The 915,969-nt window shown below is 63.8% G+C and carries 805 protein-coding genes, 6 tRNA genes, 7 pseudogenes and 2 riboswitches (2 of these 820 only partly in view); of the genes and pseudogenes, 432 read left to right on the forward strand and 386 right to left on the reverse strand.

Annotation, left to right across the window (positions count from 1 at the left end; translation table 11 throughout):
• Window positions 1-451: the 3' portion of an LrgB family protein gene (locus tag ACEOAC_RS11075; protein WP_006462990.1), read on the forward strand. It extends 290 nt beyond the left edge of the window; the window shows 451 of its 741 coding nt (coding positions 291-741); its start codon lies off the left edge, out of view; its stop codon occupies window positions 449-451.
• Between the two features lie 51 nt (window positions 452-502).
• Here the strand turns inward: ACEOAC_RS11075 and ACEOAC_RS11080 are convergent, their stop codons facing one another.
• From ACEOAC_RS11080 to ACEOAC_RS11100, 5 genes are all read right to left on the reverse strand, one after another.
• The gene (locus tag ACEOAC_RS11080) at window positions 503-1,420 is read right to left on the reverse strand and encodes a LysR family transcriptional regulator (protein ID WP_077235210.1); all 918 of its coding nucleotides are present in this window, start codon (window positions 1,418-1,420) and stop codon (window positions 503-505) included.
• Window positions 1,421-1,542: 122 nt separating this feature from the next.
• Complete coding sequence (locus ACEOAC_RS11085) at window positions 1,543-2,154, reverse strand: ABC-type transport auxiliary lipoprotein family protein (protein WP_413628841.1); 612 nt, start codon at window positions 2,152-2,154, stop codon at window positions 1,543-1,545.
• On the reverse strand, window positions 2,151-3,068 hold the full coding sequence (locus ACEOAC_RS11090; RefSeq protein ID WP_413445826.1) for an MlaD family protein: 918 nt from the start codon (window positions 3,066-3,068) through the stop codon (window positions 2,151-2,153). Before ACEOAC_RS11090 ends, ACEOAC_RS11085 begins: the two co-directional genes overlap by 4 nt.
• Window positions 3,068-3,904 (reverse strand): ABC transporter ATP-binding protein, encoded by an 837-nt coding sequence (locus ACEOAC_RS11095; RefSeq protein WP_413628842.1) that lies wholly within the window; start codon window positions 3,902-3,904, stop codon window positions 3,068-3,070. The genes ACEOAC_RS11090 and ACEOAC_RS11095 overlap by 1 nt, the downstream gene beginning before the upstream one ends.
• On the reverse strand, window positions 3,898-5,031 hold the full coding sequence (locus tag ACEOAC_RS11100; RefSeq protein ID WP_413628843.1) for an MlaE family ABC transporter permease: 1,134 nt from the start codon (window positions 5,029-5,031) through the stop codon (window positions 3,898-3,900). Before ACEOAC_RS11100 ends, ACEOAC_RS11095 begins: the two co-directional genes overlap by 7 nt.
• A gap of 283 nt (window positions 5,032-5,314) precedes the next feature.
• Here ACEOAC_RS11100 and ACEOAC_RS11105 point away from each other — a divergent pair, with 283 nt between their 5' ends.
• The 5 genes from ACEOAC_RS11105 (at window position 5,315) to ACEOAC_RS11125 (ending at window position 16,173) form a co-directional block, all read left to right on the forward strand.
• Window positions 5,315-6,436: a porin gene (locus tag ACEOAC_RS11105; RefSeq protein WP_413445509.1), complete on the forward strand. Its 1,122-nt coding sequence runs from the start codon at window positions 5,315-5,317 to the stop codon at window positions 6,434-6,436.
• Window positions 6,437-7,158: 722 nt separating this feature from the next.
• On the forward strand, window positions 7,159-10,848 hold the full coding sequence (locus tag ACEOAC_RS11110; RefSeq protein WP_413628844.1) for a calcium-binding protein: 3,690 nt from the start codon (window positions 7,159-7,161) through the stop codon (window positions 10,846-10,848).
• Window positions 10,849-10,998: 150 nt separating this feature from the next.
• Window positions 10,999-13,200, forward strand: coding sequence for a type I secretion system permease/ATPase (locus tag ACEOAC_RS11115; protein WP_006462999.1), 2,202 nt, complete (start codon window positions 10,999-11,001; stop codon window positions 13,198-13,200).
• Entirely contained in the window at window positions 13,197-14,540 is a 1,344-nt protein-coding gene (locus ACEOAC_RS11120; protein WP_413445219.1) for an HlyD family type I secretion periplasmic adaptor subunit, read from the forward strand. The genes ACEOAC_RS11115 and ACEOAC_RS11120 overlap by 4 nt, the downstream gene beginning before the upstream one ends.
• 37 nt (window positions 14,541-14,577) lie before the next feature.
• Entirely contained in the window at window positions 14,578-16,173 is a 1,596-nt protein-coding gene (locus ACEOAC_RS11125) for a TolC family protein (protein ID WP_413628845.1), read from the forward strand.
• A gap of 120 nt (window positions 16,174-16,293) precedes the next feature.
• On the opposite strand, the gene ACEOAC_RS11130 is transcribed toward ACEOAC_RS11125, so the two are convergent.
• The 4 genes from ACEOAC_RS11130 to ACEOAC_RS11145 form a co-directional block, all read right to left on the reverse strand.
• Window positions 16,294-17,070, reverse strand: coding sequence for a molybdopterin-dependent oxidoreductase (locus tag ACEOAC_RS11130; RefSeq protein ID WP_413443891.1), 777 nt, complete (start codon window positions 17,068-17,070; stop codon window positions 16,294-16,296).
• Window positions 17,067-17,681, reverse strand: a complete 615-nt coding sequence (locus tag ACEOAC_RS11135; protein WP_413443892.1) for a cytochrome b/b6 domain-containing protein — start codon at window positions 17,679-17,681, stop codon at window positions 17,067-17,069. The genes ACEOAC_RS11130 and ACEOAC_RS11135 overlap by 4 nt, the downstream gene beginning before the upstream one ends.
• A gap of 10 nt (window positions 17,682-17,691) precedes the next feature.
• Entirely contained in the window at window positions 17,692-18,315 is a 624-nt protein-coding gene (locus tag ACEOAC_RS11140; protein WP_241811754.1) for a DUF5666 domain-containing protein, read from the reverse strand.
• Window positions 18,316-18,560: 245 nt separating this feature from the next.
• Complete coding sequence (locus ACEOAC_RS11145) at window positions 18,561-18,797, reverse strand: hypothetical protein (RefSeq protein WP_413443893.1); 237 nt, start codon at window positions 18,795-18,797, stop codon at window positions 18,561-18,563.
• 107 nt (window positions 18,798-18,904) lie between these two features.
• Between ACEOAC_RS11145 and ACEOAC_RS11150 the strand changes: the two genes are divergently transcribed.
• Entirely contained in the window at window positions 18,905-19,681 is a 777-nt protein-coding gene (locus tag ACEOAC_RS11150) for a diguanylate cyclase (RefSeq protein ID WP_413443894.1), read from the forward strand.
• 272 nt (window positions 19,682-19,953) lie between these two features.
• Here the strand turns inward: ACEOAC_RS11150 and ACEOAC_RS11155 are convergent, their stop codons facing one another.
• The 3 genes from ACEOAC_RS11155 to ACEOAC_RS11165 form a co-directional block, all read right to left on the reverse strand.
• Window positions 19,954-20,259 carry a DUF6966 domain-containing protein gene (locus tag ACEOAC_RS11155; RefSeq protein ID WP_413443895.1) on the reverse strand — a complete coding sequence of 102 codons (306 nt, stop codon included), beginning with the start codon at window positions 20,257-20,259 and terminating at the stop codon, window positions 19,954-19,956.
• A 163-nt stretch (window positions 20,260-20,422) separates the two neighbouring features.
• The gene (locus tag ACEOAC_RS11160) at window positions 20,423-20,818 is read right to left on the reverse strand and encodes a hypothetical protein (protein ID WP_413443896.1); all 396 of its coding nucleotides are present in this window, start codon (window positions 20,816-20,818) and stop codon (window positions 20,423-20,425) included.
• Between the two features lie 42 nt (window positions 20,819-20,860).
• Window positions 20,861-21,859, reverse strand: a complete 999-nt coding sequence (locus ACEOAC_RS11165; RefSeq protein WP_241811749.1) for a quinone oxidoreductase family protein — start codon at window positions 21,857-21,859, stop codon at window positions 20,861-20,863.
• A gap of 100 nt (window positions 21,860-21,959) precedes the next feature.
• Here ACEOAC_RS11165 and ACEOAC_RS11170 point away from each other — a divergent pair, with 100 nt between their 5' ends.
• Window positions 21,960-22,829: a LysR family transcriptional regulator gene (locus tag ACEOAC_RS11170; protein WP_413443897.1), complete on the forward strand. Its 870-nt coding sequence runs from the start codon at window positions 21,960-21,962 to the stop codon at window positions 22,827-22,829.
• 450 nt (window positions 22,830-23,279) lie between these two features.
• Here the strand turns inward: ACEOAC_RS11170 and ACEOAC_RS11175 are convergent, their stop codons facing one another.
• Window positions 23,280-24,110 carry a helix-turn-helix domain-containing protein gene (locus ACEOAC_RS11175; RefSeq protein ID WP_413443898.1) on the reverse strand — a complete coding sequence of 277 codons (831 nt, stop codon included), beginning with the start codon at window positions 24,108-24,110 and terminating at the stop codon, window positions 23,280-23,282.
• Between the two features lie 42 nt (window positions 24,111-24,152).
• Between ACEOAC_RS11175 and nfsB the strand changes: the two genes are divergently transcribed.
• Window positions 24,153-24,806, forward strand: coding sequence for an oxygen-insensitive NAD(P)H nitroreductase (nfsB, locus tag ACEOAC_RS11180; protein WP_241811746.1), 654 nt, complete (start codon window positions 24,153-24,155; stop codon window positions 24,804-24,806).
• A 320-nt stretch (window positions 24,807-25,126) separates the two neighbouring features.
• On the opposite strand, the gene ACEOAC_RS11185 is transcribed toward nfsB, so the two are convergent.
• Complete coding sequence (locus tag ACEOAC_RS11185) at window positions 25,127-25,921, reverse strand: alpha/beta fold hydrolase (protein WP_241811745.1); 795 nt, start codon at window positions 25,919-25,921, stop codon at window positions 25,127-25,129.
• Between the two features lie 112 nt (window positions 25,922-26,033).
• On the opposite strand from ACEOAC_RS11185, the gene ACEOAC_RS11190 reads away from it, so the two are divergent.
• Complete coding sequence (locus ACEOAC_RS11190; RefSeq protein WP_077235225.1) at window positions 26,034-26,978, forward strand: LysR family transcriptional regulator; 945 nt, start codon at window positions 26,034-26,036, stop codon at window positions 26,976-26,978.
• A 62-nt stretch (window positions 26,979-27,040) separates the two neighbouring features.
• Here the strand turns inward: ACEOAC_RS11190 and ACEOAC_RS11195 are convergent, their stop codons facing one another.
• Window positions 27,041-27,418 carry a glyoxalase superfamily protein gene (locus ACEOAC_RS11195; RefSeq protein WP_413443899.1) on the reverse strand — a complete coding sequence of 126 codons (378 nt, stop codon included), beginning with the start codon at window positions 27,416-27,418 and terminating at the stop codon, window positions 27,041-27,043.
• Window positions 27,419-27,703: 285 nt separating this feature from the next.
• Window positions 27,704-28,174 (reverse strand): Lrp/AsnC family transcriptional regulator, encoded by a 471-nt coding sequence (locus ACEOAC_RS11200; RefSeq protein WP_413443900.1) that lies wholly within the window; start codon window positions 28,172-28,174, stop codon window positions 27,704-27,706.
• A gap of 93 nt (window positions 28,175-28,267) precedes the next feature.
• Between ACEOAC_RS11200 and ACEOAC_RS11205 the strand changes: the two genes are divergently transcribed.
• Entirely contained in the window at window positions 28,268-28,843 is a 576-nt protein-coding gene (locus ACEOAC_RS11205) for an RBBP9/YdeN family alpha/beta hydrolase (RefSeq protein WP_413443901.1), read from the forward strand.
• A gap of 51 nt (window positions 28,844-28,894) precedes the next feature.
• Here the strand turns inward: ACEOAC_RS11205 and ACEOAC_RS11210 are convergent, their stop codons facing one another.
• Together ACEOAC_RS11210 and ACEOAC_RS11215 are read right to left on the reverse strand one after the other, a co-directional pair.
• Entirely contained in the window at window positions 28,895-29,395 is a 501-nt protein-coding gene (locus tag ACEOAC_RS11210; protein WP_413443902.1) for a cupin domain-containing protein, read from the reverse strand.
• Between the two features lie 96 nt (window positions 29,396-29,491).
• Window positions 29,492-30,232: an SDR family NAD(P)-dependent oxidoreductase gene (locus tag ACEOAC_RS11215; protein ID WP_413443903.1), complete on the reverse strand. Its 741-nt coding sequence runs from the start codon at window positions 30,230-30,232 to the stop codon at window positions 29,492-29,494.
• 339 nt (window positions 30,233-30,571) lie between these two features.
• Between ACEOAC_RS11215 and ACEOAC_RS11220 the strand changes: the two genes are divergently transcribed.
• Window positions 30,572-33,334 carry an AAA domain-containing protein gene (locus ACEOAC_RS11220; protein WP_413443904.1) on the forward strand — a complete coding sequence of 921 codons (2,763 nt, stop codon included), beginning with the start codon at window positions 30,572-30,574 and terminating at the stop codon, window positions 33,332-33,334.
• Here the strand turns inward: ACEOAC_RS11220 and ACEOAC_RS11225 are convergent.
• A complete protein-coding gene (locus ACEOAC_RS11225) occupies window positions 33,297-34,691 on the reverse strand; it encodes a PLP-dependent aminotransferase family protein (RefSeq protein ID WP_180669746.1) in 1,395 nt (464 codons plus the stop codon). The two genes, ACEOAC_RS11220 and ACEOAC_RS11225, sit on opposite strands and share 38 nt — an antisense overlap.
• A 478-nt stretch (window positions 34,692-35,169) precedes the next feature.
• Here ACEOAC_RS11225 and ACEOAC_RS11230 point away from each other — a divergent pair, with 478 nt between their 5' ends.
• The 10 genes from ACEOAC_RS11230 (at window position 35,170) to ACEOAC_RS11275 (ending at window position 45,269) form a co-directional block, all read left to right on the forward strand.
• Window positions 35,170-35,652: an MSMEG_0572/Sll0783 family nitrogen starvation response protein gene (locus ACEOAC_RS11230; RefSeq protein WP_006463016.1), complete on the forward strand. Its 483-nt coding sequence runs from the start codon at window positions 35,170-35,172 to the stop codon at window positions 35,650-35,652.
• A gap of 15 nt (window positions 35,653-35,667) precedes the next feature.
• Window positions 35,668-36,750 carry a Nit6803 family nitrilase gene (locus ACEOAC_RS11235; protein WP_241811737.1) on the forward strand — a complete coding sequence of 361 codons (1,083 nt, stop codon included), beginning with the start codon at window positions 35,668-35,670 and terminating at the stop codon, window positions 36,748-36,750.
• Window positions 36,707-37,789 (forward strand): MSMEG_0568 family radical SAM protein, encoded by a 1,083-nt coding sequence (locus ACEOAC_RS11240; RefSeq protein ID WP_241811848.1) that lies wholly within the window; start codon window positions 36,707-36,709, stop codon window positions 37,787-37,789. Before ACEOAC_RS11235 ends, ACEOAC_RS11240 begins: the two co-directional genes overlap by 44 nt.
• Before the next feature lie 2 nt (window positions 37,790-37,791).
• A complete protein-coding gene (locus ACEOAC_RS11245) occupies window positions 37,792-38,364 on the forward strand; it encodes an MSMEG_0567/Sll0786 family nitrogen starvation N-acetyltransferase (RefSeq protein WP_413628846.1) in 573 nt (190 codons plus the stop codon).
• Complete coding sequence (locus ACEOAC_RS11250; RefSeq protein ID WP_413445327.1) at window positions 38,361-39,374, forward strand: sll0787 family AIR synthase-like protein; 1,014 nt, start codon at window positions 38,361-38,363, stop codon at window positions 39,372-39,374. Before ACEOAC_RS11245 ends, ACEOAC_RS11250 begins: the two co-directional genes overlap by 4 nt.
• A 44-nt stretch (window positions 39,375-39,418) precedes the next feature.
• Window positions 39,419-40,594 carry an MSMEG_0565 family glycosyltransferase gene (locus tag ACEOAC_RS11255; RefSeq protein WP_241811735.1) on the forward strand — a complete coding sequence of 392 codons (1,176 nt, stop codon included), beginning with the start codon at window positions 39,419-39,421 and terminating at the stop codon, window positions 40,592-40,594.
• Window positions 40,587-40,874, forward strand: a complete 288-nt coding sequence (locus tag ACEOAC_RS11260) for an MSMEG_0570 family nitrogen starvation response protein (protein WP_006463022.1) — start codon at window positions 40,587-40,589, stop codon at window positions 40,872-40,874. Before ACEOAC_RS11255 ends, ACEOAC_RS11260 begins: the two co-directional genes overlap by 8 nt.
• Window positions 40,875-40,913: 39 nt before the next feature.
• Window positions 40,914-42,215, forward strand: a complete 1,302-nt coding sequence (locus tag ACEOAC_RS11265) for an MSMEG_0569 family flavin-dependent oxidoreductase (RefSeq protein ID WP_241811734.1) — start codon at window positions 40,914-40,916, stop codon at window positions 42,213-42,215.
• 17 nt (window positions 42,216-42,232) lie between these two features.
• Window positions 42,233-44,257 (forward strand): AMP-binding protein, encoded by a 2,025-nt coding sequence (locus ACEOAC_RS11270; RefSeq protein ID WP_413628847.1) that lies wholly within the window; start codon window positions 42,233-42,235, stop codon window positions 44,255-44,257.
• 70 nt (window positions 44,258-44,327) lie between these two features.
• The gene (locus ACEOAC_RS11275; RefSeq protein WP_241811732.1) at window positions 44,328-45,269 is read left to right on the forward strand and encodes a GlxA family transcriptional regulator; all 942 of its coding nucleotides are present in this window, start codon (window positions 44,328-44,330) and stop codon (window positions 45,267-45,269) included.
• A gap of 48 nt (window positions 45,270-45,317) precedes the next feature.
• Here the strand turns inward: ACEOAC_RS11275 and ACEOAC_RS11280 are convergent, their stop codons facing one another.
• Window positions 45,318-46,262: a GlxA family transcriptional regulator gene (locus tag ACEOAC_RS11280; RefSeq protein ID WP_241811731.1), complete on the reverse strand. Its 945-nt coding sequence runs from the start codon at window positions 46,260-46,262 to the stop codon at window positions 45,318-45,320.
• A 561-nt stretch (window positions 46,263-46,823) separates the two neighbouring features.
• On the opposite strand from ACEOAC_RS11280, the gene ACEOAC_RS11285 reads away from it, so the two are divergent.
• From ACEOAC_RS11285 to ACEOAC_RS11310, 6 genes are all read left to right on the forward strand, one after another.
• Window positions 46,824-48,977 (forward strand): molybdopterin cofactor-binding domain-containing protein, encoded by a 2,154-nt coding sequence (locus ACEOAC_RS11285; protein WP_413628848.1) that lies wholly within the window; start codon window positions 46,824-46,826, stop codon window positions 48,975-48,977.
• A gap of 11 nt (window positions 48,978-48,988) precedes the next feature.
• On the forward strand, window positions 48,989-49,444 hold the full coding sequence (locus ACEOAC_RS11290) for a (2Fe-2S)-binding protein (RefSeq protein WP_006463028.1): 456 nt from the start codon (window positions 48,989-48,991) through the stop codon (window positions 49,442-49,444).
• A complete protein-coding gene (locus tag ACEOAC_RS11295) occupies window positions 49,441-49,995 on the forward strand; it encodes a hypothetical protein (RefSeq protein WP_077235239.1) in 555 nt (184 codons plus the stop codon). Before ACEOAC_RS11290 ends, ACEOAC_RS11295 begins: the two co-directional genes overlap by 4 nt.
• Window positions 49,996-50,006: 11 nt before the next feature.
• Window positions 50,007-50,972: an XdhC family protein gene (locus ACEOAC_RS11300; RefSeq protein ID WP_039875143.1), complete on the forward strand. Its 966-nt coding sequence runs from the start codon at window positions 50,007-50,009 to the stop codon at window positions 50,970-50,972.
• 104 nt (window positions 50,973-51,076) lie between these two features.
• Window positions 51,077-52,264 (forward strand): FAD binding domain-containing protein, encoded by a 1,188-nt coding sequence (locus ACEOAC_RS11305; RefSeq protein WP_241811729.1) that lies wholly within the window; start codon window positions 51,077-51,079, stop codon window positions 52,262-52,264.
• Between the two features lie 219 nt (window positions 52,265-52,483).
• Window positions 52,484-53,452 carry a LysR family transcriptional regulator gene (locus ACEOAC_RS11310; RefSeq protein ID WP_241811728.1) on the forward strand — a complete coding sequence of 323 codons (969 nt, stop codon included), beginning with the start codon at window positions 52,484-52,486 and terminating at the stop codon, window positions 53,450-53,452.
• Between the two features lie 3 nt (window positions 53,453-53,455).
• Here ACEOAC_RS11310 and ACEOAC_RS11315 read toward each other — a convergent pair whose 3' ends face one another.
• The 3 genes from ACEOAC_RS11315 to ACEOAC_RS11325 all read right to left on the reverse strand — a co-directional run bounded on the left by ACEOAC_RS11315 (window position 53,456) and on the right by ACEOAC_RS11325 (window position 58,997).
• Window positions 53,456-55,120, reverse strand: a complete 1,665-nt coding sequence (locus tag ACEOAC_RS11315; RefSeq protein ID WP_241811727.1) for a methyl-accepting chemotaxis protein — start codon at window positions 55,118-55,120, stop codon at window positions 53,456-53,458.
• Between the two features lie 108 nt (window positions 55,121-55,228).
• Entirely contained in the window at window positions 55,229-57,793 is a 2,565-nt protein-coding gene (locus ACEOAC_RS11320) for a putative bifunctional diguanylate cyclase/phosphodiesterase (protein WP_241811726.1), read from the reverse strand.
• 85 nt (window positions 57,794-57,878) lie between these two features.
• Window positions 57,879-58,997, reverse strand: a complete 1,119-nt coding sequence (locus ACEOAC_RS11325) for an alkene reductase (protein WP_413444600.1) — start codon at window positions 58,995-58,997, stop codon at window positions 57,879-57,881.
• Between the two features lie 112 nt (window positions 58,998-59,109).
• Between ACEOAC_RS11325 and ACEOAC_RS11330 the strand changes: the two genes are divergently transcribed.
• Window positions 59,110-60,042, forward strand: a complete 933-nt coding sequence (locus ACEOAC_RS11330; protein ID WP_324876968.1) for a LysR family transcriptional regulator — start codon at window positions 59,110-59,112, stop codon at window positions 60,040-60,042.
• Between the two features lie 3 nt (window positions 60,043-60,045).
• Here the strand turns inward: ACEOAC_RS11330 and ACEOAC_RS11335 are convergent, their stop codons facing one another.
• Window positions 60,046-60,450, reverse strand: coding sequence for a response regulator (locus tag ACEOAC_RS11335; RefSeq protein WP_006463037.1), 405 nt, complete (start codon window positions 60,448-60,450; stop codon window positions 60,046-60,048).
• Between the two features lie 547 nt (window positions 60,451-60,997).
• Here ACEOAC_RS11335 and ACEOAC_RS11340 point away from each other — a divergent pair.
• Window positions 60,998-61,516: a hypothetical protein gene (locus tag ACEOAC_RS11340; RefSeq protein WP_006463038.1), complete on the forward strand. Its 519-nt coding sequence runs from the start codon at window positions 60,998-61,000 to the stop codon at window positions 61,514-61,516.
• A 111-nt stretch (window positions 61,517-61,627) separates the two neighbouring features.
• Here the strand turns inward: ACEOAC_RS11340 and ACEOAC_RS11345 are convergent, their stop codons facing one another.
• The 7 genes from ACEOAC_RS11345 to ACEOAC_RS11375 all read right to left on the reverse strand — a co-directional run bounded on the left by ACEOAC_RS11345 (window position 61,628) and on the right by ACEOAC_RS11375 (window position 69,922).
• Window positions 61,628-62,566, reverse strand: coding sequence for a LysR family transcriptional regulator (locus ACEOAC_RS11345; protein ID WP_413444601.1), 939 nt, complete (start codon window positions 62,564-62,566; stop codon window positions 61,628-61,630).
• Between the two features lie 225 nt (window positions 62,567-62,791).
• Entirely contained in the window at window positions 62,792-64,096 is a 1,305-nt protein-coding gene (locus ACEOAC_RS11350; RefSeq protein ID WP_413628849.1) for a c-type cytochrome, read from the reverse strand.
• Window positions 64,093-66,357, reverse strand: coding sequence for a molybdopterin cofactor-binding domain-containing protein (locus tag ACEOAC_RS11355; protein WP_413628850.1), 2,265 nt, complete (start codon window positions 66,355-66,357; stop codon window positions 64,093-64,095). Before ACEOAC_RS11355 ends, ACEOAC_RS11350 begins: the two co-directional genes overlap by 4 nt.
• A complete protein-coding gene (locus tag ACEOAC_RS11360; RefSeq protein ID WP_006463042.1) occupies window positions 66,354-66,860 on the reverse strand; it encodes a (2Fe-2S)-binding protein in 507 nt (168 codons plus the stop codon). The genes ACEOAC_RS11355 and ACEOAC_RS11360 overlap by 4 nt, the downstream gene beginning before the upstream one ends.
• A 167-nt stretch (window positions 66,861-67,027) precedes the next feature.
• Window positions 67,028-68,008, reverse strand: coding sequence for an NAD(P)H-quinone oxidoreductase (locus tag ACEOAC_RS11365; RefSeq protein WP_241811720.1), 981 nt, complete (start codon window positions 68,006-68,008; stop codon window positions 67,028-67,030).
• Window positions 68,009-68,085: 77 nt separating this feature from the next.
• Entirely contained in the window at window positions 68,086-68,424 is a 339-nt protein-coding gene (locus ACEOAC_RS11370) for a carboxymuconolactone decarboxylase family protein (RefSeq protein WP_234293819.1), read from the reverse strand.
• Between the two features lie 58 nt (window positions 68,425-68,482).
• A complete protein-coding gene (locus tag ACEOAC_RS11375) occupies window positions 68,483-69,922 on the reverse strand; it encodes an NAD-dependent succinate-semialdehyde dehydrogenase (RefSeq protein ID WP_413628851.1) in 1,440 nt (479 codons plus the stop codon).
• A 120-nt stretch (window positions 69,923-70,042) separates the two neighbouring features.
• On the opposite strand from ACEOAC_RS11375, the gene ACEOAC_RS11380 reads away from it, so the two are divergent.
• Complete coding sequence (locus ACEOAC_RS11380; RefSeq protein ID WP_413444723.1) at window positions 70,043-70,975, forward strand: LysR substrate-binding domain-containing protein; 933 nt, start codon at window positions 70,043-70,045, stop codon at window positions 70,973-70,975.
• Between the two features lie 76 nt (window positions 70,976-71,051).
• On the opposite strand, the gene ACEOAC_RS11385 is transcribed toward ACEOAC_RS11380, so the two are convergent.
• From ACEOAC_RS11385 to ACEOAC_RS11395, 3 genes are all read right to left on the reverse strand, one after another.
• The gene (locus tag ACEOAC_RS11385) at window positions 71,052-71,828 is read right to left on the reverse strand and encodes a response regulator transcription factor (protein ID WP_413444722.1); all 777 of its coding nucleotides are present in this window, start codon (window positions 71,826-71,828) and stop codon (window positions 71,052-71,054) included.
• A 409-nt stretch (window positions 71,829-72,237) separates the two neighbouring features.
• Entirely contained in the window at window positions 72,238-72,870 is a 633-nt protein-coding gene (locus ACEOAC_RS11390; RefSeq protein ID WP_006463062.1) for a helix-turn-helix domain-containing protein, read from the reverse strand.
• Window positions 72,863-73,534, reverse strand: a complete 672-nt coding sequence (locus ACEOAC_RS11395; RefSeq protein ID WP_413444721.1) for a DJ-1/PfpI family protein — start codon at window positions 73,532-73,534, stop codon at window positions 72,863-72,865. The genes ACEOAC_RS11390 and ACEOAC_RS11395 overlap by 8 nt, the downstream gene beginning before the upstream one ends.
• 222 nt (window positions 73,535-73,756) lie before the next feature.
• Here ACEOAC_RS11395 and ACEOAC_RS11400 point away from each other — a divergent pair, with 222 nt between their 5' ends.
• Genes ACEOAC_RS11400 through ACEOAC_RS11415 form a run of 4 tightly spaced genes read left to right on the forward strand, consistent with a single transcriptional unit; the run spans window position 73,757 to window position 76,895 of the window.
• On the forward strand, window positions 73,757-75,073 hold the full coding sequence (locus ACEOAC_RS11400; protein ID WP_241811714.1) for an MFS transporter: 1,317 nt from the start codon (window positions 73,757-73,759) through the stop codon (window positions 75,071-75,073).
• Window positions 75,074-75,086: 13 nt separating this feature from the next.
• Window positions 75,087-75,548, forward strand: coding sequence for a RidA family protein (locus tag ACEOAC_RS11405; protein WP_241811713.1), 462 nt, complete (start codon window positions 75,087-75,089; stop codon window positions 75,546-75,548).
• Window positions 75,549-75,564: 16 nt separating this feature from the next.
• Complete coding sequence (locus tag ACEOAC_RS11410) at window positions 75,565-76,413, forward strand: MBL fold metallo-hydrolase (protein ID WP_006463066.1); 849 nt, start codon at window positions 75,565-75,567, stop codon at window positions 76,411-76,413.
• Window positions 76,414-76,436: 23 nt separating this feature from the next.
• A complete protein-coding gene (locus tag ACEOAC_RS11415) occupies window positions 76,437-76,895 on the forward strand; it encodes a cupin domain-containing protein (protein WP_139347033.1) in 459 nt (152 codons plus the stop codon).
• 53 nt (window positions 76,896-76,948) lie between these two features.
• Here ACEOAC_RS11415 and ACEOAC_RS11420 read toward each other — a convergent pair whose 3' ends face one another.
• Window positions 76,949-77,662, reverse strand: coding sequence for a FadR/GntR family transcriptional regulator (locus tag ACEOAC_RS11420; RefSeq protein WP_241811712.1), 714 nt, complete (start codon window positions 77,660-77,662; stop codon window positions 76,949-76,951).
• Window positions 77,663-77,680: 18 nt separating this feature from the next.
• Entirely contained in the window at window positions 77,681-78,424 is a 744-nt protein-coding gene (locus tag ACEOAC_RS11425; RefSeq protein ID WP_413444720.1) for an SDR family NAD(P)-dependent oxidoreductase, read from the reverse strand.
• Between the two features lie 272 nt (window positions 78,425-78,696).
• On the opposite strand from ACEOAC_RS11425, the gene ACEOAC_RS11430 reads away from it, so the two are divergent.
• From ACEOAC_RS11430 to ACEOAC_RS11490, 13 genes are all read left to right on the forward strand, one after another.
• Window positions 78,697-79,572: a shikimate dehydrogenase family protein gene (locus ACEOAC_RS11430; RefSeq protein WP_413444719.1), complete on the forward strand. Its 876-nt coding sequence runs from the start codon at window positions 78,697-78,699 to the stop codon at window positions 79,570-79,572.
• 110 nt (window positions 79,573-79,682) lie between these two features.
• Window positions 79,683-80,963, forward strand: a complete 1,281-nt coding sequence (locus ACEOAC_RS11435) for a branched-chain amino acid ABC transporter substrate-binding protein (protein WP_006463052.1) — start codon at window positions 79,683-79,685, stop codon at window positions 80,961-80,963.
• A 106-nt stretch (window positions 80,964-81,069) separates the two neighbouring features.
• A complete protein-coding gene (locus ACEOAC_RS11440) occupies window positions 81,070-82,011 on the forward strand; it encodes a branched-chain amino acid ABC transporter permease (protein WP_039875110.1) in 942 nt (313 codons plus the stop codon).
• 155 nt (window positions 82,012-82,166) lie between these two features.
• On the forward strand, window positions 82,167-83,372 hold the full coding sequence (locus ACEOAC_RS11445; RefSeq protein ID WP_077235253.1) for a branched-chain amino acid ABC transporter permease: 1,206 nt from the start codon (window positions 82,167-82,169) through the stop codon (window positions 83,370-83,372).
• Window positions 83,369-84,157: an ABC transporter ATP-binding protein gene (locus ACEOAC_RS11450; protein ID WP_234294910.1), complete on the forward strand. Its 789-nt coding sequence runs from the start codon at window positions 83,369-83,371 to the stop codon at window positions 84,155-84,157. The genes ACEOAC_RS11445 and ACEOAC_RS11450 overlap by 4 nt, the downstream gene beginning before the upstream one ends.
• Window positions 84,154-84,888, forward strand: a complete 735-nt coding sequence (locus tag ACEOAC_RS11455; RefSeq protein ID WP_413445028.1) for an ABC transporter ATP-binding protein — start codon at window positions 84,154-84,156, stop codon at window positions 84,886-84,888. The genes ACEOAC_RS11450 and ACEOAC_RS11455 overlap by 4 nt, the downstream gene beginning before the upstream one ends.
• 31 nt (window positions 84,889-84,919) lie before the next feature.
• Window positions 84,920-85,747: an SDR family NAD(P)-dependent oxidoreductase gene (locus ACEOAC_RS11460; protein ID WP_413445027.1), complete on the forward strand. Its 828-nt coding sequence runs from the start codon at window positions 84,920-84,922 to the stop codon at window positions 85,745-85,747.
• Between the two features lie 70 nt (window positions 85,748-85,817).
• Window positions 85,818-88,016 carry a thiamine pyrophosphate-dependent enzyme gene (locus ACEOAC_RS11465; protein ID WP_413445026.1) on the forward strand — a complete coding sequence of 733 codons (2,199 nt, stop codon included), beginning with the start codon at window positions 85,818-85,820 and terminating at the stop codon, window positions 88,014-88,016.
• A 29-nt stretch (window positions 88,017-88,045) separates the two neighbouring features.
• Window positions 88,046-88,531 (forward strand): VOC family protein, encoded by a 486-nt coding sequence (locus ACEOAC_RS11470; protein ID WP_241811707.1) that lies wholly within the window; start codon window positions 88,046-88,048, stop codon window positions 88,529-88,531.
• 1 nt (window position 88,532) lies between these two features.
• On the forward strand, window positions 88,533-89,834 hold the full coding sequence (locus tag ACEOAC_RS11475; RefSeq protein WP_413628852.1) for a pyruvate dehydrogenase complex dihydrolipoamide acetyltransferase: 1,302 nt from the start codon (window positions 88,533-88,535) through the stop codon (window positions 89,832-89,834).
• A gap of 11 nt (window positions 89,835-89,845) precedes the next feature.
• Window positions 89,846-91,282: a dihydrolipoyl dehydrogenase gene (gene lpdA, locus ACEOAC_RS11480; protein ID WP_413444684.1), complete on the forward strand. Its 1,437-nt coding sequence runs from the start codon at window positions 89,846-89,848 to the stop codon at window positions 91,280-91,282.
• A gap of 585 nt (window positions 91,283-91,867) precedes the next feature.
• Complete coding sequence (locus ACEOAC_RS11485; RefSeq protein WP_413444685.1) at window positions 91,868-92,350, forward strand: hypothetical protein; 483 nt, start codon at window positions 91,868-91,870, stop codon at window positions 92,348-92,350.
• Complete coding sequence (locus ACEOAC_RS11490; RefSeq protein WP_413444686.1) at window positions 92,286-93,866, forward strand: tannase/feruloyl esterase family alpha/beta hydrolase; 1,581 nt, start codon at window positions 92,286-92,288, stop codon at window positions 93,864-93,866. Before ACEOAC_RS11485 ends, ACEOAC_RS11490 begins: the two co-directional genes overlap by 65 nt.
• 27 nt (window positions 93,867-93,893) lie before the next feature.
• Here ACEOAC_RS11490 and ACEOAC_RS11495 read toward each other — a convergent pair whose 3' ends face one another.
• Window positions 93,894-96,050, reverse strand: a complete 2,157-nt coding sequence (locus tag ACEOAC_RS11495) for a TonB-dependent siderophore receptor (RefSeq protein ID WP_241811702.1) — start codon at window positions 96,048-96,050, stop codon at window positions 93,894-93,896.
• 235 nt (window positions 96,051-96,285) lie between these two features.
• Window positions 96,286-97,044 carry a MotA/TolQ/ExbB proton channel family protein gene (locus tag ACEOAC_RS11500; protein ID WP_241811701.1) on the reverse strand — a complete coding sequence of 253 codons (759 nt, stop codon included), beginning with the start codon at window positions 97,042-97,044 and terminating at the stop codon, window positions 96,286-96,288.
• Between the two features lie 246 nt (window positions 97,045-97,290).
• On the opposite strand from ACEOAC_RS11500, the gene ACEOAC_RS11505 reads away from it, so the two are divergent.
• Window positions 97,291-99,375: a TonB-dependent receptor gene (locus ACEOAC_RS11505; protein WP_413444687.1), complete on the forward strand. Its 2,085-nt coding sequence runs from the start codon at window positions 97,291-97,293 to the stop codon at window positions 99,373-99,375.
• Between the two features lie 231 nt (window positions 99,376-99,606).
• On the opposite strand, the pseudogene ACEOAC_RS11510 reads toward ACEOAC_RS11505, so the two are convergent.
• The 3 genes and pseudogenes from ACEOAC_RS11510 to ACEOAC_RS11520 all read right to left on the reverse strand — a co-directional run.
• Window positions 99,607-99,781 (reverse strand): annotated as a pseudogene (locus tag ACEOAC_RS11510) (hypothetical protein); the annotation flags it as partial.
• A gap of 57 nt (window positions 99,782-99,838) precedes the next feature.
• Window positions 99,839-99,928 (reverse strand) — tRNA-Ser (locus ACEOAC_RS11515).
• 149 nt (window positions 99,929-100,077) lie between these two features.
• Window positions 100,078-100,866 (reverse strand): SDR family oxidoreductase, encoded by a 789-nt coding sequence (locus tag ACEOAC_RS11520; RefSeq protein WP_006464048.1) that lies wholly within the window; start codon window positions 100,864-100,866, stop codon window positions 100,078-100,080.
• A 265-nt stretch (window positions 100,867-101,131) separates the two neighbouring features.
• On the opposite strand from ACEOAC_RS11520, the gene ACEOAC_RS11525 reads away from it, so the two are divergent.
• Window positions 101,132-101,896 (forward strand): sulfite exporter TauE/SafE family protein, encoded by a 765-nt coding sequence (locus ACEOAC_RS11525; RefSeq protein WP_413628853.1) that lies wholly within the window; start codon window positions 101,132-101,134, stop codon window positions 101,894-101,896.
• 5 nt (window positions 101,897-101,901) lie between these two features.
• On the opposite strand, the gene ACEOAC_RS11530 is transcribed toward ACEOAC_RS11525, so the two are convergent.
• On the reverse strand, window positions 101,902-102,894 hold the full coding sequence (locus tag ACEOAC_RS11530) for a LysR family transcriptional regulator (protein ID WP_241811699.1): 993 nt from the start codon (window positions 102,892-102,894) through the stop codon (window positions 101,902-101,904).
• Window positions 102,895-103,164: 270 nt separating this feature from the next.
• On the opposite strand from ACEOAC_RS11530, the gene ACEOAC_RS11535 reads away from it, so the two are divergent.
• From ACEOAC_RS11535 to ACEOAC_RS11560, 6 genes are read left to right on the forward strand one after another with little or no spacing between them, the layout of a single operon-like run.
• Complete coding sequence (locus tag ACEOAC_RS11535; RefSeq protein WP_241811698.1) at window positions 103,165-104,025, forward strand: MaoC family dehydratase N-terminal domain-containing protein; 861 nt, start codon at window positions 103,165-103,167, stop codon at window positions 104,023-104,025.
• A 29-nt stretch (window positions 104,026-104,054) separates the two neighbouring features.
• A complete protein-coding gene (locus ACEOAC_RS11540; protein ID WP_241811697.1) occupies window positions 104,055-105,221 on the forward strand; it encodes an acyl-CoA dehydrogenase family protein in 1,167 nt (388 codons plus the stop codon).
• Window positions 105,222-105,261: 40 nt separating this feature from the next.
• Window positions 105,262-106,452 (forward strand): CaiB/BaiF CoA transferase family protein, encoded by a 1,191-nt coding sequence (locus ACEOAC_RS11545; protein ID WP_413445228.1) that lies wholly within the window; start codon window positions 105,262-105,264, stop codon window positions 106,450-106,452.
• The gene (locus ACEOAC_RS11550) at window positions 106,452-107,291 is read left to right on the forward strand and encodes an HpcH/HpaI aldolase/citrate lyase family protein (protein WP_413445227.1); all 840 of its coding nucleotides are present in this window, start codon (window positions 106,452-106,454) and stop codon (window positions 107,289-107,291) included. Before ACEOAC_RS11545 ends, ACEOAC_RS11550 begins: the two co-directional genes overlap by 1 nt.
• A gap of 53 nt (window positions 107,292-107,344) precedes the next feature.
• Complete coding sequence (locus ACEOAC_RS11555; RefSeq protein ID WP_413628854.1) at window positions 107,345-108,469, forward strand: zinc-dependent alcohol dehydrogenase family protein; 1,125 nt, start codon at window positions 107,345-107,347, stop codon at window positions 108,467-108,469.
• A 50-nt stretch (window positions 108,470-108,519) separates the two neighbouring features.
• Window positions 108,520-109,545 (forward strand): TRAP transporter substrate-binding protein, encoded by a 1,026-nt coding sequence (locus tag ACEOAC_RS11560; RefSeq protein WP_006464036.1) that lies wholly within the window; start codon window positions 108,520-108,522, stop codon window positions 109,543-109,545.
• Between the two features lie 95 nt (window positions 109,546-109,640).
• On the opposite strand, the gene ACEOAC_RS11565 is transcribed toward ACEOAC_RS11560, so the two are convergent.
• Together ACEOAC_RS11565 and argC are read right to left on the reverse strand one after the other, a co-directional pair.
• Window positions 109,641-109,868: a hypothetical protein gene (locus ACEOAC_RS11565; protein ID WP_006464035.1), complete on the reverse strand. Its 228-nt coding sequence runs from the start codon at window positions 109,866-109,868 to the stop codon at window positions 109,641-109,643.
• 228 nt (window positions 109,869-110,096) lie between these two features.
• Window positions 110,097-111,029 carry an N-acetyl-gamma-glutamyl-phosphate reductase gene (argC, locus tag ACEOAC_RS11570; RefSeq protein WP_413445583.1) on the reverse strand — a complete coding sequence of 311 codons (933 nt, stop codon included), beginning with the start codon at window positions 111,027-111,029 and terminating at the stop codon, window positions 110,097-110,099.
• Window positions 111,030-111,257: 228 nt separating this feature from the next.
• On the opposite strand from argC, the gene ACEOAC_RS11575 reads away from it, so the two are divergent.
• Window positions 111,258-112,166 carry a LysR family transcriptional regulator gene (locus ACEOAC_RS11575; RefSeq protein ID WP_006464033.1) on the forward strand — a complete coding sequence of 303 codons (909 nt, stop codon included), beginning with the start codon at window positions 111,258-111,260 and terminating at the stop codon, window positions 112,164-112,166.
• Between the two features lie 9 nt (window positions 112,167-112,175).
• On the opposite strand, the gene ACEOAC_RS11580 is transcribed toward ACEOAC_RS11575, so the two are convergent.
• Window positions 112,176-112,934, reverse strand: a complete 759-nt coding sequence (locus ACEOAC_RS11580; protein ID WP_413445898.1) for a GNAT family N-acetyltransferase — start codon at window positions 112,932-112,934, stop codon at window positions 112,176-112,178.
• 104 nt (window positions 112,935-113,038) lie between these two features.
• On the opposite strand from ACEOAC_RS11580, the gene ACEOAC_RS11585 reads away from it, so the two are divergent.
• Window positions 113,039-114,514, forward strand: coding sequence for a PLP-dependent aminotransferase family protein (locus ACEOAC_RS11585; RefSeq protein WP_413628855.1), 1,476 nt, complete (start codon window positions 113,039-113,041; stop codon window positions 114,512-114,514).
• Window positions 114,515-114,518: 4 nt separating this feature from the next.
• On the opposite strand, the gene ACEOAC_RS11590 is transcribed toward ACEOAC_RS11585, so the two are convergent.
• From ACEOAC_RS11590 to prfB, 6 genes are all read right to left on the reverse strand, one after another.
• Window positions 114,519-114,953: a histidine kinase gene (locus tag ACEOAC_RS11590; RefSeq protein WP_413445611.1), complete on the reverse strand. Its 435-nt coding sequence runs from the start codon at window positions 114,951-114,953 to the stop codon at window positions 114,519-114,521.
• A gap of 179 nt (window positions 114,954-115,132) precedes the next feature.
• Window positions 115,133-115,615, reverse strand: coding sequence for a DUF4118 domain-containing protein (locus tag ACEOAC_RS11595; protein ID WP_241811690.1), 483 nt, complete (start codon window positions 115,613-115,615; stop codon window positions 115,133-115,135).
• Between the two features lie 152 nt (window positions 115,616-115,767).
• Window positions 115,768-116,679, reverse strand: coding sequence for an alpha/beta hydrolase (locus tag ACEOAC_RS11600; RefSeq protein WP_006464028.1), 912 nt, complete (start codon window positions 116,677-116,679; stop codon window positions 115,768-115,770).
• 440 nt (window positions 116,680-117,119) lie between these two features.
• Complete coding sequence (locus tag ACEOAC_RS11605; protein WP_006464027.1) at window positions 117,120-117,791, reverse strand: glycine zipper 2TM domain-containing protein; 672 nt, start codon at window positions 117,789-117,791, stop codon at window positions 117,120-117,122.
• A 341-nt stretch (window positions 117,792-118,132) separates the two neighbouring features.
• Window positions 118,133-119,674, reverse strand: a complete 1,542-nt coding sequence (gene lysS / locus ACEOAC_RS11610) for a lysine--tRNA ligase (protein WP_006464026.1) — start codon at window positions 119,672-119,674, stop codon at window positions 118,133-118,135.
• Window positions 119,675-119,748: 74 nt separating this feature from the next.
• A protein-coding gene (gene prfB, locus ACEOAC_RS11615; RefSeq protein ID WP_102662115.1) for a peptide chain release factor 2 occupies window positions 119,749-120,853 on the reverse strand; the annotation gives its coding sequence in 2 pieces (ribosomal slippage) (window positions 119,749-120,771 and window positions 120,773-120,853; 1,104 coding nt in all).
• 177 nt (window positions 120,854-121,030) lie between these two features.
• On the opposite strand from prfB, the gene ACEOAC_RS11620 reads away from it, so the two are divergent.
• The gene (locus tag ACEOAC_RS11620) at window positions 121,031-122,986 is read left to right on the forward strand and encodes a PhoX family protein (protein WP_413628856.1); all 1,956 of its coding nucleotides are present in this window, start codon (window positions 121,031-121,033) and stop codon (window positions 122,984-122,986) included.
• Between the two features lie 84 nt (window positions 122,987-123,070).
• Complete coding sequence (locus tag ACEOAC_RS11625; protein WP_413445203.1) at window positions 123,071-123,796, forward strand: hypothetical protein; 726 nt, start codon at window positions 123,071-123,073, stop codon at window positions 123,794-123,796.
• Here ACEOAC_RS11625 and ACEOAC_RS11630 read toward each other — a convergent pair.
• The 4 genes from ACEOAC_RS11630 to ACEOAC_RS11645 form a co-directional block, all read right to left on the reverse strand.
• A complete protein-coding gene (locus ACEOAC_RS11630; RefSeq protein WP_413445202.1) occupies window positions 123,738-125,423 on the reverse strand; it encodes a diguanylate cyclase domain-containing protein in 1,686 nt (561 codons plus the stop codon). The two genes, ACEOAC_RS11625 and ACEOAC_RS11630, sit on opposite strands and share 59 nt — an antisense overlap.
• Window positions 125,424-125,622: 199 nt before the next feature.
• Window positions 125,623-127,317, reverse strand: a complete 1,695-nt coding sequence (gene recJ / locus ACEOAC_RS11635) for a single-stranded-DNA-specific exonuclease RecJ (RefSeq protein WP_413445201.1) — start codon at window positions 127,315-127,317, stop codon at window positions 125,623-125,625.
• Window positions 127,314-128,393 (reverse strand): hypothetical protein, encoded by a 1,080-nt coding sequence (locus ACEOAC_RS11640; protein WP_413628857.1) that lies wholly within the window; start codon window positions 128,391-128,393, stop codon window positions 127,314-127,316. The genes recJ and ACEOAC_RS11640 overlap by 4 nt, the downstream gene beginning before the upstream one ends.
• 92 nt (window positions 128,394-128,485) lie before the next feature.
• Window positions 128,486-130,654, reverse strand: a complete 2,169-nt coding sequence (locus ACEOAC_RS11645) for an ATP-dependent helicase (protein WP_413628858.1) — start codon at window positions 130,652-130,654, stop codon at window positions 128,486-128,488.
• 333 nt (window positions 130,655-130,987) lie between these two features.
• Here ACEOAC_RS11645 and ACEOAC_RS11650 point away from each other — a divergent pair, with 333 nt between their 5' ends.
• The 10 genes from ACEOAC_RS11650 to pnuC all read left to right on the forward strand — a co-directional run bounded on the left by ACEOAC_RS11650 (window position 130,988) and on the right by pnuC (window position 143,122).
• Complete coding sequence (locus ACEOAC_RS11650) at window positions 130,988-132,253, forward strand: lipoprotein-releasing ABC transporter permease subunit (RefSeq protein WP_006464017.1); 1,266 nt, start codon at window positions 130,988-130,990, stop codon at window positions 132,251-132,253.
• Window positions 132,246-132,956, forward strand: coding sequence for a lipoprotein-releasing ABC transporter ATP-binding protein LolD (gene lolD / locus ACEOAC_RS11655; protein ID WP_006464016.1), 711 nt, complete (start codon window positions 132,246-132,248; stop codon window positions 132,954-132,956). Before ACEOAC_RS11650 ends, lolD begins: the two co-directional genes overlap by 8 nt.
• A 91-nt stretch (window positions 132,957-133,047) precedes the next feature.
• The gene (gene argE / locus ACEOAC_RS11660) at window positions 133,048-134,220 is read left to right on the forward strand and encodes an acetylornithine deacetylase (RefSeq protein WP_077236873.1); all 1,173 of its coding nucleotides are present in this window, start codon (window positions 133,048-133,050) and stop codon (window positions 134,218-134,220) included.
• A 347-nt stretch (window positions 134,221-134,567) separates the two neighbouring features.
• Window positions 134,568-135,374 (forward strand): TatD family hydrolase, encoded by an 807-nt coding sequence (locus tag ACEOAC_RS11665; RefSeq protein ID WP_102662074.1) that lies wholly within the window; start codon window positions 134,568-134,570, stop codon window positions 135,372-135,374.
• Window positions 135,374-137,863, forward strand: coding sequence for a DNA internalization-related competence protein ComEC/Rec2 (locus ACEOAC_RS11670; protein WP_413628859.1), 2,490 nt, complete (start codon window positions 135,374-135,376; stop codon window positions 137,861-137,863). The genes ACEOAC_RS11665 and ACEOAC_RS11670 overlap by 1 nt, the downstream gene beginning before the upstream one ends.
• Window positions 137,864-137,961: 98 nt before the next feature.
• Window positions 137,962-138,771 (forward strand): alpha/beta fold hydrolase, encoded by an 810-nt coding sequence (locus ACEOAC_RS11675; protein WP_241811681.1) that lies wholly within the window; start codon window positions 137,962-137,964, stop codon window positions 138,769-138,771.
• A 200-nt stretch (window positions 138,772-138,971) separates the two neighbouring features.
• A complete protein-coding gene (locus tag ACEOAC_RS11680; RefSeq protein WP_006464011.1) occupies window positions 138,972-140,624 on the forward strand; it encodes a CTP synthase in 1,653 nt (550 codons plus the stop codon).
• Window positions 140,625-140,737: 113 nt separating this feature from the next.
• Window positions 140,738-142,021 carry a phosphopyruvate hydratase gene (gene eno / locus ACEOAC_RS11685; protein WP_006464010.1) on the forward strand — a complete coding sequence of 428 codons (1,284 nt, stop codon included), beginning with the start codon at window positions 140,738-140,740 and terminating at the stop codon, window positions 142,019-142,021.
• A gap of 53 nt (window positions 142,022-142,074) precedes the next feature.
• Window positions 142,075-142,467: a cell division protein FtsB gene (gene ftsB / locus ACEOAC_RS11690; RefSeq protein ID WP_413444018.1), complete on the forward strand. Its 393-nt coding sequence runs from the start codon at window positions 142,075-142,077 to the stop codon at window positions 142,465-142,467.
• A gap of 49 nt (window positions 142,468-142,516) precedes the next feature.
• Window positions 142,517-143,122: a nicotinamide riboside transporter PnuC gene (gene pnuC / locus ACEOAC_RS11695; protein WP_413444017.1), complete on the forward strand. Its 606-nt coding sequence runs from the start codon at window positions 142,517-142,519 to the stop codon at window positions 143,120-143,122.
• A gap of 33 nt (window positions 143,123-143,155) precedes the next feature.
• Here pnuC and ACEOAC_RS11700 read toward each other — a convergent pair whose 3' ends face one another.
• The 3 genes from ACEOAC_RS11700 to ACEOAC_RS11710 all read right to left on the reverse strand — a co-directional run bounded on the left by ACEOAC_RS11700 (window position 143,156) and on the right by ACEOAC_RS11710 (window position 146,486).
• Window positions 143,156-144,769: a GGDEF domain-containing protein gene (locus ACEOAC_RS11700; protein WP_413444016.1), complete on the reverse strand. Its 1,614-nt coding sequence runs from the start codon at window positions 144,767-144,769 to the stop codon at window positions 143,156-143,158.
• A 281-nt stretch (window positions 144,770-145,050) separates the two neighbouring features.
• Window positions 145,051-145,704, reverse strand: coding sequence for a response regulator transcription factor (locus tag ACEOAC_RS11705; protein WP_241811679.1), 654 nt, complete (start codon window positions 145,702-145,704; stop codon window positions 145,051-145,053).
• An 83-nt stretch (window positions 145,705-145,787) separates the two neighbouring features.
• Window positions 145,788-146,486, reverse strand: a complete 699-nt coding sequence (locus ACEOAC_RS11710) for a sensor histidine kinase (RefSeq protein ID WP_244436295.1) — start codon at window positions 146,484-146,486, stop codon at window positions 145,788-145,790.
• Between the two features lie 172 nt (window positions 146,487-146,658).
• Here ACEOAC_RS11710 and ACEOAC_RS11715 point away from each other — a divergent pair.
• Window positions 146,659-146,735: transfer RNA gene (locus tag ACEOAC_RS11715), tRNA-Arg, on the forward strand.
• 99 nt (window positions 146,736-146,834) lie between these two features.
• On the opposite strand, the gene ACEOAC_RS11720 is transcribed toward ACEOAC_RS11715, so the two are convergent.
• Entirely contained in the window at window positions 146,835-147,266 is a 432-nt protein-coding gene (locus tag ACEOAC_RS11720) for a response regulator (RefSeq protein WP_413628860.1), read from the reverse strand.
• A gap of 454 nt (window positions 147,267-147,720) precedes the next feature.
• On the opposite strand from ACEOAC_RS11720, the gene ACEOAC_RS11725 reads away from it, so the two are divergent.
• From ACEOAC_RS11725 to ACEOAC_RS11760, 8 genes are all read left to right on the forward strand, one after another.
• Window positions 147,721-148,836 (forward strand): patatin-like phospholipase family protein, encoded by a 1,116-nt coding sequence (locus tag ACEOAC_RS11725; RefSeq protein WP_039875735.1) that lies wholly within the window; start codon window positions 147,721-147,723, stop codon window positions 148,834-148,836.
• Between the two features lie 99 nt (window positions 148,837-148,935).
• On the forward strand, window positions 148,936-150,612 hold the full coding sequence (locus ACEOAC_RS11730) for a methyl-accepting chemotaxis protein (RefSeq protein ID WP_413444014.1): 1,677 nt from the start codon (window positions 148,936-148,938) through the stop codon (window positions 150,610-150,612).
• Between the two features lie 210 nt (window positions 150,613-150,822).
• A complete protein-coding gene (locus ACEOAC_RS11735; protein WP_006464001.1) occupies window positions 150,823-151,368 on the forward strand; it encodes an iron transporter in 546 nt (181 codons plus the stop codon).
• 105 nt (window positions 151,369-151,473) lie between these two features.
• On the forward strand, window positions 151,474-151,815 hold the full coding sequence (locus ACEOAC_RS11740; protein ID WP_006464000.1) for a cupredoxin domain-containing protein: 342 nt from the start codon (window positions 151,474-151,476) through the stop codon (window positions 151,813-151,815).
• A 45-nt stretch (window positions 151,816-151,860) separates the two neighbouring features.
• The gene (locus tag ACEOAC_RS11745; RefSeq protein ID WP_241811676.1) at window positions 151,861-152,739 is read left to right on the forward strand and encodes an FTR1 family iron permease; all 879 of its coding nucleotides are present in this window, start codon (window positions 151,861-151,863) and stop codon (window positions 152,737-152,739) included.
• 57 nt (window positions 152,740-152,796) lie between these two features.
• Complete coding sequence (locus ACEOAC_RS11750; RefSeq protein ID WP_413444013.1) at window positions 152,797-154,134, forward strand: 4Fe-4S binding protein; 1,338 nt, start codon at window positions 152,797-152,799, stop codon at window positions 154,132-154,134.
• A gap of 163 nt (window positions 154,135-154,297) precedes the next feature.
• Entirely contained in the window at window positions 154,298-154,636 is a 339-nt protein-coding gene (locus tag ACEOAC_RS11755; RefSeq protein ID WP_006463997.1) for a zinc ribbon domain-containing protein YjdM, read from the forward strand.
• Between the two features lie 108 nt (window positions 154,637-154,744).
• Entirely contained in the window at window positions 154,745-155,752 is a 1,008-nt protein-coding gene (locus ACEOAC_RS11760) for a bile acid:sodium symporter family protein (RefSeq protein ID WP_006463996.1), read from the forward strand.
• Window positions 155,753-155,835: 83 nt separating this feature from the next.
• On the opposite strand, the gene ACEOAC_RS11765 is transcribed toward ACEOAC_RS11760, so the two are convergent.
• The gene (locus ACEOAC_RS11765; protein ID WP_077236775.1) at window positions 155,836-156,885 is read right to left on the reverse strand and encodes an NADP(H)-dependent aldo-keto reductase; all 1,050 of its coding nucleotides are present in this window, start codon (window positions 156,883-156,885) and stop codon (window positions 155,836-155,838) included.
• A 221-nt stretch (window positions 156,886-157,106) separates the two neighbouring features.
• Between ACEOAC_RS11765 and ACEOAC_RS11770 the strand changes: the two genes are divergently transcribed.
• Window positions 157,107-158,390 (forward strand): MFS transporter, encoded by a 1,284-nt coding sequence (locus ACEOAC_RS11770; RefSeq protein ID WP_006463994.1) that lies wholly within the window; start codon window positions 157,107-157,109, stop codon window positions 158,388-158,390.
• A 39-nt stretch (window positions 158,391-158,429) separates the two neighbouring features.
• Here ACEOAC_RS11770 and ACEOAC_RS11775 read toward each other — a convergent pair whose 3' ends face one another.
• On the reverse strand, window positions 158,430-161,633 hold the full coding sequence (locus ACEOAC_RS11775) for an EAL domain-containing protein (RefSeq protein WP_413444677.1): 3,204 nt from the start codon (window positions 161,631-161,633) through the stop codon (window positions 158,430-158,432).
• Window positions 161,634-162,417: 784 nt separating this feature from the next.
• On the opposite strand from ACEOAC_RS11775, the gene ACEOAC_RS11780 reads away from it, so the two are divergent.
• Window positions 162,418-163,524: an S-(hydroxymethyl)glutathione dehydrogenase/class III alcohol dehydrogenase gene (locus ACEOAC_RS11780; protein ID WP_006463992.1), complete on the forward strand. Its 1,107-nt coding sequence runs from the start codon at window positions 162,418-162,420 to the stop codon at window positions 163,522-163,524.
• A 10-nt stretch (window positions 163,525-163,534) separates the two neighbouring features.
• Window positions 163,535-164,383: an S-formylglutathione hydrolase gene (gene fghA, locus ACEOAC_RS11785; RefSeq protein ID WP_413444678.1), complete on the forward strand. Its 849-nt coding sequence runs from the start codon at window positions 163,535-163,537 to the stop codon at window positions 164,381-164,383.
• Between the two features lie 58 nt (window positions 164,384-164,441).
• Here the strand turns inward: fghA and ACEOAC_RS11790 are convergent, their stop codons facing one another.
• Together ACEOAC_RS11790 and ACEOAC_RS11795 are read right to left on the reverse strand one after the other, a co-directional pair.
• On the reverse strand, window positions 164,442-165,365 hold the full coding sequence (locus ACEOAC_RS11790; protein WP_413444679.1) for a Gfo/Idh/MocA family protein: 924 nt from the start codon (window positions 165,363-165,365) through the stop codon (window positions 164,442-164,444).
• Window positions 165,366-165,409: 44 nt separating this feature from the next.
• Window positions 165,410-166,396 carry an aldo/keto reductase gene (locus ACEOAC_RS11795; protein ID WP_413444680.1) on the reverse strand — a complete coding sequence of 329 codons (987 nt, stop codon included), beginning with the start codon at window positions 166,394-166,396 and terminating at the stop codon, window positions 165,410-165,412.
• A gap of 150 nt (window positions 166,397-166,546) precedes the next feature.
• On the opposite strand from ACEOAC_RS11795, the gene ACEOAC_RS11800 reads away from it, so the two are divergent.
• Window positions 166,547-167,464: a LysR family transcriptional regulator gene (locus tag ACEOAC_RS11800; protein ID WP_102662094.1), complete on the forward strand. Its 918-nt coding sequence runs from the start codon at window positions 166,547-166,549 to the stop codon at window positions 167,462-167,464.
• A gap of 28 nt (window positions 167,465-167,492) precedes the next feature.
• Here ACEOAC_RS11800 and ACEOAC_RS11805 read toward each other — a convergent pair whose 3' ends face one another.
• The 3 genes from ACEOAC_RS11805 to ACEOAC_RS11815 form a co-directional block, all read right to left on the reverse strand.
• The gene (locus tag ACEOAC_RS11805) at window positions 167,493-169,067 is read right to left on the reverse strand and encodes a DHA2 family efflux MFS transporter permease subunit (protein WP_006463987.1); all 1,575 of its coding nucleotides are present in this window, start codon (window positions 169,065-169,067) and stop codon (window positions 167,493-167,495) included.
• 39 nt (window positions 169,068-169,106) lie between these two features.
• A complete protein-coding gene (locus ACEOAC_RS11810; RefSeq protein ID WP_413628861.1) occupies window positions 169,107-170,339 on the reverse strand; it encodes an HlyD family efflux transporter periplasmic adaptor subunit in 1,233 nt (410 codons plus the stop codon).
• 149 nt (window positions 170,340-170,488) lie between these two features.
• Window positions 170,489-172,006, reverse strand: a complete 1,518-nt coding sequence (locus ACEOAC_RS11815) for an efflux transporter outer membrane subunit (RefSeq protein ID WP_413628862.1) — start codon at window positions 172,004-172,006, stop codon at window positions 170,489-170,491.
• A 263-nt stretch (window positions 172,007-172,269) separates the two neighbouring features.
• Here ACEOAC_RS11815 and ACEOAC_RS11820 point away from each other — a divergent pair, with 263 nt between their 5' ends.
• From ACEOAC_RS11820 to ACEOAC_RS11885, 14 genes are all read left to right on the forward strand, one after another.
• Window positions 172,270-172,896, forward strand: a complete 627-nt coding sequence (locus tag ACEOAC_RS11820; RefSeq protein WP_039875728.1) for a TetR/AcrR family transcriptional regulator — start codon at window positions 172,270-172,272, stop codon at window positions 172,894-172,896.
• A 268-nt stretch (window positions 172,897-173,164) separates the two neighbouring features.
• Window positions 173,165-173,755, forward strand: a complete 591-nt coding sequence (locus tag ACEOAC_RS11825) for a methylamine utilization protein (protein WP_413628863.1) — start codon at window positions 173,165-173,167, stop codon at window positions 173,753-173,755.
• Window positions 173,756-173,768: 13 nt separating this feature from the next.
• The gene (locus ACEOAC_RS11830; RefSeq protein WP_413445449.1) at window positions 173,769-176,186 is read left to right on the forward strand and encodes a putative bifunctional diguanylate cyclase/phosphodiesterase; all 2,418 of its coding nucleotides are present in this window, start codon (window positions 173,769-173,771) and stop codon (window positions 176,184-176,186) included.
• A gap of 61 nt (window positions 176,187-176,247) precedes the next feature.
• On the forward strand, window positions 176,248-177,282 hold the full coding sequence (locus ACEOAC_RS11835) for a DUF3034 family protein (RefSeq protein WP_413628864.1): 1,035 nt from the start codon (window positions 176,248-176,250) through the stop codon (window positions 177,280-177,282).
• Window positions 177,283-177,300: 18 nt separating this feature from the next.
• Entirely contained in the window at window positions 177,301-177,738 is a 438-nt protein-coding gene (locus ACEOAC_RS11840) for a group I truncated hemoglobin (RefSeq protein WP_413445718.1), read from the forward strand.
• 140 nt (window positions 177,739-177,878) lie between these two features.
• On the forward strand, window positions 177,879-178,250 hold the full coding sequence (locus ACEOAC_RS11845; protein WP_413445715.1) for a hypothetical protein: 372 nt from the start codon (window positions 177,879-177,881) through the stop codon (window positions 178,248-178,250).
• 29 nt (window positions 178,251-178,279) lie between these two features.
• Entirely contained in the window at window positions 178,280-178,843 is a 564-nt protein-coding gene (locus ACEOAC_RS11850; protein ID WP_413445716.1) for an RNA polymerase sigma factor, read from the forward strand.
• Window positions 178,840-179,721 carry an anti-sigma factor family protein gene (locus tag ACEOAC_RS11855; RefSeq protein WP_413628865.1) on the forward strand — a complete coding sequence of 294 codons (882 nt, stop codon included), beginning with the start codon at window positions 178,840-178,842 and terminating at the stop codon, window positions 179,719-179,721. Before ACEOAC_RS11850 ends, ACEOAC_RS11855 begins: the two co-directional genes overlap by 4 nt.
• 194 nt (window positions 179,722-179,915) lie before the next feature.
• A complete protein-coding gene (locus ACEOAC_RS11860) occupies window positions 179,916-180,104 on the forward strand; it encodes a hypothetical protein (protein WP_006463975.1) in 189 nt (62 codons plus the stop codon).
• Between the two features lie 223 nt (window positions 180,105-180,327).
• A complete protein-coding gene (locus tag ACEOAC_RS11865; RefSeq protein ID WP_006463972.1) occupies window positions 180,328-180,516 on the forward strand; it encodes a YjfB family protein in 189 nt (62 codons plus the stop codon).
• 268 nt (window positions 180,517-180,784) lie between these two features.
• A complete protein-coding gene (locus ACEOAC_RS11870; RefSeq protein ID WP_077236793.1) occupies window positions 180,785-181,087 on the forward strand; it encodes a helix-turn-helix domain-containing protein in 303 nt (100 codons plus the stop codon).
• A complete protein-coding gene (locus tag ACEOAC_RS11875; RefSeq protein WP_413628866.1) occupies window positions 181,084-182,424 on the forward strand; it encodes a type II toxin-antitoxin system HipA family toxin in 1,341 nt (446 codons plus the stop codon). Before ACEOAC_RS11870 ends, ACEOAC_RS11875 begins: the two co-directional genes overlap by 4 nt.
• Window positions 182,421-183,320 carry a pseudouridine synthase gene (locus ACEOAC_RS11880; RefSeq protein ID WP_413445269.1) on the forward strand — a complete coding sequence of 300 codons (900 nt, stop codon included), beginning with the start codon at window positions 182,421-182,423 and terminating at the stop codon, window positions 183,318-183,320. The genes ACEOAC_RS11875 and ACEOAC_RS11880 overlap by 4 nt, the downstream gene beginning before the upstream one ends.
• 124 nt (window positions 183,321-183,444) lie before the next feature.
• The gene (locus tag ACEOAC_RS11885; protein ID WP_413445270.1) at window positions 183,445-184,722 is read left to right on the forward strand and encodes a M20/M25/M40 family metallo-hydrolase; all 1,278 of its coding nucleotides are present in this window, start codon (window positions 183,445-183,447) and stop codon (window positions 184,720-184,722) included.
• An 88-nt stretch (window positions 184,723-184,810) separates the two neighbouring features.
• Here ACEOAC_RS11885 and ACEOAC_RS11890 read toward each other — a convergent pair whose 3' ends face one another.
• Window positions 184,811-185,479, reverse strand: coding sequence for a GntR family transcriptional regulator (locus tag ACEOAC_RS11890; protein WP_077236797.1), 669 nt, complete (start codon window positions 185,477-185,479; stop codon window positions 184,811-184,813).
• A gap of 148 nt (window positions 185,480-185,627) precedes the next feature.
• Between ACEOAC_RS11890 and dctP the strand changes: the two genes are divergently transcribed.
• From dctP to ACEOAC_RS11960, 14 genes are all read left to right on the forward strand, one after another.
• A complete protein-coding gene (gene dctP / locus ACEOAC_RS11895) occupies window positions 185,628-186,650 on the forward strand; it encodes a TRAP transporter substrate-binding protein DctP (RefSeq protein ID WP_413445860.1) in 1,023 nt (340 codons plus the stop codon).
• Window positions 186,647-187,225: a TRAP transporter small permease gene (locus ACEOAC_RS11900; protein ID WP_413628867.1), complete on the forward strand. Its 579-nt coding sequence runs from the start codon at window positions 186,647-186,649 to the stop codon at window positions 187,223-187,225. The genes dctP and ACEOAC_RS11900 overlap by 4 nt, the downstream gene beginning before the upstream one ends.
• The gene (locus ACEOAC_RS11905; protein ID WP_234293762.1) at window positions 187,222-188,571 is read left to right on the forward strand and encodes a TRAP transporter large permease; all 1,350 of its coding nucleotides are present in this window, start codon (window positions 187,222-187,224) and stop codon (window positions 188,569-188,571) included. The genes ACEOAC_RS11900 and ACEOAC_RS11905 overlap by 4 nt, the downstream gene beginning before the upstream one ends.
• The gene (gene mdcA / locus ACEOAC_RS11910; RefSeq protein ID WP_006463963.1) at window positions 188,572-190,239 is read left to right on the forward strand and encodes a malonate decarboxylase subunit alpha; all 1,668 of its coding nucleotides are present in this window, start codon (window positions 188,572-188,574) and stop codon (window positions 190,237-190,239) included.
• A gap of 38 nt (window positions 190,240-190,277) precedes the next feature.
• Window positions 190,278-190,592: a malonate decarboxylase acyl carrier protein gene (gene mdcC, locus ACEOAC_RS11915; protein ID WP_006463962.1), complete on the forward strand. Its 315-nt coding sequence runs from the start codon at window positions 190,278-190,280 to the stop codon at window positions 190,590-190,592.
• Window positions 190,589-191,494 carry a biotin-independent malonate decarboxylase subunit beta gene (locus ACEOAC_RS11920; RefSeq protein WP_413445344.1) on the forward strand — a complete coding sequence of 302 codons (906 nt, stop codon included), beginning with the start codon at window positions 190,589-190,591 and terminating at the stop codon, window positions 191,492-191,494. Before mdcC ends, ACEOAC_RS11920 begins: the two co-directional genes overlap by 4 nt.
• 9 nt (window positions 191,495-191,503) lie before the next feature.
• Window positions 191,504-192,244, forward strand: coding sequence for a biotin-independent malonate decarboxylase subunit gamma (gene mdcE, locus ACEOAC_RS11925; RefSeq protein WP_413628868.1), 741 nt, complete (start codon window positions 191,504-191,506; stop codon window positions 192,242-192,244).
• On the forward strand, window positions 192,241-192,960 hold the full coding sequence (gene mdcG / locus ACEOAC_RS11930; RefSeq protein WP_413628869.1) for a malonate decarboxylase holo-[acyl-carrier-protein] synthase: 720 nt from the start codon (window positions 192,241-192,243) through the stop codon (window positions 192,958-192,960). The genes mdcE and mdcG overlap by 4 nt, the downstream gene beginning before the upstream one ends.
• Window positions 192,948-193,886, forward strand: a complete 939-nt coding sequence (gene mdcB / locus ACEOAC_RS11935; RefSeq protein WP_413628870.1) for a triphosphoribosyl-dephospho-CoA synthase MdcB — start codon at window positions 192,948-192,950, stop codon at window positions 193,884-193,886. The genes mdcG and mdcB overlap by 13 nt, the downstream gene beginning before the upstream one ends.
• The gene (locus ACEOAC_RS11940) at window positions 193,883-194,827 is read left to right on the forward strand and encodes an ACP S-malonyltransferase (protein WP_413628871.1); all 945 of its coding nucleotides are present in this window, start codon (window positions 193,883-193,885) and stop codon (window positions 194,825-194,827) included. Before mdcB ends, ACEOAC_RS11940 begins: the two co-directional genes overlap by 4 nt.
• Before the next feature lie 243 nt (window positions 194,828-195,070).
• On the forward strand, window positions 195,071-195,319 hold the full coding sequence (locus ACEOAC_RS11945) for a DUF6139 family protein (protein ID WP_006463956.1): 249 nt from the start codon (window positions 195,071-195,073) through the stop codon (window positions 195,317-195,319).
• Window positions 195,320-195,383: 64 nt separating this feature from the next.
• Entirely contained in the window at window positions 195,384-195,626 is a 243-nt protein-coding gene (locus ACEOAC_RS11950; RefSeq protein WP_006463955.1) for a hypothetical protein, read from the forward strand.
• A 205-nt stretch (window positions 195,627-195,831) separates the two neighbouring features.
• On the forward strand, window positions 195,832-196,764 hold the full coding sequence (locus ACEOAC_RS11955) for a 2-hydroxyacid dehydrogenase (protein ID WP_413628872.1): 933 nt from the start codon (window positions 195,832-195,834) through the stop codon (window positions 196,762-196,764).
• A 199-nt stretch (window positions 196,765-196,963) separates the two neighbouring features.
• A complete protein-coding gene (locus ACEOAC_RS11960) occupies window positions 196,964-197,458 on the forward strand; it encodes an acyl-CoA thioesterase (RefSeq protein ID WP_006463953.1) in 495 nt (164 codons plus the stop codon).
• Between the two features lie 94 nt (window positions 197,459-197,552).
• On the opposite strand, the gene ACEOAC_RS11965 is transcribed toward ACEOAC_RS11960, so the two are convergent.
• Together ACEOAC_RS11965 and ACEOAC_RS11970 are read right to left on the reverse strand one after the other, a co-directional pair.
• The gene (locus ACEOAC_RS11965; protein ID WP_413628873.1) at window positions 197,553-198,344 is read right to left on the reverse strand and encodes a 2-keto-4-pentenoate hydratase; all 792 of its coding nucleotides are present in this window, start codon (window positions 198,342-198,344) and stop codon (window positions 197,553-197,555) included.
• A gap of 48 nt (window positions 198,345-198,392) precedes the next feature.
• Window positions 198,393-198,842: a CopD family protein gene (locus ACEOAC_RS11970; RefSeq protein ID WP_006463951.1), complete on the reverse strand. Its 450-nt coding sequence runs from the start codon at window positions 198,840-198,842 to the stop codon at window positions 198,393-198,395.
• Window positions 198,843-199,014: 172 nt separating this feature from the next.
• Between ACEOAC_RS11970 and ACEOAC_RS11975 the strand changes: the two genes are divergently transcribed.
• Together ACEOAC_RS11975 and ACEOAC_RS11980 are read left to right on the forward strand one after the other, a co-directional pair.
• The gene (locus tag ACEOAC_RS11975) at window positions 199,015-199,887 is read left to right on the forward strand and encodes an MOSC domain-containing protein (protein ID WP_413628874.1); all 873 of its coding nucleotides are present in this window, start codon (window positions 199,015-199,017) and stop codon (window positions 199,885-199,887) included.
• A gap of 90 nt (window positions 199,888-199,977) precedes the next feature.
• Window positions 199,978-201,126 carry a branched-chain amino acid ABC transporter substrate-binding protein gene (locus ACEOAC_RS11980; RefSeq protein WP_413445438.1) on the forward strand — a complete coding sequence of 383 codons (1,149 nt, stop codon included), beginning with the start codon at window positions 199,978-199,980 and terminating at the stop codon, window positions 201,124-201,126.
• A gap of 107 nt (window positions 201,127-201,233) precedes the next feature.
• On the opposite strand, the gene ACEOAC_RS11985 is transcribed toward ACEOAC_RS11980, so the two are convergent.
• The 3 genes from ACEOAC_RS11985 to ACEOAC_RS11995 all read right to left on the reverse strand — a co-directional run bounded on the left by ACEOAC_RS11985 (window position 201,234) and on the right by ACEOAC_RS11995 (window position 203,524).
• Window positions 201,234-201,677 (reverse strand): hypothetical protein, encoded by a 444-nt coding sequence (locus ACEOAC_RS11985; RefSeq protein ID WP_413445439.1) that lies wholly within the window; start codon window positions 201,675-201,677, stop codon window positions 201,234-201,236.
• A 351-nt stretch (window positions 201,678-202,028) separates the two neighbouring features.
• Window positions 202,029-203,042, reverse strand: coding sequence for a UTP--glucose-1-phosphate uridylyltransferase GalU (gene galU / locus ACEOAC_RS11990; RefSeq protein WP_413445440.1), 1,014 nt, complete (start codon window positions 203,040-203,042; stop codon window positions 202,029-202,031).
• A 74-nt stretch (window positions 203,043-203,116) separates the two neighbouring features.
• Window positions 203,117-203,524: a hypothetical protein gene (locus ACEOAC_RS11995; protein ID WP_077236813.1), complete on the reverse strand. Its 408-nt coding sequence runs from the start codon at window positions 203,522-203,524 to the stop codon at window positions 203,117-203,119.
• 410 nt (window positions 203,525-203,934) lie between these two features.
• On the opposite strand from ACEOAC_RS11995, the gene ACEOAC_RS12000 reads away from it, so the two are divergent.
• The 26 genes from ACEOAC_RS12000 (at window position 203,935) to ACEOAC_RS12125 (ending at window position 232,177) form a co-directional block, all read left to right on the forward strand.
• On the forward strand, window positions 203,935-204,186 hold the full coding sequence (locus tag ACEOAC_RS12000) for a GlsB/YeaQ/YmgE family stress response membrane protein (protein ID WP_006463945.1): 252 nt from the start codon (window positions 203,935-203,937) through the stop codon (window positions 204,184-204,186).
• A gap of 364 nt (window positions 204,187-204,550) precedes the next feature.
• Window positions 204,551-206,200 (forward strand): phosphoglucomutase (alpha-D-glucose-1,6-bisphosphate-dependent), encoded by a 1,650-nt coding sequence (gene pgm, locus ACEOAC_RS12005; RefSeq protein ID WP_077236814.1) that lies wholly within the window; start codon window positions 204,551-204,553, stop codon window positions 206,198-206,200.
• A gap of 196 nt (window positions 206,201-206,396) precedes the next feature.
• Complete coding sequence (locus ACEOAC_RS12010) at window positions 206,397-206,735, forward strand: hypothetical protein (protein WP_241811646.1); 339 nt, start codon at window positions 206,397-206,399, stop codon at window positions 206,733-206,735.
• Between the two features lie 59 nt (window positions 206,736-206,794).
• A complete protein-coding gene (locus tag ACEOAC_RS12015) occupies window positions 206,795-206,941 on the forward strand; it encodes a hypothetical protein (RefSeq protein WP_006463942.1) in 147 nt (48 codons plus the stop codon).
• A 526-nt stretch (window positions 206,942-207,467) separates the two neighbouring features.
• The gene (locus ACEOAC_RS12020; protein WP_413445503.1) at window positions 207,468-208,130 is read left to right on the forward strand and encodes a hypothetical protein; all 663 of its coding nucleotides are present in this window, start codon (window positions 207,468-207,470) and stop codon (window positions 208,128-208,130) included.
• A gap of 147 nt (window positions 208,131-208,277) precedes the next feature.
• On the forward strand, window positions 208,278-208,877 hold the full coding sequence (locus ACEOAC_RS12025) for a hypothetical protein (RefSeq protein ID WP_413445504.1): 600 nt from the start codon (window positions 208,278-208,280) through the stop codon (window positions 208,875-208,877).
• 39 nt (window positions 208,878-208,916) lie between these two features.
• Window positions 208,917-209,155: riboswitch (cobalamin riboswitch) on the forward strand.
• A 143-nt stretch (window positions 209,156-209,298) separates the two neighbouring features.
• Window positions 209,299-209,505, forward strand: coding sequence for a CbtB domain-containing protein (locus ACEOAC_RS12030; RefSeq protein ID WP_006463938.1), 207 nt, complete (start codon window positions 209,299-209,301; stop codon window positions 209,503-209,505).
• Window positions 209,506-209,515: 10 nt separating this feature from the next.
• Window positions 209,516-210,277, forward strand: a complete 762-nt coding sequence (locus tag ACEOAC_RS12035; protein ID WP_413628875.1) for a CbtA family protein — start codon at window positions 209,516-209,518, stop codon at window positions 210,275-210,277.
• Between the two features lie 63 nt (window positions 210,278-210,340).
• A complete protein-coding gene (locus ACEOAC_RS12040) occupies window positions 210,341-210,682 on the forward strand; it encodes a (2Fe-2S) ferredoxin domain-containing protein (protein WP_166757936.1) in 342 nt (113 codons plus the stop codon).
• Window positions 210,675-214,832: a cobaltochelatase subunit CobN gene (locus ACEOAC_RS12045; protein ID WP_413628876.1), complete on the forward strand. Its 4,158-nt coding sequence runs from the start codon at window positions 210,675-210,677 to the stop codon at window positions 214,830-214,832. The genes ACEOAC_RS12040 and ACEOAC_RS12045 overlap by 8 nt, the downstream gene beginning before the upstream one ends.
• Complete coding sequence (locus ACEOAC_RS12050; RefSeq protein ID WP_413628877.1) at window positions 214,829-216,853, forward strand: putative cobaltochelatase; 2,025 nt, start codon at window positions 214,829-214,831, stop codon at window positions 216,851-216,853. Before ACEOAC_RS12045 ends, ACEOAC_RS12050 begins: the two co-directional genes overlap by 4 nt.
• Window positions 216,781-217,614, forward strand: a complete 834-nt coding sequence (locus tag ACEOAC_RS12055) for a cobalt-precorrin-7 (C(5))-methyltransferase (RefSeq protein ID WP_413445925.1) — start codon at window positions 216,781-216,783, stop codon at window positions 217,612-217,614. The genes ACEOAC_RS12050 and ACEOAC_RS12055 overlap by 73 nt, the downstream gene beginning before the upstream one ends.
• A complete protein-coding gene (locus ACEOAC_RS12060) occupies window positions 217,611-219,200 on the forward strand; it encodes a precorrin-8X methylmutase (RefSeq protein ID WP_413628878.1) in 1,590 nt (529 codons plus the stop codon). The genes ACEOAC_RS12055 and ACEOAC_RS12060 overlap by 4 nt, the downstream gene beginning before the upstream one ends.
• Entirely contained in the window at window positions 219,200-220,405 is a 1,206-nt protein-coding gene (gene cbiD / locus ACEOAC_RS12065) for a cobalt-precorrin-5B (C(1))-methyltransferase CbiD (RefSeq protein ID WP_413628879.1), read from the forward strand. Before ACEOAC_RS12060 ends, cbiD begins: the two co-directional genes overlap by 1 nt.
• Window positions 220,402-221,175 (forward strand): precorrin-2 C(20)-methyltransferase, encoded by a 774-nt coding sequence (cobI, locus tag ACEOAC_RS12070; protein WP_413628880.1) that lies wholly within the window; start codon window positions 220,402-220,404, stop codon window positions 221,173-221,175. Before cbiD ends, cobI begins: the two co-directional genes overlap by 4 nt.
• Window positions 221,172-221,948 carry a precorrin-4 C(11)-methyltransferase gene (gene cobM, locus ACEOAC_RS12075; protein ID WP_006713051.1) on the forward strand — a complete coding sequence of 259 codons (777 nt, stop codon included), beginning with the start codon at window positions 221,172-221,174 and terminating at the stop codon, window positions 221,946-221,948. The genes cobI and cobM overlap by 4 nt, the downstream gene beginning before the upstream one ends.
• Window positions 221,945-222,781, forward strand: coding sequence for a cobalamin biosynthesis protein (locus tag ACEOAC_RS12080; RefSeq protein ID WP_413445606.1), 837 nt, complete (start codon window positions 221,945-221,947; stop codon window positions 222,779-222,781). Before cobM ends, ACEOAC_RS12080 begins: the two co-directional genes overlap by 4 nt.
• Window positions 222,782-222,801: 20 nt before the next feature.
• Window positions 222,802-224,361 carry a precorrin-3B C(17)-methyltransferase gene (cobJ, locus tag ACEOAC_RS12085; RefSeq protein WP_413628881.1) on the forward strand — a complete coding sequence of 520 codons (1,560 nt, stop codon included), beginning with the start codon at window positions 222,802-222,804 and terminating at the stop codon, window positions 224,359-224,361.
• Window positions 224,362-224,363: 2 nt separating this feature from the next.
• A complete protein-coding gene (locus tag ACEOAC_RS12090; protein ID WP_413628882.1) occupies window positions 224,364-225,503 on the forward strand; it encodes a CobW family GTP-binding protein in 1,140 nt (379 codons plus the stop codon).
• A gap of 25 nt (window positions 225,504-225,528) precedes the next feature.
• Complete coding sequence (gene cobO / locus ACEOAC_RS12095) at window positions 225,529-226,131, forward strand: cob(I)yrinic acid a,c-diamide adenosyltransferase (protein WP_102663770.1); 603 nt, start codon at window positions 225,529-225,531, stop codon at window positions 226,129-226,131.
• Window positions 226,131-227,465 carry a cobyrinate a,c-diamide synthase gene (locus ACEOAC_RS12100; protein ID WP_413628883.1) on the forward strand — a complete coding sequence of 445 codons (1,335 nt, stop codon included), beginning with the start codon at window positions 226,131-226,133 and terminating at the stop codon, window positions 227,463-227,465. The genes cobO and ACEOAC_RS12100 overlap by 1 nt, the downstream gene beginning before the upstream one ends.
• A complete protein-coding gene (gene bluB, locus ACEOAC_RS12105) occupies window positions 227,462-228,145 on the forward strand; it encodes a 5,6-dimethylbenzimidazole synthase (RefSeq protein ID WP_413445868.1) in 684 nt (227 codons plus the stop codon). Before ACEOAC_RS12100 ends, bluB begins: the two co-directional genes overlap by 4 nt.
• Window positions 228,142-228,753: a bifunctional adenosylcobinamide kinase/adenosylcobinamide-phosphate guanylyltransferase gene (cobU, locus tag ACEOAC_RS12110; protein WP_413628884.1), complete on the forward strand. Its 612-nt coding sequence runs from the start codon at window positions 228,142-228,144 to the stop codon at window positions 228,751-228,753. The genes bluB and cobU overlap by 4 nt, the downstream gene beginning before the upstream one ends.
• Complete coding sequence (gene cbiB / locus ACEOAC_RS12115; RefSeq protein WP_413628885.1) at window positions 228,747-229,694, forward strand: adenosylcobinamide-phosphate synthase CbiB; 948 nt, start codon at window positions 228,747-228,749, stop codon at window positions 229,692-229,694. Before cobU ends, cbiB begins: the two co-directional genes overlap by 7 nt.
• Complete coding sequence (cobD, locus tag ACEOAC_RS12120; RefSeq protein ID WP_413628886.1) at window positions 229,687-230,697, forward strand: threonine-phosphate decarboxylase CobD; 1,011 nt, start codon at window positions 229,687-229,689, stop codon at window positions 230,695-230,697. The genes cbiB and cobD overlap by 8 nt, the downstream gene beginning before the upstream one ends.
• A complete protein-coding gene (locus ACEOAC_RS12125; protein WP_413628887.1) occupies window positions 230,690-232,177 on the forward strand; it encodes a cobyric acid synthase in 1,488 nt (495 codons plus the stop codon). The genes cobD and ACEOAC_RS12125 overlap by 8 nt, the downstream gene beginning before the upstream one ends.
• Window positions 232,178-232,246: 69 nt before the next feature.
• Here the strand turns inward: ACEOAC_RS12125 and ACEOAC_RS12130 are convergent, their stop codons facing one another.
• The 3 genes from ACEOAC_RS12130 to ACEOAC_RS12140 form a co-directional block, all read right to left on the reverse strand.
• On the reverse strand, window positions 232,247-232,444 hold the full coding sequence (locus ACEOAC_RS12130; protein WP_006713029.1) for a hypothetical protein: 198 nt from the start codon (window positions 232,442-232,444) through the stop codon (window positions 232,247-232,249).
• A 92-nt stretch (window positions 232,445-232,536) separates the two neighbouring features.
• Window positions 232,537-233,523, reverse strand: a complete 987-nt coding sequence (locus tag ACEOAC_RS12135; protein ID WP_241811628.1) for a response regulator transcription factor — start codon at window positions 233,521-233,523, stop codon at window positions 232,537-232,539.
• Entirely contained in the window at window positions 233,501-236,956 is a 3,456-nt protein-coding gene (locus ACEOAC_RS12140) for an ATP-binding protein (RefSeq protein WP_413628888.1), read from the reverse strand. The genes ACEOAC_RS12135 and ACEOAC_RS12140 overlap by 23 nt, the downstream gene beginning before the upstream one ends.
• 539 nt (window positions 236,957-237,495) lie before the next feature.
• Here ACEOAC_RS12140 and urtA point away from each other — a divergent pair.
• From urtA to ACEOAC_RS12180, 8 genes are all read left to right on the forward strand, one after another.
• Complete coding sequence (gene urtA, locus ACEOAC_RS12145) at window positions 237,496-238,752, forward strand: urea ABC transporter substrate-binding protein (RefSeq protein ID WP_077236840.1); 1,257 nt, start codon at window positions 237,496-237,498, stop codon at window positions 238,750-238,752.
• 99 nt (window positions 238,753-238,851) lie between these two features.
• Entirely contained in the window at window positions 238,852-239,769 is a 918-nt protein-coding gene (gene urtB / locus ACEOAC_RS12150; RefSeq protein ID WP_006713022.1) for an urea ABC transporter permease subunit UrtB, read from the forward strand.
• Window positions 239,770-239,812: 43 nt separating this feature from the next.
• Window positions 239,813-241,042, forward strand: coding sequence for an urea ABC transporter permease subunit UrtC (gene urtC, locus ACEOAC_RS12155; protein WP_413444366.1), 1,230 nt, complete (start codon window positions 239,813-239,815; stop codon window positions 241,040-241,042).
• On the forward strand, window positions 241,039-241,806 hold the full coding sequence (gene urtD, locus ACEOAC_RS12160; protein ID WP_324878200.1) for an urea ABC transporter ATP-binding protein UrtD: 768 nt from the start codon (window positions 241,039-241,041) through the stop codon (window positions 241,804-241,806). The genes urtC and urtD overlap by 4 nt, the downstream gene beginning before the upstream one ends.
• A gap of 25 nt (window positions 241,807-241,831) precedes the next feature.
• Window positions 241,832-242,521: an urea ABC transporter ATP-binding subunit UrtE gene (gene urtE, locus ACEOAC_RS12165; protein ID WP_077236844.1), complete on the forward strand. Its 690-nt coding sequence runs from the start codon at window positions 241,832-241,834 to the stop codon at window positions 242,519-242,521.
• Between the two features lie 42 nt (window positions 242,522-242,563).
• Complete coding sequence (locus tag ACEOAC_RS12170) at window positions 242,564-243,595, forward strand: aliphatic amidase (protein WP_413444364.1); 1,032 nt, start codon at window positions 242,564-242,566, stop codon at window positions 243,593-243,595.
• A 57-nt stretch (window positions 243,596-243,652) separates the two neighbouring features.
• Window positions 243,653-244,831, forward strand: a complete 1,179-nt coding sequence (gene fmdA / locus ACEOAC_RS12175; protein ID WP_006713014.1) for a formamidase — start codon at window positions 243,653-243,655, stop codon at window positions 244,829-244,831.
• Between the two features lie 96 nt (window positions 244,832-244,927).
• Window positions 244,928-245,224 carry an FmdB family zinc ribbon protein gene (locus tag ACEOAC_RS12180; RefSeq protein WP_006713012.1) on the forward strand — a complete coding sequence of 99 codons (297 nt, stop codon included), beginning with the start codon at window positions 244,928-244,930 and terminating at the stop codon, window positions 245,222-245,224.
• A gap of 29 nt (window positions 245,225-245,253) precedes the next feature.
• Here the strand turns inward: ACEOAC_RS12180 and ACEOAC_RS12185 are convergent, their stop codons facing one another.
• Together ACEOAC_RS12185 and ACEOAC_RS12190 are read right to left on the reverse strand one after the other, a co-directional pair.
• The gene (locus tag ACEOAC_RS12185; protein WP_413444362.1) at window positions 245,254-245,490 is read right to left on the reverse strand and encodes a hypothetical protein; all 237 of its coding nucleotides are present in this window, start codon (window positions 245,488-245,490) and stop codon (window positions 245,254-245,256) included.
• A gap of 10 nt (window positions 245,491-245,500) precedes the next feature.
• Window positions 245,501-246,373, reverse strand: coding sequence for an HDOD domain-containing protein (locus ACEOAC_RS12190; protein ID WP_234293721.1), 873 nt, complete (start codon window positions 246,371-246,373; stop codon window positions 245,501-245,503).
• 150 nt (window positions 246,374-246,523) lie between these two features.
• Here ACEOAC_RS12190 and ACEOAC_RS12195 point away from each other — a divergent pair, with 150 nt between their 5' ends.
• Window positions 246,524-249,025, forward strand: coding sequence for a DUF3141 domain-containing protein (locus tag ACEOAC_RS12195; protein WP_413628889.1), 2,502 nt, complete (start codon window positions 246,524-246,526; stop codon window positions 249,023-249,025).
• A 24-nt stretch (window positions 249,026-249,049) separates the two neighbouring features.
• Here the strand turns inward: ACEOAC_RS12195 and phnX are convergent, their stop codons facing one another.
• From phnX to phnD, 5 genes are all read right to left on the reverse strand, one after another.
• Entirely contained in the window at window positions 249,050-249,877 is an 828-nt protein-coding gene (gene phnX / locus ACEOAC_RS12200) for a phosphonoacetaldehyde hydrolase (RefSeq protein WP_413445950.1), read from the reverse strand.
• Window positions 249,878-249,946: 69 nt separating this feature from the next.
• Window positions 249,947-251,044, reverse strand: a complete 1,098-nt coding sequence (gene psrA / locus ACEOAC_RS12205; RefSeq protein ID WP_413628890.1) for an iron-containing alcohol dehydrogenase PsrA — start codon at window positions 251,042-251,044, stop codon at window positions 249,947-249,949.
• Window positions 251,045-251,106: 62 nt separating this feature from the next.
• Window positions 251,107-251,961: a phosphonate ABC transporter, permease protein PhnE gene (gene phnE, locus ACEOAC_RS12210; RefSeq protein ID WP_413628891.1), complete on the reverse strand. Its 855-nt coding sequence runs from the start codon at window positions 251,959-251,961 to the stop codon at window positions 251,107-251,109.
• 1 nt (window position 251,962) lies between these two features.
• Window positions 251,963-252,772, reverse strand: coding sequence for a phosphonate ABC transporter ATP-binding protein (gene phnC / locus ACEOAC_RS12215; protein WP_413628892.1), 810 nt, complete (start codon window positions 252,770-252,772; stop codon window positions 251,963-251,965).
• Window positions 252,769-253,635: a phosphonate ABC transporter substrate-binding protein gene (phnD, locus tag ACEOAC_RS12220; protein WP_006712992.1), complete on the reverse strand. Its 867-nt coding sequence runs from the start codon at window positions 253,633-253,635 to the stop codon at window positions 252,769-252,771. Before phnD ends, phnC begins: the two co-directional genes overlap by 4 nt.
• 174 nt (window positions 253,636-253,809) lie before the next feature.
• Between phnD and ACEOAC_RS12225 the strand changes: the two genes are divergently transcribed.
• The 4 genes from ACEOAC_RS12225 to ACEOAC_RS12240 all read left to right on the forward strand — a co-directional run bounded on the left by ACEOAC_RS12225 (window position 253,810) and on the right by ACEOAC_RS12240 (window position 255,984).
• A complete protein-coding gene (locus ACEOAC_RS12225; RefSeq protein WP_006712990.1) occupies window positions 253,810-254,670 on the forward strand; it encodes a LysR substrate-binding domain-containing protein in 861 nt (286 codons plus the stop codon).
• 75 nt (window positions 254,671-254,745) lie between these two features.
• On the forward strand, window positions 254,746-255,048 hold the full coding sequence (locus tag ACEOAC_RS12230) for a Dabb family protein (RefSeq protein WP_241811616.1): 303 nt from the start codon (window positions 254,746-254,748) through the stop codon (window positions 255,046-255,048).
• Window positions 255,049-255,058: 10 nt separating this feature from the next.
• Window positions 255,059-255,493 (forward strand): PaaI family thioesterase, encoded by a 435-nt coding sequence (locus tag ACEOAC_RS12235; RefSeq protein WP_039876442.1) that lies wholly within the window; start codon window positions 255,059-255,061, stop codon window positions 255,491-255,493.
• 62 nt (window positions 255,494-255,555) lie between these two features.
• Window positions 255,556-255,984 (forward strand): GNAT family N-acetyltransferase, encoded by a 429-nt coding sequence (locus ACEOAC_RS12240; protein ID WP_413628893.1) that lies wholly within the window; start codon window positions 255,556-255,558, stop codon window positions 255,982-255,984.
• A gap of 44 nt (window positions 255,985-256,028) precedes the next feature.
• On the opposite strand, the gene ACEOAC_RS12245 is transcribed toward ACEOAC_RS12240, so the two are convergent.
• Window positions 256,029-257,606, reverse strand: a complete 1,578-nt coding sequence (locus ACEOAC_RS12245; protein WP_413628894.1) for a methyl-accepting chemotaxis protein — start codon at window positions 257,604-257,606, stop codon at window positions 256,029-256,031.
• A 316-nt stretch (window positions 257,607-257,922) separates the two neighbouring features.
• Between ACEOAC_RS12245 and ACEOAC_RS12250 the strand changes: the two genes are divergently transcribed.
• Window positions 257,923-259,248, forward strand: coding sequence for a dicarboxylate/amino acid:cation symporter (locus tag ACEOAC_RS12250; protein WP_077236857.1), 1,326 nt, complete (start codon window positions 257,923-257,925; stop codon window positions 259,246-259,248).
• A gap of 376 nt (window positions 259,249-259,624) precedes the next feature.
• Here the strand turns inward: ACEOAC_RS12250 and ACEOAC_RS12255 are convergent, their stop codons facing one another.
• From ACEOAC_RS12255 to ACEOAC_RS12265, 3 genes are read right to left on the reverse strand one after another with little or no spacing between them, the layout of a single operon-like run.
• The gene (locus tag ACEOAC_RS12255) at window positions 259,625-260,473 is read right to left on the reverse strand and encodes an NRDE family protein (protein ID WP_413445067.1); all 849 of its coding nucleotides are present in this window, start codon (window positions 260,471-260,473) and stop codon (window positions 259,625-259,627) included.
• Window positions 260,464-260,763, reverse strand: a complete 300-nt coding sequence (locus ACEOAC_RS12260; RefSeq protein ID WP_241811612.1) for a DUF4936 family protein — start codon at window positions 260,761-260,763, stop codon at window positions 260,464-260,466. The genes ACEOAC_RS12255 and ACEOAC_RS12260 overlap by 10 nt, the downstream gene beginning before the upstream one ends.
• Window positions 260,764-260,797: 34 nt before the next feature.
• The gene (locus ACEOAC_RS12265; RefSeq protein WP_413445066.1) at window positions 260,798-261,862 is read right to left on the reverse strand and encodes a YgfZ/GcvT domain-containing protein; all 1,065 of its coding nucleotides are present in this window, start codon (window positions 261,860-261,862) and stop codon (window positions 260,798-260,800) included.
• A gap of 143 nt (window positions 261,863-262,005) precedes the next feature.
• On the opposite strand from ACEOAC_RS12265, the gene mltG reads away from it, so the two are divergent.
• Genes mltG through ACEOAC_RS12280 form a run of 3 tightly spaced genes read left to right on the forward strand, consistent with a single transcriptional unit; the run spans window position 262,006 to window position 264,685 of the window.
• Window positions 262,006-262,986 (forward strand): endolytic transglycosylase MltG, encoded by a 981-nt coding sequence (mltG, locus tag ACEOAC_RS12270; RefSeq protein WP_413445065.1) that lies wholly within the window; start codon window positions 262,006-262,008, stop codon window positions 262,984-262,986.
• Window positions 262,987-263,028: 42 nt separating this feature from the next.
• A complete protein-coding gene (tmk, locus tag ACEOAC_RS12275) occupies window positions 263,029-263,637 on the forward strand; it encodes a dTMP kinase (protein WP_413445064.1) in 609 nt (202 codons plus the stop codon).
• 10 nt (window positions 263,638-263,647) lie between these two features.
• Entirely contained in the window at window positions 263,648-264,685 is a 1,038-nt protein-coding gene (locus ACEOAC_RS12280; protein ID WP_413628895.1) for a DNA polymerase III subunit delta', read from the forward strand.
• Between the two features lie 88 nt (window positions 264,686-264,773).
• On the opposite strand, the gene ACEOAC_RS12285 is transcribed toward ACEOAC_RS12280, so the two are convergent.
• Window positions 264,774-266,996 carry a TonB-dependent receptor gene (locus ACEOAC_RS12285; RefSeq protein ID WP_413628896.1) on the reverse strand — a complete coding sequence of 741 codons (2,223 nt, stop codon included), beginning with the start codon at window positions 266,994-266,996 and terminating at the stop codon, window positions 264,774-264,776.
• Between the two features lie 213 nt (window positions 266,997-267,209).
• Between ACEOAC_RS12285 and ACEOAC_RS12290 the strand changes: the two genes are divergently transcribed.
• The 4 genes from ACEOAC_RS12290 (at window position 267,210) to ACEOAC_RS12305 (ending at window position 270,718) form a co-directional block, all read left to right on the forward strand.
• Window positions 267,210-268,565 carry an ATP-binding protein gene (locus ACEOAC_RS12290; RefSeq protein ID WP_413445351.1) on the forward strand — a complete coding sequence of 452 codons (1,356 nt, stop codon included), beginning with the start codon at window positions 267,210-267,212 and terminating at the stop codon, window positions 268,563-268,565.
• Between the two features lie 60 nt (window positions 268,566-268,625).
• A complete protein-coding gene (locus ACEOAC_RS12295; protein WP_006712968.1) occupies window positions 268,626-269,174 on the forward strand; it encodes a response regulator transcription factor in 549 nt (182 codons plus the stop codon).
• A gap of 96 nt (window positions 269,175-269,270) precedes the next feature.
• Window positions 269,271-270,050: a TatD family hydrolase gene (locus ACEOAC_RS12300; RefSeq protein ID WP_413445352.1), complete on the forward strand. Its 780-nt coding sequence runs from the start codon at window positions 269,271-269,273 to the stop codon at window positions 270,048-270,050.
• Window positions 270,047-270,718: an ankyrin repeat domain-containing protein gene (locus tag ACEOAC_RS12305; protein WP_413445353.1), complete on the forward strand. Its 672-nt coding sequence runs from the start codon at window positions 270,047-270,049 to the stop codon at window positions 270,716-270,718. Before ACEOAC_RS12300 ends, ACEOAC_RS12305 begins: the two co-directional genes overlap by 4 nt.
• A gap of 81 nt (window positions 270,719-270,799) precedes the next feature.
• Here ACEOAC_RS12305 and ACEOAC_RS12310 read toward each other — a convergent pair whose 3' ends face one another.
• From ACEOAC_RS12310 to hpnD, 3 genes are all read right to left on the reverse strand, one after another.
• A complete protein-coding gene (locus tag ACEOAC_RS12310) occupies window positions 270,800-271,942 on the reverse strand; it encodes an alpha-hydroxy acid oxidase (protein ID WP_006712961.1) in 1,143 nt (380 codons plus the stop codon).
• A 194-nt stretch (window positions 271,943-272,136) separates the two neighbouring features.
• Window positions 272,137-273,468, reverse strand: a complete 1,332-nt coding sequence (hpnE, locus tag ACEOAC_RS12315; protein ID WP_413628897.1) for a hydroxysqualene dehydroxylase HpnE — start codon at window positions 273,466-273,468, stop codon at window positions 272,137-272,139.
• Between the two features lie 18 nt (window positions 273,469-273,486).
• Complete coding sequence (gene hpnD / locus ACEOAC_RS12320) at window positions 273,487-274,320, reverse strand: presqualene diphosphate synthase HpnD (protein WP_413628898.1); 834 nt, start codon at window positions 274,318-274,320, stop codon at window positions 273,487-273,489.
• 326 nt (window positions 274,321-274,646) lie between these two features.
• On the opposite strand from hpnD, the gene ACEOAC_RS12325 reads away from it, so the two are divergent.
• The gene (locus ACEOAC_RS12325) at window positions 274,647-275,486 is read left to right on the forward strand and encodes an HDOD domain-containing protein (RefSeq protein ID WP_077236870.1); all 840 of its coding nucleotides are present in this window, start codon (window positions 274,647-274,649) and stop codon (window positions 275,484-275,486) included.
• 90 nt (window positions 275,487-275,576) lie between these two features.
• Here ACEOAC_RS12325 and hpnC read toward each other — a convergent pair whose 3' ends face one another.
• On the reverse strand, window positions 275,577-276,386 hold the full coding sequence (hpnC, locus tag ACEOAC_RS12330; RefSeq protein WP_413444552.1) for a squalene synthase HpnC: 810 nt from the start codon (window positions 276,384-276,386) through the stop codon (window positions 275,577-275,579).
• Window positions 276,387-276,412: 26 nt separating this feature from the next.
• The gene (locus ACEOAC_RS12335; protein ID WP_006463927.1) at window positions 276,413-276,697 is read right to left on the reverse strand and encodes a hypothetical protein; all 285 of its coding nucleotides are present in this window, start codon (window positions 276,695-276,697) and stop codon (window positions 276,413-276,415) included.
• A 208-nt stretch (window positions 276,698-276,905) separates the two neighbouring features.
• On the opposite strand from ACEOAC_RS12335, the gene ACEOAC_RS12340 reads away from it, so the two are divergent.
• Window positions 276,906-277,655 (forward strand): SDR family oxidoreductase, encoded by a 750-nt coding sequence (locus tag ACEOAC_RS12340; RefSeq protein WP_077235385.1) that lies wholly within the window; start codon window positions 276,906-276,908, stop codon window positions 277,653-277,655.
• Between the two features lie 111 nt (window positions 277,656-277,766).
• Here the strand turns inward: ACEOAC_RS12340 and ACEOAC_RS12345 are convergent.
• Window positions 277,767-277,853: transfer RNA gene (locus ACEOAC_RS12345), tRNA-Leu, on the reverse strand.
• 204 nt (window positions 277,854-278,057) lie between these two features.
• On the opposite strand from ACEOAC_RS12345, the gene ACEOAC_RS12350 reads away from it, so the two are divergent.
• The 11 genes from ACEOAC_RS12350 to ACEOAC_RS12400 all read left to right on the forward strand — a co-directional run bounded on the left by ACEOAC_RS12350 (window position 278,058) and on the right by ACEOAC_RS12400 (window position 291,525).
• On the forward strand, window positions 278,058-278,252 hold the full coding sequence (locus tag ACEOAC_RS12350) for a DUF1653 domain-containing protein (RefSeq protein WP_006463925.1): 195 nt from the start codon (window positions 278,058-278,060) through the stop codon (window positions 278,250-278,252).
• Between the two features lie 132 nt (window positions 278,253-278,384).
• Entirely contained in the window at window positions 278,385-278,888 is a 504-nt protein-coding gene (locus ACEOAC_RS12355) for a CreA family protein (RefSeq protein ID WP_413444551.1), read from the forward strand.
• 280 nt (window positions 278,889-279,168) lie between these two features.
• On the forward strand, window positions 279,169-280,518 hold the full coding sequence (gene tig, locus ACEOAC_RS12360) for a trigger factor (RefSeq protein ID WP_006463923.1): 1,350 nt from the start codon (window positions 279,169-279,171) through the stop codon (window positions 280,516-280,518).
• 51 nt (window positions 280,519-280,569) lie between these two features.
• On the forward strand, window positions 280,570-281,196 hold the full coding sequence (gene clpP / locus ACEOAC_RS12365; protein ID WP_006463922.1) for an ATP-dependent Clp endopeptidase proteolytic subunit ClpP: 627 nt from the start codon (window positions 280,570-280,572) through the stop codon (window positions 281,194-281,196).
• Between the two features lie 261 nt (window positions 281,197-281,457).
• Entirely contained in the window at window positions 281,458-282,723 is a 1,266-nt protein-coding gene (gene clpX / locus ACEOAC_RS12370; RefSeq protein ID WP_006463921.1) for an ATP-dependent Clp protease ATP-binding subunit ClpX, read from the forward strand.
• 299 nt (window positions 282,724-283,022) lie between these two features.
• Entirely contained in the window at window positions 283,023-285,431 is a 2,409-nt protein-coding gene (gene lon / locus ACEOAC_RS12375; protein WP_039875666.1) for an endopeptidase La, read from the forward strand.
• 324 nt (window positions 285,432-285,755) lie between these two features.
• The gene (locus tag ACEOAC_RS12380) at window positions 285,756-286,028 is read left to right on the forward strand and encodes an HU family DNA-binding protein (protein WP_006463919.1); all 273 of its coding nucleotides are present in this window, start codon (window positions 285,756-285,758) and stop codon (window positions 286,026-286,028) included.
• A 49-nt stretch (window positions 286,029-286,077) separates the two neighbouring features.
• Window positions 286,078-286,153: transfer RNA gene (locus ACEOAC_RS12385), tRNA-Val, on the forward strand.
• A gap of 25 nt (window positions 286,154-286,178) precedes the next feature.
• Window positions 286,179-286,255: transfer RNA gene (locus ACEOAC_RS12390), tRNA-Asp, on the forward strand.
• Window positions 286,256-287,043: 788 nt separating this feature from the next.
• On the forward strand, window positions 287,044-288,678 hold the full coding sequence (locus ACEOAC_RS12395; protein WP_413444567.1) for a methyl-accepting chemotaxis protein: 1,635 nt from the start codon (window positions 287,044-287,046) through the stop codon (window positions 288,676-288,678).
• A 249-nt stretch (window positions 288,679-288,927) separates the two neighbouring features.
• Complete coding sequence (locus ACEOAC_RS12400; RefSeq protein ID WP_413628899.1) at window positions 288,928-291,525, forward strand: 2-oxoglutarate dehydrogenase E1 component; 2,598 nt, start codon at window positions 288,928-288,930, stop codon at window positions 291,523-291,525.
• 223 nt (window positions 291,526-291,748) lie between these two features.
• Here the strand turns inward: ACEOAC_RS12400 and ACEOAC_RS12405 are convergent, their stop codons facing one another.
• From ACEOAC_RS12405 to ACEOAC_RS12425, 5 genes are all read right to left on the reverse strand, one after another.
• Window positions 291,749-292,249 (reverse strand): spore coat U domain-containing protein, encoded by a 501-nt coding sequence (locus ACEOAC_RS12405; RefSeq protein WP_006463916.1) that lies wholly within the window; start codon window positions 292,247-292,249, stop codon window positions 291,749-291,751.
• Between the two features lie 225 nt (window positions 292,250-292,474).
• Entirely contained in the window at window positions 292,475-292,957 is a 483-nt protein-coding gene (locus tag ACEOAC_RS12410) for a spore coat U domain-containing protein (protein ID WP_006463915.1), read from the reverse strand.
• A 26-nt stretch (window positions 292,958-292,983) separates the two neighbouring features.
• Window positions 292,984-295,260, reverse strand: coding sequence for a fimbria/pilus outer membrane usher protein (locus tag ACEOAC_RS12415; protein ID WP_413628900.1), 2,277 nt, complete (start codon window positions 295,258-295,260; stop codon window positions 292,984-292,986).
• Window positions 295,261-295,283: 23 nt separating this feature from the next.
• Window positions 295,284-296,000, reverse strand: coding sequence for a molecular chaperone (locus ACEOAC_RS12420; protein WP_233207649.1), 717 nt, complete (start codon window positions 295,998-296,000; stop codon window positions 295,284-295,286).
• Window positions 296,001-296,310: 310 nt separating this feature from the next.
• Entirely contained in the window at window positions 296,311-296,799 is a 489-nt protein-coding gene (locus tag ACEOAC_RS12425) for a spore coat U domain-containing protein (RefSeq protein WP_166757976.1), read from the reverse strand.
• Between the two features lie 437 nt (window positions 296,800-297,236).
• Between ACEOAC_RS12425 and ACEOAC_RS12430 the strand changes: the two genes are divergently transcribed.
• The 4 genes from ACEOAC_RS12430 (at window position 297,237) to ACEOAC_RS12445 (ending at window position 301,936) form a co-directional block, all read left to right on the forward strand.
• Window positions 297,237-299,021 (forward strand): sensor histidine kinase, encoded by a 1,785-nt coding sequence (locus tag ACEOAC_RS12430; RefSeq protein WP_413444564.1) that lies wholly within the window; start codon window positions 297,237-297,239, stop codon window positions 299,019-299,021.
• A 97-nt stretch (window positions 299,022-299,118) separates the two neighbouring features.
• Window positions 299,119-300,582, forward strand: coding sequence for an ATP-binding protein (locus ACEOAC_RS12435; protein WP_077235390.1), 1,464 nt, complete (start codon window positions 299,119-299,121; stop codon window positions 300,580-300,582).
• Window positions 300,582-301,232, forward strand: coding sequence for a response regulator (locus ACEOAC_RS12440; RefSeq protein WP_039875663.1), 651 nt, complete (start codon window positions 300,582-300,584; stop codon window positions 301,230-301,232). The genes ACEOAC_RS12435 and ACEOAC_RS12440 overlap by 1 nt, the downstream gene beginning before the upstream one ends.
• A gap of 230 nt (window positions 301,233-301,462) precedes the next feature.
• A complete protein-coding gene (locus ACEOAC_RS12445) occupies window positions 301,463-301,936 on the forward strand; it encodes a response regulator (RefSeq protein ID WP_413444725.1) in 474 nt (157 codons plus the stop codon).
• A 119-nt stretch (window positions 301,937-302,055) separates the two neighbouring features.
• Here the strand turns inward: ACEOAC_RS12445 and ACEOAC_RS12450 are convergent, their stop codons facing one another.
• On the reverse strand, window positions 302,056-302,733 hold the full coding sequence (locus ACEOAC_RS12450; protein ID WP_039875661.1) for a Crp/Fnr family transcriptional regulator: 678 nt from the start codon (window positions 302,731-302,733) through the stop codon (window positions 302,056-302,058).
• Window positions 302,734-303,000: 267 nt separating this feature from the next.
• Here ACEOAC_RS12450 and ACEOAC_RS12455 point away from each other — a divergent pair, with 267 nt between their 5' ends.
• From ACEOAC_RS12455 to ACEOAC_RS12495, 9 genes are all read left to right on the forward strand, one after another.
• Window positions 303,001-304,962, forward strand: coding sequence for an AMP-dependent synthetase/ligase (locus ACEOAC_RS12455; RefSeq protein WP_413444726.1), 1,962 nt, complete (start codon window positions 303,001-303,003; stop codon window positions 304,960-304,962).
• A 75-nt stretch (window positions 304,963-305,037) separates the two neighbouring features.
• The gene (locus ACEOAC_RS12460; protein WP_039875658.1) at window positions 305,038-305,919 is read left to right on the forward strand and encodes an ABC transporter ATP-binding protein; all 882 of its coding nucleotides are present in this window, start codon (window positions 305,038-305,040) and stop codon (window positions 305,917-305,919) included.
• A gap of 75 nt (window positions 305,920-305,994) precedes the next feature.
• Complete coding sequence (locus tag ACEOAC_RS12465) at window positions 305,995-306,909, forward strand: branched-chain amino acid ABC transporter permease (RefSeq protein ID WP_006463904.1); 915 nt, start codon at window positions 305,995-305,997, stop codon at window positions 306,907-306,909.
• 233 nt (window positions 306,910-307,142) lie between these two features.
• Window positions 307,143-308,219: a branched-chain amino acid ABC transporter permease gene (locus ACEOAC_RS12470; protein WP_006463903.1), complete on the forward strand. Its 1,077-nt coding sequence runs from the start codon at window positions 307,143-307,145 to the stop codon at window positions 308,217-308,219.
• Between the two features lie 99 nt (window positions 308,220-308,318).
• A complete protein-coding gene (locus ACEOAC_RS12475) occupies window positions 308,319-309,650 on the forward strand; it encodes an ABC transporter substrate-binding protein (RefSeq protein WP_413444727.1) in 1,332 nt (443 codons plus the stop codon).
• A gap of 67 nt (window positions 309,651-309,717) precedes the next feature.
• Window positions 309,718-310,581, forward strand: coding sequence for an ABC transporter ATP-binding protein (locus tag ACEOAC_RS12480; RefSeq protein ID WP_006463901.1), 864 nt, complete (start codon window positions 309,718-309,720; stop codon window positions 310,579-310,581).
• Window positions 310,582-310,593: 12 nt separating this feature from the next.
• Window positions 310,594-311,865, forward strand: a complete 1,272-nt coding sequence (locus ACEOAC_RS12485) for a phenylacetate--CoA ligase family protein (protein WP_006463900.1) — start codon at window positions 310,594-310,596, stop codon at window positions 311,863-311,865.
• 316 nt (window positions 311,866-312,181) lie between these two features.
• A complete protein-coding gene (gene alaC, locus ACEOAC_RS12490; RefSeq protein ID WP_413445642.1) occupies window positions 312,182-313,459 on the forward strand; it encodes an alanine transaminase in 1,278 nt (425 codons plus the stop codon).
• A 134-nt stretch (window positions 313,460-313,593) separates the two neighbouring features.
• Window positions 313,594-314,016, forward strand: coding sequence for a YXWGXW repeat-containing protein (locus ACEOAC_RS12495; protein WP_413628911.1), 423 nt, complete (start codon window positions 313,594-313,596; stop codon window positions 314,014-314,016).
• 96 nt (window positions 314,017-314,112) lie between these two features.
• Here the strand turns inward: ACEOAC_RS12495 and ACEOAC_RS12500 are convergent, their stop codons facing one another.
• The 6 genes from ACEOAC_RS12500 to ACEOAC_RS12525 form a co-directional block, all read right to left on the reverse strand.
• Complete coding sequence (locus ACEOAC_RS12500; protein ID WP_166757930.1) at window positions 314,113-314,268, reverse strand: hypothetical protein; 156 nt, start codon at window positions 314,266-314,268, stop codon at window positions 314,113-314,115.
• Window positions 314,269-314,331: 63 nt separating this feature from the next.
• Window positions 314,332-315,444, reverse strand: a complete 1,113-nt coding sequence (locus ACEOAC_RS12505) for an alpha/beta hydrolase family esterase (protein WP_413628361.1) — start codon at window positions 315,442-315,444, stop codon at window positions 314,332-314,334.
• Between the two features lie 133 nt (window positions 315,445-315,577).
• Window positions 315,578-316,285: a glutathione S-transferase N-terminal domain-containing protein gene (locus ACEOAC_RS12510; protein WP_234293675.1), complete on the reverse strand. Its 708-nt coding sequence runs from the start codon at window positions 316,283-316,285 to the stop codon at window positions 315,578-315,580.
• A gap of 9 nt (window positions 316,286-316,294) precedes the next feature.
• Entirely contained in the window at window positions 316,295-319,396 is a 3,102-nt protein-coding gene (locus ACEOAC_RS12515; RefSeq protein WP_241811584.1) for an EAL domain-containing protein, read from the reverse strand.
• Window positions 319,393-320,172, reverse strand: coding sequence for a substrate-binding periplasmic protein (locus tag ACEOAC_RS12520; protein WP_413444986.1), 780 nt, complete (start codon window positions 320,170-320,172; stop codon window positions 319,393-319,395). Before ACEOAC_RS12520 ends, ACEOAC_RS12515 begins: the two co-directional genes overlap by 4 nt.
• A gap of 394 nt (window positions 320,173-320,566) precedes the next feature.
• Window positions 320,567-321,349: an SDR family NAD(P)-dependent oxidoreductase gene (locus tag ACEOAC_RS12525; protein WP_413444987.1), complete on the reverse strand. Its 783-nt coding sequence runs from the start codon at window positions 321,347-321,349 to the stop codon at window positions 320,567-320,569.
• Window positions 321,350-321,491: 142 nt separating this feature from the next.
• Between ACEOAC_RS12525 and ACEOAC_RS12530 the strand changes: the two genes are divergently transcribed.
• Window positions 321,492-322,415 carry a LysR family transcriptional regulator gene (locus ACEOAC_RS12530; protein ID WP_413444988.1) on the forward strand — a complete coding sequence of 308 codons (924 nt, stop codon included), beginning with the start codon at window positions 321,492-321,494 and terminating at the stop codon, window positions 322,413-322,415.
• Between the two features lie 76 nt (window positions 322,416-322,491).
• On the opposite strand, the gene ACEOAC_RS12535 is transcribed toward ACEOAC_RS12530, so the two are convergent.
• Both ACEOAC_RS12535 and ACEOAC_RS12540 read right to left on the reverse strand, forming a co-directional pair.
• Complete coding sequence (locus tag ACEOAC_RS12535) at window positions 322,492-323,382, reverse strand: PhzF family phenazine biosynthesis protein (protein ID WP_413628362.1); 891 nt, start codon at window positions 323,380-323,382, stop codon at window positions 322,492-322,494.
• 69 nt (window positions 323,383-323,451) lie between these two features.
• Window positions 323,452-324,372, reverse strand: coding sequence for a GGDEF domain-containing protein (locus ACEOAC_RS12540; RefSeq protein WP_006463890.1), 921 nt, complete (start codon window positions 324,370-324,372; stop codon window positions 323,452-323,454).
• Between the two features lie 614 nt (window positions 324,373-324,986).
• Here ACEOAC_RS12540 and ACEOAC_RS12545 point away from each other — a divergent pair.
• From ACEOAC_RS12545 to ACEOAC_RS12570, 6 genes are all read left to right on the forward strand, one after another.
• Complete coding sequence (locus ACEOAC_RS12545) at window positions 324,987-328,529, forward strand: indolepyruvate ferredoxin oxidoreductase family protein (RefSeq protein ID WP_413444767.1); 3,543 nt, start codon at window positions 324,987-324,989, stop codon at window positions 328,527-328,529.
• Window positions 328,530-328,661: 132 nt separating this feature from the next.
• Window positions 328,662-329,822: an acyl-CoA dehydrogenase family protein gene (locus ACEOAC_RS12550; RefSeq protein WP_413444766.1), complete on the forward strand. Its 1,161-nt coding sequence runs from the start codon at window positions 328,662-328,664 to the stop codon at window positions 329,820-329,822.
• A gap of 18 nt (window positions 329,823-329,840) precedes the next feature.
• Window positions 329,841-330,623, forward strand: a complete 783-nt coding sequence (locus ACEOAC_RS12555) for an enoyl-CoA hydratase (protein ID WP_241811579.1) — start codon at window positions 329,841-329,843, stop codon at window positions 330,621-330,623.
• 117 nt (window positions 330,624-330,740) lie between these two features.
• Window positions 330,741-331,334 (forward strand): histidine phosphatase family protein, encoded by a 594-nt coding sequence (locus ACEOAC_RS12560; protein WP_413444765.1) that lies wholly within the window; start codon window positions 330,741-330,743, stop codon window positions 331,332-331,334.
• 85 nt (window positions 331,335-331,419) lie between these two features.
• Window positions 331,420-331,833 carry a GNAT family N-acetyltransferase gene (locus ACEOAC_RS12565; RefSeq protein WP_413444764.1) on the forward strand — a complete coding sequence of 138 codons (414 nt, stop codon included), beginning with the start codon at window positions 331,420-331,422 and terminating at the stop codon, window positions 331,831-331,833.
• 53 nt (window positions 331,834-331,886) lie between these two features.
• A complete protein-coding gene (locus ACEOAC_RS12570) occupies window positions 331,887-332,375 on the forward strand; it encodes a GNAT family N-acetyltransferase (protein WP_413444763.1) in 489 nt (162 codons plus the stop codon).
• 4 nt (window positions 332,376-332,379) lie between these two features.
• Here the strand turns inward: ACEOAC_RS12570 and ACEOAC_RS12575 are convergent, their stop codons facing one another.
• From ACEOAC_RS12575 to zigA, 3 genes are all read right to left on the reverse strand, one after another.
• Window positions 332,380-333,345: a succinylglutamate desuccinylase/aspartoacylase family protein gene (locus ACEOAC_RS12575; RefSeq protein WP_413444769.1), complete on the reverse strand. Its 966-nt coding sequence runs from the start codon at window positions 333,343-333,345 to the stop codon at window positions 332,380-332,382.
• 92 nt (window positions 333,346-333,437) lie between these two features.
• Window positions 333,438-334,358 (reverse strand): GTP cyclohydrolase FolE2, encoded by a 921-nt coding sequence (gene folE2 / locus ACEOAC_RS12580; protein ID WP_413628363.1) that lies wholly within the window; start codon window positions 334,356-334,358, stop codon window positions 333,438-333,440.
• A 13-nt stretch (window positions 334,359-334,371) separates the two neighbouring features.
• Window positions 334,372-335,586: a zinc metallochaperone GTPase ZigA gene (zigA, locus tag ACEOAC_RS12585; protein ID WP_077238117.1), complete on the reverse strand. Its 1,215-nt coding sequence runs from the start codon at window positions 335,584-335,586 to the stop codon at window positions 334,372-334,374.
• 239 nt (window positions 335,587-335,825) lie between these two features.
• Between zigA and ACEOAC_RS12590 the strand changes: the two genes are divergently transcribed.
• Window positions 335,826-336,050, forward strand: coding sequence for a hypothetical protein (locus tag ACEOAC_RS12590; protein WP_006463880.1), 225 nt, complete (start codon window positions 335,826-335,828; stop codon window positions 336,048-336,050).
• 161 nt (window positions 336,051-336,211) lie between these two features.
• Here the strand turns inward: ACEOAC_RS12590 and ACEOAC_RS12595 are convergent, their stop codons facing one another.
• From ACEOAC_RS12595 to ACEOAC_RS12615, 5 genes are all read right to left on the reverse strand, one after another.
• Window positions 336,212-337,045: a metallophosphoesterase family protein gene (locus ACEOAC_RS12595; RefSeq protein ID WP_413445469.1), complete on the reverse strand. Its 834-nt coding sequence runs from the start codon at window positions 337,043-337,045 to the stop codon at window positions 336,212-336,214.
• On the reverse strand, window positions 337,045-338,058 hold the full coding sequence (locus ACEOAC_RS12600) for a diacylglycerol/lipid kinase family protein (protein ID WP_413628364.1): 1,014 nt from the start codon (window positions 338,056-338,058) through the stop codon (window positions 337,045-337,047). The genes ACEOAC_RS12595 and ACEOAC_RS12600 overlap by 1 nt, the downstream gene beginning before the upstream one ends.
• A 24-nt stretch (window positions 338,059-338,082) precedes the next feature.
• Window positions 338,083-338,853 (reverse strand): phosphatase PAP2 family protein, encoded by a 771-nt coding sequence (locus tag ACEOAC_RS12605; protein WP_413445737.1) that lies wholly within the window; start codon window positions 338,851-338,853, stop codon window positions 338,083-338,085.
• Between the two features lie 48 nt (window positions 338,854-338,901).
• Complete coding sequence (gene fnr / locus ACEOAC_RS12610; RefSeq protein WP_102662363.1) at window positions 338,902-339,669, reverse strand: fumarate/nitrate reduction transcriptional regulator Fnr; 768 nt, start codon at window positions 339,667-339,669, stop codon at window positions 338,902-338,904.
• A 264-nt stretch (window positions 339,670-339,933) separates the two neighbouring features.
• On the reverse strand, window positions 339,934-340,464 hold the full coding sequence (locus ACEOAC_RS12615; RefSeq protein WP_241811570.1) for an isochorismatase family protein: 531 nt from the start codon (window positions 340,462-340,464) through the stop codon (window positions 339,934-339,936).
• A 113-nt stretch (window positions 340,465-340,577) separates the two neighbouring features.
• On the opposite strand from ACEOAC_RS12615, the gene ACEOAC_RS12620 reads away from it, so the two are divergent.
• Together ACEOAC_RS12620 and ACEOAC_RS12625 are read left to right on the forward strand one after the other, a co-directional pair.
• Window positions 340,578-341,816: an MFS transporter gene (locus ACEOAC_RS12620; protein WP_241811569.1), complete on the forward strand. Its 1,239-nt coding sequence runs from the start codon at window positions 340,578-340,580 to the stop codon at window positions 341,814-341,816.
• Window positions 341,817-341,867: 51 nt separating this feature from the next.
• Window positions 341,868-342,971: a GlxA family transcriptional regulator gene (locus ACEOAC_RS12625; protein WP_413628365.1), complete on the forward strand. Its 1,104-nt coding sequence runs from the start codon at window positions 341,868-341,870 to the stop codon at window positions 342,969-342,971.
• Here ACEOAC_RS12625 and ACEOAC_RS12630 read toward each other — a convergent pair.
• Window positions 342,908-343,798: pseudogene (locus tag ACEOAC_RS12630) on the reverse strand (LysR family transcriptional regulator); the annotation flags it as partial. The gene ACEOAC_RS12625 and the pseudogene ACEOAC_RS12630 sit on opposite strands and share 64 nt — an antisense overlap.
• Window positions 343,799-344,081: 283 nt before the next feature.
• Here ACEOAC_RS12630 and ACEOAC_RS12635 point away from each other — a divergent pair.
• The 3 genes from ACEOAC_RS12635 (at window position 344,082) to ACEOAC_RS12645 (ending at window position 346,425) form a co-directional block, all read left to right on the forward strand.
• Entirely contained in the window at window positions 344,082-344,477 is a 396-nt protein-coding gene (locus ACEOAC_RS12635) for a DoxX family protein (RefSeq protein WP_006463871.1), read from the forward strand.
• Window positions 344,478-344,590: 113 nt separating this feature from the next.
• Complete coding sequence (locus tag ACEOAC_RS12640) at window positions 344,591-345,451, forward strand: pirin family protein (protein ID WP_413444409.1); 861 nt, start codon at window positions 344,591-344,593, stop codon at window positions 345,449-345,451.
• Window positions 345,452-345,546: 95 nt separating this feature from the next.
• Window positions 345,547-346,425 carry a pirin family protein gene (locus ACEOAC_RS12645; RefSeq protein WP_006463869.1) on the forward strand — a complete coding sequence of 293 codons (879 nt, stop codon included), beginning with the start codon at window positions 345,547-345,549 and terminating at the stop codon, window positions 346,423-346,425.
• A gap of 112 nt (window positions 346,426-346,537) precedes the next feature.
• Here ACEOAC_RS12645 and ACEOAC_RS12650 read toward each other — a convergent pair whose 3' ends face one another.
• Entirely contained in the window at window positions 346,538-346,825 is a 288-nt protein-coding gene (locus tag ACEOAC_RS12650) for a hypothetical protein (protein ID WP_006463868.1), read from the reverse strand.
• A 219-nt stretch (window positions 346,826-347,044) separates the two neighbouring features.
• Between ACEOAC_RS12650 and ACEOAC_RS12655 the strand changes: the two genes are divergently transcribed.
• Both ACEOAC_RS12655 and ACEOAC_RS12660 read left to right on the forward strand, forming a co-directional pair.
• The gene (locus ACEOAC_RS12655; protein ID WP_413444410.1) at window positions 347,045-348,217 is read left to right on the forward strand and encodes a methyltransferase; all 1,173 of its coding nucleotides are present in this window, start codon (window positions 347,045-347,047) and stop codon (window positions 348,215-348,217) included.
• A gap of 44 nt (window positions 348,218-348,261) precedes the next feature.
• A complete protein-coding gene (locus tag ACEOAC_RS12660) occupies window positions 348,262-348,705 on the forward strand; it encodes a hypothetical protein (protein WP_241811563.1) in 444 nt (147 codons plus the stop codon).
• Between the two features lie 7 nt (window positions 348,706-348,712).
• On the opposite strand, the gene ACEOAC_RS12665 is transcribed toward ACEOAC_RS12660, so the two are convergent.
• Window positions 348,713-350,110, reverse strand: coding sequence for a sensor histidine kinase (locus ACEOAC_RS12665; RefSeq protein ID WP_413444411.1), 1,398 nt, complete (start codon window positions 350,108-350,110; stop codon window positions 348,713-348,715).
• Entirely contained in the window at window positions 350,110-350,793 is a 684-nt protein-coding gene (locus ACEOAC_RS12670) for a response regulator transcription factor (protein ID WP_413444412.1), read from the reverse strand. The genes ACEOAC_RS12665 and ACEOAC_RS12670 overlap by 1 nt, the downstream gene beginning before the upstream one ends.
• 181 nt (window positions 350,794-350,974) lie before the next feature.
• Here ACEOAC_RS12670 and ACEOAC_RS12675 point away from each other — a divergent pair, with 181 nt between their 5' ends.
• The 3 genes from ACEOAC_RS12675 to ACEOAC_RS12685 all read left to right on the forward strand — a co-directional run bounded on the left by ACEOAC_RS12675 (window position 350,975) and on the right by ACEOAC_RS12685 (window position 353,739).
• Window positions 350,975-351,766, forward strand: coding sequence for an ABC transporter ATP-binding protein (locus ACEOAC_RS12675; protein WP_006463863.1), 792 nt, complete (start codon window positions 350,975-350,977; stop codon window positions 351,764-351,766).
• Window positions 351,767-351,788: 22 nt separating this feature from the next.
• Complete coding sequence (locus ACEOAC_RS12680; protein ID WP_413444413.1) at window positions 351,789-352,658, forward strand: ABC transporter permease; 870 nt, start codon at window positions 351,789-351,791, stop codon at window positions 352,656-352,658.
• Window positions 352,659-352,722: 64 nt separating this feature from the next.
• Window positions 352,723-353,739 (forward strand): ABC transporter substrate-binding protein, encoded by a 1,017-nt coding sequence (locus tag ACEOAC_RS12685; RefSeq protein WP_077238082.1) that lies wholly within the window; start codon window positions 352,723-352,725, stop codon window positions 353,737-353,739.
• Window positions 353,740-353,820: 81 nt separating this feature from the next.
• On the opposite strand, the gene ACEOAC_RS12690 is transcribed toward ACEOAC_RS12685, so the two are convergent.
• The 3 genes from ACEOAC_RS12690 to ACEOAC_RS12700 all read right to left on the reverse strand — a co-directional run bounded on the left by ACEOAC_RS12690 (window position 353,821) and on the right by ACEOAC_RS12700 (window position 357,933).
• The gene (locus ACEOAC_RS12690) at window positions 353,821-355,710 is read right to left on the reverse strand and encodes a peptide transporter (RefSeq protein ID WP_413444415.1); all 1,890 of its coding nucleotides are present in this window, start codon (window positions 355,708-355,710) and stop codon (window positions 353,821-353,823) included.
• A gap of 44 nt (window positions 355,711-355,754) precedes the next feature.
• Entirely contained in the window at window positions 355,755-356,870 is a 1,116-nt protein-coding gene (locus ACEOAC_RS12695) for a hypothetical protein (RefSeq protein ID WP_413444416.1), read from the reverse strand.
• 67 nt (window positions 356,871-356,937) lie between these two features.
• On the reverse strand, window positions 356,938-357,933 hold the full coding sequence (locus ACEOAC_RS12700; RefSeq protein ID WP_039875644.1) for a helix-turn-helix domain-containing protein: 996 nt from the start codon (window positions 357,931-357,933) through the stop codon (window positions 356,938-356,940).
• A gap of 218 nt (window positions 357,934-358,151) precedes the next feature.
• Between ACEOAC_RS12700 and eat the strand changes: the two genes are divergently transcribed.
• From eat to eutC, 4 genes are all read left to right on the forward strand, one after another.
• On the forward strand, window positions 358,152-359,534 hold the full coding sequence (gene eat, locus ACEOAC_RS12705; RefSeq protein WP_077238078.1) for an ethanolamine permease: 1,383 nt from the start codon (window positions 358,152-358,154) through the stop codon (window positions 359,532-359,534).
• Window positions 359,535-359,584: 50 nt separating this feature from the next.
• Window positions 359,585-360,907, forward strand: a complete 1,323-nt coding sequence (locus tag ACEOAC_RS12710) for an HAD family hydrolase (RefSeq protein WP_413628366.1) — start codon at window positions 359,585-359,587, stop codon at window positions 360,905-360,907.
• Window positions 360,908-360,983: 76 nt separating this feature from the next.
• Window positions 360,984-362,390, forward strand: a complete 1,407-nt coding sequence (locus ACEOAC_RS12715; RefSeq protein ID WP_241811556.1) for an ethanolamine ammonia-lyase subunit EutB — start codon at window positions 360,984-360,986, stop codon at window positions 362,388-362,390.
• Window positions 362,387-363,256: an ethanolamine ammonia-lyase subunit EutC gene (gene eutC / locus ACEOAC_RS12720; protein ID WP_413444245.1), complete on the forward strand. Its 870-nt coding sequence runs from the start codon at window positions 362,387-362,389 to the stop codon at window positions 363,254-363,256. Before ACEOAC_RS12715 ends, eutC begins: the two co-directional genes overlap by 4 nt.
• Window positions 363,257-363,537: 281 nt before the next feature.
• Here eutC and ACEOAC_RS12725 read toward each other — a convergent pair whose 3' ends face one another.
• Window positions 363,538-365,766 carry an NADP-dependent isocitrate dehydrogenase gene (locus ACEOAC_RS12725; protein WP_413444246.1) on the reverse strand — a complete coding sequence of 743 codons (2,229 nt, stop codon included), beginning with the start codon at window positions 365,764-365,766 and terminating at the stop codon, window positions 363,538-363,540.
• 337 nt (window positions 365,767-366,103) lie between these two features.
• On the opposite strand from ACEOAC_RS12725, the gene ACEOAC_RS12730 reads away from it, so the two are divergent.
• The 4 genes from ACEOAC_RS12730 to ACEOAC_RS12745 all read left to right on the forward strand — a co-directional run bounded on the left by ACEOAC_RS12730 (window position 366,104) and on the right by ACEOAC_RS12745 (window position 367,721).
• Window positions 366,104-366,406 carry a type II toxin-antitoxin system MqsR family toxin gene (locus ACEOAC_RS12730; RefSeq protein WP_413444247.1) on the forward strand — a complete coding sequence of 101 codons (303 nt, stop codon included), beginning with the start codon at window positions 366,104-366,106 and terminating at the stop codon, window positions 366,404-366,406.
• 1 nt (window position 366,407) lies between these two features.
• Window positions 366,408-366,809, forward strand: coding sequence for a type II toxin-antitoxin system MqsA family antitoxin (locus ACEOAC_RS12735; RefSeq protein WP_413444248.1), 402 nt, complete (start codon window positions 366,408-366,410; stop codon window positions 366,807-366,809).
• Between the two features lie 139 nt (window positions 366,810-366,948).
• Window positions 366,949-367,230 (forward strand): DUF1778 domain-containing protein, encoded by a 282-nt coding sequence (locus ACEOAC_RS12740; RefSeq protein WP_413444249.1) that lies wholly within the window; start codon window positions 366,949-366,951, stop codon window positions 367,228-367,230.
• Window positions 367,227-367,721, forward strand: a complete 495-nt coding sequence (locus ACEOAC_RS12745; RefSeq protein WP_413444250.1) for a GNAT family N-acetyltransferase — start codon at window positions 367,227-367,229, stop codon at window positions 367,719-367,721. Before ACEOAC_RS12740 ends, ACEOAC_RS12745 begins: the two co-directional genes overlap by 4 nt.
• Window positions 367,722-367,810: 89 nt before the next feature.
• Here the strand turns inward: ACEOAC_RS12745 and ACEOAC_RS12750 are convergent, their stop codons facing one another.
• Entirely contained in the window at window positions 367,811-369,097 is a 1,287-nt protein-coding gene (locus ACEOAC_RS12750; RefSeq protein WP_006463849.1) for an MFS transporter, read from the reverse strand.
• A gap of 380 nt (window positions 369,098-369,477) precedes the next feature.
• On the opposite strand from ACEOAC_RS12750, the gene ACEOAC_RS12755 reads away from it, so the two are divergent.
• Window positions 369,478-370,476, forward strand: a complete 999-nt coding sequence (locus ACEOAC_RS12755) for a 2-hydroxyacid dehydrogenase (RefSeq protein WP_413444251.1) — start codon at window positions 369,478-369,480, stop codon at window positions 370,474-370,476.
• Window positions 370,477-370,488: 12 nt separating this feature from the next.
• Here the strand turns inward: ACEOAC_RS12755 and ACEOAC_RS12760 are convergent, their stop codons facing one another.
• The 3 genes from ACEOAC_RS12760 to hmpA form a co-directional block, all read right to left on the reverse strand.
• Entirely contained in the window at window positions 370,489-370,845 is a 357-nt protein-coding gene (locus tag ACEOAC_RS12760) for a hypothetical protein (RefSeq protein ID WP_006463847.1), read from the reverse strand.
• Window positions 370,846-371,046: 201 nt separating this feature from the next.
• Entirely contained in the window at window positions 371,047-371,454 is a 408-nt protein-coding gene (locus tag ACEOAC_RS12765) for a hemerythrin domain-containing protein (protein ID WP_241811550.1), read from the reverse strand.
• 69 nt (window positions 371,455-371,523) lie between these two features.
• Window positions 371,524-372,717 carry an NO-inducible flavohemoprotein gene (gene hmpA / locus ACEOAC_RS12770; protein ID WP_413444252.1) on the reverse strand — a complete coding sequence of 398 codons (1,194 nt, stop codon included), beginning with the start codon at window positions 372,715-372,717 and terminating at the stop codon, window positions 371,524-371,526.
• Window positions 372,718-372,884: 167 nt separating this feature from the next.
• On the opposite strand from hmpA, the gene norR reads away from it, so the two are divergent.
• Window positions 372,885-374,486: a nitric oxide reductase transcriptional regulator NorR gene (gene norR, locus ACEOAC_RS12775; protein WP_413444253.1), complete on the forward strand. Its 1,602-nt coding sequence runs from the start codon at window positions 372,885-372,887 to the stop codon at window positions 374,484-374,486.
• A gap of 165 nt (window positions 374,487-374,651) precedes the next feature.
• On the opposite strand, the gene ACEOAC_RS12780 is transcribed toward norR, so the two are convergent.
• Window positions 374,652-374,834 carry a hypothetical protein gene (locus ACEOAC_RS12780; protein WP_039875641.1) on the reverse strand — a complete coding sequence of 61 codons (183 nt, stop codon included), beginning with the start codon at window positions 374,832-374,834 and terminating at the stop codon, window positions 374,652-374,654.
• 444 nt (window positions 374,835-375,278) lie between these two features.
• On the opposite strand from ACEOAC_RS12780, the gene ACEOAC_RS12785 reads away from it, so the two are divergent.
• Window positions 375,279-375,506 carry a dodecin gene (locus tag ACEOAC_RS12785; RefSeq protein WP_413444254.1) on the forward strand — a complete coding sequence of 76 codons (228 nt, stop codon included), beginning with the start codon at window positions 375,279-375,281 and terminating at the stop codon, window positions 375,504-375,506.
• Between the two features lie 102 nt (window positions 375,507-375,608).
• On the opposite strand, the gene ACEOAC_RS12790 is transcribed toward ACEOAC_RS12785, so the two are convergent.
• On the reverse strand, window positions 375,609-375,893 hold the full coding sequence (locus ACEOAC_RS12790) for a hypothetical protein (RefSeq protein ID WP_413444255.1): 285 nt from the start codon (window positions 375,891-375,893) through the stop codon (window positions 375,609-375,611).
• 217 nt (window positions 375,894-376,110) lie between these two features.
• On the opposite strand from ACEOAC_RS12790, the gene glgA reads away from it, so the two are divergent.
• The 6 genes from glgA to treY all read left to right on the forward strand — a co-directional run bounded on the left by glgA (window position 376,111) and on the right by treY (window position 389,788).
• A complete protein-coding gene (gene glgA, locus ACEOAC_RS12795) occupies window positions 376,111-377,730 on the forward strand; it encodes a glycogen synthase GlgA (protein ID WP_413628367.1) in 1,620 nt (539 codons plus the stop codon).
• A gap of 183 nt (window positions 377,731-377,913) precedes the next feature.
• Window positions 377,914-380,337 carry a 1,4-alpha-glucan branching protein GlgB gene (glgB, locus tag ACEOAC_RS12800; RefSeq protein ID WP_413445188.1) on the forward strand — a complete coding sequence of 808 codons (2,424 nt, stop codon included), beginning with the start codon at window positions 377,914-377,916 and terminating at the stop codon, window positions 380,335-380,337.
• Between the two features lies 1 nt (window position 380,338).
• The gene (gene glgX, locus ACEOAC_RS12805; RefSeq protein WP_413445189.1) at window positions 380,339-382,600 is read left to right on the forward strand and encodes a glycogen debranching protein GlgX; all 2,262 of its coding nucleotides are present in this window, start codon (window positions 380,339-380,341) and stop codon (window positions 382,598-382,600) included.
• Window positions 382,597-384,501 carry a malto-oligosyltrehalose trehalohydrolase gene (gene treZ / locus ACEOAC_RS12810; protein WP_413628368.1) on the forward strand — a complete coding sequence of 635 codons (1,905 nt, stop codon included), beginning with the start codon at window positions 382,597-382,599 and terminating at the stop codon, window positions 384,499-384,501. The genes glgX and treZ overlap by 4 nt, the downstream gene beginning before the upstream one ends.
• Window positions 384,498-386,780, forward strand: a complete 2,283-nt coding sequence (gene malQ / locus ACEOAC_RS12815) for a 4-alpha-glucanotransferase (RefSeq protein ID WP_413628369.1) — start codon at window positions 384,498-384,500, stop codon at window positions 386,778-386,780. Before treZ ends, malQ begins: the two co-directional genes overlap by 4 nt.
• Window positions 386,780-389,788 carry a malto-oligosyltrehalose synthase gene (gene treY / locus ACEOAC_RS12820; RefSeq protein ID WP_413628370.1) on the forward strand — a complete coding sequence of 1,003 codons (3,009 nt, stop codon included), beginning with the start codon at window positions 386,780-386,782 and terminating at the stop codon, window positions 389,786-389,788. Before malQ ends, treY begins: the two co-directional genes overlap by 1 nt.
• 735 nt (window positions 389,789-390,523) lie before the next feature.
• Here the strand turns inward: treY and ACEOAC_RS12825 are convergent.
• The 14 genes from ACEOAC_RS12825 to ACEOAC_RS12890 form a co-directional block, all read right to left on the reverse strand.
• Window positions 390,524-391,387, reverse strand: coding sequence for a prepilin peptidase (locus tag ACEOAC_RS12825; RefSeq protein ID WP_413445261.1), 864 nt, complete (start codon window positions 391,385-391,387; stop codon window positions 390,524-390,526).
• 45 nt (window positions 391,388-391,432) lie between these two features.
• Window positions 391,433-391,897, reverse strand: coding sequence for a lytic transglycosylase domain-containing protein (locus ACEOAC_RS12830; protein ID WP_413445262.1), 465 nt, complete (start codon window positions 391,895-391,897; stop codon window positions 391,433-391,435).
• On the reverse strand, window positions 391,898-392,221 hold the full coding sequence (locus ACEOAC_RS12835) for a hypothetical protein (protein WP_413445263.1): 324 nt from the start codon (window positions 392,219-392,221) through the stop codon (window positions 391,898-391,900).
• Window positions 392,222-392,224: 3 nt separating this feature from the next.
• Complete coding sequence (locus tag ACEOAC_RS12840; RefSeq protein ID WP_413628371.1) at window positions 392,225-394,558, reverse strand: polymer-forming cytoskeletal protein; 2,334 nt, start codon at window positions 394,556-394,558, stop codon at window positions 392,225-392,227.
• Window positions 394,558-395,646, reverse strand: coding sequence for a hypothetical protein (locus tag ACEOAC_RS12845; RefSeq protein WP_077238057.1), 1,089 nt, complete (start codon window positions 395,644-395,646; stop codon window positions 394,558-394,560). The genes ACEOAC_RS12840 and ACEOAC_RS12845 overlap by 1 nt, the downstream gene beginning before the upstream one ends.
• Window positions 395,643-397,397 (reverse strand): GspE/PulE family protein, encoded by a 1,755-nt coding sequence (locus ACEOAC_RS12850; RefSeq protein ID WP_413445253.1) that lies wholly within the window; start codon window positions 397,395-397,397, stop codon window positions 395,643-395,645. Before ACEOAC_RS12850 ends, ACEOAC_RS12845 begins: the two co-directional genes overlap by 4 nt.
• The gene (locus ACEOAC_RS12855; RefSeq protein WP_413445252.1) at window positions 397,397-398,125 is read right to left on the reverse strand and encodes a hypothetical protein; all 729 of its coding nucleotides are present in this window, start codon (window positions 398,123-398,125) and stop codon (window positions 397,397-397,399) included. Before ACEOAC_RS12855 ends, ACEOAC_RS12850 begins: the two co-directional genes overlap by 1 nt.
• A complete protein-coding gene (gene pilO2 / locus ACEOAC_RS12860) occupies window positions 398,103-399,479 on the reverse strand; it encodes a type 4b pilus protein PilO2 (RefSeq protein WP_413445251.1) in 1,377 nt (458 codons plus the stop codon). Before pilO2 ends, ACEOAC_RS12855 begins: the two co-directional genes overlap by 23 nt.
• On the reverse strand, window positions 399,472-401,190 hold the full coding sequence (locus ACEOAC_RS12865) for a secretin N-terminal domain-containing protein (protein WP_413628372.1): 1,719 nt from the start codon (window positions 401,188-401,190) through the stop codon (window positions 399,472-399,474). Before ACEOAC_RS12865 ends, pilO2 begins: the two co-directional genes overlap by 8 nt.
• Before the next feature lie 17 nt (window positions 401,191-401,207).
• Window positions 401,208-401,768, reverse strand: a complete 561-nt coding sequence (locus ACEOAC_RS12870; protein WP_413445121.1) for a toxin co-regulated pilus biosynthesis Q family protein — start codon at window positions 401,766-401,768, stop codon at window positions 401,208-401,210.
• A 15-nt stretch (window positions 401,769-401,783) separates the two neighbouring features.
• Window positions 401,784-402,479, reverse strand: coding sequence for a type II secretion system protein (locus tag ACEOAC_RS12875; RefSeq protein WP_241812403.1), 696 nt, complete (start codon window positions 402,477-402,479; stop codon window positions 401,784-401,786).
• Window positions 402,476-403,114: a type II secretion system protein gene (locus tag ACEOAC_RS12880; protein ID WP_241812402.1), complete on the reverse strand. Its 639-nt coding sequence runs from the start codon at window positions 403,112-403,114 to the stop codon at window positions 402,476-402,478. The genes ACEOAC_RS12875 and ACEOAC_RS12880 overlap by 4 nt, the downstream gene beginning before the upstream one ends.
• 63 nt (window positions 403,115-403,177) lie before the next feature.
• A complete protein-coding gene (locus tag ACEOAC_RS12885) occupies window positions 403,178-403,882 on the reverse strand; it encodes a type II secretion system protein J (RefSeq protein ID WP_241812401.1) in 705 nt (234 codons plus the stop codon).
• A gap of 235 nt (window positions 403,883-404,117) precedes the next feature.
• Complete coding sequence (locus tag ACEOAC_RS12890) at window positions 404,118-406,004, reverse strand: ATP-binding protein (protein ID WP_413445120.1); 1,887 nt, start codon at window positions 406,002-406,004, stop codon at window positions 404,118-404,120.
• A 395-nt stretch (window positions 406,005-406,399) separates the two neighbouring features.
• Between ACEOAC_RS12890 and pgi the strand changes: the two genes are divergently transcribed.
• The 5 genes from pgi (at window position 406,400) to ACEOAC_RS12915 (ending at window position 412,192) form a co-directional block, all read left to right on the forward strand.
• Window positions 406,400-408,103 carry a glucose-6-phosphate isomerase gene (pgi, locus tag ACEOAC_RS12895; RefSeq protein ID WP_241812399.1) on the forward strand — a complete coding sequence of 568 codons (1,704 nt, stop codon included), beginning with the start codon at window positions 406,400-406,402 and terminating at the stop codon, window positions 408,101-408,103.
• 45 nt (window positions 408,104-408,148) lie between these two features.
• Window positions 408,149-408,709, forward strand: a complete 561-nt coding sequence (locus ACEOAC_RS12900) for a hypothetical protein (protein ID WP_413628373.1) — start codon at window positions 408,149-408,151, stop codon at window positions 408,707-408,709.
• Window positions 408,710-408,979: 270 nt separating this feature from the next.
• Window positions 408,980-410,587 (forward strand): sensor histidine kinase, encoded by a 1,608-nt coding sequence (locus ACEOAC_RS12905; protein ID WP_413628374.1) that lies wholly within the window; start codon window positions 408,980-408,982, stop codon window positions 410,585-410,587.
• Window positions 410,588-410,630: 43 nt separating this feature from the next.
• The gene (locus ACEOAC_RS12910) at window positions 410,631-411,101 is read left to right on the forward strand and encodes a response regulator (protein ID WP_102662409.1); all 471 of its coding nucleotides are present in this window, start codon (window positions 410,631-410,633) and stop codon (window positions 411,099-411,101) included.
• The gene (locus tag ACEOAC_RS12915; RefSeq protein ID WP_413444382.1) at window positions 411,098-412,192 is read left to right on the forward strand and encodes a response regulator; all 1,095 of its coding nucleotides are present in this window, start codon (window positions 411,098-411,100) and stop codon (window positions 412,190-412,192) included. The genes ACEOAC_RS12910 and ACEOAC_RS12915 overlap by 4 nt, the downstream gene beginning before the upstream one ends.
• Window positions 412,193-412,231: 39 nt before the next feature.
• On the opposite strand, the gene ACEOAC_RS12920 is transcribed toward ACEOAC_RS12915, so the two are convergent.
• Complete coding sequence (locus ACEOAC_RS12920) at window positions 412,232-414,430, reverse strand: ATP-binding protein (RefSeq protein WP_241812395.1); 2,199 nt, start codon at window positions 414,428-414,430, stop codon at window positions 412,232-412,234.
• 705 nt (window positions 414,431-415,135) lie between these two features.
• Between ACEOAC_RS12920 and ACEOAC_RS12925 the strand changes: the two genes are divergently transcribed.
• Together ACEOAC_RS12925 and ACEOAC_RS12930 are read left to right on the forward strand one after the other, a co-directional pair.
• Window positions 415,136-415,507, forward strand: a complete 372-nt coding sequence (locus ACEOAC_RS12925) for a hypothetical protein (RefSeq protein ID WP_241812394.1) — start codon at window positions 415,136-415,138, stop codon at window positions 415,505-415,507.
• A 361-nt stretch (window positions 415,508-415,868) separates the two neighbouring features.
• A complete protein-coding gene (locus tag ACEOAC_RS12930; protein ID WP_413444383.1) occupies window positions 415,869-419,696 on the forward strand; it encodes a PAS domain S-box protein in 3,828 nt (1,275 codons plus the stop codon).
• Window positions 419,697-419,712: 16 nt separating this feature from the next.
• Here ACEOAC_RS12930 and ACEOAC_RS12935 read toward each other — a convergent pair whose 3' ends face one another.
• The 4 genes from ACEOAC_RS12935 to ACEOAC_RS12950 form a co-directional block, all read right to left on the reverse strand.
• Window positions 419,713-420,033 (reverse strand): hypothetical protein, encoded by a 321-nt coding sequence (locus tag ACEOAC_RS12935; protein ID WP_152486640.1) that lies wholly within the window; start codon window positions 420,031-420,033, stop codon window positions 419,713-419,715.
• Between the two features lie 61 nt (window positions 420,034-420,094).
• Complete coding sequence (locus tag ACEOAC_RS12940) at window positions 420,095-420,415, reverse strand: hypothetical protein (protein WP_039874537.1); 321 nt, start codon at window positions 420,413-420,415, stop codon at window positions 420,095-420,097.
• 2 nt (window positions 420,416-420,417) lie between these two features.
• The gene (locus ACEOAC_RS12945) at window positions 420,418-421,026 is read right to left on the reverse strand and encodes a hypothetical protein (RefSeq protein ID WP_006462311.1); all 609 of its coding nucleotides are present in this window, start codon (window positions 421,024-421,026) and stop codon (window positions 420,418-420,420) included.
• A gap of 2 nt (window positions 421,027-421,028) precedes the next feature.
• Window positions 421,029-421,538, reverse strand: coding sequence for a PAAR domain-containing protein (locus ACEOAC_RS12950; protein WP_413444384.1), 510 nt, complete (start codon window positions 421,536-421,538; stop codon window positions 421,029-421,031).
• Window positions 421,539-421,998: 460 nt separating this feature from the next.
• On the opposite strand from ACEOAC_RS12950, the gene ACEOAC_RS12955 reads away from it, so the two are divergent.
• The gene (locus ACEOAC_RS12955; protein ID WP_413444385.1) at window positions 421,999-423,249 is read left to right on the forward strand and encodes a PepSY-associated TM helix domain-containing protein; all 1,251 of its coding nucleotides are present in this window, start codon (window positions 421,999-422,001) and stop codon (window positions 423,247-423,249) included.
• Between the two features lie 24 nt (window positions 423,250-423,273).
• Here the strand turns inward: ACEOAC_RS12955 and ACEOAC_RS12960 are convergent, their stop codons facing one another.
• Entirely contained in the window at window positions 423,274-424,098 is an 825-nt protein-coding gene (locus ACEOAC_RS12960) for a universal stress protein (RefSeq protein WP_006462308.1), read from the reverse strand.
• Between the two features lie 272 nt (window positions 424,099-424,370).
• Between ACEOAC_RS12960 and ACEOAC_RS12965 the strand changes: the two genes are divergently transcribed.
• Genes ACEOAC_RS12965 through ACEOAC_RS12975 form a run of 3 tightly spaced genes read left to right on the forward strand, consistent with a single transcriptional unit; the run spans window position 424,371 to window position 426,064 of the window.
• Window positions 424,371-424,787, forward strand: a complete 417-nt coding sequence (locus tag ACEOAC_RS12965) for a VOC family protein (RefSeq protein ID WP_102662415.1) — start codon at window positions 424,371-424,373, stop codon at window positions 424,785-424,787.
• A complete protein-coding gene (locus ACEOAC_RS12970; RefSeq protein WP_413628375.1) occupies window positions 424,784-425,734 on the forward strand; it encodes a 2-hydroxyacid dehydrogenase in 951 nt (316 codons plus the stop codon). Before ACEOAC_RS12965 ends, ACEOAC_RS12970 begins: the two co-directional genes overlap by 4 nt.
• Before the next feature lie 42 nt (window positions 425,735-425,776).
• Window positions 425,777-426,064, forward strand: coding sequence for a type II toxin-antitoxin system HicB family antitoxin (locus ACEOAC_RS12975; protein ID WP_241812387.1), 288 nt, complete (start codon window positions 425,777-425,779; stop codon window positions 426,062-426,064).
• Here ACEOAC_RS12975 and ACEOAC_RS12980 read toward each other — a convergent pair.
• The 7 genes from ACEOAC_RS12980 to ACEOAC_RS13010 form a co-directional block, all read right to left on the reverse strand.
• On the reverse strand, window positions 426,049-426,975 hold the full coding sequence (locus ACEOAC_RS12980) for a bestrophin family protein (protein WP_413445623.1): 927 nt from the start codon (window positions 426,973-426,975) through the stop codon (window positions 426,049-426,051). The two genes, ACEOAC_RS12975 and ACEOAC_RS12980, sit on opposite strands and share 16 nt — an antisense overlap.
• 118 nt (window positions 426,976-427,093) lie before the next feature.
• Window positions 427,094-428,539 carry a heavy metal sensor histidine kinase gene (locus tag ACEOAC_RS12985; protein WP_077238035.1) on the reverse strand — a complete coding sequence of 482 codons (1,446 nt, stop codon included), beginning with the start codon at window positions 428,537-428,539 and terminating at the stop codon, window positions 427,094-427,096.
• Entirely contained in the window at window positions 428,532-429,224 is a 693-nt protein-coding gene (locus ACEOAC_RS12990; protein WP_006462301.1) for a heavy metal response regulator transcription factor, read from the reverse strand. The genes ACEOAC_RS12985 and ACEOAC_RS12990 overlap by 8 nt, the downstream gene beginning before the upstream one ends.
• A gap of 92 nt (window positions 429,225-429,316) precedes the next feature.
• Complete coding sequence (locus ACEOAC_RS12995; protein WP_413445404.1) at window positions 429,317-432,484, reverse strand: efflux RND transporter permease subunit; 3,168 nt, start codon at window positions 432,482-432,484, stop codon at window positions 429,317-429,319.
• Complete coding sequence (locus ACEOAC_RS13000; RefSeq protein ID WP_413628376.1) at window positions 432,481-433,701, reverse strand: efflux RND transporter periplasmic adaptor subunit; 1,221 nt, start codon at window positions 433,699-433,701, stop codon at window positions 432,481-432,483. Before ACEOAC_RS13000 ends, ACEOAC_RS12995 begins: the two co-directional genes overlap by 4 nt.
• 58 nt (window positions 433,702-433,759) lie before the next feature.
• Complete coding sequence (locus ACEOAC_RS13005) at window positions 433,760-435,340, reverse strand: efflux transporter outer membrane subunit (protein ID WP_413628377.1); 1,581 nt, start codon at window positions 435,338-435,340, stop codon at window positions 433,760-433,762.
• A 137-nt stretch (window positions 435,341-435,477) separates the two neighbouring features.
• Complete coding sequence (locus ACEOAC_RS13010; protein ID WP_413628378.1) at window positions 435,478-436,662, reverse strand: citrate synthase family protein; 1,185 nt, start codon at window positions 436,660-436,662, stop codon at window positions 435,478-435,480.
• Between the two features lie 119 nt (window positions 436,663-436,781).
• Here ACEOAC_RS13010 and ACEOAC_RS13015 point away from each other — a divergent pair, with 119 nt between their 5' ends.
• The 4 genes from ACEOAC_RS13015 (at window position 436,782) to ACEOAC_RS13030 (ending at window position 440,426) form a co-directional block, all read left to right on the forward strand.
• Window positions 436,782-438,176 carry a CoA transferase gene (locus ACEOAC_RS13015; RefSeq protein ID WP_413628379.1) on the forward strand — a complete coding sequence of 465 codons (1,395 nt, stop codon included), beginning with the start codon at window positions 436,782-436,784 and terminating at the stop codon, window positions 438,174-438,176.
• A 49-nt stretch (window positions 438,177-438,225) separates the two neighbouring features.
• Window positions 438,226-438,930, forward strand: coding sequence for a signal peptidase I (lepB, locus tag ACEOAC_RS13020; RefSeq protein ID WP_077238028.1), 705 nt, complete (start codon window positions 438,226-438,228; stop codon window positions 438,928-438,930).
• 186 nt (window positions 438,931-439,116) lie between these two features.
• The gene (locus ACEOAC_RS13025) at window positions 439,117-439,689 is read left to right on the forward strand and encodes a TetR/AcrR family transcriptional regulator (protein ID WP_413628912.1); all 573 of its coding nucleotides are present in this window, start codon (window positions 439,117-439,119) and stop codon (window positions 439,687-439,689) included.
• 398 nt (window positions 439,690-440,087) lie between these two features.
• Window positions 440,088-440,426, forward strand: a complete 339-nt coding sequence (locus tag ACEOAC_RS13030; protein WP_241812380.1) for a hypothetical protein — start codon at window positions 440,088-440,090, stop codon at window positions 440,424-440,426.
• A 68-nt stretch (window positions 440,427-440,494) separates the two neighbouring features.
• Here ACEOAC_RS13030 and ACEOAC_RS13035 read toward each other — a convergent pair whose 3' ends face one another.
• From ACEOAC_RS13035 to ACEOAC_RS13050, 4 genes are read right to left on the reverse strand one after another with little or no spacing between them, the layout of a single operon-like run.
• Window positions 440,495-441,304, reverse strand: coding sequence for an endonuclease/exonuclease/phosphatase family protein (locus ACEOAC_RS13035; protein ID WP_413443741.1), 810 nt, complete (start codon window positions 441,302-441,304; stop codon window positions 440,495-440,497).
• On the reverse strand, window positions 441,304-443,640 hold the full coding sequence (locus ACEOAC_RS13040; protein ID WP_413443740.1) for a VTT domain-containing protein: 2,337 nt from the start codon (window positions 443,638-443,640) through the stop codon (window positions 441,304-441,306). The genes ACEOAC_RS13035 and ACEOAC_RS13040 overlap by 1 nt, the downstream gene beginning before the upstream one ends.
• Before the next feature lie 57 nt (window positions 443,641-443,697).
• Window positions 443,698-443,904, reverse strand: a complete 207-nt coding sequence (locus ACEOAC_RS13045) for a hypothetical protein (protein WP_241812377.1) — start codon at window positions 443,902-443,904, stop codon at window positions 443,698-443,700.
• A gap of 35 nt (window positions 443,905-443,939) precedes the next feature.
• A complete protein-coding gene (locus ACEOAC_RS13050; RefSeq protein ID WP_413443739.1) occupies window positions 443,940-444,725 on the reverse strand; it encodes an SDR family NAD(P)-dependent oxidoreductase in 786 nt (261 codons plus the stop codon).
• A 415-nt stretch (window positions 444,726-445,140) separates the two neighbouring features.
• On the opposite strand from ACEOAC_RS13050, the gene ACEOAC_RS13055 reads away from it, so the two are divergent.
• The 7 genes from ACEOAC_RS13055 to ACEOAC_RS13085 all read left to right on the forward strand — a co-directional run bounded on the left by ACEOAC_RS13055 (window position 445,141) and on the right by ACEOAC_RS13085 (window position 451,120).
• Window positions 445,141-447,576 (forward strand): ATP-binding protein, encoded by a 2,436-nt coding sequence (locus tag ACEOAC_RS13055; protein ID WP_413443738.1) that lies wholly within the window; start codon window positions 445,141-445,143, stop codon window positions 447,574-447,576.
• 64 nt (window positions 447,577-447,640) lie between these two features.
• Entirely contained in the window at window positions 447,641-448,366 is a 726-nt protein-coding gene (locus tag ACEOAC_RS13060) for a methyl-accepting chemotaxis protein (protein WP_413443743.1), read from the forward strand.
• Window positions 448,363-448,995: a hypothetical protein gene (locus ACEOAC_RS13065; protein ID WP_413443737.1), complete on the forward strand. Its 633-nt coding sequence runs from the start codon at window positions 448,363-448,365 to the stop codon at window positions 448,993-448,995. Before ACEOAC_RS13060 ends, ACEOAC_RS13065 begins: the two co-directional genes overlap by 4 nt.
• 34 nt (window positions 448,996-449,029) lie before the next feature.
• Window positions 449,030-449,983: a chemotaxis protein CheX gene (locus ACEOAC_RS13070; RefSeq protein WP_413443736.1), complete on the forward strand. Its 954-nt coding sequence runs from the start codon at window positions 449,030-449,032 to the stop codon at window positions 449,981-449,983.
• Window positions 449,984-450,064: 81 nt separating this feature from the next.
• Window positions 450,065-450,433: a response regulator gene (locus tag ACEOAC_RS13075; protein WP_006462277.1), complete on the forward strand. Its 369-nt coding sequence runs from the start codon at window positions 450,065-450,067 to the stop codon at window positions 450,431-450,433.
• A 152-nt stretch (window positions 450,434-450,585) separates the two neighbouring features.
• A complete protein-coding gene (locus tag ACEOAC_RS13080; RefSeq protein ID WP_413443735.1) occupies window positions 450,586-450,852 on the forward strand; it encodes a BrnT family toxin in 267 nt (88 codons plus the stop codon).
• Window positions 450,839-451,120, forward strand: a complete 282-nt coding sequence (locus tag ACEOAC_RS13085) for a BrnA antitoxin family protein (protein ID WP_006462275.1) — start codon at window positions 450,839-450,841, stop codon at window positions 451,118-451,120. The genes ACEOAC_RS13080 and ACEOAC_RS13085 overlap by 14 nt, the downstream gene beginning before the upstream one ends.
• A 54-nt stretch (window positions 451,121-451,174) precedes the next feature.
• Here the strand turns inward: ACEOAC_RS13085 and ACEOAC_RS13090 are convergent, their stop codons facing one another.
• Window positions 451,175-452,041 carry a PCC domain-containing protein gene (locus tag ACEOAC_RS13090; RefSeq protein ID WP_413443734.1) on the reverse strand — a complete coding sequence of 289 codons (867 nt, stop codon included), beginning with the start codon at window positions 452,039-452,041 and terminating at the stop codon, window positions 451,175-451,177.
• A gap of 319 nt (window positions 452,042-452,360) precedes the next feature.
• On the opposite strand from ACEOAC_RS13090, the gene ACEOAC_RS13095 reads away from it, so the two are divergent.
• Window positions 452,361-452,666, forward strand: a complete 306-nt coding sequence (locus ACEOAC_RS13095) for a hypothetical protein (RefSeq protein WP_241812371.1) — start codon at window positions 452,361-452,363, stop codon at window positions 452,664-452,666.
• A 65-nt stretch (window positions 452,667-452,731) separates the two neighbouring features.
• Here ACEOAC_RS13095 and ACEOAC_RS13100 read toward each other — a convergent pair whose 3' ends face one another.
• Together ACEOAC_RS13100 and ACEOAC_RS13105 are read right to left on the reverse strand one after the other, a co-directional pair.
• A complete protein-coding gene (locus ACEOAC_RS13100; protein ID WP_413443733.1) occupies window positions 452,732-454,036 on the reverse strand; it encodes a voltage-gated chloride channel family protein in 1,305 nt (434 codons plus the stop codon).
• Between the two features lie 92 nt (window positions 454,037-454,128).
• A riboswitch (Fluoride riboswitch) is annotated at window positions 454,129-454,202 on the reverse strand.
• Between the two features lie 82 nt (window positions 454,203-454,284).
• On the reverse strand, window positions 454,285-454,581 hold the full coding sequence (locus tag ACEOAC_RS13105; RefSeq protein WP_241812369.1) for a YciI-like protein: 297 nt from the start codon (window positions 454,579-454,581) through the stop codon (window positions 454,285-454,287).
• A 162-nt stretch (window positions 454,582-454,743) separates the two neighbouring features.
• Between ACEOAC_RS13105 and ACEOAC_RS13110 the strand changes: the two genes are divergently transcribed.
• On the forward strand, window positions 454,744-455,901 hold the full coding sequence (locus tag ACEOAC_RS13110) for a putative zinc-binding metallopeptidase (RefSeq protein ID WP_241812423.1): 1,158 nt from the start codon (window positions 454,744-454,746) through the stop codon (window positions 455,899-455,901).
• A 102-nt stretch (window positions 455,902-456,003) separates the two neighbouring features.
• Here ACEOAC_RS13110 and ACEOAC_RS13115 read toward each other — a convergent pair whose 3' ends face one another.
• Window positions 456,004-457,347, reverse strand: coding sequence for an MFS transporter (locus tag ACEOAC_RS13115; RefSeq protein WP_241812368.1), 1,344 nt, complete (start codon window positions 457,345-457,347; stop codon window positions 456,004-456,006).
• Between the two features lie 160 nt (window positions 457,348-457,507).
• Here ACEOAC_RS13115 and cyoA point away from each other — a divergent pair, with 160 nt between their 5' ends.
• From cyoA to ACEOAC_RS13180, 13 genes are all read left to right on the forward strand, one after another.
• A complete protein-coding gene (gene cyoA / locus ACEOAC_RS13120; RefSeq protein WP_039874527.1) occupies window positions 457,508-458,440 on the forward strand; it encodes a ubiquinol oxidase subunit II in 933 nt (310 codons plus the stop codon).
• Between the two features lie 76 nt (window positions 458,441-458,516).
• On the forward strand, window positions 458,517-460,520 hold the full coding sequence (gene cyoB / locus ACEOAC_RS13125) for a cytochrome o ubiquinol oxidase subunit I (protein WP_077238012.1): 2,004 nt from the start codon (window positions 458,517-458,519) through the stop codon (window positions 460,518-460,520).
• Window positions 460,513-461,139 (forward strand): cytochrome o ubiquinol oxidase subunit III, encoded by a 627-nt coding sequence (gene cyoC, locus ACEOAC_RS13130; RefSeq protein WP_077238011.1) that lies wholly within the window; start codon window positions 460,513-460,515, stop codon window positions 461,137-461,139. Before cyoB ends, cyoC begins: the two co-directional genes overlap by 8 nt.
• Window positions 461,136-461,612, forward strand: a complete 477-nt coding sequence (gene cyoD, locus ACEOAC_RS13135) for a cytochrome o ubiquinol oxidase subunit IV (protein ID WP_006462265.1) — start codon at window positions 461,136-461,138, stop codon at window positions 461,610-461,612. Before cyoC ends, cyoD begins: the two co-directional genes overlap by 4 nt.
• Window positions 461,609-462,454 (forward strand): SURF1 family protein, encoded by an 846-nt coding sequence (locus tag ACEOAC_RS13140; protein WP_413443732.1) that lies wholly within the window; start codon window positions 461,609-461,611, stop codon window positions 462,452-462,454. The genes cyoD and ACEOAC_RS13140 overlap by 4 nt, the downstream gene beginning before the upstream one ends.
• A 5-nt stretch (window positions 462,455-462,459) precedes the next feature.
• On the forward strand, window positions 462,460-463,842 hold the full coding sequence (locus ACEOAC_RS13145; RefSeq protein WP_241812365.1) for an ATP-binding protein: 1,383 nt from the start codon (window positions 462,460-462,462) through the stop codon (window positions 463,840-463,842).
• A 142-nt stretch (window positions 463,843-463,984) separates the two neighbouring features.
• Entirely contained in the window at window positions 463,985-464,521 is a 537-nt protein-coding gene (locus ACEOAC_RS13150; protein ID WP_006462262.1) for a response regulator transcription factor, read from the forward strand.
• Window positions 464,522-464,677: 156 nt separating this feature from the next.
• On the forward strand, window positions 464,678-465,877 hold the full coding sequence (locus tag ACEOAC_RS13155; protein WP_411910019.1) for an ABC transporter substrate-binding protein: 1,200 nt from the start codon (window positions 464,678-464,680) through the stop codon (window positions 465,875-465,877).
• A gap of 45 nt (window positions 465,878-465,922) precedes the next feature.
• On the forward strand, window positions 465,923-467,809 hold the full coding sequence (locus ACEOAC_RS13160; RefSeq protein WP_006462260.1) for an ABC transporter permease: 1,887 nt from the start codon (window positions 465,923-465,925) through the stop codon (window positions 467,807-467,809).
• Window positions 467,806-468,582 (forward strand): ABC transporter ATP-binding protein, encoded by a 777-nt coding sequence (locus tag ACEOAC_RS13165; RefSeq protein WP_413445282.1) that lies wholly within the window; start codon window positions 467,806-467,808, stop codon window positions 468,580-468,582. The genes ACEOAC_RS13160 and ACEOAC_RS13165 overlap by 4 nt, the downstream gene beginning before the upstream one ends.
• Entirely contained in the window at window positions 468,579-469,280 is a 702-nt protein-coding gene (locus ACEOAC_RS13170) for an ABC transporter ATP-binding protein (RefSeq protein ID WP_413445281.1), read from the forward strand. Before ACEOAC_RS13165 ends, ACEOAC_RS13170 begins: the two co-directional genes overlap by 4 nt.
• Window positions 469,281-469,439: 159 nt before the next feature.
• Window positions 469,440-471,080, forward strand: a complete 1,641-nt coding sequence (locus tag ACEOAC_RS13175; RefSeq protein WP_077238005.1) for a histidine kinase famiy protein — start codon at window positions 469,440-469,442, stop codon at window positions 471,078-471,080.
• Between the two features lie 59 nt (window positions 471,081-471,139).
• Window positions 471,140-471,748 (forward strand): DUF6988 family protein, encoded by a 609-nt coding sequence (locus ACEOAC_RS13180; protein ID WP_413445280.1) that lies wholly within the window; start codon window positions 471,140-471,142, stop codon window positions 471,746-471,748.
• Here the strand turns inward: ACEOAC_RS13180 and bioD are convergent.
• Genes bioD through bioB form a run of 5 tightly spaced genes read right to left on the reverse strand, consistent with a single transcriptional unit; the run spans window position 471,726 to window position 477,126 of the window.
• Window positions 471,726-472,406 (reverse strand): dethiobiotin synthase, encoded by a 681-nt coding sequence (bioD, locus tag ACEOAC_RS13185; RefSeq protein WP_413445279.1) that lies wholly within the window; start codon window positions 472,404-472,406, stop codon window positions 471,726-471,728. The genes ACEOAC_RS13180 and bioD overlap by 23 nt on opposite strands.
• Window positions 472,403-473,770 (reverse strand): adenosylmethionine--8-amino-7-oxononanoate transaminase, encoded by a 1,368-nt coding sequence (gene bioA, locus ACEOAC_RS13190; RefSeq protein WP_413628380.1) that lies wholly within the window; start codon window positions 473,768-473,770, stop codon window positions 472,403-472,405. Before bioA ends, bioD begins: the two co-directional genes overlap by 4 nt.
• The gene (gene bioF / locus ACEOAC_RS13195; RefSeq protein ID WP_413628381.1) at window positions 473,767-474,930 is read right to left on the reverse strand and encodes an 8-amino-7-oxononanoate synthase; all 1,164 of its coding nucleotides are present in this window, start codon (window positions 474,928-474,930) and stop codon (window positions 473,767-473,769) included. The genes bioA and bioF overlap by 4 nt, the downstream gene beginning before the upstream one ends.
• Before the next feature lie 10 nt (window positions 474,931-474,940).
• On the reverse strand, window positions 474,941-476,110 hold the full coding sequence (locus ACEOAC_RS13200; RefSeq protein WP_413445768.1) for a cytochrome P450: 1,170 nt from the start codon (window positions 476,108-476,110) through the stop codon (window positions 474,941-474,943).
• Entirely contained in the window at window positions 476,110-477,126 is a 1,017-nt protein-coding gene (gene bioB / locus ACEOAC_RS13205) for a biotin synthase BioB (RefSeq protein ID WP_413628382.1), read from the reverse strand. The genes ACEOAC_RS13200 and bioB overlap by 1 nt, the downstream gene beginning before the upstream one ends.
• 115 nt (window positions 477,127-477,241) lie before the next feature.
• On the opposite strand from bioB, the gene ACEOAC_RS13210 reads away from it, so the two are divergent.
• Complete coding sequence (locus ACEOAC_RS13210) at window positions 477,242-477,874, forward strand: GntR family transcriptional regulator (protein WP_006462250.1); 633 nt, start codon at window positions 477,242-477,244, stop codon at window positions 477,872-477,874.
• Window positions 477,875-477,906: 32 nt separating this feature from the next.
• On the opposite strand, the gene ACEOAC_RS13215 is transcribed toward ACEOAC_RS13210, so the two are convergent.
• Window positions 477,907-478,833: an AraC family transcriptional regulator gene (locus tag ACEOAC_RS13215; protein ID WP_413628383.1), complete on the reverse strand. Its 927-nt coding sequence runs from the start codon at window positions 478,831-478,833 to the stop codon at window positions 477,907-477,909.
• A gap of 104 nt (window positions 478,834-478,937) precedes the next feature.
• Between ACEOAC_RS13215 and ACEOAC_RS13220 the strand changes: the two genes are divergently transcribed.
• Both ACEOAC_RS13220 and ACEOAC_RS13225 read left to right on the forward strand, forming a co-directional pair.
• Complete coding sequence (locus ACEOAC_RS13220; RefSeq protein ID WP_413628384.1) at window positions 478,938-479,684, forward strand: SDR family oxidoreductase; 747 nt, start codon at window positions 478,938-478,940, stop codon at window positions 479,682-479,684.
• A gap of 235 nt (window positions 479,685-479,919) precedes the next feature.
• Window positions 479,920-481,326, forward strand: a complete 1,407-nt coding sequence (locus ACEOAC_RS13225; protein WP_413445666.1) for a PLP-dependent aminotransferase family protein — start codon at window positions 479,920-479,922, stop codon at window positions 481,324-481,326.
• A 42-nt stretch (window positions 481,327-481,368) separates the two neighbouring features.
• Here ACEOAC_RS13225 and ACEOAC_RS13230 read toward each other — a convergent pair whose 3' ends face one another.
• Complete coding sequence (locus ACEOAC_RS13230) at window positions 481,369-481,596, reverse strand: hypothetical protein (RefSeq protein WP_241812352.1); 228 nt, start codon at window positions 481,594-481,596, stop codon at window positions 481,369-481,371.
• Window positions 481,597-481,823: 227 nt separating this feature from the next.
• Between ACEOAC_RS13230 and ACEOAC_RS13235 the strand changes: the two genes are divergently transcribed.
• From ACEOAC_RS13235 to ACEOAC_RS13250, 4 genes are all read left to right on the forward strand, one after another.
• Window positions 481,824-482,765, forward strand: a complete 942-nt coding sequence (locus tag ACEOAC_RS13235) for a LysR family transcriptional regulator (protein ID WP_006462245.1) — start codon at window positions 481,824-481,826, stop codon at window positions 482,763-482,765.
• An 86-nt stretch (window positions 482,766-482,851) separates the two neighbouring features.
• Window positions 482,852-484,261, forward strand: a complete 1,410-nt coding sequence (gene tcuA / locus ACEOAC_RS13240) for an FAD-dependent tricarballylate dehydrogenase TcuA (RefSeq protein ID WP_413628385.1) — start codon at window positions 482,852-482,854, stop codon at window positions 484,259-484,261.
• Window positions 484,248-485,477 (forward strand): tricarballylate utilization 4Fe-4S protein TcuB, encoded by a 1,230-nt coding sequence (gene tcuB, locus ACEOAC_RS13245; protein WP_413444773.1) that lies wholly within the window; start codon window positions 484,248-484,250, stop codon window positions 485,475-485,477. Before tcuA ends, tcuB begins: the two co-directional genes overlap by 14 nt.
• A gap of 67 nt (window positions 485,478-485,544) precedes the next feature.
• Entirely contained in the window at window positions 485,545-486,846 is a 1,302-nt protein-coding gene (locus tag ACEOAC_RS13250) for an MFS transporter (protein WP_006462242.1), read from the forward strand.
• A gap of 49 nt (window positions 486,847-486,895) precedes the next feature.
• Here the strand turns inward: ACEOAC_RS13250 and ACEOAC_RS13255 are convergent, their stop codons facing one another.
• Window positions 486,896-487,648 carry a lysozyme inhibitor LprI family protein gene (locus ACEOAC_RS13255; protein WP_413628386.1) on the reverse strand — a complete coding sequence of 251 codons (753 nt, stop codon included), beginning with the start codon at window positions 487,646-487,648 and terminating at the stop codon, window positions 486,896-486,898.
• Window positions 487,649-487,903: 255 nt separating this feature from the next.
• Between ACEOAC_RS13255 and ACEOAC_RS13260 the strand changes: the two genes are divergently transcribed.
• Window positions 487,904-490,342 (forward strand): DNA polymerase II, encoded by a 2,439-nt coding sequence (locus ACEOAC_RS13260; RefSeq protein WP_413444771.1) that lies wholly within the window; start codon window positions 487,904-487,906, stop codon window positions 490,340-490,342.
• 66 nt (window positions 490,343-490,408) lie between these two features.
• Here the strand turns inward: ACEOAC_RS13260 and ACEOAC_RS13265 are convergent, their stop codons facing one another.
• Together ACEOAC_RS13265 and ACEOAC_RS13270 are read right to left on the reverse strand one after the other, a co-directional pair.
• Complete coding sequence (locus ACEOAC_RS13265) at window positions 490,409-490,606, reverse strand: hypothetical protein (protein WP_102662468.1); 198 nt, start codon at window positions 490,604-490,606, stop codon at window positions 490,409-490,411.
• Window positions 490,607-490,736: 130 nt separating this feature from the next.
• Complete coding sequence (locus ACEOAC_RS13270) at window positions 490,737-491,975, reverse strand: multidrug effflux MFS transporter (RefSeq protein WP_241812346.1); 1,239 nt, start codon at window positions 491,973-491,975, stop codon at window positions 490,737-490,739.
• Between the two features lie 302 nt (window positions 491,976-492,277).
• Between ACEOAC_RS13270 and ACEOAC_RS13275 the strand changes: the two genes are divergently transcribed.
• The gene (locus ACEOAC_RS13275) at window positions 492,278-493,981 is read left to right on the forward strand and encodes a methyl-accepting chemotaxis protein (protein ID WP_413628387.1); all 1,704 of its coding nucleotides are present in this window, start codon (window positions 492,278-492,280) and stop codon (window positions 493,979-493,981) included.
• A gap of 15 nt (window positions 493,982-493,996) precedes the next feature.
• Here ACEOAC_RS13275 and ACEOAC_RS13280 read toward each other — a convergent pair whose 3' ends face one another.
• From ACEOAC_RS13280 to ACEOAC_RS13310, 7 genes are all read right to left on the reverse strand, one after another.
• Window positions 493,997-495,070, reverse strand: coding sequence for an adenosine deaminase family protein (locus ACEOAC_RS13280; RefSeq protein WP_241812344.1), 1,074 nt, complete (start codon window positions 495,068-495,070; stop codon window positions 493,997-493,999).
• A gap of 50 nt (window positions 495,071-495,120) precedes the next feature.
• Window positions 495,121-496,089 (reverse strand): nucleoside hydrolase, encoded by a 969-nt coding sequence (locus tag ACEOAC_RS13285; protein ID WP_077237986.1) that lies wholly within the window; start codon window positions 496,087-496,089, stop codon window positions 495,121-495,123.
• Between the two features lie 32 nt (window positions 496,090-496,121).
• On the reverse strand, window positions 496,122-497,135 hold the full coding sequence (locus tag ACEOAC_RS13290) for an ABC transporter ATP-binding protein (RefSeq protein ID WP_413628388.1): 1,014 nt from the start codon (window positions 497,133-497,135) through the stop codon (window positions 496,122-496,124).
• A 12-nt stretch (window positions 497,136-497,147) separates the two neighbouring features.
• Window positions 497,148-497,927, reverse strand: coding sequence for an ABC transporter permease (locus ACEOAC_RS13295; RefSeq protein ID WP_413444357.1), 780 nt, complete (start codon window positions 497,925-497,927; stop codon window positions 497,148-497,150).
• The gene (locus tag ACEOAC_RS13300; protein ID WP_006462232.1) at window positions 497,924-498,784 is read right to left on the reverse strand and encodes an ABC transporter permease; all 861 of its coding nucleotides are present in this window, start codon (window positions 498,782-498,784) and stop codon (window positions 497,924-497,926) included. Before ACEOAC_RS13300 ends, ACEOAC_RS13295 begins: the two co-directional genes overlap by 4 nt.
• Before the next feature lie 95 nt (window positions 498,785-498,879).
• A complete protein-coding gene (locus ACEOAC_RS13305) occupies window positions 498,880-499,932 on the reverse strand; it encodes an ABC transporter substrate-binding protein (protein WP_006462231.1) in 1,053 nt (350 codons plus the stop codon).
• Between the two features lie 81 nt (window positions 499,933-500,013).
• Window positions 500,014-501,132, reverse strand: a complete 1,119-nt coding sequence (locus ACEOAC_RS13310) for a porin (RefSeq protein ID WP_413444358.1) — start codon at window positions 501,130-501,132, stop codon at window positions 500,014-500,016.
• Window positions 501,133-501,307: 175 nt separating this feature from the next.
• Between ACEOAC_RS13310 and ACEOAC_RS13315 the strand changes: the two genes are divergently transcribed.
• Window positions 501,308-502,234 (forward strand): LysR family transcriptional regulator, encoded by a 927-nt coding sequence (locus ACEOAC_RS13315; protein ID WP_006462229.1) that lies wholly within the window; start codon window positions 501,308-501,310, stop codon window positions 502,232-502,234.
• 11 nt (window positions 502,235-502,245) lie between these two features.
• Here ACEOAC_RS13315 and ACEOAC_RS13320 read toward each other — a convergent pair whose 3' ends face one another.
• The 5 genes from ACEOAC_RS13320 to ACEOAC_RS13340 form a co-directional block, all read right to left on the reverse strand.
• Entirely contained in the window at window positions 502,246-504,399 is a 2,154-nt protein-coding gene (locus ACEOAC_RS13320; protein ID WP_241812340.1) for a c-type cytochrome, read from the reverse strand.
• A 212-nt stretch (window positions 504,400-504,611) separates the two neighbouring features.
• Entirely contained in the window at window positions 504,612-505,172 is a 561-nt protein-coding gene (locus ACEOAC_RS13325; RefSeq protein WP_077237980.1) for a cytochrome b, read from the reverse strand.
• Between the two features lie 68 nt (window positions 505,173-505,240).
• Window positions 505,241-506,632: a sensor histidine kinase gene (locus tag ACEOAC_RS13330; protein ID WP_241812339.1), complete on the reverse strand. Its 1,392-nt coding sequence runs from the start codon at window positions 506,630-506,632 to the stop codon at window positions 505,241-505,243.
• Window positions 506,629-507,327, reverse strand: coding sequence for a response regulator transcription factor (locus ACEOAC_RS13335; protein WP_102662479.1), 699 nt, complete (start codon window positions 507,325-507,327; stop codon window positions 506,629-506,631). Before ACEOAC_RS13335 ends, ACEOAC_RS13330 begins: the two co-directional genes overlap by 4 nt.
• 164 nt (window positions 507,328-507,491) lie before the next feature.
• Window positions 507,492-507,728, reverse strand: a complete 237-nt coding sequence (locus ACEOAC_RS13340; RefSeq protein WP_006462222.1) for a hypothetical protein — start codon at window positions 507,726-507,728, stop codon at window positions 507,492-507,494.
• Window positions 507,729-508,017: 289 nt separating this feature from the next.
• On the opposite strand from ACEOAC_RS13340, the gene ACEOAC_RS13345 reads away from it, so the two are divergent.
• Window positions 508,018-510,807: an EAL domain-containing protein gene (locus ACEOAC_RS13345; protein ID WP_413444359.1), complete on the forward strand. Its 2,790-nt coding sequence runs from the start codon at window positions 508,018-508,020 to the stop codon at window positions 510,805-510,807.
• Here ACEOAC_RS13345 and ACEOAC_RS13350 read toward each other — a convergent pair.
• Window positions 510,771-512,291, reverse strand: a complete 1,521-nt coding sequence (locus ACEOAC_RS13350; RefSeq protein ID WP_413628389.1) for a PLP-dependent aminotransferase family protein — start codon at window positions 512,289-512,291, stop codon at window positions 510,771-510,773. The two genes, ACEOAC_RS13345 and ACEOAC_RS13350, sit on opposite strands and share 37 nt — an antisense overlap.
• A gap of 321 nt (window positions 512,292-512,612) precedes the next feature.
• On the opposite strand from ACEOAC_RS13350, the gene ACEOAC_RS13355 reads away from it, so the two are divergent.
• The 4 genes from ACEOAC_RS13355 to ACEOAC_RS13370 all read left to right on the forward strand — a co-directional run bounded on the left by ACEOAC_RS13355 (window position 512,613) and on the right by ACEOAC_RS13370 (window position 516,646).
• Window positions 512,613-513,689, forward strand: coding sequence for a sensor histidine kinase (locus ACEOAC_RS13355; RefSeq protein WP_241812335.1), 1,077 nt, complete (start codon window positions 512,613-512,615; stop codon window positions 513,687-513,689).
• Window positions 513,686-514,351: a response regulator transcription factor gene (locus tag ACEOAC_RS13360; RefSeq protein WP_413444524.1), complete on the forward strand. Its 666-nt coding sequence runs from the start codon at window positions 513,686-513,688 to the stop codon at window positions 514,349-514,351. Before ACEOAC_RS13355 ends, ACEOAC_RS13360 begins: the two co-directional genes overlap by 4 nt.
• Window positions 514,352-514,548: 197 nt before the next feature.
• The gene (locus ACEOAC_RS13365) at window positions 514,549-514,917 is read left to right on the forward strand and encodes a response regulator transcription factor (protein WP_006462217.1); all 369 of its coding nucleotides are present in this window, start codon (window positions 514,549-514,551) and stop codon (window positions 514,915-514,917) included.
• A gap of 25 nt (window positions 514,918-514,942) precedes the next feature.
• A complete protein-coding gene (locus ACEOAC_RS13370; RefSeq protein ID WP_413444525.1) occupies window positions 514,943-516,646 on the forward strand; it encodes a putative bifunctional diguanylate cyclase/phosphodiesterase in 1,704 nt (567 codons plus the stop codon).
• A gap of 56 nt (window positions 516,647-516,702) precedes the next feature.
• Here ACEOAC_RS13370 and ACEOAC_RS13375 read toward each other — a convergent pair whose 3' ends face one another.
• The 3 genes from ACEOAC_RS13375 to ACEOAC_RS13385 all read right to left on the reverse strand — a co-directional run bounded on the left by ACEOAC_RS13375 (window position 516,703) and on the right by ACEOAC_RS13385 (window position 519,487).
• Window positions 516,703-518,325, reverse strand: coding sequence for an ABC transporter substrate-binding protein (locus ACEOAC_RS13375; protein ID WP_413444526.1), 1,623 nt, complete (start codon window positions 518,323-518,325; stop codon window positions 516,703-516,705).
• 108 nt (window positions 518,326-518,433) lie between these two features.
• Window positions 518,434-519,132: an HAD-IA family hydrolase gene (locus ACEOAC_RS13380; RefSeq protein WP_413444527.1), complete on the reverse strand. Its 699-nt coding sequence runs from the start codon at window positions 519,130-519,132 to the stop codon at window positions 518,434-518,436.
• Entirely contained in the window at window positions 519,098-519,487 is a 390-nt protein-coding gene (locus tag ACEOAC_RS13385) for a hypothetical protein (protein ID WP_413444528.1), read from the reverse strand. The genes ACEOAC_RS13380 and ACEOAC_RS13385 overlap by 35 nt, the downstream gene beginning before the upstream one ends.
• Between ACEOAC_RS13385 and ACEOAC_RS13390 the strand changes: the two genes are divergently transcribed.
• The 5 genes from ACEOAC_RS13390 (at window position 519,486) to ACEOAC_RS13410 (ending at window position 524,516) form a co-directional block, all read left to right on the forward strand.
• Entirely contained in the window at window positions 519,486-520,007 is a 522-nt protein-coding gene (locus ACEOAC_RS13390) for a sigma-70 family RNA polymerase sigma factor (RefSeq protein ID WP_343653180.1), read from the forward strand. The genes ACEOAC_RS13385 and ACEOAC_RS13390 overlap by 2 nt on opposite strands.
• A gap of 23 nt (window positions 520,008-520,030) precedes the next feature.
• On the forward strand, window positions 520,031-521,080 hold the full coding sequence (locus ACEOAC_RS13395) for a FecR family protein (protein WP_413444529.1): 1,050 nt from the start codon (window positions 520,031-520,033) through the stop codon (window positions 521,078-521,080).
• 126 nt (window positions 521,081-521,206) lie between these two features.
• Window positions 521,207-523,642 (forward strand): TonB-dependent siderophore receptor, encoded by a 2,436-nt coding sequence (locus ACEOAC_RS13400; protein WP_413444530.1) that lies wholly within the window; start codon window positions 521,207-521,209, stop codon window positions 523,640-523,642.
• Between the two features lie 24 nt (window positions 523,643-523,666).
• Window positions 523,667-524,224, forward strand: coding sequence for an RNA polymerase factor sigma-70 (locus tag ACEOAC_RS13405; protein WP_413444531.1), 558 nt, complete (start codon window positions 523,667-523,669; stop codon window positions 524,222-524,224).
• Between the two features lie 82 nt (window positions 524,225-524,306).
• On the forward strand, window positions 524,307-524,516 hold the full coding sequence (locus tag ACEOAC_RS13410) for a FecR/PupR family sigma factor regulator (RefSeq protein WP_413444532.1): 210 nt from the start codon (window positions 524,307-524,309) through the stop codon (window positions 524,514-524,516).
• On the opposite strand, the gene ACEOAC_RS13415 is transcribed toward ACEOAC_RS13410, so the two are convergent.
• Both ACEOAC_RS13415 and ACEOAC_RS13420 read right to left on the reverse strand, forming a co-directional pair.
• On the reverse strand, window positions 524,450-525,763 hold the full coding sequence (locus ACEOAC_RS13415; protein WP_413628390.1) for a PepSY-associated TM helix domain-containing protein: 1,314 nt from the start codon (window positions 525,761-525,763) through the stop codon (window positions 524,450-524,452). The two genes, ACEOAC_RS13410 and ACEOAC_RS13415, sit on opposite strands and share 67 nt — an antisense overlap.
• Window positions 525,763-527,982 carry a TonB-dependent siderophore receptor gene (locus ACEOAC_RS13420; RefSeq protein WP_413444451.1) on the reverse strand — a complete coding sequence of 740 codons (2,220 nt, stop codon included), beginning with the start codon at window positions 527,980-527,982 and terminating at the stop codon, window positions 525,763-525,765. Before ACEOAC_RS13420 ends, ACEOAC_RS13415 begins: the two co-directional genes overlap by 1 nt.
• A 261-nt stretch (window positions 527,983-528,243) precedes the next feature.
• Here ACEOAC_RS13420 and chrA point away from each other — a divergent pair, with 261 nt between their 5' ends.
• Together chrA and ACEOAC_RS13430 are read left to right on the forward strand one after the other, a co-directional pair.
• On the forward strand, window positions 528,244-529,470 hold the full coding sequence (gene chrA / locus ACEOAC_RS13425; RefSeq protein WP_413444450.1) for a chromate efflux transporter: 1,227 nt from the start codon (window positions 528,244-528,246) through the stop codon (window positions 529,468-529,470).
• A gap of 95 nt (window positions 529,471-529,565) precedes the next feature.
• Window positions 529,566-529,865 carry a hypothetical protein gene (locus tag ACEOAC_RS13430; RefSeq protein WP_006462202.1) on the forward strand — a complete coding sequence of 100 codons (300 nt, stop codon included), beginning with the start codon at window positions 529,566-529,568 and terminating at the stop codon, window positions 529,863-529,865.
• Window positions 529,866-529,911: 46 nt separating this feature from the next.
• Here ACEOAC_RS13430 and ACEOAC_RS13435 read toward each other — a convergent pair whose 3' ends face one another.
• The 6 genes from ACEOAC_RS13435 to ACEOAC_RS13460 all read right to left on the reverse strand — a co-directional run bounded on the left by ACEOAC_RS13435 (window position 529,912) and on the right by ACEOAC_RS13460 (window position 540,454).
• Window positions 529,912-532,551, reverse strand: a complete 2,640-nt coding sequence (locus ACEOAC_RS13435) for an EAL domain-containing protein (protein WP_413444452.1) — start codon at window positions 532,549-532,551, stop codon at window positions 529,912-529,914.
• A 158-nt stretch (window positions 532,552-532,709) separates the two neighbouring features.
• Window positions 532,710-533,891 (reverse strand): acyl-CoA dehydrogenase family protein, encoded by a 1,182-nt coding sequence (locus ACEOAC_RS13440; RefSeq protein ID WP_413444449.1) that lies wholly within the window; start codon window positions 533,889-533,891, stop codon window positions 532,710-532,712.
• Window positions 533,892-534,050: 159 nt separating this feature from the next.
• Window positions 534,051-536,612 carry a cation-translocating P-type ATPase gene (locus ACEOAC_RS13445; RefSeq protein WP_413444448.1) on the reverse strand — a complete coding sequence of 854 codons (2,562 nt, stop codon included), beginning with the start codon at window positions 536,610-536,612 and terminating at the stop codon, window positions 534,051-534,053.
• Window positions 536,613-536,890: 278 nt separating this feature from the next.
• Window positions 536,891-538,375 (reverse strand): bifunctional enoyl-CoA hydratase/phosphate acetyltransferase, encoded by a 1,485-nt coding sequence (locus tag ACEOAC_RS13450; RefSeq protein ID WP_413444447.1) that lies wholly within the window; start codon window positions 538,373-538,375, stop codon window positions 536,891-536,893.
• A gap of 1 nt (window position 538,376) precedes the next feature.
• Complete coding sequence (locus tag ACEOAC_RS13455; RefSeq protein WP_413628391.1) at window positions 538,377-540,077, reverse strand: alpha/beta fold hydrolase; 1,701 nt, start codon at window positions 540,075-540,077, stop codon at window positions 538,377-538,379.
• 47 nt (window positions 540,078-540,124) lie between these two features.
• A complete protein-coding gene (locus ACEOAC_RS13460; RefSeq protein WP_077235400.1) occupies window positions 540,125-540,454 on the reverse strand; it encodes a TraR/DksA family transcriptional regulator in 330 nt (109 codons plus the stop codon).
• 320 nt (window positions 540,455-540,774) lie between these two features.
• Here ACEOAC_RS13460 and ACEOAC_RS13465 point away from each other — a divergent pair, with 320 nt between their 5' ends.
• From ACEOAC_RS13465 to ACEOAC_RS13475, 3 genes are all read left to right on the forward strand, one after another.
• Complete coding sequence (locus ACEOAC_RS13465) at window positions 540,775-541,230, forward strand: hypothetical protein (protein WP_413445257.1); 456 nt, start codon at window positions 540,775-540,777, stop codon at window positions 541,228-541,230.
• Between the two features lie 27 nt (window positions 541,231-541,257).
• Complete coding sequence (locus ACEOAC_RS13470) at window positions 541,258-541,908, forward strand: BON domain-containing protein (RefSeq protein WP_077235398.1); 651 nt, start codon at window positions 541,258-541,260, stop codon at window positions 541,906-541,908.
• A gap of 114 nt (window positions 541,909-542,022) precedes the next feature.
• Window positions 542,023-542,658 (forward strand): pyridoxamine 5'-phosphate oxidase family protein, encoded by a 636-nt coding sequence (locus ACEOAC_RS13475; protein ID WP_413628392.1) that lies wholly within the window; start codon window positions 542,023-542,025, stop codon window positions 542,656-542,658.
• Window positions 542,659-542,702: 44 nt separating this feature from the next.
• Here the strand turns inward: ACEOAC_RS13475 and ACEOAC_RS13480 are convergent, their stop codons facing one another.
• Genes ACEOAC_RS13480 through ACEOAC_RS13500 form a run of 5 tightly spaced genes read right to left on the reverse strand, consistent with a single transcriptional unit; the run spans window position 542,703 to window position 548,559 of the window.
• Entirely contained in the window at window positions 542,703-544,409 is a 1,707-nt protein-coding gene (locus ACEOAC_RS13480; RefSeq protein ID WP_413445259.1) for an ABC transporter ATP-binding protein, read from the reverse strand.
• Window positions 544,410-544,424: 15 nt separating this feature from the next.
• Window positions 544,425-544,973: a carboxymuconolactone decarboxylase family protein gene (locus tag ACEOAC_RS13485; RefSeq protein WP_413445255.1), complete on the reverse strand. Its 549-nt coding sequence runs from the start codon at window positions 544,971-544,973 to the stop codon at window positions 544,425-544,427.
• A gap of 9 nt (window positions 544,974-544,982) precedes the next feature.
• Complete coding sequence (locus tag ACEOAC_RS13490) at window positions 544,983-545,852, reverse strand: ABC transporter permease (protein ID WP_039874461.1); 870 nt, start codon at window positions 545,850-545,852, stop codon at window positions 544,983-544,985.
• A gap of 10 nt (window positions 545,853-545,862) precedes the next feature.
• On the reverse strand, window positions 545,863-546,909 hold the full coding sequence (locus ACEOAC_RS13495; RefSeq protein WP_413445024.1) for an ABC transporter permease: 1,047 nt from the start codon (window positions 546,907-546,909) through the stop codon (window positions 545,863-545,865).
• Between the two features lie 9 nt (window positions 546,910-546,918).
• Entirely contained in the window at window positions 546,919-548,559 is a 1,641-nt protein-coding gene (locus tag ACEOAC_RS13500) for an ABC transporter substrate-binding protein (RefSeq protein WP_006462161.1), read from the reverse strand.
• A gap of 365 nt (window positions 548,560-548,924) precedes the next feature.
• On the opposite strand from ACEOAC_RS13500, the gene ACEOAC_RS13505 reads away from it, so the two are divergent.
• From ACEOAC_RS13505 to map (ACEOAC_RS13525), 5 genes are all read left to right on the forward strand, one after another.
• A complete protein-coding gene (locus ACEOAC_RS13505) occupies window positions 548,925-549,908 on the forward strand; it encodes a DUF1852 domain-containing protein (protein WP_413445023.1) in 984 nt (327 codons plus the stop codon).
• A 40-nt stretch (window positions 549,909-549,948) separates the two neighbouring features.
• Window positions 549,949-550,977 (forward strand): methionine synthase, encoded by a 1,029-nt coding sequence (locus ACEOAC_RS13510; protein WP_006462159.1) that lies wholly within the window; start codon window positions 549,949-549,951, stop codon window positions 550,975-550,977.
• A gap of 119 nt (window positions 550,978-551,096) precedes the next feature.
• Window positions 551,097-551,606: a flavin reductase family protein gene (locus ACEOAC_RS13515; RefSeq protein ID WP_413445022.1), complete on the forward strand. Its 510-nt coding sequence runs from the start codon at window positions 551,097-551,099 to the stop codon at window positions 551,604-551,606.
• A gap of 93 nt (window positions 551,607-551,699) precedes the next feature.
• Window positions 551,700-551,912, forward strand: a complete 213-nt coding sequence (locus ACEOAC_RS13520; RefSeq protein WP_039874457.1) for a ParD-like family protein — start codon at window positions 551,700-551,702, stop codon at window positions 551,910-551,912.
• Entirely contained in the window at window positions 551,909-552,679 is a 771-nt protein-coding gene (map, locus tag ACEOAC_RS13525) for a type I methionyl aminopeptidase (protein ID WP_413445021.1), read from the forward strand. The genes ACEOAC_RS13520 and map (ACEOAC_RS13525) overlap by 4 nt, the downstream gene beginning before the upstream one ends.
• 316 nt (window positions 552,680-552,995) lie before the next feature.
• Here the strand turns inward: map (ACEOAC_RS13525) and ACEOAC_RS13530 are convergent, their stop codons facing one another.
• The 5 genes and pseudogenes from ACEOAC_RS13530 to ACEOAC_RS13550 form a co-directional block, all read right to left on the reverse strand.
• Window positions 552,996-553,412, reverse strand: a complete 417-nt coding sequence (locus ACEOAC_RS13530; protein ID WP_413445020.1) for a VOC family protein — start codon at window positions 553,410-553,412, stop codon at window positions 552,996-552,998.
• Window positions 553,413-553,555: 143 nt separating this feature from the next.
• Window positions 553,556-553,783, reverse strand: coding sequence for a hypothetical protein (locus tag ACEOAC_RS13535; RefSeq protein WP_413445019.1), 228 nt, complete (start codon window positions 553,781-553,783; stop codon window positions 553,556-553,558).
• Between the two features lie 66 nt (window positions 553,784-553,849).
• Window positions 553,850-554,461, reverse strand: a pseudogene (gene istB / locus ACEOAC_RS13540) (IS21-like element helper ATPase IstB); the annotation flags it as partial.
• Window positions 554,439-554,819 (reverse strand): winged helix-turn-helix transcriptional regulator, encoded by a 381-nt coding sequence (locus tag ACEOAC_RS13545; protein WP_413628393.1) that lies wholly within the window; start codon window positions 554,817-554,819, stop codon window positions 554,439-554,441. The pseudogene istB and the gene ACEOAC_RS13545, both read right to left, overlap by 23 nt.
• 83 nt (window positions 554,820-554,902) lie before the next feature.
• Entirely contained in the window at window positions 554,903-556,153 is a 1,251-nt protein-coding gene (locus ACEOAC_RS13550; RefSeq protein WP_413444637.1) for a sigma-54 interaction domain-containing protein, read from the reverse strand.
• Between the two features lie 383 nt (window positions 556,154-556,536).
• Here ACEOAC_RS13550 and ACEOAC_RS13555 point away from each other — a divergent pair, with 383 nt between their 5' ends.
• The 4 genes and pseudogenes from ACEOAC_RS13555 to ACEOAC_RS13570 all read left to right on the forward strand — a co-directional run bounded on the left by ACEOAC_RS13555 (window position 556,537) and on the right by ACEOAC_RS13570 (window position 560,170).
• Window positions 556,537-557,412: an MBL fold metallo-hydrolase gene (locus tag ACEOAC_RS13555; RefSeq protein ID WP_077235913.1), complete on the forward strand. Its 876-nt coding sequence runs from the start codon at window positions 556,537-556,539 to the stop codon at window positions 557,410-557,412.
• A 22-nt stretch (window positions 557,413-557,434) separates the two neighbouring features.
• Complete coding sequence (locus ACEOAC_RS13560) at window positions 557,435-557,629, forward strand: DUF2892 domain-containing protein (protein ID WP_234296685.1); 195 nt, start codon at window positions 557,435-557,437, stop codon at window positions 557,627-557,629.
• A 68-nt stretch (window positions 557,630-557,697) separates the two neighbouring features.
• Window positions 557,698-559,365: pseudogene (locus tag ACEOAC_RS13565) on the forward strand (TIGR01244 family sulfur transferase).
• Window positions 559,366-559,375: 10 nt separating this feature from the next.
• Window positions 559,376-560,170, forward strand: a complete 795-nt coding sequence (locus ACEOAC_RS13570; protein WP_241812296.1) for a sulfite exporter TauE/SafE family protein — start codon at window positions 559,376-559,378, stop codon at window positions 560,168-560,170.
• A 92-nt stretch (window positions 560,171-560,262) separates the two neighbouring features.
• Here the strand turns inward: ACEOAC_RS13570 and ACEOAC_RS13575 are convergent.
• Together ACEOAC_RS13575 and ACEOAC_RS13580 are read right to left on the reverse strand one after the other, a co-directional pair.
• A pseudogene (locus tag ACEOAC_RS13575) lies at window positions 560,263-560,637 on the reverse strand (MFS transporter); the annotation flags it as partial.
• A 283-nt stretch (window positions 560,638-560,920) separates the two neighbouring features.
• Entirely contained in the window at window positions 560,921-562,012 is a 1,092-nt protein-coding gene (locus tag ACEOAC_RS13580) for a tartrate dehydrogenase (RefSeq protein ID WP_413444632.1), read from the reverse strand.
• A gap of 109 nt (window positions 562,013-562,121) precedes the next feature.
• Between ACEOAC_RS13580 and ACEOAC_RS13585 the strand changes: the two genes are divergently transcribed.
• On the forward strand, window positions 562,122-563,108 hold the full coding sequence (locus ACEOAC_RS13585; RefSeq protein WP_413444633.1) for a LysR family transcriptional regulator: 987 nt from the start codon (window positions 562,122-562,124) through the stop codon (window positions 563,106-563,108).
• Between the two features lie 85 nt (window positions 563,109-563,193).
• Here ACEOAC_RS13585 and ACEOAC_RS13590 read toward each other — a convergent pair whose 3' ends face one another.
• On the reverse strand, window positions 563,194-564,258 hold the full coding sequence (locus ACEOAC_RS13590) for a DNA-binding protein (RefSeq protein WP_413444634.1): 1,065 nt from the start codon (window positions 564,256-564,258) through the stop codon (window positions 563,194-563,196).
• Window positions 564,259-564,443: 185 nt separating this feature from the next.
• Between ACEOAC_RS13590 and ACEOAC_RS13595 the strand changes: the two genes are divergently transcribed.
• Together ACEOAC_RS13595 and ACEOAC_RS13600 are read left to right on the forward strand one after the other, a co-directional pair.
• Window positions 564,444-565,421, forward strand: coding sequence for a site-specific integrase (locus tag ACEOAC_RS13595; protein WP_413444635.1), 978 nt, complete (start codon window positions 564,444-564,446; stop codon window positions 565,419-565,421).
• Window positions 565,422-565,544: 123 nt separating this feature from the next.
• The gene (locus ACEOAC_RS13600; protein WP_241812291.1) at window positions 565,545-566,420 is read left to right on the forward strand and encodes an MBL fold metallo-hydrolase; all 876 of its coding nucleotides are present in this window, start codon (window positions 565,545-565,547) and stop codon (window positions 566,418-566,420) included.
• 33 nt (window positions 566,421-566,453) lie between these two features.
• On the opposite strand, the gene ACEOAC_RS13605 is transcribed toward ACEOAC_RS13600, so the two are convergent.
• The 3 genes and pseudogenes from ACEOAC_RS13605 to ACEOAC_RS13615 form a co-directional block, all read right to left on the reverse strand.
• A complete protein-coding gene (locus ACEOAC_RS13605; protein ID WP_413628394.1) occupies window positions 566,454-566,909 on the reverse strand; it encodes a hypothetical protein in 456 nt (151 codons plus the stop codon).
• 70 nt (window positions 566,910-566,979) lie between these two features.
• Window positions 566,980-569,516: pseudogene (locus tag ACEOAC_RS13610) on the reverse strand (YbcC family protein).
• A 33-nt stretch (window positions 569,517-569,549) separates the two neighbouring features.
• Complete coding sequence (locus tag ACEOAC_RS13615) at window positions 569,550-571,148, reverse strand: NADH-quinone oxidoreductase subunit L (RefSeq protein WP_413628395.1); 1,599 nt, start codon at window positions 571,146-571,148, stop codon at window positions 569,550-569,552.
• Window positions 571,149-571,247: 99 nt separating this feature from the next.
• On the opposite strand from ACEOAC_RS13615, the gene ACEOAC_RS13620 reads away from it, so the two are divergent.
• The 6 genes from ACEOAC_RS13620 (at window position 571,248) to ACEOAC_RS13645 (ending at window position 575,178) form a co-directional block, all read left to right on the forward strand.
• Window positions 571,248-572,165 (forward strand): LysR family transcriptional regulator, encoded by a 918-nt coding sequence (locus ACEOAC_RS13620; RefSeq protein ID WP_006464828.1) that lies wholly within the window; start codon window positions 571,248-571,250, stop codon window positions 572,163-572,165.
• Window positions 572,166-572,274: 109 nt separating this feature from the next.
• Window positions 572,275-572,577 carry a hypothetical protein gene (locus ACEOAC_RS13625; protein WP_234296667.1) on the forward strand — a complete coding sequence of 101 codons (303 nt, stop codon included), beginning with the start codon at window positions 572,275-572,277 and terminating at the stop codon, window positions 572,575-572,577.
• A gap of 191 nt (window positions 572,578-572,768) precedes the next feature.
• Window positions 572,769-573,086 (forward strand): ArsR/SmtB family transcription factor, encoded by a 318-nt coding sequence (locus tag ACEOAC_RS13630; protein ID WP_006464830.1) that lies wholly within the window; start codon window positions 572,769-572,771, stop codon window positions 573,084-573,086.
• A gap of 2 nt (window positions 573,087-573,088) precedes the next feature.
• Window positions 573,089-573,523 carry a YeeE/YedE family protein gene (locus ACEOAC_RS13635; RefSeq protein ID WP_006464831.1) on the forward strand — a complete coding sequence of 145 codons (435 nt, stop codon included), beginning with the start codon at window positions 573,089-573,091 and terminating at the stop codon, window positions 573,521-573,523.
• A gap of 11 nt (window positions 573,524-573,534) precedes the next feature.
• A complete protein-coding gene (locus ACEOAC_RS13640; protein WP_413445356.1) occupies window positions 573,535-573,996 on the forward strand; it encodes a DUF6691 family protein in 462 nt (153 codons plus the stop codon).
• A gap of 486 nt (window positions 573,997-574,482) precedes the next feature.
• Entirely contained in the window at window positions 574,483-575,178 is a 696-nt protein-coding gene (locus tag ACEOAC_RS13645) for a VIT family protein (protein WP_006464833.1), read from the forward strand.
• A 14-nt stretch (window positions 575,179-575,192) separates the two neighbouring features.
• Here ACEOAC_RS13645 and ACEOAC_RS13650 read toward each other — a convergent pair whose 3' ends face one another.
• Both ACEOAC_RS13650 and ACEOAC_RS13655 read right to left on the reverse strand, forming a co-directional pair.
• Window positions 575,193-575,606 carry a DUF2306 domain-containing protein gene (locus ACEOAC_RS13650; RefSeq protein ID WP_241812285.1) on the reverse strand — a complete coding sequence of 138 codons (414 nt, stop codon included), beginning with the start codon at window positions 575,604-575,606 and terminating at the stop codon, window positions 575,193-575,195.
• A 167-nt stretch (window positions 575,607-575,773) separates the two neighbouring features.
• The gene (locus tag ACEOAC_RS13655; RefSeq protein WP_241812284.1) at window positions 575,774-577,810 is read right to left on the reverse strand and encodes a hybrid sensor histidine kinase/response regulator; all 2,037 of its coding nucleotides are present in this window, start codon (window positions 577,808-577,810) and stop codon (window positions 575,774-575,776) included.
• A 263-nt stretch (window positions 577,811-578,073) separates the two neighbouring features.
• Here ACEOAC_RS13655 and ACEOAC_RS13660 point away from each other — a divergent pair, with 263 nt between their 5' ends.
• Entirely contained in the window at window positions 578,074-578,904 is an 831-nt protein-coding gene (locus ACEOAC_RS13660; protein WP_413628396.1) for a VOC family protein, read from the forward strand.
• Between the two features lie 13 nt (window positions 578,905-578,917).
• Here ACEOAC_RS13660 and ACEOAC_RS13665 read toward each other — a convergent pair whose 3' ends face one another.
• The 17 genes from ACEOAC_RS13665 to ACEOAC_RS13745 form a co-directional block, all read right to left on the reverse strand.
• Window positions 578,918-580,984: an AsmA family protein gene (locus ACEOAC_RS13665; RefSeq protein ID WP_413628397.1), complete on the reverse strand. Its 2,067-nt coding sequence runs from the start codon at window positions 580,982-580,984 to the stop codon at window positions 578,918-578,920.
• A gap of 138 nt (window positions 580,985-581,122) precedes the next feature.
• Complete coding sequence (gene rbsD, locus ACEOAC_RS13670) at window positions 581,123-581,515, reverse strand: D-ribose pyranase (RefSeq protein WP_413445614.1); 393 nt, start codon at window positions 581,513-581,515, stop codon at window positions 581,123-581,125.
• 27 nt (window positions 581,516-581,542) lie between these two features.
• The gene (gene rbsK / locus ACEOAC_RS13675) at window positions 581,543-582,454 is read right to left on the reverse strand and encodes a ribokinase (RefSeq protein WP_413628398.1); all 912 of its coding nucleotides are present in this window, start codon (window positions 582,452-582,454) and stop codon (window positions 581,543-581,545) included.
• 10 nt (window positions 582,455-582,464) lie between these two features.
• Window positions 582,465-583,484, reverse strand: a complete 1,020-nt coding sequence (locus tag ACEOAC_RS13680; RefSeq protein ID WP_413444907.1) for a LacI family DNA-binding transcriptional regulator — start codon at window positions 583,482-583,484, stop codon at window positions 582,465-582,467.
• 16 nt (window positions 583,485-583,500) lie between these two features.
• The gene (locus ACEOAC_RS13685; protein ID WP_006464841.1) at window positions 583,501-584,490 is read right to left on the reverse strand and encodes an ABC transporter permease; all 990 of its coding nucleotides are present in this window, start codon (window positions 584,488-584,490) and stop codon (window positions 583,501-583,503) included.
• Between the two features lie 53 nt (window positions 584,491-584,543).
• Window positions 584,544-586,112, reverse strand: coding sequence for a sugar ABC transporter ATP-binding protein (locus ACEOAC_RS13690; protein WP_241812279.1), 1,569 nt, complete (start codon window positions 586,110-586,112; stop codon window positions 584,544-584,546).
• Window positions 586,113-586,260: 148 nt separating this feature from the next.
• Complete coding sequence (locus tag ACEOAC_RS13695; protein WP_102662532.1) at window positions 586,261-587,205, reverse strand: sugar ABC transporter substrate-binding protein; 945 nt, start codon at window positions 587,203-587,205, stop codon at window positions 586,261-586,263.
• Between the two features lie 500 nt (window positions 587,206-587,705).
• On the reverse strand, window positions 587,706-587,831 hold the full coding sequence (locus tag ACEOAC_RS13700) for a hypothetical protein (protein ID WP_255411877.1): 126 nt from the start codon (window positions 587,829-587,831) through the stop codon (window positions 587,706-587,708).
• Window positions 587,832-588,321: 490 nt separating this feature from the next.
• Window positions 588,322-589,506 (reverse strand): Na+/H+ antiporter NhaA, encoded by a 1,185-nt coding sequence (gene nhaA / locus ACEOAC_RS13705; RefSeq protein WP_413444905.1) that lies wholly within the window; start codon window positions 589,504-589,506, stop codon window positions 588,322-588,324.
• Window positions 589,507-589,725: 219 nt separating this feature from the next.
• Complete coding sequence (locus ACEOAC_RS13710; RefSeq protein ID WP_006464846.1) at window positions 589,726-590,163, reverse strand: universal stress protein; 438 nt, start codon at window positions 590,161-590,163, stop codon at window positions 589,726-589,728.
• Between the two features lie 260 nt (window positions 590,164-590,423).
• Window positions 590,424-591,224 (reverse strand): N-formylglutamate deformylase, encoded by an 801-nt coding sequence (gene hutG, locus ACEOAC_RS13715; RefSeq protein WP_241812277.1) that lies wholly within the window; start codon window positions 591,222-591,224, stop codon window positions 590,424-590,426.
• Window positions 591,225-591,234: 10 nt separating this feature from the next.
• Entirely contained in the window at window positions 591,235-592,668 is a 1,434-nt protein-coding gene (locus tag ACEOAC_RS13720; RefSeq protein ID WP_413628399.1) for a formimidoylglutamate deiminase, read from the reverse strand.
• A gap of 98 nt (window positions 592,669-592,766) precedes the next feature.
• Window positions 592,767-593,429 (reverse strand): HutD family protein, encoded by a 663-nt coding sequence (locus ACEOAC_RS13725; protein ID WP_413444221.1) that lies wholly within the window; start codon window positions 593,427-593,429, stop codon window positions 592,767-592,769.
• Window positions 593,419-594,192 (reverse strand): amino acid ABC transporter ATP-binding protein, encoded by a 774-nt coding sequence (locus ACEOAC_RS13730; protein WP_102662535.1) that lies wholly within the window; start codon window positions 594,190-594,192, stop codon window positions 593,419-593,421. Before ACEOAC_RS13730 ends, ACEOAC_RS13725 begins: the two co-directional genes overlap by 11 nt.
• Complete coding sequence (locus tag ACEOAC_RS13735; protein ID WP_102662536.1) at window positions 594,192-594,857, reverse strand: amino acid ABC transporter permease; 666 nt, start codon at window positions 594,855-594,857, stop codon at window positions 594,192-594,194. Before ACEOAC_RS13735 ends, ACEOAC_RS13730 begins: the two co-directional genes overlap by 1 nt.
• 194 nt (window positions 594,858-595,051) lie before the next feature.
• Window positions 595,052-595,804, reverse strand: a complete 753-nt coding sequence (locus ACEOAC_RS13740) for a glutamine ABC transporter substrate-binding protein (protein ID WP_006464852.1) — start codon at window positions 595,802-595,804, stop codon at window positions 595,052-595,054.
• A gap of 122 nt (window positions 595,805-595,926) precedes the next feature.
• Complete coding sequence (locus ACEOAC_RS13745) at window positions 595,927-596,664, reverse strand: IclR family transcriptional regulator (RefSeq protein ID WP_039876652.1); 738 nt, start codon at window positions 596,662-596,664, stop codon at window positions 595,927-595,929.
• A gap of 262 nt (window positions 596,665-596,926) precedes the next feature.
• Here ACEOAC_RS13745 and ACEOAC_RS13750 point away from each other — a divergent pair, with 262 nt between their 5' ends.
• The 3 genes from ACEOAC_RS13750 to prpF all read left to right on the forward strand — a co-directional run bounded on the left by ACEOAC_RS13750 (window position 596,927) and on the right by prpF (window position 601,531).
• Window positions 596,927-597,649: a GntR family transcriptional regulator gene (locus ACEOAC_RS13750; RefSeq protein WP_006464854.1), complete on the forward strand. Its 723-nt coding sequence runs from the start codon at window positions 596,927-596,929 to the stop codon at window positions 597,647-597,649.
• Between the two features lie 73 nt (window positions 597,650-597,722).
• The gene (gene acnD, locus ACEOAC_RS13755) at window positions 597,723-600,344 is read left to right on the forward strand and encodes a Fe/S-dependent 2-methylisocitrate dehydratase AcnD (RefSeq protein ID WP_413444222.1); all 2,622 of its coding nucleotides are present in this window, start codon (window positions 597,723-597,725) and stop codon (window positions 600,342-600,344) included.
• Window positions 600,341-601,531, forward strand: coding sequence for a 2-methylaconitate cis-trans isomerase PrpF (gene prpF, locus ACEOAC_RS13760; RefSeq protein WP_413444223.1), 1,191 nt, complete (start codon window positions 600,341-600,343; stop codon window positions 601,529-601,531). Before acnD ends, prpF begins: the two co-directional genes overlap by 4 nt.
• A 16-nt stretch (window positions 601,532-601,547) precedes the next feature.
• Here prpF and dld read toward each other — a convergent pair whose 3' ends face one another.
• From dld to ACEOAC_RS13805, 9 genes are all read right to left on the reverse strand, one after another.
• Window positions 601,548-603,254: a D-lactate dehydrogenase gene (gene dld, locus ACEOAC_RS13765; protein WP_413444224.1), complete on the reverse strand. Its 1,707-nt coding sequence runs from the start codon at window positions 603,252-603,254 to the stop codon at window positions 601,548-601,550.
• An 8-nt stretch (window positions 603,255-603,262) separates the two neighbouring features.
• Complete coding sequence (locus ACEOAC_RS13770; RefSeq protein WP_006464860.1) at window positions 603,263-604,309, reverse strand: ABC transporter permease; 1,047 nt, start codon at window positions 604,307-604,309, stop codon at window positions 603,263-603,265.
• A 40-nt stretch (window positions 604,310-604,349) separates the two neighbouring features.
• A complete protein-coding gene (locus ACEOAC_RS13775) occupies window positions 604,350-605,870 on the reverse strand; it encodes a sugar ABC transporter ATP-binding protein (protein WP_413444225.1) in 1,521 nt (506 codons plus the stop codon).
• Between the two features lie 79 nt (window positions 605,871-605,949).
• Entirely contained in the window at window positions 605,950-607,029 is a 1,080-nt protein-coding gene (locus ACEOAC_RS13780) for a sugar ABC transporter substrate-binding protein (RefSeq protein ID WP_413444226.1), read from the reverse strand.
• A 173-nt stretch (window positions 607,030-607,202) separates the two neighbouring features.
• Window positions 607,203-607,916 (reverse strand): ribose-5-phosphate isomerase RpiA, encoded by a 714-nt coding sequence (rpiA, locus tag ACEOAC_RS13785; RefSeq protein ID WP_413444227.1) that lies wholly within the window; start codon window positions 607,914-607,916, stop codon window positions 607,203-607,205.
• Window positions 607,917-607,965: 49 nt separating this feature from the next.
• Window positions 607,966-608,805, reverse strand: coding sequence for a MurR/RpiR family transcriptional regulator (locus tag ACEOAC_RS13790; protein WP_006464864.1), 840 nt, complete (start codon window positions 608,803-608,805; stop codon window positions 607,966-607,968).
• Window positions 608,802-609,518, reverse strand: coding sequence for a phosphoglycolate phosphatase (gene gph, locus ACEOAC_RS13795; RefSeq protein WP_413444228.1), 717 nt, complete (start codon window positions 609,516-609,518; stop codon window positions 608,802-608,804). The genes ACEOAC_RS13790 and gph overlap by 4 nt, the downstream gene beginning before the upstream one ends.
• Window positions 609,515-611,041 carry a xylulokinase gene (xylB, locus tag ACEOAC_RS13800; RefSeq protein WP_413628400.1) on the reverse strand — a complete coding sequence of 509 codons (1,527 nt, stop codon included), beginning with the start codon at window positions 611,039-611,041 and terminating at the stop codon, window positions 609,515-609,517. Before xylB ends, gph begins: the two co-directional genes overlap by 4 nt.
• 2 nt (window positions 611,042-611,043) lie before the next feature.
• Window positions 611,044-612,510: an aldehyde dehydrogenase family protein gene (locus ACEOAC_RS13805; RefSeq protein ID WP_413445308.1), complete on the reverse strand. Its 1,467-nt coding sequence runs from the start codon at window positions 612,508-612,510 to the stop codon at window positions 611,044-611,046.
• Between the two features lie 182 nt (window positions 612,511-612,692).
• On the opposite strand from ACEOAC_RS13805, the gene ACEOAC_RS13810 reads away from it, so the two are divergent.
• Window positions 612,693-613,445 carry an SDR family NAD(P)-dependent oxidoreductase gene (locus ACEOAC_RS13810; RefSeq protein ID WP_413628401.1) on the forward strand — a complete coding sequence of 251 codons (753 nt, stop codon included), beginning with the start codon at window positions 612,693-612,695 and terminating at the stop codon, window positions 613,443-613,445.
• 99 nt (window positions 613,446-613,544) lie between these two features.
• On the opposite strand, the gene ACEOAC_RS13815 is transcribed toward ACEOAC_RS13810, so the two are convergent.
• From ACEOAC_RS13815 to mdlC, 4 genes are all read right to left on the reverse strand, one after another.
• A complete protein-coding gene (locus ACEOAC_RS13815; RefSeq protein WP_413445306.1) occupies window positions 613,545-614,486 on the reverse strand; it encodes a ketopantoate reductase family protein in 942 nt (313 codons plus the stop codon).
• A gap of 2 nt (window positions 614,487-614,488) precedes the next feature.
• Complete coding sequence (locus ACEOAC_RS13820; RefSeq protein ID WP_413628402.1) at window positions 614,489-615,862, reverse strand: MFS transporter; 1,374 nt, start codon at window positions 615,860-615,862, stop codon at window positions 614,489-614,491.
• 209 nt (window positions 615,863-616,071) lie between these two features.
• Window positions 616,072-617,523 carry an aldehyde dehydrogenase gene (locus ACEOAC_RS13825; protein WP_413628403.1) on the reverse strand — a complete coding sequence of 484 codons (1,452 nt, stop codon included), beginning with the start codon at window positions 617,521-617,523 and terminating at the stop codon, window positions 616,072-616,074.
• An 82-nt stretch (window positions 617,524-617,605) separates the two neighbouring features.
• Window positions 617,606-619,204 (reverse strand): benzoylformate decarboxylase, encoded by a 1,599-nt coding sequence (mdlC, locus tag ACEOAC_RS13830; protein WP_413628404.1) that lies wholly within the window; start codon window positions 619,202-619,204, stop codon window positions 617,606-617,608.
• A 207-nt stretch (window positions 619,205-619,411) separates the two neighbouring features.
• Here mdlC and ACEOAC_RS13835 point away from each other — a divergent pair, with 207 nt between their 5' ends.
• Window positions 619,412-620,326: a LysR family transcriptional regulator gene (locus ACEOAC_RS13835; RefSeq protein WP_166757904.1), complete on the forward strand. Its 915-nt coding sequence runs from the start codon at window positions 619,412-619,414 to the stop codon at window positions 620,324-620,326.
• 86 nt (window positions 620,327-620,412) lie between these two features.
• Here ACEOAC_RS13835 and ACEOAC_RS13840 read toward each other — a convergent pair whose 3' ends face one another.
• The 3 genes from ACEOAC_RS13840 to ACEOAC_RS13850 all read right to left on the reverse strand — a co-directional run bounded on the left by ACEOAC_RS13840 (window position 620,413) and on the right by ACEOAC_RS13850 (window position 622,943).
• A complete protein-coding gene (locus ACEOAC_RS13840) occupies window positions 620,413-620,619 on the reverse strand; it encodes a hypothetical protein (RefSeq protein WP_413445321.1) in 207 nt (68 codons plus the stop codon).
• A gap of 132 nt (window positions 620,620-620,751) precedes the next feature.
• Window positions 620,752-621,492, reverse strand: coding sequence for a transporter (locus tag ACEOAC_RS13845; RefSeq protein WP_413445322.1), 741 nt, complete (start codon window positions 621,490-621,492; stop codon window positions 620,752-620,754).
• Between the two features lie 509 nt (window positions 621,493-622,001).
• On the reverse strand, window positions 622,002-622,943 hold the full coding sequence (locus ACEOAC_RS13850) for an HDOD domain-containing protein (RefSeq protein WP_413445323.1): 942 nt from the start codon (window positions 622,941-622,943) through the stop codon (window positions 622,002-622,004).
• A gap of 360 nt (window positions 622,944-623,303) precedes the next feature.
• Between ACEOAC_RS13850 and ACEOAC_RS13855 the strand changes: the two genes are divergently transcribed.
• The 5 genes from ACEOAC_RS13855 (at window position 623,304) to ACEOAC_RS13875 (ending at window position 630,153) form a co-directional block, all read left to right on the forward strand.
• Window positions 623,304-624,365 carry a ligase-associated DNA damage response exonuclease gene (locus tag ACEOAC_RS13855; RefSeq protein ID WP_413628405.1) on the forward strand — a complete coding sequence of 354 codons (1,062 nt, stop codon included), beginning with the start codon at window positions 623,304-623,306 and terminating at the stop codon, window positions 624,363-624,365.
• A complete protein-coding gene (locus tag ACEOAC_RS13860; protein ID WP_413628406.1) occupies window positions 624,358-626,055 on the forward strand; it encodes an ATP-dependent DNA ligase in 1,698 nt (565 codons plus the stop codon). Before ACEOAC_RS13855 ends, ACEOAC_RS13860 begins: the two co-directional genes overlap by 8 nt.
• Window positions 626,027-628,633 (forward strand): ligase-associated DNA damage response DEXH box helicase, encoded by a 2,607-nt coding sequence (locus tag ACEOAC_RS13865; RefSeq protein WP_413628407.1) that lies wholly within the window; start codon window positions 626,027-626,029, stop codon window positions 628,631-628,633. The genes ACEOAC_RS13860 and ACEOAC_RS13865 overlap by 29 nt, the downstream gene beginning before the upstream one ends.
• On the forward strand, window positions 628,633-629,289 hold the full coding sequence (gene pdeM, locus ACEOAC_RS13870) for a ligase-associated DNA damage response endonuclease PdeM (protein WP_413445595.1): 657 nt from the start codon (window positions 628,633-628,635) through the stop codon (window positions 629,287-629,289). The genes ACEOAC_RS13865 and pdeM overlap by 1 nt, the downstream gene beginning before the upstream one ends.
• Before the next feature lie 66 nt (window positions 629,290-629,355).
• Window positions 629,356-630,153, forward strand: a complete 798-nt coding sequence (locus ACEOAC_RS13875; RefSeq protein WP_413445593.1) for a transporter substrate-binding domain-containing protein — start codon at window positions 629,356-629,358, stop codon at window positions 630,151-630,153.
• Window positions 630,154-630,226: 73 nt separating this feature from the next.
• Here ACEOAC_RS13875 and ACEOAC_RS13880 read toward each other — a convergent pair whose 3' ends face one another.
• The 4 genes from ACEOAC_RS13880 to ACEOAC_RS13895 all read right to left on the reverse strand — a co-directional run bounded on the left by ACEOAC_RS13880 (window position 630,227) and on the right by ACEOAC_RS13895 (window position 636,888).
• Window positions 630,227-631,648 (reverse strand): hypothetical protein, encoded by a 1,422-nt coding sequence (locus ACEOAC_RS13880; RefSeq protein WP_413628408.1) that lies wholly within the window; start codon window positions 631,646-631,648, stop codon window positions 630,227-630,229.
• 230 nt (window positions 631,649-631,878) lie between these two features.
• Entirely contained in the window at window positions 631,879-632,997 is a 1,119-nt protein-coding gene (locus ACEOAC_RS13885) for a nucleotide excision repair endonuclease (protein ID WP_413444368.1), read from the reverse strand.
• A gap of 181 nt (window positions 632,998-633,178) precedes the next feature.
• Window positions 633,179-635,842: a DNA ligase D gene (gene ligD, locus ACEOAC_RS13890; protein WP_413444369.1), complete on the reverse strand. Its 2,664-nt coding sequence runs from the start codon at window positions 635,840-635,842 to the stop codon at window positions 633,179-633,181.
• The gene (locus ACEOAC_RS13895; RefSeq protein WP_006465233.1) at window positions 635,839-636,888 is read right to left on the reverse strand and encodes a Ku protein; all 1,050 of its coding nucleotides are present in this window, start codon (window positions 636,886-636,888) and stop codon (window positions 635,839-635,841) included. Before ACEOAC_RS13895 ends, ligD begins: the two co-directional genes overlap by 4 nt.
• Before the next feature lie 216 nt (window positions 636,889-637,104).
• Between ACEOAC_RS13895 and ACEOAC_RS13900 the strand changes: the two genes are divergently transcribed.
• The 4 genes and pseudogenes from ACEOAC_RS13900 to ACEOAC_RS13915 all read left to right on the forward strand — a co-directional run.
• Window positions 637,105-638,799 carry a thiamine pyrophosphate-binding protein gene (locus ACEOAC_RS13900; protein ID WP_413628409.1) on the forward strand — a complete coding sequence of 565 codons (1,695 nt, stop codon included), beginning with the start codon at window positions 637,105-637,107 and terminating at the stop codon, window positions 638,797-638,799.
• A gap of 2 nt (window positions 638,800-638,801) precedes the next feature.
• On the forward strand, window positions 638,802-639,068 hold the full coding sequence (locus ACEOAC_RS13905) for a hypothetical protein (protein WP_234296612.1): 267 nt from the start codon (window positions 638,802-638,804) through the stop codon (window positions 639,066-639,068).
• A gap of 256 nt (window positions 639,069-639,324) precedes the next feature.
• The gene (locus ACEOAC_RS13910) at window positions 639,325-639,537 is read left to right on the forward strand and encodes a hypothetical protein (RefSeq protein WP_006465236.1); all 213 of its coding nucleotides are present in this window, start codon (window positions 639,325-639,327) and stop codon (window positions 639,535-639,537) included.
• 70 nt (window positions 639,538-639,607) lie between these two features.
• Window positions 639,608-640,150: pseudogene (locus tag ACEOAC_RS13915) on the forward strand (type 1 glutamine amidotransferase domain-containing protein); the annotation flags it as partial.
• Window positions 640,151-640,562: 412 nt separating this feature from the next.
• Here ACEOAC_RS13915 and ACEOAC_RS13920 read toward each other — a convergent pair.
• The 3 genes from ACEOAC_RS13920 to ACEOAC_RS13930 all read right to left on the reverse strand — a co-directional run bounded on the left by ACEOAC_RS13920 (window position 640,563) and on the right by ACEOAC_RS13930 (window position 641,999).
• Window positions 640,563-640,802 (reverse strand): hypothetical protein, encoded by a 240-nt coding sequence (locus tag ACEOAC_RS13920; protein WP_006465238.1) that lies wholly within the window; start codon window positions 640,800-640,802, stop codon window positions 640,563-640,565.
• 144 nt (window positions 640,803-640,946) lie between these two features.
• A complete protein-coding gene (locus tag ACEOAC_RS13925; protein WP_413444371.1) occupies window positions 640,947-641,519 on the reverse strand; it encodes a DUF4142 domain-containing protein in 573 nt (190 codons plus the stop codon).
• Between the two features lie 192 nt (window positions 641,520-641,711).
• Complete coding sequence (locus tag ACEOAC_RS13930) at window positions 641,712-641,999, reverse strand: PQ-loop domain-containing transporter (RefSeq protein ID WP_006465240.1); 288 nt, start codon at window positions 641,997-641,999, stop codon at window positions 641,712-641,714.
• A gap of 384 nt (window positions 642,000-642,383) precedes the next feature.
• Here ACEOAC_RS13930 and ACEOAC_RS13935 point away from each other — a divergent pair, with 384 nt between their 5' ends.
• Complete coding sequence (locus ACEOAC_RS13935) at window positions 642,384-642,914, forward strand: CBS domain-containing protein (RefSeq protein ID WP_006465241.1); 531 nt, start codon at window positions 642,384-642,386, stop codon at window positions 642,912-642,914.
• 362 nt (window positions 642,915-643,276) lie between these two features.
• On the opposite strand, the gene ACEOAC_RS13940 is transcribed toward ACEOAC_RS13935, so the two are convergent.
• Window positions 643,277-643,534 carry a hypothetical protein gene (locus ACEOAC_RS13940; RefSeq protein WP_413444372.1) on the reverse strand — a complete coding sequence of 86 codons (258 nt, stop codon included), beginning with the start codon at window positions 643,532-643,534 and terminating at the stop codon, window positions 643,277-643,279.
• A 247-nt stretch (window positions 643,535-643,781) separates the two neighbouring features.
• Here ACEOAC_RS13940 and ACEOAC_RS13945 point away from each other — a divergent pair, with 247 nt between their 5' ends.
• Window positions 643,782-644,537: a YoaK family protein gene (locus tag ACEOAC_RS13945; RefSeq protein WP_006465243.1), complete on the forward strand. Its 756-nt coding sequence runs from the start codon at window positions 643,782-643,784 to the stop codon at window positions 644,535-644,537.
• A gap of 110 nt (window positions 644,538-644,647) precedes the next feature.
• A complete protein-coding gene (locus ACEOAC_RS13950; RefSeq protein WP_413444373.1) occupies window positions 644,648-646,132 on the forward strand; it encodes a Fic family protein in 1,485 nt (494 codons plus the stop codon).
• A gap of 454 nt (window positions 646,133-646,586) precedes the next feature.
• Here ACEOAC_RS13950 and ACEOAC_RS13955 read toward each other — a convergent pair whose 3' ends face one another.
• The gene (locus ACEOAC_RS13955) at window positions 646,587-646,934 is read right to left on the reverse strand and encodes a KGG domain-containing protein (RefSeq protein WP_006465245.1); all 348 of its coding nucleotides are present in this window, start codon (window positions 646,932-646,934) and stop codon (window positions 646,587-646,589) included.
• 364 nt (window positions 646,935-647,298) lie between these two features.
• A complete protein-coding gene (locus tag ACEOAC_RS13960; RefSeq protein ID WP_413445756.1) occupies window positions 647,299-647,604 on the reverse strand; it encodes a nucleotidyltransferase family protein in 306 nt (101 codons plus the stop codon).
• 239 nt (window positions 647,605-647,843) lie between these two features.
• Between ACEOAC_RS13960 and imuA the strand changes: the two genes are divergently transcribed.
• The 3 genes from imuA to ACEOAC_RS13975 are packed head-to-tail and all read left to right on the forward strand — an operon-like array spanning window position 647,844 to window position 653,280.
• Window positions 647,844-648,602, forward strand: a complete 759-nt coding sequence (gene imuA, locus ACEOAC_RS13965; protein WP_413628913.1) for a translesion DNA synthesis-associated protein ImuA — start codon at window positions 647,844-647,846, stop codon at window positions 648,600-648,602.
• A complete protein-coding gene (locus ACEOAC_RS13970) occupies window positions 648,529-650,013 on the forward strand; it encodes a Y-family DNA polymerase (protein WP_413628410.1) in 1,485 nt (494 codons plus the stop codon). The genes imuA and ACEOAC_RS13970 overlap by 74 nt, the downstream gene beginning before the upstream one ends.
• 9 nt (window positions 650,014-650,022) lie before the next feature.
• Entirely contained in the window at window positions 650,023-653,280 is a 3,258-nt protein-coding gene (locus ACEOAC_RS13975) for an error-prone DNA polymerase (RefSeq protein WP_413628411.1), read from the forward strand.
• A gap of 13 nt (window positions 653,281-653,293) precedes the next feature.
• On the opposite strand, the gene ACEOAC_RS13980 is transcribed toward ACEOAC_RS13975, so the two are convergent.
• From ACEOAC_RS13980 to ACEOAC_RS13990, 3 genes are all read right to left on the reverse strand, one after another.
• The gene (locus ACEOAC_RS13980) at window positions 653,294-654,475 is read right to left on the reverse strand and encodes a diguanylate cyclase (protein ID WP_413445491.1); all 1,182 of its coding nucleotides are present in this window, start codon (window positions 654,473-654,475) and stop codon (window positions 653,294-653,296) included.
• Between the two features lie 260 nt (window positions 654,476-654,735).
• Window positions 654,736-655,677: a LysR substrate-binding domain-containing protein gene (locus tag ACEOAC_RS13985; RefSeq protein ID WP_413445490.1), complete on the reverse strand. Its 942-nt coding sequence runs from the start codon at window positions 655,675-655,677 to the stop codon at window positions 654,736-654,738.
• A gap of 41 nt (window positions 655,678-655,718) precedes the next feature.
• A complete protein-coding gene (locus tag ACEOAC_RS13990; RefSeq protein ID WP_077237178.1) occupies window positions 655,719-656,495 on the reverse strand; it encodes a FadR/GntR family transcriptional regulator in 777 nt (258 codons plus the stop codon).
• Window positions 656,496-656,799: 304 nt separating this feature from the next.
• Between ACEOAC_RS13990 and ACEOAC_RS13995 the strand changes: the two genes are divergently transcribed.
• The 3 genes from ACEOAC_RS13995 to ACEOAC_RS14005 all read left to right on the forward strand — a co-directional run bounded on the left by ACEOAC_RS13995 (window position 656,800) and on the right by ACEOAC_RS14005 (window position 660,666).
• A complete protein-coding gene (locus ACEOAC_RS13995) occupies window positions 656,800-658,233 on the forward strand; it encodes an aldehyde dehydrogenase family protein (protein ID WP_413628412.1) in 1,434 nt (477 codons plus the stop codon).
• 228 nt (window positions 658,234-658,461) lie between these two features.
• Complete coding sequence (locus tag ACEOAC_RS14000; protein ID WP_102662579.1) at window positions 658,462-659,220, forward strand: SDR family oxidoreductase; 759 nt, start codon at window positions 658,462-658,464, stop codon at window positions 659,218-659,220.
• A 138-nt stretch (window positions 659,221-659,358) separates the two neighbouring features.
• A complete protein-coding gene (locus ACEOAC_RS14005) occupies window positions 659,359-660,666 on the forward strand; it encodes an MFS transporter (RefSeq protein WP_413445494.1) in 1,308 nt (435 codons plus the stop codon).
• A gap of 52 nt (window positions 660,667-660,718) precedes the next feature.
• On the opposite strand, the gene ACEOAC_RS14010 is transcribed toward ACEOAC_RS14005, so the two are convergent.
• The 5 genes from ACEOAC_RS14010 to ACEOAC_RS14030 all read right to left on the reverse strand — a co-directional run bounded on the left by ACEOAC_RS14010 (window position 660,719) and on the right by ACEOAC_RS14030 (window position 664,725).
• Entirely contained in the window at window positions 660,719-661,000 is a 282-nt protein-coding gene (locus tag ACEOAC_RS14010; protein ID WP_413445495.1) for a hypothetical protein, read from the reverse strand.
• A gap of 93 nt (window positions 661,001-661,093) precedes the next feature.
• Window positions 661,094-661,804, reverse strand: a complete 711-nt coding sequence (locus tag ACEOAC_RS14015) for an ABC transporter ATP-binding protein (RefSeq protein WP_077237174.1) — start codon at window positions 661,802-661,804, stop codon at window positions 661,094-661,096.
• Window positions 661,797-662,567, reverse strand: coding sequence for an ABC transporter ATP-binding protein (locus tag ACEOAC_RS14020; RefSeq protein ID WP_413628413.1), 771 nt, complete (start codon window positions 662,565-662,567; stop codon window positions 661,797-661,799). Before ACEOAC_RS14020 ends, ACEOAC_RS14015 begins: the two co-directional genes overlap by 8 nt.
• Window positions 662,564-663,787, reverse strand: a complete 1,224-nt coding sequence (locus ACEOAC_RS14025) for a branched-chain amino acid ABC transporter permease (protein ID WP_413628414.1) — start codon at window positions 663,785-663,787, stop codon at window positions 662,564-662,566. Before ACEOAC_RS14025 ends, ACEOAC_RS14020 begins: the two co-directional genes overlap by 4 nt.
• A gap of 2 nt (window positions 663,788-663,789) precedes the next feature.
• Window positions 663,790-664,725: a branched-chain amino acid ABC transporter permease gene (locus ACEOAC_RS14030; RefSeq protein WP_413628415.1), complete on the reverse strand. Its 936-nt coding sequence runs from the start codon at window positions 664,723-664,725 to the stop codon at window positions 663,790-663,792.
• Window positions 664,726-664,898: 173 nt separating this feature from the next.
• Between ACEOAC_RS14030 and ACEOAC_RS14035 the strand changes: the two genes are divergently transcribed.
• The 6 genes from ACEOAC_RS14035 to ACEOAC_RS14060 all read left to right on the forward strand — a co-directional run bounded on the left by ACEOAC_RS14035 (window position 664,899) and on the right by ACEOAC_RS14060 (window position 670,369).
• Complete coding sequence (locus ACEOAC_RS14035) at window positions 664,899-666,374, forward strand: protein adenylyltransferase SelO (RefSeq protein ID WP_413444708.1); 1,476 nt, start codon at window positions 664,899-664,901, stop codon at window positions 666,372-666,374.
• A 64-nt stretch (window positions 666,375-666,438) separates the two neighbouring features.
• The gene (msrB, locus tag ACEOAC_RS14040) at window positions 666,439-666,834 is read left to right on the forward strand and encodes a peptide-methionine (R)-S-oxide reductase MsrB (RefSeq protein WP_006712619.1); all 396 of its coding nucleotides are present in this window, start codon (window positions 666,439-666,441) and stop codon (window positions 666,832-666,834) included.
• A gap of 134 nt (window positions 666,835-666,968) precedes the next feature.
• A complete protein-coding gene (locus tag ACEOAC_RS14045; protein ID WP_241813713.1) occupies window positions 666,969-667,589 on the forward strand; it encodes a septation protein A in 621 nt (206 codons plus the stop codon).
• Complete coding sequence (locus ACEOAC_RS14050) at window positions 667,586-667,870, forward strand: BolA family protein (protein WP_077237167.1); 285 nt, start codon at window positions 667,586-667,588, stop codon at window positions 667,868-667,870. Before ACEOAC_RS14045 ends, ACEOAC_RS14050 begins: the two co-directional genes overlap by 4 nt.
• A 91-nt stretch (window positions 667,871-667,961) precedes the next feature.
• On the forward strand, window positions 667,962-668,738 hold the full coding sequence (locus ACEOAC_RS14055; protein ID WP_006712622.1) for a peptidylprolyl isomerase: 777 nt from the start codon (window positions 667,962-667,964) through the stop codon (window positions 668,736-668,738).
• 530 nt (window positions 668,739-669,268) lie between these two features.
• Window positions 669,269-670,369 (forward strand): porin, encoded by a 1,101-nt coding sequence (locus ACEOAC_RS14060; protein WP_006712623.1) that lies wholly within the window; start codon window positions 669,269-669,271, stop codon window positions 670,367-670,369.
• 195 nt (window positions 670,370-670,564) lie between these two features.
• On the opposite strand, the gene purL is transcribed toward ACEOAC_RS14060, so the two are convergent.
• Window positions 670,565-674,590, reverse strand: coding sequence for a phosphoribosylformylglycinamidine synthase (purL, locus tag ACEOAC_RS14065; protein WP_413444709.1), 4,026 nt, complete (start codon window positions 674,588-674,590; stop codon window positions 670,565-670,567).
• 536 nt (window positions 674,591-675,126) lie between these two features.
• On the opposite strand from purL, the gene ACEOAC_RS14070 reads away from it, so the two are divergent.
• Complete coding sequence (locus ACEOAC_RS14070) at window positions 675,127-676,380, forward strand: FAD-dependent oxidoreductase (RefSeq protein WP_413628416.1); 1,254 nt, start codon at window positions 675,127-675,129, stop codon at window positions 676,378-676,380.
• A gap of 27 nt (window positions 676,381-676,407) precedes the next feature.
• Here the strand turns inward: ACEOAC_RS14070 and ACEOAC_RS14075 are convergent, their stop codons facing one another.
• Both ACEOAC_RS14075 and ACEOAC_RS14080 read right to left on the reverse strand, forming a co-directional pair.
• The gene (locus ACEOAC_RS14075; protein ID WP_174616865.1) at window positions 676,408-676,695 is read right to left on the reverse strand and encodes a type II toxin-antitoxin system RelE/ParE family toxin; all 288 of its coding nucleotides are present in this window, start codon (window positions 676,693-676,695) and stop codon (window positions 676,408-676,410) included.
• Entirely contained in the window at window positions 676,695-676,916 is a 222-nt protein-coding gene (locus tag ACEOAC_RS14080) for a TA system antitoxin ParD family protein (RefSeq protein WP_039876271.1), read from the reverse strand. The genes ACEOAC_RS14075 and ACEOAC_RS14080 overlap by 1 nt, the downstream gene beginning before the upstream one ends.
• A gap of 400 nt (window positions 676,917-677,316) precedes the next feature.
• Here ACEOAC_RS14080 and ACEOAC_RS14085 point away from each other — a divergent pair, with 400 nt between their 5' ends.
• Both ACEOAC_RS14085 and ACEOAC_RS14090 read left to right on the forward strand, forming a co-directional pair.
• Window positions 677,317-678,885 carry an NAD(P)H-hydrate dehydratase gene (locus ACEOAC_RS14085; RefSeq protein WP_241813719.1) on the forward strand — a complete coding sequence of 523 codons (1,569 nt, stop codon included), beginning with the start codon at window positions 677,317-677,319 and terminating at the stop codon, window positions 678,883-678,885.
• On the forward strand, window positions 678,839-679,783 hold the full coding sequence (locus ACEOAC_RS14090) for a DMT family transporter (protein WP_006712631.1): 945 nt from the start codon (window positions 678,839-678,841) through the stop codon (window positions 679,781-679,783). Before ACEOAC_RS14085 ends, ACEOAC_RS14090 begins: the two co-directional genes overlap by 47 nt.
• Window positions 679,784-679,789: 6 nt before the next feature.
• Here the strand turns inward: ACEOAC_RS14090 and ACEOAC_RS14095 are convergent, their stop codons facing one another.
• Window positions 679,790-680,512 carry an ABC transporter ATP-binding protein gene (locus tag ACEOAC_RS14095; RefSeq protein ID WP_413628417.1) on the reverse strand — a complete coding sequence of 241 codons (723 nt, stop codon included), beginning with the start codon at window positions 680,510-680,512 and terminating at the stop codon, window positions 679,790-679,792.
• Here ACEOAC_RS14095 and ACEOAC_RS14100 point away from each other — a divergent pair.
• The gene (locus ACEOAC_RS14100) at window positions 680,511-681,188 is read left to right on the forward strand and encodes an arylesterase (protein ID WP_413445413.1); all 678 of its coding nucleotides are present in this window, start codon (window positions 680,511-680,513) and stop codon (window positions 681,186-681,188) included. The two genes, ACEOAC_RS14095 and ACEOAC_RS14100, sit on opposite strands and share 2 nt — an antisense overlap.
• A gap of 88 nt (window positions 681,189-681,276) precedes the next feature.
• Here ACEOAC_RS14100 and ACEOAC_RS14105 read toward each other — a convergent pair whose 3' ends face one another.
• Window positions 681,277-681,996, reverse strand: coding sequence for a glutamine amidotransferase (locus tag ACEOAC_RS14105; RefSeq protein ID WP_241813722.1), 720 nt, complete (start codon window positions 681,994-681,996; stop codon window positions 681,277-681,279).
• 29 nt (window positions 681,997-682,025) lie between these two features.
• Between ACEOAC_RS14105 and ACEOAC_RS14110 the strand changes: the two genes are divergently transcribed.
• Window positions 682,026-682,205 carry a hypothetical protein gene (locus ACEOAC_RS14110; RefSeq protein ID WP_241813723.1) on the forward strand — a complete coding sequence of 60 codons (180 nt, stop codon included), beginning with the start codon at window positions 682,026-682,028 and terminating at the stop codon, window positions 682,203-682,205.
• Window positions 682,206-682,489: 284 nt separating this feature from the next.
• Here ACEOAC_RS14110 and ACEOAC_RS14115 read toward each other — a convergent pair whose 3' ends face one another.
• Window positions 682,490-684,409, reverse strand: a complete 1,920-nt coding sequence (locus ACEOAC_RS14115) for a SurA N-terminal domain-containing protein (RefSeq protein ID WP_413445412.1) — start codon at window positions 684,407-684,409, stop codon at window positions 682,490-682,492.
• 205 nt (window positions 684,410-684,614) lie between these two features.
• Complete coding sequence (locus ACEOAC_RS14120) at window positions 684,615-685,157, reverse strand: hypothetical protein (protein ID WP_413628418.1); 543 nt, start codon at window positions 685,155-685,157, stop codon at window positions 684,615-684,617.
• A gap of 287 nt (window positions 685,158-685,444) precedes the next feature.
• Here ACEOAC_RS14120 and ACEOAC_RS14125 point away from each other — a divergent pair, with 287 nt between their 5' ends.
• The 6 genes from ACEOAC_RS14125 (at window position 685,445) to ACEOAC_RS14150 (ending at window position 694,709) form a co-directional block, all read left to right on the forward strand.
• On the forward strand, window positions 685,445-686,566 hold the full coding sequence (locus ACEOAC_RS14125; protein WP_241813726.1) for a putative 2-aminoethylphosphonate ABC transporter ATP-binding protein: 1,122 nt from the start codon (window positions 685,445-685,447) through the stop codon (window positions 686,564-686,566).
• A 7-nt stretch (window positions 686,567-686,573) separates the two neighbouring features.
• On the forward strand, window positions 686,574-688,319 hold the full coding sequence (locus ACEOAC_RS14130) for a putative 2-aminoethylphosphonate ABC transporter permease subunit (protein WP_413628419.1): 1,746 nt from the start codon (window positions 686,574-686,576) through the stop codon (window positions 688,317-688,319).
• A 147-nt stretch (window positions 688,320-688,466) separates the two neighbouring features.
• Window positions 688,467-689,450: a putative 2-aminoethylphosphonate ABC transporter substrate-binding protein gene (locus tag ACEOAC_RS14135; RefSeq protein WP_413445200.1), complete on the forward strand. Its 984-nt coding sequence runs from the start codon at window positions 688,467-688,469 to the stop codon at window positions 689,448-689,450.
• Between the two features lie 132 nt (window positions 689,451-689,582).
• Entirely contained in the window at window positions 689,583-690,785 is a 1,203-nt protein-coding gene (locus ACEOAC_RS14140; protein WP_077237155.1) for a TIGR03364 family FAD-dependent oxidoreductase, read from the forward strand.
• A 611-nt stretch (window positions 690,786-691,396) separates the two neighbouring features.
• On the forward strand, window positions 691,397-693,058 hold the full coding sequence (locus ACEOAC_RS14145; RefSeq protein ID WP_006712641.1) for an MFS transporter: 1,662 nt from the start codon (window positions 691,397-691,399) through the stop codon (window positions 693,056-693,058).
• Between the two features lie 316 nt (window positions 693,059-693,374).
• Window positions 693,375-694,709 (forward strand): methyl-accepting chemotaxis protein, encoded by a 1,335-nt coding sequence (locus ACEOAC_RS14150; protein ID WP_077237154.1) that lies wholly within the window; start codon window positions 693,375-693,377, stop codon window positions 694,707-694,709.
• Between the two features lie 470 nt (window positions 694,710-695,179).
• On the opposite strand, the gene ACEOAC_RS14155 is transcribed toward ACEOAC_RS14150, so the two are convergent.
• Entirely contained in the window at window positions 695,180-696,136 is a 957-nt protein-coding gene (locus ACEOAC_RS14155) for a LysR family transcriptional regulator (RefSeq protein ID WP_077237153.1), read from the reverse strand.
• A 187-nt stretch (window positions 696,137-696,323) separates the two neighbouring features.
• Between ACEOAC_RS14155 and ACEOAC_RS14160 the strand changes: the two genes are divergently transcribed.
• From ACEOAC_RS14160 to ACEOAC_RS14170, 3 genes are read left to right on the forward strand one after another with little or no spacing between them, the layout of a single operon-like run.
• Window positions 696,324-697,625, forward strand: a complete 1,302-nt coding sequence (locus ACEOAC_RS14160) for a CitMHS family transporter (protein ID WP_413445145.1) — start codon at window positions 696,324-696,326, stop codon at window positions 697,623-697,625.
• Between the two features lie 43 nt (window positions 697,626-697,668).
• Complete coding sequence (locus ACEOAC_RS14165; RefSeq protein ID WP_241813128.1) at window positions 697,669-699,030, forward strand: acyclic terpene utilization AtuA family protein; 1,362 nt, start codon at window positions 697,669-697,671, stop codon at window positions 699,028-699,030.
• Between the two features lies 1 nt (window position 699,031).
• A complete protein-coding gene (locus tag ACEOAC_RS14170; protein WP_413445144.1) occupies window positions 699,032-699,337 on the forward strand; it encodes a hypothetical protein in 306 nt (101 codons plus the stop codon).
• Window positions 699,338-699,345: 8 nt separating this feature from the next.
• On the opposite strand, the gene ACEOAC_RS14175 is transcribed toward ACEOAC_RS14170, so the two are convergent.
• Window positions 699,346-699,609 carry a hypothetical protein gene (locus ACEOAC_RS14175; RefSeq protein WP_413445143.1) on the reverse strand — a complete coding sequence of 88 codons (264 nt, stop codon included), beginning with the start codon at window positions 699,607-699,609 and terminating at the stop codon, window positions 699,346-699,348.
• 314 nt (window positions 699,610-699,923) lie between these two features.
• On the opposite strand from ACEOAC_RS14175, the gene purT reads away from it, so the two are divergent.
• Both purT and nadB read left to right on the forward strand, forming a co-directional pair.
• Entirely contained in the window at window positions 699,924-701,135 is a 1,212-nt protein-coding gene (gene purT, locus ACEOAC_RS14180; RefSeq protein ID WP_006712647.1) for a formate-dependent phosphoribosylglycinamide formyltransferase, read from the forward strand.
• Between the two features lie 156 nt (window positions 701,136-701,291).
• On the forward strand, window positions 701,292-702,896 hold the full coding sequence (gene nadB / locus ACEOAC_RS14185) for an L-aspartate oxidase (protein WP_413628420.1): 1,605 nt from the start codon (window positions 701,292-701,294) through the stop codon (window positions 702,894-702,896).
• Window positions 702,897-703,013: 117 nt separating this feature from the next.
• Here the strand turns inward: nadB and nadC are convergent, their stop codons facing one another.
• From nadC to ACEOAC_RS14200, 3 genes are read right to left on the reverse strand one after another with little or no spacing between them, the layout of a single operon-like run.
• The gene (gene nadC, locus ACEOAC_RS14190) at window positions 703,014-703,928 is read right to left on the reverse strand and encodes a carboxylating nicotinate-nucleotide diphosphorylase (protein WP_006712649.1); all 915 of its coding nucleotides are present in this window, start codon (window positions 703,926-703,928) and stop codon (window positions 703,014-703,016) included.
• Window positions 703,925-705,064, reverse strand: coding sequence for a quinolinate synthase NadA (gene nadA / locus ACEOAC_RS14195; RefSeq protein WP_413445097.1), 1,140 nt, complete (start codon window positions 705,062-705,064; stop codon window positions 703,925-703,927). Before nadA ends, nadC begins: the two co-directional genes overlap by 4 nt.
• 29 nt (window positions 705,065-705,093) lie before the next feature.
• Window positions 705,094-706,692 carry an ABC-F family ATPase gene (locus tag ACEOAC_RS14200; RefSeq protein ID WP_006712651.1) on the reverse strand — a complete coding sequence of 533 codons (1,599 nt, stop codon included), beginning with the start codon at window positions 706,690-706,692 and terminating at the stop codon, window positions 705,094-705,096.
• Window positions 706,693-706,935: 243 nt separating this feature from the next.
• Here ACEOAC_RS14200 and ACEOAC_RS14205 point away from each other — a divergent pair, with 243 nt between their 5' ends.
• On the forward strand, window positions 706,936-707,508 hold the full coding sequence (locus ACEOAC_RS14205) for a DUF1439 domain-containing protein (protein WP_413445096.1): 573 nt from the start codon (window positions 706,936-706,938) through the stop codon (window positions 707,506-707,508).
• A 39-nt stretch (window positions 707,509-707,547) separates the two neighbouring features.
• Here ACEOAC_RS14205 and ldcA read toward each other — a convergent pair whose 3' ends face one another.
• From ldcA to ACEOAC_RS14255, 10 genes are all read right to left on the reverse strand, one after another.
• Window positions 707,548-708,555 (reverse strand): muramoyltetrapeptide carboxypeptidase, encoded by a 1,008-nt coding sequence (gene ldcA, locus ACEOAC_RS14210; RefSeq protein WP_413445095.1) that lies wholly within the window; start codon window positions 708,553-708,555, stop codon window positions 707,548-707,550.
• A complete protein-coding gene (tadA, locus tag ACEOAC_RS14215; RefSeq protein ID WP_413445094.1) occupies window positions 708,552-709,130 on the reverse strand; it encodes a tRNA adenosine(34) deaminase TadA in 579 nt (192 codons plus the stop codon). The genes ldcA and tadA overlap by 4 nt, the downstream gene beginning before the upstream one ends.
• A complete protein-coding gene (gene queD, locus ACEOAC_RS14220; RefSeq protein WP_006712655.1) occupies window positions 709,130-709,576 on the reverse strand; it encodes a 6-carboxytetrahydropterin synthase QueD in 447 nt (148 codons plus the stop codon). The genes tadA and queD overlap by 1 nt, the downstream gene beginning before the upstream one ends.
• Window positions 709,577-709,682: 106 nt before the next feature.
• Window positions 709,683-710,318 carry a 7-carboxy-7-deazaguanine synthase gene (queE, locus tag ACEOAC_RS14225; protein WP_413445098.1) on the reverse strand — a complete coding sequence of 212 codons (636 nt, stop codon included), beginning with the start codon at window positions 710,316-710,318 and terminating at the stop codon, window positions 709,683-709,685.
• Window positions 710,319-710,467: 149 nt separating this feature from the next.
• The gene (locus ACEOAC_RS14230) at window positions 710,468-712,429 is read right to left on the reverse strand and encodes a MacB family efflux pump subunit (RefSeq protein ID WP_413628421.1); all 1,962 of its coding nucleotides are present in this window, start codon (window positions 712,427-712,429) and stop codon (window positions 710,468-710,470) included.
• The gene (locus tag ACEOAC_RS14235; protein WP_413445549.1) at window positions 712,429-713,565 is read right to left on the reverse strand and encodes an efflux RND transporter periplasmic adaptor subunit; all 1,137 of its coding nucleotides are present in this window, start codon (window positions 713,563-713,565) and stop codon (window positions 712,429-712,431) included. Before ACEOAC_RS14235 ends, ACEOAC_RS14230 begins: the two co-directional genes overlap by 1 nt.
• Before the next feature lie 104 nt (window positions 713,566-713,669).
• Complete coding sequence (locus ACEOAC_RS14240) at window positions 713,670-716,117, reverse strand: TonB-dependent siderophore receptor (RefSeq protein ID WP_413628422.1); 2,448 nt, start codon at window positions 716,115-716,117, stop codon at window positions 713,670-713,672.
• A gap of 69 nt (window positions 716,118-716,186) precedes the next feature.
• Complete coding sequence (locus ACEOAC_RS14245) at window positions 716,187-717,227, reverse strand: FecR domain-containing protein (RefSeq protein ID WP_413628423.1); 1,041 nt, start codon at window positions 717,225-717,227, stop codon at window positions 716,187-716,189.
• Window positions 717,221-717,760, reverse strand: a complete 540-nt coding sequence (locus tag ACEOAC_RS14250; protein WP_267966830.1) for a sigma-70 family RNA polymerase sigma factor — start codon at window positions 717,758-717,760, stop codon at window positions 717,221-717,223. Before ACEOAC_RS14250 ends, ACEOAC_RS14245 begins: the two co-directional genes overlap by 7 nt.
• Before the next feature lie 78 nt (window positions 717,761-717,838).
• On the reverse strand, window positions 717,839-718,753 hold the full coding sequence (locus tag ACEOAC_RS14255) for a DUF72 domain-containing protein (protein WP_413444433.1): 915 nt from the start codon (window positions 718,751-718,753) through the stop codon (window positions 717,839-717,841).
• Between the two features lie 181 nt (window positions 718,754-718,934).
• Here ACEOAC_RS14255 and ACEOAC_RS14260 point away from each other — a divergent pair, with 181 nt between their 5' ends.
• Window positions 718,935-719,300, forward strand: coding sequence for a cupin domain-containing protein (locus ACEOAC_RS14260; protein WP_413444432.1), 366 nt, complete (start codon window positions 718,935-718,937; stop codon window positions 719,298-719,300).
• Window positions 719,301-719,456: 156 nt separating this feature from the next.
• Here ACEOAC_RS14260 and guaA read toward each other — a convergent pair whose 3' ends face one another.
• From guaA to ACEOAC_RS14280, 4 genes are all read right to left on the reverse strand, one after another.
• The gene (gene guaA / locus ACEOAC_RS14265; protein ID WP_006465558.1) at window positions 719,457-721,049 is read right to left on the reverse strand and encodes a glutamine-hydrolyzing GMP synthase; all 1,593 of its coding nucleotides are present in this window, start codon (window positions 721,047-721,049) and stop codon (window positions 719,457-719,459) included.
• A 114-nt stretch (window positions 721,050-721,163) separates the two neighbouring features.
• Window positions 721,164-722,633: an IMP dehydrogenase gene (gene guaB / locus ACEOAC_RS14270; RefSeq protein ID WP_006465559.1), complete on the reverse strand. Its 1,470-nt coding sequence runs from the start codon at window positions 722,631-722,633 to the stop codon at window positions 721,164-721,166.
• A 138-nt stretch (window positions 722,634-722,771) separates the two neighbouring features.
• Window positions 722,772-723,077 carry an RnfH family protein gene (locus ACEOAC_RS14275; RefSeq protein ID WP_241813111.1) on the reverse strand — a complete coding sequence of 102 codons (306 nt, stop codon included), beginning with the start codon at window positions 723,075-723,077 and terminating at the stop codon, window positions 722,772-722,774.
• Window positions 723,070-723,501, reverse strand: coding sequence for a type II toxin-antitoxin system RatA family toxin (locus ACEOAC_RS14280; RefSeq protein WP_006465561.1), 432 nt, complete (start codon window positions 723,499-723,501; stop codon window positions 723,070-723,072). Before ACEOAC_RS14280 ends, ACEOAC_RS14275 begins: the two co-directional genes overlap by 8 nt.
• Window positions 723,502-723,568: 67 nt before the next feature.
• Here ACEOAC_RS14280 and smpB point away from each other — a divergent pair, with 67 nt between their 5' ends.
• Window positions 723,569-724,018 (forward strand): SsrA-binding protein SmpB, encoded by a 450-nt coding sequence (gene smpB, locus ACEOAC_RS14285; protein WP_006465562.1) that lies wholly within the window; start codon window positions 723,569-723,571, stop codon window positions 724,016-724,018.
• Between the two features lie 63 nt (window positions 724,019-724,081).
• Here the strand turns inward: smpB and ACEOAC_RS14290 are convergent, their stop codons facing one another.
• Window positions 724,082-725,665, reverse strand: a complete 1,584-nt coding sequence (locus ACEOAC_RS14290) for a tetratricopeptide repeat protein (protein WP_413444431.1) — start codon at window positions 725,663-725,665, stop codon at window positions 724,082-724,084.
• Window positions 725,666-725,710: 45 nt separating this feature from the next.
• The gene (locus tag ACEOAC_RS14295) at window positions 725,711-726,460 is read right to left on the reverse strand and encodes a hypothetical protein (protein ID WP_413444430.1); all 750 of its coding nucleotides are present in this window, start codon (window positions 726,458-726,460) and stop codon (window positions 725,711-725,713) included.
• A gap of 371 nt (window positions 726,461-726,831) precedes the next feature.
• On the opposite strand from ACEOAC_RS14295, the gene ACEOAC_RS14300 reads away from it, so the two are divergent.
• Both ACEOAC_RS14300 and ACEOAC_RS14305 read left to right on the forward strand, forming a co-directional pair.
• Complete coding sequence (locus tag ACEOAC_RS14300) at window positions 726,832-727,521, forward strand: response regulator transcription factor (RefSeq protein ID WP_039877189.1); 690 nt, start codon at window positions 726,832-726,834, stop codon at window positions 727,519-727,521.
• Between the two features lies 1 nt (window position 727,522).
• Window positions 727,523-728,956 carry an ATP-binding protein gene (locus ACEOAC_RS14305; protein ID WP_413444429.1) on the forward strand — a complete coding sequence of 478 codons (1,434 nt, stop codon included), beginning with the start codon at window positions 727,523-727,525 and terminating at the stop codon, window positions 728,954-728,956.
• A 38-nt stretch (window positions 728,957-728,994) separates the two neighbouring features.
• On the opposite strand, the gene ACEOAC_RS14310 is transcribed toward ACEOAC_RS14305, so the two are convergent.
• The 4 genes from ACEOAC_RS14310 to ppsA form a co-directional block, all read right to left on the reverse strand.
• The gene (locus ACEOAC_RS14310; RefSeq protein ID WP_413444428.1) at window positions 728,995-730,272 is read right to left on the reverse strand and encodes a serine hydrolase domain-containing protein; all 1,278 of its coding nucleotides are present in this window, start codon (window positions 730,270-730,272) and stop codon (window positions 728,995-728,997) included.
• A gap of 9 nt (window positions 730,273-730,281) precedes the next feature.
• The gene (locus tag ACEOAC_RS14315; protein WP_077237130.1) at window positions 730,282-731,193 is read right to left on the reverse strand and encodes an SPFH domain-containing protein; all 912 of its coding nucleotides are present in this window, start codon (window positions 731,191-731,193) and stop codon (window positions 730,282-730,284) included.
• A gap of 32 nt (window positions 731,194-731,225) precedes the next feature.
• Window positions 731,226-731,660, reverse strand: a complete 435-nt coding sequence (locus ACEOAC_RS14320) for an NfeD family protein (protein ID WP_006462522.1) — start codon at window positions 731,658-731,660, stop codon at window positions 731,226-731,228.
• Between the two features lie 135 nt (window positions 731,661-731,795).
• The gene (gene ppsA, locus ACEOAC_RS14325; protein ID WP_234296548.1) at window positions 731,796-734,150 is read right to left on the reverse strand and encodes a phosphoenolpyruvate synthase; all 2,355 of its coding nucleotides are present in this window, start codon (window positions 734,148-734,150) and stop codon (window positions 731,796-731,798) included.
• 372 nt (window positions 734,151-734,522) lie between these two features.
• Here ppsA and ACEOAC_RS14330 point away from each other — a divergent pair, with 372 nt between their 5' ends.
• On the forward strand, window positions 734,523-735,377 hold the full coding sequence (locus ACEOAC_RS14330; protein WP_006462525.1) for a pyruvate, water dikinase regulatory protein: 855 nt from the start codon (window positions 734,523-734,525) through the stop codon (window positions 735,375-735,377).
• On the opposite strand, the gene ACEOAC_RS14335 is transcribed toward ACEOAC_RS14330, so the two are convergent.
• The 17 genes from ACEOAC_RS14335 to rpsB form a co-directional block, all read right to left on the reverse strand.
• Entirely contained in the window at window positions 735,358-735,888 is a 531-nt protein-coding gene (locus ACEOAC_RS14335; protein WP_413443938.1) for a DUF6314 family protein, read from the reverse strand. The two genes, ACEOAC_RS14330 and ACEOAC_RS14335, sit on opposite strands and share 20 nt — an antisense overlap.
• A 9-nt stretch (window positions 735,889-735,897) precedes the next feature.
• Window positions 735,898-736,689, reverse strand: coding sequence for a TrmH family RNA methyltransferase (locus ACEOAC_RS14340; protein ID WP_413443939.1), 792 nt, complete (start codon window positions 736,687-736,689; stop codon window positions 735,898-735,900).
• A gap of 9 nt (window positions 736,690-736,698) precedes the next feature.
• Window positions 736,699-737,346, reverse strand: coding sequence for a ribonuclease HII (gene rnhB / locus ACEOAC_RS14345; RefSeq protein WP_413443940.1), 648 nt, complete (start codon window positions 737,344-737,346; stop codon window positions 736,699-736,701).
• Window positions 737,347-737,392: 46 nt separating this feature from the next.
• Window positions 737,393-738,568, reverse strand: a complete 1,176-nt coding sequence (gene lpxB / locus ACEOAC_RS14350; protein WP_413443941.1) for a lipid-A-disaccharide synthase — start codon at window positions 738,566-738,568, stop codon at window positions 737,393-737,395.
• Complete coding sequence (lpxA, locus tag ACEOAC_RS14355) at window positions 738,552-739,340, reverse strand: acyl-ACP--UDP-N-acetylglucosamine O-acyltransferase (RefSeq protein ID WP_006462530.1); 789 nt, start codon at window positions 739,338-739,340, stop codon at window positions 738,552-738,554. The genes lpxB and lpxA overlap by 17 nt, the downstream gene beginning before the upstream one ends.
• 131 nt (window positions 739,341-739,471) lie before the next feature.
• The gene (fabZ, locus tag ACEOAC_RS14360; RefSeq protein WP_006462531.1) at window positions 739,472-739,936 is read right to left on the reverse strand and encodes a 3-hydroxyacyl-ACP dehydratase FabZ; all 465 of its coding nucleotides are present in this window, start codon (window positions 739,934-739,936) and stop codon (window positions 739,472-739,474) included.
• The gene (gene lpxD / locus ACEOAC_RS14365; protein WP_234296545.1) at window positions 739,929-741,017 is read right to left on the reverse strand and encodes a UDP-3-O-(3-hydroxymyristoyl)glucosamine N-acyltransferase; all 1,089 of its coding nucleotides are present in this window, start codon (window positions 741,015-741,017) and stop codon (window positions 739,929-739,931) included. Before lpxD ends, fabZ begins: the two co-directional genes overlap by 8 nt.
• A 128-nt stretch (window positions 741,018-741,145) precedes the next feature.
• Entirely contained in the window at window positions 741,146-741,655 is a 510-nt protein-coding gene (locus ACEOAC_RS14370; RefSeq protein WP_233207591.1) for an OmpH family outer membrane protein, read from the reverse strand.
• Between the two features lie 45 nt (window positions 741,656-741,700).
• Complete coding sequence (gene bamA / locus ACEOAC_RS14375; RefSeq protein ID WP_006462534.1) at window positions 741,701-744,082, reverse strand: outer membrane protein assembly factor BamA; 2,382 nt, start codon at window positions 744,080-744,082, stop codon at window positions 741,701-741,703.
• Window positions 744,083-744,270: 188 nt separating this feature from the next.
• Complete coding sequence (rseP, locus tag ACEOAC_RS14380) at window positions 744,271-745,644, reverse strand: RIP metalloprotease RseP (RefSeq protein WP_241813094.1); 1,374 nt, start codon at window positions 745,642-745,644, stop codon at window positions 744,271-744,273.
• The gene (gene ispC, locus ACEOAC_RS14385; RefSeq protein ID WP_413443942.1) at window positions 745,641-746,813 is read right to left on the reverse strand and encodes a 1-deoxy-D-xylulose-5-phosphate reductoisomerase; all 1,173 of its coding nucleotides are present in this window, start codon (window positions 746,811-746,813) and stop codon (window positions 745,641-745,643) included. The genes rseP and ispC overlap by 4 nt, the downstream gene beginning before the upstream one ends.
• A gap of 26 nt (window positions 746,814-746,839) precedes the next feature.
• A complete protein-coding gene (locus ACEOAC_RS14390) occupies window positions 746,840-747,667 on the reverse strand; it encodes a phosphatidate cytidylyltransferase (RefSeq protein ID WP_006462537.1) in 828 nt (275 codons plus the stop codon).
• Window positions 747,667-748,425: a polyprenyl diphosphate synthase gene (uppS, locus tag ACEOAC_RS14395; RefSeq protein WP_077237119.1), complete on the reverse strand. Its 759-nt coding sequence runs from the start codon at window positions 748,423-748,425 to the stop codon at window positions 747,667-747,669. The genes ACEOAC_RS14390 and uppS overlap by 1 nt, the downstream gene beginning before the upstream one ends.
• A gap of 200 nt (window positions 748,426-748,625) precedes the next feature.
• Window positions 748,626-749,186 (reverse strand): ribosome recycling factor, encoded by a 561-nt coding sequence (gene frr, locus ACEOAC_RS14400; RefSeq protein WP_006462539.1) that lies wholly within the window; start codon window positions 749,184-749,186, stop codon window positions 748,626-748,628.
• 116 nt (window positions 749,187-749,302) lie between these two features.
• Complete coding sequence (gene pyrH, locus ACEOAC_RS14405) at window positions 749,303-750,019, reverse strand: UMP kinase (protein WP_006462540.1); 717 nt, start codon at window positions 750,017-750,019, stop codon at window positions 749,303-749,305.
• A gap of 315 nt (window positions 750,020-750,334) precedes the next feature.
• The gene (gene tsf, locus ACEOAC_RS14410) at window positions 750,335-751,222 is read right to left on the reverse strand and encodes a translation elongation factor Ts (protein WP_006462541.1); all 888 of its coding nucleotides are present in this window, start codon (window positions 751,220-751,222) and stop codon (window positions 750,335-750,337) included.
• Between the two features lie 137 nt (window positions 751,223-751,359).
• Window positions 751,360-752,100 (reverse strand): 30S ribosomal protein S2, encoded by a 741-nt coding sequence (gene rpsB / locus ACEOAC_RS14415; RefSeq protein WP_006462542.1) that lies wholly within the window; start codon window positions 752,098-752,100, stop codon window positions 751,360-751,362.
• Here rpsB and ACEOAC_RS14420 point away from each other — a divergent pair.
• From ACEOAC_RS14420 to ACEOAC_RS14435, 4 genes are all read left to right on the forward strand, one after another.
• Complete coding sequence (locus ACEOAC_RS14420) at window positions 752,099-752,422, forward strand: hypothetical protein (protein ID WP_152486651.1); 324 nt, start codon at window positions 752,099-752,101, stop codon at window positions 752,420-752,422. The genes rpsB and ACEOAC_RS14420 overlap by 2 nt on opposite strands.
• A gap of 16 nt (window positions 752,423-752,438) precedes the next feature.
• Window positions 752,439-753,263, forward strand: a complete 825-nt coding sequence (gene map, locus ACEOAC_RS14425; protein WP_006462543.1) for a type I methionyl aminopeptidase — start codon at window positions 752,439-752,441, stop codon at window positions 753,261-753,263.
• Window positions 753,264-753,417: 154 nt separating this feature from the next.
• On the forward strand, window positions 753,418-755,970 hold the full coding sequence (locus ACEOAC_RS14430) for a [protein-PII] uridylyltransferase (protein ID WP_241813089.1): 2,553 nt from the start codon (window positions 753,418-753,420) through the stop codon (window positions 755,968-755,970).
• 109 nt (window positions 755,971-756,079) lie between these two features.
• Window positions 756,080-756,826, forward strand: a complete 747-nt coding sequence (locus ACEOAC_RS14435) for a pseudouridine synthase (RefSeq protein ID WP_039874775.1) — start codon at window positions 756,080-756,082, stop codon at window positions 756,824-756,826.
• Between the two features lie 84 nt (window positions 756,827-756,910).
• On the opposite strand, the gene ACEOAC_RS14440 is transcribed toward ACEOAC_RS14435, so the two are convergent.
• Window positions 756,911-757,396: a DUF1854 domain-containing protein gene (locus ACEOAC_RS14440; protein ID WP_006462546.1), complete on the reverse strand. Its 486-nt coding sequence runs from the start codon at window positions 757,394-757,396 to the stop codon at window positions 756,911-756,913.
• A gap of 4 nt (window positions 757,397-757,400) precedes the next feature.
• The gene (locus ACEOAC_RS14445) at window positions 757,401-759,677 is read right to left on the reverse strand and encodes an ABC transporter ATP-binding protein (protein ID WP_413444984.1); all 2,277 of its coding nucleotides are present in this window, start codon (window positions 759,675-759,677) and stop codon (window positions 757,401-757,403) included.
• 660 nt (window positions 759,678-760,337) lie between these two features.
• On the opposite strand from ACEOAC_RS14445, the gene cphA (ACEOAC_RS14450) reads away from it, so the two are divergent.
• Complete coding sequence (gene cphA / locus ACEOAC_RS14450) at window positions 760,338-762,536, forward strand: cyanophycin synthetase (protein ID WP_413628424.1); 2,199 nt, start codon at window positions 760,338-760,340, stop codon at window positions 762,534-762,536.
• Window positions 762,537-762,611: 75 nt separating this feature from the next.
• Window positions 762,612-765,185 (forward strand): cyanophycin synthetase, encoded by a 2,574-nt coding sequence (cphA, locus tag ACEOAC_RS14455; protein ID WP_413445111.1) that lies wholly within the window; start codon window positions 762,612-762,614, stop codon window positions 765,183-765,185.
• 105 nt (window positions 765,186-765,290) lie between these two features.
• On the opposite strand, the gene def is transcribed toward cphA (ACEOAC_RS14455), so the two are convergent.
• From def to ACEOAC_RS14485, 6 genes are all read right to left on the reverse strand, one after another.
• Complete coding sequence (gene def, locus ACEOAC_RS14460) at window positions 765,291-765,827, reverse strand: peptide deformylase (RefSeq protein WP_241813086.1); 537 nt, start codon at window positions 765,825-765,827, stop codon at window positions 765,291-765,293.
• A gap of 92 nt (window positions 765,828-765,919) precedes the next feature.
• Window positions 765,920-766,810, reverse strand: coding sequence for a UTP--glucose-1-phosphate uridylyltransferase GalU (gene galU / locus ACEOAC_RS14465; protein ID WP_039874777.1), 891 nt, complete (start codon window positions 766,808-766,810; stop codon window positions 765,920-765,922).
• 119 nt (window positions 766,811-766,929) lie between these two features.
• The gene (gene ligA, locus ACEOAC_RS14470) at window positions 766,930-769,047 is read right to left on the reverse strand and encodes an NAD-dependent DNA ligase LigA (protein WP_413628425.1); all 2,118 of its coding nucleotides are present in this window, start codon (window positions 769,045-769,047) and stop codon (window positions 766,930-766,932) included.
• Window positions 769,048-769,070: 23 nt separating this feature from the next.
• The gene (locus tag ACEOAC_RS14475; RefSeq protein WP_413628426.1) at window positions 769,071-770,390 is read right to left on the reverse strand and encodes a cell division protein ZipA C-terminal FtsZ-binding domain-containing protein; all 1,320 of its coding nucleotides are present in this window, start codon (window positions 770,388-770,390) and stop codon (window positions 769,071-769,073) included.
• A 452-nt stretch (window positions 770,391-770,842) separates the two neighbouring features.
• Window positions 770,843-774,373: a chromosome segregation protein SMC gene (smc, locus tag ACEOAC_RS14480; RefSeq protein ID WP_413445463.1), complete on the reverse strand. Its 3,531-nt coding sequence runs from the start codon at window positions 774,371-774,373 to the stop codon at window positions 770,843-770,845.
• Window positions 774,374-774,585: 212 nt separating this feature from the next.
• Entirely contained in the window at window positions 774,586-776,361 is a 1,776-nt protein-coding gene (locus tag ACEOAC_RS14485; RefSeq protein ID WP_413628427.1) for a methyl-accepting chemotaxis protein, read from the reverse strand.
• A gap of 376 nt (window positions 776,362-776,737) precedes the next feature.
• Here ACEOAC_RS14485 and dapC point away from each other — a divergent pair, with 376 nt between their 5' ends.
• From dapC to ACEOAC_RS14525, 8 genes are all read left to right on the forward strand, one after another.
• On the forward strand, window positions 776,738-777,949 hold the full coding sequence (dapC, locus tag ACEOAC_RS14490) for a succinyldiaminopimelate transaminase (RefSeq protein ID WP_413443655.1): 1,212 nt from the start codon (window positions 776,738-776,740) through the stop codon (window positions 777,947-777,949).
• Between the two features lie 58 nt (window positions 777,950-778,007).
• The gene (gene dapD / locus ACEOAC_RS14495; protein WP_006462557.1) at window positions 778,008-778,841 is read left to right on the forward strand and encodes a 2,3,4,5-tetrahydropyridine-2,6-dicarboxylate N-succinyltransferase; all 834 of its coding nucleotides are present in this window, start codon (window positions 778,008-778,010) and stop codon (window positions 778,839-778,841) included.
• Between the two features lie 114 nt (window positions 778,842-778,955).
• The gene (locus tag ACEOAC_RS14500; protein ID WP_006462558.1) at window positions 778,956-779,315 is read left to right on the forward strand and encodes an ArsC family reductase; all 360 of its coding nucleotides are present in this window, start codon (window positions 778,956-778,958) and stop codon (window positions 779,313-779,315) included.
• Window positions 779,316-779,317: 2 nt separating this feature from the next.
• Entirely contained in the window at window positions 779,318-780,445 is a 1,128-nt protein-coding gene (dapE, locus tag ACEOAC_RS14505; protein ID WP_102663001.1) for a succinyl-diaminopimelate desuccinylase, read from the forward strand.
• A gap of 24 nt (window positions 780,446-780,469) precedes the next feature.
• On the forward strand, window positions 780,470-781,360 hold the full coding sequence (gene prmB, locus ACEOAC_RS14510; protein ID WP_241813078.1) for a 50S ribosomal protein L3 N(5)-glutamine methyltransferase: 891 nt from the start codon (window positions 780,470-780,472) through the stop codon (window positions 781,358-781,360).
• Window positions 781,361-781,411: 51 nt separating this feature from the next.
• On the forward strand, window positions 781,412-783,397 hold the full coding sequence (locus ACEOAC_RS14515) for an ATP-binding cassette domain-containing protein (protein ID WP_077237108.1): 1,986 nt from the start codon (window positions 781,412-781,414) through the stop codon (window positions 783,395-783,397).
• Window positions 783,398-783,532: 135 nt separating this feature from the next.
• Window positions 783,533-784,336, forward strand: a complete 804-nt coding sequence (locus ACEOAC_RS14520; protein ID WP_413443656.1) for a cystine ABC transporter substrate-binding protein — start codon at window positions 783,533-783,535, stop codon at window positions 784,334-784,336.
• 93 nt (window positions 784,337-784,429) lie between these two features.
• Entirely contained in the window at window positions 784,430-785,089 is a 660-nt protein-coding gene (locus tag ACEOAC_RS14525) for an amino acid ABC transporter permease (protein WP_006462563.1), read from the forward strand.
• 146 nt (window positions 785,090-785,235) lie between these two features.
• On the opposite strand, the gene ACEOAC_RS14530 is transcribed toward ACEOAC_RS14525, so the two are convergent.
• The gene (locus ACEOAC_RS14530) at window positions 785,236-785,517 is read right to left on the reverse strand and encodes a hypothetical protein (RefSeq protein ID WP_006462564.1); all 282 of its coding nucleotides are present in this window, start codon (window positions 785,515-785,517) and stop codon (window positions 785,236-785,238) included.
• 187 nt (window positions 785,518-785,704) lie between these two features.
• On the opposite strand from ACEOAC_RS14530, the gene ompR reads away from it, so the two are divergent.
• Genes ompR through ACEOAC_RS14545 form a run of 3 tightly spaced genes read left to right on the forward strand, consistent with a single transcriptional unit; the run spans window position 785,705 to window position 788,424 of the window.
• Complete coding sequence (ompR, locus tag ACEOAC_RS14535; RefSeq protein ID WP_039874787.1) at window positions 785,705-786,466, forward strand: two-component system response regulator OmpR; 762 nt, start codon at window positions 785,705-785,707, stop codon at window positions 786,464-786,466.
• A 37-nt stretch (window positions 786,467-786,503) separates the two neighbouring features.
• Window positions 786,504-787,865 carry an ATP-binding protein gene (locus ACEOAC_RS14540; RefSeq protein WP_413443657.1) on the forward strand — a complete coding sequence of 454 codons (1,362 nt, stop codon included), beginning with the start codon at window positions 786,504-786,506 and terminating at the stop codon, window positions 787,863-787,865.
• Window positions 787,858-788,424: a flagellar protein FlhE gene (locus ACEOAC_RS14545; RefSeq protein WP_413443658.1), complete on the forward strand. Its 567-nt coding sequence runs from the start codon at window positions 787,858-787,860 to the stop codon at window positions 788,422-788,424. The genes ACEOAC_RS14540 and ACEOAC_RS14545 overlap by 8 nt, the downstream gene beginning before the upstream one ends.
• A 29-nt stretch (window positions 788,425-788,453) precedes the next feature.
• Here ACEOAC_RS14545 and radA read toward each other — a convergent pair whose 3' ends face one another.
• Together radA and alr are read right to left on the reverse strand one after the other, a co-directional pair.
• Complete coding sequence (radA, locus tag ACEOAC_RS14550; RefSeq protein WP_182994707.1) at window positions 788,454-789,839, reverse strand: DNA repair protein RadA; 1,386 nt, start codon at window positions 789,837-789,839, stop codon at window positions 788,454-788,456.
• 88 nt (window positions 789,840-789,927) lie between these two features.
• Window positions 789,928-791,007 carry an alanine racemase gene (alr, locus tag ACEOAC_RS14555; RefSeq protein ID WP_413443659.1) on the reverse strand — a complete coding sequence of 360 codons (1,080 nt, stop codon included), beginning with the start codon at window positions 791,005-791,007 and terminating at the stop codon, window positions 789,928-789,930.
• A gap of 231 nt (window positions 791,008-791,238) precedes the next feature.
• Here alr and lplT point away from each other — a divergent pair, with 231 nt between their 5' ends.
• The gene (lplT, locus tag ACEOAC_RS14560) at window positions 791,239-792,510 is read left to right on the forward strand and encodes a lysophospholipid transporter LplT (RefSeq protein ID WP_006462570.1); all 1,272 of its coding nucleotides are present in this window, start codon (window positions 791,239-791,241) and stop codon (window positions 792,508-792,510) included.
• Window positions 792,511-792,534: 24 nt separating this feature from the next.
• On the opposite strand, the gene ACEOAC_RS14565 is transcribed toward lplT, so the two are convergent.
• Genes ACEOAC_RS14565 through tsaB form a run of 4 tightly spaced genes read right to left on the reverse strand, consistent with a single transcriptional unit; the run spans window position 792,535 to window position 795,799 of the window.
• Window positions 792,535-793,560: a DUF1853 family protein gene (locus ACEOAC_RS14565; protein ID WP_413443660.1), complete on the reverse strand. Its 1,026-nt coding sequence runs from the start codon at window positions 793,558-793,560 to the stop codon at window positions 792,535-792,537.
• Between the two features lie 12 nt (window positions 793,561-793,572).
• Window positions 793,573-794,589 (reverse strand): uracil-DNA glycosylase, encoded by a 1,017-nt coding sequence (locus tag ACEOAC_RS14570; protein ID WP_413443661.1) that lies wholly within the window; start codon window positions 794,587-794,589, stop codon window positions 793,573-793,575.
• Window positions 794,586-795,083, reverse strand: a complete 498-nt coding sequence (gene rimI, locus ACEOAC_RS14575; protein WP_077237101.1) for a ribosomal protein S18-alanine N-acetyltransferase — start codon at window positions 795,081-795,083, stop codon at window positions 794,586-794,588. Before rimI ends, ACEOAC_RS14570 begins: the two co-directional genes overlap by 4 nt.
• Window positions 795,080-795,799: a tRNA (adenosine(37)-N6)-threonylcarbamoyltransferase complex dimerization subunit type 1 TsaB gene (tsaB, locus tag ACEOAC_RS14580; protein ID WP_413443662.1), complete on the reverse strand. Its 720-nt coding sequence runs from the start codon at window positions 795,797-795,799 to the stop codon at window positions 795,080-795,082. Before tsaB ends, rimI begins: the two co-directional genes overlap by 4 nt.
• A gap of 121 nt (window positions 795,800-795,920) precedes the next feature.
• On the opposite strand from tsaB, the gene ACEOAC_RS14585 reads away from it, so the two are divergent.
• A complete protein-coding gene (locus tag ACEOAC_RS14585; RefSeq protein WP_006462575.1) occupies window positions 795,921-796,349 on the forward strand; it encodes a thioredoxin family protein in 429 nt (142 codons plus the stop codon).
• Window positions 796,350-796,367: 18 nt separating this feature from the next.
• On the opposite strand, the gene ACEOAC_RS14590 is transcribed toward ACEOAC_RS14585, so the two are convergent.
• Window positions 796,368-797,279, reverse strand: a complete 912-nt coding sequence (locus ACEOAC_RS14590; protein ID WP_006462576.1) for a LysR family transcriptional regulator — start codon at window positions 797,277-797,279, stop codon at window positions 796,368-796,370.
• A gap of 230 nt (window positions 797,280-797,509) precedes the next feature.
• On the opposite strand from ACEOAC_RS14590, the gene ACEOAC_RS14595 reads away from it, so the two are divergent.
• The 4 genes from ACEOAC_RS14595 (at window position 797,510) to ACEOAC_RS14610 (ending at window position 801,170) form a co-directional block, all read left to right on the forward strand.
• On the forward strand, window positions 797,510-797,788 hold the full coding sequence (locus ACEOAC_RS14595; protein WP_077237099.1) for a DUF4148 domain-containing protein: 279 nt from the start codon (window positions 797,510-797,512) through the stop codon (window positions 797,786-797,788).
• A gap of 569 nt (window positions 797,789-798,357) precedes the next feature.
• A complete protein-coding gene (locus ACEOAC_RS14600; protein ID WP_006462578.1) occupies window positions 798,358-799,611 on the forward strand; it encodes an aspartate kinase in 1,254 nt (417 codons plus the stop codon).
• Window positions 799,612-799,762: 151 nt separating this feature from the next.
• Window positions 799,763-799,856 (forward strand) — tRNA-Ser (locus ACEOAC_RS14605).
• A gap of 198 nt (window positions 799,857-800,054) precedes the next feature.
• Window positions 800,055-801,170 (forward strand): sterol desaturase family protein, encoded by a 1,116-nt coding sequence (locus ACEOAC_RS14610; RefSeq protein ID WP_413443663.1) that lies wholly within the window; start codon window positions 800,055-800,057, stop codon window positions 801,168-801,170.
• 9 nt (window positions 801,171-801,179) lie between these two features.
• Here ACEOAC_RS14610 and sodC read toward each other — a convergent pair whose 3' ends face one another.
• The 6 genes from sodC to rph form a co-directional block, all read right to left on the reverse strand.
• Window positions 801,180-801,707 (reverse strand): superoxide dismutase [Cu-Zn] SodC, encoded by a 528-nt coding sequence (gene sodC / locus ACEOAC_RS14615; RefSeq protein ID WP_413443664.1) that lies wholly within the window; start codon window positions 801,705-801,707, stop codon window positions 801,180-801,182.
• A gap of 201 nt (window positions 801,708-801,908) precedes the next feature.
• Window positions 801,909-803,996 (reverse strand): putative bifunctional diguanylate cyclase/phosphodiesterase, encoded by a 2,088-nt coding sequence (locus ACEOAC_RS14620; protein WP_413443665.1) that lies wholly within the window; start codon window positions 803,994-803,996, stop codon window positions 801,909-801,911.
• A gap of 5 nt (window positions 803,997-804,001) precedes the next feature.
• A complete protein-coding gene (locus ACEOAC_RS14625; protein WP_039874801.1) occupies window positions 804,002-805,201 on the reverse strand; it encodes an EAL and HDOD domain-containing protein in 1,200 nt (399 codons plus the stop codon).
• Window positions 805,202-805,341: 140 nt separating this feature from the next.
• Window positions 805,342-806,586, reverse strand: coding sequence for a radical SAM family heme chaperone HemW (gene hemW / locus ACEOAC_RS14630; protein ID WP_413628428.1), 1,245 nt, complete (start codon window positions 806,584-806,586; stop codon window positions 805,342-805,344).
• The gene (rdgB, locus tag ACEOAC_RS14635) at window positions 806,583-807,173 is read right to left on the reverse strand and encodes an RdgB/HAM1 family non-canonical purine NTP pyrophosphatase (RefSeq protein WP_006462586.1); all 591 of its coding nucleotides are present in this window, start codon (window positions 807,171-807,173) and stop codon (window positions 806,583-806,585) included. The genes hemW and rdgB overlap by 4 nt, the downstream gene beginning before the upstream one ends.
• A 155-nt stretch (window positions 807,174-807,328) precedes the next feature.
• Window positions 807,329-808,057, reverse strand: a complete 729-nt coding sequence (gene rph, locus ACEOAC_RS14640; protein ID WP_006462587.1) for a ribonuclease PH — start codon at window positions 808,055-808,057, stop codon at window positions 807,329-807,331.
• 355 nt (window positions 808,058-808,412) lie between these two features.
• Between rph and ACEOAC_RS14645 the strand changes: the two genes are divergently transcribed.
• From ACEOAC_RS14645 to ACEOAC_RS14660, 4 genes are all read left to right on the forward strand, one after another.
• A complete protein-coding gene (locus tag ACEOAC_RS14645; RefSeq protein WP_241813059.1) occupies window positions 808,413-809,327 on the forward strand; it encodes a YicC/YloC family endoribonuclease in 915 nt (304 codons plus the stop codon).
• 82 nt (window positions 809,328-809,409) lie between these two features.
• Window positions 809,410-810,048 carry a guanylate kinase gene (gmk, locus tag ACEOAC_RS14650; RefSeq protein ID WP_006462589.1) on the forward strand — a complete coding sequence of 213 codons (639 nt, stop codon included), beginning with the start codon at window positions 809,410-809,412 and terminating at the stop codon, window positions 810,046-810,048.
• Window positions 810,049-810,107: 59 nt separating this feature from the next.
• A complete protein-coding gene (gene rpoZ, locus ACEOAC_RS14655) occupies window positions 810,108-810,311 on the forward strand; it encodes a DNA-directed RNA polymerase subunit omega (RefSeq protein WP_006462590.1) in 204 nt (67 codons plus the stop codon).
• 35 nt (window positions 810,312-810,346) lie between these two features.
• Window positions 810,347-812,611: a RelA/SpoT family protein gene (locus ACEOAC_RS14660; RefSeq protein WP_006462591.1), complete on the forward strand. Its 2,265-nt coding sequence runs from the start codon at window positions 810,347-810,349 to the stop codon at window positions 812,609-812,611.
• Window positions 812,612-812,702: 91 nt separating this feature from the next.
• Here ACEOAC_RS14660 and ACEOAC_RS14665 read toward each other — a convergent pair whose 3' ends face one another.
• Window positions 812,703-813,674 carry a LysR family transcriptional regulator gene (locus ACEOAC_RS14665; RefSeq protein WP_077237092.1) on the reverse strand — a complete coding sequence of 324 codons (972 nt, stop codon included), beginning with the start codon at window positions 813,672-813,674 and terminating at the stop codon, window positions 812,703-812,705.
• A 170-nt stretch (window positions 813,675-813,844) separates the two neighbouring features.
• Between ACEOAC_RS14665 and ACEOAC_RS14670 the strand changes: the two genes are divergently transcribed.
• Window positions 813,845-814,453 (forward strand): FMN-dependent NADH-azoreductase, encoded by a 609-nt coding sequence (locus tag ACEOAC_RS14670; RefSeq protein WP_413628429.1) that lies wholly within the window; start codon window positions 813,845-813,847, stop codon window positions 814,451-814,453.
• A gap of 90 nt (window positions 814,454-814,543) precedes the next feature.
• On the opposite strand, the gene ACEOAC_RS14675 is transcribed toward ACEOAC_RS14670, so the two are convergent.
• Window positions 814,544-815,884, reverse strand: coding sequence for a DUF3422 family protein (locus tag ACEOAC_RS14675; RefSeq protein WP_413444729.1), 1,341 nt, complete (start codon window positions 815,882-815,884; stop codon window positions 814,544-814,546).
• Between the two features lie 123 nt (window positions 815,885-816,007).
• Entirely contained in the window at window positions 816,008-816,571 is a 564-nt protein-coding gene (greB, locus tag ACEOAC_RS14680; protein WP_006462595.1) for a transcription elongation factor GreB, read from the reverse strand.
• Window positions 816,572-816,792: 221 nt separating this feature from the next.
• Between greB and ACEOAC_RS14685 the strand changes: the two genes are divergently transcribed.
• Window positions 816,793-817,680 (forward strand): methylglyoxal synthase, encoded by an 888-nt coding sequence (locus ACEOAC_RS14685; protein ID WP_413444728.1) that lies wholly within the window; start codon window positions 816,793-816,795, stop codon window positions 817,678-817,680.
• Between the two features lie 7 nt (window positions 817,681-817,687).
• On the forward strand, window positions 817,688-818,317 hold the full coding sequence (locus ACEOAC_RS14690; protein ID WP_077237088.1) for a hypothetical protein: 630 nt from the start codon (window positions 817,688-817,690) through the stop codon (window positions 818,315-818,317).
• Window positions 818,318-818,423: 106 nt separating this feature from the next.
• Here the strand turns inward: ACEOAC_RS14690 and ACEOAC_RS14695 are convergent, their stop codons facing one another.
• From ACEOAC_RS14695 to ACEOAC_RS14710, 4 genes are all read right to left on the reverse strand, one after another.
• Complete coding sequence (locus ACEOAC_RS14695) at window positions 818,424-819,788, reverse strand: EAL and HDOD domain-containing protein (RefSeq protein WP_006462598.1); 1,365 nt, start codon at window positions 819,786-819,788, stop codon at window positions 818,424-818,426.
• A gap of 147 nt (window positions 819,789-819,935) precedes the next feature.
• On the reverse strand, window positions 819,936-820,823 hold the full coding sequence (locus tag ACEOAC_RS14700; RefSeq protein ID WP_006462599.1) for a 23S rRNA (adenine(2030)-N(6))-methyltransferase RlmJ: 888 nt from the start codon (window positions 820,821-820,823) through the stop codon (window positions 819,936-819,938).
• Between the two features lie 246 nt (window positions 820,824-821,069).
• Window positions 821,070-822,806 (reverse strand): ClcB-like voltage-gated chloride channel protein, encoded by a 1,737-nt coding sequence (locus ACEOAC_RS14705; protein ID WP_006462600.1) that lies wholly within the window; start codon window positions 822,804-822,806, stop codon window positions 821,070-821,072.
• On the reverse strand, window positions 822,799-823,200 hold the full coding sequence (locus ACEOAC_RS14710) for a winged helix-turn-helix domain-containing protein (RefSeq protein ID WP_234296461.1): 402 nt from the start codon (window positions 823,198-823,200) through the stop codon (window positions 822,799-822,801). Before ACEOAC_RS14710 ends, ACEOAC_RS14705 begins: the two co-directional genes overlap by 8 nt.
• 128 nt (window positions 823,201-823,328) lie before the next feature.
• Here ACEOAC_RS14710 and modA point away from each other — a divergent pair, with 128 nt between their 5' ends.
• The 3 genes from modA to ACEOAC_RS14725 are packed head-to-tail and all read left to right on the forward strand — an operon-like array spanning window position 823,329 to window position 825,498.
• Entirely contained in the window at window positions 823,329-824,099 is a 771-nt protein-coding gene (gene modA / locus ACEOAC_RS14715; protein WP_241812632.1) for a molybdate ABC transporter substrate-binding protein, read from the forward strand.
• Between the two features lie 16 nt (window positions 824,100-824,115).
• Complete coding sequence (modB, locus tag ACEOAC_RS14720) at window positions 824,116-824,790, forward strand: molybdate ABC transporter permease subunit (protein WP_006462603.1); 675 nt, start codon at window positions 824,116-824,118, stop codon at window positions 824,788-824,790.
• Window positions 824,791-824,829: 39 nt separating this feature from the next.
• On the forward strand, window positions 824,830-825,498 hold the full coding sequence (locus ACEOAC_RS14725) for a sulfate/molybdate ABC transporter ATP-binding protein (RefSeq protein WP_077237256.1): 669 nt from the start codon (window positions 824,830-824,832) through the stop codon (window positions 825,496-825,498).
• 176 nt (window positions 825,499-825,674) lie between these two features.
• Here ACEOAC_RS14725 and aceA read toward each other — a convergent pair whose 3' ends face one another.
• Window positions 825,675-826,979, reverse strand: coding sequence for an isocitrate lyase (aceA, locus tag ACEOAC_RS14730; protein ID WP_006462605.1), 1,305 nt, complete (start codon window positions 826,977-826,979; stop codon window positions 825,675-825,677).
• A 400-nt stretch (window positions 826,980-827,379) separates the two neighbouring features.
• On the opposite strand from aceA, the gene ACEOAC_RS14735 reads away from it, so the two are divergent.
• Window positions 827,380-829,611 carry an FUSC family membrane protein gene (locus tag ACEOAC_RS14735; protein WP_241812634.1) on the forward strand — a complete coding sequence of 744 codons (2,232 nt, stop codon included), beginning with the start codon at window positions 827,380-827,382 and terminating at the stop codon, window positions 829,609-829,611.
• Between the two features lie 112 nt (window positions 829,612-829,723).
• On the opposite strand, the gene rraA is transcribed toward ACEOAC_RS14735, so the two are convergent.
• On the reverse strand, window positions 829,724-830,215 hold the full coding sequence (gene rraA / locus ACEOAC_RS14740; protein WP_234296455.1) for a ribonuclease E activity regulator RraA: 492 nt from the start codon (window positions 830,213-830,215) through the stop codon (window positions 829,724-829,726).
• A 54-nt stretch (window positions 830,216-830,269) separates the two neighbouring features.
• Window positions 830,270-832,018: a diguanylate cyclase gene (locus ACEOAC_RS14745; RefSeq protein ID WP_413628430.1), complete on the reverse strand. Its 1,749-nt coding sequence runs from the start codon at window positions 832,016-832,018 to the stop codon at window positions 830,270-830,272.
• Window positions 832,019-832,113: 95 nt separating this feature from the next.
• Here ACEOAC_RS14745 and ACEOAC_RS14750 point away from each other — a divergent pair, with 95 nt between their 5' ends.
• Complete coding sequence (locus ACEOAC_RS14750) at window positions 832,114-832,332, forward strand: hypothetical protein (protein WP_413445416.1); 219 nt, start codon at window positions 832,114-832,116, stop codon at window positions 832,330-832,332.
• A 168-nt stretch (window positions 832,333-832,500) separates the two neighbouring features.
• On the opposite strand, the gene clpB is transcribed toward ACEOAC_RS14750, so the two are convergent.
• The 3 genes from clpB to ACEOAC_RS14765 form a co-directional block, all read right to left on the reverse strand.
• Window positions 832,501-835,086, reverse strand: coding sequence for an ATP-dependent chaperone ClpB (clpB, locus tag ACEOAC_RS14755; protein WP_413445417.1), 2,586 nt, complete (start codon window positions 835,084-835,086; stop codon window positions 832,501-832,503).
• 104 nt (window positions 835,087-835,190) lie between these two features.
• Window positions 835,191-835,565: a fluoride efflux transporter CrcB gene (crcB, locus tag ACEOAC_RS14760; RefSeq protein WP_413445418.1), complete on the reverse strand. Its 375-nt coding sequence runs from the start codon at window positions 835,563-835,565 to the stop codon at window positions 835,191-835,193.
• Window positions 835,566-835,610: 45 nt separating this feature from the next.
• Window positions 835,611-836,576, reverse strand: a complete 966-nt coding sequence (locus tag ACEOAC_RS14765) for a LysR family transcriptional regulator (protein ID WP_006462611.1) — start codon at window positions 836,574-836,576, stop codon at window positions 835,611-835,613.
• Between the two features lie 188 nt (window positions 836,577-836,764).
• Between ACEOAC_RS14765 and ACEOAC_RS14770 the strand changes: the two genes are divergently transcribed.
• The 4 genes from ACEOAC_RS14770 to ACEOAC_RS14785 all read left to right on the forward strand — a co-directional run bounded on the left by ACEOAC_RS14770 (window position 836,765) and on the right by ACEOAC_RS14785 (window position 841,711).
• Complete coding sequence (locus ACEOAC_RS14770) at window positions 836,765-838,246, forward strand: efflux transporter outer membrane subunit (protein ID WP_413628431.1); 1,482 nt, start codon at window positions 836,765-836,767, stop codon at window positions 838,244-838,246.
• Complete coding sequence (locus ACEOAC_RS14775) at window positions 838,243-840,468, forward strand: FUSC family protein (RefSeq protein WP_413628432.1); 2,226 nt, start codon at window positions 838,243-838,245, stop codon at window positions 840,466-840,468. Before ACEOAC_RS14770 ends, ACEOAC_RS14775 begins: the two co-directional genes overlap by 4 nt.
• Window positions 840,458-840,658 (forward strand): DUF1656 domain-containing protein, encoded by a 201-nt coding sequence (locus tag ACEOAC_RS14780; protein ID WP_077237077.1) that lies wholly within the window; start codon window positions 840,458-840,460, stop codon window positions 840,656-840,658. Before ACEOAC_RS14775 ends, ACEOAC_RS14780 begins: the two co-directional genes overlap by 11 nt.
• 78 nt (window positions 840,659-840,736) lie before the next feature.
• Window positions 840,737-841,711, forward strand: coding sequence for an HlyD family secretion protein (locus tag ACEOAC_RS14785; RefSeq protein ID WP_234296448.1), 975 nt, complete (start codon window positions 840,737-840,739; stop codon window positions 841,709-841,711).
• A gap of 54 nt (window positions 841,712-841,765) precedes the next feature.
• Here the strand turns inward: ACEOAC_RS14785 and ACEOAC_RS14790 are convergent, their stop codons facing one another.
• The 9 genes from ACEOAC_RS14790 to thrC form a co-directional block, all read right to left on the reverse strand.
• The gene (locus tag ACEOAC_RS14790) at window positions 841,766-842,053 is read right to left on the reverse strand and encodes a helix-turn-helix transcriptional regulator (protein ID WP_006462616.1); all 288 of its coding nucleotides are present in this window, start codon (window positions 842,051-842,053) and stop codon (window positions 841,766-841,768) included.
• On the reverse strand, window positions 842,054-842,185 hold the full coding sequence (locus ACEOAC_RS14795; RefSeq protein WP_413445575.1) for a hypothetical protein: 132 nt from the start codon (window positions 842,183-842,185) through the stop codon (window positions 842,054-842,056).
• A gap of 105 nt (window positions 842,186-842,290) precedes the next feature.
• Window positions 842,291-843,619: an Nramp family divalent metal transporter gene (locus ACEOAC_RS14800; protein ID WP_413445576.1), complete on the reverse strand. Its 1,329-nt coding sequence runs from the start codon at window positions 843,617-843,619 to the stop codon at window positions 842,291-842,293.
• Between the two features lie 102 nt (window positions 843,620-843,721).
• Entirely contained in the window at window positions 843,722-844,177 is a 456-nt protein-coding gene (gene moaE, locus ACEOAC_RS14805) for a molybdopterin synthase catalytic subunit MoaE (RefSeq protein ID WP_234296446.1), read from the reverse strand.
• Between the two features lie 77 nt (window positions 844,178-844,254).
• Entirely contained in the window at window positions 844,255-845,625 is a 1,371-nt protein-coding gene (locus ACEOAC_RS14810; protein ID WP_006462620.1) for a gluconate:H+ symporter, read from the reverse strand.
• 134 nt (window positions 845,626-845,759) lie between these two features.
• Window positions 845,760-846,404: a class I SAM-dependent methyltransferase gene (locus ACEOAC_RS14815; RefSeq protein ID WP_413445658.1), complete on the reverse strand. Its 645-nt coding sequence runs from the start codon at window positions 846,402-846,404 to the stop codon at window positions 845,760-845,762.
• Between the two features lies 1 nt (window position 846,405).
• The gene (gene moaD / locus ACEOAC_RS14820) at window positions 846,406-846,663 is read right to left on the reverse strand and encodes a molybdopterin converting factor subunit 1 (RefSeq protein WP_006462622.1); all 258 of its coding nucleotides are present in this window, start codon (window positions 846,661-846,663) and stop codon (window positions 846,406-846,408) included.
• A 21-nt stretch (window positions 846,664-846,684) separates the two neighbouring features.
• Complete coding sequence (glp, locus tag ACEOAC_RS14825; RefSeq protein ID WP_413628433.1) at window positions 846,685-847,962, reverse strand: gephyrin-like molybdotransferase Glp; 1,278 nt, start codon at window positions 847,960-847,962, stop codon at window positions 846,685-846,687.
• A gap of 164 nt (window positions 847,963-848,126) precedes the next feature.
• Complete coding sequence (gene thrC / locus ACEOAC_RS14830) at window positions 848,127-849,587, reverse strand: threonine synthase (protein ID WP_413444999.1); 1,461 nt, start codon at window positions 849,585-849,587, stop codon at window positions 848,127-848,129.
• A gap of 314 nt (window positions 849,588-849,901) precedes the next feature.
• On the opposite strand from thrC, the gene ACEOAC_RS14835 reads away from it, so the two are divergent.
• Window positions 849,902-850,339 carry a surface-adhesin E family protein gene (locus tag ACEOAC_RS14835; RefSeq protein ID WP_077237068.1) on the forward strand — a complete coding sequence of 146 codons (438 nt, stop codon included), beginning with the start codon at window positions 849,902-849,904 and terminating at the stop codon, window positions 850,337-850,339.
• A 111-nt stretch (window positions 850,340-850,450) separates the two neighbouring features.
• Here ACEOAC_RS14835 and ACEOAC_RS14840 read toward each other — a convergent pair whose 3' ends face one another.
• Entirely contained in the window at window positions 850,451-851,761 is a 1,311-nt protein-coding gene (locus tag ACEOAC_RS14840) for a homoserine dehydrogenase (RefSeq protein ID WP_006462626.1), read from the reverse strand.
• A gap of 72 nt (window positions 851,762-851,833) precedes the next feature.
• Window positions 851,834-853,063, reverse strand: coding sequence for a pyridoxal phosphate-dependent aminotransferase (locus tag ACEOAC_RS14845; RefSeq protein WP_006462627.1), 1,230 nt, complete (start codon window positions 853,061-853,063; stop codon window positions 851,834-851,836).
• A gap of 383 nt (window positions 853,064-853,446) precedes the next feature.
• Here ACEOAC_RS14845 and ACEOAC_RS14850 point away from each other — a divergent pair, with 383 nt between their 5' ends.
• The 10 genes from ACEOAC_RS14850 (at window position 853,447) to ACEOAC_RS14895 (ending at window position 864,194) form a co-directional block, all read left to right on the forward strand.
• Complete coding sequence (locus ACEOAC_RS14850; RefSeq protein WP_077237067.1) at window positions 853,447-853,827, forward strand: Mth938-like domain-containing protein; 381 nt, start codon at window positions 853,447-853,449, stop codon at window positions 853,825-853,827.
• Window positions 853,828-853,882: 55 nt separating this feature from the next.
• Window positions 853,883-855,643: a glycosyltransferase family 39 protein gene (locus ACEOAC_RS14855; protein ID WP_413445000.1), complete on the forward strand. Its 1,761-nt coding sequence runs from the start codon at window positions 853,883-853,885 to the stop codon at window positions 855,641-855,643.
• Window positions 855,640-856,011, forward strand: coding sequence for an EamA family transporter (locus ACEOAC_RS14860; RefSeq protein WP_006462630.1), 372 nt, complete (start codon window positions 855,640-855,642; stop codon window positions 856,009-856,011). The genes ACEOAC_RS14855 and ACEOAC_RS14860 overlap by 4 nt, the downstream gene beginning before the upstream one ends.
• An 83-nt stretch (window positions 856,012-856,094) precedes the next feature.
• Window positions 856,095-857,225, forward strand: a complete 1,131-nt coding sequence (locus ACEOAC_RS14865; protein WP_077237065.1) for a DegT/DnrJ/EryC1/StrS family aminotransferase — start codon at window positions 856,095-856,097, stop codon at window positions 857,223-857,225.
• 180 nt (window positions 857,226-857,405) lie between these two features.
• Complete coding sequence (locus tag ACEOAC_RS14870; protein ID WP_006462632.1) at window positions 857,406-858,362, forward strand: glycosyltransferase; 957 nt, start codon at window positions 857,406-857,408, stop codon at window positions 858,360-858,362.
• The gene (locus ACEOAC_RS14875; RefSeq protein WP_413444470.1) at window positions 858,359-859,276 is read left to right on the forward strand and encodes a formyltransferase; all 918 of its coding nucleotides are present in this window, start codon (window positions 858,359-858,361) and stop codon (window positions 859,274-859,276) included. Before ACEOAC_RS14870 ends, ACEOAC_RS14875 begins: the two co-directional genes overlap by 4 nt.
• A gap of 29 nt (window positions 859,277-859,305) precedes the next feature.
• The gene (locus ACEOAC_RS14880) at window positions 859,306-860,361 is read left to right on the forward strand and encodes a bifunctional UDP-4-keto-pentose/UDP-xylose synthase (protein ID WP_006462634.1); all 1,056 of its coding nucleotides are present in this window, start codon (window positions 859,306-859,308) and stop codon (window positions 860,359-860,361) included.
• Between the two features lie 254 nt (window positions 860,362-860,615).
• A complete protein-coding gene (locus ACEOAC_RS14885) occupies window positions 860,616-861,557 on the forward strand; it encodes a xylanase (RefSeq protein ID WP_241812646.1) in 942 nt (313 codons plus the stop codon).
• Between the two features lie 70 nt (window positions 861,558-861,627).
• Complete coding sequence (locus tag ACEOAC_RS14890; protein ID WP_006462636.1) at window positions 861,628-862,104, forward strand: peroxiredoxin; 477 nt, start codon at window positions 861,628-861,630, stop codon at window positions 862,102-862,104.
• 386 nt (window positions 862,105-862,490) lie between these two features.
• Window positions 862,491-864,194: a PhoH family protein gene (locus ACEOAC_RS14895; protein WP_413444471.1), complete on the forward strand. Its 1,704-nt coding sequence runs from the start codon at window positions 862,491-862,493 to the stop codon at window positions 864,192-864,194.
• 99 nt (window positions 864,195-864,293) lie between these two features.
• On the opposite strand, the gene ACEOAC_RS14900 is transcribed toward ACEOAC_RS14895, so the two are convergent.
• From ACEOAC_RS14900 to rpsF, 7 genes are all read right to left on the reverse strand, one after another.
• On the reverse strand, window positions 864,294-865,301 hold the full coding sequence (locus tag ACEOAC_RS14900) for an inorganic phosphate transporter (protein WP_006462639.1): 1,008 nt from the start codon (window positions 865,299-865,301) through the stop codon (window positions 864,294-864,296).
• 60 nt (window positions 865,302-865,361) lie between these two features.
• Window positions 865,362-865,988, reverse strand: coding sequence for a DUF47 domain-containing protein (locus tag ACEOAC_RS14905; RefSeq protein WP_006462640.1), 627 nt, complete (start codon window positions 865,986-865,988; stop codon window positions 865,362-865,364).
• A 204-nt stretch (window positions 865,989-866,192) separates the two neighbouring features.
• Window positions 866,193-867,638, reverse strand: coding sequence for a replicative DNA helicase (locus tag ACEOAC_RS14910; protein ID WP_006462641.1), 1,446 nt, complete (start codon window positions 867,636-867,638; stop codon window positions 866,193-866,195).
• A gap of 205 nt (window positions 867,639-867,843) precedes the next feature.
• The gene (gene rplI / locus ACEOAC_RS14915; RefSeq protein ID WP_006462642.1) at window positions 867,844-868,296 is read right to left on the reverse strand and encodes a 50S ribosomal protein L9; all 453 of its coding nucleotides are present in this window, start codon (window positions 868,294-868,296) and stop codon (window positions 867,844-867,846) included.
• 26 nt (window positions 868,297-868,322) lie between these two features.
• Window positions 868,323-868,607, reverse strand: coding sequence for a 30S ribosomal protein S18 (gene rpsR, locus ACEOAC_RS14920; RefSeq protein WP_006462643.1), 285 nt, complete (start codon window positions 868,605-868,607; stop codon window positions 868,323-868,325).
• Between the two features lie 54 nt (window positions 868,608-868,661).
• A complete protein-coding gene (priB, locus tag ACEOAC_RS14925) occupies window positions 868,662-868,964 on the reverse strand; it encodes a primosomal replication protein N (RefSeq protein WP_006462644.1) in 303 nt (100 codons plus the stop codon).
• A 24-nt stretch (window positions 868,965-868,988) separates the two neighbouring features.
• A complete protein-coding gene (gene rpsF / locus ACEOAC_RS14930; protein ID WP_006462645.1) occupies window positions 868,989-869,354 on the reverse strand; it encodes a 30S ribosomal protein S6 in 366 nt (121 codons plus the stop codon).
• Between the two features lie 317 nt (window positions 869,355-869,671).
• Here rpsF and lexA point away from each other — a divergent pair, with 317 nt between their 5' ends.
• The 10 genes from lexA to ACEOAC_RS14980 all read left to right on the forward strand — a co-directional run bounded on the left by lexA (window position 869,672) and on the right by ACEOAC_RS14980 (window position 879,790).
• Window positions 869,672-870,331 carry a transcriptional repressor LexA gene (gene lexA / locus ACEOAC_RS14935; RefSeq protein WP_077237061.1) on the forward strand — a complete coding sequence of 220 codons (660 nt, stop codon included), beginning with the start codon at window positions 869,672-869,674 and terminating at the stop codon, window positions 870,329-870,331.
• A gap of 200 nt (window positions 870,332-870,531) precedes the next feature.
• The gene (locus ACEOAC_RS14940; RefSeq protein ID WP_413444406.1) at window positions 870,532-872,505 is read left to right on the forward strand and encodes a tetratricopeptide repeat protein; all 1,974 of its coding nucleotides are present in this window, start codon (window positions 870,532-870,534) and stop codon (window positions 872,503-872,505) included.
• 325 nt (window positions 872,506-872,830) lie between these two features.
• Complete coding sequence (locus ACEOAC_RS14945; protein ID WP_102662961.1) at window positions 872,831-873,919, forward strand: flagellin; 1,089 nt, start codon at window positions 872,831-872,833, stop codon at window positions 873,917-873,919.
• Between the two features lie 78 nt (window positions 873,920-873,997).
• Complete coding sequence (locus ACEOAC_RS14950; RefSeq protein WP_039874823.1) at window positions 873,998-874,357, forward strand: flagellar protein FlaG; 360 nt, start codon at window positions 873,998-874,000, stop codon at window positions 874,355-874,357.
• 230 nt (window positions 874,358-874,587) lie between these two features.
• A complete protein-coding gene (fliD, locus tag ACEOAC_RS14955; RefSeq protein ID WP_413444405.1) occupies window positions 874,588-876,657 on the forward strand; it encodes a flagellar filament capping protein FliD in 2,070 nt (689 codons plus the stop codon).
• A gap of 29 nt (window positions 876,658-876,686) precedes the next feature.
• A complete protein-coding gene (gene fliS / locus ACEOAC_RS14960; protein ID WP_077237057.1) occupies window positions 876,687-877,145 on the forward strand; it encodes a flagellar export chaperone FliS in 459 nt (152 codons plus the stop codon).
• A gap of 5 nt (window positions 877,146-877,150) precedes the next feature.
• The gene (locus ACEOAC_RS14965; RefSeq protein ID WP_077237056.1) at window positions 877,151-877,480 is read left to right on the forward strand and encodes a flagellar protein FliT; all 330 of its coding nucleotides are present in this window, start codon (window positions 877,151-877,153) and stop codon (window positions 877,478-877,480) included.
• 2 nt (window positions 877,481-877,482) lie between these two features.
• Window positions 877,483-878,667 (forward strand): flagellar hook-length control protein FliK, encoded by a 1,185-nt coding sequence (locus tag ACEOAC_RS14970; RefSeq protein WP_413444404.1) that lies wholly within the window; start codon window positions 877,483-877,485, stop codon window positions 878,665-878,667.
• Window positions 878,654-878,998 carry an EscU/YscU/HrcU family type III secretion system export apparatus switch protein gene (locus ACEOAC_RS14975; RefSeq protein ID WP_077237054.1) on the forward strand — a complete coding sequence of 115 codons (345 nt, stop codon included), beginning with the start codon at window positions 878,654-878,656 and terminating at the stop codon, window positions 878,996-878,998. Before ACEOAC_RS14970 ends, ACEOAC_RS14975 begins: the two co-directional genes overlap by 14 nt.
• A 36-nt stretch (window positions 878,999-879,034) precedes the next feature.
• On the forward strand, window positions 879,035-879,790 hold the full coding sequence (locus ACEOAC_RS14980; RefSeq protein ID WP_006462654.1) for a flagellar brake protein: 756 nt from the start codon (window positions 879,035-879,037) through the stop codon (window positions 879,788-879,790).
• A 162-nt stretch (window positions 879,791-879,952) separates the two neighbouring features.
• Here ACEOAC_RS14980 and fliE read toward each other — a convergent pair whose 3' ends face one another.
• The gene (fliE, locus tag ACEOAC_RS14985) at window positions 879,953-880,309 is read right to left on the reverse strand and encodes a flagellar hook-basal body complex protein FliE (RefSeq protein WP_006462655.1); all 357 of its coding nucleotides are present in this window, start codon (window positions 880,307-880,309) and stop codon (window positions 879,953-879,955) included.
• Window positions 880,310-880,558: 249 nt separating this feature from the next.
• Here fliE and fliF point away from each other — a divergent pair, with 249 nt between their 5' ends.
• From fliF to ACEOAC_RS15065, 16 genes are all read left to right on the forward strand, one after another.
• A complete protein-coding gene (fliF, locus tag ACEOAC_RS14990) occupies window positions 880,559-882,343 on the forward strand; it encodes a flagellar basal-body MS-ring/collar protein FliF (RefSeq protein ID WP_006462656.1) in 1,785 nt (594 codons plus the stop codon).
• Window positions 882,336-883,331, forward strand: a complete 996-nt coding sequence (gene fliG, locus ACEOAC_RS14995) for a flagellar motor switch protein FliG (RefSeq protein ID WP_006462657.1) — start codon at window positions 882,336-882,338, stop codon at window positions 883,329-883,331. Before fliF ends, fliG begins: the two co-directional genes overlap by 8 nt.
• A 62-nt stretch (window positions 883,332-883,393) precedes the next feature.
• On the forward strand, window positions 883,394-884,095 hold the full coding sequence (gene fliH / locus ACEOAC_RS15000) for a flagellar assembly protein FliH (protein WP_413444403.1): 702 nt from the start codon (window positions 883,394-883,396) through the stop codon (window positions 884,093-884,095).
• 38 nt (window positions 884,096-884,133) lie between these two features.
• The gene (gene fliI / locus ACEOAC_RS15005; protein WP_039874829.1) at window positions 884,134-885,540 is read left to right on the forward strand and encodes a flagellar protein export ATPase FliI; all 1,407 of its coding nucleotides are present in this window, start codon (window positions 884,134-884,136) and stop codon (window positions 885,538-885,540) included.
• Window positions 885,541-885,577: 37 nt separating this feature from the next.
• Window positions 885,578-886,018 carry a flagellar export protein FliJ gene (gene fliJ, locus ACEOAC_RS15010; RefSeq protein WP_077237051.1) on the forward strand — a complete coding sequence of 147 codons (441 nt, stop codon included), beginning with the start codon at window positions 885,578-885,580 and terminating at the stop codon, window positions 886,016-886,018.
• Window positions 886,019-886,111: 93 nt separating this feature from the next.
• A complete protein-coding gene (locus ACEOAC_RS15015) occupies window positions 886,112-887,404 on the forward strand; it encodes a flagellar hook-length control protein FliK (RefSeq protein WP_413444862.1) in 1,293 nt (430 codons plus the stop codon).
• Window positions 887,405-887,530: 126 nt separating this feature from the next.
• Window positions 887,531-888,046, forward strand: coding sequence for a flagellar basal body-associated protein FliL (fliL, locus tag ACEOAC_RS15020; RefSeq protein ID WP_241812653.1), 516 nt, complete (start codon window positions 887,531-887,533; stop codon window positions 888,044-888,046).
• 29 nt (window positions 888,047-888,075) lie between these two features.
• The gene (fliM, locus tag ACEOAC_RS15025) at window positions 888,076-889,080 is read left to right on the forward strand and encodes a flagellar motor switch protein FliM (RefSeq protein WP_241812654.1); all 1,005 of its coding nucleotides are present in this window, start codon (window positions 888,076-888,078) and stop codon (window positions 889,078-889,080) included.
• 2 nt (window positions 889,081-889,082) lie between these two features.
• Window positions 889,083-889,538 (forward strand): flagellar motor switch protein FliN, encoded by a 456-nt coding sequence (fliN, locus tag ACEOAC_RS15030; protein ID WP_006462664.1) that lies wholly within the window; start codon window positions 889,083-889,085, stop codon window positions 889,536-889,538.
• A gap of 19 nt (window positions 889,539-889,557) precedes the next feature.
• Window positions 889,558-890,190, forward strand: coding sequence for a flagellar biosynthetic protein FliO (gene fliO / locus ACEOAC_RS15035; RefSeq protein ID WP_413444863.1), 633 nt, complete (start codon window positions 889,558-889,560; stop codon window positions 890,188-890,190).
• Window positions 890,174-890,971, forward strand: a complete 798-nt coding sequence (gene fliP / locus ACEOAC_RS15040; protein WP_006462667.1) for a flagellar type III secretion system pore protein FliP — start codon at window positions 890,174-890,176, stop codon at window positions 890,969-890,971. The genes fliO and fliP overlap by 17 nt, the downstream gene beginning before the upstream one ends.
• Window positions 890,972-890,990: 19 nt before the next feature.
• Complete coding sequence (fliQ, locus tag ACEOAC_RS15045) at window positions 890,991-891,260, forward strand: flagellar biosynthesis protein FliQ (RefSeq protein WP_006462668.1); 270 nt, start codon at window positions 890,991-890,993, stop codon at window positions 891,258-891,260.
• Between the two features lie 38 nt (window positions 891,261-891,298).
• Window positions 891,299-892,102: a flagellar biosynthetic protein FliR gene (fliR, locus tag ACEOAC_RS15050; RefSeq protein ID WP_413444864.1), complete on the forward strand. Its 804-nt coding sequence runs from the start codon at window positions 891,299-891,301 to the stop codon at window positions 892,100-892,102.
• Between the two features lie 136 nt (window positions 892,103-892,238).
• Entirely contained in the window at window positions 892,239-893,459 is a 1,221-nt protein-coding gene (locus ACEOAC_RS15055; protein WP_413444865.1) for an efflux RND transporter periplasmic adaptor subunit, read from the forward strand.
• Between the two features lie 7 nt (window positions 893,460-893,466).
• Complete coding sequence (locus ACEOAC_RS15060) at window positions 893,467-895,446, forward strand: MacB family efflux pump subunit (RefSeq protein ID WP_413628434.1); 1,980 nt, start codon at window positions 893,467-893,469, stop codon at window positions 895,444-895,446.
• 10 nt (window positions 895,447-895,456) lie between these two features.
• Entirely contained in the window at window positions 895,457-896,860 is a 1,404-nt protein-coding gene (locus ACEOAC_RS15065) for an efflux transporter outer membrane subunit (RefSeq protein ID WP_413628435.1), read from the forward strand.
• A 94-nt stretch (window positions 896,861-896,954) separates the two neighbouring features.
• On the opposite strand, the gene flgL is transcribed toward ACEOAC_RS15065, so the two are convergent.
• From flgL to flgB, 11 genes are all read right to left on the reverse strand, one after another.
• Window positions 896,955-898,082, reverse strand: coding sequence for a flagellar hook-associated protein FlgL (gene flgL / locus ACEOAC_RS15070; RefSeq protein ID WP_413444288.1), 1,128 nt, complete (start codon window positions 898,080-898,082; stop codon window positions 896,955-896,957).
• Between the two features lie 23 nt (window positions 898,083-898,105).
• A complete protein-coding gene (gene flgK / locus ACEOAC_RS15075) occupies window positions 898,106-900,460 on the reverse strand; it encodes a flagellar hook-associated protein FlgK (protein ID WP_413444289.1) in 2,355 nt (784 codons plus the stop codon).
• Window positions 900,461-900,619: 159 nt separating this feature from the next.
• Window positions 900,620-901,594: a flagellar assembly peptidoglycan hydrolase FlgJ gene (flgJ, locus tag ACEOAC_RS15080; protein WP_006462675.1), complete on the reverse strand. Its 975-nt coding sequence runs from the start codon at window positions 901,592-901,594 to the stop codon at window positions 900,620-900,622.
• Between the two features lie 62 nt (window positions 901,595-901,656).
• The gene (locus tag ACEOAC_RS15085; RefSeq protein ID WP_413444290.1) at window positions 901,657-902,760 is read right to left on the reverse strand and encodes a flagellar basal body P-ring protein FlgI; all 1,104 of its coding nucleotides are present in this window, start codon (window positions 902,758-902,760) and stop codon (window positions 901,657-901,659) included.
• A gap of 71 nt (window positions 902,761-902,831) precedes the next feature.
• Window positions 902,832-903,491: a flagellar basal body L-ring protein FlgH gene (locus ACEOAC_RS15090; protein ID WP_006462677.1), complete on the reverse strand. Its 660-nt coding sequence runs from the start codon at window positions 903,489-903,491 to the stop codon at window positions 902,832-902,834.
• Between the two features lie 70 nt (window positions 903,492-903,561).
• Window positions 903,562-904,344: a flagellar basal-body rod protein FlgG gene (flgG, locus tag ACEOAC_RS15095; protein ID WP_102662979.1), complete on the reverse strand. Its 783-nt coding sequence runs from the start codon at window positions 904,342-904,344 to the stop codon at window positions 903,562-903,564.
• Between the two features lie 35 nt (window positions 904,345-904,379).
• A complete protein-coding gene (gene flgF / locus ACEOAC_RS15100; RefSeq protein WP_413444291.1) occupies window positions 904,380-905,117 on the reverse strand; it encodes a flagellar basal-body rod protein FlgF in 738 nt (245 codons plus the stop codon).
• A gap of 111 nt (window positions 905,118-905,228) precedes the next feature.
• Entirely contained in the window at window positions 905,229-906,545 is a 1,317-nt protein-coding gene (gene flgE / locus ACEOAC_RS15105; RefSeq protein ID WP_413444292.1) for a flagellar hook protein FlgE, read from the reverse strand.
• Window positions 906,546-906,584: 39 nt separating this feature from the next.
• The gene (locus ACEOAC_RS15110; protein WP_413444293.1) at window positions 906,585-907,307 is read right to left on the reverse strand and encodes a flagellar hook assembly protein FlgD; all 723 of its coding nucleotides are present in this window, start codon (window positions 907,305-907,307) and stop codon (window positions 906,585-906,587) included.
• A gap of 18 nt (window positions 907,308-907,325) precedes the next feature.
• Window positions 907,326-907,730, reverse strand: coding sequence for a flagellar basal body rod protein FlgC (flgC, locus tag ACEOAC_RS15115; RefSeq protein ID WP_006462682.1), 405 nt, complete (start codon window positions 907,728-907,730; stop codon window positions 907,326-907,328).
• A gap of 6 nt (window positions 907,731-907,736) precedes the next feature.
• Window positions 907,737-908,165 carry a flagellar basal body rod protein FlgB gene (flgB, locus tag ACEOAC_RS15120; protein WP_413444294.1) on the reverse strand — a complete coding sequence of 143 codons (429 nt, stop codon included), beginning with the start codon at window positions 908,163-908,165 and terminating at the stop codon, window positions 907,737-907,739.
• Window positions 908,166-908,386: 221 nt separating this feature from the next.
• Between flgB and flgA the strand changes: the two genes are divergently transcribed.
• The 3 genes from flgA (at window position 908,387) to ACEOAC_RS15135 (ending at window position 910,126) form a co-directional block, all read left to right on the forward strand.
• Window positions 908,387-909,133: a flagellar basal body P-ring formation chaperone FlgA gene (gene flgA, locus ACEOAC_RS15125; RefSeq protein ID WP_413444295.1), complete on the forward strand. Its 747-nt coding sequence runs from the start codon at window positions 908,387-908,389 to the stop codon at window positions 909,131-909,133.
• A 183-nt stretch (window positions 909,134-909,316) separates the two neighbouring features.
• Entirely contained in the window at window positions 909,317-909,637 is a 321-nt protein-coding gene (gene flgM / locus ACEOAC_RS15130) for a flagellar biosynthesis anti-sigma factor FlgM (RefSeq protein ID WP_241812664.1), read from the forward strand.
• Between the two features lie 30 nt (window positions 909,638-909,667).
• On the forward strand, window positions 909,668-910,126 hold the full coding sequence (locus tag ACEOAC_RS15135; protein ID WP_413444296.1) for a flagella synthesis protein FlgN: 459 nt from the start codon (window positions 909,668-909,670) through the stop codon (window positions 910,124-910,126).
• A gap of 228 nt (window positions 910,127-910,354) precedes the next feature.
• Here ACEOAC_RS15135 and ACEOAC_RS15140 read toward each other — a convergent pair whose 3' ends face one another.
• The 5 genes in view from ACEOAC_RS15140 to flhB are tightly spaced (at most 34 nt apart) and all read right to left on the reverse strand, a layout consistent with a single transcriptional unit that may run on beyond the window.
• A complete protein-coding gene (locus tag ACEOAC_RS15140; RefSeq protein WP_006462687.1) occupies window positions 910,355-911,092 on the reverse strand; it encodes an RNA polymerase sigma factor FliA in 738 nt (245 codons plus the stop codon).
• A 5-nt stretch (window positions 911,093-911,097) separates the two neighbouring features.
• A complete protein-coding gene (locus ACEOAC_RS15145) occupies window positions 911,098-911,898 on the reverse strand; it encodes a MinD/ParA family protein (protein ID WP_077237254.1) in 801 nt (266 codons plus the stop codon).
• Window positions 911,899-911,932: 34 nt separating this feature from the next.
• Window positions 911,933-913,417: a flagellar biosynthesis protein FlhF gene (gene flhF, locus ACEOAC_RS15150; RefSeq protein ID WP_413628436.1), complete on the reverse strand. Its 1,485-nt coding sequence runs from the start codon at window positions 913,415-913,417 to the stop codon at window positions 911,933-911,935.
• Window positions 913,414-915,522 carry a flagellar biosynthesis protein FlhA gene (gene flhA / locus ACEOAC_RS15155; RefSeq protein WP_006712755.1) on the reverse strand — a complete coding sequence of 703 codons (2,109 nt, stop codon included), beginning with the start codon at window positions 915,520-915,522 and terminating at the stop codon, window positions 913,414-913,416. The genes flhF and flhA overlap by 4 nt, the downstream gene beginning before the upstream one ends.
• Before the next feature lie 2 nt (window positions 915,523-915,524).
• Window positions 915,525-915,969 carry the final stretch of a flagellar biosynthesis protein FlhB gene (gene flhB / locus ACEOAC_RS15160; RefSeq protein ID WP_039876338.1) on the reverse strand. Its footprint extends 731 nt past the window's final position, so only the last 445 of its 1,176 coding nucleotides appear in the window; its start codon lies beyond the right edge, outside the window; it ends in the stop codon at window positions 915,525-915,527.

A 915,969-nucleotide genomic window follows, 5' to 3' on the forward strand; every position in this document is an offset into this window, starting at 1 on the left:
GCTGCGTCACGCCGCCGTGCCGCTGCTGCTGGGCCTGGCGGCGGGGTCCATCACGGCGGTGGTGTCGGCGGTGGGCATTGCCTATGCCATGGGCGCTTCGCCGCAGATCATGGCATCGCTGGCGCCCAAGTCAGCCACCACGCCGATAGCCATGGCGATTTCGGAACGCTTCGGCGGCCTGCCTTCGCTGACCGCCGTGCTGGTGATCTGCACCGGCATCCTGGGGGCGGTGCTGGCGCGCTATGTGCTGAACTTCCTGCGCATCGACAGCCATCCGGTACGCGGCTTCGCGCTGGGCGTGGCCTCGCACGGCATCGGTACGGCGCGGGCGCTGCAGGTGAGCGCCGAGATGGGCGCTTTCGCTGGCCTGGGCATGGGGCTCAATGGAGTCTTCACGGCGATCGTGGTGCCGCTGGCGATGCCGGTGTTCCTGCGCTGGATCGGCGCCTGAGGCCGGCGCCGATTGCCTTGCCGGCTTACTTTGCTGGCTTATTTTGCCGGCTTACCTGGCCGGCTTGGGGCACCAGGGTGGTACCTTGAACTGTTCCACCAGGAAGTCGCGCATGCGCTGGACCTTGGGTGGCAGGTGGGTGCGGGTCGGGTAGAGTGTATGCACCACCAGTTGCTCACCGGTGCTCCAGCCCTCGAACAGTTCCACCAGTTGCCCCGAGGCGATGGCGGCATTGACGATGAAGTCCGGCTGGATCGCGATGCCCTGGCCGGCGATGGCCATCTCGCGGCAGGTCACGCCATTGTTGACATAGACGGTGGAACGCACGCGCACATGGCAGGTGTCGCCATGCACATGCTTGAAGCTCCATTCGTCGCCATTGGCGCGGTAGCTGTAGGAAATGAAGGGGTATTCGCGCAGCTCGGCCGGGGTCTCCGGCGTGCCGTGGCGGCGCAGGAATTCCGGCGAGGCGCAGGCAATCATGCGCACCGGCGCCAGTGGGCGCGCCACCATGCGGCTGTCACCCAGGGTGCTGATGCGGATGACCATGTCGAAACCTTCTTCGATCAGGTCGATGGTGCGGTCCGAGAGGGTGATGTTGAGTGTGATCAGCGGATTGTCTTCGGCGAATCGGCCCCATAGCGGCGCCAGCTGCTCCACCCCGAAATCCTGGGGCGCGCCGATGCGCAGGCGGCCGCAGGCCTGGTCGGAATTGAGCCCGACCTCGCTTTCCACGTCCTGTATCGATTCCAGCAATTCCTTGCAGCGGGCGAAATAGACGCGCCCTTCATCGGTCAGCGACAGCCGCCGCGTGGTGCGGTGGAGCAGGCGGATGCCCAGGAACTGCTCCAGCTCCGACACCTGGCGCGAGACGGCCGGCTTGGACAGGCCGGTGACATCCACGGCGCTAACGAAGCTGCCGCTCTCGACCACGGCGACGAAGGTTTCCATGGCTTGCAACTTGTCCAAGCTGTCTCCGATCTGCAAGAAAAATACCGTCCAGCGTGCCACAGGCGCGCGGGCATGAACATGCTACGTTTGGATAATGGTCAGCATGGCCCCAACCATGCTCGGCACCTGGCGCTGGTGCGCTAGCGCACCCCGGCGGCCCAGCCCACCACCTCGGCCGCCAGCCGCTCGCTGGCCGCGCCGAAGGCGGTGACCACTTCCGGCACCTTGCTGCCAGCCACCGGTTGCACCACGGCAAAGCGGCGCGCCGCCAGTTGCTGGCGTGTGGTGGTATCGACCAGGCGGGCGTCATAGACGATCACCACCTGCGGTACACCGTTGCGATATTCGGTCTGGAAGGCAGCCAGCACGCCATTGAGCTCGACCTCGGCCGCGATATTGGCATTGTCGCCGGACAATCGCGGGAAGCGGCCATCGGCCTGGAAGGCCTCCAGCAGGCGGTCACGCAGCAGTTGCGGGGCCGGATCGCTCCAGCGTACGCCGGCATAGGACTTGATCATGTCGCCCTCGGGCAGCACCAGGATGCGTTCGCTGTCGACGCTGCGATTGGCGCTGGGCGTGACGATGCGCAGCGCCCGGTAGGGGCTGGCGCTGTTGCCTGTGCTGGCAGGCGTAGCCAAGGTCGGGGCCGGCAGGCGGTACACCGCCAGCGGGTCGGCCTTGGGCAGGATGGAGCAGGCCGTCAATGCCAGGCTGCCGGCCACGAGGGCGGTGCGCAGGAGCAGGGTCTTCATGGTTGGAATTCCTGGAGATTGTCTTGGCCCAGCAGATAGGCGCCGGGATTGTTTTCCAGCTTGCGGCTGATGGCCCGGACCGAGGCCAGTGTGCCGCGCAGTTCGGTGATGGCCGGGCCGATCTCGGCCACGCCCTGGGCGCCGTTGTTGAGCGCCGCCTGGTTCTGCTGGATCAGGGTTTCGATCTGCTGGCTGCTGGCGGCCAGCGAACTCATGGCCTTCTGCAGGTTGCCCATGGCGTCGTTACCCCGGGTGGACAGCAACTGGTTGGCCGACTGCATGGCGATATTGGCCTGGCGCGCCGCCTCGGCCAGGTCCTGCATGGCCCGGCCGACGTTGCCGCGCTGCGCGGCCAGGCTGCCGGTCAGCTGTTCCAGGTGGGCCAGGGTCTGGTTCAGGCGCTGCGCGTTTTCCGGTGCCAGGAACTGCTTGGCATTGATCAGCACTTCATTGACGTTGGAGAGCAGGTCTTCGCCATTGGCCAGCAGCGAGGTCAGCGGCGAAGGGGAGGCGATGATGACCGGATCGTTGCCGTCCCTGGACTCCAGGCGCGGGCTTTGCGGCGAGCCGTTGGTCAGCTGGATCAGGGCGGTACCGGTGATGCCGGCCAGGGCCAGCTTGGCACCGGTGTCTTCCTTGATCGGTGCCTTGCCGGTCACGCGGATGCGCGCGCGCACCTTGCGCGGATCGGCCGGGTCCAGGCTCAGGCCGACCACATCGCCCACCTTGATGCCGCTGTACTGCACCGGGCTGCCCCGGGACAGACCGCTGACGGCTTCGTTGAAGATCACCGTGTAGTAATCCACGTCGCGGTCCTGGCCGACCTTGGTCAGCCACAGGCAGAACAGCAGCGCCGCCAGCGCGACCAGGATGGTGAAGAGTCCGATGAGGACGTGATGTGCGCGGGTTTCCATCAAGCGGGTCCTTGCTGGGTTGCGGTGGCGGCCGATCGCAGCGCAGCCACACTGGCGGCCCGTCCACGCGGGCCCTGGAAATATTGGCGTATCCACGGATCGTCGAAGGCTGCCACCGCTTCGATGCGGTCGGCCACCAGCACCCGTCGCGCCGACAGCACGGCCACCCGGTCGCAGATGGCATAGAGGGTGTCGAGATCGTGGGTGACCAGGAACACCGTCAGCCCAAGCGCGTCGCGCAGGGTCAGGATCAGGCGGTCGAAGGCGGCGGCGCTGATCGGGTCCAGGCCGGCGGTGGGTTCGTCCAGGAACAGGATGTCCGGGTCCAGCGCCAGGGCCCGCGCCAGCGCGGCGCGCTTGATCATGCCGCCCGAGAGCTCGGCCGGGAACTTGTCGCCGGCGGCAATGGGCAGGCCGGCCAGGGCCAGCTTCATGGCCGAGACGCCCCGCGCCTGGTCGGCATCCAGGCCACCGTATTCGGTCAGGGGCAGGGCGATGTTTTCCAGCACCGTCAGCGAGGAGAACAGCGCACCCTGCTGGAACAGCACGCCAAAGCGGCGCTCGTAGCGCGAGCGCGCCTGGGTGGAGAGCGCCGAGAGGTCCTGTCCGAACACCTTCACCTGCCCGGCGGCCGGACGTTGCAGCCCGACGATGCTGCGCAGGAGCACCGACTTGCCGGTGCCCGAGCCGCCCACCACGCCGAGGATTTCGCCGCGCCGCACCTGCAGGTCCAGCTGCTCGTGCACCACCTGGGTACCGAACTGGTTGCGCAGGCCGCGCACGTCGATGATGTCTTCGGTGCCAGTGTGAGCGGGGGCGTGGGGTGCGTTCACCATCCCATCTCCATGAAGAACAGGGCCGCCAGCGCATCCAGCAGGATCACCACGAAGATCGACTGCACCACGCTGGAGGTGGTGTGCTGCCCCACCGACTGTGCACTGCCGCTGACCTTGAAACCTTCATTGCAGCCGATGATGGCAATGACGAAGGCAAACAGCGGCGCCTTGACCATGCCCAGCACGAAATGGCGGATGCCCACGTCCTGCTGCAGCAGCGACAGGAACATGGTGGGGCTGATGTCCAGCGACAGGGCGCACACCATGGCGCCACCGAGCAGGCCGGACATCATGGCGATGAAGGTCAGGATGGGCATCGATACCAGCAGCGCGATGATGCGCGGCAGGACCAGCAGGTTGACCGGGTCCATCCCGAGGGCGCGGATGGCGTCGATTTCCTCGTTGGCCTTCATGGAACCGATCTGCGCGGTAAAGGAGCTGGCGGTGCGCCCGGCCATCAGGATGGCCGTCAACAGCACCGCGAATTCGCGCAGGAAGGAAAACGCCACCAGGTCCACGGTGTAGATGCTGGCGCCGAAATCAGCCAGCACCGTGGCGCCCAGGAAGGCCACCACCGCGCCCACCATGAAGGTCAGCAGCGAAACGATGGGCACCGCATCCAGCCCGGTCTGTTCGACCTGTGCCACCACGGCGGTGAAGCGCCAGCGCGAGGGACGCCAGAAGGACGCCACCAGCGTCTGCAGAGATAAACCGGCAAAGCCCAGCAGGCCGCGCGCGCAGGCACGCAGGCTGAGGGTGGCGATGCCGGCACGCTCCAGCACATCGGTGATCCAGGCCTGGGGCGGCGGCGCCGGTTTGGGAATGGCGATTGCCTTGGCGTCGGCCACGGCGGCCAGCAGGCCGCGCCAGGCCGGCGCCAGGTCGCTGTCGTCACCGGTCTGGCGCAGTGCCGCCGGCACGCCCAGCAGATCCACCAGCATCTTGGCGCCCACGGTATCGAAGGCGGTCAGTGCCGAAAACGTCAGCACCAGATCGTCCCCCATGGCCGGCCGTTCCTGCGCGATCCGGCGCGACAGCGCGGGATAGTTGTGCAGCGTCCAGTCGCCCTCCACATGCAGCACGGGCGGGCTGGTCGGTTCCAGGCGGAAGGTGGCAGCGGTATTCAAGTCGGACGCGGGTGGGTGTATGGATGGGGATGCGGCAGTTTACCTACATTTAGCGCGTGCGTGCCAAATCGCTCATGGCACGGCGCCAAGTATTGCATGAGCCCGGTGCTTTGCGCCAGCGTGCCGGCAGGACTATCCCAAGAGGTAATTGTCCCGTGCCGGCGGCGCTTCTACCATGCGCACTTCCTGCCAGGGCGATGCAATGCGCGCCTGTCCATCCATGGAAAGCGTCGCGGTCATCCTGACGTTTTCTGCACCATGCGGCCTGTGCCGCCTTCTCCTCATGAAAAAAATCGTCCTCACTTTCACCGCCTGCGCCCTGGCCCAGACCAGTCTCGCGGCTCACGCAGAAGCCTCCAGCGTCACCGTCTACGGTGTCATCGACATGAGCATGGTCTATACCAGCAAGGTCGGCCCGGGCAACAACAGCCGCGTCAGTCTCGATTCGGGCGATGCCATGGCCTCGCGCATCGGCTTTCGCGGCAAGGAAGACCTGGGCGGCGGCCTGTCGGCCATCTTCCAGCTGGAAACCGGCTTCAGCGCCGACGACGGCGCCATGGCCACGCCCGGCAGCCTGTTCGACCGCAAGTCGGTGGTCGGCCTCGCCGGTCGCTACGGCACCCTGACCGTGGGTCGCCAGACCGACTACCTGGAAGAGATCGGCCAGCAATACAGCTCCTTCCAGATCTTTGGCGGGGGCGGCGTGCGGGCTGGCCACTTCAACAGTCTCGACCGCCTGACCGGCGCCCGTACCAGCAACTCGGTGCGCTTCGACAGTGCCGAGTTCGGTGGCTTCAGCGGCAGCCTTTTCTATGGCTTTGGTGAAGTCGCCGGCAAGACTTCGGCCGGGCAGGCCTTCGGGGTCGGCGCCAACTACCGCAACGGCAATGCCGGCATCGGCGCGGCCTATTACCAGAGCCGCCTGGCGGCCGACGCCATACCGGCCAGTGCCGGTGATACCGATCTCAAGACCTTCACCCTGGGCGCCAGCTACCAGGCCGGCCCGGCCAAGCTGTTCGCGGCCTGGTCACAGGTGCGTCGCCCGACCCAGCAGGCCCTGGGCAGTACCGGCCTGGTGGCCATCACCAGCGCCACCCGTGCCAATGTATTCGACGTCGGCGTGAACTATGCGCTCAACGCCAAACTGCACCTGCTGGCCAGCGTCATCCACGACCGCGCCGACCTGGCACGTGCGGGGGCTGGTGCCACCCGTGGGCACACCACCCAGCTCAACCTGGGCGTGGATTACTTCCTCTCCAAGCGCACCGATGTGTACGCGATGGCCAGCCGCCAGTCAGCCAGCGACGTGATCAACCCCGGCGTGATCAGCGCCGCCTATTCCTCGGCCCCGTCCGACGACAGCAGCCAGAACGTGCTCCGCATCGGACTGCGGCACAAGTTCTGAGCCATCGAAACCAACGGATGGCAGCCATCAGCGCTGTCATCACCCCCTCACCTGAGCACTTCGCTCAAGACGGCCCCTGTGAATCCGGGGCCGTTTTTCATTTCTCCGCCTGATCTCCGCCTTATTTCCGCCTGATTTCCGCATCGTCTTCGCCTGACGACGCTCGGGCCGTCCTTCGCGCCGCCAACAATGGCATCAGAAGTGACAAGAAATTCACCTTGCCCATCGCGCCGTTTCTGCGCAAACCGTCTTTTCAATTGCTGAAGATGTGAAGTTGTTTGCTGGTTCCGATGGTGCGCAAACATTCACTTGTAAAGCCATGAAGAGATGGCGAAGTTGTCCGTGCTCCAGGTTAGTCAAGGCGCCAAAAAACCATGGTGTGAATGATTCTTCATTTAGCCGACAAGTCGTCCTTCATAAACAAATTCTCCTGAATGAACAAGCTTCACCATGGTGCGATTGTCGCCGTTAGCAAGCTTCGATTGAATGGGCACGGGACGAAATATGAAGAATTTTGAAACCAGAAAATTCGGGATGAGCGCGATCGACATGAGCAGGCAATGAACAGATCTGCAAGATCAACGCATGAAACGTGAAGATAAAGGACAGGCTGCCGCCGGTTCCGGTCGTCTTTGCGGGTCATGGGGGTCCCACGCGAAAGGGCCGCGAGAAATGCTCGTCCGTGTCATTTCCTCCATGTCAGACAGCTCAGGAAAAACAATATGTCTATCACCATCACCAGCAATCGCATGAGTGGCCAGGCCGCGGCTTCATTGCCGTCTACGCCTACGCCCACGTCCTCATCGACTGCCCGCAGTCGCAAGAGCACGTCCGTCTCCGTGACCAGCACCTCCAGCTTCCAGAGCGCGGGCGCACGGGCCCTGGATAGCATCCTGCCCACCAGTGCCTTTGCCGTACACCGCCCCGTGGCGATCGGCGGCCAGGCGGCTGCCATCCCGTCACTGTCGGCTGGCAAGCCCATACAGCCGACCCAGCCGACCCAGGCCGACAGCGATTTCATCCGGCCCGCCGCCAGCCCCGAGCGCAACGCCGTCGCCAGCTGGAGCAGCGGCCCCATCCGCCTGAACGTGGCCAGCACGGTCAAGAACATGGCCGACGCGCTGTCCGGCGCGTGGTCGCGCAGCGCCCCCCTCAGCGCCAGCTTCGGCTCGCCGATCGTGATCAACCGATCGTCCGGCACCACGGCGGGCGGCACCGCGACGCCGGGCGAGTGCGGACCGCTGTCGATGATCAGCTGTCCGTCCCTGCCCATGCGGGTGAGCATGCCGGTATCGAGCTCACCCTATGCCTGCCCGCTGCTGCCGGTGCGCCTGCCCATGCCCGCGCGGACGCCAGTACAGACGCCAATGCAGACGCCAGTGCAGACGCCGACGCAGGCCACGCCAAAGCCCAGCTTCGTCTGCCCCTTCCAGCCGGTGACCATGAGCGCGCCGCAGCCCTCGCCGGGTTGTCTGCCGCTCAATGTCCGTCCCTGCCCGTTGACGCCGGTCAGCATCTGCCCGGCGGTCCAAGGCGTGGTACCCACACTCAAGGCCGATCCAGCCAAACCATGGATCGTCACCAAGGAAGTGGTGCCGCTGTCGCAGGCGTTCCCGCCCGGCGTCGTCATCGAGTTCCTGGACTGCACGCCGGTGCCCATCTCCAGCCTGGTCCCATCGGCCGGTCCCAAGCTGGTGCCGACATTGAAACCGCTGCCTGAACCGGTGCTCACGCCCGTGCTGACCCCGGTGGTCAAGCCGGTGCTGAAGAGCGCCGATGCGCCGGTGGCCGCGCCTGGCGACAAGCCGGTTCTGGTCACGACACCGGTGGCGACGCCGAAGTCGGTGCCGGTACCGGTATCGGTATCGGTATCGGTACCGGCCAGCACGCCGGCAACATCCTCCCAGCCCGCCGTGGCCGGCCAAGCCAAGGGGGCGGGTGTCACCGACGGTACCAGCGGCAGCGCGGCGCAGACCCTGCCAGTCGTGGCGCTGGGTGCCGCCGTGGCGCTGCCTGCTGCCATGGCAGTGGCCGCACCCAAGCCGCCGGTCCCGCCCGACAGCCAGTTCCGCAGCCTGCGCGACAACGACAACACCCTCAAGCTGGAGGGTGGGCGCACCGTCAATTTCAAGCCGGGCGATATCAAGACCAAGGCCGGCGAACCTGACCTGTTGATCGGCACCGACGGCAACGACCGCCTTGATGACTGGGGTACCGGTCTGGACGAGGCCATTCGCCGCAACCGGCCGCGCTTCACCCGCTTTGTCGGCGGCGGTGGCGATGACGTGATCATCGGTGGCGCCAAGGCCGACACCATGTGGGGCGGTACCGGCAACGACATCATGCTGGGCCGCGATGGCGACGATACGCTCTACGGCGAAGAGGGCGACGATCGTCTCGACGGCGACAACGGCAACGACCTGCTGGTCGGCGGTGCCGGCAGGGATGACCTGGCCGGTGGCCTGGGCAACGACACCCTGTTCGGCGGCGATGGCGATGACCTGATGTATGGCTACCAGCTCTTCGGCAACCTGCAGCCCGCCTTGCTCCCGGGGCAGACCGACGACGACGTGATGGATGGCGGCGCCGGCAACGACACCATGAACGGCGGCTTCGGCAACGACCAGATGTGGGGCGGCACCGGTGATGACCGTCTGCGCGGCGGCAGCGGCGACGACAAGCTCTACGGCGACGAGGGCAACGACATCCTCTTCGGCGAAGACGGCAACGATGTCGTCATGGGCGGTGATGGCGACGACGAACTCTACGGCGATTTCCGGCGCGCCTATGCCTCGCCGGACAACGACGTCGGCGGCAACGACCTGCTCTATGGCGGCGCCGGCAAGGACAGCCTGTATGGCGGGGTGGGCAACGACCTGCTCGATGGCGGCAGCGGCGAAGACTACCTGGAAGGCGGCAAGGGCGACGACATCTATGTGGTCGACAACGTCAACGACAAGGTCGTCGAAAACGCCAACGAGGGTCACGACACCGTCATCGCCTCCTGCAGCTATACGCTGTCCGGTGAGGTGGAGGACCTGCGCCTGACCGAAGGCGGCGACTTCAATGCCATCGGCAATGCCCGCGACAACCTGCTCACCGGCAACAGCGGCGACAACGTCCTGGATGGCGGCAAGGGTATCGACACCATGATCGGCGGTCGCGGCAACGACACCTACATGGTCGACAACCTCGGCGACAAGATCGTCGAAAACGCCGGCGAGGGCATTGATACCGTGGTCTCCCGCATCAGCTACACCCTGGGTGACAACCTGGAAAACCTGACCCTGATGGACGCCAGCAAGCCGGAAAGCGAGATCATCAACGGCAAGAAGATGCTGACCTATGGCTCGCCGCGCTTCTACCTGCTCGATTACAAGCAGGGCGATGAGGTGCCGGGTTACAAGGGCACCTGCAGCGAGACCAGCGTGGCCAACGTCTGCGTCATGGCCGGCCTGTCGGTGAGCGAAGGGGACGTGGTCAAGAAGGCCATCGCCAACGGCTGGTGCAACACCTCGGCGGCCGACGAAAGCACCCGTGGCTCCAGCAATCCGTTCTCGCAGGTGGCCATGCTCAACAGCTATGGCCTGCGTGCCGAAATCGTCGACGGCTACAACATCAAGCGCATGGCCGAGCTGGTCCGCGATGGGCGCGGCGTGATGCTGTCGGTTAACGCCGGCAAGCTGTGGGGCGTGCCGGAGTACGTCGAGGGTGGCTGGGTCAACCACAAGATCACCGTCACCGGCGTGGTCTGCGACGCCGAGACCGGTGAGGTGGCCGGCTTCTACATCGCCGATTCCGGACGGGGCCGGACCAGCGACGGCTGCCGCTATCTCACCCTGGAGGAGGTGCGCAATGCCGCCGATGTGATCGGGGCCGGCATGATCACCACGCTGGAACCGATCAAGATGCGCGACCAGAACATGGACGCCATCGGCAACGCGCTGGACAACATCCTCACCGGCAATCGCGGCAACAACCTCATGAAGGGCGGCAAGGGCAACGACACGCTGATCGGCGAGGCCGGCAACGACACCTACGTCTTCAGCCGGGGCGATGGTCGCGATGTCATCGTCGACAACGACAAGACCCGGGGCAACCTGGACGTGCTGCAGCTGACCGACATCAACCAGAACAACCTCTGGTTCAGGAGGTCCGGCAACGACCTGTGCATCGACATCATGGGCAGCAGCGACCGCGTGACCGTGAAGGACTGGTACGTGGGCGGTGTCAGCGGCAGCGACAACCGCATCGAACGTATCAAGACCGCCGACGGCAACACCCTCTACGACAGCGACGTCGACAAGCTGGTGCAGGCCATGGCCAGCTTCGCCCCGCCCGCCGCCACCCAGACCTCCTGGGTCAACGGGCAGGCCAGTCAGGACAAGGTGCTCATGACCGTCACCCACTGAGCCTGAACCCCAAGCAAGTGTAGTACCCGACGCCGGGCCTTGCGCCCGGCGGCGACGCCATGCGTCCCCTGCGAGCAGGCAGGGCGGGGTAGGGCGTGCCGATGGCACTGGCCATCCACGCGAAGTATCTATTCAAGAATCCGGAAATCTATGAACCAGTCCGACAAGGATCCCGATCAGGCGGGGCAAGACAGTGCCCTGCAATGCCTGATGATGATGGCGCGCCTGCATGGCATCGCCGCCGATCCCGCGCAGTTGCAGCACCAGTTCGGGCGCGAGCCCTTCACCCTGGACAAACTCTTGCTGGGCGCGCGCGCCCTGGGCATGAGTGCGCGCTGCATCACCCAGGACCGCAAGCGCCTGGAACGCACGCCGCTGCCGGCCATCGGCGTGGACCGCCAGGGTCGTTATTTCATCCTGGCCAAGCTGGAGCAGGGACAGGCCAAGGACTGGGGCAGCCTGCGCATCCTCATCCAGCGGCCCGGACAGCCGCCACAGGTGCTGTCACGGCGCGATTTCGAGTCGCTGTGGTCGGGCCGGGTGATTCTGGTGACCAGCAAGGCCAGCTACGCCGGCGAATCGGCGCGTTTCGATTTTTCCTGGTTCATCCCGGCCGTGATCAAGTACCGCAAGGTGCTGGTGGAGGTCCTGGTGATCTCGCTGGTGCTGCAGATCCTGGGGCTGGTCACGCCCCTGTTCTTCCAGGTGGTGATGGACAAGGTGTTGGTCAATCACGCCATGATGACGCTCAACGTGGTGGCCGTGGCGCTGGTGGCCGCTACCCTGTTCGAGGCCGCCCTGACCGGCATTCGTACCGCCGTGTTCGCCCATACCAGCAGCAAGATCGATGTCGAGCTGGGCTCGCGCCTGTTCGCCCATCTGCTGAGCCTGCCGATCGGCTACTTCCAGGTGCGGCGCGCCGGTGACTCGATTGCGCGCATCCGCGAGCTGGAAAACATCCGCTCCTTCCTCACCAGCAACGCCCTGACACTGGTACTGGATATCGTTTTTTCCTTCATCTTCCTGGGTGTGATGCTGTGCTATAGCGTCACCCTGAGTCTGATCGTGCTGGCCTCGATCCCGCTGTACCTGGCGTTGTCGCTGGTATTTACGCCCATGCTGCGGGCGCGCCTGAACGACAAGTTCAACAAGAACGCCGAGAACCAGTCCTTCCTGGTGGAGACCCTGACCGGCATGGACACCGTCAAGTCCATGGCGGTGGAACCGCGCTGGCAACAGCGCTGGGACAAGCAACTGGCCGCCTATGTCGCCGCCAGCCTGGGCAGCACCAACATCGGGCTGCTGGCCAGTGGCGGCGTCACCCTGGTGAGCAAGCTGGTGACCGTGGGCATCATGTGGCTGGGCGCGCTGCTGGTGGTCAAGAACGAATTGACCGTGGGCGAGCTGGTCGCCTTCAACATGCTGGCCGGACAGGTGGCCTCGCCTATCCTGCGCATGGCACAGCTGTGGAACGATTTCCAGCAGGTCGGCATCTCCATGAGCCGGCTGGCCGATGTGCTGGACGCCCGCGCCGAGGTGGGCGGCAACCGCACCCGGCTGCCGCAGGTGAGCGGGGCCATCAGCTTTGACCAGGTGTCCTTCCGCTACCGCCCCGAAAGCCCGCCGGTGATCCATTCGGTCTCGCTGGAGATCGCGCCGGGCGAGGTCATCGGCGTGGTCGGCCGTTCCGGCTCCGGCAAGAGCACGCTGGCGCGGCTGGTACAGCGCCTTTACATCTGCGACAGCGGTCGCATCAGTGTGGACGGTCAGGATATCGCCGTCATCGACACCGCCTCGCTGCGCCGGCAGATCGGCGTGGTACTGCAGGAGAGCACGCTGTTCTCCCGCTCCATCCGCGACAACATCGCCCTGGCCGATCCGGCCCTGCCGATCGAAGACATCATCGCCGCCGCACGCCTGGCCGGCGCCCATGATTTCATCTGCGAACTGCCCGAAGGCTACGACACCGTGGTCGGCGAGCAGGGCAGTGGCCTCTCCGGCGGTCAGCGCCAGCGCATCGCGATTGCCCGCGCGCTCATCACCAACCCCGGCATCCTTATCTTCGACGAGGCCACCAGCGCCCTGGACTATGAGTCCGAAAAGATCATCCAGGACAACATGCGCCAGATCTGCGCCGGTCGTACCGTGCTCATCATCGCGCACCGGCTCTCGGCAGTGCGCGACGCCGACCGCATCGTCGTCATGGATCAGGGACGCATCGCCGAAAGCGGCCCCCACGCCGAACTGCTGGCACGGCCCGACGGCATCTACGCCCATCTCTACGGACTGCAGAGCCAGCAGGCCAGCCCCGCAGTGGCCGGCGCGGCGCTGCCCGAGGGAGGCGCGGCATGAGGATGCAACACCGTCGTCAGGCCTGGAGCGAGCTGGGCAACCGTTACGTCCGGGTGTTTCAGCATCACTGGAAGGCCCGCCACGCGCTGCCCGGCGATTTCTACAATCGCCAGGAAGCCGAATTCCTGCCCGCCGCCCTGGCCCTGCAGGAGTCGCCCGGTTCACCCAGTCTGCTGTGGACCGCCCGCCTGATGGCGGTCATGGTGGTCTTCGCCCTGGTCTGGTCGGTAGTGGGGCAGATCGACATCATCGTCAGCGCCAATGGCAAGCTCATTCCGACGGTCCGCGTAAAAACCATTGCCTCGGTCGACCTGGCCAGCGTGAAGGGCCTGTTCGTCACCGAAGGCCAGCGTGTGGAGGCGGGTGATCTGTTGATCGCACTGGACTCCAGCAACAGCGATGCCGAACGCGCCAAGGCCGCCGATGCGGTGGCCCAGGCCAGGCTGCAGGCTGCGCGCGCCGCCGCCCTGATGGACGCCGTGCAGAACCAGCAGCCGCCCGAACTGGGCAAGGTGGACGGCGTATCGCCGGCCCAGTGGGCCTCGGTACGCAGCCAGCTGCAGGGCCAGTACCAGGAGGTGCGCGCTCGCCTGGCACGGCTGGACGACGAAATCTGGCGCTATGGCTCGGCCCTGCGCCTGGCCACCCAGCGCGCCCGCGACTACCAGGCACTGATGGCCGATCGCACCGTCTCCCAGCATGCCTGGCTGGAGCGCGAGCAGGCCCGCATCGACCTGCAGGGCCAGTTGTCCGACGCCCGCAACCAGCGCGCCGCGCTGATCGCCCAGACCCGGAAGGAAGCGCACGACAGCCGCGTGGAAGCCGAAAAGATCATCGAGGCCGCGCAGCAGGACCAGCTTCGCGCCGAGGAACACAGTCGTCTGCTCAGGCTCACCGCGCCGGTGACCGGGACGGTGCAGCAGCTGAGCGTGCATACCGTGGGCGGCGTGGTGCCGGCGGCGCAGCCGCTGATGCAGATCGTGCCGGAAGACAAGGAACTGGAAATCGAAGCCTTCCTGGAGAACAAGGATGTGGGCTTCGTCCAGGTCGGCCAGCAGGCCGAGGTCAAGCTGGACGCCTATGACTACACCAAGTACGGCACCCTGCGCGCCAAGGTCCGGCATGTCTCGCGTGACGCCATCCCGGACGAGAAGCGCGGCTTGCTCTATTCGGTACGCGTCGTGCTGGAAGACAAGAGCATCGTCATCGACGGCCAGCGCGTGGCGCTTTCGTCGGGCCTGGCCAGCAATGTGGAAATCAGGACCGGTAGCCGGCGCGTCATCGAATACCTGCTCTCGCCGCTGGTGCGCCACCAGAAGGAGGCCTTGCATGAACGTTGATGGAGCAGGGCGCCGCTGGCCCTTGCCAGAGCGTCCCATGAAGCCTCCCGCGCCCATGCCTTATGCCTCACCCATCACCCCGACCATGAAACAGATGAACCGCAGCAAACCGATGAAGCACCCTATGCCAATAAAACCGGAGTCGCACCTGAAACAGCTCAAGGAAATCACCGCCGTCCTCTTCAGCCTGGCCATCGCCGGCACCATGTTGCCGCCCACGAGCCACGCCGCCATGCTGGACGAGCTGACCACGCCGTTGGCCGACCCGCTGCTGGCGCAGCCTCCGGTGCTGGTGCAGCCTCCGGTGCTGGTGCATGGCAAGCCCCTGCCGGGCGATCAGGAAGGCCTGATCTGCAGCCCCGGCCCGACCGTGCTGCGCGAGCCGCTGTCGCTGGCCGACGCCATCGACCTGGCGCTGTGCCAGCATCCGCAGGTCCAGGCCGCCTGGGCCGGCATCAAGATCCAGGCCGCCCAACTGGGCGAGGCACGTGCGGCCTACCTGCCCAGCGTCAATGCCGGCGCCAGCCAGGTGCGCAGCAAGACCAGCCCGGCCGCAGGCGAGGGCGTGCGCTCCACCCACAGCTACTACGCGGCGCTGACCTGGCGCCTGCTGGATGCAGGTGCGCGTGCGGCCAACCGGCGCGCCGCCGATGCCCTGCTGGAAGCCGCCGCCGCCAGCCATGACGCGACACTGCAAAAGGCCATGGCCAATGTGATCGGCCTGTACTTCGACGCCCGGAGCAGTCAGGCCAGCGAGCAGGCTCGCGCCCAGAGCGAAGCGCTGGCGCGCCAGGTACTGGAGACCGCGCTCAAGCGCGAACAGCGCGGCGTCGGCTCGCGTCCCGAGACCCTGCAGGCCCGCACCTTCGTTGCCAAGGCCGAGCTGGAGCTTGCCCGCGCCCGCGGCCAGCACCAGAAGGCGCTGGTGGCCTTGAACCTGGCCATGGGCGCGCCGGTGGCCGGCGAAGATGCGCAGACACTGTCGCTGGCGCCTCACACGGACGATGACCTGCCGGCGCTGGAACTGGATCTGCGCGAATGGCTGCAGACCGCACGCGAGCAGCATCCGGCCATCCTCGCCGCGCAGGCCCAACTGGACGCCTCCCGTGAAAAAGTCCAGGCCACCCGCGCTGAGGGCTTGCCGAGCGTGGACCTGAGCGCCGGGCAATACATCAACGGCCGGCCCAACCAGTCCCCCGGCGCCCGTGGCGAGCGTGACACCACGGTCGGCGTGAGCCTCAACATACCGCTCTTCGATGGCTTCTCGCGCACCTACAAGGTCAGGGGCGCGCAGGGCCAGGTCGAGCTAAGGCAGGCCGAGTTGCGTGATGTCCAGGCCCAGGTACAGGGCGATATCTCCACCGCCTATGTCGAGGCCAGCGCCGCCTTGCGCAACCTGGCCTCCTCGCGCCGCCTGCTGGAGGCAGCGCAATCCTCGGTGGATGCGATCAGTCGCAAATACGACAGCGGCATCGCCGACATTGTGGAAATGCTCAACGCCCAGGCCGCGCTATCGGATGCCAGCCAGGAACGCATCCGCACACTGTCGGACTGGCGCTCGGCGCGCCTGCGCCTGCTGGCCTATGCGGGGCGGATGTCGCGCAGCGTGCTGGCCGCCGACGCCAAACCTTGAGTCAACCCAGGTCAACAAGAAGAGCATGGACAGGGCGGCAAGTGCAGCTCACGCGCCGCCCTGAACCTGCCATCTTCCATGACCGCGACAGATCATCAGCCAGGCGCTGATCAATCAGGATCAGATGCCGCTGAACCAGTTGTAGCCCTGGTCTTCCCAATAGCCGCCGGGGTTCTGGTTGGTCACGAAGATCGCGGCCACGTGCTTGGGGTTCTTGAAGCCGAGCTTGGTCGGCACCCGCACCTTGAGCGGGAAGCCGAACTCGGTCGGCAGCGGCTCCTTGCCGAAGTCCAGCGCAAGGATGGTCTGCGGATGCAAGGCGGTGGGCATGTCAAGGCTGGTGTAGTAACGATCGGCGCACTTGAAGCCCACGTATCGGGCCGACAGGTCGGCACCGATGGCCTGCAGGAAGAGCTTGAGTGGCACGCCCGACCACTGGCCGATGGCGCTCCAGCCTTCGATGCAGATATGGCGCGTGATCTGCGCGGCTTGCGGCAAGGCGCGCAGGCGCTCCAGCGTCCATGGCCGTTTGTCGCTGACCATGCCGCTTACTTCCAGACGCCAGTCGGCAGGATCGATGTCGGGCGCGCTGGCCTGGTCGTAGAAGGCGTTGAAAGGGAAGGGGTTGGTGATCTGGCTCGCCGCATAGGTCGGTGCCAGCTTGTCGCCACGGAACAGCAGCGCCTGGACCCGGTCGTTCCAGCGCGACATGGCCCACAGCGCCTTGTCGACACGATCGTTGCTCTGCAGGTCGCAACCGGCCAGCATCGACAGTGCGCCCAGCGACAGCGCCGAGCGCAGTAACAGGCGACGCTCCACCTTCACCAGCGACGTGCGATGGTCGGCCAGTCGGATCTTCTCGGTTGGGCGGAGAAGTTTTTCGTCCGGCCGGCTCATTGCACGTTTCCTTCCGTATGCTTGCACCCGACCAGCATGGGCAAGAGGGTCTTGGGTACGATGGCGACCAAGGCCAGATGCACGACCACGAACGCGGCGATACCCGCCATTGCGGCGAAATGGAGCTTGCGTGCGAAGTCGAAGCCGCCGAAGAAATTGCACAGCGGCTCCAGTTGCACCGGCTTCCAGATGGCGAGGCCGGACAAGACCACGAGGACGCCCAACAGGATGACTCCCCAGTACAGCAATTTCTGTACAGCGTTATAGGCGCCCGGATGATGCGGCAGGCGAAAACGCAAGGCGCTGGCGGCATCGGCCACCACATCGCGCGCGCGCAGCGGCAGCAGGCGCCGGCGGAAATGACCGCTGGCCGCACCATAGCCCAGATAGAACAGGCCATTGACCACCAGCAGCCACATCGCGGCGAAATGCCAGGCGATCGAACCGCCCAGCCATCCACCCAGGGTCATCCATGCCGGAAACCGGAAGCCGAAGATCGGTGAAGCGTTGTAGATGCCCCAGCCGCTGGTCAGCATGCAGCCGATGGCGAAGGCGTTGAGCCAGTGGGCGATGCGCACCGCCATCGGATGAAGAGCAAGCCTGCCGGACATTGCGTGCCTCTTACATCGGCGGCGTGATGCCGTTGCGGCCGACGCTGACCGAAGCGGCGGTCAGGCTGCCATCAGGGTTCTTGCGGGCGCGCACCACCACCTTGGCACCGGCCACCAGCATGGAGCGTTCACCGGCTTCGATGTTGACGATGGGTACGTCGTCCGGCACCACGATCTTCTTTTCGCCACCCTTGTACTTCAAGGTCAGCGTGCGGCCGTTGCTGGCCACCACGTCACCCACGGTGCCGTTGGTCATGGTGCTGTTGGGCGCCAGGTCGAACGGACGATGGCCATCGCCGGTGCCGGCCATGGCCGGCGGGAAGACGTGCACTTCCAGCGCCTTCTGCGAGCCGTCCGGCTGCGGGATGCCGGCCGCGCCGATGTAGCTGCCGGGCTTGATGTCGTTGATGTTGGCCAGCGAGATAGCGGCGACACGGGTGTCCTTGTCGAGGGCTATGGTCTGCTCGCCGCCACGGTTGCTCTTGACGACCAGCTTGTCGGCCGCAACGGAAACGATGGCGCCACGGATACCGGCCATGGCGGCGGGTGCGGGCGCTTGTGCAAAGGAGGCGGAGGTGGCGAAGATGGCGGATACAGCGATGCCATGGACGAGGTTGCGAAGGGATGCGCTCATGAGATCCTGACCAGTTGAGTGGGTTGGAAAAAGACTCATGCTAGTCACGCAAAGGAGTCATTTGCATGACATTTGAATGACAAAAATGTCAGCTTTGGAGCGACCCGAATAGCCGCAGTCTGGGACGCACTCATCCGCCCTTGAGATTGCGTCAGGTCTGAGACCTTCTCGATCCCCACCCGACGGTCTTCGCCTTATCGAAAACTTCCTGTTCCTGCTGGATTGACAATGCCCAGGTTGGCATTTCACTGGCCGGTACCACAGTTCCTGGCAAACCGAAGGATGTTCAGTGTTTCCTTGAAGGTCTCCTGCACGGCGGGAGTCGGATCGACGCACGCCCGAAGATCGCTCTGCACTCCCGCGATCATCTCGTCAAGCTTGACGGCGCCGGTCGCGTCCAATCGTTGAAGCAGCATCGTCATGATGTATTGCATGGCGGCGGTGGTGGTATCCGGGTTGCTCATCGGTTCTTCCTTTTCCACGGGATCTCCGGTTAAAAAATGCTCAGTAGTTGAGAATGGATTTGCTTCTGATCGACGGCGGCCAATAATGGTGGCATAACGAATCTCGGCGAGCCGCCGATGAAGGTATGGCGGTCATTCGGGAGATGCTCGGCAAACGGCGACAGGCTGAGCAGGAGGGCAAGGAGGATGAATCCATCGCCTTCGAGGTACAGCATCGCTGCAAGGACGGGCGGCTGCTATGGGGCGAGCTGCATTCCAGACCTGTGCGCGACGCCGACGGCACCATCATTGGTTACCACGGTATCACCCGCGAGACCACCGAACGCCGGCAACTCGAAGAGCAGGTGCGTGAACTGGCATTTTATGCCCCGCTGACTCACCTGCCAAACCGCCGCCTGCTGAGCGGTCGCCTGAATCAATCCATCGCGGCCAGCCAGCGCAACAATTGCCACTACGCCTTGCTGGTGCTGGATCTGGATAATTTCAAGCCGCTAAATGATGTGCACGGCCATTTGGTGGGCGATCTGTTGTTGATCGAAGCCGCACTTCGCTTGAGGGGTATCGTCCGCGAAGTCGACACGGTAGGTCGCTTTGGCGGTGATGAGTTTGTGGTGTTACTAAGCGACCTTGATGCGAACCTGGCAAAAGCGACAGCGCAAGCAAGGACGGTTGCCGAAAAAATTGGCGCCAGCCTGTCAGCTCCCTATGTGCTTAGCGTGGAGCATGCGAGCCAGGAACCTGAGACGGTGACGCATCTGTGCTCTGCCAGCATCGGCGTGGTGCTCTACTTGGGAGCGCTAGCCACACCGGAAGATATTTTCAAATGGGCTGATGCTGCCATGTACCAGGCCAAGGCGGCCGGTCGCAATGCGATCCGGTTTTATGACCACGGGGCGTTGTAGAAAACGGGATTGAGGGAGCAAGGTAACGACAGGCTGGTTCTACAGTTCACAGCGTAGTTGGCGGCTAACGGTGTTCTTGCAGAAGCCAAGCCGCCTGGCGATCTCCCTTGGCGATATCGGGTCACTCAGGTGCCCGCGCCAGATGATTTCTAGTGATGCCACGTCGAGCACTCCAGTCACCTGCCTGATTGCCAAGCGGGTGATACGCACTCAAGTTTTAATCGCAGCGAAGCTTTTGCTCATTGAAGACCGCTTCTGGCCGATTGCGGCCTCTAGAACTCTTCTGATTTCAGTTTGCTAGCAAGCGAATAAACGTCCTGCCGCAATGCTGAAAATTGTTCGTTTTCGGGAAGAGGTACATGCAAAACAGCACCATCTTGATACTGAAAGACCAAGTCGTTCAGGCTCCCCATACCGCCGAACGCCGATAGTAAATGCTCTATCCCATAAAAATCCAAACGATTGATATGGTCTGCATCATTTGCGAGCCAATCTGCCCAGCGCGATTCACGGTGGGCGCGCAGCAACTTCTCTGCTTCGCGAAGCTTCTGCACAAGTGCTTCAATATCAGGGTGCATGTTTCTCATTGTTTTTCGATTTCATGAATGGCTGTTTCTGGCTTAAAGGAGAACTTAAGCATGAAGCTCGTGATACACCTCTCCGAACTCAGGTCGGGAGTCTAGCTGATCAATGGCTTGTCGTATTGCGTCATCACGCGAGGCTCGCGCCTTCATACGGCGCTCAAGATTCCAAGGTAAGGATCATGTACCTGAGAAAGATAGCCGCGGTCAGCGCAGCCAGGAAAAATCCGGATCCCAGCACCTGGGCACGATTCATTGTTGAATGGCATATCAGTTCGATTAATCCCATCATCAGGATCGAGAGTAAAAAAAGCCTGCGTTTGCCGAGTGCGCTGAGATTCTCGCGTGGAATCTCGAAGGAAACATAGGTCATCGCAAACACACCTACCACACCACCGGCGGCCTCGAATGTCTTCATCAGGCTGATGTCATTTCCACGTGTGAGCATGCCTTCATTTGCATGCGCGAAGACATACAGGATCACAATGAGCCAAAGCCATCCTCCAATAAAATCGGCACGAAGAAAGACCTTCGGTCTTTTATCAGACGGGATCATGATGAAATGAAAAACCTGGATCGCATCCTGATGCCGGGGTTCTCAATCGTCTGCAATCTTCAAAATCGGCTTGCCGATTTGCTTTCGCTCCTCTATCAGCGCGTGCGCTTGCTCCACATTGTCAAAGGTGTAGCAACCATTCATGTGGATATTCAGCCATCCATCCTGGAGCGCCGCAAACACATCGTCGGCACGCCGTTGTACAGTCTCCCGGTCCGACATGTGATCGGCCAGTCGTGGCCTGGTCAGGAACAGCGAGCCGGCTTCGCCCAGTTCGATCGGATCCAAATCTTTCAGCGAACCGGAGACGTTGCCGTAATTCACGATGAGCCCATGCCTTTTACATGCGAGAAAGCTCTGGCGCAAGGTCGCCTTGCCGATCGGATCCAGCACAACGTCAACGCCCTTGCCGCAGGTGGCATCGCGCACTTGATCTGCAAAATCATTCAGGGTGCTGTCAAAGGCGTAGTCCGCGCCTCGCTGGAGCGCGACTTGCCGTTTTTCTTCGCTGCCTGCCGTCACGAAAACCGTGGCGCCGCGCCGCTTGGCCATTTGCACCAGTAATTGCCCGATGCTTCCGGAGGCGGCGTGGATAAGGCAGGAACTGTCCTGGTTCAGACGGGCGATGTCTTCCATCAGGTAATGCGCCGTTGCTCCTTGAAACATGGATGCCGCCGCCAGGGCATAGGAAATCCCGTCGGGAATGTGCGCTACCAGATGCTGCGGCACGGCGATGTATTCCGCATAGCTGCCCCAGGCGATGCACCACGCGACACGATCGCCGATGGCAAAGCCGCGCACGTTCGCGCCAACGTCAATGACTTCACCGGCGCCTTCCATGCCCAGCGTGCAAGGCAGGCGCACCGGGTAAGTCTGCGAGTTGGCGTACTTCCCCTGGCGCGTGTGGACATCCATGAAGTTGATACCGGCGCAGACGAGCCGGATCAATATGTCGTCCGCTCCCGCTTTGGGCATAGGGAAGTCATCGTGCTTGAGCAACACTTCCGGCCCGCCGTATTGTTCGATGGTGATGGCTTTCAATTCGTTTCTCCCTTAAAAGAAGTCTTTTCAGGATGGTAAAACGATCGCCATTGATAGAAAATTCCCTAATTAATCACACAGTCCGTGAAAATATTAACCCATGATAGATTGGCAAGATTTGCAGGTGCTGACACTGCTGGCCCGAAATGGCTCACTTTCTGCGGCAGCCCGTGAGCTCGGCGTCGAGCATGCGACGATCGGGCGGCGCATCGATTCGCTGGAGAAAAACCTGGGCCTGCGCCTGGTCGATAGGCTTCCACGGAGCCGTCCGCTGACCAAGGACGGCCTAGCCGTGGCGGCATTGGCGCAGAACATGGCGCAGCAGGCCGCATTGATTGAGCAGCGATCGCGCATGGCATCGGCTGGATTGGCTGGAGTAGTGCGCGTCAGTGTGCCGCCGTCACTCGCGCGCGCCTGCATTGCGCCAAAGATTGCCAGGTTGAATGCCTCGCATCCGGATCTGCAGTTGGTGCTGCTGCCCGGGACGGCATTGGCCGCCCTCAACAAGGGGGAAGCTGATGTCGCCATACGCTCGGTGCGGCCAGAAGACGACGGGCTCATTCGCAAACGTATCGGGGCTGTTCGCTTCGGACTCTATGGCACGGCAAAATTCAGCCGGCATCCGCCTGAGGACTGGACGTTCATTTCCTATGATCAGTCGCTGGATCATCTTCCGCAGCAAATGTGGTTGCATCGCATCCGCTCGGGGCGCCGGATTGCATTCTTCGCCAGCGACTTGCTGACCCAGCAGATCGCGGCGAGCAACCACATTGGGGCGGTAGTGCTGCCTACTATTATTGGCGAGCGCGATGCAGTCCTGATCCAGCTCCCGACGAACGAAGCTCCACCCGTCAGGGATATCTGGCTGACGGCTTATCCTGGGGTAAAGCGAAGCCCGGTGGTGAACGCGGTCATTGATTTCTTGATAGCTTGTGTTGAGGAGGAGCCGCTGCTAGCTGATCGTACATGACGGACGGTTTATATTGAACGAGAAATTCGCTTTGTTATGTTGGTCAATCCGTGACGCTTTGGTGTCATCAGATCAAGTGACAAATCCGGAACATGAGATTGGCAGGAGCCGGGTGTCTGTTTTCGGCCGCAAGCGGAACATCTAATTGTAATTTGGCAAAGCAAGCTGTACAGCCTGAACGCAGGATGTGACAAGTGCCGCAGAACTTGCCGGAAGCTTCTGAGGTGTTTTGCCCCCCCCTAAGACCTCCCCAAGTTCCCCGAGACATTCAGTCCCGCTGGTCCCAGCTACCATGGCGTCATAAATCTCGCGGGCTTCTTTTTTCCGCCGAAGGAGTGAAAACTCCTTTGCCAATTGCCGGAAGCAGTCATATCCGTCGTTATCCGCCATATTTTATCTTCGAACATTCGGATTTAAGCAGTTTCATAATAAGTCTGCTTCTTGCCGAAATTACGAGACTGGTTTATGAAGAAATTGCATGTAGCGCTTGGGGGGCAGGCCGACCAGCCGTGTAAATAAGGTTGTGAAGCTGCTCGTGCTTCTGTACCCAAGTTCCAAGGCAGTTTGAGTAATCGAACGTTGCCGTGCGAGTCTATCAATGGCGTTGATGATCTTCAGATAGTCGCGCCAACGAGTGAAAGACATGCCTGTTTCAGTGACGAACAAACGCGCTAGCGTCCGACCGCTGGTATGCACTTTGTGTGCCAGCTCATCGAGGGTGACGTTCTCGCCTGGAGCGGACCGCAGAATCGCAGTGGCCTGCTGTAAGCGCCGGTCACGACCGTGCGGCAAGTAAAGTTTGGGACCCGATTGAGGCAAAGCTATTTGCATCACAACTAAGCGCGCTACTAGATTGATCGCCTCCGATTGTGACTCTACACGCTGCAGACGCAGCGCCTCGAACGCCAAGGCCCTAAGAAAGTCGGTCGCTACTACGGAGACACAATTGCCAGGCAGGGAGGATGTCAGCCCATTAGACAGGCGCAAGTGAATGAGTGAAGAAGATTCGCTATAGCGGGCGCTATGAGGCAGCTGAGGCGGTATCCATATCGCCATCCCGGGCGGCACAACCCGCCATCCGTCGTCACTCGTCACGGCTAGGGTCCCACGAAAGACAACCGAGATTTGCCCACAGTCGTGGTGGTGCTCCGCAACCTGCATTCCGGCTCCGTGCTCGATGGCAAAGGCGGCAATGTCTGAATCAACAATGGCTGCTGGCGGGTGCATTTTGGCAGTTTCGCGAAAGAATGATGATGAAGTTTCTCCAATAATACAGTGCATTGCCTACGATAACGGCCATTCAGACAACGGAAAAGGAAAAACATGGATATCGTCACCGCCGCCAAGAAACGCTACAGCACCAAAGCTTACGACCCTACCCGCCGCGTCCCCGAAGAAACCATGCAGCGCATCTATGAAGTGCTGCACTCATCCCCTTCGTCGGTGAATTCACAGCCCTGGCACTTCATCGTTGCCAGCACGTCGCAAGGCAAGGCGCGGTTGATCAAAGGCTTACATGGTAGCTACAGCAACAACGAAGCAAAGGTCCGCGATGCCTCGCACGTGATCTTGTTCTGCACCCGCATTGATGTCGACGGCAGCTATTTGGACTGTGTATTGCAGCAGGAAGAACGCGATGGCCGCTTCGCCGACGACAACGCCAGGAGAGGCGCGGCGCAGGTTCGCCTGAACTTCACCAACCGCCACCGTTTCTCAACGAAAGACCTGCCACAGTGGTATGAAAAACAGGTCTACATCGCCCTCGGTAACGCCATGCTGGCGTCCGCAGCGCTGGGTGTAGACAGCACCCCAATGGAAGGTTTTGACTCGGCCGCCTTGGACGCGGAACTCAGTTTGAATGAAAAGGGCCTGTCCAGCCTGGTGCTACTAAGCCTCGGCTATCACGCCGATAGCGACTTCAACGCCAAGCTGCCGAAGTCGCGCTTGCCGCGAGAGCATGTCTTCACTTTCCTATGAGCGCGGTAAGGCTATTTTCACAAGATGACCCTCTACCGCCGATAGGGGGACGTGATGCGCGATGCCTTTCATCGGCCACGCCATCTGGCTATCTCGCAACATATTGGCCCGAAGCGGGCAGCAGGAGCGGCAACGGCCTCACGGCCATCATGCCTCGCCCGAAGGCGGGAGTCGTTATGTGTCTCCCCTCGCGCCCTAAAACATCTGGTGAAAAATCCACAGTGCTTTGATTTGAAAAGACTCTTCGGTGCATCAGCGCGACACCTGCGGCGGGCTGCATGTTGGTGCGTTGATTGCGACGTTTGGTCCGCGCCCGTCGCTTAGTGCCGCTTCGTCTTCGCCAGCGCGTCAATGAAGCCCTCGATCTGCTGCGCCACCGCCTCCGGATCTTCCAGCGGCGACAGATGGCCTACGCCAGGCAGGATGTGCAGCTTGGCCTGGGGAATGCGCGGCAAAAGCTCTGCCTGCAGCGTCGCGACCCGGTCCACCTGATCGTGCTCGCCAGAAATAACGAGCGTGGGCACCTCGATGGCGGCCACCTCCGTGGCGATGTTCTCCGCCATCGCTACGTTGGGCCAGGCGTGCTTGGCCTGAGGCGCAGCCCGCAGGCTGTCCTCGATGACCTGGGCGCGGCGGGCCGCCGTCAGCGGTTGTGCCGTCAGCACATGATCGATCACGAACTCCACCGATTCGCGCGTCTGGTAGGCACCTACCAACATGGCGCGCTGTTCGGCGGAAAGCAGCATGGGCGAGGGCGGGGACGGTGCCACCAGAATCAGCCCCTCGAGTCCGTGCGGCCGGCGCGAGGCCACCAGCTGTGCCACCTTGCCGCCCATGGAGTGGCCGACCAGCACATAGCGCTGCAGTCCCAGTGCGGCAATGACGCCCTCGGCATCGGCGGCCAGGTCGGCAATCCGGTAGCCGTCAGCAGGCGCATCAGAGCGGCCCCAGCCGCGATGGTCAGTGGCGACGATGCGGTAGCGGGGCGCCATTTGCGCGGCCACCGCATCCCAGGTGCGCGACGAGCCGCCGTAGTAGTGCAGAAACACCAGCGCCAGTTCGCCGCTGCCCTGCTGGGCCACATGGATGCGTGTTCCGTTGGTTTCGATATGCATTTCTCTGCTCCTTGGTGATGGGGAGACTCCACGATAGATTAGATTGCCAAAAGTTATAATCGCCAATTTGTTAGCGGTAGTCGATACCAGCATGATCGAATAAGGGAGCGGCATGGACAAACTGATGAGCCTGAATGTCTTCGTGGCAGCGGTAGAGGAAGGCAGTTTTGCCGGGGCGGCGCGGCGCTTCGCGCTATCGCCGGCGATGGCGGGCAAGCACGTCAGCCAGATCGAGAAGGAGCTTGGCGCCCGTCTGTTTCAACGCACGACGCGCCGCCTGAGCCTCACCGATGTGGGCCGGAGGTATTACGAACGTTGCCGCCAGATCCTCGCGGCATTCGATGAGGCGAACCGCGAAGTGACTGTTGCGCAAGGGAGCGCAAGCGGCATGCTTCGCTTGGCGGTGCCGCTGACCTTCGGCGCGATGCATCTGGGCCCGGTCGTGGCGCGCTATCTTGCGGATCACTCGGAGGTCAACGTCGAGGTCGTACTCGGCGACCGCTATGTCGATCTGATCGATGCAGGTGTAGACGTGGCGATCCGCATCGGAAAGCTCGACGATCCCGCACTGGTCACACGCCGCCTGGCACCCTGCCGCATGATCGCCTGTGCCTCCCCCGGCTTCATCGCGCAGCATGGCCTGCCGGCCACGCCTCAAGCCTTGTCGCGCCTGCCGCGGCTTGCCTTCAGTGACGCAGTCTCCGCCGGCGACTGGACATTCATCGATGCAGCGGGACAAGCGCATCGCCTCGACGGTCCCTGCCGCGTGACGGCGAACAATATGCAGATGCTCCTGGCTTGCGTGCTGGCGGGCGCGGGAGTGGGCTACGGGCCGGCCTTCGTTTTCGGTGAGCACATCAGGCAGGGGCGCCTGCTTGCATTGCTGCCAGACTACCGGACCACCGCATTGACCATCCAGGCCGTCTATCCGAGCGCGCGAGGAATTCCGCTCAAGGTCCGCCGCTTTGTCGATTATCTTGCCGAGGAGTTCGGTGATCATCCGCCGTGGGAGATCCAGGACACCGCGACGCCCCCCGGCAACGCATCGCAGAATTAATGTGAACAGGCCCTGGATCGATTGGAATCAGCTTGACGTCCGCTTCTGGCCGATAGCTGCCGTCAATTGCTCTCGGCGTCAGTAGTGAAGACGATTCGATTACCAAATGGGTCCAGAATCGACATATCTCGGCTGCCCCAGGGAGTTGCCTCCACCTCCGGGAAATATCCCATGTATGGACGGCCTTTCAGTTCGCGGTAGAGCTCGTCCACGTTCCCTACCGGGATGCGCAACGCAGATCCCGGGCAGGCATCCCCATGATGCTCCGATAGATGCAGAATGCAGCTCTCCCGGGAAATCTGCAGATATAGGGGCAGATGCTTGTCAAAACGATGTTGCCAATCAATTTTGAAATTTAGCCACTCAACGTAAAAGGACAGTGCCTTCGCCTCGTCGAAAATCCTGAGTATTGGTATCGGTGAATGAATTCTGTTTGTCATATCTTCAATGGATTGAGAGCTTAATTTGCTTACACAGACAACGGGATTCCCACTCTGTCCACTCTTGGCCGAATTCGGCCGTTGGGCTCAGCAGAGCAGGGTGCCGCGCTGAAAAGTCAAGAACGGTCACGACCGTCCAAAACTTTCCGACAGCAGCCTGACGCGTACCTCTAAGCTGCCGGTTTGCAACCGCTTTGTTTGAATACTCTTTCGGTCGAGAGCGTGGGCGACGATCTACTGGTGACCAGGATCGTAGTCACCACAGACCTTCATCGTAAAGGTGATTCAAGCCCTTGGAACGATCGCTTTCGACGGGTAACTTGCCAGAATTACTGACGTGGTAACTGGCCCAAACCGCGCCAGCGCATCGATAGCAGCTTCCAGCTGCGCCATCTCTTCAACGACGACACGCACAATGAAGCAATCTTCCCCAGTTATGCGGTGTGCTTCAATAATCTCCGGCATCGCTTCGAAGGCCAACAAGCAGCGCTTGATCTCCGCGTGGGAGGTACGAATCCGCACCATTGCGGAGATATTGTGGCCCACCAAGCCCGGATTTATTCTTGCCGTGTAGCCTTCAATTACACCTCGGTCTTCCAATTTCCTGATGCGGGCGGTGATGGCTGGTTGAGATAGACCAATCTGCTTTCCCAGCTCTGTATTGCTCATGCGCGCATCGTGTTGAAGGGCCTCCAAGATGCGCCAGTCCAGGCGGTCTAATGCCTCCGCTTTAATTTCATTTGTCGAGTCTATCATCTTCCGTCAATTCATCGGTTCAGTGCCGTCAATTCATTCGAATGCCGATGTTGCCTTAGTTCGGGTCTCAATACAATGAGCACTGTTTCATCAATGGAGATTTCGCAAATGCATCATTCCGTCCTTGTGGTTCCTGGCATCGGCAACTCTGGCCCCTCGCACTGGCAGAGCCTATGGCAGTCTTCGTATCCGGATTGGCGGCGCCTCATCGTCGAAAATTGGGACAAAGTGGAACGTGACGACTGGGTATCTGCCCTGGAGCGACAACTTGTCAATGCTCCTGCAAACACCCTGCTGGTTGCACATAGCCTGGGATGTCTAGCGGTGGCACATTGGGCTGCACATTCGGAAAAGAAGATTGGCGGCGCCTTGCTGGTTGCCGTTCCCGATCCAGCGGCGCCTTCATTTCCGCGTGGAGCGGCGCATGGATTCGCACCTATACCTCTGGTGCCATTAAGGTTTCCGTCAGTCGTCGTCTGTAGCACGGACGATCCCTACGGCAGCGTGGACCACGGCCGAGAATGCGCCAATGCCTGGGGCAGCGAATTCGTCGAGGTTGGAGCGAAGGGGCACCTCAATGCGGAAAGCAAGCTAGGTGCCTGGCCGGAAGGGCTGGATTTGCTCGCAAGAATGTCCATGTCCACCGATCGCGGCCTAGAGACCCTATAGTCAATATGCGCATTGTTGAAAGAAAACTCCAATCGCATTGCCAAGCGACCGTCACTTCCGTGCTAAACGTTTGATCAGTTCCTGGTGCAGCGGCCAATCTTCCAGCAGCAACTCTGCCTGGGCGATTTCAAACGCATCAAATTCGAAGCCTGGCGCCACCGTGCAGCCCATCAGACTGTGACCGTCTTGAACCGTACACTCCGCCGCAAACCAGGCGCCTGCCGGGACCAGCGCCTGGAAATCGGCACCGTCATGCTCCAGCGGATTACCCAGGCGGAAAGTCTGAAGCGCCCCGTGCGGCTGCAGGACGTGGACGTGCAGAGGATCACCTTCATAGAAGTGCCACATCTCTTCTGAATCGATCCGATGCCAGGTTGACCTATCCTCGCCACCGAGAAGGTAATAGATCGCGGTCGCCGCCGAGCGCGGCGAACCGCCCGCCGAGCGTTCCACACGCTCCTGGCTGCGATGGGTCTCGCGATAGAAGCCCCCCTCCGGATGCGGTTGAAGGTCCAGATGGGAAATCAATTCTTCGAAGCGGTGTCGAGACATTTTTCAGTGTGATGGAAAGGTGGAGGGGGGGTATGCGCCCTGATGCTTCCAGTTCTTGACGCGCTCTCGCACTCGCAGATCTGGTGTGAACAGGGCCTAGGTTAGATTCAATCCGCCATCCGATAGCAGGATTTCACCGGTGAGATAGTCCGATGCAACCAACATCGCAACGGCTTGGGCGATGTCTTCCGGACGGGCAGATCGGCGCATCGGCGAGCGCTCCTTCCAGATTTGCTGCGCCTGGGTCCAGTCTGCGGTCAGTGGCGTATCGACCAATCCCGGGGCGACAGCATTTACTCGGATGTCGGGCGCAAGTGAAACAGCGAGTAGCCGGGTCATATGATTCAAAGCCGCCTTGGTCGCTGAATATGGAATCGATGCGCCCTTCGGGCGGACGCCCGCATGTGAACTGATGTTGACTATGCAGCCGGGTCGACCGAAGCGTGTCGAATCACGCAAGGCCGATTCAGCCTCAGCGATCAAACGAAAAGGAGCAACCACGTTCACTTCATACAGCTCATGCCACACATCGGGCGTTGCGGCCGCCAAATCCTGGTGCGAAATAACACGGCTGATTCCTGCGTTATTAACCAGGACATCCAGCCGCCCCCAGGATGCTATCGCTTCGCGGATCAGTCGCACCCTGTCGTCATCATTAGCCAGATCAGCTTGCACATAGATGGCCGATCCGAGTTCGAGTGCTAGTCGTTGTCCGGCCTCTACCGAATCGCGCGAGTGCAATACGATTGAATATCCTTCTTTTGCGAGCCGGCGGGCAATTGCCACACCGATGCCAGAAGTTGAGCCTGTGATAAGTGCGACGGGAGCCTGTGACATCGTGGGAGCCTATACGGTTGGGTGCATAACAAGTTGATAAACGTTCGTCTTACTTTGATGAAGGCCTGCTTCTGGCGATTGCGATCCTCATGAATGGCCGCTTCAGCCCTCCGCTGTCCCTCTGCCGCCCGCTGCAACACCAGCGGTGACGGCAGCGGCGCCTCCTTGGGCTTAGCGCCGATCATCTTGCAGCCGCAGGCCTGGCTGACAAGCCGGCATGCTGGTGGCATGATAACGCCTCTAATTTGCCGCAAGGCAAACATATTAATGACCTGCTGCCCGACATTGTCCTCCGATGGCGATGGCGTTGGTGGCAGCGGGCAAGCGCAGGGGGCGGCGATGTCAGCGGTAACCATCCATCTTCGGGGCGAAGACCGGACTGCACAAATCCATGACTGGAAGATTTACTGGAGCGACAAGCATCAGGCCTGGTTCCTGACCTGTTACTTCCATAGCACCAAATCCTTCAGCCTGCCGCTGGCCGAATGCCGCATCTCTCCGACCCGCGAGCTGGGCGGCGCCTTGCTCAACAAGGGCAAGGGAGGGGCGGCCAAGCGGGTGGAGCAGGCTACGCTCTATGGAAACAAGTATGTGATCGTCACCTATGCCGGTAACCGCAAGGGCTATCTGCATCGCCTGGATGACGTCAGCGTGGTGGCCGAGACCAAGCTCAAGCAAACGCCGGTCTTCCGCTATTTCCTGGCCGTTGCGCAGGCCCGGGGCGGGCAGGGCGGTGAGGCCTCGCCGGATCAGGACCGCATCGCCGATAACGTACTGCGCCAGCTTAACAAGCTGCCAGCCCATCCGGACAGCGCCTTGCAGGCCTATTGCAGTAGCGCGAATCGCAGCCGCGAACACTCCCGTCCATTGATCTTCCCCTTCGGCGTCAATGCCAGCCAGATCGAGGCGGTGGAGCAAGCCTTCCGTGCGCAGATCAGCGTGATCGAAGGTCCTCCCGGTACCGGCAAGACCCAGACCATCCTCAATATCGTTGCCAATATCCTGTTGCGGGACGAAACGGTCGCCATCCTCTCCAACAACAACTCGGCCGTGGATAACGTGGTCGAGAAGCTGCAGAAATCTGACCTGGATTATCTGGTGGCCAAACTCGGCAGCAAGGCAAAGCGTTCCGCATTCTTTGAATCCCCGCCTGCGGTGCCGTCGGAACCCCCATTGCCCGCACCCGCGCTGGAAGAAATTGACGCCGCCGTCATCCGCCTCAAGCAGTACCTGCACGCCCACAACCGCGCAGCCCAGCTCAAGGCCGAGATCCAGGAGTTGCAGGTCGAGCAGCGCTATCTGCAGCAGTGGCATGATGAAAACGACGTGCCAGCGGGGCCGGCACTGGAACGATACCGATTGACGCCCGCCCGCGCGGCCGATCTCATGGCCTACCTGTCGCATCTGGGGCAGCGGCCGATCGGACTGCGCGAACGGTTCAGCCTGCTGTTGCGCTTCGGCATCGTCCGCGCCGGTCCCTTCGCTGCCGGCGCCCAGCGCGCACACAGCTTCCATGCCCTGCAGGCCCACTTCTACCAGCGCCAGTTGCAAGAGAAGGCGAGCGAGCTGGCGGCCTGCCTGGCGACCTTGAAAGAGGGGAGCTTCGATGCCTCGCTGGAGCAGGTGCGCCAGGATTCAATGCTCTGCCTGAAGCAACATCTGTACAGTCGCCAGCCCGATGCACGCACCTTCGAGATCGATACCTATCAGGCAGACTTCGGCGATTTTCTGGCACGCTATCCGATCATTGCCAGCAGTACCCATTCCATCATCAATTCGCTGGCCGAGGGCGCCATGCTGGACTACGTCATCATCGACGAGGCGTCCCAGCAGGACATCCTGCCCGGCATCCTGGGCCTGGGCTGTGCGCGCAACCTGATCGTCGTCGGTGACCGCCGCCAGTTGCCGCATATTCCGGTGGAGCTGGGCAAGCCGGCGCCGTCGCCGGCCTATGACTGCGAGCGGCTGAGCCTGCTCGATTCGGTGATGGCGGTCTTCGGGGATGCGCTGCCGCGTACCTTGCTGAAGGAACATTACCGCTGCCATCCGCGCATCATCCAGTTCTGCAACCAGCAGTTCTATGACAATGCCCTGATCCCGATGACGCCCGACGACGGCAGCGAGCCGCTGCGCCTGATCGTCACGGCCAAGGGCAATCACATGCGCACGACCACCAATCTGAGAGAAATCGAATCCCTGCTGGCAGTGCTGGATGAGGCCGGTGAGCGCAGCGGTGTGGATGCCCAGGGCCGTGGCTTCATCGCGCCTTTCCGGGCACAGGTGAAGCTGGCCGGTGCGCAACTGCCGTCGGATTTCGTCAGCGATACCGTGCACAAATTCCAGGGCAGGGAATGCGAGGAAATGGTCTTCTCGACCGTGCTGGACAAGAAGCGCAGCAGCCAGTCGATGTCCGGCTTCGTCGATGCGGCGCAGATGGTCAATGTCGCCGTGTCACGGGCCAAGCGGAGATTCACCCTGGTGACCGGCGATGAGGTCTTCGCCCAGCGCAATGGGCCGGTGGCCGCACTGATCCGCTATATCGAATACTACGCAGACCAGGCGCAAGTGCGGCGCGCGCCGGTGGTGTCCGCCTTCGACCTGCTGTACCAGGAATACGACCGCTCACTGGCCAGGCTGGCCGCCAGCTTGCGCAGCAGCGATTCGCACTTCCGGTCGGAGCAGATCGTGACGCAGCTGCTGCGAGAACTGCTGGCAAGCACGCGCTTTGCCGGCTTGCGCTTCCATTGCCAGGTCCGCCTGCAGCAGCTGGCGTCTGCCCGCAATCCCGCCATGACACCGCGCGAGCTTGAATTCATGGCACAACAGGCCAGTTGTGACTTCGTGATCTATTTCAAGGTCGGCAAGCAACCGCTGGGCGTGATCGAAGTGGACGGGGGCTTGCACCATGGCCAGCAACAGGGCGAACGTGACGCGCTCAAGAACAGCATCCTGCGCAAGAGCGGTATCGATCTGCTGCGCCTGCAGACCATCGATAGTGATATCGAGGCCAGGCTGGGCAGGTTCCTCGCGCAGTGGGTGGATGCCGAGGCGGCTACCGGCGAAACTACACCACCGCCGGCCGCGCCAGCGGCGCTTCATTGAGCGCATCGCGGATGACCTCCAGCGCGTGCTGGATATCGTGGCGGTTGGCCACGCCGCCGATACAGACCCGTACTGCCTGTTCCGGCGCGGCCCCTACGGCAAAGGCGTCGCTGGCCACCACGCCGATGCCGGAGGAGCGCATCTGGGCGGCGAAGCTGGCGGCCTGCCAGCCGCCGCGCAGCTTGATCCAGAGATGGAAGGCCTCGGCTTCGGAGGCGTAGCTGTGCGGGGGCAGGATACGGGCCGCGATCTTCTGGCGGGCCATGGATTCCTTGCGGATGTTGGCCAGCGCCAGGTCGGCCACGCCATCGCGTATCCAGTGCGTGGCCAGGGTCGAGGTGATGGGCGAGGCCATCACCGTGGTGGCCCGTAGCGAGGCGGTGAGGCGTGCCGCCGAGTGGGTGTCCGGCGCCACCATGTAGGCGATGCGCAAACCGGCGCCCACGCTCTTGGCCAGGCCGGTGACGTAGAAGGTCAGTTCACTGCCCAGGCTGGCAATGGCCGGCGGGGTCGAGCGCGGCAGGAAGCCATAGGCGTCGTCCTCGATGATGGCGACTTCGTAGTGGCGGGCGATATCCACCAGCGCCTGGCGCCGTGACAGCGAGGTGGTGCAGGTGGTGGGGTTCAACAGCGTCGGATTGCAGTACAGGGCCTTGGGCGCGTATTGCGCGCAGGCGCCGGCAAAGGCGACGGCGTCGATGCCTTCGTTGTCCATCGGCAAGCCCACCAGCTTGATGCCCAGTTGCCCGGCCAGGGCACGCAGGCCAGGGTAGGTCACGTCTTCACAGCACAGCACGCCACCGGGGCCGACCAGCATGGTCAGGATCGCCAGCAACGCGCATTGCGCGCCGGGGGTGACCAGCACCCGTTCCGGTTCCACCACCAGCCCGCGCCGGCGCAGCCACAGGGCGCCGGCCTCGCGGTCTTCGGGCGAGCCGCCGAAGTCCTGGTAACGCATCAGGTCGCGCAGCCTGCCGTTGACCTTGCTCCATCCTGCCTGCATCAGTTCCACCAGTTCCGGCGACTCCGGCTCGGGCGGCATGTTCATGGACATGTCCACGTTGGGCCGTCCCTCGGTCACGCGGGGGATGCGCGGGCGCCGCTTGCCGCAGACAAAGGTGCCGCGTCCCACCACCGAATCGACCAGTCCGCGCCGGTGCGCTTCTGTATACGCCCGGGCCACCGTGGTGAAGTCCAGGTCCAGCGCTTCGGCCAGCTTGCGCTGCGGCGGCAGGCGCTGCTCGGCCTGCAGGTGGCCGGTGGCGACATCCTCGGCGATGGCATTGGCGATGGCCAGATAGAGCGGGCCGCTGCCCTTCTTCAGTTTGGGGACCCACATGGTGCTGTTCTTCGGCATGACGATTCCTTGGTCGGCGTTCCTGGGGGCTCCCGATCCTTTCCGATCTCTCCTGAGCTTGCCCGGATTCAATATTGACTGCATCGGCAGGCGTCATTGAATGCAATTTGTATTCCATCCAATGCAGCCCCCAGGCGGCTCTCGCTGCACCGCCTTGTGTCATCGGAGACGGCGTGCCTGCACCAAGGTAAAACACGTCGCTACTCCAGAGTGCGTGCGGGTTTGCGCGATTGTATGGAGCGATTGAATGGATTGCTGCACGGGCGCTGAAAAGCCCGTCGGGAAGGTCCCCCCGGGAAGCCGCGAGCGTGCTGGAAGCCGGATCGGCGGCCAGCGATTGACGGGATTTTCATGCAGTCAATTCACGCATTGACGGGGCATTGTTGGCACGCGTGATGCATTCAATGCCAGCGTCGCGGCAACGTCGCCGGACCACTTCCACAAGTGACCACCCACAGCAATCAAGAGGAGTCTCACCATGCCCGCAGTCACCAAAGCAGCCCACGCCCCCGGCGATTTCCTGGTGGATTATGAAGAGAAGGTATTCGAAGACGTCAAAGCCCAGCCGGGTGAAAAAGCGCTGGTGACCTTCCATACCGTGGCCTTCGAAGGTTCGATCGGTTTCGTCAACCTGTTGCAGGCCACGCGTCTGAAGCGCAAGGGTTTCGAAACCTCCATCCTGCTGTACGGCCCGGGTGTGACGCTGGGCGTGCAGCGTGGCTTCCCCACCCTGGGCGATGAAGCCTTCCCCGGCCACCAGAACTTCAACAAGCAGATCGTCAAGTTCATGGAAGAGGGCGGCAAGGTCTATGCCTGCCGCTTCGCCCTGCAGGCTCTGTACGGCCACGGCGAGCCCTCGCTGATCCCGGGCATCCGTCCGATCAACCCGCTGGATGTGCTGGACCTGGTGTTGCTGCATCGTCGCGACAACGCCTTCATCCTCGACACCTGGACCCTGTAAGCGGAAGGGCGGCCCATGAGCATCAACAAGAGAACGGTACGGGCGGCGGCGGTGCAGATCGCGCCCGACCTCGATAGTGCCGACGGCACCGTGGCCAAGGTCTGCCAGGCCATCGCCGACGCCGCTGCGCAAGGCGCGCAGCTGGTGGTGTTTCCGGAAACCTTCGTTCCTTACTATCCGTACTTTTCGTTCGTGCGGCCGCCCTTTGCGTCCGGGCCTGAGCACCTGCTGCTCTACGAGCGCGCCGTCGAGGTGCCGGGTCCGGTCACCCAGGCCGTGTCGGCTGCGGCACGCCAGCATGGCACGGTGGTCGTGCTGGGTGTCAATGAACGCGACCACGGCACGCTCTACAACACGCAACTGGTGTTCGATGCCGATGGCGAGCTGGTCCTGAAACGCCGCAAGATCACGCCGACCTATCACGAGCGCATGATCTGGGGCCAGGGCGACGCCAGCGGCCTGAAGGTCGTGCCCACTGCCGTGGGGCGCCTGGGTGCGCTGGCCTGCTGGGAACACTACAACCCGCTGGCACGCTACAGCCTGATGGCGCAGCACGAGGAAATCCACTGCGCGCAATTCCCCGGCTCCATGGTCGGCCAGATCTTTGCCGACCAGATGGAAGTCACCATCCGTCATCACGCCCTGGAAGCGGGCTGCTTCGTCATCAATGCCACCGGCTGGCTGACCGATGAGCAGATCGCCGCCATCGAACCCGATCCCAAGGCGCAGAAGGCGCTGCGCGGCGGCTGCTGTACCGCCATCGTCTCGCCTGAGGGCAAGCTGCTGGCCGAGCCACTGCGCAGCGGCGAAGGCATCCTGGTGGCCGATCTCGATATGGAACTGGTCACCAAGCGCAAGCGCATGATGGATTCGGTGGGCCACTACGCGCGCCCGGAACTATTGCACCTGGTGATCGATGATCGCCGTACTTCCCCCATGTCTTCCCTGTTCCCGGCGGAACAGTCTTCTCCTGTCATCCCATCTTCCGCGAGGCCACATCATGCAGACAGCCGTCATCCAGTTGCATCCCCAGCGTTCGAGCCGCAAGGCGCCCATGGAACTGATCTCGGAGCTGCAATCCTTAGGGCTGCGTCTTGACGATCCCACTGCCGGCGCGCAAAGCCGGCGCGGCGGGGCAGGGCCGTCCGACCACAAGGCGGTGACGGTCGACGGCCATACCGTGATGATCCCGGTGCATACGGCCGGCTCCTGGTCCTCGCCCTATGTGGCCACGCAACCGGGCGCGGATGGCGCCTCGCGCATCCTGCGCGACGGCGTCGAGGTGGGGGTGGTGTCCTTCCCGCGCCAGCCGCGCTTCTACAAGATGCAGACCTTCGATGGCATCCCCTACGGCAAGATCGCCACGCTGCACGGCGCCGACGTGCTGGCCACTACCATCCTGCAAAGCTGCATCCGCTATGAGAGCCGGCGCAAGTCCTGCCAGTTCTGCGCCATCGGCCAGTCGCTGGCGGCCGGCCGCACCATCCTGCGCAAGACCCCCGAGCAACTGGGCGAGGTGGCGCGGGCCGCGGTGCTGCTGGATGGCGTCAAGCACATGGTGATGACCACCGGTACGCCCAACGCCACCGACCGTGGCGCGCAGATCCTGTGCGAGAGCGCTTTCGGCGTGAAGTCGGCGGTGAACCTGCCGATCCAGGGGCAGTGCGAGCCGCCCGATGACGATGCCTGGTTCCGCCGCATGCACGACGCCGGCATCGATACCCTGGGCATGCATCTGGAAGCGGTCACCCCCGAAGTGCGCAAGCGCATCATGCCGGGCAAGGCCAGCGTACCGGTGGAGCGCTATATGGACGCGTTCGCAGCCGCTGTCGATGTCTTTGGTCGCGGCCAGGTCAGCACCTACATCCTGGCCGGGCTGGGCGACAGCGACGAGGCCATCCTGGGCATGAGCGAGCGCCTGATCGCGCTGGGTGTCTATCCCTTCGTGGTGCCCTTCGTGCCGATCTCCGGCACGCCACTGGAAGACCATCCCTCGCCCGATGCCGCTGCCATGCGGCGCCTGTTGAGCCCGCTGGCCGACATGCTGGAAGCGGCCGGCATGCGCTCCGGCGACGCCAAGGCCGGTTGCGGCAAGTGCGGCGCCTGCTCCTCCCTGTCTTCGTTCGAAAGGAAGTGATCATGAGCGATGTGGTCGAGAAAGCTGTTGCCCCCGTCACTGCGCTGGCGCCGTCAGCCCCGGTAGTGCGCATCAAGCTGGCGTTGGACAAATGGGAGCGCGAGCAGGCGCGCCAGTTGCGCCGCGAAGTGTTCTGCGCCGAGCAGGGCGTGTTTCAGGACGACGATACCGACGCCATCGACGCCATCGCCATGCCCATCGTGGCTGTGATGGAGGCGCCCGATGGCAGCCGCAGCGTGGTCGGTACCGTGCGCATCCATGAATCCGCACCCGGCGTGTGGCACGGCTCGCGCCTGGCGGTGGCGCAGCATGCGCGGCGCATCGGCTCGGTCGGCAGCGGCCTGATCCGGCTGGCGGTCTGCACCGCCCATTCCCATGGCTGCCATACCTTCCTGGCCCAGGTGCAGAGCCAGAATGCGCCGCTGTTCCGGCGCCTGCACTGGCAGACCCTGGCCGAGATCGAGGTACACGGTCTGCCGCATCACCAGATGCAGGCCGACCTGGCCTTCTATCCGCCCATCAGCGACGGCGAGCGGGGTTTCCTGGCCGGCCAGCGCGAGGAGCGTGCAGCATGAATGCGCGAGACAGCGCGCCCACGCTGGCGCAGATCGTGACGACCCTGCGCGCCGCCCGTGGCATCGCGCACAAGCGCGATATCGATGCGGTGGTCCAGGTGCTGGACCCGGCGCCAGCGGTGCGGCATCAGGGCCACACCCTGGCCGTGGGCGACGACTGTGCCGCCATTCCCGATGGCGATGGCTATCTGCTGTTCGCCATCGAAGGTTTCATCAACGAATTCGTTGAACAGCAACCGTGGTTTGCCGGCTATTGCGGCGTGATGGTCAACGTCAGCGACATCTATGCCATGGGCGGCCGCCCGGTGGCGGTGGTCGATGCCCTGTGGAGCCGTGACGGCGATGCCGCGCGGCCGGTGCTGGAAGGACTGGCCGAGGGTGCGCGCGTGTATGGCGTGCCACTGGTGGGCGGGCATAGCAACCGGCGCAATGACCGCGAGCAGTTGTCGGTGTCCATCATCGGTCGCGCCCGGCGCCTGCTGACCAGCTTTGATGCCCGCAGCGGTGATCATCTGGTGGCCGTGATCGATCTGCGTGGCCGCTTCCAGGAACCCTATGCCTACTGGAACGCCAGTTCCGGCGCGCCTGCCGAACGCCTGCGCGCCGATCTGGAATTGCTGCCGGCCATCGCCGAGGACGGGCTGGCCAGTGCCGCCAAGGACATCAGCATGGCCGGTGTGATCGGTACCGCGCTGATGCTGCTGGAGTGCTCCGGCAAGGGCGCGCTGATCGATCTGGACGCCATTCCCTGCCCACCGGGTGTGGATTTCCAGCGCTGGCTGACGGCCTTCCCCAGTTATGGTTTCTTGCTCAGCGTGTCGGCGCCGGACCTGGAACAGGTACTGGGCCGCTTCGCCGCCCGTGGCCTGTCGGCCGCGTCCATCGGCCGCATCGATGACAGCCGCAAACTACGTCTGTCCATGCAGGGCCAGACGGAGACCTTCTGGGACCTGGCCGAAGAAGCCCTGATCGGCTGCGGCCCGGTGCGTGCCGGGCAGGGTGGTGTGTGATGACGCGACCAGTCTCGGCCCTGATGCGGCCCCTGCGGATCGCCATGCTGACTCATTCGGTCAATCCCCGGGGTGGCGTGGTGCATGCCCTGCAACTGGCCGAGAGCCTGCAGGCACTGGGACAGGAGACCACGCTGTTCGCGCCCGATGCCCGTGGACGCGGGCTGTTCCGCGAAGCCGCCTGTGGTTTTCATCCCGTGCCGGGGTCGGTGCACTGCGCCGACGTGGTGGACATGGTGCGCCAGCGTATCGACGACTATCTGCGCTGCTTCGAACAGCCCGGCATGGACCGCTTCGATCTCTACCACGCCCAGGATTCGATCAGTGCCAACGCCTTGGCCACGCTGGTTGCCCGTGGCGTGATCCCGGGCTATGTGCGCACCGTGCATCACCTGGACCAGTTCGACGACCTGCGGCTGCACGCCTGGCAGGAACGCGGCTATCGCGCCGCTGACCGTCTGCTGTGCGTGAGCCGCACCTGGCAGGACATCCTGGCCCGCGAGCATGGGGTGCGGGCCGAGCTGGTCTCCAATGGCGTCGATCTGCAGCGCTACACCGCTACACCTGCGGTGCAGGCAGCCCAGCGCGACCCACTGCTGCGCCAGGAACTGGGGCTGGATGGCGCACCGGTGCTGCTGGCGGTGGGCGGGGTGGAACCGCGCAAGAACACCTTGGGCATCCTGCGTGCCTTCCTGCGGCTGCGGCGCGTCTATCCGCAGGCGCAACTGGTGATTGCCGGTGGCGCCAGCGTGCTGGACCACGCCGACTACCAGCGCAGTTTCCAGGATGAACTGCAGGCAGCCGATCTGCCGCCGGGCGCGCTGCGCATCCTCGGCCAGGTGCCGGACGCCGACATGCCGGCCCTGTTTCGCTGTGCCGATGCGCTGGTGTTTCCCTCGCTCAAGGAAGGCTTCGGCCTGGTGGTGCTGGAAGCCATGGCCAGCGGCGTGCCGGCGGTGGTCTCGCGCATCGCCCCCTTTACCGAATATCTGGACGGCGGTTGCTGCGCCTGGGTCGATCCCCAGGACCCAGCCTCGATTGCCGCCGGCATTGCGCATGCGCTTGATCCGGCCGGCCGCGCCGCGATGGTGGCCGCTGGCCAGGCGATCTGCGCGCGATTTTCCTGGTCGCGCTCGGCGCGACGCCATCTTGAGCTTTACCACGATTACCTGGGCCAGCGCGCCCCATCTGCAACACGCCAAGAGGAACACCATGCCTGAAATGCACTTTCGCGTCCGCTGGCCGGACGATACCGTCAGCGACTGCTATTCGCCCTCGCTGGTGGTCAAGGAACACCTGCAAGCCGGTAGCCGTTATCGGCTGGCCGATTTCGTCGAGCGTAGCGCCACTGCGCTCAACATCGGCAGCGAGCGCGTGCGCGAGAAATACGGCTTCGCCTGCTCATCGGCCATGGACCAGCTGCGCCGTATCGAAGAGACCGCCGCCCGTTTCGAGGGCCAGGCCGACGCCGAGGTGGTGGTCGAAGCCTTCCTGCCCTGATCTGCTCATCCAACCCGACAACATCCCACGAGGAACATCATGTCCATTGCAAGCCAAGGCGCAGTGCGCCATCACAGTGTCATCATCATCGGCGGCGGCCAGGCCGGGCTGTCCATCAGCTGGTACCTCAAGCAAGCCGGGGTCGATCATCTGGTGCTGGAAAAGCACCAGGTCGGCCACGCCTGGCGCAACGAGCGCTGGGATACCTTCTGCCTGGTGACCCCCAACTGGCAATGCAACCTGCCGGGTTACCCGTATCGCGGCAACGATCCTTTCGGCTTCATGAAGAAGGATGAGATCGTCGAGTACCTGGACGGCTTCGTCGCCAGTTTCCAGCCGCCGGTGCGTGAAGGCGTGAGCGTGAACAAGCTGTGGCGCGAGGACGGGCTGTGGCGCATCACCGCCAGCGATGGCGCCTATTCGGCTGATCAGGTGGTGGTGGCGGTGGGTGGCTATCACATCCCGGTGGTGCCGCGTGCGGCCGAGCGCCTGCCGGCCGATATCGTGCAGATCCACTCCAGCCAGTATCTCAATCCGCAATCGCTGCCGGAGGGCGAGGTGCTGGTGGTGGGCACCGGCCAGTCCGGTTGCCAGATCGCCGAAGACCTGCACCTGGCCGGCCGTCGCGTGCACCTGGGCGTGGGCGACGCGCCCCGCGTGGCGCGCACCTACCGGGGCAAGGATGTAGTGGAGTGGCTGGACAAGATGAAGTATTACGACCTGCCGGTGGACAAGCATCCGCTGGGCACGGGCGTACGCGAAAAAACCAACCACTACGTCACCGGCCGCGATGGCGGGCGCGATATCGACCTGCGCAAGTTCGCCCTGGAAGGCATGCAGCTCTATGGCAAGTTCGAGAGTCTGGCGGGCGAGGTGGCGCACTTCGGCGGCGGCGTGAAGGGTTACCTGGACGAGGCCGACGCCGTCTCCGAGAGCATCAAGGACAGTATCGACCGCTTCATCGACGCCAACGGCATCGAGGCGCCGACCGAAGCCCGCTATGTGCCGGTCTGGCAGCCGCCTTCGGATACGGCACGGGCGCTGGACCTCCGCGCCTCGGGCATTTCGGCGGTGGTCTGGTGCATCGGCTTCCGTACCGATTTCAGCTGGATCAACGAACCCATCTTCGACGGCCGTGGCTACCCAGGTCACGAGCGTGGTGTGACGGCGGCTCCCGGCCTCTACTTCCTGGGCCTGCCGTGGCAATACACCTGGGGCTCGGGCCGCTTCTCCGGCATCGACCGCGATGCGCGCTACCTGTTCGACCACATCAGCGCCTTGCGTGCCGGGGCGACGTCGTCCACAGAATCGACACCATCGGCGCTGTCACAGGCCGCCTGAGCCCAAGGGAGTTTCCCATGCCGCAGCAAGCCGTACTTTCGCCCGTGGACGCTGCCAGTTCCGCCTATGGCCGCCTGATGCAGCGCTCGCAGCAGGACCCCGAGGGTTTCTGGCGCGAGCAGGCCGGCCGCATCAGCTGGCAGCGCGATTTCGATCAGGTTCTCGACGACAGCCGGGCGCCGTTTGCACGCTGGTTTGTCGGCGGGCTGACCAATCTCTGCCATAACGCCGTGGACCGCCATCTGCCGGCGCGGGCAGAGCAGGCGGCCCTGATCTGCATTTCTAACGAGATGCAGGGCGAGCCGAAGGCGCAGCAGGACGGCGGCCACGAGCGGGTATTGAGCTATCGCCAGCTGCATTGCGAGGTCAATGCGATGGCCGCCATCCTGCTGGAACGCGGGGTGCGGCGCGGTGACCGGGTGCTGGTATATCTGCCCATGGTGGCCGAGGCCGCCATCGCCATGCTGGCCTGCGCCCGCATTGGCGCGGTGCACGCGGTGGTGTTCGGCGGCTTCGCACCGGCCAGCCTGGCGAGCCGCATCGTCGATGCGCGCCCGGCGCTGGTGGTGTGTGCCGATGCCGGTTTCCAGAATGGCGTGGCGGTGGGCTACAAGACCTGGGTCGATCAGGCCCTGGAGATCGCCGGTCATGCCTGCCCGGTGCTGGTGGTGGATCGCGGCGTGTTGCCCTGGACGCGGGTGGTCGGGCGCGACCACGACTACGCGGCGCAGCGCGAACGCCATCTGCAGGCCGACGTGCCCTGTGTCTGGCTGGAATCGAACGAACCCAGCTATCTGCTCTACACCTCCGGCACCACCGGCCAGCCCAAGGGCGTGCAGCGCGATACCGGCGGCCACGCGGTGGCGCTGGCGACTTCGATGGACCTGTTGTTCCAGGCCCGGCCCGGGCAGACCCTGTTCACCACCTCCGACCTGGGATGGGTGGTCGGTCACAGCTATGGGTTGTATGGTCCTTTGCTGCTGGGCATGCGCAGCGTGCTCTATGAAGGTTCGCCGCTGCGGCCCGATGCCAGTGCATGGTGGCGGCTGGTGGAGCGGCATGGCGTGGATCTGATGCTGTCCTCGGCCACGGCGATGCGGCTGCTCAAGCGAGGCGGGCGCCGCGCCTTCCGTAGCGCCGACCTGTCGTCCTTGCGCTGCCTGTTCCTGGCCGGCGAACCGCTGGACGAACCGACCGCCGACTGGCTGGAAGAGGCGCTGGGCAAGCCCGTCATCGATCACTACTGGCAGACCGAGACCGGCTCGCCCATGATCGGCCTGCCGCTGACCGATCTCGATGGTCACACCCCGTTACGGCGCCAGCGGGGTTCACCGGGATTGCCGGCGGCCGGCTACCGGCTGGCCGTGCTGGAGGGGCAGGGAGGGCAGGGCAGTCAGCCCTGCGCCCCCGGTGACAAGGGTTTGCTGGTCGCCAGCGGCGTCTTGCCGCCCGGTTGCCTGACTACGCTGTGGCAGCGTGATGAACAATTCCTGAGCACCTACTGGCGGCGCGAGCAGGGCCAGTGGCGCTATGCCACCTTCGACGTGGCGGTGGCCGGGCCGGATGGTCATCTGCGCGTACTGGGCCGGGCCGACGACGTCATCAATGTGGCCGGCAAGCGCCTGGGCACGCGCGAGGTGGAGGAAGTCCTGCTGGCCGACGATGCCGTGGCCGAGGTGGCCGTGATCGGCATGCCGCATCGTCTGCGCGGGCAGGTGCCGATGGCGGTGGTGGTGCCGCGTGCCGGTATCCAATACCTGCCCAGCCTGCTGGAACACCGGCTGGGGGAAGCCGTGGTGTCGGCCATCGGTGCCTGGGCGCGGCCGCGTCGCATCGTGCTGGTGGAGAGCCTGCCGCGCACGCGCTCGGGCAAGGTCCTGCGCCGTCTGATGCGCGAGATGGTCAATGGCGAACTGCCGGCCGCCCCCAGCCCCCCGGAACTGGCGGCCTTGCACACGCTGCTGGCCGGCACGCCGCAGAAGTTGCCCGAAGCCGGCCTGCACCTCTCCGCGGGCGCGGAGGCAATGCCGCTACCAGCCTGAGCGCTTGCGCGAACGCAGGCGGGCGGCTATCGTGCTGGCTTGCACAACGGGGAAACGGGAAGGAATCAGCATGCATCACATCGGCTACTTGCTCACTGACGGTTTCCAGGTCATGGGGCTGGCGACGCAGACCGTCTTCGAGTACGCCAACAAGGTGGCCGGCGAGGACTTCTATGCCCTGCGCAATTTCTCGGTAGGTGGTGGCGATGTGCGCTCCTCGCTGGGCATGTCCATCGCCACGCTCCCGGTGGAGCAGGCCGAGCACATCGACAGCTGGATGGTCTGCGGCGTGGGCAATCCGCTGGAGTCGCCCTCCAGCCAGGAAGAACGCAGTTTCCTGCAGACCACCGGCCAGCGTGCCCGACGCATTGCCGCCATCTGTACCGGTGGTTTCGTGTTGGCCGAATCGGGCCTGTTGTCCAAGCGCCGAGCCACCACCCACTGGTTTTTCGCTCGCGACATGCAGGCGCGCTTCCCGGACATCCAGGTCGAGGACGACCGCATCTATATCGTCGACGGCGCCATCTGGACCTCGGCCGGCATGACCGCCGGGCTGGATATGGCGCTGGCCATGGTCGGCAAGGACCTGGGCGAGGACGTGGCACGCGGTGTGGCACACAACCTGGTGATGCACCAGCATCGCACCGGTGGTCAGACCCAGCATTCTGAAATGCTCTCCCTGGCCCCCAAGACAGATCGCATCCAGAATGCCCTCAACTACGCCCGCAAGAACCTGATGCGGCCGCTCACGGTGGAAGAACTGGCCGAGGAGGCCAATCTCAGCCCGCGCCAGTTCAGCCGCGTCTTCACCGCCGAGACCGGCTTGTCGCCTTCCAAGGCGATCGAAGGCCTGCGTCTGGAAGCGGCGCGCCTGATGATCGAGCAGAGCCGCCATCCGATGGAGGTGATCGCCCGCGAAACGGGTTTCCGCGACCGTCGCCATATGCGCGAGGTCTTCATGCGTGGTTATGGCGTGCCGCCGCAATCGATGCGGCGGGAAGTCAGGGCCTGAGGGGGGCTGATCCAGGCCCCAGGCCCCAGGCACCCCGTACCGGCCTGCTCAGGCCTGCTTGCGGGTGCGGATGTCGCGCAGGATCTTTTGCGGAGATTCCCCCAGCACGCGGGCAAAGGCGCGTCGCATCCGCTCGTCATCGCCAAAGCCGGTCTGCACTGCAATGCGGGACGGGGTGGAGTGACCGCTTTCCATCAGTGACTGCGCAGCCTGCACACGCAATTTTTCGATGGCCTTGGCGGGGGACAGGCCAGTCTCGGCCTGGAAAGTACGGCTGAAGTGGCGCGCACTCCAGTTGACCTGGTCTGCCAACTGCTGGATGGTCAGTGGTTCACGCAGGTTTTCCCGGATGAAACTGAGCACGCGCTGGATGCGTTCCTGCTTGGGATCGATCTCGGCCAGTACCGAGAACTGGCTGGTGCCTCCCGGACGACGATGACTGAGCACCATGGTCTTGCAGATGGCCCGCGTGACCTCGTGGCCGAGATCGGACTCCACCATACCCAGCACCATATCGATGCCGGCCGTCATGCCGGCCGAACTCCAGAACTTGCCATCGCGCACGTAGATCTGGTCCGGCTGTACCCGCAGCTGCGGGAACCGCGTCGCCAGCGTGTCAGCGAAACTCCAATGAGTGGTCACGGCGCGGCCGTCGAGCAGGCCGGCTTCGGCCAGCAGGAAGGCGGCGGTACAGATACCGGCGATGCGACGACTATCCCGCTCGGCCTGGCGCAGGCGATCCAGCAGGCCCGGGCAGGGCGTGGGTACGGCCGGTGTGCTGGCCACCAGCAGGGTGTCGTAGGGGGTGTCGTCAATGGCCTGGGTGCCGATGGGGACTCCGGAGCGGGTCTCGATGTTGCCGCCCCGCATGGAGACGATGTCCACGGCATAGCTGCCCGGCGCAAAGTGGTTGGCGATTCCCAGGATGGTGAGAACGGAGAGATCCAGGATATGGAATCCGGGATAGACAAGCAATGCGACACGGGCAACCACGGGACCTCACGAACGTAGAAAACAGGTCCCGCCAGCATACAAGCGCACTCTCTTGGCAACAAGACCTCATCCATGCAGCGGCCGCCCCCGGTGGTGGGAGCAGCCATGACAGCGAGGCCGGCCAGTGATTCTTTCGATACGGCAAGCAACAGTAACGCCGCCTCTTCAGACGCAGCGCGCGTCCGGTACGAGCGAGCGGGACGGCTGAATATAGCACCGGCCAGGACCTTGCGAAGGACAGGAAAACCGGTGATTCCTGCCATCGGCATGGCGCTTTCCGTGGCCGATGCAAGCTCATCTTGATGGCCGGTTTTGCATGCTTTCCTGACTGTTGCAGGATGGTCGGCTCCGTATAATTTGCCTGGTCCCGAGCGCAAGAACGCACTGTGGTATGCCACATCTTCCTTGCCCGGACTGTCCATTCTCCGCCACGGGTGTCAGGCCAGGTCATGACCGTTGATCGATGACCGAGACCGATGTCCGCGGGACTCTTTCCAACCAGCCTTGACGTGGCACTCCCGTGACAGGGATGGCTGCAGCATGGACACGCCAGGATCGCCCATGACCGACCGTCGACTTTTTCTCAAAACCCTGGCTGCCGGCGGCGGTGGCCTGATGCTGGGGGTGCTGTTGCCCCAGGCCGGTGCGCACGCCCGTACCAAGCCTGGCGCTGCGGACACCGGTAGCAGCTGGGAGCCCAGTGCCGTACTGCGCATCGCCAGTGATGGCCGGGTCACCATGACCATGCCTTATGTGGAAATGGGGCAGGGGACCTATACCTCGGTCCCCATGCTGATTGCCGAAGAACTGGAGATCGATCTCAACGACGTCGTCCTGGAACATGCCGGCGCCGATGACAAGCGCTACATGAACCCGGCCCTGGGCTTCCAGGTCACCGGTGGTTCCACCACCATGCGCGCAGCGTGGATGCCGATGCGCCAGGCCGGCGCCGCCGCCCGCATGTTGCTGGTGCAGGCGGCCGCGCAACGCTGGCAGGTCGACCCCGCCAGCTGCCTGGCACGCAGTGGAACCGTGATGCATCCCGCCAGTGGCCGCAAGCTGGGCTACGGTGAACTGGTCGAGGCGGCCGCTGCCATGCCGCTACCTGCACCGGCCAGCATCGTGCTCAAGCAGCCGGCCGATTTTCGCCTGATCGGCAAGCCAGCCCGTCGCCTGGACACTGCCGGCAAGCTGGATGGTTCGGCCCGCTACGGCATGGACGTGCAACTGCCCGGTATGAAGGTAGCCGCACTGGCCATCACCCCCACCATCGGAGGACGCCTGGACAGCGTGGACGAAGCGGCCGCATTGCGCGTGCGCGGAGTGCGCCAGGTGGTACGTCTGGACGACTGCGTGGCGGTCATCGCCGACCACTATGGCGCCGCGCAAAAGGGTTTGCTGGCGGCTCGTCCGACCTGGCATGCCGGCTCGCATGCGAGTCTGGCCACCGAGGACATCGTTGCCGACATGCGACGCGCCAGCCAGAGCGCGGCCGCCCGCGTGCGCAGCGAGGGGGACCCCGAGGCTCGCATCGCCGGGGCGGCCAAGGTGCTGGAGGCGACCTACGAATTACCCTTCCTGGCGCACGCCGCCATGGAGCCGATGAACTGTACCGTGCATGTCACCCCCGACCACTGCGAGGTATGGACCGGCACCCAGGTGATGACGCTGGCGCGGGCTGTGGCCGCCAAGGTCACCGGGCTGCCACAGGACCGCGTGACGGTGCACAACTTCTTGCTGGGTGGCGGCTTCGGTCGTCGTCTCGAAATCGACGGCGTCGAGCGTGCCGTGCGTATCGCCACCCAGGTCAAGCACCCGGTCAAGGTGATCTACAGTCGCCAGGACGATATCCGCCACGACATGTACCGCCCCTACTGGTTCGACCGCCTGCGCGCCGGCATCGATGCCCAGGGCCAGCCAGTGGCCTGGTTCCATCACCTGACCGGTTCGTCGGTGCTGGGGCGATTCCTGCCACCGGCCTTCAAGAATGGCTATGACGAGGAGACCCTGGATGGCGCCGAGCGCCCGCCGTATGCCTTCCCGGCCATCCAGGTCGATTACACCCGCCACGAACCGCAGTTGCCGACTGCCTTCTGGCGCGGCGTGGGGCCCACCCACAATGTCTTCGTGGTGGAAAGCTTCATCGACGAACTGGCCTTTGCGGCCGGCATCGATCCGCTGCAGTACCGGCTCTCCCTGCTGGGGGACAATCCGCGCGCTCGCAAGGTGCTGGAGGTGGCGGCCCGCGAGGCCGGCTGGCACGGTCCGCGTGAAGGCAAGACCGGACGCGGCCTGTCGGTGCAGTTCGCCTTCGGCACCTACATGGCCATGGTGGTCGATGTCGAGGTGGAGCAGGGCGAGGTCAGGGTGCAGCGCGTGGTCTGCGCGCTGGACTGCGGCGTGGTGGTCAATCCCGATACCGTGCAGGCCCAGGTCGAAGGGGCGGTGATCTTTGGTCTGTCCGGCGCATTGTGGGGCAACATCACGCTGCGCAATGGCCAGGTGGAGCAGGGCAACTTCGACGATTATCGCGTCATGCGCATGTTCGAGACCCCGCGTATCCAGACCCACATCGTGGCCAGCCAGGAAGCCCCTGGCGGCATGGGCGAACCAGGTACCTCCGGTGTCATGCCGGCACTGGCCAACGCCGTGCATGCGGCCACGGGAACACGAATCCGCAAGCTGCCCATCGTGGCCGCCTTGCAAGCAAGCTGACAGGAGCACACATGATTTCTCTGAACATCAACGGCAAGGTGGTCAAGGTCGAGGCCGAGCCGGATACGCCCCTGTTGTGGGTACTGCGCGATGAACTGCAGATGGCCGGCACCAAATACGGGTGCGGTGCGGCCCTGTGCGGCGCCTGTACCGTGCATGTCGACGGCCAGCCGGCACGTGCCTGCGTCATGCCGGCCTCGGCGGCGGTGGGAAAGAAGCTCACCACCATCGAAGCCATCGGCGCCACCCCGGTGGGACAGCGGGTGCAGGCGGCCTGGGCCGAGATCGACGTGCCGCAATGCGGTTACTGCCAGTCGGGCCAGATCATGGCGGCAGTGGCCTTGTTGCGCGCCATCCCCAAGCCTAGCGACAAGGACATCGACCAGGCCATGTCCGGCAACATCTGCCGCTGCGGGACCTATCCGCGCATCCGCGCGGCGATCCACAAAGCGGCGGGGCAGTCATGATGCGCGCACTGATGGTGATGCTGCTGGCCCTGTGTTCGCTCACCCAGGCGCAGGCGCAAGGCAAGGGCAAGCCGGCCCGGGATGATGGAACGCTCTTCGAACCGATTGCCAGCGTAGTGATGTCGCCGCGCTGCCTGAACTGCCACCAGGCCGAAGCTCCGCACCAGAAAGACATGGGCGTGCTGCATGCCCAGCAGGTGGTGCGCGGCAAGGATGGTCATGGCTCGGCCGTGCTGCAATGTGCGGCCTGCCACCAGGCCACCAACACTGCCCAGGGCAAGGTCCCCGGCGCGCCCAACTGGCACCTGGCACCGCTCTCCATGCGCTGGCAGGGTCTGGACAAGAAGGGCGTATGCGAGCAGATGCGTGACCCGGCCCGCAACGGCAACCGCAAGACCGGTGCCCAGGTCATCGAACATATGAAGACCGATCCACTGGTGCTGTGGGCCTGGTCGCCCGGTGCCGACCGGACCATCCCGCCGATGTCGCATGCGCAGTTCGTGCAGATGCTGGAGATGTGGTCGGCTGCCGGTATGCCCTGCCCGGGTTGATTCGCGGCGGCATGGACAGTATCGATCTGCAGGTTTTGCAGGCCTGCGTGCAATGGTTGCAGCAGGGGCATGCCTGCGAATATGTCACGGTGGTGCGGACCTGGGGCTCCAGTCCCCGGCCACCGGGCTCCACCATGGCCATCCGTGCCGATGGCGTGGTGGTCGGTTCAGTCTCGGGCGGTTGCATCGAGGATGACCTGATCGCCCATGCCCGCGCTGACGGCATGACGCGGCGTACGCCGCAACGGCTCAGTTATGGCATTTCCGCCGATGAGGCGCACCGCTTCGGGCTGCCTTGCGGCGGCACGTTGGAACTGCTGGTCGAACCCCTGGGGCCGCACAGCCAGATGGCCGCCTTGCTGGCGCGCCTGCAGCGCCGGGTGCTGACCCGACGCCGACTGGACCTGGCCAGTGGCACGGTCCTGCTGGAAGACGCCGGCGAAGACGCACCGTTGCAGCTCGACACGCATAGCCTGACGACACTCCATGGCCCCCGGCTGCGGCTATTGATCATCGGCGCCGGCCAGCTCTCGCAGTTCCTGGCCCAGATTGCCACTGCCCTCGATTACCAGGTCACCGTCTGCGATCCGCGTGAAGAACACCGGTTGGCATGGTCATTGCCGGGCGTGGCGGTGGTGCATGCCATGCCCGATGATCTGGTGCTGGAGATGCGGCTGGACCACCGCAGCGCCGTGGTGGCTCTGACCCATGATCCGCGCCTGGACGACATGGCCCTGATGGAAGCGCTCAAGACCGACGCCTTCTACATCGGCGCCATCGGCTCGCGGCTGAACCAGTCACGGCGCCGTGAACGTCTGCTGCAGCTGGACCTCGATGCCGATCAGATCGCCAAGCTGCACGGCCCGGTCGGGCTGGACATCGGCAGCCGCACGCCGCACGAGATTGCCATCTCCATCATGGCGCAGATGATCCAGGTCCGTGGCGGAACCAGGGAAGCGGCCATGCCGGCGTACTGATCCTGTCCATTGCGCCCAGCGCAAAAGGCCTTGCGATCCGGGATGCATTCCCACCCATGGGCACTCAGGGCATAGTGGGGACAGTCCAATATCGGGGTCAGATCGTGTCCACTTCCTTGCCTTCCTCTTCCGCTGTTTCCTCCCCATCGCCATCCCGCCCGCGACACGCCGTCATCATCGGTGGCTCGCTCGGCGGTCTGTTTGCCGGCACCATGCTGCGCCAGATCGGCTGGGACGTTGACATCTACGAGCGCTCGGCCAGCGATCTCGACAGCCGGGGCGGCGGCATTGTGTTGCAACCGGAGGTGCTGGAGGTGTTCCGCCGCATTGGCGTCGATATCCGCCGCCAGGCACTGGGCGTGCCCTCGATCAACCGCGTCGTTCTCGACAAGGATGGCAGCGTGCGGGTACGGCGACCGGCGCCGCAGACCCAGACTTCCTGGTCCCTGATCTATAGCACGCTGAAGTCGGTCTTCGGCAGCGAGCACTACCATCAGGGCCGGGTGCTGTCGCATGTGGAGCAGGACCCGGACAGCGCCCGCGTGACGGCCTGCTTCGAGGATGGCAGCCGCGCCAGCGGCGACCTGCTGATCGGCGCCGACGGCGGGGATTCCCGCGTGCGCAGCCAATTCTGGCCGGCGCAGCGGCCCGGCTATGCCGGCTACCTGGCCTGGCGTGGGCTGCTGCCCGAGGCCGATATGCCGGCCACCACCCGCGCTGTGCTGCATGGCGACTTCGGCTTTGCCAACCATACCGGCTCGCACATCCTGGGTTACCTGGTACCAGGGGAGGGCAACAGCATCTGGCCCGAGCAGCGTCTCTACAACTGGGTCTGGTACCGCGTGGCCAGTGAGGCCATGCTGGAACAGGTGATGCTGGATCGCGATGGCCGCCAGCGCGCCTATTCGGTGCCGGAAGGCCTGCTGGCCCCACGCTGGCGCCAGCACCTGCGCGAGGAAGCGCCGCAGCTGTTGCCGCCGCCCTTCCGTGATGCAGTGCTGGCCACCGATGCCCCCTTCGTCCAGGCCATCCGCGACCTGGCGGTGGAACAGATGGTCAGCGGTCGGGTGCTGATCCTGGGCGATGCGGCCTCCATTCCACGCCCGCATACCGCAGCCAGTACCCTGAAGGCTGCCGCCAATGCGCTGAGCCTGGCCGATGCACTGCAGGCCAGCCGGGACGACATCGACGCTGCCCTGGCGCGCTGGGAACCGCGCCAGGTGGCCCTGGGCCAGCAGTTGCTGCGCCAGGGTGTGGAAGCGGGCCAGTTGCTGCTGTTCCATCATCCCTGATGGGCCAGGGCCTGTTCAAATTTAATCTAAGCATCTTGCAGATCAAATGTGAACAGGCCCTAGTCCCGCATGGCGGGACTTTCCCGGTCGCTATCGATCTTCCGCTGTTGCCGATCCTCCGGGTCGGTACAATGTGGCTCCACAACAGGCGCCATGCCAGCGGGGGGCGCGCCTGATCCGCATCGCAGCGGGGTTTTCAACGAACATGGCGCAACGATCATGGACCGGTTTTCAGAGCTCAAGGCATTCTCGGTGGTGGCCAGCACCGGCGGCTTTTCGGCCGCTGCACGCAACCTGGGCATTGCACCTTCATCGGTGGTGCGTCTCATCGATGCGCTGGAGCGGCGCGTGGGCGCCAGGCTGCTCAATCGCTCCACCCGCACGGTGACGCTCACCGACAGCGGGCGCCTGTACTACGAGAGCGTGCTGGTCATCCTGGAACAGATCGAGGAAGCCGAGAACCTGGCTTCCCAGGAAGGCGTGCCGCAGGGGCGGCTGAAGATTTCGGCACCGGTCACCTTCAGCACGCTCTACCTGGCGCCGGCCCTGTGCCAGTTGCAGCAGACCTATCCCAAGCTGGCCGTGCATCTCGATCTGAGTGACGGCATCAGCGATCTGGCCGAAGATTCGGTGGATGTTGCCATCCGCATCGGCAAGCCGGTGCCGCAAGCCGAGCTTCATACGCGCTGGCTGGCCGACCAGCGGCGCATCATCTGCGCCAGTCCCGAGTACTTCAAGGCAGTCGGCATGCCGCTGGTTCCGGCCGACCTGCGCCAGCACGATTGCCTCAGCTTTTCCTATGCCAGCCAGTCACGCCAGTGGCGCTTTCGTCCGCTGGCGGCACCCGCTGGGCCGGCCGCGCCAGCCGAGCCTATCCAGACGGTGGAGGTGAGCGGATCGCTATCGGTGAATAATTCCGAGATGCTGCGCCAGGCCTGCCTGGGCGGGTATGGCGTGGCCATGCTGCCGGTGTGGCTGGTGATGGATGACGTCCAGGCCGGGCGGCTGGTGTGGGCGCTGCCCGCCTACGAAGCCAACCCCGGTGCCATGGACGTCAGCATCTATGCCGTCTATCCCTCCAACCGCGAGACCGCCCTGAAGGTAAAGGTCTTCATCGACGTGCTGGAACAGCACCTGGCCACGGCGCTGCCGGTATTGCCGCAGCCGGCGGCGCCGGTTCAGGACTAGACCTCAGGCCTGACCCAGTGCCAGGTGCCGCCCCCGCGTGGTGGCTTGATGGGCTTCTGAGGTGGTGCTGATGGTGGTCGACAGCGCGGCAACGGCATCATCCTTGGCCAGCCTCATCTCACCCAACTGGAAGTGACTGACCATCTCGGCCAGTGCGGCGGCCTGGTCGCGCAGGCTGGCGGCCGAGGCGGCGGCTTCTTCCACCAGGGCAGCGTTCTGCTGGGTGACGCCATCCATTTCCGTGATGGCCACGTTGACGTGACCAATGCCGGTGCGCTGTTCGCTTGAGGAGGCGGTGATGGCCGAGATCATGGATGCCACTTCATTGACGCTCTGTACCACCTCGCTGATGGTGCCGCCGGCTTCGCTGACAATGCCGGCGCCGGTAGCAATGCTGGTCGAGGACGCATCGATCAGGCTCTTGATCTCCTTGGCTGCGGCCGCGCTGCGCTGGGCCAGTACCCGTACCTCCGAGGCCACCACGGCGAAGCCGCGCCCCTGTTCGCCGGCGCGGGCCGCTTCCACGGCCGCATTGAGCGCCAGGATATTGGTCTGGAAGGCGATGCCGTCGATGGCGGAAATGATGGCCTCGATACGGCCTGCGCTGCTGCTGATGGCGTCCATGGTCTGGCTCACCTTCTGCATGGCGGCGCCCCCTCGTTGTGCCAGCTCGGAAGTGGCCAGCGCGAGGTGATTGGCCTGCAACGCATGCTGGGCATTGGAGGCCACGGTCTGGGTCAGCTGTTCCATGGAGGCGGCCGTCTCCTCCAGCGAGCCGGCCTGGCTTTCAGTACGGGCCGACAGATCCAGGTTGCCGCTGGCGATCTGCGAGGAGGCTGCGGCAATGGTTTCGGCACTGCTGCGGATGGCGGCGATCATGGCTGCCAGCCTGGCCTGCATCAGCGCCATGGCGGCCAACAGGCTGCTGTTGTCGTCCGCGCGCAGTTGCACCGGCCGGCTCAGGTCCTGTTCGGCGATCTGCATGGCAACCGCCACCGCGTACTCGGGGCTGCCGCCCAGGGTGCGGTTCAGGCTGCGGTTGATCACGACCACGATGCCGGCCAATAGCAGGCTCACCAGCGCCAGGATGGCGCCGCTCTTCCTGAGCGATGCGTAGAAGGCATCTTCGATGTCATCCACATACACCCCGGCCACCAGGGCCCAGCCCCAGGGCTTGTAGCTGACGATGCGCGCCAGCTTGGTGGACGGCACCTGGGTGCCGGGACGCAGCCAGAGGTAGCGCATGAAGCCTTCGCCAGACGGCGAGGCGGCCAGCCGTGCTATCTCCAGGAAGACCGGAAAGCCGGCCGGGTCCTTGAAGGCGCTCATGTCCTTGCCATCGTTTTCCGGTCGTCCCGGGTTCTGGATGGCGGTGGCGTCCATACCCAGGATGGCGATGTAGCCGTCCTCGCCATAGCGGATGGTCTTGAGCACGGCCTTGGCCTGGCGCTTGGCTTCCGCGCTGTCGAGGGTGCCGGCGCGCACCTGGTCGGCGAAGCCTTCGACGATCTTCAGCGCCGCCTTGTCCAGGTTGGCGAGATCGGTCTGGCGCTCTTCGTAGCGCTGGTGGCGTGCTTCCACGATGTGCAGCAGGGACACTGCGCACAGGCAGCCGAGACTGGCAATGAGGGGCAGCCAGAGTTTTTTCTGAAAGGACAGCAGGGCCATTATTTACTCCCGTTGTGAGATGAAAGGGTGGATGCGGCAGGCCGTTCTGTCGGCCTGCAAGGGGCAAGGGGGCGGACGAGGGGAAGCGACAAGCAGGTGCTGGCAAGGTCAGGCCACGCGCACGCTATGCAGCGGCAACTGCTGGCGCGACAGCAGGGCGGCGGCTTCCTCGTGTGCGATGCCTTTGCCGAAGAAGTAGCCCTGGGCCTGGTCGCAGCCGTGGTCGCGCAGGAAATCCAGCTGCACGCTGTCTTCCACGCCTTCGGCCACGATGTTGCGGTTCATGGCATGGGCCAGGGCGATGACGGCCTTGACGATCTCGGCATCGTTGCCGTCGATGGAGATATCGCGGATGAAGCTGCGGTCGATCTTCAGGGTATGGATGGGGAAGCGCTTCAGGTAGCTGAGGCTGGAATAGCCGGTACCGAAATCGTCGATCGCCAACTGCACGCCGAAGGCGCTCAGGGCATTGAGGATCTGCACCGTCGATTCGGGCGAATCCATGATGACGCTCTCGGTGATTTCCAGCACCAGGCAGTGTGGCGGGCACTGGGTGGCGGCCAGTACGCGCTGCACGGTCGCGACCATGTCGTCCTGCCGGAACTGGGTGGCCGAGAGATTGACCGACATCTTGATGTCCTGCGGGCAAAGCCCGGCGCGTTGCCACGCGACCAGCTGGCGACAGGCGGTTTCCAGCACCCATTCGCCGATCTGGACGATGAGTCCGGTCTCTTCGGCCAGACCGATGAACTGGTCCGGGGCAATCACCGCCTCGCCCGGCGGCTGCCAGCGCAGCAGGGCCTCGAAGCCGATGATGCGACCACTGGCGATGCTCACCTGCGGCTGGTATACCAGATGGAATTCCCGGCGCTCCAGCGCGCGCCGCAGGGCGGCATCCATGCGCAGGAACTGCAGGGCGTCCTTGCTCATTTCGTTGGCGTAGAAGACATAGCGGCGCTTGCCGCCCTGCTTGGCCTGATACATCGCCGTGTCGGCATTCTTGAGCAGGGTGGCGCTATCGCTGCCATCGCGGTCATACAGGCTGATGCCGATGCTGCCGCCGAGGAACAGCTCATGACCGTTCAGCAGCATGGGCTGGCAGATGGCTTCGAGGATGCGGTCGGCGACGGCAGCGATGTGCCGCTGCTGGCCGGCGTTGGCCAGCACCACCACGAATTCGTCGCCACCCAGGCGCGCCACCGTGTCGCCGGGGCGCACACAGGCCAGCAGCCGGTGCGCCACTTCGACGATGACCTGGTCGCCGATGTCGTGGCCGAGGCTGTCGTTGATGGTCTTGAAGCGGTCCAGGTCGATGAACAGCACCGCCAGCGTGTGCCGGGGTGAGGAGGAGGGCGAGAGCGGCGCAGAGGCCAGGCGGGCCTGGGCGATGGCCAGGTCCAGGCGGTCCATCATCAGGCTGCGGTTGGGCAGGCCTGTGAGGTGGTCGTGGTTGGCCAGATGGCGCATGCGGTACTCGGTGGCCTTGCGCTCGGTGATGTCTTCGATGGCGGCAATGAAGTGGACTTCACCATTGCTCTCGCGCATGGACGATACCGTCACCTGGCCCCAGATCGACTGTCCATCCTTGCGCACGTAGCGCTTTTCGCTGACGTAATCCTGGATTTCACCGTTGAGGATGCGTTGCGTCATGTGGTCGTGGTCACACTCCTCATCCGGGTCGGCCAGGTCGCACAGGTTCAGGCGCTGCATCTCGTTGGCATCGTAGCCCAGCACCTGCTGCAGCTTGCGGTTGCTGCGCAGGATACGGCCGGCGGCATCGAAGTGGACCAGCCCTACTGCCGCCTGGTGGAAGGACAGGCGAAAGCGTTCTTCGCTGTCGGCCAGGGCGGCCTTGGCTTCCAGCACGCGGGCGATGTCATGGGCCACCAGCAGCAGGAGTGCTTCATCGCCATCGTCGAAGCGCGAGAGTCCGAACTGATAGTGGCCGCAGCGTTCATGGCCCTCGTCGTCGATCAGGTTGATACCCTGGTGTGGCACGCCGCTGGCAAGCACTTCGCCGGCTGCGGCGTACAGCGCCGGCACCTTGAACACGGCCGGCAAGGCCATGCCGGCGACCGGCACATCGGCCCCCAGGCCGAGAATGCGCCGCATCACCGGATTGGCGGTGCGGATGCGGCATTGTCCGTCCATCACCAACAGGCCATTGGGCGTGTAGTTGAAGATATGCTCGGCATAGTTACGGTAGCGGTCCAGCAGGCGGCGGTCGGCCGCGATGCTGGCGTCGATGATGCTGGCCACGTCGTGCAGGGCCTGGGTCAGGATGGTGTTGAGGAATTCGATGGTCTTGCCCTGATGGCGCAGCCCCAGCTGCTGCAGGGTCGGCATCAGCTCGCGCAGGTAGCCCCGGCAATCTTGTACGTGTGCCAGCGCCAGATGCGGTTGCGCCGTGTCGGCCTGCTGCAGGGACAGCCGCAGCCGCGCCAGCGCGCCATGGTCGCCAGCCTCAGTCACGCCCGAGCTCGTACCTGATGCAATCCCCAGCCTTGCGGCGCGCACATTGCGGCTGATTTTCTTGAGCCAGGGGCGCCCCCTGGGTTTGCGCAGCTTGCCGCCCGCACCGGCGGGGGCCGCTTGCTCGGCGTGGGTGGCGGTGGCGCCGATGGTGTGGACAATCGGGGCGCTCTGCATGCGCCAGCGGGCGTTGCGGTTCATTGGGGCATCTCCGACGAGGATGGAAGGGGCGACGCTGGACGCAGGCGGCGAGAAGACCGGCGCCTGCCAGCTACAGCGGCGCGGATCAGCTCAGGGCGGGGTAATCGGTGTAGCCGATGTCGTCGCCACCATAGAAGGTGAAGGGGTCTGGCTCGTTGAACGGCCCGCCCTGCGCAATGCGTGCGGCCAGATCGGGATTGGCGATGTACTGGCGGCCGAAGGCCACCATGTCGGCCTGGCCGGCGACCACCAGCTGCTCGGCTTCCTCGAAGGACAGGCCACCGTTGGCGATCAGCACGCCCTTGAAATACGGACGCAGGATCTCCAGTATCCGCGGCATGTCCTTGTTGCCGCTCCAGGCGTTGGTATCGGCCGCATGCAGATAGCCGATGCCGTAGCCATTGAGCATTTGCGCGACGTAGGCATAGGTGGCGCGGGTATCGCTGTCGCCAGGGCCATCCGCGTCGGCATCGATGGCGTTGTTGTACAACGCGAAGGGCGAGAGCCTTACCCCGACCTGCGCGGCCGGCATTTCCTGCAGCACGGCTTCGATGATCAGGCGCAGGAAGCGTGCGCGGTTTTCGATGCTGCCGCCGAACTGGTCTTGCCGTCGATTGACGTGGGAGGACAGGAACTGCTGCGGCAGGTAGCCATTGGCGGCATGGATTTCCACGCCGTCGATGCCGGCCAGTACCGCATGTCGCGCAGCGGTGCGGAATTCCTGCACGGTGGCGTGGATTTCCTCGACGCTCATGGCCCGCGAAGGAGAGGCGGCGATGCGGGTGTAGTAGCCGTTGCGCAGGGCGCCATAGACCTGCAGCAGGCCAAGGTCGTCGTTCATCCCTGACGGCGAGAGTGGTGCGGCGCCATCCAGCAGGGCATAGGTGCTGATGCGGCCGCCATGCCACAACTGGACGAAGAGTTTGCCACCGGCTTCGTGCACCGCACTGGCCACGTCCTTCCAGCCGGCCACCTGGTCGGGATGATGGATGCCAGGCGCATCCTCGAAGGCGGCCGACATCGGCGAGACATTGGTGGCTTCGGCGATGATCAGGCCGGCCGAGGCGCGCTGGCGGTAGTAGTGCGCATTGAGCGCGGTGGGTACGCCATTGGCGCCAGCCCTGGCGCGCGTGACCGGGGCCATGGCGATACGGTTGGACAGGTGCAGCGGGCCGATGCGGAGTGGCTGGAGAAGTGCGTTCATGGTGAGCCCCGATGGGATTGCGATGTAAGGAGCGCCCACTGTAGCGTTGTGGCCCGGCGCTGATAATATGCCGGGATTAGCGAAGGCTCTTGCGCAAAACGCAAAGGTGCTCATGAACAAATTTTCCGAAATGCAAGCATTTGTGGCGGTGGCCGACACTTCCGGGTTTTCTGCGGCGGCACGGCAGTTGGACCTGGCGCCGTCGTCCGTGCTCAGGCTGGTCGATGCGCTGGAAGAGCGGCTGGGGGTCAAGCTGCTCCAGCGCAGCACCCGCAGCGTGACCCTGACCGAAGGCGGCCGCGACTTCTATGAACGGGTGGTGGATATCCTGCAGCGCCTGGAATCGGCCGACCTCGCCGCAGCCGCCCTGGAGCAGGAGCCGCAGGGCGTATTGAAGGTCACCGCGCCGGTCACCTTCAGCACGCTCTACCTGGCGCCGGTCTGCCGCGAGCTGCATCGCCGCTACCCGCTGCTGCAGCTGGAGCTGCAATTGAGCGATGGCGTGAGCAACATGATCGACGAGTCCATCGATGTGGCCGTGCGCATCGGTGCGGTGGGTGACCAGCCCAACGTGATCGCGCGCCGCCTGGCCACGCACGCGCGCGTGATCTGCGCCAGTCCGCAGTATCTGGGCCAGCATGGCCCGGTACTGCGCCCGGTCGACCTGCTGGCGCATACCTGTCTCCAGTTCAGTTACGACGGGCCACGCCGGGGCTGGCGTTTTCGTCGCCGTGGCGACGCCGACGGCAACATCGAGGAAATCAACGTGCAGGGCAATTTCTTCGCCAACAATGCCGAGATGCTGAGGCAGGCGGCCTTGAGCGGCCGTGGAGTGGTCATGCTGGCACGTTGGCTGGTGGGCGAGGATATCCGTGCCGGTCGTCTGGTTCCCCTGCTGGAGGACTACGAAGCCAACCCCGGTGCCATGGAGGTCGGCATCCATGCCATGTATCCGGCCAACCGCCGCGGGTCGGTCAAGGTCAAGGCTTTCATCGACCTGCTGATGGAGCAGTTGTCGGCCCACCCGGGGGTGGTGGAAGCTTAGGGCTCAGGCCGCCATCTGTGCGCGCCGGGCCACGATCTTCTGGATCTTGTCATTGAGTGTGGCGGCATTGAAGGGCTTGATGATGTAGCCATCGGCACCGGCCTCGGCGGCGCTGACCACGCTCTCCTTCCTGGCTTCGGAAGTGATCATCAGCACCGGCAGCTTGGCCAGCCGGGGTTCTTCACGAATCTTGCGCAGCAGGGCCAGCCCGTCCATGGTCGGCATGTTCCAGTCGGTGATGACAAAGGACACCGGCACCTGTCCTGCTTCCAGGATCTTCCAGGCCGAACTGCCGTCGTCGGCATCGACCATGCGGGTGTATTCCAGATCTTTTAATATGCCCATGACCATGCGGCGGATGGTGGAAAGATCGTCGACGACCAGGAAATGCTGTTCCATTTTTTCCATTGCCAGGCTCCTCAATCAAAAAAAGACAGGCAGGTTTGATACCGCTTTTCGAGACCTGCAAAGGTCGAGGTGGCAGAAAGCGGAACAGGCTTGTGGCGGACGAAAAAAGAAGGCCATCGGTGATGTGCCACCGCTGCCTGCCCGATACCTGCCCTGATGCTGCGCAGATTAGCAATGAAGCGTGGAGGCGTTAATCATACGAAGGTGTTAAGACGCCAGCGCCAAGGGGGCTGCTGGCCGCTCGCAATGGCGCGCTGGTACTGCTGCACCGGTCGGCAGGGTCAGTTTGCACGCATGCACATTGGCCGCAGGGACGTACGGGGGGCGCTTTCCCATACCATGGTGCTACATCGCGTCGCGGGAGGGGACGCCATAATGTGCAGCGACAATTCGGCGTCTTTAAGGAGCCGGATCGGACGGGAACCTGAGCCTCGGGTAAAGGGGGGGACAGGGGATACAGGGCGTTCACGGCGATGCCGGCCTGCAGGTCAACGCAGGGCGATGTCGTGAAACAGAATAACAAGATGCATCTTCCGAACGGAGCACTATGGACCTCCATACCCTCGCAGCGTGGGTGGCAGCGATTTCCATCATCATGGCCATGATCAGGCTGGCCGGGCTCTGGCGCCTGCGTCGGCGCCTTGTGGCCAGGCTGGGCAGATCAAGCGGGTCCTGCCTGGGCAACAAGATCTACCTGCACAACCTGAGCGCCCGCCCGCTGGCGCTGACCCGCTGGAGAATCTACGTGGCCGAAGGCCTGCTGCAACCGCAGGAGGTCAAGGAGATCACCTGCTTCGGGGGCAGTGCAAAGGAAGCCATGGGAGCCAGGGGAGCAGACAGCATCGTGATCGAGGCACGCTGTTCGCACATCCTGTTCTTTTCCGACGAGGGACTGTTCAACCGCAGCGCCGATCTGCGCGACGGTCGGCGGCTCTATATCGGCATTGAAACCTCCGACGGCCGGGTGTCCACTTGCTGCCTGTATCCATCCAACCACCCCTGGCCAGCCTTGCAGGCCTTGCTGACGGCCTTGTGGAGCAGGCAGAAACGGTTTGCGCGGGAGTGACATACCAACGCTTCAGAGTTCTCCGGTTTCAAGGTCTCCATGCCTCAGGATCAGAGCGCCGTGACGTCGGAACGCGGGGGAGACCCTTGAGCGATAAGGGCGCGGTAGTGTCTAGTGCGCCACCAGTCGCAGACGGGCCGCCTTGGGACACCACGGCGGTGTGCGAAATTCCTCAATCAGGAAGTCGCGCAGGCGCTGCACCTTGGGAGGAAGATAGGCACGCGTCGGATAGAGGACGTGGGCCATCATGTCGTGCTGGCCGATGGACCAGTCGGGGAGCAGTTCCACCAGTTCGCCCGAGGCCAGGGCAGCGTTGACGATGAAATCCGGCTGGATCGCAACGCCTCTTCCACCGATGGCCATCGCCCGGCAGGTGGCGCCGTTGTTGACTTGCATGCTGGAACGCATGCGGGCGATGGCGGTTTCTCCCTGCGCATTGCAGAAGTGCCATTCGTCGCCGTTGGATTGCAGGCTGAAGGAAATGAAGGGGAACTCGCGCAAGTCGGAAGGGTGGCACGGCACGCCGGCTTGCTGCAGCAATGCCGGCGAGGCACAGACCTTCATGCGCACCGCCGCCAGTGGCCTGGCGATCATCCGGCTGTCGGCCATGGTGCCGATGCGGATGGCCATGTCATAGCCGCCTTCGATCAGGTCCGTGGTCTTGTCGGACAAGGTGATGTTGAGTTCGATACGGGGATACTGTTCGGCGAACTTGCCCCAGAGCGGGGCCAGCTGTTCGACGCCGAAGTCGTGCGGTGCGCAGACCCGCAGCTGGCCGATCGCCTGGTCCGAGCTCAGACCGACTTCGTTCTCGACATCCTGCAGGGCGCCCAGCAACTCCTTGCTCTTGGCAAAGTAGAGGCGTCCTTCTTCAGTGAGAGAGAGGCGGCGCGTGGTGCGGTGAAGCAGACGTATGCCCAGGAACTGCTCCAGTTCCGACACGTGGCGCGACACCGCGGGTTTCGACAGGCCCGTCACATCGACGGCACTGACGAAGCTGCCGGTCTCGACGACGGCAACGAAGGCTTCCATGGCCAGCAGCTTATCCATATGGCGGCCCCTCAGCGACGGCGCAGGCCGAGGGAGAGGGCGGCCTGCACACCATAGCGGCGCAGGATCGGCAGGGACAGACTGGCGCTGAGCAGGACCTGGCTGAAGAGGGGCATGGCGGTTGGCTCCGGTGGGTGGTGCAGTTGTGCCAGAGAGTGCCACGCGCGCCAGGCTTTGGTAATAAGACCTTGGGATGATAGCCCTAGCCGATGCGGCTAGGCGATCTCAGTGCGGGCGTTGGCGCGCGACCATGTCGGTGGTGACCGTCCCCTGCTTGCCGCCAAACTGGAAGATTACGTAGTTGCTGAGCTGGGCAACCTCGTCGTCAGTGAGTGCGGCAGCAAAGGCGGGCATGAAGACCTCGTGTTCGCCTATCCGCATCCGCGCACCGTGCAGGATGGTCTGTACCACGTTCTGTCCCGAGCGGTCATTGACCGAGCGCGCGCCGAGCAGGGCCGCGTAAGGCGTTTGCGGACCCTGGCCGTTCCACTGATGGCAGCTGGCGCAACTTGCTTCGAACAGTTTCAATCCGGCTTGCAGATGGGACGGCGTCTGCGGCGAGGGAGAATAGGCCATCGAAGTCGTCACCGCCGGTGGCCTGGCGTTGATGGACGTCGGCTTGTCGCCGACCTGCGGGGCGACGCCGCGCAGATAGCTCATGATGGCCTGGATATCCTTGGGGGCGAGATACTGCAGGCTGTTTTCCACTGCTTCACCCATCGGACCACCGGCCGAGCCGCGCCCGTCGGCATGGCCGGATCGCAGGTACTGGTACAGCTGTGCGTCGGTCCAGGTGCCGATCCCGTGTACCGGGTCGGAAGTGATATTGGGGGCGTGCCAGCCGTTGACGTCGGCCCCGGAGAGTTCCCTGGCCTGGTTGAGCGCGAAGCCGATATTGCGTGGTGTATGACATTCCGTGCAGTGCGCCAGGGCGATGGCGAGGTAGGCGCCGGTGTTCCATTGGGCCGACTTGTCTGGTGCCGGCTTGAAGCGCTCGCTACGGAAGAAGGCGGCATTCCAGAAACCCATGGCCCAGCGCTGATTGAACGGAAAGGAGAGCTCCGGCTTGCGGGTTTCCTGGGTGACCGTGGGCAGGCTGAAGAGATAGGCCTTGATGGCCAGGACATCGTCGCGGCTCAGCTGGGTATAGGAGGTATAGGGGAAGGCCGGGTAGAGGTGCTGGCCATCCTTGCGGACGCCCTCGTGCAGTGCGCGCACGAAGTCGTCGTCGCTCCAGTTGCCGATGCCGGTCGTCTTGTCGGCCGTGATATTGGAGGAGTACAGCGTGCCGAACGGCAACTGGAAGGCCAGGCCTCCGGCAAAGGGCTTGCCTCCCGCCACCGTGTGGCAGGCGATGCAGTCGGCGGCCATGGTCAGGTACTGGCCGCGCTGGATGCGCGAGGCATCGGCCGGCGCACCGTAGACCACCGGCGCCGTGCCGGCGGGCGCTTCGGGTCGTGCCAGGCAGGCATAGGCGGCCGCACCGATGGCGGCGACGACCAGGGCGGCGCTCATGAGAAGTCGTTTCATGCCGCTGCCTCCGGGTTGGATGGTGCAAGGTCGAAGGTTTTCAGCAGCGTATGCTGCGGCCGGGCCAGCAGAGCGCGGCGCACCGGCAACTCGCGCAGGCGCACCCCGGTGGCGGCGTAGATGGCATTGGTCAGGGCCGGCGCAGCAATGGCGGTGCCGACTTCGCCGATGCCGCCAGGTGCCTCGGTACTGTTGACGATGTGAACCTCGACGGCGGGCGTTTCGTTCATGCGGAGCATGCGGTAATCATTGAAATTGCCTTGTTCGATGGCCCCGTCGCGCAGGGTGATTTCGTTGAACAGCGCGGCGCTCAGTCCGAACAGCAGTCCGCCCTGGATCTGGGCCTCGATGGAGCCGGTATTGACGGCGATGCCGCAATCGACCGCGACCACGGCGCGCCGCAACTGCACCTCGCCCTGCGGCGTGACCTCGACATCGACCATGGCACAGACCCGGGTACCGAAGGGTTCGGCCAGGGCCACGCCACGGCCCGCACGATTGGAAGAAGCGGTCCGCACGGGCTGCGAACTGCCCCAGCCCATTTTGGCGGCGGCCAGTTTCAGGACCGCGGTCGAACGCGGGTTGTTCTTCAGCAGGGCCAGACGCCACTCCACGGGGTCGCGCCTGGCGCGGTGCGCCAGTTCATCGAAGAAGCTCTCCACGATGAAGATGTTGTGCAGCGCGCCCACCCCGCGCCACCAGCCCACGAGGAGGCCCGGTGGCATGTCGTGACGCACCCATTCGACCTTCATGCTGGCGATCGCATAGGGGAGCTCGGCCACGCATTCGATGGCGTCCCCATCCATGCCGTTTTTGCGCATGCCACCGGGACGCCAGCGGCCCAGGACGGTGCCGCTGCAGACGCGGTCGCCGTACCAGAGCGGCATGCCGTTCTTGTCCACCACGGCGGAAATGACGTCGTGATACATCGGTCGCACGATGTCATGGCGGATATCTTCTTCACGGGTCCAGACGATTTTCAGCGGATAGGGGACCAGCCGGGCGAAGCTCACAGCCTGGTCGACGTAGTCACTCTCCAGACGCCGGCCGAAACCGCCTCCCAGATACTGGCTGTGCAACACGATCCGTTCGACCGGCAGCCCGGTGATCCGGGCGGCGTTGGCAACCACCCGGGTGGGGACCTGGGTGCCGGCCCAGATCTCGCAGCGGTCACTGCGCACATGTACGGTGGCATTCAGTGGTTCCATGGTCGCATGCGCGAGCATGGGCAGCTTGTAGGTCGCCTGGATGAATTCGCCGGCGGGGCGGCTGCCCACTTCACGACCGACAATCGCCTGGCCGCTGGCCTGGCTGCGGGCCAGGTCTTCACGCAGTTCGCGGGTGGTGAGGCGGGCGTTGGGGCCGTGCTGCCACTGGATGTCCAGGGCTTCCATGCCCCGTTTGGCGGCCCAGAAGTTGGTGGCTACGACCGCCACCGCATTGTCGATGCGGAGCACCTCGATCACGCCCGCAATGGCGCGGGTAGCGCGGTCGTCGACGCCGACCAGTGCGCCGCCGAAGGTCGGACAGGCCTTGACGGTGGCGATGCGCATGCCCGGTACGGCCACGTCGATGCCGAATCGCGTGACGCCACGGACCTTGTCAGCGGAATCCAGGCGCGCCATGGGTTTGCCGATGAGTCTGAACTGCGCCGGGTCCTTGAGCTTGACCTCACCCGGGTCCGGCAGGCGGGCGGCGGCCTGTGCGACCTGAGCGTAGCGGAGGCTGCGGCCCGATGGAGGGTGGTGGATGACGCCCCGTTCGACCACGCAGGAAGACGGCTGCACCTTCCATCTGGCGGCGGCAGCCGCCACCAGCAGCGTGCGGGCGACGGCGCCGGCCTGGCGCAATTCGGTGAAGGTGCTGCGGGTACTGGTGGAGCCGCCGGTGATCTGCGCCTTGAGGAGCTTCATGCCATAGAGTTCGTCGCTGGGCGGCGCGTGTTCGACCTGGATCTGGTCCAGGTCGACATCCAGTTCTTCAGCTAGCAGCATGCAGGAGCCGGTGTAGATGGCCTGCCCCATCTCGACCATCGGCATGACCAGGCGGATGGCGCCGTCGGCGTCGATGCGGATGAAGGCGTTGGGGGCGAAGGCCGGGGCGCCGTCGGCAACCGCGGCCGCCGCATCGGCGGCCTGGCGATGCGGGGATACCAGCGCCATCGCCTGACGCGGCGCGCCCAGCCAGCTGAAGGCCACCGACAGGCCGGCCGCCTTGAGCAGGCGACGGCGGTTGGGCGAGAAGCTGTTCGGGCGGCTCATTTGCGGCCTCCCGGTGCGCTCACAGGGATGGCCTGGGTGACCTCGATCTTGCCGCTGGCGGCTTGCTTGATGGCCGCGCGAATGCGCACGTAGGTGGCGCAGCGGCAGATATTGCCGGACATCGCGGCATCGATGTCGTCGTCGGTGGGCGCGGGATTGCGCGCCAGCAGTGCCGACGCCGACATGATCTGGCCGGACTGGCAGTAGCCGCACTGGACCACGTCCACGGCCAGCCAGGCATCCTGGATGCGCTTGCCGGTGGGGGTCTGGTCAATTGCTTCGATGGTGGTGACCTGGCGGCCGCCGACGGCAGACACCGGCAGCACGCAGGAGCGCACCGGGTCGCCATCCAGGTGGACCGTGCAGGCGCCGCACTGGGCGATGCCGCATCCGAATTTGGTGCCAGTCATTCCGATCACATCACGGAGCACCCACAGCAGCGGGGTGTCGCCAGCGATGTCCACCGTGTGCGGGTGGCCGTTGACCTTGAGCGTAAAAGACATGGGGAGACTCCGGGAAATAGGTCCGACTGACCGCTACGCAGGGTAGCAACGATGGAAGAGGGCGATAACTATACAAAGGTGTTAAACCGCCAGCATTCACACACGTGTGCATACACCTGCATACGTGTGTGAATGCTGGACGGCATGTACATAGCGGCCGTAGCGCCTTACATGGTCAGCACGATCTTGCCCACGTTCAGGCCATCTTCCATGCGCTGCTGGGCGGCACCGGCCTGGGCCAGCGGATAGACGCTGTCGATGACCGGGTTCAGGCCGTCCTTGCCGAACTGCGACAGCCAGCGCTCCTTGAAGCGGCGCGACATGGCGTGCTTGACCTCTTGCGAACGTGACTTCATGACCGTGCCGATGATCTGCAGGTGACGATAGAGCAGGCGATCCAGCGGAATGCGGGCGTTTTCGATGCCGCCCATGATGCCGATCTGCACCATGCGTCCACCAAAGTCCAGGGAGTTCACGTTGCGCTCGAAATAGGGCGCGCCGATGAAGTCGAGGATGAGGTTCACGCCGCGATTGTCGGTCAGCCTGGCGACCACTTCGGCGAAGTCGTCGGTCTGGTAGTCGATGGCGTGGTCGGCCCCCATCTTGCGCACCAGCGCATGGGCGCTGGCTTGGGCAGTGGTGATGACGGTGGCGCCCACCGCATGGGCCAGCTGAACCGCCGCACCGCCCACGCCGCCTGCGCCGGCATGCACCAGCACGGTTTCGCCCGGCTCCAGCTTGCCCAGGTAGATGAGCGCTTCATGCGCCGTGACGAAGACTTCGGTGATGGCCGCCGCCTGGACATAGTCCAGGCCCTCGGGGATGGGCATGGCCATGCGGTAATCGATGCGCGCCATCTCGGCATAGGCGCCACCGCCGACGATACCCATGACGCGGTCGCCCACCTGGTAGCCCGTCACTTCACTCCCCACGGCGACGACTTCACCGGCGATTTCCAGGCCCATGATGGTGGAGTCGCCGAAGTCGGGCCAGCCATAGCCACCGCGACGGTGGGTCAGGTCGGCGCGATTGACGCCGGCGGCATGGGTGCGCACCAGCAGGTCGGTTGGGCGGAGCACGGGGTCGGGGGCATCGCCGATTTTCAGGACGTCGGCAGCGCCGAATTGTTCAAAGAGGATGGCTTTCATGGTGGTGGTTCTTTCTATGTTCAGGAGTGGAAAGGTGGGAAGTGGCGCCGTGAATCCATCACGGCGCATCAGCCGGTTCAGGTGCTTGCGTCGTCCTGCCCGGACAGGGCCGCATTGGCATAGGCCGATGCCGTGATGGCTGCCGGGAAGCCGGCGTAGAAGGCCAGATGCGTGATGGCGGCGCTCAGCTCGGTCCGGGTCAGGCCGTTCTGGATGCCCCGGTGCAGATGGGCGGGTAATTCGTTGGCGTGGTTCATCGCGATCAGGCAGGCGATGGTGATGAGACTGCGGTCGCGCGGGGCGAGGTCGCTGTCATTCCAGACCTCGGCGTAGAGTGGTGCCTCGACCAGATCCGACAGCTTCGGCGTGAAGGCCCGGGCTGCGGCGCGGGGGCTGGTGAAATCGATGGGGGTCATGATGCTTCCTTGGTCGTATTGATCCGCTGATCCGCCGATCCGCGAATCCGTTGTGGTTTCAGGCCTGGCTGATGAACTTGTTGGTCAGGTAATGGTTGATGCCCTCGATGCCCCCTTCGGAGCCGTGGCCGCTTTCCTTCATGCCGCCGAAGGGTAGTTCGGTGGCGATGATGCGGTACTGGTTGATGCCGATCATGCCGGCCTCCAGGCCATCGCCGACGTCCAGCACGGTGCGGGCGTCGCGGGTAAAGGCATAGGCCGAGAGCGCATAGGGCAGACGGTTGGCTTCGGCCAGGGCGTCCTTCAGCTGCTCGAAGGGGCGCAGCACGGCGATCGGGCCGAAGGGCTCTTCGTGCATGACGCGGGCGCTCATCGGCACCTCGGCCAGGACCGTGGGTGCAAAGAAATAGCCAGGGCGGTCGATGCGCTTGCCGCCGGTCAAGACCTTGGCGCCCTGTGCCACGGCATCGGCGACCAGGGCTTCCATCTTTTCCAGCTGGCGCGGATTGGCCAGAGGGCCGACCTGGGTGGCCGGGTCCATGCCGTCGCCCACCACCAGCTTGCGGGTGGCTGCCACGAATTGCTCGGCAAAGCGTGCGTAGACGCTGCGCTGGACCAGGAAGCGGGTCGAGGAGATGCAGATCTGGCCGGTCCCGCGGAAGCGGTTGGCGGCACCGCCTGCGGCGGCGGCATCGATGTCGGCGTCTTCGAACACCAGCACCGGACCATGACCTCCCAGTTCCAGGGTGATGGGCTTGACGCCGGCGGCCGCCCGTTGCGAGAGCAGGCGCCCCACCGGGACCGAGCCGGTGAAGGCCACCTTGCGGATGACAGGGGAGGCAATCAGATGCGCCGACACCTGGTCCGGCACGCCGAACACGATCTGCAGCACGCCCTTGGGCAGACCGGCGTCGTCCAGGCAGCGCGCCAGGGCCAGTGCGGTGGCCGGGCTTTCCTCGCCGGGCTTCAGGATCACGCTGCAGCCGGCCGCCAGCGCGGCCGACAGCTTGCGGGCCGGAGTGATGGCCGGGAAATTCCAGGGAGTGAAGGCTGCCACCGGGCCGATGGCCTGGCGCTTGACCAGCTGCTGCACGCCCGGGCGGTTGGCCGGTACCACCCGGCCATCGATGCGACGTGCCTCTTCGGCGAACCATTCGAAGTAGTCGGCTGCGCGCAGGACTTCGTCGCGGCTTTCGGTGAGGGCCTTGCCTTCTTCCAGTGTCATCAGGGTGGCGATGTGCTCGCTGCGTTCGCGCATCAGCGCTGCGGCATCCTTGAGCACCCGTGCGCGCTGCTCGGGAGCAGTGCGGCGCCAGACGTCGAAGGCTGGAGTGGCGGCGGCCAGTGCCAGGTCGAGGTCGGCAGCGCCGGCCATGGGCAGGCGGCCAAGGGCGGCACCGGTGGCGGGATTGATGACGGGCGCGGTATCGCGCTGGCCGGCTTCCAGCCAGTTGCCGTTGATGAAGAGGTAGAGCGGGTCGTAACTAAACTTTTGCATGATGTTCTTCCTGAAGGGGATTCGGTAGCATGTGGACTTGCTGCAGGAAGGAGATTAAAACCGGGGCCTATGCTTGATAAGACCGAGCCGGCCCACAATGGCTATGCAAGGAACGCACAAATGCAGTCAGAAAAATTCGCGGAGTTTCTCGGCGTCTTCGCCGATGTGGCAAGGGAGGGCAGCTTCTCCGGCGCCGGTCGTCGTCGTGGCCGCACGCCATCGGCCATCGGGCGCCAGATCGACACCCTGGAAGCCTATCTCGACACGCCCCTGTTCCTGCGCTCGACCCGCCTGCTCACGCTCACCGATGCCGGCGAGGCCCTGCTGGTGCGGGCCAGACAGATTCTCGATTCGCTGGAGGATGCCCAGCAGGAGCTGGCCTCCATGAAGGGGGCGGTGACCGGAATCTTGCGCGTGGCCTGTTTCCCGACCTTCGGCAAGCGCTATGTTTTGCCGGCCATGGGGGTGATGGCGCGGCAGTATCCCGATCTGCGCCTTGAGCTGGACTTGACCGAACGCCTGGCCGACCCGGTGGCGGAGCGACTGGACCTGGTCATCCGCATCGGCGACATGGCCGACAGCACCCTGATCGGCACCCGCATCGCCACCCAGACCCGTATCCTCTGCGCCAGCCCGCACTACCTGGCTCGTGCCGGCACGCCGGCCTCCATTGCCGATCTGGCCTGCCATCGGCTGGTCGACAAGATGCATGGTTCCGATCTGCTGGGCTGGGCCGATGTGCTCGGCCAGCCGGCCCGGGCGGCGAGCGCCCAGCCGGTGTTCGCCTGCGACGACTTCGAAGCGATGCGCCTGGCGGTCGGAGAGGGAATGGGAATCGGCTATCTGCCGGACTGGGTGGTGGGCCCCGACATCAAGGCCGGGCTGCTGGTGCAGTTGTTCCCGGAGTGGTCGGCGCGAGCCTGCGCGCAGACCGGCATCCACGCCCTGCGCGCGCTGCGGCAACCACCGGCGCGGGTGACGGTCCTGCTCGATACGCTGCGCGCCCATATCGGATTGCCGCCGAGCTGGGCCGTGAATGCTGGTGTCGCCTAGCACATGCGCAAGGCTGTCTGAGCGCAGCCTTAGCCTAGCCCCAGAGCAGTTGATGCTGCACTGAAATACCGCAGACTCAGCCTGCCTTGCTCGGTTTGTCCGGCCGTTTATCGTCGTCCGTAGATTCGTCCGAACGCTTGATGCCCAGCATTGCCGCGATCCGCACCAGCTCGGTCAGCCTGGTCGTGGAGAACTTGCGCATCAGATGGCGGCGATGGATCTTGACCGTGCCTTCGTTGATTTCCAGCAGCGCGGCAGTGACCTTGTTCATGTAGCCGGCCACCACCAGCGCAAAGACTTCCCGCTCGCGCCGGGTCAACGACGCCAATTGCTGGCGTCGCATCCGGATTTCCTCACGCTGCTTCCAGCGTATCGATTCGATCTTTTCTGCCTGCTGTACCGCGGCGCGCAGCTCCGTGGGCCTGACCGGCTTGGTCAGGAATTCGATCGCCCCCTGTTTCATCGCCTGGACCACGGTGGGAATGCTGCCCTGCGCCGTCAGGAAGATGATGGTCGGCGCCTCCCCGGCACTGCGCAGACGCTGCTGGAAGTCCAGCCCGTCGATTCCGGCCAGCTTCAGTTCCAGGATCAGGCAGGAGGGCGCGTCGGCCTTGCGCCTGTTCAGATAATCGGCCTCGTCCGCATGGAAATGGACTTGCCAGTGCTGCCCCTGGCCCTTGAGCGAAGAGCGGATGGCACGGAGGGATTTTTCATCGTCATCGATGACATGGATGTTCAGACGCACGAGCGACCTGCGAGGGAGAAAGGGTGGGCGACGCTGCCTGGCGTGGCGGCTTGATCTGGAGCGCAGCTTAAGACAGGCGATGCACTTCGATAAGCTGCCTGCGGCCATCAACCGTTTTGCGCGGGACGCACAAATCGGGGCGCCTGCCCCGTCCGGCGGGGGGAGGCTATCGCTGGTATGGGGTGACCCATCCTTTGGTATAGCTAGACGCCTGGTGCGGAGATTTGCAACACTGATGCCTGTCCGAGATGAAGTCTCCGGTCTCTGACGTTCCCTGTTGTTGTTGTTGTTGTCGACTCCCGCCAGTACTCCCTCTGGCGTTCAGCCGCCCGTCGTGATTTCCGACGGGCGGTCTTTTTTATGCAGCGGGGCTTGCATGGGTGATCGGCCGGGATGGCGTGGCGGGTTTGGACAGCCGACCCCTTCGGCAGGCAATGAAAGCCAGGTCGAATGCCGAGAGGGGCGACCGTCGAGTCAATCAACAGCCGCTGATCATCGGATGAGTGAGCTTTTTGTCCTACGGGATGATTTTGCTTTGCGAGCGATAGATGACGACCAGTGCGCGTGCCTCGCCGTTCAGGCTGCGCCCACGATGAGGAATGCGCGAATCGAAGTAGATGCTGTCGCCAGGGGAGAGTAGCCAGGTTTTATTGCGGCTATCGATGGTGGCTTCAAATTCGACTTCTCCTTCCAGAATGAACATGAATTCTTCACCTTCGTGTTCAAAGCGGATATCGCGGTCCACCTTGGATGGAAACACCATGATGAAGGGTTCCATCTGCTTGTGGTGTCGCTTGTGGGCCAGGGCGGTGTAATCGTAGCCGAATGAGCTGCCACCTTTGATGACGGACTCCCGCTGCCAGGAGCGAACCACGCAAAGTGCGTCGCTTTGATCGTCAACTTCTTCTGGCTCCAGCAGATCAGCCACATCCGTCTCCAGGACCTGGGCAATTTTGATCAGCGTGCCGATGGGAGGGATGACCTTGGAGTTCTCTATTTTGGAGAGATATCCCTTTGTGAAGCCGGTGGCCGCTGCCAGCTGATCCTGTGTGAACCCCCTGGCCGCGCGCAGTTTTGAAATGCGCTTGCCGAGCTGCAGCTCGATGGCCGTGGGGCTTTCTTCTTTGACTGGATATTCTTCGCTATTCATTTGCCGCATTGTTGATAATGGGGGCCGCAGCCAGGTTGGCCGCACGCGCATGGGTGTACTCCATGATGCGGGCGGTCTGGTCCGCTACGTCACTTCCCAAGTATTTTTCCAGCAAGTAGAGGGTGGCGTCGATGCATCTGGACACGCCGCCGCCCGTAATGATACTGCCATTATCAGTTAGCAAGGCTGCCTTGACGTCAATCCCCGGGTATTGCGATCTCATGATCTCCAATGGGACCTGTTCACCGGTTGCGACCTCCACCTTCGTTGTCGCGACCTGACCTTCCAGCAGGCCCGCAGCAGCCAGGATCATGGCGCCGGTGCAAACGGATGCCACCGTGGCGCGTCCGGCCATCTTCTGCAAGAACGTCAGCGCAGCCTGGTCTGTGCAGCATTGCTGCCATCCGGGGCCGCCCGTGACGATCAGCGTATTGATGGGCGGCAATTCATCAAATCCGTAGTCGGCGATCACCGTCAAGCCATTGGCAAGCCGAACCGGCCCCGCCGCTGCCGCTACTATCCAAAAGCTGATCTCAGGCGCGATGCGACGCGCCATGGACAGCACGCCGATGGTGGCCAGGTCAATTGGTTCGACCCCTTCATAGATAAACACGCCAAATTTCATGATTTCCTCTTCGTGATGAATGTGGGTGGGTATGGTCATTATATGAAACTTTGACGATAAATGTTTCATGGCATGAAATATGCAAGGCTTGACTTCAGCTGGCCTGAATCGCATATTTATGCATGATATTGAGGATTTAGTGGGTTTCATGCTTGTGCGGGACGTTCCAAAATGGTGAGCAAGGTTTCCTGATGTGATCATTTTTGGAGGGCGGCGGTTTCCCGGAAGTTCAACGAACATCGTTTTCGAAAGGACATCAGCATGACAACCAGTTACGACCTGCACGCCCGTGTGCACGATGCAGGCAGTCAGCGCAGCCTGCGTTCCGTGGTTTTCGCCAGCACGATCGGCACCATCATCGAGTGGTACGACTTTCTGATCTACGGTATGGCCGCCGCACTCGTGTTCAACAAACTGTTCTTCCCAAGCATCGATCCTTTGCTGGGGACGTTGGCCGCGTTAGGAAGCTATGCGGTCGGTTTTCTGGCCAGGCCATTAGGCGGTGCGATTTTTGGATATTTCGGCGATCGGCTGGGAAGAAAATCCATCCTCATGCTCACGCTGGTCATGATGGGCTTGGGCACCTTCCTGATCGGTGTGCTGCCGACCTACGCCCAGATCGGTATCTGGGCGCCCATCTTGCTGATCTCCTTGCGCTTCATTCAAGGCATTGGCCTGGGAGGAGAATGGGGTGGCGCCTCGGTCATGGTGCTGGAGCACGCGCCAAAAGAGCATCGAGGGCTTTATGGCAGCCTGGTGCAAGTGGGTTTCCCCATCGGTCTGGTGGTGGCAACACTGGTGTTCGGCGTGATCGCCAAATTGCCGGAGGCTGACATCCTGGCCTGGGGATGGCGGGTTCCCTTCCTGATCAGCGCAGTGTTGATCCTGTTGGGCATGTTCATCCGCAGTAACGTGAGCGAGTCGCCTGTGTTTGAGGAGATGAAGGCGCGTCGGGAGATTGTGAGCAATCCCGTGAAAGAGGCCATCTTCAAGCATCCCAGGAGCTTCCTGGTCGCTGTCGGCTTGAAGATATCGGAAGTTTCCTGGGTCTACATGTTGACGGTCTTTGTCGTGGTCTACGCGACAGGCACGCTGAAGCTACCCAAATCCATGATTCTGGACGCCATCCTTGTGGCAGCGGCGGTCGAGCTCATCACCATTCCTCTGTTTGGATTTCTGTCTGATCGGATTGGTCGCCGGCCACTGTATTTCATTGGCGCGATCTTTACCCTGGCCTTCGCATTTCCTTTGTTCTGGCTATTGGAAATGAGGACGCCCGAGATTGTCATGCTCACCATTGTTGTTGCAATGAGTCTGGGGCATGGCCTGATGTTTGCCCCCGAATCGACCTATTTCCCGGAGCTGTTCGGGGCCAATGTGCGCTATAGCGGCGCATCGTTTGGATTCCAGGTGGCGGCAGCCCTGGGCGGTGGTTTTGCACCGGTGCTGGCAACGGCATTGGCCGGCTATATGGGAGGAACGGCCGGCGTGTCGGTGATGCTCATCGTGCTGGCGCTCATTACCTTGGTTGCAGCGATGTTTGCGCGTGAGACCAGGAACGAAGCACTTCTTAAATAACGAAAGGACGGACATGTTGGAAAGCAGGCTCGCGGAGATGAATTTGGTACTACCGGAATTGGGTGCGGCGGCAGGAAGTTTTGTCGGCTGCAAGAAGAGCGGGAATCTCCTGTTCATCTCTGGTCAGTTGCCATTGAAGGATGGCCGGCCCACCTTGGTCGGCCGGCTGGGTGAGAACGTGACCGTGGAGCAGGGTTACGAAGCTGCACAACAATGCGCACTCAATGTGCTGGCGCAGATCAAGGCCGCGATCGATGGCCGCTGGGACCGCGTTGCACAGGTAGTCCGCCTTGGTGGCTTCGTACGTTGCACTCCCGACTTCGCTGATGCCCCCAAGGTCGTCAACGGCGCATCTGACCTGTTCGTAAGTTTGTTCGGCGCCGCTGGCGCCCATGCCAGAGCCGCGGTTGGCGTCAGTTCGCTACCCATGAATGTTGCGGTAGAGATCGAAGCGGTTGTCGAAATTATTGCCTGAACCAAAGAGGAAAATCATGAATGTAGCAGCCAAGCTGAAGTATTACGGGTGGTCCAGTATTGCTCTGGAGACGTCGCACGGAGCGCTGTTCTTTGACCCTTTCTATCGTCCCTATTGCGGCGCCGAGTGGTTCCATCTCGACGATTTCATGCATGCCAAGTACATCTGCGTGACGCATGGCCACGAAGAGCATTTTCTGGACGTGCCGGAAGTGGCAAAGGCAACGGGCGCCTGCGTGATCGGCGCGCCGTCGCTTACCCGCTTCATGCAGCGCCGTCACAAATTTACGCCCGCGCAGCTGCGTGCCATCGAGCCGGCTTCCTTCGATAGCGTCTCCGTGCCGGGATTCAAGATCACTGCGCTGCCTTGGCAGCATCGTGACATCAATTTGTACAAGGCGCTGACCAAGGCAGTCTTCAAGGGAAACACCACGCAACTGGCCTGGGCATGGAGCAGTGCCACGAATGCTCCGTTCTATTCCCCCTACACCGGATTTCATGTCGAGCTGCCCGACGGCACCACGATCCTGAATTACAACGAAGGCTTCAACAGCAAGATGACGGATGCTGAAATTGAAGCACTGGGCCGGCGCTTCAAGACTGACATCCTGCTGGCGGGCATGCAGCTTGATTTCATTCAGGATGTGGTCCGCGGTGTGGCTGCGCTCAAGCCGCAGGTGGTGGTCTTGTATCCGCCTCATGAGAAGTTCCATGAAATGATGGAGGTGAGCTCCCGCCCCTGGAGTGAATTCGCTGACGCGGTAAGAAGTCGCTTCCCGCATATTCGCGTCCACGTGGCCGAGCCGGGCTTTGAACTGGAAGTGCCCCAGAACCTGGTAACCTCGGTTCTGGATCAAGCTGCTTAATGTCGTCGAGAGGAGATGAAAAAATGGGTGCAATGGACAAGAGCTTTGATGATCGCCTGAGTGGTGAGCTTCAACCGACCCCAGGTGGGTCGGTATATATGAAACCCGAGGAAATGGACTGGAAGCCCTCGCAGTTTGAGGGCATCGAGATCAAGGTGCTCTATGAGAACAAGGAAATCGGCGAGATGACTTGCCTGCTGCGATGGCAGCCAGGCACTACCTTGCCGTTTCACAAGCATCCCGAGATCGAGCAAAGCTATGTCATCGAAGGCTCCTTCTCGGACCACGACGGCATTTGCCGCGCAGGCGAATTCGTCTGGCGCAAGCCTGGTTCCTTGCATGAAACGCATAGCGCGGAAGGCTGCACTATTCTGGCGATCTACCGGAAACCCAATATCTTCCGCAATAGTGCCGGGTTTGATGCTGCCGCCAAACAACGTATTGCAACGGACCACGCCCCGCGTACGCATCAGGCGCGATGACGCAATCCCGGCGGTGAAGCGCACCGGGCAATACCACTGACTTTCCACCGGGTTCAGCTCAGGTACTTGTTCAGCCGCTTTGCCGCATTGCGCAGATGCGTTTCTGCGGCAATTGCCGCGGCGACCGGGTCCTTGTCTTCGATGGCCTGGAGGATGGCCTTGTGCTCGTCCTGCACGGCCTGGATCAGATTGTTGTAGTTCGTCGCGGTGTTGCTGCGGGCCTGGCGGATCAGTCTTCTGACATGCTGTTCCAGATACTCGTTGAGCATGCAGAAGTGCGGATTCTTGGTCGAGTCGACGATGGCCTGGTGGAACGCAAAATCCTCCTCGTCCCCCAGCTTGTCATTGATGATGGCGTACTCCATGCCGACCAGGGCCTTCTTGATCTTCTTGAGGTCTTCCGGCGTGCGGCGGATGGCCGCATAGCGGGCGGCTGCGGTCTCCAGCGTCACCAGCAGCTCGATGACGTGTTCCAGTCCCTCCGCATCGTTGAGGGCCGCCGCCTCGAAGCGGAAGGCCTGGCGTGAGCCGCGCTCGTTGACGAAGGCGCCGCGTCCCTGCTGGGCATTGACGATGCCTTCCGATTTCAGCTGGGACAGGGCTTCGCGCACGACCGAACGGCTCACCGAGAATTGCTCGCCCAGCTGTTTTTCGCTGGGCAGCTTGTCGCCCGGTTTGAGCCGCTGCTCGCGGATTTCTTCATTAATCCATTCAACAATCTCTTCGGTGAGGGATTGCGTGGGCAAGCGCTGTGTCGCGTTTTTCATGGGTGGATTGCAGCTGGATTAATTGATGTATAGACCGCCGTTGACCTGCAGTGTCTCTCCGGTGATGAATGAGGCCAGGGGAGAGCACAGGAAGGCAATCGAGCCGGCCACTTCTTCCGCAGTTCCCAGGCGGCCGAGGGGCGTGTTTTGCAGCAGCGTCGGCCCCTTGCTGGCCAGCAGTTCCCGGGTCATCGGAGTGGCAATGATACCCGGAGATATCGCGTTGACCCGCGTTTTGGGGGCCAGCTCCAACGCCAGGCTGCGCGAGAAGCTGATCACCGCACCCTTGGCCGCCGCGTAGTGCGCATGCGCGTAGCTGCCGCGCTGCGCGGCCAGCGAAGCGAGGTTGACGATCGAGCTGTCCTCGCGCAGATGGGCAATGACCGCCTGGCAGATATGGAAAGTCCCGTCCAGGTTGATTGCCATGAGGCGCCGCCATTCTTCTTCTGTCATTTCCGCCACGCGCTTTTCGGGATAGATGCCGGCCGAGTGGATCAGGTGGTCGATCCCGCCATGGGTGCGGGCGCAGGCATCGGCCGCCTGGCGACAGGCCTGGGCGTCGGCCACGTCCAGCTGGTGCAGGCTGATCTGCGCACTGGGGGCGATGCCAAGAATCTGTTCCTTGAGCGAAGCCAGGGCCTGAAGGTCGATGTCGGCCAGGGCCAGGTTGGCGCCATGCCGGGCAGTCAGCAAGGCGGTTGCGCGGGCGATGCCACCGCCGGCACCGGTAATGAAAAAGGTCTTGTCGGTGAATGCAATCATGGGGTCTCCTGTTGTTCTATGTTGGCGCTTCGTCCTGTAAGCCTTGCTGGGAGCGGCTTTCCAGACGTAATGCAAAGTCGCTCACCTGTCCGGGATGCAGAGGCAGGGGTTGTTGACATCACAAAATCCGCTCTGTAGAATCGCTGCACAACTTGTCAGACAGGCTTAAAAGTTTATCAGACAAGTGCATAAAAACCTATCATGTCACCTCAAAAAATGCGGGATGACGGAAAAGAAGAGCGCTGCAAGGCGCCACTTGCGAAGGAGATACCGTGAGTCTGGCTGGAGCCGGGGAGCGCAGTGCGCAGGAGATGGCGTCCCCCATCATCAATGGACATACCCGGGTCATCGGTATCCTGGCCGATCCGATCGGCCATGTGCGGACCCCGCAGGCTTTCAATGCCCTGATGGCGAGCAAGGCAATCAATGCCGTGGTGGTGCCGGTGCAGGTGGCGCCAGACGATCTTGCATCGGTCGTGGCAGCGCTGGCCAGGGTCAGGAGCATGGCCGGCCTGATCGTCACCATTCCCCACAAGGAAAGCATCCTCTCCCTCTGCCATGAACTGACCGATGCAGCGCGCCAGGTCGGTGCGGTCAACATCGTGCGGTTTGATGCGGCGGAGGCGGGACAGGCAGAGGCCTCTGGTGAAGCAGGCATGCGCCTGGTCGGCAGCAATCTGGATGGCGAGGGATTCGTCGGTGGCTTGCTGGCCCAGGGGCATGCGCTGGTGGGGCGGCGGGTCTATCTTGCCGGTGCCGGTGGTGCCGGTAAGGCCATTGCACATGCCCTCGCGGCGCACGGCGCGGGTGCCATCGGCGTGTACAACCGCAGTGTGGAACGTGCGGGACATCTGGTGGCCGAACTGCGTCGCTACTACCCGCAACTGGATGCCCACGTGGCGACGGCGCATCCCGCCCATTACACCCTGGCCATCAATTCCACCTCGCTGGGTCTGAACCCGGACGATGCCTTGCCATTCGCCGTGGAAGGCCTGCCCACCGATGCGCTGGTGGCGGAGGCGGTCATGAAGGTGGAGTTGACCCCGTTACTGGCGGCAGCCCAGAGGCGCGGACTGGCGCTGCACTTTGGCCGCTACATGATGCAGGCCCAGCTTGAAAGCATGAAACAGTTCCTTGGGTTGCGCTGAGAGGCGTGCCACCCCTTGAGAAGGGAGCCGCACCGGCGCGGCTCTCGCACGGAAGCCCGGGCGCCGGCAGTGCAAGACCTGGAATCCTACAAATATAACGGAGATGAGGTATGAGCAAGAATTACATCGGAGTGCCCCTGTCGTCGCTGTCGTCACTGTCCTCGCTGACATCATTGTCGGCCCTGGTCCTGGCCGCCATCGCATGTCCCGCCCAGGCCGCCGCGCCCCTGAAGATCGCGCTGGTGGAAACCCTGTCCGGCCCGCAAGCCTCGACCGGGCTGCTCTATCGCGCTGCAGTGAAGTACGAGATGGATCGCATCAACGCCGCCGGCGGATGGAACGGGCAAGCCGTGCAACTGGCCGAGTATGACAACCAGGGCGGACCTGCCGGCGCTTCCGACAAGGTCAAGGCGGCCATTGCCGCCGGTGCGCAGATCATCATCCAGGGTTCTTCGTCTGCCGTCTCCGGCCAGATCACCGAAGACGTGCGCAAGCACAACCTGCGCAATGCCGGCAAGGAAGTCCTGTTCATGAACATGGGCGGCGAGGCGCTGGAGCTGACCGGCGACAAGTGCCACTTCTATCATTTCCGCTTCACCACCAACGCCGTGATCCGTGTCAAGACGCTGGTGCCGGCCATGAAGGAAGCCAAGGAACTGGGGAGCAAGGTCTATGCAATGAACCAGAACTATTCCTGGGGCATGGACATGGACAAGGCCATCAAGGACGATGCCGCCGCCGGTGGCTACACCGTGGTCGAGAGCACCCTCCACGATGTCAACAAGATCCAGGATTTCTCTCCCTATGTCGCCAAGATCAAGGCCAGCGGGGCCGATACAGTCCTCACCGGCAACTGGTCCAACGATCTGCTGTTACTGATGAAGGCCACACGGGCTGCCGGCCTGAAGGTCCGCTTCGGCACCGTCTTCCTGGACCAGCCGGGCAACATCGGCAATGCCGGCGACACGGCCCTGGGACACTTCATCTCGCACGCCTTCAATATCGAGACCAACAAGGCCACCGAGGAATTCGCCACCGACTACAAGGCCAAGACCGGTCACTTCCCGACCTTCATCGAGCCGCAGACCGTGTTCGGCATGCAGATGCTGGGCGAGGCCCTCAAGCAGGTCAAGCCCAGCGGCGACAAGATCAATGTCACCGAGCTGGCCAAGGCACTGGAAAAGGTCAGGATCGAGACGCCGATGGGTGAGACCTCGATTCGCGCCGCCGACCACCAGGTGGTGCTGCCCATCGTCGTGTCCCGCGTGGAAAAGAACGTCAAGTACAAGGTCGACGATACCGACATGGGCTTCAAGGTTATCAAGAAGTTCAGCGGCGAAGACGCCGTGAACCCGGTCCAGACCAGCTGCAAGATGCAGCGTCCCTCCTGATCTGACTCGCTGAGCGGGCGCCGTGCCTGTGCACGGCGCCGAATCGACATGGGCGGCCTTGCCGTCCCGTGCGGGGGACGGTCGTCCCGTTTTCTTGGAAGACGCTATGGAATTCTTTACCGTATCGCTGATCAACGGCACCATCTACGGCCTGTTGCTGTTCATGGTCTCGGCCGGGTTGACGCTCATCTTCGGCATGATGGGGGTGCTCAACTTCGCGCATACCTCCTTCTACATGGTGGGTGCCTACCTGGCCTATACCTTGCAGAAGTTCATCGGCTTCTGGCCTGCCGTGATCATTGCCCCCCTGATCGTGGGCCTGCTGGGCGTGGTCGTGGAACGCTGGTTCCTGCGGCGCGTGCATCGCTACGGTCATGCGCATGAACTGCTGCTGACCTTCGGCCTGTCCTTCATCATTGCCGAGATCATCAAGCTCTTCTTCGGCAATTACCCGGTCAACTACCAGGTGCCGGCTTCGCTCTCGTTTGCCGCGTTTCGCCTGTTCGGTACGGACTATCCCTTCTATCGCCTGATGATGGGCCTGGTCTCGCTGCTCATGTTCGGCCTGATCTACCTGCTTCTCTCGCGCACCCGCATCGGCATCGTCGTGCGCTCGGCGATCTATCGCCCGGCCATGGCGGAGACCCTGGGCCACAACGTGCCACTGGTCTTCATGGGTGTCTTCGGGGTGGGGGCCGCGCTGGCCGGCCTGGCCGGCGCCATCGCCGGCGCGTTCTATACCACCAATCCGAACATGGCCCTGGAGCTGGGTGTGCTGGTCTTCGTGGTGGTGGTCATCGGGGGCCTGGGTTCGCTGGAGGGCGCAATGCTGTCATCGATCCTGATCGGCCTGATCTCGTCCTTTGCCGTCGGCGTGGATGTCAGCCTGGCCGATGCGCTGGACTATGTCGGGGCAGGACAATGGGCGCGTGACCTGGGGGGCTTGATGACGCTGAAGGTCTCGTCGCTGGCCGCCACCATTCCGTTTGCGCTGATGTTGCTGGTATTGCTGGTTCGCCCCTCCGGGCTGATGGGTGAGAAGGAGTGAGTCACATGAACGAATCCACAAACAAGGTCTTGCCAGGCCTGCCCGGGTCGGCCGCAAAAATGCGACCAGACGTGTCACCAACCGTGTCCGCAACCGCGTCCCCAGCCACGTCACTGCGATCGCCGGCTGCAGTATCGCTGGCCTCGCGTCTGCTGATGGTGTCGGTGCTGCTGTTACTGCTCATCGCTCCCTTCGTTTTGCCCCAGGCGCTGGTGAATGCGGCTATCCAGATGCTCATCGCGGCACTGTTTGCAACGGCCTTCAATGTGCTGGCGGGGCAGGGTGGCATGCTCTCCTTCGGCCACGCGGCCTATTTCGGTATCGGTGCATTTGCCACCCTGCATGCGATGAATGCGCTGGGCGGTGCGGGGCTCCTGCCCACGCCGCTGCTGCCGATATTCGGGGCACTTGGCGGCTGTCTGCTGGGCCTGGTGGCGGGCTGGTTTTCGACGCAGCGTAGTGGTGTCTATTTCTCGATGATCACCCTGGCCCTGGCCGAACTGTTGCACGCGCTGGCACCGCACCTGACCAGCGTCTTTGGTGGCGAGGCAGGGGTGTCATCGATGCGCATGCCGGCCTGGGGCCTGTCCTTTGGCGAGCCGATGCATGTCTATTACCTGACCCTGGCCTGGGTGCTGGCTTCGTTGGGCGCCTTGTTCTTCTTCACCCGTACCCCCCTGGGGCGGCTCACGCTGGGTCTGCGCGAAAACGCCATGCGCCTGAAGTTCCTGGGCTATGACGTGCATGCCGCCCGGGTGATGGTGTTCATGATCTCGGCCAGCTTTGCGGGCGTGGCCGGTGGTCTGCTGGCGATGAACAATGAAGCCGGCAACTACGTGCTCTTCGATGTGCGCCTGTCTTCCGAGGTGGTGCTCAATGCCTATATCGGCGGTACCGGGGTGTTCTTCGGCCCGGCCCTGGGCGCGGCGGTGATGACCTTCTTCGGGTATGCGGTCTCGGACCTGACGCGCTCCTGGTTGCTGTACCAGGGTCTCATTTTCGTGGTGGTGATGATGTTCATGCCCAATGGCCTGTCGGGCGTGGTGCTGTGGTGGCAGCGCAGTCAGCGTAGCAGCGCGGTGCTGGCGCGCTATGCGGCGGGCTGGTCACTGGGCGCCCTGGCGTGTGCGGCGGCGGTGGTGTTTTCGGTGGAGCTGTTGCAGCGCGTCCTGGGCTCGGATTACCAGTCGCAACTGGTGGATGCCCAGCCATGGCCGGCGATCACCCTGTTTGGCCGTGACTGGCTACCCGGCGCGGTGAGCACATGGCTGTTGCCTCTGCTGCTGCTGGTGGCCGGTGGCCTGATCTTGAACCGGGTCACGCGTGCCTGGGACGCACTCAATGAAGAGGAGGCCGCATGAGCGCCGTCAACTCCATCCATCCCGTCAGCACCAGCCCGGCGGCACTGACCCTGCGCAACGTCAGCAAGTCCTTCGGCGAGGCGCACATCATCCGGGGTGTCGACCTGGAACTGCAGCGCGGCGAGCGTCATGCCTTCATTGGTCCCAATGGGGCGGGGAAGTCGACGCTGTTCCATCTCATCTCGGGCAACTTCAAGCCCAGCGCAGGGGAAATCCTGCTGGGAGAACTGCCCATCGGCGGGCTCAGTCCGGAACGCATCAACCGCATGGGACTGGCGCGTTCCTTCCAGATCACCAATATCTTCCCGCGCCTGTCGGTGTTCGAGAACCTGCGCCTGGGCGTAATGCAGCGCTTCGGCATGCAATACACGCTGTGGCGCCCGATCTCGCAGTATCGCAAGGTCACTGCACTGGCGGAGCAGTTGCTGGAGCAGGTCCGCCTGGTCCGCCATCGTGACACGCTGGGCGGGGAGCTTTCCTATTCCGAACAACGTTCGCTGGAGATCGGCATGACCCTGGCCTCCGACCCCAAGGTCTTGCTGCTGGATGAACCCATGGCCGGCATGTCGCGGGAAGAAACCGACTACACCGCCGAGCTCCTGCGCGAGCTTTCGGTGGGCCGCAGCCTGATGATCGTGGAGCACGACATGGATGTGGTGTTTTCGCTGTGCGACCGCATCAGTGTCCTGGTCTATGGCCAGGTGGTTGCAACCGGCACCCCCGAGGAAATTCGCAACAATGCGCAAGTACAGGAAGCCTATCTGGGCAAGGAGGTCGCAGCATGAGCACAGCAGCCACACCGGCACAGGCGCCGCTGCTGCAGGTACGCGACCTGCACGCGCACTACGGCAAGAGCCATATCCTGCAGGGTGTCAATTTCGAGGTCGGTCACAACGCCGTGATCAGTCTGTTGGGGCGCAACGGTTCGGGGCGCTCCACCACGGCCCGCGCCATCATGGGCCTGGTACCGCCCACCGGCGGCCAGGTCTTGCTGGACGGTCGCGATCTGGCCGGGCAACGTCCCTTCGCGGTTTCGCGGGCAGGGATCGCCTTCGTCCCGGAGGAGCGCGAAGTCTTCGCCAACCTCAGCGTCGACGAGAACCTGCAGATGGGCGTGCAACGCGCACGCAACGATGCGCCCCAATGGACGGTGGAGCAGATGTTCGATTTCTTCCCGCGCCTGAAGGAGCGGCGCAACACCCGGGCCGGCAATCTTTCCGGGGGTGAGCAACAGATGCTGACCATCTGCCGCTCGCTGCTGGGCAACCCGCGCCTGATCCTGATCGATGAGCCCACCGAGGGCCTGGCGCCCAAGATCGTGACCGTGGTGGGCGAGGCCATCCAGGAAATCCACCGGCGTGGCGTATCCGTGATCCTGATCGAGCAAAAGCTGACCATCGCCATGAAGATTTCCACCGGGGTCTGCCTGCTCGGTCATGGCCAGATCGTCTTCAGCGGCACGCCCGACGAGCTTGGGGAGAATCCCCAGTTGCTCAAGGATTGGCTGGCGGTATGAGCCGGCAAGCGACTTCACTTCAAGAGACACCATGAGCGATCAGACTATCGATGCGCATGCACTGCATGCCACCGCCAAATACAAGCAGTTTCCCGATCTGGCCAACCAGGTCGCCTTCATCACCGGGGCCGGCAGCGGCATCGGCCGTGCCATGGCCGATGCGTTTGCGGCCAATGGCACCCATTTGGCCCTGCTGGATGTCAACGTCGAATCGCTGGAGCGCGCCCGGGCGGAACTGCACCGGACCTTCCCGCAGATCGAAGTCGAATGCCTGGTCGCTTCCATCGTCGACGAAACAGCGGTGGAGGCAGCAACGGCGGCCGTCCATGCACGTTTCGGCCGTATCGACATCCTGCTCAACAATGCCGGCATCTCGGCCAACCGGCCGACCCTGGAACTGCCTGCACAGCAGTGGCGCCATGCCATCGACGTCAATCTGAACGGGGTCTTCTTTTGCGCCCAGGCAGTGGCCCGGCACATGGTGGCCCAGGGGAGCGGGGTGATCCTCAACACCGCGTCGATGTATGGCACGGTGGCCGCGCCCGAGCGTGCGGCCTACTGCGCCAGCAAGGCGGCGGTGGTGATGCTGACCAAGGTATTGGCGGTGGAGTGGGCACCCAAGGGGCTGCGCGTGAATGCGCTTGCGCCGGGCTACGTACAGACGGCCCTGGTGCAGGAACTGGTCAGTACCGGCCGCATGGACCTGGCGGCCTTGAAGAAGCGTACGCCCGCCGGTCGCCTGGGTGAGCCGCACGAGATCGCCACCCTGGCCTTGTTCCTGGCCTCCGAACATGCCGCCTTCATCAACGGCCAGGCCATCGTGGCCGATGGCGGCTGGTCGGCCTATAGCTATCTCTGATCTTTTCTCCGGCCGCTCCGATGGTGCGGCCGCTATCACCGAATCAGTTTCTTCTCTGGAGAGTAAGCCCATGTCTGACCATATTGCACTCGCCCCGGCCGCGCCCTGGGTCGAACTGCGCACCACCGACGCCGACTGGAATGCCGCCGATCCCGGCTTGCTGGGCTCCCTGCTGGCGCACATGCATATCATCCGCGCCTTCGAAGAATCCGTGCTGGAACTGGCCATGGATGGCCTGGTGCATGGCCCGGCCCACTCCAGCGTCGGCCAGGAGGGTGGGGCGGCCGGTTCCATCCTGCCCCTGCTGGCGGCAGACCAGGTCAATGGCTCGCACCGGGGGCACCATCATTTCCTGGCCAAGGCATTGGCCTATCTCATGCCCGAAGGCATCGCGCCCACGGCCGAACTGACCCCGGCGGTCGAGCAGCTGCTGCAGCGTACGCTGGCCGAAATCCTCGGCCTGGCGCAAGGCTTCTGCCAGGGACGCGGCGGCTCCATGCACCTGCGCTGGGCAGAGGCGGGCGTGCTGGGGACCAACGCCATCGTCGGTGGCGGGGTACCGCTGGCAGCGGGTGCAGCCTGGGCGCACAAGCATGCCGGAACCGAGCATGTCGCCGTGACCTATTTCGGCGATGGTGCAGTCAACATCGGCTCGGTGCTGGAGACCATGAATATCGCCGCCGCCTGGAAGCTGCCGCTGTGCTTCTTCATCGAGAACAATGGCTACGCCGTCTCCACCACGGTGGACGAGGCCACGGCCGAACCGCGTCTGTCGGCACGCGGCGCTGCCTTCAACATCCCCAGCTGGAAGGTCAACGGCATGGACCCGCTGGCGGTGCACCTGGCCATGAATGAGGCCTTGCAGCACATGCGGTCCGGCAAGGGGCCGACCATCATCGAGGCCGATGTCTATCGTTTCTTCCACCAGAACGGCGGCTTCCCCGGTAGTGCTTTCGGCTATCGCAGCAAGGAAGAAGAACAGAGCTGGCGTCAGCGGGACCCGCTGGACCTGGTCGGCCAGCGCATGCGCGAACGCGGCCTGATCGACGAGGCCGGCATCCTGGCACTGCGCAATCGCATCAAGGCCGCCATGGCGCGGGCAGTACAGGCGCTGACGGAAGACGATCCGGCCCGGGCCGGCAAGAAGCGCATCCGCCCGGAACTCTGGCCCAGCCCGGATTTTCGTGATGTCGGTATCCGTGGCGACCTGTCGGAACTGGAGGGAGCGCGCACCGAGGAAGAAGCCGGGTTCGGCGGCAAGCTGGCGCAGCGCAAGTTCATCGACGTGGTGGCCGATGTAATGGATCGTCGCATGGCCGTGGACGAGCGGGTGGTGGTCATGGGCGAGGACGTGCATCGCCTCAAGGGCGGCACCAATGGCGCAACCCGTGGCCTGAAAGACAAATATCCCGAGCGCACGCTGGGCACACCCATCAGCGAAAACGCCTTCTGCGGGCTGGGCGGCGGCATCGCCATGGACGGCCGCTTCCGCCCCGTGGTCGAGTTCATGTACCCGGACTTCATGTGGGTGGCGGCCGATCAGGTGTTCAACCAGATCGGCAAGGCACGTCACATGTTCGGCGGCGATATCGAGGTGCCTTTCGTCCTGCGTACCAAAGTGGCGATGGGGACCGGCTATGGTTCGCAGCACTCCATGGACCCCGCGGGTATCTTCGCCACCAGCCCGGGATGGCGCATCGTGGCGCCGTCCACGCCTTTCGACTATGTCGGCCTGATGAACGCGGCGCTGGCGCTGAAGGACCCGGTGCTGGTGATCGAACATGTGGACCTCTACAACAGCAGCGGTCCTGCGCCCGTGGATGACTTCGACTACCAGACGCCCTTCGGGCGCGCCGCTGTGCGACGTGCCGGCCAGGAGATGACGGTGCTGACCTATCTTTCCATGGTGGCGCATGCCCTGGAAGCCGTACAGCAGACCGGTATTGACGCCGAAGTGATCGACCTGCGCTGGCTGGACCGCGCCAGCCTCGACTGGGACACCATCGGCCAGAGCATCCGCAAGACCAACAATGTACTGATCGTGGAGCAGGGCGCGCAGGGTACTTCCTATGGCGGCTGGCTGGCCGACGAGATCCAGCGCCGCTTCTTTGACTGGCTGGACCAGCCGGTGCAGCGGGTGGTGGGTGGCGAAGCTTCGCCCAGCATCTCCAAGGTGTTGGAACGTGCCGCTGCCGCCCGTACCGAAGAGACCGTCGTCGGTCTGCAGCAGGTGATGCGCGACAAGGGCGCCCGCCTTGACGTTCGCTGAATACCGCCTGATTACCGAAAGGATTTGCCATGAGCATTGAGATGATCGTCCCCCTGGAAGTGGGCATCGCCTGTCGTGACCTGCCGGCGCTGCGGCGCTTCTATGAAACCACCATGGGTTTCAGCTTTGTGAGTGAAATCACCGTCCCTGCCGAGAAGTCGGCACCCTCCGGCCTGTCTGCCGACGGCTACACCGTGGTCCGTCTGCAGACCCCCTATGGCGAACGGATCAAGCTGCTGGCACCCAGGACGCCACCTCGCGCCGAGACGCCTCCCGCCTACATCCTGGACCGCCCCAACGCCGCCTATCTCACCTTCATCGTGGCCGACATCGATGCCGCCATCGCCACCCTGCGCGCTGCCGGTATCGAGTTCATGACCGGTGCGCAGCGGGTGGAGGCGCGTCCCGGGGTGTATCTGGCGTTCTGCCGCGACCCGGAAGGCAATGTGCTGGAACTGGTCCAGTACAGCGACATCGCTGCCTATCGACCCGATCTCAAGAAAGAGGGGCAATGACATGGCAAAGCTGATCAAGATGCCGGAAATCGCCGCAAATGCGACCTCGGCGGTGATCGTCCAGTGGTCCCGGAAGGAAGGCGAAGCCATCAAGGCCGGCGAGTGCCTGGCAGAGATCGAAACCGACAAGGCCGTCATCGAATACGACGCCGACAGCAATGGTGTGCTGGGCAAGATACTGGCTGCGGCGGGCCAGGAGGTGGAAGTCGGCGCACCGATCGCCGTGCTGTTCGAAGAGGGCGAAACCGAGGTCGATATTGCCGCACTGCTGGCGGCGGCCGGCGTTGCCGTGGAGCCGCCAGTGGGCGCTGGCACGACTGCGTCGGCCACCGCCAGCGCCTCTGCAGCAGCAACTACGGGGGCAGCCGATCCTGAACGTGAACCCGACGCAGCGGCGTCGGGGCGCATCTTTGCCAGCCCGCTGGCACGTCGCCTGGCGCAGGAGCGTGGCCTGGCACTGGCAGGAATGACGGGCAGCGGCCCGCATGGTCGTATCGTCAGGCGCGACGTGGAAGCGGCTGCGCAGGCTGCCCCTGCGACGGCTGCTGCCGCCGCCATTGCTTCCGCCGGTAGCGATGCGACGCTGCCGGCCATCGCCATTCCCAATACCCCGCAGAGCAGTGCTGCCTTTACCGACATCCCCCACAGTGGCATGCGACGCACCATCGCACGCCGTCTCAGCGAGAGCAAGGCCAGCATTCCCCACTTCTATCTCAGTGCCGACTGCCGCATGGACAGGCTGCTGGCCCTGCGCGCGGAAATCAATGCTGCCGGCACGCGCAAGATCTCGGTCAACGATTTCATCGTCAAGGCAGTGGCAGCGGCGCTGCAGAGCGTGCCCGACATGAACGTCAGCTGGACCGAGGCCGCGCTGCGCAAGTACCAGCAGGCCGATATCTCGGTGGCCGTGTCCACCGAGGGCGGCCTGATCACGCCGGTGGTACGCAATGCGGGCAGCAAGACCCTGTCGGCCATCAGCCGCGAGATCGTGGACCTTGCAGCGCGGGCGCGATCCGGTGCGCTGGCGCCCAACGAGTACCAGGGCGGCAGCTTTACGGTCAGCAATCTGGGTATGTTCGGTGTGCGCGAGTTCTCGGCCATCATCAACCCCCCACAGGCGGCGATCCTGGCCGTGGGCGCCACGCTGTCGCAGCCGGTCGTGGTCGATGGGCAGCTCGCCGTGGCGCAGGTCATGAAGGTCACGCTGTCGGTGGATCACCGCGCCGTGGATGGTGCACTGGCCGCGCAATGGCTGGCGGCCTTCCAGCGCTGCATCGAGAACCCCCTGAGTGCATTGATTTGAGGTGATACGTGATGAAGGCAGCGCAAACTGATTTCGACCTGGCCGTCGTTGGCGGCGGCCCGGGCGGCTATGTGGCGGCGATCCGCGCCGCCCAGCTGGGCATGAAGACCGTCCTGGTGGAGAAGGCCCAACTGGGTGGTGTCTGCCTGAACTGGGGATGTATACCCACCAAGGCGCTGCTGCGCTCGGCCGATGTCTTGCGCCTGGTGCGTGACGCCGCCAGGTTCGGCGTGCAGGTTGGTGAGCCCGAGACCGACCTGCAGACCATGGTGGCGCGTTCGCGCTCGGTGGCCGCGCATCTGAACAAGGGCGTGGCCTACCTGATGAAGAAGAACAAGATCACCGTCGTCGAGGGCAGGGCCCGCCTGGCCGGGCGCGGACGCCTGGAGGTCGAGGGCGAGGGCGAGGGCAAGGACGGCAAGCAGGGGAAGTCCGTCATCACGGCAAGCAACATCATCCTGGCCACGGGGGCGCGTGCACGGGTGCTGCCGGGGCTGCAGCCCGATGGCGAGAGCGTCTGGTCCTATCGAGAAGCGTTGATGCCGCGCCAGACACCGCGCCGCCTGCTGGTGATCGGCGCCGGCGCGATCGGCATCGAGTTCGCCAGCTTCTATCGCGCACTGGGTGCGGAGGTCCGCGTGGTGGAGATGGCCGAGCGCATCCTGCCAGTGGAGGACGAAGACATCAGTGCCCACGTCGCCGACGCGCTGCGCAAGGATGGCATGCGCCTCTACACCGGCGCGCGCATCGCATCGACGGTCAAGCGTGATGGCGCTGCCGGCACCGGTGTCGAGTGGCAGGTGACGCTCGAAGGCCGGCATACCGACACACTGGTGGCCGACGTGGTCCTGGTGGCAGCCGGTATCGTCGGAAACGTCGAGGACCTGGGCCTGGAGAGCACGGCGGTGAAGGTGGAGCGTAGCCACATCGTGACCGATGCCTTTGGTCGCACTGGTGAACCGGGCGTGTACGCCATCGGTGATGTTGCCGGTCCGCCGTGGCTGGCCCACAAGGCAAGCCACGAAGGCGTGGCCTGCGTCGAGAAGATCGCCGGCCTCGATCCGCATGCACTGGACCCGTCAAAGATCCCCGCTTGCACGTACAGCCATCCGCAGGTCGCCAGCGTCGGTCTGACGGAAGCCGCTGCGCGCCAGGCTGGACGCCGTATCCGGGTGGGACAGTTTCCGTTTGCGGTCAATGGCAAGGCCATTGCGCTGGGCGCTACCGGGGGCTTTGCCAAGGTGATTTTTGATGAAGGCAGCGGCGAACTGCTGGGTGCCCACATGGTGGGCGAGGAAGTCACCGAGATGATCCAGGGCTATGCCATTGCGCGTGAGCTGGAGAGCACCGAGGTTGAATTGATGGCGACCGTGTTTCCTCATCCGACGCAGTCGGAGGTGATGCATGAGGCGGTGTTGGCGGCTTATCAGCGGGGCTTGCATGGGTGATTCGCCGGGGTGGGGTGGATGGTTTGGAACATCCGCGCGGCCTCTCAGCTTTGGGTCGAAAACGGCCTGAACGCTGGGATGGAAGTTGTTTGCGTCTATGTGATCGGCTCTGAAAAAATGTAGCTAGCACCAATGTTGGTTTTCAATGAGACTTCCCAAAATGGAAAGAAGTTTTACATGAAAGAGAAACGTTTTAGTGTGGAGCAGATTGTTGCCGTCGAGTTGCAGCTGGCCGTTCGTAACCTGATGAACAAGAATACTACCTGGCCAGTCATCTGCACGTAAGTCGCTATATCCTGCCCGGCGAGAATCATGGGGTTTATCTCAATGCGACCTGTCGCTTCTGACGACATGATCTGGTCATGTTTGCTGGTGGCCCTTCGTGAGATACCAGTACTGATGGAATGAGCAGGCATAGCGACAATATGTCGCATATGAAATCTGAGATATGGAGTCTGATTTGCCGCAGAATAGTCAACTCCAGCAAGGCAGGCATGTCGTCTCCAAACGAACTACTTCGCAATCAGTCGGCACCTGAAGATTGGATTGCATTCTGAGTCGGGCTCCGGGCTCGCTATTTTCCTTATGTTCTTGATGTCGGATTTGGGCGCGCTGGAGACCGGTCAGTCTTGTATTGAACGGGAGATTTTCGATGCCGAGCGTATCCTGGGTTTTTCCTTGCCGCAAGGATTACGGGATGCCTACCTGAGCGTCAACGGATTTACGGGGCCGTCCGATGCTCGCCAGGCGGACGACGAAAGCGTTCAATTGTTTGTCGACCTCTTGCGCGGGATGGCCTTGCGAAAATTGATGGAAGGACATGGCGCATACCGTCGCTGGAGCGGCAGGCCAGGTTGCTGGGACTGCTGCCTCCTAAGTAGCCCATATTCAGAGGCGTGTGCTTATTCTTGCCATCAGCTGTCCGCCTGCTGCAACCAGATTCTGTCTGCCGATTTTTCAATCACCGCATTAAGAAATCTCCTATCCTTTCCCGATGAGAATCTTGGAATTCACGACGATCTGGCCCGCAAGAACAGTTGCGGCGGCGTTGGCATTCGTCCTTCTTGATGTCGTCCATGCTGCGCAACCAGTCGCTGCTCCGCATCTACGCGCACCAACTAGCGCAATGGGTACTGAAACTGATTGCACAGCGTTATCTGGCCCGATCGGTGGAGGCGTCGTTCTGAACGCAACAACGATTCCAGAAAAATCTGACATGCCAGCTTACTGCAGGGTCACTGGCACGATCGCACCTTCATTGAACTTTGAGATTCGTTTTCCCAAGACCTGGAACGGCAAACTCTACTATGGCGGTGGCGGCGGTTACAACGGTTTCGTTCCCCCGCCGGTAGCAGCACCTTTGCGACAGGGCTATGTGGAGGTTGCCAGTGATTCCGGTCATCAGGGCGACGGGATGTCTGCAGCGTTTGTACTCAACGACGAACGTGCGGCCAGGCTGTTCGGTAGCGAAGCGGTTCCGGAAGTCATGTCCATTGCATTGAAGGTGGTCGCCAAGGCCTATGGCATGCCTCCGGTCAGGTCGTACTTTGAAGGGTATTCCACCGGCGGCAGGGAAGGGTTGATGGCCGTTCAGCGCAACCCGGAGCTATTTGATGGTGTGATTGCGCGTGCGCCAGCGTTCAACTGGGTGGGCTTCAACGGCGCATTTCATCGCATCGCACAGGCGCTTTCGGCTCCGGGTGCCGAGTTCAAGGCGGCGAAGATAGCGCTACTGGCCAGGCACGTGAGACAAGCTTGCGACAAACTGGATGGCGTTGTGGATGGCATCGTCGCCAATCCGGCAGCATGTACCGCCCGCCGTGTCAACGTCGCCGCACTTCGTTGCTCAAGCGGTAAGGATGCCGGCGAACATTGTTTATCGGACGCGCAGATCGCCGTGGTCACCCAGTGGATCACCGATGTCAAATTCCAGGGTAGCAATACCTACGTTGCCAAGGGTTTTAACTTGACCGGCAACGAAGATGATCCGATGAATTTTGGCGTCTGGGTATCCGGAAACGGTGATCTGAAGGTTGCCGGGCAGTATGTGATGCAGGATACGGCCGTTAAATACTATCTCGCGAAGGATGAAACTGCGGACTCGATAGCGTACGGACCTTGGGATAAAAAACCGGCGGCCCTCGATGCGATGGCCACGTTGAATGACGCGACTGATCCCGATATCCGGCCTTTTATCGGACACGGCGGCAAGCTCATTGTCTGGCAGGGAGGGGCAGATGCGGCGCTGAGCGTGAACTCCACCATCGATTACATGAAGCAGATGCGGCAAGTGGTCGGAGGGGAAAATGCCGATCATTCAACGCGATTCTACGTGGCCCCGGGCGTCAACCATTGCGAGGGAGGCGTTGGTCCTGACCATACTGACTTGCTGTCCGTACTGGACAACTGGATTGCAAACGGCGCGGAGCCCGGCACGTTGATTGCGCGCAAACTGGATGAAAGTGGGAGGGTAGTTCGAGCCCTCCCACTTTGCCAATACCCGCAGTATCCCCGTTACACGGGACCCAGGCACGATACTGCGGCGATCAGATCTGCTTCGAATTACGTCTGCACAAATCCTTGATCTCCATGCAGACACAATCTGCTGTACTCAGATATTGACTTTGAGTGTCAGGTAAAACGATCTCGGCTGTGTCGGTATGACGACCGGAAAGCCGAAATACTGATAGGACTCGTAGCTTCGCCGGCCCGTCAGGTTGTATCCGGAAAGCTGAAGAGTGTACTGACCAAAGTCATAGGCGGCCTGGGCATCCACTGTCGCCATTCCTGGCACGGAGACGGTATTGGGCAAGGTCAGCTGACGTTGACCGAGTGCCGTGATACCGGCGCCGAATGACAATCCCTCGGCGGCGCCATCCAGTACGCGATAGCGGAAGGCCAGGCGTCCGCTATGCCTTGGCACGCGGGCCAGTGTGTCCCCAACCGGGATCGTGTTGTCTTGCGTGACTACCGCTTGGGTATAGGCGTAGTTCGCCAGCAAGGACAACGCTCGTACCGGTTCCCAGGTCATGTCGGCCTCGAATCCGCGTGCGCGTTGCTGCCCCGTCTGAATCGACACGAGGGGATTTCCGGGGTCGGCTGTAGCGACGTTGTCGCGCGTTTGTTCGAACACGGCCAGCGTTCCCGACAGCTTGCGCGCTTTATCGTCAAGCTTGATACCAAGCTCGATGTTCCTGGATGTTTCGGGCTTGGGTATCGTTGATCCGATGAAACCGAATGGTGCGCGGAAGGCAGTCGCATAACCCGCATACAGCGCCAGCCCTTGTAGCAGGTCGTAATTGACGCCTACCCGCGGCGAAACATGGTGGTAAGTTTTGTCGGTCCCCTGTTCTGCCTCCTGAAACTCAAGCTGGGTCAGCCGCAGTGCACCAGTGAAGTGCCAGCGACCATAGTGAGCCTGGTCCTGTACGTAAGTTGCGAGCGTGCGGTAGCGATCCGTCTGCGTCGAGTTGATGGGGGTCTTGTCGCCAAAGGCGAGGTTGTATTGAGGGTTGGAAAGATCAATCGAGCCGACGCTCGTCCCATCAAAGCCCATCCCCGAATAGAACTTCGTCAGGTCGTATGCAACCCCAGCGACCCATTCGTGACGGCCGCCCAGCATGTTCATTGGCGCGATCAAATGCGCGTCGAGAGCGGTTTCGCGCGTTCTGGTGCTCATGGTGAGCGGGAAGATCGGATAGGTGGTGGGCGTAGAAGCATCGGGCGCTGCCAGTGCCGGATAGATGAAGCTTCCGTATTCGCCAACGTTACTGGTGTAGAACTGTGCGGACGCCTCCAGACGAACACCGTCATCAAACTTGTGGCGCAACTCGATCTTTCCGAGACGATTGTTGATATCAGTCATGGGCTGGCCATTGGGCGCACCTGGAAAGGCATTGCGATAAAGCTGACCCGCCAGCGCCTGTTGAGCCGGCAGCCCTGAGTACTCAAGCTGCTGGGTACGGTTGTACTGGCCAGAAAAAAGAATCTCGGTCTGCGCGTCGGGCTTGAACAGGATGCTGGGCTGGAAGAATATGCGTTTCCCGTGGACCTTGTCGATCCAGCTTGTATTGTCCTGGTATTCCCCTGCGAGACGTATTGCCAGCTTGTCGCTCAGTGTTACGTTGTAGTCACCATAGGGGTTGGTGGTGGAGTAGCTGCCCGCTCGAATACCAAGAAAGCCGCCATTTCTGCCAATCTCGGGACGCGTCGAATCTATGTTGATGAGCCCGCCCAGGGGAGAGCCCAGGCCACCGCCATACAGGGTCGAACTTGGTCCTTTCAACACCTCGATTCGTTCGACGCCGACCAGTCCTGCTGGATTGAATGCTTGTTGGTTTCCGCCGAAGATGGACAGACCATCCAGATAGGTCTCCGCAGGAAATCCTCGAATGATGGGAGCGATGAACAATGCTTCCTCCGGCTTGGTCGGCACCACCCCGGAAACGTTGACGAGTGCATCAGAGAGGCTGTGGACGTCCTGGTCGTCAAGGAGGGATCGTTTCAATACGGAGACAGACTGCGGTGTCTGAAGCAATGGTGTATCCGTACGTGTCGCCGAGCTGGACCGTGAAGCAGCGTAGCCCGGACTCTCCTCTGTAACGACAACCTCAGGAAGCACCGAAGACACGGGCTGCTTGTCCGAAATGCTTTCAGAAGCGACCGCATTGGTGATGGGAGTCGAGGAGGCGTTGCTGGATTGCGCCATGACGACTGTTGCAAATGGATAGATCAATGCGATGGCGGCTGCGAGGGAAGTCTTTTTCATCGTTTAAAGTGGATTTCGGGCTATCGGAAGGCCAACTGATCTGCCATTTTTCGTGTCAGGGCCTGGGTGCTGGTTGTCATGCAGATTGAATCGATACGCCTGCATTCAAACCAAGTTGATCAGCAGGGCGACCAACCAGTCTTGTGCAAGCTGGGTACACCGTGACGGCGCTTCCTCTCTCGTTGGCCCGGTTATTGAATATGAACTCGGGAGGTCTGATAAAAGTGCAGCAGCGTTACCGCCTGAGCGACATGCCAGGCTGGCGCACTGTCTCCTGCGGGGATGGGGTGCCTCTCAAGGGCGGCGCATTGGCTTGGTCTTCCGCTGCGCGAGCGCCCGTCACGAACAAGGCATGCAGGTCGAAACCGAACTTGTTCAAGCGTGCCAGCGTGCTCTTGTTGCCCCGTACCAGCGCGTTATAGCCAAAGGTGGCGGGAATCGCTACGGCGAGCCCCAATGCGGTCATGATCAGCGCCTCCCCAACGGGGCCGGCAACCTTGTCGATACTTGACTGGCCGGTGGTGCCGATGGAGACCAGTGCGTGATAGATCCCCCAGACTGTTCCGAAGAGGCCAACAAACGGTGCCGTCGAGCCCACGGATGCCAGAACGGCCATGCCTGCTTGCAGACGCGCTGCAGCTTCATCGATGGATTGCCTTAAACCGAGGGTGATCCAGTCGCTGATGGCAAGCTGCTCATGCAAATATCCATGGTGCTGTTGATGATGAAGAAGCGCCGTCCTGCCGGCACGGGCCAGCGCGGAAAATGGAGTGTCATGTCCCAAAGTAGCCAGGGCGCTCTCCAGATCGCCTGCAGTCCAAAAATCGCTCCGGGCGGCCTCGGCAGATTTGCGCATGCGTAGCAGGTCAAGTGCCTTGGTCAGGATTACATACCAGGAGGCGATGGACATGCTTATCAGCAGGATAGCGACTCCGCGCGTGACCATGTCACCCTGAGCCCACAAGCTCTGAAGGCCGTAAGGACTGACTTCCATGATGTTTTAAGCCTTCATGTAGCGAGCCATGCTGACTCGCCCTAGATGGGAGAAGAACCGAATTATGCGCGCAGGGTTGGGTGTGATGCGTGCGACAAATTGTCACATTCTCTCTACAGGTGCCATACCGTATCGTCTCGGTTGTTAATTGGATGGGGGGGCAATAACAGTGATGAAGGTCGCCTGCACGGCAGGATTGGCAGCCACTCCCCCGTCATCTCTGGCACCATCTCCTTTCCGGCCCTTATGAATAAAACAATCATCGCAGCACTTGTTTCGGGACTGTGCGGCATGGCTCACGCCCAAGATGCAGCAGAATTACCTGTGGTCACCGTGTTCGGTTCCTCCGCAGGTCCGGCCAGTGCGGTCGATTCGGCAGCGGATACCACCCACACCGATATTGCCTGGAAAGATTATCCGGCATCCATTCAGACAGTTCCCGCGGAGGTGCTGAAGGATCGCGGGGTAACGCGGATCGATCAGCTGGTGGAGACCGTCAGCGGTGTGCACGCAGAATCCAACTACGGCGGCAATGGTGCGACTTTCTTCAACATCCGCGGATTCAGCGAAAGCAATGGGCTGCGCGATGGCTTTCGCAACTATGGTTACTATGCGTTCCGCGATGTCCAGAGCATCGATCAGGTGGACGTCTTCAAAGGACCTGCGGGCGCCTTATATGGTGGCATTGGAGCCGTAGGGGGGTATATCAATACGGTCTCCAAGCGTCCCGAGCGGGAGAACTTTGGCGAAATTGGCGTTACCGCAGGCAGCAACGGTCTGGCGCGTACCACGCTCGATCTGAATCATGCACTGGATGAGAACCTGAGCGTGCGCCTCAACGCAGCAGTTGAACGTGGCTCTGGTTATCGTGACAATACGGACTACGACTCCTGGTCTGTCGCGCCCTCGATCCGCTGGGACGATCATCGTGGAACCTCCATCACGCTGCTGACCGAATTCAATCATCTTCGCCGTGACGGTTTCGATGCGGGTATTCCTGCGGTGGAAAATTACCAGTCGCTATCACGGACACGTTATTACGGCCTTCTGGATGGCACATACCCTGGCGTCGCCGGCGACAGCGGAAAGAACGATACCCAGGCAGCCACACTCTTGTTTGAACACGCATTGTCTGATCAATGGAAACTGCGACTGTCGATGCAATATATCAACGCTCGACAGCTATCCACCCAGAGCTTCCCCAACAGCACCACCGCAACTGGAAACTTGCTGGACTATTCGGTCTACGGCAATACGGACGAGGCTTCGCGCCAATACGGGCTTCGTGCCGAACTGGTGGGCGATGTAACGCTGGCAGGCTTGAAACACAAGTTGCTCGCAGGCGCCGACTACGGCTATCTGGAAGTGGGTAGTCGCGGCTCGACGGTGAGTACCATGACACTGGATCTGTTCAATTCCAGCTATGTGTCGGGGCTGACCGCGAGTGATCCTCTGCAGTCCCACCAGGGACGTGGCAAGGATTACGGCTTGTATGTAATGGATCAGGTTACCTTCACTCCGGAAATCAAGGCCATGCTTGCGTTGCGGGCCGATCGCTTCGTCAATGAGTCTCTGCAGAGTGATGTTGTCGTGGGGCGTGGCGAGCAATCTGCGTTGTCACCCAGGCTGGGTCTGGTTTGGCAGCCCTGGAACACGACTTCGCTGTTCGCGGACTGGAGTCGCAGCCATGCTCCCAACGTGGGGCATAGCGGCAGCAACGTCACTTATGATGCCGAAGTGGCAGAACAAATCGAAGTAGGCGTGAAACAGGATCTGATCAAGGACCGACTTACCGGTTCGGTGGCATTGTTCAACCTGAAGCGCAAGAACATCCTCACTACCGATCCGGCCAACCCATTGCTGCAGGTCCTGAGTGGAGAGCAGCGTAGCCGTGGCCTGGAGGTCGATGTCACGGGAGCCATCGCCGCAGGCTGGCAAGTCATCGCCAGCTATGCTTATACCCAGGCGACCGTGCGGGCAGATACCAGCACTCCGGTGGGTGACACGCTGACCAATGTGCCTCGCCATAGCGGTAGCGTTTGGACTACGTATGAGTTCAAATCGCTGCCGGGCCTGAAGGCCGGCGCCGGCGTTTACGCCATGGGTGCACGCGAAGCGAGCTTGCCCAATACGTTCAAGCTGGCTGGCTACGCTCGCACCGATCTCATGCTCGCGTATCAGACTGGTCCATGGAAGACGCAGTTCAACGTCTTCAACGTGTTTAATCGACGTTACTACACTGGTGGATCCGCATCGAACTTCAACTACACGTTGAGTCCGAGTCGCCCCTTGGCAGCACAGGTTTCGGTATCGTATCGGTTCGGGTCTTAGAATTGCTTCTAATGATTTGAAATACCGATGAGGCGCCGGCTGAGAACAATTGCTGCTGAGCATGCGCTTATGCTCCTGAGCGCAATCGGGATTTTTGCCTCAGTCCGCATCAGACAAAAGATCTGATGCGGACCGAAGGACCCGCTCCACCTCGGCCGCTCGGCCGCCTATTCTTTGATACCGTTATGGTTCCATGGAACACCCGCGATACAGTGTTTACTATTGTTTCCGTCAGGTCTTGACCGCAGCAACCATATTGGCCAGCGCTGGAATGACCTCCGACCATTGACGGGTCTTCAACCAGCGGTCAGGGTTCACCCAGAGACGCCGCGTAGGAATCTGTTCTCCCGCCTTTTTCATCAACTCCGATGTGCTCTTGCTTGGGAGTGTTCAGCGAGTGGATGTCGTTTTTCATGGGCTGAAAATAGAAACGGGCCGTAAAGGCCCGTTCTATATGATGTTCTGGCGGAGGCTGTGAGATTCGAACTCACGGACGGGTCACCCCGTCGGCAGTTTTCAAGACTGCTGGTTTAAACCACTCACCCAAACCTCCTTGCGATGCGACAGGGCATTGCCTGTCGCACGAGGGCCGCATTATACATCACATCAATTGCTTTGCATCCACCTCTTTCCGCGATGCAAGCAGATGCCGCTCATGTAGCGCTGTTGCGGCCGCCAGCCCTAAGGTAGCCGCAAGCCCGCTCAGAACGTTCCGGGATAAGCCCCGCCATCCATCAACAGGTTCTGACCGGTAATGAAACCGGCCTGTGCGCTGCAGAGGTAGGCGCAGGCGTCACCAAACTCGGCCGGGTCACCAAAGCGCCCCGACGGGTTGAGCTTGCGACGTTCGGCCAGGACTTCGTCCACGGTGCGGCCGCTCTCTTGCGCGGCGCCGGTGGCGGTGGAGCGCAGGCGGTCGGTTTCGAAGGGGCCGGGCAGGAGGTTGTTGATCGTGACGTTGTGGGCCACGGTCTTGCGGGACAGGCCGGCGACAAAACCGGTCAGGCCGGAGCGGGCGCCGTTGGAGAGGCCCAGGATGTCGATCGGTGCGCGCACCGCGCTGGAGGTGATGTTGACGATGCGGCCGAAGCGGCGGGCGATCATGCCGTCGACGGTCGCCTTGATGAGCTCGATGGGGGTGAGCATGTTGGCGTCCACGGCGGCGATCCAGTCGTCCCGGGTCCAGTCGCGGAAGTCGCCTGGCTTGGGGCCGCCGGCGTTGGTGACCAGGATGTCCGGTGCCGGGCAGGCGGCCAGGGCCAGGGCGCGGCCTTCGGGGGTGGTGATGTCGCAGGCCACGGTGGTGATGGTGGCGCCGGTGGCGGCGACTTCGGCACGGATCTCGGCGGCGGCGGCTTCCAGCGCTTCGCTTCCGCGTGCCAGCATGGTGACGTGTACGCCTTCACGCGCCAGCGACAGCGCGCAGGCGCGGCCCAGGCCTTTGCTGGATGCGCATACCAGCGCGGTCTTGCCTTTGAGTTTCAAATCCATCGTTTCTTCCTTTGCTGAGGGGTTGGCATGGTAGGGCGCAGGCCCGCCGGGACAGCGGGGGCGGGCTGCGCTACACTGTCGGACCTGATCAGGGGCGCTATTTCTTCATCACCATGTAGATGGCCAGCGCAATGATGGCGACTACGCCCATCTCCAGCGCAAACACGATGACGCCGCTCATGTCAGTCTCCTTTTTTATCTTTCGATGCTGCCGCTGCTTTCGCTACTGATTGCAGCCCGGCGGCAGAGGCATCACTTTACACCGATGACGGCTTCCTTGTTTTTCTCGTGCGTAGTCAACTTTCTGCTCGGCGGTGTGCTGGGTGCCATGGGCGGTCTGTTCGGGATCGGTGGCGGGCTCATCGCCATTCCGGTACTGGGTTATCTGTACGGGATGGACCAGCAGCTGGCGCAGGGGACGGCGCTGGTGATGATCGTGCCCAACGTGGTCATCGCCTTCTGGCGCTACAAGCAGCGCAACCGGATCGAGTGGAGTGCGGCGGCGATGATGTGCGGGCCGGCGGTGGTGGCGACGTATTTCTCGGCACGGCTGGCTACGGTGATGGATGCGCGCAAGCTGCATTTCTGCTTTGCGCTCTTCATGGGGCTGCTGGCGCTGTATTACCTGTGGACGCTGTTGCGCGGCAAGCGCGAGATGCAGACTTCGCTGCGGCTGGGGCGTCGCTATATTCCGCTGGTGGGGTTGTCGGCGGGGGCGTCGGCGGGCTTCTTCAGCGTGGGTGGGGCGATCGTGGCGGTGCCGCTGCTGACGGCCTTCTTCGGGGCCACGCAGACTGCTGCGCAGGGGCTGGGGCTGGCCATGGTCACGCCCGGGACCCTGGTGGCGCTGTGGACCTATGCGCATGCCGGTCATGTGGACTGGACGGTGGGCATCCCCATGGCGCTGGGCGGCGTGCTCAGTATTTCCTGGGGCGTGGCGCTGGCGCACCATCTGCCGGAGCGGCGCCTGCGCGTCCTGTTCTGCGGCGCCTTGCTGCTGCTGTCGTTGTGGATGATGATCGCCGGCTGATCTGGTCAGGCTGTCTTCTTCTGGCGCGCGGCGGATTTCTTTTCGGTACTTTCGGTCTTTTCGGCCTTTTCGGTGTTCAGGAGGACGACCTTGTCGTCGTCCGTGCCCTGGCTCATCTGCTCGCGGATGAAGTCGACCAGATTGCGCGCATGCGGTGAGAGCGTGTCGATGTTCTGGAACACCATGCTGCGCTCGCGCACGCTCCACGGATCGCTCAATTCCACCACCGCCAATTGCATGGTCTGCTGATGCCGTTGTGCCGCCGAGCGCGGGACGATGCCGATGCCGACATTGGTTTCTATCATGCGGCACATGGCTTCGAAGCTGCGTACCTGGATGCGCAGCTTCAATCGCTGGCCATGTTCGGAGACGATCTTGTTGAGGAAGTGGTGCAGGGTGCTGCCTTCGTGCAGGCCGATGTGTTCGTACTCCAGCGTGTCGAGGAAGGGGAGGCTGCCGGCGCCGGCCAGCGGGTGCTCCAGGGCGGTGGCCAGGACCAGGCGGTCGGTGGAGAAATTCAGTATCTGCAATCCCTCGCCCTGCACCGGGCCGGCCACGATGCCGATGTCGGCCGTGCCTTCCTGGATGCCACGCAGGATGTCGTGGTTCAGTCGTTCTTCCAGCGCCACGTTGACCTGCGGATGGATGGCCAGGAACTTGCCCAGGATCTCCGGCATGAACTCGGTCACGGCGGTGGTGTTGGCGAAGATGCGGATGTAACCCTTGATGCCGTTGTTGTACTGCTGCATGTCGCTCTTGAGGTGCTCGACCTGCTGCATGAACAGCTGCGCATGGTGCAGCAGGGTATGGCCGGCAGGCGTGAGTTGCACGCCCTTGCTCTCGCGATACAGCAGCCGGGTGCCGAAGCGCGACTCCAGTTCCTTGATGCGGTTGCTGGTGGCGGCCAGCGAGAGGTTCATGCGCTCGGCGCTACGGGTCAGGCTATTGAGCTCGGCGATGAGGATGAACAGGCGCAGGTCGGTCAGGTCGAAAAGCATGGCAGTTTCCGGCGGTCATTGAGGGGAGGGCGCACCCTTACACACACGTAGGCGTGGCACGTGAACGGTCTTCATGTTACGCCGATTTGCAGTGACGCTGGCGGGCTTTGCTTGTTGCGCCGCCACATGTCCGGTCCTGTGCCGGCTGCAGCGCTGACTTCAGTTTTACGAAAGCCCCCCTTCCAAAATGAGAGATTGTTCTTGTCTTCCTGGCACGACAGACTTGCGGCCAATAAATGCAAAACACGAATGCAGAACACGCGAGGAGACATGGCCCACCCTGATCTCGATCTCACCCTGTTACGGCAGTGGCTGGACAAGACCGAAACCCATCAAGACCTCATCAACCCGGTGAGCGCTGCGGCCCTGGCGGCGACCCTTGATGGTCCGCGCCAGCCGCGTGCCGGCGATGCCTTGCCGCCGCTATGGCACTGGATCTATTTCTGGAGCATCTGCCGCCAGTCCGAAGTGGGCGCCGATGGTCATCCGCAGCGGGGCGGCTTCCTGCCACCTGTGCCTTTGCCTCGCCGCATGTGGGCCGGCGGGCGACTGGAGTTCGCGGCGCCACTGCCTATCGGCGTGACGGCGCAGAAGCGCTCGCGCATTGCCAGCATCGATGTCAAGCAGGGCCGCACCGGCGCGCTGGCCTTCGTGACCGTGCGTCACGAGATCAGCCACGAAGGCCGGCTCTGCCTGAGCGAGGAACACGACATCGTCTATCGTGATCTGCCCCAGCCGGGCGCGGTGGCCGTGGTTCCCAAGAGCGCGCCGGAGGGGGCGCAATGGCGTCGCCGGGTGCTGCCCGATCCGGTACTGCTGTTCCGCTATTCGGCGCTGACCTTCAACGGTCATCGCATCCACTATGACCGCAGTTACGTGACCGGAGTGGAGGGCTATCCGGGCCTGATCGTGCACGGGCCGCTGATCGCTACGCTGCTGGCCGATCTGCTGGCGCGTGAGATGCCGCAGGCGGTATTGCGCGAGTTCAATTTCCGCGCCGTGGGCAGCCTGTTCGATACCGAGCCCTTCACGCTGTGCGGCCGGCTGGCCGCCGATGGTCGCAGCGCCGAACTCTGGGCACAGAACGAACGCGGTGAACTGGCCATGCAGGCCGAGGCCATCCTGGCCTGACGACAGATACTTTTTTCGGAGACCCATCCATGTCCTATCAGGCGCCCAATGACGCTTATGGCGATCTGCGCGATGCCGTGCGCGATCTGTGCAATACCTTCCCCGCGGAATACTGGCGCAAGGTCGATGAAGCGCGCGGCTATCCCGAGCAGTTCGTCGATGCCCTGACCCGCGCCGGCTGGATGGCCGCGCTGATCCCGCAGGAGTATGGCGGTTCCGGCCTGGGCCTGACCGAGGCCTCGGTCATCATGGAAGAGATCAACCGCACCGGTGGCAATTCCGGTGCTTGCCACGGTCAGATGTACAACATGGGCACGCTCTTGCGGCATGGCTCCGAGGCGCAGAAGCAGCTCTACCTGCCCCGGATCGCCACCGGCGAATTGCGCCTGCAGTCCATGGGTGTGACCGAGCCCACCACCGGCACCGATACCACGCGCATCAAGACGGTGGCGGTGAAGAAGGGCGACCGCTACGTGGTCAACGGGCAGAAGGTGTGGATCTCGCGCATCCAGCATTCGGACCTGATGATCCTGCTGGCGCGAACCACGCCGCTGGACCAGGTGAAGAAGAAGTCCGAGGGCATGTCCATCTTCATCGTCGATCTCAAGGAGGCCATCGGCCATGGCATGGAAGTGCGGCCCATCCTCAACATGGTCAACCACGAGACCAATGAACTCTTCTTCGACAACCTGGAAATCCCGGCCGAGAACCTGATCGGCGAGGAAGGGATGGGCTTCAAGTACATCCTCGACGGCCTCAATGCCGAGCGCACCCTGATCGCGGCCGAATGCATCGGCGATGGCTACTGGTTCATCGACAAGGCCACGCAATACGCCAATGAGCGTGTGGTGTTCGACCGTCCGATCGGCAAGAACCAGGGCGTGCAGTTCCCCATTGCCGATGCCTACATCGAGATCGAGGCCGCCAACCTGATGCGCTACAAGGCCTGTGAGCTGTTCGATGCGCGCCAGGCCTGCGGTGCCCAGGCCAACATGGCCAAGTACCTGGCGGCCAAGGCCTCGTGGGAGGCGGCCAATGTCTGCCTGCAGACCCACGGTGGCTTTGGCTTCGCCTGCGAATACGATGTCGAGCGCAAGTTCCGCGAAACGCGCCTGTACCAGGTGGCGCCGATCTCGACCAACCTGATCTTCTCCTACGTGGCCGAGCACATCCTGGGCTTGCCGCGCTCGTTCTGAACCTGTTTTTCTGCACTTGCCCATCGACCGAGGAAGCGCCATGTCACAAGCCAACCGCCCGCTGGAGGGTATTACCGTGGTCAGCCTGGAGCATGCCATTGCCGCGCCGTTCTGCACGCGCCAGCTGGCCGACCTGGGGGCCCGGGTGATCAAGATCGAACGGCCCGGGGTGGGCGATTTTGCGCGGGGGTACGACACCCGCGTGCATGGTCTGTCGTCGCACTTCGTCTGGACCAATCGTTCCAAGGAAAGCCTCAGCTTGAATCTCAAGGACGAAGAGGGCAAGCGCATCATCGACCAGTTGCTGCAGGAGGCCGACGTGCTGGTGCAAAACCTGGCGCCGGGTGCGGCGGCCGGGCTGGGCCTGTCGGCCGCGGTGCTGCAGGAGAAACATCCGCGCCTGATCGTCTGCGATATTTCCGGTTACGGCGAGGATGGCCCCTATCGCGACAAGAAGGCCTATGACCTGCTGATCCAGAGCGAGGCCGGTTTTCTCTCGGTGACGGGGACTCGTGATGAGGTGGTCAAGGCCGGTTGCTCGATTGCCGACATCGCCGCCGGCATGTATGCCTATTCCAACATCCTGGCCGCGCTGATCAAGCGTGGGCGCGATGGACGCGGCAGTCACATCGACCTGTCCATGCTGGAGGCACTGACCGAGTGGATGAGTTTTCCGCTCTACTATGCCTATCAGGGTGCGGGGGCGCCGCAGCGCTCCGGCGCCGAGCACGCCACCATCTATCCCTATGGCCCCTTTGCGGCGGGCGATGGCAAGACCGTGATGCTGGGTCTGCAGAACGAGCGCGAATGGAAGGTCTTCTGCGAGGTGGTGCTGGAGGATGCTGCGCTGGCCGGCGATGCGCGCTTCTCCAGCAACTCGCGCCGCCACGAACATCGCGATGTGCTGCGTCAGCTGATCCTGGACATGTTCGCCGGCATGACCGCCGAGCAGGTGGTGGCGCGGCTGGACCGGGCGCAGATCGCCAATGCCCGCGTCAATGGCATGGACGACCTGTGGCAGCACCCGCAACTGGCGGCGCGCCAGCGCTGGGCCGAGGTCGATACCCCGGCTGGCAAGGTGGCCGCGCTGCTGCCGCCAGGCGCCAACGATAGCTATGACTACCGCATGGACCCCGTCCCGGCACTGGGGGAGCATACCGACGCCATTCTCGGTGGCTTGGGTTATGACGCGGCGGCCATCGCCACGCTGCGCGAACGGGGAGCCGTGTGATGGCGCCGCAGATTGCCACGGCCAGCAGTTTTCTGTTCGTGCCGGCCAATCGCCCGGAGCGCTATGCCAAGGCCCTGGCCAGTGGTGCCGATGCCGTCATCGTCGACCTGGAAGATGCCGTGGCCCTGCCGCAGAAGGAGCAGGCCCGCGAGACCCTGGCGCGCTGGCTGCGCGAACAGGGGCCGCAGCCACGCCTGTGGGTGCGCATCAATGCCGCCGATACGGTCTGGCATGGCGAGGACCTGATGACGTTTTCGGGACTGTCCATGGCCGGCATCGTATTGCCCAAGGCGGAAGATCCCAAGAGCCTGTCGGCGATTGCCCGTCGGCTGGGTCCCGGGCGCGGCCTGATCGCGCTCATCGAGAGTGCCGCCGGTCTGGCGGCCATGCGCGAGATTGCGGCGGTGCCGGGCGTGCAGCGGTTGGCCTTCGGCTCCATCGATGCGCAGGTCGATCTGGGCATGCAGTGCGGTCCAGAAGAGGAGGAGTTGACGCACTTCCGCATCGAGATGGTGATGGCCTCGCGCCTGGGGGGCATTGCCCCGCCCATCGATGGCGTGACCACCGATTTCAATGACGACGCCTTTCTGGCACGCATGGTGCAGCGCGCGCGCCGGCTGGGTTTTGGCGCCAAGCTGTGCATCCATCCGCGCCAGGTAGAAGGTGTGCGGCGTGGCTTCATGCCCAGCGAGCAGGAGCTGGCCTGGGCGGGGGCCGTGATGGCGGCGGTGCGCGCCAGCGATGGTGGTGCCATTTCGCTTGAAGGCAAGATGATCGACAAGCCGGTGATCCTGCAGGCCGAGAAATTCCTGCACCAGGCCGGCCTGTTGTCCGATTGAGGCACTGCGGCTCGTGTAACCTAGACGTTTTCCAACCAGAGGGAGACGACCACATGAAAATCCAGGCCGCCGTATTGCGCGAGATGACCGATGCGCATCCGTTTGCCGTGAGCCAGCCGCTGAAGATCGAAGAACTCGATCTTGACCCGCCCGGCCCCGGCGAGGTGCTGGTGAAGATGAAGGCCGCCGGCCTGTGCCATTCGGACCTGTCGGTGATCACCGGTGTGCGTCCGCGTCCGGTGCCCATGGCGCTGGGCCACGAGGCTTCGGCGGAAGTGGTGGAGGTAGGCAGTGGCGTGACCGACCTGCGTACCGGTGATCTGGTGGTGCTGGTCTTCGTGCCCAGTTGCGGCCACTGCCTGCCCTGCATGGAAGGGCGGCCGGCGCTGTGCGAGCCGGGCGCCGCCACCAATACCCTGGGTGAGCTGCTGTCGGGCCAGCGCCGTCTGCGTGACAAGGCCCAGGCGGTGCATCACCACCTCGGGGTGTCGGCCTTTGCCGATCATGCGGTGGTCTCGCGCCGCTCCTGCGTGAAGATCGAGGCTGATATCGATCCGGTCGAGGCGGCCCTGTTCGGGTGCGCGGTGCTGACCGGCGTGGGCGCAGCGGTCAATACCGCCGAGGTCAAGGCCGGTACTACGGCGGCGGTGCTGGGGCTGGGCGGCGTGGGCTTGTGCGCGATGCTGGGCGCGCTGGCCTCAGGCGCACGCGAGGTGATCGCGGTGGACCTGCACGACAGCAAGCTGGAAGTGGCGCGTGCGCTGGGCGCCACGGCCACCGTGAATGCCCGTGACCCGGATGCGGTGGCTAAGGTCAAGGAACTCACCAAGGGCGGCGTCGATTACGCCTTCGAGATGGCCGGCTCGGTGCAGGCCATGGAAGCGGCCTACCGCATGACCCGCCGTGGCGGCATGACGGTCACGGCCGGCCTGCCTGCACCGAACCAGAACTGGGCGCTGCAGCAGGTCAGCCTGGTGGCCGAGGAACGCACCGTCAAGGGCAGCTATATCGGCTCCTGCGTGCCGGTGCGCGATATCCCGCGCTACATCGGCCTGTACCAGGCCGGCCGCCTGCCGGTGGACAAGCTCATGGGCGAGCGCCTGGCGCTGGCCGACATCAACCGCGGTTTCGACCGCCTGCATAGCGGGGAGGGGCTGCGCGACCTGATCGTCTTTTAACGCCGGGGGCCGAGGTCATCGGCCCCCGGCTTCACCCGGAGGAGACACGCATGACCATCATCACAATGCGGGCGGCACTGACCGCCTGCGCCTTCGCCACGCTGAGCCTGTCGACCACGGCAGCACTGGCGCAACAGCCCATCGTCATCAAGTTCAGTCACGTGGTGGCCAACGACACGCCCAAGGGCAAGGGCGCGGAACGCTTCAAGGAACTGGCGGAGAAGGCGACCAACGGCCGTGTCAAGGTCGAGGTCTATCCCAACAGCACCCTCTACAAGGACAAGGAAGAGCTGGAGGCGCTGCAGCTGGGTTCGGTGCAGATGCTGGCGCCGTCCCTGGCCAAGTTCGGGCCGCTGGGGGCCAAGGAGTTCGAGGTGTTCGACCTGCCCTATATCTTTCCCAACAAGGAAGTGTTGAAGCGCGTGACCGAGGGGCCGATCGGGCAGGGCCTGTTCCAGAAGCTGGAAGGCAAGGGTATCAAGGGCCTGGCCTACTGGGATAACGGCATGAAGGTGATGACGGCCAACCGGCCGCTGCACAAGGTGGCGGACTTCCGGGCGCTGAAGATGCGCATCCAGTCCTCCAAGGTGTTGGACGAGCAGTTCCGGGCATTGAAGGCCAATCCGCAGGTGCTGGCGTTTTCCGAGGTGTACCAGGCCATGCAGACCGGGGTGGTGGATGGCAGCGAGAACACGCCCTCCAATGTCTACACGCAGAAGATGCATGAGGTGCAGTCCAACCTGACCGTGTCCGATCATGGATATATCGGTTACGCCGTGATCGTCAACAAGAAGTTCTGGGAGGCCTTGCCGGCCGATGTGCGCGGCCAGCTCGAAGGGGCCATGAAGGAAGCCACGGTCTACGCCAATACCATCGCCCAGAAGGAAAATGACGATGCCCTGGCCGCCATCAAGGCCAGCGGCAAGACCAAGGTCTACACCCTTTCCGAACAGGAGAAGGCCGAGTGGCGCCGCGCACTGCTGCCGGTGCACAAGAGCATGGCCTCACGGGTGGGGCAGGACCTGATTGATGCGATCTACAAGGAAAGCGAAGCTGCCGGCGTCAAGATGAACTGATTGCATTGCCCCATCCCGTTCGGGACGGACCTGCGCACCGGGCGGCCTGCAGCAATGCAGGCCGTTTTGCTTGGGGGACGGTGATTCCGGCCAGTCTATTTCTTCTTGCGATTGACGACGTAGTTCTCGGCAGCCGTGACGGCATTCTGCAAGGCTTCCATCTTGGAGTTGCCTGGCTTGAAGTCGCCGAATTCGTGGGTGGTGCGATCCGGGAAGTCGATATGGACGAACGCCGTCCACTTGCCGTCAGTACGTAATACCGGGGTCAGCTTGATGGTGGCGTCGAGATACTTGCACGCTATTGCGCCTAGAGTGGTGGACATCTTGCTTTGAAGCGGGGCGGCAGCCGAATCAAGGGGGAGCCGACGCCTGCAGTTTGTGGTGGCGAATCAAGTCACGAATGATGCCACAGCCTGACCATTCCTGCCGTGCAGCAGAGCAGGCCTTTAAACCGTTTTACGAGTGATGCGGCGAGGGTAGGGCGCTCGTGGGGAATTGCGTCCCGCCTCCGGCCTTGTTGGTCGGGACTGCACGCCGCATCAATACGCGAGTCAGGCGGCTGCCAGCAGCAGGTCCAGGTTCTGTACGGCGGCGCCCGATGCACCCTTGCCCAGGTTGTCGAAGACCGCGCACAGCAGGATGTGGCCTTCGGCCGGGTTGCCGAATACGCCCAGGGTCATGTCATTGCTGCCGTTGTGGCGGGTCGGATCAAGCTGGGCCGTGGCGGCGCTCTGTTCGGCATCCAGTACCTTGACGTGGCGCGTCCCGGCGTAGTGGCGCTGCAGTACGGCGCGCAGCGACTCCAGGCTGGCACCGGCCGGCAGCAGGCGCGTCTGCAGGGCGATGGAGAGCACGATGCCCTGGCGGAAGGCGCCATAGGCGGGCAGGAAGATCGGCCGTTGCGTCAATCCGGCGTGCAGCTGCATTTCCGGTGGATGCTTGTGCTGCAGGCCCAGGCCGTACAGCACGAAGGGCGCGGCGCTGGCGGCTTCCGGTCCTTCGTATTGCTCTACCTGTGGCCGACCGCCACCGGAGTAACCGGAGACGGCGTGGATGCTCAGCGGGTAGTCGGCCGGTACCAGTCCGGCTTGTACCAGCGGGCGCAGCAGCGCGATGGCGCCGGTCGGATAGCAACCGGGGTTGCTGATGCGGTGGGCGTTGGCAATGGCCTGGGGCTGTTCCGGTGTCATCTCGGGGAAGCCATAGACCCAGCCCGGGCTGGTGCGATGGGCCGAGCTGGCATCGATGACGCGCACGCGAGGGTTCTCGATCAGCGCCACGGCTTCGCGGGCCGCAGCGTCGGGCAGGCACAGCAGGGCGATGTCGGCGCTGTTGATGGCTTCGGCGCGCCGCTGCGCATCCTTGCGCTCGGCTGCCGGCAGGGTCAAGATGCGCAGGTCCTTGCGGTCGCGCAGGCGTTCGTGGATCAGGAGACCGGTGGTGCCTTGGTCGCCGTCGATGAAGATCAGAGGAGGGTTGCTCATGGTGTACTCCGGTCAGCTGCAAGCAGTGGGCGCGCCCGGATGGAAGCGGTGGCGAGGGACTTCGCCCTGGCCCTGGCATGGCGCGGGAATGCCGATGCCTTGCATGGTGCGACAAAACGTATAATTGGAAAAGTTGAATATCACAAAGAGATCGTTCAGTTTTACTGAAGGTGCGGTATTCGTTCCTGTTGCTGTTTCCACTGTCGTTGCTGATGCCGGAGCCATTTCATGCGTGAACTCAACCTGGATCGCCTGCGTACCCTGGTCGCCATCGCCGACCTGGGTTCCTTCGCCGCTGCGGCGCGCACCCTGAACCTGGCACCGCCCACGGTGAGCCTGCACATCAGCGAACTGGAAGCGCGCATCGGCGCGCCCCTGCTGCTGCGCCAGCGCAGCCAGGTGCGGCCATCGGGCATCGGCGCCACGCTGGTGGCGCGGGCGCGGCAGTTGCTGGCGGCGGCCGATCAGGCGCTGGAAGAAGTGCAGCGGCAAGTGCAGGGCCTGGCCGGACGGGTGCGTCTGGGAGCCTCCACCGGCGCCATTGCCTATCTGTTGCCGCAGGTGCTGGAACGTCTGGGGCAGCAGCATCCGGGCATCGATGTGCAGGTGCGCATCCTGACCTCGCAGGAGACGCTGGCGCAACTGGTGGAAGGGACGCTGGACATCGGCCTGGTGGCCCTGCCGCAGGCCCCGGTGGGCGGCCTGACGGTCAAGCCCTGGCGGCGCGACCCGGTGATGGCCTTCCTGCCAGCGGCGTGGCAGGTGCCAAGGGTGGTGACGCCGTCCTGGCTGGCGGCGCAGCCGCTGATCCTGAATGCGCCCGAGACGCGGCTCTCGCGCCTGACCACGGAATGGTTCGCCAGCGGCGGGGAGCATCCTTTGCCGCGCATCGAACTCAATTTCAACGATGCCATCAAGAGCCTGGTGGCGGCCGGTTATGGCGCCACCCTGCTGCCGCACGAAGCCGGTGCCCAGGGCCGTGCTGTGCCGCCGGACCCGCGCATCGTGATGCGCCCGCTGCGCCCGGCGCTATGGCGGCCCTTGGGCATCGCCCATCGCGCCGGCCCGCCGGAACCAGCTACGCGCCACGTACTGGAGGCGCTGTGGGAGCTCAAGCAGCTCAGTGCGCGCTCCTGATGGGTGGTGTCAGTCCCCCGAGGGGGCGGTGGGTGTGGTCGGTGTAGTTGGTGCAGTCAGTGTCGACAATGCCTGCCGTTGCCGGCCCTCGCTATCGAAATTGTCGGGCTGCAGCCAGCAGTGGAAAGCCTGGTGCAGCTGCGGCCACTGGCCGTCGATGATGGAGAACCATGCGGTATCGCGACTGCGCCCGCGATACACCACCGCTTGCCGGAAGATGCCCTCGAAGCAGAAGCCCAGCCGCTGCGCCGCCCGGCGCGAAGGCCCATTGAGGCTGTCGCACTTCCATTCGTAGCGGCGATAACCGAGATCTTCGAAGACATGGCGCATCAGCTGGTAATGCGCCTCGGTGGCCACGCGGCTGCGCTTGAGCCGCGGCGAGAAGGCGATGTGGCCGACTTCGATCACGCCGTGTGCCGGTTCGATGCGCATCAGCGCCATGCTGCCCAGGGCCCGTCCAGTGGCCTGGTCGATCACTACGTAATGCAGCGGGTCCTGGCTGGCCTGCATCAGTTCGGCCTGGTGCAGGTAGCTGGCCTCATCCGGGAAGGGGCCGCTCATCATGTAGGTCCAGTCGCGGCCATCGGTGGCCTCGGCGAAGGCGGCATACAGTGCTGCCCCGTGGCGGGCGACATCGATACGCTCCAGCCGGCAGTAGCGTCCCTGCAGGGTCTGTACGGACGGCCGAGGACGCGCCTGCCAGTCGGGCAGGGCGGGGCCGATGTCCTGCTGGTATTCGTTGCGGCGGGTGGCGGTGGAGTGGTTCACGTTGGCATCCAGGTGGGCGAGAGAAGCTCCAAGATAGCGCTTTCGTGGCATCATCAGAAGTGCCAAAGACCACACATTTGATGGGGCCAGGAAACCTGGCCGTGATGACTGCAATGACTGTGACGACATCTTCCGTTTCCCTGCTGAGCACGCCATTGGATTCGGATGCTGCCGCGGGCTCACGCCAGCAGCAGCTGCTGGCCCGCTTCAAGCGCGCCATCCTCGATGGACAACTGCCGCCGGGCAGTCGCCTGCCTGCCACCCGCAGCCTGTGCGCGGAGTTGCAGGTGGCGCGCAATACCGTGCTGGCGGTGTATGAACAACTGGTGGCCGAAGGCTATGCCCGCGCCGATCGCCAGGGGACCCGTGTAGCCGCGCTGGCGGGGGCGGCGACCCGGTTCGTCCAGCCATCTCGCCCGGACAGCACACGCCAGTCGCACCGCGTGTCGACCATGACGCCCACGCGCGACGCCGGGGACCGGACCCTGCCGCTCACGCCGGGTATGCCGGCGCTGAACCGTTTTCCGCTCAATGCCTGGCTGCGCGCCCAGGAGCGGGCCCTGAAGCGGGCCGGGCCGATGGCGCTGGCGTATGGCGATCCGCTGGGCGAGCCGGCCCTGCGCGAGGCCATTGCGCAATATCTGCGGGTGGCGCGGGGTGTGCGCTGCGAGGCGGCCCAGGTGGTGCTGACCGAGGGCGCGCAGGGGGCCTTGTCCTTGTGTGTGCGCTTGTTCGCCAACCCCGGCGAGCGCGCCTGGCTGGAAGACCCGGGCTATGGCGGCGTACGCGCTGCCTTCCATGCCGGCGACCTGAAGATCCGGTCGATGCCGGTCGATGGCGAGGGCATCGTCATTCCTGCGCGCGCCTGGCGCAGCCCGCCGCGATTGGTGCATGTGACGCCATCCCATCAATATCCGACCGGCGCGGTGCTGTCCTTGCAGCGCCGGCTGGAACTGATCGCCCGGGCGCGCGAGTGCGGGGCCTGGATCATCGAGGACGACTACGACAGCGAGTTCCGGCACCGCGGCCACCCGGTGCCGGCCATGCAGGGGCTGGTGCCGGATGCCCCCGTGTTGTATGTGGGCACCTTCAGCAAGACCTTGTTCCCGGGGCTGCGCATCGGTTTCCTGGTGCTGCCGCAATCGGCGGGTGCGGGGGCCTGGCCGGCACTGGCGGAGTTGCTGCGCGGTGGGCATCGGCTGGAGCAGCTGGCGTTGGCCGAATTCATGGCCGGCGGCCAGTTCGCGCGTCATCTGGGCCGCATGCGGCGGCTCTATCGCGAACGCCAGCAGGCGCTGCGCGAGGCCTTGCAGGCACATCTGCCCGGATATGAGGTATGGGGAGGCGATAGCGGTCTGCACCTGACGGTGCGCCTACCGCTGGACTGGCAGGATACCGTCGTCAGCACGGCGGCGCGGGCGGCGGGGATGAATGTGGGGGCCTTGTCTTCGTTTTCGGCACAGCCGCGCCAGGCTGCCAGCAATGGGCTGGTGATCGGGTATGGCAATACTTCTTCTGAGCAGTTTGCGCCGCTGATCCGGCGTCTGGCGCAGGTGTTGCGCCGCGCCGGCAAGGGATAGGTGATCAGAAGGGTTCTGGCTGATGCAGACGTTGCTGCACGCACTGGGTGACCAGTTCCATGTAATCGTTGGCACGTTGCGGCTTGGCGGCGTACCAGATGCGGCTGTCCTGTTCGCGGGCGAAATCGCTGGACAGGGGCGCAGCGGTAAACAAGACCAGGGGGATGTGCGCCAGCGTCTGGTAGACGCACAGCGTGCGCAGCAGCTCGTAGCCTTCGGTGCCGGGGAAGCTGCGCGGGTCCAGCAGGATCAGCGTAGGCAGGTCGCGGGCGCGGCACAGGGCTTGCGTAAGCAGGGAGGCATTGGCCAGTTCGGCATCGTCGAACCATTCGAACTGGCAGGGCAGCTGGTTGTGCCAGAGCGTGAAGCGGGCCATTTCGATGGCATCGAGGTCGGCATCGATGACGAGGATGCGGGGCAGGTGATGGGTCAGGGACATGGCGGCCTCCTTGGCGAGATGTGCTGGTATGGGCTCATCTTAGGAGGGGCCGGCGACCGTGGGTATCAGGGGCTTCCTGATGCCGGCTTGCCTGGATAGCCTGGATGCGCGAGGCCTGTGCGGGAGGACTGGCCTGAAGGTTGATCAGGCCTGGATGATCAGGTCGATGGAGCTGTCACTCAGGCCTGTTCGCTGGCGCTGCTCTCGAACTGGCGACTGTATTCGGCACGGCGCGCCTGGTCGGACTCGATCAGCAGGCGGTAGCGGGTTTCCGACACGCGCCGTTGCAGCACGGCCGCATAACGCTCGCGCTGCAGCCATTCGATGATCACCGAGGCGGTCACCACGATGATGGTGTAGACCAGGATCATGAAGACGTCCTTGTCGTTGAGGCCATCCATCGTATAGAAGGGCTTGCGGAAGAAGAACATGGCCGTGGGGATGCTGATGGCCAGCAACCCCAGCGAATACACACAGCCGAACAGGTAGCTCATGACGATGCAGTTGACGGCGAAGAACACCATCGACAGCGCCTCGTCCACAAAGGGCGCCAGTGCATAGCGCAAGCCGAAGGCCGCAACGAATCCGAACGCGCTGACATACAGCGGGCGGAAGCCTTGCGGACGCCAGCTCTTGGCGTTCTTCAATTTGATCAGGCTCATGAGGGCTTTGGCAGGGTGGTGCGTCGTGTCCATCTTCGTTTACATTGCGCGGTCGCGCAATATGCTCATGTTAAGAATCCAGTCTTTCAAAAGGCTGACCAGGCTCGTTTTTTCAAGGCAAGGTCGGCCCTGTTGTATCGGCGCAGCAGGCCCTAGTGACGGCGATCCTTGAGCGGCGAGGAATGACCCAGGTACTTGCGGCTCAGCTCGTTGCCGTGGATCTCGATGCTGCGCTTGATGAACATCACGGTCTCGTTGGTAACGATTTCGCGCTCATTGTCCACGGTGATAATGTGATAGCAATCGCCCAGCCAGATCACCTTGCGGACCTCGGCATTGATGTGTTGCAGGATCACCTCGGCATTGCGCGGGGAAGCGGTTTCGTCGTCGATGGAATGGATGATCAGGGTGTCGGTACGCACCAGCGGCAGCGATTTGCGTACGAAGGCGATCATGCGCAGCGCGGCGCGCAGGTGGCGGGCCGGGATGGAGGCGGCGCCGACGGCGGCCACGCCATCCTTTTCCAGGGCAGCGGCGACGCGGCGGCGCATTTCGTAGTTCTTGATGCCGTAGGGTTCGCTTTCCTTGTAGGACCAGTTGCGAAAGCCCATCTCATAGACCACGGTCAACAGTTTCCAGTACCAGGGCACCGACCAGCCGTCGTATTGCAGCACCGGCGAGAGCAGCACCACGGAAAGCAGGTCCTTGCTGCGGGCGGCCACCGCCAGGGCTAGCGTGGCGCCCATGGAAAGGCCGCACAGCGAGACCGTCCTGAATTCTTCCTTGAGCCGGGCCACGCGGCTTTCGACCACGGCGCACCAGGCTTCCCAGTCGGGTGAGACGCGCGGATTGGTCAGCGCGGCGGAGTAGTTGTCGATGGTCAGCGGGATGACGGTGCAGCCGGCTTTCTTGAGCTGCTTGGGGATCGAGCCCATTTCGAGCTGGGAACCGCACAGGCCATGCAGCAGGATGACCGCATGATCCTTGTGGGGACCGCCGTGGCGGTCATCGTTGCGGGCCTCGGAGACCAGCGTGCTGCTGTCGGTGGATGACTGTGAGTCCATAAATCTTCAAACGCATTCGCGCCGGTCTGGCGCGTCTTGGCGAATCGTTCGCCCCCCGTTCAATACGAGTAAGCGGGCCGACGCTTGTCGCGTTCTGTTTCCCGAGTACCAATTCCGCTGCCATCCTGGCGGTAAGTTTTTGCGGAAGTCTAACTGCCGGCGCCAAATGTTTCCAGCGTTTATCAAGAACATTCTTACTGTGCCGGCTGAGGGGAGGCAGGTCTTGCCAACCGGCAGGAATATTTCCGAATCATGACACGTTAACGTCATAACACTGCTGTTGGTGCACAACACTTGCCTTTTGGTTTACTATTATTTTCCAATGGGCAACAATAGTTGGCAAATGTACGAAGGTGCAGGTTTTTGACCGACAAGAAAAAGCCCCTCGCACCGGAGTGCGAAGGGCTGGCTGATGAGACGGAGTGATCAGGGGAGTCGGATCAGCCGCGACCTTCCAGATGGCCGTTGACCACGCGTACCTGGTCGCCGACGCGCCAGTTTTCATTGCTCTGGGGGAAGCTGCGGGTCTTGCCGTTTTCCATGCGCACGTCGACCACATAGCTGGTGGTGGCGCGCACGTTCTTTTCCACTTCATTGCCGGCATAGCCACCGCCGACCGCGCCGGCGATGGTGGCCAGGGTACGACCAGTACCGCCGCCGATCTGATTACCCAGCAGGCCGCCGACCACGGCACCACCGGCGATGCCGACGCCGCTGGTGGGGGCGGCATGGCGCACGGCGCGCACGCCGACCACTTCACCGCAGCTATTGCAGATCGCCGGGGCGCGCTGTACTGCGGGCGCTGCAGCCTGGGTCGGATAGGCCGATTGCTGCGGTTGATAGGACGGGGCGCGCTGGGCTTGCTGCTGTGCGGTCAGGGCATTGGCGGGTGCGCCGGGGGCTTGCGCATTCTGATCCAGCGCCGCCAGTTGCTGCGGGGAATTCTCGCTCTTGGAGTTGGGCAGCAGGCCGGTCATGGCGGCCACGCCGATGAGGCTGACCAGGATCACGGCCACGGCGGCGCCAGCCATCAGCGGATGCAGGCGGCCGGAGGATGTCTTGGCGACGGCGTTGTTGCCGGTATTCAGGGGTTGTGTGTTGTTGGTTTCCATGATGACCTCTCTAGTTGTTCTGTTGTCGTTGAAGATTGGATGACTGTATTATGGAGTGGTCATCGGCCAAAAAAAATCCCGATTCTGTGTCAGTTGTAAAAACTTGTAATGTGGCAAAAACGGCCCGGGAGGCGGGTTTGCGGGATGACAACAGTCTTTGCGCCACGCAGGAGCGCAGCGGAAAGGGAAGATGGGCGCGGGGAGGGGAGCAAGCCAGGGGAGTGCGGCAGCAGCAGGCGGGCAGGATGCCTGTGAGGCAGAAATGGAAAGGGGACGGCGATGTCGCCGTCCCCTGGACGTCAATGCGGGGCTGTCAGCCTACAGGCTTCAATCCTCGGCGATCAGTCTTCGCGACGCAGGTGCGGGAACAGGATCACGTCACGGATATTGGGCGAATCTGTGATCAGCATCATCAGACGGTCAATGCCGATGCCGCAGCCACCGGCCGGGGGCATGCCGTATTCCAGGGCGCGGATGTAGTCGGCGTCGTAGTACATGGCTTCCTCGTCGCCGGCATCCTTGGCGGCCACCTGGGCCTGGAAGCGGGCGGCCTGGTCTTCGGCGTCGTTCAACTCGGAAAAACCGTTCGCAATTTCACGGCCGGTGATGAACAGTTCGAAGCGCTCGGTAATGCCGGCCACCGTGTCCGATGCGCGCGCCAGCGGCGAGACTTCGACCGGGTAGTCGATGATGTAGGTCGGGTTCCACAGCTGCGACTCGGCGGTCTCTTCGAACAGCGCCAGTTGCAGAGCGCCGATGCCGGCGCCGGCCAGCGGGGCCTGGTCGGTCTTGACGCCGAACTTCTTCAGTTCGGTGCGCAGGAACTCGATGTCGGCCAGTTGCTCGGCGGTGTAGTTGGGGGCGTACTTGAGGATGGCGCCGGTGATGGTCAGGCGGTCGAAGGGCTTGGACAGGTCCAGCTCGCGGCCCTGGTAGGTCAGCACGGCGGTGCCGTGGGCATCGATGGCGGCCTGGCGGATCACCTGTTCGGTGAAGCCCATCAGCCACTGGTAATCCACGTAGGCGGCGTAGAACTCCATCATCGTGAATTCAGGGTTGTGACGCGGCGAGACGCCTTCATTGCGGAAGTTGCGGTTGATCTCGAAGACGCGCTCGAAACCGCCCACCACCAGGCGCTTCAAGTACAGCTCGGGGGCGATGCGCATGAACATCTGCATGTCCAGCGCGTTGTGGTGGGTGATGAAGGGCTTGGCCGCGGCGCCGCCCGGGATCGGGTGCAGCATCGGAGTTTCCACTTCCATGAAACCGTTGGTTTCCATGAAGCGGCGGATCGACGACATCGCGGCAGTACGGGCCTTGAAGGTACGGCGGGTCTCCTCGCTCATGATCAGGTCGACGTAGCGCTGGCGGTACTTCATTTCCTGGTCGGCCAAGCCGTGGAACTTGTCGGGCAGCGGGCGCAGCGACTTGGTGATCAGCTTCAACTTGGTCACCTTCACCGACAGTTCACCGGTCTTGGTCTTGAACAGCGTGCCTTCGGCACCCAGGATGTCGCCCAGGTCGTAGTGCTTGAAGGCGGACATGGCTTCTTCGCCGGTGACGTCACGGGTCACGTAGAGCTGGATGCGGCCATCGGCGCGCAGGCCAGAGGCATCCTGCAGGGTGGCGAAGGCCGCCTTGCCCATGACCCGCTTCAACATCATGCGGCCGGCCACGGTGACGGTCACCGGTTCGGCTTCCAGCGCTTCGTTCTCGAAGCCGTCGTATTGCGCGTGCAGGTCCGCGGCATTGTTGGCCGGGCGGAAATCGTTGGGGAAGGCGATACCCTGCTCGCGGATGGCGGCCAGCTTGGCGCGGCGCTCGGCGATGATGCTGTTCTCGTCGGCTGCCGGCTGGGCGGCGGGGGTGTTTTGCGTGGTCATGGTTGGAATTCTTGAGGTTTGAACGGTAGGTCAGTCAGCAACCGGCCGCGCAAGGACTGCGCGGCCGGCGTGGATCAGACGCCCTGTTTCAGCGAGGCTGCGATGAAGTCGTCGATGTCGCCATCTAGCACGGCCTTGGTGTTGCCGGTTTCGAAGTTGGTGCGCAGGTCCTTGATGCGGGACTGGTCCAGCACATAGGAACGGATCTGGTGGCCCCACCCGACGTCGGTCTTGGAGTCTTCCAGCTTCTGCTGCTCGCTCATGCGCTTGCGCAGTTCCAGTTCGAACAGCTTGGCGCGCAGCATGTCCCAGGCTTCGGCACGGTTGCGGTGCTGGCTGCGGTCGTTCTGGCATTGCACGACGATGCCCGACGGGGCGTGCGTCAGGCGCACGGCGGAGTCGGTCTTGTTGATGTGCTGACCACCGGCGCCGGAGGCGCGGTAGGTATCGACGCGCACGTCGGCCGGGTTGATCTCGATCTCGAAGGATTCATCCACCTCAGGGTAGACGAAGAGGCTGGAGAACGAGGTGTGGCGGCCATTGGACGAGTCGAACGGCGACTTGCGCACCAGGCGGTGCACGCCGGTCTCGGTACGCAGGAAGCCATAGGCATAGTCGCCCTCGACCTTGATGGTGGCGGTCTTGATGCCGGCCACTTCACCGTCGGACTGTTCCATGATCTCGGCCTTGAAGCCCTTGCGCTCGCAATAGCGCAGATACTGGCGCAACAGCATGGAGGCCCAGTCCTGGGCTTCGGTACCGCCGGCGCCGGCCTGGATGTCGATGAAGCAGTTGTTGGCGTCCATGGGGCCGCTGAACATGCGGCGGAATTCCATCTCTTCCACCAGCTTCTTCAGGTTCTCGGCATCGGCCTCGATGGCGACGATGGTGTCCTCGTCCTTTTCCTCGCGCGCCATCTCGAAGAGGTCGCGGGCATCGTTCAACTCGCTGTCGATCTTGATGAGAGTGTGGACGATCGCTTCCAGCGATTTCTTTTCCTTGCCGAGGTCCTGGGCCCGCTTCTGGTCGTTCCAGACGTTGGGGTCTTCCAGTTCGGCGTTGACTTGCTCGAGTTTCTCCGACTTCACATCGAAGTCAAAGATACCTCCGTAGCTCGGTGGCGCGGGTGGCCAGGTCGTCGAGCAGGGATTGGAGGGAATTGAGGCGTTCTGCTTCCATGATGGGTTCTTTTGCGATCAAACCTCACATTATACAAGAGGAGCAAGCGAGTTTCATCCCCGTCACGCGCCTGTCATTTTCGCTCGCTACCATCGGCGCGCTTGTTTTACTGACAAAAACCTGACGGTGGCGCACGGCGCTGCCCGATACCTGCCAGCCCCTACCGGAGAATCTTCGATGAGACAGCCTGCCGCCACGTCCCTCCCTTCCACCGTCGACCAGCCGCAAGCCGGTCGCCGCAGCCTGTTGAAGGCCATGACAGCCGCGCCGCTGCTGCCGCTGGCCGGTGGCCTGTCGGCCTCGGCCCTGCTGGCGGCCTGCGCCACGCCCGGTGCCGGCAAGCCCTTCGCCTCGGCGCGTTTTACCGGCATGCCGGCACCCACCCTGGACAATCCGGCCGCCATGGCTTCCACCACCGTCGGTTCGGCCCTGGAAGTCAGCTTCGCCGATGGCAGCAAGCAAAGCTACAAGCTGGCCTACCAGCCCTTCTTCATGACCGGCGACATGGTGCCGGACGGCCGTGGCGGCAGCATCCTGGCCGGCGGTTATCTGGACATCAACAACCAGCCCATCATCGACCGCTCGGTGGCGGGCCGTGAGCGCCAGTTCTTCTCGGACTGCCCGGACGGCTCGTCGCTGCTGACCGTGCAGGGTGCCAAGGTGCCTGGCGTGAAGGGCAATGCGGTGTTTGCCGTGGTGCAATTCGAATACACCACCCGCGACCAGAAGCAGGCTGCCATGTATGGCCAGTTGCCTTCGCCCATCGCCGTGCTCACGCTGGACCAGGACCCGTCCTCGGGCAAGCTGTCGCTGGTGCAATACCACAACGTCGACACCTCCCAGGTCAATGGCCTGTGGATCACCTGCGGCGCCAGCCTGTCGCCCTGGAATACGCACCTGTCGTCGGAAGAATATGAACCGGACGCATCGGCCATTGCCTCCAACCCGCAATTCAAGGCCTTCAGCAAGAATCTGTACGGTGATGAAAACCGCGCCAATCCCTACCACTACGGCCATCTGCCGGAAGTGACGGTCAACCCCGACGGCACCGGTTCCATCAAGAAACACTACTGCCTGGGGCGCATCTCGCACGAACTGGTGCAGGTCATGCCGGACCAGCGCACCGTCCTGATGGGCGACGATGCCACCAATGGCGGTCTGTTCATGTTCATCGCCGATCGCGCCGCCGACCTGTCCTCCGGTACGCTCTATGTGGCGCGCTGGGAGCAGGTCTCGGGTGTCGGTCCGGGTGCCGGCAAGCTGTCCTGGGTACGCCTGGGCAGCGCCACCAGCGCCGAAGTCAAGGCCATGGCGGAGCGCTACAAGGCTTCCGACATCATGGATATCCGCACCACCGATCCGGCTGATGGCTCCTTCTCCAGGATTCCCTTCAACGGCAAGTTCAACTGGGTGCGCGTCAAGCCGGGCATGCAGAAGGCTGCCGCCTTCCTGGAAACCCACCGCTACGCCGCCCTGGCCGGTGGCAGCCTGGGGTTCACCAAGATGGAAGGCACCACCGTCAATGCCCGCGACAAGATCGCCTATTCGGCCATGTCCTATGTCCAGACCTCGATGCTCAATGGCTCCGGCCACATCAAGGTCGAAGGCCCCAAGGCCGGCGCCGTGTATGCGCTGAACCTGCGCGGCGGCCAGCGCGATGCCGGCGGCAATGTGATCGACAGCGAATGGGTGGCCATCGACATGGCCCCGCCGGCGGCGCTGGTGGGCGTGGACCTGAAGACCCCGGATGCCCTGGGCAACCTGGCCGATCAGGAACACATCGCCAATCCGGACAACATCAAGTTCTCCGAGAAGCTGCGCACGCTCTTCATCGGCGAAGACAGCGGCATGCACGTCAACAACTTCCTGTGGGCCTACAACGTCGATACCAAGGCGCTCACCCGCGTGTTGTCCTGCCCGGCTGGGGCCGAATCGACCGGCCTGCATGCGGTCGATGAAATCAATGGCTGGACCTATGTCATGAGCAACTTCCAGCACGCCGGTGACTGGGAGAAGGGCTTGCACGACAAGGTCAAGGACAAGCTCGATGCGCTGGTGCGGGCCAACTACAAGGACCGCTTCGGCGCCACTGTCGGTTACTTGACCGGTCTGCCGTACTCGGCCAGGAGCTGAGGCGGGGTCCGCCGTCGCGGCGGGCCGGCACGGAACGCAATCTGCTAGGATCGGTCCTACCAGCTCGTTTCGTCCTGCCCGCCGATGACAAGAACAACGCTGCTTCCCCTGCTGCTTCCCTGTGCCGCCTTGCTGGCGGCCTGCGCCAGCTCTCCCGCGCCGCACGGCCAGGTCAAGGGGGCCGAGGCCAGCTCGCGCGAGATGGGCCAGTCCGACAGCAATCGCGTGGCCACCCTGGCCATGCGCGCCAATCTGGATAGCCTGTATCTGCTGATGTCCAAGCTGTATCGGCGCAATCCGGCCGAATGGAAGAAGACCGCGGCCACCCGGGAAGAGGCCGAAAAGAAGGTGCGCGACGCCATCGAACAGCGCCAGCCCTGGCCGGAACTGCAGGGCAAGCGCGACATCGCTGCCATGACGCTGGCCTTGGCGCCGGACTTCAAGGGGGATAGGGTGGCGGCCTTCATCGATGCCACCGCTGACATGATCATCGTCGCCCATGGCAACAAGATCGAGTTCTTCCTGGTCGACGGGCTGGATGCCCAGCATCTCTACAACGCCGCCCGCAACGTCGAAATCGCCGCCTGGGTGCTGGCCAGCCGGCGCAACGCTAGCGGTGCGCCGTTGCTGCTCTCCGACGAAATCGGCGGGGAAGTGCGCAACCTCAGTTTCGAGCGGGAGTTCGGCAAGATCGTCGGGCGCCTGGACCTGATGGCCGAATTCAGCACCGAGCGTTACCGCCGGGCCGGCATCAGCTATGTGCAGAACCTGCTGGGCGGGTCGTTCCTGCAGTTCCTCCCGGTGCGCTGAGGTCCGTCTCCGGGCCGATCGCGCGCGCCGGCGCGATCACGTAGCAGCCGCGCCCATTGCCCTTGGCGGCATACATGGCCTTGTCGGCGGCCTGCAGCAGGCTGTCGGCGTCGCAACTGCCGTCGCAGACCGCGATCCCTACCGATACGCCGAGCCGGTACTCGCCCTGCGCCAGGTGCAGCGGTTCGGAGACTGCCTTGATGCACTTTTCGGCCAGCACCTGCGCGCCATGTTCATACGGCTCGCCGAGATCGGTGATCAGCAGCACGAATTCATCGCCCCCCACCCGCGCCAGCGTATCGCCGTGCCTTGCCACCTGGTGCAGGCGCCGGGTGACCTCCTGCAGCACCAGGTCGCCGGCCTTGTGGCCGAGGGTGTCGTTGATCGGTTTGAAGCCGTCCAGATCCAGGAACAGCAGGGCCACGCCGTTGCGTTCGCGGCAGGCATGGGTGAGCGCGGCTTCCATGCGCTCGGCCAGCATCATGCGGTTGGGCAAGCCAGTGAGTACATCGTGGTGGGCCTGATGCTGCAGTTCGGCCTGGTGCAGCTTGAGCCGCGAGAGCAGGCCGTTGAAGGCCATGGTCAGGTGGCCTACCTCATCGCGCCGTTCGACCGGCAGCGGCGACAGTGGCAGCTCGCCGCGCGTCATGCGATCGGCCAGGGCGGCGGCCCGTCGCAGCGGGCGGAAGAACCACAGGTAAGCCAGCACCAGCAGCAACACGACCATGACCCCCTGTATCACGCCACCGCGTGCAATCAGGGCGCGGGTGCGCTCTACCGTGGGCAAGGCTGCGGCCAGCGGCATGGTCACCGCCACCAGCCAGGGCGTGCCCGGCACCGAGGCAAAGGCCTTGATCTCGTTGACACCATTGGCCGCGATGCCCACGCCATTGCCCCGGTAGCCCGCCAGGGCCTGGTCCATCAATTCGTCCCGGCCGGCCGACGGCAGCTGAGTCAATACCAGGGCCTCGTCGCTGGAGGCGATGATCATCCTCTGCTGCGGCGACACCAGCAGGAAACTGCCGGTCGGTCCCAGCCGTGCCTGTTGCAGATGGTCCAGGAAGCCCGGTGCATTGAGTTCGCTGCTACCGCCCAGCACGCCCACGATGCGGCCGCTGGCCTCGCGCAGCGGCGTGAGAATGGCGATGATGGGTTTGCCGCTGGCAGGGCTGTTCAGGGGCGGACACAGAACGGTCGCACCCTGCAGCACGCGCTCGTAATCGGGGTAGTTGGTCAGGGATAGCGCGCGCCGGCCATCCAGGGTCGGGTAGTCGACCACGATGGTGCCATTGCCGTCGGCCACGAACAGGCCCTGTGCGAACAGCGGAAGCAGTTGCTGGTGATCCTGCAGCCAGCTGCGCATGGCGGCGCGGTCGCCCAACAGTGCGCTGGGAAAGTGGCTGGCCAGGCGTTCCAGATAGCTGGCACGTTCCTGCACGCGATAACCGATGTCCTGCGCCAGGTAGCTGGCAATGGTGCTTTGCTGGTCGGCGGCGACCTGGGCCTGCTCCTTTTCGAGGAAGCCGATCAGGATGTTGTAGCGCAAGACCGCACTCACCAGAATCAGCAAGAGTCCGAACAGGGTGAGACGGGTCACCAGGCTGCAGTGAATGCGCTTGATCATCATCGGGTTGGTCTTGTTGTTATTGTCTGGAGCGGTCTCTAGCTGCCTTCAGTTTGGCAGGCTGAAAGTCGCTCCAAGCCAACATTGTGCCACTGCAACGCCACAATGTTGGCTTTTTTTTGTCCCCTTCTTGATGTCCTGTTTCCCTGCTGCAATCCTTGCGGGGCAAGGCTTTGCGCCCATTGGGGCAGGGGCGAGACGATCAGGCTGGCTCGGCGTGTTCGACCATCAGTTGCACGGTGGTCTTGCCGTTGTACTCGTTTGCATCCAGCCGGAACGCCACCTGGGCGTGGTCGGGCAAAGCGTCGGTGTGGCCGAACCAGATGGCGTCGTACTTGCGGCCGTTTTTCTCCAGTTGCAGCTTGAGGTGCTTCTCCTTGAGGATGCGTTGGTTGAGCACCCGGAAGTGATCGCAGAAGACCGGTGGCGCAAAGCCCTGGCCCCAGACCTGCTGGTCCATCAGGCTGATGAATTCCACCGAATAATAGGCATCCTCCAGCACGCCATCGGTCTCGATGACACGCTCCAGCTGGTTCTGCGTGAGCCAGTCGCGGCCCACGGCCTCGAAGGCGTCGGCAAAGGCGTCGAAGGCCTCGGCATGGATGGTCAGGCCGGCCGCCATGGCGTGGCCGCCGAACTTGGTCATCACCGAAGGTGCGTGCTTGGACACCAGGTCCAGCGCGTCGCGCAGGTGGAAGCCCGCAATCGACCGGCCTGAGCCCTTGATGAAACCTTCGTCGCCGGGCGCGAAGGTGATAGTGGGACGATAGAACTTGTCCTTCAGGCGCGAGGCCACGATGCCGATCACGCCCTGGTGCCAGGAGGCATCGAAGACGGCAATGGTGCGGCGATCGGCCGGGTTGAAGTCGTCCAGCAGCAAGAGGGCGGTGTCCTGCATGCCGGCTTCGATGTCGCGCCGCTCGCGGTTGATGGCGTCCAGTTGCTGGGCGATCGCCCAGGCCCGGCCTTCGTCGTCGGTGGTCAGGCATTCGATGCCCAGTGCCATGTCGGCCAGGCGACCTGCCGCATTCAGGCGCGGCCCCACGGCAAAGCCCAGGTCGAAGGGGGTGGCGCGGCGGGCTTCGCGCCCGGCCGCACGAAACAGTGCGGCTATGCCCGGATGCATCTTGCCGCTGCGCATGCGCTTCAAGCCCTGGGCCACCAGGATGCGGTTGTTGGCGTCCAGCTTGACCACGTCGGCCACCGTGCCCAGGGCCACCAGGTCCAGCAGGGTGTCCAGGCGCGGCTGGGTCTGGGCATCGAAGAGCCCACGCTTGCGCATCTCGGCGCGCAGCGCCAGCAGCACATAGAACATCACGCCCACGCCAGCCAGGTTCTTGCTGGGGAAGCCGCATTGCGGCTGGTTCGGATTGACGATCACGCGCGCCTCCGGCAGGGCATCGCCGGGCAGGTGGTGATCGGTCACCACCACGTCGATGCCGCGCCGCTTGGCCTCGGCCACGCCGTCGATGCTGGCGATGCCGTTGTCGACGGTGACGATGATGTCGGGGTTTTTTTCGCGCACCGTCAGTTCGACGATTTCGGGGGTGAGCCCGTAACCGTATTCGAAGCGATTGGGCACGATGTAATCCACCTGCGCGCCCAGCAGGCGCAGCCCGCGCAGGCCGACCGCGCAAGCAGTGGCGCCGTCGCAGTCATAGTCGGCCACGATGACCAGCTTCTTGCCGGCGGCAATGGCGTCGGCCAGGTAGCTGGCGGCAGCGTCGATGTGGAGCAGGCCGGCGGGCGGGAACAGCGCATTGAGTTCGCTGGCCAGTTCGCGCGCGGTGGACAGGCCGCGTGCCGCATAGACCCGCGCCAGGACCGGGTGGACGCCTTCGGCGATGAGTTGGTCGGCCTGGCCGGGATGATAGGGGCGGGTGGCGACGCGGATCATGCGCAACGCTCCGCCAGCAGCGCCAGCGAGGGCTTGCGCCAGAAGCGCCGCAAGGCGCCACAGGTGACGGCAACCTCGACCAGGCGGTCAGACCCGGTCAGGACCAGGTTGACGGCCCCCAGCGTATCGGCCCGCAGCGCCACCAGCAGCGGCGCCAGCCATTCGCGGTCCAGGTGTTCCAGGTGCTGCAGCCACAGGCCCCATTCCTCGGCCAGGGCCGCTTCGACCAGGGCATCCAGTACCAGCAGGCGGTGTCCGTCCCCCCGCAGGATGTCGTTCACCTGGCTCGCATTGGTATGGGCATGCGCATTGGCATGGGCCTGGTCGGCCTGCGCGCCATCGCCGAAGGCGCGCATCCAGCCGCGCAGGCCGAAGCGGGCGCCATAGCTATGCTGCACGCTGGCACCGGCATCGGCGCCGCCCCAGATCCAGATGGAGTTGATGGCTTTCTGGCCACGCATTTCGCGTTGCTCGTTGAGTGCCTCGGCGAACCACTGCATCTGCACTTCGTTCTGCAGCTTGCGCCAGGCCAGTTCACCCGGGCCTTCCGGCATCCAGATGTCGACATTGCGGCCGCTGGCGGCGCTCGGTGTAGAGGTGCGCAGGCCAGCCCAGGCGTCGGCGCGGATGAACCAGGTGCGGGCGTCGCCATACACCAGTTCATGGCCGATCTCGGTAAACAGCGGCAGGGCGGCGGCGAACAGGCGTTGCGATTCTTCCTCTTCCAGCTGCAGCTGGCCGATGTCGGTCAGCACCAGGTGGTCGCGGGCCACGTGGATGTGCGCCGGGTGCAGTACGAACCAGTGACCGGCGGCCGGTGCGTGGCCCAGGCCCTGCATCAATGCGGCGGCGGCACCGGGGCTGGAATCCTGCGGGGCCGGCGGCAAGCCGAAGCGGCAGGCCAGCCAGTGCTCATGCGGCAGCGCCCGCGAAAACGGGTCGTGCGACTGCAGCGGTGTCGCCTTGCCACGGCCCAGCAGCATGGACAGGGAGGGGGCCTTGCTCTGGCGCAGCAGGTCGCGGGCCAGCTCGGCCGGGGGCAGGGCGAAGGGAACGAGGATGTCGAGTTGATTCATGGGGCGCTATTTTAGCGGCTGGCGGGCCGCTTGGCCTGGGCGTCCCCTGCACAAAGCTTCACTTATGTGACTGAAGGCCTTTAAAAAACCGCTCAAGACTTGTTCCAGGCCTGTTTGGCGCGCTGGCGCACCAGCATGCGCACGCTTTCGGGCATGGGGGTGCGGGCGCCATTGGTCTCGGCCGACAGCCACAGGCTGTCCTCGAAATGGGGCAGCATGCGCGGGGTGATGAAGCGGCTGCGGATGGCGTTCACGTGGCGGTCGCCCTGGGCCGTCTGCTGGGTGATGTAGAAGCGTTGCGGCACGATCAGGTGCAGATATTCCTTGGCCCGGGTCATGGCCACATAGAGCAGGCGGCGCTCTTCGGCGATCTCGGCCTCGCTGCCGGTGGCCAGGTCGGAGGGGATGCAGCCGTCCACCACGTTCAGCACATGCACCGAACGCCATTCCTGGCCCTTGGCGGAGTGGATGGTGGAGAGCGTCAGGTAATCCTCATCCCGATAGGGAGGCGCCGAAAAGTCGCTGCTGGATTCGGGCGGATCCAGCGTCAGCTCGGTGAGGAATTTCTCGCGCGAGGCATAGCCCCGGGCCAGCGCGGCCAGTTGCTCGATGTCGGCGGCGCGGGCGTCAGCGTCCTCGTAGCGTTGTTCCAGCTGCGGCAGGTACCAGTCGCGGGCGGCGTTGATGTCGGTCGGCCAGGCCGCGCTGGCGCGCCGCATCAGGGCATAGGTATCGGCGAAGGCCTGCCACTGCAGGGCGATATTGGCCGGGGCGCCGAAGTTAAGCAGGGCATCGGCCGGGTCGGCGGCGCCGGCCATCAGGTCCAGCACCTTGCGGGCGGTGGCCGGGCCGACCCCGGGAATCAGTTGCAGGGCACGCAGGCCGGCCATCCGCCCGCTGGGGTTGTGGGCCAGCCGCAGCAGGGACAGCAGGTCCTTGATATGGGTGCTCTCCAGGAACTTGAGCCCGCCGAACTTCACGAAGGGGATGTCGCGGCGGACCAGTTCCAGCTCCAGCGCGGCGCTGTGGGTGGCGGTGCGGAACAGCACTGCCTGGGACTTGAGCGTCAGCCCTTCTTCGCGATGCGCCAGGATGCGGTTGGCGACCCAGCGCGCCTGTTCGGCTTCATCGGGGATGACCACCAGCTGCGGTTTCTGCGAGGAGGGTTTGTCACTCCACAGGTTCTTGAAGTGACGCTCAGGGGCATCGGCGATGACCGCATTGGACGCCTGCAGGATAGGCTGGGTGGAGCGGTAGTTCTGTTCCAGCGTCAGCAGCCGCGCCGGCTGGGTGAACAGCGAGGGCAGGTCGAGGATGTTGCGCACCGTGGCGCCGCGGAAGGAATAGATCGATTGGGCGTCGTCGCCGACGGCGGTCACACCGGCGCCATCGGGCTTCATGCGCTGCAGGATCTCGGCCTGCAGGCGGTTGGTGTCCTGGTATTCATCGACCAGCACGTGGTCGAAGCGGGCGCTGACGGACTGCGCGATTTCCGGGTCGGACAGCATATCGGCCCAGAACAGCAGCAGGTCGTCGTAATCCAGTACGTGCTGGGCTTCCTTGGCATCCACGTAGCGGGCGAAGAGTTCACCCAGTGGCCGCTCCCACTCGCGGCACCAGGGGAAATGGACCTGCAGCACCTGGGCCAGGTCCTGGCGGGTGTTGACGGCGCGCGAATAGATCGCCAGGCAGGTGGCCTTGAGCGGGAAGCGCTTGTCGGTGGAAGACAGGCCCATCTCGTGGCGCAGCAGGCCCATCAGGTCTTCCGAGTCACCGCGATCCTGGATGGTGAAGTCGTCTTCCAGGCCGATCACGCTGGCGTAGTCGCGCAGCAGGCGCGCGCCGATGGCGTGGAAGGTGCCGGACCAGGGCAGTTGCGGCGGGGCATCGCCAGCGGCCAGGCCCAGTACCTGGCGGATCACCTGGCCCACGCGGCGGCCCATGTCGCCGGCCGCGCGGCGCGAAAAGGTCAGCAGCAGGATGCGTTGCGGATCGGCGCCCTCCAGCACCAGCCGCGCTACCCGGTGCGCCAGGGTATTGGTCTTGCCCGAACCGGCGCCGGCCACGATCAACAGTGGCGTCTGCTGCGCCGGCGGCAGGCCGCTGCCATGCTCGACGGCGGCGCGCTGTTCGGCGTTGAGGCGGGCGAAGGGATCGCGCTCCTGCGCAGCGTCGTCGGCAGCGGCGCTCGGGTGGGCGGTCTGGGAGTGGGTGGGCGCGGAGGCCGGCGCCGGCGCTTCTCGGGTGAGATCTGGCAGCATGGGTGAGGGGCAGTTCAGGTGGAGACCGTGCAGGGCGGCCTTTAAAGGGCGGGCACAGGTGGATACTGTATATATAACCAGTTCATGATGCAACAGCCGGCGTGCAATGGAGATGAAACAGTTTGCACAGCAAGCCGCGAACCTCTGCCGTAGAAGTGAATCTATAGCCTGCACGCGGGAACGTGCGCAAGTGAAGGACTGGGGCCAGGGATGGGCCGGCTGTCCATTCTGTGGCAAACTTCGCGCTTTGTCTTCGCCCGTGTTGGCGTGCGGCGGGTCCGGTTTCGACGGGATTTCGCCGGCACATTTTGCAGGCCCTCTCCCGGAGCAATTTTGAGTCTGATTAAAAACCTGCCGTTCGAATGGCTGGTCGGCATCCGCTACACGCGGGCCGGCAAGCGCAGCGGTCGCAACAGTTTCATTTCCTTTATTTCCCTCATTTCCATGGCCGGCATCGGCCTGGGCGTGGCCGCGCTGATCGTGGTGCTGTCGGTGATGAACGGTTTCCAGAAGGAAGTCCGTGACCGCATGCTCTCGGTGCTGGCGCATATCGAGGTGTTCGACGCCTCCGGCTCCATGAAGGACTGGCAGAGCGTGGCCAAGCAGACCTTCCAGAACAAGGAAGTGCTGGGTGCGGCGCCCTATGTGTCCGGCCAGGCCATGATGACGCGCGACGACAACCTACGCGGCGTGCTGGTGCGTGGCGTGCTGCCGGAAGAAGAGCCCAAGGTCTCGGACGTGGCACGCCAGATCAAGCAGGGCAGCTTCGATTCCCTGAAACCGGGGGCATTCGACATTGTCCTCGGCAGCGAGCTGGCGCGCGGCATGCGCGTCGGGCTGGGCGACAAGATCACCGTGATCGTGCCGCAAGGGCAGGTGACCCCGGCCGGAGTGCTGCCGCGCCTGAAGCAGTTCACCGTGACCGGCATCTTCGAGGCCGGCCATTACGAGTTCGATTCCTCGCTGGCCTTCATCCACTTGCAGGACGCCGAGACCCTGTTCCGCATGGATGCGCCCACCGGGGTGCGCCTGCGCATCCGCGACATGTTGCAGGCGCCGGAGGTGACCCAGGAGCTGGCGCGCACCCTCAGCGGTGACCTCTACCTGCGCGACTGGTCGCAGCAGAACAGCAACTGGTTCGCCGCCGTCAAGACCGAGAAACGCATGATGTTCATCATCCTCACCCTGATCATTGCGGTGGCGGCCTTCAATCTGGTCTCCACGCTGGTGATGACGGTCACCGACAAGCAGGCCGACATCGCCATCCTGCGCACGCTGGGGGCGTCGCCCGGTTCCATCATGAAGATCTTCGTGATCCAGGGCGCGCTGGTGGGCCTGATCGGGACCGCTGCCGGCATCGCCCTGGGGGTGGCGGTGGCACTGAACATCGATGTGCTGGTACCGGCCATCGAGCACGCCTTCCATGTGCAGTTCCTGCCCAAGAGTATCTATGTGATTTCCGAATTGCCCTCCGACCTCATCTGGTCGGACGTCTATATCATCGGCGGCGTGGCCGTGGTACTGGCTTTCCTGGCCACGCTGTACCCGAGCTGGTCGGCAGCCCGCGTCAAACCGGCGGAGGCGCTGCGCTATGAATGATTCCATCCTGAACCGCCAGGCCGTGCTGTCTGCACGCGGCCTGGGCAAGACCTTCACCCAGGGAAAGTATTCGGTGAAGGTGCTGGGCAATGTGGATATCGATGTCTACCACGGCGAGCAGGTCGCCATCGTCGGCGCTTCCGGCTCCGGCAAGTCGACCCTGCTGCACCTGCTGGGCGGGCTCGATACCCCCAGCGCCGGTACCGTCAGCCTGCAGGGCAAGGACTTTGCCAGCCTGGGCGAGAGCGAGCGCGGAGCGCTGCGCAACCAGTCGCTGGGCTTTGTCTACCAGTTCCACCACCTGCTGCCGGAATTCTCGGCGCTGGACAACGTGGCCATGCCGCTGATGATCCGCCGCGTCAAGCGCGCCCAGGCGCAGGAGCAAGCCCGCGAGATGCTGGAGAAGGTGGGCCTGGCCCAGCGCGTGACCCACGTGCCGGGCGAGCTCTCGGGTGGCGAGCGTCAGCGCGTGGCGCTGGCGCGCGCGCTGGTCACGCGACCGGCCTGCGTGCTGGCCGATGAGCCGACCGGCAACCTGGACCGCAGCACGGCCGACCGCACCTTCGAACTGATGATCGAACTCTCGCGCACGCTGGGCACGGCCTTCGTCATCGTCACCCACGACGGCGAACTGGCCGGTCGCTGCGGGCGCGTGCTGCGCCTGTCGGAGTTGGGTCTGCGTGCGGTGACGCAGCAGGGCTGACGCAATCCGGGTAAGCTTGCAGTTTTCCGCCGCCGTCTCCATGAAAGACGGCGGTGTGCTTTTGAACAGATGGAACATGGAGTCAGTGAACATGAATACCCGCCAATGGCTAGAGACCCTGGTCGCCTTCGATACCACCAGCCGCAATTCCAACCTGGAACTGATCACGACTGTGCGTGACAGTCTGGAAAAGCAGGGCATCTCCTCCTGGCTGGCGCACAACAAGGAGCAGACCAAGGCCAACCTGTTCGCGACCCTGCCGGCCACGGCTGGTCCCAATGCCGGCAGCACCGAAGGCGGCATCGTGCTCTCCGGCCACACTGACGTGGTGCCGGTGGATGGTCAGAAATGGGATACCGATCCTTTCAAGATCACCGAGAAGGATGGCAGCCTGTTCGGTCGCGGCACCTGCGACATGAAGGGTTTCATCGCCACCTCGCTGGCTCTGGTGCCGGAATTCCTGGCCATGCCGCGTACCAAGCCGATCCACCTGGCCTTTTCCTATGACGAGGAAATCGGCTGCATCGGCGCGCCGGTGATGCTGGAAGAGATCGTCAAGCGCGGTATCAAGGTGGACGGCTGCGTGGTCGGTGAACCCACCAGCATGAACGTGGTGGTAGCGCACAAGGGCATCAACGTATTCGCCTGCAAGGTGCACGGCAAGTCGGCGCACTCCTCGCTCACGCCACAGGGCTGCAATGCCATCGAGCATGCGGCGCGCCTGATCTGCGCCATCCGCGACTTTGCCGATGGCTACAAGGCCAATGGCCCCTACGACCAGTTCTTCGACGTGCCTTTCAGCACCATGACCACCAACCAGATCCGTGGCGGCATTGCGGTCAACACCATCCCCGAGCTGTGCGAGTTCACCTATGAATTCCGCAACCTGCCGGGCATGAGCGTGGCCGACATCCAGGCCCAGATCGACAAGTACGTCGCCGAGGTGCTGCTGCCGAAGATGCGCAGCGAATTCCCGGAGGCCCGCATCGAAATCGACAACTTCGCCGGCAGCCCGGCGCTGGAAGCGGTGGAGCAGGCGGCCATCACCGAACTGGTGCGCGCCCTCACGGGAGACCGCGAGACCCGCAAGGTGGCCTATGGCACCGAAGCCGGGCTGTTCCAGCAGATCGGTATCCCCACCATCGTCTGCGGTCCTGGCGACATCGGCAATGCCCACAAGCCCAACGAGTTCGTGACGCTGGCCCAGATGGAGCGCTGCGAGCAGTTCCTGCGCAAGCTGGGCAAGTCGCTGCAGCCGGCCTGATCCGGCCTTGCCGTCCATTGAGGCTGGGGAGGACGTGAAGGGCACAAAGGACAGAAAGGACGCGAATGATCGCGTCCTTTTTTACGTCCGCATTCAGACTTGTTTCACCCGTGTATCCGAAGAAGTGCGGGGTAATTCTTTACGATTGTTAATGGCTGCAAGCGTGGCTTAGACGGTAAACTGCCGTCTCTGGCTCCGGGGCGTCCCGGAGTTGCTGTAAAAATAATAATGCGCTTCGGGGGAAGCAAGCCGGACAGGCAAGGGTGCGATCCCCGTGGCGTGTGTCGTCATCCGGAAGCGTTCTCCCGTGGGTGGGGTTTCCGATTTTTCGCCAGGCCAGCCAAACCATGTGGGTCGATACGCACTGTCATCTCGACGCCGGAGAATTCGGCGCCCGTTCCCCAGCCGTTGCCGACGAGGCCGCGCAGGCCGGGGTGCGGGCCATCGTGATCCCGGCCATCGCGCGCGTCAATTTCGACACGGTCGGGCGCCTGGCGCGGCAAGTCGGCAATGCGGTCTATGCGCTGGGCATCCATCCGCTATATGTGCCCACGGCCCAGGAAGCTGACCTGCAGGTGCTGCGCGAGGCCATCGCCAGTGCGCTGGAAGACCCGCTGTTCGTGGGCATTGGCGAGATCGGGCTGGATTTCTTCGTGCCGGCCCTGAAGGAGGCGCCGCTGCGGGAAAAGCAGGAGTTCTTCTTCGCCGAACAGCTGAAGCTGGCGCGTGACTTCCAGCTGCCGGTGCTGCTGCACGTGCGGCGTTCGCAGGACATCATCTTGAAGCATCTGCGCCGCATCCGCGTTCCCGGCGGCATCGCCCATGCCTTCAACGGCAGCGACCAGCAGGCGCGCACCTTCGTCGAGCTGGGATTGCACCTGGGCTTCGGCGGTGCCATGACCTTCCCGCGCTCGCTGCAGATTCGTCGCCTGGCGGCCGAATTGCCGTTGTCGTCCATCGTGCTGGAGACCGACGCGCCCGATATCTCGCCGGCCTGGCGCCACCCCGACATCAACACCCCCGACCAGATTCCGCGCATCGGCGAGGTCCTGGCCGAGCTGCGCCAGATGCCGCTGCACGAGATCGCGGCTGCCACCACCGCCAATGCCCAGGCCGCGCTGCCGCGGCTGGCGCACGCCGGGCTGGGTCTCTGATGCGCGCACTGATCATCGGTTTCGCACTGGGTGCAGGCCTGCTGCAACTGCAATCGCAGTTGCCCGGCATCGAGTGGTATGTGATCGGGCTGGTGCTGGCGGGCTTGCTGGCCTTCACCGCCCGCCGCTTCTGGCAACCCTTCCTGCGCGTGCCGCTGCTGCTGACCTGTGGGGCCTGGCTGGGGTTCCTGTGGGCGGCTTCGTTTGCGCTCTATTACCTGGATCAGGAACTGCCGGCGGCCTGGGAAGGGCATGACGTCACCGTCATCGGTACCGTGGCCGATCTGCCTTCGCCGACGGGGCAGGGCCTGCGTTTCCGTTTCGATGTCGAACAGGTGGTGCTGCAGGGCGGGGTGAAGCCGCCCATCCCGCCACGGCTGGCCTTGAGCTGGTATGGCAATCAGCGCTACCAGGCGCCCACCGAGGATGGCGAACAGGCTGCGCCGGCGCGGCTGGCCTTGCCGGACCTGCGACCGGGCGAGCGCTGGCGCCTGCAGGTGCGCTTGAAGCGTCCGCATGGCAATGCCAATCCGGATGGCTTCGACTATGAATTGTGGCTGCTGCAGGATGACGTGCGGGCCACCGGCTATGTGGTTGGGCGGCCGGCAGCGGCTTCCGCGCCTGCCTCGGCGGTGAATCGTCGTCTTGATGCCTTCGTATGGACGCCCTGGCATGTGATCGATACCGCACGCGGCTGGCTGCGCGACCGCGTCTACCAGGCCTTGCCGGATGCGCCCTATGCGGGCATGATCGCGGCGCTGGTCATGGGCGACCAGCGCGGCATCAGCCAGGCCGACTGGAATGTCTTCAACGGCACCGGCATCGGTCACCTGATGGCCATCTCCGGCTTGCACATCACCATGCTGGCGGCCTTGTGCGGCGGTCTGGCCAGCTGGCTGTGGCGGCGCTCCTTCTTTACCGGCGCGCAGTTGCCGCTGCGCCTGCCGGCGCAGAAGGTGGCGGTGATCGTCGGCATGCTGGTGGCCTTGCTGTATGTGTTGCTGGCCGGGTTTGGCGTGCCGGCGCAGCGTACGCTCTACATGCTGGTGGTGGTCGGCATTGCCTTCTGGCGCGGGCGCATCGTGCGGGTCTCGGTGGTGCTGTGCCTGGCGCTGGCGCTGGTAGTGCTGCTGGACCCGTGGTCGCTGATGTGGCCGGGCTTCTGGCTGTCGTTCGGGGCGGTGGCCCTGCTGCTGTATGGCACGGTGGGGCGCATGCAGCCGCCGCAGGCGATGGTGGCGGCCGCGGCCAGCAAGCACTGGGGCGCGGCGCTGGTGCAGCGGATCAAGGAGGCCAGCCACGCGCAGTACGTGGTCACGCTGGGCCTGGTGCCGCTGACGATGCTGCTGTTCGGGCAGTATTCGCTGGTCAGTCCCATTGCCAATGCCATCGCCATTCCGCTGGTGTCATTGGTGATCACGCCGCTGGCGCTGGTGGGTAGCGTGCTGCCGACCGTGCTGGCGCAGTTCGTGCTGCAGGTGCCGCACCTGTTGCTGGTGTGGCTGGCCGATCTCCTGCAGGTGCTCAGTGCCATGCCGTGGGCGGTCTGGCAGACGCCCTTGCCCAATGGCTGGGTATTCGCCCTGGCCCTGGGCGGCACCTTGCTGGTGCTGGCGCCGCGCGGCTGGCCGGTACGCTGGCTGGGCTTGTTCGGATGGTTGCCGCTGCTGCTCAATGCCCCCGTGGCACCGGCCGAAGGCAGCATGCGGGTGACCGCCTTCGATGTCGGGCAGGGCATGGCGGTGCTGGTGGAAACCCCGGGCCATCGCCTGCTGTATGACACCGGTCCCTATTACAGCGCCGAATCAGACGGTGCGACCCGGGTGATCCTGCCGTATCTGCGCGCGCGGGGCATCGATCATCTGGACCGGGTGGTGATCTCGCACAATGACAATGATCATTCGGGCGGGGCCGTGTCCCTGTTCAAGAACATGGCCGTGGACAGCGTGTATTCGTCGCTGGCGGAGGATAGCCCCATCCTGCGCGTAGCACCGCTGGCCACGCGCTGCGAGGCGGGTCAGTCGTGGAACTGGGACGGCATCGGCTTCACCATGCTGCATCCCACGCCAGCCAGCTATGAGAGCGACAAATGGCGTCCCAATGCCCGCAGTTGCGTGCTGAAGGTGCAGATCGGCCGACAGTCGGTGCTGCTGGCCGGAGATATCGAGGCGGTGCAGGAAGACGAACTGCTCAACGGTCGCATGGCCGAGCGCCTGCCTTCGACGGTGCTGCTGGCGCCGCATCATGGCAGCGGCACCTCGTCCACCGAACCCTTCCTGCGGGCGGTGCGGCCGGAGCTGGCGGTGTTCCAGGTCGGGTACCGCAATCGCTTCAACCATCCCAGGCCGGATGTCTACGAGCGCTATGGCCGGCTGGGCATACGCCGTCTGCGGACCGACGAATCCGGCGCGCTGACCATGACCCTGGGCGACCAGTTGCAAGTGGAGCAATATCGCAAGCAGCACGCGCGTTACTGGTACGGCCGCTAGGCCTGCACTGAGGTGCATTTCGCGATGCGGGAAAATAGCACGCTCGCGGCCCCGGCCGTTTTGCTATGCTGCCGCCATTGTCTTGCATCCCGGTCTCCATGCACCTTCCCATCCTGCATTTTGCCCATGCCAACAGTTACCCGGCGGGTACCTATGGCATGTTCTTCGACCAGTTGCGCGCCCATTACGATGTGCGCGCCCTGGCCATCCATGCCCATGATCCGCGCTTTCCGGTCGATGACGGCTGGCGCACCCTGGCGCGGGAGCTGCGCGAGGAGCTGGAGCGCAGCTACCACGCGCCGGTGATCCTGGTCGGCCATTCCATGGGCGGCATCCTGTCACTGATGGCGGCCCGCAAACGCCCGCAACTGGTGCGCTGCGTGGTGCTGCTGGATTCGCCGATCGTGGCGGGCTGGCGGGCGCAGGTGTTGCGCCTGTCCAAGCTGTTCAAGTATGAGAGCCGCTACTCGCCCTCGGTGGCGTCGGCGCGGCGGCGCGAGCACTGGCCCGATATCGAGGCGGCCTACCAGCACTATGCGGCCAAGGCGCTGTTCGCGGCCTGGCCGCAGCAGGTGCTGCGTGACTACGTGGCACACGGCCTGGAGCCGCACGCCGGCGGGGGAGTGCGCCTGCGCTTCTCGCGCGAGACCGAAACGGCGGTCTATCGCACCATTCCCCATCATCTGGGACGTGTCCTGCGCCAGCCTTATCCGGTGCCGATCGGCTTCGTCGGCGGTGTCGATTCGGTGGAATGCCGGCTGGCCGGGCTGGAGGCCACGCGCCGGCTGGTGGGGCCGCACTTCCGCCAGATTCCCGGCGGCCATCTGTTCCCGATGGAGTCGCCCGTACAGGCCGCCCAGGCGACGCACGCCATGATAAGCGAGCTGTTGCAGGGCCGTCCGGGCTGAACCAAACTGCACATACAGAGTCAAGAAGCTGAACCCTGGCTGAAGCCTATAAGAGGCCCGCTCCGGTAAGAATGTTTTCCTGCTGCAAGTTTGGCGAAGTCGCGACATCGGCGACACTTATCGCAGCCTGTCTTAAAAAACGAGCGCATTTTGGGGTATAATTTGAATTTCCCGCATGTGCCGTTCGGCACTCATCTGTAATGACCAAGTTTGTATTTGTCACTGGCGGCGTCGTGTCTTCCCTGGGTAAAGGGATTGCCGCCGCGTCCCTGGCTGCGATCCTCGAATCGCGCGGCCTCAAAGTCACTCTCCTCAAGCTCGATCCCTACATCAACGTCGACCCCGGCACGATGAGCCCGTTGCAACACGGTGAAGTGTTCGTCACCGACGACGGCGCCGAGACCGACCTCGACCTGGGCCACTACGAGCGTTTCATCTCGGCCAAGATGAAGAAGGTGAACAACTTCACCACCGGCCAGGTGTATGAATCGGTGATCCGCAAGGAGCGCCGTGGCGAGTACCTGGGCAAGACCGTCCAGGTGATTCCGCACATCACCAACGAGATCCAGGAATTCATCCATCGTGGCGCCGAAGGCTTTGACGTGGCGCTGGTGGAAATCGGCGGCACCGTCGGTGACATCGAATCGCTGCCCTTCCTGGAAGCGGCGCGCCAGCTGAGCCTGCGCTCGGGCCGCAACGCCACCGCCTTCGTGCACCTGACCCTGGTTCCCTTCCTGGCCTCGGCCGGCGAACTCAAGACCAAGCCCACCCAGCACAGCGTGCAGAAGCTGCGCGAGATCGGCATCCTGCCTGACGCGCTGCTGTGCCGTGCCGACCGCCGCATCCCGGACGACGAACGCGACAAGATCTCGCTGTTCTCCAACGTGCCGGCTGATGCCGTCATTTCGGTCTGGGATGCCGATACCATCTATAAGATTCCGCAGATGCTGCACGACCAGGGTCTGGATACCATCATCTGCGAAAAGCTGGGCCTGTCGCCCAAGGCGGCCGATCTGTCGATGTGGGACAAGCTGATCGATGCGCAGAACAATCCTTCGCACGAAGTCACCATCGGCATGGTCGGCAAGTATGTCGACCTGACCGAGTCCTACAAGTCGCTGACCGAAGCGCTGCGCCACGCCGGCATCCATACCGGCAGCCGCGTCAACATCGAATACCTGGATTCGGAAGAGATCGAAGCCAACGGTACCGACGGTCTGGGCAAGTATGACGCCATCCTGGTGCCGGGCGGCTTCGGCAAGCGCGGCGTGGAGGGCAAGATCGCCGCCGCCCGCTATGCCCGCGAAAACAAGGTGCCTTACCTGGGCATCTGCCTGGGCATGCAAGTGGCGTTGCTGGAATACGCCCGCAACAAGGCGGGCCTGACCAAGGCCAACTCGACCGAGTTCGATCCGGACACCGAACAGCCGGTCGTGGCCCTGATCGACGAATGGCAGAACCACGACGGCAAGGTCGAGCGCCGCGATGCCAATTCCGACCTGGGCGGCACCATGCGCCTGGGTGCGCAGACCTGCGCCGTCAAGCCGGGTACCCTGGCCGCGGAAATCTACGGCGACAGCGTGACCGAGCGTCACCGCCATCGCTATGAGGCCAACAACTTCTACCTCGGTCGCGTGGAAGAGGCCGGCATGGTGGTCTCTGCCCGTACCCCGTCCGAAGATCTGTGCGAGATCATGGAATTGCCGCGCTCCGGCGAGAACGCTCACCCGTTCTACATCGGCGTGCAATACCACCCGGAGTTCAAGTCCACTCCGCGTGACGGCCATCCGCTGTTCATCTCGTACATCCGCGCGGCGCTGGCGCATCACGCGGCAATCAAAGGCCAGGCGTGACGGTCTGATCGTGTGCATGAAACGGCTGCCGTCGGGCGGCCGTTTCATCATGGGCGCCCCGGCCACCGGGCCTGCACCCGCCAACAATTTTTAAAACCTTGATGGAGATCTGAATGAGTGCAATCGTTGATATTATCGGCCGCGAAGTGATCGACTCCCGTGGCAATCCCACCGTGGAATGCGATGTGCTGCTGGAATCCGGCGTGCTGGGTCGCGCTGCCGTGCCTTCGGGCGCATCCACCGGTTCGCGCGAAGCGATCGAACTGCGTGACGGCGACAAGAGCCGCTACTTCGGCAAGGGCGTGCTGCAAGCCTGCGAAAACATCAACACCGAAATCTCGGAAGCCATCATGGGCCTGGACGCCAATGAGCAAGCCTTCCTGGATCGCACCCTGATCGACCTGGACGGTACCGAGAACAAGAGCCGCCTGGGCGCCAACGCCATGCTGGCCGTGTCCATGGCCGTGGCCAAGGCTGCCGCTGAAGAAGCCGGCCTGCCGCTGTATCGCTACTTCGGTGGCAGCGGTTCCATGCAGATGCCGGTGCCGATGATGAACGTCATCAACGGTGGCGCGCACGCCGACAACAACCTGGACATCCAGGAATTCATGATCATCCCGGTGGGCGCACCGAGCTTCCGTGAAGCCCTGCGCTACGGTGCCGAGGTGTTCCACACCCTGAAGAAGATCCTGCATGACCGCGGCCTGGCCACCTCGGTGGGCGACGAAGGCGGCTTCGCACCCAACGTCTCCAGCCACGAAGAAGCCATCAAGCTGATCATCGAAGCCATCGAGAAGGCTGGCTACGAGCCGGGTACCCAGATCGCCCTGGGCCTGGACTGCGCCGCTTCCGAGTACTACAAGGACGGCAACTACCACCTGGCCGGTGAAAACATGGTGCTGACCCCGGCCCAGAAGACGGGTCTCCTGGCCTCCTGGTGCGACAAGTACCCCATCATCAGCATCGAAGACGGCATGGCCGAGAACGACTGGGCTGGCTGGAAGCTCTTGACCGAAACCCTGGGCAAGAAGGTGCAGCTGGTGGGCGACGACCTGTTCGTCACCAACACCAAGATCCTGAAGGAAGGCATCGACAAGGACATCGCCAATTCCATCCTGATCAAGATCAACCAGATCGGCACCCTGACCGAGACCTTCGCCGCCATCGAAATGGCCAAGCGCGCCGGCTACACCGCCGTGATCTCGCACCGTTCGGGCGAAACCGAAGACTCGACCATCGCCGATATCGCCGTCGGCATGAACGCACTGCAGATCAAGACCGGCTCCATGTCGCGTTCGGATCGCATGGCCAAGTACAACCAGCTGCTGCGTATCGAGGAAGACCTGGGCGATATCGCCAGCTACCCGGGCCGCGCTGCGTTCTACAACCTGAAGTAACACATTTGCGGCGCCCACCCTGAAGGCAGGCGCCGCAAAGAGAGCTCCCGGCTATGCGCCTGATCATCCTCTGCCTGTCCTTCCTGCTGGTGTTGATCCAGTACCCGCTCTGGCTGGGCAAGGGCGGCTGGTTCAAGGTCTGGGAGCTCGACCGTCAGGTCCAGCTGGCGCACAAGAAGAACGACGAACTCAAGGAGCGCAACGCCAAGCTCGCCTCCGAAGTGGACGACCTGAAGCAATCCAAGGGCGCCGTCGAAGAACGTGCGCGTTTCGAGCTGGGCATGATCAAGCAGAACGAAATCTTCGTGCAACTGCTCGATGGCAGTTCCGGCAAGCCCGCCAATGCCGCCAATCCGAATCCCTACATGCCTGGTTCCGGGCAACCCAACAGCGTCTCCATTCCCGCCAACGCACCTGCGGGTGGCGTGCGCGCGGCTACGCGCTAATGGTCTGATACGCTCCTGAATCTGCCTGCTGCTGCATGAGTCCCGCTGCATGAGTCCCGACACTCCGCTGACCTGGTTCGGCCTCACCACCACGCCGCTGGAGCTGGTGTCTTTCGTCCTGGCCGTGCTGACGGTCTGGCTCAATATCGGTCAGAACCACTGGGCCTGGCTGTTTTCCATCCTGTCCTCGCTGCTGTATGCCGCCGTGTTTGTCGACGCGCGCCTGTATGGCGACGCCGGCCTGCAGTTCGTCTTCGTAGCGGTGTCGGTATGGGGCTGGTATCAATGGCTGCGTGGCGGCGAGCAGCACCGGCCGCTGCAGGTGTCGACCTTGACGCGATCCGGCTGGGCCATGATGGCGACCGCCTGGCTGGCCGGGTGGTGGCTGCTGTCCTGGTTCCTGCAGCGCTACACCGATACCGACGTGCCGCACATGGATGGCTTCCTGACCGCCGGCAGCCTGGTGGGGCAGTTCCTGCTCTCGCGCAAGAAGCTGGAGAACTGGCTGGTGTGGATCGCGGTGGACGTGCTCTACGTCGGCCTGTACCTGTACAAGCACCTGACGCTGACGGCCATGCTCTATGCGCTGTTCGTGGTGATGGCCGCCGCCGGCTGGCGACGCTGGAAGCTGGCCGGCAGCGGCAGTCCGTACTGAGGCCGTACGGAGCTGCTGCGCCCGGCGCTGCGGTTAGGCCAGCGGTGCGGCACCGGCAGGTGGTTCGGCAAAGATGATGCGGTTCTTGCCGGCGTTCTTGGCCTTGTAGAGGGCGACGTCGGCGCGCTTGAGCAGCTCTGCCTGGCTCTCTCCCGGGTGGTAGACCGCCACGCCGGCACTGAAGGTGATCAGCAGGCGCTGGCTCTCGTGCATGAAGATGCGCTTGGTCAGTTCGCGCTGTACCCGCGTGATGATCTGTACCGCATCCTGCGGCGTGGTCTCGGGCATCAGCACCACGAATTCCTCGCCACCGAAGCGGGCGATCACATCCAGCTTGCGCAGCGTCTCCTTGATCACCTGCACCATGTGCACCAGCACTTCGTCACCAGTGGCATGGCCATGGGTGTCGTTGATGCGCTTGAAATCATCCAGGTCCAGCAGGGCCACGCATAGCGGCGTGTCGCGCCGTACTGCATTGGCGATCTCGCGGTCCAGCGATTCGTCCATGCCACGGCGGTTCAGGCTGCCGGTCAACTGGTCTTCGCGCACCAGTTCGCCCATCTGCTGCAGCTGCTGCTCCAGGGTGTGGATGCGATCTTCGGCCTTTTCCACTTCCTGGCGCGCATCTTCCATGGCGTCGCGCGAGCGGGTCGCTTCTTCCTGCGCCTTCTGGGTTTCGCTCATGATCTCGCTGAGCACGCTGTTGAGGTCGGCGATGTTGCCGGCCTGGCTGATCTGCTGCGAGAAACCGCGAATCGTGCGCTGGTAGTTGTCAGTGGTGGAGACCATGGCCGAGAGCCGGTCCACGAAGGTCAGCATCATGTTCTTGACCACCACCTTTTCCTCGGACAGGGTGTTCTTCAGCAGACCCTGCTTGTAGATCACTTCCTTGAGGTTCTTGGTGGCGTCGGCCAGCGAGGTGCTGCTGAGCGGCCCGGCGATCAGGCTTTGTACCGTTTCGATCTGGCTGGACAACCAGGAGCCCTGTTCCAGCAGGCCGTTGATGTTTTCCAGCAGCAACTGGAACAGGCGCATCAGCAGGTCCTGCTGCTGGGCCATGTCATCGGTCTTGAGCTCGATCTGGAAGCTCAGTTGCTTGACGCGGGCGATGATGTCGTTCATCGCCTGTTCCGAGAAGGCGGTCTTCAGGTCCTGGCCGCTGTCGCGCGATTCGTTGGCCAGCTCCGGCGCGGTCGAGAGCAGCGAGGGCAGGTTGAATACCAGCACCCGTGCCAGCATTTCGCGCAGCATCTTTTCCTTCTTGCTGTCGCGGATGAACTGGCGCTCCAGATCGATGGGGACCAGCTCGCCGTGCGGCACCACGGGTGCGGCCGGAGCGATAGGGCGGCTCTGCCAGTTGGCGTCGGAGAATTCCAGCAGCTGGCGCTCGAATTCTGCCCAGTCGCCGTTGTCGCGGGCGCGTACCAGCCGCGTTCCCAGGAGACCATTTTCTCCCGGCTGGCGCGACAGCTTGGTGGCGAAATTTCCCAATACGGCTTCGGCTGTCACGCCAGGGGCATCCCCCTGGATTTCTTCATAGGCGATGCGGTACGCGTCGGGAGTGGGCGCGATGCGCCTGGCCCCCAGTCGCTGGAAAGCTTCTCGGGCGATCTCGACAGGCGTGAGCGTGGTCGGTTTCTTGGACATGCCGGCTGACTCTATTGTTGGTGTGTATGTCGGTTTGCGACAGGGAGTTCCTTACGGTATCGGCGCACAGGCGTATTGCTTGAGCACTGTTGCCGACCGGCGATCACCTGGCAGACGCCGACAGGTCCCCCTGCTGCCGACAGTCCGTTGTCAGCCTCCTGAATGGGAGGGACAAAATGACAACTAATTGTACGTCAGCGCCTTTTCGCGGCATGCATTTAATAGGGGGAGAAAAGGGCCGCATCAGCCAAAGCAGCTGCGGCTGTCTGTTTCTGTCTCTTTTATTCCACCAGATTGTTCTTGAGCGCGTAGTGGGTCAGTTCGGCGTTGTGACGCATCTTCATCTTGGCCAGTACCCGCGAGCGGTACATGCTGATGGTCTTGACCGAGAGTAGCAGCTCGGCGGCGATGTCGCTGACGGTCTTGCCGGAGGCGATCATGACCATGGTCTGGTATTCGCGGTCGGACAGGGTTTCGTGCAGGGGGGTGTCGTGATCGAAGCCGATCTGGGTGGCCAGTTCCTGCGCCAGTGAGGGACTGACGTACTTGCGGCCGGAAGCGGCCTGGCGGATGGCGGCCAGCAGTTCGGCGGGCGCCGCCTGCTTGTTGAGGAAGCCAGCGGCACCGGCCTTGAGGGCGCGGATGGCGTATTGATCTTCGCGGTGCACGGAGAGGATCAGCACCGGCAAATTGGGTTGCTCCTTGCGGATCTGCTTGAGGATGTCGATGCCGTTGCGGTCGGGGAGCACGATGTCCAGCAACATGACGTTGCCATCGCCTTCGCGCGCCAGCTTGATGGCTTCCAGGCCGTTGGCGGCATGCCCGGTCACGAGGATATCCTTGGTGCCGGCGCAGATCTGGCGCAGACCCTCGCGCACGATGGCGTGGTCATCAGCGATCAGGACCTTGATGGCGGCGGTGACTTTCTTGCTCATGGGCGGGCGCTTGGTTCCTCTGGAGGTGCTGCGGATGGCGCCGGCCGGGTAGGCTGCGCGAGGCCGTATTCTATAGCGTTCGCTCAGAGAGGGACAGGCATCCGGAGGACGATGCTGCTGCCGCCCTCGCTCCCTTTGCTGCCACCGCGTTCCAGCGCCAGGCTGGCGCCCAGCGCCTGTGCGCGCTGTCGCATGTTGCGCAGGCCCTGTCCGTGCTGGCGCACGGCCTGCGGGACGAAGCCGATGCCGTTGTCGGTAATGGCCAGCAGCAGGGTGCCGTTCGCCAGGGTGAGCTTTACGTCGATCTGGCTGGCCTGTGCATGGCGCACGGCATTGTTGAGCGCCTCACGCGCGATGCGCAGCAGGCTCAGCACCACGAATTCGTCCTGCAGCGGCAGCGCGGAAGGACTGTCGAGCCTGCACGGCAGCCCGCTCTGCCGGGTGACTTGGCGGCACTGCCAGGCAAGGGCGTCGACCAGGCCGAATTCAACGATGGGCGGACGCAGGTCATCGATGATCTGGTCCATGCTCTGGTGCGCCTGCGCCAGCAGTTCCCGGGCGTAGTCGGCATGGCCGAGGGCGGATCCGGTGTCGCCGCCTGCGCTCAGCTGCTCCCGCAACTGGCCCAGCGCCATGCCGATACCGACCAACTGGGCACCCAGCTCATCGTGCAGGTCGCGCGCGATGCGGGCGCGCTCTTGCTCGCGGATGCGCTGTTCGTGCGTCAGGTCGGTAGCGGCGTGGTCGGGCATGGGGCAGGGTGGGGTGGATCGAGTCGCCATCATAGCCGCTGGGCGAGATGCGGTCATCTCCGGCATGCTGCGCAAGGGTGCGGATCAGCTTAGTCGGAAGTGAAGGGGCAGGGAGTTTCTTGGTAATTATTCTGCAAATCCAGGAAATTTCGCGGCAGGGGCTTCCCAAAGGCAAAAACTTGCTGCTATAATTTTGTTTTTCGCGGCTGTAGCTCAGCTGGATAGAGTACTTGGCTACGAACCAAGGGGTCGTGGGTTCGATTCCTGCCAGCCGCACCAGATATGAAGGGTCCATCGCAAGATGGACCCTTTTGTCTTTCTGGTCCCGCCTTTTTGCCTTCCTTCTGCTTTCTCCCCCGATTCTTCTCGCCTTCTTCCCTAGTCCGCTTTCTGGCTGTCAGTCGGGAGCCAGCGTGCGACGGTGTCACTGACGACCTGCATGAATTCACGGGCATCCACCGGCTTGACGATGTAGTCGCTGGCGCCTGCCGTGCGCGAGCGGGCGGCGTCGGTCTCATCGTAGGAAGTGGCGAACATGACCACCGGCAGCGCTTGTGTAAGCGGATGGGAGCGCAGCAGATGCAGCAATTCCAGCCCTTCCATGCGGGGCAGGCGTGGCTCGATGAAGATCATGATGGGAAGGGCTTCCGGCTGGCTTTGCGCCTGCGGGCTCAACAGCGACTCCATGGTGTGCTCGGCATCCTCGAACCAGCCGAAGGCGCAATCCAGCTTGCTGCGCCAGAGGCTGAAACGCGCCAGTTCCACCGACTCCGGACTGGGATCGACCATCAATATGCTGGGGCGGGACATGCGTATGAAAGGAGCTGGACCTGTGTTTTTTTAGATATGGCACTTTTTTGCCCGCCAAGTTTGACATACGGAGTTACATAAATCCATTGCTGTTTGCTCACCGTCCGCCGGCCCGCGCCGCTGGTGGGCCCTTGCGCGGTGGTCCGATCATTGGCGTCCAGTGCCAGCGTCCTCCGATCTAGCCTATTTTGCTTACGCCAAAATGACAGATCGGTACTTTTTACGCCCGGCGCTTGCCCTATGTCCCCGCTGCCCCCTCCCTGTCTGGCTCATTAAATTTCTGAATGCCAGATATGAGGTAATAAAATCTCGCACTGCAGCATTTTGACGTTGCCCCTCGGCTATATTTCCACCGTGCGTAAAAGTTACGTTGCCGCGGTAAGGAAATGCGGTATCGCGATGCTTCCGGTGCATCGCACAAAAACGGCTGGATGCCAACATAACAGGGGGTGCGATGAAAGATTCGCCAGGACGAAGCAGGAAGGCGCTGGTCATCGGGGGCGGGGCGCCCAACTCGACATTGATTGCCGGCGCGCTGGCGGCGTTTCTCGACCAGGGGGTGGAGTTCGACGTGATCTCCGCCTCGGGCGCGGGGGTGCTGATGGGGCTGTTGGCGACGGCGCCGCGCGATGTCTCGCCGCGTGAAGCACTGCTGCAATGGGCCGAGGTCGGGGTGGCCGACAGCATCTACAAGCTGTTCCCGGTCAACTACAAGGTGTTCAAGAAGCCAGGAGTGCAAGCCGAAACCTATCGTGAATCGATGCTGGGCCAACTGCCGCAGATACCGGGACTGGCCGGCAGTCCGTTTGCGGAGCTCCTGACCCGTCACTTCGCCGATGCGTCGGCCAAGTGGAACGACTGGATGCATCTGATGATGTCGGCCATGTCGCCCTCCGACCTGCATTCGGGCAGCCTGGGTCTGTGTGCCCATCTGCCCTTCCTGGAGCAGTCCATCGATTTCGGCGCTGTGCCGGGCATGCGCCCGGAATTCTTCATCAACGCCTACAACATCGACCGCCACCATATGCAGATCTGGAACAAGGACCAGATCACGCCGGCACACGTGCGGGCATCGCTGTCCTTTCCCTTCCTCTATGCGCCTACCGAAATCGACGGCGAAAACTACATCGAGGGCGCGGCACTGGATACGCTCAATTTCACCCCCTTCATTACCGACCCGGAGACTGGCGTGGCGCCAGCCGGCGAGGTCGATACTCTGGTGGTGCTGGATATCCTGGGCGAGGACCGACTCATCCGCAAGCCGCGCAATCTCTACGATGCCTGGGTGCGTTCCATCATCACGCCGCTGGTCAAGATTTCCAAGACCGAGCAGCGCCTGTTCGAGCTGGAGCACAACCGTGATCCGCAGACCGGCGCCCAGCGTCGTCAGGTGCTCAAGGTCGACCTGATGGGTGGGGTGCCACAGCAACACTGGCCGCAGGTTCTGGACTGGTCGAGTTCGAACATGCAGTTGCTGTTCGATGTGGGCTATCGCGCCGGCCTGGATTTCTGCCGGCAGCATCACGACCTGCTCGACGCTACGGCACCGGAAGCGTCGCTGGCGGCCTGATCCACCGGGCTTCATCCATCTACGCTGCCACTCCTGTTTGCGTAGTTGACGTACCACCGTGCTTCGGCACCTTTTATTCTCATCGATGGATTTTCAATCATGACCATTACCAAGCGCCTCATCATCACTCTCTCGACGGCCCTGCTGGCGCTGCTGTTCGTCGGTGCCGGCGGCCTGTGGCAATTGCAACGCGCCCAGCAGCGGCTGGAGCTGATCCAGAACCACATCATCCCGGGCATGGATAGCCTGAACCTGCTCAAGGGCTACCTGGCCGATTCGCGCCTGGCCGGCTATCGCCTCTCGGTGTTTGCCAACCTGCCCGACAAGAGCGCCTTGCAAAAAGCGGTGGACGCCGCCAACAAGGCACTGGATGAAGAGTTCGCCCACTACGAGCGCGACCTGATCTTCGATGACAAGGATCGCGCTCTGATCCATGCCGACAAGGCCAATATCGAGGCCTATCGCAAGGCGCTGGTGCCGTTCTTCGCTGCCGCCTATGCCAATGACATGGACGGCGTACGTGCCACGCTGCAAGCCGGCACGCCGCTGGCGATCTCGGCGGCGGCCGCCAAGAAGGGCTTCGACGACCACATCCTGATCGGTCGCAAGATGATTGATACCGTCAAGCAGGAGAGCGACGAGGCCTATGCCTTCGCCCTGCGCAGCATGATCGCGGTGATCGTGGTGGCGGTCCTGCTCACGGGCTTGCTGGGCATCCAGATGCTGCGTAGCGTGATCCGTAGCCTCGGCAAGATCCAGCAGACCTTTGAGCACGTCAGCCAGACCCTGGACCTGTCGCGTCCGGTGCCGGTGGAACGCATGGATGAAATCGGCCGTACCGCCGCCGCCTTCAACAAGCTGCTGGCGCGCATCGTCGACGTGGTGGCGACCACCCGCAGTTCGACCGACTCGGTCACCGTGGCGGCACGCCAGATCGCCGCCGGCAACGCCGACCTCTCGGCGCGCACCGAGCAGCAGGCCGCTGCACTGGAAGAAAGTGCCTCCAGCCTGGAACAATTGACCTCGGTGGTGCTGCAGAACACCCAGAACGCGCGCCAGGCCAATGAGCTGGCGCAATCGGCGTCGCATATCGCTTCCCAGGGTGGCGACGTGGTGCGCCAGGTGGTCGACACGATGAATTCCATCAATGATTCCTCGCGCAAGATCGTCGACATCATCGCCGTGATCGATGGCATTGCCTTCCAGACCAACATCCTGGCGCTCAACGCAGCGGTGGAAGCTGCTCGTGCCGGCGAGCAGGGACGCGGCTTTGCCGTGGTCGCATCGGAAGTGCGTTCGCTGGCCCAGCGCTCGGCGGCCGCGGCCAAGGAGATCAAGGAATTGATCGACGACTCCGTGGACAAGGTCGGCAGCGGCAGCAAGCTGGTGGAGCAGGCCGGTACCACCATGAGCGAGATCGTTGACAGCGTGCAGCGCGTGACCCAGATCGTCGGTGATATCGCCGATGCCAGCGAAGAGCAGAGCACCGGTATTTCCCAGGTCAACCAGGCGATCTCGCAGATGGATCAGGGCACCCAGCAGAATGCCGCCTTGGTGGAGGAGGCTGCCGCTGCAGCGCAAGCCCTGCAAGGGCAGGCCGAGAAACTGGAAAGCGTGGTGGCCGTGTTCAAGCTGGAACAGCGGGCTGCCGCCGGTCTGGGAGCCGCGACTGCGCCAGTGCGTTCGGTGGATGTCACGCCCAAGGCAGCACGCCTGCCGGCGACGCCGTCCCCGGTTGCCAGCCGGAAGATGGAGCCCGAGCTGGAAGAGTTCTGAGTCCCGATCCTGTCTGCGGGCCCTGAGCAAGGGGCCGCTTGCCTGCGCCAGACGCCGTCCGAGTCATTTCGGGCGGCGTTTTTGTTTGTCTTTCTGCCCACTCCAGTCAGCATTGCATTGGAAGAGTGCAGAGGTAGGCGAGCAAGACTGGCTCAAACGATGATATACTTAATGCTAATCATTATCATTTGACCACCAGGAGAATACGCAATGATCGGTTTCAAGAAACTTGCCGTCGCCGCAGTGCTGAGCATGTCCTTCGCCGGAGCCGCCTCGGCAGCTGAATACCCCATCGGCAAGCCGCAGATCCAGAACGGCTTCGAAGTCAACGCCGTCTACCTGCAGCCGGTGAAGATGGAACCGGACGGCATGATGCGCAAGGCCGAGGAATCCGACATCCACCTGGAAGCCGACATCCGCGCCGTGGCCAAGAATCCCAACGGTTTCGCCGAAGGTGACTGGATGCCTTACCTGGTCATCAAGTACGAACTGACCAAGGCCGGTTCCACCAAGTCCATCAAGGGTGACATGATGCCCATGGTCGCCAACGACGGCCCGCACTACGGCGACAACGTCAAGCTGGAAGGTCCGGGCAAGTACAAGCTGAAGCTGACCATCTCTTCGCCGCAGGCCAATGAGCATGCGCACTTCGGTCGCCACGTCGACAAGGAAACCGGCGTCGGTCCGTGGTTCAAGACCTTTGAACTGACCTATGACTTCACCTTCGCCGGCATCGGCAAGAAGGGCGGCTACTAAGCCCTCGTGGAGCGCGGGCCGCTGGCCCGTCTCCCGTGAATCGACTCCGGCCTGCTGCCGTGGCGGCGCGCCGGTTTTATCGTTTTCAGGATTTTCGGAGTTTCGATGATTGCAAGCATTGTCCGTTCGTCCCTCCTGGCATTGACCCTGTTCGGCGCGGCCGTGCAGGCACAAGCCTCGGACCTGCCGACCTTCAAGCTGGAGATGCAGGACGGCAAGCTGATTCCGCCGCGCATCGAAGTGCCGGCCGGTCAGCGCATCAAGATCGAGGTGCACAACATCGGCAAGTCCGCCGCCGAGTTCGAGAGCGTGGAACTGCGCAAGGAAAAGGTGCTTGCCCCCGGCGCGCAATCCTTCGTGGTGATCGCGCCCTTGCGTCCGGGCGAGTACAAGTTTTTCGACGACTTCCATCTCAACATGCCGCAGGGCGTGATCGTCGCCAAGTAGGCGGCGGTGTTGCAGGGAGTCCAGGTTTCTAGGGAAGGGTAGTTCATGGGACAGGTCATGTTCATCGTCTGGCGCGAGAGCGTCGAGGCGCTTCTGGTGGTCGGTATTCTGTATGCCTGGCTGAAGAATGGTGACGTCAGCGCGCGCCGCGGCATTCCCTATCTGTGGGGCGGCGTGGCTGCCGGCGTGCTGCTGGCTGCCGGTCTGGGCGCGGCGCTGCTGGGATTCTCGGAACTGCTCTCGGGCGACGCCCAGACCTGGTTCCAGATCGCCATCGTGCTCATCGCGGCGGTGCTGATCGTGCAGATGGTGTTCTGGATGCGCAAGCACGGTCGCACGCTCAAGAAGGACATGGAAAGCTCCATGCAGTCCAGCTACGAGAGTGGCAACTGGTGGGGCGTGTTCGTGCTGGTGATGCTGGCCATTGCCCGCGAAGGCAGCGAGACCGCGGTGTTCCTGTACGGCATCGGCCTGGGCCAGCAGGAGGCCAGCACGGCCTCGCTTGTGCTGGCCGGCGTGATCGGTTTCGGCCTGGCCTTCCTGACCTTCTATCTGTTGCAGCTGGGCGGCAAGATCTTCTCCTGGCGCCGTTTCTTCCAGGTCACTGAAGTCATCCTGTTGCTGCTGGCAGCGGGTCTGCTGGTCACCGGCGTGGAAAAGCTGTTCGACGTGATCCTGGAAAGCTCGGACATGCTGGCCTCGGCCAACTGGACCATGACCTTGACCGCACCGGTGTGGGACACCTCCATGCTGCTGGATGATTCCACCACCCTGGGCAGCCTGGTCTCCACACTGACCGGTTACCGCGCCCGTCCGGCGCTGCTGTCGGTGATCGTCTATGTGGTTTACTGGGCTGTGGTATGCTCGGCCCTCTATCGAAAACCCCAGCCTCAGCCCAAGAGCAAGAGGCAAGAAGCAGTCTGAAGCCTGATGACGACCTGTACGCAATCGCCGACTCTGCTCACGCGTACCGGAGAATGGATGCGCCGCAATGGCGCATTCATCCGAGGCCTGCAATGGATCGTGGTGGCCGTGTATGCGCTGCTGATCCTGGTCCCGGTGTTCCTCCCTCTGCCTGACGAAACCGCCCACCTGTGGTCCAACCTGACCCTGATCGCCCAGTTCGCCTTCTGGGGCATCTGGTGGCCCTTTGTGCTGGTGAGCATGGTGCTGATGGGGCGCGTCTGGTGTGGCGTGCTCTGCCCTGAAGGTGCACTCACCGAATTCGCCAGCAAGCACGGCCGCGGCAAGGCCATTCCAAAATGGATACGCTGGGGCGGCTGGCCCTTCGTGGCGTTCGCCCTGACCACCGTCTACGGCCAGATGGTCAGCGTCTACCAGTATCCCAAGGCGGTACTGCTGGTGCTGGGCGGTTCCACCGTGGGGGCCATGATCGTCGGCTACCTCTATGGTCGCGACAAGCGCGTCTGGTGCAAGTACCTGTGCCCGGTCAACGGCGTCTTCGGCCTGCTGGCCAAGCTGGCGCCGCTTCACTACAAGGTCGATGAAGCGGCCTGGCGCGCCTCCTACCATCCCGAACACAAGATCATTCCCATCAACTGCGCGCCGCTGGTCCCGCTGCGCAACATGAAGGGCGCATCCGATTGCCATATGTGCGGTCGCTGCAGCGGCCACCGCGACGCCATCGCCCTGACCTTCCGTCCGCCGGCCGTGGAAGTGGTGCAGTTCGGCAAGACCCACAACAATCTCTGGGAAAGCGCACTGGTGCTGTACGGCCTGCTGGGTATCGCCATCGGCGCCTTCCACTGGACCGTGAGCCCCTGGTTCATCGCCATTAAGCAGGACATCGCCACCTGGCTGATCGACCGCGACATCATTTGGCCCTTCGGCACCCAGGCGCCGTGGTGGCTGCTGACCAACTACCCGCAGCAAAGCGATGTCTTCACCTGGCTGGATGGCGCCATGGTGGTCGGCTACATCCTCACTACCGGCCTCGTGCTGGGCAGCGGAGTGGCATTCCTGTTCGCCCTGGCCACACGGCTGCTGGGCAAATGGGAATGGGGCCGCTTCAACCACCTGGTGCAGGCCCTGATCCCGCTGGCTGGTTGCGGCGTCTTCATCGGCCTGTCGGCGACCACCATCAGCCTGTTGCGTGCCGAGCACTGGCCGGTGTACTGGGCCAATGACGTGCGCGCCGCCTTGCTGGCTGCCATGACCTTGTGGAGCCTGTGGCTGTGCTGGAAAGTGGTCGCGCGCCACGCCGACGGGTGGGGCCGGCAATGGCTGGCGATGCTGCCCTTGATCGGTGGCCTGGCCCTGGTCAATACCGCCTGGTGGCTGATGTTCTGGGGCTGGTAAGCAGGGACGCAGTAGCGAAGTCAACACCAAGGACGGCAGGTCTGCCCAGGCGGATCTGCCGTTTTTTTCGTGTTTTCGATGGCGAAGATGAGCAGGATCATGGTGTAGTTGGCGGTTGAAGCAGTACAATCGCTGCCTTTTCACGCTAATTGCCGGAGTTTTCATGAGCACCTTGCCCGCCTGTCCCCAATGCCAGTCCGAATTCACCTACGAGGACGGCAACCAGCTGGTCTGCCCGGAATGCGGCCATGAATGGAGCGCCCAGGCGACTCCCGCCGCCGAACAGGCCCGCGTCTGGCGCGATGCATCCGGCAACGTGCTGCAGGATGGCGATACGGTCACCGTCATCAAGGACCTGAAACTGAAGGGCGGTGGTGGCGTGGTCAAGATGGGGACCAAGGTCAAGAACATCCGCCTGGTCGAGGGCGACCACGATATCGACTGCAAGATCGACGGCTTCGGCTCCATGGGCCTGAAGACCGAATTCGTGCGCAAGGCCTGAGCCGCATCGCCTCCTGCGGTACTGCAAGGGACGGCGCCTCTCACGTAAAATGGCGGTTTGCCCGCGCCCCGGCACGGGTCATACCATTACAACAGAATCGATACCGCCATGGCCCGTCCCCGCTTCCTGCCCGACAACATGACCCTGATGCTGCTGGCCGTCGTGCTCACAGCATCCTTCCTTCCCTGTACCGGCCAGGTGGCCGAGGCCTTCGATGGCCTGACCACCTTCATGATCGGCCTGCTGTTCTTCATGCATGGCGCCAAGCTCTCGCGTGAGGCGGTGGTAGCCGGCTTCACCCACTGGAAGCTGCATGTGACGGTATTGCTCTGCACCTTCGCACTGTTTCCGCTGATCGGCCTGTTGTTGAAGCCCGTGCTGCTGCAGTTCATCACGCCCGAGCTGTACCTGGGCCTGCTGTTCCTGTGCGTGCTGCCTTCCACCGTACAGTCTTCCATCGCCTTTACCTCGGTGGCGCGCGGCAACGTGCCGGCTGCCATCTGCGCCGCCTCCGCCTCCAACCTGCTGGGCATTTTCCTCACGCCGCTATTGGTGGGTGTGCTGGTGGTAGCGCATGACGGCGGCGGACATTCCTCGCTCGATTCGATCCTGAAAATCGTCTATCAGTTATTGCTGCCCTTCGTGGCCGGTCAGATCGCCCGTCCCTGGATCGGCCGCTGGATCGAGCGCAACAAGTCCTGGCTCAAGTTCGTCGACCAGAGCTCCATCCTGCTGGTGGTCTACGTGGCCTTCAGCGAAGCCGTGGTGCAAGGGTTGTGGCACCAGGTGCCGGTGTCCATGCTGGTGGCGCTGCTGGTGATCAATGCCGTGCTGCTGGCCATCATCATGGGCATCACCACCTTCGGCAGCCGCCGCCTCGGGTTCAACAAGGAAGACGAGATCACCATCGTCTTCTGCGGCTCCAAGAAGAGCCTTGCCTCGGGCGTACCGATGGCCAAGGTGCTGTTCTCCAGCGGCGCCATCGGCATGGTGCTGCTGCCGGTGATGCTGTTCCACCAGATTCAGTTGATGGTGTGTGCGGTGATGGCGGCGCGCTACGGTGCCCGCGAGGAGCAGGTGCAAGCGGCCGTGGCCACTGAAAGCAGCGGCGACTGAAAATTGCTTGCTCGTTTGAGCGATGTGATGACACAAAAAAACCGGCGCGTCGCCGGTTTTTTGTTGCTCGCGCCAAGCAGGCGTCAGGGCGCCGGATTCGGCTGCGCGCGATGGATCGCCTCGATCCCTGCCAGCACTTCCTCACTCAACTCCAACTGGGCACTGTCGATATTGCTGCGCAGCTGGTCCAGCGTGGTGGCGCCAATGATGTTGGAGGTCAGGAAGGAACGGCTGTTCACATAGGCCAGGGCCATCTGCGCCGGGTCCAGGCCGTGCTTGCGGGCCAGGGCGACGTACTCGGCCGTGGCGCGTTCGGCTTGCGGATTGGTATAGCGCACAAAGCGCTCGAACAGCGTCAGTCGGCCCCCGGCCGGGCGCGCGCCGTCAAGATACTTGCCGCTCAACATGCCGAAGGCCAGCGGTGAATAGGCCAGCAGGCCGACCTGCTCACGATGGGCGAACTCGGCCAGGTTGATCTCGAAGCTGCGGTTGAGCAGGTTGTAGGGATTCTGGATCGTGACAATGCGTTCCAGCCCGTGCTGCTCGGCCGCGCGCAGGAATTGCGCCACGCCCCAGGCGGTTTCGTTGGACAGGCCGATGGTGCGGATCTTGCCCGCCTTCACGAATTCGCTGAGGACCTTGAGCGTCTCCTCGACCGGTACCGTGCTCTCGTCGTCCACGTGCTGGTAGCCGAGCTGGCCGAAGCTGTTCACACTACGGTCCGGCCAGTGCAGCTGGTACAGGTCCACGTGATCCAGTTGCAGGCGCTCCAGGCTGCCATGCAAGGCCTCGGTCAAGCCCTTGCGGTCCAGGTTGTTGATGCCGCCGCGGATATGGCGCGGGTTGTGCGGCTTGCGTGCCGGGCCGGTGCATTTGGTGGCGATGAGCAGACGGTCGCGCTGGCCGGACTTCTTGAGCCAGGTACCGAGATAGCGCTCGGTCAGGCCCTGCGTTTCCGGCTTGGGTGGCACCGGATACATCTCGGCGGCATCGATCAGGTTGATGCCGCGTTCAACGGCCAGATCGAGTTGCGAGTGGGCCTCGGCTTCGCTGTTCTGTTCACCCCAGGTCATGGTCCCCAGGGTGATCTGGCTGACCTTGATGTCGGTGCGGCCGAGTTGGCGGTACTGCATGTTGGTTCTCCTTGTAATTGGCCGACTGCGGCGCCGACTTCAGCGTCGATCGCAGATGGGGGCCTGCTTCAGCCGGCGGGCGCGGGATCGGGTAGTATATCTGCGCCCGACCTGCCTTGCAGGGCAGGGCCGCAGCGGCGCCAAGACCGTCTGCGTGATGCCGGTGCAGCCGCTCACAGTTTGCTGTTCCGGTCCACATCGCCCAATCTCCACATCCAGACATGTCATCCACCAGTACCACCGAGCAGCCCGACCAGGCCGGCGACGACCAGCAGCCTTTGCGTCACCACACCCCCTTCAAATTGTTCTGGTGCGCCAGCGTGGCCTCCACCATCGCGCTGCAGATGCAGATCGTGGCGGTCGGCTGGCAGGTCTACCAGCTCACGCACAGCGCCTTCGACCTGGGTATCGTCGGACTGGTGCAGTTCATTCCCTCGCTGTTTCTGGTGTTCGTGGTCGGCCATGTGGCCGATCGCCATGACCGGCGCAATGTGGCCCGCATCAGCGCGCTGGTGGAGGCCCTGGCTGCGGCCACGCTGGCCCTGGGCAGCATCGGAGGCTGGCTCAATCGCGAGATGATCTTCGCCATCGTCGCCGTCATCGGTGCCGGTCGCGCATTCTCCAAGCCGACCATGTCGGCCCTGCTGCCCAGCCTGATGTCGCCCCGCGCCTTGCCGGGCGCGGTGGCCGGCTCGGCGTCGGCCACCCAGTTCGCCATCATCATCGGCCCGGCGCTGGGCGGCCTGCTCTACGTGGCCGGACCGGCCGTGGTGTACGCCAGCAGTTGCGCCCTGTTCGCCCTGTGCAGCCTGCTGCTGTCCTTGATCCGGCGACCCGCGTCAGCCACTGCTTCTGCTGCGGCTGCCGCCAAGCCGACCGGTGCCAGCCTGTCCTCGGTATTCGCCGGCCTGGCCTTCATTCGCAGCAAGCCGGCCATCTTCGGCGCCATTTCGCTGGACATGTTTGCCGTGCTGCTGGGCGGCGCCACTGCCTTGCTGCCGGTCTATGCCAATGACATCCTGCATACCGGTGCCGCCGGCCTGGGCCTGTTGCGTTCGGCGCCTGCGGCCGGTGCGCTGGTGGTGGCCCTGTGGCTGGCGCGCCGGCCCCTGGGCGGTCGCGTGGGCCGCACCATGTTCATTGCTGTCGCGGTGTTCGGGATGGCGACCATCGTCTTTGGCCTCTCACACTGGTTCCCGCTGTCGCTGGCCGCGCTGGCGGTGCTGGGCGCGGCCGACATGATCAGCGTGGTGGTGCGCTCGTCCTTCGTCCAGCTGGAGACACCGGACGCCATGCGCGGCCGGGTGTCGGCCGTCAATTCGGTCTTCATCGGCACCTCCAACCAGCTGGGGGAGTTCGAATCGGGGCTGACCGCAGCCTGGTTCGGTGCGGTGCCGGCAGTGCTGATCGGGGGCATCGGCACGGTGGTCATCGTGCTGTTGTGGATTCGCCTGTTCCCCTCGCTGTACCAGGTCGACCGGCTCAGTTCGCGATCTTCGCAGTGAGGGCAGAGGCAAGAGCCGGGGGGAGGGCAGGGGCAGCGCTCAGGGCGGGCTGCCTTCGATGACCAGGGCCTGCGCCGCCTGCCGCAGCGCCTGCTGCTGCATCAGCAGCATCTGCAGGAACTGCACATAGGGAACCGGCTTGCTGAAGTAATAGCCCTGGTATTCGTCCGAACCGAATTCGCGCAGAGCCTGCAACTGCTTTTCGGTCTCCACGCCTTCAGTCACCACCTTCAGGTTCAAGGCATGGCTCATGGCGATGATGGCCTGCACGATGGCGCTGCTGTTGGCGTCATCGGGGATGTCGTTGATGAAGGACTTGTCGATCTTCAGGGTATTGACCGGGAAGCGCTTCAGGTAAGCCAGTGACGAGTAGCCGGTGCCGAAGTCGTCGATGGAGATGGTGAAGCCCTCGGCGCGGATGCCATCCATGATGGCAATGGCCTGGTCGCGATTGTGCATCACCATGCTTTCGGTGATCTCGAATTCCAGGCAGGCCGGTGGTGTGCCGTGGCGCGCCACCACCGACTTGATGTCGTCGAGCAGGTGTTCGTCACCGAACTGGCTGCCGGTGAGGTTGATGGAGATGCGTCCGCATTCGAGGTTGCGCTCCAGCATCAGGCCGATGTCGCGGCAGGCCACGTCGAGCACCTCCAGTCCGATCTGGTCGATCAGGCGCGTCTCCTCTGCCAGCGGGATGAATTCGCCCGGGGGCAACAGACCGCGTACCGGGTGCTGCCAGCGCACCAGCGCCTCGGCGCCGACGATGCTGCCGCTGGCCAGGTTGATCTTGGGCTGGTAGTGCACCACGAATTCGGCGCGCTCGATGGCACGGCGCAGCTCGGCTTCCAGGGCGATGCGCTCCACCGTATTGGTGTTGACCTCGTCGGAGAAGAAGCGATAGTCGTCCTTGCCATGGTGCTTGGCACGGTACATGGCGATATCGGCGTTCTTGATCAGGGTCTGCGCATTGTCGCCATCGCCGGGATAGGTGGCGATGCCGATACTGGCCGAGAGCATCGCTTCCTGGCCATCGATGATGAAGGGCTTGCGTGCCTCGGAGAGCAGCTTCTGCGCGATCTCGCCCAGTTGCAGCGGATCGTCGAAGTCATCCACCAGCACGATGAACTCGTCCCCGCCCACCCGGGCCAGGATGTCCAGTTCGCGCAGGCTGTTGCGGAAGCGCTGGGCGATTTCCTGCAGCACCGCCTCGCCAGCCTCGTGACCGAAGGTATCGTTGATGTTCTTGAAGCGGTCCAGGTCCATCAGCAGCACCGCTACCATGCCATTGCGGTGTTCTGCGTGGGTGATGGCATTGGAAACGTGCTGGGTGCACAGGAAGCGGTTGGGCAGGCCCGTCAGTTCATCGTAGTGCGCCAGGTGGCGGATGCGCTCGTCGGCGCGACGGCTTTCGATGGCCACGCTGGCCAGGTCGGCCGCGATATTGGCCAGTTGCAGGTATTCATTGCTGGGGGCCTGGTTTTCCTTGAGCAGGGCGGCAAACACGCCCAGTAATTGCCCCTCTTTACCGATGATGGGCCAGGCGCCGCAGGAGGGATAGACCTCCACATCGATCAGCACCCGCAGGTGTTCAGTCACCGGATCGCGCGCGATATCGGTGACGATGCAGGGCCCGCGCCGCAGCGCCGCCTCCGCGCCGACGCCGCAACCGTGCCGGATCGGCATGCCCTGCAGCGCCCGCAACAGGCGGGGCGGATAACGCCGGCTCAAGACGGTGGTGAAATGCGAAGCCTGCTCGTTGACCAGCATCACGCAACTGGCGCCGTAGGGAATCTGGGCATCGGCAAAGCCGACGATTTCGTTGAGGATGCCATCCAGGTCTTCATCGGCCATGACCATGTGCAGCACCCGGTTCTGCTCGCTCTGCAGCAGTTCGGCGCGCTTGCGGGCACTGATGTCACGCAGGATGGCGAAGATCGCATAGCCCCGCTCGAATTCGGCCCGGTTCAGCGTGACGTCGGTGTGGATGATCTTGTTGCGTCGTACGGTCACCCACTCGAACTGCTGTGGCTGGCCGGAGAGCACGCGGCCGACCAGCTCATCGATATCCGGCTGCTCTGCCGTCCTGGCCTTTTGGCGTGAGAACAGGCCGACCTTGCGGCCGATGATGCGCTCCTTGTCCGGTACGCCGAAAAAGCGCAGTGCGGCGGCATTGCAGTCCAGGTAGCGAAGCTCCGACGAAATCAGCACGATGGGATCGCTGCCCTCCTCGTAGAGCTTGCGATAGCGGTATTCACTGGCCGACAACGCGTGGTCCAGGCGCCGCTGGTAGCGGTAGTAGACCAGGAAGGAAATCAGCGCGATCAGGATGAAACCGAGTATCCCCGTGGTCAGCAGGATGCGGTTCTCGGTTCGGCTGCGCCAGGGCGCAAGCACGTCTTCCATGCGGCGCGCGTAGACCGCCACCAGCGACCACTTGTCCAGCCGCTTGTAGGAGAACAGCAGCGATTCGCCGGTCAGGTGGGAGATTTCCTCGAAGGCGCCTTCCTCGGCGCCGGCCCGGATGCGCCCCATGCTCTTGGCGTCGGCCAGGCTCACGTTCAGCCAGCGTTCCTCATAGGGGGAGCGCAGCATCATCGAGCCGCTCTCCGAACGCAGCGAGACGATGGCCTCGAAGTTGGTGATGCGCTTGTAGAAATCGAAGAAGGTGGCGGCCCGCAATTCGGCCACCAGCAAGCCGATCGGCCGGGCGCTGCGATCGAACAGGTTCATCGCCACCGGCAACACCAGTTCGCGGTTGTAGCGGCTGCGCATGAGCTGGCCGACGAACAGGGTGGGGCGCGCCGGATTGCCGTCCACAAAGGTCAGCTTGCGATCCTCGGGAATGCTGGTGGTATCGAAGGCGCGCAGCGAACTGGCACGGGTATTGCCGTTGCGATCCACATAACGCAGCACCATCACCGTAGGCAGGCGCTGCTGCATCTCCGAGAGCAGGTGGTACAGGGCCTGGTCGTCGTCCAGCAGGTCGGGGCCGGCACCCTGGATGTGCTCGGCGGTATTCCACAGCATCTTGTCGAGGTCGCCGAAGACGCGCTCGGCATGCTCTTGCACGCTGCGCACGGCGGCCATCGAACTGGCGCGTTCGGAATCGATGGTCAACTGCCGGTCCTGGCGGATTTCCCACCATGTCTGTACCACGATGAACGACCCGACGAAGCCGACGAACAGCAGCAAGGTCTTCAGGGTATAACCCGTGCGTCCCGGTGATTTGTTCTGTTTTCCCATGTGACCAACTATCACATCACCTGTCGTTAGGCAGCTTGGTGCTGCTCATCCATTCGTCCGACATCTGCCGGACGACCGTTCGACAGCTCTCTCACGCAAGGCGCATTTTTCCTGCCGTTGACGTCCTGTGCCAAGCCGCTGGCACAATACATCGCCGCAGGCGGTCACCATAGTGACCGTTGCTTACGCCAAAATTACGTGGATGCCCCCACTTGCTGATACGAAGGATGACAGTATGCCATCCCGTCTGATGCTGCGCTTGATGCGTCTTGTCGTGTTGCGTACAACCAGATGATGGTCGGCAGATGCGCATGGTTGGAACAGGGCCATCTGCGCTCGCTACCCTGGATGTCGTTATTGCTCCGGCCCTGCTCTAGCCTTGTCCTTGCTTTGTCCCTGCCTTGCCCTGTCGTGCTTGAGGCACTGCGGCGCGCTGGCCGTCCCCTGCTATCGTTTGTTTTGTAGCAACCTTACCCCAAGCCAAAGGCTTTGTCATTATCGTGGCGGCGATGCCGCAACGCGACAGCAGGTTTTTCATGTCAGGCGGAAATTTTCACTTGTTCTGACATCAAGATGACTCGTAAAAATTCAGTACCGCGATGCGGCAACTGCATTTTCGTTTGCAATGCGATAATACGGCGTCCGGGATCACAGCATCTCAGTACGCCAGTACCTCAGCAGCTGAGTGCAACCCTGATCGCCGCCGCAGTTGAGGCTGAGCAGGATGCACCCATCCCAGGTTACCTCCACGCATTCCCCATTACCAGATAAAGGACCCATCCCTATGAAGACAAGAGCAGCGGTAGCATGGCAGGCAGGCAAGCCCTTGACCATCGAGGAAGTCGAACTCGGCGGCCCCAAGGCCGGCGAAGTCCTGGTCGAGATCAAGGCCACCGGCATCTGCCATACCGACTACTACACACTCTCCGGCGCCGACCCGGAGGGCATCTTCCCCGCCATCCTCGGCCATGAAGGCGCGGGCGTGGTGGTCGACGTCGGCCCGGGCGTGAAGTCGCTCAAGAAGGACGACCACGTCATCCCCCTGTATACCCCGGAATGCCGCGAGTGCAAGTTCTGCCTCTCGCAGAAGACCAACCTGTGCCAGGCCATCCGCGCCACCCAGGGCCGCGGCCTGATGCCCGACGCCACCAGCCGCTTCTCGCTGGACGGCAAGCCCCTGTTCCACTACATGGGCACCTCGACCTTCTCCAACTACATCGTGGTCCCGGAAATCGCCCTGGCCAAGATCCGTTCCGATGCCCCCTTCGACAAGGTCTGCTACATCGGCTGTGGCGTCACCACCGGTGTGGGCGCCGTGCTGTTTACCGCCAAGGTGGAGGCGGGTGCCAATGTGGTGGTGTTCGGCCTGGGCGGTATTGGCTTGAACGTGATCCAGGCGGCCAAGATGGTCGGTGCCAACAAGATCATCGGCGTGGACCTGAACCCGGCGCGTGAAGCCATGGCCCGCAAGTTCGGCATGACCGACTTCATCAATCCCAAGGACGTCCCCAACGTGGTCGATGCCATCATTGGTCTCACCGACGGCGGCGCCGACTACAGCTTCGAGTGCATCGGCAACACCACCACCATGCGCCAGTCGCTGGAGTGCTGCCACAAGGGCTGGGGTCAGTCCATCATCATCGGCGTGGCAGCAGCCGGCCAGGAAATCTCCACCCGTCCGTTCCAGCTGGTGACCGGCCGTGTCTGGAAGGGCTCGGCCTTCGGCGGCGCGCGCGGTCGTACTGACGTGCCAAAGATCGTCGACTGGTACATGGAAGGCAAGCTCAACATCGACGACCTGATCACGCACAAGCTGCCCCTGGAGCGCATCAACGAAGGCTTCGACCTGATGAAGAGCGGTGAATCGATCCGCTCTGTGGTCGAGTTCTGAGGAGCGCGCGATGCTGGAGAAACTCTCCGAGCACGGCTGTTTCGGCGGCGTGCAGGGCTATTACCGCCATGCCTCGCCGGCCATCGGCCTGGACATGCGGTTCTCGGTCTTCGTGCCACCGCAGGCCCGCACCGGCGGCAAGCTGCCGGTGCTGTTCTACCTTGCCGGACTGACCTGTACCGAAGAAACCTTCATGATCAAGGCTGGTGCGCAACGCGTCGCGGCCGAGCTGGGCATGATCCTGGTGAGCTCGGACACCAGCCCGCGCGGAGCAGGCGTTGCGGGTGAAAGCGACAGCTGGGATTTCGGCGTAGGGGCGGGTTTCTACCTCGACGCCACCCAGGCGCCGTGGGATCGGCATTACCGCATGGAGAGCTATGTGGTCGACGACCTGCGCCAGGCCGTGCTGGAGAATTTCCCGGCCGATCCGCAACGCATGGGCATCTTCGGCCATTCCATGGGCGGGCATGGCGCGCTCACGCTGGCCTTGCGTCATCGCGAGCTCTACCGCTCGGTCTCGGCTTTTGCGCCGATTGCGGCACCGTTGCACTGTCCCTGGGGCCAGAAGGCCTTTGGCAACTACCTCGGCCCGGATCAGGAAACCTGGCAGCAGCATGACGCCAGCGAACTGATGCGCCAGCTCTACGCTCCCTTCCCGCAGGGCATCCTGATCGACCAGGGCCTGGCCGACAAATTCCTGCTGGAGCAACTGCTGCCAGAACGCTTCGAGGCCGCCTGCCGCGAGGCTTCACAACCGTTGACGCTGCGCCGGCATGAGGGTTACGACCACGGGTATTACTTCATCCAGAGCTTTGTGGAAGATCATCTGCGCTTCCATCATCGCATCCTGACGGCCTAGGCCGTCGGTCCGCCACGCTCACCGGACCAGTGCGTTGTCCGGTGAGCGTGAACAGGCCCTACACAAACGCATCCGTCACCACATGCTCCCCCAGCATGAAGGCATCGGCCACATGGCGCAGCGGTGCCACGTCCACATCCGAGGACTTGTTCCGGATCAGTTGGCAGAAATGGGCGTACAGCGAAGGATATTCGCCTTCCACCGGCAGCTCGCACGGCGCCTGGTCGATCCACAATTCATGCCCACCCTTCTTGAGATGCAGATGCGTGCTCGCGGTGTCGATCACGATATCCCAGGTCTGCTCGCCAGTCTGGCGCCAGTCGAAGTCGGCTTGCACATCCGTCCCCAGGGCATCGGTAAAGGCCAGTCGCGCGGCGATCGGGGTCTGGCGGTTGGCCGGTACTTCCAGCGTGGCCTGCTTGAGGAACATGGCCTGCGGCAGGATCTCGGTGACGATGGACAAGGCATTGATGCCCGGATCGAACACGCCCAGGCCGCCCGGTTGCCAGATCCATTCCTGGTCGGGGTGCCAGTGGCGGACGTCTTCGCGCCAGATCACTTCGACCCGGCGCGGTGCGTGCTGCTGCAGGTGGCGCTTGACTACCTGCACCGCCGGTGCATGGCGCGAGTGCCAACTGGCGAAGAGCGTTACGCCCTGTTCGGCCGCCAGCGCCTTGAGCGATTCGACTTCTGACAGCGTGGCGCCGGGCGGCTTTTCCAGGAACACGTGCTTGCCGGCGAGTAGTGCCTGGCGTGCGGCTTCATAGCGATACTGCGGTGGCATGCACAGCGAGATGGCATCGATCTGCGTGCCGGAGTCCAGCATCTCTGCCATGGTCTTGAAGGCGGTCACGCCGTCGATGCTGTGGTTGCGGCTGGCCGTGGCGACCAGCTGGAAATCCGGGTTGCCGGCGATGGCCGGGGCGTGCTGGTCATAGACGATCTTGCCGACGCCGGCGATGGCGAGTTTGATGGGTGTCATGTTGTCCTTATGTTCTTGTAGGGGTGACGGGCAGGGGCCAAAGCTTACCAGCGTTGATGCACGTAGGGCGCGATGTCATCCAGATAAAGCTGCCACAGCGCCTGCATCACGTCGGCCTGGATCGGCGGCAGTCCGCTGGCGGCGCTGTTGGATTGCGCCTGCTGTACGTTGCGCGCGCCGGGGATGACGGTGCTGATACCGCTTTCCATAAGAATCCAGCGCAGCGCGAACTGCGCCATCGATACGCCTTCCGGCACCAGCGCGCGAATCTTCTCGACGGCCGCCAGGGCGACCTCGTACGGCACGCCGGAGAAGGTCTCGCCGACATCGAAGGCTTCGCCATGGCGATTGAAGTGGCGGTGGTCATCGGCGGCAAAGGTGGTCTGCGCCGACATCTTGCCGGTCAGCAGACCCGAAGCCAGCGGCACCCGGGCGATGACGGCGATGTCGCGGCGTTGCGCCTCATCCAGGAACAGCGACAGCGGACGCTGGCGGAAGATGTTGAAGATGATCTGGATCGATTTCACGTTCGGGTATTCGATGGCCTTCAGGCCTTCTTCCACCTTCTCCACCGAAACGCCGTAGTGGGCGATCTTGCCGGCACTGACCAGGTCATCCAGATAGCCGAAGACTTCCTGCTGGTAATAGACCTCCGGCGGCGGGCAGTGCAGCTGCACCAGGTCCAGGCATTCCACCTCCAGGTTGCGCAGCGAGCGTTCGACGAAGGCGCCCAGGTTCTCGCGCGTGTAGCCGCTGGCGACATGGGGCGAGAGGCGGCGGCCGGCCTTGGTGGCGACGAAGGGGCGCGGGCCACCACGTTCCTTGAGGACCTGGGCGATCAGTTGCTCGGAACGGCCATCGCCATAGACGTCGGCGGTATCGATGAACGTGACGCCGCTGTCCAGCGCCGCATGCAGGGCGGCTTTGGCGTCCTGGCTGGAGACGTCGCCCCAGGAGCCGCCGATGGCCCAGGCGCCGAATCCGATCTCCGATACTTCCGCACCGGTGCGGCCAAACGTTCTTGATTTCATGTTGCTCATCCTTTGCATGGGTTGTCCGGCCCGGGCGGGTCCGCGGGGGCGCGTGCGGGCGGTGAAACCGTATTTATACCCTGCGTCACGGCAGCGGGAGGATGGTTTAACATGCACATCATTAATTCATGAAGTGAATGGAGTTCATTCATGTCCTTGCTGGATCATGTGGATTTTTCGGATTTGCGGGTATTTGTCACGATCTTGCGGACCGGCAGCTTCAAGGCCGCTGCCATCCAGCTCGGCCTGACCCCCTCGGCCACCAGCCATGCCATGAAGCGGCTGGAGGAGCGGCTGTCCACCCGGCTGCTGTACCGCTCCAGCCGGGCGGTCTCGCCGACGGCGGCCGGCAGCGAGCTGGCGCTGCGCCTGGAGGAGGGTTTCGAGAAGATCGGTGCTGCGCTGGGTGTGCTGGAAAGCGCAGCGGCGGGCAGCCTGGGGGAGTTGCGCATCAATGTCTTTGCCGATGCCGCGCATCTGCTGATCGAGCCGGCCATCCCCGAGTTCGTCCGGCAATGCCCCAAGGTCAAGCTCACCGTGGTGGTGGATGACCGGCCCATCGACATCGTCAGCGAAGGCTATGACGCCGGCATCCGCTACGGACACTACGTGCCGGAAGGCATGGTGACCGCGCCCTTGACGCGCGCCCACCGCTGGGTGGCGGCCGCCTCGCCGGACTATCTGCAGCGCTGCGGCCGTCCGCAGACGCTGGAGGACCTGGCGCAGCACAACTGCCTGCAACTGCTGCTGGGGGACAATTCCAGCTACAAGTGGGAGTTCGGCCGTGGCAAGCACCAGCAGCGCATCCGCGTGCCGGGCCTGGTGACGATCAACAACACGGCGGCCACCATCGCCGCCGCCCGGGCCGGGGTCGGTATTGCCTATCTGCTGGAGGCCAGGATCAGGAAGGACATCGAAGAGGGGGCGCTGGAAGTGCTGCTGCCTGAATGGGCTGCACCCAGCGAGCCCTTCCACATGTACTACAGCAGCCGGCGCCATGCCCATCCGGCCTTGCGCAAGCTGATCGACATCATCCGCCTGCAGCATGGGCTGGCCCGGCTGCGCTAGCCGGGCTGCCCGGGCCAGGTGCCTTCGCCTAGTGCGCGGCCGAAGCTTCGGCCGCGCCGGCACCGCCCTTGGAGGGCTTGATGATCCAGATCAGCGGGATGATCACCAGGAAGATCACTGCCGACACAAAGAAGATGTCGTTGATGCCCAGCATGGCGGCCTGGAAGGTGATGGTCCGCTCCAGCATGGCGGCGCTCTGCTCGGCATTCAGGCCCAGCGTGCTGCTGATGTTGTTGAGCGTTTCCTGCAGCCAGGGGCTATAGGGCGTGGCATGCTCGGTCAGCTGCGCGTGGTGCATGATGGTGCGGTTGTTCCAGGCGGTGGTGGAGATCGAGGTGCCGACCGCACCACAGAACACCCGCACGAAGGATGACAGCCCGGCGGCCGCCGGAATGCGTTCGGGCGGCAGGCCCGACAGCAGCAGCACCGTCAGCGGCACGAAGAACATGGCCGTCGGGATGCCCTGCAGCAGCGTGGGCAGGATCACCGTCATCTGGTCCACCTGCAGGTTGTAGCGCGAGCGCAGCCAGAACACGATGGCAAAGCCGATGAAGGACGCCGTGGCCACCTTGCGCGCATCCACCAGCGGCAGGAAACGGCCGATCAGCGGCATCAGGATCACCGCGAAAATCCCGATCGGCGCAGTCGACAGGCCCGAGTCGATGGAGCGGTAGCCCAGGTATTGCTGCAGCCACTGCGGCAGGATCACCAGGTTGCCGAAGAACACGCCATAGCCGATCGAAATGGCGATGGTGCCACCGGCGAAATTGCGCCGGCCGAACAGGCGCAGATCCACCACCGGGTGGTCATTGTTGAGCTCCCACACCACGAAGTAGGCAAAGGCCACCAGGGCAATGATGCCCAGCGTGACGATGGTGGGCGAGGCGAACCAGTCCAGGTCCTTGCCCTTGTCCAGCATGATCTGGAAGGCGGCCACCCAGGTCACCAGCAGTGCCAGCCCGATCTTGTCGATGGGCAGCTTGTGGATGGGCGTTTCGCGCGAACGGTAGATGGCCAGCGTGATGCCGGCTGCGATCAGGCCCACCGGGATGTTGATGTAGAAGATCCAGGGCCAGGTATAGCTGTCGGTGATCCAGCCGCCCAGCGCCGGCCCGGCCACCGGCGCCACCACGGCGGTCATGCCCCATAGCGCCAGGGCGAACGAGGCCCGCGACTTGGGGTAGGCCCCCAGCAGCAGCGATTGCGACAGCGGCACCATGGGGCCGGCCACCAGGCCTTGCAGCACGCGGGCGGCCAACAGGATGGGCAGCGTGGGCGCCAGTCCGCACAGCCAGGACGCCACCACGAACAGCAGCACCGAGGTGACGAACAGGCGTACCGCGCCCAGGCGCTGGGTGAGCCAGCCGGTCAACGGGATCGAAATGGCATTGGCGGCCGCGAAGGAAGTGATGACCCAGGTGCCTTCATCGACCGACACGCCCAGGTTGCCCGAGATGGTCGGAATGGCGACGTTGGCGATGGACGAGTCCAGCACGTTCATGAACACCGCCAGCGACACCGACAGGGTGCCCAGCACCAGGTTGGCGCCGGTCAGCGGTGGCGGTGGCGTGTAGGGTTTTGGGGGAGTAGGGCTGTTGGCCATGGGGCTCCGTCATTGTCCAGTGATTGCAGCGGCATGGTCTCAGGTATGCGGGACGGCAGCCGGCGTGGCCGCGGCCTTGCTCTTGCGGGCTTGCGGCAAACCACTGGCGTTGTCGCTGATGATGCGCTCGACAATGCTGTCGGCCTGCTTGCCCAGGTCGTCATAGACGTCGGTCTGGTAATTGGTCGGCACCGCTTCCAGCGCGCGGCCGTCGCCATGGATATCGACGGTGGCCGTGGTGGACAGGCCGATGCGCAGCGGATGGGCGCGCACCTGTTCCGGGTCCAGCGCGATGCGCACCGGCACGCGCTGCACCACCTTGATCCAGTTGCCGGTGGCGTTCTGCGCAGGCAGCAGCGAGAAGGCGCCGCCGGTGCCGGCCGAGAAGCCGATCACGGTGCCCTTGTACTTGACGCTGGAGCCATAGACGTCGGCGATCACCTCCACCGGCTGGCCGATGCGGATGTGCTGCAGCTGGCTTTCCTTGAAGTTGGCGTCGATCCAGATCTGTTCGAGCGGCACGATGGCCATCAGCGGGTTGCCGGCGGCGATGCGCTGGCCGACCTGCACCGAACGCTTGGAGACGAAGCCCGAGACCGGCGCCACGATATTGACGCGGGCGTAGTTCAGGTAGGCATTGCGCACGGCGGTGGCGGCTTGCAGCACGTTGGGGTGCTCGGTGACGCTGGTGTGGTCGGTCAGGGCACGGTTGGCGGCGGCGGCGGCGCGTGCCTGATCCAGGGCGGCGCTGGCACTCTTGACGGCATCACGGGCGTGCGAGACGTCTTCCTGCGAGACCGCGCCCGAGGCCAGGCCGGCCTGGCGGCGTTGCAGGTCTTCGCGTGCGCGGGCCAGGTTGGAGTCGGCGGCGGCGACGTTGGCGGCCAGGGTATCGTTGTTCAGGAACAGCTGGCGCGTCTGGCGCACCGCCTGGGCCAGCGCAGCCTGGGCCTGATCCAGGGCCAGCCTGGTGTCGGCGGCGTCCAGCGCCACCAGCGGCTGGCCGGCCTTGACGATCTGGGTGTCGTCGGCCTTCACGGCCACTACGGTGCCGCCCACCTGGGCGGAAATCTGCACCACATTGCCGCCGACATAGGCGTCGTCGGTTTCTTCGAAGAAGCGTGCATGCAGGAACCAGTACAGGAAGCAGGCGACCGCGATCACCAGCAGCAGCAGGGTCAGCAAGATCAGCTGGCGTTTGCGCTTGCCATTGCCGTTTCCATTTCCATTGCCATTGGCTGGCGCATTGTTTTGGGTGGTGCTGTCACTCATGGAGGACTCCGTTCTATCTTTTTGTAGGCGGTCAATCGGCGCGTCGCTGTTGCGGCACGCCGTCCCGGTGGTCGGCGGATCAGTGGAGAGACCGGCCACCAGGCTGGATTCAATGTCGGGATGTCATGCAGATCTGTGGCGGGCCTGCTTCAGCGTTGCTGCTGTGGCTGCTGTTGCGGTTGACCATAGGCCAGCCCGGCCTGCTGGGCGTCGAAACCGCCACCCAGCGCCTTGTACAGCGCCACCTGCTGTTCGCGGCGCTGCGCCTGCAGCGCCACCATGGACTGGCGTTGACCCAGCACGGCGGTCTCGGCCGACAGCAGCGTCAGTTGCGAGACCAGTCCCAGGCGATAACGCTCGCGTGCCAGCTGGTAGGCGCGTTCGGCTGCTTGCAGGGCCTCGTCGCGAATCGGCAGTTGGCGCTCGGTCGAGTGGATCGCCGCGATCTGGCGTGCCACGTCGGCATAGGCATCGTTGAGCGCCTTGTTGTAGGTCGCCACGGCCAGCTCGTAGTTGGCGTATTCGCCCTTGAGTCCGGCCCGTAGCGCGCCGCCCTCGAAGATCGGCAGCGAGATGGCCGGTCCAAAGGCGATGCTCTTGCTGGCGGCCGTGAAGGGGTTGCTGTCGATCAGGCTGTCGAAGCCGATCATGGCCGAGAGGTTGATATCCGGGTAGAAGCGCGCCTTGGCCACGGTGATGCCCTGGCTGGCGGCTTCCACTTGCCAGCGTGCGGCCACGATGTCGGGACGGCGACCCATGAGGTTCAGCGGCAGGTCCGCCGGCAGGCCGGGCGTGGCCAGGTTCTGCAGGGAGGGCGGCGCCAGTTGCAGGCCGCGATCCGGCCCCTTGCCGCTCAAGGCGCCCAGTTGCTGGCGCAGCAGGATGATCTGGCCTTCGCTCTGCTCCAGCTGGGCGCGTGCCTCGGCGCTGCTGCTGCGCGACTGGTTGCGCTCGATCTGGCTATCCAGGCCGGTACGCACGCGATCGGCGGTGATCTTTTCCAGGGAAGTACGCTGATCGACCGTGCGCTGCAGGATATCGTGCAGCGCATACTGCGCCGCCAGCTGGCTGTAGACCGAGACGATGGAGGCGGTCAGGGCCAGGCGTGCTTCCTGTTCGCTGGCCTGGGCGGCTTTCTCGCTGGAGATGGCCTGTTCCAGGGCGGCCTGGTTCTTGTTCCACAGGTCGAGCTCATAGCCGACGTTGAGGCCGGCCTTCTTTTCGTTGTACCAGTTGCCGCCATACGGCGGCGGGTAGATCGAGGTGCTGGAGAACTGGTTGCGCGTGAACGAGGCCTGCGCATCCACGTTTGGCAGCAGCGGCGCGCCGCGCGATTCGGCCAGGGCGGTGGCCGCGCCGATGCGGGCACGCGCCTGCTGCAGGCTGGGGCTGGCGGCCAGGGCTTCTTCGATGAGGGCGGTCAGCTGGGCGTCGCCGAACTGGCGCACCCAGTCGCTTCCCGGCCACTGGCCGTCGGGCGCGCCGGGATTGGGATCCGACAGACTGTGCTGGGTCGCGAAATCGCGGGCCTGGGCGAGCTGCTTGTCACTGCCGATGCCCTCGAAGCTGGCACAACCTGACAAACCGAGCGCGCCCAGCAAGGCGGTCGCCACGACACGAGTGGCGATCGCCCGTGGCCGCAGCCCGGGCGACGTGATGCGTTTCATAGAATTCTCCACGAAGAGGTATTTGGCGATACGAGTTCTTTTGTGAGTTTTGCGACCCGCTGATGCCTGCGCAGCAGGCCACACGCATGGGATGCTGGCGGCGCTGGTTCAATCCGGTACCAAGCGCTCACCTGGATTTACGAGTACCATCCGGGGGCGGGGCGAGTAAAAACTCATTTTCCGTATTATACTTGGATATACGAACAATCACTCATGTTGTGAATTCGCGTCGGGGGCGGGCGAATTCCTTACCAAAGCTGCCAATGAAACTGCAACCCAGAAAAGAACCACGCCAGGCGCGTTCGCGGGCGATGGTCGATACCATCCTTGATGCCATGTCACGCGTGCTCGTCGAGCGCGGCTATGCCAAGACCAACACCAATCTCGTGGCCGAATCGGCCGGTATCAGCGTGGGCTCGCTGTACCAGTATTTCCCCAACAAGGACGCCTTGATCTTTGCCCTGCGCGAGCGCCATGTCTCGCGCATGCTGGGGCTGTTCGAGGATGTGGTGGCGCATATTGATGCCGCCGGCTCCCTGCGCGAAGACTTCGACAAGCTGATCGGCGCCCTGGTGGCGGCCCATCTGCTGGAGCCGGAACTGAACCGCATCCTGGAAGAGGAATTCCCGGCCTACAACCTGCCGGTGTCCAGCGAGATCCGCCAGCGTTTCTTCGAGGCCATCCGCCGCGTGCTGGAAAAGCACCGCAGCAGCATCACCACGCCTGACCTGGATGTGGCGACCTTCGTCCTGCAGCGCATGTTGAAGGCGCTGATCAATGCCGTGGTCCTGACCGGTCCGGGAGGGCTGTCCGCAGGGAGCGTGCGTCCGGAAATTCTGCCGGCAGTGATCGGGTATCTGACTGCTCCAAGAGAAGATTCGCAGGCATAATCGCGAAGCCTGGTGAAGGTTCATGAGGGGACTGATCACCAGCAGGGCGATCATAAGGGGTGTTGGGTTGTCGGATTGCTGTCGGGCAACTCAGAAACTCCCCTATATGCAGCGCTAAGGGCTTCCGTATAGTGCAGGGTGAAGGGAAAGGCTTGTCGGATGCGCCATGGAGGTGGCGCGCCGGGTGGCCCCCGCCGTTACCCATTTTCCATCAAGCGATATGCAGAACAAGAACATGCGCCGCAGGGCAGGGCAGCTCGTCAAGGTCATGGCATGTATCTGGGCCGCCGCTATTGCCTGCGCAGCGCAGGCAGCGGTCTCGGTGCAGGTCCTCGATAGCGCCGGTCAGGTGGTTCCCAATGCCGTGGTCTATGCCGAACCGGCGGGCGGCGCCGCCGCACCCGCCAAGCCGCCGCGACAGGTCGAGATCGAGCAGAAGAACAAGACCTTCATCCCGCTGGTGACGGTGGTGCAGACCGGCACGCCCATCCTGTTCCCTAACCATGACAATATCCGGCACCACGTCTATTCGTTCTCGCCGGCCAAGACTTTCGAACTGAAGCTTTATTCCGGCGTACCCGGCAGCCCGGTGGTCTTCGACAAGGCGGGAACCGTGGTGCTGGGCTGCAATATCCATGACGAGATGGTGGCCTACGTGCAGGTGGTCAATACGCCGTATTTCGGCGTGACCGATCGCAGCGGCACGGTCAGGCTGGATGGCCTGGGCAATGGCCGCTACACGCTCAAGGCCTGGTATTTCACGATGGGCCCGAACCAGGCCGCCGTGCAACAGGCGCTGGAGGTCCAGGGCGACGGCAAGGCCGCCATCAAACTCAACGTCAAGGCGGTGCCGCTGTAGGGCGGCGCCGTGCATGGCAAATAAGGGAAACGGGGCAAGGGTGCGTCTCTACCGTCTGGAAAGCAAGATCGTTGCGCTGTTCATCATCCTCATCGTGGTGGTGCAACTGGCCGGCTTCGTGGCGATCCGTACCGCCATCGACCGCAACGCGCGCAGCGCCATCAGCGACGAACTGGTGATCGGTGAGCGCGTCTTCACGCGCCTGCTGGACCAGAACGCCCAGAAACTGACCCAGGGCGCAAGGCTGCTGGCGTCCGACTTCGGCTTCCGCCAGGCCATTGGCACCGACGACCATGACACCATCGGCTCGGTGCTGGCCAACCACGGGGCGCGCATCGGCGCTTCCATGGGCATGCTGATCGCTACCGACGGCACGATTCGCGCCTCGACCATGGAGTACCCCGACACCGACCTCCAGCGCAGCAGCCTGGAACTCGTGCGCAAGGCCGACAAGGACAACGCCAACGGTGCCGCCGAGAGCGTGGTGGTGGGGGAGAGCCTGTTCCAGATCGTGGCCGTGCCGATCAAGGCGCCGGTCACCATTGCCTGGGTGGTCATGGGATTCCCGGTGGATCGCGATCTGGTCAATGACATGCGCGCCCTCTCGCAGCTGCAGGTGTCCATCCTGGTTCGCCAGCGCGGGCGCCCTGACTGGGTGTCGGATGTATCGACCCTGGCCAAACCCGAGGCGCAGATGCTGCTGCACGAAGTGGGCGACGTGCGCGCCGCCGGCCCGGCCGACCTGCAGATCGACGGCAACCAGTATCGCGCCCGCATCCTGCCGCTGGCGCAGGCCAGCAACGGCCAGCAGGCGGTGGCGGTGTTGCAGCGTTCGGTCAGCGAAGCGGTGGCACCCTACCAGCGGCTGCAAGTGATCCTGCTGAGCATTACGGTATTGGGCGTGCTGGGCGCGGCGGTGGCCAGTGCCGTGATGGCACGGCGCATCACCAGCCCCCTGCGCGACCTGGCCAGCGTGGCCAAGCGCCTGGGCGCGGGTGACTACAGCGAAGGCCTGTACATCCGGCGCCAGGACGAGATCGGCCGCCTGGGTGCAGCCTTCGAAACCATGCGTGGCGAGATCGCCAAACGTGAACTGAAAATCAGCCGGCTGGCCTACCAGGACCAGTTGACCGGCCTGCCCAACCGGGTGCAGTTCGCCGATCTGCTACGGGACGCCATCATCGACGGCGGGGAATCGGTGGGCGGTATCTGCCACATCCTGATGATGGACCTGGACCGGTTCCAGCAGGTCAACGATGTACTGGGTCACCGCTTCGGCGACGACCTGCTGCGCCAGGTAGCGTCGCGCCTGACGGCTCAGCTGCTGTATCCGGGAGCCAAGGTGGCGCGACTGGGCGGCGACGAATTTGCCATCCTGCTGCCGGGTGTGAGCCTGGAAGGTGCGTTGGCGCAGGCGGCACATATCCTGCGGGCGCTGGAGCAACCCTTGTCCCTGCAGGAACAGACGGTGGACCTGGGCGCCGGCATCGGCATCGCCGGCTATCCGGCCCACGGACGCAGCAGTGATGTCCTGCTCAGCCGGGTCGAGGTGGCGATGTACACCGCCAAGCGCAAGGGCAGCGGGGTGGTGGTCTACGACCCCGCCATCGACCGCAGCAGCCAGGAAAGCCTGTCGCTCCTTTCCGAGCTGCGCCGCGCACTGGAGCGCGACGAATTCATGCTCTATCTGCAGCCCAAGCTGGACCTGGCCTCCGGCGAAGTGTTCGGGGCCGAAGCGCTGGTGCGCTGGCTGCATCCGGAAAAGGGCTTCATCGGCCCGGACAATTTCATTCCCTTCGCCGAGACCACCGGTTTCATTCGCATGCTGACCGTCTGGATGATGGAAAAGGTCGCCAGCCTGTCGGCCGAGCTGCGTCGCAATGGCATTGCCCTGAAATTCTCGGTCAACCTCTCGACACGCGACCTGCTGGACCAGGAGTTGCCGGGCGTCTTCGCCGCCATCGTCGAGCGCCACGGACTCACGCCCGCCGCGCTCTGCCTGGAGATCACCGAGAGCGCCATCATGGACGACCCGGCGCGTGCCCAGAACACGCTGGACCGGCTGGCGGCCATGGGTTTCGCCTTGAGCATCGACGATTTCGGCACCGGTTATTCCTCGCTGGCCTACCTGAAGCGCCTGCCGGTGCGGGAGCTGAAGATCGACAAGTCCTTCGTCATGAAGATGGCGCAGGATCAGGACGATGCCAAGATCGTGCGCTCCACCATCGACCTGGGCCACAACCTGGGCCTGCGGGTGGTGGCCGAAGGGGTGGAGAGCGAAGAGGTGTGGTTCCTGCTGCGGCAGATGGGCTGCGATCAGGGACAAGGCTATTTCATGGGCAAGCCCATGCCGGTCGAGCGTTTCCTGGAATGGCTGCAGCAATGGCGCGCGCCGGAGGCGCTGGACCAGTCCGAAAACGTGGCGGTATGAGTGGCGCCGAGGGGGCGCCAGCATCAATGACGGATCAGACAAGTGGGGCAGGGGGAGTGGGATGAAGAACACCATCAAGGGCGGCGCTCTGGCGCTGCTGACAACGCTCTCGGCACCTGGGCTGGCGCAGATGAGCGATGCCGAGCGCGACGCCTGGGCGCTGGCCCAGCAGCAGAAGGCAGCCCGGGCCATGCGCGCCGGCGCGGCCGCCGCAGCGGCGCCCTCTACGCCCGCGACGACCGGCGAGGCCACTGCGTCCACAGCACCCGACGATCGCCGCTGGATGCCCGACCTGGGCAAGCTCACCGCCACCGGTGGCGTGATCCAGGTGGAAGGTGCCGGTGGCGGTGGCCTCACGCCCTGGGCCCTGATCACCGGCTACGGCACCCGTGACAGCTATGGTGCCAATGCGCACTACACCTATCTGTCGACCCAGGATTACACCTTGAAGTCCTACGGCGTGGCCGTGGGCATCCTCGACCGTGTCGAACTCTCGCTGAACAAGCAGGAGCTCTATGGCAGCCTGGCGCCGCTGGCCGACCTCAAGATCAGCCAGGACATCGTCGGCATCAAGCTCAAGCTGGCCGGAGACGCGGTCTACGACCAGGACCGCTGGCTGCCGCAGGTTGCCGCCGGGGTCATGTTCAAGCACAACAATGGCATCGGCGGCCTGGGGGCGGTTACCAACGTCAAGCAACTGGGCGCAGCCAGCGATGCCGGCATCGACTATTACCTCGCCGCCACCAAGCTCCTGCTGCAGGAAAGCCTGCTGCTCAACGGCACGCTGCGCCTGACCAAGGCCAACCAGATGGGCCTGCTCGGCTTCGGCGGCGACCAGCGTGATCGCTACCAGGCCATGGGCGAGTTCTCGGCGGCCTACCTGATCAACCGCAAGCTGGCCCTGGGCGTGGAATACCGCATGAAGCCGCGCAACCTCGCAGCCGACCATGAGAAGGATTACTACGATGCCTTCCTGGCCTGGTTCCCCAGCAAGAACCTGTCGATGACCCTGGCCTACGTGGCGCTGGGCGACATCACCGTCTACAACCCCAAGCGGCAGCGCGGCGTCTATCTGTCGCTGCAGGCCGGATTCTGAGCGCGAGGAGCAGCCATGATGAGACAGCAGATAACGCGCGCCGCCGCCGCCCTGGCTCTGGCCGGCACACTGGGCGCGGCCCAGGCACAGACGCCGCCGGACGACAGCCTCTACCGCGCCCTGGGCGGCTTGCCGGTGCTGCAGAAAGTAGTGGATGACTTCATGGCCAACATGCTGGCCGATCGGCGCATCAAGCATACGTTTGCGGAGTCCAATATCGAGCGCGTCAAGCAAAAGCTGGTGGAACAGTTCTGCCAATTGAGCGGCGGCGGCTGCATCTACACGGGTGACCCCATGCGCGAAGTGCACCAGGGTCTCAAGCTCAGCAACGCCGACTTCAATGCCCTGGTGGAAGACCTGCAACTGGCCATGGACGCCAACGGCATCTCCTCGCACACCCAGAACCGGCTGCTGGCCCTGCTGGCACCGATGCAACGCGAGACCGTCAGCCGCTGATGGTGCGGCGCGGCACGGCTCAGGTAAAAATATTTTTGCAGGGACGGGAATAATGCAGGGGCCGGCCGCGTATACGTCGGCATGGGTATGGCATAACGCGTAACCCGTAACCTGTAAGCCCACCAAGAAAAGGAAATGACATGAGACTGCTCGCAAGCTCCCTGCTGGCCCTGGCCTGCGCCTCGGCATCCCTGACCGCCTCCGCCCAGAGTGCTGGCGTCAAGACCATGGACGGCATCCTGGTCGATGCCAAGGGCATGACCGTCTATACCTTCGACAAGGACACCGCCAACAGCGGCAAGAGCGTCTGCAATGGCCCTTGCGCCAAGCTGTGGCCGCCGGTGGCGCCCATGGGCACGCCCGCCGCGCCGTATTCCACCGTGACCCGCGACGACGGCAGCGCCCAGCTGGCCTATCAGGGCAAGCCGCTGTACCTGTATGAAGCCGACAAGAAGCCCGGTGAGCGCACCGGCGACAACTTCAAGGACATCTGGCACGTGGTCAAGCCCTGAGCTGAGCCGCCAGGCATCGGGAGCGCCCCATGTTCGGACGCAAGGCCAGGCTGGAACGGCAACAGCGCGAACGACAGGCCGACGAGCAAGCCATGCTCGCCTGCCTGCCGCGCCTGCGCCGCTACGCCCGGGCCCTGACCGGTGAACGCGAGGGCGCCGACGATCTGGTGCAGGACACGCTGGAACGCGCCTGGCAAAAGCGCGATAGCTGGAAGCGCGGCACCGACATGCGTCCCTGGCTGTTCGCCATCATGCATAACCTGCACGCCGACCAGCGCCGCAAGCCGGTGCTCAATACGGTGGAGCTGGAACTGGAGCAGGCGGAGACCATCGCGGCCCCCGCGCCGGCTACCGACCAGGGGCTGGCGCTGGACCTGGAAGCGGCCCTGCAGGCGCTGCCGGCCGAACAGCGTGAAGTCCTGTTGCTGGTGGTGCTGGAAGAAATGCGTTACGAGGATGTCGCAGTGACCCTGGGCATACCGACCGGTACCGTCATGTCGCGCCTGTCACGCGCCCGCGAGCGCCTGCGCCACGCCATGGACGGAGCGGGTGGCCTGGGTAGCGCCGGTTCGACCCTGAAGGTGGTGAAATGAAGACCCCGGCAATTTCCGAAGAAGAGCTGCATGCCTATGCCGACGGCCAGTTGCCGGCATCGCGTGCCGGTGAAATCGCCGCCTGGCTGGAGCAGGACCCCGCGCACGCCGCGGAGTTGCAGCAGGTGCGCGCCTGGCGCGCCCAGAATCGCGCCTTGCATGCGCACTACGACCCGGTGCTGGAAGAAGCACTACCCCCCCGCCTGGCGGCTGCGGTGCTGGCAGGCGGTGAAGAATATCGCCGCCGTGATAAGGGCGCAGCCGCCAATGCCGCTAATGCCGCCAATAGCGCGCTCTGGTGGCGCTACGCCGCCATGCTGCTATTGACCCTGGCCGGTGGCCTGGGCGGCTGGTACCTGCGTGACCTGAGCGCCGGCGGCAATGCGCGCACTCTCGTGGCCTCCGCCCCGGTGATGCTGGCACGCCAGGCTGCAGTGGCCCATACCGTCTTCAGCGCCGACCTGCGGCGCCCGGTGGAAGTTGGCGCCGACCAGGAGCAGGCCCTGGTGACCTGGCTGTCGCGCCGGCTGGGCGCCAATGTGCGCGCCCCCAAGCTGGCCCCGCTGGGCTATGACCTGATCGGCGGTCGCCTGCTGCCCGGCCAGAGCGGACCGGTGGCACAGTTCATGTACCAGGATGCGGCCGGTCAGCGGCTCACCCTGTATGTCTCGCACGACCAGGTGCAGAACCACGAGACGGGCTTCCGTTTCGCCCAGGAAGGTCGCGTCAACGTCTTCTACTGGATCGACGGCCAGTTCGGCTACGCCCTCTCCGGCAGTCTCGCCCGCCCGGAACTCTCGCGCATCGCCAGTTCGGTTTACGAACAACTTGCGCCCGTAGTGGCCACTCCCGCCCCGGCCCCGGCGGCGCCCAACTGAATGACTCCGCTACCCGGTTTACAAGTGCAAAAGCGGGTAAGGAAGGGGTAATCACCGTCAAGGGACGCTGCCCGGCTGCCGCTAACACATTCACCCATGACGTAAAGCCTGTACCGCCGTGCAGGGGGGAATCTGGAAACACGGACGGGCAGGCCGCGTCATGGCCCCGTTGCAGTTCACACAAGGAGTTTCATATGGAGCTAGCAACGCTCGCCAGCGGCGCAGCAACGGCCTGGCTGGCCGACAAGGCGGCGCAGTCCGTCGGCATTGATCTGGGCAAGGTCGCCAAGACGGCGGTGGATGATGTGATCGGTGCAGCCACGACCGTGGCGCGCCTACCGGCCAATATCAATATCGGCCGCATCATCAATACCATCGTCTAGGCAGACAGGGCGCGCAGGATGGCGCTCAGTGAATGGCAGCACTTGATCGCACCCTTCGGGGTGCGATTTTTTTTGCAGCGAGGATGCGTTTCACATCGGCATAGCAGGGAAGACAACATCTCGAAAAATTTCTTGATTGACGTAAAGAAACGCGATTCAATGCCGTAATTGAAGCACCGGGCCGGGGATTTTCTGGTTCGGTTTCCCCCAAAAGGAGAGATCCATGGATATCAACCAAATCGCATCGGTCGCCACCAGCCTGGCCTCGGCGCAGACTTCGGACTCAGTCAACATGCTGGTCCTGAAGAAGGCGCTGGATAGCCAGGCCGCTGCGGCTGTCGGTATGCTTCAGGCATTGCCGCAGTTGCCGGCCAATCCCAATATTGGCCGCAACGTCAATACGACCGCCTGAGTGCTTGCACAGACTTTTAAAATCGCAGTCTCCGGACTGCGATTTTTTTTGCCTGTTTGCCGGATGCTTCACCTGAGTTAGGTGCGGCGCTACGCCTTCCAAGCTGCAAGCCCGTTCGGAGTGGTCAGCTCTGAAGGGAACTTCATATTATCAAAAAATAACAATAAATTAGGTAATTACTAAAAAGTCCAATTAAATAGACTTGCCAATCACAGAATGACCAATATAATGGACTTCAAGAGGAAAGCCCATTTCATTGGATCAAAAGATGACCAACCTGCAAGACATCGGCCAGCGCATCCGCACCGCCCGCAAGGAGCAGGGGCTGACGGCCATCGAACTGGCGGCGCGCACCGGCATGCATCGCAACACCTTGCTGGCGCTGGAAACCGGGCGCGGCAACATCGAGCTGGTCAAGTTGCTGGCCCTGTGCGACGAACTGGACCTGGACCTGTTGCTCCTGCCCCGTCAGGCGGCCAGCCAGCGGGCGGCCGAGAGCCAGGGGGCAGGCAGCCAGACCGAACTGGGCCAGCGCCTGCAGGCGCTCATGGGCAGGGGAGGCGAGGCATGAGCATGTTGCGTTCGCTGCGCATCCGCCTGGGCCAGACTGAGGTGGGCTCGCTGTTCGCGCTGGATGACGGTCGCTGCTATTTCCGCTTTGACGATGCCTACGCCCTGCTCGGACCTCAGCGGCCGGTACTCTCCCAGCTCTACCTGGCCTCCACCGAGGAGCGTACCCTGGCTCAGTTGCTCGATCCCACCCTGACCGTGAATCGGGGCGACGGACGCGGCGGATTGCCGCCGTTCTTCCAGAACCTCTTGCCCGAAGGCCAGTTGCGCAAGCACCTGATCCAGCGCGCCGGTCTGGCGCCGGATGACGAATTCGGCCTGCTGGCCTATTGCGGCCGGGACTTGCCCGGCGACGTCTCGGCCCTGGCCGAAGAACTGGACGAGCGGGGAATGGGCAGGCTCTTGGGGCAGGGGCATGACAGCTACGAAATGAGCTCCGGCCAGTTGCCGGTGCCGGGCGGGGAATCGCTCTCCGGCGTGCAGCCCAAGCTGGCCCTGGTGAAGGAGGCGGGCGGGCGCTACGTGATGCGCTCCAAAGACAGCCACGGCAGCCACTTCATCGCCAAGCTGCCGGCCACCGACTATCCCAACATGCCGCAGGTGGAATTCTCGTCCCTGACACTGGCCGCCGCTGCCGGCGTGAATACGTGCAGTTTCAGCCTGGAGCCCCTGTCGGCCATCGCCGATCACCTGCCCTTCGGGCTGCGCAACGATGCCAGCCGTTTCCTGCTGGTACAGCGCTTCGACCGCGATGCGCCCACTCCCACCGGGCGTCTGCACATGGAGGATTTCGCCCAGATTACCGGCACCGCGCCGGGCGCCAAGTACGTCGGGACCTATGCCGCACTCGGTGTGGTGCTGGCCGAGCGCAGCACGCGTGGGGTCGAGGATGTCTACGAATTGCTGCGGCGGATCAAGGTCAACGAACTGCTGGGCAACTTCGACGCCCACCTGAAGAACTTCAGCCTGCTCTACCACACGCCCCAGGCAGCCTCCCTGTCGCCGGCCTATGACATCGTGGCCTATGCCGCCTATGTCGGCGGCGATGGGCATGCACTGGCCTTCCTGCCGGGGCAGAAGGGCAAGCAATTGCTCACCCCCGCCATCCTGCGCCAGTTGGCCAACGTGTGGCGCCTGCCGGAAGCCAGGTTGCAGGCGGTGCTGGTGGAGACGGTGGACCGCGCCATGACGCACTGGCCAGCCCTGATCGACAGCCTGCCCTTGACCGAGGCCCAGCGCGCCAGGTTGCTGGCCCATCTGGAGGCCAATGCCAGCGTCGTCGCCTGGCGTCGTCGCGCCGCCCGCAAGAAGAGCGCGTCCGGCGGGGAGGGCGCATGAGGCCTACCCCGACCCTGCCCATGCGCAACGGCCTCTCGCCCAGCTACCTGTGGCTGCAGCCGGGCCCGTGGCGCGACATGCTGTCCTTCCTGGCCGAACGCTTTCCGGCCGTGCCGGCCACTATTTGGCGCGAGCGCCTGTTACGCGGCGAGGTGCGCAACCAGCACGGCGAAGCGCTGCGTCCGGAGTCAGCCTATCGCAGCGGCGACTGCATTTTCTACTACCGTGAACTGCCGCAGGGCGAGCCGCGTATCCCGGTCGAGGAAAAGATCCTGCACCTCGACGAGCACCTGCTGGTGGCCGACAAGCCGCATTTCCTGCCGGTGATCCCGACCGGGCGCTTCGTGCAGGAGACGCTGCTGGTCCGGCTCAAGCAAGCTACCGGTCTGCAGGACCTGGTCCCCATCCACCGGCTGGACCGCGAGACCGCAGGCGTGATCGTCTTTTCGCACCAGCCGGCCAGCCGGGGCAAGTACCAGTCGATGTTCCAGCAACGCGCCATGTTCAAGGTCTACGAAGCCATTGCCCCCTTGCGGGCCGACCTGGAGCTGCCGCGCGTGCATCGTAGCCGGGTGGAGGAAATCCCGGAGCAGTTCTTCAAGATGCATGAAGCCGAGGGCCCGCCCAATTCGGAAACCCATATTTCCCTGATCGAGCAGCGCGGGGAGCTGGGTCTGTACCGGCTGGAACCGGTCACCGGCCGGCGCCATCAGTTGCGGGTGCACATGGCCTCGCTGGGCATCCCCATCGTCAACGACCTGTTCTACCCGCACGCGGTGCCGGTGGGCGTGGCCGATGACCTCGACCGCCCCCTGAAGCTGCTGGCCCGCTCCCTTTTCTTCATCGATCCACTCGATGGCAGTGAACGCCACTTCACCAGCGAACGCAGTCTGTGAATCGGCGTCACCCACAACCAGCCACACCCACAACCAGCCACACCCACAACCAGCCACACCCACAACCAGCCTCACCAACAGGGATGATCACAATCCCGCCCATCCACCCAAGGAGAACCCCCGCATGAAAGCTTTCACCCAACTGCGTTGCACGGCCCTGGTCGCCGCCCTCTGCCTGCCCGTGCTGGTACAGGCCGCTCCCGTGGAGCCGGTCTACGGCATGGCCCGCCAGGAACAGGCCGGCCTGCTGGACACCCTGCGCGAACTGGTGAGTATCGAATCCGGCAGCAAGGACCTGGAAGGCCTGGCGCAACTGGCCGGCCTGATCAAGCAGAAGCTGGAGGCGCTGGGCGGCAAGGTGCAGTTGCTGGACGCGCCCGAGGTCTATCGCATGGACGATACTCCCGAGAAGCTGGGCCAGATCGTCCATGCCGAATTCAAGGGCAACGGCAAGCGCAAGATCATGCTGATTGCCCACATGGATACGGTCTACCTGCGCGGCATGCTCAAGGACCAGCCCTTCCGCGTCGATGGCAACAAGGCCTACGGGCTGGGCATTGCCGACGACAAGCAGGGCATCGCGACCATCCTGCATACGGTGGCCATCCTGCAGAAGGCGGGTTTCAAGGACTACGACACCCTGACCGTGCTGATCAACGGTGACGAGGAAATCAGTTCGCCCGGCGGACGCTTCCTGCATACCCGGCTGGGCGCGGAGCAGGACGTGGTGTTGTCGTATGAGGGCGGCGGTGCCGACGGCCAGTTGCGCCTGGCCACCAGCGGTATTGGCGCGGCCTACCTGGAGGTGAAGGGCAAGTCCTCGCACGCCGGTGCAGCGCCTGAGAAGGGTGTCAACGCCTTATATGAACTTTCGCACCAGTTGCTGCAGTTGAATCAGCTTTCCCAGCCCGAGCGTGGCCTGAAACTGAACTGGACCGTCGCCCAGGCCGGTAGCAACCGCAACGTGATCCCGGCCCAGGCCAGCGCCCAGGCCGATGCGCGGGCGCTGAAGGTGAGCGACTTCGAGCAGTTGCAGCAGGCCCTGGCCGAAGGGGTGAAAAAGCAGTTGATTCCGGAAGCCAAGGTGAGCGTCAAGTTCGAACTGCGTCGCCCGCCGCTGGAAGCCACGCCGGCGTCGCGTCAGCTGGCCAATTACGCCCGCACCATCTACCAGGAAATCGACATGCCGCTGAAGGTGGCGGAGGTGGCCACCGGTGGCGGCACCGACGCGGCATTTGCCGCCTTGAAGAGCAAGGGCGCGGTGATCGAGGGCATGGGTTTGAGCGGCTTTGGCGCCCACTCCAATGATGCCGAATACGTGCTGCTCGATACCATCGTGCCGCGCCTGTACCTGTCCTCCCGACTCATCATGGATATTGCACAGGACAAGGTGAAGAAGTGAAGTAAAGCGCTTGCCAGGCTGGAGGCAACATCAGCAAAAAACGGCGCCCACGGGCGCCGTTTGTCATTTCAGGAAAGCAGGAAAGCAGTCAGGCCGCCGACTTCAGCTGGTGCAGCGACGCCACCAGATCGGCAAAGCGTTGTCCCTGGATCATGATGTGGTGGCGCAGGACCTCCACCGTCTTCTCGGCATCGCCGGCGATGATGGCATCGACCGCGGCCTGGTGCTCATCGAAGGACATCTTCAGGCGGTCCCGCACCCGCAGCTGCAGGCGCCGATAGGGCCGCAGGCGACGGTGCAGAGCGCGCGCCTGGTCGGCCAGGAAGCCGTTGTGGCTGCCGGCGTAGATGTGGTCGTGGAAGGCCTCGTTGAGGTAGAAGTAGGCGTCCGGATCGCTGGCGTCGCGCGCCGCCTGGCAGGCCTGGTGCGCCGCCAGCAGTTCGACGTGCTCGGCCGGCGTCATCCGGCGCGCCGCCAGGCGGCCGCACATGGCCTCGAATTCGGCCATCACCTCGAACATCTCGATCAATTGCTGCGGGCCGATCTCGGCCACGATGGCGCCCCGGCGCGGACGCATCTCGACGATGCCCATCGAGGCCAGCTGGATCAGCGCCTCGCGGATGGGCGTGCGCGAGACCCCGAATTCCTCGGCCAGCGAGGTTTCATCGAGATGCTGACCGGGTGCCAGCTTGCCCACGGCAATCATCTCTTCTATCGATTCGCGCAGGGTTTCGGAGCGGGTCTTGGGGGTGTCCATGATCAAGTTGCCTTTAAAGCAAGCATTGTAAAGGGAATGCGATCCACAGGATTAATGCTTGACAATGTATGCGTTTAAAACGAAATTGTATACACGATGAGAGCATAAAAACACACGTAGTTCCATCAATCCTGGAGGAGACACCCGCATGAGCGCATTCACCCGCCGCCAATTCCTTGGCACACTCGCCGCCGCACCGCTTGCCAGCACCATTCCATCCGCCTGGGCGCAATCGGCCAGCCTGAAGATTTCACACCAGTTTCCCGGTGGCACCATCACCGAGGGCGATTTCCGCGATCGTCTGGTGCGCATGTTTGCCCAGCAGGTCAGCGAGCGCAGCAAGGGCGCGCTGAAGTTCGAGATCTATCCCGGTTCGTCGCTGATGAAGACCAACGCGCAGTTCTCGGCCATGCGCAAGGGCGCGCTGGACATGTCGCTGGTGCCGCTGAACTACGCCGGTGGCGAAGTCCCGGAAACCAATATCGGCCTGATGCCCGGCCTGGTGACCTCCTATCAGCAGGGCGCGGCCTGGAAGAATGCCGAAGTCGGCAAGGAGCTGGCCCGGGTGCTGGGCGAGAAGGGCGTGGTCATCGTCAGCTGGATCTGGCAGGCCGGGGGCGTGGCCTCGCGCGGCAAGCCCATCGTCGATCCGGCCGATGCCAAGGGCATGAAGGTGCGCGGCGGCTCCCGCGAGATGGACCTGATCCTGAAGGAAGCCGGTGCGGCCGTGGTCACGCTGCCTTCCAACGAAATCTATGCCGCCATGCAGACCGGGGCCATGGATGCGGCGATGACCTCGTCGACGTCCTTCATGTCGTTCCGCCTGGAAGAGGTCGCCAAGGCCCTCACCACCGGCCGTGACAAAGCCTACTGGTACATGTTCGAACCGCTGATGATGTCCAAGGCCGTCTTCGACAAGCTGCCCAAGGACCAGCAGGCGGTCATCATGACCGTGGGTGCCGAAATGGAACAGTTCGCCACCAAGGCGGCGCAGGCCGACGATATCGCCGTGGCCCAGGTGTACCAGAAGGCGGGCGCCAAGGTGGTCGATCTGAATGCCGAGGTCGTCAAGAAGTGGCAGGACATCGCCCGCAATACCGCCTGGAAGGACTTCGCCGGCCGTAATGCCAGCTGCGCCAAGCTGCTGGCCCTGGCGGAGAAGACCGTATGAGCCACGGTTTCGAGATGCCCGGCGCGGCTGCCGCGCGCCCGGCCGTCCCCGCCAGCGCCCCGGTGGCCTGGCTGGCGGCCTTCCTGCGGGGCTACCACCGGGTGGCCGTGTTCCTGGGCATGATTGCGCTGCTGGTGACGTCCTGCATCCTCACCTATTCGGTGGTGGTGCGCTATTTCTTCCACCAGCCCACCGACTGGCAGGACGAGGCATCGGTGTTCATGCTGGTGGGGGTGATCTTCCTGTGCTCGGCCTATGTGCAATCGCTGCGTGGGCATATCGGTATCGAGGCCCTGGCCGGCATGCTCTCGCCGCTGGCCAACAAGGTGCGCATGTTCATCGTCGACCTGGTGTCGCTGGCCTTCTGCGCCTTCTTCACCTGGAAGTCGTGGGCGCTGTTCCATGAAGCCTGGGTGGAAGGGCAGACCACCTCGTCCACCTTCGCTCCGCCGCTGTGGATTCCGTATTCGCTCATGGCACTGGGCATGAGCATGCTGACCCTGCAACTGCTGGTGCAGGTGCTGGTGCGCATTACCGGTACCGTTCCCGCCCCGCAGGCTGGAGGTGCGCAATGAGTCCGCTGACCCTGGGTGTGCTCTATGGCGTGGTCACCATCCTGGTGATGTGCTCGGGCATGCCGATCGCTTTCGCGCTGGGCGTGGTGGCGACCGGTTTCATGTATTTCTTCATGCCCGAATCCTCGCTCGATACCATCACGCAGAACGTCTATGAGGAAATCGCTTCCATCACCTTGCTGTCCATTCCGCTGTTCATCCTGAAGGGGGCGGCCATCGGCAAATCACCGGCGGGCAAGGACCTGTATTCGGCCATCCATGCGTGGTTGAACAAGGTGCCGGGCGGCCTGGGCATCGCCAACGTCTTCGCCTGCGCGCTGTTTGCGGCCATGGCCGGTTCCTCGCCGGCGACCTGCTCGGCGATCGGCTCGGCCGGTATCCCGGAGATGCGTCGCCGTGGTTATTCGCCCGGGTTTGCGGCCGGCATCATTGCTGCCGGCGGTACGCTGGGCATCCTGCTGCCGCCCTCGATCACCATGATCCTGTACGCAGTGGCGGCCGAGCAGTCGCTGGGACGGCTGTTCCTGGCCGGTATCGGCCCGGGCGTGCTGCTGGTGTTCCTGTTTGCCGGTTATGCCGTCTATCGGGCGCGCAAGGAGTACAAGCTGGCCCATGCGGTCTATACGGCCGGTGGCAGCAAGTCGGCCTACCTGGATGACGAGCATTTCACGCTGGCGCAGAAGGTGGAGATGCTGCCTCGCGTGCTGCCTTTCCTGATCCTGCTGATCGGTGTGATGGTGGCGCTCTATGGCGGCCTGGCCACGCCCTCCGAAACCGCCGGCCTGGGTGCGCTGCTGGCGCTGGTGCTGATCGCCATCGTCTATCGCATCTACAAGCCGCGCGAGATTGCACCCTTCCTCAGTTCTACCATCAAGGAATCGGGCATGCTGTTGTTGATCATCGGCATGTCGCTGCTGTATTCCTACGTGATGAGCTACCTGCACATCAGCCAGTCGGCGGCGCAGTGGGTCGTGGACCTGCACCTGTCCAAGTGGTTGTTGCTGGCGGTGATCCTGGGGATGGTGATCGTGCTGGGCTTCTTCCTGCCGCCGGTGTCGATCATCCTGATGACGGCCCCCATCATCCTGCCGCCGCTGAAGGCCGCCGGCTTCGACCTGATCTGGTTCGGCATCGTCATGACGGTGGTCATGGAGATGGGCCTTATCCACCCGCCGGTGGGGCTGAACCTGTTCGTGATCAAGAACATCGCACCCGACATCGCCTTGGGCGATGTGATCAAGGGTACGATTCCTTTCCTGGCGCTGATGTTCCTTGCGGTCCTGCTCTTGTGCATGTTCCCGGGCATCGCGACCTTATTGCCTGATCTGTTGATGGGAGCCAAGTAAATGAGTAGTAGCGAACGCGTGTGGAATGCGCGCCAGAAGAACCGTGAACAGCGGCTGGCACGCGCCACCGCCGCATTGGGAAGCCAGTTGCAGGGCAAGATCGCCCCTGCGGAAAAACTGGCCGACCTGCTGTATGCGGTGCTGGAAAACGGTGACCGAGTCTGTGTCGAGGGCAACAACCAGAAACAGGCGGATTTCCTCGCCAAGGGTCTGGCCGCACTCGACCCGGCACGGGTGAACGGCTTGCACATGCTGTTCTCGGTGCTGGCCTTGCCGGAACACCTGGACGTGTTCGAACGGGGCATCGCCGACCGCCTGGACTTTTCCTTCTCCGGCCCGCAGGCCGGCCGCCTGGCCAAGCTGGCCTCGGCCGGCAAGCTCAACATCGGCGCCATCCATACCTACCTGGAACTGTTCGGCCGCTATTTCACCGACCTCACGCCGCGCGTGGCGCTGGTGGCCGCGCAGGCGGCCGACCGCCACGGCAATCTCTACACCGGCCCCAATACCGAAGACACGCCGGCGATCGCCGAGGCCACGGCCTTTTCCAGCGGCATCGTCATCGCCCAGGTCAACGAGATCGTCGATGTGCTGCCCCGCGTGGATATCCCGGCCGACTGGGTCGGCTTTGCCATCCAGGCGCCTACGCCGCATTACATCGAACCACTGTTCACCCGCGACCCGGCGCAGATTTCCGAGATCCAGGTCCTGATGGCGATGATGGCCATCAAGGGCATCTATGCCGAATACGGGGTGCAGCGCCTGAACCACGGCATCGGCTTCGATACCGCCGCCATCGAACTGATCCTGCCGACCTATGCCGAATCGCTGGGCCTGCGCGGCAAGATCTGCAAGCATTGGGCGCTGAACCCGCACCCGGCGCTGATCCCCGCCATCGAAGCCGGGTTTGTGGAATCGATCCATTCCTTCGGTTCCGAACTGGGGATGGAAGACTACATCCGCGCCCGGCCCGATGTGTTCTTCGTCGGCCCCGACGGCTCCATGCGCAGCAACCGCGCCTTTTCGCAGACGGCCGGGCATTATGGCTGCGACATGTTCATCGGCTCCACCCTGCAGATTGACTTGCAGGGCAATTCCTCCACGGCCACCCTCGGGCGCATTGCCGGCTTCGGCGGCGCACCCAACATGGGTGCCGATGCACGTGGCCGGCGCCACGCCAGCGAGGCCTGGCTCAAGGCCGGCCAGCAGGCCCGCGCCGGACGCAATACCATCCCGCGTGGCCAGAAACTGGTGGTGCAGACGGTGGAAACCTTCCGCGAACACATGCAGCCGGCCTTCGTCGAAAAACTCGATGCCTGGCAACTGGGCGAGCAGGCCAGGATGCCCATCCCGCCGGTGATGATCTACGGTGACGACGTCACCCACATCCTCACCGAAGAGGGCATCGCCAACCTGCTGCTATGCCGCACCGACGAAGAGCGCGAACAGGCCATCCGTGGCGTGGCCGGCTATACCGCCGTGGGCATGGGACGCGACAAGCGGATGGTGGAAAACCTGCGCGACCGTGGCATCATCCGGCGCGCCGAAGACCTGGGCGTGGACAAGCGCCTGGCCACCCGCGACCTGCTGGCGGCCAAGAACATGAAAGACCTGGTGCGCGCCTCCGGCGGACTGTACAACCCGCCCAAGCGCTTCCGGAACTGGTAAGCAAAGACAAGTCACTGGCAAGCAATCGGAACAAGACGATGGAAACTCTGAATTTTCGCTTTGAACAAGGACGCCGCCGCCTGAAGGCTGCGCCCGAACTGGTGGGCGTGGTCAGCTCCGGCAATCTGGAAGTGCTGATCGAGAATGTCGATCTCAAGGGCGCCTGCGCGATCGAGATCAAGACCGCCGCCCGTGGTTTCGGCGCCATCTGGGAGGCGGTGGTGGGCGACTTCCAGCAGCGCTGGCAACTGGCCGATGCGCGCATCTCCATCAACGACATGGGCGCCACGCCTGCCGTGGTCAGCCTGCGCCTGGACCAGGCGGTGGAAGCCATGGTCGAGGAGGGTGCATGAGCGCGAGCTATCTGGAAGCCACGGCCCGGGAACGCATCCTGGCCTTGCTCGATGCCGGCAGTTTCAATGAACTGTTGCCGCCCGCGCAGCGGGTGGTGAGCCCGCATCTGGGGCAACTGGATGCACCGGTGTCCTTCGACGACGGCGTCATCATCGGCGAAGGCCTGCTGGGCGGACGCCCGGTGATGGCCGCCGCGCAGGAAGGCGGCTTCATGGGCGGGGCGGTGGGCGAGGTGCACGGTGCCAAGCTGGTCGGCCTGATCAAGCGCGCCGTCCGCAAGCAGGTGGCCGGCGTGGTCCTGTTGCTGGAGACCGGTGGTGTGCGCCTGCACGAAGCCAATGCCGGCCTGATCGCCGTCTCCGAGGTGATGCGCGCCGTGCTGGAAGCCCGTGCCGCCGGCATCCCCGTGATTGTGCTGGTGGGTGGTGCCAATGGCTGCTTCGGTGGCCTGGGCATCGTCGCCCGCTGCGCCAACACGGTCATCATGTCCGAAGAGGGAAGGCTGGCCATGTCCGGGCCGGAAGTGATCGAGACCGCCAACGGCGTGGAGGAGTTCGACTCGCGCGATCGCGCCCTGGTCTGGCGCACCACCGGCGGCAAGCATCGCTACCTGATCGGCGATTGCCAGCAACTGGTGGGTGACGACACCGAGGCCTTCCGTCAGGCCGCCATGGATGCCCTGACTGCGCTGGCCCAGTCCGGCGCGCCAGAGCTGACATTGGCGGCGCTGGAAGCTGAGCAGGAAATGCTGCGTCGTCGCATCGCCACCTTCGGCCATGCCGAGGACCCGATGGATATCTGGGCCGAGCTGGGCGTGGAACGCCCTGAGACAGTGCCGATGCTGGAAGCGGCGGCCTTTACCGCCATGGTCCAGGGCCTGCGCATTCCCTTCAAAGCCTGAGAGAGAGCCATGAGTCAAACACCCACCCCGAGCCAGGTCGACTGGCGCGCGCTGGCACAGACCCTGTTCCCGCAGGGCCAGCAGATCAGCGAGAAGGACCACTTCCTCTCCGGCACCGCCCAGGTCGATGGTCGCACCGTCACCGTGGTCGGCACCACCGGTCACACGCCTATCGGCATCGAGATCGCGCTGGCCCAGGCCAGCGTCATCCTGCAGACTGTGCGCGAGCATCCTGGTCGACCCATCGTGATCCTGGTCGATACCCAGGGCCAGCGTCTGCGTCACCGCGACGAAATGCTGGGCATCAACAGCTACATGGCACATCTGGGCAAGTGCGTGGAACTGGCGCGCCGCCAGGGCCACCGCGTGATCGGCCTGGTCTATGACCAGGCCCTGTCGGGCGGCTTCATCACCAGCGGCCTGATTGCCGACGCCTGCTATGCGCTGCCCGATGCCACCATCCGCGTCATGGGCCTGCCGGCCATGGCGCGCATCACCAAGGTCCCGGAAGAGCGCCTGACCGAACTGGCCAGGAGCAACCCGGTGTTTGCCCCCGGACCGGAAAACTATCTGCGTATGGGCGGCGTGGCCGAGATCTGGCACGACGACCTGGCCCAGGCCCTGAGCGCGGCGCTGGCTACCGATTACCGCGCCGACACCCGCGCCGCCGTGGGGTTGGAGCGGGGCGGACGCAAGTGGGCGCAGCGCGTCATCCAGGCCGTAGCCAATGATGTGCCGCTGAACGGATGAGTCCGTCGCAACATCCCGGGCGGCACCACCTGTTCTGGTTGCACGACGCCGCCTGGCAGCGCCTGCAGCAAGACAGCGTGGACGAACGCCAGCGCGCCAGCCTGGCGCACTGGCAGCGCATGCGCTGGCCGGTGGTGGTGCGCCGCACCGATGTCGATGCGCGTGCCGATGAGCTCTGTGTCGGTATCGCGCTGCCGCCGGATGCGCAGGGCAACAAGCCCCGCATCGCGCTGCGCGTGACGCCGCAGGAAGTGGCGGCCAGTCGCGCCCCGTTCCTGTTGCGCGATATCGTGGCAGCGCGCCTGGGCGGTCTGCCCTCGTCCTGGCCGGCGGGGCTGGCCGAATTGCAGCAACACATGGAGCGCGCCGGCATCTTCCTTTCCGTGTTCGGTTCGCTAGCCTGGCAGGCAGTGACGGCCGAGCCCTACCTGCGCGCCAGTTCCGATATCGACCTGCTGTTCTGCCCGCGCAGCCGCAGCCAGCTGGAGGGCGGTGTGCGCTTGCTGGCCTGGCAGGCGATGTTCCTTCCGCTGGATGGCGAGATCGTCTTTCCCGATGGCGGCGCAGTGTCGTGGAAGGAGTGGCGGCAGGTGGCGGTACTGGGCGCGGGAGACCTGGGCCAGGTGCTGGTCAAGCGTGCCAACCGCGTCGCGCTGGAGCGGGTCGGCAGCCTGATGGCCGCTCTGCCGCAGGAGGTGCAGCCATGCGCCGCCTGATGGCACATCCGGCCACCCTGGATGCGGCCGTCCATCATCTGCAAAAGCGCCGGACCGAGCGCGACAACCTGGCCTTCTGCCGCGTGCTGGCACGGCTGGCAGTGCGCAGCCTGTATCACGAGCTGGTGCTCTATCCCAAGCCCGGCCTGGTTTCGCGGGTGGACAATGGCAGCCACACCGACATGAATGCGCTGACCTTCCTGCGCAGCCTGTTCTCGTTGCGTCATTACTTTTACCAGATCGCCGTTGCCGGCCTGGAGGCCGCGCCTTTCCACCGCCTGCAGACGCTGGCCATCAGCGCCGAGCAACGCATGCTGCGCGCCACGGGCGGAATCAACACGCATCGCGGTGCCATCTTCGCGCTGGGCATGCTGTGCGCGGCCACGGCCTGCTGTCGGGCAAGGAGGATGCCGCTGCAGCCGCAAGTCATTCGAGCCACCCTGCTGATCCACTGGGGCGATGCGCTGGCGCGCCATAGTATCGCCGGCTCGGGCGAGCAGCCTAACTCGCCGTCCAGCCATGGCCAGCAGGTCGCTGTACAGTATGCGGTGGGCGGGGCGCGGGAAGAGGGGGCGCTGGGCTTTCCGGCGGTCTTCGAGGTGGCCTTGCCGCAGTTGCAGGCCACCCTGGCCCAGGGGCGCGACTGGACCTGCGCCAGCATCGACGCCCTGTTCGCCCTGATGGCCCAGCTCAGCGATACCAACGTCTATCACCGTGGCGGTGCGGCCGGCGCGGCGCTGGTGCGTGCGCGCAGCGCCGCTTTCCTGGCCGCCGGCGGGTCGGCCCGGGCGGGATGGCAGCAGCAAGCGCTGGATTGCCACCACGCCTTCGTGGCGCAGCGCCTGTCACCGGGCGGTGCGGCCGATCTGCTGGCGGCGGCCTGTCTGTTGCATCAGGTCGGTCTGCTGGACGGTGAGCGCGGATGAGCATGCGGCTGGCGATTCTCTGTCCGGGGCAGGGCGCGCAGCATGCGGCCATGTTCGATCTGCTGAATGAGGATGCGCAGGCCGCGCTATTCCTGGCCCAATGTGATCTCGCCGGCCTGTTGCAGGCGCCGCTGCAACAGGTACTGGCGGACCCGGCCCAGCTCTACGCCAACCGCAATGCCCAGCCCCTGATCGTCGCCGCCCAGCTGGCGGCCTGGCAAGCCTTGCGCGAACCGCTGGCGGCATTGGCCGGGCCTCCGGCGGTGGTGGCCGGCTACAGCGTGGGCGAGCTATCGGCCCAGGCGATTGCCGGCGTGATCGCGGCCCCGACCACGGTCGCGCTGGCGGCACAGCGGGCCGCGTGCATGACGCAGGCTGCCAGCGCACAACCGGCGCAGGGTCTGATGGCGGTGGGCGGTATCGCGCTGGCTTCGGCACAGACCACGCTGGAACGGCATGGCGCGCACGTGGCCATCATTACCGGCGACGACACGCTCATTGCCGGGGGGAGCGACACGGCGCTGCAGGCAGCCGCTGTCGAGCTCGCCGCAATGGGAGCACGCAGCTCGGCCCTGCCGGTCGGGCTGGCCTCGCATACGCCGTTGATGCAGGCAGCGGTGGCGCCGCTGGCAGCAAGTCTGGCCGCCATGGTCAGGCAGGCCCCTGAATTCACCTTGCTGGCCGGCGTCACGGCGCAGGCTGTCGCCGATGCCCGACAGGCACAGGACCTGCTGCTGCGTCAGCTGACCGAGCCCATCCAGTGGGCGGCATGCATGGACGCCTGCGTCGAACGTGGCGTCACCGTGGCCCTGGAACTGGGGCCGGGCGCAGCGCTTTCGCGCATGCTGCGCGAACGTCATCCGCAACTGCAGTGCCGCTCCCTGGCTGATTTCCGCAGCCTTGCGGGTGCGCTGGCGTGGTTGCGGCGCCAGCTCGACTGAGCGGGCAGGGGCGCGATTTCTTCCTGGTATCGTCACAGGGGCGGTGCTATCTTGAATGAATCACGATGCAGCACCTCTGCAGGGCGGTCCGGCCTGTGGGATCAGGCTGACAGCGCAACACGCTTTGTGGCTATGGCATGCCCATTCATCGAACCAATGTGCTGCCGTCCAGTCGCACCAAGCAGGCGCACCCGGTAACCCACCGTGCAGCGCCCTCGTTCAACCCGATCAGGAGGCCCCCCGATGAAAGTCGATGTCTACAAGCGCCCGGACGGCGAAGGTCTGTTTTCCTACCTCGTCTTGCCGCACGAAAAAGCCCTACCGGAAGAAGTCACCAATACCGATTGGCAGATCCACGAGCAGAACGTGGACTTTGAACGCGACGGCAAGCGGCATTTCACTCTGGAGGCGGAGGACGCCTTCATGCAGATCGGCGAAAAGGGCTATGCCATCACCCACCTGGACCAGCGTGCCGGGGACGGCGCGGCCTGAGGGCCGGACAAAAGCGCACACAAGTGCACGCAAGTGGACGCAAGCGGACAAGAGGAGACACATCATGCCAACCGAACAAGTGGGCGACTACGAAGTCGAGTACGCGGGTGTACGCGTGATCGGCGGTGACGAATGGGTGGCGCAGGTCGCCATCTTCGGCCATTCCATCAACCCCATGCACCGCAATCCGGTGTTTCCGGTCCAGCGCGTGCTGCCTGACCAGACGTTCGCCGACGAGAAAGCAGCCGAGCAGGGCGCGCGCCAGGTGGCGCACGAGATGCTGGAAAAAGAACAGGCGCGGCATTGAGCAGGTCGCACTGAGCAAGACCACGCGCCGGCCCTGCGCCGTCGCATCCCCGACAGGCCCGGGCGCCGCATGGCGTGCCGGGCCTGTTTGCGCTGGTGGCATGGAATTCGCATGAGGGCGGTTTGACCTCTGCCGGACTGATTGCGCAATTCGCAATAGAATGGCGGGCACTGCATTTTCCTTCATCCGCATCGCCAGGCCTTTCATGAAACCGCCCTTACTCGTCCTGATCCATCTTTCCGAAGAAAGCACCGCCACCATCGCGGCCCACTATGACATCCTCTACGCGCCGGACCGCCAGCGCCGTGACGAGATGATTGCAGGCCCGGCCCGCAAGGTTGCCGTGGTGCTCACCAATGGCACCACCGGCCTGACCGCCGATGAAATGCGCGCCTTGCCGCACCTGCAACTGGTCTGCGCACTGGGTGCCGGGGTGGAGAACATCGACGCCGCGCATGCCCAGGCCCATGGCATCGAGATTGCCTCCGGAGCCGGTACCAACGAGGATTGCGTGGCCGATCACGCCATGGGGCTGCTGCTGGCCATCGTGCGCAACATCCCGGTACTGGACCGCTACACCCGCGACGGTGGCTGGCGCGAAACCATCCCGCTGCAGCCGCAACTGGCCGGCAAGCGTGTGGGCATCGTCGGCATGGGCAATATCGGCAAGAAGATCGCCCGCCGCGCCGCTGCCTTCGACGCCGACATCGCCTATTGCAACCGCAAGAAGCGCGATGATGTCGACTACCACTACTTCCCCGATGTCGCCCAACTGGCAGGCTGGGCCGACTGCCTGATCGTGGCCGCCCCCGGCGGCGCCCAGACCCGGCACCTGATCAATGCGCGGGTGCTGGAAGAGCTCGGCCCCCACGGTTACCTGGTCAATATCGGTCGCGGCAGCGTGGTCGATACCGAAGCCCTGGCCGCGGCACTGGCCGCCGGCCGCGTGGCCGGTGCCGGCCTGGACGTCTACGAAGGCGAACCGAAACCGCCGGCAGCCCTGATCGGCTTGCCCAATGTGGTATTGACGCCGCACGTGGCCGGCTGGTCGCCGGAGGCCATCAGCGCCTCGGTACGCCAGTTCCTGCGCAATTGCGAGGAGCATTTCGCCGCAGCCGAGCCGGTGGTGCGGGCCTGAACGGGAGCGGCCCTGACCGTGGACGCGAGTTTTTTTGCCATGGCAGGGCTGGCTGGCCGATAATGTCGGCCGCAGTCGGCTTTCCTCCACGAAAGCCGGCCGTGCCGGTCGCCTGTGCACTCGGGGGAGTGCCCGTAGCGGGACGCCGCGCCATCCCATGATCAACCCATCGCCACCACTACAGAGAGAGCCTCGCACCATGGATCTGCCATCTCACCAACTCACCATGACGGTCCTGATGACCCCGGACATGGCCAATTTCGCCGGCAACGTGCACGGGGGAACCATCCTCAAGCTGCTCGACCAGGTCGCCTATGCCTGCGGCAGCCGCTACGCCGGCCAGTATGTGGTGACCCTGTCGGTGGACCAGGTGATGTTCCGCCAGCCCATTCACGTGGGCGAGCTGGTGACCTTCCTGGCCAGCGTCAACCACACTGGCAAGTCCTCCATGGAAATCGGCATCAAGGTGGTGGCCGAGAATATCCGCACCCAGGAAACCCGCCACGTCAACAGCTGCTTCTTTACGATGGTGGCGGTGGACGACCAGCGCAAGCCGATCCCGGTGCCGCCGCTGCGCCCGTTCTCGCAGGAAGAAAAGCGCCGCTTCGATGCCGCCGTGATTCGCAAGTCGCTGCGCCAGGAGCTGGCGCGCCGCTATGAGGAAGTCAAGCCGGGCGTCGAGAAGGCCAACTAAGCCAGGTAAGCCGATTAAGCCAGCTTGATGCCGTGCCGGAATGAAAAAAGGGATGAGCCCGGGCTCATCCCTTTTGCATTGGTCATCGCCGGATTCAGTCCAGATGCACCAGCACCGTACCCAGCACGCCCAGTTCGGCGTGCACCGTCTGGCCGGCCCGCACCGCCATGGGGACGATGGTGGAACCGCTGGCCACCACGTGACCGGCGCCCAGCGTCAGGCCATGCGCGCGCAGTTCATTGGCCAGCCAGGTGAGCGCAATGCGTGGATCGCCCAGCACCTGGGCACCGCTGCCGCTGCTCTGTTGCCCGCCACCTTCGACGGTGGCCGAGGTCGCCAGGGCGGCCAGGTCCAGGGTGCGCCAGTCCACATCGGCCGGTGCGCCCAGCACGAAATGGTCGGCGCAACTGTTGTCGGCGATCAGTTGCGCGGCGCCGACCTGGCGGAAGTGTTCGTAGCGGGTGTCGGGGATTTCGATGGCAGGGTGGATCGAGCCCACCGCATCCAGCACCTCCTCCTGCGTATAGGGCGTGGCGCGCGGCGGCAGGCTCGTGCGCATACGGAAGGCTACTTCCACTTCCAGCACGCTCATCAGGTTGTCGCCCAGGGTGATGCGCGCCCCGCTGCGATGCAGGCGCTCTGCCAGCAGACGGCCCGCCAGCGGTGCGTCGACCTGGAGCAGTTGCTGGCCGCCCGGACCGGTGGCGGCGATCTTCCAGCCGGCCAGCGGCGCGAAGCTGCGGGCTTCCAGGCGGCGCTGGATATCGTAGGCTTCCTGGCGATCAACCGGTTGCAGTTCGGTCGGCAGGTGCGGGATGCGGCGGTTGTGCGCCCAGCAATCCCACAGCAGATCAGCGGCTTGCTGGCGTTGCGATTCGTTCAGCACGGGTGTCTCCCCCTTTTTGGATAGTGATCTTGCGCGGACCCGGCCGCGTCAGGCAGCCAGCGGCCCCAGTGCGCCGATGGCGATGGTCAGCAGACCCAGGCACAGGTTGATGCCCACCAGCATGCGGATCTGACGCAGCGCGCGCGAGGCGCGGTCCCAGTCCTGCTGTGCGGCGGACAGTTTCAGGCGGCGGAAGGGGGCGAAGAAGATATGCGCGAAGATCAGCATCATCACCGCGCCGATGCCGCTCATGGCATGGACATACGGCGGCAAGTGAGCGCCACCCATCACCGCCATCATGTGCAGCCCACTGCCCAGCACCAGCGCGATGGCCACCCATACCCAGATGAAGAAGCCGCCCAGCACCGCCGACATCAGCGTCAGTCGCTGCTCCGGGTGCAGCACCGCCAGCGCGGGGCGCAGTGCCATGTGGGCGAAGAACATGCCGCCGACCCAGATGGTCAGTCCCAGCAGATGGAAGAATTTGGCAACCAGCATGGCACTCCCGTGAGGAAAAGCTTCGTGAATAGGCGTGCATTGTCGCATGAGCGGGGGTGACGTGTTGCTTCCGCCACAAGCCAATGCCGAGCTTGTGGTAATGTCTTGCCGAAACTTCATCTGCATTCTTTGTCGGCGCCTTTCAGACGCCGCTCCCTGGGCCAGTATCACCATGTCGACATCCAGCGCCATCAGCACCCTCAGCGCCATCAGCTTCTATCCCGTCAAATCCTGCGGTGGCCTGTCGGTCACGCGTGCCGATATCGGCGCCCTGGGCCTGGCCCTGGACCGCCACTGGATGCTGGTGGACCGCCAGGGCCGTTTTCTGACCCAGCGCAACCATCCGCGCATGGCCTGCATCACGCCGGCCTTCGAGGGCGATGCACTGGTGCTGCGCGCCCCCGGAATGCCACCCTTGCGGCTGGCCGCTGCCGGCGAAGACGGCGCCACCGTGGCGGTTCAGGTCTGGAACAGCCATCTGGATGCCCTGGATCAGGGCGAGCCGGCCCGTCACTGGTGCTCCCATTACCTCGGCGAGGAGGTGCGCCTGGTGCGCTTCGACCCGGCGGTCACGCGCGCCTGCAGCCAGCGCTGGACCGGCGCGCACCAGGCCACGACACAGTTCTCGGACGGCTATCCGCTGCTGGTGATCGGCCAGGCCTCGCTGGACGACCTCAATGCCAGGCTGGCCGCCAAGGGCGCGCCGAGCCTGCCGATGGACCGCTTCCGGCCGAACCTGGTGATCAGCGGGCTGGAGCCCTACGAGGAAGATTTCATCGATACCCTGCGCTTTGGCGAGGGCGAGCAGGCGGTGCAACTGAAGCTGGTCAAGCCCTGCGCCCGCTGCCCGATCCCCGGCATCGACCAGCACACCGGCCTGCGCGACGCGCAATGGCCCGACGAGCCGCTGGACACGCTGGCGGCCTACCGCGCCAATCCCCGCGTGGACGGCGGCCTCACCTTCGGCCAGAACGCCATCGTCATCGGTGGCATTGGCGGCAGCATCGAGGTCGGGCAGGCCTGCCACTGGGAGTTCAATTTCTGAGGTGGCGCGAAACCTGCTAGCAATGACGGCAGGCAAGGTACAAGCAAGACATACGCAAAACACACGCAAGCAACAAGGATGAACAAGGTAATGCGTAGAACAATTCTGCTCTCCGCCGTCCTTCTGGGCGCTGGATGGGCGATGCAATCCGGCGCGGCAGCAGCCACCCCGCGCACCGTGCTGATCGGCCTGGCGGCGCCCATGTCGGGCCCCTCCGGCAGTACCGGGATGAGTCTGGAGCGGGCCGCGCAGCTGGCGGTGGAAGACATCAACAATGGCAAGCCCGTCATCGGTGGCGAGCCGGTGCTGTTCAAGCTGCTGCCGCAGGACGACCGCGCCGATCCACGGACCGGCGAACTGGTGGCCCAGTATTTCGTCAAGACCGGGGTAGCGGCGGTGGTGGGGCACTGGAACAGCGGCGTGGGCATACCGGCCTCGCGCATCTATGCCGCTGCCGGGATTCCCCATGTGGCGCCCGCCGTGACCGCGCCCGACTATACCCGCCAGGGCTACGCCTCGGCCTTTCGCATCGTGCCGCATGATGGCGACGGCGCACGCCACACGGCCCAGTACGTCATGCACGACCTGAAGGCGCGCAGCATCGCCGTCATCGATGACAGCACGCTCTTTGGCGCCACCTATGCCCAGGAATTCGTCAACGCCGTGACCGCTCAGCAGGGGCGGGTGGCGGGCCGCTATCAGGTCAGCAGCAAGACCTCGGACTTCAACAGCATCCTGCGCAGCATCCGCGCCAGCGACCCCGACGTGGTCTTCTTCGCCGGTCTCGATGCGCAGGCCGCGCAACTGGTGCAGGACCTGCGCCGGCTGCAGATACGCGCGCGCCTGGTGGGCATCGGTGGCCTGGTGGGGCCGACCTTCCTGCGCCTGGCCGGCGCGGCCGGGGAGGAGACCAGCGTGGTGGAGCCGGGCCTGCCGTCCTACAAAGGGCCGCAATGGAGCCATTTCGAAAGCGCCTGGAAAGCCCGCTACAAGGATGACATCTATCTCTACGCACCCTTTGCCTACGATGCCGTGCGGGTGATCGCCGCCGCCATGCGCGAGGCCGATTCGCTCGCGCCGGCCAAGGTCACGGCCGAACTGCACCGCATTCGCTACCGGGGCATCACCGGCCAGATCGCCTTCGACGCAGAGGGCAACCTGCGGGACCCGGTGTTTACGCTGTATCAGGTCCATCAGGGCCGCTGGCGGGTGATCCGCAGCATGGGGGACAGGAATTAGCCGGCTCGCCTGACACCAAAAAACAATGCCGCCCGATCGAAACCGGGCGGCATTGTTTTTGCGGGAACCGCTGGGCAAGCCGGCAGGGCAGGCTTGCCCGGGAGGATTTACTTCTTGGGGCGGCCGACCTTCAGCGGGGTCAGGCTGTTGAGGATGTCCTTCAGTTCGGCGATCTTGAGGTTCTTGATCAGGGACACGCCGATGCGCAGCAGGTCGCTCTTCTTGATCTCCACGCCAGCCTTCAGGCAGGACTTCTTGACCTGGGCCAGGACCGCGTATTCGTTCTCGGGCATGGTGAAGCTGTCACGCACCTGCTTGACCTTCTTGGGCTTGGCGACCTTCTCCACCTTCACCGGCTTGACGACCTTCTCTGCCTTCTTTTCAGTCTTCACCGCTTCCGGGGCCGGCTTGGCTACAGCGGCTGCCTTGGGCGCGGGACGCGCAGCCGGGCGCACTGCGGGCTTCTTGACTGGGGGCTTGGGGGCTGCCGCCTTGGCGACAGGTTTCTTCTTTTCGGTCGATGCTGCTGCGGCTTGAACTCGGGTGGCCATGAACGCTCCTGTGATAAATTGATATAAACAATATATATTTTTTGCGCCTTTGCCGCAATCGATCGAGGCGCCTGGCAACGATTTCATGCTGCATTATCAGCCTGCAAACGTTTACAAGTGGTGTGCGGAGGCCACAGCATACGCTGCCTGGCCGGAGATGCTGCAATTCATGTCGTTGCCGGCGAGATGAATGTCTGCAGATGCATGGCGGCGATGCTAACAAGTCCAGGTTAAAACTCTGTGACAAAGGTCAAAACAATTTATACGAAGCGTAGGGGAAAGCGTAGGGACGAAAAAAAAGCAGTCCGGCCAGAGGCTGGACTGCAATCAACAACGGTCTCTACCGGGGACTTACATGACACTACGGGCTACGGCTGGCTGCTTTTCGGTACTGGCCGGGGCGGGGGCTGACGGGCTGGCCGCTGTCGGCTTCAATGGGGTGACGGTGGCCGGTCCCTTGGGCTGGGCCGCCTGCGCCAGATCGTGCTGGGCGGCAAATTCCTGCAGGTACTGGGCGAAGCCGCTACCCACTTCCTTGTGCTTGAAGCCCATGGCCACGGCGGCCTTCAGGTAACCCAGCTTGGAGCCGCAATCGAAGCGCTGGCCTTCGTAGCGATAGGCCAGGATCTGTTCCTGTTGCAGCAGGGCGGAGATGGCATCGGTGAGCTGGATTTCACCACCGGCGCCGGTGCCGATGTTTTCCAGGCGCTCGAAGATGGCCGGGGTCAGGACATAGCGGCCGACCACCGCCAGGGTGGAGGGCGCATCTTCCGGCGCCGGCTTTTCGACGATGCCGGTCAGCAGTTCGGTGCGTTCGCCATGGGCGGTGCCGCTGACGATGCCGTACTGGCGGGTTTCCGGACGCGGCACGTCCTGCACGGCCAGCAGGCTCTTGCCTTCGCGCTCGTAGAGGGCGGTCATCTGTGCCATCACATTCTTCTGGCCCGGGGCGGCATCCATGAAATCGTCGGCCAGCAGCACGGCGAAGGGCTCGTCGCCCACCAGCGGCTTGGCCAGCAGCACGGCATGGCCCAGGCCCAGCGGTTCGGCCTGGCGCACATAGACGCAGTTGATGTGCTTGGGAATGACGTTGCGGATGGTTTCCAGCAGCTTGACCTTGCCGGCGGCTTCCAGCTCGCTCTCCAGTTCATAGGCCTTGTCGAAGTGGTCTTCGATGGCGCGCTTGTTGCGGCCGGTGATGAAGATCATCTCAGTGATACCGGCTTCGACCGCTTCCTCGACGGCGTACTGGATCAGCGGCTTATCGACGATGGGCAGCATTTCCTTGGGCTGTGCCTTGGTGGCAGGCAGGAAGCGGCTGCCCAGACCAGCGACGGGGAAGACGGCTTTGGTGATTTTTTTCATGATAGGTCCAGGTAGATGGGTTGGAGGACGTGGCACCCTCAGACACGGTGCAGGCTATTGGGCGCGGATGCGCTTCAAGCCTGTCGATTGTTTTTGATCATCTTCAGATGAAGGAAGGCACGGCAGCCGTGGAAAAACGGTGCCACACCGGGAAAGGCATGACTGAGCAGGCTGGCAGTGGTGTCGAGCAGGCTGCCGCCGGGGCGGCTGGTGTGGCTCGGGCCCGTTTGCGACGGCACGGCGTCGAGTTCGATGCGATGCTGCGAGTGCTGGGTACTACCCTCGTTGAGTTGCTCAAGCACAGCCGCCAGTTGCGGCGCCTTCAGCGAGATCTGCTGCATCAACTGGGCCGATTCGCGGGCATAGCGCGCATAGTGGTCGGCAAAGTCGGCATCACGCTGCGGTGGCGTGCCGAATGCGCTCAGCGCATAGGGATTGGCGAAGGCGGTGGGCTGCTGGGCGCTGGGCTCGTGGGTCGGCATGATGGCGGCTCTTGATCGACGTTGTTCAACGTAAGTAAGGCGTAGAAGTCTGGTGCTGGCGGTGCCTGGTACTTGTTGCACTGCTTTTGCTGCACTGCTCTACTGCGAGGTAAGCTTAAAAAAACTCGCGCTTCCTCTCTATAGGAGTGCCGCCTTTTGCCGTGTAGGAAAACAGGAGGCCGCTCACCCCGGGAATTCCGGGTCGATGAAGATGAGCGGCCACGGGCGGGCTTGTCCTACAAGGAAATGGGCCGCTGTCCGATACCTGGCGGCAAGCGATGTTCCTAAGATGACCTCATCTGTTGTGCCGAGCGCCCGCAGAGAAGAGGAAGGAGCGTTGCCAATGGCCTGCGGGCCGGCGCACTCCGCGACCAACCCAAGAAAGACAGAACGCTAGGAAAGGGAACATCATGGAACACGGACTCATCGCATGGCTGATCATTGGTGCTGTGGCCGGCTGGCTGGCCGGTGTGCTGGTCAAGGGCGGCGGCTTCGGTCTGCTGGCCGACATCCTGATCGGTATCGTCGGTGCCGTCATCGGCGGCTGGCTGGCAGGTCTGCTGGGCATCGCCGTGGGCGGGGGTATCCTGGCCTCGATCATCACCGCGACCCTGGGTGCGATCGTGCTGCTGGTGATCGTACGCGCCTTCCGGCGAGCCTGACGGGGTGGGCGGGCAGGGCGGATGTGACGTCCGCCTTCAGCTTGCCGGCCTCAGCGCCGTCAGCGAATGCGTCCGTGCCTATGCCCGGGCGCATTTTGCGTTGTTTGCGGGAATCATCCAGAGATGATCCGTAGCAAGCGGCGCAAATCGCTGGAAGTCGCTGCAAGCGCTCCATTGATCACATCGTCACCAAATCGTCACGCTGACCTGCACGGAAATGCTGCAATGCGGCAGCAAAGCGTTACAATATTTCTGATGTTGAAAAAAGAATAAGTTTCGCGGGCGCGCGCTGTTGTCTGGCGCTGCTTCGCGTTCCCCGGTTTTCCAGGTTTCTCCTGCTATCCATTCATCCATAAAAGACACCATGAGTAGCGTCAATCCCCTCGCCGGCAAACGTGCCGCTCCTTCCGCGCTGGTCAACCTGCCGGTGCTGCTGTCGAACTATTACAGCCTGCGTCCGGATGTGTCCGTGCCGGCGCACCGGGTCGCCTTTGGTACTTCCGGTCATCGCGGCAACGCCAATGCCCACAGCTTCAATGAGTGGCACGTGCTGGCCATCACCCAGGCCATCTGCGATTACCGCAAGGAGCAGGGCTTCAAGGGGCCGCTGTTCCTCGGCATCGATACCCATGCCTTGTCCGAACCGGCCTGGCACAGCGCGCTGGAGGTGCTGGCGGCCAACGAAGTGGTGACCATGCTGGCCGAGGGCAGCCCCTACGCACCCACCCCGGCCGTCTCGCATGCCATCCTCACGCACAACCGCGTGCACCGCGACAAGCTGGCTGACGGCATCGTGGTCACGCCGTCCCACAATCCGCCCGATAACGGCGGCTTCAAGTACAACATGCCCAATGGCGGCCCCTCCGACTCTGATGTCACCGGCTGGATCGAGAAGCGCGCCAATGCCTATCTGGAGCAGCAGCTCAAGGGCGTGCAGCGCGTCAGTTTCGAAAAGGCCTTGAAGGCTGATACCACACGCCGCTACGACTACCTCGACAACTACGTCGGCGACCTGCCCAATATCATCGACCTGGCCGCCATCGCCGGTGCCAACGTCAAGATCGGCGTCGATCCGCTGGGCGGCGCCGGTCTGCACTACTGGTCGGCCATTGCCGATCGCTACAAGCTCAACCTGGAAGTGGTCAATACCGATGTCGATGCCAGCTTCCGCTTCGTGCCGCTGGACTGGGACGCGCAGATCCGCATGGACCCGTCCTCGCCCTACGCCATGAGCGAACTGATTGCCTTGAAGGATCGCTTCGATGTGGCCATGGCCTGCGATACCGACCATGACCGTCATGGCATCGTCGCCAAGAGCAGGGGCCTGCTGCCGGCCAATGACTATCTCTCGGTGGCGGTGTACTACCTGTTCCGTCATCGCCCGGCATGGCGTGCCGATGCTGCCGTCGGCAAGACGCTGGTGTCCAGCCAGATGATCAATCGCGTGGCCGATCACCTGGGGCGCAAGCTGCTGGAAATGCCGGTCGGTTTCAAGTGGTTCGTGGATGGGCTGTATGACGGCAGCCTGGCCTTCGGCTGCGAGGAAAGCGCCGGTGCCTCCTTCGTGCGCTTCGACGGCCAGCCCTGGAGCACCGACAAGGACGGCATCACCGCCGCCCTGCTGGCGGCCGAGATGACGGCCCGCACCGGCAACGACCCGGGCCAGATCTACGCCGACCTGACCCGGCAACTGGGCGCGCCGCTGAACGGCCGCAAGGAAGCCGCCGCCACGCCCGAGCAGAAGGCGCGGCTGTCGCGCCTGTCGCCGGCCGATGTCAGTTCCACCGAACTGGCCGGCGAACCGATCCGCGAAGTCATGACGACGGCGCCGGCCAACGGCAAGGCCTTCGGCGGCCTGAAGATCGTCACCGACAACGGCTGGTTTGCTGCCCGTCCGTCCGGCACCGAGAACATCTACAAGATCTACGGTGAGAGCTTCCGCGACCAGACCCACCTGGACAAGATCTTCGCCGAAGCCCAGGAAATCGTCAGCCGCGCCCTCAAGGAGGATTGAATCGGCAGGCCCTAGCATCCTCAGGCCGTCTCAGCGCCGCCATCCTCATCGGGGATGGCGGTTTTTTATTTGCCGTTGTCGGATGTTTTCCGTCCTTCCTACAGGGGAATCGGCCGATGTCTGGCTGAGAGCGGGGCGCGGGCTTCGTAAGATGAGTCATTCCATTATTCCATTCCAGCCCGGCAAGGAGGATCGCATGGAACAGTCTCATTCCCACCCGTCGGCCGCGCCTGAAGCGGCCTTGCTCAGGCCGCCCGGCAGCCTGGCTGGTGTCAAGCCTGAAGATCCTGCACTGTCTTCGACCGCGCCGAATCCTGACCAGGTAGAACCCGACGGCACCGAGGATCCCTGGTCCAACGCCGACGATGGCGTGTTACCCGAACAGCCGGCGCCCGGTGTCGACCCATCCCCCGTTTTTCCCAAGGAGAATCACATGCACAAGCCCCAGGACACCCCTCCGGTGGAAGTCCCGCCACTGGACCCGACGCCGCCGCAGGATCCGATTCCTCACCAGAATCCCACCGCACAGCGCTGATTTCGCCAGGAGCACGCTGCGCCGCGCAGCGTGCCATCGACATCGTCCAAGGAGGCCCATTGAATATCGCCCTGCACACGCCCCAGGAAACCCCGCCTGCGCACGACCCGCACCTGCCCCCACCGGAGTTGCCGGACGACGATCCGGTCCCGGTGGAAGACCCACCCCTGAACCCGCGCCCGTCCGACAAACCGATACGGATGTAGGAGGGAGAGAATCGTTGAGGCATCAATGCCCCGATGCAGCCTGCCTCATTGGCTCGCGGCATCGTGAGCGTACTGCAGGCGTAGCCGGATACGGTCGCGCCTGCTTTTTTTTGTGCGCTGGGTAGAGACTGTGCCCAATAAACTGGATTGCTCGTGAACATTCAGCTTGAAATTGTAAAAACTGAAGTGAAAAGCGGTCTTGCAAGCTTCTGCAGTCAACGGGCGTAAATGCTGAATCGCTGGCGCTGCCACCGGCTTGCATCGAAACCTTGCTTCATTCAGACAATTCCCATGTCAAGTGCTTTACATCTGTGAAAACATGCCGTTTTGGCAGCAGGTACGGACGGATCGGGCAGGGTGGGGCGCAAGGTCCCGGATAGTACTTCCCACTGGCATCCATCCCGGTTTTCCGGCTGACCACCCCCGTTTCCACAGAGGAGTGCAGCCCTTGTCCGATGATTATCAGCTTCCCATTGCCCCCGGTCATCCGGGCCATCCCGGCCGTCGTCGCAGTCAGCGCCGGCACATGCTCCAGACCCTTACGCCGTTATACGTGCTGGTACGCGCCACCGGCCTGGCCAGTGCCGACGGCCTCTGCCAGGTGATGTGCGAGCGGACCCGCAATCACGACAACGGGCCCGGCACCAATGCCATGGTGGTCTACCTTTCCCCCTTTGAGGCCTGCATCGACGCCGCCTGGCACGCCCTGGCTCCCGATCGCTACGAGGTCATGGCAGCCTCCGCCTTCAGCCCTGACGAACTACTGATCTACCAGCCCGAACGCTTGCCCTACTGCCTGCACGTGGCCTGGGGTGCGCACGACGGCCAGTTGGTGGTGCGTCGGGATGGCGGTCTGCTGCGCCTGTCCTCGGCCCACAGCGCCGCCATCTCGCAGCTGATCGACGCCATCCACCTGCGCATCGAGTTGCCGGTGCTGGAATGCCATGAACGCCTGTGGGAGCAGGCCGGCCTGTTCGCTCATGCCGAATCCCACGCCCGCATGCTGGCCGCCAGCCACGTCGAGCGCCATCGCCAGGCGCTGCAGGCGATCCGGCGCATCCCCGGCACGGCGCGGCCGGGGGCGCCGATCAACCAGGTGGCGCTCTACGATGTGGAGTCGGCGCAATGGCATTTCGTGGCCCTGAAACTGTTCGAGGGCATCATCCGGGAGCCGCGTTCAGGGCGTTAGGCGTGGCATCCATCTGGTCAGGCAGGCTTTCCTCATGTTCATTCAGAATTTTCTGATATGAAAGAAAATTCACATCTGCAACGATGGCGGCGAATCCGGGGCTGGGTGTGCCAGTGCCGTCCTGTTGCACGATCTTGGAGCCAGTTCTTGACCTGCTGCACCCGCTGCACCCGCTGCCTTAACGCTGTCTGTCGCTGGTGCGTACCGCTGCGCCGTTCCGTGCCACTGGGCCTGCTGTTCATCTGTATGGTGGCCAGTCCGGCCGCCCCGTCCTTGCCGGATGTGGTGCTGGATACCTGTCTGAGTGTCGACCGTATCGGCCACGGCCGGGTCGGCGTCGACCCTATCGCCGGGCGGGTGCAGATGCTGGAGCAGGGCCCGCTGTCGCCCTACCGCCTCTACCTGCCCGATGGCGACAACTCCCGCTGGCGCATCGGCTATGCCAGCGGCAACCCGGGCGCTGGTGATTACCTCTTCGTCAATTCCCATCGCGGCTACATCGACCGCGCCATCGCCCTCGGCGCGGAGGCAGCGTCCACCGTGCAGCGGCCTCAGGAGGCCTCCTTCGCCCTGCTGAGCCACCTGGGCCAGCGCTACCTCTGCCTGATGGAACCGCGCGGAGAACGGAGCGGCAGGCAGCTCCGTGCGGTCTTCGTGGGACGTATCCCGTTCGGCATGGGCGGCGACCTCCATCTCTACTACAAACTGGCCACCCCGCCGCCAGCCACGACCGACCCGGCCCGCTGAGCGCCGTGTTGCCCAACCGGCCCCCCGCCTTTATACTTCGCCCCTAGCATTGCTTCTGGTATCCCGCGCGCAGCCGCGCCAGGGATTCAAACGGGAAGCCGGTGCGGCCCACGCGACCACGTGCGGCCAATGCCGGCGCTGCCCCCGCAACGGTAAGCGAGGAAGGACACGCACTACGCCACTGTGCCTGAGCATGGGAAGGCGCCTGTCCGCGAAGCCTCAGACCTTGAGACTTCATCCCGCCAGCCCGGAGACCGGCCAGTAGCAAATTCTTCAATGATTCGCGGAGGGCGATCATGCGGACAGCTTCCATCATGTTTCCGAGCAGGCCCTGGCCAGCGTCGTCCGTGGACGACCGGATCGTGCATGGGCGCTTCACGTGTGGCTTTCTCCGTTCCATCCATCCAGCCAAGGAACGCGCATGTCCACCACCTCGGGTCTCAATGCCAGCAGCACCACTTCATCCTCCCACGCCGGCAGCCATGTCTGGCGCGATCGCATCGCGCCGTCGCTGCTGGCCTTCGTGCTGGGCGTGGCCCTGATCTACGGTGCCGGCTTCGCCTCCAAGGTGGAGCTGCACAATGCCGCCCACGACGGGCGCCATTCGGCCGGCTTCCCCTGCCATTGAGGAGCGTGCAATGAACTGGACCGTCTTCCGGCGCATGGCGTCGGCCGTGGTGGTGGCAGGGGCCTTGTCGGGCGTGCTGCTGTCGGGTGTGCAGCAATTTCAGGTCGAAAAGATCATCCTCCAGGCCGAGCAGTATGAAAAAGCGGCCGAAGAGGCTGCCCCGGCCGCCGCCCCTACCCATGACCATGATCATGACGCCGCCCCGGCGCATGAGCACGCAGCCGGTACCCCGGCCCATAGTCACGGCGATGCTCACGAGCACGACCCCAACGCCTGGGAGCCGGCTGACGGCGCCGAACGCACCGGCTATACCGTGCTGGCCAATGTCAGCATGGCAGTCGGCTTCGCCCTGATGCTGGTGGCCGCCTTTGCCATCAGCGGTCGCCGCGTCGGCTGGCGCAGCGGCCTGCTGTGGGGCCTGGCCGGCTATGGCGTGTTCTTCGTCGCACCCTCGCTGGGCCTGCCGCCGGAAGTGCCGGGCACCCTGGCCGCGCCCTTGCACGCCCGTCAGTTGTGGTGGGTGATGACGGCGGTCATGACCGCTGCCAGCCTGGGGCTGTTCGTGTTCGGCCGTGGCTGGTGGTGGAAGGTCCTGGCGGTACTGCTGCTGGTGGTGCCGCACCTGGTCGGCGCGCCACAACCCGAGCTGCATGGCAGTGCCGCGCCGGAAGAGCTGGCGCAAGCCTTCATCCGCGCTACTGCCATGGCCAATGCCGTGTTCTGGCTGGCCCTGGGCGGCCTGACCGGTTTCTTCTACCGCCGATTCGGTTGAACCGTCTGGCGTTGGCTGTCCGGCCAACGCCGATAGCGTCGCGGCGCCTCTGAAAGTGAAGCAATGAGAACTCATCACCGCCACGTGCTCATGTGCGTGGGCCCGCGCTGCACCGAGAACGGTGTCCTGGCCGAAGCCATGTTCGGCGTCCTGGGCGAGCAGATCGACGCCCGTCCCGACTTGCGCGTCAAGCGCACCCGCACCCATTGCATGGTGGCCTGCAAGGCCCAGGCGCCGGTGGTGGTGGTCTATCCCGAAGGGGTGTGGTACCGCTGCGAAGACGCCAGCGCCATCGAGCGCGTGGTGGTGGAACACCTCGAAGGCGGACGCGAAGTCAGCGACCTGGTCTTCCATCGCCTGGGCAGCGGCGACGTCCATCCCGAACCGGAGCGCAGCGATGTCTGAATCAGCCACTTCAGCGACCTCAGCCGGCCGCCCGCAGATCGTCCTGCTCACCCACGCCCCGACCGACCTGGCCATGCTGGCCGCCGCCCGCAGCCAGTTGCCGGCGGACTTTCCCCCGGTGGCCGGCTACGACCTGCAAGGCCTGCATGCCGACACCGATGAACACGGGCAGCCCCGCCGCACCCTGGCCGACATGCAGCGCGAAGAGCTGTCGGCAGCGCAGGTGATTGTGCTGCGTATCCTTGGCCGCCTGGGCGCCGTCAATGGCCTGCCCGAGCTGCTGCGCGTGGCGCGTGCCGAGGGCCGGCAACTGATCCTGCTGTCCGGCACCGGCGAGCCCGATGCCGAACTGGCTGCCGCCTCCACCGCGCCGGTCGATGCGCAGCAGCAGGCGCTGGCCTATTTCAACGGCGGCGGCAGCGTCAACCTCGCGCAGATGCTGCGCTGCCTGTCCGACCGCCTGCTGCTGAGTGGCTATGGCTATGCACCGGCGCAGGCACTCCCCGAACACGGCCTCTACCATCCCGACCTGGAGCAGGATGCCGGCATCGCCGACTGGCTGACCCTGCGCGCCCGCGCACCCGCCGGCAAGCCGGCCGTGGGCATCATCTTCTACCGGGCGCACTGGCTCTCGGGCAATACCGGTTTCATCGACGCACTGGTGGCCGCGCTGGAAGCACGCGGCCTGGATGTCTTGCCGGTGTTCACCTCCTCGCTGCGGGTGTCGGCCGCCAGCGGCGCCGCCTTGCCGCCCGCGCTGCAATACTTCGGCGCCGGCCAGGTGGACCTGATCATCAACACCACCTCTTTTGCCATGGGCGAGATCACCGCCGGTGGCGTCACTCCGGCCGGCTGGTCGGTCTCGGTACTGGAACAGCTGGACCTGCCGGTACTGCAAGCCATCACCAGCGGCATGACGCAAGACCAGTGGCAGAACTCCACGCGTGGCATGAACCCGCTGGACGCCGCCATGAACGTGGTGCTGCCCGAGTTCGACGGCCGCATCATCGGCGTGCCGCTATCTTTCAAGGAAGTCACCGACAATGGCGCCGTGCAATACCGGGCGCTGCCGGACCGCGTACATCGCATCGCCGGCCTGGCGCAGCGGCTGGTGCGCCTGCGCACCACACCCAATGCGCACAAGCGCATCGCCTTCATCTTCACCAATTCCACCAGCAAGGCCGCGCAGATCGGCAATGCCGTCGGGCTGGACGCACCGGAGTCCTTGATGGCCGTGCTGCGCGCGCTGCAGGCCGACGGCTATGCCATCGCCGACCTGCCGGCCAGCGGTACCGCGCTGATCCATGAACTGGTGGACCGCTGTTCCTACGACGACATCCTGCTCACCGAAGACCAGTTGCGCCGCGCCGCCGCCCGCATTCCCGCCGCCCGTTACGCGCAATGGTTCGCGGCCTTGCCCTCGGCCCTGCAAGCCAGGATGGAGCGCCAGTGGGGCGCCGCGCCCGGCCAGGCCTATGTGCATGAGCAGCACCTGGCCATCGCCGGCCTCGACCTGGGCCATGCCTTCGTCGCCCTGCAGCCGCCCCGTGGCTATGGCATGGACCCGGACGCCATCTACCACCAGCCCGACCTGCCACCCACCCATCACTACTACGCCCTGTACCGCTGGCTGGACGAAGAGTGGGGTGCCGACGCCATCGTCCACGTCGGCAAGCACGGCACACTGGAATGGCTGCCTGGCAAGGGCGTGGGTCTGTCCGAGGCGTGCTTCCCCGATGCGCTGCTGGGCGACCTGCCGCTGTTCTATCCCTTCATCATCAACGACCCCGGCGAGGGTTCGCAGGCCAAGCGCCGCGCCCACGCCGTGGTGGTAGACCACCTGACGCCGCCGATGACCACCGCCGACAGCTATGGCGCGCTGGCCGAGCTGACGCAACTGGTGGACGAGTATTACCAGGTGGAAGTGCTGGACCCCGCCAAGCTGCCGCTGCTGCAGCAGCAGATCTGGGAACTGGTGCGGCAGACCAACCTGGATACCGACCTGCAGTACAAGCTGCTGCATCACGACCATGATCATGACCACGATCACGGCCATGGACATGCTCACCATCATCACCATCATGGCGATCATGCTCACCATGATCATGAGCACCACGATCACGACCACCCGCACGAAGACGGCGAACTCCCGCACGCCCTGACCGAACTGGATGGCGCCGGCGTGGCTCACCTGATCGAAGACCTGGACGGCTACCTCTGCGAACTGGGCGCGGCGCAGATCCGCGACGGCCTGCACATCCTCGGCCGCATGCCCGATCAGGCACAGATGCCCGACATGCTGGTGGCCCTGGTCCGCCTGCCCAACCAGGACCTGCCGGGTCTGCAGGAAGAGGTGGCCCGGTTGTTCGGCCTGTCGCTGGACATGCTGCTGGAACACAAGGGCCGTCGCCTCAACATCGACGACGCCCTGGCCCGTTGCGCCGGTCGCGCCATCGTCACCCGCGCCGATGCGCTGGAGGCCATCGACGCCCTGTGCCTTGCGCTGATGCAGGCCCTGCAGCAGCAGAACTTCGCCGTCCACTCCATCGACAGCGTACTCAAGACCGTTTTCGCGACGCTGGAGCAGGCCAGTCCCGAGCAGCGACCACGCCTGCAACCCGCCCAGGGCAAGAGCGCCGGCAGCGTGCTGGGCGGCATGCGCGCGCTGGCCCGCCCATCGGCTGCGCCGGTGAGGCGGACCACGCCCCCGGCCGCGCACACGACGCTGAACCAGGCCAGCGGGCTGCGCCGCGTGCTGGCCTTCGCCTGCGAACAACTGGTGCCGCGCCTGCACCAGACCAGCGAAGAAATCGGCAACCTGCTCAGGGGCCTGCGTGGTGGCTACATCCCGGCCGGCCCCAGCGGTTCGCCCACCCGCGGCATGGCGCACATCCTGCCCACCGGCCGTAATTTCTATTCGGTCGATCCGCGCAGCGTCCCTTCGCAATCGGCCTGGCGCGTGGGTCAGCAACTGGCGCGTGAAGTGCTGGCGCGCCACCATCGCGAAAGCGGCAACTACCCCGAGAGCGTGGCCATCAGCATCTGGGGCACCAGCGCCATGCGCACCCACGGCGACGATGTCGCCCAGATTCTGTCGCTGATGGGCGCACGCCCCCTCTGGCGCGCCGGCAACCGGCAGGTGGCCGGGGTCGAGCTGGTGCCACTGGAAGAATTGCAGCGCCCGCGCATCGACGTCACCACCCGCATCAGTGGCTTCTTCCGCGACGCCTTCCCGCAGTTGATCGAACTCATCGACGACGCCGTGCAACTGGCCATCGCCGCCGACGAGCCGGAGCACATGAACTTCGTGCGCAAGCACTACCTGCGCGATCTGCAGCAGGGCCTGCAAACCGGGCTGGGCCAGGCCGAGGCCGCCACCCAGGCGGCCTACCGCGTCTTCGGCGCCAAGCCCGGCAGCTACGGCGCCGGCATCCTGCCCCTGATCCAGGAAAAGAACTGGCAGGACCAGGCCGATTTCGCCGAGGCCTACATCAACTGGGGCGGCTTCGCCTATGGCCGCAAGGTGCAGGGCGCCGACCAGCGCGAGGCCTTCCGCCAGCGCCTGGCAGGGGTGCAGGTGGCCCTGCACAACCAGGACAATCGCGAGCACGACATCTTCGACAGCGATGACTACCTGCAGTACCACGGCGGCATGATCGCCACCATCCGCGCCCTGTCGGGCCAGCAGCCGCGCCATTACTTCGGCGACAGCCATGACCCGCAACGCGCCGCCGTGCGCGACCTGAAGGAAGAAACCCTGCGCGTCTTCCGCGCCCGGGTGGTCAATCCCAAGTGGCTGGCCAGCATCCGTCGCCATGGCTACAAGGGCGGCCTGGAACTGACGGCCACCGTCGATTACCTGTTCGGCTACGACGCCACCGCCCAGGTGCTGGACGACTGGATGTACCAGCAACTGGCCGAGACCTATGGCTTCGACCCGGCCATGCGTGAATTCCTGGAACAGGCCAACCCCTGGGCCCAGAACGCCATCGCCGAGCGCCTGCTGGAGGCTGCCAGCCGCGGCATGTGGCAAGAGCCCGATGCACAGACACTGGAGCGACTGCGCGCCCTCTACCTGCACAGCGAAACCCAGCTCGAAGCCCGTGGCGAAACCGTGCGTGGTAGTGAACACACCAAGGACATGCAATGAGCGCGGCCCACCACCATCCCGGCTATCCCTTTTCAGCCATCGTCGGCCAGCCCCTGCTGAAAGAAGCGCTGCTGCTGTGCGCCGTCGATCCCGGCATCGGCGGCGTACTGGTGCGCGGCGACAAGGGAACCGCCAAGAGCACCGCCGCACGCGGCCTGACCCAGGTGCTGCCGGCCATCCTGCGCAAGCCCGGTTGCGCCTTCAACTGCGCGCCCGGCCAGCCCGCTGCGGTCTGTGCGGTCTGCAGCGCGCAGGAGCCACCCACCGCCACGCTGGCCGAGGTTCCCTTCGTCACCTTGCCGCTGGGCGCCACCGAAGACCGCGTACTGGGCTCGCTGGACCTGCAACTAGCCCTGCAGGGCGGCCAGCGCGCCTTCCAGCCGGGGTTGCTGGCGGCGGCCCATCGCGGCATCCTCTACATCGATGAAGTCAACCTGCTGGCCGATCACCTGGTTGATGTCCTGCTGGACGTGGCCGCCATGGGCGTCAATGCGGTACAGAGAGAAGGGCTGTCGGTCAGCCATCCGGCCCGCTTCACCCTGATCGGCACCATGAACCTGGAAGAGGGCGACCTGCGCCCGCAACTGCTGGACCGCTTCGGCCTGATGGTGGAAGTGACGGCACCCACCGACAAGTCAGTACGCGCCGAGGTGGTGCGCCGACGCATCGCCTACGAAGCCGACCCGCAGGCCTTCACCAGCCAGTGGCAGGCCCAGCAGGATGCCTTGCGCGCCCAGGTGGCCCGGGCCCAGCGCCTGCTGCCCGGCGTGGCGCTGGACGACGCGATGCTGGAGCTGATCAGCCATCTCTGCTGCGAGTTCGAGGTGGCCAGCCTGCGCGCCGACATCGTCATGCACAAGACCGCCCGCGCCATCGCCGCCTTGCAGGCCCGTGAGCGCGTGACGCCCGACGACGTGCGCGCCGCCGCGCTCCTGGTGCTGCCACACCGCCGTCGCCGCAAGCCTTTCGAACAGAGCGGCATGGACCAGGACAAGCTCGACGACCTGGTCGATCAGGCGCGACAGGCGCAGGGGGAAAGCCAGGGGCAGGGCAGCGCAGGCGCACCACCCGATACCGCCCCGGATGAACAGGAAGGGCAAGAACCGCAGGATCAAAAGGAGCAGCAAGAGCAGCAAGAACAACAGAATGGAGAAGGCGAGGGTGCCCAGCAGACCTTCGCCATCGGCGCCGCCGGTCCGGCCCGCAAGATCAGCGTGGTCACGCCCACCACGAGCTTTCCGGCCTCCACGGCCAGCGGCCGCCGCAGCGCGGTGGCTGACGCCAGCCGGGGCAGCGCCCTGCGCGCCGTGCCGGACGCCAATCCGGACCGCCTGGCCGTCGGTGCTACACTGCGCAGCGCCGCCGTACGGGCTGCTCTCGCAGGCGAGGGCGGCGAGCGCCTGCAGATCACCCGCGAAGACCTGCATCGCCAGGTGCGCAGCGGCCGTGGCGCCAACCTGATCGTCTTCGTGGTCGATGCCTCCGGCTCCATGGCCGCGCAGCGCCGCATGGAAGCGGTCAAGGGCGCCGTGCTGGCGCTGCTGACGGACGCCTACCAGCGTCGCGACCAACTGGCCGTGATCGGCTTCCGTGGTGAACAGGCGCAACTGCTGCTGGCCCCCACCCGCAGTGCCGACCTGGCCGAGCAGGGCCTGCGCGAACTGCCCACCGGTGGACGCACGCCACTGCCGCACGCGCTGCAACTGGCGGCGCAATTGCTGCAGCAGAGCAGCCAGGCCAGCGATGAGCTGCCGCCGCTGCTGGTGATCCTGTCCGACGGCAAGGCGAATGTGAGCCTGCCCGGCAGCCAGGGTGACGCCTGGACGCAGACCCTGGAAGCGGCCGCCAACCTGGCTGCGCAAGCCATACCGGCGCTGGTGCTTGATACCGAATCGGGCTACCTGCGCCTGGGCCGTGCGGCCCAACTGGCCGAGGCGCTGGGTGCGCCTTGCCTGACCCTGGAACAATTGACCGGCGACGCCCTGGCGTTGACCGTGCGCGCCCAGCTGGGCAAGCGCTGAAAGGAAAGACCATGATCATCTGTATCGGCGCCGGCCCCGGCGACCACTCCTATCTCACCCTGCGCGGCGCCGAACTGATCCGCAACGCCGACGTGGTGGCCGGCTTCAACGCCGTGGTGGACGTGGTCAAGGAACTGATCCCCGCCAGCGCCCAGGTGGTGCTCATGGGCTACCGCGACCAGGTCGCCAAGCTCGACGAAGTGGCGGCCCTGCACCACGCCGGCAAGCGCTGCGTGGTGGTCTTCATGGGCGACATCCACTTCAGCGGCTTCCAGTACCTGGAACGCGTGGAACGTGCCTGCGGCCACCGGGTGGAAACCCTGCCCGGCATTTCCTCGGCCCAGATCCTGGCCTCCCGCGCCCGCGTCTGCTTTGACGAGACCACCTTCATCACCTTCCACCGCCGTGGCGACCTGGAGCCCTTCAAGCGCCATCTGGTGCATGTCCTCAATGACGGTCGCAATGCCATCGTCATCCCTTGCCCCTGGGATGCGGCGCGTTCCTTCATGCCGCGCCACATTGCCAGCTATCTCCTGCAGCAGGGCGTCAGTCCCGATCACCCCACCGAGGTCTGGGAAAACCTGACCCGGGGCGACGCCGAATGGCACGGCAAGCTGGCCGATTGCGCGGATGTCGAATTCAGCGACATGAGCATCATGCTCATCCGCACCCTCGCCCCCATGGCCAGCCAGATCGAACCGCCGCCGGCAGCTGCGGTGGCAGGAGCAGCGGCAGGAGGAGCGGCAGGAGGAGCGGCATGAAGGAGCTCACCCCGCAGCGGACCAGGTCGGCGGTCGTCATCGCCGGCCACGGCAGCCGCGATCCCGATTCCCTGCGCGAATTCGAGGCGCTGGTAGAACTGGTGCGCCAGCGCGCCCAGGGGCGCGTCGTGCGCCACGGCTACCTGGAATTCGCCGCCCCAACCATTGCCGAGGCCGCTGCCGCCTGCGTGGCCGAGGGGGCCACCGAGGTGGCCGTGGTGCCCGGCGTGCTGCTGGGTGCGCGCCATGCCAAGAACGACATGCCGGCCGAACTGCTGGCCCTGGCGCGGGATTACCCGCAGGTGGATTTCCACTTCGGCGCGCCGATGGACCTGCATCCGTTGCTGCTGCAACTGGTGCAGCAACGGGTGGTGGAGGCCGAGGCCACCTCCGAGGAAATCATCCACCGCCAGGACAGTTGCCTGGTGCTGGTCGGCCGTGGCACCACGGACCCCGACGCCAATGGCGAGATCGCCAAGCTGGCCCGCATGGTGCAGGAAGGGATGGGCTTCGGCGGCGTCAAGGTCTGCTTCTCGGGCACGGCCACACCGCTGGTGCGCGAAGGCCTGTCGCTGGCCGCCGGCCAGGGCTGGCAGCGCCTGGTAGTGCTGCCGTTCTTCCTCTTCGATGGCGTGCTGGTCAAGCGCATCTATGCCGCCGCCGACGAACAGGCCGCGCGCGAGCCCGGCGTGGAAGTGCTCAAGGCCGCCTACCTGGGCGTGCACGCCCATGTGGCCGATGTCATGCTGGAGCGCGCCCGCGAGGCCGTCGAAGGCCGCGCCGCAATGAACTGCACCCTGTGCAAGTACCGCGTGCAGATCGTCGGTTTCGAACAGCAAGTCGGCGAGCCGCAGCGCGCCCATCATCTGCAGGTGCGTGATCTGACTGCCCGCGCCCAGTCGGCGGCGATACCGGCGCGCACCGCGCCCTACGTGCCGCATCCCATCGAGGCCGAGAGCATGGATATCATCCAGGCCGGGCGCGACTGGAGCGGCTTCCCGCCGGAGCACCTGACCGTGCTGCAGCGCCTGGTGCATACCAGCGGTGACTTCGCCGTGGCCGATGAAATCTATTTCTCGGCCGGTGCCGCCCAGGCCGGCATGAAGGCCCTGTTGCGCTGCAAGCGCGTGGTCACCGATGTGACCATGGTGCAGACCGGCTTGAAGCGCGCCGTGCTGGAACAGCTGGGCGTGGAGACCTGGTGCGGCGTGCATGATCCCGAGTCGCACCTGATGGCCCAGAACCTGGGCATGACCCGCTCGGCGGCCGGCATCCGGCGCGCCTGGCAGAAGTTCGGCAATGACATCGTGCTGGCCATCGGCGACGCGCCCACCGCCATCACCGAAGCCGTGCGCCTGATCCGCGAACACGGCTGGCGCCCGCAACTGGTGATCGGTCTGCCGGTCGGCTTTGTCGGCACCCGCGAAAGCAAGGACGAGCTGCGCCGCTGCCTGCAGGTGCCGCGCATCACCAACAGCGGCACCCGGGGCGGCTCGCCCTGGGCCGCCAGCGTGGTCAATGCCCTGATGATCGACGCCATCGCCTGGCAGGTACAGCAGGAAGCGCAAGCCGAAGGCGTGCAGTGATGGACCACCCGGGCGAACTGCAACGCGCCGAATACGACCTGGCCGTGCTCGCCCCCAACGGTCTGCGGCGTGGTCGCAGCACCGGCAGTTGCGCCACGGCGGCGGTGCGCGCCGCGCTCTATCGCCTGCTGGGCGGCGTGACGCTGCAACAGACCGACGTCAGCCTGCCCGATGGCCGGCATTACCTGTGTGTGCCGGTCGAGGCGGTGCGCATGGTGGAAGAGGGCATGGCCGAAGCCGAAGTCCTCAAGGACGGCGGCGACGATCCCGACAACACCCATGGCGCTACCATCGTCGCCCAGGTGCGGCGCAATGCGCTCGGCGAAGTCCGCTTCTTCGCCGGCGAAGGCGTAGGCACGGCCACCATGCCCGGCCTGCGCGTGGCCGTTGGCGAGCCCGCCATCAACCCGGTGCCGCGTGCCATGATGCGCGCTGCCGTCGCCGAGGTATGGGAGGAACTGCAGCCCGACCTGGCCGACGTGCCCGGCTTCGACCTGCACATCGGCTGCCGCGAGGGCAGGGCCATTGCGCCCAAGACCTTCAATCCCAAGCTGGGCATCGTGGGTGGCATCTCGATTTTGGGGACTTCGGGCATCGTCGAACCGATGTCGATGGCCTCCTGGATCGCCTCCATCGAGGTCTATATCCGCGTGGCGCTGGCAGCCTGCACGCCCGGTGACGATGAGGGGGATGCCGTGGCCTACCTGCCGGGCAAGATCGGTCGCGTCTTCGTGGCGCAGACCCTGGGCCTGCCGGACAAGCGCAGCGTGCAGATCGCCAATTTCCTCGGCGATGCGCTGGACTTCACGCAGCAGGCCCTGAGCGAAGAGGGCTGCAGGCTGCCGCTGCTGTGGCTGGCCGGCCATCCGGGCAAGCTGGCCAAGGTGTTGGATGGCGTGTGGGACACCCACTCCAGCAAGAGCAACATGGCCATGCAGGGCGTGGCCCGCGTGGCGCAAGAAATGAACGCGACAGGCGAGGGCGAGCTGTTTCCCCCCGCGCTGTTGCAGCAGATGAAGGAAGCCAATACGGTGGAAGCAATCATAGAGCTGGTCCGCCAGCAGGATGCCGCGCTCTCGCGCCGCCTCTGGAGCGGGATCGAAACCCGCATCGCCGCGCTGGCGCAGGCCCGCGTACCGGCGGTCTCGCGCATCGAAGTGCGTTTGTTCGACCTCGACGGCCGTCACCTGGGAGCGCTGGCATGACGGTTCCCAGGACCGGCCCCGGCCGTCTGACCGGCATCGGCGTCGGCCCCGGCCCGGCAGGCTACCTGCCGCTGGCGGCGCTGGCCGCATTGCGCAGCGCCGACCTGATCTACATTCCCCGGGCGCGTGGCGCCGACCTGTCGGTCGCCCTGCAATGCCTGGAGGGCGTGGAGTTCGACCGCAGCCGCCTGCGCGAGATCGAGTTCAACATGGACCCCGACCGCCAGGTCCTGCAAGAACACTACGCCCTGCTGGGCCAGCAACTGGCGGCGCAACTGCGCGAGGGCCAGCAACTGGTGTACCTCACCATCGGCGACGCGCTGACCTACTCGACCTATGGCTACGTGCTGGCGGCCGTGCGCGACCTCTATCCGCAATGTGACTGCGTCACCTTGCCCGGCATCACCAGCTACGCGGCCGCTGCGGCGGCGCTGGAATGGCCGCTGGGCGTGGGCAAGGAACGCACCTTGATCCTGCCCTGCCCGGAAGATGCCGCCACCCTGCGCGCCGAGATCGAGAGCCACGACATCGTCGTGCTGATGAAGGTCGGCGCGCGCCTGCCGTGGGTGCTGGACCTGCTGCGCGAGATGGACATCGCCCGACACTGCGGCTTTGCCCGCCGCATCGGCCTGGAAGGCGAGGTACTGGCCAGCGACCTGAGTACGCTCGATGCCGCCGAGGCCAGCGGCTACCTGGCCGTGCTGCTGATCCGCAAGACCGCGCAGGCGCAGCGCCATCGCCCGCCAGCATCATTGAAAGGAAGTGCATGAAAGTCTATTTCGTCGGCGCCGGCCCCGGTGCGGCCGACCTCATCACCCTGCGCGGCGCGCGCCTGCTGGGCCAGGTGCAGATGGTGCTGTATGCCGGTTCGCTGGTGCCCACCGCCTTGCTGGAACATTGTCGCGCCGATGCCGAGATCATCGACACCGCCGCGCTCGACCTGGAACAGCAACAGGCCTGCTATGAGCGCGCCCGGGAGCAGGGCATCGACGTCGTGCGCCTGCACTCCGGCGACCCCGCCATCTATGGCGCCACCGCCGAACAGATGCGCCGCCTTGACGCGCTGGGCATCGCCTACGAGGTGGTGCCGGGCGTGTCCTCCTTCACGGCAGCCGCCGCTGCGGTCTCGGCCGAGCTGACCAAGCCGGAGGTGTCGCAGAGCGTGATCCTGACCCGCGTCTCCGGCCGCGCCTCGGCCGTGCCGGAATCCGAATCGATCGCCTCCCTGGCCGCGCATCGCGCCACGATGTGCATCTTCCTCTCCGGCCCGCACCTGAAGAAGATCGTCACCGACCTGCTGCTGCACTATCCGCCCGAGACCCCGGTGACCCTGGTCTATCGCGCCACCTGGCCCGAACAGCGTGTCTACCAGGGACAACTGGATCGCGTGCTGGAAGAGAACAAGCGCGGTGAATGGAACCTGACCACCATGATGCTGGTGGGCGCGGCGCTGGACAAGGCACAGGTGGCCGAGTCCAGCCTCTATTCCAAGGACTTCACGCATCTGTTCCGCGTGGTGAAGAAGAACAAGGACGCCGCATGAACCCGCCGGTCGCCCTGCCTGAACTCGGCCTGTGGCCAGTGCGCGTCGAAGCCGCGCCGCTGGCCATGTACCTGCAGGACAGGCTGGGCGGCCCGTCGGGTCAGCTGCGCCAGTCCTGCCAGTTGTACCAGCCCTGGCTCAATAGCGAGGCAGGCACATCGCAGTCGCAGCGCCAGCAGTTCGCGCTGGCCTATCGCCGCCATCGCCAATGGATCATGATCGGCGCCACCGGCATCGCCGTACGTTTCCTCGACGGTCTGCCGCAGGACAAGCACAGCGACCCGGCCGTGGTGGTGGTGGATGAAGCGGCCCGCTTCGCCATCTCGCTGCTGGCTGGCCACGAGGGTGGGGCTAACAGCCTGGCCTATCGGGTGGCGCAGCTGACGGGCGCGCAGCCGGTCGTGACCACCGCCACCGAAGCCGTCAAGCCGCTGGTGCTGGGCATAGGCTGCCGCAAGCTGGCCTCGGTCGAGCAGATCGGCGCGGCCGTCGCGCAGGCGCTGCAGCGATGCCCCGGCGCCACACTGGCCCAGGTGCGCGAAGTCGCCACCATCGACCTCAAGGCCGAGGAGCCCGGCCTGCTGGCCTTCTGTGCCACCCATGGCTTGCCGCTGCGGGTGATCGCCCGCGAGCAGATCGCCCAGCGCGCCTGGGTGAGCAAGCCCTCGGAGTGGGTGCGGCAGAACATCGGCGTGGACGGCGTATGTGAACCGGCAGCGCTCATCGCCAGCCCGCGTGGCCGCCTGCTGCTGGGCAAGACGGCGCTGGATGGGGTGACGGTGGCCATCGTGGATGATGGCGAGGGGTGGCGCGCCCTTGTTGAAAATACGTAAATCATTTGCAGGAAAACAGAATGGAAGCAGTCAAGAAAAAAGGCGTATTGAACCTGGTCTCGGTCGGTCCCGGTTTCGAGGAGATGATCATCCCGCGTGCCATCGAGGCCTTGCGCGAGAGCGAGGTCATCGTCGCCTACGAGTTGTATCTGCGCTGGATCGCCGCGCACATCGAGGGCAAGGAAATCCATACCCCGCCGCTGACGCAGGAGCGCGAGCGCGCCCTGCTGGCCATCGAACAGGCCCGCGCCGGGCGCCGGGTGGCGCTCATCTCCAGCGGCGACATCGGCATCTACGCCATGGCCGCGCTGGCCTTCGACGACATGCGCGAGGACGACACCTTTGAAGTCAACGTCATCCCCGGCGTGACCTCTGCCAATGCCTGTGCATCGCTCCTGGGCTCGCCGTTGTCGCACGACTTCGCCACGCTGTCGCTGTCCAACCTGCTATGCCCGTGGTCATGGATCGAACAGCGCGCCAGCCACATCGCCCAGGCCGACCTGGCCTGCGTGCTCTACAACGTGCAGAGCGCCGGCCGGCAGGAGGGCGTCTATCGCATCCTGCAACTGATGCTGCAGCACAAGGCCCCGCATACCCTGTGCGGCGTGGTGCGCAATGCCTACCGCCCGGGCCAGCAGGTCTCCATCCATCGCCTGGATGAATTGCCGGGCCTGCAGTTCGACATGCTGACCTCGATCGTCATCGGCAACCGCTTCACCCAGCGCAAGCGCGACTGGATTTTCACCCCGCGTGGCTACAACGACTGGAGCGAAGAATCGCAGGCCCAAGCCGCCGCTCAACTGCCAGCACAGGCGGTGTGGGTGTTCGCCGGCACCAGCGACGGCAATGCGCTGGCCGCCGAGCTGGCCGGGCAGGGCCGCAGTGTCGTGGTCTCCACCGCCACCGACTATGGCGGCCAGCTGGCGCGCGGCGATTGCCCGGGCGTGTTCGTCTGGTCCGGTCGCCAGGGCGTGGAGGCGCGTCGCCAGGCCCTGCGCGACAGCCAGGCCCGGGTGCTGGTGGATGCCACCCATCCCTTTGCGGTGCAGATGTCGCAGCAACTGATGTCGCTGGCGCAGGAGCTGGGCATTCCCTACCTGCGCTATGAGCGCCCCAGCGAGATCGCCGCCGATGATCCCGATGCCTGCACCGACATGCAGGAGGCCGCCGCCCGGGCCATTGCCATGGGGCGCCGCATCTTCCTGGCCACCGGCTCCAAGGACCTGGCAACCTTCCTGCAGGCCAGCGGCGCGCAGGAGCGCCAATGGTTCACCCGCGTCACGGCCGATCCCGACTTCCTGCGTCGCGCCATGGAACTGGGCCTGCCGCGTGCGCAGCTGTGCGCCATGCAGGGGCCGTTCTCGCAAGCCTTCAACGAAGCACTGTGGCGCGACTGGGGCATCGATTGCGTGGTCACCAAGGACTCCGGCGAGGCCGGCGGCTATCGGGCCAAGGTCGAGGCAGCGCGGGCCCTGGGCATCCCGCTGCTGACGGTGCGCCGTCCGCGCCTGGACTACCCGCAGGTCACCCATGATTTCGCTGAAGTCCATGCCCGCCTGGCGGCACTGGCGGGAGCCTGACGATGAGCGCCGCATCGGCTCCGGCATTGACCAACGCCATGCCGCCCATCCCGGTGACCGTGGTCACCGGCTTCCTTGGGGCCGGCAAGACCACGTTGCTACGCGCCCTGGTGCAGCGTCGCCAGTCGCGCCGGCTGGCCTTGCTGATCAATGAATTCGGCGAAGTCGCCATCGACGGCGACCTGCTGCGCGCCGAGGGCGATGGCCAGGGTCAGGTGCAGATCCAGGACTTTGCCCATGGCCTGATCGCCTATGGTGACGACGAGCAGTTCGTGCCGGCCATGCTGGCGCTGGCCGCCCGCCGTGCGCAGATCGACCATGTACTGATCGAAACCTCCGGCCTGGCCCTGCCCAGCGCCGTGATGGAGGTGCTGCAGTCGCCCGAGCTGGCGCCGCACTTCGTGCTGGACGCCACCCTGGCCGTGGTCGATACCCCGTTGCTGCTGGAAGAGGCCTTCGCCAGTGGCGACGTCGCACGTGATGCCACCGCCCGCCTGTTCCGCCAGCAACTGGAATGCGCCGACGTGGTGGTCCTCAACAAGATCGACGGCATGGACGAAGCGCCCTTGCTGCAGGCCGAAGCGACCGTGCGCGCACTGGCGCCCAATGTGCGCTTCCTGGAACTGGCCTATGGCGCCCGGCTGGATATCCGCCTGGCGCTAGGCCTGCGCCTGCACCAGGCGGGCGCGACCGTGCATCACCACTACACGCCGGTGGGCATGCCGGGCGAGCGCGCCACGGTCGCGGCCGACCAGCGCCGCTTCAACGGCCATGTCCACTCCGGCCTGGGTGCGCACAGCCACGGGCTGTCCACCCACAAGCACTTCCACGAGCAAGACCCCGGCTGGCAATCCTTCACGCTGCGCAGCACGGCGCCGCAGGACCCGGAGCGCCTGCGCCAGGCGGTGGCCGCCGCCGCCCTGGCCGAGCCCATCCTGCGCGCCAAGGGCTTCGTGCACAGCGCCGCCGGCCCGCTGCTGCTGCAGGCAGTGCGCGCCCGCGTGGTGGCCGCCGCCAGCGGGCAGGGCGGTACCGCCAGCCACGATGGCAAGCACAGCGAACTGGTCTTCATCGGCTACCATCCCAGTCGCAGCAACGTCGCCCGCATCCTTGCCGAGCGCACCGGTGCCGACTGGACCTGAACGAATCTTTGGAAAGAACCCGACCGTGAAAACCGATCCCGACTCCCACAAGCGCATGACCCAGCGCCACAAGGAAGGCTTTGAAAAGAAGAAGGCCGCCGCCCAGCTGGAAAAGGGGCTGCTGATCGTCAACACCGGCACCGGCAAGGGCAAGTCCAGCGCCGCCTTCGGCATGGGCATGCGCATCCTCGGCCATGGCATGAAACTGGGCGTGGTGCAGTTCATCAAGGGCGCGCTCTACAGCGCCGAACGCGACTTCCTGGGCAGCCATGCCAATTGCGACTTCCACGTCGTCGGCGCGGGCTATACCTGGGATACCCAGGACCGCGAAGCCGACATGCGCACCGCAGCGCGCGGCTGGGCCGAGGCGCTGCGCATGATCAACGATCCCAGCTATGACATGGTGATCCTGGACGAACTCAACATCGTCCTGAAATACCAGTACCTCGATCTGGAAGAAGTGCTGCGCGTCTTCGCCGGCCGTCGCGAGATGCTGCACATCGTCGTCACCGGCCGTCACGCGCCCGAGGCGCTGATCGAACAGGCCGATCTGGTCAGCGAGATGCGCCCCGTGAAGCACCCCTACAAGGAGCAGGGCGTGAAGGCGCAGAAAGGCGTGGAATTCTGATGTCCGACCTTCATCACAGCTGCCCGGCCCTGTTCATCTCGGCCCCGGCCTCCGGCCACGGCAAGACCACCATCACGGCCGCGCTGGCGCGTCTCTACCGCAGCCAGGGCAAGCGCGTGCGGGTGTTCAAGACCGGCCCTGATTTCCTCGATCCCATGGTGCTGGAGCAGGCCAGCGGCCAGCCGGTGGTCAACCTCGACCTGTGGCTGGGCGGCGAAGACCACTGCCGGCGCCAGGTGGCGCTGGCCGCGGCCGAGGCCGACGTGATGCTGGTAGAGGGCGTCATGGGCCTCTACGATGGCGAACCCAGCAGTGCCGACCTGGCCCAGTTGCTGGGCATCCCGGTGGTGGCGGTGATCAATGCGCGTGGCATGGGCCAGACCATCGGCGCGCTGGCGCAGGGCCTGCTGGCCTACCGTCCCGAACTGAAGTTTGCCGGCGTGCTGGCCAATGGCGTGGCCAGCCCACGTCATGCGCAGATGCTGCGCCAGGGCCTGCGCAACGCCCGGCCATCGGTGCCGCTGCTGACCGGCTTGCAGCGCGACATGCAGTTCGCCCTCCCCGAGCGCCACCTCGGCCTGGTGGCCGCACCCGAGATCGCCGACCTCGATGCGCGCCTGGACGCGGTGGCCGAGCGCATGTCCAGCACCTCCCTGGCAACGCAGCCGGACCCGGTGGACTTTGGCGTGCCGCCACCGGAGCGCGACTTCCCGCGCCTGCTGGCAGGCAAGACCATCGCCGTGGCGCGCGACCTGGCGTTTTCCTTCATCTACACCGCCAACCTGGAATTGCTGCAGCAGATGGGCGCCAGCCTGGCCTTCTTCTCGCCGCTGGCCGATGATCCCTTGCCGCCCTGCGATGCGGTGTGGCTGCCGGGTGGCTATCCCGAGCTCTACCTCGCCACACTGCAGGCCGCGCAGCTCACCCAGTCCGGCCTGCGCGCGCATGCGGCCGCCGGCAAGCCGCTCTACGCCGAGTGCGGCGGCATGCTGTTCCTGCTGGACAGCATCGTCGGCCAGGACGGCAGCAGCGGCCAGATGTGCGGCGTGCTGCCCGGCCAGGCCACGGTGCAGCCACGCCTGCAGGGGCTGGGTTACCAGACCCTGAAGTTGAACCTGCCGGGCGCCGTGGGCGAGCATCTGCGCTGCCACACCTTCCACTATTCGCGGGCGGTGGTGGGCGCGCAATTCATGGCGCGGGGCGAGCGCCTGTTCGATTCTTCCGAGGGCGAGGTGGTCTACCGCCAGCAACAGGTCACCGCCAGCTACCTGCACGCCTATTTCCGCTCCGCCCCGCGCACCGTGGCGGCCCTGCTGGGAGGCGCGGTCGCATGAAGCCGGCGGCCTCGCCCCAGCCGGCCCATCGCTATCCGCAGGAGCAGATCGACGCCCTCTATCGCGTCATCCGCGAACGGCGCGACATGCGCCACTTCCTGCCCGACCCGGTCGAACCGGCCCTGCTGGAACGCCTGCTGCAGGCCGCGCACCTTGCGCCCAGCGTGGGTTTCATGCAGCCCTGGCGCTTCATCCGCATCGCTGATCGCGACCTGCGCCAGGCCATCCACGCACTGGTCGAGCAGGAACGCGTGGCCACTGCGCAGGCACTGGGCCAGCGCGAGGACGAGTTCATGCGCCTGAAGGTGGAAGGCATCCTGGAGTGCGGCGAAGTGCTGGTCGCCGCCCTGATGGACCACCGCGAAGCCCACGTCTTCGGCCGCCGCACGCTGCCCCAGATGGACCTGGCCTCGCTCTCCTGCGCGCTGCAGAACATGTGGCTGGCCGCTCGTGCCGAAGGGCTGGGCATGGGCTGGGTGTCGCTGTTCGATCCGCCAGCCCTGGCGCAGTTGCTGCAGATGCCGACCGGCGCCGAGCCGATGGCGGTGCTGTGCCTGGGCCACGTCCCCGCCTTCTACGAACGGCCCATGCTGGAACAGGAGCAATGGGCCACACGCCAGTCACTGGCCGATCTGGTCTACCAGGACCGTTGGCCCGCCCAGGGAGAACCACAAGCATGAAGCCCGCTTCCAGCCCGCCGCAACGCACCCTGGTGTTCGGCGGCGCCCGCTCCGGCAAGAGCGCACATGCCGAGCAACTGGCACTGGCCGCCTGGCAGGGCGGCGCCAGCGAGATCGTCTATCTCGCCACCGCCAGCCGCCGCGCCAGCAGTGACGACGCCGAGATGCAGGCCCGCATCGACCACCACCAGCAACGCCGACTGGCCTTGGGTGGCCCATGGCGCACGGCGGAAGAACCGCTGGCCCTGGGCCAGGCCCTGCGCGAGCACAGCCGCCCCGATCGCGTGGTGCTGGTCGATTGCCTGACCGTGTGGCTGGCCAACCTGCTGTTTGCCGACGGCATTGAATTTCCTGAACGGGGGCCGATCGACCCGCCAGCGGCATTCACGCTGCAGCGGGTGGATTTCCTGCGCGCCTTGCAGGAGGTCGCGGGGCCGGTGATCATCGTCTCCAATGAAGTGGGCATGGGCATCATCCCGCAGGGCGCCATCTCGCGCTGGTTCGTGGACGAGGCCGGCCGCCTGAACCAGTCCGTGGCGGCCCTCTGCGAACGGGTGCAATGGGTCGCTGCCGGGCTGCCCCTGAGCCTGAAGGACAGCCCATGCTGAGCGGCCTGTCCTGGCCCTGGCTGGCCGTGCTGATGGCGCTCGGCGTGGCGCTGGACCTGGCCCTGGGCGAGGCGCGGCGCTGGCATCCGCTGGTCGGCTTCGGCAACCTGGCCAAAACCATCGAGCGCGTGCTCAACCAGCGCCCGGCACTGCGCCTGCGCGGCGTGCTGGCCTGGAGCCTGGCGGTGCTGCCACCGGTGCTGGTGGCCGCGTGGCTGCTGGCGGCCGCGCCATGGTGGCTGGCCGCCTTGCTGCATGCGGCGCTGCTGTATTTCTGCATCGGCCTGCGCAGCCTGCGCGAACATACCCTGCCCATCGCTCAGGCGCTGGCCACCGGCGACCTGCCGCAGGCACGCCGCCTGACCTCCTGCATCGTCAGCCGCGACACGCGCCATTCCAGTGAGCAGGAACTGGCCAAGGCTGGCGTCGAATCGCTGCTGGAGAATGGCAACGACGCCGTCTTCGGCACGCTGTTCTGGTTCCTGGTGGCCGGTGGCCCCGGCGCCTTGCTGTTCCGCCTGGCCAATACCCTGGATGCGATGTGGGGCTACCGCACGGCGCGCTTCCTGCACTTCGGCTGGGCCGCAGCACGCATCGATGATGCCTTGAACTGGCTGCCGGCACGCCTGACCGCCTTGTCCTACGCCTGGCTGGGCCAGCGGCGCCAGGCCATGGCCTGCTGGAAGGAACAGGCCCCGGCCTGGAGCAGCCCCAATGCCGGGCCGGTGATGGCCGCAGGCGCCGGTGCGCTGGGCCTGGCCCTGGGCGGGCCGGCGATCTATGACGGCGAACTGGAACAGCGTCCGCCACTGGGGCGCGGCCCCATGCCGCAAGGGCCGGACATCGTGCGCGCCTGGCGACTGGTGGCCATGAGTACGGCCCTATGGCTGGCCGTCATCAGCGCCGTGGCGCTGCTCTGCCCGGGAGGCCTGCATGCTTGAACACGGCGGCAACCTCAACGACGCGGCGCGCCACTACGGCCGCCCCCGCAGCCAATGGCTGGACCTGTCCACCGGCATCAATCCGAGGCCCTATCCGGCGCCTGCCATCGCCCCCGACGCCTGGCACCGCCTGCCCGAAGTCTCGCAGGCGCTGGAGCAGGCCGCCTGCGCCTACTACGGTGCGCCCCGCATGCTGGCCGTGGCCGGTACCCAAGCCGCCATCCAGGCACTGCCGCAACTGCGCCTGCGGCAGGACGGACGCCCGGCCCAGGTGGTGGTGGCCGCGCCCATCTACGCCGAACATGCGCACTGCTGGCAGCGCGCCGGCCATGCGGCGCGAGAGGTTCCGTACGCCGCGCTGGACGAGGCAGTGCAGGGCACTGCCTGCGACGTACTGGTGCTCTGCAATCCCAACAATCCCACCGGTGCAAGGGTGGCCCCGGCCCAGCTCCTGCAATGGGCCGCGCACCTGGCCGCACGCGGTGGCTGGCTGGTGGTGGACGAAGCCTTCGGCGATACGTTGCCCGGGCAGAGCGTGGCCGCCCACACGGCCAGCTCCGGCCTGATCGTATTGCGCTCGGTGGGCAAGTTCTTCGGCCTGGCCGGCCTGCGGCGGGGCTTCGTCGCCGCCGCACCGGCGCTGCTGGATGCGCTGGCCGACTGGCTGGGACCCTGGACCATCAGCGGCCCGGCCCAGCAGATCGGCTGCGCCGCCCTCGGCGACAGCCAGTGGCAGCAGGCCACCCTGCAGCAACTGCTGGCCGCCGGCGAGCGCCTGCAGGCCCTGCTGGCCGCCCACGGCATCGCCTCCCATGGCACGGCGCTGTTCCAGTGGTGGCCGGAACCGCAGGCCGTGGCGTTTCACCAAGCCATGGCGCAAGAGGGCATCTGGGTGCGCCTCTTCACCCGCGGTGCCGGTGGCATCCGCCTCGGCCTGCCGCCTGACGAAGCCGGCTGGGAGCGGCTGCAACAAGCCCTGCATAGATGGAGCCGACGTGGCTGATTTCCCCTTCCACACCCTGATGATCCAGGGCACCACCTCGGACGCCGGCAAGAGCACCCTGGCGGCCGCCCTGTGCCGGCTCCTGAAGAAGGACGGCATCGCCGTGGCCCCGTTCAAGCCGCAGAACATGGCCCTGAACAGCGCCGTCACCGCCGACGGTGGCGAGATCGGCCGCGCCCAGGCCCTGCAGGCCCAGGCCGCCGGCATCGCCCCGCATACCGACATGAACCCGGTCCTGCTCAAGCCCTCCAGCGACACCGGCGCCCAGGTCATCGTGCACGGCAAGGTGCGCGCCGACATGAACGCCCGCGACTACCACCGCTACAAGACCGAGGCCATGCAGGCCGTGCTGCAATCCTATGCCCGCCTGCGCGCGCAATATGCCTGCGTCATCGTCGAAGGCGCCGGCAGCCCGGCCGAGATCAACCTGCGCGCCCGCGACATCGCCAACATGGGCTTTGCCGAAGCGGTCGATTGCCCGGTCATCATCGTGGCCGACATCGACCGTGGCGGTGTCTTCGCACACCTGACCGGCACCCTCGATTGCCTCTCCGAGAGTGAGCGCGAGCGCGTGGTCGGCTTTGTCATCAACCGTTTCCGGGGCGACATCAGCCTCCTGCAAGGCGGGCTGGACTGGCTGGAGCAACGTACCGGCAAGCCGGTCCTGGCGGTGCTGCCCTACCTGCACGGCCTGCAGCTGGACGCCGAAGATGCGGTCGCCGCCACGCAGGAGCACAAGGGCGACTTCCGCGTGGTGGTACCGGTCTTCCCGCGCATCAGCAACCACACCGACTTCGACGCGCTGCGCGCCCATCCCGACCTCGACCTGCGCTTCATCGGCCCCGGCCAGCCGATTCCCCCGGCCGACCTCATCATCCTGCCCGGCAGCAAGAACACCCGGGGCGACCTGCAATGGCTGCGCCAGCATGGCTGGACCGAAGCCATCAGCCGCCACCTGCGCTACGGCGGCAAGCTCATCGGCATCTGCGGCGGTTTCCAGATGATGGGCGAGCGCATCGACGACCCGCATGGCGTGGAAGGTACCCCCGGCAGCAGCGTCGGCTTGGGCCTGCTCGCCATGCACACCGAACTGACGCAGGAAAAGCGCCTGCTGCAGGTCAGCGGCCACTGTAACTTCGATAACTTCGGCAACCTCGGCCAGGACACCGCCAGCGTGCGCGGCTACGAGATCCACATGGGCGTCTCACACGGTGCCGCGCTGGAGCGACCGGCCTTTGTCATCGAAGAGCGGGGCGAGGGCGCGCAATCGGCCGATGGCCAATTGCTGGGCAGTTACCTGCACGGCATGTTCGACCATCCGCAGGCACTGGCCGCCTTGCTGGCGTGGGCCGGCCTCAAGGGCGCCGCCGCGCTGGACCTGGACGCCCTGCGCGAAGCCAGTCTGGAGCGCCTGGCCGAGGCCACCCGGCCTCTCTACGACGCCTTGCGCGGACTCTCCACGCGCTTTGGCCGCGACTGAACCATGAAAAGAAAATCCCGGCCTTGCGGGCCGGGATGCTGGTTGTAGGGGAGGTTGGCGGAACCTGCTTCAGGCCAGGGCTTCCTTGGCGGCTTCTTCCGGGGTCAGGCCGTCGTAGAACAGATCGGTGAACCACTCCACCTGTTCTTCGATGTGCTCCTGCGCCTGGTCCAGCGTGGCGCCGCCCTTGACCAGGAATTGCTCGACTTCGGTACACCATTGGATCAGGGCTTCGGTTTCCGGGTCCAGTTTCTCTTTCTTGGGCATGATGACTCCTTGCTTCGGTGATGATGGGCGTAAGTGCCCTGTGCAAGGATAGGGCAAACCGGCCTGGTCTGCCCGGGTTTATGCTGACCGGCTCATTGCAGCAACTGACTCCCCCCTCCCGCCGCCACACTACTGGCCAGCACCGCCGCCGCCGAGCGCGTTTCCACGCCGAGTTTCACGAAGATGTGTTCCAGGTGCTTGTTCACCGTGCGCGGGCTCATGCCGAGGATGTCGGCGATGTCGCGGTTGGTCTTGCCCTTGCCCAGCCACAGTAGGACGTCGCTCTCGCGCGGGGTGAGCCGGCAGGCTTCCAGCGAGGCGGGTAGCACCGGGCCGTCTTCCGGCCGGGCCAGCGCGGCGGCGGCGCCGGTCTTTTCTTCCAGCAGCAGGCTGGCGCCATGCCCCTGGCCGGGGCCGCACAGGGTGATGTGCAGTTCGCCCTGGTCCAGGCGCACCACCAGCGGCGGCAACTGGTCCAGGTTCTCGCCCTGGCGCTGGCGCACCAGTTGTTCGTTCAGCCAGACCTGCAGTGCCGCCGGCAGCCGCTGGCTGCCCGGTGCGGGGGCGCCGAAATACTTCTCCAGCCATTGCGAGGCCTTGCTGGTCTGCCAGGTCGGCAAGCCGTTGCCGCCCAGGACGATCACCGCGTGCGCGGCCTGTTCCAGGACCCCGCGCGCCTGCGACATCATGCGCCCGGTGCGGATGTGGGCGCCGATGCGGGCCACCACTTCCTGCGGGCGGATCGGCTTGGTCACGTAGTCGATGCCGCCGACCTCGAAGCCGCGCACCACATGTTCGGTCTCTGACAGGCCGGTCATGAAGACCACCGGTACGTGATTGACCTGCCGCAGTTGCTTGATGCGACGGCAGGTCTCGAAGCCGTCGATGCCGGGCATCATGGCGTCCAGCAGGATCAGGTCGGGCGTGATGTGATCCAGCCGCTGCAGCGCCGAGAGACCATCGGTGGCGACCAGCACGATGTGGCCGCTTTCGTCGAGGGCGTCGGACAACATGGCCAGGTTGTCGGGCATGTCATCGACGATCAGTACGACTTGCCTATCGAACGTCGTTGAGATCATGGCGGATCAGCTCCTTGATGCGGGTGACATATTCGTTGAGTCGGAACTGCCTGACGAGTTGCCGCAGCTCCGTGGTGAAAGGCAGGTAGGCCGGGTTCTGGCGGTCCATGGCGTCCAGCTGGCGCAGGATTTCCTTGGCATAGCCGATGCTGCCCAGTTGCAGCAGGGCGGCCAGCCTGTCCTGGCCCGGCACCAGCATCAGCGGCTTGGCCGTGATGGTGGTGGCGGTGGGCGGCGTGGCAGCGGGCGCCGAGGCGCTTGTGCCCGGCGCCACCCAGTCCAGTTGCAGGTGTTGCCGGATCTTGCCCAGCAGTTCGTTGTACGAGACCGGCTTGACCAGGAAATCGTTGACCAGTGGCGCGCCGTTGCGCTCGTGCAGGTTCTCGAAGGCATTGGCCGAGACCAGCAGGATGGGCAGCTGCGTCAGGCCCCGCGCGCGGATGGCGCGGGCCACGCTCCAGCCATCCATCTGCGGCATGGCGATGTCGAGCAGGATCAGGTCCGGCACCTCGTGCGCCAGTCTTTCCATGCAGGCCAGGCCACTGTCGGCCTCGCTGACCGCAAAGCCCAGCGGGGCCAGCATGTCCTTCAACAGGCGCCGTTGCGAGGCCTGGTCGTCCACCACCAGGATATGGCGCGAGGGGCCGGCATAACCGGACATCTGGTCTTCCAGCTGCAGGCGGGGGCGCGGCACATGCACCTCCGGCAGGTAGAGCTTGAGCTGGAAGCTGCTGCCGCTGCCGACCGTGCTCTGCACGCTCAGTTCGCCGCCCATGATGTGGACCAGCATGCGGCTGATGGCCAGGCCGAGGCCGGTGCCGATGTCTTCACGCAGGCTGGCCGCGTTGCTGCGTTCGAAGGGCAGGAAGATGCGCTCCAGGTCGTCGTCGGCGATGCCGATGCCGGTATCGACCACCTCGAACCAGGCGATCTCGCGGGCATAGCGCACCTTCAGGGTGACCCCGCCCCGGTCGGTGAACTTGACGGCATTGCCCAGCAGGTTGATGAGGATCTGCCGCAGCCGCTTCTGGTCGGCATGCACGATGTGCGGCAGGCGGCCGGTTTTTTCGAAGCGGAACTGCAGGCCCTTCTGTTCGGCCTGCGGGGCGAACATGCCCACGATCTGTTCCAGGAAGGCTTCCAGCGCCAGTTCGTCGGAGGCCAGGCGCATCTTGCCGGCTTCGATCTTGGCGATGTCCAGCAGGCCGTCGATCAGGCTCAGCAGGTGTTCGCCGCTGCGGCGGATGATGGCGATGGCTTCCTTGCGGGCCGGCGGGATGGTGGCGTCCACGTGCAGGATCTGGGCATAGCCGAGGATGCTGTTCAAGGGCGTGCGCAGTTCGTGGCTCATGCCGGCCACGAAGCGGCTCTTGGCCAGGTTGGCCGATTCGGCGGCTTCCTTGGCGCGCTGCAGTTCGGCGTCGGTCTGCTTGTGGGCTTCGATTTCCTGCAGCAGGAGGTTGGTCTGGCGCTCTGATTCTTCTTGCGCGACGGCGCGGCTTTCATTGGTCAGTACCAGCCACCACGCGCCCACGCCGACCACCACCAGCAACAGGCAGAACAGCTTGATGAAGACGCCCCGCAGCGAGTCGGGCGCAGCCAGGGTGAGGCCGGAGAGGTCGGCCATCTGCTGGAAGTACAGCATCCACAGCACGATGGCCAGGCCACCGGCCAGGAGACCGAAGACGCTCAGGTAATGGCCGATGCGGGTATTGAGCTTGAGCGCGAAGCGCGCCGGGATCAACTGGCGCAGGGTGTGCAGGATCTGGTTGGGCAGCCGCGCGCGCGGGGTCTTGCAGCGGTCCTTGCAACGCGCATCGAGTGAACAGCACAGCGAGCAGATGGCGCCCTGGTAGGCCGGGCAGTGCGCCATGTCCGGGGTTTCGAAGGCATTGCCGCAGATGACGCAGTCCAGTACCGAGGGGCTGTGGCCGGGCGTGTAGGGGCGATAGCTCTGTTCGGACAAGGTATCGCGGCGGGCGATGTAGTAGCGGCTGCCGGTGGCCACCGCGATCAAGGGCGCGCTCACCAGAGCCGTCCCCAGCGCGATGAACGGCGAGAGTGCTGCCACCGTCTTGCCCAGCACGCCGGACATGGCCAGCGTGGAGAGCAGGGTGGCGATCACCATCGAACCCACACCGACCGGGTTGACGTCGTACAGGTGGGCGCGCTTGAACTCGATATGCGCCGGGCTCAGGCGCAGCGGCTTGTTGATCACCAGGTCGGCCACCACCGCGCCGATCCAGGAGATGGCCACCAGGCTGTAGAGCGCCAGCACGTGTTCCAGCGCATTGAACACACCCAGCTCCATCAGCAGCACCGCGATCAGGACATTGAACACCAGCCACACCACCCGGCCCGGGTGGCTGTGGGTCAGGCGGGCGAAGAAATTGGACCAGGCCAGCGAACCGGCATAGGCATTGGTGACATTGATCTTGATCTGCGACACCACCACGAACAGCACCACCGCCCCCAGCGCCAGGGCCGGATTGCCGAACACGTACTGGTAACCGATCAGGTACATCTGGGTCGGTTCCACGGCGCGCGCCATCGGCACCTCGTGCTGGATGGCGAGGAAGGCCAGCAGCGCGCCACCCAGCATCTTGGCGCCGCCCAGCAGAATCCAGCCGGGGCCGGCCAGCAGCAGGGCGCTCCACCAGCGGCCGCGATTGGCGGCGGTCTTTTTCGGGAGGAAACGCAGGAAGTCGACCTGCTCGCCGATCTGGGCGATCAGCGAAAAGGCCACCGTCGCCGCCGCGCCGAACAACAGCAGGTTGAAGGAGCTGCCTTCCTCGGCACGGCCGGCAAAGCTCATCAGGTTGCGCAGGGCGTCGGGTTCCTTGTACAGCACGCACAGGTAGGGCAGCACCAGCAGCACCAGCCACAGTGGCTGGGTCCACATCTGCAGGCGGTTGATGAGGGTGATGCCGTAGGCCACCATGGGGATGATGATCAGCGAACAGAGTACGTAGCCATACACCAGCGGCAGGCCGAAGTAGATCTCGATGGCCTGGGCCATGATGGCCGCTTCCAGCGCGAAGAAGATGAAGGTGAAGCTGGCATAGATCAGCGAGGTGATGGTCGAGCCGATATAGCCGAAACCGGCGCCGCGCGTGAGCAGGTCCATGTCCACCCCGTAGCGCGCCGCGTAGTAGCTGATCGGCAGGCCGGTCAGGAAGAACAGCACCACCACGCAGACGATGGCCCAGAAGGCATTGGTGAAGCCGTAGCTGAGGGTGATGGCGCCGCTGATGGCTTCCAGCGCCAAAAACGAGGTCGCGCCCAGGGCCGTGTTGGCCAGGCGGAATTCGGACCAGCGGCGAAACGACAGCGGCGTATAGCGCAGCGCGTAGTCTTCCAGGGTCTCGTTGGCGACCCAGGTGTTGTAGTCGCGGCGGACCTTGACGATGCGTTGTGTGGCGGGATGGGTCACGTTGGCTCGGGGGGAAGTCAGGTCATCTCGTCAGGTCCTGGGCTGCCGGACCGCTCGCGTTCAAGCGCAAGCAATTTTCAAACCATTTGGACGGTGAGGGCATACGTCAAATGACGTATGTGCGCTGCCGCATTCCACGGGAATTCACCAAAACATCGCAGACCCGCAGGAGGTATTGCCACCCCGGCAAGAGCATCGCCACGCTCGCCGCCATTTGCCTGCACCAACAACAGGCAGCAGGCGGGCAAAAGCTGTGCAGGCCGGCGGCCGGCCGCGGCCGGGAGCTTACGTCAAACAACGTATTGTTGCGCTGCACCGCCGATCCTATTCTGCCTCCCAGAACAAAGGGCAGGGCCAGCGCAGCTAAAGGCGGGCTTGAAGGAATATTCATCTGTAGCAGGAGACGTTTTCCTGAATGCCACGCCAGTGGTGGGCCTTTCCCTCGTTTGTTCACTTTTCCGTTTTTTACCGGCTTTTTTTCTGCACGACGCCACGTTGCCCGGCCGGCATCCAACAACAACGACCGAAAGGAGTACCGCATGTCGCATTCCTCGTCTTCCAATCCGCCCTCGCTGCCGCGCCGCAAGGTCCTCATGGGCCTGGCCGCCGGTGCTGCCGCTGCCGCCCTGCCGGGCATGGCCTCGGCCCAGCAGTATCCGACCGCCAAGGTCAATACCACCAAGCTGGCCATCACCGACACCGAGGTCACCGTGGGCCAGCTGCACTCGGCCACCGGCACCATGGCCATCAGCGAGACCGGGTCGATCCAGGCCGAGCGCCTGGCCATCGACCAGATCAATGCCATGGGCGGCATCCTCGGTCGCAAGATCAAGATCATCCAGGAAGACGGTGCCAGCGACTGGCCGACCTTCGCCGAAAAGGCCAAGAAGCTGCTGGAGAACGACCGCGTGGCGGCTGTCTTCGGCTGCTGGACCTCGGCCTCGCGCAAGGCGGTGCTGCCGGTGTTCGAGAAGGACAACGGCCTGCTCTACTACCCGACCTTCTACGAAGGCCTGGAGCAGTCCAAGAACGTCTTCTATACCGGGCAGGAGGCGACGCAACAGGTGCTGGCGGGCCTGAACTGGGTGGCCAAGGAAAAGAAGGCCAAGACCTTCTTCCTGGTCGGCTCGGACTACATCTGGCCGCGCACTTCCAACAAGATCGCCCGCAAGCACATCGAGAACGTGCTCAAGGGCTCGGTGGTGGGCGAGGAATACTATCCGCTGGGCAATACCCAGTTCGGCTCGCTGATCAACAAGATCAAGCTGAAGAAACCCGACGTCATCTTCGCCGACGTGGTGGGCGGCTCCAACGTGGCCTTCTACAAGCAGTTGAAGGCGGCCGGCGTCACCGCCAAGACCCAGAACCTGCTGACCATCTCGGTTACCGAAGATGAAATGCTGGGCATCGGTGGCGAGAACGTGGAGGGCTTCTTCGCTTCCATGAAGTATTTCCAGAGCCTGGACAACGCCAACAACAAGAAATTCGTGGCCGAGTTCAAGGCCAAGTTCGGCGCCAATTCGGTCATCGGCGACGTCACCCAGGCCGCCTACCTCGGCCCCTGGCTGTGGAAGGCGGCGGTGGAAAAGGCCGGCAGCTTCGACGTCGACAAGGTGGTGGCAGCCTCGCCCGGCATCGAACTCAAGACCGCGCCGGAAGGCTACGTCAAGGTCCACGAGAACCACCACCTGTGGAGCAAGACCCGCATCGGCGAAGCGCAGAAGGATGGTCAGTTCAAGGTGGTCTATGAGTCCGACCTGATCGAACCGAATCCCTTCCCCAAGGGTTACCAGTAAGCAGTAGGCGTCTCTTCACTGCGTAGCAAAGCGGCGGCGTCTGTAGTGACATGCGGGCGCTGCCGCCCCCTCATCCTTCTATGCCCCTGGGGAGTCAACATGGTTTCTCTATCCGAATTCGGCGCCATCTTCGCCATGCAGGGCTTCAATGGCCTTTCGGTGTTCTGCGTCCTGCTGTTGATGGCGCTGGGCCTGGCCATCATCTTCGGGCAGATGGGCGTGATCAACATGGCCCACGGTGAATTCCTCACCATCGGCGCCTACATCACCTATCTGCTCTCGCACCTGACCACCACCTATGCGCCGGCCTTGCAGCCGATCTACTTCTTCGTGGCCATTGTGCTGTCCTTCGCGGTGGCCTATGGCGTGGGCTACCTGACCGAACTGCTGCTGATCAGCCGCCTCTACAAGCGCCCGCTCGATACGCTGCTGGCCACCTGGGGCCTGTCCCTGGCGATGCAGCAGACCTTCCGCTCCATCTTCGGCGCCAAGGAAGTCAGTGCCACCCTGCCGGACTGGCTGATGGGGTCCTTCAAGCCGACCGACGCCATCGACATTCCCATCAATGGCCTGTTCATGATGGGCATCACGGTGCTGCTGACGGGGGCCATCTTCGTGCTGCTGTTCCGCTCGCGCTGGGGCCTGCAGGTGCGCGCCACGATGCAGAACCGGGTCATGAGCGGGGCGGTCGGCATCAATACCCGCAAGGTCGATCGCACCACCTTTGCGCTCGGTTGCGGCGTGGCCGGCGTGGCCGGTGCGGCCTTCACCACCATCGGTTCCACCGGTCCCACCAGCGGTTCGCTCTACATCGTCGATACCTTCCTGGTGGTGGTCTTCGGCGGCGCGCAAAGCCTGATCGGCACCATCGCCTCGGCCTTCTCGATTGCCCAGACGCAGTCCACGGCGGAGTTCTTCCTGACCGGTTCCATGGCCAAGGTGCTCACGCTCTCGGCGGTGATCCTGATCCTGATGCTGCGCCCGCAGGGCCTGTTCTCGGCCAAGGTGCGCAAGTGATGGCCGGCTTCTCTTTCTCCAACAACCCGTGCGAGGTCCGATGATGCATGCAGCCTATGAAAAACTGTTGGGCGGGCGCTCCGGGGCGGTGGGCCTGCTGGTGATGGCGGTGCTGTTGCTGGTGGTGTTTCCGCTGACGCTGGACATGTTCCGCCTCAATCTTGTGGGCAAGTACCTGTCCTATGCCTTCGTGGCGGTGGGCCTGGTGCTGTGCTGGGGCTATGGCGGCATCTTGAGCCTCGGCCAGGGGGTGTTCTTCGGCCTGGGCGGCTATTGCATGGCCATGTTCCTGAAACTCGAAGCCTCCGACCCCATCAGCACCAAGATCCAGTCCACGCCGGGCATTCCCGACTTCATGGACTGGAACCAGATCACCGCCTTGCCGGCCATGTGGGAGCCCTTCCACAGCTTTGCCTTCACCGTGCTGGCAGTGCTGCTGGTGCCGACCATCCTGGCCATGCTGATCGGCCTGGCCATGTTCAAGCGCCGGGTGGGGGATGTGTATTTCTCCATCGTCACGCAGGCCATCGCCGCCATCCTCTCCATCCTGATCATCGGCCAGCAGGGCCTGACCGGCGGCGTCAACGGCATCACCGACCTGAAGACCCTGATGGGCTGGGACATCCGTACCGACCACGCCAAGCTGGTGCTGTACTTCGTCAATGCCGCCTTGCTGTTCGGCTGCATCCTGTTCGGTCGCTATGTGCTGGGCTCCAAGCTGGGGCGCCTGCTGGTGGCCATGCGCGACAAGGAGGAGCGGGTGCGCTTCTCGGGCTATGACGTGGCCAGCTTCAAGGTCTTCGTGTTCTGCGCGGCGGCCATGTTCTCGGCCATCGGCGGGGCCATGTTCACGCTGCAGGTTGGCTTCATGTCGCCCTCCTTCGTGGGCATCGTGCCCTCCATCGAGATGGTGATCTATGCCGCTGTCGGTGGTCGCATGTCGCTGCTGGGCGCGGTGTACGGCACGCTGCTGGTGAACTTCGGCAAGACCTATTTTTCCGAGACCTTCCCCGAGCTGTGGCTGTTCCTGATGGGCGGCCTCTTCATCGCGGTGGTGATGTACTTCCCCAATGGTTTGGCCGGTCTCTGGCAGACCCAGGGCAAGCGGCTGATGGCGCGGCTGCGGGGCGAGCCCAAGCCGGCAGCGATGACGCCAACGGTCGCCCCCGCTGCGGCCCCGACTGTCACGAATGTCGCGACGGCCCGTCCGTCCACCCCTGAACCCAAGCGCGACGGCATCGAGCCCGGCGCCACCCTGGAGGCCAGCAAATGAGCGAGAACCCCATCGGTTTCGAATCGGATGCCCATCCGGTCCTGGCCATCGAAGATTTGACGGTGTCCTTCGACGGTTTCAAGGCGGTGGACGGCCTCAATCTCTACGTGCAGCGCAACGAGGTGCGCGTGGTGATCGGCCCCAACGGCGCCGGCAAGACCACCGTGCTGGACCTGATCTGCGGCAAGACCCGCGCCACCTCCGGCAGCATCAAGTTCAACAGCCATGAACTGACCAGGATGAGCGAGCACGCCATCGTGCGGGCAGGGGTGGGGCGCAAGTTCCAGACGCCGTCCATCTACGAAAACCTCAGCGTCTTCGAGAACCTGGAAATGTCCTTCCCGCGTGGCCGCAAGGTGTTCGGTGCGTTGACCTTCCAGCGCTCACCGGACGTGGTGGCGCGGGTGGAGGCGGTGGCCGCCGAGATCTTCCTCGACCAGCAGCTGCACACCCAGGCCGACCTGCTCTCGCACGGGCAGAAGCAGTGGCTGGAGATCGGCATGCTGCTGATGCAGGAGCCCGAACTGCTGATGCTGGACGAGCCGGTGGCCGGCATGAGCGTGTCCGAGCGCGAAAAGACCGCCGAACTGCTGGGCCGCATCAGCCAGGGCCGTTCGGTGGTGGTGATCGAGCACGACATGGATTTCGTCAAGAGCATCGCCCACAAGGTGACCGTGCTGCACCAGGGAAAAATCCTGGCCGAGGGCAGCATGGAGAAGGTGCAATCCGATCCCAAGGTGATCGATGTCTATCTCGGTCACTGAACGCCTACCCAACCCGGAGCCCGCCATGTTCAAAGTCTCGCAACTCGCCTCCGGCTACGGCCAGAGCAAGGTCATCCACGACGTCAACCTGTCGGTGGCCAAGGAAGAAATCGTCGCCGTCATGGGCCGCAACGGCATGGGCAAGACCACGCTGTTCAAGACCCTGATGGGCATCTTGCCGCTGCGCGGCGGCAGCATCAGCATCGATGGCGTCGAACTGGGCGCCCTGGAAAGCCACCAGCGTGTGGAGCGCGGCGTGGCCTACGTGCCGCAGGGGCGGATGATCTTTTCGCACATGACGGTGCTGGAAAACATCCAGACCGGTCTGCCGGCTTCGGCCCGGGGCAAGGTGCCGGACGAGCTGTATTCGCTCTTCCCGGTGCTCTACGACATGCGCACCCGCAAGGGCGGCAACCTCTCAGGCGGCCAGCAGCAGCAACTGGCCATTGCGCGGGCGTTGGCCACCAACCCCCGGGTGCTGTTGCTGGATGAGCCGACCGAGGGCATCCAGCCTTCCATCATCAAGGACATCGCCAGGAGCCTGAAGGAGATCCGCAAGATTCGCGCCCTCACCATCGTGGTCTCGGAGCAGGTGTTGAGCTTCACGCTGGAGATTGCCGACCGTTTCCTGGTGATCGACAAGGGACGCTTCGTCTACGAGGACACGCGCGCCAACGTCGATGCGCCGACCATCAGCAAGTACCTGTCGGTCTGACGGTTGTTCTGAATTCACCTGTTTGAGAGAAGGAGAAAGCCCATGAGACACGGAGACATTTCAAGCAGCAAGGATGCCGTCGGCGTGGCGGTGGTCAACTACAAGATGCCGCGCCTGCATACGCGCGGCGAGGTGCTGGAAAACGCCAGGAAGATCGCCGCCATGCTGGTGGGCATGAAGCAGGGCCTGCCGGGGCTGGACCTGGTGGTGTTCCCGGAGTATTCGACCCACGGCATCATGTATGACCGCGACGAGATGTTCGAGACGGCCGCCACCATTCCCGGCGAGGAGACCGCCATCTTCTCGGAGGCCTGCCGCATCGCCGGTGTGTGGGGCGTGTTTTCGCTGACCGGCGAACGTCATGAAGAGCATCCGCGCAAGGTACCGTACAACACGCTCATCCTCATCAACGACCAGGGCGAGATCGTGCAGAAGTACCGCAAGATCATGCCCTGGACGCCCATCGAGGGCTGGTATCCGGGCGACACGACCTATGTCTGCGATGGTCCCAAGGGCTTGAAGATAAGCCTGATCATCTGCGACGACGGCAACTATCCCGAAATCTGGCGCGACTGCGCCATGAAGGGCGCGGAGCTGGTGGTGCGTTGCCAGGGCTACATGTACCCGGCCAAGGAACAGCAGATCATGGTCTCCAAGGCCATGGCCTGGATGAACAACGTCTATGTGGCGGTGGCCAATGCGGCCGGCTTCGATGGCGTCTATTCCTACTTCGGCCACTCGGCCATCGTCGGCTTCGATGGCCGCACCCTGGGCGAATGCGGCACGGAGGAAATGGGCATCCAGTATGCCGAGCTGTCCATCGGCGCCATCCGCGATGCGCGCCGCAACTGGCAGTCGCAGAACCACCTCTACAAGCTGCTGCACCGGGGCTATACGGGCAAGATCAATTCGGGCGAATCGCCGGCCGGCGTGGCCGAGTGTCCTTTCGATTTCTACCGCACCTGGGTCAACGATCCGCAGGCCGCCCGCGCCCAGGTCGAGGCGCTTACCCGCAACAGCGCCGGCACGCCTGAATGTCCGATGCCGGGGATTCCTACTGAGCCGGCACCCTGAGCCCCAGGGCGCCGGTCCTCATCACGCTCATCACGCACCTACCACCAAGGAGATCGCATGCAACACTTCAAGATCAAGCCCGGCGTCCCGCTGGCAGAGCAGCCTGAACTGGGTCACAACCGCTGGCACCCGGACCTGCCGTTCCTGGCCTCGGTCAAGCCCGGTGAATCCATCCTGATCGAATCGCTGGACTTCCTGGATGCCCAGATCAAGGACACCGATGACGTCTCCGACGTCAAGAATGTCGACCTGACCCGCGCCCACCCGCTGACCGGTCCCTTCCACGTCGAAGGCGCCGAACCGGGTGACCTGCTGGTGATCGACCTGCTGGACATCAAGCCGGTGACCCCGGTCGGTTTTTCGGGCGTGTTCTCCAAGGAAAATGGCGGCGGCTTCCTGGCCGATTACTTCCCCGAGGCCGACAAGGCCATCTGGGACCTGAAGGGCCTGTACGCCACTTCGCGCCATATCCCGGGCGTGCGCATCGCCGGCCTGACCCACCCGGGCCTGATGGGTTGTCTGCCTTCGCATGAGCTGCTGGCCGAATGGAACCGCCGCGAGGCACCGCTGGCCGCCAAGGGCCTGGCCAAGCCGCCCGATCCGAGCACCGCCGTGCTGCGTGGCCTGACCGGCGCCAAGTTCGACGAGATGGCCAAGGTTGCCGCACGCACCGTGCCGCCGCGCGAGCATGGCGGCAATACCGATATCAAGGACCTGTCAGCCGGTACGCGCATCTTCTTCCCGGTGTATGTGAAGGGCGCCGGTTTCTCGATGGGTGACCTGCACTTTTCGCAGGGCGATGGCGAGATCGGCTTCTGTGGTGCCATCGAGATGGATGGCGTGAGCCACGTCGGCTTCGACCTCATCAAGGGTGGCATGGCGAAGTACAACATCACGTCGCCCATCTTCATGCCCAGCATCGTCAAGCCGCATTACGAGCAGTGGCTGACCTTCGAGGGCATCAGCGTGGAAAACGGCGTGAACTACTACCTCGACGCCACCGTGGCCTATCGCCAGGCCTGTCTCAAGGCCATCGACTACCTGACCCACTTCGGCTACACCGGCAGCCAGGCCTACATGCTGCTCACGGCTGCGCCGGTGGAAGGGCGCATCGGCGGCATCGTCGATATCCCCAACTGCGCCTGCACGGTGGCCTTGCCGACCTCGATCTTCGATCAGGACATCACGCCCAAGGGCATGTTGAACGACAAGTCCTACTGGGGGCGCAAGGGCTGAAGGCTGAGCTTGTTTGTTGTGCGTAGTGTGTAGTGTGTTCCCGGCCGGGGGCTTTCCGGTCGGGTCTTTTCGGATCGGGATTCTTCAGGAGGGGACATGCCCTTGTACGACATTCGTTGCAGCCATTGCGACGGCATCTTCGAACGATTGATTCCCCTGCAGGCCTTGCATGGCGACACTAGCTGTCCCTATTGCAAGCAGCCGACGGCGGCCGCGCCCATGCTCACCGGTGGCCATGTGGGGCTGCAGGTCAGGTATCGCTGGCAACCGCGCAACGGCGCCGAACAGCTGGCCGGTCAGGGGGCCACCGGCCCCGGTACCCATGCCGGGGCGGGTCGCAGCAGCGTACTGCACAACTGCAAGGGGCATAGCTGCAGCATCTGTGCGACCTGATGTCGCTGCAGGCAGCGGCCCGAAGCGGGTCAGCCCAGCCAATGCGCCATCAGGATCAGCAGCGCTACCGTGGCCAGCAAGCCCAGCAGGGCGACCAGGTCGACGTCCTGCACCTGGTGGCGCCAGTGTTCGCCGCGCAGCGGCGTCAGGCGCGGGTAGCGGCCCAGCGTGACCAGCTTGAGCAGGCCGCAGCCGATGGCGTAGAAGACGGCATTGAAGGCCAGATGGCGTAGCAGGCCCAGCACCAGTCCGATGAAGGTCTCCATGGTGACGGGCTTATTCCAGCATGGCGTCCAGCCCGGCCGCCAGCTCGCTGAAGGAGGGCATGGCGCGCTCGGCCTGATCTGGCGCATGTTTTACCAGCACCGGGCGCCACGCCGGGTCCACGCCCAGTTTTTTGGCCAGCGCAGCGGGATAGCTGGCCAGGGCCGTGGCGTCATCCAGCGCAAGTACCTCCACCCGGGCCGCCCAGGCACCCAGGTGGACCCAGGCGGCGGCGCGCTCCAGGCGTCCGGCGGCGAGGGGATCGGGAATGCTGCGTAGGGCAGTGGTCATGGCGTCGGGGAAGTGCCAAAGGGTGGCCAGTTCGGCCGAGACATCGGCATAGTGGAAGCCCCAGGCGGCTTTCTCGCGTTCGGCGCGGTCGGCGTCGAGCACATTGCATTGCTTGTCCAGGGGCGCCACCGCCGCCGCGGCCACGGCGTGCAGTTGCAACTGGCCGATGCCATGCATCATGGCGACCGTGAAGACGGCGTCGCCATTGTCTTCACCGGCATGACCGGCGTGCATGGCCAGCCAGCGGGCGGCGACGGCGGTATAGAGGGTGTGCAGCCAGAACTGATGCAGGTCCATGCCGCGCGTGTTCTTGAAGGCGGCCACCATGCCGTTGCCCAGCACTAGGTTGCGCACCATGATGAAACCCAGCATGCGCAGCGCGTCGTCGACCGTGCCGATGGTGCGCGAGGCGTGGAAGAAGGCCGAATTGGCCAGCCGCAGGACCTTGGCGGTGAGCGCCGGATCGGCGGCGATCTGCTGGGCGATGTCCTGGGCCGAGACGTCCTCGGCATTGAAACTGGCCATCAGTTGCTGTACCACCTTGGGAACGGTCGGCAACTTGCCGGGCTGGTCCACCAGGCTCTTGAGCTCCATGAGAATTCCTCCACGCAATGATTTTGTTGTGCCGGCTGGGCCAAAGCAGGGAAAAGCGGTTTTATTGTCTCAGAGATCGGACGATTTGCTTTCACCTTTCTCCGTATGATGGACTGGTTACCCCTCTGAACCCCCTCCGGGAGCGAGTCCATGGCAAGTCGCAAGAACGCTGGATCCCTTCACCCTGATGCCGCCACCGGTGCTGCAGCCGATACTGCAGCCGCACCAGCCCTGGCCTGGGGCGATGTGCAGGCGTATGTGGAGGACTGCGTGCAGCGCAGTTTCCTCTTCCTCGATACCCTGCTGGACCGGGGCAATGATTACCTGGAACACCTGGAGCAGGGCACGCCGCCGCTGCTGAAGTTCGACCATACCCTGGTGCTGGACGGAAAGGACCTGCCGGCACCCTGCAACTACGCCTTGTTATTGCTGCAACCACCGCCGGAGCTGCCGGTCGATCCTGCAGCGCGGCCGGTGGTGGTGGTCGACCCCCGGGCCGGGCATGGCCCCGGGATTGGCGGTTTCAAGTTCGATTCCGAGGTGGGCATGGCGATGAAGGCCGGGCATCCGGTCTATTTCGTGACCTTCCGGCCGGAGCCGGAGGATGGCCAGACCCTGGTCACCGTGATGGAGGCCGAGGCGCGCTTCCTGGAAGAGGTGATCCGCCGTCATCCGCAATGTGCGGCCAAGCCGGTGGTGATCGGCAATTGCCAGGCCGGCTGGGCCATGATGACGCTGGACGCGGTGCGGCCGGAACTGTTTGGCCCGCTGATGATGGTGGGCGCGCCCGCTTCCTACTGGGCCGGCAGCTCCACCTTGAATCCCATGCGCTACAGCGGCGCCACGCTGGGCGGTACCTGGCTGGCCTCGCTGGCGGCCGATCTCGGGGCGGACCGCTTCGATGGCGCCAGCCTGGTGGAGAATTTCGAGAAGCTCAACCCGGCCAATACCTTCTGGAACAAGTATTACAACCTGTGGGCCGGGGTTGATCAGGAGGCGCCGCGCTTCCTGGAGTTCGAACGCTGGTGGGGCGGCTTCTTCCGCATGACCGGGGCCGAGATCGAGGCCATCACCGAGAACCTGTTCGTCGGCAACAAGCTGGCGCGCGGCGAGCTGGAGGTGCGCGGCAAGGCGGTCAGCCTGCGCGACATCGTGGCGCCCATCGTGGTCTTCGCCTCCTGGGGTGACAACATCACGCCGCCACCACAGGCCCTGAACTGGATCATCGATACCTGGGGCGACGAGCGCGCCATCGCCGCTGCCGGGCGCACCATCATCTACGTGTTGCATGAGAGCGTGGGGCACCTGGGCATCTTCGTGGGGGGATCGGTGGCGCTGAAGGAACACGACCAGTTGGTGAGCTCGCTGGACGTGATCGAAAGCCTGCCACCGGGCCTGTACGAGATGAAGCTGGAGCGCAAGGATGGCCAGCAGGCGCAGCGCTGGGACGCGCTGGAGCCGGGCGACTATACCGTGCAATACCAGCACCGCACCATGGACGATTTGCGCCGGCTCAATCCCGAGGGGCGCGAGGAGGAATCCGTCTTCTCGACGGTGAGCCAGTGGTCGCAGATCAATGCGCAGTTCTACAAGACCTGGGTTCGCCCCTGGGTGCGCATGACGGCCACCCGTGAAAGCGCCAATGCGTTGATGCGCCTGAACCCGCTGCGCATGCAGCGCCAACTGTTTTCGGATGCACACCCGGCGGCGTCGTTCATCCGCCAGCAGGCCGCGCAGGCGCGGGCCCGGCGGGTGCAGCTGGATCCCCAGCATCCGCTGAAGCGCTACGAGCAGCGCATGGCGCAGAAGATCACCGATGAACTCAATGCCTGGCGTGACCAGCGCGATGCCCGCACGGTACGCATGACGCGCCAGGTGTTCGGCCCCAACGGGCTGGGCGCCGTATTGCCGCCACGCGAGGCCGATGCCGAGGTCGCGCAGCGCTGGGCGCAGGAAGAACTGGGACGTTATCGCAGCGCCGTCATCGGAGACATCGCCAATGGCGGCTTTGCCGAGGCCGTGTGCCGCATCGTCATCGCCGGGATGATCTCGGTGGGCGTGTTCGAGCGGCGCAGCCTGCGTCTGGCGCGCCTGCTGGCGCAGCTGCCGGGCATGCATGCCAGCGTGTCGCCCCAGACCAACTGGGTGCAACTGTTGAAGGAGCAGGCGCGCGTGACCGCCGTGGCGCCAGTGGAAGCCCTGAATGCTCTGCAGCAGATGCTGCCCGACCGCGCCAGCCGCGAACGGGCGCTGGCCTTGTCGGCGGCGGTGATGATGATCGAGCCGACGCTGGCCAACCCGCGCTCGGAAATCATCGAGCTGCTGATCGGCACGCTGGACGTCGATCCCGGCAAGGTGATCGCGCTGGCGCGCAAGCTGACCACGGCCATCGGTGAGTCCCGTGACGAGATCACGGTCGATGCCGATGCGGACGATGGGGACGACCGTACCACTGCACCATCACGCAAGGCCCCGGCGACGCCGCGCAAAAGTATACGCAAGGCCACGCCCGCCGCAGTGGCCAAGCCTGTGAAGCCCGCCAAGGTGATCAAGCCAGCCACCGCAGCGGCCAAGGCCGCTCCGGCAAAGCGCAGCGCGGCGCCGAAGAAGGCGGCCGCGACCAGCCCCCGGGCGCGCAAGCCGCGCAGCTGATCCGGGGGCCTCGGAGACTCGGCTTCAGGGACGTTCGCCGCTGGCCAGGCGGGCGCGGATGTGGGTCACCACCTCCGGCAGCGTCGCCACCGAATCGATCACATAGTGGGCACCGGCTGCGCGCAGGCGCGCTTCGGCCTGTTGCTTCAGGTGCGTCACTTCGGCCGGCGTCCGGGTGAGCAGTTCTGCCTGGGTAAGTCCCACTTCATTGCCCGACAGCGACACCCCCACGCTCCACATGCCGGCGCGCAGACCTTCCTCGATACCGGGTACGGTGTCGTCCACCTTGATGCAGCCTGCCACGTCATCAATGGCCAGTGCCAGCATGTTGGCCAGCGCCATGTAGGGGCCGGGGCGGCCGCCGGCCTGCAGTTCGTCGCCGGCCACCACGTGGTCGGGGCGGATGCCCTGTTCGGCTGCCAGCGGCAGCAGCACGTCGAGCACCTGGCGCGGATAACCGGAGCAGGAGCCGATCTTGAGGCCCTGTCCACGCAGCCAGGCCAGCACCTGGGCCGCGCCCTCGATGGGTTGCGAATACTGGCCGACCTTGGCGATCTGCATGGGCATGAAGCGGGCATAGATGGCGTCGACATCGGCATCGCTGGCGGGGCGGCCGGCGTGGCGCTGCCATTGGGCGGCGATGTCGGCATCGTCCAGCAGTACGCGGATGTGTTGCCACTTGGACAGACCCATGGGGCCGCGCGCCTGTTGCAGGGTGATCTCGATGTCGAAGCTCTTGAAGGCGTCCACGAAGATCTGGGTCGGCGCCAGGGAGCCGAAGTCGACCAGCGTGCCGGCCCAGTCGAAGATGACGGCTTGCAGGTTGCGGCCGGGCTGCGCAGTGGTGTGCATGAATATTCTCCTTGTCGGATGGCGATGTGCAGTGTTGGGTGGGCTGTCTTGTCGATCGGGGCGTGCCGATCAGGGGGCGGCAGCGATGAAGTTGCGTCCACGTGGGCCTTGCAGGGCCTGCTGCAGGGCGGCGTCCCAGCGCTCGCCCTCACCCAGGCCATAGCGGGCCGGGTCGGTGGACACGCCCAGCGCTTCCAGGAAGGCGGTGAGCCGGGCCACGGCCTGGTGGGCGTCGTCGGCCTCGAAGATGTCCAGCAGCAGCGCATCCACGGCTGCATCGCGGCCCAGCGCCAGGCGCAGGATGTGGGGCAGCGAGAACGAGCAGGCGATGCCGTGGACCACCCCTTGCCGCAGCGTGATGTCATAGGACAACGAGTGCGCCAGGGCGGTGCGGGTATTGGAAAAGGCCAGGCCGGCCTGTAGCGCCGCCACTGCCATCTGCTCGCGCAGGGCCAGTGCGTCGGGCTGACGCATGAGGGCCGGCAATGTGGCGAGGATGCTGCGCGCGGCACTGGCGGCCAGGGTCGAGGAGACCGGGTTGCGGTGCCGGTTCCAGATCGCCTCCAGGGCGTGCGACAGCGCGTCCAGGGCGCTGGCCAGGGTGGCGGCCGGGGGCAGGCTGCACATCAGTTCGGCATCGATGAGGGCGGCTTCGGGCCAGGTCCAGGGACGATGCAGGGAATACTTGTGACCGCCTGCCGCATCCCACAGCGTGGCCCAGGGCGTGACTTCGCTGCCGGTGCCGGCGGTGGTGGGAATGGCGATGAGCGTCTTGATGCGGGCGGGGTCGGGCTGGAAGGCGCTGTCCTGGCGCAGATGGGTGAGCAGTTCCTCGAAGCGGCCCGAGGGTGTGGGCGCCAGCATGGCCTTGGCGCAGTCGATGACACTGCCGCCGCCCAGCGCGATCAGGCAGGGGACGTCGGGGTGCTGCTGCCAGAGGCGCTCGTGCATCGCGCCCAGCCAGGCGACGTCGGGATTGGGTTGGACGTTGTTTTCGATGGCCACCAGCTGCGGCCCGAGCAGGTCGGCGACGGCCTGCTCCAGGCCCAGCGCGGCGGCCTCGGGAAAGGTGATCAGGACGGCGCGCCGGCCTGCCAGCAATTGCGGCAGGGTGGCGAGGCTGCCGGCGCCGGCATGGATGGCGACCGGGTTATGGAAATTCCACATGAGTCTGTTCTCGGGGTTTTCGGGGTTCGCGATGTTGAATGGGCGAGCTCAGTGCTCGTTGCTCAATGCGTGCTGCCATCCTGGATCAGGCGCCGCAGGTGGCTGGAGAGCGCATCGGCGGCCACCACCATCAGGGTCACCACGACGATGCAGGTGGCGGTGTCCTGGTATTTGAACAGCTTGAGGCTGTTGACCAGTTCGAAGCCGAGGCCGCCGGCTCCCACCATGCCCAGCACGGTGGCCTGGCGCAGGTTGACCTCGAAGCGGTAGAGCACGGTGGCGATCCAGGCCGTGGCCACCTGCGGCAGTACGCCGAAGAGGATCACCTGCAGCGGCCTGGCGCCGGTGGCGCGCAGTGCTTCCAGCGGACCCTGGTCGATTTCCTCGATGCTTTCGGCGAAGAACTTGCCGACCATACCCACGCCGTGTACGGCCAGTGCCAGCACGCCAGGGAAGGGCCCCAGCCCCACCGCCGAGACGAACACCAGCGCCAGGATCAGTTCATTGATGCTGCGGGTGACGTTGAGGCCCTGGCGCACCAGGGCGTGCAGGGTGCGGTTGGGGTTGAGATTGCGTGCCGCCAGCAGGGCCACCGGTACGGCGCCGAGCACGCCCAGCAGCGTTCCCCACAGCGCGATCTGCAGGGTCTCGATGGCCGGGGCCAGCAGTGCTGGCAGCAAGGACCAGTTGGGCGGGAAGGAGCGGGCCAGGAAGTCGCCGATCTGCGGCAGGCCAGTGGCCAGTTCGCTCCACGACAGTTGCGTGCCCTGGGCACTCCAGCCGAGCAGCCAGGCGATCAGCGCCACCAGGGCGGCGTAGCCCAGCCAGGCGCGCAGCGTCTGCGGCCGGGGGCCGGTCCAGAGATAGCCGGGGGCGGTCGATGATGGGGCGGCAGAGGGAGAGGAGGGGCTGTTCATGTCAGGTTCCTTGGATCGCCGGTGCCTGGCTGGTGGCGGCGGTGGCGGTGGCTTGGGAAGCCGGGTGCGGCACGTGACCCGGGCTGGCATAGATGCGGTCCAGGTGATGCTGGTCCAGTGCGGTGCTGGGGCCGTCGAAGACCAGCTCGCCGCCGGACAGGCCGATGATGCGGTCGCCGAATTCGCGGGCATAGTCCACCTGGTGCAGATTGCAGACCACGGTGATACCCAGTTCGCGCGAGGCGGCGCGCAGGTAGTGCAGCACCAGGCGCGAAGTCTTGGGGTCCAGGCTGGCCACTGGTTCGTCGGCCAGGATCACCTGCGGCTGCTGGGCCAGGGCGCGGGCGATGCCGACCCGCTGGCGCTGGCCGCCGGAGAGGGCATCGGTACGCTGGTGGGCCTTGTGTTCCAGTTCCACGCGGCGCAGGCAGTCCATGGCCAGGGCCACGTCCTGGCGGCTGAACAGTTGCAGGATCGAAGACCAGGTCGGGACCTGGCCGAGGCGGCCGGTCAGGGTGTTCTTCAGCACCGACAGGCGCGGCACCACATTGTGATGCTGGAAGATCATCGCCACCTGGCGGCGCAACTGGCGGACCTGGCGGGCGCGGGGATCGGTGGCGTCGAAGCCGGCGATCCGGAGTTCACCCGAACTGGGCTGGACCAGACCGTTCATGCAGCGTAGCAGGGTGGACTTGCCGGCCCCGGACGGGCCCAGCACCACCAGGAACTGGCCGGCCGGGACGTCCAGGTCGATCCCGCGCAGCACGGCATGGCTGCCGTAGTGCTTGGCGAGGGCGCGGAGCTGGATCATTTCATGGCCTTCAGGTCCAGGTTGAGGATCTTGGCGGTCTCGCGCACCACGTCGTAGGCGCCGTCGGTGGTGGGGACGAAGCCGTTCAGGACGCCCTGGTCACCCCATTTCACGTCCTTGATGTTGGCGAAGGCGGCGGCGATCTTCTGTTTCAGGGCCGGGTCCAGGTCGCGACGCCAGACCATGGGCGACTCGGGGATGTCGGGCGAGGTCCAGACCACGTTCAGGTCCGATTGCTGGACCACGCCCTTGGCCACGGCGGCCGCCAGGATGCGGTCGGCCACGGCAGCGGCGTCGACCTTCTTGTTGGCCACGGCCAGGATGCTGGCGTCATGCGAGCCGGAGAAGATCACCCGGGAAAAATACTTGTTGGGATCGATATTGAGTTTTTGCAGGCCGGCGCTGGGGAACAGGTGGCCGGAAGCCGAGGACGGGTCGACGAAGGCCATGGTGCGGCCCTTCAACTGCTCCACGCTCTGCAGGCCGCTGTCCTTGCGGGTGATGATGAGGCTCTTGTAGAAGCTGCGGCCGCTCTTCTTGGTCTCGGCCACGGCGAAGGCTTCGACATTGGCCACCGAGCTGGCCAGCACGTAGGAGAAGGGGCCGAGGTAGGCCACATCCAGCTTGCGCGAGCGCAGCGCCTCGATGATGCCGTTGTAGTCGGTGGCGATGAAGGGCTTGACCGGCATGCCCAGCTGCTGCTGCAGGCTGTCGATGACGGCCTTGCTGTTTTCCAGCATGGCCTGCGAGTCTTCGGCCGGGATCAGGCCCACGGTCAGGGGCTGGGCGGCGCGCACCGGCTGGCTCAGCAGGAGGGAGGTCAGGGCGCCCAGGCACAGGGCGAGCAGGGAACGTCGTTGCATGGTGGATCCTTGTCATGGGCGTCCGGTGGTGGACGCAGTGGGTGATCGGCGGCGCAGTGCCGGGCGAGTTGCTCGGGCCGGTACTGACAGGAAGGGAGCTTACGGGGGCTTTATGACGGCCCTATTATCGATATAATCGTTAAAATTCGACGAAGCTATTGATTGAGGCTATAGATGACTCCTTCGCAACTGCGTGCCTTCCTCGCCGTGGCCCGCCATCGCGGCTTTTCGGCGGCGGCCCGGGCCTTGGGCGTGAGCCAGCCGACCCTGACCACCCAGGTGCAATCGCTGGAGCGCGAACACAATGTGGAACTGTTCTTCCGCCGGGGGCGGCGGGTCGACCTGTCGGAGACGGCGCAGCGCCTGTTGCCGATCGCGCAGAACATTGCCGAGCTGGAACTGGACGCGCTGAACCTGCTGGTCAATTCGGGAGCGCTGCATGTGGGGCATCTGCGCATCGGCGCGGTCGGGCCGTTCCACGTGATCGAGATGGTGGACGCCTACCGCGCCCGTTATCCGCAGGTTGAGCTTTCGATCAAGCTGGGCAACTCGGCGCAGTCGCTGGCCGATCTGGAGAACTACGTGACCGATGTCGCGGTGCTGGCCAGCGTGACCGACGATGCGCGGTTCCACGCACTGCCCTATGCCGATCACGCGGTGGTGCTGTTTGCCCATCGCAGTCATCCCTTCTACCAGCGCGAGACGGTCGCCCTGGCCGAACTGGAGCAGCAGCCGATGCTCATGCGCGAACAGGGCTCGACCACCCGGCTGGCGCTGGAAAAGGTATTGCAGCAAGCCGGCGTGAAGCCCCGCGTGGTGATGGAGATCGGCAGCCGCGAAGCCCTGCGCGAGGCGGTGGCACGCGGCCTGGGGCTGGCGGCGGTATCGGAGGCGGAATTCATTCCCGACGAGCGTTTTCGCATGGTGCGCATCGAGGGCGACCCGGTGAGCACCCACACCTATGTCTATTGCCTGGCCGAGCGCCGCGAAGGGCGGCTGGTCGGGTCCTTCATGAAGATCGCTGCGCGTGGCTGACGGGGGTGCCGGTCGTGGTCGGCGCTTTCGCTTATCATTGCGGTTTATCCAATTTTCGACCGAGGAAGACCGATCGTGATCAAGCATATCGTGATGTGGAAACTGAAGGACCACGCAGAAGGCGCTGACAAGGCCACCAACCTGCTGAAGATGAAGCAATTGCTGGACAGCTGTGCCAATGTGGTGCCGGGCATCCTGAAGTTCGAAGCGGTACTGGCGCAACCGGGTCTGGAAGCCACCTATGACGTGGTGCTGTATTCGGAGTTCGAATCCAGGGCGGCGCTGGATGCCTACCAGGACCATCCCGACCATATCGCCATCAAGCCCTTCATCGGTGCCGTGCGCGAGGCGCGCCAGTGCATGGATTACGAAATCTGAGGCCGCTGCAATGAGTCTGCCGTTGACCGAGGTCTTCCCGCAAGGTAATCCCTACCTGCAGGCACTGGGCGTGGAGGTGCTGGAATATGGCGACGATCGCGCCGTGATGTCGCTGCTTCTCAAGCCGGAGTTCATGAACAGCTGGCAGGTGGCGCAGGGCGGCATCTCGATGACCCTGCTGGACGTGGCCATGGGCCTGTCGGCCAGGGCCGGCGTGCCGGACGCCAAGTCCTCGGCCACCGTCGAGATGAGCACCAGCTTCCTGCAGCCGGCCGGTCATGCCGGCGAGACCATCGTGGCGCGCGGCCATACCTACCATCGCTCCACCACCATGTGCTTCTGCCAGGCCGAACTGTGGAATGGCGAGCGGCTGGTGGCCAAGGCCATGGGGACCTTCAAGCTGATCCGCCGCCTGGATATTTCCAGGAAGCTGGATCACGAGTGAGCCGTCTTTCACCCGTAGGCCCTCATGGCGTTTCCGTTTCAACCCTCAGCAGGAATTCCCGCATGAAAATCACCGTAGGCAGTTGGGAAGCGCTGCGCGCACACGCCCAGCCTATCCGCTTCGAAGTCTTTGTCGATGAACAGAAGGTGCCAGCCGAGATCGAGCTGGACGAGATGGACCCGCTGTGCGTGCATGCGGTGGCCTACGACGAGGCCGGCCAGCCGCTGGCCACCGGTCGCCTGCTGCCGGACGGCCATATCGGCCGCATGGCGGTGCGCAAGGCCGGGCGCGGCCAGGGCGTGGGCGGGGCAGTGTTGCAGGCGTTGATCCAGGCGGCGCGGGAGCGCGGCGACGGCGAGGTGATCCTCAATGCGCAGATCCATGCCGAGGGCTTCTACAATGCCCACGGCTTCGCCCGCGAGGGTGACGAGTTCATGGAAGCGGGCATCCCCCACATCACCATGCGGGCCAGCCTGCGCCGGCAGGCCTAGCCGTCAGGGACGGCAGGTCCGGCAGGTCCGACAGGGCCGACATTTCAGGCCGGCCGCACGCGGGCTGGCGGCTTGCCGTCTTCCAGTCTGAAATAGCACAGCTGGGCGCCCAGTTCGCGCGCCCGTTCGGCCACCACTTCGGCGGTGGAGGCCAGTTCTTCCGAGGCGGCCGCATTGCGCTGCGTGGTGTCGTTGAGCTGCGCGACGGCGGCGCCGATTTCCTGTACCCCTTCTTCCTGCATGCGCGAGGACAGCGTGATCTGGTTGATCTGTTGCGAGGCTTCGCGGATTCCCTGCAGCGTGCCTTCGGCCAGGCGCTGGCTGGTTTCCTCGGCCATGTCCACGCTTTCCTGTGCAATCACGCTGATTTCGTGGGCGCTGCCCTGGCTGCGCTCGGCCAGCTTGCGGATTTCGGCGGCCACCACCGAGAAGCCGCGCCCGTGCTCGCCGGCGCGGGCGGCTTCGATGGCGGCATTCAGGGCCAGCAGGTTGGTCTGGTAGGCGATGTCGTCGATCACCCCGACCTGGCGCGCGATGCCGCGCATGGCAGCCACCGTGGTCTGTACCGCGGCGCCGCTCTTGTCGGCGTCGGCCGCGGCGGCCAGCGCGATCTGGTCGGTGCGGCGAGCGTGTTCGCCAGTCTGCTGGATGGCCAGGCTCATGCTGGCAATGGCGCTGTGGACTTCTTCTACCGCCGCTGCCTGCTCGCTGGAGGCACCCGCCAGGGCGTGCGCGGTGGCGTTGAGCTGGCGTGAGGAGTCGCCCAGTGACTGGGTCGAGAGGGTGACGCTGCGCATGATGTCGGTGAGCCGTTCACGCATGGTGTGCATGGCGTAGAGCAGGCTGCCGCGGTCATTGCGGCGCAGTCGCACCGCCACGCCGAGGTTGCCGTCGGCGATCTGGCGCACAATGTCGGCGGCGTAATCGGGTTCACCCCCGAGCTGGCGGCGCAGGCTGATGATGATCCACAGCGCCAGGGCAATGCCCAGGATCAGGGCCACGCAGGCGATTTCGAGGTTGTGGCGGCGCAGTTCGCCGTATTCCTGCAGGGCATTGTCGTAGGCACCGCGGGTCATGGTTTCCTGCAGGTGACCGAGGGTGGCCAGTTGCGTGGCCAGGGCCGACAGGCGCGGCGTGAGCTGGGTCCAGCTGCGGTTGGCCTGCAATACCTGGGTGCTGGCGATGAGTTCGATGACCTGGTTGCGTTCGCTCAGGTAGGTTTTCCAGCTTTGCTCGAAGCGGGCGGCCTCGGTGATTTCCTCGGGGGTCAGGCGGGTGGCGCGGTAGGCTTGCCAGCCCTGGTCGAAACTGGCGTCCAGGCCGGCCAGGCGGCCCAGCCACTGCTTGATCTGTTCATTGCTGGTGGCGCCATCGGGACCCGGTTCGGTCGGCACATTGGCCATCATCAGGGCGCGGCCCATGACGTCGCGGTTCATGTACAAGGCATCGCGCACGCGGGCGATGTGGATCAGGGCCATGGTCCGGTCTTCGTAGACATAGCGCAGCTTGTCGTTGCTGGAGGCCATGCCCAGCATGTCACGCCAGGCCAGCAGGACCACGCTGCCACACAGCACCGCTACCAGAATCCCGAGGCGGGCGGTGACCGTCAATTTTCGTCGCACGATATTTTCCTTGTGAGTGCCCGTGAGCTTTCGTTCAGTCCAGCACAGACTATAGCGAATCCTATTGCATTGCAGAATGAAGAAAAGAGCAGTTTGAACCGCTGTTTACTGAAGTTATGTGGTTTCCCACAATACCCGCCCCGTAGCGACTGCGAGATACTTGCGGCCGAACCGGGGAGGGGGAGTTCTCCCGGACGCATTGCTGGCAAAAGCAAGCAAAAAACAAGCAAATGCCCGAACGGACGACGATCCGGCAACGGCAGGCGGCGGGTCCCCAGGGACCGGCTGATATTCGATGTTTCTTGGAGAAATCATAATGACGGCGCAAAAACCGCCCCTTTACAAATCGCTGTATTTCCAGGTTCTGGTTGCCATCGTGATCGGCATCCTGCTGGGCCATTTCTACCCATCCACGGGTGAAGCCATGAAGCCGCTCGGCGATGGCTTCGTCAAACTGATCAAGATGATCATCGCGCCGGTGATCTTCTGTACCGTCGTCATCGGCATCGCCGGCATGGAAGACATGAAGAAGGTCGGCAAGACCGGCGGTCTGGCCCTGCTGTACTTCGAAGTGGTCAGTACCGTGGCCCTGATCATCGGCCTGGTGCTGGTGAACTTCCTCAAGCCCGGCGTGGGCATGAACGTCGACCCGTCGGCGCTGGATACCAAGAGCATTGCGGCCTATACCGCCCCGGGCAAGATGGGTTCGGTGACCGACTTCGTCATGGGCATCATCCCCACCAGCATGGTGGACGCGTTTGCCAAGGGTGACGTGCTGCAGGTGCTGCTGGTGGCGGTGCTGTTCGGCTTCGCCCTGCACAAGTTCGGCGGTCGCGGCACGCTAGTGTTCGATTTCATCGAAAAGATCTCGCACGTGCTGTTCTCGGTGGTGGGCGCGATCATGAAGGTGGCTCCGATCGGTGCCTTCGGTGCGATGTCCTTCACCATCGGCAAGTACGGCGTGGGTTCGCTGTTCTCGCTGGCCAAGCTGATGGGTACCTTCTACCTGACCTGCCTGCTGTTCATCTTCGTGGTGCTGGGGATCATCACCCGCCTGCACGGCTTCTCGATCTGGAAGTTCGTCAAGTACATCAAGGAAGAACTGCTGATCGTGCTGGGTACCTCTTCCTCGGAATCGGTGCTGCCGCGCATGCTGGCCAAGATGGAAAATGCCGGCGCCAAGAAGACCGTGGTCGGTCTGGTGATCCCGACCGGTTACTCCTTCAACCTGGACGGCACCGCGATCTACCTGACCATGGCGGCCGTGTTCATCGCCCAGGCCACCAACACGCCCATGACCTTCGTGCAGGAACTGACGCTGCTGGGTGTGCTGCTGCTGACGTCCAAGGGCGCGGCGGGCATCACCGGCTCCGGCTTCATCGTGCTGGCGGCGACGCTGTCGGCGGTGGGCCACGTGCCGGTGGCCGGCCTGGCGCTGATCCTGGGTATCGACCGCTTCATGTCCGAAGCGCGTGCCCTGACCAACACCATCGGCAACGGCGTGGCGACCTTGGTGGTGGCCAAGTGGAGCGGCGAACTGGATAGCGAGCGCCTGACCAAGGTCTTGAACAACGAGACCGTGGAAGATGCGCAGGCACCGGAAGCCGTCCTGGATCGCACCGAAGCCAAGATGCATCACTAAGTCACCGCAGCGGGAGTCGCTCCCGCCAGGCTGGCCTGATCGGCCCCATCCCCGCGCCTTGTCTGGCGTGGTGGTGGGGCCGATGTGTTTTTGGGTGGCGGAAATGGCGGAGTCGGGTTAGGTCCGGGATCGGCGGGAACAGTGGATGCAGTCCACCGTCCTGGGGAGGTTTGTACCTCTTGCTACGGGCAGGCCGGGTACAGGCGAAAAAAAAGCCCACGACCTTGCGGTGTGGGCTTGAATCCAATTCTTTAGGAGGAAATTGGAGGAGACAGGTGTAACTTTACTGCTCCGCATCAAATCAGGCCAATTTATCTTCCAAATATCAGATATACGCTTTGGTTATTTCACATGGGCAAGGAATGAAGGCCCCGGGTCAGGCGCTGTGCGGCTTTGCGCCAGGCTGGTCGCCGCCGGGTGAAGCTTCTTGCACCCTGGGCTTGCAGGGGAGACGGCAGGCCTTGTCGGTGGCGGCCTCGCCGCTATATTGCATCGCCATAGGATCGACCACGTGTTCGGTCAAGACCGGTTCGCCGACGATGGGCACGCGCAGGACCGTGGAGCAGCGGGTGCCGTAGTCGGGCGAGCGGATGAAGATGGGCGAGAGCATGCGCTCCTTTTCCAGCCCGATGCCAGTGTCGGGCAGGCGGCAGTCGTTGGCGCGGGTGCCGTCGGTGAGCATTTCGAAGAAGGTCTCTTCCGGGGCGCCCTGGCACAGCAGGCTGGCGAATTGCGCCTTGGCGCGGGTGAGCTTGGGCCAGGGGGTGTCGAGCAGGGCATTGGAGACACCGTAGACGCCGTATTCCAGCGGCTGGCCATTGCGGGGATCTTCGCTGCCGCGATTGGAATACCACAGCATGGTCTCGGGGTTGCCCACGAGGAGGTTGAAGCCGTTGTATTGCTGGGCGCGGGGTTCGATCTGGCGCAGGTAATCCTGCGGCGTCATGTCGCCGGCCAGGTAGTCGGCGACCAGCTGGCCCCGGGTCGGGGCATCCGTTCGTCGTTCGGAGGGGGCGCGCACGTTGGTCAGGGCGGCAAAGCGGCCATCACGGGTCACGCCCAGCCAGGTGCCGCCGCCTTGCAGGTCGCGGCCGGCGTAGATCTTGGGATGGTCGTTCCACCAGGCGGCGTCAGCGGCCGGGCGGGCGTAGAACTCGTCGCGATTGGCGGCCATGATCAACGGCATGCCGGGGATGACTTTCCAGGCGAAGATGATCAGGCACATGGGGCGATATCCTCGAACTGTTCTACATGACGCGCACCGCTGATGAGGGACAAGGCACCGGTCTCGGCCAGGGCCTGCTCCAGGGCGCGGGTGAATCCCTCGGCATCGGTGTCGGCGATGCCTTGGTAGATTTCCATCCAGGTCTGCAGGCCGTCCTGTTCGCCAGGGCGGCGCTTGAGTGCGCCGGTCACCTGCTGGCGCGCCTGCAGGGTGGCCTGTACGCCCCGGATCTTGTCCAGCAGTGTTGGGGCGTGGGTGCTGGCGACCCGGTAGTAGATGTAGAGGTCCATGGTGATTCCCTATGGCTTGAACGCTGCACGCCGCTTATTGCGGATCGGCCAGCTCATAGGGGAGGTCATGGAAATGCAGGGCAGGGCCACCGGCGGCGCCCAGATGGACGGTATCGTCGGCGGCGGCCAGTTTCATTTCCACCAGGGCCAGGGCGTGATCCTGGTCCAGTGGTTCGGCATTGACCACCATGCCGCAGGGCTGGCCGGGATCGGCGGCAGCAAAGACTTCGTCACCGGCCCGGGCATCGGCGCTGGCGATGGTGGCCAGCAATGTGCGCCGCTTGAGCTTGCCCAGGTACTGGCTGCGGGCGACGATTTCCTGGCCGGGGTAGCAGCCTTTCTTGAAATTGACGCCGCCGATCAGTTCGAAATTGATCATCTGCGGCACGAACTGCTCTTGCGTAGCGGCGAGGATGCCGGGGACACCGGCGCGGATGTCGGACAGGCGCCAGGCCAGGGTGGCGGTGGGCTTCAAGTGCTGTACCAGCTTGGGCCAGGCGGTGCTCAGGGTGTCGAGGGCGGCAATCCATTGGTAGCGCGGGCTGCCGGCGGCATCGGCCAGGCGGATCAGGGTGCCATGGCTGTTGTCGAGCTTGTCATAGGGGGCGGTTGGCAAGACCGGGAACCACTCGGCCAGGGCGTTGGCGGTGGCCGGTCCGACCAGGCCCAGCACGGCGCGTTCGGCGCTGACGTCGGCCAGCTTGGCCTTGGCGCGCAGGATGAACATCTGCAGGCGCTTCTGGATGGCAGGCTGCAGCGCGCGCGGCAGCTGCAGGAAGATCCCGGCTTCGTCGCGCCACATCAGCAGGGTGGCCAGCAGTCGGCCCTTGGGCGAGCAATAGCCGGCCAGGCGGGCGGAATCGGCGGTGAGGTGCTGCACATCATTGGTGAGCTGACCGTGCAGGAAGGCGGCGGCTTCTTCGCCGGTGGCCGCGATCAGGCCCAGGTCGGTCAGGGGGGCCACGAAACTTTCCAGGCTCTGCGGGACGGCGGCAGCGGGGTCGAAGCCGAGTACGTCCTGGCCCTGGTCGTCAAACTGGGCGCCTTGCTGCGTGAGGAAGTCGCGCCAGGCGGAGGGCGATGCGGTGATGTCTGTCATAGGAAATCTTTTACGGATTACGTCTTGCCGGGGTGAAGTCCCCGGCAAATTAGGCAACTGTCGTGCCAGCGATTATCATTGATGCCTCGATTATAGTGATCTCCGAAAAATCGCGTCGGAACTACAGGGATTTCGCATCAGGTATGAAGAAGTTATTGGCAACATTGTTCGTGCTGGCCGCGCTGGTCGCCGGTGCTGGCGTCTACTGGACCAAGCAGCCCATCGTGCCGGCCAATGGCCAGCTGATCGCCTTTACCATCACGCCGGGGGCGGGTGTGTCGGGGGCTGCGCAGCAGATCGCGGCGGCCGGGGTGCCGCTCAATCCGGACCTGTTCACGCTGTATGCGCGCCTGTCCGGCGAAGGCGGCCGCATCAAGGCCGGCAGCTATGAGATCAAGCCCGGTTACACGCCCCAGCGGCTGCTGCTGCAACTGGTGCGCGGCGAGTTCGCGCAGGAGGCGCTGACCGTCATCGAGGGTTGGACTTTCAAGCAGATGCGCCGCGCCATCGCCGACCAGCCGGCGCTGAAGCACGATACCGCCAGTTGGACCGACCAGCAGATCCTGGCCAAGCTGACCAACGAATACACCTATCCGGAAGGCCTGTTCTTCCCCGATACCTATCTCTTCGCCAAGGGCGCCAGCGATATGCAGGTCTATAAACAGGCCTTCGCGCTGATGAGCAAGAAGCTCAACGAAGCCTGGGCGCGACGCGATCTGTCGCTGCCGTATCGCACGCCCTATGAGGCGCTGATCATGGCGTCCATCGTGGAAAAGGAGACCGGGCAGAAATCCGAGCGTGGCATGGTGGCCGGTGTGTTCGTCAACCGCCTGCGTACCGGCATGCTGCTGCAGACCGATCCGACGGTGATCTATGGCATGGGCGATCGTTACCAGGGCAAGATCCGCAAGGTCGACCTGCTGACCGATACGCCCTACAACACCTATACCCGTGCCGGCCTGCCGCCCACGCCGATCGCCTTGCCGGGGGCAGCCTCGCTGGCGGCGGCGCTGAACCCGGACAAGACCGAGGCCTTATACTTCGTGGCGCGTGGCGATGGCACCAGCCATTTCTCCAGCAACCTGAACGAGCACAACCAGGCCGTCAACCGCTACCAGCGTTGATCCGCCTTTCTTTTCACCGATTCATTCTGTAGCGATACCTTCATGGCATCAGGCAAATTCATTACCTTCGAAGGCATCGACGGCGCCGGCAAGTCGACGCATATTCCCTTCGTCACCGAGCTGCTGCGCGCGCGCGGCCTGACGGTGGTGGCCACCCGCGAGCCGGGTGGTACCGAACTGGGCGAGCGCCTGCGCGAACTGGTGCTGCATCATCCCATGCACCTGGAGACCGAGGCCCTGCTGATGTTTGCCTCGCGGCGCGAACACCTGGCGCAGGTGATCAGCCCGGCGCTGGAACGCGGCGACTGGGTGATTTCGGACCGTTTCACCGATGCCACCTTCGCCTACCAGGGCGGCGGCCGCAAGCTGGCCCTGGACAAGCTGGAAAGCCTGGAGCAGTGGGTGCATCCGCATCTGCAGCCGGACCTGACGCTGCTTTTTGACGTGCCGCTGGAAGTGGCACGCGCGCGCCTGGATGCAGAACGCACCCTGGACAAGTTCGAGCAGGAAAAGGCGGACTTCTTCGCCAACACCCGCGCCGAATATCTGCGTCGCGCCGCGCAATTCCCGCAGCGTTTCCGCATTGTCGATTCCACCCGTCCGATCCCGGTGATCCAGGACGAATTGCGCGCCATCTTGGCCGCGCTGTGAGGGGCGCCGCATGTCCGTGACTTCGACCGATCCCTTGCTGCCCTGGCAGGGCGAGAGCTGGCGCCAGCTGCAGCAGTTGCGCGAGCGCCTGCCGCATGCGCTGCTGTTCTATGGCGCGGCCGGCACCGGCAAGACCCGCTTCGTGGAGGCCTTCGCCAAGTCGCTGCTGTGCGAGTCGCCTACACCCGAGGCGCATGCCTGCGGCGTCTGCCCGTCCTGCAACTGGTTTTCGCAATCCAATCATCCGGACTATCGCCGGGTGCGCCCGGAGGTATTGGAGGACGAACCCGGCGAGGATGACAGCGGCGAGGAAAAGAAGACCGCCAAGGCCAGCAAGGCGCCTTCCAAGGACATCAAGATCGACCAGATCCGTGCGCTGGCCGATTTCATGAACGTTTCCACCCACCGTTCCGGCCTGCGGGTGGTGATGCTGTATCCGGCCGAGGCGCTCAACACCGCCGCCGCCAATGCCTTGCTCAAGACGCTGGAAGAGCCGCCGCCGGGGACCATGTTCCTGCTGCTGTCCAATCGTCTGGATCGGTTGCTGCCGACCATCCTCTCGCGTTGCCGCAAGTTCGCCCTGAACGCGCCGGGCCACGACGAGGCGCTGGCCTGGCTCAAGCAGCAGGGCGTCAAGGATGCCGATGCCTGGCTGGCCGAGCAGGGTGGGGCGCCGCTGGCGGCGCTGGAGGCGGCACAGGGCGAGGGGCGCGAGGCGCTCGACGAGCTGCTGCGGCAACTGGCCCAGCCTGGCGTGGATGGCGCCCTGCGTGCCGCCGACAAGTTGCAGAAGACGCCCGCCGCCGAGCTGGTGGGCTGGGTGCAGCGCTGGCTCTATGATCTGCTGTCGCTGAAATCGGCCGGGGTGGTGCGCTATTACCCCCGCTACGGCAAGGAACTGGGGCGGCTGGCCGAACGGGTCGATGCACTGGCCTTGTCCAAGGCACTGCGTGGCATGGGTGACCGCCGCGCCATCGCTGACCATCCCTTGTCGGCCAAGCTGTTCATCGAGGAAATGCTGATCGACTACGCGCGGATGTTCGAGTAGGCACATGCGCTCGGGCTGCGTCTCTGGGCGGAGCGGACAATAAAAAAGGGAAGCTTGCGCTTCCCTTTTTTACTGAATCACGCGGCGATCAGAAATCGACCGAAGCGGAGGTTACAAAGGTACGCGGCGCGCCTTGCACCAGGTAGCCCAGGGCAGAAGAGCCACCGGCCGATTCCCAGTAGTTGCGGTTGGCCACGTTCTGGATGCCGCCGCGCAGGGTCACGACCTTGCCGCCGATCTCGGTCAGGTAGCGCGCGCCCAGGTCGATGCGGGTCCACGCCGGGATCGCCTGGGTGTTGGCCGAGTCCACGTATTGCTTGGAGGTGTAGATCACGCGGCTGTTGAGGCTCAGCCCCCTCACGCCCGGGATATCCCAGTCGGCACCGATGTTGGCCATGGTCTTGGCGGTGCCGATGGCATCCTTGCCGTCGTAGGTGCCGTTCTGGGTGCGCTTTTGTTTGGCATCCAGCAGGGTCAGGCCAGCCAGCAGGCGCAGGCCGCGTACAGGTTCGCCGAAGGCGCCGATTTCCACGCCCTGGTTTTCCTGTTTGCCGCTGGTGGCGTAGGTCGGGGTAGTCGCTGGACCTTCCTTGATGACATTCGGCTTTTCGATGGTGAAGGCGGCGACGGTGAAGCCGATCTTGCCCGCGTCGTACTTGATGCCGATTTCTTTCTGCTTGGATTTGTACGGCGCCAGCATGGAACCGAAGTTGGTGGCGGTAGTGTCCGATACCTTGGTACCCGGCTGCAGGCCTTCGATGTAGTTGCCGTAGACCGACACTTCCTTGGTCAGGCGATAGACGATGCCTGCCACCGGGGTGACCGTGCCGTCGTTGTAGTAATCGCCTTGCAGGTGTGTGTTGTAGTCGTAGTTGATGGTCTTGAGGCGCTGGTAGCGTCCACCCAGGGTGACCTGGAGGCGGTCATCCAGCACCGATAGCGTATCGGCCAGAGCCAGGCTAGACAACTGCGTCTTGATGGTGGTCTGCGGGTTGGCCAGGTTGCCACCGAAGAAATTGAGTGCAGGCTGTGCCGATTGGGTCGGTGAATACAGGTTGCCCGTGGTCGCGGTGCCTAGCGCCATGGCGTAGGCATTGCGCGAATCCTGCCAGTAGCTGGAAGCGCTGGCGACCACGTTGTGCTTGACGCCACCCGTGTTGAACTTGCCGCGGATGCCGACTTCACCTGTCCACACGGAGTCTTCACGCGCATTGTCGAAGCGGTTGGAGGTGAAGTTTCCATTGGTGCTGTTCACGTTGGGCGTCGCCAGACTGTTATTTTCTGTACCCTGGCGCATGCCCAGTGCGAACCAGGACGTCACGTCTGGCGCCAGATCCCACTCACCACGGACAGTGCCGAAGATGTCGCGCTCGTTCGAATAGAACCACCTCTGGCCGTAGTTCGAGGATGCGCTGGGTGCAGACGGGACATAGCCGGCAGGGGCGGTGGCGATGCGCACGCTGGGACGGGTGGAGCTCAGGTCGTATTCTTGCATGCCGATATCGGCCGACAGGCGGAAGCTGTTGCCCCGATAGTCCACGCCGACGGTAGCCATGTTCAGTTCACGGTTTTCATTGGCGATCGCGGTGCCGCCGGCACGACGCACGGCGTTCACGCGTACGCCGAGGCGATCTTCAGGACCGAAGCGGCGGCCGATATCGGCTGCGGCGTAGGTCTGGCCGCCGGATTCGATGCCGGTGCTGAATTGGGTGATCGGGTCCGAGCTTGCACGCTTGGGTAGCAGGTTGATGGTGCCGCCGATGGCGTTGCCGCCCGGGGTGGCACCATTGAGGAATGCGCTGGCACCGCGGAACACTTCCACGCGCTCCAGCATTTCCGATGCCACGTACTGACGCGGTAGCAGGCCATACAGGCCGTTGTAGGCTAGGTCGTCCGAGTTGGTAATGAAACCACGGATCATGTACGACTCCTGATAGTTGCCGTAGCCACGCGTCACCCGGATGGTCGGATCGTTGAGCAGCACGTCTCCGACGCCTTTGGCTTGCTGATCCTTGATCAACTGGGAAGAGTAGGAAATGCTGTTGAACGGCGTTTCCAGGAAATCCTTGTTGCCGAGGATGCCCACGCGCCCACCGCGCGCCACCTGACCACCGGCAAACTCGGCCGGCAAGCCATCGGCCGAGGCGTCGGCGGAGGCATTGACGGTGACCGTGGGCAGCGCGGTCTGGTCCTTGGACTCGGTGGTGGCAGTGGTGGCAGTGGCCTGGGCCAGCGCCGGCAGGGGAGCCAGGAAAGCCAGCGCGAGGGCGGCGGCCAGCGGGTTGAGGCGCGCAGTGAAGGGCATGGACATGAAGATTCTTTCTAGAATTTCTTGTGGGAATGAATAAGTATTACAAAACGGCGCAAAGTATAATTAAAAATCGTTATCATTTACATTCATTTTTTAATGAATAGATGTGACGTGTTGGGAAAAAGTAATGAAATGGCGGTCGTCGCCGGCTGAATCAGGGCGGCAAGGTGGCCCGAGGCCAGGCGGGCGCGCCCAGCCCGTATAATTCCGGCCATGAATTCCCCGAGCTCCTTCCTGGCGGCGGCATCGCTGCCTGCCGATCCGCCACAGCATCTGCTGCTGTCGCGCCTGTTCTGGCTGCGCTGGGCGATGGTGGCCGGCGAGTTGCTGGTGCTGGCCGGTGCCCACGTCTGGCTGCATATCGCCTTGCCGATGTCGCCCTTGCTGGCGCTGATCCTGCTGCAGCTGCTCATCAATGGGGGAACCTGGCTGCGCATGCGCTGGGCCCGGCCGGCGGAGCAGGGCGAACTGTTCATGCAGCTATGGCTGGATGTGGCGGTATTGACGGCCTTGCTGTATTTCTCGGGCGGCTCGACCAATCCCTTCGTGTCCTTCTACCTGCCGGCGCTGGCGGCCGGCGCGGCTACCCTCAGTTGGCCCTATGCCTTGCTGCTGGCGCTGTGCGCGCTGGGTGGCTATTCCGGGCTGGTGTATTTCTACCAGCCGCTACACATCCACGACCATGGCCAGGCCATGGCCTATCACCTGGCGGGGATGTGGATCAATTTCTCGATCTCGGCGCTGCTGATCACCTGGTTCGTCAGCCGTATCGCCGCGGCGGTGCGCTCGCGCGACCGGCAACTAGGTCAGGCCCGCGAACGCCAGCTGCAGAGCCATCGCATCCTGGCGCTGGGCACCCAGGCCGCCGGTGCGGCCCACGCACTCAATACGCCGTTGTCGACGGTGGCGGTGATCGCCGGGGAGTTGCGACGCGAGATGGCCGACAACCCCGCGCTGAGTGTTTATGACGAAGACCTGCGCATCGTCGAGGAACAGATTGCGGTCTGCAAGGCAGCGCTGGAGAGCATGCGCCTGGACGCAGATGCCCAGCTGCGCAACGAGGACAGCGCGGCCATCACGCCCTGGCTGACCAGCCTGCTGGAGGGCTGGAGCTTGCGTCACCCCGCCGTGCTGCTGGTGGCCGAGATACACCAGCCGGGTTGGGTCGCCAGTCAGTTGCAGGACCTGTCGCAGATCCTCTTGACCCTGCTCGACAATGCCGCCCATGCGGTGCGCGGGCGGGGGCATCAGGGAGAGATCCGGCTGCGGCTACTCTCCGCTGATGCTGGCGATGCCACCAAGGTCGCCGAAGCGCCATCTTCGCTTGGCGGGGCGTCAGCCAGGTCGGGCAAGAAGACGGCTATCATCGAGGTCTCCGACAATGGCAGCGGTATCGCGCCCGAGCTGCTCCAGCGCCTGGGCCATGGCCCGGTCGTCAGCAGTTCCGGCGGTTCGGGGATTGGTCTGATGCTGGCGTTTGCCAGTGCCACGCATCTGGGAGGCAAGCTGCGCCTGCGTTCCGTGCCGGGTGAGGGCACTGTGGCACAGTTGCGCTTTCCCTTGCGCTGAATGTTTTTGTTTCCTGTCTTGATCGACTGATGTGATGTTTCTTATATTGCAGGCTTTTTGATGAGTGCAGCTTTCCTGATCCTTGACGATAACGATGTCTTTGCCAGTACCCTGGCCAGGTCGCTGGCGCGTCGGGGTTTCCGCCCGACCGTGGCGCACAGTGGCGAGGAGGCGCTGGAAGCGGCGCGTCGTGAACGCTTCGACTACGCCACCATCGACCTGCAGCTGGAAAAGGATTCCGGCCTGCAGTGGGTGTCGCCGCTGCGTCAGGCCTTGCCGGAGGCCCGCCTGCTGGTGTTGACTGGCTACGCCAGCATCGCCACCACGGTGCAGGCGATCAAGTCGGGCGCCGACAACTACCTGGCCAAGCCGGCCAATGTCGATTCCATCCTCTCGGCGCTGAACCATGCCAGTGGCGGCGAGCGCACCGACGAACCGGTGCCGCCGATGGAAGAGGCGTCGCCGCTGTCGCTGGAAAGACTGGAGTGGGAACACATCCAGCGTGTGCTGGCCGAGCATGAGGGCAATGTCTCTTCCACCGCGCGGGCGCTGAACATGCACCGCCGCACCCTGCAGCGCAAGCTGGCCAAGCGCCCGGTGGCGCGCTGAGGGCGGGCGCCGGACACGCCGGCGCGGCTGTAACCAAAGGTAAGCGCGCCGCGCTCAGGGGCGACAGGCTGTCGGCATCGCTTTACAATAGTGGCCATGTATATCGATTCCCATTGCCACATCAATTTTCCCGACCTGGCGGCGCGCTTGCCGGAGATCTTCGGCAAGATGGCCGAAAACCAGGTCAGCCACGCCCTGTGCGTGTCGGTGGACCTGCCTGATTTCCCGCAGGTATTGGCCCTGGCCGAGCAGTATCCCAACGTCTACGCCTCGGTGGGCGTGCATCCGGACTACGAAGACACGCCGGAGCCCTCGGTGGAGCAGCTGGTGGCGCTGGCCGACCATCCGCGCATCGTCGCCATCGGCGAGACCGGCCTGGATTACTACCGCCTGCAGGGTGACCTGGAATGGCAGCGCGAGCGCTTCCGCACCCATATCCGCGCCTCGCGCGCCACGGGCAAGCCGCTGATCATCCATACCCGTTCGGCGTCCGAGGACACCATCCGCATCCTGCGCGAAGAAGGCGCCAGCCCGGCGGCCGGTGGAGCGGCGGGGGTCATGCATTGCTTCACGGAATCGCAGGAGGTGGCCGATGCGGCCATCGCGCTGGGTTTCCATATCTCGTTTTCGGGCATCGTCACCTTCAAGTCCGCCAAGGACCTGCAACAGGTGGCGCGTACCATTCCACTGGAGCGCATGCTCATCGAGACCGATTCGCCCTACCTGGCCCCGGTGCCATTTCGCGGCAAGACCAACGAGCCCGGCTATGTGCGCCACGTCGGCGAATTCATCGCCGACCTGCGCGGCATCCCGGTGGCCGAGGTGGCACGCCAGACCTCTGACAATTTCTTCAAGCTGTTCGGAATCACACCATGACCTTGCTGGAAAAGCTGCGTTCCCGCTGGCGCGGGCTGGGCCGCATCGTGCTCTACACCTCGCTGTTGTTGCCGGGTGCGGCCCGTGCGGGTGCCTATGAAGAATACTTCCAGGCCATCCGCATGGATAACGTGTACTTCCTCAAGCAACTGATGCAGCGTGGCATGGGCCCCAACCTGATCGAGCCCAAGCGCGGCTACACCGGCCTGATGCTGTCCATCCGCGAAGACTCGATGAAGGCCTTCGACGTGCTGGTCAATGCCCCGGACGTCAACCTGGAGGCCCAGGCCACCAATGGCGACACGCCGCTGATGCTGGCCTCCTTCTACGGCAACATACCGGTGGTCAAGCTGTTGCTTTCGCGCGAGGTGGAAGTCAATCGTCCGGGCTGGACGGCGTTGCACTATGCGGCCATCAACGGCAGCTCGGAGATCGTCAAGCTTTTGCTGGATGCCTCGGCCTACGTGGATGCCGAATCGCCCGACGACAAGATGACGCCGGTGATGCTGGCAGCCATGCGCGGACGGGTGGCGGCAGTCGAGGTACTACGGGACAATGGCGCTGATCTGACGCTGAAGAACAAGGACGGTCTCACCGCCATGGACCTGGCCCGGCGCTACGGCCAGGAGGGCGTGATCGATGCTCTGAACGAAAAGCCGCGGCAGTAGCAGCAGGCTGATCCAGGAGAGTAAAAAAACGTCCCGGCCACCTTGCGGTGGACCGGGACGTTTCTTTATGGGATGGATGGCTTAGCGGATCAGGATCTGCGGGCCGACATCCTTGATGTCCTTGGTGCCGGTGAGGGCCATGCTGACATCGAGCTCCTTGCGCATGATTTCCAGCATCTGCGAGACGCCGTCGCCGCCCATGGCGCCCAGGCTGTAGAGGAAGGCACGGCCGATCATGGTGCCGCGCGCGCCCAGGGCCACCGCCTTGAGCACGTCCTGGCCGGAACGGATGCCGCCGTCGAACCAGACTTCGATCTGGTCACCCACGGCTTCGGCAATGGCCGGCAGGGCTTCGATGGAGGACATTGCGCCATCCAGCTGGCGGCCACCGTGGTTGGAGACGACGATGGCGTCGGCTCCGGTCTGCACGGCCAGCTTGGCATCTTCCACGTCGAGGATGCCCTTGAGAATCAGCTTGCCGCCCCATTGCTCCTTGATCCAGGCCACGTCGTCCCAGTTCAGGGTGGGGTCGAACTGGCTGGCGGTCCACTTGGAGAGGGTCTGCACGCCGCCGGCGCCTTCACCGCCCTTGATGTGGCCGGCCAGGTTGCCGAAGGTCTTGCGGCCGCCCAGCGCACGCAGCGCCCAGCCGGGCTTGCTGGCCAGGTCGAGCAGGGTTTCCAGGGTCAGCTTGGGCGGGACCGACATGCCGTTCTTGAGGTCCTTGTGGCGCTGGCCGAGGATCTGCAGGTCCAGCGTGAGCACCAGTGCCGAGCACTTGGCAGCCTTGGCGCGATCGATCAGCGATTTCACGAAGCCACGGTCGCGCATCACGTAGAGCTGGAACCAGAACGGCTTGGTGGTGACGCTGGCTACGTCCTCGATGGAGCAGATGCTCATGGTGGACAGGGTGAAGGGGATGCCGAACTTCTCGGCCGCGATCGCGCCCAGCATCTCGCCATTGGCCCACTGCATGCCGGTCAGACCGGTAGGGGCGATGGCCACGGGCATGCTGACATCGTGGCCGATCATGGTGGTGCGGGTGCTGCGTTCGTCGACATTGATGGCTACGCGCTGGCGCAGCTTGAGCGAGGCCAGGTCCTTGGTGTTGGCGCGATAGGTGCTCTCGGTATAGGAGCCGCTGTCGGCGTAGTCGTAGAAGGCCTTGGGGACACGTTTCTTGGCCAGCAGGCGGAAGTCTTCGATACAGGTCATGACCGGCATATTGTTTTCTCCGTAATTTATTCAACGCGGCTTGGCGCCGCCGGGCGATGGTGGTGCAGACACGAACCGGAATCGGGACTGCTGATGCGTAATGCAGATGGACCGCTATCGTAGTGCATCGCCGGCATGGATGGGGTGAATCCCTTTGCCGTCATCCATGAAAATTTTAGGGATGGCCAGCCGCTGCAGGAGGTCTAGCCCGCCAGCAGCCGGGCCGCTGCACCGCCGCTACGCACCGCGCCTTCCAGCGTGGCGGGATAGTCGCCGGCCACGTAGTCGCCGGCCAGCGCCAGTCCGTCTGGCATGGCGGTGTTGTCGGGTCGCTGCAGGCCGGGGGTACAGGCGAAGGTGGCGCGCTTTTCGGTGATGACCTTGCTCCATTGGGGCGTGGCCAGGGCCGGCTGGCCGAAGTCTTGCGCCAATTGGCGGGTGATGCCCGCCGTCAGGGTGGCATGACCGTCGGCGATGGCCTGCCCGGCGGCACTGACTACCACGGCCAGCAGACCCGGGTCGCCGCCCAGTTGCCCGCGGTCGAAGACGAACTGACCCCAGGCCTGGCGTTCCGGCGCGTCCAGCAAGGCCAGGAAGGGCGCCGGCAGGCGCATCTGCTCGTCATACTGCAGATAGCAGGTGGTGATGGGTTCGTGCTCCAGGGCTTGCAGCAGGTGGGTATCGTGCAGGCCCTCCAGCAGTTGTGCGGCAGCCTCGGGGCCGGTGGCCAGCACCACGCCGGAGAATTCGCCCAGGCTTTCGCCCAGGCGGTCTTCCAGGCGCCAGCTGCCTGGCTCGCTGCCCGTCAGCAGGCGCGTGACCGCCACGCCCGGTCGCACCAGCCCACCATGGCGGGCCAGGTAGGCTTCGGTGGCATCGGGCAGCAGGGCGCCCAGGTCCAGGCGCGGGATCAGCATGTCGGAAGCGGCACGGCGCGCGCCCAGGCTATCGCGCAGCACGTTCAGGAATACCTGCGCCGAAGCCCGTTCGGGGGGCGTATTCAGGGCGGCGATGCACAGCGGGCGCCACATCAGGCGGGTGACGCGGTCAGTCTGGTCGAAACGCTGCAGCAGGTCGGCCACGCTGCAATCCTCGTGCAATTGCCAGCCCATCCAGCGCGCCGTGGTGGAAAAGCGGGCCAAGGCCATCTTGTCCTCGCGCGCCAGTCCCTTGGCGCGCAGCAGGGCCACGGCCACATGCCAGGGCGCGGGCAGGCGTGGTGCGACGAAGTCCATGCCGTCGGCCTGGTTAGCCAGCGGGTAGCGCATCTGCAGGGGGAGGCGCAGCAGCGCCGTGGCCGGATCGACGCCGACCTGCTTCATCAGGGCCAGAGTGGCGCGGTAGGCGCCCAGTAGGATGTGCTGGCCGTTGTCCAGGGTGCGGCCATCGAGTTCGAGGCGGCGCGCCCGGCCGCCCAGGGTGCGGGCGGCTTCGAACAGGCTGACCCGGTGCCCGCCGGCGGCCAGCGCCACGGCAGCGGCGCAACCGGCCCAGCCGGCACCGATCACGGCGTAGTGGCGCGGGGCGTCGCTCATGCCGGCGTGGCGCGGCGCTCAGCCGAAGACATAGGTCTTCCAGGCCAGCCACAGCTTGCGGATGGGCGTGAGCGAGATGCGCTGGTTGAGCACGTGATAGCCATCGCGGGTGATCTCGTCGAGCAGGGTGCGGTAGATGGCGGCCATCATCAGGCCGGGACGCTGGGCGCGCCGGTCTTCTTTGGGCAGCAGGGCGAAGGCTTCGTCGTAGACCGCCTGGGCACGTTCCACCTGGAATTTCATGAGCGCCTCGAAACGTTCACTGTGGCGGGCGTTGAGGATGTCGGCGGCGGTGACGTTGAATTGCTGCAGTTCGTTGACCGGCAGGTAGATGCGGCCCTTGCGGCCATCTTCGCCGACATCGCGGATGATATTGGTGAGCTGGAAGGCCAGCCCCAGTTTTTCGGCGAAGAGCAGGGTGCCAGGCTGGGTGTGGCCGAAGATGCTGGCCGAGAGCACACCCACCACGCCGGCCACGTGCCAGCAATAGCGCTGCAGGCCGGGATAGTCGAGGTAGCGGCTCTGGTCGAGGTCCATTTCCATGCCATCGATGATGGCCTGCAGGTGCTCGCCCTTGAGCTGGTAGGTGGCCACGTGGGGATGCAGGGCCTTGGACACGGGGGGGGGGGGCTGGCCTTCCAGCATGGCGGCGATTTCCTTGCGCCACCACATCAGCTTGGTGCGCGCCACCATGGGATCTTCGATTTCATCGACGGTATCGTCGACTTCGCGGCAAAAGGCATACAGCGCCGTGATCGCCAGCCGGCGTAGCGGCGGCAGGAACAGGAAGCTGTAATAGAAACTGGAACCGCTGGCGGCGGCCTTCTGCTGGCAGTATTCGTCTGGAGACATGGATGCGTGGCTGCGGTTGATGCGGGCCGCAAACGCGCCATTGAGGCCGGTTGCGGCAAAGGCGCTATGCTAGCCGAGTGCGCCCGGCAGGGCAAATCGGGCTTTGCTCATTGGGCATGTACATTGGGCATGTATTGCGGCGCCTGACGTTGTCCTTTAAGCTCAAGCCGATGTCATCCGGAAAATAAATTCACATAACATCAAATCCGGATGAATTTTGCCGATAATGGACAGGAAGCACCGCCCGCCGCAACGGCATGACAGCTGCGGCGCAGCAAAAGTCACCCCGAGCGGGACTGGACGACGTACAGGAGGCTGGAGACATCATGGACAGACTGGAAATCTTTCGTAATATCGCCTCGCAGGCCGGACGGGGGGAGCTGGTGTTCCCGGCCAACGTCAGCGCGTCGATCAAGCTGCAGAAGGCCCTGGCCGACCCCGATTGCCACCTGGAGCTGGCGGCCAAGCTGGTGATGGCCGAGCCGCTGGTGTCGGCACGCACGGTGGCCATCGCCAATTCGGCGGCCTACAACCGTTCCGGCGGGGAAATCAACAATGTGCGGGCGGCGGTGATGCGCCTGGGGTTCCGTACCCTCAATACCATCACCACCTCGGTGATCGTGCGCCAGCTGGGCCGTACCATCAATAACCCGGGCATGCGCATCAAGTCCGCGCAGTTGTGGGAGCACTGCGCCCATGTGGCCGCCACGGCCTATGTGCTGACCTCCAAGCTGACCAAGGCTGACCCGGAGACGGCGATGTTTGCCGGCATCGTGCACGAGGTCGGGGGCTTCTACCTGTTGTCGCGGACCGATGATTATCCGGGCCTGCTCGACGGTGGTACCGAGGACTGGATGGAATACGGTGAAAAGATGATCGGCCGCGCCGTGCTCAAGAAGCTGGGCGTGCCGCAGCCGGTGGTGGATGCCATCGAATCGCTGTGGCATGGCGTACGCGTCTTGCCGCCGCAGACCATCGGCGACGTGCTGCTGCTGGCCAAGGAGCTCTCGCCGGTGCCCTCACCCCTGCAGCGCGCGGCCGTGGCCGAAGCCGGCATCGGCGGCGAAAACCTGGTGGATGACTACATCGGAGATCAATCGCTGCGCGAGATGCTGGATGATTCGGAAGAGCAGATCCGTACCTTGACGGCAGCGCTGCTGGTCTGAATCGATAGTCGTTGTTGCACACCCTCTACGGGTGTGGATGCCGAGCCCCACAAGCCCCGCGTTGTGGGGCTTTTTCATGTCCGGTCGCAGCTAGCTGATCAGCCCGCGCCAGCCGACGATCAGCCAGTCGCGTTTGCCCAGCCTGGGGCGCTGTCTGAAGACATCCCCCTGCACGCGTTCGATGCGCTCCAGGATGCGCAGGCCGCCTTGCACCACCATGCGCAGTTCCAGCCCGATGCGCCCCGGCAGTCGGCGCGCCAGCGGTGCGCCGGACAGCATCAGGTTGCGTGCGCGTATGATCTCGAACTGCATGAGTTGCTGCCAGCGTGGTGCGCTACAGCCGTCGGCAATGTCCTGCGGGCTCACGCCGAAGCGCGCCAGGTCTTCCAGGGGGAGGTAGATGCGCTGCTTTTCCCAATCGATGGCCACGTCTTGCCAGAAATTGATCAATTGCAGGGCACTGCAGATGGCATCCGAATCGCGCAGGTTCTCTTCAGTTGCTGCGCCGTAGAGGTGAAGCATTAGCGTGCCGACCGGATTGGCGGAGCGGCGGCAGTAATCCAGCAAGTCTCCGTAGCGGGCGTAGCGGGTGGTCACCACATCCTGGCGGAAGGCCGAGAGCAGGTCACGGAACGGCTGCAGCGGCAGCGCATGGTCGACGATGGTCTGCTGCAGGCGCTGGAAGATCGGCGTGGTGCAGCGGCTGCCGGCGGCGATCAGATCCAGTTGTGCTTCGTAGGCCTGCAGGGCCGCCAGCCGCTGCGCCGGTTCGGCATCGCCTTCATCGGCGATATCGTCGGCGCTGCGGGCGAAGGCATAGATCGCGCCTACCGCCGGGCGCAGGCGCGCCGGCAGTAGCAGCGAGGCGACGGGGAAGTTCTCGTAATGGTCGACGGCCATGAGGGGGGCGAGCTCAGAGTGGCGGCTCAGTCGAACTTGTCCTTGAGCAGCGCCTCGATGGTGGCGATGCGGGTTTCCACGGTCTCCAGCAGGGCCTTGGGCATGGTGCCACCGGCATTGAGTTGCGCGGCCAGCGAGCGGGCGATGCCCATGGCGCCTTCGGTGAACTGCTTGCCATCCTTGGACAGCACGGCTGCGGCCGTGAAGAGGGTGGAGAACAGGATCTGGTCGGCGGTGTTGTTCTCGATGAACTTGTTCAGCAGCGCATTGTGGCTTTGCTTGAGTGCGTCGAATTCTTCCTGGGTAGGCATGGGAGATCCTCGGAGGTTGGGGCTGGACGGTGGGCGGTCTCAAACGGACGTGCACCCCGCAAAGGCGCGGATTGTAGCAGCTATGGGGGTGATGTGGCTTCGCCGGTCGGGCGGTCGGCCGGTCGATTTCGATAGCAAGAAATCGAGTGGCACCGAGCGGCAAGCCCCATAGAGTGCGGTCTCCGATGACAACAGAAGGAGAAACACCATGGCTCTACTGGAAGGAAAGGTCGCGCTCGTCACTGGAGCGTCAGCCGGGATCGGCAGGGCGACTGCCTTGCTATTGGCCGCGCAGGGCGCGTCGGTGATCCTGAATGCGAGGAACCGGGAAGGCCTGGAGCAGCTTGCGGCCACCATCAGCAGTAGCGGCGGCAAGGCTGGCGTGCTGGCAGGAGACGTCGGGCAGCCCGCGACCCACCAGCAGTGCGTGGAGCTGGCCATGAAGGAGTTCGGCGGGCTGGACATCGCCGTCAACAATGCAGGGGCACTGGGAGCGCTCAAGCCGCTTGCGGAGATCACCCCGGACGAGTGGCAACATACCCTGCATGCCAATCTCACCGCTGCCTATCTCGGCGCGCGCAGCCAGATCCCGGCCATGCTGGCGCGTGGTGGGGGCGCCATCGTGTTCACCTCCAGCTTTGTGGGGACCAGTGCAGGCATTGCCGGCATGGCGGCCTATGGCGCGGCAAAGGCCGGGCTGATGGGACTGGTCAAGGGCATTGCGGCCGACTATGCGGTGCAGGGGATACGGGCCAATGCCTTGCTGCCTGGTGGCGTCGATACCGACATGGGCGGCAGCCCGGAGCAGAAGCAGTGGGCTGCCGGCCTGCATGCGATGAAGCGGATCGCGCAACCGGAAGAGATCGCTGCAGCGGCACTGTTTCTGGTCAGTCCGATGTCCAGTTTCGTGACGGGCGCGGCGCTGTTTGCGGATGGGGGAAACAGTGCGGTGAAGTGATGCGGCAGCGGGGCTGCGCTATCTGCTTGCGGGGGTGTTGGGGACACGATCGGCCTGCCCGACGGGATGGTGATCCTGTCGTGTCGGGCCGATGGTGGCGCTGCGTGATTCTGGTGCGAGGAGGGGGACTCGAACCCCCACACCATTGCTGGCGTCAGGACCTAAACCTGGTGCGTCTACCAATTTCGCCATCCTCGCTGAAGGTGTCGGGCATCGGCGCGATAGCAGTCTGGAAGCAGGTTTGCCGCAGATTTGCCGCTACCGATGCAGGTAGCATTTTGTCAAAGCGCGCCATTGTACTGCAAGCCGTTGCAGCTGTCTGCGTTTTTCTGCGCGGACATTTTCTGCTGCGAATCCATCGGTAGTACCATGCCGGCTGGCTTATCACGGACCGGGAGTTGCATGACACGCTATCGTCATTACAAGGGCGGCATTTACGAATATGTCGATGAGGCCATTCTGGAAGCTGATCTGACGCCCATGATCATTTATCGTGCCGCGGATGGGCGCTTGTGGCTGCGCCCGCGCGAGGTGTTCTTCGAGATGGTGGAGGTGGAGGGCAAGCAGGTGCCGCGCTTTCAGAAGATCGAGGAATGAGGCAAGGCCGGCGTCCGGATGGTAAAGGCGATGCAAAGCTGTGTCGCGGAGTGGCCGAGCTGAACAATGCTCGGCATTGTCGGTCTATTTGCAGAACCTTCCCTTAACTTATTCTGCTTTTCATCATTTCATATGAATCTTCAAGTATGCCTGCGGGCTGGGGTGGCCTTTTCCGCGGCTCTTCTCGCTGTTGCTGTTGCTGTTGCTCCGCCGGCTTCGGCGGAAGAGCTGGCCGATGTCAGCACGGCTTTCCGCTGGCTGGGCAAGAATGACCGCGTGGTTATCGAGGCCTATGACGACCCGAAGGTGGTCGGCGTGACCTGCTATGTCTCACGCGCCCGCACCGGCGGCGTGAAGGGAACGGTGGGACTGGCGGAAGACAAGTCCGAGGCCTCCATCGCTTGCCGCCAGGTGGCTCCCAACGTGCAGTTCCAGGACAAGCTGCCGGTACAGGAAGACGTCTTCAGCGAGCGCATGTCCATCCTCTTCAAGCGGCTGCACGTGGTGCGGGTGGTTGATGCCAAGCGCAATACGCTGGTCTATCTGACCTATTCGGACAAGCTCATCGATGGCAGTCCGATGAACGCCGTGACGGCCGTGCCGGTGTCGCCGTCCACCCCGATTCCGTTGAAATAGAAAAAATTCACTAAATTCTTTATAGATGGGCGCAGCGGCAGCGCGAGCGGGTACGGTCGGCTGCATCGTTGCCCGCCTGCAGGCTGGCCAGACGGGCTGTGCCCCGGTTTTCCCTCTGTTTGCAGGGTGGCAAGCCCATTTTTGGACTATCGGCGCTTTTTGCGTATAAAATAGCGAGCTTTAGCGCGGCCGGGCAGGGCGCTTGTCGTCTGCAATCATTCGATTGGGACACAGCAGGAATGCTCCGGCTTACGGAATTCTTAACATTTGGACGATTTAAATGGCAACTGCAGTCGAAACCCTGAGCAAACTCGAACGTCGTATGACCCTGTCTTTCCCGCTGGCCGATGTTCAGGCTGAAGTGGAAAAGCGCCTGAAGGTGCGCGCCCGTACCGCCAAGGCGCCGGGTTTCCGTCCGGGTAAAGTGCCGATGAAGATGGTTGCCGCCCAGTTCGGCTACCAGGTCGAAACCGAAGTCCTGAACGACAAGGTTGGCCGCGCATTCAACGACGCCGCCGTCGAGAACAACCTGCGCGTGGCAGGTTTCCCGCGCATCGAACCCAAGACCAGCGAAGAAGCCGGCGAAGGCAAGCTGGCCTTCGACGCCACTTTCGAAGTCTATCCGGAAGTGGTCCTGGGCGACCTGACCGGCGCTGAAGTCGAGAAGACCACCGCTGCCGTCTCCGACGCCGAAATCGACAAGACCATCGACATCCTGCGCAAGCAGCGCGTGCACTACCACGTCAAGGGCGAGCAAGGCGCGCACGGCGACGGTGGTGCCGACCAGTCGGCCCAGAACGGCGACCGCGTGACCGTGGACTTCGTCGGCAAGATCGACGGCGTGGAATTCCAGGGCGGCAAGGCTGATGCCTTCCCGTTCGTCTTGGGCGAAGGCCGCATGCTGCCGGAATTCGAAGCCGCGACCATCGGCCTGAAGGTCGGCGAATCCAAGACCTTCCCGCTGGCTTTCCCCGAGGACTATCACGGCAAGGACGTGGCCGGCAAGACCGCCGAGTTCACCATCACCGTCAAGCAGATCGAGTGGGCGCACATGCCTGAAGTCGACGCAGTCTTCGCCCAATCCCTGGGCATCGAAGACGGCGATCTGACCAAGATGCGCGAAGACATCAAGAAGAACCTGGAGCGCGAAGTCACTGCCCGCACCAAGGCCAAGACCAAGGACAGCGTGATGAACGCCCTGATCAAGGCTTCCGAGCTGGACGTGCCGACTGCCCTGATCGACCAGGACGTCGAGCGCCTGTCCGAAATGGCACGTCAGGACATGGCCCAGCGCGGCATGGATCCGAAGGTCATGCAACTGCCCAAGGAGTTGTTCACTGCCCAGGCCGAGCGTCGCGTGCGCCTGGGTCTGATCCTGGCTGAAGTGGTCAAGCAGAACAAGCTGGAAGCCACCGAAGAACAGGTCAAGGCTCAGATCGAAGACTTCGCACAGAGCTACGAAGATCCGCAACAAGTGCTGAAGTACTACTTCTCCGACCGTCGTCGCCTGGCTGAAGTCGAAGCCCTTGTTTTGGAAGAAAACGTCGTCAACTACGTTCTCGGCAAAGCCAAGGTCTCGGAAAAGCCGGTTTCGTTCGACGAACTGATGGGTAATCAGGCGCAAGCGTAATCCGGTTTTCTCTAGTAGTATCAGAAAACTCTTACGCTTAAGGATGCATACATGACAGGTCTGATGAAGCAATCTGCATTGGATACGCAAATGCTCGGCATGGTGCCGATGGTGATCGAACAGAGTGGTCGTGGCGAGCGTGCCTACGACATCTATTCGCGCCTGCTGAAGGAACGCATCATTTTCCTGGTCGGACCGGTCAATGATGCGATGGCCAACCTGATCGTGGCCCAGTTGCTGTTCCTGGAAAGCGAAAACCCGGACAAGGACATTTCCCTGTACATCAACTCGCCTGGCGGTTCGGTTTCGGCCGGCATGGCGATCTTCGACACCATGCAGTTCATCAAGCCGCAGGTGTCGACCTTGTGTACGGGTCTGGCTGCCTCCATGGGCGCTTTCCTGCTGGCCGCTGGCGCCAAGGGCAAGCGTTTCTCGCTGCCGAACTCTCGCATCATGATCCACCAGCCTCTGGGCGGCGCCCAGGGCCAGGCATCCGATATCGAGATCCAGGCACGTGAAATCCTTTACCTGCGCGAGCGCCTCAACAGCATCCTCGCTGACAAGACCGGCCGTAGCGTCGAACAGATCAGCAAGGACACCGATCGCGACAACTTCATGTCGGCTGACGCCGCCGTGGAATATGGCCTGATCGATAAGGTGCTGACCGAGCGAGCTTGATCTGCATCTTCTTGCTTCAGTGCAAGGTCGCGAAAAATGCCCGAACGGAATATGTTCGGGCATTTTTTTTATCAAATTTTGACGAATTTGGCACAGAGCGGGTTTTCTGCTTCTGTTTGCTTGATAAATGGCACTCTCGCTGACATATAACGGTCATACGGTAGTCCTGTGAAGCAATAAGGGGCAGCTTAAATGACCAAGCCGTGACGAATCCGGATTTCGCGGGTATGATCGGGTCGTAACTTCTATCCTAGTAGCTCTATGTCTGAGAAAAAATCCTCCAGCGGCGAAAAACTGCTTTACTGCTCCTTCTGCGGCAAGAGCCAGCATGAAGTCAAGAAGCTCATCGCGGGTCCTTCGGTCTTCATCTGCGACGAATGCATCGACCTGTGCAACGACATCATCCGTGATGAAGCTGCCAGCGTGGAGAGCGTAGCCGGCGCCAAGTCGGATCTGCCCACGCCACAGGAAATCACCGACCTGCTGGACCAGTATGTGATCGGACAGGCTACTGCCAAGCGCATCCTGTCGGTGGCGGTGTACAACCACTACAAGCGCCTGAAGCACCTCGGCAAGAAGGATGATGTCGAGCTGGCCAAGAGCAACATCCTGCTGGTCGGCCCCACCGGCTCCGGCAAGACCTTGCTGGCGCAGACCCTGGCACGCATGCTCAATGTCCCCTTCGTGATCGCCGATGCGACTACGCTGACCGAAGCCGGCTACGTCGGCGAGGACGTCGAGAACATCATCCAGAAGCTGCTTCAGAACTGCAATTACGAAGTCGAGAAAGCCCAGAAGGGCATCGTCTACATCGATGAGATCGACAAGATTTCCCGCAAGTCGGATAACCCGTCGATCACCCGCGACGTCTCCGGTGAAGGCGTGCAGCAGGCGCTGCTGAAACTGATCGAAGGCACCATGGCTTCGGTGCCGCCGCAAGGTGGTCGCAAGCATCCGAACCAAGACTTCGTGCAGATCGATACGACCAACATCATGTTCATCTGCGGTGGCGCCTTCGACGGTCTTGCCAAGATCATCTCGGATCGCTCCGAGAAGAGCGGCATCGGTTTCTCGGCCAGCGTGAAGAGCCAGACCCAGAAGAGCAATTCCGAAGTGCTCTTGAACGCGGAGCCGGAAGACCTGGTCAAGTTCGGCCTGATTCCGGAACTGGTCGGTCGTCTGCCTGTGATCGCCACGCTCAACGAGCTGGACGAGGAAGCACTGATCCAGATCCTGGTCGAGCCCAAGAACGCGCTGATCAAGCAATACGCCAAGCTGTTGCAGATGGAAGGCGCTGAGCTGGAAATCCGTCCGGCCGCCATGCACGCCATCGCCAAGAAAGCCCTGGCACGCAAGACCGGCGCCCGTGGCCTGCGTTCGATCCTGGAACACGCCCTGCTGGACGTCATGTATGAATTGCCCAGCGAGCAGAACGTGGCGAAGGTTGTCGTGGATGAAAACACCATCACCAATGGCGCCAAGCCACTGTTGATCTACCACGACCAGCCAAAGGTTTCGGGCGGCTGATCGCCCGGGGCTGCAACAGGCCTGAGCAGTAACGTGTGGTGCTGCCCCGGAGGTCTTTGGGGCTGGCCACACCGTAGCAAGAAGCCACCCCGAAGTCCGGTCACCGCAAACACGGTAAAATAAACCGGCGCACATACACTGGCTTCCATCGAAAAGCCACCCGGAGCTAGCTTCGTGTGTGGCTTTTTTATTTTGTTGCGATCATGACAACGCGCAACCGGCGAATATTTAGTATGCCGGACTTGTGTTTTGGTCACTCGTGCCAACATCATTCACAGTACTTATTGATAAGGCCCGCCATGACGACTCCTATACTCACAGAACAATCGCAATTGCCGCTGTTGCCCTTACGGGATGTGGTTGTCTTCCCGCATATGGTGATCCCGCTCTTCGTCGGCCGCCCGAAGTCGATCAAGGCGCTGGAAGCGGCCATGGAGCAAGGCAAGAGCATCATGCTGGCGGCCCAGAAGGCTGCCGCCAAGGATGAACCTTCGGCCGAGGACATCTATGAAATCGGTTGTGTGGCCAATATCCTGCAGATGCTGAAGCTGCCCGATGGCACCGTGAAGGTGTTGGTCGAAGGTGCTCAGCGTGCCCGCATCCATCACATCAGCGAACTGGAAACCCATTTCGTCGCCGACCTGACCCCGGTGGAATCCGAGCAGGGTGACGAGGCGGAAGTCGAAGCCATGCGCCGTACCATCGTGCAGCAGTTCGACCAGTACGTGAAGCTGAACAAGAAGATCCCGCCGGAAATCCTGACCTCGCTGTCGGGCATCGATGATGCCGGTCGCCTGGCCGACACCATTGCCGCGCACCTCCCGCTGAAGCTGGAGCAGAAGCAGGTCATCCTGGAGATCTTCAACGTCGCCAAGCGCTATGAGCACCTGCTCGGCCAGCTGGAAGGCGAACTGGACATCCTGCAGGTGGAAAAGCGCATCCGTGGCCGCGTCAAGCGCCAGATGGAAAAGTCGCAGCGCGAGTACTACCTGAACGAACAGGTCAAGGCCATCCAGAAGGAACTGGGCGAAGGCGAAGACGGTGCCGATCTGGAAGAGCTGGAAAAGAAGATCCTGGCCGCCAAGATGCCCAAGGAAGCCCTGGAAAAGGCGCAGTCCGAGCTGAAGAAGCTCAAGCTGATGTCGCCCATGTCGGCCGAAGCCACCGTGGTGCGCAACTACATCGACACCCTGGTCGCGCTGCCCTGGAAGAAGAAGTCCAAGGTCAATAACGATCTGACTAATGCCGAGAAGGTGCTGGAAGGCGACCACTATGGCCTGGAGAAGGTCAAGGAACGCATCCTGGAATATCTCGCCGTCCAGCAGCGCGTGGACAAGCTGAAGGCGCCGATCCTGTGCTTCGTCGGTCCCCCGGGCGTGGGCAAGACCTCGCTGGGCCAGTCGATTGCCCGCGCCACGAATCGCAAGTTCGTGCGCATGGCACTGGGCGGTGTGCGTGACGAAGCCGAGATTCGTGGTCACCGTCGTACCTACATCGGTTCCATGCCGGGCAAGATCTTGCAGAGCCTGTCCAAGGTCGGCGTGCGCAATCCGCTGTTCCTGCTCGACGAGATCGACAAGCTGGGCATGGATTTCCGTGGCGATCCGTCGTCGGCCTTGCTGGAAGTGCTGGATCCGGAACAGAACCACACCTTCTCCGACCATTACATCGAAGTCGACTTCGACCTGTCGGATGTGATGTTCGTGGCGACCTCGAACTCGTTCAACATCCCGCCGGCACTGCTGGACCGGATGGAAGTGATTCGCCTGTCCGGTTACACCGAAGATGAAAAGACCAGCATTGCGCAGCGTTACCTGCTGCCCAAGCAGATCAAGAACAACGGCCTGAAGGAAGGCGAGATCAGCGTGGCCGAATCGGCCATCCGCGACATCATCCGCTACTACACCCGCGAGGCTGGTGTGCGCTCGTTGGAACGCGAAGTCTCGAAGATCTGCCGCAAGGTCGTGAAGATGCTGCTGCTGAAGAAGCAGGAGAAGAAGGTCACCGTCACCTCGCGTAACCTGGACAAGTTCCTGGGTGTGCGTCGCTTCGACTTCGGCATCGCCGAGAAGGAAAACCAGATCGGCCAGGTGGTCGGCCTAGCCTGGACCGAAGTGGGTGGCGACCTCTTGACCATTGAGGCGGTGAACATGCCCGGCAAGGGCCAGATCATCCGCACCGGTACCCTGGGCGATGTCATGAAGGAATCGATCGAAGCCGCTCGCACCGTGGTTCGCAGCCGTGCCCGCAAGCTGGGCATCAAGAGCGAAGTGTTCGAGAAGAGCGACATCCACATCCACGTGCCGGAAGGTGCGACGCCCAAGGACGGTCCGTCTGCCGGTATCGCGATGACGACAGCGTTGGTCTCGATCTTCAGCGGTATTCCTGTACGTGCGGACGTGGCGATGACCGGTGAAATCACCTTGCGCGGCGAAGTATTGCCGATCGGCGGCCTGAAGGAAAAGCTACTGGCTGCGCACCGTGGTGGCATCAAGACCGTGCTGATTCCGGAGCAGAACGTGAAGGATCTGGCCGAGATTCCCGACAACGTGAAGAACAAGCTGGAAATCATCCCGGTACGTTGGATCGACAAGGTGCTGGAAGTTGCCCTGGAACGTCAGCCGGTGCCGCTGAGTGAAGATGAGGCCATCGTCGACACGGCGGTTGCCGCCAAGGAAGACAAGACCGATCCGGTCGTCAAGCACTGAAATGTCTGACATGTCGGACTGGCTGTGCAGGTAGCCTACTGCACAGCGGTTTGTCAAAAGCGCCTCATGAGAGGCGCTTTTTTTTATGCTCGTTTGCTGGATGATTCAGGTTCCTGCCTGCTGGGATGAAGGTAAGGATCCTCACTGAAAATCGCGACAATCCCGGAAGCCCGCTTGACACCTGGGGATGCGGCTTGTTTAATAGCCGCTGCGGAATTTTTCCGTAAGGCAATCGACGGGCAGCAGGGCTCGGTCGCGATATGTCGGAGCCCGGGCGATGTCGTTTGAATTCAAACAGATCAAATACTTGTTCGAGGGGCGTAAGTGAATAAAGGCGAACTGATAGAACACATTGCCGGCGCAGCGGATATTTCCAAGGCAGCGGCTGGACGTGCAGTGGACGCATTCATTGGGGCAGTCAAGACCACGCTGAAAAAGAACGGTACCGTGACCCTGGTGGGTTTCGGCACCTTCGCCGTTGGCAAGCGTGCGGCCCGGACTGGACGCAATCCCCAGACCGGAGCGGCCCTCAAGATCAAGGCGTCCAAGGTTCCTAAATTTAAAGCTGGCAAAGCATTAAAAGATGCTATAAAATAATGTTCTTTCGTTGCAGCGGTAAGAGAGCAACGAGACTGTTAAGGTTGCCGGGCGCTTAGCTCAGTTGGTAGAGCGGAGCCCTTACAAGGCTTAGGTCGGGAGTTCGAGCCTCTCAGCGCCCACCAGCATCTTGCAGTCGGCACCAGTTTAGGAGCGGTAGTTCAGTTGGTTAGAATACCGGCCTGTCACGCCGGGGGTCGCGGGTTCGAGCCCCGTCCGCTCCGCCAAATAAAACGCCTCGTTCGCAAGAACGGGGCGTTTTTGTTTTTGCGCAGCAAAAACCTGCGGAGTGGAGGGAGCCGCCTGCGCGGCTCCCGGCGGGGCGAGAAGGGAATCGCTTGCAAGCGATTCCGCGGCCTGCGCGTGTGTAGGAGAGCCCCGTCCGCTCCGCCAGATAAAACGCCTCGTTCGCAAGAACGGGGCGTTTTTGTTTTTGCGCAGCAAAAACCAGCGGAGTGGAGGGAGCCGCCTGCGCGGCTCCCGGCGGGGCGAGAAGGGAATCGCTTGCAAGCGATTCCGCGGCCTGCGCATGTGTAGGAGAGCCCCTGCCGCTGCGCCAGACAAAACGCCTCGTTCGCAAGAACGGGGCGCTTTTGTTTTTGTTTTTGCGCAGAAAATTGGGAGGCAAGGAGACGAATCTCTAGCACGCCGACCCCTATTTGGAAAAGACACAGTTACCGACTGGGAAGATTACGCGACACGCTAGAAAAAATTTGAGTTTTCCGTACTATTTCCCACTGGAAATGCTTACACTAAGCCGGAATTTGCAGTTTCTCAAAACAGGAGACCGGCACACGCCGGGGCGCAATAATGTTTTTGAGGGAACCCGGCCTGTCACACAGGCTGAGGAAGAGGGCTTGAGCCGCTCCCCAAAGATGTAAGAAGAACCCATCGAGATGCAGTAGCGGATTCGCGCGTAGTGCAGTGACAGCAGGAGCAGGGTGACGACCAATCGTATCGTCTTCCTGCGATGGCCTGCACGTTTGGCATCTAATGGGATTAAGAGGGGGTAGCGATGAAGCTCGCCAATTTCAACATTGGCGTCCGCTTGGGCGCAGCATTTGCAGTGGTCTTGTTGCTGATCGTGGTGACCGCCACGGTCGGGATCAGGAACCAGTCTTCCAACAACGCTGAAATCAACAGCATCGTCAACGAGAAGTACCAGCTCATCGCCTTGAGCAACCAGATCAAGAACAATGGCTACAAGGCCAACGCAGTATTGAGCAACATCCTGCTGGCCGCCACACCGGAAGCATCGGCCAAGTACATGGACGAATACGCCGGCCTGCGCAAGGCCAACACCGAGGCCTACAAGCAGCTCGAAGGCATGCTCGATTCCGACAAGACCAAGGCCCTCTACGCCGAGCAGACCACTGCTCGCGCAGCCTATGGCGTGGCCGTGCGCAAGTTCTTCGAACTGATGAAGAATGAAGACCGCGCCGCCGCCACCACGCTGTACCAGGGCGACATGTCTAAGCTCCAGCTGGACTACTTTGTCATGGTCGACAAGATGGTCAATTCGCTGGCCAAAGAAATGGTGGTCGATGCCGGCCAAGCGGCCGAAGACGGCCAGATGGCCGTGATCCAGATGCTGGTGCTGTCGGCCGTGGCCGTGGTGCTGGCCTCGGTGGTCGGAGTGCTGATCACGCGTTCCATCACCGCCCCGGTGCGTCACGCGGTCATGCTGGCCGAGACCGTGGCGCAGGGTGACTTGTCCTATCGCCTGCAGGCCAAGGGCAAAGACGAGATCAGCCGCCTGCTGCAAGCGCTGCAGCACATGAGCGATAACCTGCATGACACCGTCTCCAACGTGCGCAACGGCACCTCGGCGATCGACATGGCCGCACGCGAACTGGCACAGGGCAACCTGAGCCTGTCGGACCGCACCGAACAGCAGGCCAGCTCCCTGGAGGAAACCGCCTCGGCCATGGAGCAGCTGACCTCGGCAGTGCGCCAGAATGCCGACAACGCCTTGCAAGCCAGCCAGCTCGCCGTCTCGGCCTCGGACGTGGCCGTGCGCGGCGGCGCCTCGGTCGAGCAGGTGGTCAACATCATGAGCGCCATCAGCACTTCTTCCGGCAAGATCGCGGACATCATCGCCGTGATTGACGGCATCGCCTTCCAGACCAACCTACTGGCCCTGAACGCGGCAGTCGAAGCAGCCCGTGCCGGCGAACACGGTCGCGGCTTTGCCGTGGTGGCCAGCGAAGTGCGCGGCCTGGCCCAGCGTAGCGCCGTGGCCGCCAAGGAAATCAAATCCCTGATCGAAGGTTCGGTCAGTCACGTCAAGGCTGGCAGCACCATCGTCGAACAAACGGTGGCCACCATCGATGAAGTCATCGCCAGCATCAAGCATGCGACCGATCTGATCACCGACATCAGCGCCTCCAGCAAGGAGCAGAGCGAAGGCATCGAGCAGATCAACCAGGCCATCAGCCAGATGGACCAGATGACCCAGGAAAACTCCGCCCTGGTGGAGCAGAACGCTGCCGCCTCCAAGGCCTTGCAGGCCCAGGCCGAGCAGTTGTCGGCCCTGATGGGACGTTTCCGCCTGAGCGAACTGATCGCCCATTCCGGATATGCCGGTGCGGCACGCGGTGGCGTGCGCGAAAAGATCATCCAGCCCGAGCTGTCCCTGATCCAGGGCTAGTAGACGGATAGGGTTACCCGTTTTTGTGTGAACGCAGTGTGGTAAGAGGGGCCGTGAGGAGACCATGGCCGGCCATTCACGGCCGGTCGTGACAAGAACAAGGCGTCCCATCCGCAGGCATTGCGGGTGAGGACGCGATCATCGTCTTTTCCGTCAAGGGCATGTCCGCAATTTCGATTTCGAAATGATCTCGAGCTCGTTGTCGAGCGTGATGCGACATGTCCGTGCACTTGCCCAGAAAGGTTCGCCATGCCACTTCATTCTCCGAGTTCACTCGGGCAGACTTCCTCCACAGCGCGCCAGGCCCTGGCGTATGCCCGCATCCAGTCCTTCATCGATGCCTACCGCAACGAGGGGTATCGCATCGCCGATATCGATCCCCTGGGCACGATCTCGGTGCCCGACATTGCGGCTCTCCTGCCGCAGACGCACGGGCTGGAGGACGAGGACATCGCGCTGGCACAGCATCGCTTCCTCGACGGCCTGGGCCTGACCAATGTCAAGGAGCTGACCCATCACCTGAGCCGGCTGTTCTGCGGCCCGCTCGCACTGGACTGCAGCGGCGTGCGCGACGAGCCGCGCCGTCAGTGGCTGCTGGCGCGTCTTGCTGCCCGTGACCCCGGCGCCGAGCCGCAGGCGCAGGAACGCGCGGCCATCCTGGCCCGCCTGGCAGCCGCCGAACAGTGGGAAAACTATCTGCAGCAAGACTATCCGCAGGCCAAGCGTTTTTCCCTGGAAGGTTGCGAAAGTCTGCTCCTGTTGATGGATACCCTGGTGGAGCGTTGCAGCTTCTACCAGCTCGACAAGCTGTTCTTCGCCATGCCGCATCGTGGCCGCCTCAACCTGCTGGTGAACCTGATGCAGATGTCGGCTGCCGAGATCGTGGCCTACTTCGATGCCAGCAAAACCACCCCGGCCGCCGCCAGCGCGGTGGATCTGCCTTACCACCTGGGTGCCGAGGCCGTGCGCCATACCGCACTGGGCCAGGTCGGCCTGTTCCTGGCGCACAACCCCTCGCACCTGGAGAGCGCCTATCCGGTCCTGCTGGGCATGGCCCGCGGTTACCGCGCCAGTCACCCCAAGGCAGCGCCGCCCGCCTCGGTGGTGATCCATGGCGACGCCGCCTTCTGCGGCCAGGGCGTGGTGATGGAGTCGCTCAAGCTGGCCCAGCATCCGGGTTACGACGTGGGCGGCACGGTTCACGTGATCGTCAACAACCAGATCGGTTTTACCACACCCAACCCGCTGGATCCGGAAAACCACGGCTACTGCACCGACATCGCCCGCATCGTCGGCGCGCCGGTGCTGCACGTCAATGCCGACCAGCCGGAGGCGGTGTTGCGCGCGGCGCGCATCGCCTTTGACTACCGCATGCAGTTCCACGCCGATGTGGTAATCGACCTGGTCGGCTATCGCCGCTGGGGACACGCCGAGCAGGACACGGCTACCGTGACCCAGCCGCTGCTGCATGGCTTCATCGACAAGCATCCCTCGGTGACCCGGCTGTACGCACAATCCGGATGGCCTGGTTCGGATGCGGGAGCCGCCCTGCTGGCCACCAGCAGCCAGCAGGCGCTGACCGCCTTCAGGGCCAGCCGTCCAGGTCATGCCGCAGCGTCGGCGGCGACCTCGGAGCGTACGCAGGACAAGACCTCCAAAGCGGCAGCCGCGCCCAGCCTGAACCAGATGCGTCAATGGGTGGAGCGGATGACACGCCTGCCGGCTGGATTCGAACCACATCCGGCCATCGTCAAGCTGATCGCGCAATGGCAGCACAGCGTGGCCGCGCCCGAGCACCCGTGCAGCTGGAATTTTGCCGAGAACATGGCCTATGCCTCTCTGCTCAGTGCCGGTCACGGCGTGCGCATTTCCGGCATGGACGTGCAGCGTGGCACCTTCATGCAACGTCATGCCGTGTGGCATGCGGTGGATGAGGCACAGGCACAGCAGCGGTCCTTCCTGCCCCTGCGCGAAGTCGCAGCATCCCGCGCCAGCCTGGAAGTGATCAATTCGCCCCTGAGCGAAGAAGCGGTGGTCGGTTTCGAGTACGGCTTCAGCGTGCAGGCGCGCCCGGATGCGCTGACGATCTGGGAAGCCCAGTTCGGTGACTTCGTCAACGGCGCCCAGATCATGATCGACCAGTACATCACCTCCGGTCGTGGCAAGTGGGGCTATGCGTCGGCGTTGACGATGTTGCTGCCGCATGGCTACGAAGGCGTGGGGCCGGAACATTCCACCGGCTATCTCAGTCGCATGCTGCTGCTGTGCGCGGGTCAGAATATCCGGGTGGCCTATCCCTCCAGTTCGGCGCAGTGGTTCCACCTTCTGCGCGATCAGGCCCTGCATGCGGACCGGCCGCTGGTGGTCTTTACGCCCAAGTCGGTGCTGCATGGGGAGCCGCGTGCCAGTTCCCCGCTATCGGACTTGCTGGAGCAGGGCTTCCAGCCGCTGCTGGGCGACCCTGAGGGGCCGCAAGCGTCCGCGGTACGGCGTGTCGTGTTGTGCAGCGGCAAGGTGCGCTACGACCTGGCCGATGCCCGCGCCAGCGCGCAGGACCAGGAGACCGCGCTGCTGCCGGTGGAGCAGCTCTATCCCTTCCCGACGGCACAACTGGGTGACGTCCTGCGCAGCTATCCGCAGTTGCAGGAAGTGGTGTGGGTACAGGAAGAAGAGCGTAACCAGGGTGCCTGGCTGTGCGTGCGCGATGCCATCGAAGCCGCCTTGCCGGAGACGGTGCGCCTGCGTGCGGTCTATCGCCCGGATACCGCCTCCGGGCCGACCGCCTCCAAGGCCAGCCATTACGCCCAGCAGGCAAGCCTGGTGCAAGCGGTCTTTGCTCAAGGCTGAGCGAAGGAGGGCGAAGGAGGGCGAAGGAGGGCGAAAAAAAACGGTGCACTTCTGCGCGAAGTGCACCGTTTACCCCCTCCGGTTTTCCCCGGTTATCTGGTCGTGTTGACGTTGTAGTCCGCAAGTTAAGCTTTAGTCAAGTAACTTTCGTGCTGCAGCTGCTCAAGTCCGGCTTCAAAGGCGCTTCGGCATGCGGCTGCCGGGCGCGTGCAGCGTATTTGTCTCAGTAGGTCAGCGTGACCGTGACGGTATCCGAGTAGGCGCCGGCCAGCGGGGTCTGGGCGGCGGGAATCTGGCCGTAGACGGTCAGCGTCTGGGTCAGGCCCGAGCCGGTGCCGGTGGCGGTATCGGTGCCGATGGTCGAGCCCCAGTTGTTGGTGCGGGCTGCATCGCGGTAGAGGGCATAGTTCAGGGTGCCACCGCCGGCCGCGCTCATCTTGCGGCTGCTGACGGTGGAGCCGCTTCCGGTGCCGGCATCCAGGCCGACGTTGTAGGCGGTGCCATTGGTGCAGAGCACGGTGATGGTGCCGGACTGGTTGACCACGCTCTGGGTGTAGGCGCCGAAGGCGATGGCCGAGCCGACCACGGTGCAGGCGGCAACCACCGAGGCGCTGATGGTCAGCGTGCCGCTGGCGGTGGCGGCGAAGGAAGCCGGAGCGCTGGAGGCCAGGACGACGGCGGCGATGGAAGCTGCAACGAAACGATTCTTCTTGGCAAAAAACATTTGGTTTCTCCGGTGTTGGCCGCCCGTCCTTGCCCCTTGCAAGAACTTCCCTGTGCAGCGCTGGTATGGAGACACTTTAATTTCCGGGCGGCGCCAGCGACATCCGGCGATTCCCTAGCCACCCGCCAATCTGCGTCAGGGAAAACCTGAGCCGCCACATCGGCTATGCCCAGCGACGTCCAGCGACTTCCAGCGACTTCCAGCGATACGGCCGGCGCCAAGCGCTCAATAGGTGATCAATACCGTCAACGTATCCAGATAGCTGCCGGCCTTGGCATTCTGGCTGCCCGGCAAGCGGCCGTAGACCGTGTAGGTCTTGACCACGGGTGTGAGAACCTGCAGCAGATAGCCATCGGTGATGAAGCTGGTGCTGGAGGAGCCGTCACCCCATGTCGAGGTCCGTGCCGAGTTGGTATAGACCTGGTAGTTGAGGCTGTTGGCGCCACTGAGCATCTTGCGCTGCGCATAGGCGCCGCTGCTGCCGGTGCTGAGCTTGACGGTATAGCCGATCAGCAACGACACCGTGGCCTGGCAGGTCACGGTGATGCTGCCGGTATTGTCCAGATGCGCACTGGACTGCGGGTCATACAGCCCGAACGCCACCGGATTTGTGGCCGACGAGCAGATCTGTTGCGCCTGCACCGGGGCGCATGCCAGCAGGACAAGGGCCCAGGCCAGGGCCGGGCGGATTGGAGGGATCGTCTTCATGTGTTCTCCATGATGCCGGTCGCGTTTCAATGGCAGATCACGACTTCGTTGCTCATGCCGCCTTCGCTGCGCGGTTGCGGCGTCAGCGTGGCGTGGCATTGCGCCCCCGAGGGCAGCAGTACGTCCAGCGTATTGACCGGTGCCAGTTCCTGCAGGTAGCTCACGCCGTCATAGCCCACGGGCGCCTGCAGACCGGTCTCGCGCACGCGGATGCTGGCGCCTAGCGGAATGAACTGGCCCGCTGCATCCTTGAGGATGATGGTCACATCCGAGGCCCGTCGTGCATTGAAATGCACCACTACGCCGGAGCGATCGCGCGGCCGGATGTACTGGTCCGGCTGGTCCAGTTGCAGTGTCAGCGGCAGGTCCAGCACGTCCACCGAAATCTTGTTGACGTCGTAGGCGCGCAGGTCGGTCAGCAGTAACTGGCCGTTGTCGTCGGTGCGGCCAGCGTAGCGGTTCTCGTTGTAGATGCCGACGTTCTTGACGCCGCTGGCATTGACCACGGCAAAGCTGTCCTCGATCCAGTCCGAGGCGAAGCTGCCGCCATCGATGAAGGATACCGAGCCGCGCGCCCCCAGTCGCTGGCTGGTGGTATGGGCTGCCTGCGAGGCGGCCGCGGTGAGGCTGCCATAGCGGCTCTTGTAGTTGAGCTGGGCAATGCGCTGCTGATAGCTGCCTTCGGTGTCCTGCAACTGCCAGCCCAGGTCGCCGATGGCCACCGTCGAGCGACTGGCCTGCAGGGTGGCGGTGCGCTGGCCATTGTTGTTGCTTACGCTGGCACCGGCCACATCGCGCCCGCCGAAGGGAATGATCAGGCCGATGGTGGCGCCATAACCGCTGTTGCGAAAGTCGCGGTAACCGGTCAGGTACATGTTGGATGTGCTGCCCACCGACTTGAACCAGGTCACCGTCACCGTCTCGCTGTCGGCCAGGCCGCTGGTACCGGTATCGGTAAAGAGCAGCGGGCTCTTGCTGCGTGCATAGGCCATGCTCAGCGAGCCGCCGCTGCCCAGGTTCAGGCCCAGCGTGGCGATGGTGGCCGCGCGCGAGACCGGCGCCCCCTGGATGGCACCGATGTCCTGGTAGTTGCGGGTGGACTGGGTGCGGGTCAATGACACGCTCACCGCATCGGCGTTGCGTTCGACGGCCAATGACACCTGCTGGCCCGAGCCACTGTCGGCACTGCTGGCGGCCAGCGAGGTGGCCAGCACGGCGCGGTTGCCGAGATTGAAGACAGCGCCACCACCGGCCAGTTTCAGGCTGCGCATGGCCTCGGCATGGCCCTCCAGCGTAAGGATGTCGCTCACCCCCTGGCGGGCCGTGCCGGACAGGGCGAACTGCCCATAGTCATTGCTGCGCAGGCCATAGCGGCGGCGCACCCAGCCACCCTCGACCGAATAGGACGACAGGCCCGGTTTCAGCAGGCGATCGGTGGCGTAGAAGTTGATGGTACGCAGGGTCTGCCGTCCCAGTTCGTCGGTGACCGCCACCGCGATCTGGCCGGCGCCACTGGCGATAGGAGGCTGGCGGATCTCGAAGGGGCCGGGCGGCACCGGTTGCGAAAGCTGGCGCACGCCATTGACGAACAGGTCCACGGTGGATGGCACCACGGTTTCGCCCCCCAGCGAAGGCGTGGGGAAGCGCACCAGGTCCGGACGCAGGTTGAAGTCCGACGCGTACTGGAAGCCGCCCAGTCGCACCGAGCGGGTCCAGGCCAGGCTGCCATTGATGACGTCACCCAGGCGGTAACGCGTCAGGCTGGCCGGTTGGGAATAGGTATAGGTGGTTTCCAGGCGGGCCGATACGCCGCCGCTGTTGCCGGTATAGCCTAGCCCGGTCGAGCTGAGCACGCCGCTGCCGCTGAACCAGCGCGCATCGAACAGCCCGCCCAGGGCATGCTGGTTCTGGCTGGAAGTGGCCAGCAGATCGTAGTTCAGGACCAGCCCGCGCCCGCCCTCCGACAAGGGAACCCGGCTGGCAATGCTGGTGGCGTCGATGTCGGTCGTATTCATGAAACGGGCCGCAATCATGAGGTTGATCCGGGCAGCGCCCTCGTCGAGGTCGATCCCGGTAGCGATGGCGCGCAGGGGAATCAGTTCGTCGTTGGCACCATCCACGCGCAGCTTGAGACTGCGCAGTTCGGCCGCGGTCGCATACAGGGCTTGCTGGCGACGCGTGAATTGCGCCACCAGATCGGTGCCGCGGCCGTTGATGGACACTTCCAGCAGCAGCACCTCGTCACCGGTGGCGGCCCGTGCCACGGTCGCCGTGGCGCCCAGCAGCACCAGCATCAGAGGCATTAGCCAGAGCAGCAGCAGCCGTTTCAAGGCGCCACGGTGAGTTCGGTATCAATCGGCCCGGCATCACTGTTGGCAGTCAGTTTGACTTTGCTGCCTACGGCAAGCGGGGTCTCGGTGTCGATCAGGTATTGGCGGGTGATGCCGGCCAGCGTATAGGGGTTGCCGCCTGCCGGTGCGGTGATCTTCTTGCCGTTGGGAAGGGTCAGCGCCAGGTCCAGCAAGCGCGCACGTCGGTTGCCCAGGTTCTGTACCACCAGACGCGTCGGCTTGCCTGAGCGTAACTGGTAGTCAAGCTGCGGCTTCGGTGTGCCGGTAGGGGCGATGAACACCGGCATGGAAATCCGGAACTTGAAATTGATGGTGGCGCCTTCCGCCGCGGAGGGAATTTCGTCGATCAGCAGGCGAAACGCGATCTCGCCGGCCCCCGCTGCCTGGCGCGACACCACGCGGATCACCTGGGACGCACCCGGCGCCAGGTTGAACACCGGCGGGCTGATGATCAGGTTCTGGGTAGGTTGCAGATCATCCTTGCTGTCGACCTGGTTCCAGTCGTAGGCACGGATCTGCAGCGACACATTGTGATTGTCGTTATTGACGATCTTGATCACCCCTGCCGTGCGTGAGGAGGATAGCTCCAGCACCACGGGGGCAATCTCGAAATTGGAGGCCTGCGCCTGTTGCCATCCCCCTGCCGTCATCAGGCAGCCCATTGCACAGACACGTGCGAGCCGCCACAACATGGTTTCTGATCTCGTCACGCTACGAAATCCCCATTCTGGTTGTCAGGTATTGTCAATTTTTTGCTAGATTAAAACGAAACCGCGACAGGTCAAACAAAAAGTTGCAAGGCAGCCACAGAATTTAACTGAAAGTTAAATATTTCCTTTCGTCAACTTGCGTATTGGGATGGAAGATGTACGTCTGGCGCGGACGTAAAAATGGCGCGACTTCATATGAAAAGTCGCGCCATGCATGGAGGGTGCGGGCAGGGAAGTGGTCGCAGGCGGTGCCTGCCTGCTGGCGCATGGCCTGCGCCGGCCAATTCGGTAGTCAGTAGGACAAGGTAATGGCGACCACGTCGCTGTAGCTACCGGCGCGCGCTGTCTGGCCCGCCGGGATATAGCCGTAGACCGGCACGTTCTGGGCGCTGCCGTTACCGACCCCGGCGACCGTGTCGCTACCACTGCTGTTGCCCCAGGCACGGGTGCGGGCAGCATCCTGATACAGGCCATAGTTGAGCGAATTGGCCCCGTCGGCAGTGGTCAGCTTGCGAGTGGCGACATTGCCGCCTGCGCCGGTGCCGGCATCCAGGCTGATCGTGTAGCTGGTGCCGGCGGAACAGGCCACGCCGATCTGGGCGTTCTGTTGCAGCGCGCTGGACGCATAGACACCAAAGGGCAGGGCGGCGCTCTGCACCACGCATTGGGCCGGGACGATGGCACTGATGTCGAGCTTGCCGGTGGTGGAGACGGCCACGGCATTCACGCTCAGGCCAGCCAGGAGACCGACGGCAAGGAAGAGGGCGGGTGATTTTTTCATCATGATGCGATGCCGGCAAATGTCTGTAAAAGCTGGAATATATTATAGAATTAATTTGAATATTTACTCTGAAAACGGAGTCAAAAGTGCAGGCAAGCAACACCGTTTTCAGCAAATTTTAAGAATTTGCTTCGATTTGCTGACAGAAAGAGAACAATTGATGCCAGATCGTCACATTCCGGCATCGCTGCAGACAGCAAGGAGACGTACCCACGGCAGCGCTGCTGACCGTGCAATGGGGGACCGGGCGCAGCACCGCCGCGCGCCCGGAATGGAGATCCTGCGAAAAGACCATGCCCGCGCATCGCTTTGCGCGCCGGTCATGCAGGCGGGCGATCAGGTAACCGCTCCGCAACTTCAGGACGTGACCGCCAGACCGATGAAAAGTAACCGATGTGACCGATGTGACCGATGTGACCGATGTGATCATGTGACACATGCCGATAACTAGACAAAGCGGGCTGGCACGCGCCAGTACCGGCCTCTTCTTCCTGCTGGCCTTGCTGCTCTCGCTGGGCGTGGCAGCATTTTCCTATTACAGCGTGCGCGATTTCGAGCAGCGCGCAGTCTGGTTGCAGCATAGTCACGCCGTCATCAACAAGCTGGAAGTCGCCAATTCGACCGTGCGCGACGCGGTCAGCAATTCACGCGGCTATGCCTTGTCTGGCAACCAGGAATACCAGGCCGGTTTCGAGGCGGGCGTCAGGCAAATCGAGGTGCTTCTGCAGGATCTGCGCCGGCTCATGAGCGACAATGCGCAGCAGCTGCAACTGCTGACCCGCACGGAAGATCTGGTATCACAGCGGATCAGCCTCTCCCGTCGCCTGATGGAGCTCAGTCCAGACGAAGGGCGCCAACGGGTACTGGAAGGCAAGGACCTGAGCGATCGCATCCGCAACGGCTTTGAAGAGATGAAGAGCAACGAGAATGCACTGCTTGCCCGGCGTGCCCATGACACCGCCGCCAGCGCCGACCTGACCATCATCATGGTGGTCAGCGGCAGTCTGCTCAGCATGGCCTTGCTGGTGATGGTCTACAGCAAGCTGCGCCGCGAGATGAGCCGTCGGGTGGAGGCGCAGCAGCGCGCCCAGGCCTATTCCGACGAGATCGAAGACCTCTACAACAACGCGCCCTGCGGCTATCACTCGGTCGATGAGACCGACAAGACCATCATCAAGATCAACGATACCGAACTCAAGTGGCTGGGCTACACACGAGAGCAGGTGGTCGGGCGCATGACCCAGCTCGATCTGCTTAGCCCTGTGAGCGCCGAGCGTTACCAGCGTGAGCTGCATCCGCAATTCTTGCTCAAGCGCGAGATCAACGGCATCGATCTCGACTTCCGCCGCGCCGATGGCAGCGAATTCACGGCCCTGGTCAATGCCACGGCCATCCCCAGCCGCGACAACAGCAAGCTGATCAGCCGTACGGTCATCTATGACATTTCCGAGCGCAAGCGCGCCGAGGACGAAATCGAGGCCCTCAACGCCGATCTGGAACGGCAGGCCCAGCACCTGCATAGCGTCAACAAGGAACTGGAGAGTTTTTCCTATTCCGTCTCGCATGACCTGCGCGCCCCGCTGCGTGCCATTTCCGGTTACGCCATGATCCTGGAGGAAGACTACGCCAGCGTGATCGACGAAAAGGGCCGCGAACAGCTGCAGGTGATCCGCCGCAACGTGCGCAAGATGGATGAACTGATCAACGACCTGCTCAAGCTGGCCAAGTCCACCACGGGTGAACTGACCTTGCAGCGTTTTTCGATGGAAGAGGTGGTGGGCCAGGTCATCGCCGGCCTGCGCCAGGAAAATCCGGCCGTGCAGTTCGAGGTTGCACCGCTGGAAGGCGCCGTGGCCAATCGCGGCCTGATCACCCAGGTCTGGGAAAACCTGCTCTCCAATGCCGTCAAGTTCAGCAGCAAGAACGACCAGCCGCTGGTGCGGGTGACCATGGAGGTCGGCCCCGAAGAATACATCTATGGCGTGCATGACAACGGTGTGGGTTTCGACATGCGCTATGTGCACAAGCTGTTCGGCACCTTCCAGCGCCTGCATCGCCAGGAAGAATATCCAGGTACCGGCATCGGGCTGGCGCTGGTGCAACGCATCGTGATCCGCCATACCGGCCGGGTCTGGGCCGAGAGCACTCCCAAGGTGGGCGCGAGCTTCTATTTCTCGCTGCCGCGCAAGGGTGTCATGCCCAGCCTGGGTGATGTGCGCTGAAGTGGCATGATCGAGGCCCGGCATGAGAGCAACATCGTATGAACCAATGTGCCAGCCGCATTCTGAACAAAGAGTCTGACCGAGAGAGTCCTGCCCCATGAGCATTCCCCTACGCGTGCTGTTCGTCGAAGACATGGAAGAAGACGCCGTGCTGATGGTGCGCGAACTCAAGCGCGGCGGCTTCGAACCGACCTGGCAGCGGGTCGACGACGAACAGGCCCTGTTGGCGGCACTGCACGAGCAGCGCTGGGACATCGTCATCTCGGATTACTCGATGCCCATGTTCAGCGGCGTGGAAGCCCTGAAACTGGTCAAGGCCGACAACGACCAGACGCCGTTCATCATCGTCTCCGGCGTCATCGGCGAGCAGACCGCAGTGGAGGTGATGAAGGCCGGCGCCCAGGATTACTTCCTCAAGAGCGCCATCGCCCGCCTGCCGCACGCGGTCGACCGCGAACTGCGCGACGCCCAGGCGCGGCGCAAGCAGCGCGCCAGCGCCCAGGCCCTGCGCGAGATGCAGGCGCGCTTCAATGCCTTCATGAATGCCGCGCCGATGCCGACCTGGATCAAGGATTCGCAGCTGCGCTACAGCTACGTCAACCCGGCGCAGTCGGCCTTCTTCGGCATGACTCCGCATGACATGGATGGCATGACCGACGCCGAGCTGATGAGCACCGGCGCGGCCCAGGCCTCCCAGGAGTACGACCGCAAGGTGCTCGACGAGAAGGTCGAACTGCATACCCAGGAAACCATCTTCGACCACAACCACAATGCCCGCATCCTCGATGTCGTGCGTTTTCCCATCAGCGGCGAGGGCAAGGGTGACATGGTGGCCGGGCTGGCCATCGACGTCACCGAGCGCGAGCAATCACGGCGCGAGCTGGAGCTGGCGATCCAGCGTCAGCAGTTGCTATCGTCGCGGGTGATCGAAGTGCAGGAGCGCGAGCGCCAGCACCTGGCGCGCGGCCTGCATGACGACGTCGGCCAGTCGCTGACGGCGCTCAAGATCAACCTGGAAACCATCAAGAAGACCGGCACCCTGGAAGGCCCGTCGCTGCAGAACGGCATCGACATCGTCACCGCCGTGCTGGCCCAGGTGCGCAGCCTGTCGCTGGATCTGCGCCCGCCGCAGCTGGACAACCTGGGCCTGATCGCCGCCCTGCGTTCCTACGTGGAGCAGAAATCCAAGCTGGCCAACGTCAATGGCTGGTTCGAAAGCAGCGGCCACGACGGCGAGTTGCACCACGACATCGAAAACACCGCCTTTCGCATCGTGCAGGAAGCGGTCACCAACATCCTGCGTCACGCCAGGTGCCAGAACATCTGGGTCAAGATCGACCGCCAGCAGGACCAGGTCTATCTCAGCATCCGCGATGACGGTCGCGGTTTCGACATCGAACGTGCCCGTAGCAACGCCATTTCCGGCACCAGTTTCGGCCTGCTCAACATGGAAGAGCGGGCCGTGCTGGTAGGCGGTTCCATGGATATCACTTCAGCGCCCGGCGCAGGGACGGAAATCGTCATGCACCTGCCGGTCGCTCCTATCGTCAGGAGGTTGTAATGCTTACACGAATCATGCTGGCCGACGACCACGCCCTGGTGCGCAGTGGCATCAAGGCATTGCTGACCGCCATGCCGGGCGTGGAAGTGGTGGGCGAGGCGTCCGATGGCGCCGAGGTCATCGAGATGATCCCGCAGCTGAAACCCGACCTGGTGCTGCTGGACATCGCCATGAAGGGGATGAATGGCCTGGAAGCGCTACGTCGCCTGCGCGGCGAATACCCCACCATCCGCTTTTTGATGCTGTCCATGTACGGCAGCGAGGAATACGTGATGCAGGCCTTGAATGCCGGTGCCAACGGCTACCTGTTCAAGGACTCCGCCGCCACCGAGCTGGAAAAGGCGCTCTACGAGGTCAAGCATGGTCGCCAGTACCTGGACTCCCACATCTCGCGCGAGGCCCTGGACAACTACATGAAGCGGGTCGCCCAGAACGGCACGCCGGTGGAGGTGCTGACTCCGCGCCAGCGCGAAATCCTGCAACTGATCGCCGAGGGCAACAACACCAAGGAGATCGCCTATCAGCTCAATGTCAGCGCCAAGACCATCGAGACCCACCGGGCGCAGCTGATGGACCGGCTGGATATCCGCGATGTGCCGGGCCTGGTGCGGTACGCCATCCGGACCGGGATTGCCACCCCGGACAAGTGACAGCTTCACCTGGTTAAGGAAAAATCTGATTTTTTTTGAAATCGTCTGTGCAATAATCCCCTGACAGTACCGGGATCGGCGTCGGTACTGGTGTTCCAGCGAATCGCCGATGCTGGAAACTAGGGGAGGGCAGTTCCCGACGTCCCTGACGTCTTTCGGTGGTGGCCAGATGTGGTCGGTCCGGCAAGAATAGTTCCAGCTTGAAATTTACTGAAGAAAGCGATCCATCCATGGATATCGAGCAATATGACATCATCCTCGTCGACGACAGCCCGGAAGTGGCCGAGTTGACCCGCCTGGCGCTGGGCAGCCGCAAGCTGGCCGACAAGCTGACCTGGTTTGCCGATGCGGAACTGGCCGAGGAGTTCTTCTTCCAGGGGGAATACGCGCACCGCAAGGACCTGCACCCCTACCTGATCCTGCTCGATCTGAACCTGCCGCTGATGAGCGGTCACGATTTCCTGAAGATCATCAAGTCCAATGCCGCCACCTCGCACATCCCGGTGGTGATGTTCTCTTCCTCGGACGACCAGCGCGACATCAACCAGAGCTATGAACTGGGCGCCAATGGTTACGTCGTCAAGTCCACCGACCCCAAGGAATTCATGGGCACCGTGGTCGATACCGGCATCTACTGGCGCAATCGCAATCGCCCGGCCCGCAACGGCGAAGACGCCCCGCCATCCCCGGCGGCAGCCTCCTGAGCGGAGCCACCGGTCGCCAGGCCGTTGTCCCAATGAAAAAGCGCGGCTGTGACCGCGCTTTTTTCATGCCGTGCTGCAGGCCGAGACCGTGGACGGGTGGACGGGCCAGGCCCGGGGTTTCACCCCGGAAATTGCCGCAGGCCATCCAGGTCGTTGATGGTGATGCTGCCGTAATCCACCTTCAGCAGGCCGGCCTTTTCCAGTACCTGCAGGGCCTGGTTGGCACGCTGGCGCGAGGTGCCGGAGAGATTGCCGACTTCTTCCTGCGAAATCTGCAGGTTGCGGCCGATGCCCGGGTTCAGGTAGGGATTGAAGAGGGCCGCCAGGCAGCGTGCCACGCGGGCATCCGGCTCCAGCATGCGGTCGTATTCCACCAGCGAAATGAACAGCGCCAGGCGCTCGTTCAACTGCGTCACCAGGAAACGGTTGAAGGGGATGCTGTTGTCCAGCAACCAGATGTAGGTGGCCTTGGGCATGTACAGCAATTCGCTCTCGCGCAGTGCCACCACATCGTACTTGCGCGGCTCGTCCTTGAGCAGCGAGCCTTCGCCCAGCCAGCCGCCATTGGCCATGCCGGCGAAGGAGACAGTCTTGCCCTCGGGCGAGACGCTGCTCATCTTCAGCAGGCCTTCATGCACGCCGATCCAGTGCGCCACCGGGTCACCCTTGCGGCAGACATAGCCACCGGCGGCAATCTTGCGGCTGACCACTTCGGATTCCACCCGGGCCAGTTGCTCTTCGGTCAGCGCCTGCGCCCAGATGCTCTTGGACAGCATGCGTCGAATTGATGTCTCCATGATGATGCGTCGCAATATCGAAAGTTTGTCAATTGTCGGTGAGATGACATCCACTGGCAACCTCTCACTCTACTATCATCGCAAAAAAGGCCTGAACCAAACCCAGGCCAACCATAGAGACAGGACAGCTGGCATGCCCGACACAATGACTGCCGCAGTAAGAGCAGCGTAAGCCTGGCAGCACAGACTGATCCGACACCGGATTCGCCTCGATACACGGAAAAGTGAACGGGCGAATCTTTCGAACCTGCACAAGAAGGTGGGAAGATGGTGGAGACGAGACAAGACAACCAGGCCGCGACCTTTCCGCGGCTGCTGCAGGCGCATGCCCGCCAACGCCCCGAGCGGGCCGCCTTCCGCGAGAAGGACCTGGGCATCTGGCAGACCACGACCTGGCGCCAGGTGGCCGACGAGGTGCGCAGCTTTGCCTGCGGCCTGGCGGCCCTGGGCTTCAAGCGTGGCATGAGCCTGGCCATCATCGGCAACAACTGCCCGCGCCTGTACTGGGCCATGAGCGCCGCGCAGGCGCTGGGTGGCATGCCGGTGCCGCTGTACCAGGACGCACCGGCCGCCGACATGGCCTATGTGCTGGCCGACGCCAACGTCGACTTCGTCATGGCCGAAGATCAGGAGCAGGTCGACAAGGTCTTCGAGATCAAGGAAAACCTGCCCCGCATCGCCCACGTCATCTATGACGACGAGCGCGGCATGCGCAACTATCACCAGCCCGAGCTGCTGTCCTTTGCCCGCGTGCAGGAACTGGGCCGCGCCTACGAACACGCCCATCCCGACTTCTTCGAGAAGGAAGTCGCGGCCGGCTCGCCCGACGACGTCGCCATCATCCTCTATACCTCCGGCACCACCGGCAAGCCCAAGGGCGTGTGCCATTCGCACCGGGCCATGATCACTACCGCCACCACGCTGGTGGAGTTCGATCACCTGGACCAGGACGACGACATCCTGTGCTACCTGCCGCTGGCCTGGGTGGGCGATTTCCTGTACTCCTTCGCCCAGCAGCACGTCGCCGGTTTCTGCCTGAACTGTCCGGAGTCGCCCAATACCGTCATGACCGATCTGCGCGAGATCGGCCCGACCTATTACTTCGCGCCGCCGCGCGTGTATGAAAACATCCTGACCCAGGTCATGATCCGCATCGAGGATGCGGGCTGGCTCAAGCGCAAGATGTTCCACGGTTTCATGCGCGTGGCGCGTCGGGTCGGCATGCGCATCCTGGATGGCAAGCCGGGCGTGTCACTGATGGACCGGCTGCAATATGCGTTGGGCGACCTGCTGGTCTACGGGCCATTGAAGAACGTGCTGGGCATGTCGCGCCTGCGCGTGGCCTATACCGGTGGCGAGGCCATCGGCCCCGATCTGTTCGACTTCTATCGCTCCATGGGCATCAACCTGAAGCAGCTCTATGGCATGACCGAGACCTGCGTGACGGTGTGCATGCAGCCCTCGGGCGACGTCAAACTCGATAGCGTGGGCCGGCCCATGAAGGGCGTGGAAGTGCGCATCGACGACAACGGCGAAGTGCTGGTGCGTTCGCCCGGCCTGATGAAGGAATACTTCAAGCGCCCCGACGCCACCGCCGAGGCCATCGACGCCAACGGCTACTTCCACACCGGTGATGCCGGCTTCTTCGACAGCGATGGCCACCTCAAGATCATCGACCGCGCCAAGGATGTCGGCAAGATGGCCTGCGGCAGCATGTTTGCGCCCAAGTACATCGAGAACAAGCTGAAGTTCTTCCCCTTCATCAAGGAAGCGGTGACCTTCGGCAACGGCCGCGAGCAGTGCATGGCCTTCATCAACATCGACATGGATGCCGTGGGCAACTGGGCCGAACGGCGCAACCTGCCTTACAGCGGCTACACCGACCTGGCCGCCAATCCGGCAGTGTACGAACTGGTGCGCGAATGCGTGGAAAAGGTCAATGCCGACCTGGTGGCCGACCCGCTGCTGGCCGATTCGCAGGTCCATCGCTTCCTGATCCTGCACAAGGAACTCGACCCCGACGATGAAGAACTGACCCGCACCCGCAAGGTCCGGCGCGGCTTCATCGCAGAGAAGTACGCGGTGCTGATCGAGGCGCTCTATGACGGTCGCACGTCGCAATACATCGAGACCCAGGTCAAGTTCGAGGATGGCCGCCAGGGCATGATCGCAGCCGACCTGAAGATCGCCGAGGCCAAGACCTTCAAGACGCTGCAAAGCGCCGCCTGAGCAGCACGCAGTCCCGTCCCGGGCGCCTTGCCAGCGCGCCCGGCCAGCAGCGTAGCCCGACCAGACCACCGCTGAATGAATACGACCATGAAACGACACCTGTCTTCCGAAATCCTGCCCTCGGGCCTGCCACCCGTGACCAGCCCCGACGAAGAAGCAGCGGCCGTGGCCGCCAACGGGCGCCGCATCGGCGAGGTCATCCTGGACCTGCAGAACATCTCGCTGTCCTTCGGTGGCGTGAAGGCGCTGACCGACATTTCCTTCGATGTGCGCGAGCATGAAATCCGCGCCATCATCGGCCCCAACGGCGCCGGCAAGAGCTCGATGATCAACGTCATCAACGGCGTCTACCATCCGCAGAAAGGCCAGATCCTCTATCGCGGCCAGCCGCGCCTGGGCATGCATCCCAGCGCTATCGCGCGCCAGGGCATTGCCCGCACCTTCCAGAACATCGCGCTCTTCAAGGGCATGACGGTGCTGGACAACATCATGACCGGGCGCAACACCAAGATGCGCTCGGGCCTGTTCTCCAACGCCCTGTGGTGGGGCGCGGCCCGCAACGAGGAAATCGAGCATCGCCACAAGGTCGAGGAGGTGATCGATTTCCTGGAAATCCAGCACATCCGCAAGACCCCGGTGGGACGCCTGCCCTACGGCCTGCAAAAGCGCGTGGAGCTGGCGCGGGCGCTGGCGGCCGAACCGCACATGCTGTTGCTGGACGAACCCATGGCCGGCATGAACGTGGAAGAAAAGCAGGACATGTGCCGTTTCGTGCTGGATGTGAACGATCAGTTCGGCACCACCATCGTGCTCATCGAACACGACATGGGCGTGGTCATGGATATCTCCGACCGGGTGGTGGTGCTGGACTACGGCAAGAAGATCGGCGACGGCACGCCCGACGAGGTGATGAGCAATCCCGAAGTGATCAAGGCCTACCTGGGGACCTCGCACTGAGTCCGGGATCGGCGTACAGTCAATAAATAATATAAATAATAAAAACAATATCGAAGGCAGTAGCAAGGAGACGACATGCAATTCTTTCTCGAAGTCACCCTGAGCGGACTGCTCTCCGGGTTGATGTATTCACTGGTGGCCCTGGGCTTCGTGCTGATCTACAAGGCCTCCGGGGTGTTCAATTTCGCGCAGGGGGCGATGGTCTATTTCGCCGCGCTGGCGGTGGTGGGCCTGATGGAAAAGGGCATGCCGATGTGGGCCGCCATCATCGGCGCCTTCGTGGTGATGATCCTGGTGGGCCTGGCCACCGAACGCTTCGTGCTGCGCAAGCTGGTCAACCAGCCGCCGATCACGCTCTTCATGGCCACCATCGGCCTGACCTTCTTCCTCGAAGGCCTGGGGCCCTTGCTGTTCGGCAGTGAAGTGCGCCCCATCGACCTGGGCATCGTCGACGAACCGATCCAGTCGGTGATGGACAGTGTCGGCATCGGCCTCTCCAAGTTCGACCTCTTTGCCTCCGGCATGGTGGTGGCGCTGGTGGCGGCGCTGGCGCTGTTCTTCCAGAAGACCAAGGTGGGCCGGGCGCTGCGGGCCGTGGCTGATGACCACCAGGCCGCGCTATCGCTGGGTATCCCGCTGCAGCATATCTGGGCCGTGGTATGGGGCGTGGCCGGTTTCGTGGCGCTGATCGCCGGCCTGCTCTGGGGCTCGCGCAATGGCGTGCAGTTCGCGCTGACCATGACGGCGCTGAAGGCCTTGCCGGTGCTGATCCTGGGGGGCTTCACCTCGATCCCCGGGGCGATCGTGGGCGGGCTCATCATCGGTGCTTCCGAAAAGCTGGCCGAAATCTATATCCCGCCGGTGATGCAGGATGCCTTCGGCGGCAACTTCGGCGGCATCGAAGGCTGGTTCCCGTATGTGTTCGCGCTGCTGTTTTTGCTGGTGCGGCCGGAAGGCCTGTTTGGCGAGCGGCATATTGACCGTGTATGACAAAGTGCTGATTCCAACTGTTTCAATATGGATCGATTGAATGAGACGGCTTGCACCTCAGGCCACCGTTCGGACTGAGTAGGCCCATCAGGGCCGTATCGAAGCCTGTCCTGAGCCTGTCGAAGGGGCGCTCCTGCGCTTGCTGACGGCGCGCCTTCGATACGCGGCTGCGCCGCTACTCAGGACGAACGGTGCCAGATGGATTGAGCAAGAGCAGGAACAAGGAGAACATGATGCTGTACCGTGAAGCAGGACAATTCAAGACAAGCTACATCGCCGACAGCCAGATCTTCCCGATCCGCCAGGATCGCATCATCTTCACGCTGTTCATGGTGTTCGCCTTCGTGGCCGTGCCGCTGCTGGGCAGCGAATACTGGTTCTCGGCCATCCTGGTGCCGTTCCTGGTCTTCGCGCTGGCCGCACTGGGCCTGAATGTGCTGACCGGCTATGCCGGCCAGCTCTCGCTGGGGTCGGCCGCCTTCATGGCGGTGGGGGCCTACGCGGCCTACAACTTCCAGTTGCGGGTGGAGGGCATCCCCATCGTCGCCACGCTGCTGCTCTCGGGCGGGTGCGCGGCGCTGGTGGGCGTGCTCTTCGGGTTGCCTTCGCTGCGCATCAAGGGCTTCTACCTGGCCGTGGCCACGCTGGCGGCGCAGTTCTTCGTGGTGTGGGCGCTGACCAAGTTCCCCTGGTTCTCCAACAACAGTTCCTCGGGCGTGATCAGCACCCCCAAGATCGATTTCTTCGGCATCGCCATCGACACCCCCGTGCGCAAGTACCTGTTCGTGCTGGCCGTGGTGAGCGTGCTGGCGCTGGTAGCCAAGAACCTGGTGCGTTCCTCCACCGGGCGCGCCTGGATGGCGGTGCGCGACATGGACGTGGCCGCCGAGGTGATCGGCATCCCCTTGATGCGCACCAAGCTGACCGCCTTTGCCGTCAGCTCCTTCTACTGCGGCGTGGCCGGTGCACTGTATGCCTTCTGCTACCTGGGTTCGGTGGAGCCGGACGGTTTCTCGCTGGACCTGTCCTTCCGCATCCTGTTCATGATCATCATCGGCGGCGTGGGCAGTATCCTCGGCTCCTTCCTCGGTTCGGCCTTCATCCTGCTGCTGCCGATCTTCCTGGACAACGCGCTGCCGCCGCTGGCCGCGCTGCTGCACCTGCCGTTCACCAATGCCACCGTGTCGCACATCCAGATGATGGTGTTCGGCGCACTGATCATCTTCTTCCTCATCGCCGAGCCGCACGGGCTGGCGCGGCTGTGGCAGATCGCCAAGGAAAAACTGCGTCTGTGGCCGTTCCCGCACTGAGGGTTCGCCGAGTGACGCAACACTGCATCAAGGTAGGCGGGGGCCGGATCACCGGCGCCCGATAAAAGTCGGCAACGACAACATAAAGGAGACGAGACCATGAAGACCATGAAGCATCTCAGGCAGCTGGTAGTGGCGACCGCCTGTGCCGCCAGCCTGCTGTCGGCGGCGGCCCCGGCGCTGGCCCAGACCAATGACCAGTTCATTGCCATCCCCAGCTACCGCGTCGGCCCCTATGGGACCAATGGCCAGTCCTACTACGGCGGCTATGTCGATTACCTGAACTACGTCAACCTCAAGGAAGGCGGCGTCAACGGCGTCAAGCTGTCCTGGGAAGAGTGCGAGACCGAGTACAACAACGCCAAGGGCGTGGAGTGCTACGAGCGCATGAAGAACAAGAACCCGGTCACCCACGGCACGGCCATCAATCCCATGGCCACCGGCATCTCCTACGCCCTCATCGACAAGACCGCCGAAGACAAGGTGCCGCTGGTGATGATCGGCTATGGCCGCACCGATGCGGTGGACGGCTCGGTGTTTCCGTATGCCTTCCCGCTGGTGACGACCTACCAGATGCAGGTCTCGGCCATCGTCAAGTACCTGGCCGGCAAGAACAATGGCTCGCTGGCCGGCAAGAAGATCGTCTTCCTGTACCACGATTCGGCCTATGGCAAGGAGCCCATCGTGGCGCTGCAGGCCGAGTCTTCCATCGGCAAGTTCAAGCTGGTGGAAATCCCGGTGGCCCACCCCGGCAACGAACAGGGCGCGCAGTGGCTGCGCATCCGCCAGGAAAACCCGGACTACGTCATCTTCTGGGGCTGGGGCGTGATGAACCAGACCGCGCTGAAGGCGGCGCAGAAGGTCGGCTATCTGCGTGACAAGATCGTCGGTTCCTGGTGGGCCGGTTCGGAAGAGGACACCATTCCGGCAGGCGAAGCCGCCAAGGGGTATCTGTCGGCGACCTGGAACGTGGCCGGCAAGGATGTCCCGGTGATCGCCGATATCGACAAGGTGGTCTATGGCGCGGGCAAGGGCAACATGCAGGACAAGAACAAGCTCGGCTCCATCCTCTACAACCGTGGCGTGTCGGCCGCCATTGCCACCGTGGAAGCGGTGCGCACCGCCCAGGACAAGTTCGGCAAAGGCAAGGTCATGAGCGGCGAGCAGGTGCGCTGGGGCTTTGAGAACCTCAACATCACCGATGCCCGCCTGAAGGCCCTGGGTGCCACCGGACTGCTGCCGGAGATCAAGACCTCCTGCGAAAACCACGAAGGATCGGGCAAGGTGAAGATCCAGCAATGGGACGGCAGCAAGTGGGTGCTGGTGTCGGACTGGATCGAGGGTAACAAGAACCTGATCCACCCACTGTTCAAGGCTTCCGCTGCGAAATACGCAAAAGAAAAAGGCATCACTCCTGCCTGCATGAAGTAGGCGCTTGCGCCGGCGGCCTTGCTCGTCTCCCACCGCCGCCGGTGCTTTTTTGGAAATGCGACAGACCATGAATGCCACACCGATTCCGACCAGTGCCAGCACCGTCCACAGCGCAGCCGCCCCGGCGGTGGCCAAGGCATTGGCCATCAACAATATCGAAGTGATCTATGACCATGTGATCCTGGTCCTGAAGGGCGTCTCGCTGGATGTGCCCGAGGGCAAGATCGTGGCGCTGCTGGGTGCCAACGGTGCCGGCAAGAGCACCACCCTCAAGGCCATCTCCAACCTGCTACATGCCGAGCGTGGCGACGTCACCAAGGGCAGCATCGAGTTCCGTGGCGAGCGGGTGGACCGCATGACCCCCAATGACCTGGTCAAGCGCGGGGTGATCCAGGTGATGGAAGGGCGCCATTGCTTCGGTCACCTCACCGTGGAAGAGAACCTGCTCACCGGGGCCTATACCCGTGGCATCAGCCATGCCGAGGTGAAGCATGAACTGGAAAAGATCTACGATTATTTCCCCCGCCTGAAGGTGCGGCGCAAGTCGCAGTCCGGCTATACCTCCGGTGGCGAACAGCAGATGACGGCGATCGGCCGCGCCATGATGGCCAAGCCTTCGATGATCCTGCTGGACGAGCCCTCCATGGGCCTGGCGCCGCAGATCGTGGAAGAGATCTTCGAGATCGTCAAGGACCTGAACAGCAAGGAAAAGGTCTCCTTCCTGCTGGCCGAACAGAACACCATGGTGGCCCTGCGCTATGCCGACTTCGGCTACATCCTGGAAAACGGCCGGGTGGTGATGGAGGGTGCAGCCCGCGAGCTGGCCGATAACGAGGACGTCAAGGAGTTCTACCTGGGCGTGTCCGGCGCCGGGCGCAAGAACTTCCGTGACATGAAGTTCTACCGCCGCCGCAAGCGCTGGCTGGCGTAAGGGGAGGGCCTCATGTCCGATCCCATCGAATTCATGCAGCAGCTGGATGCGCTGGAACGACGCGATCCGGCCCAGCGCGAAGCGCAGCTGATGCAGGCCTTGCCATCCCTGCTGGCGCGCGCGCAGGCCGCACCGGGCTGGGCGCGCATCCTGGCGGGCATCGACGCTGCGGCCATCCGTTCGCGCGCGGACCTGGCGCAATTGCCGGTCACGCGCAAGTCGGACCTGAAGGAACTGCAGACCCGCGAAAGCCCCTTCGGCGGGCTCAACACCACGCCGGCACGTCAATTGCGGCGGCTGTTCGTCTCGCCCGGACCGATCTACGATCCCGAAGGCCATGCGGCCGACTGGTGGCGCTTTGCCAGCCCGATGAAGGCGCTCGGCCTGCAGGCCGGCCACATCCTGCAGAACTGCTTTGCCTACCATTTCACGCCGGCGGCCTTCATGGTCGAAGGCGCGGCGGCCCGCCTGGGTTGTGCGGTCATTCCGGCCGGCATCGGCCAGACCGAGCTGCAGGTCAATGCGATGACGGCCCTGAAGCCGGATGCCTATGTCGGCACGCCTTCCTTCCTCAAGATCATCATCGAGAAGGCGCAGGAAATGGGCGCCGACATCTCCAGCGTGCAGCGTGCCCTGGTCAGCGCCGAAGCGTTGCCGCCGTCGCTGCGCCACTGGTTCCATGAACACGGCGTACCGCAGGTGCTGCAGCTGTATGCCTCGGCCGATATCGGCAATATCGCCTACGAGACCATGAGCGACGGCGCCGTGCATCCCGGCATGGTGCTGGACGAATCGCTGATCCTGGAAATCGTGCGGCCCGGCACCGGCGATCCGGTGGCCGAGGGCGAGGTGGGCGAGGTGGTGGTGACCTCCTTCAATCCCGACTATCCGATGATCCGCTTCGGTACCGGTGACCTGTCGGCGGTGGTACAGGGCATCTCTCCCTGCGGGCGCACCAATACCCGCATCAAGGGCTGGATGGGCCGCGCCGACCAGACCACCAAGGTGCGCGGCATGTTCGTCCATCCCTCGCAGGTGGCCGATGTGCTGCGCCGCCATGGCGACGTCCTGCGCGCGCGGCTGGTGGTGTCCGGCGAGATGGCCAATGACGTCATGACCCTGCATTGCGAAGTGGGGGATCCGGCTGATCCGGCGGTCGATGTCACGGCGCTGGCCGGTAGCCTGCGTGATGTGACCAAGCTGCGCGGGGAGGTCCTGCTGGTGGCGCCGGGCAGCCTGCCCAACGATGGCAAGGTGATCGAGGATGCGCGCAAGTACGAATGAACGCATTGCCAGCGGGCTTCGTCATCGGACAAGCCCGCGCCGCGGCTGACCGTTCGTCCTGAGTAGGCCCGTCAGGGCCGTATCGAAGGCGCTCATGAGGTGCTGCCGTCACGCCGCCTTCGATACGCGGCTGCGCCGCTACTCAGTCCGCTCAGTCCGCTCAGCCCGAACCGATGGTGAGGGAGGAATGCACAAAATGTCTTGCGATCAGTCACATGCCGGCTTGTGCATATGAAGGTTCGCGCATAGAATCATTCGCGGAACATGTGTTCCAACGTCGCTCGGACGGTTCCGGGCGCTTACGTGAAAGTCCTCCATGACGCAATCTGCCGATTCGCGCGATTCCTCGCGCTCGCCTGACGCTTTTTCTTCCTCTTCCTCCGTTTCTGCTGCACCCGCCGACGCCTTCCCGGTCAGCTTCCCGCGCATTGAGCGTCTGCCCCCCTACGTCTTCAACATCACTGCCGAACTGAAGATGGCGGCGCGCCGGCGTGGTGAAGACATCATCGACATGTCCATGGGCAACCCCGATGGTCCAACCCCACCGCACATCGTCGAGAAGCTGGTGGAGGTGGCGCAGCGTCCCGATACCCACGGCTATTCGTCCTCCAAGGGCATCCCGCGCCTGCGCCGCGCCATCGCGCACTGGTACCGCAGCCGCTACGAGGTGGACTTCGATCCCAACAGCGAGGCCATCGTCACCATCGGTTCCAAGGAAGGCCTGGCGCACCTGATGCTGGCCACCCTGGACAAGGGCGATACGGTCCTGGTCCCCAATCCCAGCTACCCCATCCACATCTACGGCGCGGTCATCGCCGGCGCCAATATCCGCTCGGTGCGCATGAGCCCGGGCGTGGACTTCTTCGACGAGCTGGAACGCGCCGTGCGCGAGAGCTATCCCAAGCCGAAGATGATGATCCTGGGCTTCCCTTCCAACCCGACCGCGCAATGCGTGGAACTGGAGTTCTTCGAACGGGTGGTCAAGCTGGCACGGGAACACCAGATCCTGGTGGTGCATGACCTGGCCTATGCCGACATCACCTTCGATGGCTGGAAAGCGCCGTCCATCATGCAGGTGCCGGGCGCGCGCGAGGTCGCGGTGGAGTTCTTCACCCTCTCCAAGAGCTACAACATGGCCGGCTGGCGGATCGGCTTCATGGTCGGTAACGCTCGTCTGGTGGCGGCCCTGGCGCGCATCAAGAGCTATCACGACTACGGCAGCTTCACTCCGGTGCAGGTGGCGGCCATTGCCGCGCTGGAGGGCGACCAGGCTTGCGTGGAGGAAATCCGCGCCAACTACGAAAAGCGCCGCAACGTGCTGGTCAAGGGCCTGCACGAGGCCGGCTGGATGGTCGATGTACCCAAGGCCTCGATGTACATCTGGGCGCGCATCCCGGAACCGTATCGCCAGTTCGGCTCGCTGGAGTTCTCGCGCATCCTGCTGGAGCAGGCCAAGGTCTGCGTCTCGCCTGGTATCGGCTTCGGCGAATATGGTGACGAGTACGTGCGCTTCGCCCTGATCGAGAACGAGTCCCGCATCCGCCAGGCCATTCGCGGCATCAAGACCATGTTCAAGAACGCCAAGGGGGCGTGATACAGGTCTGAAGTCGAGACTAAAGTCGTGGCCACGGTCGAGGCCACGGTTGAGGCCACAGCCAGGGCGGCGCCGGAACCGCGCCGCCTGGCTGAGGTCTTAGCTGAACCTTCAGTTTTTTGATGATTAATATGATTAAAAAAACAATATTCGCCACCCTGTTCGCGCTTGCAGCCTCCGCTGCCGTCCTGCCGGTGGCACAGGCCCAGGTGTCGGTCAACATCAACATCGGCGCGCCGCCGCCACCGCGGGCCGAACCGTTGCCGCCGCCGCGTCATGGCTATGTGTGGGCACCGGGTTTCTGGGACTGGGACGGGCATCGCCATGTGTGGCGTCAGGGCCATTGGATGCGTGAACGGCCCGGGTATGTCTATGCCGCTCCGGTCTGGCATCAAGGGCCGCGTGGCTGGGAACTGCAGCGCGGCGGCTGGCGCGGTGGGCCGCCACCGGGTCGGGGTCCGCGTGATCATGACCGCCATGATGATCGCGGTCCCGGTGGTGGACCGGGCCACGGACCGGGCTGTCCGCCGGGGCATGCGCGCAAGGGTGAGTGCTGATCCAGCCGCAGGAACGGCTGAGACCGGTCAAGCCAAGAAAAATCGGCCGCGACGTGAAGGCGACGCGGCCGATTTTTTATGGAACGGGCAACGGCCTCAGGTCTTGTCCATCAAGGCCGAGATGGCGAAGGAGACAATGCCGGCCGTGATGCAGATCACAGCCAGCCGGTAGTGGGGAATGAGCTTGCCGACGAAGGGCAGCAGGAAGTACAGGACGATGGCGATCAGGATGCTGGTCAGGAGTCTTTTCATTGTCATGGCGATGAGGGTTGAACGCTGCCGCTATGATAGTGCGATTTGCTCGTCGTGGTGACGTCAGCGCGCTGCGGGGCTGGCTGCCGGGGGTGTCGTCGGCGCTGCCTTGGGAACGGCGTTAGGGGGGGCGGGTGCGATGGGAGCAGTGGGCGCAGCATTGGCCGCCGGCTTGATCGGTGTCGCGCCCGGCGGCAGCTGGTCGTCCTCGTTGTCGTTCTTGGGGCCTCCGCCATGGGCATTGAAGAAGCTGATCACGGTGCGCGAGGTATCCAGGTTCTGCGAGGACTTGCCACCATTGATGATGGGCACCACGCCGCCCGGCCAGGCATGGCCGCCGCCCTTGACCTCATACAGCACCACGGCCTGCGGATCGGTCTTGCTGGCATAGGTGTATTGGCGGATAGTGGTGCCGTCGCCGGCGGTATCGGGGATGTCGTTGACGGTCGGGCGCGGATTGGCGCCGTCGGCCTTGATGAAGGCTTCGATGCTGCGTGCCACCGACAGGCGCGGCACCTGCGAGACTTCCTGCTTGCCCATGCCACCCAGGAAGGGGATGAAGGGGTCGTCGCTGCCGTGGATGTGCAGCAGCGGCATGGGGGCCTTGACGGTCTCGGGCGGCACGTCCAGTACCGCGCTGACCACGGCCACCGCCCTGAACAGTTCAGGGGCTTCGGCCGCCATGCGATAGGCCATCATGCCGCCATTGGACACGCCCACCAGGTAGACGCGCTGGCGGTCGACCAGGCCGTCGGCCACCAGCTTGCCGACCAGGGCACGCAGGAAGGCCACGTCATCGACCTTGTGCATCTGCGCATAGCCGCAGCAGCCGCCCGAATTCCAGGTGCGTGCATCGATGGCCAGACCGGTACCGTTGGGGTAGACGATCATATAACCGGCGGCCTCGGCAATCTCGGTCAGGCCGGTGGCACGCGCCATCAGCGAACCGCTGGAGCCGCTGGCATGCAGGGCGATGATCAGCGGTAGCGCTTCGCCGACGACGTTGCGTTCGGAAAAATAGGCGCGGGCGAGATTGCCCACGCGCAGGGTCTTGAGGGAGAGATCGACCGCGTGGCCGGGCAGGGCCGTCAGCAGCGACAGGCCGCACACGGCCGCCAGCACGGCGCGCTGCAGTGCGCGCGAGGGACGGTGGTGTTTCAGGAAGCAAAGCGTCATGGAGGCGTGGGCAGGCAGGGTTGACCAACAGGATTGGTCAACGATAGTGGGCATTCCCACGATGTTAATACCCATGACGTACCGGCGCAAAGCGATTTACACCCTGCGCCGGCAGCCGGACCTGCCCGCCGGCTCAGCCGCGGGCCGGAATGTTCAGGCCACGTACCACGGCCGGACGCGCCACGAAGGCTTCCAACGCACGCGCCACGTTCGGGAAATCCTTGAAACCGACCAGCTCGGCCGCTTCGTAGAAACCGATCAGGTTGCGAATCCAGGGGAAGGTCGCGATGTCGGCGATGGAGTATTCATCGCCGGCCAGCCACTGATGCTGCGCCAGCTGCTTGTCCATGACGCCCAGCAGGCGCTTGGATTCGTTGACGTAGCGGTCGCGCGGCCGCTTGTCTTCATATTCCTTGCCGGCGAAGCGATGGAAGAAGCCCAGCTGACCGAACATCGGACCGACGCCGCCCATCTGGAACATCACCCACTGGATCACCTGGTAGCGTGCGGCGGCATCCTGCGGCAGGAACTTGCCGCTCTTCTCGGCCAGGTACAGCAGGATGGCGCCGGATTCGAACAGTGGCAGCGGCTTGCCGCCCGGGCCGTCGGGATCGATGATGGCCGGAATCTTGTTGTTCGGGTTCAGCGACAGGAAGGCCGGCGACATCTGGTCATTGGTCTCGAAGCTCACCAGGTGGGCTTCGTAGGGCAGGCCGGTTTCTTCCAGCATGATCGACACCTTCACGCCATTGGGCGTGGGCAGCGAGTACAGCTGGATGCGTTCGGGATGTTGTGCCGGCCATTTCTGGTCGATGGGGAAAGCAGACAAGGGATGGCTCATGTGGGGCTCCTAGGCAGCGGAAATATGGAACTCGCGGTCCTGGGCGAATTTCTCGAAGGCCTCCACCGTCACCGGCCGGCAGAAGAAATACCCCTGATAGGCATGACAGCCGGCATCGGCCAGGAAGGAGCGCTGGGCGTCGGTTTCAACGCCTTCGGCGATGACGCCCAGTCCCAGGCTCTGGGCCAGGTTGACGATGGTCTTGGCAATCGAGGCGTCGTTGGGATCGATCAGGACATCGCGTACGAAAGACTGGTCGATTTTAAGCTGATTCAGCGGCAGCCGCTTGAGGTAGGACAGCGAGGAGTAGCCAGTACCGAAATCGTCCAGCGAAAACTCCACGCCATAAGCCTTGAGGGCGAACATCTTCTGGATGATGTCCTCGACGTTGTCCACCAGCAGGCTTTCGGTGAGTTCCAGTTTCAGGCGACGCGGATTGGCGCCGGTGCGTTCGATGGCGTCGAGCACGGTCTGCACGAAATCGGGTTCGCGCAATTGCGGCGCACTGACGTTGACGGCGATGGAGAGCTCGGCCATGGCCGGACGCTTGGCCCAGATCGCCAGTTGCTTGCAGGCGGTCTCCAGCACCCAGTTGCCCAGGGAGAGGATCAGTCCGGTCTCCTCGGCCAGGGGGATGAAGTCGCCCGGCGGCACCATGCCACGCTGTGGATGCTGCCAGCGCACCAGCACTTCGGCGCCGGTCACGCGCCCGCCTTCGACTACCTGCGGCTGATAGTGCAGCAGCAACTGGTCGCCCTCGATAGCCTTGCGCAGGCCGGCTTCCAGGGTGGCGCGCTCCAGCACGGCGGTCTGCATCGCCGGATCGAAGAAACGCAACGCATTGCGGCCGGTCTCCTTGGCCTTGTACATGGCCAGGTCGGCCTGCTTCATCAGTTCGTCCACCGAGGCCGCGCGCCCCAGGAAGACGGTAGCGCCGATACTGGCGGTGGCACGGTATTCGACGTCGTCGAGCTGGAAGGTCGAGCCCAGCGCGGCCAGGATCTTCTCGCCGATGGCACGGGTCTGGGTGGCGGCTTCCTGCTGCAGCTCATTGAGCCCTTCCAGCACCACCACGAACTCATCGCCGCCGACCCGGGCCACGGTATCGTTTTCGCGCACGTTGGCCACCAGCCGCTGGGCTACCTGCTTGAGCAGGGTGTCGCCCTTTTCATGGCCGACGGTGTCGTTCAAGGTCTTGAAGTGGTCCAGATCGATGAACAGCAGCGCGCCGCAGGTGCGGGTGCGCAGCGACAGGGCGATGGCCTGCTTCAGGCGATCCAGCAGCAGCGTGCGGTTGGGCAGGCGGGTCAGGGCGTCGAAGAAGGCCAGTTCGCGGATGCGCTCCTCGGCCAGCTTGCGATCGCTGATGTCGTGATGGGTGCTGACGTAATGGGTGACCTGGTTGTCCCGGTTCTTGACCGCCGAGATGGTCAGCCATTCGGGATAGACCTCGCCGTTCTTGCGGCGGTCCCAGATTTCGCCCTGCCATTTGCCGAAGCGCCGGATGCTCTCGCGCATTTCCTGGAAGAAGGCCGGGCCGTGGCGGTCCGAGCGCAGCAGATTGGGGTGCTTGCCGACGATTTCCTCGGCGGTATAGCCGGTGATTTCGGTGAAGGCCTTGTTCACGCGCAGGATCTTGCTGTTGGCATCGGTGATGAGCATGCCTTCGCGTGAATCGAAGGCCACTGCCGAGATGCGCAGTTCGGCTTCGATCTGCTTGCGATCGGTGATGTCGCGGCTGCTGGTACGAAAGCCCGTGAAGTTGCCCTGCGAATCGGTGATCGGTGCCGATGACAGGGCCAGCCAGAACACCGTGCCATCCTTGCGCACGCAACGGAACTCGACATCCTCGCGCTTCTGGCCGTCCATGCAGCGTGCCAGTTCGGCGCGGATGCGGCGTTCGTCATCGGGGTGCACGATGCAGCCGATGAAGTCCGGCATGGCCAGGCATTCCTCGACGCTGTAGCCGGTGTAGTCGCGCACGGCATGGTTGATCCAGCGCGGGCGGCCGTCCAGGCCCCACCAGACTTCCCAGTTGACGGTGCAGTCGGCAATGGCACGGAACTGTTCTTCGCTGGCGCGTAGCTCCACCGTCATCTTCTGCGCCAGTCGCACCGCGCGCACCCGGCTGGACATCATCAGCCAGGCCAGCAGCGCCAAGGTGATGCTCATGCCGATGCCGGTGGCGGCGATCAGGGGTTCGGCGTTGCGGCCAAACTGGGCGGTGAAGGCATCGGTGGTGTGCATCGACAGCGTCCAGTTGTGATTGGCCACGACCAGGTATTCGTCGGCCTTCAGGCGGGCCGGCAGCTGTTGGTCGGTGACCGCGGAGCGGTACATCAGCGCTGCGGGCTCCTGGGTCACGCCGTCGTACAGCGAAAAGACGATGGTGCGGGTGTTTTCGCCATAGAGGCTGGCGATCACGTCGCTCATGCGGAAGACCGCATGTACCCAGCCGATCAGACTGGCGCGACGCTGTTCGATGGTGCCTTGCGGCTTGCCGCGCTCATACAGCGGCAGGTACATCATGAAGGCCGGTATTGCCGGTCCTTCCTGGGCCAGCTCCAGCTTGCCGGAGATGGTCGCCATGCCGGAGTCGCGGGCCTTTTCCATGGCCGTGCGCCGCACCGGATCAGACCACTGGTCGTTGCCGAAGGGGAAGCGATTGCGGCCCACGTAGGGCTCGCGCAGTACCGTGGGGGCATAGCCGTCACGGGTGCCGGGCGGGCGTATCTTGTAATCGGTCACGCCCTGGCGCGCCATGCGCGCCAGATGCGCATCCAGCCCGGCGGCGGGGACCCACTCCTCGATCGAGATGACCTGGATGCCGGAGAAGTTGGCGTCCAGGTTCAGGGCCTCCACGTAATCGCGGAACTGGTTGCGGTCGATGTTGCCGGTAGCACCCACCAGGCCCTGCACGCCGTGCAGCATCTGTTGGTAGGCGGCCATGCGCTGCTCGATGCGGCTGACCGTCTCGCGCAGCACGGAGGAGAACTGGGTATGCAGTTCCTTGCTGGCGGCTTCGCGCTCGTGGTCCCAGGCGGTCCAGGTCACACCCAGTCCCGTCACCAGGATCAACAGCGGGAGCGGGAGCAGGCGCAGCCAGTTCACGGCTTGCTCTGGAACTGGACCATGGCAGCTGCCAGTTCCGGGTTGAAGTATTTCGTGAAGATGCGCAGCACCGTGCCATCGGCCAGCATGCCATCGACCAGGGCACGCCATTTATCCTGTTCGGCCGATGTCAGCGCCTTCTTCGACATGATCAGTCCATGCGGGATCGAAGGATCTTCGAAGCTGATGATGGCGGTGGCATCGCGGATGCGTTTTTCTTCCACCACCGGGTAGTCGAAGGGCTCCATGATCATGCCCTGGATGCGGTTCTGCAGCAGCGCCTCGTAGAGCGGCTCCAGGCCGCCGGCAAGGGAGACGCGATTGGCTGCGCTGAGCCGGTCGACCATGCGGTTGGCATTGGCGCTGTAGCGAAAGCCGCGGATCACGCCCAGCTGGAAGTTTTCGCTGCGGGCCACGTCGGCCAGTTGCGTGATGCCGGCATCCTTGCGCACCAGCAGGTAATACTTGTTGCTGAAGTACCAGGCGAAGCTGGCGTACTGGTCGCGTTCGCGGTTGGTGATGCCGGAGAGGCTGAAGTCCAGCGCCCCCGACTCGATCAGCTGCCAGATGCGCGCGCGCGACATCAGGCTGACATTGACCTTGCAGCCACTGCGACGGATCAGTTCGTCGGCGAAATCCTTGTCGATGCCGGTATCGGTGGCGGCCGAGTAGAGCAGGCCGTGATCATGCAGGGCCAGGGTGTAGGGACGCGAACAATCCGGTCCGGTGGGGCTGGCGGCCAGGCTGGCGGTACCGGGGGTGAGCAGTGCCGTCATGAACGCTGCCGCGCCTGCCCAGGCCACTGCGCGTTTGCCAAAGATGTGACTGAAAATACCGCCCCCTGTTTGTACTCCACCACACGGACGCCTCAGCCAGGACCTGGCGGATTATCGCCTTGGCCTGCAGGTCGTCCTTCCCTGAATCGTCGCTGTGGCGACGCTACCCATCTGTTCTTGTGTTCCACGCCGGAACGGACCGCGGCGTGAGCACCTGTGCCTGCAGACAAAACGCCGTGGCGCTGCAGGTCTGGCGGCTCACCAGATGTCGGGGGATGTTACCCGAGCACATTCCAATGCGCAACACAATGCGCGAGCCTTTGCAATTGGCTCTTGGGAAGGGGGGCTGGCCCGAGGAAAACGGCGCGACGCCGGGCCGGCGTCGCTACCAGCATCAGATGTACATGCCGCCGGAAACTTCCACGCGCTGGGCATTGATCCAGCCATTGTCCGGGCGCAGCAGCGAGGCAATGGCCGCCCCGATATCGTCCGGCAGGCCGACGCGTCCCAGCGCGGTCTGGCCGGCTACGAAGGCGTTGAGCTCGGCGTTGTCACGCACCCGGCCGCCGCCGAAGTCGGTCTCGATGGCGCCCGGCGCGACGGTGTTGACGGCGATGCCACGCGCACCGAATTCCTTGGCCATGTATCGCGTCATCACTTCCACGCCGCCCTTCATGGCCGCATAGGCGGCATAGCCGGGCAGGGAGAAGCGTGCCAGGCCACTGGAGATGTTGATGATGCGGCCACCCTGGGCCAGCAGCGGCAGCAGTGCCTGGGTCAGGAAGAACACGCCCTTGAGATGCACCTTGAAGAGTTCGTCGAAGACCGCCTCGGTGGTCTCTTCGATGCTGGCATGCATGCCCATGCCGCCGTTGTTGACCAGGTAGCTGAAGTGCTGGACCTGCCAGTGCTGCTGGAGTGCGCTCTTCACCGATGCGGCAAAGGCCGGGAAGCTGGTGCTGTCGGCCAGGTCTAGTTGCAGCGCCACGGCCTTGCCGCCGAGCGCTTCGATCTCGGTCACCGTGGCCTGGGCGGCGTCACGGTTGCCGACGTAGGTGAGGATGATGCCTACGCCTTCGCGGGCCAGGTGCAGGGCGGCATTCTTGCCCAGGCCACGGCTACCGCCGGTGATGACGGCGATGCGCGCCGGGGTGCTGGAAGTGGTGATGTTGCTCATGTCGGGCTCCTTGGTGGGAAAAGTCGGGATGGTCGGGGTGATGTGCTGTATCACGGAGCCCAGTATATTGAGAAGGTTTTTACTAATAAATTTCTGATTTACTATTAGACTTTTCAATATTTGATAATAATCCGGGCGCGACATGAACCAGATGGACACCCTCAAGATCTTCCAGCGCGTGGCCGAGCTGGCCAGCTTCAGCGGTGCGGCGCGCCAGCTGGGCCTGCCCAATGCCAGCGTGTCGCTGGCCATCCAGCAACTGGAGCAGATGCTGGGCACGCGGCTGCTCCAGCGCACCACGCGGCGCGTGCAGCTCACGCCCGACGGCGAATCCTTCTACCGGCGCAGCAAGGAGTTGCTGGATGAATTCGAATCGCTGCGGGGGATGTTCCGTGCCGGCGGTCAGCCGCTGACCGGCAAGCTGCGGGTGGACATGTCCAGCGCCATGGCGCGCGAGGTAGTGTTGCCGGCGCTGCCGTCCTTCCTGGCACAGCATCCGCAACTGGAGATCGAGCTGTCGGCCAGCGACCGCCGGGTCGACCTGGTGGCCGAGGGTTTCGATTGCGTGCTGCGCACCGGTACCCTGGACGATTCCTCGCTGGTGGCGCGCTGCATCGGTCATCTGGTGCAGATCAATTGCGCCAGCGCCGCCTATCTCAAGCGCCACGGCGTGCCGCGCACGCTGGAAGACCTGGCGCAGCACCAGCTGGTGCATTACCGCCAGGTGCTGGGCGGGCGTTCGCCCGGCTGGGAATGGTTCGACGGCCGCCAGACGCATACCCTGCCCATGGCCGGCAGCGTCACCGTCAACAGCACCGAGACCTACTACGCGGCCTGTCAGGCCGGGCTGGGCCTGATCCAGCTGCCGCTGGTGGGCGCGGCCAAGCGCAAGATGCTCGATGGCGGCAAGCTGGTCGAGGTCTTGCCGCAATACCGGCCCGCGCCGATGCCGGTGAACCTGATGTATGCCAGCCGCCGCCACGTGCCGGCGCGACTGGCGGAGTTCATGGACTGGCTGCATGCGCTGATCTTGCCGCTCACGCAGGAGGGTGGCCTGACCCGCTGACCCGCTGACCCGCTGAGCCGAGCTGCCGAGCTGCTGAGCTGCTGAGCTGCTGAGCGCTGCGGGCTTGCCCGTGCGATCAGGCCAGCATGGTCTGGCCGACCGGATCGATGGTGACCGTGCCCCGTCCGATCTCGATGACCCGGCCACCGACCTGGATCGCGCCATCGGCGGCAACGTCCAGGTACAGCCGCGAAGGACGATCCACTGCCGCGCCCTGGTCGATGGCGAAGTGCGCCGGAAGCACATGGCCGGTGGCGCTGAGCCAGCCACCCAGGTTGGCGCAGGCCGAACCGGTGCCCGGATCTTCGGCCACGCCGCCCCCTTGCTTGGTAAAGAAATAGCGCGCCAGCACCTGGCCAGGCTGTGTCGCGTTGAATGCAAAGACATAGGCGGTCTTGCGGCCCAGGCTGCTGACCGGCCAGCGCTGCAGCTGCGCGCTGTCGGGCTGGGCGCGGCGCACCGCCTCGGGCGAGACCAGCGGGATCAGGAACTGGTCGGCCCCGGTATCGACCCAGATCGGATCGCCGGCCAGGTCGCTTTCGTCCAGTGCCAGCAGCGCGGCCACCTCGGCGCGCGACAGGGGGGAGGGTGCCGTCTTCGGCCCGCCGGGGCAGGGCGCGGTAAAGGTCCAGACATCGCCTTGCGCGCGCACCGGCACCACGCCGGCCTTGAATTCCAGTGTCAGGGCGTCGCCCTTGCCGAGCAGCGCGCGCACCACCTGGGCCGTCCCCAGGGTGGGATGGCCGGCGAAGGGCATCTCGTAGCCGGTGGTGAAGATGCGCACGCGGGCATCGGCCACCGTCGAGGGCAGGATGAAAGTGGTTTCGGAAAGGTTGAATTGCAGTGCCAGCGCCAGCATGGTGGCGTCATCCAGACCACGTGCATCTTCGAACACGCACAGGGGATTGCCGCCGAAGGTCGATTCGGCGAAGACGTTAAGCAGTCGGTAAGCGTAGGTGGCGGGCATGGAGGTCTCGCGGCAGGGTGGTCAGGCCGCCGATTGTAGCGACGGCCCCAGCCACGAGACAGGTACAGTTCACTCGTCGACGGCGATACAGTTACGGCCCAACTGTTTGGCGCGGTACAGGCGACGGTCGGCCAGTTCCAGGAACTCGATGCGCTGGTCCATGGGCGAGGGTACGATGGTGGCTACGCCCTGGGAAATGGTGACGGTCTCGGCGACCTGCGAGCTGGCATGCGGGATGGCCGCATCGATGATCAGGTTGCGGCAGCGCTGGGCCACCTGCAGGGCGGCCTTTTCGTCGCATTCGGGCAGGATCAGCACGAACTCCTCGCCGCCATAGCGGGCGAAGAAATCGCGACTACGGGTGGCGGTCTCGCTGAGGATGCGCGCCACCTGCTTCAGGCATTCGTCACCGCGGATGTGGCCGTAGCGGTCGTTGTACTGCTTGAAGTAATCGATGTCGAGCATGATCAGCGACAGCGGCGCGCGTGAGCTCACCGCATTGGCCCATTCCACTTCCAGCGCCGAATCGAACATGCGGCGGTTGGCCACATTGGTCAGGCCGTCGCGATAGGACAGCGCCTCCAGTTCCTTCTGCAGTTCGATCAGGCGGGCCTCGGTCTTCTTGCGTTCGGTGATGTCGAACATGAAGCCGATCAGTGCATTGGGGCTGCCGTCTTCATTGCGCACCACGTGCACCACGTCGCGGATCCAGATGTGTTCGCCATCGCGGGTCAGGGCACGGTAATCGGCTTCGTGATCGGCGCCGGCCTTGGATTGCGAGATGCAGAAGTTGACCACCGCCTCGCGGTCTTCGGCATGGATGCGCATGGCCCAGTCGTCGGCGCTCTTCCAGCTCTCCGGCGCCCAGCCCAGCAACTGTTCGATCTGCGGGCCGATGTAGGTGAACTGCATGCTGCTCCAGTCGATCTTCCACGGAATCGCCTTGGTCGATTCCAGCAGGGTCTTGTAGACCGTGCTATCGGGTTCCATTTGTTCTTGTGTGGGCTGGGTCATGGCGAGTCGTGGCTGTCCAATGCAATCTTGTGGTCGGGAAATTTTCGCGGGCGCTGATCGCAGCGCACTTGCCGTGCGGCAAGCAGGAAGCGTTCCAGTGCGCGCCGGTGGGCGCTTTCGCGCGCAAGGATAACGCGTCTTGCCGCATCTTTCCATTCGGCAGCAAAAAAAATGCCTGCACCCCGGTCTGTGTCTGGCCGGTCTGCGCAGGCACGAAGGCAGGCACCCTGCGACCCCACCCCAGGGGTATCGTTTTTCCTTATACCCCTATCCTCATTCGGTATTTCCGCTTCCTGCGGGCCTGCGGATAGACTTCAGTCACAGCAGTTTTCGAGACGGAGATTGTTGTGTTGACCGCTACCACGGTCGAAGTGTCTGGCAGTGATGCACCGTACCCGGCGCAGTAATGGCAGACGCTATCTGAATCAAAATTTTGGAGACAAGCAATGCAGATCCGTTCGGCAGCTGAGCCTGCCGCAGCGACCGTGCCGACCGTAGAAGGCACTGGCGACTGCGCACAGGCTGCGACCCAAGTGAGCGCTCACTCGCCGGTCCCGCAAGGGAAAACCGGCAACCCCGCGACAGACGGCGTGCACACCGTTGTTGCCACCCCCACCGATGATGTCCCGCTGGCCCCGGTCAGCCTGGACGACAAATACACTGCCACCTCCGGCGCGATCTACCTGTCCGGCATCCAGGCCCTGGTGCGCCTGCCGCTGCTGCAGCAGATCCGCGACCGCGCCGCTGGGCTCAATACCGCCGGTTTCATTTCCGGTTATCGCGGCTCGCCCCTGGGCGGGCTGGACGAAGCCCTGTGGCATGCCCAGCCGCACCTGGCCGCGCACCGCGTCAAGTTCCAGCCGGGCGTGAATGAGGACATGGCCGCCACCGCCGTCTGGGGCACGCAACAGGTCAAGCTGATCGGCCCGTCCGACTATGACGGCGTCTACGCCATGTGGTACGGCAAGGGCCCGGGCGTGGACCGCTGCGGCGATGTGTTGAAGCACATGAACCACGCCGGTACCTCCGCCCATGGCGGCGTGCTGCTGGTGGCTGGCGATGACCACGGCGCCTATTCCTCGACGCTGCCGCACCAGTCCGACCACATCTTTTCGGCATCGATGATCCCGATGCTCTATCCCTGCAATGTGCAGGAATACCTGGACCTGGGCCTGCATGGCTGGGCCATGTCGCGCTATTCCGGTTGCGTGGTGGGCTTCAAGGCCCTGGCCGATACGGTCGAATCGAGCGCCTCGGTGGATGCCGATCCCTTCCGCGTGCAGATCCGGCTGCCGGGCGATTTCGTCATGCCCGAGGGCGGCCTCAATGCGCGCCTGTCGACCGATACGCTGGGCGTGCAGGCGCGCAAGCAGGAAGCGCTGATGCAGGACTACAAGATCTATGCCGCCCTGGCCTACGCCCGCGCCAACCGCCTCAACCGCGTGATGATCGACAGCCCCCGTGCGCGGCTGGGCATCATCGCCTCAGGCAAGTCCTATCTGGACGTGCTGGAAGCGCTGTCCGAACTGGGCATCGACGAAACCTTCGCCGCCGAGATCGGCCTGCGTCTGTTCAAGGTCTCCATGCCCTGGCCGCTGGAGCCGGACGGTGTGCGCGAGTTCGCGCAAGGGCTGGATGAAATCCTGGTGGTGGAAGAAAAGCGCCAGATGGTCGAGTACCAGTTGAAGGAACAGCTCTACAACTGGCGCGACGATGTCCGTCCACGGGTGATCGGCAAGTTCGACGAGAAGGGCGAGTGGGTCGCGCCGCGCGGCGAATGGTTGCTGACCTCCAAGGCCGATTTTTCGGTGGCGCAGATCGCCCGCGTGATCGCGGCGCGCATTGCGCGCTTCCATACCAGCGATCTGATCAAGGCGCGCCTGGCCTTCCTTGATGCCAAGGATGCGGTGCTGTCCAAGGCGGTCAACACGCCACCGCGCCCGGCCTACTACTGCTCGGGCTGTCCGCACAACACCTCCACCCGGGTGCCGGAAGGCAGCTTCGCGCTGGCCGGCATCGGTTGCCACGTGATGGCCACGGCCATCTATCCCGAATTCAACAAGCTGACCACGCACATGGGTGGCGAGGGCGCGCCGTGGATCGGGCAGGCACCGTTCTCTAAGGTGCCGCACGTGTTTGCCAACCTGGGCGATGGCACCTACTTCCATTCCGGTTACCTGGCCATTCGCGCTGCAGTGGCGGCCCGGGTCAACATGACCTACAAGATCCTCTATAACGATGCCGTGGCCATGACCGGTGGCCAGCCGGTCGACGGTACGGTATCGGTGCCGATGATCGCGCAGCAGATGGCGGCCGAGGGCGTGCAGCGCATCGCGCTGGTGTCCGAGGACATCGGCCGCTATGCCGACCGTTCCAATCTGCCGGCCGCCGTGACCGTGCATGACCGCAAGGAGATGGATGCCGTGCAGCGCGAGCTGCGCGAGATCGCCGGCGTGAGCGTGATCATCTATGACCAGACCTGCGCGGCAGAGAAACGTCGGCGCCGCAAGAAGGGCGAATACCCCGATCCCAATGAACGGCTCTTCATCAATTCCGCCGTCTGCGAAGGCTGCGGTGATTGCGGCGTGCAATCCAATTGCACCTCGCTGCTGCCGCTGGAAACGGACTTGGGGCGCAAGCGCGCCATCGACCAGTCGTCCTGCAACAAGGATTACTCCTGCGTGAAGGGCTTCTGCCCCAGCTTCGTCACGGTCACCGGTGGCAAGCTCAAGAAGTCACGCACCGGCGTAACGAAGAAGGACCCGGCCGACGATTTCGGCGAGTTGCCGCAGCCGGTCCTGCCTTCCTGCGAGACGCCGTTCAACATCCTCATCAATGGCATTGGCGGTACCGGCGTGATCACCATCGGCGCCCTGATGGGCATGGCCGCGCACCTGGAAGGCAAGGGCGCCTCGGTGCTGGACATGACGGGCATGTCGCAAAAGAACGGCTCGGTCACCTCGCACGTGCGTATTGCCGCGCGGCGCGATGCCATCCGCGCCCAGCGTATCGCCACTGGCGAAGCCGATCTGGTACTGGGTTGCGACATGCTGACGGCCGGCGCCTTCGACGCCATCTCCAAGATGCGTCCGGGCCGCACGCGTGCGGTGGTCAACCTGCACCAGCAACCGCCGGGGCAGTTTGCCCGCAACCCGGACTGGCAGTTCCCCTTCGAGGAGGTCAAGGCCCTGATCGTCGAGTCGGTCGGCCAGCAGGCCGATTTCATCGATGCCACGCGTCTGGCCACGGCGCTCATGGGCGACTCCATCGCCACCAACCTGTTCATGCTGGGCTATGCCTGGCAACGCGGCGAACTGCCGCTGAGCGAAGCCTCGCTGCTGCGCGCCATCGAACTCAATGGCGTGGCCGTGCAGGCCAACCAGACTGCCTTCCGCTGGGGCCGCCGGGCCGCAGTCGACTTGCTGAAGGTGGAGCGCATTGCCGTGCCGGCACAGCCGGTGGTGCTGCAGATGCCGCAGTCGCTGGACCAGTTGATCAAGCGTCGCGTGGCCCTGCTCACCGACTACCAGGACGCCCGCTACGCCGGCCAGTATGCCGAGGTGGTGGAAGCCGTGCGTGCGGCTGAGGCGCCGCTGGGCAGCGAAAAACTGAGTATGGCAGTGGCCCGCAATCTGTCCCGGCTGATGGCCTACAAGGACGAGTACGAGGTGGCGCGGCTCTATACCGACGGCCAGTTCCAGAAGGAATTGGCGCAGCAGTTCGAGGGCGACTTCACGCTCAGTTTCAACCTGGCGCCGCCCATCCTGGCCCGCAAGGACGGGCAGGGGCATCTGCAGAAGGCGCGCTACGGCGGCTGGATGATGCAGGCCTTCAAGTTGCTGGCACGCATGAAGGGCCTGCGCGGCGGCATGCTGGATGTGTTCGGCCGCACCGAGGAACGTCGCATGGAACGTGCCCTGATCGCCGAGTATCGTGCGCTGGTGCTGGGCCTGTTGCCGAAGCTGACGGCTGATAACCTGGCACTGGCCATCGAGCTGGCGCAGCTGCCGGAGCAGGTGCGTGGCTTCGGTCATGTCAAGCTCAAGGCGGTGGAAGCCATGCGGGTGCGGCAGGCCAGCCTGCTGGCCGCCTTTGCCAACGATGGCAAGGCCGCGCTGGAGGCGGCGGCCTGAGCGTCGCAGCCGGGGAGGGCGGCACTGTCGCGCCGGTGACAACTGCCCGGCACGATTTCCATTAAGCTAACTGCCACTGGCGGCATGCCCTGCGCCCGCACGGCCAGGAAAAACAACGAACAGGAGACAGGCATGGATTTTGAACTCAATCAGGACCAGTTGGCCTTCCAGCAAAGCGCACGCGACTTTGCGGCCGGCGAGATGGCGCCCTTTGCGGCCAAGTGGGACGAGGACGCCCATTTCCCGCTGGACGTGATCGCCAAGGCCGGCGAACTGGGTTTCTGCGGACTCTATACGCCCGAGGCCGATGGCGGCCTGGGCCTGACCCGGCTGGATGCCACCGTGGTCTTCGAGGAACTGGCGCGGGCCTGTACCTCCACCGCCGCCTATCTCACCATCCACAACATGGTCAGCTGGATGGTGGCCACCTGGGGCCAGGCTTCGCTGAAGGAGCAATGGTGCGAGCAACTGGCGGCCGGTCAGAAGATCGGCTCCTATTGCCTGACCGAGCCCGGTTCCGGGTCGGATGCGGCCTCGCTCAAGACCACCGCGCGCCGCGTCGACGACTTCTACCTCATCAATGGTTCCAAAGCTTTCATCTCCGGGGCTGGCAGTACCGACCTGCTGGTGGTGATGGCACGCACCGGCGGCCCCGGCGCACGCGGGGTGTCGGCCATCGTGGTGCCGGGTGATACCCCCGGCATCAGCTACGGCAAGAAGGAAAGCAAGATGGGCTGGAACAGCCAGCCCACCCGCACCATCAGCTTCGACAACGTCAAGGTCCCGGTGGACCACCTGCTGGGCGAGGAGGGCGAGGGCTTCGTGTTCGCCATGAAGGGGCTGGACGGTGGCCGCATCAACATCGCCACCTGCTCGGTGGGCGCGGCCCAGGGCGCACTGGATGCGGCCCATGCCTACATGAAGGAACGCAAGCAGTTCGGTCGCCCCATCGCCGATTTCCAGGCCCTGCAATTCAAGCTGGCCGACATGCAGACCGAACTGGTGGCGGCGCGCCAGATGGTGCGCCTGGCGGCCACCAAGCTGGACGCCGGTTCGCCCGAGGCCACCACCTATTGCGCCATGGCCAAGCGACTGGCGACCGACCTCGGTTTCCGCATCTGCAACGAGGCCCTGCAATTGCATGGCGGCTATGGCTATATCCGCGAATACCCGCTGGAGCGCTATTTCCGCGACGTCCGGGTACACCAGATCCTGGAAGGTACCAATGAAATCATGCGGGTCATCATTTCGCGCAAGCTGCTGGAACGCGACAACCTGGACGATATCCGCTGACCCGACACAAGGACGAGCATGCGCACCTACACCAACCTGAAACTGGACATCACCGGCCACACCGCGGTACTGACGCTGTCCAATCCGCCCGCCAACACTTGGACCCGCGAGGCCCTGGCCGACCTGACACAACTGGTCCGGGACCTCAATGCCGACCGCAACGTCTACACCCTGGTGGTCACCGGCGAGGGCGAGAAATTCTTTTCCGCCGGCGCCGACCTGAAGCTCTTCGCCGATGGTGACAAGGCCATGGCGCGCGAGATGGCGCGTCGCTTCGGCGAAGCCTTCGAGACCTTGTCCGCCTTCCGTGGCGTCTCGATTGCCGCCATCAACGGCTACGCCATGGGCGGCGGCCTGGAATGCGCACTGGCCTGCGATATCCGCATTGCCGAGGAACAGGCGCAGATGGCCTTGCCGGAGGCCGCAGTGGGCCTCTTGCCCTGTGCCGGTGGCACGCAGAACCTGCCCTGGCTGGTCGGTGAGGGCTGGGCCAAGCGCATGATCCTGTGCGGCGAGCGCGTCAATGCGGAGACCGCGCTGCGTATTGGCCTGGTGGAAGAAGTGGTACCCAAGGGCCAGGCCCGCGAGCGCGCACTGGCGCTGGCCCTGCAGGCGGAAAAGCAGAGCCCGTCCTCGGTGGCGGCCAGCAAGCAACTGATCCAGGGGGCGCGCCATAATCCGCTGGGCAGCATCCTGCAGACCGAGCGCGAACTCTTCGTCGATCTGTTCGATACCCAGGACCAGCGCGAGGGCGTCCAGGCCTTCCTCGAAAAGCGTAGCCCGCAATGGAAGAACGCCTGAGATTTTCTGCACCATGACCTGCTTTTGACGCCGCAAACGCGCTCCCCGCGCGGGCGGCGGCGTCGGCATTCCGGACTAGACTGAAGGCCCACAGACTTGTGCGCCAGACCTTCGACCATGACCGGATTGCTGTTCCGAGGCCTCCTCGCTTCCTTCGCCTGCTTTCTTTTCCTGGCTGCCTTTGCTACGCCCGCAAGGGCTGACGACCTCGGCCAGCGCCTGGCCGCTGCTGACCAGGTGCTCATCATGCGGCACGCCCGTGCCCCCGGCATCGGCGACCCGGCGGGATTCTCGCTGGAGGACTGCAGTACGCAACGCAACCTCAACGAAGAAGGACGGGCGCAGGCACGCAAGATCGGAGCCTGGCTGCGCGAGCAGGGCGTGCGCAGCGCGGTGGTGGCGGCCAGTCCCTGGTGCCGTACCCGGGAGACGGCCAGCCTGCTGGGCTTCGGGACACCGCTGGTAGAAGATAGCCTGGCCTCGTTCTTCAATGATCAGGCTGGCCGCGCCGACAGCGCCAATGAACGTCTGCAGGCCTACCTGCGCAGCGCTCTGCCGGCCAAGCAGGGGCGGGCGCTGATCCTGGTCACGCATGACGTGAACATCGCCCGCTGGACCGGTGCCAGCGTGGCCTCCGGCGAGATGGTGCTGGTCAGGGTGGATGCCACCGGCAAGCCGGTGGCGCAGCAGGTCTATCAGCGCCCGGACTGAAGCAGCGCCGGGCAGGCCAGGGTGCCGCGTGCCTTCCGGCATTTTGTGTTAACGTGGGCGGCTTCGACTGTCAGTGAGTCCGCGCATGCCCATCGTCTACCGTACCGACGTCCGCCTCACGGCGGATCAGTTCATCGATATCCTCTCGCGTACTTCGCTGGGACCCCGCCGCCCGCTCGACGACCGTGACTGCATGCAGGCCATGGTCGAGCATGCCAACCTGATCGCCACCGCCTGGGATGGCGAACTGATCGTCGGCGTGGCACGTGGCGTGACCGATTTCGCCTATGCCTGCTACCTGTCGGAGCTGGCCGTGGACGAGCAATACCAGCGCCAGGGCATCGGCAAGGAATTGATCCGCCATGCCCGCAGCCTGCTGGGGCCGCGTTGCCGCCTGCGCCTGCTGGCCGCGCCCGATGCCGCCGACTACTATGGCCATATCGGCTTCGCCCACAGCCCGCGCTGCTGGGAGCTCACGCCGGGTCACGAACTCACGTGATCCGCTCTACACCGCAAGCCTATCCCCCTCATCCATTCTTTCGTCTGCACCCCATGATCCAGATTCAAGCTTTCTCGCCCGACCACGCCAGTGGCGTGGTGGACGTCATCCTGCCGATCCAGCAAGAGGAGTTCGGCATCCCCATTAACCTGGAAGGCCAGCCCGACCTGAAGGACATCCCCGGCTTCTACCAGAAGGGCAAGGGCAATTTCTGGGTGGCGCTGGAGGCAGGCAAGGTGGTCGGTACCATCTCCCTGCTGGACATCGGCAATGATCAGGTGGCGCTGCGCAAGATGTTCGTGGCCGCCACCCATCGCGGCAAGGAGCATGGCACGGCCGCCCGCTTGTTGCAGGGCGCGGTGGACTGGGCCAGGCAGCAGGGCGTGCGCCAGATCTTCCTGGGTACCACCGCCAAGTTCCTGGCGGCGCATCGCTTCTATGAAAAGAACGGCTTCCGCCAGATCGAGCAGGCCGACCTGCCGCCGGCCTTCCCGGTGATGGTGGTCGATACCCGCTTCTACGCGCTGGATTGCGCGGCCTGAAGCCTTACAGGCTGCGCGGGCTGTCCACGCCCAGATAGAACCACTCGTTGCCCGGCAGGGCGCGCGGGTTGGGGAAGACGATGTAGCCGTCTTCCGGTGCGGTGACCGGGCGGCCGTCGCGGCGATGGCCGATCACTTCACCGGCACGCAGCCGGTCGAAGCTGGCCCATTCGCGGATAAAGCGATCATCGGGATGGGCCATGTCGATCACATCGACCAGGCGGATGATCTGGATGTCGTCCGCCGGCGGCTGCAGGGGGCGATCGATCATGCCGTGCAAGCTCAGGGTCTGCAGGATGGCCTGATAGGCGACCTCGGGAGCCTGGGGATCATCATGCTGGCCGCATTCCAGCGTGACGCCGTACAGGCCGTGACTGCGCGCATATTCGGTGGTGCCCACGCCGTATTGCCGGTCCAGCAGATCCGGCGACACCGCATGGCCTTGCTGGCGGCGGCGTTCCACGCCACGCACGTAGGCCGTCATCCATCCTTCGACCACCCGCTTGCAGCCCAGGTGCGCCACCATGCGCTGCTCGGCCGCCGCATGGGCGAAGGGCTCGACTGCATCCTGATTGTCCAGCGGACCCAGCATGGCGAAGGGAACGCCGCCGGTGTGGAAGGAGTGCAGGTCCAGCAGCACCTCGTGCTCATCGATCCAGGGACACAGCACATTGCAGAGCCGGTCCTCGAAGTTGGCCGGGGCCGGATGCGGGCGCAGGTTGCGGTTGAGGTTGCGTTCGCCCTGGCGCTGGTGCTTCTGGTAGGCCAGCGGATTGGTGACCGGCACCAGCGTCAGCAGGCCGCGTTGCAGACGCAGCTGGCCGCTGTCGAGTTGCTCGCGCAGGCGGGCGATGGCCTGCGTGCCGCAGGTTTCGTTGCCGTGCACGGCACCCAGCACCAGCACGCGAGGACCGGATTCGAGGGCGGCGTACTGGTGACGTTGCAGGAAGGAAGGGAAGTGGTCGGACATCATGGAAATCTTTTACGCAGGAGCGGCAACGATACCCCGCTTTCGCTCATCGTGCCAGGCGGCGGCCCGGGGGCGGCCGCCACTGGCCATCATCATCGGATCTGCTCGCGCCAGCCGGGGCTGGCGGTGGCGGCCACCGCATCATGCGCATGCAGGCTTTCGTAGTGACTGACCCGTACCGCGCAGTTGCCGAAGGCCGCTTCCAGTGCCTGCCGCAGGCGCCGCGCCGCATCTTCCACATACATCAGGTTGGCGCCGTTGGCCAATGCAAAGGCTTGCTCATCGGCACGTCGCACGGCCGTCTGCACGGCCGTGCCCAGTGCCGCTTCGGCGGTATCGATCAGGGCCGGTAGCGGCAACTCGGCGCTGTCGGGGGCGACGTTGATGCTCAGTTCGGCCTCGCTGCGCTGGCTGTGCGGCGTGGCCAGGCTGGCATGCCGCGCCAGCCAGTCCAGCGCGGCTTCGCGCGGGATGGCGGGGCTGGCGGCGAAGTGACTGGCGAAGGCATCCTGCAAGGCCTTGCGCGACAGCGCGGCGGAACAGGGGCAGGTAGAGGAATAGGCCACCCGCACCCGCAGGCTCAGTTGCACCTGCTCGTCATGCAGTTCGGCGGCCAGGCTGACGGGGTAGCTCTTCCAGCCGGTCAGACCGGGTGTGACCAGCGCCGGGCGTTGCTGCAGCAGGGAAAAATCCAGGCGCAAGGCGGCCCCGCGTGAGTGGCAATCGGCGTGGCTTTCGCGCATCTGGCGCAGCAGGGCGTGGATCACCGGTGGCGTGAGTGCCGCGCGGGCGGTGAATTGCTCCAGCAGCAGATACAGGCGCGACATGTGGATGCCCTTGGCCTGCGGGTCGGGCAGATCGACCGCCACTTCGGCGCTGGCGGGGATGGGGGCGGCCCCTTCCTGCAGATGCAGGGGCAGGGCGATGCCGCTCATGCCCACCCATTCCAGCGGCAGGGCGATGGTGGCGCGCTGTTCGCGGGCGACGTCGGGCAGGGTGCTGGTGAGGCTCATGGTATCGGCTTCCTCATTCCCAGACCGGGAAAGGATCCGGCATGCGGGCCCAACCCAGCGGCCCCTGGGCCATCTCGGCGTCCGACAGCAGGCAGGCTTCCAGCCTGGCGCGCAGGGCATCCTGGTCGAGATCGATGCCGATCAGCACCAGTTCCTGGCGGGCGTCGCCGACGTTCTCATCCCATTGTTCCATGATGAAATCAATGGATTCCTGTTCCTGCGGCCATTTTTCGCGGGGCACTGCGGCCCACCATTTGCCGGCCAGTCCGTGGCGGCATACCGCCCCGGCCTGCGACCACGAGCCCGCATGGGCTGGTCGCGTGGCCAGCCAGAAGAAACCCTTGGAGCGCACCACGCCCGGCCACTCGCTATTGACCAGGGCGAAGAAGCGCTGCGGATGCATCGGTCGGCGCGCGCGCCAGGCGAAGCTGGTGATTCCGTACTGTTCGGTCTCGGGGACGTGCTCGCCGCGCAATTCCTGCAACCAGCCCGGCGCCTGGCTGGCCTGTTCGAAATCGAACAGTCCCGTGTTGAGCACGCGATCCAGCGCCACCTTGCCGAACTCGGCGCTGACGATGCGGGCACGCGGGTTGAGGCGCTGCAGGATGGCGTGCAGGCGTTCCAGGTCGGGCGCCGAGACCAGGTCCAGCTTGTTGAGCACGATCACGTCGCAGAATTCGATCTGCTCGATCAGCAGGTCGACCACGGTGCGGCTGTCTTCCTCGCCCATCGATTCGCCGCGTTCCTGCAGGCTGTCCTGGGAGCTGTAATCCTTGAGGAAATTGAACGCATCCACCACCGTGACCATGGTATCCAGGCGTGCCACGTCGGACAGGCAGGCGCCGTCTTCATCGGTGAAGGTAAAGGTCTCGGCCACCGGTAGTGGTTCGGAAATGCCGGTCGATTCGATCACCAGCTGGTCGAAGCGGCGCTCCCGGGCCAGCTTGCGCACTTCCATCAGCAGGTCTTCGCGCAGGGTGCAGCAGATGCAGCCATTGCTCATCTCGACCAGTTTTTCCTCGGTGCGCGAGAGATCGGCACCACCGTCGCGCACCAGCGCCGCATCGATGTTCACCTCGGACATGTCGTTGACGATCACCGCCACGCGGCGCCCCTCGCGGTTGTTCAGGATGTGGTTGAGCAGGGTGGTCTTGCCGGCACCGAGGAAGCCGGAAAGCACCGTCACGGGAAGCCGGGTGTCGCGCGGCTGGCGTTGTGTGGTGGTCATGGGAAACGGGAAGGAGGAGGTGGAGATGCGGGTCAGGACGGGAACATGTAAATGCAACTGAGTTGCGAATATCTCATAAATGCAACAATGTTGCAAATATAGGTGCAGCGCATCCGTTTCCGCGTCGGCCATTCCCGCATTCTCATGCCCTGGCGAGATCGGCGGGTCGCCGGCCCGCGCCCTGTGGAGACAGGCCGCTTGTGCTAGCATGGCGCCTCGCAACAAGGAGGTTTCATCACATGTCCCAGATCTTCCCGTACAGGGGAAATGCCGTCATTCCAGAGGTCAAGAAGCTCGATAGCGGTAAATTCATGGCTTGCTTCGTGATTCACGAGGGCAAGGATGGCAGCGGCAAGCTGCGCTACCAGCGCAAGGCGCCCACCAATGAATTCGACTCCGAAGACGAGGCCATTGCCTACATCCTCGATTTCTCCGGCGACTGGATCGACCAAAACCCGATGTGAGTCCGTGCAGGCGCAATTGTCAGGTTTATCAGGTTCGTCAGGTTCCTCAGGCAGCGCCGGTCACGAGCACATGAAAAAAGAGCCGCATGGTTTCCAGCGGCTCTTTTTTCGTCTGTGCGCTCCGTGCGTCCTGGAGGCGTTGGATTGAATCGGAACAGGCCCTAATCCCCCAGTACGCCATCGGCCTTCTGCTCGAACCATTCGTTGCCGCGCTGTACGAAGGTCTGCGTGGCCTCCAGCGCGAAGGAGCGTGCCTCGGGCTGCCAGGCCAGGCGGTGCACCACGATCTCGTGCGGCTGCACCTGCAGCACATTGAAGGAATTGCTCTCGCCCCGGCCGCGGGTGGACGTGGCCGTGCCGGCCTGTACCACCAGCGCCGAATAGCCTGGGATGTGATAGCGCCCGGCGCTGCTGACGGCCGAGCTGGTGTGCACGTGGCCGGCCAGCAGCAGGTCGGCGCCGCACAGGGCGAAGGCGCGCATGGCCGGTACCGCCTGGCCGACCAGGCCATGATGCTGCGGCCCCGGCGGCAGGTCGAAGGGATGGTGGGTGACGATGATCTTGACCAGATGGTCGTCCACCGCCGCCAGTTCGCGCCGCGCCAGCTCGATCTGGCGGTCGTTCACGCGCCCGTCCTGGATGGTCAGCGAGCGGGCGGTGTTGATGCCCACTACCGCAATCTCATCGTCCACGTACGAGGGCTGCAGGTCCTGGGTGATGTGGCGCTTGTACTTGCGCAGCGGCTGCAGCAGGCGCGCGGCGACATTGAAGAGCGGCACGTCGTGGTTGCCCGGGACCACCAGTTGCGGCTTGGGCAAGGCATCCAGGAACTGGCGCGCCTCTTTGAACTGGCTGCTGCGGGCGCGCTGGGTGAGGTCGCCCGAGACCACCACCAGATCGGGGCGCAGTTCGTGGATCTGGGCGATCAGTGGTTCGATGATGGCCGAATCGATGCGACCGAAATGCAGGTCCGACAGATGGATGAGGGTACGCATCAGCGGTCCCCCCACAGTTTGTCCAGCATACCGGCTTCCTTGCCGGCGTCGTCATTTGCTTCCTGCGGCACGATCACCTCCAGCGAGGCAGGGCGGATGCGATAGTGCAGCGGCGTCTGCATCAGGTTGACCTCGCCATCGGTGGCCACGCGCATGCGCTTCTTGTGGGTCTCAATGTGGATCTCGGTGGCGGTCAGCACGTCGAAGTCCTGCGCTGCCTGCAGGCGCCCGAACAGCGCGTGCAAGGCCAGCCGCAGCAGGCCCCAGCGGCCGGTGCGATGGCAGACGTACAGGCTCAGGCGGCCGTCGGTGAGGGTGGAACGCTTGCCGATGTCCAGGCCGCTCATCAGGTATTCGTTGTTGCCGATGAAGACGAAGGGCGTGCGCCGCCAGTGTTCCTGGCCATCGATGGACAGGCGTACGCGCAGGAAGGGGTAGCGTCGCAGCGCGCCCATGGCTGCCCACGTAAACGCCAGCCACTTGCCGCGGCCCAGGCGGGCCTGCTGTTTCTCGCGCTCGCGCACGATGTCCGGATACAGGCCCAGGCTGGAATTGTTGATGAAGGGCTGGCCATTGACCTCGCCACTGTCGACCCGCAGGCGGCGCCCGGTGGCGATGTTGGCGATGGCCTCTTCCAAGACCAAGGGGATGCCGAGGTCCTTGGCGAAGTGGTTCAGGGTCCCCAGCGGCAGCACGCCCAGCGCACTGCGGCACTGGCCGTCGGCCAGCAGGGTGGATGCCACGGCATTGACGCTGCCGTCGCCGCCGCCGACGGCTACCACCGGGACCTGGTCGCGCACCGCCTCGCGCGCAGCCTGCAGCATGTCTTCGCCGCTGTGCGCCAAGTGCACCACGGCGCGCAGGCCGTGGCGGGCGAATTCATCGGTGATATGGGCGGCCAGCGCTTCGGCGTGACCACCACCGGCCTTGGCATTGATGGCGGCAACGACGTCAGGGCGCCCGGTTCCGGTCTTGCTGTCGGGTAAATTCTGGAGGGATTGTTGTTCTGGCATTCGCAACGAGGGGATGTTGGAAAGTCAGTTGGAACGCGACATTGTCCAATAGTGCCGCTGTATTGTGAAAACCGCCGTGGTCCATAGCGCGAACCAGGCCGTGCCCAGCAGCATCGCCCCCAGTACATCGCTCAGGAAGTGGGCACCCAGATAGACCCGGCTGAACGCGGTCAGCCCGACCAGCAGCAGTGCTGCGCCGACCACGACCCGCTGTACGCCGGCGTGGCCCAGGCGCAAGCGCGCGCCGAGGGTCGCCAGCAGGGCCGGCTGGTTCAGCAGGTAGGCCGCCAGCACGGCGTAGAGCAGGGTGGCGCCGATGGTGTGTCCGCTGGGGAAGCTGTAGCTGTGCAGCACCAGGATGGGATCCTCGAAGCTGGGCCGCATGCGGGCGAAGACATGCTTGAGCGTGTAGTTGAACAGCATGCCGCCCGGCAACACCAGTGCCAGGTCCGCCACCCAGGCCCATTGCCGCGCCCGCGCCATGTGCCGCAGCAGCAGCGCGCCCATCACCAGTACACCGATGGTGCCGTGCAGGTGGGTGTAGCCCAGCACCAGCTCGGTCAGGGGCGAGAAGGCAAGCTGGTTGAACCAGTCCGCCAGTTGCTGATCCAGGCGCGTGAGCGCGCCCTTGGTGGCGACTTCATAGGCGATCAGGGCAAACAGCAGTGCGGTGGAGAGCACCGCCATGAGGCCGGTGGTCAGCGGCAGGCCGAGATGGTGGTCGCGCGCCAGACGGGCGCGCAGGAAGCTTTTCAGGAGCGATGGAGAAGAGGGGGGGAGCCGGGGTGTTGTCATCCGGCCATTCTAACCTCTCGCAGGTAGCTGGCGGCAGCTACCGGCAGCTCAGGCGCAGGGGTCGTTGCCCAGGGCGATGGCACGCAGGGTCGCCAGGTCGCTCAGTTCGACGTCGCGGTGGTTGACCTCGATGACGCCGGTCTTCTTGAAGTTGGTCAGCAGGCGGCTCACGCTTTCCACCGCCAGGCCCAGGTAATTGCCGATTTCCTCGCGGGTCATGCGCAGCTGGAAGCGGGTGGTCGAATAGCCACGGCTGGCGTAGCGCGAGGACAGGTTCAACAGGAAGGCCGCCATCTTCTGCTGGGCGGTCATGCTGCCCAGGGTCAGCATGACGCGCTGCTCGCGGGAAATCTCCAGGCTCATCATGCGATGGAACTGGCGCAGCAGGGTTGGCATGTCGCGGAACAGGTCTTCCAGCCGCGAGAAGGGGATTTCACAGACTTCGCTGTCTTCCAGCGCCACCGCCTCGCACAGGTGGTGACCGGCGCCGATGGCATCCATGCCCAGCAGTTCGCCGGCCATCTGGAAGCCGGTGATCTGCTGGCCGCCGTTGGTATTGCTCTGGAAGGTCTTGAAATGCCCCAACCGGATGGCATAGAGCATGTCGAACTTGTCGTTGAGGCGGTACAGGGACTCGTCGCGCTTGACCTTGCGGCGGCGATTGATGACCTGTTCCAGCCGCTGCATGTCGCCCTGGTCCAGGCCCATCGGCAGGCATAGCTGGTGCATGCTGCAAGCAGAGCAACTGGCGCGCAGGGTATGCAGCGTGAGCGGTGGCGGTGCGTGGGCGGACGTGGGGGCAGGTAGGCTGGACATAAGCGTGTGGAGATCCTCTATGTTGTGGCGGCGTCGGCTGGCCAGGGTTTGGCGTGATGATAGGTGATACGCAACATCGTGATGCGCCCACGCAGCTATTTTTTCCGTTACTTTTACCACAGTTCTCGGCTGCTGAATGCATCCGCAGGCCTGATAACAGAAACTTTCATCACTTCAATGCCCAACGTGCATTCCAGTTAAGTCAGGCCGTGCTTCCCGAGCGATGGCAGGCTTGACCTGGACCACGGGAATACGTCGCTGGTCTCACTTGATCAGCTTCAGGACCGTGCGGAACTGCGGATGCCCGCTTTCCCGCAGCCATTCATAGGCCACCATTTCCAGGGTTACCGGAACCGCGCCGGCCTGGCGCAGGCGCTCGAAGGCGGCATCACGGTCCAGGGCGCGGCGCGAGCCGCAGGCGCCCAGCAGCGGCAGCACGCGATAGCCCCGCTGCAGCAGCGAGAGCGCGGTTTGCAGCACGCAGATATGGGCCTCGCAGCCGGCCACGACGATCTGCCGCACCGAGGGGGGAATGGCCGCCGGCAGGCCCTCGGCGCAGGCGTCGAAATGGCGCTTGGAGAGGGTCTTGTCACACAGGCGGCGGATGTCGGGGTGGTTGGGGCCGAGCTTGTCGGGCATCTGCTCGGTGCCGATCACCGGCACCCCCAACAGGCCGGCGATGCTGGCCATGCGGACCATCTCGGCCAGTACGGCCTGGCCGTCATGAATGGCCGGCAGCAGCTTTTCCTGCGGGTCGACGACCAGCAGGGCGGATTCGTGGGCCTGGATCAGCATGTCGCGGGGTCTTTCAAGGATGGGTTGGCAGGAATTGAAGGTTTTGTGTCATTGACGCCAAAGCACCCTCGATCCGACAATTTTTCCATCAATCACCCTCCGGAGCAAATCCCATGCGCTTCCCCTCCGCCGCCTCTGCCGGCAGCCGCAATGCCGCCGTCCTGGCCCTGTGTCAGGGGCTCTTCACCTGCGCCATCTCGATCGACCTGACCCTGACCGCGCTGACCGGCTGGCAACTGGCACCGGACAAGGCGCTGGCCACCCTGCCGTTTGCCCTCATCACGGTGGCCGGGGCAGTGGTGACCTGGTTTGCGGCTTTCCTGATCCAGCGCCTGGGACGGCGCTGGTCCTTCGTGCTGGGGGCGGCCAGCTGCTGCGTGGGCGGGTTGATCTCGGTGTGGTCGGTGTTCCATGCCCAGTTCTGGACCTTCTGCGCCGGTACCGCCCTGGTCGGGGTGTTCCAGGCCTTTGCCCAGTATTACCGCCTGGCGGCGGCCGATGCCGTCAGTGAAGCGGCCAAGAGCCGTGCCATCTCCACCGTGCTGGCCGGTGGCGTGATCGCGGCGCTGGTCGGTCCGGCGCTGGCGGCCTGGAGCAAGGACTGGTTCCCCACCGCGCTCTTTGCCGGCGCCTATCTGGTGGTGGCGGCCATGGGCCTGCTGTCGGTGCTGGTGCTGATTTTGTTCTATCGCGACCAGACCGATCACCTTGCTGCCGCCGCGGCCACGGGTGCGGAACTGGCGCCGGCACGGTCCTTGTCGGCCATCGCCCGCACCCCGGTGTTCATGGCCTCGGTGGCCAATAATGTGGCCGGGTCGATGGTGATGATGTTCATCATGACTGCCGCACCGCTGGCGGCGGTGGCCTGTCACCATGGCATCGACGATGGTGCCGCCATCATCCAGTGGCATCTGGTGGGCATGTATGCGCCGTCCTTCTTCGCCGGGCGCCTGATCCAGCGCTTCGGGCTGGGCAGCGTGCTGCTGGCCGGGCTGGCCATGAACCTGGGCTGTGCGCTCATCGCCATGCTCTCGACCACCTTGCCAGCCTTCTATGTGGCCTTGCTGCTGCTGGGCGTGGGCTGGAACTTCATGTTCGTGGGCGGCACCACCTTGCTGGCCCAGTCCTACACCCCGTCCGAACGGGCCAAGACCCAGGGCCTGGCCGAGCTGATGCGCTACGCCGCCACCGCCCTGGCCACTCTCGGTGCCGGGCCGTTGCTGGCGCGCTTTGGGTGGGAAACCCTCAACGCCGCCATCCTGCCGGTGCTGCTGGTCTCGGCGCTGGTCACCGGGCGCTGGATGCTGGCCCAGCGTGCCGGGCGGGCGACGCTGGCGGCCGGGCTGCGCTAAGATCGCACGCACCTTCACTTCTGATCTTTACTAAGCGACTACAGGGTTTGCATGGAATCCAAGCACGCACCGCGCCAGGTTGTCATCCTGGCCTATGAAGGCATGAACCTGCTCGACCTGTCCGGCCCCCTGCAGGTGCTGGCGACCACCAATCGTCTGCAGGGGCGGGAGGTGTATCGGCTGCATGTGGCTTCGGCGCAGGGCGGCGCCATCGTCACCAGTGCCGGACTGCCGGTGATGACGCAGTCGCTGGCGGCGCTGGATGGACTGCTGGACGGGCAAGCGCTGCATACGCTGATCTCACCCGGCGGCAGCCTGGGCGAGCCCTTCAGTCTGGATCTGGCACTGGTGGCATGGATACGCCGGATGGCGCCGCTTGCACAGCGTGTCTGCTCGGTCTGTACCGGCGCCTTCCACCTGGCCGAGGCCGGCGTGCTGGATGGCCTGCGGGTGACCACGCACTGGGATTCGGCCGAACAGCTGCAGCGCCGCTATCCGGCGCTGGAGGTCGATGGCGACCCGATCTATATCCGCCAGGGCCGTATCTGGACGTCCGCGGGCGTCACCGCCGGCATCGACCTGGCACTGGCACTGGTGGAGCAGGACCTGGGCCATGCCTGTGCCATCGCCACGGCGCGCCAGCTGGTGGTGTTCGTCAAGCGTCCGGGCGGGCAGTCGCAGTTCAGCGCCCCGCTGGCCTCGCAAGCCACCGGGGCAGGGCGCTTTGCCGAGCTGCACGCCTGGATCGCCGCGCATCTGGAAGCCGACCTGCGGGTGGAAAACCTGGCGCGCCAGGCCAATATGAGCCCGCGCACCTTTGCCCGGCTGTATGTGGCCGAAACCGGACGCACGCCGGCTCGTACCGTCGAACTGATGCGGCTTGAAGCGGCGCGCCGTGCGCTGGAGGAAACCCGCCTGCCGCTCAAGCGCATTGCCAGCCAGGCCGGCTACGGGGAAGAGCAGAACCTGCGGCGGGTATTCCTGCGCCAGCTCGGAGTCAGCCCGGGGCAGTACCGCGAGCGTTTCGCTACCGTCGCCCACCTCGGCGCCAAGGGCGCGGGGGCGTCGGCCCGCAGCCGCTCCCGCGACATCAGCCCGGCCAGGGAATCCAGCCACCATGACAGCGCCGGTCCGGCCGGGTGGTCGGGCTTGTAGACGCACTGGATCGGCAGCTCCTCGCCCTGGGGCGAGTGATGAATGGTGCTGATGCTGATCAGCCGTCCCGCTGCCAGGTCATCCTTGACCACATGCAGGGGCATGTTGCCCCAGCCCATGCCGGCACGCAGCAAGGCGTGCTTGGTCCCCAGGTCGCTCATGCGCCAGGTCAGGCGCGAGTGCACCGAAAAATCCTGCCGCGCCGTGAGCTCGCTGCGGTCGCTCAGCACCAGCTGGGTCTGCTGCTGCAGCATCTTTTCCGTCACCCGTCCCTTGACTTGGGCCAGCGGATGGCCAGGCGCCACCACCGCCACCAGCTGCACGCTGGGCAAGGTAATGCGCAGCAGGTTGGGTGGCGTGGTCGGCAGCGTGCCCAGGATGCCCAGCATGGAGCGGCCATCGATGACCCGCTCGGCCACCGCTCCCAGTGCTTCCACCTCCAGCCTCACCGTCACGGCCGGGAAGGCGTCGCGAAAGCGTCGCAGCAGGTCCACCAGGCAGTCGGTGGGGAAGAACACGTCCACCGCCAGCGACATCTCCAGCTCCTGCCCACGGGCATAGGAATTGGCCCGCACCTGCAGCGAATCCACATGGTCCAGTACCTGGCGCGCATCGGCCAGCAGTGCCATTCCCGGGCGGGTCAGCTGCGGCCGATAGCCGCTGCGGTCGAACAGCAGCACCCCCAGCTGATCTTCCAGCGTGGCGATGGCATAGCTCACCGCCGATTGCGCCCGCGCCAGCTTGCGCGCAGCTGCCAGGAAACTGCCACTGTCGGCAACCTGGACAAATACCCGTAACTGGTCCAGCGAGAGGCGTTCGATGTTCATGGCATTCCCCAGAAAGCAGAGTAAAAGAGAGCAAAACGCCAACTATATCTAAAAAATTGATGATGATTATAAAAAGATAATCAGTTTTTTCGAGAAGCGAACTTGCCTATTCTGTCGTCACTGGCTGCAGCGAAACGCCGAGAGCGAACAGCACAAAGCCGGGCGTAGTCGGCAGTAGCAAGACGAACACATCGAAGTCATGTAGAAAAATGCAGTAAGGCAACACGGCATCACAACTCAAACAACCGTAGTTCACCCATACCCAATATCAGAGAGGCTTACCATGATTACCAACTACACCACCTTCCGTATCGGCCGCGTCCTGCTGGCGTCGCTGTTCGTCATCTCCGGGATCTTCAAGATCGTCGGTTTCGCCGGTACCGTCGGCTACTTCACCAGCCTGGGCCTGCCGGTCCCGACCCTGGCCGTGCTGGTCACCATCCTGGTCGAAGTCGGCGGCGGTCTGCTGCTCATGAGTGGTCGCGGCGTGCGTCCGGTGTCGCTGGTGATTGCGCTCTTCACCGTCGGCGCCACCCTGTCGGCCCACCATTTCTGGACCATGGAAGGTGCCGCTGCCCAGGGCCAGATGATTCACTTCCTGAAGAACGTGGCCCTGATCGGCGCCTTGCTGCTGGTGTCCTCCATCGACACCCAGGCCCAGCCGGAAGAAGCACACTGATTCAAGCACACTGATTCATTGATCCGCTGATCCTCACCTGTCACCGCCCCATCAATGCAGTCCCGGCCCGCGCCCAAGAGGTGCGGGCTGATTCAGATTCAAGGAGATCGACCATGACTACCCCCTACACCCGCCAGATCGAACGCCTGGTCAACGGCATCCCCACCCAGGATGGCGCCGGCGTCAGCCTCACCCGCGTGCTGACCCACGACCTGCAACGCCGCCTGGACCCGTTCCTGATGCTGGATGCCTTCCACTCCGACGAACCCAGCGACTACCTGGCCGGTTTCCCCGACCATCCGCATCGTGGCTTCGAGACCGTGACCTATATGCTGGCCGGCCGCATGCGCCACCGCGACAATGCCGGTAACGAAGGGCTGCTGGAACCGGGTGGCATGCAATGGATGACTGCCGGTCGCGGCCTGGTGCATTCCGAGTTGCCGGAGCAGGAAAACGGCCTCATGAGCGGCTTCCAGCTGTGGGTCAACCTGGCGGGCAAGGACAAGATGACCGATCCCGGCTATCAGGACATCCCCTCGGCCGGTATTCCCGAGACCTTCCCGCAGCCGGGGGTGAAGGTGCGCGTGCTGGCCGGTACTGCCTTCGGTACCGATGGCGCCATCCGCCGCGAGACCACCGAGCCGCTGTACCTGGATCTGGACCTGGAAGCCGGCGTGAGCTTGGAACTGCCGATCCCGGCCACCCACAATGCTTTCCTCTACGTCTACCAGGGCAAGCTGGCCGTGGGCGGCGAGGGCGCCGAACCCCGTCCGGCCGAAGCCGGTCGCATGGCCGTGCTGACCAATCCGGTGGGCGCCGCCGGGGTGACGGTGCGGGCCGAGCAGGGTAGCCGCTTCCTGCTGATCGCCGGCAAGCCTCTGAACGAGCCCATCGCCCAATGGGGGCCGTTCGTGATGAATACCCGCGAGCAGGTCGAAGCCGCCATCGATGATTTCCGCGCCGGCCGTTTTTGAGCACATCTGCGCTGAAAAAGACTGCACTTCATCGCCAGTCATCTGAATGAAAAAAACGGGCGTCCGGGACGCCCGCACCACAACAGGAGAGCACCATGAGCAACATCCTTCACAAGATCCAGGGCCTGACCCGCGACATCGGCTTCCCCGTGCGCCGTCTGCTGCCCGCTGCTGCCGCCCGTACCGTCGGCCCCTTCGTCTTCTTCGATCACATGGGTCCGGTGGAATTCGACGCCGGCACCACCGAAGGCGATGTCCGTCCCCACCCGCATATCGGCCTGGCTACCGTCACCTACCTGTTCTCCGGTGCGATGATGCACCGCGACAGCCTGGGCGTGGTCCAGCGCATCACCCCGGGCGCGGTCAACTGGATGGCTTCGGGTCGCGGCATCGTTCACTCGGAGCGCATTCCCGACGACATCCGCGAGCAGAAGGTGCCGGTGCACGGTCTGCAGATGTGGGTGGCCCTGCCGGCCGACCAGGAAGAGGACGCACCGAGCTTCCATCACTACGCATCGGAAGACATGCCGCAGACCCAGGTGGGGGGGGCCAGCCTGCACGTGCTGGCCGGTTCGGCCTTCGGCGTGAGCTCGCCGGTAAAGACCGCCAGCCCGACCCTGTACGTGGCGGGCAGCACCACCGAAGGTGCCGAGCTGGAGATCGGCGCCGAGGTGCAGGAGCGCGCCGTCTATGTGGTCCGTGGTGATGTGACGCTGGATGGCGAAAGCATGCCGGCCGGCACCCTTGCCATTCTGCAACCGGGCGCCACGGTCGCCCTCAAGGCGGTCGGCGAGGCGGTCTTCATGATCCTGGGCGGCGCGCCGCTGGATGGCCCGCGCTTCGTCTGGTGGAATTTCGTCGCCACCTCGCGGGACAAGATCGAAGCCGCCAAGCTGGCCTGGAATGGCCGCGACAAGCAGGTGTTCCCGGATATCCCGGGTGAAACCGAGTGGATTCCGCTGCCAGCCCATTGAGCCGCATCGCGGATTCCGGATCCACGGCGCTGAAAAGAAAACCGCCAGTCGTGTGCATTGCATGCATCACGACTGGCGGTTTTTTTACCGGCGGCGGCCGGTGGAGCAGGCCTCAGAGCAGTCCGATGATGCGGCCCATCTCGGTGATGTAGGGGCTGTCCTTGAGGACTTGGTTTTCCAGGCTGTCGGCGGCGCGACGCAGGGATTGCCAGGTGTCGCCGACCTGGCCGGCATGGGGTTGCGGGGCGCTCAGATGTTGCCGCAGGCGGGCGATGTCTTCGCGCAGCTGGTCGGCTTCGGTGCTGCCGGCGGGCAGTTTCTGCAGCTCCGCCTCGAACTGGCCGACCATGTCCAGCAGGCGCTGGTGATCAAAACCCGGGGTTTGCATTTGCTCGCTCATGGATTCTCCTTCGGTGATTGACCGGCTCCATCATAGGCGCATTGCAGCGCGGCCGGCGAAAAAAGCCGCCGGGGTTTGCCCGACGTCAAGTTGTCCTGTTTGGTTGTCGGTGGCGGAGGGAAGTTCCGGTCCCGGCGAGGCCACGGCGTCCTGCTTTGCTACACTGGCGGCTGTTTTTGCGCGCGGCGCGTCCGGCGCCGCCATTGCCTATCCTGATTCATGACTTCACAAGACGATTTCCCGCCGCAGCTCACCTGGCAGTCCGGCGCTCTCCAACATCAGCTGCGCTGGCACTCCGAGGCCGGTAATCCGCCGCCCCGGCGGGTCCAGGAGGCGGACGACCAGATCGCTGCCGATACCGCCTACAAGCTGGCCTGCGAAGGGACCGGCCTGCTTTGGCGCGGCGACTTCCAGAATGCACGGCAACTGCTGCAGGCGCTGGGCCGGCGCGTGGACAAGGCACGCGAGCGCGCACTGGCCAAGAGCCGCAGCAAGCCAGCCAGCGGCGAGAGCCCGGCCCAGGCCTTCCACCAGCATCGCCAGATGCAGGCGCAACGCGCGCGTATCCTCGGCATGCTGCTCATTCCCGTGGAGCCCGGCTTCGTGGTGCCGCTGCGGCGTGCACCGGAGGTGCAGGCGGCCTGCAGCGAGGCCTACGATGCGGCGCTGGCCAGCGAGTCCTTCGCCGTCTCGCTGCGCGAACTGCAGGGTCTGATCGGTGCCCATGAATGGCGCAAGAAGGGTGTCGAGATTGGCGCACTGGGTGGGCGCATCCATCCCTATTACGGCGTATTTTCGCCGGTGCGGGGTGAGTATGTGGACCTGGTGGCGCAGGCGCCACTGCCATCCACCGAACTGGCCTTCGACATTGGCGTGGGTAGCGGTGTGCTCTCGGCGGTGCTGGCAAAGCGGGGCGTGCGCAGGATCGTCGCTACCGACATGGATCCGCGCGCCCTGGCCTGTGCCGATGAGAACCTGCGTGGCCTGGGCCTGCGCCAGCAGGTGGAGCTACAGCAGACCGACCTGTTCCCGGCCGGACGGGCACCACTGGTGGTGTGCAATCCACCGTGGCTGCCGGCGCGACCCAGCTCGGCCATCGAACATGCCGTCTATGACCCCGACAGCCGCATGCTGCTGGGTTTCCTCAATGGACTGGCGGCGCACCTGAGTGCCCATGGCGAGGGCTGGCTGATCCTCTCCGATTTCGCCGAGCATCTCGGCCTGCGCGCACCGGGCATGCTGGCGGAAGCGATTGCGCAAGCGGGCCTGGAGGTGGTGGCACGGCACGACATCAAGCCGCGCCACGGCAAGGCCGTCGACCGTGACGACCCGCTGTTCGCCGCCCGCAGCAAGGAAACCACCACCCTGTGGCGCCTGCGCGCCCGGGCCTAGTCCATCCTGGTCCATTGAATGGCCACCCTGGGAGAGCCTTGATCATGACAATTCCACGCATCCTGGCCTGCCTCCTGTGCGCAGCGGCCCTGCCTGCCCTGGCGCAGGTCACCACGCGCGACCTGGGTGGTCACTATGGCCCACACCAGCAGGCGGTGCCGATCCCGGTGCCGGTTCCCGTTCCCGTGCCGGATACCTTGAACGGCAATGGCGCGCTGGCCGAGCCCATCACCACCTCCGGCAACAGCTGCACCTGCCAGGTGGCGCCTACCAGCGGTGGCGCCTGCATGATCTTCCTGCGCACCAATGCGGCCGACTGGATCGCCAGTCATGCCGCCCAGACACCGCTGCGTTCCTCCGCCAGCGGCCGTTACTACGATGCGCCGTTCGCGCTGGCCGCCAGTGCCTGTGCCGGGCGCAAGGTGGCGCCGGCCGGTGTGAAGGTGCACTGGCTGGACCGCCGCAACGCCATCATCGAATGGAAATAGTCAGACCCTAGGCCGGCGCCTGCCAGGCGGGGAACTGCAGTAGGACCGCAAAATGGCCGTCCGGCAGATAGGCGAACTGCATCTCGCCGCCGTGCGCGCGCATCACTTCCTCGACGATGGACAGGCCCAGGCTGGCGCCCATGCGATCCCCCGCACGCGGCGCGAAGGGCTTGCGCAGGCGCTCCCAATCGCCGGCCGGGATGCCCGGCCCGTCGTCGATGAAGCGCAACTGATGGTGTTGACCATCGCTATCCATCCGCACATGCAGCAGGCCCGGCGCGCCGTATTGCAGGGCATTGTCTAGGATGTTCTTGACGGCCTCGCCCAACGCGATGGCGTCACCCAGGATCAGGCAGGGCAGGGGCGGAACATCCAGCGCCAGGTCGTGCGGTGTGCGCGCCCGGTTGGAGAGCACCTCGGTCATCTGTGAGCGCACCAGCGCGGCCAGGTCGATGGGTTCCTGCAGGCGGCTGTCGTTGCGATGCTGCACCATGGCATGGTTGATCAGCTGGTTCACCAGCGCGCCCAGGCTGCGCGTGCGTTCACGCAGCAGGCTCAGGTGGCGCTGGCGTTTTTCTTCGTTGCTCTCGCTGGCCAGCAGTTCCATCTGCGCCACCAGTGCCGTCACAGGCGTGCGCAACTGGTGCGCGGCGTCGCCGATCACGCGGCGCATGGTGGCGCGGTGTACCGCCAGCCGCTGCATGAAGGCATTGATGGCCGAGACCAGCGCATGGGTTTCGGCCGGCACCGTCAGGGCCAGGGGCGAGAGGTCATTCAGGTCGCGTTCGCGGATGGCCGCCTCGATACGCTTCAACGGCGCCAGTGCCTGGTACAGCGTGAACATGGCGGCCACCAGCGTGAACACACTCATCACCACGATCACCACCAGCGCCTTGCTGCCCAGGCTGTGGGCGAAGGACATGCGGGCATTGTTGGTCTGCGCCAGCACGATGACGGCCCAGGGATGCGGGCTGTCGACCGGCATGCGGCGGCCGATGATGGCCATGCGCACTGGCGTGCCCAGGTATTGGCCATCGCGCAGCAGCGGGCCCTGTTCCAGCTCGGTCCAGGGAATCTCGGGGCGGAATTCGGCATCGCCGGCAATCACCCGGCCACGCGGATCGAAGACGGCATAGATGGCGTGGTCGCCGGTACCCAGCATCGACAGCGCAGCGAGCGGCACATCGACATTGACCTCGCCATGGTCGTACCAGGTGTTTTCGGCGATCTGCAGGGCGCTGCCGGTGAGGATGCGGTCATAGGCTTCCTTGGCGGCCAGCTGGGTGGAAATCCAGATCGCGATCAACAGCACCGCGGCGCTGGCCAGCAGCACCGCGCCCACGCGCACCACCAGCCGGGTATAGAGCGAGCGCCCGGCCACCACGTCCTGAGTGCGGCCCTGCATCAGGGCAGTGCCTCGGCCGGGACCTGCAGCACCAGCTGGTAGCCCAGGCCGCGCAGGGTGCGGATCTCGAAGGCGGCGCCGGCCAGTTTCTTGCGCAGACGCGCCACGTATTGCTCCACCGTGTTGGCGTTGGGGGTGTCATCGACGGTGAAGAGCCGATCCATCAATTCATCCTTGTTGAAGATGCGACCCGGACGGGCGGCGATGATTTCCAGCAGGGTCACCTCGCGCCGCGTCAGGTCGATGGGCTGGCCGTCCAGCGTGGCGCTGCGGCTCTTGCGGTCGATGCACAGGTTGGCGCAGTGCAGCAGGTTGGTGGATTCGCCGCCGCTACGGCGCAGTAGCACGCGGATGCGGGCCTCCAGTTCGCGGAAATCGAAGGGCTTGACCAGGTAGTCATCCGCGCCCAGGTCCAGGGCGCGCACCCGTTCCTCGATCTCGCCGCAGGCGGTCAGCATCAGCACCGGGGTGTGCTGCCCGCGCGTGCGCAATTGCTCCAGCAGGGCGAAGCCGTCCAGTTGCGGCAGCATCACGTCCAGGATCAGGAGGTCGAAGGCCTCGCCCAGGCGGCGGCTGGCGGCCAGTCCCTGGCTCTCCCATTCCACGGTATGGCCGATGCGGGTGAGGTGGGAGACGATGGCCTCGGCCACGTCGGCGGTGTCTTCGACCAGCAGGATGCGCATGGGGATCTCCAGTGTGATGGCGTTGCCGCAGCTGTGGGCGCTGCTTGGGCGTGTTGCAGGGCGCCATTGTATGCCCGAACGTCGTGATAGAAACAGCCGTCAGCTTTTAGTCAGATTCGTTACAGCTTCGCGGCCTAGCATCCGTTCCAACATAAATCCTATAAATCATTTGGAGACTTGCATGAGCGACAATGCCCATGGCGCATCTGCCATCGATCCATCGCGCCCGCTGCTGGAGATCGACCGCGTCACCCTGCAATACAAGACCACCGATTCGCTGGTGACGGCCACCCAGAGCGTGAGCTTCAACGTCCATCCGGGCGATCGCTACATCCTGCTGGGTCCCTCCGGTTGCGGCAAGTCCACCCTGTTGAAGGCTATCGGCGGCTACCTGCAACCGACCTCCGGCGCAATCCGCCTCAAGGGGCGCGAGGTGCATGAGCCGGGGCCGGACCGCATGATGGTGTTCCAGGAATTCGACCAGCTGCTGCCCTGGAAGACGGTGCGCCAGAACGTCGAATTCGCGTTGCACGCCAGTGGTCGCCTGCAGGGCCGCGCCGCCGCCGAGCGCGCCGAGTACTACATCAGCAAGGTGGGCCTGGCCAAGTTCATCGACAGCTATCCGCACATGCTCTCCGGGGGCATGAAGCAGCGTGTCTCGATCGCCCGTGGCATGGCCATGGAGCCCGATGTGCTGCTGATGGACGAACCCTTCGCCGCGCTGGACGCGCTGACCCGCCGCAAGATGCAGGACGAGCTGCTGCGCCTGTGGGACGACACCCAGTTCACGGTGCTCTTCGTGACCCACTCCATCGAGGAAGCCATCCGCGTCGGTACCCGCATCCTCCTGCTGACCCCGCACCCGGGCCAGGTCCGCGCCGAACTCAACAGCATCGACCCCAGCCAGCTGGGAACCGCCGCCCAGGCCGAGCTGGAAACCCGCATCAACGACATGCTGTTCGCGCATCACTGAGCCGCGCCAGGAGACAACAATCATGCAAACCAAACTGCCCTACGTCCGCCCCGAGATCGTGGTGGAATCCAACCCCAATGCCACCGCCGAGGTGCAGCGCCCGCTGTCGGCCTTCGAATCGCTATATCGCATGGGCTGGCTGCGCAAGACCGTGATCCTGCTGGTACTGGCGGTGATCTGGGAAGTCTATGGCCGCTGGCTGGACAATGCGCTGCTGTTCCCCAGCTTCAGCGAGACGGTGCAGGCCTTCCTCTCCGGCATCGGCAGCGGCGTGCTGCTGGAGCGTGCCGCGGTATCCATGCAGACCCTGCTGGTGGGCTACGGCCTGGGCATCCTGCTGGCCGGTCTGTTGACCACCGTGGCCATCAGCTCGCGCATCGGCAACGACCTGCTGGAAACCCTGACCTCCATGTTCAACCCGCTGCCGGCCATCGCGCTCTTGCCGCTGGCGCTGATCTGGTTCGGCCTGGGCACCGGCAGCATCATCTTCGTGCTGGTGCACTCGGTGCTGTGGGCGGTGGCCCTCAATACCCACGGCGGCTTCCGCGCGGTGTCCAACACCCTGCGCATGGTGGGCCAGAACTATGGCCTGCGCCGCTTCTCGCTGGTGAAGTCCATCCTGATCCCGGCTGCCTTCCCCAGCATCCTCACGGGCCTGAAAGTGGGCTGGGCCTTTGCCTGGCGCACGCTGATCGCAGCCGAGCTGGTGTTCGGTGTTTCTTCCGGCGCCGGCGGCCTGGGCTGGTACATCTTCGAAAACCGCAACCAACTGGAAACCGCCAACGTCTTCTCGGGCCTGTTCTTCGTGATCATCATCGGCCTGGTGGTCGAGAACCTGATCTTCGCCCAGATCGAGAAGCGCACCATCCGCCGCTGGGGCATGCAGCACTGAGGCTGACCGCAACACGACTGACCACGACAAGACCGATAAACTGAGAACCCACAGGAGACAACACATGAAACGTCGTACCTTTAGCAGCATGATGATCGCCGCCACCCTGGCGCTGTCCACCGCCGCCGGTGCCGCGCGCGCCGAAGCGCCGGAAGTGCGCATTTCCCACGGCTACGGCCTGCTGTACCTGCCGCTGATGGTGATCCGCGACCAGGGCCTGCTGGAAAAGCATGCCAAGGCCATGGGCCTGGGCGATGTGAAGACCAAGTGGGTGCTGCTGGACGGCGGCAATGTCATCAACGACGCCATGCTGGCCGGTAACCTGGACATTGCCGGCACCGGCGCCCCGGGCTTCGTGACCCTGTGGTCCAAGGCGCATGGCATCCCGCGTTCCGAAGTGGTGGGCCTGGGCGCACTGTCGACCTCGCCGCTCTGGCTGAACACCAACAACCCCAACGTCAAGTCCCTCAAGGACTTCACGCCCAAGGACAAGATCGCCATCCCCGGTATCAAGACCTCGCTGTCGGCCGTGCTGTTGCAGATGGCCGCGGCCAAGACCTTCGGTGCCGAGAACTACGCCAAGCTGGACCCGTTGACGGTGAGCCTGTCACACCCGGAGGCAATGGCTTCGCTGGTCTCCGGCAAGACCGAGATCACCGCCCACTTCACCTCGCCGCCGTTCTCCTACCAGGAAGCCAAGGCGCCCGGTATCACCCGCGTGCTGAACTCCACCGACGTGCTGGGCCACATCACCATCGACGTGGTCTTCGCTTTGAAGTCCTTCACCGACAAGAACCCCAAGCTGACGCAAGCCTTCATGGCGGCGCAGGAAGAAGCGAACGCCTATATCGTCAAGAACCGCAAGGGCGCGGCTGAAACCTTCTTGCGCGTCTCCAAGCTCAAGCTGCCGCAGGAAGAAGTGGAGCAGATGCTGGCTGACCCCGGTACCGAGTTCTCGACCACGCCGGTGGACATCATGCAATACGTGCTCTTCATGAGCAAAGCCGGCACCATCAAGACCAAGCCGGCAGTATGGAACGAGATGTTCGTGCCCGCCTTCAAGGACCGCAAGGGGAGTTGAGGGGAGTGCAGGGAAGTTGCGTGGCGCTGTCTTGCCATGACATGACACAGCCGGGGGCGGCAGACGCTGCCCCCGGCTGTGTCATTTTTCTTGCGCGTTGATCCCGTCGCAACGCTGTGCCACCAGCTCCGCCAGTGCATCTCCCAGCGATTCCGGCCGCCCTTCGAACAGGCGCTGCAAGGCCTGGGGATCAGCCAGATGCGCATACAGCGCCTGGCGCGCCGGGTAATCGGTCGCCATGCGCACCGCCGCCAGGATGTAGTCGTCCAGGGTGGCGGCAATGGTCCAGTCGGGCAGGCCGACCCGGCGGAACAGGCCCTCGTCGATGTGCTCGAAGACTTCCGGCCCGGTCTTGCAGACCCCCGGCAGGCCGACCGTGAAGGCGTCGATGATGCCGTTGGTATTGCCGAAGGGCAGGGGCGACAGGAACATGTCGCACTGGTTGAAGATGGACAGGTATTGCTGGTAAGGCTGGTGCGGGTAGACCTGGGCACCCGGCACGTAGCGCAGCACCAGACGCTGCAGTTGCGGATACAGCAGCCCCTGCGCCTGACCGACCAGGAAGTGCAGATGCACCTGTTTGCCAGCACCGCCACCGGGTGGCCGGGCCGCCAGTTCCACGATCTTCTGGCAGGCCATCAGGAAGCGCGGATTGAGCTTCATTGTGGTGGCGGCGATGGCGATGTTGACGTGGGGCAGATCGCGTCGCTCCAGGCGCGGTACCGCGAAGGGAATGGCCGAGGGCCGATAGGGCTGGCCGTCGGCCGGCAGGCGCAGCAGCTTTTCGCTGAAGCAGGCCGGGTCGCCGACGAAGTCGTCTTCCACGCTGATGTAGTCGATGCGCGGCGAATGCGTGGTGGCCGGGTGGCCCAGCGCCGCCACCTGCAGCGGCGCCACGCGCAGGTTGGCGGCAAACATGGTGATCGGGAACATGCCCACGCTGGGCATGTAGAACACCTGTGGCTGTCGGGTGCGGGCCTGGGCGGCGATCTGGCGCATGCAGCCCATCAGGTCCGAGGGTTGCTCCAGGATGACGAATTCATCGAAGACTGCCCGCCCCAGCTCGTCGGTATTGGCCTCGTAGCCCATGGCCACGACGTGGAAGTGGCGTCGTGCCGCCTCCAGCGTCTTGGAGTGGGTGCGATAGATGGAGTGGCCACCGGAAAACCATTCCAGCAGCACCAGCACGACCGGCTTGCCGTCGACCCGGCCAGCGCCGTCGTGGTCCAGGTCGGCCAGACCCTCGGCGCGCAGCTTCTTGACGATCAACTGGTTGATGGCGCCCTTGATGCGATGGCGCTGCGGCAGGTCGGCATAGCTGCAGTGCATGTAGACGTCATGCAGCACCGCCACCGGCAGCCCGTCCAGCGAGTCCAGCTGCTGCAGCCGGTCCGGCAGCCAGCCCAGCAAGGCCTCGCGCTTGGAGTGCGCTGCCGGCGTGCCGAGAAAGCGCGGCGACATCAAGGCCAGGAACAGGGCGGCCGCCAGCGGCTTGTTCTGCGCCCACAGCATTTCCACGTCCAGCGGCAGCTCCGATTCGGGCGAGTAGAGGATGCAGAATTTCACCAGGTCCAGCGGCTTGATTTCGAACACCTCGGCCTGCGGACCGCCCAGCTTGAGCGAGGCCAGGATGTGGTCGGCATTGATGAAATGGCTGGCGCCGAACAGCGCCGCCAACCAGCGCTGGAAATTGATCAACTGGCCGAAGCCGTCCGGGCTGATGTGAAAGGCGGGGTCCGAAAACAGTGCCGAGATGGCGCTGGTGACGCGGGTCAGCATGTGCTGCTCCAGCTCGGTGGCGGTGACGGCGGCCGATACCTGCAGCGAAAACTTGTCGGCCAGTTGCCCATACTGGCGGTCGATCAGCAGCAGCAGGCGCACCAGTTCGCGGGCGGCTGGCTCATGCTGCCGCGAGTAGCACAGGTACTCGAATTTTTCCAGGGAGAAAATCTCGTCGGGGCTGGCCGTCATGGCGGGATCTCTTGATCAAATGGAGGCAGCCGGCATTGTGCCGTCTATGGCAGACGACTGCCAGCGCTTTCACGTCGTGCCGCGCCAGACAGTGTGGGGAAGATCCACTGCACCGCCTCCGGCGCCCCGAACAGCCGCGCCGCACCATGGGCGGCGCCGGGGATCTGCCGTTGCGGATGATCGACCGGAATCTGCCAGCGCTGCGACAGGTCGTGTTCGCTGCCCACGTAGGCCAGTTGTCGCGCCACCCGGGTCTGGCCTTGCATCGCCGCGCCGCAGGCATGGTCGAGGTAGCGGTGCTGCGGATCAGTGTCGCGAGCACCCACCATGTAGCGCACGTCCCGGGCGGCATAGCGGGCAAACAGCTGGCGTCCGTCCAGCTGCGGTGGCGGCAGGTAGGCGGGCGCATGCTGCAGCCCGTAGCGGTAGTCGTCGTAGCGCGGACAGGCCTGCATCTGCATAGTCGGGATGGCAAAGCCGTCGCCGAGCGGGCGTTCCGGGCTCAGGTAGAGGTAGGAGGAGGGGCTGGAGATGACATAGCGCACATGGATGCCCGTCTGTTGCAGCTCTTCCGTGACCGCATTCAACACCGCGTAGCGCTGCAGCAGCTGCGCCCCGGCCGAATGGCCGATCAGCACGATCTCGCGCAGGTCCGGAAAGCGCCGCGGGTCACCCAGCCAACGCAGCAGGTCGTCCAGCACCTGGAAACTGGTGATCCCCGTCACGCCCCGCGCCGACGGTTCGCCCTGCATCCAGGCGCCGCCGCCCCATACCGGCATGCCCGGCAGCACGCCACGGTCCTTGTGGGCCATGAAGTTGGGGGCCAGCAGCAAGTTGTCGGACGCTGCCAGACCAGCCATCGTCAGCAGGTGTTGACCGATGGCGAAGTAATCGTCGGCGTTGCGCTTGACGCCGTGCAGGATCAGCACGGCCTGCCGCACGTGGCTTGGCAACTGGCCCAGATCGGCATTGGCATACAGGCCGAAGGTGTAGGGCGAGCGAGCGGGGCCTTCCAGCAGCAAAGGCTGGCGCATCGCGTCGCCGCTGGCAGTGGATGCGGCGGAGGCAGCGGAGGCGGCGGCACAGTGGCCCAGGAGGGAGGTCAGCAGCAACGCCAGGGCGAAGGCGAGGGACATCAGGGAAGAGGGTGGTCGGGCCATGGTCTCAAAGGGGGCGAGCCTGTGCGTGCGTCGGCCTGCCACTATAGCCGGCAAATGCCCGGCCCGCTCAGTGCGACGTACGGGCCTGCAGCATGGCCGAGGGCGACTGGCCGAACAGTTTCTTGTAGTCGCACGAGAACTGGCTGAAATTGCTGAAACCCCAGGCCGCCGCAATGTCGCCGATGGGCTGTCGGCCATCGCCCTGGGCCAGCGCGCGGCGCACGCCGTTCAGGCGCAGCAGGCGCAGGTAGCTCATCGGGCTCACGCCCAGCACATCCTCGAAACAGTATTGCAGCGTACGCCGGCTCACATGCAATGCCTCGCACAGCATGGGCACGGTGACCGGGCTTTCCTGATGGGCCAGGGCCAGATCGCGGGCATCGTTGACGATGCGACGGCGGCGCAGCAGGCTGGCGCCGGCCTCGGCTTCTATATCCCCTTCGTCCAGCAGTGCCAGCAGCGAGACCAGTACCGCTTCCTGGCGCAGTTGCAGGGCGGCATGGGCTGCCTGGCCGCTGGCCTGGCCGGCCAGCGCGAGCAGGGCGCCGATCTGGTGGCGGCAATCGTCCAGGCCGCCGGCATCGACCTTCAGCATTTCGGCCTGACCCAGCCGGCGCCAGTCGGGCTGGCAGCCGAGCCGGGCGGCGCTGGCCTGCAGGGCGTCGCGCTGGACCACGACACCGAAGATGTCATGTTGATCCGGCGTGACCAGTTCGAATTCGCAGGCGCCGGGTCGGGTCATCACCACGTCCTGTGGCACCAGGCGGCCATTGATGCGCATGCCCATGGTGCGCACCTCGATGCCGAACCAGTAGGCATCCGGCCACACCTGGCAGGACTGGCGCACGGCACGGCTGCCGGCCTCGCGGAAGATCTGCAGCCCCTCGCTCTGCCACTCCTGCAGCACACCCTCGAAGCTGCCGCAGGCAAGCTGGTCGTAGCGCTGCTCCCAGTCGGTGAGGTTATGGGCATGTTCGTCCACGTCACGCGCAACGGCGGTGCGCAATGCCCGCCGGCTGTGCGTTGCCACTGTGTCAGGCTGGGACAGTGCAAGAGAGGACATGGGACGACTCCATAGATGAGTGGCATCGATAGCCGCCCGCAGGCGACGCAGTTTTGCCGAATTTCGATAACGCCGCCGATTTGGCCGTTGCTATATTGCGTCGCTAGGGCAGCGTCTTGATCAAAATCAAGCAAGCCGCATGCCCACAAAGATGGCTCTTTTGCCACCCTGACGGCCGCCACAGTGCGGCCCACCTCTCGCGCCAACAGGAGAATCCGATGAATGCAAGCTCTTCAGGGCAGGGGCATACGCTCAAGCCCGTCCTGTCCACCCTGCAGCTCTGGGCCATTGCGGTCGGGCTGGTGATCTCCGGTGAGTATTTCGGCTGGAGCTACGGCTGGGCCAGCGCCGGCACGCTGGGCTTTACGGTGACGGCGCTGTTCATCGCGGCCATGTACGCCACCTTCATCTTCAGTTTTACCGAACTGACCACCTCCATCCCCCATGCCGGCGGCCCGTTTGCCTACAGCAAGCGCGCCTTCGGGCCGGTGGGCGGTTACCTGGCCGGGGCGGCCACGCTGATCGAGTTCGTCTTCGCGCCGCCGGCCATTGCGCTGGCCATCGGGGCCTATCTGAACGTGCAGTTTCCGGCGCTCGACCCCAAGCTGGCCGCGCTGGGCGCCTATCTGGTCTTCATGACGCTCAATATCGTGGGCGTGCAGATCGCCGCCACCTTCGAGCTGTGCGTGACGCTGCTGGCGATCTTCGAACTGCTGGTCTTCATGGGCGTGGTGGCGCCGGGCTTCTCGATGGCCAACTTCACCAAGGGCGGCTGGTCGGGCAGCGATGGCTTCAGCCTGGCGGCGGTGCCGGGCATGTTTGCGGCGATCCCGTTCGCGATCTGGTTCTTCCTGGCCATCGAAGGCGTGGCCATGGCCGCCGAGGAAGCCAAGGACCCGCGTCGCTCCATCCCCATCGCCTATATCACCGGCATCCTGACGCTGGTGGTGCTGGCCATCGGCGTGATGCTCTTCGCCGGTGGCGTGGGTGACTGGACCAAGCTGGCCAACATCAACGACCCGTTGCCGCAGGCCATGAAGCTGATCGTCGGCGAGAACAGCAACTGGCTGCACATGCTGGTGTGGCTGGGCCTGTTCGGGCTGGTGGCGTCCTTCCACGGCATCATCCTGGGTTATTCGCGGCAGATCTTCGCCCTGGCCCGTGAGGGTTACCTGCCGGCCTATTTCGCCCGTGTCCATCCCCGTTTCAAGACTCCGCACCGGGCCATCCTGGCCGGCGGCGTGGTGGGCATTGCCGCCATCTACAGCGATGAACTCATCAAGATCGGCGGCCAGACCCTCACCGCCAACATCGTCACCATGTCGGTGTTCGGCGCGATCCTGATGTACATCCTGTCGATGCTCTCGCTGTTCCGCCTGCGCCGCGACGAGGCCGGCCTGGAGCGCCCGTTCCGGGCACCCCTGTACCCATACTTCCCGGCCTTCGCGCTGTTCGGCGCGCTGGTGTGCATGGCCACCATGATCTATTACAACCCGCTGATCTTCGGCATCTTCGTCGGCCTGCTGGCCCTGGGCTATGCCTGGTTCCTGGCCACGGCGCGACACCGGGCGGAGGGTGCGGCGGCGATGGCGAAATCCTGAGCGGCATGATTTTCCAAACGATATAAAACTTTTATTTCCTCAAGGCCATCATGAACAACAAGTACACACCGACGACCGACTCCCACCCTCCCGCGCTGCAACGCCGTGGCTTCCTGGGCAGCCTGCTGGCCGCTGCCGCCGGCGGCACGCTGGCGACCCTGGCCAGCCCGGCCCATGCAGCCAGCCGCGCCGAGGTGGCGCTGGACCGCGCCAAGTGGGCCATGCGCAATCACGACATGGTGGCGCAGATGATCGCCGAACACGGCAAGCTGGCGCCGGGCTACCAGTCCGGCAAGCGCCCCTACGCGGTCTTTGACTGGGACAACACCAGCATCATGAACGACTGCGAGGAAGCGCTGCTGATGTACCAGATCAATACGCTGTCCTTCAAGCTGAGCCCGGCCGAGTTCGCCGCCATCACGCGCCAGAACGTGCCGCCGGGTCCGTTCAGCAAGGACTTCAAGAACGCCGCCGGCCAGATCGTCGACCTCGACTCCATCTGCGCCGATCTGGACGCCGACTATGCCTTCCTGCATGCCAACTACAAGGGCATGGCCGGCAGCAAGTCGCTGGAGGAAGTGACGGCCACCACCGAGTTCCAGGACTTCCGCGCCAAGCTGTATTACCTCTACGAAGCGGTCAACGACACCCATGGCGTGAACGTCGGCTATCCGTGGGTGATCTATTTCTTCGCCAACATGAGCGTGGCCGAGGTAAGCGCCCTGGCCGAGGCCTCCAACGATGCTGCACTGGGCGCCGCGCTGACCAAGGTCAAGTACACCAGCCCGGCCGACCGTCCGGGCAAGGCGGGCGTGGTGAGCGTGTCGCACTTCCACGGCATCCGCCTGTGCACCGAGATCGCCACCTTGATGGACAGCCTGCGCCGCAACGGCATCGACGTCTATGTCTGTACCGCCTCGCTGGAAGATGTGGTGGCGGTGTTCGCGACCCATCCCAAGTACGGTTACCACGTCACGCGTGACAACGTCATCGGCCTGCGTCTGGAGCGCAACGGCCAGGCCTTCCGCAATGCCTACCTCAAGGACTGGCCGCTGACCTGGGGGCCGGGCAAGACGGTCGCCATCAAGCAGGTGCTGGTGGCGCAGAAGGGCTACGGCCCGCTGTTCGTGGCAGGCGACAGCGATGGCGATTACGATATGCTGCGGGACTTCCCGGAGACCCGTTTCGGGCTCATCGTCAACCGCATGAAGAACGGCAAGATCGGCGAGCTGTCCAAGCTGGCGGCCGACCAGATCAGCACCGACAAGCCACGCTTCCTGCTGCAGGGCCGGCAGGAATCGACCGGCAACTGGGTGCCGGCCGAAACCAGCATCAAATACGGCAAGACCGCACCGCAACTGCTCACCAGCTGAGCGGCTGGGTGCCAGACCGGGCCGGTGCTGCCACCCACGGCAGCACCGGCTCCGGCGAACAAGGAGGAGCAGCATCATGGCCGAACACCGTTTCCGGCACAGCGCAGGTAGCGCCAGCTACGTGTTTCGCGATCTCAAGGACTTGATGGCCAAGGCCAGCCCGGCGCGCTCGGGCGACCTGCTGGCCGGGGTGGCGGCGGGCAGCGCCGAAGAGCGGGCGATTGCGCAGATGGCGCTGGCCGATCTGCCGCTGAAGCTCTTCCTGGAAGAGCCGCTCATCCCCTATGAAGAGGACGAGATCACCCGTCTCATCCTCGACAGCCACGACCGCGCCGCCTTCGCGCCCATCGCCCATCTCACCGTAGGCGACCTGCGCAACTGGCTGCTGGCCGACGACACAGACAGCACCGTGCTGGCAGCGGTGGCGCCCGGCATCACCCCGGAGATGGCAGCGGCCGTCAGCAAGATCATGCGCAACCAGGACCTGATCCTGGTCGCCAAGAAGTGCCGCGTGGTGACGGCCTTTCGCAATACCATCGGCCTGCCGGGCCGGCTCTCGACCCGACTGCAGCCCAATCATCCGACCGACGACGCCAGCGGCATCGCTGCCAGCATGCTCGATGGCCTGATGTACGGTAACGGCGACGCCGTCATCGGCATCAACCCCGCCACCGACAACGTGCCGCAGGTGGTCAAGCTGGTCGGCATGATGGCCGACGTCATTGCGCGCTATGACATCCCCACCCAATCCTGCGTGCTGACCCACGTCACCAACACGATTGCCGCCATTGAGCGCGGTGCGCCGGTGGACCTGGTATTCCAGTCGATTGCCGGCACCGAGGCCGCCAACCGCAGCTTCGGCATCGATCTCTCCCTGCTGGGCGAGGCGCGAGAAGCCGCCTTGTCGCTCAAGCGCGGTACCGTGGGCGACAACGTCATGTATTTCGAGACCGGGCAGGGCAGTGCGCTCTCCGCCAATGCCCATCACGGCATCGACCAGCAGACCTGCGAGGCCCGTGCCTATGCGGTGGCGCGGGCGTTCAAGCCGCTGCTGGTGAATACGGTGGTCGGCTTCATCGGTCCCGAATATCTCTACGACGGCAAGCAGATCATCCGCGCCGGTCTGGAAGACCACTTCTGCGCCAAGCTGCTGGGCCTGCCCATGGGCTGCGACGTCTGCTACACCAACCACGCCGAGGCCGACCAGAACGACATGGACGTGCTGCTGACCCTGCTGGGCGTGGCCGGCTGTACCTTCGTGATGGGCATCCCCGGCTCGGACGACATCATGCTGAACTACCAGACCACATCCTTCCACGATGCCCTGTATGCGCGCCGGGTGCTGGGTTCGCGCCCCGCGCCCGAGTTCGAGGCCTGGCTGCACCGGATGCAGATCTTCAACCAGGGCAGCGACGCCGCCGCCTTCCGCCTGCATGCCGACATGGCACCGGGTTTTCGCGATACCTTGCTGCGGCTGCAATGACCATGGACGACCAGCCCATTTCCCCTTCAGGTGCAGAAAACGTCAGCGCCGGTGCGGAATCGGTCACGGCCAATCCGTGGGAAGCGCTACGCCGTTTCACCGCTGCACGCATCGCCCTGGGGCGCAGCGGTGTCAGTCTGCCGACCGCGCCGCAACTGGCCTTCCAGCTGGCGCATGCGCAGGCGCGGGATGCCGTGCATCTGCCGCTGGATGTGGCAGCCTTGACGGCACAGTTGCAGCAGCAGGGCATCTGCGCTGCCGAAGACGTACTGCAGGTCCAGAGCGCAGCAACGGACCGCCTGGTCTATCTGCAGCGTCCTGACTTCGGACGCAAGCTCTCGGAGGCATCGCGCCAGCAGTTGCTGGCGCGTTTCGGCGGCCAGGCGCCACGTAGCTACGACGTCGGCTTCGTCATCGCCGATGGCCTCTCGGCCCGCGCCATCGTGCGCAATGCCGCGCCTTTCCTGGGCGAGGTGATGCGACGCATCGCACCGGAAGGCTGGACCATGGCGCCGCCGGTGATCGTGCAGCAGGGCCGGGTGGCGGTGGCTGACGAGATCGGGGAATTGCTGGGCGTGAAGCTGGTGGTGATCCTGATCGGCGAGCGCCCGGGCCTGAGCTCACCCGACAGCATGGGCCTGTACCTGACCTGGATGCCGGCACGTGGATTGACCGATGCCAGCCGCAACTGCATTTCCAACGTACGCCCGGAGGGCTTGCCCTATCCGGAAGCGGCCTACAAGCTGCATTACCTGATGGCCCAGGCGCACCAGCGCAGCCTGTCGGGCGTGGCCTTGAAGGATGAGACGGCCGGTGAGGGTGCGGAGCTGGATGTGCGGCGCAATTTCCTGCTCGATGGCGCCTGAAATCGGGCCGGCACATGATCATGGGAGGATGCCCTGAGAACCGTTCGGACTGAGTAGCGGCTTGCCGCGTATCGAAGATGCACTGACGGTAAATCTTCGATACGCCGCACATGTGCGGCTACTCAGTCCGAACGGTAGTCGATTCACCAGCAGCTTTCTCGCATGCTCCTGCCATGCAGGCTCAGCCGCAAAAAGCAAAAAGGCCGCGAACTTGCTTTCGCGGCCTTTCCGTTTTCACTGCAGGAGGGTGCTCCAGCTACCCTCCGGCAGATGAAGGCGCCTTACAGCGATTCCAGCGCCTTGTTCAGCGTGGCGCTCGGACGCATCACGGCGAAGGTCTTTTCGCGGTCCGGCAGGTAGTAGCCACCGATGTCCACTTCCTTGCCCTGCACCGCATTGAGCTCTTCCACGATCTTCTGCTCATTGTCGGTCAGTGCCTTGGCCAGCGGTGCGAACTGCTTGGCCAGATCGGCGTCGTCCTTCTGCGCGGCCAGTTCCTGGGCCCAGTACAGGGCCAGGTAGAAGTGGCTGCCGCGGTTGTCCAGTTCACCGGTCTTGGGCGACGGCGACTTGTTGTTGTCCAGCAGCTTGCCGGTAGCGGCATCCAGGGTCTTGGCCAGGATCTTGGCGCGGTTGTTGCCGGTCTTGATGCCCACGTCTTCGATGGACACGGCCAGGGCCAGGAATTCACCCAGCGAATCCCAGCGCAGGTGGTTTTCACCGACCAGCTGTTGCACGTGCTTGGGCGCCGAGCCGCCGGCACCGGTTTCGAACATGCCGCCGCCGGCCATCAGCGGAACGATCGACAGCATCTTGGCCGAGGTACCCAGTTCCATGATCGGGAACAGGTCGGTCAGGTAATCGCGCAGGATGTTGCCGGTCACCGAGATGGTGTCCAGGCCGCGGATGACGCGCTCCAGGGTGTAACGCATGGCGCGCACTTGCGACATGATCTGGATGTCGGCGCCGGTCAGGTCATGTTCCTTCAGGTAGGTGTTGACCTTCTTGATCAGTTCGGCTTCGTGCGGACGGTACGGGTCCAGCCAGAACACGGCCGGCATGCCGGACAGGCGGGCGCGGGTCACGGCCAGCTTGACCCAGTCGCGGACCGCTGCGTCCTTGACCTGGCACATGCGCCAGATGTCGCCTTCTTCCACGTTCTGCTCCAGCAGGACCTGGCCATCCAGGGTGACGATGCGGGCCACACCGGCTTGCGCGATTTCGAAGGTCTTGTCGTGCGAACCGTATTCCTCGGCCTTCTGGGCCATCAGGCCGACGTTGGGCACGGTACCCATGGTGGTCGGGTCGAAGGCGCCGTTGGTCTTGCAGAAGTTGATGATTTCCTGATAGATGCGGGCGAAGGTCGATTCCGGCAGCAGGGCCTTGGTGTCTTCGGTCTTGCCGGCGGCGTTCCACATCTTGCCACCCGCGCGGATCATGGCCGGCATGGAGGCATCGACGATCACGTCGTTGGGGGCGTGCAGGTTGGTGATGCCCTTGGCGGAGTCCACCATGGCCAGGCGCGGACGCTTGGCTTCGTCGGCCTTCAGGTCGGCCAGCACTTCAGCCTTTTTGGCTTCGGGCAGGGTGTTGATCTTTTCATAGACACCCGACATGCCGTTGTTCGGGTTCACGCCGATCTCGGCGAACAGGGCGGCGTGCTTGGCGAAAGTGTCCTTGTAGTAGGTACGCACGGCGTGGCCGAAGACGATGGGGTGCGAGACCTTCATCATGGTGGCCTTGACGTGCACCGACAGCAGCAGGTCGGTATCGAAGGCATCCTGCATCTGTTCTTCGTAGTAGGCGCACAGGGCTTTCTTGCTCATGAACATGCTGTCGATGATTTCACCGGCCTGCAGCGAGACCTTGGACTTCAGGACGATGGTTTCACCGGACTTGGTGACCAGGTCCATCTTGACGTCGACGGCCTTGTCCAGGGTCAGGCTCTTTTCACCGGCGTAGAAGTCGCCGCCGTGCATGTGCGCCACGTGGGTGCGCGAGGCCATGGACCACTTGGCCATCGAGTGCGGGTGCTTGCGGGCGTAGTTCTTGACGGCGTTGGGTGCGCGGCGATCGGAGTTGCCTTCGCGCAGGACCGGGTTCACGGCGCTGCCGGTGACCTTGGCGTAGCGCTTTTGCAGGGCCTTCTCTTCGTCGGTGGAGGGGTTTTCCGGATAGTCGGGCAACTTGTAGCCGCGTGCCTGCAGTTCGCGGATGGCCGCTTGCAGCTGCAGGATGGAGGCGCTGATGTTGGGCAGCTTGATGATGTTGGCGTCCGGGCTCTGGGTCAGTGCGCCCAGTGCGGCCAGGTTGTCGGGGACTTTCTGCTCATCGGTGAGGTACTCCGGGAATTCAGCCAGGATACGAGCAGCCACCGAAATATCGCTTTCGACGACGTCGATGCCAGCCGGAGCGGTGAACTTCTTGACGATGGGCAAGAGCGAGTGGGTCGCCAGATAGGGTGCCTCGTCGGTCAGCGTATAGATGATGGTCGGGTTGCCAGTAGTCACGATGATGTCCTTGCGTTGGTGTGTTGATGTGCTTTGGTGCGATCCTCGCAGCGCCGGATGGATCGTCCTTGCTCTGTCGGCCTGGACTGGTGCCATCTCCTTGTCGGCTTGCTGCGCGGAAATTCGTCTCCCGGGGCGGCGTTCCCGGCGTACTGCTGCCAGAGGGCCGCGGCAAAAAACAGCGGTAGTTTACTCCTAAGCGGGCGGAAATGCTTCAACTCTTATATAAGACTTGAAGAAATTTTTGTATTTCCTTCGATTCAAGGGGCAGCGGTTTGTCGGGCGGTGATGATCCATTAACCTTTTTGGTTTAATCACCTATTGGGTTAGAATCCGCATGGAAAAGCGCACTGCACACTGCAAGCTTGCCGTGGTCCATGCCCTGGTCCAGGCCGGGAAGGTCCAGGCCACGGCCGCTGCCTTCCAGGGCGCCCGTGCCATCGGGATCGAGGACCTTGATGGCATCTGCGCCGTGGTGCTGCGGCTGACGCCTGACGACTTCCATAAAAGCATGACAACGCACATGGACCATCGTATCTGGCAGGACGTCTATCACGCCCGGCTCGCTGCGGGCGTATGGGCCTACGTCAAGTTGACGGTGGTCGATGAGGTGCTTGTCGTTTCCTTCAAGGAGCTATGAAATGAAATGTCCCTCCTGTGGTGGCGCTGAACTGGTGCGCGACACCCGCAACCTGACCTACGTCTACAAGGGTGAAAGCACGGTCATTGAAGCGGTGACGGGGAATTTCTGTCCGGCTTGTGGCGAGATACTGCTCAATCGCGAGCAGGGGGATCGCTACAGCGCCCTGATCGGGCAGTTCCAGCGCCGCATCAATGCAGCCTACGTCGATCCGGACTACATCGCCCGCGTCCGCCGCAAGCTCGACCTCGACCAGCGTCAGGCTGCTGAACTCTTCGGGGGCGGTGTCAATGCCTTTTCCCGCTACGAAAACGGCAAGACCAAGCCACCGCTGTCACTCGTCAAGCTATTCCGGCTGCTGGATCGCCATCCGGACTTGCTGGAAGAGATTCGCACGGCCTGATGCCAGCCTGCCAGGCCGCTTCATTTGCCCCTGGGTAGTGAGTGCTGAAGAGACGGCCGCTGTATCCACACACCATCAACTGGCCGGGTTGCCATCGATCCGGCAATTTGCCGTACAATGCCTTCCGGAGGAAAACATCATGCCCGCCGTCTCAACCGCCAGGCTCGAAGCCCGGATCAGTCCTGAATTGCAGCAATTGCTCAAGCGTGCCGCCGAGATCGAAGGTCGTACGCTGACCGATTTCGTCGTAAGCGCCGTGCAGGAGGCTGCGCAAAAGACCATCGAGCAGGCCGAGGTGATCCGCCTTTCACTTCAGGACCAGCAGCGTTTCGCGGAGGCCTTGCTGGCGCCTCCATCGCCATCGCCCGCCCTCAAGCGCGCCATGGCGCGTCATGACAAGCTTCTGCGCACTGAAGAATGACGCGCCCGCCGTTCCTGGTGACGGCGCTGGAGACCGGGATTCATGATCGTAGCCGCTTCGACTGCGGCGTACCTGCACTAAACCGCTACCTGCGGGAGCAGGTCTCGCAGGACATCCGTCGTCGCGTGGCCGCCTGCTTTGTCGCTCTCGATGACAGCCAGCGCATCGCCGCCTATTACACCCTGGCCAGTGCCAGCGTGCCGCTGGCCGGACTGCCGGATGATCTACGACGCAAGCTGCCGCGCTATGGCGCCATCCCGGCCATCCGCATGGGTCGCCTTGCCGTGGACAGGGAGTTCAAGGGGCGCGGCCTCGGTAGCGCGCTGCTGGTCAATGCCATGCGCCGGGCAGTGGCAGCCGAGATTCCAGGGGCGGTCATGGTGGTCGAGGCGAAGGACCCGCAGGCAGCCGCTTTTTACCGGCATCACGGGTTCATCGATCTGCGGGATGCTCCGCTCACCCTGTTCCTGCCCCTGTCCAGCCTGCGCTGACCCTATGGCGTGCCGTTGCTTGCGCGCATAAAAAAGGGCCGCTTAGCTTCAGCGGCCCATCATTCCAATAGCTATTGCAAAAACGCTAGTCAGGCTGCAGCCACCTGCTGTGCCGTCTTGTTGCGGTAGAGGATCAGGGTGGCGATCAGGCCGCACACTGCGGCTGCGCTCATCCAGATGCCAGGCGCCGCCTTGTCGCCGGTGGCCTGGATCAGGCCGGTGGCGATGGCCGGGGTGAAGCCGCCGAACACTGCCGTGGCCAGGCTGTAGGCCAGCGAGAAACCTGCGGTACGCACGTCGGCTGGCATCACTTCGGTCAGTGCCACCACCATCGCGCCGTTGTAGCTGGCGTAGAGGAAGGACAGCCACAGTTCCACGATCAGCATCTTGCCGAAGGTGGCGTCATGCACCAGCCAGTTCACGGCCGGGTAGGCGGTCAGGATGGTCAGTACCGTGAAGGCCACCAGGATGGGGCGACGGCCGATGCGGTCCGACAGGGCGCCCATGATGGGCAGCCAGATGAAGTTGGACACGCCCACGCACAAGGTGACGATCAGGCTGGCCTCGGTGGACAGCTTCAGGACGTTCTTGCCGAAGGTCGGGGTGTAGACCGTGATCAGGTAGAACGACACGGTCGTCATCGACACCAGCATCATGCCGGCGATGACCAGCTTCCAGTTCTCGATCATGGAGCGGAAGATCTGGCCGGTGCTCGGACGATGCTTGCGGCGCATGAACTCTTCGGTTTCCTGCAGCGAGCGGCGGATCACGAACAGCACCGGCACGATCAGGCAGCCGATGAAGAAGGGAATACGCCAGCCCCAGTCACCGACCTGGGCCGGGGTGAGGGTGGTCGAGAGTGCGTAGCCGATGGCGGCCGCCACGATGATGGCCACCTGTTGGCTGCCGGACTGCCAGCTCACGTAAAAGCCCTTGCGGCCGGGCGTGGCCATTTCGGCCAGGTAGACCGATACACCGCCCAGCTCCACGCCGGCCGAGAAGCCTTGCAGCAGGCGGCCGATCAGCACCAGTACGGGCGCCAGCGCGCCGATGGTGGCGTAGGAGGGGACAAAGGCGATCAGCATGGTGCCCAGCGCCATCAGGGCCAGGGTCACGATCAGGCCCTGGCGGCGACCGACGCGGTCCACGTAGGCGCCCAGGATGATGGCGCCCAGCGGACGCATCAGGAAACCGGCGCCAAAGGTCATGAAGGTCAGCATCAGGGACGCGAACTCGTTGTCGCCCGGGAAGAAGGCCTTGGAGATGTGCGTCGCGTAGAAACCGAACAGGAAGAAATCGAACATTTCCATGAAGTTGCCGCTGGTAACCCGCAGCACCGTGGAAAACTTCGACGGCGAAGAAGTGGATGTCGTCATGATATGTGCCTCGTTATCTGTTGGGCGGACCGTGTTGCTTCCGGTCTTGCGCCTGTCTCGTCCCGCCATGCGGCAGGTTGTGTCAGGATCTTTTTTGTGGGGACAGCTATTGCGCCGCCGATTCTATGCCCGAATTCCCGGCCATGGACCACCCCGACCCGGGATGGAAGCAAATATCGGTTTTTTCGATAGCTGGATGAAAGCTTGGGGAGCCAATCCGGCCAAAAGAAGGGCTTTCCGGCGTTGTTTTGCGTAGTTCTGCACTGCGTCAAGGCAAGCTGGCCGTAAATATGGTGCAATGCCGCATCACGTTTGTGCGGCTCTGCGGCCCTGCGGCCCCGCCCACCGTTTCCCATCTCCACCCGTCTCGAAAGGTCTCCATGAAAACCGCCGTCTACAGCGCCCGCCGCTACGACCAGACCCTGCTCCTGCGTGCCAATGCCCAGTCTGGCGCGGGCCACGAACTGGTGTTCCTGCAGGACCGGCTCGACAGCGATACCGCCCAACTGTGCAGCGGCTGCGAGGCGGTGGCAGCCTTCGTCAACGACGATCTCGGCGCACCCGTACTGGAGCGTCTGGCGGCCCAGGGCATACGCTTTGTCACCACCCGCTCCACCGGCTTCAACCATATCAATATCCAGGCCGCGCGCAGGCTGGGCATCACGGTGGCGCGGGTGGCCGATTATTCACCTTATTCGGTGGCCGAGTTCGCGGTGGGTCTGCTGCTGGCGGTCAATCGCAAGATCGCCCGCGCCAGCATGCGCACGCGCGAAGGCAATTTCGAACTGGATGGCTTGATGGGTTTCGACCTGCACGGCAAGACCGTGGGCGTGATCGGCACCGGCAAGATCGGTGCGCTGTTTGCCCGCATCATGGCCGGTTTCGGCTGCACCGTGCTGGGCAGCGACGTGCATCGCAACCCGGATTTCGAGGCACTGGGCGGCCGTTACGTGGAGCGCGAGGCCTTGTTCGCGGCCAGTGACGTGATCTCGCTGCATTGCCCGCTCACCGAGGCCACGCGCTATCTGGTCAATGCGCAGACCCTGGCGGTCACCAAGCCCGGCTGCATCCTGGTCAATACCAGCCGCGGCGCGCTGGTGGATACCGAGGCCGCCATCGCTGCCCTCAAGAGCGGCCAGCTGCGCGGCCTGGCCATCGATGTCTATGAGCAGGAGGCCAGCCTGTTCTTCCAGGACCTGTCCTCCACCATCATCACCGACGACGTGATCCAGCGCCTGGTGTCCTTTCCCAACGTGATCGTTACCGGTCACCAGGCCTTCTTCACCGAGGAAGCCATCGGTCAGATCATGCAGACCACCATCGACAACCTCAGCGATTTCGCCACCGGCACCAGCCTCGGGGAACGCCTGGTGGCTTGAGCGGCGCTGCTTTCAACCTGCAGCGCCGCGGGTATTGAACAGCGAACCCAGTTGCTCGCCGATGCGCGGACGCAGGTGCTCGCGCACGCGATGGATGATCTCTTCGGCGTCGGCCGTGCCATAGGTCTGGGCCAGTTGCCGGTGCATGTCAAAGTGCAGGTAGAGCAGGCCGCGCAGGCTCTGGAAGGCGGTAGGGTGGGACTGTCCGCAGATCTGCTCGTTGTTGTCCATCACCTGGTTGAGCACGCCCGGATCGAACAGGCGCACCTGGCAGATCACGGCGAAGCGCACGATCTCCAGGTCCAGGGCTTCCAGTTCCTGGGTCAGCTCATCGGGGGTGTGGCGCTCGGCGCTGAGTTTCTCGGACATGAATTCTTTCGGAGGAGGAGGGGCCTCCAGCTTAGCATTTGCTGCGTCGCGAAAAATTGTCGGAAATCAATCCTGCCTTGATAATCAGAGGTGATCAGGGCAATGGCGCTAGGATTTGGGCGAGAGAGTGGTAATTTTTTGCTGCATGGCAGCGAGGTTGGGCAATGGGCGACGCCGGCTGCCAGCGCCGCCCACTACAAGCTACGCCGCTTCCACCATGGGATAGAAGTCCCGGTTCTCACGGCCAATGCGGTCGAACAGCAGCTTCAACACCCGATTGGCATCGGCACGGAACAGTTCGGGTTGTTCCGCGATGCGCTGGGCGTCATTCCATTGGCGCGAAAACTGGGCGTATTGCGCCGAGATGTCCTGCATCTCCTCCTGATAATGCCTGGCCTTGGCGGCCAGTGCGGGCGACGCCTCCTGCATGGCGGGATAGAGGTAGCGGTCTTCCACCGACAGGTGCAGCTTGATGACCGAGCTCATCGCAATCACTTCGCGGGCGATGGAGGCAGCCTCTTCGGCGATGCCCTGCGAGCACAGGGCCTTGAGTTGTTGTACGTGGCCGATGATGTCGGCGTGTTCACGGCGGTATTTGTCCAGGTTCATATCGTTTCGCTCATGGGTGATGGAAGAACCCGCACCCGGCCAGGTCGGCCGGCTGCGGGGGCAGGGGCATTACTGCAGGGCGGCTGCGGGTCCGAAGAATTCGTAACGCGCCTGCGCCGCCGGTACGCCCAGTTCCTCCAGCGCCTGCCTGATGGCCTTCATGAAGGGCTTGGGGCCGACGAAGTAGGCGTCCACATCACGATCGGCCGGCAGCCACTGCTGCAACAGCGCGACATCGATGAATCCGTGCGCATGCGGCGCCACATCGCCGGCACGCTGGTTCTCGTAGCAGAAGCGCACCTGCAGCTGGGGATGGCGGGCAGCCAGTTCTTCCAGCGTACCGCGGAAGGCATGCACACCCGCATGACGGGCGGCGTGGATGAAGTGCACCGGGCGGCCGCTGGGCAGGGCCGCGACCAGCATGCTCATCATCGGCGTGATGCCGACGCCGCCGCTGATGAGCACCAGCGGCCTGGCGCTGGCGGTCAAGGTGAACTCGCCGGAGGGCGGGAACAGTTCCACCACCGATCCCACATGGATCTGGTCATGCAGATGGCGCGAGACCTTGCCCTTGGCTTCGCGCTTGACGCTGATGCGGTACTGCGCCGGCTGACCGTTCTGACGCAGCGGCGCCGACAGCGAATACTGGCGACGCTGCTCCTCCCCGTCGACCATCATGCGCAGGCCGATGTACTGGCCCGGTTCGAAGTCCAGCAGGCTGCCGCCATCCTGCGGCACGAAGTAGAAGGACGTGATTTCCTCGCTCTCGGCCACCTTGCGGCTGACCACGAAATGGCGGCCACCGCGCCAGCCACCGGGCGCTTCGGCCTTGCTGTCGTACTGCTGGCGCTCGGCGCCGATGAGGATATCGGCCAACTGCCCATAGGCCGCGCCCCAGGCGTCGATGACGGCATCGGTGGCGATGTCCGCACCCAGCACTTCGCGGATGGCGCGCAGCAGGCAATCGCCCACCATCGGGTAGTGCTCGGGCATGACCTGCACGGCGACGTGCTTGTTGATGATCTGTGCCGCCAGGGGGCCCAGTTCTTCCAGGCGGTCGATGTGGCGGGCATACATCAGCACGCCGTTGGCCAGCGCCCGCGGCTGGTCGCCGCTGGCCTGGTGGGTACGATTGAACAAGGGACGCACTTGCGGATAGTCACGCATGAGCATCTGGTAGAAGTGCGTGGTCAGGGCCTCGCCGCCCGATTCGAGCAGGGGGACGGTCGACTTGACGATGGCGAGTTGGGCTTCGGTCAGCATGCTGGGCCTTTCAGTGGTGGAGTGGAGGTGCCGGAGTACCGGTCTGCCCTGATGTATTACAAAAGCCGTGCCATCATTTCGCCCCAATAAAATCAATGACTTAGGAAATATCCATGTCATTTATACCTGTGTCATAATGACTTTAATTCACATTATCGGTAGTCAATATGACCTCAAAGGCCTTGCTGGATGCGCTGTTGCCGCTGGTGGCCGACCTCTCCCGGGAGATCGATGATCGGGAGCGCTATCGGCGCCTGCTGCAGACCTTGCGCACGCTCTTTCCCTGCGACGCGGCTGCGCTGCTGCGGCTGGAGGGCGAGGTGCTGGTACCGCTGGCCATCGACGGTCTTTCTGGCGACACCCTCGGGCGGCGCTTCCGGGTGGCAGATCATCCGCGCTTCGGCGTGCTGCTGGCCAATGTTGCACCGACGCGCTTCCCGGCCGATTCCAGCTTGCCCGACCCCTATGATGGGCTGGTCGACGGGCTCAACGACGCCCATTCCGGCCAGCTGGAAGTGCACGATTGCATGGGTTGCGCGCTGACCGTCAACGGCCGTCCCTGGGGCCTGGTCACGCTGGATGCGCTGGGGCCGGGGCGCTTCGACCGGGTCGACATGGCCTCGCTGCATGCCTTTGCCGCGCTGGCGGCCGCCACCGTCAACGTGGCCGAGCGCATCAGTGACCTCTCGCAAGCCGGAGAACAGGCGCGCCAGCGTGCCGAAGCCTATCGTCTCGGGCTGGAGGAAAGCCAGGGCAAGCGCGAACTGATCGGCCAGAGCTCGGCCCAGCGCCAGCTGAAGGAAGAAATACGCATGGCCGCACCCAGCGACATGACGGTATTGATCAGCGGCGAAACCGGCACCGGCAAGGAGTTGGTGGCGCACGCCCTGCATGCCGCCTCGCCCCGCGCCCACAAGCCCATGATCAGCCTGAACTGCGCCGCCTTGCCCGACACCCTGGTCGAGAGCGAACTGTTTGGTCACGTCCGTGGCGCCTTCTCGGGCGCGGTGGCTGATCGTCGCGGCAAGTTCGAGATGGCCGATGGCGGCACGCTGTTCCTGGATGAAGTCGGCGAGTTGCCGCTGGCGGTGCAGGCCAAACTGCTGCGGGTACTGCAGAGCGGGCAATTGCAGCGGGTGGGTTCGGACCGTGAACATCGGGTCGATGTACGCCTGATCGCCGCCACCAATCGCGACCTGGCCGAAGAGGTCAAGCGCGGTCACTTCCGGGCCGACTTCTATCACCGCCTGTCGGTCTTTCCCATCCGGGTGCCGCCGCTACGTGAGCGGGGTCGCGACGTGCTGCTGCTGGCCGGGTATTTCCTGGAGCAGAACCGCGCAAGACTGGGCCTGACCAGCCTGCGGCTGTCCGCCGACGCCCAGCGCGCCCTGCTGGACTACCCTTGGCCGGGCAACATCCGGGAGCTGGAACATCTGGTCGGCCGCAGCGCCTTGCGTGCCCTGGCAGCACAGCCGCAGCGTCCATCCATCCTCACGCTGGACGCCGAGGCGCTGGACCTGCGCACGCCGCTGGCACTCGCGTCCGATGCAAGCACGGCAATGGGGAGTGCTGTCGCGGGAGTCAAGCCGACCGGCGCCACGCAGGGGCCGCTCTCTTTGTCACTGCGCGATGCAGTGGAGCGCTACGAGCGCGAGCTGGTCGGTGCCAGCCTGGAGCGACACCAGGGCAACCTGGCGGCTGCCGCACGCGAGCTGGGGCTGGACCGGGCCAACCTGAGCCGACTGGTCCGCAGACTGGGATTGCGTTGATGGCTTCAGGAAGAACAGGGCATGAGAGCAGGGCATGAGAGCAGGCCGCCTGTGCCTGAGAGCGCAGGCACAGCAGTCGACACGCTCTAAAAAAATCGGCCAGTGCTCGCCGGGTAGATACCCGTGAGCACTGGCCGCAGCGTCTTAGCGACGACGCCGGGAAGTTCAGGCTTGTGGCCGTTCGCTGTCCAGTTCCGCCAGTTGCCCGCGAATGCGGAGGGCGGTCAGGTGGCGGGCGGCGGCGGCATCGTCGTTGACGTGTTGCAGGTCTTCCGGCGGTGCGCTGATCGCTTTGACGGGAGCCCCTTGCTGCGGGCTGCCTGGAATGCCAGGGTTGAGTTGCGACATGATGTTCTCCAAGGGATGAAAATCTTGTGCAGACCCGCGGCCGGCAGGGCCGGCGGGCAGGGCTGCCAAATCCTGTTCGCAGGGGGCCGGCGAGGAAAAATCGCGGCCGATATGTGAACGTTTTGGCAAGCCAGATGAAAGCATATTAGCCGTTTTAGCTGCGCTGCAACAGGTGTTCGGCGACCTAAATTTTTGTAGGAAGTCGCGAAATGTTGGGGTGGGGCAAGGATCACCACCTGCCATTCTCTTGGAATTTGCTGCGCAGCAATGCAAGGTGAGTTTCGGGCCCCCGATGCGCGGGCTTGCCGATTGGTACCAGAGTCCCGCTATCCCTGCGCATCGATTCCTACGCCAATTGGTGGCATTGGCCGATGTCGGCTGCCGGCATGAGCGGCTAGCCTTGCTGAACCGTCCATCCCCTCATACCTCATGCAAGGAGTTCCAATGAACGAGCGCAAGCACGACAATTCCAACACCTACAAGATCATCGAAGTCGTGGGCAGTTCGCCCAACAGCAGCGACGAAGCCATCCGCAATGCCCTGGCCGACGTCGTCAAGACCGTCAAGAACGTCGACTGGTTCGAGGTCACCCAGTGCCGTGGCCATGTCGAAAATGGCAGCATCGGCCATTTCCAGGTCGGTCTGAAGGTCGGCTTCCGGGTCGAGGCCTGATCCCGCCAGCCATGCCGTGGACTGCACGGCAGAGCTTGGGCGGCCCTTCCCACGGATGAGGGATACAGGGCCGCAATCGGGCTGGTCCCCATATAGCGAGGTTCAATTGGCGGCTTTCAGGCTCCTTTGGCTAAAGTGGGGGTTCATCACCGCGTGCAGCGGCGATACTCGCCACGGCAGCCACGGCAGCCACGCCAGCACCGCCACTTGAACCGCCGGCACTGCACCCTCTTCATCGTCAATTCGTCGTACTGCGGCCCGACCTTCGTGGCCCGGCCGGCGTTTGCGTTTTCGTGCAGTGCGGTAGCAGGCCTCGTCACCAACACGGATTTCTGCCCAGCGTGCAGCTCCGGTTTTTTTTCGCCGCGCTGCAACAGTAGGATTCATCCTACGCGATCTCAGGCCGCTGTCCGATAGTGAGGGCTGATCCTGATCCGTATAACGTAATCATCGGCGCTCAAAAGTTTGTCCAGGCCAACATAACAACAAGGACATGTCTTCGCCCGGCCACCGGATCAAGCCCGGCCGAGGTGCAGATGCAATGCGATGCGACGAGCCAAGGGTGCTTTCCATCTCAGGTGCTTTCACACATTAGGGGTCCATCTTGCAAGCTCGAGTTCTGTTAGTCAGCTCGGAGGCCGTACCGCTCGTCAAGACCGGTGGCCTGGCCGACGTCATCACCGCTTTGGCGGTAGCGCTGCGCAAAGTCGGCATCGACGCCAGCATCCTCATGCCCGCCTATCCGGAGGCGGTGCGCAATCTTGGCGATACGCTACAGATCGGTCTCAAGCATGGGCTGCCCGGCGGCGCCGGCCGGCTCCTGCGCGGCACCATCCCCGGCACCGACGTGCCGGCATTGCTGCTCGATACCGCGCGTTTCCGCCAGCGCGGCGCCAACCCCTATGTCGATGCCGATGGCGTGGAGTTCAGCGACAACGCGCTGTGCTTCGCTGACCTCTCGCATGCGGCCGTGGCCATCTGCGCCGGCGAGACCAGCCTGCCGGCACCGCACGTGGTGCACGCCAATGACTGGCACGCCGGGCTGATTCCCTGCCTCCTGAAGCTGCGCGGGCTGGATCACATCGGCACCATGCTGACCATCCACAACCTGGCCTTCCAGGGCAATTTCGCGTTGAGCTCGGCCGAGCAGATCGGTATTCCCCAGCACCTGCTGACCGGCGATGGCGTGGAATACTGGGGCAAGCTGTCCTTCCTCAAGGCCGGCATCCGCTTCTCCGATTGCGTCTCCACCGTCAGCCGCAACTATGCCGAAGAGATCATGACCCCGCGCTTCGGCTGCGGCATGGACGGCATCCTGTCCTTCCGCAAGCTGGACCTGCGCGCCATCCCCAATGCCATTGACGCCGAGCTGTGGAATCCCGCCAACGATCCGCTGATCGCCCGCAATTTCAGCGTCGGCAACATGAAGGGCAAGTCTGCCTGCAAGCGCGACCTGCAAAAGCTGTTCGGCCTGCCGGTCGATCCCTTCGCCCCGGTGATGGGCCTGGGCAGCCGCATCTCGCACCAGAAGATGGCCGACGTCGTCATCGAGGCATTGCCGGGCATCCTGGATCGCCATCCGCGCCTGCAGGTGGTGGTGCTGGGCTGCGGCGACCATGACTACGAAGACGCCTTCCTGGCCCTCACCCGCCAGTATCCTGGTCGCATCGCCGTACATATCGGCTATGACGAGCGGCGCGCCCATGCGCTGCATGCCGGCAGCGACATGTTGTTGCACCCGACCCGTTTCGAGCCCTTTGGTCTGACCCCGCTGTATGCCATGCGCTATGGGGCCATTCCCATCGGCTCCCGTGTCGGCGGTCTGGTCGACACCGTATGCGACGCCGATCTCGATCCGCAACGCGCCACCGGCGTGCTGTTCGAAGGCGAGCGCGTGGAAGACATGCAGCACGCCGTCGCCCGCGCCTTTGCGCTCTACAACGACAACGAGCGCTGGCAGTCCATCCAGCGCAATGCCATGAGCATCGACTGCGACTGGGCCGGCCCCACCCGCGCCTACATCGACGCCTATGCCCACGTGGCGGACATGGCCGTGCGCCCACTGTTTGCCCCGCGTCCCTTGCCGGTGGAGCGGCCGGCCGCGCAGGTCGCCCACGGCGCAGTTGCCCATGAGCGGGTGGCTGGCATGGTCAGTCCGGCAGCGGCCATTGCAGCGGCCCTGGCGGGTGTGGTTGCCGGACCTTCGGCCGTGGCGGCGGCCTGATTGCGTCGCTGCAGCCGTGGCAGCTGCGGCCGTCTTTTGACAATTTTCTTTCAAGCCCCACCGCGTCCCTGCATCCATCCGGGACGCGGCAGGGAAGGTGTTTGCCGGCGTGCCGCCACGCGGTGCGCCGGATGCTGACTATCGATATTTCGATCAACCCAGATAACAACAACAGGAGTGTGCATGTCCGGCATGTCTGTCATGGCGTATAGGGAATCCCTGGACTCCGCGGATTCGTCTTCCGACGCCAGCTCGGCGCCCCCCCATCATGCCCCCGGCGCAAGCCCGGAGCCGTCCCTTCCTCCCCTCGAAAAATCCGCGCTGTCCCTGTCCTTTGAAGAGCAGGGCCTGCTGGAAGCCCTGCTGGCAGGGCGCCTGAACCAGCCTTTCTGCCTGCTCGGCCCCCGCTATGCGCGCGAGGCCAGCGGCGTCAGCGCCATTCGTTGCTTCCACCCCGGTGCCGAAGCGGTCCGCGTGCGCTGCCGGCATAGCGGCGCCCTGTTGGGCGAGCTGCAGCAATATGCGCTCAACGGTTCGCCCAGCGGCTTCTTCAGCGGTGTCGTCACCGGTCTGGAGCAGCGCCGCTACCAGGTCCCCTATGTGTTGGACGTGGACTGGCATATCCCCGACGGCAACCGCAGCGTGCAGAGCACCGAAGACCCTTACGCCTTCGGCCTGTTGCTGGGCGAGCTGGACTTGCACTTGCTGCAGGAAGGTCGCCATCGTCAACTGGCCGATTGCCTGGGCGCGCGCCCGATGGAAATCGATGGCGTGCCCGGCACCCGCTTTGCCGTGTGGGCACCCAATGCCGAGCGCGTCTCGGTGGTAGGCGACTTCAACCAGTGGGACGGGCGCCGCCACGTGATGCGCCTGCGCCATGAGCCCGGCGTGTGGGAGCTGTTCATCCCCCGTATCGGCCCTGGCGACGTCTACAAATACGAAATCCTCGGCCGTGACGGCGTACTGCTGCCGCTCAAGGCCGATCCGGTGGCGCGCGCCACGGAACCGCCGCCGGCTACCGCCTCGGTGGTGGCCGATGCCCGTCCCTATGTCTGGCAGGACCAGCAGTGGATGGCCGAACGCGCCCAGCGCCAGTCGCCCTCGGCGCCCATGTCCATCTACGAGGTGCATCCGGCCTCCTGGCGCCGCGTGCCGGAACAGGCGCATCGCAATCTCACCTGGGATGAGCTGGCCGATGAGCTGATCCCCTACGTGGTCGGCATGGGCTTTACCCACATCGAACTGATGCCGGTGATGGAACACCCCTTCGGTGGTTCCTGGGGCTACCAGCCGATCAGCATGTTCGCGCCCAGTGCCCGCTTCGGCAAACCGGAGCGCTTCGCCGCCTTCGTCGACCGTTGCCACCAGGCCGGCATCGGCGTGCTGCTGGACTGGGTGCCGGCGCATTTCCCCAGCGACCAGCATGGCCTGGCACAGTTCGACGGCACCGCGCTGTATGAACACGCCGACCCCCGCGAAGGCTTCCACCAGGACTGGAATACCCTGATCTTCAACCTCGGCCGCAATGAGGTGCGTGGTTTCCTGATCGCCAGCGCCCTGGAGTGGCTGGAACACTTCCACGTCGACGGCCTGCGCGTGGACGCCGTGGCCTCCATGCTCTACCGCGACTACAGCCGCAAGTCCGGCGAGTGGGTGCCCAACATCCATGGCGGCCGCGAAAACCTGGAAGCCGTGGCCTTCCTGCGCGAGCTCAACACCGTCGTGACCCAGCGCTGCCCGGGCGCGCTGATGATTGCCGAGGAATCCACCTCCTGGCCGGGCGTGACCGCCGAAGTCAAGGACGAGGCCGATCATCACGGCCTGGGTTTCCACTACAAGTGGAACATGGGCTGGATGAACGACACCCTGCGCTACATGCAGCATGACCCGCTGTTCCGCCGCTATCACCACCACGACATGACCTTCGGTCTGCTCTACGGCTTCTCGGAAAACTTCATCCTGCCGATCTCGCATGACGAAGTGGTGCATGGCAAGCGCGCCTTGCTCAACAAGATGCCGGGCGACGAATGGCGCCGCTTCGCCAACGTGCGCGCCTACTATGGCTTCATGTGGACGCACCCGGGCAAGAAGCTGCTCTTCATGGGCAGCGAATTCGGCCAGCCTGACGAGTTCGACCACGACAAGTCGCCGTACTGGCACCTGCTGGACGAACATGGCGGCCACCCGGCCGGCCATCGCCAGCTGCGCCAGCTGGTCAGCGACCTGAACCATCTCTATTGCAGCGAACCAGCACTGCACCAGCGCGATTGCCGCGCCGACGGCTTCTCCTGGGCAGTCGGCGACGACAGCGTCAACAGCGTGCTGGCCTACTTCCGCTACGCCGACGAGGGACCGCCGGTGCTCATCGTGGTCAACCTGACCCCGGTGCCGCGCACCCACTACCGCATTGGCGTGCCACCCATCGCACCGGGCCAGCCCGGTGTGTGGCGCGAAGTGCTCAATACCGATGCCGCCGTCTATGGCGGCAGCAACAGCGGCAACATGGGCCGGGTCGAGGTGCAGGACATGGGCTGGCATGGCCACCCCAACTCCATCGAACTGAACCTGCCGCCGCTGTCCACCCTGATCCTGCGTAGAGAGTCCTGAAATGAGTGTCGCCTTTCCTGATCGCCTGATGCCAGGCCTGCCTTACCCCCTGGGCGCCAGCTCCGATGGCCTGGGGGTCAATTTTGCGGTGTTCTCGGCCAACGCCACCCGCATGGATCTCTGCCTGTTCGACCCTTCCGGCAAGCGCGAACTCAAGCGCATCCAGCTGCCCGAATGCACCGACGAGGTGTGGCACGGTTACCTGCCTGGTGCCGCCCCGGGGCTGGTCTACGGCTTCCGCGCCCATGGTCCCTACGAACCCAACAAGGGCCATCGCTTCAATCCCAACAAGCTGCTGCTGGACCCCTATGCCAAGCGCCTGGTGGGCCAGGTGCGCTGGACCGATGCGCTCTACGGCTACCGCCTGCATTCGGCCCGCGCCGACCTGTCCTTCGACCGGCGCGACAGCGCCGCGGCCATGCCCAAGGCCATGGTCACCGAAGACGCCTTCGTCTGGGAACATGACCGCCTGCCGCAGGTGCCGTGGAACAAGACCGTGATCTATGAGGCCCACGTCAAGGGCATCTCCAGGATGCGCGAAGACCTGCTGCCGCACGAACGCGGCACCTTCGCCGCGCTGTCCGATCCGGCCTTCATCGACCACCTGCTGCGGCTGGGCGTGACCACGCTGGAACTGATGCCGGTGCATGCCTTCCTGCAGGACAGTTTCCTGGTCGAGCGTGGCCTGAGCAACTACTGGGGCTACAGCACGCTCTCGTATTTCGCGCCTGAGCCGTCCTACATGTCCATGGGCGACCCCAACGAACTGCGCATGGCCGTGCGACGCCTGCACAGCGCCGGTATCGAGGTCATCCTCGACGTCGTCTACAACCACACCAGCTGCGGCAGCGAACTGGGCCCCACGCTGTCCTTCCGGGGGCTGGATAATGCCAGCTACTTCCGCCTCATGCCCGGCCAGGAGCGCTATCACATCAACGACACCGGCTGTGGCAACACGCTGAACCTGTCACACCCTCGGGTGTTGCAGATGGTGCTGGATTCGCTACGCTACTGGGCGCAGTCCTTCCATATCGACGGCTTCCGCTTCGACCTCGGTTCCACCCTGGGGCGCGAGCCGCATGGCTTCGACCCCGGTTCGGGTTTCTTCGATGCGCTGCTGCAGGACCCCGTGCTGTCGCGCCTGAAGCTCATTTCCGAACCCTGGGACATCGGCCCCGGCGGCTACCAGCTGGGTAACCATCCGGCCCGTTTCGGCGAATGGAACGACAAGTTCCGCGACGACATGCGCAAGTTCTGGAAAGGCGACGAGGCCATGCGCGGCGGCTTCGCCCAGCGCATGCTGGGTTCGGCCGAGCTGTTCGAACACCATCGCCGCAAGCCCTGGGCCAGCATCAACTTCATCGCCTCGCATGACGGCTTCACCCTGCGTGACCTGGTCAGCTACAACGGCAAGCACAACGAGGCCAATGGCGAGAACAACAACGACGGCCACAACGACAACGCCAGCTACAACTGGGGGGCCGAAGGCGAGACCGACGATGCCGCCATCCAGGCCACCCGCGCCAATGTGCAACGCTCCATGCTGGCCTCGACCCTGCTGGCGCAAGGCACGCCGATGCTGCTGGCCGGTGACGAATTCAACCGCAGCCAGGGCGGCAACAACAATGCCTACTGCCAGGACAATGAGATCTCCTGGATCAACTGGGAGCAGGCCCGCTCGCCCGAAGGCGCTGCGCTGACCGCCTTCGTGGGCCGTGTCACCGCCATCCGCCGCGACTTCGAGGTCCTGCGCGCCAGCTATTTCCTGCATGGCGCGCAGATGGTGGCCGATGGCCTGCCGGATGTGGCGTGGTTCGACGAGGCCGCGCGCCCGGTTTCCAGCGAAGACTGGAACAATCCGGTGGCCCGCGCCATCACCCTGCAACTGGCCGGCAAGCGTCAGGAGGCGCACAAGCAGCTGAGTTCGCGCATCCAGGACGCCGCCAATACCGATGCGCCCGGCGACATTCCCGAAGCCATCCCGGATGTGCTGATGATCTTCGTCAATGCCGGCCATGAGCCCATCGAGTTCCACTTCCCGCGCACCGAAGGCGAATACTGCCTGCTGCTGGACAGCGCCCAGCCCACCGGCATGCCGGAAGGCGAGGGTGCCGCAGCAAGGGTGCAGGGCAGCGCCACGGTGCAGGTACAGGCCCACAGCCTGCAGGTGTTCGCCAACCGGCCGCTGCACCTGTCCTCGGCCATCTATCCACTGGCGGCCAATGAATGGATTGCCCGCAATGAATGGGGAGAGCGCGCATGACGGCCCGCTTTTCGCTGCCGCTGCCTTTTGGCGCCCAGGTCACGGCGCCTGGCCAGGTCCGTTTTCGCATCTGGGCACCTGGCGCCGATGCCGCTGCGGTGGAGATCACCGGAGGCGGCCGCCTGCCGATGTCACCCGATTCCGCGGCGCCGGGCTGGTACGTACTGGACACCGCCTGCGAACCCGGCACCCTCTATCGCTACGTCCTGCACTCAAAGGTGGAGGGCGAAGTCACCGTCCCCGATCCGGCCTCGCGCGGGCAGGCCGGGGACGTCTTCGATCCCAGCGTGGTGGTGGATGCCCATGCCTACCAGTGGCAATACCCGCACTGGCAAGGCCGGCCCTGGGAAGAAACGGTACTCTATGAGCTCCATCCCGGTGCCATGGGGGGCTTTGCCGGCATCCAGCAGCGCCTGGCGGAGCTGGCCGAGCTGGGCATCACCGCCATCGAACTGATGCCGGTGGCCGAGTTCCCCGGCGCCCACAACTGGGGGTATGACGGCGTGCTGCCCTTCGCCCCGGACGCCAGCTACGGCACGCCCGAACAACTCAAGGCGCTCATCGATACCGCACATGGCTTGGGGATGATGGTGTTCCTCGATGTGGTGTACAACCACTTCGGCCCGGCCGGCAACTATCTCAACAGCTACGCCCCGGAATTCTTCCGGCATGACAGCAACACCCTGTGGGGGGCGACCATCGATTTCCGCCGCCCCGAGGTGGCCGATTTCTTTACCCTCAATGCCCTCTACTGGCTGCAGGAATACCGCTTCGACGGCCTGCGCCTGGATGCCGTGCACGCCATCTGCGAGCCGGACTGGCTGGTCAGCCTGGGCCATCGCATCCGCCAGGAGATCGGCACCGAACGTCATGTCCACCTGGTGCTGGAACACGACGGCAATGCCGCCCATCTGCTGGGCTATGGTGGCCAGGGCGAACAGGTCGCCGATCCCGACCAGGGGGAGGTGCGCACACGCACCAGCCATGTCTACGACGCCCAATGGAATGACGACGCACACCATGTCCTGCATGTGTTGTTGACCGGTGAAGACGGCGGCTACTACAGCGCCTACGCCGAACAGCCTGCCGAGAAACTGGCGCGTTGCCTGCAGCAGGGCTTCGTCTACCAGGGCGAGGTCTCTCCGTACTCCGGTGAGCCCCGCGGCGAACCCAGCGCCGAGCTCCCGCCTACGGCCTTCGTCAACTTCCTGCAGAACCACGACCAGATCGGCAACCGCGCCTTCGGTGAAAGGCTCACCGTACTGGCCCATCCGCTGGCCCTGCATGCCGCGCAGGCCCTGATCCTGCTGGCGCCGCAATTGCCGATGCTGTTCATGGGCGAGGAATTCTGCGCCGTGCAGCCTTTCCTGTACTTCACCAGCCATCAGGACGAGGCCCTGGCCACGGCCGTGCGGGAAGGGCGCCGACGCGAGTTTTCCCGCTTCCCGCAATTCGCCGATCCGCAGTTGCTGGAGCAGATTCCCGATCCCAACAGCTTCGCCACCTTCGTCTCATCCATCCCCGAGCCGGGTCCGGCACCGGGTTCGGCGGCTTGCCTGCGCCGCGTGGCCGAGCTGCTGCACATCCGCAAGCTGCATATCGCACCCTACCTGCGCGGCGCGCGCGCGCTGGAGGCCCGTGCCATCGGTCCCAAGGCGGTGCAGGCGCGCTGGCGCCTGTCCAACGGCAGCGTGCTCAACATCACGGTCAACCTGGATGAGCAGCCGCTGCAGGAGTCGCTGGAACAACTGGCCCATCCGGCTGGCGCCGATGTGCTCTTCGACAGTGGTGCCGTGCTGGAAACCCTGGCCGAGGGCACATTCCCGCCGCACGCCATCCTGGCCCTGCGTGAACCGGCCGCGGACACGATGTCGACCCAGCCTATCGGGAGACCGACATGAGCAGCACTCTCATGCGCGAAGCCGCGCCATCCCGAATGTCAGCTCCCGTGCCCCGCCCGGCCACGGCCCCGGCCACCCAGGAAAGCGATCTCTATCGCCTGGCACGCAAGGCCGGCATCGCCGTCCAATGGACCGATGCCTACGACCAGCCGCAGGTGGTGCAGGAGGACGCACTGCGCGCCATCCTGGCCGCACTGGGCTTGCCCTGTGCCACCCCCGGCGACTGTCGCGACAGCCTGGCCGAGCTGGATCGTCAGCAGGCGGTCGGCTACCTGCCACCGCTGCTGACCGGGGTGCTGCACCAGCCGGTGGCGCTGCCCATGCATTCGCGCCTGCACGGCCTGTCATGCCGCGTGGAGCTGGAAAACGGCGCACGCCTGATGCTGCTGATTTCCTCCGACCTGAACCGCCCGCCGACCTTGCCACCCATTGAGGTGCCCGGTTATCACCGTCTGCTGGTGGCCGGCCATATCCTCACGCTGGCCATCGCCCCCGCGCGCTGCTACACCATCGCCGACGCCCTGGCCGACCGTGGCAGCGAGCGCGGCTGGGCACTGGCGGCGCAGGTCTATGGTCTGCGCAGCGACAGCCTGAACCCGGCCCGCACCATCTACGGCGACGGCGGCATCGGGCATTTCGGCGCGCTCAAGGCGCTGGCACCGATGGCAGCCGAGTACGGCGCGGCAGCCCTGGCGATGTCGCCGCTGCACGCCATGTTTGCCGCCGATCCCGGTCGCAGCAGCCCCTATTCGCCTTCCAGCCGGCTGTTCCTCAACCCCTTCCTGATCGACCCTGCCGGCATTCTCGGCGAAGAGGCCCAGGCCCAGGTGCTGGCCGAGGGGGGATCGGAAATGATCGCCGCCCATGAGCGCCTGCAGCAGGCCAGCCTGATCGACTGGCAGCGCGCTGGTGCGCACCGCCTGACGCTGCTGCGCCGCCTGTACGCCTTATTCCGTACCGAACAGGCGGGGCAGGGACAGCACGCACACCATCAGGCCGCTTTCAAGGCCTTCCAGAGTGCCGGGGGCGCGGCCCTGCATGCGCATGCGCTGTATGAGGCCTATAGCCAGCACCTGGCCGCGCAAGGCGTGGCCGGCAGTTGTGACTGGCGCCAATGGGGCCAGGCCGGCCTGCATCCGGAGACCCCCGAGATGCGCGCCTTCGCCGAGCAACATGGCGGCGAGATCGACTTCCACCTGTTCCTGCAATGGCAGGCGGCGCATCAACTGGGCCAGGCCCAGCAGGCCGCCCGCGATGCCGGCATGCCCATCGGCCTGATCGCCGACCTCGCCGTCGGTGCCGACAATGGCGGCAGCCAGGCCTGGAGCCATCAGGCCGAGATCGCCGCCGGCCTGACCGTGGGCGCGCCGCCGGACCGCCTGGCCCCGCAAGGCCAGAACTGGGGGCTGGGCGCGTTCTCGCCACTGGCCCTGCGCCGCACCGGCTACCAGGGCTACCTGGCGATGCTGCGCGCCTGCTTCGCCCAGGGCGGCGGCGTGCGTATCGACCACGTGCTTGGCTTGAACCGCCTCTGGCTGGTGCCGCAAGGACTGGACGCCGATGCCGGTTCCTACGTCAGCTATCCGCAGCAGGACCTGCTGCGCCTGATTGCGCTGGAATCCTGGCGCCACCGCGCCGTGGTCATCGGCGAAGACCTCGGCACCGTGCCGCCCGGCTTCGACCAGGCACTGGATACGGCGGGCGTGGCGGGCATCCGCGTGCTCTGGTTCCAGCGTGACAAAACCGGCTTCCTGCCGCCGGCCGACTGGTCGGATCAGGCCATTGCCGTGACGACCACGCACGACCTGCCCACCGTGGCCGGATGGTGGTCCGGTGCCGACATCGCCTGGCGCGACCGCCTCGGCCATCTGGATGAAGGCGTGACCGCCGCGCAGGAACAGCGCAGCCAGGACCGCCGCCAGCTGTGGCACAGCCTGGTCGAGCAGGGACGGGCCAGCGGCCCCTTGCCAGAGGTGGCACAGGCCCTCGTCGAGGAGGTGTCTGAAGAACACCATCCCGCCACCCTGGAAGACTGCGCCATCGCCGTCGACGCCGCACTGGACATGGTGGCTGCCACGCCCTCGCCGCTGGCCGTGGTACCGGTGGAAGACATCCTCGGCCTGAGCCAGCAACCCAATCTGCCCGGCCTGACCGACCCCCACCCCAACTGGCGCCGCCGCCTGCCGGCCGATACGCCACAGCTGTTTGCCGCCTATGCCGCCCGGGCCAGGCTGGAGCGCCTGCGCCGCGCGCGCGGCTGCGGCCCCAAGGAGACCTGATGCCCGACCCGACCGCACCCCATCCGCATGGTGACCGCAGTGACCGCCGTGAGCGCAGTGACCGCCGTGAGCGCAGTGACTGCAATGACATCCCGCGCGCCACTGCACGTCTGCAACTGCATCGCGATTTCCGTTTCGAACATGCCGCCGAGGTGGTGGATTACTACCATCGCCTGGGTGTCAGCCATTACTACCTGTCACCCATCCTGGTCGCCCGTCCCGGTTCCACCCATGGATACGACGTGGTGGACGCCACCCGCATCAACCCCGAACTGGGCGGCGAGAAGGGCCTGCGCCAGCTGTGCCAGCGCCTGCATGCCAAGGGCATGGGGGTGATCGTCGACATCGTCCCCAATCACATGGCCGTGGGCCAACACAATGCCTGGTGGCAGGATGTGCTGCGCTGGGGCCGTCACAGCCACCACGCCGACTGGTTTGACATCGAGTGGGACAGTGCCGACCCGGCCCTGGCCGGCAAGGTCCTGCTGCCTTTCCTCGGCCAGCCCTATGCCGAGGCACTGGAAGCCGGCGAACTGGTGCTACGCCTGGATACCGAACGGGGCGAGCTCTATGTGGCGCACCACGACAACGTCTTCCCCCTGGCCATGCAAGACCACGCGGTGGTGCTGGAGACCGCCGGCAGCCCACGTCTGGCGGAGCTCATCAGCGCCTTCCAGGCGGTCGAAGCCGGTCACCCCGAGCAGTACCGCCAGGCAGCGGAGGCCTGCAATCTGATGCGCAGCCTGGCCGCCGACCCCGATGTGCTGGCCGATATCGACGCCGCCCTGGCAGCCTTCTCCGCCGTGCAGCCGCATGGACGTAGTGCCATGCACGAACTGCTGGAACGCCAGCATTACCGCCTGGCCTACTGGCGCAACGCGGCTGACGAAATCAACTGGCGCCGCTTTTTCGAAGTCAGCGAACTGGTCGGCATGCGGGTCGAACGCGAGGATGTATTCGAGGCCATGCACGCCGAGATATTCCGCCTCTATGGGGAATGTCTCATCGACGGCCTGCGCCTGGACCACATCGACGGCCTGACCGACCCGGCCGCCTATTGCCAGCGCCTGCGGGCGCGTCTGCGCAGCCTGCGACCCGGCCACGAACCCTATCTGATCGCCGAAAAAATCCTGGCCGGCGACGAGATGCTGCCGCCCGGCTGGGCACTCGATGGCAGCACCGGCTATGAATTCATGGACCAGTGCGCTGCCGTCCTGCACGACGGCGAAGGCGAACCGGTGTTGGACGAGCTGTGGCGCGACATCGTTGGCGAAGTCACGCCGACAGTGGATTACATGCAGGGCCATGCAGCGGGCGAGCTCAGCCATTTCCCGACCATCGTGCAGCAGGCGCGCCGCAGTTTTCTGGTGCGCAATTTCGCCGCCGAATTCAATGCCCTCACGCACTGCCTGCACCAGCTCGCTCGCACGGCAACGCAGACCCGCGACCTGACACTGATGTCCATCCGTCGCTGCGTGGCCGAATTGCTGGTGCATTTCCCGGTCTATCGCACCTATGCCAACGCCGAAGGCATGCCCGCCGCGGACCGTGAACTGCTGGCCCGCACCGCCCGCACGGCGGCGAACACCCTGCACGCCGCCGACCACCCGACGCTGCATGTGGTGGAAGGCTGGCTGGGCGGGGACCTCCTGCTCAATAGCAGCGATGCCCGCCGCCGCGCATTGCAACTGCGCGCCATCGCCCGCTTCCAGCAACTGACGCCGCCGCTGACGGCCAAGTCCATGGAAGACACCGCCTTCTATCGCTATGGGCGCCTGCTGTCGCGCAATGAAGTGGGCGCCGAACCGGCCCACCTCTCGCTCTCCGTGGCGCACTTCCACCAGCTGGCTGCGCGCCGCGCCGAACAGACGCCCTACAGCCTCCTGGCCACCGGTACGCACGACCACAAGCGCGGCGAAGATGCCCGCATGCGCCTGGCCGCACTCTCCGAGATCGCCGAGGAATGGGCCACCGTGCTGCGCCACTGGCATCAACTCAACGCCCCCATCGTCGCGGCCACCGCCGGTCCGCAGGGCGGCATCGACGCCGTCGACGAAAGCATGCTCTACCAGACGCTGGTCGGTGCCTGGCCCGATGGCATGCGTGCCGGCGACGACGACTTGAGCGCCCTGGGCCAACTGGCCGAACGCGTCATCGAATGGCAGCGCAAGGCCCTGCGGGAAGCCAAGCGGCGCAGCGACTGGGTGGCGCCCCAGCAAGACTATGAAGACGCCTGCGAACGCTTCACCCGCGCCTTGCTGTGCGACCCCGGACTGGACCCGCGCCATCATTCCTTCCTCACCGAGCTGGAAGACTTCGTACGTCGCCTGGGCCCGCTGGGCGCGATCAACAGCCTGTCGCAAACCATGCTCAAGCTGGCCAGCCCAGGCGTGCCGGACTTCTACCAGGGTAGCGAGCTCTGGGACCTGAGCATGGTCGACCCCGACAATCGCCGACCGGTGGATTTCGCCCTGCGCGCGCGTCGCCTGGACGAGGCCACCAGTCGCCCGGTCTCCCTGCGCGAATGGCAGAGCGGCGGCGCCAAGCAGCAACTGATCCATGCGGTGCTGCAGTACCGGCGCCGCCATGCGCCACTCTTCGCCGACGGTGGATACGTCCCCCTCACGGCCCATGGCAAGCTGGCGCGCCACGTCATCGCCTTTGCCAGACTGCTGCCGGCGGAGCAGGGCGATGAAACGCAGGGCCTGCAGGCGGTGGTCGTCATCTGTACCCGACTGGCGGGCCACCTGCTGTCCTTCGAAGGACGTCGTGAAGAAGCCTTGCCGCTGATCTCTGCCCAGGCCTGGGGCGATACCAGCATCGCGCTCCCGCAGGCACTGTCGCATGTGGCCGGGCAAGGCATGCGACTCTGGCGCAGCGTCCTCACCAGCGGCCAGGGGCAGCTGGAGGAATGCGCCATGCCTGATGGCGAACGGGGTGGCAGCATCGCCGTGGCGGAGATTCTGGGGAGTTTGCCGGTGGAGATGCTGGAGTTGCATCTGGGGTGAGGGAAGGAGGGAGGCGCCTGCCCTCGAAGCAGCCCCGGGGTCGATGATGCCCGGGTCTGCTTCCATGCTGCCAGTTTTTTGCTGCCGGCGCTTCCTAAGCGGCTAGTATTGCCATGGGTTTTGTAGCCACCATCAGAATTGGCCTCGACCCCGACATTAACAGGATTGAGACGCGTATCAAATCCGGAAGATGGCGTAATGAGGGGTGTGATGCTTTCTAGGATTGTTCAATCATGTTGACCTTTCGGTTGAATGGAAGCGCGCCGGAAATGCGCCGGTGACGATGGCCGCAAAGCAGATGCCATCGACGGGCGCGTCCACGCAGCTCAGGTTTTTGTTCTGCGCTAGAGGGCGGAAAAATAGAAAAACTTGATTGACGCGAAGCCAGATGAGTACCAGAGCGACTGCGAAAGATAGTTGCGTGGGCACGCAGATGAATCAGATTTCATGCGGTAGCGGGCGATCTCCTGGCCGAGACATGCCACCGCAAACGGCGCTATATACAAGGTGATGGTGACAAGTCTCCGGGGCGAAAAAAATAGCTGATCCGTTAGAAGAAGCGTCAAGCCGGCAGCAAGGCAACCGCTGATGAAATACATCAGATGTTTTATGAAGAAGTGCCTAGCATCGTTTGCTCTCCTGTGCGGGCGCGGCCATTGGAACGAGCGCGCAACGGCAGGGTGCGCGACATCGACGATGGTCCGAAGAAAGTCGAGTAGGCTTTTTTCCATGACGTCAGAGGACAAGCCACCGTTGCTCCCTCCAGACCAGAGCCGCCAAGCCCGCGACAATCAGGTAGGGGCCGAAGGCCATGGGCTGGTCGGGGTCGCGGTGGCGCACTTTCGTCTGCCACAATCCGACCACTGCCGCACCAGTGGACGCCAGCACGATGATGTGCAGCAGCGGTCCCCAGCCGAACCAGGCGCCGAGCGCGGCAAGCAGCTTGAAGTCGCCGTAGCCCATTCCCTCCTTGCCGGTGAAATAGAAGCAGATCCAGTAGATGCTCCATAGCGCCGCGTATCCCGCAGCCACACCCCAGAAGGCATCGCGCAGCGGCACGAAGGCGGCAAATGAATTGAAGAACAGCCCCAGCCAGAGCAATGGCTGGGTAAGGCAATCCGGCAGGATCTGGTGATTGAGGTCGATGAAGAAGAGGGCGATCAACGTCCACAGCAGCAGCCATGTCCCTACGGTTTGCATCGTCGGGCCGAAGTGCCAGGCGGTGGCGACGGTCACCACGGCGCAGGCCAATTCGACCAGCGGATAGCGCACCGGAATGTAGGTCTTGCAGCCGGCGCAACGGCCGAGCAGGTAGAGGTAACTCAGGACCGGGATGTTTTCGGCAGCACGTACCGGCCGCTTGCAGGCCGGGCAATGGGAGCCGGGCCAGGCCAGCGTCATGGCGGGCGACGGTATCTCCGGCTCCTGTTCACTGTCGGGCGACGCCTCCTTGTCGGTGGAGCTGTAAGCGGCCTCGAGCATCAGGGGCAGGCGGTAGATCACCACGTTCAGAAAGCTGCCGATACAGAGCCCGATCATCAACGTCATGAAGAAGACGACGAGGGGATGGTCATAAGACATGTCGGGCAAGATAAGCATGCGGTGTTCCTTGAAGGGGGAAAGAGGGCCGCAGCGGCACCGCTGCTACATGGCGTCCTTGAGCAGATGGCGCAGGCGGCCGATAACCTGGGTGGCGTAGCGGGCGCGCTTGTCTGGGCTGACGGCGTTGTAGGCACCAACGGCCTCCCAACTCACGCCCATGCGCTGGAAATTGGAGCCGAGTATCCAGGCGCCGACGTGGATATTGGTGCAGGCATCAAGGAGATCGGTCTCGCTGATGTGATGGCGCGCCAGAAAGCCCAGCCAGCTGGAATTGATCTGCATGATGCCGATGTCGCGCGTGCCATTGGCATTGCGGTGCAGGGCCCTGGGGTTCAGGCCCGACTCCTGTTGCGCAATGGCCTGCAGGATTAGCGGGGACACGCCATAGCGGGTCCCCGCCTGTTCGAAGCACAGCTCGGCCGCTGCTGCCGGCGCGACGCACAAGGCGCCAGCCAGTGCAACGGCCAGTGTGATGGCCAATGCCAGGGGCTTGTAGCTCCGATGCATTCAGTGCCCGTCCTCTGGTGAAGGAGGGCTGGCCCTGAGTGCGAGGGCGGCACTGAAAAAGAACGCCGGTGCCCCCAGCACCATCGACAGCATGATGGCGCCGGGGTAGCTCAACACCCGCAGGTGGCCCAGTACAAAGGCCAGCAACAGGCTCGCTACGCAGAGTAGCGGCAGAACCGTGGTACGCGTCCGACCGGCGACGGCGACCGGCAACTCACGCCAGCGTGCGCGCCGCAGCCGGAAATACAGGTAACCCAGCAAGAACGGGCCGCCGTAGGCCAGCAGCAGGAACAGCAGAATCAGCATCAAGTCGGCAGCCTGCATCGCTTACTCCGTCGCCAGGTAGGTCCAGCGTTTTTTCTTGAACATGACAAGCTGGTAGTAGTGGGTTTCGCCATAGTCGGTGCCTCCTTTGTTGTAGAAGTTGAATTCGAGGTACATCGGTTCGAAAAACACTTCGCGTCGGTCCGGGCCACCGCTGGTTCCATCGTCATCGAGATAGCAATTCATGCAGCTGAAGGCCGGTCTTCTGAACATGGGCTTGGTCCATTCCGACGGGTCCATGGGGGTCATGTAACTGAAGTGGAAGCGCACACGGCTGAAGTTTTCGTAGGGGAAGTCACCACCGGCCGGTTGAGCCAGGGCATAGAGTCCGTCGTCGTCGCCGATCATCGGCTTAATGTTTTCCCAGCTATTGATGACGACGCCATTTTTAATGTGTTTCAGGGTGACCTTCCCGGTAATCGCCTGGCCCCACCACCACGAACCGAGCACGTTGCGGTGCCAATCCTTCCAGCGAAAATCGGCGGCCAGATATTCGTTGGGGTCGATGATCTCTTCCGTCAGTTTCTTGAACGGCATCCTCCACTGGGCGGCGCCGCTGCCATTGGATGTGCATCGCAGGATGCCAGCCTGATCGCCGTTGCCGTTGCTGGCCATGGCATTGATCTGGTCGGTATTGCAGCTGTCTCCTTCTCTGGCTACTTCCGCCTTGGCGCGTGCATAGATGCTGGTCGCCCAACTCAGGCCACCATCGCTGCCGGCCTGGCAGACCAGCAGATTGGTCGTGCCTTGCGCCGTGATTTCAGCCGCCATCATGCCTTTGGTAGTGCAGGATTGACCCGCGACCTGGTTGCCCATGGCGGCGGCCTGCCACTTTCTGCTCCTGCAGATTGCCATCAGGCCGTTGGGCAGATAGGCGGTCGAGCCCTCCGGGCTGCAGCTGTCGCCGGCATTGACCTGGCTCAGACCATAATTGTTATTGGCCACCTCCCAGTAGTTGGCGGTGCACATCATCAATCGGCCATTGGCGTCTTGCGCCAGGGCGAGATTCTCCAGACACCCCATGCCCACCGTGACGTAATTGCCATAGGCCAGCAAACGGGCACCGCTGTCGGAGAACTGCGCGGCATTCTCGATGTTCAGCCTGGAGGTGCGTATGCCGCCATTGGCGTTCAACTCGCCAGCGACAGCCAGCCCCTTGGTCATCTTCACCGGCGCCTTGAAGGTGGCCTCGCCATTGACCACCAGCGACTGGATATCGGTAGCGCCCTGGACCACCAGGTTGCCCAGCGCGGTCAACGTGCCTTTCACAGCCAGTGTGCTGTTGAGATTGGCGGCGTCATTGGCGGTCAGGGTGCCGGTGGTCAAGCTGGTGGTCGTCAGCGTATTGCTGGTCAGGGTCTGGGTGGTCATGCCCTGGGCCGTCAGCTGATTCACATTGTTGATGGAGTGCTTGGCAAAATCCCAGTCTGCCGTCGGCTTGAGCGAGCCATCGCGACGGACCAGCTCCAGCGTGGCGGCTGCCGCATAGCCATTGCGCCAGGCCAGGATGCCGTGTACGCCCTTGGCGCCGGCTTTGGTGGTCTTCTGTACCGGATTGGTGACGCTCCAGGCACCGGCATAGGCTTTGAGGTCGAACTGGGGATTGATGCTGCTGGTGTCGGTATCGCGATCGGGCTGGCCCGAGGTCGCGCCGGCACCATTGGACATGCGCAGCAGCGCTGACATGTCGGCGTGCACCAGCGCATAGGGTTGCACGTTGAAGACCAGCGAATCCAGATTGACATCGGTTCCGGCCGGCGTGCGCGTGATGACGATGCCGTAGACGTTGTCATGCCTGGCGGCCGCGCTGCCGCTGGCGTCGCCCGTGACCACCGTGGCGCGTACCGGCAGCAGGGGCGCGGCAGGAATCTGCCGGTCCACCAGACCGAGGGTCTGCAGGTCGGCCAGCGTAGGCTGCAGGATGTTGGCGACCTGATGGGTCTTGCTGGCGCCGGCGGCATCAGTATAGCTGGCCGCGAACTGGCATGACTTGTCAGAGCTGCCCGAGGCCGGGTGGTTCACCTTGGCGCAGCTGTCGGGGTGGGTGCTTCGGTCAATGATGTGCGGATAGTACAGCGTCATGTAAGCACCGACGCCATTGTTGATGCGGGCATAGACCGCGTTCTGTGCCTCCAGCAAGGCAGCCTGGCGCTGCTGCGAGGCCCAGTCGGTGCCGACGGCGCCGACTGCGCCCAGCATGGCCGTGGACACCAGCGCCTGGCCGAGTGCGAAGCCACGGTGACGGCGCCGGGTGTGGCGCTGCCCTGGATCAAGGGGTGTGCTGCGCCGGGGCAGGCACAGCAACTGCTGCGAGATGCGACGAAGTAGGGTAGTCATCAGTTCCTCTGGGAAGTTTGTTGCGTTTTCTTTTGCACGGCACTCTGCAGTTGTTGTGTGGTCGCCATGAAGCCGAGAAGCATGGAGGCCAGCGCGACACCGCAGAGCAGGAGCATCACGCTGTTGAGACGGGCAGACGATTTTTCGATGGAAGTGGCGATGCGGTCGATGGAGCCGGTGCCGATCTTGACGAAGGCCTCCACCGGGTCGCGGCGTTCGGAGGCGTCCATGATGCGGTCTTCCAGATCCTGGTTGAGCACGCCGGTGCCGAAGGCGGCGCCGAAGTTTTCGGCATTGGCCGAGCTGATGCCGCGCAGGATGCTGCGTACGTGCCAGCGCATCCACGGGGTGGAATAGCGCACCGCCTGCTCCAGCGAGGAGCGCAGGGAAATGCCCGAGCGCATCAGCGAGGCCAGCGAGACGATCAGCATGGCGCCGGAATAGTCGCGGTAGACGCTGTAAGGCAGGCGCTTGTCGAACGGTCGCCGACTTCTCCCGGCCCAGTGGGCCAGTGAATAGAGGAAGGCGATGAACAGGACCACGTTGAGCCCGATCATCAGCAGCCCGTAATGCCGCACGCCGTTGGCAACGGCGGCCAGGGCTTTGCCGGAGGCCGGCCATTCGGTGACGGGCATGATCGATTCCAGCACCGGAATGGCGTAGAACGAAAAGCCCAGCAAGATGGCGTAGAACAGCGCGATCAGGAACAACGGATACATCACCGCACCCTTGATGGCGGCCGTCATGCGTTCGGTCTTTTCTACCGTGCCGGAGAGGAAGCGCAGGCCCTCGGCCACGCTGGCGTCGCCGGCGGTCTGGGCGGCATCGAGCATCATCAGCTCCGACGACGGTGCCACTCCCTCCAGCGCCGTGGCCAGCGAACCGTTGATGGCATTTCTGAGAATGTGGCGGTAGAGCAGGGCCATGCCGCGGTCGCGTTTGCGGGCGCGCTTCTCGTACTTCTTGAAGGTGGAAAACAGCGGTACCCGGTCTTCCAGCGACATGGCCAGGTCGAAGTAGAACTCGGCCCGGCGTGCGCGCAGGCGGCGCTTGGCCATGTTCAGTTGCAGGCGTTCAAATAGATTCATGGCATTCCCTTTTGCACGATCTGGCGGAATCCTTTGGGATGACCAAAGGTGGTCTTGAAGTAATAGGGGTCGACCTGCCCCTGGGCCAGGCTGTAGAGGGCATGGCCCCAGGCGGCCTTGCCGCGCATGTCCGGGGCATCGAAGGGGGCTACACGGGTGGCGTGGTAGTGGTCACGCGCATCCAGATCGCGCCCGGCCAGCAAGAGCCGCAGCAGGTCGTTGTCGGGCGTGATCACCTCGGCAGCCACGCATACGCCGCGGGTACCGGCGTGCGACAGCTGGCTGTAATCCACGCCGGGGATGCGGCAATGGACGCAGCCGCTGTCGCTGGCGCACATCATCTGGTCGACGTCGAGGTCGAAGTAGACTTCATAGGCGTTGAGCTCCTCGGCTGACAGCCGCTCCCTGGCGGGCTCTTTGCAATGCGGGCAGTTCCTGGGCAGCAGCGCCTGATAGACCAGGATGGACAGGAATTCCGGATTGCAGACCGCATGCCGGTCCAGTCCCACCATCTTGGAGGTCAGGCGCGAGACGATGCCCAGCGCCGAGGTGGCATGCACGGTGGTGAAGATCTTGTGGCCGGTCTCGATAGCGGCCTGGGAGATTTCACCGGAGAGCGGATCGCGCACCTCGCCGAACATGCCGATATCGGGGTCAAGCCGCAGAAAGGCCCGCATGGCGTTGAGGAAGGGGTTTTCCGCGCCGATGGCATTGGTCCGCTGCACCGAGAGATGGGTCACGCCCGGCACGATGTACTCGACCGGGTCTTCGATGGAAATGATCTTGCGTTCGCCACCGGCCGCCAGCATCGACAGCATGGAATTGAGCGTGGTGGTCTTGCCCGAGCCGGTCACGCCAGCCACGAACACACCGCCCCAGGCCGACTGCATGGCCAGGTCCAGCTGCTCCACCTGGCTGGGCAGGTAGCCCAGTTCCGGCAGGGTCTTGACCTTGCTGGAGGAACTGGCGCTGGAATGCAGGATTCGCAGCACCACATCGAAGCCCCCCACCGAGGGGTGGCTCTGGTAGCGCAGGGTGAAATCGCGGTCCTTGTTGCGGATCGGGATCATGGCCTGCTGCGGCAGGCGGGCATTGAAGGCGGCATCCGAGCGTGACAATTCCTCGGCCTGCACGGTAAAGGCGGCGCTGACCGCATCAATGACGATCTGCGCCGGATAGCTGCCGATGCGGCGTATCACGCCATCCACGCGGGCATTGAGCACGGCATAGTCGCCGCGCACCTCGAGATGGGCATCGCTGGCGCCGATCTCGATGGCGCGCCCGACCATGTCGGCGAAGTAGTTCACGGGCTTGGACTCGGCGATGATGACGTCGATGCCCGATACCGCTCTGGTCGCCGCTTCCTCGTGATTAGCCGCGACCTGATACTCAAGGATCTCGAAGACGATAGGTTCGGCCGTGAAGAACATGCGAGGCGTTTTACCGTCGCGCTTGAACCGGTCAAGGATGTGGAACCACTCCGAGGACAGGTTCACGCCCCGGGTGGCGACCACCGCAATCAGGCCCGCTTCCATGTTGAGCACGGCGATGCGCTCCTGGTTGAAGGCACGGTATTTCTCGGCTGGCCACATCTCCATCACGCTACGGAACTGCGGCAGTTCCTCGGCGCGCCGGAGATGGGCCATTTCCAGGCCCGTGGATGGGGTGCGTTCGGGGAGCGCGCTGGTGCTGCCCGCGCTGCCCGTGTTGCCTATCTTGGCCATGCCGCTCATGCCTGTGACACTGGCCATCAGCGCAAGGCCGGCTTCGTGTTGACCATGTTGATGCGCTCGCCCGGGCTCTGCGGCTTGCCGCCGAATTCGAGCGCCGTCGTGCGGGCGCCGACCGGGAGCTGGCTGGCCAGATGACGTGCCTGGGCGTCCGGCGTGATCAGTGAGCGTGAATCGTCGCTGCCCTTGGGCACCGACAGGAACAGGCAAGTCTCCTGTTGCTGGCAGGCCTGCACCGCAGCGTCGCGTTTGGCGCTACCTGCCTTGCTGCCGTCGTGCGGACTCCTGGTCAGCAGCACGCCTTCTTCCATGAGCGCGATGTACTTCCACGGTCCCATCTTGCGTACCGGCCCAGGCACGGCGACCACGCGGGACTGGCCGTTGATGTCGAGTTCGGCCTTGTAGTGGCGGTCGATCCCGTACAAGGCCAGCAATACCGGATTCTTTTCGACCACGGGTTCGGCAGGCTCCTTGCCGACGTTCTTGCCGGCCGGTCTGAGGCGGGCGGCAAACTCCCGCTCGCCGGCCTGCTTGGCCAGCTTGATCATGTCGCCCAGGGTCGCGCCCTGGTCCAGGTGACTGATGGACGCGTCAGCTGCTGCCGCTGCTGATGCGGTTGCTGTGGTTGCAGCCGTTGTTGCTGCTGCCGGCGCTGCAGTCCCCTGGCCGCGTGAGACCTGCGCGGTACCCAGCAGCAAGGCAGTCAGCGCAACCATCAATGGCAGATTAGAAGTCTTTACCTTTTGCATAATATTTTCCAGAGAGCTTGAAATGGATCTTTTCCATGGATGGGGCCGCCTTGTCCGTGTCGAGTTCGACGCTGAAGGTGTCAAGGGCCACATAGTCGTCCAGCACGATGTTTTCCAGCGTCCACAGCGGCCCCTCGATGCTCCAGGCGGCGTTGACCACCGGGCGCACCAGCTGGTTGACATCGCCTTTCCCGGCGAACAGTGTTGCCGGCTCCACCTTGACCTTGATGTCCACCATGGACAGGTCCTGCAGGGTGCTGAAGAACTTCGACGACACGGCACTGCGCAGCGGCAGCGCCGCGCGCATGAGTTTCGGTGGGGCTGCCGACGCGGTCGGTACGACGCCGTCGGTGGTGGTTTCCTCCAGCCGGTGCTGCGTCACCAGCCGGGCGCTGGTCAGGTCGTCGGGCTTGAAGACGTCGTATTGCGGCTGGCCCATCGCCGAGGGTGGCAGCGCCTCGCCGAATTCGGCAAAGTTGCCGTAGCTGCGGCTCCATGAGGCGTTGCACAGGGCGGGAGTGCATTCCACCTTGCTCAGCCGCCAGCCATTGATCTGCAGCGGGATCTGCTTGAGCCCACCGACCATGCGGCGAAGGCTGGTCTGGCCGGTGCCGGTGATGGCGGCCAGATCGCCCTCGATCCTGGTTTCGTAGACGATATTGGGATCGCTGGCCAGGCGTGCCTGTTCGTCGGCGATGCGCTTGTCACGGGCCAGCTTGTAGCTGACCCCGCTGAAGCCGGCGGCGAACACCACGGCCGACACCGCCAGCAAGGCGAGGATCTGGCGGATGTCGGGAATCTTCTTCAGGCGCGCCTTGGCCGTGATTTCGTCCAGCACCAGGTCCCAGTCGATGTCTTCCACATTGCCCAGCAGATCGACCGCGCCGACGCGTCGTACGGCGCCCACGTCGGTCAGTTGCAGGAAGGTGTTGATGCGTTCCGTCACCACCTCGGCGCTGCCGATAACATCAAATCCCGGCACCGGTTGTCCGTCGCGCAGCACGATCACGCAGCAGCGCCTGGCATCGACATGGAAGGCGAAGACTTCATCGCCACCGTGCGAATAGTTCTCGCCCAGCAGCAGCGCCAGCGAGACCAGTGCGCCACGCCCCTTGCCATGGCCGCCCGGGTTGGAGGAGAAAAATCCGATCTGCGTGCCATCAGGGGTGACGCAATAGCTGTGCTCGCCTTCGCTACGGGCGGCGGTGAAGAGCTTGCTACGCTCGCCCTTGTTCAGCGGCACCCAGCGCAGGCCAGCCACCAGCGCCACCTTGTTCTTCTGGAAGATGCGGCTGTGGTCCACCTCCGGCCTGGCCGGGCGTGCCGGTTTCTTGTTGAGTAGAGTCTTAAACATCGGTCAGCCGCGGAGTGATCAGGATCACGAAGGATTGCCGTACGTTGGCGGCGGTCTTGCTGGCGGCCAGGCCATCGACGCTGCCGCTGTTGCTGGAATTGGCCTGGGCCTGGTCATACCCGAGCATGACCAGCGTTTCGCCCGAGGGCACCACCATGCGCTGGCCGACGGTGAAGGCATTCACGTTGGGCAGCTGGATGGTCTGCCCGGCCGAACTGAACGAGGGCAAGCCCTTCAGGCTGGAGATGTTGACGTAGGTCTGCAACAGCACCTGATTGGAATCCAGCACCACCGGCAGGAAGGCCAGGGACATGCCGGTACTGATCTGGCCTGGGGTCAGGCTGGGCCCGGTGGTGGAGACGCTGCCCACCTGTCCGCCGGCGACGACCGCCGCCTGGGTCTGCTTCAGATAGGCCTGCTGGTTGACCACCATCAGGGGTACCGAGACCCGGTTGGAGGTCACGGCCACGCCGGAATAGGTGGTCGAGACGCGGCCGAAGGTCTTGAGCAGCTTGATCAGCGCGGTATTGCCATTGCCGTTCTGGTAGCCGATGGTGAAAGGGCTGCCGGACTGGCTGGGTAACAGCGCTGCGGGCGCCGAGGAGGTGAAATTGTTGCGGACCACGTTCCAGTCGATGCCGGCCGAGAACTCGTCGTTCAGCTGCACCGACAGGACCTGGATTTCCAGGCTGACCTGGCGCATCAGCGACTTGTTGACCAGTTCGACGTAGCTTTCCACGGCCTTCATCGGCTCGATGGCGTCGGTCACCGTGATGACGCCGGATTTGGCATCGACCGAGAATTTGCCGCCGCCGGAGACCAGGGATCCCAGGGTCTTTTCGATGCCGCCCCAGAAGTCGGATTCGAACTCCATGCTGGCCGAACTGCTGCCACCACCACCTCCTCCTCCTCCGCCACCTCCTCCACCACCACCTTCACCCGTCGAGGCCGACAGCGACGCCGTGTACTTGAAGGAAGAGCTCAGCGTCTTGACGAAGAAGGTGCGGGTGCTGACGCGATAGAAGAGGATGCGGTCGTCCTCGTATTTCCATTGCAGTCCCGCGCGCACGGCCACGTAATCCAGCAGGCCCGCAAAGGAGCCGGCGTAATTGAGTTCGTAGGTGTTGCCGTAGGACTGGTTGCTGAAGCTGAGGTCGCTCAGGCCTTTTTCGCCAAAGGCGCTTTTCTCGCTGGCCGCGCCCTGCGGCCCCGCGCCTGGAAGCGGCTGGGCCACCGCGGCCAGTGCGGCACCTGCTGCACCTGCGGCACCGGCTGTGCTGCCGACGGTAAAGCGCGAGGCCGGCAGCAGGGCGTCGGGCGTGAGCAGCATGGGTACGCCGGTCTCGCTGGCGATACGCTCGACGATGGTGGCCACCGAATAACGGCCCGGGAAGCGGAAGGCCACTTGACGCATCGCATCCGGCAAGGCCGCCTCGCGGGAGAGGGGCATGGAGCGTGTGGCAATCGTCAGGCGTGTGTCCTTGACCGCATAGGCTGGGCGCGGCTGGGCCGTCATCAGTTCGGCACGCGAGCTGTCGGTGCGGCTGACGACCTTGTCCAGGGTCTGGTCGGCCTGGCGCCAGGTGCTGCATGCGCTACACAGCATGCTGGTGGCGACCACCAGCGGAAGGGCGCGGCCGGCGCGGCGAGCGTGCGGCGCAGGGGAGCGGGCAAGAGCTTGCCCGGGGGCGATGATGTGTTCGATTTTCATGATTTTGCGTGATGGACCTAGCGGGCCTTGCCTTCCAGATAGCGGCCGATGCGGATGATGCGCAGCTCGCTGTTGATGCGCGCCTGCACCGGATAGTCGGTGGTGGCCAGCGACTCGATGACGGCGCTGACGACCTGCTCGATACGGCCCGACAATTGCAGCTCGGTCTCGATGGGGAAATCGCGGGGGGCATCCCACACCAGCTGCCAGCCGGCGTCGCTGCCCCAGCGTTGCAACATGCGCCGCACCGAGACGTCGGTACGTCGCACCTGCCATTGCTGTACGCCGGGATCGGGCTGTTGGCCCAATGCGGACATGGCGATGCCGTCGGACAGCTCGGGGGCAATCGTGTCGCCCTTGGGCAGCCAGGCGGAGGCACGCGCATTGGCTGGTGTTGCTGGTGCGGAGGCTTCTGATGGTGCTTCTGCCTGCACTTGCGCGCTGTCGGAAACCTGCTCCGTCGCCTGCTCGGCATGGACGGTAAGGCTGGCCGCCATCAGCACGAGCGGGGGCAGCCATTGACGCCCCAGGTGGGTGAGGCGGGTGGGATCAGTAAGGTAAGCCGTGACTTTTTTCATATGGTGATGTCATGCCTAGAGAGCATGGTTGTTACCTGTAAGGAAGAGGTTGAAGTAAGGCTGGTCGGTTTCGCACAGGGTGCTCATGGCGGCCGGATTGAGCGGGGCATAGGGATCGCTCTTGATCACATACACATCGGCCAGCGAAGTGGTTAGTACGCGGTTGGCGTCCAGCGCGACCGCGCCCAGCGCAGAGGTGGTGACTGCCGTGCCGTTAGTCGGTGAGCCGGCCAGACCATGTCGCAGGTTGGCGGTGTTCAAGGTGGATTCCACGCTCTGCACAATGTCCGGACACAGTCGCATGGGCAGCCCCGATACCTGCAAGACCCAGTCGGTATTGCTGCCGGCGATCAACGAACCCAGGAACATCTGCCCCCCCCAGGGATTGTTGATCTGGGTACTGACACCAGCACCGCCCCCTACGTATTGGCGGGCCACGGCGGCGCCACTGGCTAGCGTGCTGTTGTTGATGGGTGCGGCGCCGTTATCGTTGGAAAAGAAATCCTGTAACGCCACCGCCGTCTGCCGCAGAAAGTAGGAGGACGAGGTCACCTGCGCCTGATCCAGCTGCTGGCGCAGCAGCGCCAGCGAGGCCACCGCCAGGATGGCGGCAATGGCCATCGAGACGGATAACTCCACCAGCGTGAAACCACATTGACGCAGGTGTGGCGTTGGCGTGCAGGGCAGCCGGGATAGGAGTAAACGATTCATCTTAGTTTGGATTTCAGTAACAGCACGCCGAGGCTGTCGCCAGCGTCCTGGCATGCAGCGGACAGCGCAGCGGGGGCAATTTCCTCGGTCAGGTTCTTGACGATGCGCGGGGCGGCGGCGCCAAAACCTGCGCCGAAAGTGATCGCCGGTACGTTCGTATCGATGAAGAGGCCCCTGGACCAGTCATTTGGATTGCCCATCCCGCCGGGAAAGATCACGAGCGCGTCAGCAACCGGTGCTGACTGCAACAACAGCTCGGCGCACAGCTCCGCCGGTATGGCATTGAGATACAAACCCCATGCCTGGGCCCCGCCATTGACCGGTGCCACGCCCACGGCGCCGCGCAATGGATGCGTCACGGTCACGTTGTTGGTGGCGCGCTGGGTGATGGCGAACTGGCTGAACGCGCCGAACGACACTGCCTGTCGCAAGGACAGGCCGGCATAGCTGGGCAACTGGGCATAGGCCTCGTTGACGCGCTTGATGGCGTCGGCATTCTGCGTCGCGAGTTCGTTGACTGTCTGTTGATGGAGCAGCGTGGTGGCGCCCACGAGACTGCCCACGACGATCAGGCCGGCCAGGGCCATGACCACGGAGAGTTCGACCAGCGTGTAGCCGGATTGTTGGTTTTTCATGGGAGAACTCCGATCTTTCCCGGCGGCTCATCGCTGCAGGGAAAGATCGACGCCAAGTACGGCTTACTTCCAGTTGACCATGGCGATGGTCACGGTGTCGTTATTGGTGCCACATGCATTTCCGCCGGACATTGCAGCCACATCCAGCCGGCTGTTATTGTCAGTGCCTTTCACCATGACACCGGCTGGCGGAGCAGTGCCAGTTCCGTCGAACACGGGCATGGTGAGCGCTGCGGCATTGGCTTCTGTAAATGCCGGTGTGCCGACAACGCCTTCCGGTGCGACGATCAGGCCAAGGACACCGGAGGTGGCAGCAGAGCTCACGATATCAGCGCATGCGGCCCGGGGAATGCCGCTATACATCACGGAATAAGCTGTGCCGCCAGCCCCCGCTCCGGTGCGAAAAGCGGTTGTCGATCGCGCCAGGGTCTGATAGCCAAATCGATGGGTCGCCACCCTGGCGTTGGCTGGGCCAGTAATGTCGAAAGCACCGTCGAAAGCGCCTATGCCAATGGCGACCTGGGTGTTCAGGCCGGTGAATTCGGCCACGCGGGCGTACATCTTGTCAATTTGCGTCATCGTGCGCGGGATACTGCTCACCAGGTCATTGGTACGCGTTTGCCGCAGCACCACCTGTACCAGTGCAATCGCCGAGACCAGCAGCACGCCGGCAATGGCCACGGCGACCGACAGTTCGACGATGGTAAAGCCGCGTTGCGCATGCGGCAGGGTGCGCGGCTGGCGCGCCGGGTGAGGGGAGTGAAGCATGTCTGTATTCCTTGAAATAGGGTTAGCGCCGGCTGAAAGAGGGGGGCAGGCCTAACTGATGAGTGGATGGATTCTTGGCAAAGAACACCGCGCCGGGCCAAGGGTTGTCCCGTTCTTCATGCCACGTCCTGGCAGGCAACCAGGGTGTCGGGGCAGTCTTGCGCGCATGCGCCTTGCTTTCTGTCACTTCGTCGTGGTGCTTGTCCTTGGTTTGGCGATTTACTTCATCACGGGGCTATCTCCTTTCTCGTGGATCGAAACGCTTGGCCTGGATCGGCAGGACGAAGCGGCGCGAATAGCTCAGTACCCGCATGTAGCCGGGCAGGCGGAATTGCAGGATGTCGTCCTTGACGGCGCCAAACAGGCTTTGCACCGAGGCCAGGGCATCGACATCGATGTCGCTGGAGAGATGACCGATGAAGAAGTTTTCGGTCTGCGTCAGCAGGGAATAGCTGACCGAGGTCGGCGACTGGGTCGAATAGACGATGCCGATGCCGAACTTGGCGCCTTCCTTGGCAAAGCGGGCGTAGATGTCGGTAGCGTTCTTGCCGGCCGCCTCGACGGGGAAGATCATGTGCGCTTCTTCGAAGTAGATCTGCACGAAGCGCCCGGCCAGGGTGTTGGTGATGAATTTGCGTTCCTGCTGCTGGAACACGGCCGTGGAAATGATGCGCGAGAAGTAGCGCACGATGCGTTCATTGGCCGCACCGAGATCGATGATGACGGTCTTGCCGGTATCGAGGGCACGCAGGCTGTCATGCAGGAAATCGCTGGCGTTGGCGGAGTGGAACTGCAGGCATTCGCGCAGGAAATAGGGACCCACGCCGTTGGTCTGGCAGAGCAGTTCCTGGATCACGCGGTCTTCTTCGTCGAACAGTTCGGTGCGGCCCACGCGCAGGTTGGGGTCGTTCTCGTACTTGAGCGCGAAGGCCGAGAGCACGCGGATTTCTTCGGTCATCTCGGTGAAGCTGGTGGGTATCGGCGGCGGCACCTTCGATCTGATCGCCTGCCAGGCCGCCATGCGCAAGCCCTGGGTGAAACCGACGTTGACCAGCCCACGGGCGGCGATGGCGGCGCAGACGGCCTCGCCCGGCTCGAAGCCGGCTTCCTGGAGCAGTGTCCAGTACAGGCAGAGCTTGCGGAAGGCGGCGGCACTGTCGTCCGCGCGCCCGGTCTTCAGGGCCGACAGGGCCGGAAAGCGGATCATCAGGAAGTTGCGTACCTCGGGAATCTCCAGCACCGAGGGCGTGAGCAGTTCGGAAAAGATCGCCAGGGCGCGGTCCGGGATGTCATAGAAGTTGTAGCGCAGGAATTCGCCGTCGCCACGGGGCTGGGTCGAGAGGTAGTACACCTGGACGCGCTCGGGGTAGGCCGAGGCGATGGAGAAATTGCCGTCCTGGGGATTGTCGTTGGCGTATTCGCCGTTGACGTCGAACACCAGCTGGCCGACGTGACCACTCTCGCGGGTGGCATTGAGCACGCCCTGCATGAGCAGCTTGACGAAGTTGGATTTGCCCAGCCGGGTCTTGCCGAACATGGCGGTGCGCTTGCCCACCACTTCATTGACGCTCATGGCCACCGGCGCCGTGTAGGCATGCTGGCCGATATGTTCGCCCCAGCGCACATGGCCCAGTTCGAAGGCCTCGCCGACCTCGCCGGAGAGCGCCAGCAGGGCGCGCAGGATGGGCTCGGGCAGCACGTGGCAGCCGCAGGTGGGCGAGAGCATCAGCCCACTGTAGCCAGGCAGGCCGGCGAAGTAGCTCAGTTGTCCGTTGACCGGGTCGATGCGACAGCTGCCCATGACCCGGCAATGCAGTTCGCAATTGGTGCTGTAGCCATCGCGCCTGGCTGTGACCTGCAGGAAACGGACCAGGATGAACTCCTGCTGGCCGTTGAAGATCCAGTCGGGGGCAGCAACGGCGAGGAATTGGCCGGGCACGATGCCGGCGTCGCGCAGTCTTTCATAGGAGGAGCCTGCCTTGACCAACGGGCCGTCCTGGGATTCGACCCAGCCCAGGCTCCCTTCCCGATTGAAAAACGACTGCGCATCCTTGGAGGCCGCATTGCCAGCCGCGGCACCGTTTGCACTGAGCAGCGTCACGATCGCCTTGGTCTCAGGCATGGGGGTAGTCGACACACGCGGGATGATTCCGGTCGATGTCGGGTGCGGGCTGGTGGCGACAGTGGTGTTCATAAATGAGAGTGGCTGCAAGCAATACTTCATCGCTACAGCGCTACGATCCATTGATTTGACGGCTGTACTTTAGCTAGCAAAACTACACGCCGGCTGACATTTCCTGACCGGATTGATCGTCGCAAAGCCGCGCGGGCATTGGATTTCCGTCGATCAAAGGAAATCTGCATCCAGGCAAAACAAGGAGCGCGGATTCCTCGTTTCCTACAAGCGAATGTCCCGCCGTCCTATGCCCTGCGGAACAGGTCGACCCTTATCATCGAGCGATCCGGCATGCCGTCCGGCAAGTCCGCTGGCGCTGCCATCCCGCTCAAGGAGTCCGCATGACCAAGTTGCCCGCCGCCGATCTTCAACTTCCGCTGTTCGTCTACAGCCAGCGCGAGTCGCTGACCGAGAAGAGCGCCTGGATCGCCCTGCAGGAGCACCACCAGTACAGTGCCCGCCACTTCCGCCTGGAACGCCTGTTCGCCGCCGATCCCCGGCGCGGCGAAACCCTGACCGCCGAAGCGGCAGGTATCTATCTCGACTACTCCAAGAATCTCGTCACCACCGAAACCATGACCCTGCTGATGCAGCTGGCGCGCCAGTGCGGCCTGCAGGATCGGGTGGAGGCAATGTTCCGCGGCGACCGCATCAATGCCACCGAGCAGCGCGCGGTGCTGCATACGGCCCTGCGCAAGCCGGCGACAGAGCGGCTGGTGGTGGAGGGTGAAGACGTGATTGCGCAGGTGCAGGATGTCCTGGCGCGCATGGAGGTGTTTGCCGAACAGGTGCGCAGCGGCGCATGGACCGGGCATACCGGCCGGCCGATCCGCCATGTGGTCAATATCGGTATCGGCGGTTCGGACCTGGGCCCGATGATGGCGCACGAGGCCCTGCGCCATTACAGCCAGCGTGACCTGTCGCTGCACTTCCTCTCCGATGTCGACGCGGCGGCACTGCTGGAAACGGTGCGCGGCTTGCCGGCGGAGGAGACGCTTTTCATCGTCTGCTCAAAGACCTTTACCACCCTGGAAACCATGACCAATGCCCAGGCCGCACGCCAGTGGCTGGTGCAGCAATTGGGCGACGAGGCGGCTGTGACCAGGCACTTTGTGGGCGTGACCACCAATATCGAGGAAGCCAGCCGCTTCGGCATCGATGAGCGCAACATGTTCGGCTTCTGGGATTGGGTCGGTGGCCGTTATTCGATGAGCAGTGCCATCGGCCTGTCGACCATGATTGCCATCGGACCGCAGCACTTCCGCGACATGCTGGCCGGCATGCACGCGATGGATGAACATTTCCGCACCGCGCCGCTGGAGCAGAACCTGCCGGCCATCCTGGGCATGCTCACGGTCTGGTATGGCAATTTCTTTGATGCCCGCAGCCAGGCAGTGCTGCCGTATAGCCAGTATCTCAAGCGCCTGCCGGCCTACTTGCAACAGCTGACCATGGAGAGCAACGGCAAACAGGTAACCCTGCACGGCGAGTCGGTGGATTACCAGACCTCGCCGGTGTATTGGGGCGATAACGGCATCAATGGGCAGCACTCCTTCTACCAGATGCTGCATCAGGGAACGCAGATGGTGCCGTGCGACTTCATTGGCTTCTGCCATCCCGCGCAGGCGCTGGGGCAGCAGCAGGAACTGCTGATGGCCAACATGTTCGCCCAGGCCGAGGCGCTGGCCTTCGGCAAGACCGTGCAGCGCGTGCGCGAAGAAGGCACGCCTGAAGAACTGGTGCCACACCGGGTCTTCCCCGGCAACCGCCCCAGCAACAGCATGCTCATCGAGCAGCTGACCCCCTATAGCCTGGGCAGCCTGATCGCGCTGTACGAACACAGTGTCTTTACCCAGGGTGTGATCTGGAATATCGATTCCTTCGACCAATGGGGCGTGGAGCTGGGCAAGCAGCTGGCCAAGCGCACCGCGCGCGAGCTGATCGATCACGTGCAGCCGCTACACCACGACAGTTCCACCAATGCCTTGATCCGGCGCTATCGCGCCTGCCAGGGCGGCACTGTCGCTAGCGATCCATCCAAATGAAGCGAAGCGGCCGCCTTGCGCCGCAGGGATCAAGGAGGAGACACCATGGGCAGCATCATCGCCGCACGATTTGAATTGCAGGACGAGGCGGCGCGTGCCGTCAATGCGCTGGTCGATGCCGGCTTCGCCCGCGAGCGCATCAGCAGTTTCTTCGTCAACCCGGCCGGGCAGCATGACCGTTTCGCCGTGGGCGGCGATCGGGACAAGTCGCCCGGCGCCGAAGAGACGGATAAAGGTGCGGCGGCCGGCGTGGCCGCGGGTGCCGGCGCCGGGGCGGTTGCCGGGGTGGCCGCCGCGCCCGTGGCTGGTCCCTTGGGACCGGTGCTGGGTGGGCTGGTGGGTGGCCACCTGGGCGGTCTGGTGGGCAGTCTCAGTGCCACCGACGACGATCCGGTGCCGCGTCGCGTGGCAGGCATGCTGGTGGCGGTGCAGCTGGACGACTCAGCGGCCTCCGCCGATTCCGCTGTTGAACAACGCGCCATGAGGGTGCTGCAAGACCTGCAGGGTGCTGATCTGGAGCGCGCGGAAGGCCAGATTCGCGATGGTGACTGGATCGACTTCGATCCTTTGATCGCACCGCAGTGGGTGCAGGGTGGCGTTGGCTGACGCAGTGCAGCGACAGGATCAGGACCAGGCCCGGCAGCATGCTGTCGGGCCTTTTGCTTTCCTGAAGGCACAGAGTGCAATCCTGGGCATGCATACCGTCGCTGAGAGTTGATGAGTTTATGACTTTATAAGTCTATAATTGGGCGTAATAATTGATTACCAGAAATTCAGCGGGCGGGCGTACGACAGAACAATAAGAAACGCCAAGAGGGGGCGCTGCGATGGAAGGCAGCTGCGCCGTGAGAATGATCATGAAGCGGACGAACGCACATGAGATTATTGACCAAGGGCTTGTTGATCGTTGCCATCCCCAGCCTGGTTGAATTACTGCTGCTGGGGGCGCTGTTCAACTCACAGGACGATGCCGAGGAGGCTGAGCGCTGGGCCGCGCACTCGGCGCAGGTGATCAACCAGGCGGCCGAGGTGCGGCAACCGATGCTGCTGGAATCGGCCCGTATCCGTAATGCCATCCTCCTCAACCAGTCCGAGCCGATCAGTCGGCCCGAGATGTGGGCCGATCTGGAGGTCAAGACTGGCGAGCTGGTCCGGCTGGTGGCCGACAATCCCCAACAAACGACTGCAGTGCGGGCGCTGCACGATAGCATCGCGCGTTATCGCAGCTGGGCCGATACCGCCCGCGAGCGCATGCAACGGGGACAGCGCGATGCGCTGATCCGCGAACTGCGCGACGAGGAGGGGCCACACCGGCTTTCGGACTTCCTGAGCCGGCTGGATGGCTTTGTCGAGCAGGAGCGTCGCCTGGGCGAGCAGCGCACGGCGCTGTTGCAGTCGGCGCGCAGTTCCCAGACTGCGTTGCTGATCGCGGCAGTGCTGGGCTCCATCATCACTGCGGGACTGGCCTCGCTGGCCTTTACGCGCAATATCGGCAGCCGTATCTCGGTGCTCATCACCAATGCCCAGCGCCTTGCCGACGGGCAACCGCTGGCGGAGCGGGTGGGTGGCAATGATGAGATCTGCCAGCTCGATGATGCCTTGCACCGCAGCAGCGAGCGCCTCAACGAGGCTTCGCGCCAGGCCCAGGGCTATCGTACCGAACTGGAACAGCGCGCACGCGAGCTGGCCGAGGTCAATGCCGACCTGCGCCAACAGACCCAGGACAATGAAATGTTCATCTACAGTGTGTCGCATGACCTGCGCTCACCGCTGGTGAACCTGCAGGGCTTCAGCAAGGAGATCACCCACACCACCCGCGAACTGCTGGCCGAAGTCGAACAACTGGCGCTGCCGGCGGCGGACAAGCAGCGCCTCAAGGCGTTGGTCGAAGAGGATATCCACACCTCGCTGCGCTTCATCCAGAACGCGGTTACGCGTTCGGCCGGGATCATCGATGCCATGTTGCGCCTCTCGCGTGCCGGCCGCGTCGAATACCAGCCGGTGATGCTGGACATGCACGCCATTGCACAGCGCATCGTCGCGGCCATGAGCGGCAGCATCCGCGCCAAGGGGGCGCAGGTAGAGATCGCGGCCGACCTGCCGCCGGCCTTCGGCGACCCGACCTCGGTGGAGCAGGTGCTGGGCAACCTGGTGGGCAATGCCGTCAATTACCTCGATCCGTCGCGCCAGGGGCATATCACCATCGACCACGTGCGCCACGCCGACAACATCGCCGCCGCGCCCAGCCTGGTGACCTACTGCGTGCGCGACAACGGCATGGGCATCGCACCGGCCTATCTGGACAAGATGTTCATTGCCTTCCAGCGTCTGCATGGCAACGCCGCGCCGGGCGAAGGCATCGGCCTGGCACTGGTCAAGCGGGTGGTGGAACGCCACGGCGGTCGCATCTGGGTGGAATCGGTGGAGGGGCAGGGCAGCTGCTTCTATGTGGCCCTGCCGGCGCGCCCGCCGGTGGCGGCATGAGCGCCGGCACCGGCGGGCTGTCATACATCACAGGGAGAGGGGCATGAATACGGAACAAAGCGTCAATATCCTGCTGGTCGAAGACGATGACGGCCATGCGCTCCTGGTGGAGAAGAACCTGCGGCGCGCCGGCCTGGTCAACGGCTTTACGCGCTTGCGTGATGGCCAGGAGGCGCTGGACTATTTCTATGGTGACGATCAGTCGCAGGGTGAATCGCAACAGCTGGTAGTGCTACTGGACGTGAACATGCCGCGCGTGAATGGCGTAGAGGTGCTGCGCCGGATGAAGCAGGAGGCCTCCACCGCGGCCATCCCGGTCATCATGCTCACCACCACCGATGACCCCCGCGAGATCGCCCACTGCTACGAGACCGGCTGCAATGTCTACATCACCAAGCCGGTGGAATATGACGACTTCATCGAGGCGGTGCGCCGACTGGGTTTCTTCCTGCAGGTGGTCAAGCTGCCCCTGGCGGGTCGTGTTGCGGATCGAGGCGAGAACGGGTCACGATGAGCGCCATCGCCGCCCACGTACTGGTACTGGAGGATGACGACGGGCTGCTGGCATTGGCGACCCGGGTACTGCGCAAGCAAGGACATCGCGTGACCGCCACGGCCGATGCCGTCAGCGCCCTGGCGGCGGTGCAGCAGGAGCGACCGGACCTGCTCATTGTCGACTATCACCTGCAGGCACTGGATACCGGTCTGGACTTTTTTCGGCAGCTGCGTGCATCGGGGCTGGACATTCCGGCCATCATGGTATCGGGCGTTTCCGACGATGCGCTCATCATCGAGGCGCTGCGTACGGGGGTGGCCGACGTGCTGCCCAAGACCAGCGATTATCTGGACTACCTGCCGGCCGCAGTGGAGCGCCTGCTCCAGCAGCAGGCGCTGCAGCGTCTTGCCGAGGCCGAGCGCATGGCCCACGTGCGGGAAGAATTCGTGGCCGCGCTGGCGCAGGAATTCCGTGCCCCCTTGAATACCATCATCGGCTGGACGCAGTATCTGCTGCGCGACGCCACGGATGGCCAGCAGGTGCGCAAGGGGCTGGAAGTCATCGAGCGCAATGCCCGTCTGCAGGCGCAGCAGGTGGAGCAGTTGCTGGAACTGAGCCGCCTCATGGCCGGCAAGCTGCACGTGGACATGCAACCGGTGGACATGATCCGCGTGGTCGACCAGGCGATTGCGGCGGTACACGCGGTGGCCGATGCCAGGCAGATCCACATTCATGCTGTAGTCGATACGCCAGCGCCGATCCTGGGGGATCCTGCGCGGCTGCAGCAGGTGGTGGGGAACCTGCTGACGCACGTCATCCGCTCTACGCCGCCGCAAGGGCGCGTGCAGGTGATCCTGCGTCAGACAGGTGGCCAGGTAGAGCTGGAGCTGGGGCAGGCCTTGATCGACGCCGGTCAGGCCAATGCGCCGGAGCGTGTTGGCGATGACGATGTCGAGGTCGACCTTGCAGGTGAGAGCGGCGTTGCGTCAGGATTGTCGCTGGCCATTGCCCGTCAGCTGACGGAATTACACGCAGGGCGCATGCACGCGGAAGGTCTTGGCCCCGGTGTCCGTTTTCTGCTGACGCTGCCGCTGACCACTCCGACCTGAGCGATGTTGCCGGGGTGCCGGTGGCGGTCTGCGTCGCATTCAGTCTGCCGGCACCGGAATGGTGACGGTGAAGGTGATGATGTTGCTTTCGCAGTCCACGGTAATGCGGCCACCGTGGCCATTGACGATCTCGCTGACGATGTACAGGCCCAGTCCCAGGCCGCGCGCATTGCGCTGGTTGCCCATCGATTCCTTCTTGTAGGGCTTGAAGAGATTGTCACGCACAGCGGCCGGTATCGGTGCGCCGTGGTTGGAGACCGAGATGGTCAGTTGTTCGTCGCGGCGGAACACGATCAGCGTGGACGGCTTGCCGATTTCGCCATGGTGGCGTGTATTGGACAGCAGGTTGGAGACCACCTGGCTGATGCGGTCACCATCGAGCCCGATCTCACCGCAGTCTTCGGCTTCCAGGATGATTTCATTGTCGGGATAGGCCATGCGGGCCTCGTTGACGATTTCCATCGCCATCTTGCGCACGTCCACCGGACGACGCTGGATATCCAGACCCATGCCGCTTTGCAGGCGGCTGATGTCGAGTACCTGCGAAATCAGCCGATGCATGCGGCTGGAGGAGGACGAGATGCGCTTGCTCAGGTTGGAACTGGAGGGTGAGTGCTCGCGCACCTCGATCATGCGGGCAGCCATCATGATGGCTTGCAGCGGATCACGCAGGTCATGGCCCAGCGTGGCCAGCAGGGTCTCGCGGGCGCGCTTGACCATGTTTTCGTTGGACAGGGCCACTTCCTGGAAATCCAGGCGCAGCTGGCCGGCCACTTCCAGTTCGGTCTTGACCCAGGGCAGGCTCTTGCCGCGCACGGTTTCCTTCCAGACCGCGAACGAGCCACGTGGCGTGAGTCGCGGGCCGAGCGGGCCGATGCTGTATTTCTTTTCGGGGTTGCCGCCCCAGCGCACGTCTTCCACCTGTTCGCTGCGGAACCAGAACGCATAGCCATCCTGTTCGCGGTAGAAGCGCACGGCCAGCACGCCGCAGATGTCGCCCAGCACCTGTTTCAGGGCCGGTGCATCGGCGCCGAGGGCGCTGGTGTAGAACAGGTCGCCGGGTTCGTTTTCGTTGAGCCAGTTGATCAAGGCGTTGACCGCTTCGCGTGACGGCGCCTTGCCGAATACCTGGGTCTTGCGGTCCATCGAGATGGCGCCGCCGTGGCTGTTCATCAGGCGCAGGAAGCCCTCGTGTTCACCGGCCAGGGCCAGCACGATGTCTTCGCGGTCGGTGATGCGGGCCACGATCTCGCGCCGCAGGGCGGTACTGTATTCCAGCGCCCGGGCGCGCTCGCCATTGAGGTTGCGCTCGACCAGGGCACTGACGAATTGCGCCAGCAACTGGCAGGACATGCGCACCGCGTGTGGTACCAGGTGGGCACTCATGTGATGGCAGGCAATGAGCCCCCACAGCCGGTCGCCGATGACGATGGACAGGCTCATCGAGGCGCCCACGCCCATGTTGCTCAGGTATTCGATGTGTACCGGCGAGACGCTGCGCAGCATGCTGTGGCTGAGGTCCAGCGGCCGCCCGGTCAGGGGATTGAGATCAGGCTCCAGCGCCACCGTGGGCGCCTTGACATCGGCGATCAGGCGGATCGGGTTGATCACGTACAGGCGTCGTGCCTGGGCCGGGATGTCGCTGGCCGGATAGCGCTGGCCGAGGAAGGGTTCGAGGTCTTCGCGCTTGTGCTCGGCAACGACCTCGCCGCTATCGTCATGCAGGAAGCGGTAGGCCATCACCCGGTCGAATCCGGTGATGCGGGCGATCTCGTCCACGGCCAGAGTCAGCAGGTCTTCCACGCCTTGCTGGCGCTGGATGCGCTGGATGGCCTGGTGCGCTGCCAGGGCGAAGGCGTCCAGCGACAGCGCATCGGGCGGGCGTTTCTCGAATTCGGCGATCAGCACATCCTCGGACTTGTGGGTCACCAGATCGAAGGCGCCTGACGGCAGGGTGATCATGCGCGAATCGACATAGCCATGCTTGTCTTCCAGCGCGCTCTGGATCACTGCGCGGGCGCCGGCATCCAGGTGGTGTTCGCCCAGGGGGGCGCCCGGCGCGGGCAGTGTGCCAAGCAGGGCATCGGCGTTGGCGCTGTGCGAAGCGAGGCGGCCATCCGGCGTGAAGCACAGCAGGGCGCCGTGGCTCTGGATGGAACCGGGGATGTGGATCGGCTCCCGGTCGCAGTTGCTCAGGTCGACCGATCGTCGGCGATTTTCGTGGTACGGGTTGCTCATGTACTGCTTTCCCGATGCCTGTGGAAACAGGGCGTCGAATTGCGGTCGCGCACATCTGGAGACGAACGCAAGTTGAAGGCGGCCCAAAGTCGGCAACGCACCTTTTCATTCCGCGCTGTTCCAGCTGTCGTCAAGCGCGGCGGTACGGCCCTTGTTTTCGGGAAATGCCAATTATAGGCGTGGTTCTGCATTTGGTGAACTCTGCATGTGAATTTAATGGCAGTGCCGGGAGGCCCCGATCCGTCCAGTCTCGCCAGCCGCCGGGATTTCCATTTTGTCCTACAAGGCAATCGGGAACAGTCCGATAGAACTCATCCGTGCGGACTCTTAAGATCAGCAAAAACTCGCAGAAACAACGCGGCAGTCCGGTGCTTTTGTGCCGGAAGATGCCACACGGGAAAAGATTGCCCGGTTCAAGTGCTGAGACTTCGTGAGGATGCGTCAAATCACATCAGGAGGTGCCGTCAGGCTCTTCCAGTTTTGCGTGACATGGCTACAATGAAGTCGTCGATAGTGTGCTGAGCCGGGGTTACAACAGGGAGCGAACCAGTATGCTGTCGATGACATACCGGGAAGAAATCGAACGCTGTATCGGTCCGGCCAAGCCGCTGGCACATCCCGGGACCGACGCGGACAATGGCAAGCTGATGTTGCAACCAGCCCGGCGCAGTCGGCATGCGTCGGATCTTTGAGCAGGGTAGCCTCATGGACAAGTCTGATTCCACCCATCCTTGCGATCCTCTCGTCGCCATCCAGCAGGGCGACTGGACCGCTTATCGTAACCACATCTCGACCCAGGCCGGGCAGCCCGGCGAAACCGAGGACGAGCGGCCGAGCAATTTTGCCGAGCCTGTTCAGCAGCAGGATACGGCGGGTGAGCCGCTGCACGGCGAGGAAGACATCCTGGCCTATCGTCGGCGCTGCGCGCGCGCCTACATCGGCATGAACGGTCGCCTGGGCGGCCGCGCCTACCGGCCCAACGAGCCGGTGATCCTGACCCAGGAAGCGGTCCAGGAACTGGCCGAGTTGAATCGCCTGCTGCGCGAAGAACGTGCGCTGAAGAAAAAAGCCGGCTGATACCCTGAGGCCGGGCGCCGTACCCTGTAGGTGCCTGACGCGACTTCATGTAGGAAAACCGGAAGCTCCCCGCAAATGCAGACGCCATGCGGCTCCTGGTTGCATGCGCCGTTGCCCGCCGCGTGAGACGGCAGCGCGAGCGGGCGCGGGCTTCCCGTATAATCGTGCGCGTCATGCAGGGGCGCATGATCGACATTATCGAGCTTGCAGCACTATCGAGATTGCTGTGAGCAAGCGCCCCCGCTCGAAACGGATGCGAACAACAATGAAGGGACCCGTGGGCAAGGACGGCGCAACGTGATCGCGCAACGCCGTCATCCACGCGACCGACCTCGGTGCTCATAAAGGTAAGTTTCACGACATGGCAGAAATTTCTTGGTTGCGCGCAACCGGCCTGACCGCGCAAATCGTCGCAGCAACCGATTGGAGCGCCAGCCCCCTGGGCGCGCCGACCCACTGGTCGTCCACGCTGCGGACCACACTCAATATCGCACTGCGTTCGCCCACGCCCAGTCTGCTGGTGTGGGGTGCTGGCCGTCACATGCTCTACAACGATGCATTTGCCGCCTGTATCGGCGCGGCCCACCCGGCCGCGTTCGGTGCTGCGCTGGCGGGTTCACACATGTGGACCGGCGCCGGTGGCCGCTGCGAATCTGCCATCGAGGCCGCGTTCGCCGGCCAGCAACAGCAACTGTGCCGTCTGCCCTTGTTCCACGATGACAACCAGGCGATCGCCACCGGCAATCAATGGGATTTCTCCTGTCTGCCGGTATGGGATGAGAAGGGTGAAGCAGGCGACGACCAGGTGGCCGGCGTCCTGTGTTCCCTGCACCGGGCCAGTGGACTGGATGCAGCGCTGGCCCATACCGACCTGCTGCGCGACCTGATGGAGCAGTCGCCCAGCTTCAAGGCCGTGGTGCGCGGGCCGCAGCACGTATTCGAGCGCGTCAATGACGCCTATTTCATGCTCTTCGGCGACCGTCCGGTGCTGGGGCTGCCGGCGCGCGAGGCCTTGCCCGAACTGCTGGATGAAAACCTCTTCGCGCTGCTGGACCGTGTCTATCAGACCGGCCAAGCCTATACCGAACGTGGCGCCCGCTTGTTCCTGCGGCGCTCGGAGGAAGGCGGATTCGCCGGCGCGGTGCTGGACTTCGTGTTCCAGCCCATCAAGGGCAGCGACGGCCGGGTGGCGGGCATCTTCATCGAAGGCAATGACGTCACTGATCTCCATGTCGCCGAGGAGCGGCTGCGCATCGTCGACCGTGCCGGCGGGATTGGCATCTTCGAGTGGTTTCCTGATTCCGGCAAGCTGTCGGTGTCAGACCGTTTCCGCCGCCTGTGGGGTGTCGCGCCGCAAGGCGAGGTGACCTCGCAGCAGCTGGTGGACATGATCGATGAAGAGTTCCATCCCAACCTGGGGACGGTGCGTATCCGTGAGAGCGGTCCGCGCAATCCGCTCGAATACACCGAATACCATATCACCCGCCCCGACGGCGAGCAGCGCTGGCTGGCGCGCAAGGGCGAGGTGGTGCAGGACGATCCGCGCGCCGGTGCACGTTATGTGGGCGTGGTGTTCGATGTTACCTCGCGCAAGCTGATGGAACAGGCGCTGGCCGCCTCCGAAGCCAGCGTGCGGGCCAACAACGCCTTCGTGCGCCAGCTGCTGGATTCCACCGATCAGGGTTTCTTCTCCATCGACTGCGATGGCACGGTTACCCTTTGCAATGCCGCCTTCCTGCAGATGCTGGGCTATGCCAGCGAGAAGGACGTGCTGGGGCGTTCCATCCATGAAGTGATCCTGGTCCCGCAACAGGACGTGCCGGTCAGCCGCACCGAATGCGCGGTGCTCAAGGCGGCACGTGAAGGCATCACGGCCCATATCGACAACGAGGACTTCCTGCGCCTGGATGGCAGCAGCTTCCCGGCGCAATACCAGGCGCATCCGGTATGGCAGGACGGCAAGCTGCAAGGGGCGTTGTGCACCTTCATTGATCTGACCGAGCGGCGTCGTGGCCTGCAGGCCTTGTCGTGGAGCGAGAGCCGCCTGACGGCCATCTTCAACCAGGCCTCGGTCTGTTTCTCCGAGCTGGACCTGCAAGGCAACTACCTGCGCGTGAACCAGGCGCTGTGCCGCATGCTCGGCCGCACTGAAGACGAGATGCTGCACATGACCCTGGCCGACGTCACCCATCCGGATGACGTGCCGATGAACATGTCCCTGTTCAACCGCTGCATCGAGGATGGCCACTCCTTCACCCTGGAAAAACGTTACCTGCGTCCGGACGGTTCGACCTTCTGGGTCTCCAGCGACATCAGCCGCATCGTCGACGGCGAGGGCCGCCCGCAGGCCATGATCGCGGTCTCCACCGACATCACCGAACGCCGCCGCGCCGAAGATGCCCTGCGCGAACTCAACGACACCCTGGAGCAGCGTGTGGTCGCCGAGATCATCGAGCGCACCCGCGCCGAGGCCGCCCTGCGTCAGATGCAGAAGATGGAAGCCGTGGGCCAACTCACGGGCGGGGTGGCGCACGACTTCAACAATGTGCTGCAGATCATCGGTGGCAACCTGCAATTGCTGCAGGGTGACCCCCGCCAGGATGATCGCAGCCGGCAGCGCATCCGCACCGCCATCGGCGCGGTCGATCGCGGAGCCAAGCTGTCCTCCCAGTTGCTGGCCTTCGCCCGCCGGCAACCGCTGCAGCCGCGCAGCATCAATCTGGAACGGGTGGTGCAGAACATGGATGACCTGCTGCGCCGCGCCGTGGGCGAGAATATCGAGATTTCCACGGTGGTCACGCATGAGCTGTGGAACAGCATGCTCGACCCCAACCAGGTCGAGAACCTGATCATCAACACCGCCATCAATGCGCGCGACGCCATGCCCAATGGCGGCCGCCTGACATTGCAGATCGATAACGTACAACTGACCGATCCGGCATTCCTGTCACAGGCCGATCTGGCCGCAGGCGACTACGTCGAGCTGCAGATTTCCGACAACGGTGCCGGCATGTCGCCGGAGGTGCGCGAGCGCGCCTTCGAACCCTTCTTCACCACCAAGCGCGAAGGCGAGGGCACCGGGCTGGGGCTGTCGATGGCGTATGGCTTCGTCAAGCAGAGCAAGGGGCATATCAGCCTGCACAGCGAACCGGGCAAGGGCACGACCATCCGCATCTACTTCCCGCGTTGCATCGAGGACGAGGTGGTCGTCGACGACAGCCGCGACCTTCAGGTGCGGGGCGGCGACGAGACCATCCTGGTGGTCGAGGACGATCCCAACCTGCAGCTCACGGTCATCGACACGCTCTCGTCCCTGGGTTATCGCGTGCTCAAGGCCGACAATGGCGAACGGGCCTTGGCCATCCTGCAGAGCGGCATCACGGTGGACATGATGTTCACCGACGTGGTGATGCCGGGCAGCGTGCCGGTCACCGAACTGGCGCGGCAGGCGCGTCAGTTGCTGCCGGAGATCGAAATCCTGTTTACCTCCGGCTATCCGCGTGATGCCATTGTTCACGAAGGACGACTGGATGCCGGCGTGGAACTGCTCTCCAAGCCCTACCGCATCAACCAGTTGGCGCAACGGATCCGGCACATGCTGTCCAACCGGGCGCATCGCATCGAACTGGCCAAGGCCAGCCGGGAGCGTGACCTCGCCACGGCCTCGGCCACCATCCACGTCTTGCCGGTGGCCGAGCGCCACCACCAGGCTGATGCGACCGAGCAGCCACTGTCCCAGGAGGCTTATGGCACGGGCGGCCTCGCTGCAGGTGGCAGCGTCGGCGTGGCGGGCAGCGTGACTTCGCAGGATGCCGATGAGCCCGCACAGGCCGTCAGCGGACTGCGCCTGCTGGTGGTGGAAGACAACATCGACTCCCAGCAGCTGGTCTGTGAGTTGCTGGAGACCCTGGGCCATCAGGCGCGCGGCGTGGCCAGCGGCGAAGACGCGCTGCAGGCCCTGGAGGAGCAGCCGTTCGACGTGCTCTTCACCGATGTGAACCTGCCGGGTATCACGGGGGTGGAACTGGCCAAGCGCGCGCTGGAGCGGTTCCCGACGATGTCGGTGATCTTCGCCTCCGGCTACGGCGCGATGGTGGCACGCAACGTGGGCTTCCCATCGCATTCGCTGCCCAAGCCTTACGACATCGATCAGTTGCAGGAGATATTGACGAAGATTGCGTCGGCTTGAAGCCTTGGGTCGGGTCTCAGATACCGTCCCTGCTCCAGCCTGCGCCGTAGCCCGGGCACAGCATCAGGAACTCCTTTGCCGTTGCGTCCTTGAAGTCCACGATCACAAAGGAGTGGGAGTCATCTTCCAGGCGATAGCAGAGCATGCCCTTGCTGGCTTCAAACGCAGCCTGCTTGTAGTGCCTGTTCTTGAAGACGGTGATCTTCTCCGAGACGATGCGAAAAGCCACCACATCGACTGGGCCATGCCAGAAGTCGGGAGGGACAAGGATCAGTTTGCAGTAGAGCGCAATGGGAGCGGCGATGGCGGCGCCAATCAATAGTGATTTTATTGTCATGGATTCCCTCGCGATGATGCAGGGCTGGATATCGGGAGCAAGTGACGAGGCAAAGATAAATTCATATGCCGTCTCGTAACCAGCCCGTGCCAAGGCCCGGGCAGATGATGAACTCTTCCAGGGTCGTTCCGTCCTTTGGGTCGAATACGCCGAAAGACCAGGTTATTTCGTAAAGGCGATAGCATTCCGTTTCCTTGAAGACGGTAAAAGCCACTTCCTTCGAATCCTGGGTCTTGAAGACGTCGAGTCGTTCCGAGATGAATTTCACTTTTTCAAGATCGATAGTCGCGAAATGAAACCGTGGATCGATCAGGAGCGCATGTCCAAAATAGCTGACAAGCGATCCGAGGATGACGCCCTTTAACCATTGGGGAAGCGTCATTGTCATCTCTTCGGATAAAAGTTCTTTTTGACCAGGCGCCTGGATTTCCCCAATGCGGCAAGCAGTTCTGCTGGCGTTACCGGGGTAGGGGGCCAGCGTGGATCGTGCGCCAGGATTCCGACTAGTTCGAGAACGTCAGCGACGTTGGTCGAACAGGAGTTGTCGAGAAGGCTGTAGCTGCTTCGCGTCCCGTTGGTTTCCCGGATCAGTTGCCTGTCCTGCTCCACTCTCCGCTTGAGTTCAGCTTCCACCTTTCGCTTTTCCTGTGGCGATAGCCATAGCAACAGGCCGATGCTGTCTCGGTAACTTTGACCCTCGATTGTTCGGTCTTTAAGTGTTTTCTGGATTTCCCCGCCGTATAAATAGATGTTCTTCGGCATGACCACGTATTCGTCATGCGCACGCGTATAGACAGTGTCATCAACGACGATGGCGACGTGTCCCCACTGCGACCCCAGGCTAAAGATCCGCGAATCTCCAAAGATCACTTCCACGAATTCGCGTTGCACCGTGATGGTCTTCTCGCTGGTATCGGAGACCGGCGTCAAGGTCCGCGTGTCGACCTTGCGCAAAGTCTTGCCTGTGCTGGGCGATCTGAGCTGCTTCTCCATGCTCAGCCCTCCAGGAAGATGTCCACCGGATGCTGTTGCGCAACCGTGGCGGAAAGGTGCGTGCGCCCGAAGGCATCGCTGGTGCCGAATTCAGGTGCGGAACCGGCGATCACGAACGCATATTCGGCATGGGCGAGCGGCTCGCCATGCTGGTCCTGGATGACGAAGCGGTCCTGATAGGCCGGTGCGTCCCTCTTGCCAGGATGGGCGCCACTTTCCGGTTCCATTCGACGGCCACCGCCAGCCATCACCGCGACCTTGGCTTGCTGCTGGGTGGCCTGCAAGATGGCGCCGCAGGAAGTCTGCATTCCTTCGACAGCGACTTCGTGTCCCATGTAACGGAAGCTCTCTACTCCGCTCAGGATGAGGAAATCGCGTTTGCACTGTGGGCAATAACCACCATGGCCGACGCCGGCCACCGGTTTGCCGAACAGCTTGAAATGGCGGAATCCGTCCTTCACGGTGCCGCCGTGGGAGGTCGGGTCTCCCGCCCGGATGATGGCTTTGGACATGTGCTGCTCCTTTGTGGTCAAAAAAGCAGCGACAGTAGCGTCAACCCATCGGCCTTTGAGCACCGCCACTGAAGGAAGAACGGAAATACGGTATTTCTTGCGATTCAGGCTCGAACGGATTCGATGCGCCAGAAAATGGGTCAGCGCGTCACGGGGAGGGCCGACGAAGCGAGCGGATGCAAAAAACTGTACACGGTGGTTTCCTTTTGCCTTCAGATTTCTTACAATTAATAGTAACCATTCTCGTTCTTATTTAATAATTGAATGGTGAAGGGAAATTTTTGATCGTGCTGCCTTTTCGGGCGAGTGCGTCATCTGTCTGCCCGGGAAGTCAATGCTGTAGCTTGCCGTTGGCCACCCTCTCGGTGGGCTGGCAGCTTGGATTCAGCCCGACATTTCCGCTCAGCCGTTCTATCGTTCTGCGGTTTAGCCACCTGCCCAATCAGCCCCACTGACCCTCATGCGCGCATTGCTCGTTCTTCTCCACCGCTGGTTCGGCCTTGCCGTTGCCGTGTTCCTGTTCATCGCCGGTGCGACCGGGGCGCTGATCTCCTGGGACCATGAACTCGACGCCTGGCTCAATCCGCAGCTGTTTCATGCCCGCAGTGCCGATCAGCCCGGTGCCGGGGCGCCGTTGCCCGGCCTGGAGCTGGCGCGCAGGGTGGAGCTGGCCGAACCGCGCCTGCGGGTGACCTATGTGCTGACCGAGGCCGAACCCGGCCATACCATCGGGATGATGGTCGAGCCGCGTCTGGACCCGGCCACCGGCAAGCCATTTGCGCTGGATTACAACCAGATCGCCGTCGATCCGGTCACCGCCGAGATCCAGGGCCGGCGCATGTGGGGTGCCATCTCGCTGTCGCGGGAAAACCTGCTGCCCTTCCTCTACAAGCTGCACTACACGATGCATCTGCCTGATATGGGCGGCATCGAGACCGGCATCTGGCTCATGGGCATCATCGGTATCGTCTGGATGCTGGACTGCTTCATCGCGCTCTACCTGTCCTTCCCCAACTGGCGGAGCTGGCGCAAGTCGCTGGCTTTCCGCTGGCGTGAAGGCGGGCACAAGCTCAATTTCGATCTGCACCGTTCCGGGGGCGTGTGGGTCTGGGGCCTGCTGCTGGTGCTGGCGGTGACCTCGGTGTCGATGAACCTGGAGCGCCAGGTGATGCGGCCGATCCTGCAGACGGTCTCCACGCTGACCGCCGGTCCGTTTGAGACGCGCACGCCGCTGGCGGCAGACAAGGTGCCGGAGCCGCGCATCTCGCGGGAAGAGGTGGTGGCGCTGGGCCGGGCGCAAGGGCAGAAGCTGGGGCTGGATGAGCCGGTCGGTGGGGTCTTCTATTCCGGCATGTTCGGCGTCTATGGGGTTGGCTTCTTCCAGCCGGGCAATGACCATGGCGACGTCGGGCTGGGCAATGCCTGGCTGTATTTCGATGCCATGACGGGCGCCTATGAGGGTGGCAAGATTCCAGGCCGGGGCAGCGCCGGGGATATCTTCCTGCAGGCCCAGTTCCCGCTGCATTCGGGTCGTATCCTGGGGCTGACCGGGCGAGTGATGGTGTCTCTGCTGGGGGTGCTGGTGGCCATGCTGTCGGTGACCGGGGTGATCATCTGGGTGCGCAAGCGCAAGGCACGACTGCAGCAGCGTGAACGGCTGGCTGCACAAAAGACACCGGCCCGCGAGGGGCCGGTGGCGGAACTGCGGTAAGCGGGTCGGCGCCGCGTCTGTGCGTCAGTGCGCCATCAGGACCGGCAGCGTCATGGTCTTGAGGATGGTCAGCGTGACCCCGCCCAGCAGCACTTCACGGAAGCGGGTGTGGCCGTAGCCGCCCATGACCAGCAGGTCAGACCCCTTGTCGGCGGCCAGCGAGAGCAGGGCGTTGCCGATGTCCAACGGGGTCTGTTCCTGCGCCACTTCCACCTTCACGCCATGGCGCGCCAGATAGAGCGCGATGTCGGCGCCGGGTTGCTCGCCATGGGTGCCCAGGCGCTTGTCGGAATTGAAGATCACCACCGTCACGTTGTCGGCCTGGCGTAGCAGCGGCAGGGCAGCAGTGATGGCGCGGGTGGATTCCATGCTGCCGTCCCAGGCGATCAGTGCGTTCTTGCCGACGTGCTTGAATTCGCCGGCGCTGGGGATGATCAGCACCGGGCGCGGTGCATTCAACATCACATATTCGGGCAGGTCGGTGAGGAAACTGTCGTCGGCATCGTCCAGGTCGGCCTGGCTGACCACCACCAGGTCGGCATAGCGGGCTTGCAGCGCCAGGCCACCTTCGGCGTCGTCGTCGACGAAGCGCTTCTCGCAGGAAGGCACGCCCACGCTGTTGGCGATCTTGTCGAAGTTCTCCAGGGCCGCCAGGGCGCGGTCGCGGAAGCCATCCATCTGCGCGGCCACATAGGCGGCGCCTTCCATCGTGATGAAACTGGAGATGCCGCTGACGGCGCTGCCGATCAGGTGCGCCTGCTGGGCGCGGGCCAGTTCGGCGGCGATGCGGATGCGCTGGGCGGCGTGGCGCGACTGGTCGACATGGACCAGGATGGACTTGTAGCTCATGGTGACTCCTCGGAAATATCGGGTAGATCAGGTGGGACGGCATCCGGGGCGGGATGCCATGTATCCAGACTAGGCCGCTCCTGCCCGGGCGTCCAGCGCAAATGCGGCGCTGATTGACACATGTCAATCGCGGCCGGCATCACTTCGCGGGCAGAATTCGGCGCGCCAACGATAGGCGCTTGCGGTGCGGTGGCGCTGGCTGGGTTATCCTTGTCAGCTTTGCGGTCTTTCCGTCATCCGACATTGCGTCATTGCCTCAGCGAGGAGCTTGCATGCCATCGATCTTCCATCTTGCCTACCACGTGCGCGACCTCGACCAGTCGCGCCGCTTCTATTGCGACCTGCTCGGTTGCGAAGAGGGCCGCAGTACCGACACCTGGGTCGACATCGACTTCTTCGGCCATCAGCTCTCCTTGCACCTGGGGCAACCCTTCACGGTGAGCAACACCGGCAAGGTCGGTGAGCACATGGTCCCCATGCCACACCTGGGCGTGATCCTGGAGCTACCCGAGTGGCAGCAACTGGCTGATCGGCTGACGGCCAGCGGCCAGGTCGAATTCGTGCTCAAGCCGCAGATCCGCTTCGCCGGTGAGCCGGGCGAACAGGCGACCATGTTCTTCCTCGACCCCTCTGGCAACCCCATCGAGGTGAAAGGCTTCAGGAGCCTGGCGCAGGTGTACGCCAAATGAGTCAAGGCACGACTATCCCCTTCGTCAGCCAGGGCGATGCCGCCTCGGTCACCGCCTGGCTGCAGGCCCTGCGCAATGCCATGCCGGAGGAGCAAGTGGTGGCCTTCGCCGATCTGGACGACGCCCAGCGCGCCCAGTGCCGCCTGGCCATCGTCGCCAACCCGGACCCGGCCGAGCTGAAGCAGTTGCCGCAACTGCAGTGGGTGCATAGCGTGTGGGCGGGGGTGGAACGGCTGGTGGCCGATCTTGGTCAGTCCGACCTGCAGATCACCCGGCTGGTCGATCCCCGGCTGGCGGCGACCATGGCCGAGGCCGTGCTGGCCTGGACGCTCTACCTGCATCGCGACATGCCGCGCTATGCGCAGCAGCAGCGCGAGCAGCGCTGGCAGCAGCTGGACTACGTCGCACCGGAACAGCGTCGCATCGGCCTGCTGGGCCTGGGCGCGCTGGGCGAGGCGGCCGCCGTGGCACTGCGCCAGGCGCGCTTCCCGGTGGCGGGCTGGAGCCGCAGTCCGCGCCAGCTGGACGGCGTGGAGACCTTCAGCGGCATGCAGGGGCTGACGCAACTGCTCTCACGCAGCGATATCCTGGTCTGCCTGCTGCCCCTGACCCACGACACCCGTGGCCTGCTGGATGCGGCGCGCCTGGCCTTGCTGCCACCACAGGCGCAACTGATCAACTTCGCCCGTGGCCCCATCATCGACGACGGCGCGCTGCGCCAGGCGCTGGACGCCGGCCAGCTGAAACATGCGGTGCTGGACGTGTTTGCCACCGAGCCCCTGCCGCCGGCTTCCTGGCAATGGACCCATCCCGCGGTGACGGTCTTGCCGCATTGCTCGGCCCCCACGGATGCCGCCACGGCCTCGGCCATTGTGGCGGGGAATATCCGGTATTACCGGGAGAGTGGGGTGATTCCTGCCAATGTGGATTTGGGGCGCGGTTATTGAGACTGAGTCCGGGGGATGAAGTAAGTCCAAAAGGAGAACTCCATGCTTTACCCAATCTACGTCCACAAGGATCCCGACAGCGCCTATGGCGCTCAATTTCCCGACTTCCCCGGTTGTTTTGCCGGGGCGGACGATTTGCAGGATTTGCTGGCCGCTGCACGAGAGGCAGCTGCAGCGCACTTCCACGGCGAGACCGAGCCTATCCCACTGCCTAGCACGCCCGAAGACTGGTCCGAGGATGCGCAATTCCAGGGCGGCTATTGGATGTTGATGGAGATTGAGTTGTCGCCCCTACCCATCCCACCAAACATCCCTCAATCCAGCCGATAGTCCTTCCCGCACGCTGCCGCCGGTGGCAGCGGTTCGCCCGCCAGTTCCAGCAAAGATCGCTCGATTTCCAGGCTGATAGCATCCAGCGCCAGGCCATTGGGGGAACAGGCGAAGGGCAGGGAGATTTCGCTGGCGATGGCTTCCAGCGCCAGGAAGGTGTAGGAGACGAAGACCGAAATCAGCGGTGTGGCGACACCGATGGCATCGACCAGCCCGAACGGCAGCAGCAGGCAATAGATGTAGACGGTCCGGTGCAGCAGCACGCCGTAGGCAAAGGGGATGGGCGTGGAGGCGATGCGCTCGCTGGCGCCGATGCAGTGGTTGATCTCGTTGAGCTGCTGGTCGCAGGTCCGCAGGCCAGTGTCGCTGAGCCTTCCCTGCCGGTTGGCCTGGGCCAGCATGGCGCGCAGCTGGTCCATCTGGTACACCGGGAGGTATTGCACCGTGCCGGCCCTGGCATCGATCTCGGCCGCGCCCGGCAGCAGGCGCGCCATGTCCTCTTGCGGCGAAGTCTTGCGCAACTGGTGCTTGAGCGCATAGGCCAATGCGATGATGCGACGGATGAACAACTTCTTGTGGGCGGCATCCTCGCCCGTCACGCCATAGCGCAAGCCCTGCGACGCCAGCGCCCGCGCTGCAATCAGCAGGGCACCCCAGATCTTGCGGCCCTCCCAGTAGCGGTCATAGCTGGCGCTGTTGCGAAAGCCCAGGAAGATCGCCAGCGCCACGCCCAGCAGGGTGAAGGTGGAGGTGTTCAGCGGCAGCTTGTCGCCGAAGATCTTGCCGTCGGTCAACACCGCCAGGGTGGAGAAGGCCGTCATCATCAGCATCTGCGGCATGATGGTGCGCAGCACCGAGCCGTTCCAGACGAAGAGCATGCGGAACCAGTGGGGCTGGGGGCGAACGATCATATTGGCTTCCCGGAACAGGAACGAAAAAGTCGAGGCCCCATGTTAATTCCGCGCCGCCCCGGCAAGCGTAGACAGATGACGCCAGCGTCCGCACATACAGCCGACAGACGTCCAGCCCTTACTGACGGGCGATGGTAAATCCGATGGTGTTATGTCCGCCGCCGCTGCTGGCGAAGGCACGCCCGCCATGCATGCGTGCCACCGCCTTGACGATGGCCAGCCCCAGGCCGTGGCCATGGCTGCCGTTGATGTCCTGGCGGGCGCTGTCGACCCGGTAGAAGCGGTCAAACAGGCGCGGCAGGTGCTGTTCGTCGATGGCGGGGCCGGGATTGGTGACCGCCACCCTGACCATTTCTTCACCTGCGGAAATATCAATGCGCAGCATTGCGCCTTGTGGTGAATGCTGGATGGCGTTCTGGATCAGGTTGGTCAGTGCCCGCTTGAAGAGCGCCGTTTCCATGGTGGCCGTGGCCTGGGTATCGCCGGCGACCGTGATGCCCATGCCGGCATCGTCCAGTACGAACTCGAAGAAATCGGCAGTCTTCTGCACCTCCGCAGCCACCCGCGCCGGCACCCGGGCGGTGGCGGCCTCGCCCTGGTCGGAGCGGGCCAGAAACAGCATGTCGTTGACGATGGAACGGATGCGGTCCAGTTCTTCCAGGTTCGATTGCAGCACGTCCTTGAACTCGCCCGCGCTGCGCTCGCGTGCCAGCGCCACCTGGGTCTCGCCGATCAGGTTGGCCAGGGGCGTGCGCAGTTCATGGGCGACGTCGGCATTGAAGGCTTCCAGTTGGGTATAGGCCTGTTCGATGCGCTCCAGCGCGCCATTGAAGGCGTCGGCCAGGACCGACAGTTCTTCCGGCAATGCTTCCACCGGCATGCGCGCCGACAGCTTGCGTGGCGAAAAGCTCTGGGCGCGGACCGACATGCGGCGCAGCGGTGCCAGTCCGGCGCGGGCGATCCAGTAGCTGGAGATGACAGCCAGCACGATGCCCAGCAGCGAGGAGATGCTGGTCCCCAGCAGGAAGGTACGGCGCATCTCGAAGTAGGGTTCTCCATCCACGCCCACCGTGACCCGCACTTCGGGGCGCTCCTCGAAGGCCGGCAGGGTGCGCGTCATGATGTGCAGGGGGAAGCGGCGTCCCGGCAGATGCAGGCGGCCGACCACCTTGCCGTCGTCGTGGGTGATGGCGGCCGGGGTCAGGCGGGTGAGGTCGCCATAGGTAAAGCGCGGGTCGTCGCTGGCGATCCAGAAGAACACGTGCTGGTCCGCCTGCGACAGGGTGGAGAGCTTCAGCTGCACGCGTCCCCAGCGCTCGGTGTTGCCGGCGCGCTCGATCTGGTAGCTGATGTCGTTGAGGGTGGTGAAGAGGGCGTCGCGCTCGTGGCGCAGCAGTTCGCCCTTGAGGACGGTGTAGAGCACCACGCCAGCGACGGCGAAGATCAGCAGGGCCGAGGCGGCCGACATCAACACCAGGCGCGCCGTGATCGATTGCCGCAGCGGCAGGCGGCGCCGGCGGGGCGGTTGCGCCGCCGGGACGGTCTGGAGATCGGGCTCAGTCATCGCCGGCATCGGCCGCAGCCCGGGGCTCCAGCACGTAACCCATGCCGCGCACGGTATGCAGCAGTTTCTGTTCGAACGGAGCGTCGATCTTGGCGCGCAGGCGCTTGATGGCGACTTCGACCACGTTGGTGTTGCTGTCGAAGTTCATGTCCCAGACCAGTTCGGCAATGGCGGTCTTGGACAGGATCTCACCCTGGCGCCGTGCCATCACCGCCAGCAGGGCGAATTCCTTGGCCGTGAGGTCGATGCGCAGGCCACCGCGAAAGGCCTTGCGCGAGAGCAGGTCGATCTGCAGGTCGCCGATGCGCAGTTGCGCCGGCTCCTGCGCGCGGCCGCGCCGGGTCAGGGCCTGCAGGCGGGCCAGCAACTCCAGGAAGGAAAAGGGCTTGATCAGGTAGTCGTCAGCGCCGTCATGCAAGCCCTTGATGCGGTCTTCCACGCTGTCGCGGGCGGTCAGCATGATGACCGGGGTCTGCTTGACCGTGCGCAGCGAACGCAGCACGGCAAAGCCATCCAGCCCCGGCAGCATGACGTCGAGCACGATGACGTCGTAGTCATGCTGGATCGCCAGGTGCTGTCCATCCACCCCGTTGGAGGCCAGATCGACCGCGCATCCCTGCTCGGTCAAGCCCTTGCAGAGGTATTCGGACATCTTTTGTTCGTCTTCGACTATCAGGATCTTCATGCGGTCTCCATAGCCTGCGCCGGGACAGGATCGCCCGGCGTCAGCCCATGCCGGATTCTACCGTCCCGGCTTTTTATCGGTGTGGTCTTGTTTCAATGTTCCACCTGCGGCGGCTGTTGGGCCAGGCGGGCGGCCTTGCGGGCCTGGCGCGCCTTCTTCTTGCGTTCATACCAGTAGTGCGCGCGGTCCAGGTAGAGATAGACCACCGGGGTGGTGAACAGGGTCAGCGCCTGCGACAGCACCAGACCGCCCACCATGGCATAGCCCAGTGGCCGGCGCAGCTCGGAGCCGGCGCCATGGCCCAGCATCAGCGGCAGGCCTGACAGCAGGGCGCACATGGTGGTCATCATGATGGGGCGGAAGCGCAGCAGGCAGGCCTGGTAGATCGCCTCTTCCGGCTTCATGCCCTGGCTACGCTCGGCGGTGAGGGCGAAGTCGATCATCATGATGCCGTTCTTCTTGACGATACCGATCAGCAGGATGATACCGATCAGCGCGATCACCGACAGGTCGTAGCCGCCTATCATTAGGATCAGCAGGGCACCCACGCCGGCCGAGGGCAGCGTGGAGAGAATCGTCAGCGGGTGGATGTAGCTCTCGTAGAGCAGGCCCAGCACGATGTAGACCGCGATCAGTGCGGCCGCGATCAGGTAGGGTTGGGACGACAGCGAATCGCCGAAGGCCTTGGCCGTCCCCTGGAAATTGCCTACCAGGGTCTGCGGCACGCCCATCTCGTCCTTGGTCTTCTGGATGATGTCCACCGCCTCGCCCAGGGACACGCCCTTGGCCAGGTTGAAGGAAATCGTCACCGCCGGGAACTGGCTCTGGTGGCTGATCGAGAGGTAGGAGGTCTTGCTCGTATCGACCTTGACGAAAGTCGACAGCGGCACCTGCTGGCCGGTCAGGGGCGAGGTCAGGTAGAGCTTGTCGAACAGGGCCGGGTCCTTCTGCAATTGCGGCGTCACTTCCAGGATCACGCGATAGCTGTTGATCTGCGTGAAATACTGCGCGACCTGGCGCTGGCCGATGGCGTCATAGATGGTGGCGTCGATCAAGGCCGGCGAGATGCCGAAGCTGGAGGCGCGGGCGCGGTCGATGGTGATGACGGCCGCCGCCGCCTGGTTCTGCTGGTCGGAAGCCACATCGGTCAGCTGCGGCAGCTGGCGGAAACGCTCCAGCATGCGCGGCGCCCAGACGTTGAGCTCATCGAGGTCGGTATCGGTGACGGTGTACTGGTACTGGGTGCGCGAGAGGCGGCCACCGACGTTGATGTCCTGGCTGGCCTGCATGAACAGGTTCACCCCTTGTACGCGTGCCACCTTGGGGCGCAGGCGGGCGATGATCTCGTCGGCATTGGTGGTGCGCCCCTGGTCCTTGGGTTTCAGGGCGATGAAGAACTGCCCCGTGTTGAAGGTGGTGGAGCCGGCGCTCATGGCAAAGCCGATCACGTCCGGGTCCTGGCGCACCACGTCGGCCACCTTCAGCAGGCGTTCATGCATGGCCGCCGAGGAAGTGTCCTGCGAGGATTCGGCAAAGCCGACGATGACGCCATTGTCCTGCTGCGGGAAGAAACCTTTGGGGATGAAGATGAACAGCACCACCGTCAGCGCCACCGTCGCCAGGAAGCTCATGAGCGTGATGAACTGGTGCTTCATCACCACATCCAGCCCGCGCTTGTAGCCGGCCAGCATGGCGTCGAAGCAGCGTTCGAACCATTGATACAGCTTGCCGTGGCGCTGGCCGTGTTCGTTCTTGAGGAAGCGCGAGCACAGCATGGGTGTCAAGGTCAGCGAGATCACCACCGACACGCCGATGGTCAGCGTGACCGTCACCGCAAACTCGCGGAACAGACGCCCGACGATACCGCCCATCAGCAGCAGCGGGATGAACACCGCCACCAGCGAGACCGAGATCGAGATGATGGTGAAGCCGATTTCGCCCGCGCCCTTCAAGGCCGCCTCCAGCGGCGACATGCCTTCCTCGACGTAGCGGTAGATGTTTTCCAGCATGACGATGGCGTCATCCACCACGAAGCCCACGGCAATGGTCAAGGCCATCAACGACAGGTTGTCGAGGCTATAGCCGACCACGTACATCACGCCGGCCGTGCCCATGATGGCCAGCGGCACCGTGACCGAGGGGATCAGGGTGGCCGCCACGTTGCGCAGGAACACGAAGATCACCATCACCACCAGGGCGATGGTCAACACCAGGGTGAATTCCACATCCTCCACCGAGGCGCGGATGGTCTGGGTACGGTCGATCAGGGTGTTGACGTGGATGGCGGCCGGAATCGCTGCGCGCAGGCGCGGCATGGCGGCCTTGATGCGACCCACGGTCTCGATCACGTTGGCGCCGGGCTGCTTGGTGATGGCCAGCACGATGGAGCGACCGTTGGGGATGGTGTGGTCCGCCGTGTTGGCAGCACCCGAGAAGGCCCAGGCGGCGATCTTGTTGTTTTCCGGTCCGTCGATGGCGATGCCGATGTCCTTGACCCGGATCGGCGCGCCATTGCGCCAGGCCAGGACCATGTCGTTCCACTGGTCGGCCTTGAGCAACTGGTCATTGGTATAGACGGTAAAGGCCTGGCGCGCGCCATCGACCGTGCCCTTGGGCTGGTTCACGGTGGTGGTGGCGATGACGCCGCGGATGTCTTCCAGGCTCAGGCCCAGCGTGGCCAGCTTGGCCGGATCGACCTGGATGCGCACGGCCGGCTTCTGCTGGCCGTTGACGTTGACCAGGCCGACGCCGGAAATCTGCGAAATCTGCTGGGCCAGGATGTTGTCGGCGTAGTCGTTGACCACCGTCAGCGGCAGCGCATCGGACTGCACCGACATGATCATGATGGGCGAGTCGGCCGGGTTGATCTTGCGGAAGGTCGGCGGGTTGGGCAGGTTGGACGGCAACTGCCCGGTGGAGGCGTTGATGGCCGCCTGCACATCCAGCGCGGCGGCGTCGATGTTGCGGTTCAGGTCGAACTGCAGGGTGATCTGGGTGGTGCCCAGGGTGCTCTGCGAGGTCATCTGCGAGAGCCCGGCGATGAGCGAGAACTGGCGCTCCAGCGGCTGCGCCACGTTGGAGGCCATGGTCTCGGGACTGCCCCCGGGCAGTTGCGCGGTGACCTGGATGGTCGGGAAGTCAACCTGCGGCAGCGGTGCCACCGGCAGCAACGGCCAGACCGCGATGCCCACCAGCAGGATGGCGATGGCCAGCAGCGTGGTGCCGATGGGGCGCTTGATGAAGGCGGCGGAAACGCTCACTTGGTGCTTCCTTTCGCATCGGTGCCGGTGCCGGCGCTGCCCTGTGCCTTGGCCGGCTGCGGCTTGCTCTCGACGATGCGGCTGCCCGGCTTGAGCTTGTACTGGCCGTCGATGACCACGCGCTGGCCGGCGGTGACGCCGCTATCGGCGGCCAGCACGGCCACGCCGTCCTGGATGCGATCGACCTTGACCGGCTGCATGTTGGCCTTGTCGTCCTGGTCGATGGCATAGACGTAGGTACCCTGCTGGTTGCGCTGGATGGCGGCGGCCGGCACGGTCAGGGCATTGCCGTGGGAATTCATCTGCAGGCGGGCATTGACGTACTGGCCCGGCCACAGCTTGTGCTCGGCATTGTCGAAGCGCGCCTTGAGCTGCACCGTGCCGCTGGTGGTGTTGATCTGGTTATCCAGCAGCACCAGCTTGCCGGTAGCCAGTACCTCCTGCGAGTCGCGGGCATAGGCGCTGACCTTGAGCGGCTGCTGGCTGCTGCGCTGGGCGAGGTTGATGGCCACCACCGCCTCCTCGGGCAGGGTGAAGACCAGGGTGATCGGATCGATCTGGTTGATCACCACCAGGCCATTGGCATCGCTCGCATGCACGATGTTGCCGGGGTCCACCAGACGTGCGCCCACGCGCCCGGAGAGCGGGGCGTTGATGGTGGTATAGCTCAATTGCACCTTGGCATAGGCCACCTGGGCCTCGTCGGTCTTGATCGCCGCTTCCAGCTGCGCCACCAATGCTTTTTGTGTATCCAGCTGCTGCTGGGTGGCCGCGTCCTGGCCGCGCAGGGTGGTGTAGCGCTGCAGGTCCAGCCGTGCATTGGTCAGGGTGGCGGCGTCCTTGGCGCGTTGTGCCTCGGCCTGTGCCAGTTGCGCCTGCAGGGCGCGCGGGTCGATCTGGGCCAGCAACTGGCCTTTCTTGACCTCTTCACCTTCCTTGAATCCGACCTTGTCCAGCTGGCCGTCGATGCGGGTCTTGACCACCACGCTGGCATTGGCCGTGACTGTACCCACGCCGGCCAGGTAGAGCGGCAGGTCGCGTTCCTGCACGCTCGCCAGCGAGACGGCCACCGGCGGCGGCGCCTTGGTGGCCGGCTGGTCGGCCGCGCGGGCGTGTTCGACATAGGACCAGGCGCCGATGCCGGCCGCCAGGATCAGGGCCGTGGCAACGAACACGGCGAGGGGAGAGCGCTGGGGAGATTGGGGTGAGGTGGTCATGCCTGAAACTCGTCCTGAAATGATCGCTGTTGATTCGGAAATGGGTGCGTGGCCGCGCTCAGCGGGCAGCCATCGGCGGGGCAGAAGGTGTCGACGTTGCAGCATCAGCGGCCCCGGCCGCTGCAGCCGCTTCTGCCTGCCAGCCACCACCGGTGGCCTTGATCAGGGCGACGCTGGCCACCAGTTGCCGGCCCAGCAGGGTCACGGCATTGCGCTGGTTGGTCAGCGACGTGGCCTGGGTGGTCACCACCGACAGATAGGTGACGGTGCCGGCCTGGTACTGGCGCATCGCCAGTCGTTCGGCCAGCTGTGCCGATTGCACCGCCTGTGCCTGGACCGCGCTTTCCTGGTCCAGCACGCGCAGGGTGGAGAGGTTGTCTTCCACTTCCTGCAGGCCACCCAGCACGGTCTGCTTGTATTGCGCCACGGCGGCATCGAAGGCGGCCGTGGCCGCATCGTTGCGGGCGCTGCGGGCGCCGCCGTCGAACAGGGTCTCGGCCAGCGCCGCACCCAGCGACCAGACCCGGCCGGGGGTGTTGAACAGTTGCGCAAAGGCCGGGCTGTTGTAGCCGCCGCTGGTGGAGAGCGTGAGGGTCGGGAAATACGCCGCCCGTGCCACGCCGATGTTGGCATTGGCGGCAGCGGCCAGGCGCTCGGCATTGGCGATGTCGGGGCGGCGTTCCAGCAGGTCCGAGGGCAGGCCGGCAGGAATCTGCGGCAGGCTCGCCTGCAGGCGCTGGGCATTGGCGTCCATGGCATCGTCGCTGGCGGTGGCGGCGGCCACCGGTGCCAGAGAGAAGGCGGCCGGCGCCTTGCCGATCAGCATGGCGATGGCGTGTTCCAGCTGGTTGCGGGTAGCGTCGAGGTCGATCAGCTGCGCCTGGGCGGCACGCAACTGGGTTTCGGCCTGGGCCACATCGGAGCGCAGGGCGGTGCCGGCTTCGTATTGATGGGTGGTCAGCTGCAGCGAGCGGCGATAGGCCTCCACCGTGCGGCGGTACAGGTCCTTCTGCAGGTCGGTCACGCGCAGTTGCAGGTAATCCTGGGCCAGTGTGGCCTGGATCGCCAGGCGCGCCGCCGCCAGGCTGGCCGCACTGGCCTGGGCGCTGGCATCACCGGCTTCGGCGCCGCGTCGGATGCGGCCCCAGACATCGGCCTCCCACGAGGCATTGAGGCCCACCGTATAGGTGTCGGCCAGCCGTTGCACGCCGTTGCTGTTGGTCTGCCCGCGCGCGGCGCCGGCCTGCAGGCCGACGGTCGGCCACAGGCTGGCGCGGGCCAGTGCGGCGGTGGCCTGGGCCTGGCGATACTGGGCAGCGGCCTGCTGGATGGTCTGGTTGGCGGCGTTGGCCTGGGTGATCAGGTCATTGAGGATAGGATCGCCATAGGCTTGCCACCAGGGCTGGTGGTCGTCGACCTGGCGCGGCGTGGCCTGCTTCCAGGGGCCGGCTTCCTTGTAGGCCTGCGGCAGCTCCATGGCCGGGCGCACGTAGTCCGGGCCGACTGCACAACCGCCCAGCAGCGCGGCCAGCAACAGCACCGTCATTCCCTTCTTGGCGCGGAAGGGGGTTCGATTATTGGGATGAGTGAAATGACGGGTACTGACGCTGGCTGCGACGCGGCGAAACGGGACGACCATAGGGCTCACGGAGATGGCTTGCGGATGACGGACAGACCGACCCCGGCGCCCCTCAGCGCCCGTAACCGGCCCCTGCTTAGGACACTAATGTAAGCCTTGCCCCTCGACGTCAGGCTGACATCAAGATGACAATTCTGTCAGCCAGGGCGGGGACCGGTGTAGGCGGCGCGGGGACGGATCAGGCTGCCGTCGCGCCCCTGTTCCAGCGCGTGGGCGATCCAGCCCAGCGAGCGGCCCAGCGCAAACAGGCCGAAGGCGCTGCCCGCTGGCAGATCAAGGTGACGGCGCAGCGCCGCCAGGGCGAAATCGACCGAGGGGGCATGGCCGGTCAGTTCGCGCACGGTGGCGATGGCGACCTGCCAGCGGGGATGGGCGTCGAGAAAGCCCGCCAGCAGGGCCTGAGCCCGTACATCGCCCTGCGGATAGAGATGGTGGCCGAAGCCAGGCAGGTCATCACCCCGTGCCAGCCGTTCGCGCAGGGCCTGGGCCGGATCGGCCGCTATCTCCAGCATGTCCAGCAACGCCTCGACGCGGGCTGTGGTGCCGCCGTGCAGCGGGCCGCTCAGCGCCGCCAGCCCGCCCACGATGGACGCCTGCAGATTGGCACCGGTGGAGGCAATGCAGCGGGCGGTGAAGCCGGAGGCATTCAGTTCGTGGTCGGCGCACAGCACCAGCGATCGCCTGACCAGGTCGGCACCGGCCGCATCCAGTTGCCAGGCCCGGGCGCACTGCAGGTGCAGGGGTTCAGTGGAGGGCCTGCTACCAAGCAGGCAGGCTGCCAGGCGGCGCACCAGCAGGCCGGCGCTGGCCAGCCGGCGGGCCGACGGCAATTGCCATTGCGCGCCGATGTCCTCGGCACAGGCCAGGGAGAACAAGGGCAGCAGTGTCTGTTCGGCCCGGCGTTCACGCCACTGCGCCGCCAGTGCATCAAATCCTGTGGGCAAGCAGGGCGCGGCCTGGTCGAAGGCCTCATCCACGGTGCAGTCCCAGAGCAGGGCGGCGGCTTCTTCGACGCTGGCCTGCGTGCTGAACTCCACCGCATCCTGGCCGCGATAGAACAGGCGCCCATTTTCGATCAGCGTCAGCGCCGACTCCAATACCGGCAAGCCCCAGTCCAGCGCAGCCCGCGCCACTTCGCGGGGCTTGCGGCCACGGGTGCGGTTGGCCGCCAGACGTTCCACTTCGGCGGCCAGGTAACGGCTTTCCCGCGCTTCTTCCCCCGGATGGGCGTGCAGCAGGCCACGGCTGACGTAGGCATACAGGGTCTGGCGCGACACGCCCAGCAGGGCGGCGGCATCGGCGGAAGAAAGATAGGTGCTCACGGCGGGTCCAGATCGGTCGATAAGTTGATTAAATTAATCAATATTGACGATTAATTCAAGCGGAGTAAGCTGCAGGCATTCACCCTTGCCCGACACCGACCCTACTTGAGGAGCCCACCATGACCCAGCCCGACACCACGCCCGCCTACGCCATGCTGACCGAGATCTGGAACGCCCTAGGCGGGCCGGCGGCCGCGCTGGAGACCGTCACCCTCAGTGGTAAGGGGGCCTTGCCCTCGGTCTTTGCCACCAGCGACCTGGCCCAGGCCTCGGTGGCGGCGGCCGGGATGGCGGTGGCGCAGTGGATCCACAGCAGTGGCGCGCCGCTGCCACAGGTGCAATGCGACCGCCGCCTGGCCTCGATGTGGTTTGCGTCTTCGTTGAGGCCCCAGGGCTGGCAGGGGCCTTCATTGTGGGATGCGGTAGCCGGCGATTACCGTGGACGCGATGGCTGGATACGCCTGCATACCAACGCCGCTCATCACCGTGCGGTGGCGCTGGCAGTGCTGGGGCTGGATTCACTGCAGGCAAATCGCGAGGAGGTGGCCCGCGAGGTGGCGCGCTGGCACTGCGCCGAGCTGGAGGCGGCGGTGGTCGGTAACGGCGGTTGTGCCGCCGAGATGCGCAGCCAGGTCCAGTGGGCCGCGCATCCGCAGGGCATGGCGGTGGCCGGCGAACCGCTGGTGGCCAGCCATCTGGTCGACGCCGGCCCGGCCACGCCGCACCGCATTGACCCGTCCCGGCCCCTGGCGGGCGTGCGCGTGCTGGACCTGACGCGGGTTCTGGCCGGACCGACCGCCACACGCTGCCTGGCCGGCTTCGGTGCCGAGGTCCTGCGCATCGACCCGGCCCGCTGGAATGAACCCGGCGTGGTGCCGGAAATGACCCTCGGCAAGCGCTGCGCCCATCTGGAGCTGGACCAGCCCCAGGACCGCGCCACCCTGGAAACCCTGCTGACCCAGGCCGATGTGCTGGTGCACGGTTATCGCGCCGATGCCCTGGAGCACCTGGGCCTGGGAGCGGCCCGGCGCCGCGCCCTGAACCCGGCCCTGGTGGATGTGGCGCTGGACGCCTACGGCTGGAGCGGCCCCTGGGCCGGCCGGCGTGGCTTCGACAGCCTGGTGCAGATGAGTTGCGGCATTGCCGATGCCGGCATGCGCCAGCACGGCAGCGACAAACCGGTCCCGCTGCCGGTCCAGGCGCTCGATCACGCCACCGGCTACCTGCTGGCCGCGGCTGCCGTGCGCGGACTCACGCTGCGCCAGGCCAGCGGGCAGGGCAGCCAGTACCGCCTGTCGCTGGCCCGCACGGCCCATCTGCTGGCCGCCTATCCGGTGACGCAGGCGCATTCCGGCTTCGCTAGCGAAAGCCCGCAGGATCTGGATGCGCACCTGGAACTGACCTTCTGGGGGCCGGCGCAACGGCTGCGTGCGCCCATGCAGGTGGCCGGTGCGCCCATGCACTGGAGCCTGCCGGCCGGGCCTTTGCGCTCGGCGCCGGCACGCTGGGGCTGAGCACGGCGGCTTGAGGTAGGATGTGCATCCTTGTCACAGGAGACCCACCATGCCCTCGACCGCCCGCAAGCTGCTGACCCAGAACAAGGGACTGCTGGCCTTCATCGCCCTGATGGTGGTGTTTCGCAGTGCCATTGCCGACTACAACGTCGTTCCCAGCGGCTCCATGCTGCCCACCGTGATGGTGGGCGACCGCATCCTGGTGGACAAGCTGGCCTACGACCTGCGCCTGCCGCTGACCCATATCAGCCTGCTGCGCCTGGGCGAGCCGCAGCGCGGCGACATCGTTACCGTTGATTCGCACCAGGCCGGGGAGCTGCTGCTCAAGCGCATCGTCGGCCTGCCCGGTGACGTGGTGGAACTGCGCGACAACGTGCTCACCATCAATGGCCAGGCAGCCAGCTACGGCCAGGCGCAGGTCAGGCCGGTGGCTGGCGACGGCGCGGATGATGCCGTCTACCGCGACGAGCGCATCGACGGCATGAACCATCTGGTACGCCTGTCGGAATCGCATCCCAGCCTGCACAGCAGCTTTGGCCCGGTAGTGGTGCCGGCGGATCATTACATGATGCTGGGCGACAATCGCGACAACAGCATGGATTCGCGCTATTTCGGCTTCTTCGCCCGCAGCGAACTGATGGGGCGCACCAGCCGCATCGCTTTTTCGCTGGACGCGGACAAGGGCTACCGACCCCGGCTGGACCGCTTCGGCCGCCTGCTGGATCCGGTCGACATCCATCATCAAGAGCAATAACAGGCGCTGCTCCATTGTTGTCGTAAAAATCTGCGTTTTTTTGCTGTCAATTGCTCAAGTTGTCCAAAAGCATGCCGTTACCAGAAGCGGAAAACATGCAATTGCCATCTGGAGCACATCATTTCTCTCACCTTCATCTCCGATCCGGCCACCGGTCGCCGCAGGAATGCCGTCAGTCATGACGCCATCCTCGATGCCACGTATGTGATGCTCGAGGAGATCGGCTTCGACAAGCTCTCCCTGGAGGGCGTGGCGGCACGCGCTGGCGTGGGCAAGGCCACCATCTATCGCTGGTGGCCCAACAAGAGCGCCCTGGCCATGGAAGCGCTGCTGCGCGCGGTGGAACCGATGCCGGCCATCGGCGACACCGGTTCGGCGCGGGAAGATATCGGCTTGCATATGTTGCAACTGTCCCAACTGTTGCGTGGCAAGTCCGGTCGTGTGGTGCGCGAGATGATTGCGCTGGCCCAGTTCGATGAAGAGAGCAAGCGCATCTTCAATGACAACTATCTTGAGCCGCGCCGCCTGGCGCTGGTCAATGTCCTGCGCCGCGGCGCCCAACGCGGTGAGTTCAGGGATGATGCCGACCTGAACCTGGTCTTCGATCTGCTGTATGCCCCCTTGCTTCAGCGCCTCCTGACCGGCAGTGCCGACATCGATGAACGCCAGATCCAGTCCCAACTGAAGCTGGTCCTGGGCAGCATCGCGCTGTCCCAACCCTTTTTAGCGACCAGTAAAATTTCGAGCCAACAAGCGTAAATTTTGTTGAGCAGTAGATAATTTGCACCTAGAATCCGAGACGAAACGTATCGTATTGGTTCTGGGAAACTGACTTTTTGTCTTTTGAAACAGGAGTGCTGGCTGTTTTAAGGGGCGTTTTTTTGTAAAGAAAACGGCTCCAGCCTCCTTCCTCTCCGCCGCCGTGCGCAAGGGGAATTCTCACGGAAAATGCGAGCCGCCATCCTTTCCGGTGGCTCGCTGCTTCCCCCGTGCCTGCCTTGGCAGGCGCTTCCCTGACCTTTACGTTGATCCGGACTTATATCACCGGCGCTCCCTGCGGGCTGCCGGATAACGGTTGCCGTTCCGCATTTGGGCGCCTTCGGGCGGCGGTGCGGCGACCCAGGGGCAGATAATACATGCAAGTGCAAGGGGGAAATATGCACGGCGAGTCGATGCAGCAATGCGCGGGCGCAGGCGGGGCCTGGCAGCGCGAGGGACACTGCCGACGACAACGCCAGCTGCGGCGCTGTTGCCTGGCAGGCGTGGTAGCCATTCCGGTGTTATTGGGTTTTCTCTGGCTGCAGTTCGCCGCAGCGCGCAGTGGCGGTGAACTGTTCTACGCCGATCAGGTGTGCGGTTGCCGTGACGTGCTGGCGCTGTGGGTGAGCGACTACGTGTGGACGCAGATGATCTGGTTGCCGGGCAACATGCTGTTCCTGCTGATCTGGATCGCGCTGGCGGTCAAGCTGTGGAGCGGCAAGCGGCGCATGTGCTGAAGGCAGCCCTTCTGGCTACCTGTTCACCTTTCTCACCCTTTTCACCTTTTTCACCCTGGTCACTCTTCTCAACCATCGATATGCGCTACCAGCGGCAGGTGGTCCGAGGCCACCCGTGCCAGCGGCGTGCGATGTACGTTCACCTGCAGCAGGCGCTGGCGCGGGCTGATCCAGATACGATCCAGCGCGAACAGCGGCCAGCGTGAGGGAAAGGTCCGTGGCGCCGGTGCCGCCTCGAAATGCGACACCAGCCAGCGCAGCGTGCGTCCCCACATGAACCATTCGTTCACATCGCCCATCAGGATCACCGGCGCCTGATCGGTATCGAAAGCCTGGAGCAGGCGCTTGATCTGGTCACGCCGTTCAGCCGGCTTCAAGCCCAGATGGGTGGCGACCACCCGCAGCATGTGGCCGTGGCAATCGATATCGGCATCCAGCGCGCCGCGCGGTTCCCGGCGGCCGAAGGAGAGGTCCAGGCTCTGCTTGGCCAGGATGGGATAGCGGCTCAGCACCGCATTGCCATAGCGTCGTTGCGGGGTATCGATGGTCGCTCCTTCGACGGCGAAGAAACCGGTTTCCTCGCGCAGCAGCGCCAGCACATCCACCTGCTCCGTGCCGCCCAGCGGCACTTCCTGCAGGGCCAGCACATCGGCATCGATTTCGCGCAGGACCTGGGCGATGCGCTGCGGCGAAAATAGGCCATCCATGCCGACCGCACCATGGATGTTGTAGGTGGCCACTGTCAGGGGCCAGGGGTTGAGATCGCGCAGCGGCACGTCGGCCGTGCGCACCAGTTCGGCGTCCGCTTGCCGCGTCGCTTCGTGCTGTCCCTGGCGGGGATGCACGGAGTCCGAGGTCCCCAAGGTGTCGATCCTCATCAAGCCTGGCGCGCCTCGATCGGATGATCGGCCTGGACGCGTGGCAGCGGGTCTTCGCGTCGCACGGGCTGGTCGGTCGTGGTCATCGCACCGGTGGTCTTGCCCATTGCATTGCGTGACGGCTTGCCCGGCTTCGTCTTCTTGTCGCGTGGCTTGAGCAGCTTCTGCAGGCCGAAGGCGGTCAGCATCAGGGCAGCCGTCACGCCCGCCAGCACCAATACTGTCTGCAGGCTGGGATGACGGATCGCCTCGGCCAGGTTGTGGGAGAACACCACCGTCAACACGATGCCCGGCACCATGCCGATCAGGGTGCCGAGCAGGTAATCGCGCAAGCCCAGATGGGAAGCACCTGCCACCACATTGACCACCGTGAAGGGCGCGATCGGCAGCAGCCGCACCACGGCCATGGCGGCGATGCCGCGCTGCGCAAAACGGCGGCTCAGATTGTTGATGCGCGGGCCCAGCATGTCGCGCAGCGCGTCATGGCCCAGCCAGTGACCCAGGCCGAAGCCGAGCAGGGCGCTCAGACCCACCCCGGCCGTGGCGTACAGGCCACCATTGACCGGCCCGAAGACCACCCCCGCCACTGCGATCAGCACCGTGATCGGCACCATCAGCATCCCTGCGACCACGAAGGCAGCAATGACGATGGCGGGTGTGAAGGGCATCTTGTCCACGCTGCGCGCCAGGGCGATGAGCGAACTCAGATTGATCCAGTCGCGCAGCGGCGTGAAGCGCCAGGCCAGTGCGAATACCACCAGTGCCACGGCCAACATGCCCAGCCCGATCATGCGGCGCGGCACCGGCTTGCGGGCGCTGCGCGGCACATAGGCGTCGACGATCTCGTCGGGGCTGACCGGGCGCTCTGGATCGAAGACAGCGTTGTCCTGGGTCAGGGCGTCCAGTTCGGGAATCAGGCGCGGGTCCATCGGTCGCAGTTCGCGCTGCTCTGGTTGGCGCAATTGTTCGATGGCCGCATGCAGGCCGGCCTGCTGGTCCATGGCTTGTTGCACGGCGGCCGGGGTCACGCCCAGGTGCTCGGCCAACAGACGATTGCGCATGAGCCCGATGGCCTCGGCGATCTCGCGCTGGCGCTGCGCATCGCCCTGGACTTCGATCGTGAGATTGCATTCGGTATCGAAGCCCATGGAACGATTGCTCATGTTGGCCGAGCCGACCGAGAACAGGCGGTCGTCCATGGCGAAGACCTTGCTGTGTACGTTCAGGCAGCAGCTTTCTTCCAGCCCCGGCAAGTGCGGGCAATACATCTGGTAGCGCGCTTCGGCCGACGGCTGCTGGCCTTCCAGCGCATTCTTGAGGCGATGGTGGATGCGCGCGCGCAGGGCGCCCATGGTGGCCTGTTCCAGCCAGCCGCTCTGGGTCTGCGGGGAAATGACGGCCACTTCCGGGCCATCCGTTTCGCGCAGGCGGGCGCCGATGGCCTCGGCCAGCACGTTGGAAGTGAAATACTGGTTTTCGAAGAACAGATGCTGGCGGGCGGCAGCAATCGCATCCAGATAGAGCTCCCGCACCTCGAACACGCCCGGCCGGTCTTCATAGGCCGGTTCGGTACGGGAGATGCCGATGCGCAGGTCGCGCAGATCCGGTTCGAAGCCATCGGGCCAGAGCTCGTCGGCAGACGCCTGCGATGGCGCCAGCCGGGGCGAGCGATCTTCAGTGCGTTCGGCATAGCCCGCCAGCGTCCAGCGGCGACGCGCCAGGTCGCCCAGAGCAAGCGCCACATCGCCATCGACCATGGCCTGGACATCGTGGAAGGGGGCGTAGGGCTTGTCATCCGGATCGCGCCGCAGCGGGTTGTCGGGCGCATGCTCGGGCGTATCCCAGCGGCAGCGCGTCAGGTCCAGACCGCCGACGAAGGCCAGCTGATCATCGATGACCACGATCTTCTGGTGATGCGAGGCGCCCACCGGGTGGCGCGCGTCGGTGCGGAAGTGCAGGCGCTTGTTGCGGGGGCGACCGGGCTTCCTCGCCATCATCCATTCGCGCTCCAGCGCATAGAGCATGGCGTAGTCCCAGTTGAGCACACGGATGTGCAGCGCGGGCTGCCGCTCCACCAGCGCATGCAGCAGGTCACCCAGCTGCTCCGGCAAACCGTCGTCACTGCCCTGCGGAACGAGCACAGTGCGGCTGTCCAGATCCCAACCCAGGATGTAGACGCTGTGGCGCGCCTGGACCAGCGCACGCCGCAAGGCGCTGAAATAGTCGGCCGCGTCGATCAGCAGCTTGAAGCGGTCGGCGTGCTCCAGCCGCCAGCAATTGCGGCCAGGCTGCAACAGGCCGGGAGTGGGATTGTCCTGCAGGGTGGGCGACGACATGGGGGCCTCCGGGTGCGCGGTCTTGTTCTTGTGATGGGTGTGGGTCTGGCTCGCCGCTCAGGGCTGGCCGACCGAGAGCGGATGCTCTTCGCCATCGGTCGAGGCTGGCCGCTTGCCGGCAGCCGCCTCATTCTGGTCTTGGGCCTGGCCCACCTGCCGATGCGCAGGTTGCGGCTGCTGGGGCAGGGCGTGTGGCTTGCTCTTGTCCATGGCGCCTTCGCTGGCGCGGGTGGTGTCTTCGGGCAGGGGAATGGCTTGGCTCATGGGAGTCTCCTCATCATCGGATGCGATTGTTCATTTCACTGTGGTGGCTGGCCGTTGGAGGCGGTCAGCCCGCCATCCACGGGCATGTTCACGCCGGTCACGAAGGCCGCATCGGGACTGGCCAGGAAGGTGATCACGGCGGCGATTTCCTGCGCCTCGGCGCCACGGCCCAGGGGAATGCGCTCGGCAAACTTGTCCTGCAGGACCGGGTCGTCTTCCATATCGGCCGTCATCCCGGTGTGCGTGAAACTGGGACAGACCGAATTGACGCGCACGCCCTTGCGGCCGAAGTCCATGGCCATGGCGCGGGTCAGGTTCACCACGGCGCCCTTGGAGGTGTTGTAGGCCGACAGATTCCAGTCCGCCCCCAGGCCCGAAACCGAGGCCACGTTGACGATGCAGCCGCGCGTCTTCTGCAGGTGCGGCATGGCTTCACGCGCGCCGTAGAAGACGCCGTTCACATTGGTGGCCTGGACGCGGTGCCAGTCTTCAGGGCTGACTTCGGTGACGTTGCCTTCGGCAAAGATGCCGGCATCGCTGACCAGCACATCCAGACGACCGAAGCGCTCGATGGCGAAGGCCACCATCTCGCGCACGTCTTCGTGGCGGGAAACGTCGGTCTCGCGGGCCGCCGTGCGCTCCGACGGCAGCGAATCGAAGACCTTGGTCAGCGCCGCGGCATTGCGGTCGGCCAGCAAGACCTGGGCACCTTCATCGGAAAACCGCCGCGCAGTGGCCTCACCGATACCGGAAGCCGCGCCGGTGACGATGACGACCTTGTCCTTGAAACGCTGCAGATGGGAAGGGTTCAGTGGATGCATGCGGACTCCTTTGCAAATCGGAGGAAATAGAAATGGTGGATGGCAGGCAGCCTGAACACCAGGAAGACCAGGGTAGAACCAGGATGCCAGTGCCTGACGATAGCCAACGATAGGCCATGGCCCGCCATCGGGACATCGGACAGCTCCCCAAGCTGCTGTAGGAAGACGCTGTCTCGGTCCGTGTCGCGGGTGGGAGGTATGTCCTGCCGCTTGAGACCGGCCTTCTCACTGGCAGCGCGGCCTGAATGCGAGCTATTTCCTGCGCCGCTTGTCACAAATGGATTGTCACGTAGCAGTAATACTTCAATGCAACAATGCGCCCCGCATCCAGACCGGTCGCTCATTTGTTCATGTTCCAGGGACGAATGTGAAGCAAATGACAACACCGGTTCACCGCCATCTCAAGGGGAATTCCATGACCATCCGTATGCGTATCACGCTCCTGGTGATACTTACCTTCGTCGCCATTGCCGGCATTGGTGGCTACGCGATGTACCAGTCGCGCAGCAGCGCCGTCGAGGTCCGTTCCGTCACCGAAGGCGTGATGCCCAGCGTGCTGGCCTCGTCCGACCTGATGGGGCAGTTGAAGGACGTACAGTTGGCGGCCATGGTGATGGTCACCGAGAGCGATACCCAATTGGTCGCGCAGGAAAACGACAAGCTGGCCGAAAAGAAGGCCGTGCTGGAACAGGCCCTGGCGGCCCAGGCCAAGCAGGCTGAAGGCGTGGCCCAGCGTGGCCTGATCGAGCAGGCCAGGGAAAGCCTGGACAACTACTTCGGCGCCATCGACACCACCGCCAAGTTCAAGCTGGCCGGCAAGAACGAGATCGCCCAGGCGCAGTTCTTCGGCGGCGTGATGCAGTACCAGAGCGAACTGGAAGGCATCGTCAACACCCTGCGCATCGAAAAGAACCGCTTCAAGGACAATGCCATCGCCTCGCTCAACGGCAAACTGGCCCAGACCACCACCACCATCAGCGTGGTCACGGTGATGGCCGTGCTGCTGCTGGGGGGCATCGGCTTCCTGCTGTATCGCCAGATCACCGGCCCCATCAGCCGCATGGCGGCGATGATGGGCGAGATCGCCACCAGCCAGGATTTCACCCGCCGTCTGCCGGTGCAGCGCATGGATGAGGTGGGTCATTCCATCGTCGCCTTCAACGGCATGGTCGAGAAGATCGAAGAAGCCTCGGCCCAGGTGCGCCAGAAGACCGCCGACATGCAGGCCATGCTGCAGAACATCCCGCAGGGCATTCTCACCATCGTCGACGGCAACCGCATCCACCCGGAGTACTCGGCCTTCCTCGAAACCGTCTTCGAGACCACCGACATCGCCGGCCGCGACGTGATGGAACTGGTCTTTGCCAATACCAACCTGGGCGCCGATACGCTGTCGCAGATCGAAGCCATCGGCGGCGCCTGCATCGGCGAAGACGTCATGAACTTCGAGTTCAACGAACACCTGATGGTGGGCGAGATCGAAAAGACCATGGCCGACGGCAGCAAGAAGATCCTGGACCTGTCCTGGTCGCCCATCACCGACGAGAGCGATACGGTGATCCGCCTGATGCTGTGCGTGCGTGACGTGACCGAGCTGCGCCAGCTGGCGGCGGAAGCCAACGAGCAGAAGCGCGAACTGGAAATGATCGGTGAAATCCTGGCCGTGGCCGCGCCCAAGTTCGCCGAGTTCATCGGCAGCGCGCGCCGCTTCCTGGACGAGAACGAGCAGATCGTGCACCAGAACCCGGAAGCGACCGCCTTCGCCATCGCCAAGCTGTTCCGCAACATGCACACCATCAAGGGCAATGGCCGCACCTATGGCCTGCTGCACCTGGCCAACGTGGTGCATCACGCCGAACAGCACTACGACGACCTGCGCCACCCGGCCAGCGGCGCCGTGTGGAACCAGCAGGAACTGCTGCAGCAACTGGCCCACGTGCGCGAGTTCATCGACCGCTACGCCCGCATCAATGAGGTGACCCTGGGTCGTGGCAGCAGCACCGCCAGCGCTGGCGAGCCGGTCCTGCCGGGTTACGAGCGCCAGGTCCTGACCATCGACCGCAAGCACATCCAGGAAAGCCTGCAGCGCCTGGAAAACGTCAACACCGCCAACCTGCACGAACTGGTGGCCGTGCGTAACGACGTGCGCCGTACCCTGCGCCTGCTGGGTACCGAGACCATCGCCGACGTGCTGGCCCCGATCATCGATTCGCTGCCCGCGCTGGCGGCCGACCTGGACAAGGCGGCACCGGTCGTGGACATCGAGGACAACGGTTACGTGGTCCATAGTTTTGCCGCACCGCTGCTGCAGAACGTGTTCATGCACCTGATCCGCAATGCCATGGATCACGGCCTGGAAGGGCGCCAGGAGCGGGCCGCCAAGGGCAAGCCCGAGACCGGCACCATCAAGCTGGAGACGGGTGTGATGGACGACATGTTCCAGCTGGCGCTATCCGACGACGGCCGTGGTCTGGCGCTGGAAAAGGTGCGCCAGATCGGCATCGAAAAGCAGCTCATCACCGTGGATCAGGCCATGTCGGACGCCGAGATCGCCCGCCTGATCCTGCAACCGGGCTTCTCCACCCGCAGCGAAGTGACCGACGTTTCAGGTCGTGGCGTGGGCATGGACGCGGTGCTGGACTTTGTCACCCGCGAACATGGGAAGATCGAGATCCGCTTTGCCGATACCAATGAAGGCGCCGCCTTCCGCCCCTTCCAGATCATCGTGATGCTGCCCGAGAGCGTGGCGGTGGAAGTGGATGGCGTCGACGTGCCTTACCCGGTGGCCGGCCAGGAGGCGACGGTGCCGGTCGCGCTGCCGCCGCAGGACGGCAATCCCCAGGTGGCCTGAGGGCCGACCGGCATCGGGCACCCAAGCACGAGAAGCAAACGCGGAAGCAAAAAAACGGATGAGCATGTTCAATTCGATCCTCCTGGTGGCGCTGGGCGCCGCCCTGGCCGGCCTGCCGATGACCTGGTTGTGGCTACGGCAGAAGCGTCGCGTCGGGCAACTGTTCGATGCCGGCCAGCTGGAGCAGGCCCGCGACCAGGCATTGGCGACGCTAGCGCAGCAGCAAGAGCAGTGGGCCGCCCATCAGCAGCAACTGGAACAGCAGCAACTGGCCGCCGAGCGCCACATGGCCGAGATGCGTCACGAGAGCGAGGCCATGCTGGCCCGCCTCAACCAGCAGCAAACCGACAGCCTCTCGCGCGTGATGCAGAACTGCGACGCCTCCCAGGACACCATCGGCAAGCTGCTAGGCCTGGTGCGGACCTTCGAGCGCTGGCACGACGACATGAACGAACTCATCACCCACAATCGCGACATGCACCGCATGAACGACGAGTTCGCCCTGATCGTGAACCAGGTCATCATCGTGGCCCTGAATGCTTCCATCGAGGCCGCTCGTGCCGGCGTGCACGGACGCGGCTTCGCCGTGGTGGCGCAGGAGGTGCGCGACCTGGCGCAGCGGGCCGAGAAACTCTCCAAGAGCTACCGCGCCAACCTGTATCAGAACGACCTGATCACCACCACCACCTTCCAGGACCTGCAGGCTGGCGGCAAGATGATCATGGGCGCCGTCATCGGGCTGGACCTGATCAACAGGAAGACCAGGGAAACCCTGGCCGAGGCGGCATGAGCGCCAACGACATGGACGAGCTGCAGGCCGTGGCCCAGAGCATCGCTGACGAGCGCATCAGCGCAAGTGCCCGCGACGGCTTCGACACCCTGTTGCAGCAAGCCCTGCGCGGCAGCCTGGTCCCCGCCGGCACCGATGCGGTGATCACCGCCGTCGAGGTGGACGATCTGGCGGAAAAGAAGATGGTGGTGCTCACCATTTCCTCCTACCTGTTCCGCCTGATGGTGATGTTCCATTTCACGCCGGACGCCGCCACCAAGGGCCACTTTACGCGGCTCGCGGGTGACGGTGCAACTGAGGTGGGGGCAGGTGGCGCAGCGGCTGCAGAGAGCGAGCAGGCCTTCATGGACGCGCTGGCCGAGTGCGGCAACCTGTGCTGCGGCATCTTCAACCGCGAGCTGGGGCGCTTCTTCCCGCACCTGGGCATGTCCACGCCCAATGTCATCGACACCCAGTGCCTGCTCTACCTGCACAAGCTCAGGCACGCCCATGTGCGCCACTTTGCCATCGACATCGACCCGTCGCCCCGGCTGCATGTCTCGCTCTGCGTATCGGCCTATGACCGGCTGGACTTTGCCGTGTCGGCCGAAGAGCAGGCAGACACCACCGGCGAACTCGAACTGTTCTAGACCTCCATCAACGATCCGGGGAACCCACACCATCATGCAAGCCAGCGCCAGCCTCGACAACACCATCACCAGCAAGGTCCTGGTCCTGGACCGTGACGCCGACTGCTACGACACCATCAAGTCCTTTTGCGAACGGCATCAGCTGGTCGGCCTGAAGGCGCATGAAGAACACGTCATGGCGGTCTTGCGCAGCAACGTCGACCTGGGCGGCATCATGCTCTCTGAGAGCCTGGCCGGTCTGGGCGAGGGCGGGCGCGGCCTGGCCCGCCGCATCCGCGAGGTGCGCCCGGAGTTGCCGATCTTCCTGCGCCGCCGCCGTGAAAGCGCCGACACGCCACTGGGCGAGCGCGACAGCGAACTCTTCAGCGCCGTCTACCGCATCGACGACATCGAAGCCCTGGCCCCCGCCGTGGCGGCCTCCATCTTCAGCCAGCGCTACCCCAATGCCCTGGTGCGGGGTATCGCCGAAATCAGCCGCATGGTGCTGGAGAGCCAGTTCCCCGGCATGCAGGTGGAGATCGACCAGCCCTATCTGGTGCGTGACCGCATCATCTTCGGTGAAGTCTTCACCCTGATCCCGCTGGAGAGCAGCTGGTGCCGTGGCTACATGATGCTGCAGGCCGAGCAGAAGACCCTGCAGGCGCTGGCACCGGAAGCGGCTGATGATTTTCGTCATCTCAACAATGCCCTGGGCGAACTGACCAACCTGATCTGGGGCTGGTTCAAGAACCGCTTCATCAACCAGAGTCAGCCCATCCAGCAGTTGAGCCAGGTGCCCATCATCATCAACCACCAGCATCGCTACATCTCCTTCGGCTCGGACGATGCGCAGCTGTGCTTCAAGTACGTGCTGCGCCGGGACGACGGCGTGCCGCTGGTGCTGCTGCAGCGCTTCATCTTCAACCTGTCCTGGTCGCCCGAGGATTTCCGCGACAACCAGACCTCGGTGGAGGAACTGTTCGAATCGGGCGAGCTGGAACTGTTCTGACCTGGCTGCCCGCGGCGAAGATTGCGACCCTCATGCCCCTCATCCCCTCATTGACGCAACCCTAGTGAAAGAGAATTCAACATGGCACAAATCCTGGTAGTGGACGATTCGAGCACCGTGCGCGCCGAAGTCGGCGACTTCCTCAAGAAGAACGGCCTGGACGTGGCGCTGGCCGTGGACGGCCGCGACGGCCTGAACAAGCTCAAGGGCGACCCGGCCATCAAGCTGGTGGTGTCCGACGTGAACATGCCCAACATGGACGGCCTGACCATGGCCGAGAAGATCCGCAGCGAACTGGGCAATGCCAGCGTGAACATCATCATGCTCACCACCGAGAACTCGCCCATCATGAAGGAACGCGGCAAGGCCGCCGGAATCAAGGGCTGGATCGTCAAACCCTTCAAGGGGGAGGCGGTGCTGCCGACTTTCAAGAAGCTGGTGGGGGCATAAGTTTGTTCCTGCATCGCTGAAGTCCCCTGTGAGTCGCCACTGATAATTCGGCCTGCAATGCAGGCCGAATTGTTTTTGTCAGACCCGGTTCCGATTAAATATAGCTACAAATAATCCTTGTAAAAGCTGATTAAATGTAACTACCATAATTAATGGAAATCCTGTTCGATCCCCATAAAGACGCCATCAACAAACACAAACATGGCGTTTCGCTCGCAGAAGCCGCGGCTATCGAATGGGAGAGCGCCTTGATCACGCTTGATGACAGAATCGACTACGGCGAACAGCGGGAAATCGCGATCGCCTACATTGGTCTGCGACTTCATGTGGTGGTCTATATGCAACGCGCGTTTGCCAGGAGGATCATCAGTCTGCGCAAAGCGAACAAAAGGGAGATTGATCGATATGCCGAAGCTTAAACAGGGAACCATCCTGCCCACCCCCGCGGAAGACGCGCAGATCACCGCTGCGGCGCTGTCCGATCCCGATGCACAGCCGTTGAGTCCGGCCCAACTGGCTGCGTTGCGGCCTGCACGGGGACGTGGCAGGCCCGCAGGTAGCGGCTCCAAGGTGCAGGTCACAATGCGTTTCGACGTCGATATCGTCGAAGCCTTCAAGCGCGGCGGCGATGGTTGGCAAAGCCGCATGAACGGTGCCCTGCGCGAATGGCTGACACAACACCAATGACCATGGACGGTGATTGATGGCGCGACCGCGTCTGTCTTCACTGCTCGCGTAGTTTCACTGCTCTTCCAGCACCAGCTCAAAGCAGATCAGCACCGGATTGCAGCCCCGCGCCAGCACCCCTTCACAGACCTGGCCTTGCGGATTGACGAGGCCGATATCCAGGCGGCCAATGCCATCCCGCACGTCCCCGGCACGGATCAGGATTTCCGTGGCGCGGTCATCCAGTACGCGGCCGTCCTCGAACTCGGCGCCGATGATGCTGCCCACGCTACCGCGCACGATGGCGTTGCGCATGTCGTGGGCGGCGCAGGCCTGCTCAACGGCCAGGGTCAGGTCCTGGTCGGGCCGGATGCGGGCTAGCACCACGCGCTTGCCGGTGGCGACGACGGCCTGGTCCGATAGGCGGGTGGGGTAGAAGAGAGTGAAATTGGTTTCCGGATCGTAGCGCGTGGCCATGGTGGCGTCGTGCAAACCCCAGGCCTGGGCCGGTGAGGCTTGGCCGACGATGGTCTTTTCCATCATCAGGTGGCCGCCCTGACGCTGGCCGTCGCGACCACGCCAGATGGCGTGGCAATGCACGAAGGGCTCGCCGTCCTTGCGCCCATAGGTGGCGCAGGCGTATTCGATGACGGTGCCTTCTTCCATCGCATGCGGCGCGCTGTAGAAGGCGGCATGCTGGTCGTCCACCGCCAGCGCGGGCATGAGGAAGTGCAGCGCGGCGATCTTCAGATTGGAAAAGCGCACGGTACCGCCATCGAGCCCGGCGCGTGAGAGCGGGATGCTGATCGCGTCGCGCAGGCTCAGGCCCGCCTCCAGGGTGAAATCAAGCTGCATGGCCTGGCCTTCCAGGCTGACGATGCGTTCGGGTTCAGGCGGGCCGGGATGGCGGACGGTACGGGCGAAGGCTTGCGGGGTGGGCATGCGGTCTCCTGGCTAAGGTGTCTGGGTGCGGCTTTGGTGGGCCGTCGGATAGCCGGTTCGTAGGCGGCTGGTGTGGTGAATTATCCTGCGTTCTGCGTGGGATTGCTGGTGAATGTTTTTAACCGGAAGGTGTTTCACCCGGTGGGATGTTCAATTGCTCAGTAGTGCAACAATTGGACTTCTGATAGGCAATTGGCGATCCTGCCTTGACGCTAGCGCATCATGCTTGCTAGTCTCCGCCATCCCATCGCACATGGGATCGAGTTTGGCGACTCGAACACACCCACGACATTCAACAATCCTTCTTACCGGAGAAACCATGTCCGACAAGTGTTCGCACGTCCCTGACTCGTCCCCGATCTTTCGTTCGTTCTCCTGGCATCGCGCCGATACGCCCCCGTCGCATCAGAAAACCCTGGCTGACTATTCGCTGGATATAGGTGGCGGCGTCTCCACCTTGCTTTCCTTGATCGCATTCAGCGACGCGGAGGCTATCGATGGCAAGCCCTTGCTGTCAGTGGTTGACAGGGAAGTCTTGCTGCGTCTGACGATCACCGCCTGCAAGATGCTGGCCAAGGTGGCCGAAGACCACATCGACGTCGCTAATGCCGTAGAAGCGCAATAACGCCGCATCCAAGGGGGCAGCACTCCGTTGCCCCCTCACCAATACTTGCAATGCAGTCTCGCCGATCAGCCTTCGTTGGCCGGCTCAGCCGATTTCTTCGCCTTGTAGGCCCTGACTTCCCCGATCTTCAATCCCCTGGGCAGCAGGCCATGCTTGGCCCAGCCCACCCGTTGCGCGTGGTAGATGCCGGTATGGCCGGAAAACAGGTAAGCGACCACGCAGGCCAGCGCTGCAAACGGGCCGATTTCCGGGCCGAACAATTCGATGGCCATGATGGTGGAGGCAATCGGCGTATTGGCCGCACCCGCGAAGACGGCTACAAAGCCGATACCAGCCAGCATCGAGAAAGGCAGGTGCAGCAACGGTGCCAGGGCATTGCCGAGGGTGGCGCCGATGTAGAACAGGGGCGTGACTTCGCCGCCCTTGAAGCCGGTGCCCAGCGAGGTGACGGTGAAGACCATCTTGCCCAGGAAATCCCAGGGTGCCAGCGGCTGCTGGAAGGCTTCCACGATCACCGGAATGCCCAGGCCGATGTAACGATCGGTGCCGATGGCCCACACCCCGAGCGCCACGACCAGCCCACCGACGAAGGGGCGCAGCGGCGCATAGGCGATACGGCTTTTCATGAAGGCCGACAGGCGATGCGTGCTGTTGGCAAAGACCATACCGATCAGGCCGAACACCACGCCAGCAGCGATCACGGCGGCCACGCTCCATAAGGCGACGGGGGCGCTGCCGCTCATGAGGTAGTGGGTGTGATGCACGCCCCAGGCCAGGCCCACCTGGTCGGCGGCGATGGCGGCGATGAAGCAGGGCAGGATGGCGTCATAACGCATGCGGCCGATGGCCAGCACTTCCAGCCCGAAGAGGGCGCCGGCCATCGGGGTGCCGAAGACGGACGCAAAACCGGCGCTGATGCCGGCCATGAGCAGGATACGGCGATCTTCGGTGCGCAGGCGCAGCAGGTGGGTGAGCTGGTCGGCCAGCGCGCCACCCATCTGCACGGCGGTTCCTTCGCGCCCGACGGAGGCGCCGAAGAGGTGCGACATCACGGTGCCGAACAGCACCAGTGGCGCCATGCGCAGGGGGATCACCTTCTTGGGGTCGTGGATTTCATCGATGAGCAGGTTGTTGCCGGCTTCGACCGGCTTGCCGGTGTGCAGATAGAGCCAGCCCACGATAAAACCACCCAGGGGCAGCAGCCAGATGATCCACGGATGACCCTGGCGCCATTGCGTGGCGTACTCCAGCGAGAACAGGAAGAAGGCGGAGGCCGAGCCTGCCAGTACGGCGATCAGGCAGGCGATCAGGCACCATTTGACGATGTAGGGCAGCAGATAGAGCTGTTCGGGGTATTTGTAATGTTTCATGTTGCCAGGATTATAGTGAACCAGCCTGGAAACACGGAGCGCAGGAAGCGCATGAAAGATGAAGGTGCGCGCCTACAGCCCTGAGTCGCCAGGTCACTGTAGGCATCATCAGCCCCAACATGATGTTGGTGGCGGTTTGAGGAGGAATGCCATCTCCTTGACGCCGATGGTAACAAGTTTGCGTCAGATCGACAACATAATGTCTATCGGGGTTGATGTTTCGCGATCCTTATCGCTCAATCCGGGCCTTATAGCGGGTCTGGCACCAGTTCTGGGATGCCGACCACCACCGTCCACGGTTGCACTTGCCAGCGCGTGACCAGACCCTGGGTGACATAGGGATCGGCGGCGGCAAAGTTTTCGGCATGTCCGGCCGCACCCTGGAACAGCAACAGGCCGCTGGACGGGGGATTGCCGACAGCGCCGCCGGCCAGCATTTCGCCGCGGGCCACCGCTTGCCGGCATAGGTCCAGGTGGGCGGGGCGCAGGGCGGTGCGGCGTTCCAGGTAGTCGCCGACGAATTCATAGCTGAGCAGGTAAAGCATGATGGGGCTCCGGTCTGCGTGGAAAAGGTGGATAGCATCGCTGAAGAAGCCTGCACTTGGCAAACATTTGAGCTGCAGGAACGTATCGGCGAATTGCCCTTCAAACGGCTGACCACCGCGACCAGTGCGGTCGTGGCCATGACCAATAACAGGGGAGCACCGGTGAAAACCTTTCATTGCGACAATTGTGGAATGCAGGTCTTTTTTGAGAACACGGTCTGCGGGAATTGCGGCTGGATGCTGGGTTATCAGCCGCAATTGCAGGCCATTGCCAGCTTTTCGCCGCTGGAGCCGGTACAGCCGGTGGATGGTGAGGTGGCAGCGGAGGCAGCGGAGGCGGTGGCCGAACCTGGCCCCGGGCGCTGGCGCAGCGTCAGGCCGGAGAACGAAGGGCGGGTCTTCAAGCAGTGCCTGAACTACTGGCGTGAAAACATCTGCAACTGGATGCTGGACGAGCGCGAGCCTCATGAGCTGTGCGCCTCATGCCGCCTGACGCGGGTGATCCCCAATCTGGAGGAGGGTAATAATCGCGTGCTCTGGAGCCGGCTGGAAACGGCCAAGCGGCGCCTGCTGCATTCGCTGTGGACCTTGCAGTTGCAGCCGGTGCCGAAGATGGAGGATGAAGAGGCCGGGCTGGCCTTCGAGTTCATGCAGGATCTGCCGCACGGTGAACGGGTGCTGACGGGGCATGCCGACGGTGTCATCACCATCAACATCGCAGAGGCCGATCCCGCCTATCGGGAGCAGGCGCGGGAGCAGATGGCCGAGCCTTACCGCACGCTGCTGGGGCATTTCCGGCATGAGAGTGGTCACTATTATTTCGACCGGCTGGTTGCGCCTACGGAGTGGTTGGCGCCGTTCCGGGAGCTGTTCGGCGACGAGCGTCAGGACTATGGCGAGGCGCTGAAAACGCATTACGAGAACGGTCCGCGCGCGGACTGGGATCAACATTTCGTCAGCGCCTACGCCAGTAGCCATCCCTGGGAGGACTGGGCCGAGACCTGGGCGCATTATCTTCACATGTTCGATACCCTGGAGACGGCCTATGCCTGCGGCGTGCAGCTGAGGCCGCGTCATGAGGGCGAGCAGAAGCTGGTGATCAAGGCGCCGCCAGTGGCGGCGGGCTCGTTCGACGAACTGGCGCGGGAGTGGTTTGCGCTGACCTATGTGCTCAACAGTCTGAACCGCAGCATCGGAATGCCGGATTCCTATCCCTTCACCTTGACCACGCCAGTATTGGAAAAGCTGCGCTTCGTTCATGAGGTCGTCAATGGGAAGCGGAAGGTGGGCATGGCTGCGGCGCAGGAGCAGGCGGCATAGTGCATTGCCATGCGGCCTTCGGGTGCGCAGCCATAAAAAAACCCGGAAGCAGCTTCCGGGTTTTTCTTTGGGCGGGCCGCTGCTGCGGCCTGGCCCTATGGTTCAGTCCTCCCTGGCTTCGAGTGCACGGTTCAGGCTCAGCGCAGCCAGCGAGCCTACGGCGCCGGAGAGCAGGTAGAAGCTCACGTAGGCCATGCCGAAGTGGGCCGACAATCCCAATGCCACCAGCGGTGCGAAACCGGCGCCGACCAGCCAGGCGAGATCTGAAGTCAAGGCCGCGCCGGTATAGCGATAGCGGGTCTTGAAGTTGGCGGTCACCGCGCCGGCTGCCTGGCCGTAGGACAAGCCCAGCAGGGCAAAGCCGATCAGGATGAAGGTGTTCTGGCCCGATTCGCCGCCATTCATCAGGCTCGGGACGAAGGCGGAGAGGATGGCGATCAGCAAGGCCATGGAGCCCAGCGTGTTGCGGCGGCCGAAGCGGTCAGCGACCAGGCCCGACACCACGATGCCCACCGCCATGATGAGGCCGCCCCAGATCTGGATGACCAGGAAATCGGCGGCTTCACGCAGCGAATACAGCTTGATCCACGACAGCGGAAACACCGTCACCAGGTGGAACAGGGCATAGCTGGCCAGCGCGGCCAGGGCGCCGATGATGATGTTGCGGCCCTGGGTGGTGGCCAGCTCTACCACGCCGGCCGGTTCCAGCTCGCGTTCATCAAGCAGCTTGGCGTATTCCGGCGTCGAGACCAGGCGCAGGCGTGAGAACAGGGCGACCACGTTGATGGCGAAGGCGACGTAGAACGGATAACGCCAGCCCCATTCGAGGAAATCGGCCGTGGTCAGGCTGGAGAGCATGTAGGCGAACAGGCTGGCTGCCACGACGAAGCCCAGCGGCGCGCCCAGTTGGCCCAGTGCGGCGTACCAGCCACGCTTGTGCTCCGGAGCGTTCATCGCCAGCAACGAAGGCAGGCCATCCCATGCGCCACCCAACGCCAGGCCTTGACCAACTCGTAAAAGCGAGAGCAAGATGATCGCCCAGACGCCAATGTGATCAAAAGTTGGTAACAAGGCAATGCCCGCAGTCGAAAAGCCGAGCATGAACAACGCCAGCGTCAGTTTCACCTCTCGGCCGTAGTGCTTTTGAATCGCCATGAAGATCGTGGTCCCGATGGGGCGGGCCAGGAAGGCGAAGGAGAAGATCACGAAGGAGTAGAGCGTGCCTTCCAGTTTCGGATCGTTGGGGAAGAACAGGGTCGGGAACACCAGCACCGAAGCCAGCGCATAGACGAAGAAATCGAAGTATTCGGACGCTCGTCCGATGACCACGCCGACGGCGATTTCACCGGGTTCGATCCTGGCGTGGTCGTGGGAAGTGGAAGGTTGGTCCGATTGCGGTCTGAATTCACCCGAACCTTGACTGTTGTGGATGCTGGTGCTTGCCATGGCTTTGTCTCCCACTGTTAGAGGTTTAGTCGCAGTACGTACTACTAATCCCAACCTGGCAGGTGGCAGCTGACAGGGTGGGACAAAACGTCCAATCGCCAACACACTTTATTGGCGTTACATTACCACGCTCTGATACATACGACTGGAATTTTCCTTCATGGTTTCTCAAATCCTTCGTCGCGGATTGCTCCTGCTTCCTGCGCTTTTGTTGGCTGGGTGCAACACCGTCGTGATGAATCCTTCCGGCGACATCGCTAACCAGCAAGCGCGCCTGATCGTCATCTCGACCGCCTTGATGTTGCTCATCATCGTTCCGGTGATCATCTTGACGCTGCTGTTCGCATGGCGTTATCGCAAGAGCAACACTTCTGCTCCCTACGAGCCGGACTGGGATCACTCGACCCGTCTGGAGCTGGTCATCTGGGGCGCACCCCTGCTGATCATCATCGCCCTGGGCCTGTTGACCTGGATCACCACCCACACCCTGGACCCGTACCGTCCGCTCTCGCGTATCGACGCCGAGCGTCCGCTGGCTCCGCAGGTCAAGCCGCTGGTGGTGGAAGTGGTGGCGCTGGACTGGAAGTGGCTGTTCATCTATCCGGAACAAGGCATCGCTACTGTCAATGAGTTGGCCGCGCCGGTGGATGTTCCCATCCAGTTCAAGATTACTGCGTCCAATGTGATGAATTCCTTCTACATCCCTGCATTGGCCGGCCAGATCTACGCCATGCCGAGCATGGAAACCAAGCTGCACGCGGTCATCAACAAGGCCGGCGAGTACGACGGTTTCTCCGCCAACTACAGCGGCGCCGGCTTCTCGCACATGCGCTTCAAGTTCCACGGCCTGGACCAGGCTGGCTTCGACGCCTGGGTGCAGAAGGCCAAGGCTGACTCCAGCAAGCTGGACCGTGCCGAGTACCTGAAACTGGAACAGCCCAGCGAGCGCGATCCTGCCCGCCTGATCGGCAGCGTCGAGCCGAACCTGTTCCACGCCATCGTGAACCGCTGCGTGGCTGCCAACACGGTTTGCATGGACAAGATGATGGCCACCGACCTGAACGTGAAACCGGGCCAGCAAAAGGCTGAATGATTTCCTTGCCTGGTAGCCGTATCAGCGCAGCAGAACACCGCTGCGCCCCAATTTCCTTTTTCCCCGGGAAGTAAAGATGTCTGACAATTTTGACCTGATAAAGCTGATCTTCGGTCGCCTCAGTCTGGAAGCGATTCCATACCATGAGCCGATCCTGATCGGTACCTTCGCCATGGTGGCGCTGGGCGGCATAGTGGTACTGGGCCTGCTCACCAAATATCGCCTGTGGGGCATGCTGTGGCGCGACTGGTTCACCAGTATCGACCACAAGCGCATCGGCATCATGTACATCGTGCTGGCCATCGTCATGCTGCTGCGTGGCTTTGCCGATGCGGTGATGATGCGCGCACAGCAGGCCATCGCCTTCGGCGACAACGCCGGCTTCCTGCCGCCGCACCACTATGACCAGGTGTTCACCGCCCACGGCGTGATCATGATCTTCTTCGTGGCCATGCCCCTGGTGACCGGTCTGATGAACTACGTCGTGCCCCTGCAGATCGGTGCGCGCGACGTGGCCTTCCCGTTCCTGAACAACTTCAGCTTCTGGATGACCACCTTCGGCGCACTGCTGGTGATGGCCTCGCTGTTCGTGGGCGAATTCGCCCGCACCGGCTGGCTGGCCTACCCGCCGCTGTCGGGCATCCTGTACAGCCCTGACGTGGGGGTGGACTACTACATCTGGGCCTTGCAGGTGGCCGGGGTAGGGACACTACTTTCCGGCATCAACCTGGTGGTGACCATCGTCAAGATGCGCGCCCCGGGCATGAACATGATGAAGATGCCGGTCTTCACCTGGACCTCGCTCTGTACCAACGTCTTGATCGTGGCCGCCTTCCCGGTGCTGACCGCCGTGCTGGCCATGCTGTCGCTGGACCGCGTCTTCGGCACCAACTTCTTCACCAACGACATGGGCGGCAACGCCATGATGTACGTGAACCTGATCTGGATCTGGGGTCACCCCGAGGTCTACATCCTGGTGCTGCCGGCCTTCGGCGTGTTCTCTGAAATCGTCTCGACCTTCAGCGGCAAGCGTCTGTTCGGCTACACCTCCATGGTCTATGCGACCGTGGTGATCACCATCCTGTCCTACCTGGTGTGGCTGCACCACTTCTTCACCATGGGTTCGGGCGCCAGCGTGAACTCGTTCTTCGGCATCACCACGATGATCATCTCGATCCCGACCGGTGCCAAGATCTTCAACTGGCTCTTCACGATGTACCGTGGCCGCATCCGCTTCGAAGTGCCGATGCTGTGGACCATCGGCTTCATGATCACCTTCGTCATCGGTGGCATGACCGGCGTTCTGCTGGCCGTTCCCCCTGCCGACTTCGTGCTGCACAACTCGCTGTTCCTGATCGCTCACTTCCACAACGTCATCATCGGTGGCGTGGTGTTCGGCATGTTCGCCGGCATCAACTTCTGGTTCCCGAAGGCCTTCGGCTTCAAGCTGAACCAGTTCTGGGGCAAGTGCTCGTTCTGGTTCTGGTTCGTGGGCTTCTACCTGGCCTTCATGCCGCTGTACGTGCTGGGCCTGATGGGCGTGACCCGTCGCATGAGCCACTTCGACGATCCGTCGCTGCAGATCTGGTTCGTGGTCGCCGCGCTGGGTGCTGGCCTGATCGCCCTGGGCATCGGTTCCTTCATCATCCAGATCGCCGTCTCCATCCGCGATCGCAAGAAGCTGGCCGACGTCACCGGCGACCCGTGGGATGCCCGTACCCTGGAGTGGTCGACTTCCTCGCCGCCGCCTGTCTACAACTTCGCCTTCACCCCGGTCGTGCATGACAACGACGCCTGGGCTGACATGAAGAAGAACAAGTATCAGCGTCCGCTGGGTGACTTCGTGGAAATCCACATGCCCAAGAACACCGGTGCCGGCTTCATCATCGCTGCGCTGTCGGCAGTGCTGGGCTTCACCCTGATCTGGCACATGTGGCTGCCGGCCGTGGCAATCTTCGTCGTACTGGTTGCCGCCACCATCATCCACACCTTTAATTACAACCGCGACTACTACATCCCGGCCGACGAAGTCGTCCGTGTCGAAGCAGAGCGCACACGTCTGTTGAATAGCCATGTCTGAAGCAATCAACCACACGGCCGACGCGACGCCTAGCTCGCGCTATTTCGTCCGCCATCACCATCCGGAGAACGGCACCCTGCTGGGCTTCTGGATCTACCTGATGAGCGATTGCCTGATCTTCGCCTGCCTGTTTGCGTGCTATGCCGTGCTCGGCCGCAACTACGCAGGCGGCCCGACCGGCGCCGAGCTGTTCGACCTGCCGCTGGTGGCGCTGAACACCGCGCTGCTGCTGCTGTCGTCGATCACCTACGGTTTCGCCATGCTGGCCATGCAGGCCAAGAAGCAGCAGAACACCATCATCTGGCTGGTCATCACCGGTCTGCTGGGTGCCGGCTTCATCTACTTCGAACTGTATGAGTTCCTGCACCTGATCCACGAAGGCGCCGGCCCGACCCGCAGCGGTTTCCTGACCTCGTTCTTCGCCCTGGTCGGTACCCACGGTCTGCACGTCACCTTCGGCATCATCTGGCTGGTCGTGCTGCTGTTCCAGATCAACAAGCATGGTCTGACCGAAGCCAACGGCCGTCGCCTGATGTGCCTGTCGATGTTCTGGCACTTCCTGGACGTGGTCTGGATCGGTGTCTTCACCTTTGTCTATCTGATGGGAGTCCTGCCATGAGCCGCGGCCACCAAGAACACCCGGCCCGTCCGATGGGCCACCACGATGACCATGGCCACGGTCATGGTCATGGCGACCACGCCGCCCACGGCACGATGAAGGATTACGTCACCGGCTTCGTGCTGGCCGTGATCCTGACCGCGATCCCGTTCTGGATGGTGATGAACAAGTCCATCTCCAGCTCGGCCACGCTGGGCATCGTGCTGCTGGCCTTCGCGGCCGTGCAGATCGTGGTCCACATCAAGTACTTCCTGCACATGAACGGCAAGTCCGAAGGTGGCTGGAACATGCTGGCGATGATCTTCACCATCGTCATCGTGGTCATCACCCTGTCCGGTTCGCTGTGGGTCATGTATCACCTGAACCACAACATGATGCCGACCATGTCGCCGGAAAACATGCCGACCGAAACTGTCCCGCAATCGATGCAGGGCATGCAGGGTATGCAACACGGCGCAGCCCAATCGAAATGAGCCCGACGCCGAATCAAGGCGTGAAGCAGGGCAAAGAAAGCGGAGCGGCGCAAGCCGCTCCGGTATCCCGCACAAAGGCCAGCCTGCTGTTGCTGACCCTTTTGGCGGGATTTTTCTTTCTGGTCTTCGCCGCGCTGGGAAGCTGGCAGGTCTACCGCCTGCAATGGAAGCTGGACCTGATCGCCAAGGTCGATGCCCGCGTGCATGCTGCACCCGTGCCCGCCCCTGGCCCCGAGGAATGGCCGCAGGTCTCGGCCGAACGTGACGAATATCGCCGCGTAAGCCTGTCCGGCCGCTACCTCTACAGCCAGACCGCGGCCGTGCAGGCCAGCACCGACCTGGGCAGCGGTTCGTGGCTGCTGACGCCCTTGCAGCTGGCCGATGGCACGCTGGTCCTGGTCAATCGCGGCTTTGTCAACGTCTCGCCGCTCAAGCTGGATGCCAACGGCCTGGCCGATGCACCGGCCGGCCAGAGCACACAAGTAGTCGGGCTACTGCGCATGAGCGAGCAGGGTGGTGGTTTCCTGCGCAGCAATGACGCAGCCCAGAATCGCTGGTATTCACGCGACGTCAAGGCCATCGCCCAGGCGCGTGGCCTGTCGGGCGTGGCACCGTACTTCGTGGATGCCGACAAGCCTTCGGCCGAAGCCAACGCCGCCGTGGCACCGGACGCGCAGAAACCGGTCGGTGGCCTGACCGTCATCGCCTTCCACAACAGCCACCTGGTCTACGCCATGACCTGGTATGCCCTGGCCCTGATGTCGCTGGGCGCAGGTTACTGGGTGATCCGCGATGAGCGCCGCTGGCGCCAGCGCATCCAGGACGCCCGCTCCAAGGGCTGACACGCATGACCGCCGCCGACACCTTCGCCAAGCGCAAGACCCTGCGCGAGCGCTGGCAGCGCCTGCGCCAGGGGGAGCAGAACCCGGCCGGCCACCAGAACATGCTGCTGCTGATCCAGCTGCGCTGGCTGGCGGTGCTGGGGCAGGTGTCCACCATCGCCTTCGTGGTGCTGGTGTTCGACCTGCACCTGCCGCTGCCGCACATGCTGGAGGTGCTGTCCTGCCTGATCGCCTTCAACATCGCCAGCCACCTGCGCTGGCATGAACGGCGCATCGCCACCAACGCCGAACTGTTCCTGGCCTTGCTGGTGGATGTGGCGGTGCTGACCTTCCAGCTCTATCTGAGCGGCGGCATCACCAATCCCTTCGCCTTCCTCTACCTGATGCAGATCATCCTCTCGGCCGTGCTCCTGAAGCCCTGGTCGAGCTGGGCCATCGTCGGTGTCACCATGGTCTGCCTGGCCGGGCTGGCGCTGTTTTCCGAACCGCTGGCCCTGCCGCCGGACCACAATGCCGGCCTGCTGAGCCTGTATGTGGAAGGTACCCTGATCTGCTTCCTGCTCAATGCCGGCCTGATGGTGTTCTTCATCACCCGCATCAGCAGCAACCTGCGTGCCGGCGACGCCTTGCTGGCTGACCTGCGCCAGCGTGCCGCCGAGGAAGACCACATCGTGCGCATGGGCTTGCTGGCCTCCGGCGCCGCCCATGAACTGGGCACGCCGCTGGCGACCGTCTCGGTCATCCTCGGCGACTGGAAGCGCATGCCCGAGATCAGCCAACGCCAGGACATGCTTGACGACATCGCCGAAATGGAAGCCCAGCTGCAGCGCTGCAAATCCATCGTTAGCGGCGTGCTGCTCTCGGCGGGGCAGGCGCGAGGTGAATCCTCGATCAAGACCACCCTCAACACCTTCCTCGACAGCGTGGCCGAGGACTGGCGCAAGACGCGCCCGGTGGAGGTGTTCCAGTACCGTAACCTGATCGAGCAGGATGTGCCGGTGGCCTTCGATTCAGCCATCAAGCAGATGCTGGGCAACGTACTGGACAATGCCTTCGAGGTCTCGCCGCACTGGCTGGCGCTGGAGGTCAGGCGCGAGGGCGATCTGCTGTTGATGGAAGTGACCGACCAGGGGCCGGGCTTCCCGGAGTGGATGATCAACCAGATCGGCAAGCCCTACCAGTCCACCAAGGGCAAGCCGGGTCGTGGTCTGGGCCTCTTCTTCGTGGTCAACGTCGCGCGCAAGCTGGGCGGACGCGTCTGGGCCAGCCATCGCAGTGGTGGCGGCGCCTGCGTCACGCTGGAGTTGCCGCTGTCGGCCATCAGCCTGGAAAACCCGCCCGAGGCTGCACCAGGCAGCGTGGCGCCGGATTTTCCGACCGGCGCTTGATGTGCCGCAATGTGCCGCAAGCCGCGCCCACCGGGCGTTTGACTGCCATCATTCCTTTTTCTGTTGCTCGCTGCCATGCCGGGCGCCGTCTCGACATACAATAGCGCCCTGGGAAAGCAGATAGAAGAAATAGGGAATGTACATGCCGGCTGATCGCCTGCTCCTGATCATCGAGGACGATGCCGCCTTCGCACGCACCTTGGGGCGCTCCTTCGAGCGCCGTGGCTACACCGTATTGCTCGCCGCCAGCCAGGAAGAGGCGGCGGCCCATCTCAAGGAACACCAGCCCGGCTATGCCGTGGTCGACCTGAAGCTCGGTGGCAATGCCTCCGGCCTGGCCTGCGTGCAGATGCTGCATGCCCACGACGAGAACATGCTGATCGTGGTCCTCACCGGATTTGCCAGCATCACCACGGCGGTGGAAGCCATCAAGCTGGGCGCCTGCCAGTACCTCGCCAAGCCCTCCAATACCGACGACATCGAAGCCGCCTTCGGCCACGTGGCCGGCGCCTCCGAGGTTGAATTGCCGGCCCGCGCCACCTCCATCAAGACCCTGGAATGGGAGCGCATCCACGAGGTGCTGGTGGAGACCGATTTCAACATCTCCGAAACCGCCCGCCGACTCGGCATGCACCGCCGCACCCTGGCGCGCAAGCTGGAGAAGCAGCGGGTCAAGTAAGCCAAGCAAGCATCAGCAAGCATTCAAGCAGCGACCCAGGCAGCGCCAGACCAGGGCAGCAGTGGTTATCATGGCGCCCGCAGATCAGGCAAGGCCATCTCATCAAAAGGGAATGACGTGAAACAGTTCAACTTCCAGTTCGACTTCCAGCGCAACATCCTGTGGGCGGCCAGTGCCGCCATCCTGTCCCTGGCCGGCGCCAGTGCCACCGTCACCGCCAGCGCCCAGGAGACCATCAGGATCGGCGAAATCAACAGCTACAAGGCGCAACCGGCCTTCCTGGAGCCCTACCGTCGTGGCTGGGAAATGGCCCTCGATGAGGTCAATGCCGCCGGTGGCGTGCTGGGCAAGAAGCTGGAAGTGATCGCCCGCGACGATAACGGCAACCCCGGCGACTCCGTGCGCGTGGCCGAGGAATTGATGGCCCGTGAGCGGGTGGCCTTGCTGTTTGGCGGCTTCCTCTCCAACACCGGCCTGGCGCTGACCGATTACGCCCGCCAGCACAAGGTATTCTTCCTCGCCGCCGAACCGCTGACCGACAAGATCGTCTGGCAGAACGGCAACAAATACACCTACCGCCTGCGCCCCTCCACCTACATGCTGGTGGCCTCGGTGGTCAAGGAAGCCGTCAAGCTGAAAAAGAAGCGCTGGGCCATCGTCTACCCCAACTATGAATACGGCCAATCGGCCGTGGCCAGCTTCAAGACCCTCATGAAGCAGGCCCAGCCCGATGTGGAGTTCGTGGTCGAACAGGCGCCGCCGCTGGGCAAGATCGATGCCGGTGCAGTGACCCAGGCCCTGGCCGACGCCAAGCCTGATGCCATCTTCAATGCACTGTTCGCGGCCGACCTCGGCAAGTTCGTGCGGGAAGGCAATACCCGCGGCCTGTTCGATCATGTGGAAGTGGTGTCATTGTTGACCGGCGAGCCGGAATACCTGGACCCGCTGAAGAACGAAGCCCCGCAGAACTGGATCGTCACCGGCTATCCCTGGTACGCCATCAACACGCCCGAGCACAAGAAGTTCGTTGATGCCTACCGCAAGAAATTCAATGACTACCCCCGTAACGGCTCACTGGTCGGCTACAGCGCCCTGATGTCGATCGCGGCCGGCATCAGGAAGGCCGGCAGCACCGATGCCGACAAGCTGGCCGCTGCCTTCTCCGGCCTGAAGGTCGACACCCCGGTGGCCAGCATCGTCTATCGCCCGCAGGACCACCAGTCCACCCTGGGCGCCTTTGTCGGTCGCACCGGCATCAAGGATGGCAAGGGCATCATGACCAGCTTCAGCTACGTTGACGGCGCCAGCCTGCAATTGCCCGACGACGAGGTCAGGAAACTGCGTCCGGCCGATTGAGTGTCGTCGTGGTGATCTTCCCTTCCGGCGACCGCGCGTGACGCCATGACCCTGGCCAGTCTCACCGTGCAGATGGTCAATGGCCTGGCCGATGCCTCCGCGCTGTTCCTGGTGGCCGTCGGCCTGTCGCTGATCTTCGGCGTCACCCGCATCGTCAACTTCGCCCATGGTTCGTTCTACATGCTGGGCCTGTACCTGGCCTATAGCCTGGTGGAACGGCTGGGCGCGAGCGCACTCGGCTTCTGGGGCGCGGTCCTGCTGTCGGCCCTGATCGTGGCGGCACTCGGCGCGCTGGTGGAGGTCGTGGTGCTGCGGCGTATCTATCGCGCGCCCGAGCTGTTCCAGCTGCTGGCCACCTTTGCGCTGGTGCTGGTGATCAAGGACGCCGCCCTCTGGTACTGGGGCCCGGAAGACCTGTTCGGCCCGCGTGCCCCGGGCCTGGGCGGGGCCGTGCCACTGCTGGGACGGCGCCTGCCGCAATACGACCTGCTGCTGATCTTCATCGGCCCGCTGGTGCTGGCGCTGCTGTGGCTGCTGCTCAACCGCACCCGCTGGGGCACATTGATCCGCGCCGCCACCCAGGACCGTGAAATGCTGGGCGCACTGGGCGTGAACCAGGCCTGGCTGTTTACCGCCGTATTCGCCCTGGGCTGCTTCCTGGCCGGCCTCGGTGGCGCGCTGCAAGGGCCGCGCATGCCGGCCAACCTGGCCCTGGACCTGGATACCATCGGCAACGCCTTCGTGGTGGTGGTGGTCGGCGGCATGGGTTCCATCGGGGGCGCTTTCGCGGCCGCGGTGCTGATCGCCGAAGTCAAGGCACTCTGTATCGCCGTGGGCAACGTCTCCGTCTTCGGCTTCGACCTCTCCCTTTCGCGGCTGACGCTGGTGGTCGAATTCTTGGTGATGGCCGTGATCCTCGTCCTGCGCCCCTGGGGTCTGTTCGGCAAGCCGCTGGCGGCGGTGCGCGTGGCGGCGGCCCACGCCGCGCCGCTGGAAGCAGGCGGGCGCGTTGCGCGCCTGGCCGGGCTGGCATCGCTGCTGTTGCTGCTGGCCCTGCCGCTGTTGGCGGGGCGCTTCCCCTATCTGCCGGTATTGATGGTGGAAATCCTGATCGCCGTGCTGTTCGCCGCCAGCCTGCATTTCCTGATGGGGCCGGGGGGCATGGTGTCCTTTGGTCACGCCGCCTATTTCGGCCTGGGCGCCTATGCCGCCGCGCTGGTTTCGCTGCGCCTGCAGTGGCCGCTGCCGCTGGCGATGCTCAGCGGCGCGCTGACGGCGATGCTGGCAGCCCTGTTGTTCGGCTGGTTCTGCGTGCGCCTGTCGGGCGTGTACCTGGCCATGCTCACGCTGGCCTTTGCGCAGATCGTCTGGGCCGGCATCTTTCAGTGGGATGACCTGACCGGCGGCAGCAATGGCTTGGTCGGTCTGCGCCCGGGCGAGGCGCTGGCTTCCCCTGTGGCGTATTACTACCTGGCGCTGGCCTGCGCCGCGCTGGGCGTATACCTGTTGCGACGCGTGGTGCAGGCGCCATTCGGCCTGGCCCTGCGCGCCGCACGCGATGCGCCGGTGCGGGCCGAGGCGCTGGGCATGGATGTGCGCGCCTTGCAGTGGGGCGGCTTTGCCGTGGCCGGTCTGTTCTGCGGCCTGGCGGGCGTGCTGTTCGCGTTTTCCAAAGGCAGCATTTCTCCCGAGGTGGCCAGCGTGGGGCGCTCGGTCGATGGGCTGGTGATGGTGCTGCTGGGCGGCGTGCAGAGCCTGCTCGGACCCTTGCTCGGCGCTTCGCTGTTCGTCTGGCTGCAGGACCTGGTGGCACGCGAGACCGATTACTGGCGCGCCTTGCTGGGCGGGGTGATCCTGTTGCTGGTCCTGCTCTTCCCGGGCGGGATCGTGGGTGCCTTGCGCGGCTGGCGCGGACGGGGGGAGGGCGCATGAGCCTGCTGCACGTGCAACACCTGTCCAAGACCTTCGGCGGCGTGGCCGCGCTGGATGATGTGTCTTTCGAACTCCCGGCCGGCCAGATGCTGGCCCTGATCGGTCCCAATGGCGCCGGCAAGTCCACCTGCTTCAACCTGATCAACGGCCAGTTGCGCCCGGATGCCGGCGCTGTGCTGCTGGCGGGCGAGGACATCGCCGGCATGCCGGCGCGCCATATCTGGCAGCGCGGCGTGGCCCGCACCTTCCAGGTATCGGCCGCCTTCGGCTCCATGACCGTGCTGGAAAACGTCCAGGCCGCCTTGCTCTCGCACCGGCGCCAGTTGTGGCGCTGGTGGCCTCCTGCGGCTTCCTGCCTGCGCGATGAAGCCATGGTGCTGCTGGAGCAGGTCGGCATGGCAGCGCAGGCGCGCCGTGCCTGCGGGGTGCTGGCCTATGGCGACATCAAGCGGGTGGAACTGGCCATGGCCCTGTCCAACGCACCACGGCTGCTGTTGATGGACGAACCCACCGCCGGCATGGCGCCCCGCGAGCGCCAGCAATTGATGGCCCTGACGCGGCGCCTGGTCAGCGAGCGCGGGCTCTCGGTCCTGTTCACCGAACACAGCATGGACGTGGTCTTCGCCTTTGCCGATCGCATCATCGTGCTGGCACGTGGCCAGTTGATCGCCCAGGGTGAACCCGAGTCGGTGCGGCGCGATGCCCGCGTGCGCGAGGCCTATTTCGGCAGCGGTGCCAGCTTCGGTGAGGCCAATATGGGGAGCCCGGCATGAGCGCAGCCTTGCTGCAGGTCGAGGCGCTGAACGCTTTCTATGCCCGCGCCCATATCCTCTTCGATGTTAGCCTGGAGGTGGGCCGGGGCGAAGTAGTGGCCCTGATGGGCCGCAATGGCGCCGGCAAATCCACCACCCTCAAGGCCGTGATGGGGCTGCTGGAGGGGACGCGTGGCAAGCTCAGTTTCGGTGGTCGCGATCTCACCCGCCTGGCACCGTATCAACGTGCGCGGCTGGGCCTGGGTTTCGTCCCGGAAGATCGTCGCATCTTCACCGAACTGAGTGTGCTGCAGAACCTGGAAGCAGGGCGCCAGCCACCGCGTGCCGGTGCGCCGGTCTGGACAGCGCAGGCGGTGTTCGACCTCTTTCCCAACCTGGGCGCCATGCCTGAACGCCCGGGTGGCCGCATGAGCGGTGGCGAGCAGCAGATGCTGACCATCGCCCGCACCTTGATGGGCAATCCCCACCTGCTGCTGCTGGACGAGCCTTCCGAAGGGGTGGCGCCGGTCATCGTGGAGCAGATGGCGGCCATGATCATCCGGCTCAAGGAACGCGGCATGTCGGTGTTGCTGTGCGAACAGAATACCCACTTCGCCAGCCTGGTCAGCGACCGTGCCTACCTGCTCGATCAGGGCCGTATCCTCCATCACGGCAGTCCCCAACAGGTGCAAGCTCATCAGCAGCAGTCCGGCCTGTAGCAAGGGCTTCAAAAGGATGTAACAAAGCACCGTCGCGCTTGTTGCAATTGCGGGGGAACCGTTGAGCCTGCCTGTGTCCAAACTCCTGAAAACAGCTTGTTTCAGCTCGCCTTTGCTTGCCACGCTGCAACCGAGCCCACCCATACGGAGAAGAACACAATGCCCACACTTGCCAAGCGCCCTCCGGTGCATTGGCCTGCCGACGACTACAACGATGCAGGATTACGTAACGACCACGCCAAGGTCGCGGTAGGCGATGACGCCAACGATATCTTTTTTGCCGCCGTCGAAATGACGCGCATGCCGATGATCGTGTCCGACCCGAATCAGCCGGACAACCCCATCATCTTCGTCAACAATGCCTTCATCAACATGACTGGCTACAGCCGGGCCGACGTGATCGGCAAGAACTGCCGTTTCCTGCAAGGCCCGGAAACCGACCGTGCGGTGGTGGCGCAGGTGCGCGAAGCCGTGCTCGAACGGCGCGAGATCGCCACCGAGTTGCTGAACTATCGCAAGAACGGTTCCACCTTCTGGAATGCGCTCTTCATTTCACCCGTCTATGACCAGCATGGCGAACTGAAATACTTCTTCAGCTCGCAACTGGACATCAGCCGCCGCCGTGACGCCGAACAGGCCCTGGGCCAGGCGCGCAAGATGGAAGCACTGGGCCAGTTGACCGGCGGGATCGCGCACGACTTCAACAACCTGCTGCAGGTCATCAGCGGCTACCTGGACATCATCAACCTGGCCCTGCGTAGTCCGGTGCCGGATCTGGGCCGCGTGGCGCGCAGTACCGACAGTATCCGCAAGGCCTCCGGCAAGGCCGCCATGCTGACGCAGCAATTGCTGGCCTTCGCCCGCAAGCAACGACTCGAGGGGCGTACCATCAACCTCAACTCGCTGACCGAGGGCTTTACCGATCTGGTGCAGCGTACCCTGGGGGGGGATATCCATGTACGCACCGCACTGGCGCCTGGCCTCTGGAATTGCCGTCTCGACCCGACCCAGATGGAGGTGGCGCTGCTGAACATTCTCATCAATGCCCGCGACGCCATGTCCGGCAAGGGAACATTGCGCATCCAGACCAGCAATGAAGACCTGAGCAGCGATGAACCTGCCTTGCAGCTGGGCTTGAAGCCGGGCCTCTATGTCTGCCTGGCCGTGGTCGACGACGGCCCCGGCATTCCGCCCGACATCCTGCCGCGCGTGATGGACCCCTTCTTCACCACCAAGGACGAAGGCAAGGGGACCGGGCTGGGCCTGTCCATGGTGTATGGCTTCGTCAAGCAGTCGGGTGGTTCGGTACGGATTTCCTCGGGGCCGCAGGGGGGCACGACGGTAGCGATCTACTTCCCGGCCACGCAGGACCAGGTCGGGGGCAGCTTCGAGTATGACAACCGCACCCAGAGCCAGGGTGGTCACGAGCACATCCTGGTGGTTGACGATAGAATCGAGGTCGCCGAACTGGCCCAGGACATGCTGGAAAGCCTGGGCTATCGGGTGCGCATGGTCAATTCCGCCAACGAAGCGCTGCAGCTGATCCGTGCCGGCGAGCCGGTCGATCTGCTCTTCACCGACCTGATCATGCCGGGCCACATGAATGGCGTGGTACTGGCGCGGGAGGCGCGGCGCATGTTACCTTCGCTCAAAATTTTATTGACTACCGGTTACGCCAGCGAATCGATAGAACGGCATGGAGCCGACGGAGAATTCCCCGTCCTCGACAAACCGTATCGTCATGATGAGCTGGCCCGCAAGATCCGCATTGTCCTCGACGGCGCCACTGGCGTGAGCTGAAAACAATAACAACAAGCCGTCCGCCTCTGCCCGCTCTGCCCGAACAAAGGGAGTCGTCCATGCAATTGGATCACCTGTTGGCCAGGGCACAGTCCCTGGCCTACCGCATTTCCGCCGATTTCAACGGCCAACCGCTGCCGCCGGACCGCCGCGCCTGCGCTGCCATCGGCTGCCTGACGGTGGCACAACAACATCACTGCGGCATCATCCTGCTGCTGCGCGATGACATGCCGGTGCACGCCTCGGCCTTCGCACTCATCGGTCACCAGATCGAGACCGCCTTCAATGCCCTGTGGCTGTGGTATTGCGCCAGCGAAGACGAACTCGGGCGCTTCCTCGCCGACGGCAGCGGCAAGACCATGCGCCAGCTGGTGGCGCAGGTCGATGGCGTGCTGGCCGGCAGCGACGGGCCGGAAGCAGCGCTCCTGCGCGATCACTGGGCGCGCCTGAGTGATTTCGTCTTTTCCGGCGAGCGTCGCATCCGCCACTGGCTCAACGCCAATGAGGTCGATGCCATGTATGCCGAGGAGGCCGTCATCGAACTGCTGGAACTGTCCAATTCCATCGCCGAACTGGGCCTGGCCAGTTTCCGCACCATCCACGACAAGCATTTCACCGCACCGCGCAGTGGCGAGGCAGCGCCGGTCAGGCTGGATCTGGCCAAGTGAGCCATGCCGTTGCCTGCGCCGCACTCATCCCGGGTGACCAGGGCAGGCAGCCCAGCAGCGGTGCCGGCAGGCGCTGCGCCAGGCTCTCGATCATGGCCTCGGCCTGATCTTCCTGCGCATCGATCAGGTTGGCGACCCAGCCGACCAACGGCAACCCCCGCGCCAGCACCGCCTGGCACGTGAGCAGTGCATGATTGATGCAGCCCAGGCGGATTCCCACCACCAGCACCACCGGCAGCCCCAGCCTGGCCACCAGATCATCGCTGTTGTGGCGCTCATCCAGCGGCACCACGAAGCCGCCAGCCCCTTCCACGATCAGCACATCGCAGGCCTGCATCAGCTGCGCATGACATTGCACCAGATGGTCGAGATCGATGCGCCGTCCTTCTTCGGCGGCGGCGATATGAGGTGCGGTCGCCCGGCGAAACAGGTACGGGTTCACCAGCGCTGCCGGCAGCGCCACGTTGGCGGCGGCCTGTAAAGCCAGCACATCCTCGTTGCACCACTGCCCAGCCTGCAGGAGGGCACCCGAGGCCACCGGCTTCATGCCGCCAGCACGCGCGCCCCGCGCCGCATGCAGATGGATCAGCGCCGATGCCACCAAGGTCTTGCCCACGCCGGTATCGGTGCCGGTGACGAAATAGCTGCCTCCCATCATGCTCCCCGCATCTCGGCGAAGGTGGCATCGAAGGCGGCATGCAGGCGCTCACCCAGCCACTGTGCCTGGTCGGCATCGAGGATATAGGGCGGCATCACATAGACGCTGGTGCCGATCGGCCGCACCAGCAGTTCGCGCTGTGCCGCCTGTGCCGCCAGCCGGCGCGAAAATCGATGGCTGGCTGCCTGAGCCGCATCAATGTCATCGACACCGTCAAGCACGGCATCACAGGCCCAGATCAGGCCGCGCTGGCGCACGTGGCGCACCCGGCGGTCCTGTGCCAGCGGGGCCAGACCTGCCGCCAGCACCGGGGCGAAGTCGCGGTTGCGCTGCAGGACCTGTTCATCGTCGAAGATCGCCAGCGTCTCCAGCGCGGCACGGCAGGCCAGGGGATTGCCGGTATAGGAGTGCGAATGCAGGAAGCCGCGACGCACATCTTCATCGTAAAAGGCCTGGTAGATCGCCTCGCTGGACATCACCAGCGACAGCGGCAGGTAGCCGCCGCTGATACCCTTGGACAGGCACAGCAGATCCGGCCAGATACCGGCCTGCTCGCAGGCGAAGAAGCTGCCGGTACGGCCACAGCCGACCGCGATTTCATCGGCGATCAGGTGCGCGCCATAGGTGTCGCACAGGCCACGCAGGCCGCGCACATAGGCCGGGTCATGCATGGCCATGCCCGCCGCGCATTGCACCAGCGGTTCCACGATGACGGCAGCGATGCGTCCCTCGCCCTGTTGCAGCAGTCTTTCCACATCGGCCAGCGCCTGCCGGGCGACATCGGCCGCGCTTTCGCCATCGCGGGCCTGGCGCGCATCGGGCGAGCGGGCCACGTGGGCCGGCCGCAGCAAGGCTTCGTAGGAGGCGCGGAACAATGGGGTATCCGTCACGCCCAGCGCCCCCACGGTCTCGCCGTGATAGCCGCCGGCGATGCAGATGAATTCGTTCTTGCCGGTCTGCCCCGCATTGCGCCAGGCATGCACGCTCATCTTCAGCGCGATCTCCACCGCCGAGGCGCCGTCGGAGGCGTAGAAGCAATGCCCCAGCGCCTGCCCGGTCAGTGCGCCCAGGCGTTCGGACAAGCGCACCACCGGCTCATGGGTGAAGCCGGCCAGCATCGCATGTTCCAGCCGGCCCAGCTGATCGACCAGGGCGGCATTGATGCGTGGGTTGGCATGGCCGAACAGGTTGACCCACCACGAACTGATCGCGTCCAGATAGCGCCGGCCCCCGGTATCGACCAACCACGCACCCTGGGCGCGGTCGATGGCGATGGGGGGCGTGCTTTCGTGACGGCGCATCTGCGTGCAGGGATGCCAGACGCTGCGCAGGCTGCGAGCGGCCAGGGAGCCTGGCGGCGTCATGCGTGGGCTCCTTCCTCGGCCAGGGACTGCAAGGCGATGATCAGTTGGTCGACCTGTTCGGGCGTATGCACGGCCGACAGGCTGATGCGCAGGCGGGCGCTGCCCTTGGGCACGGTCGGTGGGCAGATGGCCGGCACCCAGATACCGCGATCGCGCAGCGCGGCGGCCAGTGCACGGGCCGCCGCGTTGTCGCCGACGATCAGGGGCTGGATCGCGGCGGAAGAGGGCAGCAGCGCCCACGGCAAGCCGGCCAGCCCTTGCCGCAATTGCGCGGCCAGTTCGCGCAGACGTGCGCGCCGCCAGTCGTCCCGGGCCATCAGGGCCAGGCTGGCCGAGGTGGCCACTGCCAGGGCCGGCGGGTGGGCGGTAGTGAACATGTAGGTGCGTGCGCGCTGCGTGATCCATGCAATCAGCGAAGCCTCGCCAGCGACAAAGGCGCCCGCGACGCCAGCGGCCTTGCCCAGCGTCCCCATGCAAAGCACATGGGGCGAGCACACCCCGGCCTGCGCCAGGCTGCCGCCGCCGCGCGGGCCCAGCACACCCAGGCCGTGGGCATCATCTACCAGCAGCCAGGCATCGTGCTGCGCGCACACGGCGGCCAGTTCGGCCAGCGGCGCCAGGTCGCCGTCCATGCTGAAGACCGCATCGGTCACCACCAGCCTGCGCCCGGTGGGACAGCGCGCCAGCACCTGTGCCAGCCGTGCCACATCGTTGTGGGGAAACACCTTCAGGCTGGCCCCGGACAAACGGGCGCCATCGATCAGCGAGGCGTGCGCCAGCCTATCCACCACCACCGTATCGCCGGTCCCCACCAGCGCGCCGATCACACCCAGATTGGCCATGTAGCCACTGGAAAAGGACAGCGCCGCCGGCAGTCCGACGAAGCGCGCCAGTTCCTCCTCCAGCTTCTCGTGGGCCGTGCTGTGACCGCTGATGAGCGCTGACGCGCCAGCCCCCATGCCGTATTGCTGCAAGCCCGCGATACCGGCCGCCACGATCTTGGGATGCCTGGCCAGCCCCAGGTAGTCATTGCTGCAGAAGGACAGCAACTGCCGTCCTTCCACCATCAGCAGAGGGCCTTGCGGACCATCCACCACGCGCCGCGTGCGCAGCAGGCTCTGGCTGGCCAGTTGGGCCAGCTCATCGGAAAAATCATGCATGAAAGGTCTTTCAGAACACCAGCGGCAGGCTATCCAGCGCGCTGTAGGCGGCATGCTGCTGGCGCCGGGGAGGGGTGGCCGACAGTGCCAGGGTGGGCAGGCGTTGCATCAGCGCGGTGAAGGCGATTTCCGCCTCCAGCAGGGTCAGCGCCGCACCCAGGCAGACATGCGGCCCCTGGCCGAAGGACAGGTGCATGCCTTCATCGCGCCGGATGTCAAAGTGCTGCGGCGCGGTGAAGCGGCGTCCATCATGATTGGCCTGCCCGATATGCAGGATCACCAGTTCACCCTGTCGCAGCGTCCGGCCCGCCACCTGCAGATCGGTCAGCACGCGGCGCCCGGTGTATTGCACCGGGCTGTCATAGCGCAGCATCTCGCGCAAGGCCGTACGCAGCAGGGTGGGATCTGCCTTGAGCGCCGTCCATTGCGCAGGATGCTGCAGCAGCGCCAGCAAGCCATTGCCCAGCAGATTGCGGGTGGTCTCGTAGCCGGCAAAGAGCAGGGTGCAACATTGCGCCAGCATTTCGTTGCGGTTGATCCGTTGTTCCCGCTGCGCCTGCAGCAGGCGCGCGACCAGGCTGTCGGGCGGCAGGGTGTCGGCATCTTTCACGACTTCGCCAAAGAAGTCGCACAGCGCTGCCATCGCCGCCTGGGCCGCCAGGGTCTGCGCCGCATCCGGCGTGGGGCTGCCGATGAAGGCGGCCAGATCAGCAGCCCAGTCGATGAAGGCCGCTGGCACACGGTCCGGCAATCCCATCAGGCCGGCGATGGCCAGCGCCGGCAGTGGCCGGGCGAAACGGCTGACGAAATCGAAACCCTGCGGCGCCAGCGGATCGGCCACGATGGCATCGATCAACTGACCGGCAATGCGCGTGATGGCAGGCCGTTGAGCCTCCAGGTCGGTCGGCTTGAAACCCGGGTTGAGCACGCCACGCAGGCGTCGATGGGCGCGGCCGTCGAGCAACAGCACCGAGCGCGAAAAGAGCCGCTTGAAACGGCGTTGTGCTTGCAGTTCGGCCGGCGCCGGGTCCAGTCCACCCGTCCCACCCAGGCCACTGTTGATCCAGCGCGCCCCGCGTCGCACCGACAGGCGCGGATCGCGCAAGCCGGCCGCCACTGTCTCGTAATCGCTGATGAGCCAGGCACCACCGCAATGCGCGGCGCTCCATTGCACGCTCATCAGGCCGTCGCCGGGGCGGCCTGCAGGCCCAGCCGCGACAACAGGTCCAGGTCGGACGACACCGGCGCATTGGCCGTGGTCAGCAACCTGGCACCGAGGAAGATGGAATTAGCGCCGGCCGCAAAGCACAGTGCCTGAGTGGCCTCGCTCATGCTCTCGCGTCCGGCTGACAGGCGGATCACCGCGTGTGGCAGGGCAATACGCGCCACCGCTACGGTCCGTACGAATTCGAATTCATCCAGCGGCGGTAGGTCTTCCAGGGGCGTGCCGGCAATCGGCACCAGATGGTTGATCGGTACCGATTGCGGCGGCACCGGCAGGCGCGCCAGCTGTGCGATCAGGCCGGCGCGCTGGGCGCGGGTTTCGCCCATGCCGATGATGCCGCCGCAGCAGACTTGCAGACCCGCCTGCTGCACCCGCTGCAGCGTATCGAGCCGGTCCTGGTAGCTGCGGGTGGAGATGACCTGCCCGTAGAAATCGGGAGCGGTATCCAGATTGTGGTTGTAGTAGTCCAGACCGGCCTCCTTCAGGGCCTCGGCCTGCGCCTGCTCCAGCATGCCCAGGGTCATGCAGGTTTCCAGGCCGAGGGCGCGCACCTCGCTGACCATGCTGGTCAGTGCCGCCATGTCGCGCTCCTTGGGATTGCGCCAGGCCGCGCCCATGCAGAAGCGGGTGGCACCCTGCTCGCGGGCGGCGCGGGCCGCCTGCACCACCTCATCCACCGCCATCAGCTTGCCGGCCGGTACGCCCGCCTCCTTGTGATGCGCCGACTGCGAGCAATAACCGCAATCCTCGGCGCAGCCACCGGTCTTGATCGACAGCAGGCTGGACAGCTGCACCTGGTTGGCCGGGTGGTGCAGGCGATGCACGCTCTGCGCCTGGAACAGCAGATCCAGGAAGGGCAGTTCGAACAAACGTTCAACAGCCGGGTTGGACGCCGGGGCGCTGGCCTGCGGCGGCAGGAAGTGCAGGGGAGCGCTGGCCGGGACGGCCGCGGAGGAAGGGCATTGGCTCATCGATAAAATCCGGTTCCTGAGTAAAAAGGCTTAGAATTTCGTTCTGGCGGATTCTATCTTCGTCCAATTTCGTTTAACAATTTCTTTTTTAATAGATTATCTATACTTTGGCCGTATGAAAAACGACCCAGGCAGTACCGTCGCCCGCATCGCAGAGGTCTTGCGCACGCGCATCATTCGGGGCGAAATCGCAGGCGGGGCGGCCCTCCGGCAGGATCACGTGGCGCAGGAATTCCAGTCCAGCCACGTGCCGGTGCGCGAGGCCTTTCGTCAGTTGGAAGCAGAAGGATTGCTGCTCACATTGCCCCGTCGCGGGGTACGGGTAAGCATGGTGGACCGCGCAGCGGTGAAGGAAAATGCGGAGATGCGTGCTGCCCTGGAGATCCTGGCGCTACGCCATGGCGTACGCAAATTCACCAGTGAACACATCGCCCGGCTGGAGCAGGCGCAGGACGACTGTGCGCGGGCGGCCTCGCTGGTGGAGTGGGACGCCGCCAACAACCTGTTCCACGACATCCTCTCCAGCGAATGCGGCATGCCGCGTCTGCTGGCGGTGTTGAAGCAGCTGCAGCTGACCAATTCGCGCTACCTGTTCTCGACCGGCTTCAAGCGTGGCTGGCAGCCGCGTTCTGATCACGACCACATGCTCATCATCGACGCCCTCAAAGGCAAGAAGACCGACCGCGCCGTGCAATTGCTGAGCATGCATATCGGCACCATGGAACGGGTCGGCTTCGTGGCGGCCTAGTCGAGTCGGGTCAGCCGGGTCAGTCCGGTGCGCTAGCCCGGCAGGCCGGACAGGCTGAACTGCGACGGCGGCACGCCCACATGACGCGTGAAGGCCACGCTGAAGGTGGAGGCCGAGCTATAGCCCACCTGCTGCGCCACCTCCGCCATGCCGGCGTCGGCCCGCAGCAGCAGGCGCTTGGCCAGCGCCATGCGCCAGGCCAGCAGGTATTCCATCGGTGCCAGGCCCACCTCGCGCCGAAAGCGTTCGAAGAACGACGAGCGCGACAAGGCCGCCTGCCGCGCCAGCATGACCACATTCCAGTTCTCGGCCGGCCTCGCATGCACAGCACGGATCGCCTGCGCCAGGCGGGCATCGGCCAGTCCGCGCAGCAGGCCCGGCGTAGGCGCCGCACCGGCCTCGGTGGTCGAACGCAAGGCCTCGATCAGCAGCACCTCCAGCAGGCGTGCCAGCACCATCTCCCGCGCCGGCCGGGCGGCGCGGAATTCCTCCCCCACCAGCTGGGCCAGCGTGCTCAAGCGCGCATGGGCGCGCACCACCACCAGATCGGGTAGCAGCGACAGCAGCAGCGGCGTATCGGGCGAGTCGAAGACGCAATGACCCACCACCAGTTGTACTTCCGGCGTCAGCTCCAGGGGTCCGAGGTGATAGCGGCCATCGGGCAGGCGGGGCGGTGGATTGTCTTCGTCCAGCAAGGCGGAGTCGCTGTCCTGCAGGCTGGACAGCGTAAAACCCTCCAGCGCCGGCGCCAGCACGAAATCGCCCGCTTCCAGGACGATATCCTTGCCATCGTCGCGCAAGATGCGGCAACTTCCCTCGATAACGGTGCAGTAGAACGCCAGGTCGGAACGCGAACGGCGCACCCGCCAGCCGCCTGCCGCTTGTACGTACTTGGTATAGCGGGCCGCCGGTTGCAGCAGGGTGACGACCTCGGCCAAGGGATCGATGGAATCGGACATCTCTGGACGATGGCAAATGAATGATGGACTCTGGATTGTAGCAAGTCCGGTGTGCTGCGCCTATTCTTCGTCCTGTCGTTCCCATCCATTCAAAGGAGTCCCTCATGAAAACCATCCTCATCACCGGCTGTTCTTCCGGCTTCGGCCTGGAAATCGCACGTTACTTCCTCGACCGCGACTGGAACGTGGTCGCCACCATGCGCAGTCCACGCCAGGACCTGCTGCCGGCCTCGTCCAGGTTGCGCATCCTGCCGCTGGACGTCACCGATGAGGCCAGCATCCGCGCCGTGGTCGCGCAGGCCGGCCCGGTCGACGTGCTGGTCAACAATGCCGGCATCGGCGCCCTGGCCGCCGTGGAAGCCCAGTCACCGGCGCAGGTGCGCGAGATCTTCGAGACCAATACTCTGGGCAGCATCGCCATGTGCCAGGCCTTCATCCCGCAGATGCGCGAGCGCGCCCAGGGGGTGGTGATCAACGTCACGTCCTCGGTGACCTTGCGATCCTTGCCCTTGCTGGCGGTCTATACGGCCAGCAAGGCCGCCGTCAATGCCTTTACCGAATCGATGGCGCTCGAACTGGCCAGTGTGGGCGTACAGGCGCGCCTGGTCCTGCCCGGCCGCGCCCCGTCCACGCGGTTTGCGGAAAATGCCCGGCCGCGCTTGGAGGGCGCCATCCCCGATGCCTATGGCGCGCTGGCGGCCCAGGTGTTTGCCAGCTTCCAGGACAACACCCAGGTCACCCATGCCAGCGACGTGGCCGAGGCGGTGTGGCAGGCAGCCACCGATCCGGGCGCTCCGATGCGTATTCCGGCCGGGGAAGATGCCCGGGAATGGGCGGCGACAGCGGTGTGAATGATGTCTGGGTGTCCTGCAATGGGATTGCATACATCGGCGGACGCATGGAGCGAGTCGAGGAAATGAAGCGGCGCAGCGTGGCCGAGATATAGCGCTGACGAGCGGAAGAAGTGAAAGTTGGGGTAGGGTTGTGATGTATGGATTTGTGTTGCCATTAAATCCATACTAATATCGGCATGGTCACGTTGGCCTGCCTCTTTCCTTCTTACCCTTCTTCACGTTGGCTCGCTCCATGAAAAAATCCGCACGTCCGCAGGACTGGGTCGGCAGCTTTGCCGCCAATGGCGGCCCACGCTATCTGCAGATCGTGGGCTTCATGGAACAGGCCATTTCCGACGACCGCCTCAAGCCCGGCGACCGTCTGCCCCCGCAGCGCCAATTGGCAGATCGTCTGGACGTGGACCTCACGACCGTCACCCGCGCCTATACCGAGGCGCGGCGACGCCACCTGCTCGAAGCGCGGGGCGCGGCCGGCAGCTTCGTGGCCGCTCCCAAGGTGGACCTGAGCCAGGTGCTGGACCTGTCGATGAACATTCCGCCACCGCCTGCCGGCATCGACCTGGACGATCTGCTGCGCCAGGGTGTCTCGCAGGTCCTGATCCATAGCGACGCCGACCTGCTCATGACCTATCACCTGGGTGGCGGCAGCAGTGCCGACCGCGCTGCCGGTGCGATGTGGTTGCAAGAGCCTTTGGGCCACATCGACGAAAGTCGGGTGCTGGTCTGCCCCGGGGCGCAATCGGCGCTGGCCGCCTTGCTGCTGTCGCAAACCCGCCCGGGTGAGGTGGTACTGGCCGAACCGCTGGCCTATCCCGGACTGCTGACAGCAGCGGCCCAACTGGGACGCCGGGTGGTGGCGGTGGGTGTGGATGGCGAGGGCATGCGGCCGGACCTGCTGGTGACCCTCGCACGCAAGCACCAGGCGCGCGTGGTCTATCTCAACCCGACCCTGCAGAACCCCACCACCCATACCATGCCGGCCACGCGCCGGGCCGAGATCGCGGCCGTGGCGACCCGGCTGGACCTGCGCATCATCGAGGACGATCCCTACTGGCGCTTTGCCGCCCAGCCGCCCCGGCCGCTGGCCTACTATGCGCCACGGCATGTGTTCCATGTCTCGACCTTGTCCAAATGCCTGTTGCCGGGGCTGCGCACGGCCTATGTGGTGATGCCCGAGGGCCAGGAGCAGGAAGAGGTGCTGGGGGCGCTGCGTTCCTTCGTGCTGATGTCGACCCCGCTGATGACTGCGCTCTCGACGCAGTGGGTGCACGATGGCACGGCCACCTCCTTGCTCGAAGGGATCCGCAACGAAGCCTGGGCCCGTCAGGAGCTGGCCCTGCGTACGCTGGGAGATCCCGGACTGGCCGGGTCGGGCGGGATTCATCTGTGGCAGGCGCTGCCGCCCCATTGGAGTGGCCAGGAGTTCGTCATCAGGGCCGGCCAGGCCGGCCTGAACGTGGTCTCGCACAGCAGTTTCGAGGTGGAGCCGGCGCCGTCGGGTCAGGGCTTCGGAGGCGGAGGTGCGGCGCATATCCGCATCTCGCTGGGACGCTCGCGCAGCCGCTTCGAACTGGTCAATGCCTTGCGCCGCCTGAGCGAGCTGACCCCCCGCCGCAGTATGCGGGAAGTGGTGGTGTAGCGAGGGGAGTGAGTGAGACGCTAGTGCGGCGCTAGTGCGGCGCTAATGTGGCAAGGCCGAGGCCCCCGGGGACATCCCCGTATGGCGACGCGCTGCTGCCAGGATCTCGAAAGCGGCCTCATCTTCGGAGTGGGCCGCCAGCGGCAAGGAGCCGCGGCTGATCTCGGTGCGATCCTTCAGGATCGCGTAGGAGCCTTTCCAGCGGCCTTCGCTGTCGTCGGCCTGATAGACCAGCAGATAACCGTCGAACTCGATTTTCTTCATCGTCATTCTCACCAGGGCAATGAGGTGTCCGAGCTGCCTGAGGTATCTGACTCCGCCGTCAGGGCGGGCGGTCAGCTCAACAGCAGCAGTTTGCCGAAGTATGCCGCGCAGATTGGCGGCTGGATGTCGTCCGCCTGCGCAATCGTTTGTAGGACAAGAGCTATGGCATCATGCGCGCTGAATTGTCGCCTTGTTTGCTAGCTTCGCTACCTCCGCCACCTTCATTCGCCGTCATGGAAATCCGCCAGCTCCGCTATTTCGCCAGCATCGTCGAACACGGCAGTATCGGCAAAGCCGCCCTGGAGCTGGGCATGGTCACATCGGCCCTGAGCCAGCAGATCACCCGCCTGGAGACCGAACTGGCCACCCGTCTGCTGCAGCGCACCTCCACCGGCGTGGTGCCGACCGCAGCGGGCATCGCCTTTCTGAAGCAGGCCCAGCTGGCACTGCGCCACATCGACGATGCCGCCCTGGCGGCGCGACAGGCGCGCCTGTCCGGGCATGTCAGCGTGGGCATGGCCTCCAGTACGGCGGGGGTGATGGGGCTGGCCTTCATGCAGGCCATGCACGAACGCTATCCGGAGGTGCGTCTGCGCATGGTGGAAAGCCTGTCCGGTCACCTTGGCGCCATGCTGGGCGCGCGCCAGATCGACCTGGCCATCCTATTCCAGGAAGAACCGGCGCAACGCTGGAGCGTACTGCCCCTGCTGGATGAGCGGCTGTTCGTGATCGGCGCCCCCGCGCTGGCCGGCATGCCCGTTGCGCGCCAGGCGCGCCTGGGCAAGCTGGGGGATCTGCCCCTGATCCTGCCGACCCGCAAGCATGGGCTGCGCTCGCTGCTGGATTCGGCCTTCCGCCATGCGGGCTACACCCCCAATATCGTCCTTGAGGTGGATGGCCTGCCGATGTTGATGGACGCCGTGCGCGCCGGCATGGGGGCCACCATCCAGCCTGGTGCGGTCCTGGCCCGGGCCGAGAATGCCGACCTGGCCAGCGTGCCGGTGGCCGATGGCGATGCCTCCCGTCCCAACCTGATCGTCAGCGTCTCCGATGACGAACTGTCTCCTGCCGGGCTGGCCGCCCGGGTGCTGCTGGCCGAGGTGGCGCGCACCCAGGTGGGGCAGGGCCGCTGGCCCGGCGCTACCCTGCGCGGCACCGGTCTTCACGAAAACTGAACACCCCTTGCCGGCGCGCCGATAGCGGCGCACCGGCAGGCTGCCTATAGTCGCCTCCCTGGACATATCACAAGGAGGGGACGGCGATGTTTGACGTTCTGGTTATTGGCGGTGGCAACGCTGCCCTGTGCGCGGCCCTGATGGCACGCGAGGCCGGCGCCTCGGTCATGCTGCTGGAATCGGCGCGCCGCGCCGGGGGCGGGGGCAACTCACAACACACGCGCAACCTGCGCTGCATGCACGACGCACCGCAGGACGTGCTGGTGGAGGCCTATCCGGAAGAGGAATACTGGCAGGATCTGCTGAAGGTCACCGGCGGCCTCACCGACGAACACCTGGCGCGCCTGACCATCCGCGCCTCGGCCACCTGCCGGCCCTGGATGCGCAAGCATGGGGTACATTTCCAGCCGCCGCTGTCGGGCGCGCTGCACGTGGCGCGTACCAATGCCTTCTTCATGGGCGGCGGCAAGGCGCTGGTCAATGCCTACTACCGCAGTGCCGAGGCACTGGGCGTGGACATCCGCTACGAGACCCCGGTGGACGCCATCGAACTGGATGGCACGCGCTTCGTCGCTGCCCGCAGTGGCCGCCAGCGTTTCACCGCCCGCACCTGCGTGCTGGCCGCTGGCGGCTTCGAATCCAATCGCGAATGGTTGCGCCAGGCCTGGGGCCAGAACGAGCGCGGCGAATGGCCGGCCGACAATTTCCTGATCCGCGGGACCCGCTTCAACCGTGGCGAACTCTTGCGCTACATGATCGAGGCTGGCGCCGACAGCATCGGCGATCCCACCCAGGCCCACATGGTGGCCATCGATGCCCGTGCACCGCTCTATGACGGCGGCATCTGCACCCGTATCGACTGCGTCTCGCTGGGCGTGGTGGTCAATCGCGACGGCCGGCGCTTCTACGACGAGGGCGAGGATTTCTGGCCCAAGCGCTACGCCATCTGGGGCCGCCTGGTGGCGCAACAGCCGGGCCAGGTCGCCTATTCCATCATCGACAGTCAGGCCATCGGACACTTCATGCCACCGGTGTTCCCCGGCGAGAAGGCCGAGACCCTGGCCGACCTGGCACGCCAGCTGGGGCTGCCGCCGGCACAGTTCGAACAGACCGTGCACGACTACAACGCCGCCTGCCGCCAGGGAAGGTTCGACCACACCGTGCTGGACGACTGCCATACCGACGGCCTGCAGCCCCCCAAGACCCACTGGGCGCGGCCGCTGGAGCGGGCGCCGTTCTACGGCTATGCCCTGCGACCTGGCGTGACATTCACCTACCTCGGTTTGAAAGTGAACGACAAGGCCCAGGTGCATTTTGCCGGCAGGCCCAGCGACAACCTCTTCGTGGCAGGCGAAATGATGGCCGGCAACGTGCTCGGCAAGGGCTATACGGCCGGTGTGGGCATGTCCATCGGCACCGCCTTCGGGCGCATCGCCGGAGTGCAGGCCGCCCAGTTCGCCACCCGATCTTCCGGAGTTTCCCATGCAGCAGCTTGAAGCCCTGACCGATGCCGCGCGCCGCGACGCGCAGGCCTGTTCTGCCAGCGTTGCCCCGGGCGGGGCCCGCATCATTCCCATCCTCCCCGTCAAGGCGGCACCGGCCATGAACGCCGACGAGGCCGAAGTGGCCCGGCAGATGCAGATCTGCAATGCCTGCCGCTATTGCGAAGGGTTCTGCGCGGTGTTCCCGGCCATGACACGCCGTCTGGAGTTTGCCAAGGCCGATGTCCATTACCTGGCCAACCTGTGCCACAACTGTGGCGCCTGCTATCACGCCTGCCAGTACGCGCCGCCCCATGAATTCGCGGTCAACGTTCCCAAGGCCATGGCGCGGGTACGACTGGACACCTATTCCAGTTATGCCTGGCCGGCCGCCGCCGGCGCACTGTACCGGCGCAATGGCCTGACCCTGGCCCTGGCGCTGGCGGGCAGCCTGGCCCTGTTCCTGTTGCTGGCCCTGGCGGTCAACGGCACGCTGGCCAGCAGCCCGGCAGGCGGCAATTTCTATGCGGTATTCCCGCATGGACAGCTGGCGCGCATGTTCGGCGCGGTGTTCGCCCTGGCGGTGCTGGCGCTGGGCATGGGTGTCAGGCGCTTCTGGCGTGATATCACGGACGGCACGGCCGGTGCCCCGGGCAGTGCAGCGGCGGCCGAGGCCACCCGCGACGTGCTGGCCCTGCGTTATCTGGATGGCGGCCACGCAGAGGGCTGCAACGAGTCCGATGACGGCTACACGCTCATGCGCCGACGCTTCCATCACTTCACCTTCTACGGTTTCATGCTGTGCCTGGCGGCCACCTCGGTGGCGACCCTGTACCACTACCTACTGGGGCTGGAGGCGCCATACCCCGTGCTGAGCCTGCCGGTACTGCTGGGCACGGCGGGCGGCATCGGCCTGCTGGTCGGCCCCGCCGGTCTGCTGTGGTTGAACCTGCGGCGGCATCCGGAGCAGGGCGACCGTCGCCAGCGGCCCATGGATCGCGGCTTCATCGTCCTGCTGCTGCTGGTCAGTGCCACCGGTCTGGCGCTGCTGGCCTGGCGTGACAGCGCTGCCATGGCGGCCCTGCTGGCCCTGCACCTGGGCTGCGTGATGGCCCTGTTCCTGACCCTGCCTTACGGCAAGTTCGCCCACGGTATCTATCGCAGTGCCGCATTGCTCAAGTCCGCCATCGAGAAGCGGCAGCCCCTGCGGCACGACCCCGGATCGGCCTGATCCCGGGCCGGCCAGCGCGCCGGCCCACCCGGTTTTTCATGAACACAACAGCAAGGAGACTTTCAGCATGAGCACCCAACCCGAGACGCGCGGTTCGCGCGCAGGCGCCGTCCTGCGCGTGACCAGCGGCAATTTCCTGGAACAGTTCGATTTCTTCCTGTTCGGCTTCTACGCGACCCACATTTCCAAGGTCTTCTTCCCCACCAGCAGCGATTTCGCTTCGCTGATGCTGACCTTCGCCGTGTTCGGTGCCGGTTTCCTGATGCGGCCACTGGGTGCCATCGTGCTGGGCGCCTATATCGACGAAGTGGGCCGCCGCAAGGGCCTGATCGTGACGCTTTCCATCATGGCCAGCGGCACCATCCTGATCGCCTGCGTGCCGGGGTACGCCAGTATCGGCCTGCTGGCGCCGCTGCTGGTCCTGATCGGACGCCTGCTGCAGGGTTTCTCGGCCGGGGCCGAACTGGGCGGGGTATCGGTCTACTTGGCCGAGATGGCCACGCCCGGCCGCAAGGGCTTTTACACTGCCTGGCAGTCGGCCAGCCAGCAGATCGCCATCGTCATGGCCGCGCTCATGGGCTATGCCCTCAATCTCTGGCTGGATGCAACGCAGATCGCCGCCTGGGGCTGGCGCATTCCTTTCTTCGTGGGCTGCCTGATCGTACCGTTCATCTTCCTGCTGCGTCGTTCCCTGCAGGAGACCGAAGCCTTCAAGGCACGCGCCCATCGTCCGGCCCTGGGCGAGGTCTATCGCACCATGCTGGCGAACTGGAAGACCGTGATCGCCGGCATGCTGCTGGTGGCCATGACCACCACCACTTTCTACCTGATCACCGTCTACACGCCGACCTTCGGCAAGTCGGTACTCAAGCTCTCGACCCAGGCCAGCCTGGTGGTGACCCTGCTGGTGGGGCTGTCGAATTTCTTTTGGCTACCCATCGGCGGCATGGTGTCCGACCGTATCGGGCGGCGCCCGGTGCTGCTGAGCATCACCGTGCTGGCGATCCTGACCGCCTATCCCGCACTATCCTGGCTGGCCGCCGCACCCAGTGTGGAACGCATGCTGCTGGTGCTGCTGTGGCTGTCGTTCTTCTTCGGCATGTACAACGGCGCCATGGTGGCGGCACTGACCGAGATCATGCCGGAGCAGATCCGGGTGGCCGGCTTCTCGCTGGCCTTCAGCCTGGCCACCGCCGTATTCGGCGGCTTCACCCCGGCCATCTCCACCTGGTTGATCGAACTCACCGGCGACAAGGCTGCGCCCGGCTACTGGCTGACCTTCGCTGCTGTCTGCGGCCTATCGGCTACGCTGATCCTCTATCGTGGGCAGGCCGTTGCGGTGCGGGCAGCCGCCTCGCGGGCAGGCTGAGCGCTGCCCGGCATCTGTCGTTTCCCGGCATTCAATGCATTTAATGCGTTCAGTGCACCGTAACCGGCACCAGCAAACCATTGAGCGCATCGCCGACGATCAGTGAGGGCAGGGAGCGGTGGTCGTTGGCGAGGATGACGCTGTCCTTCTCGACATCGCCCGGCAGCACCAGCTGCGCGATGTAGCGACAGTCGCCGCTGCAGGTGTAGCGCAGCACGGTCTGGCCACGTACCGCCTCCAGGATGGTCTGCCCGTGTTCCACGCCGTAATAGCGCACGCTCACCAGTTGCTGTGAGGCGTCGGCATCGGGGTCGCGATAGAAGTACGTGCCGCGTTCGACCCGCGTGTAATGCGGCCACGGCATGCTGCCGGCCGGCGCCAGGCCGTCGATCTGGCGGGCATTCAGCCCCAGCCGCAACGCTTGGGGGAGTGGCACCGGTACGGCGGCTTTGCCCTGGTCGCTGATATCGGCCTGGCCTGCGGCGGCGGACAGTTCGGCCTGACGCCGACGGTACCAGTCCAGCAGGCAGGCGCGGTCACTGCAGTGCTGCTCGCGCCAGCGCCATTGCGCATCACTGTCGGCGCGAAAGGCGCGCTTGTCGGGGGCCATGTCGCGGGCCTGGCGGAAGGCCCGGCCCAGGGCGTCATCCATGGCCGATAACTGGGCATCGCCACAGATGGTCTTTTCGTTGCGGGAAGCGGCCTTGCCGCAATCGAAGCTGGCGGCCAAGCTGCCGGAGGCGACCAGGAGCGCCAGCAGGGCCGGCAGTGCTGGCAAAGCGAGATGGGAGAGCTTGTTCATGGCGAGACTGTCCGTATTGCGAGCGAATGACGGGCGCCAGCTTCGCATTGCGCGCCCCGACGCAAAACGCGGAGAAGACAGGGAAAATTTCCAAAATCTTTGCAACTGAAAAAGCGTGTTGGGTTTGTCTTCACATTCATCGTGCTGCCTGCCTGCGCAGGCCATGTCACATGGCAGTAGAATCGCGGTCTTCATGCCATTTGCGCGATCCGCGCAAGGCACATAACCAGCACACAACCAGCACGCAGCAGACCGGTGACAGGCACAGAGGACAACACCCCGCAATCGCAATTGCGCCCAGGCGAACGTGCCGGCTTCATCCTGAGCCGACACTGGCGCGACACGCCGGCGGGCGTCGAGATCGAGCTGTGGCTGGCCACCGACAATGGCCCGCAATGCCTGCACCTGCCGCCGCAGGAGGCGGTGGCCTTCGTGCCGCAGGCGGAGGCCGAACGGGTAGACACCCTGATCGCCGGCGAGCGCGGCATGCAGTTGCGTCCGCTGGAACGACTCAAGGACTATAGCCAACGGCCGGTGATGGGCCTGTATGGTCGCCATTACCGCAAGCTGCTGAAGATAGAAAAGGCGCTGATCGCTGCCGGCATCCCCGTTTATGAAGCCGATATCCGGCCGCCCGAGCGCTACCTGATGGAGCGCTTCATCAATGCACCACTGGCCTTCCACGGCGTGGAAGATGGTCACGGCGTGCTGGTCGAGGCGCGCATTCGCCCCTTGCCGGGCTACCGCCCGCCGCTGAAGCTGGCTTCGCTGGATATCGAGACCAGTTGGCAGGGCGAGCTCTACAGCATCGCCATCGAAGGTTGCGGCCAGCGCAGCGTCTATGTGCTGGAGCCGGACAGCGGAGCCGCCCGGCAGTCAGGCGAGGCGGTCGCCAAGGCGGCCGAGGCCGGTTTTGCGCTGCAGTTCTGCGACAGCCGTGTCGGGCTGATCGAAGCCCTCAACGACTGGATGGCGCGCCATGATCCGGATGCCCTGATCGGCTGGAACCTGATCCAGTTCGACCTCAACGTGTTGCAGAAACAGGCGGACAAATACCGCGTTCCGCTGCGCCTGGGGCGGGCCGGACGGGCCCTGGAGTGGCGCGAACACGGCCTGCGTGCCAACCACCTGCTGGTATCGGCCCCGGGGCGGCTGGTGATCGACGGCATCGAAAGCCTGCGTTCGGCATTCTGGAATTTTCCGTCCTTCAGTCTGGAAAACGTAGCGCAGACCCTGCTGGGAGAGGGCAAGGCGATTGCCAGCCCCTACCAGCGCATGGACGAGATCGACCGCATGTTCGCCGATGACAAGCTGGCCCTGGCCACTTACAACCTCAAGGATTGCGAGCTGGTCACGCGCATCTTCGTGCACACCGAGATCCTGTCCTTCCTGCTGGAGCGCGCCAGCGTCACCGGCCTACAGGCCGACCGCAGCGGCGGTTCGGTGGCGGCGTTCACCCATCTCTACCTGCCGCACATGCACCGCAAGGGCTATGTAGCGCCCAACCTGGGCGATGCCGAGCCGCTGGCCAGTCCGGGCGGTTTCGTCATGGATTCGCGCTCGGGGCTGTATGACTCGGTGATCGTGCTGGACTACAAGAGCCTCTATCCGAGCATCATCCGCAGCTTCCTGATCGACCCGGTGGGGCTGGTCGACGGCACCCTCAACGAGCCGGAAGCGGAGACCGTGCCCGGTTTCAACGGCGGGCGCTTCTCGCGTCGCAGTCATAGCCTGCCGGCCATCATCGAGCAGCTGTGGCAAGCCCGGGAAGCGGCCAAGGCACAGGGCAACAAGCCCTTGCAGCAGGCGCTGAAGATCATCATGAACTCCTTCTACGGGGTGCTGGGTTCGACGGTGTGCCGCTTCTTCGATTCGCGGCTGGCATCGTCCATCACCCGGCGCGGGCATGAAATCATGCATCGCACGCGTGAATTGATCGAGGAAGAGGGCTTCGAGGTCATCTATGGTGATACCGATTCGACCTTCGTCTGGCTGCGTCGCGCCCACGACGACGAACAGGCGCGCCAGATCGGCCTGCGCCTGACCGGTCGCATCAATGACTGGTGGCGCCGGCACCTGGCCGATGAGTACGACCTCAAGAGCGCGCTGGAATTGCAGTATGAGGTGCATTACCAGCGTTTTCTGATGCCCAACGTACGGGGCGCCGATACCGGCAGCAAGAAGCGCTATGCCGGCTATGTCCGCAGCGCCGACGGCCAGGACAAGGTGACCTACAAGGGGCTGGAAACGGTCCGCACCGACTGGTCGCCGCTGGCGCAGCGCTTCCAGCAGGAGCTGTATCTGCGCATCTTCCGGGGTGAACCCTATCGGGACTACATCGTCGGCTATGTCGCCGACCTGTTCGCCGGCCGGCTGGACGAGCTGCTGGTCTACCGCAAGCGCCTGCGGCGCCAGCTGGACCATTACGAAAAGAACGTGCCGCCACACGTGCGGGCGGCGCGCATGGCCGACCAGGTCAACCAGCAGGACGGGCGGCCCCTGCAATACCAGCAAGGCGGCTGGATCAACTACGTCATGACCACGGCCGGTCCGGAACCGCTGGAAAAGCGCAGTGCCGCCATCGATCATGGGCACTACCTGGAGCGCCAGCTGGCCCCGGTGGCCGATGCCATCCTGGTCTTCGTGGGCGACAGCTTTGCGGCCGTGACCTCCCCCCAGCAGGAATTGTTCTGAAGCGCCGCAGAATGAAAAAGGGCCGGATTCGATGAATCCGGCCCTGCTTGTCTGCGCTTGCACTGGTCAGTGCAGGCGCGAATCCGATTCTCGTCCCGAGCGCGGGTCGTACTGGACGCGCAGCGGCACCGGCTGGCGACGCGGCTTCTGGTACAGCTTGTGGCGCAGGAACAGACCGAAGGCCAGCATGCCCGCGAGCACATAGAACGCATAGAAAGCCGCGAGATAGCTACCGTAGTGAAGCAGGGTGTCGATGATGGCCATAGGTCCTCCTTGGGGAGTCATTCAGTGTCGATGGCCTCATCGTATGCCGGGACGTCGGTGGCGGATATCAGGGTTTTTCTGATGTGTGTCGCTGCAACGGCAACTGTACCCACAACCTGCCGACGCTCCATCAGCGCCCCGGACCCGGCTGCGCCATGGCGGCGGCAGGCGGCACTTGCAGATGTTGCAACAGCTTGGACACCATCAGGATCACGGTCAGGCTGACGATGCAGAAGAACACCGCCAGCGGCGTGAGGCTATCGATGGACACGAATCCGGCCAGCCCCATCATCCCCGAGGACACCAGCAGCAGCGCAAAGCCGAGGATGGCACTGGTCAGCCCGGCGATATGCGGGAAGATCGAATTGCCCTTGGCCATCAGCGTGGGATACATGGCCCCGGCGCAGAAGCCCATCACCAGCACCGGCGTGATCAGCGTCCACACCTGCAGGCCCACGGTCAGGGCCAGCACCAGCATGACGAAGGCGGCACCGGCCATGACCCGCGCGCCGATGCGCAGGCGCGCTTCGGCACTGGGCAGGCGGCGATGCTGGATGCGATTGGAAATGCCGCCCAGGAAATACATCATGCCGATGGCCAGCGCCATGTAGCCGAAGAAGGTCGGTGGCTGATGCAGGGTGTTCTGCACCATGAAGGGGCCGACGATGTTGAACACCAGCAGGATGCTGTAGCACAGGCCCTGGGCCAGGAAGCAGCTCTGGAACACCGGGCTGGCCAGCACCATGCGGGCGTTCCTGAACAAGGTCCTGGGGTGCAGGTGCACTGGCTGGGCCAGCGTCTCCCGGTAACGCCACAGGATGGCCCACATGGCGAAGGAGTAGATCAGCAGGAACACCAGGCAGGAGCGCCAGCCGAAGGCTTCCTGCAGGTGTGCGCCGATCACCGGGGCGACGATGGGCGCCAGGCCCCAGGCAATGGCCATGTAGGTGTAGGCATGCACCAGCGCCTGGCCGGCGAAGGAGTCGGTGATGATGGCCTTGGCCAGCAGGTTGGTGGCGGCGATGCCGAAGCCCTGCAGGATGCGGGCGGCGACGAAGGTTTCCAGGTTGGGCGCCACCAGGGTCAGGACACAGCCCAGCGTGAACAGGCCCAGGCCCAGGGCCAGGATGCGTTTGCGGCCGAAGGCGTCGGCCAACGGCCCGAACACCAGCTGTCCGAAGGCATAGGCGATCAGATAGCCGGTCACGCTGGTCTGGATGGCCTGGGCCGAGGTGGCGTAGTCGATCGCCATCTCCGGCAGCGCCGGCACGTACAGGTCGATGGCCAGCTGGCCGGCCGAGGCAAAGGCGCAGATCAGGAACAGCAGGAAGCGCGGGTGGTTCGGAGACGGCTTGGCAGAAGAGCTCATGAAGGGGGATGCTGCGTAGACAAAGACCGCTATTGTGAACCTTGATGCAGTTTTCTGCTGGCAGCGGCTCAGCTCGGCCGGACAGTCTGCATAAAGTTTCATTATTGGCCAGAGCAGAATGGCAAGTTCTGATGCCTGTAAAACATCATCTTGTAGAAATAATTCGAGACGAGAGCAGTAAACTTTCGATATTCGACTCTCCTCGTTCCCACGGACGTATCGTCTGCCGACCGCAAGCCAGCGCTTCTGCCGCGGCAGGTGGCGCGGCGGCAGCTGCCAATTCCTTGGGGGAGGGAGATATCGTGAATTTCATTTTTCGCCGGTTTTCGATCCGGCAGATCTTTATCGCGCTGGTGACGGTGATTGCCATGCTGATGGCGCTCATCGTGCTGGCCGCCTATGAGGAGGAAAACGCCAACATGGCCCTGAACCGGGCCAATGGGCAGCGTTTCAGCTCCTTTCTGCTGGCCGCCGAGCTGCGCCAGAGCTCGGACGACCTGACCCGGCTGGCGCGCACCTACGTGGTCACCGGCGATCCGGTCTACGCCCAGCACTACCAGACGGTGCTGGACATCCGCGACGGCAGGCGAGCACGTCCTCAGCACTACGAGCGCATCTACTGGGACTTCTTCGATGCCGAGGGGCGTGCGCCGCGTCCGGACAGCAATGTCAGTGCGGCGCTCACCGATCTGATGCGCGAGAACGGCTTCACCGCCGCCGAGCTGAGCAAGCTGACCGAGGCCAAGAACATTTCCGATACCCTGGTCCAGATCGAGACCCGTGCCATGGAGATGGTCAAGGCGCAGCGCGCCGCCGGTGCCAGCGCCAACCGCAACGAACTGGAACAGGCACGGCAGATGATGCATGACGCGAGCTACCACCAGAACAAGGCCCGGATCATGCACCCGGTCGACGAGTTCTTCGCCATGCTGGACCAGAGGACGGCCGGCCAGGTGCAACAGGCGCAGGAAGCTGCAGACCGCATGACGCGGGTGGTCTACCTGCTCATCGGCGTCAGCCTTGTGGTGCTGACCGGCACGCTGCTGGTGGTGTACAAGGCCATTGCCGGTCCACTGGCGGGGGCGGTGGAGGTTGCCCGGCGTGTCTCCCATGGCGACCTGACGGCGCCGATCGATGTCGGCTACAAGGGAGAGACCCGCATGCTGCTCTACGCCCTGAAGGAAATGCGCGATGGGCTCACCTGCATCGTGCGGCAGGTCCGGGAGGGGGCCGACTCGATCCGCGTATCAGCGGCCCAGGTCGCCTCGGGTTCCCAGGACCTGTCCTCGCGCACTGAAGAGCAAGCCGGTTCGCTGGAAGAGACGGCAGCCTCGATGGAGCAGATGAATGCCAACGTGCAGCGCAACGCCGGCAACGCCCAGCGCGCCAGCCAGCTGGCCGGTACCGCCTCGCAGGTGGCGCGCGAGGCGGGGTCGGTGGTGGCCGAGGTGGTGACGACGATGGCCTCGATCAAGGATTCCTCGCACCGTATCGTGGAGATCATCACGGTGATCGACGGGATTGCCTTCCAGACCAACATCCTGGCGCTCAACGCGGCGGTGGAGGCGGCCCGGGCCGGTACCCAGGGCCGCGGCTTCGCGGTGGTGGCCGGCGAAGTGCGCAACCTGGCGCAACGTGCCGCAGCCGCTGCCAAGGAGATCAAGCTATTGATCGACAATTCGGTGGACAAGGTCGAGAGCGGCAACCTGCTGGTCAAGAAAGCCGGCCAGACCATGGCGGAAGTGGTCGAGAGCGTGCAGCGGGTCAACGACCTGATGGGCGATATCGCCAGCGCGAGTGTGGAGCAGTCCAGCGGACTGCAGCAGATCTCGATGGCGGTCAAGCAGCTTGACGACGTCACCCAGCAGAACGCCACCCTGGTCGAGCAGACCTCGTCGGCCTCCGATTCAATGCAGGAACAGGCCGACCGGCTGGCGCAGCTGGTCGGGGAATTCAAGCTCTTGCCCAACTTAGACGAGGAAATCCCGCTGCTGCTGGTGGATTAGGATACTTTCACAAGCTCAGCTGACCAGGCGCGCGCGCAAGGCATCGAAGCGCGCCGGCCATTCCCGGCGCCAGCGCTCGCGCAGGGCCGGTGCCATCCAGGCGGCGTCCAGGCCGTTGAGCATGAAGCCGCGCAGGGCATCGATGTCGGCGCCCAGCTGCAGCATCATCAGCCAGGCCCCGGTGGGTGTGACCAGATGCAGGGTCGGGTCGTCGGTGTTGGGGTGCAGGCGCAGGCCGGCGGCCAGCATCTGGCGGATCGGATGGTCCTGGGCCCAGCGTTGTGGCGCCAGCGTGCGCAGGTAATAGGAATTGGTCGGCACCACGGTAAAGATCAGGCCGCGTTCGATGCAGCGCTGCAGCAGTGCCGGGTTGTCGACGATGGTATAGCCGTGGTCGACGCGGTCCACCTGCAGCAGGTCGATGGCGGTGGCCACGTTGTTCCAGGGCATGCCGAATTCGCCGGCATGCGCGGTGGTCTTCAGGCCAGCTTCACGCGCCAGGCGGTAGGCGGTCTTGAACAGCTCGGGGGGGCGGTCGTTCTCGCGGTAGTCCATGCCGATGCCCACCACCTGCGGCGCCGGATGCTGCAGCATCCACTGCACCATGCTCAGGGCTTCGTCGGGGCTGGCTTCGCGGTCGATGCTGGGGATCAGGCGGCCGATGATGCCGATGTCCCGTTCTGCAGCCACGATGGCGCGCACGATGGCGTCTTGTGCGGCGTCGTAGGCGATGCCCGAGACCCGCACCGTGCCGGTCGGATTCCAGAAGAATTCGCTGTAGGCCACGCCGTGCTGCCAGGCGTCCTGCAGGTATTCGTAGGTGATGCGGTAGAGGTCGTCGGGCTGGCGGATCAGCACGGCATCGAGGGCGCGCAGCACGCGCAGCACGCCGACCGGCTTTTCGCCGCGGGTGTAGAAGGCTTCGATCTCTTCGGCCGAGACCGGATGGCCGGCACGCGCGGAAAGTTCGCTGAAGGTCTGGCGGCGCACCGCGCCGAACAGATGGCAATGCAATTCGACCTTGGGCAGGGCGCGCACGAATTGTTCGAGCGTCAGCGGGCCGGTATCGGTGGGGTCGTTAAAACTCATAGACGAAACATCGCGGAAGATCGGTTCAGGGAGGAGTGGCGGGGGCGTCTTCAGGACAGCGTGCCCAGCAGCTCCTGCATCATGCATTGCATGGCACGCGGGCCGTCGACGGTCATGGCGACCTCGGTATTGGCCGGGGCGCGCCGGGGTACGCGGAATTCGCACACCGTCATGCCCCGCGTGAGCCGGCCCTGCAGTTCGATATCCACCCGCGCCGAGCGGAAACTGAACAGTTCCGGACGCTTGAGCCAGATCGCCACCGCCGGGTCGTACATCGGCATGGGCACCGAGCCGTCCGGACTGCGGATGCGCAGGTAGGCATCGAAGTAGCCGGCCAGCCAGCGGGCGCGGGGCGTGCCCAGGGCGCGCACCTGCTGCACCTCGTCGGCGGTCACCAGCAGTTGACGGCACAGGTTCAGCCCGAACATGCGCAAGGGGATACCGGATTGGAACACCAGATCGGCCGCTTCGGGATCGGCAAAGATGTTGAATTCGGCGGCCGCCGTGTGATTGCCCTGGTCGGCCGAGCCCCCCATGAGGATGATTTCCTTGACCATGGAGGCGATCTCGGGCGCACGCTGCAGGGCGATGGCCACATTGGTCAGCGGCGCGATGCACATGAGGGTGATCTCGCCGGCGTGCAGGCGGATCGCCTCGATCATGGCATCCACCGCGTGCGGCAGCGGCGAACGCTGCAGTTGCTGCGACTGGCGCGCTTCGAGTTCGGCGATGTCGACCTGCGGCAAGGCGTCACCGGTGGTGGCCATGCCGGCCTGGCCGAGGATGGATTGCGCGGTCTCGATGTTGCCGGCCAGCGGCTTCTCGCAGCCGGCATAGACCGGCACATCCAGCTGATAGTGCTGCTTGATGCGCAGCGCATTGTCGTAGGTGGTCGCCAGCGGCGCGTTGCCCGCTACCACCGACACGCCCAGCCAGTTCACATCGAGATTGGCCGACAGCATCAGCATGGCCAGCCAGTCGTCGAAGCCGGGGTCGGTATCAAGCCAGATCTTGTGCATGTTCTTGTTTTCCTTGGAGGGTAGGGGCCTGCTCAGGCCGGCAGTGTCAGGGCTTGTTCCAGCGGCAGGTGGAAGGCCACGTCGTCGCCTTCGCGGGCTAGTGCCTGGGCGGCCGGGGCCATGCCGCGCACTTCGCCCAGGGCAGTCTGCAAGAGATATTCCACCGATTCACCCAGGAAGCCCCGCGACAGCACACGGCCCTGGTAGCTGCCGCTGCCGACCTGGACCTGCTGCACGCGCCAGCCGGCGCAGGCGGTACCAGCGGGCAGGCCAGGGCAGGGCAGGCTGCCCTGCGGGCCATGGAGGGCGCCGTCGCGGTAGTCGAACAGGTTTTCGAAACCCATGAAATTGGCGACGAAACGGGTGCGCGGGGCATTGAAGAGGCGCTCCGGCGTATCCAGTTGCTCGATCTTGCCGCCGTTCATGACCACGATACGGTCCGACATCGCCAGCGCTTCATCCTGGTCGTGGGTGACGTAGAGCATGGTGATGCCCAGCTCACGCTGGATGCGGCGCAGCTCGGCGCGCATCTGCACGCGCAGCTTGGCGTCGAGGTTGGAGAGCGGTTCGTCCAGCAACAGCAGCTTGGGTTCGATCACGATGGCCCGTGCCAGCGCCACGCGCTGCTGCTGGCCGCCCGACATCTGCGCCGGCAGGCGCGCTTCGAAACCGGCCAGGCCGACCGCGGCAATCACCTTCTCCACCCGCTGGCGCAGTTCGGCCGAGGGTACCTTGCGCAGGCGCAGGCCGAAGGCCACGTTGTCGAACACGTTCAGGTGCGGGAACAGGGCATAGGACTGGAACACCAGACCGATGTCGCGCTTGTTGGGCGGCAGGCGGCTGATGTCGCGTCCGTCCAGCGTGATGCTGCCGGCGCGCAGCTCGATCAGGCCGGCGATGGCGCGCATGGTGGTGGTCTTGCCGCAGCCGCTGGGGCCGAGCAGGGAAATCAGCTCGCCCCGGGCCACGTTCAGGTCCAGCCCTTGCACGGCGGTCTTGGCATTGCCGTAACCGAGGGCGACTTGCTGCAGTGTCAGGTAACTCATCACGTTCTCACATCACATGTATTTGGAAATGCCCAGCACCTTTTCGGTGACCAGCACGAAGGCCATGGTGAACAGCACCAGCAGCGTGGAGAGGGCGGCGATGGAAGGATCGAAGCTGTTCTCCATGTGGCCCAGCATCTCGATGGGCAGGGTGCTGATGCCAGGTCCGGTCAGGAACAGCGACACCGGCACCTGGTTGAAGGAGGTCACGAAGGCCAGGAAGAAGGCCGCGATCACGGCGCCCCGGATATTGGGCAAGACCACCAGGCGGAAGGTCTGGGCGCGGCTGGCGCCCAGGGTGATGGCGGCTTCCTCGATGTCCACGCGCAGGTTGGCCAGGCTGGAATAGACCACCCGTACCGCATAGGGCGTCAACAGGCCGACGTGGCCGATCAAGAGACCCAGGAATACTGGCGCGTCGATCACCAGCACGAAATGGCGCAGCAGGCCCAGGCCCACCAGCATGGCCGGGATGATCAGGGGCGAGGTCAGCACTTGCTTGATCACCGCCATGCCGGGCGGCGGCATGCGTGACATGGCATAGGCCACGGGCACGCCCAGCAGCAGGGCGATCACGGTCGCCAGCAGGCCGATTTCCAGGCTGGTACCGAAGGCCTGGCGGAATTCGTCGGCCTGCAGCACCGCCACGATCCAGCGCAGCGAATAGGAGGGCGGCGGGAAGGCCAGCGTCTCGCCGCCGCTGAAGCCAGCCAGGAAGACGATGATGAACGGTCCCAGCAGGAACAGCATCACGGCCCACAGCACCAGGCGCGGGAACAGTCCTTGTTTCATGTCGTCCTCCGGGGAGCGGCAATGCGTTTCAATCCGGCGTTGACGGCCAGCGTCATCGCCACCAGGATCACCGCGATCACGTTGGCGGTGCCGAAGTCGCTCTCCACGCTGACCTTCTGGTAGAGCAGGGTTTCCAGCATCAAGACCTTGGGTCCACCCAGCAAGGCCGGGGTGACATAGGCGGTGACGCTGCCGGTGAACACCAGCGTGCCGCCCACGATCAAGCCCTCCTGCGTCAGCGGCAGGGTGACGCGGGTGAAGACCTGCCAGGCATTGGCGCCCAGGGTGGAGGCCGCCAGCGCCAGGTCGGCGGAGATGTTTTCCATGGCGCTGACCAGCGACATCAGCATCAGCGGCAGCAGCAACTGCAGCAGGCCCACGAACACCGCCATCTCGGTAAAGAGCAGGCGTTGCGGTTCATCGGTCAGGCCCAGTTGCAGCAGCACGGCATTGACCGCGCCATTGCGCCCGAACAGCACGATCCAGGCATAGGTCCGCGCAATGGGCGAGACCATCAGCGGCAGGATCATCATGCCCAGCACCAGTCCGCGCCAGCGTGGCGCCACCCGGACGATGGCTTGCGCGGCGGGATAGCACAGCAGGGCCGAGCACAGGGTGACCAGGGCGGCGATGCGCAGGGTGCGCCACAGCACCTGCAGGTGCAGCGGCTCGGCGAAGAAATCGGCGAAGCGGGCCAGGCTCCATTGCAGCGGACCACCGTCCAGGCTGTCCGGGCCACCGGTGCGGAAGGCGCCCAGCAGCAGGGCGGCCACCGGCAGCAGGAAGCAGACCACGGTGAAGATCAGCGCCGGCGTGACCAGCATCAGGCCGAGGCGGGTTTTGGATTGGGCGAGCATGTTGGGCAAACGATGTCAGGAAGATGAACGACAGCGACGGCCGCCATCCCGCAGGAGAGCGGCCATCGACGATGGCGTCGGGCGTGTCGGCCGGATTACTTGCTGATGCCCTTGTTCCACTGTTCCAGCCAGCCGGAGCGGTGCTTGAGCAGGTCTTCCGGCTTGACGAACTTGAGCGAGGCGATATGTTCGCCGCCATAGGTATTGAATTCGGCCTTGTCCTTGGGCAGCACCACCTGGGTGTTCACGGGTGAATCCACCAGTTCCATCGCCAGCGCGGTCTGCACGTCCTTGGACAACCAGAAATCCATCAGTTGGTAGGCCAGGTCGGCGTTCCTGGACTTGGCGACGATGCCCATCACATTCATGCCGGCGGCCTGGCCTTCGGCGGGGATGGCCCACTTCAGCGGCATGCCGGTCTTCATCAGTTGCGACCAGGTGAAGCGCGCCACCGGGGCGACCCAGATTTCATCCTGGGCAAACAGCGAGGACAGCTGCGCGCTGTTCTTGGTGAAGGTCACCACGTTGTTCTTGATGGACAGGATCTTCTGCATGCCGGCGGCATAGTCGCCACCCTTGCCACCCCAGGCCAGATCGGCCATCTGCAGTGCCAGCGGGCCCTGCGTGGTGCTCACATCCGGCAGGGCGATGCGGCCCTTCAGTTCAGGGTTCCAGAGGTCCTTCCAGGACTTGGGGGCGGCGGTCTTGTCGCTGCGATAGACCAGGCCCACCGAGTAGATGGTGTAGCCCACGGCGTAGTTGCCGCCGATGGGATTGCGTGCGAAGGGATAGATCTGGCTGTAGTTCTTCAGCTGGCTGTAGTCCAGCGGCTGCACCAGACCCTTGCGGGCGGCTTCCAGCATGCCGAAGTCCGACAGCAGCACCAGGTCCACCACCGGGTTGTTGCGGCGGGCGTCCAGCTTGGCGATGCGGTCGGCATTGTTGCCGGTCTCGACCACGATCTCGCAGCCGCATTTTTCCTTGAACGGTGCATAGACCAGTTTGTTGAACAATGGCTGCGAAATCGGGTAGGCCGACAGCACCAGGGTGCGCTTTTCCGCGTGGACCGGCGCGCTCAGCAGGGACAGGCCGAGGCCGGCAGTGACCAGGGCGGCCGAAGCACGGGTGAAGGGGACTTTGTTCAACATGACTATCCTTGAAACCGACAAAAGACTTGTATTGTAGGCCCGACCGCCGCGGGAGCCAGCGGCCAGGCCTGGGGAGAACGATCAGAAGACGTGACGCACGCCCAGCATCAGCACCGCCTGCTTCTTGTCACTGGAGGACGGGAAGCCGAAGATGGTGGCCTTGGTGGCATCGCCAGCAGCCATCTGGTAGCTGTAGGTGATGGCCACGTCGGTGCGCTTGGACAGGAAGTAGTCAGCCTGGAAGTTGACCTGGTGCCACTTGGGGTTGGTGTTGATGGTGTCGTACTTGCCGGTGGTATAGAAGTAGGACGCGCCCAGGTTCAGTTGTGGCGTGTAGTGGTGCACCAGGTTGATGTCCACGTTCTGCAGGGTCAGCTTGGTGTTGTCCAGGTATTCATACTTGACGTTGCTGTACATCGCGCCGAAATCGGTATTGCCCACGATGTAGAAGCCGCCGGTACCGGCGATGCGCTGGCGGCGCACGCCGGCCGAGCTGTTGACCGCGCTCTTGTTGAAGATCAGCAGCGAGCTGGCGTAGTCGTTGCCCATGGCGCCGTCCGGGCTCTTGCTGCTGTTGGGCTGATCCATCTGGGTGTAGGCCACGGCCCAGCGGAAGTTGCCGCCCTTGTAGCCGGAACCGATGCTCATGACGCGGTTCACGGCGGCGTCGCCGGCCGCTTCACCGAAACCATAGACGGCGGTGACGTTGAAGTTGTTGAAATAGGGGCTGACGTACTTGACCGAATTCTGTACGCGCAGGTTGTTGTAGCCGTTGTCGTTGTCGCCGATGTGCACGCCGTTGCTGGCGATGACCACGGGGCCCAGGTAGTCCTTGACGGCTTCATACTGGCGGCCCAGGGTCACGGTGCCCATGCTGTTGGAGGACAGGCCGACCCACGACTGGCGACCGAACAGGCGACCGTTCTGGGCGGCGCCGCCGGTCATCATGTTGAAGCCGTTTTCCAGGTTGAAGATGGCCTTGTTGCCGCCGCCCAGGTCTTCCTGGCCGCGGAAACCGATGCGCGGGTTCTGGTTGGTGCCGGACAGCGCCTCGAAGTTGTGCGGACCGCCCTGATTGCTGAGGTAGCCCACGCCACCCGAAATCAGGCCGTAGATCTCGACCTTGCTTTGTGCTTGCGCCTGTGCGCCTGCCAGCGCTGCCGGAATAGCCAGTGCGCCGATCATCCAGTGTTTTTTCATTCCTGCCCCTGTGGTGAGTCTTGATGAGGTCTTGCGACCGTTGTTTATGGTGGTACTGCAAACGGTGTGGAGGATAGGACAAGTGCTTAAATAATATAATTTGTTTATATTTATAATTTCATAAACTGAATTTATAACCGAGACGGTTTTCCTGCCCTGTCTTTTTGGCAATGCCATGATCAAATTGAATCAGAAAGTCACCCTTCGTCACCTGCAGGCGCTGGTCACGCTGGCCGACACCAACAGTTTCAGCCGCGCCGCCGATGCGCTCGCGGTGACCCAGCCGGCCCTGTCGGCGTCCATCAAGCAGCTCGAAAACCAGCTTGGGACGCGGCTTTTCGACCGCACCACGCACCAGATCAGCCTCACCGCGCAAGGGGCCGTGGTGCTGGAATACGCGCGTCACCTGCTCAATACGGCCAGCAATATCTTCGACGATATCGAGCATGCCATCGGCACCGGACGGCACCGCATCCGGGTCGGCGCCATCCCTTCGGCGGTCACGCTGACGGCGGCGGTGATCGCCCGTTACAACCAGGCGCACGACGAGCATGTGGAAATCCTGCTACAGGACATGCCCAACGACGCCCTGCTGGACGCCTTGCACTCGGGCAAGCTGGACTTCTGCGTGGGTATCAAGCCACCCGACTCGCTGTCGTCCCAGACGCTGGAAACGGTGACCCTGTTCGAGGATGAGCTGGTCCTGATCGTCTCCCGCCACCATGCCCTGGCCGGGGCCAAGGAAGTGCAGTGGCGGCAGATGGCCGGGGAAGAGATCGTGCTGTTCACCCAGGGCAGCGTGTGGGAATTCGCCTCGGCAGCGCTGATGCAGCACGGACTGGCGTCCTCGCGCCGCTATCAGGTGGTGCACAGCGAATCGCTGTACGGGGTGGTACGGGCCGGCATTGCCATCGGCATCATGCCCAGCCTCTACACCACCTACCTGCGCGACGACAGCCTGCACGTGGCGCCGCTACGGCAACCGACCCTGAAGCGCAAGATCGTGCTCATGCGGCGCAACGAGATCAGTCGCAGCGACTGGACCGACCATTGCTTCCGTGAACTGCGCAGTGACCTGAAGCAGGCCAATCACTGGTTCTGAGAGACTGCCGCTCAGTAGCGCGCATCGGCGGGCTTCTTGTCGCGGGGCCAGTCGTTGACCTTGGGTGCGAAGTCCGGACGCGGCTGGTGCGTGAAATATTCGGCCACATCCAGCGCCTCCTGATCGGACAAGCCTCCTTGACCAAGCGGAAAGCGGTCGTGCAAGGCGATCGGCATGTTGCGCTTGACGAAGGCTGCCGCAGTGTAGGTGCGCGCCATGCCGGCACCGATATTGAACGAGGCATCGCCCCACAGCGGTGGGTATACCCACTGGCCGGCCTGATTCTTGACGCCTTCGCCCTGTTCACCATGGCACAGTGCACACTGCGCGGTATAGACACGCTGGCCGTTGACCGGATCAGGCTTGAGCCGGGGATCGATCTTGCCCACGCCACGGCCTGCGACCTTATCCTCGGCTCGGGTATCGCGCCGCATCCAGTCGATGTAGGCCAGCATGGCCTTCATGTCTTCCGATCCCGCCGGTAGCGGCTTGCCGTTCATGGAGCGCTGGAAGCATCCGTTGATACGATCTTCCAGCGTAATGAGACGCCCGGCGCGCGCGGCATAGCTGGGGAAGAAAGACGACACGCCCACGTACGGCGAACCGTCGGCCACGGTGCCGGCATTGAGGTGGCAACTGGCGCAATTGAGTGCGTTGCCGACGTGGCCGGGCAGCATGCGGCTGGTCTCGATGTTCAGGCGCGCGCCGCGTGTCAGCTGGGAGGCGTTCTTTTCACCGAGCATGTCGGCCAGGCGCGGTGTGACGAAGGTCGCAACTTTGGCCTTGTCCATGCCGATGCTTTCACTCAACTGGGCGCGCATGCGGCGCACCATCGTTTCACTGATGTCGGCCTTGGTGGTGCGGCCCCAGCTGGCGCGGGCGAAGTTGAGGATCTCGGCGATCTCGCGGTCGCTCAGTGCAGCGAACGGCGGCATGGTCATCGCCCGTGAATGCGCCTGGGTGCTCGCCGAGCGCCAGCCGGTGAGCATGATGTGGATCAGGGAGGACGGGTCTGCCGAATGCAGCGCAGGATTGTTGGCCAGGGTGGGGAACACGTCTTTTACCCCGGCGCCGTCCGGGCGATGGCAATCAGCGCAGAATTGCACGTAGCCCAGTCCTCCCCGGCTGCCGTAGAGTTTGTCAGGCGACGGAGCTGAGCTGAGCGTAGTCGGCATCTGCATTGGCAACTCGCCGGGGGCAGGCTGCAGCGAGGCCAGATAGATGCCGATGGACTGCAGGTCGTCGTCGCTGAGGTACTGGGTGCTGTGCTGTACCACATCGACCATGTTACCGGCCACGCTGCCGAAACGGTTGCTGCCGGTCTTGAGCAAGCGGGCCACATCGTCCGGCTTCCATAGGCCGCGCAGGCTCAGGGCACGCCAGTTTTCCACGGTTTCGCCGCTCAGGAAAAACTGGCCGTTTCGGCCACCGTCGCTCATGGCCTTTTCCTGGAAACCGATGCCGCGTGGTGTATGGCAGGCACCGCAATGGCCCAGCCCCTGGACGATGTAGGCACCCCGGTTCCACTGGTTCGACTGCGACAGATCCGGCTGGAACGGAGTGCGGTCGAGGAAGGCCATGTTCCATAGGGCCATGCCCCAGCGCTGGTTGAACGGAAACGACATGCCCAATGCCTGGTTGGCCTGTTGCACCGGCTTTACCCCTTGCATCAGGTAGGTATAGAGCGCTCGCATATCCTCTTCTGTCATCTTGGCATACGACGGATAGGGCATGGCCGGGTAGAGATGATGGCCATCCGCGGCGACGCCTTCGCGCATGACACGGTCGAACTGGGCGAAGCTGTAGTTGCCGATGCCAGTCGCGCGATCCGGCGTGATATTGGTGGAATACAGTTTGCCGAAGGGCGTGTCCAACGGCAGCCCGCCGGCCATCGGCTTGCTCCTTTCGTGGGTATGGCAGGCTACGCAATCGCCCAGGCGCGCGATATAGCGCCCGCGCATTATCTGTTGCCGGGTACCGGCATCCTGTGTGGCGCTGTAGTCGGCGGGCAGATCGTCGATGACGTCGTTCGACGGTGGGGCGGAGGGCGGCAATGAGGTCGCCGCGACTGGCCGCAACGTCGCTGTGACAGACAGGCAGAGCAACAGCAGGCCTGCCGGCACGGACAGGGTAAGGCGGCGGAAGGGGGCGGACGGTAGCTGCATGATCGTGGCTCGCTGAGTTCAGATGGTATCGAGCAATATTTAACGCCCGTCCTCTCCCACCGACGCGGCGGTGATCCCAACCGCCTTGATATGCCGCAAACAATGGTAGTGATGCGCCGTCGCGGGTTTTGCCAGATCGCACAATAGCGCATGCCATAAGAAACGCCGTTCGGTATGAACAGCACCGGACGGCGTTTCATCCAAAGGGTGGTCTATTTGCCGGAAGACCGCAGCGACATGCGCTGCAGGATGGGCATGCGATCGAAGAACTGGTGCCACAGCGCGCCCAGCACATGCAGGCCCACCAGGAAATAGACGGCATTGCCCATGAATTCATGGACTTCCTTGATCGGCCCGCGCAAGGCCATGTCCTTGGCCAGGATCACCGGCAGGGTGCTCCCGAAGAACACCACCTCGCGGCCACCGGCCTGGGTGAAGAGGATGCCGGTCACCGGCAGGCCGATCATCACCACGTACAGCAGCAGGTGTACCGCATGCGCCCCCAGACGTTGCAAGCGGGGCAAGGACAGTTCGGGCGGCACGCCCAGCATCTTGCGGGCGATCAGGCGCACCACCACCAGGATCAGCACAAGCTGGCCGGCGTGCATATGCACCGTGCGCAGCAGGTCGCGCAGGGGATCGCCCTTGGGAACATCGTCGCGATATTCGATGGTGGCCAGCGCCACCACGAACAGCAGGAACATCAGCCAGTGCAGGGCGGCCGAGAGCGGGTGATAGCGTGTTCGTTGCAGGGTGTCGGGATATTGGTTCATGCTGGCTCCTCCTTGGCTGGCGAAACCGGAATAGTAAAGGCAGAAACTTAGACCGGCATTAGCCTGGCTCAAGAAATCGTGCGGCAGGCAGAGTCCTCGCCGGCAGGAATATCGAGGATCACCCGCAGGCCCTGGCCTGTAGACGCATCAGCGTGCTCCAGCCGCAGGCCGATATCCAGTCGCGCCGCGAGCGATTGCACGATGGAAAGTCCCAGCCCGGAGCCTGGCGCGCCCGCCGGGTCGATGCGATAGAAGGGCTCGAATACCCGCTCCCGCTGCTCGGCGGCGATGCCCGGGCCGGTGTCGCTGATTTCCAGGCGCACCTGACCTGCCTGGGTGGCGGCCTCGCCTGCAACGGCGATGCTGACGCGCCCGCCGGGCGGGGTATAGCGCACCGCATTGTCGATCAGGTTGTTCAACAGCAAGCCCAGTTCCAGCGGGTTGGAGCAGACCTCGACCTCCAGGCTGCCATCGACGCCCAGGTCGATATCCTTCTGTTGCGCCAGCGGCAACAGGTCTTCCAGTACCGGTCGTACCGCCTCGCGCAAGATGAAACGACGACATTGCGAGGCATTGGCCGACTCACCGGACTCGCCACCCTGGGCCCGTGCCAGGGCCAGCATCTGCGCCACCAGCGCCTTGCTGCGTTCGATGCCGCTGCCCAGGCGCAGCAAACGTTCGCGGGCGGTGTCGGACATCTCGCTCTGCTGCAGCCGCTCGGCCTGCAATGACAAGGCTGCCAGCGGGGTACGCAACTCATGGGCGGCATCGGCCACGAAACGCCGCTGGCTGCGCATGGCACCTTGCACCCGGGCCAGCAGGCGGTTGATGGCCTCCACGAAGGGAAGGATTTCGGTGGGCAGGGCGGTGGTGGCGATGGGTTCCAGCTGATCATCTCGGCGCTGGTCGATGTCCCGGCGCAGGCTCTGCAGCGGGGCGAACAGCTTGCCGATGATGCGTTGCAGGGCCAGCAGCAGGACCGGCACCAGGATCAGCACCGGGATCAGCGCACGCCAGGCATTGCGGTAGGCAATGCGATCGCGGACATCGGTTTCCTGCGACAGGGCGATGCGCCGACCCGATTCCAGCGCTTGCACGTAGACCCGGAAATTCTCGTGATGCATGAAGACGGTCTGCAGACCGTCATGCAGGTCCGCCGGCAGCGGCAAGGGGCGCTGCCCGTGCTCGGCCTGGGCCGTCGTCTCTCCCGGTAAGGCTAGCCATTGCACGGCGATGCGAGATTCGTGATCGCCACCGGGATAGCGGCCTACGGCACCGGCCTCGGGCAATGTGCCGCCCATGCGGGCGATCAGGGCGCCCACCTGGCGCAACATGTCATCCTGCATGCGGATCGAATCGCGATAGGCACTAATGAAGCCGAAGCAACCCGCGCCCACCGCCACCAGCAGGATGGTCGCGGTCAGTGCCAGCGACAGGCGCGCCTGCAGGGAGCGGCTCATACTGGACGCGCGACCATCCATCCCATGCCCCTGACGTTTCGGATGGCGTCCTTGTCCAGTTTCTTGCGCAATGCATGGATCAGGAATTCGACGGCATTGCTCTCCACTTCCTCACCCCAGCCGTAGATGCGTTCTTCCAGATCGCTGCGCGAGAGAATGGCGCCGGGGCGTTGCATCAGCGCCTGCAGCAAGGCGAACTCGCGGGCCGACAGGCTCACCGGTGGCGATTGCTGCCAGCGGGCGGTCTTGGTGCCCAGGTCCAGCTGCACGGCGCCATTGTCCAGCAGGTCGGTGGCGGCACCCGATTTGCGCCGCATCACGGCGCGCAGGCGGGCCAGCAGTTCGCCCAGGGCGAAGGGCTTGAGGACATAGTCGTCAGCCCCTGCATCCAGGCCATCGATGCGATCCTGCACGCCATCGCGGGCGGTGATGATGAGCACGGGAATGTCGCAGCCACTGCGCAACTGGCGCAAGACGGAGAGACCATCGCGACCAGGCAGTCCGAGATCGAGCAGGGCGGCCGCGTAGACCGGTTGGTGGGTGGCCGACAGGGACGAGGCAGACGACAGTGCGGAGAGTGCGGAGAGGGCAGCGGCCCCGTCACGTACCCAGTCGACCGCATACGAAGCCTCGCGCAGCGCCGCGCGGACCTCCTCGCCGATCATGATGTCGTCTTCTACCAGCAGTATTCTCATCGCCTTGCCTGGGTGGAGCCGGGACGTTGTACCGGCGGCGTTAGAGTCTACGGCAAAAGTGTGGGGGAAAGGAAATGCTGGCGGGGCCTATCCTGCCGATGGTATGGCTTGCATGACGGAATAGCGGACGCAGGTGGCGGTGCGCCTGCGCCTCAAACCGCTGATCAGAGCCGGCCGTTGCCAATGCGCTGCGCTGCGAACGCCCGTGCGGCTTCAATGGCCTGTTCGCGGCTGTGGGCCGGCAGATTGGTTTCCACCCGCTGCCGTTGGACCACGCAGATACTGCGGCGCGAACTGGAACGGCCGCGGTAGATGGTGACGAAAGGCATCCAACCGGTATTGGACAGGTTGGAAAACGCCTCCAGCACGATCTCGTATTGCCCCATCACTTCGATATCCATTCTTCCTCCGTAGTCGGTTTCCCTTCATCTGGCGCGGGCCTGTTACAGCCGGGATGGACGCAGGATAGAAAGCCTGCGGCCTGCGCGCCACACCATGGCGTGCTGTGCTGTAGCGCGCAGGGCCGCATCTGTACTGCTTTTGCGGCTGTTGTGGTGGTTTTTCCGCGACTGCGAACTGTGTTCCCCCTGGCCGACGGGCTGTGTATGTACCGCGTCCGTGGTGCCGACCCTAGACTGCGTTCCAATCGACCCAATGGCGCCCGCAATGGCGTGAGGAAGGAACCGCATCATGAGAACCAACAGGCAGGGAGGCGATGGCTACAGTCGCACCATGATCGAATGGTGTGCCTATGCGGCCGCACTGGGTTTTTCGGCCTTGCTGATCGCCAACTTCGTGTGGTCCGAGCGGCGTCTGATCCATGCCGACGAGACCACGCGCATGCAGACCCAGGCCCGCATCATCGAAGAAAATCTGGCCCATCAGTTCCAGGGCGTGCGCAATGCGCTGGAGAGTGCCCGCAATGCCCAGGCCGACGGTGCCAGCTGTCATGCGGATTGCCAGAGCCTGCTGCTGCAATCGCTCAAGCGCGCCATGCCGGGTGTGCGCGCCATCGTGGTGCTCAATGGCAGCGGCCATATCGTGCGCTCGGCCGACGACATCGCCGATCGCCGTCTGGACGACCGCGATTTCCTCTCGCAGATCCCGCGCATGTCGTCGGGGCAGGTGATGTATGTCTCGCAGCCCTTCGAAAATACGCCGGGCGTGTTCAACATCAAGCTGTCGCTGCCCATCACCACGGCCGATGGCCGCGTCGAGGGCGCGGTCAGCGCCATCCTCAATCCCGAATACTTCGATGCCGTGATGCGCTCGGCGCTCTACGCCGACGACATGAGCATTGCCATCACCGGCGAAGACGGGCGGCGCCTGCTGTTCGTGCCAGCCAATGCGGCCCAGATGCGTCAGGCCGGGCAGGGCCGCGCGGGGCCGGACGATTTCCTGCGCCAACATCTGCGCAGTGGCGAGATCACCAGCGTGCAGACCGGCAAGGACGCCCAGGGCCAGGCGCGCATGATGGTGCAGCGGACCATCACCAGCCGCGAGCTGGGGCTGGACAAGACCCTGGTCATCAGCCTCTCGCGTAGCGTCGACCATATCAACGCCGGCTGGCATGAGCCGGCACATTCATTCCTGCTCATGTGGCTGCTGTTCGCCCTGGCGGCGGCGCTGGTGCTGGCGTTGCTGCAGGGACGGCGGCGTGCGGTGCAGGTGCTCACCCATCAGCGCGAGCTGCAGCATGCGGAGATGACCGAACGCATGGAGCTGGCCTTGTCCGGGGCCAATCTGGGCCTGTGGGACTGGCATATCCAGGCCGATACGCGCAGCGTCGACGGGCGGGCCAATGCCATGCTCGGTTATCCGCCCGAGCGCCAGTTCGACGCCCCGGGCGAATGGCGCACGCTGGTCAACCCGGAACACATGGCGGCCCTGGATCACGCGTTGCGCCTGCATCTGGCCGATAGTCGCCATTGCTTCGAGGCCGAATACCAGATGCGCCACAAGGAAGGGCACTGGGTCTGGATTCAGTGCCGCGGCAAGCTGGTCGAGCGCGATACGCACGGCCGTCCGCTGCGCATGGTGGGCACGCGCATGGACATCAGCGCACGCAAGGCGGCCGAGGAGGAGATTGCGCGCCTGGCCTATTACGACGGCCTGACCGATCTGCCCAACCGGCGCCTGCTGCTGGATCGCCTGTCGCAGGCGGTAGCGCGCTATGCCCGCGCCGGGCAGTATGGCGCGGTGATTTTCGTCGATCTGGACAACTTCAAGGGCCTCAACGACACCATGGGTCACGATACCGGTGATCGCCTGCTGGAACTGGTAGCCATGCGCCTGCAGCAGGTCACGCGCGAAATCGATACCGTGGCCCGGCTGGGTGGGGATGAATTCGTCATCCTGCTGGAAAACCTGGGCAGCCAGATCGAGGAAGCGGAGAACAATGCCGAATGCGTCTGCCGCAAGATCCTCACCGCGCTCAATGCCGGTTACGAACTGCAGGGCAGTGAGGTGCGCAGTACGCCCAGTCTGGGGGTGGTGCTGTTCGGGGCCGGCCGGCATACCGTCAATGACCTGCTGCGCCAGGCCGACATGGCGATGTACGAGGCCAAGGCCGCCGGGCGCAATACCTATCGCTTCTTCTGTCCCTCCATGCAGGAAGTGCTGGACCAGATGGCGATGCTGGAAAACGATCTGCGTCACGCCCTGGTACGGCGCGAACTGCGCCTGCATTACCAGCCCATCGTGCGTGCCGACGGCAGCCTCGCCGGTGTAGAGGCGCTGATGCGCTGGCAGCATCCGCAACGCGGGATGGTGTATCCGGCGGCCTTCATCGGCCAGGCGGAAAAGGCCGGCCTGATCGTGGAGTTCGGACAATGGGCGCTGACCACTGCCTGCGAGCAGCTGGCCGCCTGGGCTGGCGATGCGCAGACGGCCCACCTGACCATCGCGGTCAATGTCAGCGCGCGCCAGTTCCGCCAGCCTGACTTCGCGCAATGTGTGCTGGACATCCTGGAGCGCACCGGTGCCAATCCGCGCCGGCTCAAGCTGGAGTTGACCGAAAGCATGCTGCTCACCGATGTCGATACGCTCATCACGCGCATGGCCATGCTCAAGGAGACCGGTCTTGGCTTCTCGCTGGATGATTTTGGTACGGGCTACTCGTCGCTGAGCTATCTCAAGAAACTGCCGCTGGACCAGTTGAAGATCGATCGATCCTTCGTGCAGGACATGCTGCAGACGCCGCATGCCTGGTCCATCGTGCAGACCATCGTCAACCTGGCGCAAGGCCTGGGGCTGGATGTGGTCGCGGAAGGGGTGGAGACCAGCGAGCAGTGGGCGGCCTTGCGTCGTCTGGGCTGTGCCGGTTTCCAGGGCTATCTGTTCGGCAAGCCCATGCCGCTGGAGGAGTTGCGGATGGGCGTGACGCTGGCCGCACCGGGCCATTCGGAGGGCGGCGAACCCGGTACCGGCGCGCCGCGCAGCATTCATCTGGCGCTGATCAGTCCGGCGGCGGGCGGCTGAAAGGCCATAGTGCTCAGTCCCGTTTGCATCTCCCGCTCGGCACTGCCCGCGCTGGCGACCATGTCGTGACAGAGTTCACCCAGGGTGCGCACAGCTGCTTCGACGTCGCGTTCCCAGGGGAAGCTGTAGTTCAGGCGGATGCAGTGATGGAAGGCCGGATCACTGCTGAACATGTCACCCGGCGCCACGCTGATGCCGGCCTCCTGGGCGCGCGCGTGCAGTTCGATCGCCCGCACCGAGCGCGGCAGGCTGACCCACAGCAGATAGCCCCCCTGCGGCTGCGAGCAGTGGGTGCCGGCGGGGAAGAACCGCAACACCGCCGAACGCATGATGCGTTCGCGCTGCATCAGCAATTTGCGCAGCCGCCGCAGATGGAAATCATAGCCCTCGTTCTGCAGGTATTCCGCCACCGCCCGCTGGGGATGGGTGGGCATGCTCACGGTGTTGAGGAACTTGAGCTGCTCCACGGCCTGCCGATAGCGGCCCGGCATGGTCCAGCCGATGTGATGCTCCGGGGTGAGGCTCTTGGAGAAGGAGCTGCAATACAACACCAGTCCCTGCTCGTCGTAGCTCTTGGCCGGGCGTGGGCGCTGGTCGCTGTAGTGCAGTTCGCCATAGACGTCGTTTTCCACCAGCGGCAACTGGTAGGACGCCATCAGTCGCACCAGCGCCTGCTTGCGAGAGTCTGGCATCAGGTAGCCCAGAGGATTCTGGAAGTTGCTCATCACCACCGCACCGGCCACCTCGCCACTGGCCAGGGCACGGTCCAGCGAAGGCAGGTCGATGCCCTGGCCGGGATCGGTCGGGATGGGCAGGGCGCGCATGCCCGCACGTTCGATGGCGTGCAGCAGGGCGTAGTAGGTCGGAGACTCCACGGCGATGGCCGCACCCGGCCGGGCGATGGCCTGGAGGCAGAGCTGCAGGGCTTCGGTGGCGCCCTGGGTGATGATGATTTCGCTGGCCTGGACCGGCAGTCCGGTCTCCAGATGGCGACGCGCGATCTGGCGGATCAGGTCGAGGTTGCCGGGTGGCAAGGTGCCGATCAGTTCGCGCTGTTCGCGGCGCTTGTAGAAGCCCTGTGCCAGCTGCGTGATCCGTGCCGACGGGAACAACGCCGGGTCGGGGTAGGGCGAACCCAGCGGGATGCGGGCATTGCAGTTGATGGAGCGCAGATTGTGCAGCACCAGCGCTGCTGGCGTGGCATCCGCAGGTGGCACCGGCAGGCAAGCGGGGCGCGCCGGTATCGGCACGGGGCCGGGCGGGCAGGCCGCTGCCTGGCGCATGCGTACGAAATAGCCCGACTGCGGGCGGCTCTCGATCAGTCCCTGACTCTCCAGCAGGAGGAAGGCCCGGATCACCGTGGAAATGCTCAGGTGGTATTGCTGGCTGGCGCGACGGACGGAAGGAATCTTCTCGCCCGGCAGCATCACGCCTTCCTGGATCTGGCGCCGGATGGTGTCGGCGAGGGTTTCGTAGAGCTTCATGGGTTTTCCCGTAGCAAAGCAATCGGATGGACGCATCCTAGGACCGCGCTGTCAGGACGCCAATCATACGAAGGTATGGACGCTTGCCGGTTTCACCCGCGCTTCCCCATGCCATGAGAGCGGCCCCGCTCCAGGCCTGCGCCAGCGGCCGGTTTTCATCCGATGGGCACCCTATACTTTGGTGTAATACATGTGCTTTGTCCGCCTTGCAGGTTATATACTCGCGTCCGGAAGGAAGGATCGCCATCCGCGGTCCTGACCATCATTCAGGGACCACAACCGGTCCACATAAAAACAGGCAAGCCAGCAGGGGGGAGCAGTATGTACCGATTCAATCGTTCGCCGGCAGTACCGGCCGCGGCCGCGGCACTGACGGTAGCGATCTTTGCCGTGGATGCACTCACCGAGCTGGACGTGGCCATTGCCGTGCTCTACGTCGGCGTGGTGCTGATGTCGGTCTGGATCTGGCCACGGCGCGGCGTGATCGCCGTGATGCTGTTCTGCATGGGGCTGACACTGCTCGCTTATCTGATCTCCCATGGTTTCTTCAAGGATGAGGCGGCCCTGACCCGTTGCCTGGTCAGTCTGGCCGCCATCGCCATTACCGGATTTCTGGCCGTCAAGGGGCAGGATGCGACCATTGCCCTGCTGCAACGGGAAGAAGCCCTGAACCAGGCCCGCAGCCAGCTGGCCCACGCCAGTCGGGTGAGCACCTTGGGTGAACTCACCGCCACCATCGCCCACGAAGTCAATCAGCCGCTGGCGGCCATCGTCACCCACGGCCAGGCCGGCCTGCGCTGGCTCAACCGCGAGGAACCGGTACTGGAGGAAGTGCGACGCGCGGTCGATGCCATGCAGCAGAACGCCAAGCGGGCCAGCGAAGTGATCCAGCGCATCCGCAGCATGGCGCGGCCCTCGGCGCCGACCTTCGTGCCGCTGGATGTGAGCCAGATCAGCGCGGAAAGCTGCGACATGCTGGGCCGCGAATTGCAGCGCCTGCGTGTAAAGCTGCGGCTGAACCTGCCGCCAGGATTGCCGGCCGTGCTGGCCGACAAGGTGCAATTGCAGCAGGTGCTGATCAATCTGGTCATGAACGCAGCCCAGGCCATGCACGAGGCGCGGACCATTGCGCCGGTGATCGAAGTGCGTTGCGGCCTTACGCCGGAGGGCATGCTCTTTATCGAAGTGGCCGACAACGGTCCCGGCTTCACCGAAGAGCAGCTCAAGAAGTTGTTCGACGCCTTCTTCACCACCAAGAAAGAGGGCATGGGGATGGGGCTGGCGATCTGCCGCTCCATCCTCGAATCGCTCGGCGGCACCATCGTCGCCGCCCATCGCAAGCCACAAGGAGCCTTGATGACTGTCCAGCTGCCGCCGATCCAGGGAGATGAACAATGAGTTCGGTGGCGCGCGTAGCCGCTGCCGAGTCCGCACCCGCGGTGCCGGTGGTCTATATCGTCGACGACGACCCGGCCCTGCGCGAGGCGCTGGACAGCCTGCTGCGCTCGGTGGGCCTGCAGGTGTTCGGTTATGCCAGTGCCATCGAATTCCAGCAGCGTCCGATCCAGAGCAGTCCATCCTGCCTGCTGCTGGATGTCCGTCTGCAGGGCGTGAGCGGGCTGGATGTGCAGGCCGAACTGGTGCGCAGCGGCGTGGACATGCCGGTGATCCTGATGACTGGCCATGGCGACATCCCCATGAGCGTGCGGGCCATGAAGGCCGGTGCCATCGATTTCCTGACCAAACCTTTCCGCGATCAGGACTTGCTGGACGCCGTGGCCACCGCCCACGAGAAGGACCGGCTGCAGCTGGAGCAGCGCCTGGCGCGTACCGGCCTGCAGGCACGCTATGCCAGCCTGACGCCGCGCGAGGCCGAAGTCATGTGGCTGGCCGTCAGCGGGCTCCTGAACAAGCAGATCGCCGGAGAGCTTGGCACCAGCGAGGTGACGGTGAAGATCCATCGCGGCCACGCCATGAAGAAGATGCAGGCACGTTCCTTCGCCGACCTGGTGCGCATGGGTCAGGCCCTGGAGCAGCAAGGGCTCAAGCCGCGCGCCTGAAGCTTGGCGCAATGCCACGGCAGGGTGCCGGCCGGCCAGGCCGAATGGCGTGTCGGCGCCCGTCTTACCCCCGCTCATACCAATGTATGATTCCCGCCCCGGCCCGGGCTTGATAACCTGCAATCAAGAATTCGTCTCATCCATGCGGATGCAGAAGACAGGCCGGCGCTTCGAGCCGGCATCGCCAAGGGAATGCAGTGAACCAGCCAAGCAAGATTGCCGTAATCGATGATGACGCCTCCATGCGCGAGGCCCTCTCGGCGCTGATGCGCTCAATGGGATGGACGGTGCAATGTCACGCCAGCGCCGACGACTTTGTCGCCGAACAAGCCTATGAAGCCATGGATTGCATCGTCACCGATGTCCAGATGCCCGGCATGAGCGGCGTGGAATTGCTGGAATGGCTGCGCGGCCGCCAACTGGCTATGCCGGTGGTGGTAATCACGTCGTATCCCACCGTGGCGGTAGCGGCGCGGGTGGTGGCGGCCGGCCGCTCGGCCTTCCTCGGCAAGCCCTTCGATGGCGACGAGATGCTGCAGACGGTGGAAACTCTACTCAAGCAATGACCCGGGGGGGAAGATGGAAAATCTGATGCAGCAGACCCAAGCCATGCCTCGCCGCTGGAAAGACAGCCTGCGCAGTCTGGTGACCGCAATCGCACCGGCAGCCCAGGAGATCAGCCTGCGGCAACGCCTGGCCCGTCATTCACGCTGGCCCATCTACCTCTTGCTTACCCTGGTCGTGGCGTGCGGCGCCAGCCTGTCCATGGTCATGCAGAACACCGTAGAAAACATCCGCCATGCCGCCGATCCCCTGGTGCACTGGACCCTCAATGGCATGGGCATGCATGACGTGACCGAACTGCTGCGCGAGGGCGGCATGGTGGACCTGAACCTGAACCGCATCGCCCGTCTGGTGCACTGGTTCAATCTGCTGGCACTGGCCACGGCGCTGTTCATGATGTATCACATCCGCGCCCGCTTCCGCTCCGAAGACGCGCTGGCACACCAGGCGGCGCACGATCCGCTGACCGGCCTGGCGCACCGCCGCTCGCTCGAACACCGCTTGCTGCACCTGCGTGGCCGCAGTCATACCCTGGTGCTGGGCAGCGTCGATCGCTTCGAACGCGTCATCGGCGCCTACGGCCATGAATTTGCCGACGCCATGATCACCGATATTGCATCCCGCCTGCGCAGCATTGCCGGGGCCTATCACGGCGAGGTCTTCCGCCTGGATGGCGCCAATTTCGTGATCCTGTATCGCCACCATGTCGACTCCGAGGATTTCTCGCGGGCGCTGGTCGCCCTGCAGGCCGGCATGCAGCGGCCTTTCAGCTGCCGCGCCCACGAAGTCTATTCCAACCTGAGCCTGGGGGCGGCCGAGTATCCGCGTCATGGCGGCGACGCCGTGCAACTGCTGCGCAATGCCGACGCCGCGCTGCAATCGGCCCGTGCACAGGGTGGCAACATGCTGGTGGCCTATTCGGAAGCGCTCAACGCCGAAGCGGTGGCCCGGGTCGAACTGGAGGCCCAACTGGTACACGCCCTGGAACGCAACGAACTGGAACTGCACCTGCAACCCCAGCAATCGCTGCAGGACGGCAGCCTGGTCGGATTCGAGGCGCTGGTGCGCTGGCGTCGCCAGGGCCAGCTGGTGCCGCCGGGCGATTTCATCCCCGTGGCCGAGGAATCCGGCCTGGTCATCGCCATCGGGGAATGGGTGCTGGAACGTGCCTGTGCCCAGATCCACACGCTGCGCAACCTGAGCGGACGCGACATGGTGGTGGCCGTGAACATCTCGGCGCGCCACTTCGGCCACCCCGATTTCCTGGCGCGCATGCAGGCGCTGCTGGCGCGCACCGGCATCAATCCCGCCTGCCTGGAACTGGAAATCACCGAAGGCGCCGTCATGGAACATACCGAGGCCGCCGTGCAACTCTTGCACGAACTGCGCGCACTGGGACTGAAGCTGTCGATCGACGATTTCGGCACCGGCTATTCCAGCCTGGCCTACCTGAAACGCTTCCCCATCGACAAGCTCAAGGTCGACCGCTCCTTCGTCAGCCAGCTACGCCCCAATTCGCAGGACGCTGCCATCGTGCAGGCGGTCATCGGCCTGGGCCATACGCTGGACATCAAGGTCATTGCCGAGGGCGTGGAAACGGTGCAGCAGCGCGAATGGCTCAAGCGCCTGGGTTGCGATGAAATCCAGGGCTACTTCTACAGCCGCCCATTGGCGGAGCCGCAGCTGCTGGGTTTCGTGATAGGCCAGATGCGCGAAGAAGCGGCGGCCTGAAGGCCACAGGGCGCGCCCCTTGCAGGCGACGCGTCCTGGGCCACCGCGAGTCGTGCTCAGGCGTCCAGCCAGACATGCTCCGCAAAGGAATATCCCATCATGCCCCCCAGCGGGATGGGCGAGAGGCCTTTGAGCTTGCTGCTGTAGCCATCCAGGCTGGCCAGGAACATCGGGATGCCAATGCCGGCTTGTTCATGGATGATGGTCTGCATGTCGCCATACATCTGCTTGCGCTTGCCCAGATCAATCTCTGCCCGGGCCGCGGTCAGCAACTGGTCGAACTTCTCGCTCTTGAACTGTGATTCGTTCCACGCCGCCTGGGACTGGAAGAATTGCGTCAGCAACACATCGGCACTTGGACGTGGGTTGACGTTGCCGAATCCGACCGGGTTGTTGAGCCACTGGTTGGACCAGTAACCCTCCGGCGGCAGGCGCTTGAGTTCCAGTTCCAGCCCGATGCGCTGCGCGGTTTGCTGCATCACCGTGGCGATATCGACCGAATACATTGCTGCCACCGAACAGGCGATCGGCACCTTGCCGCTCACGCCGGATTTCTGCAGATGGTACTTGGCCTTGTCCAGGTCCATCTGGCGTTGTGGAAGACCAGCGAGGAAAAACCGGTTGGTGGGGTCGATGGGCTGGTCGTTACCCAGCACGGCATGACCACGGGCGATGTTCTTGCTCATCAGTTCGCGGTCCATCAGATACTTCATGGCCAGCACGAAATCCGGATTGCTGCCGGGACCCACATCCTTGCGCAGGATGAGGTCGGTGTAGGCGCCCGACTGCGTTTCCAGTACCGCAAAGCCGGGACTGCCCTTGACCCGTTCGATGGAGCGCGGATTGAGGTTCGCTACCAGATCCATCCCGCCCGAGAGCAGTGCATTGACGCGCGCACTCTCATCGCCGATGCCGACATACTCGATCTCGTCCAGATAGGGCTTGCCGGGAATCCAGTAATTGTCGTTGCGGACCACCACCGAACGGATGCCCGGGTTGAATTCCTTGAGCTTGTAAGGGCCGGTGCCGATGCCGGCGCTGAAATCCGTGGTGCCGGCCTTGACGATATGAAAGTGGAAGGTCCCCACGATCACCGGCAGATCGGCATTGGGCGCCACCAGGGTGACGGTCACTTCATTGGGGCCGGTCTCCTTGACGCTGTCGATCTGGTCGGCCAGGGTCTTGGCCTTGGAGGCGGTGGCCGGATCCTTGTGCCGCATCAGCGAGAACACGACGTCGGCCGGCGCCAGCGGCTTGCCGTCGTGGAAGGTGACGCCACGACGCAGCTTGAATACCCATACCTTGGCATCCTTGCTGCTGAAGGATTCGGCCAGCGCCGGTTGTGGCGTGAGCGTGGCATCCAGTACGGTCAGGCCGTTGTAGAGCATGGTGCCGCGCGAATAATCGGTCTTGTTGGACTGCTTGGCCGGGTCCAGCGTATCGCTGACCGAGGCGGTGTCGCCGCCAACCCGCAGCCGGCCGCCACGCCGTGGCGTCTGGGCATAGGCAGTGATGGCGCTACTGGCTAGGCCACCCGCCAATGTCGCCTGCATGCCGCCTGCCAGCAGCATCTTGAGAATATCGCGTCGGCTGGCGCCGCGTTTCATGCATTCCATCAGGCCGGCAGTGTCGCTGGCGCTGAGGAGAAGCTCGTTGTTGTTCTTGCTGTTGTCGTCCATGGTGCAACTCCCTGGTGGTTGAAGCGTGAGGAGATCGGTCGGCCGCGCGTAGCGACTCGCCTGTTCCCGGATGAACTGCTGCCCTCTGGCTGGGCCAGAGGGCGCGGCTTAACGGCCGGCGTCGACGGCATCAGCCAGTTCGGCCAAGGTATGGAAGTGGTAGTCGGGAACGGTGTGCTGGGAGGCTATGGTGCCGCCCGGGCCTGATTTGTCGTGACGACGCTCGATCCAGCAGGTGGTGATGCCCAGACGCTTGGAGACGCCGATATCGTGGTACTGGCTCTGCGCCACATGCAGGTTGTCGGCCGTGCGATAGCCCCATTGGCCTTCGAAGCGGCCACGCGCATAGGCGAAATATTGCGGATCAGGCTTCTCGCACAAGGCATCGTTGCAGCTCAATAGCAGATCGAAGGGCTCCCCCAGGGTGCGGGAGAAATGCTGGAGCGCCCAGCTCTGTGCATTGGTCATGGTGACCAGCTTGAAGTGCTTGCGCAGGCGTTGCAGGGCCTGTACCGAATCGGGGAAGGCAGGCCAGCGCGCGACAGAATCGCGCAGGCCGCGAGCCAGCTCGGCACTGTCTGGCAGGCCCAGACCGGGCGCGATGACATGCCAGCAACGCTCCAGGTCGTCCGGATACCAACCGGTATTGCCATCACTGCGCGCGGCGCGGTAGGCCGTCAGAAAATCTTCGTCAGAGATCTTGCTGTCGGGAACCGCCTCGCGCAGGTAGGCCAGCATGCCTCCCTCGAAATCGATAAGCGTGCCGACGACATCAAACGTGAGTACCTTGAAGTGCTGCAAAGACATGTCCTGCTCCAGAAAGTAGGTGGCGATGGGAGGGGGGAGAGATGACTGCAGATGAAAACAGGTGCGACAGCTTGAGCATACGGAGCAATGGCCGAGCTTTCTTCCGAACTGGGGTGAGCAAACCGCACAGAATTTTTTTCTGCACGGTCGCAACGGCATGTTGTGACAGTCCGACTGCCGCCGATTTGTCAAAACCCGCATGATGCGCGGTCGGGATGGAGAGGGAGATCGATGATGTACGTGCAGCACACGACGCAGGCAGCGCATGCAGCGGGCCTGGCGCGCGTTGTAAAACTTCATATACCAGATTAAAATGAGAATTATTATTATCTAAGTCAATTCTTGTCACCGCCATGTCCGTCCCGCCTCTCGCCGATGCCGAGCGCTTTCAGATGCTTTATCGCGAGCATCATCGCTGGCTGCAGCAATGGTTGCGGGGCAGGGTGGGCAGCAGTTTCGACGCCGCCGATCTGGCCCAGGACACCTTTCTGCGCGTGCTCGGCAAGCCACGTGCGCTGGATGATGTGCGGGAACCGCGTGCCTGGCTGAGCCGCATCGCGCACGGGCTGGTGGTGGACAAGGTGCGCCGTGACGAGGTCGAGCGTGCCTGCCTGCAGGCCATTGCCAGTCTGCCCGAGCCGGAAGTGGTCTCGCCGGAAGCGCGGATGCTGCTCATCGAACTGCTGGCGGCCATCGACGCCATGCTCGAAGGCCTGGGCGCCCGGGCGCGCGAGGCCTTCCTGCTGTCGCGCCTGGAGCAGATGAGCTATCCCGAGATCGCCACCCGCATGGGGGTGTCGCTGAGCAGCGTGGAGAAATACATGGCCGCCGCGATCCGCCATTGCTACCTGATGCGGCAGTCGCTCCAGGGCTAGCCGCCCGCATTTGTGTCCGCGCCATGCCTGCCTCGCCGCCAGCCAGCTCCAACACGCCCGCAGTCGATCCCCTGGTCCTCGACCAGGCCATCGCCTGGCTGGTCCGCTTGCGGGCTGACGCCGGGCGCCATGGTGTGGATGCCCACCTGCAGGCGCAGATAGAGCATTGGTGTCGCGCCGATCCCTGTCATGCGCAGGTATGGCGTGATCTGATGGCTGCTGAAGAACAGTTCCAGCGCCTGGTGGCCCTGCCGGTTCCGGCAGGTCAATGGCAGGGACCGCTCAAGCGACTGTCCCGCAGCCGCCAGCAGCGGCAGTCACGCCGTCGCTGGCTGGGCGGTGTCGCACTGGGTCTGGGGGGACTGGCCGTGGCGTCGCTGGCGGCGCGCCAGGCGGGCCTGCTGGACCTGCCGGATCTGTTGCAGGCCGATGGCTACACCACGGCCACCGGCGCCCAGCGTCGGCTCAGCCTGAGTGACGGCACCCATCTGGCGCTCAACACTGACTCCCACATCCAGGTCCGTTTCGACGAGGTGCAGCGGCTGCTGGTGCTGCGCCACGGCGAAATCTTCGTCGATACCGGCAAGGATGCCCAGGCCGCGCAATATCGACCCTTGCGGGTCAGGACCGGGCAAGCGCTGCTGCAGGCACTGGGAACGCGTTTCGATGTGCGCCAGCAGGCGCAGAGTACCCGGCTCACGGTGATCGAGGGGCAGGTGGCGGTGCAGACGGCCAGCGGCATGCGCGAGGTCATCCTCCCCGGCGAGATGGTCGAGATCGATGCGCAGGGGCAACTGGCGCGCCAGGCCATCGTGACCGCCGCCATGGACCCCACGGCCTGGCTGGAACAGACCCTGGTGGCGCGCCAGATGCGACTGGGCGACCTGCTTGTCGAGATGGCGCGCTATCGCCATGGCTGGCTGCTGTGCGATCCGACGGTGGCCGACTTGCGGGTGTCCGGCGTCTTCCAGTTGCAGGACAGCGATGCGGCCCTGGACTCGCTGGCCCGGACACTGCCGGTGGTCGTGCAGCGACGTACGCGGTTCTGGGTGCGGCTGGCGGCGGCCGGCTAGTGAGCCAGGCAGCGGACCTGGCAGCGGGCTGATCGGGACGGGCCGGATTTTTTTCGCTTCCGCTTACGGGTTTTGGCGAGCTCGTTCGGCATCCCAGTGTAGCCCGACGAATCGAACCGCTTGCGCATGCCCTCCACTCCATTCCTGTCCCTGAACTCCCGCACCGCCGGCATCACGCGCATGGCGCTGATGGCGCTGCTGCTGGCCCTCGGCGGCCTCAGCTTGTGGCCGGCCGGGGTCATGGCGCAGGACCGACGCCATTACGAGATCGCCGCCGGACCGCTGGAACAGGCCCTGAACCACTTCGCCCGCCAGGCTGGCATCACCCTGTCGTATGCGCCAGACATGGTGCAGGGCCGCCAGGTGGTGGCACTGGCCGCTACGCTGGCGGTGGAGGATGGCCTGGCGCAGTTGCTGGCCGGTAGTGGCCTGCAGGCGGTACGTGCCGCCAATGGCAGCTATGGCCTGCAATGGCGTACCGGCATGGGCGAAGGCGGCGCGCCCATGCCGGTGCGCCAGCAGACGCAACGTCTGAAGGACGTCATCATCGACGGTCGTGGCGAACAGGCCGAGTTCGCCGAGGGCAGCGAGGGCTACGCCGTTGCCGCTGGCCAGAGCGCCACCCGTACTGTCACCCCCTTGCTGGAGATCGCCCAATCGCTGTCGGTCGTCACCCGTGCCGAAATGGAAGCACGCGGCGCCGACAGCATCCTCGACGTGTTGCGCTATATGCCCGGCGCCAACACCGAAACGCATGGCGTCGATCCACGCGGCTACGACTATTTCAACCTGCGCGGTTTCATCAATGCCCAGAACACCAGCAACTACCTCAATGGCCTGCGCCAGCCGGTGGCCGGCTTTGGCACGTTCCGCACCGAGGCATACGGGCTGGAACGGGTCGAAGTCTTGCGGGGAGCGGCGTCGGCCAGCTTCGGGCAGGCCGATCCGGGCGGGGTGGTCAACCGTATCAGCAAGGTAGCCGGAGACGATGCGCCCAACGAGATACAGGCCGGTATCGGGAGCTTCCAGCGGCGCCAGCTGGCGGCCGACCTGAGCGCTACCCTGGACGATGCAGGCCGGGTACAGGGCCGTCTGGTGGGCCTGGCGCTGGACAGCAACACCCAGTTCAGCTACGGCAATGGCAGTGCCGTGCCCAACGATCGTCTGTACCTGGCGCCCTCGCTGAAGCTGCAGCTGGGCGGCGACAGCCATCTGATCCTGCTGGCCGACTACCTGCGCGACCGCAGTGGCAGCGGCCGCTGGACGGCGGTACGTCCCGACGGCAGCCTGACTCATACGCTGGTAGGCGACCCCGGTACGGATCATCAGCGGGGCGAGCAATGGTCGCTTGGCTGGATGCTGGATCAGCGGCTGGATGCGACCTGGCGCCTGCAGCAGAATTTCCGCCACGCGGCGCTGCGGTCGGACTACTCGGTCCTCAACCCGGGCAGCTTGAGCGGCAGCGTGCTCTCGCGCAGCAGCGCCCGCTACCAGACGCAACTGACCAGCACCCAGATCGATACCCGACTGCAAGGCCGCTGGCAACAGGGGCCGCTCGAGCATACCGTGCTGCTGGGGCTGGACCTGATGCAGATGCGTCAGGACGAGCAACGTTACCGGGGAACCGCGCCCGCGCTGGACCTGGCGCAGCCGGTCTATGGCATGCCCATAGCGCTGGCTTCCACCCTCTATGCGCAATTGCATGAAGAGATGCGCCAGACCGGCGTCTATGTCCAGGACCAGATCCGCGATGGCGCCTGGGTATGGACCCTGGGCAGTCGCCATGATCGCGTCACCGATAGCACCCGCAACGACATCGGACCGTCCCGCCTGGATAGCCGCGCCCACGCCTGGAGCCATCGCCTGGGCCTGGCCTGGACCCATTCGCCCGGTCTGGTGCCTTATCTGAACTACAGCACCGCCTTCCTGCCGCAGGCCGGCCAGGACGCCGCGGGCCAGCCCTTTGCACCAGCCTACGGACGGCAACTGGAAGTCGGTCTCAAGTTCCAGCCGCAGGGGCAGCGCCTGCTCTATACCGCCGCGCTCTACCAGGTCAGCAAGGACAACGTGCTCACCGCCGACCCGCAACACGCCAATGCCTACCTCACCCAGAGCCAGGTCCGCTCGCGCGGGGTGGAACTGGAGGCCAAGGGCAGGCTGCACCCAGGTCTCAACATTGCGGCCGCCTACGCCTACACCCAGGCCATCAACACGCGCCATGTCGATCCCGCCCTGCAAGGCAAGTCGCCGGTGCTGGTGCCACGTCATGCAGCCAGCCTGTGGCTGGACTACACCCCGGGCGCGGCGTGGTCCGGCTGGGGGATAGGAGGGGGCGTGCGCTATGTCGGTCGCAACTACGCCAATGCCGACAACAGCGTGCGCAATGCCGCCGTACTGCTGCTGGACGCCATGCTACGGCTGGACCAGGGGCATTGGCGCTATGCGCTCAACATCAGCAACCTGACCAACCGCCAGAGCACCTCCTGCCTGGCCGAGCCGACCCTGACCTGCTTCTGGGCCGAAGAACGGATGGCGCTCTTGAGCGCCCGCTATCGCTGGTAGCCAGAGGGAAGGGGACCGACCACCATGCACGACAGGCAGGCAACACCTCACCACGACGCTGCGGCATCGGACCTGCGCGAGCATTTCATCGGCCAAAGGCGGCGCCTGCGGGATGCGGCACTGCGCATCCTGGGCTGCCCGCATCGCGCCGAGGACGTGGTGCAGGATGCCTACCTCAAGATCAGCGAAGTCCCGGCCGGATTCGATATCCGCCAGCCCTCGGCCTACCTGCTGCGCATCGTGCGCAACCTGGCCATCGATCGTCATCGCCGCAGCGCCTTCGAAAGCGATGTCTTCGCCGTCGAGGAAGAGGGCCAGGCCGTACACGAAGAAGCGCAGGGGCCGGAAGCCATCGCCATCAGCCGCCAGACGCTGGCGCTGATCAGCCAGGCGTTGGCCAGCCTGCCGCCGCGCACGCGCCGGGTGTTCGAACTGTATCGGCTGAGTGGCATGAGCCAGCGCGAAATCGCCGCCGAACTGGGGATATCGGCCACGCTGGTCAACTTCCTGATCCGCGACGCCATGGACAGTTGCCGCGCGCAGCTGCAAGCCGGCGCGACCTGCCATGGGACGGAGCGATAGGCTATGATGCGCACTCGTGCCGCCCCGATGGGTGGCGTGTTTTTTTCCGGTGTTTGCGCCTCGTCCCATCGATCCGTCCTCCATGTCCCAGCCTTCCGCTTCTTCCCTGTCGTGGCAGACCGCCGTCTCCTGGGTGATGCGCGAGCACGAACAGGATGGGCTCGACGAGCCTGAACAGCAGGCCCTGCAGCAATGGCTGCAGACCGACCCCGCCCATCTGGCTGCCTATCGCGAAGCCCGCACCCTGTGGCTGGCGCTGGGCTTCATTCCCGCCCCCGGGGAGCGTGGCTGACGCGCGCCGCGCTTCTTCCACCAGATCACCACGCCGGTCACCGTCAACAGGCTCACCGCCAATCCCAGCAAAGCCAGCGCGATGCGCCAGGGCAGTCCGAACACATGGCCCATGTGCAGCGCGCCGAGCCAGTTGCTGAAGGTATTGCCGCTGCGGTCGCCTGTCGGCAGCCAGTGGCCACGGATCTGGCCGCTGGCGGCATCGATCAGCAGTCCGGTATTGCCAACGTCGCTGCGCAGGTCGGCATTGCTGTGCACCATGTAGGCATACACCCCGCGCCGGCTGTCATAACTCAGTCTTTCCTCGAAGTCGATCTGCAGTCCGCGTTCGCTGGCGAAACCGGCCATGGCCCGGCGTGCCATGGCATGCGCCTGCGGCCAGGACATCGGTGGCCCCGCCGTCAGTGGTGATGCATTGGCCAGGGGCGGCGCGGGGCGCCAGCTGTAATCGAAGGGCAGCAGGCGCGACATCACCGGCAGGTAGATCTGGTCGCGCAGGTTGAACATCACGCTGGACCAGGCCAGCATCAGCAGCAACACCCAACACCACAGGCCGAAGGCGCGATGCAGGTCGAGATTGACGCGATAGAAACCGGCCCGCCACTTGACCAGCCAGGCCGGCTTCCATTTCGCCAGGAAAGGCCGACCCCGTGGCCAGGTCAGGGTCATGCCGACCAGGCAGTCCAGCGTCCACAGCGTGGCCACCACACCCATCACCAAGGCCCCGGCCACGCGCGGCAAGGCCAGCGAGTGATGCAGGTTGAACACCAGCGGCATCAGTGCCGACCGTTCCAGGCTGATCCTCTGGCGGTCCCGCAGCCCCTGGATCGCTCCGGTATGGGGATTGACTAGGACTTCGTCATACCCCAGCCGGAAGGGCTGGCCGGTGGCGCGGTCGATGGCCGGGCCGACCAGGAAACGTACCGTACGACCCGCTTGCGGATGCAGGATCAACTGGCTGACATCGGCCTGTGGCCCCAGCGCCAGCGCCACCCGTTCGCGCAACGCGTACGGGTCCAGCATGGCCGAGGCCGGCTGGCCCGGGGCCGGATGCGCCAGGTGCAACTCCGGCGCCAGCCACAGATCGAGCTCGTCCTCGAAGGCCAGCAGGCTACCGGTCAGGCTGGCCACCAGCAGGAACAGGGCCAGCGCCAGGCCGTTCCAGCGATGCAACAGGACCAGCGTGTGGCGGTCAGGTGCGTGGCGGCACAGCCAGGCGCTGGCCCGGCCGGCCAGGGTGGGGCGCATTACCATCGGGTGGTCAACTGGAGCAGTCCGGTGCGGCGGCTGCCGTACTCACACAGTTCGGAGCAGTACGCGTAGACCCGGTCGGTCACGTTGTTGAGCTTGAGCGCCAGTTCGATATTGCGCCACTCGCTGTTGATGCGACCCAGGTCCATCCTCGCCCCGAAGTCCAGCAAGGTGACCGCCGGGGTTTCGAAGGTGTTGAGGGCATTGCCATAGGAGCGACCGATGTAACGTACCCCGGCCGAGAGATGGGCGCCGGCCATGGCGCCACGCTGGAAGCCATAGTCCACCAGTACGCCGGCATTGTGACGGGCCGCCCCAGGCAAGGCCTTTCCCACGGTGCTGGTGGCGCTGCTGCTGGAGGTATTGCTGGTGACCTTGGCATCGGTATAGCTGTAGCTGGAGGTCAGGTTCAACCCATCGGCGAGCGACATCTTGCCTTCCAATTCCACGCCCCGCGAGCGCGCCTCGCCGGTCTGGATCGAGTAGCCGGCGTGGGCCAGGTCGGCGGTAGCCACGTTCTGCCGGCGCAGGTCGAACACCGCGAGGGTGAACAGCGCATTGGTCCCCGGTGGCACGTACTTGACTCCGGTCTCGTACTGCTTGGCCCGTTCCGGCTTGAGCATGTCACCGCCATAGCTCAGGCCGGTGGTGGGCGTGAAGGACTCGGTGTAGCTCAGGTAGGGCGAGAAGCCCCCCGCCATCTCATGCACCAGGCCGAGGTTGCGCGTATTGGCGCGGTCACTGCGGTCGGTGACGGTACGGGCGATGGCATTGCTCACCTTCTGGTCGGAGCGGTCATGGCGCAGCCCGGCCGAGAGGATCCAGCGCTCGCCTATCCTGATCTGGTCCTGCAGGTAGAGCCCCATCTGGTCATCCTGGGTGCGCAGGTTGTAGTTCTCGGCCACCGCCGGCAGGTTGCCGTAGCTGGTGGTGTAGATGTTGGAGAACACATAGCCGGCCGCAGTATTGGGGCTGACGTAGCCGCGCACGGTACCGGCGGTATGGTGCAGATCCAGGCCCATCAAGACCTTGTGCGTGAGCGGGCCGGTGCCGAAGTCTGCCTGCAGCTGCTGGTCGGCGGTGAAGGTATTGGAGTCGGTCCCCAGGCGCCAGCGCTGCAGCGCCGCCACCGCCGACTGCGTGGCGGGGAAGAAGGCGGCGAAACGCAGGTTGTTGCGGGTGCCGGTGTAGTCGGTGTAGCGCAGGTTCTGGCGGAAGCTCCAGACTTCGTTGAACTGGTGCGAGAACAGCGAACTGAGCGACCAGTTCTCGTAGCGCTCATTGTTGTCGCCGGTGCGTCCCAGCGCGGTACTGGTGGGAATCTGGCCGTTCGGATTGGGGCTGACCGTGCCGCTGGTCGGGAACAGGTTGTTGGACAGGCCTTCACTACGCTGGTATTCGAAGCGGCCGGTCCATTCGGTACGCTCGTCCGGGCGCCAGGTGATGGCCGGCGCCAGGAACAAGCGGCGGTCCACGGTCCCGTCGACCTGGGTGCCGGCGTCGCGCGCCAGGCCGGTCAGGCGATAGGACCAGACTCCGGCGGCATCCAGGGCGCCGCCGAAATCGCCGGCTACCTGCTTGCGGTCGAAGCTGCCCACCTGCACCTGCAGTTCGTGCAGCGCGGTGGTGGTCGGCTTCTTGGAGACCACGTTGATCAGTCCGCCCGGCGAATTCTGGCCGAACATCACCGAGGCCGGACCGTGCAACAGTTCGATGCGCTCCAGCCCATAGGGCTCGGGCGCATAGCGGCTGTAGCTGGCATTGGACGAGGTCAGCATCCCATCGCGATAGAAAGAACCGCCATTGTTGAGCGCGAAGCCGCGCAGCAGCGAGGCGGTATCGACGATGGCGAAGGCCCCCGTGGAGACCTGCACGCCACTGGTATAACCCAGGGCCTCGGCCACGGTGCGCGCCTGCTGGGTGGCGATCTGGTCTGCGGTCACCACCGAGATCGATTGCGGGGTCTCGGTGATGGCGGTGTCGGTCTTGGTGGCGGTGGCGCTGCGCCGGGCGACGAAGCCGTGCACCGGACCGGTCGCCTTTTCTTCTTCGGTGGCGGTGACGGTGACCTGTGGCAGGGCCGTACTGGCAGGGTCGTTCTGCGCCCAGGCGGAGGAAGTTGCCGATAACCCGAGCAGGGCCAGTCGCAGGGACTGCACCAGCAGGCGGGGGCGCAGGGGAGAGCAAGGGAGCTTGTTGTTATATCGGTTGGTCATGGTCGAGAGCGAAATACGCAAGGAGAGGTCGCCAGCCGGGCTGGCGCGTGCCGGATGGCGCGCTCTCTGATAGACGAATGAGAAGTGTTTGTGTTTAGGAGGGAGTCCGGGCGGCGAAACGCGGCACCGCCTATCCGCCGCCTGCACATGGCGTTGGTAGGTTGGTAGGTTCGAGCGACTGCATTATGATAGCCAGCCTGCCGACACCGCAGCCTGCGGTGTACAGACGCCATCGAGATGCAGAAAGTGAGTTCTTGCGCAATGACGCACGACGAAGACCCGATATCCCAGGATGACCGCGCAGCACGCGGCAGTGCCGGCGAGGTACTGCGTGTTTTTCTCATGCTGGGGCTGACATCATTTGGCGGACCGGTGGCGCACCTGGCGTATTTCCGCGACGAGCTCGTGGTGCGCCGCCGCTGGATTGGTGAAAGCAGCTATGCCGATCTGGTCGCGCTGTGCCAGTTCCTGCCCGGCCCGGCGTCCAGCCAGGTCGGTTTCGCCCTGGGCCTGTTGCGTGGCGGCCCGTGGGGCGCCCTGGCAGCCTGGGCGGCATTCACCTTGCCATCGGCGCTGTTGCTGCTGGTCTTTGGCCTGGTCGCTGGGAGCATGTCGGGTGTCCTCGGTACCGGTCTGCTGCACGGTCTGAAGATCGTGGCCGTGGCTGTGGTGGCCCAGGCGGTCTGGGGCATGGCGCGCACCATCACGCCCGACCGCCAGCGCATCAGCATCGCGCTGGGTGCGTTGATGATCGTGGTCGGCGCCGGCAGCGCCGTGGGCCAGATCGCCGCCATCCTGTTTGGTACCGTGGCCGGCTTGTTGTTCTGTCGCGACCTTGCCGTGACTCGCCGGGGACAATTGGGATTCGGCGTGTCGCGCGGTGTCGGCCTGGCCTGCCTAGCTGCTTTCCTGCTGTTGCTGGTCGGCTTGCCGCTGGTGGCGACGTGGTCCGGGCTGCATGCTGTTTCGGTGTTTGATGCCTTCTATCGTTCGGCCTCACTGGTCTTCGGCGGTGGACATGTGGTGCTGCCCTTGCTGCAGGCCGAAGTGGTCGGCCCCGGCTGGGTCTCCAACGATGTCTTCCTGGCCGGCTATGGTGCCGCGCAGGCGGTGCCGGGTCCGCTCTTTACCTTCGCCGCCTACCTCGGCACGGTGATGCAAGCCTTCCCCAATGGCGTGGCAGGTGCCGTGCTGTGCCTGCTGGCGATCTTCCTGCCGGGTTTCCTGCTGCTGTTGGGCGCGCTGCCGTTCTGGGACGACTTCCGGCAACGGCCGCTGGCCCAGGCCGCCATGCGCGGGGCCAATGCCGCCGTAGTCGGCTTGCTGGCGGGGGCGCTCTATAACCCGGTGTGGACCAGTGCAGTGTTCAATGCCCGCGATTTTGCGCTGGCCGTGACCGGCATGGTGCTGCTGATGGCCTGGCGCCTGCCGCCATTGGCGGTGGTGGTGATCCTGGCGCTGAGCGGGGTCCTGCTGCAGGCGCTCTGAAGCCTGGCTGCTGTTGCCGGGCTTGCAATCAGGAAACCCCTGATGGCGTGCGCGTGGTTGCCGTCCTATCGTGAATCCACGATAAGGAGGGGACCATGTGTACCAACGCCATGAGCATCGCACGCCGCCATCTGGGCATCATCGTCCGGCTGTGCGACATGTCCGAACAGGATGAACCGGTCGCCGAACTGGTGCGCGCCACCGTGAGGAACTGCCTGCTGGCGATGCAGACGGCCGGCACCGAAGCGGCCGAGGCCAGCGAGATCATCGGACAGCTGCTGCAGCATGAACTCGCCGGCGTCCCGGCCGACCGGGACAAATACCGCAAGGTACTGGAAGCGGCCCACCTGCATGCCGAATACCTGATGCTGGCCGATCGCAGCGCCGCCCACTGAACGTCGCCACTGCCGGCCGCCGGCCGTCATGGCCTATCCCGTGTGATCAATAGCTGCCGTCGAACTGCTCGGCCGGTACCGGCTTGCCGAACAGGTAGCCCTGGTAGCGGGTGCAACCCAGGGCGGCCAGGAATTGCTGCTGCTCGCGGGTCTCGACGCCTTCGGCAATGACTTCCAGACCGAGCGCATCGGCCAGGGCGATGATGCTCCTGGCGATGGCGACATCGCTGGGTGTGGCCAGCAATTCGCGGACGAAGGACTGATCGATCTTGAGCTGGTCCAGCGGTAGGCGCTTGAGCAGCGACAACGAGGAATAGCCGGTACCGAAATCGTCCAGCGCCAGCGTCAGCCCATGGCGCTTCAACTCCAGCATCTTGTCGATGGTGGCTTGCACGTCCTCCACCATGGCCGACTCCGTCAACTCCAGCTTGAGGTGGGCAGCCTGAGCGCCGGTCTCTTCGATGGTGCGCAGGATGTCCTGCACGAAATCCGGCTGACGCAGCTGGAGCGCGCTCACATTGACCGCGATGACCACCGGTGGCCGATTGCCGTTGTCGCTGCGGTTCCAGCGCACGGATTGGCGACAGGCCTGCTCGAACACCCAATGGCCCAGTGGCAGGATCAGGCCCGAGGCCTCCGCCACGGGAATGAAGAGGCCAGGCGAGACCGGGCCCCGGAAGGGATTGTGCCAGCGCGCCAGGGCTTCCACGCCGATCAGGCGACCGGCCTGGTCACGCTGCGGCTGGTAGTGCAGGCTGAACTCTCCGTTCTCGATGGCGCGGCGCAGGTCGTTCTCCAGGCCGGTGCGGAAATGCAGGGCCGATTCCATTTCCTGGTTGAACAGGCAGAAGGTATTGCGTCCCGCCTTCTTGGCCGCGTACATGGCCAGATCGCCCTGGCGCAGCAGGTCCTGTACGCTGGCATGCGGGTCCTGCATCAATGCCACGCCGACCGAGCAGGTCGCGAAATGTCCGACGCCATGGAAGTCGAAGCGCGCTTGCATGGCATCGATGATGCGCTGGGCGAACTGGCTGGCCAGCAACTGGGCCTGTTGTGCCGGCAGTCCATCCAGCAGCACCACGAATTCGTCTCCGCCCAGACGCGCCACCATGCCGGTACGGCCGACCAGGTTCTGCAGACGCTGCGCCACCTGCTGCAAAAGCTGGTCGCCAACGGTGTGGCCCATGGCGTCATTGAGGTCCTTGAAGTTGTCGACGTCGACGAAGAACAATGCTCCCACGCCTTGACCGCTCTCAGCCCTATGGCCACGGTGGCTGGCGGGCTGGATCTTCTCCAGCAGCAGGCGGCGGTTGGGCAGGCCGGTGAGCGGGTCGTAGAAAGCCAGTTGACGGGTTTCCTCCTGCAGGCGCTTCTGGCTGCTGATGTCCAGCAGCGTCCCGACATAGTGACTCACACCACCGGCGGGGTCATTCACCGCGGTCAGCGTGAGCACGGCATGGAATTCGTCGCCACCGCGACGCTGTACGCAGAGCTCGCCCTGCCATTTCCCCTGGCTCTGGATCAGGGCCCACAGGCTGGTCCGGAAATCCCGGTCTTCCTGCTCCTGACGGCAGGGCGGCATCCCCTGGGCATCCAGGTCAAGGTCGCCCTGTCGATAACCGGTCAACTCGGTGAAGGCGGCGTTGACATCGAGCACGCTACGATCGGCACCCATGACCCAGATCGCCTCCGAAGAATGGAAGGCCGCCGCAGCGATACGCAATGAGGCTTCGCTTTGCCTGAGCCTGGCGGTGCGGCGGGCGACTTCCCGGCGCAGGTAGGCGGCGATCAGCAAGGCACAGACCAGCAGCGCCAGAGCGCCGCCCAGCAACCACCAGACGTAGGTCGGCAGCGAGGTCGCGCCACGGCCCCATTTGCGCAGGATATCGAAGTAGATGGACTGCGGATCGGCCTGCCACTGTGACAGGGCGCGGTCGATGGCCGCCAGGGTCTCCGGGGGCTGTTGCCTGCTGCTGACGAAATACAGCTTGACCGGCTGGAACACGATGCTGGTGTCGGCCAGGCGATAGCGGTCGGCCAGCATGTCGCCCGCTTGCTGGCTGGCGATGATGCCATCGATCTGGCCGGCGGCTGCCATGCGAAAGCCTTCTTCCACGTTCTTCAATGGCACCAGGGTCAGCTTGATCCCGGAGTTATCCATCAGGGCGCGAAAATAGCTGGCCTGCACCGAGCTGTCGAGCAGGCCGATCTTCTTGCCCTTGAGATCGAACACCGAATCGATCACCACGGACTGGTTGCGATACAGGATGGACCAGCTGTAGAGCGCCGGCACGGCGGAGTATTGCAGCACTTTTTCACGCTGCTCGGTCCAGGCCACATCAGGGAGGATATCGATCTTCCCTTCTTCGGCCCATTGCAGGCAGGTCTGCCATTCGCAGGGCACGAAACGCAGTTGCCAGTCCTCGCGGCTGGCGATCTGGCGCAGCAGGTCGATGTGCAGGCCGGAGGCGGTCCCGGCACTGTCGAAGAAGATCTTGGGCGGATTCTGGTAGACGCCAACCGACAGCACCTTGGCCTGGCCCTCGGAAAGGGTCAGCAGGCAGCACAACAGGAGCAGGAGGCGCCATGGACGCCCCCCCTTGCTCCACCCCTTGCGCTGCACGCCCGCGGCCACACCCTGGCCCGGCTGCCTTGCCTCTGTCGCAGGCGGATTGCTGGCCGACATGTTTGCCACAGCGATGTGTTCCTTATTTGGTTTTTTGTCTACTTTATAGAACATCAAACCAAATTGGAACGTTTACCGCCATTGCCAGTTACGTCGGTTTGTTGGCATCAGCCGGGGCAAGGGGAAAACGCGGGGGCGTAGCGTACGCCCCCGCGCTCTTAGAAGAATCCCTGGGTTGGCAGGCGGACCTGGTTCGCGCTCAGGTTGCCCAGTGCAAAGGCCTTGTGCGAGGTCGGGTTGTGGGTGGAGATGGTGCGGATGTTGCGCCAGTGACGATCCAGATTGGCCGAGGTGAGGGTGGCCGAGGCTCCGGCGATGTCGAACAGGGCCGTGGCGGCGTGATGGGCGATGCGATCCACCACCACCTTGGCGCGTGCGGCGGCAGCGGCGGCATCCTGCAGGCGGTCATCGGCATCGGCCGCATTGCTCTTCAGGGCGGCATAGGCGCGGTCGGCCTCGCTGGCGGCGGCCAGCACGATGGCGCGGGTGGCAAAGGCATCGGCATCGCGTTCGCCCAGGGCGCTCAGCAGGATAGGGTCATCGGCCGCCGCCGGTGTGGGGGCGTAGTAGTAATTGCGCTTGCGTTTGGACAGCAGCGCGCTGGCGTCGCGTGCCACTGCGCTGACCACGCCGGCTATGACCGCCGTGAGGAATAGTTGCGCAATGGTCGAGCCCAGCACCGCCTGGCGCGCTGGTACCTGATCCGGCAGCAGCACTTCGTGCGGGGCCACCAGGACATTCTCGAAGTTGGTGGTGCCGCTGCCGGTCAGGCGCTGGCCCATGCCGTACCAGTCATCCACGGTCTGCACGCCTTCGCGCTGGCGGGGCAGCAGGACCACCGCGCGGCGGCCGTCTTCCACTGACACCGTCACATGCAGCCAGTCGGCAAAGAGCGAACCGGTCGAATAGAACTTCTGGCCGTTGAGCATATAGTGCTCACCCTGGCGGACCAGACGCGTAGACAGCACACCGGTGCCGCCGATCTGTGCCTGTCCCAGTTCGGTATGGGAGGCGCCGATCAGGTCGCCGGCACGCACGCGCTCGCGCAGTGCAGCCACGCCCGGATGTTGCAGCGGTGCGTTGAGCACGCGTTCCAGAGCCACATGGTGATTGCGCCAGATGTGGGCGATATTGGGATCGGCCGCACCCAGTTCGATGGCGGTCTCCAGGGTCTGCACGAAGGTGGCGCCACCGCCACCGTAATCGGCGTCGAGCCGATTTGCCCCGAAGCCGGTGGCCTTGATTTCTTCGATCAGGGCAAAGGGTTGTTCACGCTGTGCATCGCGCTGGGCGGCGCCGTCGGCAATGCGCTGCAGGAGGTCGGGGGGAAGTGTGCTCATGAGGTCGATGGTGTCCGGGAGAATGGATGCCGCAGGCCGGATGGCCGGGATGAGCACATCATAGAGCCCCGGGCAGGCAAGCCAAACTGCGCATTTCGCATTAGCTTGCTTGGGCCAGTCATATGCGGCCGATGCGGCCGATGTGGCGGACACCAGCGCTCAGTTTTCGCTTACGGTGGGTGGAGAACGTCTGACCCGGGCGATCATGAACTTGGCGCATTCGTAAGCAGGGAAGGCAAATGCTCCCCAGGCGAATGCCATGACCAGTTCCGGCCACGGCAAAGGCGAAAAATGGAAGGCATCGGCCACTGTCGGCACGTACAAGGTCACCAACAACATGGTCACGGCAATCGCCGAAATCAGCAATGCCGCACCATTGCTCGGATAGAGCGCTTGCAGGAAGTGGCGTCCAGGGGCCTGCGCCGAAAACATCAGACTGAGATTGAGCACGACCAGCACGATGAACCCGGCAGCACGGGCCTGGCCTGGCGCGAGTCGTTCCAGAAACCAGGCATAGCCGCAGACCGCGAACCCCAGGGCCAGACCGCCCTGCATCACCGCCAGCAGGAGGGTGCGCGCTTCCAGCAGCGGCGCGTTGCCATTGCGCCCCGGCGCACCGCGCTCGCTGCCGTCCGTTGCCGCATTCTCAAAGGCCAGCGTACAGGCAGGGTCGACGATCAGCTCCAGGAAAGCAATCTGCATCGGATAGAGGATCAAGGGCCAGCCGCAGATGACAGGCAGCAATGCCATGCCGGCGATAGGCACATGCATGGACAGGACGTAGGTCATCGCACTGCGCATTCTGGAAAAGATCCGCCGCCCCGTCAGGATGCCCTCCACGATGGAGGAAAAGTTGTCGTCCAGCAGGATCAGCGAGCCGGCTTCCCTGGCGACATCGGTACCGCGCCCTCCCATGGCGATACCGACATGCGCGGCCTTGAGCGCAGGCGCATCGTTGACGCCGTCGCCGGTCATGGCGACGATCTGGCCGTCGGCCTTCAGTGCCGCCACGATGCGCAACTTCTGCTGGAGCGTGATGCGCGCGAAGACGCTGGTGGTGCGCAGCCGGCGGGTGAATTCGTGCTCATCCAAGGCCTGCACCTCATCGCCCAGCAATATCCGGTCGGCACTGATGCCGGCCTCCCTCGCGATGGTCTGCGCCGTGCCGGGATGATCGCCGGTGATCATGATGACCCTGATCCCGGCCCGATGACAGGCCTGGATCGCAGCCGGCACGGCCTCTCGCAGTGGATCGGCCAGCGCCAGCAGGCCCAGGTAACGCAGTGCGAAGCCGGTCTGCGAGGCCGGTAGCGGACCGCTCCAGTTGCAGCTGGCCACGGCGATCACGCGCAAGCCATGGCTGGCCAGGTGCAGGACATCGTGCTGCATCTGTTGCACCTCTGCCGGCGCCAACCCACACAAGGATGCAATCGCCTCCGGCGCCCCCTTGGTCGCTACCAGCAAGGGGGTGTCTGCATCACCTTTCCAGACCAGCGTCATCGCCCGCAACTCGGGACTGAGCGGGTATTCCTGCATCAGCTGCGTGACCGCTGGCGGTGCGAAGCGTTTGGCGCTTTCCCCGGCCAGCTGATGAAAGGCCTTCTCCATGGGGTCGGTGGGACGCTGGCTGCTCGCCAGGGCTGCGGTTTCCAGCAGCGTGCGCCACTGCGGCGAGGTGATGCCGACGTCGCTCTCATCGAAGTAGAGATGGTGCCCGGCGCTCATCGCCTGTACGACACGCATCCGGTTCTCTGTCAGCGTTCCGGTCGTGTCGGTGCACAGGACCGTGATCGAACCCAGGGCCTCGACCGCCGACAGGCGTCGCGTCAGCACATTGGCCCGCGCCATGCGCCATGCCCCGATGGCAGGAAAGACCGTGAGGATGATGGGAAGCTCTTCCGGCAGCAGCGACATCGACAAGGCGATTCCCATCAACAGGGCCTCGGTCCAGCGGCCATGGGCATAGCCTTCGAGAACCACGAGAAGGGCGCTCAGCGCCAGGCCGGCTACGGCAAACACCTTGACTGCACGAGCCACGTGCCGCTGCATCGGGCTCGGTTCCTCGACCAGCTCATGCAGCAGACTGCTGATCTTTCCCAGTTCACTGCGGGCGCCTGTAGCGCTCACCCGGGCGATACCACTGCCTCGTACGACCAATGTGCCTGATCGCACCAGCATCGCGCTGTCGGTTTGCGCAGGGGAGGGCTGATGCAATTCGAGTGTCATTGGTGGGCTGCGCTTTTCCACCGGGCAAGCCTCTCCGGTCAGCAATGATTCATCGATCTGCAGATTGGTGGCCTCAAGAACGTCCGCGTCTGCCGGCACCCGGGCGCCTTCCTCCAGAAGGATCAGGTCGCCCCGCACCAGATCCTGGCTGGGCAGGCGCACCGTCCGCCCCGCGCGGATTACCCGTGCGGTCGGGCTGTTGAGCACGCGCAGGGCGGACAGCGCATGCTCGGTCTTTCCCTCCTGATAGAGCGTCAGCCCCACGGTGAGCGCAACCATGAACAATAACAACAAGCCTTCGCGCAGATCGCCCAGGGCCAGATAGATGGCAGCGGCCGACAGCAGGAGCACGAACATCGGCTCCTTCAGAACATTGATCAGAGCCCGTCCCATCCGGCGCCGTTCGGATGTCAACACGTTCGGCCCGTCCTCGGCAAGTATGCGCGCCACTTCGGAAGGTAACAGGCCTTGGTAATCATCCTTCGACTCTCGCATCCGAACCTCCCTCGATGTGCATAGCGATATTGCTTCGGCCGATTTATCTGATCTGCATCAGTTCTTCGTCGCGCATGTCGCCCATCATGGACGGCAGCTAGTTCGGCTCGGGCGCGGCTCCTACCCTGGGCCACCGACGTCAGGACAGACAATGCGAATATTGACTATTTCACTATTGGCGAGCATGGCACTCTTGATCATCTATGTCGTTTTCTACTTCGTCGTTCAGTACGTCGTTCAGGACTGAACGTCAAGGCAGGGGAAACTTGCCTCTCCCATCAGGGCGGGATGGCCCGGTAGTGCTGCGCCACCAGGCGCGCCACGGCACAGGAGGCCAGCCGTGTTTCGCGTGAATCGGCGCGGCTGGTCAGCACCAGCGGCAGGCGTGCGCCAAGCACCAGACCGGCGCTGACGGCGCCACCCAGATATTCCAGTTGCTTGGCGAGCAAATTGCCGCTTTCCAGGTCGGGGACCACCAGGATGTCCGCCTGTCCCGCCACATCCGAGACGATGCCCTTGACCCGTGCCGATACCGGCGAGACCGCATTGTCGAAGGCCAGCGGGCCATCCAGTACGCCGCCGGTGATCTGCCCGCGATCAGCCATCTTGCATAGCGCGGCGGCGTCCAGCGTGGCCGGCATCCTCGGATTGACCGTCTCCACCGCCGCCAGGATGGCCACCCTGGGCAGCTTGACGCCAATGGCCTGGGCCAGGTCGATGGCGTTGCGGATGATGTCGGCCTTTTCTTCCAGGGTCGGTTCGATGTTCACGGCTGCATCGGTGATGATGAAGGGGCGCGGATAGGAGGGCGTCTGCATCAGGTAGCAATGGCTCATGCGGCGCTTGGTGCGCAGCGCCGGGCTGGCCACCACGGCGCTCATGAATTCGTCGGTATGCAGGCTGCCTTTCATCAGCATCTCCACCTGTCCCTGGCTGGCCAGCTCGACCGCACGTGCCGCCGCCGCGTGGCTATGGGGAACGTCCTCGATGGGGAATGCGGAGATATCCAGCTTCTGCTGCCCCGCCAGGGCCAGCAGCTTGGCCCGGGGCGCCACCAGTACCGGCAGGATGATGCCGGCGGCTTGGGCGTCCAGTACCGCCGACAGGCTGGCCGCATCGCAGGGGTGGACGATGGCGACCTTGACCGGCCCCAGCTGGCGCGTATGGTCGAGCAACTGTTGCAGCTCGCCATCGCCCATCTTCATGCTGACTTCCGGCAAGGTGGTCCGGCGTCGCACGATGGATTCGGTGGGTGCGATGACGTCGGCCTCGCCTTCGATCACGATGACGTTGTCCTGATTGACGCAGGCGCATTTGAGCGTCAGCCGGTGCCGGGCCTCGTCACGTGCGACCACGGTGACGCTGGTCTGCAGCGTATCGCCGATGCGTACCGGATGCAGGAACCGCAGGGTCTGGCCGAGATAGATCGTGCCTGGCCCCGGCAGCCGGGTCCCCAGTACCGCCGAGATCAATGCGCCGCCGAACATGCCATGCGCGATCAGCCCGTGGAACCGGCTTTCCTTGGCGAAGGCGGCATCCAGGTGCTGGGGATTGGCGTCACCGGAGATGACGGCGAAGAGCTGGATGTCGGCCGAGGTGAGCGTGCGGGTGATGGTGGCAGTGTCACCGATGGCAATTTCCGCGAAGACCCGGTTGCGGATCAGGCCGAGCAGGTCGTCGCTGGCGTGCTTGTCCTGCGGGCTGGCCGTGGTAGTGGTGTTAGCGGTGTCGGCTGCGTTGCCGGTGGGTGAACGATGCAGCATTCTATTTCTCCATGATGTAGGCTCCGGGCGCATCGTCCATCCGCCCGGCTTTTGCACCGCCCAGACGGGGCGGGGTGGTGGGCTCGCCCGAATGCTGCGCCAGCCAGGTTTGCCAGGCGGGCCACCAGGAGCCTTCGGAGACGGGAGTCTCTGCGGCCCATTGATCGGGCGGGCAGTAGGCGCCACCGGCCGGCCGGGTGCGCATCTGGAACTGGCTGCGCGGATGCCCCGGCGGGCTGACGATGCCGGCATTGTGGCCGCCGCTGACCAAGACGAAGGTGATTTCCGCAGGGCACAGATAATGCAGCTTGAAGACCGAGTGCCAGGGCGCGACGTGGTCGCGGACCGTTCCCACCAGGAATACCGGGGTATTGATGTCACTGAGCGCGACCGGCTTGCCCTCCACGGGATAGCGGCCTTCACTCAGATCGTCATCCAGGAACAGCCGGCGCAGGTATTGCGAATGCATGCGAGCCGGCATGCGGGTGGCGTCCGCATTCCATTCCATCAGGTCGCTGTTGCGGGCCGGTGTACCCATCAGGTATTGGCCAATCACGCGTGACCAGAGCAGGTCGTAGGAGCGCAGCATCTGGAAGGCGGCCGCCATCTGTGTCTGGCTGAGCGTGCCGGCCTCCTGCATCTGGGCCTCCAGCAGGCTGATCTGGCTTTCGTCGATGAACAGGCCCAGTTCGCCCGGCTCGCTGAAGTCGGTCTGGGCCGCCAGCAAGGTCAGCGATGCCAGGGGCGGGTCGCCGTCGCGCGCCATCGCGGCCGCTGCAATGGCCAGCAGGCTGCCACCCAGGCAATAACCGGCGCCATGTACTTTCCGACCGGGGACGATGCGGTTGACCGTGTCGAGGGCGGCATGCAGGCCGGCGTTCAGGTAGTCGTCCATGCCCAGGTCGCGGTCTTCGGGACCGGGGTTCTTCCAGGAGACGCAGAATACCGTGTGACCGCGCTCGACCAGATAGCGGATCAGCGAGTTCGCCGGTGACAGGTCGAGGATGTAGTACTTCATGATCCAGGCCGGAATGATCAGCAGCGGCCCCGGATACACCGCCTTGCCGGCCGGGGCGTACTGGATCAATTCCATGATGTCGTTGCGCAGGACCACCTTGCCGGGCGTGATCGCCACATCCTTGCCGGGCAGGAAGCAGCGATCGGTACTGGTGGGCTGTTCCAGCAGCAGACCGACCATGTCGTTCATGCAGTTCTGCAGACCGGTCAGGAGATTGTTGCCGCCTTGTTCCACGCTCACACGCAGCACTTCCGGATTGGTCAACAGATAGTTGCCGGGCGAGAACATGTCCAGTAGCTGGCGCGCAGCGAAATTGACCAGATCGGCATGATGTTTTTCGACACCCCAGACGTCCCGCGTGGCAGCATTCCACCATTGTTCGGTCAGCAGGAAGCCCTGGTGCCACAGGTTGTAGGGCCAGCGCTGCCAGTCCGGCGCGGCAAAGCGCCGGTCCGCGACCGGCAGGTCGGCAGCCTGGGCGTGGGCACTGCCCATGTAATGCAGCAGGCGGTTGGCCTGCTGCAGGGCCAGGCACATCAACTCAAGGCGTTTGCCGGGGGAAACCGCCAGGTGCGCGGCCCAGTCGATGGCGGCCAGCAATCCCGACGCCAGCGACAGCGAGCCGCTGGAACGGGCCAGAGCCGCATGCACCTGCGCGTCCAGGCGCTCGGTCGGCGTAGGCATGACAGCCGTCTTCGGAGGCAGTGGCCGGGCTTGTGCGTGCGTGTTCATCAGGCGGCCCTGGGGTGGCTACGTTCATGCAGTTGCTGGCAGGCCAGACAACGCTTGGCGGTGGGATAGGCCAGCAGACGCTCGACCGCGATATCGGCCCCGCAATCTACGCACAGTCCATAGCTGCCCTCCTGCATGCGCGATCGCGCCTGGCTGATGTCCTGCAATTCATGCAACTCCTGGTCCGACATCACCTGCGCGGTGGTCGCCCGCTCCAGACCTTCGTCGTCGGTGAGGTCCGCTGCCTGCATGCGCTGGCGCAGTGAATGTTCGGCGTCGTCCAGCAGGCTGCCAAGCCGGACCCATTGGGTGGGGGAAATCTGTCGCATGACTCACTCCATGAACTGCACCCGATGCCAATTGACCCGGATTGCATGGCGCAACTGTGCGCCAGGGCCTGGCCCGGCCTACTGATGTAAGTCAAGGCCACCCAGCGAGGCCTTGTCGGGTCAGCACGAGAACTTGACTTGCATCAGTTTTGCACCCGATGGCTGGCGCAGAATCTTCATATAAGGATCAGACTTGCTGAACATTATGGATGCCTGTGCCGGCTGATCCAGCCCAGGCCACGGCAAGCGACGCTGGAAAGGCAGGCAATGACCTCTGGCGTTTTCGATCAGGCATTGCCAGATTCTGGAAAGGAAATCCCATGCGCCTCCCCAACATGGACAACTACGCCGACTTCTGGCTGGGCTACGCCAGCCACCAGATCGATGCCAGCGTCGGACTCGGCGCGACCACCCTCGCAAGCATGAGCAAGCTCTACGACCTGGATAGCAGTTTCCTGCGCCGCGAAAGCGGCAATGCAATCCTGCTGGCCAAGCAATGCGTGGAAGCAAGAACCCCGGTGGAAGCGGCCTCGATGATGGCTGAACGCTGGCGCAGTGAGATGCAGGAAAGCGCCGTCTTTGCCGGACAGCTGGTCGAGTGGCTGGCCGAACTCACTGCCAGGCTGAATCACGCCATGCAACAGCGGATGACGGGCTTGAACGGCCAATATGCCACCTATCTGGACAATGCCACCTCCGGCACCAACAGTGCAGCCGCTGACGACAAGCCAACGCTCAAGGCCACGAACAAGGTCGCCGGGAGCAAGGCCGGCTGAAGAGCAACTTCTCAAGGGAGCAGGGCGATGAAGAGCGACCATCAATTGCGGCAGGAAGTCATGGACGAACTGGCCTGGGATAGTGCCTTCGACGACAACCGCATCGGCGTGGAGGTGGTTAGCGGGATCGTAACGCTGACCGGGCATCTCGACAGCTACGCCCAAAAGTATGCGGCCGAACGTGCCGCCTTGCGCGTGGGTGGCGTCAAGGGGCTGGCCGTGGAGATCGACGTACACCTGCCCGGCGCCAGCCAGAGGACGGACAGCGAGATTGCCGCTGCAGCCCGCCACGCCATCGAATGGAATGCGCTGTTGCCGAAGGAAGGCATCCAGATCAAGGTCGAGCACGGCTGGATCACCCTGTCGGGCCAGGTCCGTTTCGACCACCAGCGTGAAGCGGCCGAACAGGCGCTCCGCAATCTCTTCGGCCTGATCGGCATCAGCAACCTGATCACGGTGCAGGCCAGCGCCGCACCGCGTGACATCAGGAACAGCATCGAAACAGCCTTGCAACGGCGGGCGCACATCCAGACCACGGCCCTCTATGTGGGCGTGAACGACAAGGTCGTCACCCTTACCGGCATGGTCGGCTCGCTTGCCGAACGACAGGAAGCTTGCCGGGCAGCGCAACATACGCCCGGCGTGGAGCGGGTGATCGACAACATCGTCGTGGTGTAGGCCTGCTGCTATCACTTTCTCACTATGACGAAGGGCATCTCCGGTGGCATCAGCGCAATCGTATCGTCCAGCGCGCCAGGCTTGACGGCCTGGCCGCTATACTGGCGGCTGACTATGACCACGAGGGAGATCGCAGTGAAGCACGACATCATCAGCCTGGATCAGTTGGAGGCACTCTACGGCCAACCCGGCGAACGGGCGCTGGTCAAGGAAATCGATCATCTCAACGAGGACTATCAGGCTTTCGTGCGTGCTTCGCCTTTCGTCGTGCTGGCCTCGGTCGGACCAGAGGGACTGGACTGTTCACCCAAGGGTGACCCTGCCGGATTCGTGCAGATCATCGATTCGCGTACGCTGATCGTGCCGGATCGCCCCGGCAACAACCGGCTCGACAATCTGCGCAACATCATCGTCGATCCCCGCGTCTCCTTGCTGTTCATCATCCCGGGCGTGGGCGAGACTCTGCGCGTCAATGGTCGCGCCACGATCTCGGCCGATCCGGCCTTGCTGGCCCGCTTCGAGATGCGTGGCAAGCTGCCTCGCAGCGTGATCCTGGTAAAGATCGAGCGTGCCTACTTCCATTGTTCCAAGGCCATCGTACGCTCGGAACTCTGGTCGGCCTCGGCCCAGGTGGCGCGCAGCAGCCTGCCTTCTCCTGGCGCCATGCATCACCGTCTGAGCGGCGGCGTGGTCGATGGAACGGTTTATGACCGCGAACTTCCACAACGTACCGAGGCCGGTCTCTACTGAGCCGAGTCGGCAGGACGGCCAGCCTCGGCAAGCTGGCGTGCGGCTCAGGCGATGAGCCGCTCCGGCTGTGCCGCGACGCTACGCCCATAGGCATTGCCTGGTGCCGCCGCCAGCAGGGTACGGGTATAGGGATGTTGCGGTGCCTGCCAGATGGAACGATGATCGCCTTCCTCGACGATGCGCCCGCCCTGCATGACCAGTACGCGGTCGGCGATGTAGCGCACCACCGACAGATCGTGCGAGATGAACAGGTAGGCCAGGCCGAACTCCTGCTTCAGATCGACCAGCAGGTTCAGGATCTGTGCCTGCACCGAGACGTCCAGCGCCGAGACCGGTTCGTCGCAGATCACCAGCGCAGGCTTGAGTACCAGCGCCCGGGCGATCCCGATACGCTGGCGCTGGCCGCCCGAAAACTGGTGGGCGTAGCGGCCCAGGGCGGCCTGCGGCAGGCCGACCAGATCGATGATCTGGCTGACGCGCCGCTGGCGCTCGTTGCGGTCCCGGACTTCATGGATCTGCAAGGCCGTGTCCAGAATGTCGCGCACGCTGTGGCGCGGATTGAGTGAGGCATACGGGTCCTGGAACACCATCTGTACCCGCCTGCGCAAGGGGCGCAGGGCCTTGCGGTCCAGCCGGGCGATGTCCTGGCCGTCCAGCAGGATGCGGCCGCTGCGGCTGTCTTCCAGGCGGATGATGCTGCGCGAGAGGGTGGACTTGCCACACCCCGATTCGCCCACCAGGCCCACGGTCTCGCCAGCGGCGATGTCCAGGCTGACGCCGCGCACCGCGTGCACGCTGCCCTTGGGCGTCAGGTAATCCACATGCAGGTCCTGTACCGACAGCAGGGGCGCAGCGCCGGCAGCCAGCGGCTGGATGACTTGCCTCAGTGCGGTATCTGTCAGGCTGAAACGCCATTGGCCGTCTGCATCGATGTCATTGCGGATTTCGGGGAGACGCTGCCGGCGGTAGTGCAGTTCCTGCTCCAGTCGCAAGGACGCCCCCAGCAAGCCCCGCGTATAGGCATGACGGGGCGCGGCAAAGAGTTGCGCGGTCGTGGCTTCTTCCACCTTTTCGCCGGCGAACATGACGGCCACGCGGTCGGCCCATTGCTCCACCACGCCCAGGTCATGGGTGATGAGCAGTACGGCCATGCCCAGCTCGCGCCGCAGCTGGCCCAGCAGTTCCAGGATCTGCGCCTGCACCGTCACATCCAGCGCGGTGGTCGGCTCGTCGGCAATCAGCAGGCGCGGACGGTTGGCGATGGCCATGGCGATCATGACGCGCTGGCGCTGGCCACCGGAGAGCTGGTGCGGGTAATCATCGATGCGCCTGGCGGGATCGGGGATGCGGACCTGGGCCAGCAATTCCAGTGCTCGCGCCCGCGCAGCCGCGCCGTCCAGCGGCTGGTGCAGGCGGATCGCCTCCACCAGTTGCTGGCCGATGGAGAGCACCGGATTGAGCGAGGTCATCGGCTCCTGGAAGATCATGGCGATGCCCTGGCCGCGCAGGGCGACCAGTTCGGGTTCCGGCAGACGCAGCAGGTCACGCTCTTCGAACAGTACCTGGCCGCTGACCTTGGCCGAGCCATCCAGCAGGCGCAATATCGACAGGGCCGTGGTGGACTTGCCGCAGCCGGACTCGCCGACCAGGGCCACCGTTTCGCCAGCGGCAATCGACAGGTCCAGCCCACGCACGGCCTGGTGCGCGCCGAAGGCAACCTTCAGATCGCGCAGTTCCAGCAGGGAAGACATCATGGTTTCCTTGGTTCAGGCAGCCAGTACGGCGCTCTGGTATTGCGGTTCCAGTTGCACGTCCAGAGCTTCGTTGAAGCGCGCAAAGAAGGCGCACAGCGCTGCACGCAGCGTCAGCTCGACGATCTGGGATTCATCGAAATGTTCGCGCAGGCGCGCCACCAGCGAATCACCCACGCGCTGTCGGGTGACGGCCAGGGCATAGTCGCGCACCAGCAGTTCCACCGGGCCCAGGCCGGGGACGTCGGGCTCCAGGATGCGGTCCACCGTCTCGGCGCTGACCTGTTCGGCCTGCAGCTTGGGGGCATGGTGCGAGACGCAGTAGGTACATTCGTTGGCCCGCGATGCGGTCACCAGCACGATTTCCAGGTGCAGGCGCGAGAGATTGCCCTCGGCGGCGAAACCCAGCAGCAAGCCATAGAGATGTTCGATGGAGGCCGGCTTGTGCGCCATCACGCCCAGCATGTTGCCGAAGGCGCCGTATTCGTTCTCGACTTTTTCGAAGATGCGGCGGGCTTCGCCGGCCGGCAGTTGGTGAGAGAGAAGGGTAGAGACACGTGCCATGGAAAAGTCCTATTTGCGTTCGCGCGGATCGAGCACATCGGCCAGTCCGTCGCCCAAGAGATTGAGGGCCAGCACCGTAAAGACGATGGCCAGGCCCGGGATGGTGGTGATGTACCAGTCGGTGCGCAGCACTTCGCGGCCGGCGCCGACCATGTTGCCCCAGCTGGCGGCATTGGGGTCGCCCAGGCCGAGGAAGGCCAGGCTGGATTCGGTGAGGATGGCGCTGGCCACCATCAGCGAGGCCGATACCAGGATCGGGGTGGCGGCATTGGGCAGGATGTCGCGCAACAGGATGCGGGCATCGCTGGCACCCAGGGCGATGCTGGCGCGTACCATCTCGCCGTGCCGCAGTTTCAGGGCCTCGGCCCGTACCAGCCGCGCCAGGCTGGGCCAGGCGGTCACGCCGATGGCCAGGGCGATGGTCCACACGGTAGGCTGGATCACCGCCACGATGGCCAGTGAGAACAGGAAAGAAGGAATGGTCTGGAAGAACTCGGTCACCCGCATCAATGCCGCATCCAGCCAGCCGCCGTAGTAGCCGGCCAGCAGGCCGCCGCTCACGCCCAGCAGCAACGCGATGGCGGTGGAGACGGCGGCGATCAGCAGCGACACCCGCGCGCCATGGAAGATGCCGGCCAGCAGGTCACGCCCCAGCATGTCGCTGCCCAGCGGATAGGCGAGGTCCACGCCGGGTCGCAGGAAGGGTTCGGCCACCATGTCCAGCGGATCGCCGGGGAACAGCCAGCCGGCCGAGGCCGCCATGAACAGCACCAGCAGCAACAGCAGGCTGCCAGCCAGCGCCGAGGGCGAGCGCCGCAGGCGCGCAAGAACGCCGCGCGCGGCAGAGGGATAAGGATGGGGGAGGGTGAGGGTGCTCATGTCGGTCTTTTCATTGCAGGCGGATGCGTGGATCCAGCCGCACATAGAGGGCATCGACGATCCAGTTGACCAGCACCACCACGGTCGAACTGCACAGCAGGATGCCCAGCAACAGGTTGAAGTCGCGCTGGAACAGCGCTTCGAAGGCCAGTCGGCCAAGGCCGGGCCAGGAGAACACGGTCTCCACCAGCACCGCGCCGCCGACGATGGCGCTGGCCTGCACGCCCAGCATGGTCACCAGCGGCAGTAGCGCATTGCGTAGCACATGCACCACCAGCACCCGATGCGCGGGCGCGCCCTTGGCCACGGCGGTGCGCACGAAATCCTGGCGTCGCACCTCGATCATGGTGGCGCGCATGAGACGTGTATAGACCGCCATGTAGAACAGGCCCAGCGTCAGCGCCGGCAGCACCAGGTGGCGTGCCACGTCCAGGACGTGGGCCAAACCGGTATAGCCGGCTTCGACCGTGATCATGCCGCCCACCGGCAGCCAGTCCAGCCAGACCGAGAAGACCACCACCAGCATCAGGCCGATCCAGAACAGCGGCGTGGCGAAGAACACCAGCGCCAGCAAGGACACCAGCAGGTCGACCAGCTTGCCGGCGCGGTAGGCCGCCAGGCTACCCAGCACCACCCCGCCCACCACGGCCAGCAGGATGCTGGCGCCCATCAACAGCAAGGTGGCCGGTACGCGCTCGCCAATCAATTGCGCCACCGGCATGCCGTGACGGAAGGAATAACCGAGGTCGAACTGCAGCAGATGCAGCAGGTATTTGCCGAACTGCACCAGCAATGGCTGGTCCAGCCCGAACTGGGCGCGCAGTGTCGCCAGGTATTCGGGAGTGGCAGCACCGGCTTCCCCCGCCAGTACCTGGGCGGCATCACCCGGCGCCAGGCGCAGCAGGAAGAAATTGATCACCGCCACGCCCAGCACCACGGCCAGCAATTGCAACAGGCGGCGCACGGTGGCCTGCCATAGCCTGCCCCCGCGTGACAGGGGCGGCTTGGTGTGCTGGGAAGGCTCGGAGGAGGCCGTGGTCTCCAGGCTCAGGCTCATTCGCGGTCCTTAGCGTTGTGGCGCGGCGGGATTGGCTGCCACTTTGGCGCCGCTGTCGAACCACGCGTTCTTCAGCGATCCATAGACCTGATCGACGCCGGCCACGGCATCCTTGAGGCTGGAGGATTGCACCGTGAAGAAGTGCATTTCCAGCAGCGGCAACGAAGGCAGGTCGGTCTGCACCTGCTGCTGCAGCTTCTTGAACAGGGCGATGCGTTCGCTCTGGCTGGCCGAACCCTGGGCCTGCGAGATCAGCTTGTCGGCCTCGGCGCTGCGGTAGCCGGAACCATTGCTCCAGGGGATGTTCTTGCCGACCGAATCGCTCCAGTAGGCGCGGGTGACACCGACCAGCGGATCGGCAAAGCCGGCGAACCAGACCACCGACAGGTCGTAGTCACGGTCGCCATAGACACGCTTGGTGTAGGTCGGTGTGTCCTGCGCCCGCACGTTGACTTCGATGCCCACGCGCTTCAGGGAATTGCGGATGAATTCGCCGCTGCGCTTGAAGTCGTCGCCGTAGGGCAGGTAATCCAGGTTGATTTTCAGGCGGGTGCCGTCGGCGCCGCGCTTGAGGCCGGCTTCATCCAGCAGGGCTTCGGCCTTCTTGGGGTCGAAGCCGTATTGCGGCACGTCGCTGGTGTGGAATTGCTTGAGGGTGGAGACCACCGGGCTGTCGGCCGGCTTGCCGAAGCCGTACCACACCACCTTGTTGAAGGCATTGCGGTCGATCGCGTAGGCCAGGGCCTGGCGCACGCGCAGGTCCTTGAAGTAGGGGCGGTCGAGGTTGATATCCACGAACAGCCAGGGCGAGAGCCATTCATAGCCGCGGGTCTCCAGCTTCAGGCTGGGCAGCTTGGCCAGACGCTCGGCATCCTTGAGCGGCACCGGGGAGAACGGGGCGTACTGGGCTTCACCCTTTTCCAGCGCGGCAGCGCGGGCACCGGCATCAGGCACGACCTTGAAGACGATCTTGTCCAGGTAGGGCTTGCCCTTGTCCCAGTATTCCGGATTTCGTTCCAGGGTGATGTAGTTGCCACGGCTCCATTCCTTGAAGACGAAGGGGCCGGTGCCGATGGGCTTGTTGTTGTAGGGGTTGTTGAGGATGTCGGTCCCCTCGTACAAGTGCTTGGGCAGGACCTGGGCGCCGTTGCTGTTGAGCGAACTGAGCACGGCCAGCGAAGGCTCGCTGAAGTGGATCACCACGGTGTAGTCGTCCGGCGTATCGGTGGAGGTGACCTTGCCGTAGAGGATCTGGTTGCGCGGATGGATCTTCCTCCAGACGTTTTCCAGGGTCCATTTCACGTCGGCCGAGGTGAAGGGCTTGCCGTCGTGCCACTTGACGCCACGGCGCAGGTAGAAGGTCAGGGTCTTGCCGTCCTTGGAAAACTCCCAGCGCTCGGCCAGGGCCGGTTTCAACTTGAAATCGTTGTCGTATTCGACCAGGCCATCGAAGACGTTGGCACTGAAGAAGCCGGTCGGTGCGGCTGTGTTCAGGGCCGAGGTCAGGATCACCGGTTCGGGCTGGATGATGGTGGTGAGAGTCCCGCCCGGTGTGGGGGCGGCGGCCGTCGCAGGAGCGGTCGCAGCAGCGCCGGCGATGAGCAATGTGGCTGCGCCCAGCAGGGAGCGCAGGAGTCTGGTGTGTAGCATGGTTTCCCCTGTTGTCGGTGTGGTGTTGCGGTCGGGCCGGGCTTCTTTCTGTACGCCCTGCGCCGGTTCGCGCCGGCTCTTGAAGCTGCGCGGCCGCATGGTGAGAGGGTGAAGAAGTGCTGGTTCAGCAACGTTGCGCTATTAGACCAAAGCGCTGTGCTGGCCTGAACGAAGCATTCCGCATGTGCTTCCTTGGAAACCGCATGCCTATCATGCTGCGGGTCTGCTGCAGTGACGGCCCTTGTGTTGGTATATGAGCCGATCTAATGGAACAATGAGATTATTTCACTTTTTTTCATGGATGACTGCGCTTAAGATTCGCTTCGAACATCGTCATCACCAGGACGGCCAGAGGCTGAATCACCATGACCAAAGAATTTACGTTTGCCATCAAGAGCATCCGCTTCGACGAGGACTATCGTCCTTCCGAGAACACGCGCATCACCACCAACTTCGCCAATCTCGCCCGGGGTGAAAGTCGCCAGGAGAACCTGCGCAACACCTTCCGCATGATCGACAACCGCTTCAATGCCCTGGCGCATTGGGATAATCCGGCAGGCGAGCGCTATCACGTGGAGCTGGAGATCATCTCGGTCGAGATGAAGATTGCCGGCGAACGCAGCGGCCCGGCACTTCCCTTGATCGAGATATTGCAGACGACAGTCATCGATCAGCAGACTGGCGAACGCACTGCCGGCATCGTGGGTAACAACTTCTCATCCTATGTACGCGATTACGATTTCAGCGTGGTCCTGCTGGAGCGCAACCGCAACCAGCCTGTCTTCAGCGCGCCCGAGGATTTTGGCGACCTGCATGGACGGCTGTTCAAGTCCTTCGTCGAGTCTGACGTGTACCGGGCGCATTTCGGCAAGCCGCCGGTCATCTGCCTGAGTGTCTCCAGCAGCCGGACCTACCGGCGCACCGAGAACCGGCACCCGGTATTGGGCGTGGAATACCTGCAGGACGAGTATTCGCTGACCGATGAATACTTCGGCAAGATGGGCATGCAGGTACGCTACTTCATGCCGCCCGACAGCGCCGCACCGCTGGCGTTCTATTTCTCCGGTGATCTGCTGGGCGACTACACCAACCTGGAACTGATCAGCACCATCAGCACGATGGAGACCTTCCAGAAGATCTACCGGCCCGAGATCTACAACGCCAATTCGGTTGCCGGCAAGTCCTATCGGCCCAGCCTGAAGCACCAGGATTATTCCCTGACCCGCATCGTCTACGACCGCGAAGAACGCAGCCGGCTGGCGGTGGAGCAGGGCAGGTTTGCCGAAGAACACTTCATCAAGCCTTACCAGGCGGTACTGGCGCAGTGGTCCAACCATTACGCCCATTGATTAGCCGCACGGATTCATACAACAGAACAGGTCATCCAACGTGAAAAAACTCTTACCCACCTCCACCGCCGGCAGCCTGCCGAAACCTTCCTGGCTCGCCGAACCCGAGAAGCTCTGGTCGCCCTGGAAACTGCAAGGCGAAGAACTGCGTGACGGCAAGCGCGATGCCTTGCGCCTGTCCCTGCAGGAACAGGTCCATGCCGGCATCGATATCGTCAGTGATGGCGAACAGACGCGCCAGCATTTCGTGACGACCTTTATCGAACATCTGGACGGGGTCGATTTCGAGAAGCGCGAGACCGTGCGCATCCGCGACCGCTACGATGCCAGCGTGCCCACCGTCGTCGGCGCCGTCTCGCGCCAGAAACCGGTCTTCGTGGAAGACGCCAGATTCCTGCGCCAGCAGACCGGGCAAACCATCAAATGGGCGCTGCCCGGCCCCATGACCATGATCGACACGCTCTATGACGCCCACTACAAGAGCCGCGAAAAACTGGCCTGGGAATTCGCCAAGATCCTCAATCAGGAAGCCCGGGAGCTGGAAGCGGCCGGCGTAGACATCATCCAGTTCGATGAGCCGGCCTTCAATGTCTTCTTCGACGAAGTCAACGACTGGGGCGTGGCCACGCTGGAACGTGCCATCGAAGGCCTGAAATGCGAAACCGCCGTCCATATCTGCTACGGCTACGGTATCAAGGCCAACACCGACTGGAAGAAGACCCTGGGTTCCGAGTGGCGGCAATACGAGGAAGCATTCCCGAAGCTGCAACAGTCCGGAATCGATATCGTCTCGCTGGAGTGCCACAATTCGCGCGTTCCCATGGACCTGATTGAACTCATCCGTGGCAAGAAGGTAATGGTCGGCGCCATCGATGTGGCCAGCAATACCATCGAAACCCCGGAGGAGGTCGCCGACACCCTGCGCAAGGCGCTGCAGTTCGTCGATGCCGACAAGCTCTATCCTTGCACCAACTGCGGCATGGCACCCCTGGCGCGCGACGTCGCCCGAGGCAAGCTCAATGCACTTGCTGCCGGTGCGGAGATCATCCGCCAGGAACTGGCCAGGTAGACGTAGGCATACCTGCTTGGACGGGCGCCGCCAGCGGTGCGTGGTCGCCGTCCAGGCTGATGCTGAGTTTTCATATCCATTTGGGTAGTTGCGATCCCAAGCCGCATTCCTGTTCCATCATGTCATTGACCAGCACAAGCATTGAACCATCGCGTTTTCGCGACGCGCTCGGGCATTACGCCTCCGGCATCACGGTGATCACCTCGCTGGTGGACGCCACGCCGATTGGCTTCACTTGCCAGTCCTTCTACAGCGTGTCGGTGAATCCGCCACTGGTGTCCTTCAGCGTCATGTCCAGTTCGGCCAGCTATCCGGCGATCAGGCGGGCAGGGCGCTTTGCGGTCAATATCCTGGCCGCCGATCAAGCGCAAATTTCCAGCCAGTTCGCCCGCCGTGGCCAAGACAAGTGGCAGGGGGTGGATTGGCAGGCGTCGCCCCTGGGCAACCCCATCATTGCCGGCAGTCTGCACTGGCTGGATTGTCGGATTCATGCTGAACATATCGCTGGCGATCATCTCATCGTCATCGGCGAGGTGCTTGCCATGGACCAGCAAAAGCCGGCAAGCGCACAGCCATTGCTGTATTTTCGCGGGCAGTATCGGGACCTCGCAGAAGCCGTGGACGCCTGAACACCTGCGCCGGGATGGACTGACCGGGTGGTTGACCTGTTTTTTGATATGAATATATACTTCGTATATGAATCATATATATACAGGTCAATCATGGGTATTGTGAACATCGACGACGACTTGCACGACCAGATCCGCAAGGCCACGGCCGTATCCTGCCGCTCCATCAATGCGCAGGCGGCGTTCTGGATCAAGATCGGCGTTCTGGCCGAGACCAATCCAACGCTTTCCTTCAACGAGATCATCGCCCGCGAATTGCAGGAGGCCGGGGTAGTCACGCCCAGTGTCAGAGTGACGGCGACATGAAGAAGCGCCCCGAAGAAATCTCCCTGATGGCCGAATCAGGCAGGCTGCTGGCCAGCGTATTCAGCGGGCTGGATCAGATGGAGCTTGCCGGCATGTCTACCATGCAGGTCAACGACTGGGTTGACCGCTTTATCGTCGAGGAGCTGCACGCGCGGCCGGCCAGCAAAGGCCAGTATGGCTATGCGTTCGCCCTCAATTCATCGCGCAACAACGTGATCTGTCATGGTGTGCCGTCGGGAACGGAGATCCTCAGGGACGGCGACATCGTCAACTTCGACATTACGCTGGAGAAGAACGGCTATATCGCCGACTCCAGCAAGACCTACCTGGTCGGAGCGGTCACGCCGGAAGCCCGGCATCTGGTGCAGATTACCTACGAAGCCATGTGGAAAGGCATCCATGCCGTGCGACCAGGCGCCCAGCTTGGCGATATTGGCTATGCCATTCAACGTCACGCGCAACGTCACGGGTTTTCGGTGGTCCGCGAGTTCTGCGGCCATGGCATCGGCCGGGAAATGCACGAGCCGCCGGAGGTATTGCATTGGGGACGACCGAAGACGGGGATGGTCCTGCAGGAAGGAATGGTATTTACCATCGAGCCAATGCTGAATCAGGGGCACCATGCCTGCCGCACGGAAGACGACGGCTGGACCGTGGTGACGGCCGACGGCAAGTTGTCGGCGCAGTTTGAACATACTGTGGCAGTGACCAGGAAAGGCGTGCAGGTGTTGACGTTGCGGCCTGAAGAAGGCTTCATTTCAGCTTGAGCCGGAATATCTAAAACTTCGCATAATTTGTATTATGTAAAATAATATATTTGAACGCACGACAATTACCGAATGTAGCATTGCCACACAACGCTTGTTGCTTTCGACCTCCCCGACAAACTGCGCCGCTCCACACAGGAACCTAAACCAGTTATAGGCATAAACAGGTGGTCAATGACACTGCGTGCGCTGCTGTACATTCAGATCAGAAAGTCCCATCAACTCTTTCTCCATATGGCCGAGCCGAAGGCCTGTCAGTGGCGGAACGGCGGAAAACGGCATGGCGCTGAATGACGAAGGCAATGGGGCTTCCTGCTTATTTGGCGTAGACCTGTTCCAGTTGCTGGAAACCTTTTACCTCGATGGGGTTACCAAAGGGGTCGAGGAAGAACATAGTGGCCTGCTCTCCCGGTTCGCCGGCAAAGCGGATCTGTGGTTCGAGCACGAATTGCACTGCCCCGCTGGCGTGCAGACTATCGGCCAGCTGCTGCCAATCCCGCATCTGCAGGATCACGCCCAGATGCGGCATGGGCACCATGTGCTTACCAACCTTGCCAGTGTTGGTCACGGAAAACGGCTCGCCTAGGTGGAGCGAAAGCTGATGGCCAAAGAAGTCAAGATCGATCCAGGTAGTGGTACTGCGGCCTTCTTCGCAGCCCAGCAGGCCGCAATAGAACTGGCGTGCCTGGTCGAGATCGTGTACGTGATACGCGAGATGAAAAATCGATTTCATGATGTTGATCCGGTTATGAAAAATAAATGACAAAAAAGATCAAAGGAAATAAGAAATTCCAGCGCCAACTAACGTGGTCGCCGTATTTGGAAATTCGTATCGGGAAAAGCGGCTAGGTAGAACGAGGGCAATCTAAGGCAAGATCAAGTGGCAATGATTTTGGAAAGAATATCCATGTCAATATTGCCGCCCGAAAGAACCGCTAGTACTGGCTCACCATTCAATTGAATTTTCCCCGCCAGAATTGCGGCCAACGCAACGACGCCGCCAGGCTCGATCACTAAGCGCAATGTGTCAATCGCAAATCGGATTGCTTGTTTGACTTCTTCATCCGTTACTGTGAGAGCACCAGATAAGCATGTTGAATTCACGGCTGTGTTATTGCACTAAATACTGACCCAGGATTTGCATCGAATCCTGACCCGTACGAGTTTCTATTATTGCGCAGATGCCTTTTCTGCGGCCCCTCCTTTCTTCGTGTTTCGAGTTGAACTGTTCTTGAAACGGTAGCTGTCATTGCCTGTTTCGACAATGTGACAGTGATGAGTGAGTCGGTCGAGTAGAGCGGTAGTCATTTTGGGATCTCCGAATACGGTTCCCCATTCTCCGAATCCGAGGTTAGTGGTGATGATTAGGCTGGTACGCTCATAGAGTTTGCTGATGAGGTGGAATAGCAAAGCCCCGCCCGCTTGGCTGAATGGAAGGTAGCCAAGCTCATCTAGTATTACGAGATCAGTATGTAGAAGGCGTGTTGCCAAGTTTCCCGCTCGCCCTTGTTGCTTTTCCTGTTCCAGCATATTCACGAGCTCGATTGTGGAGAAATAGCGTACGCGGGCACCGTGATGCTCAATAGCTTGAATCCCAATGGCACTGGCCAAATGTGTCTTGCCGGTACCAGGGCCGCCAACCAGGACTACGTTCTGCCCGCCTCCTAGGAACGCACAAGTATGTAGCTTGCGCACTAGCGCTTCGTTCGCCTCGCTTGCATTGAAGTCGAAGCCGCTGAGATCGCGATAAGCGGGGAACCTAGCGGTTTTCTGTTGATTTGCTCGCAGATTTGACCCTCTCCATTTGACCCACCTTCCATTGCCTGCTGAAGGCAGCCACCCGGTCATACGACCCCTCGTATCCCAGTTCTCTTAAGTCCAGGAACATCTGTTTCAGGGTCCTTCTTTGCTTCCGAGATTTGACCGCCTCTGCGCTGAGCCAAGCAGAGAGCCTGGCGGTGAATTCATCGAGCGAGCTTGGCGAACGCCTTGCTGGATAAGCGGGTTCGCTGACATCGGATCGGATGTAGCGGCGAACTGTGTTGCGGGAAATGTCGAGCCTGCGAGCGATTTCCCGAATTGAGATGCGGTCTCTGATGTACCAGCGTCGAATAATTCCAAGTAGGGCCACGTCTATCACTCCGTTCTCCCGCTCGCTGTCATGAGCAGGATTGTGGTCTAAACATGGGTCAACTTTGGATGCAAATTTCCTGGGAAAGTGGGTCAGTTTTCAATGCAAATCAACACTGCCTCTTTCATACGTCTGTATAACGTACGCTCGCTCATACCCAAGCTTGCTGCCAGCTCCTTGCGGCTGCCGTTGAATTCGCGTGCTATCTCTACAAGATCGCGCACTTCACTTGCAGGCTTGTCCAACCCGGGCGCTCGCGGCGGGTAGAAACGATCCAGTGCGAGATGCTCTTTCTTGATCACTGCATCGTCCGCAAACAGGCGCGCTCGCTCGATCACGTTGCGAAGTTCGCGGATATTTCCAGGCCAGTCGTGTTGCATCAGCTGCGTCATCGCGTCAGCAGAGATTTGCAGCGACTTGCCTGCTCCCCCTGCCCCTCGCTGAAGCAATGACTCGACCAGCAAAGGTATGTCATCACGTCTCTCGCGTAACGGCGGCAGATGGAGCGGGAAAGCACTGATGCGGTAGTAAAGGTCCTGACGGAAATCGCCTTTTGCCACCATTTCCTGCAGCGGCTTATGGGTTGCTGCCACGAGGCGAAATTCGGCCTGCTGTGTGTCGACCGCACCAACGCGCCGGAAAGTGCCGGATTCAATCAGCCTCAACAGCTTGACCTGCATCGCCAATGGCACGTCGCCGATTTCGTCCAGGAACAAGGTGCCACCCTTGGCTGTTTCAACCAGGCCCGCCTTGCGGACGTGGGCGCCGGTAAAGGCGCCCTTTTCGTATCCGAACAACTCGCTCTCGAACAGGCTCTCGGTCAATCCCGAGCAGTCCACCACCACGAACGGCCCATGCACCCGGGGACTGGCTTCATGCACTGCGCGCGCAAACAGTTCCTTGCCACTGCCCGACTCTCCAAGCAGCAAGACCGGTAGATCCGACATCGCCACCCGCTGCAATTCGCCCAGGGCACGATTGAAGGCTGCCGACTTGCCAACCAGCCCCTGGCGACTGGCCTGTACCGAGGCATGACGCACCGTCTGCAGACGCTCGACGAACCCCACCACGCGATGCTGGTGGTCGATGATGGGCCGCAGCTCAACATCCACATGTTCTGGTCCGCGCGGCGTGTGATGAATGTGCAGCACTCGATCCGGGCCCTTGGTGGCCAGCGCACGTTGCAAGGGGCAATGCTCTCCGGCCTGGTCGCAGGGAACCTGGTAATGGTGTGACATTGCATAACACTTGTGACCAATGGGCGCCCTGCCAGCTGTGGCGAACTGGCGCTTGTAGGCGGTATTGGCAGCCAGAATCTCGTACTCCGTATTCATCACGATCATCGGCGTGGGCTCATGGTCCAGATAAGAAATCAGGGCCTGTACCTGGAACGACTGCAAAACATCGGGTAGCGACTCCACGAGATCTCTCGCTTTCTTCAAGACAAATTCAGGCAAATGCTGCCTTCTGGATGGTTCTGGATGGTTCTGGCAAAGGGACATCGGCGACCAGTCCGTGCAGGGCCCGTCACCTCATTTGGGTCGGCGCACCAACGCTGCCAGGTGGCAGTATGACACTGCCAATTGGCAGTGTCACTGGCAGTCATTCGATCTGCAGGTGAAGCGATTTAAGAAAATATTCCTTACAAATCAATTGGTTGAGCAAGTTTCGTGATCTGGCACAAGTTTTGATATGAAGAAAATATCTGACAACAGAGGACGACAACATGGACAACCTGCATATTGAAGGTCACTTCGACCCTGCCACCAGTACTGTGAGCTATCTGGTACTGGATCGCACAACCCGGCAATGCGCACTGCTGGATAGCGTACTGGACTACGATCCCAAATCCGGCCGTACCTCTACCAGTAGCGCCGATCACCTGATCAGGCGTGTGCAGGAGCTCGGTGCCTCGCTGCAATGGATCCTGGAAACCCATGCCCATGCCGACCATCTGTCTGCGGCCCCCTATCTCAAACGCAAGCTGGGCGGACGCATCGCCATCGGTGAGCACATCCGCCAGGTGCAAAACGTATTTGGGGCGCTTTTCAATGCCGGCAGTGAATTTGCCCACGATGGCAGCCAGTTCGATCACCTGTTCGCCGATGGCGAACGCTTCCAGATCGGCGCTCTGCAAGCGCGTGTCATGCACACCCCCGGCCATACGCCTGCCTGTATCACCTATGTCGTGGAGGAAGGTGACCAGATCGCAGCCTTCGTCGGCGACACCCTGTTCATGCCCGACTACGGGACCGCACGCTGCGATTTCCCCGGCGGGAACGCCCGCACCCTCTTCCATTCGATCAACAAGGTACTGAGTCTGCCGCCGCATACCCGTATCTACCTGTGTCACGACTACCAGCCCAACGGCCGGCAGCTTCAGTTCGTCACCACCGTGGCGGAAGAGCGTAGCAATAACATCCACGTCCGCGACGGCATCAGCGAGGAGGAATTCGTGGCCATGCGGACTGCCCGTGACGCCACCCTGGCCATGCCGGTGCTGCTGCTGCCGTCGGTGCAAGTCAACATGCGCGCGGGTCAGTTGCCACCGGCCGAGGCCAACGGCATGCGCTATCTGAAGATCCCGCTGGACGCAGTCTGATCACCCACCCTGAGGAGTCATCATGAAATGCAATGTAGGCGGTATCGACCGCATCTTGAGAATCGTCATTGGCGTCGTCCTGGTCATCCTTGCGGCGACCGGCACCGTGGGATGGTGGGGCTGGCTGGGCCTGATCCCGATAGGAACCGGCTTGTTCCGCTTCTGTCCGCTGTATCCGCTGCTGGGCATCAGCAGTTGCGCTACCCGGGATCGCTGATCCCCCTCCCCTTGCTGGCGGACGCCGGGGCGTCGCCGCCAGGGGCACATCAATCAAGGAGACATTCCATGAACATCAAGCAACTGACGGCCAACTTGTCCGTCTCGGCCCAGATCATGCCTGCCGATATGGCAGAGATCGCGGCGGCCGGCTTCAAATCCATCATCTGCAATCGTCCGGACGGGGAAGCCGGCGACCAACCCAGTTTCAGAGAGGTGGAACAACAAGCTCAGACTGCGGGCATCGAGGCGCGCTATCTGCCGGTGATTCCTGGTCAGGTGGCCAATGCCCAGGCTGACGAATTCGATCGTCTGCTCGAAGATCTGCCCAAGCCCGTGCTGGCCTATTGCCGCAGTGGCATGCGCAGTACCACGCTGTGGGGGCTTTCGCGAGCCGGTCGCATGTCCACGGGGGAGATTTTGACCCGCGCCGAACAGGCGGGTTACGACCTCAGCGCGCTGGTGCGCAGAATCAACCAGAGCAATGCCACCCCATTCGATGTAGCCGACTCGACGCACAAGGTAGTCATCGTCGGTGGTGGCGCGGCAGGTATCTCGGTAGCGTCCAGCCTGCTGGCGCGCCAGCCTGGACTGGATATCGCCATCATCGACCCGGCCGATGTCCATTATTACCAGCCTGGCTGGACGCTGGTGGGCGGCGGCGTATTCAAGCCCGCGCAGACCGCCCGGGTGATGGGATCGCTCATCCCGCGCGGCGTACGCTGGATCAAATCGGCCGTGGCAGGTTTCGAGCCTGAGCGCAATGCGGTGCTGCTGGAAGGCTGCCGTGTGGTCAAGTACGAGCAGCTGGTGGTCTGTCCCGGTCTGAAACTGAACTAGGACGGCATCGAAGGCCTCACCGATACCCTGGGTCGCAACGGCGTGACGTCCAATTATCGTTATGATCTGGCGCCCTACACCTGGGAACTGGTGGAGCGCTTCAAGGGGGGCGATGCCATCTTTACCCAGCCGCCTATGCCCATCAAATGCGCCGGTGCCCCGCAAAAGGCCATGTATCTCTCTTGCGATGCATGGCGGCACGCCGATGTACTCAAGAAATCGAATGTGCAGTTCCGCTCCGCTGGTGCGGTGCTCTTTGGCGTGGCCGAATACGTGCCAGCCTTGATGGAATACGTGCAGGCCTATGGCATCGACCTCAACTTCGGACAGACCCTGACCGCCATCGATGGTGGACGCAAGATCGCCACCTTTGCAGTCAGCTCCCCCGACGGCAGCTCACAGAAAGTGGAAGTACCCTTTGACATGATCCACGTGGTGCCGCCGCAGACGGCGCCGGACTTCATCCGCAGCAGCCCTCTGGCCGATCCGGCCGGGTGGATCGATGTTGATCAATCGACCTTGCAGCACAAGCGCTTTGCCAACATCTTCGGGCTGGGCGATGCGGCCAACTCACCCAACGCCAAGACTGCCGCTGCGGCCCGCAAACAGGCGCCGGTGGTCGCTCACAATGTGCTCCACAATCTGGGCCGGCAATCCGTTCAGGCCCGCTACAACGGCTATGGTTCCTGCCCCTTGACCGTAGAACGCGGCAAGATCGTTCTGGCCGAATTCAACTATGGCGGCAAGCTGGCACCCAGTTTCCCGGCATGGATGCTGGATGGCACGCGTCCATCGCGCCTGGCCTGGCTGCTCAAGGAGCGCATCCTGCCGCCGCTGTACTGGGAGGGCATGCTGAAGGGACACGAGTGGCTGGCGCAACCCGAGATGGTCGGTTGAGGAGGCACAGATGAGCATGAGCCTGTTACTGGGTGCCTTGGTGGGCTGCATCATGGGCCTCACCGGCGCCGGTGGCGGTATCCTGGCCATTCCGCTGCTGGTGTTCGGCCTGCATCTGAGCGTGCCGCAGGCTGGCCCCATCGGTTTGCTGGCCGTTGGCATTGCTTCGGCGATGGGGGCGGTGATCGGTTTGCGGGCTGGCATCGTACGCTATCGCGCCGCCGCGCTGATCGCCGCCGTCGGCATTGTCCTCACTCCGCTAGGCACGTGGCTGGCCCATCAGCTCGATACCCGCTACCTGACGCTGCTGTTTGCCATTGTCATGGCATGGGTGGCCATCAAGGGCATGCGGGATGCCCGGCGCAGCAGGACGGCCGCGGCCACCGTACCAGATGACTGCCCCTGCCTGCGCGACCAGAGCGGACGCTTCGTCTGGACACCCCGTTGTGCCAGTCGCCTGGCCGTCACGGGTGGTGTGGCGGGTGTGCTCTCGGGGCTGCTCGGCGTGGGTGGCGGGTTCGTCATCGTCCCGTCCTTGCAGCGCGTGACCGACCTGGCCATGCAGTCTGTCGTCTCGACGTCGCTCGCGGTGATCGCGCTGATTTCGCTGGTCAGTGTCGGCACCAGCATGGTCAGTGGTCACTTCGATCTCGCAATTGGTTTGCCATTTTCCGCCGGCGCAATGGCCGGAATGTTGCTAGGCGGGAAGCTCGCAGTACGCTGGCACCCCGCCCATCTGAAACTGGCGTTTTCGATAGTTTGCATGGTGGTTTCTGCTGGCCTGATCATGAAGTCCATTCACTGATCATTTGGCATCCATGTTTTCATTTCAAATCCGCTTGTCGTCTCAGATTGCCGTCGGCACCTGTTGCGGTAGCACCTGATTCATCCGGGGCCCTAGACTTTTTGATAAGCGTGCTGGCTCTGCTCCCTTGTCTGGAAGCGCGACATGATCAGCGTAAGCACCGCCGAAAACACCAGCAGCCCAGCCACGAAATACAAGCCACCGGCATAGCTGCCGCTCGAGTCCTTGATCCAGCCGATCACGCTGGGCGCAACAAAGCCGCCAAGGTTGCCGATGGAATTGATGGTGGCAATGCCGGTGGCCGCGGCCGTGCCGGAGAGGAACATGGTCGGCATGCTCCACAGCGGCGGCTTGGCGAAACTGATGCCCACGTTCACCAGCGTCAAGGCCGCGATCAGCCCTACCACGCTATTGGCGCCGGCTGCGATCACCGGCCCCACCGCCGCGGCAACGCAGGCGATGATGACGATCAGACGCCCGCGCGGCGCCTCGGGCGCGAATTGGGGAATACGGACGGCCGGCTGGGCGATGGCAATCGCCGCATCGAACATGCCTTTCAACAAGGAGTCGATCCGGGCCCGCTCGGACGGTGGTTGTACAGTGGGCATGGCGTCTCCGGCAATGGCAGGCTTGATGTGCCTGTCTTCGATTTTTTTTAGCGCGAGGCAGCCCCTCCGGCACCCGAAACCGGGGCCGGGAGGGAGCACGCTTGTCGGCAGAGGCGGTCCGTTTGGACCGCTGAAGAATGGCTTACGCCGCCTTCCGGGTGTGCGCCGCCTTGCTGACGAAGGCGCAGACGGCTGCAGTGACCTGCGCCGTGGTGGCCTTGCCCCCCAGGTCGCCGGTATGCAGCGACGGGTCGGCGGTCACGGCTTCCACGGCCTGCATGACCTGTTCCGCCGCTTCGTGCTCGCCCAGGTGTTCCAGCATCATTACGACCGACCAGAAGGTGCCCACCGGGTTGGCCAGGCCACGGCCCATGATGTCGAAGGCCGAACCGTGGATGGGCTCGAACATCGAGGGATAGCGGCGCTCCGGATCGATGTTGCCGGTGGGGGCGATGCCCAGGCTGCCGGCCAGCGCGGCGGCCAGATCAGACAGGATGTCGGCGTGCAGGTTGGTGGCCACGATGGTGTCCAGCGTGGCAGGACGGTTGACCATGCGTGCGGTGGCGGCATCGACCAGTTCCTTGTCCCACTTCACATCCGGGAATTCCTCGGCAATCTGCACCGCGATTTCATCCCACATCACCATCGCATGGCGCTGGGCATTGCTCTTGGTGATGACGGTCAGCAGCTTGCGGGGGCGCGACTGCGCCAGCTTGAAGGCGAAACGCATGATGCGCTCGACGCCGGCACGGGTCATCATCGACACGTCGGTGGCGGCCTCGATCGGATGGCCCTGGTGAACACGGCCGCCCACGCCGGCATATTCGCCTTCCGAGTTTTCGCGGACGATGACCCAGTTCAGGTCTTCTGCCTTGCAACGCTTCAGGGGCGCGTCGATACCCGGCAGGATGCGGGTCGGGCGCACGTTGGCGTATTGATCGAAGCCCTGGCAGATCTTCAGGCGCAGGCCCCACAGGGTGATGTGGTCGGCAATGTGCGGGTCGCCGGCCGAGCCGAACAGGATGGCATCCTTGTCGCGCAGCGCGTCCAGCCCGTCGGCCGGCATCATGGCGCCGGTCTTGCGGTAGTAGTCGCCACCCCAGTCGAAGTCCTCGAAGTCGAACTTGAATGTGCTGCTGGTGGCGGCCAGCGCCTCCAGCACCTGGCGACCCGCTGGTACGACTTCCTTGCCGATGCCGTCACCCGGAATGGTTGCGATGCGATAAGTCTTCATGTCTCCGGCCTTTCATAAAATGTTTTGGTGAGTGGCACTCTACTGGCGTTCGCTCTACAAAACCGGTGCTAAACTCAAAGCATCCTTAACTTCAATTTAACAATCGCGTATGCAAGACGTGGTTCTTCCTTTGGATTTACGCTTCTTCTCGGTGCTGGCGATGGCCGGCAGCCTGTCGGCGGCGGCTCGCGAGCTGGGCCTGACGACGGCAGCAGTGAGCAAGCACCTGAGCCAGATGGAGAGCCGCGCCGGCGTGCCGCTGGTCAACCGGACCACCCGCCGCATGACCCTCACCCCGGAGGGGGAGCTTTATCTGGAACACGCCCGTCGGATCCTGGATGAAATCGACGAACTGTCCGAACTGCTGGGGAGTTCCAAGCGGCGTCCGGAGGGCTTGCTGCGTGTCAATGCCACCCTGGGTTTCGGACGCAGCCATGTGGCGCCGGTGATCTCGAAATTCGTCGCCGAGTATCCGCAGGTCGCGGTGCAGCTGCAGCTATCCGTGATGCCCCCGCCGTTGACCGACGACAGCTTCGATGTCTGCATCCGCTTCGGCGAGCCGCCTGATACGCGGGTCGTGGCCAGGCGTCTGGCGCCGAACGCAAGGCTGCTGTGTGCCGCGCCCCAATACCTGGCACGACGCGGCATGCCCGTCACGCCACACGACCTGACCAAGCACAACTGCGTGGGAATCCGGCAAGGGGACGAAGCCTACGGGCTATGGCGGCTCACCGCCGGAAGCGGCGCCTCTTCCAAGACGGAGGCAGTGAAGATTCGTGGCAACCTGACTACCAACGATGGCGAGATCGCGGTGAAATGGGCTCTGGAAGGGCATGGAATCCTGCTGCGGGCGGAATGGGATGTACGGGGCTACCTGGAAGACGGGCGGCAGGTTCGGGTCCTGCCCGGCTGGCAGTCACCCAATGCCGATATCTATGCCGTCTACTCCCAACGTCATCAGATGTCCAACCGGATCCGGGCTTTCGTGGATTTCATTGCGGCACAACTGGAACTGGCCGATATCGCACCGGCTGGCCGTCATGAACCCGGCGGAAGCGTTCGTCAGTCCCAGCGCAAGCGGAAGATCACGCCTTAGGGGCTTAGGGGCCGTTAGGGGCTGTTGATCCGCCGCATGGCGGTCTTTGAAACGGCTAACGACGCAACCGGCTCGACGCTGCCGGTCACCGGTTCAAGCCGGCATCTTCTGGTCCCGAAGACGGCGCCTGCTGACCACCCTCTCCTTCATGATTTCTCTGCTGGTGCCATGCGAGCGTCAGCGCTTCGTGGGTTTCCAGCCTGGCGCGGGCGGCCGCCAGTTCTATTTCTGTCTCCTGTAATTGCTTGCGGGCGCCGGCCAGGGCTTCCTCGGTCTGGGCCCGGCTGGCCTGCAGGCTTGCCAGTGCTGCATTCCTGTCGGCCAGTTGCGCCTCCAGCACAAGCTTGCCGGCCGCCACCTGCTGCAGCGATTCCAGCTGCTGCTCGCGCCGATCCGCCAGTGCCTGTTGCTCCACCAGGGCTTGCCGCGCATGCGAGAGGTCGGCCACCAGGCGCACCCCTTCCTGGTTGACGCGGGTGATTTCCGTCTGCTTGACGATAAGCTCCTGGCGCAGTTGACGCAGTTCGGCCTGCACCGTCTGGAGTTGCTGCTCATGCTGCCGCTGATCCTGCTCGCGCTGTTCCTTGGAGGCGCTTCGGTAGTGGTCCAGGGCAGCGCGGGCGTGCTGGTGCTTGTCTTCGAGGGAGAGCCGATGCTGTTCGTTTTCCTCCAGGCGTTCCTGCAAGGCGGTGGTGCGCACCTCCAGTGCGCGCAGGGCAACGGCCTGTTGCTGGCATTCCTCCCGGCTGCTTTCGTGGGCGGCACGGGCAGCGATCAGGGCTTTTCCGGCCAGGTCCAGCCGGGTCGACAAATCCGCATTGGCCGCGTTGGCCTCGGCCAGGGCCTGCTCCATCCGGGCCGTGACTGCCCTCACCTCTTCCCTGGCGGCAATCACGCGCTCATCGGCCTCGGCCTGCAGCTGGGACGCCAGGCGCTCCACCATCTCCTGCAGGGCCGCGCTGATGCTGCGAGGCTGCTGTCCGATGCCCTCCTCTTCTTCCAGTTCCTTCAGATATTTGTGGATGGTGGTCTTGGACCCGGTATTACCCAACTCCACGCGTACCGCATCCACGGAGGGGTGCCGTCCCAGCGCCAGCAGGCTGTCGCGGGCTTTCTTCACTTCCGATTTGTACAAGCCGGTCCGGGCCATGATCGCATCCTGTTATTTGATGATGTATTACATAATACGTAATTACGTAATACAAATGAAGAGATCTCGCCAAATATAATCTTAATATTGAGATTCGATATTAGATGATTATCTGTTCCCATCGGCTAAAATGCCGCTTTTCAGCCCTGCTCTTCCTCTTTTGCGCCTGATGCGCGCGACTCGCCATGATTGCCATTGACGACTACCTGCACGCCGCCACCCGCGAGAACACCCGTCGCAGCTACCGTGCCGCCGTGAAGCACTTCGAGGAGGAATGGGGTGGCTTCCTGCCGGCCACGGCGGACGGGATTCTGCGTTACCTGGCCCGCTATGCCGGCGTGCTGGCGCACAACACGCTCAAGCAGCGGGTCTCCGCGCTGGGCCAGTGGCACATCGACCAGGGCTTTCCAGACCCGACCAAGGCGCCGGTGGTCCGCAAGATGCTGCGCGGCATCCAGGAAGTGCATCCCGCCCAGGAAAGGCGTGCCCGCCCGCTGCAACTGGATGCGCTGGAGCAGGCCGTGGGCTGGCTGGAGCAGCAACAGGACCTCGCTCGCCAGCAGGGCCGCTCTGCCGATCTGCTACGGCATGCACGCGACAAGGCCTTGTTGCTGATCGGTTTCTGGCGGGGCTTTCGGAGTGATGAACTGGCACGCCTGGAAGTGGAGCGCATCGAGGCGGTGGCCGGCCAGGGCATGCGCATCCAGCTGCCGCGCACCAAGACCGACCGCAGTCTCAAGGGCAGCACCTATCTGACGCCGGCGCTGTCGCGGCTTTGCCCGGTGGCGGCCTATCTTGACTGGCTGGCGGTGAGCGGCGTGCGCAGCGGTCCGGTATTGCGCGGCATCGATCGCTGGGGCCGCATCAGCGAGGACGCCATCCATGCCGCCAGCATCATTCCTCTGCTCCGACGCATTCTGGGCGCGGCCGGCATTGCCGATGTTCATCTGTACAGCGCGCACTCCTTGCGCCGCGGCTTTGCCAGCTGGGCCAGCGCCAATGGATGGGAGCTGCGCGCACTGATGGAATATGTCGGTTGGAAGAACATCAGCTCGGCCTCGCGCTACGTGGATTCGCATGACCCCTATCACCGCGACATGCTGGAGCGCTTGCTGCCGCCCAAGCCTTTGCCTTCACCCGCAATCGATGCGCCAGACAGTTAAGGCCGGCATTTTGACGCAACGCGCTGCCGCAAGCATGCCGACAGTGGCAAACTGGCGTCTTTGGAAAACATTGGCTGGCATGCATCTTGATAGAGGGTGCTCACCGACATGGAAGGAATCCACATGACCAAGCTCCACATCGAAGGGCATTTCGACCCCGCCACCAGTACCGTCAGCTATATCGTGCTGGATCGCTCCACCGGACAATGCGCACTGCTGGACAGCGTGCTGGATTACGACCCCAAGTCTGGTCGCACCGCGACGGCCAGCGCCGATCTGCTGATCCGGCGCGTGGGGGAACTGGGCGCCTCGGTCCAGTGGATCCTGGAAACACACGCCCACGCCGACCACCTGTCGGCGGCTCCCTATCTCAAGCGCAAGCTGGGCGGGAGTATCGCCATCGGCGAACACATCCGCCAGGTGCAGGGTGTGTTCGGCAAGTTGTTCAATGCGGGTGGTGACTTTGCTCGGGACGGTAGCCAGTTCGATCACCTGTTTGCCGATGGCGAACGGTTCCAGATCGGTGAGCTTCATGCCCGCGTGATGCATACACCGGGCCATACGCCGGCCTGTATCACCTATGTCGTGGAAGAAGCCGGCGAGGTCGCGGCCTTCGTCGGCGATACCCTGTTCATGCCCGACTACGGCACCGCCCGCTGCGACTTCCCTGGCGGGAATGCGCGCACCCTGTTCCGCTCCATCCATGAGGTTTTGAGTCTGCCGGCGCACACCCGGATCTATCTGTGCCACGACTACCAGCCCAATGGCCGTGCCCTGCAATTCGAGACCACCGTCGCCGAGGAGCGCCAGAACAACATTCATGTGCGTGACGGTATAAGCGAAGAAGAATTCGTCACCATGCGCAGCGCCCGTGATGCCACCCTGGGTATGCCGGTATTGCTGCTGCCTTCGGTGCAAGTGAACATGCGCGCCGGCCAGTTGCCGCCGCCTGAGGACAACGGCGTGCGCTACCTGAAGATTCCGCTGGACGCGGTCTGAACGGCTCCATCCTCAGCCAATCAGTCTCTCAGTCTATTTGCAGTCCGGATTTCCGTGCGTGCGCAGGCACTGGCTGCGGGCACAGGCGGCGATGACCTGGTCGCGGCCGTATTCGTTGATGTCGACCGTGACGTAGACCGGGTATTGCTGGTACTCGGTGCGGGTGATGTCCTGGCAGACAGTATCGGTACGGTTGCCGTTGGTGACTGAGCTGCAGCGGGTCTGCCCGGTCGGCACCTGGATGGGGCGGGTACGCATTTCCATGCGGGTCTGGTTGATCACCGGGTATTGCGCGTAAGCCGCCGGTGCACACTGGCTTTCGGTGGCGCGATAGGCTTCGGTGGCACAGCCCGATAGCGCCAGCCCCAGGCACAACATGGCAAGGTAGTGCCACGGCGCGCGCTGCCGCGCCTGGCCAATCGACCGGCGCGACCGGTGCGACAGGCCAGGGCCGGGCAAGGGGCCGAGGGCGGGCTGGGTGGGTTTCATGGGTTCTCCGGCGATCAGGGTAGGCAAAACGGCGATCATGCTACCTCAAATACCGGACGTCCCGGGGTTTTCAAAGAGCCAGACCCTGCCAGCCGCCCTGCTTCCACTGCACCAGGCCACTGCCGGCAAAGCGCCACAGGTGCAGCCATCCATGCTGCAGCAGCTGCCGCACGATGGCATGGCGGGAGACGATGTCGTCGATGGCTGCCTGCGGGGCGTCCACCACTACCGTCAGCCGCAAGGGCTCATGCACCCACTGCTGGCCGTCATGCAGTGACTGGCGCGACAACCCGATGCGCAGATCGCCGCCATTGCCTTCGAATACGCCAATGGTGCCGCCCACCACGTTGTGCAGCAGCTTGTTGCCGCTGCCCAGCCGCACCGGGTCGCTGGTGGACGCGTGGTACTGCCAGTTGATCCAGTGGGTCACCAGCATGGGTGCGGTCATCAGCAGTTCCAGCACGCTGCCGTCGGCGTCCTGACTGGCGTCGTAATCGTGCAGGAAGCAGCGACCGCCCAGATCCAGCCCACGGCTGCGCGCGCGGGGCGCAATCAGAAAGGCGGCATTGCCGGTGAGCCCCCATTCCGGGCGGGTCTCGGCACCGTCATTGGCGCGCCGGCGCAATGCCTTCAACAGGGCTGGCGGCGTCAGCCTGTCCTGCAGGCCGAGCCGGCCGGCGCGTTCACGGCGCACCCGATCGCCGGCCTCGGCCAGGGTCGGTTGCAAGGCATCCCAGCGCTGGCGGGCGTTCGTCGGCAAGAGGTCCAGATCGAAGGCCTCCACCTCGTCGGTGGTGGTGTTGTGCAGGAGGGCCAGGAAGCGGCTGTCCTCGGGAATGAGGATCCCCCGCTCCAGCAGGCCGCGCCGCACCTCGATCTCATTGAGTAGCTGTGCCAGCGTACGGGCATTGACCTCGCCGGTCTGGCCGCAGCAGGCGCCACAATCCAGGGCGGCCGCATGCGCATTGTTGGCCGACTGGCTGCCATGGCCCACCAGCAGCACCAGCGGCGCGATCTGCCGATCCAGTCCCATGGCGTGCAGCACCCGCGCGGCCAGGGTGATCTTGTCGGGAAGCGAGATGGCGTTCAATTGCGGACGGCAGAGCTGGCGGTACCGGCTCGGCAAGCCGTGCAGGTCGTCCCGCGCGCGTTCGGCCTGTCCGGGGCGCAACCACTTCCACAAGCCCCCAGCGCCGTCACGCCGGCCACCTCGACGAAGGAAAACGCCGACCCCGGCCAGCGGGTATTGCCCTGCCACTGTTCCTGGGTGGCCAGGGTCTGGCGCCGGCTGCGGCCCACGGCGTCGGTCAGCACGCTGCTGGGCCGGGCGGCACCGGCTGGCTGGATGGCGTCGCGCACCTGGTAGGCCGGTGCCAGCAGGCCAGGCAATTGCGGTCGACTGGCTTCGCTGGCCAGCGGGGTATAGGCCACCGGCAGGCCGAAGAAACCGGCAAAGCCCAGGGTCTGCATGCCGGGATGCACGCTCTCCAGGGCGCGGCGCAAGGGCTCGCTGCGCACGTCGATGCAGAAGGCGGCTTGCACCTCGATGGTAGGCGCAGCGCTCGCGGTGGGCTCGCCGTGGCGCTGCAGTTGCTGCGCCAGACGGCGCTGATAGCCGGCCTCCAGGGCCACCTGCCAGAGTTCGTCCACCAGCAGATCGTGCTGCGCCTGTTGCAACCGTTCCGGCGACCGCGCCCAGGCCTGCTGGACGGTGTGGAAAGCGTGACCGGCGGCGGCATCGTCCTTGCACTCCAGCAGCAAGGCGCCCCAGGCCATGCGGATGGCCAGCAGTTCGCGCAGGTGCTGGTCCTCGCCCTGTTCCAGGCGCGCCTGCCAGCCTAGATAGGCGCACCAGGAGGCCCAGCCATTGACCGTCAGCAGCACTGCTTCCAGATAATCAGCCCAGACTTCGCTGGGCAGGCCCAGGTGCTGCATGACCCAGCGCTCGGCCTCATGGGCGCTGGCCGGCAAGGCGCGGATCCCATCGGCGATGTGTGGCAGGCCCATCAACAGGCCGATGCCGTGGTCATGCTCCAGCGTCTCGCGCCAGAAGGCGTAGAGGCCCATGCCGCGCTGCGGCTGCCAATCGGCCTGGTGACGGTCGAAATAGGCGGCACAGGTCTGGCTGACCTGGTGCGTGATGGCCTGCCGCCAGGATAGCCGGGTATGGCGCTGCGGATCGTTGTCCAGGACGTCGATCAGCAAGGGCAGCCGCTGCACCTGGGTGGGCGAGGTCAGCATCGCCAGGCAATGGGCCTCGTCGATGCCACGGTCGGCCGCTTCCTGCGACTGTTGCAGCGCATAGCGCAAGTCGTCGCGGGTGACGCGGCCCTGCTCCCAGGCCTGGCGCAACTGCTCCTGCGGCGGGAAGACCTGGATCCCGCCCAGCAGCAGCATGCGCGCAGCAACCTGGCGCAGCGGCATACCCACGCGGGTCCAGTGGGGATTGACGGCAATGGCGCGATCCAGTGGCCAGGCCGGGGCAATGGCGCCGCAGGCGTCCTGGCAGGCTTGTTCGAGCAGGCGGTCCTGTTGCCCGGTCCAGGCCTGTGCCTGCACCGGCGCGCTGGCCAGCGCTGCCTGGGCATTCTGATGGAAGGCATTCATGGGTGTTCTCCTTGTGATCCGGATCTGGCTGGCTCAATGCCGGGCATCGCCCAGCAAGCTGGGCGCGGTCTGCGTTGTACCCTGATTTGCGGCCGCCCGGCGCGCTTTGGGCGCCCAGTCGGATGGCCACAGGGTCAGGGCCAGGCGGGTGTAGGCCTCATCCAGGTAGAAGCCGGCGTAACTGCGGCGACGCCATGCCGCCATGGCTTGCGGGCGAAGCTGCAGCAAGCCCATGCAGACATACAGGGCCAGCATGGTCAGCAGTGCCAGCACACCGTAGCCGGTGCGGGGGAAATCGACGATCTGCAGCGGCAACAGGTGCGCCACGAGAGCGGCCAGCGTCAGGCCGGCGGCGCCACCCAGCCCCAGGCCGACGCTGCGCAGGCGTGACCCTTCCGGCCGCTGCGGCAGCCACAACAAGGGTGCCCAGGCCAGGGCCAGCACCCCGCTCCACCACCACGGCCAGGCCGCATGGGGACTGACGCTTTGCAGGGCCACGACCAACGCAGCGCTGAGCAGTGGTGCTCCGACCACGCTGGCCGTGGATGGCAGGGCCGGCGCATGCAGGGCTTGCAGCCGGGTGTCCCGCACCACCGACGACGCGGACAGGAAGGCATGCGCCTTGTACAGTGAATGACCGATCAGATGCAGGGCCGCAAACATGTACAGGCCGGCAGCGCATTCGAGCAGCATGAAACCCATCTGCGCCACGGTGGACCACGCCAGCTTCACCTTGATGCTGATGCGTGTGAGCATGACCAGCCCGGCCAGCAGCACCGTGCCGCCACTGACCACCAGCAGCACGCTGCGCGCGGCCACGGCCTGCTCCAGCAGCGGTGCAAAGCGCACCAGCACGAAACCGCCGAGGTTGACCACGCCTGCATGCAGCAGGGCCGAGACCGGCGTGGGCGCCTCCATCACCTGGATCAGCCAGCCATGCACCGGCAGCAAGGCGGTGCGCAGGATCACCGCCAGCACCAGGCAGAGTGCGCTCAGTTGCAGGCCCGGGGACATGCCATGTTGCTCCACGTGAGCCAGGTTAGCCAGGTGAGACCAAAGCGCCGGCAACGAAGCGCTGCCGACTGCCGACCACGCCAGGCCGGCCGCTGCGACCAGCAGCACATCGGCCAGGCGGTCGGCGATGCGTTTCTTGTACGCCGCCAGGCGGGCGAAGGGCCGGTCCGGGTAGAAGCACAGCAGCTTTTCCAGCGCCAGCCCGACCAGCGCCCAGGCGACGATGAGCACCAGCCAGTGGTCCGCCAGCAGCAAGAGGTGCACGGCCATCAGCACCACCGACAGGGCCGCGATGTACTGGCGCTGACCGCCCTCCCCCTGCAGGTAGCGTGCCGAAAAGCTGCCGATCACCGTGCCCAGGCCCTGCACCAGCAGCGCCAGCACCAGACCGAGGGTGGACGTACCCAGAACCCCGGGCCAGGGAGCGCCATGGCGGTCGAAGAACAAGGCTGCCACGGCCAGCAACAATGCCAGCAACAGCGCCAGGCCTGAGAGTGCCTGGTAACAACGCCACAGGCGCGTGGCTGGCAGCGAGGTGCCGGCCGCCAGGGTGGCCATGGCGAACATCAGCCCGGGCGCCGCCCAGGCTGCGCAGGAAAGAACGGAAATGGTGGTCATGACAGGAAGCCTCATGCAGTGCGATGGCGGGATGATGCTTGTCAAAGATCGTTCTGTAAATTACATTTATATGAACAAATCAATCTATAAAAAAGAACGATGCGACTAGAACAGCTTAATTTCCATCATCTGCGCTATTTCTGGCGAGTCGCCAAGCTCGGCCATTTGACCCGCGCGGCGGAAGAGCTCCATACCTCGCAATCGGCGGTGTCAGCCCAGATTCGTCAGCTGGAAAAGCAGCTGGAAGAAGATCTCTTCATCCGCGAGGGCCGTCGACTGAGCCTGACTGATACCGGTCAACTGGTCTTCACCTATGCCGACAATATCTTCGGCTTGAGCCAGGAAATGCTGGGCCGCCTGGAAGGCCGCTCCGCCGGCATCACCCGGCTGCGTGTGGGCAGCGTGGCGACGCTGTCGCGTAATTATCAGGAAAACTGGCTGAGGCCGATCATGTCGGACGCCAGCGTGTCGCTGACCCTGGAATCGGGCTTGCTGGAGGGCCTGCTGGAGCGCCTGGTGCAACACCAGCTGGACGTGGTCCTGGCCAACGAGACGGTGCCCTCCGACCCGGATCGTCCGCTGCACTGCCGTTTCCTGGGCAGCCAGGCAGTATCGGTGGTGGGCCCGGCGCAGCGCTGGGAAAGCCGCAGCCTGCGTATCCCGCAAGATCTGGAAGGCGTGGATATGGCCCTACCCGGGCCGCGCCACGCACTGCGCATGCAGTTCGACGCCCTGTGCATTTCCAACGATGTGCGCCCTCGCATGCGCGCCGAAGTCGACGACATGGCCATGCTGCGACTGATCGCCCGCGACAGCGGCTGGCTGACCGTCCTGCCGGAAGTGGTGGTGCAGGATGAACTGCGCAACGGCACCCTGGTCGTGGCCGGGCAGACCAGTGAACTGGTCGAGAGCTTCTACGCCATCACCACGCCCCACCATCATCACGACGAATGGCTAGACAAGCTGCTTGGCGCCGGGCCGGACGCATCTGGAGGGAAGCGTATCGCCGCCAAGTGAAAATCCATAGACGACTGCTATTGCCGTATTGGCAATGATTGCATTTCGTGCATGTGGCTCAATAGCACTGTTGTCATTGGAGTAATAGCGTACACTGGGGCAGTTCAGGATGAGCTTTGTCAAAGCCACCTGCTCCACGATAAGAAACGCGGCGGGGAAGATGAGAAAGGCACTTTTCAGGTATCGCAACGAGCTGGTCCGGATCGAGCTCAAATGTCCGGCCAGCCCCGACGGCGGTGCTACAGGCGGCAACGGAAGAACCGGTGTCGGTGGGTGGACCTGGGATCTCTATATCAATGGCGAACTGCAGTTTTGCGGACAGGACGCGCCTTTTGCATTTGCCGAAGAAGCCATGGCGGCCGCCAGACAGGCCAGTTGTCGGCTGATCGATCTGCTGCACGCCGCATCCTGAATCATCCGGGCGAGGATCTCGCCAACACAGGTCCGCCGGCTGTTTCCTCGCGTGTCCTCTGCCGCAGCCCCGCCCACACTCCTGCCTGCAGTCCCTTCTCTTTCCTGCCCCTTTTCTGAAATCCTTGCGTTGTACGTTTGCGGCTGTTATTATATATATTAATATATTATCTTTTATGATATTGAAGACGCATGAGCAACGTAACCCCGCTACGCGCCGAACAGATGCGTCAGGCCGCCGGTGAAGCGGTCACCGCCCTAAAGGTCCTTGCCAATGAAGACCGCCTGCTGCTGATGTGCCAGCTGTCGCAGCAGGAGATGTGCGTCAGCGAACTGGAAGAAGCGCTTGATATCCGGCAGCCCACCCTGTCGCAACAATTGGGCGTGCTACGCAACGAGGGCGTGGTCACTACCCGCCGCGACGGCAAGCGCGTCTACTACCGTGTGGCCGATGAACGGCTGCTGGCGATGCTCGAACTGATGTACCAACTCTACTGCCCGAAGGAATGAACATGCACATTGCGTGGAACAGTTTTACCCCCGGCGGGGCGCTGGTGGGAGGTATGCTGATCGGGGCCGCTGCCGCCCTGCTGGTGCTTTTCACTGGCCGCATTGCCGGTATCAGCGGCATCGTGGCCGGGCTGCTGCAGCCCCCCTCGCGCGACACCGGCTGGCGCGTCCTGTTCGTGCTGGGACTGTTGCTGGCGCCGCTGCTCTATGGCGCCGTCACGGCCCTCCCCGCGGTGCGCATCGATGCCGGCTACCCGCAGGTCGTGCTGGCCGGCTTGCTGGTGGGGGTGGGCACGCGCTACGGTGCCGGCTGCACCAGCGGGCATGGCGTCTGTGGCTTATCCCGCTTTTCCCCGCGTTCGGCAGTCGCCACTGCCAGCTTCATGGGCGCCGGCTTCGTCAGCGTCTACCTGCTGCGCCACCTGGCCGGATTCTGAGTTCACCATCCATGGATGCAAAGATGAATAAAAAAGAGATGCTCGCTGCGCTCGCTGCAGGGGTAGCCGGCCTCCTGTTCGGCCTGGGACTGATCGTTTCCGGCATGGCCGATCCGGCCAAGGTACTCGGCTTTCTTGATCTGGCGGGGGCGTGGGATCCTTCGCTGGCCTTCGTGATGGGTGGAGCGATCGGGGTCGGTGTGATCGCTTTCGCGCGCGCCCGCAAGATGCAGCAATCGCTGCTGGGACAGCCGATGCAACTGCCCGCTGCCACCCGCATTGACCGGCGCCTGATTCTGGGCAGTCTGCTGTTTGGGGTCGGCTGGGGAATCGCCGGCATCTGCCCGGGCCCGGCACTGGTGCTGCTGGGTGAGGGAGAACGGAAAGGGATGGCCTTCGTCGTCGCGATGCTGGCGGGGATGATGCTGTTCCGATGGCTGGAGAGCAGGTCACGCCACGGCAGTCAGGGCTGAACGTAGAGGTTCATGCCCTCTGCCGGATTTGCACCCGGCCTGCTGCGGCGTCGTGTCGCTGCCGTTCAACTGTGGCCGGCGGCCTGGAACATCCCCAGCAAGGAAACGCCACCGATTAGCGCCAATACCGCAATGGCGGCAACGATTGCGATGGCAGTCTTGGGCTTGCGATCGGACATGATATTCTCCTTCTGGTGATGGTGCTATGTCAGGCTCTGCAGCCTTTGCAGTGTCAGCGGAAACGAATATGCGATCCTGCAGCTCAGACTAGCAGAGCGCTAAAACCAGCGGCATCGGCCACTACCGCGAGCGGCCCATCATCCCGTCTGTCATCCTCGTGGGACTGCAGGAAGTCAGCGCCCGTCAGTTTCTTCACCAAGCGGCCAACAAATGCGAATTGCCCTCATTTTCGCTAATTGTCATGGCATTCTCGCCGCCCCACCCCTAGAATCTGCGCCATTCCGACACCTCGTCTACTGCATAGCCATGCCCAGATTCCATCTCGAACATCACAAGGTCGATGCCATTTCCTGGCTGCGTGCCGCCGTCCTGGGTGCCAACGACGGCATCGTCTCCACTGCCAGCCTGCTGGTGGGCGTGGTGGCCGCCAACGCCAGCCACGAAAACGTATTGCTGACGGGCGTGGCTGGCCTGGTGGCTGGTGCCATGTCCATGGCCACCGGCGAATATGTCTCCGTGCATTCCCAGGCTGATAGCGAAAAGGCGGCCTTGAGCCAGGAGAAGGAAGAACTGGCAACCGACCCCGAGGGCGAACATCGCGAGTTGATGGCGATCTACATGCGCCGTGGCCTGAAGCAGGAAACTGCTAACCAGGTAGCGACCCAGTTGATGGCCCACGACGCCCTGGACGCCCATGCACGCGATGAGCTGGGCATCTCCGAAACCACCACCGCGCGCCCGGTACAGGCAGCACTGGTCTCGGCGCTGAGTTTCGCCGTGGGCGCAGCCTTGCCGCTGGCCGTGGTATGGCTGGCCCCTGCAGGCGTGCTGCTGGAGGCGATCGTGATCGCTGCCCTGTTGTCGCTGGCGGTGCTGGGCGCGGTCGCGGCCCGGACCGGGGGCGCCAACCTCTGGAAGGGGGCCTTACGGGTCAGCCTGTGGAGCTCGCTGGCCATGGCCAGCACTGCGGCCATCGGTTCATTCTTTGGCGCAGCTGTCTAGACGGGCCAGCGCGGTCACAGCCAGCCCAGCCATTGCCCCCAGACCAGTCGCCCCAGATAGCGTGAGGGCAGCAATGTGAAGAGCCCCGCCACCAGACAGGCGCCGACATAGATGCCCTGCATGGTGCGCCGATGCTGGACGATGTCTCCGCGCCTGGCTGCGGTGACGGCGCGATAGAGCCCCACCCCGGTCAACGGCACCAGCAGATGCAGTGGCGAAAATCCGCCGACATTGGGCAAGTCATGCGAACGGATGAAGAGCGCTGACAGCGCGGTGATGACCATACAGCCCAGCCAGCCATAACCGAGGAGGCGATGCCAGCGCGGACGTACCGTGCGACCCAGGCGGGTCCAGAGGGCGAGCGGGCCGATTGCCGCGGCACACAACGCAGCACTCAGGTGTAGGGTGACGATGGGGGTCGGGGACATGGCGGTTTCCGGTAAAACGATGGACCCGATTGTCACGGCTGTCCCCACGCGTCGCCAGCGTCATGCGACCAGATGCAGATTGCCTTGCCTGAAATGCTGCCAACGGGAGCAGCCGTGCCGCCACCGTTCTGACCACCGCCTTCAGGAACTCGACTGAGGCCCGCGAGCTACCTTTCCTCCCCCACCAGCTCCCGCACCCGCCGCGCCAGCACATCAGCTGCGAACGGCTTGGTCAATACCTGCATGCCCCGTTCCAGGTGGCCGTGGTTGAGCACTGCGTTCTCGGCATAACCGGTCACGAACAGCACCGGCAAATCCGGTCGCGGCGCGCGGATGGCGTCGGCCAGTTGGCGGCCATTCATGCCATTGGGCAGGCCGACGTCGGTGATCAGCAGGTCCAGCTCCGGATAGGCTTGCAGCAGCTTCAGGGCGGTCGGCCCATCTTCGGCCTCCAGCACGCTGTAGCCCAGGTCGGACAGGACCTCCACGGTCACCATGCGCACCAGCGGTTCATCGTCCACCACCAGGATGGTCTTGCTGCCTGGCGCTGCCGTGGCGCCGGCTTCGTCCGGCATGAGCAGGTCTTCTTCGCCCGCCTGGCCGTGGTGGCGCGGCAGGTAGATGCAGAGGGTGGCGCCCTGGCCCAGTTCGGAATAGATGCGTACCGCACCGCCCGACTGGCCGGCAAAACCATACACCATGGACAGGCCCAACCCCGTCCCCTGCCCCGTGGGCTTGGTGGTGAAAAAGGGATCAAAGGCACGCGCCACCACGTCCGGCGACATGCCGGTGCCGGTATCGCTCACGCATAGGGACACATACTGGCCCGGCGTCACACCGCGCTGCATGGCCGCCATGTCGTCCAGCCAGCGGTTGGCAGTCTCGATGGTGAGGCGGCCCCCATGCGGCATGGCGTCGCGGGCATTGATGCAGAGGTTGAGCAAGGCGTTTTCCAGTTGGCCGACGTCCACGAAGGTATGCCAGAGCCCGCCGGCGGCAATGGTTTCCACCGTGATGGCCGGGCCGACGCTGCGGCCGATCAGTTCGTGCATGTCGGCCACGATGCGATTGAGATCGGCGGGCTTGGGGTCCAGCGTCTGGCGTCGCGAAAACGCCAGCAGGCGCTGGGTCAACGCGGCAGCACGCTTGACGGCGGACTGGGCGCCGTTGAGGTGACGTTCGATGTCGCTGATGCGGCCCTGGGCCATGCGCACCTTCATCAGTTCCAGGCTGCCGCTGATGCCGGCCAGGATATTGTTGAAGTCGTGCGCCAGGCCACCGGTCAGTTGCCCCACCGCTTCCATCTTCTGCGCCTGGCGCAGGGCCTCCTCAGCTTCCAGCAAGGCGTTGGTCCGTTCCTGGACGCGCTGTTCCAGGGTCTCATTGAGCGAGCGCAAGGCGGCCAGGGCGCGGTCACGCTCGGCTTCGACGGCGCGCCGGCCTTCGATATCCATCAACACGCCGGGGAAGGTGCTGGGTACGCCATCCGGGGTCAATTCCACGCGGCCGTTGGCTTCCAGCCAGTAGTAGCGACCATCGCGTCGACGCGTGCGGTACTGGTGGGCGTAGGTGCCGCCCCGGGCCAGGGTTTCACGGATGCGGGCCGACAGTAGTTCGCGGTCGTCAGGGTGCACCGCTTCCATGATGTCGGCGATGCACAGGCGCGACAGGTCGCGCTCCGGCGCCAGGCCGAAGGCCACGGCAAAGCCCTCGTCGACGTTCAGGCGGTCCGAGGGGATATCCCAGATCCAGGTGCCGATGATGGCGCCGGCTTCCAGGGCCAGTTGCACGCGCTGGACGTTCTCGCGCAAGGCGGCCTCGGTCCGGCGACGCGCCGTCACGTCCCGGAACAGGACCGAGACCTGGCGCATTTCCACCGGCCCCACGCGCGTGGCGGAGACCTCGATATGACGACCGACGGCCTTGAATTCCTGCTCGAAACGCAGCGGCTGGCCGGTCAGCAGGACCTGTCCATACACATCCAGCCAGACCTGGGCATTCTCGGGCTCGATTTCACGCAGGCGCTTGCCGACGATGCCCTCGATGCCGGTATGACGGTAATAGCCGGAGTTGGCCTCGATATGAACATAATCACTCAAGGGGCCATGCGGCCCATCGATGAACTCGATGATGCAAAAACCATCATCGATAGCCTCCAGCAAGGCGTGACGATAGGCGCTGCTGAGAGGGCTATTCCCCTCCATTGCCGGTTGCTGATCCAAAATAATGCCCTTCCTGATCGTACTGTCTTCGTACTTGCCTTCGTACTTGCCTTTGTACGGGGCGATTGACTGCCCACGTCCACCCACTTGCGCCGCTACGGTAGAGCTTCGTGGCAAGCTTATCGGAAAGCTTGGCGTCGCGGCCACTTTCCGAGACAAATCCCCTGCCATGACAGGCCAGCTTGCCGCACGTAAAATGGCGGCCTGCCGCTTCCTGGCAGATTCATTCTTGTTGATTGGCTTCTATGACCCAAGGTCTGCCCGAAACGCTCCCGCTGGCGCAAAATATTCCCGCGCGGCTGGATCACCTCGTCCTCAATACCCACTACGACATCGACGCTGCCCATGCCCAGCTGCAGGCGCTGGGCTTTACGCTCACCCCGCGCGGCTATCACACACTGGGCTCGGTCAACCATCTGGTGATGTTCCCCGGCGGCTACCTGGAGTTGATCGGCCAGCCCCGCGACAGCGACAAGGTGCGCCAGGAAATCCTGGACAGCCCGCTGGGCCTCGACGGCCTGGTCTATGCCGTGGCCGACGTGCCGGCCTGCCACGACGCCTGGCAGGCACTGGGCCTGGTGGTGCAGCCGGTGCAACACTTCTCGCGGCCGGTGCTGCTGGACGGGGTTGCCACCGATGCCCGTTTTTCCACCGTACGCCTGATTCCCGGCCAGTTCGCCGCGGGACGGGTCTACGCCTGCCATCACTTCACGCCGGAACTGGTGTGGCGCCCTGAATGGATGGGCCATGCCAATGGCGTGCAGGGTCTCACCAGCATGCTGGTGACCGATGCCGATCCCGAGGCTACCCGGGCCGCCTATGCCCGCCTGGGGGAATGGGAAGACGGTTTCGCACTCGAATTTGCCGATGCCGCTGGCTTGCAGGCGCGCTTTGGTGGGCTGGCCGCCTTTGCGCCGCAGCGCCCGGCCGCTTTCGCGGCGCTGCGCTTTTCAGGCGGCGACCTCTCACGCATCAGCGCAGGGGCCCAAGCCCTGGGGCTGCCGCTGCACCAGGAGCCGCAGCGGCTGGTGGTGGCCCTGCCGGCATTCCAGGCGCTGTTCGAATTCCTGGGCTAGCGCTGTTGCAGCGCTAGCGCGCATCGGCCGCAGCGTGCGGGGCGCAATCGTCGGGTATCTTCTCGCCGGGGGTGATCAGCGGAATCACCGCTGCCACCGGTGCTACTAGGGCCAGGGCGGCGGCCGCCCCGGCCCGCGCAGCCAGGCCTTCCTTGCTGGCACCGATGTCGGGCTTGGCGAAGCTGCCCCGCACATACAAGGGGGTGCGCAGCGACAGGATGCGAACCTGCTTGGTGCGCGGATAGACGTTCAGCGCCAGCTTTTCCTGCCCCAGATCGACTTGGCCGGTGATGTCGATGGCCGCGTCCTCGGTATTGAGGATGCCGTGCCGGACCTGCGCCACGCCCTCCTTGATCGTCACATCGGCGGCGCCGCATAGCAGTTTGACCTGCTGGTCGCGGTACATCTTGGCAAACACCGCGTTGGCCAGGTTCAGACCGGCAGCTTCCAGGATGAACTGGCTGATGGTGCCCTGGCTCAGATCGGCCTTGATCCGCCCGTCGGCGCTGGCCAGCATGGCGGCGACCGAGTTGCCGCTGCCGTTGAGGCGGGCCTGGCCGTCCAGCTTGCCGAAGCTGGCGTCGATCCTGGCCAGTTTCGGAAACAGCTGGCGCACCTGCACCCCATGCAGGTTCACTTGCAGGCTTGAACGGATGTCGTTCTGGCGGCCATCGAGCGTGACTTCGCCGTCCCCCTTGCCACCGGCCATGACAAATTGCAGGGGCGCGACGGTTAGCACCTGGTCCTTCAGCCGCAGGGTGGTGCTGGCGTCCTGCCAGTCCAGCCCACCATGCAATTGCACGCGACTGGCCTTGAGTTCGATGTCGGCATCCAGCCTGGCCCAGCGCTGCGGCTGCGCCGGGCGTTCAGGCAGCACACGATCCTGGCGCTTGCCTTCGCTTTTGCCCTCTTTTTTGCCCTCTTTCTGCCTGCCACCAGCGGCCGGCACGTAATCCTCCAGCCGCAACAGATCGGCGTGGGCGGTCACGCTCAGGTGGTTCTTGGGCGGGCCGCGGTAGTAATGGGCATCCCCGGCGAAATCACTCTCACCGACCTTGCCGGTGAAGCGTTCATAGCGCCAGTCCCAGGCCTTGGTGGCGTTATCGCGATCGGTTTTGCCCGCGCCCGCGGCCTCGGCCCGCTGGATGGTCAGGCTGCCCTGGGTGCTGAACGCACGCGTGGCCGGCAACGGAACGCCACTGGCGGCATAGAGCCGGTCGAGGCTGTCGCCACTCAGACGCATCTGCAGGTCGGCACGCCGCAGCTGATGAGGATTGACGAGATTGCCGCTGATCACGGTGTGGACTTCGCCCACATCGGCCTGCGCCTGCAGGGGATAGACGCTGCCCTCGTTGAGCAGGTCGGGCAAGGGGCCGCCGCGCAATTGGCCCTGTATGTCAGCCTCACCGTAGCGGCCCGATACCGCTGCCTGCAGGACCAGTCCAGGCGGGCTGCCGCTGCCCTCGGCGGTGCGCATGGCGGCTGCACTCAGCGGGCGGGCGTCGAAGCGCAGGTCCAGGTCCAGCGGCTGGTCCACATAGCGGATCTGGGCATGGTCGAAGACGATCTGGTGGATGTCGAAGCTCCAGCGCGAACGTGGCTGGTCGGAGAAGCGCCAGTTCTTGCGGCGCTCGTCGGCCCGTTCCATGACCAGGTCCAGGCCGGTCACGCGCATGTCGGTGATATGCCAGTGCCAGTGCAATAGCGGGAGTGGGGAAAAATGCAGGTCCAGCAGACTGGCCCGGACCAGATGGTCGGCGCTCTGCGCCCAGTCCGGGTTGCCGATCTGCAGGTCACGTGCGGTAAAGTGCAGTTGCGGCAGCCAGGATCTGTCGCTTTGGGGTGTGGCCGGGGCCAGCGACCAGGACAGGCTGATCGGGCCATCGACCCGTATTTCCCGGGCCAGCATGGTGGAGAGCTGGCGGCTGATCCAGGGCTTGGCCAGGTTCCAGTCGAATAGCGCCACCAGCAGGGCCAGCAAGGCCGCCAGCGCCACCAGCGCGGTCACGCACCAGGTCAGCAGGCGGCCCAGCCTGGCCAGCAGTGGCCTGCCAGGCAGCCTCACCGGGTGCACGCGCATCTCCGCCCTCCTTCACTTTGCATGGTTCTGTCCTGACCGCTTAGGTCTCATCCAAACGCGACAGTATCAGCTGTAGGACCCTTGCTGGCTATAGGAGAAGCAGCCGGCCGCTTGTCAGAGGGATGGCAGGCCCAGGGCTTAGAACACCACGCCGGAACCGAGGATGATATTGGCGTAGGGGGTGCATTCGCCGGTGCGGATCAAGGCCTTGGCGCGGGCACTCTGGCGCTTGAAATCTTCATGCGGGACGCTGCGCTTGCCGGGCAGTCCCAGCGCTTCGACCTGGGCGGCCAGGGCGGGACTGACGGTCTGCATTTCGTCGGCCACGACGTGGAATTCGACCTGCAGTTCGCTCAGCACCGTCTGCAGCACGGTCATGAAGTCCGGCACGCCGCGCGTGACCGCAAGGTCGATCACGGGGACGCCGGCCGGCGCCGGCAAGCCGACGTCGCCGATGACCACGGTGTCGCCATGCCCCATGGTGGCAATCAGCTGGGAGATGGCGGCGTTGAGCAAGGCGGTCTTTTTCATGGCATTCCTGGCAGAGAAATCAAATGATCAGAGCACGACTTCGTCGCGCGTCGGGATGGAGGTCTGGGCACCGATGCGCGTCACGCTCAGGGCAGCAGCGGCCTGGGCGTAGGCGATGGCGTCGAACGGGTCGCGCCCCTGGGCGATGGCGCCGATGAAGCCGCCGATGAAGGTGTCGCCTGCAGCCGTGGTATCGACCGCCTGCACCTTGCGCGCCGGCAGATGGCCTTGCCGGCCATCGGCGAAGGCGCCGTAGACGCCCTTCTCACCCAGGGTGACCACCACATTGCGGGCGCCCAGCGCATGCAGGCGCGCGGCCAGTTGCGGGATGTCGTCGGAGTTGGCCACGGCACGCTCTTCGGCCAACATGGCGGCTTCGATCTCATTGAGGATCAGGTAATCGACCTTCTGCAGCAGTTCGCGAGGCAGTGCCTGGGCCGGCGCCGGGTTCAGCACCACGGTCTTGCCCAGGGAGTGGGCCAGCTCGATGGCGTGGATCACGGTGGGGATCGGGACTTCCAGTTGCAGCAGCACGATGGAAGCCTGTTCGATCAACGGGCGGGCCCGTTCGATGCGTTCCACGTCCAGGCGGCCATTGGCACCCGCGGCGATGACGATGCTGTTCTGGGCGTTGGCGTCGACCATGATGGAGGCAATGCCGGTGGCTTCGCCGGCCACCTCGTCGAGGTAGCGGTCATCGATGCCGCAGGCGGTAATGGACTGGCGCATCTGGGCGCCGAAGGCATCGTCGCCCACGCAGGCCACCATGGCCACGGCGGTGCCGGGCGCGGCCAGGCGGGCGCAGGCCACGGCCTGGTTGGCGCCCTTGCCGCCGGGGATGGTCATGAATTTGTCGCCCGCCAGGGTTTCACCCGGCATGGGCATGCGGGGCACGCGCAAAACCAGGTCCATGTTGACGCTGCCGATGATGACGATCATGTGCTTTCTCTTATTTCTTTATCTTGTTGTCGAACGGTGCGGTCGAGCCCCGCAGTTGCAATTGTGGCGCTACCGTCTCGCGGCGCGCCGGCAGGTCCGGGTCGGCGATGCGTTCCAGCAGGAATTGCGCCGTCAGGTTGCCCAGCCTGCGGGTGTTCTGGGCCACCGTGGTCAGGGGCGGATGGACGAACTGGGCCAGTTCGATGTCATCGAAGCCGACCACCGACAGCTGGCCCGGCACTTCGATCTGCAATTCGCCCGCGGCACGCAGCACGCCGATGGCCATCATGTCGTTACAGCAGAAGATGGCGTCGGGACGCGCATCGGCGGGACGCTCCTGCAGCAGTCGCATGGCCGCCTGGTAGCCGCCGATGCCGCTGAAGTCGGCATGCAGCAGGTCATTGGGCGCAAGCTTGCCACCGCCCTCCTCCAGCGTCTGGCGGAAACCCTGCACCCGCTCGTCGGACAGGTCCAGCCCCTGCGGGCCGGCGATGCAGGCCACGTGGCGCCGCTTCAGGTCCAGCAGATGACGGGCTGCCAGGCTGCCGCCGAGGGCGTTGTCGGTGCTGACCAGATCGATGTCCAGTTCCTTGGGGGCGCGGTCCAGCAGCACGGTGGGGATGTCCAGCTTGCCGGCCGCGTTCAGGTCGGACTGGTTCAGCGTGGCGAGGATGAGGCCGTCGCAGCGCTTGGTCTGCAAGACCAGCAGGTAGTCGCGCTGCTTGGCCGGGTCATCGTCGGAATTGCACAGGATGACGCTGTAGCCGGCGCCATAGCAGTGGTCTTCGATGCCCCGCGCCAGCTCCGAAAAGTACGGGTTGGTGTTGTTGGGGATGATCAGGCCGATACTGCCGGTGACCTTGCTGCGCAGCGAACGCGCCAGCGCACTGGGCACGTAGTCCAGTTCCTTGACCGCGGCCAGCACGCGCTCCTTGGCCTCCGGGCTGACCGGACGGGTCTGGTTGAGCACGTGCGAGACCGTGGTGTAGGATACTCCGGCCAGCCTGGCGACATCCTTGATGGTAGACATGGCGTGGGTGCTGCCGTCAGCGAGCGTGGCGCTGGCCACGACGACGATAGGTGTCCAGGATCACGGCCACCACGATGACCGCGCCGGTGATGATGCGCTTCATCGGCTCGCTCACGCCCACCTGCGCCAGGCCGGCTTCCAGTACCGAAATGATCAGCACGCCGATGAAGGTGCTGACGATGGAGCCACGCCCGCCCATGAGGCTGGTGCCGCCGATGACCACGGCCGCGATCACCTGCAGTTCCATGCCCACGCCGCCGTTGGGATCGGCCGCTTCCAGGCGCGACACCTGGAACAGCGCTGCGATGCCGGCCAGCCCGCCCATCAGGGCGAAGGCCAGGATCTTGCTGGGGTTGGGATTGACCCCGGACAGGCGCACCGCTTCTTCGTTGGTGCCGATACCGATCCAGTAGCGCCCCAGGACGGTCCGCGTGAGCACCAGTTGCGCAATGATGACGATGGCGATGGCCGAGAGGAAGGCCGGCGACATGCCAAACAGCACCGGCGAGCTGATGACGTCCACGGCGCTGCCGATGTATTCGGTGCGCGAGTTGGTGACCTGGTAGGCCAGGCCACGGGCGATTTCCAGCACGCCCAGCGAAACGATGAAGGACGGAATGCGCCAGTGCACCGACACCAGCCCGGTCAGCGTGCCGCACAGCGCCGCAACCACCACGCCAAGGGGGGCGGCGGCGTACAGCGGCCAGCCCCAGCGCACCATGGCCATGGACAGCATGGAGGCCGCCAGCGCCATCACCGAGCCGACCGACAGGTCGATACCACCGATGATGAGGATGAAGGTCATGCCCACCGACATCACCACCAGCGGCGGGATGTCATTGGAGAGCGTGATGAAGGTGGCCGCACTGAGGAAGTTTTCACTCAGGAAGGCGAACATCACGCACATCGCCAACAGCGCGGCGATGAGACCCAGGTAGTTCTTGAAACCGGCCAGGTAGGCCGCTTGCCGGCTGGCGGCAGGAGTGGAGGTAGAGGAAGTTTGCATCTGTCTCGTCAATTCTTGGCAGTTGAAGTTCTGGCTGGGCGCAGGTGGCCCGCTCAGGCCGTGTTGCCGGCCACATGGGCCGCTTCGGCGGCTTCCTGGCGTCCGACATAGCCACTGAAGGCAGCCGCCAGGATGCGCTCCTGCGACCAGTCGTCACGGCTGAAGGTGTCGGCGATGCGGCCGGCGCTCATGACGGCGATGCGGTCGCAGATCTGCATCAGTTCGCGCAGGTCGCTGGAGACCACCAGCAGGCCCTTGCCCTGTGCCGCCAGTTCGGCGAAGAGGCGGTAGATATCGGACTTGGCGCCGATGTCGATGCCCCGGGTGGGCTCGTCGAAGAGCATGATCGGGCAATCGCGGTACAGCCAGCGTGCGATCACCACCTTCTGCTGGTTGCCACCGGAAAGTTCACCGGCAGCCTGCGCCACGCTGGCACTGCGGATGCGCAGTTTCTTCACATAGTCGCGAGCGACGTCGGCTTCGGCCGCGTGGTCCAGCATGCCGCCCCGGCTGACGCGGCCCAGATGGGCCAGCGAGGTGTTCACGCTGATGGCTTGCGGCAGCAGCAGGCCCTGCCCTTTGCGGTCTTCGGTGACCATGGCAATGCCGGCCTTGACCGCATCCTTGGGACTGCGGATGCGGGCCGGTTGCTGGCCCTCGCCGATGAAGACTTCACCCTGGTCGGCGCGATCGGCGCCGAAGATCAGGCGCAGCAGTTCGGTGCGGCCGGAGCCGATCAGCCCGGCGATGCCCAGCACCTCGCCGGCATGCAGGGCGAAGCTGGCCGGCTGTACCACGCCGGCCCGACCCAGACCGCGCACGCGCAGCAGGGGCGCGCCGATACGGCGATGGCCGGCGTCCAGGTCAACCTTGGTCAGTTCACCGGCCATCAGTTGCACCAGTTGCTCGGTGGAATAACGGCCGATGTCGTCGTTGCAGACCAGCTTGCCGTCACGCAGCACCACGATGCGGTCGGCGATGCGTTTCAGTTCTTCCAGCCGGTGCGAGATATAGATGATGGCCACGCCTTCGGCGCGCAGGCGCTCGATGCGCGAGAACAGCAGTTCCACCTCGCGGTTGGTCAGCATGGCCGTGGGTTCGTCCAGGATCAGGCAACGGCAGCTGCCGATCAGGTTGCGGGCGATCTCGACCATCTGCTGATGGCCCAGACCCAGGTCGCCGACCGGTGTCCACGGGTCCAGTTCGCCCAGGCCGACCACTTCCATCTGGGTACGTGCGGCCTCGGCCAGTTTCTTGCGGTCTATCCAGCCGAAGCGACGCGGCAGCTTTTCCAGGAACAGGTTTTCGGCAATCGACAGCGTGGGGATCAGGTTCAGTTCCTGCATCACCATGCGGATGCCCAGCGCCTCGGCCTGGGTGCGCGACACCGGTTGATAGGCTTGGCCATCCAGTGTCATCTGGCCGGCACTGGCATCTACCAGGCCGCAGATGATCTTGGACAGCGTACTCTTGCCGGCACCGTTTTCGCCGGTCAGGGCCAGCACCTGGCCTGGATGCAGATCCAGGTCGATGCCGTCCAGTACCGGTGCGGCGTAGCTCTTGCCGATGCCGGACAGGGTCAGCAAGGCGGCGGTTCGGGAGGGGGAGTCGTTGGGCTGCATGGGTCTTTGGCGCGCATGGAGCGGCGGCAGAAAGGACGATGAGGAAGCAAAGGCCTGCGCCGCAGAACGGGCGCAGGTACCTTGCAAGTGAGGCGCCGGTGGCTGCACTAGCGCACCAGTGCAGGCCCGCGCCGCGCTTGCCGCCAGCTTACTTGGTGACCAGCGAGACCTTGGTCTCGACCACGCCACCCAGGGCGCTTTGCGGCTTCTTCTCGGAGACCGCCTTCAGGGCGGTTTCGATGCCGAACACGGCCTGCTGCTGGGCGAACTGGTCGACAGTGGCCAGCACGCGGCCATCCTTCAACATCGGCTTGATGGCGTTGATGTTGTCGTAGCCGACCAGTTGCACCTTGCCGGTCTTGCCGGCGGCGCGGATGGCGGCCACGGCGCCCAGGGCCATGTTGTCGTTGCCGGCCAGGATGGCCTTGATGTCCGGATGGGCGTTCAGGATGGAGGCGGCGACCTTGTTGCCCTGGTCGATTTCCCACTGGCCGGACTGCACGGTCACCACATTGGCGCCGACGTCCTTCATGGCGTCCTGGAAGCCCAGGGTGCGCTGCTGCGCATTGAAGGTGGTGGAGACGCCTTCGATGATGGCGACCTTGTCACCCTTCTGCAGTTGCTTGCCCAGGAAATCGCCGGCCAGCTTGGCGCCCTTGCGGTTGTCCGGGCCGACGAAAGGCACGGTGATGCCCTTTTCCTTCAGCGCCGCGTCGTCCAGCTTGTTGTCGATGTTGACCACGATGATGCCGGCGTCGATGGCCTTCTTGACCACCGGCACCAGCGCCTTCGAATCGGCCGGGGCGATGACCAGGGCGTTGACCTTGGAGACGATCATCTGCTCCACGATCTTGATCTGGTTGGCGGTGTCCTGCTCGTCCTTGATGCCGTTGGCGATCAGGTCGAACTTGCCGGCATTGGCCTTCTGGTATTCGCGGGCGCCGTTCTCCATGTTCAGGAAGAACTCGTTGGCCAGCGACTTCATGACCAGCGCCACCTTGGGCTTGGCCGGGGTCTGCGCCAGGGCGGCGCCGGGGAGGACTGCACAAGCCAGGGTAGCAATGGCGAAATGGCGGCGGGTGAATTTGTTCATCTGGGTCTCCAGTATTGATGTTGCCGGCGTTTCCTAGAAGATAGACGCCGTTATCGTTGCGCAAACGTTTGCGCGAGTTGGAGAATAGCACCGCAAAATAAGAAAATAAAGCTGCAGTGCAGCTTTTTTTTCATTTTGCGGGGACGACAACGGAAGGTCGAGGAAGGGCTGGATAACTCACCCAGCGCGGCCCTGCGCGCAGTTGGAGCGCAGTCGGTGGGCCAATACAAACGGCGGGAGGCGCCGGCATGGCACCTCCCGCCGTGATGAAAGTACGGAGGAACTGGAGATACGAAATTCAGGCAGCCGAGCGGTAACCAGCGCAGCACCGCTCCCATATCCAGGCCCCTGCCCGGGATGGAAAACGGCATGCTTCAGGCTGGCGACTGGTTTTACCCTTTCGTCTGCGTTTCAGGCAGGTGCTGCATGTTGCACGCAACCCGCCGACTGCGACGCACCGGATCGAGGCCGGCGCGCGCCCTGGCAATCCTGTACAGGGATCAGTGACCGAAATGGGTACGGCGCCAGACGTAAGCACCAAAGGCGCAACTGCCGATCACCACATACAAGGCATACCACGCCAGCATCTGGCCACCATAGGCCATCAACATTTCCATCAGGTTCATGTCTGTCTCCTCTGATATGACTGCTGCGCTGTTATTCGCGCAGGTTATCGTCCCAAGGGATGAAAATGTCGAAACAACAACATCCCCCACTTGCTGCGGGCCTTGCTGTCACCCGAAAACGGCCCGGCGCCCTTCCACGCCGCGCCGATAAAGGCCCGTGCAAATATCTTCCTACTGCCAAATGATGATGTAAAGAATCCATTATTCCGCGCAGCAGCATTTGGCGCCGGTCCTGCCCTGCATCAACAGAACCAAGCAGCAGTGCGCATTCTCACGGATGAGCACATAAGCCCATTGCAGGGCAGATATGCACTAACGGTGTGCAAAAACTTAATTTTTGATCAATCTTTTGCGTTGCAAAACCGAAAGTTGTTGAATAGTCGCCAAACGACGACGTGATGCGAATTTGACGAGGGATTGGGATGCTTTTAGGCGGCATCCGCCCTGCTGGCCGCCCCGACATGTCACGATGGCCTGATGTTCACGCCGTTTATATCTTGCGCCACAACACCAGCGTTCCGCACAAGCCCGCCAGGATGGAACCACCCAACACGCCGAGCTTGAGCTTGGCTTCGAAATCGGCGCCCAGGCCCTGGAAGGCCAGGCCGCCGATGAACAGGCTCATGGTGAAACCGATCCCGCACAGCATGCACACGCCGATGAACTGGCGCGTGGTGGCGCCGGCCGGTGCATCGGCCAGTCCGCTGCGCACCATCAGCCAGGCGGCACCGAAGACGCCGATGGTCTTGCCCAGCACAAGGCCGGCAGCAATCCCCAGTGGAATCGGCTCGAACAGGCTGCCCAGCGACATCCCCTGCAGCGAAACGCCGGCATTGGCAAAGGCGAACATCGGCAACACCAGGAACGCCACCCAAGGGTGGAGCCCGTGTTCCAGTGCGCCGGCCAGCGGCTGCTCGTCGGCATCGCGCATGGGAATGGCCAGCGCTGTCACCACCCCGGCCAGCGTGGCATGGATGCCGGACTTGAGTACGCAGACCCAGATCACCAGGCCCACCAGCAGATAGACGTCGGCGCGGCGCACGCCGCTGCGATTGAGCAGCAACAGCACCAGCGTACCCACGCCGGCGCCAGCCAGCATGCCCAGTGAGAGGTTGTCGGTATAGAACAGGGCGATGACCACGATGGCACCCAGATCGTCGATGATGGCCACGGCCGTCAGGAACACCTTGAGCGAAGTCGGTACCCGTGAGCCCAGCAGCATGACGATGCCGATGGCAAACGCGATATCGGTGGCGGCCGGGATGGCCCAGCCGCGCAAGGCGACCGGGTCGCCGAGATTGATCAGGGCATAGATCCCGGCCGGCACGACCATGCCGCCCAGGGCTGCGGCGGCGGGCAGGATGGCCTTCTTGCGCGAGGCCAGTTCGCCTTCCACGAATTCGCGCTTGATCTCCAGCCCCACCAGGAAGAAGAACACCGCCATCCACAAATCATTGACCCACAGCAGCAAGGGCTTGGACAAGACCACCAGTCCACCGATATCGACCGTGCCCTGGATGCGCGTAAAGGCCTCGTAGGCCTGACGCCAGCCACTGTTGCTGACCAGCAGCGCCAGTACGGCGGCAATGGCGAGCACGATGCCACCGGCCGCTTCATGAGCGAAGAATTGGGTAAAGGCGTTACCGCCCGGGGATTGGTGAGGGGTGTGGGCCAATGGCTGCTCCTTGTTGTCGTTTCATGAACCAGGCCAGACTGTAACAAGGCAGCGCCCATTCTCCAAGTCTTGACGATGGCTGGGACGACTCCCACCGGTACATCAAGCGCAAACAAAATGAACAAAAAAAAGGGCCGTCCCTCTCCACAGGAACGGCCCGACCCTCCACACCACAAACCTTATACGGTACGCCCCGCTACAGGGACGCGCCTTGATGGATCAACGGAACACCAGGACTGGCACCTTGCTGCGTGCCAGCAGCTTCTGCGTCTGGCTGCCCATGAGCAGCCGGCCCAGCGTCGAACGCGCCTTGGAGGCCATGAAGATGGCGTCGCAGTGTTCGCGTTCGGCCACGCGCATGATTTCTTCGTAGGGGCGGCCGCCCTGGGCCACCTGCACCGAGCAGGGAACGCCCTGCTCGCGCGCCATTTCAGTGATCATTTCCACGCTGGCCATGGCACGTGCGCGGCCGGCTTCGTCGGTACGGGCCACGTCCACGCCTACGCTGACTTCGGGGATGGACAGTGCTCGCAGATTGCCGGCCACCGACAGCCCCACCAGATTGCTGCCGCAGCTTTTCGCCAGTGCGATGGCCGCCTTCACGGACTCGTTACACAGACGGGAACCATCGGTTGCCAGCAGTATGTTCTTGAACATGATGACCTCAGGGGGTGACAGGAATGGCGTCGGACTCGTTGTGCATTTCGCCTTGCGTATTGCGTATTGCGTCGAGCTCGTATGACTGCATACTAAGGCCGCGCCATCTGAAGCGACTTGACATGCATCAAGCGCCACGGGCTCGCCAGGCCCGTCCTGTGCGCATTTGCGCTGGATCAAATGGCGCCCTGCCCGGGAGCTGCAGATGCAAAAACGGCCTGCGCAATGGCAGGCCGTCCGCTGGCATCCAGGGGGCTCGTCTACGTCGGACGAAATGCCAGGAAGCGCTCTACCAGTCGCTGCAGCACCGGCTTGAGCTGGCCGGCCAGGGTGTGATCCAGGGCGTACGGGGCCTCCTCCTGCATGTAGCTGCGCTGGGCCAGTTCCAGCTGCATAGCGTGGACCTGCTGCGCCGGCTGTCCATAGTGGCGCGTGATATAGCCGCCCTTGAAGCGGCCATTGAGCACCGCCGGATAGTGCGGCGCCAGTTGCTGCGCCAGCGCCAGCAGATCCTCGCCCAGGCCCGGCGCACAGGCCGCACCACTGGCGTTGCCGAAATTGAAGACCGGCAGTTCGCCCTCAAACAGGTGCGGGATGAGCGAACGGATCGAATGCGCATCCCACAGCAAGGCATAACCGTGGATGGCCTTGAGGCGCGCCAGCTCGCCCTGCAGGGCGGCATGATAGGGATGCCAGTAGATCTGCAGGCGGCGCGCGATCTCGGCCTCATCCGGCTCGCAGCCGGGACGATACAGGGCGACGTTGTCGAAGGTGGTCAAGGGGCACAGGCCGGTGGTGTTCTGCCCCGGATACAGGCTCTGCCCATCGGCCGGACGGTTCAGGTCGATGGTGTAGCGCGAGTGGAAAGGTCGCAGCACCGAAACGCCCAGCGTACTGGCGAAGTCGTAGAGCTCGGCGATGTGCCAGTCGGTATCGTCGACCTGCAGGCCGGTCTCGCTGAAGGACGATTGCAGGTCCTGCGGCAATTGCGTGCCGACGTGCGGCATGGAAATCAGCAAGGGGGTGCTGCCCTGGTGCAACTGGTAGATATCGTTCGACATGGTTTCTTCCTCAGTCCTTCAACAGTTCGGCAACGGCGCTGCGATAGGCGCGACGGGCGCTGTCTTCCAGCGCATGATGACCGGCCGCGACCACCTGGCGGCCGCCAACGTAGACATCGCGGATGGGCTGGCCGTCATGTTCGCAGAAGACCAGCGCCGACAGCAATTGCTCCGGGCTGCGGTCGGCCAGGTTGATGTCCTCGCCGTCGAGGACGATGAAATCGGCACGCTGGCCCACGGCCAGCCCCGCCACCGGGCGTCCGCTGGCAGCGGCACCACCCGCCACGGCGCGAGCATACAGGCGCTCGCCGACGATGGGCTCGGCTTCGGAAGCCAGCACGTTGCGGCGGCGATGGTGCAGACGCTGTCCATACTCCAGCAGGCGCAGTTCGGAGCGCAGGTTGATGGCGATATTGCTGTCCGAGCCGATACCCCAGCGCGTATTGGACTCCAGCAGGCGGGCCGCATCGATGATGCCGTCGCCCAGATTGGCTTCGGTCGTCGGGCATAGCCCCACGACGGCACCACTGGCGGCGACGGCCTGGTATTCGGCAGCATCCATGTGGGTGGCATGCACCAGGCACCAGCGTGCGTCGATGGCCTGCAGCGAGTGCAGCAACTGCACCGGTCGCTGGCCGCACCAGGCCAGGCAGTCCTGGACTTCACGTTCCTGTTCGGCGATATGAATATGCACCGGGGCATCCTGTCCGCCGGACTGGTGCCGCAAGCCGCTGACCAGTTCCTCCAGTCCTGCCGGCGATACTGCCCGCAGCGAATGCGGTGCCACGCCATAGCGGCGCATGGGATTTTCCGGCAAGGCGTGCAGCAGACGCTCGCGCAGGGCCAGCAGGCTCTGTGCCGTGCCGATGAAGCGCGCCTGCTCGGCCGAGGTCGGCTGGCTGCCGAAGCCACCATACTGGTACAGCACCGGCAGCAAGGTCATGCCGATGCCGACATCGCCGGCCGCCTGCATCACCCGCAGCCCCAGTTCGGCCGGATCGGCATAGGCCGCGCCGCCGGGGGCGTGGTGCAGGTAATGGAATTCACAGACCGAGGTATAGCCTGCCTTGAGCATCTCGATGTAGAGATGGCGGGCGATGGCTTCCAGATGTTCCGGTTGCAGGCGCTGGGCGAAGCGGTACATCAGCTTGCGCCAGCTCCAGAAGGAGTCGGAGGGGCTGCCCATGACTTCGGTCAGCCCGGCCATGGCGCGCTGGAAGGCATGCGAGTGCAGATTGGGCATGCCGGCGATCACCGGGCCGCTGGCCACTGCGGCTTGTCCCGGGGCCTGGTCGGCACGGACTTCGATGAGCGCGCCGGTCTCGTCCCAGCGCAGCATGACATCGCGGCGCCAGCCTTCCGGCAGCAGGGCCAGGGGGCAGAATATCGTGCCGCCGGCAAAGGGAGTGAGGTATTGTGGGTCTAGTTCGCGAGGCGATGCCATGTGCTCACCTTTATTATTGGCGTTTCTTGAAAATGGATGCCGGGCAAGGCCATACCGCTTGGGGCGGGTGGAAGATGACCGTGCCGGCACCCGAAGGACTAGCTCTGCGTTCCTTCAGGGGTGAGGCGGATGCAGACCGCCAGCACCACGCTGCCGGGCGTGCACAGCAGATCCGGCTGGCGCGTGCCGTGACCGTCACGCAGGCGGGCGAATTCACCGCAACGCAGGGCTTGCTGCAGACCGCTTTCGTCCGACAGGCAGGCCGCGCCACGCGCTACATACAGCAATGCGGTATCAGCCGGCAGGCAGCGGGAATTCTGCTCGCGCAAGACCACCACCTTGCCGCTTGCACGTTCGCGCCGGACCATCAGGTTGAAGTCCAGCGTCGGCGCGCCATGCAACTGGACACTGATGGCCTGTTCACCCGGGAACTCATGCGGTACGAAGCATTCTGCCAGATCGTGGACGCGCGCTCCGTCGGTATACATGCCAAAGCCGCCGCCTTCGAGCAAGACGATGGTGCGGTCGATGCCGTTAAAGGTCGAGAACGCACCATCGGCACCCACGTCGGCCACGCTGACCCTCCACAGGAAACCGGCGAAATCCGACTGCGGTGGCTCCACGCAGAGCTCACGCGTCTGCCCGCCCTCGTTCTTCCAGGGGACGGCAGTGATGCGGCCCAGTTCGCCCACGAACTGGATGGGGCTGGCCGGTTTTTGCGCGCGGGCCGGGGCCTGTGTCTGGCTCAGATCAAGCGCCATGGGCGACCTCGCGTGCCAGCATGGTCTGCAGGAAGCTGCGGGTACGGGCTTCGCGCGGCGCAGTGAAGATGGCCGACGGCGGGCCGGATTCGACGATGCTGCCGTGATCCATCACCACCACCACATCGGCCACTTCGCGAGCAAAGCCCATTTCATGGGTGACGATGAGCATGGTCATGCCTTCGGCCGCCAGGTCCTTCATCACCTGCAGCACTTCGCCGACCAGCTCCGGGTCAAGCGCCGAGGTCGGTTCGTCGAACAGCATGACCTTGGGGTCCATGGCCAGCGCACGGGCGATCGCCACGCGCTGCTTCTGGCCACCGGACAGCGTGCCGGGGAAATCCTTGGCCTTGTGTTCCAGGCCGACCTTCTTCAACAGCCGCAGGCCCTGCTCCTGTGCCTCCTTGCGCGGTACGCCGCGCAGGCAGGTGGGGGCCAGTGTGATGTTGTCCAGCACGCTCAGATGGGGGAACAGGTTGAAGGACTGGAACACCATGCCCACTTCGGCGCGCAAGGCATCGAGCTTGGTTTCGGGCATCATCCGACCGCCCTCCACCACCGGATGGCCGCTGACCACCACGGTGCCGCCTTCGGCGGTCTCCAGGCCGTTCAGGCAGCGCAGGAAGGTACTCTTGCCACTGCCACTGGGGCCGATGATGACCACCACCTGGCTGGGCTGGACTGAAAAGTCGATGTTCTTGAGGACGACATGACTGCCAAAGGATTTCTGCAATCCCTTGATTTCGACGATGGGCTGCGACATCAGACCCTCCCTTCCGAACGCAATACTTTTTCGATCCGGCGCAACACCAGGGTGGTGGCGCTGGTAAGAACCAGATAGATGACGGCGATGGCCAGATAGGTCTCCAGCGACCGGTAGGTCACGCTGATGATCTTCTCGCCCTCGTGCATCAGGTCGGCGATGGTCAGCAGCGACACCAGCGCCGAATTCTTGATCAGCGCGATGAATTCATTGCCCAATGGCGGGATCATGCGCACGAAGGCCTGCGGCAGGATCACCCGGCGCATGGCCATGCGGTAAGGCAGGCCCAGCGAGCGGGCCGCTTCCATCTGGCCGCGCTCGATGGACTGGATGGAACCGCGCACGATCTCGGAGACATAGGCCCCGCTATAGATGCCCAGCCCGAGAATGCCGCAGACATAGGCCGGCAGCAGCAGGCCCAGGTGCGGCAGCCCGAAGAACCAGAGGAACAGCTGTACCAGCAGCGGTGTGCCCCGGACCAGGGTCAGGTAGACGGTGCAGATGCCGTAGATGAAGCGTCGCTGCGGGTTGAGACGACCCAGGCCCACCAGCAGGCCCAGCACGCAGCCCAGCACCAGCGAGGCTGCGGTGATTTCCACGGTGATCAGGGTGCCGTGGAGGAGCGCCGGCCAACTGTCCCAGACGCCTGAAAAATCCAGATTCATGAAATGCTCCGGCAAAAGAGGTCCCGTTCCCGGTCGGATCGTCAACGGGCCGGGCCTTGTGCGGTCTCAAGGAAGGAAGATGCGTGAAACTGCGTGAAAAAATGCAGGAAAGTATGCACGTAAGGCAGCGGCCGTCGGCCTCACCGGCTCACGCCGGCCGCTACCCCGGCCCAAGCCGGTGCTTGAAGCGTAGCTTACTCGGCCTTGCCGAACCACTTGTCGGTCAATGCGGTATAGGTGCCATTGACGCGCAGGGTCTGCAGGGCCTTGTTGAGTTGCTCGGCCAGCTCGGTATCGCCCTTGCGCATGGCGTAACCATAGAGTTCGGTGGTCAGGCCCTTGTCCAGCACACGTACCAGCGGCTGGGTACGGGCATATTCCACCGCCGCGGGACGGCCGGTCACCACCGCATTGACGCGGCCGGTCGCCAGCAGGTCGAACATGGCCTGGTTCTTTTCCACTTCCACGCGCTCCACGCCCGGGTAGTTGTCCTTCAGGTAGCTGACCGACTTGGTGCCCACCTGGACCGAGACGCGCTTGCCCTTGTTCAGGTCGTCCGGCACCTTGATGCTGGTGTCGTCACGACGCACCAGCACGGCCAGGCCGCCACGGTAGTAGGGATCGCTGAAGTTGACCACCTTGCGGCGCTCGTCGGTCATGTAGATGGCCGATGCGGCGATGTCGAAACGGTTGGAGATCAGGCCGGGAATGAGGCCCTTGAAATCGATATCGACCCACTGGACCTTCTTGCCCATGGTCTTGGCCAGGGCTTCGATGAGTTCGATGTCGAAGCCGGTGCGCTTGCCGTCCTTGACGAATTCCATTGGCGGGAAGGTGGCGTCGGTGCCTACACGGATCACGTTGTCGGCGGCGTGGGCGGCCGGCATGACGGCAGTCAGCATGGCAATGCTGGCGGTGAAGGCGCAAAGAAGCTTGGAAATCTTCATCATGAGTTCCTCAATAGAAACGACAACATGGACTGGACGCCGGAGTATTCCGGCGCGATGGACTGCAAAATCCCTGGGGCATTCCGCCCGTCACGCCCCTAGGACGGCGCGACCGGGCAGGTTCAAAAACGATTACAGATGCGCTGTGCCGCTTCCACCGTCATGCGCACCAGTTCCTGCTCGCGATTGCCCACGCGCAGCGCCGGTGCCATCAGGGTGATGGTGCCTTCCAGACGGCCATTGGAGGTCATGATGGGAACGGAGACACCCCACACGCCCAGGTCGACTTCGCTCTCGCTGATGCAGTAGCCGCGGCGACGGATTTCATCGAGCTGGGCTTCCAGCGCGGCGACCTCTTCCGGCTTGTCCACGAGCTGGTCGGCCACCAGTTTCTGTTGCAGCTTGCGCGGCATGAAGGCCAGCAGGCTCTTGGCCGAAGCGCCCTTGAGCAGCGGATGCGCCCGGCCCTTGGTGAAGGAACAGCGCAGCGGCTGGTCGCTTTCTTCCATGGCGATGCACACCATCTGGCCATTGATCGGCACCAGCAGGCCCACGCTCTCACCGCTGCGCTGGACCAGGGAGATGATCTCTTCCCGGCTCTGGCTGATCAGGTTGGAATTCTGGTCGAAGCCCCAGGCCAGTTGCACGCCGGTCGGACCAGGCTCGAAGGTGCCCGAGTTCATATGCTCCTGCAGCAATCCCCACTTCTTCAGCGAGGCCAGGTGGCGATAGACGGTACTGACCGGCTGTTGCACCATCGCAGCAATCTGCTTGGCGCTCACGGGCTTGCCGGCACGAGCCACGCCGGCGAGGACGTGGAGTACGCGGTCAACAATGGTAGAGGTTTGTGGAGAGTCCATGACGGAAATATAAGGTTAAATTCTCACTCTAGGTGAACGATTCCCGCATATAGGGAAAAAATTTGAAAAAATTTCGAAGGACATTTCATGTATTCCCAAGCGGCGGGTGAATTTTCTCACCTGTAACGAAAATTTCCTCATGCTATTTTTTAACTGCCTAGTGCTTAAATTGTTATGGTGTCGACACTTCTTCCCTTTTTTAATCAAAGTGCTATGATTAACCGCATCAAATCCCTTGGATTGTCGACACGGTAAAAATGAGATGAGCGAGCTGATTGCGTTGCCCAGTGCCGAACGTGAAGGAGAAACACTGTCCGAACACGTTTTCCGCAAGATCCAGAGCGCCATCGTGCAGGGCGAAATCGCGCCCGGCAGCAAGATTTCCGAACCCGAACTGGCCCGCACCTATGGCATCAGCCGCGGACCATTACGCGAAGCCATCCACCGGCTGGAAGGCCAGAACCTGCTGGTCCGGGTTCCGCATGTGGGGGCCCGGGTGGTCTCGCTGACGCTGGAGGGGCTGGTGGAACTGTTCCAGATCCGCGAATCCCTGGAAGGCATGGCCTGCCGCCTGGCCGCCCAACGCATGAGCCGCGCAGAACTGGACGAACTGCGCCGGGTGCTGGAAACCCACGAGAAGGATGAAGCCTTCCAGGCCGGGCGCGGCTATTACCAGCAGGAAGGCGACTACGACTTCCATTACAAGATCATCCAGGCCAGCGGTAACCAGATCCTGACCCGCATCCTCTGCGGCGAGCTGTACCAGCTGGCCCGCATGTACCGCATCCAGTATTCCGCCGCCCCCAACCGCCCGCGCCAGGCCTTTGCCGAACACCACCGCATTCTCGATGCCCTGGCCGACGGCGACGGCGAACTGGCCGACCTGCTCATGCGGCGCCACATCGGCGCCTCCCGTCGCAACATCGAACAACAGATCGCGCAGAGGGAGAGCGGCAGCGCGAACAGCAGGCGCGATCAGGCCTGAGCGCAGTCATCGCCACGAAACAGCCCAACCCACAATCATTCCAATTCCATCAACGAGACACGAGCCAACTGCCATGAATACCCAATACCGCAAGCCACTGCCCGGCACCCGCCTGGATTACTTCGACGCCCGCGCTGCGGTGGAGGCCATCCGCGCCGGCGCCTGGGAGGGACTGCCCTACACTTCCCGCGTGCTGGCCGAGAACCTGGTGCGCCGCTGCGACCCCGCCACCCTCTCCGATTCGCTGCGTCAGCTCATCGAGCGCAAGCGCGAACTGGACTTCCCCTGGTTCCCGGCCCGCGTGGTGTGCCATGACATCCTGGGCCAGACCGCGCTGGTGGATCTAGCCGGCCTGCGCGATGCGATTGCCGACATGGGTGGCGATCCGGCCAAGGTCAACCCGGTGGTGCCGGTGCAACTGATCGTGGACCATTCGCTGGCGGTGGAATGTGGCGGCGACGACCCGCAGGCCTTCGAGAAGAACCGTGCCATCGAGGATCGCCGCAATGAAGACCGTTTCCACTTCATCGACTGGACCAAGCTGGCCTTCGAGAATGTGGACGTGATCCCGCCCGGCAACGGCATCATGCACCAGATCAATCTGGAGAAGATGTCGCCGGTGATCCACGCCAAGGACGGCGTAGCCTTCCCCGACACCCTGGTCGGCACCGACAGCCACACCCCGCACGTAGATGCGCTGGGCGTCATCGCCATCGGCGTGGGCGGCCTGGAAGCCGAGAACGTCATGCTGGGCCGCGCCTCCTGGATGCGCCTGCCCGACATCATCGGTGTGGAGCTGACCGGTCGTCGCCAGCGCGGCATTACCGCCACGGACATCGTGCTCTCGCTGACCGAGTTCCTGCGCAAGCAGAAGGTGGTGGGCGCCTATCTGGAATTCTATGGCGATGGCGCTGCCAGCCTGACCCTGGGCGACCGCGCCACCATCTCCAACATGGCCCCGGAATATGGCGCCACTGCCGCCATGTTTTCCATCGACCAGCAGACCATCGACTATCTCAAGCTGACCGGTCGTGAAGACGAGCAGGTCAAGCTGGTGGAAACCTATGCCAAGGAAGCCGGCCTGTGGTCCGACACCCTGGCCAAGGCCGAGTACGAGCGCGTGCTGCACTTCGACCTCTCGACCGTGGTGCGCACCCTGGCCGGCCCCAGCAATCCGCACAAGCGCCTGCCGGTCTCCGAGCTGGCAGCTCAAGGCATCGCCGGCAAGGTCGAGAACGAACCGGGCAAGATGCCCGACGGCGCCGTCATCATCGCCGCCATCACCAGCTGCACCAACACCAGCAACCCGCGCAACGTGATCGCGGCGGCGCTGCTGGCGCGTAACGCCAATCGACTGGGGCTGGAACGCAAGCCCTGGGTCAAGAGCTCGCTGGCGCCTGGCTCCAAGGCGGTCGAACTGTACCTGGACGAAGCCGGCCTGACTGCCGACCTGGAGAAACTGGGCTTTGGCATCGTGGCCTTCGCCTGCACCACCTGCAACGGCATGTCCGGTGCGCTCGATCCCAAAATCCAGCAGGAAATCATCGACCGCGACCTCTATAGCACTGCCGTGCTGTCCGGCAACCGCAACTTCGACGGCCGCATCCACCCCTATGCCAAACAGGCATTCCTGGCCTCGCCGCCGCTGGTGGTGGCCTATGCGATTGCCGGCACCATCCGCTTCGACATCGAGCAGGATGTGCTGGGCAAGTCGGCTGACGGCCGCGAGATCCGTCTCAAGGACATCTGGCCCAGCGACGAGGAGATCGACGCCGTGGTCGCCAGCGCCGTCAAGCCACAGCAGTTCCGCAATGTCTACACGCCGATGTTTTCGGCCCGCGTGGATCGCAGCCAGTCGGTCAGCCCGCTGTACCACTGGCGCGCGCAGAGCACCTACATCCGCCGTCCGCCCTACTGGGAAGGCGCGCTGGCCGGCGAGCGCACGCTCTCGGGCATGCGCCCGCTGGCCGTGCTGGGTGACAACATCACCACCGACCACCTGTCGCCCTCCAACGCCATCCTGCTCGACAGCGCCGCCGGCGAATACCTCGCCAAAATGGGCCTGCCGGAAGAAGACTTCAATTCCTACGCCACCCACCGCGGCGACCACCTGACCGCGCAGCGCGCCACCTTCGCCAATCCCAAGCTGTTCAACGAGATGGTGAAGAAAGCCGATGGCAGCGTGCAACAAGGTTCTCTGGCGCGCCTGGAGCCGGAAGGCAAAGTCATGCGCATGTGGGAAACCATCGAAGCCTACATGGAACGCAAGCAGCCGCTGATCATCATCGCCGGCGCCGACTATGGTCAGGGTTCCTCGCGTGACTGGGCCGCCAAGGGCGTGCGTCTGGCCGGTGTGGAAGCCATCGTGGCCGAGGGCTTCGAACGTATCCACCGTACCAACCTGATCGGCATGGGCGTGCTGCCGCTGGAGTTCAAGGCCGGCGAGAATCGCAACACCTATGCCATCGACGGTACCGAAACCTATGACGTCATCGGCCAGCGCCGCCCGCGCGCGGACCTGACCCTGGTCATCCATCGCAAGAACGGCGAACGCGTCGAAGTGCCGGTGACCTGCCGTCTCGATACCGCCGAAGAAGTCTCGATCTATGAAGCCGGCGGCGTGCTGCAACGCTTCGCCCAGGACTTCCTGGAAGCCTCCGCCAGTGCCGGCCAGAACGCAAAGGAACAAGCATGAGCCAAGTCCCCCAGATCCGTATCCCCGCCACCTACCTGCGTGGCGGCACCAGCAAGGGCGTCTTCTTCAAGCTGGACGACCTGCCCGAAGCCGCCCGCGTACCGGGTCGCGCCCGTGACAAGCTGCTCCAGCGCGTCATCGGCAGCCCCGACCCGTATGGCAAGCAGATCGACGGCATGGGCGGTGCCACCTCCAGCACCAGCAAGACGGTCATCATCTCGCACAGCAGCCGTCCCGGCCATGACGTCGACTACCTGTTCGGCCAGGTCTCCATCGACAAGGATTTCGTGGACTGGAGCGGCAATTGCGGCAACCTGTCGGCGGCCGTCGGGCCGTTTGCCATTGCCGCCGGCCTGGTCGATCCCTCCAAGCTGCCGCAGGATGGCGTGGCCGTGATCACCATCTGGCAAGCCAATATCGGCAAGACCATCGTGGCGCATGTCCCGATCCGGGGCGGCCAGGTGCAGGAGACGGGTGATTTCGAACTCGATGGTGTGACCTTCCCCGCCGCCGAAGTGCAGCTGGAATTCATGGACCCGGCGGCTGAAGAAGAAGGCGCCGGCGGTGCCATGTTCCCCACCGGGAACGTCGTCGATACGCTGGACGTGCCCGGCGTGGGCAGTTTCCAGGCCACCATGATCAATGCCGGCATTCCGACCATCTTCCTCAATGCGGAAGAGATCGGCTACACCGGCACAGAGCTGCAGGACGCCATCAACAGCGACCCGGCCGCGCTGGCGCGTTTCGAGACCATCCGCGCCCACGGTGCCATCCGCATGGGCTTGATCACCAAGGTAGAAGAAGCCGCCACCCGCCAGCACACCCCCAAGGTGGCCTTCGTGGCCAAGCCCAAGGAATATGTTTCCTCCAGCGGCAAGACGGTGGGCGTGCAGGATACCGACGTCCTGGTGCGCGCCATGTCCATGGGTAAGCTGCACCACGCCATGATGGGGACCGCAGCGGTAGCCATTGGCACGGCCGCGGCCATTCCCGGGACCTTGGTCAACCTGGCCGCCGGTGGTGGCGAACGCACCAGCGTGCGCTTCGGCCACCCCTCCGGCACCTTGCGCGTGGGTGCCGAGGCCAGGCTGGAAGACGGCCAGTGGGTGGTCACCAAGGCCATCATGAGCCGCAGTGCCCGGGTGCTGATGGAAGGTTGGGTGCGGGTGCCGGGGGACGTTTTCTGACCCCGCAACCCCCCGCCTAACGCCAGTGCTTCAGCCGCGAGGTCTTGCCGATACCGGGGTTGAAGCTGTTGGTCGGGTCGAGCCTGCGATAGAAGTCTTCCAGTGCGGGTTCGGCCCGGTATTGATGGCCGACGTTATGTTCGGCCGGGTACTTGGCGCCCTTGGCGTCGAGCAGGGCCAGGATGGCTGATTTGACCTGCTCGCAGTCTTCCCCCTTCCGGACCAGGTATTCCTGGTGCATCACGTGGCAAAAGAAGTGGCCGCAATACATGGTGAAGCGGATCTTCCCGGCGATCGCGGGCGGCAATTGCTCGAACCAGTCGCGGGTATTGCGCGGTAGCGCGATATCCAGCGCCACGATGTCTTCCACTTCCTGCGCATGGACGGCGCGATAGCGCACGATGGCAGCGCCCACCACGAAGCGGTTGAGGAAGGCCGCCCTGCCCTCAGCGGCATCGCATTCGAAGAAATCCCCCGTCACCGACGGCATGCGCGCCTGCAGCAAGCCCCGCGCGAAGGCCGCGCCGTCTTCACTCATCTTCAACAGCAGGTGGTGCTGGTAGCGATCCCGATATTGCGTCAATCGCGCCGGCAAATGTCGCGGCAACCAGCCGGAGAGCCGCTGCAGCAGGCGATCACTGCAGCCGGGGCGCAGGCCCAGCCGCTCCAGCCAGGCGTCGACCCGGCTCTTCATGGCGAAGGCCTGCATCAGACGTTCCGTGCCGAAATGATGGATGAAGAGGAACAGGTCCTTGCCATAGCGCTCGCTGGCCTCGAAGGCGGAGCGGTGCATGTATTCGCCGGCAATCGGCAGATGCGGCGACTGCTGCAGCAGCCCGCGCCGGATGTCTTCCAGCTCGGCGGCGTCGTTGCTGCCGATGTAGAACACGGTGGACGAGGCATCGGCCGCAAAGGTGTCCAGCCGCAGGGCGAATACCACCACGTGGCCGGCCGAGCCTGAGGCCTCATAGAGGCGGCGCGGGTCGGCGTTGTAGCGGGCTGGCGTGGCGGCGTCGACATCGCGCACATGCTGGGCATACTCATGATCGGACGCATGGCGGCCGCCGCAGTCGCAGTCGGCATCAGCACTAGCGCCACCTGCATCGGTATTGGGCAACTGGCCCCGATCCAGGCAGTCGAGGATTTCTTCCGGTGTCTCTCCCAATTCCAGCCCCAGATGATTGACCAGACGCAGTTCACCGTCGCTATCCACCTGCGCATACAGCGACAACTGGGTGTAGGCCGGACCACGGCGTATCAGCGAGCCACCGGAGTTGTTGCAGATGCCGCCGGTGACGGAGGCGCCCATGCAGCTGGATCCGATCACCGAATGCGGCTCGCGCCCGAGCGGTTTCAGGGTCCGTTCCAGCTGGTCCAGCGTGACGCCGGGCTGGGTCAGCACCTGCTGTCCCTGTGCCAGCAGTTCCAGCCGACGCAGGCGCAAGGTGTTGAGCACGATCACGGGCCGGTCATAGCCCGCTTCGGCCGGGCTGGAGCCGCCCGTCAGCCCGGTGTTGGCCGCCTGGCAGATGACGATGGTATCGGCCTGGTGACAGGCCTGCAGCACCTGCCACATCTGGCGCAGGCTGCCGGGGCGCACCACCGCAGCCGCGTCGCCCTGGCCATAGCGATAGCCCCGGCAATAGCGGCGCTTGGCGGAGGCGGTGGTCAGCACGTGGGACGGGCCCACGATGTCCTGCAGACTGCTGATCAAGGCTTCCATCGTCGGGCTCACTGGACGAAGAAGCGCACGCGGATGGCATCGATGGCAACGGCGATGAAGATCATCACCCCGCCAATCATGCCGACATAGAACGAGGGCACGTTGGTGATGGCCAGGCCGACCTGGATCACCGTCAGCAACAGCACGCCACCGAGGATGCCCAGTACGCTGCCACGCCCGCCGAATACGCTCACCCCGCCGATGATGGGGGCGGCGATCGCATACAGCAGATAGCTCGCGCCCTGGTTGGAGGTGATGGCGATCTGCCAGGATGCCAGCAGATAACCGGCAACCCCCGCCAGGAAACCGGCCAGTGCGTAGCAGATGATCTTGATCCGGTGCACCCGGATGCCGGCCGCATGCGAAGCCAGCGCATTGCCGCCCACGGCGTAGATGGAGCGGCCCAGTACGGTGCGGCGCAGCAGCACCGACATCGCCAGCAAGGCCAGCACGAAGATCACCGGCATGATCGGCCAGCCACCCAGGGTGGCCGATCCGATCCAGATGTAGCCATCGTCGAGGTTGGTGATGGTCTTGCCCTGGGTCAGCGCCAGCAAGGCACCCTGCAGCACGATCATCATGGACAGCGTCTGGATCAGCGAGACCATGCGCAGTCGGGTGATGCACAGGCCGTTGAACCAGCCGATCAGGGTGGCCACCGCCACGCCGGCCAGCATGGTGATCCACCACGGCCCGCCGACGCTGGCATACAGCCAGGCGCCGATGGCCGAGGAAAAGCCCAGGTTGGCCGGCAGCGACAGGTCGATCTCGCCCACCAGTAACGGCAGGGCCACTGCCAGCGCCAGCAGGCCCAGCACGGTGGCCTGCACCAGGATGTTCTGCAGGTTCATCACGCTGAGGAAGAACTGGCTGAACAGGCCGAAGCCCAGCACCAGGGCCACCAGCCAGATCCAGACCACATTGCGCAGTACCCAGCCCAGTACCTGGCGGGGCCGGTGTGATGAACTGCCCTGTGGCCTGCCTTGTGGGCCAGGTTGTCCGCTGGCGGACTGCGGGGCGCCGGGTGTGGCGCCGATTTCTGTTGCGCTTGTCATGCGGGTGTCTCCTTTTGTCATGGTCTGTTCCAGGCGGCGCTCATTGCGAAAGCTGGCGCAGCCTGTCGGTACTGATGTCGTCGCCCTCGACCACATGGGCGATACGCCCGCGCTGGAAGATGCAGACGCGGTCCGCGGCACGGGCCAGTTCGTCGACATCGGTGGAGACGATGATCACGCTCACGCCGGCCCGGCTCAGCTGATCGAGGATGCGCAGGACGTCCTGCTTGACGCCCACGTCGATGCCACGGGTCGGCTCGTCCAGGATCAGCAGGCGCGGCATGGTCGCCAGCACGCGGCCCAGGCAGACCTTTTGCTGGTTGCCGCCACTGAGGGTATTGACGGCCTCGTCTGCGCTACCGGCCTTGATGCCCATGCGGGTGAAGTAGGAGGAACAGACCTGCTGCTCCTGTCCACGATCCACCAGGCCGCGCCGGATGCGCTGGCGCAGTGAAGACAGCGCGATGTTTTCGCGGATCGAGAGATGCCCCACCACACCGTCGCGACGGCGGTCGTCGGAAAGATAGGCGATGCCCATGGCGAAGGCCTGGTCGGGCGTCTGCGGCACGCGGGCCGTCGCCTCGCGCGCAAAGATGATCTGCCCGGCCTGCAGCGCTGCCAGGCCGAACAGGCTGCGCGCCAGCTCCTTGGCCCCCTCCCCTGGCAAGCCGGTGAAACCGACGATCTCGCCGGCGCGGATGTCCAGCTGCGCCACGTCCAATCGCTCTCCCCGCACGCCGCTCAGGCGGATGCCTTCCTCGCCCTTGGGGGATAGACTGCGATCGCGCTGGAACAGGTCCAGTTCGCGCCCGAGGACAAACTCGGAAAGCCGGGAAGAATTCAGGCTGCCCACGTCCTCGCAGTTGGCCACCAGTTCGCCGTCGCGCAGTACGGTGACGGCGTCGCAGATGTCGAGGATTTCATCGTTGAAGTGGGAAATGAAGAGAAAGGTCACGCCGGATGCGCGCAGCTGGCGCATGAAGTCGAACAACTGCAGACGGTCCGGCACCGTGAGTGAGGCCGTCGGCTCATCGAGGATGATGACGCTGCCGCCGGAGAACATGGCCCGCAGGATATTGAGCTTGCGACGGGCGACGGCATCCAGGCTACCGGCCAGGCGGTCGGCCTCGATACCGGTGCCGGCCAGCATGCGCGTGGCGTTCTCGCGCATGCGGCGCCAGGCGATGAAGCCGCGTGAGGCCGGCCAGATGCCCAGCATCAGGTTTTCCATCACCGACATGTGCTCGATGATCATCGGTTCCTGCGGTACCAGGAAGACGCCGGCGGCTTCCATGCGCTTGACGTCGGCGCCCTGGATTTCCTCGCCGTTCAGGAAAATGCGGCCTTCGCTGGGAGCGCGCTGGCCGGAGATGATGCCCACCAGCGTGCTCTTGCCGGCACCGTTTTCGCCGAGCAGGCCGTGGATGCTGCCACGGCGGATGCCCAGGTTGATGGAACGCAGTGCATGGAAGGCGCCATAGCGCTTGCTGATGTTTTCCACGCGCAGGGCCAGGTCCGGGTGGGCCTGTGCCGATGCACGGGGGGCTGCTTGGGTCGTCATGGCGCCTCCTTGGCGAGTGGTGATCCGCTATTGGCCGCTATTGGCGCATCGGCCGGCAGGCCTTCTGGCCATCAGGTCATCACGTATAGGCGATGCCCCAGACCTTCTCGGCCACGTAACCCCAGTGCCGCTGGTCGGCGGCATTGCTGCGGTCGATCACGAAGGGTGGAATGATCAGCGTGGGACCGGTCTGGCCCTTGACGATCTGGCCCTTCTCCCAGAAGTATTTCTTGTTCTCGTATGGCCCGATGGGGACTTCCTTGCCGGGGATGGAATACTTGACCAGCATTTCCACCGCCACCTCGCCATAGGCGATCGGGTCCTGCGAAACGCAGGCGTCCATGTAGCCATCCTGTATCCAGCGCAGCGCCACCGGCTCGCCATCGATGGTGACGAAGATGACGTGGTCCTTTTCATCAACCTTCTTCCAGCGGTTCTTCTGCTGCAGGGCGGTGGCGATGCCGCGTGCCGGCGAATCGCTGGGCGCGTGCACGGCGTCCAGGTCAGGATGTTCGGACAGCGTGGCCAGGGTGACGGACAGCATCTGGTCCAGCTTGCCTTCGGTGGGTCGGGCAATGTAGGTGATGCCGGGATACTTGGCGAACTCGGCATCCATGCCCTCCTTGCGCTGGCGCCAGGCCACGCTGGCCAGCGCGCCGTAGCAGTTGAGGACCTTGCCCTTGGGGCTGCCGTGCTTCTTGATCAGGCGGTTGATGATTTCCCTGGCAGCCATGACGCCGCCCAGGCGGTTGTCGAAACTGACGGTGATGGCGACGTTGCCGCTTTCGGCCGGGGTATCGATGATGGCCACCGGGATCTTCTGCTGGTTATAGCGGCGCAGCGCGCTGACGATGGCCTGGCTGTCGATCGGGTCCGACACCAGCGCCGCCGGCCGGGAGAGCATCAGCGATTGCCATTGCTCCAGCTGGCGGGTGTTGTCGAAGCTGGCGTTGGTGGCCTGGAAGCTGCCCTGGTTGGCTTCGACGGCGCGCTTCACGGCCGCCTCCTCGATCACGAAGAAGTAATAGTCCAGGCTCTTGTTGCTGAACGGGATCAGCAGTTTCTGCTGCGCCGACGCCCAGCGCGTGGTGGCCATGGCCCCCAGTGCCAGGCTGCCCAGGATGATCTGGCGGCGGGTGGATTGGTGATTGTGCTTCATGTCTACCTCCAAAAATTTATATAGTTTTGCTATAAAAATGATGCAAGCGAGGCCATGCCGACTATCAGTGAAACGCTTCTGCTTACATCAGGGGCCATCCTCGGGGAAAAACACAGCAAGAAAAAACATAAGGCTAGGCAAAAGAATGCTTGTGCCAGATGGATGGAGTTTTACTAGATTTCTGCACGCAAGTGAACATGGGAAGTGCCATCGAAGCAGCCCACCACCATGCCGGCGGCTTCACGGGTGAACAGGCCGTTCTCGACCACGCCGGGGATGCGGTTGAGTTCGGTCTCCAGCAGCGGGGCATTGGCGAGGCTATGGCAATGGCAGTCCAGGATGAAATTGCCGCTATCGGTCACCACCGGCCGCTCGTCCCGGGTACGACGGACGATACGCGCCTCGACGCCCTGCCCTTGCAACAGCCTGGCGATCATGCGTTCGGTCTGCTTCCAGGCGAATTGCACCACCTCCACCGGCAGCGGGAAAGCGCCCAGCCGGTCGACGATCTTGCTCTCGTCGCAGATGGTGATCATTCGGGTGGAGGCATGGGCGATGATCTTTTCCCATAGCAGGCAGGCGCCGCCGCCCTTGATCATCTGGAAGTCGCGGTCGATTTCATCCGGACCGTCGATGGTCAGGTCGAGCTGGCCGATTTCATTGGGGTCCATGATGGTAATGCCGACTTCGCGGGCGACGTCGATGGTGGAGCGCGAGGTGGCGGTGCAGGTGACGTCGAGGCCATCGGCGATGTGCTTGGCCAGTTCCCGCACGAAGAAGTGCGACGTGGTTCCCGAGCCCAGTCCCAGGCGCATGCCATTGCGTACAAATTCCTCGATGGCGCGGCGACCGGCCAGTTTCTTTGCTTCGTTCTGGTTCAACTGCATGGATGTCTCCTCTTGAAAAACACGGGCCCGGATGAGGTTGGGCAAAGCGCTAGATCTTGTCCGTCATCCAGGAATCGAGCGCCGGCAACTGATCGGGGAATTCGCTGTTGCTGGCCACGGCAATGGCGGTCACCAGCATGTTGACCACCAGGTGGTGATTCAGACGCGAAGCCAGCGGCGTCATGAATTCGGTCTGGTCATAGGGCAAGACGGCAATGAGGGCATCCGTGACCGCTGCCAGCGGGCTGTTGGCTGCGGTCACCGACACCACCCGGGCGCCGCCGGTACGGGCCGCCATGGCCAGTTCCACCATGCGCTTGGTATGCCCCGATTGCGAGAAGATCAGCGCCACTTCGTTGGGGCGCGAGCGCTCGGCGTGCATCCATTGCTTCTTTTCTTCCATCACCGCCGAGCAACGCAGGCCCAGGCGCTGGAACTTGTGTTCGGCATCCAGCGCGGTGATCTCGGAAATGCCGCTGGCATAGATGCCGATCCAGTTGGCCGACTGCAGCAGGGCCGCTGCCTCTTCGATCTGGCGCGGGACCAGATCGTCCAGCGCGCGCTGGATGGCGGACAGGGAATTGCGGCAGGTCTTGCGCACGATGTTGCCGATATCATCGTGCCTGGTGATCTGCTCGTAGACGAAGGGCGCCGTCGGCACCAGGCTTTGCGCCAGTCCCAACTTGAAGTCCTGATAGCCGTTGAAGCCGAAGCGGCGGCAGAAGCGCACGATGGTCGGGTCGCTGACGGCACAACGCTCGGCCAGCGCGGCCATGGTCATGTGGATCACCTCGCCCGGCGCCTGGCTGACGAAACGCGCGATGCGCAATTCGGCGGTCTTCATTTCCTCTTGCTCGCGCAGTATCTGCTGTAGCAGGCTATTGCTCATGACTGTCCTTTATTGTCGGCTTTTATTGTCGGTTTTTCACAGGGGGCGATTCTATAAGACAGCAGGTCCTCCAGGCGATGCAGTCTTTGCTCCTGACCAACCCTGACATCGCTGCCGCCCCCCCAGGACACCACGAAGAACGGCACGCCGGCCGCAGCGGCCGTGGCCTGGTCGACCGTGGTATCGCCGACGTAGGCCCAGGCGCCCTCGGCCAGCGCCATCTGTTCGGCCACCGCCAGCAGATGGCCGGGATCGGGCTTGCAGGCCGGTACGGCATCGGCGCCCAACGCCACTTCCACCAGCGGCGACAGCTCCAGCAGATCGAGGATTTGCCGCGTCAGCGCATGCGGCTTGTTGGTGCAGATGCCCAGACGGATGCCGGCCGCCCGCAGCTTGGCCAGGTCTTCGCGCACATGGGGAAAGAAGCGCGTATGACTGGCCGGATTGCGGCGGTAGTGAGCGATGTAGCACGCCACGGCGGCATCCAGTTCGGCCGTGCCAAGCGCGACACCCTGTTCAACGAGGATGTCCTCGATCAGGCGGCGCGGACCATTGCCGATGAAGCGTTCGACCTGCGCCACCTCCAGCGCGGCATGGCCTTGTTCGGCCAGATAGGCATTGACGGCGGCGGCGATGTCGGGCGCACTGTCGATGAGTGTGCCGTCGAGGTCGAAGATGAGGGCCTCGTAGCTGGCGTGTGCGTGCTGGTTCATGGCGCCTCCCCGAGCTCTGCCAATGCGCCCAGGCGGGCGAAGCTGCCGGTGAGCAGCGGATAGAGTTGCTGATAGATGGCGCGGGCCTGCTCATAGCGCCCGCGCCGGGTGACGTCGGGGCGCTCGCGGGTAAGCTCCGGCAGCAGGCTGGCGGCGTGGTCGATGTCCGGCCATACCTGCATGCTGACGCCGGCCAGCAGTGCTGCGCCCAGGGCGGCTCCTTCGGCCGCGCCCTGGCGCGTGAGGACGTCGCAACCCAGCATGTCGGCCTGGATCTGCCGCCATACTGCCGAGCGCGCGCCGCCGCCGGAGGTGCTGACTTCGGCAGAGGAGACGCCCATGCTGCGCATCAGGTCCTGCATGTCGCACAGGGAATGCACCACGCCCTCCAGTACGCTGCGCGAGAGGTCGGCGTGATCATGGCGGGCATGGAGGCCGATGAAGGCGGCACGGGCTGATGGATCGGGATGGGGGCAGCGCTCACCGTTGAGGTAAGGCAGGAACAGCAAGCCATGTGCCCCGGGAACGCTACGCCCGGCGGCCGCAGCGATGGCCTCGAAGGATGGTGGCTCGCCCGCGCCGGCACACAGCACATTGCGGAACCAGGCCAGCGCCCCGCCCGCATTGAGTGACACGCCCATGGCATGCCAGCGCTGGGCAGCGACGTTGCAGAAGACCTGTATCCGTCCATCCGGCGAGGACAGGGGTTGATCCAGCGCAGCGGCGACGATGCCGGCGGTGCCGATGGTGGTCTGCATCGTGCCGGGCGCCACCACGCCGGCACCCAGCGACTGGATCACGCTGTCGCCGCCGCCCCCGATGACCGGAATCCCCGCTGCAATGCCAAACATGGCGGCTGCCTGTGCGTGCACATGGCCGCTGACGACCTGCGATTCGAAACAGGCAGGCAAATGGGCGGAGTCCAGTCCGGCCAAGGCGATCAGCTCGGTCGCCCACTGCCTGCGCCGTACGTCGAACAGGCCCGTGCCGGATGCGTCGGAGACCTCGGTGGCGATCTCTCCGGTGAGCACGTAACGCAGATAATCCTTGGGATTGAGGGCGACCCGCAGCTGTTCATACCATTGCGGCTCGTGCCGCTGCATCCATAGCAGCTTGCCTCCGGTATAGCCGACCAGCATGCGGTTGCCGGTGTGGGCCAGCAAGGACGGCAAGCCACCGGCCGCCTGCGTGATCCGGTCAGCCTCGGCCTGGTTGCGCTGGTCGTTCCACAGGATGGCCGGACGCAGCGGCCGGTAGTGTTGATCCAGCGCGGTCAGGCCATGCATCTGGCCCGACAGGCCGATGCACAGCACCTCGACCGATCCCGCTGCCTGCAGCACCTGGGCCACGGCCTGGCGCGCCGCTGCTATCCAGTGGGCCGGCTCCTGCTCGACCCAGCGCTCGCGCGGTTGCGACACCGGATAGCCGACGCTGGCGCTGGCGAGGATGCGTGCATCGGTCGCGAGCAGCAAGGCCTTGCAGGCGGAGGTGCCGAGGTCTATGCCCAACAGGCAGGCCGTCATGATCAGACTCCCACGCCGTGATGCAGACGCACGTGCTTGAACTGGAAATACTCCAGCAAGCCCTCGCGCCCGTGCTCCACGCCGACCCCGCTCTGCTTGCGCCCACCGTAGGGCGCATTCATGATGCCGGCGTCGACATGGTTGATGGCCACATTGCCGACGTCCAGCTCAGCCGCGCAGCGATGGATTTCCTGCAGGTTCTGGGTATAGGCGTAGGCGGCCAGGCCATAGGGCGTGTCGTTGGCCAGCGCGATGGCCTCATCCAGCGTATCGAAGGGCGCCACGCCGACCAGCGGGCCGAAGGTCTCTTCGCGCATGACCAGCATGGCGTGGGTGCAGTCGGCCACAATGGTGGGCTGGAAGAAGAAGCCCTGCGCGAACTGCTCGCCATCCGGGGCAGTGCCGCCAGCCACCAGCCTGGCGCCCTGCTCCAGCGCATCCTGCAGGTGCACCCGGGTCTTCTGCAGGGGCGCAAGCTGCGCCATTGATCCTACGTCCGCCTGCGGATGCAACAGCCCGTCGCCGATGACCAGCGCGCGCGTGGCCGTGGCGAACTGTTCCAGGAAGTCCGCATAGACGGTGCGCTCGACATAGATGCGATTGATGGCGATGCAGATCTGACCCATGTTGCGGAAGGAACGCCGCACGGCGCCCCGTACCGCTTGTGCCAGATCGGCGTGGCGGGTCACCAGCATGGGGCAATTGCCGCCCAGTTCCAGCGACAGGCGCTTGATCGAGGGGCAGGATTGCTGGATGCGCAAGCCGGTCTGGCTCGATCCGGTAAAGGCGATCTTGGAGACAGACGGGTGTTGCACCAGCGCCAGCCCGACGCTGGCACCATCGCCGGTCAGCACGGTCACGATACCGGCCGGAATGCCCGCCTGCAGGGCTTTCTCGGCGATATACAGTGCCGTGAAGGGAGTGAATTCGGAGGGCTTGACGATCACCGCGCAGCCTGCGGCCACGCCGGCGCACAGCTTCCAGCCGACCAGTTCGGCCGGATAGTTCCAGGGGGTGATGGCCGCCACCACGCCGATGGCTTCGCGCATCACCAGGCTCTGGTAACCGGGCTGGTCATTGGGAATGATCTCGCCATGCACCCGCAGGGCTTCTTCGGCATAGAAGTGGCAGGCTTCAGCCAGCTTTTTGATCTCACCCAGGGCCTCGCCGAGAGGCTTGCCCTGTTCTGCCGTCATCACCTGGGCCATGGCGGACGCGTCATCGAGGATCAGGCTGCCCAGCCTGTGCAAGGCATCGGCGCGGACCCGTGCCGGCTGGCGCGACCAGGGGCGCCAGGCAAGCTCGGCCTCTGCGACGGCAGAATCGATCTCGGCAGAGGTGGCCACGGCAATGTCGCCGATGGGCGTGTTGCGGGCGGGATTGCGCACCTGCAGCCGCGAGCCCTGCCCCTCGACGAACTGGCCTGCGATAAACAGCTTGCCCGACAGCCGGGCCAACACATCCTGCATGATGCACCTCCTCGAACGACGGAAAATCTAGTATAACTAGATAAATGCACCGTGGACAACTTAGAAGCGTCGAATTTTTTCTATATATTTAACGATAAACGCCCAAAAAGATTCCGCCCGTCAAAAGATAGGCCTGATTTATGTAGCATTACTATCATTTATGATTTCAAGGAGACACAAACATGAACACACGCTCACCCCAGGACCTCACTGGCAAACTGGCCCTGGTGACCGGCGCCGGGCAAGGCATCGGCGCCGCCTGCGCGACAGCACTGGCCGAGCAAGGGGCCACGGTGGTCTGCACCGACCTTGACGGGAATCGTGCGACCGCCATCGCCGCCGGACTGGCGCGGCCGGGCCAGGCTTTCGCGCTGGATGTGACCGACAGCAGGGCCTTGAATACCCTGGCCGCGAGGATTCCACCGCTGGACATCCTGGTCTGCAATGCCGGCGTGGTCAGCAACACGCCGGCCGAGGAAATGGAAGATGACGAATGGGACCGCGTGCTGGCGGTCAACCTGGGCGGCGTCTTCAAGACCTGCCGAGCCTTTGGCCGGCGCATGCTGGAACGTGGCAGGGGCAGCATCATCAACATCGGCTCCATGTCGGGGATGATCGTCAACGTGCCGCAGCCGCAGTGCCACTACAACGCCTCCAAGGCGGCGGTCCACCACCTGACGCGCTCGCTGGCGGTGGAGTGGGCCACGCGCGGGATCAGGGTCAATGCAGTGGCGCCGACCTATATCGCCACACCGCTGCTGCGGGATCTGGAAAAGGAAAAGGCCTTGATCGCGCGCTGGATGGATCTCACACCCCAGCAGCGCATGGGGCGCCCGGACGAAGTCGCGGCAGTGGTGGCGTTTCTGGCCTCGGAGGCGGCCAGCCTCATCACTGGCGCCGTCATCCAGGCCGACGGTGGCTATACCTGCATCTGAGGCTTCAAACTTTTGGCCACCTTGCCAAGGTTCGGGAGTCCGCGAGAGCGACGGTTTCCGCCGTCATCATCTTTCTTGCCAACCTTGGGGCAAGACCACTCAGATGGGACCACCACTTTTCTTCAACCTGGCATTGGCCTCCATCATTTTGACCAACTGATACAGCGCCGTCACGGTCGGCGTCGGCACCCCCTGCTCGACGCCGTGCCTGATCACGGCGCCATTGATGAAGTCGATTTCGGTCTGCCGTCCGGCTTCGATATCCTGCAGCATCGATGGCTTGTGGTTTGTGTGCATCCTGAACGCATGATCTATCGCCTGCTCTACCTGAGGCAGACTGACCGGAATCTGCAGTGCATGGGCCACGGCCACCGTTTCGGTGGCGATGCGCAATGCCAGGCTGCGGCCTTCACCGCTCGATCCGACCGTACCCACATTGCAGCCGCTGACGGCAGAGACCGAATTCAACGCTGCATTGAAAGCGATCTTCTCCCAGATGGCTTGTTGCACCTGCGGGTCGGCGCTGCAATGGAGGCCGGCGAGGCTGAAGATCTCGGCAATCTGGCTCACCTCCGGGCGGTGCTGCCCCGACAGCGTCCAGATCCTGACCTGACCATCGCCATGGCTGTGCACCACCCCGGCAGACCTGAGGTCGGCGGGCAAGTTGGTCATGCCGACGATGATGCGTTCGCGCGGAATCACTTCGGCAATGATTTCCGCATTCCCCAGGCCATTTTGCACCGATAGCGCCCAGGTTTCCGGCCCCACCAGATGCCCCAGGGCATGGGCGGCGCCGCGGGTATGGAAGCCCTTGGTAAAAAAGACGATCAGATCAAACGGTTCGGAGAAGGTGTCGGCCGTCCCGACCGGCACCCTCACCGTATGCACGCCCTTGTCATCGCTCAGGGACAGGCCGTTACTGCTGATCGCAGCGATCGTAGCGGGGGTGACTTCGATGAAACTGACCTGCTGTCCACTCAGTGCGAGACGCGCACCAAACAGGCCTCCCATGGCGCCAGCGCCGACGATGGCAATGTTCATGCTTAATGTTCCTTCTTCAGATGCGCAGGGGCTACCGTAGCGCGGGGAATATGCTTGCGTACCGACAGCAACGCGACAAAGACGAACAGCATCGCCCCTGCCAACATCGCCAGATAACCTGAGGCACCGCCCTGGGTGATCACGATGGCGCCGGCAAAGGCGCTCAGGATGGCGCCCAGCCGACCGAAGGCCAGTGCTGCGGCAGTGCCGGTGGCGCGCACCTGGGTCGGATAGATATAGGCGCACAGCGCGTACATCGTGCATTGGACGGCATTGACGAAGAGCCCGTGCAAGCCTATTCCCACCACCAGCAGCGTGGTCTGGTTGGCCACGTCCAGGCTGCGCAGCAGCAATGCAGTCGCCGCGGCGGCCAGGCAGCACAGCAACATCGGCACCCGTGAGCCGAAGCGGCCGATGATCAGCGCGCACAGCAATGCCCCGAGGACGCCACCGACGTTGTAGGCCGTCAGGCCGTTGCCGGCCACCGAGGGACTCAGTCCCTCTCCGGCCAGCATCGTGGGAAGCCAGCTGAATGCACTGTAGACAGCCAGCAGGTTCATGAAGAAGGCGATCCACAGCGCCATGGTGTCGCGTGCCAGCCCGGGGGCAAACAGCGCGCCAAATCCCGCGCGCGGGTGGGTGGTCTGTTCACGCACATCGCTGAAGCGGATGTCGGCTGCCACCGCGCGCGACATGCGCAGCAGCAGGCGTCGCAGCTCATCCCAGCGATGCGGCTGGCGCGCCAGGTAACGCGGCGACTCCGGGATGACGAACCACAGCAGCACCGAAAATGCGACCGGCAGCAGACCGCCCAGCAGGAACAGCCCGCGCCAGCCGTAGTGCGGCAACACCAGGTTGGCGAACAAGCCCGCCAGCATGCCGCCCAGCGGAACGCAGACGATGGTGGCCGTGACTGCCAGCGTGCGTCTGCGGGCCGGGCTGAATTCGGCCGTCATGGTGGTCGAGGTCGGCAAGGCCCCGCCGATGCCCAGGCCGGCGAAGAAGCGCAGGATGGCAATGGTGGTGATGTCCGGCGAGAGCGAGATGAGGCTGGTGGCCAGGCCGAAGACGAAGACACTGCCGATGATGGCCAGGCGACGCCCGAAACGATCCGCGAACAGGCCGGCGAAGGCGCTGCCGATGCCCATGCCCACCAGGCCGGCCGCGACCGCCGGGGCGAAGGCGTTGCGCGTGATCCCCCATTCCTTGATCAGGCTGGGGATGGCGAAACCGATCAGTTGCCCATCGAAGCCGTCCATGACGATCGACAGCGCCGCCAGGCACACCACCAGCTTCTGGAAGCCGGTAAATGCACCCTCATCCAGCACGCGTCCGATATCGACGGTCTTGGCTTGTTCTACGGTGTAGGTGCTCATGCGCGCTCCCGGGTGTTGCCAACGGTGATCGCGGGGGTGGGTGAAGCGATGCGCGCGGGCGCGCAGTCGTGCGGCAAATGCCAGGATGTCATAGTCATGGCGGTCTCCTCGTTGATATCGCGCGGGTCCGATGCGGATCGGCCCGCTGTTGCGATTATTGTTGTGGTGTTCGGTCAGGCCGGATCTGTGCGTGCCTGATGCCGTCCGGCTCAGAACGGGTAATGACGTGGCGTGGTTTGCACCGTGACCCAGCGCAGGTCGGTGAATTCGGCGATGCCGGCCTTGCCGCCGAAATGGCCGAAGCCACTCGACTTGACGCCGCCGAAGGGCATCTGTGCCTCGTCGTGGACGGTGGCGCCATTGATGTGGCAGATGCCCGACTCGATGCGGCGCGCAAGGCTCAGGGCGCGGGCGACATCGCGGCTGAACAGCGCTGCCGACAAGCCATATTCGTTGTCGTTGGCACAGGCGATGGCGGCCTCATCATCCTTGACCCGCACGATGGGCTTGACCGGTCCGAAGGACTCTTCGTGGTAGATATTCATCTGCGCCGTTACGTGGTCCAGCAGGGTCGCCGGCATCAGCGTGCTCTCGGCCTTGCCGCCGCAGACCAGCGTCGCGCCCTTGGCCAAGGCATCCTCAATGAGGGCGTTGCAGCGCTGCACGGTGGCCAGATCCACCACCGAACCCAATACCACCGGCCCCTGGCGCGGATCGCCCAGCGGCAGGCTGCGCGCCTTGGCGGCCAGACGCACGACGAAGTCATCGGCGACGCGCTCGTCGACGATGATGCGCTCGGTGGACATGCAGATCTGCCCCGAATTGGCGAAGGCACCAAAGGCTGCTGCCTGTACGGCCGCCTCGATGTCGGCATCGTGCAGGACGATGAAAGGCGCCTTGCCGCCCAGTTCCAGCACGGCGGGCTTGAGGTGCCTGGCGCATTGCTCGGCGATGATACGGCCCACGCGCGTCGACCCGGTGAAATTGACCCGTCGCACCGCCGGGTTGGCGATGATGGCGTCCACAATTTGCCCGGCGTCTTGCGGTGCATTGGTAATGAAGTTGACCACGCCCGCCGGCAGGCCGGCATCCTGGATGGCTTCGATGATGAGGCCATGCGTGGCCGGACAGATTTCGGAGCCCTTGAAGACGACGGTGTTGCCGCAGGCCAGCGGCAAGGCGATCGATCGTACGCCCAGGATCACCGGCGCGTTCCAGGGAGCGATGCCCAGCACCACGCCAGCGGCCTGGCGCAGACCCATGGCAAGGTTGCCGGGGACGTCCGAGGGGATGATCTCACCGGCAATCTGGGTCGTCATGGCCGCGGCTTCGCGCAAGCCGTCGGCGGCCAGATGCACGTTGAAGGCAGCCCAGTGGTGCGAGGCCCCGGTTTCGGCGGCCATGGCGTCTGCAAACGCCTCGGCGCGGGCCTGCAACGCATCGGCCGCGCGGGTGAGCAAGCTGCGGCGCTCGCCCGGGCCCATGGCTGCCCAGTCGGGAAAGGCGTCGGCCGCTGCCTGCACCGCCGCGCGGGCGTCGGCCACGGTGGCCGCTGGTGCGCGAGAGGCCACGCTGTGGTCAAGCGGATTGCGCCGCTCGAAGTAGGCAGCATCGGCGGCGAAACAGCGCTGGCCGTTGATGAGCATGTTGACTTCCTGCATGGTCTCCTCCTGTTGTCTTTATCTCGGGGGTCAGTTCACGATGTTTGGTTCAGCGCCATCTTGGCGCAGCAAGGCAGAAAGCTCATCGCACCAGCACTTCCACCAGGCGCGGTGCGTTGGCAGACAAGGCCGCTTGCAGCGCGCCGGCCAGTTCGGCAGGATCGCTCACGCGCACGCCCTGGCATCCCATGGACTGGGCCAACGCGACGAAATCCAGTCCAGGCAGGTCGGTGCCCTGGACCACATCGTCGGCGCCGAAGCCGAAGGCCGGTGCGAAGTCCTGCAGCGCGGCGTAGCGGCCATTGTTGATGATCACGAAGGTAATTGGTAGGCCCAGTTGTACCGCGCTGTAGATGGCTTGCGGCGAGTACATCGCCGAGCCATCGCCGATGAGCCCGATCACGCGCTGGTGCGGCCGTGCCAGCGCCACACCCACTGCCGCCGGCATCCCATAGCCCAAACCACCGCTGGCCATGGTGTAGAAGCTGCCGGGGCGGGTGAAGGGCAAGTAGGCTTGCATGGTCGGCCGCGAACCGGGAGCTTCCTCGACCACGATATCCTCCGCAGCGCGCACGTCGGCCAGGGTCTGCATCGCAAAGGCGGCGGACATCGGCGTCTCTGGAGCGGCGCGCGTGCGCGGCTCACGCCGGGCCGGCTGCAGGCGGGTCGCCGGTGGCTGCTGCGCCATCTGCGTCAGCAGGTCTTGCAGGCCCAGACGGATATTGCCGACGATGGCGCTGCCTTGCGGGGTCCAGGAAGCGGTCATCGGATCATCGATGAGCTGGTACAGCGTCGCCCCAGGCGGCAGATACGGGCCGCTGCCTTCGACGTGATAGGTGAAAGCCGGCGCCCCTGCCACGAAGACCAGATCGTGGCCCTCCAGCAGCTGCACGATCTTCTCGCGCATGGCCGGCAGGAAACCGGCAAACAGACTATGGTCTTCGGGGAAGCTGCAGCGCGAGGACATCGGTGCGACGAACACCCGTGCGTGACAGGACTCGGCCAGACGGATGGCCTCATCCCAGGCCCCGGCGCGGTCCAGTTCCGCACCGACCACCATGGCCGGGCGCCGGCTACTGCCCAGCGCGGCGGCCAGCGCTGCGATGGCACCCGCCTCGGGCCGGCTGCAGGTAGTGACTTCGGTGGCCGCGAGCAGCTCGGCCGGTTGCTCCCAGTCATCCACGGGAATGGAGACGAAGACCGGGCCACGCGGCTCCTGCATGGCGATGTGATAGGCCCGCGCCAGCGCACGGGGAACGTCGGCCGCGCGCGCCGGTTCGATGCTCCACTTGACGTAGGGCTTGGCCAGTTCGGTTGCCTGCGAGGCCGCCAGGAACGGGTCCAAAGGCAGGATGGAGCGTGCCTGCTGGCCGGCGGTGATGATCAGCGGGGTACGGTTGCGAAATGCGGTGAAGATATTGCCCATGGCATTGCCGACCCCGGCCGCCGAATGCAGGTTGACCATGGCGGCCTTGCCACTGGCCTGGGCGTAGCCGTCGGCCATGCCGACCACCACGGCTTCCTGCAAGCCGAGGACGTAGCGGAAGTCGGCAGGAAAGTCGCGGAACATCGGCAATTCGGTTGAGCCGGGATTGGCGAAGACGGCGCTCATGTCGAGTCGACGCATGAGGTCGAAGACGGCATCACGCACGGTGATGGCGGGCAATGGTGTCTCCTGCATACAAGATCCTGTGGAAGGCCTCATGGTTGGGCCGGGTGGATGATGGGAGGCAGTATGTAAGCTCGTGACGTCTTTGAAAATTGCCAAATTGGATAAAAGTCATGACATTTGGTAATGTGTAGCTGACCTGTCGGTGAGTCATCGTGCTGCCCTCACCCACCCTATCCGCGCTATCCGCGCTATCCGCGCTATCACCAGGAGACATCATTGAGTTTCAACCTGCAGCAGCTGGAAATGTTCAATGCCATCGTCGCTGCAGGGAGCCTGGGGCGCGCTGCAGCCGTCCTCGACCTGACCCAGCCGGCCTTGAGTCGCGCGATCAAACGTCTGGAAGAGTCCGTCGGCGGAGCGCTCTTCGAGCGTCACACCAAGGGTATGCACCTGACACCGCTGGGCAAGGCGCTATTGCCGCACGCGATGTCGTTGCAGCGTGAAGCCCGGCAGGCCCGCGAAGAACTGGACGCCATCCGCGGCCTGGCAAAGGGTGTCATCAAGGTGGGTGCGGTGGGCAGCATTGCCAGTCTGGTGCTGCCACTGGCAGTGCGTGGGGTACTGGACAAGTGGCCCAACCTGCGGGTGGAGATCATGGAAGGTGTGTGGGACCGTCTGGTCGAGGGCTTGCTCACGCATGAGATCGACTTGGCTCTCGGTACCTCCGGTGCCGAAAGCGATGGCGTGGCGGCCATCTCCGACTGTCGCTGGAGCGACCTGAGCTATGTGGTGGCCGGGCGCGACCATCCACTGCGTGAACGCGGCAAGATCAGCCTGGCCGATACCCTGACGCAGCGCTGGGCCCTGACACCCCGGGGTACGGGACCGTATTTGCATGTGAAGGAAACATTCGCCCAGGCCGGCTTGCCGATGCCCGAGATCGCTGTCGAATCGCGTTCGGTCACGGTGCTCAAGGGCCTGGTCGCGCGTTGTGGATTCGTGGGGTGGATGTCCGGTCCGATGTTCGATACCGAAAGCAAAGCGGGAGTGATCAATGCCCTTGCGGTAGAGGGCCTGAATGCACCGCGTACGTTGACCGCATTCCGCAGGCGGCAAGGGATATTGCCGGCGCCGGCGATCCGCTTGCTCGATGAATTGCGGCATCTGACCGGTTCCCTGCCCTCTAGCTAGCGCCTACATCAAATGAAAACACCCTGCAGCGTCACTGCCTGCAGGGTGGGTAATCATCGACTTGCTATCGGGATCTTGGCCCGGGATCAGACCCGGTAGATCTTCTCACCTGTCTGCACGATCCGGAATTTTTCATTGGACAGAGGATCGAGGGCACGACCATCGGCCAGCTTGTAGCTACGGCTGAACGCCAGTACTGCAGTATCGGCTTCGTCCTGCTGAGTCTGATACACCTCTACGTGGTAAGGTGCGCCGGTCTTGCCCTTGGCATCGAATTTTTCCACCAGATCCATATGTCGTCTCCTTAGTCGTGGCCTTGCGCCAAGGACAAAGATAGCAGATTTGATCGTGCTTTCCAGCGCATTGCATGTTGCAGCGCACAGCAATGACACGCGGGCAGGGCTGCAGCCCTGCGCGATCAACGATCAGTAATGCAAGGTCACCCCGATGCCGAACTGCCGCGTCACCTCGGCCTTGTTGAGCCCGAACTTGGCGCCGGCATCCAGATCGACCGTCTTGTTGGGCGACCAGATCACGCCCACCAGCGCATAGGAAGGCAGCTTGCGGCTGGATGCATCCGGGTTCTGGGCAACGCCCGTATCGGCCACCAGGCGCCATTGTTCATCCAGGCCGTACCAGACTGCAGCCGAGGCGCGCCACAGGGTCTTGCGCTGCGACTGCTGGTCACTGTCGAGCTTGAAGCGGTTGACGCGCACACCCAGGTTGCCGTGCAAGGTCCAGGGGCCGTTTTCGTAGGACGCGATACCGGTCAGGGCGGCGCTGCTCTTGCCATTGCCCAGGCCCTTCTCTTCGTCGCCGCTGGGCATGAAGAATTCCGGCTTCAAGGCCAGCGCCAGGCCATCGGCCTCGTAATAACGCCACTTGGCGCCCAGCGAGACATCCCCCACACCCGTGCCGGTGGGAGACTGCAAGGTCTGCGGCAGGTTGAAGAACAGGTCCAGCTTGTCAGTGACGCCATAGGTGAAGGTGAAGGCGCCGACATGACTGGCGTCGCCACTCTGTTTGCTCCAGTCGGTATTCATTTCAAGCTGGATACCGCCAGCACCTTGCACGCCGGCATCATCGGTGACCAGCGGGTGCGCGGCGAAGGCCGACTGGCTGGCCGCCAGCAACAGCCAGGAAAAGCTCAGGATTTTCTTGTTCATGGTGGACCCCATTTTTTGCTGTGATCAGTACGGCACTGCTACCCGGCCACCACGATGACACAGCCGCGCCCGTACGGACGTGACAGCGCACACCGCAGGCGGGGAGTACAGAGACGTGGTCGGAGCGAACCGAAGGGAAAGCGCGCCGTCGCATGTTCAGAACACGATACCAAAGGCGCAAATCGCGCATTCCGAACAGAAAGAGCGCTGACAAGGCCTATTTGATGAATATGTCCTGATGGATGGCTGCGGTAAATGCCGTGGCTTTTACGGAAGGAACATCATCGGGCGGGCTTCAGCTGGCCTTGCAGGCGTATGGAAGCGCGGTTCATGAACACCCGCCGTGTGACGCCAAGTGGCGATGGCCAGACTTCAGGGGCCAGGCCACAAGGCCGCAGCAGGCGAACTGCATTTCCAGAGCGAGGGGGATAGTACCATCGGCACCTGACAAATCAGCAACAAAAAGCTTCGATATTTGCTGACAAAATCTGCCCGCGACGAAACCTGGATCAGCCAGGTTGTTCGGTCGCGGCGGCCAGTGCCGATCCGAGTTCGCGCAGCACCCGGGTGGGGATCTTGAGCATCGCACCCCATTCGCTCCAGTCCCAGGAGACGCGGGCGCAGAGGTATTCCAGGCTGGAACTGGGCAGCTCGAAACGCTCGCCCAGTTGCAGCAGGTGCGGCAGCAAGGCGGCGCGGGTGGCATCGTCTGCCACGCAGATATCGGCCACGCAGGCGGCCAGTTCCAGCAGGCGGATCAGGCGCTGCTGGCGGTCTTCCTCGTCCAGCCCGGTGCTATCGGCCGCCTCGTGGTGCAGGACGGTTTCGCAGAACAGCTTGGGGAACAGCCAGTCCTGCATCATTGCAGCGGCCAGTTCCAGGTGGTCGAAGCTGAAGGCCTGCTTCTCTTCCTGGCGCAGGGCGGCAGCGGGAGCATCCGTCCCGACGCCGCGCAGGATCTCGCCATAGCGCTTGGGACGCGCCGAGGCCAGCGCCAGCCGCCCGATATCCGCCAGCAAGCCGATGGTGAACATCTCCGCCGGCGGCGCGACCGGGATCAGGTCGGCCAGGGCCTGGCTGGCGCAGGCCATGGCGGTGGAACGGCTCCAGAAGGCGTCATAGTCGAACTCGGCACAATCGCCACGGCGCGCCGATTCGGTCAGGGAAATCGCCAGCGCCATCTGGCGCACGGCCTGCAGGCCCACCATCAACAGCAGGTCGACATTGACGGAAGCGACCATCCGCCCCTTGTTGAGGTTGGGGATATTGGCGATCTGGATCAGTCGCCCGGCCAGTACCGGGTCACCCTGGATCTGGGCCACCAGGTCAGGCAGGGCGATGTCTTCCTGCTGGCACATCTGCATGATCCGCAGACGCACCCCGGACGGGGCTGGCAAGACTTCGGAGTCCTGCAGTTCGCGGAAAATCAGGGGATCAAGGTAGGTAGACATGAGGATTCGTGGGGTTCTCGGGTGATGAGCCTGGCGCAAGGCCAGATGCGATGGTCACAAGGATACCCAATTAATGACCGTTGTGCGTTGCGCCATTGCAAACTCCGCGCACAAGGAATGTCTCTTTTTTCATTCTCGCTGACAACGCGGCAAGAAGCACGCCGACATCCTGCGCAAGCGCGTGCGGGTAAGCTGATCCGGTCCGGATTCAGCGGGCCACAGCGATGCATGCATCATCAAAACCTGAGGCAAAGCGAAGACAAGGACAAACAAGCACAGACAAGGCGGCTCAAAGCCGGTACAAGCATCCGGGCCCAGGCTGCACATTGAGCCCAAGCACAGCGCAAGGAAAAAGCAGACATGGAAGACATGGTAGTGGTACGCAAGGAAGGCCTGTATTGCGTACCCGGCGATTTCTACATAGACCCGTGGCGACCGGTGGCGCGCGCCGTGATCACCCACGCCCACGCCGACCACGCCCGCATGGGTCATGCCCACTACCTGGCGGCCGCGCCCGGCGCCGGCATCCTGCGTGCCCGCCTCGGTGCGGACATCCACCTGCAGGCGCTGGATTACGAAGAAAGCATCACCCACAACGGCGTGCGCCTGTCGCTGCACCCGGCAGGCCATGTCCTGGGTTCGGCCCAATTGCGCATGGAGTGGCAGGGATGCATCTGGGTCGCCTCAGGCGACTACAAGCTCGAAGCCGACGGCACCTGTACCGCTTTCGCCCCGGTGCGCTGCCACACCTTCATCACCGAATCCACCTTCGGCATGCCCATCTACCGCTGGCAACCGCAGGCGGAGATTTTCGAGGACATCAACCGCTGGTGGCGCGCCAACGCCGCCGAGGGCCGGGCCAGCGTGCTGTTCTGCTACTCCTTCGGCAAGGCACAGCGCATCCTGCACGGCATCGACCCCGGCATCGGCCCCATCGTCTGCCACGGCGCGGTGGAACCCCTGAACCGGCTCTATCGCGAAGCCGGCGTCTTCCTGCCGCCGACCGCGACGGTCGGCGAAGCCGAAGCCACCAGGCGCGGCAAGTCCAACGCCTATGCCGGCAGCCTGATCATTGCCCCACCCTCGGCTGCCGGCTCACCCTGGATGCGCCGCTTCGGCGACTACAGCGATGCCTTCGCCAGCGGCTGGATGCGCCTGCGCGGCACCCGGCGGCGGCGCGGCGTGGATCGGGGCTTCGTGCTGTCGGATCATGCCGACTGGCCAGCCCTGCAGGAAGCGATTGCCGCCAGCAGCGCCGAACGGGTCATCGTCACCCACGGCCAGGTCGCCACCATGGTGCGCTGGTTGCGGCAGAACGGTCTCGATGCCGGGGCCTTCACGACTGAATACGGCGACGACGATGTCGACGACAGCGGCGCGGCGCCACCAGCCACTGCGCAGGAACAGTCCGGCCATGCGTGAATTCTCGCGGCTCTATGCCGAACTGGATGCCACCACCTCCACCACCCGCAAGCTGGCGGCCTTGCAGGACTACTTCCAGCGTGCCGATGCGGCCGACGCCGCCTGGGCAGTGTATTTCCTGGCAGGCGGCAAGCCCCGCCAGGCGGTACCGACCGGCCTGCTCAAGCAATGCGCAATGGCCTATGCGCAGATTGATGAGTGGCTCTTCGAAGAGTGCTATCACAGCGTGGGCGACCTGGCCGAAACCATTGCCCACATCCTGCCGCCACCGACCCGCACCAGCGACTTCGGTCTGGCCTACTGGATGCAGGAACGCATCGCTCCCCTGCGCGGTGCCGAACCGGAAGTGATCCGCAGCGCCCTCTTCGCGGCCTGGGATGAACTGGACTGGCAGGGCCGCTTCCTGCTCGCCAAGCTCATCGGTGGCGGCTTCCGGGTGGGCGTCTCGCGCCTGCTGGTCACCCGTGCGCTGGCCGCCGTGGCGCAGTTGGACCCCAAGCTGCTGGCCCAGCGCATGGTCGGCTGGACCGATGGCCGCGCCCGCCCCGACGCCGAACGCTTCGCCCGCCTGATAGGCCCCGATGACGGCCAGGACCATCGCCTGCAGGGCGGCCAGCCCTACCCCTTTTTCCTGGCCCATCCGCTGATTGAACATCCGCGCCAGCTGGGGCCGGTCGGTCAGTGGCAGATCGAATGGAAATACGACGGCATCCGCGCCCAGCTGGTGCGCCGGCACGGCAGCAACTGGCTGTGGTCACGCGGGGAAGAGCTGATCACCGAACGCTTCCCCGAACTGGCCGCGCTGGACCTACCGGACGGTACCGTCATCGACGGCGAGATCGTGATCCGCCTGCCTGATTCCGGGCAACAGGCCGAACGCGTGGCGCCCTTCGCCGACCTGCAAAAACGCATCGGTCGCAAGAATCTCACTGCAAGAATGCTGGGCGAGCTGCCCGCAGGACTGATCGCCTATGACCTGCTGGAGCAGGATGGGCATGATCTGCGCGGCCTGCCTCAGCAAGAACGCCGCGCTCGGCTGGAACAACTGGTCCAGCGCCACGCCGCACCGGCCCTGATGCTGGCGCCGCAGATCGTGGCAGCGGACTGGGATGCGCTGGAACAACTGCGCGCCACCTCGCGCCAGCGCGGCGTGGAGGGCATGATGCTCAAGCAGGTCGACGCCCACTATGGCATCGGCCGTACCCGCAACGTCGGCACCTGGTGGAAGTGGAAGGTCGATCCCTATTCCATCGATGCCGTCCTGATCTATGCCCAGGCCGGTCACGGCCGGCGCGCCTCGCTCTATACCGACTACACCTTCGCGGTCTGGGACACGCCCGCTGAAGCCGGCGGCGAGCGCAAGCTGGTGCCCTTCGCCAAGGCCTATTCGGGCTTGACCGATGCCGAGATCGCCGTGGTCGACCAGACCATACGCAAGACCACGATAGAAAAATTCGGCCCGGTACGCAGCGTGCGGCCGTCCATGGTGTTCGAGATCGGCTTCGAGGGTATTGCCCTGTCCTCGCGCCACAAGGCCGGCATTGCCGTGCGCTTCCCGCGCATCCTGCGCCAGCGCGTCGACAAGACCGTCGACCAGGCCGATACCCTGGACAACCTGCGCGCCCTGCTGTCGTCGTCCCCAGTCAACGAGAGCGAGGAAGATGCCCAGCCCGCCCAGCAAGACCACTAGCCAGCGCCCGCCCAGACGGCGCAGCGCCAGTCCGCCAAAGGCGGCGGTCATCCCTGCCGCCGTCGAGGACTGGTTCGCCCAGCGCCACTGGGAGATATTCGATTTCCAGCGCCAGGTCTGGCAAGCCGCGCAGCAAGGTCGCAGCGGCCTGCTGCACGCCGGCACCGGTGCAGGCAAGACCTATGCGGTCTGGTTCGGCGCGCTGCTGCATGCCGAACCCGGCCTGGGTCGGACCGACGCGCCCGTCACGACCCAGGGCTTGCGCATCCTGTGGATCACCCCCATGCGCGCCCTGGCGGCCGACACCCTGCGTGCCCTGCAAGCCCCGCTGGCCGATCTGCTGCCACACTGGCAAGCCGGCATGCGCACCGGCGACACCGGTTCCGGCGAGCGTGCGCGCCAGATGAAGTCCTTGCCGCAGGCCCTGGTGACCACGCCAGAAAGCCTGTCACTGCTGCTGTCCCAGGCGGATGCCCACCAGCGTTTCAGCAAGCTGGACGCGGTCATCGTCGACGAATGGCACGAGCTCATGGGCAACAAGCGCGGCGTGCAGGTGCAACTGGCCCTGGCGCGCCTGCGCCGTTGGCGGCCCGGGATGGTGGTGTGGGGATTGTCGGCTACTCTCGGCAACCTGGAGCAGTCGCAGCAGGCCCTGCTGGGCCCCGAAGCCGCCGAACACGGCGTGCTGGTGCGCGGCGAACAGCGCAAGCGCATCCTCATCGATACCCTGCTGCCGCCACAGGCCACCCGCTTCGCCTGGGCCGGGCACCTGGGCCTGCAGATGCTGCCGGCGGTGGTGGCCGAGATCGATGCCAGCGGCAGTACCCTGGTCTTCACCAATACCCGCTCCCAGGCCGAGCTGTGGTACCAGAACCTGCTGGAGGCCCGCCCCGACTGGGCCGGCATCATCGCCTTACACCATGGCTCACTTGATCGCGAAGTCCGTGAATGGGTGGAACAAGGCCTGCGCGACGGCCGCCTCAAGGCCGTGGTCTGCACCTCCAGCCTGGACCTGGGGGTGGACTTCACCCCGGTGGAGCGGGTGCTGCAGATCGGCAGCCCGCGCGGCGTGGCGCGACTGCTGCAGCGGGCCGGCCGCTCCGGCCATTCGCCTGGACGCAGTTCGCGCGCCACCCTGGTACCGACCAACAGCCTCGAACTGGTGGAAGCCGCCGCTGCTCAGGATGCCGTCGCTGCCGGCCGGGTGGAACAGCGTCCGGTGCCGGACACGCCCCTGGACGTGCTAGTACAGCATCTGGTGACCATCGCCCTGGGTGGCGGATTCCTTGCCGACGAGCTGCTGGCCGAAGTGCGCCAGGCCTGGTCCTACCGCCATCTGCGCGAGGATCAATGGCAGTGGGCGCTGGACTTCGTGGTGCGTGGCGGCCAGAGCCTGGGCGCCTATCCGGAATATCACCGTGTGCGGGCCGGCGAGGATGGTGTCTATCGGGTCGAGCTACCGGCCATCGCGCGCCGCCACCGCATGAACATCGGCACCATCGTTGCCGATGCCAGCCTGCATGTGCAGTACATGAAGGGGGGACGCATCGGCACCATCGAAGAAGGTTTCATCGCCCGCCTGCGACCGGGCGATCGCTTCCTCTTCGGCGGGCGCGTGCTGGAGTTCGTCCGCGTGCACGAGATGACGGCCTGGGTCCGCCGCAGCAGCGCCGGCAGCGGTGCCGTGCCGCGCTGGCAAGGCGGCCGCATGCCCTTGTCCTCGACCCTGGCGCACGCCGTACTGGATCGCCTGGAACAAGCCGCGCAAGGTCGCTTCGACGGTCCCGAAATGCAGGCCGTGCGACCGCTACTGGATCTGCAGCACGCCTGGTCGGCCCTGCCCACGGCGCAGCGGCTGGTGGTGGAAACGCTCAAGAGCCGTGAAGGACATCACCTCTTCTTCTATCCCTTTGCCGGCCGCCTGGTGCACATGGGACTGGCCTCGCTGCTGGCCTGGCGCCTCAGCAGGGAGCGTGCCGCCACCTTCTCCATCGCCGTCAACGACTACGGGTTCGAATTGCTGGGCGCGGACAAGGTCGAAGCGCACCGCCTGGAACCGCAGCAGGCCCTGGCCCTGTTCAGCGAAGAGCGGCTGCTGGAGGACGTCCTGGCCAGCCTGAATGCCACCGAGCTGTCGCAACGGCGCTTCCGTGAAATCGCCCGTATCGCCGGGCTGGTATCGCAGGGACATCCCGGGCAGCGCAAGAGCGCACGCCAGCTGCAGGCATCGTCGGCCCTGTTCTTCGAGGTCTTCCGCAAGCACGACGCCGGCAACCTCTTGCTGACCCAGGCCCAGCGCGAAGTATTGGAACAGGAGCTGGAGCTGGAACGGCTGCGCAGCACCCTGGCCGAACTGCGCGCACGCACGCTCACGCTGGTGCCACTGGAGCGGGCCACGCCGTTTGCCTTGCCGCTGATGGTGGAGCGCTTCCGCGAAAAACTCTCGACCGAAAAGCTGGCCGACCGCGTGGCGCGCATGCTGCGCGAGCTGGAAGGTGCCGCCGACAAGACCAGCGCCCAGGCCAGGCCACAGCCGCGAGCGCGTCCCCAATCCAGCCCCCGCAACCAGACAGGATGATGAGCCCATACCCCAGCTTCGACGCCGCCGGCGCGACCCTGACCATGCTGCCCGAACGCGCCCTGCTCTGGCGCGAGCGCGCCATGCTGATCCTGGCCGATGTCCACTTCGGCAAGGCGGCTGCCTTCCGCGCCGGAGGCATCCCGGTTCCGCACGGCACCACTCGGGCCAACCTGGACCTGATCGATACGCTGGTGCAGCGGCATGCGGTGCGCCATGTGGTGTTCCTGGGTGACTTCCTGCACGCACGCGCCGGGCGGGTGGCGGGCACCCTGCAGGCACTGGCCCGCTGGCGCAGTTGCAATGCCGGTCTCAGCCTCACGCTGGTGCGCGGCAACCATGACCACCATGCCGGCGATCCGCCGGAAGCACTGGCGATGGAGGTCGTGGACGAACCCTGGCGGGTCAGTCCCCTGGCGTTCTGCCATCACCCCCAGACGGTCGACGGCGCCTTTGCCATCGTCGGCCATGTGCATCCGGTCTACCGGCTCGCTGCCGCAGGCGACGCCTTGCGCCTGCCCTGTTTCGTGGTGGATGGCCAATGGGCCATGTTGCCGGCTTTCGGCGACTTTACCGGGGGCTATCGTATACATGCCCAACCCGGGCAGCGCATTTTTCTTGCTGCAGACGATTGCGTGTTGCCCTTACCTGACTGAACCTTGCTGCGATGTGACGTATCATCGGCCGCGCAATGACACGTCCATTACAAGGAGAATCCGGAGATGAAATTCAAGACTAGCCTGCTGGCCCTGACGTTCGGCCTGACTGCACTTAGCTCCGTCGCCGCGCACGCCGACGGCCTGGCCGCCATCCACAAGGCCGGGGTGGTGCGCATCGGCGTACCGCAGGACTTTGCTCCCTTCGGCGCGATCGACGGTGACATGCACCTGCAAGGCCTGGATATCGACGTCGCCCGACTCATCGCCGACAAGATGGGCGTGAGGGTGCAACTGGTACCGGTGGCCAGTGCCAACCGCATTGCCTACCTGCAGACCCACAAGACCGACCTGATCATTTCAACGCTGGGCAAGAATTCGGATCGCGAAAAAGTGATCGATTTTTCACAGCCCTATGCGCCCTACAACAACAGCGTGTTCGGCGTGGCCAGCCTCAAGGTCAGCAACGCCGCCGACCTGGCCGGCAAGACCATCGGCGTGGCGCGTGGCACCTTCCAGGACCTGCAGCTGACCCTGAGCGCACCCACCAGCGCCAACATCAAGCGTTACGAGGACAACAATGCCCTCATCTCCGCCTATACCTCCGGGCAGATCCAGCTGGTCGGCACCGGTGACTTCGTGGCCCATGCGCTGGCCGAACGGGTGGCCGACAACAAGCCCGTGCTGAAGTACATCATCCAGGAGTCGGCCTGCGCCGTCGGCCTGAACAAGGGCGAACCGGCGCTGCTCAACAAGGTCAACGAGATCCTGACCGCGGCCAAGAAGAGCGGCGAGCTCAACGGCATCGTCCAGAAGTGGCTCAGCGTGCCGCTACCGGAGAAGATGGCCAACACCTACCATTGACACCGACGAGCACCCGGAAAAAACAAAAAACGGCGGGATTCCCGCCGTTTTGCATGGCAGCGCCGGATCGGCATCAGAACTTCGAGGACACCGCCAGACCCCACTTGCGCTCCGCATCGCCGGTATCGGGCAGCAGGCCATTGGAATAATCCAGGCTCAGGCCGACGTTCTGGTTGAAGTTGTAGGTCAGCACCGACTTCCAGTAATGGATGCTGCGGTTTCCCTGCAACGCCTTCAGGCCGGTAAAGGTCGTGGTGAAATCGAAGGGTAGCGCCGGATTGGTCGAGGACAGCGTGAACCCCGCCTGCGCGCCCAGGCGGATGAAGTCGCGATGCTGGTCATACACATCCGGGTCACCGCGATTGATGTAGATACCGTTACGGCTCTGGCCTATCAGGATGGGCTTGAACGCCAGGCCATTGCCCCAGCGCAGGAAATCATTGAGCCCACCCGGCCGCACCGGCGTGAGGGTGAAGTTGACCGTCAGCAGGCGGCTGCCATCGGTGTTGTTGACCAGGTAGTCGGGACGCGCGGTCAGGTCTTCGGTATTGGCCGTATCGGCATGGGCGAAGTGGAAGGCCGACAGCATCCCGACCTGGGTGGTACGCGTGGTGGTGACGTCGCGATTACCGGCATCGTAAGTGGTCACCCGGTTCTGCTTGAAACCGACATAGGGCACTGCCTCATAGGTACTGCCCGGCTCGCCCATGGGGCGCTTGTCCAGCGAATAACCGGTGTAGACCACCACATCATTGGTCCGCGACTGCGCCACGTCGTCATTGGCCAGCGCCAGCCGGGCCCGGTCCACCGAGGCAAAGCCGGCCTTGTCGCGGTGATCGATGGAGAGCTGGTCAGGATTGCCGCGCACGCGCACGTGATCCATCCAGCCGGCCTGTTGCGCGACAGCCGGTGCCGATGTTGCCGATGTTGCCGCTGTTGCCGGCGTGGCCGGCGTGGCCGGCGTGGCCGGCGTGGCCGGACCGGCCGCCGGCGTGGCAGCACCACCCGCCGCCGTTGGCGCCACCCCCATGGCCAGGGCGGAGCCGGCATAGGCCATGGCAGGCGCAGCCTGGGCCGTCGTGCAGCTCAGCCCCGCGCGGTTGTTGTCGCGGAAAAAGGCAGCCACATCACTGCGGCCGCTCGGCTTGATCTGGGGGTCCTTGCCATCCAGCAGTCGTTGCACTTCTTCGGCCATGTGATCGACGTTGCAGCTATCGCCCTGACAGGCCTGTCCAGTGGCTTTTTCTGCGGCGCGCTTCTGCAGCAGCCAGGCCACCAGCGCCCGTGGCGAGGACAGCGGTGCAGGCTCCTTGCCCACCGACAGATAGGCCGTGCTGACCGGATAGGTGCGGATCAGGCTGGCGGCCAGTTGATCCTTGTCCAGTGTCAGGTCGTTGCGGCACAGGCCGCTAAGCTCGGCCGCCTGGGCCAGCGAGAGGGAGACAGGCGCGGCCAGCACCAGGGTGGCCGCATAGCGTGGGAGTCGTCGTCGCATGGAATGGAAGGAATGAGCAGTCAAGGGATTGGGAGAACGGGGAGAACACGGAGAACAGGGACAGCGCGGCACCAGCAAAGAACGACAGCACCGCGCAAGGAAAACGGAAGAAAGCTTCCAGCAGAATGGGACTGGCTTAACCGGACGCCGCGCGCCCGGGAATTGCCGAGAAGTACCGAAGATGACCGAGGATCACCCGTGAATCACCAGCGAGCGCCAGACCCGCCGCTTCAGCCGGCCGACAGCGGCAGTCCCGGCAGCGGACGCAGGTCCAGCTGGCCCAGCAGGTAGGGCTGGATCACCAGCTTGTAGCTGTCCAGGTCAAAACCCTTGAGGCTGGCCGCCGGACGGGTCGGCAGCTGGCGGTGGTCGCGATCCAGCGAACCCAGATAGCGCCAGTGATCGATCACATGCACCTGCTGCCAGCCCTCGCCCTGTTCGACGATGCCCATGGGGCCGGCATACGGCCAGGGCAGGATGCGCAGGTCTTCCAGCGCCTGCATCAGGCGCTGCTGGTGCTGCTCGGGGGATTCCTCGCCGGTGCAGGCGCCGCGGCAGCGACGGATCTGGCGACCGAAACAGGCCATGCCGAAACCGCCCGGCTGCTCCAGCCCGGTGACGATGGAACACAGGCCATGGCCCTGCACCAGCTTGTGCAGCGCTTCCTGCGCCGCCCGTTCGCTGGTGAAGATGCCGAACAGGTTTTCGGCGCGGCTGAATTCACGCTCGGCCACCTGCGTGACCTGTGGCTGGCCCTGTGCGCTCAGGCGCAGGGTGAACAGGCCGCGCTTGCTGCGTTGCTTCTTGTTGTGAGCCGGGCGCAGGTCGCGCAGCAGAGAGTTTTCCAGCAGGGCCGCGCCCAGTTCACCGGCCGTGCGGCGGCACTCGATACGACGGGTCTGGCCGATCAGGAACTGCTCTTCATGGTTGTGCAGATGCGCCAGCACGCGGCTGCGCAGGTTGACGCTACGCCCCACGTACAACGGAGCATCGTCCACGCCACGGAAGATGTAGACGCCGCAGGCATTGGGCAAGGCCTCGATGCTGGCACGCTCGATATGCAGGGGATAGCTGAAGGTCGCCGCCCGATGCGCTGCCGGCTGGGGCGCATTGAAGGTGGCCAGCGGATGACCGGGCGCCCCCATGCCGCGCTGTCCTTCCTGGGCCAGCAGGCGCTCCACCAGTGCTGCCGGCAGCTTGCGCGGCGCGGCACCGCCCGGCGCCACGGCGCTCGCGTGTGGCATCAGGGAAGGCATGGCGGCCTGCAGGGGACGGGTGAAAAGCTGGGTCAGCGAAGTGCGGTGGCTGAGGGTATTCATGGCGTGGGCCAATTCCTTCTTGGTATTCATGGCACGTCTGGACGTGCTCGACGGGTTTTGCAAAAGGCCCGGATGCACCAGGCCTTGAAGTTAAAGTGGATTATGAAGTTGGCCCGCCGCGCCCACAGTCGGCAGGAAGATGAAGATCGTGTAGGACATTGCCGCCCTGCCGAGCTTGGCGGCCACAGCGCCGCCAGCGCACGACCCCGGTTCAGACGGGCTCGAAGGCGTCCAGCATGGCCTTGCTCAGCCGCTGCCTGGCCTTGCCGAAACCGGCCCAGGGATCATGGTCCTGGAGGTCCTTGAGCCGCTGCGGCATGGTGGCGACCTTGAAATGATCGGCCGTGATGCCCTGTTCCAGCTCTTCCCAGGTGATCGGCACCGACACCGGTGCCCCCGCCCGGGCGCGTACCGAATAGGCGACCACGGTGGTCGCTCCCGGGGCATTGCGCAGGTAATCGATGAAAATCCTGCCCTGACGCGCCGCCTTGCTCATGCGGGCAATGAAACGGTCCGGCAGCACCCGGGCCAGGTGGGCGGCCACCCGGTGCGCCCAGTCCTTGACCACGTCCCAGCGATGATCAGGACGGATCGGCACCATCACATGCAGGCCCTTGCCCCCGGAGGTCTTCAGGTAACACGCCAGGCCTATCTCCTGCAGCAGGCCGCGCACCAGTTGCGCACCCTCCACTACCGCAGCCCAGGGCACATCCGGTGCTGGGTCGAGGTCGAATACCACCCGGTCCGGCTTGTCCAGCGCACGGCCGGTGGCGCCCCAGGCATGCAGTTCGAGCACGCCCATCTGCACCGTCGCCACCAGGCCGGCAACATCGTTGACCATCATGTACCGGGCGCTGCCCTCGCCTTCCGGGACCTCGATGGCGTCAATCGCCTCGGGCATCCCCTGACCGATGTGCTTCTGGAAAAAGCATTGACCGCCCTGCCCGTCCGGACAGCGTACCAGCGACAAGGGCCGTTGCTTCAGTTCAGGCAGGATGAACCCGGCCACGCTCTGGTAGTAGCGGGCCAGCTCCAGCTTGGTCAGGCCGGTATCGGGGAAGAGGATTTTGCCAGGATGCGTCAACTTCACCCCCTCGACCGTCACGGGCCGGGAGAGGTCCGCCTTGCTCGCAGCTTTGCTGCCACCGGCCTTATCGTTAATACCGCCCTCATCGCCCTCATCGCCCTCATCGCCCTCATCGCCTCCATTAGCCGGCTGCGCCAGGGCTTGCTCCGTCTCGCGCACGATGTCACGGGCCTGCTTGTCCTCCCGCAGCGCCAGGAAACTGCCGTGTCGCAGAATCCCCGAGCGGGTCCACTGGGCGAACCTGACCTCCGCCACCAGCTTGGGGGCCAGCCAGTGCACGCCACGCCGTTGCTGCCCCGTCGGCGGGTTGACGAAGGCCGGCTGGTCCTGCTCCAGCTTGCGGAACTGCTTCAACAGCTGCTCCAGCAGGCGATCATCGAAACCGGTGCCGACCCGCCCGGCATACTGCAACTGTCCCTTGTCGTCATGGACGCCCACCAGAATGGCACCGAATCCGCTGCGCTGGCCAGCCGGCTCGGTATAGCCGGCGATCACGAATTCCTGGCGATGCTCGCACTTGAGCTTGAGCCAGTTGCGGTCGCGACGTCCGGTATAAGGGGCATCGGCGCGCTTGACCACGATGCCCTCCATGCCATGCTGGCAGGCGTGCTGGAACACCTCATCGGTATGACCGACGATGTGCTCGCTGTAGAGCAGCAGTCCGTCTTCATCCGCGCCGGGAATCAGGGTGCGCAGCAATTCCTTGCGCTGCAAGAGCGGAACCTCCCGCAGGTCGTGACCATTCAGGAACAGCAGATCGAAGGCATACAGCGCCAGCCGGATGCCATTGGCCTGCTGCCGGTCGCCGCGCGCCAGGGTCTGCAAGGCCTCGAAGCTGATCCGCCCGTTCTCGTCCAGCGCCACCACTTCGCCGTCGATCCAGGCATCGTCCACCGGCAGTCGTTCCAGGGCCTTGACCAGGATCGGCCAGCGATGGCTCCAGTCCAGACCTTCGCGGGTGAAGATGGCAGCCCGACCGGCGTCGATGCGGCACAGGCCGCGATAGCCATCGAACTTCAGTTCGCTGAGCCATTCATCACCCTGCGGCGCCTGATCGACCAGCGTCGCCAGTTGCGCATCCATGACCTCCGGCAGCATGCTTGGGCGTGGCTGGGCGTCTGCTGCCTCTGCGCTGGAGGGTGGCTGCCTGGAGGACTTGGATGCTTTCTTCGACCGGGCCGCTCGCTGGCTTTCCTGCCCTTTGTCACCTGCGCCAGCCTCGTCACCGCGATCCTTCACGCTCTCCGGCCGCAATTCGGTGATCGCGGCTGCCTTGCCGCTGCGGGCGGCATCGTCATCGTCCTTGATGAGCAACCAGTTTTCCTTGCCATCGGCCGCCGGCTTGCCCATGCGGACTAGCGCCCATCGTCCCTGCAGCTTGTCGCCCTGGAGTTCGAAACTGAGATGGCCCTTCTTCAGGCCGGCGTGCACATCGCCCTGCGGCAGCCACTGGCCGCGGTCCCACAGCACCACATGGCCTGCGCCGTACTGATGTTCCGGGATGTCGCCTTCGAAAGTGCCATAGTCCAGCGGATGGTCTTCCACCCGCACGGCCAGCCGCTTGTCATGCGGATCCAGGCTCGGTCCCTTGGGAACGGCCCAGCTCTTGAGTACGCCATCCAGTTCCAGACGGAAGTCGTAGTGCAGGCGCCGTGCATGGTGGCGCTGGATGAAGAAGTGCAAGCCGCCCTCGGCCGCCGGGGCTGACTGGCGGCCTTTGCCGGAGGGCTCCGGAGTGAGCGTGAAGTCGCGCTTGGCATGATAGCGATCCAGGGACGAAGCACTCATGCCTGTGCCCTCCGCGAGGTGCCGCTGCTTTTGGCGCTTTTACGGCTTTTGCTGCTGCTCTTGGCGCTCGTGGTGCCAGCGGCGGCCTTGGTGCCATTGCGGGTGCTGCTACGCTTGGCAGCAGGCTTGCGGTCAGCCAGCTTGTGGACTTTGGCGCCCTGGGTCGGCTTATCTTGGTCCTCTTCCTTTCCCTCTTCTTCATCCACATCGCCGCGACCGCTCTTGCGCGCCTTGGCCGACGCCTTGCCGCGCCCGTCCAGACTGCTCTTGAGCAGCGCCATCAGGTCCACCACCTTGGCCCCGCTGCTGGCGGGCGCGGCGGCTTCGTCGGGTTCGGCAACCTCATGGGTCTGCCGGCTCTTGATCTTCTTCTTGATCAGGCCCAGCACGTCATCGCGATAGGTGTCGTGGAACTGCTCGGGCTCCCACTCGGCCGACATGTGATCCACCAGGGCGCGTGCCATCTCCACCTCCTGCCGGGTCACCGCCGCCTTCTTCGACTTGCGCGATGGCACCGGCAGGTCGTCCGGTGCGCGCAATTCGCTGGGGTAGCGCAAGGTGATCAGTTGCAGCATGTCGCCCTGCGGAATGAGGGCTGCCAGGTGCTGGCGGGTGCGGATGACGATCTGGGCAATGGCCATCTTGTCGCTGGCCAGCAGGGTCTCGCGCAGCAGCGCATAGGCCTTGTCGCCTCCCTTGGCCGGGGCCAGGAAGTAAGGTTGCTCGTAATACAGGATGGGGACCTGCTCGCGCTCCACGAAGCTCTGGATGTCGATGCTCTGGGTCGCCTCCACATTGGCGCGGCGCAGGTCTTCGTCGGACATGAGGACGAACTTGCCGTCCTCGTATTCATAGCCCTTGATGATGTTTTCCCACGGCACTTCACGGCCGGATTTCTTGTTGTAGCGCTTGTAGCCCACCGGTGACAGATCACGCTTGTCCAGCAGCGTGAAGTCCAGTTCATCGTGCTTCTCGGCGGTATAGAGTTCGACCGGGATATTGATCAGCCCGAAGCTGATCGCCCCCTTCCATAGTGCGCGTCGCATCGCTTCCTCCACAGTCTTGCTGATGCGCCGATTATGCGTGCCCGGCCCCGCTGCCGCAGTCGGCCGGCGGATGAAGCCGGCGTAGGAATGTGCCGCAGCCGCGCGCCCTTCGGCCCTTCTCCACCTTCTCCTACACGGATTTACCGGATAGACCGATACAGCCGCGCCGGATGGCGTCTTACCCTTGAACGACTCATCCTCGTCCATGGAGCCGACATGTCCGCCACCGTTGCAGAAATCCTCATCGACACCCTGTACCAGATCGGGGTGCGCCAGATCTTCGGCGTCGTCGGTGACGCCCTGAATCCCCTCACCGATGCCATCCGTCGCGACAAGCGCATCGAATGGATAGGCGTGCGCCACGAAGAAGGTGCGGCCCTGGCCGCCGCCGGCCAGGCCAAGCTGACCGGCCGCCAGGCGGTCTGCTGCGGCACCACCGGCCCCGGCGCCAACCACCTGGTGGCGGGCCTGTATGAAGCCCGCAAGGACCACGCCCCGGTCCTGGCCATCTCCGGCGGCGTGCCAGCCGCGCGTCGAGGTACCGATTATCTGCAGGAAAATTCACCCGACCTGCTCTTTCGCGACGTCGCGGCCTACAGCCAGATCGTCACCAGTGCCGACCAGGCGCCTGCAGTCTTCCACCAGGCCATTGCCCAGGCCTACGCCCAACGCGGCGTGGCCCACCTGAACCTGCCGGCCGACATCATCGGTGCCCGTACCTCCCATACCGTCCCCAGCCTGCACACCCTGCGCGAGCGCGCCGAACTGGCGCCGCCGCCGTCCGACATCCAGGCGGCCACCGAACTGATCAACGCTGCCGGCTCGGTGGCCATCTTTGCCGGCAATGGCTGCCGGGGCGCCATCGACCAGGTGCTGGCCCTGGCCAGCAAGTTGCAGGCACCGGTGATGCACACCTTCCGCGGCAAGGACCTGATGGCCTATGACCACCCGCACTGGATCGGCGGGGTCGGCCTGATCGGCGGCGCGCCGGGCACCGATGCGCTGCAGGCGGCAGAGTTGATGCTGATGCTGGGATCGGACTATCCCTATTCGGAATTCCTGCCCACCAAGTCCAAGGTGATCCAGATCGACGAACGCGGCTTCGTCCTCGGACGACGGGCGCCGGTCACGCTGGGCATCACCGGCTCGGTCGGTCCCAGCGTGCGGGCGCTGCTGGAAAAGGTCGAAGGCAAGACCGACGGCAGTTTCCTGCAGAAGGTCAATGGCGAGCGCGAACGCTGGAACGCCAAGCTCGACAGCGCCGCCGACATCAAGCCTCAGCACAAGAAGATCAAGCCCCAGAGCCTGGCCCGAGCGCTGAGCGACCTGGCCGACGACGATGCGACCTTCGTGGTCGATACCGGCGTGGTGACGCTATGGTGTGGCAACTGGATCCGCCAGCGCGGGCAGCAGCGCATCCTGGCCTCCTTCAACAATGCCGCCGTCGGCACCTCACTGGGCCAGGCCAACGGCATCCAGGCGCTGGATCGCCAGCGGCAGGTCGTGGTGGCGGTGGGCGACGGTGGCTTCACCATGTTGATGGGCGAGTTCATGACCAGTGTGGAGCACAAGCTGCCCTTGAAGGTGGTGGTCTTCAACAACCGCGAATGGGGCCTGGTCCACCTGGAAATGGAAGAAGCCGGCATGCCCGCCTTCGAGGGTTCGGAATTCCCCAATGCCGATTTCGCCGCCTTTGCACGCGCCTGCGGCGGCCAGGGCTTCACCGCCCGCACGCCCGAAGAGCTGCAGGAGAGCCTGCAGCAGCTGCTGGCAGCGCCCGGCCCGGCGGTGCTGGATGTCTTCATCGATCCGTCCGAATTGCCGGTCATGCCGCACATCAAGATGGAACAGATATGGCGCTTTGGCCTGGCCAAGGTGCGCGAGAGCCTGATCGCCATGAAAGGAGGCTGAACATGGAAAGCCAGACGAGTATTGAGCAGCAGCGCGAGGACTATGCCCGCGAATTGAAACGACGCTTCGAGGACTACAAGCAGTGGGCCATGACGCACTGGCCGGTCGCCGAGCAGCCGCTGGATGATGCCGCCTTCGTGGCCTCGCAGCGTGAACTGGAATTGCTGACCGGCAGCAGGCTGCACCCCGGGCGTCAACCCGATGCGATTCCTGCCGGTGGCCAGCAGCAGGCGCAGTTCGAGGATGTGACGCCGGCGCCATGGCCATGAACGGTGCCATCGGAGCCGCATAAAGGCGCATAAAGGCACATAGAGGCGCCTTACTGCAGCATTGCCTGCATTCTTACGCAGGCTTGCGCCGCTGGCTTATACCGCAGCCCGGGACGGCACAGTAAGCTGGGTTTCACCGGTCACATCGGTTGCACACCGTTTGACCGATGCGTCGATCCGATCAGGTCTGCAAGAGATCTGCAAAAGGTCCGCATACATCGCGAAGACTGATATTTCAAAGTTAAAGGAGGTCATCATGAGCGCAAGCAAACAGAACAAGGATCATCGTCCCAATCAGTACGACACCCCTTCGGAAGTCGCGCTGGACGAAGCCAACGAGATGAGCTTCCCAGGTAGTGACCCGGTGGCCACCTCCAACATCACGCGCATCGAAAAGGCGCCCGAGATGGACAAGGCCAGCAACGATCACCAGAACCGCAACAAGGTTCGCCAGAACACCCCGGACTGATCCGTCATCCGCCCCCAACGAGGGCGGCCGGTGCATGCCGGCCGCCCTTTTTCCATCAGGGAGATTGAACATGAGCAATCGCTATCAACAATTGAAGGTCGCGGTCCTGGTGACCGACGGTTTCGAGCAGGCCGAACTGCTGGAGCCGAAAAAGGCGCTGGAAGCCGCCGGTGCCACCGTGCACATCCTCTCCGACAAGACCGACAGCGTGCAGGGCTTCAAGCATGTCGACAAGGGAGAATCGGTCTCCGTGGACGGTAGCCTGGATACGGCCCGCCCCGAGGACTACTCCGCCGTGCTGCTGCCTGGTGGTGTCGTCAACGGCGACGCCATGCGCCTGCTGCCGCAGGCCCGCAATTTCATCCGCGCTGCCAATGATGCGGAAAAGCCCATCGCCTCCATCTGCCACGGCGGCTGGCTGCTGATCTCGGCCGGCATCGCCAAGGGCCGCACCGTCACCAGCTGGCCCAGCCTGCAGGACGACTTCAAGAATGCCGGCAGCCAGTGGGTGGACCAGGAAGTGGTACGTGACGAAAACTTCGTCTCCTCCCGCAAACCCACCGACATTCCGGCCTTCAACAATGAATTCATGAAGCTGCTGGATGAGCAGCAACGTCGCGAGCAGGGCCAGCAGCCTGACGCAACGGGCGGCGAGCCGGCATTGACCGAAGCCGGTGGGGAGGCTGACACCACCAAGCCGCGTCTGTCGGAAAAAGGCAGTGCCCCGGCCGCTCCGCCCAGCCATGAAAACGAGGCCTTTGCCGTGGCCCATGGCCAGTCGCCGCAAAGCGATGGCTGATCGGGTCTGAACCATCGGGCTGCATACGGCTTCATACGGAAAGAGGGGTGATCCCCTCTTTTTTGCTTTTTACTTCGTAGTTTTTTCTGCAGACCTGAAGACTTGAAACCTGTAAGCGGAAGCTTGCGGCGAAAACGCAAATGCCGTCCGCAACCTGCGTTACGGACGGCAACTACATCATCGGGACAGCTGTTACACCCCCGACATCACGTCAATGCATCAGCCCCTACGCTGCCCCAGGGCGGCGCATGGCTTGTTCCAGCAATGCCAGGGCGACCTTCTCGGCTTCCTTGCGCTTCTTGCAGATACGTACCGGCTGACCCTTCAGGTCGTGCAGGTCCATGTGCCAGAGGTGATCGATGCGGGTATCGAGATAGGCGACGTACTTGTGCTTGTCCAGCTTGGTCACGCGCGGCATGAAGTGACCGGCTTGCTGCTGTTCAACAGATTTGGCGAAGTGTTTCATGGCAAGTCTCCTCGGCACGGTGGCGAGATGGGACGTCATGACGGGCGGGGCAAGGCTGCTATCAGCATAGTCGATGAGGGCGGCAGCGAAAGGGCTTTTTGCCTTTTCACGGGGCCGCCCCATCATGGACAGGGGCGGACGGCCTTATTTCTTGGCGGCATCCACCTTGCTCTTCAGGTCGCGGCCCATCTTCAGATGATCCTTGAGCCCCGGCAGGGTCTTGGCGGCAAAATTCTTCACATCCGGGTCATCGGCCGAGGTAGAGGACTTCTGGAACAGCTTGACCGCATCCTCATGGGCCGACACCCCGATCATGCTGGCGTAGCGCTTGTCGAAGGTGTTGCCGGACAGCTTTTCGAGGATGGCGATCTTGGCGCGCTGGGCCATGCTGGGTTCGGTAGGCAGGGTGACATCCTTGCTGGAAGCCAACTGCTTGAGCTCGTCGCCGACGGTGCCATGCTGGTCAATCATCTTCTGCGCGAAATCCTTGACGGCCGGATTGCTGCTCTTTTCCAGCGCGACCTTGCTGGCCGCGATTTCGGCATTGCCGGCCTCGGCGGCCTTGGTCATGAAGCTCTTGTCCTTGCTGGTGACGGATTCGGCCGAGGCGCTCAAGGCCAGCGTGGCGCCGGCAATGAACAATGCGCCCGCGCCCAGCAGGCGACGGGTGCGGTGGCGGGTCATCAGATCCGAAGAGGCGAAGGGAATGGAACGCATGGCGATACTCCTTGTGGTTATGGTTGAGCTAAAGATGGCGAGCCCGCGATGCCCTGCGTGGCATGTCATGCAAATACTGTAGTAAGGATGGCGTCTGCCTTGCATCAGACAGCGCCAATGAAACCTGTAGGAATCGATGAGCACGAAGGAAGCACGCATGCGGCACGATGGCCAGTTGGCAGCTTGGCCGCCTCAGGCCTGCTCCTGCGACCGCTGGCGGCGACGATTGCGCAGGTACAGGATCTGCCCCAGCAGTGCCGTCCCCAGCAGGAAGACATTGGACACCACGAACACCCAGTCGCCCTGCAGCAGACTGTAGGTCACGAAACCGGCCGAGGCCGCCAGTTGCCCGGCAAACAGCCAGTGCGACACGCCCTGGGTGGAACGACTGCGCCACTGCTCATAGACCTGCGAGGAAATGGTCAGCAACAGGATCAGGGTGGCGCCCCAGCCGATGAGGTCGGTAATGTGATCGGACATGATGGTTTGATGGGAGCCCTACAGCCCCGGGAAGCAGTCGATGCAGCGATGGTGAAGCAGCCAGGCCAGCCATGCAGTCGGCCGGCCTCGCAAGCCACTGTAGGAAGAGTCCGCGGATGGCCAGTGATGCGGCGGCACGTCGGTGCATTCGCGCACCCCTGCGCGAATCTGCCGACCCGACAATGGGGCGCTGTGGCATTGCGGCATGGGTGTGCCTTGCTTAGGCTGGAAGAGTAGTGGCAGTGGATATCAGTGGATATGACGGTCGCCTGCCTGGTGGCCTGAAGAAAACTGCACGATTTACACAACACAATTTACACAAGTCAATTTCGCTCTCCCGCTTTCGGGGCTTTCCCCCCTTTTCATTCTTCCCAGGAGGTCAACATGCACGCTACCCGCACCATTGCCGACGTCATGACTCGTGGCGCCCATACCTTGAGCCCTGACGATTCGGTTATCCATGCCGCCCAGGCCATGGAAGCCCTTGATGTCGGCGCCCTGCCCGTCTGCGATGCCCAGCGCAGGTTGGTGGGTCTGGTCACCGACCGCGACATCGTCCTGCGCGCCGTCGCGCCCAATCGCCTGACCGAGACCATGCCCCTGACGGAGGTGATGAGCCATGATGTGCTGTGGTGTTACGAGGATGAACCGGTGGACGATGTGCTAGACGATATGGTGCAGCGCCAGATCCGCCGCCTGCCCGTCATGGATCGCGAGCGCAATCTGGTGGGCATGGTCAGCCTGGGCGACGTCGCCGCCAAGACGCAGAATCGCGGTGTGGGCGAGGCATTGGCGGAGATATCGCTGCCCGCTGCGCCCACCCGTGGCAGCATCGATCCAGCGTCCGAAAATGGCTATGCCTTGCCGGAAGTCAGGGACGGTGATCTGAGCGAGGTCAATCTGGGTCGAAGCTAGGCCTGGCGCGGGCGTCGGGCAGGAGCGACAGCTTGGCGTGTAGGTTTTTTCCTACGCATCAATCGGGTACTGTCCGATCTTCTTTTTTGCGGTGCATCGCTACTATGCATTCCAACGAACTCGAAACCGAGGACCCGAATTCCGGCAAGAACGTCCCCCTCCGTCTTGTCATGAACACTGTCCATCCCCCATCGGTTTATCCCCACGAGTCGTTTTCATAAGCAGAAATTCTCCGAAGATTCCCCCGATCCTCGGCGTCTTATATCCCTCCCCCTCAGGCCGCCTCCCCCAGGCGGCCATTTTTTTGCCTGCGGGATTTGCGGCCTTTGGCCGCCTTTGCCGATTGCCGCCCCTCCTCGCCTCTAAATTCCGCCCTGTCTCGCTTGAGCCCCGTGTTCCCGTTGTACGGCGATGTAGTCCACCGCATCGGCATAGGCCGCATCGCTGTTGCTGCGCAGCGCTTCGCAGACGTGGGTGGACGCCGGGTCCTGGCCATTGGCGCCGATCAGGACGATACCGCGAAATCCGCCGCCTTCGGCCTGCTGTACCCCTGGCTGCAGTACAGGCGTACGCAACTCATCGAGCTTGTCGCCGCCTGGAATATCGATGGGGATGCTCATGGAAGGCTCCTGAAAAGTGAAAGTTTGGACGATTGCCCGGCGCGGCAAGCTGATGCAGGTCAGCCATCGGTGCATCGGCCACCGCCTTGGGCCAAGAAGAAGTATTCTTGTCAGGATAAAAAACGCTGAAGGAAAAGACAGCAAGAAGCCGCCGGCGATCTACGTAGGAAGGGGCGAAGATGAGTTCCCCCTGGCGCGTTGCATGAGGTCTGTTTCTTGACGCGTCTGCTTTTACCCTGGAACCGTCATGCCCATCGAATACCTGCGCCGTCTCACCAGTCCGGCGCGCACCGACCTGTCCAATCGCCACCTGGGCCGTTCACTGGCCTTCATCGCCGGTGCCGTCAATGCTGGCGGCTTCCTGGCGGTCGGACAATACACCTCGCACATGTCGGGCATCGTCTCCTCCCTGGCCGACAACCTGGTCCTGGGCGAGACCTTGCTGCTGGTCTCTGGCGCCAGCGCTCTGCTGTCCTTCCTGCTGGGGGCCGCCTGCTCGGCGGTGATGATCAACTGGGCCAGGCGCCGCGGCCTGCACAGCGAATACGCCATGCCCCTGATGCTGGAGGCCATGCTGCTGCTGTGTTTCGGCATCCTGGGCAGCAATCTGGAGAACCATCGGCTGCTGTTCGTGCCGGTCACGGTGGCGCTGCTGTGTTTCGTGATGGGCTTGCAGAACGCCATGATCAGCAAGATTTCCCGCTCCGAAATCCGTACCACTCACGTGACCGGCCTGGTTACCGACATCGGCATCGAGATCGGCAAGATGTGCTACTGGACCCTGGCCCCGCGCCAGCCCGGCGAATTACATCAGGAAGACCCGGTCCCCGGAGCGCGCCGCAAGTTCATGCTGCTTTCCTCCCTGTTGCTGATGTTCTTCGTGGGGGGCGTGGTAGGCGCGCTAGGATTCAAGGCCGTGGGCTTTGTGGCGACCATGCCGCTGGCGGCGGGATTGTTCGTGTTGGCGCTGGTGCCGATGATGGATGACCTGGCACGTTCCTGAAGGCGTATAACTGCCCTGACAAAGCTGGAAAATTAAAGAATTTCGATAAGAACCATGATTTGGCGTGATAAATTAAGATTTCTCGATAAAAATTAAGAAATCTCGATGCCATGACGCCGCTGGGCTATCAACATCTGATCGATGCACTGCATCTGAACGTCACGCCGCTGGAAAAGGTTGCCTACACCGACTGCTCGGTGAATCGACGCATGGATACCGAGACGCGCATTCTTTTTCCCTCTTCGGTGGCGATAGAGCCGAGCTTGATCGGGCATCTGGAATTTGCGCTCAAGCATGAGGGCGTCAATCTGGAGGTGATCGATGCGGCCTTCGAGCATATCCCACCCACGACATTGGTCGAACAACTGGCCATCAAGCCCACGGGCGAACACATCCGGCGGGCCTGTTTCCTGTGGGAGTGGCTGACCGGCCGCACGCTGGAGGTGGCGCCCATGAACAATGGCGGCTATGTCGACCTGTTCCCGACGGATGAGTACTACACCGCCCCCGACCCGGTGCGATCAAGCAAATTCCGGGTCCGGGACAATGCTCTGGGCAACCCGGCGTTCTGTCCGGTGGTGCGTCGCCGCGCCATCCCGCAAACGCCATCGCTGGACGCCTTGCTGGCGCAGGCGCGGGATACCCTGGCGGCCCTGCACGACCCGGAACTGCACCGCCGCGCCGTGGCCTACCTGTATCTCTCGGAAACCCGCTCCAGCTATGCCATCGAATCGGAAACGCCAAGCTTCGACAAGCAGGAACGGTTTGTCCAGCTGCTGCAGCGGGCAGGAGAAGCAGGAGAAGTGAACGAAGCCTGGCTGGTCGGGCTACAGAACGTCATCGTGCGGGATGTCTACAGCCAGGAAGCGTCTTATCGCCATCAACAGAACTGGCTCGAAGACAGCAGCGGACGGGTCAGTTTTTTCCCTGCCCCTGCAGACGATCTGGACCACGTCATGCGCGGTTGGGAAAGCTTCATCAACGATACCCGTCGTTGCCCCGACCTGCTGGTGCAAGCGGCCTGCGCGGCCTTCGGCTTCGTTTACCTGCACCCCTTCCTGGATGGTAACGGGCGTCTGCACCGTTTCCTGATCCAGCACGTGCTGGCGCGGTCTCCCCTGCTGGAACCGGGAACGCTGGTTCCGGTATCGGCAGTCATCAGCAAGAACATCCCGATCTACGGCGCGCTACTGACGGCATTTTCCCGGCCGGTCACGACGCTCTGGGACTATCGTCGAGGTGACCAGGGTCCAATTGTGATCCGCAGCCCAGGCAGCCGTGCCTATCGCTTTCTGCGGGCGGACCGGGAAGTGGCCTTCCTGCACGAGATGATCAAACAGGCGGTACAGGATGAAATTCCGAGGGAACTGGCCTACCTGAAAGGCTATGACGCAGCCTTCGCGCAACTCAACGATGAGTTCGACCTGCCGCAGAAAGACCTGTCGGCGCTGATCCGCATGATCCAGTCGAATAACGGCACGCTTTCGCTGCATCGCAGAAGGCAATATGGCCATCTGCCGCGCTCCGTGCTGGACCGCATCGAGCAGGTCACCCGAGAAATGTTCGATGCGGCCGATATGCCGCCAGAATCTTAGGGCCTGTTCCCACTCAATCTGCGAGATGCGTTGCGCCCAGAAGGCGTGGTGGCAAGGCGCCCGGCAAGGCCTCCAGCGCGCCTTCTGGGCGCAACCCTCCGGGAGAGGCCGCTAAGCGTCGCCTGCCGTTGTTGCAGCTCCTTGCCGTAGCACCACTACGGCGCGTCGCTGCGCCTAGGCAGTCAACGCTTGACGACCTCTCGCACTCACAGATTTAGTGTGAACAGGCCCTAGAAAATTAGGAATTCTCGATAAATACCCAGATTTGGGCCAATAAATTAGGAATTCTCGATTCCCATTAAGAGATTTCGGAAAACCAGACGCAAAAAAGGCGCTCTGCGCGCCTTTCGTTTTCTTGTTATCGACCTGTCTGGTCGCTGGTCCCTGCAGTTCTCAACTCCATGGGTGAAAAGCGACGGATGCGACAAGCATTGCCTGAGGTGCCATGCCCTCATCAGCCTTGCTGTTGGGGCGTGCTGTCGGACTGCTGTGGCTGCTGGGTGCCGTGGGTATGCTCCGGCGGGGTGCTCTGGCTCATCTGCGGCTGCGCCGAGGTGCTGGCGGTAGTGCCGTTCTGGCCATTCTGTGCTGCAGCGGCCGCGGCGGCAGCGGCATTCTTGCGACCGTGGCTGTTCAGGCCACCCTTGCGTCCGGCTTCGCGTGCTTCGGCGGAGCTGAACTCATGGGCTGCACCCTTGGCGTGGGCTGCCTTGCCGCCCATGCTGGCGATCTGACGCTGCTTTTCCCTGTCCATCGCAGCAAAGCCGCGATTGCTGGTCCCCGGATTTTGAGAATTTGCCATGTGTGACTCCTTGTCTTGGTTGGTCGAAGTTGAGCGGACGAACCTGCCACCTGCCTGCCCTACTGCCCTGCGCGAGCTGACCGGCGGCACAAAACATCTGTCCACGTCTGCAGTGTAGAAAGCCTCACCGAACCTCACTATCGGAAGAGCTCCCCAGCCCTTGTCAGTGCTGACTGTAGGAAATGTAGGAATCGGTGAAGATGAGCTTGTCTTACGGCAACAAAAATAGACGTATTTCTGAATGCCGAAGTGAAGCATGCTCGGCGGGTGCCGAGGTAGATCTGGGGGCTAGAGCGCTGGAAAGGACTGGGTGGGATTTAGGCAATACTTGGGAAGGGATGCGGCTGACAAGCAGCGTTTGAATTTAATCTTTCGAGGGAAATAGCGGCAGCGCCTCAGCGAGCACCTTGGCCCGGAACGTCGGCGGCAGGTCTTCAGGCGTCAGCAGATCGACATCGACGCCGAGCAGCGATTTCAACTCATCTTCCAGATCGCCCAGGTCCAACAGGGTGGCCCCAGGCAGTGCGTCAACCAGCAGGTCAATGTCGCTACCGTCCCGGTCGGTGCCGTGCAGCACCGAGCCGAAGACGCGCAGGTTCGCGGTACGGAAGCGGCCTACGGCTTCCCGTACTGCAACTCTCTTCATGTCAATCGCAACGGAGGGGCGCATAGGCATCCTTTCTTGTCGAAACTCACTGCCATGGCTGGGGCAGGAATGCCATTCTAAAAGCATTTTCCAGAATCGCAATGCACCGATGCCCCCTCTTCGCCCCCGAACTCGACCAGGTCGCCCTCCTCAACAAGAGCTTCAGTGTTTTGCCCGCTCATCCGCAGTTTTTGTCACACTACAAAACAATTACTGTATATTTATACAGTTATCTTCATCTTCACCAGTACGTCTGCTCCACCATGTTGCCTCCATCGTCCCCGGTGCATCGTCCGGAAAACATCCATCCTTCGCTCTGGCTGGCGTCCCAGCTGGCGCGTGGGGGTGGGCACGGGGTGTCCAGCGGTTTCGAGGCGCTTGATGCCGAGTTGCCGGGACGCGGCTGGCCGACCGGGGCACTGATCGAATTGCTGCTGCCCCAGGATGGCATTGGCGAATTGCGCCTGCTGCGCCCACTGCTGGCGCGAGCGCCAGCCAGCGCCCAAAGAGCCGCCCGGATCACCCGGGCCGAACGCATCGCCCTGCTGCAGGCACCGCACCAGGTCAATGCCCCCGGCTGGGTGCATCTGGGTGTGCAGGCGGCCCGGCTGCTGCATCTGCAGGCCGATAACGCGATCGATGCCTGCTGGGCCGCCGAACAGGTCCTGCGCGCCGATAGCTGTCACGCGCTGCTGATGTGGCAACCCAGGCTGCGCAAGGGTGAGCACGATCTGCTGCGCCGGCTGCATGTGGCGGCGCAGACCGGGCAAACCCTGTTTTTCATGCTGCGTCCCTGGTCCTGCGCGCGCGAGCCCTCGCCCGCGCCCTTGCGGCTGACGCTGCAGGCTGCGCGGGACGGGCTGGAGATCGGTTTTCTCAAGCGGCGCGGGCCGCTGCGCGAACAAAGCCTGTTTCTTCCCCTGACGCCTTCACCGAATCTGCAACGCCATGTCCCCACTGTGGATCGCCGTACACCTGCCACTGCTGCCGCTGGAAGCATTCCGTCCGAACTGGCTGGATGAAGCCCCGGCGGTGGTCTTCGAGCGCGAGCGCGTCACCGCGCTGTCGGCGCCTGCGCGCGCGCTGGGCGTGCAGGAAGGCATGCGGCGCGGCGGCGTGCAACTGCTGGCGCCACAGGCGCTGCTGCAGGAGCGTGACCCGCTGCGCGAACAGGGTCTGCTGGAACAGACGGCGCTGGCCCTGTTGCAATACACGCCCCAGGTCACACTGGCCCCGGACGCCTGTGTGCTGCTGGACGTGAGCGCCAGCCTGCGCCTGTTCGGCGGCATGCGGGCGCTGTGCCGCAAGATCGGCGTCACCATCGCCCGAATCGGGGTGTCGGCCACCCTGTCTTCTGGCGTCACCGCGACCGGGGCCTGGATGCTGGCGCGCTACGGCAATGTGCGTACCCTGCGCAGCCGCTCCCTGCAACGACGCCTGGATCGCTTGCCGGTGGTCTTGCTCAGTGCCGCCCAGGCCCACCTCGAATGGCTGCACGGCCTGGGCTGCCGCCAGCTGGGCCAGTTGCGGCGGCTGCCGCGCCCCGGCCTGCAACGGCGCTGCGGCCGGGCGCTACTGGACATGCTGGACCGTGCCTATGGCGACCTGCCGGAACTGCATGAATGGGTGGTGGCGCCGCCGGTCTTCAAGGCCCGCGTGGAGCTGCCCGACCGCATCGAGCACACCGACATCCTGGCCGCCTATGCCCAGGGGCTGCTGGTACAACTGGCCGGCTGGCTGGCGGCGCGCCAGTTGAGCATCAAGCAGTTACACCTGTGGCTGGAGCACGAACGCGGTCGTCAGGCCGTGGTGCCGACCGAATTGCGGATCACCCTGTCGGTGCCGGCCTGGCAGGAAGACCACCTGCATACCCTGGTCAAGGAAAAGCTGGCCCGCTCCAGCCTGCCGGCACCGGCCATCGCCCTGGGACTGGCGGCCGAGGAACTGCAAGCCATGCAGGCCGCCAGCGAACTGCTCTTCCCCGAACCTGGCGGCAGCCCGGAAGATCACCAGCGCCTGCTGGAACTGCTGGTGGCCCGGCTGGGCGCGGACAAGGTTCGCCAGGCCGCGCCTCGGGCCGATCATCGGCCCGAGATCGCCAATCGTTGGTGCAGCGTCATGCAGCCGGCGACCACATTGCCGGCACCGCTGGCGACCGATCCGGCGCGCCTGCCACCGCGCCCGCTATGGCTGCTGGAAGAGCCCTTGCCCCTCCGCATGCAGCAGCACAAGCCGTTCTACCGCACACCACTGGAATTCACCTCGCCGCCGGAACGCATTGAAGCCGGCTGGTGGGAAGGCCGCCCGCTGACCCGCGACTACTTCACCGCCCGCGATGCGCGTCATGCCTATTACTGGATTTTCCGGCAATGGCGTGGCGGCGAGGCCAGCGACGAAGAGCCGCAGTGGTTCCTGCACGGACTGTTCGGCTAGGAGCACCGCATGCAAGCCCCTCTCCCTGGCATCGGTACTGGTACTGGCAATGACAGCGGCCTGCCCGACTATGCCGAACTGTATTGCCGCACCAACTTCAGTTTCCTGCACGGCGCCTCGCATGCCCAGGAACTGGTGGAGCGGGCCATCGCCCTGGGTTATCGCGCCCTGGCCATCACCGACGAATGCACCCTGGCCGGGGTGGTGCGCGCCCATGCGGCCTGGCAGGAGCAGATCAGCAAGAACCAGAGCCTGGATTTCAGGCTGATCATCGGCAGTTGCTTCCGCTTTACCCAACTCCGGGAAGACCCCGAACATCCGCTGGCCCGCCTGACCCTGGTTGCGCTGGCCAGGAACCGGGAGGGTTACGGCAATCTCTCCGAACTGGTCACCCTGGCCCGCACCCGTGCCGAAAAGGGCCAGTACCTGCTGGCCCCGGAAGACCTGAGCCAGCCGCCGCCGGCTTTGTCGCACCTGCGCGCCCTGCCCGATTGCCAGTTGATCCTGGTGCCGGATTACGCGGTCGGTGAAGACACCCTGGACGCCCAGTTGCGCTGGTTCGCCGGCCTGGCGCCCGGGCGCTCCTGGGTTGGCCTCACACGCCTGTATCGCCCCCTGGACGAACTGCACCGCGAAGCGCTGGAGCAGGCAGCACGGCGCCATGGCTTGCCACTGGTGGCGGTGGGCGACGTGCAGATGCACCAGCGCTCACGCAAATACCTGCAGGATGTGGTGACCGCCATCCGCCTGGGCCAGCCGGTGCAGGAATGCGGCCACGCGCTGGCGCCCAACGCCGAGCAACATCTGCGACCGAGAATGCGGCTGTCGCTGGTGCACACGCGGCAGACCCTGGAGCAGACCCTGGCCATCGCCGCCGAATGCCGCTTCAGCCTGGCCGAGCTGCGCTATGAGTACCCGGACGAACTGGTGCCGCTGGGCATGAGCCCGGCCGACTACCTGCGCCAGGAAACCCTGGCCGGTGCCGCCAGACGCTATCCGCAGGGGCTGCCCGGCGAGGTACGGCAACAGATCGAAGTGGAACTGGCGCTCATCGGCAGCAAGCACTATGAAGCCTATTTCCTGACCGTCTACGACCTGGTGCAATTCGCCCGTTCGCGCGGCATCCTGTGCCAGGGTCGGGGCTCGGCGGCCAATTCGGCGGTCTGCTATTGCCTGGGGGTGACCGAGGTCGATCCCACCTCCACGCGCCTGCTGTTTGCCCGCTTCATCAGCGAAAAGCGCGACGAGCCGCCCGACATCGACGTCGACTTCGAACACCAGCGCCGTGAAGAAGTGATCCAGCACATCTACCGCAAGTACGGCCGCCGTCGCGCTGCCCTGGCCGCCGCCGTCCACAGCTATCGCCCGCGTGGCGCGCTGCGCGAGGTGGGCAAGGCGCTGGGGGTGGACCCGGCCATCGTCGATACGGTGGCCAAGTCGCAGCACTGGTTCGACAGCCGCGAAGAACTGCTGGCGCGCTTTGCCGAAGCCGGGCTGGACCCGGAACTGCCGCAGATCGGGCTGTGGGCCAGCATCACCGGCAAGCTGCTGCGCTTTCCCCGGCACCTGTCGCAGCACACCGGGGGCTTCGTGATCGCACGCGGGCAATTGTCGCGGCTGGTGCCGATCCAGAACGCCGCCATGCCAGACCGTTCCGTCATCGAATGGGACAAGGACGACCTGGAGTCGCTCCGGTTGCTCAAGGTGGATGTCCTCGCGCTGGGCATGCTCACCGCCCTGCGTCGGTCGCTGGAGCTGGTGAGCCTGCGGCGCGGCTTGCCGCAGGTGATGCAGATGTACGATATCCCGCGTGAAGATCCGGTCACCTTCGAGATGATCTGCAAGGCCGATACCATCGGTGTGTTCCAGATCGAGAGCCGGGCCCAGATGAGCATGCTGCCGCGCATGCAGCCACGCACCCAGTACGACCTGGTGGTGCAGGTGGCCATCGTGCGGCCCGGTCCGATCCAGGGCGGCATGGTCCATCCCTACCTGCGCCGGCGTGAGCTGGTGCGCAATGGTGGCAGCTTCGAGTATCCCGACAACACCAGCAAGAGCGGCAAGATCAGGAAGGTGCTGGAGCGCACCCTGGGTATCCCCATCTTCCAGGAACAGGTGATGGACGTGGCCATCGAGGCCGCAGGCTATTCACCCAGCGAGGCTGACGATCTGCGCCGCTCCATGGCGGCCTGGAAGCGCAAGGGTGGCATGGGGCCACACCATGAGCGGCTGGTACTGGGGATGACCGACAACGGCTATTCACGCGAATTCGCCGAAAGCATCTTCAACCAGATCGAGGGCTTCGGCGAATACGGCTTCCCGGAAAGCCACGCCGCCAGCTTTGCCCTGCTGACCTACTTCAGCAGCTGGCTCAAGTGCCACGAGCCGGAGGCTTTCCTGTGCGGCCTGCTCAATAGCCAGCCCATGGGCTTCTATTCGCCCTCGCAACTGATCCAGGATGCGCGCCGGCACGGGGTACGGGTGTTGCCGGCCAATGTCGTGCGCAGCGCCTGGGAGTCCACACTGGAGCTGCCCCTGGAGCCCGCCTCCGGGCCGGCGCGTCCGGCCGTGCGGCTGGGCATGAGCCTGCTGCGCGGCATGCCGGCCGAGGCGGCGCAGCGCATCGAGCAGGCGCGCGCCGAGCGTCCCTTTGCCGATGTCGACGACCTGGCCCGGCGCGCCGCCCTGGATCGCCATGCCCTGCAGGCGCTGGCGGCCGGCGATGCCCTGCGCGAACTGGGCGGCCATCGGCGCCAGGCGCTGTGGCATGCGGTGGGTGCGGTACCCGACCGTGACCTGCTGCGCAGCGCGCCACGCGGCGACGATGCGGTGCAACTGGAGACGCCCGGCGAAGGCGAGCAGATCATCGACGACTACCGCGCCATGAACCTGACCCTGCGCCGCCACCCACTGGCCCTGCTGCGACCGACCCTGCAGCGCCGCCGCTTCATGAGCGTGGCCGATCTGAACGCGCTGCAGAACCGCCAGTTCGCCTGCTGCTGCGGCATCGTCACGGTGCGCCAGCGGCCGGGTACGGCCAAGGGGGTGATCTTCATGACGATCGAAGACGAGACCGGTTCGGCCAACGTCATCATCTGGCCGGCGGTGCTGGAACGACAGCGCAGCGAAGTGCTCAATGCGCGCCTGCTGGGGGTGTACGGAAGCTGGCAATGCCAGGGAGAAGTGCGCCATCTGGTGGCCGGACGCCTGGAGGACTGGACCCACCTGCTCGGGGAACTGCAGCCGCGCAGCCGTGATTTCTTCTGATGGATTAGCTGACTCAGGCCGCCAGCGCCATGCGGAAGGCATTGCGCCCTTCGCTCTTGGCCCGGTACAGGGCCAGGTCGGCCTGGTGCACCAGGGCATCCCACCCAAGCATCTGGCCCGGTGTGAGCACGGCCAGGCCGACGCTGATAGTGACCGGCTGGCCATGGCCGAAGTCATGCTGGCGCACCGTCTCCAGCAGGTGCTGGGCGATCTGTCGTGCCTGCACCTCGGCCAGGCCGGGGAAGACCGCGCAGAACTCTTCACCACCATAGCGGCCCAGCAGACCGTTCTGGCGACAGCATTGTCGCAATAGTGCACCGATGTCGGCCAGCACGCGGTCGCCCACCTGGTGGCCATGGGTATCGTTGATCTGTTTGAAGTGGTCGACGTCGATGAAGGCCAGGGTCAGCACCCGTCTGGCCTGCACCGCCTGATCCAGCACCAGTTCGCCACAGCGCACCAGTTCGCGCCGGTTCAGGGTGCCGGTCAGCTCATCCACGGTCGCCAGGCGCTGCTTGTCGGCCAGCAGGCGTTCGAAATAGATCATCATCAGCGCCACCGACAGCAACAGGGTGCCACTGATGGGAATCAGGTAGATCAGGGCTACCCCCAGGTTGCTCATCTCGGGCGGTTCGAACAGTTCCGGATGGCGCAGCGAGATGAAGAAGCGACTGACGTAGCTGGCGCTGAGGATGAGCAAGGCGCCGATACCGACGCAACGACCGAAGGTCCAGCGTGGATAACGCTCGGCCAGGGCGCCGGAGAGTCCCTGGAGGAATTCCCACAGCACCAGGCAGAACACCACCTGCAGCCCGCAGACGGCCAGGTAGGCGCGCTGGGTGAACGTGGCTTCGGACGCCAGCAGTGCCGCAAAGGCGGCGGCATAGACCACGATGAGCAGGCCCGGCCACCAGGCCGAGCGGCGCTGGTAGAAGCTGCGCAAGCCGCCCCAGGCCACGATCCCGGAAGAAAACACAAGCGTATTGCCCAGCAACAGGCCCAGCGCACGTGGTGTGCCAGTCAGGCTGGCATAGACGACGACGGTGGTGCAGATGCCCAGTGCCGCCAGCACCCCGGACAGCGCCCACAGGCGGGTGAAGCGCTCCGAGGGCGTGCTGATGAACAGGCCCGTCATGATCACGCCACTGCAAAACTGAACGATGGCCAGCGCCAGGCTGGCGGTGAATGGATTCATCCGGATAAGCCCGTCCACGGGACGGGTGAAGATTGCAGAACGGGAGAGTGTCCGGTCAGGCCTGCAGGCAAGCTTCCGGAACCCCATCCGGTGCTACTGCCAGGCATCTGACGGCCTGGAAAGACGACACAGGCAGGACGCCGTCAGTGTAACCGAAGCCGCCGGAATGATAGTGATTTTCAGCAATATGACATAAAAAGTGAACGTTATTGCCGGGCTGGCAATATATCTGCACCCTTCATTACAGCGTCATTTCGGCTTCATTCACGTTCCAGCACGCGGGTATGCCCCCATTGGCCGGAGCGACACAGCTGGTCGGTCACGTCCAGCACCAGTCGCTCCACGGCCGCCGCTGCGGTGGTCAGGGGGATGTTGCGGGAAGCGCATAAGACCAGGGTGCGCGAGATGGTTTCGCCGGCGATCGCATGGGCCACCATGTCGCCGCGCTCGATGTCGGCCAGCAGCGGCGCCACCGGCAGGATGGTGGCACCGATATCGGCCAGGATGGCCGATTTCAGGATGGCCACTGAATTGATCTCGATGACATTGTCCAGGCTCATGCCCTGGGCACGTACCAGGTTTTCGATGCGCGGGCGCACGCCATGGGCCAGGCCGGGCAGGATCAGCGGTACCTGGATGGCGCGCGCCAGCGGCACGCCCTTGCGCCCGGCCACGCCGTACTGCGACTTGGCGCGGGTGATGTACAGCATCTCTTCCTCGATCATCGGCGTGGCCGCGAACGAGGACAGCTGACCATCATCGAACAGCACCGCCAGGTTGATGCGGCCGGACTTGAGCTGGGTGATGAGGTTGCCGGTCAGTTCCTCGGTCAGTTGCAGCGTGATTTCCGGATAGGTGGAGCGCACCGCGTTCAACAGCGGCAAGGCCAGCGCATTGGACACGCTCTGCGGAATGCCCAGTGCCACGGTGCCCGAGGGTTTGTCGGTGGATTGCGCCACGGCCTGCTTGGCGTCCTGCACCTGCTTGAGGATCGCCAGCGCGTGCTCATAGAAGACCTTGCCGGCATCGGTGGCGATCACACCTTGGGCCGAGCGGTGCAGCAGTTGCGCTTCCATCTCGTCTTCCAGCTGGCGGATCTGCTGGGTCAGCGCCGGCTGGGCGATGTGCAGCACCCGTGCCGCCCGCGAGAGCGAGCCGTGATCGACGATGGCCACGAAGTAGCGCAGTTGGCGTAATTCCATGCGAAGGTTTTCCCTGCTGTCCAGCGAGTTGTCAAATTGTTTTACAGGCCCGGACGACTATTGAACATGCGGGTGCGCGCATTCTCGATGTGGCCCCGCATGGCACGCCGGGCGCCTTCGGCATCCTGCAGCCGGATCAGTTCGAAGATCTGGCGGTGTTCATCCATGGCGTCCTGCGAGCGCTTCCAGGGCGGGATGTGCATCAGGTGGCGCAGCATGTTCACGGCGTGGCTGACATCGTATTCCAGCGTCTTCATCACCTGTACGAAGCGCAGGTTGCCGGTGGCCATGGCGATCGCTTCATGGAAGCCGAAGTCGTAATGGTGGGCGATGCCGCCGACCCGGTTGGCCTCTTCGAAGCCTTCCAGCAGGCGCTCCATCTGGTCCAGGTCCTGCTTGTTGCGACGCAGGGCCGCCATGTAGGCCGATTCGGGTTCCAGCACCAGGCGCAGTTCCAGGCCGTTCATGATGTGACCGATGCGGGTTTCGGGTTCGCCGTCCGGACGTGCCGGAGCCAGACCGGCCTTTTCCTTCACATAGGTCCCGGAACCCCGCAGGGATTCCACCAGCTGGTCCTCCCGCAGCCGGTCCAGCGCCTGCCGCACCACCGGGCGCGAGACCTCGAACAGCGTGGCCAGGTCATTCTCGGAAGGCAGCTTGCTGCCCACTGCGATGCGCCCTTCCACGATGGCATGGAACAAGGTCTCATAGACCCGCTCGGCAAAACGTTCCGGCCGCACCGGACCCAGGCCGGCGGCGGCCAGGCTCAGGAGTTCGCTGGACGCGGCGGGGCGCGCCGGTTTGCTGGGGTTGGGCATCGATACTCCCGGAGACTGAAATGGACGTTGCGCATGGTAGCGGATTTGCCGCCCTTCCCGCCACCCTGGCGATGCAGGCAGTCAGCAAAGTAGTAAATTCAATTGACAGCTTGTTCGCCCTGGCTTAGATTGACTCACCACAAAAAGCAAAACGACTCAGGAGACCAGCCCCTTCCAGGCCAGCCCGCGGACCGTGCGTCCGGGACTGCCCTCGCCCATGCCGCCTGCTGCGTTTTACTTCAGCTTGCTCCACCTGCTTCACTCCAGTTGCGCTTTGCGCTTACCACCCAAGGACAGCACCGCCATGAAACAGCACTTCATCGACAACCGCTGGGTCGCCCCCGCCTCCGGCGAGAGCATCCCCGTCATCGATCCTTCCGACGGCCAGCCCTTCGAGGCCATCGCCCGCGGCAATGCCGCCGACATCGACCGCGCCGTCGGCGCCGCTCGCCGCGCCTATGAGGGCGCCTGGGGCAAGCTGTCGGCGGCCGAGCGCAGCCGCCTGATGATGAAACTGGCCTACAAGCTGCAGGATCACCAGGAAGAACTGGCGCAACTGGAAGGTCGCGATTGCGGCAAGCCGATGAAGCAGGCGCGCGCCGATGCGGCCGCCATCGTGCGCTATTTCGAGTTCTATGCCGGTGCCGCCGACAAGCTGCATGGCGAGACCATTCCCTACCAGGCTGGCTATACGGTACTGACCCTACGCGAGCCGCACGGGGTGACCGGCCATATCGTGCCGTGGAACTACCCGATGCAGATCTTCGGGCGCTGCGTGGGCGGCGCCCTGGCGGCCGGCAATACCTGCGTGGTCAAGCCAGCCGAAGATGCCTGCCTGTCCATCCTGCGGGTGGCCGAGCTGGCCGCCGAGGTGGGTTTCCCGGAGGGTGCGCTCAATATCGTGACCGGTTACGGCCATGAGGCCGGCGACCTGCTGGTCAAGCATCCGGACGTGGACCATGTGTCCTTCACCGGCTCGCCCAACGTGGGCAAGCTGGTGGTGCGCGGCGCGGCCGAGCACCATACGCCGGTCACCCTGGAACTGGGCGGCAAGTCGCCGCAGGTGGTCTTCGAGGATGCCGACATGGAGGCCATGCTGCCGGTGGTGGTCAATGCCATCGTGCAGAACGCCGGCCAGACCTGCTCCGCCGGCAGCCGCCTGCTGGTGCAGCGCGGCGCCTATGAGCAGGTGCTGGAACGGCTGTCGGGACTGTTCTCGCAACTGCGCGTCGGCTCTTCGCAGATGGACCTGGATTGCGGCCCGCTGATCCGCAAGACCCAGCAGGAGCGCGTGGCGGGCTTCCTCGCCGATGCCCGGCGCGACGGCATCCCGCTGGTGGCGCAGGGCGAAGTCGCCCCGGGTGCGCCGGCCAGCGGTTTCTACCAGGCCCCGGCCCTGCTGCGCGATGTGCCCGCGCGTCATCGGCTGGCGCAGGAAGAGGTGTTCGGCCCGGTGCTGGCGGCCATGCCCTTCGAGGATGAGGCCGAGGCCATCGCCCTGGCCAACGGCACCGACTATGGGCTGGTGGCCAGCGTCTGGACCTGCGATGGCGGGCGCCAGATGCGCCTGGCGCGGGCCATCCGCAGCGGCCAGGTGTTCATCAACAACTATGGCGCCGGTGGCGGCGTGGAACTGCCCTTCGGCGGCGTCAAGGCCAGCGGCCACGGGCGTGAAAAAGGCTTCGAGGCGCTCTATGGCTTCACGGTCCTCAAGACCATCGCCATCCGCCACGGTTGATATCGAATCGATGCAACCTGGAGCCCATTTGTATGACGCGACTACCGTTCGTCCTGAGTAGGCCCTTTCAGGGCCGTATCGAAGGCACACCGTCATTACGCCTTCGATACGCGGCTACGCCGCTACTCAGGACGAACGGTGAGCGCATCGCAATCAGGTTCTACCCAATCATGAAAATGCCTAAGCATTTCTAATCATTTCTAATCATTCATTGCCAGGAGACACACCATGCGTTTGCAAGACAAGGTAGCCATCGTCACCGGTGGCGGTTCGGGTTTCGGCGAGGGGATCGCCAAGGCTTACGCCCGTGAAGGCGCGGCCATCGTCGTGGCCGACATCGGCGAGGCCGGTGGCCTGCGGGTGGTCGAGGAGATCAAGCGCGCCGGCGGCAAGGCGGTGTTCGCCCGCGCCGACGTGTCCAAGCGGGCCGACATGGACCAGTTGCTGGCCACCGCCCTGGAACAGTTCGGCAAGCTCGACATCGTCGTCAACAATGCCGGCACCACCCACCGCAACCGCCCCATGCTGGAAGTGGAAGAGGAAGAATTCGACCGTGTCTATGCCGTCAATGTGAAGAGTATCTTCCTCTCGGCCAAGACCTTCGTGCCCTACTTCCGCCAGGTCGGCGGCGGCGCCTTCGTCAACATCGCCTCCACCGCCGGCGTGCGTCCGCGTCCTGGCCTGACCTGGTACAACGGGAGCAAGGGCGCGGTCATCACCACCAGCAAGTCGATGGCGGCCGAACTGGGTCCCGACAAGATCCGCGTGAACTGCGTGAATCCGGTGATCTCGGCCACCGGCCTGCTGGCCGAGTTCATGGGCGTGCCCGACACCCCGGAAAACCGCAAGAAGTTCGTCGCCACCATCCCCATGGGTCGCTTCTCGACCCCCGAGGACATCGCCAACGCCTGCCTCTACCTGGGTTCGGACGAAGCCCAGTTCGTCACCGGCGTGTGCATCGAGGTCGATGGCGGGCGCTGCGTGTAAACACCTTCATGTGCGCGGGGCGATATTGCTTTGACAATCCTGCCCCCGCCACTACAATGCTGGGCACCGTCAGCCGGCCACACAGAAGGGTCGGCGACGTAAAACAACATAACGTCAAAAAATCTACTGGAGCGAGACATGACTTATCAAGCAGGCGCGGCTGCCAACGGCGCACGCGCATCCTTTGAAGACGCCACCTACGCCAAGGTCACCTGGCGCCTGTTGCCCCTGCTGTTCCTGTGCTACGTGGCCTCCTACCTGGACCGGGTCAACGTCGGCTTCGCCAAGCTGCAGATGCTGCAGGACCTGAAGTTCAGCGATACCGTCTACGGCCTGGGCGCGGGCATCTTCTTCCTGGGCTATTTCGTCTTCGAAGTCCCCAGCAACATGATCCTGCACAAGGTCGGGGCGCGCCTGTGGATCGCCCGCATCATGATCACCTGGGGCATCATCTCCGGCGCCATGGCCTACGTGACCACGCCGCAGATGTTCTACATCATGCGTTTCCTGCTGGGGGTGGCCGAGGCCGGCTTCTTCCCGGGCGTGATCCTGTATCTGACCTACTGGTACCCGGCAGCGCGACGCGGCAAGATCACCGCGCTGTTCATGACCGGCATCGCGCTCTCGGGCGTGATCGGTGGCCCGCTCTCGGGCTGGATCATGCATGCCATGCCGGGGGTATGGGGCCATACCGGCTGGCAGTGGATGTTCCTGCTGGAGGCGGTTCCTTCGCTGATCCTGGGGGTGCTGGTGATCCTGTACATGAAGGATCGGATCCGCGATGCCGACTGGCTCAACGAGGAAGAAAAGCACCTGCTGGAAACCAACATCAGCCATGAAGAAAGCCAGAAGGAACACCTTTCCCTGGGCGCCATGTTCTCCAATGGCCGGGTCTGGCTGGGCGCGCTGATCTACTTCTGCTTCGTCATGGGGCTGTACGGCGTGAGCTTCTGGCTGCCGACCATCATCAAGACCACCGGCGTGACCGATCCGCTCAATGTGGGCCTGCTCACGGCCATTCCCTATGCCTTCGCCGCCGCCGCGATGGTGTTGATCGCCCGCAGCGCCGACGCCCGTCGCGAGCGTCGCTGGCACGTGGCCATTCCGGCCTTCCTGGGATGCATCGGCCTGCTGCTGTCCACCGTCTATGACCACAACACCACCCTGGCGATGGCCTCGCTGACGCTGGCCAGCGTCGGCATCCTGACCACGCTGCCGCTGTTCTGGAGCCTGCCGACGGCCTTCCTGTCGGGGACCGCAGCGGCTGCCGGGATTGCGCTGATCAATTCGCTGGGCAACCTGGCCGGTTTCGTCAGCCCCTTCCTGGTGGGCTGGCTCAAGGACACCACCCAGAGCACCAATGCCGGCATGTACGTGCTGGCGGCATCGCTGGTGATCGGCGGTCTGTTGACGCTGACCCTGCCGGCCAAGCTGGTCAACAAGTAATCTGCTTCGCTGAACGCAGAACGGCGGCTCCCTGGAGCCGCCGTTTGTCGTTTCAGGGATGGGAGGACGATTGCGGTTCCAGCAGCTCACGCATGGCCAGCCGGACTACCTCGGCCTGCGTAGCCTGGGGATGGCGCTGGCGCTGCAGCGCCAGCAGGGTCTCCACCCTGCCCCGGTCGCCGTGGCACAGCTCGGTCATGCGGGCGGTCATCTCCAGGTAGCCTTCGGGATCGTGCAGGGGCCGGTCCTCACGGCTGATGTGGCGCAGCCAGGCGCGGTCGGCGGCGAAGAGCGCCAGTACGGCGCAGGACATCAGGATCAGCCAGGGCAGCATGGCAGTCTCATCGGCAGGTAAAGCGGCGATTCTGCCTGCGGGACGGTGTTACCACCATCGACCATGCGGGCAGAACCAGGCGCGTCCTGTCGGCTACAACGCCAGCCACTCCGCTTGCACGGCAGCATCCGCCTCCAGCGCGGCGGGCGTGCCGTGGAAGACCATCTCGCCGCGCCCCATGACATAGACCCGCTGCGACAGGTCCAGGGCGATTGCCTGCTTTTGCTCGATCAGCAGCACCGCCACCTGCCGGCGGCGCAGCAGCGTCAGGTAATGCGCGACCTGCTCCACCATCTGTGGCGAGAGGCCTTCGGTGGGCTCGTCGATGAGCACTAGCGATGGATTGCCCAGCAGCGCGCGGCCCAGTGCCAGCATCTGCTGCTCCCCGCCTGACAGCGATCCGGCCGCGACCTGGCGACGCCTGGCCAGCGCCGGGAACAGCGCATAGACCTCTTCCTCGCGCCAGGCGTCGGCCGGCTGGCGAGCGCCCTGGCGGCCCAGCAGCAGGTTCTGCGCCACGCTCAGGGTGGGAAAGACGTCCCGGCTCTCTGGCACATAAGCCATCCCGCGCCGGGCAATCGCATGGGTGGGCAGACCGGCGATGCTGGCGCCGGCAAAGCGGATGTCGCCGCTGCTGCGCACCAGGCCCATCAGGGCCTTGAGCAAGGTGGAGCGGCCGGCGCCATTGCGCCCGAGGATGCTGACGATTTCTCCCCGTTGCACTTCCAGCGAGACACCCTGCAGCACGTGACTCTGGCCGTACCAGGCCTGCAGGTCGTGGACGCTGAGCAGGGTGTCAGCCATGTCGCCTCCGGTTCAGGTAGAGCGCCTGCACTTCCTGATTGGCGCGGATGCGCTCGGCACTGTCGCAGGCGATGACGCGGCCGTTATCCATCACCACGATGCGGTCGGCCAGGTCGAAGACTACCTGCATGTCGTGTTCCACCATCAGCAGGGTCTTGCCCACCGTGACTTCGCGGATCAGCGCCACCATCGCCGTGCTCTCCGCCCGGCTCATGCCCGCCGTGGGTTCGTCCAGCAGGATCACGGCGGCATCGGCGGCAATGGTGACGGCCAGTTCCAGGGCACGCTGCTCGGCGTAGCTCAGTTCGCCTGCCGGCACCTGCGCGCGCGCGCCCAGCCCGACGCGCTCCAGCACCGCCTGGGCACGGGCGCTGGCGTCGTGCAATTGACCGAGGCGGCGCCAGAAGGCGTAGCGATAACCGAGCGTCCACAACAGGGCGCAGCGCACGTTCTCGAACGCGGTCAGGCGCGGGAAGAGGCTCGTGATCTGGAAGCTGCGCGCCAGCCCCAGGCGATTGATCTGCTGTGGCGAGCACTGCGTGATGTCCCGCCCGTACAGCAGCACGCGCCCGCTATCAGCCCGATAACGGCCCGACACCAGGTTGAACAGGCTGGACTTGCCGGCCCCGTTGGGCCCGATCAATGCGCAGCGCTCACCGGGATGCAACTGCAGGTCCACGCCGCGCAGGATCGGGCTGCCTTCGAAGGCCTTGGTCAGGCCCTGCATCTCCAGGGAAAACGGCGCAGTCATCGGTGCAGTCATCGGCCCGCCCCCTGTCGGCGCCAGAGGGTCAGCGCCGTGGCGCCGGCCGCGATGAGCATGGCGGCGGTGATCCAGGGCAGCGGCGCATGCACATCGATGGTCCCGCCCCACCACTGCAGGGGCGCCGCGCCATCGCTGCCTTCGGCCAGGCTGCCCAGGCTGGCCTGATAGGCCATCTCGGTGGCCAGCACCGCGCCAGCCAGCGTGACCAGTGCTGCCAGCAGCCAGCTGGCCAGACGCCACACCAGGCGCCGGTCGAAGGCGCCGTCGCGCCAGGTGCGCCAGCCGCGGTCGATCAGGCTGGCAAGGCCGCCCGGGGTGGTCATGACGATCAGGATGAAGAAGGCACCCAGATAGAACTGCCAGGCCTGGGTATAGGCCGACAGCCAGGACGAGAACAGCACGCCGACCACGCCGCCGACGATGGGGCCATAGAAATAGGCGGTGCCGCCGATGAAGGTGAACAGCAGGATGGCACCGGAGCGCAGCGCGCCCACGTATTCGGCGCTGACGATCTCGAAATTGATGGCCGACAGCCCGCCCGAGACGCCGGCAAAGAAGGCCGACAGGATCAGCGCCAGGTAGCGCACCCGCTGCGGATCGTAGCCGATGAAGGCGGCGCGTTCCGGGTTGTCGCGCACGGCATTGAGGATGCGTCCCAGCGGCGTGTGGCGCAGCGCGCAGATGGCGATGGCGCAGACCAGCAGCCAGCCGGCGATGAGGTAATAGACCTGGATCTGCGGCCCGTAGCTGATGCCCAGCACCGGCGCGCCGATGACCCGGTTGCCGGAGATGCCACCCTCGCCACCGAAGACCTCGGGCAACATCAGCACGCAGGCCGAGACCAGCTCCACCAGCCCCAGCGTGATCATGGCAAAGGTGGTGCCGGCGCGGCGCGTGGTGGGATAGCCCAGTACGACGCCGCACAACGCGCCGGTGAGGCCGCCCGCCAGCGGGACCAGCGTCAGCGGGAAGGCCAGCGCACCCTCGCTCATGCGGTTCATCAGATGGATCGCGCCGAAGGCGCCCAGTCCCGAATACACTGCGTGGCCGAAGGAAAGCATGCCGCCCTCGCCCAGCAGCATGTTGTAGGACAGGCAGAGCAAGACCATCGTCCCCATCTGCGAGAGCAGCGACAGGGCCGCGCTTTGCGGGAACACCAGCGGTGCCGCCAGCAGGAGCAGGGCCAGGCCCAGCCAGGGCAGGACGATACGCTTCATGCTCAGCCCTCCCGCTTGCCCATGAGCCCCTTGGGGCGTACCACCAGCATCACCACCAGCAGCAGATAGGGCAGCACCGGCGCCACCTGGGCCAGCGTCAGGCGCACCAGCGGCGCCAGCGCACTGCCGCTGGGGACCTGCACGCCCAGACTGGCCAGGGACACGTCCAGCGCCACCGCGAAGGTCTGCATCAGGCCGATCAGCAGCGAGGTGATGAAGGCCCCGGCCAGCGAACCCAGCCCGCCTACCACCACCACCACAAAGATGATGCTGCCCACGGCCGCTGCCATGCCCGGCTCGGTGACGAAGGCATTGCCGCCGATCACCCCCGCCAGTGCGGCCAGCGCGCAACCGCCGCCGAACACCAGCATGAACACGCGCGGCACGTTATGCCCCAGGGCCTCGGCCATCTGCGGGTGTGTCAGCGCCGCCTGGATCAGCAGGCCGATGCGGGTATGGCGCAGCAGCAGCCACAAGGCCAGCAGCATGAGCGCCGCCACCAGCAGCATGAAGCCGCGGTAGATGGGGAAACTGGTCGAATAGAGGGTGAAGAGCGTGCCATCGAGTTCCGGCGGGATGCGGTAAGGCACCGGCGAGCGGCCCCACACCAGTTGCACCAGCTCCACCACCAGATAGGACAGGCCGAAGGTGAACAGTAATTCCGGGACGTGGCCATAGCGGTGAACGATGCGCAGGCCGTAATGCTCCACCAGCGCACCGGCCATGCCCACCAGCAGGGGCGCGATCAGCAGCGCCGGCCAGAAGCCCAGCACGCCGGCAATCGCATAGGCGACGTACGCCCCAAGCATGTAGAAGCTGGCATGGGCGAAGTTGGGCACGCCCATCATGCTGTAGATCAGCGTCAGGCCCGAGGACAGCAGGAACAGCAGGAAGCCGTAGCCCAGGCCGTTGAGGAAGGTGATCAGCGCGAATTCCAAGTTGCCAGCCTTGCCAGGGATGCGGTGGGTTCAAGAGGAGTCGGACGGGGTCAGACAGCGTCGAGGCGCCGGATCGAGCGCGGCCGGACGCAAAAGTGGAGCGATCCTATGGGATTCGCGCTTCTCTGTCAAAATAGCGGATTGCGGCCCGCTTTGGGCCTCACAGGCTGCCTATGACCCATCCATATCTGCTTTCGCCGCTAGGCAACGGCTTTGCCGCCCTGCCCCCGGCCTTCTACACCCGGCTGCAACCGACGCCCCTGCCCGATCCCTACCTGGTCGGTTTCAGCGACGAGGCCGCTGCCACCATCGGACTGGCCCGCCCGGCACCGGAGGACCGCGGTTTTCTCGACATCTTCGCCGGCAACCAGCTGGCACCGGGCTCGCACCCGCTGTCGGCAGTCTATTCGGGCCATCAGTTCGGCGTCTGGGCCGGTCAATTGGGCGATGGGCGCGCCATCACCCTGGGCGACCTGCCGGCAGCCACCGGCCAGGGACGCATCGAACTGCAGCTCAAGGGTGCCGGCAAGACGCCCTACTCCCGCATGGGCGACGGCCGTGCCGTGCTGCGCTCCTCGATCCGCGAATTCCTCTGTTCGGAAGCCATGGCGGCGCTGGGCATCCCCACCACCCGCGCCCTGACCGTGATCGGTTCGGACCAGCGCGTGCAGCGCGAAACCGCCGAGACCGCAGCGGTGGTGACCCGCATGGCCCCCAGCTTCATCCGCTTCGGCTCGTTCGAGCATTGGTACTACAACCAGCGTTTCGACGATCTCAAGGTATTGGGCGATGCCGTCCTGGAGCAGTTCTATCCGGAACTATTGCGGGAAGAAAACCCCTACCAGGCCCTGCTGAAGGAAGTCACCCGCCGCACCGCGACGTTGATGGCGCAATGGCAGGCGGTGGGCTTCATGCATGGGGTGATGAATACCGACAACATGTCCATCCTGGGCCTGACGCTGGATTACGGCCCCTTCGGCTTCATGGAAGCCTTCGACGCCCGCCACATCTGCAACCATACCGACAGCCAGGGCCGCTACAGCTACCAGATGCAGCCGCGCATCGGCCAGTGGAACTGCTTTGCACTGGGCCAGGCGATGCTGCCCCTGATCGGTTCGGTGGAGGCCACCGAGGCCGCGCTGGCCGATTACGAGGCCGTGTTCCAGGCGCAGCATGATGCGCTGTTGCATGCCAAGCTGGGATTGCGCACCCAGCGCGCCGACGACAGCCAGTTGATCGAGGCCATGTTCGCCCTGCTGCAGACCGGTCATGTCGATTTCACACTGTTCTTCCGCCGCCTGGGCGACTTGCAGATCGACAATGCAGCCAACGACGAGCCGCTGCGCGACCTTTTCATCGATCGCCCCGCCTTCGATGCCTGGGCCACGCAATACCGCGCCCGCCTGCGCATCGAGGGCAGCGACGACGCCGGCCGCCGCCTTGCAATGCATGCGGTCAACCCCAAATACGTGCTACGCAATTACCTCGCCCAGGTCGCCATCGACAAGGCGCAACAGAAGGATTTCACCGAGGTGGCGCGCCTGCAGACCATCCTGCGCCATCCCTTCGACGAGCAGCCTGAATTCGACCGCTATGCCGACCTGCCACCCGACTGGGCCAGCCATCTGGAAGTGAGCTGTTCTTCCTGAACGGCCATTCATTCCGCTAATACAGTTAATGCCGGCATCGCCCGTCATCACCAAGGAGCCAAGCATGACCCAACGAGTAGAAAAGACCGAAGCCCAATGGCGCGAGCAACTTGACCCCGTGCAATACCAGGTCACCCGCGAAGCCGCCACCGAGCGCGCCTTCACCGGCCGTTACTGGGATCACCACGAGGCCGGGACCTACACCTGCGTGTGCTGTGACACGCCGCTGTTCACCTCGGATGCCAAGTTCGACTCCGGCTGCGGCTGGCCGAGCTACTTCGAGCCCATCGATCCGGCCAACGTACGCGAGAAAGTGGACCGCAGTTATGGCATGATTCGCACCGAGATCATCTGCAACGTCTGCGACGCCCACCTGGGCCACGTCTTCCCGGATGGCCCGCCGCCGACCGGACTGCGTTATTGCATCAACTCGGCTTCGCTGCGTTTCGACCCGGCGTAAGCCTGGCGGCCCGCGCTGCACCGCCTGCAATACATGCGACACATGCAACACATGTAGCACGGGCAGCACGGGCAGCACGGGCCGGATGATCGCCGATCAACCGTTTTACTGACTTTTCCTGAAGAAGCCAACCGATGAAGTTCCTGTTCGACCTGTTCCCCGTCATCCTGTTTTTCGGTGTCTTCAAATGGGCCGAAGGCCATCCCTCGGCCGCCCAGGACCTGGTGATGCAATACCTGGGCGGCGCCATGTCGGCCGGTGCCGTCACCGCCACCCAGGCACCGATCCTGCTGTCTACCGCCGTGGCCATCATCGCCTCGCTGGGCCAGATCGCCTGGCTGCTGCTGCGCCGTCGCAAGGTGGATGGCATGTTGTGGGTGTCGCTGGCCATCATCGTGGTCTTCGGTGGCGCCACCATCTATTTCCGTGACGATACCTTCATCAAGTGGAAGCCGACCATCCTGTACTGGGCCTTCGGCCTGGCCCTGCTGGTGTCGCAACTGTTCATGAAGAAGAACCTGATCCGCGTCATGATGGAAAAGCAGGTCAGCCTGCCCGAAGCCATCTGGCCGCGCCTGAACCTGGCCTGGATCGTGTTCTTCGCCGTCATGGGCGTGCTCAATCTCTACATCGCCTTCAACTATGCCCTCGACACCTGGGTCAACTTCAAGATGTTCGGCAGCATGGGCCTGATGTTTGCCTTCATCATCGGCCAGAGCCTGTTCCTGTCGAAGTACATGAAGGATGCCGAATGAGTGGCGCCGATACCCGTGCAGACCGCATTCGTTCACGTCTGACTGCAACTTTCTCGCCAGCCGAATGTCTGGTCGAAGATGAGTCTGCCCAGCATGCCGGACATGCCGGTGCAGCCTCGGGCGGAGGACATTACAGGATCCGCCTGGTTTCAGACTTGTTCGAGGGCAAAAATCGGTTGAACCGCCATCGGCTGGTGTATGATTGCCTGTCCGACCTGATGCAGCAGGAGATCCATGCGCTGGCCATAGTGGCGCTCTCCCCGTCAGAGGCAAAGAACTGAGACCAAGAACAAAGACCGACGCCTGCTTATCAAGCCCCCTCCTGTTTTTTTCTCCGTTTTGATTCATTCCTTTCTTTTCTAGGATTCAACAATGACATTCAAACCCGCTCGTCTGCTGGTGCTGCTGTTCGCAATTGCTTCCATCCCGGCCTTCGCCCAAAACCTGGCCGTCGTCAACGGCAAGGCGATTCCGTCCTCCCGCGCCGAACTGATGGTCAAGCAGATGACTGCGCAAGGCCAGCCTGATAGCCCGCAACTGCGCGGCGCCATCAAGGAAGAGCTGATCAACCGTGAAATCCTGATGCAGGAAGCCGACAAGCAAGGCCTGGCCAACAGCACCGACGTCAAGAACCAGCTGGAACTGGCCCGCCAGTCCATCGTGATCCGCGCCCTGATCGCCGACTACCTGAAGAAGAACCCGGTGTCGGACGCCGACATCAAGGCTGAATACGACAAGTTCAAGGCCCAGGCCGGCGACAAGGAATACCACGCCCGCCACATCCTGGTGGACAAGAAGGAAGACGCCGAAGCCATCATCGCCAAGCTGAAGGCCGGCACCAAGTTCGAAGACCTGGCCAAGCAATCCAAGGACACTGGTTCGGCAGCCAACGGTGGCGATCTGGACTGGGCCAGCCCGGCCTCCTTCGTCAAGCCGTTCTCCGACGCCATGGTGGCCCTGAAGAAGGGTGACATCACCCAGACTCCGGTGCAGACCCAGTTCGGCTGGCATGTGATCAAGCTGGAAGATGTGCGCGCTGCCAAGGTCCCGACCCTGGAGGAAGTCAAGCCGCAGATCGCTGAAGCCCTGCAACAGAAGAAGCTGCAGGCCTATCAGGAACAACTGCGCGCCAAGGCCAAGGTGCAATAAGTCCCTCCCGCCTGCGCAGCCCGAGTGGCTGAAGGAAGACCCAGGTCTTCCAGCGCCCTCCACCGACATGCCCGGACAAGGTTTCCTTGCCGGGCATGTTGCTTTTTAGCTACGAATTAACGCACAACTCATGCGGTAGCCGTCAAAAAAAAAACGTCCAAATCCTTCGCAATTTCTCCAAAAAGCGTCTTTTTGATGCCTTCCCGCCCTACGGGAACACTATCTTCTGCGTCATAGTGAAGATTTATTCTTATAAAAGATTTATCCAATAAATTTTTTATAAACATATAAATTCACTAAATAATTAAAAAAGAAGAATAAACCTGCACCATTTTGCGCAATTTACGAACCATCGTTCTGATATTCTTCGTCCCTGTTCCAAATAGGGACAGGCTGCGAATCGCCACGGGAGCAGGAAGCAAGGGAGTCCTGGTTCGCAGCCAAGAAAAAGGTGTTTCGGGGAGAAGCACACAAGGCCGATCCACGACGCCATCAACAACACAACATTCGTGCTTTCAGGAGAGATACCTATGAAGAAGAGTTCCATGCTGCTGCTGGCAGCCGGCCTGACCACCGGCGGCGCCGCGTTTGCCCAATCCACCGTGACCATCTATGGCATCGTCGATACCAGCATCCGCTATCTGAGCAGCGACAATGCGCAGGGCAACAGCAACGTGCGCATGGATAACGGCGCCATCGCCAACAGCCGTCTGGGCTTCAAGGGTACCGAAGACCTCGGTGGCGGCCTGAAGGCCATGTTCCAGCTGGAAAACGGCTTCAACGGTGACACCGGCGGCATGAGCCAAGCCAACACCATCTTCAACCGTCAATCCTGGGTTGGCCTGGGTGGCAGCTTCGGCAAGGTGTCCATCGGCCGTCAGAACACGCCCCTGTTCGACCTGATGGCTGACCACTTCGACCCGCTGACCGTCGGTAACTACGACAGCAACTCCTGGCTGCCGGCTGCTGGTACCCTGGTGCGCAACAGCAACATGATCAAGTACTACGGCAGCTTCAGTGGCTTCAACGTCGGCCTGTCCTACGCCGCTGGCGAACAAGCCGGTTCGGCCCGCCGTGGCAGCCAGATCAGCAGCTCGCTGCAATACACCACCGGCCCGTTCTCGGTCGGCGGCGGCTGGCAGCAAACCGTGAGCGCCACCAACAGCGACAACAAGGACACCACCTACAACCTGTCGGCGTCCTACAAGATCGGCGCAGCCAAGCTGTTCGGCGGCTACTACAACATCAAGGACAGCACCGGCACCACCGCTGCCTACATGGCCATGAGCAACAGCACCGCCTCGGCGGGCGGCATCGCTGGCGTGCAACGCAAGGACAAGGGTTACTTCCTGGGTACTTCCTACCAGGCAACCGCCGCCCTGTCCCTGACTGGCGCCTTCTACTACGACAAGAGCCAGAACGCCTCGGTCGCAGGCGTGGGCAATGTCGGCGACGGCAAGCGTTACGCCGTGGTGGCCTGGGCGGACTATGCGCTGTCCAAGCGTACCCAGCTGTACACCATCGTGGACTACAACAAGGCCAAGGACGCAGCCCGCTACGAGCTGACCGGCCAGGCCGCCGGCAAGGACAACGTCACCACCCTGGGTGTTGGCATTCGTCACATCTTCTGATCCGGGCGTGAAGGCGCTCTCCCTCGGGAGAGCGTGCTAACAACGGGAAGCATTCAGAAAGCAGAAAGAAAAAGCGCAGTTCCGAAAGGAACTGCGCTTTTTTTCGCCTGTACTGTCTGACCAGTCCCGGATCACCCACCAGCAGGGCAACCCGGACTCCGTCACGCGTCCGGCATCATGTCGTCAGATCGACGATCAGCCCACCCACTTGCGCGCATTACGGAACATGCGCATCCACGGCGAATCCTCGCCCCAGGTATCCGGGTGCCAGGATTGGGTCACGGTGCGGAACACGCGTTCGGCGTGCGGCATCAGGACCGTGAAGCGGCCGTCCGGAGTGGTCACCGAGGTGATGCCCTGGGGCGAGCCGTTCGGGTTGAACGGATAGGCTTCGGTGGCTGCACCGCGATGGTCGACGTAGCGCATGGCGATGATGGCCTTGTCGATGTCGCCGGTCTGCGAGAAGTCGGCAAAACCTTCGCCGTGGGCGGTGGCGATCGGCGCCTGGGTGCCGGCCATGCCCTGCATGAAGATGGACGGCGAATCGGCTACTTCCACCATCACGAAACGCGCCTCGAACTGCTCGGACTTGTTGCGGGTGAACTTGGGCCAGGCTTCGGCGCCCGGGATCATGGACTTCAGGTTACTCATCATCTGGCAGCCGTTGCAGATCCCCAGCGAGAAGGTGTCCTGGCGCTGGAAGAAGCGCGAGAACTGCTCGGCCAGCTGGGCATTGAACAGGATGGTCTTGGCCCAACCTTCGCCGGCACCCAGCACGTCACCATAGGAGAAGCCGCCAACAGCAATGAAGCCCTTGAAGTCATCCAGCTTGGCGCGGTTGGCGATCAGGTCGCTCATGTGCACGTCCACGGCGGTGAAGCCGGCCTTGTGCATGGCGTAGGCGGTCTCGATGTGCGAGTTCACGCCCTGCTCGCGCAGGATGGCGACCTTGGGACGGGCAGCAGCCCCCAGCGACAGGTAGGGTGCGGCGATGTCTTCCTGCGGGTCGAAGCTCAGCTTGGGCGTCATGCCGGGGTCGGCGGCGTCCAGCAGGCGCTCGTATTCGGCATCGGCACAGGCCGGGTTGTCGCGCAGGCGGGCGATGCGCCAGCTGGTCTCGCTCCAGGTGCGGTGCAGCTCGGCACGCGGCTGGCTGTAGATGTTCTTGGCGTCGCGCATGAACTCGACCACGTCGCGGTCGTTGGGCTTGCCGATGATGTGGCTGCAGGCGCCCAGATTGTAGCTGCGCAGCACGTTCATGACATCCGACTTCTGCTCCGCCGGGACCTGGATCACGGCGCCCAGCTCTTCGCTGAACAGTGCACGCAGGGTCAGTTCATTGCGGCGCTCGGCCACTTGCGTGGTCCAGTTCTTGGAATCGCCCCAGTCGGCGGCATGCTCGCCTTCCATGGTCAGGATGTCGAGGTTGACCGAGATGCCGGTGTGGCCGGCAAAGGCCATTTCCACCAGGGTGCCATACAGGCCGCCATCGGAACGGTCATGGTAGGCCAGCAGACGCTCTTCGGAGTTCAGTTGCTGGATGGCGTTGAAGAAGGCCTTCAGGTCCTCCGCGCTATCCACGTCCGGGGTCTCGTTGCCGATCTGCTGCATGACTTGCGTCAGGGCCGAGGCGCCCATACGGTTCTTGCCGCGACCCAGGTCGATCAGGATCAGGACGGTCTCGCCCTTGTCCTTGCGCAGTTGCGGCGTGAGCACGCGGCGCACGTCGGTCACCGGGGCGAACGAGGAGACGATCAGCGACACCGGCGAGGTCACCGACTTGGCGCCCTCTTCGTCGCTCCAGGTGCTGCGCATGGACAGCGAGTCCTTGCCCACGGGGATGGACACGCCCAGCGCCGGGCACAGCTCCATGCCGACGGCCTTGACGGTGTCGAACAGGGCGGCATCCTGGCCGGGCTGGCCGCAGGCTGCCATCCAGTTGGCCGACAACTTGATGTCGCCGATCTCGGCGATCGGGGCGGCGGCGATGTTGGTGATGGCTTCGCCGACAGCCATACGGCCCGAGGCCGGGGCGTCGATCACGGCCAGCGGAGTGCGTTCGCCCATGGCCATGGCCTCGCCGCGATAACCTTCCAGGCCCATGGCCGTCACGGCCACGTCAGCCACCGGCACCTGCCAGGGACCGACCATCTGGTCGCGCACGGTCATGGCGCCCACGCTACGGTCACCAATGGTGATCAGGAAGGACTTGTCGGCCACGGCCGGCAGGCGCAGCACGCGCTGGGCCACCTCCACCAGGTCCATGCCGGTCAGGTCCACCGGCGGCAGTTGCTTCTCGACGTGCGTCACATCGCGGTGCATCTTGGGTGGCTTGCCCAGCAGCACGTCCATGGGCATGTCCACGGGGCTGTTGTTGTGTTCGGGGTCGATCACCTTCAACTGGCGCTCTTCGGTGGCGGTACCGACCACAGCGAAGGGCGCGCGCTCGCGCTCGCACAGGTATTTGAAGAGGTCCAGGTGTTCCGGCAGGATGGCCAGCACGTAGCGTTCCTGGGACTCGTTGCTCCAGATCTCGCGCGGAGCCAGGCCGCTTTCTTCCAGCGGTACCTTGCGCAAGTCGAACAGGGCGCCGCGCTTGGCGTCGTTGGTAATTTCCGGGAAGGCGTTGGACAGACCGCCCGCACCCACGTCGTGGATGGACTGGATGGGGTTCTCGTCACCCAGCGCCCAGCAGGCGTTGATGACTTCCTGGGCGCGACGCTCCATTTCCGGGTTGCCGCGCTGGACCGAGTCGAAGTCCAGGTCGGCGGTGTTCACGCCGGTGGCCATCGAGGAAGCGGCACCGCCGCCCATGCCGATGCGCATGCCGGGGCCACCCAGCTGGATCAGCAGGCTGCCCACCGGCAGGTCGTTCTTCCTGGTGTGCTTGGCCGAGATATTGCCCATGCCGCCAGCGATCATGATGGGCTTGTGGTAACCCATCACCTGGCCGCCCACGTTCTGTTCGTAGGTACGGAAGTAGCCGCCCAGGTTGGGACGGCCGAATTCATTATTGAAGGCCGCGCCACCCAGCGGGCCGTCGATCATGATCTGCAGCGGCGAGGCGATGCGCTCGGGCTTGCCGTAGATACCGCCCTGGGCGTGGGCGTCGCGCTCGGCGGCCGGCTGGGCCACGTCACGGGCGTTTTCCCAGGGCTGCACGGCGTGGGTCACCATCAGGTTGGAAACGGTGAAACCGGTCAGGCCGGCCTTGGGCTTGGCACCACGGCCGGTCGCGCCTTCGTCGCGGATTTCACCGCCGGCGCCAGTGGAGGCACCGGGGAACGGCGAGATCGCGGTCGGGTGGTTGTGGGTTTCCACCTTCATCAGGATGTGGGTCAGCTCTTCCGAAGCTTCGTAGACGTTGCCCTTGGTAGCGCCGCGCTGGTAGAAGCGCGAGATGCTGGCGCCCTCGATGACGGAAGAATTGTCCGAGTACGCCACCACGGTGCCCTTGGGCGCCAGCTGGTGGGTGTTGCGGATCATGCCGAACAGGGACTTGTCCTGCACCTGGCCGTCGATGGTCCAGTCGGCGTTGAAGATCTTGTGGCGGCAGTGCTCGCTGTTGGCCTGGGCGAACATCATCAGTTCGACATCGGTCGGATTGCGCTGCGCCTTGGTGAAGGCTGCCACCAGGTAATCGATCTCGTCATCCGACAGGGCCAGGCCCAGCTCGGTATTGGCTGCTTCCAGGGCGGCACGGCCGCCGCCGATGACATCCACGCTCTCCAGCGGACGGGCCTGCAGTTCGGAGAACAGGCCGGCCGCTTCCTGCGGATTGCGCAGCACCGTCTCGGTCATGCGGTCATGCAGCAGCGCGGCCACGGCCGGCAGGCTGGCTTCATTGAGCTTCTTGGCGCCGCCCAGCAGACCGGTCTTGACCTGCACGCGGAAGATGATGCCGCGCTCGACCCGGTGGATGTGGCTCATGCCGCAGTTGCGCACGATGTCGGTGGCCTTGCTGGCCCATGGCGAAATGGTGCCGAAACGCGGGATCACCACGAAGGCATCGCCCTCGTCGCTGCCGTTGAAGGGATCGCCGTAGGTCAGCAGGCCGTTCAGGCGTGCCTCATCCTCCTGGGTCAATGCCTGCTGAGCATCGACGAAGTGCAGGTAGCGGCCGGATACGCCGGTAATGGCGGCGTCCACTGCTTGCAATTGGGTCAAAAGGCGTTGGGTACGGAAAGCGGAAAGGGCATTGGAGCCCGGCAGGATCAGCATGGCGAGGTCGAGGCAGTTAGCTTGAATCGGGAAAACCGTCGCAGCATCGCGGCAGGGACCGGTCCACCGACACCGGCCGCACCCTCGGATGTTGCACCGCACTAGGTAAAAACGTGCAGTTTCGGGTACGGCGGACTGATGGATCGTGCGCGCGTTTGCTGGCAGAGCCGGCATTATACAGTGGACGCCGGTCCCCGTCCCAGGCAAAGCGAGCAGTTGGCTGCGCTAGCCGACCACGTCCCGGGTCTCGCCGGCTGCCCGTGGGGACATCTGGGGACATCCGTGTCATCGGTCGCCCGGCGCCGTGCGTTGTCCTTGGAAGCAAGCAGATTGTCCTATGGTGATGGCCAGAATGTGGCTTTGCGGCAATATCCGAACGACAAGGAAATTTCGCGGTATCATTCGGCCCGCATCGGAAACGGCCTGCCGCCACTGCGCGCACAGGCCACGCGGCGCGGCAGGCAGCCCGCGGCACACCAGCATGCAGAACCGATGACCATGACCACAGCGGCCCGGCCGCTTCCAAGACGAACAGAGTGAACAGCACACATCGACAGATCGCCGTCATCGGCGGGGGACTTTCAGGGATTTGCAGCGCCTACTTCCTGGCCGCCAAGGGCTACCAGGTGGCCGTCATCGAGCGCCGCGCGCATGTGGCCGAGGAAGCCACCTTCGGCGACTCCGGCCTGCTGGCGCCCGGCAGGGTCAGGGGCATGGCCACCTTTGCCTGCCGTTTCCAGGACGAGCCACGGGTGCTGCTGGCCTCGGGTGCCGACTTCGGCCGGCGCCGCTGGATGCGCCAGACGCGCCAGGCACAACAGCACGAGTTCGCCGAGAACAAGCTGCGGCTGTCGCGCCTGTCGGCCTACGGCCAGGGCCTGACTCTGCAATTGCAGGCGCACCACAACATGGAGCACGAAAACGGCAACGGTGTACTCCACCTGTTCCGCCAGCCGGCCGAGGCGGCGCGCATGCCCCACCTGCAGGAAGCCGCCCAGCAATGCGAGTTCAAGCACCAGGCCCTGGATGCAACGGCGATCCGCACCCTGGAGCCGGCCTTTTCCTCGGAGGCCAAGCTGGCCGGCGCGCTCTACTACCCCGACGACATGGCCGGCAATTGCGTGCTGTTTGCCAAGCAGATGCGCAATGCCGCGCAGGAGCTGGGGGTGAGCTTCCATTTCGATTCCACCGTCCGGACCTTGAGCGCCGACTTCGGCGGTCGCGTTTCCTTGCTGCTGGAGTCACCCCATCTGGCCTCGCACATGCAGGTCGACGCCGTGGTGGTAGCCGCCGGCATGTCCAGCGCCCGGTTGCTGCAGCCGCTGGACACGGTGCTCCCTTTGCGGGCGCTGCAAAGCTATTCGGCGCTGGTGCCGGTCAAGAATCCGGACGATGCGCCCAGCATGGCGCTCTACGACGACAGCTACAAGGTTGCCATGACACGACTGGGCGGACGCATACGCATCAGTGGCCTGCTGGGCTTCGTGCCGCCCTCGCAGACGCTGCCGCCCAAGGCTCTGCGCAACCTGCTCAAGATCGCCGGTGACTACTACCCCAATGCCGCCAACTACAACCAGGCCCATTTCTGGAGCAATACCATGGCCCTGCTGCCGCATGGCCTGCCGGTACTGGGTCCGACGCGGCAGGGCAATGTCTTCGTCAACGTCGGTCACGGCGCCACGGGCTGGGCCGCCACGGTGGGCTCGGCACGCCTGCTGAGCGACCTGATGGCCGGCGAGGAACCGGAAATCCCGACCGACGGACTGCTGCCGCGCGATCTGCTGGGCTGACCGCGCCAGAACGAGGTTTAGCGCTTTTTAGCGCTTCATGGCGTCGTAGAAATTTTCATGCGAGCCGAGGCTTAGCAATACAACTTCCTGCGGGCTCTTCTTGTTCGGCTGCAAGCGATACGCCAGCAAGGTTTCTTGCTTGTTGACCTTGAACTTGTAGACGAATACCCCTGCCAGATCGCCTTTTTTTTCTACGCCGATGGCTGGATCGGTGGCAATCGCCATGACGGCCTGGTCAACCACCTTTTTGTCTCTCGCGTGCAGTCTCTTGACGACACGATCAAACGAGGGGGTGCCGAGAATGCTCAACACCATCACACCCCAAAGCGATATTCGGAAAGTTGGCCGGCATCAGCCTCCGCCACCGCCACCAAGGTGCTTTTGATGAACTGAACCGGCAGATCGGGATTGTCTTCGACGGCCTTGCCCAGACGCGCCCAGTATTCAATCTGCTTTGGCACAGAGCGGTGTTCAGCAGCTGCGCGAGGCTTCGCCATATCGACCAGCTCATCCGAAAGTTTCATTGCAATAGCCATATCAGCTCCTTGATATCAGGGTTTTATTGCGCATCACTATGCAACCCTTTGCAACCTTTTGCAACCCCGACCAACATCAGGCCCAACAAGCCCAACAGGCCATCCTCTGCAGCAAGGCATGGCACAGAGCCACCCCGCCCCAGATCCAGCCATCAAGCCCGTTTTTTACGACGTCCTGGCCAGCGCATCAGTCACGACGACCGGACCTCATTTGAGCGCGCCGATTTTTTTCATCTGAGACGGTTCTGCGCCAAGACCCTAATTCACTTAAAATCGACACCGTTGCGCCGGCATCCTGCCTGACGGCCGACGCAAGCTGCCCTTCGTGGCACTGCTGCGCCCTGCCTGAGCTTCACTTCATCCATCCAGCTGTCCAACGAATGCACCAGCGACCACGATCATGAGCGCGCTCCACTCCGTTGCCGAGATCCGCCAAGTCGAACAGCAGGCCCTGTCCGCCCTACCCCCTTACACCCTGATGCAACGTGCCGGCGCCGCCATTGCCGAGTTGGCGCAGCAATTGCTGTGCTCGGCCACGGTGTCCTCGCCGTCTGTCCTGGTGCTGGCCGGCCCCGGCAACAACGGCGGCGACGCGCTGGAGGCGGCCTGCCTGCTGGAAGAAGCGGGGATCGAAGTCAGCGTGCAATTGCATGCCGACGAAAGCCGCCAGCCGGAGGATGCGCGGCGCGCACTGGCCCGCGTGCGCGAAGCCGAGATCCAGTTCATCGACGATCTGAGCGACACCGCCTTGCGCGCCCAGTCCTGGGCCCTGGTGATCGACGGCCTGTTCGGCATCGGCCTGGCGCGCCCGCCCGGCCCCAGGCTGCGGCCCATCATCGACTACATCAACAGCCTGCGCTGTCCGGTGCTGTCCATCGATGTCCCCAGCGGCCTGAATGCCGATACCGGCAGCATCGTCGGCGGACGTGAGGGGCTGGCCGTGCAGGCCACCCATACCATTACCTTCATCTCCGACAAGCCCGGTCTGCACACCTGTGACGGCAGCGACCATAGCGGCCATATCGTGCTGGAACCGCTGGAGATCGACGATAGCCATTTCCCGTCAGCCCGCGCCTTCCTCAACGGCCCGCAATGCTTCGCCACCGCGCTCAAGCCGCGTGCCAACAACAGCCACAAGGGCAGCTATGGCGATGTCATCGTGGTGGGTGGTGCACGCGGCATGGCCGGTGCGCCGGTGCTGGCTGCGCGCACGGCGGCCTTCAGCGGTGCCGGGCGGGTCTATGTGGCCTTCGTCGACGAAGGTCCTGCCTATGACGACAAGCACCCGGAACTGATGTTCCGCCTGGCCGACCGGGTCGAGTTCGGCGCCAGCGCGGCGCTGGTGATCGGCCCCGGCATGGGCACCTCGCGCCACGCGCATGACATCCTGGCGCGTGCGCTGGACAGCGAGGCCGACATCGTCATCGATGCCGATGCCCTGAACCTGATCTCGGCCGAACCGTCCCTGCAGCACAAGCTGCACCGGCGCCACCAGGCCGGTGCCGAGATCACCAGCATCATCACGCCCCACCCGCTGGAAGCGGCCCGCCTGCTCGACAGCAGCACCCAGCAGATCCAGCAGGACCGCCCGCAGGCAGCGCGCCTGCTGGCCCGCCAGTTCAATGCCATCACCGTGCTCAAGGGCGCGGGGACGGTGATCGCCTTCCCCGATGGCGAAATCCTCATCAACCCCAGCGGCAACCCGGCGCTCTCCACTGCCGGTACCGGCGACGTTCTCTCGGGCCTGTGTGGTGCGCTGCTGGCGCAAGGCTGGCCGACCCGCGCCGCTGCCCTGGCTGCCACCTGGATCCACGGCGCCGCCGCCGATCAGCTGGTGGGTGCCGGGCTGGGCCCGGTGGGGCTGACCGCAAGCGAATTCATTCCCGCCATCCGGGCGGTGTTCAACCAGATCATCCGAGACCATGTCCAGCGCCGTCCTGCCGCATCCCCGCATCGCCCCCAGCCATAAGCTGGGCATCCTGTTTCTCATCGCCGGGCTGTGGACGCTGTCGCTACTGGATACCGCAGGCAAGCTGCTGGCCCTGGCCGGCTACCACGTGGTGATGATTGCCTGGATGCGCTACACCATCAATCTGCTGTTCATGGCCGTGACCCTGGCGCCGCTGTACCAGCGGCGGCACGGGCGCAGCATCCTGCGGTCCAACCGGCTCGGCCTGCAACTGGGGCGCGGTGCGCTGCTGCTGGCGTCGACGCTGATCTTCTTTTCGGTCCTGAAGATCGTGCCGCTGGCTGAAGGGACGGCGATGAATTTCTGTGCACCCCTGATCGTGCTGGCAATCTCACCCTGGCTACTGGGCGAACGCAGCTATCTCTCGCGCTGGATCGCGGTGCTGGTGGGTTTTACGGGCATGTTGATCGTGATCCGCCCCAGTGGCGACATTCCGCCGCACGGGGTGGCGCTGGGGCTGGTGTCGGCGCTGACGATGGCATTCATGTCCATCCTCAACCGCAAGGCCAGCCAGGCCGACAATCCCATGGTGACGCTGTTCTACGGGGCGCTGGTGGGCAGCGTGCTGTCGACGCTGATGGTGCCTTTCTTCTGGAGCGCCCATACGCCGACAGCTATCGAACTGGCGATTCTGGTGTCCACCGGCATTACCAGCACCATCGGCCACTTCCTGCAGAACACCGCCTACCGGCATGCCGAAGCCTCGGTGCTGACGCCCTTCTTCTATGCCCAGATCATCTCGGCTTCGGGCATGGGCTGGCTGGTGTTCGGGCAATTCCCCGACAGCATCACGGTGCTGGGTATCGCCATCATCTGCGCCAGCGGGATCGGCATTGCCTATATCGAGCACAAACGCGCCCATCCGCTACCGCCGGCCGATCCGATGGAAGCGGTCTGAGCAGGCTCAGAGCAGGCGTCCGGCCGCGATGGTCAGGGTGCGCTCACAGCGCGCGGCGATGCCGTTGTCGTGGGTGACCAGCACCAGGGTGGAGCCGCGTTCGCGGTTCAGTTCAAACATCAACTGGATGACCGATTCGCCGGTGGCCGCGTCCAGGCTGCCGGTGGGCTCGTCGGCGAACAGCAGCGGCGGTTCGGTGACGAAGGCGCGGGCCAGCGCCACGCGCTGCTGCTCGCCCCCGGAGAGGTACTTGGGATAATGCTTCAGGCGGCTGCCCAGGCCGACCCGGCCCAGCATCTGCTCGGCCTTGGCGCGGGCCTGGCCGTCGCCGCGCAGCTCCAGCGGCAGCATGACGTTTTCCAGGGCGTTCAAGTGCCCAAGCAACTGGAAGGACTGGAACACGAAGCCCAGCTTGCGCTTGCGCAGCAACGCCCGGCCGTCCTCATCGAGGGCATAGATGTCTTCGCCATCGAGCCGCACGGAACCTTCGCTGGGAGTATCCAGTCCAGCCAGCAGGCCCAGCAAGGTGGACTTGCCGGAGCCGGAGGCGCCGACGATGGCCACCGTGGTACCGGCGGCCACGGTAAAATCGATGTCGCTCAAAATAGTCAAACGCCCACCGGGCGCGGCGACATCGGCAACATGTTTGGATAACTGAAGGACTTCAATGGCTGCAACGACGGCGGATTGTGCGGTATCGGTATCAGTTTCAGGAAGGGAAGCAGGCATGCAGGGCAATCAGGCAAGGGGGTCCGGGAGGGGCGCGGCGCGCGCCAGCGTACTGGGCTGGCTGCTGCGGCTGCTGGCGGGCGTCGCCCTGGTGCTGGCGACGGCGAGCGCTTATTCTGCCCCAAAAAACCTGCTCGTGCTCGGTGATAGCCTGTCGGCCGAATATGGTCTGCAACGCGGCACTGGCTGGACCGGGCTGTTGCAGCAACGGCTGCAGCAGAACAAATCGGAACTGCGGGTGGTCAACGCCAGCATCAGCGGCGACACCACCATCGGCGGACGCAATCGCCTGCCGGCGCTGATGACGCAGCACCAGCCGGACATCCTGGTGATCGAACTGGGCGCCAACGACGCCCTGCGCGGCCTGCCGCTCAAGACCAGCCAGGACAACCTGCAGGCCATGATCGACCTGGCCCGCCAGCAAAAGGCCAAGGTGCTGCTGATCGGCATGCAGATTCCGCCCAATTACGGCCCCGACTACACGCGCCGCTTCGCCGCGATGTACCAGGGCCTGGCCAAGGCCAACAAGGTGGCGCTGGTGCCGTTCTTCTTCGAGGGCATTGCCGCCGACCTGTCGCTATTCCAGGCTGACCGCATCCATCCCAACGAACAAGCCCAGCCCAGGCTGCTGGACAATGTCTGGCCGCATCTGAAGCCGCTGCTGGGCAAGAAGTAAATCCCCCGCCCTGAAAGCCGAAGCCCCTGCCGCCGTCACTGGCGCCAGGGGCTTCGTTCATCCAGCAGAAGAACCGGACAGCTACGCCTCAATGGCGCGCGTACAGGTCCAGGAAACGGCGCAGCAGCCCGGTCGATTGCGGGGTTGCACTGACCTTTTCGCACAGGGCCTGGGCGTCGATACCGCAGCCACGGTAGATGTCGGTGTAGTAGCGCAGGTGGGCGCGCACGAACTCGGGCGAAAACTCCGGGTGAAACTGGGTCGAGTAGACGTTGTGCTTGTGCTTGATCACGTGGTGCGGGTCCATCGGCGAACGGGCCATGACGATGGCGTCCTTGGGCGGCCGCAACACCGACTGCATGTGCAGCATGTGCGCCGGGAAGGCCTCCGGCAGCACGCCCAGCAATTCATCCTGACGGCAGCATTCCAGTGTTTCCACGTGCATGGTGCCAGCAGCCCGGCCGGCCGGGTTGTAGCCGACTTCACCGCCGAAGGCATGGGTCAGCAGCTGGTGGCCGTAGCAGATGCCGAACATCGGCGTATCCAGGGCGGCGGCGTCGCGGATCCATTCGGCGGTGCGCTCGCTCCAGTCTTCCTTGTCGGTCACCATGGCCGGCGAACCGGTGATGAAGACGGCCCGATAGCTGCGCGGGCAGGACGGGCGCTCCCCTTCATAGACGGTCACGACTTCGATTTCGGTGTGGCACAGACCGGCGGCGCAACCTATCTGGTCGGCATAACCACCATAGTTGGTCTTGAGGGCAGGATTGGCATCGCCGGTTTGGATGATCAGGACTGGGGCAGGCATAAAAACGTGGTCGGTATTCAGGGCAAAACATGGCATCGGAAGTATTCCTTGTGGGAAATACACCGAGCGATGCCTTCGAACTTCGACTGGAGGCAGCGACAACTTTACGGCAGCCGTTTATTCCAAAAACGGCGCAAGATGGCATGCGGATGACATTATTTTCACTTCATCAGCACAATATGTGCATTTTCTCGCTGAGTGAAAACTGACCGGGACTGACCAGGATTGACAATATCCGACGAAATCCCGAGGGACAAAAACAGAAAAAGGTCCATCCCCGAACCCTGATCTTTTGGGCATCCCCCGCCTGTACATCCCGCATGCAGGCTGCGCCGGTGTCCATGATGAAACAAAAAAGGCCGCTGGAAAAGCGGCCTCGGTAAATATTTTAGTAAATTGTGGCAGACATGCCGACAACTCCCCTGAACTGGGCGGAGCTGCGCGCCGATTCACGATCCCGGTGCGCGCATGCCCCGTCGCGGGTCACGCCAGCTTACTTGGCGGCGTCATCCGCGCTGACTGCAGCGGCACCCTTGAGCAGCTTGGTCTTGGCCTTCTCGCGCAGGTAGTCCAGGTAAGCCAGGGCTTCCTGTTGCGACAAGGCGGCCACGATCTGTTCCTGCTCGGCCTTGCGGCGGGCGGTGTCGACGGTCTTGGGCTGTTCCACCTTGGTGACGCGGTAGATCTGGTAACCCAGGCCCTGCGTCTCGGCGCCGACGTAGGCTGGCAGCTTGGCGGTATCGGCCTTCATGACGGCATTGAAGGCTTCCTGGGTCCAGCCGTCGGACTTCACGCGCGAGACCACCTTGGCATCGCTGAAACCGGTGGCGTCATCCTTGGCCTGCAGCTGTGCCAGGCGTTCCTGGCCGGCCTTGACCGCCAGTGCCTGTTCTTCCTGCTGCAGCACGGCCTTTTGCACATCGGCCTTGACCTCCTCGAACGGACGCTTGGCAACCGGCTTGTAGCTGGTCATGCGGCCGGCCACCAGGGTATTGGGGGCAGTCTGCACGGCTTCGGTATTGTGCTTGGCCTTGATCACGTCGTCGGTAAACAACGCCGTCAGGAACTTGGCATTGTTGTACGGCAGCGGGCCAGCGGCCGGGTTGGGCGCACGGGTCACGCCGGTGGCGGTCTGGATCTTCAGTTTGAGCTTGTCGGAGACGGCCTTGAGGCTGTCGCCGTTTTCATAGACCAGGTTGTTGAACTGGTCGGCCATTTCCGAATACTTCTTGGCGGCGATCTGCTTCTTGATCTCGGCGCCGATCTCGGCCTTGACCGATTCCAGCGGCTTGACGGCGGCCGGCTTGATGCCGGTCACTTCGATCACGTGATAGCCGAAGTCGGATTCCACCGGATCGCTGATCTCGCCCTGCTTGAGGCTGAAGGCGGCATCTTCGAAGGGTTTGACCATGGCGCCCTTGGCAAAGTAGCCCAGGTCGCCACCGTTTTCAGCCGAACCGGGGTCCTGCGAGTTGGCCTTGGCCAGCTTGGCGAAGTCGCCCGGGTTCTTGCGCAGTTGCGCCACCAGGCCTTCGGCCTTGGCCTTGGCGGCAGCCTTCTCGGCTGCCGGCGCGTCCTTCTTGACGGTGATCAGGATGTGGCTGGCACGACGCTGTTCTTCGGTGGCGTACTGCTTCTGGTTCTGCTCGTAGTAAGCCTTGATGTCGTCGTCGGTGACGGCAGCCTGCGCGGCCACGGCGGCAGCGTCCAGCACCACGTATTCGATGTCGGCCTGCTCCGGGGTCTCGAAGCGGGCGCCGTTCTTGTCATAGTAGGCCTTGAGCATGTCGTCGCTCACCTTGACCTGGGCGGCATAGCTGTCCGGCTTGAAGTTGAGCATCTGCACCGTGCGTTCCTGATCGTTCAGGTTCGACAGGTTCTCGGCCACGGTCCGGGGCGCGAAGGCGGTGCTCTGGATGGCGGCGTTCAACTGCTGCACGGCCATTTCACGGCGCAGGCCGGCTTCGTAGGACTTGGGCGTCATGCCCTGGGCGGCCAGCAGCACGCGATACTGTTCATTGTCGAAGCTGCCGTCCGGCTTGGTCAGGCCGGGGATCTGCAGGATGCTCTGCTGCAGCACCTGGTCCGGCACCACCAGCTTGTTGGCCACCACTTCGGCGCCCAGGGCGCGCTGGGCGATCAGGTTGTCCAGGATGGCGCGACGCGCCTGCGGGCTATCGAAGATCTTGCTATCGAACTGGTTGCCGTACACCTGGCGCATGCGCTCCAGTTGCTGGCGGTGCGCGGCGTCCCATTCTTCCTTGGTGATGGTCTGGCCGGCCACCTTGGCCACGCCGCTGTCATCGGTCAGGCGGCTGTAGCCCTCCAGGCCGAAGAAGGCGAACGACGGGAAGATGAACAGCAGCAGCAGGAACTGCATCAGGCGCTGGTGAGTACGAATGAAATCAAACATGAATAGCCAATCAATAAACGATCTGGTCAATGAAGGTCAGCGAGGACTGCCGCCGGGCGTCCGCGGATAATAAAAAGGGCGAACTCGCGTTCGCCCTGATCCGGCGCAGGCCCTTGGGCCCGGGACGCACAACGCACACCGTCGTGCTCGCGCGACATTATACACATGCCAATGCCCTGAGGCATCTTTGCGCCCCCGCCGCACCCTAGCGGTCCATCTGGGCCAGTGCCACGCTGCGCAGCTGGAAACGGCCGTCATTATTGAACAGCCAACTCTCCGAGAGTTCGATGCGGCCCTGCTTCAACAGCGCCGGTGGCGGTTTGGGAAAGGGTGCGGCCGTCTTCAGGCTGCCCAGGGCGCTAGATTCGGCGTGCTTGTCGCGATTGCTGCGCAGGATTTCACTTTTGACCAGATTGCCATCCCCATCGACGATGTACTTGATCACGATCACCGAGCGCAGCAGCGCCTGCGGCCTTTCCACATAGACACTGGTGAAGTTGACCTGGGAAATGCGCTTGGCCAGGTCGACCTTGTAGCCATCCACGGTGGTCGCGGTAGAGGTACCGTCTTCGGTGGTCTTCTTTTGCTCGATCAGGGTGCGCGCCAGCTCGTCACGGGTTTCCTGGGTACTTTCCGGGGCCGAGCAGGCGGCCAGCATGGCCGCCACGCCCACGCCCGAGATGGCCAATCGCCTGACCAACTGGCGCGGCGAGGTCGGCAGCCGCGCCGGCCTGGTGCGTGTATTCATTCTGGTCTCCTCTCAGATGAACGATCTTGATTCACTCAATGCCGCTCGTCAATGAAGGATTGGACCGCAAATCGCCGTGCCGATTCCCTGCCGCCGGGAGTCCGGGCGGGCATCCATAGCTTCAATCTATAGCAAGGATTCTGCTCCGCTATTGCAGCAGGGGGTGTCATCCAGCAGTCATATTTTCACCGTACCATCCGCATGCCTTCCACCCCAGGCTGCGCCCCGCAACTCCGCACGGGCGCTGCGTTTGGGCAACAACGCGAGCTAGCGAGACCACTTCCGAGATGATGCACAATCCTTCTTCCGCCGCGCTTGCGCTGCCGCCCTGCCAGGACCCGCAGGAACACAGCGAGACCGGTTTCCTGACCGTGCAGGGCATCGAAAAGCGCTTTGGCGCCTTCACCGCGCTGGATCGGGTATCGCTGGAAGTGCGTCGCGGCGAGATGGTCTGCCTGCTGGGGCCGTCCGGATGCGGCAAGACCACCCTGCTGCGCACCATCGCCGGGCTGGAACGCCAGGACGCCGGCCAGCTCCACGCCGGCGGGCGCGATATCTCCCACTTGCCGCCCCAGGCGCGCGATTACGGCATCCTGTTCCAGTCCTATGCCCTGTTTCCCAACCTGACCGTGGCCGATAACGTCGCCTACGGCCTCACCGGCATGAAGCGTGATGCACGCCGGGATCGGGTCGCGGCCATGCTGGACATGGTCGGCCTGGGCGGCAGCCAGGCCAAGTATCCCGGCCAGCTCTCCGGCGGGCAGCAACAGCGCGTGGCACTGGCCCGCGCACTGGCGCCGTCACCGTCCCTGCTGCTGCTGGACGAACCGCTGTCGGCCCTGGATGCCCAGGTACGCGAACACCTGCAACTGGAAATCCGCCGCCTGCAAAAGCAGTTCGGCATCACCACCCTGATGGTCACCCACGATCAGGAAGAAGCCATGGTCATGGCCGACCGCATCGCCGTGATGCAGCACGGTCGCATCGAACAGTTCGGCACGCCGGCCGAGATCTACCGGCGCCCGGCCACGCCCTTCGTGGCCGACTTCATCGGCCATGCCAACTGGTTGCCCTTTACCCGCATCTCCGGCTCGCAGGTCGCGGTGGGAGCGCTGCGCCTGGAAATCCAGGCCGAGGAAGCCGAACTGCCCAGCGGCCGCCTGTTCTGCCGTCCGGAATCGGTCGAACTGTTCGCCACCGACGCCACCGCCAACCGTTTCCAGGCGCGGGTGACCGACCGCATCTACCTGGGTAACCGCTACCGCCTGGCACTGGCGGCCGACGCGCTGCCCGGCCAGACCCTGCTGGCCGATGTCAGCGACCAGGCCCATGAACGCCTGGCCGCCCTGCCCGCCAACGACGGCCTGTGGGTGGCCCTGCCGCGCCAGGCCCTGCAGGTGTTTGCCTGAATCTGCGATGAGCCTGCCCTCCTCCCTTTCTTCGTCCGCCATGGCGATCGAACCATCCGTGCAGCCTGCCCCGGCCCTGCGCATGAGCACGGTCGATCGCAGCCAGGGCCTGCTGGCCGGCTTCAAGTGGCTGTTGCTGGTGCTGCTGCTGGTCGGCCTGGGTGGACCGTTGTTGTTCATCCTGGCGCAGGCGGTGCTGCAGCCCGATGGCAGTTGGGCCGGTGCGGCGCCGCTGATGGCACTCTTCGCCAACATCAATTTCCTGCCCATGCTGGGGCGCAGCCTCTGGGTCTCGGCCATGACCGCCGTGGTCACGGTGCCGCTGGCCTATGTCTTCGCCTATGCCCTGCAGCGTACGGGCATCCCCTTCAAGGGCCTGTGGCGCGGGATCGGCCTGTTGCCGCTGCTGGCACCGTCGCTGCTGCCGGGCATCGCGCTGATCTACCTGTTTGGCAACCAGGGCCTGTTCAAGGAATGGATGGACGGCAGCATCTATGGCTTCTGGGGCATCCTGCTGGGTGAAGTGTTCTACACCTTCCCGCATGCCATGATGATTCTCCTGTCGGCCCTGTCGCAGGCCGACGGACGCCTCTACGACGCCGCCCATGCCATGGGCGCCTCGCGCTGGCGCATCTTCCGCACGGTCACCCTGCCGGCCACGCGCTATGGCATCTTCGGCGCGCTGTGTCTGGTCTTCACGCTCACCATCACCGACTTCGGCGTGCCCAAGATCACCGGCGGCGCCTACAGCGTGCTGGCGGTGGAAGCCTACAAGGCGGTGGTCGGCCAGCAGCAGTTCGGGCGCGGTGCGCTGATCGGCTTGCTGCTGCTGGTGCCGGCCCTGCTGACCTTCGCCCTGGACGGCTGGCTGCAGCGCCGCCAGCGCGCCAACATGAGCAGCCGCTCGGAAGTCTATGTGCCCCGCCCCGACTGGCGGCGTGATGGCCTGAACCTGCTGGCAGTAGTCTTGATCGCCGCCGCCATCCTGATGATGATCGTGGTGGCCATGGGCGCCTCGCTGGTCAAGCTGTGGCCCTACAACCTGCAACTGACGCTGCAGCACTACGACTTCGACAACATGGACGGTGGTGGCTGGCTGGCCTATTTCAACAGCCTGAAACTGGCCTGCGGCACCAGCGTGGTCGGCACCGTGGTGATCTTCAGCGGCGCCTGGCTGATGGAAAAGACCCGTGGCCAGGCGCCGCTGTCCGCGCTGCTGCGCATGCTGTGCTTCCTGCCGATGGCGGTACCGGGACTGGTGCTGGGCCTGGGCAGCCTGCTGTTCTTCAACCATCCGGCCAATCCCTTCAACTTCCTCTACGGGACGATGAGCTTGCTGGTGCTCTGCTCCATCGTGCACTTCTACACCACGGCCCACCTCACCGCCGTCACCGCCCTCAAGCAGCTCGATCCGGAATTCGAGGCGGCCTCGCTGTCGCTGAAGGTGCCGCTGCTGAAGACCTTTATCCGGGTCACCGTGCCGCTGTGCCTGCCGCAGATGCTGGAGATCTTCCGCTACCTGTTCGTCTCCTCGATGACGACGGTGTCCGCAGTGATCTTCCTGTACCGCCCGGACACCGTACTGGCCTCGGTGGCGGTGCTGAACATGGATGATGCCGGCGATGTCGGCCCGGCCGCCGCCATGTCCACCCTGATCCTGCTGACCTCGGCCGCCGCCGCGCTGCTGATGCACCTGGCCGGCAGCCGCTGGCTGGCGCGTGCCCAGGCCTGGCGTCGTGGACGCGCCCACTGACCGGGTTTCTCCCCTTGTCCGCTTTTACCCTCGCACTTTTTTACCCTCGCGTTTCCGACGCTTTTTCAACCTAGCCATTCACAGACGAAGGCCATCATGAAAAAAACCAAGCTGTTTTCCCTGCTCGCATCGGTGATCGGCGCCGGCATGCTGTTGGCGGCACCAGCCGTGCAAGCGGCCACCACGCTGACCGTCTACACCGCCCTCGAAGCCGACCAGATCAAGGCCTACCAGGCCGCCTTCCAGAAGGCCAATCCGGACATCGAAATCAAGTGGGTACGCGACTCCACCGGCATCGTCACCGCCAAGCTGCTGGCCGAAAAGGCCAACCCGCAGGCCGACGTGATCTGGGGCCTGGCCGCCACCAGCCTGGCCCTGCTGGACAAGGAAGGCATGCTGACCCCGTACGCACCGCAAGGCCTGTCGGCCATCGACGGCAAGTACCGCAGCGCCGCCAATCCGCCGGCCTGGGTCGGCATGGACGTGTGGGCCTCGGCCATCTGCTTCAACACCGTGGAAGCGCAGAAGCAAGGTCTGCCCAAGCCGACTTCCTGGGCCGACCTGACCAAGCCGGTCTATGCCGGCAAGATCGTCATGCCCAATCCGGCCTCTTCCGGTACCGGTTACCTGGACGTCTCGGCCTGGCTGCAGATGATGGGCGAAGACAAGGGCTGGGCCTACATGGACGCCCTGCACAAGAACATCGGCCAGTACACCCACTCCGGCTCCAAGCCCTGCAAGCAGGCGGCCACCGGTGAATTCCCGATCGGTATCGCCTTTGAGTACCGCGCCGTGAAGACCAAGAAGGAAGGCGCGCCCATCGACGTGATCCTGCCGGCCGAAGGCCTGGGCTGGGACATCGAAGCCACCGCCATCGTCAAGGGCAGCAAGCACCTGGAAGCAGCCAAGAAGCTGGCCGATTTCTCCGCCAGCAAGGACGCCATGGCGCTGTACGAAAAGAACTTCGCCGTGGTCGCCATCCCGGGCGTGGCCAAGCCGGACGAACTGCTGCCGGCCGACTACGAAAAGCGCCTGATCAAAAACGACTTCACCTGGGCCAGCACCAACCGTGATCGCATCCTGACCGAGTGGAGCAAGCGCTACGAAAGTAAGTCCGAGAAGAAGCAATAAGCACGCCGTAATAAGCACGCCGTCGCAGCCCAGCCTGCGACGGCGCGCGGAGAGGATCACAGGACGCCGACAGAGCGTCCGTCCACAACAGGCAGCACCACATCTCGCAACCGTATCCGATGGAGCATTCCCATGACGCAATCCCCCTCAGAACACGATCCGCAACACTTCGACCTGGCCGTGGTCGGGTCCGGCATCCTCGGCCTGGCGCATGCCTATGCGGCCGTCAAGCGCGGTCTCAAGGTGGCCGTGTTCGAACGTACCGGCACCCCGCTGGGCGCTTCCGTGCGCAACTTCGGCATGGGCCTGGTGACCGGCCAGCCGCCCGGCATCATGCTCGACCTGGCACGTGAAAGCCGCGCCATCTGGCTGCACCTGGCCGCGCGCGCCCACTTCAGCGCCCGCGAAGCCGGCACCCTGCTGTTTGCCCGCAGCGAGGCCGAGCACGATGTGCTGCAGGAATTCATGATGGTGCGCGCCCGCCAGTACGACTACCGCGCCTCGCTGCTGGAGGGAGACAAGCTCAATGCCCTCTACAACGGCCGCTTCCGCCATCACCGTTCGGCCCTGCATGGCACCGAAGACCTGCAACTGTATTCCCGCGAGGCGATGCCGGCGCTGGTGGCCTACCTGCACTCGCAGGGCGTGCATTTCCGCTTCAATACCCTGGTGCATGGCACGGCCGATGGCCGCCTGTCTACCACGGCCGGCGAGTTCCGTGCCGAGCGCGTGGTGGTCTGCTCGGGTCACGACTACCTGACCCTGTTCGCCGATCGCCTGCAGCCGATGAACCTGAAACAGTGCCGCCTGCAGATGCTGCGCCTGAAGACCGAAGAGCCGCTGCCACTGACCCATGCGGTGCTGACCGGGCTGTCCTGCACCCACTATGGCGCCTTCTCGGACCTGCCGACCGCGCGCGCCGTGCATGCCGAGATCGAGGCCAATGCGCCCCTGCTCAACAAGCACGGCATCCACCTGCTGGTCAGCCCCACGCCGTACCAGGAACTGATCGTGGGCGATTCGCACCACTACGGCAGCGATTCGCCGCCCTTCAACAGCGAAGAGGTCGATGAACTGATGCTGGGCCTGGTGGAACATACCCTGGCCACCCGGGTCAAGGTGATCGAGCGCTGGCAAGGCGTCTACGGCAGCAAGGGCCCGGGACCGTTCTCGGCCCTGCCCATCGATGCCCACACCTCGGTGGTACTGATGCACACCGGCATCGGCATGAGCGTGGGCCTGGGCCTGGGCGAGCGCGTGGTCAAGGCTTTGCTGGAAGGTGACAGCCTGCCTACGCCCACTGCCCAGCCGGCACCGGCGACGGCGCTGGCCTGATCGTTTCACCCTCGGCATCCCTCTCCGGCGCGGCGTCCGCGCTGCCGCGCCGGACATGCCGGGCAAACGACGTGGCGCAGGTTCTCTGCCGGCCCGCATTTTATTCCCCACGTTCTCTTCCGCTTTCCCTTCCCGCTACACCTGCCCTGACGTCCGCTTCAGGTTTTTCTGCCTGTTCCTGACAGAAAAAACTTCACTCCTTGTCTGGACAGATGCGAGCCCCCTGACATCCTCGCTGCATCGCAATAGCCACTCCCCACCCTGCAAAGCCTTGCCAGAGGCCACTTTGCCTGCTGCAGCGCAACCTGAAATCGCCGTCCTGCGCTGTAAGCTTGTGTAAGTTTGAAGCAAGTCTTGCGTAAGTTTGACGTCGCACACTCCCGGCATGGACAAGTGGGTCCTTACGCAAGCAATGCGAAGCCAATATCGCGGTTTGTGTCTGACGGGGAAGGCGAGGGAGGAATCTTCATGCTGTCTCCGGTGCGTTCTTGCATAACGCCCCATTCGACCATCTGTTGCATCTGTTGCACCTGTTGCATCGCAGGGTCCGTACCCCGGGTACCGCAGGCATCCATGCAGTAGCAATATCAATTAAAACCAAGGAGACAAACATGACCACAGCATCAGTCAACACGACTGCGCGCGGCATCACACCGGAGGAGAAGAAAGTCATCTTCGCCTCGTCGCTAGGCACCGTTTTCGAATGGTATGACTTCTACCTCTACGGCTCGCTCGCGGCCATCATCGCCAAGCAGTTCTTCGCCGGCACCGATCCCAACACTGCCTTCATCTTTGCGCTGCTGGCCTTTGCCGCCGGCTTCATCGTGCGCCCCTTCGGCGCGCTGGTGTTCGGCCGCCTGGGTGACCTGGTAGGTCGCAAGTACACCTTCCTGGTGACCATCCTGATCATGGGCGCATCGACCTTCATCGTCGGCGTGCTGCCCAACTACAACTCCATCGGCATCACCGCCCCGATCATCCTGATCATCCTGCGCATCCTGCAGGGCCTGGCACTGGGCGGCGAGTATGGCGGTGCGGCTACCTACGTGGCCGAACACGCGCCGGAAGGTCGTCGCGGCGCCTTCACCGCCTGGATCCAGACCACCGCCACGATGGGCCTGTTCCTGTCGCTGCTGGTGATCCTGGGCGTGCGTACTGCGGTGGGTGAAGCCGCCTTCGCCGACTGGGGCTGGCGCATTCCCTTCCTGGTCTCCATCCTGCTGCTGGCTATCTCGGTGTGGATCCGCATGTCCATGAACGAGTCGCCCGCCTTCCTGAAGATGAAGGCTGAAGGCAAGACCTCCAAGGCTCCGCTGACCGAAGCCTTCGGCCAGTGGAAGAACCTGAAGCTGGTCATCCTGGCGCTGGTGGGCCTGACCGCCGGCCAGGCCGTGGTGTGGTACACGGGTCAGTTCTATGCCCTGTTCTTCCTGACCCAGACCCTGAAGGTCGATGGTCCCACCGCCAACATCCTGATCGCTGCCGCCCTGCTGCTGGCGACGCCCTTCTTCCTGTTCTTCGGTTCGCTGTCGGACAAGATCGGCCGCAAGCCCATCATCCTGGGTGGTTGCCTGATCGCCGCCGTCACCTACTTCCCGATCTTCAACGGCCTGACCCACTTCGCCAACCCGGCGCTGGAATCGGCTCTGCAAAAGTCGCCGGTGATCGTGACCGCCGACCCGGCCAGCTGCCAGTTCCAGTTCAACCCGACCGGTACCAAGAAGTTCACCTCGTCCTGCGACATCGTGAAGGCCAAGCTGTCGGCCGCTTCGGTGAACTACCAGAACGTGGCAGGCGCACCGGGCTCGGTGGCCACCGTCAAGATCGGCGATCGCGTCATCACCTCCTATGAGGCCAACGGCCTGTCCAAGGAAGATGCGGCCGCCAAGGACAAGCAACTGTCCAAGGAACTGGCTGACGACATCAAGGCTGCCGGCTATCCGAGCAAGGCTGATCCGGAGCAGATCAACAAGCCCATGGTCCTGCTGCTGCTGTTCATCCTGGTGCTGTACGTGACCATGGTCTACGGCCCGATCGCCGCCGCCCTGGTGGAAATGTTCCCGACCCGCATCCGCTACACCTCCATGTCCATGCCCTACCACATCGGTAACGGCTGGTTTGGCGGCCTGCTGCCGACCACCTCCTTCGCGCTAGTGGCCTTCAAGGGCGACATCTACTACGGCCTGTGGTACCCGATCGTGATCGCCATGATCACCTTCGTGATCGGCCTGCTGTTCGTCAAGGAAACCGTGCACAACAACATCCACGACTGACCGCAAGACATACCCGCTTTAACGCCCCGCGCCCTGCCGCGGGGCGTTTCTTTTGGGCGTCGCGACCGTGGCAGTCGATATGCCTGCGGGCTCTCGCGAATAAGCTCAAGTTGTGTCCTGCCCCCTCCCCGCAGCAAAAACATTCCAATCCTCCAGACAAGCCCATCAGGAAATCTCCGATGGACGCGTTGCTGAAGATTCATACACTAGGGCCAATGACGCAGACGCTGCGTCGCGCGCAGGAAAATCCCTCTCAGGAGGGGGCGCCAGCCTTGCCAGTGCGCATGACAAAAACCAACCATGTAAGCCCTTTGCCATGACATTCCTTGATTCTTTCCGATTCCTATCTCGTCTCAGCAAGAAGAAAGCCGATACGCTGGGGCAGCTCGCCGCCATTGACAAGGCGCTGGCCGTCATTGAGTTCAGCCTCGACGGAAAAATCATCAAGGCCAACAGAAATTTCCTCGATCTGATGGGCTACTCGCTCGTCGAGATCAAAGGCCAGCACCATCGCATTTTCGTGGCAGAGGAAGAACGCAATACGCCGGCGTACGCAAAATTCTGGGAAAAGCTCGCGCGTGGCGAATTTGAACAGAGTCTCTATCGTCGCATCACGAAATCGGGTGCCGAGGTCTGGATTCAGGCCACCTACAATCCCATCATGGATGCTTGGGGACGGCCCTTCAAGATCGTCAAATATGCGCGCGACGTCACGCAACAGCAGCTACAGGTGGCCGACTTCTCGGGCCAGATCAAGGCGATCAACAAGGTCCGCGCCGTGATCCAGTTTGATGTCGCAGGAAACATACTCCACGCCAACGACAACTTCCTACAGGCGGTGGGCTATACACTTGCTGAAATCCAGGGCAAGCATCATTCCATCTTCGTCGAGCAGACCGAGCGCGCATCTCCTCAATACAAGGATTTCTGGCATCGCCTCGGCATGGGGCAAGCTGATGCAGGGCTGTATCGCCGCGTCAAGAAAAATGGCGATCCCTTGTGGCTACAGGCGAACTACAACCCCATCTTTGACATGAATGGCCGCGTCTTCAAGATCGTCAAATATGCGACCAACGTCACCATCCAGACACAGGCCACCCAGACTCTGCAGGCAGCGGTGAAGGGCCTGACCGGCGCGCTCAGTGAGGGATCGAGCAGTGCGCAGAAGGCGAACAATCTCGTCAAGGCGACCTCCTCCGTCGTTGTGCAAGGGGGCGAGGTCATGAATGAAGTCGTTCATAAGATGAGCGCAATCAATGCCAGCGCGGCAAAGATTACCGAGATCATCGCCGTGATCGACGAGATCACCTTCCGCACAAATCTGCTTGCCCTGAATGCGGCAGTCGAGGCTGCGCGAGCCGGCGAGCACGGGCGAGGATTTGCCGTGGTTGCCAGCGAAGTGCGCAGCCTGGCACAACGCACGGCGGCCTCGGCCAGTGAGATCAAGACCCTGATCGGTGAATCGGTCAACGAGGCCCGGGAAGGATCTGACCTGGTCACGAACGCGGGGAAGACCATGAGCACCATCGTCGAGTCTATCAACAACATCAGCGAAATCATCGAGACGATCAGCGTCTCCGCCCACAATCAGACCAATGAGATCGAACATGTCAACGGGGCATTGGAGCAGTTGCAAATCCTGATGAAATAAGCCGGGACGGGAAAAGCGGGATTAGGGCCTGTTCACATTTAATCTACGAGTGCGAGAGGTCGCCAAGCGTTGACTGCCTAGGCGCAGCGACGCGCCGTAGTGGTGCTACGGCAAGGAGCTGCAACAACGGCAGGCGACGCTTGGCGGCCTCTCCCGGAGGGTTGGCGCCAGAAGGCGCGCTGGCGGCGTTGCACGTCAGGGCTGGTGGCACCACCACCAACCCTGACGCGCGCCTTGCCACCACGCCTTCTGGCGCCAACGCATCTCGCAGATTAAATGTGAACAGGCCCTAGTCGCGGTTAGCACTGATCAGCAGCGACGATCCCTACCACTCGCGGCGATTGACGCTTGCGCTGCTCGGACTGGCAAGGGCCCCATGCCTCACCATTCGCCGATTTCCCTACTCCCCGATTTCGCACCCAGCTTCCGATCGTGATCGGGCGCAGCCTCCACCGGGCCACTGACGCAGCTCACAACGGAGACCTACGCGCCCTGGAGGCCGGTCTTGGCGTGCTCGCCAGGCTGGACGCGTTCGCCCGCCCGGCCTTCTCTTCCACCAGTTCCATCAAGCCCTGTGCCGCAATTGACAGGCTGCGCCCCTTGGGCGTGACGATCAACAAGGGCCGCACCAGGTCGGGGGCATCCAGCGGGATGGCCACCAGCTCCGGCAGGCGGAACTGGAACAAGGTCAGCTCCGGCACCACGCTCACGCCCAGGCCGCTTTCGATGAGGGCGGCCACGGTGGCCAGGTGCTCCACTTCCAGTCCGGTATGGATCACCGCGCCCGGGCGCAGGGCTGCATCCAGGTGCTGGCGTACGCTGGTGGAACGGGCCAGGTGGATCATCTCGCAGCCGGCCAGCTGCGCTACCTTGATGCGACGCTTGCCGGCCAGCTTGTGGTCGCGCCGGCAGACCAGATAGAACGGATCGCTGTACAGCGGGCGGGTATCGAACTCCAGCAGGTTCGGTCCCGGCGCGGTCAGTGCGATATCGGCCTTGCCCTGGCGCAGCAGGTCCAGGCAGTGGTCTGAAATGGCGTCGAACAGCTCCAGCATCACCCCCGGATAGCGACGCCGGTACTCCGCCAGCACCGGCGGCAGCCAACCCGCCGCCAGCGAGGGCAAGGCGGCGATGGCCACCCGGCCCTTGCGGCGCGCCACGTAGTCGCTCATGTCGGCGAAGGCGGCCTCGATGTCGTGGACCAGCTGGCGTGCCACCTGCACGAACAGTTCACCTTCCGGCGTCAGGGTCACATTGCGGGTATCGCGCTCGAACAGCCGCGCTCCGGCGGCGGCTTCCAGCTTCTGGATCATGGCGCTGAAGGCAGATTGCGAAACGTGGCAGCGCTCGGCCGCATGGCCGAAATGGCGGCAGTCGACCAGGGCCAGGAAGGCCTGCAGCAATCGCGTGGAGATATTGGTTTGCATGGCGAAGGTGGGCCGGCAATTATCCTGAAAAACCGGTCAATCAATCGAAAAAAGCGACTTTACAACAAAATCGACCGCCACCTACACTCGCCCTGCTCACCTCCCGCAGCCTCAGTACACAACAATGATCCGGCGCGTTGGAAGTGATGACAACACAAGAACATCAAACCAAACACCGGAGACACGCATGTTAGCCCTGCTAGGCTTTGTCACGATCGTATCCTTGTTCACCGCCATCCTCACCAAGAAGATGTCGCCGCTGGTGGCGCTGATCGCCATTCCCATCATCGCTGCGCTAGTCGGTGGCTTCGGCCTGCAGACCTCTAAGTTCATCGTCCAGGGCGTGACCGCCATTGCGCCGGTGGCGGGCATGTTCGTGTTTGCGATCCTGTTCTTCGGCATCGTCACCGATGCCGGCATGCTGGACCCCATCATCAGCCGCATCCTCAAGACGGTAGGCAGCCGGCCCACGCGCATCGTGCCGGGTACCGCCCTACTGGCGCTGCTGATCCACCTGGACGGCTCGGGCGCGGTGACCTTCCTGATCACCATCCCGGCCATGCTGCCGCTGTACAACCGGCTGGGCATCGACAAGCGCATCCTGGCCTGCGTGGCCTCGCTGGCGGCCGGGGTGAACTTCCTGCCCTGGACCGGGCCGATGATCCGCGCCTCGGCGGCGCTGCATATCCCGGTGTCGGACATCTTCACGCCGCTGGTGCCGGTGCAGCTGGTGGGGCTGGCCTTTGTCTTCATCGCTTCCTACCTGCTGGGCCTGAAGGAAGAACGTCGCCTCGGCCTGGGCAAGGGTTCCACGGTGGACTTCGTGCAGCAGCATGAGTTGACCGAGGCGCAAATGAAGATCCGCCGGCCGCAGAATTTCTGGGCCAACATCGTGCTCACCGTGTTCGTGCTGGGCGTGATGATCAGCGGCAAGGTCGATCCGGTGGTGATGTTCATGATCGGCGTGGTACTGGCCCTGATGATCAACTACCGCGACGTGACCATGCAGCGCGAGCGCATCGACGCCCATGCCAAGGCCGCGCTGCTGATGGCCAGCATCCTCTTCGCCGCCGGCGTGTTCACCGGCATCATGACCAAGTCGGGCATGCTGACCGCCATGGCCAAGACGGCCGTCGGCCTGGTGCCGCCCGACATGGCCGGCCATATTCCGGTGGTGCTGGGCCTGCTGTCGATGCCGTTGTCGCTGCTGTTCGACCCGGATTCCTTCTATTTCGGCGTGCTGCCGGTGATCGCCGAGGTCATCCACATGCTGGGCGTACCGACCATCCAGGTGGCGCAGGCGGCGCTGCTGGGCCAGATGACCACCGGTTTCCCGGTCAGCCCCCTGACCCCGGCCACCTTCCTGGTGTGCGGCCTGGCCGGCATTGAGCTGGCGGACCACCAGAAGTACACCATTCCCTTCCTGTTCGGCGCCTCGGTGGTGATGACCATCGCCTGCGTGGTGCTGGGCCTGTTCCCGCTGTTCTGAGCCAGCGACCGGCCCCGGGAAAGAAACGTTTTTGGAGAATTGCATGACCCATGATCCGCAACGCGTCGTGCGCATCGGCGCCGGTGCCGGCTACTCGGGCGACCGTATCGAACCGGCGGCCGAGCTGGCCGAACAGGGACAGCTGGACTACCTGATCTTCGAATGCCTGGCCGAGCGCACCATCGCCATCGGCCAGCAGGCGCGGCTGGCCGATCCGACCAAGGGCTACGATCCGCTGCTGGCCGAGCGCATGTACGCCGTGCTCAAGACCTGCGCCGACCAGGGCGTACGCATCATCACCAACATGGGTGCGGCCAATCCGCAGGCGGCAGCCCGACGCATCCGCGAGATCGCCCGCGAACTGGGTCTGACGCAGCTGAAGGTCGCCGCCGTCATCGGCGACGACGTGCTGGAGGCGGTGCAGGCCGGCGACTTCCGCATCGAGGACAATGGCCAGCCGGTGGCATCCCTGGGGGAGCGCCTCATCTCGGCCAATGCCTACCTGGGCGTGGCCCCCATCCTGGAAGCCCTGCAAGCCGGTGCCGACGTGATCGTGACCGGCCGGGTGGCCGATCCGGCGCTGGTGCTGGCGCCATTGGTGTACGAATTCGGCTGGGCTGCCGATGACTGGGACAAGCTGGGCCAGGGCACCGTGGTCGGCCATCTGCTGGAATGCGCAGGCCAGATCACCGGTGGCTACTTTGCCGATCCTGGCAGGAAGGATGTGGCCGGGCTGGCGCGATTGGGATTTCCCATCGGCGAGATCAGCGCCGACGGCAGTGCCGTCATCACCAAGGTCGCCGGCTCCGGTGGCCAGGTGACGGCGCAGACCTGCAAGGAACAACTGCTCTATGAAATCCATGATCCCGCCGCCTACTACACGCCGGACGTGATCGCCGATTTCTCGCAAGTCCAGATCACCGAAATCGGCCCTGACCGCGTCGCCATCATCGGCGGCCGTGGCCGCGCGCGCCCGGAAACCCTGAAGACCACGCTGGGCTACCGCGACAGCTTCATCGGCGAGGGCCAGATTTCCTATGCCGGACCGGGGGCGCAAGCCCGCGCCCAACTGGCCGCCGACATCGTACGCGAGCGCCTGGCGCTGACCGCCGTGCAGACCGACGAACTGCGCCTGGACCTGATCGGCGTGAACGCCATCAGCAGCGCGCAGATGGCGTCGGCGGCCCAGGCGCCAGAGCCACAGGAAGTGCGCCTGCGCGTGGCCGGGCGCACGGCCAGCATGAAGGAAGCGGTACGCATCGGCAACGAGGTCGAGACCCTCTACACCAATGGCCCGGCTGGTGGCGGTGGCGCGACCAAGGCCGCCCGCGAGGTCATTGCCGTGCTATCGCTGCTGCTGCCGCGCAGCCTGGTGCACCCATCCGTTCATATCGAGGAGGTCTGACATGCAACTCAGAGACATCGCCCATTCGCGCGCCGGGGACAAGGGCGACATTTCCAATATCTCGGTGATTGCCTACCGCATCGACGACTATGCCCTGCTGGAACGCGAACTGACCGTCGAGCGGGTACGGGCGCATTTTGCAGGGGTCGTGCAGGGAGAGGTGGTGCGCTACGTCTTGCCGCAGTTGGGAGCACTCAATTTCGTGATGCAGCGTGCACTGGGCGGCGGCGTAACCCGTTCATTGGCGCTGGATGCGCATGGGAAGGCGTTGTCGGGGGTGATGCTGGACATTGAGTTGGCAGCTTGAAAGCGTCCTTAGTCAAACTTCATGGGCTCCGCTGGTCGTCTATCCAAGGTGGCAAGGATTGCCTCGACATCCTCATTGCGCAAGCCCATATCCTTGCTCAATTGCATCATTGCATCCCCTAGAGGAAGTTGATCCGGGAGTTCAAGTTCAGCTTCGGGATTCAGGCCCGTTTTTTTCACTTTCGTTGGTGAGCGCCAAACATCGGGCTCAGGATTTGTCTTTTTTTGCTTCTGCACAGATTCGACGGGTGGCTTGAAAGAATGATCAGTCATTGCAGTCTCTCCTTGGTAGAGATTTAAATGTGATAAACGCACCTACTAGCGCAGCATGAATATTCTTAAAATACGAGAATGCGGCGTTCGTATTATTTTGTACCTAGTTAGGCGTAGATAAAGCGACGTTATTGAATCCGCTTATCTCTTTAGCGACAATCAGTTTCCCACGAGAAAAATAGGCAAGTTTTCACCGATTACTTTGCCCAAAACTGCGTACATTGCGACTGTCCAAAGCCGGCAAGATTTGGTATCGTCCGCCCGTGATTCATTCTCGCACTGCATCAGCTCCCTGCTGATACTCTCCCCCCATTATGAAAAAACCAACTCGACTCGGCACGCCGCTTTCTCCTTCCGCCACCAAGGTCATGCTGCTGGGCTCCGGCGAACTGGGCAAGGAAGTCATCATTGCCCTGCAACGCCTGGGCGTGGAAGTGATCGCCGTTGACCGTTATGAAAACGCGCCCGGCCATCAGGTCGCACATCGCGCCCACGTGATCAACATGACCGACGGCGCCGCCCTGGCGGCGTTGATCGAGCAGGAGCAGCCGGACCTAATCGTGCCCGAGATCGAGGCCATCGCCACCGAAACCCTGGTCAAGCTGGAAGAAGCCGGCCGCGCCCGCGTCATCCCGACCGCCCGCGCCGCCTGGCTGACCATGAACCGTGAAGGCATCCGCCGTCTGGCCGGTGAAACACTGAGCCTGGCGACCTCGCCCTATCGCTTCGCCGACAGCCTCGACGAGCTCAAGGCCGCCATCGACCAGATCGGCTATCCGTGTGTGATCAAGCCGGTCATGTCCTCCTCCGGCAAGGGCCAGTCCAAGATCGACAGCGCCGACGAGATCGAAGCCGCCTGGAACTACGCGGCCGCCGGCGGCCGCGTGGACTCCGGTCGCGTGATCGTGGAAGGCTTCATCGACTTCGACTACGAGATCACCCTCCTGACGGTACGCTCGCTCAACGAAAACGGCGAGACCATCACCAGCTTCTGCGACCCCATCGGTCACGTGCAGGTCAAGGGCGACTATGTCGAATCCTGGCAGCCGCACCCGATGCCGGGCGCCGCGCTGGAGAAGGCCCGCGACATCGCCCGCAAGGTCACCGAGAACCTCGGCGGCCTGGGTTTGTTCGGGGTGGAACTGTTCGTCAAGGGCGACATGGTCTGGTTCTCCGAAGTCAGCCCGCGCCCGCACGACACCGGCATGGTCACCATGGTCAGCCAGGTGCAGAGCGAGTTCGAACTACATGCCAAGGCTATCCTCGGCCTGCCGGTCAATACCGCGCTGCGCACCCCGGGTGCATCGGCCGTCATCTACGGTCAGCATGAAGCCCGTGGCATCGCCTTCGACGGCGTAGCCGAGGCGCTGCGCATCCCCGGCGCCGATATCCGTCTGTTCGGCAAGCCCGAGTCCTTCGCCCGTCGCCGCATGGGCGTGGCCCTGGCCGCCGCCGACAATGTGGAAACCGCCCGCATCCGCGCCAAGCAGGCCGCAGCCAAGGTCAAGCCGGTGATCCCGGAATAAGCGTCGCAAACGATCTGGCCGACGGGCTCCGAGTTGCATCGGAGCCCGTTTTGTTTTGGGGCCGGCAACGCGGCGGGGAAACGATATAAACAATATGCCCGTCGGCTCTGGTTATAATCGTCGGCTCCCTCCACAACAGCAGCTTTGCTCACGATCATGAAGTGCGATGTCGCCATCATCGGCAGCGGTCTGGCCGGTCTCTCCGTAGCTCTCCATCTTGCCGAAAAGTATCAGGTCGTGGTCGTCTCCAAGGGCGAACTGCTGGACGGCGCCAGCAACTGGGCGCAAGGCGGCATCGCCGCCGTGCTGGATTCGGGCGACAGCCATGCCCAGCACATCGAGGACACGCTGGTGGCCGGCGCCGGCCTGTGTGACGAAGGCGCCACCCGCGCCATCGTCGAACAGGGGCGCCAGGCCATCGAATGGCTGATCGCCCAGGGCGTACCCTTCACCCGCGACGACAGCGCCGAGCTGGGCTACCACCTGACCCGCGAGGGCGGCCACAGCCAGCGCCGCATCATCCACGCCGCCGATGCCACCGGGCATGCGGTGCAGGTGACGCTGGAACAGCGCGTGCGCGCCCACCCCAACATCACCCTGCTGGAACACCACTGCGCCATCGACCTGATCCACGCCGGCAAGCGCGATCGCGAGGCCGAGCCGCGTTGCCTGGGCGTGCATGTGCAGGACAGCCAGAGCGGCCGGGTGCTTGCCATCGCCGCCGGCCGCACCGTGCTGGCCACCGGCGGTGCGGGCAAGGTCTATCTGTACACCTCCAACCCGGATTCAGCCACCGGCGACGGCATTGCCATGGCCTGGCGCGCCGGCTGCCGGGTGGCCAACATGGAATTCATCCAGATCCATCCGACCTGCCTGTATCACCCCTATGCCAAGTCCTTCCTCATCAGCGAGGCACTGCGCGGCGAAGGCGCCCTGCTCAAGCTGCCGGCCTCGGCCGCTGCGGCCGCCGGCCAGCGCTTCATGCCCGAGCACGATGCCCGGGCCGAGCTGGCGCCGCGCGACATCGTGGCCCGCGCCATCGACTTCGAGATGAAGAAGCGCGGCCTGGACCATGTGGACCTGGACATCAGCCACCAGAGCCCGGCCTTCATCGCCGAGCACTTCCCGACCATCCAGGCGCGCTGCCTGGAGTTCGGCATCGACATCACGCGCCAGCCTATCCCGGTGGTGCCGGCCGCCCACTACACCTGCGGCGGCGTGGTGACCGACATGGCCGGTCGCACCGACCTGCCGGGGCTGTACGCCGTGGGCGAGACCGGCTATACGGGCTTGCACGGTGCCAACCGGCTGGCCAGCAATTCGCTGCTGGAGTGCGTGGTGCTGGGACGCGCCGCCGCTGCCGACATCGAGCGCGAACTGGCTGCTGGCACCTGGCGCGTGGCCGACCTGCCGGCCTGGGATGAAAGCCGTGTCACCGATGCCGACGAGGAGGTGGTGATCGCCCACAACTGGGACGAACTGCGTCGCTTCATGTGGAACTACGTGAGCATCGTGCGTACCGACAAGCGCCTGGAGCGCGCACAGCATCGCATCCGCCTGCTCAAGGAAGAGATCGACGAGTATTACGCCAACTTCCGCGTCTCGCGTGATCTGCTGGAACTGCGCAACCTGGTGGACGTGGCGCAGTTGATCGTCTCCAGCGCACTGATGCGCAAGGAAAGCCGGGGCCTGCACTTCAGCCAGGACTATCCGCGCACGCTGCCCCGCGCCACGCCGACCATCCTGCCCGGGCGGCAATGATGCGCCAGCTCCCTGCCCCGCACCGGCTTGCCGGCGTGACAAAGAGCTAGAGCGATAAATCGACAAGGCCCCCCCGGGTTACCCCGCGGGCCGTGTGGTTGCAGCGGACGGGCAGCGTCAGCCGACCACGCGCAGGGAAAAGTCGGTGGCCTGGATATCCTTGGTCAGGCTGCCGATGGAAATGCGGTCCACACCGGTTTCGGCAATGGCACGTACGGTCTGCATGTTGATGCCGCCGGAAGCCTCCAGCAAGGCGCGTCCGGCATTGATGGCCACGGCCTCGCGCATCAGCTCCAGCGAGAAATTGTCCAGCAGGATGGATTGCGCGCCGGCCTGCAGCGCTTCTTCCAGCTCCTGCAGGTTCTCCACCTCGACCTGGATGGTGACACCGGCATTGAGCTTGATGGCAGCCGCCACAGCGGCCGTGATGCCACCGGCAGCAGCAATATGGTTTTCCTTGATCAGGATACCGTCGTACAGCGCCAGACGCTGGTTGGCGCCGCCACCGACGCGCACTGCGTACTTCTGCGCCAGGCGCAGGCCCGGCAGGGTCTTACGGGTATCCAGGATGGACGCAGCTGTACCCTGCACCACCTCCACGTAACGCCGGGTAGCGCTGGCAACGCCCGAGAGCAGCTGCAGGAAGTTCAGCGCACCGCGCTCGGCGGTCAGCAAGGCACGGGCCGGGCCTTCGATGGTGCAGACCTCGCTGTCGGCCGTCATCACCTCCCCTTCGGCGTAGCGCCAGCTGACCTGCAGACGCGGATCAAGGCGGGTCATGACGGCTTCGAACCAGGGCGCACCGCACAGTACGGCGGCTTCGCGCACGATCACGCGGGCCTTGACGAACTCGCTCTCCGGCACCAGCAGGCCGGTGTAGTCGCAGTCACCGACATCTTCGGCGATGGCCTGGTTGACGTTGGCATCGAAGGCCGCATGCAGTGCCGGATCGAAGGGTGCGAAGGGATTGCGCAGATTGCTGGCGGCGACGGTGGAGGCCGCGGACGCGGATTTGAGGGCGTGGAGAGTCATGCGGGGCCGATTCCTGCAAACAGTTGCTGTTCATCTTCAAGGCGCGCCGACGGGCGGACCTTGGCCTTGCGCTGGGCGGCGAAGTCCAGCATGCGATCGATGCAGACCACGGCCTGCTGGCCTATGGCGGGATCGACATGGATTTCGTTGGCACCGGTTTCCAGCACGTGCAGCAGATTCTGCAAGCCGTTCATGGCCATCCACGGGCAATGGGCGCAACTCTTGCAGGTAGCGCTGTTGCCGGCCGTGGGGGCGTCGATGAAACGCTTGCCGGGGGCGGCGGCGCGCATCTTGTGCAGGATGCCGTTGTCGGTGGCGACGATGAAGGCCGGGGCGTCAGACGCTTGCACGGCGGCGATCAGTTGCGAGGTCGAACCGATCACGTCGGCCTGGGCCACCACGGCCTCGGGCGATTCGGGGTGCACCAGCACCAGCGCATCGGGATGTTCGGCGCGCATCAGTTCCAGCTCCACGCCCTTGAATTCGTCATGCACCAGGCAGGAACCCTGCCACAGCAGCATGTCGGCGCCGGTCTGCTTCTGGATGTAGCTGCCCAGGTGCTTGTCGGGCGCCCACAGGATCTTCTTGCCCTGCGCGTGCAGGTGCTGGACGATTTCCAGGCCGATGCCGGAGGTCACCATCCAGTCGGCCCTGGCCTTCACAGCCGCACTGGTGTTGGCATAGACCACCACGGTACGGTCCGGGTGCTGGTCGCAGAAGGCAGCAAATTCGTCGGCCGGACAACCCAGGTCCAGCGAACAGGTCGCCTCCAGGTCGGGCATGAGGATGCGCTTTTCCGGGCTCAGGATCTTGGCGGTCTCGCCCATGAAGCGCACGCCGGCCACCACCAGCGTCTGGGCGGCGTGATCACGGCCGAAACGCGCCATTTCCAGCGAATCGGAGACGCAGCCGCCGGTTTCCTCGGCCAGGTCCTGCAGGTCTCCATCGACGTAGTAGTGCGCCACCAGCACCGCCTGCTTTTCCTTGAGCAGTTGGCGGATGCGCGCTTTCAGCTGCGCGCGTTCCTCGGGGCTGGGCGTGGCCGGTACCTTGGCCCACGCATTGGCGGTACAACTGCCGCCGGTCTCCATTTGCGGTCGCTCGAACTCGACGACCTTGGTTGCTGTTGCTTGCATGGCGGTCAACAATGCTTTGCGATTGAGGGTTATTCGATGCCCTGGCTGGCCAGGTAGTCTTCGTAGTTGCCACGGAAATCGATCACCTGGCCGTCCTTCACTTCGAGGATGCGGGTGGCCAGCGACGACACGAACTCGCGGTCATGCGAGACGAAGATCAGCGTGCCGGCGTACTTTTCCAGCGCGATGTTGAGCGACTCGATGGACTCCATGTCCATGTGGTTGGTCGGTTCGTCCATCAGCAGCACGTTGTGGCGGCCCAGCATCAGCTTGCCGTACATCATGCGGCCCTTTTCACCACCGGAGAGCACCTTCACGGACTTCTTGACGTCGTCGCCGGAGAACAGCAGACGACCCAGGATGCCGCGCACGGCCTGGTCGTCGTCGCCTTCCTGGGTCCACTTGCCCATCCAGTCGGTCAGGGTCTCGCCGGCAGCGAATTCCTCGGTCGGATCCTGCGGCATGTAGCCCACGTTGGCGTTCTCGGCCCACTTCACCTGGCCGGAATCGGGGTGCAGGCCGGTGACGTCACCACCGATGCTGCGCAACAGCGTGGTCTTACCGGCACCGTTGGCGCCGATGATGGCGATCTTCTCGCCGGCTTCGACCATGATGCTGAAGTTCTTGAAGATGTCGCGGTCGTAGGTCTTGGTGATGCCCTGGGTTTCCACGGCCAGGCGGTGCAGCTTCTTCTCGCCTTCGAAACGCACGAAGGGGTTCACGCGGGAAGACGGCTTGATGTCCTCGACCTTGATCTTGTCGATCTGCTTGGCACGCGAAGTCGCCTGGCGGGCCTTGGACTTGTTGGCCGAGAAGCGGCGCACGAAGTCCTGCAGTTCGGCGACCTTTTCCTTGGCCTTGGCGTTCACAGCCAGTTGCTGGGCACGTGCCTGGGAGGATGCCAGCATGTACTCGTCATAGTTGCCAGGGTAGATCTTCAGGGTGCCATAGTCCATGTCGGCCATATGGGTGCAGACCTGGTTCAGGAAGTGGCGATCGTGGGAAATGATGATCATGGTGGAATTGCGCTCGTTGAGCACGTCTTCCAGCCAGCGGATGGTGTTGATGTCCAGGTTGTTGGTCGGTTCGTCCAGCAGCAGGATGTCGGGGTTGGAGAACAGGGCCTGCGCCAGCAGCACGCGCAGCTTCCAGCCGGGGGCGACGTTGCTCATGGGACCGTTGTGCTGTTCGATGGGCACGCCCACGCCCAGCAGCAGTTCGCCGGCACGCGCTTCGGCGGTATAGCCGTCGAATTCGGCAAAGCGGGCTTCCAGGTCGGCCGCCTTCATGTAGTCGTCGTCGGTGGCATCCGGGTTGGCATAGATGGCGTCGCGCTCGGACATGGCATCCCACATCTCGACGTGGCCCATCATGACCACGTCCAGCACGCGCATCTCTTCGTAGGCGAACTGGTCCTGGCGCAGTTTGCCCAGGCGTTCGTTGACGTCCAGGCTGACGTTGCCGCCCGAGGGTTCCAGATCGCCACCCAGGATCTTCATGAAGGTGGACTTGCCGCAGCCATTGGCGCCGATCAGGCCATAGCGATTGCCATCGCCGAACTTGACGGAAATATTCTCGAACAACGGCTTGGCGCCGAACTGCATGGTGATGTTTGCGGTGGATAGCACTGCGAAAACCTTTTCAAAAATGTAACTTGCGTGCGCCAGTCCAGGCTACAGCCGCGGCACGCGAAACGGCGGATTTTACCACTGCGCGCCCGCCAAGGCTTGCCTGCGGCCGCTGGCGAGTGCGCGAAACTTGTCAAACAGCCATTCTCAAACCCGCTTTGACTGTCTGCGACTTACAATTGCGCGGGATTTTTAGCCACTGGATGAGGCTCTACCCACTTTGTCACTCTGGAAACTGCAAGCATGAAGCAAGCCACCCCGGCCCTTGCGGCCACCCTGATGCTCTCCACCCTGGCCATGGGCCACGCTCTGGCCGCCGAGACCGGCTACAACATCTGGACCAACGAATACACCGTGTCCCGCCAGCAACTGGAAAGCGCCATCGCGCCGCAATTCCCGCGCAAGCTGCGCTACATGGACATCTTCGACGTCACCCTGAGCAATCCGCGCCTGGGCATGTTGCCGGGCGAAAACCGCATGAACACCGTGGTCGATGCGCAGATTGCCAACCCGCTGCTGCTGCAGCGCCCGGTCAATGCGGTACTGACGCTGAGCAGCGCCTTCAAGTACGACCCGGCCACCCGCTCGCTGCGCCTGGACGCCCCCAAGGTGGACAAGGTCGACAGCACCGACCTGCCGCCGCAGTACGCGCAGCAGCTGACCGCGCTGGGCAACGCCGCTGCCGACCAGTTCCTGCGCGACTACGCGCTCTATACCTTCACGCCAGATCAGTTGCAGATGAATGGCAAACGCTTCGAACCCGGCAAGATCACCGTCGAAAAGGATGCGGTTAAGGTCGAGGTCAAGGAGCAATAAGCACCCTGCCCCGCCTGCGCGGGATGCCCGCCTCGGGCCTCAGGCCCGACGCAGAGGCAGGAACGGGTAATCTGACAGGGTCAGCGTGAAGCCTTGCGCGCCCTGCGCATCCAGCACCGCATGGGCACCCAGCGGCAGCGTGACCAGGTCGCGCACATGCCCGAAGGGCAGCCCGGTGACGATCGGTGTGGCGATGCGTTGGCGCAGGAAGGCCAGCATCGCCGTGAAATCGTAACCGTTGTCGATCTCGGCCAGCCGGTAACCGGAAAAGTCGCCCAGCACGATGGCCTGCTGTCGCGCCAGCACACCAGCCTGCTCCAGTTGCAGGATCATCCGCTCGACGCGGAAGGGATGTTCATTCACATCTTCCAGAAACAGAATGCCGCCATCCATCCTGGGGAAGCGCGGATGACCCACCATGTGCGCCACCATGGCCAGGTTGCCACCCCATAGCCTGCCCTCGCAGCGCACTTCCGGGCTGAGCGGATCGGTGCGGCGGTCCCCAATGGCGGGACGCTCGGCATCGCTCTCCCCCTGATAGTTGCGCACCACCACCTGCGGCGAGCTCAGGGTGCGCCAGAAGGTCGCCAGCGCCTGCCAGTTAGGGGCCAGGGCGCCGAAGTCGCCATTGAGCATCGGGCCCTGGAAGCCGGCGTGGTCGCACTGGTCCAGCAGGACACACTGCAGCGCCGTGAAATCGCTGTAACCCACCAGCAGCTTGCCGCTGGCGGCCAGGGCCGGAATATCCAGCGCCGGCAGGATGCGGCTCATGCCGTAGGAACCGCGCAGCCCCAGGATCACGTCAATCTCCGGATCGGCGGCGGCCTCCATCAACTGCGCGGCGCGCTGTTCGTCGCTGGCACCAAAGCGCTGATAGCGGTGGGCGTGGTCATAGAAGTTGCGCACCCGGCAACCCAGCGACTCCAGCAGGGCCACGCCACGCTGCACGCCCTCCGGGTCCAGCCCGGCATGGCCGCAGGGGGCCACGATGGCCACGCCGGTGCCAGCCGGCACCAGTCCGTCGAGAAGTTCGCGCCCTGCTGTCATGCTGCTCCACCTTGTTGTTCACCTTCAGCGGACGTCGACTGCAGGCGTTGTTGCTTCACCTGTTCGCGCCGCATGGCGAAGAATTCTTTCAATAACTGCCCGCATTCCTCGGCCATCACGCCACCCAGCAGCTCGGTGTGATGGTTCAGTTTTTCCTGCTCGAACAGGTTCACCACCGAACCGCAGGCCCCGGTCTTGGGATCAGCCGCGCCATACACCACCCGCGCCAGACGCGCATGCATCATGGCGCCGGAACACATGACACAGGGCTCCAGCGTCACGTACAGCTCGCAGCCGGGCAGCCGGTAGTTGCCCAGCTTTTCGGCGGCGCGGCGCAGGGCCATGATCTCGGCATGCGCCGTCGGATCATGCTTGCCGATGGGCTGGTTGAAGCCGGTCGCGATGACCACCCCATCCTTGACCACCACCGCGCCCACCGGTACCTCGCCCAGCGCCCAGGCGTTGTTGGCCTGGTCGAGCGCGGCACGCATGTGCCGCAGGTCGGCTTCGGTTGCCGCCGATGGCGTCGGTGCTGTCGATGGCGTCGCCGCCTCGAGCGGAAGCGAAGCGTCCATCAGTCGGCCGTGATCTCGGCCCAGCAATTGGGCGTTTCATGCAGCACCAGCTTTTGCAGATGCAGGCCGGTGCCATAACGGTCCTTGTAGGCCGCCTTGAGGATGGCGAAGGCTTCGCGGGCCAGGTTTTCGACGGTGGGAATGCTGCCGATGACCACCGTCTTGTGGCCCGGCAGGCTGGCCAGGAAGTCGCGCACCGGCGCGTCCTTGTCATAGACCAGGAAGGCATGGTCCCAGACATCGACCAGGTGTTCCTTGGCCAGGGATTTGATGTCGGAGAAGTCCATGATCATGCCGTTGTCGGAATTGCCCTCGATATCGATGACCGCGCCGGTCAGGGTGATTTCCAGCGTATAGCGGTGGCCGTGCAGGTTGCGGCACTGGCTCTTGTGGTCCGGGATACGGTGGCCGGCGTCGAATTCGAGTTTGCGGGTAATGGTCAGCATGAATGTTTCTTCAAGGAAGCCAGCTGCAGCTTGCGCGCAGCGGGCCGGGATGAGGTCATTGTAATCACGCGGCGCAGGGCCGCATGAAGAAAAAAGCAAAAATCGCTCAGGGAATGTTGAGCAGCTTGTGGGTCTGGATGCTCAGCTTCCACTTGGGATTGTGCTTGACCATGTCGATGGCCATGCGGGTATTGGCGGCCGCCAGCGGGCCATCCATGGGCTGCAGCAGGAAGTGCTGGAAATCCAGCTTTTCATACTCCGCCAGCGGCTGGCCGGCCTGCGGCACCACCACTTTCAGCTCGCTGCCGCGCAACACCTTCAGCTCGGCCCCCATCTTGGGGCTGACGCAGATCCAGTCCACCCCGTCCGGCACGGCAATGGTGCCGTTGGTCTCGATGGCGATTTCGAAGCCCACCGCATGCATCGCCCCGATCAGGGCGGCATCCAGCTGCAGCAGGGGTTCACCACCGGTAAAGACCACGTACTTGCTGGGCGCATAGCTGGCCGGCCAGAGGCTGTCGATCATCGCCGCCAGTTCGCCAGCGCTCTTGAACTTGCCGCCGTTCTCGCCATCGGTGCCGACGAAGTCGGTGTCGCAGAACTGGCAGATGGCGCGGCTGCGGTCTTCCTCGCGCCCGGTCCACAGGTTGCAGCCGGAAAAACGGCAAAAGACAGCCGGACGACCGGCGTGCGCGCCCTCGCCTTGCAAGGTATAGAAGATTTCTTTGATGCTGTAGGTCACGATATCGGAGCGGGCGGGCCGCAGAAACTGGGCAGGCTGGCCGGGGCCGGCCGCCATGCTGACGCTTGGTTGGAGCGACATTTTTAACGGACGCCCTCATTATAGCCGCTCCCCACCGGCCCGGACGCGTTTGCCGCCCCGCAAGCAGCTCAGGCCGTGCTCAGCGCCACCACCGGGTCCAGCCTCGCCGCCCGCCGCGCCGGCATGTAGCCGAACAGCAGCCCGGTCAGCACGGCGCAGCCGAAGGCCGCCAGCATGGGGGTCAGCGAAAAGATCAGCGGCACCCCGGCCGCCATCAGTGCCAGCCCCACCGCCACGCCCAGACCCACCCCGGCGGCACCACCCACCAGCGTCACCAGTACCGCCTCGGTGAGGAACTGGCGCAGGATGTCGCGCTGTCGGGCACCGGTGGCCAGGCGGATGCCGATCTCACGGGTGCGCTCGCGCACCGTCATCAGCATCACGTTCATCACACCGATGCCGCCCACCAGCAGCGACACCGCCGCCACCAGCGACAGCATCATGGTCATGGTGTCGCGCGTGCTGGCTTCGGCGGCGATGGAGGCGGCGGCATTGCCGATGCTGAAGTCGCGGATGCCATGCCGCTCCAGCAGCAAGGCTTCCAGTTGCTGCTGGGTGTCCTGGATGCGACCGACATCGGCCACCGCCATGACTGTATAGGTCGGCTCGCGCTGGCCGAAGACCTTGGCCCCGGCCGTGGAAAAGGGCATGAGCAGCAGGTTGTCTTCGTCGCGGTCCCCGCTGAGGGCGCCCTTCTCGCTCATGACGCCGATCACCTGGAACGGCGAATTGCCGATCAACACCATCTGCCCCACCGGGTCCGTTACCTCCGGCATCAGCTCGCGCGCCAGCCGGTGGCCCAGCACCGCCACCGAGGCCAGTTCGCGTTCGTCCTCGGCGGTGAAGAAGGCGCCCCGTGCCAGCGGCCAGGTCTGGACCTCGGGCAGGCCGGCGCCGGTGCCGCGAACATAGGTCTGGATATCCTGGTTGCCATGGCGCACCACCTTGTTGCCCGTCACATTGGGCAGGACATGGGTGATGTTGGGCAGGTCGGCCACCGCCTCCAGGTCTTGCAGGGTGATGCTGCGTCCCGGGATGCGCGAACTCTCGCCGATGGCGGCCATGTACATCAGGTTGGAGCCGAAGCGTCCCAGTTGCGCCACCACCTGCTGGCGCGTGCCCAGGCCGATGGCCATCATCACGATCACCGAGGCCACGCCGATGACGATGCCCAGCAAGGTCAGCGCGGTGCGAAAGCGGTTGACCCACATCACCCGCCAGGCAGCCCGCGCCGCCTCGCGCAATTCGTCCCGCCAGCGGCGCACCGGTGGCTGGCTGGCGGCAGCCTCGCGGAGATCGGGCATGGCCTGTGCAGGTGCATCCGGGGCCGCGCCGCTGTCACCGATGATGCTGCCATCACGGACCTCGATGACGCGTCTGGCCTGAGCGGCCACCTCACGATCATGGGTGATGAGGATGATGGTGTGGCCGGCGTCGGCCAGTTCATGGAACAACTGCATCACCTCGGCGCCGCTCTGGCTGTCCAGCGCCCCGGTGGGTTCATCGGCCAGGATGATGCGGCCGCCGTTCATCAGGGCGCGGGCGATCGACACCCGCTGCTGCTGGCCGCCGGAGAGCTGGTGCGGCCGGTTGTCCAGGCGCTGCGCCAGCCCCAGCCGCGCCAATAGCGCCGCCGCCCGTTGCCGTCGCTGCGGTTCGGGCAGGCCGGCGTAGATGGCCGGCAGCTCCACGTTTTCGCAGGCGGATTCGGTGGGGATGAGGTGATAGCCCTGGAAGACGAAGCCGAAGGCCTCGCGCCGCAGCCAGGCCAGGCGGTCGGCATCGAAGGCGGCGACGTCGCTGCCGTTGAACAGATACTGGCCAGCGCTGGGACGGTCCAGGCAACCGAGAATGTTCATCAAGGTGGACTTGCCCGAGCCGGAAGCACCCACGATGGCGACGAATTCACCCTGGCGTATCTGCAGGTCCACCCCGCGCAGCACCTGTACCGCAGGGCTGCCATCCTGGCCGCCATAGTCCTTGCGCAGGCCGCGCAGTTCAATCAGGGCAGCGGCGGTCGCGGCCGCCATCACAGCTGGAACCTCGGCAGACCGCGCCGGCCCGGTTTCTCTGCAATGACGATCTGTTCACCTTCCTGCACACCCTGCTGCACTTCCATGCTGATCCGGTTGCGCACGCCCGCCCGCAGTTCACGCTCCTCGATACGCCCATCGGGTAGCCGTATCCGTGCTAGCAGGCGCTCCTTGTCCTTGCGCACGGCGGCCAATGGTACCACCAGCACGTCACGTGCCGCCGCCACGACGAAATGGACCTGCGCCGTCATCTGCGGCATCAGGGCGCCATCGCGATTGTCTACGTCGAACAGGGCCATATAGACCACCACCTTGTTGCTGGAGGGCGCCAGTGCGCTGTCCAGGCTCTTGCCCTCGCCGCTGGGCGCTGGCAGCACCTGGCGCACCTGCGCCTGCCAGCGTCGCTGGTCGCCGCCGAGGGTCGAGAAATAGACCGGCATGCCGGCCCGTACCTTGCGCACTTCGGCTTCGGACACCTCGGTCCACACCGTCATCACGGACAAGTCCGCAATGCGCAGGATGGCCGGGGTCTGGTAGGTGGCGTTGAGGGTCTGGCCTTCGCGGGCCTCGACGTTGACCACCGTGCCATCCATGGGCGCATAGATGCGGGTATAGCCCAGCCGCACTTCGTCGGCCTGCACCGTGGCGGCGTTCTGCGTGATCTGGGCCTGGATGTGGGCCACGCGGGCGGCGGCCTGGGCCAGCGCGGCTTCGGCGATATCGACGTCCTCGGTACGGGTGGCGCCACCGGCGTCCAGCGCCCGCTGCCGCTGCGCCTGGCGCAGTGTCAAGGCATGCTGGGCCTGCTGCTCAGCCAGTTGCGCACGCAGCCCGCTGAGGGCGGCGCGTCCGGCGTCGACCGTGGCCTTTTGCACGCTGGGATCGATCTCGACCAGCAACTGGCCCTTCTTCACCGTATCGCCGGGCTGCACATGCAGGTGCTGGATCTGTCCGGATACCTGCGCGCCGACATCGACGAACCGCCGTGGCTGCAGCTTGCCGACCGCCACCACACTGGCCTCCACATCGCCTCGCGTCACCGCGACCGTATCGTATTCCGGCCCCGCCTGCCCCCACGACCAGGCCAACACGCCCAGCACCGCTGCCAGTGATGCCAGTGCGGCCAGCGTCATGCCCGCGCCCCATCCACGTCTTGACTTGCCCCTGCTCACCCGATCTCCTTGCTTGCCGCAAAAAAGCCGGACCGGCCAATGGCGCGATCCGGCAAGCCTTGCTCTCAGAACTCCACGCGCGCGTTCAGGCTCAGGGTGCGCGGTGCACCGGCGAAGATGTAGCTGTCGCCGTTGTAGACCCAGTAGCGGCGGTCGGCCAGGTTCTGTACCTGGGCATTGAAGGTGACGTCCTTGCCGCTCAGGCGGGTGCGATAGACGGCGCCGACGTCCATGACGGTGTAGGCGCTCAACTCACGCTGGGGGGCGCCCGTGTCGAGCTTGGAGCGGCCGACATGGCGCAGGCCGCCGTTCACGCTGAGGCCAGCCACGCCCGCGATGCGGTACCGCCCACCGGCGGTAGCCTGCATGCGCGGCGCACCCACGACCTGCTTGCCGGCCAGGTCGGCGGAATCGCTCTGGTACTTGGCGTCCAGCCACATGAGGCCACCCTCCAGGTTCAGCGCCGGGGTGAGCGCATAGCGACCGGACAGGTCCAGGCCCTGGTAGCGGGTCTCGCCATCCTGCACCAGCGTATTGGCCGCGTTGACATACTCCGCCGCCCGCTGCATGCGGAACACCGCCGCCGTGGCGCTCCAGTTGGCCTGCTCGACCTTCACGCCAGCCTCGATCTGCTTGCTCTTCAGGGGCGGCATGACCTCGCCGGCATTGGCCGTGGTATCGCCCGCCGTACCACCGCGCTCCAGCGCTTCGACATAGCTGACATAGGTGGTCAGGCCGGCCAGGGGCTTGAACATCAGCGCCACCGTGGGCGTGACCGGGGAACGCTGGTAGGTCGTCGTCTGCACGCCGACCCGGTTGTAACCCCGCTGGTCGAAGCGGGTGTAGCGCAGCCCGCCGATGAGCGACCACTGCTCGCCCAGGCTCAGGGTATCGCTGGCGAAGAGTGCGTTCTGCACGATCTCCGAACCCCTGTATTGGGAATGGCCGGCGTTGCTGATGCCGCCCACGCTGAGCAGCGAATCGCGGTAGATGTTGCCGCTACCCACGGCCGTGCTGGTCGAGGCCCGGTCCGACAGCACCTCGTATTGCTGGCGGCTGGCACCAAAGACCAGTTGGTGACCGATCGCACCGGTCTTGAGCTTGCCCTCCAGCATGGCCTGCAGCTGCTGGTACTGGAAGCTGTAGATCCCGCCATAGACCTGCGTGCTGCTATTACCCAGCGCATCGTTGATGCTGATGTCGCCGTAGACGTAATCCACGTCTTCACGGGCGTAGCGATAGTTGAAGCTGGATTTCCAGTCCGGATTGAGCTGCCATTCCAGGCCGGTGCTCACCACGATGTTTTCATTGCTGAAATAGGCGCCCTCAGGTTGCTGGCGGGTGCGCGGATCGATGGCGGTCGGCAGGTCCAGGCCGCTGGCCAGGCTCATGCCCCAGAAGGCGTTGCCATTGGACTTGCGACGGGCATAGACGGTATCGAAACTGAGCTTGAGGTCCGGGCTCAGCTTGAGGTCGGTGGCCAGCGAGGCCACGGTACGATCCAGCGAGCCGCCCTTGAAGTAGGTGCCGCCCTGCTCCTGCACCAGGTTGATCCGGTAGCCCAGGCGCTGGTCGTCGCCGGCGCGACCGCCCATGTCGATGTGCTTGGAGAACAGCGAACCGGTCTTGTAGCCGACATCGACGGCAAACAGATTCTCGTCGGTGGGCCGCTTGAGCACGTAATTCATGATCCCGCCCGGCGAGCCGAAGCCATACATGAAGCCCGACAGCCCCTTGAGCAGCTCCACGCGCTCGAACACTTCCATGGGCAACAGGTCGTTGCCCCAGCCCGGCAGGGCCAGGCCATCCATCTTGAAACCGTTGGTGTCATCGATGCCCAGGCCGCGCACCAGCAGCGAGGACCCGCGCCCGTATTCGCCGCTGGCCGAGGTCACCGACGGATCGTAGCGAAAGGCCTGCTCCACGGTAGTGACCTGGCGCTCCTGGATGTCGTCCTTGTCCACCACGGTGATGGAAAACGGCGTCTCCAGCAGCGAGCGCGATCCCAGCGCGCCACTGCTGGCCGGACGCTGCAGGCCGGCCCCCGGATCGGCGGCGCTGGTGGCCACCACGGTCAGGGCCGGCAGGTTGGAGGACTGCGCCGGCAACTTGCGTACGTGGATGCTGCCATCGTCGCGTTGATCCGCCACCAGGCCACTTCCGGACAGCAACTGTTCCAGCGCGCGGCTCACCGGCAGATTGCCTTCCACGGCGGGCGCCTGCCTGCCGCGCAGCAATGCCGGATCGACCACCAGCAGGCGACGCGCACTGGCGGCCAGGCGGTTGAGGGACTGGTCCAGCGGACCGGCAGGAATGGACAACGGCAGACTCTGCTCGGCCGCCACCGGTGTGGCCGCACTGGCCGGCATGACCAGCGCGACACCGGCCAGCAGCAGACTACCGGCCATCAGGACATGGGCGGTGGTGGACAGTGCCCTGAGCGGACGGGTTGCACCGGTGGTGCCGCGGGCGCGATGGGTGGTGGCGGTAGAACGAAGCGACTGATGGCGCATTATTGTTATCCTCGTTAGCGATGAAAAGTGAAGGTCTTCATCTGCTTTACGAACGAGAATCCAAAAGTGCTATGGCTGGCCGGATTTTTTCTGCGCGGCAGCGACCACCCGGGTCCAGTAGCGCGTGTGACGCTGGATGCGGATCGGGAAGGCATGCTCCAGCGCCGCCAGCACGCGGTCGGTATCTTCCAGCGGGAAGACGCCATTGACCGGAATCTGCGCCACCGCATCATCGACCTGCAACAGGCCCGGCCGATAACGCCCCAGCTCGGCCAGCAGATCGCCCAGGGGCCGCTCGCGGGCGATCAGCATGCCCTGGGTCCAGGCCTGCGCATTCGGGTCGAGCGCAGCGACCGCGCCCACGATGACATCGTCGAAAACCGCCTGCTCCCCCTGCCCGACCAGCGCGCTCCCCGCGGCGTTACGTGCCGGGGTGATGCGGACCGCACCTGCCATCACCTCGACCCGACTGCGGCCGGCCTGGCGCCATCCGGGCGACGCTTCCTGGCGCACCACGAAACGTGTCCCCAAAGCCTGCACCCGCCCATGGGCCGTATCCACATAAAAGGGCTGCTCCGCCCAGCCTGCCAGGTGGGCGGTCTCGACCATGATGGCACCGCGTCGCAGCACCAGCCGCCGCAGTCCATCGGCGAAGCGGATATCGACAGCGCTATCGCTGTCGAGCACCAGTCTGCTGCCATCGGGCAGCACCAGCTCGCGCCGTTCGCCGACGGCGCTGCGCTGGTCGGCGGTCAGCGCCAGGTAGGTGTGACGACGGTCGTAGCACAGTGCGCCGGCGAGCAGCAGCAAGGCCAGCACCTGCCGCCGGCTCGTCCGGACAGGGCCGCGGGGGCCACGGGCGCCACGGCCGCGCAAGGCCTGGCCCGCCGCCTGCGACGGCATGCCCTGCAGCATGCCCTGGAAGCGGCTCACCGCTTCCCACTGCCGGGCATGGGCCGGGTTGGCCAGCAGCCAGGTGGCGAAGGCCTGTCGTTGCGCGGGGGTGACTTCGCCGGAGGCCAGGATCACGAACCATTGCAAGGCCTGGTCCAGGGCGTCTCCGGTGACACCATCCGCGGCGTCCGGGCGCGGAGTCGCGGCGCTCAGCATGCGCAGACCGGTTCGCCGCACTGCTGCATGGCGAGGAAGCAGGCCCGGGTGGCCGTGAGCATATGCTTGCGGACAGTGGCAACGGCGATGCCCAGGGACGCGGCGATAGCGCTATATGTCATGCCGTCGAATTGCGACATGAAGAAGGTTTCCCGCACCTTCGGCGGCAGCCCCTCCAGCGCCGCATCGATGGCCGCCAGGGTCTGCAGCACGATGAGGGTGTCTTCATGCGACGGCGCATGGGCTTCGGGCAAGGCTGCCAGGGCCTCCAGATAGGCTGCCTCCAGCTTGCGACGCCGATGCAGGTCGATCATCAGGTGCTTGGCGATCTGGACCAGATAGGGGCGCGCCTGCTCCGGGTTCGGCATGCTGCGCCCCGTGGCCACCCGGATATAGGTGTCCTGCACCAGATCGGCCGCGTCGCCACGGTTACCCAGCTTGCGTTGCAGCCATTGCAGCAGCCAGCCGTGATGGCCGCTGTACATCCTTTGCAATGCATCGCTTTCCTGCCTGTCGAGTAACCGGGCTTCCATGAGCATGATTCTTAATAATGAGAATCATTATTATATGGAAGCAGCTACGATTTGTCAGTTTTCAGTCCACGAAACTGATCACTTGCGCCATTCCAGGGGTTCGCCGGGCTGGGGCAAGTCCAGCTTCAGACCCAGGCGTTCAATCAGGCGCCGGGCGTCGAACGGCGCCTTGACCTTTATATCGTTATCGAAATAGCAATAGATATCACGACTGGCGCGCTGCCGTGGCGCACCGGACGCAATGCGCGGCCCCTGCGCCGGCTGACCGCCTCCGGCCCAGGCCCGGATGCGTTCGGCCCAGGCGTCGATGGCCTCATCGCTGTAACCGCTCTGGTAGAGGCGCTTGTCACCGTGCAGGCGCAGATACATGAAATCAGCCGTCACGTCTTCCTGGTAGGGCCATTTCTTGGGTGCATCGGCCACTACCAGTGCGACCTTGTACTTGCGCAGCAGCTTGATGAAGGACTCGTCGACGAAGCTGTCATGGCGGATTTCCATGGCATGGCGCAGCTTGCGCTTCCTGTCGATCTCCAGCTGCACCCTGCCCTCCATGCGCGGCTCATGTCCACGGGCCAGTTTCTGTGCGGCTTCGGTATCGTGTGGCAGCAGGCTCAGGAAGTGCTCCAGGGCCTCCGGCTCATAACTGAAACTGGGCGGAAACTGCCACAGGAAGGGGCCCAGTTTTTCCTTCAGGTTGAATACGCCGGAGGCGAAGACATTGGCCAGGGCGCCATCGATATCCTTCAGCCGACGGGTATGGGTGATGAAGCGATTGCCCTTGTGGCTGAAGACGAAGCCGGGTGGTGTGGACTCATACCAGCGCTGATAGCTTTCCGGCCGCTGCAGGGCGTAGAAGGAACCGTTGAGCTCGATGCTCGGCAGCATGCGCGAGGCATAGCCCAGCTCGTCATCCTGGCGCAGTCCCTTGGGGTAGAAACTGCCGCGCCAGGGCGCGTAACGCCAGCCGGAGATACCGATCCAGATCTTGCCCATGCCTGCCTCCTCGATCCTGTTCATGCACGGTGTGACCGGGGTAGGCGGACTTGGTGCCGGCCAGCGCGGCAGTAGCACGCTGCTGGTACACTGCTGCCCTTTGATCGACCGCCCGCCTTATCCCCTTTTTCCTCCTTTTTCGTCCTTTTTCGTCCTTATCCTTAAATTGCAGGCCCATTCCATGACCGCCATCACCCAATTCCGCCTAGGCTCCCCCGCTCCCGAACATGACCACCCCGTCGAAGAGCGCCGCCTGGAAGGCAATCCCCTGCGCACCACCTGGAACCACTTCACCAGCGCCAGCGGCGAAATCAACGCCGGCATCTGGGCCTGCGAAAAAGGCAGCTGGCGCATTGCCTTTGCACCGACCAAAGATGAATATTTCTACGTGCTGGAAGGTCGCTGCCGCGTCATTGATGAGCAAGGACTGGCTGCCGAAGCCGGCCCGGGGGATGCCATGGTGATCCCGGCGGGTTTCAAGGGCGTGTTCGAGGTGGTGGAGCCGATGCGCAAGCACTATGTGATCGTCGAGCGCGGCGGCGCCTGAGGCCGGCGAAACTCCACTTTACCCAGTACTGAAGGGCAGAAAAGCCGCTACCGGCCTTTGAAACCTCGCTGGATGCAGGAACGCAAAAAGCCCGCAGTAATGCGGGCTTCATGGCGATTTGATGCTTTCAAGCGTCTGAGATTGCCAGACCCCACATCACTCCCACTCAATGGTCGCTGGCGGCTTCCCCGAAATGTCATACACCACCCGGTTCAGGCCGCGGACTTCATTGATGATGCGGTTGGACACGCGTCCCAGCAGTTCATGCGGCAGGTGCGCCCAGTGGGCGGTCATGAAGTCCTGGGTCTGCACGGCGCGCAGGGCCACGACGTATTCGTAGGTACGGCCGTCACCCATCACGCCTACCGACTTCACCGGCAGGAACACGGCAAAGGCCTGGCTGGTCTTGTCGTACCAGCTCTGGCCGTCGTCATCCTTCGTATTGCGCAGTTCCTCGATGAAGATTGCATCAGCGCGGCGCAGCAGGTCGGCGTATTCCTTCTTGACTTCACCCAGGATACGCACGCCTAGGCCCGGGCCGGGGAACGGGTGGCGGTAGACCATTTCCGGCGGCAGGCCGAGGGCCACGCCCAGTTCGCGGACTTCATCCTTGAACAGTTCGCGCAGGGGTTCCAGCAGCTTCAGGTTCAGGGTTTCCGGCAGGCCGCCGACGTTGTGGTGGCTCTTGATGGTGTGGGCGGTCTTCTTGCCCTTGCCGGCGCTTTCGATCACGTCCGGGTAGATGGTGCCCTGGGCCAGCCACTTGGCGCTGGTCAGCTTGGCCGATTCGGCCTGGAACACTTCGACGAACTCGCGGCCGATGATCTTGCGCTTGGCTTCGGGATCGGTGACGCCAGCCAGATGGCCCATGAACTGGGCGGTAGCGTCCACATGGATCACCTTCACGCCCAGGTTCTTGCCGAACATCTCCATGACCATCTTGCCTTCGTCCAGGCGCAGCAGGCCGTGGTCGACGAAGACACAGGTCAGCTGGTCGCCGATGGCGCGGTGGATCAGGGCCGCAGCCACACTGCTGTCCACGCCACCGGAGAGGCCCAGGATGACTTCATCGCTGCCGACCTGCTGGCGGATCATCTCGACGGCTTCGGAGATGTAGTCCGGCATGTTCCAGTCCGACTGGCAGCCGCAGATCTCGTGCACGAAGCGCGCCAGCATGGCCTTGCCCTGCACGGTGTGGGTGACTTCGGGGTGGAACTGCACGCCGTAGAAGCGACGTTCTTCGTCGGCCATGCCGGCGATGGGGCAGTTGCCGGTGGAGGCCATGAGCTTGAAGCCGGCCGGCATGTCGTTGACCTTGTCGCCGTGGCTCATCCAGACCTTCAACATGCCGTGGCCCTGGGCATTGGTGAAGTCGCTGATGTTCTCCAGCAGCTTGGTGTGGCCGTGGGCGCGCACTTCGGCGTAGCCGAATTCACGCAGGTGACCGTTTTCGACCTTGCCGCCCAGTTGCTCGGCCATGGCCTGCATGCCGTAGCAGATGCCCAGGACCGGCACGCCCAGTTCGAATACCGATTGCGGTACGCGCGGGGTGTCGCCTTCGGTGACGCTGTTGGGGCCACCGGAGAGAATGACGCCGGCCGCGCCGTAGTTGCGCACGAATTCGTCGGTCACATCATGCGGGAATACCTCGGAAAACACACCGGCTTCGCGCACGCGGCGAGCGATGAGCTGGGTCACCTGGGAACCGAAGTCGAGGATCAGGATTTTCGAATGCGAATGCGTGGACATGGGCAATGAGGTCTGGCTACGTTAGCTACGTTGAAAATGGACTGCTGAAAAATTCAACAGCCCGACAGCCTGGCGCAATGCCGGTGGACTGTCGGGCTGTGGCCGCATCGAAAATTACTCGGCGCGGTAGTTCGGGGCTTCCTTGGTGATCTGCACGTCGTGGACGTGCGATTCGCGCATGCCGGCCGAGGTGATTTCGACGAATTCGGCGCGTTCGCGGAAGTCGTCGATGGAACCGCAACCGCAGTAACCCATGGAGGAGCGCACGCCGCCCACCAGCTGATACAGGATGGCGACCACCGAGCCCTTGTAGGCGACGCGGCCTTCGATGCCTTCCGGTACGAACTTGTCGGCGGTGTTGTCGCCGTCCTGGAAGTAACGGTCGGCCGAACCGTCGGCCATGGCGCCCAGCGAACCCATGCCACGGTAGGACTTGTAGCTTCGGCCCTGGTACAGGATCACTTCACCCGGGGCTTCTTCGGTGCCGGCGAACATGCTGCCCATCATCACGGCGGACGCCCCGGCGGCCAGCGCCTTGGCGACGTCGCCGGAGAAGCGGATGCCACCGTCGGCGATCACCGGTACGCCGGTCCCCTTCAGGGCGTCGGCGACGTTGGCGATGGCGGAGATCTGAGGTACGCCCACGCCAGCGACGATACGGGTGGTGCAGATGGAGCCAGGACCGATGCCGACCTTGACGGCGTCGGCACCATGTTCGACCAGTGCCTTGGCAGCGGCGGCGGTGGCGATGTTGCCGCCGATGACTTCCACGTGCGGGTAGCGGGTCTTGACCCACTTGACGCGGTTCAACACGCCAGCGGAGTGGCCGTGGGCGGTGTCGACCACGATCACGTCCACGCCGGCAGCGACCAGCAACTCGATGCGCTCGTCATTGTCCGGACCCACGCCGACGGCGGCGCCCACGCGCAGCTTGCCGTGTTCGTCCTTGCAGGCGAAGGGGTGTTCGGTGGATTTTTCGATGTCCTTGACGGTGATCAGGCCGCGCAGCTCGAAGGCATCGTTGACGACCATCACGCGCTCCAGGCGGTGCTTGTTCATCAGGCGCTTGGCTTCTTCGGGATCGGCGCTGGAACCGTTTTCCTTGACGTAGACCAGCTTGTCGCGCGGGGTCATCTTGGCGCGGACTTCGGCGTCCAGCTCTCGCTCGAAACGCAGGTCGCGGTTGGTGATGATGCCCACCAGTGCCTTGCCTTCAACCACCGGGAAACCGGAAATGCCGTGCTGCTTGGACAGCGCGATCACGTCGCGGATCTTCATGGTGGGGGGGATGGTGATCGGGTCGCGGACCACGCCGGACTCGAAACGCTTGACCTTGGAAACCTCGCGCGCCTGTTCCTTGGGCGTCAGGTTCTTGTGGATGATGCCGATCCCGCCTTCTTGCGCCATGGCAATGGCCAGGCGTGCTTCGGTGACGGTATCCATCGCAGCCGACACCAGCGGGATGTTCAGCGAGATGTTGCGCGTCAGGCGCGTGGTCAGGGAAGTATCTTTGGGGAGGATGTCCGAAAAGGCCGGAACGAGCAGCACATCATCGAACGTGAGTGCTTTTTGGAGAAGACGCATAGTGTTTCCTATAGGCGCAAAAGCGAATTATACAGAAAACTTGATCGCGCGTCTTGCTCTGCTTGCGTTTCTGCCTCCGGGCGTCGTAAAAATGCGGGATATCCTGCGCGTTATAGGTAGCCCGGCAAGCCGCGCGGGCTATTCGCCCTGCCCGCGCTCCTGGTGCGCGGCCCGGCGCCGGCGGGATTGCTTGGGGTCGGCGATCAGGGGACGGTAGATTTCGATGCGGTCATGTTCGCGCAGCGGGGTATCCAGCGGCCTGACCTTGCCGAAGATGCCGACCTTGCAGGTGGACAGGTCGATGGCCGGCTGTTCGCGCAGCAGGCCACTGTCGAGGATGGCCTGCTGGATGGTGCAGCCCGGGGCCACCTCAAGATCCCTGAGAATCTGCAGTCCGGGCGCGGCGTAGCAGAGCTGGACTTGCAAAGGGGCCGCTTCAGCCATATATCTGTTCGGCCCGCTTGCAGAAGGAATCGACGAAGCTGTTGGCGATCATGCTGAAGACCGGGCCGATCACGCCCTCCAGGATGCGGCTGGAAAATTCATATTCCATGTCGAACTCGATCTTGCAGGCATCCTCGCGCAGCGGCTTGAAGCTCCAGCGACCTTCGAAATGCTTGAACGGGCCTTCCACCAGGCGCATGGTCATGCTGGTGGGGCGCACATTGGTATTGTGGGTGCTGAAGGACTGTTTCAGGCCGTGGTAGTTGATCTTGAGCTTGGCCGTGAGACTATCGTCACTGCGTTCAGACACCTCGACACCGCCACACCAGGGCAGGAATTCAGGGTAATCCTCAACCTTGTCGACCAGGTTGAACATCTGCTCCGCGCTATAGTTGATCAGGACGGTTTTGTGAACGACTGCCATCGAGGGTGATCCGTTTGATAAAATCGCAAAGGCACAATTTTAACCGACGAGACGAATTTTTATTTAGATGAGCATTATTGATAACAAAAAGGCCTTTTTCGATTACTTCATCGAAGAGCGATTCGAAGCAGGTCTCGTCTTGCAAGGTTGGGAAGTCAAATCGATCCGCGCCGGCCGCGTGCAATTGAAGGAAGCCTACGTGATCGTGCGCAATGGCGAGGTCTACCTGTTCGGCTGCCACATCAGTGCGCTGACCAGCACCTCCACCCACGTGCATCCGGAAACGACTCGTACCCGCAAGCTGCTGCTCAATGCGGCGGAGATCAGCAAACTGATCGGCAAGGTGGAGCGCTCCGGCTATACGCTGGTGCCACTGAACCTGCATTACAGCAAGGGCCGGGTCAAATGCGATATCGGCCTGGCCAAGGGCAAGAAGCAGCACGACAAGCGCGAGACCGAAAAGCAGCGTGACAGCCAGCGCGAAATCCAGGCGGCCATGAAGCAGAATCGCCGCTGATCCTGGACTCCCCTCTTCCACCGCGACCACGGCTGCCCAGGGCAGCCGTTTTCATGTCCGCCGTTACGACCAGCCGGCGAACTTCTCGCGGCAGGCGGCCACCATCCCGGCCACCACCGGCGCCCATTGCCCGCGCTCCTGCTGGCGGAACAGCCGGACCGAGGGATACCAGGGACTGGAGTCCCCCTCGACGCCCCAGCGCCACTCGCCTTCCAGTCGTTGCGGCAAAAAGCATGGCAGGCCCAGGGCACCGGCCAGGTGTATGACGGCAGTATCGACACTGATCACCAGGTCCAGCGCGCAGGCCAGCGCTGCGGTATCGGCCCAATCCGCCAAGGGCAAGCTGTGCAGCCGGCCCGCCACTTGCTGATGCAGGGCCTGGTCGGCCAGGGGAATTTCCACCTGCAGGCTGATGAAGTCGGCCGGCAGGTCCAAGAGCGGCAGCAAGGCGGCCAGTGGCACATCGCGGCTGGGATGCGTGGTGGCGTACTGCCGTCCGGCCCAGGCCAGGCCAATACGCGGACGGCGCGGCCCAGCGCCATCCAGCAACGCCAGTTGCTCCTGCCACTGCGCTACGCGCCCAGGATCAGCAAAAAGATAAGGCGGCTGCGGTCCCTGGCGAGGATCAGGCAACGCAAGCAACAACGGCAGGCTCAGCAGCGAGGCATGGCAATCATGGGGCGGCGCTTCATGTGCGTGGGACACGCAGTCCACCCCGGGCAAGGAGGGGGCGAGCACCGCCAATAACGCTGCGGGGGCGCAGAGCGTCACCTGCGCGGCACGCTGTGCGACCAGTGGGATGTAGCGGGAAAATTGCAGGCAATCGCCCTGCCCCTGTTCGGCCCACAATAGCACTCGCTTTCCCTGTACATCCTGGCCTGGCTGCCAGCGCGGGCTCGGGCTGCTGATGCCCTGCCGGGCCAGTTCGGCTATCGCGAAACGGGCTTCATGGGCTGGCCATCCCCGTGCATAGTCATGCCGCGTCAGCAGCATGTGGGCGCGACCGGCCTGGGCCTGCGGGAAATCGGCATGCCAGCGCAGAGCCTCTTCATAGGCGGCTTGCGCTTCATCGATGCGGCCCATACGGCGCAGGATGTCGGCGCGATTGAAGGCAATCAGGGCGCGGGTGCCGTCGTCGCTGTGGGGGGCTTCCGAATAGCAGTGAAGCGCTTCTTCGTGACGGTTCAACAGAAGCAGGATATCGGCATGCAAGGCCTGGTGGTCCAGGGTGGCCAGCGGTAGCGCAGGAGCAAGGGCGGCCAATGCCTGTTGTGGCTGCGCCAGCTTGTAGTAGAGGCGCGCCAACGTGGCGGCGCGCTCAGTGTCGGGCGTCTCTTCCGGCCCTTGGGCGGCTGCCAGCGTATCGGCCCATTGCGCCATCACTGCGCGATGGGCGACGCGCGCGTCGTGGTAGTCCGGCACCAGATCCAGACAGGCTTCGTAGGCAACGATCGCGCCGGCCAGCTCACCCATTTCCACCAGCAGATCGGCACGCTGCATGTGCAATGGCAGGAAGCCGGGGTCCAGCGCCAGTCCCTGCTCCAGCACGGCCACGGCAGCAGCAGGTTGCTGGGCGCCACGCAGGGCGATGGCCTCACACATCAGGCCCATGATGCTTGCCAGTTTGGCGGGGTCGGGAGAAATCATGGCCGGCAGCTTATCACGCCGCCGGCTCGTGACGCCGCCGCCGGATCACGCCGTGGTATCGATCAGGTTGCCTGTGGTCTTGCCTGCCGCCAGCTTGCTCTGCAGGTTTTGCAGGAAGCTGGAAAGCGACGTGGTGGTCGACGATGCGCCCAGGGAACTGAGCAGGTTGCTGAAGGCACTTTCCAGTGAAGAGCTCGCGCCATCACCGCTATCGCTGCTGCCGGAGGAAAGACTGGAGATCAGGCTATTGAGGTCTGCCTCCAGCCCACCGCCGGGCGGTGGCGGACGACCCGCTGGCGAGTAGGAGCGCGCCGTGGTGTCGGTGGCCGTGGTGCTGGCACTGCTAGTGCTGCTGGAGCCACTGGTGCTGTCGACCTCGCTGGTGGCCGACACGCTGCTGGAGGAACTGCCGTCAGAAGACGACGAAAGTGCCGGCGGCGGTCCCGGTGGGGGATTGTCCTGGCCTTTCAGGGCGGCCATGAGTTCCTGCAGGAAGGCATCGAGCTTGGAATCGACATTCGAAGCCGAAATGCTGCTGCTTGAAGAGGTCGTGCTGGCCGAGGTGGTGGCGCTGGTTGCCGTGGCGCTGCTGGCGGTCGCATCAAGCGCCACGCCCAGCGAGGCGAGAATATCCTTGAGCGCGCCGATCAGCCCTCCCCCCTTGTCGCCACGCGGCGGTGGTGGCGGTGGCACATCCATGCGCTGCGTGGCGCTGGTGGAAAAACCGCTGGTGCCGCTGAGGGCGGACAGATCGGACAGGCTGAAATTGCTGGAACCAACGCTGCTGATGGCCATGACACTCCCCTTTTATTGTGTGCGACGCCCCTTGCGTCGCTCCCTTGTCAGGGCCAACAGTATCGGTCATCAAGACCTGTTAAGTTGAACCGGAAAGCGTAAAGCGGAGTAAAGTTCTGTCAACACGCGCAGCGCGCGCCATTGCCGCAAGTCAAGCCTGGCGCGGCCTATCAGCGGGTGATGAAAAAATCGGTCAAGGAGGGATGGGCGCAATACCCTGTCGAGCAGGTTCACCAGCACGCGGTAAATGAATGTAAAGATGCAATTGTAAAGACGGCCGGAAACACTCCTGCAAAACCTTTTACGGCATATTACGGGCTGCCGACGCCCTGCGGCCTGGAGGCAGGGCAATTCGAGAATGGAATGCAGCGATGTCTAAAGTACTTTTGATCGACGATGACGTGGAGCTCGTCGATATGCTCAAGGAATACCTGGAGCAGGAAAAATTCGAAGTCAACGTCGCCTACGATGGCGAAGCCGGCGCCGCCGAGGCGCTCACCGGCCAGTACGCCATCGCGGTGCTGGATGTGATGATGCCCCGCCTGAACGGCGTCGATACCCTGCGCCGCATCCGCGCCAAGAGCAGCATGCCGGTGGTGATGCTGACCGCCAAGGGCGATGACACCGACCGCATCATCGGCCTGGAACTGGGCGCCGACGACTACGTGCCCAAGCCTTGCACACCACGCGAAATTGCCGCCCGCATCCGCGCCATCCTGCGCCGCGCTTCTGCCGAGAGCAGCGAACAGACGCCCTATTCGCCACTGGCCGTGGGCGCGCTGTCGATGTGGCCGGAACAGCGTCGCGCCACCTGGAACAGCCGGCCGCTGGAATTGACCAGCAGCGAATTCAACCTGCTGGAAGTGCTGGCCCGCAATGCCGGCAAGCCGGTCAGCAAGCAGACCCTGTCGGAGCAGGGCCTGGGCCGCCCGCTGGCGCGCTTCGACCGCAACATCGACGTCCACCTTTCCAGCATCCGCCAGAAGATCGCCGCCCTGGGCAGCGACAAGAGCTGCATCCAGACCGTCTATCGCCTCGGTTACCAGTTCATCAAGGAATAAAGTGGGCCGGCTTTTCTGGAAGTTCTTCTTCTTCATCGCGATCGCCCAGATTACCGCCACCTTCGGCGTGGGCGTGCTGTTCTGGATAGAAAACCTGGAACGCAGCAACCGCAACTCGGAAATCGACCTCAGTCCGCCGGCCTCGTTCATGATCCGGTCGGCGGCGGCCACGCTGCAGTTCGGCGGGCCGGAAGCGCTGCGCAGCCTGATCAACGAAGGACGTCCGCATCGCCTGCAGCTGTATGCGGTGGATGAAGAGAACAAGGACCTGATGGGTCGAGAAGTACCGCCCAAGCTGGTGGAAGAGGCGCGGCACCTGTTGACGACCGAGCGCGAGCGACGCTCGGTGGAACTGGTCAAGGCCACCAACGGCCATAGCTACCTGATGTTCATTCCGGCGCCCAACGATGAGTTTGCGCCACCGCCCGGCCCCGGACCCGGCGGCATGCCCGGGCGCGAACCCCGCTACATGAAGGAACGCGGACCCAAGCCGCTGTTCTTCCCGACCATGCCGCTGGCTGTGGCACTGATGGCCAGCCTGATATTCGCCCTGCTGCTGGCCTGGTATTTCTCGCATCCGATTCGCCACCTCAAGAACGCCTTCAACCAGGCCGCCAATGGCAACCTGGATCTGGAACTGGAGCCGGTGATGAGCGCGCGCAATGACGAACTGGCCGACCTCGGTCGCGATTTCGACGCCATGACCGCCAAGCTGCGCACCCTGATGGAAAGCCAGCGTCGCCTGCTGCATGACGTCTCGCACGAATTGCGCTCGCCGATTGCGCGCCTGCAGATGGCCATCGGTCTGGCGCGGGTACAGGACCGTGACAAGCTGGAACTGACCCTGGAACGCATCGAACGCGAGAGCGTGCGCATGGACAAGCTGGTGGGTGAACTGTTGACGCTGTCCAGACTGGAAGCCAATGTCCCCGGTTCGATGGAAGAAGCCATCGCCATCCAGCCCATGCTGGGGGACATGATCAATGACGCCAATTTCGAGGCAGAGACCCTGGGCAAGCAGGTGGAAAGCCAGATCGCCTGCCGGGTGCAGGTGCAGGGCAATCCGGAGTTGCTCTATCGCGCCATCGAGAACGTGCTGCGCAATGCCATCAAGCACACCGCACCAGCGACCACGGTGCAGGTCGTGGCCGAGATCGACGAGGTCGGCAAGCTGCTGCACCTGTCCATTCTCGACCGTGGGCCGGGTGTGCCGGAGGAAGAGATGAACAGCATCTTCGAGCTGTTCTTCCGCAGCAGCCGCACCAAGAGCAACAGCGCCGGGCACGGCCTTGGGCTGTCGATTGCGCGACGTATCGTGGAAGCCCATCAAGGCAGCATCCGCGCCGCGAATCGGCCGGATGGCGGCTTGCGGGTGGACATCACCCTGCCCTTCATGGCCGATGAACCGGCACGGGGAGATACCCTGGAGGCCTGATGGCCGACTACCGGCTGGCTGCGATCCGTCCGCAGCCGTCAGTGTGCTAGGGCCTGTGGTTCGGGATCGACGATGGTCGTCATCAATCCGCGTTGCACCGCGACCTGGAAGGCCTGCAGTTCCTGCACGCCCTGTTCGGCCGGATAGGGAATCGGCAAGCGGTTCATCAGCACCGCCCACGACCAGCCATCGGCTCGCGACTGCAGATAGGCGTAGCTGCCGGTGGTCAGCGCACCGCTGTGGGAGAGGATTTCCATGCCGTTGGTACGGGTCACCACCCAGCCCAGGCCATAGTTGTTTTCTGCCAGCCTGGGATCGCGCTGCTTCATCAGGGCCAGCGTTTCAGGCTTGAGCAATGCAGGGCTGCCGCGCCCCTGGACCGCATCGACCAGGCGCACCAGGTCTGCCGCCGTGGTCACCCAGCCGGCAGTGGCGTCCATGCTCCTGAAATGATAGGCGCAATAGGATTCCGGACACGTCGCCGCGCTGCCATCGCGGTCGGCCACGGCGGGCCAGCGCGGGTCATCGTAATAGCCGGCCTCCCCTGCAGCGCGCTCGTTGCGGCGATCCCCGGCGATCACCGCATCATCGATCCCGGCCGGGCCGAACACCAATGCCTGCACCGCCTGCTCATAGGGCTGCCCGGTCTTGTGCTCGATGATGCGACCCAGCACGTTATAGGCGAAATTACTGTAGAAGAATTCACTGCCCGGTGCAGCATCCAGCAGACGCTGCTTGAGCACGTAGGCGATCACGTCGCGTGCCGAGGCCGGCGCCGGGACCTGGCGTGCGCGGGCGATATTGACCAGGTCGTATTGCGGGTCGTAGTCGCTGCCACCCCAGCCGCTGGTGTGTTGCAGCAGCTGGCGCAAGGTGATCCGGAGCACGCGCTGGTCCAGCGGCTGGGCGAAATCCGGATAGGCCGCATCGGGCAACAGACCTTGCGGGCCGAAGACCGGGTGATCCAGCACCTGCGGCAACTCGTTCTGGAACAGCCTCAGCACCGCCACCGCCGTCACCGCCTTGGAAATGCTGCCGATGCGAAAACGCGTCTGGGGCGTGACCGGCGTATTGCTTTCGGTGAGCGCCATGCCATAGCCACGTTGGTACACCAGCCGGCCCTGATAAGCGATGGCGATGCTGGCCCCGGGAACCGGATAACGGGCAAGGATCTGCTCCATGCGGGCATCCACGCGGGCGGCCAGCGCATCATCCTGTTGCTGCGCGTGGGTGGCGGAGGCGGCCGACAACAAGGCGGCCGTCAGCACGAACCGGGCTGGCCGTGGCAAGGCGATACGAAAAGACGCGAAGTTCATGGGCAATTTCTATTTCTGTTGCTTCACCACTTGCAGTGCCGATGCGATCAGGCCGCTCATATCGGACAGATTGGCCGGTACGATGATGGAATTGTTGGTCTTGGCCAGCTTGCCGAAGGCATCGACATACTGCTCCGCCACCTTCAGGTTGACGGCGTCCGAACCACCCGGTTGCTGGATTGCCGAAGCCGTCTTGCGGATCGCCTCGGCACTGGCTTCGGCGATGGCAAGGATAGCCGCGGCCTGACCTTCGGCACGATTGATCGATGCCTGCTTCTCGCCTTCGGAACGGGCGATGGCGGCTTCACGTTCACCGGTGGCGATATTGATCTGTTCCTGCTTGCGCCCTTCGGAGGCGGCGATCAGTGCGCGCTTTTCGCGTTCGGCAGTGATCTGGGCCTGCATGGCGTGCAGGATTTCCTTGGGCGGGGTCAGGTCCTTGATTTCATAGCGCAGCACCTTCACGCCCCAGTTCTCGGCCGATTCGTCGATGGCACTGACGATGGCGGTGTTGATGTGATCGCGTTCCTCGAAGGTCTTGTCCAGTTCCATCTTGCCGATCACCGAGCGCAGCGTGGTCTGCGCCAGCTGGGTGATGGCGGCAATGTAGTTGGACGAACCATAGGAGGCCCGCATCGGATCGGTGATCTGGAAGTACAGGATGCCATCGACCTGCAGCTGCGTATTGTCACGGGTAATGCAGACCTGCGGCGGCACGTCCAGCGGGATTTCCTTGAGGATGTGCTTGTAGGCCACGCGATCGATGAAAGGCACCACGATGTTGAGGCCCGGCGCCAGCGTGGCGTGGTACTTGCCCAGGCGCTCCACCACCCAGGCGTGCTGTTGCGGGACCACCTTGACCGTCTGCACGACGAAGACGATGGCGAGGAAGAAAATGACCAGAGTGACGCTACCCAGCATGGAACTCTCCTTGGAACTTGAGGGGGGATGGATCAGCGCGGTGCCACCAGCAGGCGGCTGCCGCGTATTTCGCGGATGACGTAGGGGCCGGGCAAGGCATGGTGCCCGGGCAGCAGTTCGACATCCCACTGCGCACCGCGGTAGGGGACGCGGGCGATGTATTGGCTGCCCTGTGCCTGCCAGGCTGGCACCTCGACGCTTTGGCCGATATCGAGCAGCAGGTTGGGATCGTCGTTGGCATTGCCCTGGCGCAGGCGGCCGTAGCGGCTGCGGCGCAGCGCGAGCACCGCCGCCACGCCCACGATGGCCGCTACCAGCAGTTGCCACTCCAGTGGCACGCCACCCCATGCAACGACGCCGCCGGCGGCCAGACCCAGCGCAATCATCAGCAGATAGAAGGTCCCGGTGAATAGTTCTGCGGCCAGCAGCCCTCCTGCCAGCGCCCACCAGATCGCCCAGTCGCTCATCAGCCCACCTCGTCAGTTAATAGCAAACGCGCCAAGTCTACCGCAGCTTGAGAACACAAAAACAAAGGCGCGGACATTTCTGTCCGCGCCTTTCACTTCTTTCAACGATCGACGTCAGTGACGCTTACTTCATCATCACTTCTTGGCCAGCTGCTGCCAGGTATCGATGACGGTATCCGGGTTCAGCGAGATCGACTCGATGCCCTGGTCCATCAGCCATTCGGCGAAGTCCGGATGGTCCGAAGGACCCTGGCCGCAGATACCGACGTACTTGCCCTTCTCGCGGCAGGTGGCGATGACCTTGGTCAGCAAGGCCTGCACCGCCGGGTCGCGCTCGTCGAAGTCGGCTGCCAGCAGCTCCATGCCCGAATCGCGGTCCAGGCCCAGGGTCAGCTGGGTCAGGTCGTTGGAACCGATGGAGAAGCCGTCGAAGTGTTCCAGGAACTGCTCGGCCAGGATGGCGTTGGACGGCACTTCGCACATCATGATGACGCGCAGGCCGTTTTCGCCGCGCTTCAAACCATACTTGCCCAGCAGGCCGATGACCTTTTCCGCCTGGCCCAGTGTACGCACGAACGGCACCATCACCTCGACGTTGGTCAGGCCCATGTCTTCGCGTACGCGCTTCATGGCCTGGCATTCCATCTGGAAGGCTTCGGCGAAGTCATGCGCCAGATAACGGGCTGCACCACGGAAGCCCAGCATCGGGTTTTCTTCGTCCGGCTCGTAGCGCGAACCGCCGATCAGCTTCTTGTACTCATTGGACTTGAAGTCCGACAGGCGCACGATCACCGGCTTGGGCCAGAAGGCCGCGGCGATGGTGGCGATGCCTTCGGCCAGCTTGTCCACGTAGAAGGCCTTGGGCGAGGCATGACCACGGGCCACGGACTCCACGGCCTTCTTCAGGTCGGCGTCGATGTTCGGGTATTCCAGGATGGCCTTGGGGTGCACGCCGATGTTGTTGTTGATGATGAATTCCAGACGCGCCAGGCCGACACCGCCGTTGGGGATCGACTGGAAGTCGAAGGCCAGTTGCGGGTTACCCACGTTCATCATCACCTTCAGCGGGATCGGCGGCAGTTCGCCACGGGCCACTTCGGTCACTTCGGTTTCCAGCAGGCCGTCGTAGATCTTGCCTTCGTCGCCTTCGGCGCAGGACACGGTCACCAGGGTGCCATCCTTCAACACATCGGTAGCGTCACCGCAACCGACCACCGCCGGCACGCCCAGTTCACGGGCGATGATGGCGGCGTGGCAGGTACGACCGCCACGGTTGGTGACGATGGCCGAGGCACGCTTCATCACCGGTTCCCAGTTGGGATCGGTCATGTCAGCCACCAGCACGTCGCCGGGCTGCACGCGTTCCATTTCGGCCGGGTCGGTGATCACGCGCACCGGACCGGCGCCGATCTTCTGGCCGATGGCGCGGCCAGTGGCCAGCACGGTACCGGAGCTCTTCAGCTTGAAGCGCTGCTGGGCGTCGGTGGCCTTTTGCTGCGACTTCACCGTTTCCGGGCGAGCCTGCAGGATGTAGAGCTTGCCGTCACGGCCGTCCTTGCCCCACTCGATGTCCATCGGACGCTGGTAGTGCTTTTCGATGATGGTGGCGTACTTGGCCAGTTCCACCACTTCGGCGTCGGTCAGGGAATAGCGGTTGCGCAGTTCCACCGGCACATCCACGGTCTTGACCGAGCGGCCGGCCTTGGCTTCGCCGGTGAATTCCATCTTGATCAGCTTGGAACCCAGGTTGCGGCGGATCACAGGCTGCTTGCCCAGTTCCAGCATGGGCTTGTGGACGTAATACTCGTCCGGGTTGACGGCACCCTGCACCACGGTTTCGCCCAGGCCATAGCTGGAGGTGATGAAGACCACATCCTTGAAGCCCGATTCGGTGTCGATGGTGAACATCACGCCGGCCGCGCCCACGTCGGAGCGCACCATGCGTTGCACGCCGGCCGACAGCGCCACTTCGGCGTGGGTGAAGCCCTTGTGGACGCGATACGAGATGGCGCGATCGTTGTAGAGCGAGGCGAAGACGTGCTTCATCGCTTCCAGAACGTTGTCGATGCCGACCACGTTCAGGAAGGTCTCCTGCTGACCGGCAAAGGAGGCGTCAGGCAAGTCTTCGGCGGTCGCGGAGGAACGCACGGCAAACGACATCTCGGCGGTCGAATCGGCTACCAGCTTGTCGTAGAAGGCACGGATCTCCTGGTCCAGGCGCGGCTGGAATGGCGTGTCGATGATCCATTGACGGATTTCGGCGCCGGCTTGCGCCAGCGAACGCACGTCATCGATATCCAGACCTTCGAGGCGCTTGGCGATACGGGCGGCCAGCGTCGGACCGCCATCGGCGCTGTGTTCCAGGAAATCGCGGAAAGCTTGCGCAGTCGTGGCGAAACCGCCCGGCACGCGTACACCGGCGCCGGCCAGCTGGGAAATCATTTCTCCCAGCGATGCGTTTTTGCCACCGACGGACTCGACGTCCGTCATGCGAAGAGTTTCAAAGGAGGCTACGTATACCGCCCCCTGGGTGTTTACTGCGTTGGACATGACTACCCCTAGCTTGATGATAAGAAATCTTCGCGGGCGCGGCATGGGTCGGTTTATTTTTGTTATTCTGCGACGGTTGCGGCAGCAGGTGCGGTGTCGAGGAAGAGCCCAGGGACATGAGCAGACGCGCGCAGGCACCGAGGACGTTTGCCAATGCAAACATCATCAGGAACTCGGTCGAATTGCGCAGGCGAATGACGGTCATCAGGATGGGCTTCTCGAAATATTGCTAGGCATTGTACCGCGTGAAATCATTTTTGTTCGTAGCACCAAACTTTTTTTCAATTTTCCAAAAGACAAGATAATCAGACCATGCTCGACCCCATGCCGATCCCGCATCCTTCGCCCGTCCTGGCCGCCAACCGCACCGTTTTCTTTGTTTCCGACGGCACCGGGATCACCGCAGAAACCTTCGGGCATTCGGTGCTGAGCCAGTTCGAGTTGCGCTTCAAGCAGATCCGCCTGCCCTTCATCGATACCCTGGACAAGGCCCACGACGCCACCCGCAAGATCAACGAGGCCTATCAGGTCGACGGCAAGCTGCCGATCGTCTTTTCCACCCTGGTCAAGTCGGAGCTGTCCTCGGTGATCCGCCGCGCCAAGGCCATGCACATGGATCTGTTCCAGACGTTCGTGGAGCCGCTGGAGCAGGAGCTGGAGATGAAGTCCACGCACACCATCGGCCGCAGCCACAACACCACCGATTCCGAGGAATACCGCAATCGCATCGAGGCCATCAATTTCTCGCTGGCGCATGATGACGGCCAGTCCAACAAGAACCTCTCTGAAGCCGACGTGATCCTGGTGGGCGTCTCGCGCTCAGGCAAGACCCCGACCAGCCTGTATCTGGCCATGCAGTTCGGCATCAAGTGCGCAAACTACCCCCTGATTCCGGAAGACTTCGAGCGCGAAAAGCTGCCCAGCGGCCTGGTGATGCACAAGAAAAAGATCTTTGGCCTGACCATCGCTCCTGAACGCCTGTCGGAAGTGCGCAATGAGCGCCGCCCGGGCAGCAAGTACGCCGCGCTGGAAAATTGCCGCTATGAAATCAATGAGGCCGAGAAGATGATGCGGCGCGAAGGCATCCGCTGGATGTCCTCCACCACCAAGTCCATCGAGGAAATCGCTGCCACCATCCTGCAGGAAATCAAGCTGGAGACGCGCTGACCTCGGGCCCGACCGCAGGCCCGCAGCGACGGGCCACGGTCAGCACGCGGGTGCGCTTTTTGGGGCCGCTGATGAAGGTTTCCATGGTGAAGGAATCTTCAGTATCGAGGGTGTAGGCGGCGTTGTAGCAGTCCGGGCCGCAGAGGTGGTCGGCGGCCGGAACCAACATATTTCCACGCAGCAAATAAGACTGATAAGGCTGGCCGACGCGCTCACCGTCGGCGAACTGCACGGCGACACGGTCGGCGCCGAAACGGTAATCGAAGAGACGGGAAAACAGGATGGGGCGCCCCAGTGCGCCTGCCAGCATGCGTAGCTGGCCACGTTCGCGGTAGAGCAACTGGCCCGGCACTTCGCCCGAAATGAAATCGAAGCTGCCGACGGCCGTAGCCTGCGGCGTCTCGCTGCCTTCCCAGATGGTGCGATCGAACTGCCATTGCCCAAGGAAGTAGGCCGCCAGGGCGGCCAAGTCCGGGGGAGGAAACGCCGTCGTGACCGCCGTCGTCGCCATGATGCCCTCTCAGCGCCCCAGCGTGCGCTGACGCAGTTGTTCGAACAGGCAAACGGCCGCCGCAGCGGCCACGTTGAGCGACTCCATCTGCCCCAGATGCGGGATCACCACTTCTTGCGTTGCGGCCTCCTGCAAGGCCGGCGAGACCCCCTGCCCTTCATGCCCCAGCAACCAGGCCACAGGGCCGGAGAGGTCGCAGTCGTAGATGGTCTGCGCGGCGTGCGAGCTGGTGGCCAGCAACGGAATGCGGCTGGCTGCGCACAAGGCGACCAGGTCCACATTCTCGAAGATATCCAGCACGAAATGCGCGCCCATGCCGGCGCGCAAGACCTTGGGCGACCAGGCTGCCGCCGTGCCGGGGGAACAGAACACCTGCTTCACCCCGGCCGCGGCGGCGCTGCGCAGGACGGAACCGAGATTGCCCGGGTCTTGCAGACCATCCAGCAGTACCGCCGAGTCCTGCAGGGCCTGGGGCGCGACCGCCTGTGGCGTCATCACCAGCAGGAACAGCCCGACACCGTTTTCGACGGTGCTGATGGCGTCATACAGCTTGTCGGCCAGCACCAGACACTGGGCACCCAGCGCTTCACTCCGGGCCAGGATGGGTGCGACCTCGGGATGGTACTGGGCGCCCTCTGCCACCACGCAGAGCTGTGGCGCATCGCGATACTGCAACCAGGCCTGGGCCAGGTGCACGCCGTCCAGCAGGCTCTGGCCGGCGCGGCGGCGCGCCTGGCTGCTGGAGGCCAGCTGTTTCAGATCCTTGAAGAGCGGATTGTCTTTCGAAGTAATCAATTTCATGCGCCCTCCCTACGCCACCATGACGGCCGGGCCTGACACGGCCTGGCCCGACAGCAGGGCCTTGACCGGAGCGTAGGAGCGGCGGTGCACGGGCGACACGCCGTGCAGGCGCAGCATCTCCAGATGCAAGGGGGTCGGATAACCCTTGTGACGGTCAAAGCCGTAATGCGGATAGGCGTCGTGCAAGACCATCAGTGCGGCATCGCGCGCGGTCTTGGCCAGGATGGAGGCGGCCGAGATCGAGGGCACCTTGTCGTCGCCCTTGATGATGGCTTCGGAGCGGATGCTCATCACCGGGCAGCGATTGCCGTCGATCAGCGCCAGCGTGGGCAAGGTGGAGAGTGCTTCCACCGCGCGGCGCATGGCCAGCATGCTGGCCTGCAGGATGTTGAGTTCGTCGATTTCCTGCTCGGTGCAGGAGGCGATGGACCAGGCCAGCGCGCATTCCTTGATCTCCAGCGCCAACCCATCGCGGGCGGCTTCGCTGAGTTTCTTGGAGTCGCGCAGGCCCTTGACCGGGCGCGCCGGATCCAGGATCACGGCAGCGGCGAACACCGGACCGGCCAGGGGCCCACGGCCCGCCTCGTCAACGCCGCAGATGATCTCTCCGGTGTGGTCGTCGAACAATGCCATTGTCTGCGGCGCCAGCTTGGGCATGGGAATTTCCTTCTTCAAACTTGATAACGGACCGTCGCTGCCAAGGTCAGCGGCGTCGGCTGCCGATGACCTCGCACACGGCATTGGCACTCTCGCGGCTGGTATCGCGCAGCAGCGCATGGTGCATGTCGGCAAAGCGCCGCAGCAGGCGCTGCTGGTGCGCGTGGTCTTCCAGCTGATGCCACATGGCGTCGGCCAGCGCGGTCGGGGTCGCCTGATGCTGCAGCAGTTCCGGCACCAGGAAGTCCCGGGCCAGGATATTGGGCAGACCGACCCAGGGCTGGTAGGCCATGTGACGCATGATCTGGTAAGAGGCCCAGTTGACCTTGTAGGAGATCACCATCGGCTTCTTGTACAGCGCCACTTCCAGCGAGGCCGTACCGGAGGCCACCAGCACCGCATCCGAGGCTTCCATGGCGCTGTGCGACTGGCCACGGATGACCTGGATGTCCAGGTCTTCATAGCCACCCTGGCGAATCTGTTCCTGGAAGAATGCCATCTGGTGATCGCCGGCCATCGGGGTGACGAACTGCAATTGTGGGTCACGCTGCCTGAGCAGGCGCGCCGCCGCCAGGAAGCCTTCACCATTCTGCTTGAGCTCGCTCATGCGGCTGCCCGGCAGGATGGCTACCACCCGCCCGGGACCGGTCAGACCCAGGCGCTGGCGAGCGCCGGCGGTATCCGGTTGCAGCGGAATCACCTCGGCCAGCGGATGGCCGACATAGGTCACCGGCACGCCGGCCTTGCGGTAGATGCTTTCCTCGAAGGGGAAGATGACCAGCATGTGCGATACCGCACGCTGGATCTTCTTGATGCGCCAGCCCCGCCAGGCCCAGATCTGCGGCCCGATGAAATGGATGGTCGGGATACCGGCCTTCTTGAGCTGTTCTTCCAGGCCCAGGTTGAATCCCGGGTAATCGACGCCGACGAAGGCGTCCGGCCGGTCGGCCAGCAACTTGTCGCGCAGCGCTTCCTGGATGCCCTTGATCTCGCGATAGCGCGGAATCACCTCGAACAGGCCGCGCACGGTCAGCTTGTCCATCGGCCAGTGGCTGGTGAAGCCTTGCGCGGCCATGTGCTCGCCGCCGATGCCATGCAGACGCGCCTGCGGCAGGCGTTCACGCACGCCGGCCAGCAGGCGGCTGCCGAGCAGGTCGCCTGAACTCTCCCCGGCGACCAGCGCAATCGACTGGCGCCGCGTGATGTCAGCGGATGATGCCACGGGCCGAAGCCTCGATGAACTCGCGCAACATGCGGATGTACTGGGCAGCATCGGCGGACTTGGCCTCCATCTGCGCCAGTTCCTGCTTGGCCTGCTCCAGCGGCAGGTTGGCACGATAGATCAACTTGTAGGCGCGCTTGATCTCCATGATCTGCTCGCTGCTGAAGCCACGACGCTTGAGGCCTTCGCTATTGATGCCGGCGGGGACGGCGCGGTTGCCGGCAGCCGTCACGAAGGGCGGGACGTCCTGGCTGACTGCGGCAGTGAAGGCAGTCATGGCATGCGCGCCGATGTGGCAGAACTGGTGCACGGTGGTGAAACCGCCCAGGAAGACGTAATCGCCCAGGTGCACGTGACCTGCCAGCGTGGCATTGTTGGCCAGGATGATGTTGTTGCCCAGCTGGCAATCGTGGGCCAGGTGGACGTAGGCCATGATCCAGTTGTCGTTGCCGATGCGGGTGGCACCGGCATCCTGGACGGTGCCACGGTTGAAGGTGACGAATTCGCGGATGGTGTTGCGGTCACCAATCTCGACGGTGGTAGGCTCGCCGGCATACTTCTTGTCCTGCGGCGCCGCACCGATGGAGGCGAACTGGAAAATCTCGTTGTCCCGACCGATGCTGGTGTGGCCTTCGATGACCACGTGCGGACCGATGCGGGTACCGGCACCGATGCGCACATCAGGGCCGATGACGGCATAGGCGCCGATCTCGACCGACTCGTCGATCTGTGCTCCGGGGGCAATCACTGCGCTTGGATGGATCTTGGACATATCCTGTGCTTCGCTTGGGTTCGCTGGATGTACACATTGCAGATGCGCAACATGCACAATGAATCAGGCCCGGCGCGACCTTGCCGATCGCCGCCGGGCCTGCCTTGCAGCCTGTCGTCAGGCCGGCCGGGTCAGGCGCTCTGGCTGGCGTCGGCGGCGCTGCGCATGGTGCACATGAGGTCGCCTTCGACTGCCACCTGACCATCGACGGTAGCCACTGCGCGGTACTTCCAGATGCCGCGCGCGCGACGGGTGATCTCGACTTCCATCTTCAACTGGTCGCCCGGCTCCACCGGACGCTTGAAGCGTGCATTGTCGATGCCCACGAAATAGACCACGGTGTTTTCGTCCGGCTTGCGGCCTTCGGTCAGGAAGGACAGCAGTGCAGCCGTCTGGGCCAGCGCCTCGATCATCAGCACGCCCGGCATCACCGGCTTGTGCGGGAAGTGACCATTGAAGAATTCTTCATTCACGGTCACGTTCTTGATCGCGGTGATGGTCTTGCCGCTCTCCCAGTTCAGCACGCGATCGACCAGCAGCAGCGGGTAACGGTGCGGCAGGTACTGTTTGATTTGATTGATGTCGAGGCTATTCATTCTCTTCTTGATTCTCTGAAAGCGGGGCTTGGCCCGCTTGTTCTTGTGTCAACGTTTTGAGCGATTTTTCCAACGCCCGGATTTTCTCACGCATCGTGCCCAGATTGCGCACTAATGCCGCCGATTTTTCCCAGTCGCGGTGTTCGGTGATGGGATAGAAGCCGGTGTACTGGCCTGGCTCCAGGATGGAACGCAGGGCCAGGGTGCCGGCCGAGACGTGGACCTTGTCCACGATGGTGATGTGGCCATGGATCATGGCTGCGCCACCGATGGAGCAATACTTGCCGATGCGGGCGCTGCCGGCGATGCCGGCACAGGCAGCAATGGCGGTATGCGCGCCGATGTGGCAGTTGTGGGCGATCTGGATCTGGTTGTCGAGCTTGACGCCCTCCTCGATCACGGTGTCGGCCAGCGCACCACGGTCGATGGTGGTATTGGCGCCGATTTCGACGTCGTCGCCGATCATCACGCGGCCCACCTGGGGAATCTTGATCCACTGGCCCGCCTCATTGGCGAAACCAAAGCCATCCGCGCCAATCACGGCGCCGGAATGGACGATGCCACGGGCGCCGATTTCGCAGCCGTAGTGCAAGGTGGCACGGGCGTGGAAATGGGTATCCTCGCCAACGCTGGCGTGCTGCCCGATGAAACTGCCGGCATCGATGCGGGCACGCGGGCCGATGACGGCGCCGGCTTCGATCACCACCAGCGGACCGATCACCGCATCCGCTGCCACGCTGGCAGCGGGGTCGACCACGGCGCTGGGGTGGATGCCGGCCGGAGGCAGCACCTCGGCCAGGGCCTGGAACATCTGCGCAGCACGGGCGAAATAGGCGTAGGGATTACGGGTGACGATGCGGGCACCGGCATAAGCCTGTACCTGGGCGTCGTCGGCCTCGGACAGGATCAGCGCCGCGGCCTGGGTCTGGTCGGCTTGTGCGCGGAATTTGGGATTGGAGAGGAAGGTGATGTGGCTGGAACCTGCGGCATCCAAGGGCGCGATGCCCTGGACTGCGATGTTCGCATCACCCTTCAACTGCCCGCCCAAGCGCTCGACCAATTGCTCCAGTCGAATACTCATCTTGGCTTTCCGAATGACAGGCGTTGCCTGGAATGACGATAAAACGAAAGCCGCCTGCATGGCGGCCCCTGAAGCGACATGCGGGCGCCGGGGCGATGCTGCCCCGCGCCCGCACGGCGGTGATGCAATTACTTGGCCAGTTCCTTGAGCACCTTGTCGGTGATGTCGATACGCTTGCTGGCGTAGACGGCTTCCTGGAACACGATGTCATACTTCTCGGCATCGGCGATCTGGCGGATCACCTTGTTGGTACGCTCCAGCACAACCGCCAGTTCTTCGTTGCGGCGCTGGTTCAGGTCTTCGCGGAACTCGCGTTGCTTGCGCTGGAATTCCTTGTCCAGATCGGACAGGTCACGCTGACGCTTGGCGCGGTCGGAATCGGACAGCACGGCGGCGTCCTTGTCCAGCTTGTCGGACTGGGCCTTCAGACGGGCGGCCATGTCTTGCAGCTCACGGTCGCGCTTGGCGAATTCGGCTTCCAGCTTGGCTTGGGCAGCCTTGGCCGGAGCGGCTTCGCGGAAGATGCGCTCGGTGCTGACGAAGGCGATTTTCGAGCTCTCCTGCGCATGGGCAGGGGCAAAGCTCAACAGGCAGGCAGCCATCACGATGGTCTGCAGGGACAGGAACGATTTGGTCATGAACTTCAAGATTACTCTCCGTATTACGAATCAATGATGACCGCTTTAGAAGCCGGTACCCAGTTGGAACTGGAAGGTTTGAGACTTGTCACCCGTCTTCAGGTTCAATGGCTTACCGAAGCTGAGCTTCAGAGGGCCAATCGGTGACACCCAGCTGATACCCACGCCGGCCGAATAACGCAGGTCGTTCAGCTTGATGTTCTGGCCGTCAGCGAAGACGTTGCCGCCGTCAAAGAAGGTGAACCAGCGCAGCGTACGGTCCTGGCCCGAACCCGGGAACGGGAACTGCAACTCGGCGTTGCCGTACAGACGCGAGGCGCCACCCATGGAGTCGCCGTACTGGTCCTTCAGCGAACCCAGCGAAGACGCTTCGTAGCCGCGCACGGTGCCGATACCACCGGCATAGTAGTTCTTGAACACCGGATAAGGCTTGCTGCCAATGCCGCGGCCGTAGTCGACTTCGCCATTCAGGGCCAGGGTCACGGCCTTGCTGAAGAAGGGCTGGAAGTACTGGTGCTGATAGCTCGCACGGTAGTACTTCAGGGTACCAAGGTACGAAACTTCCAGGTTGGCGCGCTGATAGCGGCCGGAAGTCGGAACCAGTGCCGAGTCGCGGCCATCACGCTGCCACGCCACCGTCAGCGGGATGCTGGTGGTACGGGCGCTGCCGATACCGCACGTTGCCCCCGAGGAGACGTCGGTCACATCGCAACCCGCAGCGCCGGCGCCGCCGAAGTCGCGCACATACTGGCGGTACAGCGAGGGGCTGGTGCTGTCGGTGCTGACGTTGGTGTTTTCCACGCCGATACCGAAGAAGACGCGATCCAGTTCCGAGAACGGCACGCCGAACTTGATGCTGCCACCCAGCGTCTTGACGCGATAGTCACCGGTCGTATAGACCGAGGGACGGATCGTGCGCAGGTAGATTTCATAGGTGCGGCTGATGCCGTCATCGGTGAAATACGGATTGGTGGTCGACAGCGAGATCGTGCGATAGCGCGAGCTGGTGTTGATGTCGATACCCACGGTATTACCGCTACCGAAGGCGTTTTCCTGCGAGATCGAGCCGGTCAGGCTGAGCTTGTCGGACTGCGAGAAGCCGGCGCCGACCATGATGTTGCCGGTCGGCTTTTCCTCGACCTTCATGTTGAGGTCCACCTGGTCGCTGGTACCCGGCACTTCGGGCGTATCGACGGTGACTTCCTTGAAGTAGCCCAGACGGTCCACGCGGTCGCGCGAGAGCTTGATCTTTTCGCCGTCGTACCAGGAATCCTCGAACTGGCGGAATTCGCGGCGGATCACCTCATCGCGGGTCTTGGTGTTGCCGGCGATGTTGACGTGACGCACGTAGACGCGCTTGCCCGGGTCGACCATGATGGTGAAGGCGACTTCCTTCTTTTCGCGATCGACATTGGGGTTGGCGTTGACGTTGGCGAAGGCATAGCCGAAGTTGCCCAGGCGCTCGCCGATCTTCTTGGTGCTGTCGGTGAGCTTGGCGCCGGAATAGACGTCGCCCGGTTTCAACTGCACCAGCTTGGACAGTTCCGGCTCCATGCCGAACATCTCACCTTCAAGCTTGACGCCGGAGACGGTGTACTTCTCGCCTTCCTTGATGTTGACGGTGATGTAGATGTCTTTCTTGTCGGGCGTGATCGACACCTGGGTCGATTCGACCTGCATTTCCAGATAGCCGCGATCCAGGTAGTACGAGCGCAGGGTCTCGATGTCGCCCTGCAGCTTTTCCTTGGAATACTGGTCGGCCTTGGTGTACCAGGTGAACCAGCCCGGGGTGGTCAGCTTGATCTGGTCACGCAGGGTGCTGTCGGAGAACACCTTGTTGCCGACGAAATTGATCTGCTTGATGCGGGAAACTTCACCTTCGTCCACCGAGAAGGTAATCGCCACGCGATTACGCTCGACCGGGGTGACGGTGGTGGACACCTTGGCGCCGTACAGGCCGCGCGACAGGTACTGGCGCTTTAATTCCTGCTCGGCACGATCGACCTGGGAGCGGTCGAAGATGCGCGACTCGGCCACGCCGATTTCCTTGAGCGCCTTGGTCAGCTGTTCCTTGTCGAATTCCTTGATACCGGAGAAATCGACGCTGGCGATGGCCGGACGTTCGACCACCTGCACCACCAGCACGTCGCCTTCGGCCTCGATGCGCACATCGCGGAAGAAGCCGGTGGCATACAGCGCCTTGATGGCGGCAGTGGCCTTTTCATCGTTGAACGTGTCGCCCACGCGCACCGGCAGGTAGCTGAAGACCGTGCCGGCCTCGGTACGCTGGATGCCTTCGACGCGGATATCCTTGACCACGAAGGGCGTGACCGCCATGGCCTGGCTGGAGCACAGGGCAAAGGCGGCTGCGGCGATCAGGCGACGGGAGAAGGTCGGGATGGGATGTTGCGCAGGGTGTAATTTCATCTATCGTTCATCAACAGTTTTTCGCCGTGACACTGCCTGACAAGATGCTGGTAAGGAATTGAAAACGGATCCCAGATCCATTGCCAATTGCTTAACAACTGCCATCGGGCTTGGCCGGCAAATGTAAAAAATCCGGTCTTTCGCGCCGCCCCGCCGCTGGTATCGCCGGGGCCGGCATCAGGCCGGATTCATCCTTGGAACATCAGCCGCACGATATCGTTGAATGCGGCAACGAGCATCAGCGCCATCAGTAAACCCAGGCCGGCACGCTGCGCGATTTCCCCAAACCGTTCGGAAACGGGCCGTCCTGTCAAAATCTCCAGCGCATAATACAGCAAATGACCGCCATCTAGAACCGGGATTGGCAAGAGATTCATCACGCCGAGGCTGATGCTGATGAAGGCCAGGAAGCTCAGATAGCTGACCAGACCCACGCGCGCGGTCTGCCCGGCGTAGTCGGCGATGGTGATGGGGCCGGTGATGTTCTTCAGCGAAACCTGGCCGACGATCATCTTGCCGATCATCTTGACGGTCATCGCACTGGTATCCCAGGTACGCTGTGCGCCCTTGGCCAAGGCCGTCAGCGGGCCATCACTGACGGTGGCCATCTCCGGTGCCAGCGGCACTTCCACCTTGATGCGACCGATGCGCTTGCCGCTGTCGCCCTCCTCCATCGCTTCCGGGGTCACGCGTACCTCGAAGCGGTTGCCGCCGCGCACGCCTTCCAGCAGCAGCGGCTTGCCGGCCGATTCACGAACCTTTTCGACAAAGGCCAGGCCATCCTGGACCGGGACGGCGTCAATGGCAGTGATGCGGTCACCGCTCTGCAGCCCGGCCGCTTTGGCCGGGCCGTCCATGATCTTGCCCAGCACGGCCGGCGGACGCGCCAGGGCCAGGCCCAGCTTGCCCAGGAAATCACCTTCCAGCTCATTGCTGTCGATACCGGCCAGACGCAGTGTCACGCTATTGAGCAGCTTGCCGCTGCCATTCGGATTGGGACGCTCCACATCCACACGGGCATCGGCCTTCTCCAGCACCAGCTGCATCAGCTTCCAGCGCACCTCCGACCAGACCTGCACCGGTGCGCCATTGATGGCGGTGATGCGGTCACCGGCGCGCAGGCCGGCCTGGTAGGCCGCACTTTGCTCGGCCGCGGCGCGCAGCACCGGCACCGGCTCGGGTACGCCATGCATGTAGAGCCCGGCGAACAGGACGATGGCCAGCAGGAAATTGGCAATCGGCCCCGCCGCCACGATGGCGATGCGGCGCCATACCGACTGCCGGGTGAATTCGCGTTTGAGATCGGCTTCGGGAATGTCTTCCAGTGGTTGCTCGCGGGCATCGAGCATCTTGACGTAACCGCCCAGCGGCAGGATCGACAGCGCCCACTCGGTCTGATCACGCCCGAAACGTCGCGACCAGATCACCCGCCCCATACCCACCGAGAAACGCAGTACCTTGACCCCACACCAGCGGGCGACCAGGTAATGGCCCAGTTCGTGCACCACCACCAGGCTGCCCAGGGCGACGAAGAAAGCGATCAGGGTATGCAGCAGTGTCATCGTGAAATCAGAGCCTCGGCGTGGGTGCGTGCCTGCCGGTCCTGCTCCAGCAAGGCGGCGATATCGTCGGCTTGGCGGTTGGGGATGGCGGACATGACCTCTTGGATCAGGGGAGCGATCTTCCCGAAGCCGATGCGGCGGTCCAGGAAGGCCTGCACGGCAACTTCGTTGGCGGCATTGAGGATGGCCGCCAGTGTGCCACCGGCTCGCAGGGCATCATACGCCAGTTTCAGGCAGGGAAAGCGCCGATAATCTGGCGCCGAGAAGGACAGCTGCGCGATCTGCGCCAGGTCCAGCGGGGCCACGCCGGAGGCGATCCGCTCCGGATAGGCCAGCGCATTGGCAATCGGCGTACGCATGTCGGGGTTGCCCAACTGTGCCAGCACCGAGCCGTCGGCATACGACACCATGGAATGGATCACGCTTTGAGGGTGGATCACCACCTCGATCTTGTCGGCCGGCGCACCAAAGAGCCAGTGCGCCTCGATCACTTCCAGGCCCTTGTTCATCATGGTGGCCGAATCCACCGAGATCTTGCGCCCCATCACCCACTTGGGATGCGCCACCGCTTCTTCCACGGTCACCTGGTCCAGCGTGCTGACATCGCGATTCAGGAAGGGTCCGCCGGAGGCGGTCAGCAGGATCTTCTCGACGCCGTGCGCCGACATCGAGCGGGAATAGTCCGCCGGCAGGCACTGGAAAATGGCGTTGTGCTCGCTATCGATGGGCAGCAGGCTGGCACCATGGGCAGCCACCGTGTCCATCAGCAACTGGCCGGAGATGACCAGGGCTTCCTTGTTGGCCAGCAATATCTTCTTGCCGGCACGAGCGGCGGCCAGCGTCGATGCCAGGCCGGCAGCGCCCACGATGGCGGCCATGACCATGTCGCAACCATCGGCGGCGGCGATATCGCACAGGGCCTGCGCCCCAAAGGCCACTTCGGTCTTCAGCTCAGCTGCTCGCAAGAGCTTCTGCAACTGGGCGGCCGCCTCGGCCGAACCGACCACGGCTACTTGCGGGCGAAAACGCTGGCATTGCTCGGCCAGTTCGGCCACGCGCGCATGCGCGCTCAGGGCATGGACGCGATAACGGTCCGGATGACGGGCGACCACATCCAGCGTGGACACGCCGATGGAGCCGGTGGAGCCGAGAATGCTGATGGACTGCATGGAATTTCCAGAAGGAAAGCGGCGGCTCAGGCAGCCGCCAGCCAGAGGTCGACCAGCGCCGCCAGGGGCAGCACCGGGATGAGCGCATCAATGCGGTCGAGGACGCCGCCATGGCCAGGAAGCAGATTGCTGCTGTCCTTCATGCCGGCGCGCCGCTTGAGCTGCGACTCGAAGAGATCGCCCACCACGCTGGCCACCACCATCAGGCTCAAGGCCCCGACAAAACCGGCCCAGCCCCAGCGGTTGAAGAGGTGATACTGGAAGGTCTCGCCCGCGCTCATGGACATGGCCACGGCGGCCGAAATCACCAGCACCGCCAGCCAGCCACCGATGGCACCTTCCCAGGACTTGCCCGGAGAAATGGTCGGCGCCAGCTTGTGGCGACCGAAACCCTTGCCGGCGAAATAGGCGCCGATGTCAGCCACCCACACCACCGCCATCACCGACAGCAGATACAGCGGCGAACGCTGGAACAGATCCACGATGGCCACGAAGCAGCCGAGGATGGACAGCATATATGTCGCATTGAGCAGGCGATTGCCGAAGGCCTCGACCTTGGGCAGGCCCAACCCCAAGGCGGGCACGAACCGCAATGCCCACAACAGCACGCACAGCACGTAGAGCGGACGTACGCTGGGCAGGCCGCTGAAGAACAGGATCACGCAGAAGACCAGCGTCCACACGACTGCCCACAAGGTCGGACGCGGGCTCTTGAAGAGGCGGAAACATTCCCAGGCGCCGGCGGCGAAAAATACCAGCGCGGCCATGGCAAAGGCCGGGAAATAGCCGAAATACAGGATTGGCAACAGGATTGCCAGCAGGATCAACGCTGTGATGACACGCGTCTTGAGCATCAGGAAGCCTTTTTCTGGTCCAGCACCTGGGCACTGGTGCGCCCGAAGCGGCGCTCGCGTTGTTGATAGGACCCGATCGCCACGTCCAGCGCCTTGGCATCGAAGTCGGGCCAGAAGGTCTCGGTGAAATACAGTTCGCTGTAGGCCAGTTGCCACAGCAGGAAATTGGAAATGCGCTGTTCACCGCCGGTGCGGATGAACAGGTCCGGCTCCGGGGCATAGGCCATGGCCAGGTAGGGCGCCAGTTCTTCTTCGGTGTAATCGGATACGCCTGGCTTGTCCTTGACCATGCGCGAGACCGCCTGCATGACATCCCAGCGGCCACCGTAATTGGCGCAGACAGTCAGGGTCAGACGGCTGTTGCCGGCCGTCTGGGCCTCAGCCTTGGCGGCCATCTCCTGCAGCTTGGGATCGAAACGACTCATGTCGCCGACGATCTTGAGGCGGATGCCGTTGTTGGCCATCTTGCCCACTTCGCGCTCCAGCACGGTCATGAAGAGGCGCATCAACACCGACACTTCATCGGCCGGCCGACGCCAGTTCTCGGAACTGAAGGCAAACAGGGTCAGGAATTCGATGCCGCGTTCGGCACTGGCCTCGACGATGGAACGTACTGCGTCCACCCCCTTGGCATGCCCCGCCACGCGCGGCAGGAAACGCTTGGTCGCCCAACGACCGTTGCCGTCCATGATGATGGCAACATGGCGCGGAACCGCGGAAGAATCCGGAACCGCAAGAGTTGAGCTTTGATGCTTCATGAAAATAATTTAGTGCATTTCGGTGCGTGGGGAACGGGGCAGCGCCTCATGGTAACGGGCCGCGGACGCTTTGACAAACCAGCCGCGCGCGCCCTGCCCCCAAGCGAGATGCTCCCCGCTGCGCCCTGCACATTTGCTGTCTTTGACTTCTCGTGCAGCGCGACCACCTGTGCGGTCGCGCATAGGGCCTGCCGAACGACCTATACGGTCATCACTTCCTTTTCCTTGTCGCCCACCAGCTTGTCGATTTCGGCGACGAACTTGTCGGTCAGCTTCTGGATTTCATCCTGGCCACGACGCTCGTCATCTTCCGAGGCAACCTTGTCCTTGACCAGCTTCTTCAGACCTTCGTTGCCTTCGCGACGGATGTTGCGCACCGCGATCTTGGCATCTTCGGCTTCGCTCTTGACCAGCTTGACCATTTCCTTGCGGCGCTCTTCGGTCAGCGGCGGCATCGGCACGCGGATCAGTTCGCCGTGGGTGGCCGGATTCAGGCCCAGGTCGGCTTCGCGGATGGCCTTCTCGACGGCAGCGACCATCTTCTTCTCGTACGGCTGCACACCGATGGTGCGGGCGTCGATCAGGGTCAGGTTGGCGACCTGCGACAGGCCGGTCGGCGAACCGTAGTAATCGACCATCACCTGGTCCAGCAGGCCGGTATGGGCGCGGCCGGTACGGACCTTGGCCAGGTTGGCCTTCAGGGTCTCGATGGACTTACCCATCTTCTGTTCAGTATTTTTCTTGACGTCAGCGACACTCATGCTGCTCTCCTAACTTGGTGCAATAACTTGGCTTTTCTTGATGGCAAATGCCTGAAAGAGGGGCATTGTAAACGGGAATGACCGGCCTGCGGCCGGTTTCTGTTCCGCAATACGGCTCAGACGTGGACCAGGGTACCCTCGTCGTCACCCATGACCACGCTCTTGAGCGCGCCCGGCTTGACGATGGAAAACACCTTGATCGGCAGCTTCTGGTCACGGCACAGCGCGAAGGCGGTCGCGTCCATCACCTGCAGATGCTTGGCGATGGCTTCGTCGAAGGAAATCGACTGGTAGCGGGTCGCGGCCGGATCCTTCTTGGGGTCAGCGGTGTAGACACCGTCCACCTTGGTGGCCTTGAGCACGATCTGGGCGCCGATTTCCGAGCCACGCAGGGCGGCGGCGGTATCGGTAGTGAAGAAGGGGTTGCCGGTACCGGCAGCGAAGACCACGATCTTGCCCTCTTCCAGGTATTGCAGCGCCTTCGGGCGCACATAGGGCTCGACCACCTGTTCGATGCCGATGGCGGACATCACGCGAGCTGTCAGGCCAGCCTGACGCATCGCGTCGGCCAGGGCCAGCGAGTTCATGACGGTGGCCAGCATGCCCATGTAGTCGGCGGTCGCACGATCCATGCCCTGGGCGCCCGGCGCCACGCCGCGGAAGATGTTGCCGCCACCGATCACGATGGCCAGTTCCACGCCCAGTTTGCTGATTTCTGCTACATCCGCGACCATGCGTTCGATGGTCGCGCGATTGATACCGTAGGCGTCGTCGCCCATCAGTGCTTCGCCGGAGAGTTTGAGGAGTACGCGCTTATAAGCAGGTGTTGTCATTGCAGGGCTCCGTGTTCTTTCCGATGTTGAATTGCTTGTTGACGCGTCGGCACTCGCTGTCACCCGACGAAACGGCGCGATTTCGTCATCTGGATGTAGCCCGAACGCATGAGGGGGTTACTGCTGCGCCCTACTCTATTGCCACTACGACTGCCATTGCTTCCATGCTGTTGCCATTGCTACTTGCAGCCTGTCCACTGCACCTGCCATCGGATCACCCGGCAGCCGACCCAGAGGATAGATGCAGCCTTCTCCGAAAGTTCCCGGGGACCGGCTTAAAAAAACGGGCCTCTCGGCCCGTTTTTCTTGCAACGCTTACTGAGCTTGTTTCGCTGCAGCCACTTGCGCAGCCACTTCAGCGGCGAAGTCGTCTTGCTTCTTCTCGATGCCCTCACCCACCACGTACATGGCGAACGACTTGACAGTCGTGTTGGCGGCCTTGAGCATCTGTTCGACGCTTTGCTTGTCGTTCTTCACGAAAGCCTGGTTGAACAGGGAAACTTCCTTCAGGTACTTCTGCACCGAACCGTCCACCATCTTGGCGACGATCTCGGCCGGCTTGCCGGATTCGGCAGCTTTCAGGGCGGCGACCGAGCGTTCCTTCTCGATCAGGTCGGCCGGCACTTGCTCGGCCGACAGGGCGACCGGCTTCATGGCGGCGATGTGCATGGCCACGTCCTTGCCCACTTGCTCGTCGGCACCGTCGAACTCGACGATCACGCCGATACGGGTACCGTGCAGGTAGGAAGCCAGCTTGCCGCTGGTTTCGAAACGCTGGAAGCGACGGAACGACATGTTCTCGCCGATGCGGCCGATCAGTTCGGTGCGCAGTTCTTCCAGGGTCTTGCCGTCTGCCAGCTTGCAGGCGCCCAGGGCAGCCACGTCAGCCGGATTCTGCTCGACCACCAGCTTGGCAGCGGCTTCGACCAGACCGATGAACTCGTCGTTCTTGGTCACGAAGTCGGTTTCGCAGTTCACCTCGACCAGCGCGCCGACGTTGCCGGCGATGTAGGTCGAGATCACGCCTTCTGCGGTGATGCGGGAAGAGGCCTTGGAAGCCTTGCTGCCCAGCTTGACGCGCAGAATCTCTTCCGCCTTGGCCATGTCGCCACCGGCTTCGGTCAGCGCCTTCTTGCATTCCATCATCGGCGCGTCGGTCTTCGCGCGCAGATCGCCCACCATTGCTGCGGTAATTGCCGCCATACTATTCTCCTGACTTGGAGGCATCCCGCGTCCTGCGGCATGCCTGAAACTCGAAAATTGAATCAAAAAAAAGGGGCCACTGCGTCACTACCCGCTGTCACCCCTTTTTGTACTACCGTACTACCGGAAGAGCAGAATCAAGCCTGCTCGACCTCGACGAATTCATCGCCCTTGACTGCTTCGACCACGTCGTTGACGGCGTTGGCACGGCCTTCCAGCACGGCGTCAGCCATGCCGCGAGCGTACAGTGCGATTGCCTTGGCGGAGTCGTCGTTACCCGGGATCACGTAGGTGACGCCTTCGGGCGAGTGGTTGGTATCGACCACGCCGATGACCGGGATGCCCAGCTTGGCGGCTTCGGTGATGGCGCCCTTGTGGTAGCCGACGTCGATGACGAAGATGGCGTCAGGAATGCCACCCATGTCCTTGATGCCGCCGATGGCCTTCTGCAGCTTTTCCTGTTCACGGCTGAACAGCAGGGCTTCCTTCTTGGACAGCTTCTCGACGGAACCGTCTTCGACTGCTGCTTCCATGTCCTTCAGACGCTTGATCGAGGTCTTGATGGTCTTGAAGTTGGTCAGCATGCCGCCCAGCCAGCGCTGATCGACGTAAGGCACGCCAGCACGTTGTGCTTCAGCGGCCAGGATTTCACGCGCTTGGCGCTTGGTGCCGACGAACAGGATGGTGCCGCGGTTGGACGACAGTTGACGCACGTACTTCTGCGCCTCCTGGTACATGCCCAGGGTCTTTTCCAGGTTGACGATGTGAATCTTGTTGCGGTGGCCGAAGATGAAGGGGGCCATCTTGGGGTTCCAGAAGCGGGTTTGGTGACCGAAGTGGACACCGGCTTCCAGCATTTCGCGCATGGTAACGGACATGAATTTCTCCAGGGTTAGGTCTGGAATCCGCTCGGTCATCCGGCTCATGCAGCCAGACACCCTTTTAGCGAACGGATTCGCGTTTCAAAAAGATTTACAACACATATTGCCAAAAAGATATGAAGATTCATTCCGCACACCGATTCCGGCAACCGACCCGAGGTTTCAGATCAGCCCGGCATTCTACTCGACCCCGCCCTTTTGTTCAAGTAGCACGTCAATTCGCCGCAAATCACCCCGAATTGCCATCCAGCCCGCCACCATGGCCGGCAAAACAGAAAACACCCTCGTCGTCTATAATCCCGACTTGACGATTTTCTAGCGAATTGCGATTCATCATGGGCAATATCACCATCAAGACCGCCGAAGACATCGAAGGCATGCGCGTGGCCGGCCGCCTGGCCGCCGAGGTGCTGGACTACATCACCCCCTTCGTGAAGCCCGGCGTGACCACCGGCGAGATCGACCGCCTCTGCCACGAGTACATGACCAATGTACAAGGCAGCATCCCGGCCCCGCTCAATTACTGCCCTCCCGGCTACACCCCCTACCCCAAAGCCATCTGCACCTCGCTCAATGACGTGATCTGCCACGGCATCCCCGGCGACAAGGTGATGAAGAACGGCGACGTGCTCAACATCGACGTCACCATCATCAAGGACGGCTACCACGGCGACACCAGCCGCATGTTCTTCCTGGGCGAGCCCTCCATCCTGGCGCGCCGCCTCACCGAGATCACCTACGAATGCATGTGGCTGGGCATCTCCAAGATCAAGCCGGGCGCCCACCTGGGCGACATCGGCCACGTCATCCAGCAGCATGCCGAAAAGGCCGGCTATAGCGTGGTGCGCGAGTTCTGCGGCCACGGCATCGGCAAGGTCTTCCACGAAGAGCCGCAGGTGCTGCACTATGGCCGCCCCGGCACCCTGGAAAAGCTGGAAGCCGGCATGATCTTCACCGTCGAACCCATGATCAACGCCGGCCGCCGCGAAATCCGCGAGATGGGCGACGGCTGGACCATCAAAACCAAGGACCGTAGCCTGTCGGCGCAGTGGGAACACACCGTCCTGGTCACCGAGACCGGTTTCGAGGTGCTGACCGTCTCGCCGGGCATGCCGGCGCCGCCGGCCTTCATCCAGAACCAGGTCGCTGCCGCGGCCTGAGCGAACGATGGCGGGGCAAGCAACGGTGACGCCACCTGCCCCGCCCGCAGTTTCCGGCATGAAACCTGCTAAGGGCTCGGGGCCGCTGGGGGATGCGGCCCCGTCCGTTGTTGGCGCTCCCCCCGCGCCCTGCCTCCTTTGATCGAATCCACCGATGCCCACTCTCGCCATCACGCTCAAGAAACAGCTCAAGGCCGCGCGCCAGCAAGCCATCGATGTGTTCCAGTCCAATCACAAGACCGAGCAACTGCTGGCGCAATTGCGCCGCAATGTCGATGAAGCGCTGACCAAGGCCTGGGAAGAACTGGGCATGTCCGGCAATGCCGCGCTGGTGGCCGTGGGCGGCTATGGCCGTGGCGAACTGTTCCCGCATTCGGACGTGGATGTACTGATCCTGCTGGACCAAGCACCGGACGCCGCCAAGAAGGAAAAGCTGGAATCGCTGGTGCAACTGTTCTGGGACATCGGCCTGGAAATCGGCCACAGCATCCGCACCATCGACGAATGCCTGGACGAATCGGCGGCCGACATCACGGTCCAGACCAGCCTGCTGGAAGCCCGTCTGGTCACCGGCAACCGGGCCCTCTTCAAGCGCCTGCAGGAGCGCTACCACGCCGCGCTCGACCCGCTGGCCTTCTTCCAGGCCAAGACCCTGGAAATGCGCCAGCGCCACGTGAAATATGAAGATACCCCCTACAGCCTGGAACCCAACTGCAAGGAAAGCCCCGGCGGGCTGCGCGACCTGCAGGTGATCCTGTGGGTGGCCAAGGCGGCCGGCCTGGGCAATTCCTGGGGCGAACTGGCCGAGCACGGCATGCTGACCTCTACCGAGGCACGGCAATTGCGCCAGAAGGAACGCGCCTTCAAGGACATCCGCATCCGTCTGCACATCCTCACCGACCGCCGCGAAGACCGGCTGGTGTTCGACATCCAGACGCAACTGGCCGAAACCTTCGGCTTCAAGACCACCGATACCCGCCGCGCCAGCGAATACCTGATGCAGCGCTACTACTGGGCCGCCAAGGCGGTGACCCAGTTGAACACCATCCTGCTGCAGAACATCGAAGCCCACCTGTTCCCGCAGCAGGCGGTGCCACGCCAGATCAACGAGCGCTTCAATGAGGTCAACGGCTTCCTCGACATCGCCCACGACAAGGTCTTCGAAGACACTCCCTCGGCCATGCTGGAGGTGTTCCTGGTGCTTTCCGAGCATCCCGAGCTCAAGGACATGTCGGCCCGCACCATGCGCGCGCTGTGGCATGCGCGCTTCAAGATCGACAATGCCTTCCGCAACGATCCGCACAACCATCGGCTGTTCATGCAGATCATCCAGAGCAAGCGCGGCATCACCCATGCCCTGCGCGGAATGAACGCAACCAGCGTGCTGGGTCGCTACCTGCCCAATTTCCGCCAGATCGTCGGACAGATGCAGCACGACCTGTTCCACGTCTACACGGTGGATCAGCACATCCTGATGGTAGTGCGCAACGTACGCCGCTTCACCATGAGCGAGCATGCCCACGAATACCCCTTCTGCAGCCAACTGATGGCCAACTTCGGCCAGCCCTGGGTGCTGTACGTCGCCGCCCTGTTCCACGACATCGCCAAGGGGCGCGGCGGTGATCACTCCAAGCTGGGCATGGCCGATGCGCGGGCCTTCTGCCTGCAGCACGGCATCTCCGAAGAGAATACCGAGCTCATCGTGTTCCTGGTCGAACAGCATCTGGCCATGTCGCATGTGGCGCAGAAGCAGGACATGTCGGACCCCGACGTCATCACCGCCTTCGCCCAGCTGGTCAAGGACGAGCGTCACCTGACCGCACTCTACCTGCTGACCGTGGCCGACATCCGCGGCACCAGCCCGAAGGTATGGAACGCCTGGAAGGGCAAGCTGCTGGAAGACCTCTACCGCATGACCCTGCGCGTGCTGGGCGGCGAAGCGCCCTCGGCCGACCGTGAGCTCAAGAACACCCAGCAGGAAGCCATCAAGACGCTACGCCTTTACGGTCTGCCGGCCGACGCCCACGAACAGCTCTGGAAGCAGCTGGATGTGGCCTACTTCCTGCGCCACGACGCCTCCGACATCGCCTGGCAGACGCGCTGTTTCTACGACAAGGTCGATACCGGGGTGCCGCTGGTGCGCTGCCGCCTGGCGCCCATCGGCGAAGGCGTGCAGGTAGCGGTCTACACGCCCGACCGCCCCGACCTGTTCGCGCGCATCTGCAGCTACTTTGATGAAAAAAGCTTCAGCATCTTCGACGCCAAGATCCACACCACCCGCAACAACTACGCGCTGGATGCCTTCCTGATCAATGCCCCGGTGTTCGCCAAGAACTACCGCGACATCATCAACCTGATCGAACACGAACTGGGCGCCCTGCTGCAGTCGGACCAGCCGTTGCCGCCGCCATCCAAGGCCCGCCTGTCGCGGCTGTCGCGCACCTTCCCGGTCAATCCATCGGTGGACCTGCGCCCGGACGAACGCGGCCAGTACTACCTGCTGTCGGTCTCGGCCAATGACCGCGCAGGCCTGCTGTATTCGATCTCCAACGTCCTGGCCAAGTACCGGATCAACCTGCACACCGCCAAGGTGATGACCCTGGGCGAGCGGGTGGAAGACGTGTTCCTGATCGACGGCCCCGGGCTGTCCCAGCCGCGCAACCAGATCCTGCTGGAAACCGAACTGCTGCAGACCCTGCGCATCTGACCTCGCCGGTACCGGCAGGGCCGCCGCCAGTCTGGCGCGCCGGCCCTGCCGGCCTTACAATCTCACCCTCGCCGCTGGCCGGCTCCCCGTTTTTCGCAAGGCAATTCCCATGACTGAACCCGTACGACTTTCCAAACGCATGTCTGAACTCGGCCTGTGCTCGCGCCGCGAGGCCGACGAATGGATAGAAAAGGGCTGGGTGCGGGTCGATGGCGTGGTGGTATCGGTGCTGGGCAGCAAGGTGTTGCCGCACCAGAAGGTGACCGTGGAACGCCAGGCCAGCGCCGAACAGGCACAGCGCGTGACCATCCTGCTCAACAAGCCCATGGGCTATGTCAGCGGCCAGGCCGAGGACGGCTACAAGCCCGCCGTGGTGCTGGTCAACGAGCAATCCCGCTGGGTCGAAGACCAGACCGACATGCGCTACCATCCGCGCCAGCTGAAGAGCCTGGTACCGGCCGGGCGACTGGACATCGACTCGGTCGGCCTGCTGGTACTGACCCAGGATGGCCGCATCGCCAAGCAACTGATCGGCGAAGATTCGGCGGTCGACAAGGAATATCTGGTGCGGGTGCAATACACCCGCCCCGGCAAGCTTCCCGAATCCGATCTCAAGCGCCTGAACCACGGCCTGATCATGGACGGCAAGCCGCTGCGTCCGGCCAAGGTGGCCTGGCAGAACGAAGACCAGTTGCGCTTCACCCTGCGCGAAGGCAAGAAGCGCCAGATCCGCCGCATGTGCGACATGGTGGGACTGAAGGTGATCGGCCTGAAACGCGTGCGCATCGGCGGCGTCAAGCTGGGCGACCTGCCGGTGGGGCAATGGCGCTACCTGCGGCCTGACGAAAAGTTCTAGAAGTTCAGATCACTACCCGCAAACGAGAACGGCCCTGACTCAACATCAGGGCCGTTGCTTTTTCCAGCAAAACAGGGAAAAGGATCAGAGGAAACGATCCAGGATCTTGCGACTATGCTTGTCCAGCGCCTTCTGGTCGCGGATCAGGAACTGGATGCCATGGCTGTCGGCAATCAACAGCGCCGGTGCCGCCAGGCGACGGATATCCTCCTCCCCCTTGAGGGTGAAGGTCGTGGTGCCACGGGTGGTCTGTACGGTCCAGTCGCTGGGCGTGGCGAAGGTCGAGACACTGACGATACGCTCGATCTCGGGCATGAATTCGCGGCTGGCCAGCTCTTCCTCGATCAGCTTGCGCGCGTTTCCGGCGAGCTCATCCAGCGTATCGATCCAGGCCAGTTCATGGCCATCGCTGCTGACCAGCGACAGCCCGTGATCCGGCGCGGAGACGGGAAAGGCTCGCACCGGAATCACATTCTCATGGGCCACACCATCGACATCGGTGAGCACCAGGCGGCCGAAGCTGTTGCGTTGCAGTTGCCAGGACGGCTGGGCAATAGTGGTGGTCGTCATGGCTTCAATCGCCCTTCTCATCGTCGCTCACCGACACCTCGGCATCCCCGTCCGGGTTGCGCGCCTGCGCCTGGTAGAGCTTGTAGTAATGCCCTTCGCGGGCCATCAGTTCTTCATGGTTGCCGACCTCCACCACCTGGCCGCGATCCAGCACCACCAGACGGTCGGCCTTGCGCAGCGTGGACAGGCGGTGGGCAATGGCGATCGTGGTCCGGCCCTGCACCAGGTTGTCCAGGGCTTTCTGGATTTCCTTTTCGGTGGTGGTATCGACCGAGGAAGTGGCCTCGTCCAGGATCAGGATGCGCGGATCGATCAGCAGCGCCCGCGCAATCGAGATGCGCTGGCGCTCGCCGCCCGACAGCGCCTGCCCGCGTTCGCCGACCAGCGAGTCGTAACCCTGCGGCAGGCGCAGGATGAATTCGTGGGCATGGGCGGCACGGGCCGCAGCGATGATTTCCTCGCGGGTGGCCTCGGGCTTGCCGTAAGCGATGTTCTCGGCAATCGTGCCGAAGAACAGGAAAGGCTCCTGCAGCACCAGCCCGATGTTACGGCGGTATTCGGAAATCGGCAGCGAACGGATATCCACGCCATCGATGCGGATCGCCCCTTCGGAGACATCGTAGAAGCGGCAGATCAGGTTCACCATGGTCGACTTGCCCGAACCGCTGTGCCCCACCAGGCCGATCATCTCGCCCGGGGCAATCGACAGGCTCATATTGCGGATCACGGCGCGGTTGCCGTAGCGGAAGCCGATATTGCGTACTTCGATGGCACCCTGCACCTTCTCCAGGTGCACCGGGTTGGCCGGTTCCGGCACGCTGGAGACGTGATCCAGGATGTCAAAGATGCGCTTGGCGCCAGCGGCCGCCTTCTGGGTCACCGACACGATGCGGCTCATCGAGTCCAGGCGCGTGTAGAAGCGGCTAATGTAGGCCAGGAAGGCCGTCAGCACACCCACCGTGATCTGGTTGCTGGAGACCTGCCAGATCCCGAACACCCATACCACCAGCAGACCCACTTCGGTCAGGAAGGTGACGGTCGGCGTAAACAGCGACCAGATCTTGTTGACCCGGTCATTGACCATCAGGTTGTGGCGGTTGGCCTCGCGAAAACGGGCCACTTCGCGCTTTTCCTGGGCGAAGGCCTTGACCACGCGGATGCCGGGGATGGTATCGGCCAGCACGTTGGTCACCTCAGACCAGATGCGGTCGATCTTCTCGAAGCCGTGGCGCAGGCGGTCGCGCACCACATGGATCATCCAGGCGATGAAGGGCAGCGGCAACAGGGTCACCAGCGCCAGCCAGGGGTTGATGGAGATCAGGATGGCCGCCGTCATGATGATCATCAACACATCGATGGCGAAGTCCAGCAGGTGCAGCGAAAGGAAGACGCAGATGCGGTCGGTCTCGGAGCCGATGCGGGCCATCAGGTCACCGGTCCGCTTGCCGCCGAAATATTCCTGCGACAGCCGCAGCAGGTGCGCATAGGTGGTGGTGCGCAGGTCGGCCCCGATGCGCTCGGACACCAGCGCCAGGATATAGGTCCGTGCCCAGCCCAGGCCCCAGGCCAGCAGCGCCGCGCCCAGCAGGCCTGACAGATAGAGCGTGGCCAGATGGGTATCGATGGGCGTGCCGTTCTGGAACGGGATCAGCACATTGTCCATCAGCGGCATGGTCATGTAGGGCGGCACCAGCGTCGCCGCCGTCGAGGCCAGCGTCAGCAGGAAGCCCAGCAGAAGCGACCCCTTGTAGGGCTTGGCAAAGCGCGACAGGCGGAACAGCGCCCAGGTGGACGGCGGCGCCTCCTTGGTCTCGGGGCAGATGGAACAGGTTTCCTGGCCTTCCGGCAGGACCGCCTTGCAGGTCGGGCAGACGTCGCCCTCTTCCTCGACCTGCACGCCCGAGGCCAGCAGGTCGCGTTGCTGCTCGAACAACTTGATCAGGCGCAGCGCCTGCGGGTTCTGCGCCAGCGTGTAGCGCCAGGCCGCCAGGCGGCCGGCGCCGTCGCACAGTTCCAGCGTGCCCACGCCGGCGTGGTCGTGGTGCTTCAATTGCAGATCGGGCCCGTAGGTCCATTCCTGCCAGACGCGACCATCGGCAGAGCTGGAGAGCAGGCGGCGTTCGGTCGCCAGCACCAAAGTGCGGGAGAATTGCAGCTGGGCGTCCAGGTCCAGCTCCAGCCAGGCCAGCACGGCTTCGCCGGGCGCCAGGCGGGCAGCAGTTTCCGTTTGCCAGCGCTCGGGCAGGCTGGCGGTCGCGGAAGGATGTGAGTCAGTAGTCATGTAACGGCAACGTTGAGGCCCGAAGTGAGCAGTTTGGCTATTGTTTTATGGATGAGCAGGTCTCGCCGGACCGCTTGCAACGCCTCAGCGGCGAGCAGCGCGCGATTATAGCGCAGCGCCCCGCAGCCCCTGCCTGCGTCGCGCACCCCGGATAGGCGACAAGCTTCACCCGATAACGCGAGAACCGGCAAAACGGTGCACCAGAGCAGAGATTGAGCGCAATTTTCCCGCCAAATGCGAATGCCGGGAGCACCTGAGCGCCGCGTTTTTTGCGCCAGGCGTGCCACGGGGAGAAACAGTCTGCGACAATATCGTTCACTTCCCATCCCCCAGCATCAGCATACAGATGACTTTTGTGCCCTTTCTGCGCCCATTTGAGCGGTCTCCCGGATCGGGGCCAGGCCGCCAGCGTTCTTCCCGACAAGAAAATCCAGGGTCGTTCTGTCGTATCCAGTAAACCAAACGCCGCCCTGCGCGTTAGTGAACCATGCGTTATTCTGACAGAGTGCTGACCGGTCTGCGCCGGGCTTCACATGAGGGCGGCGACAAATGCATCTGCAGTACAGGCAGCATGGGCAAAACGGGCAACTTCAGCATTTCAGAATTTCAGCAGCTTCAGCAATCCAGGCTTAGGCCAACACAGCGGCACACCAACCACACATGAAAAATATCGAATTCCTCCGTTTCCTGAACCTCAAGGGTCCGAACATCTGGACTTACCGTTCCGCTCTCGAAGTGTGGATCGATATCGGCGAACTGGAAGACTGCCCCTCCAACACCATTCCCGGCTTCCCGGACCGCCTGACCACCTGGCTGCCGACCCTGATCGAACACCGCTGCAGCTATGAAGAGCGCGGCGGCTTCGTGCGTCGCCTGCACGAGGGCACCTGGCCCGGTCACATCCTGGAACACGTCACCCTGGAACTGCAGAACCTGGCCGGCCTGCCCGGCGGCTTCGGCAAGGCCCGCGAAACCAATGTGCGCGGCGTCTACAAGGTAGTGGTGCGCGCCCGCCACGAAACCGTCACCCGCGCCGCCCTCTTCGCCGCCCGCGATCTGGTGATGGCCGCCATCGAAGACCGTCCCTACGACCTCGACGGCACCCTCTCCAAGCTGCGCCGCATGGTCGACCGCCTGTGCCTGGGTCCCAGCACGGCCTGCATCGTGGACGCCGCCGACGAGCGCCGCATCCCCACCATCCGCCTGTCCGAAGGCAACCTGGTGCAACTGGGCCACGGCTGCAAGTCGCGTCGCATCTGGACCGCCGAATCCGACCAGACCAGCGCCATTGCCGAAGGCATTTCGCGCGACAAGGACCTGACCAAGTCGCTGCTGGAAACCTGCGGCGTGCCGGTCCCTGAAGGTCGTCTGGTGGAAAGCCCGGAAGACGCCTGGGAGGCCGCCCAGGACATCGGCCTGCCGGTGGTGGTCAAGCCCTGCGACGCCAACCATGGCCGCGGCGTCTTCATTGACCTCAATACCCGCGAAGAAATCGAAACCGCCTACAAGGTCGCGCTGGAAGAAGGCAGCGGCGTGCTGGTCGAACGCTTCGTGCCGGGCCTGGAACACCGCCTGCTGATCGTGGGCGGCAAGCTGGCCGCCGCCGCCCGTGGCGAACCCATCTTCATCGTCGGCGATGGCAAGTCCACCGTCCAGGACCTGCTGGACGAGCTGAACCGCGACCCGCGTCGTGGCCTGCTGGAAGAACACCTGCTGGACCCGGTGCTGCTGGAACGCGAACCGGCCGCCGCGCTGGAACTGCAACGCCAGGGCCTGACCACCGAATCGGTCCCCGCCGCCGGCCGCCGCATCCTGCTGCTGCGCAACGGCAACGTCTCTTCCGACATCACCGATCTGGTCCACCCCAGCGTGGCCGCCGCCGCCTCGCTGGCCGCACGCATCGTCGGCCTGGACATCGCCGGCGTGGACATCGTGGCCGAAGACATCTCGCGCCCGCTGGCCGATCAGGGCGGTGCCATCGTCGAGGTCAATGCCGGCCCCGGCCTGCTGATGCATCTCAAGCCCTCCGACGGCAAGCCGCGTCCGGTCGGTGAAGCCATCATCGACAACCTGTTCGGCCCGGAAGAAAACGGTCGCATCCCCATCGTCGGCGTCACCGGCACTCACGGCAAGACCACCATCTCGCGCCTGATCGCGCGCATCGTGCACCTCTCGGGCAAGCATGTGGGCCTGGCCTGCGGCGATGGACTGTACTTCGGTGAACGCCAGATCGAGCGTGGCAACCGCGCCAACTGGGACGCAGCTCACCGCGTGCTGTTGAACCGTGCGGTGGAAGCCGCCGTGTTCGAGAACGGCAGCGCCTCCATCCTGGCCGAAGGCCTGGCCTATGACCGCTGCCTGGTGGGCGTGGTCGCCAACATCGACCCCGACGACAGCCTGCCCGAGTTCTACATCGAGAACGCCGAACAGATCGCCACCAAGGTCAAGCGTACCCAGGTGGACCTGGTGTTGCCCGATGGCGCGGCCGTGCTCAATGCCGACGACCCGCTGGTGGCGGACATGGCCCAGCTGTGCGATGGCGAGGTGATCTTCTTCGGCACCGATCCGGCCTCCGAACTGCTGGCCGGCCATCTGAAGGAAGGTGGCCGCGCCGTGTTCCTGCGCGATGGCGACCTGATCCAGGCCGACGGTGAACGCGAATGCAAGGTCAGCTCGGTGGATGCCATTCCGCTGACCGAAAACGGCGCCGTCGCCTACCAGGTCGAGAACGTGCTGGCCGCCGTGGGCGCAGCCTGGGCGCTGGGTATCAGCCCCGAGGTGATCCGCGCCGGCATCGAGCTCTTCGGTACCGAACGGGCCGAAGAGCAAGGCCTGAAGTTCAAGAGCCAGGTGGCCTGAGCCATCGGCTTGGACTGCATCCGCACTGCAAGACAGACAGATTCAAGATCAAGAGACACCTAGGAAAACTTGTCCATGGACGTATCCCGCATTCGCGCCCTGCGCGGCCCCAATCTCTGGAGCAGACACACTGCCATCGAAGCCATCGTTTCCTGCCCGGAACACGAGCGCGTCATCGACGACATGCCCGGCTTCGAACTGCGCCTGCGCGCCCGCTTCCCGCAAATCGGCTTCCTCGAACCCGACGGCGGCAAGCAGGTGGTGTCGATGGCCCACGCGCTGGCGGCCGCGGCCCTGGCCCTGCAATCGCAGGCCGGCTGTCCGGTGACCTTCAGCCGCACGGTGTCCACCGTCGAGACCGGCATCTACCAGGTGGTGGTGGAATACAGCGAAGAGGAAGTCGGCCGCCTGGCCTTCGACCTGGCGCTGGAACTGGTGCAGGCGGCCCAGGCTGATGCGCCCTTCGACCTGACCGCCGCGCTCACCCGCATCCGCGAGCTGGACGAAGATGTCCGCCTGGGGCCCTCCACCGGCTCCATCGTCAATGCCGCCATCAAGCGTGGCATTCCCTATCGCCGCCTGACCCAGGGCAGCATGGTGCAGTTCGGCTGGGGTAGCCGTCAGAAGCGCATCCAGGCCGCTGAGACCAGCAACACCAGCGCCATCGCCGAATCCATCGCCCAGGACAAGGACCTGACCAAGATGCTGTTGCACGCCGCTGGCGTGCCGGTGCCCAACGGCCGCGTGGTCACCACGGCCGAAGACGCGCTCAAGGCGGCCGAGGAAATCGATTCGGCCGTGGTCATCAAACCGCTGGACGGCAACCAGGGCAAGGGTGTGGCGGTCAACATCAGCACCCCGGAACAGATCACCCGCGCCTTCAACAACGCCGCCCTGATCAGCGATGAAGTGATCGTCGAGCGCTACCTGCCCGGCCACGACTTCCGCCTGCTGGTGATCGGCAAGACCCTGGTGGCGGCCGCCCGCCGCGACCCGCCGCAAGTCATCGGCGATGGCGTGCACACCATCCGCCAGCTGATCGACCAGGTCAACGCCGACCCGCTGCGCGGCGATGGCCACGCCACCTCGCTGACCAAGATCCGCCTGGACGACATCGCCCTGCTGGTGCTGTCGGGCCAGAACCTGGAACCCGAATCCATCCCCGCCCAGGGAGTACGCGTGGTCCTGCGCAACAACGCCAACCTGTCCACCGGCGGCACTGCCACCGATGTCACCGACGACGTCCATCCCGACGTGGCGGCACGCGCCATTGCGGCGGCCCAGATGGTGGGGCTGGACATCTGCGGCGTGGACGTGGTCTGCAACTCGGTCCACATGTCGCTGGAAGAGCAAGGCGGCGGCATCGTCGAAGTCAATGCCGCGCCAGGCCTGCGCATGCATCTCTCGCCCTCCTACGGCAAGGCGCGCGATGTCGGTGAAGCCATCGTCTCGACCATGTACGACGATGGCGACGATGGTCGCATCCCCGTGGTGGCCGTGGCTGGTACCAACGGCAAGACCACCACCGTGCGCCTGATCACCCATCTGCTGGCCAAGACCGGCCTGCGCGTGGGCATGACCAATACCGATGGCGTCTATATCGACGGCCTGCGTACCGACACCGGCGACTGCAGCGGCCCGCGCAGCGCCCGCAACGTGCTGTTCCACCCGGAAGTCGATGCGGCCGTGCTGGAAACCGCACGTGGCGGCGTACTGCGTGAAGGCCTGGGCTTTGATCGCTGTGCCGTGGCCGTGGTCACCAACATCGGCATGGGCGACCACCTGGGCCTGTCCTACATCAGCACCGTGGAAGACCTGGCCGTGGTCAAGCGCGTCATCGTCGAGAACGTCGCACCGACCGGCACGGCCGTGCTCAATGCAGCCGATCCGATGGTGGCCAAGATGGCGGCCTCCTGCCCCGGTTCGGTGACCTTCTTCGCGCTCGATCCCAGCCACCCCATCATGGCCACCCATCGCGCCCAGGGCCATCGCATCGTCTATCGCGATGGCGACGCCATCGTGGCCGCCCAGGGCAGCTTCGAAAAACGCCTGAAGCTCGCCGGCATCCCCCTGACCCGTGCCGGCGCCATCGGCTTCCAGGTCGAGAACGTGATGGCTTCGGTCGGCGCGGCATGGGCCCTGGACCTGGACTGGGAGCAGATCACCGGCGCCCTGGCCAGCTTCATCAGCGACAGCGGCACCGCACCGGGCCGCTTCAACCTGTTCGATTACAAGGGCGCCACCCTGATCGCCGACTATGGCCACAATCCGGACGCCATCCAGGCCCTGATCAAGGCTGTCGACAGCATGCCCGCCAAGCGTCGCTCGGTGGTCATCAGCGGTGCCGGTGACCGGCGCGATGTCGACATCACCCGCCAGACCGAACTGCTGGGCGATGCCTTCGATGAGGTGGTGCTGTATCAGGACCAGTGCCAGCGCGGCCGTGAAGATGGAGAAGTGATCGCCCTGCTGCGCCAGGGTCTGGAAAAGGCCAGCCGCACCAGCGACATCAAGGAAATCGACGGCGAATTCATCGCCATCGATACCGCCCTGGCGTCGCTGCAGCCGGGTGACCTGTGCCTGATCCTGATCGACCAGGTGGAAGAGGCGCTGGCGCACATCGACGCCCGCGTGAAGGAAAGCCACTGACCGCGACCGTACACCCGCCTGGCGGGTGATGCAAAAAGCGAAAAAGCATCCCGGCGCCGTGCCGGGATGCTTTTTTTACGACCGCCTCAAGCGCAAGACCGGGATTCAGTCGTCCTGATTGGGGTCAAGCTCGGGGAACAGCACTTCGGTAAAGCCGAACTGCCGGAAGTCGCGAATGCGCATCGGGTACAGGATGCCCTGCAGATGGTCGCACTCGTGCTGCACCACGCGGGCGTGGAAACCCTCCACGGTGCGGTCGATCAGCTTGCCGTTCTGGTCCACGCCCTGGTAGCGCAGACGGCTCCAGCGCGGTACCACGCCGCGCATGCCGGGCACCGACAGGCAGCCCTCCCAGCCCTCCTCTTCCTGGTCGGACAGGGGCGTCAGGATGGGGTTGATCAGTACCGTCTCGGGCACGGCCGGGGCGTCCGGATAGCGCTGATTGTGGCCGAAGCCGAAGATCACCAGCTGCAGATCGATACCGATCTGGGGCGCCGCCAGTCCCGCACCGTTGACGGCGCGCATGGTCTCGAACATGTCATCGACCAGCCGCGCCAGCTCGGGCGTGCCGAACTCGGTCACTGGCTGCGCCTGGCGCAGCAGGCGCGGGTCGCCCATCTTGAGAATCTCACGTATCGCCATTCATTTTCTCCATGAAAGACGCCCGGTCGGGCCGGGCGTCAGGGTGTGAGCACATCAGGGCATCATCATGGTCGCGCCATGCGAGCTCATCTTCAGCGCTGCTTGTTCGCCACTTCCTGCAGGTACTCGGAAAAGGCCGGGCCGGTTTCCGGGTGCTTCAGGCCCATGGCCACCATGGCCTTCAGGTAACCCAGCTTGGAACCGCAATCATAACGCTGCCCTTGGTAACGATAGGCCAGAACCGACTCGGCCTGCATCAGCTTGGCGATGCCGTCGGTCAGCTGGATTTCGCCGCCGGCACCGCGGGGGATGTTTTCCAGGTAGTGGAAGATGCGGCTGTTGAGCACATAGCGACCCACCACCGCCAGCGTGGACGGTGCCTCTTCCGGCGCCGGCTTCTCGACGATGGCGTTGATGCGTTCCAGATCGGGCTGGTAAGGCGTGGCACTGACGATACCGTATTGGCGGGTATCGCTCTTGGGCACTTCCTGCACGGCCAGCATGCTCATGCCTTCGCGGGCATAGATGTCGGTCATCTGCGCCAGCACCGGCTTGACACCGTCGTCGGTATCCATGAAGTCGTCGGCCAGCAGGATGGCGAAAGGTTCCTCGCCCACCACCGGACGGGCGCACAGCACGGCGTGGCCCAGGCCCAGTGGTTCGGACTGCCGGATGAAGATGCAATTGACGTTCTTGGGTACCACGTTCTGGACGATTTCCAGCAGCTTCTTCTTGCCGGCCGCCTCCAGTTCGCTTTCCAGCTCATAGGCCTTGTCGAAGTGGTCTTCGATGGCGCGCTTGTTGCGGCCAGTGATGAACACCATCTCGGTGATGCCGGCGGCCACCGCCTCTTCGACAGCGTAATGGATCAGCGGCTTGTCGACGATGGGCAGCATTTCCTTGGGCTGTGCCTTGGTGGCGGGCAGGAAGCGGCTGCCGAGACCGGCGACGGGAAAGACGGCTTTCTTGATCTTCTTGATCATCATGACTCCGAGGTAGGAATGGGTCTTGGTAGTGCGTTATCGTCTGCTTTGGCAGAGCAGCCCCGACTGAACGGGAATGTCATGGTGGCGCATTGTATATGAATAAAAAGACAAGGTAATTACGCCAGGTTGTCAGCGTTGTCAGCGTCGCCGCCTTCACTGTCCGCATCGCCCGCACCACCCTCGCCTGCACACAGTGCCTTCAGAGCGTCCTCGTCCAGGATGGTCAGCCCCAGCTCTTCGGCCTTGGCCAGCTTGCTGCCGGCGTCGGCGCCGGCCACCACGTAGCTGGTCTTCTTGGACACCGAGCCCGACACCTTGCCGCCGGCCGCCTCAATCAACTGCGAGGCCTGGTCACGCGACAGGTTGGGCAGGCTGCCGGTCAACACGAAGGTCTTGCCGGCCAGATGCTTGGCGCCGGCCTCCACGCCCGCACTTTCGGGCCAGTGTACGCCGACTGCACGCAATTGCTCGACCAGTTCCACGTTGAGCGGATCACTGAAGAAGGCGCGCAGCGAACTGGCCACCACCGGGCCGATGTCGGCCACTTCCAGCAATTGCTCTTCGCTGGCGACCAGCAGCTTGTCGATGCCGCCGAAATGGCGTGCCAGCTCCTTGGCTGTGGCCTCGCCCACGTGACGGATGCCCAGCGCATAGATGAAGCGCGCCAGCGTGGTGGCCTTGGACTTCTGCAGTGCGTCCAGCACGTTCTGTGCCGATTTCTCGGCCATGCGATCCAGTTCGGACAGAGCCGACAGGCCCAGCCGATAGAGGTCGGCCGGGGTGTTGACCACCTTGCGATCAACCAGTTGTTCCACCAGTTGCTCGCCCAGCCCCTCGATATCCATGGCGCGACGCGAGGCGAAATGCTGCAGGCCGCCCTTGCGCTGCGCAGCGCACTTGAGCCAGCCCCCGGAACAACGCGCCACCGCCTCATCCTCGGCACGCACGATGGGCGAGCCGCACACCGGGCAGGCCGTCGGCATGACGAAGGCACGGGCGTCGACCGGGCGCTTCTCGGGCACATAGGCGACCACTTCCGGGATCACGTCACCGGCACGCCGCACGATGACGGTGTCGCCGATCTGGATGTCCTTGCGGCGTACCTCGACCTCGTTATGCAGGGTGGCATTGGTGACCGTCACGCCGCCCACGAAGACCGGATTGAGGCGCGCCACCGGCGTGATGGCACCGGTGCGGCCGACCTGCACCTCGATGTCCTGCACCACCGTCAGCGCTTCCTGCGCCGGGAATTTATGGGCCAGCGCAAAGCGCGGCGCGCGCGAAACAAAGCCCAGGTATTTTTGCTGGTCCAGCCGGTCTACCTTGTAGACCACGCCGTCGATCTCGTAGGGCAGGCTGTCGCGCTTGGCGCCGATGCCGCGGAAGAAATCCAGCAGCCCGGCCGCACCCGTGACCACGGCGCGCTCCTTGCACACCGGCAGGCCCAGTTCCTGGTACCAGTCCAGCAGCGCCGAATGCGAAGCCGGCATCTCGGCACCTTCCAGCACGCCGATGCCATAGGCGAAGAAGCGCAGCGTGCGCTGGGCGGTGATGCGCGAATCCAGCTGGCGCAGGCTGCCGGCAGCGGCATTGCGGGGGTTGGCAAACTCCTTCTGCCCGGCATCGCGCTGACGCTGGTTCAGGCGGGCGAAATCGCTCTTGTACATCAGCACTTCGCCGCGCACGTCGATCACCTGCGGCACCTGTGCGCCATGCAAGCGCAGGGGAATGGCGCGCACGGTGCGGATGTTGGCGGTAACGTTTTCGCCAGTCGTACCGTCGCCCCGGGTGGCAGCCTGGACCAGCACGCCGTTTTCGTAACGCAGGCTGATGGCCAGGCCGTCGAACTTCAGCTCGGTGGCATAGCGCACTTCCTGCAGGCTTTCCAGCCCGTCGCGTACCCGTTTATCGAAGGCTTCGATGTCTTCATCGGAAAAACCATTGCCCAGCGACAGCATCGGCACTTCATGGCGCACCGGCTCGAATTGCGGCAAGGGTCCGGCCCCGACGCGCTGGGTGGGGGAATCGGGGGTGAGCAGTTCGGGGTGGGCGGTTTCCAGCGCCTGCAGTTCCTGGAACAGCCGGTCATATTCGGCATCCGGAATGCTCGGCTGGTCCAGCACGTAGTAGCTGTGATTGTGGCGATTCAGGTCGGCGCGCAGCGCGAAGGCGCGCACCAGCCAGTCCGGCGCCCCTTGCGGGGGCCGGCCGGCGGAAAACAGATCTGCTTGCATCGTGGAGGAGTAGGAACGGGGCCTTAGCTGAACAGGCGCAAGGCACGGGTGGAGCCGGCTGCGATCTCGGCCGATTCCATGGCGCTGTAGAAGGCGGCGACCTGTTCGGCGATATCGGCCAGGGCTTCATCGGAAAGGGGCTGGTCGCTGTCGTCGACGATCACGCCACCCAGGCGCTGGGCCAGCGAACGGGCGCAGCCCACCAGGGCGCCATAGCCGTCACGTGCCGGGGACACCCGCGGCACATCCAGCAGCAGCGTCAGGCGGTCGGTGGTCTCGTCGGTCGGCGTGGCATTGGTGGAGAGTGCAAAGAGTACTTCGCCCTCGCCGTCCTGCATCACCAGGAAGCCTTCGGTGCGACGGTCGAAGCCCTGACGGGTCAGCGCCGCCAGCAGCGTCGCCAGGCTCCACGGCGCACCTTGCGAGCGCACATTCACCGACAGCTGGACATCATGGTCGGCGATGAACTGGTGCAGCGCCTGGGCGGTACGGATCACGTCGGGCATGTCCGGCAGTTCCGGTTCGCCTGAGAGCGAATCGGTCAGGTCACGCAGGCGCATGACCAGTTCCGAGTATTCGATTTCGTTGAGGGCATTGCTGCGGTTGGCCAGCTGCGCACCAGCCAGCAACGCGGTGTAGATGCCGCCATGGGCCACGGCTTCCCAGTCGCCCTCGGCGGTGCGGCCGATGAAGTGCACCGGCTTGTTGCCGACATGGCGCAGGTTCTGCAGCAGCGGCAGCAGCTTGTCGCCGCGCAGGGGGTTGTCCAGGGCGATGGGGATGTTGCAGTCGATGAGTTCATCGACCGGTAGCTCGCGGCGCGGCGCCAGGCGCGCCTGCATTTCGGGCGGCGGCGTGAAGGCGGGCGCGGCTTCGATCTGGTCTTCGGCACCGGCGATGACCTGGGCCACGGTCGATTGCGGGGCTTGCGCCAGGGCCTCGCCCAGCACCGCCTCGTCGGCGACGCGGGGCAGCTCGCCGGCCGGCGGCTCGCCCAGGAAGGGTTCACGCGGCTCGAACTCGGCCTGGTCCTGGTAAGCCTTCACCGGCGCCGGCACGGGCTTGCGCTCGGGAATATCGTAGAGGGAGGGCTCGGTGCGCTCGGCCGTTTCCTCGGCCAGGGCCGAGGAGCCGGCAGCGGCACGCTCGCCCTGCGGCGCGGCGAACACCGGTTCAATGGCCGAGGGCTCGTCCGGCGACATCAGCACATCGTCATGGGACGAAGAGAAGGCGCGCTCGACGGTCTTGCGCGCCTTGTGTTCCTGCCATTTGTTGTAGGAGATGACACCGACGACGAAGACGCCGCCGAGAATGATCAGGCTGGTCTGGAGATCCATCATCATGCTGCACGACCTTTCAGGCTATCTGGCTGGGGGGCGCCATCATGGGCGCCGCAGGGCATGGTCGGCTGGGAGAAGCTGCTCATCGAAGAAATCCGAATCCTATCAATCCAAGAAGGCCGACCGCGGCCGCCGGTAAATGCGCGTCCGTCGCTGCCACGCTCGGCATTGCTGCGCCGCCATCGGCGTCGGCCAGGCAGGCGGACATCGGGCGCGTCGGACAGAAGGAGTACGGCAAGATCGCGGTCAAGATATTGTTATTTTCCATGGCCCGTGGGGGCCGAGAATCGAAGCTACTGCGAACGCTGCGGCAAACGCAGCGCCGACCCGACACCGGCTGGGCAGACGCCCGGACCGGGCCGGTCGACAAGTTTTTCAGGGTACGGTCGCGCCCCCTGCTTGTCAAGCCGACAAAGACCTTGGCACTGCTAGCAAAAGGCATCCCGCACCCGACATCAGGCCGCCTGCTCGGCGCTGGAGAAGTTGGCGGCCGACTCCATGTCCACCGCCACGATGCGCGACACGCCCTGCTCCTGCATGGTCACCCCGATCAACTGCTGCGCCATTTCCATGGCGATCTTGTTGTGGGAGATGAACAGGAACTGGGTATGGTCGGACATGCGCTTGACCATGTTGGCGAAGCGTTCGGTGTTGGCATCGTCCAGCGGCGCGTCGACCTCGTCGAGCAAGCAGAACGGCGCCGGGTTCAGCTGGAACATGGAAAACACCAGGGCGGTCGCAGTCAGCGCCTTCTCGCCACCCGAGAGCAGGTGGATGGTGGCGTTCTTCTTGCCCGGCGGCTGCGCCATGACCTGCACGCCGGAATCCAGGATCTCGTCGCCAGTCATGATGAGTTTGGCCTGGCCACCGCCGAAGAGCACCGGGAACAGCTCCGAGAAGTGGTGATTGACCTTGTCGAAGGTGTCTTGCAGCAGGTCGCGGGTTTCCATGTCGATCTTGTGGATCGCATCCTGCAGGGTGGTAATGGCTTCGTTCAGATCGGCATGCTGCGCATCCAGGAAGTGCTTGCGCTCGGAAGCCGTGGCCAGTTCATCCAGCGCGGCCAGGTTGACCGCGCCCAGTGCCGCGATGGCATTGGTCAGGCGGGTCACTTCGCCTTGCAGGTAGGACGGGCGCATGTCGCTGGTCAGCTTCTCGGACAGCGCGGCCTCGTCGGCCTGGGTCTGGGCCAGGGCTTCGGAGAACTGTTCCTGGTTCAGGCGCGCGGCCTGTTCCTTCAGCTGCAGTTCCGTGATGCGGTCGCGCTGCGGCTGCAGGCTGCGTTCGGCCTGCATGCGGCTTTCTTCATGCGAGCGCAATTGCTGGGACAGCTGGTCCAGTTCGTGACGGGCATCGGCCAGTGCGCGTTCCTGCTCGCTGCGACGGTCCAGCAACTCCTGCAGGCCGGCCTGGGCGGCCTGGTCGTCCAGGCTTTCCAGCTCCAGCGAGCCTTGCTGCATGCTGGCGAACAATTGCGCCGCCTGTTCCAGGGCGGTGGCGATGCCGCGCTTCAATTCCTCGATCTTGTTGCGATGCGACTTCTCGGCGAACTCGGTCTCCTGGGCCGCACGCTCCAGTTCGCGCAGGCGGGTCCGCGCGTCGTTGAGCTGCTGCTCCTTGTTCAGGTAATCGGTCTGGCCGTTTTCGTGCTGCTCCTGCAGCTCGGCCAGTTCGATATCGAGTTCCTCGAAGCGCGCTTCGGATTCGGCCTGGACCTGCTGCTGTTCGGCTTCCTGCATGCCGATTTCTTCCAGGTCGGTGGCGATCTGGGTGCTGCGCTGGTTGAAGCGCTCCTGCACCTCGGCCAGCTTCATCACTTCGATCTGCAGGCTGTGTGCCGACTGGGTCAGGGAGTTGACGCGCTGGCGCAGTTCCTGCAGACGCTGCGAAGCACCCGACAAGGCCGCCTCGGCGCGCACGGCGCGGCCCTTGGCTTCCTCGGCCAGCATGGACTGGGCACGCTGCTGCTTGGTGATGTTCTCGATTTCCTGCTGGCGCGCCAGCATGCCGTCCTGCTCCGAATCGGAGGCATAGAAGCGCACGCTGGAATTGCTCACCACATGGCCCTGACGGGTCACGAAGAGACCACCCAGCGGCAGCTTCGAACGTTCGGCAAAGGCGGTAGCCGTATCGTCGGCGATGTAGATGTGATTGAGCCAGTCGTTCATCAGGGCGCGCAGGCCCGGATCGTTCAGCTGCAGCAGGCCCACGAAGGGCTTCAGGCCGGCGACCGGCTGCGCGTCCGGCTGGGCCAGCCCGGCATTGGGGGCGTACAGCGCCAGCTTGGCCGGCGGTGCATCGCTGAAGAAGGCCTTGGCCCAGTCCAGGTTGGACATTTCCAGGGCCGACATGCGCTCGCGCAGCACCGCTTCCAGCGCGGTCTCCCAGCCAGATTCGATGTGCAGCTTCTGCCACAGGCGCGGCAGTTCGGCCAGGCCGTGCTTTTCCAGCCAGGGCTGGACCTTGCCTTGCGCCTGCACGCTTTCCTGCAACTGCTTCAGGGCGCTCAGGCGAGCTTCCAGCTGGGCGTTGGCCGAGGTTTCCTTGCTCACCAGTTCCTGGGCCGTGCGGCGCTCTTCTTCCAGGCGCGGCAACTGCTCCTGCGCCTCTTCGAGATACATGCTGGCCTCTTCCAGCGAGGCCTGCTTCTCTTCCAGCTGCATGCGCAGGTTGGACAGGTGCGTCTCGTCGGGCAGGGCCATGCCGTTCTTTTCCTGCATCAGCCGCTCGCGGCGGGCCGCCAGGCCGGAGAGGATGTTGGAGGCATTGCGCTGGTGCGTCGATTGCAGCTCGATCTGCTGCTGCACCTGCATGATCTTGCCGCGCGATTCGGTGGTCTTCAGTTGAGACTCGCGCCAGGCGGCTTCCAGCGAGGGCAGGCGGTCGCTGGTGTCCTGCACGGCGTGCTGGGCCTGCTCCACGCGCATGCCGAATTCTTCCAGCTGGATTTCGGCCTCGGCCAGTTCTTCCTGCTGCTGCGTGCCCTGGCGCTGCCACTGGTCACGCTGCGCGCCCAGGGAGTTCAACTGGGCCTGCAGGCGGTTGCGCGATTCGATGACGAACTTGATCTGCGCTTCCAGGCTGCCGATCTCGGAGTTGGTCTGGTACAGGTGACCCTGCGCCTGGTGCAGGCGGTCGCCGGCGCCATAGTGGGCCTGGCGCATGTGCTCCAGTTCGGTCTCGACGTGGCGCAGCTTGGCGGTCTGCTCTTCCAGGTCGATCTGGGCGCGTTCGATTTCCTTGAAGAACTTTTCCTGCTCGGCCTTGGCTTCGTTCTTGCGCAGCAGCCACAGCAGCTTCTGCTTTTCTTCCTGATCGTTCTGCAGCTCATGGAATTTCTTGGCCACGGCGGCCTGGGCTTCCAGCTTTTCCAGGTTGGCGTTGAGCTCGCGCAGGATGTCTTCCAGGCGGGTCAGGTTTTCGGTGGTGTCGTGCAGGCGGTTCTCGGTCTCGCGGCGGCGCTCCTTGTACTTGGAGACTCCGGCGGCTTCTTCCAGGAAGATGCGCAGCTCTTCGGGGCGCGCTTCGATGATGCGCGAGATCATGCCCTGGCCGATGATGGCGTAGGCGCGCGGACCCAGGCCGGTACCGAGGAAGATGTCCTGGATGTCGCGGCGACGCACCGACTGGTTGTTGATGTAGTAGGACGAGGTGCCGTCGCGGGTCAGGGTGCGCTTGACGGCGATTTCGGCATATTGGCCCCATTGGCCGGCCGCCTTGCCGGCGGAATTGTCGAACACCAGTTCGACCGAGGCGCGCCCGGCCGGCTTGCGGTGGGTGGAGCCGTTGAAGATGACGTCCTGCATCGACTCGCCGCGCAGTTCCGAAGCCTTGGACTCGCCCAGCACCCAGCGCACGGCGTCGATGATGTTGGATTTGCCGCAGCCGTTGGGTCCGACCACGCCTACCAGCTGCCCCGGAACCTGGAAATGCGTAGGCTCGACGAAGGACTTGAATCCAGATAATTTGATGGAAGTTAGACGCACGTTATCGACAAATTAGAACAATTGAGGGAAAGCGGGAATTTTGCTTCCGGGAAGGCCGGTATCATAACATCGCCAGCCCCCGCCACGGCCAAAAACGGCCCTCCTCCGAGTCCTGGCCGGCACTTTCACCGCCCCTTTCCTCGCCCAATGAAAAACGCTGCGCCGACTTGCATCGGCACAGCGTCAAGGACTACCTACGGCGGCGGCAAGGATCAGAAGGTTTCCCAGTCGCCATCATCGCCGGTGGGCGCCGGCTTCTTCCCGGCGGCCGGCTTGGCCGCCGGTATGGCCAGCGCGGCAGCCTTGGCGGGGGCTGCCGGGTTCGCCGGAGCCGCCGCCTTCGGCGTCAGCTTCGGGGTCGGCTTGAAGGCCGGAGCGGACGCCGGCTTGGCCGCCATTGCCGGGACCGGGCGCGCAGCAGCTTCCGCGGCGGAGGCCTCGCCTTCGACCCGGAAGGTGGCCACGGCCGCCTTCAGGCGTCGCGCCTGCTCTTCCAGCGAGCCGGCTGCGGCGGCGGCTTCCTCGACCAGAGCCGCATTCTGCTGGGTCACCTGGTCCATCTCGCCAATGGCCAGGTTGACCTGTTCGATGCCGCGGCGCTGCTCTTCGGAAGCGGCCGAGATTTCACTGACGATATCGGTCAGGCGATGCACCGCCGAGACCACCTCGCCCATGGTTTCACCGGCGCGGGCCACCTGGTCGGAGCCACTGCCCACGCGCTGCACCGAATCTTCGATCAGGGCCTTGATTTCCTTGGCGGCCTGGGCGCTACGCTGGGCCAGCGAGCGCACCTCGGAAGCCACCACCGCAAAGCCGCGGCCCTGCTCGCCGGCCCGGGCCGCCTCGACGGCGGCGTTCAGGGCCAGGATATTGGTCTGGAAGGCAATGCCATCGATGACGCCGATGATGTCCGAAATCTTGCGCGAACTTTCAGTAATCCCTTCCATGGTCTGCACCACCTGCCCCACTACCTCGCCCCCGCGCTTGGCGATTTCCGAAGCGTTGTTGGCCAGTTGCCCGGCCTGGCGGGCGTTGTCGGCGTTCTGCTTGACGGTGGCGGTCAGCGAATCCATGTTGGACGCGGTGGTCGCCAGCGAGCCGGCCTGCTCTTCGGTACGAGAAGACAGGTCCAGGTTGCCGGCCGCGATCTCGTGCGCACCGACGTCGATGGCATCGGTGCCCTGGCGGATGCCCTGGATCACCCCGGCCAGGCGTTCACGCATGGTCGCCATCTCGTAGAGCAGGCTGCGCTTGTCACCGGGCCGGGTATCGACTTTCACGGTCAGGTCGCCATTGGCAATACGGGTGGCGATGCCCACCGCATAGGCCGGCTCGCCGCCCAGGCTGCCGGTGATGCGGCGGATGATGGCCAGCATCATCACCGACACCACCACGCCCACCACCAGCAGGATGCCCAGAAGCCGGATCAGGTCGCTGCGGAACTGTGCCTGTACATCGCTCAGGAACACGCCAGTGACGATGAACCAGTCCCAGGTCTTGTTATGCACCACATAGCTCATCTTGGGAGTGCGGTTGCTGTCATCGGTACCAGGCAGGCGCCCCATGTACTGGACGAAGCCTTGCTGCTTTTCCTGGCCGACCTTCATCATCTCGACGTAATAGGCCTTGCCCTCGGAATCCTTGCGGTCGGCCACGTTCTTGCCGATCATGGCCTTGTTGGAGGACAACATCAACACCACCGGGCGGGAATCGAAGATGAAAAGGTAGTTGTCACCGTCATAGCGCATGGCGGCGATGCGCTCCAGCGCGTTCTTCTGCGCCTCTTCCTTGGAAATCTTGCCGGCGGCGACATCGGCCACATAGCTGTTGACCACCCCATTGGCGGCCTCGACCACGCGACGCAGGCCGTCCTTGCGTTCGTCCATCATGTTTTCACGGGCGCTGAAGGCCGACCAGGCGGCCAGCAGCAACAGACCAACCCACATCACGACCAGCGCAGACAGTAGCTGCGCCTTTAGGCTTTTCATTCTTGTTCTCCGGGGTTCAGTGCCAGCCTTGTGAGCCGGCCAGTTTTGGCGAGCGCCCACAATACCCCCGAAAGCTTGCTGACAATCCGCTGAATACACCCGCTACGCAGGCCTGATTTTCGGGATTGCACATTTCATAACGTGGCCGCAACATGGACTGAACACCTGCGCAGCCCGCTTGCCGGCAACCGGACATCTTGTCTCTCATGCATGTCATCGTATCAATTCGCCAAGCGACCATCGGCGCGGCAATGACGGTATAATCGCAAGCTTTCCCAGCCCTTTGCCGTGGCCGTCCTTCCTGCCTGATGATCGCGTTCTCGCTGATGATCCGGCCAGTTGCCGGCCCGGGCAGCTTTACTCCAGCCCCAGCGACGTGAATCCCCTACTCGACCAACTGCAGCCCTATCCCTTCGAAAAGCTCAAGAAGCTCTTCGCCGGCATCACGCCCGATCCGGCCTATCGTCCGATCAGCCTGGGTATCGGCGAGCCCAAGCATCCGACACCGGAATTCATCAAGCGCGCGCTGACCGACAACCTGGCCGGCCTGGCTTCCTACCCGGCCACGCTGGGCAGCGATGCCCTGCGCGGCGCGATTGCCGACTGGCTGCAGAATCGCTATGGCATCCCGCGCCCTGATCCGGCCACCGAAATCCTGCCGGTCAATGGTTCGCGTGAGGCACTATTCTCGCTGACGCAAACCGTGATCGACCCCACCAGGCCCGGCGCGCTGGTGATGTGCCCCAACCCGTTCTACCAGATCTACGAAGGCTCGGCCTACCTGGCCGGAGCCCAGCCGTACTTCGTCAATTCCGACCCGGCGCGCAACTTTGCACCGGACTTCAGCCAGGTGCCGCAAGAGGTGTGGGAGCGCGTGCAGCTGCTCTTCGTCTGCTCGCCCGGCAACCCCACGGGCGCGGTGCTGACGCTGGAAGACTGGAAGGAGCTGTTCGCCCTGTCGGATCGCTATGGCTTCGTGATCGCTTCCGACGAGTGCTATTCGGAAATCTACTTCAAGCAGGACCCGCCGCTGGGTGGCCTGGAAGCCGCCCATAAGCTGGGCCGCGACTACCGCAACCTGATCGCCTTTTCCAGCCTGTCCAAGCGCTCCAACGTGCCAGGCATGCGCTCAGGCTTCGTGGCCGGCGATGCGGCGATCCTGAAGAAATTCCTGCTCTACCGCACCTACCATGGCGGCGCCATGAGCCCGGTGATCCAGGCGGCGTCGGTCGAGGCCTGGAAGGACGAGACCCATGTCCAGGACAACATCGCCAAGTACGTCACCAAGTTCTCGCAGGTCACCCCGCTGTTGCAGGAAGTGCTGGACGTAGCGCTGCCGGACGCGGCCTTCTACCTCTGGGCGAAGGTCGACAAGCTGGTCGCCATCAGCGACACCGAATTCGCCCGTCGCCTGTACGCCGAATATAATGTCACGGTGCTGCCCGGCAGCTACCTGGCGCGCGAGGCGCATGGCGTCAATCCGGGCGCCGGTCGCATCCGCATGGCGCTGGTGGCCGAAGTCGAGGAATGCCTGGAGGCGGCGCAACGCATCGTCGCCTTTACCAAGAAACTCGCCGGCCAGGGCTAAAAGCCCGCCGACAAGCGAGACCAATACCCCTTTCACCCAACCGTTCATAGATACCAACATGACACAGTCCATTCAGCAAATCATCGATCAGGCGTGGGAAGACCGCGCCAGCCTGTCCCCCAAGAGCGCTCCGGCCGACATCCGCAATGCAGTCGCCGAAGTGATCGCAGGCCTGAACGATGGCACCCTGCGCGTCGCCAACCGTCAAGGCGTCGGCCAGTGGGAAGTCAACCAATGGGTGAAGAAGGCCATCCTGCTGTCGTTCCGCCTGGAAGACAACGTGCCGATGTCGGCCGGTACCGGCTATCCGCAGTTCTACGACAAGGTGCCCACCAAGTTCGCCAACTACACCGCCGAAGATTTCGCCAAGGGTGGCTTCCGCGTAGTGCCGCCGGCGGTGGCTCGTCACGGTTCCTTCATCGGCCGCAACGTGGTGCTGATGCCCTCCTACGTCAACATCGGCGCCTATGTCGATGAAGGCACGATGGTCGACACCTGGGCCACCGTTGGCTCGGCTGCGCAGATCGGCAAGAACGTTCACCTGTCCGGCGGCGTCGGCATCGGCGGCGTGCTGGAGCCGGTGCAGGCCGGTCCGGTCATCATCGAAGACAACTGCTTCATCGGTGCCCGTTCGGAAGTGGTCGAAGGCGTCATCATCGAAGAAAACTCGGTGCTGTCCATGGGCGTGTACATCGGCCAGTCCACCAAGATCTACGATCGCGAAACCGGTGAAGTGCATTACGGCCGCGTGCCGGCCGGTTCCGTGGTGGTACCGGGCAACCTGCCCTCCAAGGATGGCAAGTACAGCCTGTACGCCGCGATCATCGTCAAGAAGGTCGATGCCCAGACCCGTTCCAAGACTTCCATCAACGAACTGCTGCGCGGCGAGTAATCCCGCCTTGCGGCTTCATTGAAGTCCTGCATCACCACGCGCCGCGCCGGTCGTCTCGTACACCGGCGCGGCGTCGTGTTCTAGTGGCCCCGATTGCAAAGCGCGAGAACGAGCATGAGCGACAAGATCACCCTCTACGGCATCCCCAACTGCGACACCGTCAAGAAGGCCCGCGTGTGGCTGGACGAGCAAGGGATCGCCTTCCATTTCCACGATTTCAAGAAGGCCGGCCTCGAGGCCGCACAGGTGCAAGCCTGGTTGAAGGACGTGGAGCGCGACGTGCTGGTCAACCGCAAGGGGACCACCTGGCGCGCCCTGCCTGACGAACGCAAGGCCGCCATCACCGATGACGCTGCCGCAGTTGCACTCATGGTGGAAAACCCCTCGGTGGTGAAGCGCCCGGTGCTCTTCGACGGCAAGCACTATCACGTCGGCTTCAAGGCCGATCAGTATCAACACATTTTCGAGAAATGATCATGAGCAAGACGCTGGCCCTGACCCAGGAATTGATGTCCCTTTCTTCCGTCACCCCTGAAGACAAAGGCTGCCAGGCGCGGCTGGCGGAATTGCTCGCGCCCCTGGGCTTCGTCTGCGAGACCATCCAGTCCGGCGACGTCACCAACCTGTGGGCGCGCAAGGGAACAGCCCAGCCGCTGGTGGTCTTCGCCGGCCACACCGACGTGGTGCCCACCGGCCCGCTGGAGAAGTGGCAGTCGCATCCCTTCCAGCCGACCCTGCGCGAGGGCCGCCTGTATGGCCGTGGCGCCTCCGACATGAAGACCTCGATCGCCGCCATGGTGGTGGCCTGCGAGGAGTTCACCGCGGCCCATCCGGATCATAAGGGCTCGATCGGCTTCCTCATCACCAGCGATGAAGAAGGCCCGGCCATCGACGGCACCGTGGTGGTCTGCAATGCCCTGAAGGCACGTGGCGAGCAACTGGACTACTGCATCGTGGGTGAGCCGACCTCGGCCAAGACCCTGGGCGACATGATCAAGAACGGCCGCCGCGGCACCATGTCGGGCAAGCTGACGGTCAAGGGCATCCAGGGCCACATCGCCTATCCGCAACTGGCGCGCAACCCCATTCACCAGGCCGCGCCGGCGCTGGCCGAGCTGGTCGCCGAGCAGTGGGATGCGGGCAATGAGTACTACCTGCCGACGTCCTGGCAGGTCTCCAACATCCACGGCGGCACCGGCGCCTCCAATGTGATCCCGGGCGAAGTGGTGATCGACTTCAATTTCCGCTTCTCCACCGCCAGCACCGTGGAGGGCCTGCAGCAGCGCGTGCATGCCATCCTGGACAAGCATGGCCTGGAATACGACCTGAAGTGGACGGTCGGCGGCCTGCCCTTCCTGACCCCGCGCGGCGACCTGTCGGACGCGCTGGCCAAGGCGATCAAGGACGAGACCGGGCTGGAGACCGAACTGTCGACCACCGGCGGCACCTCCGATGGCCGCTTCATCGCCCAGATCTGCCCGCAGGTGATCGAGTTCGGGCCGCCCAACGACAGCATCCACAAGATCGACGAGCACATCGAGGTGCGCTACATCGATCCCCTGAAGAACATCTACCGCAAGACGCTGGAAAACCTGCTGGCCTGAGTGCCCGGCATTGAAGAGAACATCATGACCCCCAACAATTTCTCCACCGTCCGCGACCTGCTGCGCTACGCCGTGACCCGTTTCAACACCGAACAACTGTTCTTCGGTCACGGCAGCAGCAATGCGCTGGACGAGGCAGCCTACCTGATCCTGCATACGCTGAAGCTGCCGCTGGACCAGCTCGATCCCTTCCTCGATGCGCGTCTGCTGCCCGAGGAAATTGCCTCCGTCATGCGGGTGATCGAGCGTCGCAGCAAGGACCGCGTGCCGGCCGCCTACATCACCAACGAAGCCTGGCTGGGTGCCTATCGCTTCTACGTCGATGAGCGCGTGATCGTACCGCGTTCCTTCATCGCCGAATTGATTCCGCAGCATTTCTCGCCGTGGATCCAGGACCCGGAAGCCATCGTGAATGCGCTGGACCTGTGTACCGGTTCGGGCTGCCTGCCGGTCTTGCTGGCCGACGCCTTCCCCCATGCGCAGATCGATGCCGTCGATATCTCCGCCGATGCACTGGCGGTGGCGCGCAAGAACGTGGACGAGTACCAGCTGCAGGATCGCATCACCCTGGTCGAGTCGGACCTCTACACCAAGCTGCCGGCCCGCAAGTACGACCTGATCATCAGCAATCCGCCGTATGTGAATTCCGGTTCCATGGCCAAGCTGCCGCAGGAATACCTGCGCGAGCCGCAGCTGGCGCTGGCCGGCGGCGAGGATGGCATGGACCTGGTGCGCAAGATCGTCGCTGGTGCCGCTGAACGCCTCACGCCCGAAGGCGTGCTGGTGGTCGAGATCGGCAACGAACGCGCCTTTGCCGAAGCCGCCTTCCCGGAACTGGAACTGACCTGGCTGACCACCAGCGCAGGCGACGACATGGTATTCCTGGTCACGGCCGAACAACTGCAACTGGGCTGATGCCCTGAAGTCCGCCCTGCTCCACCGCGTTCCACTGATTGTGAATCACCGATGATCCGTTTCCAGCAAGTCTCCCTCCAGCGCGGCGTCAAGCCGCTGCTGGAGAATGTCGACCTGACGCTCAACCCGGGCGACAAGATCGGCCTGATCGGCGCCAATGGCGCCGGCAAGTCCAGCCTGTTCGCCATGCTGCGTGGCGAACTGCACGCCGACCAGGGCAATATCGATTTCCCGGCACGCTGGCGCATGGCCTACGTGGCGCAGGAAACGCCGGCGCTGGACCGTCCGGCCATCGAATACGCCATCGATGGCGACGCCCACCTGCGCCAGCTGGAAGCCGATCTGGCCCGCGCCGAAGCGCAGCCCGATGACAAGCACGACGGCAACCACATCGCCGAGCTGCACACCGCCCTGGCCGATGCCGACGCCTATACGGTGCGCTCGCGTGCCGAGCAGTTGCTGCTGGGCCTGGGCTTTTCGCTGGAGCAGATGGCGCGGCCGGTGGCCAGCTTCTCGGGCGGCTGGCGCATGCGCCTGAACCTGGCACAGGCGCTGATGTGCCCGTCCGACCTGCTGCTGCTGGACGAACCGACCAACCACCTGGACCTGGATGCCATCATCTGGCTGGAAGACTGGTTGAAGCGCTACCCGGGCACCCTGCTGATCATTTCCCACGATCGCGATTTCCTGGATGGCGTGGTCAATGTCATCGTTCATATCGATGATCGCAAGCTCAAGCGTTATTCCGGCAACTACAGCGCCTTCGAGCGCCAGCGCGCGGCCCAGCTGGAACTGATGGCCGGCATGATCGAGAAGCAGCAGCGCCAGCGCGCCCACCTGCAATCCTTCATCGACCGCTTCAAGGCCAAGGCTACCAAGGCGCGCCAGGCGCAGAGCCGCATGAAGGCGCTCTCCAAGATGGAAGAACTGGCGCCGCTGCGCGCGGCGGCCGAATTCTCCTTCGAGTTCCGCGAACCGCTGTCGGCGCCCAACCCCTTGCTGGTGATGGAAAAGGTCAATGCCGGCTATCACATCGAGGGCAAGAACGGCGCACCGGATGAAGACAAGATCATCGTGCACGGCATCGACTTTTCGCTGCAGAACGGCCAGCGCATCGGCCTGTTGGGCGTCAACGGCGCCGGCAAGTCCACGCTGATCAAGACGGTGGCAGGCGAGATCGATCCCTTGTCCGGCACGGCCCGCCTGGGCAAGGGGCTGGTGATCGGTTACTTTGCCCAGCACCAGGTGGAGATGCTGCGCCATGACGAATCGCCGCTGTGGCACCTGACGCGACTGGCGCCGGATGTGCGCGAGCAGGAGTTGCGCAACTTCCTGGGCAGCTTCAACTTCAACGGCACCATGGCCTCGTCCTCCATCGCGCCCTTCTCGGGTGGCGAAAAAGCGAGACTGGCCCTGGCGCTGATCGTCTGGCAGCGCCCCAACCTCTTGCTGCTGGACGAACCGACCAACCACCTCGACCTGGAAACCCGCGAAGCCCTGACCATGGCCCTGGCGCAGTTCGAAGGTACGCTGGTCCTGGTGTCCCACGATCGCCATCTGTTGCGTGCCACCACCGACCAGTTCCTGATCGTGGCCGAGGGCAAGCTGCAAGACTTCGACGGCGACCTGGACGACTACAAGGACTGGCTCTTCAAGACCAAGCTGGCCGCACGCAATGATGCGGCTGCCGCAGCGCCCCTGCCCACGGCCAGCCAGGTGGTGGATGCCGCTTCGTCGGCCAGCAATGTGGACCGCAAGGAGCAGAAGCGACTGGAAGCCGAGCAGCGCCAGAAGATGTCGGCGCTGAAGAAGCCCATCGAGACGCGCATCAAGCGGCTGGATGAACAGATCGCCAAGCTCAATGCGCGCAAGGCTGACATCGATGCGCGGCTGGGAAGTGCCGATATCTACGATGCGGCCAACAAGGAAGAACTGAAGACGCTCATCACTGACCAGGCCTATTGCAGCAAGGAGCTCGAACAGCTGGAGAACGAGTGGCTGGAGCAGCAGGAAGCGCTGGAGCAACTGCAGGCCTGATGCCGCCTGGCTGGGGGCCGGCATAAGCTTTCTACATCAAAGTCTTAAGCCTGCCCTTGCAGTTCGGCAAAACGAAGGCATCATGGCGACCTGGCTGCATTTTCGTGGCGATTGTTTTCGAAAGGAAATCGACAAATGAACAAGAACATCAAGCAATGGCTGCTGGCTGGCGTTGGCGCTGCACTGCTGGCCTCTTCCCTGAGCGTTTCCGCAGCTGACCTGCTGCAATCGGTCAAGAGCAGCGGCACCCTGAAAGTGGCGCTGGAAGGCAACTATCCGCCGTTCAACTTCAAGGACGCCAAGACGGGCGAGCTGACCGGCTTCGAGGTCGACGTGGCCAAGCTGCTGGCGGCCAAGCTGGGCGTGAAACCCGTCTTCACCACCACCGAATGGAGCGGCATCCTGGCAGGCCTGGGCGCCGGCAAGTATGACGTCATCATCAACCAGGTGGGCATTACCGACGAACGCCAGAAGGCCTTCGACTTTTCCGATCCCTACACCCTGTCCAGCGCCCAGTTGATCGTGCGCAAGGATGAAAAGCGCGAATTCAAGAGCCTGGACGACCTGAAGGGCAAGAAGCTCGGCCTGGGCCAGGGCACCAACTTCGAACAGAAGGCCAAGGCCGTGCCAGGCATCGACGTGCGCACCTATCCGGGCTCGCCGGAATACCTGGCTGACCTGGCCGCCGGTCGCATCGACGCCGCCTTGAACGACAGCCTCCTGATCGGCTACATCCTGAAGTCGACCAACCTGCCCTTGAAGGCCGGCAGCCCCATCGGCACCGTCGACAAGATCGGTATCCCCTTCCGCAAGGGCAACCCGGAATTCAAGGCCGCGCTGAACAAGGCCCTGGCCGACATCAAGGCCGACGGCAGCTTCAAGGCCGCTTCGGAGAAATGGTTCGGCATTGACGTGAGCCAGGCGCCGAAAGCACAATAAGGCGCGCTCACCGGCGCTCCATGCCGCCCGGCACTGACCGGGCGGACCGACTTATCCCCGCATTGCGGGGATAATTTTTTATATCGAATACCTATGGAAATCCTGGAACTGCTACAGCAAGCCGCCCCCACCTTGGCCAAGGGCGTGGGCTATACCCTGCTTTTTGCACTGGCGTCGATGGTGGGCGGACTGGTGCTGGGTTTCGTGCTGGCCGTGGCGCGCATCGTTCCCTGGCGCCCGATCCACTGGCCGGCTGCGCTCTACGTCAGCATGATGCGCGGCACGCCCTTGCTGGTGCAGATCTTCGTGGTGTATTACGGCCTGCCGGGGATCGGCATCGAGTTCTCGCCGCTGACGGCCGGCGTCCTGACCCTGAGCCTGAACGCCGGGGCTTACCTGTCGGAAAGCCTGCGCGGTGCCATCCTGGGCGTTACCCGAGGTCAGTGGAACGCCTCCTACAGCGTCGGGCTGACCTATTTCCAGACCTTGCGCTACATCATCGTGCCGCAGGCGGTGCGTATCGCCGTCCCCTCGATGAGCAACACCCTGATCAGCCTGATCAAGGATACCTCGCTGGTTTCCGTCATTACCGTCACGGAACTGATGCTGGCCACCAAGGAAGTGATCGCCGTGACCTTCCGCCCGCTACCGCTCTATCTGGCGGCAGCGGCGATCTACTGGATGCTCAGCCTGTGTTTCGAGGCCCTGCAGCATCGTCTGGAAAAGAAACTAGGCAAGGCGCACCAGATATAGATCGGGCGAGGTCTTGCGCAGGCGCAGCGAGCACTGTGGTCAGTGAACGTGAAAAAGCCCGGATGTTGTGCATCCGGGCTTTTCGCATTTCTGGATCGGGCGGGAATCTTTCCGTGCCGACGACATCCATGAAGCAGTAATCAACTCTAGCGTTTGACGCGGTAGATGTCCTGACCGACCTCGTTGATCTGGCGACGCAGTTCACGCCGTTCATCGGCGCTGAGCTTGCCGTTGCGGCGCTGATCCTGATCGCTGGCGATCTGGTTGCGATGATCCTGCGGGTTGAAATCACCCGCGTGCTGACGGAAGTCGCCCGGCTGCCCCGGCATCGGCCGGCCACCCTGTGGTGGAGCTGCCGACGCGGCCGCTCCCACACCGAGCGCCAGCATCACTGCCAGACATAGCTTGTTGACGACTGCAATCTTCATAATGTGCGTATTTTCCGAGGACAGAGAATCAAAAGGGAAAGCACTGACGACATGGCTTTCGTGCTTGATTCCAGTTTAGGCCGCAGGCCGCGATGGTATAAGATGATTAAGGTAAGGTATGTAACAGTTTGTAATGGATCATCCGCACTGACTTGCTCAAAATCGCCAAGACGCTACCATAGGCAACATGAATACAACTACTGGCAACAATAGTAATACGACAACATCCGCCAATCAATTCAAAGTATTGGTGGTGGATGACGATATCCGTCTGCGCGACCTGCTGCGTCGCTATCTGACCGAACAGGGTTTCAACGTGGTCACGGCCGAAAACGCCCAGGCCATGAACAAGCTCTGGATCCGTGAGCGCTACGATCTGCTGGTGCTGGACCTGATGCTGCCCGGCGAAGATGGCCTGGCGATCTGCCGCCGCCTGCGCGGCGCCGGCGACCAGACCCCGATCATCATGCTCACCGCCAAGGGCGAGGACGTGGACCGCATCATCGGCCTGGAAATGGGTGCCGACGACTACCTGCCCAAACCGTTCAATCCGCGTGAGCTGGTGGCCCGCATCAACGCGGTGCTGCGCCGCAAGGGCCCGGACGAACTTCCGGGTGCGCCTTCGGAGACGCCGGAAACCTTCGAATTTGGCGATTTCATCCTTGATCTGGGGACCCGTACCCTGAAAAAGAACGGCGAAACGATTTCCCTCACCACCGGCGAATTCTCGGTACTGAAGGTCTTTGCCCGTAACGCCCGCCAGCCGCTGTCGCGTGAAAAACTGATGGAAATGGCGCGCGGTCGCGAATATGAAGTCTTCGACCGCAGTCTGGACGTGCAGATTTCCCGCCTGCGCAAGCTGATCGAGCCGGATCCGGCCAATCCCTTGTACATCCAGACCGTCTGGGGCTTGGGCTATGTCTTCATCCCGGAAGGGAAACCGCGCTGATCGCCCGCTTCACCCCTGACCTGCAGGCCGTTTGCCGATGAAAGCCCGACCCCAATCAGGATGGTTCAGCAACGGCCTGTTCTGGCGTACCTTCTTCCTCCTGACCTTCCTGATCACCGCCAGCATGGTGGCCTGGGTGGCCAGTTTCCGCATGGTCGAACGCGGCCCGCGTGCGGAGCAGCTGGCCGCCCAGATCGTCTCGGTCGTGACCATCACCCGCGCTGCGCTGACCCACTCGGCGCCGGAGATGCGACGCGAACTCCTGTTCGACCTGGCCAGCAATGAAGGTATCCGCATCTATCCGCTGGAAAAGACCGACCGCATCGTCCCGCCGGAAGACTCACCCATCGTCCCCGAACTGGAGTACTACGTGCGCCAGTCGCTGGATGAGAACACCACCTTCGCCTCCAGCGTAAACGACGTCGAGGGTTTCTGGATCAGCTTCAACATCGATGACGACCAGTACTGGCTGATGCTCGACCGTGGCCGCCTCGATCGCACCTCCAGTCTGCAATGGCTGGGCTGGGGCTCGATTGCACTGTTCCTGTCACTGATCGGCGCTGTCTTCATCTCGACCCTGATCAACCAGCCGCTGGCGCGCCTGACGGCTGCGGCCCGGGCCATCGCCAAGGGGCGGCAACCAGAGCCGCTACCCGAGTCCGGACCGACCGAGATCGAGGAAGCCAACCGCAGCTTCAACCAGATGGTGGCCGACCTCAATCGCATCGAGTCCGACCGGGCCCTGATCCTGGCCGGCATCTCGCACGACCTGCGCACCCCGCTGGCGCGCATGCAGCTGGAAGTGGAGATGGCCAACCTCTCCGACGAATCGCGCGATGGCATGCATTCGGATCTGGCGCAGATGGATAGCATCATCGGGCAGTTCCTCGACTACGCCAAACCCTTCGACACCAGCAATCTGGAAACCATCGACCTGGCCAGCCTGCTGGAAGACGTTGCCAGCAACTCCGGCAGGCTGTCCGACGTGAAGATCACCGCCCAGATCACCCCGGCCACCGAAGTCGCCGGCAATGGCACCGAGCTGGCGCGGGTCTTCAGCAACCTGGTGGAAAATGCCCGCCGCTACGGCAAGACGCCGGGCACCGATTGTGCGGAGATCCATCTGTGCAGTCGCATCGAAGGGCATCACGTAGTGGTGGATGTGTTCGATCATGGCCCGGGCGTGCCGGAGAATGAATGCGAGCGTCTGCTGCGCCCATTTACGCGGCTCGATAGCGCGCGCGGACAGGCCAACGGTTCCGGACTGGGGCTGGCGATCGTCAACCGCATCGTGCTCAAGCACAATGGCAAGCTGAGCTTGAAGGGTCATGAAGAAACCCGTGGCGGCCTGCTGGTGCAGATCACGCTGCCGCTGAAGGGGCATCGTCGCCATGCGTGAGCGCGCCGGGCTGGCCAGCATGATGCTGCTGGCCGGTAGCGCCCTGCTCCCTGCTCTGGCACCGGCCCAGAGCTATGCCGATCGCAACCTGAGCCTGCCGCAGGGCGGCACGGAAAACCGCCGCCCCATCATCATCGTATCGCCTGTCACGCCGGCAGCGCCCTCACCCGTAGCACCGGCCGCCGCGAAGAATGGCCCCAGCGGCGCCTACGCCTCGGACGCAGCAGGTCCCGACATCCGCGCCCGCAATGCCGACTATCTCACGCAGTTCAAGGTAGTGGGTCAGATCCCGCCGGGCGCCACCATCAGCAAGGTCAGCTGGCGCTACACGGTAGCGCGCAAGCCGGCCGGCTTTGAAGCCCGTCTCTGCTGGAAGGATGCGGCCCTGTGCTGGGATGTCAGCCATGCCGACAGCGGCAGCACCGACTTCTTCAACGGGCGCGATGCCAGCCTGCCTTTCCAGCTCTACTACGGCGTACGCGGCAGCACGCGCACCGGCGAAGCGCCGGTCAAGGGCGAGGTCAACCAGGTCATCGTGACCTTCGATATTCCCCGCTGAGCGCTGCCTTATCGGCCTGGGCAAGCGACTCAGGCCGCCAGATCGTCGATCTCGCGTGCCTTCTGCAGGGCATCGTCGATGCGTTCCACCGCAATCACCTTCAAGCCCTCGATAGGCTGCTTGGGTGCGTTGGCCTTGGGAATGACGGCGATCGAAAAGCCCAGCTTGGCGGCCTCGCGCAAGCGTTCCTGACCGCGCGGTGCCGGACGGATTTCGCCAGCCAGCCCTACCTCGCCAAAGACCACCAGGCCCCGTGGCAGGGGTTTGTTGCGCATCGATGAATTGATCGCCAGCAGCACCGCCAGATCGGCCGCGGGCTCCGTAATCTTCACTCCACCCACAGCATTGATGAACACATCCTGGTCAAACGCTGCAACTCCCGCATGACGATGCAGCACGGCCAGCAACATGGCCAGCCGGTTCTGCTCCAGGCCGACCGAGAGACGGCGGGCGTTGGGCACATGCGAACTGTCGACCAGGGCCTGGATTTCCACCAACAGTGGACGTGTACCTTCCTGGGTCACCATGACGCAGGAGCCAGGCACCTGATTCTCGTGCTGCGAGAGGAACAGGGCGGACGGGTTGGACACGCCCTTCAAGCCCTTCTCCGTCATCGCGAACACGCCCAGTTCGTTGACCGCGCCGAAGCGATTCTTGAAGGCACGCACCAGGCGGAAACTGGAATGGGTATCGCCCTCGAAATACAGCACCGTATCCACGATGTGTTCCAGCACGCGGGGGCCGGCCAGTGCACCTTCCTTGGTCACGTGGCCAACCATGATGATGGTGATGCCGGAGGTCTTGGCAACCCGCGTCAACTGCGCCGCGCATTCGCGCACCTGCGCAACCGAGCCGGGCGCCGACGTCAATGCATCCGAATACACGGTCTGGATGGAGTCGATCACGGCCACTTCCGGCTTGTGTTCGGCCAGGGTGGCGAGGATCTTTTCGAGCTGGATCTCGGCCTGCAGTTGCAGTTCGCGCGCATCCACCGCCAGCCGCTTGGCGCGCAGGGCAATCTGCGAGCCGGATTCTTCTCCGCTGACGTAGAGCACCTTCTTCAGCTTGGAGATATTGGCCAGCGCCTGCAGCAGCAGGGTCGACTTGCCGATGCCGGGATCGCCACCGATCAGGGCCACCCCACCCGGCACCAGGCCGCCGCCCAGCACCCGGTCGAATTCCTCGATGCCGGTGCCGAAACGCGGCACGTCGATGGCCTCGATGTCGGCCAGGCTGAGCACCGGGGCGGTCTGCGCCAGGCTTTGCGGCGTCGAGGAGTAACGATTGCCACCGGCCGGCTCCACCAGGGTCTCGACCAGGGTGTTCCACTGTCCGCAGGCCGGGCACTGGCCGGCCCATTTGTTGCTGATCCCGCCGCATTCCGTGCAGGTGTAGTTGGTCTTGAGCTTCGCCATTGTCGCCTTGCTGTTCCTTATTGCGTCCCGGGCACCTGTCTCGGCTTTTTCCGGTCTGTTTCCGGTCTATTCCCGATCTGTTCCCGGATTACTCTACTTCGCGCACGGCCACGCGTGGGGCCAGCGCGCACATCAACTCGTAACCGATGGTGCCGGCAGAAAACGCCACCTCGTCGATGGGCAGGCCCTGCCCCCACAGCTCGACATGGCTGCCCACGCCTGCACCGGGGATAGCGGTCAGGTCGACTTCCAGCATATCCATCGATACCCGGCCCACGGTGGTCGTCTTCACGCCATCGACCAGTATCGGTGTACCCGTGGGCGCGTGGCGCGGATAGCCATCGGCATAACCGCAGGCCACCACGCCCAGCCTCATCGGCTTGTCGGCCACGAAGCGGCTGCCGTAGCCGACCGCCTCCCCGGGCTGGACATCCTGTACGCCGATGATCCGGCTTTCCAGCGTCATGGCTGCGCGCAGTCCGAAATCGGCCGCCGTGCCGCCACCCGGGGTACCGCCATAGAGCATGACGCCCGGCCGGATCCAGTCATGCGCGAGTTCGCCATGCATCAGGTCGGCCGCCGAATTGCACAGGCTCCTGGCACCGGCCAGGCCCTCCGTGGCGGCCTGGAAGCGCCGCACCTGTTCCTTCAGCGGCAGCGCCGGGTTACCGGCATCGTCGGCGTTGGCGAAGTGGGTCATCATGGTGATGCTGCGCACCCCGGCGATCTTCTGCAGGCGTGCATAGGCAGCGCGGAAGACGTCGGGCTGGAAACCCAGGCGGTTCATGCCGCTGTTCATCTTCAGGTGGACATGCCAGTTGGCTTCACCCGCGTAGGCCTCCAGCAGGGTGATCTGTTCTTCGCAGTGGACGGCGAACTGGATGTCGTGACGCGCCAGCACCGGCAGGTCATCGGCATCGAAAAAGCCTTCCAGCAGCAGGACGGGCTTGGTCCAGCCGAGTTCGCGCAGGCGCACCGCATAGTTGGGTTCCACCAGTGCCAGACCATCGGCGGCTGCAAATCCGCGCATGACGCGCTCCAGTCCGTGACCATAGCCATTGGCCTTCACGACGCCCCAGACCTTGGCCCCGGGAGCATGGGCGCGGGCAACGGCCAGATTGTGTTGAAGAGCGGAAAGGCTGATGGAGGCAACGATCGGTCTTGGCATGATGTCGGGGTAGGCTGATGACGGTGGGCAAATGACAGGCAACGCATGCGGCGAGGCGACAGGCCCGCCAGGGGCCTGCTTCTCGCGCTTGGCCCGGAAGTTTTTGCCTGGCGCGGAACAAGCGGGCATTTTACCGGACGAACATCTTTCTGGTTTGACTTATGACGGAGAGCTCATGGTTTCATGGTATAAAGCTAGCCGGACATCATTTGTTATACATCTTGGACAGGGATGAATCGCGGTTTCTATACCATCATGGCGGCGCAGTTCTTTTCGTCGCTCGCCGATAACGCGCTGCTGATCGCCGCCATCGCCCTACTTGCCGAAATGCATTCGCCAGCGTGGATGACCCCGCTGCTGAAGCTGTTCTTCGTGCTTTCCTACGTGCTGTTGGCGGCTTTCGTGGGCGCCTTTGCCGACGCCTTCCCGAAAGGCAAGGTCATGTTGATCACCAACATGATCAAGATCGTCGGCTGTTCACTCATGTTCTTCACCGTCCATCCGCTGCTGGCCTACGCGGTGGTGGGCTTCGGCGCGGCGGCCTATTCGCCGGCCAAGTACGGCATCCTCACCGAATTGCTACCACCTGAGAAACTGGTCGCCGCCAACGGCTGGATCGAAGGGTTGACGGTGGGCTCCATCATCATGGGCACGGTCCTGGGCGGAGCGCTGGTCAACCCGAAGATTTCCGCGGTAATCCTCAGCTTCGATTTCCCGATGGTCGATTTTCCCATCGATACCCCCACCGAAGCGGCACTGTGCATCATCTCCTGCATCTACGTCATCGCCGCGCTGTTCAACTTCTACATTCCCGACACTGGCGCCCGCTACGAAAACCAGCAACGCAATCCCATCCGCCTGATCGTGGACTTCGCCGGTTGCTTCACCACCCTCTGGAAGGACAAGCTGGGCCAGATTTCGCTGGCCGTGACCACGCTGTTCTGGGGTGCTGGCGCAACCCTGCAGTTCATCGTCCTGAAATGGGCCGAGAAGTCGCTGCACATGCCGCTGGACAAGGCAGCCATCCTGCAAGGGATCGTCGCCGTGGGCGTGGCACTGGGTGCAATGGGCGCCGCCCGCTTCGTGCCGCTGAAGAAATCACTGACCGTCATGCCGCTGGGCATCATCATGGGCATCGTGGTCATGCTGATGACCACCACCACCTCGGTCTGGGTCGCCTATCCGCTGCTGGTGATCGTGGGGGCGCTGTCGGGTTACTTCGTGGTGCCGATGAATGCCCTGCTGCAGCACCGGGGCCACGTGCTGATGAGTGCCGGCCATTCGATCGCCGTGCAGAACTTCAACGAAAACCTCTCGGTGCTGACCATGCTGGTGCTGTATGCCTTCATGGTGCGCATGAACCTGGATGTGAATACCGTCATCATCATCTTCGGCACCTTCGTGGCCGGCATCATGTACCTGATCATGCGCCGTCATGCGGCCAACCAGCGCGAGCATGATTCCCTGGCCCTGATCGGCGAGGACAAGCATCCCCACCACTGAGCCTGAAGCTGCACTGCAGCCGATTCAGACCTGAACGATGGCGTGCTGCTGGATTGCGGCGGCACGCTGCTCCCACTGCGGCGGCACGATAAAACCCCGCGCCGTTTCCAGCAGTTCCGGCTCCATGGATTCGCCCGGGCGACAACGGGCCACCATGACCGGGCTGTCGTCAGCCTGGAACAGGTTTTCCAGGCGCAACAGCAACTGCGCCAGCGTCAATCCTTCGGCCAGCGGCAGCCTTGCCGGCGCCAGCCAGGACAGGCGCGGCAGCAGCGCATAGCGGTCTGCCACATCGTCGCGCTCCCTCAGGAAGTGCACATCCCCCCAGAAACCCCGACAGTGGTCCGGCGCGATTCCCATCGCCGCCGGCAGCACCAGTGCTTCATCGTGCCGATAGAACAGCCAGCCCTTCACCAATGCACGGGCCGCCACCACCGGCGCCGGCAACACCGCCTGGGCTGCCGGGTGGGCCGACAGCGTCAGTTGCTGCTGCATGATCTTGCGCATCTTGCGCCCCAGGGAATCGGCCAGGTTGGGGCCGACAAAGGCATCGGCCTGGCAGGCATCGCGTGCCTGCAGCAGATAGAACTTGGTCGCGAATTCCCAATGTACGACTCCGCCCTGCTCGTCCGCCTCCGGCGAACTCACCAGGAAATCGAACTCTCCCAGCGTCTCGCGCGTCGGCCCCTGGTTGCGTACCTGCAAATTGGCAGCAACCAGCCAGTCGTGCTGGCGCAGGTAGAAGCCGAGCAGTTTCTCGGCATAGCGGCCCAGGCGCGCAGACGGTTGCCGCACCATCTCGGCATGCAGCTCGGCGTTGAGGACGGGATCGTATTGCAGGTCGTGCAGCCAGCCCGCCACGGCGGGTGAGACGGGACCCAGGGTCGCAATGCGGCCCTCCCAGCTGGCCGCATCGGCCGCCAGCAGGTCCGGAGCATAGAGCAACCAGGCCAGTGCCCGCACGTGTGGGTCGCGTAGCTCAGGCCAGCGCTGGTGAAAGCGGGCCTGATGCGTGGCGAGCTGCGTCCCCAGGGCGGCGCCGATGTGCATCGCTCCGCCTGCCTAAGCCTGGTACGTGCTCATGGCCAGGCACAGGTCGGCCCAGGCCTTGCTCTTGTCGTTGAGCGTACGCAGCAGATAGGCCGGGTGATAGGTCACCACCAGCGGCAGGTCCTGATAGCGGTGCACGCTGCCGCGCAGGCGCGAGACCGGCGTGGCCGGGTCCAGACCCAGCAGCGAGAGTGCCGCCGTCTTGCCCAATGCCACCAGCACGGTGGGCTGGATCAGTTCGATCTGGCGTTGCAGATAAGGCAGGCAGGCCGCCACCTCTTGCGGCGAAGGCGGCCGGTCACGACCATTGTCATCGGTCGGCCGGCATTTGACGATGTTGGCGATGTAGGCGTTGGCACCCCGCTTGACGCCCATGGCCAGCAGCATGTTGTCCAGCAGCTTGCCGGCCGGTCCGACGAAGGGCTCGCCCTGGATATCCTCGTTGCGCCCCGGCCCCTCACCGATGAAGAGCCATTTGGCCTTTTCGTCACCGACGCCGAAGACGGTATTCTTGCGCCCGTTGCACAGCCCGCAGCGGCGGCATTCGGATACCTGCTGCGTCAGCTGTGGCCAGTCCATGGACTTGATCCTGGCGATCATCGGATCGACTGCGGGGGCGTCCTCTTCCTCATCGCCATCCGGGATGGGCATGGGTTCCATCGACGCAGCGAAATCCATGTCATCCAGCCAGGGCGGAGGAGCACCGTCCTCATCGACCGGCGCACGCACCCGCGGCGCGCTCGGTGCCGGAACGGAGGGCGCAGCGGCAGGTGGCATCGCTGCCGCATCACTGGTCACCGGTGCCCGCGCAACGGGAACGACGGCCGGAGCCACCGGTGGCGGCACAGGGACTTGGGGCTGGGCAGCTGAGGCGACTTCCGGCGGTGCTACCGCATCTTCCGCGGCGGACGCTTCCACAACTTCCTCCACGGCCAGTTCGCGCCTCACCCACACCGGGCCGATCCCCAGTGCATCGAGCAGGGCCAGGGAGGAACCGAAGCCGGGATCTTGTTTCATTTCTTCACTCATAAAGGCAGGCTCATGACGATAGCCCCTTCCCGGGTCTGGTTGGCGGCGGGATAGTAATTCTTGCGGCGGCCGATTTCCGTGAAACCATAGCGACGGTAGACCTTGGCCGCATGCGTATTCGATTCACGTACCTCCAGCAGCATGGTCCGCATCTGCTGCTGACGAGCCACCGCAGTGGCCTGATCCAGCAACATGCGTCCAAGTCCCTGGTGCTGATACGCGGCCGCCACGCTGATGTTGAGCAGGTGGGCCTCATCCACGGCCAGCATGACCAGGAAGTACCCGAGCAGCAGGCCACCGGCGTCGCGCAGGGTCTGCGCCTGGTAACCGCTGTAGAGCGAATCCTGGAAGTTGCCACGGCTCCACGGGTGGGAATACACAGCGTCTTCGATCTGCACGACCGCATCCAGGTCACCCGCACCCATGGGGGCGAATTGCAGGCGGCCCAGCTGCGGATGCGAGAGCGCCGACAGCGGCAAGACCCCTGCACTCATGCAGCGCCCTTGGCAGCGTCGCGCAGTTCGCGCTCGGCGGTGGTCAGGGCCACCTTGTTGCGCAGGTAGAGCGGTTGCGCCTCCTGCGCCGGCAGTCCGCGTCCCTGGCCGAAATAGACCTGGCCCAACTGGGCCACCTGACGCGCGTGGGGCATGGCTTGCGGATGCGCCGCCGCGAACTGGCTGGCACAGAATTGCGGCGTGAAATACGCCGCATAGACCGATAAGCCATTGCCACAGGCGGTGGGGCGTCCCTCGGTGCGCACCTGGTCGGCCGCTGCCAGGGCGGGTTCGGCCAGCACCTCCCAGCCACCCTCGGGGCGAGCCCGGTAACGCGCCCAGTAGACTTCACCCATGCGGGCGTCCAGGATGGCAAGCACCTCGGCAGCACTCTCGTCCAAAGCACGACAGGCCTGGGCTGCGGCCTCCAGCGTGACCACCGGCACCACCGGCCGGTCACAGCCGAAGGACAATCCCTGCACCACACCGCATGCGGTGCGCACGCCGGTGAACGAGCCCGGGCCGACGCCGAAGGCCAGGGCATCGCACTGGGCCAGTGTCAGGCCGGCGTCGGCCAGCAGTTGCTGGATCATGGGGAGGATGGCATCAGAGTGCGTCTGCGTGCCGGCCGACTGGCGCGAGATCAGTTCGCCCCGGTGCAACAAGGCGGCCGAGGCCAGCTCGGTGGAAGTTTCAATAGCAAGAATCGTGGACATCCCGCTATTTTACCGTGAGGTGAGCAATTGTTCGGTTCCTTTGCCGCGTTCCGGCAGCTTCCGGCAGCTTCATGCGGCGGCGCAAAACAACGGAACATGAAGCGAGTAAAATAGCCACGCCATGTCCTATCAGAAACTTGACCAGACCAACCGCCGCCACCTCGCCGAGGCGCTGCGCAACGACACGTGGGTCGTTGCCTGCCTGTGCGCCAACTGGTGCGGCAGTTGCCGCGAATACGAGGCCGCCTTCCAGGCCTGGGCCGAACGCTATCCTCAACATCACTTCACCTGGATCGACATCGAAGACCAGGCTGACCTCGTTGGCGACCTCGATATCGACAACTTCCCGACCTTATTGATCGAACGTGGCGCCACCGTGGCCTTCTTCGGCCCCATGGAGCCCGACACCCGGCTGGCGGAGCGCATCCTGCTGGCGCAGGTCGACAAGAGCGACGCCGAACTGCAGCGCGAAGCCGCCAGCAGCGCCGAGCGCCGTACCTGGCAGCAGGAGTGCAGCCTGCTGGACAAGCTCGCCGACGTCATCGGTTGAAGCCCATCCCCTACTGTTTCAGGTCAGCCAGGGATCGCTCTCCGGATGGGGGAAGCGCGCGCTGATGAAATCGGCGAAGCTGCGCACCTTGGCCGAGAGCAGGCGGCGACTCGGATAGACCATGGAAATCACCACCTGCCCCATGTCGAAGCCAGGCAGTACCTGCACCAGCTTGCCGCAGCGCAGATCATCGCCCAGCGAGTAGGACGGCCGCAGGACGATGCCCATCCCGGCCAGGGCCAGGTCGCGCAGCAGCACGCCACTGTTGGACACCGCCTTGCTCACGATGGGCACATCCAGGACCCCCGCCTCGGTATTGACGTGCCAGTGATGACGCAGATATTCATGCGAAAAATTCAGGCAACTATGACGCGACAGGTCTTCCGGTTGCTCCGGGGCGCCAGCGCGCTCCAGATATGCCGGCGACGCGCACAGGACCACCCGCGCCACGCCGAGCTGGCGCACGATCATGCTGGCGTCGAATTTCTGCAGACTGCTGAAAAATCCGATGTCGATACCCTCCTCCACCAGATCGATGGAGCGGTCGGACAGGTTGATATCCAGCGCCACGTCCGGAAATGCCTGGGCGTAGCCTGCCAGCAGCTCGCCCAGTTGCGACTGCCCGAAACCGGCATTGGCATAGATGGCCAGGGTACCCGCAGGACGCTTGGTTTCCAGCGACACCAGCGCTTCCGCGTCATCGATCTCACCCAGGATCATGCGCACCCGCTCCAGGTAGGCCTGCCCCGCCTCGGTGAGCGACAGCCTGCGCGTGGAACGATTGAGCAGACGCGTGCCAAGATGCGCCTCGAGATCGGCAATGAAACGCGTCGCCACGGCGTTGGAAATTTCCAGCAACTCGGCGGCGCGCACGAAACTGCCCTGCTCCACCACCTTGGCAAACACCCGCATTGATTGCAGACGATCCATTTTTCAAGTCCCCGATTGTTCCATAAAGAGAAATAGTCAATTCCGATTAGACCTATTTTTCTTTGGCTTCGCAATATTTACACTTCAGTCATCGGTTGGCGCAATGCAGCATCTGCCCCAACCGCCTGCTCCAGTTGGCCCACGAGTGGACTTTCCCACAAGGAGAGTGCCTTACTCGCCGGCATCTGGGCAAAGTAGTTCCACCCACTTACCAAACAGAGGACCCTATCATGAACATCAAGAATATTGTCGTTGCCGCCTCCCTGCTGGCCGCTGCCGGTGCCGCCATGGCCGAAGCCCCGTATCCGCCGGAAACCCCGTTCCATTCGACCCAGACCCGCGCCGACGTGAAGGCTGAACTGCAACGCGCCCAGGCCAACCATGAGATCGTCTCGCGCAACGAGTACCCGGTGCTGCGCCAAGCGCCCTCCAAGCTGAGCCGCCAGGAAGTCGAAAGCCAGGTGCAACAAGCCAACAACGCAGCGCAAAACCTGTACAGCGGCGCCTGATCGACAGACTCCGCACCCGGTCGATGCATTGACCGATTCCGCACAGGCAGTGTTCCGCACGGCGCATCCCCCGCGTTTGATCAACAGTCAACGCGAATGAGTGCCCCGATGGCGTCCGAACCGCCCGCCCTGGAAATCAGGTCCGCCGTCGCCGCAAAGCTTCACCCGCAGTACCAATGCTTCACAGTACCGCAGCACCACCTGCCATGCCGCCAGTCGTTATCGGGCGCATGACAGCTGGTGCGCCAATCATTTCCGCCTCCCGTCCGGCCGCTCCTGAATCGCCCCTCCCGCGCCCTCCCCACTTTTCCCGCTACAGCCGCATTTGACGCACGGAGCACGCATTCCCATGCCGTGAGTCTGCAGATTCATGCATTCAGCGGCCCACCCATGCTCATTTCTGCTGCATAGCGACATGCCGCAATTGCCGTCCCGTCCCGGTGCAAACGCAAGCCACATCCAGCTTTCCCTTGAGATTTTGGCGCGCCGCATGTAAAGTCAAGGGTTTGTTCCTTCCGGCCTAGCTAAGGGTTTCTTGTCAAAGTCGGGCCACCTTTTTTTATCCCCCTATGGCTTTATACGTTCACAAATACGGCGGCACTTCGATGGGCTCGATCGAGCGCATCCAGAATGTCGCAAAGCGCGTTGCCAAATGGCACGACGCAGGCCATCAGATCGTCGTCGTGCCTTCGGCGATGTCTGGTGAAACCAACCGTCTGCTGGGCATGGCCAAGGAAATCATGGCCCAGCCCGACGGTCGCGAACTGGACATGCTGGCCTCCACCGGCGAGCAGGTATCGGTCGCCCTGCTGGCCATCGCCCTGCAGGCCCTGGGCAAGCAGGCCGTGTCCTATGCCGGCTGGCAAGTGCCGATCAAGACCGACTCGGCCTTCACCAAGGCCCGCATCCGTTCCATCGATGACGCCAAGGTCCGCAAGGACCTCAATGCCGGCAAGATCGTCATGATCACCGGCTTCCAGGGCGTGGACGCCGACGGCAACATCACCACCCTGGGTCGCGGCGGCTCGGACACCTCCGCAGTTGCCGTGGCTGCGGCCATCAAGGCGGCCGAATGCCTGATCTACACCGACGTCGACGGCGTCTATACCACCGACCCGCGCGTGGTCAGCGACGCCCGCCGCCTCAAGACCGTGACCTTCGAAGAGATGCTGGAAATGGCCTCCCTGGGCTCCAAGGTCCTGCAGATCCGTTCGGTGGAATTTGCCGGCAACTACAAGATGCCGACCCGCGTGCTGTCGTCTCTGACCGACCCGCTCACGCCGCTGGCCGAAGAAGCCGCCTCCGGCACCCTGATTTCGTTTGAGGAAGACAAGAACATGGAACAAGCAACCATCACCGGCATCGCCTTCAGCCGCGACGAAGCCAAGATCACCGTGCTGGGCGTACCGGATCGTCCGGGCATCGCTTACCAGATCCTGGGCCCGGTGGCCGATGCCAACATCGAAGTGGACATGATCATCCAGAACCAGTCGGTGGAAGGCAAGACCGACTTCACCTTCACCGTTCCGCGCGCGGAGTACGCCAAGGCTGTGGAAGTGTTGAACAGCAGCGTGAAGGCGCACATCGGCGCGGCCGCCATCAACGGCGACACCAAGGTCTCCAAGGTCTCGGTGGTCGGCGTGGGCATGCGCAGCCACGTGGGCATCGCCTCGCAGATGTTCCGCACCCTGTCCGAAGAAGGCGTCAACATCCAGATGATTTCCACCTCCGAAATCAAGATCTCGGTGCTGATCGACGAGAAGTACATGGAACTGGCCGTGCGCGCCCTGCACAAGGCTTTCGACCTGGACAGCGCCAAGTAATCTGCATCACCCGTACTATCCCAGCAGCGAAGACGGCACCGGTAAAAAACAGTGATTATTTGCAAGACGACTGTTGACCGGATGCAAATGAGAAGATATTATCTCGGTCTTCGCTGAGGAAACGCAGCAATGCGATAACAGCCTTCAGTGTGGAGACGTGGCCGAGTGGTCGAAGGCACTTCCCTGCTAAGGAAGCATACGGGCTTAAACCTGTATCGAGGGTTCGAATCCCTCCGTCTCCGCCAAGCATTACTAAGCCCCTGTTTTTACAGGGGCTTTTTTATTGCTTCCTCGACATTGGCACCCCTCCCCGGGGGCAGCTGCTAAGTTGTCGCAGCATGGACGGCTAACAGGAGAATCAGGCGCCCGGCATCTGCGCGGCTGGACGCGGTCGTCAGGGTATTGTCAGACAGTGTTTTGTGCACCGCGGCATAATATCCGCCATGGAAAAAATCATTGTCTACATCATTCCCGTCTTCCTCTTGTTGATCGTGGTGGAATTCACCTATGGCTACGTTCGCGGCCGCAATACCTACCGCCTGCCCGATGCCCTGGCGAGCATGTCGCAAGGAGTCATCAGCCAGTTGGTGGCGCTGCTCACCCAGTTGTTCCAGGTCGGGCTGTATTCGCTCACCTATCGTGCCGTGGCCGTCTTCCCGGCGGCGCGCTTCTGGCAAGGCGCGTTCGGCTGGATCGCGGCCATCTTGCTGTTCGATTTTTTCGATTACTGGTTGCACCGCTTCGGCCATGAGAACGCATTGGGCTGGGCGGCACACTCGGTGCATCATCAGAGCCAGGACTTCAATCTCTCCACTGCGCTCCGTCAGGAGAGCACCGTGGCGCTGCTTGGCTGGGTGTTCTACCTGCCCATGGCGATCCTCGGCGTGGAGCCCGAACAATTCGGCATCGCCGGACTGGTGGTGCTGACCTACCAATTCTGGATCCATACCGAGCACATCGGCAAACTGGGCTGGTTCGATCGCGTGTTTTCCTCGCCCTCCAATCACCGGGTACATCATGCGGTCAACGAGCAATACCTGGACAAGAACTACGGTGGCATGCTGGTGATCTGGGACCGCATGTTCGGCACCTTTGCCGAGGAAAAGGAGAAAGTCGTCTACGGCACCCGTACGCCCCTCAATAGCTGGGATCCGCTGTGGGCGGTCCTGTCCGGCTACTGGCAGCTATTGCACAGCGCAGCAACGATGCCGCGCTGGCAGGATAAGTTGAAGATCTGGTTCAAGGCGCCAGGCTGGCGCCCCGCCGGGATGGAACCTTACCCGCCCTTCGACCTTGAGGCCGCGCGTCGCCGTTACGACGTACAGCTGCCGCGCGTGAGGCAGTGGCTTTCAGGACTACAGTTCGTGGGTTTGTTGGCAGCAGCCTCGGCGTTGCTGTGGCAGGCAGACGAACAGCCCTACCTGCACCTTCTGGCGATCAGCACCGCCCTGCTGGCCGGATTCTGGGCGCTCGGTGCGTACATGCAGCGCCGCCTGGGCGGCGCGCTGGTACTCGCCATTGACGTGGCGGCAGCGGTGGCCGTCTACGCTTTGATCTGAGCGCTCTGCTTACTGGATGATGCCGCAGGCCAGGCGCACCCCGCCTCCACCCAGCGGCGCAGGATGGTCGGCATGGTTATCGCCGCCCACGTGGATCATCAGGGCATGGCCACGGACCTCGGCCAGTGTCTTGATGCGCGGCGCCAGCACCGGGTACTCGGCCTTGCCGGCGGCATTCACGTAGAGCGCCGGCAAATCGCCCAGGTGCCCCTCACCATACGGGCCCTCATGCTTGCCGGTCTTTTGCGGGTCCCAGTGCCCCCCTGCGCCCAGGGCCGGTTCCATCTTGCCGTCTTTCTCAAGCGGTGCGCAGGATGCATTCTGATGCACGTGAAAACCGTGCTGCCCGCCCGGCAGGCCGCTGATGGCCGGCGTGAACAGCAGACCGTAGGGAGTCTCGCTGATGGTCACCTCACCCACTGCGGCGGCCACGCCATTGGCATCGACCAGGTTCATCGGCACCTTGATCGCCGCCGGGGAGGCAGCCAGGGCGGTTCCACAGGCCATCATGGCCAATGCTGCGATGTGTCGTTTCATGCTTGTTTCCTTCCGCAAATGAAAAGGATGGAGGATAGGTCGTCCGCAAGCGCAGCGGTGGGAGTGACGGATTCTCGCCGCCAGAACTGGACGAAGTTCGAGATTTTTATCCCAGAAAACTTCGAAAATCAAAGCTGAATTGCTCTACCACACGCAGACAGGACTACACAACAAACCGGTGCCGCCTTCCTGACAGCGGACTCAGGCGTGCGGCGTGTTACCGGTTTCGCTGCCCTCACCTGTATCGGCACCACCCAACGCCACCTTGAGCTTACGCCCCTCCAGCAGCATCGCATGGAAATCCACGGCGGGAATCGGTCGCGAGAAGATATAGCCCTGCAACTCGTTGCAACCGGCTTCGCGCAGGAAGTTGAACTGCTTTTCGGTTTCCACCCCTTCGGCGATGACCTTGTGGCGCAACTGCTTGGCGATACCGATGATGGCACTGGCGATGGCGCAGTCATTGGTATCGTCCGGGATGCCCATAGTGAAGGAGCGGTCGATCTTGAGGGTATTGATGGGGAAACGCTTCAGGTAGGACAGGCTGGAATAGCCAGTCCCGAAATCGTCCAGGGAGATGGTGATACCCAGGCTGCAGATCTTTTCCATGATGGAAATGACGCGATCGGTGCTATGCATCAGCATGCTCTCGGTGATTTCCAGCTCCAGCCAGTCGCCGCTGAGCATGTGGCGGCTCAGTGCAGCGCGTACGCGGTCGGGCAGCGAACGGGTGAATTCGCGCGCCGTCACGTTCAGGGCGATGCGAATCGGCGCCATACCGGCTTCCTTCCAGGCCCGCGCCTGCCGGCACACGGCATCCAGCACCCAGTCGCTGAGCTGGACGATCAGACCGGTCTCTTCGGCGATGGGGATGAACTCGCCCGGCAGCAGCAGGCCGCGCTCCGGATGCTGCCAGCGCACCAGTGCTTCGGCCCCGGTGATGGCGAGGGTGTTCATGTCCACCTTGGGCTGGTAGTACAACAGCAGCTCGTTGTATTCGAAGGCGTGCAGCAGACCGGTCTCGATGCGCAACAGATCCAGCGTGTTGCGATTCATCTCTTCGCTGTAGTAGACGTAGCCGCCTTCATTGTTGTCCCCGCCCTGCTTGGCGCGGTACATGGCGATGTCGGCCAGGCGCAGCAGGGTCTCGGTGTCGCTGGCGTCTTCCGGATACATGCTCACGCCGATGCTGGCGCCCACGCGCAGCTCATGACCATCGATGAAGAAGGGATCGTCGAACACCGCCAGCAGCTTCTGGGCGACAAAACCGGGGTGGTAATCCTTGTCGATATCGAACAGGGCCACCGCAAACTCGTCGGCGCCCAGGCGCGCCACCACGTCCTGCTCGCGCAAGGCGCGGCGCAGACGGATGGCCACTTCCACCAGCAACATGTCCCCGGCCACGTGACCCAGGGTGTCGTTGATGGGCTTGAAGCGGTTCAGGTCGATGAACATGACGCAGCCATGCATGTTTTCATGCTTGGCTTCCATCAGCGCCTGGTCCACCGTGCGGGTGAGCAACGTGCGGTTGGGCAAACCGGTCAGGGCGTCGTAGTAGGCCAGGTGATGAATCAGCTTTTCAGCGTTCTTGCGTTCCGTGATGTCGCTCAGATAGCCGATCAGGCCGATCGGATGCCCGCTCTGGTCGCGCATCACCGACAAGGAAAGGCTGGCCCAGAATACCTCTCCGGACTTCTTGCGGCGCCGCACCTCCATCTCGCGACCACCCTGCTCCAGGAATACGTCGTGCAGCGAATCCTCTTCGTCCTCGTTCTCGTAGAGGAAGAGCACGTTGCGGCCGATGGCTTCCAGGGCGGTATAGCCGAACAATTGCTCAGCGCCACGGTTCCAGCTGGTGATGAAACCGGCCGGATCCATCGTGATCACCGATTCGTGCATCTGGTGCAGGATCTGCGCCTGCTCTTCCAGCTTGGCTTCGATCTGGTCCAGGGAGCGGGCGCGCTTTTCCGTCTCGGCGCGGCGTTGCATCAGGCGGCCAAGGAAGGCGCCGAGCATTGCCAGCCGGTTGCGCTCAAGCTCGGTATAGGGCCGCGTCAGGGAAGGAAAAACGAAATAGCCGAACTGCGCGTCTTCATACGCCACCGGCTGGCACAGGCCATTACCAGCGTCTCCCGGCATGCCGATCACGTAGCGTCCGCCGGGGCGCTTGAGGAAACCCGATGCGATTCCTCCCAGCGCGGCATGCAATGCCATGCCGTGCAGGTTTTGCATGGCGTCCAGCAATGCCGAACAGCATGCCAGATCGTCACTGCCCACGGAGGAGATCATCGTAATCACGCCTCGGTACTGACGCGTGTGGCCCAGCTGAAGGCCTGGATCAGACAGCGGCAATACACCTCAGCGTCCAGACCGGCGGCATCCAGGTCGACATGGCGCAAGGGGATGCGGCCATCTTCGGAGCGTTCCACCACGTCCAGCAACTTGCCCAGACGGCCGCTGCGATAGACCAGCGCATTGCAGATGTCCACCGGCAGCTTCAAGGGCTCGATGATGTCGTTGAGCGGCATACCCAGGAGGATATCCAGCAGCGAGAACATGCCGGTGATGAAAGCCCGGTCCAGTTCCTCGGGCGTGCACTCCACCCGCTGCGCCATCGCCTCCATCATGGCCGCACGGGCTGCCGCACGCGGCAGCAGCGGATTGGCCGATTCGTCGCCGGGGAAGCGCGCATACAGCAACAGCTGCAGCCAGCGCTGCAACTGCCGGCGCCCCAGCAGATTGATGGCCTGGGTGAAATTGGTGATATGGGCCGAGAAGCCGAAAGCGGCCGAACTCACCAGCTTGAAGAGCTGGTAGGACAGCGCCGGGTCCTGCTTGAGCAGGGATTCCAGCTCATTGGCATCGGCGTCGCGCGCCACCAGTTCCAGTAACTTCAGCAGGCGGGCGCGGGAAATCGAATTCTTTTGCGACAGGCGGCTGTCGGGATGCAAGGCATATTCGCCCGAGAACCAGCGGAAACCCTCCACCCGGCAACCATCGAACTGCAGGGCATCGGCCACGTTCTCGGCCAGGTGGGGTCCACGCAGGCGGTGCAGCCACTGGGTGGTTTCGGGCAGATTGCCGATGCTGGCATCCAGCGCCACCGATTCCACGAACGGGAATACGCTGGCACCTTGTGCCGGCAAACCGTCGGCGATGATGGCAAAGCCGCGGCTGTAGAGCCAGTCCAGCGCATCGATCTTGCCGGGGTCCACGCAATGCTCGACCGGTACGCGCAGGGCCAGTTGGCCCTGGGGAATCTCGTGCTTGAACTCCGGCGCAAAGATTGCCGGGTCGCGCACCGGGATGATGCAGGTCAGGCCACCCAGGGCGTCATGCAGGTCGAACTCGTTGAACAATCTCGACAGCAAGGCGCTGCCGTCTTCGACCGCCGGCGAAATATGCAGCGACAGCGCCGTCCAGACGTGATGAACGTCGGCGACGGGCTGCAAAAACACGAGTGGAAACGAAACGCTTTTATCCTGAACAGCCATATTTTTATCGTGGCGCGCTCCGTAGCCTGCCGAAACGCTCTTGGGTGTCGAAAAACTCTAAATAAGTTTCCCAGCAGAATACTTAATTAAAATTAAATTTTTTCTAAATATACCCGATAAAAGCATGCTTGCAACCAGCTTTATCCTGACAGGAAGATTTCCTGCAGGTCATTCAGAAAACGGCGCCCCAGATCGGTGGGCCGGATCACAGCGTGGTCGCGATACAACATTCCCTTTTGCTCGGCCAGGTCGAGTTGCTTGCCGATCTGGTTCAGGCTCATGCCGGTGCGTTCGGCGAACAGGTTGGGCGAAAAACCCTCGGTCAGGCGCAGGGCATTGAGCATGAACTCGAAGCCCAGCGCGTCGCGGCTGATTTCGGCCTCCTCCTGGATCGGCCGGCCGGCGCGGGTCTGATCCAGATAGGCCTGCGGATGCTTGTAGCGCATCTGGCGTACGATGCGATGCGGGAAGGACAGCTTGGAATGCGCGCCGGCGCCGATGCCCAGGTAATCGCCGAATTGCCAATAGTTAAGATTGTGCCGGGCGCGTCTGCCCGGTTGGGCATAGGCCGAGACCTCGTAATTGGCGTAGCCGTCAGCACTTGTCAGAGTTGCGATCATGTCCTGCATGTCCGCACTGGCATCCTCATCGGGTACTGCCGGCGGGAAACGCGCAAAGAGCGTGTTGGGCTCCAGCGTCAGGTGGTAGAGCGACAGATGCGGCGGCGCAAACGCGAGTGCCGTAGTGATGTCGGCCTGCGCCTCGGCCAGTGTCTGGCGCGGCAAGGCATACATCAGGTCGAGATTGAAATTGTCGAAATTGGCATGGGCGATCTCCACCGCCTTGCGCGCCTGGTCACCGTCATGGATACGCCCCAGCGCTTCCAGGTGCTGCGCATTGAAGCTCTGGATGCCGATAGAGAGCCGGTTGATGCCACTTTCCCGGTAAGAACGGAATTTGTCGGCTTCGAAGGTGCCGGGATTGGCCTCCATCGTGATCTCGATGTCGGCGTCGAAAGGCAGCAAGGTGCGCAGGTCCGACAACAGGCGGTCCAGACCGGCGGCTGACAGCAGGCTGGGTGTGCCGCCCCCGATGAAGATGGTATTGATCTTGCGGCCCCAGATCAGCGGCAGGGCCTGCTCCAGATCCAGGCGCAGCGCGTCCAGATAATCCTGCTCGGGGAAGCTGCCCTTGACCTCGTGCGAATTGAAGTCGCAATACGGGCACTTGCGCACGCACCAGGGAAAATGCACATACAGGGATAGCGGCGGCAAGGCCGTCAGTTGCAGGCTGCCGGGCTTGAGGAAAGCCAGCGCCGCCTGCGCCGGGCCGGCGCCGGCCTGGCCGGCGGGAATGTCAGCCGGAACCGGTTTGATGGGGATCATTTCAGCTTCTCGATCAATGCGCGCAGGGCCTGGCCGCGATGGGAGACGGCGTTCTTCTCGGCGTGGCTCAGCTCGGCTGCAGTCTTGCCCAGTTCAGGCAAGAGGAAATACGGATCGTAGCCAAAACCGCCCTCCCCGCGCGCCTGGGCGATGATTTCGCCCTTCCAGACGCCGTCGGCGATGACCGGTTGCGGATCGTCGGCATGGCGCACATAGACCAGCACGCAGTAGTAATAGGCCGACTTGTCGGCATGGGCCGCCAGGTCGGCGATGAGCTTGGCGTTGTTGTTGGCGTCGGACTTGGGTTCGCCGGCATAGCGCGCCGAATAGACGCCGGGCGCACCGCCCAGGGCATTGACGCAGACGCCGGAGTCGTCGGCCAGTGCCGGCAGCCCGGTCAGGCGCGCCGCATGGCGGGCCTTGGTCAGGGCGTTTTCGACGAAGGTGCCGAAAGGCTCTTCCGCTTCGGGGACGTCGAACTCGCCCTGTGGGCGCACGTCCAGGCCAATGTCGCCCAACAGGCTGGCGAATTCCTTCAGTTTCCCGGCGTTGTTCGACGCCATGACGATCTTTTGCTTGGTGTGCATGCTTGGTCCGAATGGGTGGCAGGAGTCGCGACAATGAAAAACGCCATGTCCTGGCTGCAACATGGCGTTTTCCCTGTGTCTGGTGTAGGCCGCATTGTAATGCGATTTGCCCCGGGCCGCCCGATGGTGCGACGGTGACCGGTGGACTGATCGCCTTACAGGCCCAGGGCCTGCTTCTGCAGACCGTTGAGGGTGGCAATGCCTTGCTGGGCCAGGTCCAACAGGCTGTTCAGGGTGGCCCGGTCGAAGGCCGCACCTTCAGCCGTGCCCTGCACCTCGACGAAGTGGCCGGCATCGGTCATGACCACGTTCATGTCGGTATCGCAGTCCGAATCCTCCAGGTAATCCAGGTCCAGCACCGGCACGCCGCGATAGACGCCGACCGAGATCGCTGCCACGAACTGCTTGACCGGAATGGTCTCGATCAGGCCACGCCCCTGCAGCACCGAGAACGCATCGTAGGCCGCCACCATGGCGCCGGTGATGGCCGCGGTACGGGTACCGCCATCGGCTTGCAGGACGTCGCAGTCCAGTTGCAGGGTACGCTCGCCGAAGGCCTCCAGATCGAAGGCGGCGCGCAGGGCGCGTCCGATCAGGCGCTGGATTTCCTGGGTGCGGCCGGACTGCTTGCCCTTGGCAGCCTCGCGGTCCATACGGGTGTGGGTGGAACGGGGCAGCATGCCGTATTCGGCGGTGAGCCAGCCCTGGCCCTTGCCCTTGAGGAAACCCGGCACCCTTTCTTCGATCGAGGCGGTGCACAGCACGCGGGTGTCACCGAACTCGATCAGCACCGATCCTTCGGCATGCTTGGTGTACTGGCGGGTCAGGCGAACCTCGCGCAACTGCGAAACGCTACGGCCGCTGGGGCGATGGGAAGCTGTCATGGTGATCCTTGTCTATGTTTGTAGGGTCTTGGCTAAGCAGGTAGCGGTGAAGGTTGAGGGAAATCGGCGGCGGCAACCGGGTACCGGGCCGGTCGATGACCGTCAAAACCGCTCATTTTGATGTTTTTGATAGCGCGGCGCCGCCAATCTTCATTAAAATGCGGGCTCCGACCGGGCGACATCCCGGGCAGACCGCACAGGCGCTGCCGGAACGTTCAAGTCCGGCATTGTAATGGATCAGCAAGACTGCCGTCGCGGCAGCAGCCGAGTTTGCCCCGTCACTGCCCGCACCGCCCGCAACCCGACCTGTCAGCGCGCCCTACCCGGCGCCGCGCCCGCTTATGGAGCCCCGACCTTGACCATCTACAGCATGACCGGCTACGCCGTCACCACCCGTGAAACCACCGCCGGCACGGTCACCCTGGAAATGAAGAGCGTGAATTCGCGCTTCCTGGACCTGCAATTCCGCATCAACGACGACCTGCGCGCGGTCGAACCCATGCTGCGCGAGGCCATCATGGGCCGCCTGGTGCGCGGCAAGGTGGAATGCCGCCTGTCCTTCGGCCGCAAGGTGGCCAGCGGCAACAGCCAGGCGCTCAACACCAATGTGGTGGCGCAACTGGCCAACCTGCAAGACCAGCTGCGTGCGCAATTCCCGGATGCAGCGCCGCTGTCGGTCAACGAACTGCTGCGCTGGCCGGGCGTCATGGAAGAAGCCGAGATCAGCCAGGAAACCCTGCAGGCCGACATCCTGGCGACCCTGCAGCAGACCCTGGACGCCTTCGTCGACAGCCGGGCCCGTGAAGGCGCGGCGCTGCAGGCGGTGATCCTGGCGCGGGTCGATGCGATGGAAGCCATTGTGGCCCGCATCACCCCGCTGGTGCCGCAACTGGTCGAGCAATTCCAGCAAAAGGCCACCGAACGCATGACCGAAGCCCTCGGCCTGGCCCTGCAGACGCAGAACGGCGCCGCACCGGTGGCCACCCGCGAGGAATCGCTGGAGCGCATCCGCCAGGAAGTGACGCTCTACGGCATCCGCATCGACATCGCCGAAGAACTGGCGCGCCTGTCGGCCCACCTGGGCGAGACCCGCCACATCCTGAAGAAGGGTGGGCAGGTCGGCAAGCGCCTGGATTTCATGATGCAGGAACTCAACCGCGAGGCCAACACCGTCGGCTCCAAGGCTGCCGTCAAGGAACTGGCCGACGCCTCCATGGAGCTCAAGCTGCTGATCGACCAGATGCGCGAGCAGGTGCAGAATCTGGAGTAAGCCCAGGCGCCAGCATTGCCCGACCTGTCGGGCAGAGATTCACGATATTCAAGATATTCACGACATTTTCAGCGAGGACCCCATGCCCGTCCAAAAACCCACTTCCGGCAGCCTCTTCATGGTGGTTGCGCCCTCCGGCGCCGGCAAATCGACCCTGGTCAACGCCCTGTTGAAGCAGGAGCCGGCCATCAAGCTGTCCATCTCCTACACCACCCGCGCCCCGCGCCCGGGCGAAGAACATGGCCGTGAATACTATTTCACGGATGCGGAGGATTTCCTGAAGCGCCAGGCCGAGGGCGAATTCCTCGAATGGGCCGAAGTCCACGGCAACTACTACGGCACCTCGCGCCTGATGATCGCCGACCAGATCGCCAACGGCACCGATGTGCTGCTGGAAATCGACTGGCAAGGCGCGCAGCAGGTCAAGAAGCAGTTTTCCAATGCCATCGGCATCTTCATCCTGCCACCGTCGATTGCGGCGCTGGAAGAGCGCCTGAAGAAGCGCGGACAGGACGAACCGCACGTCATCACCCGCCGCATCCTGGCCGCCGGCGGCGAAATCGCGCACTCCCCGGAGTTCGAATATGTTATTATCAATCAAGAGTTTGCCGTCGCTTTATCCGAGTTGACGGCCATTGTCCAGGCAGCCCGCTGCCGATTCCCGCAACAAGCCGCCCGCAACGCCTACCTGTTCACACAGCTGGGCATCCACGCGAGCTGAGCCTGTCAGGGCGCCGGACCGATCCATCCACACGCAAGACCGTCATTCAGGAGTTTTACATGGCCCGCATCACCATCGAAGATTGCCTCAAGCAGATCCCCAACCGTTTCCAGTTGACCCTGTCGGCCACCTACCGCGCCCGCCAGCTGCTGCAAGGCCACACCCCCAAGGTGGAAGCCAAGGACAAGCCGACCGTGACCGCCCTGCGTGAAATCGCAGCGGGCAAGGTCGGCGTGGAAATGCTGAAGAAGGTTCCGGCCTGATCCTGGTCCGTCCATGAAGCTGATAACGGACAAGTATGAGCCTCACCACTACCGACTCCACCTTATCAGCCGCTCCTAGCCCCAAACGTGCCACCGGTTCCGGTCGCACCGCACCTCCCAACGAAGTCGCCCCCGCCGCTGCCCACAGCGGCGTGGCGACTTTTGCGCATCTGATTCCCAAGCTCGAAGAGTACCTGACCCCTTCCGAACTGAAGAAGGTCAAGGAAGCCTATCGCTTCGCCGATGAGATGCACCTGGGCCAGATGCGCAAGTCGGGCGAGCCCTACATCTCGCACCCGCTGGCGGTGGCCGAGATCTGTGCCGAATGGAAACTGGACGCCCAGGCCATGATGGCAGCCTTCCTGCACGATGTGATGGAAGACCAGGGCGTCAAGAAGGAAGAGCTGATCGAACGCTTCGGCGCCTCCGTGGCCTCCCTGGTGGATGGCTTGTCCAAGCTGGACAAGATCGAATTCCAGAGCCAGGTCGAGGCGCAGGCCGAGAACTTCCGCAAGATGCTGCTGGCGATGGCCCGCGACGTGCGGGTGATCCTGGTCAAGCTGGCCGACCGCCTGCACAACATGCGCACGCTGGGTTCCATGCCGCCCGAGAAGAAGCGCCGCATCTCGCGCGAGACCATGGAAGTCTATGTGCCCATCGCGCACCGCCTGGGCCTGAACAACATCTACCGCGAGCTGCAGGAACTGTCCTTCTCGCACCTCTACCCGCTGCGCCACCGCACGCTCTCCAAGGCCGTCAAGGCTGCGCGCGGCAACCGCCGCGAAGTCGTCACCAAGATCATGGAATCGGTCACCTCGACCCTGATCGCCGCCGGCATCCCGGCCCAGGTCGACGGCCGGGAAAAGACCCTCTACGGCATCTACCGCAAGATGCGCAACAAGCACCTGACGTTCTCCCAGGTGCTGGACGTCTATGGCTTCCGGGTGGTGGTCGACAGCTTCGCCAACTGCTATGTGGCGTTGGGCACCCTGCACTCGCTGTTCAAGCCCATGCCGGGCAAGTTCAAGGATTACATCGCCATTCCCAAGCTGAATGGCTACCAGTCGCTGCATACCACCCTGATCGGCCCCTATGGCACGCCGGTCGAGTTCCAGATCCGCACCACCGAAATGCATCGGGTGGCCGAGTCCGGCGTGGCCGCGCACTGGTTGTACAAGGATGACGAAGGCAGCCTGACCGACCTGCAGCAGCGCACCCATGCCTGGCTGCAATCGCTGCTGGACATCCAGAAGCAGACCGGCGACTCGGCCGAGTTCCTGGAGCACGTCAAGGTCGACCTGTTCCCCGATTCGGTCTACGTCTTCACGCCCAAGTCCAAGATCATCGCCCTGCCCCGTGGCGCCACGGCGCTGGACTTTGCCTACAGCATCCACACCGATATCGGCGACCAGACTACCTCGGCCATCATCAATCACGAACCGGCGCCGCTGCGTTCCGAGCTGCACAACGGCGACATCGTCGAGATCATCACCTCGCCGACCTCGCGCCCCAGCCCTAACTGGCTGGGCTATGTACGCACCGGCAAGGCCCGCTCGGCGATCCGCCATCGCCTGCGCACGGCCAACAAGGTCGAGTCGCAAGCGGTCGGCCGCCGCCTGCTGGGTAATGCCCTGCACACCCTGGGTATTGACCCGGAGCTGCCATCCCACATCGTCGAGCGCCTGCTCAACGAATCCAGCGCCAAGACCATGGACGACCTGTATGCCGAGATCGGCATCGGCACCCGCATGGCGCCGCTGGTGGCACGCCACATCATGACCATGATGGATACCGGGGTGAGCGTGCCGCAGCTGGATCCGGAAGGCCACATGCTGCCCAACAAGCCGGACCCGGTGGTCATCACCGGCAGCGAAGGCGCATCAGCGCAGTTGTCCTCCTGTTGCATGCCGATCCCGGGCGACCGCCTGACCGGCTACCTGCGACCGGACCAGACCCTGATCGTGCATACCCAGGAATGCGAGACCGCCAAGCGCCTGCACGAGAAGGAACCGGAACGCTGGATCGAGCTGGTCTGGGGCCACGACCTGAACCGCCGCTTCGATTGCCGCATCACCATCCTGATCCACAACGAGCGCGGCACGCTGGCGCGCATCGCGGCCGAGATCGGCGAATCGGACGCCAATATCGTCTCGGTGGCCATGGATGATGAAGGTGGCAATGCCTCGATGAAATACCTGCGCTTCACCATCCAGGTCGAAGACCGGGTCCACCTGGCGCGCATCATGCGCGGCATCCGCAAGATCGACAGCGTCGCACGTATCCTGCGCGACCGGGGCTGATGCCGGTCATGCCATGAGATGACGCCATGAAGAACGCCCGCAATCGCGGGCGTTCTTCATTTGGGGCATCAGGGTGAACATCCAGGGCCAGTCAGGCGGCCGCCTTCTCCTGCGCCAGGCCGACCTGCACCTCTGCTTCCAGATGACGTTGGCAGGCCTGCGCCCCCTTGTCGGCGATGCCGCGTTCCAGCTTGTCGGCAAAGAACTCGATCAGGGCACTGACTGCACTGGGCAACTGGCGGCGGTGCACATAGACCGCATAGAAGCCCATGGTGTCGCGCTGGTAATCCGGCAAGATGTTCACCAGGGTGCCATTGCGCAGGTCTTCCGAGGCCAGCATGGTCGGCAGCAAGGCAATCCCCAGGCCGGCCCGCGCAGCCCGCAACTGGCCCTGTGCGGTATTGACGCACAGGCGCGGCACCACCCGCACACTCTCGGGACCATGTGGCCCCTCCAGCTTCCAGACCGTGTGCTGGGGCGCCTGCGAGGTCGCCAGACAGGCGTGGGCGACCAGGTCCGACAGGGCCTGCGGGGTACCCTGCCGCTCCAGATAACGTGGACTGGCAATGAGCGCCAGATGGCTTTGCACCAGTTTTCTGGCCACCAGGCTGGAATCAGGCAATACCCCGCCGCGGAAGGCCAGGTCGATGCCCTCGGCAATCAGGTCGGCGCGCCCATCGTTGAGCACGAACTCCAACTGCACCTTGGGATAGAGATGCATGAACTCATGCATCCACTCGATCGAAAAATTGTCGAAGAAATCCACCGGCGCCGCCACCCGCAGGCTACCCGTCGGCTCGCCCTGGCTCTCGGTCAGGCTGGCGCTGGCGTGTTCGATGTCTTCCAGGCCGGGCGCGCAGCGTTCGAAGAATTCCCGACCCGCCGCAGTCATGTTGAGCTGGCGCGTGGAGCGTTGCAGCAGCCGCACGCCCATGTTGGCCTCCAGAGTCTGCAGGCGCCGGCTGATGGTATTGGGTGGCATGGACAGCTTGCGGCCGGCGGCGGCAAAGCTGCCGGCACGCACCACATGCACGAACAGCCAGATGTCGTTCAGGTCTAGCATGGCGATGGCCTTCTTCCTCTATGTCCGTCTCGATCCCATTACTTCCAAAACTGGATCAGTGAAATGCGATTCTCGCATCTATTGGAAGAAATGAAAACTGGGTATTGTTCATCCCAATGCAAACGCTTCCTCTCGAGGCGATGCCAACCGAACAATGTAAAGGAATGACCATGAGCACCCTGCTGCATATCGACTCCAGCGCCCGTACCGGCGGTTCCATCTCGCGCCAGCTGACCGCCTCCTTCGCCCAGCAATGGCAGGCCAAGAATCCCGGCGGCAAGGGCGTTGATCGCGACCTGGCCGCCAACACCCTGCCGCACCTGAGCGAATCCATGATGGGTGCCTATTTCACCCCGGCCGATGCCCGCAGCGCCGAGCAAGCCGACGTGATCAAGCAATCCGACGCCCTGGTCGATGAGCTGCTGGCCGCCGACACCATCGTCATCGGCGTGCCGATGTACAACTTCGCGCCGCCCTCGACCCTGAAGGCCTGGATCGACCACGTCTTCCGCGCCGGCCGCACCTTCAAGTACGGCGAAACCGGCCCGGTCGGCCTGGTCACCGGCAAGAAGGCCGTCATCATCCTGTCCCGTGGCGGCAAGTATTCCGAAGGCCCGATGGAAGCACTGGACTTCCAGGGCAAGTACCTCAAGAGCGCCCTGGGCTTCATCGGCATCACCGATGTCGAACTGGTGATCGCCGAAGGCGTCTCCATGGGTGAAGAGGCCGCCAAGCAAGCCGTTGCCGGCGCCGAAGCGAAGATCAACGCCACCGTCTGATCGCGCCAGCGGGCTTGCCCCGCTCTCGCGCTGCCCATGTAAACGGGGCGCACCGCCAACAGCGGTGCGCCCCGTTTGCCTTTATACAGCTCAGTGGCTGCCCAACCCCTTGTGCATGCGCCGCAAGCCCAGCCAGACGCAGGCCGCCACCACCGGCACCACCAGGCCGGTGGCCAGATCCGGATTGATGGGCAGGCCCGCCGCCTTGGCCGCCTTGCTGGCATACCCCAGCAGACCGATCACGTAATACGAGATGGCCGCCACCGACAGGCCTTCCACCGCCTGCTGCAGCTTCAGTTGCTGGGCGGCGCGGGCATTCATGGATTCCAGGATCTGGCGGTTCTGACGCTCCTGCACGATGCCGATCCGGGTGCGCAACAGGTCGTTGGTATGGGCGATACGTTCGGCCAGGGCTTCCTGGCGACGGGCGATGGCCTGGCAGGTATCCATGGCTGGCGCCAGCCGGCGCTCCATGAATTCACCGATGGTTGGCACGCCTTCGATGCGCTGCTCGCGCAATTCCTCGATACGCGCCTGCACCAGCCGGAAATAGGCCTGCGAGGCCGAGAAGCGGTAACTGTTCTCCAGCGAGAGCTTTTCGATGCGTGCCGCCAGACCGGTGATCTTGCGCAGCACGCGCTCATCTTCGGCCTGTTCCTCCGGCGTGCCGGCGGTGGACTGCTCGGATTGCACCATGGCGGCGGTCAGCGCCGCCAGGTCGCCCTCGATCTGGTTGAGCAGCGGGCCGGATTGCTGGGCGTGCGGCAAGCCCAGCAAGGCCATCATGCGATAGGTCTCGATTTCCAGGATGCGCTGGGCCAGGCGCCCGCCTTGCAGCTCGCGCAGGCCAATGTCGCGCACCACGAAACGCGAAAATCCATCCGACTGGATCTGGAAATCGGTCCAGATTTCCCCGCCCTGCAAGACCTTGCTGGAACTCATCAGCTTGCCCTCGAAGATGCGCTGCATCTGGCGTGCGGTCGCAGCCGGGTCATCGTCGCCGGGCTCCACCACCACATGCGCAGCCACCATCAGCTTGCCCTTGAGCGAGAGCTGCCACTGCTGGGGGATGTGCGCCAGCGGCGCGCGGGCAAAGGCCTGGTCGGTGGAGAGCGGCTCCTCATGGGCCTGGGCGAAGGTATAGGTGGCGAACTCGGTGTGGCACTCCCACTTCAGCCGGAAGCGGCCGAAGTCGTGATAGAAGTGCTTGGCCTCGCCACCCGGAGCGACCACGCCGAAATGGGCGCACAGGTCGTCCAGCAGCGCATGCTGGGCACTGGCATGGCGACCGCCATTGCCTTCTTCGCGCACATAGACGGCCAGGTGGGTGAGCGTTTCCGAACGTGTCAGCTGCAGGAAGGGGCGCGAATGCACCTCGGCAGCCAGGACGACGCGCTGCGGGTGGTTCAGGCTGGCAAAAACGATGGACATGGGACTTTCTCGTGGATGATTGCAATGCTGTGCGCCGGTCGCGCCTGATGGCGACCGACTAACTGCCGGCCGGCCTGCAAGTCAGGCCCGGCCGCGGCGAAAACGGGTGGTGAGCCGGCGCGCCTACTGCGGCTGCGGCGGCGGATACGTGACGTCGAGGATGGTCAGCTGCTCCACGCCCGAAGGGGTCTGCAGCACCACCTCATCCCCTTCGCGCGCCTTGGTCAGCGCCCGCGCCACGGGCGAAATCCAGCTGATGCGCCCCTTGAGCGGATCGAGCTCGTCGATGCCGACGATGGTCACCGTATGTTCTTCGCCGCGCTGGTTTTCGTAATGCACCGTGGCCCCGAAGAAGATCTGGTCGCTGCCGTGATGCACCGAGGGATCGACCACCTCGGCATTGTCCAGCCGCTTGGTGAGGAAGCGGATACGCCGGTCGATCTCGCGCAGGCGCTTCTTGCCGTAGAGATAGTCGCCGTTCTCGGAGCGGTCGCCATTGGAGGCGGCCCAGGAGACTACACGCACCACCTCCGGCCGCTCTTCGTCGATCAGGTGCAGCAGCTCATCCTTGATGCGCTGATGGCCCTGGGGTGTCATGTAGTTCTTGGCCCCGGCGGGGATGGCCGGCAAGGCGATCTCGTCATCGTCGTCGGCGCCGTCGGATTCTTTTACAAATGCCTTGTTCATGTGCGAATGGATGGGTATGCAGGTTCGTTCTTATTGTAGCCGCATGCGTGCGCTCGCAACGGTACAGTTGGGGCGATTAATCCTTGCATCAGTGTGCGGGCCGTATGCCCGGCGCAAGACCCTGCCCGGCAACGGCAAGGCTCGCCCTTTGGCCCGCACTCGGCGATAATCTGCCTTCCCGCCTGGTCACAGGCTTACCACTCCACTGCTCCCGCGACCTCATGTCCTCCATCGCCCCTCGCTATCGTATCGGTCTCATCGCCAACCGCGCCCATCAGGACGCTGCCGATTCTGCCCTGGTGCAGTTGCTCACCGGTTCAGGCCATCGCATCGAAAGCCTGCAACCCGAACTGATCGTGGTCGGCCGCACGCTCGACGCCATCGCCCAGATGAACCTGCTGCCCGGCTACCCGCATCTGGTGCGCTTCCCCTACGGTAGGCAAGGTGGCCTGATGAAGCTGGTCTCGCGCACGGTCGATCCCGACCCCGAGCGCACGCTGGACGCCGTGATCTATCTGGTCGACCCGGTCGATCCCTCCTCCACCTTCCCCGAGGCGGTGGCCCTGAAGCGCCAGTGCGTCATCCATGGCAAGCCCTTCCTGTCGACGCTGGCCGGCGCCCAGGAATGGTTCGAACTGGAAGCCATCGCCAACGGCGCCGCGCCGGACGGCTTCCTGGATGACCGCTTCCTCCTGGAGCAGGAAGGCATCGCCCTGATCGCCCACGACGCCATGAAGTCGCGCATGCTGGAACTGGCCGAGAAGCACTTCGAGGTGCTGGACCGCTTCGCCTTCCGCTGCGCCACCGGCACCACCGGCGGCCTGCTCAATGAGCTGGCCATGAAGATCAAGGGAGACGCCGGCCGCAACTGGGTGCGCCCCTTCCTGTCCGGCCCGCTGGGCGGCGACGCGCAGATTGCCGAACTGATCCTGGAGCGTCAGTGCCGTCGCGTGCTGTTCCTGGAAGATCCGCATGTGGCGCGCCAGCACGAAGCCGACATCCAGTTGCTGGAACGGGCCGCCCGCACCGTGACCGGCTATGCCTCCTGCATGAGCGATGTCAAATGGGGCGACCGCTGGCTGTCCCTGATCAAGGCGCGCGCACTCTGAAGTCCGCATGACCGCATCCCCACCGCCGCCCCACTCCGTGCCTCCGCAGCGCCCGGGGCGCTGGCGCCGCCGGCTGCTGGCGCCGCTGATCTATACCGCGGCCCTGCTGCTGATGCTGGAAGAATGGCTATGGGACGCCACCCAGGCGCTGCTGGCGCGCATTCCCGACTGGCCCTGGCTGGTGCGGCTGCAACACTGGGTAGAACGGCGCCCGCCCTATGTGGCGCTGCTGATCTTCCTGGCACCTACCCTGCTGCTGCTGCCGGTCAAGCTGCTGGCGCTGCTCTCGATCACGCACGGGCATCCGACGCTGGGCCTGGCCATCGTGCTCGCGGCCAAGGTATTGGGGACCGCGCTGGTCGCCCGCATCTATGCCCTGACGCGCCGCAGCCTGCTGTCGCTGGCCTGGTTCCAGCGCTACCACGATCAGTTGCTCGCGGTGAAGGCCAGGCTGACCGCGCAGCTGCAGGCCACTGCAGGCTGGCAACAGGCAAAGCGGCTAGTACAGTTGTGCAGACAGCGTGTGGCAGATGTGAAGTCGTTTGTGCGGGCGCGCATGGCCCGCTCGCCACGTTCCCCGCTGGCACGCCTGATGCGCCTGCTGCGCAAGCTGGTGGCCCGCATGCGCAGCCGCTAGTGTTGAAAATCGTTGCAGAGAACGCTGCAAAAAGTCGAGCGCAAATGAAACAAGGCCGCCGTAGCAGCCTTGTTTGCAGATTCATCGCCACCCGGGCCGGGCAGCATCAGTCGTCATCATCGTCATCGATGTAGCCGTCCGGCGGCGGCGACATCTGCATCGTGGCATGCTGGCCGATGTTGTTGTTGGAAATGCTGTTGCCCCACTCGAAGGCATGCTTTTCAGCGGCGAAGAAATCATCGGCCGACAGCTGCAGTTCATCCAGCAGATGCTGCATCTCGGCCTGGTCCGGCGCCCGTTGCTCGGTGCACTCCACCAGACGCAAGGCCAGGCCGTAGAAGCCGCTGCGACGCAGCAGCGCCTCCCGGATCTCGGTACTGACGGTGATCTGGCGCAGCACCGTTTCCATGCTCATCCCGAACAGTGCATCGACCAGCGACATGATGCCCACCGTGAACGCCATCTCCGACATCTTGCGGCGCCCCGGGCGAATCTTCACCGTAATGAGCTCCAGCATCTTGCCGCGCGTGGCCGCCAGGATCATCAGCGGCGACATGGCGTGGGCACGGTCCTTCTCGGTATTGGCGAAGAGCAGGATCTGCAGCCAGCGCTTCAACTGCCGGCGACCCAGCACGATCAGGGCCTGGCCCAGCGAATCGATGAACTTCTGGAAGCCGTACACCGGGGTATTGACCAGCCTCAGCAGGGTCAGGCTCAGCGCCACGTCACGCTTGATGAAGCGCACGATCTCGGCATTGTCGACATTGCGCACCAGCAGCGTGAGCAGGTGCATGATGATCATCTTCGAGGCCTCCAGCTTCTTGCCCTGGAGGATCATCGGCTTGGCGAAGTAATAGCCCTGGAAGTAATCGAAGCCGAAGGTCATGCAGTCATTGAACTGCTGCAGGGTCTCGACCTTCTCGGCCAGCAGCTCCTTCTGGGCGCGCTTGAAGTGCACCGACAGCTTGAGCAGCTTGCTGGGATCGACTTCCATCACGTCGATCTTGATGATCTTCACCAGCGGCAGCAGTTCTTCGATCTCTTCCGACTCGGCCACCACGTCATCCAGCGCGAACACATAACCGGCCTTGGTCAGCTCGCGCACGCGCGCCACCAGTTCCGGTGTCACACGTACCGTCTCCAGGATTTCCAGTACCACCTTGTCGGAGGGCAGGAAATAGATGAAGTCGCTCATCAGCACGGCCGCATCGACATTGATGAAGCCATGCAGGTTACCGATCACATTGGACAAGCCCAGCTCGGAAGCGTGGGCAATCACCGCCGCCGTCGCCGTCACGTCATCCTTGACGTTGGCCGGACCAAAGGCCGCACTGCGAAACAGCAGTTCGTAGCCGATCAGGTCCTGCTCGCGGCTCAGGATGGGCTGGCGGGCCAGGAAGAAATCCAGGGCGTGATGAGGGTGTTGCGCGTGCGGGGGCAAGGCGGATGGGTCGGCGGACTGGTCTGACATGGTTGTTCTTTTACTAATCCCTCGCGTTGCAATTCTTGACGTGTGGCAATCTCACTATTGTAAGCCGATTTCTCACGATATCGGCGACAGCGAGACTACCCTCGACGACAAAATCACAAATATTCACAACGCCAGGAGCCCCCGTCATCAGAGTTCTCCTGACTCCAGGACATATTCCGCGCTGTCATCCACGCCCAGCACCTCGATCAGGTAGGGCATGACTTCCTTCAGCGTGGCTTCCAGCGTCCACGGCGGATTGAGGATGAACATGCCGCTGTTATGCAGGCCAAAGCCATCCGGTGCCGGGCCGTGGATGGCCAGCGTGACATTGAGCCAGCTCTTGGCACCCAGGCGCTTCAAGCGCTCGGGCAACTGGCGCGATTCATTGCGATGCAGGACCGGATACCACACGGCATAGGTGCCACCCGGAAAACGCGTGAGCGCATCCGTGAGCACCTGGGCAACGTGGCTGTAGTCACGCTTGTCTTCATAGGGCGGGTCGATCAGCACCAGGGCACGACGCGAGGGCGGCGGCAACAGCGCCTTCAGGGCGTCGAAGCCATCGCCCCGATGCACCATCACGCGCTTGCCGCGCGCTGCCGGGCGCTGGCCCTGGGCGGCGGCATGCGCCTCCAGCTTGCGGAAATTATCCGTCAGCACCTTCACTTCGCTGGGATGCAATTCGAACAGGCGCAAGCGGTCCTGCTCGCGCATGATCTTCTCGGCGCAATAGGGAGAACCGGGGTAATAGCGCATCTTGCCGCTCGGGTTGAGCGACTTGACCACATCGACGTATTCCTGCACCGCCGCTGGCAGGTCCTTGCGGTCCCACAGCTTGGCGATGCCGGTTTCGTATTCGGCGTTCTTGCTGGCGTAATCTCCATCCAGCGCGTAGACGCCCGCGCCGGCATGGGTGTCGATGACCATGTAGGCAGTTTCTTTCTGCCCGAGATAGCGCATCAACTGGATGATCACCATGTGCTTCAGGACATCGGCGTGGTTGCCGGCGTGAAAAGCGTGGCGATAACTCAGCATGGAAAATTCACTTCTTGGATGGGGTTGATAGCGGGTGGCGGCACGGACCGACGCGGGTCACTGGGTGGGCCACCGAAAAGAGGAAAAGCTCATGCATTTTATCAAGGATACGTGAGCAGTTGTCGGACTAATCCGGCATTGTTACAAAGAAGACATGCCCGCAGCGCCGGGTGATGCGGCCCGGCCGCTGGCCGCGGCGCCGGTCCGGGATGCGAGTCCGGCACCCCGGCAGTGCGCGCAACGCCTCTAGTTACCGGCCCGGTCCAGCCGGAAATACGCATCCAACAAGGAGGTCTTGAACACCACCCCCAGCAGGCGCGGGTCTTCGGCGCTGGCGATCACCGGCAGGCGCTCACCCTGATGGTCAAGGAACAGTTGCAAGGCCTCGCCCAGGGACATGTCGGGCGTCACCTCGTGCAGAAAATGCGGCCGCAGGAAATCGCGAGCTACCCGGCCGGCAGCTTCCTTCTTGTCCAGCAGCCAGGAAGTGATGTCCTGCAACGCCACCACCCCAAGGTAACGCTGCTGGTCGTCCACGATGTAGACATACTTCACCGGGTATTTCAGGAACAGGGCGCTGATCTCTTCCAGGCTGGCCTGTTCCTGCAGCACGGTCTCGGCCGGCCGGATCAGAGCACGCATGTGGGTGCCGCGCAGACGCAGGCGTTCTTCGTTGTCGCGATGGCGTTTCAGTGTGATCTCGTACATCGAGCGCCCGTCCGTGCTGCGCGCGACCACATAGGCGACCACGCAGGACAGCATCAGCGGCAGCACCACCTGGTAGCTCAAGGTCATCTCGAAGATCATCAGGATCGCCATCAGCGGCGCATAGGACGCCGCCGCCAGGAAAGCGCCCATGCCCACCATTGCATAGGCGAACGGTTGCGACATGTGGAACGGCAGCAAAGCCTGGGCCGTATCGCCGAACAGGTAGCCGACCGCCGCCCCCACGAAGAGCGTGGGCGTGAAGATCCCCCCGACCGCCCCCGAGCCGACTGTAATGGCCGTGGCCAGGACCTTGATCACCAGCACCGTCAACACCGCCTGCCACAGCCAGGTCGTATGCAGCAACGAATTGACCAGGCTGTAGCCATTGCCCCAGACCTCGGGCACCTCGATGGAAATGAGCCCGACCAGCAGCCCGCCCACGCCCAGCCGCACCGGCAGTGGCAGGCGGAACTTGCCGAAGCCCTGCTTGCCCAGCTCCAGCACGCGCAGGAACTGCGGCGCCAGGATGCCGGCCAGTACGCCCAGCACCAGGAACAGCAGCACTTCCCAGCCGCCGATCTCGGGGAAGTACGGCATTTCGTAGGCCGCCCGGTAACCCGGCAATTCGCGCATGGTGATGTTGGCCACCACGGAGGCCACTACCACCGGGCCGAAGCTCTCCATGACCAGCGAACCGAGCACGATCTCGGTGATGAAGAAGGCCCCGGCGATGGGTGCGTTGTAGGCCGAGGTGATGCCGGCCGCCGCCCCGCAGGCCACCAGCAGGCGCAAGCGGGAAGAAGGAAAGTGCGAGAACTTGCCCACCAGCGACGCGCACAGCGCCGACAACTGCACCATCGGACCTTCGCGGCCGATGGAGCCGCCGGAAGCAATCGACGCCAGCGAGGAGATGCTGCGCAAGAGCGTATTACGCACCGGAATGGCGCCATCACCGATGGCCACCGCCTCCATGTAGTCACCGCCATTGCCGGCCGGGGTGCGCTTGGCCCAGACCAGGAACAGGCCGGCAATCACGCCGCCACAGGTCGGCAGCAGGATGCGCACATGCCAGGGCAAGCCCTTGGCGATGTCGACGAAGCTTCCGTCATGTCCGGTCAGCCAGATCTGCAGCAGCGCGATGCATTCGCGAAAGGCGATGGTGGCCAGGGCGCCGACAAAACCGGCCAGCGCGCCCCACAGCAGCATGGAATGGCTTTCGGACACACGACAGGCATTCAGTACCCGCAGCCGGTACTTGATCCAGAGTTCATGCATGGTCGCTGCCCTGTCCTTGCCTCTGGTCTTCAGCTCCTTGCTCGTCGGCCGGCCGCATCAACGCCTGCAACTGGCGCAATTCGCCCGCAATGCTGGCCGCCGCCTTCTTCTGCATGCGGCGGTAGCGTGCCAGCACCTCCTGCCCCAGCTCGGTCACCGCCGCACCACCGCCACGGGCGCCGCCGGTCGCAGTGGCCACCAGCGGGCTGGCGAAGCAGCGGTTCATTTCCTCCACCAGCAGCCAGGCACGCCGATAGGACATGTCCATCTCCCGGGCCGCGCCGGAGATCGATCCGGTCTGTGCGATCGCCTGCAGCAGATCGGCCTTGCCCGGCCCGAAGGCAATGGTCTGGCCCTGCATCACGCGCACTCTCAAGGTCTTGGCATCATTCATGCGCGTGATTGTACAAGGGCCTTGTACGTGCGGCCAATGCAGAGCGGGCGATTGACGTTCGTTATATCCTTACGTATATTTCGCCACTCACCCGCCCTGCTCCCTTGTTCTCGTTTCCAGGATTGCCGATGCTGAAGAAAACCCGTCTCAAGGCCGCCATCGGTGCCGCCTTCGCCGCCACGCTGGTGTTCTCCGCCGGCGCCGCCCAGGCCACCGATCTCGTGGTCTCGGCCGCCGCCAGCCTGACCAATGCCTTCAAGGAGCTGGCTCAGTCCTTCGAACAACAGCATCCTGGTGTGAAGGTCGTCAGCAACTTCGGTGCCTCGGACGTCCTGATGCAACAGATTGTGCGCGGCGCTCCGGCTGACGTATTTGCCTCCGCCGACCAGACCGCCATGGACAAGGCGGTGGCGGAAAAGGCCGTCAACCCGGCCACCCGCAAGAACTTCGCCGCCAACCAGATCGTGGTCATCGTGCCGCATGACGCCCGGCACCAGCCGGCCACGCTGGCCGACCTGACCCGTCCGGACTATCAGCGCATCGCCCTCGGCAACCCGGCATCGGTGCCCTTCGGCCGCTACACCAAGGGCGCGCTGGAACAGGCCGGCCTGTGGTCGCAGGTCCAGGCCAAGGGGGTGATGGCCGAGAACGTGCGCACCAGCCTGGATTACGTGGCCCGTGGCGAAGTCGATGCCGGCTTCGTCTTCGCCACCGATGCAGCAGTGATGCCGGACAAGGTCAAGGTCGCCATCCGCATTCCCTCAAACACGCCGGCCACCTATCCCATCGCCATCACCTCCGGCAGCCGGCAACAGGAACTGGCCGCGCAGTTCGTGGCCTACGTGCTCTCGCCGAACGGGCAGGCCGTCCTGGCGCGCTACGGCTTCCTGAAGCCCTGAACCCCAAGGTCGCCTGATGCATCCGGTCTGGACACCGTTGCTGCTATCGCTAAAGGTCGCGGGACTGGCAACCCTGCTCAATCTGGTCCTGGGCGTGGCCGCCGCCTACGGCCTGTCGCGCTGGCGCTCGCCGCTGCGTGACTTCATCGATTCGGTCCTGACCCTGCCCCTGGTGCTGCCGCCTACCGTATTGGGCTATTACCTGCTGGTCTTGTTCGGCCGCCGTGGCACCTTCGGCGCCTGGCTGGAGAGCCTGGGCATCCAACTGGTCTTCACCTGGCAAGGCGCGGTACTGGCCTCCACCGTGGTGGCCTTCCCGCTGGTATTGAAAGCGGCCCGGGCCGCCTTCGAGAGCGTGGACCATCAACTGGAAAACGCGGCCCGCGTGCTGGGCGTCTCCGAGGCCGGCGTGTTCTTTCGCGTCAGCCTGCCGCTGGCTACGCGCGGCATCACCGCTGGCGTGCTGCTGGCATTTGCCCGCGCCCTCGGTGAATTCGGCGCCACCCTGATGGTGGCGGGCAACCTGCCGGGCCGCACGCAGACCCTGTCGGTGGCCATCTATGAGGCGGTACAGGCCGGCGACGACGGCGCGGCCACCTTGCTGGTGGTGATTACCTCGATCACTTGCGTGGTGCTGCTGATGCTGGCCGGACGACTGGTACCAGACCGCTCGCAGCTGCAGATTCGCTAGACTGTCGCGGTTGATCCCTTTTACTTGCCCCTGCCTGCCGTGAGCATCGACCTCCAGATCCAGAAACAACTGCGTGCCGCTGATCGTGTCTTCGAGCTCGATATCGCCCTGGCTTCCGACAGCCAGCGCATCGTGCTCTACGGTCCCTCCGGCTCGGGCAAGAGCCTCACCCTCAAGGCCATCGCCGGCCTGATGCGTCCCGACAGCGGCCATATCCGCGTGCATGGCCGGGTGCTGTTCGACGCCGCGCAAGGTATCGACCTGCGCGTGCAGGAGCGCAACGTGGCCTACCTGTTCCAGGACTACGCCCTCTTCCCGCACCTGACGGTGGCGCAGAACATCGCCTTCGGCCTGACCCGGGGCAGCTTCAACACACGCCGCCCGGCCCAGCACCCGGCCGTGATGAAGTGGTTGCAGGCCTTCGAGCTGGAAGCCATCGCCCACAGCCATCCGGCTCAGATCTCCGGCGGCCAGCGCCAGCGGGTGGCCCTGGCGCGCGCCCTGGTGGCCGAGCCCGACATGCTGTTGCTGGACGAGCCCTTCTCGGCCCTGGACTTGTCCCTGCGCCAGCGCATGCGCCAGGAACTGGCCGACCTGCAGACCCGCCTGCAGGTGCCGATGCTGCTGATCACCCACGACCCGGCCGATGTCGAGGCCCTGGGCCAGACGGTCTTCGAGCTACGCGACGGCCGCTTGCGGGCGGCCTGACGCCTCCCGGGACAGCCCAGACTACAGACGAAAACTACGGACGAAACTACAGACGAAAAAAAACCGCACCCTTTTGAGGTACGGTCGCAAGTTCGGGGGATCACCCCGCCAGCCCGCGCAAGGATGCGGGCCGGCGCTACATCACACATTCACACTCAAACCATTGCACGCGCGGATCAGGCCGCCTTCTTGGCCTTGTCATCGAAGAATTGTTCATCTTCGGTCGAACCATGCAGCGCAGTGGTGGACGACTGACCCTGCTGGATCGCCTGGGTCACCGCGTCAAAGTAACCGGTGCCGACTTCGCGCTGGTGCTTGACCGCAGTGAAGCCCTTGGAGGCGGCGGCGAATTCGGCTTCCTGCAACTCCACGAAGGCCGACATCTGGTTGCGGGCATAGCCGTGGGCCAGGTTGAACATCGAGTAGTTCAGCGCATGGAAACCGGCCAGCGTGATGAACTGGAACTTGTAGCCCATGGCGCCCAGCTCGCGCTGGAACTTGGCGATGGTGGCGTCGTCCAGGTTCTTCTTCCAGTTGAAGGACGGCGAGCAGTTGTAGGCCAGCAGCTTGCCCGGGAACTTGGCGTGGATGGCTTCGGCGAAAGTCTTGGCGAAGGCCAGGTCGGGCTTGCCGGTTTCGCACCAGACCATATCGGCGTATTCCGCATAGGCCAGGCCACGCGAGATCGCCTGGTCGATGCCCGGGTGGGTCTTGAAGAAGCCTTCGACAGTGCGCTCGCCGGAGAGGAAGGCCTTGTCGTTGGCGTCCACGTCCGAGGTCAAGAGGTCAGCCGCCTCGGCATCGGTACGGGCGATCACCAGGGTACGGGTACCCATCACGTCAGCCGCCAGGCGTGCTGCATTGAGCTTTTCGCAGGCTTCGCGGGTCGGCACCAGCACCTTGCCGCCCATGTGACCACACTTCTTCACCGAAGCCAGCTGGTCCTCGAAGTGCACGCCGGCCGCACCGGCCTCGATCATCGACTTCATCAGTTCGAAGGCATTCAACACGCCGCCGAAACCGGCTTCCGCATCGGCCACGATGGGCGCGAAAAAGTCGATGTCGTCACGGCCTTCGGACCACTGGATCTGGTCGGCGCGGGCGAAGGTATTGTTGATGCGCTTGACCACCATCGGCACCGAGTTGGCCGGATACAGGGACTGGTCGGGATACATTTCACCGGCCAGGTTGGCGTCGCCGGCCACTTGCCAGCCGGACAGGTAGATCGCCTTCAGGCCGGCCTTGACCTGCTGCATGGCCTGATTGCCGGTCAGTGCGCCCAGGGCGTTGACGAAGGGCTCGTTGTGCACCAGGTTCCACAGCTTCTCGGCACCGCGCTTGGCCAGGGTGTGCTCGATCTGCAGCGAACCACGCAGGCGGACCACATCGGCGGCGCTGTAGTTGCGCTTGATGCCCTTCCAGCGCGGGTTCTCTGCCCAGTCGCGTTCCAGGGCCTGGATTTGCTGTTCACGTGTGCTCATGTGGATCTCCTTTTGGTCAATGATGAAGTGGCTAGAAACTGGATGAAATCGCGAATTCCATGACTTCATAGTAGGCCTGCGGGAGCAGAGCAACAATGTCTTATATAAGATATCTGTAAAATTTTTATACCAATAAATTCAATGACTTATGATCACGATTTTGCGATGCGGAACGAAAATCCGACCAATGAAAAGGCCATTTGATGCAGCGCACCCGCACTTTTCATATTGCGAAATGAAGATTTCGTATCGTAAAAACGGGGCGATGTGAAACCTCTTGCGCCCTCATCGTTCATATCCACATCACCCGCACCTGTCCTCTCTGGTTGTTTAAACAATCAAGAAGGCAGAGAATAAGCACCTAACTCATGAAACGGCGATATCACGCCGCCCTGTCTACATGCATTACGCCCTGGACATTCGCACCTTCCTCTTCAGTCATTATTTCTATACGGGTGTGCGGATCGCGATCGGGGTGGTCGGCCTGACCCTGCTGGTGTTCAACGTGGCCGACATGCCCACCACCATGACGGTCTTCCTGGGTGCGCTGTGTACCAGCCTGATGGACCTGCCCAGCCCGCTGCGCCACAAGTTCAACGAAATGCTGGCCGGCGTGCTGCTCTGTACGGTGGTGATGCTGGTCATCAGCCTGTGCGCCCCGGTGCCCTGGCTGGTCAGCGCGATGATGGTGGTGGTGAGCTTCTTCGCCAGCATGATGGTGGTCTATGGCAAGAAGACCATGCCGCTGCAGTTCGCCGCGCTCATGGTGATGACCCTGTCGATGGAAAACCAGGTGCCGATCTCGGACGCCTTCCTGCATGCCGTGCTGTTCCTGGGTGGCGGGCTGGGCTACCTGGCCTATTCGATGACGGTGTCATGGTTCCTGCGCCGCCGCATCAAGCAGCAGGTGCTGGCCGAGGCGCTGTTCGAACTGGCACGCTACCTGCGCATCAAGGCCGACTTCTACGACGTCAAGCATGACCTGGCGGGCCAGTTCAACAAGCTGGTGCGCCAGCAGATCGTGGTGGCCGACAAGCAGCAGGCTTCGCGTGACCTGATCCTGCGCGACCTGTACACCAAGCAGGATGGCCTGCTGGTGCAGGTACACCTGTCCATGCTGGAGCTCTACGAGCAGGTGCTCTCCACCCACGCCGACTACGCCTTCCTGCGCCAGCACTTCGGCGACAGCGATGTCATGGTCTTCCTGCGCGATCTGGCCACCAAGGCCGCCCAGGACATCGAATCGATCGCCTACGCGGTCACCCGCAAGAAGGCCTCCGAGCCGAGCGTTAACTACAAGGCCGAGCTGCGCGCGGTGCAGTTCGAGATGCAGGAGCTGGCCCTGCCCGGTCCCCGGCAGGCCTCCGAAGAAGCCCTGACCATCCTGCGCGTGACCTACAACAAGATCCGCGACATCATCGAACTGATCAGCCAGGTGCACCAGGCCACCCGCAATCCGGTGGACCCGCTGCCCATCCTGCCGGGCTCGGACATGACCCCCTTCCTGACCCAGCAGAAGTTCAAGTTCAACATGCTGCTGGTGAACCTGCGCTGGCAGTCACCGATCTTCCGCTTCGCCATCCGGGTCGCACTGGCCGTGACCACGGGCCTTTGGATCGCCAGCCACCTGCCCTACATGGCGCACGGCTACTGGATCGTGCTGACCATCGTCATCATCCTCAAACCCAACTTCAGTGCCACCAAGCAGCGCATGGCAGACCGCCTGATCGGCACCGTCATCGGCTGCCTGATCACCATGCTGATCCTGCGCTTCGTGCACAATCCGCTGGGCCAGCTGGCGGTGCTGTTCGCGGCCAGCGTGGCGGCACCGGCCTTCACCTACATCAAGTATCGCTATACCGCCATCGCCGCCTCGGTACAGATCCTGATGCTGCTGAACCTGCTGGTGCCGGCCGGTCACCAGGGCGTGATCGGCGAACGCCTGATCGACACCATCATCGGCGTGCTCATCGCCACCGTGTTCTCCTATGTGCTGCCGGCCTGGGAATACCGCGACCTGCCCAAGCTGCTGCGCAACGTGCTCAAGGCCAGCCAGCGCTACCTGACCGCCAGCCGCGACATGCTCGAAGGGAAGGTGCAGGACGATTTCTTCTATCGGGTCTGTCGCAAGGGCTTCATGGACAGCCTGGCGGCCCTGATCTCGGCGCTGGTGCGCATGATGGACGAGCCGGCCACCAAGCAACGGGCGGTACGCGAACTGAACCGCTTCATCGTGCAGAACTACCTGGTGGCGGCGCATATCGCAGCGCTGCGCCTGATGCTGCGGCGCCAGCAGGAAAATCTGCCGCAGGCCGCCATCAGCAAGCTCATCGAAGACACCTACCTGGAGGCCAGCGAACACCTGGCCGAAGCGCAGCGCCTGCTGGCGCCCAAGCCGAGAAAGCGCGGCGGCGCCGTGGTGGTCTCGCCGGAAGCACCGGAAGACAAGGCCCTGTCGGGCAAGATCGAGCTGATCGGACCGGTCACGCCGGCACCCATTCCGGCCGAGGCCAGCGCCTGGTCGGGCTGGGCAAACCTGCGTCGCCGCAGTCACCAGCTCAATCAGGACCTCAAGGAAATCGTGGCGCAGACGGCGGCCATCGACAAGGAATTGCGCAAGGTACCGGACTGACGCCCTGAACGTCATCCAGGTCCCGCACAAGACAAAAGCCCGCATCTGCGGGCTTTTGTCCAGGTAGTGTCTACGAGTACGTCGGGAGGATGCAGCGTCTGGATGAGCCCGTTCAGAGCGCCGTGCGCGCCACCAGCACGCCGTCCGCATCGGCATAGATCCAGTCGCCCGGATAGACCGCTACGCCGGCGATGCCGACCTTGATGTCGGCATCCCCTGCTCCCTTGCGGAAGCTGCGTTGGGGGTGGGTGGCCAGGGCGCGGATGCCGACGTCGCAGGCATTGAGTTCAGCCGCGTCGCGCACACAACCATTGACCAGGATGCCAGCCCAGCCATTGTCCTGCGCCAGTTGCGCCAGGTTGCCACCCACCAGTGCGCAGCGCAGGCTGCCACCGCCGTCGACCACCAGCACCTGGCCATTGCCCGGCGTCTCCAGCGTGGCGCGGACCAGCACGTTGTCCTCGAACACCTTCAGGGTCCTGGCCGGACCGCTGAAGGCCTGCCTGCGCCCGAAGGAGGCAAAGATGGGAGGCAGTACATGCAGGGTGCCGCTGGCCAGCTTGTCTTCATTGGCATCGCACAGGTCGCAGGTGGCAAAGGACATCAAGGTCTCCTCATGGTCTGAATGGGCGGGGCCGGAATGGCCTCGGGGACGGGCCTATACCGACAGGATGCGGTGCAGGCGCTTCTGATCGAACATACGAGAATCGGCCACCCGCAGCAAGGTTTCCACATCCAGGCCATCGACCGGATAGAGCGATACGCCCACCGACGCATCCACCGTGTACTGCTGGCCATCACGCCCCTCGATGGGCTTGTTGACGGCGTGGCGGATCTTGTCGGCGATGCTGCGGGCCACTTCGATGTCGGTCACGCCATGCAGGTAGACCACGAATTCGTCGCCGCCGAAACGCGCCACCGAATCATCATGCCGCAAGCTGTGCTGCAGTCGTTCGGCAATGGCGATCAAGACCTTGTCGCCTTCGTCGTGGCCATACTCGTCGTTGACGGCCTTGAAGCGGTCCAGGTCGATGAAAAGCAAGGCGAAATGCAGCGGATTGGCTTCGGAGCTGTTGCGGCGACGGAAGTCGATCTGCGCGATCAGGGAATCACGGTTCAACACATTGGTGAGGCGGTCAGTGCGCAGGTTGCGCTCCATTTCCACGAAACTCAGCGCCAGTTGGCCGATCTCGTCGTTGCGATCGATGTTGAGCGCGGGGAACGGGCTGCCATTGCCGATGCTCTTGGCCGCCAGCGTGAGCTTGCGGATGTCGCGCAGCACCCAGCGCAGCAGCAGGAAACCGATCACGAAGGTCAGGCACACCGCCAGCAGACCCAGCAGCAGGGTCTGGTAGACGCCGCTGGTGACCGAACCCAGGAAGTCCGAGCGCGGCGCAGCGCTGATGGCCAGCCAGTCCAGCCCGGCCTGGTCATGGTGCAGGCGGAAGGCCACTTCGATCTTGCTGCCCTCGCTGCGCGAGCCCAGCAGCACCAGCCGGCCCGGCGCGGGGTTGTGGATGCTCAGGTAGCGCTGCACTTCCTCGAAGGCCTGCTGCACCAGCGGCGACTTGCTGTGTCCGGCATTCAGACGCAACAGGTCCGAGCCCTGGTCGTTGGACTGGTAGATCGACTCATCCAGCGAAGTGGCCACCATGTCGCCCTTGAGCTCGGTCACGAAGGCCGCGCCATGCGGGCTCAGGGGAAGGTTGCGCAACAGGGTGGAGAGCTGCTGCAGGCCAATGCTGCTGTTGGCCACGCCCAGCAGCGTGCCGTCGGTATCGAAGATGGGCTTGGACAGGTTGATGCCCACCACATTGGGCTGGCGGTAATCGGCGTACACCGGCGACCAGGTCTCGCGCCCCTGCTGGACCGCCTGCACATACCAGGGCCGCTTGCGCGGTTCGTAGTCCTGCACGGCGGTGAGCTTCATCTCGGTGCCCGGACCGCGCAGGTAATAGACGTAGTTCTTCTCGCCCGGCTCGCGCACGCTGTACATGAAGACGTTGATCTGCTCCTGCTTGATGCCCAGGAAGCTGCCGTCAACACCACCGAAATAGACGTAGCTGGGTTCGTCGAACAGCGAATTGGCCAGCCAGAGCCGCTCTTCGAGCTCTTTGCGGGTCTTGGGAAAGGGCAGCGTCGCCGCCTGCTGGCCCGCCTCCGCCGGCGGCACCGGGGGCGGCGCCACCACGTTCAGGCTTTCGCGTGCGCCCATGGTCTGGCGGTCGATGCCCTGGGAGACCCGACCCATCACTTCGGTCAAGGCATTGCGTGCCAACACCTCGGTGGCATCGTCGCCGGCGCGATACAGGAACCAGCCGATGGTCAGCACCAGGCAGACCATGAGGAAAATGAACGGCAGGATGAATAGCCGCTGCAGAGACGATTGCTTCAGAATCGCCCCCATGTGCTCTTGCTGCCTTGACCGCGTGTTCCCGATATGACCATGAATTCCTTGCTGCCGGGCAAGCAAAACCCTTCCCGGCGATTGCAGATGAGGCCGTGGCCTCGATCGATGGCGCACCTGTTTTTGTCGTGTGGCGCACTCCCCTTGATGAAGGTAAATATCACATTTTGCGCCCTCTTGGTGAGCGTTTTTTGCAATGCGGCGAAAGAAAAAGCAGTGACCGATCCGCCCAGGAAGCGCGCTGGACGTGGAGTGTAGCAAAAGCACCAACTAAATTAAATGTATTACAACTTTCGGGAACGGATGTGCAGTAGCGTGCCGATGAAGTGAATCAAATCGTCCGCCCGGATGCATAAAAAAGCGGCGGGACATGAAGACATGTTCCCGCCGCTACTAGACTTCCTGCCCTTCCTGCACCGGTCAACACGACGGCAGATCGGCGCCCTACCGCCGGCCTCCCTGCCGCCCTTGCTCCCGGGCAGTTACTTGCTGAACGCCAGTTGGCCGTTCTCCACATCCACATGCACCACGTCCTTGGGACCGAACCTGCCGGCCAGGATTTCCTTGGACAGCGGATTCTCGATCTCCTGCTGGATGGCACGCTTGAGCGGCCGAGCACCATAGACCGGATCGAAACCGGCTTCGGCGATCTTTTGCAGGCCGGCTTCGCTGATCTGCAGTCCGATTTCCAGCTTGGCCAGACGCTGCTCCAGGATGCGCAGCTGGATCTTGGCAATGGCGCCGATGTTCTTGGCGTCCAGCGCGTGGAAGACCACGATCTCGTCCACCCGGTTGATGAACTCCGGACGGAAGTGCGTGCGCACCTCGGCCATCACGGCCAGCTTCACCAGCGCCGGGTCGCTGTCTTCCATGCTCTGGATACGGTGCGAACCCAGGTTGGAGGTCATCACGATCACGGTGTTCTTGAAGTCCACGGTACGGCCCTGGCCATCGGTCATGCGACCGTCGTCCAGCACCTGCAGCAGCACGTTGAAGACATCCGGGTGCGCCTTCTCGATTTCGTCGAGCAGGATCACGCTGTAGGGCTTGCGCCGCACCGCTTCGGTCAGGTAGCCGCCTTCTTCATAGCCGACATAACCCGGCGGCGCGCCGATCAGACGGGCCACGGAATGCTTCTCCATGAACTCGCTCATGTCGATGCGGATCATCGCCTCCTCGGTATCGAACAGGTAGGACGCCAGCGCCTTGCACAGCTCGGTCTTGCCCACGCCGGTGGGGCCCAGGAACATGAAGGAACCGTAAGGCTTGCTGGGATCTCCCAGGCCGGCACGCGAACGACGGATGGCGTCGGAAACGGCCACGATGGCTTCTTCCTGGCCCACCACGCGTTCATGCAGCACGTCTTCCATGTGCAGCAGTTTTTCACGTTCGCCCTGCATCATGCGCGACACCGGGATACCGGTGGCGCGGGCTACGATCTCGGCAATTTCCTCGGCACCCACCTGGGTGCGCACCAGCTTGGGCTTCTCGGTGGTGGCACCGGCCGCGTCCTTCTTGTTCTGCACTTCCAGCGCGGCTTCCAGCTCGGCCAGCTTGCCGTACTTCAGCTCCGAGACCTTCTGCCAGTCGCTCTTGCGGGTGGCCTCTTCCATCTGCAGGCGCACCTTCTCGATTTCTTCCTTCAACTGCTGACCACCCTGGGCGGTCGACTTCTCGGCCTTCCAGATTTCTTCCAGGTCGGCGTACTCGCGCTCCAGCTTTTCGATTTCTTCCTCGATCAGCTGCAGGCGCTTCTGCGAAGCCTCGTCCTTTTCACGCTTGACGGCTTCACGCTCGATCTTCAGCTGGATCAGGCGACGGTCGAGCTTGTCCATCACTTCCGGCTTGGAATCGATTTCGATCTTGATCTTCGAGGCGGCCTCGTCGATCAGGTCGATGGCCTTGTCCGGCAGGAAGCGGTCGGTGATATAGCGGTGCGACAGCTCGGCCGCAGCCACGATGGCCGGGTCGGTGATATCGACGCCATGGTGCACCTCGTACTTCTCCTGCAACCCGCGCAGGATGGCGATGGTGGCTTCCACGCTGGGCTCATCCACCAGGATCTTCTGGAAGCGGCGCTCCAGGGCGGCGTCCTTCTCGATGTACTGGCGGTACTCATCCAGCGTGGTGGCACCCACGCAATGCAGCTCGCCACGCGCCAGGGCCGGCTTCAACATGTTGCCGGCATCCATGGCGCCTTCGGCCTTGCCGGCGCCCACCATGGTGTGCAGCTCATCGATGAAGACGATGGTCTGGCCTTCATCCTGGGCGATTTCCTTCAAGACCGCCTTCAGGCGCTCCTCGAATTCACCGCGATACTTGGCACCAGCCAGCAGGGCCGCCATGTCCAGCGACAGTACGCGCTTGGACTTCAGGCTGTCCGGCACTTCGCCGTTGACGATGCGCTGGGCCAGGCCTTCGACGATGGCGGTCTTGCCCACGCCCGGTTCGCCGATGAGCACGGGGTTGTTCTTGCTGCGCCGTTGCAGCACCTGGATGGCGCGGCGGATTTCGTCGTCGCGGCCGATCACCGGATCAAGCTTGCCGGCACGGGCACGCTCGGTCAGGTCCAGGGTGTATTTCTTGAGGGCTTCACGCTGGCCTTCGTCCTGCTGCGAGGACACCGAAGCGCCGCCGCGCACGGCCTGGATGGCCGCTTCCAGCGACTTGCGGGTGAGGCCGTTGTCACGGGCGGCGCGACCGGCGTCGGACTTGTCGTCGGCCAGGCCCAGCAGCACCATTTCGCTGGCGACGAACTGGTCGCCATGCTTTTGCGCTTCCTTGTCGGCCAGGTTCAGCAGGGCCACCAGTTCGCGCCCGACCTGCACTTCGCCGCCGTTGCCGGAGACTTGCGGCAGGCGCTTCACGGCCGCCTGCAAGGCGGTATTCAGGCCGTTCACGTTCACGCCGGCACGCTGCAGCAGCGAGCGTGCACCACCGTCATCCTGGCCCAGCAAGGCCAGGATCAGGTGAACGGGTTCGATGTATTGATTGTCGTGGCCGACTGCCTGGGATTGCGCATCGGCCAGCGCTTCCTGCAATTTTGTGGTGAGTTTGTCGAGACGCATGGTTCGCTCCAATTTTTCAATGAGATGAAAGTTGGGCCTGCGCTTTGATTTTCAAGCAATGATCATGCCGCCTGTTTTGATCTGCATCAGTTCGCTGATAATCGTCAGCCCGCCAATGCCCGGTAGCTTGCAAACCCGGCAACACACAGCACGATGGAGCCCAGCAGGTGCAGTGCCGAATGGCCGATGGCCCACAGGTAATCGCCCCGCTGCAAGAGGATCATGGCCTCGGCGGAAAACGTGGAAAAAGTGGTCAGGCCACCCAGGAAGCCGGTCACCGCGAACAGGCGCCATTCGGGCGACAAGCCGGGATGCTGCTCGAAATAGGCCACCAGGAAACCGATCACGTAGGCGCCGGTCCAGTTGGCCGCCAGCGTGCCCAGCGGCACGAAGTGGCCGGAGATATTCCACACCACCGAGATGCGCCAGCGCAGCCAGGCGCCCAGCGTCGCTCCGATTCCCACCGCCAGCCATCCCATCCTCATCCCCTTTGCCTGCCCCATCGGGCCTTGTCGTTTCCGGTGTCAGCGCGTCCCTAGCCCCTGCATTTCTTCCCGCAGGCTGCCCAGGCGCTCCAGCGCCTGATGGTCTTCTTCCAGGGTCTTGTCCACGGTCACATGCATCCAGTCTACCCAGGTGCTGATCTTGGCATCCAGGTACTGGCGCGAAGGATACAACGCATACACGCCCATGTTCTGCAGGCGGTGCTGCGGCAGCACGCGCACGATGCTGCCGGTACGCAAGGCATCCACGGCCGAATAGATGGGCAGCACGCCGATGCCCATGCCTTCGCGAATCGCGGTAAGCATGGCTTCGGCCACATTGACCTGGAAATTGCTCTTGATCGCAATGACGGCGCCGCCGTCCGGTCCTTCCAGGACCCATTCGTCCAGCGGCGAGATCGGGCTCACCAGTTGCAGGCAGACGTGATTGAGCAGGTCCGCCGGCTGCTGGGGCGCGCCGTACTTGTCGAGATAAGCCGGCGAAGCACACAGCATGCTGAAGGTGGTCCCGAGCTGTCGGTAAATCAGGCCGGAATCGGGCAACTCCCGCGCCAGCACCAGGGAGACGTCATAACCCTCTTCCAGCATGTCCGGAATACGTTGGGCCAGCGTCAGCTCCACCGCCACGTCCGGATAGCGCTTCTGGTAACCGGAGATGGAGGGAATCACATAGCGCTGGCCGAAACTGGTCATGGCGTGGATGCGCAGCCGGCCCGAGGGGCGGACATAGGCCGCGCCGGCTTCTGCCTCAGCTTCGTCAACGTATGCCATGATCTGCTGACAACGCAGCAGATAGCGCTCGCCCGCCTCGGTCAGGGCAATGCGGCGCGTGGTGCGGTTCAACAGGCGGGTGCGCAGATGGCGCTCCAGATCGGCCACGGCGCGGGAGACATGGGCGGTGGTCAGGGCCATCTGATGGGCCGCCTGCGTAAAGCTGCCGGCCTCGACCACGCGCGCGAAGACGCGCATGTTTTGCAGGGTATCCATCTTGTTCCTATCAATAAGCAGGTGAGGCGCCAGCAGGCGCAACACCGGATGACAGCATTGTTACCCAAAACGGAGCAATCATTATTGCCAAATACGAGATAAAGAATTGCTGAATAGCGGATTTTTTTGGAAATAATTACAAAATAGAATACATAACTTCTGATATTTGCATAATTTCGGGCAATCCCATGACACATATCGCCATCCCCAAGCTGCCGGACCTGAAGGTCGTTGCGCTGGCGCTGACAATCGCAGCGGCCCTGGCCGGTTGCGCCGATCAGGGCGGCATCCAGCCGCAAGCACACGTGCGCGACGTCGCCGCGCTGGACGCCGGCCAGGCCATCCGCCAGGCTGGCAGCGAGGCCGGCTGGCCGCAACGCGCCTGGTGGCAGGTCTATGGCGATACGCAGCTGGACCAACTGGTCAGCCGCGCCGTGGCCGGCAACCCCAGCATGGCGGTGGCCGCCGCCCGCGTGCGCCAGGCGCGCTCGCTGGCCGTGGCCACCCATGCCGGCGAGCTGCCCAGCGCCCAGCTGGATGTGGCGGTCGGCCGCAAGGACTGGTCCGATAACGTCTACTACGGTGCCTCCTTCCGCGACAAGCTGACCTGGAACAACACCGCCACCCTGGGCCTGTCCTACAACGTCGACCTCTGGGATCGCAACAAGAACGCCACCCTGCGTGCCGAGGACGAGATGCATGCCGTGGCGGCCGACGCCCGCGCCGCCCAGCTCGATCTGGAAGGCAATGTGGTGCGTACCTATGTGCAGTTGGCCCTGCAATACGGCCTGCTGGACAACACCGAAGCCATGCTGAAGGAAGAACAGAAGATCCTCGACCTGGCCCATCGTCGTTTCAAGGGTGGCCTCGGCACCCAGCTTGAGATCACCCAGGCCGAAGCCCCGCTGCCGGAAACCCGGCGCCAGATCGAAGCCCTGCAAGAGAGCATCGCCCTGATCCGCAACCAGCTGGCCGCCCTGCTGGGCGCAGGCCCCGGTGCCGCCGACGGCATCAGCCGCCCCACCCTGCAGCTGCAGGCCGCCATCGGCCTGCCCAGCGCACTGCCGGCCGACCTGGTGGGCCGCCGCCCGGACATCAGCGCCGCCCGCTGGCGCGTGGAGGCCGCCGGCAAGGGCATCGCCGTGGCCAAGGCCGCCTTCTACCCCAACATCAACCTGCTGGCCGGCATCGGCCCAGCCGCCGCCGGTGGCGGCTTGTTCTCCTTCCTGTCCGCCCCCAATCTCCAGACCACCTACGGCCCGGCCATCTCCCTGCCCATCTTCGAGGGTGGCCGCCTGCGTGGCCAACTGGGTGCGGCCAGCGCCGGCTATGACATCGAGGTGGAGCACTACAACGCCCTGCTCTCGCAAGCGCTGAAGGGCATTTCCGACCAGGTGGTGACGCTGCAATCGGTGGCCCGCCAGCAAGAGCAGGCACAGCAATCAGTGCAAGCCGCGCAAAAGAACGTGGATATCGCCACCCGTGCCTACCAGCGCGGCCTGACCGATTACCTCAACATCCTGCACGCCCAGACCCAATGGCTGCGCCAGCAGCAGATCGTGCAGCAATTGCAGGCCCAGCGCCTGGCGGCCTATGCCGCACTGCAGACCGCCCTGGGCGGTGGCATGGACAATGGCACTGAGCCTGATGAGCAGGTGGCCGCGCAATGAGCACCCCCGCCACACCCACGCCCACCACACCTGCCCTGTCGCTCAAGGCGCAACTGCACGAGGCTGCCCGCGACTGGTGGCGCAGTGACGCACCGACCTGGGTCTATGTGTTCAAGATGGTCTTCGCTGGCCTGCTGGCGCTGGGCATCGGCTACGGCCTGGACCTGGAGTCGCCGCGCTCGGCGCTGATCACGGTCTTCATTGTCATGCAGCCGCAAAGCGGGATGATCCTGGCCAAGAGCTTCTACCGGGTCATCGGTACCCTGGTCGGCTCGGCGGCCATCGTGGTCTTCGTCGGCCTGTTCGCGCAGACGCCGGAACTGTTCCTGCTGGCCTCGGCCCTGTGGATCGGGCTGTGCACGGTGGGCTCGGCGCACAATCGCAACTTCCGCTCGTATGGCTTCGTGCTGTCCGGCTATACGGTGGCGCTGATCGGTCTGCCGGCCGCGCTGCATCCGGCCATTACCTTCGACTCGGTGATGACACGGGTCTCCGAGATCATGGTCGGCATCGTCTGCGTGGGCCTGGTCAGCGCGCTGGTGTTTCCCCAGGCCAGCGCACCTGGCCTGGTGCGCATCATCCGCGGCCGCTTTACCGCCTTCGTTGACCTGATCAGCGCTACCCTGGGCGGCAGCAACGACCGCAAGCAGCTGGAAGCCACCAATGCCCGCTTCGTGGGCGACATCATCGGCCTGGAAGCCATGCGCAGCTCGGCCATCTTCGAAGACCCGGAAGTGCGCCTGCGCAGCGGCCGCCTGAGCCGCATGAACAGTGAATTCATGGCGCTGTCCACCCGCGTCCACGCGCTGCACCAGCTGATGAACCGGCTGCACGCCAATCCCGCGCCCGGCGCGCAAGTGGTCATCGCCGCCATCTCGCCGTATTTCCGCGAGGTGCAGCCCTTGCTGACCCGCGCCAGCGGCGAACCGGTGATGAGTGCAGTGGATGCCGCCGACGCCGCCCTCAAGCTGGACGCCTTCAAGCGCGAGCTGCCGCGCCGCGTGCGCGCCACCCGTGGCACGCTGGCCGAACAGTGCGACAGCGACAGCGCCATGCTGGATTTCGATACGGCATCTGAACTTCTGTACCGCGTGGTCGAAGAACTGCATGCCTACACCCTGACCTATGCCTCGCTGAACCAGCGCCACCACGAGCGCGAGCAATGGGAGCACTCCTACGCCCCCAAGACCAGCATGACCACGGCATTGATCGCTGGTGCCCGCGCCGCCATCGTGATGCTGTGCCTGGCCGGGTTCTGGATTGCCAGTGGCTGGCCCAGCGGCGACGTGGCCGTGCTCAACGCGGCGGCCTTCTGCGCCATCACCTCGGCCGCCCCCGACCCGGCCAAGGCCACGCGCACGGTCGCCATCGGCGTGCTCTTCGCCGCTGTGGCCGGCTATGTCTACACCTTCCATATCCTGCCGCGCCTGGATGGCTACTGGATGCTGGCCAGCGCGCTCATGCCGGTGCTGATGCTGGCCGTCTGGCTGACCACCAAACCCAAATGGGCAGGTTACGGCCTGGGGATCTGCATCTTCTTTCCCTTCCTGGCGGTACCGGACAACTTCGCCCACTTCAACGCGGCCGGCTACCTGAACGAATCGGTGGCGCTGGTGGTGTCCTTGCTGGTGACGGCCGTGGCCTTCATGCTGCTGCTGCCGCCGACCACCGACTGGACCGTGCGCGTGCTGGAAAAGCAATTGCGCAAGCAGGTGGTGGATGCCTGTTTCGGCAAGCTGGGCCGCCTGGCGCTGAAGTTCGAAAGCGGCACCCGCGACCTGATGCACCAGATCACGATCCTCACCAGCAGTCGCCCGGTCCTGCGCCAGAAGGCGCTGGGCTGGATGTTCGCCACCCTGGAAGTGGGTCACGCCATCATCGAACTGCGTACCGAACTGCACGGCATCCGCACCGAAACCCCGGACCTGCTGCCACCCTCCGCCTACGCCGCACTGAACCGACTGCGTGAAGCCATCCCGGCCTTGTTCGCCCGGCCGTCGGCGGCGACCCTGCAGGCGGCGCTGGACGCCAATGACGCCACCATCGTCGAAGTCCAGATCGCCATCGGCCCGCATTACCGCGAACGCAGCGAACGTCATCGCCTGCAACGTACCCTGAGTTACCTGCACTTCATCCGCACCGCCCTGCTCGATCAGCAATCGCCGCTGCATACCATGCGCGCCGGTGCCAACCCCGCTTCCGGAGAGCGCCATGCCACGTGAGATTTCCTTCTTCGACGCCTACATTCCAACGGTACTGCTGCTGGCCGTGCTGGCCGCCGTCCTGGCCATGGCCGCGGACCGCGTCCTGGTGCGGCTGGGCTTCTACGAACTGACCTGGCACCCGGCGCTGTTCCGCGTGAGCCTGTTCGTCTGCCTGGCGGCCTTGCTGGGGCTGTTCGTGTATCGCTAGCGGACATCGGCCTTACCGCCTTCTGCGCCAAACCCATCACTTCAGAAAAGATAAAGAAACAATCAGGAGTAGTTCACCATGTCGGTCAAATCGATTTTCCGCGTCCTCATCACCTCGGCCATTTTCCTCTTGGCCATCCTGCTCGCCTGGAGCCTGTGGCAGCACTACATGCATTCCCCCTGGACCCGCGACGGCCGGGTGCGCGCCGAAGTGGTCAACGTCGCGCCGGACGTCTCCGGCCAGGTAGTGGCGCTGCCGGTACGTGACAACCAGCTGGTCAAGAAGGGCGACCTGCTGATGGAAATCGACCCGGCCCGCTACACGCTGGCGCTGCAACAGGCCGAGGCCGCCGTCACCGCGCGCAAGGCAGATCTGGATGTGCGCCGTGCCGAGGTCGAGGCACGCCGCGCCGACCTGGCCATGCGCCGTGCCCAGGCCCGCCGCCGGGCCGACGTGGATGCGCTGGTGGTGTCGCGGGAAGCCCGCGAAGATGCCGGCAGCCAGGTTACCGCCTCGCAAGCCCAGTTGGAAGCCGCCCAGGCCCAGCTGCAAGGCGCCCAGGCGCAATACCAGGCGGCCCTGTCGCAGCGCGATACGGCCAGGCTGAACCTGGAGCGCACCAAGGTGTTCTCCCCGGTGGATGGCTATGTGACCAACCTGGCCGTGCGTCGCGGCGACTATGCGGCTGCCGGCGCGGCCAAGATCGCGCTGATCGACAGCCACTCCTTCTGGGTCTATGCCTATTTCGAGGAAACCAAGCTGCCGCTGCTGTCCATCGGTGACCGCGCCAAGATCCAGCTGATCAACGGCGCCACCCTGGAAGGCCATGTCGACAGCATCGCCCGCGGTATCTATGACCGTGACAATCCGCAAAGCCGCGAACTGACCGCCGATGTGAACCCGACCTTCAACTGGGTGCGGCTGGCCCAGCGCATCCCGGTGCGCATCCAGCTCGACAAGGTGCCGGAACATGTACTGCTGGCCTCGGGGCTGACCTGCACGGTGGTCTTGGAGCCGGGGAGCGGCAGGTCGCAGCCGGCAGCGCGCAACTGAACCAGGCTGAGGTAGTGGAAAGGCGGCCCTGATGCAGCATCAGGGCCGCCTTTTTCATGTGCGCTTGCGCGCCACCGCACCCACGCTCATGCCGACCGGCTTGAGCAGCTTGTCGGCGGTGGCCAGCGTGGGACTGGACTCACCGCGTTCGATATCCTGCAAGGTGCGGGCAGATACGCCGCACAGCTTGGCGTATTCGGCAATGGTCAGGCGCAGAGTGGTGCGGATCTTGCGGATCACGGCGGGAATGGGCAAGGCCGGATCGGCGGCCAGTTCATCGAACAGCGCACGCCGTTCTTCCAATTGCTCGATGGCAGTGAGCGGCTTGAAGCGCTTGTCCATTCAAAGCGCCTCCAGCTGGGTACGGACCTGGGCCAGCGTGACGGCCAACGGGTCGAGGAATGGCGCTGCGATGTCCTGCTCGATCGGGCCGGTGAGGGACAAGGCAGGCGGGTCGCGCCAAGCGCCATCCATATGCAATTGCAGAGTGCGGGAAGTCTTCATATACACATTAAACCATCATTAATACCGATTAAAATCAGGCTAAATATGATAGTTAAATGTGTAATTAGAATTTATTCAAGCGACAAACACCTGCCACACCAACCAAACGTTGGCCGCCGAGATCGCCACGAACAGCAGCCACGCCGTGGCACTGACCCACCAGCGGTTGACCAGCTCGCCCATCAGGTCGGCTCGGCTGGTCAGGCGGATCAGCGGATACATGGCAAAGGGTAACTGCAGCGACAGCACCACCTGGCTGGCCACCAGCAGCTTGCCCACCGAATGCGGCCCCAGGGTAAGCACGCCGATCAGGGCCGGTACCAGCGCCAGGGCGCGGGTGATGACGCGGCGCTGCCAGCAGGGAATCTTCAGCTTCAGGAAGCCTTCCATGATGACCTGGCCGGCGATGGTGCCGGTGAAGGTCGAGCTCTGGCCGGACGCGAACAGGCCCACGCCGAACAGGATGGCCGCCATGGCCGAGCCGGTGATGGGGTCCAGCAGATGGTAGGCCTCATCCAGCTCGGCGACCTGGGTATTGCCGCTCTTGTGGAAGGCGGTGGCGGCCAGGATCAGGATGGTGGCGTTGATGACCATGGCGATCAGCAGCGAGACCGTGGTATCGACCCGGGTGTAGCGCACCGCCTCCAGCAGGGAGGCCGGATCGCGCCGCACGCTGCGGGTCTGCACGATGGAAGAATGCAGGTAGAGATTGTGCGGCATCACGGTGGCGCCGATGATGCCGATGGCCAGATACAGCGGCTCGCGGCTGGAGATGGCCTGCAGCGAGGGAACGAAGCCTTGCATCACCTCATGCCAGTCGGCCTTGACGAAGGCCAGTTGTGCCAGCAGGCAGGCGGCGATCGTGATGACCAGTCCAAGGATGATGGCCTCCACCTGGCGGAAGCCCCTGCCCTTCAGTCCCAGCACGATCAGGGTATCGAGCGCGGTCAGCAGCACGCCCGCCGGCAGCGATACGCCCAGCAGCAGGTTGAAGGCCAGCGCGCAGCCCAGCACTTCGGCCAGGTCGCAGGCGATGATGGAGAGTTCGGCCAGCACCCACATGCCCTTGCCCACGGCGGGCGGGTAATGTTCGCGTGAATGCACCGCCAGATCCTTGCCGGTGGCGATGCCCAGGCGCGCGCACAGGCATTGCAGCACGATGGCGGCCAGGCTGGAGAGCATCACCACGAACAGCAGCTGGTAGCCGAACTGCGAACCGGCCTGGATGGACGTGGCCCAGTTGCCTGGGTCCATGTAGCCGATCGACACCAGCAGGCCGGGGCCGACGTAGATGCGCAGCTTTTGCCAGACCGAGGCACCGGCCGGCACAGCGACCGAGCCCGCCACTTCGGACGGGCAGAATGGCGCGGTGGCCGTGGTCGGCAGACCGGGAATGCGCGGCATGCGTGGTAAACGTGGAATTTGAAACTTCAGTGGCAAGACGGTTTCCCCCTGTGATCGCCCTTGGCGGCCGGCGCCGGGATCAAGCTCCCGAGGCAGGACGCCTTATTGTTGTTTCCACTTGCTCAGTGCCGTGTCGTCGCTCTCGCGGGCATCGACCCAGCGGGCGCCGTCCGGCGTCTGTTCCTTCTTCCAGAACGGCGCCTGAGTCTTGAGGTAATCCATGATGAATTCGCAGGCCGCGAAGGCTTCGCCGCGATGGGGCGAGGTGACTGCCACCAGCACGATCTGCTCCAGCGGCTGCATGGGCCCGATGCGATGGATCACCAGCGCATCGAAGATGGGCCAGCGCGCCTTGGCCTGCTCCACGATCTGCTCCAGGGCGCGCTCGGTCATGACCGGATAGTGTTCCAGCTCCATGGCCGAGACGGCCGCGCCCTCGTTGAGATCGCGCACCGTGCCCACGAAGCTCACCACCGCCCCTACGCGGGGATTGGACAGGCGCAGTTGCGCCACTTCGGTGGAGAGATCGAAATCGGCGGTCTGGACGCGGACAGGCATGGCTGGACGGAAAGTGAAAGGCAGGGCTGCGATTCTACCAGCGCCGCCCTGCCCGCGAGCACACGTGGATCAGACGATCAGACGATCAGCCCCCACAGCAGCAGCGTCATGCCCAGGCCGATCACCGAGACCAGGGTCTGGATTACCGACCAGGTCGCCAGGGTCTGCTTGAGGTTCAGGCCAAAGTATTCCTTGACCATCCAGAAGCCGGCGTCATTGACGTGGCAGAAGAACACCGAGCCGGCACCGATGGCCAGGGCCATCAGCGAATTGTGGGTCGCCGACAGGCCAGCCACCAGCGGTGCGACGATGCCGGCGGTGGCGGTGGTGGCGACGGTGGCCGAACCGGTGGCCTGGCGCAGTGCCACGGCGATGATCCAGGCCAGGAGGATCAGCGGCATGTGGGTGCCGGTGGCGATCTTGGTGATGGTGTCGCTGATGCCGGCGGCCAGCAGGGTCTGCTTGAGGCCGCCGCCGGCGCCGATGGTCAGCAGCAGGCCGGCGATGGGCGGCAAGGCGCGGCGCAGCGTGGCACCCACCTCGAAGCGGCTGCTGCCCTGGCCCCAGCCCAGCACCACCACGGCAAAGAGCACCGTGACGGTCAGGGCGATGATGGGTTCGCCGAAGAAGTTGAGCATCTCGAACAACTCGGTCTTGGGCGTGACCCAGATGCGCGCCACGGTACGGCCCAGCATCAGCGCCACCGGCAGCAGGATGGTCACCAGCGAGGCGACGAAGCCCGGCTGCGACTGCCCTTCACGAGCACTGAAGAGCTTGCCGATCTGGTCCGGTTCGGCCAGGTTCAGGCGCGGTGCCAGGAAGTTGCCATACAGCGGGCCAGCAATGATGACCGCCGGAATGGCGACAATGAAGCCCAGCAGCATGGTGGTACCGAGATCGGCACGCAGGGCCGACACAGCAATCAAGGGACCGGGGTGCGGCGGCAAGAGCGCGTGCAGCGTGGTCATGCCGGCCAGCGCGGGAATGGCCACGCGCATGATGGGCAACTGCGAACGGCGTGCCATGACGAAGATGATCGGCGCCATCATCACCAGCCCGACCTCGAAGAACAGCGGCAGGCCGACCACCAGAGCCACCAGGGCCATCATCCAGGGAATGATGCTGCCACGCGCATAGCGCAGCAGGGTATTGACGATGCGGTCGGCCGCGCCGGACTCGGCCATGAGCGCGCCCAGCATGGCGCCCAGGGCGATGATGATGCCGGCCTCGCCCAACAGGCTGCCGGCGCCCTTGCTGAAGGCCTTGGCGATGTCTTCCAGCGGCAGGCCGGCGCCGATACCGGCGATGAAGGTGCCGATGAGGATGGACAGGAAGGGTGCGATGGACAGGAAGCTGATCAGCACCACGATGGCGATCAATGCCGCCAGCGTGACCAGCAGCAACTGCGTGTCCTGGGCCGCCCAGGCGGCCAGTTGGGTCGAAATCAAGATGGTTCCTTCTTAGGTGTGGATGAATGCGCATCGATGGACGATGTCTTTTGTGCACCCCCTCCGCAAACCTGTTTGGCGCAGGCTTGGTCTCCTCCTAAAGAATCCGGATGTCGAATGTCCTGGTGGTTTGCTTAGCTCCGGTCTTGTGTTTTTTGCCAGACGCTGGCCAACCACGGCTGCTGCTCACGCGGCAAACCGTCAGGGCGGTAATAATGCCGCAATTCAACGAATCCTGCTGGCAGCAGGTAACGGCGCCAGCCCTCCAGGCTATGCCAGACGCCATAGCGCGGGCCGCTCCAGCCTTCCAGGTCTTCCCCGCGGGGATTGGAACTGAAGAGGATGCCGCCCGGCTTGAGGCTGGCGTGCAACCAGGCGAGCACGTTCGGCAGTGCAGCCGAAGGCACATGGAACAGCGAGGCATTGGCGAAGATGCCGTCGAAGCGTTGCGGCGGCAGGCCCAGCTGCAGGAAGTCCTGGTGCCAGACCTCGCAGCCACTGGCCGCACGCGCCATCTCGACGAACTCGGCCGTGCCGTCCAGCCCGACGGCGACATGGCCACGCCGGGTGAATTCGATCAGGTCGCGTCCCGGGCCACAGCCGAAGTCCAGAATCGTGAAGGGTCCCTGCCCGGCCTGGCCGGCTCTGGCGTGCAGGGCATCCAGCAAGGCCGCCATGTTCTGGCTGACGTCATGATCCCAGGTGCCCTCGCGGAAGCTCTCGGCATTGCTGCTGTAGTGCGCAATGGTGCCGACCGAGGGATCGCGGCGGGTGCTCATGTCAGCCACCGGTGACCGGCGGGAAGAAGGCCACTTCGCCGCCCTCGGCAATCTCGGTATCGGCCTCGGTCATGTCATGGTCGTAGGCCATGCGCAGGTTCTTTTCCGGTCCCAGCACCTCGGCCCAGATGCCGCCCCGCCCCATCAGGAAGGCGCGCACGTCGCCGACGGTCTTGACGCTGTCCGGCAGCTCGATGATTTCCTGCGAGGTCTGCAGGGCTTCGCGCACGCTGGCGAAGAAACGGAGTTCGATTTTCATGAAGGGAAATTCCTTGGTGGTTCAGTTGAGCAGGTGATCGAAGGCCAGGAACTGCACCATGTCGCCGGCGGCGATGGTCTGTCCGGGCGGGTTGTCGATCAGGCCGTCGGCCCAGGCGGTCGAGGTCAGCACGGCCGAGCCCTGACTGGGGAAGAGATCCAGGCCGCCCTGGGCATTGCGACGCACGCGCAGGAATTCCTGGCGGCGGTCGGCGCGGGGCCAGTCGAAGTCAGCACGCATGCTCACTGCCTGCGGCAACACGGCAGCGCGTGGCAGGCCCTGCAGACGCAGCAGGAAAGGTCGTACGAACAGCAGGAAGGTGACGAAGGAAGAGACAGGATTACCGGGCAAGCCCATGAAGAACGCTTCACCCGCGCCCTCTTCCCCGCGCCGCACCTGACCGAAGGCCAGGGGCTTGCCGGGCTTCATGGCGATCTGCCACATGTTGATGCGCCCTTCCGCTTCCACGGCCGGCTTCACGTGGTCTTCCTCGCCCACGGAAACGCCACCGCTCGTGATGATGAGGTCATGCTCGCGGGCGGCTTCGCGCAGGGTCTGGCGGGTGGCGGCAAGGTTGTCGGGGACGATGCCGTAGTCGCTGACGGCGCAACCCAGTTTTTGCAGCAGGCCACGCAGGAGGAAGCGGTTGGAGTTGTAGATGGCACCGGGCTTGAGGGGCTCGCCGGGCATGGTCAGTTCGTCGCCGGTAAAGAACACCGCCACCCGTACCCGGCGCAGCACCTCCAGTTCGGCCTGGCCGACCGAAGCCGCCAGCCCCAGTTCCTGTGGGCGCAGGCGGGTGCCGGCGTCGAGGATGGTGCTGCCCTGGCGGATGTCTTCGCCGATATAGCGCACCCATTCGCCGCTGGTCGGCACATGGCGGATCACGACGTGGTCACCGTCCACCTCGCAGGCTTCCTGCATGACGATGGCGTCTGCGCCCTCGGGCAGCATGGCGCCGGTGAAGATGCGAGCGGCCGTGCCAGCTTCCAGCGGCTGGCCGACGTGACCGGCGGGAATGCGCTGCGACACCCGCAGGCGCGCCTGGCCGGAGGCGCAATCGGCGGCGCGCACGGCATAGCCGTCCATCTGCGAATTGTCCATGCCAGGCACGTTGATGTGGGCCTGCACGGGGGCGGCCAGCACGCGGTCGCAAGCGTCCAGGGTGGCGATGGTCTGGCTGCCGGTGACCGGCACGGCCGCATCGAGCAGGGTGTCGAGTGCCTGGGCGACACTTTGCATGGGCGCGCGGGCGGGCTTGGCCGGGGAGTCTGGAATGGGAGCGGGCGTGGATTGCATGGCGGGCCTGAGGGATGGAATGCGGGAGTTGCGTTGTTTTCTGGTCAATTCCGGTCAACACAGCGACCCGACATTCTAATGCAATCACCGCCCCTCTGCGGCCCATGAAAAACGCCGCCCGGGCCGATGGCGCGGACGGCGTGATCGGGCAGAACCGACAGTGCTTACAGGCCGGTGTGCTCGGCCACGAAGGCCTTCACACGGGCGGCGTCGGCCGGCATGACCTCGAAGCGCTGCGGCAGTGCCTCGATGTTCTCGAAACCGGCCGGACGGTCGGCGTCGCGACCCAGGGCTTCGCGGATGGTCTCGTTGAACTTGGTCGGCAAGGCGGTCTCCAGCACGATCATGGTCACACCCGGGGTGAGGTTTTCGCGCGCCACCTTGATGCCGTCGGCAGTGTGGGTATCGACCGTGATGCCGTAGGTCTTTTCGGCGAAGCGGATGGTGTCCAGGCGGTCGGCGTGGGTGGACTTGCCGGAGGCGAAACCGTACTTGATCACGCTGGCGAATTCATCGCCGTCGCTGCCGGGCTTGCCGGTCAGGTCGAAGCCACCGGCGGTCTCGACCTTGTGGAACAGGGACTTGACGCGGGCGCTGTCGCGGCCCAGCAGGTCATAGACGAAGCGCTCGAAGTTGGAGGCCTTGCTGATGTCCATGCTGGGGCTGCTGGTGTGGTAGGTCTCGGCCGACTTGCGCACGCGGTACACGCCGGTGCGGAAGAACTCGTCGAGCACGTCGTTCTCGTTGGTGGCCACCACCAGCTTGTCGATGGGCAAGCCCATCATGCGCGCGATGTGACCGGCGCAGATGTTGCCGAAGTTACCCGAAGGGACGGTGAAGGAGACCTTCTGTTCGTTGCTGGTGGTCGCGGCCAAATAGCCGCGGAAGTAGTACACCACCTGCGCCACCACGCGTGCCCAGTTGATCGAATTGACGGTGCCGATCTTCTTGGCGGCCTTGTATTCCAGATCATTGGAGATGGCTTTGACGATGTCCTGGCAGTCGTCGAAGACGCCATCGACGGCCAGGTTGAAGATGTTGGGGTCTTGCAGGCTGAACATCTGTGCGGTCTGGAAGGCGCTCATCTTCTTGTGCGGGGACAGCATGAAGACGCGGATACCCTTCTTGCCGCGCATGGCGTATTCGGCGGCGCTGCCGGTGTCACCGGAGGTGGCGCCGACGATATTGAGCTCGGCCCCCTGCTTGGCCAGGGCATACTCGAACAGGTTGCCCAGCAGTTGCATGGCCATGTCCTTGAAGGCCAGGGTAGGACCGTTGGACAGGCTTTGCAGTACCAGCTTGTTGCCGTCGCGCTCTTCCAGCGTGCGCAGCGGGGTGATCTGGGCGGCATCCTCGCCGGCGCGGGTGTTGCGATAGACGTCGGCGGTATAGGTCTTGTGCGCCAGCGCCTTGAGATCGGCTTCGGGGATATCGGTGGCGAACTTGCGCAGCACCTCGAAGGCCAGGTCGGCGTAGGACAGCTTGCGCCACTGGTCGAGCTCGGCGCCGCTCACCTGCGGATACTGCGCCGGCAGGTACAGGCCGCCGTCCGGGGCCAGGCCGCCCAGCAGGATTTCGGAGAAGGAAGGAGTTGCAGCGTGACCGCGAGTGGAGACGTATTGCATGTCGATAGGAAGCGCCGGCAGGCGGCTGGAGGGTGAATTGGCAGGAAAACCCTGGATTATAAGGCCAGACGGGCTACGACAAAAGCGCAGCAAGGGGCCAGCCATGAAATCCCTGTGGCATCCGGGGCAAGGTGATCATGGGAAGGACTATTGCCCCGGAACATCACTGACCTGAAATAAAACGTTACCACCCTTGAAAGCCGGCCATGGCCGGGCTATGCTGCGCCACTTCGTGTGCAGCGCCGGATTGGCGGAATGTTTGCACGCTGGCGACATCAAAGACCTATTCAAACTCAACAAGGATGGAAAACGGCATGAATCACAAGACCAAGACCCTGCTCGCAACGACCGGCCTGTTCGCGGCCCTCCTGGCGAGTCTGCCGGCCCACGCCGAGAACTGGCAATCGCTGGGCGGCACCGACCAGTCCGAACTGCTGGTCGATACCGACTCCATCGTCGAGTCCGGCGGCGTGCGCGAGGCCTGGTCGCTGTGGAACTTCAAGGAAGCGCGCCCCAACAATGGCGACAAGAGCTTTCCATCGCTGAAGTCCTACAAGGACCTGCACCAGTACAACTGCAAGGCCGGCACCATGAAGCTGGTGCGCGAGATCATCTTTGCCGAGAACGATGGCAAGGGCGACAAGCGCGACCATTCCGACGCACTCAAGGGCATGGACTTCGTCAAGCCCAAGCCGATGTCGGTGGGTGACGCCATGCTGCAGGCGGTGTGCAGCTTCGAACTGAAGAAGTAGGACGCAGCAGGACCGCCATTGCCCCGCACGGCGGTCCGCCCTGCCGGAATAAAAAAATCGGAGCCTGCGGGCTCCGATTTTCGTTGGTGGCCAGACTTGACCGGCGAGAGATCAGCTCAGCTCTTCCAGGCGGATCTTGGTGACCTTGCCCACGACGGTGGACAGGGCTTCGATCTTGGCGATGGCGGCCTCGATGTTCTTTTCCTGGGTCTGGTGGGTCAGCATGATGATGTCGGTCTGCTGTTCACCTTCGCCCGGCTCCTTCTGCAGCATGGCGTCAATGGAGATGGTCGAGTCGGCCAGGATGCGGGTCACATCGGCCAGCACGCCAGCCTGGTCGGCCACACGGATACGCAGGTAGTAGCTGGTCACCACTTCGCTCATGGGCAGCACCGGGGTATCGGCCATGGCATTGAGCTGGAAGGCCAGCGAAGGTACGTGGTGTTCCGGATCGGCCGTAGCCAGGCGGGTGATGTCGACCAGGTCGGCGATCACGGCCGAGGCGGTCGGCTCGGAACCGGCACCCTTGCCGTAGTACAGGGCTTCGCCGACGGCGTCGCCCCGCACCACCACGGCGTTCATGGCCCCCTCAACATTGGCGATCAGGCGCGAGGCCGGGATCAGCGTCGGGTGCACGCGCAGTTCGATGCCCTTCTCGGTCTGGCGCGTGATGCCCAGCAGCTTGATGCGGTAGCCCAGCTTTTCGGCATAGGTGATGTCGCTGGCCTGCAGCTTGGTGATGCCTTCCACGTGGGCCTTGTCGAACTGCACCGGGATGCCGAAGGCGATCGAGGCCATGATGGTCAGCTTGTGGGCTGCGTCCACGCCTTCGATGTCGAAGGTCGGATCGGCCTCGGCATAGCCCAGGCGCTGCGCTTCCTTCAGGACCACGTCGAAGTCCAGCCCCTTGTCGCGCATCTCGGAAAGGATGAAGTTGGTGGTGCCGTTGATGATGCCGGCCACCCACTGGATACGGTTGGCGGTGAGGCCCTCACGCAGTGCCTTGATGATGGGGATGCCACCGGCCACGGCGGCCTCGAAGGCTACCATGACGCCCTTTTCCTGCGCGGCCTTGAAGATCTCGTTGCCATGGGTGGCGATCAGGGCCTTGTTGGCCGTGACCACGTGCTTGCCGTTGGCGATCGCCTTCAGTACCAGATCGCGGGCGGTGTCGTAGCCGCCGATCAGTTCGACGACGATATCGATCTCGGGATCGTTCACCACCAGGTTGCCGTCGTTGACGACCTTGACTTCGCCACGGGTCAGTTCGGTCGCGCGGGCAGTATTGCGAGCGGCGACCATGGTAATTTCAATGCCCCGGCCTGCACGGCGCGCAATCTCTTCCTGGTTGCGCTTGAGAACATTGAAAGTACCGGAACCCACGGTGCCGATGCCGAGCAAACCTACTTTGATGGATTTCATATTGTCTTCGTGGTTGATGAAAAAGACCGCCTGGTCCGCATCAGCGGGCAGGACGGGTTACTGCAGAAACGGTCAGGCGGTGCCGTGGCGGCGACGATAGCCCTCCAGGAAATGGGCGATGCGGCCCATGGATTCGGTCAGGTCGTCGGTATTGGGCAGGAACACCACGCGGAAATGGTCCGGCGTGGGACAGTTGAAGCCGGTGCCTTGCACGATCAACACCTTTTCCTCGGCCAGCAGTTCGTAGGCGAACTCCTGGTCATCCTTGATCGGGTAGATCTCCGGGTCCAGGCGCGGGAACATGTACAGCGCCGACTTGGGCTTCACGCAGGTCACGCCCGGGATGTCGGTCAGGAGCTTGTGCGCCAGGTCGCGCTGCTTGGTCAGGCGGCCGTTGGGGCCGACCAGGTCATTGATGCTCTGGTAGCCGCCCAGCGCGGTCTGGATCGCGAACTGGCCCGGCGCATTGGCGCACAGGCGCATCGAGGCCAGCATGTTGAGGCCTTCGATATAGTCGCGGGCATGCTTCTTCTCGCCCGAGACCACCATCCAGCCGGCACGATAGCCGCAGGAACGATAGTTCTTGGACAGGCCATTGAAGGTGATGAACAACACATCATCGGCCAGCGACGCCAGCGAGGTGTGGGTGTTGCCGTCGTAGAGCACCTTGTCGTAGATCTCGTCGGCCAGGATGATCAGCTGGTGCTGACGTGCCAGTTCGATGATTTCCTTGAGCACCTCGACCGAATAGAGCGCGCCGGTCGGGTTGTTGGGGTTGATGACGACGATGGCCTTGGTGTTGGGGGTGATCTTCTTCTTGATGTCGGCGATATCGGGCTGCCAGCCTTGCTGCTCGTCGCAGACGTAATGCACGGGGGTGCCGCCGGACAGGCTCACGGCCGCGGTCCACAGCGGGTAGTCGGGGGACGGCACCAGCACTTCATCGCCGGTGTTGAGCAAGGCGTTGACGCTCATGACGATCAGCTCGGAGGCGCCATTGCCGAGGTAGATGTCATCGATGGTGACGCCTTCGATCTTCTTTTGCTGGGTGTAGTGCATGACCGACTTGCGCGGGGCGAACAGGCCCTTGGAGTCGGTATAGCCGGAGGCATTGCCCATGTTGCGGATCATGTCCTGCACGATCTCGTCGGGCGCATCGAAGCCGAAGGCGGCCAGGTTGCCGATGTTGAGCTTGATGATCTTGTGGCCCTCTTCCTCCATCTGACGCGCCTTTTCCAGCACGGGACCCCGAATGTCGTAACACACATCTGCCAGCTTCTTGGATTTCTGAATCGGTCGCACAGCTCTTCCTCTAATCGTTTCGCAGGGTTCGGCCAGCCTGGCCCCATCGGATCTCATCGGCGGACATGGCGGGACCGGAACCTTTGCCTCGCGGTCCTCTCCATTACCACGCTTGCCGTCATTTTCCTGCATGTTCCTGCCCGCTGCAGTGCAATGTAAAGCACCTGCAAAGAGGCCGGTGACGGCGCCCCAAGGGCCCGCCGGGAACCGGCCATTTTGCCCAAAGCTAAGCATTTTATCAATCAAATAGGCGTGCGCCGGGGTCGGAAACGGCTACAATGGCGCACTTTACGACCACGTTGCCGCGATGCATGTCGCCATGACATCCCGGCCCGGCCGTCTGCCCGGACCGGGCGCCTGCAACCCATCCTGCCCATCCTGCGATGAAGCTCCACACGACCGAGACCAAGCAATACCAGACCGTCACCGCCTACGATGAGGACGGTGTCGAGCTCAATGCCATCCGTTTCACCAACAGCTTGCTGGTGCTGCCCGAAACCGAGCCGGTGCCCTGGCCGGTGGACAGCTTCGAGGCGCTCACCCCGCAGCATTTCGACCAGATCGACGCCACCGCGCCCGACGTGGTCATCCTGGGTACCGGCGAGCGCCAGCGCTTCGTCCACCCCAAGCTGACCACCGTGCTCACGGCGCGCCGTATCGGTGTGGAATGCATGGACAACCAGGCCGCCTGCCGCACCTACAACATCCTCATGGCCGAGGGGCGCAAGGTGGCACTGGCGCTGATCATCGCGCCGCAGGCCTGAACCGGCACTTGCCGCGACAAGAAACCCAAGAACACGCAACAAGGAACCGCTGTCAATGCGCGAACTGTACAAATCCAAGGCGTTCGTCTGGACGCTGCTTATTCTCTTCCTGCTGGTCTGGTTCTGGATGCTGGGCGCTCGCGTCCTGGTGCCCACCGATGAAGGCCGCTATGCCGAGATGGCACGCGAAATGGTGGCCACGCAAGACTGGATCACCACCCGCCTGAACGGCATCAAGTATTTCGAAAAGCCGCCGCTGCAGACCTGGATGAATGCCATCACCTTCGAGCTGTTCGGCCTGGGTGAATGGCAGGCACGCCTGTGGACGGGCCTGTGCGGCCTGCTCGGCATCGGTCTGGCCGGCTACACCGGCAGCCGCGTCTTCAACGGCCGCGTGGGCTTCTATGCCGCGCTGGTGCTGGCATCGAGCTTCTTCTGGGCCGGCATGGGCCATATCAATACGCTGGACATGGGCCTGTCGGGCATGATGACCATCGCCCTGTGTGCCCTGCTGATGGCCCAGCGCGACGGTGCCTCCCGCGAGGGCCAGCGCAACTGGATGCTGCTGTGCTGGGCCGGCATGGCCCTGGCGGTGCTGTCCAAGGGGCTGATCGGCATCGTGCTGCCGGGTGCGGTGCTGGTGCTCTATACCTTCTTCGCCCGCGACTGGGCGATCTGGAAGCGCTTGCATCTGGTCAAGGGCCTGATCCTGTTCTTTGCCATCTGCACGCCCTGGTTCGTGGCGGTATCGCTGCGCAACCCGGAATTCCCGCAGTTCTTCTTCATCCACGAGCACTTCCAGCGCTTCACCAGCAAGATCCATAGCCGCACCGGCCCGTGGTATTACTTCATCCCCATCCTGGTGCTGGGCATCATCCCTTGGTTGGGCGTGTTCTTCCAGAGTCTGTGGAAAGGCACCCGCGAACAACGCGATACGGCGGGCTACAACAGCCTCAACGGTGGTCGCTTCCAGCCCAAGCGGCTGTTGCTGGTGTGGGCGGTGTTCATCTTCGTGTTCTTCAGCATTTCGGACTCCAAGCTGCCCTCCTATGTGCTGCCGATCTTCCCCGCGCTGGCCCTGCTGATCGCCTGCTACCTGGAAGAAGCCGATTACAAGGCCCTGGCCTGGGCCGGCTCGCTGGTGGCCTTGCCCGCCGCGGTGGCGCTGGCCTTCATCCCGCGCGTGCCGTCGATGGCCAAGGATGCCTACTCGCTGCCGCTGGTGGAAGCCCACGTGCCCTACCTCTACGCCGCAGCGCTGATCTTCTTCGTCGGCGGCATCGCCGCGATCCGCCTGGCCCGCCAGCACAAGGACTGGGCCGTCACCTCGCTGGCGGCGACCGCCTTCGTGGCCGGACAGTTGCTGCTGCTGGGGCATGACCCGCAAGGCCGCTATTCGGCCGGCGTCGACTATGTCCCGGCGCTGCAGGCAGAGCTCAAGCCGGAAACCCCGATCTACCTGGTCGGCCGCTACGAACAGGCCCTGCCCTTCTACCTGCGTCGCACCATGACCCTGGTGCAGCACGCCGACGAAATGGAGTTCGGCCTGAAACAGGAGCCGCAGCTGTGGCTGCCGACGGTGGATGCCTTCGTGGCCCAATGGGTGGCCGACAATGCGGCCGGCAAGAAGGACATCGCCATCATCGACCCGACCATCTACAAGCAACTGGTCGAACGCAAGCTGCCGATGCGCCTGATCGGCCAGGACCCGCGCCGCGTCATCGTGGCCAATGATCCGCCGCCTGCGTCCACTCCTGCCGCACCTGCCGCCCATGGCTCTGCCCATGCCAGCGGCGAGAAGAAGGCCGGCAAATGAACCTGGCGACATTTGGCTTCATCTTTGTCGGCATCTGCCTGAACGCAGTAGCGCAACTCCTGCTCAAGGCCGGCACCAATGCCGTGGGCGCGATCCATCTGACCGCGGACAACTGGTTTTCCACCGGTCTCAAGCTGGCCACCCAGCTGCCCATCATCGGCGGCCTGTCCTGCTATGTGATCTCGGTGGGCGTGTGGATCATCGGCCTGTCGCGGGTGGACGTGACCATCGCCTATCCGCTGCTGTCCCTGGGTTACATCATCAACGCCATCGGCGCGTGGTATTTCCTGGGCGAGGCCATTTCCATGCAGCGCCTGCTGGCCATCGGCGTGATCATTGTCGGCGTGGTCTTGCTGACCCGAAGCTGATTTACAATACCGGGTCGCCGCGCGGCGCCCGCCAGCGCCGCGCCGGCCCTCCCATCCTGAATATCGTCTGACCGGATTCCACCATGAGCCTGCCTTCGCTGCCATTCCTGCCTTTCGCCAAACCCACCATTGATGAAGCCACCATCGCCGCCGTCGGCGAGGTGCTGCGCTCGGGCTGGATCACCAGCGGCCCCAAGGTCCAGGCGTTCGAAAAGGCGCTGTCGGAATACCTGGGCGGGCGCATCGTGCGCACCTTCAATTCCGGCACCTGCACGATGGAAATCGCGCTGCGCATCGCCGGCATCGGCCCCGGTGACGAAGTCATCACCACCCCCATCTCCTGGGTGGCGACGGCCAACGTGATCCTGGAAACCGGTGCCACGCCGGTATTCGCCGACATCGATCCGATCACCCGCAATATCGACCTGGATCGCCTGGAAGCAGCCATCACCCCGCGCACCAAGGCGATCATCCCGGTCTATCTGTCCGGCCTGCCGGTGGACATGGACCGCCTGTATGCGATCGCCGCCAAGCACAAGCTGCGCGTGGTGGAAGACGCCGCCCAGGCACTGGGTTCGACCTGGAATGGCAAGCGCATCGGCTCGTTCGGCGACTTTGTCTCCTTCAGCCTGCAGGCCAACAAGAACATCACCAGCGCCGAAGGTGGCTTCCTGGTGCTCAACAATGCCGACGAAGCGCGCCTGGCCGAGAAATACCGCCTGCAGGGCGTCACCCGCAGCGGCTTCGACGGCCTGGAAGTGGACGTGCTGGGCGGCAAGTACAACCTGACCGATGTGAATGCCGCCATCGGCCTGGGCCAGTTTGCCCATATCGACGCAGTGACCGCCCACCGCAAGGAACTGGCACGCCATTACTTCGCCTGCTTCGGCAGCGACTTCGAAGCCAACTACGGCGCCCAGCTGCCGGTGGCCGACTTCGAGAACTCGAACTGGCACATGTTCCAGCTGGTGCTGCCGGAACGCATTACCCGTGCTGCCTTCATGGAAAAGATGATGGAAAAGCAGGTCGGCATCGGCTACCACTACCCGGCCATTCACCTGCTCAAGCTCTACCGTGAACGCGGCTTCAAGGAAGGCATGTTCCCGGTGGCCGAACGCGTCGGCCAGCGCATCGTTTCCCTGCCGATGTTCAATGTCATGCGTAAAGAGGACGTTGTGCGCGCGGTTGAAACGGTAAAATCGGTGCTTGGCTGATTTTTGCGGAATTGTTCGAAAATTTCGGCATAATTCGATTTATTTGCACTTTCGCAATTTGCAGCCAACGCAATTCGTCATCTTTGCAACACGCTGGCCTGAACGCCGCGACCTCTACTGTCGCAGCGCATCGGGCCTTTGATTTATTTCAGCACCTGTATTTCCAGCATTCGATATTTGATGAAACCAGAACTGTCCGTCGTCATCCCGGTTTACAACGAGGAATCCGGGCTCTCCAAACTGTTCGAGCGCCTCTACCCGGCGCTGGACGCGCTGGGCTACAGCTATGAAGTCATCTTCGTCAACGATGGCAGCCGCGACCGCTCGGCCGGCATCCTGGCCGAACAGTATCGGCTACGCCCGGATGTCACTCGGGTGGTGCTCTTCAATGGCAACTACGGTCAGCACATGGCCATCATGGCCGGCTTCGAGGCGACCCGGGGCGAAGTCGTGGTGACGCTGGACGCCGACCTGCAGAATCCACCCGAGGAAATCGGCAACCTGGTCGCCAAGATGCGCGAGGGCTACGACTACGTGGGCTCGATCCGCCGCAAGCGCCAGGATTCAGCCTGGCGCACCTATGCCTCCAAGGCCATGAACCGCCTGCGCGAGAAGATCACCCGCATCAAGATGACCGACCAGGGCAATATGCTGCGCGCCTATGGCCGTAACGTCATCGACCTGGTCAACCGCTGCCGGGAGGTAAATACCTTCGTGCCGGCCCTGGCCTACACCTTTTCGCGCAATCCGACCGAGATCGTGGTGGAGCATGAAGAGCGCTCGGCCGGGGAGTCGAAATACTCCTTCTACAGCCTGATCCGCCTCAATTTCGACCTGGTGACCGGTTTTTCGCTGGTGCCGCTGCAGTTCTTCTCGCTGCTGGGTATCGGGCTGTCCTTCGCCTCGGCGGCGCTGTTCATCCTGATCGTACTGCGCCGCCTGCTGATCGGCGCGGAAGTGGGCGGCGTCTTCACGCTGTTCGCCATCACCTTCTTCCTGATGGGCGTGATCCTGTTCTCGATCGGCCTGCTGGGTGAATACATCGGCCGCATCTACATGCAGGTGCGCGCGCGCCCCCGCTATGTGGTGCAGGCCATCCTCGAGCAATCCTCTTCGGAAGACAAGCAAGCCCTATGAACGCCGTCGTATTCGCCTACCATGACGTGGGGGTGCGCTGCCTGAAAGTCTTGCTCGCCCGTGGCGTGCAGGTTTCGCTGGTGGTCACGCACGAAGACAATGCCGCCGAGAACATCTGGTTCGGCTCCGTGGCCGGGGTCTGCCGTGAGCACGGCATCACCTGCATCACTCCGACCGACCCGAAGTCGCCGCAATTGCTGGCCCAGGTGCAGGCGGCGCAGCCTGACTTTATCTTCAGTTTCTATTACCGCCACATGTTGCCTGCGGAAGTGCTGGCGGCCGCCCGGCGTGGCGCCTACAACATGCATGGCTCGCTGCTGCCCAAGTACCGCGGCCGCGTGCCGATCAACTGGGCGGTGCTGCACGGCGAGACCGAGACCGGCGCCACCCTGCATGAGATGACCGTCAAGCCCGACGCCGGCAGCATCGTGGCCCAGACGGCCGTGCCCATCCTGCCCGACGACACGGCGCACGAAGTCTTCGGCAAGGTCGTGGTGGCCGCCGAGATGACCCTGTGGACTGCCCTGCCGGCCATGCTGGCGGGTCGCACGCCGCAGCTTCCCAACGATCTGTCCAAGGGCAGCTACTTCAGCGGCCGCAAGCCCGAGGATGGCCGCATCGACTGGCGCCGCACCGCCCGCGAAGTCCATAATCTGGTGCGCGCGGTGGCGCCGCCCTACCCCGGCGCCTTCGAGGAAATCGCGGGTGATAAAATTACGGTCACGAGAACCCGGCTGGTTCCGCCATCGGCCCACCCTGCCCTGCAACGGGCCCATGGCATGCAGGACAAGTTCTTCGAAGGCGGCAAGTTGTACGCCCGTTGTGGCGATGGCAACTTCCTCCAGATCCTGGGCATCCAGATCAATGATCAGGATGCTTCACTCAACAATTACCTGAAATACATGGCCTCCTGAAGTCCGGCCATTCACTAGCTCTCAACATTATGAAAAAAGTCCTCATTCTCGGCGTCAACGGCTTCATCGGCCACCACCTGTCCAAGCGCATCCTGGAAACCACGGACTGGCACGTCTATGGCATGGACATGATGACCGACCGTATCACCGACATTCTGGAAAACGAGGCCTACAAGTCGCGCATGCACTTCTTCGAGGGCGACATCACCATCAACCAGGAATGGGTGGAATACCACGTCAAGAAGTGTGACGTGATCCTGCCGCTGGTGGCCATCGCCACCCCGTCGACCTACGTCAACGCCCCGCTGCGCGTGTTCGAGTTGGACTTCGAAGCCAACCTGCCGATCGTGCGTTCGGCCGCCAAGTACAAGAAGCACCTGGTCTTCCCCTCGACCTCGGAAGTCTATGGCATGTGCCACGACGAGGAATTCGATCCGGAAGAATCCGAGCTGATCTGTGGCCCGATCAACAAGCCGCGCTGGATCTATTCCTGCGCCAAGCAGTTGATGGACCGCGTGATCTGGGGCTACGGCATGGAAGCCGGCCTGAACTTCACCCTGTTCCGCCCGTTCAACTGGATCGGCGCCGGCCTGGACTCGATCCATACCCCCAAGGAAGGCTCGTCCCGCGTGGTGACCCAGTTCTTTGGCCACATCGTGCGCGGCGAGAACATCTCCCTGGTCGACGGCGGCCTGCAGAAGCGCGCCTTCACCTATATCGATGACGGCATCGACGCGCTGATGAAGATCATCGCCAACGAAGGCGGCGTGGCCACGGGCAAGATCTACAACATCGGCAACCCGGTCAACAACTACTCCATCAAGGACCTGGCCGACATGATGTTGAAGCTGGCCGCCGAGTATCCGGAATACGCCGACACCGCCAAGCAGGTGCAACTGGTGGAGACCACCTCCGCTGCCTACTACGGCAAGGGTTACCAGGACGTGCAGAATCGCGTCCCCAAGATCACCAATACCTGCGAAGAACTGAACTGGGCGCCCAAGACCACCATGGCCGACACCCTGCGCAACATCTTCGACGCCTACCGCAGCCAGGTCGCCGAAGCCCGTGCCCTGATGGACTGATTTCCATCCCGCCACGGCCCGCAAAACCGCGCTTCTGGCGCGGTTTTGTTTTTTCCGGCGTGAAACCGTCACAGAGACCATCATCATGAGCCGATCTGCAGCCTGTTTGCCCCATTTTGCTGCATCGCTGCATATTGTTCTATCGGCCGCACAATGCTAGTCTCGCAACTTGTCGGCGGGCGTTGGCGTCTTCTTCCAGAGCCCGCCCCACACCATGGCGCGACACGGCCATTACCCATTCCCGGTTCAGCGAATTGCCCAAACTCACACTCAAGATCGACGCCGACACCTATCGCGGCACCCGCGTCGGCGTCCCCAACCTGATCGCGCAATTGCGCCGCCATAGCGCCGGTGCCACCTTCCTGTTCTCGCTGGGCCCCGACCACACCGGCTGGGCGCTCAAGCAGATTTTCCGTCCGGGCTTCTTCAGCAAGGTGTCGCGCACCTCGGTGGTGGAGCACTATGGCATCAAGACCCTGATGTACGGCACCCTGCTGCCGGCACCGGACATCGGCAAGACCTGCGCCGGCTTCATGCGCCAGGCGCGTGATGCCGGCTTTGAATGCGGCATCCACACCTGGGACCACCGCGTCTGGCAGGACGATGTGCGTACCGCCGATGCCCAATGGACGGTCGAGACCATGCACCAGTCCCATGCCCGTTACCGCGAGATTTTCGGCGAGGCCCCGCGTACCCACGGCGCCGCCGGCTGGCAGATGAACGACCATGCCTTCGTGCAACTGGACCAGTTCGGCATGGCCTACTCCTCCGACGGTCGCTCGCAACTGCGCGAGGATGGCCGTCTGGCCGACCAGGATGCCGGCCCGCATCGGCTCTCGGCATTCGGCAAGCCGCTGTCCTGCGTGCAATTGCCGACCACCCTGCCCACGCTGGACGAAATCCTGGGCCGCGAGATCGGCGGCAAGCTGATCGATGCGGGCAACGCCGCCGATTTCCTGCTGCAGTTGACCAGGGAGCCGCGTGACCATGTCTTCACCTTGCACGCCGAACTTGAAGGGCAGAAACTCGCCCCCATTTTCGAACGATTGCTGGCAGGCTGGCGCGCCCAGGGATACGAACTGGTCTCCATGGGTGACTACTACGACAGTATCCGCAACGACGTCCTGCCCATCCTGCCGATCAGCTGGGGCGAATTGCCCGGGCGTTCGGGCGAGATGATCGTTCAGGCCATGTAATCCGGGCAACAGATCAAGCTTCCGGCCGGCATCACTTCCACCAACAAGACTTCACCTACGGGGCGCCATTTTGACAGACCGACCATCCATCCTGAACAAGACCGTGCCGGAGTTCTCGGCCGCCATGACCAGTGGCAAGACCTTCAACCTGGCCGATTACCGGGGGAAGAACCTGGTGCTGTATTTCTATCCCAAAGACAATACCCCGGGCTGTACCACCGAGGGCATGCAGTTCCGCGACCTGCACCCGCAATTCCTGGCCGCCAACACCGAAATCTTCGGTATCAGCCGCGACAGCCTGAAGTCGCATGAAAACTTCAAGGGCAAGCTGGGCATGCCTTTCGAGCTGATCTCCGACCCCGATGAAACCCTGTGCACCATGTTCGATGTCATGAAGATGAAAAACATGTATGGCAAGCAGGTTCGCGGCGTGGAGCGCAGCACGTTTGTGATTGACGGCGCAGGTAAAGTGGTGAAAGAATGGCGTGGAGTGAAGGTTCCTGCCCACGTGGATGAGGTACTAGCCTTCATCAACACCCTTGCCTGAACTGAACGATATTCGCTGCCGCGACTGTCGTGTTGCCCATAAGGCAGCTGGTTCCGGCAGCGAAGGATCCGTCTGGCAAGCGTTTCCGACGCGTTCGACAAAAATGCGGTCAAACGATACAAGCCATTGAATTCAAACAGAAAAACGTTTGCTGGAAGCCGTTTCAGGTTTAGGCCTCAGGCCTGCCGAAACGGCTTTTTTACTTTTCGATTTGCCGCCACCTCTAATCAAGCCCTTGCCCACCCGTTTGCCAGCTTGCCCGGCAAGGGTTTCATTAGACTTCTCGGCCCCGCAGCTTCACCCTGCTTCTCTTTGCTGTTCGCTGTTCTGCTTCACCTGTTCGCTCTGACAAAGCGGAGTTTTCTTCATCCACTTCCGAGGTCCTGATGCCCCTGCCCAAAATGCCGAGCAAACCAGCTTCGATGCTGTCTCCCGAGGACTATCCCAAGGCCGATCGCAACAAGCCTGTCAAACCGAACATCACTCTCGTTGAAACGTCCGCTCCCGCTGTCGCACTACAAGAAGTCGCCGTAGCCGCTCCCGCCGTCGCCGATGCCAAGGTCGCAGCACCCCGTGCGCGCATCACCGGCAAGACCGCTGCTGTCACCGAAAAACCGAAAGCCGCGCCCAAGAACGCCGAAGTCCGTCCCAAGTCGCCCACCAGCCGCGTGGCTGACAAGCTGGGCAAGTCCAAGCTGTTCGTGCTGGATACCAACGTGCTGATGCACGATCCGACCTCGCTGTTCCGCTTCGAGGAGCACGACATCTACCTGCCCATGGTGACGCTGGAGGAGCTGGACAACCACAAAAAGGGCATGTCCGAAGTCGCCCGCAATGCGCGCCAGATCTCGCGCTCGCTGGATGCGCTGGTGTCTGACATCGCCGAGGATGCCATCGATCTGGGCATTCCGCTCTCCAAGCTGGGCAACAAGGATGCCAAGGGGCGCCTCTACTTCCAGACCAAGCTGCAGAATGCCGCCCTGCCGGAAGGCCTGCCCGAGGGCAAGGCTGACAACCAGATCCTGGGCGTGGTCCGGGCGCTGGACCAGCAGTATCCGGAGCGTCCGGTGGTGCTGGTGTCCAAGGACATCAACATGCGCCTGAAGGCGCGTGCCATTGGCCTGCCCGCCGAAGACTACTTCAACGACCACGTGCTGGAAGATACCGACCTGCTGTACTCGGGCATCCAGCAACTGCCGGACGACTTCTGGAACAAGCACGGCAAGGGCATGGAGTCGTGGCAGGAAAGCCGCCATGGCAGCAGCTATACCTACTACCGCGTCACCGGTCCCTACGTGCCATCGCTGTTGGTCAACCAGTTCGTCTTCATCGAGCCCAAGAATGGCGAACCGGCCTTCTATGGCCAGGTGTCCCAGATCAACGGCAAGACGGCGGTACTGCAGACCCTGCGCGACTTCGGCCACGCCAAGAACAGCGTCTGGGGCATCACCGCCCGCAACCGCGAGCAGAACTTCGCGCTGAACCTGCTGATGAACCCGGAGTGCGACTTCGTCACCCTGCTGGGCCAGGCCGGTACCGGCAAGACCCTGCTGGCACTGGCCTCTGGCCTGGCGCAGGTGCTTGAAACCAAGCTCTACAACGAAATCATCGTCACCCGCGTGACGGTGCCGGTCGGCGAAGACATCGGTTTCCTGCCGGGTACCGAGGAAGAAAAGATGGGCCCCTGGATGGGCGCCTTCGACGACAACCTCGAAGTGCTCAACAAGTCTGACGGCGACGCCGGCGAATGGGGCCGGGCAGCGACCCAGGACCTGATCCGCTCGCGTATCAAGATCAAGTCGTTGAACTTCATGCGCGGCCGTACGTTCGTGAACAAGTTCTTGATCATCGATGAAGCGCAGAACCTCACGCCCAAACAGATGAAGACGCTGGTCACGCGTGCAGGTCCGGGCACCAAGATCGTCTGCCTGGGTAACATCGCCCAGATCGACACGCCCTACCTGACCGAAGGCTCCAGCGGCCTGACCTATGTGGTCGACCGCTTCAAGGGCTGGGCGCACAGCGGCCACGTCACTCTGGCACGGGGCGAGCGTTCCCGCCTGGCCGATCACGCCAGCGACGTGCTGTAAGCAGTTTTCTTCCGCAGAAAAGCAAAAAGCCACGGTAACGTGGCTTTTTGCTTTGGGACGCCCGCGTCAACAACCGCCGCGGGCGCGAACCAGGATGCCTTACAGCACGTGCACGCCAATCCACCAGGCGATCGCCGCCACGAAGGCCGAGGCCGGGATGGTGAAGATCCAGGCCCAGACGATGTTGCTGGCCACGCCCCAACGCACGGCCGACATCTTCTGTGCCGCGCCCACGCCGACGATGGCGCCGGTGATGGTGTGGGTGGTGGAGACCGGGATACCCAAGGCGGTTGCGATGAACAGTGTGATGGCGCCGCCGGTTTCGGCACAGAAGCCACCGACCGGCTTCAACTTGGTGATCTTCTGGCCCATGGTCTTGACGATGCGCCAGCCACCGAACAAGGTACCCAGGCTGATGGCGCAGTAGCAGGAAATGATGACCCACATCGGCGGCGCTTCCGGCGAGGAATAGCCCGAGGCGATCAACAGCATCCAGATGATGCCGATGGTCTTCTGTGCATCGTTGCCGCCATGGCCCAGGCTGTACATGGAGGCCGACAGCAACTGCAGCCGCCGGAACCAGCCATCGATCTTGCGCGGCGTAGAGCGGAAGAATATCCACGACACCATGAGCATCATCAACGAGCCGAATACCAGGCCCAGCAAGGGAGACAGGACGATGAAGAGGATCGTCTTGAGCAAGCCCGCCGAGATCAGGGCGCCGGTACCGGCCTTGGCCACGGCCGCGCCGACCAGGCCACCGATCAGGGCATGCGAGGAGGAGGACGGAATGCCGTAGTACCAGGTCACCAGGTTCCAGAAAATGGCGCCGATCAGGGCGCCGAAGATGACGTACTGGTCGACGATGGCCGGCTCGATGGTGCCCTTGCCGACCGAAGCCGCCACGTGCAACTGGTGGAAAACGAACACCGCGGCCAGGTTGAAGAAGGCCGCCATGGCCACGGCCGTCTGCGGGCGCAGCACACCCGTGGAGACCACGGTGGCAATCGCGTTGGCGGCGTCGTGGAAGCCGTTCATGAAGTCGAACAGCAGCGCCAGGACGATCAACAGCGCGAGGATATGTAAGCTAATTTGGATTGTTTGCATGGGGAAACCGTTGTGTGAAGCCAGCGGCGTTCCCCGGAGGAATCGCCGCTACGCCGGGGATCAGGCGTTTTCGACGATGATGCCTTCGATGATGTTGGCCACGTCTTCGCAGCGATCGGTGACGGTTTCCAGGATTTCGTAGATGGCCTTGAGCTTGATGAGCGTGCGCACATCCGGCTCGTCGCGGAACAGCTTGGACATGGCCGCGCGCATGACGTGGTCGGCATCGGATTCCAGGCGGTCGATTTCCTGGCAGATGGCCAGGATCTGGCGCGAATTGTCCATGTTCGACAGCAGGCCCACAGCCGATTGCACCTTCTCCGCACAGGACAGGCACAGCTCGGCCAGGCGCTTGGCTTCCGGCGTGATGGCCTTGATGTCGTACAAGGAGATGGTCTGGGCGGCATCTTCCAGCAGGTCCAGGATGTCATCCATGCGGGTGATCAGCTGGTGGATGTCATCGCGGTCCAGCGGGGTGATGAAGGTCTTGTGCAGCAACTCGATGGCATTGTGCGTGACCTTGTCGGCCTCCTTCTCGACGGCTTCAATGGCGTGCACACGGATTTCGAGGTCGTCGAAATTGGTCATCAGCGCCACCATTTCCTTCGCACACTTGACCGCCAGCTCTGCATGCTGATTGAAAAGGTCAAAGAATTTGCCTTCCGTCGGCATCAATCGTCCAAACATTTTTCTCTCTCATCAATGGTTAGCGCCCGAACCGGGCGCCGTTTCGAACCGGCCTGCGGCTTGCCCCCTTGGAAGCCGGAATCCCGCCCTGCCGGTCCTGCACGGACGGCCTCGGGAGCCATCCGCCTTACATGACACGAGCGGCCATGCGCCGCCCGTGATCCTCGTGCGGTGACGGCCATCGCTGCCCGCCACCCCAACCGTTCAGTCGCCGCCGTAGGGCTGCGCCAGATTCCCGATATAGTTGTCGTACTTGGTATACATCCCCAGGAAAGACAGGCGAATGCTGCCAATGGGGCCATTACGCTGCTTGCCGATAATGATTTCCGCAGTGCCCTTGTCGGGCGAGTCCGGATTGTAAACTTCATCCCGGTAAATAAACAAAATGACGTCGGCATCCTGCTCAATAGCGCCGGATTCGCGCAAGTCAGACATCACCGGGCGCTTGTTGGGACGCTGTTCCAGCGAGCGGTTCAGCTGCGACAGCGCAATCACCGGGCAGTTGAGTTCCTTGGCCAGGCCCTTCAGGCTACGCGAGATTTCCGAGATTTCGGAGGCGCGGTTTTCCGAGGAACTGCCCCCGTTACCCGACATCAGCTGCAGGTAGTCGATGATGATCAGGCCCAGCTTGCCGCACTGGCGCGCCAGGCGACGCGAGCGTGCGCGCAATTCGATGGGCGACAGCGCCGGCGTTTCGTCGATGTAGAACTGGGCATCGTTCATCTTCTGGATGGCGTGCGTCAGGCGCGGCCAGTCCTCGTCCAGCAGGCGACCGGTACGCAGGCGGTGCTGGTCCAGACGACCGACCGAGCCCAACATACGCATGGCCAGCTGGGCGCCGCCCATTTCCATGGAAAACACCGCCACCGGCAGGCCGGATTCGATCGCCACGTGTTCGCCGATGTTGATCGAGAACGCCGTCTTACCCATGGAAGGACGACCGGCGACGATGATCAGGTCGCCCGGCTGCAGGCCGGAGGTCATCTTGTCCAGGTCCATGAAGCCGGTGGGCACACCGGTGATGTCGCTGGTGTTGTCGCGGTTGTAGAGTTCGTCGATACGCTCCACCACCTGGGTCAGCAGCGGCTGGATTTCCATGAAGCCCTGCGAGCCGCGCGAGCCCTCTTCGGCGATGGCGAAGATCTTCGATTCGGCTTCGTCGAGCATGGACTTGACGTCCTTGCCCTGCGGGTTGAAGGCATTGCCGGAAATTTCGTCGGCCACCGTGATCAGCTTGCGCAGGATGCCGCGGTCACGCACGATTTCGGCGTAGCGGCGGATATTGGCCGCCGACGGCGTGTTCTGCGCCAGCGCGTTCAGATAGACCAGGCCACCGACTTCCTCGGCCTTGCCACTGGTGGACATGGCCTCATAGACCGTGATCACGTCCGCCGGCTTGGTGCTGTTGATGAGCTTGACGATGTGCTCGAAGATGATGCGGTGGTCGTAGCGGTAGAAGTCTTCCGCGCTGACGAAATCTGCGATGCGGTCCCAGGCTGCGTTATCCAGCAGCAGGCCGCCCAGCACCGATTGCTCGGCCTCGATGGAGTGTGGCGGCACGCGGAGTGCATCGATCTGGGGATCGGAAGACTCCTTCTGGCCGCGGAAAAATTCAGGATTGCCGCGGGACGATTCTTTCATGGCGCGCATTATAACCTGCTGATGTGAAGCCGTTGGTTCAGGTGGACGTTTTTGCAGCGCATGGCCCTGGCAAGGAACAGATGCAAGGTTCAATCCGCGGCGGAGGGTAGGCCAACATGCTTTCCCGGCAGGAAGAACCGAAGCAAAATGACAATAAAAAAGCCAGGCGAACCCGGCTTTTCTATTGCAAAACGAATTGCAGCAAACAGGCGAATTACGCTTGCTCGCCCTTCACTGCGATGGTGACGTCGACCACCACGTCGGTGTGCAGAGCAACCGACACAGGGTGTTCGCCAACAATCTTCAGCGGGCCGTTAGGCATACGCACTTGCGACTTTTCCACGGCAAAACCCTTCTTGCCCAGGGCTTCAGCGATGTCGAAGTTGGTCACGGAACCGAACAGACGACCGTCAACGCCGGCCTTCTGCGACACTTCCACGGTGGCACCAGTCAGCTTTTCACCTTGGGCTTGAGCAGCAGCCAGCTTCTCGGCAGCGGCCTTTTCCAGATCGGCACGCTTGGCTTCGAATTCGGCGATGGCAGCGTCGGTAGCACGACGGGCCTTGCGTTGCGGGATCAGGAAGTTACGTGCGAAACCGTCCTTGACGCGCACGACATCACCCAGACCGCCGAGATTAACGATTTTTTCCAACAGAATGACTTGCATGTTTTTCTCCTATTTCTCGGCGCAGATTACGCGTTGTGCAGATCGGTGTACGGCAGCAGGGCCAGATAACGCGCGCGCTTGATGGCGGTGTCAACTTGACGCTGGTAGTGGGCCTTGGTACCGGTCAGGCGTGCCGGCATGATCTTGCCGTTTTCCTGGACGAAGTCCTTCAGGGTGTCCACGTCCTTGTAATCGACCTGTTCAACGCCAGCGGCGGTGAAACGGCAGAATTTCTTGCGCTTGAACAGCGGGTTTTGCTGTTGACGCTTGTTTTTCAGCTTGCTTTTATCGAACTTTTTACCGAATGCCATGATTTGGCTCCTGTATCTAAAAATTGGGTAAGGTCTTTTTAGCGCAGTCTCTCGTCAGTCTTCCGACGGGACAGCGCCAAAATCAACGATATGAAACACGACGCTCTTGCTGTTGCGATTCCTGCGGGCCAGAAAGCCGGTGAAGCGGAAGACTTCACCCAGCGCAGCCTTGTTGAGCGCGCCGGAGATTTCTCCTGCTGCCATCGCCGCGATCTCGAATTCGACCTGGCGACGCATGCCAGCTTCCATCTGCTCCGACTGATGCTGCAACCTGGCAGTCACGATCGGAATACCGGCCGGCGTATAACGCAATACATCACGTTCAGCCAGACTGGCGATGACTTGAAGCTGGTTCACTCTCCGCTATGAATCGCAGCGCAATCAGGCTGCCGGTGCTTCGGTACGGCTCTTGGCCGCGTCTTCCTTCTGCACTGCCTTCAGGATGGGGGAAGGACCGGTTTCGGCCTTCTTCATCTTGACGGTCAGGTGGCGCAGGACGGCGTCGTTGAACTTGAAGCCGGTTTCGATCTCAGCCAGCGTTTCGCTGTCGACTTCGATGTTCAGGCAGACGTAGTGAGCCTTGGCCAGCTTCTGGATCTGGTAGGCCAGTTGACGACGGCCCCAATCTTCGACACGGTGAACCTTGCCGCCGCGGGTGGTGACGATGCCCTTGTAACGCTCGATCATCGCCGGCACTTGCTCGCTTTGGTCCGGGTGGACGATAAATACGATTTCATAATGACGCATGTAGACTCCTTATGGACTTATTGAAGACGCCCACCCCGGCGTCAAGACGGGTGTGGGAAGAGGAAAACCCAAGATCATACAAGGTTTCTGGCATAACAGCAATGTCGACTATCGCTGGCGAGGTCAGGCGGACACAGGCGGAGCCATCGCACCGGGCAGATATGCGGCACAAGATCTTTCATCTATTTATATATAGACAGGAAAAACCGTTCTTGCAGCACCAGAAAGTGCATGTTGCCGTTGACACAAGGATTGCACCTGTATAAAAATACAGACTGTTCATCCAAACAGCCTTCCCCCAGAGAAAGGCCTACCCCATGCTCAAACTGACCGCGCGCCAGGAACAGATCCTGAACCTGATCAAGAACGCCATCGAGAACACCGGCTTCCCTCCCACGCGCGCCGAGATCGCTGCCGAGCTGGGCTTCCGCTCCGCCAATGCCGCTGAAGAGCATCTGCAGGCACTGGCCCGCAAGGGCGCCATCGAAATATCCCCTGGCACCTCGCGCGGCATCCGCCTGCGTGAATCCGGCGCACCCGCATCTGGCGGCATCGCCCGCCAGATGGCTCTGCCCCACCCCGCCCTGATGCAGTTGAGCCTGCCCCTGATCGGTCGCGTGGCTGCCGGCTCGCCCATCCTTGCGCAGGAGCATGTCGAGAAGACCTACCAGGTCGATCCGGCCATGTTCCCCAGCAAACCGGATTACCTGTTGAAGGTGCGCGGCATGTCCATGCGTGACGCCGGCATTCTCGATGGCGATCTGCTGGCGGTCCGCAAGACCGACCAGGCGCGCAACGGGCAGATCGTGGTGGCGCGACTGGCCGACGAGGTCACCGTCAAGCGCTACCAGAAGACCGGCTCGGTCATCACGCTCTTCCCGGAGAATCCGGAATTCGAACCCATCATCGTCAAGCCGGACGCCGACCAGTTTGCCCTTGAAGGGCTTGCCGTCGGGTTGTTGCGCAGCTGGCATTGAGCCCGCAGGGAGCAAGCCCGCCGCTCCCGATGCATCGGCGCCCACCACCGCGCCGATCCCCCTCCCAAGGAACCTTCGTCTAAAACGAAGGTTTTTTGCTTTCTATTCGCCTCTTCGGCATCCGGTCCTTGCGCATATTATTTCTGCTGGACTGCTATGTCCGGCGCAAAGCATGCGCCCAACCAAGAGGATCCCTTTCGATGTCGACGCGCAAGAGCAGCAACAAGCACGGTAACCAGGCCCAGGCCGCCACCAAGTCCCATCTGCAAGACCTGCTGGATGTCCGCAAATGCCTGGATCTTCTGGATAATCGCAAGGTCGATGAAGCAAAGGCCCTGTGTACTGCCGTGCTGGGGCGCGCTCCCACCCTGGTTTTCGCCAACCATGCACGGGGACTCATCGCCATGCAGGAGGGCCTGCACGCCGATGCCGAACACTATCTTCGCAAGGCCATCGCGGCTGATCCGGAGAATGCCGAGTACCTGAGCAACCTGGCAGCCGCACTCCTGGCACAGGATCGCATCGATGAAGCCATCAGGATCTATGAGCGCGCCATCGAAGTCGACAAGGAAAGTCGGACGGCCCGCATCGGCCTGGCCAATGCCCTGCATGAAAAGAACGACCCGGACGCCTCGATCGCCTACTTCGAGGATGCGGTCAAGCGCGAGCCAGAGGCCCCTGGCCCGCTCTCCCATCTGGGGCGGGCACTGGTGGAAGCGAAGCGCTATGACGAGGCGGTCGCAACCATCCTCAAGTCACTGGAACTGCAGATCAACTTCGCCCCTTCGCACACCGCCCTGGGCGAAGCCTTCCATGCCATGGAGATGTACAAGGAAGCCCTGGAGTCCCACAAGACAGCAATCCTTCTGGACCCGGAAGATACCTACGCGCACAACAAGATTGCCGATACCTACCTGAAACTGAACAAGGTCACCGAAGCCCACGAACACCTGCTGCGCGTCATCGACATCGCCCCCAAGGACTCCAACAGCTATCTCAAGCTGGGTGCCAGCTACTTTTCCGCCGAAGATCGCTTCGACGATGCCATGCGCATGTTCAACAAGGCGTTGGAACTGAATCCCAAGCAAGCCCTCATCTACAACAACATTGGTGCCATCAAGCACGACCATGGCGACACCCATGAGGCGGTGGAGATCTTCCGCAAGGCGCTCGAATTGCGCCCCAACTATTCCACCGCCAAACACAACCTGGCCCTGAGCCTGCTGTTGCACGGCGACCTCAAGGAAGGCTGGGAATGTCACGAAAGTCGCCTGGAAACCCGCGAGCGCGCCTACGTCTACAAGCTCATCCACAAACTGTTCGAGATCATTCCCAAATGGGATGGCAAGAGTTCGCTGGAAGGCAAATTCATACTCCTGATGCACGAACAGGGCTTTGGCGACAGCATCCAGTTTCTGCGCTATGCACGCCTGGTCATGGACCGCGGCGCCCGGGTGGCGGTGCACGTGAAGAATCCGCTGTATCGGCTGTTCCAGTCGTTCACGCCAGAAGTCACCCTGATCCGGGAAAGCGACCCGCTGCCACCCTGCGACTGCGCCTACGTGATGATGAGCCTGCCCTATGCGCTGGGCACCGATACCGTGGACGACATCCCCTCCTTCCCCAGCTACTTGGCAGCCAATCCCTTGCTAGCAGAAGAATGGCGCCAGAAAATTGCCGCAATAACAACATCGGAACAGCATCTACGGGTCGGTGTGGTGTGGGGCGGCAATCCGGAGCACGGCAATGATCGGCACCGTTCGATCCCCCTTGACACCTTCAAGCAATTGTTCGGACTCCCGAAGATCGAGTTCTACTCCCTGCAAAAGGGCAAGCCCCTGGAAGACCTGAAGAATCTGCCCGCCGACCGGTCAGCCTACAATCTGGGTGACCAATGCGCAGACTTTGCCGATACCGCCGCAGCGATCCACAACCTGGACCTGGTCATCAGCGTGGATACCTCGGTGGTGCACCTGGCCGGCGCCATGGGCCGCCCCACCTGGGTACTGCTCCCGCACATCCCCGACTGGCGCTGGCTGCAGAACCGCGACGATTCGCCCTGGTATCCGAGCATGCGCCTGTTCCGCCAGCCTGCCTTCAGCGACTGGGACTCCGTGATGAAGCGCATCGCCGAAGAGTTGATCAGATTGCAACAAGAAAAGGCGCAGCAATAGGACTCTGGCCCTCCCTCACTCCTTCCGAAAAAGCCGCTTGCACCGAGCGGCTTTTTCAATGGAGCGAAAATTTCTTGGCTTCAACAAAGATTTCCCTAAAGTTTTCTAGATCGGCGTCGAAAAAGGATTTGCTTGCAGTTTCAAAGCACGCAGTTTTAGTTCGGAAAGCCTTGAAAGAGATTTTTTTCGCGAAAGCCCTAAACTTTTTCCAAGACTGCCCGATAAAGCAATCAACAGAGGTTGAAACGCCTGGGGCTCATGGGTAGAAGACCAAAGTTAAGCACTGAAACTCGGATCATCGGTCTCAAATCTTAGGAGAATTAACATGGCATCAGTCATCAATACCAACATTGCGTCGCTGAACACGCAACGCAATCTGAATTCGTCGCAGTCGTCGCTCAACACCTCGATCCAACGCCTGTCCTCCGGTCTGCGCGTCAACAGCGCAAAGGACGACGCCGCCGGCCTGGCCATTGCCGACCGCATGAACTCCCAGATCAAGGGTCTGGCAGTTGCACAACGTAACGCCAACGACGGCATCTCGATGGCCCAGACCGCTGAAGGCGCTCTGTCCACCGTGACCGACAACCTGCAGCGTATGCGTGAACTGGCTGTTCAAGCTTCGAACGGCACCAACAGCGCGCAAGACCGCAAGACCCTGAACGACGAATACAAGCAGCTGTCGGAAGAAGTGTTCCGCGTGCTCAACGGCACCAGCTTCAACGGCCAGAACCTGTTCACCGGCTCCGGCCAAGGTGCATCGGCTGGCGTGGGCTCCAGCTCGGCCAACGTTTCGGCTTCCCTGACCCTGTCGTTCCAGGTCGGCGCCAACGTCCAGGACAACAAGCTGAACGACCAGATCACCATCACCCTGGATGACCTGTCGAACAACAAGACCATGGCCGACGTCATCGGCACCAGCGCCAAGGGTCTGATCGGTCTGGGCGACACCTCCGGTGTGAGCACTGCCCAAACCACCTACACCTCGGCCAAGGCCAAGCTGGACAACCTGTTCGCTACCGGCTCGACCCTGACCGCCAGCGCCCTGGCTTCTTCGGCAGTGACCCTGCAGAAGGCCGTGGACAGCGCCAAGCTGGCCCTGGACAAGGCTGTTGCTGCTCCGTCCGCACAAAGCGATGCACAGAAGGCAATCACCAACCTGGACAAGGCCATCAGCCTGATCTCGTCCAAGCGTGCAGAGTTCGGTGCCGTTCAGAACCGCTTCAGCGCCGTCATCAGCAACCTGCAAGTGTCGAGCGAGAACATCACCTCGTCCCGTAGCCGTATCATGGATACCGACTACGCTGCAGAAACTGCCAACCTGACCCGTGCGCAGATCCTGCAACAGGCTGGTAACGCGATGCTGTCGCAGGCCAACTCGGCACCGCAGCAAGTCCTGTCGCTGTTGAAATAAGCCTGATAGCTAGGTAGGATGACGTGCGGAGGATAGGCCTTATTCTCCGCACGTTCCTTTAAGGAAGGGAGTAGTAACATGTCGATTGCCCCACTTAATATCACAGCTGCTGGCGATTCCGGTACGGCTTATGCTTTGCCGCAAAGCGCTGTCAAGCCCGATCCCGTGGTATCGACCGTTGCCCCGGCAGCGACTTCGGAAGCACGTCGCGCGACGGAAAGCGATGTCAACGATGCCGTCGGCAAACTCAACGACTTCGCCAAGACCAGCGCCTCGGCACTGAACTTCTCCAAGGACGAAGAGACCGGCCGCACCATCGTCAAAGTCGTGGATACCGCGACCGACACCGTGATCCGCCAGATTCCCAGCGAAGAAGCGATTTCCATCGCCAAGTCCATCGACAAGATGCAAGGCCTGTTGATCAACCACAAGGTCTGATTTGAACTTGAGTCTGGTACGAACTGCAGTGGCTCGAAAGACCGCGTGCGCCCATGATCCTTCATGGCGCATGACGGGTTCGGCTACCCCAGTTCATAATGGATTCGCATAACACCCGCACAGCGTCCCTCCTGCACCGACGCCGTACTTGAGAGCCACTCTCCTGTTGACCGCGCGCGCAGCTCCCCCTTAAAGCGCTGTGCCTTACGCAAAGATTCAGGAGTTGAACCATGGCCACTTCCACCGGCACTATCTCCACCTCGGCAGGCCCGCTTGACGTCGCGACCCTGGTCAGCCAGCTGATCTCGGCGGAAAGCCAGTCTCAACTGACTCCGCTGACCACCCAGGCCAGCAGCTACAACACCCTGATCTCGGCGTACGGCAGCCTCAAGAGCGCGCTGTCGACCTATCAGTCGGCCATCACGGGGCTCAGTGCAGCCAGCTTCAGCTCCCAGAAAAGCAGCGTCAGCAACGCCGGCACCGGCAGCAACCTGACCACCGATCCATTCACCGCCGACGTCAACAGCGACGATTCGACCAAGATCCTGGCGCAGAAGATCAAATCCGAGGGCGTCACCAGCGGCACCACCTTCAGTGCTGGCGACTCGCTGGCGATCAAGATCGGCACCAACTCGCCCACCTTTATCACGCTCAAGGCCAACTCCACCCTGGCAGGCGTTCGCGACGCCATCAATGCCTCCAAGGCGGGCGTTACTGCCTCCATCGTCACCGATGGCAGCGGCGATCACCTGGTGCTGGAATCGAATACCGGCGGCACTGCCAATACCATCAAGGTCACCGCCAACAACAGCCTGTCCCGCTTCGCCTACGATCCATCGAGCTCGACGCCCAGCACCACCACCCAGATCCAGGCGCCGCGCGATGCGACCAAGGCTGCCTCGGGCACCTATTCGGTTGGCGTGACGCAACTGGCGCAGACCGCCAAGCTCAGCTCGGCCAGCATCACCCCGGGCAGCACGTTTGAAAATGGTCTGCTGGCCATCAAGACCGGCACCGGCTCGACGACCATCATCAAGCCGTCCACCAATAGTCTGGCCGGCATTCGCGATGCCATCAACAGCAGCGATGCCGGCGTGAACGCCACCATCGTCAGCGACGGCACTAACGACCACCTGGTGCTCACCGCCAAGGACAGCGGCGCCACCAATACCATCAAGGTCACCGGCACAGCGGACTTTGCCGTATTCAATTCGGATCCGAGCGGTACGGTCACTACCCCCAATGTCAGCAATAGCCAGCTCTATACCACTGGTACGCTGAACCTGAAAGTGGGGGACAGCACCATCGCCATCAACCCGACGGCCAATGGCAGTGGCGACATCGACCTGACCCAGGTCATGACCGCCATCAATGGTGCGGGTGCCGGCGTGACCGCCTCCATCACCAACGACGGCACCAATAGCCGCCTGGTACTGACGCCGAACGCCGCGAACGCCACGGCTGCCATTTCCCTCGCGGGCAGTGGTGATTATTCGGGTCTCAGCGCCAGCGGCATGGGACAGTTGCTCAAGGCGCAGGACGCCAAGCTGTCCATCGACGGCGTGACGGTCACCAGTCCCAGCAACAAGGTGGAAAACGTGATTTCGGGTGTGACCCTGAATCTCTCCAAGGTCACCACCTCGGCAGACGATTTCACGCTCAACATCAGCAACGACACCACCGGCCTGACCAGTGCGGCCAACACGTTCGTCTCCGCCTACAATACCCTGGCCAAGGCGATCGCCAGCATGACCGCGCAGACGCCTTCGACCACACTGGGCCAGGCCAATACCTCGGCCCCCCTGGCCAGCGAGTCGTCGGTTCAGACCATCTTGACCCAGTTGCGCAATACCCTGTTCTCCTCGGTGGACGGTGGCAATGGCATCAACACGCTTTCCGACATCGGCATCGGGTTCCAGAAGGACGGCACGCTGGCACTGGACGCCACCAAATTGTCGACCGCGGCCACCAACAATTTTGCCGGCATCGCCAACCTGTTTGCCGGCACCGACCCGGATACGACCAACACCACGTCCTCCAAAAATGGTATCGTCACCAAGTTGACGACGCTGATGACGAACCTGTTGAGTGACACCGGCATCATCGCCACCAAGACCAACGGCCTGCAGGCCAGCCTGAAGATCAACCAGGATCGCCAGACCGCAGTGCAGACCCGTTTGTCCAACATGAAAGATGCCTACACCAACCAGTTCAACCAGCTCAACATCACGCTGGCCAGCATGCAATCCACGCAAAGCTACCTGACCCAGCAACTGGCCAGTCTGGCCAAGAGCAGTTGAGTCTGAATCCGCGAACATAGGAGAACGTCATGTTCGGAAGCATGAAACGCGGGGCCAACGCCTACGCCAATATCGGGGTGGAAACCGGCGTGGTGGCCGCCAGCCCGCACAAGCTCATCACCATGCTCTTCGATGGCGCACTGGTTGCCATTGCGCTGGGCAAGAAGCACATGGGCGAAGGCAATATCAAGGACAAGGGTGAATCCATCACCAAGGCCATCCTGATCGTCGACAACGGTCTGCGCGCCAGCCTCAACAAGGAAGTCGGCGGCGAACTGGCGTTGAACCTGGATTCGCTGTACGAATACATGAGCCGACGCCTGTTCGAAGCCAATGCCACCAACAATCCTGCCATCCTCGATGAGATCCACGGTTTGCTCAATGACATCCGTTCGGCGTGGGAACAGATTGGCCCCAACGCCGTGCAGTCCGCACCGCAAATGGCAGTTGTCCAGGATCATTCCCAACCCAGCTTCGCAAAGGCCTGACTGATATGAACGGTGACGAAGTCATCGCCATTTACGAGTCGATTTCGCAATTGACTGACGAAATGCTGGCTGCCGCGCGGGCAGCAGACTGGGACCTGCTGGCCGGGCTGGAAGCGCAGTGCGGCAAGCACATCGCCAACCTGCGCAATTGCGAGGACCATGTTGCCCTGCCTGAAGCCTTGCGCAACCGTAAGGTCGATATCATCAAGAAGATCCTCGAAGACGATCGCCACATCCGCAACCTGACCGAACCGGGATTGCGCAAACTGTCGGCGCTCATCCAAAGCAACCAGACCGAACAGAAGCTGCTCAATACCTACGGCATGGGTAGTTGAACATGCTGCCGCGGGCCGATATCGCCAGCGCCGTCCAGCCTGTCCATGCAGTTGACGCGGCCACCGCCGTCGTCTCGGTTGCCGATACCCGCCAGGAGGCTTTCAGCCGCCTGGCGCAGATTGCCATCGGCCAGCAGATGTCCGGCCGCATTCTCTCGAACTTCAGCGACGGCACTTTCCTGGTGCGCATTGCCAATACGGCTGCGCGCATGGTGTTGCCCAACAACGCCAAGGTCGGCGACTCGCTGATCCTCACCCTGGTCTCCAAGGACCCTCGCCCCACGTTTTCGGTCAACGAAGGCAGTATCCGCACCGACGAAGACAGTGCCTCGGTAGCGCTGAGCAATGCCGGCCGCGCCATGCAGAAGGACCTGAAGTCCTTGCAGTTCGTCACCCGTGACGAGAGTGGCGCCGGCCAGATCGGGCAGAACGAGGAAGTCCCCGCAGATGCCCGCGCCAAGGGCCCAGGCCAGGGCGATTCGGGCGCCCCCTCCAGCACCACCACCACGCTCAGCAACGCCGGTCGTCTCATCGGCAGCCTGCTGCAGGCCTCCCAGCAAGGCGACATGGCCGATCACGTCAGTGCGCCTGCCCCGCTGCTGGCCAAGCCCAATGTTCCCACCGAACAGATGGCAGGCGCCCTCAAGGACGCCATCGCCTACAGCGGAGTTTTCTACGAGTCCCATGTTTCGGCGTGGGCCGCAGGCCAACGTCCCGCCGAGGAACTGATGAAAGAACCGCAGGCCCAGGTGGCCGCCCAGAAAGGCGGCGACATCAACCTGCTGAGCCAGAGTGATCCGGCACAGAACCAGCTCGGACAGTTGATCAACCTACAACTCAACGCCCTGGAACAGCAACGGGTCGTCTGGCACGGGCAAGTCTGGCCGGGGCAGCAGATGGAATGGGAAATCGGCCAGGAACATGACCAGTCCGCCTCCGGCGGACGCGACGACGACGCCTCGCCCCCGACCTGGCACAGCGTCGTGCGCTTCAACTTCGCCCAGCTGGGCAGCGTTTCCGCCTCAATCCGCTTGATCGGACAGCAGATCCACGTACAGGTCAAGGCCGACAACGAAGCCGCCGCAGCCGCCCTGCGTGGTCATAGCGGCCTGTTTGCCAATGCCATGGCAGCGGCAGGCACCTCCCTCGACTCCCTCACCGTCAAGCAAGCCGATGGAGAAACCTAATATCCCGCTGCAAAACGCCGTCGCGCTGGCCTACAATGCCAGCCAGGGGGCGCCCCAGGTCGTGGCCAAGGGCCGTGGCCTGGTGGCCGAAGCCATCATCGCGCGGGCCAAGGAAAGTGGCGTCTACGTGCACGAATCGAAGGAACTGGTTTCCCTGCTGATGCAGGTCGAACTCGACCAGCAAATCCCCCCCGTCCTCTACCGCACCGTGGCCGAACTGCTTGCGTGGCTATATCGTATTGAAAATATGCAATTAAGTGAGTCTGTGATGTATGATACTGGGTTAAATTATTCCAATAATTTCCCCGGGGAAAGCGAGCCCACTCGCTGATTTCAGACGCACAAGACGCAAAAGACGCACAGATAGATGGCTAATCACGACGAGATCGACGACGACAGTCCCTACCGGGTTCATTCACGGCGGGAAATCATCGCCCTGCTGACCAGCATGATGGAAAAGAACCAGCTCCTGAGCCTGCTGATCAAGGGTGGCTCCGAGTCCGTGATCACCTCCATCCTCGAAGTCGATGCCGATGATGATTCTCTGATCATCGATGCCGCGCCCAGCGCCATGCTCAATGAGAGCATCGTTTCCAGCAAGCGCATCAATTTCGAAGCCCTGTACAACAGCATCCGCATCACCTTCGCCGTCGACGGCGCCACCCAGATCGAATACCAGAATCGCCCTGCCCTCAAGGTCGACATCCCGGAAAGCCTGGTTCGCCTGCAACGTCGCGAGTATTTCCGTATCCCGACGCCGATCGCCAAGCCGCTGCGCTGCACCTTCCGCATCACCCAGGCCGATGGCTCCTTCGCCACGGTGATCACCCTGCTCAACAACATCAGCGCGGGTGGCGTGGGCATCACCGACGAAAAGAAGATCCTCCCCGCCACACCGGGCGTGATCTACGAAGATTGCCAGCTGGAACTGGGCGACAACACCCTGGTCTCCGTAAAGCTGCAGGTGCGCGACTGCAAGGAATTCAAAATGACCAACGGCAAGGTGGTCAACCGCTTCGGCTGCCAGTTCGTGGACATTCCCCGCACGGTACTGGCGGCGATCCAGCGCTTCATCACCAAGCTGGAACGGGAACAGAACGCCAAGGCATCCGGCATGATGTAAGGCCGGACAGGGGCTGCCCTGCAACCCCGCTCCCAACAGCCATCCCCGCACAAAACAAAACACCCCGAGACCGGATCGACCGGTTTCGGGGTGTTTTTGCATGCAGACCGTATTGCCACGGTGCGGTAGTCGCTGCGCCGTGGCACCATCAGCGCGAATCGATCACAACTGCATGGTCATGATGTCGCGGTAGGCCGAGACCAGCTTGTTGCGCACCTGAATACTTGTCTGGAAAGAAATGCTTGCCTTCTGTGAAGCAATCATCACGTCCGAAAGGTTCACACTATCATCGCCCATTGCGAAGGCTTGCGACATCTTGGCCGCCGTCTGCTGGGAGCTGTTGACCTGATCGATCGCGCCCTTGAGCACATCGGCGAAATCGACGCGCTGCGCCGGCTTTTCCGCCTTCAGGCTGCTCTGGACCGGGTCGGTCACACCCTGCGCCCGCGCCGCGGCGGCCTTCAACTGGGCCACCATCGCCTCGATCTTGCTGGTATCAATCACGCTTTCGATTGCCATTTCCCACCCCTTGAGTTCATCTTGCAGGCCTTACGGGAGCGCAGCACGCACCCCTGCCATCTACAGCAGCACCTTAACACTGCTGCATTGACAAATCGCACTAATAAGCGGGGAATTTGCCATTCTGTTCGGGCGATCAAATTCCCGCTTCCAACGGACAATCCACACTGAGCAAAAAACCTCACAAAGGTAGGCAGTGAATAAAGTCTTTATCAAGCTGGCAATCGCGGGGACGCCAGAGGGGAAATCATGGCGGTAGCAGCCGACGGCACGATGACCGGCGAAACCAATACCACGGGCGACATCAGCAACGCTGAGGGCATGCCCCAGGGGCAACCCGCCCAGGGTGGCATGGTTGGCTATGCCCGCTCGCCGCAAGGCAAACGCATCCTGCTCATCATCGCCGCAGCTGCCACCTTGGCACTGATGGCCGGTATCTGGCTGTGGAGCCAGAAGGTCGAGTATCGCGTCCTGTTCTCCAACTTCAATGACCGCGACGGCGGCGCCATCGTGGCCTCGCTGCAGCAGATGAACGTGCCCTACAAGTATTCCGAGGGCGGCACGGCCATTCTGGTGCCCGAGAACATGGTGCATGACGCCCGCCTGAAGCTGGCCGCGCAAGGCCTGCCCAAGGGCGGCAATGTCGGCTTCGAACTGATGGAAAACCAGAAGCTGGGCATCTCCCAGTTCCTGGAACAGGTCAACTTCCAGCGCGCCCTCGAAGGTGAGCTGGCGCGCTCAGTGCAATCCCTCTCTTCGGTACAGACCGCCCGCGTGCACCTGGCCTTGCCCAAGGCCTCAGTCTTCGTGCGCGACCAGCAGAAACCCACCGCTTCGGTCGTCTTGAGCCTCTATCCCGGCCGCTACCTCGACCAGCAACAGGTCAGCGCCATCGTCCACCTGGTGGCCAGCAGCGTCCCCGAACTGTCTCCCAAGTCGGTCACCATCGTCGACCAGAACGGCAACCTGCTCTCCGACACCACCAAGCAAACGCAGACCAATACCCTGGACCCGACGCAGCTGAAGTATGTCCAGGACCTGCAGCAGGACATCGTCAAGCGCGTCGAGTCGATCATCGCGCCCATCGTCGGCAATGGCAACGTGCGTGCCGAAGCGACCGCCGATGTCGACTTCTCCCGCACCGAACAGGCTTCCGAAGCCTACAAGCCCAACCAGACCAAGGATACCGCCGCCGTTCGCAGCAAACAGAGCAGCGAAGCCAATAGCGCGACCTCCGGCACCTCCGGCGTCCCCGGCGCACTCACCAACCAGCCGCCGGCCCCGGCCACCGCGCCTATCGTCAATCCGGCGGTTGCCAATGGTGCTGCCAACCAGAACGGTACCGCCGCCACGCCCAATGGCGCAGCGCCCACCCCCACGGCCAGCGGCAATTCGCGCAAGGACGAGACCATCAACTACGAGGTCGACAAGACCGTGCGCTACACCCAGCAACCCATGGGTGGCGTGCGTCGCCTGACGGTGGCCGTGGTGGTGAACTACAAGCGCACCATGGACAACACCGGCAAGATCGTGATGCGTCCGCTGACCGAAGCCGAACGCAACCAGATCACCGACCTGGTCCGTGAAGCCATGGGCTACAACAAGGATCGCGGCGACTCGCTCAACGTGGTCAACACCCAGTTCAGCACCGACATGGAACCGGAAGTGCCGCTCTGGAAGCAGCCGGGCATGATCGAGCTGGCCAAGGAAATCGGCAAGTACGTGCTGGTGGCCGCAGTCCTGCTGTTCCTCTACTTCCGCGTACTGCGCCCCATCGTCTGGAAGCTCTCCGGCCGCGAAGAGCGCGAACGCCTGGCCAAGGAAAAGGCCGAGGCCGAAGCCGCCGCCGCTGCTGCCGCCGTGGCCGCCGGCTTCGATCCGGACGATCCGGATGCCATCGTCAATCTCTCGGGCGAACCCGAGGTCGACGAACGCGCCGCCTACAAGGCCAACCTCGAAACCGCCAAGCAGTGGGCCAAGAACGATCCGAAGCTGGTGGCAAGCATCATCAAGTCATGGGTGAACAATGAGTAACGACGGCGTTCAGAAAGGTGCCATCCTCATGCTCGCCCTGGGCGAGGATGAAGCCGCCGAAGTCATGAAGTACCTGGGCCCGAAAGAGGTCCAGAAACTGGGCGCGGCCATGTCGGCCCTGCGCAATGTCAGCTTCGAGGAAATCAATGAAGTGCTGGAAGCCTTCGTGGCCGAGACCGGCCAGGCCTCTTCGCTGGGTCTGGATTCGGACGAGTACATCCGTAGCGTCCTGACCAAGGCCCTGGGCGACGACAAGGCCACCTCCCTGCTCAACCGCATCCTGGGTGGCCGCGACGCATCCGGTATCGAAAGCCTCAAGTGGATGGACGCCCAGTCGGTCGCCGAACTCATCCGCAACGAGCACCCGCAGATCATCGCCACCATCCTGGTTCACCTGGAGCGCGACCATGCCTGCGGCATCATCAACAATTTCACGGAACGTTTGCGCAACGATGTCATCCTTCGTATTGCAACCCTGGACGGCGTGCAGCCGGCTGCGTTGCGCGAACTCAATGATGTGCTGACCAAGCTGCTGACCGGCAACGAAAGCCTGAAGAAGCAACAGATGGGCGGTATCCGTACCGCGGCCGAGATCCTCAACTTCATGTCCGGCGAGAACGAGACCTCGGTGATGAACAACCTGCGCTCCTACGACGAGGACATGGCGCAGAAGATCATGGACGAAATGTTCGTCTTCGAGAACATCATCGACATCGACGGCCGCGGCATCCAGCTGCTGCTGCGCGAAGTCCAGTCCGAGTCGCTGATCGTGGCCCTGAAGGGTGCCTCGCAAGGCCTGCGCGACAAGATCTTCGCCAACATGTCGCAACGTGCGGCCGAGATGATGAAGGAAGACCTGGAATCCAAGGGACCGGTACGCCTGTCCGAAGTGGATGCTCAGCAAAAGGCCATCCTGCAGATCGTGCGTCGCCTGGCCGACGAAGGCCAGATCGTCCTGGGCGCCAAGGGCGAGGACGCGTTCATCTGATGCGCTTGATGCCCATCGTGCAGTTTGCTGTCGGCATGCCGGCCTGAGGAGTCAAAGAAGCCATGCGTGCAAAGATCATTCCCAAGGAAGAGATGACGCCTTACCAGCGCTGGGAGCTGGCGTCCTTCCACGACGAACCCGAACCGGAGCCCGAACCGCTGCCGGTAGAGGAAGAATTCCTCGAAGAACCGCCGCCGGTGCCGCAACTGACGGCCGAACAGCTCGACGCCATCCGCGAAGCAGCGCGCCAGGAAGGTTTTGCCGAAGGCCGCCAGCATGGCCTGCAGGCGGGGCGCTCGGAAGGCTACATGGCCGGTCTGCAGCAAGGTCAGCAGGAAATCAACGAAGTCATCCAGCATTTCCGCCAGATCGCGGTCAACTTCAGCACCGAAGTCTCCCAGTGCAGCGAGCGCATGGCCCCCGAAATGCTGGACCTGGCGCTGGACCTGGCCAAGTCCATGCTCAAGACCGCCCTGCGCGCACGCCCGGAGCTGGTCCTGCCCACCGTCAGCGCTGCCATCCACGCCCTGCCGGTGCTGCAACTGCCGGCCAGCCTGACCCTGCACCCGGGAGACGCCGCCCTGGTGCGCGAGCACATGGGTGCCGAGCTGGCCCAGCAAGGCTGGAAGATCGATGAAGATGCCCAGATGGACCGCGGCGGCTGCCGCGTCGAAACCCGCACCAACCAGATCGATGCCACCACCGAGACCCGCTGGAAGCGGCTGGGCGAATCGCTGTCCAAGCAGCTCGACTGGCTGGAATGACGTTTTACAAGTGATACCGACCTGAACGGGAGCCCCGCATGAACTCCCCGATGCCATCCCATAGCAGCCTGTGGCAAGCCTATCTGCACAACTGTCGCAGCCTGGTGTCCATGGCCGAGCCGACCATGACCGCCGGCCGCATCACCCGCGTCGCCGGGCTGGTGATGGAAGCGGTCGGACTGAAGCTGCCAGTGGGCAGCCCCTGCAACGTGCCCCTGCCCAATGGCACCATGATCGAAGCAGAAGTCGTCGGATTCCAGGACGATCGCCTCTTCCTGATGCCGCAGAGTGATGTCGAAGGCATCGTTCCGGGCACCCGCGTCTACCCCGTCGAACCCGTACGCCCGCCGCCGCGCACCGGCCCCATCAGCTTTACCCCGCGCCGCATCGACGAACACAGCCGGCGCCTACCGGTCGGCGACGAACTGCTGGGCCGCGTGCTCGATGGCGCCGGCCGCCCGCTGGACAACCTCGGCCCGCTGCACACTGAAAGCTCGGCGCCCCTGGGCGTACGTGCCGCCAATCCGCTGGGACGCGCGCCCATCCGCGACATCCTCGACACCGGCATTCGCGCCATCAACACCATGCTGACCGTCGGCCGTGGCCAGCGCATGGGCCTGTTCGCCGGCTCAGGCGTGGGCAAGAGCGTGCTGCTGGGCATGATGGCGCGCTACACCAGCGCCGACGTGATCGTGGTCGGCCTGATCGGGGAACGTGGTCGTGAGGTCAAGGAATTCATCGAACAGATCCTGGGACCGGAAGGCCTGGCACGTTCGGTGGTGGTAGCAGCCCCCGCCGATACCCCACCCCTGATGCGCCTGCAGGGCGCGGCCTATTGCACCTCGATTGCCGAGTATTTCCGCGACCAGGGCAAGGATGTGCTGCTGATCATGGATTCGCTCACCCGCTATGCCATGGCCCAGCGCGAGATCGCCCTGGCCATCGGCGAGCCGCCTGCCACCAAGGGCTATCCACCTTCCGTGTTCGCCAAGCTGCCGGCACTGGTGGAACGCGCCGGCAATGGCGACGAAGGTGGCGGCTCCATCACCGCCTTCTACACCGTGCTGACCGAAGGCGATGACCAGCAGGACCCCATCGCCGACGCCGCCCGCGCCATCCTGGACGGCCACATCGTGCTCAACCGCCAATTGGCCGAAGCCGGCCATTACCCGGCCATCGATATCGAGCAATCCATCAGCCGTGCCATGCACAGCATCACCGATGCCGATCACCAGCGCCGCTCCCGCCACTTGAAGCAGTTGTACTCACGCTTCCAGCGTAACCGCGACCTCATCAGCGTGGGCGCCTACGCGGCCGGCAGCGACCCCATTCTGGACGAAGCCATTGCCTTATTGCCAAGAATGGAAGCCTTTTTGCAGCAAGGCATCCACGAACAGGCCGATGTATCAGAGAGCTTGAGGCAACTTACCGCTCTATTCGGGTGATTGAGCGGGCAGGGCCAAAAATATAATCGGAGCGATCATGGCTACTCCCTCCGCACTTGATACGCTGATTGAATTGGCGACCAAAGAGACCGACGATGCGACCAAACGCCTCGGCCGGGCTATTCGCGTGAGTGAAGAAGCACAGCAGAAGCTGGGCATCCTGCAGCAGTACCGCGACGACTACGCGGCCCGTTTCCAGGAAACCCTGACCAATGGCTTGACCGCCCTGGCCTATCGCAACTTCCAGTTGTTTCTGGAGAAGATCGACAACGCCATCGATGGCCAGCAGGACGTGGTGCGCAGCAGCCAGCAACGCGTGGCCGAGGCGCGTGCCGCCTGGCAGGCCTGCGAGCGCAAGCGCATGTCCTACGACACCCTGGCCACGCGTGCCCGGGACAAGGAAATGCGCAAGGAAAGCAAGCGCGACCAGAAGTCCATGGATGAGCACGCCGCACGCATCAGCTTCTACAAGCGCTGATCGAACGGATGACAGGCAAGCAATACCCGACGACGACCGCAACGCAAAGAGCACGCAGAGCACCGAGTAGCAAGTAACCGACAGGCCACCACCATGAATACTTCCCTGCCGCTGTTGAACGTCATTACCGGCTCGCAAGCCGCCACCGGTTCGCGTTCCGGCAATCCTGCCGACAGCTTCACGGCCGACGCCCCCTTCAACCAGGTGCTCAACAGCCAGGTGAACTCGCGCAATCAGGAACAGCAGTCGCAAGCCAAGCCACAAGCTCCGCAGCCACCGGCCGCGACCAACCAGGCTGCACAGACTGATGCTGCCAAGCAGGCAGCAGCCACCAAGACCGAATCAAAGCAGAACGTTGCCGAGCAGAGCAAGGAAAAGGACGAGGACAGCGACGACACCACCACTGCCGCCTCCGCCGAGCTGCTGGCGCTGGTGGCCAACATCGCCCAGAACGCCGTCAAGCCGGTCGGCGAAGGCAAGAGCGAAAACACCGAGGCCGATCTGCTGGCCCAATCCAGGCGTGGCGGCGCCACGCTGTCACTGGCCGACCAGCAAGCCCTGATGGCGGACGGCAAGCAAGGCAAGATCGACCTGGCCGGCCTGCAGGACGCCATGGCTGCCAACAAGCTGAAACAGGAAGGCCGCGACCTGAGCCGCAATGCCAGCGGAACCGAAGCCAATCCCTTGGGCCAGGAAAGCGCCAACAATGGCAAGAGCGACAAGCCAGCCCTGGACCTGAGCGCCGACACCAAGGCCGCGCCCAAGGAAGATGCCAGTGCTTTGGCCGCTGCCCGCGCCCAGACTGGCAAGGTCACCGCCGAAGCCGTGGCGACCGCCAAGCAGGACCTGCCGCAAACGACACCGGCCCCGATCGTCGTGCCTGCCATCCAGCAGACCCTGGCCGCCAGCCAGCCGCAAGCCGTCTTCGCCAGCTATACCGACAAGGTGCAGCCCAATGTCGGCAGCGCCGGCTGGGATCAGGCCGTCGGCAGCAAGATCACGTGGATGGTCAGCGCCGGTATGCAAAGCGCCTCCCTGAGCCTGAATCCGCCCGACCTGGGCCCCATGCAGGTGGTGCTGAACGTACACAACCAGCAGGCTGACGCCACCTTCATCACTGCCCAGCCCGAAGTGAAGCAGGCGCTGGAAGCGGCCATGCCCAAGCTGCGCGAAATGATGGACCAGGCTGGCATCCAGCTGGGTCAGGCGACCGTCAATACCGGCATGCCCAATCAGCAGCAGGGCAACACCGGCCAGCAGCAGGGCCGCTCTGCATCCGCCTCGGGCAGCTTCGGCAAGGATCAGGAAGGCGAACTGGCCGTCAACGCCACCACCACCACGACCGCCACCACCAGCGGCCTGGGCCTGGTAGACACCTTCGCCTGAGGCACGCCGCTTCGGTCACGCTTACAAAAAATGCAATTTCGTCCGCGCAGGGCTCAACAATGGGATTTCCTTGCCGATAAGCAGATATCCTCGCATTGTGCGCAGACGAACTGAAAGGACTAGTAGATGGCAACAAAAGGAAAAGCACCTGCCAAGGGCGCTGAAGCAGACGCAGCACCGGCCAAATCCAGCAAGAAGATGCTGTTCATCATCATCGGTGCCGTGCTGGTACTGGTCATCGGTGGTGCCGGCGCCTTCTTCATGATGGGTGGCAAGGGCAAGAAAGGCGAGGAGCATGCCGAGGAAAAGACCGAGGCCAAGGCACCGACCTTCGTGGTCATCGAACCCTTCGTGGTCAACCTGCAGCAGGAAAGCGGCGACCAGTATCTGCAAGTGGCGATGACCCTGCAGGTGCCGGACGGCCAGACCGCCGAAGCCCTGAAGCTTTACATGCCCCAGGTGCGCAGCCGACTGCTGATGGTACTGTCCAGCAAGAAGGCTTCCGAACTGCTCACCAGTGAAGGCAAGCGCAAGCTCACCGACGAGATCATCGACCAACTGGGCGAACCGTTCTCCGGCAAGGGCAAGGGTCCGCAGATCACCGACGTGTTCTACACCTCGTTCGTGATCCAACAGCAGTAACACCGCATCGCAGTCAGAGATTTTCGACCATGGCCGAGCATTTTCTATCACAGGAAGAAGTCGATGCCCTTTTGAAGGGTGTGACGGGAGACGAAGACGAAGAAAAGATCGTCGAAGAAGCTCCTGGTACGGTACGTACCTACAACCTGGCCACGCAGGAACGCATCGTGCGCGGGCGTATGCCCACGCTCGAAATCATCAACGAGCGCTTCGCCCGGCTGTTCCGCATCGGCTTGTTCAACTTCATCCACCGTACCGCCGAGATTTCGGTCGGTCCGGTGAAGGTGTCCAAGTACAGCGAATTCATCCGCAACCTGGTGGTGCCGACCAACCTGAACCTGGTCCACATCAAGCCCTTCCGGGGCATCGGTCTGGTGGTGTTCGACCCGCAGTTCGTGTTCATGCTGGTGGACAACATGTTCGGTGGCGATGGCCGCTTCCATACCCGCATCGAAGGTCGCGAATTCACGCCCACCGAGCAACGCATCATCATGCGCGTGCTGGAGATCACCTTCGAGACCTACGCCAAGTCGTGGGAACCGATCTATCCGATCGAGTTCGAGTTCATCCGATCGGAAATGAACACCCAGTTCGCCAACATCGCCACCCCCAACGAAGTGGTGGTTTCCACCACCTTCACCGTTGAACTGGGGCCGGTGTCGGGCGAAATTCATATCTGCACGCCCTACTCGATGATCGAGCCGGTGCGTGACCGCCTCACCAGCAGCATGCAGGGTGAGGCACTGGAAGTCGACAAGCGCTGGATCCGCCTGATGAAGCAGCAGATCCAGACCGCCGAAGTCGAACTGATCGTCAATTTTGGCACCGCCCGCGTCAACTTTACCGACCTGCTCAACATGCAGGTGGGTGACGTGATCCCGCTGCAGACCAACGAGACCGTCGAGGCGCAGGTCGATGGCGTGCCGGTGATGGAATGCAGCTATGGCCAGTTCAATGGTCAATACGCCTTGCGCGTGGAAAAACTGCTGTCCATCACCCATCAAGAAACACCGGAAAGCTTTCAAGGAGATTAGTAATGGCTGATGAGAACGTAGCAGGCGCTGGCGCGGCGGAAGACGATCCGTGGGGCGCGGCCATGGCCGAGCAGACCCAGGCCGAAGAAGAACAGAAAAAAGGTCAGATGGAAGACGAGAAGGGCATCACGGCCGCACCGGCTGCCGCCACCGTCTTCAAGGACCTGAGTGCCCAGGACATCAAGACCAACACCCCCAACGATATCGACTTCATCCTCGATATCCCGGTGCAGTTGACCGTGGAACTGGGGCGCACCAAGATCGCCATCAAGAACCTGCTGCAACTGGCACAGGGCTCGGTGGTGGAACTGGACGGCATGGCCGGCGAACCGATGGACGTGCTGGTCAACGGCTGCCTGATCGCCCAGGGCGAAGTGGTGGTGGTGAACGACAAGTTCGGTATCCGCCTGACCGACATCATCACGCCCGCCGAACGCATCCGCAAGCTCAACCGCTAGGCAGGACGGCTTGAGTTTGATGAAACGCATTTCCGCTGCATCCCCCGCCTCACCTGCCACACGCTCGTCGGGCAGATTGCATCAGCACCGGGTGGGCCTCGTGTCCGCCCGGCTTCTCATCGGTGGCACATTGGTCGCCTGCGCCCAGGCCTGGGCCGATAACGCCCCCGCCGCTGCCACTGCGGCCAGCACCGCTCCCGTCGCAACCGCATCTGTCACAACTGCTCCCGCGGCGACCATCCCTGCCGTCACCGGCAGCGCCCTGCCCTCGTCCGGCGGCAGCATCTTCACAATGCTGTTCGGCCTGGTGGCAGTCCTGGCCGTGATGGCAGGCATTGCCTGGCTCCTGAAGCGCTTCGGACTGAGCCAGAACCTGAGCGGCAATGCCGCCGCCAAGGTAGTCGGTGGTGTCTCCGTGGGGAGCCGCGAACGCGTGATGGTCATCGAAGTCGGCGAACAGTGGATCGTGGTCGGCGTGGCGCCGGGACGCGTGAACGCCCTGGCCACCCTGCCGCGCCAGGAACTGACGGCACAGCAAAGCAGCCAGGCCAGTGCACCGGCCTTCGCCACCTGGCTCAAGCACACCATGGACAAACGTAATGGCGGCGCCGGCAACGGCAGTCGCCCGGGTAATGATGGCAGCACAAGCTAAGCCGCAAGGCCTCCTCCGTATCCTGGCCGCGCGCGCGGCCACGCTGCTGCGCAGCCGCTACTGGTGGCTGGCACTGATCTGCCTGCCGCTGGCCGCCTCGGCCCAGCAAGGCATCCCCGCATTGAACAGCATGCCCGCGCCGGGCGGTGGCACGAACTATTCGCTGCCGATCCAGACCATGCTGTTGCTCACTTCGCTGTCGTTCATTCCGGCGGCGTTGCTGATGATGACCTGCTTCACGCGCATCGTGATCGTGCTGTCGCTGCTGCGCCAGGCGCTGGGCACGCAATCGACGCCACCCACCCAGGTGCTGATCGGCCTGTCGCTGTTCCTGACCTTCTTCGTCATGAGCCCGGTGTTCGACCGCATCTACACCGAGGCCTACCAGCCCTTCGCGGAAAACCGGATCCAGATGATGGAGGCCCTGGACAAGGGTGCCGCCCCGCTCAAAGAGTTCATGCTCAAGCAGACCCGCCAGTCCGACCTGGCGCTGTACGTCAAGCTCTCGCGCGGCCCGGCTCTGCAGGGACCGGAAGACGTGCCGCTGCGTCTGCTGGTGCCGGCCTTCGTCACCAGCGAATTGAAGACGGCCTTCCAGATCGGTTTTGCCATCTTCATCCCCTTCCTTATCATCGACATGGTGGTGGCCAGTATCCTGATGTCGATGGGCATGATGATGATGTCGCCGGCCATCGTCTCGTTGCCCTTCAAGCTGATGCTGTTCGTGCTGGTGGATGGATGGCAGTTGTTGATCGGGTCTCTGGCCCAGAGTTTCTACTAGCCGCCTGCAAGGACCGACAATGACTCCCGAAACCGTCATGACCATGGGCCGCCAGGCCATCGAAGTCACCCTCCTGATCGCCGCGCCGATGCTGCTCACGGCACTGGCCATCGGCCTGCTGGTGAGCATCTTCCAGGCCGCCACCCAGATCAATGAACAGACCCTGGCCTTCATTCCCAAGCTGGTAGGCGTATTTCTGGCCATGATCATCGCCGGTCCCTGGATGCTGAGCATCATCATGGACTACATGCACAACATGCTCACCGGCATTCCCGCCATGGTCCAGTAGCGCGCTTGCAGGACCGCGTGTCCGGCAACTCCTGATTCATGCTTACCTTCTCCAGCCAGCAGCTCTACACCTGGGTCGCCATGTTCATCTGGCCGACCACCCGCATCCTCGGGCTGCTGTCCATCGCACCGCCTTTCGGCAGTGCCAGCGTGCCGATGCTGGTGAAAGTCCTGCTGGGCATCGCCATCGGCGCGGTGCTGGCGCCGGACGTGCCGGTGCCACCGGCGATCGACCCGATGTCGATGACCGGCCTCCTGATCCTGCTGCAGCAGTTGCTGATCGGCCTGTCCATGGGCCTTGCCATGCGCGTGGTGTTTGCCGCCGTCGAAGCGGCCGGCGAACTGACCAGTTCCACCATGGGCCTGTCCTTTGCCGCCTTCTTCGATCCCCAGAGCCAGGGCCGCACGGCCGTCATCAGCCAGGTCCTGTCGCTATTGGCCACCATGGTCTTCCTGAGCTTGAACGGCCACCTGCTGCTGCTGCAGGTGATGGCCGAAAGCTTCCACACCCTGCCCATCACCGGTCAGCCGATCACCACCGAGGGCTTCCACCAGCTTGCCCTGTGGGGCGCCAAGGTGTTCAGCATGGGCGTGCAATTGTCGCTGCCGCTGCTGATCGCCCTGCTGATCACCAACTTCGCGCTAGGCATCCTGACCCGCGCCGCGCCTCAATTGAACCTGTTCGGGATCGGTTTTTCGATTACCATGCTGTCCGGTTTCATCCTGATCGCCTTTGCCCTGCCCTACATGCTCACCCCCCTGCAACGTTTTCTCTCGGATGGCATCGAGATGGTGCGCCTGCTGGGTAGTGTGCCGCCGGTCAATGCATTGCCAAAACCGTGAGCAGGCAAGTTTGCTTCGAGCGGGGTGATCGCCAGCGCGCGATGGCTCCACATTTACTTCTTCTGACGATCCGGCAGTCCGCCTTGCGACACACTGGCGGCTATCCGGTACTGACTACAGCGCGCCCATTTTTCGCATGAATATTGCCTCTCTTCGCCGTCCCAAGATCATCGTCCTGGCACTCGCCGTCCTGCTCGTGGGCGGCTACGTCGTCCATCGCATGCTCACACCGCCGCCACCGCCCACCTACCTGAGCGCCACTGCCACCGTGGCCGATATCCAGGACGTAGTACTGGCCAGCGGCACCGTCAAGGCCTACAAGCAGGTCAGCGTGGGTGCCCAGGTCTCGGGCCAGATCAAATCGCTCAAGGTGGTGCTGGGCGAGCGCGTCAAGAAGGGCCAGCTGGTCGCCGAGATCGATTCCATGACCCAGGCCAATACCCTGGCCAGCAGCGAATTCACGCTACAAAACCTGCAGGCCCAGTTGCGCTCCAAGGAAGCCACCCTGAAGCAGGCGCAACTGGCCTACGAGCGCCAGAAGACGATGCTGGCCGGTGACGCCAGTTCGCGCGAGAACTTCGAGACCGCCGAAGCCACCCTCAATGCCACCCGCGCCGACATCACCGGCCTGCAGGCGCAGATCAGGGATGGCGCCATCAAGGTGGACAATGCCCGCGTCAACCTGGGCTATACCCGCATCACCGCCCCCATAGACGGCGAAGTGGTGGCCATCGTGGCGCAGGAAGGACAGACCGTGAACGCCAACCAGTCCACGCCGACCATCATCAAGGTGGCGCGCATGGATACGGTCACCGTCAAGGCGCAGATCTCCGAAGCCGACGTGGTCCGCGTCAAGCCGGGCCTGCCGGTCTACTTCACCATCCTGGGCGACCCCGATCACCGCTACCGCACCACCCTGCGTGCCATCGAGCCGGCACCGGACTCCATCCTGCAGGACGAGACCTCCGCCAGCAGTCTGAGCACCAGCAGCTCCAGCGCCACGTCCACGGCGATCTACTACAACGGCTTGCTGGACGTGCCCAATCCCGACGGCAAGTTGCGCATCTCCATGACCACCCAGGTCAACATCGTCCTGTCCGAAGCCAAGAACGCCGTGCTGGTACCCTCGACCGCACTGGGCGAGAAGGATGCCCAGGGCAGCTACCTCGTGCGCGTACTCGATGAACAGGGCCTGGCGCATGATCGGCGCGTCAAGATCGGCATCAACACCAATGCCCAGGTACAGATCACCGAGGGCCTGAAGGCCGGTGAGCGTGTCGTGACCGGCACCGCCGTGGCCGGCGCCACCGACAGCAGCAACAGCAGCGAACGCCGCGGTCCGCCGCCGCGCATGTAAGGCCGCCATGACCACAGCCCTGCTGCAGCTGCGCGGCCTGCGCCGCGATTTCCCGGCCGGTGACGACAGCATCACCGTGCTCAATGACGTCAACCTCGACATCGAGGCCGGCGAGCTGGTGGCCATCGTCGGCGCCTCCGGCTCCGGCAAGTCGACCCTGATGAACATCCTCGGCTGCCTGGACAAGCCCAGTGCCGGCAGCTACCTGGTGGCCGGGCGCGAGACCGGCAAGCTCGATGCCGACGAACTGGCGCAATTGCGGCGCGAGCATTTCGGCTTCATCTTCCAGCGCTACCACCTGCTCTCGGACCTGGACGCTACCTCCAACGTTGAAGTGCCCTCGGTCTATGCCGGTCTGGACCCGGCGCAACGACGCCAGCGGGCCGCACAACTGCTGGCCCGCCTGGGCCTGGCCGAACGCAGCCACCACAAGCCGGGGCAATTGTCGGGGGGGCAGCAGCAGCGCGTGTCCATCGCGCGCGCCTTGATGAATGGCGGCGACGTCATCCTCGCCGACGAACCCACCGGCGCCCTGGACAGCCACAGCGGTCACGAGGTGATGAACATCCTCAAGGAACTGCATGCCGAAGGCCACACCATCATCATCGTCACCCACGATATGCAGGTGGCCAGCAATGCCCAGCGCATCATCGAGATCAAGGATGGCGTGATCATCGCCGACCGCCGCAATCTGCCGGCCGGGACCGATGCCACCACGCCCACCGGCAGCGGCAGCCCCTCCCGCCAACGCAGCGACCGCCAGCAGCAAGCCAGCCCCTGGCGCGCCACGCTGGACCGTCTGGGCGAGGCGCTGCGCATGTCACTGCTGGCCATGAATGCGCACCGCCTGCGCAGCTTCCTGACCATGCTGGGCATCATCATCGGCATTGCCTCGGTGGTCTCGGTGGTGGCACTGGGAAGTGGCTCGCGCGAGCAGATCCTCTCCGACATCAGTGCCATGGGCACCAATACCATCGACATCTTCCCCGGCACCGACTTCGGCGACATGAAGTCGGCCGCCATCCGCACCCTCACCCCGGCCGATGCGGCCGCCCTGGCCGAGCAGAACTTCGTCGACAGCGTCACTCCCAGCGTGGCCACGGCCTCCTCGGCGCGCTACGGCAACATCTCGGTGACCGCCACCATCAACGGCGTGGGCGAGCAGTATTTCCGCGTGCGCGGCTTGAAGATGGCGCAGGGCATGGGCTTCAACGGCGAAAGCATCCGCCGCTATGCGCAGGAAGTGGTGATCGATGCCAATACCTACAAGAAGCTCTTCCCCAACGGTGGCAATGCCCTGGGCGAAGTGATCTTCCTGGGCAGCGTACCCTGCCGCGTGATCGGCGTGACGCAAAAGCGCGAGAACGGGTTCGGCAACAACAGTGCGCTCAACGTCTGGGTGCCCTACACCACGGCGATGAGCCGGGTGATCGGGCAACGCTATCTGAGCGGCATCACCGTGCGGGTGAGCGACAACGTCCCCAGCGCCGCCGCCGAGGAAGGCATCACGCGCCTGATGACGCTGCGTCACCGTACCAAGGACTTCTACATCTTCAACACCGACAGCATCCGCCAGACCATCGAAAAGGCCACCGCCACCCTCACCCTGCTGGTGTCGATGATCGCGCTGATCTCGCTGGTGGTGGGTGGCATCGGGGTGATGAACATCATGCTGGTGTCGGTCACCGAGCGCACCCGCGAGATCGGCGTGCGCATGGCGGTGGGTGCGCGCCAGACCGACATCATGCAGCAGTTCCTGATCGAGGCGGTGCTGGTCTGCCTGGCCGGCGGGCTGCTGGGGGTGTTGCTGGCACTGTCCTTCGGCGCCATCTTCGCGCACTTCGTCAGCAGCTTCCGGATGATCTATTCCACCGCCTCCATCGTCAGCGCCTTTGCCTGCTCCACCCTGATCGGCGTGGTCTTCGGCTTCCTGCCGGCGCGCAATGCAGCGCGCCTGAACCCGGTGGATGCCCTTGCACGCGAATGATTCCATAGCCATGTCCAAGCCTCTTCTCTCCCCACTTCCCCTGCTGCTGGCACTGGCCCTGCTGGGCGGCTGCAGTTCCCTGACGCGCACACCCTACGCGCCCCCGGTGACCCAGGCGCCGCCGGCCTGGCAACAGGCGCCTGCGGCCGGCACGGTCGATGCCCAGCGCTGGTGGCAAGGTTTCGGCGACGCCGAACTGACCCGCCTGATCGATGAAGTCCTGCGCAAGAACAATAATCTGGCTGCCGCCACCATCAAGGTAAGACGCGCCCAACTGGTGGCCGGACTGGCGGACGATGCCTTCGTCCCGGCGCTTGGTGGGCAGCTCGGCACCAGCGCCAGCAAGCCCCTGAGCGGCAACCGCTCGACCACGCGCCAAAGCCAGAATTCGATCACCCTGTCTTATGAAGTGGATCTCTGGGGCCGCCTGGGCGCCAACTATGACGCAGCCCGCTGGGAGGCGCTGGCGACCGAACAGGATCGCGCCGCCACCGCGCTGACCATGGTCGGCACCACCGCGAGCCTTTACTGGACCGGCGCCTTCCTGAACCAGCGCATCCGCACCGCCGAGCAGAGCATAGCTTACGCCCGCAAGACGCTGGAACTGGTCAACACGCAATACGGTGCCGGCGCCGTCTCTTCGCTGGAAGTGCTGACGGCGCAGCAGAACCTGCTGAGCCAGCAGTCCAGCTATACCGACCTGATACGGCAGCGGGTAGAAAACGACAACGCCCTGGCGATTCTTTTCGACAGCCCGCCGGGACAGGTCTTTACGCTTCCGCCCAGCCTGCCTGAGCAGCCACTGCCGGCGCTTGAAGCCGGCCTGCCGGCCGACCCGCTGGGGCGCCGCCCGGACCTGCGCGCTGCCGAACTGCGCCTGCGCGGCTCGCTGGCCAATGTCGACCTCACACGACTGGGCTTCTATCCGCAACTGAACCTCACCGGCACGCTCGGTACCAGCAGTGACGCCCTGCTGCGTCTGGTACAGAATCCCTTGGCCACGCTGGGCGCCCAACTAACCCTGCCCTTCCTGCAGCAGACGCAGATGAAGCTCAAGGTCGGCGTCTCGCAGGCCGACTATGACACCGCCGTCACCAACTTCCGTCAGACCCTGTATTCGGCCTTCAGCGAGGTCGAAAATGCCCTCGCGGCACGCCAGCAATATGCCAACCAGCAAGCCCTGCTGGTGCGCAACCTGGAAGTGGCGCAGGCCGCCGAGCGACTGTTCGAGCTACGTTACCGCGCCGGTTCGGTCACCTTGCAGGCCTGGCTGGATCAGCAGGACAAACGGCGTACCGCCGAGACTTCACTGGCCCAGACGCGGCTGAACCAGCTCAAGAACCAGATGACGCTATACCAGGCTCTGGGCGGCGACGCGAGGGCAACCCCACCCGCCATGCCGCCAGCGCAGTAGCAAGCGCAGCGCCAAAGCAAAAAAGGCGAACCCGCGGGTTCGCCTTTCTTTTGGCTGGCGACCGCTGCCGAAAGCAGACGGTCTGCATCAGAAATTACTTCAGGTAGTTCAGCAGGGTCAGGCCGCTGGTGGTGACGAACACCTTCTGCGCCGCCGACAGGTAGGTCTGCTTCAGCGTAAACTCACTAATGAGCTCGTTGGTGTCGGACAGGTTGCGGCCCAGCAGATTGTTGATGGTCTGGGTATAGTTTTCCTTGTTGACTTCACCGGCAGCATCGAGGTTGTCCAGTTCATTCTGGCGTGCACCGATAGAGGCCTTGGCAGTGGACACGCTGCTGGAAATGGAATCGATCTGGGTATTGAACGCGGCCAGGTTGCGGTTCAGTGCGGCCTGGCTGCCCGGGATCGGCGTACGCGCGGCATCGGCGGCGTCGGCCTTGAGCTTGGCGGCGGCCGTGGCGGTGAACTGGGCCTGGTAGCCCGGATCATCGGGCTTCATCGCATCCAGGGTTGCCTGCTGCGTCTTGTAATCCTGGATCGGAAACTGACCCGCAGGATACTCAAAGTTATTGGCCGCGGTCTCGTCGGCCTTGTTGGCCGCCTCCGTCACCGGCACCGACAGCGTATTGATCAGGTTGGTCATGGTCTTGAAGATATCCTGACCACCGCCCTGGAAGATCGCCTGGCCAGACGCGCTGATGTCCATCTGGCGGGTCGAATCGACCTGAAGCGTCATGGCGCCCTGGTCACCGTTGTAGGTCACGCCGCCGCTGCCATCCAGGGTGAACGGCTGGGTCGTGCTCTTGAAGCCCGCGAAGATGTAGTTGCCCTGGCCGTCCTGGGCATTGGCATAGCCCAACACTTCGCTCAGGTTGCCCTTGATCTCGGAAGCCATGTTGCTGCGTTCGGCATTGGAGTAGGAGGCGTTGCCGGCTGCGATCACGTTGGACTTCAGCTTGGTCAGCATGTTGGTCAGGCTGTCCAGGGTACCCTGCACGCTCGACAGTGCGCTGTTGGCGTTCTGCCGGTTGGTCTTGTACTGATCGTTCAGCGCCGAAGTCTGGGCCATGTCCAGGGCGCGAGCGGCGGCCACCGGATCGTCCGACGGCAGCAAGACCTTCTGCTGCGCCGTCACCTGCTGGTTCAGCTTCAGGATCTGGCTTTGCAAAGCGGTCAGATCGTTGTTGCTCGTCTGATAGAGCATCTGGGTGCTAATACGCATATCGTCTTCCTCTATCTAACTGTTCAACCGCCCAGGGTGAGCAGCACATTGATCATGTCGCTGGCCGCCTGGATGATCTTGGCAGCCGCCTGGTATTGCTGCTGGTTGCGGATCATCTGCGCCAGTTCCTCATCCTGGTTGACCCCGGACTCGGATTGCTGCTGGGTCTGGATCGCCGTCAGCCTTGCCTTCTCGGCAGTGTTGGTGACATTGATCTCATTGGTCTTGTTGCCGATGGTGGCCACCAACTGCGAGTACGAACCTTGGAAGTTGGTGCCATTGATGGTCTTGGCCGTCTGCAGGTTGCCCATGGCCAGCATGTTGCGATTGTCCGAGGCGGCATTGGTGTTGGCCGAGATGGTGAACTGGTCGCCATCGGACGGCTGGCCGGAAATCTGGAACGATACCCCGCTGATCTCGTAGGTATCCCCCGCCGTGTAAGGCAGAACCGTGACACCGGCACCGATGGTGGTGGTGGTGCCATCCTTGTGGGTGATGGTACCGCCACCGGCCGGAACCGCCGGGGAAATCGTAAAGTTCGGCGGCGTGGCGGTGCCGTCGTACTCCAGCGTGGTCGGCTTGGTCAGTGGCGTCGTGGTGGTCAGGTAGGCCGGCGTGACCGAACCGGTGCTGATGGTGGCCGTGCCCTTGTTGGCCGCAACCGGCGCGAAGTTGAACTGGTCACCCGTGCCCGTTGTGCTGGGCGTGCCAGTCAACGTGAAGGACACGCCGCCGCTAGTGATGGTCATGCCCGACTGGTAGGCGAACGGCGCGCCGCCGGTGGCCGTACCGCCGGTGCCATCGGGATAGGAATAGACGACATCCGGCACCGGCGATGCGCCGGACCAGGCCGCCGACAACTGCGTCACCGGTGTGGCCGGAGGTGTAGGCGTGCTCAAGGAGGCGGAAAACGACACCGACGAACCCTGCTGGAACTTGGTCGGATCCAGTGAGGTGCTGGAGATGAGGGCATTGCCGGTATTGGTGGCCGCGGTGCTGGCGTTGACGTTGTTGGTGGCGTTGATCGAGGTCGAGATCGGCGCTGCCGTGGCCAGCAGCTGCGTGTTGTTCAGCGCCAGCGAGAAGCCGGCCGCGCCATTGGCGGTCGGCTGGATCTTGTAGATGTTGCCGCTCGGGATGGCCGGCGCGTAAGGACCGGGCGCGGCCGCACCGTTGGAGTAGGTCACCCCATCCAGCGTCACCGGGAAATCGCCCGCCGCCTTGACGGTCTTGGTGTTGTCAGACAGGCGGGTGAAGGTGTAATTGGTGCCGTCGTAGGTCAGCGTGTAGTCGCTGGTGCTCAAGGCCGACGGATCGGTAATCGTCGCCTTCAGGTCAGTGGTGCCGGTATTGGTCGGATAACCGATCAGGTTGGGCGAACTGACATTGAACATGTTGGTGCCGGGATTGCCGTTCTGGTCCAGGCCCAGCTGCTGTTGCTGGTTGAAGGCGGTACCCAGGGCAATTGCAATACGGCCCAGCGCATTCTGGGTCGGGTCCAGCGTTTCGCTGCGGTACTTGAGCAGGCCACCGAGGCTGCCACCGTCATAGAAGAAGCTGTCAGGGATGGTGCTTGTGGTACCGCCCGTGGTGACCTGGCCGATCTGCAGGCGCGACACGTCGGTGGGCGAATTGGTCACCGCCAGCTGGGTTACGTTCTCACCGGTCACCAGCGACTGGCCGGTACCGATGAACACGCTCACGGCACCGGTATCCTGCGGCACGGTGGTGATCTTGACGTACTTGTTGAGTTCAGCCACCAGCTGGTCGCGCTGGTCCAGCAGGTCGTTGGGCTGCTGACCGCCACCGGTACCGATGGCGCTGACGATGGCCTTGTTGAGCTGGGCGATCTGCTGCGCGTAGGAGTTGATCGTGGTGACGGTGGAGGTGATCTGGCTGTTGACACTGGCGCTGCTGGCCGAGAGCTGATCGTTGATGCTGGTCACCCGTGCCACCAGGCTCGAAGCCTGCGACAGCACCGACTGGCGCGACGCCTGGGTATTCGGATTGGAGGCCAGGTTCTGGATCGCCGCAAAGAAATCCTGCAAGGACGGCGACAAGCCGGCCTTGGTGTCGGCCACCATGTTGTTGATCTGCGAGATCTCGGAGTAGTACGCATCCAGCGAGCTGGCCGAGGTCTGCGAGGCCAGTGCCTGCTTGGTCAGGAAGTCGTTGTAGACACGCTTGATCTCGGTGACCTGGGTGCCCTGGCCGACGAAGCCGTAGCCGTAGTTGATGCCACCGGCCGAGCTCTGCACGACTTCCTGGCGGTTGTAGCCGGGCGTGGTGGCGTTGGAGATGTTGTGGCTGGTGGTGGCCTGAGCCGCCATAGCCGCCTGCAACGCGGATTGCCCGATACTGAAGATGTTAGTTGCCATGCTAGGTTGTCGTCCCTGAAAGCTTTTAGCGGAATAACCAAGTCAACGGCAGGATTGACCAAAACTTTAGATGGCTGCGATCGAATTTGTTTCCGACCGGCACCGATGAGCTTGCCGCCGGGAAATCGCTCGCGGGCCAGGTCATGAGCGGCGGGAAACCTATGCCGAGAGCGACTGGCGGATGATGCGCGACAGTTTCTCTGCGTAATGTGGATCGGTGGCGTAACCGGCACGCTGCAGGCCGTAGGCGAAACCATGGGCATCCTGGGCGCTGGCCAGTACCTTCTCGTAGCGCGGATTGCTGCGCAGCAAGTTGGCGTAATCCTTGAAGGCGTCCGCATAGGAATCATACGCGCGGAATTTCTCCACCCGCTTTTGCGGCTTGCCGTTGATGTATTCGATGGTGGTGGCCTCGACCACCTTGCCGGTCCAGTTACCGGTGGCCTTGATGCCAAACAGGTTGTGCGCCGAACGGCCATCGCGGGCGATGATTTCCTTCTTGCCCCACCCGGTTTCGAGCGCGGCCTGGGCCAGCATGAACTTGGCCGGGATGCCGGTCATCTTGCTAGCGATCTCGGCATCGGCCTGCAGGCGGTTCTGGAAGGCCTCGACATGGGCCGGCTTGTTGGAGTTGCGGCGCTGCTTGCCGTTGCGACCATCCTGGTCGGTACTCTCGGCCTGCTGTTGGCTGGCGAAACTCTGGATGAACTTGGCACGGTCGGCATCGCTCATTTCCTTGACCAGCGGAATACCCATGGGCAAGCCCTCCTCGCCCGGCATGGTCGTACCCTCCAGGTCCTGCGCATCCGGCAGCTTCTTGGGCAGCGAGGCCGACAGCTGGCGGGTCAGCACATCGGCCAGCCCGACGCCGCGCTGTGCCAGGCTCTGGCTCAACTGCTGGTCCAGCATGGAGGTGAACATCTTGGTCTGCTCGTTATCGAACGGGCCATTTTGCGGCGTCGCGTCGCGCATGCTCTTCATCACCATGTTCAGGAACAGCGCCTCGAACTGCTTGGCTGCCCCCTTGATGGCCTCCGGCGAATTCTGCCGGGCTGCTTCGCGCAGGCCATTCAGCCCATTCGCATCGACGGCCAGATTCTCGGTCGGATTGGATGGGTTGATCTTGTTGAGCATGGGTTACCTTGGATGAAAGCGTTTGTAATGGAATCGGCCATGCCGTCCCGCTACCGTTACCGTTAGATCACTTCGAGTTCGGCGCGCAAGGAACCTGCCGCCTTCATCGCCTGCAGGATCGCCAGCAAGTCCTGGGGCGTGGCGCCGATGGCATTGAGTGCCTTGACCACATCGGACAGCGAGGCACCGCCCTTCAACAGCATGACCTTGCCCGGCTCCTTGTTGATCGAGACCTGCGCATTCTGCACCCCGGCCGTCTGACCACCGGCCAGCGCATTGGGCTGGCTCACGGCATTGTCAGCCTGGATCACCACCGACAGATTGCCGTGCGAGACGGCGCAGGTATCGAGCATGACGCTCTGGTTCATCACCACCGAACCGGTACGCGCATTGAGGATGACCTTGGCCGCCAGCTTGCCGGGCGTCACGTCGACGTTTTCCAGCGCTCCCAGGAAGGCCACCCGGTCGCCGCTGGAGATCGGCGCGCGCACGCGGATCACGCGGCCGTCCTGTGCCACGGCAGTATCGGTACCAAAGCGCTTGTTGAGCGCATCCACCACCCGGGCGGCGGTAGAGAAATCGTTGTCGTTCAGTTCCAGCACGACCATGTCGCCGCCACCCAGCGAACTGGGCACTGCACGTTCGACCGTGGCACCGCCGGAAATGCGGCCGGCCGACAGCTGGTTGATGGTCGTGCTGCTGCCGGCGGCCGAAGCACCGGCACCGCCGACCACGATGTTGCCCTGGGCGATGGCATAGATCTGGCCGTCGGCGCCCTTGAGCGGGGCCATCAGCAAGGTGCCGCCGCGGATGCTCTTGGCATTGCCGATGGACGACACGGTCACGTCGATCAACTGGCCGGGCTGTGCGAAGGCCGGCAGGTTGGCCGTCACCATGGCCGCGGCCACGTTCTTCAACTGCATGTTGCTGCTGGTACCGGACGGCACGTTCACGCCCAGTTGCTGCAACATGCTGATCACGCTCTGCACGGTGAAGGGGGTCTGGGTGGTCTGGTCACCACTGCCGTCCAGACCGACCACCAGGCCGTAACCGACCAACTGGTTCTGACGCACGCCCTGGATGCTGGCCAGGTCCTTGAGTCGCTCGGCCTGGGCCGGAAGCGCCACGCCCAGGCACAGGGTGACCACGGCCGCGGCGGCCACCATGGCCCGCCTGCTACCTGATCTGAAGATATCCATCGCGAAAAATCCTTTCCGGGTCATTGCACTACTCCACATCAGAAAGGAGAAACGCTGAAGAAGAATCGGCCCAGCGAGGACATGAAGTCAGCCATGTCCACGCGGGTATTGGTACGGTATTCGACCTTGGCATCGGCCACCAGGGTCGAGGAGACGGTATTGCCGGTCTGGATATTGTCCGGGCTGATGGTGCCGGAGAAGCGCACGTACTCCACGCCCTTGTCCAGCGCCACCTGCTTTTCGCCCGAGACCACCAGGTTACCGTTGGGCAGCACCTCCACCACCGTCACGCCGATGGTGCCGGTGAAGGTATTGCTGGAATTGGTAGCGCCCTTGTCCTCGAACTTGGCCGAAGAGCTGCCGGAGGCCGACAGTTCCTTGATCGAGGTGCCGAAGATGGTCGGCGCGGGCGACGCCACCGCGCCGGTCTTGCTGGCCGAGCTGCCGGCGGACTTGCCGGCACTGGTCTTTTCGTTGATGACGATGGTGATGGTGTCACCCACCAGGCGCGCGCGGCGGTCTTCCAGCAGCGGACGATAGACCGCCGACTGGAAGATCGCACCCGAGGTCGGGGGCGCATAGGAAGCCGGCTGCGGACGCGCCGTCTTGGGACCCGTCACGATGCTGTCAGGCACGGTGGTGCAACCGGCCACAGCCAATACGCCCGCAATGGAAACCAATTTCAGCAAGTTCTTCATATCTGCCTCGTCCTTCTTTCTACTGCCGACTACCTTGTTCAACAACGCCACCCCGGCTCGCCGCCAGGTCTTACAGCTGCGACAGCTTGGCCAGCATCTGGTCGGATGTGGTGATGGCCTTGCTGTTGATTTCGTAGGCGCGCTGGGTCTGGATCATGTTGACCAGCTCTTCCACCACGTTCACGTTAGAGGTTTCCACATAGCCCTGCCACAAGGCACCGGCACCGTTGGTACCCGGGGTATTCGGGTTGGGAGTGCCGGAAGCGGCGGTTTCCACGTACAGGTTTTCGCCACGGCTTTCCAGGCCAGCCGGGTTGATGAAGGTGGCCACCTGGATGGTGCCGATCTGCGTGGTCGCGGTCGAACCGGCCTGCATGATCGAGACGGTACCGTCACGACCCACGCTGAGCTTGGTGGTGTTGAGCGGAATGGTGATCGGCGGCTGCAGGGTGTAGCCGCTGGAGGTCACCAGCTGGCCCTGGCTGTCGGTCTGGAAGGCGCCATCGCGGGTGTAGGCGGTGGTACCGTCGGGCAGCAGGATCTGGAAGAAACCATTGCCCTGGATCGCCAGGTCCTTGTCATTGTTGGTCTGGTTGACATTACCCTGGGTGAAGATGCGCTCGGTAGCGACCGGACGCACGCCGGTGCCGATCTGCAGCCCCGAGGGCAATTGTGTCTGTTGCGAGGACTGCGCGCCGGGTTGACGCACGGTCTGGTACAGCAGGTCTTCGAACACGGCGCGCGAACGCTTGAAGCCGTTGGTGCTGACGTTGGCCAGGTTGTTGGAAATCACGTCCAGTTGCGTCTGTTGCGCATCCAGGCCGGTCTTGGAAATCCACAGGGAACGAATCATTTATTTCTCCGGTAATCAGTGCAGGGGCTGTGCTATCAGGACAAGGACAGAATCTGGGTCGCCTTGGTCGCATCGCTTTCGGCGGTCTGGATCACCTTCATGTTCATCTCGAACTGGCGCGACAGATTGATCATGTTGACCATCGCCTCCACCACGTTCACGTTGCTGCCTTCGACGGCACCGCTGGCCAGGCGCACGTTGGCGTCCGGCTGGGCGGCACCGGTGATGGTGCGGAACAGGCCATCATCACCGCGCTTCATGTTCTTTTCGTCCGGATTGACCAGCTTGATGCGGCCCAGCACGTTGACCGCATTGGGAATGCCATTGGTCGGGATCGACGACACCGTGCCATCGGCGGCGATGGCCACCGTGGTATCGGGCGGAATAGTGATCGGACCGCCGTCGCCCTGCACCGACTGACCATTCTGGGTCTGCAGGATGCCGTTCTCGTTGATCTTGAAGCTGCCATTGCGGGTATAGGCTTCGCCGCCATCGGCGGTCTGCACCGCGATCCAGCCCCGCCCCTGGATGGCGACGTCCAGTGCACGTCCGGTGTCCTGGATCGGCCCCTGCGAAAAATCGCTGCCCGCGGTCGAGTCGACCACGAAGGCCCGCGTGGGCAAGCCATCGCCCACCACCGGTGCCGAGCGGAAGGTATTCAATTGGGCGCGAAAACCCGTGGTCGTGGCGTTGGCCAGATTGTTGCTGGCAGTAGCTTGCTGCTCCAGCGTATGCTTTGCCCCCGACATCGCTGTATAGACCAGACGATCCATAAAACCCCTTATTTGCGGCACCATCCCCCGGCGCCAGCGGTTGAAACCGGCCGCCGGCGACGCCGGCGACCTTGCAGCACGCACGCCGCAAGGCGCGCGATCAAGCCATTATCAGCGCAGGCTGACCAGGGTCTGCAGCACGGTGTCCTGCACCTTGATGGTCTGCGAGTTGGCCTGGTAGACGCGCTGCGCCACGATCATGTTGACCAGTTCAGCGGTCAGGTCGACGTTGGAGTCTTCCACCGCGCGCGCCTGCAGGCTACCGAACGTGCCAGTGGAGGGCTTGCCCACCAGCGGGCTGCCGGCCGCGCCGGTGGCCGCATACAGGTTGTTGCCCAGCGGCTGCAGGCCATTCGGGTTGGCGAAGTTCACCAGCACCACGGTACCCAGGTTCTTGGTCTGCTGGTTGCTGTAGGAACCGACGATGTTGCCGTCCTTGTCGATGGAGAAGCTCGACAGGGTTCCCGGCGGCATGCCGTTCTGGTTTTGCGCCAGGTTGACGAAGGCCGAACCGGTCTGGGTCGAGCCGGCATAGCTCAACGTGATGGCGCTGGCGAAGTTGCCACCACCTGCAGCGATGTTGGCATTGGGACCAGCGGCGGTCAGGTCCAGGCTCATCAGGCCACTGGTGATCTGCGTACCGGTGGAATCGAACACACCGATGAGCGAGCCGGTGGAATCGAACTTCATCGTTCCCAGCGACAAGGGCGTAGTACCGCCGGAGGTGGTCACCAGGGTCTGGTCGCCGACCTTGGCGTACACGTCCCAGCTGGTGGTCGGCGGGGTCACCGTGGTATCCGGGTCGTGCTTGACGTAATAGGTCTGCACGCTGTACGGGTTACCCAGGCTGTCGTAGATGGTGACGCCAGTGGAGTTGTTGTAGGTAGTCGGATCAGCCGCGTTGAAAGGCGTGGTGGTCGGCTTGCTCAACCGGGAATCCAGGTTGACCTTGGTGCTGATCGAGGTGGTGGTGGTCGCCGGGATGGACGAGGTATCGATCTGCAGCGGCACCGGATCGCCGCCCGAGGCACCAGCAGCCCAACCCATCAGGTAGGCGCCGTTCATGCTCGGGTTGACGATGTAACCGCTCTTGTCCAGCTGGAACTGACCATTGCGACCATACATGGGCGACTTGTCTTCCAGCGAACCTGCCATCTGGAAGAAACCGTCGCCATTGATGGCGATATCCAGCGGGTTGTTGGACGAACTGATATTGCCCTGGGTGAATTGCTGCGCCACGTTGGCCACGGTGACGCCGATGCCCACCGGCGAATTGCCGGAGCGGTTCATCGAGTTCGCGTACATGTCGGCAAACTGGGTCTGCGACTGCTTGAAACCGACCGTGCTGGCGTTGGCCACGTTATTACCGATGACGTCCAGGCTCTTGGCTGCGCCGTTCAGTCCGCTCAGACCTTGCTGAAAACTCATGAGATACCCCCTTGTTCCGAATGATGTCGGTAATAACGATTAAAGAATTTGTACGATGTCGCTGGACTTGATGGTGCCAACGTTGGTGACATTGAGCTTGACGCCGTCCGTGCCGGTGGACACGCTGGCCACCGTACCGAAGGCCAGCGCCGTCACCGCGACCGGGGTGCCATTGTTGGAAGCGGTGGCGGTGAAGGTGTAGTTGCCGTCGGCAGCCTTGCCGCCGGCGTCGTTGGTACCATCCCAGATCACGGGCACGGCACCGGCAGCCTGGGTACCCAGGTCCATGGTGCGCACCACAGCACCGGTGGAATCCTTGACGGTGACGATGACCGAAGAGGCCGTGCTGGGCAGGTTCACACCGAACACCGCCTTCTGGCTGGTGACGTCCTTGCCGTCGGCGTCCTTGGTGGTATCCGAGGTCAGTTGAATGCTATTGCCCGGCGCCAGCACGCTGTGACCGATCATGCTGGCCGTGGACAGCGCCTGCGAAGAACTGAGATTGCCCATCAGCGTACCCAGCGAATCGTTCAACTGGCTGATGCCGGAGACGGTCGACAGCTGCGCCATCTGCGTGGTCAGCTGCGAATTGTCCATCGGGTTGCTGGGGTCCTGGTTCTTCATCTGCGCAATCAGCAGCGTCAGGAAGCGATTCTGGATCGCATCCGGGCTATTGTCGTTCAGACTGGCCGAGTTGTTGGTCGACGAGCTGCTGCTCGTGCCATTCATTGCATTGAGCAGGTCATTGGAGACGATTGCCATGATTTAAGGTCCTGTTTCCTATTGTCCGATGGTAAGGGTCTTGACCAGCATGGCCTTGGCCGTATTCATCGTTTCCACATTGGTCTGGTAAGAGCGGGAAGCCGAGATCATGTTGACCATTTCCTCGACCGGGTTGACGTTGGGCATGGCGACATAACCATTGCCATCGGCCATGGGATGCTTGGGGTCGTAGACCAGCTTGGGCGGCGCCTGGTCTTCCACCACGGCGGCCACTTTCACGCCGCTATCCTTGACATCGCCCACGGGGATGGACTCGAAGACCACCTGCTTGGCCTTGTAGGGCCGGCCGTCCGGGCCGGTGGCGCTATCGGCGTTGGCGATATTGCTGGCGGTGGCATTGAGGCGCTGGGCCTGCGCACTCATGGCCGAACCGGCAACGTTGAAGATGTTGGAAAGGGACATGGTTTATCAACCCGGTTGGATGGCGTTAATCATGGCCTTGATCTGGCCGTTTACAGCGGTGACACCGGCTTCGTAGCGGATGCCGTTGTCGACGAATTCATTGCGCTCCACGTCCAGGTCGACGGTGTTGCCGTCCACGCTACCCTGGGTCACCGTGCGGTACTGCAGGGGCGAACCACCGATGCTGCCCGGGCCGTTGTCGGGTGCGGTCCCGGCCACGTGCGAGGCAGCGGTGCGGGCCAGTTGCAGCGGCGGCAGGGCGCTGCCCTTATTGTCGAGGGCGTTTTTCAGCGCATCGGCAAAATTGACGTCCCGCGCCTTGTAGTTGGGCGTATCGGCGTTGGCGATATTGGAGGCCAGCACCTGTTGGCGCTGTGCCCGCAGGTTCAGCGCCATCTCATTGAAGCGGAAGAAATCGTCGAGCTTAGAGACCATCGGGTCCTCCGGAAATACCGGCGCCGCTGCCGCCCTGCCTGGGACGGTCGCACACTACGCCGATGATGGAATTACGTAGGCTTGATCATACGTTTCCACCCGGGACTTTAAGGGGCGATAAAGAGATAAAAGCCTCCCCTGTTTGCGCTTTTGACCTCGCGCGCGCGACGTACCATTGCTGCCAAGATTCGCCAATGTCTGCTGCAGGCAAGTTGCACAAAATGAAACATCCTTTTCGCCCCATGCGCCTACTGCGCCGTGCCATCGCCGCCCTGGCCTTGCTGGCCGGCGCATTGACGACCGCCTCGCCAGTCGCTGCGCAAAATACCCCCGACGGTCCGCAAAAGCAGAACTTGCAAGTTCTGCAACAGGTTGCCGAGCAATTCCTGGCCAGCCAGACCTCCGGCCTGCCGGGCAGTGTCACGATCACCATCGATCCCGCCGACCCGCGCCTGACGCTGGCCTCCTGCCTCGAACCGCAAGCCTTCATGCCCAACGGCGGACGCCTGTGGGGCCGCACCACGGTGGGCGTCAAGTGCATGGCACCCTCCCCCTGGACGATTTATCTGCGCGCCAATGTCCAGGTCATTTCCGACTACCTGGTGGCCGCCGTGCCGCTGGCGCAGGGCCAGACCATCAGCGCCAGCGACATCACCCGCATCCGCGGTGACATGTCCAGCCTGCCCAGCGGGGTGATCACCGAAGAAGCCCAGGTGGTGGGCCGGGTCGCCAACATGTCCTTGCGCGCAGGAACCCCGCTGCGCATGGACGCCATCCGCAACCAGCGGGTGGTACAACAAGGACAGTCGGTACGGGTCGTCTCGATCGGCCCGGGCTTCCAGATTTCCACGGAAGCGCGCGCCATGACCAACGCCAATGAAGGCCAGATGGCACAGGCGCGAACCGCCGCCGGGCAAGTGGTCAGCGGCATCGCCAAGGCGGGCGGCATTCTGGAAATCAACTATTGATAGAGGGCAATCCTGAAGAAAGGACTGTCTAGCCGGGATCTGCAGCCGGGCGTCGGAAATGTGAAGAAAATTTCTCCCATTTCGTCATTTTGGCGCCCTGGATGTTAAAGTTTGCGCAGAACTGGTCGATAATCCATACGACAGGCGGGTGCGATGCGCCCCCACCCTACAAGGAATACTGCCGTGAACGTTAACGACGCCCTCAAATCCGCTGCCCTCAACAGCGAGCAGACCCAGGCCCAGCCTCGCAACAACGCCCCCGCCGGCGCTGCTGCCAGCAATGGTGCCGCGGCCACTGCAGCCACTTCCGATAGCGTGCGCCTGTCCAGCACCTATCAGTCGCTGGAAACCAAGGTCAACAGCAACAGCAGCAGTTTCGATGCCAAGAAAGTGGCCGAAATCAAGGCTGCCATCGCCAACGGCACCTTCCAGATCGATCCGGAAAAAGTGGCCAATGGCCTGATCGACACCGTCAAGACCCTGATCAGCGCCCGTCCGGCCTGATCGTCACTGCCTTCGCACAGGATGACCCGCATGAATCCGGCCAGCAACCTGCCTCTGGAACACGCTGCCCTGTCCCGCCTGGTCGAAAAACTGAATCAGGAACAGGCCTTGCTGGCTGAAGCCACCGCCGAAGGCCTGACCGACATCATTTCCGAAAAAGCCACCATCGTTTCCGACATGGCCACGCTGGCCGGTAACCGCCACAGCCTGCTGGGCAGCCTGGGTTACAGCGAAGACGAGGCCGGCATGCAGCAGTGGATGAACGAACATGGCAGCGACGCCGACAAGGACGTCTGGGCCAGCCTGTTCGAACTGGCCCAGGATGCCAAGGAGCTCAACCGCGTCAATGGCTTGCTGATCGGCAAGAAGCTTTCGATCAACCAGAGCGCACTGACCATCCTGCAAGGCAAGACCGGCACCGGTAACTTCTATGGACCGGATGGACAGAACAGCATCAAATCTTCCGGCCGCAGGCTCGGCGTGGTCTGACCACCCTCCAAGCCGAGCGCCACGGGCGCAATCGCCGCAGATTCAAAGACCCCGAGCGCCATGCCTCGGGGTCTTTTTTTGTGCCGTGCAGGTGCCTCAAGCTTTACCTGCTCAGCGCAAGCTGGGTCAGACCCAAGGCGGCACACAAGAGCTCGATGGAATTGAAAACGGCTCCCGAAGGAGCCGTTAAAGCATGCCGGAGCCATCCTCCCGGACGCAAATCACTTCTCAGGCCACCCCACTCCACGAATGCTCCCGCAGATAGGAACGCATGCGTGAGATCGCCTGGCTGTGCAGCTGGCACACGCGAGATTCGGACACGCCCATGACGGCGCCGATCTCCTTGAGGTTCATTTCCTGCTCGTAGTAGAGGGCCATCAGGATCTGCTCGCGCTCGGGCAGGGCCTTGATGGAGTCCACCACGGCTTCGCGGAAGCCGCCATTGATCAGGTTCTGCAGCGGGTCGTCGTCGGACTCGGCGGTCTGGTAGCGGTCCAGGAAATGTTCATGGCCACCATCGTCGTCGTGGAAATCCTCGTAGTAGATCAACTGGTGCCCACCGCATTCGCTGAGCAGCGACTGATACTCGGTGAGGCTGATCTTGAGGTGCTGCGCCACTTCGGTTTCCTGCGGCTGGCGACCGAGCTGCTGCAGCAAGGCCTGCATGGCTTCGTCTACCTTGCGGGCGTTCTGACGGATGCTGCGCGGCAGCCAGTCGCTGCTGCGCAGCTCGTCCAGCATGGCACCGCGAATGCGTTGGACGGCATAGGTCTCGAATTGCGCGCCATGGGTCTCTTCGTAGCGGTTGACGGCGTCGAGCAAGCCCATCATGCCGGCCTGGATCAGGTCGTCCACCTCTACGCTAGGGGGCAATTTGGCCTTGAGCTGATGCGCCAGTTTCTTGACCAGCGGCGCATGCTGCTCCAGCACATCGTTCTTGCCCTTTTTTCCCTTGACGTTATACATGCACGTCACACTCCCAGGCTTGCACCATCGGTTGCCATTCCGTAAGTGCTGCGGGCCGTATCGGCCGCCGTGAATTGCTTGGACAGGCGCTGGAAGGCCAGCGCCGCACCGGCAAAGGGAAACACATCCATCACCGCCCGCCCCTGGCCGGTAGCACGGCGGATATGGTCGTCGGCCGGGATGGCGCCGAGGAAATTCAACTGCGCTGCCAGATAGCGGCTGGCGGCCTGGGCCATGTTGGCGTAGACGGTGCGCGCCTCGGCCTCGGTGGCGTCATTGACGATCAGGCTGAAGGGACGGCGTCCGATACGGTCGCTCAGGCTCTTCAGGAGCACATAGGCGGCCTTGATCGAGGTGGCCGTGGTCGAGACCTGGATCACGATCTCGCCCATTTCCATGGTCGGCACCGGCAAGGACTGATCGCTGGCCAGCACGCCATTGACGAGGGTGATCTCGGCCTGCTCAATGAGGCTGTCGAAAATCTCGGCCAGACGGCCGGCCTGGGGATCGCTGGCCGCCGGCACGGTACGGCGGGCGATGCGGGCCATGGCAAAACCTTCGGGCAGCATGCGGGTGGCCTCGCGCAAGGGGCGTTCGGCACGCGCCACTTCCTGCAAGGTGGCGACGTCGTGGCGCAGGCCGATGCGGGTCAGCAGGCCGGTACTGGCCACGTCGCCATCGACAACCAGCACGTTATGCTTGGCCTGCGACAGGGAGGCGGCAATATTGATAAGCATGGCGCTCTTCTCTTCTTCACCCAGCACCGAGAAGAAAGTGAACAGTCGGGGGACCGGACGCTCCAGCATCCGGCGCAGTCCGGCCGCCTGGTCGATATCGTAACTAGCCAAAGCTCACCTCGCGCAAACCTTTGTCGTTCATGGACATCGCGGTGGGGCCGATCACGCCGGGCAGTTCGCCTTCCTGGAATTCAAAAGGGGCGGTCTCGCGTTTCTGCTTGAAAGCACGGTCTGCCAGGTACAGCTTGTTGGCCACGTGCAGGTCTTCCGGCACGCGCTGGCCGTTGGCGACGTAGTGCAGGTTGAGCTTGTGGCGGATCACCACGTCTAGCACGTTGCCGATGGTGGCAGCTTCATCAAGCTTGGTGATGATGCAGCCGGCCAGACCGGAGCTGGAATAGGCATGCACCACTTCATTGAGGGTACCGCCGGTGGCAGTGGCGTTCAGGCACAGCAGGCGCTTGATGTCCACGCCGGCACCGGCCAGCATGGCGTCCTGCTCGGCCACCATCTGGTCGCGCTGGCCTACCCCTGCGGTATCGATGAGCACGGTGTGCTTGCCCTTGAGTTCTTCCAGGGCGATGCGCAGGTCGGTCTCATCCTTGACCGAGTGCACCATCACGCCCAGGATCTTGCCGTAGATGCGCAATTGTTCGTAGCCGCCGATACGGTAGCCGTCGGTGGTGATCAAGGCCAGCTTGCCGGAGCCATGGCGCATCACGCAGCGTGCGGCCAGCTTGGCGGTGGTGGTGGTCTTGCCCACGCCGGTGGGGCCGACCAGGGCGAAGACGCCGCCGTTTTCCAGCAGTTCGTTCTCGTTGGCCAGGGTGTTGAGATTGCGCGCCAAGACCGACTTGACCCAGAACATGATGTCCTGCGACTTGGAGTTGGACGGCAGGTTTTCGGTGATCAGGCGGGACAGGCTGGCCGAGAAGCCGGCGGCCAGCATTTCCTTCAGGACGATGCCCTTGAGCGGCTCACGCTTTTGCGCGCCACCCCAGGAAATCTCGGCCAGCTGGGTTTCCAGCACGCCACGCATGGAGCGGATTTCGCTCATCACCTCGGACAGGATCTCGTCGTAGTCCTTGCCGTCGAATTCAGGCAGCGCCGAACGCGGACGCTGATCCTGTTCGGCAGCATCAGCAGCCCCGGCCGCTGGCGGCTGGGCCGCGGCACTGCCGGCACGACGGCTGCGCCAGACGCGCGCATCGGGGCCGGGTGCAGCTTCTGCTGCGCGGGCGGGCGCCCGACCCTGGGCCGGCTGGTCCAGCAGGGGCGCCTGCTCGGTACGCAGGGCGCGGCCCGACTGCTGCGCCAGCGGCGAAGACAGCAGTGCGGGACGCTTGGGCTGCTGCGCCGGCGGCAGACCGGATTGCTGCTGCAGCGAGGCCGCCTGCGGGCGAGCCCCAGCTTCGCGCGCACCGGTGGGTGCCACCAGGGTGGTCATATCCTCGTTGGCCATGGCCAGGATCTCCACCCCGTCGGGAATATTGCGGTTGGAGAGAATGACGGCATCCGGGCCAAGCGCCTCGCGGACCTGACGCCAGGCCTCGCGAGAAGAATTGGCGATAAATTTCTTGACGTTCATGCTTGCCCTCCAACTAGGCTGGTAACTTTAATCGTTTTCGATTCTGGCACTTCAGCGTGCGACAACACGCGCAACTGCGGCATGGCACGACGCAGGAAGCGCGCCATCAGCGTGCGCAGCGGCGCCCCCACCAGCAGTACCGGCGCATAACCGAGCTGCTCCTGGCGCTGCGCCGCGATTTCGGTCTGCTGCACCAGCGAATCGGCCAGACCCGGCTCGATACCGCCGGTGTCGCCGCTGGCCTGCAGCGCCTGCATGAGCAGACGTTCGAGCTTGGAGTCCAGCGCCATGACCGGCAACTCGCTCTCGCCCGGGAAAATCTGTTGCACGATGGCCCGACCCAGCGCGATGCGGACGATGGCCGTGAGATCGGTCGGGTCCTGGATGCGCGCGGCGTGCTCGGCCAAGGTTTCGATGATAGTGCGCATATCGCGAATGTGCACGCCTTCGGTGAGCAGGTTCTGCAACACTTTCTGCAAGGTACCCAGGGGCAACATCTTCGGCACCAGATCTTCCACCAGCTTGGGCGCTTCCTTGGCCAGATGGTCCAGCAGGCTCTGAACTTCCTGGCGGCCCAGCAGCTCGGAAGCATGGGTGGTGATCAGGTGGTTCAGGTGGGTGGCGACGACGGTGCCGGCGTCGACCACGGTATAGCCCATGGTCGAGGCCTGTTCGCGCAGGCTGTTGTCGATCCAGACGGCCGGCAGACCGAAGGCCGGGTCGGAAGTCATCATGCCCGGCAAGGGGCCGGTCACCATGCCCGGGTTGATCGCCAGGTACTGGCCGGCATGCGCCTCGCCATTGCCCACTTCCACGCCTTTGAGGGTGATGCGGTAGGCCGAGGGTTTCAATTCCAGATTGTCGCGGATATGGATGGGCGGTGACAGGAAGCCGACTTCCTGGGCGAATTTCTTGCGGATGCCCTTGATGCGCTTGAGCAGTTCGCCGCCCTGCCCCTTGTCCACCAGCGGGATGAGGCGGTAGCCCACTTCCAGGCCCAGGGTATCGACCGGCATGACGTCATTCCAGCTGGCCTCCTCGCCCTCGGCGGGCGCGGCAGCAGCCGCTGCGGCTTGCGGCGTGGCGGCAGCACTTTCGGCCTTGGCGGTCTGGACGCGCTTGCTGATGGCATACGCACCACCGCCCATGGCAGCCGCCAGCAGCAGGAAGGCGATATGCGGCATGCCCGGGATCAGGCCCATGCCGCCGATGATGACGGCGGTGATGTAGAGCACTTCCGGCTTGGCGAAGAGCTGGTTGATCAGCTGGCCGCCCACGTCCTGGTCGTTGGCCACGCGCGAGACCACCACACCGGCGGCCGTCGAAATGATCAGCGAGGGAATCTGCGCCACCAGGCCATCACCGATGGCCAGCAGCGTGTAGTTCTTCAGTGCGGCGTCGAAGGCCAGGTCGTGCTGGACCATCCCCACCACCAGACCGCCGACGATGTTGACCACGGTCACGATGATGCCGGCGATGGCGTCGCCGCGCACGTACTTGGAGGCACCGTCCATGGCACCGTAGAACTCCGACTCCTGTGCCACTTCCTTGCGGCGGGCGCGGGCCTCGGGCTCACCGATCAGGCCGGCGTTGAGGTCGGCGTCGATCGCCATCTGCTTGCCCGGCATCGCATCCAAGGTGAAGCGCGCGCCCACTTCGGCGATACGGCCGGCACCCTTGGTCACCACCATGAAGTTGATGATGGTCAGGATCACGAACACCACGATACCGACCGTGTAGTTGCCGCCGATCAGGAAGTGACCGAAGGCTTCGATCACCTTGCCGGCGGCGTCCGGGCCGGTATGGCCCTCGGTCAGCACGACCCGGGTCGAGGCCACGTTCAGTGACAGTCGCAGCATGGTCGACACCAGCAGCACCGCCGGGAAGGCGATGAAATCCAGCGGCTTGACAGTATAGAGCGCCGTCATCAGCACAATCACCGAGAGCGAGATGTTGAAGCTGAACAGCAGGTCCAGCATGAAGGCTGGCAGCGGCAGCACCATCATCGCCAGCATCATGACGATCAGGATCGGCGCGGCGAAGGCCTTGCCGCTCTTGATCGGCACCCAGGCCGGAATTTTCATCGTATTGAGTTTGGTCGCCATCGTTACTGCCTGCTTCTATTCTTGGGGCCGCGTGTCTTGGGAGGGGCAGTGGCCGGATCGAGGTCCTTGGGCACGGCCAGGTCGGTCGGTTCCACCGGACGGTCGCCACCGAACTTGCCAAAGGTGCGCAACTGGAACACGTAGGCCAGCACCTCGGCCACGGCGGTATAAAGGGCTTCGGGGATCTCGTCGCCGATCTCGGTATGGGTGTGCAAGGCGCGCGCCAGGGGCGGTGCTTCCAGCAGCGGCACCTTGTGCTCGCGCGCCAGTTCGCGGATCTTGGCGGCGATGTCGTCGGCACCCTTGGCCACCACCTTGGGTGCACCCATCTTGCCTTCGGTATATTTCAGCGCGACCGCATAGTGGGTCGGGTTGGTCACCACCACGTCGGCGGTAGGCACCTCGGCCATCATGCGGCGGCGTGCCATGGCGCGCTGCATTGCGCGG

It is taken from the genome of Herbaspirillum frisingense (assembly GCF_047325095.1).
GTDB lineage: Bacteria > Pseudomonadota > Gammaproteobacteria > Burkholderiales > Burkholderiaceae_D > Herbaspirillum > Herbaspirillum frisingense.

Bases quoted from the DNA above. Each gene is read 5' to 3' on its own strand.
- ACEOAC_RS11085 (WP_413628841.1), bottom strand. From the start codon at position 2,154: ATGAAGACCCTGCTCCTGCGCACCGCCCTCGTGGCCGGCAGCCTGGCA.
- ACEOAC_RS11090 (WP_413445826.1), bottom strand. From the start codon at position 3,068: ATGGAAACCCGCGCACATCACGTCCTCATCGGACTCTTCACCATCCTG.
- ACEOAC_RS11095 (WP_413628842.1), bottom strand. From the start codon at position 3,904: ATGGTGAACGCACCCCACGCCCCCGCTCACACTGGCACCGAAGACATC.
- ACEOAC_RS11105 (WP_413445509.1), top strand. From the start codon at position 5,315: ATGAAAAAAATCGTCCTCACTTTCACCGCCTGCGCCCTGGCCCAGACC.
- ACEOAC_RS11110 (WP_413628844.1), top strand. From the start codon at position 7,159: ATGTCTATCACCATCACCAGCAATCGCATGAGTGGCCAGGCCGCGGCT.
- ACEOAC_RS11115 (WP_006462999.1), top strand. From the start codon at position 10,999: ATGAACCAGTCCGACAAGGATCCCGATCAGGCGGGGCAAGACAGTGCC.
- ACEOAC_RS11120 (WP_413445219.1), top strand. From the start codon at position 13,197: ATGAGGATGCAACACCGTCGTCAGGCCTGGAGCGAGCTGGGCAACCGT.
- ACEOAC_RS11125 (WP_413628845.1), top strand. From the start codon at position 14,578: ATGAAGCCTCCCGCGCCCATGCCTTATGCCTCACCCATCACCCCGACC.
- ACEOAC_RS11130 (WP_413443891.1), bottom strand. From the start codon at position 17,070: ATGAGCCGGCCGGACGAAAAACTTCTCCGCCCAACCGAGAAGATCCGA.
- ACEOAC_RS11135 (WP_413443892.1), bottom strand. From the start codon at position 17,681: ATGTCCGGCAGGCTTGCTCTTCATCCGATGGCGGTGCGCATCGCCCAC.
- ACEOAC_RS11140 (WP_241811754.1), bottom strand. From the start codon at position 18,315: ATGAGCGCATCCCTTCGCAACCTCGTCCATGGCATCGCTGTATCCGCC.
- ACEOAC_RS11150 (WP_413443894.1), top strand. From the start codon at position 18,905: ATGGCGGTCATTCGGGAGATGCTCGGCAAACGGCGACAGGCTGAGCAG.
- ACEOAC_RS11155 (WP_413443895.1), bottom strand. From the start codon at position 20,259: ATGCACCCTGATATTGAAGCACTTGTGCAGAAGCTTCGCGAAGCAGAG.
- ACEOAC_RS11160 (WP_413443896.1), bottom strand. From the start codon at position 20,818: ATGATCCCGTCTGATAAAAGACCGAAGGTCTTTCTTCGTGCCGATTTT.
- ACEOAC_RS11170 (WP_413443897.1), top strand. From the start codon at position 21,960: ATGATAGATTGGCAAGATTTGCAGGTGCTGACACTGCTGGCCCGAAAT.
- ACEOAC_RS11175 (WP_413443898.1), bottom strand. From the start codon at position 24,110: ATGCACTGTATTATTGGAGAAACTTCATCATCATTCTTTCGCGAAACT.
- nfsB (WP_241811746.1), top strand. From the start codon at position 24,153: ATGGATATCGTCACCGCCGCCAAGAAACGCTACAGCACCAAAGCTTAC.
- ACEOAC_RS11185 (WP_241811745.1), bottom strand. From the start codon at position 25,921: ATGCATATCGAAACCAACGGAACACGCATCCATGTGGCCCAGCAGGGC.
- ACEOAC_RS11190 (WP_077235225.1), top strand. From the start codon at position 26,034: ATGGACAAACTGATGAGCCTGAATGTCTTCGTGGCAGCGGTAGAGGAA.
- ACEOAC_RS11195 (WP_413443899.1), bottom strand. From the start codon at position 27,418: ATGACAAACAGAATTCATTCACCGATACCAATACTCAGGATTTTCGAC.
- ACEOAC_RS11200 (WP_413443900.1), bottom strand. From the start codon at position 28,174: ATGATAGACTCGACAAATGAAATTAAAGCGGAGGCATTAGACCGCCTG.
- ACEOAC_RS11205 (WP_413443901.1), top strand. From the start codon at position 28,268: ATGGAGATTTCGCAAATGCATCATTCCGTCCTTGTGGTTCCTGGCATC.
- ACEOAC_RS11210 (WP_413443902.1), bottom strand. From the start codon at position 29,395: ATGTCTCGACACCGCTTCGAAGAATTGATTTCCCATCTGGACCTTCAA.
- ACEOAC_RS11215 (WP_413443903.1), bottom strand. From the start codon at position 30,232: ATGTCACAGGCTCCCGTCGCACTTATCACAGGCTCAACTTCTGGCATC.
- ACEOAC_RS11220 (WP_413443904.1), top strand. From the start codon at position 30,572: ATGTCAGCGGTAACCATCCATCTTCGGGGCGAAGACCGGACTGCACAA.
- ACEOAC_RS11225 (WP_180669746.1), bottom strand. From the start codon at position 34,691: ATGCCGAAGAACAGCACCATGTGGGTCCCCAAACTGAAGAAGGGCAGC.
- ACEOAC_RS11230 (WP_006463016.1), top strand. From the start codon at position 35,170: ATGCCCGCAGTCACCAAAGCAGCCCACGCCCCCGGCGATTTCCTGGTG.
- ACEOAC_RS11235 (WP_241811737.1), top strand. From the start codon at position 35,668: ATGAGCATCAACAAGAGAACGGTACGGGCGGCGGCGGTGCAGATCGCG.
- ACEOAC_RS11240 (WP_241811848.1), top strand. From the start codon at position 36,707: ATGGAACTGATCTCGGAGCTGCAATCCTTAGGGCTGCGTCTTGACGAT.
- ACEOAC_RS11245 (WP_413628846.1), top strand. From the start codon at position 37,792: ATGAGCGATGTGGTCGAGAAAGCTGTTGCCCCCGTCACTGCGCTGGCG.
- ACEOAC_RS11250 (WP_413445327.1), top strand. From the start codon at position 38,361: ATGAATGCGCGAGACAGCGCGCCCACGCTGGCGCAGATCGTGACGACC.
- ACEOAC_RS11255 (WP_241811735.1), top strand. From the start codon at position 39,419: ATGCTGACTCATTCGGTCAATCCCCGGGGTGGCGTGGTGCATGCCCTG.
- ACEOAC_RS11260 (WP_006463022.1), top strand. From the start codon at position 40,587: ATGCCTGAAATGCACTTTCGCGTCCGCTGGCCGGACGATACCGTCAGC.
- ACEOAC_RS11265 (WP_241811734.1), top strand. From the start codon at position 40,914: ATGTCCATTGCAAGCCAAGGCGCAGTGCGCCATCACAGTGTCATCATC.
- ACEOAC_RS11270 (WP_413628847.1), top strand. From the start codon at position 42,233: ATGCCGCAGCAAGCCGTACTTTCGCCCGTGGACGCTGCCAGTTCCGCC.
- ACEOAC_RS11275 (WP_241811732.1), top strand. From the start codon at position 44,328: ATGCATCACATCGGCTACTTGCTCACTGACGGTTTCCAGGTCATGGGG.
- ACEOAC_RS11285 (WP_413628848.1), top strand. From the start codon at position 46,824: ATGACCGACCGTCGACTTTTTCTCAAAACCCTGGCTGCCGGCGGCGGT.
- ACEOAC_RS11290 (WP_006463028.1), top strand. From the start codon at position 48,989: ATGATTTCTCTGAACATCAACGGCAAGGTGGTCAAGGTCGAGGCCGAG.
- ACEOAC_RS11295 (WP_077235239.1), top strand. From the start codon at position 49,441: ATGATGCGCGCACTGATGGTGATGCTGCTGGCCCTGTGTTCGCTCACC.
- ACEOAC_RS11300 (WP_039875143.1), top strand. From the start codon at position 50,007: ATGGACAGTATCGATCTGCAGGTTTTGCAGGCCTGCGTGCAATGGTTG.
- ACEOAC_RS11310 (WP_241811728.1), top strand. From the start codon at position 52,484: ATGGACCGGTTTTCAGAGCTCAAGGCATTCTCGGTGGTGGCCAGCACC.
- ACEOAC_RS11315 (WP_241811727.1), bottom strand. From the start codon at position 55,120: ATGGCCCTGCTGTCCTTTCAGAAAAAACTCTGGCTGCCCCTCATTGCC.
- ACEOAC_RS11320 (WP_241811726.1), bottom strand. From the start codon at position 57,793: ATGAACCGCAACGCCCGCTGGCGCATGCAGAGCGCCCCGATTGTCCAC.
- ACEOAC_RS11325 (WP_413444600.1), bottom strand. From the start codon at position 58,997: ATGAACGCACTTCTCCAGCCACTCCGCATCGGCCCGCTGCACCTGTCC.
- ACEOAC_RS11330 (WP_324876968.1), top strand. From the start codon at position 59,110: ATGAACAAATTTTCCGAAATGCAAGCATTTGTGGCGGTGGCCGACACT.
- ACEOAC_RS11335 (WP_006463037.1), bottom strand. From the start codon at position 60,450: ATGGAAAAAATGGAACAGCATTTCCTGGTCGTCGACGATCTTTCCACC.
- ACEOAC_RS11340 (WP_006463038.1), top strand. From the start codon at position 60,998: ATGGACCTCCATACCCTCGCAGCGTGGGTGGCAGCGATTTCCATCATC.
- ACEOAC_RS11345 (WP_413444601.1), bottom strand. From the start codon at position 62,566: ATGGATAAGCTGCTGGCCATGGAAGCCTTCGTTGCCGTCGTCGAGACC.
- ACEOAC_RS11350 (WP_413628849.1), bottom strand. From the start codon at position 64,096: ATGAAACGACTTCTCATGAGCGCCGCCCTGGTCGTCGCCGCCATCGGT.
- ACEOAC_RS11355 (WP_413628850.1), bottom strand. From the start codon at position 66,357: ATGAGCCGCCCGAACAGCTTCTCGCCCAACCGCCGTCGCCTGCTCAAG.
- ACEOAC_RS11360 (WP_006463042.1), bottom strand. From the start codon at position 66,860: ATGTCTTTTACGCTCAAGGTCAACGGCCACCCGCACACGGTGGACATC.
- ACEOAC_RS11365 (WP_241811720.1), bottom strand. From the start codon at position 68,008: ATGAAAGCCATCCTCTTTGAACAATTCGGCGCTGCCGACGTCCTGAAA.
- ACEOAC_RS11370 (WP_234293819.1), bottom strand. From the start codon at position 68,424: ATGACCCCCATCGATTTCACCAGCCCCCGCGCCGCAGCCCGGGCCTTC.
- ACEOAC_RS11375 (WP_413628851.1), bottom strand. From the start codon at position 69,922: ATGCAAAAGTTTAGTTACGACCCGCTCTACCTCTTCATCAACGGCAAC.
- ACEOAC_RS11380 (WP_413444723.1), top strand. From the start codon at position 70,043: ATGCAGTCAGAAAAATTCGCGGAGTTTCTCGGCGTCTTCGCCGATGTG.
- ACEOAC_RS11385 (WP_413444722.1), bottom strand. From the start codon at position 71,828: ATGGCCGCAGGCAGCTTATCGAAGTGCATCGCCTGTCTTAAGCTGCGC.
- ACEOAC_RS11390 (WP_006463062.1), bottom strand. From the start codon at position 72,870: ATGAATAGCGAAGAATATCCAGTCAAAGAAGAAAGCCCCACGGCCATC.
- ACEOAC_RS11395 (WP_413444721.1), bottom strand. From the start codon at position 73,534: ATGACCATACCCACCCACATTCATCACGAAGAGGAAATCATGAAATTT.
- ACEOAC_RS11400 (WP_241811714.1), top strand. From the start codon at position 73,757: ATGACAACCAGTTACGACCTGCACGCCCGTGTGCACGATGCAGGCAGT.
- ACEOAC_RS11405 (WP_241811713.1), top strand. From the start codon at position 75,087: ATGTTGGAAAGCAGGCTCGCGGAGATGAATTTGGTACTACCGGAATTG.
- ACEOAC_RS11410 (WP_006463066.1), top strand. From the start codon at position 75,565: ATGAATGTAGCAGCCAAGCTGAAGTATTACGGGTGGTCCAGTATTGCT.
- ACEOAC_RS11415 (WP_139347033.1), top strand. From the start codon at position 76,437: ATGGGTGCAATGGACAAGAGCTTTGATGATCGCCTGAGTGGTGAGCTT.
- ACEOAC_RS11420 (WP_241811712.1), bottom strand. From the start codon at position 77,662: ATGAAAAACGCGACACAGCGCTTGCCCACGCAATCCCTCACCGAAGAG.
- ACEOAC_RS11425 (WP_413444720.1), bottom strand. From the start codon at position 78,424: ATGATTGCATTCACCGACAAGACCTTTTTCATTACCGGTGCCGGCGGT.
- ACEOAC_RS11435 (WP_006463052.1), top strand. From the start codon at position 79,683: ATGAGCAAGAATTACATCGGAGTGCCCCTGTCGTCGCTGTCGTCACTG.
- ACEOAC_RS11440 (WP_039875110.1), top strand. From the start codon at position 81,070: ATGGAATTCTTTACCGTATCGCTGATCAACGGCACCATCTACGGCCTG.
- ACEOAC_RS11445 (WP_077235253.1), top strand. From the start codon at position 82,167: ATGGTGTCGGTGCTGCTGTTACTGCTCATCGCTCCCTTCGTTTTGCCC.
- ACEOAC_RS11450 (WP_234294910.1), top strand. From the start codon at position 83,369: ATGAGCGCCGTCAACTCCATCCATCCCGTCAGCACCAGCCCGGCGGCA.
- ACEOAC_RS11455 (WP_413445028.1), top strand. From the start codon at position 84,154: ATGAGCACAGCAGCCACACCGGCACAGGCGCCGCTGCTGCAGGTACGC.
- ACEOAC_RS11460 (WP_413445027.1), top strand. From the start codon at position 84,920: ATGAGCGATCAGACTATCGATGCGCATGCACTGCATGCCACCGCCAAA.
- ACEOAC_RS11465 (WP_413445026.1), top strand. From the start codon at position 85,818: ATGTCTGACCATATTGCACTCGCCCCGGCCGCGCCCTGGGTCGAACTG.
- ACEOAC_RS11470 (WP_241811707.1), top strand. From the start codon at position 88,046: ATGAGCATTGAGATGATCGTCCCCCTGGAAGTGGGCATCGCCTGTCGT.
- ACEOAC_RS11475 (WP_413628852.1), top strand. From the start codon at position 88,533: ATGGCAAAGCTGATCAAGATGCCGGAAATCGCCGCAAATGCGACCTCG.
- lpdA (WP_413444684.1), top strand. From the start codon at position 89,846: ATGAAGGCAGCGCAAACTGATTTCGACCTGGCCGTCGTTGGCGGCGGC.
- ACEOAC_RS11485 (WP_413444685.1), top strand. From the start codon at position 91,868: ATGTTCTTGATGTCGGATTTGGGCGCGCTGGAGACCGGTCAGTCTTGT.
- ACEOAC_RS11495 (WP_241811702.1), bottom strand. From the start codon at position 96,050: ATGAAAAAGACTTCCCTCGCAGCCGCCATCGCATTGATCTATCCATTT.
- ACEOAC_RS11500 (WP_241811701.1), bottom strand. From the start codon at position 97,044: ATGGAAGTCAGTCCTTACGGCCTTCAGAGCTTGTGGGCTCAGGGTGAC.
- ACEOAC_RS11505 (WP_413444687.1), top strand. From the start codon at position 97,291: ATGAATAAAACAATCATCGCAGCACTTGTTTCGGGACTGTGCGGCATG.
- ACEOAC_RS11520 (WP_006464048.1), bottom strand. From the start codon at position 100,866: ATGGATTTGAAACTCAAAGGCAAGACCGCGCTGGTATGCGCATCCAGC.
- ACEOAC_RS11525 (WP_413628853.1), top strand. From the start codon at position 101,132: ATGACGGCTTCCTTGTTTTTCTCGTGCGTAGTCAACTTTCTGCTCGGC.
- ACEOAC_RS11530 (WP_241811699.1), bottom strand. From the start codon at position 102,894: ATGCTTTTCGACCTGACCGACCTGCGCCTGTTCATCCTCATCGCCGAG.
- ACEOAC_RS11535 (WP_241811698.1), top strand. From the start codon at position 103,165: ATGGCCCACCCTGATCTCGATCTCACCCTGTTACGGCAGTGGCTGGAC.
- ACEOAC_RS11540 (WP_241811697.1), top strand. From the start codon at position 104,055: ATGTCCTATCAGGCGCCCAATGACGCTTATGGCGATCTGCGCGATGCC.
- ACEOAC_RS11545 (WP_413445228.1), top strand. From the start codon at position 105,262: ATGTCACAAGCCAACCGCCCGCTGGAGGGTATTACCGTGGTCAGCCTG.
- ACEOAC_RS11550 (WP_413445227.1), top strand. From the start codon at position 106,452: ATGGCGCCGCAGATTGCCACGGCCAGCAGTTTTCTGTTCGTGCCGGCC.
- ACEOAC_RS11555 (WP_413628854.1), top strand. From the start codon at position 107,345: ATGAAAATCCAGGCCGCCGTATTGCGCGAGATGACCGATGCGCATCCG.
- ACEOAC_RS11560 (WP_006464036.1), top strand. From the start codon at position 108,520: ATGACCATCATCACAATGCGGGCGGCACTGACCGCCTGCGCCTTCGCC.
- ACEOAC_RS11565 (WP_006464035.1), bottom strand. From the start codon at position 109,868: ATGTCCACCACTCTAGGCGCAATAGCGTGCAAGTATCTCGACGCCACC.
- argC (WP_413445583.1), bottom strand. From the start codon at position 111,029: ATGAGCAACCCTCCTCTGATCTTCATCGACGGCGACCAAGGCACCACC.
- ACEOAC_RS11575 (WP_006464033.1), top strand. From the start codon at position 111,258: ATGCGTGAACTCAACCTGGATCGCCTGCGTACCCTGGTCGCCATCGCC.
- ACEOAC_RS11585 (WP_413628855.1), top strand. From the start codon at position 113,039: ATGACTGCAATGACTGTGACGACATCTTCCGTTTCCCTGCTGAGCACG.
- ACEOAC_RS11590 (WP_413445611.1), bottom strand. From the start codon at position 114,953: ATGTCCCTGACCCATCACCTGCCCCGCATCCTCGTCATCGATGCCGAC.
- ACEOAC_RS11595 (WP_241811690.1), bottom strand. From the start codon at position 115,615: ATGAGCCTGATCAAATTGAAGAACGCCAAGAGCTGGCGTCCGCAAGGC.
- ACEOAC_RS11600 (WP_006464028.1), bottom strand. From the start codon at position 116,679: ATGGACTCACAGTCATCCACCGACAGCAGCACGCTGGTCTCCGAGGCC.
- ACEOAC_RS11605 (WP_006464027.1), bottom strand. From the start codon at position 117,791: ATGGAAACCAACAACACACAACCCCTGAATACCGGCAACAACGCCGTC.
- lysS (WP_006464026.1), bottom strand. From the start codon at position 119,674: ATGACCACGCAAAACACCCCCGCCGCCCAGCCGGCAGCCGACGAGAAC.
- ACEOAC_RS11620 (WP_413628856.1), top strand. From the start codon at position 121,031: ATGAGACAGCCTGCCGCCACGTCCCTCCCTTCCACCGTCGACCAGCCG.
- ACEOAC_RS11625 (WP_413445203.1), top strand. From the start codon at position 123,071: ATGACAAGAACAACGCTGCTTCCCCTGCTGCTTCCCTGTGCCGCCTTG.
- ACEOAC_RS11630 (WP_413445202.1), bottom strand. From the start codon at position 125,423: ATGATGATCAAGCGCATTCACTGCAGCCTGGTGACCCGTCTCACCCTG.
- recJ (WP_413445201.1), bottom strand. From the start codon at position 127,317: ATGATCCGCGTCGCCACCCGCCCCTATCATCCCGGCCAGGCCGACCAA.
- ACEOAC_RS11640 (WP_413628857.1), bottom strand. From the start codon at position 128,393: ATGAATCAACTCGACATCCTCGTTCCCTTCGCCCTGCCCCCGGCCGAG.
- ACEOAC_RS11645 (WP_413628858.1), bottom strand. From the start codon at position 130,654: ATGCTGCCAGATCTCACCCGAGAAGCGCCGGCGCCGGCCTCCGCGCCC.
- lolD (WP_006464016.1), top strand. From the start codon at position 132,246: ATGAATGATTCCATCCTGAACCGCCAGGCCGTGCTGTCTGCACGCGGC.
- argE (WP_077236873.1), top strand. From the start codon at position 133,048: ATGAATACCCGCCAATGGCTAGAGACCCTGGTCGCCTTCGATACCACC.
- ACEOAC_RS11665 (WP_102662074.1), top strand. From the start codon at position 134,568: ATGTGGGTCGATACGCACTGTCATCTCGACGCCGGAGAATTCGGCGCC.
- ACEOAC_RS11670 (WP_413628859.1), top strand. From the start codon at position 135,374: ATGCGCGCACTGATCATCGGTTTCGCACTGGGTGCAGGCCTGCTGCAA.
- ACEOAC_RS11675 (WP_241811681.1), top strand. From the start codon at position 137,962: ATGCACCTTCCCATCCTGCATTTTGCCCATGCCAACAGTTACCCGGCG.
- ACEOAC_RS11680 (WP_006464011.1), top strand. From the start codon at position 138,972: ATGACCAAGTTTGTATTTGTCACTGGCGGCGTCGTGTCTTCCCTGGGT.
- eno (WP_006464010.1), top strand. From the start codon at position 140,738: ATGAGTGCAATCGTTGATATTATCGGCCGCGAAGTGATCGACTCCCGT.
- ftsB (WP_413444018.1), top strand. From the start codon at position 142,075: ATGCGCCTGATCATCCTCTGCCTGTCCTTCCTGCTGGTGTTGATCCAG.
- pnuC (WP_413444017.1), top strand. From the start codon at position 142,517: ATGAGTCCCGACACTCCGCTGACCTGGTTCGGCCTCACCACCACGCCG.
- ACEOAC_RS11700 (WP_413444016.1), bottom strand. From the start codon at position 144,769: ATGTCCAAGAAACCGACCACGCTCACGCCTGTCGAGATCGCCCGAGAA.
- ACEOAC_RS11705 (WP_241811679.1), bottom strand. From the start codon at position 145,704: ATGAGCAAGAAAGTCACCGCCGCCATCAAGGTCCTGATCGCTGATGAC.
- ACEOAC_RS11710 (WP_244436295.1), bottom strand. From the start codon at position 146,486: ATGGCGACTCGATCCACCCCACCCTGCCCCATGCCCGACCACGCCGCT.
- ACEOAC_RS11720 (WP_413628860.1), bottom strand. From the start codon at position 147,266: ATGTCCCGCCCCAGCATATTGATGGTCGATCCCAGTCCGGAGTCGGTG.
- ACEOAC_RS11725 (WP_039875735.1), top strand. From the start codon at position 147,721: ATGAAAGATTCGCCAGGACGAAGCAGGAAGGCGCTGGTCATCGGGGGC.
- ACEOAC_RS11730 (WP_413444014.1), top strand. From the start codon at position 148,936: ATGACCATTACCAAGCGCCTCATCATCACTCTCTCGACGGCCCTGCTG.
- ACEOAC_RS11735 (WP_006464001.1), top strand. From the start codon at position 150,823: ATGATCGGTTTCAAGAAACTTGCCGTCGCCGCAGTGCTGAGCATGTCC.
- ACEOAC_RS11740 (WP_006464000.1), top strand. From the start codon at position 151,474: ATGATTGCAAGCATTGTCCGTTCGTCCCTCCTGGCATTGACCCTGTTC.
- ACEOAC_RS11745 (WP_241811676.1), top strand. From the start codon at position 151,861: ATGGGACAGGTCATGTTCATCGTCTGGCGCGAGAGCGTCGAGGCGCTT.
- ACEOAC_RS11750 (WP_413444013.1), top strand. From the start codon at position 152,797: ATGCGCCGCAATGGCGCATTCATCCGAGGCCTGCAATGGATCGTGGTG.
- ACEOAC_RS11755 (WP_006463997.1), top strand. From the start codon at position 154,298: ATGAGCACCTTGCCCGCCTGTCCCCAATGCCAGTCCGAATTCACCTAC.
- ACEOAC_RS11760 (WP_006463996.1), top strand. From the start codon at position 154,745: ATGGCCCGTCCCCGCTTCCTGCCCGACAACATGACCCTGATGCTGCTG.
- ACEOAC_RS11765 (WP_077236775.1), bottom strand. From the start codon at position 156,885: ATGCAGTACCGCCAACTCGGCCGCACCGACATCAAGGTCAGCCAGATC.
- ACEOAC_RS11770 (WP_006463994.1), top strand. From the start codon at position 157,107: ATGTCATCCACCAGTACCACCGAGCAGCCCGACCAGGCCGGCGACGAC.
- ACEOAC_RS11775 (WP_413444677.1), bottom strand. From the start codon at position 161,633: ATGGGAAAACAGAACAAATCACCGGGACGCACGGGTTATACCCTGAAG.
- ACEOAC_RS11780 (WP_006463992.1), top strand. From the start codon at position 162,418: ATGAAGACAAGAGCAGCGGTAGCATGGCAGGCAGGCAAGCCCTTGACC.
- fghA (WP_413444678.1), top strand. From the start codon at position 163,535: ATGCTGGAGAAACTCTCCGAGCACGGCTGTTTCGGCGGCGTGCAGGGC.
- ACEOAC_RS11790 (WP_413444679.1), bottom strand. From the start codon at position 165,365: ATGACACCCATCAAACTCGCCATCGCCGGCGTCGGCAAGATCGTCTAT.
- ACEOAC_RS11795 (WP_413444680.1), bottom strand. From the start codon at position 166,396: ATGAAATCAAGAACGTTTGGCCGCACCGGTGCGGAAGTATCGGAGATC.
- ACEOAC_RS11800 (WP_102662094.1), top strand. From the start codon at position 166,547: ATGTCCTTGCTGGATCATGTGGATTTTTCGGATTTGCGGGTATTTGTC.
- ACEOAC_RS11805 (WP_006463987.1), bottom strand. From the start codon at position 169,067: ATGGCCAACAGCCCTACTCCCCCAAAACCCTACACGCCACCGCCACCG.
- ACEOAC_RS11810 (WP_413628861.1), bottom strand. From the start codon at position 170,339: ATGAGTGACAGCACCACCCAAAACAATGCGCCAGCCAATGGCAATGGA.
- ACEOAC_RS11815 (WP_413628862.1), bottom strand. From the start codon at position 172,006: ATGAAACGCATCACGTCGCCCGGGCTGCGGCCACGGGCGATCGCCACT.
- ACEOAC_RS11820 (WP_039875728.1), top strand. From the start codon at position 172,270: ATGAAACTGCAACCCAGAAAAGAACCACGCCAGGCGCGTTCGCGGGCG.
- ACEOAC_RS11825 (WP_413628863.1), top strand. From the start codon at position 173,165: ATGGCATGTATCTGGGCCGCCGCTATTGCCTGCGCAGCGCAGGCAGCG.
- ACEOAC_RS11830 (WP_413445449.1), top strand. From the start codon at position 173,769: ATGGCAAATAAGGGAAACGGGGCAAGGGTGCGTCTCTACCGTCTGGAA.
- ACEOAC_RS11835 (WP_413628864.1), top strand. From the start codon at position 176,248: ATGAAGAACACCATCAAGGGCGGCGCTCTGGCGCTGCTGACAACGCTC.
- ACEOAC_RS11840 (WP_413445718.1), top strand. From the start codon at position 177,301: ATGAGACAGCAGATAACGCGCGCCGCCGCCGCCCTGGCTCTGGCCGGC.
- ACEOAC_RS11845 (WP_413445715.1), top strand. From the start codon at position 177,879: ATGAGACTGCTCGCAAGCTCCCTGCTGGCCCTGGCCTGCGCCTCGGCA.
- ACEOAC_RS11850 (WP_413445716.1), top strand. From the start codon at position 178,280: ATGTTCGGACGCAAGGCCAGGCTGGAACGGCAACAGCGCGAACGACAG.
- ACEOAC_RS11855 (WP_413628865.1), top strand. From the start codon at position 178,840: ATGAAGACCCCGGCAATTTCCGAAGAAGAGCTGCATGCCTATGCCGAC.
- ACEOAC_RS11860 (WP_006463975.1), top strand. From the start codon at position 179,916: ATGGAGCTAGCAACGCTCGCCAGCGGCGCAGCAACGGCCTGGCTGGCC.
- ACEOAC_RS11865 (WP_006463972.1), top strand. From the start codon at position 180,328: ATGGATATCAACCAAATCGCATCGGTCGCCACCAGCCTGGCCTCGGCG.
- ACEOAC_RS11870 (WP_077236793.1), top strand. From the start codon at position 180,785: ATGACCAACCTGCAAGACATCGGCCAGCGCATCCGCACCGCCCGCAAG.
- ACEOAC_RS11875 (WP_413628866.1), top strand. From the start codon at position 181,084: ATGAGCATGTTGCGTTCGCTGCGCATCCGCCTGGGCCAGACTGAGGTG.
- ACEOAC_RS11880 (WP_413445269.1), top strand. From the start codon at position 182,421: ATGAGGCCTACCCCGACCCTGCCCATGCGCAACGGCCTCTCGCCCAGC.
- ACEOAC_RS11885 (WP_413445270.1), top strand. From the start codon at position 183,445: ATGAAAGCTTTCACCCAACTGCGTTGCACGGCCCTGGTCGCCGCCCTC.
- ACEOAC_RS11890 (WP_077236797.1), bottom strand. From the start codon at position 185,479: ATGGACACCCCCAAGACCCGCTCCGAAACCCTGCGCGAATCGATAGAA.
- dctP (WP_413445860.1), top strand. From the start codon at position 185,628: ATGAGCGCATTCACCCGCCGCCAATTCCTTGGCACACTCGCCGCCGCA.
- ACEOAC_RS11900 (WP_413628867.1), top strand. From the start codon at position 186,647: ATGAGCCACGGTTTCGAGATGCCCGGCGCGGCTGCCGCGCGCCCGGCC.
- ACEOAC_RS11905 (WP_234293762.1), top strand. From the start codon at position 187,222: ATGAGTCCGCTGACCCTGGGTGTGCTCTATGGCGTGGTCACCATCCTG.
- mdcA (WP_006463963.1), top strand. From the start codon at position 188,572: ATGAGTAGTAGCGAACGCGTGTGGAATGCGCGCCAGAAGAACCGTGAA.
- mdcC (WP_006463962.1), top strand. From the start codon at position 190,278: ATGGAAACTCTGAATTTTCGCTTTGAACAAGGACGCCGCCGCCTGAAG.
- ACEOAC_RS11920 (WP_413445344.1), top strand. From the start codon at position 190,589: ATGAGCGCGAGCTATCTGGAAGCCACGGCCCGGGAACGCATCCTGGCC.
- mdcE (WP_413628868.1), top strand. From the start codon at position 191,504: ATGAGTCAAACACCCACCCCGAGCCAGGTCGACTGGCGCGCGCTGGCA.
- mdcG (WP_413628869.1), top strand. From the start codon at position 192,241: ATGAGTCCGTCGCAACATCCCGGGCGGCACCACCTGTTCTGGTTGCAC.
- mdcB (WP_413628870.1), top strand. From the start codon at position 192,948: ATGCGCCGCCTGATGGCACATCCGGCCACCCTGGATGCGGCCGTCCAT.
- ACEOAC_RS11940 (WP_413628871.1), top strand. From the start codon at position 193,883: ATGAGCATGCGGCTGGCGATTCTCTGTCCGGGGCAGGGCGCGCAGCAT.
- ACEOAC_RS11945 (WP_006463956.1), top strand. From the start codon at position 195,071: ATGAAAGTCGATGTCTACAAGCGCCCGGACGGCGAAGGTCTGTTTTCC.
- ACEOAC_RS11950 (WP_006463955.1), top strand. From the start codon at position 195,384: ATGCCAACCGAACAAGTGGGCGACTACGAAGTCGAGTACGCGGGTGTA.
- ACEOAC_RS11955 (WP_413628872.1), top strand. From the start codon at position 195,832: ATGAAACCGCCCTTACTCGTCCTGATCCATCTTTCCGAAGAAAGCACC.
- ACEOAC_RS11960 (WP_006463953.1), top strand. From the start codon at position 196,964: ATGGATCTGCCATCTCACCAACTCACCATGACGGTCCTGATGACCCCG.
- ACEOAC_RS11970 (WP_006463951.1), bottom strand. From the start codon at position 198,842: ATGCTGGTTGCCAAATTCTTCCATCTGCTGGGACTGACCATCTGGGTC.
- ACEOAC_RS11975 (WP_413628874.1), top strand. From the start codon at position 199,015: ATGTCGACATCCAGCGCCATCAGCACCCTCAGCGCCATCAGCTTCTAT.
- ACEOAC_RS11980 (WP_413445438.1), top strand. From the start codon at position 199,978: ATGCGTAGAACAATTCTGCTCTCCGCCGTCCTTCTGGGCGCTGGATGG.
- ACEOAC_RS11985 (WP_413445439.1), bottom strand. From the start codon at position 201,677: ATGGCCACCCGAGTTCAAGCCGCAGCAGCATCGACCGAAAAGAAGAAA.
- galU (WP_413445440.1), bottom strand. From the start codon at position 203,042: ATGAAAAAAATCACCAAAGCCGTCTTCCCCGTCGCTGGTCTGGGCAGC.
- ACEOAC_RS11995 (WP_077236813.1), bottom strand. From the start codon at position 203,524: ATGCCGACCCACGAGCCCAGCGCCCAGCAGCCCACCGCCTTCGCCAAT.
- ACEOAC_RS12000 (WP_006463945.1), top strand. From the start codon at position 203,935: ATGGAACACGGACTCATCGCATGGCTGATCATTGGTGCTGTGGCCGGC.
- pgm (WP_077236814.1), top strand. From the start codon at position 204,551: ATGAGTAGCGTCAATCCCCTCGCCGGCAAACGTGCCGCTCCTTCCGCG.
- ACEOAC_RS12010 (WP_241811646.1), top strand. From the start codon at position 206,397: ATGGAACAGTCTCATTCCCACCCGTCGGCCGCGCCTGAAGCGGCCTTG.
- ACEOAC_RS12020 (WP_413445503.1), top strand. From the start codon at position 207,468: ATGCTCCAGACCCTTACGCCGTTATACGTGCTGGTACGCGCCACCGGC.
- ACEOAC_RS12030 (WP_006463938.1), top strand. From the start codon at position 209,299: ATGTCCACCACCTCGGGTCTCAATGCCAGCAGCACCACTTCATCCTCC.
- ACEOAC_RS12035 (WP_413628875.1), top strand. From the start codon at position 209,516: ATGAACTGGACCGTCTTCCGGCGCATGGCGTCGGCCGTGGTGGTGGCA.
- ACEOAC_RS12040 (WP_166757936.1), top strand. From the start codon at position 210,341: ATGAGAACTCATCACCGCCACGTGCTCATGTGCGTGGGCCCGCGCTGC.
- ACEOAC_RS12045 (WP_413628876.1), top strand. From the start codon at position 210,675: ATGTCTGAATCAGCCACTTCAGCGACCTCAGCCGGCCGCCCGCAGATC.
- ACEOAC_RS12050 (WP_413628877.1), top strand. From the start codon at position 214,829: ATGAGCGCGGCCCACCACCATCCCGGCTATCCCTTTTCAGCCATCGTC.
- ACEOAC_RS12060 (WP_413628878.1), top strand. From the start codon at position 217,611: ATGAAGGAGCTCACCCCGCAGCGGACCAGGTCGGCGGTCGTCATCGCC.
- cbiD (WP_413628879.1), top strand. From the start codon at position 219,200: ATGGACCACCCGGGCGAACTGCAACGCGCCGAATACGACCTGGCCGTG.
- cobI (WP_413628880.1), top strand. From the start codon at position 220,402: ATGACGGTTCCCAGGACCGGCCCCGGCCGTCTGACCGGCATCGGCGTC.
- cobM (WP_006713051.1), top strand. From the start codon at position 221,172: ATGAAAGTCTATTTCGTCGGCGCCGGCCCCGGTGCGGCCGACCTCATC.
- ACEOAC_RS12080 (WP_413445606.1), top strand. From the start codon at position 221,945: ATGAACCCGCCGGTCGCCCTGCCTGAACTCGGCCTGTGGCCAGTGCGC.
- cobJ (WP_413628881.1), top strand. From the start codon at position 222,802: ATGGAAGCAGTCAAGAAAAAAGGCGTATTGAACCTGGTCTCGGTCGGT.
- ACEOAC_RS12090 (WP_413628882.1), top strand. From the start codon at position 224,364: ATGAGCGCCGCATCGGCTCCGGCATTGACCAACGCCATGCCGCCCATC.
- ACEOAC_RS12100 (WP_413628883.1), top strand. From the start codon at position 226,131: ATGTCCGACCTTCATCACAGCTGCCCGGCCCTGTTCATCTCGGCCCCG.
- bluB (WP_413445868.1), top strand. From the start codon at position 227,462: ATGAAGCCGGCGGCCTCGCCCCAGCCGGCCCATCGCTATCCGCAGGAG.
- cobU (WP_413628884.1), top strand. From the start codon at position 228,142: ATGAAGCCCGCTTCCAGCCCGCCGCAACGCACCCTGGTGTTCGGCGGC.
- cbiB (WP_413628885.1), top strand. From the start codon at position 228,747: ATGCTGAGCGGCCTGTCCTGGCCCTGGCTGGCCGTGCTGATGGCGCTC.
- cobD (WP_413628886.1), top strand. From the start codon at position 229,687: ATGCTTGAACACGGCGGCAACCTCAACGACGCGGCGCGCCACTACGGC.
- ACEOAC_RS12130 (WP_006713029.1), bottom strand. From the start codon at position 232,444: ATGCCCAAGAAAGAGAAACTGGACCCGGAAACCGAAGCCCTGATCCAA.
- ACEOAC_RS12135 (WP_241811628.1), bottom strand. From the start codon at position 233,523: ATGATCTCAACGACGTTCGATAGGCAAGTCGTACTGATCGTCGATGAC.
- urtA (WP_077236840.1), top strand. From the start codon at position 237,496: ATGTCGCATTCCTCGTCTTCCAATCCGCCCTCGCTGCCGCGCCGCAAG.
- urtB (WP_006713022.1), top strand. From the start codon at position 238,852: ATGGTTTCTCTATCCGAATTCGGCGCCATCTTCGCCATGCAGGGCTTC.
- urtC (WP_413444366.1), top strand. From the start codon at position 239,813: ATGCATGCAGCCTATGAAAAACTGTTGGGCGGGCGCTCCGGGGCGGTG.
- urtD (WP_324878200.1), top strand. From the start codon at position 241,039: ATGAGCGAGAACCCCATCGGTTTCGAATCGGATGCCCATCCGGTCCTG.
- urtE (WP_077236844.1), top strand. From the start codon at position 241,832: ATGTTCAAAGTCTCGCAACTCGCCTCCGGCTACGGCCAGAGCAAGGTC.
- ACEOAC_RS12170 (WP_413444364.1), top strand. From the start codon at position 242,564: ATGAGACACGGAGACATTTCAAGCAGCAAGGATGCCGTCGGCGTGGCG.
- fmdA (WP_006713014.1), top strand. From the start codon at position 243,653: ATGCAACACTTCAAGATCAAGCCCGGCGTCCCGCTGGCAGAGCAGCCT.
- ACEOAC_RS12180 (WP_006713012.1), top strand. From the start codon at position 244,928: ATGCCCTTGTACGACATTCGTTGCAGCCATTGCGACGGCATCTTCGAA.
- ACEOAC_RS12185 (WP_413444362.1), bottom strand. From the start codon at position 245,490: ATGGAGACCTTCATCGGACTGGTGCTGGGCCTGCTACGCCATCTGGCC.
- ACEOAC_RS12190 (WP_234293721.1), bottom strand. From the start codon at position 246,373: ATGGAGCTCAAGAGCCTGGTGGACCAGCCCGGCAAGTTGCCGACCGTT.
- ACEOAC_RS12195 (WP_413628889.1), top strand. From the start codon at position 246,524: ATGGCAAGTCGCAAGAACGCTGGATCCCTTCACCCTGATGCCGCCACC.
- phnX (WP_413445950.1), bottom strand. From the start codon at position 249,877: ATGCACACCACTGCGCAGCCCGGCCGCAACCTGCAAGCCGTCATCTTC.
- psrA (WP_413628890.1), bottom strand. From the start codon at position 251,044: ATGTGGAATTTCCATAACCCGGTCGCCATCCATGCCGGCGCCGGCAGC.
- phnE (WP_413628891.1), bottom strand. From the start codon at position 251,961: ATGAACAGCCCCTCCTCTCCCTCTGCCGCCCCATCATCGACCGCCCCC.
- phnC (WP_413628892.1), bottom strand. From the start codon at position 252,772: ATGATCCAGCTCCGCGCCCTCGCCAAGCACTACGGCAGCCATGCCGTG.
- phnD (WP_006712992.1), bottom strand. From the start codon at position 253,635: ATGCAACGACGTTCCCTGCTCGCCCTGTGCCTGGGCGCCCTGACCTCC.
- ACEOAC_RS12225 (WP_006712990.1), top strand. From the start codon at position 253,810: ATGACTCCTTCGCAACTGCGTGCCTTCCTCGCCGTGGCCCGCCATCGC.
- ACEOAC_RS12235 (WP_039876442.1), top strand. From the start codon at position 255,059: ATGAGTCTGCCGTTGACCGAGGTCTTCCCGCAAGGTAATCCCTACCTG.
- ACEOAC_RS12240 (WP_413628893.1), top strand. From the start codon at position 255,556: ATGAAAATCACCGTAGGCAGTTGGGAAGCGCTGCGCGCACACGCCCAG.
- ACEOAC_RS12250 (WP_077236857.1), top strand. From the start codon at position 257,923: ATGACGGCGCAAAAACCGCCCCTTTACAAATCGCTGTATTTCCAGGTT.
- ACEOAC_RS12255 (WP_413445067.1), bottom strand. From the start codon at position 260,473: ATGTGCCTGATCATCTTCGCCTGGAAAGTCATCCCCGGCATGCCGTTG.
- ACEOAC_RS12260 (WP_241811612.1), bottom strand. From the start codon at position 260,763: ATGGACCTCTACATCTACTACCGGGTCGCCAGCACCCACGCCCCAACA.
- ACEOAC_RS12265 (WP_413445066.1), bottom strand. From the start codon at position 261,862: ATGACAGACATCACCGCATCGCCCTCCGCCTGGCGCGACTTCCTCACG.
- mltG (WP_413445065.1), top strand. From the start codon at position 262,006: ATGAAGAAGTTATTGGCAACATTGTTCGTGCTGGCCGCGCTGGTCGCC.
- tmk (WP_413445064.1), top strand. From the start codon at position 263,029: ATGGCATCAGGCAAATTCATTACCTTCGAAGGCATCGACGGCGCCGGC.
- ACEOAC_RS12280 (WP_413628895.1), top strand. From the start codon at position 263,648: ATGTCCGTGACTTCGACCGATCCCTTGCTGCCCTGGCAGGGCGAGAGC.
- ACEOAC_RS12285 (WP_413628896.1), bottom strand. From the start codon at position 266,996: ATGTCCATGCCCTTCACTGCGCGCCTCAACCCGCTGGCCGCCGCCCTC.
- ACEOAC_RS12290 (WP_413445351.1), top strand. From the start codon at position 267,210: ATGAATTCCCCGAGCTCCTTCCTGGCGGCGGCATCGCTGCCTGCCGAT.
- ACEOAC_RS12295 (WP_006712968.1), top strand. From the start codon at position 268,626: ATGAGTGCAGCTTTCCTGATCCTTGACGATAACGATGTCTTTGCCAGT.
- ACEOAC_RS12300 (WP_413445352.1), top strand. From the start codon at position 269,271: ATGTATATCGATTCCCATTGCCACATCAATTTTCCCGACCTGGCGGCG.
- ACEOAC_RS12305 (WP_413445353.1), top strand. From the start codon at position 270,047: ATGACCTTGCTGGAAAAGCTGCGTTCCCGCTGGCGCGGGCTGGGCCGC.
- ACEOAC_RS12310 (WP_006712961.1), bottom strand. From the start codon at position 271,942: ATGCCGGTCATGACCTGTATCGAAGACTTCCGCCTGCTGGCCAAGAAA.
- hpnE (WP_413628897.1), bottom strand. From the start codon at position 273,468: ATGAGCGACGCCCCGCGCCACTACGCCGTGATCGGTGCCGGCTGGGCC.
- hpnD (WP_413628898.1), bottom strand. From the start codon at position 274,320: ATGTCTCCAGACGAATACTGCCAGCAGAAGGCCGCCGCCAGCGGTTCC.
- ACEOAC_RS12325 (WP_077236870.1), top strand. From the start codon at position 274,647: ATGGACAGACTGGAAATCTTTCGTAATATCGCCTCGCAGGCCGGACGG.
- hpnC (WP_413444552.1), bottom strand. From the start codon at position 276,386: ATGGCCGTCGACCATTACGAGAACTTCCCCGTCGCCTCGCTGCTACTG.
- ACEOAC_RS12335 (WP_006463927.1), bottom strand. From the start codon at position 276,697: ATGCCTACCCAGGAAGAATTCGACGCACTCAAGCAAAGCCACAATGCG.
- ACEOAC_RS12340 (WP_077235385.1), top strand. From the start codon at position 276,906: ATGGCTCTACTGGAAGGAAAGGTCGCGCTCGTCACTGGAGCGTCAGCC.
- ACEOAC_RS12350 (WP_006463925.1), top strand. From the start codon at position 278,058: ATGACACGCTATCGTCATTACAAGGGCGGCATTTACGAATATGTCGAT.
- ACEOAC_RS12355 (WP_413444551.1), top strand. From the start codon at position 278,385: ATGAATCTTCAAGTATGCCTGCGGGCTGGGGTGGCCTTTTCCGCGGCT.
- tig (WP_006463923.1), top strand. From the start codon at position 279,169: ATGGCAACTGCAGTCGAAACCCTGAGCAAACTCGAACGTCGTATGACC.
- clpP (WP_006463922.1), top strand. From the start codon at position 280,570: ATGACAGGTCTGATGAAGCAATCTGCATTGGATACGCAAATGCTCGGC.
- clpX (WP_006463921.1), top strand. From the start codon at position 281,458: ATGTCTGAGAAAAAATCCTCCAGCGGCGAAAAACTGCTTTACTGCTCC.
- lon (WP_039875666.1), top strand. From the start codon at position 283,023: ATGACGACTCCTATACTCACAGAACAATCGCAATTGCCGCTGTTGCCC.
- ACEOAC_RS12395 (WP_413444567.1), top strand. From the start codon at position 287,044: ATGAAGCTCGCCAATTTCAACATTGGCGTCCGCTTGGGCGCAGCATTT.
- ACEOAC_RS12400 (WP_413628899.1), top strand. From the start codon at position 288,928: ATGCCACTTCATTCTCCGAGTTCACTCGGGCAGACTTCCTCCACAGCG.
- ACEOAC_RS12405 (WP_006463916.1), bottom strand. From the start codon at position 292,249: ATGTTTTTTGCCAAGAAGAATCGTTTCGTTGCAGCTTCCATCGCCGCC.
- ACEOAC_RS12410 (WP_006463915.1), bottom strand. From the start codon at position 292,957: ATGAAGACGATCCCTCCAATCCGCCCGGCCCTGGCCTGGGCCCTTGTC.
- ACEOAC_RS12415 (WP_413628900.1), bottom strand. From the start codon at position 295,260: ATGCCTCTGATGCTGGTGCTGCTGGGCGCCACGGCGACCGTGGCACGG.
- ACEOAC_RS12420 (WP_233207649.1), bottom strand. From the start codon at position 296,000: ATGTTGTGGCGGCTCGCACGTGTCTGTGCAATGGGCTGCCTGATGACG.
- ACEOAC_RS12425 (WP_166757976.1), bottom strand. From the start codon at position 296,799: ATGAAAAAATCACCCGCCCTCTTCCTTGCCGTCGGTCTCCTGGCTGGC.
- ACEOAC_RS12430 (WP_413444564.1), top strand. From the start codon at position 297,237: ATGCCGATAACTAGACAAAGCGGGCTGGCACGCGCCAGTACCGGCCTC.
- ACEOAC_RS12435 (WP_077235390.1), top strand. From the start codon at position 299,119: ATGAGCATTCCCCTACGCGTGCTGTTCGTCGAAGACATGGAAGAAGAC.
- ACEOAC_RS12440 (WP_039875663.1), top strand. From the start codon at position 300,582: ATGCTTACACGAATCATGCTGGCCGACGACCACGCCCTGGTGCGCAGT.
- ACEOAC_RS12445 (WP_413444725.1), top strand. From the start codon at position 301,463: ATGGATATCGAGCAATATGACATCATCCTCGTCGACGACAGCCCGGAA.
- ACEOAC_RS12450 (WP_039875661.1), bottom strand. From the start codon at position 302,733: ATGGAGACATCAATTCGACGCATGCTGTCCAAGAGCATCTGGGCGCAG.
- ACEOAC_RS12455 (WP_413444726.1), top strand. From the start codon at position 303,001: ATGGTGGAGACGAGACAAGACAACCAGGCCGCGACCTTTCCGCGGCTG.
- ACEOAC_RS12460 (WP_039875658.1), top strand. From the start codon at position 305,038: ATGAATACGACCATGAAACGACACCTGTCTTCCGAAATCCTGCCCTCG.
- ACEOAC_RS12465 (WP_006463904.1), top strand. From the start codon at position 305,995: ATGCAATTCTTTCTCGAAGTCACCCTGAGCGGACTGCTCTCCGGGTTG.
- ACEOAC_RS12470 (WP_006463903.1), top strand. From the start codon at position 307,143: ATGCTGTACCGTGAAGCAGGACAATTCAAGACAAGCTACATCGCCGAC.
- ACEOAC_RS12475 (WP_413444727.1), top strand. From the start codon at position 308,319: ATGAAGACCATGAAGCATCTCAGGCAGCTGGTAGTGGCGACCGCCTGT.
- ACEOAC_RS12480 (WP_006463901.1), top strand. From the start codon at position 309,718: ATGAATGCCACACCGATTCCGACCAGTGCCAGCACCGTCCACAGCGCA.
- ACEOAC_RS12485 (WP_006463900.1), top strand. From the start codon at position 310,594: ATGTCCGATCCCATCGAATTCATGCAGCAGCTGGATGCGCTGGAACGA.
- alaC (WP_413445642.1), top strand. From the start codon at position 312,182: ATGACGCAATCTGCCGATTCGCGCGATTCCTCGCGCTCGCCTGACGCT.
- ACEOAC_RS12500 (WP_166757930.1), bottom strand. From the start codon at position 314,268: ATGAAAAGACTCCTGACCAGCATCCTGATCGCCATCGTCCTGTACTTC.
- ACEOAC_RS12505 (WP_413628361.1), bottom strand. From the start codon at position 315,444: ATGACGCTTTGCTTCCTGAAACACCACCGTCCCTCGCGCGCACTGCAG.
- ACEOAC_RS12510 (WP_234293675.1), bottom strand. From the start codon at position 316,285: ATGAGCCATCCCTTGTCTGCTTTCCCCATCGACCAGAAATGGCCGGCA.
- ACEOAC_RS12520 (WP_413444986.1), bottom strand. From the start codon at position 320,172: ATGACGGCACTGCTCACCCCCGGTACCGCCAGCCTGGCCGCCAGCCCC.
- ACEOAC_RS12525 (WP_413444987.1), bottom strand. From the start codon at position 321,349: ATGAGCAACATCACCACTTCCAGCACCCCGGCGCGCATCGCCGTCATC.
- ACEOAC_RS12530 (WP_413444988.1), top strand. From the start codon at position 321,492: ATGAACCAGATGGACACCCTCAAGATCTTCCAGCGCGTGGCCGAGCTG.
- ACEOAC_RS12535 (WP_413628362.1), bottom strand. From the start codon at position 323,382: ATGCCCGCCACCTACGCTTACCGACTGCTTAACGTCTTCGCCGAATCG.
- ACEOAC_RS12540 (WP_006463890.1), bottom strand. From the start codon at position 324,372: ATGGAACCCGATAGCACGGTCTACAAGACCCTGCTGGAATCGACCAAG.
- ACEOAC_RS12550 (WP_413444766.1), top strand. From the start codon at position 328,662: ATGGATTTTGAACTCAATCAGGACCAGTTGGCCTTCCAGCAAAGCGCA.
- ACEOAC_RS12555 (WP_241811579.1), top strand. From the start codon at position 329,841: ATGCGCACCTACACCAACCTGAAACTGGACATCACCGGCCACACCGCG.
- ACEOAC_RS12560 (WP_413444765.1), top strand. From the start codon at position 330,741: ATGACCGGATTGCTGTTCCGAGGCCTCCTCGCTTCCTTCGCCTGCTTT.
- ACEOAC_RS12565 (WP_413444764.1), top strand. From the start codon at position 331,420: ATGCCCATCGTCTACCGTACCGACGTCCGCCTCACGGCGGATCAGTTC.
- ACEOAC_RS12570 (WP_413444763.1), top strand. From the start codon at position 331,887: ATGATCCAGATTCAAGCTTTCTCGCCCGACCACGCCAGTGGCGTGGTG.
- ACEOAC_RS12575 (WP_413444769.1), bottom strand. From the start codon at position 333,345: ATGTCCGACCACTTCCCTTCCTTCCTGCAACGTCACCAGTACGCCGCC.
- folE2 (WP_413628363.1), bottom strand. From the start codon at position 334,358: ATGAGCCTCACCAGCACCCTGCCCGACGTCGCCCGCGAACAGCGCGCC.
- zigA (WP_077238117.1), bottom strand. From the start codon at position 335,586: ATGACCACCACACAACGCCAGCCGCGCGACACCCGGCTTCCCGTGACG.
- ACEOAC_RS12590 (WP_006463880.1), top strand. From the start codon at position 335,826: ATGTCCCAGATCTTCCCGTACAGGGGAAATGCCGTCATTCCAGAGGTC.
- ACEOAC_RS12595 (WP_413445469.1), bottom strand. From the start codon at position 337,045: ATGCGTACCCTCATCCATCTGTCGGACCTGCATTTCGGTCGCATCGAT.
- ACEOAC_RS12600 (WP_413628364.1), bottom strand. From the start codon at position 338,058: ATGCCAGAACAACAATCCCTCCAGAATTTACCCGACAGCAAGACCGGA.
- ACEOAC_RS12605 (WP_413445737.1), bottom strand. From the start codon at position 338,853: ATGACAACACCCCGGCTCCCCCCCTCTTCTCCATCGCTCCTGAAAAGC.
- fnr (WP_102662363.1), bottom strand. From the start codon at position 339,669: ATGTCCAGCCTACCTGCCCCCACGTCCGCCCACGCACCGCCACCGCTC.
- ACEOAC_RS12615 (WP_241811570.1), bottom strand. From the start codon at position 340,464: ATGCTGATCCAGGCCCACGAATCCGCCCTGCTGGTCGTCGACCCGCAG.
- ACEOAC_RS12620 (WP_241811569.1), top strand. From the start codon at position 340,578: ATGCGCTTCCCCTCCGCCGCCTCTGCCGGCAGCCGCAATGCCGCCGTC.
- ACEOAC_RS12625 (WP_413628365.1), top strand. From the start codon at position 341,868: ATGGAATCCAAGCACGCACCGCGCCAGGTTGTCATCCTGGCCTATGAA.
- ACEOAC_RS12635 (WP_006463871.1), top strand. From the start codon at position 344,082: ATGATTACCAACTACACCACCTTCCGTATCGGCCGCGTCCTGCTGGCG.
- ACEOAC_RS12640 (WP_413444409.1), top strand. From the start codon at position 344,591: ATGACTACCCCCTACACCCGCCAGATCGAACGCCTGGTCAACGGCATC.
- ACEOAC_RS12645 (WP_006463869.1), top strand. From the start codon at position 345,547: ATGAGCAACATCCTTCACAAGATCCAGGGCCTGACCCGCGACATCGGC.
- ACEOAC_RS12650 (WP_006463868.1), bottom strand. From the start codon at position 346,825: ATGAGCGAGCAAATGCAAACCCCGGGTTTTGATCACCAGCGCCTGCTG.
- ACEOAC_RS12655 (WP_413444410.1), top strand. From the start codon at position 347,045: ATGACTTCACAAGACGATTTCCCGCCGCAGCTCACCTGGCAGTCCGGC.
- ACEOAC_RS12660 (WP_241811563.1), top strand. From the start codon at position 348,262: ATGACAATTCCACGCATCCTGGCCTGCCTCCTGTGCGCAGCGGCCCTG.
- ACEOAC_RS12665 (WP_413444411.1), bottom strand. From the start codon at position 350,110: ATGCAGGGCCGCACTCAGGACGTGGTGGCCGGGCGCTCGCTCTATACC.
- ACEOAC_RS12670 (WP_413444412.1), bottom strand. From the start codon at position 350,793: ATGCGCATCCTGCTGGTCGAAGACACCGCCGACGTGGCCGAGGCCATC.
- ACEOAC_RS12675 (WP_006463863.1), top strand. From the start codon at position 350,975: ATGAGCGACAATGCCCATGGCGCATCTGCCATCGATCCATCGCGCCCG.
- ACEOAC_RS12680 (WP_413444413.1), top strand. From the start codon at position 351,789: ATGCAAACCAAACTGCCCTACGTCCGCCCCGAGATCGTGGTGGAATCC.
- ACEOAC_RS12685 (WP_077238082.1), top strand. From the start codon at position 352,723: ATGAAACGTCGTACCTTTAGCAGCATGATGATCGCCGCCACCCTGGCG.
- ACEOAC_RS12690 (WP_413444415.1), bottom strand. From the start codon at position 355,710: ATGACGGCCAGCCCCGACGAGATTTTCTCCCTGGAAAAATTCGAGTAC.
- ACEOAC_RS12695 (WP_413444416.1), bottom strand. From the start codon at position 356,870: ATGGCCCGACCACCCTCTTCCCTGATGTCCCTCGCCTTCGCCCTGGCG.
- ACEOAC_RS12700 (WP_039875644.1), bottom strand. From the start codon at position 357,933: ATGTCCTCTCTTGCACTGTCCCAGCCTGACACAGTGGCAACGCACAGC.
- eat (WP_077238078.1), top strand. From the start codon at position 358,152: ATGAATGCAAGCTCTTCAGGGCAGGGGCATACGCTCAAGCCCGTCCTG.
- ACEOAC_RS12710 (WP_413628366.1), top strand. From the start codon at position 359,585: ATGAACAACAAGTACACACCGACGACCGACTCCCACCCTCCCGCGCTG.
- ACEOAC_RS12715 (WP_241811556.1), top strand. From the start codon at position 360,984: ATGGCCGAACACCGTTTCCGGCACAGCGCAGGTAGCGCCAGCTACGTG.
- eutC (WP_413444245.1), top strand. From the start codon at position 362,387: ATGACCATGGACGACCAGCCCATTTCCCCTTCAGGTGCAGAAAACGTC.
- ACEOAC_RS12730 (WP_413444247.1), top strand. From the start codon at position 366,104: ATGGAAAAGCGCACTGCACACTGCAAGCTTGCCGTGGTCCATGCCCTG.
- ACEOAC_RS12735 (WP_413444248.1), top strand. From the start codon at position 366,408: ATGAAATGTCCCTCCTGTGGTGGCGCTGAACTGGTGCGCGACACCCGC.
- ACEOAC_RS12740 (WP_413444249.1), top strand. From the start codon at position 366,949: ATGCCCGCCGTCTCAACCGCCAGGCTCGAAGCCCGGATCAGTCCTGAA.
- ACEOAC_RS12745 (WP_413444250.1), top strand. From the start codon at position 367,227: ATGACGCGCCCGCCGTTCCTGGTGACGGCGCTGGAGACCGGGATTCAT.
- ACEOAC_RS12750 (WP_006463849.1), bottom strand. From the start codon at position 369,097: ATGACGACATCCACTTCTTCGCCGTCGAAGTTTTCCACGGTGCTGCGG.
- ACEOAC_RS12755 (WP_413444251.1), top strand. From the start codon at position 369,478: ATGAAAACCGCCGTCTACAGCGCCCGCCGCTACGACCAGACCCTGCTC.
- ACEOAC_RS12760 (WP_006463847.1), bottom strand. From the start codon at position 370,845: ATGTCCGAGAAACTCAGCGCCGAGCGCCACACCCCCGATGAGCTGACC.
- ACEOAC_RS12765 (WP_241811550.1), bottom strand. From the start codon at position 371,454: ATGAACCTGGACAAATACCGCCGTGAACACGCCGACATCATCGGCCAC.
- hmpA (WP_413444252.1), bottom strand. From the start codon at position 372,717: ATGCTGACCGAAGCCCAACTCGCCATCGTCAAGTCGACCGTCCCCCTG.
- norR (WP_413444253.1), top strand. From the start codon at position 372,885: ATGACCTCAAAGGCCTTGCTGGATGCGCTGTTGCCGCTGGTGGCCGAC.
- ACEOAC_RS12780 (WP_039875641.1), bottom strand. From the start codon at position 374,834: ATGTCGCAACTCAACCCTGGCATTCCAGGCAGCCCGCAGCAAGGGGCT.
- ACEOAC_RS12785 (WP_413444254.1), top strand. From the start codon at position 375,279: ATGAACGAGCGCAAGCACGACAATTCCAACACCTACAAGATCATCGAA.
- ACEOAC_RS12790 (WP_413444255.1), bottom strand. From the start codon at position 375,893: ATGAATCCTACTGTTGCAGCGCGGCGAAAAAAAACCGGAGCTGCACGC.
- glgB (WP_413445188.1), top strand. From the start codon at position 377,914: ATGTCCGGCATGTCTGTCATGGCGTATAGGGAATCCCTGGACTCCGCG.
- glgX (WP_413445189.1), top strand. From the start codon at position 380,339: ATGAGTGTCGCCTTTCCTGATCGCCTGATGCCAGGCCTGCCTTACCCC.
- treZ (WP_413628368.1), top strand. From the start codon at position 382,597: ATGACGGCCCGCTTTTCGCTGCCGCTGCCTTTTGGCGCCCAGGTCACG.
- malQ (WP_413628369.1), top strand. From the start codon at position 384,498: ATGAGCAGCACTCTCATGCGCGAAGCCGCGCCATCCCGAATGTCAGCT.
- treY (WP_413628370.1), top strand. From the start codon at position 386,780: ATGCCCGACCCGACCGCACCCCATCCGCATGGTGACCGCAGTGACCGC.
- ACEOAC_RS12825 (WP_413445261.1), bottom strand. From the start codon at position 391,387: ATGCTTATCTTGCCCGACATGTCTTATGACCATCCCCTCGTCGTCTTC.
- ACEOAC_RS12830 (WP_413445262.1), bottom strand. From the start codon at position 391,897: ATGCATCGGAGCTACAAGCCCCTGGCATTGGCCATCACACTGGCCGTT.
- ACEOAC_RS12835 (WP_413445263.1), bottom strand. From the start codon at position 392,221: ATGCAGGCTGCCGACTTGATGCTGATTCTGCTGTTCCTGCTGCTGGCC.
- ACEOAC_RS12840 (WP_413628371.1), bottom strand. From the start codon at position 394,558: ATGACTACCCTACTTCGTCGCATCTCGCAGCAGTTGCTGTGCCTGCCC.
- ACEOAC_RS12845 (WP_077238057.1), bottom strand. From the start codon at position 395,646: ATGAATCTATTTGAACGCCTGCAACTGAACATGGCCAAGCGCCGCCTG.
- ACEOAC_RS12850 (WP_413445253.1), bottom strand. From the start codon at position 397,397: ATGGCCAGTGTCACAGGCATGAGCGGCATGGCCAAGATAGGCAACACG.
- ACEOAC_RS12855 (WP_413445252.1), bottom strand. From the start codon at position 398,125: ATGCAAAAGGTAAAGACTTCTAATCTGCCATTGATGGTTGCGCTGACT.
- pilO2 (WP_413445251.1), bottom strand. From the start codon at position 399,479: ATGTTTAAGACTCTACTCAACAAGAAACCGGCACGCCCGGCCAGGCCG.
- ACEOAC_RS12865 (WP_413628372.1), bottom strand. From the start codon at position 401,190: ATGAAAATCGAACACATCATCGCCCCCGGGCAAGCTCTTGCCCGCTCC.
- ACEOAC_RS12870 (WP_413445121.1), bottom strand. From the start codon at position 401,768: ATGAAAAAAGTCACGGCTTACCTTACTGATCCCACCCGCCTCACCCAC.
- ACEOAC_RS12875 (WP_241812403.1), bottom strand. From the start codon at position 402,479: ATGAATCGTTTACTCCTATCCCGGCTGCCCTGCACGCCAACGCCACAC.
- ACEOAC_RS12880 (WP_241812402.1), bottom strand. From the start codon at position 403,114: ATGAAAAACCAACAATCCGGCTACACGCTGGTCGAACTCTCCGTGGTC.
- ACEOAC_RS12885 (WP_241812401.1), bottom strand. From the start codon at position 403,882: ATGCTTCACTCCCCTCACCCGGCGCGCCAGCCGCGCACCCTGCCGCAT.
- ACEOAC_RS12890 (WP_413445120.1), bottom strand. From the start codon at position 406,004: ATGCCTGAGACCAAGGCGATCGTGACGCTGCTCAGTGCAAACGGTGCC.
- pgi (WP_241812399.1), top strand. From the start codon at position 406,400: ATGACCAAGTTGCCCGCCGCCGATCTTCAACTTCCGCTGTTCGTCTAC.
- ACEOAC_RS12900 (WP_413628373.1), top strand. From the start codon at position 408,149: ATGGGCAGCATCATCGCCGCACGATTTGAATTGCAGGACGAGGCGGCG.
- ACEOAC_RS12905 (WP_413628374.1), top strand. From the start codon at position 408,980: ATGAGATTATTGACCAAGGGCTTGTTGATCGTTGCCATCCCCAGCCTG.
- ACEOAC_RS12910 (WP_102662409.1), top strand. From the start codon at position 410,631: ATGAATACGGAACAAAGCGTCAATATCCTGCTGGTCGAAGACGATGAC.
- ACEOAC_RS12915 (WP_413444382.1), top strand. From the start codon at position 411,098: ATGAGCGCCATCGCCGCCCACGTACTGGTACTGGAGGATGACGACGGG.
- ACEOAC_RS12920 (WP_241812395.1), bottom strand. From the start codon at position 414,430: ATGAGCAACCCGTACCACGAAAATCGCCGACGATCGGTCGACCTGAGC.
- ACEOAC_RS12925 (WP_241812394.1), top strand. From the start codon at position 415,136: ATGGACAAGTCTGATTCCACCCATCCTTGCGATCCTCTCGTCGCCATC.
- ACEOAC_RS12930 (WP_413444383.1), top strand. From the start codon at position 415,869: ATGGCAGAAATTTCTTGGTTGCGCGCAACCGGCCTGACCGCGCAAATC.
- ACEOAC_RS12935 (WP_152486640.1), bottom strand. From the start codon at position 420,033: ATGACAATAAAATCACTATTGATTGGCGCCGCCATCGCCGCTCCCATT.
- ACEOAC_RS12940 (WP_039874537.1), bottom strand. From the start codon at position 420,415: ATGACGCTTCCCCAATGGTTAAAGGGCGTCATCCTCGGATCGCTTGTC.
- ACEOAC_RS12945 (WP_006462311.1), bottom strand. From the start codon at position 421,026: ATGGAGAAGCAGCTCAGATCGCCCAGCACAGGCAAGACTTTGCGCAAG.
- ACEOAC_RS12950 (WP_413444384.1), bottom strand. From the start codon at position 421,538: ATGTCCAAAGCCATCATCCGGGCGGGAGACCCGACCTCCCACGGCGGC.
- ACEOAC_RS12955 (WP_413444385.1), top strand. From the start codon at position 421,999: ATGCGCGCATTGCTCGTTCTTCTCCACCGCTGGTTCGGCCTTGCCGTT.
- ACEOAC_RS12960 (WP_006462308.1), bottom strand. From the start codon at position 424,098: ATGAGCTACAAGTCCATCCTGGTCCATGTCGACCAGTCGCGCCACGCC.
- ACEOAC_RS12965 (WP_102662415.1), top strand. From the start codon at position 424,371: ATGCCATCGATCTTCCATCTTGCCTACCACGTGCGCGACCTCGACCAG.
- ACEOAC_RS12970 (WP_413628375.1), top strand. From the start codon at position 424,784: ATGAGTCAAGGCACGACTATCCCCTTCGTCAGCCAGGGCGATGCCGCC.
- ACEOAC_RS12975 (WP_241812387.1), top strand. From the start codon at position 425,777: ATGCTTTACCCAATCTACGTCCACAAGGATCCCGACAGCGCCTATGGC.
- ACEOAC_RS12980 (WP_413445623.1), bottom strand. From the start codon at position 426,975: ATGATCGTTCGCCCCCAGCCCCACTGGTTCCGCATGCTCTTCGTCTGG.
- ACEOAC_RS12985 (WP_077238035.1), bottom strand. From the start codon at position 428,539: ATGACTGAGCCCGATCTCCAGACCGTCCCGGCGGCGCAACCGCCCCGC.
- ACEOAC_RS12990 (WP_006462301.1), bottom strand. From the start codon at position 429,224: ATGAAGATCCTGATAGTCGAAGACGAACAAAAGATGTCCGAATACCTC.
- ACEOAC_RS13000 (WP_413628376.1), bottom strand. From the start codon at position 433,701: ATGACCACCTCACCCCAATCTCCCCAGCGCTCTCCCCTCGCCGTGTTC.
- ACEOAC_RS13005 (WP_413628377.1), bottom strand. From the start codon at position 435,340: ATGGTCGTCCCGTTTCGCCGCGTCGCAGCCAGCGTCAGTACCCGTCAT.
- ACEOAC_RS13015 (WP_413628379.1), top strand. From the start codon at position 436,782: ATGACCCAGCCCGACACCACGCCCGCCTACGCCATGCTGACCGAGATC.
- lepB (WP_077238028.1), top strand. From the start codon at position 438,226: ATGCCCTCGACCGCCCGCAAGCTGCTGACCCAGAACAAGGGACTGCTG.
- ACEOAC_RS13030 (WP_241812380.1), top strand. From the start codon at position 440,088: ATGCACGGCGAGTCGATGCAGCAATGCGCGGGCGCAGGCGGGGCCTGG.
- ACEOAC_RS13035 (WP_413443741.1), bottom strand. From the start codon at position 441,304: ATGAGGATCGACACCTTGGGGACCTCGGACTCCGTGCATCCCCGCCAG.
- ACEOAC_RS13040 (WP_413443740.1), bottom strand. From the start codon at position 443,640: ATGTCGTCGCCCACCCTGCAGGACAATCCCACTCCCGGCCTGTTGCAG.
- ACEOAC_RS13045 (WP_241812377.1), bottom strand. From the start codon at position 443,904: ATGAGCCAAGCCATTCCCCTGCCCGAAGACACCACCCGCGCCAGCGAA.
- ACEOAC_RS13050 (WP_413443739.1), bottom strand. From the start codon at position 444,725: ATGCATCCACTGAACCCTTCCCATCTGCAGCGTTTCAAGGACAAGGTC.
- ACEOAC_RS13055 (WP_413443738.1), top strand. From the start codon at position 445,141: ATGACCATCCGTATGCGTATCACGCTCCTGGTGATACTTACCTTCGTC.
- ACEOAC_RS13060 (WP_413443743.1), top strand. From the start codon at position 447,641: ATGTTCAATTCGATCCTCCTGGTGGCGCTGGGCGCCGCCCTGGCCGGC.
- ACEOAC_RS13065 (WP_413443737.1), top strand. From the start codon at position 448,363: ATGAGCGCCAACGACATGGACGAGCTGCAGGCCGTGGCCCAGAGCATC.
- ACEOAC_RS13070 (WP_413443736.1), top strand. From the start codon at position 449,030: ATGCAAGCCAGCGCCAGCCTCGACAACACCATCACCAGCAAGGTCCTG.
- ACEOAC_RS13075 (WP_006462277.1), top strand. From the start codon at position 450,065: ATGGCACAAATCCTGGTAGTGGACGATTCGAGCACCGTGCGCGCCGAA.
- ACEOAC_RS13080 (WP_413443735.1), top strand. From the start codon at position 450,586: ATGGAAATCCTGTTCGATCCCCATAAAGACGCCATCAACAAACACAAA.
- ACEOAC_RS13085 (WP_006462275.1), top strand. From the start codon at position 450,839: ATGCCGAAGCTTAAACAGGGAACCATCCTGCCCACCCCCGCGGAAGAC.
- ACEOAC_RS13090 (WP_413443734.1), bottom strand. From the start codon at position 452,041: ATGCCCACCCCGCAAGCCTTCGCCCGTACCGTCCGCCATCCCGGCCCG.
- ACEOAC_RS13095 (WP_241812371.1), top strand. From the start codon at position 452,361: ATGTCCGACAAGTGTTCGCACGTCCCTGACTCGTCCCCGATCTTTCGT.
- ACEOAC_RS13100 (WP_413443733.1), bottom strand. From the start codon at position 454,036: ATGAAACATTACAAATACCCCGAACAGCTCTATCTGCTGCCCTACATC.
- ACEOAC_RS13105 (WP_241812369.1), bottom strand. From the start codon at position 454,581: ATGCTTTACCTGCTCAGCTATGAATTCGTCGGCGACTACCTGGAACGC.
- ACEOAC_RS13115 (WP_241812368.1), bottom strand. From the start codon at position 457,347: ATGGCAAGCACCAGCATCCACAACAGTCAAGGTTCGGGTGAATTCAGA.
- cyoA (WP_039874527.1), top strand. From the start codon at position 457,508: ATGGTTTCTCAAATCCTTCGTCGCGGATTGCTCCTGCTTCCTGCGCTT.
- cyoB (WP_077238012.1), top strand. From the start codon at position 458,517: ATGTCTGACAATTTTGACCTGATAAAGCTGATCTTCGGTCGCCTCAGT.
- cyoC (WP_077238011.1), top strand. From the start codon at position 460,513: ATGTCTGAAGCAATCAACCACACGGCCGACGCGACGCCTAGCTCGCGC.
- cyoD (WP_006462265.1), top strand. From the start codon at position 461,136: ATGAGCCGCGGCCACCAAGAACACCCGGCCCGTCCGATGGGCCACCAC.
- ACEOAC_RS13140 (WP_413443732.1), top strand. From the start codon at position 461,609: ATGAGCCCGACGCCGAATCAAGGCGTGAAGCAGGGCAAAGAAAGCGGA.
- ACEOAC_RS13145 (WP_241812365.1), top strand. From the start codon at position 462,460: ATGACCGCCGCCGACACCTTCGCCAAGCGCAAGACCCTGCGCGAGCGC.
- ACEOAC_RS13150 (WP_006462262.1), top strand. From the start codon at position 463,985: ATGCCGGCTGATCGCCTGCTCCTGATCATCGAGGACGATGCCGCCTTC.
- ACEOAC_RS13160 (WP_006462260.1), top strand. From the start codon at position 465,923: ATGACCCTGGCCAGTCTCACCGTGCAGATGGTCAATGGCCTGGCCGAT.
- ACEOAC_RS13165 (WP_413445282.1), top strand. From the start codon at position 467,806: ATGAGCCTGCTGCACGTGCAACACCTGTCCAAGACCTTCGGCGGCGTG.
- ACEOAC_RS13170 (WP_413445281.1), top strand. From the start codon at position 468,579: ATGAGCGCAGCCTTGCTGCAGGTCGAGGCGCTGAACGCTTTCTATGCC.
- ACEOAC_RS13175 (WP_077238005.1), top strand. From the start codon at position 469,440: ATGCCCACACTTGCCAAGCGCCCTCCGGTGCATTGGCCTGCCGACGAC.
- ACEOAC_RS13180 (WP_413445280.1), top strand. From the start codon at position 471,140: ATGCAATTGGATCACCTGTTGGCCAGGGCACAGTCCCTGGCCTACCGC.
- bioD (WP_413445279.1), bottom strand. From the start codon at position 472,406: ATGATGGGAGGCAGCTATTTCGTCACCGGCACCGATACCGGCGTGGGC.
- bioA (WP_413628380.1), bottom strand. From the start codon at position 473,770: ATGACGCCGCCAGGCTCCCTGGCCGCTCGCAGCCTGCGCAGCGTCTGG.
- bioF (WP_413628381.1), bottom strand. From the start codon at position 474,930: ATGCATGATTTTTCCGATGAGCTGGCCCAACTGGCCAGCCAGAGCCTG.
- ACEOAC_RS13200 (WP_413445768.1), bottom strand. From the start codon at position 476,110: ATGAGCGTGCAATGGAGCGCCGCGCATTGCGGTGGTGCCTGGCTCATC.
- bioB (WP_413628382.1), bottom strand. From the start codon at position 477,126: ATGAGCCAATGCCCTTCCTCCGCGGCCGTCCCGGCCAGCGCTCCCCTG.
- ACEOAC_RS13210 (WP_006462250.1), top strand. From the start codon at position 477,242: ATGAAAAACGACCCAGGCAGTACCGTCGCCCGCATCGCAGAGGTCTTG.
- ACEOAC_RS13215 (WP_413628383.1), bottom strand. From the start codon at position 478,833: ATGTCCGATTCCATCGATCCCTTGGCCGAGGTCGTCACCCTGCTGCAA.
- ACEOAC_RS13220 (WP_413628384.1), top strand. From the start codon at position 478,938: ATGAAAACCATCCTCATCACCGGCTGTTCTTCCGGCTTCGGCCTGGAA.
- ACEOAC_RS13225 (WP_413445666.1), top strand. From the start codon at position 479,920: ATGAAAAAATCCGCACGTCCGCAGGACTGGGTCGGCAGCTTTGCCGCC.
- ACEOAC_RS13230 (WP_241812352.1), bottom strand. From the start codon at position 481,596: ATGACGATGAAGAAAATCGAGTTCGACGGTTATCTGCTGGTCTATCAG.
- ACEOAC_RS13235 (WP_006462245.1), top strand. From the start codon at position 481,824: ATGGAAATCCGCCAGCTCCGCTATTTCGCCAGCATCGTCGAACACGGC.
- tcuA (WP_413628385.1), top strand. From the start codon at position 482,852: ATGTTTGACGTTCTGGTTATTGGCGGTGGCAACGCTGCCCTGTGCGCG.
- tcuB (WP_413444773.1), top strand. From the start codon at position 484,248: ATGCAGCAGCTTGAAGCCCTGACCGATGCCGCGCGCCGCGACGCGCAG.
- ACEOAC_RS13250 (WP_006462242.1), top strand. From the start codon at position 485,545: ATGAGCACCCAACCCGAGACGCGCGGTTCGCGCGCAGGCGCCGTCCTG.
- ACEOAC_RS13255 (WP_413628386.1), bottom strand. From the start codon at position 487,648: ATGAACAAGCTCTCCCATCTCGCTTTGCCAGCACTGCCGGCCCTGCTG.
- ACEOAC_RS13265 (WP_102662468.1), bottom strand. From the start codon at position 490,606: ATGGCCATCATCGACACCCTGCTTCACTACGGTAGCTATCTCGCGGCT.
- ACEOAC_RS13270 (WP_241812346.1), bottom strand. From the start codon at position 491,975: ATGAGCTCTTCTGCCAAGCCGTCTCCGAACCACCCGCGCTTCCTGCTG.
- ACEOAC_RS13280 (WP_241812344.1), bottom strand. From the start codon at position 495,070: ATGAGTTTTAACGACCCCACCGATACCGGCCCGCTGACGCTCGAACAA.
- ACEOAC_RS13285 (WP_077237986.1), bottom strand. From the start codon at position 496,089: ATGCACAAGATCTGGCTTGATACCGACCCCGGCTTCGACGACTGGCTG.
- ACEOAC_RS13290 (WP_413628388.1), bottom strand. From the start codon at position 497,135: ATGAGTTACCTGACACTGCAGCAAGTCGCCCTCGGTTACGGCAATGCC.
- ACEOAC_RS13295 (WP_413444357.1), bottom strand. From the start codon at position 497,927: ATGAAACAAGGACTGTTCCCGCGCCTGGTGCTGTGGGCCGTGATGCTG.
- ACEOAC_RS13300 (WP_006462232.1), bottom strand. From the start codon at position 498,784: ATGCTCGCCCAATCCAAAACCCGCCTCGGCCTGATGCTGGTCACGCCG.
- ACEOAC_RS13305 (WP_006462231.1), bottom strand. From the start codon at position 499,932: ATGTTGAACAAAGTCCCCTTCACCCGTGCTTCGGCCGCCCTGGTCACT.
- ACEOAC_RS13310 (WP_413444358.1), bottom strand. From the start codon at position 501,132: ATGAAAAAACACTGGATGATCGGCGCACTGGCTATTCCGGCAGCGCTG.
- ACEOAC_RS13315 (WP_006462229.1), top strand. From the start codon at position 501,308: ATGATCAAATTGAATCAGAAAGTCACCCTTCGTCACCTGCAGGCGCTG.
- ACEOAC_RS13320 (WP_241812340.1), bottom strand. From the start codon at position 504,399: ATGCAGCTACCGTCCGCCCCCTTCCGCCGCCTTACCCTGTCCGTGCCG.
- ACEOAC_RS13325 (WP_077237980.1), bottom strand. From the start codon at position 505,172: ATGAACCAATATCCCGACACCCTGCAACGAACACGCTATCACCCGCTC.
- ACEOAC_RS13330 (WP_241812339.1), bottom strand. From the start codon at position 506,632: ATGAGCCGCTCCCTGCAGGCGCGCCTGTCGCTGGCACTGACCGCGACC.
- ACEOAC_RS13335 (WP_102662479.1), bottom strand. From the start codon at position 507,327: ATGAGAATACTGCTGGTAGAAGACGACATCATGATCGGCGAGGAGGTC.
- ACEOAC_RS13340 (WP_006462222.1), bottom strand. From the start codon at position 507,728: ATGGATATCGAAGTGATGGGGCAATACGAGATCGTGCTGGAGGCGTTT.
- ACEOAC_RS13345 (WP_413444359.1), top strand. From the start codon at position 508,018: ATGAGAACCAACAGGCAGGGAGGCGATGGCTACAGTCGCACCATGATC.
- ACEOAC_RS13350 (WP_413628389.1), bottom strand. From the start codon at position 512,291: ATGAAGCTCTACGAAACCCTCGCCGACACCATCCGGCGCCAGATCCAG.
- ACEOAC_RS13355 (WP_241812335.1), top strand. From the start codon at position 512,613: ATGTACCGATTCAATCGTTCGCCGGCAGTACCGGCCGCGGCCGCGGCA.
- ACEOAC_RS13360 (WP_413444524.1), top strand. From the start codon at position 513,686: ATGAGTTCGGTGGCGCGCGTAGCCGCTGCCGAGTCCGCACCCGCGGTG.
- ACEOAC_RS13370 (WP_413444525.1), top strand. From the start codon at position 514,943: ATGCAGCAGACCCAAGCCATGCCTCGCCGCTGGAAAGACAGCCTGCGC.
- ACEOAC_RS13375 (WP_413444526.1), bottom strand. From the start codon at position 518,325: ATGGACGACAACAGCAAGAACAACAACGAGCTTCTCCTCAGCGCCAGC.
- ACEOAC_RS13380 (WP_413444527.1), bottom strand. From the start codon at position 519,132: ATGTCTTTGCAGCACTTCAAGGTACTCACGTTTGATGTCGTCGGCACG.
- ACEOAC_RS13390 (WP_343653180.1), top strand. From the start codon at position 519,486: ATGTCCGTCCCGCCTCTCGCCGATGCCGAGCGCTTTCAGATGCTTTAT.
- ACEOAC_RS13385 (WP_413444528.1), bottom strand. From the start codon at position 519,487: ATGGCGGTGACAAGAATTGACTTAGATAATAATAATTCTCATTTTAAT.
- ACEOAC_RS13395 (WP_413444529.1), top strand. From the start codon at position 520,031: ATGCCTGCCTCGCCGCCAGCCAGCTCCAACACGCCCGCAGTCGATCCC.
- ACEOAC_RS13400 (WP_413444530.1), top strand. From the start codon at position 521,207: ATGCCCTCCACTCCATTCCTGTCCCTGAACTCCCGCACCGCCGGCATC.
- ACEOAC_RS13405 (WP_413444531.1), top strand. From the start codon at position 523,667: ATGCACGACAGGCAGGCAACACCTCACCACGACGCTGCGGCATCGGAC.
- ACEOAC_RS13410 (WP_413444532.1), top strand. From the start codon at position 524,307: ATGTCCCAGCCTTCCGCTTCTTCCCTGTCGTGGCAGACCGCCGTCTCC.
- ACEOAC_RS13415 (WP_413628390.1), bottom strand. From the start codon at position 525,763: ATGCGCCCCACCCTGGCCGGCCGGGCCAGCGCCTGGCTGTGCCGCCAC.
- ACEOAC_RS13420 (WP_413444451.1), bottom strand. From the start codon at position 527,982: ATGACCAACCGATATAACAACAAGCTCCCTTGCTCTCCCCTGCGCCCC.
- chrA (WP_413444450.1), top strand. From the start codon at position 528,244: ATGACGCACGACGAAGACCCGATATCCCAGGATGACCGCGCAGCACGC.
- ACEOAC_RS13430 (WP_006462202.1), top strand. From the start codon at position 529,566: ATGTGTACCAACGCCATGAGCATCGCACGCCGCCATCTGGGCATCATC.
- ACEOAC_RS13435 (WP_413444452.1), bottom strand. From the start codon at position 532,551: ATGTCGGCCAGCAATCCGCCTGCGACAGAGGCAAGGCAGCCGGGCCAG.
- ACEOAC_RS13440 (WP_413444449.1), bottom strand. From the start codon at position 533,891: ATGAGCACACTTCCCCCCGACCTCCTGCAGCGCATTGCCGACGGCGCC.
- ACEOAC_RS13445 (WP_413444448.1), bottom strand. From the start codon at position 536,612: ATGCGAGAGTCGAAGGATGATTACCAAGGCCTGTTACCTTCCGAAGTG.
- ACEOAC_RS13450 (WP_413444447.1), bottom strand. From the start codon at position 538,375: ATGCTGCATCGTTCACCCACCGGCAACGCAGCCGACACCGCTAACACC.
- ACEOAC_RS13455 (WP_413628391.1), bottom strand. From the start codon at position 540,077: ATGCCTACGCCGACCGAGCGCCTGGACGCGCAGGTGCATGCGGCTCTG.
- ACEOAC_RS13460 (WP_077235400.1), bottom strand. From the start codon at position 540,454: ATGCGACAGATTTCCCCCACCCAATGGGTCCGGCTTGGCAGCCTGCTG.
- ACEOAC_RS13465 (WP_413445257.1), top strand. From the start codon at position 540,775: ATGCGCCTCCCCAACATGGACAACTACGCCGACTTCTGGCTGGGCTAC.
- ACEOAC_RS13470 (WP_077235398.1), top strand. From the start codon at position 541,258: ATGAAGAGCGACCATCAATTGCGGCAGGAAGTCATGGACGAACTGGCC.
- ACEOAC_RS13475 (WP_413628392.1), top strand. From the start codon at position 542,023: ATGACCACGAGGGAGATCGCAGTGAAGCACGACATCATCAGCCTGGAT.
- ACEOAC_RS13480 (WP_413445259.1), bottom strand. From the start codon at position 544,409: ATGTCTTCCCTGCTGGAACTGCGCGATCTGAAGGTTGCCTTCGGCGCG.
- ACEOAC_RS13485 (WP_413445255.1), bottom strand. From the start codon at position 544,973: ATGGCACGTGTCTCTACCCTTCTCTCTCACCAACTGCCGGCCGGCGAA.
- ACEOAC_RS13490 (WP_039874461.1), bottom strand. From the start codon at position 545,852: ATGAGCACCCTCACCCTCCCCCATCCTTATCCCTCTGCCGCGCGCGGC.
- ACEOAC_RS13495 (WP_413445024.1), bottom strand. From the start codon at position 546,909: ATGAGCCTGAGCCTGGAGACCACGGCCTCCTCCGAGCCTTCCCAGCAC.
- ACEOAC_RS13500 (WP_006462161.1), bottom strand. From the start codon at position 548,559: ATGCTACACACCAGACTCCTGCGCTCCCTGCTGGGCGCAGCCACATTG.
- ACEOAC_RS13505 (WP_413445023.1), top strand. From the start codon at position 548,925: ATGACCAAAGAATTTACGTTTGCCATCAAGAGCATCCGCTTCGACGAG.
- ACEOAC_RS13515 (WP_413445022.1), top strand. From the start codon at position 551,097: ATGTCATTGACCAGCACAAGCATTGAACCATCGCGTTTTCGCGACGCG.
- ACEOAC_RS13520 (WP_039874457.1), top strand. From the start codon at position 551,700: ATGGGTATTGTGAACATCGACGACGACTTGCACGACCAGATCCGCAAG.
- map (WP_413445021.1), top strand. From the start codon at position 551,909: ATGAAGAAGCGCCCCGAAGAAATCTCCCTGATGGCCGAATCAGGCAGG.
- ACEOAC_RS13530 (WP_413445020.1), bottom strand. From the start codon at position 553,412: ATGAAATCGATTTTTCATCTCGCGTATCACGTACACGATCTCGACCAG.
- ACEOAC_RS13550 (WP_413444637.1), bottom strand. From the start codon at position 556,153: ATGATCGTGATGAATACGGAGTACGAGATTCTGGCTGCCAATACCGCC.
- ACEOAC_RS13555 (WP_077235913.1), top strand. From the start codon at position 556,537: ATGGACAACCTGCATATTGAAGGTCACTTCGACCCTGCCACCAGTACT.
- ACEOAC_RS13560 (WP_234296685.1), top strand. From the start codon at position 557,435: ATGAAATGCAATGTAGGCGGTATCGACCGCATCTTGAGAATCGTCATT.
- ACEOAC_RS13570 (WP_241812296.1), top strand. From the start codon at position 559,376: ATGAGCATGAGCCTGTTACTGGGTGCCTTGGTGGGCTGCATCATGGGC.
- ACEOAC_RS13580 (WP_413444632.1), bottom strand. From the start codon at position 562,012: ATGAAGACTTATCGCATCGCAACCATTCCGGGTGACGGCATCGGCAAG.
- ACEOAC_RS13585 (WP_413444633.1), top strand. From the start codon at position 562,122: ATGCAAGACGTGGTTCTTCCTTTGGATTTACGCTTCTTCTCGGTGCTG.
- ACEOAC_RS13590 (WP_413444634.1), bottom strand. From the start codon at position 564,258: ATGGCCCGGACCGGCTTGTACAAATCGGAAGTGAAGAAAGCCCGCGAC.
- ACEOAC_RS13595 (WP_413444635.1), top strand. From the start codon at position 564,444: ATGATTGCCATTGACGACTACCTGCACGCCGCCACCCGCGAGAACACC.
- ACEOAC_RS13600 (WP_241812291.1), top strand. From the start codon at position 565,545: ATGACCAAGCTCCACATCGAAGGGCATTTCGACCCCGCCACCAGTACC.
- ACEOAC_RS13605 (WP_413628394.1), bottom strand. From the start codon at position 566,909: ATGAAACCCACCCAGCCCGCCCTCGGCCCCTTGCCCGGCCCTGGCCTG.
- ACEOAC_RS13615 (WP_413628395.1), bottom strand. From the start codon at position 571,148: ATGACCACCATTTCCGTTCTTTCCTGCGCAGCCTGGGCGGCGCCCGGG.
- ACEOAC_RS13620 (WP_006464828.1), top strand. From the start codon at position 571,248: ATGCGACTAGAACAGCTTAATTTCCATCATCTGCGCTATTTCTGGCGA.
- ACEOAC_RS13625 (WP_234296667.1), top strand. From the start codon at position 572,275: ATGAGCTTTGTCAAAGCCACCTGCTCCACGATAAGAAACGCGGCGGGG.
- ACEOAC_RS13630 (WP_006464830.1), top strand. From the start codon at position 572,769: ATGAGCAACGTAACCCCGCTACGCGCCGAACAGATGCGTCAGGCCGCC.
- ACEOAC_RS13635 (WP_006464831.1), top strand. From the start codon at position 573,089: ATGCACATTGCGTGGAACAGTTTTACCCCCGGCGGGGCGCTGGTGGGA.
- ACEOAC_RS13640 (WP_413445356.1), top strand. From the start codon at position 573,535: ATGGATGCAAAGATGAATAAAAAAGAGATGCTCGCTGCGCTCGCTGCA.
- ACEOAC_RS13645 (WP_006464833.1), top strand. From the start codon at position 574,483: ATGCCCAGATTCCATCTCGAACATCACAAGGTCGATGCCATTTCCTGG.
- ACEOAC_RS13650 (WP_241812285.1), bottom strand. From the start codon at position 575,606: ATGTCCCCGACCCCCATCGTCACCCTACACCTGAGTGCTGCGTTGTGT.
- ACEOAC_RS13655 (WP_241812284.1), bottom strand. From the start codon at position 577,810: ATGGAGGGGAATAGCCCTCTCAGCAGCGCCTATCGTCACGCCTTGCTG.
- ACEOAC_RS13660 (WP_413628396.1), top strand. From the start codon at position 578,074: ATGACCCAAGGTCTGCCCGAAACGCTCCCGCTGGCGCAAAATATTCCC.
- ACEOAC_RS13665 (WP_413628397.1), bottom strand. From the start codon at position 580,984: ATGCGCGTGCACCCGGTGAGGCTGCCTGGCAGGCCACTGCTGGCCAGG.
- rbsD (WP_413445614.1), bottom strand. From the start codon at position 581,515: ATGAAAAAGACCGCCTTGCTCAACGCCGCCATCTCCCAGCTGATTGCC.
- rbsK (WP_413628398.1), bottom strand. From the start codon at position 582,454: ATGATCGTCATCATCGGCAGCGTCAACATGGACCTGGTTTTGCGCGTG.
- ACEOAC_RS13680 (WP_413444907.1), bottom strand. From the start codon at position 583,484: ATGTCTACCATCAAGGATGTCGCCAGGCTGGCCGGAGTATCCTACACC.
- ACEOAC_RS13685 (WP_006464841.1), bottom strand. From the start codon at position 584,490: ATGCAAACTTCCTCTACCTCCACTCCTGCCGCCAGCCGGCAAGCGGCC.
- ACEOAC_RS13690 (WP_241812279.1), bottom strand. From the start codon at position 586,112: ATGCAGCCCAACGACTCCCCCTCCCGAACCGCCGCCTTGCTGACCCTG.
- ACEOAC_RS13695 (WP_102662532.1), bottom strand. From the start codon at position 587,205: ATGAACAAATTCACCCGCCGCCATTTCGCCATTGCTACCCTGGCTTGT.
- ACEOAC_RS13700 (WP_255411877.1), bottom strand. From the start codon at position 587,831: ATGAACCTGATGGAAATGTTGATGGCCTATGGTGGCCAGATGCTGGCG.
- ACEOAC_RS13710 (WP_006464846.1), bottom strand. From the start codon at position 590,163: ATGTTCAAGAACATACTGCTGGCAACCGATGGTTCCCGTCTGTGTAAC.
- hutG (WP_241812277.1), bottom strand. From the start codon at position 591,224: ATGTCGAACGATATCTACCAGTTGCACCAGGGCAGCACCCCCTTGCTG.
- ACEOAC_RS13720 (WP_413628399.1), bottom strand. From the start codon at position 592,668: ATGGCATCGCCTCGCGAACTAGACCCACAATACCTCACTCCCTTTGCC.
- ACEOAC_RS13725 (WP_413444221.1), bottom strand. From the start codon at position 593,429: ATGGCGCTTGATCTGAGCCAGACACAGGCCCCGGCCCGCGCGCAAAAA.
- ACEOAC_RS13730 (WP_102662535.1), bottom strand. From the start codon at position 594,192: ATGTCGCAGCCCATCGTCGAAATCAAGGGATTGCAGAAATCCTTTGGC.
- ACEOAC_RS13735 (WP_102662536.1), bottom strand. From the start codon at position 594,857: ATGAATCTGGATTTTTCAGGCGTCTGGGACAGTTGGCCGGCGCTCCTC.
- ACEOAC_RS13740 (WP_006464852.1), bottom strand. From the start codon at position 595,804: ATGAAGATTTCCAAGCTTCTTTGCGCCTTCACCGCCAGCATTGCCATG.
- ACEOAC_RS13745 (WP_039876652.1), bottom strand. From the start codon at position 596,664: ATGGACTCTCCACAAACCTCTACCATTGTTGACCGCGTACTCCACGTC.
- ACEOAC_RS13750 (WP_006464854.1), top strand. From the start codon at position 596,927: ATGAGCGAGCTGATTGCGTTGCCCAGTGCCGAACGTGAAGGAGAAACA.
- acnD (WP_413444222.1), top strand. From the start codon at position 597,723: ATGAATACCCAATACCGCAAGCCACTGCCCGGCACCCGCCTGGATTAC.
- prpF (WP_413444223.1), top strand. From the start codon at position 600,341: ATGAGCCAAGTCCCCCAGATCCGTATCCCCGCCACCTACCTGCGTGGC.
- dld (WP_413444224.1), bottom strand. From the start codon at position 603,254: ATGGAAGCCTTGATCAGCAGTCTGCAGGACATCGTGGGCCCGTCCCAC.
- ACEOAC_RS13770 (WP_006464860.1), bottom strand. From the start codon at position 604,309: ATGACAAGCGCAACAGAAATCGGCGCCACACCCGGCGCCCCGCAGTCC.
- ACEOAC_RS13775 (WP_413444225.1), bottom strand. From the start codon at position 605,870: ATGACGACCCAAGCAGCCCCCCGTGCATCGGCACAGGCCCACCCGGAC.
- ACEOAC_RS13780 (WP_413444226.1), bottom strand. From the start codon at position 607,029: ATGAAGCACAATCACCAATCCACCCGCCGCCAGATCATCCTGGGCAGC.
- rpiA (WP_413444227.1), bottom strand. From the start codon at position 607,916: ATGCAGTTGAACCAGAACGAAGCAAAGAAACTGGCCGGTCGCCGCGCC.
- ACEOAC_RS13790 (WP_006464864.1), bottom strand. From the start codon at position 608,805: ATGAGCAATAGCCTGCTACAGCAGATACTGCGCGAGCAAGAGGAAATG.
- gph (WP_413444228.1), bottom strand. From the start codon at position 609,518: ATGAACCAGCACGCACACGCCAGCTACGAGGCCCTCATCTTCGACCTC.
- xylB (WP_413628400.1), bottom strand. From the start codon at position 611,041: ATGACGGCCTGCCTGTTGGGCATAGACCTCGGCACCTCCGCCTGCAAG.
- ACEOAC_RS13805 (WP_413445308.1), bottom strand. From the start codon at position 612,510: ATGCAGGATGTGTTGGCCCGGCTGTCGGGCAAGCTGTTTATCGCAGGC.
- ACEOAC_RS13810 (WP_413628401.1), top strand. From the start codon at position 612,693: ATGAACACACGCTCACCCCAGGACCTCACTGGCAAACTGGCCCTGGTG.
- ACEOAC_RS13815 (WP_413445306.1), bottom strand. From the start codon at position 614,486: ATGAACATTGCCATCGTCGGCGCTGGCGCCATGGGAGGCCTGTTTGGT.
- ACEOAC_RS13820 (WP_413628402.1), bottom strand. From the start codon at position 615,862: ATGAGCACCTACACCGTAGAACAAGCCAAGACCGTCGATATCGGACGC.
- ACEOAC_RS13825 (WP_413628403.1), bottom strand. From the start codon at position 617,523: ATGCAGGAAGTCAACATGCTCATCAACGGCCAGCGCTGTTTCGCCGCC.
- mdlC (WP_413628404.1), bottom strand. From the start codon at position 619,204: ATGCAGGAGACACCATTGCCCGCCATCACCGTGCGTGATGCCGTCTTC.
- ACEOAC_RS13840 (WP_413445321.1), bottom strand. From the start codon at position 620,619: ATGGATCTGGTGGAAAAATTCGATGCCAAGGGCAAGACCGGCGCACCT.
- ACEOAC_RS13845 (WP_413445322.1), bottom strand. From the start codon at position 621,492: ATGAACAAGAAAATCCTGAGCTTTTCCTGGCTGTTGCTGGCGGCCAGC.
- ACEOAC_RS13850 (WP_413445323.1), bottom strand. From the start codon at position 622,943: ATGTCTACCTACCTTGATCCCCTGATTTTCCGCGAACTGCAGGACTCC.
- ACEOAC_RS13855 (WP_413628405.1), top strand. From the start codon at position 623,304: ATGGAAGACATGGTAGTGGTACGCAAGGAAGGCCTGTATTGCGTACCC.
- ACEOAC_RS13860 (WP_413628406.1), top strand. From the start codon at position 624,358: ATGCGTGAATTCTCGCGGCTCTATGCCGAACTGGATGCCACCACCTCC.
- ACEOAC_RS13865 (WP_413628407.1), top strand. From the start codon at position 626,027: ATGCCCAGCCCGCCCAGCAAGACCACTAGCCAGCGCCCGCCCAGACGG.
- pdeM (WP_413445595.1), top strand. From the start codon at position 628,633: ATGAGCCCATACCCCAGCTTCGACGCCGCCGGCGCGACCCTGACCATG.
- ACEOAC_RS13875 (WP_413445593.1), top strand. From the start codon at position 629,356: ATGAAATTCAAGACTAGCCTGCTGGCCCTGACGTTCGGCCTGACTGCA.
- ACEOAC_RS13880 (WP_413628408.1), bottom strand. From the start codon at position 631,648: ATGCGACGACGACTCCCACGCTATGCGGCCACCCTGGTGCTGGCCGCG.
- ACEOAC_RS13885 (WP_413444368.1), bottom strand. From the start codon at position 632,997: ATGAATACCAAGAAGGAATTGGCCCACGCCATGAATACCCTCAGCCAC.
- ligD (WP_413444369.1), bottom strand. From the start codon at position 635,842: ATGAGTGCTTCGTCCCTGGATCGCTATCATGCCAAGCGCGACTTCACG.
- ACEOAC_RS13895 (WP_006465233.1), bottom strand. From the start codon at position 636,888: ATGCGACGCGCACTATGGAAGGGGGCGATCAGCTTCGGGCTGATCAAT.
- ACEOAC_RS13900 (WP_413628409.1), top strand. From the start codon at position 637,105: ATGTCCGCCACCGTTGCAGAAATCCTCATCGACACCCTGTACCAGATC.
- ACEOAC_RS13905 (WP_234296612.1), top strand. From the start codon at position 638,802: ATGGAAAGCCAGACGAGTATTGAGCAGCAGCGCGAGGACTATGCCCGC.
- ACEOAC_RS13910 (WP_006465236.1), top strand. From the start codon at position 639,325: ATGAGCGCAAGCAAACAGAACAAGGATCATCGTCCCAATCAGTACGAC.
- ACEOAC_RS13920 (WP_006465238.1), bottom strand. From the start codon at position 640,802: ATGAAACACTTCGCCAAATCTGTTGAACAGCAGCAAGCCGGTCACTTC.
- ACEOAC_RS13925 (WP_413444371.1), bottom strand. From the start codon at position 641,519: ATGCGTTCCATTCCCTTCGCCTCTTCGGATCTGATGACCCGCCACCGC.
- ACEOAC_RS13930 (WP_006465240.1), bottom strand. From the start codon at position 641,999: ATGTCCGATCACATTACCGACCTCATCGGCTGGGGCGCCACCCTGATC.
- ACEOAC_RS13935 (WP_006465241.1), top strand. From the start codon at position 642,384: ATGCACGCTACCCGCACCATTGCCGACGTCATGACTCGTGGCGCCCAT.
- ACEOAC_RS13940 (WP_413444372.1), bottom strand. From the start codon at position 643,534: ATGAGCATCCCCATCGATATTCCAGGCGGCGACAAGCTCGATGAGTTG.
- ACEOAC_RS13945 (WP_006465243.1), top strand. From the start codon at position 643,782: ATGCCCATCGAATACCTGCGCCGTCTCACCAGTCCGGCGCGCACCGAC.
- ACEOAC_RS13950 (WP_413444373.1), top strand. From the start codon at position 644,648: ATGACGCCGCTGGGCTATCAACATCTGATCGATGCACTGCATCTGAAC.
- ACEOAC_RS13955 (WP_006465245.1), bottom strand. From the start codon at position 646,934: ATGGCAAATTCTCAAAATCCGGGGACCAGCAATCGCGGCTTTGCTGCG.
- ACEOAC_RS13960 (WP_413445756.1), bottom strand. From the start codon at position 647,604: ATGCGCCCCTCCGTTGCGATTGACATGAAGAGAGTTGCAGTACGGGAA.
- imuA (WP_413628913.1), top strand. From the start codon at position 647,844: ATGTTGCCTCCATCGTCCCCGGTGCATCGTCCGGAAAACATCCATCCT.
- ACEOAC_RS13970 (WP_413628410.1), top strand. From the start codon at position 648,529: ATGTCCCCACTGTGGATCGCCGTACACCTGCCACTGCTGCCGCTGGAA.
- ACEOAC_RS13975 (WP_413628411.1), top strand. From the start codon at position 650,023: ATGCAAGCCCCTCTCCCTGGCATCGGTACTGGTACTGGCAATGACAGC.
- ACEOAC_RS13980 (WP_413445491.1), bottom strand. From the start codon at position 654,475: ATGAATCCATTCACCGCCAGCCTGGCGCTGGCCATCGTTCAGTTTTGC.
- ACEOAC_RS13985 (WP_413445490.1), bottom strand. From the start codon at position 655,677: ATGGAATTACGCCAACTGCGCTACTTCGTGGCCATCGTCGATCACGGC.
- ACEOAC_RS13990 (WP_077237178.1), bottom strand. From the start codon at position 656,495: ATGCCCAACCCCAGCAAACCGGCGCGCCCCGCCGCGTCCAGCGAACTC.
- ACEOAC_RS13995 (WP_413628412.1), top strand. From the start codon at position 656,800: ATGAAACAGCACTTCATCGACAACCGCTGGGTCGCCCCCGCCTCCGGC.
- ACEOAC_RS14000 (WP_102662579.1), top strand. From the start codon at position 658,462: ATGCGTTTGCAAGACAAGGTAGCCATCGTCACCGGTGGCGGTTCGGGT.
- ACEOAC_RS14005 (WP_413445494.1), top strand. From the start codon at position 659,359: ATGACTTATCAAGCAGGCGCGGCTGCCAACGGCGCACGCGCATCCTTT.
- ACEOAC_RS14010 (WP_413445495.1), bottom strand. From the start codon at position 661,000: ATGCTGCCCTGGCTGATCCTGATGTCCTGCGCCGTACTGGCGCTCTTC.
- ACEOAC_RS14015 (WP_077237174.1), bottom strand. From the start codon at position 661,804: ATGGCTGACACCCTGCTCAGCGTCCACGACCTGCAGGCCTGGTACGGC.
- ACEOAC_RS14020 (WP_413628413.1), bottom strand. From the start codon at position 662,567: ATGACTGCACCGATGACTGCGCCGTTTTCCCTGGAGATGCAGGGCCTG.
- ACEOAC_RS14025 (WP_413628414.1), bottom strand. From the start codon at position 663,787: ATGAAGCGTATCGTCCTGCCCTGGCTGGGCCTGGCCCTGCTCCTGCTG.
- ACEOAC_RS14035 (WP_413444708.1), top strand. From the start codon at position 664,899: ATGACCCATCCATATCTGCTTTCGCCGCTAGGCAACGGCTTTGCCGCC.
- msrB (WP_006712619.1), top strand. From the start codon at position 666,439: ATGACCCAACGAGTAGAAAAGACCGAAGCCCAATGGCGCGAGCAACTT.
- ACEOAC_RS14045 (WP_241813713.1), top strand. From the start codon at position 666,969: ATGAAGTTCCTGTTCGACCTGTTCCCCGTCATCCTGTTTTTCGGTGTC.
- ACEOAC_RS14050 (WP_077237167.1), top strand. From the start codon at position 667,586: ATGAGTGGCGCCGATACCCGTGCAGACCGCATTCGTTCACGTCTGACT.
- ACEOAC_RS14055 (WP_006712622.1), top strand. From the start codon at position 667,962: ATGACATTCAAACCCGCTCGTCTGCTGGTGCTGCTGTTCGCAATTGCT.
- ACEOAC_RS14060 (WP_006712623.1), top strand. From the start codon at position 669,269: ATGAAGAAGAGTTCCATGCTGCTGCTGGCAGCCGGCCTGACCACCGGC.
- purL (WP_413444709.1), bottom strand. From the start codon at position 674,590: ATGCTGATCCTGCCGGGCTCCAATGCCCTTTCCGCTTTCCGTACCCAA.
- ACEOAC_RS14075 (WP_174616865.1), bottom strand. From the start codon at position 676,695: ATGGTGTTGAGCATTCTCGGCACCCCCTCGTTTGATCGTGTCGTCAAG.
- ACEOAC_RS14080 (WP_039876271.1), bottom strand. From the start codon at position 676,916: ATGGCTATTGCAATGAAACTTTCGGATGAGCTGGTCGATATGGCGAAG.
- ACEOAC_RS14085 (WP_241813719.1), top strand. From the start codon at position 677,317: ATGAGCGCGCTCCACTCCGTTGCCGAGATCCGCCAAGTCGAACAGCAG.
- ACEOAC_RS14090 (WP_006712631.1), top strand. From the start codon at position 678,839: ATGTCCAGCGCCGTCCTGCCGCATCCCCGCATCGCCCCCAGCCATAAG.
- ACEOAC_RS14100 (WP_413445413.1), top strand. From the start codon at position 680,511: ATGCAGGGCAATCAGGCAAGGGGGTCCGGGAGGGGCGCGGCGCGCGCC.
- ACEOAC_RS14095 (WP_413628417.1), bottom strand. From the start codon at position 680,512: ATGCCTGCTTCCCTTCCTGAAACTGATACCGATACCGCACAATCCGCC.
- ACEOAC_RS14105 (WP_241813722.1), bottom strand. From the start codon at position 681,996: ATGCCTGCCCCAGTCCTGATCATCCAAACCGGCGATGCCAATCCTGCC.
- ACEOAC_RS14110 (WP_241813723.1), top strand. From the start codon at position 682,026: ATGGCATCGGAAGTATTCCTTGTGGGAAATACACCGAGCGATGCCTTC.
- ACEOAC_RS14115 (WP_413445412.1), bottom strand. From the start codon at position 684,409: ATGTTTGATTTCATTCGTACTCACCAGCGCCTGATGCAGTTCCTGCTG.
- ACEOAC_RS14120 (WP_413628418.1), bottom strand. From the start codon at position 685,157: ATGAATACACGCACCAGGCCGGCGCGGCTGCCGACCTCGCCGCGCCAG.
- ACEOAC_RS14125 (WP_241813726.1), top strand. From the start codon at position 685,445: ATGATGCACAATCCTTCTTCCGCCGCGCTTGCGCTGCCGCCCTGCCAG.
- ACEOAC_RS14130 (WP_413628419.1), top strand. From the start codon at position 686,574: ATGAGCCTGCCCTCCTCCCTTTCTTCGTCCGCCATGGCGATCGAACCA.
- ACEOAC_RS14135 (WP_413445200.1), top strand. From the start codon at position 688,467: ATGCTGTTGGCGGCACCAGCCGTGCAAGCGGCCACCACGCTGACCGTC.
- ACEOAC_RS14140 (WP_077237155.1), top strand. From the start codon at position 689,583: ATGACGCAATCCCCCTCAGAACACGATCCGCAACACTTCGACCTGGCC.
- ACEOAC_RS14145 (WP_006712641.1), top strand. From the start codon at position 691,397: ATGACCACAGCATCAGTCAACACGACTGCGCGCGGCATCACACCGGAG.
- ACEOAC_RS14150 (WP_077237154.1), top strand. From the start codon at position 693,375: ATGACATTCCTTGATTCTTTCCGATTCCTATCTCGTCTCAGCAAGAAG.
- ACEOAC_RS14155 (WP_077237153.1), bottom strand. From the start codon at position 696,136: ATGCAAACCAATATCTCCACGCGATTGCTGCAGGCCTTCCTGGCCCTG.
- ACEOAC_RS14160 (WP_413445145.1), top strand. From the start codon at position 696,324: ATGTTAGCCCTGCTAGGCTTTGTCACGATCGTATCCTTGTTCACCGCC.
- ACEOAC_RS14165 (WP_241813128.1), top strand. From the start codon at position 697,669: ATGACCCATGATCCGCAACGCGTCGTGCGCATCGGCGCCGGTGCCGGC.
- ACEOAC_RS14170 (WP_413445144.1), top strand. From the start codon at position 699,032: ATGCAACTCAGAGACATCGCCCATTCGCGCGCCGGGGACAAGGGCGAC.
- ACEOAC_RS14175 (WP_413445143.1), bottom strand. From the start codon at position 699,609: ATGACTGATCATTCTTTCAAGCCACCCGTCGAATCTGTGCAGAAGCAA.
- purT (WP_006712647.1), top strand. From the start codon at position 699,924: ATGAAAAAACCAACTCGACTCGGCACGCCGCTTTCTCCTTCCGCCACC.
- nadB (WP_413628420.1), top strand. From the start codon at position 701,292: ATGAAGTGCGATGTCGCCATCATCGGCAGCGGTCTGGCCGGTCTCTCC.
- nadC (WP_006712649.1), bottom strand. From the start codon at position 703,928: ATGACTCTCCACGCCCTCAAATCCGCGTCCGCGGCCTCCACCGTCGCC.
- nadA (WP_413445097.1), bottom strand. From the start codon at position 705,064: ATGCAAGCAACAGCAACCAAGGTCGTCGAGTTCGAGCGACCGCAAATG.
- ACEOAC_RS14205 (WP_413445096.1), top strand. From the start codon at position 706,936: ATGAAGCAAGCCACCCCGGCCCTTGCGGCCACCCTGATGCTCTCCACC.
- ldcA (WP_413445095.1), bottom strand. From the start codon at position 708,555: ATGACAGCAGGGCGCGAACTTCTCGACGGACTGGTGCCGGCTGGCACC.
- tadA (WP_413445094.1), bottom strand. From the start codon at position 709,130: ATGGACGCTTCGCTTCCGCTCGAGGCGGCGACGCCATCGACAGCACCG.
- queD (WP_006712655.1), bottom strand. From the start codon at position 709,576: ATGCTGACCATTACCCGCAAACTCGAATTCGACGCCGGCCACCGTATC.
- ACEOAC_RS14230 (WP_413628421.1), bottom strand. From the start codon at position 712,429: ATGGCGGCCGCGACCGCCGCTGCCCTGATTGAACTGCGCGGCCTGCGC.
- ACEOAC_RS14235 (WP_413445549.1), bottom strand. From the start codon at position 713,565: ATGACGCTGGCCGCACTGGCATCACTGGCAGCGGTGCTGGGCGTGTTG.
- ACEOAC_RS14240 (WP_413628422.1), bottom strand. From the start codon at position 716,117: ATGCGCCATCAGTCGCTTCGTTCTACCGCCACCACCCATCGCGCCCGC.
- ACEOAC_RS14245 (WP_413628423.1), bottom strand. From the start codon at position 717,227: ATGCTGAGCGCCGCGACTCCGCGCCCGGACGCCGCGGATGGTGTCACC.
- ACEOAC_RS14250 (WP_267966830.1), bottom strand. From the start codon at position 717,760: ATGGAAGCCCGGTTACTCGACAGGCAGGAAAGCGATGCATTGCAAAGG.
- ACEOAC_RS14255 (WP_413444433.1), bottom strand. From the start codon at position 718,753: ATGGGCAAGATCTGGATCGGTATCTCCGGCTGGCGTTACGCGCCCTGG.
- ACEOAC_RS14260 (WP_413444432.1), top strand. From the start codon at position 718,935: ATGACCGCCATCACCCAATTCCGCCTAGGCTCCCCCGCTCCCGAACAT.
- guaA (WP_006465558.1), bottom strand. From the start codon at position 721,049: ATGTCCACGCATTCGCATTCGAAAATCCTGATCCTCGACTTCGGTTCC.
- guaB (WP_006465559.1), bottom strand. From the start codon at position 722,633: ATGCGTCTTCTCCAAAAAGCACTCACGTTCGATGATGTGCTGCTCGTT.
- ACEOAC_RS14275 (WP_241813111.1), bottom strand. From the start codon at position 723,077: ATGGCTGAAGCGGCCCCTTTGCAAGTCCAGCTCTGCTACGCCGCGCCC.
- ACEOAC_RS14280 (WP_006465561.1), bottom strand. From the start codon at position 723,501: ATGGCAGTCGTTCACAAAACCGTCCTGATCAACTATAGCGCGGAGCAG.
- smpB (WP_006465562.1), top strand. From the start codon at position 723,569: ATGAGCATTATTGATAACAAAAAGGCCTTTTTCGATTACTTCATCGAA.
- ACEOAC_RS14290 (WP_413444431.1), bottom strand. From the start codon at position 725,665: ATGATTTCTCCCGACCCCGCCAAACTGGCAAGCATCATGGGCCTGATG.
- ACEOAC_RS14295 (WP_413444430.1), bottom strand. From the start codon at position 726,460: ATGGCCATCAGCAGCGTTGGTTCCAGCAATTTCAGCCTGTCCGATCTG.
- ACEOAC_RS14300 (WP_039877189.1), top strand. From the start codon at position 726,832: ATGTCTAAAGTACTTTTGATCGACGATGACGTGGAGCTCGTCGATATG.
- ACEOAC_RS14310 (WP_413444428.1), bottom strand. From the start codon at position 730,272: ATGAACTTCGCGTCTTTTCGTATCGCCTTGCCACGGCCAGCCCGGTTC.
- ACEOAC_RS14315 (WP_077237130.1), bottom strand. From the start codon at position 731,193: ATGCTGGGTAGCGTCACTCTGGTCATTTTCTTCCTCGCCATCGTCTTC.
- ACEOAC_RS14320 (WP_006462522.1), bottom strand. From the start codon at position 731,660: ATGAGCGACTGGGCGATCTGGTGGGCGCTGGCAGGAGGGCTGCTGGCC.
- ppsA (WP_234296548.1), bottom strand. From the start codon at position 734,150: ATGACGGACGTCGAGTCCGTCGGTGGCAAAAACGCATCGCTGGGAGAA.
- ACEOAC_RS14330 (WP_006462525.1), top strand. From the start codon at position 734,523: ATGCTCGACCCCATGCCGATCCCGCATCCTTCGCCCGTCCTGGCCGCC.
- ACEOAC_RS14335 (WP_413443938.1), bottom strand. From the start codon at position 735,888: ATGGCGACGACGGCGGTCACGACGGCGTTTCCTCCCCCGGACTTGGCC.
- ACEOAC_RS14340 (WP_413443939.1), bottom strand. From the start codon at position 736,689: ATGAAATTGATTACTTCGAAAGACAATCCGCTCTTCAAGGATCTGAAA.
- rnhB (WP_413443940.1), bottom strand. From the start codon at position 737,346: ATGCCCAAGCTGGCGCCGCAGACAATGGCATTGTTCGACGACCACACC.
- lpxA (WP_006462530.1), bottom strand. From the start codon at position 739,340: ATGTCCAAGATCCATCCAAGCGCAGTGATTGCCCCCGGAGCACAGATC.
- fabZ (WP_006462531.1), bottom strand. From the start codon at position 739,936: ATGAATAGCCTCGACATCAATCAAATCAAACAGTACCTGCCGCACCGT.
- lpxD (WP_234296545.1), bottom strand. From the start codon at position 741,017: ATGAGTATTCGACTGGAGCAATTGGTCGAGCGCTTGGGCGGGCAGTTG.
- ACEOAC_RS14370 (WP_233207591.1), bottom strand. From the start codon at position 741,655: ATGACCAAATCGTTCCTGTCCCTGCAGACCATCGTGATGGCTGCCTGC.
- bamA (WP_006462534.1), bottom strand. From the start codon at position 744,082: ATGAAATTACACCCTGCGCAACATCCCATCCCGACCTTCTCCCGTCGC.
- rseP (WP_241813094.1), bottom strand. From the start codon at position 745,644: ATGACACTGCTGCATACCCTGATCGCTTTCTTCGTCGCCCTGGGCAGC.
- ispC (WP_413443942.1), bottom strand. From the start codon at position 746,813: ATGCAGTCCATCAGCATTCTCGGCTCCACCGGCTCCATCGGCGTGTCC.
- ACEOAC_RS14390 (WP_006462537.1), bottom strand. From the start codon at position 747,667: ATGCTCAAGACGCGTGTCATCACAGCGTTGATCCTGCTGGCAATCCTG.
- uppS (WP_077237119.1), bottom strand. From the start codon at position 748,425: ATGAAGCATCAAAGCTCAACTCTTGCGGTTCCGGATTCTTCCGCGGTT.
- frr (WP_006462539.1), bottom strand. From the start codon at position 749,186: ATGAGTGTCGCTGACGTCAAGAAAAATACTGAACAGAAGATGGGTAAG.
- pyrH (WP_006462540.1), bottom strand. From the start codon at position 750,019: ATGACAACACCTGCTTATAAGCGCGTACTCCTCAAACTCTCCGGCGAA.
- tsf (WP_006462541.1), bottom strand. From the start codon at position 751,222: ATGGCGGCAATTACCGCAGCAATGGTGGGCGATCTGCGCGCGAAGACC.
- ACEOAC_RS14420 (WP_152486651.1), top strand. From the start codon at position 752,099: ATGAATTTCTCCAGGGTTAGGTCTGGAATCCGCTCGGTCATCCGGCTC.
- rpsB (WP_006462542.1), bottom strand. From the start codon at position 752,100: ATGTCCGTTACCATGCGCGAAATGCTGGAAGCCGGTGTCCACTTCGGT.
- map (WP_006462543.1), top strand. From the start codon at position 752,439: ATGGGCAATATCACCATCAAGACCGCCGAAGACATCGAAGGCATGCGC.
- ACEOAC_RS14430 (WP_241813089.1), top strand. From the start codon at position 753,418: ATGCCCACTCTCGCCATCACGCTCAAGAAACAGCTCAAGGCCGCGCGC.
- ACEOAC_RS14435 (WP_039874775.1), top strand. From the start codon at position 756,080: ATGACTGAACCCGTACGACTTTCCAAACGCATGTCTGAACTCGGCCTG.
- ACEOAC_RS14440 (WP_006462546.1), bottom strand. From the start codon at position 757,396: ATGACGACCACCACTATTGCCCAGCCGTCCTGGCAACTGCAACGCAAC.
- ACEOAC_RS14445 (WP_413444984.1), bottom strand. From the start codon at position 759,677: ATGACTACTGACTCACATCCTTCCGCGACCGCCAGCCTGCCCGAGCGC.
- cphA (WP_413628424.1), top strand. From the start codon at position 760,338: ATGAAAAATATCGAATTCCTCCGTTTCCTGAACCTCAAGGGTCCGAAC.
- cphA (WP_413445111.1), top strand. From the start codon at position 762,612: ATGGACGTATCCCGCATTCGCGCCCTGCGCGGCCCCAATCTCTGGAGC.
- def (WP_241813086.1), bottom strand. From the start codon at position 765,827: ATGGCGATACGTGAGATTCTCAAGATGGGCGACCCGCGCCTGCTGCGC.
- galU (WP_039874777.1), bottom strand. From the start codon at position 766,810: ATGATCAAGAAGATCAAGAAAGCCGTCTTTCCCGTCGCCGGTCTCGGC.
- ligA (WP_413628425.1), bottom strand. From the start codon at position 769,047: ATGCAAGCAGATCTGTTTTCCGCCGGCCGGCCCCCGCAAGGGGCGCCG.
- ACEOAC_RS14475 (WP_413628426.1), bottom strand. From the start codon at position 770,390: ATGATGATGGATCTCCAGACCAGCCTGATCATTCTCGGCGGCGTCTTC.
- ACEOAC_RS14485 (WP_413628427.1), bottom strand. From the start codon at position 776,361: ATGAAAAGCCTAAAGGCGCAGCTACTGTCTGCGCTGGTCGTGATGTGG.
- dapD (WP_006462557.1), top strand. From the start codon at position 778,008: ATGACACAGTCCATTCAGCAAATCATCGATCAGGCGTGGGAAGACCGC.
- ACEOAC_RS14500 (WP_006462558.1), top strand. From the start codon at position 778,956: ATGAGCGACAAGATCACCCTCTACGGCATCCCCAACTGCGACACCGTC.
- dapE (WP_102663001.1), top strand. From the start codon at position 779,318: ATGAGCAAGACGCTGGCCCTGACCCAGGAATTGATGTCCCTTTCTTCC.
- prmB (WP_241813078.1), top strand. From the start codon at position 780,470: ATGACCCCCAACAATTTCTCCACCGTCCGCGACCTGCTGCGCTACGCC.
- ACEOAC_RS14515 (WP_077237108.1), top strand. From the start codon at position 781,412: ATGATCCGTTTCCAGCAAGTCTCCCTCCAGCGCGGCGTCAAGCCGCTG.
- ACEOAC_RS14520 (WP_413443656.1), top strand. From the start codon at position 783,533: ATGAACAAGAACATCAAGCAATGGCTGCTGGCTGGCGTTGGCGCTGCA.
- ACEOAC_RS14525 (WP_006462563.1), top strand. From the start codon at position 784,430: ATGGAAATCCTGGAACTGCTACAGCAAGCCGCCCCCACCTTGGCCAAG.
- ACEOAC_RS14530 (WP_006462564.1), bottom strand. From the start codon at position 785,517: ATGAAGATTGCAGTCGTCAACAAGCTATGTCTGGCAGTGATGCTGGCG.
- ompR (WP_039874787.1), top strand. From the start codon at position 785,705: ATGAATACAACTACTGGCAACAATAGTAATACGACAACATCCGCCAAT.
- ACEOAC_RS14540 (WP_413443657.1), top strand. From the start codon at position 786,504: ATGAAAGCCCGACCCCAATCAGGATGGTTCAGCAACGGCCTGTTCTGG.
- ACEOAC_RS14545 (WP_413443658.1), top strand. From the start codon at position 787,858: ATGCGTGAGCGCGCCGGGCTGGCCAGCATGATGCTGCTGGCCGGTAGC.
- radA (WP_182994707.1), bottom strand. From the start codon at position 789,839: ATGGCGAAGCTCAAGACCAACTACACCTGCACGGAATGCGGCGGGATC.
- alr (WP_413443659.1), bottom strand. From the start codon at position 791,007: ATGCCAAGACCGATCGTTGCCTCCATCAGCCTTTCCGCTCTTCAACAC.
- lplT (WP_006462570.1), top strand. From the start codon at position 791,239: ATGAATCGCGGTTTCTATACCATCATGGCGGCGCAGTTCTTTTCGTCG.
- ACEOAC_RS14565 (WP_413443660.1), bottom strand. From the start codon at position 793,560: ATGCACATCGGCGCCGCCCTGGGGACGCAGCTCGCCACGCATCAGGCC.
- ACEOAC_RS14570 (WP_413443661.1), bottom strand. From the start codon at position 794,589: ATGAGTGAAGAAATGAAACAAGATCCCGGCTTCGGTTCCTCCCTGGCC.
- rimI (WP_077237101.1), bottom strand. From the start codon at position 795,083: ATGAGTGCAGGGGTCTTGCCGCTGTCGGCGCTCTCGCATCCGCAGCTG.
- tsaB (WP_413443662.1), bottom strand. From the start codon at position 795,799: ATGTCCACGATTCTTGCTATTGAAACTTCCACCGAGCTGGCCTCGGCC.
- ACEOAC_RS14585 (WP_006462575.1), top strand. From the start codon at position 795,921: ATGTCCTATCAGAAACTTGACCAGACCAACCGCCGCCACCTCGCCGAG.
- ACEOAC_RS14590 (WP_006462576.1), bottom strand. From the start codon at position 797,279: ATGGATCGTCTGCAATCAATGCGGGTGTTTGCCAAGGTGGTGGAGCAG.
- ACEOAC_RS14595 (WP_077237099.1), top strand. From the start codon at position 797,510: ATGAACATCAAGAATATTGTCGTTGCCGCCTCCCTGCTGGCCGCTGCC.
- ACEOAC_RS14600 (WP_006462578.1), top strand. From the start codon at position 798,358: ATGGCTTTATACGTTCACAAATACGGCGGCACTTCGATGGGCTCGATC.
- ACEOAC_RS14610 (WP_413443663.1), top strand. From the start codon at position 800,055: ATGGAAAAAATCATTGTCTACATCATTCCCGTCTTCCTCTTGTTGATC.
- sodC (WP_413443664.1), bottom strand. From the start codon at position 801,707: ATGAAACGACACATCGCAGCATTGGCCATGATGGCCTGTGGAACCGCC.
- ACEOAC_RS14620 (WP_413443665.1), bottom strand. From the start codon at position 803,996: ATGATCTCCTCCGTGGGCAGTGACGATCTGGCATGCTGTTCGGCATTG.
- ACEOAC_RS14625 (WP_039874801.1), bottom strand. From the start codon at position 805,201: ATGGCTGTTCAGGATAAAAGCGTTTCGTTTCCACTCGTGTTTTTGCAG.
- hemW (WP_413628428.1), bottom strand. From the start codon at position 806,586: ATGATCCCCATCAAACCGGTTCCGGCTGACATTCCCGCCGGCCAGGCC.
- rdgB (WP_006462586.1), bottom strand. From the start codon at position 807,173: ATGCACACCAAGCAAAAGATCGTCATGGCGTCGAACAACGCCGGGAAA.
- rph (WP_006462587.1), bottom strand. From the start codon at position 808,057: ATGACAGCTTCCCATCGCCCCAGCGGCCGTAGCGTTTCGCAGTTGCGC.
- gmk (WP_006462589.1), top strand. From the start codon at position 809,410: ATGCCCGTCCAAAAACCCACTTCCGGCAGCCTCTTCATGGTGGTTGCG.
- rpoZ (WP_006462590.1), top strand. From the start codon at position 810,108: ATGGCCCGCATCACCATCGAAGATTGCCTCAAGCAGATCCCCAACCGT.
- ACEOAC_RS14660 (WP_006462591.1), top strand. From the start codon at position 810,347: ATGAGCCTCACCACTACCGACTCCACCTTATCAGCCGCTCCTAGCCCC.
- ACEOAC_RS14665 (WP_077237092.1), bottom strand. From the start codon at position 813,674: ATGCTAGACCTGAACGACATCTGGCTGTTCGTGCATGTGGTGCGTGCC.
- ACEOAC_RS14670 (WP_413628429.1), top strand. From the start codon at position 813,845: ATGAGCACCCTGCTGCATATCGACTCCAGCGCCCGTACCGGCGGTTCC.
- ACEOAC_RS14675 (WP_413444729.1), bottom strand. From the start codon at position 815,884: ATGTCCATCGTTTTTGCCAGCCTGAACCACCCGCAGCGCGTCGTCCTG.
- greB (WP_006462595.1), bottom strand. From the start codon at position 816,571: ATGAACAAGGCATTTGTAAAAGAATCCGACGGCGCCGACGACGATGAC.
- ACEOAC_RS14685 (WP_413444728.1), top strand. From the start codon at position 816,793: ATGTCCTCCATCGCCCCTCGCTATCGTATCGGTCTCATCGCCAACCGC.
- ACEOAC_RS14690 (WP_077237088.1), top strand. From the start codon at position 817,688: ATGACCGCATCCCCACCGCCGCCCCACTCCGTGCCTCCGCAGCGCCCG.
- ACEOAC_RS14695 (WP_006462598.1), bottom strand. From the start codon at position 819,788: ATGTCAGACCAGTCCGCCGACCCATCCGCCTTGCCCCCGCACGCGCAA.
- ACEOAC_RS14700 (WP_006462599.1), bottom strand. From the start codon at position 820,823: ATGCTGAGTTATCGCCACGCTTTTCACGCCGGCAACCACGCCGATGTC.
- ACEOAC_RS14705 (WP_006462600.1), bottom strand. From the start codon at position 822,806: ATGCATGAACTCTGGATCAAGTACCGGCTGCGGGTACTGAATGCCTGT.
- ACEOAC_RS14710 (WP_234296461.1), bottom strand. From the start codon at position 823,200: ATGAATGATGCCAAGACCTTGAGAGTGCGCGTGATGCAGGGCCAGACC.
- modA (WP_241812632.1), top strand. From the start codon at position 823,329: ATGCTGAAGAAAACCCGTCTCAAGGCCGCCATCGGTGCCGCCTTCGCC.
- modB (WP_006462603.1), top strand. From the start codon at position 824,116: ATGCATCCGGTCTGGACACCGTTGCTGCTATCGCTAAAGGTCGCGGGA.
- aceA (WP_006462605.1), bottom strand. From the start codon at position 826,979: ATGAGCACACGTGAACAGCAAATCCAGGCCCTGGAACGCGACTGGGCA.
- ACEOAC_RS14735 (WP_241812634.1), top strand. From the start codon at position 827,380: ATGCATTACGCCCTGGACATTCGCACCTTCCTCTTCAGTCATTATTTC.
- rraA (WP_234296455.1), bottom strand. From the start codon at position 830,215: ATGTCCTTTGCCACCTGCGACCTGTGCGATGCCAATGAAGACAAGCTG.
- ACEOAC_RS14745 (WP_413628430.1), bottom strand. From the start codon at position 832,018: ATGGGGGCGATTCTGAAGCAATCGTCTCTGCAGCGGCTATTCATCCTG.
- clpB (WP_413445417.1), bottom strand. From the start codon at position 835,086: ATGCGTCTCGACAAACTCACCACAAAATTGCAGGAAGCGCTGGCCGAT.
- crcB (WP_413445418.1), bottom strand. From the start codon at position 835,565: ATGGGATGGCTGGCGGTGGGAATCGGAGCGACGCTGGGCGCCTGGCTG.
- ACEOAC_RS14765 (WP_006462611.1), bottom strand. From the start codon at position 836,576: ATGGATACCCTGCAAAACATGCGCGTCTTCGCGCGCGTGGTCGAGGCC.
- ACEOAC_RS14770 (WP_413628431.1), top strand. From the start codon at position 836,765: ATGACACATATCGCCATCCCCAAGCTGCCGGACCTGAAGGTCGTTGCG.
- ACEOAC_RS14775 (WP_413628432.1), top strand. From the start codon at position 838,243: ATGAGCACCCCCGCCACACCCACGCCCACCACACCTGCCCTGTCGCTC.
- ACEOAC_RS14780 (WP_077237077.1), top strand. From the start codon at position 840,458: ATGCCACGTGAGATTTCCTTCTTCGACGCCTACATTCCAACGGTACTG.
- ACEOAC_RS14785 (WP_234296448.1), top strand. From the start codon at position 840,737: ATGTCGGTCAAATCGATTTTCCGCGTCCTCATCACCTCGGCCATTTTC.
- ACEOAC_RS14790 (WP_006462616.1), bottom strand. From the start codon at position 842,053: ATGGACAAGCGCTTCAAGCCGCTCACTGCCATCGAGCAATTGGAAGAA.
- ACEOAC_RS14795 (WP_413445575.1), bottom strand. From the start codon at position 842,185: ATGGATGGCGCTTGGCGCGACCCGCCTGCCTTGTCCCTCACCGGCCCG.
- ACEOAC_RS14800 (WP_413445576.1), bottom strand. From the start codon at position 843,619: ATGCCGCGCATTCCCGGTCTGCCGACCACGGCCACCGCGCCATTCTGC.
- moaE (WP_234296446.1), bottom strand. From the start codon at position 844,177: ATGCCTGTCCGCGTCCAGACCGCCGATTTCGATCTCTCCACCGAAGTG.
- ACEOAC_RS14815 (WP_413445658.1), bottom strand. From the start codon at position 846,404: ATGAGCACCCGCCGCGATCCCTCGGTCGGCACCATTGCGCACTACAGC.
- moaD (WP_006462622.1), bottom strand. From the start codon at position 846,663: ATGAAAATCGAACTCCGTTTCTTCGCCAGCGTGCGCGAAGCCCTGCAG.
- glp (WP_413628433.1), bottom strand. From the start codon at position 847,962: ATGCAATCCACGCCCGCTCCCATTCCAGACTCCCCGGCCAAGCCCGCC.
- thrC (WP_413444999.1), bottom strand. From the start codon at position 849,587: ATGCAATACGTCTCCACTCGCGGTCACGCTGCAACTCCTTCCTTCTCC.
- ACEOAC_RS14835 (WP_077237068.1), top strand. From the start codon at position 849,902: ATGAATCACAAGACCAAGACCCTGCTCGCAACGACCGGCCTGTTCGCG.
- ACEOAC_RS14840 (WP_006462626.1), bottom strand. From the start codon at position 851,761: ATGAAATCCATCAAAGTAGGTTTGCTCGGCATCGGCACCGTGGGTTCC.
- ACEOAC_RS14850 (WP_077237067.1), top strand. From the start codon at position 853,447: ATGAAGCTCCACACGACCGAGACCAAGCAATACCAGACCGTCACCGCC.
- ACEOAC_RS14855 (WP_413445000.1), top strand. From the start codon at position 853,883: ATGCGCGAACTGTACAAATCCAAGGCGTTCGTCTGGACGCTGCTTATT.
- ACEOAC_RS14860 (WP_006462630.1), top strand. From the start codon at position 855,640: ATGAACCTGGCGACATTTGGCTTCATCTTTGTCGGCATCTGCCTGAAC.
- ACEOAC_RS14865 (WP_077237065.1), top strand. From the start codon at position 856,095: ATGAGCCTGCCTTCGCTGCCATTCCTGCCTTTCGCCAAACCCACCATT.
- ACEOAC_RS14870 (WP_006462632.1), top strand. From the start codon at position 857,406: ATGAAACCAGAACTGTCCGTCGTCATCCCGGTTTACAACGAGGAATCC.
- ACEOAC_RS14875 (WP_413444470.1), top strand. From the start codon at position 858,359: ATGAACGCCGTCGTATTCGCCTACCATGACGTGGGGGTGCGCTGCCTG.
- ACEOAC_RS14880 (WP_006462634.1), top strand. From the start codon at position 859,306: ATGAAAAAAGTCCTCATTCTCGGCGTCAACGGCTTCATCGGCCACCAC.
- ACEOAC_RS14895 (WP_413444471.1), top strand. From the start codon at position 862,491: ATGCCCCTGCCCAAAATGCCGAGCAAACCAGCTTCGATGCTGTCTCCC.
- ACEOAC_RS14900 (WP_006462639.1), bottom strand. From the start codon at position 865,301: ATGCAAACAATCCAAATTAGCTTACATATCCTCGCGCTGTTGATCGTC.
- ACEOAC_RS14905 (WP_006462640.1), bottom strand. From the start codon at position 865,988: ATGTTTGGACGATTGATGCCGACGGAAGGCAAATTCTTTGACCTTTTC.
- ACEOAC_RS14910 (WP_006462641.1), bottom strand. From the start codon at position 867,638: ATGCGCGCCATGAAAGAATCGTCCCGCGGCAATCCTGAATTTTTCCGC.
- rplI (WP_006462642.1), bottom strand. From the start codon at position 868,296: ATGCAAGTCATTCTGTTGGAAAAAATCGTTAATCTCGGCGGTCTGGGT.
- rpsR (WP_006462643.1), bottom strand. From the start codon at position 868,607: ATGGCATTCGGTAAAAAGTTCGATAAAAGCAAGCTGAAAAACAAGCGT.
- rpsF (WP_006462645.1), bottom strand. From the start codon at position 869,354: ATGCGTCATTATGAAATCGTATTTATCGTCCACCCGGACCAAAGCGAG.
- lexA (WP_077237061.1), top strand. From the start codon at position 869,672: ATGCTCAAACTGACCGCGCGCCAGGAACAGATCCTGAACCTGATCAAG.
- ACEOAC_RS14940 (WP_413444406.1), top strand. From the start codon at position 870,532: ATGTCGACGCGCAAGAGCAGCAACAAGCACGGTAACCAGGCCCAGGCC.
- ACEOAC_RS14945 (WP_102662961.1), top strand. From the start codon at position 872,831: ATGGCATCAGTCATCAATACCAACATTGCGTCGCTGAACACGCAACGC.
- ACEOAC_RS14950 (WP_039874823.1), top strand. From the start codon at position 873,998: ATGTCGATTGCCCCACTTAATATCACAGCTGCTGGCGATTCCGGTACG.
- fliD (WP_413444405.1), top strand. From the start codon at position 874,588: ATGGCCACTTCCACCGGCACTATCTCCACCTCGGCAGGCCCGCTTGAC.
- fliS (WP_077237057.1), top strand. From the start codon at position 876,687: ATGTTCGGAAGCATGAAACGCGGGGCCAACGCCTACGCCAATATCGGG.
- ACEOAC_RS14965 (WP_077237056.1), top strand. From the start codon at position 877,151: ATGAACGGTGACGAAGTCATCGCCATTTACGAGTCGATTTCGCAATTG.
- ACEOAC_RS14970 (WP_413444404.1), top strand. From the start codon at position 877,483: ATGCTGCCGCGGGCCGATATCGCCAGCGCCGTCCAGCCTGTCCATGCA.
- ACEOAC_RS14975 (WP_077237054.1), top strand. From the start codon at position 878,654: ATGGAGAAACCTAATATCCCGCTGCAAAACGCCGTCGCGCTGGCCTAC.
- ACEOAC_RS14980 (WP_006462654.1), top strand. From the start codon at position 879,035: ATGGCTAATCACGACGAGATCGACGACGACAGTCCCTACCGGGTTCAT.
- fliE (WP_006462655.1), bottom strand. From the start codon at position 880,309: ATGGCAATCGAAAGCGTGATTGATACCAGCAAGATCGAGGCGATGGTG.
- fliF (WP_006462656.1), top strand. From the start codon at position 880,559: ATGGCGGTAGCAGCCGACGGCACGATGACCGGCGAAACCAATACCACG.
- fliG (WP_006462657.1), top strand. From the start codon at position 882,336: ATGAGTAACGACGGCGTTCAGAAAGGTGCCATCCTCATGCTCGCCCTG.
- fliH (WP_413444403.1), top strand. From the start codon at position 883,394: ATGCGTGCAAAGATCATTCCCAAGGAAGAGATGACGCCTTACCAGCGC.
- fliI (WP_039874829.1), top strand. From the start codon at position 884,134: ATGAACTCCCCGATGCCATCCCATAGCAGCCTGTGGCAAGCCTATCTG.
- fliJ (WP_077237051.1), top strand. From the start codon at position 885,578: ATGGCTACTCCCTCCGCACTTGATACGCTGATTGAATTGGCGACCAAA.
- ACEOAC_RS15015 (WP_413444862.1), top strand. From the start codon at position 886,112: ATGAATACTTCCCTGCCGCTGTTGAACGTCATTACCGGCTCGCAAGCC.
- fliL (WP_241812653.1), top strand. From the start codon at position 887,531: ATGGCAACAAAAGGAAAAGCACCTGCCAAGGGCGCTGAAGCAGACGCA.
- fliM (WP_241812654.1), top strand. From the start codon at position 888,076: ATGGCCGAGCATTTTCTATCACAGGAAGAAGTCGATGCCCTTTTGAAG.
- fliN (WP_006462664.1), top strand. From the start codon at position 889,083: ATGGCTGATGAGAACGTAGCAGGCGCTGGCGCGGCGGAAGACGATCCG.
- fliO (WP_413444863.1), top strand. From the start codon at position 889,558: ATGAAACGCATTTCCGCTGCATCCCCCGCCTCACCTGCCACACGCTCG.
- fliP (WP_006462667.1), top strand. From the start codon at position 890,174: ATGGCAGCACAAGCTAAGCCGCAAGGCCTCCTCCGTATCCTGGCCGCG.
- fliQ (WP_006462668.1), top strand. From the start codon at position 890,991: ATGACTCCCGAAACCGTCATGACCATGGGCCGCCAGGCCATCGAAGTC.
- fliR (WP_413444864.1), top strand. From the start codon at position 891,299: ATGCTTACCTTCTCCAGCCAGCAGCTCTACACCTGGGTCGCCATGTTC.
- ACEOAC_RS15055 (WP_413444865.1), top strand. From the start codon at position 892,239: ATGAATATTGCCTCTCTTCGCCGTCCCAAGATCATCGTCCTGGCACTC.
- ACEOAC_RS15060 (WP_413628434.1), top strand. From the start codon at position 893,467: ATGACCACAGCCCTGCTGCAGCTGCGCGGCCTGCGCCGCGATTTCCCG.
- ACEOAC_RS15065 (WP_413628435.1), top strand. From the start codon at position 895,457: ATGTCCAAGCCTCTTCTCTCCCCACTTCCCCTGCTGCTGGCACTGGCC.
- flgL (WP_413444288.1), bottom strand. From the start codon at position 898,082: ATGCGTATTAGCACCCAGATGCTCTATCAGACGAGCAACAACGATCTG.
- flgK (WP_413444289.1), bottom strand. From the start codon at position 900,460: ATGGCAACTAACATCTTCAGTATCGGGCAATCCGCGTTGCAGGCGGCT.
- flgJ (WP_006462675.1), bottom strand. From the start codon at position 901,594: ATGCTCAACAAGATCAACCCATCCAATCCGACCGAGAATCTGGCCGTC.
- ACEOAC_RS15085 (WP_413444290.1), bottom strand. From the start codon at position 902,760: ATGGTGGCCGCCGCGGCCGTGGTCACCCTGTGCCTGGGCGTGGCGCTT.
- ACEOAC_RS15090 (WP_006462677.1), bottom strand. From the start codon at position 903,491: ATGAAGAACTTGCTGAAATTGGTTTCCATTGCGGGCGTATTGGCTGTG.
- flgG (WP_102662979.1), bottom strand. From the start codon at position 904,344: ATGATTCGTTCCCTGTGGATTTCCAAGACCGGCCTGGATGCGCAACAG.
- flgF (WP_413444291.1), bottom strand. From the start codon at position 905,117: ATGGATCGTCTGGTCTATACAGCGATGTCGGGGGCAAAGCATACGCTG.
- flgE (WP_413444292.1), bottom strand. From the start codon at position 906,545: ATGAGTTTTCAGCAAGGTCTGAGCGGACTGAACGGCGCAGCCAAGAGC.
- ACEOAC_RS15110 (WP_413444293.1), bottom strand. From the start codon at position 907,307: ATGGCAATCGTCTCCAATGACCTGCTCAATGCAATGAATGGCACGAGC.
- flgC (WP_006462682.1), bottom strand. From the start codon at position 907,730: ATGTCCCTTTCCAACATCTTCAACGTTGCCGGTTCGGCCATGAGTGCG.
- flgB (WP_413444294.1), bottom strand. From the start codon at position 908,165: ATGGTCTCTAAGCTCGACGATTTCTTCCGCTTCAATGAGATGGCGCTG.
- flgA (WP_413444295.1), top strand. From the start codon at position 908,387: ATGAAACATCCTTTTCGCCCCATGCGCCTACTGCGCCGTGCCATCGCC.
- ACEOAC_RS15135 (WP_413444296.1), top strand. From the start codon at position 909,668: ATGAATCCGGCCAGCAACCTGCCTCTGGAACACGCTGCCCTGTCCCGC.
- ACEOAC_RS15140 (WP_006462687.1), bottom strand. From the start codon at position 911,092: ATGTATAACGTCAAGGGAAAAAAGGGCAAGAACGATGTGCTGGAGCAG.
- ACEOAC_RS15145 (WP_077237254.1), bottom strand. From the start codon at position 911,898: ATGCTGGAGCGTCCGGTCCCCCGACTGTTCACTTTCTTCTCGGTGCTG.
- flhF (WP_413628436.1), bottom strand. From the start codon at position 913,417: ATGAACGTCAAGAAATTTATCGCCAATTCTTCTCGCGAGGCCTGGCGT.
- flhA (WP_006712755.1), bottom strand. From the start codon at position 915,522: ATGGCGACCAAACTCAATACGATGAAAATTCCGGCCTGGGTGCCGATC.